This window comes from Nocardioides nitrophenolicus, assembly GCF_016907515.1.
Taxonomy (GTDB): domain Bacteria; phylum Actinomycetota; class Actinomycetes; order Propionibacteriales; family Nocardioidaceae; genus Nocardioides; species Nocardioides nitrophenolicus.
This window is the reverse complement of sequence record NZ_JAFBBY010000001.1, coordinates 509,240-1,398,011: the sequence shown is the minus strand read 5'-3', so window position 1 is coordinate 1,398,011 and position 888,772 is coordinate 509,240. Positions and strand designations below refer to the sequence as shown.

The window sequence follows — 888,772 nt, the reverse complement described above, 5'->3', positions numbered from 1 at the left end:
TCGGGTACGTCGCGCTGTTCCCGGCGTCGGTCCGGGTCGCCGGACGAGCGGGTCCAGCCCGAGGCGCCGTCGCGGCCGGCGTCGGCCGAGACCGTGCTGCCGCTCGTCTGACCGGTGGCGGCGACGGGTGCGCTCGGTGTGGTGGGCTGCGGCGGCGCGGGGTTGAACGGGTCGCGGACCAGCACCTTGGCCTCGGTGGCGCCGGAGCGCTCGAGCAGCCGCTGCAGCTCGGGTACTCCGCTGCTCAGCGCCCGGTGCACGGCGGCGCTCCCGGCGGCGTCGTCCGCGCTGCCCGCCAGCCGCACCTGCACCGTGCCGTCCTTGACCACGAGGGTCACCCGGACCTCGCCGAGCTGCTCCGGCTGGAGGGTGAGTGTGATCCGGTGCGTGCCGGGGCGGTCGGTCGGGGTGGTCGCGACCAGGTGGGCGACCTCGGGGAAGACCTGCTGCACCACGGCCTGCGCCACGGTCGGGCGCGGGGCCGCCGCGAGGGGCGGGGTCACGCTGCCGGTGGTCGGCGCCGGAGCGGGGAGGTCGGTGTCGGCGAGGGTGTCGATGTCGGCCGGGGCCGGGTCGGGAGCGTCGGTGGGTACGTCGGTCGGGACATCGGCAGACAGGGGGAGCGGCGCGACGGCCCGGGCCGGTGCGGGGACGGCCATCGGCTCGGACGCCCCGTTCGTCAGGTGCGCGGTGGGGGCAGGAGCGCTCGGGGCAGCCGGGGCAGCCGGGGCAGCCGGGGCGGTCGGGGTGGCCACGGCGAGGACCGCCGCGGCAGCAGGTGCTGCCGCGGCAGGTGGCGTTGCGGCAGTGGCCGGCACGGAGGGCGCGGTCGCCGGGGCAGCGGGCAACGGCACCGTGGCGAGGAGCGCGGCGGCCAGCGCATCGCCGAACACGACCCCGAGGTCCCCCGGCTGGTCGGTGGCGGCGGGGGTGCCGTCGACGGGGACCGGGGCAGGCAGCCCCGGCAGGAACGGAGTGATGCTCATTCAGCTCACCATCGCCATCACGTTGCGGACGTAGTTCTGGGTCTCCTGGTACGGCGGGATGCCGCCGTAGCGGGTGACGGCCCCGGCGCCGGCGTTGTACGCCGCCAGGGCGAGGTCGGTGCGCCCGAACCGGTCGAGCAGCGAGCGCAGCAGCCGGGCCCCGCCGTCGATCGCCTGGGCCGGGTCGAACGGGTCGCTCACGCCGAGGCCGCGGGCGGTGCCCGGCATCAGCTGCATCAGGCCCTGGGCGCCGGCCGGGCTGACCGCGCGGGCGTCGAAGCCGGACTCCTGCTTCGCGACGGCGGCGATCAGGCTCGCCGGGACGCCGGTGCGCGCGGCGGCGGCGGTGATCAGGTCGGCGTACGGCGTCGTGGTGGCGGCCCGGGCGGCGACCGGGGAGGCGCCGGCGGCGGGCTGGTCGATGATCCGGCGGATCACGTCGGGCGTGGACGGCACGTCGACGACGCGGATGTCGAGGCCGGTGCGGGGCGCCTCGATCATCTTGCCGCCGCCGATGTAGATGGCGATGTGGTCGACCCCGTCGTTGCGGCTGGAGTTGTCCCAGGCGAGCAGGTCGCCGGGCTGGGCCTCGGCCATGCTGGCCACCGGCGTCCCCGAGCGCGCCTGCTGGTTGGACACCCGCGGCAGGTCGTAGCCGAGGCTCTTGTAGACGACCTGGACCAGGCCGGAGCAGTCCATGCCCTTGGTCGGGTCGGTGCCGCCCCAGACGTAGGGGAGGCCGAGGTACTTGCGGGCCTCGGCGACCACCGCCTCGCCGGTGACCGACCCCGAGGCGGCGGTGCCGGCCACCCGCGCGGACAGCTCGCTCGCGAAGCCCCCGCTGGAGCCGGAGCTCCGCACGGTCGCGAACTGGGCCAGCCGGGCCTGGATCTCACTGATCCGCGCGGTCACGGCGTCGATGCTCATCGCTTACCTCGGGCCCAGCGCTGGGCGGCCAGGTCGTCGGCGTCGCGGGCGGCCCGTCGCTCCGCCTCGGTACGACGCCGGGCGGCCCGACGCGCGAGGAGGTGCTCGACGGCGGCCAGGCGGGCGCGGTCGGAGGTCCAGCGGGCCCGGGCGTCGGCCGTGACGACCGCGGCGCTCGCGACCCGGTCGCGGGTCTCGCCGACCAGGATCCCGGCGTGGGCCAGCCGGGTGCGGGCGGCGACCAGCTCGGCGGTGGTCGTCGTGGCCGGGACGGGGGCGGTGGCGATGCTCGACTCCAGCGAGGAGAGGCGGCCGACCAGGGCGGCCTCCTCGGCGAGGACCCGCTGCAGGCCGATCCGGCTGTCGGTCTCGCGGACGTCGCGGACCCGGGCGACGGCGGCCAGGCCGCGGTCCTCGCGGTGCCCGCGGCTCACGAGGCCACCACCGCGGCCAGCCGGTCCCACGCCTCGGCGCGGGGCGTGATGTCGTCCATGGACTGGCGCAGGAACGCCTCGATCCCGGGCAGCCGGGCGAGGGCGGCGTCGGCGTCGGCGTCCGCACCGGCGACGTAGGCGCCGATCTCGACCAGCTCGCGGACCGAGCGGTGCGCGGCGAGCATCCGGCGCAGCCGGCCGGCGTCCTGCTGCTGCTCGGGCGTCGTGACCGCCCGGTGCACCCGGGAGATCGACTCGAGCACGTCGATGGCCGGGAAGTGGTCGGCGGTGGCGAGGTCGCGGGAGAGCACGACGTGCCCGTCGAGGATGGAGCGGGCGGTGTCGCCGATCGGGTCCTGGAGGTCGTCGCCCTCGACGAGGACGGTGTAGATGCCGGTGATCGAGCCGGTGGCCGAGGTGCCGGCGCGCTCGAGCAGGCGCGGCAGCAGGCCGAAGACGCTGGGCGGGTAGCCACGGGTGGCGGGTGGCTCACCCGCGGACAGGCCGATCTCGCGCTGGGCCATGGCGACCCGGGTGAGCGAGTCCATCATCAGCACGACGTCGCGGCCGCCGTCGCGGAACCACTCCGCGATCCGGGTGGCGGTGAACGCCGCGCGCAGTCGCTCGACCGCGGGCGCGTCCGAGGTGGCGACCACCACGACCGAGCGGGCCAGGCCCTCGGGGCCGAGGTCGCCGTCGATGAACTCGCGTACCTCGCGGCCGCGCTCGCCGACCAGGGCGATCACATTGACGGCGGCGTCGGTGCCGCGTGCGACCATCGACAGCAGCGAGGACTTGCCGACGCCGGAGCCGGCCATGATGCCGATCCGCTGGCCGCAGCCGAGCGGCACGAGCGCGTCGAGGGCGCGGACGCCGGTGCCGAGCGGCTCGGTGATCCGCGGCCGGCTCAGCGCGTCGGGGGTGGCGAGCTCGGTCGAGACCGTCTCCAGGCCGGGGTCCGCCGCGAGCGGGGGGCCGCCGTCGACCGGACGGCCGAGGCCGTCCAGCACCCGGCCGAGGAGAGCCGCGCCGACCTGGATCCGCAGCGGGCCACCGGTCGCGCGGACCAGGTCGCCGGCCCGGACGCCGGTGGTGGTGCCGAGCGGCAGGCAGATCGCACTGCCGGGGCGCAGGGCGGCGACCTCGGCGAGCAGCGGCCCGGTCGACGTACGGACCTCGAGCAGGTCGCCCACGGCCGGGTCGGACAGCCCGCGCACCTCGAGGTGCAGGCCGACCAGCTCGGCGACGGTGCCCAGGCGCAGCGGCGCGGCGGCCTCCAGCAGGCGGGCGCGGGTGGCGGTGTCGACGCTCACGAGAGCACCTCCCGCACCCGCGCCATCGCCTCGCGGATCCGCAGGTCCACGACCGAGCCGTCGACGCCCTCGACCAGCGCGTCGACCGAGCCGAGGGCCGGGTCGGCGACCACCTCGAGACCGCGATCGGCGAGCTCCCGAGCGGCTGGCGACGCGGCGGCCGACGGGTGCAGCCGGACCCGGCCGACCGGCCCGGGCGGTAGCACCTGCAGCACCCGGGCGACGACGTCCTTCGGGCCCAGCCGGGCCACCTGGGCGCCGATCAGGGTGGTGGTCAGGGACCAGGCGAGGTCGGTCGCCTGGTCCTCGACCGCACGGGCCAGGTCGTCGAGCAGCCCCCTGACCTGCTCGGCAGCCTGGCCCAGTGCGTCGAGGGCGGCGCGGTGCTCGGCCTCGCGCCGCGCCTCCGCCTCGGCGGTGGCCACGGCTCGGCGTGCCTCCTCGCCGGCGGCCTGCTCGGCCGCGGCACGCCGGCCCTCGGCCCAGCCCACGGCGTAGCCCTGCGCCCGGGCGGCGGCACTGGCCTGGGCGGCCACGCCGTCGAGCAGGTGCTCGGTGACCGTGTCGCCGAGGACGCTGTCGCTGCCGAGCCGGGTCCAGGTGCCGACCCGCAGCTCGGGCAGCTCGAGCTCAGAGAACGAACTCATCGTCGTTCCCTCGCCGGACCATGATCTGGCCCTGCTCCTCGAGCTGGCGGATGGTGCGGATGACGCCCTGCTGGGCCTCCTCGACCTGGGCCAGGCGGACGGCGCCGAGCAGCTCGACCTCCTCGAGCAGGTTCTCGGCCGCGCGCTCGGACAGGTTCGCGGTGATCTTGGTGCGGACCGCGTCGCTGACGCCCTTGAGCGCCAGGGCGAGCTCGGCGGTGTCGACCTGGCGCAGCACCTGCTGCACCGAGCGGTCGTCGAGGCCGGTGATGTCCTCGAACATGAACATCCGGCTCTTGACCTCGTCGGCGAGCGTCGGGTCGAGCCCCTCCAGGCCCTCGACGATCTGCCGCTCGGTCGGCCGGTCGGACCGGTTGATGATGTTGACCAGCGGGTCGACGCCGCCCACCCGCGAGACCTCGGTGGGCTGCAGCATCGAGGACAGCTTGCGCTCCAGCACCGCCTCGACGGTGCGCACGATCTCGGGCGAGGTGCGGTCCATCACCGCGATCCGGTGCGCGACCACGGCCTGCTGGTGCGCCGGCAGCCCGCTGAGCAGCAGGGATGCCTTGTCCGCGGCCATGTGGGCCAGGACCAGCGCGATCACCTGCGGGTGCTCGTCGGCGATGAAGCTGCGCAGCTGCGCGGGATCGGCGCGGTGCAGGAACTGGAAGGGCATCTGGACGGCGGCCGCGTGCAGCCGCTCCATGATCTCCTTGGCGCGCTCGGGCCCCAGGGACTGCTCGAGCAGCTGCTGGGCGAACCCGAAGCCGCCCTGCGTGACGTGTGCGTGGGCGGTGGCGAGGTCGTGGAACTCGGTGAGCACCTGCGCGGTCTCGCTCGCCGACACCGCGTCCAGCCGGGCGATCTCGCCCGAGATCGCCTCCACCTCGGCGTCGCTGAGATGCGCCATCACCTGGGCGGCGCGCTCCTTGCCCAGCTGGATGAGCAGGACCGCGGCCTTGCGGACCCCCATCGAGACGAGCGTGGAGCCGGACGTGGCCATGAGGGTCATGGGCGCGGCTCCACGAGCCAGCCGCGCAGCAGCGCGGCGACGTCGTCGGGCTGCCGGTCGACGAGGGCGATCAGCTCGTCGCGCATCGACTCCTCCTCGTCCTTCTCCGACGTCTCGAGCGCCGCCAGGGCGGGCGCCTCGAGCTGGGCGGTGCGGGTGGCGGCGTCGGTGCGCAGCTGCTCGACCAGGTAGGCGCGGGCGTCGTCGCGGGCCTTGGCCCGGCGCCGGGCCTGCAGCCAGGCGAGCAGCACCATCAGCACGATGCCGCCGCCGATGCCGAGGTTGCGCAGCAGGCTGTTGCGGCGGGCCGCCGCGTCGGCGGCCTGGGCCGCCTTCAGCTCGGCCGCCGCCGACTCCTCGGAGCTGCGGTCGAAGGCCATCGTCGTGACGTCGATGGTGTCGCCGCGCTGGGCGTTGATGCCGACCGCGTTGCTGATCAGGTCCTTGACCACCTGCGGCTGGATCGCCGCTGCCGCCGTGGAGTCGAGGACCGCGCCGATGTGCAGCGTGTTGATCGAGCCCGGCGCCTTCTCCCGGTGCTCGACGGTCTGGTCGAGCGCGTTGTCGCGGGTCTTCGAGGTGTTCTTGTACGACGAGTCGCCGCCGGTGCCGCTCGTGGCCGGGTCCATCTGGCCGTCGGGACCGACGGTGCCGCCGGCGCCGCTGTCGAGGGCGCCGGCCGGACCGGCGTACGTCTCGTTGGTGGAGGACTCCGACAGCGGCGGGATGTTCTCCTTCGTGCCGTAGGTCCGGCTGTCGGTGACCGCCTTGTCGAAGTCGAGGTCGGCGGTGACGGTGACCGTCGAGTTGCCCGGGCCGAGCACGCGGTCGAGCACCGCCTGGATGTCGGCGCGCATCGAGTCCTGGAAGGCCGCGACCTGCTTGGAGCGCGCGGACGCCGCGCCGACGCCGCTGTCGGTGCCGTCGTCGGCGGTGAGCAGCCGGCCGCTCGCGTCGGTCAGCGTGACGTTCTTCGGCTCCAGGCCGTCGATGCTGGACGCCACCAGGTGCACGATCGCCTGCACCTGGCCGTCGTCGAGCGAGCTGCCCGGCTCGGTGTCGATCAGCACCGACGCCGTCGGCGGGTCCTGCTCGTCGGTGAAGACCTGCTTCTGGGGGATGGCGAGGTGCACGACCGCGGTGTCGACGCCGTGGATGGCCTCGACGGTCTTGCTGAGCTCGCCCTCCATCGCGCGCTTGAAGTTGGTCTGCTCCTGCGACTCCGAGGTCGACAGGCTCTGCTTGTCGAGGAGGCTGTAGCCGCCGTCGCTGCTGGCCGGGAGGCCCTTGCCGGAGAGGGTGATCCGGGTGCTGTAGACGTCCGAGCGCGGCACCATGATCGTGCCGCCGCCGCCCGTGATCTCGTACGGCACGCCCTGGGAGTCGAGCTCCTCGATCACGGCGCTGGCGTCGGTGCCGGAGAGGTTGGAGTACAGCGGGGCGTAGCTGGGCGTCGAGACCCAGCGGAAGACCATGAAGACGGCGACCAGCAGGGCCGCCGTACCGATGACGGCGACCGCCTTCTGGCCGGCCGTGAAGGCGCCGAAGGTGTCGCGGGCACGGGTGAGATACCGGGTGAGGCGCTGTTGCATCGTCGTTCCCTCAGACCTGCATCCGCATGATCTCGTTGAACGCCTCGACCGCGCGGTTGCGCAGGGACACCGTCAGCTGGCTGGCGACGGACGCCTCGCTGGCCGCGATCGTGTAGTCGTGGATGTTCTCGAGCTTGCCGGTGGCGGCCTGGACGGCGAGGCCGTCGGCCTTGTCGGTCAGGCCCTCGAGCCGGTCCAGGCCGTCGAGGACGAGGGAGCCGAACTCGGTGTCGGGGCCGGTCGACGGCGCGACCTGGTCGGCGCTCGGAGGCGCGGCGATCGAGCCGAGCGCGTCGGCGCCGGACAGCGACGGGAACTGCAGCGGCGTGATCTCCATCAGCGGGCGCCGATCTGGAGCGCCGCGCCGTAGGTGTCCTGCGCGGTCTTGGTGACCTGGACCGACGCCTGGTAGCCGCGCTGGGCCATGACCAGCTGGCTCATCTGCGCCGCCATGTCGATGTCGGGGAGCCGCACGTAGCCGTCCTCGTCGGCCAGCGGATGCCCGGGGGAGTGGACCATGCGGCCCTCGGGGTCGCCCTCGGCGAAGCCGGCGACGTCGACGCCGCCGTCGGCGCGCGGGTCGAAGACGACGTAGGTCGCCTGGAAGGCGTCCTCGCTGGTCCGCTTGACCGTATTGGCGTTCGCGATGTTGCCGGCCAGCGCGTCCAGCCAGACCTGGTGCGCGCCGAGGGCGGTGTTGGCGATCCGCAGCGTCTCGAAGGCGCCCATCAGGCCGCACCTCCGGCCATCAGGTTCAGGCGGGAGTCGCGGTCGCTGATCGCCCGGCCCATGATCTGGTACTGGTACTGGGTCTGGATCGCGGCGATCGACTCCTTGCGGAGGTCGACGTTGTTGTCATTGGCACCGACCGGGGTGTCCGTGGCCGAGACGGTCGCGGTGAGCTCGCCGGTCGCGGCGCGGCCGCGCTCGATCGCACGGGAGAGCGCGGACTCGAACTCGACGCTGCGGGCCCGGAAGCCCGGGGTGTCGACGTTGGCGATGTTGTCCGCGATCACCTGCTGGCGCTGGGACAGCCCGTTGATCGCGGAGTGCAACACGAAGCCGACGGCATCGGACGTGGCGAAGGACACGGTCGATCTCCTGGGGATGCACCGGTCCCGTCAGGGGTCGGTGCGACAGTCGGTGCCGGTCCGTCGGCAAGGGCGAGCAATCCGTCGCTCACCGTGCCTGATCGGTGTCGCCGCCGGGGATCTGAGCGCCCGCGACTGGGACTAGGTCCTGACTATCTCGACCGATCGGCCTGCCGGGGGCGTGCTATCCGCCGCCGGCCCCCGCCGTCGCGGACCATCACGTCCGACACCCGCAGCCGGCCGAGGACGGGCAGGCCGAGCCGGCGCCGGAGCCGGAAGTCGGCGACGTAGAGGCGGTAGACCAGCCGCAGCAGCACACGATTGCCCAGCCGGTCCGCCCACCGCAGCGCCACCAGCACCCGCTCGAACCGGCGCTGGTCGCGTGCGGTCCAGGTCCAGCCCATCAGCTCGCGGAAGTGCGGCGGCAGGTTGCCGCGGGTCAGGAAGTGGTACGCAGGTCCCAGCAGCCGGGCGAGCAGTCGGCCGGGCGGGCCCCAGGCCTCGCCCAGGAAGCCGAGGTCGGCGAGCGACTCGAAGTCGCGGCGCACCTCCTCGGAGATCGCCAGCCGCGGCAGCATGCCCGACCAGTACTCCTCGAACGCGGCCCAGTCGCCCGGCCACCGCTCGGCCCGCACGTTGACCCCGGTGGCCAGCGGGCGGGCCTCGGCGAGCAGGTGGTCGAGCTGGGCGCGATCGAGCTCGCCGTACAGCAGCACGTGCTGGTCGACGAAGAACCGGAACAGGCAGGCCGCCACCCACAGCTGCAGGTCGGCGGCGTTGGCGTTGTAGGCCACCGGGCTGTCCGGGCCGGAGCGGACGTGCCGGTGCACCTCCGCGACGGCGCCACGCATCGCGGCCCGGTCGGCCTCGTTGCCGGCGACGGCGAGGGCGAGGTACTGGCCGGTCGTCCGGGCCCGCTTCAACGGCCGGCGGCGCGGGCTCCCCGACACCACGCGGCTCTCGCTCACGCCTTCGCCGACCGGCGGGAGCGCGAGCTGCTGGATGATGTTGGCCACGCCGCTCGTCGTGCCGAGGCTGGAGACGGTGCCGAGCAGCGTGGTGGGAGCGGTCCGGGGCACGGCGGGTCCTCGAGTTATCTGTCAACGGGTGTGTTCAGATGGTCGTGGACGCAACGTAGGCCCCGGGGCGACGGCACGTCAAGGCGCCCGGCCCCTTGGGGGAGCCGGGCGCCGGTGGCGAGGTCAGGTCACTTCAGGCGGACCTTGGTGGCCGCCGAGCTCGACGCGTGCACGCCCGCCGAGCCGGCGTACTGGGCCACCAGACGGTGCTTGCCCTTGCCGAGCTTGGCGACCTTCAGCTTGAGGACGCCGCCGTGGCCGGCCGTGAGCGTGCCCTGGGCGACGACCCGGCCGTTGCGCGCGAGGTCGCGGACGACGACCTGGCCGGTGGGCGCCTTGCCCGCCTGCACGGTGACCGTCGCCTTGCCCTTCCTGCGGGCCGACACCTTGAACTTCGCGCTGGTGGTCGAGGGGACCTTCGCGACGGCGCCACCGCCGCCGCCCCCGCCGGCCTCCGGGCCGGCCGCGAACAGCGGGACGTACGGCGTCACGAAGGACTTGTTGCCGCCATGGCCGGCGACCTTGAACGCGACCTGCAGGTGGTCACCCGAGCTGGCGACCGAGCACGGCGCGATGCCCGCGGTCCGCTCCGGGCAGTTCGGTGCCGGCGTCGCTGTACCCTTCAGCGCGCGCTTGGCGACCACGACGACCTGGAACTCGAAGATCTCGCCGCGCTCCAGGGTGATCGCCTTGCCACCGGCCGTCGGGATCGCGATGCCGCCGTTGACCCCGCGGGTCACCTCCACGGGCGTGGTGGTGAAGGTCGGCGTCGGGTCGTCGATGTCGTTGATGCCCCACTTGATCGGCTCGTCGGGGTAGCCGAACGCCGTCTCGTCGAAGATCATCTCCGGCACCACGGCCACGCCACTGCCGCACGGCAGCCCGACCAGGCCGACGTAGCCGTGCAGCAGGAAGGGCTCGCCCACCTTCGGCACCTCGCCGGTCGGCGACCACCACCCGGTGTTGGCCGTCACTCCGGTGCTGAGCTCACCGGTCCAGCAGTCGCGGATGGTGTCGGACTGGCTGCTGCCGTCCTGCCACTCGCCGGCGGCATGGGCCGGGCCGGCGAACGCCAGGAGAGAGGCGGTGAGAAGGCTCGCGCCGAGGGCGAACAGGGACTTTCGCTTGCGGTTCTGGGGGTTCATGGCGGGGACGCTAGGAGGCGGCTCGTCCCGGTCCGGAGGGCCGCGGTCCCCGGTTTGTCCCTGGGGCTGTCCCGGGGTTGTCCCGGGGTCCGGTCAGAGCCGGCCGTCGGCTCGAATGATCCGTCGGACCGTTGCTGCACGATGCGCCCGTGGCTGACCTATCCCTTCCCGACGACTACGCCGCGCTCCTCGACGAGGTGAGTGCGCAGGTACGTCGCGCACGAACGGTGGCCATCCGTGCCGTCAACACGAGACTCGTCGAGCTGTACTGGGAGGTCGGCACCACGATCCTGCGGCGCCAGGCCGCCGAAGGATGGGGCGCGAAGGTCATCGACAGGCTCGCGGACGACCTGCGCAGGCAGTTCCCGGACATGACAGGTCTGTCCCGCAGCAACCTGAAGTCCATGCGCCAGTTCGCGGCTGCGTACCCCGGCGTCACCATTGGCCAACAGCCCGTTGGCCAAATCCCGTGGGGCCATGTCATGACCCTGCTTCAGAAGCTGGACGAGCAGGCCGAACGCGACTGGTACGCACGCCAGGTGGTCGTCCACGGCTGGTCTCGGTCGGTGCTGCTCAACCAGATCAAGAACCAGTCGCATCTCCGCGTCGGCGCCGCGCCGTCGAACTTCCGAAGCACCATGTCGCCCGAGCAGTGCGAGCTCGCGCAGGAGCTGACCAAGGACCCCTACGTCTTCGACTTCCTCGACCTGTCCGGGCAGATCAGCGAACGTGAGCTCGAGGACGAGCTGATCGGACGGATCCAGGACACCTTGCGCGAGTTCGGCAACGGGTTCGCTTTCGTCGGTCGTCAGGTCCACTTCGAGGTCGACGGCGACGACTGCTACGTCGACCTGCTGCTGTTCCACCTCGATCAGCTGCGCTTCGTGGTCGTCGAGCTCAAGATCGGGAAGTTCAGTCCCCAGGACCTTGGCCAGCTGGGTTTCTATGTCGCGCTCGTCGATGCCCAGCGGCGCAATCCCGATGCCCACCATCCAACCGTCGGCATCCTGCTGTGCGCCGAGCAGAACGAGCGTGTCGTTCAGTACGCGCTGTCTGGCGTCGGTCAGGCCATGGCGGTCGCGACGTACACCTACGACACCCTCCCCGCCGACGTTCGCAGCGGCCTGCCCGCGCCGGAGCAAGTCATCGCGGCAGTCGATATGCCGTTGTCCCAGCGCTGGCCAGCCGCTGAGCGGGAACGACCCGCATGACCCGGCGCGTGCCTCAGAGCAGCACGACGGAGAGCAACCCCGACCCGTACCCGCCGATCTCCACGGCCAGGTCCTCCCGCCGCCCGAGCGTCAGCGTGCTGATCCGCACCTGCGGGTCGAGCGGTGGCCCGGCGGGATGGAGCGCGTGCAGCCGCAGGTGGTCGGCGCCGGCGACGTTGAACGTCGAGGCGGCGATGTTGAGCACCTCATAGAGGTTCTCGCCGATCGCGTCGGTGACCTTGCCGTCCCCGACGGCAGTGGCCGCGTCGGCCACGGGGATCAGGCCGAGCGCCGCGCCGGCGTACGCCGAGAAGGCGAGGTCGCACGCGATGAGGGCGCCGATCCGGAGACTGTCGTCGACGTACAGGGCGACCGAGGCGGGGGTGTCGGGGCCGGGCGCGAAGGGGGCGGACGGCGACAGGGTCACGTCGCGGCCGAGGAGGTCGGCGAGGAGGTCGCGCAGCTGCTTGGGCTGGGGGAGGTGGACGGCCATCGGTCGCTCAGATCACGCTGCGGAGCGCGTCGTCGAACGCCTCCGGGGTGAACGGCTTGGCGATGAGGAAGGCGGCGCCGGCGGAGGCGGCCCGCTCGCGCATCTCCTCCGAGCCCTCCGAGGTGACGAAGCCGAAGGCGACCTGCGAGCCGGAGGCGCGCAGCGCGGAGAGGCAGTCGATGCCGTTCATCTCGGGCATGTTCCAGTCCGAGAGCACCAGGTCGGGCGCCTCGGTCCGCACCAGCTCCAGGGCCTGGCGGCCGTTCTCGGCCTCGACGATGTCGTGCCCGCCGTGCCCGGCCTGGCGCAGGGTGCGGATCACGATCTGCCGCATCACGCGGCTGTCGTCGGCGATCAGGATCTTCATCGGGGGCCTTCCTGGGGGACGTGGACGGAGACGCGGACGGGGTCGCCCTGCCAGGCGAGGTCGAGCCGGCAGGCGAGGGCCGCGTCGCTCGCGAACGCCGCGCGCCCGGCGGCGACGGCGGGCAGCGAGAGCGCGCTCGGGCCGGGCATCAGGCTCTTCACGTTGCCGCCGACCATGTTGACCAGCTCGCCGACGGCGTCGGCGATGTCGCTGTCGCTCGCCTCCTCGGCCTCGGGCAGCGCGAGCATCCGGGTCGTCAGCCGCCGGGCCACGGACTCGTCGAGCTCGACGGTCACCACGCCCTGCCAGCCGCCGCTGATCGTCGTGGCGGCCGACCAGGCGGCGGCGTCGAACGGCGATCCCGCCGGTACGGCGCGCGGCAGCAGCACCGCCTCGTCGCCGAGCAGCGCCAGCCACACGTCCTCGGTGACGGCCAGGAGGTCGTCGGCCGCGGGCACCTCGGCCGTGGGCAGCACCGCGCTCATGCCGGCACCAGCCCGAGCAGCGAGAGCTTGTCGACGATCGCGTCGGGGGTGAACGGCTTGATGACGTACTCGTGCGCACCGGCGGCGAGCGCCCGCACGATCTGCCGCTGCTCGCTCTCGGTGGTCACCATCATCAGCGTCACGTCGCGCCACGCGGGGTTGGCGCGCACCTCGGTGATGAAGGTGTAGCCGTCCATCACCGGCATGTTCCAGTCGACCAGGCACACATCGGGGACGACGCCCGCGTGCATCTGGTCCAACGCCGCCTGGCCGTGCTCGGCCTCGCTGGTCTCGAAGTCCAGGTCGGTGACGATGCGGCGCAGGATGCTCCGCATCGCCCGGGAGTCGTCGATGATCATCGCGCGCACGGTCAGGCTCCTGTGCTGGTGAGGGACGGGGTCAGGGTCCGGGCCGTGGCCCGTCGGTACGCCGGCACCCGCCCGATCTGCTCGCGCTGCCAGGCGGCCGCGAGCTCGGGGGGCAGGTCGAGGGTGGTCTCCGACGAGCCGAGCAGCAGGTAGCCGTCGTCGGCGAGCATCGGCAGCATCCGGCGCAGGATGTCCTGCTTGGTGGGCGCGTCGAAGTAGATGAGGACGTTGCGCAGCCAGATCAGGTCGAAGGTCCCCAGCCCGAGATAGGGCGCCGCGAGGTTCAGGTGCTTGACGGTGACCCGCTCGCGCAGCCGGTCGGCGATCTCCCACTCCCGGCCGACCCGCGTGAAGTAGCGGACCAGGCTGGTCGCGGGCAGGCCGCGGTTGACCTCGACCTGGCTGTACCGTCCGGCCCGGACCCGCTCCAGCATGGCGGTGGAGATGTCGGTGGCGACGATCTCGTAGGTCCACCCCTCCGGGAGGTGCTGGTCGAGCAGCATCGCGATCGAGTACGCCTCCTGCCCGCTCGAGCAGGCCGCGCTCCAGATCCGCAGCCGCCGGGTGAGCCGCCGGCCCTCCAGCAGCGCGGGCAGCATGGCGTCGGTGAACGCCTGGTACGGCGTGTGGTCGCGGAACCAGCTCGTCTCGTTGATGGTCAGCGCGTCGATGACCTTGCGCCGCTCCTCGGCGTCGAAGGCCAGCCGCGCGACGTACTCCTCGAGGCCCAGGCCGCGGGCGGCGGCGAGCGGGTTGAGCCGCGCCTCGACGAGATACTCCTTGCCCTCGTCGTACACCATCGAGGTCTCGCGGCGCACGAGCGCGGAGACCGAGGCGAAGGAGGCGGACGTCGTCATGCCCGCTCCATCGGCGGTGTCCCGGACGACCTGAGCCCTCAGACAACCCGGGCCCGGGCCGATGAGCGGGACGTGACTCAGATCAGGGTGCTCGTCGTCGACGACTCGGCGTTGGTACGACGGCTGGTGACGACCGCGCTCCGGGAGGCGCCGGACATCGAGGTCGCCGGCGTGGCGCGCGACGGCGTGGAGGCCGTGCGGTTGGTCGACGAGCTCGTCCCCGACGTGGTCACCCTCGACATCGAGATGCCGAACCTCGACGGGCTCGGCGCGCTGACCGAGATCCGCGAGAAGCACGCCCGGCTGCCGGTCATCATGTTCTCCACGTTGACCGAGCGCGGCGCGACCGCGACCCTCGACGCCCTGTCCCGCGGGGCCAGCGACTACGTCACCAAGCCCTCCAACACCGGTCAGATCGCCGACGGCATCGCCGCGATCCGCGACCAGCTGGTGCCCCGGATCCGTGCCCTGGCGGGGATCCGCAAGCTCACGCCCGGAACGTCGGTCCCGGTCGTGCGCCGCGAGCGGACCCGGCCCGCGGTGGCGCCGGTGTCGGCGCTGCTCGTGGGCTGCTCGACCGGCGGCCCGGACGCGCTCGCCCGGCTGCTGCCGCGGCTGCCCGCCGACCTCGGCGTCCCGGTCCTGGTCGTCCAGCACATGCCGCCGGTCTTCACCAGCATGCTCGCCCAGCGGCTGGACAAGGTCAGCGCGCTCTCGGTCCGCGAGGCCGTCGACGGCGAGCAGGCGCTCCCCGGCGAGGTGCTCATCGCCCCGGGCGACCACCACCTGCGGCTGCGGCGCTCCGCGGCCGGCGTACGCGTGGCGCTGGACCAGGGACCCCAGGAGAACTTCTGCCGGCCCGCCGTCGACGTGCTCTTCCGCTCGGCGGTCGAGGTGTACGGCGCCGGTGCGCTCGCCACCGTGCTCACCGGGATGGGCCAGGACGGCCTCGCCGGCGCGCGGGAGCTCGCCGCGACCGGCGCCCGGATCGTGGTCCAGGACGAGGCGAGCTCGGTGGTGTGGGGGATGCCCGGCGCGGTCGCCGGTGCCGGGCTCGCCGACGAGGTGCTCGCGCTCGACCGGCTCGCCGACCGGATCGTCGCGACGGTGCGGCGCTCCCGGGCTGCCTGAGGACGATGCGACGCGCCGGTCGTGTCAGGCGGTGTCAGGCGGTGTCAGGCGGTGTCAGGCGGTGTCGGGCATGTCGACGCGTGCGATCAGGGCGGTGACCCGGGTGTTGAGGTCGTAGATCAACCCGTTCTGGATCTCGTACTGGCGATCGACTTTGTGGTGGAGCTGCCGCAGGTCGACGCGGAGCCCGGAGATCTCCTCCTTGACCTCGCGTCGATGGCTCGCCAGCTCGTCGCGGATGGTCGTCGCGACCTCTTTCAGCTCCTCGCGGAGGGCGGTGTCACCGGCTCGCATCTCGTCGCGGAGAGCGGTGAGCTCGTCGCGGAGGGCGGCGTCGCCGGCTCGCATCTCGTCGCGGGTGGCGGTGTCACCGGCTCGCACCTCCTCGCGGGTGGCGGTATCACCGGCTCGCACCTCCTCGCGGATCTCGGCTGCGATGGCACGCATCTCGTCCCGCAGCGAGTCGAGGCGGTGCACGAAGGTGAGCAGCACGGACAGCCCGCCGACGACCATCGTGATGATGGTCGCCCAGTCGCCGAGCGTCATGAAGCCCACCCCGTCACTATGCGTCGGAAGCGCCGGCCTTCTCAACCGGTGTGCCGAGGACGGTAGGCCGCGGCGGCGGCGCTGTCGACCGTGCCCGGTCGTCCTGTGGAGAACTCGCTGCCGTGGCGGGTGCCCGCTGGTGGCGAGCTCAGCCTGGATCAGGCGGTGACGTCGAGGTAGACCGGCCCCGGGGGCGTGGTCGTGGCCCGGCCGACCCGGTCGGCGACCTGCTGCTGACGGCGGTTGTCGTCGAGCACGGCCGGGATCGCCGCCATCAGCCGCTGCTGGCGCGCGAGCAGTGTCCGGGCGCGCGGCACCAGCTCGCCGGGCAGCGGCCCGAGGTCGGCGGGCGGCAGCCACGGCTCGAGGACCGCGCCGGTGCCGCCCGCGGGGACACCGCGCAGCATCTGCTCGGCGTGGTCGGCATGGGCCTCGAGCCGGTCCAGCGCCTCGGTCCACGACGACGGGCGCTCGGGTCGCTGCGGGCCGGTCACGAGACCGCCGCCGCCAGCGCGGCCTCCCGCCAGGTGTCGCAGAGCTGCTGGGCGAGGGTCAGGCACTCGGCGGTGAGGCCGGGCTCACGACGTACGTTGGCGAGGACCAGACGGTTGCGCAGGAACTCGTAGAGGCTCGCGAGCTGCTTGCCGGCGGGCATCCGGTCCACGTCGAGACTGTGCTCGAGCTCGAGGACGATGTCCTGGGCGTGCAGCAGGTGGCGGTGCGCCTCGGGCCAGTCCTCGGCGCGCTGCGCGGCGAGGGCGCGCTCGGCGTCGAGCACCAGCCGCTCGACCAGCATGACGAGCAGCCGGGCCGGGGACGCCGTGGCGACCGCGTTGTCGCGGTAGGCGGACTGGGCGCTGCGGTGGGTCGCGTACATGGGGTCGGTCCTCACTCGCTGGACTTGGTCAGGGCGCTGAGCTGGCTGGCGAGCCAGTTGGACTGGCTCTGCATCTGGGACATGGCGGTCTCCAGGGCGGTGAACTGCCGCTCCAGGGAGGTACGTCGGAGCGCGAGCCGGTCGTCCCAGGCCTCGATGCTCTTGTTGAGCCGGCTGATCGCGGCGGTGCGGCCGTTGACGGCGTTGGTGACGGTGCCGGTGATCTTGTCGCTGGCACTGACCGCGACCGCCTGCACCCGTCCCGCGAAGCCGTCTTTGCCGGTGATCGCCGCGGTGACGGCGTCCGGGTCGGCGGCGTAGGCGGCCGCGAACTTGGCCTCGTCGAAGGTGAGCTTGCCGTAGCGGTCCAGCTGGATGCCGTACGTCGCCAGCGAGGTCCCGTCCTCGGGGTAGATCGCCGTCGCCAGGCTGCTGGAGACCGCGCGCAGGGTGCTGTCGCCGGACAGCACGCCCGCCTTGGTCGCGTCGGCGTTGTGGGCGGTGGCGGTGGCGATCGCCTCGAGCATGCCGTTGATGTCGTTGACCATCGACGTCACCGCGGCCGAGCGGGTCGCGGCGTCACGGGTGACGGCGATGTCGCTGGAGCCGGTGGCGTTGGAGCCGAGGGTGATGGTCACACCGGGGGTGACGTCGGTGAAGGTGTTGGTCGCCGAGGTGGCGGTGATCCCGCCGATGGTGATGCTGGCGTCGCGGCCGGCGCGGACCGTCGTACCGCCCAGGAGGGCCGAGCCGTCCGCCGCCGTGAGCTCGAAGGCCGACGCGTCACCGGTGGCGGTGGACTCGACGAGCAGCCGGAACTGGTCGGTGCCACCGGTGCTGCCGACCTTGACCAGCGTGGCGCGGACGCCCTTGTCGGCCGCGTTGATGGCGGTTGCCACCTGCTCGAGCGTGCCGCCGGCGGTGCTGATCGTGAGGTCGGCCTGGCCGGAGCGCTTGAGCACGACGTCGGTGCCGGAGCCGGTGACCACGTCGCCCTTGGCGTGTGCGTCGGTGAAGGCGAGCTGATGGCTGAGCGCGGTCTGCCCGACGGTCACGGTGAACGCGCTCGGCTGGGCGCTGTTGGTCGCGGTGACGCTGACCGCGGTGTTGCTCGAGGTCGCCTTGAGCGCCGACCAGGTGCCGGTCGTGGTGGAGGTGGAGGCGAGGGAGCCCGCGGTGCCGCCGAGCGTGGCGAGCCGGGCGTTGAGCTGCTGGTAGCTCGACAGCCGGGTCTGCTCGGTGGCGAGCTGGGTCTTCAGCTTGCCCTGCGGCACCGCCTCCAGGGACATCAGCTGGCTGATGATGGTGGCGGTGTCGAGGCCGCTGGCCAGTCCGCCGATGCTCGCGGTTGCCATCGATTCCTCCGGAGGGTGTCAGGAACGGCAGCTGCCGGTGGGGCCGAGGGCCCCACCGGCAGCAGGGAGACGTGCTCGATCAGCCGCGGAGCAGCTGCAGGACGCCGTTCGGGGCCGAGTTGGCCTGCGCGAGCATCGCCGTGCCGGCCTGCGAGAGGATCTGGGACTTGGTGAAGCTCATCATCTCCGAGGCCATGTCGGTGTCGCGGATCCGCGACTCCGAGGCCGACAGGTTCTCGATCGCCACGTTGACGTTGGCGATCGTGTGCTCGAACCGGTTCTGGTACGCACCGAGGTTGGCTCGGGCGGTGGAGACCGCGCTGATCTGGGTGTCGATCGTGTTGATCGCGGCCTGGGCGTCGGCGTGGGTGGCGAAGCTCAGGCCGCCCGAGACGGTCGCGCCGGCGGCGATGCCGGTGCCGGGCGCGGTGACGGCGACCGCGCCGCCGACCTTCGAGGACACGACCAGCTGGTTGGTGTCGTTGACCGACGCGCTGAAATTGGCCGCGAAGCCGGTGTCGCCGTTGAGGGCGTCGGCGACGTCGTTCACCGTGTTGTAGGTGCCGGCCGCGCCGAGGGTGACGGTCGCGGTGGTGGCGGGGGTGGTGGTGGAGAAGGTGACCGCACCGGTGACGGCGGTCGGCGTCAGCACGTCGAACTTGGCGCCGGCGCTGCCGAGGTTGCTCGCGATCGAGACCACGTTGGCGGTGGCCAGGTTGACGGCGATGTTGCTGTCCGAGTCGCCGTCGGCGCCGACCTGGAAGTTCAGCGTGCCCGCGCTGCCGTCGAGCAGCTTGGTGCCGTTGAAGTTGGTCGAGTTGCCGATCCGGGTCAGCTCGGAGGTGAGCTGGTCCGCCTCCGCCTTGATGTTGGCCCGGGCCTCGGTGTTGTTGCTGTCGTTCGACGCCTGCACCGCGAGGTCGCGCATGCGCTGCAGGATCGAGTGGACCTCGGTGAGCGCGCCCTCCGTGGTCTGGACGACGGAGATGCCGTCCTGGGCGTTGCGGACGGCGACCTTGAGGCCACCGACCTGCGAGCGCAGGCCCTCGGAGATCGCGAGACCGGCGGCGTCGTCGGCGGCCCGGTTGATCCGGAAGCCGGACGACAGCTTCTCCATCGACTTCGAGAGCTGACCCTGCGTCACCGACAGGTTGCGGTAGGCGTTGGTGGCCTCGATGTTCTGGTTGATGCGAAGACCCATGATGGTTCCCTCCTGGAATCAGGTCACGTGGTCGGGGACCGTCCGTGGTCGCCCGTCGCGTGGTGGTTCGGCTCTCCCGTCACCGAGCTGAGAGGTCTTCCGAAAATTCCTGCGGGCGCCGTAGCGTGCCGGCATGACGACTCGGGACGACCGCCGCCAGCCGCCCGTCGACGGGTCCGAGGCCGAGACCCTCCGGGGCTTCCTCGACTTCCACCGCGACACCCTGCGCTGGAAGTGCTCGGGCCTCGGCGAGGAGGAGCTGCGGCGATCCCTGCCGCCGACCGACCTGACCCTGGCCGGGCTGGTGCTGCACCTCACCATGGTCGAGGCCGGCTGGTTCAACCTGACCTTCGCAGGCGGGGTGTCCCGTCCCGGCTGGCTCGCGATCGCCGACTCCGACGATCCGGACTGGTCGTGGCGCCATGCCCACGAGTTCGGCGCCGACCAGCTCTGGCAGTGGTACGACGAGGCCGTCGCCGTCTCCGACCGGGTGGTCGCCGACGCGCTGGCGACCGACGCGGGACTGGCGACCCGGGCCGCCGACCCGGCCGAGCCGGTCACGCTGCGCTGGCTGCTCGGTCACATGATCGAGGAGTACGCGCGGCACAACGGCCATGCCGACCTGCTCCGGCAGGCGATCGACGGCCAGGTGGGAGAGTAGCCCGGTGCCCGCCAGGCTCAGCCGACCGCGTCGAGCGGGCTGACGCCGCGGCGCATCCCCGCCGCGTGCCGGGCGGCGACGGCGGCGAAGTACGACTCGCGGCGGCGCTGGGCCACGCCGCCCGCCTTGCCGGTCGCGCGGACCAGGGCCGGCTCCAGCTCGTGGTTGAGCGCGTCGCGCAGCAGCGAGAGCGCCTCGGCCCGCATCTGCGAGATCCGGGAGTCGGTGACGCCGAGGTCCGCGGCGATGTCGGCCATCGGCCGCTCGCAGAAGAAGTAGTCCTCGACCACGGTCCGCAGCCGGTCGGGCAGCTCGGCGATCGCCTCACGCAGGTAGGTGAGCCGCTCGCCGTGCTCCAGCAGGTCCTCCGGAGAGGGGGCGCGGGTCGGGACCAGCTCCTCGATCGGCGTCGTGCTCGAGCCCTGCAGCGACAGCACCTGCGCGCGGGAGACGTCGTCGTCGTTGGCGACCACCTCGTCCTCGCTGAGCCCGGTCGCGCGCGCCACCTCGCCCAGCGTCGGGGTGCGGCCGAGAACCACCGCCAGCTGGTTGCGGGTCTCGGCGAGGTCGCGGGCCCGTCGGCGTACCGAGCGCGAGGCCCAGTCGACCGAGCGGAGCTCGTCGAGCAGCGCGCCGCGGATCCGGGTGGCGGCGTACCTGTCGAAGGGGACGCCTCGGGTCGCGTCGAACGCGCGCGCCGCCAGCACCAGGGCGGTCAGTCCCGCCGAGGTGAGGTCGTCGCGGTTGACGTGGGACGGGACCCGTCCCATGGTCTCCCGCACGATGTGGCCCACCAGCGGCATGTGGCTGGTGATCAGCTCGTCCGTACCCGAGGTGGTGTCGTTCGCGTTCACATGCATGAGGTTCCGGCCTCGCGGTGGCGGCGCGCAGGGCAATGGCCGCCAAGTGTCCGGTCGGTCGGCCGAATGGGGACCCAGGTCCCGGGTCCGGGTGGTCCGCACGGACATCTCCGCGCCGTCCGTCCGGTGAAAGCGCTCAGGTACGCCGTGGCGCGGGCGATGGGACGACACGAAGGTCCCCGCAGCTCGGGGCGGACGGAGAGGTCGGAGTCGTGGTCGACGCAGCAGACATGGACAAGCTGTCACAGGTCCTGTGGCGCGAGCGGGAGATGCTCGAGGCGCTGGCCTACCGGCTGGAGGTCGAGCGGCTGGTGCTCGCCAGCGGCCGCACCCGGTGGCTGGTGAACGCCACCCGGGACATCGAGGACCTGCTCGAGGACCTGCGTGCGACCGAGCTGCTCCGCGCGACAGCCGCCGACGAGGCGGCCGCCGTGCTCGGGCTGACGCCCAATCCCTCGCTCGCCGCGCTGGCCGAGGCGGCCCCCGACCCGTGGGCGGGGATCCTGCGCGACCACCGCGACGCGCTGGTCGCGATCGCCCGCGACATCGCGGAGACGTCCGAGGACGCCAAGGGCCTGCTCACGGCCGGCTACCGCTCGGCACGCGAGACCCTGCTCGCCATCGGCGGCACGACCACCGCCAGCTACACCCACGCCGGCACCGTGGTCGCGGACGCGCCGCGCCACCACCTGCTCGACCGGAGCCTGTGATGGCAGGGTCGTTCGGGTCGATCAACACCGCCCTCTCGGGACTGCGCTACAACCAGGTCGCCCTCGACGTGGCCGGCAACAACATCGCCAACGCGAGCACCGACGGCTACGTCCGGCGCCGCGTCGTCGGGGCCTCGGTCAGCAGCGCCCAGGCGGCGCTCTGGTCCCGGTACGACGGGCACGGCGAAGGCGTCGCGGTCGGGGAGGTGCGCCGGATGACCGACCCGCTCCTCGACGCGCGGGTCCGCCGCGAGCACGGCCTGCTCTCCTATCTGTCCACCAGCCGCACCATCCTGGCCCGGGTCGAGGAGGGTGTCGGCGAGCCCGGCCCCAACGGCGTGCACGCCGCGATGCTCGACCTGCGCAACGCCTGGCAGGACCTCTCCCTCAACCCGGGCGGCACCGCCGCGCGCCAGCAGGTCCTCGGTCGCGCCGAGACCCTCGCGCAGGCGCTGCGCAGCCAGGTCGCCAACATCACCGGCGAGGAGGCCGACCAGCGGGTCAACGCGACGAACCTGGTCAGCGAGGTCAACACGGCCGCCTCCGGGCTGGCCGCGCTCAACCACGACATCCTGGTCACGGAGCAGAACGGCACCGACGCGGGCGTGCTGCGCGACCGTCGCGACCAGCTCGCGCTGCGCCTCGCCGAGCTCACCGGCGCCGTCACCACCGTCGAGTCCGACGGGCAGTTCACCGTCAGCGTCGCCGGGACCGCGCTGGTGCAGGGCAAGGAGGCAGGCGCCTTCGTGCTCGCCTCCGGCATCACGCCGACCGGCGGCGCCGACGGCTCGCCGATCAGCTACCGGATCGACGCCTCCTGGGGGAGCACCGTGCTCCCGTCCGGATCCGCCGGCCCGAGCGGCGAGCTGGGCGCGGTGACCGAGATCCTCACCACCACGCTGCCGTCGTACCGTGCGGGCCTCGACGCGGTCGCCGCCGACCTCGCCGCGAGCGTCAACGCCCAGCAGGCCGCGGGCTACGACGCCACCGGGGCCGCGGGCGGGCCGCTGTTCGGCTACGACCCGCTGGTCGGCGCGGCCAGCCTGCAGGTCGTGATCACCGACCCGGCACGGCTCGCCGCCTCCAGCGTGGGCGGCGGCGCGCTCGACGGCGGCAACGCCGACCTGCTCAGCCGGGTCGGCACCTACCCGGACGCCTACCAGCGGCTGGTCAACGGGCTCGGGACGGACGTGGCCGCGCTCGACCGGCGTACGGCCAACCAGGTCGCGCTGGCCGGCGCCCTCGACGACGCCCGCGAGCAGCAGGCGGGCGTCAACCTCGACGAGGAGACGGTGAACATGGTGACCGCGCAGCGCGCCTACGAGGCCGCCGCCCGGCTGCTGACCACCCTCGACGAGGTCCTCGACACGCTCATCAACCGCACCGGCCTGGTCGGCCGCTAGCGAACACGGGGGACTCATGACCATCGGACGCGTCACCCAGCGGATGCTCACCGACGGCTCGCTGGCCAACCTGCAGCGCAACCTCGGCCAGCTGGCCGCGCTGCAGGAGCGGCTGTCGACCGGGCGGGTCATCAACCGGCCCTCCGACAACCCGACCGGCACCACCGCAGCGATGCGGATCCGCACCTCGGTCTCCGACCAGGGTCAGTACGCCCGCAACGCCCAGGACGGCATCGGCTGGCTCACCCAGGTCGACAGCACCCTCGACGGGGTGACGACCGCGGTACGCCGGGCGCGGGACCTCGCGCTCCAGGGAGCCAACACCGGCGCCATGGGCCAGCAGGCGCGTGACGCCCTGGCCATCGAGGTCGACGGGATCCGCGAGCAGCTGCTCGGCCAGTCCAACGCCAGCTATCTCGAGCGGCCGGTCTTCGGCGGCGTCACCGCCGCCGGCAGGGCCTACGACGACACCGGCACCTGGGTCGGCGTCGATGGCGCGGTCAACCGGAGGGTCGCCGACGACGTGGTGGTCCGGGTCGACGTCGACGGCCGCACCGTCTTCGGCGACGGCGCGAGCTCGGTGTTCGCCGAGCTCGACGCGCTCGCCACCGCGCTGCGCGCCGGTGACACCGCGGGGATCACCGCCTCGGTCGACGTCCTGCGCGCCCGGGAGGACACCGTCACCGGCGTCCGGGCCGCGGCCGGCACCCGCTACCAGCGCATCGAGCAGTCCGCGCAGGCGGCCGACGACGCGAAGATGTCGCTGACCAACAACCTCAGCTCCATCGAGAACGCCGACCTCGCCGAGACCACGGTGCACCTCAAGCTGCAGGAGGTGGCCTACCAGGCCGCCCTCGCCGCGACCTCGCGCGTCATGCAGCCCAGCCTGCTGGACTTCCTGCGATGATCGAGCGCATGGACCTCCCCGTCATCGAGCTCGCGCACCCGATGCCCGGGTTCCCCGACGACGCCCGGTTCGCGCTGGTGCGCCTCGACGACGACGGCGTACTCCACGGGTTCCGCTCGCTCGACAGCCAGGACCTGCAGTTCGTGGTCGTCCCACCCGCGCCGTTCTACCCGGACTACGCCCTCGACCTCGACGACGAGACCGCCACCGAGCTCGGCATCGACGAGTCCTCGGCGGACGAGGTGCTGGTGCTGCTCGTCGTCCGGGCCGGCGCCACGCTCGCCGACACCACCGTCAACCTGCGCGCGCCGCTGGTGGTCAACCCGGTCACCCGGCGGGCCAGCCAGGTGATCCTCGACGACGCGGACCTGCCGCTCGCCGCGCCGCTGGTCGCCTGAACCGCTAACCTCGACCACGTGCTGGTTCTCTCGCGTCGCATCGGTGAAAGCGTCGTCATCGGCGGCGGCTCGCCGGAGGCGGTGACGATCACCGTCCTGGAGGTCCGCGGCGACGTCGTACGCATCGGCATCGACGCGCCCCGCTCGGTCGCCGTCCACCGCGCCGAGCTGCTCGCCGAGCTCGCCGACGCCAACGCCGACGCGGCCTCCCCGCCCGACACGGCCGTCGCGTCGCTCAGCGAGGCGCTCCGCTCGCGCCCCTGAGGTCGGGTGGTTTCGGCGGCGCTGCAGCGCGGCGCTGTAACGCGGCGCTGTAACACGTTGTTCGCTGGGGTGGGGGACTCTCGTCGGCTGTAACACGTCGTCTGCCGTTGTTCCCGACCCGTGCCGGCTGTACCGGACCCGCACGGCCCTGCCTTCGCGACGTCTCGGGTCCGGTAGGGCAGCGGACTCCGTGTTACAGCGCGATCCGGCCACCCGCCCGCCCGTCCTATCCAGCCGATCCGACCCGCCGCGAGTGACCGGGACCTGGTCCCGACTCTCTTGACTCGCCTCACCCGCCCCCGCTCGGGGCCGATGGGGGAGCGAGCCTGAAGGGAGGCGCGGATGGACGACGACGCCGAGATCATCGCCGAGTTCCTCGTGGAGTCCCACGAGAACCTGGACCAGCTCGACCGGGACCTGGTCGAGCTCGAGCAGCAGCCGGACTCACGTGAGCGGCTGTCGAGCATCTTCCGCACCATCCACACGATCAAGGGGACGAGCGGGTTCCTGGCGTTCAACCGGCTCGAGCAGCTGACCCACGTGGGGGAGACCCTGCTGTCGCGGCTGCGCGACGGGGAGGTCGTGATGACGCCCCCGATCGCCGAAGGTCTGCTCTCGATGGTCGACACGGTCCGCGCCCTGCTCGACGGGATCGAGCGCACCGGCCGGGACACCGATCCCGCCGTCGACGTCGACCCCGTCGTCGCGGTCATCGAGGGCCTGCTGGCGGCCGACTCGGTCACGGAGGAGCCGGACGTGTCCCCGGCGGCTCCGTCCGTGACCGAGCCGGCGCCGCCGGAGCAGGAGTACGTCGAGCCGCAGCCCGAGCCCGAGCCGGAGCCCGAGCCCCAGCCCGAGCCGGTGAGCGACGAGCCCTGGGACGGCACCGAGCGCCGGGCGGTGGTGGACGCGAGCGTCCGCGTCGACGTCGACCTGCTCGACGACCTGGTCGACCTGGTCGGTGAGCTGGTGCTGACCCGCAACCAGCTCCTGCAGCGCAGCCTCGGCTCCGCCGACGCGGAGCTGGTGCGGGCCAGCCAGCGGCTGGACCTGGTGGCCAGCGAGCTGCAGGAGTCGATCATGAAGACCCGCATGCAGCCCATCGGCCAGGTCTGGTCGAAGCTGCCGCGGGTGGTGCGCGACCTGTCCCATCAGCTGGGTCGCGAGGTCGAGCTGGTGATGGACGGCCACGAGACCGAGCTGGACCGCAGCCTGCTGGAGGCGGTCAAGGACCCGCTGACCCACCTGGTCCGCAACTCCCTCGATCACGGCATCGAGCCGCCCGACGTACGACGGGCGGCGGGCAAGCCGGGCAAGGGCACGCTCAGCCTGCGCGCGTACCACGAGTCCGGTCAGGTGGTCGTCGAGATCTCCGACGACGGCAAGGGCATCGATCCCGTGGCGATCGGTGCGGTCGCGGTCGAGCGCGGCGTCGTCACCCGCGACCAGTTGGCCCGGATGGACCAGCGTGACGTGCTCGGGCTGATCTTCCGGCCCGGCTTCTCGACGGCCGCGGCGGTGTCCAACATCTCCGGGCGCGGCGTCGGGATGGACGTCGTCCGCACCAACATCGAGCGGATCGGCGGCAGCGTCGACGTGTCGTCCGAGCCCGGCCGCGGTACGACGACGCGGGTCCGGATCCCGCTGACCCTGGCGATCATCCCGGCGCTGGTGGTGGGGGAGGGCGGCGAGCGGTACGCGATCCCGCAGGCGAACCTGGTCGAGCTGGTCCGGATCGAGGGCGACGACCTGCGCCGCCAGGTCGAGGACCTCGCCGGCGCGCCGGTGCTGCGACTGCGCGGCCGGCTGCTGCCCCTGGTCTCCCTCGCCGAGACCCTCGGCGGCGCCGCCCCCGAGGACGAGGCGCTCACGGTCGTCGTGCTGCAGTCCGACGAGGTCCGTTTCGGCCTGTGCGTCTCCGAGGTGCACGACACCCAGGAGATCGTGGTCAAGCCGATCGGGCGCCAGCTGAAGGCGCTGACCATGTACGCCGGCGCGACGATCATGGGCGACGGCCGGGTGGCGCTCATCCTCGACGTCGCCGGCATCGCCGGGACCGTCGGCGTCGGCGCCACCCAGCAGGAGGCGCTCGACGGACGGGCCGCCGCCATCGACGACCGGACCGCGCTGCTCGTGCTCGAGGTCGCCGACGGCCGCCGGGCCGCGCTGCCGCTGGCCGCGGTCGCCCGGCTCGAGGAGTTCGGCCGCGACCGAGTGGAGCGCAGCGGCGCTTCCGAGGTGGTCCAGTACCGCGACGGGATCCTGCCGCTGGTGCGGCTCGCCTCCGCGATCGGGCTGCCGGACACCAGCGACCAGGGCGAGCAGATCAGTGTCGTGGTCCACGAGACCGGGGCGGGCGCCGGTGCCGTCGGCATCGTCATCGACCGGGTGCTCGACGTCGTGGAGGTGACGATCAGTGCCAGCGAGGTCGGTCGTCGTACCGGCGTCACGGGGAGTGCGGTCGTGCAGGACCGGGTCACCGACCTGGTCGACCTCGAGGCCGTCGTCGCCCGGTCGGGGGTGCCGGCATGAGCGCGGTGGCCACGGCCGAGCAGTACTGCACCTTCTGGGTCGCCGGCCTGTACTTCGGCGTCGCGGTCGACGAGGTGCAGGAGGTGCTGCGGCGCCAGCCGATGACGCCCGTCCCCCGGGCCGACCGCGCCGTCACCGGCCTGATCAACCTGCGTGGCCAGATCGTCACCGCCGTCGACCTGCGGGTCCGCCTCGGGCTGCCGGACCGCGCGGGCGACGAGCTCCCGATGAACGTGATCGTCCGCAGCCGCGGCGAGGTGGTCAGTCTCCTCGTCGACGACATCGGCGACGTGATCGACACCGCCGGCGTCGACCCGCAGCCCGCGCCGTCGACCATGCCCCGCGCGGTCCAGGACGTCGTCCGCGGCGTCCGCCCCCTGCCCGACTCCATCCTGCTCGTCCTCGACGCCGACCGTGCGGTCGACGTCGCGACCACGCCCGACACCACCGGAGGAAACCCGTGACCGAGACCCTGAACCCGCCGGTGAACGGCACCGGACCCGCCCCGACCGCCCGCAAGACGCGCGCAGCCGTGCCCGCCGTCGACTACGCCCTGTACGACGCGCTCGACACCGGCGCGTTCGTCGTCGACCCCGAGTACCGCGTCCGCTACGTCAACCGCCGGGCCCGTGCCGAGCTCGCCGCCGGCGGCCCCGACATCCCGCAGCTCGACGCCGACACGCTGATCGGCGCCTCCTTCGAGGCGATCTACCTGCACCCCGAGCTGGGCACGCGGGTCACCGCGACCGCGGAGCACCTGCCGCTGACCGACCGGGTCGCCTCGGAGCTCACCACGCACGACGCGTCGTTCACCGCGATCCACGACGCCGCCGGCACCTACGTCGGCGCGCTGGTGAGCTTCGAGGACGTCACCGAGCGGCTGCGGACCGAGCAGCAGATGGCGATCGCCAGCTCGATGATGGAGAACAGCCCGACGAACATGATGTTCGCCGACCTCGACTTCGTCATCCAGTACATGAACCCGGCCTCGCTCACCACCCTGCGCAGCCTGGAGGGCGTGCTCCCGGTCAAGGCCGACGAGGTCGTCGGGTCCAGCCTCGACATCTTCCACAAGAACCCGGCGTACCAGCGCGGGCTGCTGGCGAGCGCCGAGCACCTGCCGCGCCGCGCGAACATCCAGGTCGGCGACCAGACCCTCGACCTGTTGGTGAGCGCGATCACCGATGCGGACGGCGCGTACGTCGGCGCGATGGCCACCTGGGAGGTGATCACCGACCGGCTGCGGGTCGAGCGCGAGAGCGCCGAGGCCGCCGCCGACACCTCCGCGGTCAACAAGATCCTCGCGGGCCTCGGCTCGGCGAGTGACGTCGACGCCGCGGTCCAGGTCGCGCTCGACACGGTGCGCGGTGAGTTCGGCTGGGCGTACGGCTCCTACTGGAAGGTCGACCCGGCCGACCGGCTGCTGAAGTTCGCGCGCGAGTCGGGTGACGCCGGCCCGGAGTTCCGCCAGGTCACCCTGCAGGCCTCCTTCGCCGAGGGGACCGGTCTGTCCGGCCGGGCCTGGGCGCAGCGCGACCTGTACTTCACCCAGGACATCGGGGAGATGACCGACTGCGTCCGCGCGCCCGTCGCGCAGCGGGTCGGCGTGAAGTCGGGGGTCTGCTTCCCGGTCATCGTCGACGGCGAGGTCGTCGGCACCATGGACTTCTTCGCGACCGAGACCCTCCAGCCGAGCCCCCAGCGGCTCGATGCCCTGCGCAACGTCGGCCGCCTGGTCTCGCAGACGATCGCCCGGATCAACCGGGAGGTCGAGGAGCGCGCGTCGGCCGCCGTACTGGCCGGCAAGGTCGCCCAGATCCTCGACGTCGTCTCGGCCGCGGCGACCGGCGACCTGACCCGCGAGCTCGACATCGAGGGCGACGACGCCGTCGGCCAGGTCGCCGACGGCCTGCGCACCCTGATGAGCACCCTGCGCTCCAGCATGGGCAACATCAGTGGCGCCGCCGAGACCCTCGGCGCCGCCGCCACCCAGCTGACCTCGCTCGCCGAGGGCATGGGCGAGGGCGCCTCGATGACCTCGGACCGCGCGGCGTCCGCGTCGAGCGCGTCGGTCCAGGTGTCCGCCTCGATCCAGACCGTCGCCACCGCGGCGGAGGAGATGACCGCGTCCATCCGCGAGATCGCCAAGAACGCCACCGAGGCCGCGACCGTCGCCACCGACGCCGTCACCGTCGCCTCGGAGGCCCAGGGCACCGTCGCCTCGCTCGGCGAGTCCTCCGCCGAGATCGGCCAGGTCATCAAGGTGATCACCTCGATCGCCCAGCAGACCAACCTGCTCGCCCTCAACGCCACCATCGAGGCCGCCCGTGCCGGCGACGCCGGCAAGGGCTTCGCGGTGGTCGCCAACGAGGTCAAGGAGCTGGCGAAGGAGACCGCCAAGGCGACCGAGGAGATCGGTCAGAAGATCGAGGCGATCCAGAGCGACACCCAGGGCGCGGTCTCCGCGATCAGCCGGATCGCCGACGTCATCGCCCGGATCAATGACATCCAGTCCACGATCGCCTCCGCGGTGGAGGAGCAGACCGCCACCACCAACGAGATCGCCCGCTCGGTCACCGAGGCCGCCGCCGGCGCCAACGGGATCGCCGAGGACGTCACCCAGGTCGCCACGGCCGCCGCGGACACGCGCGAGGGTGCGCAGAACACGCTCACCTCCGCCACCGAGCTCACCGGGGTGGCCTCCGAGCTGCGGGACATGGTGGGGCGCTTCCAGCTCTGAGTCGCGCGGGTGCAGGAATCGCCGGTCGACCGGCGATTCCTGCACTTGTCGGGCGTTGCAACGCCCGACAAGTGCCAGAAGAAGCCGCCCAGTCCCGCCCGCGGCGGGTACGTCGAGCGGGCGACTCAGCCTACGCGGCGGTCCGGCGCCGGCGACCCGAGCGACGTGCCCGACGACCCAGCAGACCCAGCAGACCCAGCAGACCCGGCCGACGTGGACCCATCAGCCCCCCGCAGCCGTACGGCGAGCAGCGCCGCCTGGGTGCGGTGCTGCAGCCCGAGCCGGGAGAGCAGGCCGGTGACGTGGTTCTTGACCGTCTTCTCGGCGAGGTAGAGCCGCTCGGCGATCTGGCGGTTGGTCATCCCCTCGGCGATCAGGAAGAAGATCTTCCGCTGCTGGGGCGTGAGCTCGCAGATGACGTCGAGCGACTTGCGCTGCATCTCCATCTGCTCGACGACGCGGTTCGCGACGGCGGGGTCGATGAGCGAGTGGCCGCCGGCGACCAGCTTGATGCCGTTGAGGAGCGAGTTGCCCTCGATCTTCTTCAGCACGTAGCCGGACGCGCCGGCCAGGATCGCGGCGGAGATGGCGTCCGGGTCGTCGTACGTCGTGAGGATCAGGGCCTTGATGTCGGGGTCGACCGAGCGCATCTCGCGGCAGATGTCGACGCCGGTGCCGTCGGACAGGTTGGCGTCGAGGACGGCGATGTCGGGGCGCAGCTGGAGGATCTCGCGCAGCGCGACGGTGGCGCTGCCGGACTGGCCGACCACCTCGAGCTCGGGGTCGGTGGCGAGCAGGCTCGCCACACCACGCCGGACGACCTCGTGGTCGTCGACGATGTAGACACGGATCGGATTCTCGGCTGGCACGGTAAAGATTCTCGGGCGTGGCGCGCCGGAGGGCGACAGGTACCGGGCAGGTCGAGCCGGAGGATCTGCGGGCGTGACCCGGAAGGACTAGTCCTTCCTGGCCGAACGAGGGATCAGTGGGCGCGCAGGTCGGCCAGCGCGGCCGAGACGTCGCGCTCGCTGCGCCGCAGCTCGGCGAGCAGCGCGACGATGTCCTGGGTGGTGAGCCGGTCGTCGAGCGGGGGCGGCGCCAGACACTCGGCCGCCTCGGCGGCGGTGATCCGGGTCCCGATCTCGATCCGATACGTCGTGTCGGCGAGCTCGTAGGTGACGTCGGCCACCACGGCGGTGAAGTGCTCGTCGGCCTCCGGGTCGTGGACCACGACGTGCTGGCCGGGCTCGAGACCGCACCGCAGTCCGGCGCCGACGTGGCCGACCGCCAGCGAGCGGCTGCGCCGGGTGAAGGGGCTGAGCGCCACCACGATCTGCTCCACCACGACCTCCGCCGGACCGGGGCGCCGGATGCGCCCGCACATCTGGACAACACCGGTGGCGGGACCTCGTTACGCGATCCGCGGTCCTCTCCTCTCTAGTCACTTCGGGCCAGGTCGATGACTAGTCCGGGTGGCGACCGGTATGAGTTCGCGCTAGGTTGGGTAGAGACGCAGCAGACATGTGGCCAAGCCCACCGCCACACCACTCTCGAGCTTCGGGAGTACCAAGTGTCCACCGCATCAATTCCCACCATCCCCCACCGCAGCACCACCGGCCAGGTCAGCTCCGCCGAGCGCAAGGCGCGCACCGCGGAACTCCTGGCGAAGGCGCGGGAATGCTCTCCCGGGGAGCGTGATCATCTCCTGCAGGAGGTGATCGTCCTCAACATCCCCGTGGCGCGCACCCTCGCCGCCCGCTACCGCAACCGCGGCCAGGCCGCCGACGAGCTCGAGCAGGTCGCCTGTCTCGCGCTCACTCGCGCGGTGCAGTCCTTCGACCCGGAGCGCGGCGACGACCTGCTGGTCTTCGCCGTGCCGAGCATCCTGGGCGAGCTGAAGCGGCACTTCCGCTCGGCCTCCTGGGCGGTGCGTCCGCCGCGCCGGCTCCAGGAGATCCGCCCCCGGGTGGTCGCCGCCGAGGAGGAGCTCGGTCAGCAGCTCGGCCGGCCGCCGACGCCGGAGGAGATCGCCGAGGAGCTCGACTGCCCGGTCGCCGAGGTCGAGGAGGCGCTGTCCTGCGGCGACCTCGCCCATGCCGCCTCGCTCGACGAGCCGGTCGCCGCGACCGGCAGCCCGCTCGGCGACCTGCTGCCGACGGTCGAGGAGGGCTTCGAGCACAGCGAGGCCGTCGCCATGCTCGGGCCGGCCTGCCGCCGGCTCAAGCCGCGCGACCGGCGGATCCTGCGGATGCGCTTCTACGAGCAGCGCACCCAGCAGGAGATCGCCGACGAGCTCGGCGTGACCCAGGTGCAGGTCTCGCGGCTGCTGCAGCGGATCTTCACCGACCTGCGGCGTGCGGTCGGGGTCGACTCGGTGACGTCCGCCGCCTGAGACACGACGGCGGTCCGCCGGTACCGGTCCCTCGATACGCTCGGGGGACACCGCCGGCGGACCGCTGTCGGTCGCTGCCCGCGCCCCGGACGCCCTCCGGCGACATCGTGAACACCGGCCCGACGGAGACCGACTTGGCTGCGCACCGCGTCGGACTCGGCTGCTACGACCCGCTCGCCGACTCGCTGCACTGGGACGACGAGGCCGGTCGGATGCACGGCCGGCAGCCCGGAGCCGCACCCACCGACCTCGATCGTGACGTCGCCGCATCGGGGACGGCCGCGTGCCGTGCTGACGCCGCCCGTCCCTTCTCGGCCGACTACCGGGTCCGCCCGGAGACGGCTTCCGACGGCAGTGTCGTCGTCCTGGTCGGGGCCGAGGCGCACGATGCCGCCCCGGGCCGCGTCGACCTGCTGTACGTCGATGTGACGGCGGAGCTGGCGACGGTCGCGGCCGCCGAGATCGAGGAGGCGGTGGCGGCGGCGGTCTCGTCGCGGATCGTGATCGAGCGGGCCAAGGGTGCGCTCATGCTGGGGTACTCCGTCAACCCGCACGCCGCCTTCGAGATGCTGCGGTGGTGGTCGCGCAACCACAACGTGAAGCTGCGGACCCTGGCCGGCGCCCTGATCGAGGCGCGCGCGAACCCCGTCCTCGCGGCCGAGCTGGCGGCGCGGTCCGACGCCGTCCTCGGGGACCTGGGACTCACCCTCACCCGCCCGGCCGTGGATCGGTGAGGCGCCCGGCGCGCCTCGTCTCGGTGGCGAGGTCATGGAGCAGGGCGTCGAAGACGATGCTCAGGCCCGGCCGGGCATGGTCTCCGCCGACGAGTGCGTCGACGATCCAGCGGGCGACCTCGGCGACGGTGACCGCCTTCTGCTCCGCCCAGCGGGCCAGTTGCGTCCTCGCCTGGCCGAGGTCGAAGCCGTAGGCCAGGCACAGGGCTCCGGCCGCCTGCTCGACGACGGCGGTGTCGCCGACGGCGTACGCGACCGAGGCCGAGACCACGCGCTGGATCTCGGGACCGAGAGAGGCGGTGGCGTCCACGACGAAGCCCTCGGCGTACGGCGCCGGCCCGCGCGGCCCGACGACCACGAGGATCCTGCGCTGGGGCCCGCGGGGTAGCTCGACGCGGTAGCCGACGGCGAACGGCCCGCGCTCCTGCCCGAGCGAGGTCACGAGCTGGTCCACCCGGCCGCCGTCGGAGGGGTGGACCAGGGCGCGCAGCCGCTCCGTGGTCACGCGCGCCGGCTCGTCCTCCAGCCCGTGGAGACGGGCGGCCACCGCGTCCCACCGCCACTGGTCGCGCCGCGGGACGTAGGAGAACCTCCCGGCGAGCCGCGGCTGGGCGCCAGGTCGTTGCCCGGGGGTCTGCGCGCAGAGAGGCCCGGGACCGGCAAGGTCGAAGATCATCGCTGCCCGTCCTGCACATGACCCTCGCCGCGCCGGGCGCCGGACCGCGGCTGCGGTGCGACGGGCGGCGAACGCCTGTGATGGGCCCCTGCTTCTCGAGCCGCCACGATCATGTCACACGGCCGTCCCGTCTCCGGGCCCGGGCGGCGGTCGTGGATCTCGGGAAAGGACGTCCTCCCCGAGTGGTGTCCGCCGGACCCAGCGGCCATACTGACGCCGGTCGCTCAGGCGATCGGCTGGCGAGAGAGGACCCCGCACGTGACCGCATCGATTCCCCTGGACGGGGCCGCGTCCGCGTTCTGGTCCTTCGCCCAGCGTCTCTACGCCGGCAACTCCTTCCCCGAGGTCTACGAGGCGTTGTGCGCGACCGCCCTCGCGGTGGTGCCGGGATGCGACCATGCCTGCATCACCACGGTGCAGGCCGGCCAGCGGCCGGTGCTCGCGGCGACGACGGATGCCATCGCCCGGACCGTCGACGCGCTCGAGTGGGAGGTAGGCGAGGGACCCTGCGTCGACGCCATCCGCACCCAGCGGTTCGAGCGCGATCCCGACATCGCGAACGACGCCGTGTGGCCGCGGCTGGCCGAGCGGGTGCTCCGCCAGACGCCGGTGCGAGGGATGATCGGGTATCGCGTGATCATCGGCGAGCGGAAGGTCGGCGCGCTCAACCTCTTCTCCGACACACCGGGAGCCTTCACCCGCGAGTCGGCGGACCTCGGGGCGATCATCGCGTCCTTCGCCTCGGTCGCTGTCGCGGCGGCCAACGAGCGTGAGGCCGCGGACAGCCTGCGCGCCGGCCTGGCGAGCAACCGTGAGATCGGCAAGGCGATCGGCCTGCTGATGGCCACCTACGACGTGAGCGACACGGAGGCCTTCGCCCTGCTGCGTGACACGTCGAACCGCCTCAACGTCCGCTTGGCCACGATCGCGGGCCAGGTCGTCGACGGGCACCGTCCGAAGCAGTGAGCCGCCTCAGCCGGTGGTTCCAGGCTGTGAGAGTTGCTCCTGGCTGGCCCGGGGCTGGCTGGCAGGGTGATCCCCGGCTGGTTCTCCTCCGTGATCGTGACCCCGATCTAGGCTGACCCGACGACTCGTGTCGTCGGTGTCCTGTCTGAGACTTGTCCGATCACGGTGGTGAACCGGCCGGCCACCCGGCCCACCACGTTGGCCTGATCAGAAGCCTGTCCCACACCTCGTTCGCGCGGGGCGTGGTGACCCATCACAGTAGTGCCGCGTAGTGATTCTCCCCGGGATGGTCCGGCCGGTTCGACCGGTCAACGACAGTCCACCTACCAGGAGGAACACATCGCTCATGACCGGCGCTCCTATCGTCGCAGACACCTACCTGTTCGTGGTTGGGGTCGACACCCATGCCGCGACCCACCACTACGCGATCATCGACACCCGTACCGGCGGAATCGTCGATGACGCCGAGTTCCCCACCAACACCAAGGGACTGCTCCGCGCCGCGGCCTGGGTCACCCGCCGCACGGGCGAACCCACCAAAGGCGATCTGGACCGAGTGTTGGTCAGCATCGAGGGCACCCGCAGCTACGGCGCTCAGATCGCCGCGCTCATGGCCCAGGCCGGCTATCGCGTGGTGGACGCGCCGTCGCCGAAGCGGGAACGTGGCACCGGCAAGAACGACACCATCGACGCCGTCGTCGCCGCCCGCGGCACCCTCCACAAGAGGCTCGACCAACTCGCTGACGCCCGCGCCGGGGACACCTCGACCACCCTGCAAATCCTGCTCACCGCACGCGCCGCGATGACCAGCGAGCGCACCCGGATGGTCAACGCCCTCAACGCGCTACTGCGCACCCACGCCCTGGGCGTCGATGCCCGCAAGAAGGTCAACCGGCCCACCATCCGTGTCATCGCCGCTTGGCGTGTGCGCAAGTCCGACACCCTCGCCTTGGCGACGGCGCGAGCCGAGGCGATCCGTCTCGCGACCCGGGTCGTGGCCCTCGACAGCGAGGTCGACGCCAACGAGCAGGCCCTGCTCGAGATGGTCACCGACACCCACGCCTCGCTGCTCGACCTGCCCGGCCTGGGGCCGACCACAGCAGCGGTCGTGCTGGCCGCGTGGTCCCACCCCGGCCGCGTCCGCGATGAGGCCGCGTTCGCGAAACTCGCGGGCGTGAGTCCGCTCGAGGTCGCCTCCGGAAACAGGCACGAGCACCGGCTCAACCGGACCGGCGACCGCCAGCTCAACAGCGCGTTCCACACCATCGCCAGTTCTCGCATGCGACACGACGAACGCACCCGCGACTACGTCGCCCGCCGCACCGCACAAGGACTCAGCAAGAGACGGATCCGGCGCTGCCTCAAGCGCTACGTCGCACGCGAGATCTACCGCCACCTCGCCGCAGAGGGGGTTGACAACCCATAGAAGCGTCTCAGGGGCGGAAGAGCACCTTGACCATGCCGTCGTTCTTCTCGCGGAAGTCCTGATAGGCCGCCGGCGCCTCCTCCAGCGGGAGGTGGTGGGTGGCGAAGGACTCGACGCCGAGATGGTCGGTCGGCTCCAGCAGCAGCGCGAGGATGTCGTCGCTCCACCGGCGCACGTTGGCCTGGCCCATCCGCAGCTGCACCTGCTTGTCGAACATCTCCATCAGCGGCATCGGGTCCATCGGGCCGCCGTAGACGCCGACGACCGAGACGGTGCCGCCACGCCGCACCACGTCGATCGCCAGGTGCAGCGCCGCCAGCCGGTCCACGCCGGCGTGCCTCATCAGCGGTGCGGCGACCCGGTCGGGCAGCAGCCCGACCACCTTGGCCATCGACCCGGCGACCGGTGAGCCGTGCGCCTCCATGCCGACGGCGTCGATCACGGCGTCGGCGCCGCGCCCGCGGGTCAGCTCGAGGACGGAGGTCACGGTGTCGGCGTCGCTGTCGGTGACGATCACCTCGGCGCCGTACGCCGAGACGCGCTCCAGTCGCTCCGGCACCGGGTCCACCACGAACACCCGGATCCCGCGCATCAGCGCGATCCGCGCGCACATGTCGCCGATCGGCCCCGCCCCGAGCACCAGCAAGGTGTCCTCGGGCCGCAGGTCGGCGTACTCCACGGCCTGCCAGGCGGTCGGCAGCACGTCGGAGAGGAAGACGAACCTGTCGTCGGGCGGCCCGTCGGGCACCTTGATCGGCAGCCGGTCGGCGAACGGCACCCGCAGGTACTCCGCCTGCGCGCCCGGTACCTGGCCGTAGAGCTTGCTGTAGCCGAACAGGCTCGCACCCGTGCCCTGCTCCGCGTTCTGGGTCGTCTCGCACTGGCTCTGCAGGCCGCGGGCGCACATCCAGCAGTGGCCGCAGCTCACGTTGAACGGTACGACGACGCGGTCGCCGGGGCGCAGCGAGGAGACGTCGCGCCCGACCTCCTCGACGACGCCGATCGGCTCGTGGCCGACCACGTCGCCGACGTCCATGAACGGCGCCAGGGGCTCGTAGAGGTGCAGGTCCGAGCCGCACAGCCCGCTCGAGGTCACCCGGATCACGATGTCGTCCGGTTCCTGGATCCACGGGTCCGGGACGTCCTCGACGCTCATCTGGCCCTTGCCCTGCCAGGTCACGGCTCTCATGGCTGCTTCCTCCTGCGTCGGTCTCGATGGCTGTCGTCGCACCAGGGCATCCGGTCGGAGCGGCCGCAGCGGCACACCGCGACGACCGCGCGCTCCACGGGCGCGGTGCTCCCGTCGAGGCCGACCACCTCGTCGGCGCCGCGCACCAGGAGCGGGCCTCCGGGACAGTCCGTGACGACGACCCGTCGCTTGCTCATCGCCGGCTCACCCCGCTGCCCGGTCCTCGCGGCGGGACCGCCAGCCGTCGAGCAGCACCTCGCCGGCCAGCCCGTCCACGGCGAGGCAGGCGGTCGCGCCGAGGATGACGTCCGGCGCCAGCTCGGGCTCGTCCTCGACGAGGGTGGCGCAGATGCCGCGGATCGCGAGCTGCTCGTGCACCGCGTCGGCCTCGACGTGCTCGTCGTAGTAGTCGGCGACCGCGTCCGGCAGCCGGAGCCGCCGCGCACCGCGCAGGATCCGCTCGCACGGCAGCGAGCTGGTCGCCTCGAAGGCGGCCAGGTGTCCCATCGCGGCGCCGCGCAGGCGGCGGTTGAGGGCGAACAGCGACATCAGGTTCACCGACGCGAGGGTCGCGCCCGTCGCCTGCGCGACATACGGCGCGAGGTCCGTCGGCAGGTCCAGGGATGCCAGCGCGCGGGCGAAGAGCGCCTGGTGCAGCCGCTCCGCCCGGCCGCCGCCGTACTCGTCGTACTGCAGCTCGGCGAGGGCGACCTTGGCGGCGCCGCCGATGCGCGGCAGCACGAAGCTCTGCGGGTCGGACTCGCGCAGGTGGTAGACGGCGCGCTCGGAGAGGTATGCCTGGAACTCTTCGCGGGTGGCGCGGCGGTGCAGGAACTGCGCGAGCTCCGACGGACCCGAGCGCGCGGTCATCCGCACCAGGGCGGCGGTGACCTGCGCGGTGGGCGTGTCGCCGAGGTCATCCAGCGCGGGCGCCTCGGCGGGCGTGTCCTGAACCAGCTGGCGCACGGTGTGCTCGAAGGTGCGCTCCAGTGCCGCCCGGCTCACCAGGAGCAGGGGATCCCACTCGGCGTGCGGATCGTCCACGTCGTCGAAGCCGCGGTAGTGCAGCTCGTAGAGCACCCACAGCGCGAGCTGGAAGTCGCGATCGGTGAGGGGATAGGTGACATCGCCCATCGCCCTCGGCTCGGGCACGGCGTGCGGTCCGTGCGGTCGCGCCCGCAGCGTCTCGACGACGCCCGCGCTGAGCGGTCCACAGGGCTCGGGCAACTTCATCCGGTTCTCGTCCTTCCCTCCCACGGCTCGCCCAGGATCAGGCGCAGCAGTACCCGACGCAGCCGCATCAGCGCGAGGAGGTGACCCCCCGTTGTGCGCTTCCCGCGGTGTTCGGGATAGTTCTCATCGCAGACGGTCCGACGTCCCATGGCGGCCTCCTCCGGATGGATGCGGGGTACCCCGGGCGTCGGCAGGCATACGCAGTCACGAGCACCCGCACGGAGGATCAGATGGGTCGAGGAGTCCCGGGGGGTGACCCGGCAGCGCTGGCCGGGTTGGTCGCGTCGGACGCCGCGCGACAGACCGGACGGTTCGTCTTCCACGTCGCCGACGAGCGCTGGGAGTGGGACGACGACGTCTTCGCCATCCACGGCTACCGGCCGGGCGAGGTCGAGCCGACGACCGAGCTGATCATGCGCCACAAGCACGAGCTGGACCGCGAGCTGGTCGAGCAGACGCTGCAGGAGGCGATCGGCGACGGTGCGCCGTTCAACGTCTACTACCGGATCCTGGTCGGCGGCGCGGTCCGCAACGTCGTGCTGTGCGGCGAGGGCCAGTACGACGACGGCCGCAGCAGCGGCAAGGTCGACCGGCTGGTCGGCTACTACCTCGACCTCACACCCGAGCTCGAGGCCGAGACGACGGCCGCCGCGGACGCCGCCGTGGCCGCCTCCGCCGCGTCCCGCGACAAGATCGAGCAGGCCAAGGGCATCTTGATGCTCGGCTACGGCCTCGACGCCGACGCGGCGTTCGCGATGCTCAAGTGGTGGTCACGCAACCGCAACGTGAAGGTGCGGGAGGTCGCCGAGCGGCTGATCCAGGTGGCTCGGGAGGGGCATGTCAGCCATCCTGGACTGCGCCGGTTGCTGGACGCGCTGCTCGACGACCTCACCGCCAGCCGGGCGGCTCGGGGAAACCAGCCCGACTGAGCTCGTCGCTTCGCCCACCGCCGTACCCGACTCCCCGCGGTCCACCCGGGTAACGGCCGGAGATGACCGACACGGCTTTCCCCGCCCAGCAGCAGACGCCCCCCGGACTGACGGGAGAGATGGCGCCCGAGCCCGACCACGGCGAGCAGTCGTACGTCGGCCACGGCCGTCTCGACGGCCAGGTCGCCCTGATCACCGGGGGCGACTCCGGCATCGGCCGGGCCGTGGCGATCGCCTACGCCCGGGAGGGCGCCGACGTGGCGTTCACCTACCTGCCCGAGGAGCAGCCCGACGCCGACACGACCGCCGCGCTGGTGGGTGACGCCGGCCGGCGGGTGCTGGCACTGCCGCTCGACCTGCGCAGCAGCGAGGCGTGCGACGAAGCGGTCCGGCGCACCGTCGAGGAGCTCGGCGCGCTCGACGTGCTGGTCAACAACGCGGGCTACCAGATGGCGCGCGACCATGCCGTCGACGACCTCAGCGACGAGCGGATCGACCGCACGCTCAAGACCAACCTGTACGCGCTGCTGTGGCTGGTGCGCGCCGCCGCGCCGCACCTGCGCAAGCGGCCGGGCTGCATCGTCAACAACGCCTCGATCCAGGCCTTCGAGCCCTCCGAGACGCTGCTCGACTACGCCGCCACGAAGGCCGCGATCAACAACCTCACCGTGAACCTCGCGGCCTCGCTGGGCCGCGACGGAGTGCGGGTCAACGCGGTCGCGCCGGGCCCGATCTGGACCCCGCTGCAGCCGGCCACCCAGGAGCCCGAGAAGGTCGAGCAGTTCGGGACCGACACCCCGCTCGGGCGGGCCGGACAGCCCGCCGAGGTGGCGCCCGCGTTCGTCTTCCTCGCCTCGCCGGCCGACGCGTCGTACGTCTCGGGCACGGTGCTCGGCGTGACGGGCGGCAAACCCGTGTTCTGACCGGGCCGCGGGGTACCACGCAGTCATGGAGAACCGATCCCCGAAGCCGGCCGACGATGTCGAGCGCGAGCAGGGCCAGGTGTCCGAGGTGAGCCGCCTCGACGACGCCGGCGAGGTCGTCTCCCCGTCGGACTCCGTCGCCGGTCATCCGACGGACCGCGACGTGCAGGAGGGCAAGGCCGGGCCCAACGCCCGCACCGGAAACCAGGATGTGGAGGAGGAGCGATGACCATCCCCGACCCCGAACGCCCCGTCGCGCCGGACGAACCGCCCGTGCCCGACGACCCCGACGTACCGACCGACCCGGAGGCCCCGCTCGACGAGCCGGTGGTGGAGGTCGACCCCGAGCAGGACTATCCCCACGCCGAGGAGGCGGAGGAGGACCGCGCGTGAACACCGCGCCGGCGGGGACCCGGGAGGGGCGCCGACCGCCCCAGCAGATCACCCGCAACCTCAACGAGCTGCTCCAGGAGCTCCGGGTGATGCAGACCGGGGTGCAGATCCTCACCGGCTTCCTGCTGACCGTGCCGTTCACCGATCGCTTCGGCGACCTGAACCAGACGCAGCAGCGGCTCTATCTCGGGATCCTGGTCACCGCGGTGCTGACCACGCTCGTTATCGTCGCGCCGGTCTGCTACCACCGGCTGCTGTTCCGGCAGGGCCGGCGGGAGTGGATCGTGGCCGCCGCCCAGCGCTGCGCGCTGGCGGGCCTGGTCGGCCTGGCCACCGTCTCGGCCGCCGTGGTGCTGCTCGTCTTCGACGTCGTGCTCGGCAACCGCGCCGCCCTGATCGCCGCGGCGGCGGTCGCGCTCGCGTTCACCCTGATGTGGGCTGCGGTCCCGTGGTGGGGCCGCACGAGGTGAACCGCTCGCAGCGACCGACCGTCGTCGCGGTCCTCGTCGCCTCGACCGTCCTCCTCGCCCTCCTGCTCGCCGGCTGCGGCGTGGTGAGCAGGCCCGACCCGACCGCCTGGGACGACCAGGCCACACAGGCGCTCACCGACGCCGGGAGCGAGGTGGCCACCGCCCGGCTCGCGCTCGAGTCGGCGCGCCGGGGACGCACCTGGTCGGCGTACACGACCGTGATCGTGGCCGAGGCCGAGGAGGCGGCGGGGAAGGCGGAGCAGGACCTCGCGCGGCTGCAGGTGCCCCCCGGCCGCGCCGACGACGCGGCGCAGGTCCTCGACCTCCTCGACCAGGCGGTCGACCTCGTCGGCGAGGCCCGGGCGCACGCCGTCGCCGGGAGGTACGACGACCGGGCGCTCGTCGAGCGGCTCGACCACCTGTCCGACCAGCTCCGGCAGGCGGCGCCGTGAAGCGCTACTTCGCGGTCCTCCTGGGGATCCTGACCGCCATCGGCGGCTTCGTCGACATCGGCGACCTGGTGACCAACGCCCAGGTCGGCGCCCGACTGGGGCTGTCGCTGGCCTGGATCATCCCGGTCGGGGTGGTCGGGATCTGCGTGTTCGCCGAGATGTCCGGGCGGATCGCCGCGGTCAGCCGGCGGGCCACCTTCGACCTGATCCGCGAGCGGCTCGGCCCGCGGATCGGCTTCCTCAACCTGGTCGGCTCGATGCTGGTCACGCTGCTGACCTTCATCGCCGAGATCGGCGGCGTCGCACTCGCGCTGCAGCTGGTCAGCTCGGTGCACCACCTGCTGATCGTCCCGTTCGTCGCCGTCGCGGTGTGGGTCGTGCTGTGGCGCGCGAAGTTCTCCTCGATCGAGAACGTGCTCGGCCTGATGGGGCTCGCGCTGATCGCCTTCGCGGTCGCGCTGTGGCAGCTCGGGCCGGACTGGGGCGAGCTGGTCCACCAGCTCTCGCCGGCCGAGAAGCCCGCGGCGGAGAGCTGGGCGACCTACGCCTACTTCGCGGTCGCGCTGTTCGGCGCCGCGATGACGCCGTACGAGGTGTTCTTCTTCTCCAGCGGCGGCGTCGAGGAGCGCTGGACGGTCAAGGACATCGGCGTGATGCGGGCCAACGTCTTCATCGGCTTCCCGCTCGGGGGGCTGCTGTCGGTCGCGATCGCCGCCTGCGCCGCGACCGTCTTCCTGCCGGTGGGGGTCTCGGTCGAGACCCTCGGCCAGGTCGGCCTGCCGGTCGCCATCGGTCTCGGCAAGATCGGGCTGGCGGTCGTCGTGCTCGGCTTCTTCGCCGCGACCTTCGGCGCCGCCTGCGAGACCGGCCTGTCGACCGGCTACAGCCTCGCGCAGTACTTCGGCTTCCCGTGGGGGAAGTTCGTCCGGCCGAAGGAGGCCGCCGGCTTCCACCTCATCCTGCTGGTCGCGACGGCGGTCGCCGCCGGCGTGCTGCTCACCGGTGTCGACCCGATCATGGTCACCGAGATGTCGGTGGTCTTCTCCGCGATCGCGCTGCCACTGACGTACTTCCCGATCCTGGTGGTCGCCAACGACCCCGACTACCTCGGCGAGCACGTCAACGGACCGGTCGCCAACGCGCTCGGGGTCTGCTACCTCGTCGTGATCACGATCGCGGCCCTGGCCGCGATCCCGCTCATGATCCTCACCTCGATGGGGCAGGGCTGAGGAGGATGGGTCGATGAGCACGCCTGCCGAGCGCAACGGGTACGACGTCGGGCTGCACCTGCTCGACCGCCAGGTGATCGGCGCCGACGACCGCCTGGTCGGCAAGGTCGACGACATCGAGCTGTTCGTCGAGGAGGCCGGCGGCCTGGTGCCGACCGCGCTGCTGATGGGCCTGCCGGCCCTGCTGCCGCGTTTCGGACGACGCCTCGGCGGTGCGCTCACCCGCGCCCACCGGCTGGTCCGCGAGGCGGCCGCCGACCAGGAGCTGCCGCTGGTGGCCGACTTCGAGCTGGTGGCCGAGGTGACCAGCGAGGTCCGCCTCTCGGAGCCGGCGCACGGGCTGCTGCACCGGATGGCCCACGAGCGCGCCGCCGACCCGCGCCGGTGCCGGGTCGGCAGCCTGCTCGGCATGCCGGTGCGCTGCGCCGACCTGCCCCGCCGATCCAAGATCCTGGACCTGCGCCTGGTCGGCTCCCCGGACACCTCCGGCGAGCACCGGGTGGTCGCCCTCCTCGTCGGCCCCGGGCGCCCGGGTGCGCTGTTCGGCTACGACCGCCGCAGCGAGCCCGGCCCCGCCGTCGTCGCGGCCGTCATCCACTGGCTGCACCGCCACGCCCGCATCGTCGAGCTCGGCGCCGGCGTCGAGATCGACCGCGAGGCCGACGAGGTGCGGATCGCTCCCGGCACGTCTCTCTCGCCGCTGCGCGGGTAACGCCGGGACGTACGTCGAGTCCCTCGCGAGCGAGAAGGAGGAGCCATGCCCGGCAAGAAGCACGGACCCGGCATCAAGAACCCGGACGCCTACGAGGAGATCCGCAAGGACGGCGCCAGCAAGGAGAAGGCCGCCCGGATCTCCAACGCCATGGCCTCCCAGGGCGCCAGCAAGGTCGGCCGCCGCGGCGGCAAGGCCGGTGACTACGACGACTGGACCGTCGAGAGGCTGCGCAAGCGCGCCCGCGAGCTGGACATCGAGGGTCGCTCGTCGATGAAGAAGGACGAGCTGATCGACGCGCTGCGCCACCACTAGCCGACCCGGCAGAAAGTCGCTCTGGTTGCGCGCCGACCCGGCAGAAAGTGGCGCTGCAATGCGCCACTTTCTGCCGGGTCAGCGAGTTTTCGGGGCCAGTTTCTGCCGGGTCGGCGAGCGCGGGGGTCAGACCCAGCGCGAGAACCAGATCCGGTCCAGCCACTCGCTGTGGGTCAGCATCTGGTTGGTCCAGATCGGCCAGAACCAGGCGAAGTTCACCAGGGTCAGGACGACGAACGCCCCGCCCACCACCACGCCCGCGGTACGCCGGGGCGAGGGTGCGCGGGAGGGCCCGATCATGGTCCCGATCGCGAGCGTGATCGCGATGACCGTGAACGGCAGGATCGCGATGGCGTAGAAGAGGAAGATCGGCCGGTCGTCGTACATCAGCCAGGGCAGCCAGGTCGACAGCGCGCCCACGACCGCGAGGCCGTAGCGCCAGTCCCGGGCGCCGATCCACATCACGACGGCGAAGACCAGGGCCAGCACGCCGCCCCACCACAGCACCGGCGTGGGCAGCAGCAGCACCTGCTTGATGCAGGTGCTGTCGGCGGGCGCGTCGCAGCCGGGCGCGTCGGGGGAGATGTCGTTGGTGACGGCGACCCCGACCGGCCGGTTGATGAGCAGCCAGCTCGACGGCTTGGACTCGTAGAAGTGGGTGGAGCAGTTCAGGAAGTGCGTGTGGAAGGTGTAGACGTCCTGGTGGTAGTACCAGAGCGAGCGCAACGACTGCCATGCCTCGCCGAGCCCGGTGGCGTCCTTCTCGGTCGCGGTCGGCCACTTCCGCGACGTGTCGAGGTTGTCGGCGACGTAGTGCTGGTCCTCGGAGTCGGTGTCCTTCTCGCAGTGGCCCTGCCCGGTGTACTGGCGGTACTGCGTCGAGCTGAGGTGCTCCTCGTAGTCCTTCGCGTGCGCCAGCCAGCCTCCCCAGGTGGCGATGTAGACCAGCAGCGCCACCACGACCAGGGAGAGGAACGCGGGGATCCCGTCGGCGACCGCGCCCTTGGCCAGCGCCCAGCGGATGCCGAGCGAGCGGCGGGCGCCGGCGCTCCAGACCCAGCACAGCACGCCCAGCGCGGCGAGCGGGTAAGCGGCCGTCCACTTGGTGCCGGCCGCGAGACCGAAGCACACGCCGGCGGCCAGCAGCCAGGGGCGGAACAGGATCCGCGGCCCCCAGCCGGTGAGTGCGACCCCCTCGTCGGTCCGACGGGCCCGCTCGGCCAGCCGGGCCCGGTGCCAGTCGCGGTCGGCGACCAGGCAGGACACCGCGCAGAGCAGGAAGAGCGCCAGGAAGATGTCGAGCAGGGCCAGCCGTGAGAGCACGAAGTGCAGGCCGTCGAGCATGAGCAGGGTGCCCGCGATGCAGCCGAGCATGGTCGAGCCGGTCATCCGCCGGACCAGCCGGCAGATGACCAGCACCATCAGTGCGCCCGCCACTGCCGACGCGATCCGCCAGCCGAAGGGGTCCATCCCGAACGCCTTCTCGCCGAGCGCGATCAGCCACTTGCCGACGTCGGGGTGCACCGCCAGCGACGGCTCGCCGGTCCACACGTGCTGGGTGTGGCCGGCGAGGATGTCGGCGTTGATGTCGGTCTTGGTGTTGCCGTCGGCGTCGCTCAGGTAGGTCTCGATGTAGCCGTTGTTGAGCAGCGACCAGGCGTCCTTGGCGTAGTACGTCTCGTCGAAGGCGAACCGGTGGGGGTTGCCGAGCCCCACCAGGCGCAGGCCGAACGCGAGCAGGGTGAGCCCGATCGGCGCGAGCCAGCCCACCAGTCGCTGCCGCCCGGACAGCCGCCGGATCGGGCCGACGGCCCGCTCGACCGCCAGCGGCACCCGCTGGCCGAGCGCGGTGCGGGACAGGCCGACGACGGTCACGGAGGAAAACCTTAGATGAGGCGTCTGCAAGGATCGGGACGTGACTGGAGTCCTGGTGCTGGCCGGTACGCCGATCGGCCGGGTCGGCGACGCGCCGCCGCGGCTGGCCGAGGAGCTGGCCGCCGCCGACGTCGTCGCCGCTGAGGACACCCGCCGGCTGCGCCGGCTGGTCACCGACCTCGGCATCGAGCTGTCCGGCCGCGTCGTCTCCTACTTCGAGGGCAACGAGTCCGCGCGCACCCCCGCGCTGGTGGAGGCGCTCGAGAGCGGTGAGCGGGTGGTGCTCGTCACCGACGCCGGCATGCCCAGCGTGTCGGACCCGGGCTACCGGCTGGTGGCCGCCGCGGTCGAGGCCGGGATCCGGGTGACCGCCGTCCCGGGACCGTCGGCGGTGCTCACCGCGCTGGCCGTGTCCGGGCTGCCCGTCGACCGCTTCTGCTTCGAGGGCTTCCTGCCGCGCAAGGCGGGGGAGCGCGCGCGCCGGCTCGCCGACCTCGCCGCCGAGCAGCGCACGATGGTGTTCTTCGAGGCGCCGCACCGCACCCAGGCCGCGCTGGAGGCGATGCGCGACGCCTTCGGTGCCGACCGGGCGGCCGCGGTGTGCCGGGAGCTGACCAAGACCCACGAGGAGGTACGCCGAGACGGGCTCGGCGGCCTCGTCGACTGGGCGGCGGCGGGCGTGCGTGGCGAGGTCACCATCGTCGTCACCGGCGCCACCCCGGGCGCCGCGATCGCGACCGACCCCGAGAGCCTGCGGGCCGCGGTCGCCGGGCTCGAGGAGTCCGGCATGCGACGCAAGGAGGCGATCGCCGTGGTCGCCGGGCAGGCTGGACTCCCCAAACGAGACGTCTACCAGGTGGTGCACATCGATGGCTGAGCCGACGACCCGGATCACGACGGTCGAGCGCGACGGGCTGGTGCTCGACGTCCTCGACGAGGGACCCGTCGGGGGTGAGCCGATCCTGCTCCTCCACGGCTTCCCCGAGCGTGCCTCCTGCTGGCGCCTGGTGGCGCCGATCCTCAACGAGGCCGGCTACCGCACGCTCGCGATGACCCAGCGCGGGTACGCCCCGGGCGCCCGGCCGCGCCGACGCCGCGACTACGTGATGGCCGAGCTGCTCGGCGACGCGCGGGCGCTCGTCGAGCAGGCCGGCGGCCGGGCCCACGTCGTCGGCCACGACTGGGGCGCGATCCCGTCGTGGCTGCTGGCGATGCACCACCCCGACCTGGTCGCCAGCCTCACCGCGGTGTCGGTGCCCCACCCGCAGGCCTTCCTCGCCTCGATGGTCCGCTCCACCCAGGGCCTGAAGTCCTGGTACATGCTGGCCTTCCAGCTCCCGTGGCTGCCCGAGTACGTCCTCAGCCGCAAGGGCGAGATCGGGGCCCGCCAGCTGCGCGCCGCCGGCCTGACCGCCGACGACCTCGCCCGGTTCCGTGCCGAGATCGTCGACGACGGCGCGCTGCGGACCGCGCTCAACTGGTACCGCGCGATGCCCCTCGGCGACCCCCGGCTGACCCGCGGCCGGGTGCGGGTGCCGACCACGATGGTGTGGAGCGACGAGGACATCGCCCTGGGCCGGTGGGGGGTCGAGCGCACCGCGTCGCTGGTCGACGCGCCGTACCGGTTCGTCGAGCTCAACGGCGTCTCGCACTGGATCCCGACCCAGGCGCCGGAGGCCCTGGCCAACGCGATCCTCGACCGGGTGCGGTCCACGGCGTCGTGAGCGACGAGCGTCCGCCGGTCCCGGAGCCGCTGCCGCACCCGGTCGTCGACAACCACTGCCATCTCGACATCAGCCGTGACGGGCGCGGCGCGGCGCCCTGGGACGCCCGGGAGGCGATCGACGCGGCGGTGGCGGTCGGCGTACGACGGATCGTGCAGATCGGCTGCGACCTGCCCGGCGCGCGCTGGGCGGTCGCAGCGGCGAGCGAGCACCCGGAGCTGGTCGCCGGCGTCGCGCTGCACCCCAACGAGGCGCCCCGGATCCTCGCGGAGGGCGGCCGGGCCGCGCTGGAGGCGGCCTGGGCCGAGATCGAGCAGCTGGCCGGCGCCCACGCCGACGTGCGCGCGGTCGGGGAGACCGGACTCGACGCCTTCCGCACCGGCCCCGACGGGCGGGCCGTGCAGGTCGAGTCCTTCCGGCGGCACGTCGACCTCGCCAAGCGGCTCGACAAGACCCTGGTCATCCACGACCGCGAGACCCACGACGAGGTGCTCGAGGTGATCGACGCCGAGGGCGCGCCCGAGCGCTGGGTGATGCACTGCTTCTCCGGCGACGCCGACTTCGCCCGGGCCTGCCTGGACCGCGGCGCCTACCTCTCCTTCGCCGGCACCGTCACCTTCAAGAACGCCGAGCCGCTGCGCGAGGCGCTGCGGGTCGCGCCGCGCGACCGGGTGCTGGTCGAGACCGACGCGCCCTACCTGACGCCCGCGCCCCACCGCGGGCGGGCCAACGCGTCGTACCTGGTGCCGCTGACGGTGCGCGCGATGGCGGCCGAGCGGGGGGAGGACCTCGCCGAGCTGTGCGTGGCGATCGACGCCAACACCGAGGCCGCCTTCGGCGGCAGCTGGTAGCCACCCGCTCAGAGCCCGAGCGCCGCCTGCAGCTGCAGGACGTCGGAGCGGATGGCCATCAGGCGCGCGGGCGCCTGGGCCTCGGTCATCCGGCCGTCCGAGACCCGGTCCAGCGTCACCTTCCGGTGCTGTGGGTGCAGCAGCCGAGCCGTCATCTCGTACGCCGTGCGCAGCAGGGCTCCCTCGGATCCCGCGTGCACCGCTCGCAGGGCGTCGACCATGGCGGCGGGGAAGTGCCACCGGGCCAACGCCTCGCCGGTCAGCTGGGGCGAGCAGATCCCGTAGCGGTCGGCCTCGGCCCGGAACCGCTCGACCCCGAGGCCGGTCGAGGCGAGCAGGTCGGCGTACCCGTCGGGATCGGCCTGGTGCAGGAGGGCGGCGCCGAGCTGGGCGAGCAGGCCCAGGCTGAGGGCGTCCGCCGCCGTCGCCTGGAAGCGCGGGCCGAGCGCGCCGCCGGACGCCGCGAGATGCACCGAGATGGTCCAGAAGTCGTCGGGGAGGTGCCGCGCGTCGTCGATGCCCGCGAGAGCCACGGTCGCGACCGAGCGCACGGTGTTGAACCCGACCACCGTCACGGCGAGCTGCAGGCTGGTCACGCGGCCGGACAGCCCGAAGTAGGCGGAGTTTGCCAGCTTCATCACTCGCGCCGCGAGGGCCATGTCGGCGCCGAGGACGGTCGCCAGGTCGGCGGCGCCCGCGCTGTCGCTGTTGCTGGTCGCGACGATCCGGGCCGCCACCGGTCGCTGCGACGACAGCTGGTCCAGCCCGTCCAGGACGTCGTCGACGTCGAGGACCATGCGTGTCACCGCAGGGCTCCTGGAGCCGCCGGGAAGCTGTCGCGGCACCACTCGACGAAGGAGGGCTCGGGCAGCGGGGCGCTGATCGCGAAGCCCTGCATCACCCGGCAGCCCATCTCGGTGAGCATCGCGTGCTGGGCCGTGGTCTCCACGCCCTCGGCGACCACCCCGATCCCGAGGTTGTGGGCCAGGCTGACGACGGCCTGTGCGACGGCGGTGCGACCGTCCTCGAGCTCGGCGACGAACGAGCGGTCCACCTTGAGATAGCTCACGGGCAGTCGTTGCAGGTAGGCCATCGACGAGTAGCCGGTGCCGAAGTCGTCGATGGCGACCTGCACCCCGTGCTCGCGCAGCTCACGCAGGATCGTGGCCGCGGTGTCCGGGTCCATCATCAGGGCGGACTCGGTGATCTCCACGCAGAGCTGCTCGGGGTGCAGCCCGCAGCGGCGCAGCGTCTGCTGGACCGTCTGCACGAGCAGGTTGTCGCTCATCTGCAAGGCGGACAGGTTCACGTTGACCCGCGCGGGCGCGAGCGGGCCCAGCCGCACCCGCCACTCCGTGAGCGCCCGGCAGGCGGTCTCCAGCACCAGCTCGCTCAACTCGCGCACCATGCCGTGCTCCTCGGCCAGGCGCACGAAGGTGTCGGCGGGGACCGAGCCGCGGCGCGGGTGCCGCCAGCGGGCCAGCGCCTCGGCCGACACCAGCTGGGGGCGTTGGCCGTCGTACGCCACGATCGGCTGGTAGTCGAGGGTGATCTGGCGCTCCTCGATCGCCTGGCGCAGGTCCGAGACCAGGATGAGGGTGTCGTGTGCGGCGCTGCGGGCGCTCTCGTCGAGCACCATGATCCGGCCCTTGCCGCGGGACTTGGCCTGGTACATCGCGATGTCGCAGTCCCGGATCAGGTCGTCCGCGGACTGGTGGTCCGGCCCGCGCAGGACGACGCCGATGGAGCCGCGGGGGCGGATCTCCACGCCGTTGAGATCGACCGGCTCGGAGAGCACGCGCAGGATCCGGTTGGCGACGTCGATCGCCCCGTCCACGCTGGAGGTCGCGCAGGCGACGACGAACTCGTCGCCGCCGAAGCGCGCCACCAGGTCGCCGGGGCGGACGGCACGGATCAGGCGGTGGGCGATCTCGACGAGGAGGGCGTCACCCGCGGTGTGGCCGAGGCTGTCGTTGACGACCTTGAAGTTGTCGAGGTCGAGGAACATGCAGGCGAGTCCCACGTCGGGCGTCGCCATCGCCGCGTTCACGTGCTCCCACAACCGGGACCGGCGCGGCAGGCCGGTCAGCGAGTCGTGGGTGGCCTGGTGGTTGAGCCGGTCCTCGAACGCCCGGCGTTCGGTGACGTCCTCGAGGGTGGCGACGAAGCCGTCGCCCACGCCCGGCGTCCGCAGCGGAGTGAACCTCATGTCGGTGTGGCGGACCTCCCGCGCGCTGTCGAGGAAGCGTGCCTCCAGCTCCCGCTCCTCGCCGGCGAGGACGTCGAGGACGGTGGCCGCGATCCGCTCCAGGTCCTCGGGGTGGACGTAGGCCATCCACCCGATCCCGATCAGCTTGTCCGCCGTCACCCCGAGCAGCGTGCACAAGGCATCGTTCACGTGCCCGAGTCGCATGCCCTGCTCCGACATCAGGGTCGGCACCGGTGAGCGCTCCGCCAGCACCTTGAACCGCTGCTCGTGCGCGTCGGCCGACGCGCGCAGCGCCAGTTCCAGCTCCGACTGAGCGGGATCGACGCGCAGCGCCCACAGTCGACCGCCCGGCGCCGGCGTCGCGCGGACCCGGCACGCCACGCTCTCCCCGACGGCGGTGCGCAGCGTCATGAGCGTGGTCGTCGGTCGCTCCCTGCGAAACATCGCGAAGAGCGAGCCGCCCTCGGGTGTGCTCATGTAGCCGTGGAGCGGCTCGCCCTGCAGGTCCGAGCCCGCGCGTCCCAGGAGCTCGGTTGCTCCCGCGTTGCTCCACCGGACGGCGGGCTCACCGAGCGCGGACAGCTCGACCACCAGGAGCGCGGTGCCGGGGTCGGCTGCAGCGCCGTGGAGCACGGCCGCGACGACGTCGCCCGGGGCGCTGGTGGGCATGGTGTCCTCCTCCGGGACGGTCCGGTCGCGTGTCCTATCGGCGGTCCGCGGCGGGATCTGACGGGCCGGAGCGGAGTCGGACCGAAGTCGGACCGAGTCATCAGAGCCGGACGGCGCGGGATCAGGACCGCCCTGTGACAGATGGGACGGATGAGGCGTGACGAGGGTGATGCCGCTCACCGGGAGCCGCTGGAAGAGGTCTCGCCAACTTGCGATTCGCGGTGGACCCCTGTTCTGGTGGATGACTGACGGCCGGGATCGGGACGCAGTTTCGCAGGTTCACCGGCCAGCTCGTCCCGGGACGGGCTGGCTGCCCGAGGCCCGGACAGCACGACGTTCGGAGCACTGTGCGACCCACGCACCTCAAGGCCCACCTCCTTCGCCTCGCCCACAGCCGCAAGGCCCTCACCGTCACCATCGCCGCCGTCCTCGTGGCCGTCTCCGCGGTCACCTGGGGCTACTCCTCGATGAGCACCGAGGTCCGGCTCTCGGTCGACGGCAAGGAGCGCACCGTCTCCACGATGGGTGACACCGTCGGTGACGTGCTGCGCGACGAGGGCATCGAGGTGTCGGCGCGCGACATCGTCCAGCCCAGCGTCGACTCGTCGGTCGAGTCCGGTGACCGGATCGCCGTGCGGTTCAGCCGGCCGGTCGAGCTCACCGTCGACGGCGTCACCAGCACGCACTGGGTGACCGCGACCGACGTGGAGGGGGCGTTGACCCAGATCGGCGTCGGGTACGACGACAGCCGGCTCTCCACCAGCCGCGGCACCGACATCGACCGCGGCGGCGCGGCGATCGACGTCGTCACCCCCAAGCAGCTCACCCTCGTGCTCGCCGGCGAGGAGCCGGTCACCCGCGAGATCCCCGCGCTCACCGTCGCCGACGCCCTCGCCGAGGTCGGCGTCCAGCTCGACGAGCACGACAAGGTGCGTCCCGCCCCCGACGCCGTGCTGAACGACGGCGACCGGATCGTGTTCACCGACATCGAGAAGCGCGAGCGCACGGTCACCGGCGAGGTCGTGAAGGCGCCGGTCCGGAAGGTGTCCGACGACACGATGTACCAGGGCCAGACCAAGACCGTGACCGACGGAGTTCCCGGAGCCCGTGACGTCACCTACCGGGTGACCGTGCGCAACGGCGAGGTCGTGCGCCGCGTCGTGCTCACCGCGACCGTCACCACCGAGCCGACCCCCGAGGTCGTCAAGGTCGGCACCAAGCCGGTCATCGAGTCCGGCAACACCGTCTGGGACCGCCTCGCCCAGTGCGAGGCCGGCGGCAACTGGCACATCAACACCGGCAACGGCTACTACGGCGGCCTCCAGTTCAACCTCGGCACCTGGCGCGCCAACGGCGGCACCGGCTACCCGCACCAGGCCTCCCGCGAGGAGCAGATCCGGGTCGCCACCCGGGTCCGCGACGCGTCCGGCGGCTACGGCGCCTGGCCGGGCTGTGCCGCGAAGCTCGGGCTGCCCAGGTAGACCGATAGCCTGACCCCATGCCTGAAACCTCCGCGCCGCGGCTGCTGGGCCCGGCGGAGGTTCGGGAGCTGGCAGCCCGGCTGGGCGTGCGCCCGACCAAGCAGCGCGGCCAGAACTTCGTGATCGACGCCAACACGGTGCGCCGGATCGTCCGCGAGTCCGGCGTCACCGAGGGCGAGGTCGTGGTCGAGGTGGGTCCCGGGCTGGGCTCGCTGACCCTGGCGCTGCTCGAGGTCGGGGCCGAGGTGACCGCGGTCGAGATCGACCCGCTGCTCGCCGACGAGCTGCCGACCACCATCCGGGCCTTCGCACCCGACCAGGCCGCGCGGTTCCGGGTGCTGCGCGCCGACGCGCTGAGCGTCACCGAGATCCCCGGCCCGCCGCCCCAGGCGCTCGTCGCCAACCTGCCCTACAACGTCTCGGTGCCGGTGCTGCTGCACCTGATGGCGCTGCTGCCCTCCCTGCAGCACGGTCTGGTCATGGTGCAGGCCGAGGTCGCCGACCGGCTGGCCGCGCCTCCGGGGTCGAAGACCTACGGCGTCCCGTCGGCGAAGGCGGCCTGGTTCGCCGACGTACGCCGGGCCGGGGCGATCGGCCGCAACGTCTTCTGGCCCGCCCCCAACGTCGACTCCGGCCTGGTCGCCTGGACCCACCATGCGCCGCCGACCGACGAGGTGACCCGCGAGCAGGTGTTCGCCGTCATCGACGCCTCGTTCGCGCAGCGACGCAAGGCCCTGCGCGGCGCGCTGCGCACCCTCGCCGGTGGCGCCGAGCAGGCGGAAGCCGCGCTGCGGACCGCGGGCATCGACCCGCTCACCCGCGGCGAGGCACTCGGGATCGACGAGTTCGTGGCGATCGCGGTCGCCCTCCATGCGACGGCCGGAGACGGCCCGAAGGGCGATTCATGACACAGGTCACGGTCCGGGCTCCCGCCAAGATCAACCTCCACCTCGGAGTCGGCGGGCTGCGACCGGACGGCAAGCACGCCCTCGCGACGGTCTACCAGGCCGTCGGGCTGTACGACGACGTCACCGTCGTCGAGGCCGACGACTGGGCGGTCGGGCTGACCGAGCCGGTCGACGGCGTACCTCTCGACGACGACAACATCGCCATCCGCGCCGGCCGCGCGCTCGCCGCGCACCACTGCCTCGAGCGGGCGGCCCGGATCACCATCGCCAAGGGCATCCCCGTCATGGGCGGGATGGCCGGCGGGTCCGCCGACGCCGCCGCGACCCTGCTCGCGCTGGACCGGCTGTGGGACCTGCAGACCTCCGACGAGGACCTGCTCCGGATCGCCGGCACGCTCGGCAGCGACGTGCCCTTCGCGCTGCTCGGCGGGACCGCCCTCGGCACCGGTCACGGCGAGGTCGTCACCCCGATCGCCGACGCCAGCTCGGTCTGGTGGGTCGTGGTGCTGTCCGATCGCGGCCTGTCGACGCCCGCGGTCTACGGCCACTTCGACGAGCTCTCACCCGACGCCCCCGCCGAACCGCCCATCCCCGACGACCTGATCGCCGCCCTCGGCACCGGCTACACCGACGAGATCGGCGACCTGCTCGCCAACGACCTGTGGCCCGCCGCCCGCGACCTGCGCCCCGACCTGGTCGACGTCGAGGTCCAGCTGCGCAGCCTGGCGCCCGACGGCGTCCTGCTCTCCGGTTCCGGGCCCACCCTGCTGCTGCTCCACGAGGACGTCGAGGAGGCGCGCGCCACCGTCGCCCAGCTCACCGAGCAGGGACACCGCTGCACCCTCGCCCCCGGACCCGTCGCCGGAGCCCACGTGGTGACCTATGCCTGAGCCGCGTTCGCTCCTCAACCTCGAGCGGGTCTCCAAGTCGTACGGCATCCGCCCCCTCCTCACCGACGTCTCCCTCGGCATCGGCGCCGGCGAGCGGATCGGCATCGTCGGCCGCAACGGCGACGGCAAGACCACCCTGCTGCGGATCATGACCGGCGCCGAGGAGCCCGACGAGGGCCGGGTGTCGCGACAGCGCGGCCTGCTGCTCGGCGTACTGTCCCAGCAGGACGACTTCGACGACGCCCACACCGTGCGCGAGGTCGTCCTCCAGGGCATGGCCGACCACGAGTGGGCGGCCGACGCCCGGCTGCGCGAGATCGTCGACGTGCTCCTCGCCGGCGTCGACCTCGACCGCGCCGTCCACGGCCTGTCCGGTGGCGAGCGCCGCCGCTGCGCGCTCGCCGGACTGCTGCTCGGCGACCACGACCTGATCGTGCTCGACGAGCCCACCAACCACCTCGACGTGGAGGCCGTCGCCTGGCTCGCCGCGCACCTCGCGTCCCGCTCGTCGGCCTTGGTCGTCGTGACCCACGACCGGTGGTTCCTCGACGCCGTGTGCCAGCAGACCTGGGAGGTCCACGACGGCGTCGTCGACCTGTACGAGGGTGGGTACGCCGCCTTCGTGCTCGCCAAGGCCGAGCGTCAGCGCCAGGCCGCGGCCTCCGAGCAGCGCCGGCAGAACCTGGTCCGCAAGGAGCTCGCCTGGCTGCGTCGCGGCGCCCCCGCCCGCACCTCCAAGCCGAAGTTCCGCATCGACGCCGCCAACGCCCTCATCGAGGACGTCCCCCCGCCCCGCGACCGGCTCGAGCTGCAGCGCTTCGCCACCCAGCGGCTCGGCAAGGACGTGATCGACGTCGAGGACGTCGACTTCTCCCGCGGCACCCGACAGCTGCTCTCCCACGCGACCTGGCGCCTCGGCCCCGGCGACCGCGTCGGCCTGGTCGGCGTCAACGGCGCCGGCAAGACCTCGGTCCTCTCCCTGCTGTCCGGCGAGGCGAGCCCATCCGTCGGCAAGGTGCGCCACGGCCGCACCGTCGCGCTCCAGCACCTCTCCCAGAACGTCGAGTTCGACGACCCCGAGGCCCGCGTCCTCGCCACCGTCGAGTCGATCCGCCGGGTCACCCGCACCGCCGACGGCGAGATCTCCGCGACCTCGATGCTCGAGCGCTTCGGGTTCACCGGAGACCGGCTCACCGCCCGCATCGGCGACCTCTCCGGCGGCGAGCGGCGCCGGTTCCAGCTGCTGCGGCTGCTGCTCACCGAGCCGAACGTGCTCCTGCTCGACGAGCCCACCAACGACCTGGACATCGAGACACTCAACGTCCTCGAGGACTTCCTCGACGGCTGGCCCGGCACCCTCGTCGTCGTCTCGCACGATCGGTACTTCCTCGAGCGGGTCACCGACTCCGTCTGGGCACTCCTCGGCGACGGTCAGATCTCCATGCTGCCGCGGGGCGTGGACGAGTACCTCGAGCGGCGGGCGCAGGCGATGCACCTCGATGCGTCGGCGTCATCGGCCTCCGCTCCGGCGAGCCCCGCCGTCGTCGCCGCCAGCGGCTCTCCCACCGCGTCCGGCACCCCGTCCACGGGCACGCCCAAGGCCAAGCCCGGCTCGGCGGAGGAGCGCGCCGCCCGCAAGACCGTGGCCCGGCTCGACAAGGTCCTCGAACGACTCTCCGCCCGCGAGGCCGAGCTCACCGCCGATCTCGCCGCGAACGCGACGGACCCGGACCGGCTGACCGCGCTCGGGATCGAGCTCACCGCGCTGCAGGAGGAGAAGGAGGCGGCCGAGCTGGAGTGGTTGGAGGCCGCCGAGCTGCTCGACTGAGTCACGCGCGTCGGCGGGCGGGGCGGGCGGTCGTCAGCCTGCGAACGGCACCAGCAAGCGCCGGAGCAGGCCGGCCAGCGTCGCCTGATCCTCGGGGGAGAAGCCGGTGAGCAGCTCGCGCTCGGCGTCGAGCAGCGCCGCGAACGCGCCGTCGACCGCGTCCTTGCCCTCCGGAGTGAGCCGGACCAGGACGCCGCGCCGGTCGGTGGGGTCGGGGTGCCGCTCCACCAGGCCGCGGATGGTCAGCCGGTCGACCCGGTTGGTCATGGTGCCGCTGGTCACCAGGGTCTCGCGCAGCAGGCGTCCGGGGGAGAGCTCGTACGGCTCGCCCGCCCGCCGCAACGCCGCCAGTACGTCGAACTCCCAGGACTCGATGTCGTGGGTCGTGAACGCGTGCCGCCGGGCGCGGTCGACGTGGTGGGCCAGCCGCGAGATCCGGCTGAAGACCGAGACCGGACCGAGATCGAGGTCGCTGCGCTCGCGCGCCCACGCCTCGACCAGCTCGTCCACCTCGTCCCGCATGCCCCCACCTTATCTGACCGGTCGAGAATCTTGATATCAAGATAAATTGAGCGTAGGGTCGGCCCCGTGGAAACCCGCACTCTTGACCTCGGTCCGGTCGCCCTGACCTGTCTGGTCTGGGGCGACCCCGACGACCGAGGCCGGCCCCTGGCCGTCCTCCTTCATGGCTTCCCGGACACCGCCCACAGCTGGCGGCACCTCGGCCCTGCCCTCGCCGGCGCGGGCTACCGGGTCGTCGCACCCTTCACCCGCGGCTATGCCCCCAGCGGCATCCCCGCCGACGGCAGCTACCACGTGCCGGCCCTCATGCACGACGCGATCGCGCTGCACCGCGCCCACGACGGTGACGGGCGCGCCGTGCTCGTCGGGCACGACTGGGGCGCCATCACCGCGAACGGTGTCGCGGCGTCGCCGGCCAACCCCTTCGGTGCGATCGTGTCGCTGTCCGTACCTCCTTTCTCCGTGATGAACCCGCGGCGAGACGACCTCGCCCGCTGGCTGGGGATCCTGCCGCGGCAGGCAGGGCTCAGCTGGTACACGCTCTTCAACCAGCTGCCCCGGGTCCCCGAGCGTCGCTTCGACGCCCTCGTCGCCCACCTGTGGCGGCGGTGGTCGCCCGGCTATGACGCGAGCGAGGATCTCGCGCACCTGGCGGCCGCCGTGCCTGACGACGCCCGCAAGGCGGCCGTCATCGGCTACTACCGGGCCCAGCGGCGGCCGCGCCAGACCCCGGCGCGGTACCAGTCGCTGGCGCACGACTGGACCCGCGAACCCCGGGTGCCGCTGCTGTACCTGCATGGAGCCGACGACGGCTGCCTGGACGTGCGATGGACCGGACGGATCGGCGACCGCCTGCCGGCCGGTAGTCGGGTGGCCGTGGTGGACGGCGCCGGGCACTTCCTCCAGCTCGAGCGTCCCGATGTCGTGAACGCCCGCATCCTCGATCATCTGCGCGAAGGGGCACGTCCATGAGCCTGACCTGGGATCCCGCTCGCTATCTGGCCTACGCGGACGAGCGCGGGCGCCCGTTCTTCGACCTCGTCGGCCGCGTGGCGGCCGTCGATCCCCGGATCGTGGTGGATCTCGGTTGTGGACCTGGCAATCTCACCTCCTCTCTCTCCGATCGCTGGCCGGCGGCCGCGATCACTGGTGTCGACTCCAGTGACGCCATGATCGCCGCAGCCTCCGACACTTCGGTAGCGGACCGGGTCTCTTTCCACAGGGCCGACCTGCGCGACTGGCTCGCGGCGGCGCCGAGCGGGGGTGTCGACGTGCTGGTGTCGAACGCGACGCTGCAGTGGCTGCCCGATCATCTCGACCTGCTTCCCGCCCTGGTGCGTGCGGTCCGGCCGGGCGGCTGGCTGGCCTTCCAGGTGCCGGGCAACCACGGCGAGCCGAGCCACACGCTGCGGGCGGAGCTCGCCGCCGAGCCGCCGTATGCCACTCACACCGCGCAGGTCGCGGCGCCGTACGCCCACGACGCGACGACCTACCTCCGCGCGCTCCAGGCGCTCGGCTGCGAGGTGGATGCATGGGAGACGACCTATCTCCACGTGCTGCACGGCCCGGACCCGGTGTTCACCTGGGTCACGGGCACGGGTGCCCGCCCGACGCTGCAGGCGCTGCCCGACGACCTGCGCCCGCGGTTCGAGGAGGAGCTCAAGGCGCGGCTGCGCGCGGCGTACCCCGACGAGGGGCACGGGGTCGTGCTGCCGTTCCGCCGGATCTTCGTGGTGGCCCGGGTCCCGGCCTGACCGGGATCGTCACAGTGCAAAGACAACCGCCGGGATTCCCCTCCCTCCGGGGAACCCCGGCGGCTGCTGCTCCCACCGTGGTGTGGTCGGTGCCGAGGCGACTGCGGTCCCTGTCCGAGGACGTCGGGCCCGCAGCACCCCCCAGATGCTTCGGACCCTCGTCGTTCCCTCCCGCCCCCCAGCCGGATCGGAACGACGCTGCAGCCGCCTCGGCGGCTCATGGGGCGGCGCGGCCGCCCGGATATCGGCAGCGCCGGGTCGCGGGATGGGGACGCGGCCGGTCGACGGCTCCGAGGTCCTGCTCCCGGCACAGGTCGATGATGGCCGTGAGGCCCGACGCGGCGTGGGTCGCGCCGGCCTGGTGGGCGAGGTCGATGATCCGGCTGACGTACGGCGACCAGGGGTCCGCGACGACCATCGCGACGTGATGGCGCCACTCGGCGATGGTGCCGTGGGCAGCGATGTCGGCGAGCTCCTCGACCGAGTCGAGGCTCGGGACGGTCCAGGCGCGGTCGATGCCCTGCACGAGCAGGGCGTGCGCCGCGCGCAGGCACGCGTCGTCGATGGCGGCGCTGTGGGCTCCGATGCGGGGATGACGCGCGAGCCGCCGACCCAGCCCGGGGACGAGCATCCGCCGCAGCGCGGCCGTGGTCATCGGGAGCCGGGAGTCGGTCTCGAGCGCGGTGCCGTAGCGGTGCTGGATCCGGGCCAGCCGGTCGTGGCCGAGCTCGTCGGCGAGCGCGGCGAGCGCCGTGTGGTCCTCGACGCGGCCGAACAGGGCGAGCCCGACCAGGTTGGCGGTGGCTGCGCAGGCCGGGAGCGTGTGGGAGATGTCGTCGTGCTCCTCGACCAGCGCGATCAGGCGGGTCCACACGTCGTGATCGTCGCCGGCCACGGCGGCGGTCCGGTCGAGGGTGTCGTCGATGACCTCGAGGAAGAGCTCCTCGTGGGGCAGGCCGAGCGAGCGGCGCACCCGCACCCGGGTCTGGAGCACCCCGGCGCGGCGGGCGAGGGAGCGCGGGCGCAGGGCGACGACCGGCGGCAACGGCTGCGTGCCGCGCGCGGTGGTCGAGCGCGTCGTACTCATCTCTCTCCGATCGTCGGGTGCCGCCCCTCGCGCGGCCCGTCACCGAACAGGACGGAGAAGCGGCCCGAACATCACGCGTTTTTCCCGACGAGTTAGAAAGTTTTCCGATTCGGTGCATCATCGGAGGCGTTCGGTCGTTGAACAGGGGTCGCGGACGCTCCGCGACACCCCACTGGACACGGAACGACGGCGGAGGATCGGATGGGCGAGGACGCGTCCCGCACCCCGGAGGAGGAGCTCTTCGCGCGGGTGCGTGCCGGCGACACCGGCGCGTTCGAGGAGCTGTACCGCGATCACATCGACGGCGCCCGCCATCTCGCCCGGATCCTGGTCGGCGTCGATGCCGCCGAGGAGCTGGTCGCGGAATCCTTCTCGCGGGTGCTCGGCCAGCTGAGCTCCGGCGGCGGTCCGACCTCGAGCTTCCGCTCCTATCTCCACGTCACCATCCGCAACGGCTATCGCGACGGCCTGCGCTCGCAGCGTGAGTCGGTCGCCTCCGACCAGCCCTGGCTCTTCGAGCAGGCCGAGACCGGTGAGGTCACGCCGGAGCAGGCCGTCGAGGAGCTCGACGAGACGGTCGCGGTCGAGGCGCTCGCCGCGCTCCCCGAGAGCTGGCGCACGGTGCTGTGGCATGTCGAGGTCGAGGGCCGCAAGCCGGCCGAGGTCGCCACGCTGATGGACCTGAAGCCGCGCGCCGTGTCCTCCCTCGCCCACCGCGCCCGCGAGGGCCTCAAGCGCGCCTACCTCGACCTGCACGCCGGGCCCGAGCCGGCCCGCGAGCAGTGCCGCTGGGTCCACAGCCGGATGAGCCAGTACGCCAGGGGCGATCTCAGCGCCCGCGCCGAGCAGAAGTTCGGTGCCCACCTCGACGGCTGCGCCTCGTGTCAGAGCGCCTTCCTGGTCGTCGACCGGGTCAACCAGAAGCTCGCCGTCCATGTGCTGCCGATCGTGCTGCTCGCCGTCCCCGCGGCCGGCAAGGGCCTGCTCTGGCTCGCCGGTGGTACGGCGGCCGGTGGCGCCGCCGCCGGCGCGTCGGGTGCCGCGGCGTCGGGTGCGTCGGGCGCCGCGTCGGGCGGAGCGTCCGGAGGTGCGGCCGGTGGCGCGTCGGGCGCCCTGGCCGGCGTGGCCGGTCCGGCCACGGCGGTGGCCGCCGCGGTGGCGGTGGCCGCGGTGGCCGCGTTCGCGGCCTTCGGCGGCGACGACCGGCCCGACCGGGCGCCGTCCGCAGCCCGCACCTCGGTGGCGGCGAGCCAGGAGGACGACGCGGCCGAGCGCCCCGCGCCGACGCTCGCGACGGATCCGGCGCCCGCCGACCCCGCGCCTCGGGCCGACCCGACGACCGCGCCGGCCGCGAGCCCGAGCAGCCCGGCCCCGAGCCAGGCGCCCGGGTCCGACCCGCCGCCGAAGCCCACCAAGACGCCGCAGGCCGACGACACCCCCGCAGCGGGACCGGGAGCCGGACCGGGCGCCCCGGCGACGAGCCCGCCGACCCAGGCGCCCACGACCCAGCCGAAGCCGAGCGACTGCGGCGGTCGCCAGATCTGTGCCGGACCGGTCACGATCACGGTCCCCGACGGCGACGACCCGGGGCTGACGGTCGAGGTCGACCTGCCCGGGCTGCCGATCAAGGTGGGCGTCGGGCCCGACGGTGTGATCGTCGGCACGAACCCGTGAGCGGGCTCGCCCCGGAGGTTACCGGCGAGTAATCTGAGGCCCATGACCCAGGTCCACAGCCTTTGGAAGACCACCACGAGCCTCCCCGTGGTCGGCGGCACCCTCGGCAAGCGCGTGTTCTCGATCGCGTTCAGCCAGAAGGCGCCGTACTTCGCCTCGATCCACCCGCGGGTGACCGAGCTGCGCCCCAACTACGCCTCGGTGCTCATCCCGAAGCGGCGCAGCGTGCAGAACCACCTCGGCACCGTCCACGCGATCGCGCTGTGCAACGGGCTCGAGATGGCCATGGGCGGTCTCGCCGAGGCCACCATCCCGAGCACCAAGCGCTGGATCCCCAAGGGCATGACGGTCTCCTACACCGCCAAGGCCACCGGCGACGTCACCTGCATCGCCGAGACCGACCAGGAGCAGTGGGACACCGCCGAGGGCGACCTGCCGGTCCGGGTGCGCGGCGAGCTCGCCGACGGCACGGTCGTCATCGACGGCACCATCAACCTGTGGGTGACCAGCAAGAAGAAGTGACGGGTCGGCCCGGGCTCGGGGGAGCCGGTCAGAAGATGTCGGGCAGCACGCTGAGCGCCAGGCCCACGAACAGGGCGGCGACGGCGAGCAGCGCGGCCTGACGGTGCGCCTTCGCCGACGCGGCCCGTTCGGAGTCGGTGAGCGGGTCCAGGCCGCGCTCGGCCCGCCACGCCGTCTCCTCGGCGTCCCACTGCGCGCTCGGCGTGGCGCCGCGGAGCACCGCACCCAGCCCGAGCAGCAGCAGCGTGAACGCGCCGCCCGCGACCGTGAGCACGGTCAGGATCGCCGAGACCCCACGGGTGCCGGTGCCGAACATCAGCCCGGCGCCCATCCCGACCGAGACGAGCAGCGCGACGATGCTGAGGATGCTGCCGATGACCTCGTTGTTGCGCGCGACGAAGCCCGGGGGAGCGGAGTCAGCCATGCCCCGACCTTAGTTGAGGCGGGTGAAGGGATTCGGGCCCGCGCCCCGGCTCGCCGTACCCTTGACCGGTCATGAGCGCCACCGCAGAACAGCCGAGGACCTACGAGGTCCGCACCTACGGGTGCCAGATGAACGTCCACGACTCCGAGCGCCTCTCGGGCCTCCTCGAGGACGCCGGCTATCTCGCGGCGGCGGAGGGCGAGCAGGCCGACGTCGTCGTGTTCAACACCTGCGCGGTGCGCGAGAACGCCGACAACCGGCTCTACGGCAACCTCGGCCACCTGGCGCCGGTCAAGGCGAAGCGGCCCGGCATGCAGATCGCCGTCGGCGGCTGCATGGCGCAGAAGGACCGCGACACGGTGGTGAAGAGGGCGCCGTGGGTCGACGTGGTGTTCGGCACCCACAACATCGGGTCGCTGCCGGCGCTCCTCGACCGGGCGCGCAGCCAGCAGGAGGCGCAGGTCGAGATCCTCGAGTCGCTCGACGTGTTCCCGTCGACGCTGCCGACCAAGCGCGAGTCGGCGTACGCCGCGTGGGTGTCGGTGAGCGTGGGGTGCAACAACACCTGCACCTTCTGCATCGTCCCGAGCCTGCGCGGCAAGGAGAAGGACCGCCGGCCGGGGGAGATCCTCGCCGAGATCGAGGCGCTGGTCGCCGAGGGCGTCTCCGAGATCACCCTGCTGGGCCAGAACGTCAACGCGTACGGCGTCGAGTTCGGCGACCGGCAGGCATTCTCCAAGCTGCTGCGCGCGTGCGGCGAGATCGAGGGCCTGGAGCGGGTGCGGTTCACCAGCCCCCACCCGGCCGAGTTCACCGACGACGTGATCGAGGCGATGGCCGAGACGCCGAACGTGATGCCGAGCCTGCACATGCCGCTGCAGTCCGGCTCCTCGAAGGTGCTCAAGGACATGCGCCGCTCCTATCGCCAGGAGCGCTTCCTCGGCATCATCGAGCGCGTGCGCGCCGCGATCCCGCACGCCGCGATCACCACCGACATCATCGTCGGCTTCCCCGGTGAGACCGAGGAGGACTTCCAGGAGACCCTCAAGGTCGTCCGGGAGGCCCGCTTCGCCGGCGCCTTCACCTTCCAGTACTCCAAGCGCCCCGGTACGCCGGCCGCCACGCTGCCCGACCAGGTCGACCAGGCCGAGGTGACCGACCGCTACAACCGTCTCGTCGAGCTGGTCAACGAGATCACCTGGGACGAGAACAAGCAGCTGGTCGGTCGTGAGCTCGAGCTGATGGTCGCCGAGGGCGAGGGCCGCAAGGACGCCGAGACCCGCCGGCTCTCCGGACGCGCTCCCGACAACCGGCTGGTCCACTTCGAGGCCGACTTCGCGGCTGTCGACGGCGAGCCGCGCCCCGGCGACATGGTCACCGTCCAGGTCACCTACGCCGCGCCCCACCACCTCGTCGCCGACGGCCCGGTCCGCGCGCTGCGCCGGACCAGGTCGGGTGACGCCTGGGAGCGGCGCACCTCCGAGCCGGCGGCCCCGAAGGGCGTCGGCCTCGGGATGCCGTCGGTCGGCGTGCCCGCGCCGCTGCCCGACGCGCCCGTCTGCGGCTGAGGCCGATGGCTGCCGACGCGCCCACCATCGTCGCGACCTCGGGCGGGGTCGTCCCCGGCGCCCGGATCAGGTGGTCGGTCGGCCCGCTGACGACGTACGCCGTCGACCTGGCGGGGGTGAGCGGCCGCGCGCCCCGGGTGTGCTTCCTGGCCACGGCCTGTGGCGACCAGCCCGCGGTGGTCCGCGACTTCTACGACCTGGCTCAGGAGGCGGGCTTCCACGGCAACCACCTCTCGCTCTTCGCGATGCCCAATGTGGACGACATCCGAGAGCACCTGCTCTCGCAGGACGTGATCTGGGTCTGGGGTGGCAGCGTCGCCGGCCTGCTCGCGATGTGGGAGCTGCACGGCGTCGGCGAGGTGATGCGCGAGGCCTGGCAGGCGGGCGTGGTGCTGACCGGCGTGTCGGCCGGCTCGATCTGCTGGCACAGCGGCGGCACCACCGACTCGTTCGGTCCCGACCTGCGCCCGGTCACCAACGGCCTCGGGCTGGTGCCGTGGTCCAACGGCGTCCACTACGACTCCGAGGAGCAGCGACGCCCGCTCTTCCAGGAGCTGGTCGCGGCGGGCACGCTCCCGACCGGCTACGCCACGGACGACGGCGCCGGGCTCCACTACCGCGGCACCGAGCTGGTCGAGGCGTTGACCGAGCAGCCCGGCAAGGCGGCGTACCTCGTCGAGCGGGGTCCCGACGGCGGCGCCGTCGAGACCCGGCTCGACACCCGGCTGCTACGCGGGTGACTCCCGCTCGGGCGGCACGTCCGGGTTGCCCCTGGTCGCCTCGGTGTCGGTGTCCTCGGGGGTGACGGTCTCGGCGGGCAGCTCGTCGTCGGTCGCGGGATTGCGCTGGGGCGCGAGGTCTCGCGGCTCGGTGCTGTAGGCCCCGTCGCCGCCGACTCCCTCGATCCGGTGCGGACCGCCCGGCGGCGGCGCCGGCGGCTCGGTGACCGGATCGGGTCGGGGTGGAAGCTCCTGGTCCATGACTCTCCTCTCGACGGGGAGCACCTGGAGGAGTGGTAACCGGACGCCGCGATCCCACACGGCCGCGCCGGGCGCGGAGATCCGGAGGGCCGGTCAGAAGCCGTGGTGGCTCAGTGCGGGCAAGTCGCCCCGGCGCAGCCCGGCGAGGACCACGGCTTCATGCGGTACGACGGGCTCGGGCAGCGCGTCGAGGCGGAACCACCGCAGGTCCGCGCACTTGGCGGGCTCGACGATCCGCGGCTCACCCGACCAGGACCGGGCGGTGAAGAAGAAGTCGACCCGCTCGTCGATCGGCAGGTCGTGGGCGGTGCGCTGCATGGCGGTCGCGAACCTCAGCTCGAGGTCGGCGACCGCGATCTCCTCCAGCGCCTCGCGGCGCGCGGCGGCCTCGGCGGTCTCGCCGCGCTCGACGTGCCCGGCCGCGGCGGCCGCCCAGAAGCCGTCCATGTAGCCGGTGTTCTGCCGCAGCTGCAGGAGCACCTCGGTGCCCGTCCCGCTTCCCGGGTCGGTCTCCCGCAGGAGGAAGACATAGGAGGCGGGGACCACGGCGAACCGGGTCCTGCCGGTCACGGGGTCCTGGACGGTCACCGAGGCGCTCGCTTCTGCCGGGCTCGGCCGGTCAGCTGATGTCGTCGTTCTTGCCGTCGAGGGAGTCGAGGGCGTCCTTGGCCTTGTCGGCGCCGAGGTCGATCTTGTCGTCGAACTTGCCACCGGTCTTGTCGGAGGCGAAGTCGGCCGCCTTGTCGACCGCGTCGCCGATCTTGTCGCCCTGGCTGTCGACCGCGTCGGTCAGCTTGTCCTTGGCGTCATCGAGAAAACCCACGAGAAACCCCCATCGGTGAGATGTACGACGACCCGATCTGGGTCACCGCGGTCACCCTAGAGGATCAGGGTGTCGGCGGGGCGTCGGCCGGCGGAGGGGTGTCGTCGCCGTCGTCGAGCTTGCCGAGCGCGTCCTTGGCCTTTCCGGTCGCGTTCTCGATCTTGTCGTGGTACTTGCCGCCGGTCTTGTCGTCGACGAAGCCCGCAGCCTTGTCGAGGCCGGACTCGATCTTGTCGCCGTGCTTGTCGACCGCCTCGCCGACCTTCTCGGTGACGGTGTCCTTGGCGCCCTTCAGCTTGTCCAGGAATCCCATGCTCTGCTCCTCGTGGTCCGGCCGTGGAGGTGCTCGGGCGAGCCTCCATGGGCCGCTGGATGTGGGTCATTGACACACTAATCCCATGCCGGAAACGTCCACCACGCCGCCGATCGTCGCGATCGTGGGCCCGACGGCCAGCGGCAAGACGTCGCTCTCGCTCGACCTCGCCGCCGAGCTGGCCGGGGAGGTGGTCAACACCGACGCGATGCAGGTCTACCGCGGTATGGACATCGGCACGGCGAAGCTGCCACCCGCCGAGCGCCGCGGCATCCCGCACCACCTGCTCGACACCCTCGACGTCCGCGACCCGGCCACGGTCGCGGAGTTCCAGGGCTGGGCGCGCGCGGCGATCGCCGAGCTGCGCGGTCGGGGTGCCACCCCGGTGCTGGTCGGCGGATCCGCGCTCTACACCAGGGCGATCCTGGACCGGTTCGAGTTCCCCGGCACCGACCCGGAGGTGCGGGCCCGGCTCGAGGCCGAGCTCGCCGAGGCCGGCAGCCCGGCGCTGCACGCCCGGCTGCGGGAGCTCGATCCGGAGGCCGCCCGGCGGATCGAGGTGGAGAACGGCCGTCGGGTGGTGCGCGCCCTCGAGGTCATCGAGATCACCGGCGCCCCGTTCAGCGCGAACCTCCCCGTCCAGGAGTACGTCGATCCCCACACCGTGCAGCTCGGCGTCGCCATCGACCGCGACACGCTCGACGAGCGGATCGCCGTACGGACCCGGGAGATGTTCGACGGCGGACTGCTCGACGAGGTCGCCGGACTCCTCGACGAGGGGCTCGCCGAGGGGCGGACCGCCGCGCTCGCCATCGGCTACCGCCAGGCGATCAGCGTCCTCGCCGGCGAGCTGAGCGTCGAGGAGGCGATCGAGCGGACCGCCGTCGCGACCCGGCAGTTCGCCCGGCGCCAGCTCGCGTGGTGGCGCAAGGACCCCCGGATCACCTGGCTGGAGTACGACGACCCGGAGCGCGTCGCGAAGGCGCTGGCGGCGATCGGGGCGGCATGATGCCCTGGTGACCGACGTCGTGCCCCCGCCTCCGTGGCGCCCGAGCCGGCGCCAGCTCGGGATCGGCCTCGCCGCCGTCGCGACGCTGGCCGTGCTGGCGAGCCCGCTGGTCGTGTGGTGGGTCGGCTACCGCGCGACCCTGGCGGTGGTCGCCTTCGCCGGCGTGCCCGACTGCCGGGGCACCGAGCCGGCGGCGGTCGACGACGCCTTCGGCTCGGCCGCGGCCGACGGCGGCTTCCGGCGGACCGCGATCACGATGAGGCCGGGGTCCGCGTGCACCCTGAGCGTCAAGGTCGTCAACGAGTCCGGTCACGACATCGAGGTCGGGGGCTCGCGGATCGACGGCTTCGGCGGCGGTACCGGGGCCGCAGTCACCGACAGCTCCTTCGGTGAGGCGCGCACCCTCGCCCCGGGCCAGGAGATGGTGCTCTGGATCCGCGTCGAGTACCGCGACCCGCGGTGCGACGGCGGCGGGCAGGTGGGGCTCGGGCTCGAGCCGACCGTCCGGCTGCGGGACACCATCGCCACCCACGAGCTCGTGGTGGCCGGCCTCCCGCTCATCCGCGCGTCCTGCGCCGGCTGACCGCTCAGAGCCGCCGCAGCGCCGACTCCGCCGCGTTGAAGCCGCCCATGCCGTGCACCCCGCCCCCCGGCGGCGTCGCCGACGAGCACAGGTAGACCCCGGGCACTCCCAGGGCATAGGGATCCAGCGCGGGGCGCGGCCGGAACACGATCTGGCGCGCGGTGTTCGCCCCCGCCGAGATGTCGCCGCCGACGTAGTTGGCGTCGTAGGCCTCCCAGTCCGCGGGCCCACGGGTCGCGACCGCCAGCACCCGCTCGCGGAAGCCGGGGGCGAACCGCTCGATCTGGCCGAGGATCGCCTCGGTCGCGTCCCCGGGGTAGCCGTGGGGGACGTGGGCGTAGGCGTAGACCGGGTTGGCCGATCCGGCGGAGCGCGTCGGGTCGCACAGGTACTGCTGGCCGAGCAGGACGAACGGCCGGTCGGGCATCCGGCCGCGCACGGTCTCCCTCTCGATGGCTGCGATCTGCTCGGCCGGGCCGCCGAGGTGGAGGGTGCCGGCGCGGCGGCAGGCCTCGTTGGTCCACGGGATGTCGCCCTCGACGGCGAGGTCGACCTTGAACGCGGCCGGGCCGTAGGAGTAGCGGGACAGCGAGCGGCGCACCCGCGCGGGGAGCCGGTCGCCCACGATGTCGAGTACGCCGGCCGGTGCGGTGTCGAGCAGGACCAGGTCCGGTGCCTCGCCGACCAGGCCGGGCAGCTCGTCGAGCGAGGTGACCCGGACGCCGGTCACCACCCGCCCGCCGTACGACGCCAGCTCGGCCAGCAGCGCGCGGGTGATGGCCTCGGTGCCGCCCTCGGCGACCGGCCACCCGACCGCGTGGGCGGTGCCGGTCAGCATCAGGCCCACGGAGCCGCTCAGCGGGGTGTCGAGCCGGCCGAAGGCGTGCGCCGCGACGCCCATGAACAGCGCCCGCGCCGGGGTGTCACGGAACCGGGCGGCGGTCCAGGTCGCCGGCAGCAGCGCCTTGGCGCCGAACCGGCCCAGGGTGAGCGGGTGGCGCGGCAGGTGGACGACGGGCTGGAAGACCTCGGCCATCAGGTCGTCGAAGTGGCGCACGATGGGCTCGAAGGTCCGCCGCCAGCGCGCCCCGTCGTCGCCGAGCGAGGCCACCGAGGCGTCCAGGTCGCGGGCGGCGACGCCGGCCCGGCCGTCGTCGAGCGGGTGCGCGAGGTCGATCTCCGGCCAGCGCCAGCGCAGGCCGTGGCGCTCCAGGCCGAGCGAGGCGAAGAACGGCGAGGCGACGCCGGTGGGGTGGAAGGCGGCGCACTCGTCGTGGAGCAGGCCCGGCAGGGTGCGCTCGCTGGTGCGGGTGCCGCCCCCGGGACGGTCCTGCGCCTCCAGCACGGTGACGGCCAGGCCGGCCTGGGCCAGCCGGATGGCGGCGGCGAGCCCGTTGGGTCCACTGCCGACGACCACGGCGCTGCTCATCGGCTGCTCATCGGCTGCTCACGACACTGCATCCTTGCGGCGGTACCCGGACGCGGTCCAGTCCACCCGCAGCGGCACCGGGCCGTTGGGCAGCCACGGCTGCTCGCGGACGCAGTCGCGCACGTCCCAGCTGCCGCGCTCGACGACGCCGAGCGCGGCGTCGATCACCCGGTACTCCTGGGGCCGCGCCCTCCGCCACGGCGTCGCCTGCGACTCGCAGTAGGCGACGACCAGGTCGCCGGGCTCGAGCCCGAGCCGCTTCTGGACCGCTGCGATCAACCGCTCGTCGTGCAGGTGACCGTCGCCGAAGTTCCAGCCGACCAGGATGTTGCACATGAACTCGCCCTCGCGCACGTCACGGGTCTCGAGGTCGTCGAGGTGCTCGATCAGCACCGAGAACAGGCCGCGGCCCTGGCTGTGCATCGAGCGCCAGGCCAGCGCCTTCTGCACGGTCATCTCGGCCTCGTCGGGGGTGTAGCTCATCCCGGGCATCCGCTGCAGCTGGTCGTTCTGGGTCTCCACGAGCAGCAGCTCGTTGAGCCGCTGCTCGACGCCCGGCTTCATCGCCCACACCGCGGAGGCCCAGTTGCCGGCGTACTGGCGCATGGAGGGCAGGAACGAGACCAGGTCGGGCCGCAGGTTGCCGAGCACCGGGCCGAACAGCAGCAGCACGAAGACCGGGATCAGCAGCAACGGCTGGGAGAACTCCCAGAGGTTGTACGTCGACGCGTGGAAGCCGTCGCCGAAGCCGCCCCACAGCACGATCGCGATGTAGCCGAAGTAGACGTTCCACTCCAGCGGCACCGCCAGGGGGAAGGTCGAGGTGATGAAGATGTGGAAGACCAGCATCGCGACGGCGCCGAGCAGGGCGACGGTGTCGTTCGTCGTCGTGAGCAGGACGACGGGGATGATGATCTCGACGGTGGTGCCGCCGACGTGCGCCATGAACCAGGCGAGTCGGCTGGGCCGGAGGTCGTCGGGCGCGCGGCGGTAGTGCAGTCGCTTGACCACGTTGAGCTGGCCGGGGCTGTTGGAGACCATCGGTGGGACGACGTTGACGAAGTGCTCGCCGATCTTGGAGACGCCGGCGCCGATCCACACGACGCAGATGATGATCTTGAACGCGACGACGAGGTCGACGAAGTCGGCGCCGCTCGCGCCCTCGCGCAGCGCGAGCGCGCCGAGGGTGGCGGAGAACAGCATGATCGGCAGGTACTGCTCGGAGCGCGCGGCCAGGAAGACCACCTTGTCGCGCAGGCCCATCAGCGGCATCGTCACCAGGATCGGCAGGAACGCGAGCGGCGGGACCAACTCCTGGGGCCCGGTGCCGGCGGGCACGAAGGGCACCGCCTCGGCGTGCACGAGGAGCGGGAGGACGAGGCTGGCCAGCACGGCGAGGTACAGGACGACGTCGAGGACGGTCCGCTCGTCACCGCCGGTGCCGGGAACGTGCCGGCCCCACGGGGCCATCCGGATGGTGCCGGGACGCAGCCAGTAGCGGATGTTGCCGAGCATCGGCGCGAAGTGGCCGCACAGCGGGCCGAAGGCGCCGCCGAGGCCGATCACCTCGAGCAGCATCAGCCAGATCGCGAGCTTCTGGTAGACGACGATGTTGTCGAACCAGGTGCTCGGGTCGGTGAACGCGACGTGCTCGGTGGTCCACGACGTGATGGCCAGGCCGACGGCGAAGTAGAGGCCGAGCATCTTGAGGATGTAGACCACGTGCAGCATCCGCGGGGTGTTGAAGCCCTCGGTGACCCAGTTCGTGCTCAGGACGCGGATCCGCTCCTGGAACGGCAGCGCCAGGAACTCCGCGGGCGGCATCGGCTCGGGCGCGGGCTTGAGGAATCCCATGTCAGGCTCCGCTCAGTCGGGCCCGCAGCGCGGGCTTGTCGATCTTTCCGACGGGGTTCTTGGGAAGAGCATCCAGCACGTGGAGCGCCACCGGAACCTTGATCTTCGTCAGCTCCGCGCGGCAGCGCGCGAGCAGCGCGTCGACCTCGAGCGCCGCACCGGGCCGGGCGGAGACGAAGCCGACGACCACCTCGCCGTACACCGGGTCCGGGCCGCCGACGACGGCCGCCTCCAGGACCTCCGGGGCGGCGTGCAGGACGTTCTCGATCTCCTTGGGGTAGATGTTCTCGCCACCGCGGATGATCATGTCCTTGATCCGGTCGACGATGCGCAGGTAGCCGTCCTCGTCGAGGATCCCGACGTCGCCGGTGTGCAGCCAGCCGTCGCCGAGCGTCTCGGCCGTGGCCTCGGGGCGGTTGAGGTAGCCGCGCATCACGTTGGCGCCCTTGATGACGACCTCGCCCCGCTCGCCGTCGGTGACGAGCGTGCCGTCCGGCGCCATGATCGCGACCAGTTGGCCGGGCAGGGCGGGACCGACGGTGCCCGGCTTGCGGAGCCCGTCGACCGGGTTGCAGGTCGACGCGCAGGTGCCCTCCGAGAGCCCGTAGCCCTCCACCACCGGGAAGCCGAAGCGCTCCTCGACCGCCGCGAGCAGGTCCGGCGGCGCGGGCGCGGCGCCGCAGATCGCGAACCGCACCGAGCTCACGTCGGGCGCGATCTCCTCGGGGAGAGCGACCAGGTGGGCGTAGATCGTCGGCACCGCGGAGAAGTACGTCGGCCGCCCGCTCTCGATCGCCCGCAGGAACTCGACGGGGTGGAAGCGCTCCAGCACCGTCAGCTGCGCGCCCGCCGACATCGGGGTCAGGAAGCTGACGCAGATCGCGTTGACGTGGAAGAGCGGCAGCACCAGCAGACAGTGGTCGTCCGGTCCGATGGCGATCGCCTCGCCCATGCTGCCGATCATCGCCTCGAGGTTGCCGTGGTCGAGCATCACGCCCTTCGGGCGGCCGGTCGAGCCGCTCGTGTAGACCAGCAGCGCCAGGTCGCCGGGCCGCGTGGTGGCGGGCGGCAGGGTGCCCGCCGGCGTGGTGGGCAGCTCGCCGACGTTGTCGGCGTCGATGACCAGGATCGCGCCGGAGTCGCCGACCTGGTGGCGCGCCTCGGTCGCGGTGAAGGTGGGGTTGACCGGCGTCGCGGCGGCGCCCAGCCGCCAGGCGGCCATGATCGCGACCAGCAGCTCCACCCGGTTCGGGAGCATCACCGCGACCACCGCGCCCGGGCCGACGCCCCGCGCGGCGAGGTGCTCGGCCGCGGCGTCCACGCGCTCGGCGAACTGCCGGTAGGTCAGCTCGGTCCGCTCGTCGCGGACGCACGGGCGCTCGTCGTACGCCGTGGGGCGGTGCCAGGGGAGGTGGTCCAGGGTCATGCCGGAACGCTAGGTCCGGCGTACCGGCGCGCTCTTGGTCTCCGGAACCAAAGTCGTCCTCCGGATTCGGGGTCGGGCGGCCAAGGCGACGGGATGTCCCGCTCTGGCACCATGACGTGACCGCCGTCACCGTTGGTGCGGGGGACCGAAGGAGGCGAGTCGTGTCGGACCCGGAGACCGAGCTGCAGCGGATCGCCGTCCTGCTGGCCGAGCGCCATCGCGAGCTCACCGCCGAGCTGGTCGACGCCTTCCGCGAGCGGATCCCGGAGCTGCCCACCGACCCGGCGCTGGTCGAGCTCCTGGTCGGCAGCTCGGGGGCCAACCTGGAGACCTTCGTGCACCTGATGCGCGGGCACATGAAGGTCGAGGACGTGCACGCCCCGGTCGCGGCCGTGGAGTACGCGCGCCGGCTCGCCCAGCGCGGCACCTCGCCCAGCGCCCTGCTGCGTGCCTACCGGATCGGCCAGCAGCTGATCCTGCAGTGGGCGCATGCCCAGCTGGTGCGCGTCGCCGACCCGACGCTGGCGCTGCGGACCGCGCAGCTGCTGACCGACACCTCCTTCCGCTACATCGACGCGGTCTCCGAGGACGTCGTCGAGGCCTATCAGGCCGAGCGCGAGCGGTGGCTCGCCAACCGCAGCGCGGTCCAGCGGGAGACGGTCGAGGCGCTGCTGCGCGACGAGCGACGCGACGTCACGACCGCCGAGTCCTCGCTCGGGTACCGGCTGCGCCAGCACCACCTCGGCCTGGTCCTGTGGACCGGTCCCGGCGCCGGCGACCTCGCCGCCGCCGAGCGCACGGTCGGCGCGATCGCCGAGCGCCTCGGTGCCGGTCATCCGCTGTTCGTCCCCCGCGACCGGGAGACGGCCTGGGCCTGGGTGCCGATCGGCCGGGACGCCGCGACCGACCCGGACGCCATCGAGGACCTGCTCGGCGCCCGCGACGGCCAGGTGTCGGTCGCCGTCGGCCCGGTCGGCGCGGGGGAGCCCGGCTTCCGGACCAGCCACCTCGGCGCCGCCGCCGCCCAGCAGGTCGCCCAGCTCGGCCAGTGCCCGCCCGGCCACGTGATCCGGTACGACGACCCGACGGTCCGCGCCGCGGCCCTGCTCTCCCGCGACCTGCCCGTCACCCGCGAGCTGGTCCGGCGCTCCCTCGGCTCCCTCGCCGAGGACACCGACGGCGCGGCCCGCCTGCGCGAGACGCTGCTGGCGTTCCTGGAGGAGCGGGAGAGCTATGTCGCGACCGCCGCGCGGGTGCACCTGCACAAGAACACGGTCAAGTACCGCGTCGACCGGGCGGTCGAGGCCCGCGGCCGGCCCTTGGGCGAGGAGCGGCTGGACCTCGAGCTGGCGCTGATCGCGTGCCGCTGGCTCGCGCCGGAGGTGCTGCTGCGGCCGGCGGGCGGCTGAGCAAGAACGGTCAAGCGCCGTCGGCCGACCGCCCAGCACACTGGACCCATGACCGGCCGTGACCGCCTCCGCGAGCTCCTCGACGCGGTCCTCGACGAGGACCACCGCACCTTGGGCGACATGGCGGGCGGGGCGTTCGCGTCGCCGTACCACTTCACTCGGGTGCTGACCCGCGCCGCCGGCGAGGCTCCCGTCGCGATGCGGCGCCGGGTGATGCTGGAGCGCGCGGCGTGGCGGATCCGCGGGGGCGGGAACGTCACCGATGCCGCCTGGGAGGCGGGCTACGAGTCGCTGGAGGGGTTCAGCCGCGCGTTCGCCCGGGCCTACGGGCATCCGCCGAGCGAGGCCACCGCCGACGTCGGCAGCGTCTGGCTGCCCGCCGCCAACGGCATCCACTTCCATCCGCCCACGAGCCTGTGGGTCCGTGCAGGAGAGCAGACGATGAGTCCCGTCACCGACCAGATGATCCGGCACGACCTCGACGACACCCGGGTGCTGATCGAGCTCGCCAAGGGGCTGGCCGAGCCCGCCTGGCGCGAGGTCCGTGCCCCCGGCCACCAGGTGGCCGCCTGGGAGGGACCGGAGGAGTCGCTCGCGGCGGTGCTGGAGCGGACCGTCTTCGCCAAGGAGGTCTGGCTGGCGGCGATCGAGGGCGCCGACTTCCCCGACGTCGACCGCGAGCCGTCTCCCGCCGGCCTGCTGGAGAGGCACGACGACGCCGCCGCGCGCTGGTTGGCCGCGGTCCGCGACATCGACCGCCGCGACGCCTGGGACGACCGGATCGTCGACGCGCTCTGCGAGCCGCCGGAGTCGTTCGTGCTGAGCAGCATCGTGGCGCACGTGCTGACCTTCTCGGCGTACCGCCGCCAGCTCACCCGGGTCTGGCTGCGCGCCGCCGGCGTCGACGCCGACGACGGCGACCCGATCACCTGGCTGCGCCGCGACCTCGGAGAGGACCACCGATGAGCACCGTCTACTACACCGCCACCACCCTCGACGGCTTCCTGGCCGACCCCGACGACTCGCTGGCGTGGCTGCTGCGCCAGGACCTCGACGAGTCGGGTCCCCAGAACTATGCGACCTTCATCGCCACCGTCGGCGCGCTGGTCATGGGCTCGACCACCTACGAGTGGGTGCTCGCCCACCTCGCCGAGACCGGCGAGCCCTGGTACTACACCCAGCCGACCTGGGTGCTCACCAGCCGTGACCTGCCGGTCCCCGAGGGCGCCGACGTCCGCTTCGCGAGGGGCCAGGTCCGCGACCTGTACGACGACCTGCGCGCCGCCGCGGGGGAGCGGGACCTGTGGGTGGTCGGTGGCGGCGACCTGGCGGGCCAGTTCGCCGACGCGGGCCTGCTCGACAGCGTCGTCGTCTCGATCGCGCCGGTCGTGCTCGGCGCCGGCCGCCCGCTGCTGCCGCGCCGCCTCGACCTCAGGCTCGAGGAGACCGCGCGCAACGGCGCCTTCGTCACGGCCCGCTACACCCTCGACGGCCCGCTCCTGGAGGACCGGCCTACCGTGGGCGGGTGAGCTGGACCGAGATCACCGACGCCGCCGCCCTCGCCGCCCTGCTCGGCGTACCCACCGACGCCGCCCGCGACAAGGAGCGGACGGCGCTCACCGATACCGACCGCGACTGGCTGGCGGCCTCGCCGTTCTGCATGATGGCGACCGCCGACGCGGCGGGGCGCTGCGACGCGTCCCCGAAGGGCGACCCGGCCGGCCGGCTGGTGCACGTCCTCGACGACACCACGATCGCCATCGCGGAGCGGCCGGGCAACCGCCGCGCCGACGGCTACCGCAACATCCTCGCCAACCCCCAGGTCGGGCTGAACTTCCTGATCCCCGGTCGCGGCGACACGCTGCGCGTCAACGGCCGGGCCCGGCTGGTCAGCGAGGCGCCGTTCTTCGACGCGATGGTGGTCAAGGGCCACCGCCCCCTGCTCGCGGTCGTGGTCGAGATCGAGACGGTCTTCTTCCACTGCGCGAAGGCGTTCCTGCGCTCCGAGCTGTGGCGGCCCGAGACCTGGGCGCCGGAGGCGCGAGTGCCCCGCCGGGCCGTGCTCGCGCAACGGCTGGAGCGTCCTGACGATAGTCTCGAGGAGCTCGACGCCCACTACGGCCCGAGCTACGCCGAGCGTCTCTACCGCTGAGCGCCCCGCATCGAACTCTCGGAGGTTCCCATGGGTCGTACGACGATCGCCGGGCTGGTCGCCGCCCTGCTCCTGGTGCTGATCCCCGCCGCGGTCGCGCCGGCCGGTGCCGCCGCGAGAGCCGACCGGGGCTGGACCACGGTGCACCAGCGGGTGGGCGCGAAGATCCAGGTCTGCCAGCGCCGCGAGAACTGGGGCTGGGGCCTGCAGATGCGGCTCGACGCGCGCAAGGCCCGGAAGTCGGTCAAGGCACGCGTCCGCGTCCAGTACCTGGCGCAGGGGATCTGGGACACCTTCCCCGGATCGTCGTCCGCGTGGCGCCGCCGCGGGATCGACGAGCTCCAGAACTTCGGGTCCGGGAGCAAGACCTCGGTGCAGATCAAGGTCCGCATCCGCACGCGCTCCGAGAAGCCGCCGCTCACCGACTGGATCGACGTGAGCAACCCCAAGCGCTGCCCCTGAGTCAGCTCCGGAGGAAGTCGACCAGCGCGGGCTCCGGCTCCGCCACCGTGGAGACGTTGGCGAGCGTGACCACGCCCAGCAGCACCGCACCCACCGCGGCGATGCCGGCGGCGGCCCGACGGCCGCGGCGCCCGGCCCGCAGGGCGAGCCACGCCAGGACCAGGACGGCGCCGCCCGCCAGCAGCACCATCGCCAGGTGGTAGAGCGCGAAGTCCCGCACCAGCGCGGCGAACGCGGGCGTGCCCGACGACGTCAGCGCGACGTCGGCGGCACCGGAGGACAGCATCGACAGCAGTGAGGAGAGTGGGGCCACGGCGCCCTGCACGTTCGCGACCAGGACGACGGCCGCCAGGGTGGCGAGGGCGAGCAGGACCACCCGGCCCGGGCCGCGTCGTACCCCGTCGAGGGCGATGACCAGGGTCCCGAGCAGCGCCGCCGCGGCGACCGCCTTGACGATGTGGAAGGCCGCCCAGTAGCGCACGGCGTCCGCCAGCTCACCGGTCACGGCGCCGTCGCCGGCGCGCCAGTGGTCGGCGAACGCGCCGGGGAGCGCGTCGCGGAGCGCGCCGACGTCGGAGAAGCCACCGGTGAGCAGGCCGGCCAGCAGCTCGGGCGCGAGGACGACGGCGACCACGAGCGCGCCGGTGGCCAGGGTGAGGGTGCGGGTCATGAGCACGACGCTAGGAGCGGGCCGGCTCGCGCCGCGTCGGTCCGTGGGCGGATCCGGCCGCCGCCGCGTCCACCCGTGGTCCCACTACGCTGGACGCGTGTACCCCTTCCTCAAGGGCCACGGCACCGAGAACGACTTCGTCCTGCTGCCCGACCCCGACGGCTCCGTCCACGGCGAGCTGAGCGCCGCGCGGGTCCGCGCGCTCTGCGGCCGCCGGGCCGGCCTCGGCGGCGACGGGGTGCTCCGGGTGATCCGCACCTCCGCGGTCGGCGACGCCGGTGCCGGTCAGGACGCCACGTGGTTCATGGACTACCGCAACGCCGACGGGTCGGTCTCGGAGATGTGCGGCAACGGCGTGCGCGTCTTCGGGCGCCATCTCGCCGAGCAGGGCCTGGTCGACCCGGCGGCGCCGGTCCCGGTCGCGACCCGCGCCGGGACCAAGGTGCTGACCTTCGCCGGCGGCGCCGCCGACGGCGAGATCACCGTCGACATGGGCATCCCGAAGGTGCTCGAGGAGACCTCGGTCGCGATCGGCGAGCGCTCCTGGCCGGCGCTCCACGTCGACATGGGCAACCCCCACGCCGTCGCCTTCCTCGGCGAGGGCGCCGACCTCGCCGACGTCGGCCCGCTGCTGGAGGCCCCCCGCCACGACCCCGCCGTCTACCCCGCGGGCGTCAACGTCGAGTTCGTCGTACGCCGGGCGCCGGGCCACGTCGCGATGCGGGTCCACGAGCGCGGCTCCGGCGAGACCCGGTCCTGCGGCACCGGCGCCTGCGCGGTCATGGTCGCGACCGCGCTGGCCGACCGAGCCCCGCGGGACACGGCGTACCGGGTCGACCTGCCGGGCGGCACGCTGCGGATCACCTGGACCGCCGACGACCGGATCCTGATGACCGGCCCCGCCGTCGTGGTCGCCGAGGGCGTCACCGATCTGTGACGGTGACCCGATGGTGACCCGATGGTGACACCGACGGTGTCACCATCGAGCCCGGGTCCTATGCTCCCGACCATGGAACTCACCGGATCCTCCGCCATCGTCACCGGCGGCGCCTCGGGCATCGGCGCGGCCGCCGCCCGGGCCCTCGCCGCCCAGGGCGCCACCGTCGTGGTCGCCGACCTGCAGGCCGACAAGGGCGAGGCCCTCGCCGCCGAGATCAACGGCGTCTTCGCCCAGGTCGACGTGACCGACACCGAGCAGATCGCCGGCGCCGTCAGGGCCGCCGCCGAGATCGCGCCGCTGCGCGCCGTCGTCAACTCGGCCGGCATCGGGTGGGCCCAGCGCACCATCGGCCGCGACGGCCAGCTCGAGTCGGCCCACTCGCTCGAGGCGTTCACCAAGGTGGTCGCGATCAACCTGATCGGCACCTTCGACATGGTCCGCCAGGCGGCCACGGCGATGAGCCAGAACGAGCCCGACGAGGACGGCTGCCGGGGCGCGATCGTCAACCTCGCCAGCGTGGCGGCCTTCGACGGCCAGATCGGCCAGGCGTCGTACTCCGCCTCCAAGGGCGGCGTCGTCGGCATGACCCTGCCGGTGGCCCGCGACCTCGCGGCGTCGGGCATCCGGCTCAACACCGTCGCACCCGGCCTGATCGACACCCCGATCTACGGCGAGGGCGAGGCCGCCGAGGCGTTCAAGGCCAACCTCGGCCAGAACGTGCTCTTCCCCAAGCGCCTCGGCACGGGCGCCGAGCTGGCCAGCATGGTCATCGAGTGCCTGACCAACTCCTACATGAACGGCGAGGTCGTCCGCGTCGACGGCGGCATCAGGATGCCCCCGAAGTAGTCCGCGTGCGGTGGGTGCGGGGGCGGCTCAGCCCTCGCACCACATCGCGCTGAACGCCCCCTGGGTCGAACGGCGCTCGGTGACCTTGCCGTCGACCGTGATCGTGCAGGTCACCGGCTGGTCGACCCGCCCCTGCTGGCCGAACACCACCGCATAGTCCGGGTTGCCGTAGACCGTCGTGCTCAGCGACCAGGTGCTCTCCAGCACCTTCGCGGCGCCGCGGTCGTTCTCCACGCTCGTCGGGATGATCCAGGCGACCGTGCCGAGCTGGCCCTTGGTGCTCATCGTGATGGTCAGCTGGTGCTTCGGCAGGTGTGTGTAGGAGCCGGCGCCCTGCAGTCCCGGCGGTACGCCGAGGCCGCCGGTGTGCCCTCCGAACAGGTCCGCCGCGTCGGTGGTCGTCGCCGTCGCCGACGGTGGCTCACTCGGCTGCGCCGTCGTCGGGACCTGCGTCGGCTCCTCCCGGACGCCGGAGTCGGGGTCGACCGCGCTCTCCCGCGCCCCCGGGCGCAGGAAGAGGAAGCTGCCGACGATGACGATGACGATGACGGAGGCGAACAGCATGAAGGTCCTGCTCTCGCCCCCCGGCCGTAGAGCACGCACACCACGCCAACGACCGGACCCCGCGCCTCGCTATGGGCAGCCGGCGTGTTCCGTCCCACGGTGTCCCTCCCGTGTTCACCGACGCGCAGCGTGCTGCTCAGGGTGCGGTCGTCGCCGGGCGGTTGCCTGACGCAACGTGACGCTGCTCTGGGACGACCAGACCCGCCTGACCGGCCGACTCGGCGAGCTCCGCGTCGGCCGTCGTACGACGATCGTGGCCGGCCTCTCCGGTGCGTCGGTCCCCGCCCTCGGCATGCTCGGTCGCTCGCCCGCGTTCGTGGAGCGCCGGCGCGACCTGACCTCCGGCGTCCGCAGCGGCGAGGTCACCACCAGCTCCGCCGTGATCTGGTCGCGCGGCGTCCGGCCCAGCCGGCTGATGGTCCGTCTCCACAGCGACGGCCGGCACCGCCGGCTGGTCCGCGGGCCGTGGACCGACGAGCGGAGCGACTTCACCGCGCGGGTGCACCTCACCGACCTCGCGCCCGGCCGGCCCTACGACGCGAAGGTCTGGTTCGAGAGCCCGGACGGCGAGCGCAGCGCTCCCCAGCGACTGACCTTCGCGACCGCGCCGGTGCACGCCGCCGCGCAGTCGATCGTGTGGTCGGGCGACACCTGTGGCCAGGGGTGGGGGATCGACCGCGCCCGAGGTGGGCTCACGACGTACCGCACCATGGCGGGGCTGCACCCCGACCTCTTCGTCCACGTCGGCGACACCATCTACGCCGACGAGCCGATGGACGAGTCGGTGCTGCTGCCCGACGGCACCACCTGGCGCAACGAGTTGACCGAGGACGTCATGGCGGTCTCCGAGACCCTCGACCAGCTCCGCGGCCGGCACCGCTACCCGCTCCGGGACGACCACGTCCGCGCCTTCTACGCCGCCGTCCCGACCGTGTCGATGTGGGACGACCACGAGACCTGCAACAACTGGTGGCCGGGGGAGGTGATCGACGACGACAGGTACGGCGAGCGCCGGGCCGACGTCCTCGCCATCCGCGGCCGCCGGGCCTGGCAGGAGTACCAGCCGGTTCCGGTCAAGCGGCTGGTCGCGCCCGGAGGCGACGGCTTCGTCGGACAGCGGCTCTATCGGAGAGTCCCGCGCGGCCAGCACCTCGACCTGTTCTGCCTCGACATGCGCAGCTGGCGCGGCCCCAACCCGGACACCGATCCCGCCGTCGTCGCCGACCGCACCCAGGCCGGCCTGCTCGGCGCGGAGCAGGCGGACTGGCTGATCCGCCAACTGCGCTCCTCCAGCGCGACCTGGAAGGCGATCTGCGCCGACATGCCCCTGTCGGCGCCCACCAACCGGGTCACCGACCTCGACGGCTACGCCAACAAGGACGGCGGCCGTCCCCTCGGCCGCGAGCCGGAGCTGGCCCGGATCCTCTCGGCGATCAAGCGGCACCAGGTCCGCAACGTCATCTGGCTCACCGGCGACGTCCACTACACCGCCGCCTACCGCTACACGCCCGAGAAGGCGGCGTTCACCGACTTCGACCCGTTCTGGGAGTTCATCTCCGGTCCCGTCGCCTCCTCGCCGTTCTGGCTCAAGGACGACGAGCTCGACCGCACCTTCGGTCCCGAGGTCGTCTTCTCCCAGGGGGAGCCCGAGGTCGGCCGGCTCGACGTCGCCCCGCAGCCGACCAACCAGTACTTCGGCCAGCTCGACCTGGCCGCCTCGGGGATCCTCACCGTGCGGCTGTACGACGGCGCGGGGAGCGTGCTGTGGGAGCGGGCGCTGGAGCCGGAGGCGTAATCGGGAAGCATCTCGGCACCCTCGTCGTTACTCTGGATACGCCTATGACGAACCGTGCTGAAGACTTCACCCTCGCCGACGCCCTGCGAGCCACCGAGGGCTGGGACGACCCCGACACCGAATTCGACGACTTCGAGTCCGGGTACGCCGACGAGCCCGACCCCGAGGACCTGACCACCGGCGACCTCGACCTGGTCGAGCGCCACGAGCTGCGCCGGGTCGCCGGCCTGCGCACCGAGCTCGAGGACATCACCGAGGTCGAGTACCGCCAGCTCCGCCTGGAGCGCGTGGTCCTCGTCGGGGTCTGGACCGGTGGCGCGATCTCCGAGATCGAGAACGCGATGGCCGAGCTGGCGCTGCTCGCCGAGACCGCGGGCTCCGAGGTGCTCGACGCGATCTACCAGCGCCGCTCCTCACCCGACCCCGCGACGTACATCGGACGCGGCAAGGTCGACGCGCTGCGCGAGATCGTGCAGGCCACCGGCGCCGACACCGTGATCTGCGACGGCGAGCTCGCCCCGTCCCAGCTGCGCAACCTGGAGGACCGGGTCAAGGTCAAGGTCGTCGACCGGACCGCCCTGATCCTCGACATCTTCGCGCAGCACGCGAAGTCCAGGGAGGGCCAGGCGCAGGTCGAGCTGGCTCAGCTCAACTACATGAAGCAGCGGCTGCGCGGCTGGGGCGGCAACCTGTCCCGGCAGGCCGGTGGCCGGGCCGCCGGCGGTGACGGCATCGGTGGCCGTGGACCCGGTGAGACCAAGATCGAGACCGACCGGCGCCGGATCAACGACAAGATCGCCAAGCTGCGCCGCGACCTCAAGGTCATGAAGGGCACCCGCGACACCAAGCGCCAGGAGCGCCGCCGCAACGAGGTGCCGTCGGTGGCGATCGCCGGCTACACCAACGCCGGCAAGTCCTCGCTGCTCAACCGGCTGACCGGTGCCGGGGTGCTCGTCGAGGACGCGCTGTTCGCGACCCTCGACCCGACCACCCGCCGCACGTCCACCGCCGACGGGCGGGTCTACACGATGAGCGACACGGTCGGCTTCGTGCGCCACCTTCCCCACCAGCTGGTCGAGGCCTTCCGCTCGACCCTGGAGGAGGTCGCCGACGCCGACCTGATCGTCCACGTCGTCGACGGCTCCCACCCCGACCCCGAGGGCCAGCTGGCCGCGGTGCGCGAGGTGCTGGCCGAGATCGGCGCGACCGAGGTCCCCGAGCTGGTCGTCGTCAACAAGATCGATGCCGCCGACCCGGTCGTGGTCGACCGGGTGCTGCGTCGCGAGCCGCACTCCGTGGCCGTCTCGGCCCGCACCGGCGAGGGCGTCGCCGCCGCGATCGCCGCCGTCGAGGCCGAGCTGCCGCGCCCGCGGGTCGAGTTCAGCGCGCTGGTGCCCTACGCCCGTGGCGACCTGATCGACCGGATCCACAAGGACGGCGAGATCGGCACCCTCGAGCACACCGCCGACGGCACCCGCGTCACCGGCCGCGCCACCGAGGCGCTGGCCGGCGACCTCGCGGCGTACGCGGTCTGAGTGGGTCGGGTTCCCCGCGTCGTACCCGGCAATTCCGTTGCGATTTCCCCAATTCGGCAACCTGATTGCCGGGTACGACGGATGATCCCGGCGTGACTCGGCACCGGATCCTGCTCGGACTGCTCGCGCTCGTGCTCGCCACCGTGGCGAGCACCACGCTGCTGGCGCGCGCCGGCGCGCGCCCGGACCCGTGCGCGACGAAGCGGGAGCGGGCCGAGGAGAGGGGAGTGCTGGTGACCGGAGCGGGTGCGCGGGTGCTGGTGATCGGCGACTCCTACTCGGTCGGCGCCGGGGTGCGCCCCGACCAGTCGTGGCCGGTGCGGCTGCCCGGCCGGGTCCGCGTCGACGGCTTCTCCGGCAGCGGCTTCAGCGTGGGCGCGAGTCCGTGCGGAGACGTGTCGTACGCCACCCGGGCGGCCCGCGAGCGGCTCGCCGGCGTGGACCTGGTGGTCGTCGAGGGTGGCCTCAACGACGCCGACCAGCCTCTCGCCGACCTGGAGACCGGCTATCACCGGCTGCTGCGTGCCCTCGGCGACCACTCGGTGCTGGTCGTCGGCCCGCCGCCCGCACCCCTGCTTCCGTACGACGCCGTGGCGGCGGTCGACGCCCGTCTGGCCGAGCTCGCGGCGGCCCGGGCGACGCCGTACCTCTCGATGCTGGACGTCGAGCTGACCTACCAGCCGGACCGGCTGCACCCCGACGCGGCCGGGCACCGGGTGTTCGGCGACCGCGTCGCGCAGCGGGTGCGCGAGCTCCTGCGCTGAGCTGTGGAGGGGCGCGCGAGAACGTCGGCGCCACCCTCTAGGGTTTCCCGGTGACCACCACCGCTGCCGACCGCACCTCCCCGGTCCGCGACCTGCTCGCGACGGCGGTGGCGGCGCTCGGCGGCGAGCAGCGCGACGGCCAGGTCGCGATGGCCGAGGCGGTCGCCGACGCCTTCGCCGACAAGGAGCACCTCCTCGTCCAGGCCGGCACCGGCACCGGCAAGTCCCTCGGCTACCTCGTCCCCGCGCTGCTCCACGACCAGCGCGTCGTGATCGCCACCGCCACCCTCGCCCTGCAGCACCAGCTCGTCGAGCGCGACCTGCCCCGGCTGGTCAAGGCCGTCGGCACGGTCCCGGGCGTCGACGCGTCGTACGCCGTGCTCAAGGGGCGCTCCAACTACGCCTGCCTCCACCGCATCCGCGAGGGTGCTCCCGACGACCAAGGCGAGCTGATCCAGGCCGAGGACGCCATGGGCGCGATGGGCCGCAAGGTGCTGGCGCTGCGGGAGTGGGCCGAGCGGGCCGCCGAGGAGCGCACGACCGGCGAGCGCGACGACGCCCCCCGCCACACCGACAAGGAGTGGCGTCAGGTCAGCGTGACCGCGCGCGAGTGCGTCGGCGCGAGCAAGTGCCCCTTCGGCGAGGAGTGCTTCGCCGAGCGCGCCAAGGAGAAGGCGCAGAAGTCCCACCTCATCGTCACCAACCACTCCCTGCTCGCCATCGACGCGATCGAGGGGATCCCGATGATCCCCGAGTACGACGCCGTGGTGATCGACGAGGCCCACGAGCTCGCCGCGCGGGTGACCCAGGCCGCCACCGACGAGCTGTGGGCCGCCGAGGTCGAGCGGGCCGCCCGGCGCAGCATCCGCCACGTCGAGGGGGAGGAGGCCGAGGACCTCGCCGATGCCGCCGACGCGCTGCGGGCCGCGATCACCGACGCCCCGGCCGGCCGCTTCGAGGAGCTGCCCGAGGCGCTCGCCGACGCCCTGGTGCTCGTCCGCGACGCCGCGCGCGCCTGCGTGGGCGCCTTCCCCCGGACCGAGTCCGGCAGCGAGCCCGACGCGGCGATGACCCAGGCCAAGGGCATGGTCCAGGAGGTGCTGACGACCGCCGAGCGGATGGCCGCGAACTCCGAGGCCGACGTGCTGTGGCGCACCGAGGGCACCGACCGGATCCCGCCGATGCTGTGCGTCGCCCCGCTGCAGGTGTGGGCCCAGATGCGCGACAAGCTGCTGTCCGACAACACCGTCGTGCTGACCTCCGCCACCTTGATGCTCGGCGGTGACTTCGCGACCGTCGCCGGCTCGGTCGGGCTCAAGCCGTCGGAGCGGGTGGCCCCCGAGGCGCCCCGCTCGGACTGGCCCGACGACGCCCAGCCGTGGCGCGGGCTCGACGTCGGCAGCCCCTTCGACTACGCCAAGCAGGGCATCCTGTACGTCGCCCGCCACCTGCCCCCGCCCGGCCGTGACGGCCTGGGGCCGGCCCAGCTCGACGAGATCACCCAGCTGGTCGACCAGGCCGACGGCCGCACCCTCGGGCTGTTCTCCAGCCGTCGCGCGGCCGAGGCGGCCGCCGAGCACGTCCGCAAGGCGCTGCCCCACCTCACCACCCTCGCCCAGGGCGAGGCACAGCTGCCCGAGCTGGCCCGCCAGTTCGTCGAGGACCCCCACACCTGCCTGTTCGGCACCCTCGGCCTGTGGCAGGGCCTCGACGTCCCCGGCGACACCTGCCAGCTGGTGATCATCGACCGGATCCCGTTCCCGCGGCCCGACGACCCGCTGATGAGCGCGCGCCAGAAGGCCGCCGACCAGGCCGGCGGCAACGGCTTCATGCAGGTCGCCGCCACCCATGCCGCCCTGCTCCTCGCGCAGGGCGCCGGGCGGCTGATCCGCACCACCAGCGACCGCGGCGTGGTCGCCGTCCTCGACCCGCGGCTGGCGACCGCGCGCTACGGCTCGTTCCTCAAGGCCAGCCTGCCGCCGATGTGGCCGACCAGTGACCCCGCGGTGGTGCGCCAGGCCCTGGGCCGCCTCAGCGGTCGGGCCTGACGCACCAGCGGACGGTCAGTGGGTCAGCGGACGACCGTCGCGCTGACCTTCGCGGTCGCGTCCTTCTTGCCGCTGTTGGCGAAGGTGATCTCGACCCACTGCACCTTCTTGCCGAACTGGTAGCGCTTGGTCTTGTCGCCCTTGCGGTTGATCTTGACCAGCTTGGTGAGCGGCACCTGGCCCTTCTTCTTGATGGTGACCAGGACGTAGCCGCCCTTCTTGCGGGAGGGGCCGTTCACGTGCACCCGCAGGTGGGCCTTGCCGCGCACCTTGGACTTGAACCGGATGGTGCGCGAGGCGAGGTGGCGCAGCTCGACGGAGTCGGAGACCGACCGGCGCGACGTCGACAGCTTGGCGCCCCGCCACAGCTTCGCGCGCGGGTAGGCGGCACCCTCGGCGTAGTTCTGCGCCGGGCGCCGGTTGGCCGCCGCGAACCAGCCGAACTGGGTGCGCAGGTCGGTGCCGCGCGCCGCCAGCGCGGCGTTGATCGCCTGCCGCGCGTTGGCGGGGCCGGCGGCCAGGTCCCAGATGTCGCGCACCACGACCGGCATGCCGCCGGGGCCGTTGGCGGCGGGGAAGTGCTCGCTGAGGTACTTGAAGAAGATCCAGGCGCCGTACGGCGCGAGGCCCTGGCGGTGGTCCATCGGCTGCGCGGGCTGGCCGAGCGGTCCGCCCTTGAGGTACTGGCGGTTGTCGTTGATGTCCGGGTAGACCTCGTCCTCGGCCCAGGTGGCCGTGGCCTCGAGCAGCCAGGTGTCCTCGTTGACGTCGTAGGCGAACTGCACCGCGTGGAAGTACTCGTGGGCCGCGGTCACCTGGAGATTGCCGATCGGGCCGGGGACCGGGCCGAACTCGGCGTAGTCGTTGTCGAGGACGCAGTACGCCGCCGCCGTCACGTGGCCGGCGACCCGCTGGTCGGTCGTGCAGTAGCCGTAGAGGCCGCGCTTGCCGAGGTCGGCGAGGTAGACGTCGAAGACGTTGGCGCCGTTGCCGGTGCCGCCGGCGGCCTGGCCCACGGCCCCGTCGCCGACGGGAGTGCGGTAGCCCGCGGCGACGTAGCGGCTCGCGACGTTCGTCATGACGGACCGGACCTGCTGCGCCCAGGCCTGGGAGGAGGCGTCGGACGAGCTCGCGACGTAGTGGACGCAGATGTTGCCGCCGCACTCGGGGGTCGCCTCGGGCGCGGTGTAGCAGGGGAGCCCGGAGCCGTTGGTGCACTCGATGCCACCCGAGCCCGGCGGCGGCCGGTAGCCGGTGCCGGGGCGGGCGAGCAGCCGGGCGGCGTCGTCCTGCAGACCGGCCGGCAGGTCGTCGCGGGTCAGCGCGAGGTCGCGCAGCGCCATGGTCAGGTCGGCACCGGTCTCGGGGGTGCCCGTCGGCGCCGTCTCCACGATGTCCTGCACCGTCGCGAGCGCCTGCTCGGCGGTCTCCTGGGCGGTGTCGTCGACGTCGACGGGCACGGCGACGCCGGCAGGGGGCGCGGGGACGGTGTCGTCGGCCTGCGCCGCGGCGCCCAGGAAGGGCACGGCGAGCAGGGCCGCGAGCAGAGCGCTGAGCAGGAGGGGGAGGGGCAGCCCGATGAAGGGGAAGTGGCTGCGACGAGGCATCAGGACCGGCCTAGGGTAGGGCGACAGGACATGGCTGACCCTATGTCACCGGCCGGTCGGGCAAACCTCACACCCGCCGGAGCACCGCCGTCACCTTGCCGAGGATGGTCGCGTTCGTGCCGTCGATCGGCTCGAACGCCGGGTTGTGGGGGAGCAGCCAGACCTGACCTGCCTTGCGCTGGAAGGTCTTGACCGTCGCCTCGCCGTCGATCATCGCGGCGACGATCTCGCCGTTCTCGGCCGTGGGCTGCTGGCGGATGACGACGTAGTCGCCGTCGCAGATCGCGGCCTCGATCATCGACTCGCCGCTGACCTCGAGCAGGAACAGCTGGCCGTCGCCGACGAGCTGGCGCGGAAGCGGGAAGACGTCCTCGACCCGCTCCTCGGCGAGGATCGGGCCACCGGCCGCGATCCGGCCGACGACGGGGACGTTGGCGGGCGCCGGCGCGGCGTCGCCGATCCCGGTCTCGTCGTACGTCGTCTCCTCGGCGGCGCCCATCGCTCGGCGCGCCGCCATCACCTCGGGCAGGAACACCTCGAGCGCGCGGGGCCGGTTGGGGTCGCGCTTGAGGTAGCCCTTCTCCTCGAGGGTGCGCAGCTGGTGGGCGACGCTGGAGGTGCTGGTGAGCCCGACCGCCTGGCCGATCTCGCGCATGCTGGGCGGGTAGCCCCGCTTCTCGATGCTGTCCTTGATGTGGGCCAGGACCCGCTGCTGGCGCGGGGTCAGCCCGGTCGCGTCGGCGGGGCCGTCGGGCAGCTCGGTGACGCTGCTGGCCGGCCCGCCGTCCTTGCGCTCAGTGCCCTTGCGCTCAGCCATGGATCGCCCTCCAGATCGGATCGGGTGGTGTGGCCCGGATCGACCGGGCCCGTGTGACGACGCTAACCGAACCCACCCGCCGGTTTCAAACACCTGTTCGAACCGCGTGTCGCGACACGCCGGTCGAACGAACTTTCGAACGGTGCTGGAAATCTTCGAACACCTGATCTAATCTCGTACACATGTTCGATCGAACGCCTGATCGAACACCTTCCGTCGGACCCCCTGGATACAACCTCCCTGGTTGCAGACAGCCCCGTCCCTTCCCCCGGAGGTCATCACCATGAGCACCCTCACCGTCGCACCCCGTGTCACCCAGGTCCGCCGCTCGGCGACCGCCGCCCGCCCCGTCGCCGCTCGCCCCGCTCCGCGGGGCCAGGTCCGGCTGACCCGGCGCGGCCGTGCGGTCGTGTTCCTGCTGGCCCTGGTCGCCGTCACCCTGGCCGCGGTCTGGCTCGCCGCCGGCTCCGCCGCCACCCGCGACGGCGGCGGCGCGCCGCAGGTCCAGCTGGTGACGGTCGGTCCGGGCGACACGCTGTGGGACATCGCCAGCGACGCGGCCGCCACCTCGGGCGACGACGTGCGCGACATGATGCAGACGATCCAGCAGCTCAACACCCTCGACGGCAGCGTGGTCTACGTCGGCCAGGAGCTGCGCGTCCCGACGCACTGAGCGGTTCCCGGGCGGCCGCGCCGCCCGTCCACGAGCTCTCCGCTGACTCGACCCCAGCGGAGACCGGCCAGCATTGGCCTTGGGGAAGACGAGGGGCGGGATCCGACCGAACCGGATCCCGCCCCTCGCGCGTCCTCGGGTCGCGTGGCCGCGGCGTACGTCGCGCGGTCAGCGAGCGGCGCGCTTGCCGCCCTTGGGGGTGGCCGGGTCCCGCTTGGGCCGCGGCTCGTGGTGGTGGGACATGCCGAGCGCGCGGGAGAGGCGGATCGCCAGCATGAAGGTGAGGAACAGGCAGAGCATGGCGCCCAGCGACGCGACGCCCATCAGCACCCACGCGCTGGTCTTGCCGTCGTGGCGTCCGGTCGCGCCGAAGTCGATCGCGGCGATGACGAGATATCCCCACGCGACCACGGAGGCGGTGGCGCCCGCGGCGATGAGCAGCAGGGCGGGACGGAACGTCGCCTTCGCTCGATCGCCAGCCCGCTTGCCACCCGTCACGGCGGTCATTGTTGCCGATGGGTGGGTGGAATGCTCAGCCAACGCGCCCTCGACCCCGCTTGGCCGGCCGCGAAACGCCGGTTCCGGAGCCGTCGCCGGGGCTGTCATGCGGGGTGACCTGCGCAAATGCCGTCGGACGCGACCCGCTCTCGAACTCGCCGCGGCCCGCGCTTGCATCACTGGTGGCCGAGGCGTACGGTTACCACTACATCTAGTAGTTACAACGATGTAGTTCTCCACATCTAGTCCACAAGGCGACCCTTCGTCACCCACAGGACAAGAGTGGAAACGCACAGATCGCCCCGACTTTTCCACAGGCTGGGGCTTGTCCACAGGTCGTAGGCTCGGGAAGGAGGGGACCCATGCACTGTCCGTACTGCAAGCACCACGACACCAAGGTCCTCGACTCCCGCGTCTCCGACGACGGCTGCTCGATCCGGCGTCGCCGGGTCTGCCAGTCGCCGAGCTGTGAGAAGCGGTTCACGACCGTCGAGGCCATGCAGCTGACCGTGCTCAAGCGCTCCGGCGCGACCGAGCCGTTCACCCGCGAGAAGGCCGTCGCCGGTGTCCGCAAGGCCTGCAAGGGTCGCCCGGTGGACGAGGACGACCTGGCCCGGCTGGGCCAGGAGGTCGAGGACCAGCTCCGGCTGGCCGGCAGCCCCGAGATCGCGGCCCACGAGGTGGGCCTGGCGATCCTCTCGCCGCTGCGCCGTCTCGACGAGGTCGCCTACCTCCGCTTCGCCTCCGTCTACCGCGGCTTCGACTCGGCCGCCGACTTCGAGAACGAGATCTCCCTGATGCGGGCCGAGCGCCAGCTCCAGTCCGAGGGAGCCCAGCCCGCCGCGACGGGCTGACCACAGACGCCCGGCAGGTAGTGGGGAAGCTGCCTGCCGGGCCACCACCTTCCCCGTTCCGCGGGAGCCCGCGCGGCTCCCGCCGCATCGCCGACGCTCCGCCCACACGCACCGCCCGCGACAGACCGCCGACAGACACGCCGACAGAGGAGACCAGGAGAGCCATGACCGAGACGGCCCGCAGCCAGACGCCCAGCGAGACGGCCAGCTACCCCACGAACGGACTGAAGATCCAGCGGGTCTTCAGCACCGAGGGGGTGCACCCGTACGACGAGATCACCTGGGAGCGGCGCGACGTCGTCCAGACCAACTGGAAGACCGGCGAGACCGTCTTCGAGCAGCTCGGGGTCGAGTTCCCCGACTTCTGGTCGCTCAACGCCTCCACCATCGTCACCACCAAGTACTTCCGTGGCGCCGTCGGCACGCCCGAGCGGGAGCGTGGCCTCAAGCAGCTCATCGACCGGGTGGTGTCGACCTACGTCAAGGCGGGCAAGGAGCACGGCTACTTCGCGAGCGCGGCGGACGCGGAGGTCTTCGAGCACGAGCTGACCTGGCTGCTCGCCCACCAGTACTTCTCCTTCAACTCCCCGGTCTGGTTCAACGTCGGCACCACCGCTCCCCAGCAGGTCTCGGCGTGCTTCATCCTCTCGGTTGACGACTCGATGGACTCGATCCTCAACTGGTACAAGGAGGAGGGCTTCATCTTCAAGGGCGGCTCCGGCGCCGGTCTGAACCTCTCCCGGATCCGCTCCTCCAAGGAGCTCCTCAGCAGCGGCGGCACCGCCTCCGGCCCGGTCTCCTTCATGCGCGGAGCCGACGCCTCGGCCGGCACGATCAAGTCGGGTGGCGCCACGCGCCGTGCGGCCAAGATGGTCGTCCTCGACGTCGACCACCCCGACATCGAGGAGTTCGTCGAGACCAAGTGGCGCGAGGAGGACAAGATCCGCGCGCTGCGCGACGCCGGCTACGACATGGACCTCGGCGGCAAGGACATCACGTCGGTCCAGTACCAGAACGCCAACAACTCGGTGCGGGTCAACGACGAGTTCATGCGCGCCGTCGAGAACGGCGGCGAGTTCGGCCTGCGCTCCCGGATGACCGGCGAGGTCATCGAGACCGTCGACGCCCGCGCCCTGTTCCGCAAGATCAGCGAGGCCGCGTGGGCCTGCGCCGACCCGGGCCTGCAGTACGACGACACGATCAACGACTGGCACACCAACCCCGAGACCGGCCGGATCACCGCGTCCAACCCGTGCTCGGAGTACATGTCGCTCGACAACTCCTCGTGCAACCTGGCCTCGCTCAACCTGCTCAAGTTCCTGCGCGACGACGACACCTTCGACGCGCCGCTGTTCGCCAAGGCCGTCGAGCTGATCATCACCGCGATGGACATCTCGATCTGCTTCGCCGACTTCCCGACCGAGCCGATCGGCGAGACCACCCGCAACTACCGCCAGCTCGGCATCGGCTACGCCAACCTCGGCGCGCTGCTCATGGCGATGGGCCTCGGCTACGACTCCGAGGGTGGCCGGGCGATGGCCGCCACCGTCACCTCGCTGATGACCGGCACGTCGTACCGCCGCTCGGCCGAGCTCGCCGCGATCGTGGGCCCCTACAACGGCTACGCCCGCAACGCCGAGGCCCACCAGCGGGTGATGCGCAAGCACCAGGCGGCCAACGACGACGTGCGCACCCTGCACATCGCCGACGCCGAGGTCCACAAGCTGGCCACCGAGGAGTGGGCCAAGGTCGTCGAGCTCGGCAAGACCAACGGCTACCGCAACGCCCAGGCCTCGGTCCTCGCGCCGACCGGCACCATCGGCTTCATGATGGACTGCGACACCACCGGCATCGAGCCCGACTTCTCCCTGGTGAAGTTCAAGAAGCTCGTCGGCGGCGGCTCGCTGCAGATCGTCAACCAGACCATCCCGCGGGCGCTGAAGAAGCTCGGCTACGACGAGGAGAAGATCGAGGCGATCGTCGCCTACATCGGCGAGCACGGTCACGTCGTCGACGCCCCCGGCCTCAAGCCGGAGCACTACGAGATCTTCGACACCGCCATGGGCGAGCGCTCGCTCAAGCCGATGGGCCACGTGCTGATGATGGCGGCCTGCCAGCCGTTCCTGTCCGGCGCCATCTCCAAGACGGTCAACCTGCCCGAGTCCGCCTCGATCGAGGACATCGAGCAGATCTACCTCGAGTCCTGGAAGCTCGGCCTCAAGGCCACCGCGATCTACCGCGACAACTGCAAGGTCGGCCAGCCGCTGGCCGACGGTGGCGGCAAGGCCAAGAAGGACGCCGCCGACGCGGCCGACGCGGACGCCAAGGTCGTCGAGAAGGTCGTCGAGAAGGTCGTCTACGCGCCGACCCGCAAGCGCCTGCCGAAGTCGCGCCAGGCCCGGACCACGTCCTTCACCGTCGCCGGAGCCGAGGGCTACATGACCTCGGGTGCCCACGACGACAACACCCTTGGCGAGATCTTCCTCAAGCTCGGCAAGCAGGGCTCGACCCTGGCCGGCGTGATGGACGCGTTCTCGATCGCGGTCTCGATCGGTCTCCAGTACGGCGTCCCGCTCGAGACCTACGTCTCGAAGTTCACCAACCTGCGCTTCGAGCCCGCCGGACTCACCGACGACCCGGACGTGCGGATGGCGCAGTCGATCATGGACTACGTCTTCCGTCGCCTGGCCCTCGACTACCTCTCCTTCGAGGAGCGCTCCGCCCTCGGCATCTACTCCGCCGACGAGCGCCAGCGCCACCTCGAGACCGGCTCGTACGAGCCCGTCGAGGAGACCGGCAACGCCTCCGAGCTGGTCGAGACCGCGCCCGCCGCCAAGTCCGCCCCGGTGGAGGCCGAGGTCGTCGAGACCGTCGAGGAGGACCCGCTCGCCGGTGCCCCCGAGGTCAAGGTCGCCAAGACCACTGCCGAGTTGCTCGAGCAGATCACCGGTCACGCCGTCGACTCGCCGCTGTGCATGACCTGCGGCACCAAGATGCGCCCCGCCGGCTCCTGCTACGTGTGCGAGGGCTGCGGCAGCACCTCCGGCTGCAGCTGACCACCCGGCTCCGTACGACGGCCCGGCTCCCTCTCGCGGGAGCCGGGCCGTTCGTCGTTCTCAGTGCGCGACGCTGATGCCGCGGGCGGCGAAGGCGTCCTCGATGACACCCGCGGCCGCGGCGCCGTCGCGGGTGAGCGCCTCGTCGTAGACCGCCGTAGCGGCCGCGTCGAACGAGGTGTCCGCGGCGAAGTCGAACTGGGCGTCGATGACCGTGGTGTCGAAGGCGCGTGAGGTCAGGCCGAGCGACGCGTAGCCCGCGCGGGCGTCCCAGAGGGCGCCGCTCCAGATCTGGCCGTCGTAGTGCACCTCGCCCTTGCGGTCGGCGACGGTCAGGTCGGTGTCGAGGCGGCGCAGGCAGTGCACCGGACCGGCGGTGTAGGCCGTGGAGTCCCAGTCCATGACGCACGCCTCGGGCGCCCGCACCGGCCAGTCGTACTGCGCGGCCGCGTCCAGCCCCACCGACACGGCGAGGTAGTCACCCCAGGCCTCGCCGATCGACCCGGCGTCGAGCGAGGTGCCGTAGCCCGGCACCTGGGAGGCGTGCACCGCGTGCCCGTACTCGTGCACGATCACCTCCGCGTCCTCGGCGTCGTCCACTCCGCCCTTGCCCAGGCGGATCCGGTACGGCTTGTCGGTCTGGTAGCTGTTGTCGCCGCCGTACTGGTCGATCTTGACGCTGAACGGCTGCTTGACGACCGGGCGCAGCGTGGAGCCGAAGCCGAGCGACTGGAGGTACTCCTGCGCCTGGTTCACCCAGAAGTAGGCCATGACCTGCTCGAACTGGTCGTCCTGGCGGTTGTAGTCGAAGACGCCGTCGGCGGCGTACGCCGGTTTGCCGGTCGCCGACTCGACGCTGACCCAGCGGCCACGCAGGTAGCCGGAGCCGTCCAGGTTCCGCAGCGGCACCCGCGCGTACTCGCTAGCGGGCACGGCACTGGCCGAGTCCTTGGCGTCGACGAGCGACTCGTCGCCACTGGACTGCACGGGGTTGACCTCGAAGACCAGCCCGCTGCCGGTGGTGATGCCGGGAGCGGGTTTCGCGCCGGCCGGGGCAGCCAGGGCGGCGAGAGGAAGGATGACGGTGAGGACGGCGGCGGCCGGGCGAAGTTTCACCTTTCGGACACTAACGCCGGATGAAGGGGTGCGGGAAGGGGTGTGATCAGGCCAGGCTTCGGCCGACCAGCTCGACCGCGGGCAGGTCGGCGGGCGCCCAGTCGAGCTCGTCGAGCCGATCGGGGCGCAGCCACCGGATGGCGGCGTGCTCGACCGGCGCGGGGCTGCCGGACAGCACCCGGCACCAGTACGTCGACAGCACCACCACGACGGAGGACCCGACGTGTCGCGTCGTGGTCACCGGGCCGCCGACCTCGACGACGCAGCCGAGCTCCTCGCGGATCTCCCGAGCCAGGGCGGCGGCCGGAGTCTCGCCGGGCTCGACCTTGCCGCCGGGGAACTCCCAGCTCCCGCCGGCATCGCCGCCGGGCCCGCGCCGGGCGCACAGGACCAGGCCGTCCTGGACGATAACGGCGCCGACGACCTCGATCTCCACAGCACGATGCTCGCAGATCGGCGAGCCGCGTCGTTGGCTATCGTCGTCGGGTGAGTGCAGCCGACCGAGCCGACGTCGTCCGCCGGGCCCGGGCGCTGCTCGGCCGGACCATCGTCGGCCACGGCGTGAGCGTGCGGATCACGGAGGTGGAGGCCTACGGTGGCCGCGAGGACCCGGCGTCGCACGCGTTCACCCGGACGCCCCGCTCGGAGATCATGTACGGCCCGGCCTACCGGCTCTACGTCTACCGCTCCTACGGCATCCACCTGTGCGCGAACGTCGTCACCGGCCCCACCGAGATCGGGGCGGCGGTGCTGCTGCGCGCGGGGCGGGTCGTCGAGGGCGTCGAGCTGGCCCGCTTCCGGCGAGGGGAGACCCCGCCGGAGCGCGACGACAACCTGGCGCGCGGTCCGGGGAATCTCGCCCAGGCGCTCGGCATCACCCTCGACGACCTCGGCACCGACCTGCTCGCCGCGCACGACGGTGGCGACTTCACCGGCGTCCGCCTGGGTCCCGAGACCCGGGCGGCGCGCGGGATCAACAGCGGTCCGCGGGTCGGGGTGTCCAAGGCGGCGGACGTGCCGTGGCGGTTCTGGCTCGACGGCGACCCGACTGTGTCGGCGTACAAGCGAAGCCCCCGGGCGCCGAAGGCGGCCGACCCCACTACGCTCCGGCCGTGACCACTGAGCACCCGACGTACGAGAACGTCACCCTCGACCCGCGGGCCAACGTCTACTTCGACGGCGCCTGCGTCAGCCACACCTTCCACCTCGCCGACGGCACCCGGAAGTCGGCCGGCGTGATCTTCCCGGCCAGCCTGACCTTCGGCACCGCCGCGCCCGAGGTGATGGAGCTCAACGCCGGCCGGTGCCGGATCCGGCTCGCCGGCGCGGAGGAGTGGCAGGAGTACGGCGCGGGCGAGTCGTTCAGCGTGCCGGGCGACTCGTCGTTCGACATCGAGGTCACCGAGACGCTGGGGTACGTCTGCCACTACGGCTGATCGGGGCGCATGCAACCCGGGGCCGCCCGCCGCACGTGTAGGGAGCATGAGACCGAAGGCCCGCGACGCCGCGTTCGAGGAGTTCGTACGCCGCCGGCGCTCCCACCTGCTCGGCACCGCCGTGGTGCTGACCGCCGGTGACCACCATCTCGCCGAGGACCTGGTCCAGGGCGTGCTGGTGCGGCTGTACCTCGCCTGGGGCCGGGCCAGCCGGCGCGGCGGGGTCGACGCCTACGCCCGGCGGGCGCTGGTCAACGCCCTCATCGACCACCGTCGGCGTCCCTCGGTGGCGCGGGAGACGGTGACCGACGCCGTCCCGGACCGTGCGGTCGTGCCGACCGCGCCCACGGTGCTGGCGACGGAGGCGGTCGACGCCGAGCTGCTCGCCGCGCTGAAGGCGCTGCCGGAGCGGATGCGGGCGGCGGTCGTGCTGCGGCACGTCGCCGACCTGAGCGTGGAGGACGTCGCGGACGCGCTCGGCTGCAGCCCGGGCACGGTCAAGAGCCAGACGGCTCGCGGTCTCGCCAAGCTGCGGGAGCTCCTCCCGCAGGCCGAGTCGATCCCGGCCGCCCCCTACGAAGGAGAACCGTCATGACCGACCTGCCCGACCTCGCGGACCGACTGCACCGCCTCGGCGGTGACGGGCCCGCCACCACCGACGAGACCGTCCGCCGCGACCTGGCCCGAGGTCGCCGTGCCTCGCGCCGCCGCGCGCTGCGGGTCGGTACGGCCGGGCTCACCCTGGCCGCCGTCGCCGGCGTGGGTACGGCGATCGCCGTCAGCGCCGACCGCACGCCGGCGCCGTCGGTCGCGGCGCCGAGCCCGGGCGACCCGACCGACCCGACCGACGCGACCGACGCGACCAACCCAGGCGGCGTGCAGCTCGTCGCCTACACCGGCGAGCAGCAGCCCGGCTTCGTCGTCGCGAAGGTGCCGGCGGGCTTCGTGCTCGAGGGGGCGACGGCGTACAACCTCAATGTCGCCCGTGCCGACGACCACAGCGGCCTCGACGTCTTCGAGGACAAGCTGGTCGTGATGCTCGAGTCGCGGTCGGTGACCGGCGAGCCCGAGGGGGCGCCGGTGCGGGTCGGCTCCCACGACGGCTGGCTGCGCACCTCCGAGGGCGGCACCCAGACCCTGACCTACGACGACGGCGAGCACCGGGTGGTGGTCCAGGCGTGGAAGTCGCTCGGCCTCAGCGACCGGCAGGTCGTCGAGTTCGCCGAGGGCGTCACCGTGACCGCGCAGGCGCAGGCGGGCGTCGGCTGACCCGGTCACCGGCCCGGCGAGCGGGTCCGGTGCTCCGAGGCCGAGCTGGTCAGGCCGCGCCGGCGAGCTCCGTCTCGACCTCGGCGGCCCCCTCGTCGTCCCGCCCCCGACCGGCTGCGCGCCGCTCGAGCACCAGGCCGCCGATCGCGACGAGCGCGCCCGCGACACTGACCGCGGTGGCGAACACCAGCCCGGGCCGGAACCCGTCGAGCACCGCGGCCGGCGACGTCGCGGACCCGGCGTTCGACGCGATGATCGCGGTCGTGACGGCGAGGACGATGGCCGCGCCGACCTGCATCGATGTCTGCAGCACGCCGGCGGCGAGGCCCTGCTCGTCGTCGTCGATCCCGCTCGTGGCCTGGATGTTGATGGCGGGGAAGCCCACCCAGCCGATGCCGATCAGGATCAAGGTGGGCAGCAGCATGCCGAGGTACGACGGCGTGGTGTCGAGCCCGATCGTGAAGAGCAGGTAGCCCACCGCCATCACGGCCAGGGTCACCGCGATGATCGGTCCGGTGCCGAAGCGGTCGACGAGCTTGTCGGAGAAGACCGCCGACAGGGCGACCATCAGGCCGATCGGGAGCAGCGCGAGCGCGAGCTCGAGCGGCGTCCAGCCGAGGCCGTCCTGCAGGAACAGCGTGACGATGAACTGCCAGCTGAAGTACGACCCGCCGACCGCGACGATCGCCAGGCTGGCCCGGACCAGGGTCGCCTTGCGCAGGATGCCCAGCCGCACCAGCGGGTGGGCGATCCGGCGCTCGATCGTCAGGAAGGCGGCGAGCAGCACGGCCACCCCGACGAAGGAGACCACGGTCCGGGCCGAGGCCCAGCCGACCTCGGGGGCGGAGACCACCGTGTAGACGAGCAGCAGCATCGCGGCGCCGGAGCTGAGCGCGCCGAGCAGGTCGTGCCCACCCTCGTCGACCGGCTCGTCGCGGGGCACCAGCACCCAGGCGGCGGCCAGGGCGAGCAGCGCGATCGGCACGGGCAGCAGGAAGGTCCAGCGCCAGCCGACGCCGGTCATCAGGCCGCCGAACAGCAGGCCCGAGGAGTAGCCGCCGGCGCCGAAGACGGTGTAGATCGACAGCGCCTTGTTGCGGGCCGGGCCCTCGGCGAAGTTCGTCGTGATGATGGACAGGCCGGTCGGCGCGGTGAACGCGGCGGCGAGACCCTTGATGAACCGGGTCGCGATGAGCAGCGGGCCGGAGCTGACCAGCCCGCCGAGCAGGGACGCGGCGGCGAAGACGGCGAGGGCGATGAGGAAGACGCGGCGCCGGCCGAGCAGGTCGGCGGTGCGGCCGCCGACGAGCAGCAGTCCGCCGTACCCGAGGACGTAGCCGCTGATCAGCCACTGCAGCGACGAGGTGGTCAGGTCGAGCTCGGCGCCGATCGACGGAAGGGCGACGCCGATCATCGAGACGTCGAGGCCGTCGAGGAAGAGGACCACGCACAGGGTGATGAGCAGGCCCCAGGTGCGCCGCGACCAGCGGATCGCGTTGGTCGCGGGGGAGTGGAGGGAGGCGGCTGTCGAGGACATGACAGGGAACGATTCCATGCGTGCGCATTCAATGCAAGCGCAAATAATGCGTTTGCATGAAATTCATCGGATGGCTAGGATGCAGGCGTGCCGAAGGTCCCCGTCGCGAGCCCGCTGGTCGCCGAGTGGCGCCAGCTGCTCGACCGGCACGCCGCGGTGAGCTGCGCGCTCGAGAAGGCGCTGCAGGACCGGCACGGCATCGGGCTGAGCGAGTTCGAGACCCTCGACCGGGTCGTCGACGCCAACTGCGGCAAGTACCGCATGGCGGACCTGGCCGGCGACATCCACCTCAGCCAGAGCGCCCTGTCCCGCGCGATCACCCGCCTCGAGAAGGACGGCCTGGTCGAGCGCTCGGCGTGTGAGGAGGACCGGCGCAGCGTCTTCGTCTGCCTCACCGACGCCGGCCGCAGGCTGCACCACGAGGCGCTGCCCACGCACCGTGCGGTGCTCGAGGGCAGCTGGGACTGCTAGGACACGCCCCGGGGTCTCCCTAGGCCAGGCCGCTCAGGTCGTCGGGGACGTCGACCGCGTGCTCGCGCAGCACCTCGAGCGGGATCAGCCGCAGCGCGCGCTCGTTCGTCGAGGCGAGCACGACCGGCGCGGCCACCCCGTCGACGTACGCCTGCAGCCAGCGCCCGGCGACCACGCACCATCGGTCGCCGGGGTGCAGGCCGGGGAAGTGCCACTCGGGACGGGGAGTCGACAGATCGTTGCCGACCGCTCGCTGGTGGGCGAGGAACTCCTCGGTCATCACCGCGCAGACGGCGTGCACGCCGACGTCCTGGGGACCGCACGAGCAGGTGCCGTCGCGCAGGAAGCCGGTCATCGGGTCGGTGCCGCAGGGCTGGAGCGTCTCGCCCAGCACATTGCGCTCGGGTGCTCCGCCGGCCTCGGTCACGGGATCAATCCTCGCCCCGGGCGAGCAGCTGTGTCGACCGGGTCCGGTTCGCGGCGGTGTTGGTGAGCACGATGACGAGCAGGCCGAGGCCGGCATAGGCCGCGAGGACCACGAAGGCCGAAACGGTGGACGCGTCGGGGAAGTACATCGCGTCGCGGGCGACGGTCGCGCCGGCACCGGGTGGGAGCAGCTGGCCGACGGCGTTGCCGGCGCGCGGCAGCATCTCGGGTGCGATCGAGGAGCCGGAGATGATCAGGCCGAGGGTGAAGTAGAGGCCGCCGACCAGCGAGCCCGCGGGACCGAACAGAGCCACGAAGGCGGCGGTCGAGGCGGTCACGGCCAGGGAGATGAGGGCCAGGCCGCCGAAGAGGGTGAGGTGGTCGGCGTCCCGGCCCACGCCGAACAGCGCCATCGCGATCAGGGCGACGCCCGCCGAGGCGAGAGCGTAGACCACGAGCAGCGCCGCATGGCCGACGCCGCGGGCGGGCGAGCGCCGGGTCAGCCCGCGCAGCCGGCCGAGGGCGAGCGAGGCGATGGAGCCGCCGAGGCACAGGGCCTGGATCACGAAGCCGAGCGAGCTGCCGGCGCTGTCCTCCTTCGGCAGCGGCACGACGTCGGTCACCGGCGGCGCGGCCGCCAACAGGGCGACGGTCTCGGCCGGCACCGGTTGCCCGGCCGCGACGAGCTGGTCGACCTGGCTCCGCACCTGCTCCTGGTAGGCCGAGGAGAAGGACGCCTTGAAGAGGTTGGCCACCGACGGCGAGGCGGCCGTGGCGACGTACAGGGTCGGCTGCTGGCCGGCGAACGCGACGCCGCCGTACGCCCGGCGCTCGCGGATCGCCTGCTGCAGCGCGCTCACGTCGCCGTACTCCTCGACCTTGAAGTCGCCGCCCTCCTCGAGCGCCGTGGTGAGCTGGGCGCGCTGGTCGGTGGTGCCGACGACGCCGACGGGCAGGTCGTTGGGCGCGGGGGAGTGCGCCATGGCGAGGTAGTAGATCCCGAGGACGAGCTGGATCAGCGCGCCGACGACGGCGATCGCCAGGCCCAGCTTCGACAGCTTGCGGAGTCCGACCGGAGCAGGTGCGTCGCTCATGCTCCGAGCATGGCCCCTGAGGTCAGCCGCAGTTGTCGCACACGCCCGTCGCGGGCAGTGCCATGAAACACGTCGGGCAGATGGCGACGGTCGGCTCGGGGACGACCGGCTTGGCCGGTGGCTTCGGCTTGGTCGCCCGCGGCGCGCGGGCCGCCTTCTCGGTCGCCGCGGGCACCCGGCTCTCGCGGACGGCCGGCACCGGCGGCGCCTCCACGACCGGCGGCACCCAGCCCGGGGGCGGCGGGTCGGTGATGCCGAACCGGGCGAGCACCTCGCGGGCCGCATCGGTCGGCTGGTGCTTGGGCCGGGTGACGATGTCGAACGGCGACGAGGCGCCCTCGAGGAAGGTCTGCGCGTCGGGCCGCAGGGTGGCCGGCGGGCGGCGGTGCCGCCAGCGCTGCGGCGTCGCGCCCTTCTGGGTGATGGTCACCAGCTCGGGCCGGTCCCAGGCGACCAGTGCCCAGTCGTCGTGGTGGCTGGTCGCCCAGATCGCGAGGGCGACCTCGCCCGCCTCGGCGGCGGCGCGCAGCGCGATCCGCTCCGGGTTGGAGAACCGGCCCTTGACGTGGAGGACGCCGGGCAGCGGCTCGGAGACGTCGTACTCCTCGCCCTGCAGGTGGGTGATCAGCTTCGCGAGGTCAGGCGTGTTCTCCATCGCCCCCGATCGTAGTCGAGTCCTCCGCATCCCCCGCGACCGCGTCGGTGGCCTCGGCGATGATCCTCTCCATCGCCGCCCGGGCCGCGGCCGCGTCACCGGCGCGCACCGCGTGGGCCACCTCGACGTGCAGGTCGATCGCCTCGTCCTTGGGCCTGGTCGGCATCAGGTGGTGGTGGGTCCGCCCCGCCAGCACCTCGGCGACCACGCCGTCGAGCGCAGCCAGCATCTCGTTGCCGGATGCCTCCAGCAGCACCCGGTGGAAGACGATGTCGGCGGCCAGGAAGGACTCCAGGTCGCCCGCGCGGCCGTGCATCACCATCTCGCCGACGGCCGTCGTCAGCGCCCCACACTGCTCCGGCGTCGCACGGACGGCGGCCAGGGCGGCGGCGACGGGCTCGAAGCCGCTGCGCAGCTCGCCCAGGGAGCGCAGCTGCGCGGCCCGGTCCGCCGAGTCGAGCCGCCAGCGGATCAGCCGAGGGTCGAACACCTGCCAGCTGGTGCGCGGCTGCACGGTCAGGCCGACCCGCCGGCGCGAGGCCACCATGCCCATCGAGGCGAGCACCCGGACCGCCTCGCGCGACACCGATCGGCTGACGTCGTACTGGGTATCGATGTCGTCGAGCGTCAGCACCGCGCCCACGGCGAGCTCGCCGCTGACGATGCGGCGACCGAGCGCGTCGAGGACGTCGTCGTGCAGCGCGGCCACGCTCACCACCTTTCAAAAGTCAGATTTATTGGCCAGTAGGGCTTGTTAAAAGCAGATTAATAGTTGCAGACTGTGACGGCCAGCACATCCTCGGAGGATTTCATGACCAGCAGAAGCACCGACGCTAGGCCGATCCCACTCCTCGTCGTCATGGGGGTCTCCGGCTCGGGGAAGTCGACCGTGGGCGCCGCGATCGCGCAGCGCCTCGGTGTTCCGTTCGCCGACGCCGACGACTTCCACCCCCCGGCCAACATCGCCAAGATGACCGCGGGCATCGCCCTCGACGACGCCGACCGGATCCCGTGGCTCGAGGCCATCGGCCGATGGCTCGACGCCCACGACGACCGCGGCGGCGTGATCAGCTGCTCGGCGCTCAAGGTGGCCTACCGAGACCGACTGCGCGCCCACGCCTCGCGGGTCTCGTTCGTGCACCTGCACGGCGGTCGCGAGGTCATCGCCCGGCGCCAGGCCAGCCGTCCCGGGCACTTCATGCCGGCCTCCCTGCTGGACTCGCAGTTCGACACGCTCGAGCCGCTGGGTCCCGACGAGGCCGGCCTCGTCATCGACGTCGACCAGTCGGTCGACGCCATCGTCCAGGAGTACGTCACCCGGTCCGCCGAGGCCTGAGGAGTCCATCATGTCCGTTCCACTGATCGCCGCCGGCACCGACCTCGTCGAGCCCGTCGCCTCGGAGGGCCGCCTGGTCCTCGCCGCCCTCCTCGGCATCGGCGTCATCGTCGTCCTCATCATCGCCGCGAAGGTGCATCCCTTCCTCGCGCTCACCGGCGGGGCGCTGACCGTGGGCGTGGTCGCCGGGGTCGACGTCGAGACCGCGATCGCGAGCTACACCACCGGGTTCGGTACGACGGCCGCCGGCGTCGGCATCCTGATCGCCCTCGGCGCCATGTTCGGCAAGCTGCTCGCCGACAGCGGCGGCGCCGACCAGATCGTCGACACCATCATCGGCCACGCCTCACCCCGCGCGCTGCCGTGGGCGATGGCCGTCGTCGGCGCGATCATCGGCCTCCCGATGTTCTTCGAGATCGGCCTGGTGCTGCTGATGCCGGTGATCTACCTCGTCGCCCGCCGCTCCGGTCAGTCCCTGGTCACCATCGGCATCCCCGCCCTCGCCGGCCTGTCCGCCATGCACGGCCTGGTCCCGCCGCACCCCGGCCCGCTCACCGCCATCGACTACCTCGGCGCGGACCTCGGCACCACCCTCGCCCTCGGCGTCGCCGTCGCGATCCCCACCGTGATCATCGCCGGACCCGTCTTCGGCCTCGTCGGCCGGTACGTCGACGTAGCGGTTCCCGACCGGTTCGAGGGAACGCGCGACGAGGACCCCACCGTCCGGCCGTCGTTCGGCATCACCATCGCGTCGGTGCTGCTGCCGGTGGTGCTGATGATGGGCAAGGCCCTGGCCGACATCTTCATCGACGACGCCGGCGACCCGCTGCGTCGCACGCTCGACGTGCTCGGCACCCCGCTCATCGCGCTCGCCATCGCGGTGGTGGTCGCGATGTTCACCCTCGGCGGCCGGATGGGCCGCGACGGCGTCTCCGCCTCGTTGGAGTCGTCCCTGCCCGGCGTGGCCGGCATCCTGCTCATCGTCTCCGCCGGCGGTGGCTTCAAGCAGTCGCTGGTCGACACGGGCATCGGCACGATCGTCGCCGAGCGGGTCGCCGACTCGAACATCTCGGTGTTGGTGCTGGCGTGGTTCGTCGCGGTCCTGATCCGCCTCGCCACCGGCTCGGCGACCGTCGCCACGGTCACCGCGTCCGGCCTGCTCGCGCCGCTGACGGCCCAGCTGTCCAGCGGTGAGGTGTCGCTGATGGTGCTCGCCGTCGGCGCCGGCTCGGTGTTCTTCTCCCACGTCAACGACGCCGGCTTCTGGCTGGTGAAGGAGTACTTCGGGATGAGCGTCGGGCAGACGCTCAAGACCTGGTCGGCCATGGAGACGCTGCTGTCGGTGTCGGGGCTGGTGTTCGTGATGGCGCTCAACCTGGTCATCTGAGGTCCGTCGCGGGCCCGAACGGGCGGATCGAGGGCTGGGGTCTGCTCCATGGCGGGATCATGCACCAGGGGTCCGACACTGGCCGCGGGCTTTCCCCAGCGGTCAGACTGGGGCGGTGAGCGACCCTGTCATCCTCCTGGTCTCCGGCGACCACCTCGACGTACTCGACGAGCAGTTCCACCGCTACCGGCGTGAGTACGACGTGCGCGCGGCCGGCAGCGCCGCCGAGGCGAACGCGGTCCTCGAGCAGGCCCGTCGCGTCGGGCAGCCGGTCGCGCTGATCGTGACCGACTCGCGACTGCCCGACGAGACCATGCTGGTGGCGATGCACGACTGGCGTGGGTTCGTCCCCACCGCGCGCCGACTCGTGGTCATCCCGATCAGCCGGTTCGGCGAGGAGAGCGTGACGCTGCGGCCCTACCTGCAGAAGGGCAAGTTCGACACCTACCTCGTGCTCCCGCAGGGCCGTCGCGACGAGGAGTTCCACTACGCGGTGACCGAGATGCTCAGCGACTGGGGCGCGACGGTCGCCACCTCCGAGGTCGACTCGGTCCGGATCATCGCGCCCGAGGGACTGCCGCTGACGCTGGCCGTCCGCGACTTCCTCGACCGGCAGGGGATGCCGCACCGCAGCTACCTGCCCGAGAGTCCGCAAGGACAGGAGGCGCTCGCCCGGCTGGAGGGCCCGCCGTCGTACCCGCTCGTCCACATGACCTCCGGGGTCCTCGCCGACTACCCGGTCCTGGCACCGACCTCGACCCGCGAGCTCGGCGCGATGATCTACGGCCGTCCGTCCGACATCGAGGTCGACACGGTCGTCGACCTGGCCGTCGTCGGAGCCGGGCCGGCCGGCCTCGCCGCGGCTGTGTACGGCGCCTCCGAGGGCCTGTCCACCGTCGTGATCGAGTCCGAGGTGATCGGCGGCCAGGCCGGCACCAGCTCGATGATCCGCAACTACCTCGGCTTCCCGCGCGGCGTCTCCGGCCAGCGGCTCGGCCAGCGCGCCCGCACCCAGGCGATCCGGTTCGGCGCCCGGTTCTTCACCGGGTGGCCGGTCGTCGAGCTGCGGCCCGGCGTCGACGGCGCACCGCACACCGTGGTCACCGAAGGGGGAGACGTGCGCGCTCGCTCGGTCCTGGTCGCGGCCGGCGTCGCCTACCGCCGCCTCGGCATCGCCGCGCTGGAGGACCTGGTCGGCGCGGGCGTCAACTACGGGGCCGCGATGACCGCGGCCCGGGAGATGGAGGACCGCGACGTCTACGTCGTCGGCGGCGGCAACTCCGCCGGTCAGGCCGCCATCCACCTCGCCCGGTTCGCGCGGTCGGTGACGATCCTGATCCGCCGCGAGGACCTGACCGCGACCATGTCGACGTACCTCATCGACGAGATCGCGTGGAACCCGCGGATCGACGTCCGTCCGTGCACGGAGATCATCGACGGTGGCCCGGACGAGAGCGGGCAGCTCGGCTGGCTGCGCCTGTGCGATGTCCGCACCCGCGAGGAGGAGCGGGTCGACGCGGGTGGCCTGTTCCTGCTGATCGGGGCCGCCCCCCACTGCGACTGGCTGCCGGACGAGGTGCGCCGTGACGAGCACGGCTTCGTGCTGACCGGTCGCGACGTTCCCGCCGAGTGCTGGGTCGACGGCCTCCCGCCCGAGAACCTCGGCACCTGCGTCCCCGGAGTCTTCGCCGCCGGTGACATCCGGTCGGGCTCGATGAAGCGGGTCGCGTCGGCCAGCGGCGAGGGTGCGTCGGCGGTGTCGCTCGTCCACGGTTACCTGGAGGGGCTGCGGGTACCGCCCGCGCCATGACCTCCGGAATCGACCTGGGCCGCCCCGCGTCGGGCGATGTCATCGACCTGATCAGCGACGACCACCGACGCTTCGAGCTCCTCCTCGCGCAGCTGCGGCTCGGTACCGCCGACCGCGACGCCGTACGCCGGGCCTTCGCCGACGTCCTCGTCGCCCACGGCGAGGCGGAGGAGGAGATCGTCTATCCCGTGCTGCGCAAGGCGGCCTCCGACGTCGATGCGCACGACGTCCACCACGGGCGCGAGGAGCACGCCGAGGGCAATGACGCGTTGCTGGTGCTGCTCGAGCTCAAGGGCACCGAGACACAGGCCTTCTCCGACGCGGTGGAGGAGCTGAGCAACCTCGTCGCGCACCACATCGCCGAGGAGGAGCTGAGCATCCTCGAGCCGGCCCGGACCGAGGTCTCGACGAAGGTGCGCTGGGACCTCGGCGGCAAGTGGGCCAAGCGACGCAACCAGCTCATCGACGAGGGCTGCGGCTCGGTCGAGAACCTACGACGCCTCGTGGCCGCCGCCCAGCGGGATGGCCTGCTGCAGGACGCCTGACCCGACCGGCGGGAACCGGCGCCCCGGTTGTGTCGACCCCCCAAGCCATCATCTCCCCACCTGCCCGCGATGGTCGCGGCCGGACCCAGGAGGTGACCGATGCCCCTCGACTGCTCACCCGCCGCCGCCCGCCGTCGGCTCCCCGTCCGCGCCGACCTGTGCCTGGATCGCCACCTGACCACTGCTCCGGGTGCCGCCCGCGAGGCTCGGCGATGCGGCCGGGTGCCGCGCGCCTGCGCCCGTTCGCCGGGGCCCTCGTGGGGCCTCTCCTCCCGCCGCGTCGCCGGGCCCGGCCGAAATGCCCACTCCGTTGGGCGGTGTCGGCTGCGCCGGCGGGTCACCCTCGTCCCTGTGCCCGGTCGCCTGCTCCCCGTTGATCGGCGGGAGATCGCGCGTGAGTTCGGGGACCGCGTTCGGACGCTGCGCGTGACGCGTGGCATGACCCAGGAGGACCTGGCGGGCGCCTCCGGCCTGAGCCGCAACCAGGTGCAGAACATCGAGCACGCACGCAACAACGTGCTCGACGAGCACGGCCGTCCCGGACCGGCCAATCCCACGCTCGAGACGATCTGGGCGCTCGCCATCGCCCTGGGCGTCGATGCCGCCGAGCTGGTGCGGCGCGCCAACTGAGGCGGGGCCGGCTCAGCCGCGCGCGGCCACGGCCAGGACGACGAGCGTGCCGAGAAGGGCGCCGGCGGCCACGACCGGCAGCCCCGCCAGGCCGGCCCCGGCGACGGCGCCGCCGAGCGCGGTGGCGCCGAGACCGAGCGCGCGGGTGCGTCGCCGTACGCGTGCGACGCGGTGACTGATCGCGAACGCCTCGGCGATCCGGTTGACATCGAGGTCGGTGAGTCGGAGGTCGCCGGCCTCGACGTCGATGCGCAGGTCGCCGGCGCTCGCGCCGTTGCGGCTCGCCACCGCGACCGGCCGTCCGCGGGCGCGGGCGCGGTAGTCGGCCACGAGGCCGGCGAGGCTCGTGCCGTCGACGGCAGCGTGCCATCGGGCGATGCCGCAGGCGTCGGCGAGATGGCGGGTGTTGCGCTCGGTGTCGTCGGACAGCAGCACCGTCTCGACGCCGAGTGAGCGGAGCCGATCGACGCCGCTGCGCGCATCCGCACGCACGTCGTCGCCGACCGTGATGTAGCCGATCGGCCGCGCGTCCACCTTGACGCCCACCGTGACGCCGAGGTCGTCGCGCCCGGCCATGCCGAGCCACTCGGGCGGCCCGAGGTGCACCGGGTGGCGGTCGACCGAACCACTGATGCCGTTGCACCCGTGGTCCTCGACGCCGCTGAGCCGGCCCCGCCCCGCGAGCTGCGCCAGCGCGCGACCGACCGGGTCCTGCGCGGCATGGCCGAGCGCCCCGGCGAACCAGCGCAGGTTGCGCTCGTTGTCCGGGTCGAGGGCGTGACCGCCGCCACCTTGAGCTCGCCGGTGGTGACGGTGCCCCACCGGTCGAGGAGGACGACGCCGCTGCGCCGGGCGATGTCGAGCACGGCGTTGCGCCGCCAGCTGATCCCGGCCCGCCGGGCGCGGCGTGCCCCCAGCCAGGTCGCGAGAGGCAGCAGCCCGGCGAGTGCGGGCAGGAGTGCGACAGCCACGGTGAGTCCACGCATCACGGGTCCTGGGTGGACTTGTAGCGCTCGAAGTCGCTCTGGTCGCCGGCGATCCACAGCGGCACGCTGGCCTTGAGCACGAGAAGCAGCTGGGTCACCACGTCCGGATCGTGCAGCACCTCGCCGAACAGCTCGTTGATCCGCTTCCAGCGGTAGCGCACGGTTTGCGGGTGCACCCCCAGCCGGGCCGCGATCGCGGGCGCGCTCTCTCGGGTCTCCAGCCAGACCAACAGGGTCTCGGAGAGGATCTCGCGCGAGTTCTCGCTCTCCGCGAACAGCGGCTGCAGCAGGTCCTGAGCGAGCTGGCGACGCATCACCGGCTCGGCGTGCAGCCAGATCTCGGTGCGGTAGCGCGCACAGTCGATGACCGGCCGCTTCGGGATCACCCGGGCCCGCACGAGCGCGAGGGCGCGATGGCTCCAGCGCCAGGCGGCAGGTACGTCGGTCACCACGACCGGCCAGCAGCGCGCGATCCGCCGGCCGGGCGCCGCCGCCCGGATCCGCTTGGTCACCGCGTTCGCGACGGTGCTGTCGCACAGCACCACCTGCGGACTGCCCTGCCCGGTGAGCGCCTCGGCGCCGAGATCGTCGCCGTCGAGCGGGTGATCGTCGGGACCGAGGTCGACGGCCAGCACCGTGACCAGCTCCGGGATGTCCCACCGGGCCGCGGTCGCCCGTCCCTGCGCGTCGGCCGGATCCACGGCGGCGAGCAGGGCCTCGATCAGCTGGGTCCGGGCGATGCCGACGTCCTGGGCGCGCTCCGCGAGGCCGGCGTCGAAGCCGTGCTGGGCCTGCCTGGCCAGGTAGTCGAGGAAGCTGCTGACCGCGTCGTTCAGCGCGTTGAGGGCGTCGGCGGACAGCCCGTTCTCGGCCGCCCGGACCCGCAGCTCGTCGGAGATCTCGGCGGCCGCGACCTGCATCGCGTGGTCGATCGCCTCCCGGTCGCGTCCTCGTGCGGCCTGGCGGTAGCCGAGCTTGCGGAACAGGTCGTCGACCACGATGGTGCTGGTCGGCCGGTCGAGCACCTGGTCGACGAAGAGCCGCAGCGCCTGCTGCACCGCCTGCCGGACCAGCCGCCCGCGCTGACCGCCCGCCCCGTCACTGACCAGCCCCGCGATCCGCTCCGTCACCGTCGGCAGCTGGGTCTCGAGACTGCTGATCATCCAGCGCGCCACCCCGGGCAACGCCCACGACGCATGCGTCTCGGTCACTGCTCGCTGCTCCGCACGGGGCGCCTCCTCCTCGACCACCCGGCGCGCGTGACGGTTCCGCTGCCGGGTGGCCCCCGCCCGACCCTTGCGCACCACGGACGGCAGAGCCACCACCGTGCGGCGACCTGTTCGCAGTCAGGCGATCTTTTGTCATCCGGGTGACAAAATCCGCGCCTCGACGGACGGACCCCTGTGCCTTCGACGGTGTGACGGGGCTCTCAGCGACGATCCGACCGGTCGACAGGCCGGAAAGTTGTCATGCGCGTCACAGGATATGGCCGTTCGGGGGCCTTCTTGCCGTCGGTGTCTTGTGCGGACCTGGGCCGGGGTCGTGAATGTCCGGCAGTGACCGCCACTCGTCAGCAACTCCGCTGGAACGAGGACGGCACAGGAACTACCGAACCCAGGAAGTCGGAGGTCTCATCATGAAGAAGAAGCTCCTCGCAGTCGGCGGAGCGGTCGCGGGGGTCGCGCTGGCCGCGGCCCCCGCGCTCGCCACCGGAATGCCCTACACAGTTGCGGTGGGTGGCAGCACCGCGCCCAGCACCAGCCACCCCTGGACCGCCACGTCCGTCGGCGCCATCAACTTCAGCGTGCGCCACGTGGCGACGGGCGCCATCGTGAACATGAGCTGCACGTCCGCCAGCGCCAGCGGGCGGGCCAGCTCGGGCTCCGGTGTGGTCGACATCGCCAACATCGACAACACGACCTGGACCAGCTGCACGTCCTTCGCCGGCAACATGGCGGTGACCCAGACCAGCACGCCCTGGCAGGTCCACGGCGACACGTCGGCCGTCACCTCGGCTCAGACCGACAACGTCGCGGGGCACATCCACAACATCCGGGCGCACGTCGCCAACCCGGGCTGCACCTTCGACGTCGGCGGCCGGTCCACCGCGACGGCCACTCCGGGCGACGTGCCCGGGAGGGCCAACGCCACCTTCGACGAGGCCAACCAGCGCATCGTCGTCAACCAGACGGGCTACAGCCCCACGAACCTCGTGGTCTACAACGTGATCGGCTGCATCGGGCAGATCTCCGCCGGCGATCCGGCCAACTTCTCCGGCACCTACCAGGTCACCTCGACCGACGGGCCGATCAACGTCGTCAGCCAGCCGTGATCCACCCGGTGGGTGCCGTTCCCGGGACGGCGCCCACCGGCGGCCCGGCGGTCATCGGCCGCCCGAACCCGTCCAGCCCGACAGGCAGAGTGAGAGGCTCCGCATGAAGAAGCTCCTCGTCGCGGCCACAGCGGTCGCCGGAGTCGCACTGGCTGCGGCCCCCGGCTTCGCCGCCGGCACGCCTTCCACGGTGGCGGTGGGCGGCAGCACCGCGGCCAGCACCAGCCACCCCTGGACCGCCACGTCCGTCGGCGCTGTCACGTTCAGCGTGCGCCATGTGGCGACGGGTGCCGTCGTCGCGTGGAACTGCGCATCATCGAGCGCGACGGGCTCCGCAGCGTCAGGGCCCGGGGTCGTCGACATCGTCACCGTCGACAGCATCTCTTGGCGGACCTGCACGTCGTTCTTCGGAACGACGCCCCATACCCAGATCGCGACACCATGGCTGTTCCACGGTGATTCGGGCGCGGTGAGCGGGGCGCAGGAAGACAACGTGAGGGGACACCTCGACGGAGCCCGCATCCATGTGGCCAACCCGGGCTGTACGTTCGACCTCGGCGGTCGGTCTACCGCGGCGGCCACGCCGGGCGACGTGCCGGGCAAGGTCAGTACGACCTTGGACGAGACGAACCAGTATCTCGTCGTCAATCAGACGGGCTACAGCGCCACCGCCCTGGTGGTCCACAACGCCATCGGCTGCATCGGGCAGATCTCCAACGGGGACCCGGTGAACGTCTCCGCGACCTATCAGGTCACCTCCACCGACGGCCCCATCAACGTCATCAGCCAGCCGTGACCGCCCATCCCGAGCGGGCCCAGCTCCTGGACCGCTCGCACACCATCGAAGGAACGAAGATGACCACTCTCCACCGCCTGCTCGCCGCACTCGGCGCCCTCGCCCTGCTCATGCTCAACCCGGCCACCGCGCAAGCGGCCACCATCGTCGGCATCGAGCACGACGCCGCCGGCACCAGCCACATCGGCCGGCCCAACGCCGATGTCCGCCTCGGGCCCACCACCCTGCACACCGACCTCGACATCGAGACCGGTGACTTCACCGCGACGCTCCCGCTGCCCGGCACCGACACCCGGTTCGCGCTGGCCGGCTTCGTGCCGGTCACCGCGCGCGTCGACTTCCTTCCCGTCGGCCGGATCTCAGGGCGCCTCGACGTGGACGCGTCGAGCAACCTGGTCGTGTCGGGCACCGCTCGCTACTACGTCCGCCTGTCCAACATCCGGATCGCGGGCTTCCCGACCTTCACCGGCGCCAACTGCCGCACCGTCAGCCCGGTGACCATTCCCGTCGGCACGCCGGCCGGTGAGTCGTTCGACCTCCTTGCCGGTGGCCGCCTGACCGGCTCCTACTCGATCGGGCAGTTCCAGAACTGCGGCCTCAACACCTGGCTGATCAACTCCGTCGTGCCGGGGTCCAACAACACCATCGACCTCCGCGTCACCAACGGCCGCTACGTCTAGGACCTCGGCGACCGGCCGGGGACCCGTCGGTTCCTGGCCGGTTCGCCGGACCCGACCGATCGGCCTGTCACAGAAAGGCAGCCAGCAATGATCCGACCGCGTTCCCGCGGCGCCCATCGGTGGGTGGCCGGGCTCGCCGTGGTGCTGCTCGTAGTCCTCCTACGGACCCCGGCCGCGCCGGCGCACGCCGAACCGCCCAACCCTCCCTGGCCCGGCCTGCCGAGGTTCGGCTGTGACCCCGACCGGGTCCCGCACTGGTACAGCGGGGACGGCGACTACTCCTGCGGCTCCGTGGCCGCTTGGACGGGTGTGGCCCAGACGGGCATTGCTGGATCGGTCCGGTCCCGGCAGTGGGCTCGAGTGCCGACCTCCGCGCTCGCGGTCAACGTCATCTACGGCGCGCTGCCGGATCCCGACTCGCCAACGGGTTCGTCCTTCTCCAGCTTTCCCGCCGACGGCCGCGCCTTCTTCGTCTCGCCCCGGGGATCCGCGCAGGACTACGGCTGGTCGCCTCCGATCCAGGTGCGGACGATCGCGTTCGGCGCGATCCCCGTCGAGGCGACGCTGCAGCTCTCCCAGACCGTCGATGACGACGGTGAGCTGGTCGGTCTTCACTTCTCCGCCGTCACCAACAGGGAGCCTGAGAACGCTCGAACCCGGTACGACCCTGCGCCGCTCGAGGGCACGCTCGACGTCCATCTCCGAGACGTCAAGGTCGACGGCGTCCCTGTCAACCTCGGCCGTTGCGCGGCTCCTCGCGCGCGGCTGCAGGCCGTCTCCGACGCCCTGTACGTATCGACCGAGGGTGGCGGCGACTTCGCCAACTACGACCCGGGAGCAGGAGGCTTTCAGGCGATCATGGGCGGGATCTTCAACGGAGTGGTCGCGATTCCGCCCTTCGGGGAGTGCCGGACGACGACCGGTGACGACATTGCCCCGTTGCTCACCGCGATGGTCTCCGGCGAGGACAACCCGGTGAGGATCCGGGTCGGCTCTCCATCGTGCTTCACTCCGGGGCCGGACTACGCTTATCAGCTTCCCCCTGCCCCGGGCCAGAGCGACCCGGTCGAGGCGAACTGCCTGCAGTGGGGCGGCAACCAGTGGCTGGGTGACTTCAACCCCCGGGTCTACGCCATCCCGCCCGACCTGCCGTTGCCCGACGGCCCGCGGCCGTGAGCCCTCACCCACCCAGGCGGGTGCTCCGCGGAGTCGTGCGCGACCCCGCGGAGCACCCGGTCTCCACGCGATTGCGCCCATCCGCTGAACGAAATCCACGATGACGACGGCGGACCGGCAGCTCGCCGCATTGCACCGCATCGCCACGGCGCTGCGCGGCTCGCTGGTCAACAAGAGCCTGTTGCTGGCGACCGCCCTGGTGGTGGCCGACACTTTCGTGGTCGCGCACTACCAGCCTGCGACGGCGTTGGCGTTGCTGCGCACCACCCCGCCACTGACCCTGCTCACCGGTGTGATGCTCAACCTGGCTCCGGTGCTGTTGACGCTCGGAGCCTGGTGGTACGCCTGCTGGGGCGCGGTGGCGGTGGCGGACCGTGACGCTGAGCAGACCCTGGTCAGGTACGGCAAGTCTCTGCTGTGCCTCCTGCTCGGCGCGCTCGTGGTCGACGAGGGCCAGCAGGTGCCGTGGTGGGGGATCGGGCTCGTGGTCGTCGCGGGGTGGGCGATCGGCCAGTGGGCGTCCGAGCGGGTGGACCGCGACGATGAGAGCTGGGGTCTGATGGCGGTCATGGCTGCGGTCGCCGTGTTCGTCGCCTTGGCTCAGCCGACCTTGAAGGACAGGGCGACCTTGGACGCCGTCGCGCGCCCGTTCCTGCCGGTCGAACGGATCGAGATCCTGACCGAGGAAGCCCCGGGCACGGCCGATCCGCAGGCGCCGGCGACGCAGTACGAGGTCGGCTACGTCCTGCAGGCCGACGAGGTGTGGACGACGGTGATGCGCCACCGGGACCGGTCGATCCGCTACGTCCGCTCAGCGTTGGTCCACGGCCGGACCAGTTGTCTGGCCGAGGGCAGCGGGCCGGTCCGGCCGCCCCTGGGCCTGGAGCTGCGTACCGCCGACGTCTCCCGCTGCCCGTCCTGAGAGTGCCCTTTCCATCGGGCGCCGGGACCGGTGATTTGTCATGGCGATGACAAAATCGGAGCCGGTCACCCGGCGCTGAGGTCTCGAATCCGAGGCCCACTGCGTTGTGCACGGCCGATTCGGCTCCTTCCGCCCGCTGCGTCGCGGTTTTCTTGTCATGCCGATGACAACATCTCGCCGAATCGCGACCAGATCGCCCATGGGGACTGGGCAAAGCCCCACCACGGACCTTGACTTGGCCCAGCCACACGGGGGCCCGCAGAGCGACATCGCCCCCGAGGACGGGGGAAGAGAAGGATGGCACCGCACCGGGTTCGGGCCGCGATCGTCGCGGCCATCGGGCTGCTCGTCGTCGTCGGCATCGTCGTCGGCGTGATCGGTTCGTTCGTGCTGCCGGCCGAGCAGCGGCCGGCGAGCCGGCCGGCGCCGCGCGCGACGGCTCCGGCGTCGACGGGCCCGGCGATCGCGGCGGAGCAGGCGCGGGCGGCGGTCGTGGTGCCGCCCACCCCCTCTGCCGTACGACGTGCCCGGGCCGGGCGGCCGGGCGCCTACCCGGGGCCGCTCGGCTCCGTGCCGCCCGAAGCGCTCGCCGCCTACCAGCGGGCGGCGGCCGTCCTCGAGGCCGCGGACGACTGCGGACTGGACTGGACGGTGCTGGCGGCGATCGGCCGGGTCGAGTCCGCTCACGCTCGTGGCCCGGCGGTCGGGAAGTCGCTCGACAGCCGGGGTGGGCGCGGCCAGGTCGCGGACACCGACGGCGGCGCCTTGGACGGGGATCCGCGGTGGGACGCGCCGGTCGGCCCGATGGGGCTGCTGCCGACCACGTGGACCCGGGTCGCGGTCGACGCCGACGCCGACGGGATCCGCGACCCGCGCGACATCGACGATGCGGCGCTGGCCGCCGCCGTCCAGCTGTGCGCGGGCCAAGACCTGAGCACCCCGCGCGGACTGCGGGCCGCGCTGGCGGCGTACCACCCGGCACCCGGGTTCGTCCGCACCGTGCTGCGGATCGCCCGGCGCTATGAGCGGCAGTCCACCGAGGTTCCGGTGGTCCCGATCCCATCCCCACTGCCGGTGCTGCCCGAGGACTGCGCGTGCGAGTCGGCGCGACTGCGCGACCCCATCGACGAGCTCGCCGCCACCGCGTCGGCCGGCACGCCGCATCCCACGGCGACCCCCGTGCCCACGACGAGCCCCACGCCGACGCCGACGCCGGCACCGACGCCGGCACCGACGCCGACACCCACAGCGACACCCACAGCGACACCCACGCCGACGCCGACGCCGACGCCCGGCGACGAAGTCACGGAAGAACCGACCGATCCCACCACCCCGACCATCCCCGAGCAGTCATGACTCCCCGCGCACCGCGCACCGACAGGCAGGAGGCCCGCCATGGGCGGCACCGTTGAGGTCACCGGACTCACCAAGAGCTTCGGTTCCCAGAACATCTGGAGCGACGTCACGCTCACCCTCGAGCCGGGGGAGATCACGGCGTTGCTGGGCCCGTCCGGAACGGGGAAGTCGGTCTTCCTCAAGTCCCTGATGGGCCTGCTCAAGCCGGAGGCCGGGCGCTGCCTGGTCAACGAGGTCGACATGGTGACGGCCAAGGAGTCGCTCCGGCTGGAGCTGCGCAAGAGGTTCGGCGTGCTCTTTCAGGACGGTGCTCTGTTCGGGTCGATGAGCGTCTACGACAACGTCGCGTTCCCCCTGCGCGCCCACACCCGCAAGAACGAGACGCAGGTGCGGGAGATCGCGATGGAGAAGCTCGACTTGGTGGGTCTGCTCGGCCAGGAGCACAAGCTCCCCGGTGAGATCTCGGGCGGCATGCGCAAGCGGGCCGGCCTGGCCCGCTCGCTGGTGACGGAGCCCGAGATCATCCTGTGCGACGAGCCGGACTCCGGTCTCGACCCGGTCCGGACCGCGAACCTCGCCCAGCTGCTGCTCGACGTCAACGCCGCCACGGACGCCACCATGCTCGTCGTCACCCACAACATCGAGCTGGCCCGCACCCTGCCCGACAACCTGGGGATGCTCTACCGACGCCGGCTGGTGATGTACGGCCCGCGTGAGCAGTTCCTGCTCACCGACCACCCCGTGGTGTCGCAGTTCATGGCGGGGGATCCGGTGGGACCGATCGGGATGAGCGAGGAGGTCGACCACTCGATCAACGCGCCGCAGCTCGACGAGTTCGGCTACCCGGTCCCCGGCGGGGCTCCCACCATGGTGCGCGCCGGCGCGCGGGCGATCGAGGTGCTGCCGCGCCAGCTGCTGCCGGCGAGCGGCATGTCGCGTCCGGCGACCGAGCGGCACGCTCGCCGGGTGGCCGGCGGCGACGCGCGGCTGTACGTCGCCGACGACGAGGAGGCGGACCGACCCCCGGCCGTCGTCCGCCCCGACCCGCTCTCCCGCGCCCTCGACCAGACCGGAGCGTTCTTCGCGCTCGGGCTCGACACCCTCCGGGCGGCGTTCCGCCGGCCGTTCGCGGCGCGGGAGGCGCTCGACCAGTTCTGGTTCGTGACCAGCGTGTCGTGGATCCCGGCGATGCTCATCGCGATCCCGTTCGGCGCGGTGATCGCGCTCCAGCTCGGGACCCTGACGGTGCAGGTCGGTGCGCAGTCCTTCACCGGCGCGGCCTCGGTCCTCGCCGTCGTCCAGCAGGCGGCGCCGATCGTGACCACCCTGGTCATCGCGGGCGCCGGTGGCGCCGCCATCTGCGCGGACCTCGGCTCCCGCACCATCCGCGACGAGATCGACGCGATGCGGGTGATCGGCGTCGACCCGGTCCAGCGCCTGGTCGTCCCGCGCGTGCTCGCCTGCGTGATCGCCGCGGTGCTGCTCAACGGGCTGGTCTCGGTGGTGGGCGTCCTCGGGGGCTACTTCTTCAACGTCATCGTCCAAGGCGGTACGCCGGGCGCCTACCTCGCCAGCTTCACCGCCCTCGCGCAGATCCCGGACCTCGTTGTCGGTGAGCTCAAGGCGATCGTCTTCGGCTTCCTGGCCGGTGTCGTGGCGGCCTACCGCGGGCTCCACACGCGGCCGGGGCCCAAGGGCGTGGGGGAGTCGGTCAACCAGTCGGTGGTCGTCACCTTCCTGCTGCTGTTCTTCGTCAACTTCGTCGTCACCACGCTCTACCTCGAGCTGGTGCCCGGGAAGGGAGCCTGAGATGACGGTCTCGACACGTCCGGCGAGGGGTGGGCGGCCGCCGACTCCCGTCGCACGCCGCCCCTGGTGGGACCGCCGCCTCGACCGGGTCGCACAGGCCGGCCGCAACCTCCGGTTCTACGGCCGGGTCCTCGCCGGTATCCCGGCGGCGCTCCGGCTCTACCCAAAGGAGGTGTGGCGGATCCTGTCGGAGGTCTCCTTCGGCACCGGCGCGCTGGCCGTCATCGGCGGCACCGTCGGCGTGATGACGGGCATGAGCCTGTTCGTCGGCACCGTCGTGGGGCTTCAGGGCTATGCCGCGCTCGACCAGATCGGCACCAGCACCCTCAACGGCTTCATCTCCGCCTACTTCAACACCCGCGAGATCGCGCCGCTGGTCGCCGCGCTCGCCATGTCCGCCACCGTCGGCGCCGGCTTCACCGCCCAGCTCGGCGCGATGCGGATCAGCGAGGAGATCGACGCGGTCAAGGTGATCGGGCTGGACGCCGTGCCCTTCCTCGTCTCGACGCGGGTCGTGGCCGGGTTCATCGCGATCATCCCGCTCTACGTCATCGGCCTGCTGACGTCGTACGCCGGTAGCCGGCTGGTGACCGTTCAGCTGCGCGGCCAGTCGGCCGGCACCTACGACCACTACTTCCAGCTGTTCCTGCCACCGGTCGACATCGTGCTGAGCTTCGGCAAGGTGCTCGTCTTCGCGGTGCTGATCATCCTCATCCACTGTCGGCTGGGCTTCTTCGCCCGCGGTGGACCGGCCGGCGTCGGCATGGCCGTGGGCCACTCCGTGCGCCGCACCCTCGTGGTCGTCGCCGTCCTCGACCTCGCGCTGTCGATGGCGATGTGGGGCACCACCACGACCGTCAGGATCGCCGGATGAGCGCCGGGTGGGGCCGGGTCCGAGACCTCCTGCTGGGGCTCGGGTACGGCGGCCTGGTGCTCGCTCTGGGGGCGGGCACCTGGCTGGGCTACAACCAGGTCTTCGTCGACCGCAGCGCCCTCACGCTGACGACCGGTGCGCTCGGAAACGCACTGCAGAAGGGATCGGACGTGAAGCTGAACGGAGTGCCGGTCGGGAAGGTGACCGCCGTCGAGCCCCGCAGCGGCGGGGCGACGCTCACCCTGGCGCTGGAGCCCGACGTGCTCGACGACCTGCCGACCGACACCACGGCGCGGCTGCTGCCGAAGACCCTCTTCGGTGAGCGGTACGTCGCCCTGGTCCGGCCCGACACCGGCGGCGCGACGCTCGAGCCGGGCGACACGATCCGCCAGGACGCGTCGGCGTCGGCGGTCGAGCTGGAGGAGCTGTTCGACCAGCTGCTGCCCGTGCTGCGGGCGATCCAGCCCGAGAAGCTCTCCGCGACCCTGGGCGAGCTGGCGCTGATGCTGCGCGGCCAGGGTGGCGCGCTGGGCGACACCGTCGTGGCGTGGGGCCGGTATCTCGAGAAGCTCAACCCGCTCACGCCGCAGATGGCCGACGACCTCGCGGCGTTCGGCCGGGTCGCCCAGACCTACGCCTCCGCCGCGCCCGACCTCGTCGACGCCCTCGACAGCATGACGACCACCTCGCGCAGCATCGTCGCCGAGCGCACCGCGACCACCCGGCTGTTCGCCTCGGTGATCGTGGCCGCCGACGACGCCAACGGCTGGCTGGTCGCCAACTCCGGCACCGTGATCAAGCTGTCCCAGGAGAGTCGCAAGGCGCTGGAGGCGGTGGCGCCGTACGCCGTGCAGTTCCCGTGCCTGTTCCGGGCGCTGCGTGCGTTCGTCCCGGTGATGGACAAGACCCTCGGCAAGGGCACCGCCGAGCCGGGGATCCACGTCGTGCTCAACGTGACCCCCGACCGCGGACGCTATGTCGTCGGCAAGGACGACCCGACCTACCGCACCAAGGGCACGCCGCGCTGTCCCTACCAGGACGGCAGCGTGAAGCCGGTCGGCTCGCGCGAGACCGGCGACGGGCCCGAGCGGATCCCACCACCCCCGAGCGACCGCGTGCAGCGGCTGTTCGCCGAGGCGGCGGGCCTGGGCGAGGCGAACTCGCCCGCGGAGAACCGGCTGATCGCCGAGCTGATGGCGCCGGAGGCCGGGGTCAGCCCGGCCGCGTACCCGGCCTGGGGCAGCCTGCTCGTGGGGCCGCTGCTGCGGGGCGCGGAGGTGGAGGTCCGATGAGCAGCCGTCATCGCGGTCTGGCCACCACCCTGACCAAGTCGCTGGTCTTCGCCGTCGTCACCGTCCTGGCGACGCTCGCGCTCGCGGCCACGATCCGCAACGGAACCTCCGGACCGAGCGGCGAGTACGTCGCCGTGTTCGACGACGCCACCAGCCTCAACAAGGGCGACGACGTGCGGATGGCCGGCGTCAAGGTCGGCACCGTCCGCCGGGTCGAGGTCACCGACGGCCGGCTCGCCCGGGTCACCTTCACCGTGGCCGACGACGCGCCCCTCGGCGACGGGGCGCGGGCGCTGCTGCGCTTCCGCAACCTCGTCGGTCAGCGGTACGTCGCCCTCGAGCCCGGCGACGTGACCGGCCGACGACTCGAGCCGGGCCATGTGTTCGGGCTCGACGAGACCCAGCCGGCGCTCGACCTGACCGTGCTCTTCAACGGCTTCCAGCCACTGTTCCGGCTGCTGGACCCGGAGGACGTCAACAACCTGAGCGCTCAGGTGATCGCGGTGTTCCAGGGCGAGGGACCGACGGTGCAGGGCTTGTTGAAGAGCACCGCGAGCCTCACCTCCACCCTCGCCGACCGCGACCAGGTGATCGGCCAGCTGATCACCAACCTGTCGTCGGTGCTCGGCGTCGTCGAGGAGCGGTCCGACCAGCTGGACACCACGCTGGTCACGCTCCAGCAGCTGGTCAGCGGGCTCGCCGCGGACCGGGTGACCATCGGCTCGACCATCGACGGGATGGGCGACCTGTCCGAGAGCGTGGCCGGGCTGCTCGAGGAAGGGCGGGCGCCGCTGAAGCGCTCCATCAAGGCGCTCGGCGACCTGTCGGGGATCCTCGCCAACAACGAGGACGTGATCGACAAGGCCCTGGCGACGCTGCCGACCAAGCTGGAGCGGATCGCCCGGCTGGCCAGCTACGGCTCCTGGGTCAACTTCTACGTCTGCTCGATCCAGGGCCGGATTCCCCAGCCCGAGGGCTACTACGGCGATCTCGGCGTCCAGCCGATCGCGGGGAGGTGCCGCTGATGGCACGCACGAAGCGGCGGTTCCCGACCGCCTTCGCGGAGCGCAACCGGGTGGTGATCGCCCTGATCGGCATCGCGGGCCTGGTCGCCGCCTTCTTCGCGACGTTCTACGCCGACGAGCTGCCCGTCGTCGGCGGCGGGGCCCGTCACGAGGCCTATCTCGCCGAGGCGGCGGGGCTGCGGGCCGGCGACGAGGTCCGGGTCGCCGGGGTGAAGGTCGGCAAGGTGACCGAGGTCGACTTGGTCGGCGACAAGGTGCTGGTCGGCTTCCGGGCCAAGGGCGTCGAGATCGGAAGCGAGTCGACGGCGGCGGTGAGGATCAAGACGCTGCTCGGCCAGAAGTACCTCGCGGTCGACCCGCTCGGCGCGACCGCGCTCGAGGGGCCGATCCCGCTCGAGCGCACCACCACGCCGTACGACGTCAATGCGGCCTTCTCCGATCTGTCCTCGACGATCGGCGAGATCGACACCGTCCAGCTGGAGGAGAGCATGACCACCCTGGCCGGGGTCTTCGCCGAGACCCCCGCCTCGGTGCGGGGCATGGTCGACGGGCTCACCCGGCTCTCGCGCACCATCGCCAGTCGCGACGAGGACCTGGCCCGGCTGTTCCAGGCCACGTCGGGTGTCAGCGGCAGCCTCGCGTCGCGCACGGTCGAGATCGGCAATCTCGTCGACGACGGCAACCTGCTGCTCACCGAGCTGGCGAGTCGTCGTGAGTCGATCCGGCAGATGCTGCGCTCGACGACGACCCTGGCCCGCGAGCTCGCGGGCGTCGTCCGCGACAACCAGAAGCAGCTCAAGCCCGCGCTCGACAAGCTCGACCGGGTCGCGGCGATGCTCCGCCGCAACCAGCAGCACCTCAGCCAGGCGCTCGAGGTGCTCGGTCCCTACTACCGGATGCTGACCGCCGCGTTGGGCAACGGCCGCTGGGTCGACTCCTACATCTGCGGGCTGTTCGACGCGAACGCCAAGCCCGTGCTCGACAACGACGTGGTCCGCGACTGCCGCCCCGGAGGTGCCTCATGAAGTCCCCGACCCTGCGCTGGGCGGCGATCACCGCCGGCCTGGTGCTCCTCGCCGCCACCGCCGTCGTGGGAGTGCGGCTGCTGCGTCCCGGCACCGAGCTGAGTGCCGACTTCGCCTCGGCGGTCGGGCTCTACCCGGGCTCCGACGTCCAGGTGCTCGGGGTCCCCGTCGGCACCGTCACCAAGGTGCTGCCGGTCGGCGGGAAGGTGCGGGTCACGATGCGCCTCGACGAGGGACGCAAGGCCGCGCCCGGCACCGGTGCCGTCATCGTCGCGCCGACCCTCGTCAGCGACCGCTACGTCCAGCTCACCCGGCCCTGGGTCCGTGGCCCCGCCCTGCGTGACGGAGCCCGGATCAGCGAGACGGCGGTGCCGGTCGAGATCGACGAGATGTACCGCAGCATCGCCGAGATGGGCGACGCGCTCGGCCCCCAGGGCGCCAACCGCGACGGCGCCCTCACCGCGCTCCTCGAGGCGATCGCCGAGAACCTCGACGGGCAGGGGGCGTCGATCAACACCATGCTGCGTGACTTCTCGAAGGCCTCCGCCACGGTCTCCGGGGTCGACGACGACTTCTTCGCGACCATCACCAACCTCGACACCCTCAACCAGACCCTGCTCGAGCACGACCAGGGGGTGGCCGGCGCCAACCAGCAGCTCGCCGTCGTGGCGCAGTACCTCTCCGAGGACCGCGAGAACCTCACGTCGTCGATCACCGAGCTCGGCAAGGCCCTCGCCCTGCTCGAGGGCTTCGTGAAGGAGAACCGCGGCGCGCTCAAGCGCAGTGTCGACGGGCTGCGCGGCCCGACCCGCGTGCTCGTCAACCAGCGTCGCTCGCTCGCCGAGGCCGTGCGCACCATCCCCCTGGCGCTGCAGAACCTGCTCAACACCTATGACGGCGCCTCCAACACGCTGCAGGGTCGCGGCAACCTCAACGAGCTCACGCTGTGGAGCGGCGACGGCAAGTCCGCGCGCACCTCCGACGACGCGCCGCCGCTGTTGCTCCCGGGCCTGGACGGAGGTGAGTGAGGTGCGTATCCCTCGTCGTACGGCGGCCGTCCGGGCCGGGCTCCTCGGTCTCGGTCTCGGCGCCCTCACCGGCTGTGGTGTCCTCGGCGGTGGTGTCTACGACGCGCCGCTGCCCGGCGGCGCCGATCTCGGACCCGACCCGATCACGGTGAGCGCGGACTTCGCCGACGTGCTCGACCTGGTGCCGCAGTCCAGCGTGAGGGTCGACAACGTCACCGTCGGCCGGGTCACCGACATCGCGCTCGGCGCCGACGGGCGCACCGCCAGGGTCACCTTGAAGGTGCGCCGCGACGTCGACCTCCCGGCGGCCACGACCGCCCGCCTGCAGCAGACCTCGCTGCTGGGGGAGAAGTACGTCGCGCTGGTGCGTCCCGAGGGCGGCGGCGAGAACATGCCGGCCCCGGGACGGCTCGCCGACCATGCGGTGCTCACGACCGCCGACACCGGCGCGGCCGCCACCGCCGAACAGGTGCTCGGTGCCCTGTCGCTGGTGCTCAACGGCGGTGGGATCGGACAGTTCCAGGAGATCTCCCGTGAGCTCCAGCAGGTCGGCGCCGGCCGGACGGCCGAGGTGCGGGCCTTCCTGGAACAGCTCGACAGGTTCGTCGGGGTCCTCGACCGGCGCAAGGACGCCATCACCGGCGCGATCGACGGCCTGGCGCGGCTCTCGACCACGCTCGACGACGACCGGGACCGGATCGCGAGCGTCCTCGACGAGCTGTCGCCGGGCCTGAAGGTGCTGGTCGAGCAGCGTCCCCAGCTGACCAGGATGCTGACCTCGCTCGACCGGCTGTCCAAGGTCACCGTCCGCACGCTCAACGCCTCGCAGCAGGACATGGTTCGCGACCTGCGAGCGCTCGACCCGATCCTCTCGGAGCTGGCGAAGGCCGGTTCGGACCTGCCGCACTCGCTCGAGATCCTGTTGACCTATCCCTTCCCCGACTCGGTGCTCGACGCGATCCGCGGCGACTACCTCAACGTCTTCATGACCACCAATTTCCGCACTCTGCCTGGGGGATGCGCGGAGATTGGCTGCCCGTGGCCCCGGGCCACGGCAGGTGGCGGGTCGGCGGCGCGCTCCAGGGACACCTCCCTGCCCAAGGAGCCGCCGCCGACCATGCTGCCGTCCACCGACAGCGCGAACCCCGTCACGGGCACGCCCACGGTGCCGGGCCCGTCGATCCTGCCGAGCACCCCGTCCTCGGCCGGCTCGGCGAGCGGGTCCCCGAGCGGGTCCTCGAGCGGGAGCCCGAGCGGGTCCCCGAGCGGACCGGCTGCCGGAACCCCCACCGGCGCCCCCACCAGCCCGAAGGGCACCACCGACGGCACGCCGAGCGGCGCGGCCACCAGCGAAGGAGGCGAGTGACGTGCAGCAGCTCACCCGCGGAGTCCACGTCAAGCTCGGCCTGTTCGTGGTGGTCGCCCTGCTCGGCACCAGCTACCTGGGTGCGACGTACGCCGGCTTCACCCCCTTCTCGGACGGCTACCGGGTCACCGTGTCGCTGCCGGAGGCCGGGGGCCTGTTCGTCCACTCCGAGGTCACCTACCGAGGCGTCCAGGTCGGCAAGGTCACGGCGATGGAGCCGACGGACGCCGGGGTCGAGGTGAGTGCCGAGATCCGGCCCGGCGCACCCGCCATCCCGGCCGACGCCACGGCCTGGGTGCGCAACCGGTCCTCGATCGGCGAGCAGTACCTCGATCTCGAGGGCGCCACCTCGACCCATCTGCTGGCCGACGGCGACCACCTGGCGGCCGGGCGCGATGCGCTTCCCCCCGACCTCTCCGAGGTGCTGCGGTCCGGGCGCGACCTGGTCGCGTCGATCCCGTCGGAGGCGCTGAACACGGTCATCGACGAGACCTATCTGCTCGCGCAGGGCACCAGTGAGGACTTCGGTCGGCTGTTGCGGACCTCGCAGGACTTCCAGAAGGCGGCCGACGACAACTTCCTGGCCAGTGCCTCCCTGATCCGCAACTCCGACCGGGTGCTGGCCACCCAGGAGGACGCCAGCACCGCGATCGGCGCCTACAGCGCGGACCTGGCCCGGTTCGCCCAGGCGTTGGCCGGATCCGACAGCCAGCTGCGGACCCTGATCGCGGCGACGCCGGGGGCGGCGCGTGAGCTGAGTCTGCTGCTGCGTGACGTCGGACAGCCGCTGTCGAACCTGATGGACAACCTGGTCTCCACCGCGACCGTCTTCGGCGCCAACGCGACCGGCATGCGCGACGCGTTGATCCGGTTCCCCGAGGCGGTCAGCATCGGCTGGGCGACCACCAGCGCCCGTGGCATCAACCTCGGCATGGTGCCGACCTTCTTCAACCCGCTGCCGTGCACCACCGGGTACGCCGGCACGGCGCTGCGCCGCGGCACCGACGCGTCCGACGGGCCGCCGCTCAACCGCCGGGCGGGCTGCACCGCCCCGCGCGGCGAGGGCAACGTGCGCGGCCCGCAGGCGGTCGCGGGCGGTGCCGACGGCGGGGCCGCCCCGCGTCCGGCCGACGTCGTCGAGGACCTCGACGACCTGCTGGGAGGGCGGTGAGCGTGACGGACCAGACCGAGAACGAACAGGAGTCCGTGGCCGCGAGCCCGGAGCGGTCCGCGACCAGGGCGATCGAGCTGGGTCTGCTGGTGCTCGCGGGCGTCGCGCTCGCGGCCGGCCTGGTCACCTGGCAGCGGGCCGGCGACCACGACGCGGCCGCCGTGCGCCGGGCGGCGCTGCGCGACGCGGTGCTGATCACCGCGCGCAGCCACATCGAGACCATGAACACCCTCGATCACGATGATGTCGACGGTGGCCTGGAGAAGTGGCAGGACGTCACGACCGGCACCCTCAAGGACCAGATCGCGGCCACCGACGCCGAGACCCGGCAGCTGATGGCCGAGCAGCAGATGGTCTCCACCGGCCGGGTCGTCGACGCGGCCGTCCTCGACCTCACCGCGAGCACCGCCACCGTGGTGGCGTCGGTCGAGGTCACCGTCCGCGACGACGCCGACGCGGCGGCCGCACCCAGCGTGAAGCGCAACCGGTTCGCCGCCGACCTGGTCAAGGTCGGAGACCGGTGGCTGCTCGAGGGCCTCGACCAGGTCGCGGTGGAGATCAAGTGAGCGCCGTCCGCAGGCATGTCGCCCTGGTCCTGACCGTGCTCCTCCTCGCGGCGGCCGCCGTCGCCTTCTGGCGGGCCGGCGTGGCCCGCGACACCGACCATGTCGCCAACCACGCCGTCGTCGACGCCGCCGCGACCACCGCGGTGCAGTCCGCGGTGGCCTCGGCGCTGGTCCGGGTGTTCAGCTACGACTACAGCGACCCGGGGCCGACCCAGCAGGCCGCCGACGACCTGCTCGAGGGCGAGGCCCGTCGGCAGTACGACCTGCTGTTCGCGGCCCTGCAGGACAAGGCTCCGGGCCAGCAGCTGGTGCTCACCGCGCAGGTGCAGGTCGCGGCGGTCGAGGAGCTGACCGCCCGCACGGCCCGGCTCCTGGTCTTCCTCGACCAGGCCTCGCAGCGGGCCACCGACGAGGAGTCGGCGGTCTCGGCCGCCCAGCTCGTGGTTCGTGCCACCAAGACGGGCAGCACGTGGCGGATCTCCGGCATCGATCCGCTGTGACCTCGGGCGTCCGTGACCGCGAGCCTCCCCGTGAGCCGGCGTCCTGGGTAGGGTCGCCGCCATGACCGACGGTGCCGGAACCCGCGCCCAGCGCCGCTTCGCGCGCTGGTATCCCGACCTGATGCAGCGTGCCGAGGACGCCGGCCAGGCCGAGATCCGCGCGCGCCACCTCGCGGCCGCCCGGGGCCGGGTGCTCGACCTCGGCACCGGCAACGGGTTCTCGGTGCCGCACTACCCGGCGGCGGTCACCGAGCTGGTGATGGTCGAGCCCAACCCGGGTTTGCGCCGGCGGCTGCAGCGTCGTACCGCCGACATCCGGGCGCGGGCCTGGGAGATCGTCGACGGCGACGCCTACGACCTGCCGTTCGCGGATGCGTCCTTCGACACGGTCAGCGCGTCACTGGTGTTCTGCTCGCTGGACCGTCCGGAGGCCGCGCTCGCCGAGCTGGCCCGGGTGGTCAGGCCGGGCGGGAGCTTCCTGTTCCACGAGCACGTGCGTGGCACCGGCCTGCTCCGGGTGCTGCACGAGGTGGCGACGCCGCTGCAGTCACTCATCGCCGACGGCTGCCACCTCAACCGTGACTTCCTCGGCCTGCTGGAGAGTTCGGCGTTCCGGGTCACCGAGGTCGAGCGTCTCCGGATGCCGGGCCCGCCGGCGCGGGTCACGCCGATGGTGGTCGGCGTCGCGGTCAGATGACGCCGGCCGCCACGGCGACCTCGCGGTAGGCCGCCGCGAGCGAGGCGACGGTCTCGTGGGCATTGAGCCCGCTCGGGTTCGGCACCACCCACAGCTCGGCGCCGGACCACAGGTCGTCGATCGTCTCGGGCTGCCGCCCGGGGACCGCCTTCGGCAGCCCGAACGCGGTGCGGTACGCCGTGATCCCGGCGATCGCGACCACGCGCGGCCGTTCCCGCGCCACCAGTGCGACCAGCTGCTCGCCGCCGGCCCGCAGCTCCTCGGCGGAGAGCTCGGACGCCTTGGCGGTGGCGCGATGGACGACATTGCTGATCCCGATGCCGCGCTCGCGCATCATGGTCCGCTCGGCGTCGCTCATCCCGTCGGCGGGGTCGATCGGCTCGGTGATCACGCCGCCGAGCAGCAGCGCGGGATAGAAGCGGTTGCCGGGGTGGGCGAAGTGGGTCTGCGTCGCGGCGGTCCACAGGCCCGGGTTGATGCCGACGAAGAGCAGCTTGAGCTCGTGGCCCGGTGCGTTCGGCAGCAGGTCGGGGACCACCGCGTCGCGGTAGGACTCGAGCTCGGCTCGGGTGAAGGTACGGCGCGCCACGCCCCGAGCCTGTCACGATGAGCCCGTGGCCCAGGAGCCGGCACCGTGGAACACCTTCGTCGAGGGCGACAACCTCGACGTCCTCGCCGCGCTGCCCGACGAGTCCTTCGACCTGATCTACCTGGACCCGCCCTACAACACCGGCAACGACTTCGCCTACCACGACGACTTCAGGGGGGCGCGCGGCGCGGGTCCGGCCGGCCGTCATGCCGCGTGGGTGGCCTACCTCCGCCCGCGGCTCGAGGCGGGCCGGCGGGTCCTCGCGTCGACCGGCGCGCTGTTCGTGAGCATCGACGACCATGAGGTCGCCCACCTGCGGCTGCTCCTCGACGAGGTCTACGGCGAGGCGAACTTCCTCGCCCAGATCGTGGTCAACCTCAACCCGAAGGGCCGCCAGCTCGGGAAGGGCTTCGCGACCTCCCATGAGTACCTGCTGGTCTATGCCAAGGACGCCGCCCGGTGCGTGCTCGACGCGAGCTCGGAGGCGACGGTGGTCGAGTCCGACTTCCCGCTCGAGGCGCCCGACGGCCGTCGCTACCGCCGGCTGCCGCTGCGCAACACCAACAAGAAGTTCAACCCGCTCTCCACGCCGACCCTGCACTTCGCGGTTTGGGGCGACCCGGTGTCGGGGCGGGTGGCGACCCGGCCGTTCCCGGGCGCGGTCGAGATCAAGCCGGTCTTCGGTGACGGCACGCCGGCCGTGTGGCGCTGGTCCCGGCCCCGGATCGACGAGCGGCCCGACGACCTGGAGTGCCGGCTGGTGCGCGGCACCCGGGGGGAGCGGGTCGACGTCTACCAGCGCGACTGGCGCCACCCGGTGGGCGGACGCCGCAAGAAGCTGCCGACCATCTGGCTCGCCGAGGAGGTCGGCTCCACCGACACCGCCGTCGCCGAGCTCAAGGCCCTGGTCGGCCACGTCTTCGAGTCGCCCAAGCCGACCGGCCTGCTGCTCCGCGTCCTCGGCACCATGCCCGACGACGCGCGGGTGCTCGACTACTTCGCCGGCAGCGGTACGACGGGCCACGCCGTCGCGCTCGCCAACGCGGCCGACGGCGGCCGGCGCACCTGCCTGTCGGTGAACTCCGCCGAGCCCACCCGGCCGGGCTCGAACGCCGAGCGGGCCGGCCACCCGACGGTCTCCTCGATCACCCGGACGCGGCTGCGGGCGGTCGCCGAGCGGGTCGGCGGCGGGTTCGCCGACCTCAGCTGACCCCGGCGGCCTTCTCCAGCGCGGCGAGCTCGTCGTCGAGGAAGGTGAGCAGTCGCTGCAGGTGGGGGACGGTGCGCCGGCAGCCGGTGAGGCCGAAGCCCATGTTGCCGGCGTAGGAGGTGCAGGTGATGTTGAGCGCCATCCCGTTGATCGGGATCGAGACGGGGTAGTTGCCGACCAGCTGCGCGCCGTTCCAGTAGTGGGGGACCCGTGGTCCGGGGACGTTGCTGATGATCAGGTTGTAGGGCGGGCGCACGATGCCCTGCATCTTCAGCATCGGCACCACGATCGAGGGCGCCATGCCGATCGCGCTCATCGCCACGATCTGGTTCGGCGTCATCGACGACAGCGCCTCCTTGCCGTCCTTCATCGACTGGCTGATGGTGCGCAGCCGGTCGGCCGGGTCGGCCTTGTCGGTGGCCAGGCGGACCATCACCGAGCCGATCGCGTTGCCGCCGTCGGCCGAGGGCGTGCCGGCCGGGCGGCCCTTGAGCCCGACGGGGACCATGGAGACCATCGACTGCTCGGGCAGTGCGTCGAGCTCGGTGAGATAGGTCCGCATCGCGCCGCTGCACATGGCGAGCACGACGTCGTTGATCGTCGTACCGGTGGCCTTGCCGACGCCGCGGATCCGCTCCACCGGCCAGTCCTGCGCGGCGAAGCGGCGGGCGCCGGTGATCGACTGGTTGAAGATGGTGCGCGGCGCGGCGAGGGACACCGCGGACGTCTCGTTCTTGAGCCCCTTGCGCAGCGTCTTGACGAGGGCGAGCGGCATCCCGGCGGCGTCGGCGCTGAGCGAGAGGGCGGTGCGGACCGCGTCGCCGGGCAAGTCGGCGAGGGTGCGCGCCGCGGTCTGCAGCGCGGCCGCCGGCGGCTCCGGCTCCCGGCGGCGGGCGGCGCCCTCGGCGAAGGGCGCGGGCATCGCCCGGCGCTCGGCGTCGGAGGAGAGCACGCTCGCCATCAGCCGCATCGCGGAGATGCCGTCGACGAGGGCGTGGTGCAGCTTGGTGTACATCGCGACCCGGCCGTCGGCGAGGCCCTCGATGACATGGGTCTCCCACAGCGGTCGCTCCCAGGCGAGCCGGGTGGAGTGCAGCCGGCCGACCAGCTCGAGCAGCTCCCGCACCCGGCCGGGCTGGGGGAGCGCGCTGTGCCGCACGTGGTGCTCGATGTCGAACTGCTCGTCGTCGCGCCAGACCAGGGTGCCGCCGGTCTTGACCGAGCGGTACGGATGCTTGAGGAACAGGGGTGCGATCCGCTCGGTGTCGCGCATCGACTCGAACATCTGGCGTACGTAGTCCGGTCCCGCGTCCGCCGGCGGCTCGAAGAGCTGGAGCCCGCCGACGTGCATCGGCATGTTGCGGTTCTCCGCGAGCAGGAACGCCGCGGAGGTGGGATCGATCAACCGGTTGCCGGGAACGGAGACCACGGAGCAGCCCCTTTCGTCGCAGTGGCCCCCGATCCTTGCGCTTCGTGACGGTCGCCACAAGAGAATGGGCCGGCGGGTCCAGGCGTGATCCGTTCCGGCACGGGGTAGGAGGGCCCCGGCCGCACGCGAACGGATGGGATCAGGTCTTGAGCAACATCACCCCTCCCGGCTGGTACCCGGACGGTGACGGCATGGAGCGCCGCTGGGACGGCTCCGACTGGACCGACGAGCGCCGCCCGATGACTCGGTTCACGCCGGCCGACGAGTCGACCCGGGCCCGCCCGGCGCCGCCCGCGGCACCCGCCCCGACGCCGGCGCCCGGACCTGCGCCCGCTCCCGCGTCCCCGCCGGCCGGCTACGGCCAGGTCCCCTCGCTCGGGTACGACGGCGCCACCGCCCCGCAGCCGATGTCCCCGATGCCCCCGATGCCTGCCCCGGCGAGCCGGCGCCGGCTCGTGCTGTGGCTCGTGCTGGGCGTCGTCCTGGTCCTGCTCGCCGCCGCCGCCGGCACCCTGGCGGCGCTGCGGCCGTGGGCCGACGACGCGCGTGCCGGCGACGGCGGAGACGGCGGCCCGGGTGGTGCGGACCACCCGGCCGCGATCCAGGGCGACCTCGACGGCGACGGCCACGGCGACGCGGTCTTCTACTTCTCCCCGGACTACGACCGCACCACCCGGATCACGGCGAGCAGCAATGGCACCGTGTTCACGACCAGCGAGCGCGCGGTCGAACGGTCCGAGGAGCCGGCCGAGCTCTCCCTCGACTGGGACGACGACGGCGTCAACGAGCAGCTGAGCTGGTCCTTCGTCGAGGACGCCGACCAGCTCACCCTGTCCTCCACCGACAAGGAGTTCCCCGGCGACCAGACCTTCCGGCTGGCGTTGTCGTCGCTCGAGGAGTTCGGCACCCGGATCCAGGTGCAGGCCGGCGACTTCGACGGCGACGGCACGCCCGACCTCGCCCTGATCGGACCCAACGACCGTGCCGTCGATGTCCAGGTGCTCCTCGGCGACGGCACCGGTGGGTTCGCGGACCCGGTGCGCTGGGCCTCGCTCACCAACGCGACCATCGACTCGACCGAGATCCGGGCGGGTGACTTCGACCACGACGGCCGGGCCGACCTGTGGACCCGGCTGCCGGCGGAGAAGGTGAAGGACGAGGACTACACCGGCTACTACTCCGGGAAGCGCGGCTACGCCCTGCTCACCTCGACCGGGCGCGACTTCGCGGTCGGCGCCGTCGTCGAGGACGACCTGTTCGCCGACGCCTACCTGGTCGGCGACGTGACCGGCGACGGTACGACCAGCCTGGTCGCGGTCCAGGCCAGCTCGTACCACGAGGAGCTCCAGGTCACCGTCTACGACCTCGCCGACGGCCGTCCGCGCGCCGTCGACGGCTTCACCGGCGTCTCCACGATCGGGCAGCGGGCCCTCCAGGGCGCCACGCTGAGCGACGTCGACGGCGACGGCCGGGGCGACATCGTGTTCGTGGTCAAGGCCTCGCAGGAGTCGAAGTTCACCGGGGTGCAGGTGATGAGGTCGACCGGCAGCGGCTTCGAGCGCGCGACCGTGTGGGCCGAGACGCCGGCGTGCGACAGCTCGGACTGCCGGATCGAGTTCCCCGAGTCCTGACGGGCTAGAGGCCCGCCTTCAGCTCGGTCACCACCGAGTCGACGACGGCGACCAGGTCGTTGCCGGTCCGCTCGGCGACCGCCCGCTGTCGCACGTACGACGGCCCGCGGGTCGCGATGTCGAGCACCGACGCCAGCTCCGCCTCGCAGCCGAGCCGGGCGGCGACCGGCTCCAGGCGGGGCACCAGCTCGGCCAGGTCGTCGGTGACCAGCCGCTCGCGGGAGTCGGCGTCGAGGATCACGATCGCGTCGACGCCGTAGCGCGCCGCCCGCCACTTGTTCTCCTGCACGTGCCAGGGCGGCATGGTGGTGAGCGTCTCACCGGCCGCGACCCGCTGGTCGAGCCAGACCACCAGGCAGTGCATCAGCGCGACCAGGCCCTGCATGTCGGCCAGCGTCGAGACGCCGTCGCAGATCCGGTTCTCGAGCGTGCCGTGGTTGATCGCGGGACGCAGGTCCCAGCGGATCTCGCTCAGCTCGTCGATCACCCCGGTCGTCAGCTGGTCGTGGGCGAAGTGCTCGAACTCCTCCCAGCGCTCGAACTGGAACGGCAGCCCGGCGGTCGGCAGCTGCTGGAACATCAGCGCGCGGTTGGAGGCATAGCCGGTGTCGACGCCCATCCAGATCGGCGACGACGCGGAGAGCGCCTGCAGGTGGGGGTAGTAGGTGAGCAGGCCGTTGAGCACCGGCAGCACGCGGTCCCGCTCCGGCAGCCCGACGTGGACGTGAACGCCCCAGATCAGCATCTGCCGGCCCCACCACTGGGTGCGGTTGATCAGCTCGGCGTAGCGATGGCCCTCGGTGAGCTGCTGCCCGGTCCAGTCCGCGAAGGGGTGGGTGCCGGCGCCGTACAGGTCCAGGTCGAGGTCGTCGGCCGCGCTCGCGACGTACTGCAGGGTGTCGCGCAGGTCCGCCATCGCCTCCCCGACGGTCCCGCACACCCCGGTCACCACCTCGACGGTGTTCTTCAGCAGCTCCTTGTGGAGCTTGCCCGGCTCGGGCATCCGCGGCTTGGCCCGGGCGAAGAGGTGAGCGGCTTCGTTGCGCAGGTCCCGGGTACGACGGTCGACCAGCGCGAACTCCCACTCCACCCCCAGGGTCGGCTCGGCCGAGCCGTGGAAGTCGATGCGCACGCGATCAGCGTAGAGGCGACCTGACAGAGTTGGGGGATGGACGACCTGCGGACTCTCCACCGCACGCTCGACCTGTGTCTCAAGGTCGGCGAGGTGCTGCTCTCCTCCGGGGCCGGCGCGCCCGATGTGGTGGCGACGATGCGGGCGCTGGCGCGGGCACTCGGCGTACGGCACACGCAGGTGGACGTCACCTTCACCTCGCTCGCGATGAGCGTCCAGCAGGGCCCGGACGAGCCGCCCGTGGTGCAGCTGCGCGCGGTGACCCAGCGCGAGATCGACTACGAGGACCTGACCCGTGTCGACCACCTGGTCCGGGACGTGGTCGCGGGGGAGACCGACCTCGAGGGCGCTCGGACCGCGCTGGCGCAGATCGTGTCGTCGGGCCACGCGCGGCCGCGGTGGGCGGCGACGCTCGGCTGGGGCGTGATGTGCGGCGGGGTCGGGCTGCAGCTCGGCGGCAACCTGGTCGTGGTGCTGGTCGCGATGCTGGCCGCGATCTGCATCGACCGGCTCCAGCTGCTGATGACCCGGCGCCGGCTGCCGGGCTTCTACCAGCAGGTCGCCGGCGGCGTGGTCGCGACGCTGCTCGCGGCCCTCGGCACCCGGCTCGCCGAGCCGTGGATCCACCTGAACGCCTCGCTCGTCGTGACCGCCAACATCATCATGCTGCTCGCCGGCATCGGCTTCATGGGCGCGGTCCAGGACGCGCTGTCCGGCTTCTTCGTCACCGGTGGCGCCCGGATCCTCGAGGCGGTGCTGGCCACCGCCGGCATCATCGCCGGCGTCAGCGGCGGGCTCTCGCTGTGCGCCGCCGTCGGCCTCGACATCCCCAGCCTCACCCTGCCGCGCTTCGACCTGGTCGGGGTGACGACCGTCGGGGCGGGCGGCGCGATCGGCGCGGCGGCGTTCGCGTTCGCGTCGTACGCACCGCTGCGCACGCTGCTGCCGGTCGGCATCCTCGGTGGCCTGGCCATCGCCGGCACCGAGGCGCTCTCGGAGGCCGGCACGGGCCGCACCTTCGCCGTCGGTCTGTCGGCCTTCGTGATCGGCGTGTTCGGCTACACCGTCGGCCGCCGGTTCCGGGTGCCGCCGCTGGTCGTCGTGGTGTCGGCCGTGGTCCCGCTGCTGCCCGGCCTCTCCATCTACCGCGGCCTGTTCCTGCTCGGCCAGGAGGGCGGCCAGCAGGCCGCCCAGGGCCTGCTCGCGATGGTCACCGCCGCCTCGGTCGCGATCGCGCTGGCCTCGGGCGTGATCCTCGGCGAGTACGTCGCCCAGCCGGTCATGCGGGAGGCCCGCCGGGTCGAGGCGCGGCTCGCCGGTCCCCGCCTGGTGGGCGTCACCCGGGCCCGGCGCCGGTCCCGTTCCTCCCGGCGTATCTGACGAATGGGCTGTGAATCAGCCGGCTAGGTCAAGCGGTCGAAGCAACTTCTAGGCTGCTGCCGGGTTCGACAACAGCGCGTCCAGCGCTTGGGCTGGTGTCTTCATGTCCAGGGTAGGACGTGGGCGGGCGTTGAGGCTGGCCGCGATCCGGCGTAGGTCGGCTGCGGTGAAGCGGGACAGGTCGCTGCCCTTGGTGAGCCAGTGGCGTAGCAGCCGGTTGGTGTTCTCGTTCGTGCCGCGTTGCCACGGCGAGTGCGGGTCACAGAAGTAGACCGGCATCGACAGGTCGGTCTGGATCTTGGCGTAGGCCGCGAGCTCGGTCCCGCGGTCCCAGGTCAACGACCGCCGCAGATGCTCAGGCAGTTGCGACATCTCCCGGATCATCGCCTCAGCCACGGACTCGGCGTCATGGCTGCCGGGCAGGTGCAACAAGATCGTGAACCGCGTGGCCCGCTCGACCAGCGTCCCGACCGCGGGACTCCCCGGGCTGCCCATGATGAGGTCGCCCTCCCAGTGACCGGGCACCGCCCGGTCCGCGACCTCGGGCGGGCGTTGGCTGATCTTGAACGCCTCCTTGTACGGGCTGTTCGCGCGCTTGACCCCGCCCTGCGGCTTACGTGCAGCCCGCTTGGTCGACAGCTGCCGGTAGAGGTCCTTGCGCAACCCTCCGCGGGTCTGGACGTAGAGCGCCTGGTAAATCGTCTCGTGCGACACACGGCCCATGATCGTGTGGGGCGACTCCTCACGCAGCACCCGCGCGATCAACTGCGGGGACCAACCGTCGTCCATCCAGGCCTCGATCCGCCGGCACAGGCCCGGCTCGGCGACCAGCCGGAACTCCTTGGGCCGTTTGCGCTTCACCACGGCCTGCTGGTGCGCCAGCGCGCCATAGTAGGAGCCGTCCGGGCCACTGTTGCGAGCGATCTCGCGACCGATCACCGACTTGTGCCGCTCGATCAGCTCACCGATCTGAGCAAGCGTGATCTTCTCGCCCCGTGCCCGACACTGCAGGCAGGCAGCGATCACAGCCCGGTCCTCACTGGTCAGCATGCGCCGCTGACCCACCCCGGCCTCCCCGGCCGCCCCGGGGCTAAGTCTGGTGCGGGCGCTGTCGATGCCCCCGACTCGGCCTGGCAGAAGCTCCAAGGTCACCGGAGCAGACTTGCGCCACCACTCCCACGCCGACTGCTTCGCCACGCCGACCTCGCTCGAGGCCTTCGCCAGCGACCAGCCTGTGCACACCAAGTCAAAGAACCGAGCACGGACCTCGTACGGCACACGCTGACGGACCACAACACCTCCACGGGAATGGTGTTGCTACGACCACTTGAGCCTGCCGCCGAATTCGCAGCCCATCCGTCAGATGCGCGGCCGGACGTCACCCGGGGAGGGTGTCGACGAGCGCCGGCAGCGAGGTGGTGACCACCTGGAGCAGGTCCTCGCGGGACAGCCCGGCGGGGGAGTCGCACCAGGTGAGGACCAGGTCCTCGACCATCGCCTGCCAGGCGTGGATGAGCAGCCGTACGGCGGGGGTGTCGGGGACGACCAGCCCGTCCGGGTCGGCGGTGAAGAAGCGCTCCGCCAGCGCGGCGAAGGTGGCGTCGTAGATCGCGCGCAGGCTGTCGTTGCCGCCGGTCGCCGCCTTGACCAGGGAGCGGTAGCCGGCGTGGTTGGCGATGACGTAGTCGACGTAGCCGGCCAGGGAGGCGAGCAGGCGCTCGAGTGGCTCGCCCTCGTCGGGGGGAGCGGTGCGGGAGTAGAGGTCGTCCGCGGCGTGCTGGACGACGGCCTCGTAGAAGCCCAGCTTGCTGCCGAAGTAGTGGTACATCAGCCCGCGGGAGATCCCGGCCTCCTCGGCGAGCAGGTCGATCGAGAGCTCGTCGAGCGAGCGGGTGGCGAGCAGCCGGAAGCCCAGCTCGAGCAGCTGGGTACGGCGCTCGGCCGGGGAGAGGCGGGTCCGCGTGGGCGTCGTCACGTCCGGCAGTCTATTGACAGAAGTTCAATAGCGCCAATAGCGTCCCTCCCATGAGTGCAACCCCGGGTCGCAGGAATGTGGACCACCTCATCGTCGGTGCCGGCTTCGCCGGTCTCGCCGCCGCGATCAAGCTCGACGAGGCCGGCGAGCGCGACTTCGTCGTCATCGAGAAGGACAGCGACGTCGGCGGCACCTGGCACATCAACACCTACCCGGGTGCGGAGTGCGACGTCCCGAGCCAGCTCTACTCGTACTCCTTCGCGCTGAACCCCGCGTGGTCCAAGGTCTACTCGCCGCAGCAGGAGATCTGGGAGTACACCCGCCGGGTCGCCGAGGAGTCCGGCACGCTCGACCGATTCGTCTTCGACACCGCCGTCCTCGACGCGCGATGGGACGACGACCTCCAGCGCTGGGTCGTGCGCACCGAGGGCCCGGCCGGCGTGCAGGAGTACGCCGCGCGCACCGTCGTCGCCGGCGCCGGGGGGCTCTCCGAGCCCCGGCTCCCCGAGATCGAGGGCATCGACGGCTTCCAGGGCGAGATCTTCCACTCGGCCCGCTGGAACCACGACGTCGACCTCGCCGGCAAGCGGATCGCCGTCATCGGCACCGGCGCCTCGGCCGTCCAGCTCGTGCCCGAGCTGCAGCAGGTCGCCGGGCACGTCGACGTCTACCAGCGCACGCCGAACTGGATCATCCCCCGCAACGAGCGGGAGTTCAGCAGCATCGAGAAGGCCGTCTTCGCGAAGGTCCCCGGCGCCCAGCGGGCGCTGCGCTCGTTCGTGTACGCGACGCTCGAGGCGCGGGTCCCGGCGTTCGCCCGCTTCCCAGTGCTGATGAAGGCGGTCGAGGCGCAGGGCCGGAAGAACATCGCGAAGGGCATCTCCGACCCCGCGCTGCGCGCGAAGGTCACGCCCGACTACCGCGCGGGCTGCAAGCGGATCCTGATCTCCAACAAGTGGTATCCCGCGCTCGACGCCGACAACGTCGACCTGGTGACCGACCCGATCGCCGCGGTCACCGCCGACGCCATCGTGACCGCCGACGGCGTCGAGCGCCCGATCGACGTGCTCGTGGTGGCCACCGGCTTCTATGTCACCGAGCCGCCGATCGCCCGCCACATCACCGGCCGCGACGGCCGCACCCTCGCCGACCTGTGGGACGAGAGCGGGATGGCGGCGTACAAGGGCACCACCTTCCACGGCTTCCCCAACCTGTTCCAGATCGTCGGTCCCAACACCGCGCTGGGGCACTCCAGCATGATCTTCATCATCGAGTCCCAGGTGCGCTACGTCGTCGAGGCGGCCAAGGCGATGCGCCGCGAGGGTCTCGCCGCCGTCGAGCCGACCCAGGCCGCGCAGGACGCGTGGACCGCGGAGATCCGGCGCAAGATGAGGCCGACCGTGTGGCAGACCGGCGGCTGCGCGAGCTGGTATCTCGACAAGTTCGGCAACAACACCACCCTGTGGCCGGGGCAGACGTTCACCTTCCGGCAGCACCTGAGCACCTTCGACCTCGACCGGTACGACGTCGAGGTGTCCCACGAGCGAGAGGCAGTCAACGCGTGAAGAACCTCAGCAACAAGGTCGTCGTCATCACCGGCGCGGGCTCCGGCATCGGCCGCGCCCTCGCGGTCAACCTGGCCGGCAAGGGCGCCCGGCTGGCGCTCTCCGACGTCAACACCGACGGTCTCGACGAGACCGCCGCCCTGGCGAAGGACGCCGGCTCGCCCGACGTGCAGACCGCGCGTCTCGACGTCGCCGACCGGGACGCCTTCGCGGCCTACGCCGCCTCGGTCGCCGAGCACTTCGGCCAGGTCAACGTCGTGATCAACAACGCCGGCGTCGCGCTGGCCGGCGACGTGGTCGACTTGACCTACCAGGACATGGAGTGGATCGTCGGCATCAACTTCTGGGGCGTCGTGCACGGCACCAAGGAGTTCCTGCCCCACCTGATCGCGTCCGGCGACGGCCACGTGGTCAACCTTTCGTCGCTGTTCGGACTGCTCGCGATGCCGGGCCAGAGCGCCTACAACGCGACCAAGTTCGCGGTGCGCGGGTTCACCGAGGCGTTGCGCGAGGAGATGCTGATCGCCGGGCACCGCGTCGGCGTGACCTCGGTGCATCCCGGCGGCATCAAGACCGCGATCGCCCGCAACGCCCGGGTCTCCGACAAGGAGGACAAGGCGGCGACGGCCAAGCTGTTCGACGAGAAGCTCGCCAAGATGACGCCCGAGCGGGCCGCCGAGATCATCGTCAAGGGCATCACCAAGAACCAGGCGCGGGTGCTGGTCGGCCTCGACGCCCACGCGCTGCACAACTTCCAGAAGTTCACCGGCTCGCGCTACGAGGACGTCGTGGCGCTCGTCTCCAAGAGGGTGCTCCCGGCCAAGGCCGTGTAGCCGCGCCGTCGGCGCTCGCTCCGCTCGCGCAGTGTCGCGCCGCCTGCCAACGCCATTTCTTCCTCCCCCGCTTCGCTCGTTCCTCGCTCCGCTCCTCCGTCCAGAAACGGCGGGCGGCGCGACCTTCGGGGCTGATCCGGCACTAGCCTGACTTCTTGTGGAGGCGCCGAACGACGGGGTACTGGACCGGATGTGGTCGCGCAGCCGCTTGTCGCTGCGCGGCCGCGTCGACCGGTGGCGCGACAAGCTGTGGGTGGTCGCGCAGTGCTCGATCGCCGCGGGCGTCGCCTGGTTCGTCGCCAACGACCTGTTCGGCCACGACCTGCCCTTCTTCGCGCCGATCGCCGCGGTGCTGTGCCTCGGCACGTCGTACGGGCAGCGGCTGCGGCGGGTCGTCGAGGTCACCATCGGCGTCGCGATCGGGGTCTTCATCGCCGACGTGCTGGTGGCCGGCATCGGGTCCGGTGCCTGGCAGCTGGCGCTGATCGTCTTCTTGTCCATGTCGACGGCGCTGCTGTTCGACGCGGGGATCATGTTCGTCAACCAGGCCGCGATCCAGTCGATCGTGGTGGCGGTGCTGCTGCCGGGAGCGGGCGGTGCCTTCCTGCGCTGGACCGACGCCGTGATCGGCGGCGCGGTGGCCCTGGTGGCGGCGATGGCGGTCCCGGCCGCCCCGCTGCGGCGGCCGCGCGAGCAGGCCGCCGCCGTCGCGCGCAAGATCGCCCAGCTGCTGCGCGCCGCCTCCGACGTGATGGTCGACGGGGAGGTGACGCCGGCGCTCGAGCTGCTCGCCGACGCCCGCGCGACCGACCGGCTGATCCGCGAGCTCCAGGCCGCGGCCGAGGAGGGGATGGCGGTGGTCAGCTCCTCGCCGTTCCGGATCCGGCACCGCGAGCCGCTGCGCCGCATGGTCGAGCTGGTCGATCCGCTCGACCGGGCCCTGCGCAGCACCCGGGTGCTGGTGCGGCAGACCACGATCACGGCGTACCGCCGGCTGCCGGTGCCCGCGTCGTACGTCGGCCTGGCCGCCGACCTCGCCGCGGCCGCCGAGGCGGTCGCCCGCGAGCTGCACGCCGACCGGATCGCGACCGCCGCCCGCGACGAGGTGCTGGCGGTCGGTGCGGCGACCGGGCAGGTCGAGCGCAGCGACATCCTCACCGCCGAGGCGATCCTCGCCCAGATCCGCGCGATCGTCGCCGACCTGCTGATGGTGACCGGCATGGGCCAGCTCGAGGCGACCGACGCGCTGCCGCCGCCGCGCTGAACCCCACCTGCGCCGAGAACCTGTGACCGCGTGTCACACTCTCGCCGTGACCAATGTGGTGGAGCAGAGCGTCGAGATCGCGGCGCCGATCAGCACGGTGTTCGCCTACGTCGACGACTTCAGCACCACCAAGGACTGGATGTACGGCCTGACCCGGATCGAGCCGGTCACCGACCAGCTGCACGGCGTCGGTGCCCAGTACGACGGCGTGATGAAGGTCGGCGTCCCGCTCAAGGCGCGGATCGAGTGCACCGCCTGGGAGCGGGACCGGCTGGTCGAGCTGACCTCGGTCAAGGGGATCGAGACCACGCAGCGCTGGACCTTCACCGACCTCGGCGACGACCGCACCCGGGTGGACGCCTGGATCTCCTTCACCCTGCCCGGCGGCCCCGCCGGCAAGGCGATCGCGGGTGCGGTGAAGCCGGTGGTCGGCATCGCGGTCAAGCACTCCAGCGAGGCCCTGGTGCGCAATGTGGAGGCCCTCGCCTGAGGTTCGCCCGGCGTCGCACCCAACCGATCCGCGTCCCGGTCCGTCAACAGGGAGACGGTGCCGGACGAGAGGAGCACGGTGGGCCGGATGCGGGACCAGGAGTTCGCGGCGTACGTCGCCCAGCGGCGGCCACAGCTGTACCGCGCCGCGTGGCTGCTGTGCGGTGACCCGCACCGGGCCGAGGACATCGTGCAGGCGGCGCTGGCCCGGCTCTACGTCGCCTGGCCGCGGGTACGGCGCGCCGACTCCGTCGACGCCTACGTCCGCCGCGCCGTGGTCAACGCCCACCTCGACGAGGGCCGCCGGCCCTGGCGCCGCGAGTCCTCGGCGGGGGAGCGGCTGCCCGACGTACCGGTGGCCGCCGCCGCGGACGCGCTCGGTGAGCGCGACGCGCTGTGGACCGCGCTCCGGGCGCTCCCGTCCGGTCAGCGCCGGGTGGTGGTGCTGCGGCACTGGTGGGGACTCAGCGTGGCGGAGACCGCCGCCGACCTCGGGATCAGCGCCGGCACCGTCAAGAGCCAGACCTCGGCCGCGCTCGCCGCGCTCCGGGTCGCGCTCGCCGACCCGTCCGACTCCTGTTCCGACTCACTGGAGGAGAACCTCTCATGACCCCGATCGAGGACCTGCTGGGTGCCGAGCTGCACCGGCTCACCGACCGTCTGGCCCCGTCCACCGACCCCGACGGCGACCTGCGCCGCGGTCGTCGGCGGCGGCAGCGGGTCCGGCTCGCCGTCGGCTGCGGGTCCGTGGTCGCGCTCGCCTCGGCGAGCGCCGCCGTCGCACTCGCCTCCGCTCCCGCCGGGAATGACGCCACCACGGTGGCCCAGGACCCGACGCCGGTCGTGCCCACCACCAGTCCGACGCCGACTCCGCCACCCGCGGCGCCCACCGAGTCTCGGTGCGTCCCGGCCGACGGCGGACTCGGCGCCGGCGGTGACTTCCGGCCGGTCGCGCCCGACCTGCTGCGGGACTACCGGGCGATCCTGGCCGAGCGGCTCGACCCGAGCGGGCGGCATCTCGGACCGGCCGGCTCCGGCAACCAGGTGGGGACCTCCGCCGACCCCGCCTGCCCCGACGGACAGGACCGGCTGACGTCGTACGGGACCAGGCTGGACTGGCGGGTCCCCGGCGAGCGCGGGCTGGGCATGATCCAGGTCGAGGTCAACGGCGGGCCCGCGGACGACGGCCAGGTCCGGCTCGGCCACGACGACTGGCTGCCCCGGCCGGTCGACCTGCCCGGCGTGGCGTCGGCCGAGGTGGCGACGTACGACGGCGGGGTCGCGGTCGTCGTACGCCGCACCGACGGGATGTCGGTCGGGATCGACGCGAACACGCTCTTTGGCAACAACTCCCGCACGCCGGTCAGCGGGATCGACCTCACCGTGGACGAGCTGGTGGTCGCCGCGGCCGACCCGAGGTTCTCGCTGTCCTGAGGTGGCAGGCGGGGGTGCAGGAATCGCCGGTCGACCGGCGATTCCCACGCTTGACGGGCGTTGCAACGCACGACAAGTGCAGGAAACGCGCCCCCAGTCCGCCTCGCGGGGCGGAGGCGACCGCCCGCCAAACGATTGGTCTTCGTCCGCGCCGGCGGGGAGAATGGGCCCCGCTGTGGACATCACCTACCCGCCCGACCTCCCGGTCAGCGCCCGACGCGACGACATCGCCGCCGCGATCCGTGACCACCAGGTCGTGATCGTCGCCGGTGAGACCGGCTCCGGGAAGACCACCCAGCTCCCGAAGATCTGCCTCGAGCTGGGCCTCGGCGCGCCCGGCGAGGACGGCCGGCCGCGGATGATCGGGCACACCCAGCCGCGCCGGATCGCGGCCCGCTCGGTGGCCGAGCGGATCGCCTCCGAGCTCGGCACCGAGCTCGGCGACCTGGTGGGCTACCAGGTCCGGTTCACCGACCGTACGTCGAAGCAGAGCCGGGTCAAGCTGATGACCGACGGCATCCTGCTCGCGGAGCTGCAGCGCGACCGGCTGCTGCGGCGCTACGACACGATCATCATCGACGAGGCCCACGAGCGCAGCCTCAACATCGACTTCCTGCTGGGCTACCTCAAGCAGCTGCTGCCCCGGCGGCCCGACCTCAAGCTGGTCATCACCTCCGCGACCATCGACACCGACCGCTTCGCCCGGCACTTCGACGACGCCCCGATCATCGAGGTCTCCGGCCGCACCTACCCGGTCGAGATCCGGTATCGCCCCCTCATGGAGCTCGCCGAGGCCGACGACGACGGCGAGCCCATCGTCCGGGACCAGACCGAGGCGATCGTCGACGCCGTCAAGGAGCTCTCCGCCGAGGGACCGGGCGACATCCTGGTGTTCCTCCCCGGCGAGCGCGAGATCCGCGACACCGCCGAGGCGCTCGCGCCGTTGGGGGAGGGCATCCGCGGGGTCGACGTGCTCCCGCTCTACAGCCGCCTCTCCGCCGCCGAGCAGCACCGGGTCTTCGCGCCCGCGAAGGGCTCGCGCCGGCGCGTGGTCCTCGCCACGAATGTCGCCGAGACCTCGCTGACCGTCCCCGGCATCCGGTACGTCGTCGACACCGGCGTCGCCCGGATCTCCCGCTACTCCGCGCGCACCAAGGTCCAGCGCCTCCCGATCGAGCCGATCAGCCAGGCATCGGCCAACCAGCGCTCCGGCCGGTGCGGCCGGGTCGCGGCCGGCATCGCGATCCGGCTCTACGCCGAGGAGGACTTCGAGTCCCGCCCCGAGTTCACCGACCCGGAGATCCTGCGCACCAACCTGGCGTCCGTCATCCTCCAGATGACCTCGCTCGGGCTGGGCGACATCGAGCGCTTCCCGTTCGTGGAGCCGCCGGACCGCCGCAACATCCAGGCCGGCACCCAGCTGCTGGAGGAGCTCGGCGCGGTCGCCACGAGTGGCCGGCAGGGCGAGCTGACCAAGGTGGGACGGCGCCTCGCCCGGCTCCCCATCGACCCGCGGCTGGGACGGATGCTGCTGGAGGCCGAGCGGCTCGGCTGCGTGCGCGACGTCCTCGTGATCGTCGCGGCCCTCTCGCTGCAGGACCCGCGCGAGCGCCCCGGCGCGGACCATCCGACCGAGCGCGCGCAGGCCGACCAGCTGCACGCTCGGTTCAAGGCCGAGGGCTCGGACTTCCTCACCCTGCTCAACCTGTGGCAGCACCTGCGCCAGCAGCAGAAGGAGCTGTCGGGCAGCGCCTTCCGCCGGATGTGCAAGCGGGAGTTCCTCAACTACCTGCGGGTGCGGGAGTGGCAGGAGTTCGTCGCCCAGCTGCGCCAGGTCACCAAGGAGATGGAGGTCCGGCTTGAGGCGCCGAGCGAGACGCCGGACGCCGACGGCATCCACCAGGCGCTGCTCTCGGGCCTGCTCTCCCACATCGGGCTGCTGGAGGAGCGGGAGAAGCCGGCCAGGTCGGGGCCGGGCGCCCGCAAGGACGGCCGTCGCCCCGGCCCGCGCGAGTACCTCGGCGCCCGCGGCGCGCGGTTCGCGATCTTCCCTGGCTCCGGCCTGGCCCGGAGGAACCCGCCCTTCGTGATGGCCGGCGAGCTGGTCGAGACCGGCCGGCTCTGGGCCCGCCAGAACGCCGCGATCGACCCGCGCTGGGCCGAGCGGCTCGGCGCCCACCTGGTCAAGCGCTCCTACTCGGAGCCGCACTGGTCGCGCAGGCGCCAGGCGGTGATGGCCAAGGAGCGGGTCACGCTGTACGGCGTCCCGCTGGCGGCCGACCGGTCCGTCACCTACGGCAAGGTCGATCCCGAGCTGTCGCGCGAGATCTTCATCCGGCACGCCCTCGTCTACGGCGAGTGGGACACCCGCCACCACTTCCTGCGCGACAACAAGCGGCTCCTCGAGCAGGCCGAGGAGCTCGAGCACCGCGCCCGGCGGCGCGACCTGGTGGTCGACGAGCACACCCTGTTCGACTTCTACGACGCCCGCGTCCCCGAGGGGATCGTCAGCGGCGCGCACTTCGACCGGTGGTGGCGCGACGCGCGGCGCGCGCAACCCGAGCTGCTCACCTTCGACCCGGCGATGCTCACCCACGACGCGGCCGAGGAGGTGCGCGAGGCGGACTACCCCGAGGAGTGGTCGGTGACGGGCGGGCTGACCTTCTCGATCAGCTACCACTTCGAGCCGGGCGCGAAGGACGACGGGCTGACCATCGACATCCCCGTCGCGACGCTCAACCGGGTCGACGACGACGACTTCTCCTGGATCGTGCCGGGCCTGCGCGAGGAGCTGGTGACCGAGCTGATCCGCAGCCTCCCGAAGGCGCTGCGGGTCAGCTTCGTGCCGGCGCCCAACACCGCACGCGAGTTCCTGGCCGCCGTGCCCGCGGGGGAGGAGCCGCTGCTCACCGCCCTCGAGCGCTACCTGCGCTCCACCACGGGCGTCCACGTCCCGCGGGAGGCCTGGGACCTGACGGCCCTCCCGGCCCACCTCAAGCCGAGCTACCGGGTCGTCGACGAGGGCGGTCGGGTGCAGGGCCGCGGCAAGTCGCTCGCCGAGCTCAAGGCGCCGCTGCAGCCGCAGTTCGAGCAGGCGATCGCCGCCGTCGCCTCCGACTCCGGCGTCGCCCGCACCGGCGAGACCGACTGGGTCTTCGACGAGATCCCCGCCACCGCCACCTGGACCCGCGCCGGGCACGAGGTCGAGGCCCATCCCGGGCTGGTCGACGAGGGCGCCACCGTCGGCCTCCAGGTGTTCGGCTCCGCCGACGAGCGCGACGCACGACACCGGCTGGGCGTGGTCCGGCTCGCCCTGCTCGCGCTCGGCGCGGCACCGCTGTCCGGCGTCGTCGACGGCCTCGGCAACGCCGAGAAGCTCGGCCTCGCCGGCACCCCGTACGCCGGCGTGCCCGCCATCCTCGACGACTGCCTGCGTGCCGTGGTGGTCGACGCCGTCGACGCCCGGCCGCCGGTCCGCACCCGCGAGGAGTACGACGCCCTGCTGGCGGCGCTGCGCCCGGTCGCGGCCGCGGGCGTGCGCGAGGTGCTCGCCGAGCTGCTGCGCGTGCTCGCCTCCTGGCGCGAGGTCGACCGCCTGCTCAGCGGGCGCGCCGACCTGCCGATGCTGCCGGCCCTCACCGACCTCCAGGCCCAGCTCGGCCGCCTGGTCCACGATGGCTTCGTGGGCGAGGCCGGCGCCCTGCGGCTGCGCCGCTACCGCACCTGGCTGGCCGCGATGCGCGAGCGTCGTACGGCCCTCGAGAACGGCGGCCCGGCCGCGCTCGCCAAGGACCGGCAGCGGATGGACGTGCTCCAGCCGCTCCAGGACGCCTATCTCGACCGGATCGCCGCGCTGCCCGAGGGTCGTCCCGCCGGGGCCGGCCTGCGCGCGATCCGCTGGATGCTGGAGGAGTACCGGGTCTCCTTGTGGGCCCAGCAGCTCGGCACCGACGGCCCGATCTCCGACGTCCGGATCCGCAAGGCTCTCGACGCGCTCTGAGCAGGATGCGCCGGGGACTCCCAGTCGGTCTCCAGCCGGACCCCAGCGGCCCGGGACAGGGTGCCGACGTGAGCCAGCCGAGACGAACAGCCAGGTCCGACCACTCCCGCCGAGCACGACCCGGCGCCCGCGCGGCGCTGCTCGCCGTCCTGCTCGCGGGCCTGCCCGCCGGCGGCGCGGTCGCCGCTCCGCCCGCGGAGCCCACTCCGAGCGGGCACGTGAGCCGGGCGAGCTACCAGACGGTCACCGGCCTGGTCGTCACCGGCTGGCGGACCTGGCCGCCCGGGTCCCCGAACGCCTACCCGATCGAGGCGATCGCCACGGTCGACGTCTACGAGAGCCTCGAGCCGGCGAACGGGACGGTGGCGTTCTATCTGAACGGCGCCCAGCTCGGTGAGGAGGTCGCCGTCGACGCCGAGGGCACGGCGCGGATGAGCATGCCGACCGACCAGGTCGGCACCTACCAGGTGTTCGCCCGCTACACCGGCACGGCGACCCAGGCGCCGTCCGTGAGCAGGACGCTCGACTACCGCGTCGACCCCGCGATCACGCCGCCGCCGGGCCACGCCCAGGGCGCCGCCGTGGCCTCCAGCGTGAAGGCGCGGATCAGCCCGGCGCCGGGACGGCGGGTGAGGGTGAAGGTCGTCGTCTCCGCGTCGCGGCCGGCCACGGGCCGGGTCGAGGTCCGCGACGGCTCGAAGGTGGTGGCGAGCGGGACGATCACCGCGGCCGGCACCGTGAAGCTGCGGACGAGGAAGCTGGCGAGGGGCACGCACAGGCTGAAGGTCCGCTACCTGGGCTCGACCACCGTGAGCGCCTCGGGCCGGACCTACCGGGTCACCGTTCGCTGAGCGTCCCGGTTCTGGGGCGAGCACGCCGGACCGGGAGCGCCTCACGGCGCAGGGCCGCTCGTAGCGGCTGAATTTGGGACCCGGGGCTGCCGCGGCCCGGCGTGCTCGAGAGCCCAGTCTACGTCCTCGGGACCAGTGCTCAGCCCAACCGGTGTGCGAGCTCGAGATGTCCGGCCGCCTCGAGCTGCTCGCCGAGCGCGAGCATCCGGCGGATGTCGGCGTCGGGTACGTCATGCAACGTGGCCCGGCCGGCGGCGACCACCCGGGCGAAGGCGGCGGCGCGGAGCAGTACGTCGGCGAACTCGCCCCCGGCGATGCCCCGGAGCACCTCGTCCACCATCGCGCGCAGCTCGTCGGGTCCGGGCGGGTCGGCGACACCGGCGACGACGTGGGCGAACTCGGCCCGGGCGCGACCGGACTCGAACTCGCGCGCCACGCCCGCCGGGTCGGCGTACACCCACGAGCGGAGCAGGTAGAGCCGCCACAGGCACCCGGCGAGCGTGTCGGGGGCGGCGTGCGACCACACCTCGGCGATCGCCTCGATCCCCTCGGTGTCGGCGAGGTGGACCAGCCGCTCGGCGACGCCCGCGTCGGCGCTGGTGCGGGCGCCGCGAACGAGGAGCACGGCGGCGCGCTCGGCGGCCTCGGCGAGCAGCGCGGGGTCGCCCGCGCCGGCGTACTCGTCGAAGAAGGCGGCCTCCCGGGGCGCGGGACGATGGTGACGCCGGTGCTCGGACACCCCCTCACCTTAGGTGCGAGTCCGACAGCACGCGCCGCGCGGCGGGCTGTGACCGGCCGGTAGGGTGGCCGCCGTGGGTCGGTTCACGTGGCGGACGGGTGCAGTCGTGGTCGGGGTCGCCGTGGCGGTCCTGGTGGGCATGATCGCCCTCGCGAGCGGCACCGAGCAGAAGGAGCGGCCGCATCAGCCGCGACCCACCGCGGCGACGATGACCGAGCTCCAGCTCGCGGTGTGGGGCACGGCCCCCGAGATCGCGGCGTACCAGACGGTCGTCGACGCCTACAACGCCAGCAGCAAGGACACCAACGTGTCCGTGGTCTCCTGGCCCGACGCCGACGCGATGCTCGACGCGATCCGCAACGGCAGCGCGAAGCCCGACCTCTACCTGCTGCCGCGCGCCGACCTGGCGCGCACGGTCGCCGAGAAGCGCAACCTGCCCCTCCTCGACCTGGTCAACGAGCGCGAGATCCCGATCGGCGACGACTGGGCGCGCGACGCGGTCTCGGCGTTCTCGGTCGACGACGACCTGCAGTGCATGCCGTACGCCGCCTCGCCGATGGTCATCTACTACAACACCGACCTCGTCGACTTCGCGGCGATGGAGGCGGAGGGCCTGCCGGTGCCGCGCGAGGACCACACCAGCTGGAACTTCGCGGAGTTCCGGGCGGCGGCGGAGTTCGCGAGCCGGCCGCGGCGCAACACCCGCGGCATCTACATCGCGCCGACGCTGCGCGGCCTGGCGCCGTTCGTCTACTCCGGCGGCGGCCAGCTGTTCGACGACGACAACGAGCCGACCAGCCTGGCGCTCGGCGACGACGGGTCGACCGACGCGCTGCGGCGCACTCTCGAGCTGCTGCGCGACCCGCGGCTCACGCTGAGCACCAAGCAGCTCGCCCGGCGCCCGGCGGAGGAGTGGTTCAAGCGCGGCAAGCTCGCGATGATCGCCGGCTTCCGCGGGCTGACCCCCGAGCTGCGCGGCGTCGAGGGCCTCAACTTCGACGTGCTGCCGATGCCCTCGCTGGGCTCGGCCAAGACCGTCGCCGACCTCAACGGCATCTGCCTCACCCCGGCCCGTCCGGCGCGCAACGAGGCGGCGGCCAACGTGCTCAGCTACCTGGTGAGCGACGAGGCGATGGCCCGGGTCGCCCAGACCGGCTACATCCAGCCCGCCAAGCTGACCGTCGCGTTCTCCGACGACTTCCTCCAGCCGGGCCAGGCGCCGGAGCATGCCGCGCTGTTCAACAGCGTGATGCGCACGATCGTGCTGCCGCCGTTGATGAGCCAGGGCCGCGAGCTGCGCGAGCTGGTCGACCCCGACATCGAGACGCTGCTGACGACGCCGGACATCGCCGACCTCCAGGAGGCGCTGAAGGCGATCGACGAGAAGTCGCGCAGCCTCCTGGATCCCGACTACGTCGCGCCGTCGGAGACGCCCTCGGAGGGCGCCTCGGACACCGGGCCCGGCTCGCCGTCCGACGCCGGCTCGTCCGCCACACCCTGACGCCGCTTCCGGCCGCGCGCCGAGGCGGAGCCCTCGGCGTCGAGGACGGCACGGCTGAGCGCGGGCGCGGTCAGCCCGATCTGCCAGCTGCGCGCCCCCAGCGCCCGGAGCTGGTCGATGACCGCCTCCAGCAGCTCGACCGGGTCGCGCGTGCTCGGCGGCGCCCACATCACCCGGCGCAGGCTGTCGGGGGTGAGCAGGTTCTCCAGCGGGATGGCGTGCTCCTCCGCCAGCGCGGCGACCGCGGCGCGGGCCAGCTCGAGCCGGCGGGCCGCGACCGGATCCTTGTCGGCCCAGGTGCGCGGCGCCGGCGGGCCGTCGCCGTGGGTGACCCGGGACGGCAGCTCGCTCTCGGGCAGCTCCGCGGCGGACTGCAGCGCTGCCAGCCACTCGCGGGCGTGCCGGGCGGCGCCGCGGCCGTGGAAGCCCGGGGTGCCGAGCAGGGCGCCGCGGGTGGTCGGCATCGCGGTGGCCGCGGCGACGATCGCGGCGTCGGGGATCAGCCGGCCGGGGGTGACGTCACGCTCCCGGGCGATCGCGTCGCGGGCCTCCCACAGCGCCCGCACCGCGCCGAGGGTACGGCGGCCGCGGACCTTGTGGAGGCCGGAGGTGCGCCGCCAGGCGTCGACCCGCACCGCCGGCTCGAAGCCCCGGACGTGCTCGAACTCCTGGCGCGCCCAGTCGGCCTTGCCGGCCTCCTCGAGCTGGGCGGCGAGCAGGTCGCGCAGCTCGACGAGCACCTCGACGTCGAGTGCGGCGTACTCCAGCCAGGGCTCGGGCAGCGGCCGGGTCGACCAGTCGACCGCGGAGTGCTCCTTGCGCAGGTGGCGCCCGAGCAGGGTCTCGACCAGGGTGGCCAGCCCGACCCGCGGATAGTCGAGGAGCCGGCCGGCGAGCTCGGTGTCGAACAGCGCGACCGGCCGCAGCCCGACCTCGGCCAGGCAGGGCAGGTCCTGGGTGGCGGCGTGCAGGATCCACTCGGCGTCGCCGATGGCGTCGGCGAGGGGCGTGAGGTCGCCGAACGGGATCGGGTCGATCAGGCCGATGCCGGCCCCGGCGCGCTTGACCTGGATCAGGTACGCGCGGTTGGAGTAGCGGTAGCCGGACGCGCGCTCGGCGTCGATCGCCACCGGACCGGAGCCGGCCGCGACCAGGGCGCAGTACGCCGCCAGCGCCTCCGGAGTGTCGATCACCGGCGGCAGGCCGTCGGCGAGGGTCAGCAGCTCGACCGGCTGCTGGTCCTCCTCGGGCGTCTCGTCAGGTGCCTGGTCGGCCATCAGCCGCCCCGCTGGCCGCGCCGCGACGGCATGACCGCGATCCCGTCGGGCACCGGCTCCAGGCCGCCGGCGGTGCACATCAGCTCGCCCCACGCCTCGGCGTGCGTGGCGATGTCGGCCGGGTCGACGGGCGTCCACGAGGCCCGGATCTCGAGCTGGGCGCTGCCCGGCTCGTCGGCCATCGAGCCGTAGCTCTCGGTGACCACCTTGGTGACGGTCCCGGAGACGGCGACGTGCTCGGCACCGTGCGCCTCCAACGCGTCGGTCAGCCAGGTCCAGCCGACGTCGGTCAGCAACGGGTCGGTCGCCAGGTCGTGGTCGATCTCGGCCCGGCAGTAGGCCACGCAGCGGAAGGTGCCCGCCCAGGCGTCGTTGCCGGCCGGGTCGTGGAGCAGGACCAGGCGGCCGGTGGCCACCTCGTCGTCGACGGTGACGTCGGCGGACAGGGCGGCGGCGTACGGCGCGATCCGCTGCGGCGCCGGCATCTCCTCGCAGAAGACCTCGGGGCGGAACGAGGCCGCGCGCAGGCCCGCGACGGCTGCGGTGAACTCGGGGGGAGTGCCGGCCGCGCCGGACCCCTGGTTCATCTCCTGGCGGGCGACCATGGGGCCACCCTAGGCGGAGAGGGCCGGATCGATGTGCGTCCCACGCCGTTGACCTGCGACGCTGGGTCTCGTGACCGCCCCCCTGCACGACAGCGCACTCCTCAAGGCCGCCCGCGGAGAGAAGGTGCCGCACACCCCGGTGTGGTTCATGCGGCAGGCCGGGCGCTCGCTGCCGGAGTACCTGAAGGTGCGCGAGGGCGTCGCCATGCTCGACTCCTGCCAGAACGCCGAGCTGATCACCGAGATCACCCTCCAACCGGTGCGTCGCTACGGCGTGGACGCGGCGATCTTCTTCTCCGACATCGTGCTGCCGCTCAAGGCGGTCGGCGTCGACCTCGACATCGTGCCCGGCGTCGGGCCGGTCGTCGCCACGCCGGTGCGCACCCTCGCCGACGTCGAGGCGATCCCGGACCTCACCCCCGAGCAGATCCCCTACATCACCCAGGCCGTCCAGAACCTGGTCGGCGAGCTCGCCTCGACCAACGGCGGCACCCCGTTGATCGGGTTCGCGGGCGCGCCGTTCACCGTGGCGTCGTACCTCGTCGAGGGCGGACCGTCGAAGGAGCACGCGAAGACCAAGGCGCTGATGTTCGGTGCCCCCGACGTGTGGGACGCGCTGATGCGCAAGATCGCCGACGTCTCGGCCGTCTTCCTCGAGACCCAGGTCGCCGCGGGCGCCTCCGCGGTCCAGCTGTTCGACTCGTGGGCCGGCGCGCTCACCCCGGCCGACTACGTCCGCTACGTCCAGCCCCACTCCGCCCGAGTGCTGGAGCGGGTGGGCGCGCTGGGCGTGCCCCGCATCCACTTCGGCGTCGGTACGTCGAACCTGCTCGACCTGATGGGCGAGGCGGGCGCCGACGTGGTCGGCGTCGACTGGCGCACCCCGCTCGAGCGCGCGATCCCGCTGGTCGGCGATCGCTCCGTGCAGGGCAACCTCGACCCGACGCTCGTCTTCGCGCCGACCGAGGTGATGACCGAGCGCGCCGCCGCTGTCATCGAGGCCGGCCGGGCCGCCCGCGGGCACATCTTCAACCTCGGTCACGGCGTCATCCCGAGCACCGACCCCGACCAGCTCGCGCGGCTGACCGAGTTCGTGCAGGGCTACCCGCTGGACTGAGCCTGGAGGCGTCCTCACAGGGAGCCCACAGACGCGGGACAGTGCGCACCCACGACCCGGTCGAACACTGGTGGTCACCGACGACCTCCGGAGGCCCCCGTGACCGAGCAGCACCCCTCGACCGAGTCCGGCAACCGCTGGGAGGGGGCCGCGCCGCCACCTCCGCCACCTCCGCCACCTCCGCCGCCCGCACCGACGGCGCCCGCACCGGACACCGGCGCCTACCCGGTGCTCGGCGCGCCGGTGCCCAAGCGCCGCCGGGCGCGGGCCCTCGCGGCGGCGACCGCGGCCGCCGTGGCCGCCGGCCTGGGCGGGATCGGCGGCTTCGCGGTCGGCCAGGCCACGGCGGGCCCGGACGCCACGGTGCCGGCCACCAGCCAGGTCGGTGACGACGGCGGGTCCGGCGGCGGCTTCCGGGACCGCCAGCCGCCACCGGGGCTCGGCGGCCAGGGACTCGACGGCCAGGGCTTCCCGGGCGGGGACCCCGGCTCGGGCACGGGCTCGTCGTGACCGCCCTGACGCCCCGCGCCACCCTGCCGCCCGTCGCGGCCCGCCCGGCCGCGGCGGTGCGCGCCGAGGCGGTCCGGACGGCCGCGGGCACGGCCCTCGCCGGCGCGCTGGGCCTGGTCGCCCTGTGGTGGCTGCGCGACGGGGGCCTGGGCTCGATCGTCGACCTCGGCTCGGCGCTGACCGCGCTCGGCCGGCTCAGCGGCCTGGCCGGCTCGGTGCTGCTCCTCGCCCAGGTGCTGCTGATGGCGCGGCTGCCCGTGCTGGAGCGGGCGTTCGGCCAGGACCGGCTGGCCGCGCTGCACCGCACCGTCGGCTTCACCTCGTTCTCCCTCGTGCTGGGCCACGTCCTCACCGTGACCTGGGGCTACGCCGCGGGCTCGCTCGCCGCGACCCCGGCCATGCTGTGGACGCTGACCTGGGACTACCCGGGCATGCTGCTCGCCGCCGCCGGCCTGCTGTGCCTGGTCCTGGTCGTGGTGACCAGCGTGCGTGCCGCGCGGCGCAGGCTGCGCTACGAGTCCTGGCACCTGCTGCACCTCTACGCCTATCTCGGCGTCGGGCTCGCCCTGCCCCACCAGCTGTGGACCGGCGAGCAGCTCACCGGCTCGCCCGCGCGCACCGTGTTCTGGTGGACGGCGTGGGGTGCGGCCGCCGGCGCCGTCCTCGGCTGGCGGGTGCTGCTCCCGCTCGCCGTGAACCTGCGGCACCGGCTCCGGGTGACCTCCGTCGTCGCCGAGGCGCCCGGGGTGTGGTCGGTGTACCTGACCGGGCGCCGTCTCGAGCGGCTGCGCGCCGAGCCGGGGCAGTTCCTGCTCTGGCGCTTCCTCGACGCCCCGGGCCGCTCCCGCGCCCACCCCTACTCCTTGTCCGCCGCCCCGGACGGCCGCAGCCTGCGGATCACCGTCGCCGCGGCCGGTGACGACAGCCGCCGCGTCGCCGCGCTCGCGCCCGGTGGCCGGGTGCTCGTCGAGGGGCCGTACGGCCGGCTCACGCCCCGCGCCCGCGAGGCCCGCAAGGTCGCGCTCATCGGCGCCGGGGTCGGGATGGCTCCGCTGCGCGCCCTCGCCGAGGGGATGAGCTTCGCGCCCGGCGAGGCGGTGTACGTCGAGCGGTACCGCTCCGCTCCGCTGTTCGCCGCCGAGGTCGACCTGCTCGCCCGGGAGCGCGGACTGCGGGTGCTGCGCCTGCCGGGTGCTCGGCGTACCGCCGACTCGTGGCTGCCCGCGCTGGCCCGACCGGTCGACGACGTGACGGCGCTGCGGGCCTGGGTCCCGGACATCGCGGAGCACGACGTCTACGTCTGCGGTCCTCCGGGCTGGTCGGCCCTGGTCCGGGCGACCGCGGTCGCCGCCGGAGTGCCGGACCGGCGCATCCATGTCGAGGACTTCGGGTGGTGAGCGGCATGAGACGCATCGCGCTGTGGTTCGCCGGGACGGTGGCGGTCGTGGTCCTGCTGTTCAGCCACGCCACCTCGACCGGCGGCTCGACCCTGGCCGCGGCCGGCTCCCAGGTCGCCGTCTCCGGCGGTACGTCGACCGGCTCCGGCACGACGGTCACCGGCGACGTGGCCCAGACCCGCTGGGGCCCGGTCCAGGTCGCGCTGACGGTCGACGGCGGCACGATCACGGCGGTGCAGGTGCCGCGGTATCCCAGCGGCAACGGCCGCGACCAGGAGATCAACGCCCGCGCGCTGCCGGTCCTAGTCCAGGAGACGATCGCGGCGCAGAGCGCCTCGATCGACATGGTCAGCGGTGCGACCGTGACCAGCGTCGGCTACCGGCAGTCGCTGCAGAGCGCGCTCGACAAGGCCGGGCTGTGATCGTCCGGCGCCGCGCCTTCGAGGTGATGGGCACCGTCGTCAGCCTCGCCCTGCGCGGTCGGTACGCCGAGGGGCCCGAGGCCGAGGCCGCCTGGGCCGAGGTGACGGCGAGCCTGCGCCGGGTCGACGAGCTGTTCAGCACCTACCGGCCCGACTCCGTGGTGAACCGCTGGGGCCGGGGCGAGCTGGCCCTCGTCGACGCGCCCCCGGAGCTCACCGAGGTGCTGACCCTCGCCGAGGTCGCCCGGGAGGCGAGCGGCGGGGCCTTCGACATCGAGGCCGTCCGCTCGCCGTACGGTGGCGGGCCGGACCCCTCCGGGGTGGTGAAGGGCTGGGCGGTGCGGCGGGCGAGCGCGGCCCTGGACCGGCTCGCGGCGACCGACTACTGCCTCTCGGCCGGGGGCGACCTGCTCTGTCGCACCCGCGTCCCGGGTGCCCCGGCCTGGCGGATCGGCATCGAGGACCCGGCCGACCCCCGCCGCCTGGTCGCCGTCGTGCCGGTCGCGGACGGTGCGGTCGCGACCTCCGGCAGCGCGCACCGCGGCGACCACATCCGCGACCCGCGCACCGGGACCGCCCCCGCCGGGCTGCGGCAGGTGACGGTCGTCGCGCCGGACCTGGTGGCCGCCGACATCGAGGCGACCACCGCCTTCGTCCTGGGGGAGCGGGGCGTGCCCTGGCTGCTCGGCCGCGGCCGGAGCGGGGTCGTGGTCGCCGCCGACGGCACCGCCGCGACGTACGGTGCGGATCCGCTCAGCCGGCGGTGGCCTTCTTCGCCGGCGCGCGCCGCGCGGCCGGCTTCTTCGCGACCGTGACCTGGCCCTTGAGCCCGACCCGCAGCCCGGACCCGGTGCCGGTGGTCGTCAGGTAGGGCTGGCTCTCGACCAGCGTGGCCAGTTTCGCGGCGCCGTACAGCCGCGGGTCGAAGGAGGAGTCGGCCGAGCGCAGGTAGCTGCCGATCGCGGCGAGCCGCGCCCAGCCGTCGTCGTCGGACGTGGCGTTGACCGCCCGGCTGAGCAGGCTCTGCAGGTTGGGGACCGGCGCGGCCGGCTCGACCTCCTCCGGGGTCTCCGGCTCGGTCTCGCCGCCGGCCTGCTCGCCCAGGAGCTCCAGGTAGATGAAGGTGTCGCAGGCGGCGACGAGCGACTGCGGCGTCTTGCGCAGCCCGAGCCCGTAGACCGTCCGGCCCGACTCGCGCAGGCGGGTCGCGAGCCGGGTGAAGTCGCTGTCGCTGGACACGAGCGCGAAGGCGTCCAGGTTGCCCGAGTAGAGCAGGTCCATCGCGTCGATGATCAGCGCCGAGTCGGTGGCGTTCTTGCCGGTCGTGTAGGCGAACTGCTGCACGGGGACGATGGCGTGCCGATTGAGCTGGGCCTTCCAGCCGCCGAGCTGGGGCGTGGTCCAGTCGCCGTAGGCGCGCTTCACGGTCGCGACGCCGTACGTCGCCAGCTCCTCCAGCAGGGCGCTGACGTGCTTCGGCGAGGTGTTGTCGGCGTCGATCAGGACGGCCAGGCGGGCGGTGCTCGGCGTGGTGGTCACCACCTCATCATGGCCGAGGCCGGGCGGTGGGCTCAGGAGGCGGCGCTGGAGCTCGCCGCCGCGCCCCGGTACTCCGTGGCGCGCGCGGTCAGCGCGGCCTGCAGCTCCCGCACGGGCAGCGGCTGCTGGAGAGAGGAGCGCTGGCGCAGCTGAAGGGTGAGATAGGTCTGCTCGCCGGCGATCGGGCGGGCCTCGATCATGCCGACGCGGTGCAGCGGGTCGCCGATGACCGTGTAGTCGGGGAGCACGGTCACGCCCACGCCCTCGGCGACCAGGGCCTTGCCCATCTCGGCGCCGTCGGTGCTGTGGGCGGCGGGCGGCAGCTCGGGGCCGAACGCGCGATGGACGTAGCGGTGCATCACGTAGCCGGGCCGCATCATCACGAACCGCTCCTGGCGCAGCTCGTCGATGGTCACCTGCGGCCGGGCGGTGAGCGGGTGACCCGCCGGGAGGACCGCGACCGGGCGGCCGTGGAGCAGGTCCACCCCGTCCAGGCCGATCGGCGCGTCGTCGCCGTCGAGGACGTTGACCAGGCCCAGGTCGAGAGTGCTGTCGGCGAGCCCCTCGTCGATCTGGGCCTGCTGGAGGGTGAGCACCTCGACCGTCGTACCGGGGTGGCGCTCCTGGAACGCGCGGACCGCCGGGATGAGCAGGGTGGAGGTGGCGGCGTGCACCGTGCCGACCCGGATCATCCGGGTGTCGGTACGCCGGTCCCCGGCGGCATTGCGCAGTCGCTCGACGGCGGCGAGGACGTCGGCCATGTAGGGCAGCAGCTCGCGGCCCTCGCGGCTGATCCGGGCGCCCGAGCGACGGCGGTCGAGCAGGGTGACCCGCAGCTCGCGCTCGAGCTTGGTGAGCGCCTCGCTGAGCGCGGGCTGGGAGAGGTGCAGTCGCTCGCTGGCCCGGCGCAGGGAGCCGTGCTGCGTGACGGCGGTGAGGTACTCCAGCTGTTCGATGCGCATGGGTGCGGCCTTTCACGTCCATCGGTGACGCCGTGGGCCGGAGTCCTTGCCCGGGAGTCAAATACAAGTAAGTCTGTAGACAAACAGTAACACGAGGAACGCGGGATGGACGCGGGGCTCCGGGACCTGACTTACGCAGTGCGGGCCGGACCCCGCGTCCGGCGGCGCAGGAGCAGCCGGGCCGGCACGGCCAGCACGGCGAGCAGCACCAGCCACGGAACCAGGAAGCCGACCACCACCAGCACCGCGCCGGCACCGGTCACGAAGGCGTCCCAGCCCTGCGCCAGGCCGCCCAGGAAGCCGTCGGCCTCCTCGTCCTCCTGCTCGTGGCGGGTCGCCGGCTGCGAGAGGTAGACGGTGAGCGTCGACATGCTGGTCTGGTCGGCCAGCCACTGCTGCCGCGACTCCAGCGCGTCCAGGTCGGCCTGGCGGCTGGCGAGCTGGGACTCGATCGCCACGATCTGCTCGATCGTCTCGGCCCGCGCCAGCAGCGTCTCGATCCGCTGCACGCTCTTGCGCTGCGCCCGGATCCGGGCTTCCACGTCGACCACCTCGGCGCTCACGTCCTCGGCGTTGGTCGTCGTCCCCGTCGGGGTGGCGATCCCCTCCAGCGCCGCCACCACGTCGTCGAAGCGCTCGCTCGGCACCCGCAGCACCAGGCGCGCGGTGCTCAGCTCGCCCTTCTCGCCGGTCGTGGTCTCCTGCTCGCCGACCGTGCCCTGGTGCGCGTCGACCACCTTGCGCACCTCCAGCCGGGCCTTGCCGACGTCCTTCGCCTCCAGCGACACGGTGCCGGTGGCGATCACCGCGGGCTGCGCGGCGTCGGGGGCCCGGGCGTCGTCGCGCCCGGCGCTGCCGCCGCTGTCGCCGCTGTCGCCGGCACTGTCGGCCACGCCCGCCGGCGCCTCCGCCGGGGCCCCCGCCGGGGCCGCCTCGCTCATCAGCGCGTCGCCGGACGCGGCCTTCGAGCCGCTCGCGTCGTTGCTGTCGCCGGAGCTGCAGCCGACCAGGGCGAGGAGGGTGGTGAGTCCGGCGAGGGCGAGCGCGGCACGGCGCGGTGAGGTCTGCATGGCACTCCGACGCAGCCCGGCTCTCGGTGGTTCCGTCTCGCGCCGCGCATCTGACGAACGAGCTGTGGATCGGCCGCTGCGCAGCCCGTTCGTCAAATGCGCGGCGAGGACCGGGCGGCTACAGCAGGCCCTGGGCCTTGAGGGAGAGGTAGTGGTCGGCCAGCGCCGGGGGCAGCTCGCCGACGTCGGCGTCGACCACGTCGACCCCGAGCCGCACCAGCATGGCGCGGGTGCGCTCGCGGCGCTCGACCTCGTGGGCGGCGGCCGCGGCGGCGTAGACGTCGTCGGCGGTGGCCTCGGTCTCGGCGACCGCGGCCAGCCGGGTCAGCTCGGGATCGCGGACCGAGGCGATGACGACCCGGTGGTGACGGGTCAGGACCGGGAGCACGGGCAGCAGGCCGTCGGCGATGGCGGCCGGCTCGAGCGCGGTGAGCAGGACGACGAGCGCCCGCTGGCGGCCGAAGCCCTGGACCGCGCCGGCCAGCAGGTCCCAGTCGGCCTCGACCAGCACCGGGTCGAGCTCGGCCATCTGCTCCTGCAGGCGCAGCGCCACGTCGCGGGCGCCGTGCAGCCGCTGGCGGGCCCGGACCCGGCGGTCGCCGGCGACGAAGTCGACCCGGTCGCCGGCCCGGGAGGCGAGGGCGCCGAGCAGGAGGGCGGAGTCCATGGCCGCGTCCAGGCGGGGCATGCCGTCGGTCTCGGGCTCGCCCGCGGCGCGGGCGACCCGGCCCGCGGAGGTGCGGGAGGTGTCGAGGACGAGCACCACCCGGCGGTCCCGCTCGGGCTGCCAGGTGCGGACCACGACGTGGGTGCTGCGCGCCGACGCGCGCCAGTCGATGGAGCGGACGTCGTCGCCGCGGACGTACTCGCGCAGCGAGTCGAACTCGGTGCCCTGGCCGCGCACGCGGACCGCGGCCCGCCCGTCGAGGTCGCGGAGCCGGGCCAGCCGGGACGGCAGGTGCTTGCGCGACTCGAACGGCGGCAGCGCGCGCACCGATCCGGGGACGTCGTAGGTGCGCTGCCGGGCGACCAGCCCCAGCGGCCCCCAGGACCGGACCGTGACCCCGGCCGCGCGCAGGTCGCCGCGGCGCCGGGGGAGCAGCGGAGTGCTCAGCCGCCGCTGGTCGCCGGGGACCAGCCGGAGCCGGAACCTGTTGTCGCGGGCGCCGGCGGAGGGCTGCCAGGCGTCGCGGACGTGGAGGTGCAGCCGGCGTCCGGTCGCCGCGACGGTGAGCTCGGAGGACGCCGGGTCGCCGAGCCGCACCGAGCCCGGCGGGCGCCGGGTGAGGGTGGCAAGACCGGGGGAGGGGGTGAGCAGCCGGTCCAGGCCGACGAGGAGCAGCACCCCCAGCAGCCAGAGCCACACCGTGCCGGCCTGGGGGCGCAGCACGACAGCCACCAGCCCCAGCAGGAGCAGCAGCGCGACCCGGCCGGAGATCGCCATCGGCTCAGCGCGGGACGGGGACGGAGGCGATCGCGGAGGCCAGCACCTGGGCGACGTCGACGCCCTCGAGCTCCGCCTCGGCACGTACGCCGAGCCGGTGGGCCAGCGACGCCTGGGCCAGCGCCTTCACGTCGTCGGGCGTCACGAAGTCGCGGCCCGAGAGCCAGGCCCACGCCCGCGCCGCCCGCAGCAGCGCGGTCGCGCCGCGCGGGCTGACGCCGAGCGACAGCGAGGGCGACTGCCGGGTGGCCCGCGCGATGTCGACGATGTAGGACGCCACCTCGGGGGACACCTGCACCTGCTTCACCGCGGCCTGGCCGGCCTCGACATCGGCGGCGCCGGCGACCGGCCGCACGCCCGCGCCGGCCACGTCGCGCGGGTCGAAGCCCTCGGCGTGCCGGGTGAGGATGGTGATCTCGTCCTCGCGCGGCGGCACGGGCAGCACCACCTTGAGCAGGAAGCGGTCGAGCTGGGCCTCGGGCAGCGGGTAGGTGCCCTCGAACTCGACCGGGTTCTGGGTGGCGGCCACCAGGAACGGGCGCGGCAGGGGCCGGGTCACGCCGTCGGCCGACACCTGGCCCTCCTCCATCGCCTCCAGCAGCGCGGACTGGGTCTTGGGCGGCGTCCGGTTGATCTCGTCGGCCAGCAGCAGGTTGGTGAAGATCGGGCCCTCGCGGAAGCTGAGCTCGCCGCCGCCCGCCGCGTCGATGACCAGCGAGCCGGTGATGTCGCCGGGCATCAGGTCGGGGGTGAACTGCACCCGCCGGGTCTGCACGTCGAGGCTCTGGGCGAGGGTGCGCACGAGCAGCGTCTTGGCCGTCCCCGGCACGCCCTCCATCAGCACGTGGCCGCCGCACAGCAGCGCGACGAGCAGCCCGGACACGGCGGCGTCCTGGCCGACCACGGCCTTGGCGACCTCCTGGCGCACGGCGAGCAGCCGCTCGCGGACGCCGGCCTCGTGGGTGGTCTGGGTCATGAGCGTCGTACCTCTCTCCTCAGTCGGGCCAGGTCCTGCGCGAACCGGACCAGGTCCTGGTCGGTCGCCGGGGCGGTGCGGTGGTCGTCGAGCAGCGCGGACACCGCCTCGACGGGTGCGCCGAGGTGGCGGGCGGTCGCCTCGACGACGGCGTGGGTCGGCGCGCCACGGTCGAGGCGCAGCCGGCGGGCCAGGTCGGCACGGGCGGCCTGGCGCAGCGCGCGGGCGGCGTGGTCGCGGTCGCCGCTGCGGCGGTACATCCGGCCCCGGCTCCGGGTCGTCTCGACCGCGCGGACCACCACGGGCAGCGGCTCGGTCGAGAGCGGCCCGAGCCGGCGCACCCGCCACAGCAGCAGCGCCGCCCCGGCGAGCGCGACCAGCCAGAGCGCGGGCCCGATCCAGTCGGGCAGCAGGCTGCCGATGGTGACCGCGTCGTCGGAGACGGCATCGGTCGCGTCGGGGACGTACCAGACCAGCCGCGGGTCCTGTCCGAGCAGGCGGAGCCCGACCGCCGCGTTGTCGGCACGGGTGACCTGGTCGTTGGTCAGCGCCTGGCCGGCGCCGAACAGCACCAGGCCGTCGACGCCGCGCACCAGTGACCGGTCGTCGACCGGGAAGCAGCCCGCCCCGGTGTACGACGTCGCCCGGTCGACCTCGACCGTCAGCCCCTCGAGGCCCACGCCGGCGACCCCGTCGGGGCATCGGGCGGCGAGCGCGTCGTCCTTGCCGGCGGACACCGGGAGCAGCCCGAGGTCGGGGTCGATCTCCTGGATGATCGCGAAGTCGGGCTCGACCAGCACCACCCGCGCGGCGGCGGCCGCGTGGGCGCGCATCCGCTCGAGCGTGCTCGGCGCGAGCTGCTCGGTGCCGCTGACGACGACGGTGGTGGCGTCGTCGACGGCGGCCTCCTCGAAGGCGGCGGCCGAGCGGGCGATGGTGACCTCGACGCCCTGGTCGGCCAGCACCTTGGCCAGCGCCTGGGCCCCGTCGGGACCGGGATTGCGCGGGTCGGCGACGCCCGGGTACTTCTCGGAGTCGCGGGTGAGCCAGACGGCCACCACGAGCGCGAGCACGACCGCCGCCGCGACCGCGAGCCGTCCGCGCGACACCCTGATCCGGGTCATCGGCGCGCCGCCCGCCCCGCGAGCAGGTCGTCGAGCGCCAGCAGCTCGGCGGCCTGCGCGCTGGTGGCCGGCCGCTCGCCGTAGAGGACGCCGTCGAACAGGTCGGCGCCGTGCAGCACCGCCGACCGGTGCTCGGGGAAGACCGCGACCAGCGCGCCGGCCAGCTCGTGGGCGGTGGCCTGGGGCAGGTCCTCGATCCGGCCGCGCTCGATCTGGCGCACCGCGGCCGCCCGGTAGGCGTCGACCAGCGCCGCGGCCGGGTCGCCGGCCACGAGCGCCGCCTCGGCCCGGGCCCGGAGCCGGTCGGCCGAGACCACCTCGTCGGTCAGGGCCGGAGCCTGCGCGGACCGGCCGGTCGCCGTACGCCGGGCGCGGCTGGCCAGGAAGAGCACCCCGCCGACGATCAGCAGCACCACCACGAACGCGGCGGCGGTGGCGAGCGCCGAGGACCCGGACGCGGCGTCGACGGTGCGCGAGATCAGCCGGTCGAGCCAGCGGGTCAGCCGCCCGAGGAGGTCGTCTTGGTAGTACTCCGGGCGCACCAGCTCGCGGCGCAGCTCACGGCGCGCCTCGTCGCCGCTCGGGTCGAGCGGCGGGTCGAGGCGGACGAGAGCGAGCGCCGGGATCATGCGGGGACGATCCCCGCCTCCCGCATCAGCTCCACGTCGAAGGCCTCCTTGCGCATCCGGAGGTCGACGTACTGGACCGAGGTGACGGCGGCCAGGAAGGGGGCGACGAAGGCGTTCTGGAGGACCAGCGCCACGGCCTGGGTGAGGATCAGGGCCAGCGCGGAGTACTCGGGCACCGCCAGGGCGACGACATTGCCGACGATGCTGACCGGGAACGACAGCAGCCCGCCGGCGAACTGCGCGATCAGCACCGTGAGCAGGGCGATGCCGAAGGTGCGCCAGAACTGCCGCGCGCTCAGCCGCCAGCCGCGGCCGATCGCGCCGAACACCCCCACCGGCTCGAGCATCAGCGCGGGGACCGGGAGGTAGTAGTAGCGGATCCACAGCCAGCAGCACAGGGCGATGAACGCCGGCACGGTGACCAGGCCCCAGACCACCACCGGCCACGGCCCGTCGCTGATCGCGACCACGACCACCCAGGCCAGGACATAGACGGTCACCAGCGCGAGATAGGTGAGGTTCAGGATCAGGGTCAGCGCGAGCAGGCGCCACCGCTTCCCGCGGGTCGCGGCCCAGGCCTCGCCGAGCCCGAGCCGGCGCCCCACCGCGGCCGCGCGGGTCACGTGGGCGACCATCCCGGTCACGAACACCACGCCGACCTGGGCGACGACCAGGGAGAGCAGCAGCGATCCGTACGCCGCGAGGGCGCCGACCAGCTCGGCCACCGACGCGTCGGGGTCGACCTCACCCGAGGCGTCGACCGCGATCCCGATCGTCAGCGAGATCGCCACGGTCACCAGGACCGGGATCAGCATCGCTACGGCGGTCACCATCACCGCCGCGCCGACGGTGGCCTTCGGGTTGAACCGGATGATCCGGAACGCGCCGTCGTAGATGTTGCCGAGGTTGAGCGGGCGCAGGGGGAGCGCTCCCGGCTTGTGGGCCGCGCCGAGCATCAGCCCCGGCACCGGGCCCGGACCGGTCGGGTAGGGAGCCCAGCCGGGCGGCGCCGCGCCCGGCCCGTCGGCCGGTGGCGCACCCGGCGGCGGCGCGCCCGGCGGGGGGAACGCGGGCCCGGCCGCGCCGGGCGGGACCGGGTCGGCGGGCGCGGGCGCACCCGGGGGCGGGTACGGGTGCGAGGGGCCGTCGGTCATGCGGGTCATCCTCGCATCCGGGCCCGAGGGAATGGTCCCAAGGGCGCGAAGCGTGCAGAACGGCGCCCTACGGGCAGCGGAACGACGACAACAGCGCAGCAGAACGACGACGAATGGCCAGCAGAACGACGACATCTCGCGCCGGGCCACGCTAGAGTCCAGGTGTGAGCGCATTGGTCGGGCGGCATCTCTTGGAGACCGGCGGGGCCTACCTGGAGACTTTCCCAGCCTTGGTCGTGCAGGGCGCGCGCCAGGTCGGCAAGAGCACGTTCGCGGGGTTGCTGGCCGCAGACCGTCCCTCTCTCACGCTCACCCTGGATGACCAGCAGGTCCGGGACGCGGTCGTGGCCGACCCCGCCGCCTTCATCGAGCAGCTGCCTGACGGACTGCTGGTTGTCGACGAGATCCAGCGAGCTCCCGAGCTGATCCTCGCGGTCAAGGCGGCGATCGACAGGAATCGCCGGCCCGGTCGGTTCGTCCTGACCGGCTCCTCCGACCTGCTCCGCCTCGAACGCACGCCGGACAGCCTCGCGGGTCGTGCGGTCAGCATCCAGCTGCGCGGCCTGAGCCAGGGTGAGCTCGCCGGGCGCCGCGAGGACTTCGTGGCCGCGCTCGCGTCAGGCGCCACCCCGCTGGGCTTCCGGACGGGGGTCGGGGCCGACGACTATGCCGGCCGCATCGCTCGCGGCGGATATCCCGAGGTCCGCGAGCTGCGCGAGCGGCTCCGACCGGTCTGGTTCGACAGCTATCTCGAGCGCATCGTCCAGCGCGACGCGCGCGAGCTGGTGCGGCTCCCTGAGCCCGAGAGGTTGGCGTCGCTGTTGCGTCTGATCGCCGCCAACCAGTCCGGCGAGCTGGTGAAGGCGCGCCTCGCCGAGGCGGCCGGGCTTCCTGCGACCAGCATCGCGGCCTATGTCGACCTGCTCCGGACTCTCTATCTGGTGGACCTGCTGCCGCCGTGGACTCCGAATCTGACCCGGCGCGAGATCGGCAAGCCGAAGTCGATCGTTGCCGATCCCGGCTTGGCCCTGCGGCTGGCCCGGCTCGCCGAGGGTCAGATCGCCGGGCTGGCCGGCCGCGACGCCCTCGGCCCGCAGCTGGAGGGCTTCGTCGTCGCCGAGCTCCTCAAGCAGCGGGGCTGGAGTGAGTGTGCCTTCGACCTCTATCACTACCGCGATCGAAACGGGCTGGAGGTCGACGTCATCATCGAACTCGAGGACGGGCGGGTGTTCGGCGTCGAGGTCAAGGCGGCGCGTAGCTACCGCCGCCAGCAGTTCGCGGGTCTCGAGGGGATCGCCGCACGTCTGGGGGACAGGTTCGCCGGGGGCGTGGTCCTCACGACGGCGCAGGACGGCTATCAGTACCGTCCGGGAATGTGGGGACTGCCGGTGGCGGCGCTCTGGGAGTGGCCGGACGCGCCGTAGCGGAACGGTCGTCGCTGGCAATTTGGTGCGCCCCGCGAACTCTGCCAAGATGTTCCGGTTGCCCCGGACAGGTCGTCGGGGTGCGCGCCCATCTTGACTACTGAATCGTGTCTCCCCTGCGGAGTGGTCGGCCCTGCCGATCCGAGCCGCGTGGAGCGTGTGCAGGTCGTCGACATCAGCTCGCACCGCACGCCCGGGAGGCCCGAGGCAGCCAAGAACAACAGCTCCACTTCCCCAGGGAAGACGTGTGTGCCCGGAAAACGTGCGACACGCCCGACCGCGGGGGTCGGAGCTGAAGGACCCAGAGTCGTACGACGAGTAAGGACGAGAGAGACCTATGGCGGGACAGAAGATCCGCATCAGGCTCAAGGCCTATGACCACGAGGTGATCGACACCTCGGCGCGCAAGATCGTGGACACGGTCACCCGCACGGGTGCGAAGGTCGCCGGCCCGGTGCCGCTGCCGACCGAGAAGAACGTCTTCTGTGTCATTCGCTCGCCGCACAAGTACAAGGACTCGCGCGAGCACTTCGAGATGCGCACCCACAAGCGGCTCATCGACATCATCGACCCCACGCCGAAGACCGTCGACAGCCTGATGCGCCTCGACCTGCCGGCCGGTGTCGACATCGAGATCAAGCTCTGAGGTTCGGGACATGACTATTGAGCGCAACGTGAAGGGGCTGCTGGGCACCAAGCTCGGCATGACCCAGCTCTGGGACGAGAACAACCGGGTCATCCCGGTGACCGTGGTCGCCGCCGGCACCAACGTCGTCACCCAGGTCCGCCAGCCCGAGCCGGACGGCTACAACGCCATCCAGATCGGCTTCGGCGAGATCGAGGGCCGCAAGGTCAACAAGCCGCAGGCGGGTCACTTCGCCAAGGCCGGCACGACGCCGCGCCGCCACGTCGTCGAGATCCGCACCGCCGACGCCAGCGAGTACACCGTCGGCCAGGAGCTGCCCGTCGACACGTTCGAGGCCGGCCAGGTCATCGACGTGACCGGCACCAGCAAGGGCAAGGGCTTCGCCGGTGTCATGAAGCGTCACGGCTTCGCCGGTGTCAGCGCCTCCCACGGTGCCCACCGCAACCACCGCAAGCCGGGCTCGATCGGCGCGTGCGCCACCCCCGGTCGCGTGTTCAAGGGTCTGCGCATGGCCGGCCGCATGGGTACCGACACCGTCACCACCCAGAACGTCACCGTCCACGCCGTCGACGTCGAGAAGGGCATCGTCCTGATCAAGGGCGCCGTCCCCGGCCCCAAGGGCGGTCTCGTCGTTCTCCGCACGGCTGCGAAGAAGGGCTGATCACCATGGCCAAGACCGTCTCTGTCGACTTCCCCGCCGAGATCTTCGACGTCGAGGTCAACATCCCGCTGATCCACCAGGTCGTCGTCGCCCAGCAGGCCGCCGCGCGCCAGGGCACCCACGCCACCAAGCGTCGCGGCGAGGTCCGCGGCGGTGGCAAGAAGCCCTACAAGCAGAAGGGCACCGGCCGCGCCCGCCAGGGCTCGACCCGCGCGCCGCAGTTCGCCGGCGGTGGCATCGTCCACGGCCCGCAGCCGCGTGACTACAGCCAGCGCACCCCCAAGAAGATGAAGGCCGCCGCCCTGCGCAGCGCCCTCTCCGACCGGGCCCGCAACGAGCGGATCCACGTCGTCGAGGGCCTCGTGTCCGGCGACAAGCCGTCGACCAAGGCCGCGCTCGCCTCGCTCTTCGAGCTGTCCGACCGCCGCAAGTTCCTCGTCGTGCTGGAGCGCACCGACAGCCTCACCTGGCTCTCGCTGCGCAACGCGCCCGAGGTGCACATCGTGGCGGTCGACCAGCTCAACACCCGCGACGTCCTCGTGAGCGACGACGTGGTGTTCAGCAAGGCCGCGTTCGACCGCCTCGTCGGTGGCAACGCCGAGGAGGAGACCAACTGATGAGCACCCTGCACAAGGACCACCGCGACGTCCTGATCGCGCCCGTGGTGTCGGAGAAGAGCTACAGCCTCCTCGACGCCAACAAGTACACCTTCCTGGTGCACCCGGACGCCAACAAGACCGAGATCAAGATCGCCGTCGAGAAGATCTTCGGCGTCAAGGTCACCTCGGTGAACACGCTCAACCGTCCGGGCAAGGTCCGCCGCACCCGCAACGGCCTCGGCAAGCGCAAGGACACCAAGCGCGCCATCGTGAGCCTGGCCGACGGTCACCGCATCGACATCTTCGGAGGTCCGGTCTCCTGACCGGGCTAGGTAGAGGAATCTGACATGGCTATCCGCAAGTACAAGCCGACCACCCCGGGCCGTCGTGGCTCCTCGGTGGCCGACTTCGCCGAGATCACCCGGACCACCCCCGAGAAGTCGCTGACCCGCCCGCTGCCCAAGAAGGGCGGCCGCAACAACCAGGGCCGGATCACCACGCGGCACCACGGTGGCGGTCACAAGCGCGCCTACCGGATCATCGACTTCCGTCGCTACGACAAGGACGGCGTCCCGGCCAAGGTCGCCCACATCGAGTACGACCCCAACCGCACCGCGCGGATCGCGCTGCTGCACTACGCCGACGGCGAGAAGCGCTACATCGTGGCGCCGAAGGACCTGACGCAGGGCATGCGGGTCGAGTCGGGCGTCGGCGCCGACATCAAGCCGGGCAACAACCTGCCGCTGCGCAACATCCCCGTCGGTACGACGATCCACTGCGTGGAGCTGCGTCCCGGCGGCGGCGCCAAGCTGGCCCGCTCGGCCGGCAACAGCGCGCAGCTCGTCGCCCGTGAGGGCTCGCGTGCCACCCTGCGTCTGCCCTCGGGCGAGATGCGCTACGTCGACGTGCGCTGCCGCGCGACGATCGGCGAGGTCGGCAACGCCGAGCAGTCCAACATCAACTGGGGCAAGGCCGGCCGCATGCGGTGGAAGGGCAAGCGCCCGACCGTCCGTGGTGTGGTCATGAACCCGGTCGACCACCCGCACGGTGGTGGTGAGGGCAAGACGTCCGGTGGTCGTCACCCCGTCTCGCCGTGGGGCAAGCCCGAGGGCCGTACGCGCAAGCGCAAGGCCAGCGACTCCCAGATCATCCGACGCCGCAAGTCCGGCAAGAACAAGCGCTGAAGGAACTGAGAGATGCCTCGCAGCCTGAAGAAGGGCCCCTTCGTCGACGGCCACCTGCTCAAGAAGGTGGACGCCGAGAACGAGAAGGGCAGCCACAACGTCATCAAGACCTGGTCGCGCCGGTCCATGATCATCCCCTCGATGATCGGCCACACGATCGCGGTCCACGACGGTCGCAAGCACGTCCCGGTCTTCGTGTCCGACTCCATGGTCGGCCACAAGCTCGGTGAGTTCGCGCCGACCCGCACCTACCGCGGCCACGTCAAGGAAGACCGGAAGGGACGCCGTCGATGAGCACCACTGAGCGTCACCGCACCAGCGCGCGTCGCGAGTCGCTCCTGGGCGAGGAGCCCGGCGCCTTCGCGACCGCCCGCTTCGTGCGGATCACCCCGATGAAGGCGCGCCGCGTCGTCGACCTGGTCCGCGGCCTGCCCGCCGACGAGGCGCTGACGCTGCTGCAGTTCGCGCCGCAGTCGGCTTCGGAGACCGTCTACAAGGTGCTGCAGAGCGCCGTCGCGAACGCCGCGACCACCGAGGGCCTCGCCACCGGCGACCTGGTCGTCTCGGTCGCGCGGGTCGACGAGGGTCCGACGATGAAGCGCTGGCGTCCGCGTGCGCAGGGCCGGGCCACCCGGATCAACAAGCGCACCAGCCACATCACCATCGCGGTCCAGCCGGCCGATGTCGTCGCGAAGAAGGGCAAGAAGTAATGGGTCAGAAGATCAACCCGAACGGCTTCCGCCTCGGCATCTCGACCGACCACAAGTCGCGTTGGTACGCCGACAAGCTGTACAAGTCCTACGTCGGCGAGGACGTCGCGATCCGCAAGCTGCTCAGCAAGGGCATGGAGCGGGCCGGCATCGCCAAGGTCGAGATCGAGCGCACCCGCGACCGGGTCCGCGTCGACATCCACACCGCGCGTCCGGGCATCGTCATCGGTCGCCGTGGCGCCGAGGCCGACCGCATCCGCGGCGAGCTCGAGAAGCTCACCGGCAAGCAGGTCCAGCTCAACATCCTCGAGGTCAAGAACCCCGAGATCGACGCGCAGCTGGTCGCCCAGGGTGTCGCCGAGCAGCTGTCGGGTCGCGTGCAGTTCCGCCGCGCGATGCGCAAGGCCATGCAGACCTCGATGCGCTCCGGTGCCAAGGGCATCCGGATCCAGTGCTCGGGCCGTCTCAACGGCGCCGAGATGTCGCGCACCGAGTTCTACCGCGAGGGTCGTGTCCCGCTGCACACCCTGCGCGCCGACATCGACTACGGCTTCTACGAGGCCCGCACGACCTTCGGCCGGATCGGCGTGAAGGTCTGGATCTACAAGGGCGAGGTCGCCGGCTCCCGTGCCGAGCGCCAGGCCCAGGCCGCTGCCCGCGCCGGTGTCCCCGGCCGCGGTGGCCGCCCCAGCCGTGGTGGCGACCGGCCGACCCGTGGGTCGCGCGGCGACCGCCCGAACCGCTCGGACCGCAACGCCGAGGGTGCCGCTCCCGCCGTGGAGAGCAACCCCGAGGCCACCCCGGCCGAGCCGACCACCGGATCGGAGTCCTGAGTCATGTTGATGCCGCGTCGCGTCAAGCACCGCAAGCAGCACCACCCCAAGCGGTCGGGTGCTGCCAAGGGCGGTACGTCGCTCGCGTTCGGTGACTTCGGTATCCAGGCGCTGGAGGGTGCGTACGTCACCAACCGCCAGATCGAGTCGGCCCGTATCGCGATGACCCGCCACATCAAGCGTGGCGGAAAGGTCTGGATCAACATCTACCCGGACCGCCCGCTCACCAAGAAGCCGGCCGAGACCCGCATGGGCTCCGGCAAGGGCTCGCCCGAGTGGTGGGTCGCCAACGTCAAGCCGGGCCGCGTCATGTTCGAGCTCTCCGGCGTCCCGGAGGACATCGCGCGTGAGGCCATGCGCCGTGCGATCCACAAGCTGCCCATGAAGGCCCGATTCATCACGCGAGAGGCTGGTGAGTTCTGATGGCGAACGTCATCCGCGCCCACGAGCTGGACGAGCTCAACGCCGTCGACCTCGAGGCCAAGCTGCGCGAGGCCAAGGAGGAGCTGTTCAACCTCCGCTTCCAGGCGGCCACCGGCCAGCTGGAGAGCCACGGTCGGCTGCGCACGGTCAAGAAGGACATCGCCCGGATCTACACCGTGGTGCGTGAGCGCGAGCTCGGCATCCGGACCGCCCCGGGTTCGGAGGAGGAGAACTGATGAGCGAGTCTGCACAGACCGCGCGCAACGCCCGCAAGACCCGTGAGGGTCTCGTGGTCAGCGACAAGATGGACAAGACGGTCGTCGTGTCCGTCGAGGACCGCGTCAAGCACGCCCTGTACGGCAAGGTCATGCGCCGCAACACCCGGCTCAAGGCCCACGACGAGCAGAACGACTGCGGCGTCGGCGACCGCGTCCTCATCATGGAGACCCGCCCGCTGTCGGCCACCAAGCGCTGGCGCGTGGTGGAGATCCTCGAGCGCGCGAAGTAAATCCGTTCGGCCAGGCTCAGGGTCTGTGAGGCCCTGAGAACCGGCACGACAACCAGGAGAAATCGATGATTCAGCAGGAGTCGCGACTCAAGGTCGCCGACAACACCGGTGCCAAGGAGATCCTTTGCATCCGCGTGCTCGGCGGCTCCGGTCGTCGCTACGCCGGGATCGGTGACGTCATCGTCGCCACCGTCAAGGACGCCATTCCCGGCGGCAACGTCAAGAAGGGCGAGGTCGTCAAGGCCGTCGTCGTGCGCACCGTCAAGGAGCGCCGCCGCCCCGACGGTTCGTACATCCGCTTCGACGAGAACGCGGCGGTGATCCTCAAGAACGACGGCGAGCCGCGCGGTACGCGCATCTTCGGCCCCGTCGGCCGCGAGCTGCGGGAGAAGAAGTTCATGAAGATCATCTCGCTGGCTCCGGAGGTGCTGTGATGGCTGCCCGCAAGAAGTCCGAGCAGGTTCGCAAGAAGCCCAACCTGCGGGTCAAGAAGGGCGACACCGTCAAGGTCATCGCCGGCAAGGACAAGGGCGCCGAGGGCAAGATCATCAAGGTCCTCCGTGAGGAGGAGCGCGTGATCGTCGAGGGTGTCAACCGGATCAAGAAGCACACCAAGGTCGTCGACCAGGGTGGGCGCGCCGGCAACACCGGCGGCATCATCACCACCGAGGCCCCGATCCACGTGTCCAACGTGATGCTGGTCGAGGGCGACGGCGTGACCAAGGTCGGCTACAAGCGGGTCGACGTCACCAAGCGCCGCCCCGACGGCTCGGAGTACCCGTCGACGCGCAGCGTCCGCATCTCCCGCAAGACCGGGAAGGAGATCTGAGATGAGCGAGACCACCATCGAGAAGGTCACCCCTCGGCTCAAGACCAAGTACCGCGAGGAGATCCTCCCGGCGCTCAAGTCCGAGTTCGAGATCGCCAACGTCATGCAGGTCCCCGGTCTGGTCAAGATCGTGGTCAACATGGGTGTCGGCGAGGCCGCCCGCGACTCGAAGCTGATCGAGGGCGCGATCCGCGACCTGACCGCGATCACCGGCCAGAAGCCGGCCGTGACCAAGGCGCGAAAGTCCATCGCCCAGTTCAAGCTGCGCGAGGGCATGCCGATCGGCACCCACGTCACCCTGCGGGGCGACCGGATGTGGGAGTTCCTCGACCGTCTGCTGTCGCTGGCCCTCCCGCGCATCCGTGACTTCCGGGGCCTCTCGCCCAAGCAGTTCGACGGTCGCGGCAACTACACCTTCGGGCTGACCGAGCAGGTCATGTTCCACGAGATCGACCAGGACAAGGTCGACCGCCAGCGGGGCATGGACATCACCATCGTCACCACGGCGACCAACGACGAGCAGGGGCGCGCGCTGCTGAAGCAGCTCGGCTTCCCGTTCAAGGAGAACTGACATGGCGAAGACTGCGCTCAAGGTCAAGGCGGCCCGCAAGCCCAAGTTCGCGGTGCGCGGCTACACCCGCTGCCAGCGGTGCGGCCGGCCCAAGGCGGTCTACCGCAAGTTCGGCCTGTGCCGGATCTGCCTGCGGGAGATGGCCCACCGCGGCGAGCTGCCCGGCGTCACCAAGTCGAGCTGGTAACACCCAACCGTTGAAGGTCCACCTGCCGCGAGCGGGTGGAAACCACAGCAGAAAGAACACACATCATGACGATGACTGACCCGATCGCAGACATGCTCACGCGTCTGCGCAACGCCAACCAGGCGTACCACGACGCGGTGACCATGCCGTACAGCAAGCTCAAGGAAGGCGTCGCGGAGATCCTCAAGCAGGAGGGCTACATCACCTCCTACGCGGTCGCCGACAACGAGAACGGCGTCGGCAAGCTGCTGACCGTGACCCTGAAGTACGGCCGCAACCGCGAGCGCTCGCTCGCCGGCGTGCGCCGCATCAGCAAGCCCGGTCTGCGGGTGTACGCCAAGCACACCGGCCTGCCGAAGGTCCTCGGCGGCCTGGGCGTGGCGATCATCTCGACCAGCCAGGGTCTGCTGACCGACCGCCAGGCCAACCAGAAGGGCGTGGGTGGGGAAGTCCTCGCCTACGTCTGGTGACAAGGGAAGGAGAGAGAAGAACATGTCGCGCATCGGCAAGCTCCCCGTCCCGGTCCCGGCTGGGGTCGACGTCCAGATCAACGGCTCCGACGTCACGGTCAAGGGCCCGAAGGGCACCCTGAGCCACACCGTGGTCGCTCCGATCACCGTGGAGAAGGGTGAGGGCGTCCTCGACGTCAAGCGTCCCGACGACGAGCGGCTCTCGAAGGCCTACCACGGCCTGAGCCGCACGCTCATCAACAACATGGTCATCGGCGTGACCGAGGGCTACGAGAAGAAGCTCGAGATCGTGGGCGTCGGCTACCGCGTCCTGTCCAAGGGCCCGACCCAGCTGGAGTTCCAGCTCGGCTACTCGCACCCGATCATCTTCGACGCCCCCGAGGGCATCACCTTCACGGTGGAGGGCCCGACCAAGCTCGGCGTCGTCGGCATCGACAAGCAGCTGGTCGGCGAGGTCGCCGCCAACATCCGCAAGCTCCGCAAGCCCGAGCCCTACAAGGGCAAGGGCGTCCGGTACGCCGGCGAGCACGTCCGTCGCAAGGTCGGAAAGGCTGGTAAGTGACCATGGCGATCACCCTCAAGCACCAGCGGAACCTCTCGGCTCGCGCCAGCTCCAAGCTGCGCCGCCAGATCCGCGGTCGCAAGAAGATCTCCGGTACCTCCGAGCGTCCGCGCCTGGTGGTCACCCGGTCGAGCAAGCACATCACCGCCCAGGTCGTCGACGACCTGGTCGGCAAGACCCTGGTCTCGGCCTCGACCCTCGAGGGCGACCTGCGCGCCTTCGACGGCGACAAGACCGCCAAGGCGAAGAAGGTCGGCGAGCTCGTCGCCGCCCGCGCCAAGGAGCAGGGTGTCGAGTCGGTCGTCTTCGACCGGTCGGGCAACAAGTATCACGGTCGCATCGCGGCCCTGGCAGATGGCGCCCGCGAGGGCGGCCTGACCTTCTGACCGCGAACAGGACTGAGGAGAGATCATGAGCGGACCCCAGCGCGGACAGCGTTCGGGCGGCGACCGTGGCGGCCGTGGTGGCCGTGACGGCGGCCGCGGTGGCGCCGAGAAGAGCCAGTACGTCGAGCGCGTCGTCGCGATCAACCGCGTCGCCAAGGTCGTGAAGGGTGGTCGTCGCTTCAGCTTCACCGCCCTCGTGATCGTGGGCGACGGCGACGGTCTGGTCGGCGTCGGCTACGGCAAGGCCAAGGAAGTTCCCGCGGCGATCGCCAAGGGCGTCGAGGAGGCGAAGAAGAACTTCTTCCGCGTCCCCCGCGTCCAGGGCACGATCCCGCACCCGGTCCAGGGCGAGAAGGCCGCCGGCGTGGTGTTCCTGCGCCCGGCCGCTCCCGGTACCGGTGTCATCGCCGGTGGTCCGGTGCGCGCCGTCCTGGAGTGCGCCGGCATCCACGACGTGCTCAGCAAGTCGCTGGGCTCGTCCAACCAGATCAACATCGTGCACGCGACCGTCGCGGCGCTCCAGATGCTGGAGCAGCCCGAGGCGGTGGCCGCGCGCCGTGGTCTGCCGGTCGAGCACGTCGCCCCGGCGGCGCTGCTGAAGGCCAAGGCCGAGGGCGAGGCCGCCGCGGCCGCCGCCAAGGCCTCGGCCCCCGAGGCGGTGTCCGTCTGATGGCACAGCTGAAGGTCCAGCAGACCAAGTCGAAGATCGGCACCAAGGCCAACCAGCGTGAGACGCTGCGCAGCCTCGGTCTCAAGCGGATCGGCGACGTCGTGATCAAGGAGGACCGTCCCGAGATCCGGGGCATGGTCCACACCGTCCGTCACCTGGTGACGGTCGAGGTCGTCGGAGGCGAGTGACAATGACGCTCAAGCTGCACCACCTGCGCCCCGCGCCGGGTGCGAAGACCGCCAAGACCCGCGTGGGTCGTGGTGAGGGCTCCAAGGGCAAGACCGCCGGTCGTGGTACGAAGGGCACCAAGGCCCGCTACCAGGTCCCGGTCGCGTTCGAGGGTGGCCAGATGCCGCTGCACATGCGGCTCCCGAAGCTCAAGGGCTTCAAGAACCCCTTCAAGGTGACCTTCCAGGTCGTCAACCTCGACCGGATCAGCGCGCTGTTCCCCGAGGGCGGCGACGTCACCCCGGAGACGCTGGTCGCCAAGGGCGCCGTCCGCAAGGGCGAGCTCGTCAAGGTGCTCGGCCAGGGTGACCTGACGGTCAAGGTGTCGGTGAGCGCGAACGCGTTCTCGGCATCGGCCAAGGAGAAGATCGAGGGCGCCGGCGGGACCGTCACGGTCCTGTGATGGCGCTGCGAGGGGCGCGTCGGTCCCGGGTGTTGCCCGGGTCTCGTCGCGCCCCTTGCGCGTCTCCGAAGCCTGCTCCTCGGCAGGCTCGGCGTACCCCGTCAGGGGGCTGTGACCTCCCTGTTAGGCTTCCCGCTGGCCACAAGGCCAGCGATGAGAGAAGAGGACCCGCGTGCTCACCGCGTTCGTGAACGCCTTCCGGACCCCGGACCTGCGGCGCAAGCTGCTGTTCGTCCTGTTGATCATCGTCATCTTCAGGGCCGGGTCCCAGATCCCTGCTCCTGGCGTGCACGTCTCCAACGTGGAGAAGTGCATCAAGGTGGTCGAGGAAGGCAGCAACGCCAGTCTCTACAGTCTGGTCAACCTGTTCTCCGGTGGAGCTCTCCTCCAGCTGACGATCTTCGCGCTCGGCATCATGCCGTACATCACCGCGAGCATCATCCTGCAGCTGCTCGTCGTGGTGATCCCGCGGCTCGAGGCCCTCAAGAAGGAGGGCCAGGCCGGCCAGACCAAGATCACGCAGTACACCCGCTATCTCACCCTGGGCCTCGCGGTCCTGCAGGCCACCGGCATCGTCGCGCTGGCGCGCACGGGCAACCTGCTCCAGGGCTGTGACAGCACGCAGTATCCGCTGCTGCACAGCAATGACACCAAGACCTTCCTGGTCATGGTCGTGACCATGACCGCCGGCACCGCCGTCATCATGTGGCTCGGCGAGCTGATCACCGAGCGCGGAGTCGGCAACGGCATGTCGATCCTGATCTTCACCCAGGTGGTCGCGACCTTCCCGATCGCGCTGTGGCAGGTCAAGATCAGCCAGGGCTGGTGGACCTTCGGCATCGTGGTCGTGATCGGTCTGGTGCTGGTCGCCGCGGTCATCTTCATCGAGCAGGCGCAGCGCCGGATCCCGGTGCAGTACGCCCGCCGGATGGTGGGCCGCAAGATGTTCGGCGGCAGCTCGACCTACATCCCGCTCAAGGTCAACCAGGCCGGCATCATCCCGGTCATCTTCGCCTCGTCGCTGCTCTACCTGCCGGCGATGGCGGTCCAGTTCAACCAGGAGAACCCCAACAAGGTCATCCGCTGGGTCAACGAGTACCTCGTCGACCAGGGTCACCCGATCCACATGGCGGCGTACTTCCTGCTGATCATCTTCTTCACCTACTTCTACGTCTCGATCACCTTCAACCCGCAAGAGGTGGCCGACAACATGAAGAAGTACGGCGGCTTCATCCCCGGGATCCGGGCGGGCAAGCCGACCCAGGACTACCTGTCCTACGTCCTGTCCCGCATCACGCTGCCGGGCGCTCTCTACCTGGGTCTGATCTCGCTCGTACCGCTGATCGCGTTCGTGCTGATCAACGCCAACCAGAACTTCCCGTTCGGTGGCACGTCCATCCTGATCATGGTCGGCGTCGCGCTCGACACCGTGAAGCAGATCGAGAGCCAGCTCCAGCAGCGCAACTACGAAGGATTCCTGCGTTGAGGCTTCTGATCATGGGCCCGCCCGGTGCCGGCAAGGGCACCCAGGCGAAGGCGGTCGCCGACCACTTCGGCGTCCCGGCCATCTCCACGGGCGACATCTTCCGCGCGAACGTCGGCCAGGGCACCCCGCTCGGCGTCGAGGCGAAGCGCTACATGGACGCCGGGGAGTACGTTCCCGACGAGGTCACCAACAACATGGTTCGCGACCGGATCGCCGAGCCGGACGCCGACAAGGGCTTCCTGCTCGACGGCTACCCGCGCACCCTGGCCCAGGTCACCGAGCTCGACAGCATGGTCGACGCGACCGGACACCGCCTCGATGCGGTGCTGGTGCTCACCGTCGACCAGGAGGCGCTCCTCGGCCGGCTGCTCAAGCGGGCCGAGATCGAGGGCCGCGCCGACGACACCGAGGATGTCATCCGGCGCCGGCTCGAGGTCTACTCCGCCGAGACCGAGCCGCTGATCTCGGTCTACGCCGAGCGCGGCCTGGTCGTCTCGGTCGACGGCATGGGTGAGATCGACGAGGTTCAGCAGCGGATCTTCGACGCGCTCGACGACATCCCCCAGAGCTGAGCCGGGACCGGTGTTCTTCGACCAGCACCGGATCGAGCTCAAGACTCCGGAGCAGGTGCGCGTGATGCGTGCGGCCGGCCTGGTGGTCGGCCGCACCCTCGCCCGGCTGCGCGACGCGGTCCGGCCGGGGGTCACCACCGCCGAGCTCGACGCGCTCGCGGAGCAGAGCATCCGGGAGCAGGGCGCGGTCCCGTCCTTCCTCGGGTATGGCGAGCCGCCGTTCCCCGCCAGCATCTGCGCCTCGGTCAACGACGAGGTCGTGCACGGCATCCCCGGTCCCCGGGTGCTCGCCGAGGGCGACGCGATCTCCATCGACTGTGGCGCGATCGTCTTCGACGACTCCGGCCAGGGCTGGCACGGCGACGCCGCGATCACGGTGGCCGTGGGCGCCGTGCGCGACGAGGTGGCCGAGCTGATGCGGGTCACCGAGGAGGCGCTGTGGCGCGGCCTGGCCGCTGCCCGCGTCGGGGGCCGGGTCGGGGACATCTCGCACGCCGTGGCGTCGTACGTGCGCGGCCAGGGGGACTACGGCATCGTCGACGGCTACACCGGTCACGGCATCGGCACCGCGATGCACATGGAGCCCGACGTCCCCAACGAGGGGCGCGCGGGCCGGGGCCCGCGGCTGCGCCAGGGCACCGCGCTCGCCGTCGAGCCGATGATCAGTCTCGGCACCCACGACAGCGATGTCGCCGCGGACGAGTGGACCGTGGTGACCACCGACGGCAGCTGGGCGGCGCACTACGAGCACACCTTCGCGCTCACCGAGGCCGGGGTGTGGGTGCTCACCGCCGAGGACGGCGGCCGGGCGCGGCTGGAGGAGCTAGGCGTCCCCTTCGGGGGCGAGTGAGGGTGATTCACCCCGTCGGTTGCCGGATCTGAGAACGTTCGGCGTGATCTAGCCGACTCTTTCCGTCAAACCCTGCGCAAAACGACGATTTCTCTCCTTACCCTCCTCCTGGAGGGAGCGTGAACAACGTGGGTGAAGTGCGTCCTGTGCTGGGCGGAAGTGTTCGGAGCTGGGGCATCGGGGTCCTGGCTGGACTGATGGTGCTGCTGGGCCTGGCGGTGGTGATGCCGCCGGCGGTCGCGGCGCCGGACTCGCTGCAGATCGACAAGACGGTCGACCAGGCCGAGCCGAAGCCGGGGCAGACGTTCACGTACCTGATCCAGGTGCGCTGCTCGGAGGACGACTGCCTCGACACGCAGGTGGTCGACGAGCTCCCGGCCGAGCTGGCCGGCTTCCCCATCCAGAACGTCTCGTTCAGCCCGAACGCCGCCACGGTGCCGCGCACCGTGACCTGGCAGCCGGGTGGCTCGGCCACCCCGCCCGCGACCGTCGGGACCGGCACCTCGCTGACGGTCGACCTCGACCAGGTGACCGACGAGCCTGCCGGCACCGGCCTCCAGGCCGGGACGACCTACACGATCTCGATCTCGCTCAAGGTGCCTGACGACTACCCGCCGGGCCGGAGTGCCGACATCGTCAACACCGCGCGGGTCTCGGCGAGCAACGCCACCACGAAGCAGAGCTCGGCGACGATCAACGTCGACGCGCCGATCACGATGGGCGCCGACGTCACCAAGACCTGGCAGCCTGCCTCCCAGGCCTTCGAGCCGGGTGCGGCCTCGACGATCGGCGTGGGCGTGCGCAACACCGGCAACGTCACGGTGGACCGGCTGACGATCCAGGAGCCGAAGGCCGCGCCCGACGGCGCCGCGACGCTCGACGCCTCGAACCCGTTCACGATCACCGACTTCACCGGCTTCGGCGACGTCGCGCTGCCGGCCGGCTGCGACACGGTCCGCGTGGACGCCTACGTCCGCACGGCCGGCACCTGGGGCTGGGTGCAGGGGAGTGACGCACCGGCGGGCGACCCGCTGGCCCTGCCCGCCGGCGTGAGCGACGCTGAGGTGGGTGGCATCCGGATCACCTGCGTGGGCGAGATCGCCCCCGGCACCCAGATCCGGGCCGACCTCGGCCTCGAGCAGCGGGCCACGCACCGCAACGACGGTGCCGACCTGTCCACCGCCGACCACCACGTCGACAACGTCGCCACGGGCAGCGCCGCGCTGAGCGGCCGCCCGACGGCGACCGACGACGCCGCGGCGTCCTACGTCGTGCGACCGGCGATCCCGAGCGTGGAGGCCAACAAGGACATCTCGCCGGGCAGCATCACCGCCGGCCAGGACGCCTCGGCCACGATCAGCGGCACCAACGGCGAGGTGCCGGTGACCTCGCTGGGCCTGCGCGACCGCGGCTTCTTCACCGAGGAGGTCACCTTCGGTGGCTTCACCGCTCCGCTGGACTGGCCGGCCGCGGCCACCCAGGCGACGGTGACGTACCACCTGCTCGCGGGTGGCACCGAGACCGTGGTCGTCACCAGCGGGCAGACGCCCGCGGACCCGTCCGGGCCGATCTCCGGCTTCGACATCGACTGGACCGGGCCGATCCGGGCCAACGAGTCCGGCGGCGCCAGCTTCGACATCGGCACCACCGAGGACGCCACGGGCGGTGTGCCCGAGGTGACGCTCACCAACCGCGTCGACGCCGACGTCCGCGCGAGCAACGGGCTCACCGACACCGACCAGGACAGCGACACGCTGCGGATCGTCGACCCGGCGATCAGCACCAGCCTGACCAAGACGGTGCGCCCCTCGGCCGCCGTCGAGCCGGGCGACTCGGTGATCTCCTCGCTGCAGGCCAACGCCGTGGCCCACGGGGACGGCGCACTGGTTCACGACATCGTGGTCGAGGACGCCGTCGGCAGCGGCAGCGCCGAGTTCTGGGACGCCTTCGACCTGGTCTCGATCGCGCCCACCCAGGTGCCGGCCACGACCGTGCTGACCGTCGAGGTGCAGGACACCACCGGCGCCTGGCACACCCTGGTGACGCACGGCCCCCAGGCCGGCGCCTCGGTGCTGCGCCTGGACGCCGCGGCCACCGCGGCGGCGCTCGGGACCCTCGGCCTCGACTCCGACGACGTGCAGGGCATCCGGTTCTCCTTCCACAGCGACGCCGGCTTCCCGAGCAACACCACGGTCACCCCGAACATCGAGTTCGCGGCGCGCGGCGACCTGCGCGGCGGCGGCGCGATCACGCCCGGGCCGGACCGGCCCACGGCGTACGTCAACTCCGCGACGGTCGGTGCCGACGGCGAGTCCGCCGGTGGCGCCCCGCTCAGCGACGAGGACGGCGACACCGGCACCGGCACCGTCGTCACCGACGACGGCGGCCCGGGCGACGGGGTCGAGATCCGCAAGACCTGGGTGGAGGCGGCCGTCGACGCGCAGTCGAGCGAGCGCGCGACCACCCACCTCGACTGGAGCGTCGGCACCGGCCACACGCCGGTGATCATCACCGACGGCGTCGCCCCGGCCACCACGCCGGTCGCCGACACCGTCTACGACGCCTTCGACCTGGTCCGGATCGAGCCGGTCGCCGCCTCGACGACGCCGTACACCAGCGGCTGGTACCTGCGCTACGACACCGTCACCCGGGTCGAGCTGTACGACGGCACCGGCTGGACCGTCGTACCGGCGCCGGGCGGCTCGTGGCAGGACGGCAGCCGCGGGTTCAAGGGCTACGTGCTGACCGACGCGCAGCGGGCGTCCACGCTCGGCGTGCGGATCACGCTCGCGGAGACCGCGGCCGACACCACCGCCCGCCAGGCGGCGCAGCAGCCGGGCGCGGCGTTCGACCCGTACGCCCCGGACCCGGCGACGGGCGTCGGCGCGGGCAGCACCGACCGGCGCTTCTCGCTGGTCTGGCAGGTGCGCGACCAGGCCCGCTCCGACGGCGCCTTCGTCGTCGAGGACCGCGACTACAACACCGCCGACCAGGGCCTGGTGGAGAACGACGTCCAGATCGCCGGCACCCCGAGCACGGGTCCGGCCGTCACCGACACCGACGCCGACACCATCCAGATCCTCGACCCCGACCCGGGCGTCGCGGTGGCCAAGACGGTCACGCCGACCGCCGAGATCCACGTGCCGCCGGTCGGGACCGCCCCCGGCGCCTACCCGACGGCCACCTGGACCCTGACCGGTCACAACGCCTCGACCGCGCGGGCGTCGTACGTCCGGCTCACCGACCCGGCGGCCTGCACCGACACCACGCTGCCGGCCTGCCAGAGCGACGCCGACGCGGCCGGCGCCCGGGCCAACCCGTTCGACCTCGACGCCGACCACCTCGGCGACCCGTCGCGGCCCAACCCGTTCCAGCGCTTCGACCTGACCGGCGCCACCATCGCGGCCAGCCGTCCGGGCCAGGTCGACCTGGCCGCCAGCGTCGTCTGGCTGCTGCGGTACGACGCCGCCACCGGCGACTACACGGCGGAGCAGACCACCGCCGCCGCTGTGAACGCGGGGATCACGAGCCCCGGCACGGTCGTCGGCATCAGCGTCACCTTCCAGCCGACCGACCCGGCCACGACCGGCGGCACGATCACCCAGGACGACAACCTGACCGTGACCCTGCAGACCCGGCTCCGGCCGACGCTGCGGAGCACGGGCGCGGACCAGGTGCTGCGCGCCGGTGACACGCTCGACGTGGTCAACCGGGTGTTCGCGCAGTCCTACGACCCGGTCACCAGCCCTGGCGTCGCCACCGGTGACGTCGCCGACGCGAAGGCGGTGCTGACCGGCGGGATCGTGAACATCACGCCCACCAAGTCGGTGAGCCCGACACTGATCAACGAGCCCTCGCCCGACGTACCGGTCACGGTCACGCTGGCGGCCGACCAGGGCAGCAACCCGCGCAGCACGCTCTCGCCGCAGCGGGTGGTGATCGAGGACCAGGCGAAGTCGCCGGCGTTCTGGAACGCCTTCCGGTTCACCGGTCTCGGCACGATCGGCATGCCGGCCGGCGCGGACCGGGTCCAGGTCGACGTGTACGACGGCGCCCAGTGGGTCCTCGGCACCCCGGCTGCCACCGCCGCGCTGCCCGCCGGCGTCGCGAACGCCGACGTCCAGGGGATCAGGTTCACCTTCAGCCGAGACGACGCCAAGCTGTTCTCGGCCACGGTTCCGGCGCCGAACTGGTCGGCCGCCGGTCGGTTCACCGTGCAGCTGCGCGAGACCTACCGCGACTCGGGTGACCCGGTGGAGTTCACGGGCACGGTGCCGAACACCCAGACCTCGTGGACCACCCGGCCCGACGGGAACGACTCCGCGCACAAGGACGCGAGCGCGCAGGTCCAGCTCTCGCACGGCACCCGCGAGCTCGCCGTCCGCAAGCTCACCAACGACGGCAACCGGCTCGCGTCGGTCGGCGACAGCGTGCCGTTCGACCTCACGTTGAAGAACGTCGGTACCGGGTTCCTGACCCTGACCGAGCTGCGCGACGTCCTGCCGCCGGAGCTGCTCTACACCGGCTCGCCGGCTCCCGTGTTCACGGCCGACCCGACGGGCACCCTGTCCGACGACGTCACGGTGACCACCGAGTCCGGCGGCTCCGTGCTCCGGTTCACCTGGCCCGAGGACGGCGCGCGGATGCGGCCCGGCGAGGTGTTCACGATCCGGCTCCAGCTCGAGCTGCAGCCGGGCCTGGGCACCGGGCAGACCGCGACCAACACGATGACCGCGCGCACCGAGGAGACCCTCACTGCTTGCCGGAACACCGTCAGCGGCGGCCCGCTCACCGGTGACTGGGGCCAGGACCCCCGCACCTGCGGCACGTCCGACTACGTCGGCACGGTCACCGGGCCCAACCTGTACACGGTCAAGGGCGTGCGCGGCTCGCTCGCCGGCGCCACCCAGCCGGGGAGCCCGAACGCGGTGTGCGCGCCGAGCCTGGCCGCGACCGGCGGGTCCTACTACCGCTCGCCGTGCGTCGCCAACAGCGAGGTCGACGGCACCGACGACTGGGTGCTGCACAGCGTCAACGCGGGCACGGTGAACATCGACGAGATGACCGTCTTCGACCAGCTCCCGGTCCGTGGCGACCGGCAGCTGGTGTCGGGTGGGCCGCGCGGCTCGGCGTACCGGCCCCAGCTGGTGGCCGACTCGCTGCAGGTCTCGGCTCCCGCGGGCACCACCCGGACCGTCGAGGTCACCACCAGCGCCGGCGTCTGCGTCGGCACCTGGACCGGCCTGGCCACCCAGCCGGTCTGCCAGCAGAACGGCGAGAGCTGGTCGCTCGCCGACGCGAGCACCGACTGGTCGAAGGTGACCGGCATCCGCGTCCACCTCGACTTCCGTACGACGGCCGCGGGCTCGCTGCGCGCCGGCCAGGCGGTCGACGTGACCTTCTCGACGCGCAACGTGCTCGCCTCCGACACCGACCCGAGCGGCGTGGAGCGGGACGTGCCGGCCGCGGACCTGGTCGCGTGGAACCAGCACGGCATCAAGTTCAAGTACAGCGGCATCACCGCCTTCCGCCAGATCGCGCCGAACCGGGTCGGCGTGCACCTGCGGACCGGCTCGGTCGAGATCCGCAAGGACATCACCGGCCCCGCGGCGGACTACGCCCCGGACCGGGTGAAGGTCGACGTCACGTGCGAGGCCGGCGGCGTCGCCCTCGACCTCGGGGCGGGCGCGGAGCTCACCCTGACCCGGGCCGGCGACTGGCGGGCGGTCGTCGACGGGGTGCCGATCAGTGCCGACGGCAGCTCCTGCACCTTCACCGAGCAGGGTCCGGTCGGGGAGTTCGGCGAGACGTCGCGCTCGGGCACCCCGGTGACCATCCCGGTCACCGATGTCGCCGGCGTCGCCACGATCACCAACGACTACCGGTTCACCGGGCTGTCGGTGACCAAGCGGGTCCAGACCCAGGCGACCGGTACCACCTTCGGGCCGTTCACCTTCACCCTGGCCTGCACCTCGATCACCGGCAAGGACGTCACCTTCGACGGCTCCGGCACGACCGAGCTGGAGTTCACGCTGCGCGCCGGCGAGACCTTCACCGCACCGGCGGACACCATCCCGGTGGGCGCCGACTGCCTGGTCACCGAGACCGACAGGTACTTCGCCGACCAGATCGTCGTCACCGGGGCCGACGTGGTCGACCACGGCGACGGCTCCGCGACGGTCACGCCCGGCACCGAGCCGGCCGAGGTGGAGATCACCAACGCCTACGACGCGGGCACGGTGACCCTGGAGAAGAAGGTCGACGGCGACGGCGCCGCGCGCTGGGGCACGGCCAGCTTCGCGTTCCAGGTGCGCTGCACCTACCGCGGCCAGACGCCGTTCGACGAGAAGGTGCAGCTCGCCGCCGGTGGCACCCGCACCATCGGTCCGTTCGCGATCGGCACCTCGTGCGTGGTGAGCGAGACCGGCTCGGGTGGCGCGACGTCGACGGCGCTGGCGCCGGCCGACGGCACCGTGGTGGTGCCGGCGCCGGACCAGCCCGGTGGGCTCAGCCACGCGACGGTGACGGCGACCAACACCTTCCGGCTCACCTCGCTCGAGGTGATCAAGAAGGTCGTCGGCGACACCACCAGCGCGGGCGCGAACGGCCCGTTCCGGGTCGCCCTGGCCTGCACCTGGCTCGTCGACGGACAGCGGGTCGCCCTCGACGTCCCCGGCGGCGCGGAGCGGGTGCTCGCGCGGGGCAACGACTACCGGGCGTCGTACCAGGAGCTGCCGTCCAGCGCGGCCTGCACGCTCACCGAGACCAAGGACGGCGGCGCCTCGCTGACCACGATGACCGCGGACGTGGCGGGTCAGACCACCCGGTCGAAGAAGGCCACGATCACCGTCGACCTGACCCCGACCACGGGTCCGGGACAGGCGTCGGTGCGGGTGGTCAACGACTTCGACGCGGTGTCCGGCAACGAGGTGACCAACGGGACGGGCGGGCTGCCGAACGCGGGCGCGCCGTACCGCCCCTGGCACCTGGCTCTCGGTCTGCTGCTGCTCCTCGCCGGCCTCGGGGCGGTGCTGCGCGGCAGGCGTCTAGTCTGATCGGTATGACGCGGGACCCGATCACACCAGCGGCTCTCGCGGCTCGCCCGATGCTCTTCGCATCGGGCGAGCAGGCCTACGTCGCCGACTCGGTGCGGCACACCTCCGAGGTGCCAGACGGCGCCGACCCGGACTGGGCCGACGCCGTCGTCGCCGGGCTGCGACCGGGGGAGCGGGCCCTGGTCGCGCTCTCCTTCGCGGCGGGCGCGCCGGGGCTGGCCCACGTCGTGACCGGCTCCGAGCACGCCCTGCAGCGGCCCGACGCCGACACCAGCGTCGAGCGGACCTACCAGGTCACCGAGTTCCCGACGCCCGACGAGTACGCCGCGATGGTGGCCGCCGCGCTCGAGAAGATCGCGAGCGGCGACCTCCACAAGGTCGTCCTCGGCCGGTGCCTCGACGTCGTCAGCGACCCGCCGCTCGTGCCGGCCGAGATCATCGACCGGCTGCTGACCACGCGACCGGGGCGCTACGTGTTCAGCGTGCCGCTCGACGCCTCGACCGACGGCGAGGGTCCGATCCTGGTCGGCGCCAGCCCCGAGCTCCTGGTGCGCCGCGAGGGCGCGGTGATCTCCTGCACCCCGCTCGCCGGCTCGGTGCCCCGCTCCGACGACCCCGCCGAGGACGCGCGGCGGGCCGCGTCACTGCAGCAGTCGGCCAAGGACCTCGCCGAGCACGCCTTCGTGGTCGAGGCGATCGTCCACGCGCTCAAGGACGTGTGCGTCGAGATCGAGTACCCCGCCACCCCCGAGCTGCTCTCCACCGACACCGTGTGGCATCTCGCCACCCCGATCCACGCCCGCCTCGCCGACCCCCTCGACGGCCCGAGCGCGCTGCGACTGGCCCAGCTGCTGCACCCCACCCCCGCGGTCGGGGGAGTGCCCACCGCTGCGGCCAACGCCGTGATCGCCGACCTCGAGGGCGACCTGCGCGACTGGTTCGCCGGGTGCGTCGGCTGGGTCGACCGCCACGGCGACGGCGAGTTCGCGGTGACCATCCGGGCGGCCGTGATGGACGGCCCGCGGCTGCGCCTGTTCGCCGGCGCCGGGATCGTCGCCGGCTCCGACCCGGCCGCGGAGGTTCGTGAGACCGGCGCCAAGCTGGCCACCATGGCCCGGGTGACCGGGCTGCCCTGAGCGGACGTCATCCACAGGCGACGGGAAGGACGTTGCGGTTGCCCGGCGCCGGGGTGATGCTCTTCGCATGACGGGTGAACCCTCCACCAGCCGCAGCGCGGGCGACATGCCACGCGAGGCCACCTCGCCCACCGTCGCGGTCACCATGGATCCATCCCTCTACCGCGACGTCCTGTCGGCTGCCCAGAGCGACGGAGTCAGCGTCCCCGCCTGGCTGACCGAGGCTGCCCGGCGCACCGTCGCCATCCGGCGGGGCCTGGAAGCCGTCGCCGAGTGGGAGTCGCTGGCCGGCCCCCTGACCGAAGCGGAGATGGACGCGGCGCGCGAGCGGCGCCGCGAGCGGCTCGCCCGGCTGCGGGATGCCTGATGCCCCTCGTCTACGACGCCGGGGCGCTGATCGCCGCCGACAACGACGATCGGCAGTTCTGGGCCGGCCACCGGGCCGAGCTCGAAGCGGGGTCGAGGCCGATCACGACGGCGCCGGTGGTCGCGCAGGTCAGCAGGTCGTCGCGACAGGCGCGCCTGCGTATGCTACTCGCCGCCTGTGAGGTGGTCGCTCTGGACGAGGCCGGCGCCCATGCGGTCGGAGCGCTGCTGGCGGCTGCGGGCACCTCCGACGTCGTCGACGCTCACGTGGCGCTCTGCGGAGCCGGCCGGGAGGTCGTGACCTCCGACGCTGGTGACCTGGAGGTCCTGGCGACGTACGTCGAGCCTCGGCCCCTCGTCCGGGCGGTGTGACCGACGGCGGAGCCCGGCCTGATTGGACCCGCCTCCCGCCCGCGTGCGAGGATTCCGGGCACCAGGGGGGAGTACTCCTTCGCTGCGGGCTCGTCATCACGAGCGGTCGAAGTCGCCCGCTCCGGTCCCGTAGGCTGCCAGACGGCGCACCACTCGTCGGCAGCGGAAGAGACCTCGGGCGATCTGTCGACGCTTCCGCCCCCTGAAGGGACACCTCTATGGACGTGACCACCCTGGAATGGACGATCACCATCGCGGTGACCGTCGGAGTCCTCCTCTTCGATGTCTTCGTCATCGCGCGCGACCCGCACGAGCCGTCGATGAAGGAGTGCGCCATCGCGCTCGCCGTCTACGTCGGCGCGGCCGTGGCCTTCGGGGTCTTCATCCTCGTCCACCACGGGCACGACTTCGGCATCCAGTTCTACACCGGCTGGCTGACCGAGTACTCGCTGTCGATCGACAACCTGTTCGTCTTCATCATCTTGATGTCGGCGCTCAAGGTGCCCCGCAAGTACCAGCAGGAGGCGCTGCTCGTCGGCATCGTGCTCGCGCTGGTGTTCCGCGGCATCTTCATCGCGCTCGGCTACGCGCTCATCGAGAACTTCAGCTGGATCTTCTACGCCTTCGGCGCCTTCCTGGTCTACACCGCGGTCAAGCTGGTGAAGTCCTACGGCGCCCACGAGGACGAGCACCCCGAGGACAACGCGATCGTCGCCTTCACCCGGCGCCGGATGCGGGTCGGTGACAGCTGGCACGGCCTCAAGCTCTGGTACCACGAGAACGGCGTCCGCTTCGTCTCGCCGATGCTCATCGTGATCATCGCGCTGGGCGTCACCGACATCCTGTTCGCGCTCGACTCGATCCCCGCGATCTTCGGCATCACCCAGGAGCCCTACCTGGTCTTCACCGCGAACGTGTTCGCCCTGATGGGCCTGCGCCAGCTCTACTTCCTGCTCGGCGGTCTGCTCCAGAAGCTGGTCTACCTCTCGCTCGGCCTGGCGTTCATCCTCGCCTTCATCGGCGTCAAGCTGGTGCTGCACGCCCTGCACGAGAACGAGCTGCCGTTCATCAACGGCGGCGAGCACGTCGCCGTGTGGGACATCCCGTCGCTGTTCAGCCTCGGCGTGATCATCGTGACCCTGGTCGTCACGGCGGTCGCGAGCCTGTGGAAGTCCTCGCGCGAGGGCAGTGACGACCACGTCCCGGACCACGCCGTCTCCCCGCGCGACCCCGCCGACGTCGACGACACCTCCGGCCCCGACTGGCGGTGACCGCCCGCCCGGCCTGCTTGTTCACCTAGGGTGTCGGTCGTGGATCGACTCCAGGTGCAGTGGGCCGGGCAGACGCGGACCTTCGACGGCCCGAGGGTCGTGGTCGGGCGCGAGCTGGACTGCGACATCCCGGTCACCGACGCCAAGGCGTCGCGCCACCACGCCTTCCTGCAGATCGAGGACGGCGCCTGGGTGGCGGTCGACGCGAGCAGCAACGGCACCTTCGTCTCCGGGCAGCGGATCACCCGGCTGCCGCTGACCGGCGCGCCGGTCAGCCTGCACCTCGGAGGACCGGCCGGCGAGGCGGTCGTGGTCAGCGTGCTGGCGTCGGCCGTGCCCCCGCCGCCCCCGCCGGCGCCGTCGGCGCCGCCGCCGGCCGCTCGACCCGTGGCGCCGGCCGCACCGGCCCCGTCACCAGCCGGTCCGGCCGCGCCGGCCGCGCCCGCCTCGGGCGCCGCTCCGGTCGGCGAGTTCTGGAAGAACCTGCCGCCGCCCCAGGTCCCCGCGAGCGGTGGGCCGGTCGACGCGTGGCGACCGGCCGGCGTACTGCCTCCGGGACAGCTGCCGCACGGCCACTCGGTGGTGCTCCCGCAGCAGCTCCAGGCCGGCCGGGCGCTGAGCATCGGCCGCGAGCACACCAACGACATCGTGCTGGCCGACCCGCTGGTGAGCCGGCGGCACGCCCGCCTCGACCCGGCGACGCCGACCTCGCCGGCCGTGCTCCACGACCTCGGCTCGTTCAACGGCACCTTCGTCGACGGCCACCGGGTCCAGGGCGCGGTGCAGCTGCCGGTCGGCTCCGAGGTGATCTTCGGCAACCAGACCTTCCGCTGGGACGGCCACCAGCTGATCGCGTCCGCGACGGCCCACGAGTTCACGCTGTACGCCGACGGGCTCACCCAGGTGGTCGCCGGCGGCAAGCGGCTGATCGAGAACGTGTCGTTCAAGCTCGAGCCGCGGAGCCTGACGGCCGTCATCGGTCCGTCGGGATCCGGCAAGTCGACGCTGCTCGGCGCGCTCACCGGCCTCAAGCCGGCCAGCCATGGCCGGGTGATCTGGCAGGGCCACGACCTCTACCAGCACTACGACCAGCTGCGCTTCCAGATCGGCCTGGTGCCGCAGCAGGACATCCTGCACCCGCAGCTCAAGGTCCGCCAGGGCCTGCGCTTCGCCGCCGAGCTCCGGCTGCCGCCCGACACCACGGCCCAGGAGTGGGAGAACCGGGTGCAGACCGTGGCGCAGCAGATGCAGCTCACCGAGCGCCTCGACAACCGGATCGGCACCCAGCTCTCCGGCGGCCAGCGCAAGCGGGTCTCGATCGCGACCGAGCTGCTCACCGCGCCGCCGCTGCTGTTCCTCGACGAGCCGACCTCCGGGCTCGACCCGGGCCTCGACCTCGAGGTGATGCGCCAGCTGCGCAGCCTCGCCGACGACGGCCGCGTGGTCATGGTCGTCACCCACTCGGTGCTCGCGCTCGACGTCTGCGACAACGTGCTGGTGCTCGCCCCCGGGGGTCGGATCGCGTACTTCGGACCGCCCGACGGCGTGCTCGCCCACTTCGGGAAGACCAACTACCCCGAGGTCTTCGACCTGCTCGACGACGCCGACCTGTGGCAGCGGATCCCCGCGCCCCAGCACGCCGTCGACACCTCGGCGCTGCCGCAGCAGTCCTACGGCGCAGCCGTCCCGGCCCCGCCCCGGCAGTCGGTCTCCCGCCAGCTGACCACGCTCATCAAGCGCAACCTGGCCGTCGTGCTCGCCGACCGCCTGCTGCTCGGCATGCTCGTCCTGCTCCCGCTCATCCTCGGTGGCCTGAGCCGCGTCGTACCCGGCCACGACGGCATCTCGATCCTCGCCGCCGACGGCAAGATCGGCGAGGCCCAGCAGCGGCTTACCGTGCTCATCGTCGCCGCCTGCCTGATGGGCACCGCCCTCGCCATCCGCGAGCTGGTGGGGGAGCGGCCGATCTTCCAACGCGAGTACGCCGTCGGCCTCTCACCCGGCATCTACTTCACCAGCAAGGTGCTGGTCCTCGGCAGCGCCGCCTTCCTCCAGGGCCTGGTCGTCACCTTCCTCGCCACCGTCGGCCTCCCCGGCGCCGACGGCACCGCCGGCACCTTCCGGGTGGCCCTCGCGATCGCCTTGCTCTCCACGGTCATGGTCGTGATCGGCCTCGCCCTCTCCGCGCTGGTCACGAGCACCGAGCAGACCATGCCCGCCCTGGTCGGCCTGGTCATGCTCCAGCTGGTCCTCTCCGGCGCCCTCTTCGAGATCGCCGGCCGGGTGCTGCTCGAGCAGATCGCCTGGCTCTCGCCCTCCCGCTGGGGGTACGCCGCCTCGGCGTCCGCCATCCAGCTCGTCGACAGGTTCGAGGGCACCGACCGGGCGGACTGGATCGCGCAGAGCGGGGGCGGCCACTACCTGATGGACCTGTTCCTGCTCTGTCTGCTCGGGGCGGGTGCGTTCGGGGCGGGGCTGTTGTTGGTGCGCAGGAGCGCGACCTCCGACGATTGAGTCGTTGGGCGCTCGCTCGGCCCCGACGGGAACCCCGCTCGGGACGGGTGGGCCTCTTGGAGGACTCACGGTGTTGGTTGGGCGCTCGCTGCGCGTGCGCTGCGTGAGCGGCGCTGTAACACGTTGTTCGCCGCTCTACCCGACCCGTGCCGGCTCTAGCAGACCCGTACAGCTCCCGCATCGCGACGTCTTGGGTCCGCAACAACAGCGAACCACGTGTTACAGCGCCGTCGGAACACCCACCCCCGCGCGACAGAAACCCCGCTCGAGGGAATGTGTGGCGCGGTCGGCGCCTTGACCCTGGTGATGTCTCTCGCGCTCTCCGTCCTCGACCTCGTCCCCGTCCGCAGCGACCAGGCCACCGGCGACGCCCTCGCGGCGACCCTGGACCTGGCTCGCGCGGCCGACCGGCTCGGCTACCGCCGCTTCTGGCTGGCCGAGCACCACAACATGCCGGCGGTCGCGGCGACCAACCCGCCGGTCGTGATCGGGCTGGTGGCGTCGGCGACCGAGCGGATCCGGGTCGGGTCCGGGGGAGTGATGCTGCCCAACCACGCACCGCTGGTCGTCGCGGAGCAGTTCGCGCTTCTGGAGGCGGCCTTCCCGGGGCGGATCGATCTCGGCATCGGGCGGGCGCCCGGCACCGACCCGGTGACCAGCTGGGCGCTGCGCCACGGCGCGGGCGGGGTGAGCGACGAGGCGGTCTCCCACTTCCCGGAGTACGTCGACAACGTGCTCGCGATGATGGAGCCGGCGGGCGTCGGGCTGGCCCTGCGTGGTTCCCAGCACGTCCTCAAGGCCACGCCGGCCGCGCGGTCGGTGCCGCAGATCTGGCTGCTCGGCTCCTCCGACTACTCCGCGCGCCTGGCCGCGGCCAAGGGCATGCCGTACGTCTTCGCCCACCACTTCTCGGGATCCGGTACGGCCGAGGCGCTGGAGCTCTACCGCTCGAGCTTCCAGCCCTCGCCCGAGCTGGCCGAGCCGCGGACCTTCCTCACGGTCAACGCCTCGGTCGCCGACACCGAGGAGGAGGCGCAGCGGCTCGCGCTGCCCCAGCTGCTGCAGATGCTGGCGCTGCGCACCGGTCAGCCGCTGGTCGCCCAGCGCACCGTGGAGGACGCCGAGACCATCGTCGAGGCCGGCCTGCCCGAGGCCCACCAGGGCCTGGTCGACGCCATGCGACAGCGCTGGGTGATCGGCGACGGGCCGGGCGCCCGGGCCGAGCTGGCCACCCTCGCGGCGTCGTACGGCGTCGACGAGGTGATGGTGAACCCGGTGGGCGGCGCCGTCCGCGACACCGACCCGCGCACCTCGCCCGCGCGGGTGCGGACCCTGGAGCTGCTGGCGTCCGACGCGGGGGTTTGAGCCGGGGCTCAGCGGTCACTCTCGTCCCCGACAGCATCGACTCGGGCAGGAGACGCACATGGGGGCACCGGAGACGCCGGCGGAGACCGGCGTCATGTGGATCAAGTGGGAGCTGTTGCAGCGCCTGCTGACCGACATGGACACCGTCGGCGGTCAGATCGAGGACGTCGCGACGTACGCGACCGACGAGGTGTTCAACTCCTCGGCGTTCGAGCATGAGATCCCGTTGACCGGCGTGAGCGTCCTCAAGCCGATCTCCGATGCGCTCAAGGAGTGCGGCGGCGTCATCGACGAGGTGAAGTCCGGCTTCCAGGAGCGCTGGACCAGCCTGACGGCGGCGGTCGCCCTGTCGGCCAAGGACTACGAGACCGCGGACGGTCAGCAGCTGCACGCGTTCTTGCAGGCCTACCTCGACCTGGTGGACTCGAAATGACGTGGAAGACGATCGAGGAGGAGCTCCCGCTCGACGCTCCCGCCGAGCAGAGCCGCGGCAAGGGACACGATGCGAGGTACGTCACGGCCGCCGAGACGTTCGACGACGTCCGCGACACCTGCAACGCCGGGATCGACTGGGTCAACGGCGTCGCCGACAGCGTCGGCCTCGGTCGCCCGATCCCCTCGCTGCCCGACAAGAGCCTCGACGAGTACGTCGTCTATCCGCTGTCCGGCGACTACCTGCGGATCAAGCAGAACGCCGAGGCCTGCCGGATCTTCGGCAAGGCCATGAAGACCTGGGGACACAACTTCGGGATCATCGGACTCAACCAGGTGCTGGCGATCGGCGGCGAGACCGGCGTGGCGATGGGTGCCCAGCTCGGCCTCTACGACCTCGCCGTGCAGGGCATGGGTGGCGTGGTGGCCAAGGGCTCGGCGGTCTTCGACTACGTCGCGCGGATCTCCGAGCGGATCGCGATCCGGGTCGAGAAGGCGCTCGTCGAGCTCGGCCAGCGGCTGCTTCGGCTCTCGTCCAAGCTGGTGCGCTGGGGCCGCGGCTACTGGGGTGCCCTCATGCTCGCCAAGGACCTCGTCGACAAGGGGCTGGGCGCGATCACGGAGGTGATCGACGACGCGAAGTACGTCATCGAGGCGATCAACGCCTGCTTCGAGCTCAAGGACGCCGTCGAGGAGTGGTGCCGGACCCAGGGCGAGCGGATCAAGGCGTTCACGGAGATCCTCGAGTACGTCAAGGCGCTGCCGTCGGTCGACCTCGGCACGCCGCTGGGCGAGGCGCCCGACATCGACCCCGCGAAGGTCAAGGAGAAGATCGACGACATCGTGGCCGACTTCGGCAAGGACGGCGGCACGGCGGAGGCGGACCTCGATGCCGCGTCCGGCGACCTGGTCCAGGACTCGGGCTACACCGAGCCCTACTACGACCCGGACTGCGACCCGACCAACAACGGCCCCGGTCAGGGGCGGCCACCCGGCTGGACCCCTGAGGAGGGCGTGCCGGGCTGGATGATCACCACGACCACCGACGACGACCCCCTGCCGAGCCGATGACGGGGCACTACGACGCCTCCGCGCCGCCGCCCGACGAGTCCGGCCCGAGCCTGCTCGACCTCGCCTCGGCCGACGTCGACCGGCGCCTCGAGGCCGTCCTCGACGTCGTCGACGACCTGGCGGCCGAGGGGGAGGAGCGCCGGCTCGCCGAGGGCATCGACCCGGCGACCGCCGCGCTCTACGAGGCGATCGCCGGCGCGGAGGACGCCCCGCTGGAGCTGCGCTCCCTCCACCGCCGGGTACACGAGGGCCGGTTGACCTGGGCCGATGTCTGGGCTCGCCCCTCGGACCACGACGGCGGCACCCGGCTGCTCTTCGCGGCGATGACCGCCCAGGGCCGCGGCCTGGCTGCCGAGGTGGCCCGCCTGGCCGGGAACGACGGCGACGACGAGCCCGGCCGTGCGCGCTGAGGGCCGGCTGGCCGCCGTCCTCGTCGTCGCGGTCCTCGGTCTCGTGGGCTGCTCGGGAGAGGACGAGCCGGCACCGGGGCCCTCGGCCGCGCCGACCACCACCGCCGCGACCGCCGCCTTCGACTGCGCGCCGGTGAGCGATGCCGACCTGAGCGAGTGGCTCGGCGTACCGCTGACAGTCGCGACGGATCCCACCGACGACGGCGGTACGGCGTGCTCCGCGACCGACCTCGGCGACCAGCTCCTCCTCGTGGAGTGGGCGCCACTGACCGGGGCCGGCGACCTCGACGTCGCCGCCAACCGGGTGTTCGCCGACCGCGACCCCGCGCCGGTGGTGGAGGAGACCGCCCTCCCCGGAGGCGCGCCGGCCCGGATGGTCGTGACGGAGACCCCGGGGACCCAGATCCAGGTCGACCTGGTGTCGCTCAACGGGAGGGACGGGCTGCACGTCGTGGTCTCGGCCGGCGCCACCGGCGACCGGCTCACGCTCGGCCGGGACCGGCTGGTCGACGCCGCCGCCCGGATCGCCGATGCCTACGCCGCCCCGGCCGGCTGAGCGGCGTCGATTGGGAGTTCGTTGGCGCCAGCACATAGACTGGCGTGTCGGTCCAACGTGGGTTCCGTGTGTGGTGCACGGCCCACGAGGTCCACTCAGTGAAGCTGAGAGGTTCCCGGGCCACCGGTAGACACAACATCCCCGAGCAGATTGTGAGACATGGCGAAGAAAGAAGGCGTCATCGAGATGGAGGGCTCCGTCGTGGAGGCCCTCCCGAACGCCATGTTCCGCGTCGAGCTGAGCAACGGCCACAAGGTCCTGGCTCACATCAGCGGCAAGATGCGCCAGCACTACATCCGGATCCTCCCCGAGGACCGCGTGGTGGTGGAGCTCTCGCCGTACGACCTCTCGCGCGGCCGGATCGTCTACCGCTACAAGTGAGCCGCCGGCTCACTTCTCCGCCACTAGCAAGAAAGGGCTGACATGAAGGTCAACCCGAGCGTGAAGCCGATCTGTGACAAGTGCAAGGTGATCCGTCGCCACGGCCGCGTCATGGTGATCTGCGAGAACCCGCGCCACAAGCAGCGCCAGGGCTGAGCCCCGCGCGTACAACTCAATAACTCATCAACGTGATCGCTTAGCCGTCCTACGACGGCGAACCACCTCCGGTGCGGATGGCCGGAGCTGGGCGCAAACCCTGCATGACAAGCCCGGACGCATCACGACCACACCACCGCAACCGTTTGGAAAGGAGCCGTCATGGCTCGCCTCGTCGGAGTCGACCTGCCGCGCGACAAGCGCATCGAGGTCGCTCTCACCTACATCTACGGCATCGGCCGTACCCGCGCCCAGCAGCTGCTGGAGGCCACCGGCGTCAGCCCGGACCTCCGCGTCCACGAGCTGGGTGACGAGGAGCTGGTCAAGCTCCGCGACGAGATCGAGGCGAACTTCAAGATCGAGGGTGACCTCCGTCGCGAGGTTCAGGCCGACATCCGCCGCAAGATCGAGATCGGCAGCTACCAGGGTCGCCGTCACCGCATGGGCCTCCCGGTCCGCGGTCAGCGCACCAAGACCAACGCTCGTACCCGCAAGGGCCCGAAGCGCACGGTTGCCGGCAAGAAGAAGGCCAAGTGATCTGACGCCCTCGGCGTCTCACTGACCTCATCGACCAGCTTTCTCAAGGAGATAACGCATGCCTCCCAAGGCTCGCGCGGGCGCCAAGAAGGTGCGCCGCAAGGAGAAGAAGAACGTCGCTCAGGGCGAGGCCCACATCAAGAGCACGTTCAACAACACGATCGTCACGATCACCGACCCGACCGGTGCGGTGATCTCGTGGGCCTCTGCCGGCACCGTCGGCTTCAAGGGCTCCCGCAAGTCCACCCCGTACGCCGCGCAGATGGCCGCCGAGGCCGCCGGACGTCGGGCGATGGAGCACGGCATGAAGAAGATCGACGTCTTCGTCAAGGGCCCGGGCTCGGGCCGCGAGACGGCGATCCGCTCGCTGGGTGCGATCGGCCTCGAGGTCGGCACCATCCAGGACGTGACCCCCGCCCCGCACAACGGCTGCCGCCCGCCGAAGCGCCGTCGCGTCTGAGCGTCGTACCAGGACTTAGAGGAGAACTTCAATGGCCCGTTACACCGGACCCCTGACCAAGAAGTCGCGCCGTCTCGGCGTCGACCTCGTCGGCGGCGACGCCGCCTTCGAGAAGCGCCCCTACCCCCCGGGCCAGCACGGCCGCGCGCGGGTCAAGGAGAGCGAGTACCGCAACCAGCTGCAGGAGAAGCAGAAGGCCCGCTTCACCTACGGCGTGCTGGAGAAGCAGTTCCACCGCTACTACGAGGAGGCCGCGCGTCGCCAGGGCAAGACCGGCGACAACCTGCTCCAGCTCCTCGAGTGCCGTCTCGACAACGTGGTCTACCGTGCCGGCTTCGCCCGCACCCGCCGCCACGCCCGCCAGCTGGTGACCCACGGTCACTTCCTGGTCAACGGCAAGAAGGTCGACATCCCGTCCTTCCAGGTCACCCAGTACGACATCATCGACGTGCGCGAGAAGTCGCTCGAGATGACCCCGTTCATCGTGGCTCGCGAGACCCACGGCGAGCGGATCGTGCCGGCCTGGCTCGAGGCGGTCCCGAGCCGCATGCGGATCCTGGTCCACCAGGTGCCCGTGCGCGAGCAGATCGACATGCCGATCCAGGAGCAGCTCATCGTGGAGTACTACTCCAAGAAGTGATCGCGAGCCCGTCCCGGTCGACCTCCACCCGTGGGGGAGCCGGGGCGGGCATGCGTCATCCCGCAGTCCCTCTTCTCCATCTCCGCACCACGTCTGGGTCCTCATATAGCGGTCGGCCCGGAAAGGAACGAAACAAGTGCTCATCGCACAGCGCCCCACCCTGTCGGAGGAGACCGTCGACCAGTTCCGGTCGCGCTTCGTCATCGAGCCGCTCGAGCCCGGCTTCGGCTACACGCTCGGCAACTCGCTGCGTCGTACCCTCCTCTCCTCGATCCCCGGTGCCTCGGTCACGAGCATCAAGATCGACGGCGTCCTCCACGAGTTCTCGACCATCGAGGGCGTCAAGGAAGACGTCACCGAGATCATCCTCAACCTCAAGGGCCTCGTCGTCTCCTCCGAGCACGACGAGCCGGTCACCATGTACCTGCGCAAGTCGGGTGCCGGTGACGTCACGGGTGCCGACATCGCGCCGCCGGCCGGCGTCGAGGTCCACAACCCCGACCTGAAGATCGCCACCCTCTCCGACAACGGCAAGCTCGAGCTCGAGCTCGTCGTGGAGCGCGGCCGCGGCTACGTCTCGGCCGTCCAGAACAAGGGCGCCGACAACGAGATCGGCCGGATCCCGGTCGACTCGATCTACAGCCCGGTCCTCAAGGTGACCTACAAGGTCGAGGCCACCCGTGTCGAGCAGCGCACCGACTTCGACAAGCTCGTCATCGACGTCGAGACCAAGCCGTCCATCCTGCCCCGCGACGCCATCGCGTCGGCCGGAAAGACGCTGGTCGAGCTCTTCGGCCTGGCCCGTGAGCTCAACGTCGAGGCCGAGGGCATCGACATCGGCCCGTCGCCCGTCGACGAGCAGCTCGCCGCCGACCTCGCCCTCCCGGTCGAGGACCTGCAGCTGACCGTGCGGTCCTACAACTGCCTCAAGCGCGAGGGCATCCACACCGTGGGTGAGCTCATCAGCCGCTCGGAGCAGGACCTGCTGGACATCCGCAACTTCGGCGCGAAGTCCATCGACGAGGTCAAGGCCAAGCTGCACGAGATGGGCCTGTCCCTCAAGGACAGCGCTCCGGGCTTCGACCCGTCGGCCGCCCTGGCCAACTACTCCGACGACGAGGACGACGACGAGTCGTTCATCGAGTCGGAGGAATTCTGATCTGATGGGCCGAGCGTGTCGCTGCTGATCGGCGGCTCGCTGAGCTCGGCCCCACCACTCGCTCCGGTCGCTGGCGCTCCCTGCGCTCGCGGCCGGACCGAGCCCAGCAACACCGCCGGCAGCGCCACGCTGCCGGCCTGATACCCCGGTACCTGACACGGCCGGGGAGAATCGAGAGAAGCAATGCCGAAGCCCAAGAAGGGCCCCCGCCTCGGCGGTGGCGCCGCGCACCAGCGCCTCATCCTGTCGAACCTGGCCACCGCGCTCTTCGAGCACGGCCGGATCACGACCACCGAGGCCAAGGCGCGCACGCTGCGTCCGTACGCCGAGAAGCTGATCACCAAGGCGAAGAAGGCCCACGCCGGGGAGAACCCGCTGCACCAGCGCCGCGAGGTCCTCAAGGTCATCCGCGACAAGGGTGTCGTGCACACCCTCTTCGCGGACATCGCGCCGACCTTCGCCGACCGTCCGGGTGGCTACACCCGGATCACCAAGATCGGCAACCGGGCGGGCGACAACGCCCCGATGGCGGTCATCGAGCTGGTGACCGAGGCCTTCCAGCCGGCTACGCCGAAGGCCGCCCCGGCCGCCGAAGCTGCTCCGGCTCCGGTCGAGGAGGCTCCCGAGGCGGAGGCTCCTGAGGCGGAGGCCACCGAGGCGGAGGCGACCGAGGTCGAGGAGACCGAGGCCGCCGAGGTCGAGGCCCCCGAGGCCGAGGCAGAGGTCACCGAGGAGGCCGCCGAGGAGGCGCCCGCCGAGGAGTCCGCCGAGGACGAGAAGGCCTGAGCGAACGCTCCGCGACGACGGCCCGTCACCCGCGAGGGTGGCGGGCCGTCGTCGTTCGCGTGGCGGACAGCTGCTCGATCACGAAGCACAGCACGCCGGTCAGCAGCACGGGCGCGGTGAACCAGGCCCAGAAGATCACCCACGCGACGAGGTGCGACGGCGTGCCGTCGCCCGGGACGGTCTCGACGACGAGCCGGCCGAGCGGCTCACGCAGGCTCCACTGGACCGCGACGACGACCGGGAGTGCGAGCAGGCCGGCCGGCCAGGCCCCGCCCTGCCGTCGCGCGACACCCCAGGCGGTGAGGTGGAGCAGCGCGGTGAAGGTGCCGACCGTCGTGGTGAGGACCTCCACGTCGCGGACCTCGTCGAAGGACGCGCGGGACATCACGAAGTGCAGCGCCAGCTGGACCGGGACGGTCGACGCCACGACCAGGGTCGCGACCAGGCGCCGGACGGGTGTCCGGCCGACCAGGGCGACCAGGGCGGCGTACAGGAGGATCAGCACCATGCCGGCGCCGACCGTGACGGCGGCGGGCGGCGGGGTTCCCCGCCGGACGAGCATCCAGCCTGGCAGCACGAAGAGCAGCAGGTCGCCGACGAGCAGCAGCCCGAGCAGAGCCAGGCCGACCCTGGTCGGCACCCCATCGGGCCGAGTGACCGGGTCCGCGGTCGGCACCGGGGCCGGCGGTGGAGGAGGGGCGAAGGCCATGCTCGGATCCTGCCGGTGTCGGCTGTCGGGTAAACGCCTGCGCTCCGGCGAGGACTCGGTGGTCGGCGCGCCGGTCCGTAGACTGGAGCCATGATGATCGACCTGGGAACGCCGCGTCTGCTCGAGGACAGCGAGCGTGAGGTGCTGCTCGCGGCCCCCCGCGGCTACTGCGCCGGGGTCGACCGCGCGGTCGTGACGGTCGAGCAGGCGCTGGACCTCTACGGTTCGCCGGTCTACGTCCGCAAGCAGATCGTCCACAACAAGCACGTCGTCGCCAATCTCGAGGAGCGGGGCGCGATCTTCGTCGAGGAGCTCGAGGAGGTGCCGGCCGGTGCGCGGGTGGTGTTCTCGGCCCACGGCGTCTCGCCGGCCGTCGTCGACGAGGCCGCCGAGCGGCAGCTGAAGACCATCGACGCCACCTGCCCGCTGGTGACCAAGGTGCACCGCGAGGCGGTCCGCTTCGCCGCCGACGGCTACACGATCCTGCTCATCGGGCACGCCGGCCACGAGGAGGTCGAGGGCACCGCGGGCGAGGCGCCGGAGCAGACCGTCCTGGTCGAGCACCCCGACGACGTCGCGCGGCTGGAGTTCCCGCCCGACGCCAAGCTGGCGTGGCTCTCGCAGACCACGCTGAGCGTCGACGAGACCATGGAGACCGTACGCCGGCTCCGGGCCAAGTTCCCGCAGCTCGAGGACCCGCCGAGCGACGACATCTGCTACGCCACCCAGAACCGCCAGGTCGCGGTCAAGGAGATCGGTGCGTCCGCCGACCTGGTGATCGTGGTCGGCTCGGCCAACTCCTCCAACTCGGTGCGCCTGGTCGAGGTCGCGCTGGAGGCGGGGGCCAAGGCGTCGTACCGGATCGACGACGTCTCCGAGCTCGACGAGTCCTGGCTCGACGGCGCCGCGACGGTCAGCGTCACCTCGGGAGCCTCGGTTCCCGACCACCTGGTCACCGAGGTGCTGGCCTATCTCGCCGAGCGCGGCTACCCCGACGCCCGAGCCGTGCAGACGGCCGAGGAGACCCTCGCGTTCTCGCTGCCCAAGGAGCTGCACCGCGACCTCAAGGCTGCCGGGCGCAGCACCAAGACGGCAGTCCGGCTCTGAGCATGGCCCGCTATCTCGACGTCCACCCCGACAACCCGCAGCCGCGCACGCTGCAGCAGATCGTCGCGGCGCTGCAGGACGACGCGCTGATCGCCTACCCGACCGACTCGGGCTATGCGCTCGGCTGCCGGATCGGCAACCGCGAGGGCCGCGACCGGATCCTCAAGATCCGCGGCCTCGACGAGAAGCACCACTTCACCTTGATGTGTCGCGACTTCTCCCAGCTCGGCCAGCTGGTCCACGTCGACAACTCGGCGTTCCGCGCGATCCGCTCGGCGACGCCGGGACCGTACACCTTCATCCTGACCGCGATGCCCGAGGTGCCGAAGCGGCTGCTGCACCCGAAGAAGCGCACCGTCGGTGTCCGGATCCCCGACAGCACCTTCGTGCAGGCGCTGCTCGAGGAGCTCGGCGAGCCGCTGCTCAGCTCCACCCTGATCCTGCCGGGCGAGACCGAGCCGCGGACCATGGGCTGGGAGATCAAGGAGGACCTCGACCACGAGGTCGACATCGTGGTCGAGGCCGGCGAGGTCACGCCGGAGCCGACCACGGTCGTGGACTGGTCCGAGGGCCAGCCCGAGGTGATCCGGCGCGGCGCGGGCGATCCCGACCGCTTCTGAGCCGCGAGTGGGGCCCTCGGTGAGGGCCGTTAGCGCGGGTGCCTCTCGACGAACGAGCGGCGCAGCGCGAGCAGGCCCAGGCACGCGGCGTAGCCGAGCGCCAGGGCGATGCCGTGGCGCGAGAGGCCGGCCAGCACGGCCTGGACCACGCCGTCGTCGGCACGGGCGATGGCGGCCCGGTCGCTCACGGCGAGCAGCAGCACGACGAACGCCATCGCCAGCGGCGGGAGCACGCCGACCAGGAAGAAGTCACGGGGCCGCACGGCCAGCGCGGCCCCGACGCAGAGCGTCACGAACGCCAGGTCGAAGAACAGCCCCAGGCCCTCGGAGAACGCCAGGTCGAGCACGGTGGCGGTGAGCAGCAGGGCGAGGGCCAGGGAGACCACCTCGCGGCCCGGGCGGCGGCCCTCCTCCCACAGGGTGGGGGAGCGTTGGTGCGCTGCGCTGCTCACTCCTCCACGCTAGGACATGGGTCCGACGGAATCGGGGATTGAGCGCGCTCCGGCGACCTGCGGGATCTCTCAGAGCCGCCGGCCGCTCACCGTGTCGAAGACGTGCGCCGCGCCCTCCGGGAGCGCCACGTGGAGCACGTCGTCGGGTGCGACATGCCCGCGCGAGGGGAGCCGGACGGCGACCGTGGCGGTGGCGTCGCCGAGATCGGCGGTGCCGTGGGCGAATCCGTCGGAGCCGAGCTCCTCGACCAGGGTGACCCGGACCGGTATGCCCGCGCCCGGCTCGACCAGCCGCCACGCCTCCGGGCGGACGCCGACGGTCACCTCGGGAGTGAGCGCGGCGCGGGTGCCCGGATCGAGCGGGACGGCGTACCCGCCGAGCAGGAGGCCGCCGTCGCCGCCCACCTTCGCGGCCATCAGGTTCATCTGGGGGGAGCCGATGAAGCCGGCGACGAATAGGTTGGCCGGGCGGTCGTAGAGCGCCAGGGGAGCGTCGACCTGCTGGATCTCGCCCTGGTTCATCACCGCGACCCGGTCGCCCATGGTCATCGCCTCGACCTGGTCGTGGGTGACGTAGACGGTGGTGACGCCGAGCTCGCGCTGCAGCCGGGCGATGTCGCTGCGGGTCTGCACCCGCATCTTGGCGTCCAGGTTGGACAGCGGCTCGTCCATGCAGAACACCTGGGGGGAGCGGACGATCGCGCGGCCCATCGCCACCCGCTGCCGCTGGCCGCCGGAGAGCTGCCTGGGCTTGCGCTCGAGCAGCTCGGTCAGGCCGAGCAGGGCCGCCGCGTCGGCGACCCGGCGCTCCCGCTCCGCGGGCTCGACCTTCGCGATCTTGAGCGCGAAGCCGAGATTCTCGCGCACCGTCTTGTGGGGGTAGAGCGCATAGCTCTGGAAGACCATCGCGATGTCGCGGTCCTTGGGGGCCAGGCGGGTGACATCGCGCTCACCGATCAGGATCCGGCCCGCGTCGACCTCCTCGAGACCGGCGAGCATCCGCAGGGTGGTGGTCTTGCCGCAGCCGGAGGGACCCACGAGGACGAGGAACTCGCCGTCCTCGACCACCAGGTCGATGCCGGGTACGGCGGGGGCGTCCGCGCCGGCGTACCACCGCTGCGCGCCCTCGAAGGTGATGCTGGCCATCGCTGCTCCTCGACCTCGTGCTGTGACCTGGATCGCATTCTGCCCTTGCGAGGGTATATGTAAGTGTGCTGAACTAACAAACATGTCCTGGCGCAGCCCGACCTCCCGGTCGCCCCGAGAGCGGATCAAGCTCGACCGTGCCGACTCCCGGCGCCACCACCGCTCGATGCTGCTCCAGGAGCTGTTCGCGGCCGGTCCCGCGAGCCGCGCGGACCTGGCCCGCAGCAGCGGGCTGACCCGGGTGACCGTCTCCGACCTGGTGGCCGAGCTGCTGGCCGAGGGCCTGGTCGAGGAGCTCGGTACGCCGAGCGAGAGCCGGGTCGGCAAGCCCCCGACCCTGGTCGGGCTGGTGGCCGACGCCAAGCACGTGGTCGCCATCGACCTCTCCGTCGACGACCAGCTGGCGGGCGCCGTGCTGACCCTCGAGGGCCAGGTCGTGCTCCGCGACGCGAAGCCGCGCGAGGGCCGCACCGGCGCCGCGGCCGTGGCGCTGGTCCGTGAGTTCGCCGCCGACCTGATCGACCGCAGCAGCCGCCCGCTGCTCGGCGTCGCCGTGGCGACGCCCGGCGTGGTCACGCCCGACGGGGTCGTCCTGGACGCCCCCAACCTGGGCTGGCACGACCTGCGCCTGGCCGACGACCTGGCCGCCGCGCTGGACCTCCCCGTCTATGTCGCCAACGACGCGAACACCGCCGTGATGGGGGAGTTCGTGTTCGGGAGCCGCGGTGAGGGCGGCCTGCTGCTGCTGCGGCTGAGCACCGGTCTCGGCGCCGGCCTGGTGATCAACGGCGCCCTGCTGCACGGCCAGGGCGGAGCGGCCGGCGAGATCGGCCACGTCCAGGTCGATCCGGACGGCCCGCTGTGCGGCTGCGGCCGGCCGGGCTGCCTGGAGACCTATCTCGCCGTGCCGCGGCTGCGTCGCGAGCTCGCCGTCGGTGACCCCGACGCGGTGCTCGCCGACGCCGGGGCCCGGCTCGGCCAGGCGCTCGCGCCGGTCGTCGCCACGCTCAACCTCGGCGAGGTGGTGCTCAGCGGACCGGCCGACCTGGTGGAGCCGCTGGCGCGGGTGGCCGAGCAGGAGGTCCGGGACCGGGTGATGCCGGTGTCGGCCCAGCAGTTCGTCGTCCGTACGTCGTCCCTCGGCGACGACGGCGTGCTCGCCGGAGCCACGGGCGTGGTGCTCGCCGGCGAGCTGGGGGTGTCCTGAACCATTTGCACGATCGAAGGGAAATCAGCGGTGCGACTCAACAAGACCCTGGCCACGAAGAGCGTGGCCGTCGCAGCCATCACTGCCCTGCTGGGCATGACCAGCGCCTGCGGCTCCGACAAGGAGGACGCCGGCGGCGGCCCCGACAAGGCCGAGATCGTGGTGTGGCTCAACGGCGCGGACACGCCCGACAGCGCCCGCACCTGGCTCCAGGAGACCTTCGAGAAGGAGCACCCCGGCTCCACCCTGAAGATCGAGCAGCAGGAGTGGGAGGGCCTCGTCGAGCGGCTCACCACCGCGCTGACCTCCGCCGACCAGACCCCCGACGTGGTCGAGGTCGGCAACACCCAGGCCGCGACCTTCACCACCGTCGGCGCGTTCAGCGACCTCACCGGCGACCTCGGCGACCTCGGCGGCGACGATCTGCTGCCGGGCTTCGTGGAGGCAGGCTCGGCCGACGGCAAGACCTTCGCGGTGCCCTACTACGCCGGCTCGACGTACGTCTTCTACCGCAAGGACCTCTTCGAGAAGGCCGGCATCACCGAGGTGCCGGCGACGATGGCCGACTTCGTCGCCGCCGCCAAGAAGCTCAAGCAGGACAGCGGGCAGGCCGACTTCTCGGGCTACTGGCTGCCCGGCAAGGACTGGCGCGACGGCGCGGCCTTCCTGTGGGATGCCGGCGGCGACTTCGCCCAGCCCGACGGCGACGGCTGGAAGGCGACGCTCTCCACGCCCGAGTCGATCACGGGCCTGGAGACCTTCCAGGACCTCTACACCTCGGCCTCCGGTGCGCCGGCCGACGCCAACGAGTCCGACCCGGTGACGCCCTTCTGCGCCGGCAAGATCGGCATGATGTCCCGACCCGGCTGGGTCGAGGGCATGCTCACCGATCCCGAGAGCGGCTGCCCCGACCTCGCGAAGCAGGTCGGCGTCTTCGCCCTCCCGGGCAGCGACGGCGAGCCCGCCCCGGTGCTGCTCGGCGGCTCCAACATCGCGATCTCCGCGAAGTCGCCCAACCAGGACCTCGCCCGCGACGTGATCGCGCTGATGCTGAGCGAGGACTACCAGACGATCCTCGCCGAGGCCGGGCTCACCCCGGCACGCCAGTCGTACGCCGACAAGCTCGGCGACGACGAGTTCGCCCAGGCGACGATCGCGGCCGCGTCGAACGCCAAGCTGACCCCGCCGGCCGCCAACTGGGCGACCGTCGAGGGCAAGTTCGTGCTCGAGGACCTCTACAGCAAGATCGCGCAGGGCGGCGACGTGAAGAAGCTCGCCGCGGCCGCCGACGAGCAGATCGACGCCGAGCTCAACTGAGGACCATCATCGACGGTGTCCGGCCGGCCCCCAGCCGGCCGGATACCGTGCCGCCCGCCCCTGCCCCCGAGAGGAGCGTCGTGCCCCGCCCCGCCGCCCGTCGTACGAACCTGCCGCTCGGCCTCGTGCTCCCGGCCGTCGCCCTGCTCGCGCTGGCGCTCGGCTACCCGCTGGTGCGCCAGGTGGTGCTGTCGCTGCAGGAGTTCGGGCTGGCCCAGCAGTTCGGCCGGCCGCCGTCGTGGAACGGGCTCGGCAACTACCGCGACCTGCTCACCGACCGCGAGCTGTGGGTCGTGGTGCTCCGCACCATCGCGTTCTGCTTCGTCAACGCCGCCCTGACCTTCGGGATCGGCCTGGGCCTGGCGCTGCTGATGGCACGGATGAGCCGGCCGGTGCGGATCCTCGCGCAGTGCGGGCTGCTGCTCGCGTGGGCGATGCCGGTCGTCGCGGCGATGACGGTGTGGCAGTTCCTCTTCGACACCGAGTACGGCGTGGTCAACTGGCTGCTCACCAAGGCGGGCGGCGACTTCGAGGGACACGGCTGGCTGCTGGATCCGTGGTCGTTCTTCTTCGTGGCGACGGTGGTCGTGGTCTGGATGAGCGTGCCCTTCGTCGTGTTCACGATGTACGCCGCACTGACCCAGGTTCCCGAGGACGTGATGGAGGCGGCCGAGATCGACGGCGCGTCGCCGTGGCAGCGCTTCGTGCACGTCGTGCTGCCGGCGATCCGGCCGGTGCTGCTGGTGGTCGTGCTGCTGCAGGTGATCTGGGACCTGCGGGTGTTCACCCAGATCTACACGCTCCAGAAGGCGGGCGGGGTCAGCGGCGACACCAACCTGCTCGGCACCTACATCTACACGCTCGGCATCAAGGGCGGAGACTTCGGCACCGCCGCGGCGGCGGCGATGTTCATGCTCGCGCTGACCGTGGTGCTCACCGCGCCGTACGTCCGGCTGATGATCAAGCAGGAGGAGGACTGATGGCCCGTCGTACGCCCACCGCGGTGCGGATCGGCGCCGACCTGGTCGGCGTCCTGGTGCTGCTGGCCTGCGTCTTCCCGGTCTACTGGATGGTCAGCCGCTCGTTCCTGCCGCGCAACCGGATCAAGGGCGAGGACCCGGTGCTGGTCCCCTGGCACGGCACCCTCGCCAACTACCGCAAGGTGCTCGGCGACGACGGCTTCGGTGACGCGATGATGACCAGCCTGAGCGTCACCCTGCTGACCGTCGCGGTGGCGATCCTGTTCGCCTTCCTGGCAGCGGTCGCGGTCAGCCGGTTCCGGTTCCGCGGCCGGCGTACCTTCATCCTCACCCTGCTCCTCATCCAGATGATCCCGGCCGAGGCGCTGTTCATCAGCCAGTACAAGATGCTCGACGGCATGGGCCTGCTCAACTCGGTCGTCGGCCTGACCCTGGTGTACGTCGCCGGCGTGCTGCCGTTCACCGTGTGGACCCTGCGGGGCTTCGTCGACGGCGTGCCGCGCGAGCTCGAGGAGGCCGCGATGATAGACGGCTGCTCGCGGACGGGTGCGTTCTTCCGGGTCACGCTGCCGCTGCTCGCGCCGGGCCTGGTCGCCACCGGTGTCTTCGGCTTCATCCAGGCCTGGAACGAGTTCACCCTCGCCGTCGTCGTGATGACCGACCCCGGCAGCAAGACGCTGCCGGTGTGGCTGGTGGCGTTCACCGACTCGCGCAGCCGCGGCGTGGACTGGGGCGCCATCATGGCGTCCTCCACGCTGATCACGATCCCGGTCATCGTGTTCTTCCTGCTCGTCCAGCGCCGGATGGTGACCGGCCTGACCGCGGGCGCGGTGAAGGGATGAGCGCCGGCATCGAACGGCTCGCGCTCGAGGTGCAGCTGGCCTCCTTCGCCGGTCCGGCGCTGCCCGAGGAGTGGGCGGCGCTGCTGGAGGAGGGGCTGGGCGGGATCTGCCTGTTCGGGTCCAACCTGACCGGTACGCCGTCCGACGTCGCCGCCCTGGTGCGCGAGATCCGGGACTGCCGGCCCGCGGCGCTGGTCGCCACCGACGAGGAGGGCGGCGACGTCACCCGCCTGCACGCGCGTACGGCGAGCCCGGTGCCGGGAGCGGCGGTCCTGGGCGCGGTCGACTCGGTCGAGCTGACCCGCTCGGTCGGCCTCGCGGTGGGGTCGGAGCTCGCGTCGGTCGGGATCGACCTCGACCTCGGCCCGGTCGCCGACGTCAACAGCAACCCCGACAACCCGGTGATCGGCACCCGCAGCTTCGGCGTGGACCCCGCACTGGTGGCCCGGCACGTCGCCGCGTGGGTGTCCGGGCTGCAGGCGGCCGGGGTCGCGGCGTGCGTCAAGCACTTCCCCGGGCACGGCGACACCGGCCAGGACAGCCACCTGACGCTGCCGGTCCTCGCCGCCGACGCCTCGGTCGTGCGGGGACGCGAGCTGACGCCCTTCGCGGCCGCCGTCCGGGCCGGCGCCGCGGCGGTGATGACGTCCCACATCCTGGTTCCCGCGGTGGACCCCTCGCTCCCGGCGACGTTGTCGGCGCCGGTGCTGGCGCTGCTGCGCACCGAGCTGGGGTACGACGGCGCGGTCGTCAGCGACGCCCTCGACATGGCGGGGGCCTCGGCCGACCGGGGGATCCCCGAGGCCGCGGTGCTCGCCCTCGTCGCGGGCTGCGACCTGCTCTGCATCGGGCCCGACAAGCCCGCCGCGCTGGTCCGGGAGGTCCAGGCGGCGGTGGTCGCGGCCGTCGCGACGGGACGGCTGCCGCTCGTCCGCCTGGTCGAGGCGGCCGCCCGCGCCGGGCGGATCCGGCGCGGAGCCGGCCGGCCCGGAGCGCTTCCGGCACCCGGCACGCTGGTGGCGGCGGCCCGGCGGGCCTGCGTGGTCGAGGGGGTGCTGCCGGACCTGACCGGCGCCCGGGTCGTGAGCGTGGCGACCGAGGCGAACATCGCGGTGGGCGCCGGGCGCTGGGGGCTCGCGCCCGACGAGACGGTGGCGGCGGGGGCGGCGCTGCCGACCGGGTCGGTCGTCGTACAGGTCCGGGACGCGCACCGCCGGCCCGAGGTGGGCGCGGCGCTGGCCGCGCATCCGGGTCCGCTGGTCGTCGTCGAGTGGGGCTGGCCCGGCCCGCGGACCGGCTGGGCGCACGCGCCGCACGCGCGGATCTGCACCCGGGGCAACGGGCAGCCGTCGATCGCGGCGGTCGAGGAACTCCTGACGGAAGCGGGGCTCGACAGGTGAGCGGCGTGCTCATGGGACTGGACATCGGTGCGACCAAGATCCTCGGGGTCGTGGCGTCGGCGGAGGGTGAGGTGCTCGCGTCGGTGCGGGTCACCAGCCCCACCGGCGGCGACCAGGTGGTTACGGCGGCCGCCGAGGTGGTCGAGAAGCTCCGGGCCGCGGCCGGCGGAGCCGGGTCCGGCGTCGTCGGCGTCGGGATCCCGGGCCTCGTGGACATCGAGCACGGCACGGTGCGGCACGCCGTGAACCTGGGCGTGGCCGACGGCTACCCGTTCGGCGAGCGGCTGGGCGCCGCCACCGGCGCCCGGGTGGTGCTCGACAACGACGCCAACGCGGCGGCGCTTGGGGCGGCGACCCTGCTGGAGGAGCGGGACCTGGGCTACCTGAGCCTCGGCACCGGCCTCGCGGCCGCGCTCGTCCTCGACGGCTCGCTGCGGCGCGGCTCGCGCAACGCCGCCGGCGAGATCGGGCACATCCCGGTCGACCCGGCCGGGCCGCGGTGCGAGTGCGGACAGGTCGGCTGCCTCGAGACGGTCGCGTCCGGGTCGGCACTCGCCGCGCTCTGGCCCGGCGGCGGACGGCCGGCGGCGCAGGCCCTCTTCGACGCGGCCGCGGCCGGCTCGGCCGAGGCGGTGGTGGCGCGGGACCGGTTCGCGGCGCGGGTCGCGGACGCCGTACGACTGGTGGCGCTGACCGTCGACCCGGCGGTCGTCGTGCTCGGCGGCGGGGTGGCGCAGGTCGGGGAGCGGCTGCGGGTCGCGGTGGCGCACGCGCTGGCCGAGCAGGCCGCCGCGTCGCCCTTCCTGCGCTCGCTCGACCTGCCCGGCCGGCTGCGGCTCGCGCCGTCGGACCGTCCGGTCGCCGCGTTCGGCGCCGCCCTGCTGGGGGCGTCGTGACCGGCTCGCTGCGGGTGGTCGGTGGATCGGTCGACGTGGCGATCTCCGCCGGAGTGGTGGTCGACGGTGGGGCCGGAGGTCCGGTGTACGACGCGAGCGGGCTGACCGTCCTGCCCGGGCTGATCGACCTCCAGGTCAACGGCGCGGCCGGGATCGACCTGACCCGCGAGCCCGCCCGGCTGTGGGAGGTCGCGGCGGCGCTGCCGGCTTACGGCGTCACCGCCTTCCTGCCGACGATCATCACCTCCTCGCCGGCGGCTCGGGCCGTCGCGATGGAGACGCTGGCCGCCGGTCCGCCCGTGGGCTGGGCCGGCGCCCGACCGCTGGGGCTGCACTTCGAGGGGCCGATGATCGCGCCCGCCCGCAAGGGCGCGCACCCTCCGGCGTGGCTGGTGCCTCCGTCCGCCGAGCTGGTCGCCGGCTGGTCGTGGGAGGCGGGGGTGGCCCTGGTGACCGTCGCGCCGGAGCTGCCGGGCGCCCTCGACGTGGTCTCGACCCTGGTCTCCGCGGGCGTGGTCGTGGCGGTCGGTCACACCGAGGCGAGCGCCGAGCAGGTGGCTGCGGCCGTCGACCGCGGTGCGCGAGCCGTCACCCATCTCGGCAACGCGATGCCCGCCCTCGCCGGGCGCGCGCCGGGACCGGTCGGGGCGGCGCTGGCGGACCCGCGGCTGGTCGCGGGCGTGATCGCGGACGGCCACCACCTGCACCCGACCACCCTCGCCGCCTGGGCGCGCGCCCTCGGCCCGTCCCGGCTGCTCGCCGTCACCGACTGCACCGCCGCGCTCGGCATGCCCGACGGGCCGTCGCGGCTGGGGGACCAGGCGGTCGTCGTACGAGAGGGGACGGTGCGGCTCGAGGACGGCACCCTCGCCGGCTCGGCCGCCTCGCTCCCGGAGTGCCTGCGGATGCTGCGGGCGGCGACCGGCTGGTCGCTGGACGAGGTCGTCGGCTGCTGCACCTCGGTCGCCGCTGACCTGCTCGGCGACGCCGCGCGGGGCCGGCTGGCCCCGGGCGCGCGCGGCGACCTCACCGTGGTCGACGCCGACCTGGACGTGGTCGCCACGGTGGTGGGCGGCCGGCTGGTGCACGGAAGCCTGGAGGAGCGCTGATGGAGGTCGTCCCGCTGGCATCGGTGGAGGAGGTCGCCCGGCTGGGGGCCGACGTCGTCGAGGCCGCCGTGCGTGGCGGGGCCGGCGTGCTGGGCCTGGCGACCGGCTCGACCCCGCTGCCGACCTACCGCGAGCTGATCGGGCGACACCTCGACGGCATCGGGCCGTCGTACGACGGGGTGCGGTGCTTCACGCTCGACGAGTACGTCGGCCTGCCGGCCGGTCACCCCGAGAGCTATCGCGCCACCATCGCCCGCGAGCTCACCGACCCGCTCGGCATCCCGGCCGACCGGGTGCACGGCCCCGACCCGGACCCGGCGGGGCTGCCGACCGCGGGGGAGCGCTACGAGGCGGCGCTGCGCGCGGCCGGGGGCGTCGACGTCCAGGTGCTGGGGATCGGCTCCGACGGCCACCTCGCCTTCAACGAGCCGGGCTCCTCACTCGCCTCGCTGACCCGGCTCAAGACCCTCACCGAGGAGACCCGGCGCGACAACGCCCGCTTCTTCGGCTCGCTCGACGAGGTCCCGCGGCACGTCCTCACCCAGGGCCTCGGCACCATCCTGCGCTCCCGGCACCTGCTGCTCCTCGCCACCGGCCCCGGCAAGGCCGCCGCTCTCGCCGCCGCCGTCGAGGGTCCGCTCACCGCCTCGTGCCCGGCGTCGGTGCTCCAGCTGCACCCCCACGTCACGGTGCTGTGCGACCCGTCGGCCGCGGCCGGGCTGGAGCGGCGGGACCACTACCGCGAGGTGTACGCCGCGAAGCCGGCCTGGCAGGGGCTGTGAGGGCACGTCGTATCTGACGGATGGGCTGTGAATTCGGCGAGATCACGACCCATTCGTCAGATACGACGCGAAGAACCCGACCCGCGCTCAGTCGGCGAGGTCGACGACCACCGGAGCGTGGTCGGACGGCGCACCGGCGAACACCGCGGGATCGCGCTCCTCGCGGTCGATGAAGGCGCCGGTGACCCGCTCGGCGAAGGAGTCCGAGCCGAGGACGAAGTCGATCTTGAGCCCACGGTCGCGCTCGAAGCGCTGGCGGTAGTAGTCCCAGTAGGTGTAGCCGGGGGCGTGGGCGCGGGTGACCTCGGACCAGCCACCGTCGAGGAAGGCCTGGAAGGCGGCGCGCTCGGCGGGGGTGACGTGGGTGGAGTTCTTGAACTGGGCCACGTCGAAGACGTCGTCGTCGGTCGGGCAGATGTTCCAGTCGCCCACGAGCGCGGTGGGCGCGTCCAGCCAGGACGACGCGGCAGCGCGCAGCCGGGCCAGCCAGTCGAGCTTGTAGACGTAGTGGGGGTCGTCGGGCTTGCGGCCGTTGGGGACGTACAGGCTCCACACCCGGACCCCGCCACAGGTCGCCCCGAGCGCGCGCGCCTCGACCTCGAGCGCCTCGCCGAAGCCGGGCTGGTCGGGGAAGCCGACGGACACCTCGTCGAGCCCGACCCGGCTGAAGATCGCCACGCCGTTCCACTGGTTGAGGCCGTGCGCGGCGATCTCGTAGCCGCGCGCCTGCAGGCCCATCAGCGGCAGCTGCTCCTCGCGGGCCTTGGTCTCCTGGACGGCGAGCACGTCGATCTCGTGCCGGTCGAGGAAGGCTTCCACGCGGTCGATCCGCGTGCGCAGGGAGTTGACGTTCCAGGTGGCCAGTCGCACCGGGCAACCCTAGTCTGCAAGGGAGTTGAACCGAGTGGGCGGTTCCGTCGTGTTCCCGACCGGGAGGTGCGGATGAGCGAGGACCCGGCCACGGCGATGCAGGTGCTGTACGACGAGCACGCGGCTGCCCTGTGGGGCTTCTGCCTGCACCTGACCGGCAACGACCGGGCCCGGGCGGAGGATGTCGCGCAGGAGACGATGCTGCGCGCTTGGCGCAACGCCGCGGTCCTCACCGAGTCCCGGGGCTCGGTCCGCTCCTGGCTGTTCACGGTCGCGCGCAACATCGTCATCGACGAGTGGCGCTCCCGACGGGGGACCCGGGAGTTCGCGACCGCCGACCCACCGCAGGGCGAGCCCACCGACGACGGCACCGACGAGCTGCTGCTGTCGTGGGTGGTCGCCGACGCGTTGCGACAGCTCTCCGACGACCACCGCGCGGTGCTCGTCGAGTGCTACTACCGCGGCAGGTCGGTGGCCGAGGCCGCCCGCCGCCTCGACATCCCGGAAGGAACCGTGAAGTCCCGCACCCACTACGCCCTGCGCGCGCTGCGCCTCATCCTCGAGGAGACGGGGGTGGCGTCATGAGCTGCGAGTACGCCCACCTCGACGGGGTCTACGTCCTCGGCGCGCTGGCGGCGGGGGAGCGGGCGGCGTACGAGCGGCACCTGCCGGGCTGTGCCGAGTGCACCCGCGCGCTGCGCGATCTCGCCGGCCTGCCCGGTCTGCTGGGCCGGGTGCAGGCGGAGACCGTCGAGCAGCTCCAGCCGGCCGAGCCGGTCCCGGCGACGCTGCTGCCGACGATGGTGGCGCGGGCCCGCCGGGACCGGGGGCGCCGGCGGGCGCTGCTGGGCACGGTCGTGGCGGCGGCCGCCGTCCTGGTCCTGCTCCTCGCGGTCGGGATCGGCACCACCCTGGGCGACGACGCGCCGCCGCCGAGCGACCGGCTCGCCGCCGCGCAGCGGATGGACGCGCTCGGCACCGGGTCGTCGGGCTGGGTGTCGTTGACCGAGCGCCGGTGGGGGACGCGGATCGACCTGACCTGCACCTACGAGGGGCCGGTGAGCGGGCCGGCGTCGTACGTGCTGGTCGTGACGACGGCCGACGGCCACACCGAGCAGGCCGGCACCTGGCGCACCGAGCCGGGCCGGGAGGTCCACGTCACCATGGCGACGTCGGTGGCTCCCGGCGACATCGCGTCCGTCGAGGTGCGCACGGCCTCCGGCTACTCGGTGCTCCGCCTCGACGAGTGACCGACGAGGGATCCGACCCGGCCCTCCGCCACCGCTGCCGCCACCGCGACGACGACGGCGACGATCTCGGAGATCGCGGCCAGCCATGCGTACCAGGTGTCCCAGGTCGTGTGGATGCCGAACAGCCCGCCGGTGGTGGCGATGACGAACGCCAGCAGCGTCGTCGCGCCCAGCCCGGCGAGCAGGAACAGCGGCACCCAGCTGCGCCAGGCGATGACGAGGACGGCGATCACCGCCCCGGCGACCACGTTGACCACGAACAGCTGCCCGACCGTGCCCTGGTCGCGCACCCCGTCGAACCACAGGTAGAGGTGCACCGCCGCGGTCACCACGGCCGCCAGCGCACCGATGACTCGCAGGCCCATCGCGCACTCCTCTCGCTCGTTTCGGGGGAACACGTGCGCGCGGGGCGTTCGGTTCACTCGGCCGGTCCGTACGCCGTCAGGAACCGGTCGCGGACCGCGTCCATCCGCCACACCGGCGCGTCCGGGCCGGGCAGGATGCCCGGCTGCCAGCCCCAGTCGTGGATCCGCCGGATCACGGCCGGGTCCTGCGCCAGCACCGAGATCGGCACGTCGTGCCCCGCGTCGCGTCCGCTCACGAAGGAGTGTGGCTGGTGGTCGCCGACGATGACGACCACCCGGTCGGGGTCGGGATAGGTGGTCAGGAAGGAGATCAGCGTCCGCCACGTGTAGCGCACCGAGGCGGCGTAGTTGCGCTGGGCGGCCTCGGGGTCCCGGTGGCCGTCGACAGCGGCGGCGCCGCGCTCCGGCATCCCGTCGTACGCCGAGCCGTCGCCGACCTCGGCCCACGGCAGCTCCTCCGGCACCGGCGCCCACGGGTGGTGGCTGGAGACCAGGTCCACCTCGGCGAACACCGGCGGGCGTGGGCCTCGTCCGAGCTCGGTGCGGCGCAGGTGGTCGAGGGTGTACTGGTCGGGGATCGGGGCGTACCCGAACCGCGGTCCGTGGTAGCCGACGTCGCGGGAGTCGTAGAGCCGGTCGAAGCCGTAGTACGCCGCTCCCTCGGGCCAGTCACGGGTGTTGGCCGGTACGTCGAACACGGTGCGCCAGCCCGCGTCGCCGAAGGCCCGGGTGAGGCTGAGCCGGTCGCTGGCGAGCAGCTGGCCGTAGCGGCGCTCGCCGTTCGTCCACGCGCCTGACTGCAGGGTGGCGTGCGCGAGCCAGCTGCCGGCGCCGAAGGTCGGGGAGGTGAGGAAGGCGCTGCGGGCGTGGTAGCCGGCGGCGCTCAGCTCGTGGTCACCCTGCTCGAGGACGTCGACGACCGACGGCGCGAACCAGCTGTCCTCGAGCGCCACCCGGCCGTAGCTCTCGAACCAGACGAGCAGCACGTCCTTGCCGCGTAGCCCTCGGAGCAGCCGGTCGCCCGGCGTCGCGGCGAAGGGGTCGGCGGCCAGCTCGCGGGCGAAGACCCGGGTGTCGTGGTGGTCCGCGCGGACCTGGTCGACGGTGTCGACGACCAGCCCGGCCGACCCGGCCGCGGCGACCCGGTCCACCGGGCCGCCGAACGCGGCGCAGAGCACCCACACCGTGCCGAGCGCGGCCAGGGCGCGCCAGGTCGTGCGCGGCCGGGCGGCGGCGGCGCGTGCGACCCGGCCCGCCGCCCAGGTCAGGCCCACGGCCACGGCGACCACCAGGGCCACCAGGCCGACCACGGTCAGCACCGCGACCGGCCCGCCCCGGGTGTCGCGCAGCACCTCGACGCCCTTGGGCAGGTAGGACCAGTCGCCGAGCACGTGGAAGGAGCGGCCGAGGTAGAGGTCGAAGCCCAGGCCCAGCCCGCGCAGCACGGCCAGGGCGGTGAGCAGCAGTCCGAGCACGACGGCCAGCAGGCGGCGGCCGCGGACGGGCAGCACCACCGCGAGCGCCACCAGCACCAGGCCCTCGACGGGGATCCGCGCGAAGTCCGCCGGACCGATCCCGTCGGCGAGCCGGGGAGGCGCGAGCGCCAGCCAGAGCGCGACGACCGCGACGCCACTCACCACGCCGGCGGGCGGTCGGGGGACCGGCTCGGGATCGTGCCGGTGCCGCCACTGCCAGATCACGTCGTGCCCGAAGGACTCCACCAGCAGGACGAGCGCGAGCCCGACCGCCAGCCGCGCGACCTGGTCCGGGAGCAGCGTGGCGGCCGCGACGGTCAGCACGACGCCCTGGACGGCGGCGACCACCTTGGCCCAGTACCGCGGCCGGGTCGGGCGGCGCAGCCAGGTCAGCGCCCACCCGGCGAGCACGTAGGCGTAGCGCATCGCGCCGATCGCGAGCACCCACCAGCCCAGCCGCGGCGCGACGTGCACGCTCAGCACCGCGATCAGGAAGGCGTCGGTCTCCATGTCGAAGCGGGCGCCGAACGCGCTCGACGTACCGGTCCGGCGTGCGACGTACCCGTCCAACGCGTCGAGGGCCAGGGCCACGGCGCTGACCGCGACCAGGACCGCCGTGAGCCGACCCGACAGCGGCTCACCGAGGCCGCGCAGGGTGAGCCCGGCGACGCCGACGGCGAGCACCGCGCGCACGGCGGTCACCCGGCTGGCGGGGCCGAACTGAACCCGAACCATCGCACCTCCGTGTCCTAGGTCGTACCCACGGGTACGACGAGCGCAGGGGACCGGTTCAACGAGAGGAGTCCGCGGTGGTCGAGAAGGCCCAGGCGTACTGGATCACCGAGCCGGGGCACGGCGAGATCCGGCCGGCCGCGCTGCGCGAGCCGCGGTCCGACGAGGTGCTGGTCCGGGCGGTGCGCTCGGCGGTCAGCCGGGGCACGGAGTCCCTCGTCCTCGCCGGGCGGGTTCCGCCCAGCCAGTTCACGATCATGCGGGCGCCCTTCCAGGAGGGGGACTTCCCCGGTCCGGTGAAGTACGGCTACCTCAGCGTGGGCGTGGTCGAGCGTGGTCCCGCCGAGCTGGTGGGCCGTACGGTCTTCTGCCTGCACCCCCACCAGACGGCGTACGTCGTGCCGGCGGCGGCGGTCGTGCCCGTGCCCGACGGCGTCCCGCCCGAGCGGGCGGTGCTCGCCGGCACCGTGGAGACCGCCCTCAACGCGCTGTGGGACGCGCCGCCGCTGCTCGGCGACCGGGTCACCGTCGTGGGCGCGGGGCTGGTCGGCTGCTGCGTGGCGCGGCTGGCCGCGGGCGTGCCGGGCGTACGGGTGACCCTCGTCGACACCGACCCCGGGCGGGCCGCGGTGGCCGCCCGGCTCGGCGCCGGCTTCGCGGGCCCGGGCGAGGACCCCGGACGCAGCGACCTGGTGGTGCACGCCAGCGCGACCGAGGCCGGACTGCGCCGGGCGCTGGAGCTGGTGGCGCCGGAGGGCACCGTCCTCGACCTGTCCTGGTACGGCGACCGCGAGGTCAGCCTGCCGCTGGGCGAGGCCTTCCACGCGGCCCGGCTCACCCTGCGCGGCAGCCAGGTGGGCGCGGTCGCGCCGGCCCGCCGCGACGCCTACAGCGGGCGCGACCGGCTCGCGCTCGCGCTCGAGCTGCTCCGGGACCCGGGCTTCGACGTCCTGCTCACGGGCTGCTCGCCCTTCCGGGAGCTGCCGCGGGTGCTGGCGGGGATCGCCGACGGCTCGCTGCCGGGACTGTGCCACGCGATCGACTACGAGGAGGCCTGAATGTTCCGGGTGACCGTCCGCGACCACATCATGATCGCCCACAGCCTGCGAGGAGAGGTGTTCGGACCGGCGCAGCGGCTGCACGGCGCGACCTACGTCGTCGACGCGACCTTCGCCGGGCCCGACCTCGACGCCGACGGGATCCTGGTCGACATCGGCCGCGCCACCGAGGTGGTGCGCGAGGTGCTGGCCCGGCTGCACTACCGCAATCTCGACGACGAGGACCTGCTCGCCGGGCAGAACAGCTCGACGGAGGTGCTCGCCCGCTGGGTGGCGGACCGCTTGGCGGAGCGGGCCTCGGCCGGCGACCTCGGGCCGGGCGGCCGGAGTCTCGCGACGGTGGGCGCGACCCTGCACGAGTCGCATGTCGCGTGGGCCGCCTACGAGCGGCCGCTGTGACCGTCCACGTCGTCGTCCCCGACGGCGTCGACGACCCGCGGCGGCCGAGCGGGGGGAACGTCTACGACCGCCGGCTGGTCGCGGGCCTGGTCGCGCTGGGGAGGGAGGTGCGCGAGCACCGGGTCGGCGCCGTCGGCCTGGCCCGGGTGCTGGCCGAGCTGCCGGACGACGCGGTGGTCCTGGTCGACGGCCTGGTCGCGTCGACCGACGACGTGCTGGTCGTGGAGAGCCACCGGCTGCGGGTGGCGGTGCTGCTGCACATGCCCGGCTCCGGCCCGGCCGAGCCGGCGGTGCTCCGTGCGGTCCGGGCCGTCGTCACCACGAGCGCCTGGACCGGCCGCTGGGTGCGCGAGGCGGCGGGGGTGCCCGCCGACCGGGTCCACGTGGCGCGCCCCGGCGTCGACCGCGGCCCGCTCGCGACCGGCACCGCCGCCGGCGCGAACCTGCTCTGCGTCGGCCCGCTGACCACCGCCAAGGGGTACGCCGACCTGCTCGCCGCCCTCGCGGACGTCCGCGACCTCGACTGGACCTGCCGGTGCGTCGGCGCCTCGGATCTGGAGCCGGCCGTCGCCGACGCCCTGCGCGGCGTCGGGCGGGTCGAGCTCACCGGCCCGCTCTCGCCGGCCGAGCTCGACCGGCTTCGGGCGGTCAGCGACCTGGTGCTGGCGCCGTCCCACCGCGAGTCCTACGGCATGGCGCTCGCCGAGGGCCTGGGCCGCGGGCTGCCGGCGATCGCGACCGACGTCGGCGGCCACCCCGAGGCGCTGGGCACGGCCGACGACGGGACGCTGCCGGGAATCCTGGTCCCGGTGGGGGATCCGGCCGCCCTCGGCGGGGCACTGCGGGGATGGCTGACCGATGCCGGGCTGCGGGCCCGGTGGCGGACGGCCGCGGCGCAGCGCCGGCTCCGGCTCGGGACCTGGGCGGACACGGCCGCGCTGGTGGCCGGCGTGCTGAACCGGACCGGGCCGGCCGTCGTACGCACGGGGGAGGGAAGGAGCTGACCATCGACAGGAGAGCGCTCGCCGCGCGGATCCGGCTGGTCGCCGCGGTCGCGATCCTGGTCGTGCTCGCGGCCCGACTGGGCGCGCGGCCCTTCCTCGACGGCCTGGCCCACACCGACCCGCGCGGCCTGGCGGTCGCGCTCGTCGTCACGGCCGCGACCACGGCCTGCTGCGCCCGGCGCTGGAGCCTGCTGACGACCGGGCTCGGCGTGCCGGTCCCGTTCCGCGACGCCTACCGCAGCTGCTATCGCGCCCAGCTGGTCAACGCGACCCTGCCCGGCGGGGTGCTGGGGGACCTGCACCGCGGCTACCGGCGCGGACGGCAGGCGGGTGCGCTCGGGCGCGGCCTGCGCTCGGTGGTGTGGGACCGGGCCAGCGGCCAGGTGGTGCAGGCCGGACTGGTGGTGGCCGTCGTACCGCTGCTGCCGGGGGCGGTGCGGGGCTGGGTGCTCGGCGTGCTGGGCGTGCTGGTCGCCCTCGGGGTGCTCGCGCTGGCCACCGCGGCGCCGCTGCGGCGGGAGGCCGCGGCCGCGCTCGACGGAGTGTGGCCCGAGGTGCTGCTGCTCTCCGCGCTCGCCGCCGGAGGCCACGTCCTGGTCTTCCTCGTCGCGGCCCGCACCGTGGGCGTCGAGGTGGGCACCGGCCCGCTGGTCGCGCTCGCGCTCCTGGTCCTGCTCGCCTCGGCGATCCCGGCCAGCGTCGCCGGCTGGGGGCCGCGGGAGGGCGCCGCCGCGTGGGTGTTCGGAGCGACCGGACTCGGCGCGGCCTCCGGGGTCGAGGTCGCCGTCGTGTACGGCGTGATGTCGCTCGTCGCGACCCTGCCCGGGCTGCTGACGCTGGAGGGAGGTCCGGCATGGGTCAGCGGCCGTACGTCGTCCTGAGCTGCTGCGTCTCCCTCGACGGCTATCTCGACGCCGGCGGCGCGGAGCGGCTGCTGCTCTCGAACGACGCCGACTTCGACCGCGTCGACGGGGTGCGGGCGGGCTGCGACGCGATCCTGGTGGGCGCGACGACGGTGCGCAATGACGACCCACGGCTGCTGATCCGCTCCGAGCGGCGCCGCCGGGAGCGGATGGCCGCCGGCCTGCCGGCGGCGCCGGTCAAGGTGACCCTGACCGGCGGTGGTGACCTCGACCCGGGCGCCCGGTTCTTCACCGCCGGCGACGGCGACAAGCTCGTCTACTGTCCCGACCCGACCGTCGCCGGCCTGGAGAGCCGGGTCGGCGCCCACGCCAAGGTGCTCGGGCTCGGCCCGGAGGTCCGGATGGCCGACCTGGTGGCCGACCTGGCCACCCGTGGGATCCGCCGGCTGATGGTCGAGGGCGGCGGAACCGTCCACACCCAGTTCCTGACCGCGGGGCTGGCCGACGAGCTGCAGCTCGTCGTCGCGCCCTTCTTCGTCGGGGACTCCCGCGCCCGTCGCTTCGTCGGCGACGGCACCTTTCCGTGGCATCCGGGCAACCGGGCCGAGCTGGTGGAGACCCGCGCGATCGGGGACGTGGCGCTGCTGCGCTACGCGCTGTCGGGGCGCTGCCCGCCGGCGGCCGGCTGAGGGAGCCGGCTCACATTCCTGCAACGCCGGGCGCTGCCGGTTTCTGAGTCTTGTCGGTGGTGGGGCAGCGGCGTTTCGATGAGCGCCGATCCACCCCTCCCATCGAAAGGTTCTTGCATGTTGTCTTCCCGGATCCACAAGATCTCCGCCGGAGTCGCGTGCCTGGTCGCAGCCTTCGCGGGCGCGACCCTGTCGACCGCCGCCGATGCCGACAGCACCGCGGCGTGCCGACGTTCAAGCAGTTCGAGGCCTCGACGTACGTCGACGTCGACGGCGCCTATGTCGTCAACGGCGACGAGGCGATCAGCAACCGCGCCGACCTGCGCTCCTTCTACGACACCATGGTCGCGTCCAAGAAGACCAAGGACAACGGCCTGGTCGTCAACACCGTCAACGGCGCCGACGACCGGTGGAGCGCCACCCAGGTCGCCAACCTGACCTACTGCGTGAGTACCAAGTTCGGCACCCGCCACGACGACATCGTCGCCGCGATGAGCGCCGGCGCCGGGCTCTGGGAGGCCGCGTCGTCGAGGATCAACTTCGTCTACGTCCCGGCGCAGGACCGCAGCTGCACGACGCGCAACAACGCGGTGCTCTTCTCCGTCGAGCCGGTCTCGACGACCCAGTACATCGCGCGGGCCTTCTTCCCCAGCACCCCGAAGCGACAGCGCAACGTCCTCGTCGACGACTCGATCTGGACCTCCGGCACCTGGGAGCCCGGCGACATCCTGGGCCACGAGCTCGGCCACACCCTCGGCTTCCGCCACGAGCACACCCGGCCCGAGGCCGGCACCTGCTTCGAGGACAACAACTGGCGGCCGCTGACGCCGTACGACTCCTCCTCGATCATGCACTACCCCCAGTGCAACGGCGGCTCGGCCGACCTGGAGTTCCAGGCCTCCGACGCGGCCGGCGCGCGGGCGCTCTACGGCTCCTGACCCCTCCCGGTGGACGACGAGGGGGCCTGGGCCGGTGATTCGGGCCCCCTCGTCGTACCGCCCTAGACTCAGCGCCCGTGGCACTCACCATCGGCATCGTCGGTCTCCCCAACGCGGGCAAGTCGACGCTCTTCAACGCGCTGACCAAGAACGACGTCCTCGCGGCGAACTACCCGTTCGCCACCATCGAGCCCAATGTGGGCGTGGTGGGCGTGCCCGACCCGCGCCTTGCGAAGCTCGCCGAGATCTTCGGCTCCGAGCGGATCCTGCCCGCGACCGTCGAGTTCGTCGACATCGCCGGCATCGTCCGCGGCGCCTCGCAGGGTGAGGGCCTCGGCAACAAGTTCCTCGCCCACATTCGCGAGTCCGCCGCCATCTGCCAGGTCACCCGGGTCTTCCGCGACGAGGACGTCACCCACGTCGACGGCGAGGTCAACCCCGGCAACGACATCTCCACCATCCAGACCGAGCTGATCCTCGCCGACCTCGAGACGGTCGAGAAGGCCGTCGTACGGCTGGAGAAGGAGGCGCGCAAGGTCAAGGAGCTCGTCGCCAACCTCGAAGCCGCCAAGGAGGCCAAGGAGGCCCTCGAGGCCGGTACGCCGATCATCGCCACCTCGATCGACCGCTCGCTGCTGCGCGAGCTCTCGCTGCTCACCGCCAAGCCGTTCATCTACGTCTTCAACTGCGACGCCGACGAGCTCTCCGACGACGCGCTCAAGGACAAGATGCGCGAGCTGGTCGCCCCCGCCGAGGCGATCTTCCTCGACGCCAAGTTCGAGTCCGAGCTGATCGAGCTCGACGACGAGGAGGCCGCCGAGTTCCTCGCCGAGGCTGGTGTCACCGAGCCCGGGCTGGAGGTGCTGGCCCGCGTCGGCTTCGACACCCTCGGCCTGCAGACCTACCTCACCGCCGGCCCCAAGGAGTCGCGCGCCTGGACCATCCCCAAGGGCGCCACCGCCCCCGAGGCCGCCGGTGTCATCCACACCGACTTCCAGAAGGGCTTCATCAAGGCCGAGGTCGTCTCGTTCGACGACCTGGTCGCCGCCGGGTCGATGACCAAGGCGAAGGAGGCCGGGAAGGTGCGGATGGAGGGCAAGGACTACGTCATGGCGGATGGTGACGTGGTGGAGTTCCGCTTCAACGTCTGAGGACGGCCCCGTCGTGACGGCATTAGTCTTCCGTCATGACGAGCGATCCGGTCGAGGTCCTGCTCGCTGAGGCGCTGCGTGCGATCGTCGGATACGTGGAGGCTCGCGACGAGTCCGCGACCGAGGATGACGACGTCCGAGCTCTCGAAGGCGTCGCGCACGTGCTTCACCAGGTGGCGTCACAGGACCGCGACAGGTTGATGACGCTGCTCGGTCCCCGGCTGTCGTTCGAGGTCGGGCTGTCTGATCAGCTGCCCGAAGATTAGTGTGTCGTCGCCGCGCAGAGCAGTGGAGTTCTGCCCCAGCGCGTCGTTCGTGTCCTGGATGAGCAACTGACTGCGCCCAATCAAGTGGGGAGTTGGTCTCCTCTCCCGAAGTCCGATGTGCATCGATCGCGTGACGGGCGGGACCGCGCGCTCGACTACCGTGAGCCGCGTGGACGATCTGGCCTTCTTCGAGCTCGAGGGCGAGACCTTGACGGCCGGCCAACTTGCGTTCTTGGTCGCACTCCGGTCGCGGTTGAACGATCGTCTTCGCCCCTACTGCGGCGAGTTGACCGAAGACAGCCTGCTGATCGTCCTCGACGTCGATGCGCCCGACACTGCACTTGTCTCCGTGGGCCTCGAGTTGCGCCGTGGCAGCTCCGGGGAGACCGGATCAGCGTCCACGATCGCTCATTTCCGACCAGCCGAGCAGTCGATGGCTTCCTGGTGGAGGGTGCCCCGGAGGAGTTGGCCGCTGCGGGAGCGGCACTGCTGGAGCGGTTTGCCGATCGCCCGATCGTCAGGCACGAGTGGCTGCATCGAGGCAAGGTCTATGCGGACTGCTATCTATTCGAGGATTCGGGCGAACGGCTGTCGCAGATGTACCGCGGAGATTGGGCGCCACGTGGGCAGGAGAGGCGCCTGATTGCGGAAGGGTTCGTACATGGCAAGGGATGGGTTCAGACCAGGGGGCTGGGAGAGCCTGATCGCGTCGTGCACGTTCGCGGCGAGCGGTGACTTTGCCGATACGCCGAAGGGACCGCTCATGCCTATCTGCAACGCAAAGCGGTGGAGTTCCGCTTCAACGTGTAGTTCGCCCGGGTGACGAGCGGCGCGGGCGCCTATCGGTCCTTGATGTCGATCGATGCCAGCATCTGCTCGATCAGCTGGTCACCGTCGGCGACCTCGGCCGGCACCTGGAACTGCAGCAGGAAGTGCCTGTCCCCGACCACCCCACCGACGACGTAGTGACGGAGCTCGTCGGTGCGCCCGTCGAGCACGAAGCACTCCACCTGGTCCAGAACCCGGTTGGCGACCCGCGTCGGCGCCGCCGGCTCGACCGCCAACGTCCGCTCCCACCCCGCGGCCTCGTCGTCGGTGTCACGACCCGGCTGGTTCGGGGAGTCCTGCACGATCACCTTGAGGGTTCCACCTGTTGCCGGGTGGAGCAGGGCGACGACGATCACGTCGGTCTTGGTCAGGCGCCAGCCGGGCACGTCGGTCAGCCGCATACTTACCGTCGCGACGCCGATCTCCTTGCCCGTCGCCGGCACCACCGACGGCGTCTCGGGTGCCGACGTCTCAGGTGCTGGGGACGTGGCCTCCGGAGTGCTCCCGGTGCTGCCGGTCGCGCTCGCCGAGGGCGTGTCGCCGGTGTCTGGGTCGTCGTCCGTGCAGGCCGACAGACCCAGCACCAGCACCGCTGCCGGCACCAGTCGCAGCACCCGAGAGATCGTCACCACTGCGCTCCTGTCACGATGGGAGTGCTCAGTGTGACATCACCGTGTGGGCGGCACCGGGGATGTCTGACGGTCTTTGCCCCGTCTTCGACGGCGGCTCCCGCGACCATCTCGCTGTCGTATCGGGCGTTCCCCGTTCGTGGTAGGGGTGAGTGGCGCCGGAGGCGGCGCCCGCGACCACCAGAGGAGCGAGCAGATGACCCATCCGCCGGAGAAGGTCCGACGCCTGTTCGAGCTGATCGAGCCGATCGCCACCGTCAGCTTCTCCGCTGACGTCGACCGCGCGTTCCGCGAGGTCGGGATGCGTGGCTTCTGGGACGGCTACTTCGCCGGGCGGGCGGCCCCGCTGGGCCTGGCGCCCGCCGCGGTCGTCCACGCCGCTTTCTACAACTTCGCCGACGGCGAGGTGGCCCGGCACCTCCCGTGGGTGTGGACGCGGATCAGCCCCGAGGACGCGATAGCGCTGCGGGAGCGCGCCAGCGCCACCGCGCTCCGGGACCGCCTCGGCGCCGTCGCCGAGGATGCGGGTCTGCGCCGGGTCGCCGATCTGGCCACCCGAGCAGCGCTCAGCGCGCCGACCGAGGGCCGCGTCCTGTACGCCGGCCTCCGGGCGATCGCCGTACCCGAGGAGCCGGTCGCCCGCCTGTGGCACGCGACCACCCTCCTGCGCGAGCATCGAGGGGACGGCCACATCGCCGCGCTGGTGGCCCACGGCATCGGCGGGCTGGAGGGGCACGCGCTGCTGGCGGCCTCCGTCGGCCTGACGCTGGAGAACTTCGGCCGCACCCACCATCTGCCGGAGTCCGAGCTGGCGGCGGTCGCCGCCGGCCTGCGTCGACGCGGGCTGCTGGACGGCGCCGGCGCGATGACCGACGCGGGCCGGGCGACCAAGCAGCGGATCGAGGACCTCACCGACACCCTCGCGACGGCGCCCTACCTGGCCCTGAGCGCCGAGGAGCTCGACGAGCTGATCGCCGGACTCGAGCCCGTCTTCGCCGCCGCCCACGAGCAGGTTCCGCTCGACGCCTAGCCCCGCGCTCCGACGATCGCGGCGATGTCGCGCGCCAGCTCGACGCGGGCCCGCGCGGTCTCGGGGCGGGGGTCGTCCAGGGCGATGACGAGGACGCGCTGCTCGCCGATCACCACGGCGAGCGGAAGGTCCTGGTGCCGCCCGATGCGGCGGCGTACCTCCGTCGCCCACGGCTCCTCCACCTGCCCGGCCGCGGCCCAGGCGGGGGACAACGAGTGCGGCCTGTCGCCGAAGCTGGCGCGGGCGGTACCGGTGGCGGCGGGGACCACGACGACCTCACGCCGGCGGTCCGAGCGCCCCGAGCCCCGGGCGGCGCGGAGCACCCAGGTCTCCACCCTCCCCTGAGGGACGACGACCCGCCCGCGCGCGGCGGCGACCCGCCAGCCACGAGGCAGGGCGAGCAGCGCGTCCGCGGCGTCGGCCGCGCCGTCCGCGCCGAGTTCGACCGCGGGATCCTCGCGTGCCCAGGCCGCGCGTGCGGCCCCCACCCCGCGATGGACGGCGTCCGGCGCGAGGGTGCGCGCCGCCACGAGCACGGCGAGCGCCCCGGCGACCAGGGTGGCAACCGCCACGAGGAGCTGGGTCGGGTGGCTCGCGCCCGCCGTCAGGAGGACGGCGCCGACGCAGGCTGCGATCGCCGCCAGCGCCGTCAACGGGACGACACCGGCGGCCCGGGTCCAGGTCCGCCGGGTCACGAGGGGCACGGCGCGAGCCTAGGAGACTAGGGCGTCGACTCGGGTCCCGGCGCGGCGCCGTCGTAGAGCAGGTTGTCCATCGTGCGGCGCAGGGGCTGGTCGGTGAGGTCGCCGTTGCTGGCGACCTGGGTGAGGTGCTCGGCGAGGTCGCGGACCTTCATGTTCTTGCTGCGCGACCACCAGCGCAGCATCGCGAACGCCTGGTCGGCGTCGAGCCCGTAGGCCAGCATCAGGCTGCCCTTGGCCTGCTCGATCGCGGCCCGGTGCTCCGCCGACGCCGCGACCGCCTCCCGGGCCTCCTCGCTCGCGACCTGCGCGAAGTCGTCGGTCAGGTCGACGTAGTAGCCGTCCAGCTGGGTCACCGGGACCTCGGTGCTCGGGTCGCACACGCCGCCCTCGGACACGAGGACGACGCGCCGTTCGACGTCGTCCTCGGCGGCCAGGAGGTAGCAGACGCTGAACGGCTCGCCGGTCGTCGTGGAGCGGATCAGGACCTCGGCGATCCGCTCGCGGTCCTCGGGCGCGGCACACCCCAGGACGTACTCGGTCGTCGGCTCGAGGTCGCCCGGCTCCATGCCGTGGATTCGGAACACCTCGTCGTCCCACTTCCAAGTGCCCGTGGTGACGTCGTGGGTGAACCGCCCGGCCCGCGGGGACCCGTGCGACGGGATCGACTGTCCGGCCACCGGCTTCCTCCAGGCTCGCTCGCACCTTCGGCACCCCGAGAGGGGCGCATGCCCCTGTCCGGCAATGAAAGCACCCGAGGCCCGGGCTCGGGAAGAGTGGGAAGGAGGGTCGACCCCAGCCGGTGCCTGGGAGCCCACCTCCCCAGCCAGGGCCTCGCCGACGGATGCCCGAACGTCCCCAGGGCCGTACGCCGACTGCACCGGCACTACCCGCGCCGGCCGGGGTCAGTCCCGCACGGCGACGGAGAGTTCCGGCGGGCGTGCTGGTCAGGCGCTACCGGGCGGCGAGGTGGCGTCCCCGGCGTACCGTTGAGCACGAAGCTCCCGCGGCGCGTCCGGCGCCGCGACGGGCGCGACGAGAGGCGGCGCCGTGAGTGCGCCCGAGTTCCGGTACCCGCACAGGCATCCCGACGCGCTCGGCCTGCTGCGGCTGAGGCTGACCGACGGGCACGATCCGTCGCTCGCCGACGGTCTCTGGCTGCCGTACGGTCGCGACCTGGCCCGGGAGGGGGCGCACCTGGTCGACGAGTTCCCAGTCGAACGGGGCCGGGTCGACCGCCTGGCCTATGCGCCCGGCGACTGGGAGGCCGGTGCGACCGCGATCTTCACCCGGTACGGCCGGGTCAAGGCCGGCTCCCTGCCCGAGGAGCGCGGGCGCGGCCTGGTGCTGCTCCGCCTGCACACCTGCGAGGTGCTGCGGATCCGCATCGCGTGGCCCGGCAGCGGGCGCGCACCCGGCTGATGAGCGCCCGGGTTCAGGAGTCATCGAGTAACTGCCATGCTGCGTCGACCCGCTGCCAATCCCCGGCGGTGACGCAATATCGACTGGCGCCGTCCGGTTGTCGTCGTCAGGGTGAGCGATGAGGCAGGCAGGGGTGCGATGAACAGACAGGCTCGGCTCGGCATGGTCGTGACGGCGCTCGCGATCGTGTACGTCGTCTGGGGCTCCACCTATCTCGGCATCCGCGTGGTGGTCGAGGAGATGCCGCCGCTGACGAGCATGGGCGCCCGGTTCGTGGCGGCCGGCCTGCTGCTCAGCGTGGTGCTGCGGCTGCGGGGCGTGCGACTGGGCGTCAGTCGCGCCCAGCTGCTGGGCGCGGCCACCCTCGGGCTGCTGCTGCCGCTGCTCGGCAACGGCCTGGTGGCGGTCGGGGAGAGCAAGGGCGCGCCGAGCGGGGTGGCGGCGCTGCTGGTCGCGGCCGTGCCACTGTGGGTCGTCGCCTACCGGGTCGGCAGCGGCGACCGGCCGCGCGGCTGGTCGGTGCTGGGCGTGCTGCTGGGCTTCGCCGGCCTCGCCTGGCTGGTGCTCGGCGGCCGCGACCAGGGCGACGTGCCGATCGTGGGGGCGGCGTTCGTGCTCGCGGCGAGCGGTTTCTGGGCGTTCGGCTCCTGGGTGCAGCCGCGCCTCACCCTGCCGGAGAACCCGTTCGTGGTCGCCGTCCACGAGATGTGGACGGGCGGCGTGATGATGGTGGCGCTAGGGCTGGTGCTGGGGGAGTCGCCCACGCCGCTCGCGTACGACGCGCGGGCCTGGCTGGCCTGGGCCTATCTCGTCGTGATCGGGTCGATGGTGGCCTTCACGGCGTACGTCTGGCTGCTCTCGAACGCGCCGATCAGCCTCGTCGCGACCTACGCCTACGTCAACCCGGTCGTCGCGGTACTCCTCGGCTGGGCGATCCTCGACGAGCCGGTCACCCGGGCCGTCCTCGTCGGCGGCCTGGTGATCGTGGCCGCCGTCGCCGTCGTGATCACCGTCGAGCGCCCACGGCGCACGGTCGAGGACCCGGCGCTGGAACCGGCCTCACCGGCGTGACCGGCGTGACCGGCCGGCCCGCCGGCTACCGGCGGAAGGTGACGTGGACCGTGCCGCTCTCGGCGGTCTCGGTGACGACGTCATAGCCCGACTCGAGCCCACGCAGGTCGTCCCAGAGCCGGATCCCGCGCCCCAGCAGGATCGGCGCGATCGCGACGTGGAGCTGGTCGACCAGCCCGGCCGCGAGGAAGTCGCGGACCACGCTCGCCCCACCACCGACCCGGACGTCCTTGCCGTCGGCGACCTCGAGCGCGCGGTGGAGCGCCTCGCGAGGGGTCGCGGAGAGGAAGTGGAAGGTGGTGCCGCCGGCCATCTCGATGGGCGGGCGCGGGGCACCATGGGTCAGCACGAAGACGGGGATCCGGAACGGCGGCTCGTCGCCCCACCAGCCGCGCCAGTCGGGGTCGTCGGGGAAGTCGTGCAGCCCGAACATGCCGGCGCCCATGATCTCGGCACCGAGCTCGGCGAAGTAGGCCTGTGCGTAGGCGTCGTCGACGCCGGTGGTGCCCGCGCCGGACGTGTCGTGGAGCACCCGCTCGCGGAAGGTCCGGGTGGCGACATAGGCGCCGGTCAGTCGCGGCCAGTCGTCGCCGAACGGGTTCTCGGGCGTCTGGTCGGTCGTGGTCGCGAAGCCGTCGAGCGAGATGTTGAGGTCGACCCTGACTGCCATGGCGACAGCCTAGGACTGCCGGCCCGCGATCCGGCGCAGCATGTCCCGGACCGGCGTACGTCGGCCGGCCCGGTGCAGCGCGGTGAGCCGCTCGACCTCCGCCTCCAGCCGCCGGATCCGCTCGCGGGAGCGCTCGTCGAGCTCGGCCGCCGCCAGCTCGCCGACGGTGCTCCCGAACCACCCGGCCGTCTCGAGGCTGATGGCGGTCGGTGCGGCGAGGTCGACCGGGTGCCGGTCGGGGTCGGAGAGCAGGTGCGCCGGGTCGCCGACGACGATCGCGTCGGACGCCTCGAGCGCGGCGATCGAGGTGCGGGTGGCGTCGTTGACCCGCTCGACGACCTCGCGCGACAGCAGGAGCCGGTCGCCGCTCACCGACGGCGGCGGTGCGTCGCCCATCCGCCGCCCGACCCGGCGGAGCACCCGGGGCCAGTGGTCGTGCTCGTCCCGGCGGTTCCGGCGCGCGAGGTTGAGGTGGCGCAGCATCTCGATCTCGGCGTACGGCGGCGACGAGTTCGCCACCGGCTGCGGCTCCAGCACGCCGTCGACGCCGAGCAGCGCCTCGAAGGTGCGGTGGTTGAACCAGCGGTCGGCCGGGTCGGCGCACACGAACACCAGGCGCCCGGGCGCGAAGTGCCGGCCCCAGGTCGCCAGGATGGCCTGCGGAGCGTAGGTCCGCATCGCCCGGGCGTGGGGATGCTCGGGGTCGAGCACCTGCGCCAGCCAGCGTCCGAGCGGCTCGGTGGCGCCGCGCCGGACCGCCTGCTGCCAGTGGGAGGGGAGGAGAGCGGCCGTCGGGCGCAGGGTGACCACCACCGTGGTGTCGGCCCCGAGCGCGTCCGCGATGGCCGCGACCCGGTCCGGAGCGGCGCCGCTGAAGGCCTCGCTCGACAGCACCGCCAGGCGGGCGCTCGACGTACGGAAGCGGCGGGCGATCCGCTCCCACCGCTGCGCCGCCCGCTCGGCGTCGGCGGGCATCGGCAGTGGGGCGCCCGCGGCGTACCTGGCCGCGCCCAGCGGGTTCGGGCCCCGGCTCACGTAGTCGACGCCCGCCGCCGCGAGGGCATCACGGGCGGCGTGGAAGGACGCCTGGAGCGCGGACGTGCCGGTCTTGGGCAGCCCGATGTGGAGGAGCCGCGACCCGTCGGGCAGGGGTTCGGGCACGTCGAACCGGTGCATGGGGGGAGGCTCCTGGTGCGCGTCGCCGGTGTCGGTGGGTCTGCTGGGGGAGCGGTCGCGACGTCGATTTCGTTACAGGGTGGCCGCGAGAACCTGGCAGCATCGCGCCCGTGACCCTCACCCTCACCGACCTTCTCGTCGCGGACCGGCCCGATTCCTGGCGGGAAGTGGGCTTCGCCGTCGACGGCGACGTCTGCCGGGTCGGCGCGGTGCGGATCCGGCTGGTCGGTCCGCAGCACGGCACCGGCATCGTCGGCTGGGCGCTGGGCGGAGTGCCGGGCGACACCCGTGACGTCGACGGCATCCCCACGACGCCCGCGCCGGCCGACCCGCCCGCCGCGGCGCAGGCGCCGACGCACCCCAACGGGGTGACCCACCTGGACCACGTCGTACTGCTCTCACCCGACCTCGCCCGGACGGGGGCGGCCCTGGGCGCCCTCGGCCTCGACGTACGACGGGAGCGGGCCGGCGCCTTGGGCGGGACGCCGATGCGGCAGCTGTTCTACCGGCTCGGCGAGGTGATCCTCGAGGTGGTCGGCTCGCCGGAGACCGCCGGTGCGGGCCCGTCCTGCCTGTGGGGACTGACCCACGTGGTGGCCGACATCGACGCGGCGGCCGCGCTGCTCGGGGAGCGGACCGGGCCGGTGAAGGACGCCGTGCAGCCCGGGCGGCGGATCACGACGGTGCGCGGCCGCGACCTGGGGCTGTCGGTGCGGACCGCGCTGATCTCGCCCCACCTCCGCCGCCAGGACCGACAATGACGCGATGAGATCACGCATCGGGGCAGTGACGACCATCCTGACGACCCTCGCGCTCGCCGGCTGCGGCGGTGGCGACGACCCCGTCGGCGGTACGCCGAGCCGGACCCCGTCGCCCACCCCCACGCCCACCGGGCAGGCCGACCAGCCCTGGCGGACCCTCGACGGTCCCCTCGGCCGCTGCGGCCCGCAGCCCGCCGACGTCGCGGACGCCGGGTTCACGCCGACGACCCTGACGGACCCGGAGGTCGGGAGCATCGCTGCGGTGACCGCGGGCAGTGGCAGCACCGTCGCCGTCCTGCTCCACCAGACCGACGGCAACGGGCTGTGCGGCTGGCTCCCGTACGCCGCCGACCTGGTCGCCGAGCCGGGGCTGCGGGTGCTGGCGATCGACCTGTGCGGCTACGGCGAGTCGGAGTGCACGGGCGATCGCACCGGAGCGCACCAGGTGGACGCCGTCGAGGTCGCGCTGGCCGAGGCGCGCAGGGACAGCAGCCGCGTGGTGGTCGTGGGCGCGTCGATGGGTGGCAGCGTCGCGCTGATGACGGCCGCCACCGACGGCGACCTCGCCGGGGCCGTCGACCTGTCCGGCCCGGTCGACTGGGACGGCATCGAGGTGGTCGACGGCGGTCGGGAGCTGAAGGTGCCGGTGCTGGTGGCGATGGCCGACAGCGAGGGTGCGGACCAGGTCGACGCGGCGCGGGAGATCGTCGAGCAGGCGCCGGAGGGCGGCCGGTTCGTCGGGGCCGAGTCCGGGCACGGCTACGACCTGCTGCTCGACGCGGACGCCCGGCCGCTGCCGCTCGCGAGGACGGTCGGCGACTGGATCCGCGGCCGGCCCTAGTCGCGACGCTGCAGCACGACCCAGCCGAGCGCGACGCCGAAGCCGGCGAGGATCGGCCCGATGATCGAGAAGGTGTTGGAGGTCTCGTCGCCGATCACACCCCAGGACAGCAGCGTCCAGTAGCCACCGACGATCAGGAGTGCCAGCGCGGGCGGCAGGCCGAGGAGCAGCCGCTGCCAGCGCGGCCGGGTGCCGTAGCGGTCCTGGTCCATGGCCCCAACCTACTTGGAGCACTCTCCAAGGCGCCTTGGACCGACTCACATGGCCAGGGCGGTGTGACGGGTGCCACGCTGCTGGAGGCCACCCGTTGTGGCGCTGCATGGGGCGGCGCCGGCCTCGGACGAACGGGAGACATTCCGTCATGTCGCACGACCAGACGACCGACCGGCGAGCCGGAGGTCTCACCCGGCGCTCCTTCGTCGGCTACGTGATGGGTGGGACCGGCCTCGTGGTCGCGGCCGACCTCGCGCTCGGCGCCGCGCCCGCGCAGGCCGCGGGACTTCCGATCCCGTCGGTGCCGCAGGTGCCCGAGATCTACGACCTCAACGACTTCCTCACCCACTGCACCCTGCCGACGTCGGGCCTGATCGCGATCCACGTCGACGAGGCGGGCGACGCGCACTTCGCACTGCCGCGGATGGAGGTCGGGCAGGGCATCACCACCTCCACCGCGATGATCATCGCCGAGGAGCTGGACCTGCCCGTCGAGCGGGTGCACGTGACCCTCGCGCCGGCCCGCAAGGAGCTGTTGTTCAACCAGCTCACCGGTGGCTCCAACACGACCATCTCGACGTACACCCCGATCCGGGTCGCCGCCGCCGTCGCCCGCAAGGCGCTGCTCGACGCGGCCGCGGTCCAGCTCGGCGCGCTCGTCACCACGCTGCGCGTCAAGGGTGGCGTGATCTACGACCTGCTCGGCAACGCCCTGCCGTACGGCGAGGCCGCGGCCCTCGCCGCGCCGGCGACGACCAAGCAGGTGAAGGTCGAGCTGAAGTCGCTCGCGGACCGCACGGTCGTCGGTACGCCGCAGCGCCGCCTCGACGCGCTCGACGCGGTCACCGGGCGCAAGCGGTTCGCGATGGACCTCGACGTACCCGGCGCGCTGCCGACCATGGTGTGCCGGGCGCCCGACCTCAACGGCACGGCCGCGGCGATCCGCAACCGGGCCGCGGTGGAGGCGATGCCGGGCGTCACCCACGTCGCGATCATCCCGACGGGCGTCGCGGTGCGGGCGAGGACCTTCGGGCAGTGCATCGACGCGGTCCGCGCGCTGGACGTCGAGTGGAAGGCCGGCACCGTCGCCGGCAGGTCGTCCGACGACATCCTCGCCGAGCTGCGCCGGGCGCAGCTGCCGCTGGCGGTGCCCAAGCTCGGCGCGACCACCGTCGAGGGCGACTTCGTCTTCCACTTCCGCAGCGGCTCGGCGCTGGAGCCCAACTGTGCGATCGCCGACGTCCGCGACGGCGCGGCGACGATCTGGGGCGGGCTGAAGTCGCCGATCGACGCGCAGTCCAAGGTCGCGAAGGCGCTCGGGCTGCCGCAGGCGAAGGTGACGGTCAACGTCGTGCAGGGCGGCGGCTCCTTCGGCCGCAAGCTGTTCAGCGACTCCGCGATCGAGGCGGCGCACGCGTCGAAGGCCTTCGGCGCGCCGGTGAAGCTGATGTGGCATCGCGCCGACGAGCCGCGCCAGGGCCGGGTGCACCCGATGGCCACCTCGCGGGTGCGGGCCACGATGCTGCTCGGCAGCGTGGTCTCCTTCGAGCAGCGGCACACCTCGGTGTCCACCGACTTCACCCACGGGCTCGGGGAGCGGCTCACCGCCGAGGTGGCCGCGCTGCCGACCGGGCTGGCCAATCTCGGCTTCTCCGAGACGATCTTCCTGCTCAGCCAGGAGCTGCCCTACAACTTCGGCGTCGTCACCCAGCTGCTCAACGAGTCCAACCAGGACGTCGACCGGTTCAACACCAGCTCGGTGCGCAACATCTACTCACCCGACGTCCGCACCGCCAACGAGCTGATCGTCGACCAGCTGGCGGCGAAGCTGAAGCTGGACCCGGTGGCCTTCCGGCTCAAGTACCTCAAGAGCGGGATCGTCAAGAAGGTGCTGCGCAGGGCTGCCGAGCTCGGTGACTGGGGCAGGCAGATGCCGGCCGGAACCGCGCAGGGGATCGCGATCCACAAGGAGTACAAGGGCGCGACCGCCGTCCTCGTCGAGATCGACTGCCGTCCCGAGACGGTGAACCGCAAGGTCCGCGATGCCGTGACGGGCCCTCGCGTCACCAAGGCGACGGTCGTCGTCGACTGCGGGCTGGCGATCAACCCGCTCGGGGTGCAGGCGCAGATGATGGGCGGCTTCTCCGACGGGATGGCGCAGGCGCTGAGCTACGGCAACCACCTCGTCGACGGCCACTTCCTCGAGGCCAGCTGGGACAACTCGGCGTACACCCGGCAGTGGAACACGCCCTTCGAGTTCCACTGCGAGGTCGTCGACTCCGACCGCGAGGAGCCCGGCGGGGTCGGCGAGGCCGGCGTCGCGGCGTCGATGGCCGCCGTGGCCTGCGCCTACGCGCGGGCGACGGGCACGATGCCGACCGAGTTCCCGATCAACTTCCACGCCCCGCTGCACTTCGAGCCGAAGCCGTTCGTCCCGTCCGTCCCCGAGTCGCCGACCAACGGCCTCGACTACCTCTCCTGAGGATCCGCCATGCCGAAGCACACCTTCCAGCTCAACGGCGAGACCGTGACGGTCGACGTCGAGGACGACGTCCGCATCCTGTGGGTCCTGCGCGACGTCCTGGGCGTCACCGGGCCGAAGTACGGCTGCGGGATCAACGTCTGCAAGGCCTGTACGTCGCACCTCAACGGCAAGGCGTTCAACCCCTGCTCGGTCCCGGTCGGCGCCATCGGGCCCGACGACGAGGTCACCACCATCGAGGGGCTCGCCGACACCGCGCCCGGCGACGGGCTGCACCCGATGCAGGACGCCTGGCTCGCGCACGACGTCGCCCAGTGCGGCTACTGCCAGCCCGGCCAGATCATGGCGGCGGTCGCGTTGGTCGACCGGGTGCGCGCGGAGCGGCGCGCGATCACCGAGGACGACCTCGACTCGATCCGCAATGTCTGCCGCTGTGGCACCTATCCGCGGATCCGGGAGGCGATCAGGGCCGGCGCCGCGGGGATGTAGCGCGCGATCACGACATCCGCACCGCCCGGACGGCGACCAGCAGCTCCACCACGTCCTCGAAGCGGTGCAGGTCGGCGCCGGTCTTCAGCGCGATCCGCTCCAGGCGGTAGTAGACCGTGTTGACGTGGACGTGCAGCGCCCGCGCGGCCTCCTTCGCGTTGAGGTCGTGTGCGACGTACGCCTCGAGTGAGTCCGCATAGGTCCCGTCGGCGGCCAGGTCGTCGCCGAAGAAGCCGAGGATCTCGGGCCGGACCAGCTTGCGAACGGTGGGGTCGGGCCGGCGGACCAGATAGCTCAGCGGCGAGATGGCGTCGAAGGCGAGCAGGCCGGGGCGGCCCTCGAGGGTGTCGTGGGCGAGCAGCGCCTCGCGGTAGGCGTCCGGCGCGGCGTCGTACCCGCCGTGCGGGAGGCTGGTGCCGATCATCGCGTCGACGCCGGTCGCGGCCAGCTCCTTGGCGACCCGCTGGACGTCGGCGTCGAGGGGGACCAGGCCGACCAGCTCGTGATGGCGGACCACGTACATGCCGGGCGCGTGCGCGGCGAACGCCGGGCGAGCGGCCGGTCCGGGCGTCGCCACGATCGCGACGTACGCCGGGTCGACCCCGCCCAGGCCGACGTGGGCGAGCGTCGTGCGGTGCTGGTCGAGCAGCGGCTGCCCGTCGAGGAGCCGCTCGAGGGTGTCGCGCTGGGTGCGCTCGAGGTCGGCGATCAGGTACTGCTGCGCCTCGTGGTACGCCGCCGCGGCGGCGGAGCTGCCGACCTCGATGGTGCGCATCACGTGGGAGACCAGGGTGATCAGCACCGCCTCCCGCTCGGCGCCCTGGGCGGGATACGCCTGCAGGCTCTCCCACATCCTGAGCTGGCCGATCCGGAACGCCTTGAGGAAGTCGGCCAGCGGCACGCCGACCTCGACCCGCTTCTGGGCGTGACCGGTCGTCTGGGGGAAGTCGGCGAGGTCGGGATCGCGGCCCTCGCGGACGGTGCGGGAGAAGACCGCGAAGATCTGTCGGCAGTGTGTGGTTACCTCACCTTCGAGCCCACTGGTGCGGTACGCCGGCACCGCCGCCCAGATCGCTCGGGTGGCGTCGGCCGCCAGGTCGTCGAGGCGGGCCTCGAACCACTCGGCCAGGCGCAGCCGGTCGAACTCGGGGGTCGTGAGGAGTGGGGAGTCATGAGGAGGGTCGAGAGCAGGATCGAGAGGGGAGGTGAGAGAGGAGGGAGCGTCCGAGAGCATCCGTCGACGGTAGCCACGCGCAGGCTGGTCTTCCGTTGGTGCGACGAGGCGCTCAGCCGAGCGCGAGCTTCACCGCGACCAGGACCATGGTGGCCGCGATGACCAGCTCGAGCACCTGCCAGGACCGGGGGCGGGCGAGCAGCGGGGCGAGCAGCCGAGCCCCGAAGCCGAGGCCGCCGAACCAGAGCAGGCTCGCCAGCGCCGCGCCGACGCCGAACCACCAGCGACCGGCCGGCTCGCCGCCGTCGTGCGCGGTGGCGATCGAGCCGATGAGAAGCAGCGTGTCGAGGTAGACGTGCGGGTTGAGCCAGGTCAGCAGCACGGTGCGGGTGACCACGCTGCGCCGGGTCTCGGTCACGGTGGCGACGGTGCCCGTGGCGCCACTGGTTCCGCCGGTGCCGTTGGCGGCGGCCAGCGACTCCGGCCGGGCGGCGCGGCGCAGCGAGCCGACGGCGTACCAGAGCAGGAAGGCAACGCCCAGCCAGCGCACCAGCACCAGCGCCCAGCCGGTCTCGTCGACGAGCGCGCCGACGCCGGCGATGCCGGCGGCGATGAGGATCGCGTCGGACGCTGCGCAGATCAGCACGACGACGCCGACGTGGGAGCGCAGCAGGCCCTGCCGCAGGACATAGGCGTTCTGCGCGCCGATCGCGACGATGAGGGTCGCCGTGGTCAGCAGGCCGGCGAGGGCGGGGGCAAGCACGGGCTCGAACCTAGGCGGCGCCGCGGGTGAAGAACAGCGAATCTTCCTTCACGAACATGAGCACAACTTAAGATCGACTCCATGCGCTTCGACCCCGCTCAGCTCGAGACGCTCGTCGCGATCACCGAGGAGGGCACCTTCGAGGCGGCGGCGCGCCGGCTGCACGTCACCGCGAGCGCGGTGAGCCAGCGGGTGCGGGCGCTGGAGCAGGCGGCCGGCCAGGTCCTCGTGCGCCGCACGACGCCCGCTGCCGTCACGCCGGCGGGGGAGCCGCTGGTGCGGCTCGGCCGCCAGCTGCGCCTCCTCGGTGCCGAGGCCGCGCTCAGCCTCGGCGGTGACGAGGTGGTCGAGCTCGCGGTCGCGGTCAACGCCGACTCGCTGGCGACCTGGTTCCGGCCGGTGCTCGCGGCGCTCGCCCACCGGCCGAGCACGGCGCTGCGCCTGCACGTGGAGGACCAGGCATACTCCGACGACCTGCTGCGTCGCGGCGAGGTGCTGGCGGCGGTCACCGACGAGCCGCGCCCGGTGCAGGGCTGTGTTGTCGAGCAGCTCGGCGGCATCCGCTACACGCCCGCGGCCGCGCCGTGGCTGGTCGAGCGGCACCGCCGCGGGCGCGGCGTCGACTGGGCGGCCGTGCCGCTGGTGGTCTACAACGAGAAGGACCACCTGCAGGACGACCTGCTCGCCGAGCACGGCGCCGGCCGCCCGCCGGTCGTGCACCGGGTCCCCAGCACCGCCGACTTCCACGAGGCGATCCGGTGCGGTCTGGGCTGGGGGATGCTGCTCGACCCCCAGCTCGCGGCCAGCCTGGCCGCCGAGGAGGTGGTCCGGCTGCCCGGCGCCCGCCCGGTCGTCGTCCCGCTGTACTGGCAGCGGTGGCGACTGGACAGCCCGGCGCTGGCCGCGCTCACCGACGACGTACGCCGGGCGGCGCGGGTCCTGCGGCCGGTGTCGGCGGTGGCGTCTAGGAAGGAGCCATGACCGATGTGTGGCCGTTCGTGCGCCAGGAGCGCCTCGCTCTGCTCGCCGACCTGGAGTCGCTGACGCCCGCGCAGTGGGAGGCGCCGTCGCTGTGCGCCGGCTGGACGGTGCACGACGTGCTGGCCCATCTGGTCGACGTCGCCAAGACCTCGGTGCCTCGGTTCGCGCTGACCATGGCGCGGGCCCGGTTCGACTTCGACCGGCAGAACCAGGACGGCGTCGACCGCGAGCGCGGCGCCACCCCCGCCGAGACCCTCGAGCGCTGGAGGGCCGCCGTCGACCTGCGCCGCTCGCCGCCGGCCCCGCGGGTGACCCGGGTGGTCGAGGAGATCGTCCACGGCGAGGACATCCGCCGCCCGCTCGGCATTGCCCGCGCCTACGATCACGAGGCCGTCGCCGCAGCCTTCGCCTGGCAGGTGCGGACCTCGGAGTCGATGGGCGGCACCCGGCGCACCCTCGCCGGGTTGACCCTGGCCGCGACCGACGCCGACCTGGTCCACGGTGAGGGTCCGCGGGTCGAGGGGCGGGCGCTCGACCTGCTGCTGGTGTCGGCGGGACGCACGTCCGTCCTCGACCAGCTCGGCGGGCCGGGCGTGGCCACGCTGCGCGAGCGATTCGCCGAGCGCTGAGGCGGTCCGGGCCGGTCGGCCGGCGCCGGTGGGAGCACGTGGACCGCTCAGGCCTCCGCTGTCGCCTTGATCTCGCTGAGCGTCTGTCGCATCCCGTCGCGCAGCGACGCCGTGAAGGCGTCCATCCCGCCGAGGAAGCCTTCCGTCAGCTCCCGCGAGAGCTCGGAGATGCCGTCCGGGGTGTCCCGGCGCTGGGTGAGCAGGGTGCCGGTGCCGTCGGCGGCGGGAGCGAGGTGGAAGGACCACACCGCCCAGTTCTCCTCGATCCGGAAGGCGATCTCCTGCTCCGGCTCGAACCGGAGGATCCGGGCGTGGGTGGTCCACGTGAGCTCGCCGTGCTGGTTGCGGTTGGTGAAGGCGACGTCCGCGCCGGGCTCGGTGCCGTCCTTGATCCGGGTGGAGGTGACCTGCGGGCTCCACTCGGCCATCCGGCGTACATCGCTGACGAGGGCCCACACGGTGGCGGGCGGGGCGTCGATCTCGATCGTGTCCTCGAGCTGGTCCATGCCGGCGACGGTAGCCGCGATCGCGATTTACGTCCAGTCGGTCGTATAGTTTGTCGGGTGACGGGCGAGGCGGGCAGCACGGACGGGCGGCGGGCGCGCGGTGACGCGACCCGGCGCCGGGCGGCGCGTTGCGCCGCCGACATCGCGACCACCCACGGGCTCGACTCGATCTCGGTGGGCGGGCTCGCGACGGCGACGGGACTGAGCAAGAGCGGGATCCTCACCGTCTTCAGCACCCGCGAGGCGATCCAGGTCGCCGCGGTCGCCGAGGCCCGTCGGGTGTACGTCGACACGGTGATCGCCCCGGCCTGGGGAGCCGCGCCCGGGCGGGACCGGCTCGCGGCGCTACTCGACGCGTGGGTCGCCTACCAGCGGGCCGGGGTGTTCCCGGGAGGGTGCTTCGTGGCGGCCACGTCCGCCGAGTTCGGGCGCCGCGAGGGTCCGGTCGCGGAGGCCGTCCGCGCCCTCAAGCGCGAGTGGCTCAACCTGCTCGAGCGCGAGCTCGCCGCCGCCGGGGTGGCGGACCCGGCCGAGGGCGCCTTCCGGATCGACGCCTACCTGGTCGCCGGCAACACCCGGCGCCAGCTCTTCGGCGAGGACGCGCAGCTGGAGGTGGCCCGCCGGCTCGCGCTGGCGGTGCTGGACTGACGGCCCTCGGCCCACGGGACGGAATCCGCTCGCGCCCGCCCGGCGCCGGGGCGGATACTTCCGCCATGCCCTCCACCAGCCAGCTCGCCGCCTTCGCGATCGCCTCCTTCCTGTTCATCCAGGTCCCGGGGCCGAGCCTGCTGTTCACCATCGGCCGCGCGCTCACGGTCGGGCGCCGCGACGCGCTGCTGTCGGTCGTCGGCAACGCCCTCGGCCTGGTCGCGCAGGTGGTGCTGGTGGCGGTCGGGCTGGGGGCGGTGGTGGCGGCGTCGGCGACGGCGTTCACGCTGCTCAAGCTGGCCGGCGCGGCGTACGTGATCTACCTCGGCGTCCGCGCGATCCTGCACCGCGCCGACGCGCGTGCCGCGCTGGAGGCGGTCGGCGTCGGTACGCCAGTCGCGCCCGGCAGCGGCCTCGCCTCGGTCCGCACCGGCTTCGTCGTCGGCGCGACCAACCCCAAGACGATCGTGTTCTTCGTCGCCTTCCTGCCGCAGTTCATCGACGGCGGCGCGCCGGCCGCGCCCCAGCTGGTCCTGCTCGGCCTGCTCTTCGGGGTGATGGCGGTGTGCTCCGACGGATGCTGGGCGCTGCTGGCGGCCCGGGCCCGCGACTGGTTCGCCCGCAAGCCGACCCGGCTCGACTCGCTGGGCGCCGCGGGCGGCGTGATGATGGTCGGTCTCGGAATCACCCTCGCGACCGCCGAGAGTCACTAACCTGGGAGGCGATGCGCACCGATCCGGCCGCCTGGCCGGGCGCCGCCGTCACGGTCAACGGAGCCGCCCGGGCGCTGGTCGGCGCCCAGCCGCCGGTGACCGCCCTCGACTGGCTGCGGGGCCTCGGGCTGACCGGAGCCAAGGAGGGCTGCGCCGAGGGGGAGTGCGGTGCGTGCGCGGTGCTGCTCGCTCGGCCCGGGGTCGACGCGCCGACCGAGTGGACCGCGCTCAACGCCTGCCTGCTCCCGGCGGCCGCCCTGGCGGGCCAGGAGGTGCTCACCGCCGAGGGACTCGGTACGCCGGAGGCGCTGCACCCGGTCCAGCACGAGCTGGCGGTCCGGGGCGGCTCCCAGTGCGGCTACTGCACGCCCGGCTTCGTGTGCAGCATGGCCGCCGAGTACTACCGCCCGGGCCGCGACTCCTTCGACCACCACGCGCTCTCCGGCAACCTGTGCCGCTGCACCGGCTACCGCCCGATCGTCGACGCCGCCGAGGCGCTCGGTCCCGCCGCGCCCGACGACCCCCTCGCCCGCCGTACGACGAGCGCCCCGCCGCCCGTCCCGCCCCAGCGCAGCGCAGGCTGGGTCCGCCCGACGAGCCTCGACGAGGCCCTGACCGTCCTCGCCGAGCCCGGCGCGGTCGCGGTCGCGGGCTCGACCGACCTCGGGGTCGAGGCCAACCTGCGCGGCGCGCGGCCGGCCCTGCTGGTCGCCATCGACCGGCTCGACGAGCTGCGCGGGCTGCGCGTCGCCGACGACGTGGTCGAGATCGGTGCGGCGCTGTCGCTGAGCGAGGTCGAACGCCGGCTCGCGGGCCGGGTCCCCTTGCTGGACGCGGTGTTCCCGCAGTTCGCGTCCCGGCTGATCCGCAATGGCGCGACCTTCGGCGGCAACCTCGGCACCGGCTCGCCGATCGGCGACCTGCCGCCCGCGCTGCTCGCCCTCGACGCGGAGGTCGTCCTCGTCTCCACGGTGGGGGAGCGCACCGTCCCGCTCACGACCTACTTCACGGGCTACCGTCGCAGCGTCCGCCGGCCCGGTGAGCTGGTCGCGCGGGTCCGGGTGCCGCTGCCCCTGGCCGCGACCACGGCCTTCCACAAGATCGCCAAGCGCCGCTTCGACGACATCTCCTCGGTCGCGGTGGCCTTCGCGATCGACCTCGACCCGTCGGCCCGCACCGTGCGGCGCGCGGCGATCGGACTCGGGGGAGTGGCCGCGACGCCGATCCGGGCGAGTGCCGCCGAGCAGGCGCTGGTCGGCGCCGCCTGGACACCCGACGGCATCGCGCCCGCGGCGGCCGCCCTCGCCGCCACCGGCACGCCGCTCGACGACCACCGTGCCAGCGCGGCCTACCGCACGGCGATGCTGGCGCGGGCCCTGCCTCGGTTGCTGGCGACGACGGTCGATGAAGTCGAGGAAGGAGCGCGGTCGTGAGCGTCGGCGAGAGGCGCCCCCACGAGGCGGCGGCCCTCCACGTCACGGGCCGTGCGCTCTACACCGACGACCTCGCGCTGCGTGCGCCCGGCGTCCTCCACGCCCACCCGGTCCAGGCGCCCCACGCCCACGCCCGCCTCATCGGCCTCGACCCGGCGCCGGCGTACGACATCCCCGGTGTGGTGCGGGTGCTGACCGGCGCCGACGTCCCCGGAGTCAACGACTCCGGCACCAAGCACGACGAGCCGCTGTTCCCCGACGAGGTGATGTTCCACGGTCAGGCGGTGGCCTGGGTGCTGGGCGAGACCCTGGAGGCCGCTCGGCTGGGCGCGGAGGCGGTCGCGGCGGCGTACGACCCGCTGCCGTCCCTGGTGACCATCGCCGACGCGATCGCCGCCGACTCCTTCCAGGGCGCGCGCCCGACGATGGAGCGCGGCGACGTCGAGGCCGGGCTCGCCGCCAGCGCCCGGGTGTTCGAGGGCGTCACCGAGCTCGCCGGGCAGGAGCACTTCTACCTCGAGACCCACGCCTCCTTCGCGCGGGTCGCCGACGACGGCCAGGTGCTCGTGCAGGCGAGCACCCAGCACCCGACCGAGACCCAGGAGATCGTCGCCCACGTGCTCGGCCTGGCCAGTCACCAGGTCACCGTCCAGTGCCTGCGGATGGGCGGCGGGTTCGGCGGCAAGGAGATGCAGCCCCACGGGTACGCCGCGGTGGCGGCGCTCGGCGCGACGCTGACCGGGCGTCCGGTGCGAGTGCGGCTGACCCGCCAGCAGGACCTGACGATGACCGGGAAGCGCCATGGCTTCCACGCCACCTGGCGGGTCGGCTTCGACGACGACGGCCGGCTGCGGGCGCTCGACGCGACCCTCACCTCCGGCGGCGGCTGGAGCCTGGACCTCTCCGAGCCGGTGCTCTCGCGGGCGCTGTGCCACGTCGACAACGCGTACTGGATCCCCCACGTCCGCGTCGCCGGCCGGATCGCCCGCACCCACACCACCTCCCAGACCGCCTTCCGCGGCTTCGGCGGGCCGCAGGGGATGCTGGTGATCGAGGACGTCCTCGGGCGGTGCGCCCCGGCGCTCGGTCTGGCGCCCGAGGAGCTGCGCCACCGCAACCTGTACGCCGAGGGCCAGGCCACGCCGTACGGCCAGCCGGTGCGGCATGCCGAGCGCCTCGCCCGGGCCTGGAAGCAGGTGCTCGACACCAGCGAGTTCGCGGTGCGGTGCAAGGAGGTCGAGCGCCACAACGCCGGGAGCCCCCACCGCAAGCGGGGGCTGGCGATCACGCCGGTGAAGTTCGGGATCTCGTTCAACTTCACCTCGTTCAACCAGGCGGGGGCGCTGGTGCACGTCTACAAGGACGGCTCGGTGCTGATCAACCACGGCGGCACCGAGATGGGCCAGGGGCTGCACACCAAGATGCTGCAGGTCGCGGCGACGGCGCTGGCCCTGCCGGTCGAGCGGGTCCGGCTGGCGCCGACCCGCACCGACAAGGTCCCCAACACCTCCGCCACCGCGGCCAGCTCGGGCGCGGACCTCAACGGCGCGGCGGTCAAGGACGCCTGCGACCAGATCCTCGCGCGGATCGCGCCGGTCCGCGAGCGGCTGGGCCCGACCGCCGCCTGGGACGACCTCGTCCGGCAGGCCTACCTCGACCGGGTCCAGCTGTGGGCGGCGGGCTTCTACCGCACCGAGGGCCTGTCCTGGGACGCGACCACGATGACCGGCCATCCGTTCAAGTACTTCGCCTACGGCGTCGCCGCCGCCGAGGTCGAGGTCGACGGCTTCACCGGTGCCTACGACGTGCGCCGCGTCGACATCGTCCACGACGTCGGCGACAGCCTCTCGCCGCTCAGCGACCTCGGCCAGGTCGAGGGCGGCTTCCTGCAGGGACTGGGCTGGCTGACGCTCGAGGACCTGCGCTGGGACAGCTCCGACGGACCCGGCCGTGGGCGGCTCGCGACCCAGGCGGCATCGACGTACAAGCTGCCGAGCCTGTCCGAGCTGCCCGCCGACCTGCGGGTCACGTTCCTGGATCGGGCGACCGAGGACGGCGTGGTCTACGGCTCCAAGGCGGTCGGGGAACCGCCGCTGATGCTTGCGTTCTCCGTGCGCGAGGCGCTGCGCGACGCGGTCGCCGGGTTCGGCCCGCCAGGGGTGAGCGTCGAGCTCGCCTCCCCGGCGACACCGGAGGCGGTGTGGTGGGCGATCGAGCGGGTCAGGAGCTGAGCATGGACTGGCTGCGCGCGCTCCAGCACCTCCGCGACACCCGCACCCCTGGCGTGCTGGTCACGATCACCGAGGTCCGCGGCCACGCGCCGCGTGCGGCCGGTGCCAAGCTCGTCGTCTCGCCCGACGCGACCTGGGGGAGCATCGGCGGCGGCAACCTCGAAGAGGTCGCCGTACGACGGGCGCGGGTCCTGCTCGCCGATCCCGCCGCCGCGGCCCTGACCGAGCGGCACGACCTCTCCGACCGGGCGCCCGCCGAGCACGGCGTCCAGTGCTGCGGTGGCGAGGTGACGCTGCTCTACGAGCCCGTCCCGGTACGACGGGCGGTCGCGGTCTTCGGCATGGGCCACGTCGGCTTCGAGCTGGCCCTGCTGCTCAGCCGGCACGACCTCGAGCTGCACCTCGTCGACTCCCGGCCCGACCAGCTCAGCGACGCGCGGCTCGCTCCGCTGCGGTCGGGGCCGGCCGACGTACACATCCACCAGGTGCCGGTGCTGCCCGAGCTGGTGGTCGCCGACCTGCCGGCCGGAGCCGACGTCCTGGTGCTCACCCACGACCACGCGGAGGACCTCGCCCTCCTCGACGCCCTGCTCCGCTCGGACCGGCCGGGCTCGATCGGGCTGATCGGGTCCAGCGCGAAGTGGACCCGCTTCCGGGCCCGCCTCGCCGAGCTCGGCCACGACGAGCCCGTGCTCGGCCGGGTGCGTACCCCGATCGGGGCGCCGACGGTCACCGGCAAGGAGCCCGCCCGGATCGCGCTGGCCGTCGCTGTGGAACTGCTCACGGAGGCGGGCGCCCGCGTTTGAGGGTAGGGGGCCGCGGTTAGGTTCAACCTTCAACGGCCCGCTCACGCTGCGGGCCGACCGCGCGTAAGGACCCCCCACCTTCCATGAGCTACCCCCCGCCGCCCCCGCCCCCGCCGCCGTACGCGCAGACCTGGCCGGTCCCCGGTGGCCCGCCGCCGAAGCGGCCCCGGACCGGCCTGACGCTGGCGCTGCTCGCCGGTGGCCTGGTCCTGGTGCTCGGGGTGATCGGCGTGGTCGCCCTCGTCGTCCGGGGTGACGACTCCGAAGGCGACGACGCCCGCGAGGGCGCGCACCAGGCGTCGTGCGAGGTCTACACCGACGTCGTGCTGAACAGCGAGATCTGGGCGGCCACCGAGTTCGATCCCGACAAGGTGCAGGAGGTCTACGACGCCGCGCTCGCCGACATCACCGACGACGAGGTCGCGGCGCTCGTGGAGGAGGAGGCCACCGTCAAGGTGTCCTACTACCGCGCGCTCCGGGAGTGGAAGCAGGACGCCGAGGATGCGCTGAGCCGAGGCGAGTACCCCGAGACCACCCTGCCGCCCGAGCTCACGGCGCAGGGGACCGAGATCCAAGGCGCCCAGCGTGCGGTTCTCGAGGAGTGCCAGGACACCTTCCCGGACCGCGGGAACCAGCCGGTGCCGAAGGTCACGGCGCCGACCCTCGAGAAGCCCAGCTCGCTGGACCAGGAGTGATGGAGTGATGTCGGCTCCCCACCCGCCGGGCTGGCCCGCACCGCCGCCGGCGCCGCAACGGCGCTTCCCCTGGCTGGCCGTCCTCGGCTCGCTGAGCCTCGTGATCGTCCTGGTCGTCGGTCTCACCGTGGTCCTGGTGCTCGGTGGCGACGACGAGAAGGAGGAGCGGGAGAGCCGGTCGGAGGCGCTGCGCGAGCGGCTGCTCGAGGATTCCCGGGCGGAGCTCCCGACGACCGCCGAGGTCGAGAGCGCGGTGCCGGGCTACGACTATTCGACGGCTGTCTCCGGCGTCGGCACCCATGCCGACCTGAGCATCGCGGCGACGTACGACGCCGACGCCGAGGATCCCTGGCGGGGCGACCCCGGCAAGATCGAGGTGTACGCCGACGCGGCGCTGACCAAGCCGGTGCCGATCACGATCCTGCCGGACCTGACCTCCTCCGACGACGACCCGCACCTGGCCATCACGCCGCTGCGGGTCCAGCGGACCCACATCACGCGGCGGGACGGCGAGGCGAAGGGCACGCTGGCCGATCTCGGCACGTTCTGGAACCTCAACCCGCACGTGTACGTCGTCCAGTACCTCACGCCCGACGGCACGAAGCGGCCGCGACCCCTCGTCAGGCAGGTCGACTTCGTCGCCGAGACCACGGCGCCGGCCCAGGTCACCTCGACGGTGACCCCCGACGGCGACGCGCTGCTGCAGTGGACCCGGGTCGAGGGCGCGAGCGAGTACCTCGTCGTGCTGGAGCAGCGGCGCGCCGACCTCGACGACACCGTGCAGGTGCTCGGTCGCACGACCGAGGCGACCTGGTCGTCGGCTGCGACGAAGAAGTGCCTCCACAGCTGCACCCAGAACGAGGTGCTGAAGCTGACCACGGTCGACGGCTCGACCCAGGCGTCCCTGCCGCAGCTGGTCCCCGAGAGGGTCGACGCCCGGCTCGGCGTCGTCGCGGTCGTCGACCGCACGCCGTCGGTGATGGCGCCGATCGACTTCAACGGCCTCGAGACCCTGCCGGTCCGCTCGGACCGGACGTGGGACCAGGGAGCGGACATCGTCAACCGCGGTCTGGCCGCGCTGCCGAGCCGGTTCCTGTTCGTCTCCATCGACGGCTCCACCCGGGCGACCGGTGCGAGCGTCGATCGCGCCGAGGTGACCCGCGACGGGACCGACTGGGTGGTCCCGCTGCGGGGCCGGGGGACCCGGCTGGTGGATCCGGTCCGGATCCCCGTCGCTGCCGTCGACGACATCGACGCCGCGGTCGCGACGTTCAACGAGCGCGCGCGGCGCGACTACCCGCTCGCCGGGCTGGACGAGGCCGGCATCGTGATCCGGGCCGACCTGCCGAAGAAGCCCGCCCCGGAGCTGCCCCCGCCGGACTACCCGGTGTTCGGCAGCAACGAGCTCACGACGTTCATCGCCGAGCAGCTGATCGCGGGCGCCACGGCCATCGACCTCTCCGCGTTCGCCGACCAGCCGGGTCTGCCCGACGTCCAGGACGCGTTGAGCGAGGCGGTCTACCAGAACCCCTATGCCCTGGCGTACTTCGACACCTTCTCGTTCGACGGCACCGTGATCCAGGTCGAGGCGGCGTACTCCGTGACGGAGCTGCAGTCGCGGCAGAAGAGGATCGCCGACCGGGCCGCGGAGGTCGTGAAGAGCCAGATCTCGTCCGGGATGAGCGTGTCCGACAAGGTGGCGGCCATCAACCGCTACCTGGTGGACAACGCCGACTACGACCACGCCGCGATCGACGCGTCACCGGGCAAGTACCGTTCCGACACCCCGGCGAGCTTCCGCTACGCCTGGGAGACCGACGGGATCCTGGTCAGCGGTACCGGCGTGTGCATGAGCTACGCCTACGCCTTCCAGGCCCTCGCCGAGGAGGCCGGCATCGAGTCGGTCGTCGTCTCGGGCGAGCTGGCCGACGGCGGTGGGCACGCGTGGAACAAGGTCAAGGTCGGCGACAGCTGGCGCGCGGTCGACGTCACCTGGAACGACCCGCGCGGGCCCTGGAATCCCCAGTCGGGCACGAAGTACCTGCTGATCCGCGACGCGCAGTTCACCGGCGACGCCCTGCGCACGGAGCGGGACACCTGGATGTCCGACGCCTACCTCGGCCAGTACGCCACCCGATGAGCGCCCACTACCCGCAGCCCCGCGGCGCCTTCCAGGGCTACTGGATGGTGCCCGGCGGCGCGGTGCCCGTCTGGCTGGTCGTCGAGGACGGCGTGGTCGCGCTGCTCGCGCCGGGCGAGAGCCCGACCGGCTTCGTCGACGTCTTCCGGGTCCCGGCGCACCTCGCCGGCGTGTCCTCGGCCGCGCAGCGGATCACCGTGACCGCGGGCGGCCGGACCTACCCGGTGCTGGCCCGCCCGCTCGGTCCGGTGCTCGGCGCGGCGCTCGGCGTCGCCGGCGGCGCCGCCCATCTCGCCGCGGGCCACGGCCCCCACCTGGGCAGTACCGCGGCGCGCGCCGGCAACGTAGCCGCCGACGCCTCCGCGTTCGCCCGGCAGGGCGGCCCCGCCTTCCTCCTGGCCGCGCGGCGGTCGGGCGTACGGGTGCGCCGGGTCGGCTACGGCGTGCTGCTGGGCGTGGGGTTCGTGGTCGGCCTGCTGATCTGCGTCCTGGTCACGGTGGTGACCGTGGCGGTGCTGGCTCAGTAGGCCGTGCGGCCCTCGTGCGCCAGCCAGGCGTCGAACGGCGCGGCGGAGCCGGCCAGCCGGACCTGGCCGACCTCCATCGACCACTCCGAGCGCGGCCGGTCGAACAGCTCGTAGAACGCCCGGTCGTCGAACCCGCCGCGGGCGGCGTCGTCGCGGTCGGCGGCGTACGCCACCCGGTCCAGGCGGGCCCACAGCGAGGCGGAGACACACAGCGGGCAGGGCTCGCACGAGGTGTAGAGCACGCAGCCGGCGAGATCGAAGGTGCCGAGCGCCGTGCACGCCGCGCGGATCGCCAGCACCTCGGCGTGGGCGGTGGGGTCCAGGTCGCGGGTGACCCGGTTCTGGCCCTCGGCCACGATCGCGCCGCCGCGGACGATCACCGCGCCGAACGGGCCGCCGCCGTCGGCCACGTTGGCCGTCGCCAGCTCGACCGCGCGCGCCAGCCAGGTCTCCTCGCTCATGGGGGCCATTCAACAGGGCCGCGGTCAACCGTGCGGGTCGACGAGCCGCTCCATGACCCGGCGCAGCGCCTGGACCACCCGCTGCACGGAGCGCCGGCGCAGCGTCTCGGGCCGGGCGAGGACGTCGATCGTGCGGCTGGTGCTCAGGCCGTGGAGCGGGCGGAGCACCACGTCGTCGTCCGGGTGCGCTGAGGTGTAGCGGGGGAGCAGCCCGATCCCCGAGCCGGCGGCGACGAGCGCGGCGACCGCGCCGTAGTCGTTGACCCGGTGGACGACCTCGGCGTGGCGGCGGGTGAGGGCCGAGACGGCGATGAGGACGTCGTCGGGGGAGTAGCCGACCCGGCTGGTCACCCAACGCTCGCCGACCACGTCGCGCGGACGCAGCCGCTGGCGGGTGGCGAGCGGGTGGCCGGCGGGCAGCGCGACGTCGAGGGGCTCGCGGGCCAGGGTGACGACGTGCAGGTCGTCGGTGGGCCAGGGCGGGCTGTGCTCCATCCGGTGCGCGAGGACCAGGTCGTACTGCGCGGTGAGGGCGGGGAAGTCGCGTTGGGCGACGTCCTCGTCGGTCAGCCGCAGGTCGGGTACGTCGGGATGGGCGCCGAGCTCGCGCAGCAGCGGCCCGAACACCGCCTGTCCGGCGCTGTGGAAGCTGCTCAGCGTGACGGTGCCGCCGGGCGCCCCCTCGAACTCCTCGACCGCGCCGCGGGCGGCGGCCATCGCGTCGATGACCTCGGCGCCGGCCCGGGCGAGCACCCGGCCGGCGTCGGTGAGGGTCAGCACCCGGCCGGTGCGACGGGTGAGCGGCGTACCGAACTGGCGTTGGAGGGCGGCGAGGTGCTGGGACACCGCGGAGGGGGAGACATGGAGCGCCTCGGCCACGGCGGTGACGCTGCCGAGCGCGCCGAGCTCGCGCAGGACGGTGAGCTGGTGGACCTCCACGCCGATGACTCTACTGTGAAGCGAACACTTCAAGGATGGTGCAGGAAGTCCCCGTTGCTCTGCACGGTCGGCGAGCGCTGCAATGGAGCCATGAAGGCGCTCTACAAGGCCGAGGCGGCGCCGGGGCTCACGCTCGTCGACCGCCCCGACCCGGCCTGCGGGCCGGCCGAGGTGGTCATCAAGGTGCTGCGCACCGGCATCTGCGGCACCGACCTCCACATCCTGCGCTGGGACGAGTGGGCGGCCGGTGCGGTGCGGGCGCCGCTCACGCCGGGCCACGAGTTCTACGGCGAGGTGGTCGAGGTCGGTCCGCTCGTCACCGACGTGGCCGTCGGCGACCGGGTGTCCGGCGAGGGGCACATCGTGTGCGGCACCTGCCGCAACTGTCGCGCCGGCCGCCGCCAGATGTGCATCCGGACCATCGGTCTCGGCGTGCAGCGCGACGGCGCGTTCGCGGAGTACCTCAGCCTGCCCGCCGGCAACGTCTGGGTGCACCATCCCGACGTCGACCCCGACCTCGGCGCGATCTTCGACCCGCTCGGAAACGCGGTCCACACCGCGCTCGCGTTCCCGCTCGTCGGCGAGGACGTGCTGGTCACCGGCTGCGGCCCGATCGGGCTGATGGCGATCGCTGTCGCGCGCCACGTCGGCGCCCGGTACGTCGTCGGCACCGACGTCAGCCCGGCCCGCCTCGACCTGGCCAGGGCGATGGGCGCGGACGCGGTCGTCGACGTGTCGGTCGGCTCGGTGGCCGACGTCCAGCAGAGCCTGCACATGCGCGAGGGCTTCGACATCGGCTTCGAGATGAGTGGCGCCCCGTCGGCACTGCCGCAGATGATCGACAACATGAACCACGGCGGGCGGATCGCCATGCTCGGCCTGCCGAGCGCGCCGTTCGCGATCGACTGGGGGAAGGTCGTCACGCACATGCTGACCCTCAAGGGCATCTACGGCCGCGAGATGTTCGAGACCTGGAACGCGATGGGCGCGATGCTGCAGTCGAGCAGCACCCTGCGCACGGCGATCGGCTCGGTGATCTCCGACCGCCTGCCGGCGCGCGAGTGGGAGCGGGGATTCGAGATCGCGGCATCCGCCGGGGTCGGCAAGGTTGTTCTGGACTGGACGGAGCTGTGATGTACGGGAACTTCAGGGATCATCTCACCGCCGAGCTCGACGGCATCGAGCAGGCCGGCCTGACCAAGCGCGAGCGCGGCATCCGCGGCCCGCAGCAGGCCGAGATCGTCGCCGACGGCGCGGAGGTGCTGAACTTCTGCGCCAACAACTACCTCGGCCTCGCCGACGACCCGCGGCTGCTCGAGGCGGCCCGCGGCGCGCTCGACGAGTGGGGCTACGGGATGGCCAGCGTCCGCTTCATCTGCGGCACCCAGGAGCAGCACCTCGACCTGGAGCGCCGGCTCTCCGAGTTCCTCGGCACCGACGACACGATCCTGTACTCGTCGTGCTTCGACGCCAACGGCGGCGTCTTCGAGACCCTCTTCGGCGCGGAGGACGCGATCATCTCCGACGCGCTCAACCACGCCTCGATCATCGACGGCATCCGGCTCTCCAAGGCGCGCCGGCTGCGCTACGCCAACCGCGACCTGGCCGACCTCGAGGCCCAGCTGCGGGCCGCCGCCGACGCCCGCTTCCGCGTCGTCGTCACCGACGGCGTCTTCTCGATGGACGGCTACCTCGCGCCGCTGCGCGAGATCTGCGATCTCGCCGAGAGGTACGACGCGCTCGTCTTCGTCGACGACTCCCACGCCGTCGGCTTCATCGGCGAAGGCGGGCGCGGCACGCCCGAGCTGTGCGGGGTCGCCGACCGGGTCGACATCTACACCGGCACCTTCGGCAAGGCGCTCGGCGGCGCGTCCGGCGGCTACGTCTCCTCGCACCGCGAGATCGTCGCGCTGCTGCGCCAGCGCTCGCGCCCGTACCTGTTCTCCAACACCCTCGCCCCCTCGATCGTCGCCGGCACGCTGCGCGCGCTCGACCTGGTCGAGGGCTCCGGCGAGCTGCGCGAGCGGCTGCGCGCCAACGCCGCGCTCTTCCGCGAGCTGATGGAGGCCGAGGGCTTCGACCTGCTGCCCGGCGAGCACCCCATCGTCCCGGTGATGTTCGGCGACGCCGCGTTGACCGCTCGGGTGGCCGACGAGATGCAGAAGCACGGCGTCTACGTGACCGCCTTCAGCTTCCCGGTGGTCCCTCGCGGCGCGGCCCGGATCCGCGTGCAGCTCTCCGCGGCGCACACCGAGGACCAAGTACGGCGGTGCGTGGCGGCATTCGTGGCCGGACGTGAGGCGGCGCAGGCTTGATCGAACAGGAAGATTTCCTGTCTAATGGGAGACATGACGGACGTTCTTTCTCTCGTTGACCGGATCGACACCCGCGACGCCGTGGTCGACGCCCCGGCCTGGCACACCCTGAAGGACGTCGTCGAGCGGATCCGCACCTGGCAGCTCGCCGACGGATCCGTCGACCTCGCCGCCGACGGCGCCCCGTCCCGTGACACGGTCGCCGCCGCGGTCGACCAGGTCGTGGCCGCCGTCGAGGAGCTCTCGCCGCTGCTGCCGTACGACGCGGCGTACCACCGCGCCCTGGTCGCGGACCTGCGGCGCTGGACCGACGCGGGCTTCGGCGTGCCCGACTTCCTCGACTCGCTGCTCGCCTTCCAGCCCGCCGCCGAGCGGGTCGACGGCCGCCAGCACCTGGTCGTGTTCCCGATGTACACCCAGAACGGCAACCCGGACCGCAACCTCGAGGCCGTCGTGTTCCGGATGGTCTGGCCAGAGTGGCTGGCCGACCTCGAGGCCACCCGCTACGACAACCCGCTGTTCTGCGGCATCGCCTTCGAGGACTTCACGAGCGGCTACGACACCAACTCGGCCGTGCTCTTCCCCGAGACCGTCGCCGTGCGCGAGGTGCCCGAGCGGTTCAGCTGGGGCGGCATCTTCTGCGACCGCGAGGCCGCCCGCTTCCGTCGCGTCGGCACCGCCGCCGTCGACCTGCTCGGCGTCGAGCTGCCCGACGAGGTGCGCGGGCTGCTCGAGGACCAGCAGCGCAGCCAGGACGCCTTCGTGCTCTGGGACATGATCCACGACCGCGCCCACAGCCACGGCGACCTGCCGTTCGACCCGTTCATGATCAAGCAGCGCCAGCCGTTCTGGATGTACGGCCTGGAGGAGCTGCGCTGCGACCTGACCGCGTTCAAGGCGGCCGTCGAGCTCGAGGCCGAGGGCAACGCGGTCGCCGCGGACGCCCAGCACGCCATCCTGCTCGACCGGATGTTCCGGTTCCCCGTCACCGGCGAGCGCACCCGCAACTACGACGGGCTGGGCGGCCAGCTGCTGTTCGCCTACCTGCACCAGCACGACGCGATCCGCTGGACCGACAACAAGCTGCGCATCGACTGGGAGCTCGCGCGCCAGGTGACCAATGCGCTGTGCACCGAGATCGAGCAGCTCTACCGCGACGGCATCGACCGGCCGAAGATCGTGCACTGGCAGGCCGCCTACGCGCTGGTAAGCCGCTACCTCGCGCCCCACCCGGCCTCGAAGTGGGCCCGGGGCGCCGACGCGCTCGACTTCTCCAAGCAGCCGCGCGAGCTCGTCGACGACGTCCTCGCCGACGAGTTCCCGCTGAGCATGTTCTTCGAGGCGCTGGCCAAGAAGCTCAAGCACGTCATCGCGGAGACCCGCGGCATCACCGCCGCCGCATGACCCGGGTCATCGCGGTCGCCGGAGCCGGCGGCCCGGCCGGTCGTGCCGTCGTCCGCCGGCTCGCGGCGGCCGGTGTCGTGGTCGCCGCCGCCGACGCCGACGGGGCGCGACTCGAGGGCCTGGACGCCGAGACCAGCGTCGTCGACCTGCTCGACGCCGACGCGACCCGCGCCTGGGTCGACGGCATCGTGGCCGCGCACGGCCGCCTCGACGGGGTGGTGCACCTCGTCGGCGGCTGGCGCGGTGGCAAGGGCCTGACGGCCGAGGCGCTCGACCACTGGGCGGTGCTCGAGCCGCTCCTGGTCCGCACCCTGCAGCACACCTCGCTGGCCGCGCAGCCGGCGCTCGTGGAGTCGGGTGGCCGGTTCGTCGTGGTCAGCGCCGCCGGCGCCGGCACGCCGACGGCCGGCAACGCGGCCTACGCCGCCGCCAAGGCCGCCGCCGAGGCCTGGACCCTCGCCCTGGCCCACGCCTTCGGGCGCTCGGGCGGGGAAGCCGCCGCTACCATCCTGGTGGTCAAGGCCCTGCTCGATGACGCGATGCGCGCTGCCCGCCCGGGCGCCGCGTTCGACGGCTTCACCCACGTCGACGACCTGGCCGAGACGATCGCCGGTCTGTGGGACCGGCCGAGCGCCGAGCTGAACGGAGAGCGACTGTGGCTGACGCCGCGACCCTGACCACCGGATCGACCGCTGCCGAGCGGCGGCACGACCCCGAGGCCCGCCAGTTCGCCAGCGACAACTACGCCGGCGTGCACCCCGAGGTGCTGGCCGCGATCGCGCTCGCCAACGGCGGCCACCAGGTGTCCTACGGCGAGGATGCCTACACCGAGCACCTGCAGACGATCATGGCCGGCCTGTTCGGCGGCGGCGTCGAGGCGTACCCCGTCTTCAACGGCACCGGCGCCAACGTCGTCGGCCTGCAGGCCCTCGCCGACCGTTGGGGCGCGGTGATCTGCGCCGAGACCGCCCACATCAACGTCGACGAGGGCGGCGCCCCCGAGCGGATGGGCGGGCTCAAGCTGCACCCCGTCGCCACCCCCGACGGCAAGCTCACGCCCGAGCTCGTCGACCGGCAGGCGTGGGGCTTCGACGACGAGCATCGCGCGATGCCCCAGGTCGTCTCGATCACCCAGTCCACCGAGCTCGGCACCCTCTACACGCCCGACGAGATCCGCGCGCTCGCCGAGCACGCCCACGGCCTCGGCATGCGGCTGCACCTCGACGGTGCCCGGCTCGCGAACGCGGCGGCCGCACTCGACGTACCGCTGCGGTCGTTCACCTCCGACGCCGGCGTCGACGTGCTCTCCTTCGGTGCCACCAAGAACGGTGCGCTGGCCGGTGAGGCCGTCGTGATCCTGAACCCCGAGGGCGTCAGCCACCTCAAGCACCTGCGCAAGCTGTCGATGCAGCTGGCCAGCAAGATGCGGTTCGTGTCGGTGCAGTTCGAGGCGCTGCTCGCCGACGGCCTCTGGCTGCGCCTCGCCGGCCACGCCAACGCGATGGCGCAGCGGCTGGCCGAGGGCGTCCGCGAGCTCGACGGCGTCGAGATCCTCTACCCGGTGCAGGCCAACGGCGTGTTCGCCCGGCTGCCCCACGACGTCAGCCGCCGGCTGATGGAGCGGCACCGCTTCTACTTCTGGGACGAGGCGGCCGGCGACGTGCGGTGGATGTGCTCCTTCGACACCACCGAGGACGACGTCGACGCCTTCCTCGCGGCGCTGCGTGAGGAGCTGGCGCGAGGCTGACTAGCCCGGCAGGTCCGCGCGGCGCATCCCGAACACCCAGCGCCGGCGCGGGTGCTCGCTGACCGACCACAGGCAGCCGGTCTCCGGCCACCAGACCAGGTCCTCGGGTCCCGGGGGCGTCGCCCACCGGTGCTCGCGCAGCGCGCCCGGGCGGCCGACGTACATGCTGCCGGGCTTGCTCCGGCCACGTGAGCGGGTGATGTAGTACGTGCCGTCGACCGCGGCCACGCCCTGCATCCGCGGCACCCCACGGTCGTCGACGTCCGCCACCGCCCGGCCGTCGACCTCGTGGCGGGGCAGGCCGCTGTCGGCGTCGAGCGCGAAGCGCGCCACCCGCCGGGTCTGGCTCGCGCTGCCGTACTCGCCCACGACGAGGGTCGGACTGTCGTCGCTGCGGTCGAGGGTGAGGAAGGAGTAGCGCAGCCGCTCCACGCCCTCGTCGTGCCCGCTCTGCTGGGTGAACCGGACCGGGAGCAGGTAGCGGTGCCCGAAGGTGTGGTACGCCGACCCGGCCGGCACCCGCAGCACGTCGGCCACCCGGGCACTGTGGATCCCCGCGCCGGTCGCCGCGACATGGAGGTGGTCGCCGTGCCACACGATGCCGCCGGCGTGCACCTTCAGCGGCCGGAAGCCCGCCTTGCCGTCGACCAGCGTCGGCACCACCAGCAGCACGTGGCCGTAGCGCCGCCGCTCGACGTCGACCACGCTGATCCGCGAGCCCCCCGCCTTCCGGGCGTACCAGGACGTGACGAGCAGGTCGTGCCCGTGCGCCTCGCGGAAGCCGGTGCGGACCGAGGTGGTGATGCCCTGCGGGTACCAGTTCGGGTCGCGCCGGTCCGCGGCCTCCCAGGTCCAGGCCCGGCTCACCTTGCGTCCCAGCAGGCGGGGGAGCGGCGCGAGCGTGCGGCGCAGCCGCAGCGGCAGGTCGGGAGCCATCCCCGCCATCCCCACCCGGCCACCGCCGTCCGCCGTCAGGGCCGCGACCAGGGCCTCGATCTCGTCGCTGTTCTCGGCGGTGCGGGTGAGGTGCAGTCCGGACACGGCGGCCACGGTAGCCCAGGCCTCGTGGCCCGGACGCCGTGAGCGGTCGGTGGTCCGATTGTGTCGGACCCTGGTGGGAGCATCCGGTCATGGATCTCGGAACCCGGCCCCGCGCGACAGTCTCGCTGCTGTCGCGGCTGCGTGCCGAGGTCGAAGGCCGCCAAGCCTCCCTCATTCGCGAATGGGCCACGATCGTGGAGTGGGCCGGCGACCACATCGTGATCGGTCCCGAGGGCGCGGCGACGATCGCCGGGGGCTTCCTCGACACCGGTGTCCCGGTCGCGGGCGACGGTGCGCCGCTGGTCAGTGAGTTCGCGCTGATGGAGCTGGTCGCGGTCCTGGGCCGCACCCCTGACGGTGGCCGGGCCTATGTCGGACGCGTGCTTGCCTGTGCGTGGCGGCTGCCCCGGGTCTACGCCGCGGTCCTGGCCGGCCGGCTGGCGCCGTGGCGCGCCGAACGGATCGCCGACCTCACCCACGCTCTGTGCGCTGAGGCGGCGGCGTTCGTGGACCGACAGCTGTACGACGCCTCCGGGGTCGGGTGGGCCCAGCTCGAACGCCTCGTCGCCGAGGCGACGCTGCGGTTCGACCCCGAGCGGGCCGAAGCCGACCGCCAGGTCGCTGCCGACCAGCGTCGCTTCGACGTCGGGGAGGTCGACCAGCACGGTCTGGTCCACCTCGACGCGCTGCTGGATGCTGCTGACGGGCGCGACCTCGACCTCGCGGTCGCCCGTCGGGCTGAGGTGTTGGGTCGGCTCGGCGATGAGTCGTCGTTGGACGTGCGGCGGTCCAAGGCGGCCGCCGAGCTGGCCCGCCAGGATCTGGCGCTCGACCTGCTGGTCCCGGACCCCGACACCGGTGAGGTGGTCGCGACCGTCCCGGGCCGCAAGGTGGTGTTGAACGTGCACGTCACCGACACCAGCCTGGTCGGGGCCAACCGGGTCGCACGGTGGGACGAGGGCCGCTGCCCGGTCACCACCGCTCAGGTCCGTGAATGGCTCCAGGCCCGTGACACCACGATCATCGTGCGGCCGGTGATCGACCTGGCCGACCACGTGCCGGTCGACTCCTACGAGATCCCCGACCGCCACCGCACCCGCGTCGCGCTGCGCGATCCGACCTGTCGGTTCCCCCACTGCACCCGCCCCAGCACCCGGTGCGACCTCGACCACCATCGCCCCCACGGTGCGGGTGGACCGACCTGTCCGTGCAACCTGGTTCCACTGTGCCGACGCCACCACCGCGCCAAGACCCACTCCCGCTGGCGCTACGACATCCCGGACCCCGCGACCTACGTGTGGACCAGCCCGTCCGGGTTCCGGTTCCGCGTCGACCACCGCGGCACCCACCCCCTGCCGCCACCCGACGAGTAGTGCCCCTGCCCCGCACCCCGCGAACTCTGGTCCGCGGGGGCGTCGGCACGCCCGAGTCTGGGACAATGGCACCCATGCGGGGCATCTTCTTCGACGAGGACGACGCGCGCGCCGCCGCGCTGGTACTGGTCCGGGGCGGCTTCGCCGCCGAGGTCGTCCGCGAGCGCCTCGCCGGCGAGGACGACGACGAGGACCACCCGTGGGCGGTCCTCACCGACGCCCCGGAGATCCAGCTGGAGATGCTCGTGGAGACCTACGACGGCTGGCTGGACTACGACGACGAGACCCCGGCCGCGCCCACCAAGGCGGGCTTCGTGCTGCCGCTTCCGGACGCGCCGAAGCGGGTCAAGCGTCCGGAGTGACCGTGCCGCTGCAGGCCGTCCTGCCCTCGACCACGCGGTAGCTGGTCGTGAGCTGGACGCGGTCCGCGAACGCGGCCTCGATCCGCACCACGGCACCGTCGGCCCGGACGGACAGGGCCTTGCGGTCCGGCTTCTCCGTGGCGACGGCGGCACCCAGGGCGGTGGCGTCGTCCTGCGCTGCGGTCGCGGTGGCGAAGGCCCGGAACCATCGGACTGTCGAGTCGGGGTGGAGGAAGAGCGCGGCGCCCGACCCGCCGGCGTCCTCGCCGTCGAGCGTGCAGGTGCCGCCGGTCAGCCCGGCGTACTCGACCGTTGCCGGGTCGCCGTCGAGCGCCAGCAGGGCGTCGTAGGTGCCGGCGTCCGCGAGGGACTCGGTCTCGCCGTCGATGACCTCGAGCGCCTCGGCGACGTGATGACCCGTGACGATCAGGTGCTTCTCCGGCACCAGCGCGACGTCCCACAGCTCGATCGACGGGTACCTGCCGCCGAGCATGCCGTTGTCGTCGGACCGCGCCAGATCGGGACGGAGGATCGGTCTCGCCTTGGGGCCGCTGGGTTCGAAGCCGGCGGCGACGAGGTCGTCGGCGACCTCGTCGAGGTCGAGGTCGTCGGACATCCGCAGGACGGTGGTGCCGGCGCGCGTCTCCGCGAGCTGCCACTCGACGTCGAATTCGCTGAAGGTGGCATCCTGCATCAGCCGCAGGTAGTTGGTCAGCTTGGTGTTCTCGAGCAGGAAGTCCTCGGCCCGGGCGGCGTCGAACCAGCGGGCGACGTCGGCGTCGGGCGCCCCGGTCTCCAGGTCCTCCAGGCCCAGCCGCGTCGCGAAGGCGGTGCGGTCGAAGAAGGCGACCGGGCCGCCGCCGGGTGCGAGGTAGTGCAGCGCCTGCTCGAGCCGGGTCGTCGCCGGCTCCGTCGGCGGTGCGTCGTCGGCGCTGCCGGCACCGTCGCCGACTCCGGAGCAGCCGGCCAGCGCGGTGCCGACGAGCGCGATGACGACGGCCGCGACGAAGCGGCCCGGAATGGTCCCCATGCGCAAGGAGTATGCAGCGCTACGTCGCCGGCGGGCAGGCGAACGGGCCGTCCAGCCGCGTCCAGGCCTGCGCCATGACCCGCCGGTCGCCGGGACCCGCCTCGGCGCGCACCGTCCGCCCGTCCGCCTCCACGTCGAGATCGGCGTCGAACCCGGTGTCACCGGCCTGCTCGTCGAGGGAGGACGTCAGCTCCTCGGCGTCCGCCGTCGCCGCCTCGTCGTCCGCGAACAGCCGGACGCCGGTGACCTCGTCGGGGGTGACGAACAGGGCCATCCCGTCCGGGCCGGGCCGGGCGGACCCGCCGCACGGCGGGGCGACGGTCAGTCCGGCGTACTCCAGCCCGTCCTGGTCCTCAGCCGTGTCGAGCAGGTCCCCGAAGCTGCCGGCGTCGGCGAGGGAGTCGGCGTGGTCGGCGACGGCGTCGAGCAGCGCCGAGACCTCGGAGCCGGAGACGATCAGCTCCTCGTCGGGGACGAGGGCGAGGGTGAGCCAGACGGCGGGGTAGCGGCCGCCGACCAGGCCGTTCTCGTCGGCGGCGGCGAGGTCGACGGTGAAGACGGGGCGGTCGGCGGAGCCGGATCGCTCGTAGCCGGCGTCCTCGAGGTCGGCGGCGACGGCGTCGAAGTCGAGGTCGTCGGACATCTTCCAGACCCGGCCCACCCCCTCGCCGCTCGCGACCGCCTCCCACTCGACGTCGGAGTCGTCGAAGGCGGCCTCGTCCATGACCTCCGACCAGCGGGACAGCTCGGTGCCGTACGCGGTCTCCGGCGACCCGTCGCCGACCCGCTCGGCGATCGCCGCCCGGTCGACGAAGGTGACCGTGGTGGCGTCGGCGGGCAGGTACTCCAGCGCCTCCTCGAGCCGCGAGCTCCCGTCGAGGAGGGCACACCCGGAGAGGGACGAGGCGGTCATCACGAGGAGCAGAGCGAGGCGCCCGGGGTTCCGCATGGGGCCCATCATTACGCTCGTCCTCATGACCGCAACTGCCGCCCACCGGCTGCTCCTCGTGCACGCCCACCCCGACGACGAGTCGATCGGCCAGGGCGCCACGATGGCGAAGTACGTCGCGGACGGGCGCGGGGTCACGCTGGTGACCTGCACCGCGGGTGAGATGGGCGAGATCCTGGTCCCCGAGCTCGAGCACCTCGCGGCCGACAAGGAGGACCGGCTGGGTGAGCACCGCCGCGGCGAGCTGGAGGCCGCGATGAAGGCGCTGGGGGTCACCGACCACCGCTTCCTCGGCGGCTTCGGCACCTACCGCGACTCCGGCATGAAGTGGCACGAGGACGGCCACGCCGTGGCGGCCGACGACATCCACGCCAACGCCTTCTGGAATGCCGACCTCACCGAGGCCGCCACCCACCTGGTCGCGGTCATCCGGGAGGTGCGGCCCCAGGTGCTGGTGGCGTACGACGAGTTCGGCGGCTACGGCCACCCCGACCACATCCAGGCCCACCGGGTCGCGATGTACGCCGCCCAGCTGGCCGCCGCGCCGTCGTACCGCCGTGACCTGGGCGCGCCCTGGGAGATCGCGAAGATCTACTGGGGTGCCATCTCGGAGAGCCGGATCCGCGAGGGCCTGCGCCGGCTGCGGGAGGCGGGCGACACCACCACCTTCGAGGGGATGGACCCCGACGGCGACCTGCCGCCGATGTTCCGGCCCGACGAGGACATCACCTGCGAGGTCGACGCGAGCGAGCACGTCGCGCAGAAGCTCGACGCCCTGCGTGCGCACGCCACTCAGATCACCACCGACGGGCCGTTCTTCGCGTTGTCCAACAACGTGGGCGCGCAGGCGTTCGGGCGCGAGCAGTACCGGCTGGTCAAGGGCGCCGCCGGTCCGCTCGACCCCGAGACGGGCTGGGAGACCGACCTGTTCGCCGGCATTCCCGGCGAGTGAAGGTCCTGGTCGCGCTCGCCTGCCTGGTCCTCGGAGCCGTGGTCGGGCTGGCCTCGGTGGCGCTGCACGGCTACGGCTGGGGCCTCGGGCTCGGCATCGCCGCGTCCGCCGCCACCCTGGTGGCGCTGCCGGGCGGCTGGTGGCGCCGACTGCCGTTCGCGGCGGGCTGGACGGCCGTGCTGGGCGTGGCCTCGGTGCCGCGGCCGGAGGGCGACTACGTCATCGCCAACGACGCGTCCGGCTACCTGCTCCTCGCGACCGGGGCGGTGGTCCTCGGCTCCGGGTTCGTCGGCCTGCTGCCCCGGCGCACCACGGCCGGGAATGCGGAAGGGTGAGCAAGCCCTCTTTAGGATGTCGCGGTGACCTTCTGGGAGTCTGACACGGGTGGGGAGACGGGCGGCAAGGCCGAGCGCCCCGGCGGCAGGATCGTCGTCGTCGTCATCGTCCTGCTCGTCCTGCTCGCCGGTGGCGGGTACGCCGCCGCGCACGCGGTCGCCGGCGACAAGGTCCCGACCGGCACCACCATCTCCGGGGTCGAGGTCGGCGGGCTGACCCGGTCGGCCGCGATCGCCAAGCTCGAGGACACCTTCGGCTCGCGTGCCGACTCCCCGATCACGGTCCGGGTCGGACACCAGGGCGCGAGCGGCAAGGTCAACGACGCGAAGGTGCAGCCGGGCGAGATCGGCCTGGCGATCGACTACGCCGCGTCCGTCGACGCGGCCGGTGCCGGCGACTCGTGGAGCCCGGCGCGCCAGTGGGACTACTTCACCGGCGGTGGCAAGGTCGACGCCGTCGTCGACGTCGACGAGAGGCTGCTCGACGAGAAGCTCACCGAGCTCTCCGACGGCCTCGGCACGCCGCCCCAGGACGGCACGGTCACCTTCACCTCCGACGGCGTGCAGACCACCCAGCCGCAGGCCGGCCAGGCGGTCGACCGTGACCAGGCGCGGACCGCGATCACCGACGCCTTCTTGTCGGGTGAGAAGGCCGTCGAGCTCGAGGTCGCCCCCGCGCAGCCCGACATCGACGCCGCCGACGTCGCCGAGGCGCTCGACTCCTTCGCCAACCCCGCGATGGCGAACCCGGTGACGCTGCAGTTCGGCGAGAACGACGTGAAGCTCACCCCGGCCAAGTTCGCCCCGGTCCTCTCGATGCGGCCCGAGAACGGCAAGCTCGCCCCCCATGTCGACGAGGCCGCCCTGACCGAGCTGGTCAAGGGCGCCACCGCCAACGGTGCGCCGGTGGACGCGACGGTGAAGATCAACAAGAAGGGGAAGCCGAAGATCGTCCCGGCGAAGCCCGGCGTCACCTTCGACTCCGGCGAGGCGGCTCAGGTCTTCCTCGGCCTGCTCACCGCCCCCGACGGCTCGCGCAGCGGCCCGGTCACCGCGCAGGTCACCGACGCCGCGTTCACGACCAAGGACGCCGAGAACCTCAAGATCGTCGACAAGGTCTCCGAGTTCTCGACGTACTACCCCCACGCCGACTACCGCAACATCAACATCGGCCGTGCCGCCGAGCTGATCGACGGCACCCTGCTCAAGCCGGGCGAGGAGTTCTCGCTCAACGGCATCGTCGGCGAGCGCACCGCCGCCAACGGCTTCACCGAGGGCTACATCATCAGCAACGGCATCCTCAAGAAGGACCTCGGCGGCGGCGTCTCGCAGATGGCGACCACCACCTTCAACGCCATGTTCTTCGCGGGCCTCAAGGACATCCAGCACAAGCCGCACTCGTTCTACATCGACCGCTACCCGGTCGGCCGCGAGGCCACCGTCGCGTGGCCGACGGTCGACCTGCGCTTCCAGAACGACACCGAGTACGGCGTCCTCATCCACGCCTGGGTGGTCCCGAGCACCTGGTCGCGCCAGGGCAAGGTCACCGTCCAGATGTGGTCCACCAAGAAGTGGGACATCGACTCCCAGACCTCGGGGCGCTACGCCACGGTGCCGCCGAAGGTCCGCACGCTCACCACCCCCGACTGCGAGCCGAACACCGGCTGGTCCGGCTTCCAGGTCGACGTCACCCGGATCTTCCGCAAGCACGGCGACAGCGCGGTCGACCACACCGAGAAGTTCCACACGGTCTACACGCCCGCCGACACGGTCAAGTGCGAGAAGCCGGCTCCGCCCGCCGGTGGCAGTCCGGACCCGGGGGAGTAGCCGCCGGCTCGCCCCGCGCCGACCGGCCCTCGCTTAGCCAAGCACTTGCTTGGTAGGGTGCGGGCCATGACCCCTGTGATCGAGGGCTGGTTCACCACCGGTGAGGAGCCGCGGCTGCTCGCCTCGCGCTGCACCGCGTGCCGCAACCTGGTGTTCCCGCCGGTGTCCTCCGACGCCGGCGCCGCCACCTTCTACTGCCGCAATCCCGCCTGCGACGGCCAGGAGCACGACAGCGTCGAGCTCTCGCCGCGGGGCACGGTGTGGTCCTACACCGACGCGCAGTACCAGCCGCCCGCGCCGTACCTCCCGGCCGCCGACCCGTTCCAGCCGTTCGCGCTGGCGGCGGTCGAGCTGCCGGAGGGCATCGTCGTGCTCGGGCAGGTCGCCGACGGCTTCGGGGTGAGCGACCTGCGCGTCGGCGCGCAGGTCGAGCTCGTCATCGAGACGCTGAACGTCGACGAGACCGGTGAGCGCACCATCTACCGCTGGAAGCCGGTGGCCGCATGAGCGTCGTGATCGCGGGTGCGGGCATGCACCCCTGGGGCAAGTGGGGCCGCAACTTCACCGAGTACGGCGTGCACGCCGCCCGTGCGGCGCTGCAGGACTCCGGCATCGCGTGGGCCGACGTCGACCTCGTCGTCGGCGGCGAGACCGTCCGCAACGGGTACGCCGGCTATGTCGCCGGGTCGACCTTCGCCCAGGCCCTGGGCTGGAACGGCGCCCGGATCGCGACGTCGTACGCCGCGTGTGCGACCGGTGCCCAGGCCATCGACACCGCGCGGGCCCGGATCCTGGCCGGCCTGAGCGAGGTCGCGCTCGTCGTCGGCGCCGACACCACCCCCAAGGGCTTCCTCGCGCCCAACGCGGGGGAGCGGTGGAACGACCCCGACTGGCTCCGCTTCCGGCTGCTCGGCATGACCAACCCGGCGTACTTCGCGCTCTACGCCCGGCGCCGGATGGACCTCTACGGCGCCACCGCCGAGGACTTCGCGCAGGTCAAGGTCAAGAACGCCAGGCACGGCCTGGAGAACCCGTACGCGCGCTTCCGCAAGGAGTCGTCGGTCGAGGAGGTGCTCGCCTCGCCGATGGTGTCCGACCCGCTGCACCTGCTCGACATCTGCGCGACCTCCGACGGCGCCGCGGCGGTGGTGCTGACCAGCGCGGAGTACGCGAAGAGGCACGGCATCGCCTCGCCGGTCACCGTCGCCGCGGTCTCCACGGTCACCCCGACCTTCCCCAACACGGTCATCGACATGCCCCTGCTCGCCACCGACTGCTCGGCCGTGACCGGGGTGCCGGAGCGCACCTTCAAGGAGTCGATCGGCCAGGCGGCGTACGACGAGGCGGGCGTCGACCCCGCTGACGTCGACGTCGCCGAGGTCTACGACCTCTCGACCGCCCTCGAGCTGGACTGGATCGAGGACCTGCAGCTGTGCAAGCGCGGCGAGGCCGAGGCCCTGCTCCGCGCCGGCGACACGACGCTCGGCGGCCGGATCCCGGTCAACCCGTCGGGCGGCCTCGCCTGCTTCGGCGAGGCGGTGCCGGCGCAGGCGATCGCCCAGGTCTGCGAGCTCACCTGGCAGCTCCAGGGCCGGGCCGAGGGCCGTCAGGTCGAGGGCGCCCGGGTCGGCATCACCGCCAACCAGGGCCTGTTCGGCCACGGCTCGTCGGTGATCCTCACCCGCTGATCTGGGCCGGGTCGGCTCGTCGTATCTGACGAATGGGTCGTGAATTCGCCGAGTTCACAGCCCGTCCGTCAGATACGACGCTCAGTCGGCGCCCGGACGCTCGGCCACCAGGTCGTCGACGAAGCGGTCGAGCAGGTCCACGAACCGCTCGGCGTCCTCGCCGAGCGCGTCGAGGGCGTGCTGGTAACGGCCGAGCACCTCTCCGACGCACGCCTCGAAGCGCCGCACTCCCTCGTCCGACGCGCGGAAGCCGAAGCTGGGCTGGCCGGGCGTGCGCAGCTTGGTCACCAGCCCGGCTGAGACCGCCGCGTTGACCTGCCGGTTGACCGTGGACTGCTCGAGCCCGAGGTGGGCGGTGATGTCGCGCAGGGTCCACTCCTCGGCGCTCCGGAGCAGCCAGAGCAGGCGCATCTCGGCGACCCCGAGGGGGGTGCGCTGCTCCCAGCCGCGGCGGTGCGCCTCGAGGCGGGAGAAGGCCGTGGCGACCGCACGCGCCGGGTCCGTTCCCGGGCCGCCGCCCAGGGCCTCGGTGCACTCCGCGGCCGCGTCCATCTCTCCCCCTCCGTCATCCGGTGGCGCCATCCTACGGGCTCTGTGTACTCTGCATATGCAGAATACACATCCGCTGTGGGAGAGGATTCGCCGTGGCCGCCACCGCGACCGTCACCACCTCGCCGGCGCCGGCGCGGGCGCGGCTGACCGGCTGGCGGGCGCTGCTGGTCGAGATGGGCGTCCTCATCGCCCTGTTCGCGGCCTACAACCTGATCCGTGCGGGCTGGGGCGACGACCCGGTCGCCGCGATCGCCCGCGCCCGGGCCATCGCCGGCCTCGAGGGTGGCCTGTTCGACGCCGTCGAGCTCCGGCTGAACGGGTGGCTCCTCGGCGTACCCGCCCTCGCCGTCGCCGCCTGCTACTTCTATGCGCTCATGCACTACGCCATGACGCCGGCCGTGCTGCTGATGTCGCGGCGCCGCGGCGGGCGCCAGTACTGGCGCGGCTACTGGGCGCTCGTGGCCGCCTCGGCGATCGCGCTGGTCGGCTACGCCCTGCTGCCCACGGCGCCGCCGCGGCTGATGCCGGAGCTCGGCACCATCGACGTGATGGCCCAGTTCGCCGACTACGGCTGGTGGGGGTCGGCCGCGTCCGCGCCGCGGGGCCTCGGCGACGCGACCAACCAGTACGCCGCCATGCCCTCGCTCCACTTCGGCTGGTCGCTGTGGTGTGCCGTCCAGCTCTGGGGCTTCGGGCGGACCCGGTGGCGGATCGTCGCGGTCGCGTATCCCGGTCTGCAGGTGCTGGTGGTGCTCGCCACGGCCAACCACTTCGTTCTCGACGTGCTCGCCGGCGGCGCCTGCGTGGTGGCCGGCTATCTGGTGGTCGAGCTGGTCATCCGTGCCGTCGAGTCGCGCCGGGTCAGCCCGCCGGCGGCAGGATCTCCCACACCACGTGCTCTCCCGCGAGCCCCTTGAGCTCGACCGCGTCCCGCTCCACGAGGGTCAGCGCGGCGTCGTCGTCGAGCGCCTCGCGGACCGCGTCGCTCGCGAGGATCTCGCCGCCGTGGGCCAGGTTCGCGACCCGGGCGGCCATCGCCACGTTGCGGCCGAAGTAGTCGCCGTCGCGGGCGACCACCTGGCCGGTGTGGATGCCGATCCGGACCAGGATCGGCCCGTGGCGGCGCAGGGTGACGTCGCGCGGCAGGTCGCGCTGGATGCCGAGCGCGGCGCGGCAGGCCGCCTCGGTGTCGCGGAAGGCGACCATGAAGCCGTCGCCCGCGGTCTTGACGACCTGGCCGCGATACCTCTCGATCTGGCCGCGCAGCACCCGGTCGTGCGCGGCGAGCACCTTGACCCAGGTCGCGTCGCCCAACCGGTCGTTGAGCGGCGTGGAGTCCTCGATGTCGGAGAAGAACAGGGTGACCGTGCCGTCGGAGGCGGCCATGTTCAGGATGTCGGCCCGCTCGGCATCGCTCGCCCAGGTCTGCAGGTCCTCCACCGTCGACTGGATCAGGCCGGTGATCCCGTGGGAGCGGACCTTCGACGCGGTCCGGATCACCCGGCGTACGGCGCGCTCCGCCGAGTTGGTCGGGGGCGGCGGCCGCAGCGCGGCGTCGAGGTCCGACTCGAGCTGGGCGACGTGCGCCTGGGTGTCGGCGAGCCGGCGCTGCAGCTGCCCGCGGTCCCGCGCGAACGCCAGCACCAGGCCGAGCAGGCCGACCAGCAGCACGCACAGGACCCCGACGACGATCGCCACGGTCGAAGACTAGGGCCAGGAAACCCCTTGCGGGCCGCAGTAGCGTGAGATGGTGACCACTCCGGCTCCGACGATCTCCACCCTCGGCGAGCTCCGTGCCTCCGGCCACGCGCTCAAGCCGCTGCGCGCCGAGCTCCGCGACAACCTGCTGGCCCGGCTCGCTGCGGGGGAGGACCCCTGGCCCGGGCTGCACGGCTTCGAGGACACCGTCATCCCGCAGCTCGAGCGGGCGATCATCGCCGGCCACGACGTCGTCCTGCTGGGCGAGCGCGGCCAGGGCAAGACCCGGCTGCTGCGCACCCTGGTCGGGCTCCTCGACGAGTGGACGCCGGTGATCTCCGGCTCCGAGCTCGGCGAGCATCCCTACGAGCCGGTCACGGTGGCCTCGAAGGCCGCCGTGGCGTCCTACGGCGACGAGCTGCGGATCTCCTGGCGCCACCGCGACGAGCGGTACGCCGAGAAGCTGGCCACCCCCGACACCAGCGTCGCCGACCTGATCGGCGACGTCGACCCGATGAAGGTCGCCGAGGGCCGCTCCCTGGGCGACCCCGAGACCATCCACTTCGGGCTGATCCCCCGCTCGCACCGGGGCATCGTCGCCATCAACGAGCTGCCCGACCTCGCCGAGCGGATCCAGGTCGCGATGCTCAACGTGATGGAGGAGCGCGACATCCAGATCCGCGGCTACGTCCTGCGGCTCCCGCTCGACGTCTTCGTGGTCGCCTCCGCCAACCCGGAGGACTACACCAACCGCGGCCGGATCATCACCCCGCTCAAGGACCGCTTCGGCGCCGAGATCCGCACCCACTACCCCCGCGCCCTCGACGCTGAGATCGCCGTGATCCGGCAGGAGGCGGACCTGCTGCCCGACCGGGTCGACGTACCCGACTTCCTGGTCGAGATCCTGGCCCGCTTCACCCGCAACCTGCGCGAGTCCAGCGCGGTCGACCAGCGTTCCGGCGTCTCCGCCCGGTTCGCGATCGCCGGCGCCGAGACCATCGCCGCCGCGGCCCTGCGCCGGGCGACCATCCAGGGGGAGGACCGGGCGGTCGCCCGGGTGGTCGACCTGGAGACCGCGGTCGACGTCCTCGGCGGCAAGATCGAGTTCGAGTCGGGCGAGGAGGGCCGGGAGGCCGAGATCCTCACCCACCTGCTGCGCACGGCCACCGCCGAGACCGTGCGGGAGCGCTTCCGCGGGCTCGACTTCGCGCTGCTGGTCGACGCCATCGAGGAGGGCGCGACCGTCGTCACCGGCGGCCAGGTCACCGCCCGCGACGTGCTCACCGGCCTGCCGGTGCTGGGGGAGTCCGACCTCTACGACCAGGTCTGCGAGCGGGTGAACGGATCGGGTGGCGGACGCACCGACGGCGAGCGCGCAGCCGCGATCGAGCTCGCCCTCGAGGGGCTCTTCCTGGCCCGCAAGATCGGCAAGGACTCCGACGGCGTGGAGACCATCTATGGCTGATCCCTCCCCGTTCGGCGTGCGGGTCTCGTCCGGCACCCTCCGCGCAGGTGAGGGGGTCGTGCTGCCGCACACCTGGACCGAGGAGGGCGTGCTCGCCGGCCCCGCGACCAATGGCGCCCAGGTGCTCCATCTCGCGGTGGCGCTGTGCGTTCTCAACGACACCTACCGCGAGGCCCAGCGGCTCGACGTACCCGTGCACGGGGTGGCGGTCACCGCCGACGGCGGCTTCGACGACGTCTGGACCTCGACCGGCATCGACTACGACGTCGTGCTCGACACCACCGCGCCCGCCGACACGGTACGGCTGCTGCTCGAGGTGGTCGACGAGGTGGCCGAGATCCCCCGCGCGCTGCGCGCCGGCGCCGACGTACGAAGGAGGGAGCCGTGAGCCGCTACCGCCGCTACGACGGCGGTGACCCGCTCGCCCCGCCCGTCGACATCGCCGAGGCACTGGACGCGATCGGCGAGGACGTGATGGCCGGCTACAGCCCGGAGCGCGCGATGCGCGAGTTCCTGCGCCGCGGCGGGCAGGACCAGGCCGGCCTCGACGACCTCGCCCGGCGGGTGGCCGAGCGGCGCCGTGAGCTGCTCCAGCGCCACAACCTCGACGGCACGCTCAACGAGGTGCGTGAGCTGCTCGAGAAGGCGGTCCTCGAGGAGCGCAAGCAGCTCGCCCGCGACGCGATGATGGACGACGGCGACCGCGCCTTCCGCGAGCTGCGGCTGCAGAACCTGCCCGACTCGCCGGCGGCCGCGGTCACCGAGCTCGGCGACTACGACTGGCAGTCCCGCGAGGCACGCGAGGCCTTCGAGCAGATCAAGGACCTGCTCGGCCGCGAGCTGCTCGACCAGCGCTTCGCCGGCATGAAGCAGGCCCTCGAGAACGCCACCGACGAGGACCGGCAGGCCATCAGCGAGATGCTCGGCGACCTCAACGACCTGCTCGAGAAGCATGCCCGCGGCGAGGACACGCCCGAGGACTTCGCGGACTTCATGGCCAAGCACGGCCAGCACTTCCCCGAGAACCCCCAGGACGTCGACGAGCTGCTCGACGCGCTCGCCCAGCGCTCGGCGGCCGCGCAGCGGATGCTCAACTCGATGAGTCCCGAGCAGCGCGCCGAGCTGATGCAGCTCTCCGCCCAGGCGTTCGGCTCGCCGGCGCTGATGGACCAGCTCGGCCGGCTCGACCAGAACCTGATGGCGCTGCGCCCGGGCGAGGACTGGGGCGGCTCGGAGCAGTTCGGCGACGGCGACCCCTCGACCACCGGCCTCGGCCTCGGCGACGGCACCGGCGTGCTGCAGGACCTCGCCGACCTCGACGCACTGGCCGACCAGCTGGCCCAGGCGAGCAATCCTGGCGGCGCCCGCCTCGGCTCCGCTGATCTTTCCTGGGTCGACCTCGACAAGCTCGCCCGCCAGCTCGGCAACGAGGCCGCGGTCGACGCCCGCAAGCTCCAGGAGCTCGAGAAGGCGCTGCGCGAGTCGGGTGCGATGGAGCGCGGCTTCGACGGCGAGCTGCGGCTCACGCCCAAGGCGATGCGCCAGCTCGGCAAGGCCCTGCTGCGCGACGTGGCCCAGCGGATGTCCGGGCGCCAGGGCCAGCGCGACGTACGCCAGGCCGGCGCGGCCGGCGACCTGTCCGGGGCGACCCGGGCCTGGGAGTTCGGCGACACCGAGCCGTGGGACCTGCCGCGCACCATCCTCAACGGCGTGCTGCGCCGTGCCGGCGAGCCCGGCGGCCCGCTGCTCTCGATCGACGACGTCGAGGTCGCCGAGACCGAGGCCCGCACCCAGGCGGCGGTCGCGCTGTGCGTCGACACCTCGTTCTCGATGGCGATGGACGGGCGCTGGGTGCCGATGAAGCAGACCGCGCTCGCGCTGCACACCCTGATCGGCTCGCGCTTCCGCGGCGACAGCCTGGAGCTGATCGGCTTCGGCCGGCACGCCCAGACCATGCGGATCGAGGAGCTCACCGCGCTCGACGCCCGCTGGGCGAAGGGCACCAACCTCCACCACGCCCTGCTGCTGGCCAACCGGCACTTCCGCAAGCATCCCCACGCCCAGCCGGTGCTGCTCGTCGTCACCGACGGCGAGCCGACCTCCCACCTCGAGTCGAGCGGCGACGTCTACTTCGCCTACCCGCCGCACCCGATGACCATCGCCCTCGCCGTCCGCGAGCTCGACAACGCCCGCCGGCTGGGGGCGCAGACCACCTTCTTCCGGCTGGGCGAGGACCCCGGCCTGGCCCGGTTCATCGAGTCGATGGCCCGCCGGGTCGACGGCTCGGTGATCGCCCCCGAGTCCGACGACCTCGGCGCCGCGGTGGTCGGCTCCTACCTCGGCTCGCGCCGCGGTGGGCCCGGCGGTCGTGGCTCCGGGCCGGGCAGCTACGGCGACTGGTTCGGTTCGCGCGGGTTCTGGGCGGGCTGATCCCGCGTAGATCCGGGGCCGCTGTGGACAACCGGATCCGGCCGTTTCCCGGCCCTGCCGCTCGGGCATCCGCCCGGCCATGACGATCACCCTCGAGATCCCGTACGCCGTGCTCGCGGCGACCCGCGGCCGCTGGGACGCGGCCGCCGACCAGCTCGACGGCGCCTGGCGCCGCCTGGCCCGGATGTCCGGCGACGACCTCTCGGCCGCGGTCACGGCGGCCGTGACGGCGTTCGCCGAGCCCTGGGTCGAGGAGGTCCGGGCCCTGGCCCGCCTGGCCCAGGAGCACGCCGACGACGCGGACTTCTTCCATCGCCTGCTCGTCCTCGTCGACCGGGTGCAGGCCGACCGGCTGCGGGCGCTGCTGCCGTGGGCGGAGTCCGCCGCGACGGAGCGGAGCCGGCCGTGACCCTGGTCCACGTCCCCGCCCACGTCCCGGCCTGTCCGCTGCTGACCTCCACGCCGGCCGGCGCGCAGGACCTGGCCACCGACCTGCGCGCCGCCGCGATCGCGATCGCCGACGTCCACGGCTGGGCGGCCTCGATCGCCGCGCCCGCCTGGGAGGGCGACACCGCCCGGGCCCACGAGCACGCCGCCACCCGGGTCGCGGTCCGACTCGACGCGGGGGTCGCGGCGCTCGACCGGGCGGTGACGGCGGTGGACCGGTTCGGCGAGCGCCTGGTGCGCCTGCTCGCGAGGCGGGCCCGGCTCGACGGGGAGCGCACCGTGCTCAACGGCGAGATCGACGCGCTGGCGGCCGACGTGCTGGTCGCCGCCGAGAGCCGGCTGCCCGAGCTGCGGCGCCGTGCCGCCGCCCTGGCGGCGCGGGCCGGTGAGCTGCGCGACCGGGTCGACGCCTGGCGTGCCGACCGGGAGCAGGCGGAGGCCGCCCTGGTCACCGCGCTGCGCGAGGTCGACAGCGTCCCGGAGGGCATGGCGACCGCGGCCGACCCGGCCCGGCCCGACCCCGGCGTGCTCGCCGGCCGGCTGCGTCGGCTGCGGGGAGACCCGGTCGCTCTCGCCGAGTGGTGGCGCGGGCTGAGCCCGGCCGAGCGCACCGCCCTGATCACCGCCCAGCCCGCCCTGGTCGGCCAGGCCGCCGGCGTACCGATGGCCGACCGCGACCGGGCCAACCGCGGCGACCTGGCCCGCGACCTCGACCGCGACGGTGAGCGGGAGCGCGACGGACAGCTCAACCTCGACGAGGAGCGTGCGCTCGCCAACGCGCGAGCCGTGCAGAAGGGACTCGACAAGTACCGCGACCTGCTCGATCCCGTGACCGGCCGCCACCTGACCGAGCTGGTCGTCTACACCCCCGAGCTGCACTCCGGCGACGGCGGGGTGGCGGTCGCGTTCGGTGACCCCGACACCGCCGACCACGTCTCGGTCACCGTGCCGGGGCTGACCACCGACACCGGCAGCGTCTCGGGCAACCTCCCCAAGACCCTCGACCTCCACCAGGCCGCCGTCGCCGAGGGCCAGGGCAGCGTCGCGTCGGTCTACTGGGCCGACTACGACGCCCCCAACGGCAACCCGCTCGACCCGCTCGACCCGCTCGGCCGCTCCGACGTCGACGGGGTCGCACTCCCCGTCAAGGCGGCGGCCGGCGGTGAGCGGCTGCTCGACTTCGTCGCCGGCGTGCGCGCCTCCGACCAGGGACCGCCCGCCCAGCTGACCGTCGTCGGTCACAGCTACGGCTCCACGACGCTCGGGCACGCCCTGCTCGGCGGCCTCCCCGTCGACGACGCGGTCCTCCTCGGCAGCCCGGGCGTTCCCGCCGCGACCGCCGGCGAGCTCACCGACGCGCAGGTCTGGGTCGGCAGCAAGGACCACGACCCGGTGTCCCTGCTCGGCAGCGGTGACCGCGGCGGCCTCGGCCCGCTGGGACACGACCCGGCCGACGTGGCCTTCGGCGGCACCCGGTTCGCGACCGGTGACGGCGGGCTCCGGGCCGAGGAGCTGCTCGCCAACCACACGTCGTACTTCACCGGTGCCTCGCTCGCGAACGTCGGCCACGTCGTCGTGGGCGCCGACGAGGAGGTCGTCGAGCAGCCCTCCCGGGGCGCCGACGGCGGCGGTCACCTCACCCTGCCCGAGCTGCTCGCGACGGCGAGCGCCGCGAGCGTGGCCGACGGCCTCGCCGAGGCCGGGACCTGGCTGTGGGAGCACGGCCCGCTGGGGGCCATGTCATGACGACGCGCTGGACCCACCGGGTGGTCCTGGCCTTCGGCCTGCCGCTCGTCACGGCCGGCTGTGCCGCCGGCGCCGGCGCGGGCCGTGCCGACGTCGCCGCGGTGGTGCGCGACGCCGACCGGGCCCGCGCCGGCGTCCTCCACGAGATCGCCGCCCAGCTCGGGCTCGGCGGCGTGCGGGGGAGCCGCTCGTTCGCGGTCTGCGGCGACGACCTCGCGCCGCGCGGCGTGGTCCTCGAGGACTTCGTGCACCTCGACTCCTCCGGCGAGCTGGCCCCGCCCGAGGCGACGGCGGCGGCCGTCGGCCTGCTCCGGGACGACGGCTGGCGGGTCGCCGACCCCGCCGGCCCGCTGCTGACCGCGACCAGGGGCGCGCTGGTGCTCCACCTGGTGCTCGGGGCGGCACTGGTCCAGGTCGACCTCTCCACCCGGTGCGTCGCGACCTCGCGCGCCGTGGCCGAGGCGTACGCCGACCGCCCCGTCGAGGACCTGCCGTGGCCCTCGTAGAGTCCCGGTGTGGCGGAGCTCAGCGTGACCGTGATCGCCCTGCTCGCGCTGGCCGCCCTGGCCGCGGGCTTCGTCGACGCGGTGGTCGGCGGCGGGGGCCTGGTCCAGCTGCCCGCGCTGCTGCTGGGCCTGCCCGGCGCGAGCCCGGTGCAGGTGCTCGCCACCAACAAGCTCGCCTCCGTGTGCGGCACCGCCGCCAGCTCGCTCACCTACTGCCGCCGGATCGGCCCGGACCTGCGCACCGCCCTGCCGCTGATGGGGCTCGCACTGGTCGGTGCCTTCACCGGCGCCCTGGCGGCGTCCCGGATCCCGCGCGAGGCCTTCGAGCCGATCGTGCTGGTGGCGCTGGTCGTGGTCGGCGGCTACGTCCTGGTCCGTCCCGAGCTCGGCGAGCGGACCGCCCTGCGCTTCGCGGGCCACCGGCACCTCGTCGCCGCGATGGCGGTCGGCTTCGTGATCGGCTGCTACGACGGCGTCCTCGGCCCGGGCACCGGCAGCTTCTTCGTGTTCGCCCTCGTCGGGCTGCTCGGCTACGACTTCCTGCAGGCCTCCGCGAAGGCCAAGCTCGCCAACTTCGCGACGAACGTCGGCGCGCTGCTGCTGTTCGTCCCCCACGGCGCGGTGCTGTGGGACGTCGGCCTGGTGATGGGCGCCTGCAACCTGGTCGGCGGCTACCTCGGCGCCCGCACCGCCGTCGCCCGCGGCGCGCGGTTCGTCCGGCTGTTCTTCATCGCCGTGGTGAGCGCCTTCGTGGTCCGGCTCGGGGGTGGCGTGCTCGGCCTGTGGTGAGGGTCGGTGCCGCGCCCTACCCTGGGCTCATGAGCATCCCGGTGGATCCCGCGGACCTGCGCCAGGCCCTCGCCGACTTCGACAGCGGCTACCTGCTGTCGACGTCCTCGCCCCAGGTCAAGGTCGTGACCGTCGACCCGGTCGCCGGCGACGACGGCACGCTGCGGATCGCCGGGCCGGGCCGTGGCACGCTGCGCAACCTCGCTGAGAACCCCACGGTGACCGTGGTGTTCCCGCCGCGCGAGCGCCACGGGTTCACCCTGCTCGTCGACGGCAGCGCCGTGAGCGACGGTGACGACGTGGTCGTCACCGCCACCGCCGCCGTCCTGCACCGGCCGGCCGCCCACGCCGACGGCCCGCTCCCGGCCGACGGCTGCGGACACGACTGCGCCCCGGTCGGGGGCTGACCGCGCGATGCATCCGTCCTGGATCACCGCCTTCCTCGACAGCGCGCCCGCGCACCACCAGGAGACGGTGGGCTTCTGGCAGGAGGCGACCGGGTACGCCGTCTCGCCCCCGCGTGGCGCCCATGACGAGTTCGCGACGCTGCTTCCGCCCGACGGCGACGCCTATCTCAAGGTGCAGCGCCGCCATGCCGGCCCCGACCGGATCCACCTCGACCTCCACGTCGCCGACCCGTTGGCGGCCGCCGACGCCGCGCGGGTGGCGGGGGCGACGATCGTCGCCGACCGCGGCTACGTCGTGATGGCCTCGCCCGCCGGCCTGGTGTTCTGCTTCGTCGACCATGCCGCGGCCCAGCCGCCCGCGGCCACGACCCACGGGCCCGGGTCCGCGTCTCGGGTGCGCCAGGTGGCGATCGACGTGCCGCGGTCGGCGTACGACCGCGAGCTGGGTTTCTGGGCCGCCGTCACCGGCTGGCGACCGCGGCGCTCCGCGGTCGCCGAGGAGTTCGACGTGCTCGACGCGCCCGCCGGTCAGCCGCTCGGGCTGTTGGTCCAGCGCCTCGGCGCCGACGACACCGGCGAGGTGCGCGCCCATCTCGACTGGGGGACCACCGATCGTGCCGCGGAGACCGAGCGCCATCTCGGCCTCGGCGCCCGGGTGCTGGCGCAGCACCGGCACTGGACGGTGCTCGCCGACCCGGTCGGCCGGGTCTACTGCCTGACCGACGCTCAGCCCTGACCCGCGGGGCTGAAGCCCGGCAGGAACTCCTGCATGATCGCCCGGAACGGCGCCTCCGCCTCGAGCTGGCTGAGCACGCCGACCCCGCCGAGCCAGGTGCGGTGGATGAGGACGTACGACGGCGGTAGGTTCAGCTTGATGCTCACCGTGTAGGCCGGGTCCTTGGGGTTGTTGATCCGCTGGAACTGCTCGCGCATCCACTCCCGGCTGAACCGGAAGCGCTCGACCAGGGTCGGGTCGACGAAGGGCGCGAGATAGTCCATGAGCAGCTCCGGCTCGATCCGGATTCGGTCCTTGAGGAAGCCCTCCGCGCGCAGGTCCGCGATCAGCCCGTCGCCGTCGCCGGCGGCGCACAGCGTGATCAGCCGGCCCATCGGCTCCGGCAGCCCGCGCTGGGGGAGCCGGGCTACGGCGCCGTAGTCGAGCACCCCGATCCGGCCGGGTCCGCCGTCGTCGGCGGGGATCACCCGGAAGTTTCCGGGGTGGGGGTCGGCGTGGAGCAGGCCGGTGCGGGCCGGGCCGGAGAATAGGAAGCGGGTGAAGATCTCGCCGTAGTGGTCGCGCTCCTCGCGGGTGCCGTCGGCGATGATCGACGCCAGCGAGCCCGCCGAGTCGAGCCACTCGGTGACCAGGACCCGGGGACCGACCGCGACGACGTCGGGTACGACGATGTCGGGGTCGTCGCGGAACGCCTGCGCGAACTCCCGCTGCGCCTCGGCCTCGAGGTCGTAGTCGAGCTCCTCGCGGGCCCGGGCCTGGACCTCCTCGACCAGCGGCTTCATGTCGACGCCCGGGATGAGGGGGCCGATCGCCCGCGCCGCCCGGGCGAGGGTGCGCAGGTCGGCCATCAGCGCGTCGCCGGCGTTGGGATACTGGACCTTCACCGCGACCCGGCGGCCGTCGTACCAGCGGCCTTCGTGGACCTGGCCGATGCTCGCGGCCGCCGTCGGCGCCCCGTCGAGCCAGGTGAGCCGGTCGCGCCAGTCGGGGCCGAGGTCCTCACCGAGGATGTCGCGCACGGTCTGGGTCGGCATCGGGGGAGCGGAGTCCTGCAGCCGGGTGAGCTGCTCGCGGTAGGGCGCCGCCATCTCCTCCGGCAGCGCCGACTCCAGGACGCTCAGCGCCTGGCCGAACTTCATCGCCCCGCCCTTGAGCTCACCCAGCGTCTTGAACAGCTGCTCGGCCGTGCGCTGCTGGATCTCGCTCATCACGGCCTCCGCCGGCGCCCCACCGAGTCGCTTGCCGAAGCCGAGAGCGGTGCGGCCGGCGTACCCGAGGGGGAGCGCCGCGAGCCGCGCCGTGCGCGCCGCGGCCTTCCGGGGAAGGTCAGCCATGGCCCCATTGTCCGGCATGGGCGCAACCGGGTTCACCGGTAGGCGTCGACCCGGATCTCCGCGGCCCGCGCCTCCTGCTGATCGCGCACGCACTTGGCGAGCGCGAAGGACGAGTTCACCAGGAAGAGCGCGCCGAGGCAGAGGAAGGCGCGGATCCAGCCGTCGACCGGCAGGAAGTAGATGCCGCCGACCATGAAGACGAGGGCGGCGGCGAAGGAGATGGCGGACTGGAGGTAGAAGGCATAGGTCGTCTTGGTCATGCCCCGAGGATCCCGGCCCGGCGGGGGCGCGCGCGTGAGTACGCCGGCTCAGTCGGCCGGCCCGAGCGTCGGCTCCCCGGCGCCGCCGCCCTCCTTGAGCTCGACGAAGAGCACGTGCGTCGGCGTGTCCCCGATGTTCTCCCCGTGGTGCTCCTGTGCCGGCAGCCACCCCACCGTCCCCGCCGCCAGCTCCACCTCACGCTGCCGCTCGCCCGACACCAGCCGGCGCCGGAAGGCCGACAGCGTGTACATCACGCTGTCGGGATGGGCGTGCGGCGTGGTCCGGTCACCCGGCGCGTCGCGGTACTCCAGCACCCGCACCCGGTCGTTCTCGAAGACCACCGCGTAGTGGTCCGGATTGCTCGTCACCGGGTCCTCGGCCATCCTCCGACGATCGCACTCCGGCGCCGTCGTCGCCATGGCCCGATCGGGTCAGGCGCTCTCGGGGAACGCGATGCCGGTGTTGGCGTGGCAGCGGTAGCCGTTGGGGACCTTGTGGAGGTACTGCTGGTGGTGCGGCTCGGCGTAGTAGTACGGGCCGGCGGGCTCGATCTCGGTGGTGATCTCGCCGTAGCCGCGGCGCGCGATCTCGTCGCCGTAGACCTTGGTCAGCTCGCGGGCGGTCTGCTCCTGCTCGGGGCTCGTGTAGTAGATCGCCGAGCGGTACTGGGTGCCGATGTCGTTGCCCTGGCGCATGCCCTGGGTGGGGTCGTGGACGACGAAGAACTGCTTGACCAGGTCGGCGTACGAGACCTGGTCGGGGTCGAAGACGACCCGGACGGCCTCGGTGTGGCCGGTGCGGCCGCTGCAGACCTCCTCGTACGTCGGGTTCGGGCTCACCCCGCCGGCGTACCCGACCGAGGTGGACCAGACGCCGGGGACCTGCCAGTAGATCTCCTCCGCGCCCCAGAAGCAGCCGAGGCCGAAGATCGCGACCTCGAGGCCGTCGGGGACGTCGTCGGTGACGAGCGGCGCGTCGAGGACCTCGTGCCGCGCGGGGAGGGGGAACGCCGGGGTGGTGCGGCCGGGCAGCGCCTCGGCGGGGTCGATCATCTCGGTCTTGCGGCGGGAGAACATGGCTCCATTGTCTCCCGCGGCGCAAGGGGCCTCAGCCGGCGCCGTGCGTGGCGCACCACGCGTCCCGCTTGACCGACTTCGCGACGAAGAAGGTGCGGATCAGCTGGGCCTGGAGCGCGGAGTAGACCTCGATCTCCTTCTCGACCAGGCGCTTGGCCGCCGGGGTCCGGGCGAGGGCCAGCGCCTCGGCGTTGCGCCACACCATCTCCCGCCAGCCGCGCATGATCACGCCCGCGACCGCCTCCTCCGCGGTGCCGGCGTCGATGTCGTCGAAGGTCGGGTCGAAGCGGGCGGCCTCCTCGGCGAAGACGGGTGCGTAGAGGCTGTCGAGACGGTTGTTGTAGCGGTTGTGGTCGGCCTTGTGGCTCCCGTTGGGGCCGGTCAGGCCGACGGTCGCGAGCACGCGGGGGAAGTCGCTGTTGATGTGGGCGTTCATCGCGAGCAGGAAGTTGCCGAGCCCGCTCATCGCCCGGTCGTCCTCGGCCTGCAGCGCGATCCGCCAGGCCGCCGGGATGCCGCTCCGCTGTCCGGCGGCCCACCTGCTCGTGGTGTCGAAGTACATCTCCGCGAACACCGCGTCGACCCGGTTCAGCCAGGCCCGGTCGGCGAAGTAGCCGCTGCGCACCGCGTCCCGCACGTTCTCGGTGACCCGCAGGTACGCCAGCGAGAAGACCGCACTGTGGGAGCAGGTGCTCACCAGCCCGTCCAGACGTGACTCCATCCGGGCCACCACCTCGTCGATGCACGCGTCCGCGCCGTCGACGCAGACGTCCCCGGCGTACGGCGTCGCGGGGACCGGGAGCGGGGCGAGCAGGGCGACCGCGGCGTCCAGGGGCGGCAGGAGGAGTCCGCGCAGCGGGTCCGGGTCGTCGTCGTACGCCGTGGCGGAGGCGGGTGCGGCCAGGGCTCCGGCGGTGAGCAGGCAGGGGAGCAGGGCGGCGGCGAGGAGCCGGGTGAGGGCGGTCACATGGCAGAAACGAGCAACTGCTCGCTTTGGTCACGGCGGGGCGCTGTGGAAAGCCGTTCGACAGTGACGGGGGAGCGGGCCAGGGTGAGTGGTATCACTTTGATGCCAAGGAGGGGTAGAATGACGCCCATGGCCTTCACGCTGCGCACCGACGACGAGCTCGAGGCGGCCCTTGCCGAGCTCGCTGAGGCGCAGGGGCTCTCGAAGCAGGAGGTCGTTCGCCGCGCGGTGCTCGACCTGCACCGGCGGACGCAGCACAGGAGCCGGGTGGCCGCGGCATCGGCCGCGTCCCGAGAGCGTTGGGACGAGGTGCTCGACCGACTCGGTTCGGTCTGATGGTCGAGCACCTCGATCTGGAGGATCTGCTGGCGCTGACCGCCGACCTCCGGGCCGGGCCGTTGCGCGACGCAGGGCTGCTCGAGGCGGCCGTCGCTCGGCCGCGCACGACCGTCTTCGGCGAAGACGCCTACCCGGGCCTGTTCGACAAGGCGGCAGCGCTGCTGCACTCGATCGGCCGGAACCACGCGCTCGTCGACGGCAACAAGAGGCTGGCGTGGTTGGCGACCGACGTCTTCCTGCGCGTCAACGGCATCGTCCTCGTCATGGCCGACGACGATGCCTTCGAGCTGGTGATGGCGGTGGCTGACGGATCGACCGACGTCGCCGAGATCGCCACGGCGCTCGACCGCGCCGTCCTGCGACCTGAGTAGGCTCGAACGGTGAGCGACAACCACATCGACGAGCACCTCGACGGCGCCGGCTTCGAGACCCGGGCCATCCACGCCGGCTACGCCCCCGACCCGACGACCGGTGCGGTGATCCCGCCCATCTACGCGACCTCGACCTACGCCCAGGACGGCGTGGGCGGGCTGCGCAACGGCTACGAGTACAGCCGCTCGGCCAATCCCACCCGGACCGCGCTGGAGTCCACGCTGGCGGCGCTCGAGGGCGGCGCCCACGGGTACGCCTTCGCGTCCGGGCTGGCCGCCGAGGACACCCTGATCCGGGCGCTGTGCAAGCCGGGCGACCACGTGGTGCTGCCCAATGACGCCTACGGCGGCACCTTCCGGCTCTTCGACAAGGTCGCCACGGTGTGGGGCGTCGAGCACAGCCCGGCGCCGGTGACCGACCTCGACGCGGTGCGTGCGGCGATCCGGCCCGGCGCGACCCGGCTGGTGTGGGTGGAGACGCCGACCAACCCGCTGCTGTCGATCGGCGACATCGAGGCGCTGGCGGCGGTGGCCCACGACGCGGGTGCGCTGCTCGTCGTCGACAACACCTTCGCCTCGTCCTACCTCCAGCAGCCGCTGGCCCTCGGCGCCGACGTGGTCGTCCACTCGACGACGAAGTACGCCGGCGGCCACTCCGACGTCGTCGGCGGGGCGCTCGTCGTCGACGACGACGCGCTGGCCGAGCGGATCGGCTTCCACCAGAACTCCATCGGCGGCGTGGCCGGGCCGTTCGACTCGTGGCTGGTGCTGCGCGGCCTCAAGACGCTCGCGCTGCGCATGGAGCGCCACAGCGACAACGCCGAGGCGGTCGCGGCCTTCCTCGGCACCCACCCGGCGGTCAGCCAGGTGATCTACCCCGGCCTCGCCGACCACCCCGGCCACGCCGTCGCCAGCCGCCAGATGAAGAGGTACGGCGGCATGGTGTCCTTCCGGGTGAAGGGCGGCGAGGAGCAGGCGCTCGCCATCTGCGCGGCCACGAAGGTCTTCACCCTGGGCGAGTCGCTCGGTGGGGTCGAGTCGCTCATCGAGCACCCGGGCCGGATGACCCACGCGAGTGTCGCCGGCACCGACCTCGAGGTGCCGGCCGACCTGATCCGGCTCAGCGTCGGCATCGAGACGTCCGAGGACCAGCTCGCCGACCTGGAGCGCGCGCTGGCGGTCACCGGCTGAGGGACCGTCTAGCCTGGCCGGGTGACCAGCGACGGCCCCACCGAGCCCGACGACCCGACGACCGCTGCCGCACAGGAGAGCGCGGTCGAGGAGGCGGCGCAGGACGAGCCGCCGCTCGGTCCCGACGAGGGGGAGCGGGAGGAGCGGCTGTTCCGCCGCTTCGCCCACCAATGGGCGCTGCTGCGCGAGGAGCGTGACGAGCGGCGGCACGAGCCCCCGTCCTTCTCCACGGGGCCGTCGAACCTGCGCCGGGCCGAGGTGCCCTACGGCCTCGACCTGGCGGCGGGCTGGGCCTGGCGGCTGCTGCTGATCGCGGGCGCGGGCTACCTGCTGTTGTGGCTGGTCGGCTATTTCGCGGTGGTCACCGTGCCGCTGGCGGTCGCGCTGCTGATCAGCGCGCTGGCGGCGCCCTTCGTGCAGGGCGTCAACCGGGCCGGCCTGCCGCGGGGGCTCTCGGCGCTGCTGGTGGTGATCACCGGCTTCGTGGTGGTCGGCATGCTGCTGTCCTTCGCGGGCCAGCAGGTCGCCGCCGGCGCGACCGACCTCGCCGACTCGACGGTGCAGGGGCTGCAGGAGATCCGCGACTGGCTCAAGGACGGACCGCTCCACGCGAGCGACTCCCAGATCAACGACTACATCAAGAGCGCCCAGGACCTGATCAGCGAGCGGTCCAAGGACGGCGGGGTGATCACCCAGGTCACCGAGGTCGGCGCCGCGCTGGGCCACGTCGTCGCCGGCTTCTTCATCGCCCTGTTCGCGACCTACTTCTTCCTCGCCGACGGCGGCCGGATCTGGTCCTGGGTGGTGCGCCTCGCGCCGCGCAACGCCCGCGAGCGGGTCGACAGCTCGGGCCGCGTCGCGTGGCTGTCGCTGGTCCAGTTCGTCCGCGCGACCGTGGTCGTCGCGCTCGTCGACGCGATCGGCATCGCGATCGGCGCCGCGATCCTCAAGGTGCCGTTCGTGCTGGCGATCGGCGTGCTGGTGTTCCTCGGTGCCTTCGTGCCGATGATCGGCGCGACCATCGCCGGCAGCGTCGCGATCCTGGTCGCGCTGGTCGACCAGGGCCCGATCACGGCCCTGCTCATGCTGGCCGTCGTGATCGGCGTCCAGCAGCTCGAGGGCCACGTGCTGCAGCCCTTCCTGCTGGGCCGCTGGGTCTCGCTGCACCCGCTCGGCGTGATCCTGGCGATCGCCTGCGGCGTGCTGGTCGCCGGCGTGGCGGGTGCGCTGGTCGCCGTACCGCTGGCGGCCGCGGCCAACGCCGTGGTGCTGCACCTGGCCGAAATGGCCGAACCGCCGGCCCCCGAGGAGGAGGCCGGCGGTCCGGAGGAGTCAGCCGGTCAGCCTGCGTAGGGCCGCGCGTCGAGGATGACCACGGTCTGGGTCTTGCCGTTGACCTCGTAGCTCACCGTGTCGCCCTTGCTGCGGCCGTTGATGGCCTGGCCCAGCGGCGACTGCGGGGAGTAGACGGTCAGGCCCTCGGGCTCGATCTCACGCGCGCCGAGGAGGAAGGACTCCGCCTCGTCGTCGTCATCGCCGTCGAACTTGTAGGTCACGACCATGCCCGGCTCGACGACGCCGTCGTCGGGAGGCGTCTCGCCGACCTCGGCGCGGCGGAGCATGTCCTTGAGCTGGAGGATCCGGGCCTCGTTCTTGCCCTGCTCCTCGCGGGCGGCGTGGTAGCCGCCGTTCTCCTTCAGGTCACCCTCGTCGCGTGCGGCGCTGATCTCGGCAACGATCTCGGCGCGGCGCGGACCCTGAAGGTGCTCCAGCTCGGCCTGCAGCTTGTCGTAGGCGTCCTGGGTCAGCCAGATCGTGTTCTGGCCGCTCTGGTCGGTCTGCGTCATGGGTGCTCCTGCACTGCTCGTTCGCGTACCCGTCCGGGTACATGAACGATCGAGTCTACCGGTACCGCGGCTGACCGGCGGCCTTGCAGCCGATCCACTCGACCGTCGTGGCGCGCCGCTCGGTGCGCAGGGTGAACTTCTGCACGGCCTGTTCGTCGCGGCCGGGAGTGAAGGACTGCTCGCCGACGACGGCCTTGTCGTGGGAGATCGCGCGCGCCACGCAGGTCGCGTCGACCGGACCGTCGCCGTAGGTCACCCGGAACCGGATGGTCGCGGTGTGGTCGTCGACCACCTCGTGGCCGATCTCCTCCGAGGACACCGCGGGGTTCGCGTGGAAGAGCATCGCCCACAGCAGCCAGCCGAGGAAGACGACCACGACGGCGACCGCACCGACCACGACCGCCGTGCGGCGGCCGCGGGACGGCGCGCCGTAGCGCTGGGCCAGGTTGCCGGGGGAGGTGCTCACCGATCCATGGTCCCATGACGGGAATCCCTACGATGGTGGGCATGCCCTCCTCGCACGCGCCCGCCCCCGACCGCTCGGGGCTGCGCCTGATGCACGTCCACGCCCACCCCGACGACGAGTCGAGCAAGGGCGCCGCCTCCACCGCGAGGTACGTCGCCGAGGGGGCCGACGTCCGTGTCGTGACGTGCACCGGTGGTGAGCGGGGCTCGATCCTCAACCCGAAGATGGACCGGCCCGACATCCTCGCCAACATCACCGAGGTGCGCCGCCAGGAGATGGAGCGGGCCCGCGACATCCTCGGGATCTCCCAGACCTGGCTCGGCTTCGTCGACTCCGGCTGGCCCGACGGCGACCCCAAGCCGCCGCTGCCGGAGGGCTGCTTCGGCCTGGTGCCGCTCGAGGAGGCGACCGAGCGGCTGGTGCGCCAGATCCGCGAGTTCCGGCCCCACGTCGTGACGACGTACGACGAGCGCGGCGGCTACCCGCACCCCGACCACATCCGCTGCCACGAGGTGAGCGTCGCGGCCTTCGAGGCGGCCGGCGACCCCGAGCGCTTCCCCGACGCGGGGGAGCCGTGGCAGCCGCTGAAGCTCTACTACCACCACTCGTTCAACCGCCCCCGGATGCAGGCCCTGCACGACGCGATGCTGGCCCACGGCCTGGAGTCGCCGTGGGAGGAGCGGCTCAAGGAGTGGCAGCCGGAGCCCGAGTGGGACGCCCGGATCACCACCCGGGTGCCGTGCGGCGACTACTTCGGCGTCCGCGACCAGGCGCTGCTCGCCCACGCCACCCAGATCGACCCCGACGGGTTCTGGTTCGCGATCCCGCGCGAGCTGCAGCAGGAGGTCTGGCCGACCGAGGACTTCGAGCTGGTCGTGAGCCATGTCGCGTCCTCGACCCCGGAGGACGACCTCTTCGCCGGTGTCACCCCCTCCGCCTGAGAGACTGGTCCCATGCATGCCGTCGTCGCCACCGTCGTCTCCGCCGTGGCCGCCAAGGACAAGCCGGTCGACCAGGACACCAACATCGTGGCCGGCTGGACGGCGTTCTGGATCTTCCTGCTGCTGATCGTCGCGGTCGCCGTGATCGGCTTCGCGCTGACCCGGAGCCTGCGGACGGCGGCCCGCGCCAAGGACGCCGGCGTCTACGGCGACGCGCCGGCGGCCGACGACCCGGAGTCACCGAAGGCCGAGTGATGATCGGTCCGGACCAGCTCCTCGGCTTCGGCCTCGCGGCCCTGGTCCTGATCGTGATCCCGGGCCCGAGCGTGGTGTTCGTGGTCGGCCGCGCGGTCTCCTACGGCCAGCGGGTGGCCCTGGCGAGCGTGCTCGGCAACACCGCCGGAGTGCTGGTCGTCATGGTGCTGGTGTGCTTCGGGCTGGGCGCGGTCGTCGCGGAGTCCCAGCTGGTCTTCACCGGGATCAAGCTCGCCGGCGCGGCCTTCCTGGTCTGGCTGGGCGTGCAGGCGCTGCGCCATCGCCGCGAGCTGCGGTTCGGCGCGGGCGAGACGCGGGTGCCCTTGTCGTCGGGCCGAGCGCTGCGCCAGGGCGTCCTGGTCGGCGTCAGCAATCCCAAGAAGTTCATGATGTTCGCGGCGCTGTTGCCGCCGTTCGTCGACCGGTCGGGCGAAGGCGCGTCGGTGCCGGCGCAGATGCTGGTCCTCGGCTGCGTCGCGATCGCGATCGGGCTGGTCTGCGACACCGCCTGGGCCCTGGCCGCGGGCCGGGCGCGCGACTGGTTCGTGGCCTCGGAGCGGCGCGGACGCGCGCTCGGCACCATCGGCGGTACGTCGATGATCGGGCTCGGGCTCGGCATGGCCCTCACCGGTCACTCCGACAGGTAGCCCAGGTAGCCGTTGACCAGCGCCAGCACCTCGTCGAGGAGCTGCTCGCGGGTGACCGCCTCCGGCTGGTCCAGCACCCAGCGCATGGCCAGGTTCTCGATCGCCAGCACCACGACCCAGGCGGTGACCGCCGGGTGCGGTCGGCTGGAGGAGCCCGGCCGCGCGGCCAGGTAGGTCGTCACCAGCTCGCGGACCCGCCGTTCCAGCGCGGCGCGCCGCTCGCGGTTGCGCTGCACCGGCAGCTCCTCGGCGACCACCCGCAGCAGCTCGCGGTCGGCCTCCAGCGCGGTGAGCAGCGCGTCGGCGGTGGCCCGCACCATCGACGGTCCGAACTCGTCGATCCGGTCGGCCAGCGAGGCGGCGACCCGGTCGGCCACCTCCTCCCAGTACCGGTCGATGACGACCTCGAGGATCGCGGCCTTGTCGGGGAAGTACTGGTACAGCGAGCCCGGGCTGATGCCCGCGACGGTGGCGACCCGGTTGGTGCTGAAGGCGTCGTAGCCACGCTCGACGAGCACCGTGCGGCCGGCGGCGACGATCCGCTCGACCATCTCCCGGGACCGGGCCTGCTGCGGGGCCTTGCGCACGGGAGGACTGTAGAGCGTCGTCGGGTCGGGTGGCGTGGCTGCGTCCGTTCGCGAGTTGAATGCGAGCAATGACTCGCGTCAGGATGATGTCATGAGCACCGACCTGGCACCGGCGAGCGGCGAGTCCCTCGAGCGTCCCTACCCGACCCGCTTCCGCGCCGGCGGTGAGCGCAACCGCCGCCTCGGCCGCCCGCTCAAGGTGGTCGGTCGGGTGCACGGCACCGACGAGGCGCTGCTCGAGCGGATCGGCCGCGCGATGTTCGAGCGCGACGAGCTCGGTGCGCGCCTCGCGGACGCGATCCGGTTGCGAGGGGACGCGCCCGGGCGGGTCCGGATGGACCAGTTCCGTCGCGCCCTCGAGGGTGGCCTGGCCGCCGTACCGGACGCGCCGCCGGCGCTCGTCGACTTCCTCGCCGAGCTCGAGCGCGACCCCGACTGGCTCGACCGCGACCTCGTCGAGGAGGGAGCGCGGGTGTTCCGGCGTCTCGGGCAGAACGCACAGGACGTGCTGCTGCAGCTCTCCCTGGTCGGCGGCTACCGCTTCGGCGGGCCGACCGACCTGCTCGTCGCCACCGGCGGGCTGACCGGGGCCCAGACCCTGCGCCGCCTCGCCGAGACCCAGAAGTGGGGCGCCAGCCTCACCGACCCGGGCTCCCTGGTCGCGCCGCGCGACGGGCGGGCGCCGGGCGAGGGCTGGCGGCTGACGGTCCACGTCCGGCTGATGCACGCCCTGGTCAACCACGCCTTCGAGGACAGCTGGGACACCGCGCAGTGGGGGCTGCCGATCAACCAGGCCGACCAGGCCTCGACCCTCGGGCTGTTCGACGGGGTGCTCATCATCGGCTCGCGGGCGCTCGGCGTACCGATCTCGCAGCGGGACTCGCGCGCGCTCATGCACCTGTGGAAGTACGTCGGCTGGCTGATGGGCGTGCACCCCGACTTCCTCGTCGACGACGAGTGGGAGCGGCACCGGATCGACTACCACGTGCTGCTCGCCCAGGGCCCGCTGACCGAGGCCGGGCCGCAGCTCGCGCAGGCCGTGGTCGAGGCCCAGGCGCTGCGCCGCTACCCGGGCTGGCCGGCCGCGCTGCAGCCGCTGCGGGCGCGCTACGAGCGAGAGCGCCTGCTCTCCATGCTGACCGTCTTCCTCGGCCCCGAGAGCATGCGCGAGCTCGGCCTGCCGATGCGCCCGCCGTGGGCGCACGCCTACCTGGTCGGCCTCAACACGCTGCGCTACCGGGTGCTCAAGCGGCTGCCCGGTGGGCCCGACCGGCTGGCCCGCTGGGGTGGCCGGCGCGCGCAGTGGCTGCTCGACAGCTACTTCCAGGGCGACGCGGAGGACGTGGGCGAGCTCAGGGCGTGATCCCGAGATCGCCCATCGACAGGCTCAACGACGCCCCACCCATGCCGTGGAAGGCCAGCCGCGGCTGCGCGCAGCCGTCGTCCTGCAGGCGGATGACGTCGCCACGGTTCGTGGTGAGGACCAACGTCGGTTCGGTCCCCTCGATCACGCACTCCTCGTCCGTGCGGATGCCGGGGTGGTCCCAGGCGTCGGCGATCCGGCGCAGCTGGGTCTCGGTGAGTGGCGTGGCCTCGGTGTCGCCCACGTGGCACACACCTCCACGCACGATCAGTTCCCGCCCGGGCTGGGCGACGTTCGGCACCTGGGACGGCACGCACTCGAGTGGGCCGTCGTACGCGCGGGTGTAGGCAAGGTCGTTGCGCTGCTGGTCGAGCGCCCGGAGGTAGGCCATCTGCAGGATCCCGCCGTCGATGTCTGCGCCGTCGACGAGGACCCGGGAGCAGACCCCGGCGGCGAGCAGGACGGTGCGGCCGTCGGCGTAGGCGATCTGCAGCGAGCGGCGGTCGGCGACGGCCGTGCTCGCCGGGCCACAGTGCTCTCCGGCGAACTCGGCCACGGCCTCCCGGAGCGTCGTGAGCGCATCCGGGTCGATGAGCGCGTCCATCGTCGTCAGCTCGGTCCGGGTGCCGGTGGTCGGGGCCGGTCCAGGGTCGGGGCACCAGCGCATGGCGACGGCGCCGGCCAGGGAGTCCACCTCGTACACGCCGGCCGCGAGATCGGGGAGACGGCTCGGGCAGGGGGCCATGGAGTAAGGGTCGGGGTCGTGCGCGACGTGGTCGCGGTCGTCGCCGCGCGTTCCCGCGAGCGCGATCGCCCCGGCGACGACCAGGACCACGGCGGCGAGCCCGGCAGTCACGGCCCGGCCCCGGTTCCGCCGGCGCCGGGCGGTCGCGGCGAGGGTGTGCGGCTCGAACACCGGGGCGTCGTCGGGCACGGCCAGCTCCAGCAGCTCACGCAGGCGCTCAGTCATCGCTCTCCTCCAGTAGTCCGGACTCGCGGAGGGTGCGCAGGGCGCGCGAGGTCTGGCTCTTCACGGTGCCGATCCCGATGCCGAGGGCGGCCGCGGTCTGCGCCTCGGTCAGGTCGTCGAAGTAGCGCAGCACGACGACCGCCCGCTGTCCCCGAGGGAGTCGGGCAAGAGCGGCGACCACGTCCTGGCGCACACCCGGGTCGACCTCGCCGGCGGCAGGCTCGGGCAGCTCGCCCGTCGGCACCTCGCCGTTCCAGCGGCGCCGCCACCAGTCGGTGTACGTCGTGACCATGGTGCGCCGCACGTAGGCGTCGACCGCCTGCGGGTCGGCGATCCGATCCCAGCGCCGCCAGCACTTCAGCAGCGCCGTCTGGACCAGGTCCTCGGCCCGGTGCCGGTCGCCGGTCAGCAGCCAGGCGCTGCGCCACAGCGCCGGGCCGCGCGCGGCGACGTACTCCTCGAATGCGGGCGGCCGGTGGGTCGCCTCGTCGTCGAGCACGGGTACAGCCTCGCGCATTCTCCACCTCCGTGAGTGAAGACGGGGTGGGGGAGGGAGAGGGTTGTCAGGCCGGATCAGGTCGTGGTGGCGGGCTCGCCGGTGTCGCGGACCAGGTAGACCCAGGGGAAGGCCCGGCAGCCGACCTGCCAGCCCTCGCGCTCGTAGCGGCCCACGCCGCCCGACCAGACGATCCGCTTGTGCTCCCAGCGGGTGGGGGTGCGCACCATCCGGTGGCGCAGCAGGCCGGCGCCGGTCGTCCGCCAGCCGAGGCGGCCGGCGAGCTCGAGCTCCTGCATCTCGTCGAACGCGGTGACCGGCCCGAGCCAGCGTTCCTCAGGGCCGTCGGTGGTGGCTGGCTCGCGTCCGAAGCGCTGCTGCGCGGCCTGGCGGGTCAGGCCCAGGGTGCTCCCGATGGCCGACCAGCTGTGGCCGCCGGCGCGGGCGGCGTGGACCGCCTGCAGGAGCAGGCCGGCGGTGACCGCGTCCGCGTCCGCCGTACGCCGGACCAGGGCCAGCTGGTCCTGCGGGTCGGCGCCGGCCAGGATCGCGCGCCCGATCGCCTCGGCGAGGTCGCTCACCGCTGGTCCTCGTCGCGGCTGGGCAGCCACATGCCGTCGTCCTTGCCCTTGCGCAGCCGTGCGGAGAGAACGACGACGCCGACCAGGATGAGCGCGACGCCGGCGCCCTGACCCAGACCGCGGAGCAGGCCGTCGAGGTCGAGGGAGAGGGTGAGGGTGACCAGGGCGACGCCGAGCAGGATGAGGACGAGGGACTTGTCGGGCATGTGTCAACGATCTCTTGACGTGAGGAACATGTCAACCTTTCCTTGACGACTTGGTGGGTCTGGCGCTGTCGGTGGGGTGTGGGACATTCCTGTCGTGGCCCGCCCGACCCGTCCCGACGTCCCCGGCGCCTATGTCGCCAGGCTGCGCGCGATCTTCGCCCGCCTGCCCGAGTGCCGCGAGGAGGACGCCTGGGTCGGGGTGCGCTGGCGGGTCGCGGGGACGACGGCTACCGTCGCGCACGTCTTCGGCGGCGAGGACCAGCTGTTCCGGGTGACCTTCCGGGCCGAGCCCGAGGAGGTGATGGCCTTCCAGCACCTCGGGGCGCCCTACTTCAAGACCGACTGGGGCGGCAACGTCGTCGGCCTGCTCGTCGACGACGACACCGACTGGGTCGAGCTCGGTGAGCTGCTCACCGACTCCTTCTGCCTGCAGGCGCCGCAGCGTCTGGTCGACCAGGTCGACCGGCCCGCACCCTAGGCCCGCACCTTAGGCCCGCACCCTGGGCCCGCGCGCGAGCCGCAGGCCGGTCGCGAGCAGCCACCCGATCCAGGCGGCGTAGCCGGGCATGCCCACGAACAGCAGCGCAGAGCCGTCCGCGATCGCGAGGCTGCCGAGCCCCGCGGCGAGCAGGAGCACCCCGCCGACGACGCCGAGCAGGTGCTGCCAGGGCGGCGTCAGCCCACTCGCCCGCGCCGCCAGGGCCGCGCCGGCGAAGGTGGCGCCGAGCGCCGGCAGGGCCAGCGCGAAGGCGGCGGCATGCAGCTGCCAGACGAGCTCGAACTCCGGGGTCGGCTCGCTGAGCTCGCCGGCAGAGAGCACGACGCCGTTCCACAGCACGGCGTAGAGCGCGAAGACCGCCGCGAGGGTGGCGCCGGCGGCCACGGCGAGGCGGGACCAGTCCGCACCCGCGCCTCCGCGCCGCTGAACGAGCCCGTGGAGTCCGGTCACGAACCCGAGGAGCAGTGGCAGGTTCAGCGCCTCCAGGCCGACCGCGAACGCGACCGCGGCGCGGTGCTCCGCGTGGAAGGCGAGCACCTTCTCGATCGGGTCCCCGTAGGCCGGGGCCCCGACCGCGACCAGCACCGCGTTCTGGACCACCAAGGACGCGGCCAACGCGAGCGCCGTCGCGGCGACGACCCGCTCCCGGGTGAGTCGGGGTGGGGTGAGGGCACTGCTCGGTGAGCTCATCGGCGGGTCCTTCGTCGCGTTCGGATCGGCTGCGACTCCAGACTCGACGACGTCGGCTCCGGGCGGATCGGCCGCGAGGCTCGGGTTCCCCCGGCCGATGGAAGGAGCTGTCCCTCGTACTTTCGGCCGATCTAGCCTTCGGCGGAGCGTGCCCAGCCCTGCTCGGTCTCGTCGACCGGCGCCCAGCTCGGGATCAGGAACAGGCCGGTCGCCTCGACCGCGGCGTCCTGTCCCGGGACGCCGATCTGGGCCTCGACGGTGATCTTGCGCCCCTCCTCGTGGGCGATCCGGGCCGTCATCCGGACCGGGCCGAGCGGCAGCGGCCGCCGGTAGCGCAGGGTCAGGGTGCCGGTCATGGTGAGCCGGCGGAAGCCGCTCGCGGTCTCGCCCATGATCTGGTCGAGCATCAGCGCCGAGACGCCGCCGTGCACCATCCCCGGCGGTCCTTCGTACGCCGCGCCCAGGGTCATCTCGGCGGTGGCGGCGCCGAACTCGTCGTGCACGATGTCGACCGGCGGCGCGATCGCGTTGCCGCGCCCGACGACCGCGTTGCCCCAGTTCCAGCTGCGGCCCGCGGAGTTGTAGCGCACGCCCGCCGGCCCGGGGAGCTGGGCGCTCCGGAGGCGTGCGACCAGGTCGTCGACCTCGGCCCGCACGGCGGCCAGCTCGTCGTCGGCGACGGTGCTGCGGATGGTCGCGTCGACGAGCTCGCGCACGGAGTCGGCGAGCGCGGAGACGGCCTTCTCGCGACGCTCGACCTCGTCGGTCGGGATCTCGTCGTGGATGAACATCTCCATGGTCATCCCTAGATTGTCGTGCATGAGTGACCGCGCCCCCGATGCCGCCCCCGCCGTGCAGACCATTCGCGTCGAGCGCACCCTCGTGATCGGGCTGGACCGCCCGGCGAAGCGCAATGCGATCAACGGCGCGGTGACCCGCGGCCTGGACGAGGCGCTCAACCTGCTCGAGGACGACGACGAGCTGTGGTGCGGGGTCCTGACCGGCGGTCCGGCGGTGTTCTCGGCCGGCGCCGATCTCGCGGAGGGACCGGGCGAGCCGACCGAGCGCGGCGGGATCGCGGGGATCATGTCGCGGGTTCGTCCCAAGCCGCTGGTCGCCGCGGTCGAGGGCTACGCGCTCGGCGGCGGCCTCGAACTGGTGCTGTGCTGCGACCTCGTGGTGGCCTCGCGCACGGCCAGCTTCGGGTTCCCCGAGGTCAAGCGCGGCCTGATGCCGGACTTCGGCGGTGTCTTCCGCGCGCCGCGGGTGCTGCCCGCCAACGTCGCCCGCGAGCTGCTGCTGACCGGCGAGCCGATCGGCGCCGAGCGGGCCGAGCGGCTCGGCTTCGTCAACCGGCTGGTGGAGCCGGGGACGGCGCTCGACGTCGCGCTGGGCCTCGCCGCCACGATCACGGGCAACGCGCCCCTCGCCGTGCGCGCGGCGCTCGCCCTCGCGCACGACGAGATCAACGGCGACGAGACGACCAGCTGGGCCGCCAGCCACGCGGCCCACGAGCGGCTGCTCGCCTCCGCCGACGTCGCGGAGGGGATCGGGGCCTTCTTCGAGCGGCGCGAGCCGCGCTGGACCGGGCGTTAGCCGTTCGGCAGGGCCGACCGCAGCCAGCCGCCCAGCTCGGCGACCACCTCGCTCGCCTCGCGGACCATCCCGGCGTAGAGGTGGGACACATGCCAGTGCCCCTCGAGCCGGCGGTAGGTGACGGCGGCGCCCGCGGCCCGCGCGGCCGCGACGAACCGCTCGACGTCGTCGACGAACAGCTCCTCGCTCGCCGCGTGCACGAACAGCGGCGGCAGCGCCGCCAGGTCGGCGGGATCGGCCAGCAGGGGCGAGACCTCGGGGTGCTCGCGGTGGTGCTCGGCGTACGAACGGGCGCCGAGCTCGAGCCAGCCGCGGGTGAGGAGCGGGTCGTCGATGTGGTCAGCGAGGCCGCCGAGTCGTGCGTCGACCCACGGCGAGATCAGGCCCAGCGCCGCCGGGAGAGGGACGCCGAGCGAGCGGGCCCGCAGCGCCAGGGCGAGGGCGAGCCCGCCGCCCGCCGAGTCGCCGGCGACCACGATCCGCTCCGGCGCCAGGCCGGTGTCGAGCAGCGCGCGATAGGCGGCGAGGGCGTCCTCGACCGCGGCGGGATAGGGGTGCTCGGGTGCAAGCCGGTAGTCGAGGACGTGGGCGACGGTGCCCGTGGCGTCGGCCAGGTGGGCGCCGACGGCGCGGTGGGTGATCGGCGAGCCGGCCAGGTAGGCGCCGCCGTGGAGATAGAGCAGGGCCCGGTCGTGGCCGCTGGCCGGGGTGGTGACCCGGTCGGCCGGGACGCCGCCGAGGGTGGTGGGTCGGACCGAGGTGCCCGTCGGCAGAACGGGGAACCTCATCAGCGCGTCGATCACCCGCCGCTGGTGCGCGGGGGACAGGCGGGTGCCGAGCACCGGGCGCACGACGCGGCGGGTGAGCGCCCGGGCGGCGCGGAGCGGGAGCTGCATGCCCGCATCCAAGCAGGGATCACCGCATCGTGGCGCCGATGCCGGCCTCACCGACCAGCGATCCGGCCCGGGTCTCGGCCTCCATCGCGTCCTCGGAGTCCGCTCCGCGATAGCTGCGGTGCAGCAGGAGGACCGCGACGCCCGACAGCACCAGGATGCCGCCGTACAGCCGGTAGAGGTCGGGGGCGGACAGTCCGCGCTCCTCGAGGAAGGCGGCGATGTTGGGGGCGAGGAAGGCCACCACCCGGCCGACGCCCATCATCAGGCCGACCGCGGTGGCCCGGACCGCGGTGGGGTAGATCGGCGGGCTGATGGCGTAGTACGCCGCGACGCCACCGTTGACGGAGAACCCGACGAGCACGGCGAGCAGGAGCACCAGGGACGGGTTCGAGAAGAACGCGGCGAACACCAGGAAGACCGCCGTACCGACGAACATGATGGCGCCGGTGACCACCCGCGGGTGGATCCGCGACGACAGCCACGCGAAGGCCAGCGCGCCGACCACGCCGCCGACGGCGACCAGGGACTGCGCGGTGATGCCGATGTCGGGCTTGCCGGTGGTCTGGGCGACGAGCTTCGCCGTGAGGCTGTTGGCGAAGTAGAAGGACGCGATCAGCAGGGCGTAGGAGATCCACAGCAGCACGGTGCGGCGCAGCATCAGGCCGCTGAAGACGTCGGTGACGACCGAGACCCGGCGCCCGGCGGCCGCCGAGGTCGGCACCGGCAGGCTGGTCACCGGGGGGACGCCGATCCGGGCGCCGATGGCGTTGTAGGTCTCCAGCGCGCGCGGGGGCTGCTTCTCGGTCAGGTAGCCGACCGACTCGGGCAGGATCCGCCAGGCCGCGACCAGCAGGACCGCGGTGACGGCGGCCGCCGCGAGATAGGGGCCGCGCCAGGTGAAGGTGTCGATCAGCTCGATCGAGGCGAAGCCGCCGAGCGCCGCGCCGAGAGGCAGGCCGATGCCGTAGACACCCATCACCGAGCCACGGCGCTCGTCGGAGGCGTACTCCGACACCAGCACGTTGATGCTCGGCACGATGCCGCCGAGGAAGAGACCGGCGAAGAAGCGGGCCGCGAGGAAGGACTCGAAGGTGGGCGCCAGTCCGCTGAGCACCATGCCGGTCACGATCAGCAGGAGCGAGCCGAGGATCAGCCGGCGCCGGCCGACGCGGTCGGCGAGCGGGCTGAGCGCGACCGCGCCGATCCCCATGCCGAGGGTGCCGATGGACGCGACCAGGCCGGCCTGGCCGGTGCTGAGCTCCCAGTGGGCGATCAGCGCCGGCAGGGTGAAGGCGGTGATCAGGATCTCGTAGCCGTCGACGACGGTGAGCAGGATGCACAGCGCCACCACCTTCCACTGGAAGGCTGTCATGGTCGTGCGCCGGATGGTCTCTCTCAGCTCCATGGGGTGCTCCGGGGTCAGCCGCGGGCGAGCGCGGGGGTGCGGGGGAGGGCGGTGGTCACGCCGAAGCCGGCGATCAGCTCGGGGATCGGGCGGTAGAAGCGGGAGGTGACGTCGTACGCGCCGGCCGCGGAGAGCGCGCTGTAGGCGGCGACCCAGGTCCGGACCTCGTGGGCGGAGTTCCCGGCGTCGGACGCCATCTGGTCGGGCGTCATCGCGTCGATGGCCGTGAGATCGCCCGAGGCGAGTACGTCGAGCAGGGCCAGGTCCCACTCGGGGTTGAGGTCGCGGATCTCGGCGCGGCCGGCGGCGAACTCCCGGGCGGTGTCGATCACGCGCTGCTGGCGGGCGTCGCGCGCGGCCGCCGTCGGGTGCCGTCCGTCGAGGAGCATGGCGCGCTGCTGGTCGCTCGCGGTCGCCCACTGCGGGACGGGCGGGTCGTGGGAGAGGCCGCCGGACCCGATCACCAGGACGCGCTCGTCCAACCCGGCCAGGAAGTCGCCGATCGCGAGCCCGAGCTGGCGGATCCGGCGCATCCGGGTGAACGGCCGGGCCACGCCGTTGACGAAGACGGGGATCGTCGGCACGGTGTCGATGCCGCCGAAGAGGATCTCCAGCGGCTGGATGGCGCCGTGGTCGATGTCCATCCGTCGCGAGATGGCGACGTCCACGTCGCGGTCGATGACGTGCTGGGCGAGCCGCTCCGCGACGGCCGTCGGCACGTCCAGGGGGCCTTCGGTCGTGCCGTAGTCGCCGACGCCGCGGGCCTCGTAGCCGATGCAGAACGGCGGCATGAGGTCGTAGAAGAAGCCGTTGTAGTGGTCGGGGGCGAAGGAGACGACGAGGGTCGGGTCGAAGGCGGCCACGAAGTCGCGGGCCTGGGTGAAGGCCGCGTCGACGGCCTCGGTGACCTCCGGCGGCGGCTCGGCGAAGTCGAGCAGCGGGCTGTGGGACATGCAGACCAGCGCGAGGCTCATGCCGGCGCTCCTTCCAGGGCGGGGACGGACGCCGCCGCGGGGCGGTAGGACGCCGCCGTGAGGGTCGCGGCGAACGCCGCGGAGGCCTGCTGCGCGAGCGCGGCCGCGGCGACGAAGCGGTCCGGGCGGAGCACGACCACGCCGCAGGAGCGGGTGTCGAACCAGGACTTGAGGCGGCCGGACGGGTCGCCGACGACGGTCACCGGCACCGGCCCGTTCGCGAAGCGCTGCTCGGCCCAGGTCCGCTGGGTCTCCGGGACGAAGCTGACCAGCTGGATGCCGAGGCGCTCGACGAGCGCGAGGTCGGCGGCGGACAGCAGCCGGCTGGGGTCGTTGCCCCAGGCGGCGATCGCCCACCAGTCCCCGAGGACGTCGTCCAGGAGCACGTCGGCGGCCCCGGCGATCGTGACCCGGGGCTGGATGAACTGGGACCCGACGGGGGAGAGGCGACCGGCGGCGTCGGTGAAGGGCTGCAGCCGGTTGCGCTCGAACCCGGCGTCCGAGCGGCCCGGCTCCAGGGTCGCCTGGTCGACGACCACGCCGGCGGCGTACCGCGGCATCGGCTTGAACCGCAGCTCCGAGAAGTACGCCTTCACCGACGGGGCGACGTTGAGGGCGGCGGCCGCGAGATCGCGCAGCCGGCCCTTGACCGGACCGCACTTCATGATCGCGCCCGCGGCCATGTTGATGTCGATCATGTCCGAGGCGTGCTGGTGGCGCTCGGTGGTGTAGCTGTCGAGCAGCCCGTCGTCGGCCTGGCCGGTGAGGACGGAGGTCAGCTTCCAGGCGAGATTCGTGGCGTCGCGGATGCCCGAGTTCCAGCCCTGGCCCAGCCAGACCGGCATCAGGTGCGCGGCGTCGCCCGCGATCAGCACCCGGCCCTTGCGGAAGGTCGAGGCGATCCGGCCGTGGTGGGTGAAGACGCGCTTGTTGATCACGGCCAGCGACGCGGGGTCCGGGACGTGCGGCGCCAGCAGCCGGTGCATGAAGGCGGGGCTGTCGACCAGGTCGGTCGGCTCGTCGTCGAACAGCATGAACTCCCAGCGGCGGATCCCGTGGGGGAGGCCGATGGAGACGTACGGACGGCGGGGGTCGGCGCCGAGGTAGACCGACGGCGTACCGAGGGGGTCGTTGTCGACGTCGACCACCAGCCAGCGGGTGGAGGGCGACTTCCCGACGAAGTCGGCGCCGATCCAGCCGCGGGTGAAGGACCGGCCGCCCTCGCAGCCCACGACGTACGACGCGGTGAGGTGGGTGGTACTGCCGTCGGGGCGCTGGGCGGTGACCCGGACCCGTCGTCCGTCGTCGTCGAGGCCGGTGACGGTGTGCCCGAACCGCAGCTCGGTCGTGCTGAACCGGTCCAGGCCCCGGGCGAGCTCGCGGTCGACGAGCGGCTGGATGAAGCCGTGCTTGCGCGGGTGGCCGAACTCGTCGGTGCGGGGATCGTTGGTGGCGAGCACCTGGCCGCGGCCGTTGACGAACCGGACGACGTGGTGGGGGACCGTGTAGGGGCGTACCGCCTCCCAGAGTCCGGCGGTCTGCAGGGTGCGGATGGACTCGTCGTCGAGGCCGACGCCGCGGGGGTAGTCGATCAGCTCGGCGCGGGACTCGAGCACGATCGCGCGCTGCCCGCGCACGCCCAGCAGGTTGGCGAGGGTCAGGCCGACCGGGCCCGCGCCGATGATGATCACGTCGGCGTCGGTCGTCGCTTCGGTCGTTGCTTGCGTCGTTGCTTCGGTGGTCACCGGCCCTCCTCAGCTGTGGGTGAGGAAGTCGACGACGAGGCGGTTGAACTCCGCGGCGTGCTCGATCATCGCCCAGTGCCCGCAGCGGTTGAGCAGCACGGCGCGGGAGTTCGGGATGTTGGCGAGCAGCCACAGCGTCGTCTCGTAGTGGAGCACCCGGTCGTCCTTGCCGTGGATCAGCAGCGTCGGCACGGCGATCTCCGCGACCCGGTCGCGGTCCACCTTGATGGGGATCGGCGCACCGTGGGCCAGGCCCTCGACGTAGTTGCGCAGGTGGTCGGGGCGGGCGAGGGCGGCGGCCGAGCGGGCGGCGGTGAGCTCGGGCGTCGCGAACCGCTCCTTGTCGAAGGTCATGATCTCGACCAGGGCCTTCATGTTCTCGGGGCTCGCGTCCTTGTACGCCCGGACGAGGACCTTGAGTCCCTCGCTCGGTCCGTCACCGGGGCCGAACAGGGACGCCGGGCCGCGCCCGAGCGAGGCGCCCATCGTGACCAGGTGGGTGATCCGCTCGGGGTGGAGGGTCGCGAAGCGCACCGCCGTGTGGCCGCCCATCGAGTTGCCGACCAGCGCCGCTCGCTCGACACCGAGCGCGTCGAGGAAGCCGACCAGGTCGCGGTCGTGGTCCATGTCGACCGTGGCCACCGCGTCCGAGTCGCCCCAGCCGGGCATGTCGGGCGCCAGCACGTGGAAGCCGGCGTCCGCGATCGCCTCGATGTTGCCCGAGAAGTTGGACCACCCGGTCGCTCCGGGGCCCGAGCCGTGCAGCAGGACCACGACCGGCGCGAGCGGGTCCCCGGCCTCGTAGAAGCGCAGGCGGACACCCGAGTCGAGCGTCAGGTCGCGGGCGGCGGACTCCTGGGTGAGCGTCATGTCTCCTCGTTTCGCTCGTTATTTACACGTCGACATTCGTTATTTACACACCGTTGACGTCAGTGTGACCACGGGCACGCGCCGGTGTCAAGGGGTGGGCCTGCGCCGGGCAGGCTGAAGTAGCCGACCCGGGGACCGGGTCGGCTTGGTGGGCCGGCGTCAGCTCAGCCGGGCGTGCAGCTCGGCGGCGGCCGCCTCGATGGCGGGCGCGGCGGCGTCGGCGACCTCGACGCGGTGCGTGATCAGGTTGATGCAGGCCGTGGGCATGCCGGCGACGTGGGGGATCGGCGCGGCGACGCCGTACGCGCCGGGCTCGACCTCGCCGTACGTCCGGGCATGGCCGGCCCGTCGCGCCTCGGCGACCGCCTCCGGCTCACCCGGCTGCGGCGGCAGCGCCGCCAGCAGCGCGATCCCGGCCGACCCGCGCCCGAGCGGGTGATGCCCGCCGGTGCGGAACGAGATCAGGAAGCTCGCGCGCGGCGGCTCGACCACCGTCAGCGCCACCGCCTCATCCCCCTCGACCACCAGCAGCGACACCGTCGCGTCGAGCCGCGCCGCCAGGTCACGCAGGATCGGCTCCGCCGCCTCCCGCAGCGTCATGTGCACGCCCGTCGCCAGCGCCGCCAGCCCCGCGCCCGGCCGGTACCGGCCATCCTGGCCCCGGGTCACCAGCCGGAAGTCCGCCAATGTCGTCAACAGCCGCGACGTGATCGACCGATGGACGTCGAGCTCCGCCGACAGCTCCTGCACCGACATGCCCTCCGTCGCGCCCGCGACCAGCTCGAGCGCGCGGAGGCCGCGGGCGAGGGTCTGGGCGCCGGGGGCAGCGGCGCGGGGGGTGGTCATGGGGGAACTGTAGTGAGGCGGGGTTGACGAGCAGAGCCGGCCGCGGTCGGACCTCGGCTGCTGTTGGGGAGTTGAGGTAGCGGGCCGCGGGTTCGGCCCCGAGGCACGTCCGGGATGCCTTTGGGATCGGCCAGGTATCCAAATGTGCGACGCGATGGTCCCGCGTCATGATCTCTGTGGGTCCCACCTGCATCGTTCCGCCCCCATGACGCGGCTCAAGACCATGCGTAGTTAGCACTCGCGCTGTCGCCTCCGGTCGCCCCGAGATCAGCGTGCTGCCTCGGATCACCCGTCCAAAGGATGACGCGCGGAGCAGGGCCAGGCCATACGCACTACATACCAAGCCCGCACAACGGCGATGAGAAAGTCGCCCTCAAACGTTTAGGGGTACCACCCGAACTAGATTCCCGCCGCACCCAAGTTGCCGTCCTACCCCTGCGGCGCAATCCAGCCATTCGACTCGTAGACCCCACGCTGAGCTCGCTCCGCGTTCTGAGCAAGGTCAGCGAGAAGATGAGGGTCATAGCCGCGGCTTCGTAGAAAACGCAGGTTGTTCGTGAGCGCATGGGCCCACAACTGGTACGGGCCGAGAATCTCTAGTCGCCGATCCGTAGAATCCGAGGGTTGCGCTTGTTCAATCACTTGCCGACCCAGGCCAGCGCCCAGCAAACGCTCGGCCTCCAGCCATCTATCCAGTCCGTTCCATTCGGGCAGATCGTCGACCAGCGCGATCATTGCAATCCGCAAGTCCGTCAGTCGCTCGTCTACTCGCTCCCTCATTGGGTCGAATCCGATAAACCGCTGGACCGCCCTCTGGATCTCTAGCCAGTGCTGAGAGCTATTTGACCCGCCACTGCGCTGCGATGCCCCCGGCGGAAGGAACTCGGCCAGCAGTTGGGCCGACCTGCTGGTGAGCACCTCCGCCGCTGATCTACCTTCGACGTCACCTAGTCCCTGGGACGACCAGATTTCCGCAGCCGACTCTGTCCGCGACTGGCACAACGCGAATAGCTCACCCACAGAGTGGGTCTTGCGGAGATAGCGCCATTCAATGGCATCGGCTTCGCTAAGAAGTACTATGTTGGAGAGGGGCCCACCCGACGGCAGTGCAAGGCCGTCGCTGGCTACTTCTGCAAGCTCGCTTCGACTATATAGGAGTCCGTGCATCCCCTCGTGGACGGAGACCTCCTCTCCTGACAGCAAAGACCGAGCCCCCAGTCGCCGCAACAACAACTCGAAACCGATGGCTACAGCCGATCCGGCCCGCCGGCTTCGAGTCGCCAGCAAGCCCGCATCGATGGGTTTCCGAACCTCAAGGGCTGGCTGAGGATCTCCGCTTCGCATCGACCTTACGAGCCTGGTCACGTAGGACTCGGGCTTGCTTTGGTGCTCCTCTGCGAAGGTGGAGCGCCAAAACCAGTCCTCAAGCACATCGTCTGACACGTCCAACTTGTAGAGCTTGAGGGAGAAGAGAAGGAGACGCTGCACCTCGTATGGCACCTCACGCATACTGCGTACGTTGATCTTTCCTAGGAAGATCGCGACTTCCTCCAAGGCGGTCTCCATTGCAGAGAGTTCCTCTGAAAGACCGCCTGGACGAGAGGACAAGACTTTCAGTTGCCGACTGTCCCGGCTATCAAGTGATAGGCCGGCAGCGATGGAGAGACAGCGCACCAGAAAATCCTCCGAAAAGCCTTCGAGGGGAGTGGCCTGAAACCGCTCTGCGAAGGCATCGAAGGTCTCCTCTAGGTCGAAGCTCGACTGCCAGGTCAACGCCCGGACAAAGTCGACACTCGACAAGGGAGTACCACTACTGTTAACGCGTCGGAAGACCTCAACCACATCTTCGAGAACCGCGTTAGAGATCGCGATGATCGGGATCTGGTAGTCCTGAAACGTCGAATACAGATCAAGGGCACGCGGCAACAAATCTTCCGAGTCTGCGAGAGTGGAGATAGTCGCCTGCACCTCCAAGAATCGCCGGCTATCAAAGAGGGCATCCATCGGGATCTGCCACGGGTCAACGTGCGCGCTCGCATGGTGAAATGACTGATTGCGTGTGTCGAAAACGACACGATAGATCGGACTTGCCGCTGCATTGCGAAGACATCCGTACAGACTCGACAGCCGTTGCGCGCCGTCCAGGACGACCTCGAATGTCGCCAAAGCGTCATCGGCCTCCGGAAAGGGATCGTGACGAAACCCCGAAAAGTACTCGTCGGACGCCTCGACGCGCCAAGTCAAGACACTACCGATTGGGTAGCCCCTTTGAATACTGCCTAGCAACTCGATCACGTCACGCTCATCCCAGACGAAGTGACGCTGAAACCGGGGGATCCTGAGCGCGGTTCGAGCAATCTGGCGGAGGACTACATTGAGGTACTGCGCCCGCGGCTCCGGGTTATCCATGGTTGATTGCTCCCTCGAATGACTGAAGCTTCCTTTTGAGTTCTACGATCGAAGCTTCGATGTAGTGACCTGCGTGTCCGATATACGAGGCAGAAAAGTCAGGCGACTCGAAAAGCCAGGCAAGTTTCCGCTTCTCCTCGGACCGGATAGTCCCAGTGCGCTTCAGCTCGTAGAGCATATGGGTTAGTTCTCCCAATGTGTCCTGAAGTTTGGTGAGAACCTTTACTTCGACAGCGACCGTCGTATCAGAACCGTCGTATCCCGGGACTGATACCAAGGCGTAATGGTGGCGCGCATGATAACCCGAATCCTTGGCGTGATACCGCCGATAGGTGGGCAGGCCACAACGATTCGTCGCTTCAATAATGCGGTCACTGACTGCCACAACTCCATCCGCGAACGGCACCACGAACTTAGTTCTGATCAAGTCGTCCGCCACCTGATGTGCTAGGTCTGGAGTAATCCACCGCTGTCGCGACGGCGTAGGGACCCTGGCGGCTTGCTCATGGATATCGAGCACCAAAGGTGGCAGCGAGAATTGTCGATTTTCCTCGATGTTGATGCGGTAGAGCTTGTCGACCACGGATTCCCAAGATTTCGGAACCAAGCGGAAACTCTGCTCTCCGTCTGCCCACGCCTCGACACCGCGGATGTTGCCGACGACGCGCTCTCCCGAAAGGTCCGAATGTATATCGAGAAGGGCGCCAAAAAACTCCGATTCCTGAACGCCTGACTCCACTCCGGTCATGAACGTGCGAAACGGGCTCTCTGCTTCGGCGAAATCCATGCCCGTGACCTCGCTCAGTTCCGAAATCATGGATTCCAAAGTGTTTGGCCGCATCACAGGCGCAGAATCCTCGGCCATGCTGGCGTCGGTGGGTTCAGGCGTCACTGGGACAGTCTGCCCTGCGACACGTTCGTATGGGGTGCCGCTGTGCGGCGTGTTGCGTCGCCCGATGCAGCCGCGGGTATGGCGAGTCGGGAAAGGCGCGCGTCGTGCCGCTGCTCACCGCTACCTGGCCCGGGTCCGCGCCGATCGCAAGTTGTGGCGGCGACGGACGTGAACTCGGGCTAGGAGTCTGAACTGCAACGATCGTCGAGAGCGCATCAAATGAGCGCAGCTGGTTGTGTGGGGCCGGACGATCGTGACGCGCGGCCTACTACCGCCAAGCTCGACCGACGGGCGGACTTCCACCAGCGCAGATCTCGACGGAAGTCGGCCAGGTCGCGATCAGGTCACCGCGTGGCCGCAACCCCTTTGAAAGCAACCTCGGACTACTGGCCATCTTCGACAAAGAACCAGTCCCGTCTTCGTGGAAGTCGAAGTGGTGGGCTGGGTCTCCGTGAGAACTTGCGAGGCCTCGCCGAACAGGTCGAAAGCGATCCCCAGCTTGAGTGATTCGCGCCAGATCCTAGCCAAAGGGAACAGGATCGGCCGGCATGTAAAGCTCAATACCGACGCCGGACCCCGCGCGAGAGCGGCTGGAGCCTCCGCGCCCGCCCTCTGATTGATCGCGGGCCGCCCCCTGTATCCAAGCTACCGACCCAGTCCCAACTGATCGCTGAAAGCGGTTGTCGCGGCCGGCGACACGTAGACGTAGATCGGCATGGTCCGACACGAGACCGACCTCTAGAACCGCGCTGGCAGCGCACCGCGGCAAGAGCGCGCGATTGCGCCGTCCGGCGCCGCCCTTCCGTCGCGAAGCGGCCATGACCTGCCGCGGCATGCGGTACGGCTCCATCGACGGCTGCTTGACTATGAACATGGTGGCGACGTGTGCCTTCTCCTGGGATAGAGACGACTACGCAGCGGCGCTGAGAGTCGGGGATGCTCGTCAATGACAACCGAGGAGGGCACCAGCAGCGTAGATTTGGGAACCAGGCTCATCTTGGAGGCATTCCGTCTCTACCGCGTTCCGGTCGACCGCACCCGCGAGCTTCGCGAACTACGTCACGACTCGGACCTCCTCCCGCGGGTAAGAGACCAACTCGACGACCTGTTGCGCTGCATTCCGGCCGACCAGCACGTGGAGTACGACGTTCAAGGCTTGCGAGACCAAGGGGCCGACATCGTCGTGAGGCTAACGGCTAACGACCGACAGTCCTACGTGTGTCTTCAAGTCAAGTCCCACAAGGAGATTGACGAGGCCGACCTCGTCGCCAAGTTACGCACTCAACACAGCGAATCCGTCGATCATTACGGCCCGACGGCGTTGTGGTGTGCGGTACTTGCCGCCGACGTATCGGTCAAGAACAACAAGATCAACTCAAGACTTCGCAGTATCCGACAGGCCTTCACGAAGAAGGCGAAGGTCGTCGTCATTGAGCCGACAAATCTCGGCGGGTTCCTACGACTCAGTCAAACTCAAATGACAAGTCTGGTGACCTTGACTATGCGGTCCAAAGATGACCCGATTTTGGCTGATGCTCGAGCCGACTTGCGACGCCACCCCATGCGAAGCGCAATTCTGCTCGAACTCGTTGCGACGTCGGTCGCTGATCGCTGTCGATCGCAGACGGCGGATAGCCTTGCTCGCTCACTGTGGCTTGAATCAGTGTCGGCTCGCACTCCGTGGGATCCCGCGTATGACGGTCCTGAATTGCCCGCGCCTCCGCGCAACGACGACTCACCCGAACATCTCCCCGGCCTTCCGATTCGCGAGTTCGCGTCGGAACCGGAATGGTCCGAGGTGGATATCTGGGATCCCGAACCTGATGTGCTCAGTTGGCTACTCCGGGCGCGGAACACTATACACGAACTGCGGGCTGCTGAAGCGCTGGCCGCACGTCTTCGCCATGCCCTGGATTCCCTGGTATCTTCCGACGATATAGAACTGGACTGTGGCGGCACAATCACAGTCTCGCCAGGTGCACATCCCGCCTTGTTCGCCGTCGCCACCGAGGCCATCGTGCGGTACGGGTTGTCAGTGGAGGGTCTTCGAGAGCATCTCGTCGATGTGCTCCTACCTTCAAACGACGGCGGGTGAACCTAAGACTCGCGGTATGCGCCCATATCGGGAAAGCGGCCCCGTAGATCTGCTGCCTGCGACTGCGCCGTTAACTCATGCAGGTCCATGTGCCAACCGTGCTTCCTATACGACTCCGATCACCCGTTCTGAACTGGCGGAGCACCCGTCTTAGCGGGGTGATAACCACGGCCAAGGTGTCAGTCGGGTTCGTCCAGCTGCGCGGAAGCCGGCCACTGGGTTTCCGTGGATCGGCACGGCAAGCAGTGCCTGCTGCATTCCGCCGCCTATGACGGTCCGTCGTCGCGCAGCTAACTGTCACCCACGTCGCCATAGAATGTCTTCGAAAAATAGGCTGGCTCACGCGGCATCAGGTCTGGCCGGTGCCGTCGTGCAGCGCGAGTCGTTCTGGCACGTCACGCTGGTCTCCCCGACCCTCCACAACCACGGACTAGCGTGGACACGTGCCCAACCGCCTCGCCGACGCCACCAGCCCCTACCTCCTCCAGCACAAGGACAACCCGGTCGACTGGTGGGAGTGGGGACCGGAGGCGTTCGCGGAGGCCAAGCGGAGGAACGTCCCCATCCTCCTGTCAGTGGGCTACGCCGCCTGCCACTGGTGCCATGTCATGGCCCACGAGTCCTTCGAGGACCAGGCGACGGCGGACTATCTCAACGCCCACTACGTGAGCATCAAGGTGGATCGCGAGGAGCGGCCGGACGTCGATGCGGTGTACATGCAGGCGACCACCGCGATGACGGGGCAGGGTGGGTGGCCGATGACGGTGGTGATGGATCCCGAGGGGGCGCCGTTCTTCGCGGGGACCTACCTGCCGGACCAGCCGCGGCACGGGTCGCCGTCGTTCACGCAGGTGCTGCAGGCGCTGCGGGGGGCGTGGGTGGACCGGGGCGATGACGTACGCCGGACCGCGGCGAGCGTGGCCGAGCACCTGCGCAAGGAGGCGAGTCTGCCGGCGTACGCGCTGACGGGGGAGCGGATCGACGGGGCGGTGGCGACCCTGGCGCAGGAGTACGACGCGATGGCGGGTGGGTTCGGGGATGCGCCGAAGTTCCCGCCGACGATGGTGCTGGAGTTCCTGCGCCGCTACCGGGGCGAGTCGGTGCAGCAGGCGCGGCACATGCTGGCGCGGACGGTGGCGGCGATGGCGGGCAGCGGGATGTACGACCAGGTGGGCGGCGGGTTCGCGCGGTACGCCGTCGACCGGGCCTGGGTGGTGCCGCACTTCGAGAAGATGCTCTACGACAACGCCCAGCTGCTCGGCCTCTACGCGCGGCTGGGCAGCGAGCTGGGGGACCGGATCGCGACGGAGACGGCCGACTTCATGCTGCGCGAGCTGCGCACGGAGCAGGGTGGCTTCGCGTCCGCGCTCGACGCGGACAGCCCGGCCGAGCCCGGCGGGCATGCGGAGGAGGGCCTGTTCTACGCCTGGACGCCCGCCCAGCTCATCGAGGTCTTGGGGCCGACCGACGGGGCCTGGGCGGCGGAGCTGTTCGGGGTCACCGAGGAGGGGACCTTCGAGCACGGGATGTCGACGCTGCAGCTGCGCCACTACCCCCAGGACCCCGCCGACCGGAGCCGCCTGGCCGACGTACGACGCCGGCTGCTCGCCGCGCGCGAGCAGCGGCCGCGTCCGGCGCGCGACGACAAGGTGGTCGCCGCGTGGAACGGGCTCGCGATCAGCGGACTGGTCGACGCGGGACGGCGGCTCGGCCGGCCGGACTACGTCGAGGCGGCCCGCGCGACCGCCGAGCTGCTCGAGCGGCTCCACGTGAAGGACGGCCGGATCCTACGGGTCTCCCGCGACGGTGTGGTGGGCGCGCACGCGGGCGTGCTGGAGGACTACGGCTGCGTGGCCTCGGGCCTCCTCGCCCTGGCCCAGGCGACGGCCGACGGGCGTTGGCTGCGCCTGGCCACCCGGCTCCTCGACACCGCGCTCGCGAGCTTCGCCGCTGCGGACGGGGGCTTCTACGACACCGCCGACGACGCGGAGGTGCTGGTCGCCCGGCCGCGCGATCCGGGCGACAACGCCAGTCCGAGCGGGTTCAGCAGCCTGGTCCACGCGCTGGTGGAGGCGCACGCGCTGACCGGGGATGGCCGCTACCGGGACGCCGCGGAGCGGGCGCTGGCGACGGTCAGCGTGCTCGCCGACAGGGCGCCGCGGTTCGCGGGCTGGTCGCTCGCGGCGGCGGTGACCATGCTCGACGGGCCGCTCGAGGTCGCGGTCGTCGGCCCCTCCGGTCCCGAGCGCGACGCCCTCGTCGCGAAGGCGCTCACCCTGCCGGGCGCCGTGGTGGTCGCGGCTGAGGGGGCGACCGAGGAGATCCCGCTGCTGGCGGGACGCACGCCGGTCGACGGACGCCCGGCGGCGTACGTGTGCCGGGGCTTCGTGTGCGAGCGTCCGGTGACCGAACCGGACGGGATCGGGTGAGCAGCCGCCGGCTGTGGGGTGGGGTGCTCCTGGTGAGCGCGACCCTCTTCGCCGGCGTCCTCGCGGTCGGGGCGACCGGGCTCGGGCACACCCCGCCCGACCCGACGTACGCCTTCCTCGACGAGCAGCCCTATCGCGCCGGGGAGCCGGTGACCTGGCGTCCCTGCGAGCCGATCCGCTACGAGGTCAACCCCCTGCACGCTCCCGGCAGCGACGACGAGGCGGTTGCGCGGGTGCGGGACGCGGTCGCCGAGGTGGCGGCGGTCAGCGGCTTCCGGTTCGCGTACGTCGGCACCACGGCCCGGCGGCCCGTCGACACCGGGGAGGACCAGAGCGCCGAGCCGCCGGTGCTCGTCGCCTGGGCCCGCGCGGAGGAGATCCCCGACCTGGCCGGCGACGTCGCCGGGATCGGTGGCTCGGCGGCGCGCGAGGACTCGCGCTGGCTGTGGTACGTCACCGGCCGGGTGGTGCTCGACGTCGACGCCCTCGACGACGACGGCGACGAGCGGGCCACGCTGCTCCACGAGCTCGGGCACGTGCTGGGCCTCGACCACGTCGACTCGCGGCGCGAGCTGATGCACGCGCGGAGCGTCGGTCGGGAAGACTTCGGTCCGGGCGACCGGAAGGGGCTGGCCCGGCTCGGGAAGGGGACGGAGTCATGCGAACGCTGAGCCCGTGGCGACCGGTGCGGCCGGAGCCGGAGCGCTTCCACGACGAGGGCTCGGCGCAGCCACCCACGATCGTGCTGGAGCGGGTGGAGGCGGGCGACGTCCACCGCAGGACCGAGCGGTTCCGGATGCTGCACCGGATCGCCTACCGCGACCGCGCGTACGGCGACCTGCTGGTCCCCGCCGACCTCGGCACCTTCGAGACCGACCTGACCTCGGTGCCCACGATCTTCACCTGGCTGGTGCCCCGCACCGGACGCCACCTCCCGCCTGCGCTGCTGCACGACGGCCTGGTCCACGCGCCCGACGAGGCGCCGACGTATGTCTCCGCCGAGGGCCACGTGCTCGACCGGGTGGCCGCCGACCGGGTGTTCCGGGCGGCGATGCGCGACACCGACACCGGCCCGGTGCGCAGTTGGCTGGTGTGGTCGGCGGTGACCCTGTCGACGATCTGGCACGGCTCGGCGTCCTGGAGCCGTGCGCTCCACCTGCGCTACCGGGTCGCGGCCGCGGCGAGCGTGGCGATCGTGGTCGTGCTCGGCGTGCTGGCGACCCTGGACCTGTTCGACGTCATCGACGAGGTGCCGTGGATGGGAGACCGGTCCTTCGGGATGGAGCTGGTGGGCGGCCTCGCGGGGGCGGTCGTCGTACCGCTGCTGCTCGGGCTGACCTGGGGCCGGTTCGCGATCGCGGGCGTGATCTCGGGGATCGCGCTCGCCGTGCTGCTGCACGTCACGGTGGCCCTCGGCCTGATCACGTTGGGCTACCAGGCTGCCGAATGGGTCGCCCGGCGACGGCCGGTGGCCGCGGTCGTGATCGCCGGCGTTGTGGTCGCCGCCCATGTCGCGCTCGCCGTCTTGTTCCTGACTCCATTCCGCTCGAACTGACCGGCGAGTAGGTTCGGATGCGTGACCAGCACCGATGCCGCTCCCGCCGCTCCCGCCGCGCAGACGTTCAGCTCGCTCGACCCCGCCACCGGCGAGGTCGTCGGCACCCACCCGATCCACACCGCCGCCGAGGTGGAGGCCGCCGTCGCGACCGCCCGCAAGCAGGCCGAGTGGTGGCAGGCGCTCGGCTTCGACGGGCGCAAGAAGGCGCTGGTGCGCTGGCGCAAGGTGATCGCCCGGCGGATGGAGGAGCTCGCGGCGCTGATGGCGCGCGAGACCGGCAAGCCCACGGGTGACGCCCTCCTCGAGACCGCGCTCGCGGTCGACCACCTCGCCTGGGCCGCGAGCCACGCCGAGAAGGTGCTCAAGCGGCGCAGCGTCTCGCCGGGCCTGCTGATGGTCAACCAGGCGGCCAGCGTGGAGTACCGCCCGCTCGGCGTGGTCGGTGTCATCGGCCCCTGGAACTACCCCGTCTTCACCCCGATGGGCTCGATCGCCTACGCCCTCGCCGCCGGCAACGCCGTCGTCTTCAAGCCCTCCGAGTACACCCCCGGCGTCGGCGAGTGGCTCGCCGCCACCTTCCGGGAGGCGGTCGGCCGCCCGGTGCTCCAGGTCGTGACCGGGTACGGCGACACCGGGGCCGCGCTCACCCGCGCCGGTGTCGACAAGGTGGCCTTCACCGGCTCCACCGCCACCGGCAAGCGGGTGATGGCGGCGTGCGCCGACACCCTCACGCCCGTGGTGATCGAGGCCGGCGGCAAGGACGCGCTCATCGTCGCCGAGGACGCCGACGTGGCCGAGGCCGCCGAGGCGGCGCTGTGGGGCGCGGCCGCGAACGCCGGCCAGACCTGCGCCGGCGTCGAGCGGGTCTACGTCCACGACCGGGTCTACGACCAGTTCCTCGCCGAGCTGGTCGCCCAGGCCCAGCAGCTCGAGGCCCGCCCCGGCGGCCAGGTCGGCCCGATCACCATGCCCTCGCAGGTCGACATCATCCGCCGCCACATCGACGACGCCCTGGCCCGCGGCGGCCGGGCCCTGGTCGGCGGCCCGGTGGCCGAGGGGGCGCGCTTCGTGCAGCCGACGGTGCTGGTCGACGTACCTGAGGACTCGGCGGCGGTGCAGGAGGAGACCTTCGGTCCGACTGTCACCGTGTCGAAGGTGGCGTCCATGGACGAGGCGGTCGAGCGGGCCAACGGCACCCGCTACGCGCTCGGCTCGACGGTGTTCTCCAAGGAGCACGGCATGGAGATCGCCGAGCGGCTGCGGGCCGGCATGACCGCGATCAACGGGGTGATCTCCTTCGCCGGCATCCCGACCCTGCCCTTCGGCGGCGTCGGCGACTCCGGGTTCGGCCGGATCCACGGCCCCGACGGGCTGCGCGAGTTCACCTACCCCCACGCCATCGCCCGCCAGCGGTTCAAGCCGGCGATCGCGCTGACCACCTTCCGGCGCACCGCCAAGGAGGAGAAGCAGCTCACGAAGGTCGTGCGCGGACTGTACGGGCGCGGGAAGAGCTAGACGCGGGCCGGGTTCCTCGTCGTACCGGACGAAATGGTCGTCAATCGGCCGATTTCGCAGCCATTCTGTCCGGTACGACGGGGGACCGGCGCCGCGAGGAGCTGGCCCCGGCCGCGCAGGCCACGACGGCGAGCCCGCCGAGCACGGTCAGCCAGGTGATCGGCTCGCCCAGCAGCAGTCCGGCCCAGGCGATGGACAGCACCGGCTGAGCGAGCTGGACCTGGCTGACCTGTGCCATCGGGCCGATCGCCAGGCCGCGATACCAGGCGAAGAAGCCGAGGAACATGCTGACGCACGACAGGTAGCCGAAGCACAGCCACTGGGTGGGGCTCGCCGACGGCGGGTGGGTGGCGAGGCTGGTCGCGGTGAGGACCACCATGACCGGGGCGGCGAGCACCAGCGCCCACGAGATGGTCTGCCAGGAGCCGAGCTCGCGGGAGACCGCACCGCCCTCGGCGTACCCCAGCGCGCAGACGACGACCCCGATCACCAGGAGCACGTCGGCCCGCTGGACGTGGCCGGCGCCGTCCCCCTGCAGCGCCGCGAAGCCCACGGCGGCGAGCGCACCGAGCGCGGCGAAGAGCCAGAACGCGCGGACCGGGCGCTCACCGGTGCGCAGCACCACGATCACGGCGGTGGCGGCGGGCAGCATCGCGATCACCACGGCGCCGTGGCTGGCCGGCACCTCGGTCAGCGCGTACGACGTCAGCAGCGGGAAGCCGGCGACCGCACCTCCCGCGACCACCCCGAGTCGCAGCCACTGCCGGCCGCGGGGGAGCCGCTGCCGAGTCAGCGCGAGGGCGGCGGTGGCGAGTGCGGCGGCGACGACCGCGCGCCCGGCGCCGATGAATAGCGGGTCGAGGCCGCCGATGGCCACCCGGGTCAGCGGCACCGTGAAGGAGAACGCCAAAACGCCGAGGAGGCCCCAGGCCAGCCCGGCCGGAACGGCGGATAGCAGACCCGAGCGGGGAGTGATAGCGCTACTGTGTACTGACATGAGCAACGATAGCAGTGCCCGCATCGTGGCCGAGCTCCGCGCCTGGATCCGCGACGCCGCCCCCGGGGCGCAGCTGCCGTCGTCGCGCCGGCTCGTCGCCGAGTACGCCGCCAGCCCGGTCACCGTGCAGAAGGCGCTGCGCCGGCTGGTGGCCGAGGGCCTGGTCGAGAGTCGGCCCGGGGTCGGCAGCTTCGTGCGCGCGGTCCGTCCGGCCCGGGGACCGGACTTCGGCTGGCAGACCGCCGCGCTGCGGGGCCGCCGGGCGGACCTGGCGAAGGTGGCCGCCCCGCTGCAGACCCCGCCGCCCGAGGCGCAGGCCCTGCACGCGGGCTACCCGGGACCCGACCTGCTGCCCGAGCGGCTGGTCCGCGCCGCCCTCGGCCGGGCCGCGCGCGGCGCGGCGGCGACGTCGCGACCGCCGGCGGCGGGCCTCGCGGAGCTGCGCGCCTGGTTCGCGACCGAGCTGGCCGACGCGGCGCCGGCCCGGCTCAGCGCCGTCACGCCGAGCGACGTGATCGTCGCGCCGGGCTCGCAGAGCGCGCTGGCCTCGATCTTCCGGGCCCTGGCCGCGCCGGGACAGCCGCTGCTCATCGAGTCGCCGACGTACTGGGGCGCGATCCAGGCCGGTCGCCAGGCCGGCGTCGAGCTGGTCCCCGTGCCGAGTGACGCGCAGGGGCCGGACCCCGCGCAGGTCGACCGGTCGTTCCGGGAGACCGGCGCCCGCGCGTTCTACGCCCAGCCGAGCTTCGCCAACCCGACCGGCGCGCACTGGAGTCAGCAGCGCGGCGACGAGGTGCTCGCCGTCGTGCGTGCGCACGACGCCTTCCTGGTCGAGGACGACTGGGCCCACGACTTCGGGATCGACGCCGAGGTGCTGCCGCTGGCGGCACGCGACGACACCGGCCACGTCGTCTACCTGCGCTCGCTGACCAAGAGCGTCTCGCCCGCGATCCGGGTCGCCGCGGTCATCGCCCGCGGGCCGGCTCGCGAGCGGATCCTCGCCGACCGCGCGGCGGAGTCGATGTACGTCAGCGGACTGCTCCAGCAGGCCGCCGTCGAGGTGGTCAGCGATCCCGGCTGGCGCTCGCACCTGCGCCGGCTGCGCGGTCAGCTCCGCGAGCGCCGCGACCTGCTCGTCGCGGCCGTCCGCGAGCACGCGCCCGCGCTCACCCTGGACGTCGTCCCGCCGGGTGGCCTGCACCTGTGGGCTCGTCTGCCCGACGGTGTCGACGCCGACCAGCTGGTGCGCGACTGCGCGGCCGACGGGGTGTGGGTGGCCGCGGGCGACGAGTGGTTCCCCGCGGAGCCGCCGGCGCCGTACCTCCGGCTGACCTACATCGGCCCCGAGCCGAGCGGCTACCCGGCCGCGGCCGCGGTCGTGGAGCGGGCGGTGCGACGGCAGTCGGGGCAGTCGGGATAGCCGGGTGCCGCGGCCCCGAGGCCGCGGCACCGACAACCACCCGTGAGGGCTACCGCCTGACCTTCAGCACCACCTTGCCGCTCCAGGCGGCGCGGTAGTCGTCGCCGGCCACGACATAGGCGCGGAGGCGGTGCTTGCCGAGCCTCAGCTTCGGCAGCTTGACGACCGACCGGGCGTCACTGAGGGTCTGGGTCGCGACGACCTTGCCGCCGTCGTAGACGAGCACGGTGCCGCCGGTGACCGGCGCCCCGGTCACGGTGACCACCAGTCGGGCGCGCTTGCCCGGCTTGACCCTCTTCTTCTTGAGCTCGGCCGTCACCGCGGGCGCCGCGTGGGACACCTTGAGCGTCGCCGTGGCGGCGCTCGGCGCGACCGTGGCCGATCCGGCGTACCGGGCGGTCACCAGGTGGGTGCCGACCGGGAGGGAGCCGGGCAGGGTGACGGTCGCCGTCCCTCCCGACAGCGTCCCGGTGACCGTGGTCCCGGCGACCTCGACCTCGACGCTGCCGGTCGCCTCCGGATCGGCGGTCACGGTGACCGTGGCCGTCGTGGCGGTGGCGTACGTCGTGGCGGTGCTGCCCAGGGTCACGGCGGTCACCGAGTCGGCGGGCCCGCTCCAGGGCAGAGCGGGGGCGAACTCCGTCGACATCGCCGCATGCGTCTGCTGCTCCAGCGCGTAGCCGAGGCCGAGCACCGCGGCGTCGTCCCAGGCGCGGCCGACGACCTGGACGTTGTTGGACTGTCCCTCGTCGTTGCGCCCGATGGGCAGGATCGCGGTGGGCAGCCCGATCGTCTGGGTGATCACCCCGGAGGCGCGGTCGGAGGAGAAGATCGCCGAGGTCGCGTCGTTGTTGCCGATGCTGGTGAGGAAGCCCGGGTAGACCACGGCGGCGACCGGCTCGGACCCGAACGCGGTGTCCATCCAGGTGGCGGCGGTCTGCTTGTAGGCGTCACGCCGGGCCAGGAGGTTCTCGACGCTCGTGTCGTCCATCGGCTGGGCGGTGTAGTTGCCGGACACGTTGTACGGCAGGTTCGCCGGGTTCTCCATCAGCTGCTTGGTCGTGTACGGGAAGGTGCCCGGCCGATCCTCCTCGATGTAGCGCTCCCACCCCTCGGCGCCCGCACTGCCGGACGTCGGGAAGCTGCCGGTCGGGGCGGGCGGCGCGGTCTGCGCCGTGGCGAGCGGGACGAGAGTGCCGCCGGCGGCCTCGATCGCGGCCCGGACCTGGGCGAGGGCGACCTGGCCGGCGTTGTCGTCCGTGATCGCGGTGGACTGGAAGGCCGCCGGGACATAGCCGATCACCTTGCCCTGCAGGGCGTCGGCGCGCAGCGCGGTCTTCCACTCGGTCGGGCGCAGGTCGTTGTCCACCCGCGAGGTGAGCAGGTCGTCGGGGTTGTTGCCGGTGGTCCGCGTGGCGGTGGCGTCGAGCAGCGAGGCGAGGTCGGTGACCGACTTGGCCATCGGCCCGGCGTAGTCCGTCGCCCAGGTCAGCGGCATCACGCCGTTGGTGCTGGTCAGGCCGTCGGTGCCGCGGAAGGTCGCCAGGCTGGCGCCCGTCGAGGGTGCGTACAGCGAGACACCGGTCTGGGTGCCCATGGCGGCCGCGGCGAGGTCGGCACGGACCGCGGTCGCGGAGCCGCCGCTGGAGCCGAAGGAGGACTTCGACGGGTAGAGCGCGTTCCAGGTCTGCTCGAACCCGCTCTCGCTCCACGAACCGGAGTTGGCGAACTCGGAGAGGTTCGTCTTCCCGATGATCACGGCGCCCGCGTCGCGCAGTCGCGCCACCTGCCAGGCGTCCGCGCCGGGCTCCCAGTCCTCGAGCGCCAGGGTGCCGCCGGAGGTCGGCATGTCCTTGGTGTCGTAGAGGTCCTTGAGCGCGATCGGCACGCCGAGCAGGTCTCCGGACTCGCCCGCCGCGCGCGCGGCGTCGGCGGCCATGGCCTGGGCGACGGCGTCCTTGGCCACCGTGATGAACGAGTGGAAGCCGTAGGCGCCCGAGTCGTAGGCCTCGATCCGGTCGAGGTAGGCCTTCGTGATCTCCACCGAGGTCGTCTCGCCCGAGACCATCGCGGCCTGGAGGTCGGCGATGGTCTTCCCGGTGACGTCGTACGACGCGTCGGTGACCGGGACCGCCTCGGTCTGTGCCGCGGGCAGCTGCAGCGGCTCGGCGCCGGCGCACGCGGCGGCGTAGGACGTGACGTCCCAGTTCTGCAGGGTGCAGATCTCGTCGATCGTCAGCTGGGAGAGGTCCGGCGCGGCGGCGAGCGCCGCGGTGTCGGTCGTGATCTGGGTGGTGTCGGCGAGCGCGCCCACGACGACGTACTGCAGGAGCGACTCGGTGCGGCCGGGCTCGATGGTGAGCTCGCTGATGAAGCCGAGGTCGTTGGACCGGCTGCCCGTCGGGACGTACGCCGTCGTGAACGGGTCCGACTGCTGGTCGCCGAGGGCGTCGACCCCCGTGCCGACGACCACACCGGTCGGCCGGGTGTTGCCGGGCGTGGTGGCGGTGATCCAGGTGTCGGCGGGGTCGACGATCGCGTCGCCGCTGCTGGTGGCGCTGACCGTCGCCTTGTTGGGGGAGCCGGTGGTGGTGAGCCCGGAGCCGAGCGAGCCGCCGAAGGAGACCTTGATCGTCACCGGCTCGGTCGAGGCGTTGGTGTAGGTGTCGTAGAAGCTGGTGGTGTTCGTGCCGGTGGCGACATGGACCCTGCGGCTCATCAGGACGTCGCCCAGCCGGACCGACGCGGTCGACCGGTAGCTGCCGGGGCCGGCCTGGGCGAGGCCGAAGCCGCGCACCATCTGGTCGTTCATCCGCGGCTCCTCGCCCGCGGGTGCGTCGACGTGGAGGAAGACGTTGCCGAAGCCTTCCATCCGCGAGCCGCTGACGTTGCGGATCGACCCGGTGTCGAGGCCCGGCCGGCGGGCGTCGTTGATGTTGATCGTCGCGCCGTTGGCGGTGGTGACGCTGGACAGGGCCGATGCTGGGTCGGCGAGCGTCACGGCCCCGACGGCCAGGGCGGCCGTCAGGGGGAGGGAGACCGCGCGGATCGCGCGGCGCCCGGTCATGGGGGAGCTCATCTGGGGAACGGGACCTTTCCATGGGGGACGTGGCCCCTCATGTCTAGGCGGCGCCGATGACGCTTTGCGCCGCCCGCGGTTACCCGTGTGTAAAACGTTTCAACGGTGTCACCGGCCGGCGGCTCATGAGGTGAGCGCGGCGTAGGCGACCGCGATCGACGCGCCCAGCCGGGCGTTGTCGCGCACCAGCGCGATGTTGGTCTCCAGCGAGGCGCCGTCCGAGAGCTCGACGATCCGGCCGAGCAGGTACGGCGTGATGTCCTTGCCGCGGATGCCGCGCTCGTCGGCGTCCGCGAGGGCCTGCTGGATGGTGCGCTCGATCTCGGCCTGGGGGATCTCGTCCTCCGCCGGGACGGGGTTCGCGACCGAGACCGCACCCTCGAGGCCGAGCGCCCACTTCGCACGCATCATCGCCGCGACCTGCTCCGGCTCGTCGAGACGCATCGGCGCGGCGTACCCGCTGGAGCGCGAGAAGAACGACGGGAACTCGTCGGACCGGTACGCGACGACCGGGACGCCGAGGGTCTCCAGCACCTCCAGGGTGCGACCGATGTCGAGCAGCGACTTCACGCCGGCGCTGACGATCGCGACGTCGGTGCGGCTCATCTCGGTCAGGTCCGCGGAGATGTCCATCGACGCCTCGGCGCCGCGGTGCACGCCGCCGAGGCCGCCGGTGACGAACACCCGGATCCCCGCGAGCGCGGCCAGCCGCATGGTCGCCGCGACCGTGGTGGCGCCGTGGGCGCGGCGGGCGGCGACGTACCCCAGGTCGCGGATGCTGACCTTGGTCACCGACGGGTCGGAGGCGAGCACGTCGAGCTCGGCGGCGGACAGCCCGATCCGCGGGACGCCGTCGAGCACCGCGATCGTCGCGGGCGTGGCGCCGCCGTCGCGCACGATCTGCTCCACCTCGCGGGCCATCTCGACGTTGCGCGGGTACGGCATGCCGTGGCTGATGATCGTCGACTCCAGCGCGACGACCGGCCCGCCGGCAGCCAGCGCCTCCGCGACCTCGGGGGCGACGGACAGGAGCGGGTGGGGGCTGGTCACGAGAGGGTCTCCGTTCGGTGGGGGTGGTCGGCGTGCAGTGCGGTGGCGAGGTCGGGTCGGACGTTGTCGGGGTGGGCGATGGTGAGCGCGGCCGCGACATGGCCGAGCTCGGCGGCCGCGACCGGACCCTCGCCGCCCGTGCGGGCGACGACGTACGCCGCGGTCATCGCGTCCCCGGCACCCGTCACGTCGACCACCTCGGCCGGACGCGCGGCGAGCGTCGTGACCGTGCCCTCGTCGCTGAGCAGGCTCCCGCGCCGGCCCCGGCGTACCCACACCCGGCGCACGCCGCGCTCGTGCAGCTCCGCGGCCGCGCGGGTGATCGCCGGCTTGGTGTCGGCGACCGGGGCGCCGGCGCCGGTGAGCGCGGCCAGCTCGGCGAGGTTGGGCGTCACCGTGTCGATCGGCGAGCCGTCGAGCAGGGGCGCGAGGCGGCCGGCCTTGGCGACGCTGACCGGGTCGAGGAGCAGGGGGACGTCGTGCTGCGCGCACGCCTGGATCGCCCAGCGCACCACGTCGGCGGGGATGTTGCCGTCGACGACCAGGAAGTCGGCGCGGGGGACAAGGTCCCGGGCCCGGCCGAGCGCGTCGACGGTGAGCGCATCGGTGGCGCGCAGGTCGGACGCGCCGACGACCAGCTCGCCGTCGTGGTCGAGGGTGGCCAGGTAGGTGCCGGTCGCGAACCCGCCGCGGACCACGTGGTCGACGTACACGCCGGCGTCGGCGGTGTGGGCGAGCAGCTCCCGCCCGAACACGTCGTCGCCGAGCGCCGCGACCAGGAAGGTACGCCGGCCCAGCCGCGCGATCCCCTCGGCGATGTTGCGCCCGACCCCGCCGGGCGAGGTGCGGATCGTCGCCGGGTTGCTGGTGTGCAGCCCGGCCGGCGCGTCGGTCACCGCCTTGACGTCCATCACCGCGCCGCCGAGCACGACGACCTGGGCCTCGTCGCGCACGATGTAGCCGCGCCCCGCGATCGCGCCCTTGCGGGTCAGCGAGGACAGCGCCATGGCGACCGAGGCGCGGGTGCTGCCGAGGCGGTCGGCGATCGCCTGGGCGTCCAGGAGCGGCTGGACCCGGACCAGCTCCAGGACCTCACGCTCGCGAGGGGTCAGTGAGCTCATATTTAGAACGATAAGTGGTGTTTAAGACTCTCAGCAAGTGGGAGGGGGTTGTTCCGGCACCTGGTCCGGCGCGCCGAGGTCGGCTGTAACACGCAGTCCACCCGACTGGTCGCCACTTGTCCGCAGCAAACGGCCGGAAATGGCGCTCGTCCTGCTGACAAGCGCCGAGTAGTGCGGCGGACTGCGTGTTACAGCGTCGGGTGGCGCGCCTGCCGGGTGGGAGGGGGTCAGGGACGGGCGGGGACGGTCAGGTGCTGCCCGGCGACTCGCGGTGGTGGTTGAGCACCGCGATCTTCTGCCAGATCTTGCGCTCCAGCGACACCGTGAGCGTCTCGACGGTGCTGACGGTGTCGAGCACGACGGGGTCGCGGGATGCCTCCGCGCACAGGGCGGCGGTCTTGCCGACCAGGCTGAGCAGCTCGGAGCAGTAGTCGAGGTAGTGCTCGAGCTGGTCGGTGTCGAGGTCCATCGCCACACTGGCGTCGGTGGGGACGAACTCGGTGCGCAGTCGCTCGGGGTCCTTGGTGAGCTGGTGCATGTCGATGATGTGGGCCAGCGAGCGGAGCCGGTGGAGGAGCTCCAGGAGGCGGGTGCGCTGCAGTCGCTCCGGCACGGAGTAGAGGAACCAGATCCCGAGCGCCGCGAACACCAGGTCGTTGACCGCGCTCTCCGCGAGCGGGATCCAGGCCAGTCCGTCGTCGGGCGCGTCGACGAGCGCCGAGCGGACGGCGAGCACCATCACGGCCACGGTCACGACCAGCACCGCCACGATCCCGAACCGCGACAGCGGCCGCAGCCACGACCGGCGGCCACGCGCGGTGGCGGTCGAGGAGTCGACGGTCTCGACCAGGCCGGCCAGCTCGCCGGCGACCTTGTTCAGCCCGCGCCCCGGGAAGCGGGCGGCGATGCGCTGCTCGAGGCGGCGCACGGTCGCGAGGACCGGCGCGGCCTGGACGCGTTCGAGCGGGGACGGCACGGGCGCAGCCTAGTGCGCGCCTACGATGGAGCCATGGCTCTCGCCGTGCTCGACTGCGCCCACTTCACGGCGGGGGAGTGCCGCTCGTGCACCTGGCTCGGTCAGCCGTACGACGACCAGCTGGCGGCCAAGCTCGCCGCGACCCGGTCGCTCGTCGACGCGCCGGGCCTGGAGTGGCTGCCGCCGGTGGCCAGCCCGATGGCGGGCTTCCGCAACAAGGCCAAGATGGTCGTCGGCGGCACCGCGGCCGAGCCCACCCTGGGCATCCTCGGGCCCGACGGAGCCGGGGTGGACCTGCGGGACTGTGCGCTGCATGAGCCGGCGATCGTGGCGGCGCTGCCGGTGCTGGCGGAGCTGGTGCGGCGCGCCGACCTGACGCCGTACGACGTGGGCTCGGGGGCGCCCGTGAGCCAGCGGGGCGAGCTCAAGCACCTCTTGGTGACGGCATCGCCGGAGGGCGAGCTGATGGTGCGGCTGGTGGTGCGCTCGACGGCGGTCGAGGCGCGGGTGCGCAAGCACCTGGGCTGGCTGCGGGATGCGCTGCCGGCGGTCCGGGTGGTGACACTCAACGTCCAGCCCGAGCACCGCGCGGTGCTGGAGGGGGAGCGGGAGATCGTGCTCACCGAGGCCGACACGCTGCCGATGCGACTGGGCGGGATCAGCCTGCACCTGCGCCCGCGCAGCTTCTTCCAGACCAACACCACCGTCGCCGCCGCGCTGTACGCCGAGGCGGTGGCCTGGTCGGCCGAGCTGGCGCCGACGCGGGTGGTGGACCTCTACTGCGGGGTCGGCGGGTTCGCGCTGCACCTCGCCGCCCCCGGCCGCCGGGTGAGCGGGATCGAGATCAGCGCCGACGCGATCGCCTCGGCCGAGCGTTCCCGCGACGAGGCCGGGCTGCCGGGGGAGGTCGACTTCGCGGTCGGCGACGCCACCGCGCCCGAGCACGCCGGGCTGCTCGCCGGAGCCGACCTGGTCGTCGTCAACCCGCCGCGGCGCGGCCTCGGCCACGAGCTGGCAGGCCGGCTCGAGGAGTCGGGGGCCGACCACGTCCTGTACTCCAGCTGCAACCCGGCGACGCTGGCGCGCGACCTGGCCGACCTCGCGTCGTACCGGCCGGTGCGGGGTCGGCTGCTCGACATGTTCCCGCAGACCCCGCACGCGGAGGTGCTGGTGCTGCTGGAACGGGTCCCCGGTCAGCGCAGCGAGTAGGTCGCCAGCGAGACGCCGACGTAGTGGGCCACGAACGCGGCGATCGTGAAGCCGTGGAAGATCTCGTGGAACCCGAACACCCGCGGTGACGGGTTGGGCCACTTGAAGCCGTAGACGAGGCCGCCCATGGTGTAGAGCGCGCCGCCCACCGCGATCAGCACGAAGATGGCGATCCCGATGCCGAGCCCGAGCGCGGTCGCGCCGTGGAAGAAGGCCGGGATGAAGAAGATCGCCGCCCAGCCGAGCGCGATGTAGATCGGCGCCGACAGCCAGCGCGGGGCGCTCGGCCAGAACAGCTTGAACGCGATGCCGAGCAGGGCGCCGGTCCAGACCACCGACAGCATGATCACGCGGGAGGCTCCGTCGAGCAGCGTGAGCGCGAAGGGGGTGTAGGAGCCGGCGATGAACAAGAAGATGTTGGAGTGGTCGAACCGGTTGAGGATCGTCCACACCTTCGGCGACCAGGTGCCGCGGTGGTAGAGCGCGGAGGTGCCGAAGAGCAGCAGCGCGGAGCCGGCGTACAGCGCCGAGCCGACCCGGGTCGTGGCGGTCGGGGAGAGGCAGATGAGCACGACTCCGGCGGCCAGGACGAGGGGGGTCGAGACGAGGTGGATCCAGCCGCGGAGCTTGGGCTTGATCTCGGCCACCTTGTCGCTGATCTGGTCCCCGAGGTCGTCCAGCCGGGCGCGGACCTTGTCGTTCGCGTGGTGGATGGCCTGGTTCATGCACCGAAGGGTACCCGCGGCCCACAGACGCAACGACGGCCGGACGAACGTGATCTCACGCTCAGAGATCACTCGTCCGGCCGTCGTCGGCGTAGCCCGTTCGGGCCATCCCAGGCGTCAGGCCGTGGTGACCGGCGGCCCCTCCGAGGGCTGCACGATGACGAAGCCCGGCCCCTGGAAGGACACCTGGAAGGCCTCGCCCGAGCCGCGGCCGATCAGGGCGCCGGCGGACATCGTGGAGCGGATCGAGGTCTGCAGGTGGACCGACCACGCGACCAGCGCGTTCGCGTCGGCGAAGGTCGGGGCCTCGGCGGCGTTGAGGACGACGGGGGCGCCCTCGGTGGTGATGGCGACCCAGCCGGTGCCGCGCAGGGTGGTGTTGAACAGGCCGCCGGCGGCGATGCTGCCGCCCTTGACCCGCTCGACGTTCCAGTCCAGCGAGGCGGAGAAGGCGAGCACGTTCTTGCCGCTGACCGACAGGCCGCTGTTGGTGAGCTGCAGGATGTGGACGTCGTGGGCGAGGTCGGCGAGGAAGACGTCGCCCTGGCCCTCGACCCGCATCAGCTGCAGGCCCTCGCCGGTGAGCGCCTTCTTGAGGAACTTCGCGGCGCCGCCGCCCTGGTAGTTGAAGTTGACGTTGCCCTGGTAGGCGACCATCGAGCCCTGCTTGGCCATGAACGGCTCGGTGATCCGAACCCGCAGCAGCTTCTTGTTCTGCAGGATCGCGCCCGCGCCGTCGACCTCGCTGAACCGGCCGTCGATCAGCTCGCCGGAGATGCCGGCGAAGGCGTCGGACGGCACCTGCTGGCCGTAGCCGGCGGCGGGCTGCTGGACCATCGGCTGCTGGGCGGGCTGGTACGCCGGGGGCTGGCTCGACGGGTACGCCTGCGCCGGCTGGTCGCCCCAGGACTGGAGGACCTGCTCGGGCTGGGCGGCCGGCTCCGCCTGGACGGCGGGCTCGGGCTGGGCGACGGGCTGGGCGGCGCGCGGCGCGACCGCGGTGACCGCGTCGAAGGAGAAGGCCGGCTCACTCGTGCCGCGGTCGGCGGCCACCTCGCCGAAGTCCCCGGAGCCGGCGGCGGAGTCGGCGGCGGCGGCCTCCTGGCTGCCGACCCAGACGTCGACGGAGGAGTCGGCGGAGGAGTCGGCGGAGGAGTCGGCGGAGCCCGAGGAGTCGGCGGCCGTCTCGGCGCCCGCGTCGGCCGACGGATAGAGCGGGTTGGTCGACTGCACGCCCTGGTCGGACACGTGGTCGGTCCACTGGGAGCCGTCCCAGTAGCGGAGCTCGTGGCGTCCGGTGGGGTCCGGGTGCCAGGCGGCTGCGGTCATGGTCGTCCTATCTGTCGGTTCTCGGGTCGGTCTCATCGTGTCAGTCGAGTGGGAGACCCGGTAGCCCGGCTAACATCGGGATGTGGCGGATTGGAAGCGCGGTGCGCGCAGGGTGCTCTACCCGGCGTACGAGGCGCGCATGCTTCGCAAGATGCCGCGCAACCTGCCGAAGCACATCGGCGTCATGCTCGACGGCAACCGGCGCTGGGCGAAGGCGGTGGGCCGCGACACCGCCCACGGCCACCGCGCGGGCGCGGCCAACATCGAGCCGCTGCTCGGCTGGTGCGACGAGGTCGGGATCGAGGTGGTCACCTTGTGGCTGCTCTCGACCGACAACCTGAACCGTCCGGCCCAGGAGCTGGAGCCGCTGCTGGAGATCATCGTCGAGGCGGTCGACTCGCTCGCCGACCAGCGCCGCTGGCGGCTGCACCCCGTGGGCGCGCTCGACCTGCTCCCGGACGCCGCCGCCAAGCGGCTCAAGGCGGCGGCCGAGGCCACGGCCGACGTCGACGGGATGATCGTCAACGTCGCGGTGGCCTACGGCGGCCGTCGCGAGATCGCCGACGCCGTCCGCTCGCTGCTCACCGAGCACGCCGCGCTCGGCACGCCGCTCGAGCTGCTCGCCCAGCAGATCGACATCGAGCACATCGAGGAGCACCTCTACACCAAGGGGCAGCCCGATCCCGACCTGGTGATCCGCACGTCGGGGGAGCAGCGGCTCGGCGGCTTCCTGCTGTGGCAGAGCGCGAAGTCGGAGTTCTACTTCTGCGAGGCCTACTGGCCCGACTTCCGCCGCGTGGACTTCCTGCGCGCGATCCGGGCCTACGCCCAGCGCGAGCGCCGGTTCGGCTCCTAGCCCTAGCGACCTGGGTCACACGGGTACTGTCAGCATCCGTGAACACCCCCACCCGCCTGTTCCGCACCGTCGCGATCGCGGAGGCGGTGACCTGGACGGGACTGCTGTTCGGCATGTTCCTCAAGTACGGACCCGCGGAGAACGAGGCGGGCGTCCGGATCTTCGGGATGCTGCACGGCGTCGTCTTCGTCGCGTACGTCGTGACCACGGTGGTGGTCTGGGTGGACCGGCGCTGGTCGGCCGGCCGGGGGCTGCTCGCCCTGGTGGCGGCGGTGCCCCCGCTGGCGACGCTGCCGCTCGAGTGGTGGGCGATCCGCAGGGACTGGCTCGGCGACACCTGGCGGCTGCCCGCCGGCGCCGGCAGCTCGCTGCCCGACCGGCTGGTCGGCTGGCTGCTCGCCAACCCGCTGCGCGGGCTGGGCGTCGGGCTGGTGGCGGTCGCCGCGCTGACCGGTGTCGCGCTGGTCGTGGGTCCGCCGGGATCCTGACCCGGAACCTCGCGGCCGCGGGGCGCGTCCCACGGGCATGACCGCCCTCGACCGTCGTACCGCACTCCAGCTCGGCCTCACCGGCCTCGTCGCCGGGCTGCTCACCGCCTGCGGTGACGAACCGAATGTCGACCCCGAGCCCGCCCCGGGGGAGATCGACCTGGTCTCCTCCGACGTACGCCGGGCGGCGGGGGACCCCGCCCTGGTCGCGCCCGTCGTCGCCGGCCTGGACCGCTTCGCCGGGCGGCTGTACGGCGAGCTGGCGGCCGGCGACGGCAACCTGGTGCTCTCGCCGTACTCCGTGGCGCTCGCGCTCGGCATGACCCTCACCGGGGCGGCGGGCACCACCGCCGAGGAGATGCGTGCGGTGCTGGGGGTGGGTGACCTCGGCGAGCGCTGGCATCGCGGCGTCAACGCGCTGAGCGCCCACGTCGAGGGGCTCGCGGGCCGGCAAGAGCGGGCCGACGGCTCGACGGCCGAGCTCGCGCTGAGCACCGCCGACCAGCTGTTCGGACAGCGCGAGGTGGCCTGGGCGGCCGACTTCCTCGACCTGCTCGCCAAGGAGTACGGCGCCGGCCTGCGCACCGTCGACTTCGTCGGAGCGACCGAGCGGGCCCGGCGCGCGATCAACGCCTGGGTGGAGGAGCGGACCCACGACCGGATCGTCGACCTGGTGCCCCAGGACGCCCTCGACGAGCTGACCCGGCTGGTCCTGGTCAACGCGATCTACCTGAAGGCGCCGTGGGAGGAGCCGTTCGAGAAGAGCGCGACCACGACGGGGGGCTTCCACCGTCCCGACGGCTCGGACGTCGAGGTCGAGCTGATGCGCCTGCCCCAGCTCGCGACCTCGCTCAGCGCCGGCGACGGCTGGCGGGCCGTCGTGCTGCCGTACGCCGGGCGGCGACTCGCGATGAGCGTCGTGCTCCCCGACGAGGGCGCCCTGGACCGGGTCGAGCAGCAGGTCCGGGCCGGCGGCTTCGCGGCCTTCCTCGGGCGGGGCGAGCCGGCCTCCGTCGACCTCAGCCTCCCGCGCTGGACCTTCCGCACCGCCGCGCCCCTCAAGGCGGCCCTCTCGGCGCTCGGGATGCCGACGGCGTTCCAGGACGGCGCGGCCGACTTCACGCCGATGACCGAGGAGGACCTGCCCCTGGTCGTCTCCGAGGTCCTGCACCAGGGCTTCATCGCGGTCGACGAGGAGGGGACCGAGGCCGCCGCGGCGACCGCCGTGGTGGTCCGGGTCGAGAGCGCGCCGCTCACCGAGCCGTTCCTGGTCGACCGGCCCTATCTCTTCGTGATCCACGACGTCGAGCACGCGACCCCGCTCTTCGTCGGCCGGGTGAGCGACCCCACCGCCTGACAAGTTAATCCAAAGCGGCGGCACCGTTCGGGTCCCGTTCACCGTCGTCACCCTCACTGGTCAGGATTCGCCGCCAACGTTCCCGGTGGCCGCGCGATCCCGCGCGGCGAGACGGCCTTTCTCGGGTGGCCACGACCTAGGACGACGTGTGACCAGCCTGCCCCTCGTCGATCCGAGCGCGCCCGAAGTGGAGCCGCGCCGGATCTCCCGCAAGGCCACGGGTGCCGATGCGGTGTTCGTCAACGTCTCGCGGGCGATCGGTGCGTCCGTGCTGGTCATCACCGGCGGCGTCGGCGTCTTCCTCGCCTGGCAGGCGGTCCCGACCCTTCGGCACTACGGGCTCTCCTTCCTCACCGAGGAGCGGTGGCAGCCCGAGATCGACGTGATCGGCATCGCCGGCGTCCTGGTCGGCACCGTGTCGATCGCCCTGGTCGCGATGGCCTTCGCCTTCCCGCTGGCGCTCCTGACCGCGCTCTACATCAGCGAGTACGCCCCCGCCCGGGTCAAGGGACTGCTCGTGTCGGCCGTCGACCTGATGGCTGCCATCCCGTCCATCGTCTACGGCCTGTGGGGCTTCTTCCTGGTCATGCCGTACGCCGCCGAGCTGGCCTGGTGGCTGCAGCGCAACTTCGGCTGGGTGCCCTTCTTCAAGATCCGCGGGACCGACCCCGACAGCGCCGTGTGGGACACCAGCCGCTATGTCTCGAGCGCCTTCTGCGCGGGCATCGCGGTCGCGATGATGGTGCTGCCGATGGCCTGCGCCGTCATGCGCCAGGTGTTCTCGCAGACCCCGCCGGGGGAGCGGGAGGCCGCGCTCGCGCTCGGCGCCACCCGCTGGGGCGTCATCCGCAGCGTCGTGCTGCCGTTCGGCCGCGGCGGCATCATCGGCGGCACCATGCTCGGCCTGGGCCGGGCCCTGGGCGAGACGATCGCCGTCGTCCTGATCATCTCGCCGGCGTTCGAGATCAAGTGGAACGTGCTGGAGATCGGGGCGAACTCGGTCAGCGCGCTGATCGCGGTCCAGTTCGGCGACGCGACGCCCGCCCAGCTCTCCGCCCTGCTCGCCGCCGGCTTCGTGCTGTTCCTGATCACGCTGTGCGTCAACACGCTCGCGGCCGTGATCGTGAACCGCAGCCGCTCCGGAGCGGACGCCGACGCATGACCGCGCTGACCTCGCCCGGCCCGGTCGTCGTCGAGCCGACGGCCGCGCCCACCGCGCCGCGTACGACGCTCCCGACCCGCGCTGCCGATGCACCCCCGCCGGTGCCGCGGCGGGCCGTAGGCCGGCCCAACGCCGACGAGCTGTTCGCCCGGGTCGGCGCCTGGATCGCCGCACTGGGGGCGACCTGGCTGATCACCCAGCGCTTCCTGCCGCTCAGCGGCCTGGCCTGGTTCGTGATCGTGCTGCTCGTCGCCGGCATCGTGATGACCGGCCTGCTGTCCGCGATGAGCACGACCTTCGTCGAGGTCCGGGACCGGATCGCGGGAGTGGTGGTCACCGCGGGCGCGGTGGCCGTCGGCCTGGCCCTGGTCTCGGCCGTGGTCTTCGTGTTCCTGCGCGGCTGGCGTCCGCTGACCCACCTCAACTTCTTCACCGACGACATGGCCGGCGTGGAGCCGAAGGCGCCGTTCACCGACGGCGGCGTGCTGCACGCGATCATCGGCTCGGGCATCCAGCTCGGCATCGGCCTCGCGGTCGCGCTGCCGCTCGGCATCGGCACCGCCGTGTTCATGACCGAGGTCGGCGGCCGGTTCGCCAAGGTGGTGCGCACGGTGGTGGAGGCGATGACCGCGCTGCCGTCGATCGTCGCCGGCCTGTTCATCTACACCACCGTGATCCTCGCGGCCGGCGTACCGCGGTCCGGCCTCGCGGCGGGGCTCGCGATCGGCGTGATGATGCTGCCGATCATCGCCCGGGCCGCGGACGTGGTGCTGCGGGTGGTGCCCGGCAACCTGCGCGAGGCCAGCCTGGCGCTCGGCGCCAGCCGCTGGCGCACCGTGTGGCACGTCGTGCTGCCGACCGCGCGTCCCGGACTCGCCACGGCGGTCATCCTGGGCGTCGCCCGCGGCGTCGGCGAGACCAGCCCGGTGCTGCTGACCTCGGGCGCGGCGCCGTTCATCACCGCCAACCCGGTCGGCGGCGCGATGAACTCGCTGCCGCTGTTCATCTACACCCAGGTCCGCAGCGGCGAGCCGAACGCGATCGGCCGCGCCTTCGGCGCCGCCGTCGTGCTGATGACCCTGGTCCTCGCGCTGTTCGTGATCGCCCGCCTGGTCGCCCGGCCCCGCCGGCACCGGACCCGCCTGCGCCGTTTCCGCCCCCGCCGCACCCGCCCCCACGGAGAGACCGCATGACTTCCCGCGTCCGCACCCTTCTCGCGCTCCTCGCCGGGCTCGCCGTCCTGGCCTCGGCGACCGGTACGGCGGCCGCCGACGACGGTGGGGCGCACCGCACGACGTACACGACCATCGAGGGCACCGGCTCGACCTGGTCGGAGCTGATCGTCCAGAAGTGGATCGCCGACGTCGACGCCAACGGGATGAAGGTGGTCTACACCGGCGGCGGCTCGAGCAAGGGCCGCAAGGACTTCGCGCAGTCGACCAACGACTTCGCGATCTCCGAGATCCCGTACCAGGGCGTCGACGAGCAGGGCAACGCCGACAAGTCGGACCGGCCCTACGCCTACCTGCCGATCGTGGCCGGTGGTACCGCGTTCACCTACCAGCTCAAGGTCGGCGGCAAGCTGGTGCGCAACCTGCGCCTCTCCGGCGAGACGATCACCAAGATCTTCACCGGCGCCATCACCAACTGGAACGACGCCGCGATCACCAAGGACAACAACGGCCGGGCCTTCCCCTCGCTCCCGATCACGCCGGTCGTCCGTTCGGACGGCTCCGGCACGACCGCCCAGTTCACCACCTGGATGGACAACCAGTACCCGAGCCTGTGGCGGCCGTACTTCGGAAAGTCCGGGCTGACGTCGTACTACCCGCGCAAGTCCGGCTCGCGGATGGTCGCCCAGTCCGGCTCGGACCAGGTGATGAACACGGTCAAGGGCTTCGCGGGCAACGGCACCATCGGGTACGTCGAGTACTCCTACCCGAAGAACGCCAACTACCCGGTCGTCAAGGTGCTCAACAAGGCCGGCTACTTCATCGAGCCGACGCAGTACAACACCGCGGTCGCGCTGACGAAGGCGGTCATCAACCCGACCACGCTGACCCAGGACCTGACCGGGGTCTACGTCAACGCGGACCCGCGGGCCTACCCGATCTCGTCGTACTCCTACATGATCATCCCGACCGGCGGCTCGGACACCCGGATGACCACGGCCAAGCGGCAGACGCTCGCCGACTTCATCTACTACTCGCTGTGCGGGGGCCAGACCAGCGCGGGCTCCTACGGCTACTCGCCGCTGCCGCTCAACCTGGTGCAGGCCGGCTTCGACCAGGTCGCCAAGCTCAAGGCCGCCGACCCCGCCGTCGAGCTGACCGACCGCGACGTCAAGAGCTGCAACAACCCGACCTTCGACGGCAAGAACCTCAAGAACAACGTGCTCGCGAAGAAGGCCCCGCAGCCGGCCGCCTGCGACAAGAGCGGCGCCGGGCCGTGCGGCACCGACACCGGGACGGGGCAGCCGTCCACCGACCAGGGCACGCCGGTCGACCCGGCCGCGCCGGCAGCCCCGGCCGCGACCGGCGCGGGCGCACCCGTGGCCGAGGGCCAGCCCGCCACCGTCGATCCCGAGACCGGCGCCGCCCCCGTCGCCGCGACCGGGACCACCCCGACCGAGGTGTACGCCAACCCGACCCTGGTGGCGGACCGTGCGGGCGACCGGCGTCCGTTCGGCGTGCTGGCGGTGGTCGAGCTGCTGCTCCTGGTGCTGGTGCCCGGCGTGGTCAGCATGCTGCTGCGCCGGCGCCGGCTCGGCCGGAGCGCGGCATGAGCGCGCCGCGGGAGCGCCGCCGAGGCCTGGCCGGCACCGTCGCGGTGGCCGCGCTGATGGGCCTGGCCCTGCTCGCCCCCGGCGCGGGCGCGGGTCCGGCCGCCGCGCGGCCCACGGACCCGGCGGCCCGGGTCGCCCCGGCCGGCGGCTTCGAGCAGACCAAGACCATCGAGCGCACCTTCGTCGACGCGCAGGGCGCCGTCGAGTCGGTGACCTCCTCCGCGTTCACGGTACGCGCCGACCACACCACGGACCTGCGTGGTCGCGAGCGGGTGGACATCTCGTGGAGTGGCGCGCCGCCGAGCGGTGGCCGCGCGAGCAACCCGTACGGCGAGAACGGGCTCAGCCAGGAGTACCCGGTCGTCGTCATGCAGTGTCGCGGCCGGGACGACGCGAGCCTCCCGGCCGCGCAGCAGCTCAGTCCCGAGACCTGCTGGACCTCCTCCTTCTTCCAGCGCTCCCAGGTCGCCCGGTCGCCGTACGAGGCGCTGTGGACCGTCGACCAGTACGCCGGCGACGCCGACAAGGCGCCGCTGTCCGGCGTCGACGCACTGCCCGACGACAAGTGCAAGACCGCCAAGGTCGACGGCACCCTCACCCACCTGACGCCCTTCGTCGCGGCCTCCGGCACCCGCTACCTGGCCTGCGACAGCGACACCATGCCGCCCGAGGCGGCGGTCGGCTCGGCCTTCCCCGCCTCCGAGGTCGCCGCCTTCACCGACGGTGACGGCAACGGCCAGGTCGGCTTCGAGGTGCGCTCGAAGACCGAGAACGAGTCGCTCGGCTGCTCGAACACGGTCGCCTGCTCGATCGTGGTCGTGCCGATCACCGGGCTGAGCTGCGCGCCGCCGAGCGACGACGCCAAGCGGCTCGGCGAGGAGTGCCGGCAGTACGGCGAGTTCGCCTCCGGCAGCAGCAACTTCGCGGGCCTCGGCATCGACCAGGCCGTCGGGCCCGCGCTGTGGTGGTCGGCGTCCAACTGGCGCAACCGGGTCTCGATCCCGATCACCTTCGGCCTGCCGCCGGACGCCTGTGACGTCCTCGACAGCCGGCCGCCCGTCTCCTTCTCCGGCTCCGAGCTGATGGCCCAGGCCGGCCTGCAGTGGGCGCCGGCGTACTGCCTGAACAAGAAGCGCTTCAAGTTCCAGCTCAACCAGATGCCCGACCAGGCCGGCTGGAACCTGATGCAGAGCGGCGACTCGCCCGCGGCCTTCGTCTCCGCGCCGCACGAGGCGACCGGCGAGGATCCGGTCGGCTATGCGCCGACCGCGGTCACCGGGTTCGGGATCGGGTACGTGATCGACCGGCCCGACAATGCCGGCGAGTACGGCGAGCTGCGGCTCAACGCCCGGCTGATCGCGAAGCTGCTGACCCAGAGCTATCCGGGCTCCGCGCTCGGCAAGGGGCATCCCGGCCTGGAGACCAACCCGCTGAGCATCCAGGCCGACCCCGAGTTCGTCGCGCTCAACCCGGGACTGAGCCAGCGCACCACCGAGGCGGGGGCGACCCTCCTGTCGCTGTCGAACTCCTCCGACATCGTCGCCCAGCTCACCGAGTACATCGCCGCCGACAAGGACGCGATGAGCTTCATCAAGGGCAAGCCCGACCCGTGGGGGATGAAGGTCAACCCGGCGTACCGGAAGTTCGAGGTCCCGGCCGCGGAGTGGCCCCTTCTCGACATCTACACGCCGACCACCCAGGACCCGTGCCGGCAGGCGAACCCGTCGGTCTACCTCAGCCAGGTTGCGGCGCCGGTGACCACGCTGCGCAAGATCGCGGACGCCCTGATCGACTCGTGGCCGAACGTGCAGACCCGCTGCGACGCCGACCTGAACGCGGTCGGACAGGCCTGGAAGATCGGCCGGATCGACCGGCAGCCCTACGGCGCGCGCTTCCTGCTCGGGATCGTCAGTCTCGGCGACGCCGAGCGCTACGGCCTGCGCACCGCCGCGCTGCGGACCAGGGGCAGCGCGTACGTCGCGCCGTCGAGCGCCTCGCTGGGCAAGGCGATCGAGGTCGCGAAGCAGAAGAAGGGCGACCGCCTCGGTCCGTTCGTGCTGGGCCAGGACGACCTGCTGGCGGCCAGGAGCGCCTACCCGGGCACCCAGATCGTCTACACGGCGGCCCGGACCCACGGCCTGAAGCAGAAGGAGGCCGCGACCGTCGCCTCCTTCATCCGGATCGCGACGACCGAGGGCCAGCGGGCCGGCCGGGCGAACGGCGAGCTCCCCGAGGGCTACCTCCCGCTGCGCCGCAGCGGCGTGACCGCGAAGCTGTGGCGCACCGCCCAGGCGACGGCGAAGGCGGTCGAGGCGCAGCACGCGCCGCCGGCCGAGGGCGGTGCCGCCGCCGGGGGCACCGTGACCCAGACGCCCGCCGCGCCGGCCGTGGAGGCTCCTCCCGCGGGTGCGCCGGAGGCCGCCGTACCCGCGGCGCCGGCCGAGCCGGCGCCGACCGTGACCGCCCGCACCGAGGCGGCCAGCTCCGGCACGGCACTGTCGATGCTGCCCGCGCTGCTGGTGATCGGCACCCTCGCCGCCGCCGCGTCGCTGGTCACCCGGCTGATGTCGCTGCGCCGGCGGTGGGTCCGATGAGCGTCGCCGCCCCCGACGAGGTCGGGACCGAGGAGGCCGGCCGCCGCCGACGTCCGCCGGCGCCCGCGCCGCCGCCCAGCGAGCCGGGACTCCTCGCCAGCTCGACGCTGACCGTGGTCGCGGTGCTGTGCGCCTGGCTGGCCGTGCACCTGCTCGTCCTCGGCAGCGTGTCCCACGAGCGCGCCCAGGCCCTGCTGCACCGGGAGCTGCGGATGCAGCTCGCCGGCGCCACCGCGCCGATCGGGCCGGTGACCGACCCGGGCGCCCCCGTCGCGCTGCTCGACATCCCCGCGCTGGGGATCGACGAGACCGTGGTCGAGGGCACCGCGGCCGGCGACCTGTTCGCCGGGCCCGGCCACCGCCGCGACACCGTGCTGCCCGGGCAGGTCGGCACCTCGATCGTCTACGGCCGCTCGACGACCTATGGCGCGCCCTTCCGTGGCCTGGGCGGGCTGGCGGTCGGCGACCCGATCACGGTCACCATGGGCCAGGGCGAGGTCGGCTTCAAGGTGATCGGCGTGCGGCGCGACGGCGACCCGCTGCCGCAGCCCGCCCCGGCTGGGGCGGCCCGGCTGACCCTGGTCACCGCCGCGGGGGAGGGCCGCTTCGCGCGGCTGATGCCCGGCAGCACCGTCTACGTCGACGCCGAGGCGGCCGAGGGCTTCCCCGCGCCGGGCGGGCTCTCGCCCAGCGTGCCGGAGTCCGAGGAGGCGATGAAGTCCGGCACCGAGGCGCTGCCGCTGCTGACCCTGTGGCTGGCGCTCTTCATCGGCGCCGTCGTCGCGGCCCAGCTCGCGCGCCAGCGCTGGAGCCGCGCCCAGGTGTGGGTGGTCGCGGTCGCGCCGGTGCTCGCCCTGTCCTGGCTGACCACCGACACCGCCCTGCGGCTGCTCCCCAACCTGATCTGACCGACCGCACCACCGACCCAACCAAAGAAGATCCCAGAAAGAGGAAGTTGATGTCTGTACGCACCACCCTCGGGAGCGCTCTTGCGGCGACCCTGGCCCTCGGCGCCCTCGCCGTGGGCTCCGCGCCCGCCCACGCGGCGTACGTCGCCGACGCCGACGACACCGCCGGCATCACCCCGGTGGCCACCGACGTGATCGGTGTCGGCTCGGACACCAGCCAGCACGCGCTCAAGCTCCTCGGCGACGCGTGGAACGCCGCGACCCCGGCCCCGACCTCCCGCCTGGTGACCTACGCCGCCACCAGCGGCGGCGACCTGACCCTGCCCGGCGAGGCCGCGCCGATCACCCGCCCCAACGGCTCCGGCGCGGGCAAGGGCCGGCTCTACGGCGCCAACAACGTCGCCGCGATCGACTTCGCCCGGTCCTCCTCGACGCTGAGCTCCGACGAGATCGCCGCGAGCCTCAAGCAGTTCCCGTTCGCGCTCGACACCTTGAAGATGGCCGTCTCCAAGACGTCCAACGCGCCGGCCTCGATCACGCCCGCCGACCTGGTCAACATCTACAACGGCACCTACGACAACTGGAGTGACCTCCCCGGCAGCACGACCAGCGGCGTGATCGCGCCGAAGATCCCGCAGTCCGGCTCGGGCACCCGCAGCTTCTTCGAGGCCCAGCTCAAGGCCGCCAACGGTGGCACCGCCGTCGTCCTCGCCGGCACCGTCACCCCGGTGCAGGAGCACGACGACGCCGCGATCAAGAACGACCCCAACGCGATCGCGCCGTTCTCCGCCGGCCGTGCCGACCTGCTCGGCACGCTGCGCCTCGAGGGCGGCTTCTCCGCCGAGCGCGCGCTCTACAACGTGGTCCGGGGCACCGACGTCGCCAAGCCGGAGATCACCGCGCTGTTCGGACCCGACGGCTTCCTGTGCTCCGAGCAGGCCGCGGGCCTGATCAAGCAGGCCGGCTTCGACCAGCTCGCCACGCCGGACGACGGTGGCGTGTGCGGCGTGCAGACCACGTCGGCGACGACCGACTTCAGCATCAGCGGTGACGTCGCCCCGGTCACCACCACCGCCGGCGTCACGGGCACCCACAACGGCAACGGCGCGGTGGTCCTCAAGGCCGCGATCAACGGCTCGAAGACCCCCGAGGGCACCGTCACCTTCCGCGAGGGCGGCAGCGTCGTCAAGGCGAACGTCCCGCTCATCGGCGGCACCGCCACGGCGAGCCTGACCGGCGTCCCGGTCGGCAGCCACACCTACACCGCCGTGTACGCGCCCAAGGCCGGCACCGTGTTCCAGCCCTCGACCGGCACCGTCACCGTGGTCGTCACGGCCGGCCCGTCGGCCGCCTGCACCGCCGCCACCGCCAAGGCCGACACCGCGCAGGCCAAGGTCACCAAGCTCAAGTCCAAGCTGAAGAAGGCCAAGGGCACCGCGAAGAAGAAGGTCAAGGTCAAGCTCAAGAAGGCCAAGAAGGCGCTCAAGGCCGCGAACAGCGCGAAGGCCGCGGCCTGCTGACCACCCGCACCGGCAGCACCCAGCAGCACCCGTAGCACCCGTAGCACCGGTGCCGGGTGGCCCCAGCGGGCCGCCCGGCACCGTCCCACGACAGGAAGAGCCCATGAACCCGGACGCCGTCGACACGATGTCCCTCCCCGCGGTCCCGCCGCCGCCCGCTCCGCCGGGCGCCGCGACGGCCGACGTACCCCGCCTCGACCCGGCGACCTCCGTCGACGTACCGGATCCGGCGAGCCTCGCCGAGCTTGAGGCCCGCGAGATCACCGCGTGGTTCGGCGACCACAAGGTCCTGGACCGGGTCTCGCTCACCATGCCGGCCGGCGGCATCACCGCCCTGATCGGTCCGTCGGGCTGCGGCAAGTCGACCTTCCTGCGCATCCTCAACCGGATGCACGAGCTGGTCCCGTCGGCACAGCTCGCCGGGGAGGTGCTGCTCGACGGCGAGGACATCTACGACCCCGGCAAGCGGCTGATCGACGCCCGCCGCGCGATCGGCATGGTGTTCCAGAAGCCGAACCCGTTCCCGGCGATGTCGATCCAGGAGAACGTGCTCGCCGGACTCAAGCTCACCGGCACCCGGATGAAGAAGTCCGACAAGGACGACCTCGTCGAGTCCTGCCTGGTCAAGGGCGGGCTCTGGAACGAGGTCAAGGATCGCCTCGACGCCCCGGGCGGCGGTCTGTCCGGCGGCCAGCAGCAGCGCCTGTGCATCGCCCGCTCGCTGGCGATCCGTCCGCGGGTGCTGCTCATGGACGAGCCCTGCTCGGCCCTGGACCCGACCTCGACCCGGGTGATCGAGGAGACCATGCTCGAGCTCGCGCGCGAGGTGACGATCGTGATCGTCACCCACAACATGCAGCAGGCCGCCCGGGTCTCCGACCAGTGCGCCTTCTTCCTGGCCTCGCAGGGCCAGCCCGGCGTCATCGTCGAGCACGGCGACACCGAGGCGATGTTCCAGAGCCCGCAGGACTCGCGGACCTACGACTACGTCAACGGCCGGTTCGGCTGAGCCCGGTCCACGTGGTCGGCCGACCCGGCGCGGCCTCACTGTCGGCGGGGAGCCGTAGGCTGGGGCGGTACCCCCGGTCGTTCCGAGACCGGGGGCGCTCGTCGTGTCCCTCGACCAAAGGTGTGCCCCGTGAGTCTCGCCGGCCTCGCCGACGCCGTTCTCGCCGACCCGACGCTCTCCGCCGCGCTCACCGCGGCCGCGAGCGGTGCCCAGCCGACCGGTGAGCTGACCGGGCCCGAGGCGCTGCGCCCGTTCCTCGCCACCGGGCTGGCCCGCTCGGGGAGCCCGGTGCTCGTCGTCACCGCGACCACGCGCGAGGCCGAGCAGCTCGTCGCCGAGCTGGGCGACCTGCTCGACCCCACCGGGGTGGCCTACTACCCGAGCTGGGAGACGCTGCCCCACGAGCGGCTCAGCCCGCGCAGCGACACCGTCGGGCGGCGGCTCGCGGTGCTGCGGCGGCTGTGCCACCCCGGCACCGATGCCGCCACCGGGCCGGTCCAGGTCGTCGTCGCGCCGGTGCGCAGCATCCTGCAGCCGCAGGTCAAGGGCCTCGGCGACCTCACGCCGGTCGAGCTGACCAAGGGTGCGGAGGTCGCCATCGACGACGTCGTCGCGGGCCTGGTCGGGGCGGCGTACTCCCGGGTCGACCTGGTCGAGAAGCGCGGCGAGTTCGCGGTGCGCGGCGGCATCGTCGACGTCTTCCCGCCGACCGAGGAGCACCCCCTGCGGGTGGAGTTCTTCGGTGACGAGGTCGACGAGATCCGCTCGTTCGCGGTCGCCGACCAGCGCACCATCGCCGAGGTCGACCGGCTCTGGGCGCCGCCGTGCCGCGAGCTGCTGCTCACCGACGAGGTGCGGGCGCGCGCCGCCGAGCTCGGGGTGCGCCACCCCCAGCTCCTCGAGATCACCGACAAGCTGGCCCAGGGCATCGCGGTCGAGGGCATGGAGGCGCTGATCCCGGCGCTCGTCGACGAGCTCGAGCTGCTCGTCGACCTGATGCCCGACGACACCCGGATCCTGGTGCTCGACCCCGAGCGGGCGCGGGCCCGCGCCCACGACCTGGTCGCGACCAGCGAGGAGTTCCTGGCGGCGTCGTGGGCCACGGCCGCCAGCGGCGGGCAGGCGCCGATCGACCTGCAGGCGGCCTCCTACCACTCGCTGGCCGACGTCCGCACCCACGCGCGCGAACGCGGCCAGAGCTGGTGGACGTTCAGCCCGTTCGGGCTCGACCAGGCGATAGTCCCGGGGCAAAAGCACGAAGAAACGCCCGAAAACGGTGCTTTTGAGCAGGGAGTATCGCCGGCGCCGTCGTACCGAGGGGACGTCGAGCAGGCGTTCACCGACATCGCCCGCTGGCGCGGCGAGGGGACGAGCGTGGTCGTCGTCCACGTCGGCCACGGCCCGGCGCAGCGGATGGTCGAGGCGCTGGGGGAGCGCGACGTGCCCGCCCGGCTCGTCGACGACCTGCCCACCGGCCACGAGCTCGACCCGGCGGTCGTCACCATCACCTGCGGCAACCTCGGCCACGGCCTGGTCGACGCCGGGCGCGGCCTCGCGATCCTCACCGGCGAGGACATCGTCGGCGCCAAGGCGTCGACCCGCGACAAGGGCGCGATGCCGGTGCGCCGCAAGCGCCAGATCGACCCGCTCGAGCTCAAGGCCGGCGACTACGTCGTCCACGAGCAGCACGGCGTGGGGCGGTTCGTCGAGATGAAGCAGCGCGAGGTGCAGGGCGCGATCCGCGAGTACCTCGTCCTCGAGTACGGCCCCTCCAAGCGCGGCGGCCCGCCCGACCGGCTGTTCGTGCCGGCCGACACGCTCGACCAGGTGACGCGCTATGTCGGCGGGGAGCAGCCCAGCCTCGACCGGCTCGGCGGCGGCGACTGGACCAAGCGCAAGAACAAGGCGCGCAAGGCGGTCCGCGAGATCGCGGCCGAGCTGATCAAGCTGTACGCCGCCCGCCAGGCCACCCAGGGCCACGCGTTCGGTCCCGACAGCCCGTGGCAGCGCGAGCTCGAGGACGCCTTCCCGTTCCACGAGACGCCCGACCAGCTCACCACGGTCGACGAGGTCAAGCGCGACATGGAGCGGACGGTCCCGATGGACCGGCTGATCTGCGGCGACGTGGGCTACGGCAAGACCGAGATCGCGGTCCGGGCGGCCTTCAAGGCGGTCCAGGACGGCAAGCAGGTCGCCGTCCTGGTGCCGACCACGCTGCTCGTCAACCAGCACCTCACGACGTTCAGCGACCGGATGAGCGGCTTCCCGATCAACCTCAAGCCGCTGTCGCGCTTCCAGACCGACAAGGAGGCCGCCGAGACCATCGCCGGCCTCGCCGACGGCACCGTCGACATCGTGGTCGGCACCCACCGGCTGTTCAACGCCGACACGAAGTTCAAGGACCTGGGCCTGATCATCGTCGACGAGGAGCAGCGCTTCGGCGTCGAGCACAAGGAGGCGATGAAGCGGCTGCGCACCTCCGTCGACGTGCTGTCGATGTCCGCGACGCCCATCCCGCGCACCCTGGAGATGGCGATCACCGGCATCCGCGAGATGTCGACGATCACCACCCCGCCCGAGGAGCGGCACCCGGTGCTGACCTACGTCGGCGGCTACGAGGACCGCCAGGTCGTCGCGGCGATCCGGCGCGAGCTGCTCCGCGACGGCCAAGTGTTCTACATCCACAACCGGGTGAGCTCGATCGAGAAGGCCGCCGCCAAGATCCGCGAGCTGGTCCCCGAGGCCCGGGTCGCGACCGCGCACGGCCAGATGGGGGAGCACCAGCTCGAGCAGGTGATGGTCGACTTCTGGGAGAAGAACTTCGACGTCCTTGTCTGCACGACCATCGTCGAGTCCGGCATCGACGTCTCCAACGCCAACACCATGATCATCGAGCGCTCCGACACCCTCGGCCTGTCCCAGCTCCACCAGCTGCGCGGCCGGGTCGGCCGGTCGCGGGAGCGGGCCTACGCCTACTTCCTCTACCCGACCGAGAAGCCGCTCACCGAGACCGCCCACGAGCGGCTCGCCACGCTGGCCCAGCATTCGGACCTCGGCGGCGGCATGGCGATCGCGATGAAGGACCTCGAGATCCGCGGCGCCGGCAACCTGCTCGGCGGCGAGCAGTCCGGCCACATCGCCGACGTCGGCTTCGACCTCTACGTCCGGCTCGTGGGCGAGGCGGTCCGCGACTTCCGCTCCGACGGGGGTGCGCCCGAGCAGCTCGACGAGGTCCGCATCGAGCTGCCGGTCGAGGCCCACCTGCCCCACGACTACATCCCGAGCGAGCGGCTGCGGCTGGAGATGTACAAGCGGCTCGCGGAGGTGCGCACCGACGCCGACGTCGACGAGATCGCCGCCGAGCTCGACGACAGGTACGGCGAGCCGCCCGAGCAGGTCGTCGCGCTGCTCCTGGTCGCGCGCTTCCGCGCCCGGGCCCGCCAGGCGGGGGTCAAGGAGATCACGACCGTCGGCAAGAACGTCCGCTTCCATCCCGTCGTGCTGCCGGAGTCGCGCACGATCCGGCTCAACCGGCTCTACCCGAAGTCGATCGTCAAGCACCAGCTCGAGTCGATCCTGGTCCCACGCCCCGGCATCCCGGGACGGACGGGGACCCCGCTCGAGGGGGTGGCCCTGCTTGAATGGGCTCGACTCGTCATCGACTCGGTCATCGACCCCAAGGAGTGAGTGTGCGTCGTACGAACGTCGTGTCGTTCCGGTCCGCGGCAGCCGGCCTCGCCGCGGTCGCCCTGCTCACCGCCGGCTGCGGTGTCAGCGACAACGAGGTGAAGCCCGGCGTGGCCGCCGAGGTCGAGGGCCAGCGGCTCTCGCTCAGCAAGGTCGACCAGGCGGTCGAGGACTACTGCGCGCTGCGGGCGGCCAACCCGCAGGCCCAGCCGGCGCCGACCGCGCTGATCCGGGCGCAGTTCGTGGTGGGCTGGACCCAGGCGGTGGCCGTCGACGAGCTGGCGCCCGAGCACGGCATCGCGCTGCCGGTGGAGCAGATCGACCGGACCGCCGTCCACGACGCGTGGGACGCGCTCGGCGTCATCGACGACGACAACTACGACACCTTCGAGTTCCTGACCTGGATCCAGCAGCGCCTCAGCGACCCGGTCGCCGAGCTCGGCGCCGCCGACTCCGGAGCCCAGGGCGACGCGGCCGTCTCGGCCGGCATCGCGCTGATCACCGACTGGCTCGACCAGCACGACGTCACCTTCAACCCGGTCTTCGGCTCCTACGACGCCCAGACCGGCGCCTTCGACGGCGACCCGCTCTCGGTGCCGGTCAGCGCCGAGGCCACGAGCGCCGCCGACACCGGGGCGCTCACCGCCGCCCAGGTCGCCGCGCTGCCCGCCGACCAGCGCTGCGGTCCGGCCGTCGACCCCGCGGCGGCCGCGCCCGCGGGCTGAGCCGTGCCCGACGAGGCGGAGGGGGCGGTCGCCGAGTTCGTCGCCGTGATGCGACGGCTGCGGGCGGAGTGCCCGTGGAAGCAGGAGCAGACCCACCGCTCGCTGGTGCGCTACCTGCTCGAGGAGACCTACGAGACGGTCGACGCCATCGACGAGGCGGAGGCGAGCGGCGACTTCGCGCACCTCGCCGAGGAGCTCGGCGACCTGCTGCTGCAGGTCGTCTTCCATGCCGTGATCGCCGAGGAGCGCGGCGACTTCGACCTCGACGCCGTCGCCCGCGGCATCACCGAGAAGATGCGCCGCCGCAACCCCCACGTGTTCGGCGCCGACGACACCGGCGAGCTCACTGCTGCCCAGGTCGACGAGCGGTGGCAACGGATCAAGGCGGCCGAGCGCGCCGCCCCGGCCGAGCTGCCCGCCGCCCTCCCCGCCCTGCTGTACGCCGACAAACTGCTCGCCCGGCGCGAGCGGGCCGGGCTCCCGCTGGACCTGGACGCCGGCTCCGCGGATCTCGGCGAGCGGCTGCTCGCGCTCGTCGCCGAGGCGCGAGCCGAGGGAGTCGACCCCGAGCAGGCGCTGCGGGACGCCGCCCGGCGCCGGCGCTGACCGAACCGGCGACGCCGCCGGTCGTCGTCCACGGAACGACCGGCGGCGCCTCGGTGTCGAGGGTGAGGACCCGGGGTCCTCAGCGCGTGGGGGCCGCGACTCCCTCGACGCGCACCGTGCCGCGGCGCGAGACCACGACGATGCGGACCTTGCCGCTCCACGGTGAGGTGAAGCTCGTCAGGTCGACGACCCGGGTCGGGGTGGCGCGCTGGAGCGAGAGCTTCGAGACCAGCCGCCTGCCCGCGTAGACCTTCACCTTCCCGGGCCGCCTGCCCGTCGAGACGACCAGCGCCAGGCGGCGGGCGTCGGTGACCCGCAGGCTGAGCGTGCGTCCCTTGCGCTTCAGGGCGGCCGCGGGGACCGGGACGGTCCAGGTCCGGGTCGCGGCGCTCGGGTCGGTGTTGCCGGCGGCGTCGGTGGCGGTCGCGGTGAGCACGTGGGTGCCGGGGGTGAGCCCGGTGAGGCTCAGCGGCCCGACCGGGCAGGGCAGGTCGGCGCCGTCGAGGGTGCAGGTCGTTCGGGACCCGGGCTCCGTCGTACCGACCTCGAAGGTGGCCTCGGTGGTCGTGACGACCGAGCCCTCGGCGGGCCCGCCGTTCAGGGTGGTGTCGGGCGCCGTCCGGTCGCGGACGCCGATCGTCCACCGGCGTACGGCGGCGGTCTGGTCGCGGTTGCCGGCCTCGTCACGCGAGGTCGCCTCGAAGCGGTGCGGTCCGGGGGCGAGGCCGGTGAGGACGACCTGGCCACGGTCGCAGGGCGTGCCGGCGCCGTCGATCGTGCAGTAGAAGGTCGTCGCCCCCGGCGCGTCCAGGGTGAACGTCGCGGTGGTGTCGAAGCTCGTCGAGCCCTCGACCGGGCCGCCGCTCAGCGTCGTCTCCGGCGCGGTGGCGTCGACGGTCCACTCGTACTGCGCCGGGACCGGATCCACCCAGGTGCCGTTGCGGCCCGCGACACTCAGCGTGTGCGTCCCGTCGGCGAGGTCGGCGAAGTGTCCCTCCCCGCTGTCGCAGGTGAACGGGTAGCCGTCGAGCACGCAGTCGAAGGCCGTACCGCCGGCCGAGGTGAACGCGAAGTCCGCGGACCGGCTGTTGCTCAGCTTGGGCGGCTTCGCAGTGAAGCCGGTGTCGATCGAGTGCACCTGCACGGAGAAGGAGTGGCTCAGGTTGCCCGAGGCGTCCTCGGCCTGGATCGCGAACAGGTGCGGCCCCTCCGGCAGGACCAGGGTCCGCGGCGAGGTGCAGGGCTCCCACGCGCCGTAGTCGAGCTTGCAGTGGATCCGGACCGCGCCCCGGGCGGAGAAGGCGAACTTGAACCCGCCCTGCTGGTTGACGACCTGGGTCGGGGTGAAGCCGGTGATCTCCGGCGGGTCGACGTCGCGGAACACGGCGACCGGGTACTTGTCGACCGTCGAGAACGCACCCGAGTGCACCGCGCAGTCGCGGGTGCCGCTGCTGTTCGAGCGGGTCTCGTCGCAGCCCTCCCACTCGACGAACTCCCAGCCCGCCGGTACGCCGAAGAAGGACGGCCGCAGCCAGACCCACGCCTCGAAGGGCTCCTCGTTGCGGATCCGGGCACAGGTCAGCGTGACCCGGTGGTCGAGGTTGCTGGTGCGGTCGCACGCCGTCCCGCCGCCGTCCTCGATCGAGCCCTCGACGACCTCGACCCGGCCGGCGCCGGTGATGCCGATCGTCACCCCGACCTGTCCGGCATGGGCAGGGGCCGGAGCCAGCAGCGGCGCGAGGCCGACGGCGGCGGCGAGAGCGGCCAGGGCGAGCCGGAGGAAGATACGGGGACTCATCGGTTCTCCTCGAGAAGGTCGGGCAGGGCGAGCCACTGCGCCCAGGTCAGGTCGCGTCCGACGTACCGGGGACGGGCCAGCGGCCAGTTGGTCGCGATCCACCGCGGGACGAAGGCGTCCAGCGCCGCCTCGACCTCGCTGCCGAGGGCGCTCTCCACCACCCACCACGAGATCTCCGCGTCCGCGCCCACCTTGGCCGGCGGGTCGACGTACACACAGCCGAGGAGGACGGTCTCCTCGGCGTCGAAGAGCCCGTAGAGGAAGGACTCGTGGGCCTCGATCTCGGCCGCGTGATGGGCCAGGTCGTCGAGGTCGGCCTCACGACTCAGGTCGACCGGCGGCCAGCCCCACGCCTGGCCGTAGGTCGTCCACAGCCGCTCACGGGAGGCGCGCACCGCCGGCAGGTCGAGGTCGACGTCGGCGGGGCCCATCGGGCGCAGGTGGTGTCCGTCCGTCACCGGGACCCGGGTCGGGTGCACCCAGGACGCGGGCAGCCAGGTGGTGGTCATGGCTCGAGGGTGGCGCGGGCCGCTTGTGGCCGGCTTGCCGGTCGCTTGCGCCGTGGTCGGGGAGGTCGGGTCCCGGGTGGCCTTCCCCGCTGGTTTGTGTCGGGGGTGGGTGAGAGCCTCCGGTCATGGATCTCGGAACCCGCTCTCGGTCGACGGCCCCCGCGCTGTCGCGGTTGAGTGCTGGGGTCCGGCCCGCGAGCAGCTGCTGGTCGAGGAGTGGGCCTGCCTCCCCGCGCCCGACGAGTAGCCACCCTGCCCCGAACCCCGCGACCTCTGCTCGCGGGCGCGCCGGAGTGCCCGCGATCCGCGCGAAACCCGTTGGCAGCGGGGCGCAGCTGGTGGTGGAGTCGCCCCATGCTGCCCGACCACCTCCCACGCATCGAGCACCCGCCGGTGCGGCTGCGGGCGTTCGAGGCCCGCGACGCCGCGCTGGTGGCGTCGGTCGCCGACGACCCGTTGATCCCGCTGGTCACGACGGTGCCCACCTCGGGTTCCGCCGCGGACGCCCGGGCCTACCTCCAGCGCCAGCACGACCGGCTCCGCGCCGGGCAGGGCTACTCCTTCGCGATCGCCGACGTGGTGACCGACGAGGCCGTGGGACAGATCGGGCTGTGGACCGCGGAGATCGCGGCCGGCCGGGCGACGACGGGCTACTGGGTCGCGGGCGCCCACCGCCGCCAGGGGTACGCCGGAGCGGCGCTCGCCGCGCTCACCGACTGGGCGCTCTCCCTGCCGGAGGTCGAGCGCCTGCAGCTCCACGTCGAGCCGTGGAACGACGGCTCGTGGCGGGCGGCCGAGCGGTGCGGCTACCAGCGCGAGGGACTGCTGCGCGCGTGGGAGCGGGTGGGCTCGGACCGGCGTGACATGTACGTCTACAGCGTCGTCCCGGGCACCTAGCCCGTCGCCAGCGCCACCATCTGGTCGACGTCGAGCGCCCAGCCGGCGGCCACGTCGGCGTCGTACGTCGCGGCGCCGCGCGCCGCGCGGGCGACCTCGCCCGCCTGCTGGATCAGGGTCTCGTCGGGGCGGTAGTAGCCGTACACGTTGCCGCCGGTGCCGGCGCGGAGCTGGGCGGCGGCGCCGCGGAGGACGCCGACCCGGGCGAGCGCGTCCTCGGTGCCGGAGAGCGACTCGACGACGGCGAGCGCGTCGAGCAGGTAGGCGAGGTTGGCGTGGTCGCCGGTGGCGTGGCTGAGGAGGACGCCCTCGGCGATCTGGCGTCGGGCGCGGTCCGGCTCACCCTGGGCCATGGAGACCTGAATCGCGGTGAACAGCCCGATGTAGACGGCCAGCGGGTCGTGCCGGCGGCGGGCGGCGGCGACCGCCTGGTCGACGAGCTGGCCGGCGCCCTCGGCGTCGCCGCGGAGCAGCTCGACGGTGCCGAGCCACACGTGCGAGAGGGTCCATAGCCACTCGCCGGCCAGTCCGGCGTCCTCGCACAGCGTGATCGTCTCGCCGATGACGGTGGCGGCGAGGTCGGCGTCGTCGCGGGCGAGCGCCACCAGGCCGATCCCGCCGTGGGCGTAGGGGAGGCCCTCGAGGTCGCCGGTACGACGGGCGAGGTCGGCGCTCCGGGTCCAGATCGCCTCCGCGTCGGCGTGGTCGCCCTGCGCGAACGCGAGCGCGCCGACGACCGCCCCGGCGCGTACCCGCACCGGATCCGGCACGTCGTGCGCGAGCACGGCCTGCATCAGTCGGCGTCCCTCGCGCAGGGCGCCGCGGATCCACCAGAAGAGCCACAGGTGCCAGCCCAGCCAGCCGCCGAGGTCGGCCTGGCCGGAGGCGAGCGACCACTCGACGGCGGCGACCAGGTTGGCGTGCTCGAGCTCGATCTCCGCGAGCGTCTCGACGGTGCCCTCGCCGCGCAGGGACGGCTCGCGCGCCGAGGCGAGCGCCCCGAAGAACCTCAGGTGCGCGTCCCGCGCGGTCCTCTCGGCGGACGGGGAGAGCCTGGTGGCGGCGTACTGCGCGACGGGCTCCAGCAGCCGGAACCTCGGCCCCGGCGTCACCACCAGGAGTGACTGGTCGACGAGCGACTCGAGCAGCGCGAGCACGTCGGCCGGCCCCACCAGGTCGGCGAGGACGGCCGCCGCCGCGTCGATGCCGAAGCCACCGCTGAACACCGCGAGCCGGGGGAAGGCGGCCTGTTCGACGGGGGAGAGCAGTGCGAAGCTCCAGTCGATCGCCGCGTGCATGGTGCGCTGGCGGGGCGGCAGGTCGCGGGCGCCCTCCGCCGCCAGCACCTCGTCGAGCCGAGCGAGGATCGCGTCGGGCGGGAGCACCCGGACCCGGGCCGCGGCCAGCTCGATCGCCAACGGGATCCCCGCGAGCCGCTGGCAGAGCTGCCCGATCACCGGGTCGTCCGGGTCGAGGAGCCTGCCGGTCGCGGCCAGCCCGGTCGCGGCCGCGCGCGTCACGAACAGCTCGGCGGCCGCGGGCAGGTCGAGCGGGGTGAGCGGGAAGAGCACCTCGCCGCGGACCCGCAGCGGGGTCCGGCTGGTCACCAGGATCCGCAGCTCCGGGCAGGCGGCGGCGAGGGTGGCGACCTCGGGCCACGCGTCGAGGAGGTGCTCGGCGTTGTCGAGGAGCAGCAGCCGGTGCTGGTCGCGGAGCAGGTCGAGCAGGGCGGTGAACGGGTCGCCGCCCTCGGCGACGCCGACCGATCGGGCGATCGCGGGGATCACCGCCGACGGGTCGTGCAGCGGCGCGAGTGGAACCACGCTGACGCCGTCGGCGAACGCCGGCTCGGCCGCCCTGGCCACGGCCAGCGCGAGCCGGGTCTTGCCGCAGCCGCCGACGCCGGTGACCGTCACCAGCCGCGAGGTCGGCGAGCGCAGGACGTCGACCAGGTGGGCGACGTCGCGCTCGCGGCCGATCAGCGGGCCGAGCAGGTCGGTCGACGGCACCGCGCTGGGGCGCGGGGGCCGGCCCGGCCGGGCCGATCCGGGAGCGGGTGCGGCGACGGGCGCCGCCGGGACCGGCCGGAGCGCGGGATCCTGCTCGAGGATCTGCTGGTGCAGCCGCTGCACCGCCGGCCCCGGGTCGACGCCGAGCTCCTCCACGAGCTGTGCCCGCAGGTCGGCGTACTCCGCCAGCGCGTCGGCCTGCCGGCCCGCCAGGTAGAGCGCTCGCATCAGCTGCCCGCGCACCGACTCCCGCAGCGGGTGCTGCCGGGCCAGTCCGGTCAGCCGGGCGACCGCCGACGCGGCCTGGCCCGCGCTCAGGTCGAGCTCGGCGGCCAGCTCCTCGCCGGTGAGCCGCAGGCCTTCGAGGCGCAGCGCCTCGGTGCGCGCGAACGGCTGCGGTACGTCGGCCAGCGGCTCGCCGCGCCACCATCCGAGTGCCTCGCTCAGCCGGTCGCGCGCGGCCTCCGGGTCCGCGGCCGCGAGCGCGGTCCGGGCGGCCTCGATGCCGGTCGCGAGCTGGGCGGTGTCGAGTGCGCCGGCGGGCAGGTCGAGCCGGTAGCCGGGCGGGACCGTCGCGATCTCGGCCGGCACGCCCGCCTCGCGCAGCCGGGTGCGGAGCCGGGAGATGACCGCCTGCAGGTTGGCGAGAGTGCCGCCACGGGCGCTCTCGCCCCAGACCCGGTCGAGCAGGGTGTCGGTCGAGACCACCCGGCCCGCGTCGACGGCCAGTGCGGCCAACGTCTCGCGGTGGCGCGGGGAGCCGATGTCGACGCTCGCGCCCGCCTGGTCGAGCACCTCGATCGGGCCGAGCAGGCGCAGCGGTACGACGTCCCCACGGTCTGGCACCCGGCCAAGGTTAAGGGGATCCCGGGGCGGCCGCCCTCAGTTTCGCGGGGCGACGGCTGCCGGCAGGTCGGCGAGGACGGCGTGGGGGAGCGCGGGCGTGCGGTGCCCGTCGCGCCCGACCATCTCCTCGTTGACCACCAGCGCGTTGAGGACCGACTCCTCGACGGCCTCGACCACCGCCGTGTAGAACGGGTCGATCGCCCCCCAGGGCAGCACCCGCTGCTCGGCCAGCTCGGTCGGCGGCGGGTACATCTGGCTGCGCAGCCCGGGCGCCGGCGCGGTCGAGAAGGCCAGGAAGATGTCGCCGGAGAAGTGCCCGCCGGCGGTGCCGGTGCGGGCCAGGCCGAGCGGGACCCGCCGGGCCAGCGCCTTGCACTGGTGGGGGAGCAGCGGTGCGTCGGTGGCGACCACGACGATCACCGAGCCGACGCCGCCGGGCAGGCTCCCGGCGACGGCGGGCGCCGCGAGGCCGAGGTCGCGGACGAACCAGCCCGGGTCCTCCATCGGGTTGTCGTCGCTCAGGGCCCGGCCGATCGGCGAACCGGCGACGACGAGCTCGCGGCGGTCGCCGAAGTTGGCCTGGACCAGGACGCCCACGGTGTACGTCGTGCCGGCGAACGCCACCTCCCGCGACGCCGTGCCCGTGCCGCCCTTGAAGGCGTAGCAGTTCATGCCGGTGCCGCCGCCGACCGAGCCCTCGGGCACCGGTCCGGCGGTCGCGGCGTCGAGCGCGGCGCGGGCGTGCTCGGGGCGGACGTGGCCGCCGTTGATGTCGTTGAGGTAGCCGTCCCAGGTCTCGCCGCACACCGGCAGCAGCCACTGGGCCGCCAGCCGCGGGTGCACCTCCTGGACCCACTCGACGGTGCCGGTGTGACAGGCGCCGACCGCATGGGTGTTGGAGATCAGCACCGGCATGGTGAGGGCGCCGGACTCCTCGATCCACGTGGTCCCGGTCAGCTCTCCGTTGCCGTTGAGGGAGTACGACGCCGCGGCGCACGGCTCGCCGACGCCGTCGCGCCCGCGCGGCAGGATCGCGGTGACGCCGGTGCGGACGGAGGTCCCGCTGATGAGCGTCTCGAGGCCGACGGTGACACCGGGGACGTCGGTGATCGCGTTGTGCGGACCGGGCGTGCCGGGGAGGGCGAGCAGGTCGCGGGCGCGGGGCCGGTCAGTGGGCACGGGAGACCTCTCGTTCGGGGGTGATGTCGGCGCAGCCGGTGGCGAGGCGGGCGTACCCGCAGATCAGGGACACGGTCCGCTCGTAGTCGAGGGAGCGGATACCGATGACGATGTGCTCGCCGTACGCGTCCTCGAGCGCGACCAGGTTCTGCGCGATGTCGGTGGCCTCGGAGGTGAGGGTGAAGTGGCCCTGGGCGACCCCGACCTCGAGGATGCCGACGTAGATCGCGACCTGGGTGTCGTAGAGCGCGGCGAACAGCTCGGCGTTGTCCTCGCGCAGCCGGAGGTGGCCGTCGAGCTGGTAGAGCGCACCGACCAGGTCGTCGTCGGGGGAGGACGGCAGGCCGCCACGGATGGTGGCGACCAGCTTGTCGCGGGCGTCGGGGTACTGCGTGACCAGCGAGAGCCGGTCGTCGTAGAACCGCTTGCGGGCCCGGGCGTGGACCTCGTTGAGCAGGCCCTGGACGTCGTCGAAGTAGTAGTGCACGGTGCCGGTCGAGACGCCCGCGCGCGCCGCGACGTCGCGGATCCGCAGGCCCGCGGCCCCGACCTCGCGGAGCACCTGGAGGGCCGCGGCGACGATCTGGTCGCGCCGCTGCTCCTGGTCCTTGAACCGTGCCACCCCGTGCCTCCTCGCTGCTTTCCTAACGCACCGTCAGGAAAGCAGAGGTTACAGATTGCCTATTGACAGCGGTATCCAATCAGTTCTTTGATTCAGCGTCAAAGAAAGGGGTGCCATGTCCGAGCTGCACCAGGTCGCCTCCGCCGGCCGCTACGAGCAGGAGCTCGCGCGCTCGCTGACGATGCGCGAGAACATCCTCATCACGCTCTCGTCGGTGACGCCGGCGTCCAGCGTCTTCATCATCGTCCCGGCGATCCTGCTGGGCGTCGGCGGCGCCTCGGTGCTCACCCTCGGGCTCGCGGCGCTGGCCGCCGTGCTCGTCGGCGTCTGCTACGCCGAGCTGTCGGCGACGTACCCGGTCACGGGCGGTGAGTACACCTGGACCGCGCGGCTGCTCGGCCGTCCGCTCGGGTTCGGCACCTTCATGCTGACCATGGTCAACGGGATCCTGATCATCGCCGTGATCGCGCTCGGCACCGGCGACTACCTCAGCGCCGCCTGGTCGGCGCTCGACGGGGTCTGGGTCGGGGTCGTGGTGATCGTGGCGACGACCGCCGTCGCGGCGCTCGACATCCGCACCAACGCGTGGGTGACCGGCGTCTTCCTCGCGACCGAGCTGCTCGCGCTCGTCGTCCTGACCGTGCTCGGCTTCCTGAACCCCGAGCGCGGTCCCGGTGCCTTCCTCTCCGCGCAGGCCGCGGGCGACCACGGCCTCGAGACCGTCGGCGTCGCCGCGATCATCGCGCTGCTGCCGGTCGCGCTGTTCGCCTTCAACGGGTACGGCGCCGCCGTCTACTACGTCGAGGAGACCAAGGACGCCGACCGCACCATCGGCCGCGTCATCCTGGTCTCGCTGGTCGTCACCGCCCTCGTCGAGATCGTCCCGCTCGCCGCCGCCGTCATCGGCGCCCCCAGCATGGAGGCGCTGCTCGGGAGCGACGCCCCGATGAACTACTTCCTCCTCGAGCGCGGTGGCTCGGCGCTCAACACCGCGGTGAGCGTCGGCGTCGCGCTGGCCATCGTGAACGCCGTCATCGCCGTGATCATCCAGATCGCCCGCCTGGTCTACGCCTCGGCCCGCGACCGCTCCTGGCCCGGCCCGGTCGACGACGTGCTCGGCCGGATCCATCCGCGCTTCCGCTCGCCCGTCAACGCCACCCTCCTGGTCGGCGCACTCTCCGCGCTCACCGCCGCCTTCATCCCGCTGACCTGGCTGATCACGGCCACCGGCGCCTCCGTCGCCCTCGTCTACCTCGTCGTCGGCGCCTGCGCCCTGCGGCTGCGGCGCGCCGGCCGCGCGATGTCGCGTGGCTACCGGATGCCGCTGTGGCCGCTCCCTCCGGTGCTGCTCGTCGCCGGGATGCTGTACGTCTGCGCCGAGGTCGGGCGGGACGCGCCCTCGCAGCTGGTCATCGGCCTGGTCACGGTCGGGATCGGGGTGGCGTACTACTTCGGGTTCATCCACCCGCGACGTGGCGACCGGTGGACGCTGCCGGACCCGGTGGTGGAGGCTGAGGGCGAGGGGGCTTCCTGACGAGCATGCGATGGCTGGGCGCCCGGACTGTTCGTTCGCAGGCTATCGGTCGTCACTGATCACGGCGACTCCACGTCGTCGAAGCGCACCTCGACCTCGTGGTGATCGGCCGGGTCGTTGTCGGCAATCAACACGAATTGACCTCTATCGCAGGAGTGGACGGCAGCGTGGCCCGCGGCGTCTAGCTGAAGCAAGCGAAGAACCCGCCGCACGACTTGACTCGAACATATGTTCGAGTAGGATGAGCGCATGACTTCTCTCGGGGCGCTCGACACGGCAACCGCCGTGGCGCAGCGTGCCGCGGATCTGGCCGGTGCCGACTGGGAGGTCCTCGACGGCCCCGAGACGGTGGCTGGCGTGGAGGCGATCGCCGCGTCCCGGTCGTTCCTCGACGCCGCCCTGTTGCGTGGGGTCGCTCGACTCGAAGCCACGGATGCGGTGCAAGACCTGGGTTGGGCCTCGGTCAAGGACTACCTGACCCATGTCACGGGCGGGCACAAGGGGGCCGGGGGTGGGCTGGTCCGCGCGGTCGAGCAGCTGCGCGACCTGCCCGAGGTCCAGGCCGCCCTCGAGACCGGGCGGGTCACCCTGCCCCAGGCGCGGGCGATCGCCTCGAAGGTGCACACGTTGCCCCGGGTGTCGGAGTTCCGGACCGCGGTGGCCGGGGCGATGCTCGGGCTGGTCGACACCCGTGGTCATGACGCCACTGATCTGCAGAACGCTTTCGGTGACGTGGTCCGTGAGCTCGACCCGGACGCAGCACTGGTGAACGCGGACAAGGAGAAGGCCAAGGCCGAGCGCGGTGCCCACAACGCCCGGCACCTCTCCTTCGCCGAGGACGGCCACGGCGGCGTCCGCCTCAAGGGCTACGGCACCCTCGAGGACGCCGAGAGGATCAAGGCCACCCTCCACCCCTCTCCGCCCCGGCCACCACCGAACCCGGCGCCTGTGGCGGCGTCACCCGTCGACCCGGCCAGCCCATGTTCGACGACGACGGGGTCGCGACCGGTGCCGCCTGTCTGACGCCGGGTTGCAGTCACGACGGGCGTGACCCCCGCGATGCGGGTGCCCGACTGTGGGACGCCCTCGTCGACGCGTGTGACCGGCTCACCGCGACCGACGAGCTGCCCCGTGACCACGGCACCAAGCCACGCGTGGTCGTGCTGATCGACCAGGAATCGCTCAAGCAGAAGGTCATCGACGCCGGCCTGGCCCGCAACGGGCACACCCCGACCGGCGCCCGGTTCTCCGCGACCGCCGTGCGCCGGATGGCCTGTGATGCCGAGATCATCCCCGGCGTCCTGGGGGCCCAGGGCCAGGTCCTCGATGTGGGCCGTGCCCAACGACTCGTCACCGCCGCGATCTGGATCGCCCTGGTCATCCGCGACCGGCACTGCGCGTTCCCCGGCTGCACCCGCATGCCCCTGGCCTGCGATGCCCACCACGTCGTCCACTGGGCCGACGGCGGCGCGACCAGCCTCGACAACCTCGTCATGCTGTGTCGCCACCACCACGTCCTGATCCACCAGACCCCCTGGGTCGTCCACATCGACCACGACACCGGTCAACCCGTCTGGACCCCACCCCCACGCAACACCCTCGACAACCTCCGCAAGGCCGGGGCCGCCTACGCACCAGCACGACCACGCGCCGCCTGATCACGTGTCGACGCGCGGCGCGCCAGCGCGAACTCGCGTGTTCTGACCGTAGGTCGAGGTCAGGAGCCCGGCAACCCCGCCACCGGTACGACGACCCGCTCCATCTCCTGCCCGCCGTCACACGTCAGCAGCGCGACCGTGGCCAGGCCGTCACGCTCGCCGACCACCTCCCAGTGCCCTCCGGACAGGATCCAGCGGTCGAGGGCGGCCCGCCCGGCGGCGTCGTCAGCCTCAGCGGACACCGGTCGCCGCCCACGCGGTGGCCGACATGGTGAACGGCCCGTCGCCGAGCTCGGCCTGCAGCAGCTCGACCACCCGCACCTGCTGCTCGGGGGACAGTGCGTCGAAGGCGACGCCGGCGGTGCCGACGCCGAAGGTGTAGGGCTCCCACCAGGCGTCGAAGGAGGCGAAGGTGACGGCGACGGTGAGCGGGACCTCGGTGACCTCGTGCAGCCCGGTCGCCACCAGCAGCGCGGCGAGGTCGCCGGCGTTGGAGCCGGGGAGCGAGGACTCGTCGGGGACGGTGGGGGCGACGACGCGGACCGCGTCCCAGAAGGCCGAGAGCGGGCCGGTGCCGCCACCGTGGTCCCAGACGCACGCACTCACGCGTCCGCCGGGGCGGGTGACCCGCCGCATCTCGCCGATGCCGGCCGCCGGGTCGGTCATGAAGTGCACGACGAGCTGGGCGAGGGTGGCGTCGAAGGAATCGTCGGGGAAGGGGAGGGACTCCGCCGACGCCTGGCGTACGACGGCGCCGGGGTGCGCGGCAGCGGCGGCGGTCACGAAGCTCCCGACCGGGTCGACGGCACTGACCTGGGCGGCTCCCTGCCGGCGGACCAGCTCGGCGGTCAGCATCCCGGGACCGCAGCCGACGTCGAGCACGGCCGACGTCGGAGCGACCCCGGCCAGGCCCAGGTCGGCGAAGAGCGGGGCCAGGGGAGTGGAGAACCGGCCCATGAAGCTGATGTAGGCGTCTGCCACCTCGAACATGGCCACGCCTCGATCATTCTCCGCTCGGGGCTGCGTGTCCATCGGCCCGCACGGTCACGCAGCAGTGCGGGGGATCGGGCTCGAGGTGGGCGGTGACCCCGGCGCAGCCGAGGCCGTCGGCCACGCCCTGGACGAACGACCGGTTGAGGCCGCAGACCAGGGCGGTGTGCTTCTGGGCGAGCGCGTCGAACGGGCAGTTCGCCAGGCACACCGAGCCGGGGGTGACGGCAGGCTCGTAGCCCTGGCCGGCCAGCACCGAGGCCAGGTCGGGCAGTCCCGGGCGAGCGGCGACCCCGGCGGCACCGGCGGCACCGGCGGCCGCGCCGCCGACGGCCTGTCCCTCGGCGTGCGCCGCGGCCGCGAGCGCGGCGTCGAGGTCCTCACCGGCGCCGGCCCGACCGACCGCGGCGGCGAGGATGTCGCCGACCAGGTCGTAGCGGCGGGGCGGCAGGGTGACCGCGAACTCGCGGGCCGAGCGCCGGTAGAGCTTGCTGGGCCGGCCGGCGCCCGGCCCGCTGCGCCCGCTGAGCCGGCGGAACTCCACCTCCAGCAGGCCCTCCTCGGCCAGCCGGTCGAGGTGGAAGCTCACCGTGTGCTTGGCGATGCCGAGTGCGGCGGAGGTGGCGTCGCGGCCGACGGCGTCGGGCTGGCGGGCGACGTAGTCGTAGAGCGCGCGCCGGGTCGGGTCGGCGAGCGCGCCGATCGCGACGGCGCCGGAGGCGCTCACCAGGTCCACCCCGCGATTCTAAAACAGACGAGGCTGGGTGGAAGAGGCTCAGGTCGTGGCCGGCGCCGCTCGCCGGAGCGTCGGCGGCCGCACCGCGGCCAGCGCCTCCAGGCGCGGTGCGAGGTAGGCCAGCCCGGCGGCGACGACGAGCGCGAGACCCTGGGCGACCTGCTGCCAGAAGGTGGGCACGCCGACCAGGGTCAGCCCGTTCTGCAGGATGCCGAGGAAGGCGACTCCCAGCACCACCCCGAACAGTGTTCCGGACCCGCCGGTGAGGGCGACCCCGCCGACCAGGACCGCGGTCAGCACGGCGAGCTCGAACCCGGTGCCCGCCGTACCGGACTGCACGGCGCCGAGCACCGATGCCTTGATCGCACCGGCGAGTGCCGCGCAGGCCCCGGTGGCGAGGAACAGCGCGAAGGGCACGGTGCGGACCCGGACGCCGGACAGGTACGCCGCCTCACGGGAGACGCCGATCGCGTAGATGTGCCGCCCCACCGGGGTGAGCGCGAGGATCGCCCCGGCGACGAGCACCACGACCAGGGCGATCACGACGGGCGACGGCAGGCCCGCGACCTTCGCCCCACCGAGCCAGGCGAAGGAGTCGCCGAAGCCGGTCAGGGGCAGCGGCGCGAACTGCTGCGCGAGCCCCCGGACGGCGGTGAGGGTGCCGAGCGTGACGATGAACGGCGAGAGTCCGACGACGCAGCACAGGAAGCCGTTCACCGCGCCCACCGCCAGCCCGGCCAGCAGGGAGAGCAGCACGCAGGTGAGCAGGCCGCCGCCGTGCTCGGAGGCGAGCCAGCCGGCGGCCACCGCGCCGAGCGCGTACGTCGAGCCGACCGACAGGTCGAGATAGCCGCTGATCACGAGCAGCGCGGAGGGGACGGCGACGATCGCGAGGGTCGCGCTGTCGGTGGCGATGCCGAGCAGGTTCTGGCTGCCGACGAAGCTGCCGGTCGCGAGCTCGAAGCCGATCGCCATCACGACGATGACCGGGATCAGCGGGTAGCGCGCGAGCCGGCGCAGGTGGAGGGAGGTCATGACAGGTGCTCCTGGAGGTCGGAGTCGGACTGGTGGATCGCGTGCAGCAGGGCGTCCTCGTCGAGGGCCGCGCCGGCCAGCTCGCGGACCACCCGGCCCTCGTGCATGACCAGCGCGCGGTCGGCGAGGGCGACGACCTCCTCGGGATCCGTGGAGGCGAAGACGACCGCCGTACGACGCTCCGAGGCGATGGCGCGCACCACCTGGTAGATCTCGTGGCGGGCACGTACGTCGACGCCCTGGGTGGGCTCGTCGAGCAGCAGCACGGTGGTCGGCAGGATGCCGTTGACCCACCGGCCGAGCAGCAGCTTCTGCTGGTTGCCGCCCGAGAAGGCCCGGGCCGGCGCGTCAGGGGTGGCCGGGTGCACCGAGAGCGAGGCGGCGAGCCGCTCGAAGGCCTCGGCCTCGGCGCGGCGCCGGCGCAGCCCGAACCGGGAGAGCACCCCCTGCGCCGGGAGCAGGGCGTTGTCGAGCGCGCTCAGCGAGGCGAACAGGCCCTGGCGGCCACGGTCGCCTGGCACCAGGGCCAGGCCGGCGGCGAGCGCGGCGCGCGGCGTCGCCCGGCGTACCTCCCGGCCGCCGACGGTGATCGAGCCCTGACGGGCCCGCCGGCCGAAGACCATCTCCAGGGTGCGGGTACGACCGGAGCCGATCAGGCCGTACAGCCCCACGATCTCGCCCGGCCGGACCTCGAGGTCGACCGGACCGATGCCCGGCCCGGCGAGACCGCGGACCACGAGCTGCGGTGGGTCGGCGTCGTGCACCGGACCGGCGGGCGGCAGGTCGGTCGGCGGCTCGGCGATCGCCTCGATGATGTCGCGGCGGGTCTTGTCCGCCAGCGTCGTGGACACGTGCACCCGGCCGTCGCGCAGCACCGTCATCCGGTCGGCCAGCCGCTCGACCTCGCCGAGCAGGTGGGTGACGTAGCAGATCGCCAGGCCCTGCTGCTGGAGCGAGCGGACGGTCCGCTCCAGGGCGCCGATCTCGTGCGAGGAGAGCGCCGCGGTCGGCTCGTCCAGGATCAGCACCACCGGGTCGCGCGAGAGGGCCTTGGCGATCTCGACCAGCTGCTTCTGTCCCATCGGCAGGTCGCCGACCCGACTGTCGATCGAGGACGTGGCCCCGAGCCGGTCGAGCAGCCGCCGCGCCGCCTCGCGCTGGCTGCGCCGGTCGACCACGCCCAGGCGGCGGTGCTCCTGGCCGAGGAAGATGTTGTCCACGACCGAGAGCGAGTCGACCAGGCTGAGGTGCTGGAAGATGATCGCGATGCCCGCGTCGATCGACTGCCGCGGGGTGAGCCCCGCATAGCTGCGACCGCCCACCTCGATGGTGCCGCCGTCGGGGTGGAAGGCCCCGCCCAGCGCCGTGATCAGGGTGGACTTCCCGGCGCCGTTGTGGCCGAGCAGGGCGTGCACCTCACCCGCCTCGACGGTGAGGTCCACACCCCGCAGCGCGTGCACGCCGCCGAAGGACTTGCGCAGCCCGGTGACCCGCAGTGTCATCGCGATCAGCCGTACTGCGCGATGATCTCGTCGAGCAGCGCGTCGCCCTGCTTGACCAGCGTGATCGGCACGTCGGTGCTGGCCTCGGCGTCGCTCTTGCCGTCGGCCACGGCCAGCGGCACGTCGATCACCGCGTTGCCGATGTCGCGCAGCTGCAGCGCCGCGGAGGCCCGGTAGAAGGTGCCCTTCTTGATCAGCTCGAGCGAGCCCAGGTCGCCGTCCTGGCCGCCGACGTACGTCTTGGCGTCGGTCTCCGAGCGCCCCGACTCGACCAGCGCCTTGTAGCCGCCGAAGGCCGCGCCGTCGGTGATGCCGAGGACCACGTTGACGTCGGGGTGCTTGGCGAGGATCGCCTTGGTCTTGGTCAGCGCGGTGTCGGGGTCGATCGCCTGCTCGCGGCCCACCACCTCCATGTCCGGCGCGGCCTTGGTGAAGGCGTCGATCATGCCCTTGGTCCGCTCGATGCCGAGCTGGATGGTGTCGTCGACGAGGAAGGCCACCTTGCCCTTGCCGCCGAGGGCCTGGTTGGCCCAGGCGGCGGCGTCCTCGCCGAGCTTGCGGCCGCCCTCCTCGAAGCTGAAGGTGATCGAGGCGCTCTGGTTCTTCAGCGTGCCGCCGTAGGTCACCCAGATGATGCCGGCCGAGAGGGCCTTCGAGGCCTGGGTCTCCAAGGCCTCGAAGACCATCGGGAAGGACACGATCGCCGGGACCTTCTTGGCGATCAGCGTGTCCAGGTTCGACGCCTGGACGTCCGGCTTGCCGTTGTCGTTGGTCTGCTCGAGGGCGACGCCCTTCTCCTTCGCGCGCTCCTTGGCGAACTTCGCGACGCCGGCGTAGACGGGCAGGAAGGTGAACGGGTAGTCCCAGGCGACGGTGTCGACGTCCTTGCTGGACGAGGCCACCTTGTCGCCGGAGGCCTTGGTGCTGGACGGTGCGCTGCAGGCGGAGGCGAGGACGGCGGCCCCGATGCCGCCGGTCCAGGCGAGGAAGCTGCGCCGGTCGACCGTCTTCTTCACGACTGCGTTCATGGTGGTGCTCCGATCGGGAGGAGGAGGGGTCACGACCCGGCGCGGGTGCCGGCGTGGATGTCGTCGAGGAGGGGCACGACCTGGTCGAGGACCGCGCTCTGGTGCGGCTGCAGCTCCAGCCCGGCCATCCCGCCGAAGATCGGCTCGTAGGGGTCGGTCAGCGGCTCGGTCACGCCGGCGAGCGCCTCGATCACGGCGAGCCCGCAGAACGGCACGTACACCGGGTTGTAGCCGCCCTCGTGGCTCATCGCGAGCCGGCCGTCGCAGTGCGTGGCGGCCAGGTCGAGCAGCCGCTCGGTCATCGCCCGGTAGTCGCTGCTGGTCAGCGCCTGGCGCGAGAGCGGGTCGGTGGCGTTGGCGTCGAAGCCGCTCGCGACCAGGATCAGGTCGGGGCGGAACCGGTCGATCGCCGGCGCGACGACCCGGTCGATCGCGGCGAGGTAGCCGCCGCCACCGGTGCCCGGCGGGAGCGGCACGTTGACGGCGTACCCGAAGCCGGCGCCCTCGCCGCGCTCGGTGACCAGGCCGGAGTCGGGCGGGAACACCCGGTCCTGGTGCAGCGAGATGGTCAGCGTGTCCGGGTCCTCCCAGAAGGTCTTCTGGGTGCCGTTGCCGTGGTGGACGTCCCAGTCGAGGACCGCGATCCGCCCGACGCCGTGGGTACGCCGCACGGCCCGGGCCGCGATCGCGAGGTTGCCGAACATGCAGAAGCCGCGGCCGGTCTCGGGCTCGGCGTGGTGGCCCGGCGGCCGGATCAGCGCGTAGGCGTTGTCGACCCGGCCCTCGACGACCGCGGTGGTGGCCTCGATCATGCCGCCGGCCGCGAGCCGCCCGATCTCGATGCCGCCCGGCCCGAACGGGCTCAGCCCGTCGCCGGAGTCGCCGCCCTTGGGCTGCTCGCTCTCGGCCTCGATCCGGGCGAGGTGCTCCTCGGTGTGGACCGCGAGGATCTCCTCGTCGGTCGCCTTGCGCGGCTCGAGCCGGGTGAGGCGGTCGATGGTTCCGGACACGACGACCAGCTCGTGGATGCGGCGCTTGGTCTCGGCGTTCTCGAAGTGCTGGAACGGCTGGATGCCCGCCCGGTGGTCGGCGGGGAACAGCCCCGCGTTGGTTCCGGTGTCGTGCCAGCCGAAGAGCTCGTGGTACAGGTAGCCGGTCGCCATCGCGCCTCCCAGGGGTGCGGCGCCGGTGCTTCCGGCGCGGTCCCGCAATCGTGGGACCGCGGTGTGACCTGGGTCATTGGCAGAATTGCCAATCTTCGGACCCGAACGACCGCGAGGTCAGCGGATCGGCTGCGGCAGCACCCGGGTCAGCGAGCGCACCGAGGCCGGGTCGGCCGAGGGCAGCAGCACGCCCGCGGCGGTCGCCTTCGCGGCCGCGCCCGCCCGGGACGGACTGCCCAGCCGGGCCAGGATCGCCTCGACGTGGGCGGCGACGGTGCGCTGGGTCAGGCACAGCTCGTCGGCGATCTCGCGGTTGCCGGCGCCGGTGGCCACGGCTGTGAGGACCTCGAGCTGGCGCAGGGTCAGCCCCAGCGTGGACAGCGCCGGCCGGGTCGCGACCGTGCAGGGCTGGCGCGGCGCCGGTCGTCCCGACGGGCAGTGCACCCGGACCTCGACCAGCCGGCCCGCCTGCTGGTGCAGGAAGGTCGCGAACCGGGTGCCGGTGCCGAGGATCGACCGGATGATGCCGAGCAGCTCCTCGTCGAGGGCGACGTGCAGCGGGGCCCGGCCGACCACGGGCTTGGCCCGTCCGGCGGTGTCGACGCGGACCACGGCGTACTCGGGCGGCAGCGTGACGTCGGGCGTGGAGCAGGTGGCCACGGTGGTCAGCCGGGCGAAGGCGCGGCCCAGGGGCGGGAGCGCGCCGACGAGCTCGGGTGCGAAGTCGCGGGTGCTGCGCGCGGACAGGTGCAGCATGCCGACCAGGTGGGCGCCCGAGTCGCGCAGCGCGAGGGAGATGCCGTCGTCGTAGCCCGCGGGGTGGAGTACGTCGAGGTAGTGGGCGGAGCGGCGGAAGTCGTAGGGGTCGTCCTCGTCGATCCGCAGGCCGCCGGTCGCGGCGAGCACCCGCTGTCCGTGCTCGGACGGCGCCAGGTCGGCGCACAGATGCTGGGAGACCTCGGGGGAGTAGCCCACGCAGGCGACGGTCTGGAAGGACGGCGTCCGCGGGTCGTCGGCGTGGGTGAGCGTCGTGTCGAGCTGGCACGCGGCGGCGCCGAGTCCGTCGGCCAGGCGCTCCAGCAGCCGGGGCACGGCGGCCGTCGCCTCGTCGGGTGTGGCGAGGGCGGCCAGGTCGCCGAGGAGGTCGATCAGGCGATCCGAGACGGGTGCGGCCATGCTGCCCCCACGGTGACGGACGGGACGGTTCGGCTCCTCACGGTAGGGACCGCGCCGGAGGCTGGCAAGGCTTCGGGGGCGCGTTCCCGAAACCCGGGACGGGTCTTGCGGACGTGCTCGCCGTCACTTACGTTCGGATCCGAACAAGATCGTTCGTATCAAAACGATCTCGGTGAAGGGTCGAAAGGAACGCACTCTCCATGACCTCAGTCTCTCGGCGCGGCATCGTCGCCGGCGCCACGGCCGCCGGCGTCGCGCTCGGCGCCCTCGCCTCCTCCGCTGGGCCCGCCTCGGCCGCCCCCGACGTCACCTGGCCCGCGGTGAAGCGGCCCCGGGACCTGCGTCGCATCGTGTGGTGGTCGGCGGCCGAGCTGTCGGCGGCGATCCGCCAGCGCAAGGTCAGCTGCGTCGAGGTGATGACGGCCTACCTGGACCACATCGCCACGGTGAACCCCGCCGTCAACGCGATCGTCGGGCTCCGCCCCCGCGCTGAGCTGCTCGCCGAGGCGGCCGAGAAGGACCGGCTGCTCGCCCGGGGCAGGTACCAGGGCTGGATGCACGGCTTCCCGCAGGCCGTGAAGGACCTCGCCAACGTCAAGGGCCTGCCGACCTCGGCCGGCTTCTTCGGCCGGCCCGGCGTCCCCTCCGCCGCGCCGGCCGCGGCCGACGCGCTCTTCGTGGAGCGGGTCCGAGCCGCCGGTGCGATCTTCATCGGCAAGACCAACACCCCGGAGTTCGGGCTCGGGTCGCACACCTACAACGAGGTGTTCGGTACGACGCTCAACGCCTATGACCAGAGCCGCTCCGCCGGCGGCAGCAGCGGCGGCGCCGCCGTCGCGGTCGCGCTGCGGATGCTTCCCGTCGCCGACGGCAGCGACTTCTTCGGCTCACTGCGCAACCCGCCGGGGTGGAACAACGTGCTGGGCCTGCGGCCGTCGTACGGCCGGGTGCCGGGCGCCGGGAACGAGCAGTTCGTCCAGCAGGGCGGCACCGAGGGCCCGATCGCCCGCGACGCCCGCGACCTCGCGCTGCTCCTCGCCACCATGTCCGGCTACGACGTCCGCGCGCCGCTCTCGATCGAGCAGGACCCGGAGCCGCTGGCCACGGTGCGCCGCTCGTCCCTGCGCGGCGTGCGGCTCGCCTGGCTGGGCGACCTCGGCGGCTACCTCCCGATGGAGCCCGAGGTGCTGGCGGTGACCGGCGCCGCGGTCGACCGGATGCGCGCGCTGGGCGCCAGCGTCGACCGGCTCGACGGGCTGCCGAGCGGCCCCGGCTTCGCCGGCAACGCCGACCTGTGGCCGACCTGGCTGGTGTTCCGGCACTGGATCAGCGGTGGGCTCAACAAGCCCGTCTACGACAACCCCGCGTGGCGGCCCCATCTCAAGCCGGAGGCGGTCTACGAGATCGAGGGCCTGCTCACCGGCGCCGACGGCAACCCGGCGCTCTCCGGGCTCGACGTGTGGAACGCCTCGGTCAAGCGCACCGGGCTCTACAACGCGTTCCGGGTGCTGTTCGAGAAGTACGACTACGTGCTGCTCCCCACCGCCCAGGTGATGCCCTTCGACGCCGACCTCCACTGGCCCACGGAGATCGAGGGCGTGGCGATGTCGACCTACCATCGCTGGATGGAGGTCACCGCGATCGGCACCCTGCTCGGCGCGCCGACCCTCGCCATGCCGGCCGGCTTCGGGCCGTCGGGACTCCCGATCGGGCTGCAGGTCATCGGCCGCAACCACGACGACGCCGGCGTCATCGAGCTCGCCGCCGCGTGGGAGCGCGCGACGCGCTTCGTCGAGGACCACCCGCCCGCCCTGATCGCGCCATGAGCCGCCGTCCGCTGATCGCCCTCCCGGCGCGCTTCTCGGAGTCCGCGTCGGCGCTGCGCTATCGTGCCGACGTCACCGCGCGGGCCCTTGCCGAGGCGGTGTACGCCGCCGGCGGCGAGCCGCTCGTCGTGCACCCGGTCGCCCCGGGTGCCGTGGTCGACGACGCCGAGGTCGCCGCCCGGCTGTGGTACGCCGACGGGGTGCTGCTGCCCGGCGGGGGTGACCTGGCCGCCCGCTGGGCGGGGCAGCAGGCGCACGCGACGGAGTACGACGTCGACGAGGAGCAGGACGCCTTCGACCTCGCCGTCGCGCGGCACGCCCTCGGCACCGGCCTGCCGCTGCTCGCGATCTGTCGCGGCACCCAGGTGGTCAACGTGGCCCTCGGCGGCGACCTGGTGCAGGACCTCGGCGAGCGCACCCACCGGCACGTCGTGCAGGAGATCGCCGTCGAGCCGGACGCGGTGCTCGCCGGCATCGTCGGGACCACGCCGAGCATCTCCTGCTACCACCACCAGGGCATCGGCCGGCTCGGCGCCGGTCTCCGGGCGGTGGCGCACGCGGCCGACGGCGTGATCGAGGCCGTCGAGCTCGCCGGCGCCCAGGGCTGGTACCTCGGCGTGCAGTGGCACCCCGAGGACACCGCGGCCACCGACCCGGCCCAGGCCGGGCTGTTCCGCGCCCTGGTCGAGGCGGCGCGGCAGCGGGCGCTGGTCTAGCGTCCTAGTCCTCGTGCTGGCCCTCGACCGCGTTGACGACCTCGCGCAGGGTCTTGGTGAAGGTGCTGACCTTGCGCTCGGAGAGCTGGCCGATGATCTCGGACTCGACGGCGTTGAACTCGGGGTAGATCTGCTCCATCAGGCTGATCCCCTCGGGGGTCAGCCGGAGCCGGACCAGGCGCCGGTCGTTGTCGTCGCCCTCGCGCGCGATCAGGCCGCGGGCCTCGAGGGTCTTGACGACCCCGGTGAGGGTGGCCTTGGAGATGTCGGCCGACTCGGCGACATGGCGGGTCTCCATGCCGTCCCAGATCCACACCACCCAGAGCACGACGAACCCGGTCCAGGTCATGTCGTGCTGGCGCAGCACCCGGTTGGTCAGCTCGCTGCGCACCGCGTTGGCGGCGCGGAACAGGTTGGACAGGGCGTTCGCGGCGGCGAAGTCCAGGGGGAGGGCTCCCACGTGGTCCTTCATCGCGCGCTCGGTCTCCTCGAGCGTGTGGCGGTCCGGCATGCGGCTCAGCGTAGCGATCGCCTCGGTCGCCGTAGATCGTTTGGGAGCAAACATTCTTCGGAAAACCTCCTCCGAGGGTCTGGTGCCCTGGGTCACATTGTGGTTATCGTACGGATCCGAACGATCCGGCGAAAGGGTGCCGGTGACCGCCGGCCCCGGCCGCGCGTACAGCGAAGGAGTCCCGATGTCGGACACCGTCAACACCACTCTCCGCAGGAACACGCTCGGCGTCGGGGCGATCGTCTTCCTGGTCCTGGCCGCGGTGGCGCCACTGACCGGCATGGTCGTGGTCGCCTCGCTCGCGATCGCTTTCGGGAACGGGGGCGGCGCGCCGTTCTCCTTCCTCGCGGTGGCCGCCATCCTGCTGCTCTTCGCGATCGGCTACGGCAAGATGTCCAGCCAGCTGGTCAACGCCGGCGGCTTCTACGCCTTCGTGGTCAAGGGCCTGGGCCGCCCCGCCGGTCTCGCGGCCGGCTACATCGCCACGCTCGGCTACAACTTCTTCGTCGTCGGCACCATCGGCACCAGCGGCTTCTTCATGATGGTGCTCATCGACTTCCTGTTCGGCTTCTCGATGAACTGGTTCCTCTGGGGTGGCCTGTCCATGGTGGTGGCCTACCTGATGGCCGTGCGGGGCATCGACTTCAGCTCCAAGGTCCTCGGCGTCTCCCTGGTGCTCGAGACCTCGATCCTGGTGATCTTCGACGTCGCGGTGCTGTTCAAGCACGGCTACGACTTCTCCGCCTTCTCCGGTGACGCGATCACCTCCGGCTCCCTCTCCATCGGCCTGCTGCTGGCCGGCACCGGCTTCCTCGGCTTCGAGGCCACCTCGCTGTTCAGCGAGGAGGCGAAGAACCCGCTCAAGACGATCCCGCGGGCGACCTATCTCGCCATCACGATCATCGGCCTGCTGCTCGCCGTCACCACCTGGGCCGTCGTCAGCGCGACCGGGGTCGCGGAGGCCCAGCAGACCAGCATCGACCACCTCGAGGCGGGCGACCTGGTGTTCAGCCTCGGCGCCGAGTACCTCGGCGAGTTCATGATGAAGGTGATGATGGTGCTGCTGCTCGTCAGCCTCTTCGCCGCGATGCTCGCCTTCCACAACTCCGCCACCCGCTACCTGTTCTCCCTCGGCCGGGCGCGGGTGCTGCCCCAGGCCCTGTCCCGCACCAGCGCCGGCGGCTCCCCGGTGCTCGCCGGGACCCTCCAGGCCGGCTTCGCGCTGGCTGTCGCACTGCTGTTCCGGGTGCTCGACCTGGACCCGATCCTGCAGGTCGTCCCGGCCATGCTCGGCTTCGGCACGCTGGCCATCGTGGTGCTGCAGGCGCTCGCCGCGCTCTCCATCGTGGTCCACTTCCGACGCAGCGCCGACCCCCGCATCGGGAGCACCCTGATCGCGCCCGGCATCGGCTTCGTCGGCCTGGTCTTCATCGTCGTCATGGCCGTCACCCACTTCGACGTGGTCGCCGGCTCGACGGAGAAGGTGATCACCAGCCTGCCGTGGCTGCTCGTGCTGGCGCTCGTCGTCGGCGTCGCCCAGGCGCTCTACCTCAAGAGCCGGCGCCCCGACATCTACGACGGCCTCAACAGCGACCTCGAGCGCTTCGACGACCACCTCGCCACCGACCCCGCCATCGGCTGATGATGGTTCAGCAGAGCACGACGAACGGAGACTGACCGTGGAGCACATCGACGAGAACGCCCTGCGCGCGGCTGCCCAGCAGTTCGCGGAGGACGGGATCGACGTCGTCCGGATCGGCTACAGCGACCTGATCGGCACCGAGCGCGGCCGTGACGTGCTGGCCAACCGGTTCGACCGCACCGTCGGGGACGGGGTCGCGTTCTGCCGCTCGGTCTACGCGACCTCGCCGATGGGCGACGTCATCGACATCGCGGGCGGGCTGTCGGCGGGGCTGCCCGACATCGTCGTCGTACCGGACCTCGCGACGGCGCGGGCCGTGCCGTGGGAGCCGGGCGTGGCGCACGTCATCGGCGACGTCTACAACCCCGACGGCTCGCCGTCGGAGGAGAGCCCGCGGCAGGTGCTCAAGCGCGTCGTCGACCGCTTCGCCGAGCTCGGCATGCAGCCGGTCGTCGGCCCGGAGCTGGAGTTCTACGTCCTCGAGGAGGACGAGACCAAGCCCAACGGCTGGCGGCGGTACGGCGACGCCACCGGCAACGTCTACGTCTCGGGCCTCAAGGGCGACCCCGAGAACACCCTGCTCGCGTCGCTGCGCGAGCTGTCGGCGTACGGCCTCGACGTGGTGGCCGCCAACCACGAGTTCTCGGGCGGTCAGTTCGAGATCAACCTGTGGCACTCCGACGCCCTCGACGCCGCCGACCGGGCGTTCCGGTTCAAGGCGGCCGTGCAGGAGATCTCGCGCCGCCGCGGCAAGCTGGCGACCTTCATGGCCAAGCCGTTCAACGACGAGGGCGGCTCCGGCTTCCACATCCACTTCAGCACCGTCGACGCCGACGGCAAGCCGCTCTTCGACGACCCGAACGGCGCGGACGGGCTGTCCGAGGTCGGCCGGGCCGCGATCGCCGGCGTGCTCGCCCATGCCCCGGCGCTCGCCGCGCTGCACAACCCGACGATCAACTCCTACAAGCGCTTCGGGCCCGACACCCTCGCGCCCTGGCTGGTCGACTGGGGCCTCGACAACCGCAGCGCCATGGTCCGGATCCCGCCCGAGCGCGGCCGCGCCTCGCGGATGGAGCTGCGCCTCGGCGACGCGTCCGCCAACCCGTACCTGGCCGTCGCCAGCCTGCTCGCGGCGGCGTACCTCGGGATCCGCGACAAGCTGACCCCGCCCGACAAGCTCGAGGGCTACGGCTACGACCCGACCAAGGCCGACCGGCTGCCGGCCGACCTCGGCACCGCCATCGACGCGCTCGAGGAGGACAAGGACCTCGCCGACCTGCTCGGGCCGGCGTTCGTCGAGACCTTCGTCGCCTACAAGCGCAACGAGCTCGAGCGGTTCGGGCAGTTCGTGACCGACTGGGAGTTCCGGGAGTACGCCTACCACCTGTGAGGTGGTCGGCGCAGAGGGGAGACAGACCCGTGACGACGCAACCGATCGTCCGCGAGTTCGAGGCGGACCTGACGGTGGTCGCCGCCGTGGAGGCCGCGACCGACGTGGTGGCGCTGACGCTGGCCACCGCCGACGGCACGCCCTTGCCGCCGTGGACGCCCGGCGCCCACGTCGACCTGGTGCTGGGGGAGGACCTGGTCCGCCAGTACTCCCTGTGCGGCAGTCCCGCCGACACCAGCAGCTATCGCGTGGGCGTGCTCCGCGCACCCGACAGCCGGGGCGGCTCCAAGGCCGTGCACGCCGAGCTGCGCGAAGGTGCGACGGTCCGGGTGCGCGGACCGCGCAACCACTTCCCGCTGGTCGCCTCGCCGCGCTACCTCTTCCTCGCCGGCGGCATCGGCATCACGCCGATGCTGCCGATGATCGCCGAGGCCGAGGCCGCGGGCGCCGAGTGGCGGCTGGTCTACGGCGGCCGCTCGCGCTCCTCGATGGCCTTCCTCGACGAGCTCGCGGCGTACGGCGACAAGGTGACCCTGCTGCCCCAGGACGAGGTCGGCTTCCCCGACCTCGACGCGCTGCTCGGCACGCCCGAGCCGGGCACACTGGTCTACACCTGCGGTCCGACCGGGCTGCTCGACGCGGTCGAGGAGCGCTGCGCCGCCTCCTGGCCGGCCGGCAGCCTCCACCTGGAGCGCTTCTCGGCCAAGGCGCCCGGCGCCGACGAGCAGGACTCGGCGTTCGAGCTGGTCCTCCAGCGCTCGGGACTGACCCTCGAGGTGCCCGCCGACAGGTCGATCTTCGAGGTCTGCCGCGAGGCCGGCGTCAGCGTCGTCGGCTCCTGCCTGGAGGGGGTCTGCGGCACCTGCGAGACCGAGGTGGTCGACGGCGACGTCGAGCACCGCGACTCCATCCTCAACGAGGAGGAGAAGGAGTCCAACGAGTTCATGATGATCTGCGTCTCCCGCTGCCGTGGCGCGAGCCTGACACTCGATCTGTGAGGGAGCCCGAGATGAGAGACCGCAGCACCGGCTACCCGCGCAACGCCTGGTACGCCCTCGCGGCGTCCGCCGACCTCGGGATCGCGCCCCTCGGCACCCGCGCGCTCGACCGGCCCGTCGTCCTGTTCCGGACGGGCGACGGCTCCGTCGCCGCGCTCGGCGACCGCGACGCCCACCGGCCCTACCCGCTCAGCCTCGGGCACGTCGACGGCGACACCATCGTCTCCGGGTACTCCGGCTTCGCCTACGACCGCACCGGCGCCTGCGTCCGGGTCCCCTCCCAGGCCCAGGTGCCCTACGGCGCCCGGGTGCCGTCGTACCCGGTGGTGGAGGAGGGCGACCTGATCTGGGTCTGGCTCGGCGAGCCGTCCCTCGCCACGCTGCGCTCCCCGGTCTCGACGCCATGGCTGACCGATCCCGCATGGGAGACCTTCGGTGGTGGGTGGGAGACCGCCGCCGGCGTCGGCCTGCTCCACGACAACTTCGCCGACATCACCCACGTCGCCGTCGTCGACCCGGTCATCTCCCCGCCCGCGCTCACCGGCGTCGCCCCGGCGCTCGAGGTGGAGCTCACCGAGACCACGGTCCACTTCCACCGCGACTGGCCCGCCGCGCCGATGCCCGAGTGGCAGGCCAAGATCTCCGGCGCGTCCGCCACGGCGGCGTACCCGCAGCGCGAGGAGGGCGCCTTCCTCGCCCCCGGCCTGTGGGCCGACCGCTGGGACGTGCTGGTTCCGGCCGCCGAGGGCGGGACCCAGACCTTCCGGTTCACCCACGCCGTCACCCCCGTCGACGACCGCCACACCCGCCACCTGTGGCGGGTCAGCCGCAACTTCGCGCCCGGTTCCGAGGCCTCCGAGGCGCTGCGGCCGATCTTCGAGTCGTACTACCTCAAGGTCCGCAAGATCCTGGAGACCATGCAGCAGGTCATCGACCGCGACGGGTACGGCGAGGACGTCAACGTCGCCGCCGACCTCGCGGCGCTGCAGGTGCGCAAGATCCTGCGGCGGCTGGTGGCGGACGAGGGCTGAGCGGGGCGGCGGAGTTCCGCTGCGACCGCCGCGACCGAGGGGGCTCGGTCCGCCAACCCCCTGCCTCCTGCGCTCCGCCGGTTGCCCGCGGGGTGAGTGCTCAGGCGAGCAGAGACGACGGCGGGGATCGGATGAACCAGTTTCATCCGATCCCCGCCGATGTGCGCCGGTCCGCTGCCGGTCCCGGCGTCAGTCCTTGGTGACGACCTTGACCGGGAGCGTCTTGATCCCGTTGACGAAGTTGCTGCGCACCCGCCGCACCTCGCCGTTCAGCTCGATCGAGGCGAGCCGGGGGATCAGCTCCTCGAACATCAGCCGGATCTCCATCCGGGCCAGGTTGTTGCCCATGCACAGGTGCGGGCTGCCCTTGCCGAAGGTCACGTGGTCGATGTTGCGACGGGTCACGTCGAAGTCGTAGGGGTTCTCGAAGACTTCCTCGTCGCGGTTGCCGGAGGCGAACCACATGACGACCTTGTCGCCCTCCTTGATCTCCTGGCCGTTGAGCTCGATGTCGCGGGTCGCCGTACGGCGGAAGTGGTAGACGGGGGAGGCCCAGCGCAGGAACTCCTCGACGGCGTCGGGGATGAGCGACGGGTCGGCCTGGAGCTTGGCGAGCTGCTCGGGGTGCTCGATGAGGGCGAGCATCGAGTGGGTGATGGTGTGGCGGGTGGTCTCGTTGCCGGCGACGACGAGCAGCAGGAAGTACGAGTCGTACTCCGAGGCCGTCATGGCCTGGCCGTCCTCGGGGATCTTGTTGACCAGCTGGCTGACCAGGTCGGTCCCTTCTCCGCCGCGCCGGCTCGCGGCGAGCTCGCGGCCGTAGTCGAAGACCTCCTGGGAGACGGGGGAGCGGAACGGCAGGTGCTTGTACTGCTCGCTCTCGGCGTCGGACATGAGGACACGCGCGTGCTCGGGGTCGGAGAAGCCGATGATCTCGTTGCCCCAGTCGATGAGCTGGCCGGTCTTCTCCTGGGGTACGTCGAGCAGCCGGGCCAGCACCTGGATCGGGAAGTCGGCGCTGACGTCCTCGACGAAGTCGAACTCGCCCTTGGCGAGGGCGGCGTCGACGGTGGTGCGGGTGATGTCGCGCAGCAGCTCCTCGTAGTTGCGCATCAGGTTCGGCCGGCTGAACTCGCGCGAGATGAGCTTGCGGAGCGCGCGGTGGCGCAGGCCGTCCATCTCGAGGATGGAGCGGCGGGCCTCCTGCAGCTCCGGCTCGACCTCCTCGAGGTTCACGAAGTTGGTGGAGGTGAAGGTCTCGGGGTCCTTGTCGACCTCGCAGATGTCGGCGTGCTTGGTGACGGCCCAGAAGCCGTGGCCGCCGTCGGTCTCGCGCTGCCAGAAGACCGGCGCCTCCTTGCGGAGGGTGTCGAGCATGCCCCAGGCCTCGGGCCCGGCGAAGCGGTCGAGGTCGACCAGGTCGACGTCGGCCAGCGGGACGTACGGCGGCTTGTCCACGGCGTTCTCCATCCGTTCAGGTAGATCGTTCGGATCCGAACAATATCCCTCGAAAATGTCCGGCGCAAGGGTGGTCTTTCGCTCCGCGGGTGGCTATCGTACGGATCCGAACGACCTGCACATCCTCGACCGGAGCTGAGGCCCGATGAACGACATGAAGGGGTTCTTCTTCCCCCGCACCGCGACCGGCCAGTCATCGCTGATCCCGTCGCCGCCGTGGTACTACTCGGGCGACCTGCTGACGGTGGAGTACCGCACGGACCCGGCCCGCGTCGCCGAGCTGCTGCCCGCCCCGCTCGAGCTCGCCCCGGAGGACCCGGGTGCCGTGGCGCTGATCTGGGCCGACTGGCAGTCCTGCTCCGGCACCCGCGAGGAGCTGCTGGACCCGGTGCGCTCGCAGTACAAGGAGGCGTTCGTCGTCGTCCGGTGCGCCTACGAGGGCGTGACCTACTCCCGCTGCGTCTACATCTGGGTCGACAAGGACTTCGCGATCGCCCGCGGCATGCACCAGGGCTATCCCAAGAAGCTCGGCTCCATGTGGCAGACCCGCCCGCACCCCTTCGCCCACGCCGCCCCGCAGGTCGCGCCCGGCGGCGTCTTCGGCGCCACCCTCGCCGCCGGCGACCGGCGCCTGGCCCAGGCCGTGCTGACCCTCACCGAGGAGTCGCCCACCAACGGCTTCGTCAACGGCCACCCGATGGCCCACCACCGCGTCTACCCGGGCATCGCCAAGGGCGGTCCGGACGCGTACGCCGAGCTGATCGCCTCGGGCTCCAGCTCGTTCGAGGCCGGGCCGGCGTACTCCGGTGACGTCGAGCTCGAGCTGTTCGAGTCGCCGACCGAGGAGCTGCACCGGCTCGAGGTCCAGGAGGTCATCGGCGGCTACTACCGCCAGGTCGGCGTCGTGTGGGACGGCGGCTCGACCTTGGCCACGAGCACCGACGGCGTCTGGGAGGCCGCGCGATGACCGGGACCACCGACTACCTGGTCGACGTCGACGGCGTCCAGGTCGACACCCGCCACTGGATCGGTGGCGAGCGGGTCGCGTCCGCGGCCACCTTCACCGACATCTCGCCGATCGACGAGCAGCCGATCGCCGAGGTCGCCGCCGGTACGTCGGCCGAGGTCGACGCCGCCGTCGCCGCCGCCCGCGCGGCCTTCCCGGCGTGGGCGGCGCTGCCCGTCGCCGAGCGCAGCGCGATCCTGCGTCGCGTCGCCGAGGGGATCGAGGCCCGGGTCGAGGACCTGTCCCGGGTCGAGACCCGCGACAACGGCTCCCTGATCCGCAGCCACCGCCGCGGCGTGATGCCGCGCGTCGCGATGAACTTCCGGGCCTTCGCCGACTTCGCGGAGCACCAGCTCGGCCACCCCGACCTGGAGGTCCCGGGCCGCGGCCACCGCGAGCGGGTCACCTACGACCCCGCCGGCGTGGTCGCGATCATCACGCCGTGGAACGCCCCGCTGATGCTCGCGACCTGGCGGATCGGTCCGGCCATGGCGGCCGGCAACACGATCGTCGTCAAGCCGCCCGAGTGGGCGCCGCTCACCGCCAGCCTGCTGGCCGACATCATGCACGAGGCGGGCGTGCCCGCCGGGGTGTTCAACGTCGTCCAGGGCACCGGTGCCGAGGCGGGTGCCCCGCTGACCGCGCACCCGGGCATCAACCGGCTCGCGTTCACCGGCTCGGTCCCGACCGCCGGCGTGATCGCCAAGGCCGCGGCCACCAACATCGTGCCCCTGTCCTACGAGCTCGGCGGCAAGTCGCCGCTCCTCGTCTTCGAGGACGCCGACCTCGACCTCGCCGTCGAGATCGCCGTCGAGCAGTTCGACAACGCCGGCCAGGTCTGCCTCAAGGCGGCCCGGATGTACGTGCACTCCTCGTTGGCCGAGGAGTTCACCCGCCGCGTCGTCGAGGGCGCCGCCAAGCTCAACCAGGGCGATCCCCGCGACGAGAGCACCGACGTCTCCGCGCTGATCTCGCGGCGTCACTTCGAGCAGATCTCCGGCTTCGTCGAGCGGGCCCTCGCCGACGGTGCCGAGCCGCTGCTGGGCGGCGGTCCCAACGAGGAGCTGGGTGGGCTCTACTTCCGCCCGACGATCCTGGTCGGTGCCAAGAAGGACTCGGAGATCATGACCGAGGAGGTCTTCGGCCCGGTCGTCACGATCAGCACCTTCGAGACCGAGGAGGAGGCCGTCACGCTGGCCAACGACACCCCCTTCGGCCTCGCCGCCACCATCGTCACCGGCGACCGCGACCGCGCCGAGCGGGTGTCCGCGGCCCTCGACGCCGGCACGGTGTGGGTCAACTGCTTCTTCGTGCGCGACCTCAACGCCCCCTTCGGCGGCAACGGCAAGTCGGGCATCGGCCGCGAGGGCGGGATCTGGTCCTTCGACTTCTACACCGACATCAAGAACAGCGTCTTCTCGCCGACCGGCTGGACGGACGCCGGCACCGGAGAGGAAGGTGAGACCGATGGGTGAGGTCGTCGGCGCGGGCCTGATCGCGCACGTCCCCACGATCGTGCTGCCGGAGGAGATCCGGCGCGAGCTCAACAACGGCGAGGACAGCACCCTGGTCTCCGGGCTGCGGCAGCTGCGTCGCGACGTCTTCGACGTGCTCGACTACGACACCGTGGTGGTGCTCGACTCCCACTGGGCGACCACCGTCGAGTGGGTGGTCACCGCGCAGGACCGCCGCAGCGGCCTGTTCACCTCCGAGGAGCTGCCTCGGGGGATGTGCCGTCGTCACTACGACTTCCCGGGCGACCCCGAGCTGGCGCGCCTGATCGCGAGCAAGGCGCCCGAGCACTCCACGTGGATCACCGCGATCGACGACCACAGCCTGCCGATCTTCTACGCCACGACCAATGTGTGGGAGTACCTCGGCCAGGGCCTGCCCGACAAGAGGTGGATCTCGATCGGCGTGTGCCAGACCGCCGACGGCGAGGACGCGCTGCGGCTGGGCCGGGCCCTCGGCGCGGCCATCGCCGAGTCCGACCGCAAGGTCCTGCTCATCGCGTCCGGCGCCATGTCCCACACCTTCTGGGGCCTGCGCCAGCTGCGCGACCACGAGGCCGCGGGCGCCGAGCACATCTTCACGCCCGAGGCCGCGGCCGCCGACGCCGAGCGGATCGCGTGGTTCAAGGAGGGCGACCACGCCCGGGTGCTCGACACCATGGACGAGTTCTACAAGTTCAAGCCCGAGGCCCGCTTCCAGCACTACCTGATGATGATCGGGGCGCTGGGCGAGGGCGACTGCACCGCCCCCGGCCGTCAGTACGGCGAGTACGAGAACTCCGTCGGCACCGGCCAGGTGCATCTGTGGTTCGACCGTCCCGAGGGTGGCTTCCCGGCCGCCCACCCCACGCCCACCGACCCCGACTACGTGCGCCAGATGAGCGGCGCCGGCGCCGACGTGCCGGCCGCCGGCTGAGCCGACCGAGAGGAACCAAGAGATGACCACCGAGTACCGCCGGATCCTCCTCGACGGCAACGCCGTCGACGTACGCCGCGAGGGCGACACCCTGGTCGCCGGTGACGGCCGCAGCGTCGCCGTCGCCGAGGCCACCCACCTGCCGCCGGTGACCCCGAGCAAGATCGTCTGCGTCCACCTCAACTACTCCTCGCGCGTCGAGGAGATGATGACGAAGCTGCCGCCCGCGCCGACGTACTTCCACAAGCCGGTCTCCGCGCTCAACGCGCACGAGTCCGCCGTGGTCCGGCCGCAGGGCTGCAAGTGGCTCAACTACGAGGGCGAGATCGCGATCATCATCGGCAGGACGGCGCGCAACATCTCGCCCGAGGAGGCCGGCGACTACATCCGCGGCTACTCGATCGGCAACGACTACGGCCTGCACGACTTCCGCGACACCGACTCCGGCTCGATGCTGCGGGTCAAGGGCGCCGACACGCTGTGCCCGGTCGGGCCCGGCGTCGTCGAGGGCTGGAACTTCCACGACAAGCGGATCCGCACCCTCGTCAACGGCGAGGTGCGCCAGGACGGCAACACCAGCGAGATGAAGTGGGACATGCACTACCTGGTCGCCGACATCGCGCGCACCATCACGCTGCAGCCCGGCGACATCCTGATGTCGGGTACGCCGGCCATCTCCCGCACCGTGTACCCCGGCGACGTCGTCGAGGTCGAGGTCGAGGGCCTCGGCACGCTGCGCAACCACATCGTCGAGGGCCCCACGCCGATCCGCGGCGACGTCGGCGCCCAGCCGACCGAGAGCGAGGAGGTGCTCTCGACCGCGCAGGGCGGCGACTGGGAGTTCCGCGGCATCCGCAAGCCCGACCTCTCGAACACCCACTGACCGTCGCCCCCGCCACCAAGGACGCACCGTGCCCGCACCCCGCATGCTGATGATCCTCAGCGAGAACTGGACCCTCACCGACGGTCGCCATCTCGACGACCTCGTCACGTGGTCCCGGATCGCCGAGGACACCGGCTTCGACTCGGTGATGATCTCCGAGCACGTCGTGCTCGGCCGCGACGCCAGCGACAAGGGCGTGATGGGCAACCCGCGTGACTACGCGGCGCCCGGCAACCAGGATCCGATGATGCCGTGGCCGAACTCGCTGATGCTGTTCTCCGCGATCGCCAGCGTCACCGAGCGGATCCGCCTGGTGGGCGCGGCGGTGCTCGCGCCGCTGCGCCACCCGCTGCTGCTGGCCCGCGAGCTCGGCACCCTCGACCTGATCTCCGAGGGGCGCCTGGTCGTCCAGCCCAGCGTGAGCTGGAGCCGGGACGAGTACGCCGCCCTCGGCGTACCCTTCCGCGAGCGCGGGAAGATCCTCAGTGAGCAGCTCGAGGTGATGAAGCTCGTGTTCGAGCAGTCGCCGGCGACCCACCACGGCCGCTACTTCGACTTCGAGGACATCTACCTCGAGCCGAAGGCGTTCCGGCCCGAGGGCCCGCGGATGTGGTTCGGCGGGCAGCAGGCGCACGGCGCGGTCGTCGAGCGGATCGTGAAGTACGGCCACGGCTTCCACCCCTTCGGCCGCCCCACGGCCGAGGACCTCCGGATCATCCGCGACGCGATGGCCGAGGCCGGTCGCGACCTGGCGGAGCTGGAGCTGGTCGGAGGAGTGCGCTACTCCTTCCCCGACGACCACTCGCTCGCGGACCTGGGGGAGTCGATGGACTCGATTCCCGAGCAGCTCGAGCAGGGCTTCACCACCATCTGCATCAAGCCGTCGATGTACATCGACGACAAGAGCGAGATGGAGGCGTTCTGCAAGGATGTCATGAAGCGGGCGGAGGCGATGGGCTGATGGCGGACCGGAAGCGACTGCTGGTCATCGGGCACGACTACCTCGAGACCGCGGGGTCGATCGAGGGGCGCTTCGCCGAGCGCGGCTACGAGATCGAGAGCCTGCGGGTGGTCCCGTCGGACCGCCTCGACGACCCCGGCGTGGACGTCGACCTCCCCGACCCCCAGGCGTACGACGCCGTGCTGGTGCTCGGCGCGCGGTGGAGCTCCTACAGCGACGCCGTCGCGTCGTGGGTCAAGCCGGAGACCGAGCTGCTGCAGGCCGCCGACGAGGCCGGGATCCCGGTGTTCGGCATCTGCTTCGGCGGCCAGATGCTCGCCCAGGCCCACGGCGGCGAGGTGGTCGCCTCGCCGATGCCGGAGATCGGGCCGCACGTCGTGTCCGGCGTGCCCGCGGTCGCCGGGATCTGGACCCAGTGGCACTACGACCGCTTCGTGCCGCCCGCGGACGCGACGGTGGTCGGCGTGAACGCGGCCGCGCCGCAGGCCTTCGTGCTGCGCCGCAACCTGGCCGTGCAGTTCCACCCCGAGATCGACGCCGACAGCTTCGCGCTGTGGCTGCAGGACGGCGGCGAGCAGGACGCCCGCAACCGGGGGCTCGACCCCGAGGTGCTGGTCGACCACATCCGCTCCCTCGATCCCGACATCCGGGTCCGGGCGGCGGCCCTGGTCGACTACTTCCTCGACGAGGTGGCGGGGCGTTGACCGACCGGGTCGTCCTGGTCACCGGCGGTGGCACTGGGATCGGCGCCGCCGTCGCGCGGCTGCTGGCCGCGGGTGGCGACCAGGTCGTGGTCTGCGGGCGCCGTGAGGCCCCGCTGCGCGCGGTCGCCGACGAGACGGGGGCGCACGTCGTGGTCGCCGACGTCAGCGAGCCCGCGGGCGTCGCACGGGTCGTCGACGACACCGTCGCCACCTTCGGCCGGCTCGACGGGCTGGTGCTCAACCACGGGATCATCCACGTCGGCGGGGTCGCAGAGGTGACCCCGGAGCAGTGGGACGAGACGGTTCGGGTCAACCTGACCTCCCCGTTCCTGCTGGTGAGGGCCGCGCTGCCGCACCTGCTCGCGGCTCGCGGCGCCGTCGTCGCCGTCTCGTCGGTGGCCGCCCTGCGCGCCGCGGACGGGATGGCCGCCTACTCCGCCAGCAAGGCCGGCCTGCTGCTGCTCACCCAGTCCCTCGCCGTGGACCACGGCCGCGACGGGCTGCGCGCCAACGCGATCTGCCCCGGCTGGACGGCGACCGAGATGGGCGACATGGAGATGGCCGAGCTCGGCGCGGAGCGCGGCCTGTCCACCGACGACGCCTACCGGCTCGCCACGGCCGTCGTACCCCAGCGCCGGGCGGCGCGGCCCGAGGAGATCGCCGCGACGGTCGGCTGGCTGCTGTCCGACGCGGCGTCGTACGTCAACGGCGTGGTGCTGCCCGTCGACGGCGGCTCCTGCGTCGTCGACCCCGGCACCCTCGCCCTCGATCCGCGCGTGTCCATCGACCTGTCCCAGGAGTCCTGATGAGCAAGTACGCCGTCCGCAACCCCGCCACCGGCGAGGTGCTGGAGACCTTCCCGACCGCCACCGACGCGGAGGTCGCCGCCGCGGTCGCCGCCGCCGCGACCGCCCACGAGACCTGGGGCCGCCGGACCACGGTGGCCGAGCGCGCCGCCCTGGTCGCCCGCGTCGCCGAGCTGCACCGCGAGCGGGCCGACCAGCTCGCCGAGGCGATCAACCTGGAGATGGGCAAGGCGCTGGGAGCGGCCAAGGGCGAGGTGCTGTTCTCGGCCGACATCTACCAGTACTACGCCGACCGGGCCGAGACGCTGCTCGCCGACCAGCCGATCGAGCTGCTCGGCGGCGAGGGCCATGCCCTGATCCGCCGGCAGTCGGTGGGCGCGCTGCTCGGGATCATGCCGTGGAACTACCCGGTCTACCAGGTGGCCCGCTTCGCCGCGCCGAACCTGCTTCTCGGCAACACCATCGTCCTCAAGCACGCCGCCCAGTGCCCGCGCTCGGCCGCCCTCCAGGCCGAGATCTTCGCCGACGCCGGCCTGCCCGAGGGCGCCTACGTCAACGTCTACGCGACCAGCGACCAGATCGCCGAGGTGATCTCCGACCCGCGCATCCACGGCGTCTCGCTCACCGGCTCCGAGCGGGCCGGCTCGATCATCGGCGAGCTCGCCGGGCGGCACCTGAAGAAGTGCGTCCTCGAGCTCGGCGGCTCCGACCCGTTCGTGCTGCTCTCCACCGACGACCTCGAGGGAGCCGTGGACGACGCGCTCTCCGCCCGGGTGGGCAACGTCGGCCAGGCCTGCAACGGCGCCAAGCGGTTCGTCGTCGTCGACGAGCTGTACGACGCGTTCGTCGACCTGCTCACCGCCAAGATCGCCACCGCCGGCACCGACGCCCCGCTCTCCTCGGTCGGGGCCGCCGAGGAGCTGGCCGGCCAGGTCGCCGCGGCGGTCTCGGCCGGCGCCACCCTGGTCGCGGCGGGGGAGCGCGACGGTGCGTTCCACCCCGTCGGCGTCCTCACCGACGTCACGCCCGACAACCCGGCGTACCACCAGGAGTTCTTCGGCCCGGTCGCCATGGTCTTCCGTGCCGCCGACGAGGCGGACGCGGTCCGGATCGCCAACGACACGCCGTACGGCCTCGGCTCGTACCTCTACACCACCGACCCCGAGCAGGCCGACCGCGTCGCCAGCGCTCTCGAGGTCGGCATGGTCTTCGTCAACGGCGTCGGCCTGGAGGCCGTGGAGCTGCCCTTCGGCGGGGTCCGGCTCTCCGGCTACGGCCGCGAGCTGGGCACCCTCGGCATCGACGAGTTCGTCAACAAGAAGATGATCCGGGTCGCCCGCTGACTCTCGGGGTCGGGTCCGTTCCGCGTATCTGACGAACGGGCTGCGGTGCGCGCCGAATTGCGACCCATTCGTCAGATACGACGGCGGAACCGCAGCCCTACGCCGGAGGCGTCGCTCCCACCAGGCGCAGCGCCAGGTCGGCGTAGTAGTCGCCGATCTGGGTGGGGGACCACTCGCCGTCCTCGCGGTACCAGCGGGCGATGTCGATGCTCAGCGACGCCAGGGCGGTGGCGGCGAGGGCGGGGTCCGGGGTGGCGAAGACGCCGGCCGCCACGCCCGCGCGGACCAGGTCGCGCAGCTCGCGGTCGATGCTGGTGCGCAGCTCGTCGATGACCGTGCGGTGCTCGTCGCTCAGCGCCGCCAGCTCGTAGTTGAGGATCCGCGCCACCGTGTGGTGGTGGGCGTGGTACGCCGCGAAGGCTCGTCCCACCGCCTCGACCTGTGCCACCGGGTCCGGCGTGGACGCACGGGCCCCGCGGACGACCTCGAGCGCCTGCTGGTGGCCCCGGCGCGAGATGACGAAGAGCAGCTCCTCCTTGGACTTGTGGTGCACGTAGACCGCCGCGGGACTCATCCCGGCCGCGCTCGCGATGTCGCGGGTCGTCGTGCCGTGGAAGCCCTTCTCGGAGAACGCCGTGACGGCCGCCTCGAGCAGTCGCGCCCGGGTGACCTCGGCGCGGGAGGAGGGCGTCGGGGGCGTCGGCATCGTCGTACCTCCGGGTCTTGACGGGGTCCGGGGGCTCCGGGCACACTCAGGCTACACGCTAAGCAAGCGCTTAGTAACCTCCGTCGACACAGCGAGGCAGGCACGTGAGCAGCAGGTTCGAGGGCAAGACCGCGATCGTCACCGGAGCGAGCCGGGGGATCGGCCTCGCGATCGCCGAGCGGCTGGTCGCCGAGGGCGCGCGCGTCGTCATCACCGGCCGCGGCAAGGAGGCCCTCGACGAAGCCGTCGTCGCCCTCGGCGGGGCGTCGAAGGCGCTCGGCGTGGCGGGCAGGGCCGACGACGCGGAGCACCAGGCGGACGTCGTACGCCAGGCGATCGAGACGTTCGGCAGCGCCGACCTGCTCGTCAACAACACCGGCATCAACCCGGCGTACGGCCCGATGATCGAGCTCGACCTCGACGCCGCCCGCAAGATCGTCGAGGTCAACTGCCTCGCCACCCTCGCCTGGACCCAGCGCGTCCACGCGGCGTGGCTGAAGGAGCACGGCGGCGCCGTCGTCAACGTCTCGTCGGTCTCGGGCGTGAAGCCCGCTCCCGGCATCGGGATGTACGGCGCCAGCAAGGCCATGCTGATCTCGATGACCGAGCTGCTGGCCGTCGAGCTCGGCCCCGACATCCGGGTCAACGCCGTCGCGCCCGCGGTCGTGAAGACGAAGTTCGCGACCGCGCTCTACGAGGGCCGCGAGGCCGACGTCGCCGCGCAGTACCCGCTCAAGCGGCTCGGCGAGCCTGACGACATCGGCAGCGTCGTCGCCTTCCTGCTCTCCTCCGACGCCGCGTGGATCACCGGCCAGACGGTGGTCGTCGACGGCGGGGTCACCCTCACCGGGGGAGTCGAGTGAACCCGCCGGGCCTCGACCTCGACGCGCTCGGCCCCTGGCTGGCCGCCGCCGTCCCCGGCGCGGGCTCGTCGCTCACCGCCGAGCTGGTCGCCGGCGGCAAGTCCAACCTGACGTTCGTCGTCTCCGACGGCAGCGCGGAGTGGATCGTCCGACGCCCGCCGCTCGGCCACGTGCTCGCGACCGCCCACGACATGGGCCGGGAGTACCGGGTCATGTCGGCTCTGCAGGACACGGCCGTCCCGGTGCCGCGCACCGACGCCTTCTGCGCCGACCCCACGGTGATCGGTGCCGAGTTCTACGTGATGGAGCGGTGCGCCGGAACCCCCTACCGCCGCGCGGCAGAGCTGAGCCTGCTCGGCGCCGAGCGCACCCGCGCCATCTCGGAGAGCCTGGTCGACATCCTCGCCGACCTCCACGCGGTGGACCCGGCGCGGGTCGGGCTGGCCGACTTCGGCCGTCCCGAGGGCTTCCTCGGCCGCCAGGTCGCGCGCTGGCGCAAGCAGCTCGATGCCTCCCACACCCGCGACCTGCCCGCCGCCGACGAGCTGCACCGCCGGCTGGCCGCGTCGGTGCCCGCCGAGTCGGCGACCGGCATCGTGCACGGCGACTTCCGCCTCGACAACGTGCTCGTCGACACCGCCGACGGCGCGGACCGGGCGACCGCGGTCCTCGACTGGGAGATGGCCACCCTCGGCGACCCGCTCACCGACCTGGCGCTGATGCTGACCTACCACCGGCTCGGCGCGACCGTCGGCGAGGCGGTCACCGACGCCTCGACCGCGCCCGGCTTCCTGGGCGAGGACGAGATCATCGCCCGGTACGCCGCCGCCAGCGACCGCGACTTGTCCGGCTTCGGCTGGTATCTCGGGCTGGCGGCCTTCAAGCTGGCTGCCATCCTCGAGGGCATCCACTACCGCTTCCTCGCCGGCCAGACCGTCGGCGAGGGATTCGACGACATCGGCGCCGCGATCCACCCCCTGCTCGACGCCGGCCTCACCGCAATGAAGGAGAACTGATGGACTTCGGATTCGACGCCCGCACCGAGGAGCTGCGCGCCACGATGCTCGCCTTCATGGACGAGGTCGTGTACCCCGCCGAGGCGCTCTTCGAGGAGCAGTTCGCCGCTCTCGACGACCCGTGGGCCTGGGACTCGACGCCGGTCATCCAGCAGCTGCGGGCCGCGGCGCGCGAGCGCGGGCTGTGGAACCTCTTCCTTCCCGGTGAGCACCCGGACGTCGAGGGCGCGGGCCTGACCAACGTCCAGTACGCCGCGCTCGCCGAGATCTCCGGCCGCTCGATCCACCTCGCTCCGCCCGCCATGAACTGTGCCGCGCCCGACACGGGCAACATGGAGGTGCTGCACCTGTTCGGCACCGACGAGCAGAAGAAGCAGTGGCTGGAGCCGCTGCTGAACGGCGAGATCCGCTCGGCGTTCGCGATGACCGAGCCCGATGTCGCCTCCTCCGACGCCACCAACATCGGCCTGTCGATCGTGCGCGACGGCGACGAGTACGTGCTGAACGGGCGCAAGTGGTGGATCACCGGCGCGATGAACCCCAACTGCAGGATCTTCATCGTGATGGGCAAGACCGACCCCACGGCCGACCGGCACCGCCAGCAGTCGATGATCCTGGTGCCCCGCGACACCCCGGGCCTCGAGGTGGTGCGCGGCATGCAGGTCATGGGCTACGACGACCACGAGCACGGCGGTCACGCGGAGCTCCGTTTCACCGACGTCCGGGTCCCGGCGAGCAACCTGATCGGCGAGGAGGGCGGCGGCTTCGGGATCGCCCAGGCCCGGCTCGGCCCGGGCCGGATCCACCACTGCATGCGCTCGATCGGCATCGCCGAGCGGGCCATCGAGCTGATGTGCGAGCGCGCGGAGTCCCGGGTGGCGTTCGGCCGCCCGATCGCCGACCAGGGCGTGGTCCGCGGCTGGATCGCCGAGTCCCGGGTCAAGCTCGAGCAGCTGCGCCTGCTCGTCCTCAAGACCGCGTGGCTGATGGACACCGTCGGCAACAAGGGCGCCCACACCGAGATCCAGGCGATCAAGATCGCCACCCCCGAGACCGTGCAGTGGATCCTCGACAAGGCGATCCAGGTGCACGGTGCCGGCGGGCTGTCCCAGGACTTCCCCCTCGCCAACATGTACGCCGGCATCCGCACCCTGCGCTTCGCCGACGGCCCCGACGAGGTCCACAAGAACGCCCTCGCCAAGGCCGAGCTGCGTCGCCAGGCCGCGCGCCGCGGAGCGTGAGACTGGGGCCGAACCCTCAGTCCCGAAGGGGCGCGGGCGTCCAGGCCGGCCAGTCGGCCGAGCCGACCAGGCGCCCGCGCTCGTAGCTCGCGACGACCCGGAACGGCGTCGCCAGGGACGAGTTGTCGTAACAGGTGGTGCGGTCCGCGAGGCGGCGTGCTGTCGCGACCAGGTCCCACAACCGCGCGTATCTCTCCCGCACCTTCGCCGCCGGGACGTCGTGGCCGCCCGCGCGGACTCGCCGCCGGACGCGTTCGACCGGGGTGTCCGCGGCCACCATGATCACGTGCAGGTGGACCAGGTAGCCGTGTGCGGTCGCCTGGGCGACGAGGTCCACCTTGCTGGGATGGCTGAAGACGGTCTCCGAGATGAACGACCGGCGTGCCGCGATCATGGTCTGGCGCTGCTCGGCGGCGGCGCGGGACGCGTCATAGGCGTGCTCCAGCTCCTCGCCGGGCCAGCGCTCGGCGGCGATCACGTCGGCGTTCACGAACGGCAGGTGCGTGACGGGCTGGAGGTAGTGGACGACGAAGGTCGACTTGCCTGCCCCGTTGGGTCCGGCGAGGAGGTGCAGGACGGGAGTGGCCACGCCGGGACGGTCAGTCGGCGTCGGTGATCGTGAGGTTGCCCTGGTCGTCGTTCTCGACCCAGCCGACGCCCTGGGCGGCGATGACCTGCCTCAGGTCGAAGGTGTCGAGCCGCTCCGCCAGGCCCTCGTCCCACGCCGCACGGACGACGGCCTGCTCCCGCTCCTGGAGGGCGTCGTACGCGCCACCGCCGGCGAGTACGGCCTCGATCTCGCGGTGGCTGAGGGTCGTGGATGCCTCGAGCTCGCGGCCGATGCGCGCCCAGTGGTCGAGCTGCTGGGCGGCGCTGCGGGAGTTGCGGGCGCCTGACGACTTGGCCGCCGCGAAGAGGGCGCCGTCGATCCGCGTCGGCATCGTCGTCATGGATCCAATGTAGCAGTCTGCTACGAGCGCGGGGGAGCCATCCGCCGCGTCCCCGACCGTCCGAGGTCGTACGGCATTCACCCGACGTTCTCCCGGTGCGTGGACCTTGAGTCCTACCGACCCATCACCATTCACCCGAGGAACCTCCTGCCGTGACATCCCCCTCCCGCGCCGTGGCGGCACTCGCCGCCGGCGCCGTCGGCCTCACCGGCCTGTCCTTCTTCGCCGTCACCGCGCCCGCGCGTGCCGCCGACCCGTCCGGCGCACTCGGGAGCGTCGTCATCAACGAGTTCAGCACCAACGGCTGGAACGCCAACACCGACTTCATCGAGCTCTACAACAAGGGCACCGCGAACGTCGACCTCACCGGCTACCACCTGACCGACGACAAGGGCATCGCCGGCGGCGACGACATCGTGCTCGACGGAGTGCTGCCGGCCGGAGGCTACGCGGTCGTCTTCCCGGGCGACCCGTCGTACCCGCAGGGCTTCGGGCTCGGGAAGTCCGACGAGGTGCACCTGCTCAGCCCCGACCAGGCCACCGTCATCGACGCGTACGTCGACCTCCCGGCCGACACCCACGCCGCCCCGAGCTATGCCCGCACCACGGACGGCACCGGCCCCTTCGCGCAGGCGGCGACGGCGACGCCCGGCGGCTCGAACGCGCTCTCGGCCGAGGACGCCGGGGTCTCGCTCAACGAGTACTTCTCCGACGGCGCCGACTTCGTGGAGATCCGCAACAACGGCCTGACCCAGGTCGACCTGACCGGGTGGCAGCTCGCCGACGGGGCGGGCACCCGGACCGTCGGCGACGAGATCGTCCTCGGCGGCAGCAGCGCCGTGCTCGCGCCGGGCGGCTACCTCGCGATCGAGACCCAGGCCGCCACGCCGCCGGCGGGCGTCACCTTCGTCGCGGGCGGCTTCGGGCTGAGCAAGGACGACCACCTCTACCTCTCCAACGACGAGGGCACGCTGGTCGACACCACCTGGGTCGGCTACGCGGCCGACGGCACGACCACCCGCCACGCCTCGCCCTCGTGGGCGCGGACCACCCCGGGCGTCGGGCTGTGGAAGCTGTCGGCGGCGGCCACCCCGGGCACGGTCAACTCGTTCACCACGGGCGGCGGCGAGGAGCCCACCCTCGACCCGAACTGGGACGACGTCGAGATCAACGAGGTCTCCTCCCTCAACGCCGGCGACCCCGACAACCCGGGCTTCGGCGACGCGGTCGAGCTGGTCAACACCGGCACCGCCCCGGTCAGCATCGACGGCTGGTACCAGGTCGACAGCGGCGCCGCGACGGCCGCCGTCCGGCTGAGCCTGGCCGACCTCAAGGTGTGGGACGGCAGCGCCCTCGTGGCGGCCACCGAGCCGACCATCCCCGCGGGCGGCTACGTCGCCTTCTCCTCCAAGAAGGGGCTGTCCGGCGAGGGGGACGGCGTCAAGGTCTACGGACCGGGCGCCGACGCGGCCGGCCGCCAGCTCATCGACGAGGTGAGCTACGGCGACGGCCAGGCCGGCGTCTCCGACACCTTCGCCTCCGCGGCCCGCTCGTACGCCGCCTGCCCCGACGGCTCCGAGGAGTACTGGCCGGTCGCGACCAACAGCTTCGGCCGGGACAACGCGGCGTCGTGCGAGACCAGGCTCTCGCCCGCCCTGGTCACGACGGTCGTCCTCAACGAGGTCTCGAACGTGGCCGGCAAGGCCGAGCTGCTCAACACCGGCGACAGCGCCGTCGACATCTCCGGGTGGGAGCTGCTCGACGCGTCCGCCACCGTCGTCCACACCGTCCCGGCGGCGACCTCGCTGGCCCCGGGCGTCTTCTACGTCGCCAGCGGCATCGTCGGCCTCGACAGCGCCGACGCGCTGAGCCTGCGCCGGCCGAGCGACGGCGCGACCGCGGCCGGGCACGCCTGGCAGGAGGACGGCATCGCGTCGTACAGCAGGTGCGACCTGTTCGGCACCGTCTCCTACGTCGAGACGCCGACCGCCACCTGGGGCGCCGCGAACGCCTGCCCCGGCCTGAACACCACGGCCTGGCCCGGGCCGGCCGAGGTCGCCACCGTCGACGAGGTCGACGGGTTCGCCGACGCCGACGGCAACGGCGACGGCGACGCGTCCGGTGCCGCCTTCGACCCGACCGACCCGAGCATCCTGTGGGTGGTGCAGAACAAGAACACGCTGCACAAGATGCGCAAGGTCGCGGGCAGCTATGTCGCCGTCGACGGCTGGGCCGGTGGCAAGAAGCTGCACTTCGCGTCCGGCACCGGCAAGCCCGACTCCGAGGGCGTGACCGTCGGCCCCGACGGCTCGGTCTACGTCACCTCCGAGCGCGACAACGACAACAGCGGCGTCTCCGCCAACAAGATCGAGCGGTACGACGTCTCCGCGGTCACCGCGGCCACCACCGACCTCACCGCCGTCGGCGAGTGGGACGTCGACTCCTTCGTCACCACCGGCGCCAACCTCGGCCTCGAGGGCATCACCTACGTGCCCGACGCCTTCCTGGTCGCCGCCGGCTGGAAGGTGGGCGGCACGGCGTACTCCGCGGCGACGTACCCGACGCCGGGGCTGTTCGTCGCCGCCGTCGAGGCCACCGGCGCCCTGCACTTCTTCTCCCTCGCACCCGGCGCCGCCCCGGTCGAGGTGAAGGTGGAGGCGTCCGGCTTCCCGTTCGCGATGGACGTCGCCTACGACCCCGACCGCCAGGCACTGTGGGCGCTGTGCGACGACAGCTGTGGTGGCACCTTCAACCTGCTGAGCGTCGAGAACGGCGACTTCGTGGTCACCCACTCGCTCGCCCGCCCGGCCGGGATGCCCAACCTCAACAACGAGGGCATGGCCGTGCGCCCGCGCAGCACCGCCGTCGGGGGCCTGGTCGAGGTCGTCTGGACCGACGACGGCGACACCGACGACCACTCGCTGCGCGAGGGCCACCTGCCCGCCGACTTCGCCGTCCCCGCCGTCGTCACGCCGCCCGTGGTGACCCCGCCGGGCCCGCCGGCCTCGCCGACCGCCGCCGAGCTGGCGCTCGCGCAGGCCGCGGCGAAGGTCGCGGCGACCCAGCAGAAGGTCGCCTCGGTCAAGGCAGCGGTGAAGGCGGCCAAGAAGGCCAAGCAGAGCGCCAAGGTCAAGCGGCTGACCGCGAAGCTGAAGAAGCTCAAGAAGAAGCTGCGCAAGCAGCGGGCCGTGCTGGCGCAGGCGGTCGCCGCCGCACCTACCGTGCGTCCGGGGACGCGGGAGGCGGGTCGCTGAGCTCGGTCAGCCGGCCCGCCCCCTCGCGCTGCCAGCGCACGCCGCGGGCGTCGGTGAACGTCAGGCGGTGGACGAGATGCTGCGCGCTGCGGGTGTAGGGCCGGCACCGGTGCGGGTCGTCGACGGGGTCGGGGAGCGACCACACGTAGGTGTCATGGGGTGCGATGACGTACTGCCCCGGCGGGAGCACCCGCCAGGTCCCGGCGCGGCTCGGCGCGTTGGCGGCCTGGCCGTTGATCACGAGCTCGACCCGCGCCTCGTAGACCGGCGACGAGCCGTGGTTCGTCACGATCAGTCGCTGGCCGCCACCTTCCTCCGCGGTGTCACGCGCCAGCCACGCGTGGACGCCCGCGGCGAGTGACTGACGGTCCCTGTCCTCCTCACGCCGGTAGGCGCGGTAGGCGATGACGCCGGCGAACACGGCGGCGGCGGTGGCCAGGACCGTCGCCACCCCACCGACCCACTCCGCGATGGTTCCGATCTCCACGGCTTGCTCCTCTCGTCGGGTTCGATCGGGCGCCTCTGCCCGGGTGGGGGCTGCTCATGCCCGCGGACCGCGCCACTTGTGACCTGGGTGACAAGTTCTGGCCGCGAGCGCCGGTCCCGCCTCGGCACCGGAGGTCCGTCGAGGGCAGCAGCGTCGTCGGCACCCGGCTTTCTTGTCACTCGGATGACAAGAAAGCCGCGCTGCTCCACCGCGGCGGCCGAGCCGCCTTCCCGCCTCCCGAAGCGCGACCTACGGTGCTGGCCTGCCCGTCGCCAGACCTGTCCCGGGAGTCGTCATGGCCCTTCTGCAGCCGCCGGTCGCGGTCACGCCGGCGTCCGAGGAGGTGGTGGCCCGTCTCGACGAGGAGCTGCGGGCCGCCGTACGACGCGACGGGATCGACCCGCAACGCGAGGTCGAGGCCGTACGACGGCGGGCCGCCGCGCTGGTGCGGGAGCACGACGAGCGCAGCCTGACCGGGGTGGTGGCGCCGGTCGGCGATGCCGACGCCCTGGTGGCGGAGCTGGTGGCGCGGGTGGCCGGCTTCGGGCCGTTGCAGCCGCTGCTGGAGGACCCGACCGTCGAGGAGATCTGGATCAACGGTGCGGACCGGGTGTTCGTGGCCCGGCAGGGCCGCCACGAGCTGACCAACCTGGTGCTGAGCGAGGCGCAGGTCGCCGATCTGGTGGAGCGGATGCTGGCGTCGACAGGGCGGCGGATCGACCTGAGCCGGCCGTTCGTGGACGCGATGCTGCCGGCCGGGCACCGGCTGCACGTCGTGCTGCAGGGCATCGCGCGCGGCTTCGCGGCGGTCAACATCAGGAAGTTCGTGGTCCGTGCCAGCCTGCTCGACGACCTGGTCCAGCTCGGCGCGCTCACGCCGGCGGCCGCGCGCTTCCTCGACGCCGCCGTGCGGGCCGGGCTGAACCTGCTCGTCAGCGGTGGCACCCAGGTCGGCAAGACGACGCTGCTCAACTGCCTGGCGGCCGCGATCCCCGGCGGCGAGCGGGTGATCTCGGCCGAGGAGGTCTTCGAGATCAGGTTCCCCCATCCCGACTGGGTGGCGATGCAGACCCGGCAGGAGGGGCTGGAGGGCACCGGCGAGGTGCGACTGCGCGACCTGGTCAAGGAGTCGCTGCGGATGCGGCCGTCCCGGCTGATCGTGGGGGAGGTGCGGGCCGAGGAGTGCCTCGACCTGCTGCTCGCGCTCAACGCCGGCATCCCCGGCATGTGCACGCTCCACGCCAACAGCGCCCGCGAGGCGCTCGCCAAGGCGTGCGTGCTGCCGCTGCTCGCGGGCGAGAACATCTCGGCGCGCTTCGTGGTCCCGACCGTCGCGGCCTCGGTGGACCTCGTCGTCCACCTCGCCCTGGATCCGTACGGCGTGCGCCGGGTCACCGAGATCGTCGCCGTTCCGGGGCGGCTGGAGGGGGAGGTGATCGAGACCGAGGCGCTGTTCGCGTGGCGGGGCGGCGCGCTGCGGCGGGCGACCGGGCTGCCGCCGCGGCTCGACCGGTTCGAGCGGGTCGGGATCGACGTCGTGGGGCTGCTCCACGACGCGGAGCGAGAGGCGGGCTGACGCATGGGCGCGCTGGTGGGGCTCGGCTTCGGCGTCGGCTGTCTGCTGGTGTGGTCCGGCTGTCGTCGGCCCGCGCCGCGCCCGCCCCGCGCCGCCGGCCGGGTTCGCCGGCTGCTCGCCGAGGCCGGGCTGCCGGAGGTCGCGCCCCGCACGCTCGCGCTGCTGTCCGCCGCGGCGGGAGTCGCCGCCGGCGTCGTGGTCCTCGGCCTGACCCGGACCGGGCCGATCGCGCTGGTGTTGGGCGTGGGCGCGGCGTACCTGCCCTGGGCCGTCGTCCGCGGCCGGGTCCGCCGTCGGCACCGCGAGTTCGCCCAGGTCTGGCCGGAGGCGGTCGACGACCTCGCGTCCGCGGTCCGGGCCGGGATGTCGCTGCCGGAGGCGGTCGCCGCGCTCGCCGACCGTGGTCCCGACGCGCTGCGGCCCGCGTTCGCCGCCTTCGCGCTCGACTACCAGGTGTCCGGGCGGTTCGGCGCCTGCCTCGACCGCCTGGCGGACCGGCTCGCCGACCCGGTGGGGGACCGGGTGGTCGAAGGGCTGCGGATCGCCCGCGAGGTCGGCGGCGGCGAGCTGGGCCGGCTGCTGCGCAACCTGTCCGGCTACCTGCGCGAGGACCTGCGCACCCGCGCCGAGCTCGAGGCGCGGCAGTCCTGGGCGGTCAACGGCGCGCGGCTGGCGGTCGCGGCGCCGTGGCTGGTGCTGCTGCTGATGGCGACCCAGCCCGACGTGATCTCGCGCTACCAGTCCGCCGCCGGCGCGCTCGTCCTGGCCCTCGGCGCCGGCGCCTGCGTGCTCGCCTACCGGCTGATGGTGCGCCTGGGCCGGCTGCCCGTCGAGCGGCGGATCCTGAGGTGAGCCCCCTCGTCGCCGGCGCCCTGCTCGGGCTCGTGGCCGCCCTCGGCCTGGTCCTCGTCGTCGCCCGGCTGACCGTCCCGCGTCGGCCCGGGATCGAGGACCGGGTGCTGCCGTATCTCCGCGACCTCACCCCCGCCCGTCGTACGCCGGCCGCCGGGGCCCCCGGGTCGGCCGTCGCGCTGCTCGGGCCGGTGCTGCGCCGGGCCGCCGACGGGGTCGAGCGGGTGCTCGGTGGCGCGCCCTCGGTGCGGCGCCGGCTGGCCCGGGCCGGCTCGACGCTCACCGTCCACGAGCTGCGGGTGCAGCAGGTGCAGTGGGGCCTGGCCGGCTTCGCGCTCGCGGCCGCCGCCGGCCTGCTCCGCAGCTGGACCCACCCGGGCGCCGCGGCTCCACTGCTGGTGGCCTGCGCCGCGGCGTTCGGGTCCGGCGTGCTGCTGCGCGACCAGCGGCTCAGCGCCCAGGTGCGGCGACGCGAGTCGGCGATGCTGGCCGAGTTCCCGACCGTGGCCGAGCTGCTCGCCCTCAGCGTCTCCGCAGGCGAGGGCCCCGTGGGCGCCTTGGACCGGGTGGTCCGGCGCAGCGGGGGCGAGCTGTCCCGCGAGCTCGGCGACCTGCTGGCCCGGGTCCGCACCGGTGAGCCGATCGCCGACGCCTTCGACCGCCTCGCCGCGACCACCGGCTTGGGCGTGGTCGCCCGCTTCGCCCACGGCATCGCGGTCGCGGTGGAGCGCGGCACCCCGCTCGCCGACGTGCTCCACGCGCAGGCGGCCGACGTCCGCGAGGCCGGACGCCGGGCGCTGATCGAGCAGGCGTCGCGCAAGGAGATCGCGATGATGGTGCCGGTCGTCTTCCTCGTGCTCCCGACCACGGTGCTGTTCGCCTTCTGGCCCGGCCTGATCGGCCTGTCCCTCAGCTACTGAACCCGAAGGGAGTCACATGTCCAGACGACGACACGACCAGCGGGGTGACGTTCCGGGCTGGGTTTTGGTGACCCTGATGACCATCTCCATCGGCGTCGCGCTGTGGGCCGTCGCCGAGCCCCGGCTGGTCGAGATCCTGCAGTCGGCGCTCGACTCGGTCAAGTGAGCCGGCGCCGCACGGAGCGGGGCTCGGCCCTGGTCGATGTGACCCTGGCGGCCGTCGTCCTGGTGCCGCTGCTGCTCGGGCTGGTCCAGGTTGCGCTCGTGCTCCACGTGCGCACCACCCTGGCCGCCGCCGCGGCCGAGGGCGCGCGACTCGCGGCCACCGCCGACCGGGAGCCCGGCGACGGGGTGGCGCGGGCCCGGGCGCAGATCGCGGCCGCGCTGGCGCCCCGGTACGCCGACGACGTCGCGGCCCGCCGGGTCCTCGTCGAGGGCAGTCCCGGCATCGAGATCGTGGTGCGTGCCGAGGTGCCGGCGCTCGGGGTCGGCGGTCCGGCGGTCGCGGTCACCGTGACCGGTCGGGCCGTCCTGGAGGACCCGCGGTGAGACCCCGGGCCGACGTGGAGCGGGGGAGCGGGCTGGTCGAGGTGGTCTGGCTCGCGCTGCTGCTCCTGCTGCCGCTGCTGTGGGTGGTGCTGTCGGTGGCCGAGGTGCAGCGTGGCTCGTTCGGGGTCAGCGGCGCCGCGCGCGCCGCGGCCCGTGCCTATGCGCTGGCGCCGGACGACGCCACCGGCGAGCGGCGGGCGCGGGCGGTCGCCCGCCAGGTGCTGGCCGACCAGGGCCTGGCCGGCGCGCCCGTGACGGTGACGGTCACCTGCACGCCGTACCCGACGGCCTGCCACCGCGGCACCTCGGTGATCACCGTCCGGGTCGCGTCGGCCGTCGCGCTGCCGCTGCTCCCCGACCTGTTCGGCCTGGGCCGGCCGCGATTCGCGCTGGCGGCCGAGGAACGGGTCCCGATCGGCCGCTATCAGGAGGTGGGGGAGCCGTGACCCGTGGTCAGCGCGGCAGCACCGCGCCGCTCGTGGTCGGCTGCGCCGCGGTCGTGCTGCTGCTCGTCGCGGTGGTGGTCGACGCGAGCGCCGCCTATCTCGCCCGTCAGCGCCTGGCCGCGCTCGCCGACGGCGCCGCGCTCCAGGGCGCCGACCTCGGGGCCCAGGGCGCCGACGCGTACGCCGGTGGACTGGCCACCGGCGGCCTGGCCATCTCGCGCGCCGAGGCCGAGGCGGCGGTGCGCGCGTACCTGCGCGACAGCGGCGCCGCTGCGGCGCACCCGGGCCTGCGGGCGACGGTGCGGGTCGACGGCGACCGGCTGGTCGTCGAGCTGGTCGCGCCGGTCGCGCTGCCGCTGCGCCTGCCCGGCGCGCCGGCAGGTCCGACGGTGCGCGCGGTCGGCTCCGCGGTGGTCGATCCCGAGCTGGGCTGAGCGCGCCGGGACCTTCCCCCGGCCGGGTCGTTGGACACCGGACAGCACCAGCGCGCCCGGGCAGTCCCGTGGCCATGACGACGGGGACTCTTCACTGATGCGCAAGCAGCTCATGGGCGCGGCCACGGTCGCCACAGCTACCACGGCCGCCCTGCTCGGACTCGGCACGCTCGTCGCTCCCACCGCCCACGCGGCCGATCCGCACGGCTTCGTCACCGGCACCGTCACCGCCGACGCCGGCGGCGCGGGCCTGGAGGGGGTCGCGGTCGGCGCCTGGTTCCAGAAGCCCGACCAGAGCTGGACGGCGGTGTGGGTCACGACCGACAGTGCCGGACGCTACAAGGTGCCGGCACCTCCCGGTGACACCCGGATCCAGTTCGTTGAGTGCGGCCCGTCCTGCACGGACCCCTCCTACGCCCCCGAGTTCTACGACGACGTCGCCACCCGCGCCGACGCCCAGGTGATCTCGGTCGCCGACGGCCAGACGGTCTCGGGCGTCGACGCCGCGCTGGCGGCGGCGTACCTGGTCTCGGGACAGGTCACCGCCCCCGACGACAGCGCCGCCGCCGACGCCTATGTCGTCGTCTACGGCGAGGACGACACGCTCCTCGCCCAGGCCCGGACCGGCGCCGACGGCCGCTATCGCCTGGTGCTCCCGGCCGGCAGCTACCGCTTCGCCTACGCGGACGCCACGCTCACCCACGGTGAGTTCTACGAGGACGAGCGGAGCCTGGCCGACGCCACGCCGGTCGTCGTCGGCGCCGACAAGACCGACCTCGACGTGCACCTCGACCTGAACCAGGTGCGCAACGCCCCGGACAGCCCGCCCGCGATCAACGGCATCGCGCGGGTCGGCGACACCCTCGCCGCCGGCCCGGGGCTCTGGTACCCGTTCTCCGGCGACTACACCTACACCTACGCCTGGTACCGCACCGGCTCGGCGCAGCCGATCGGCACCCAGCCGACCCTGAAGGTGCCGCCGGCCGCCCTCGGCGAGACGATCACGGTCGAGGTCACCGCCTCCCTCGACGGCTACACGAGCGGTACCGCCACCTCCGCGCCGACCGCCACCGTCGTCGCCTCGCCGGCGGCCCTGCCGAACACCGCCCCGCCGACCGTCAGCGGGCCGCTCCAGGTCGGCAGGACGGTCACCGCCGGCCCCGGCACCTGGGCCCAGCAGCCCACGGCCGTCAGCTACCAGTGGTACGCCGGCGCCCGGGCGATCGCCGGCGCGACCACGTCCACGCTCGCGATCACGCCCGACCTGGTCGGCGTGCGGCTCGCCGTCCGGGTCGCCGCCAGCGCGCCGGGCACCCTGTTCGGCTACGCCTGGGGGACCACCGCGACCCAGGTCGAGCCGGGCACCCTGAGCCTGGCGAGCGTCCCGACGCTCGCGGGCAAGGCCAAGGTGGGCAAGCGGCTCACGGTCGTGCCCGGCGCCAGCACGCCGGCGGCCACGGTCCAGGTCCAGTGGCTGGCGAAGGGCAAGCCGATCGCGGGAGCCACGAAGCCGACGCTGAAGCTCAAGAAGGCGCTCAAGCGGGCCAAGGTCCGCGCCGTGGTCACCTACACCGCCCCGGGCTATGCGCCGCTCGTGGTGCGGACGACGGCGGTCCGGGTCCGCTAGTGCGGATTCATCACGGGATGTAGGTGAGACAGCACTCCTGTAGCGGGACTCCGCACGGGAAGCGCGGACTCACCTACATCCCGTGATGAATCCCCGCCCAGGACAGCGCGGCTCAGGAGAGGACGCCGGGCCCGGCGCCCTCGTCGTCGATCCAGTCCTCGCCGTCGTCGAACAGGTCGCGGTCCTGACCGTCCTTCTCGTCGCGGCGCCGCCCGCGGCCACCGGCCGCGCCCGCCGCGCCGCCGCCGCGGCCACCCGCTCCACCACGGCCCGCGGCGCCGCCACGTCCGGTGCCCCGGCCGACCGGGCTGCCGGGAGTGCCGGCTCCGGCGCGGCCCAGGGAGCCGGGGCCGCCGGCTCGGGTGCTGGAGCCGATCGCGCCGACGCCGCTGCTGCCGAGGCCGCGCCCGCCGACCAGGCCGCGCAGGCCCCGGACCACGCCGGGCGCGGCGCCGAAGACACCGGCGGCGGCGCCGCCGAGGACGGCAGGGCCGGCGGTGAAGGTGTGGTCGCCCGTCCCGCCGGAGCCGACGCCACCGGGGCCCGGGTCGAGCGGCGGCAGGTTGGGGGTCAGCGTGTCGATGGGTGGCGGGTTGTAGCCGGGGCCGGGGTAGCCCGGAACGTGGCCGCCGGGACCGGGGTAGTCGGGGTAGTCGGGGTCGCCGGTCGGGTTCTCGGGGCCGACCGGGTTGCCGATGTCACCGGGGCCGCCGGAGCCGATCCAGGTGCCGACCGGCGTCGAGCGCGGCGGCGGGGTATAGCGCGGGCCGCCGGGTCCGGTGGGCGTTCCGGGCCCGTTGGGCTCCTTCTCCTCGCCGCCCTCGATCGCCTGGAAGGCGGTCACCGCGGCGTCGTACTTCTCCAGCAGCGCCTGGACCTTCTTGCGGGCCCGCTCGTCGGCGTCGCCGTAGGCGGTCACCTTCTCGTTGTAGGCCGACTTGTCCTTGGCGTACGCCGTCATGTTCTCGGCGTCGACGTCGGGGTCGTTGGTGCTCTCGGGGACCGGCGGGGCCTCGCCCGGCGCTCCGGGCGGGTTCTTGGCCTCCTGCTCGGCGGCGGCCATCGCGGTGGACGCGTGCTTGAGCGCGGCGGAGACAGCCGCGACCTGGCCGTGCCGCTCGCCGACCCGCTGGGCGGCGAGGGTGAAGGACTCCTTGACCATGTCGCGGACCTGCTCGCCGCCGAGCCCCTCGGGGATCTTCTCGCTCGCGGTGGCGAGCGCCTCGTGGACCTTGTCGAGCGACGTGGCGGTGTTCTCCCACGCGACTTGAGCGGTGAGCACGTCCTCGCTCGACATGTTGCGGGTGCGGTGCAGCAGGTCGTTGAGGTGCTGGCCGGCCATCAGACGTCGCCTCCGTCGGTGTCGGTGTCGGTTCCGGTCGGAACGCCGGGCGTCGGCGGCTCCGGCTCTGGGCTGCCGAGGTCGAGGCCCTGGGTGCGCAGCACCGCGACCTGCAGGTCGGCCTGGGCCTGCTCGTCGGCGTCGATGATCGCGGCCTTGGCGGCCAGGATCGCGTCCTGGAAGACGCCGAGGTCCTTGCGCATCTCGACCAGGGAGTCGACGATCACGTTGTGGGCACGGCCGTGCTCGTAGGACAGCGTGGTGGCCTCGTTGCCTTGCCCGTACGCAGACGCGGGGACGGCGCCGTTCTTGGTGAAGGCGACGTTCTGCAGCTCCTTGATCTGCTCGTCCAGGGTGTTGTAGACCGCTGTGACCTGAGTCTCGATGAGGAACAGCTCGAAGGCCTCCATCCCGGCGAGGAGGGCCGGGTTGAACAGCGGCATCACGGGGATCGGAATCGGAAATGGTCCGAGGGTCATGGTGAGGTCCTTCGAGGTCCCGAGGAGCGGTCGACGGGTACCGGCTACCCAGCGACATGACGATGCAAACGACGATGCCACACTGGTTCCTCCGATCTTGGGCTGGAGGGTGGGACGGATGATCTCTCGGGTGCTGCGGCCGCTGCCGACGGCGGTCCTCGCGGCCGCGCTGGCGCTGACCCTGGCCGGCTGCGCGGACGACACGCCTGGCGAGGCTGGAAGGCGGCCCAGCGCCGGTCCGAGCACGCCGGGTGAGTCCTCCTCAGCCGCCTCGGAGACCGGCTCGCCGACACCCACGGTGACTCCGGCGACAGGCAGGAAGCTCAGCGTCGAGGGGGTCAGCCTGCGGCTGGTCGACCTCCCGAAGTGGCACGTCTCCAAGTTCGGCACCAGCTACAACGCGGGCCGTCGGCTGCCGTCGGGCGGCGTCATCTCCGTGCTCGTCGGCGACATCCTGGCCGGCCCCGGAACCGACACCGAGCAGAAGGCGGTGAGCTACGGCGAGCTCCAGGCCGACGATCCCGTCCCGACCCACCGGGTCGCGGACCGGGTGGTCGACGGCGTGAACTGCTTCGTGCTGGAGGGCCAGACCGACGAGGAGCGCCGCTACGTGATCGGCGCCGTGGTCGACGACAGGTTCTTCACCGTCGAGTTCACGCTCCCGGTCGGCGATGCCGAGGCGGACGCGATGGTCGAGCAGATGTTCGCCACCATCGACGTCAAGGGCTGAGCCCCACGAACGCCACGAGGGGCGCGTCCGGTGTGGACGCGCCCCTCGCGGCGGGACCTGCCGAGCCCGCCGACGGTCAGCGGCCGGCGCCGTGGTCCGTGGTGGGCAGGTAGTTCGCGTTCCCGCCGAAGGTCACCGTGAACCCGTCGGTGTTGAGGTACGCCGGCGCCGCGGGCGGCACCTTGCACTGGGCACGCCCGGTGCTGTCGGTCACCGCCCGGCACAGCTCGAGGTAGCCACCCGACACGGTGGTGTTGGTCGAGAACACCAGCAGCTGACCGGCGAGCGGCTGGCCGGCCGGCCCGCGCAGGGTGGCGGCCACCTGGCGGGGCGACAGCAGGTTGGTCGTGATCACCTTGAGGTCGTCGAGGTGGGTGACCGCGCGCTGCACGACCTGGCTGAGCTCCGGCGAGGTGGCGGCGGCCCGGGAGCCGTCACCCGAGTAGGTCGCCGTCAGCGGGTAGCTGCCGGCGGCCAGGCCGTCGACGTCGAGCGTGGCCTGCTGCCGGCCGTCGACGGTGGCGAGGCTCGCCGTGCCGAGGACGTCGGTGCCGGACCGGAAGGTCACCGTGCCGGTGGGCTTGCCCGGAGCCGGGGCCGAGTCGGCCACGGTCGCGGTCAGCGTCACCCGGTCGCCGTACGACGACGGGTTGGCGCTGGACGTGAGCCCGACGACGGTGACCCCGGCGCCGACCAGCTGCGAGGTGGTCTCGCTGGAGCCCTCGAAGGTCACGCTGCCGCCGTACGTCGCCCGGATCTCGTGCGCGCCGGGAGCCAGGGTGGCGGTGGCGAAGGTGGCCGTGCTGGTGTTGGCGGCCGTGGCCGGGGTCAGGCCGGCCGCTCCGATCAGGGTGCTGCCGTCCCAGAACTGCACGACACCGGTCGGCTTGCCGGTGGCCGGGGCGACCGCGCGGACCGTGGCGGTGAAGGTCACCGTCTGGCCGGCGTCCGCCTCGGCGTCGTCGGAGACCAGCTCGGTCGCCGAGCCGGCCTTGGTGACCGTCTGGCCGTTGCCCTGGTCGAGCAGCCCGGTGCTGGTGACGAAGCGCGACTCACCGCCGTAGACCGCCGAGATCCGGTAGGTGCCGGCGGACAGGTTGGTGAAGTCGGCGCTGGTGGCCGAGCCGTCCACGAGGGCGACCGGCGCGCCGAGAGGTGCGCCGTTGACCTTGAACTGGACGGTTCCGGTCGGCTCCCCGGCGCCCGGGGCGACCGGGCTCACGGTCGCGGTGAAGCGGACCGCGGTCCCCGGCTGGGACGGGTTGGCCGACGAGGAGACGAGGGTCGAGGTCTGGGCCCGCTGGACCTTCTGCGCGACCGAGCCGTTGCTCCCGGTGAAGCTGTCGTCGCCGTCGTACGTCGCGACGACGGCGTGCTGGCCGACGGTGAGCGAGTCGATGGTGAGCGACGCGACCCCGCCGGTGGCCGAGCTGACCGGAGCCGTGCCGAGGACGGTGTCGCCGTCGGTGAAGGTGACCGTGCCCGACGGCGAGCCGGCGCCCGGGGCGACGGCGCCGACGGTGGCCGTGAAGGTCACCGGCTGGCCGAAGACCGCGGTCGGGGAGCTGCTGGTGACGGTGGTCTTCGACGCCGCCTTGTTGACCGTGTGGCTCACGGCCGGCGAGGTGCTGGTGACGAAGTTCGGGTCGGAGCTGAAGTAGGTCGCCTTCACGTCGTGGCTGCCGCGCGCCAGCGCGCTGGTGGTGATCTCCGCGCTGCCGTCCTCCAGGGTGACGAACGGGCCGGGCTGGCCGTCGACGGTGAACTGGACGACGCCGCCGGGGGCGCCGGTCGCGGGCGCGACCGGGGTGACGGTGGCGGTGATGGTGACCGACTGGCCGAAGACCGACGGGCTGGGGGAGACCACGACCTGGGTCGCGGTGTGGGCCGCGGCGACCTCCTGGTCGAGCGACGCGGTGGCGCCGGCGAAGCGGGTGTCGCCCTCGTAGTTCGCGGTGATCACGTGGTCGCCGGCGTCGAGCTTGACCGGCGCCGAGACGGCGCTGCCGCCGTTGAGCGGGACCGGCGAGCCGATCGCGTTCCCGTCGGCGAAGAACTGCACGCCACCGCTGGGATCGCCGGCGCCGGGGCCGACCACGTCGACGTCCGCGGTGAAGGTGAGCGGCTCGCCCGCGACGGCGTCGGCGTTCGAGGTCGTGATGCTCACCGAGGTGTCCGCCCGGTCGACGCCGTGGGTGAGCTCGGCCGAGGAGCTGCCGGCGAAGTCGCCGTTCCCGTTGTACGTCGCCTGCACGGTGTGGTTGCCCGGGGCCAGGTTGGCGATCGTCAGCTCGGCGGTGTCGCCGGTGAGGGCCACGGCGGTGCCGTAGGGCTCGCCGTCGACGTTGAACTGCACGCCGCCGGCGGGGTCGCCGGCGCCGGGGGCGACGACGCCGACCGTGGCGGTGAAGGTCACCGCCTGGCCGCTGACCGTCGGGGAGCCGGTGCTGGTCAGCACCGTGCTGGTCGGCGCCTTCGCGACGGTCAGCTGCTGGGTGGTGGCGGTGCTGGCGACCAGGTTGCCGTCACCGCTGTACCGCGCCCCGATGGTGTGGGTGCCGGTGCTCAGCGTCGAGGTCGAGCCCGAGGACGCGGCGCCACCCGAGACCGGCACGGGAGCGCCGAAGTCGTCCCCGTCGACGGTGAACTGGATGGTCCCGGTCGGCGTGCTGGTGCCGCTGTCCGGCGTCACCTGGGCCGTGAACGAGACCGCCTCGCCGTGCACCACCGAGGCCGGCGGGAGCAGGGTCGTGGTGGTCGGGTTCTTCTGCACCGCGAACGGCGTGCCCACCGAGGAGCCCTTGTAGAACGCGGTCTGGGCGAAGGAGGCGGTGACCGTGGCCGAGCGCGGCGGACCGGACACCGGCAGCGACGCCGTGGCGACGCCGTTGCCGTCGGTGGTCGCGTTGACCGACGCGCCCCCCGACAGGCTGAAGGTGACCGTCCGGCCGGGCAGCACCGAGGAGGCCAGGTTGGGGTCGGTGAGGGTGGCCTTGACCGTCACCGACGTGTTCTGGGCGCCCTCCGTGGCCCCGGTGTAGGCGAGCTGGGTGATGTTGTCGATGGTCACCGACCGGTTGGTCGTCTTGGTGTTGTTGGAGCAGAAGATGGTGCCGGTGCGGTTCCGCTCGATCGCCCGCGCCGTGTAGGCCCCGTTGGGGTAGGAGTGGGTGTCGAAGGTGAGCGACTTCGCGCCCTCACCGCCCTGGACGTTGTCGATCACGGCGGTGTTGGCCGAGTTGATCAGCTGCAGCGTGGTCTGCGGACCGCTGCCGTTGACGCACAGGCTGCCGTTGCTCGCTCCGCTGGCGGCCAGGGTGGCGTTGCCCCGCAGGACCGCGCCGTCCGCCGGGGAGGTGATGTCGGCCGCGGCCGAGGAGGCCAGGACGACGGGGATCCCGAGTCCCACAGTGGTGGCCGCGAGGGCCGCGATCATGCGCCGCACAGACGTTCCTTTCATCGGAGCCCGCCTCACTTGAGGATGGCGCCGTGCGCCGTGGAGGAGAGGTGGTTGGCGTCGCCCGCGTAGGTGACGTTGTAGCCACCGTTGAGGGTGAGCTGCAGGAGCTGGGGCGCCGCGTTGCAGACGGCGAACCCGGACTCGTTGGTCACCGTGGTGCAGACCAGCTTGGTACCGATCCGGAACTCCAGCGGTACGCCGGCCAGCGGGCTGCCGCCCGCGGTGACCGTCGCCCGGAGCTGGCCGAGCGGGATCAGCAGCGGCGTCAGCGAGACCACCGCCGGCGTGGCCTGGATGGCGGTCGGCTGCTTGGCCACCGTGAGGGTGCGGGCGCCGGACGTGCTGGGCCCGAACCGGTTGGTGCCGGCGTACTGCGCCTTGATCGCGTGGCTGCCCGCGCCCAGCCCGGAGACCGTCGCGGTCGCCACGGCCGTGTCGTTCGCGCCGGGAGCGAGCGTGGCCGTCGCGACGACCTGCCCGTTCTCGGTAAACGTCACGGTGCCCGTCGGCGCGCCGAGCCGGCCCTCGGCCGGGGTCACGGTCGCGGTCAGGGTGACGGCGTCGCCGTAGACCGAGAAGTCCCGGTCGAGGGCGAGCCCGGTCGTGGTCGCGATGACGCCGACGACCTGGGTCAGGCTCGCGGTGCCGGCGCCGTAGCGCAGGTCGCCGGAGTAGAGGACCCCGACGGTGTGGCTGCCGGGAGCCAGGTCGGCGAGCAACGCGCTGGTCGCGACCCCGTCCACCAGGGTGACCGCCGCGCCGACCGGGTGGCCGTCGACGGAGAACTGCACCACGCCGGTGGGCGCCAGGCCCGTGTCGGAGCTGACCTCCGCGGTGAACCGCACGCCCTCGCCGACGCCGGAGGTCGGCGCCGAGGAGGTGACGGACACCGTCGCGGCGCCGGTCTGGACCGACTGGGTGAGCAGGTCGCCGCTGCCGGCGAAGCCGGGCGCCGCGTCGAAGCTGGCGATCACGGTGTGGTCACCGGGCTCCGCGGAGTCGACCAGCGGGCTGGTCGCGACGCCGTCCTCGACGGCCACGGGACCACCCAGGTCCTGGCCGTCCACCGAGAACTGCACCGTGCCGGCCGGGGTGTCGCCCTCGGCGGTGACGCTGGCGCGGAAGCGCACGCCCTCGCCGTACGTCGACGGGTTGGCGCTCGACGTCAGCGTGGTCGTGGTGGCCACGACCGCCGTGCCCGCGATCACCGTGTGGGCGACCGCGGCCGACTCGCTGGCGCGGTAGTCGGCGTCGCCGGGGTACCGCGCGGTGAGCTGGTGGGTCCCCGCCGGCAGGTCGTCGACCTCGAGGGTGGCGACGCTGCCCGAGGCCGAGGCGACGAGCGGCACGGCGCCGAGGGACTCGGAGCCGGCGTAGAAGGTCACCGTGCCGGTGGGTGCGCCGGCGCCCGGGCTGACGGCGGCGACCGCCGCGGTGATCGTCACGTTCTGGTCCTGCACCGACGGGGACGGGTTGGCCTGCACCACGGTGGTGGTGTCGGCCTCGGCCACGTCCTGGTCGAGCTGGTCCGAGCCGCCGAGGTAGTCGGCGTTCCCGGCGTACCGGGCCTCGACCGTGTGGCTGCCGGCGCCGAGCGTGGTGACCGGGGCGAACACGGCGACGCCGTTGTCCAGCGCGACCGGGGCGCCGACGTTGGAGCCGTCGACGAGGAGCTGGACCGGGCCGGCCGGCGTACCGCCGCCGGGGGCCTGGACCGCGACGGTGGCGGTGTAGCTGAGCGCCTGGCCGCTGACCGCGCCTCCGGCCGGGCCGTCCAGGGTGACCGAGACCGCCGCCTTCGCGACGTTCACGGTGCGCTGGGTGGCCGTGCTGCCGGCGTACACGTCGTCTCCGGTGTAGCTGGCGACGACCTGGTTGGAGCCGACCGGGAGGTCGGTGACGACGGTCGAGGCGTTGCCGCTGACGTCGACGCCGGCCCGGCCCACCTCGGTGCCGCCGACGGTGAAGACCACGTCGCCGGTGGGCGTGCCCGCGCCGGTGCTGACCGTCGCGGCGAGGGTGACCGGCTGGCCGCGCACCGCCGAGGTCGGGGAGACCGAGGAGGAGGTGCTGGTGGCCAGCAGCGGCTCGCGGACCCGGAAGGTGACCGCGCTGGAGGCGCTGCCGGTGTGGTCACCGCTGCCGCTGTAGGTGGCGATCACCGTGTGGTAGCCGAGGCCGAGGGTGGAGAGCTGGGCGCTGGTCGCCTGGCCGCCGCTCAGCGGGACCGGGGAGCCGAAGTCGGCGCCGTCGACGTTGAACAGCACCGTGCCGGCCGGCTGGCCGCCGTGGCTCGGGGTGACCGTCGCGGTGAACCGGACCGGGTCGCCGATGGTCACGACGCCCGGCTGGGCGACGACCGCGGTCGTGGTGGCGATGGTGCCGACCGCGAACGAGGTCTGCGCGGTGGCGGCCTCGTGCCCGCCGTCACCGGCGTACGACGCCGTGAGGGTGGCCGTCCGCGGCGGACCCGCGACGGGGATCTGGGTCTCGGCGACGCCCGCGGCGTCGGTCGTGGCGCTCACCGAGGCGCCGCCGGAGAGACTGAAGGTGACCGTGCGGCCCGCGGTGCTGGCGCCGGTCCGGTCGGTCAGCGTGGCCCGCACGGTGGCGGTGCTGCCCTGCGCGGCGCCGGTGTCGCCGCCGTACGCGAGGGTGGTGCAGTTCTTCGGGGTGACCAGGACCGTCGAGGTGCTGGCCGCGCCCGCCGCCGTGGCGACGACGCCCCAGCTGCCGCGGATGCCGCTGCGCTGGTAGCCGTCGGCCTCCGCGGGCGCCTGCAGGGTGGCGGTGTAGTTGCCGCCCGCGGTGGTCGTGGTGCTGGTCGTCGCGGCGGCGCCGGCGCTCACCGGCGACTTGTCCAGGGCGATGGTGACCGGCACGCCGGCGGCGCCGGTGCTGAGCCGGCCGGTGACGGTGAGGTCCGCGCCCGCGCAGGTCAGCGACGGGGTGATGGTGCTGGTCAGCGACGTCGCGGGGGCGGGAGTGCTGGCGCCGGCGAGCTTCTGGTCGAGGGTCAGGGAGCCGCCGTCGAGCGGGATCGCCAGCAGCAGCCGGGCCGCGTTGCGGTGGTTGGGGGAGTACCACATGGTCGCGCGGGTCGCGCCGTCCGTGCTCTGCGAGAGCGCGCGGCGGGTGCTCACGGTGCCGATCGGAACGGCGAGGCTCTCGTCGGCCACGGTGACCGGGCCGTCGAACTGGAGCTGGCCGTCGAAGGTGGACGAGCCGGTGCCGCCGAGCGAGCCGGCGTCGTAGCTGAACCCGCCGTCGTAATCGACGTCGGCGTCGGTGGTCCAGGTGTTGCCCGCCTCGGTCGGGAACTGGACCAGCCGCCAGCCGCGGGTCGGGTCCATCGACAAGGTGATGTTGGCGGTGATGTTGGTCGAGATGATCGACACCTGCGCCTTGGCGGCCAGGGACTGCGACTGGGTCTCCTTCAGCAGCGCCAGGTCCGAGCGCCGCATGTAACGGGTGCCGGTCACGTTGCCGGAGAAGTTGGAGAGCGTCGCGTTGCCGACACCGTCGACGGCCGTCGTGCCCCCACCACCGGTGATGGTGCCGGTGAGGTTGAGCTTGTACGCCGGCTGACCCTGGTAGTTCTCCACGCCGGCGACGGTGTAGGTGACGTTCTCGTTGATCGTCACGTTGGTGCCGTCGGCGGTGTAGTTGAAGACGGTGGCGTAGGTCCACGACCAGCCGGGCGACCAGCTGGGGACCTCGTCGCCGCTCGCCTGGACGGCCTGGGCGGGCAGGCCGCCGGCGGCCACCAGGCCCGCGACGACCGTCGCGAGGACGCTGAGCCACGCCATCCGTCGTCGGAAGGAGCGGGCGGCGCGTCGGCGTACCGCGGGCAGGAGTGAGTTGTCGATCGGCGCAGGGAGCATGCGTCACCGTCCCGTGAGGAGGGGTGCCACCCGAGAAGGACGGACACGGGGACCGTGTGGCGGAGGGAGTGAGCGGGATTCAAGCAGGTTGTGACGCCTCGCACACAGGTTTTGTGAGAAGGGTTCACGTTTTCTTTACCTTCGCGGTCGTCGCCGACCGCCCCGGCTCGGTGTTTCCGGCGCCGCGCCGTAACCTTGCTCCTTGTGGCAGGCCCCGACTACGACGCCGAGATCAAGCAGCTGACTGCGACGATGCACACCATCGAGCAGGTCCTCGACCTGCCCAAGATGGAGCGTGAGATCGCCGACCTCGGCGAGCAGGTCGCCGCCCCCGACCTGTGGGACGACCAGGCCAACGCCACCCGCGTCACCGGCCGGCTCTCCTCGCTGCAGGGCCAGGTCGAGCGCTTCCGCGGCCTCCAGCAGCGCATCGAGGATCTCGGCGTCCTCGCCGAGCTGGCCGCCGAGGAGGGCGACGCCGAGACCCTCGCCGAGGCCGACGCCGAGCTCGGCCGGGTCAAGGCCGCCGTCGAGGGCCTCGAGGTCCGCACCCTGCTCTCCGGTGAGTACGACGAGCGCGAGGCCATCGTCACCATCCGCTCCGGCGCCGGCGGCGTCGACGCGGCCGACTTCGCCGAGATGCTGATGCGGATGTACACCCGCTGGGCCGAGCGCAACAAGTACCCCGTCGAGGTCTACGACGTCTCCTACGCCGAGGAGGCCGGCATCAAGTCGGCCGAGTTCGCGATCCACGCGCCCTACGCCTACGGCACCCTCTCCGTCGAGGTCGGCACCCACCGCCTGGTCCGGATCAGCCCGTTCGACAACCAGGGCCGGCGGCAGACCTCCTTCGCCGCCGTCGAGGTCGTCCCCCAGCTCGAGCAGACCGACGAGATCGAGGTCGACGAGAACGACATCCGCGTCGACGTCTTCCGCTCCGGCGGCCCCGGCGGCCAGTCGGTCAACACCACCGACTCCGCCGTCCGCCTCACCCACCTCCCCACCGGCATCGTCGTGTCCTGCCAGAACGAGAAGTCGCAGCTGCAGAACAAGGCCGCCGCGATGATCGTCCTCAAGGCCAAGCTCCTCGCCAAGAAGAAGGCCGAGGAGGCCGCGCTCAAGAAGGACCTCAAGGGCGATGTCGCCGCCAGCTGGGGCGACCAGATGCGCAACTACGTCCTCAACCCGTACCAGATCGTCAAGGACCTGCGCACCGGCTACGAGACCGGCAACCCGCAGCCCGTGTTCGACGGCGAGATCGACGGCTTCCTCGAGGCCGGCATCCGCTGGCGGCGGGGTGCCGAGCAGGACTGAGTTCTCCCTGCTCGCTGACCCGCCTCCGGGTGGGTGCGGGCGGGTGCGGGCGGTGCGGGCGGGTGTTGTCGGCGCTGTAACACGTTGTTCGCTGCTCTACCTGACCCGGGACGTCGCGAAATGGGGTCTGTAGGGGTCCGATAGATACGACCGCGGTCGGGTAGGCCGGCGGACTACGTGTTACAGCCCGGTGGACCGCCAGCCCGGTGGACCGCCAGCAGCGCCAGCCCGCGCCGGCCGCACGGCGTGGGGTCAGCGCTCCAGCTCGGCGGCGTCGAACACCACCTCGGCGGAGGCGAACGCGACGGCTGCGCCCAGCGCGCCGGCGACCTCTCCGCCGATCAGCAGCAGGACCACGGTCGTGGCGCCGAGGCCGCGCCAGGCCCAGCGGGGGACCCGGAACCGCCCGTCCCGCCGCCCGTCCTGCCGCCCGTCCCGCCGGCCGTCCCGCCGCACATCTCGCTGCCCGCCCCAACCAACCGCCACAAAGACAGTTAACTAGACCATTTTAAGCGAGTAAATCCTCAGCGAGCCTTCGCCGCCACCGAGCGTGGGCTGTACGGGCCCCAGCCGAGGGCGTTGCGGGCCTTGAGACGGACCGCCCAGCGGCCGGTGCGGGGCAGGCGGACGTCGGCGCCGGCGGCGTCGCCGGAGAGGACGCCGGTGCGGGTGCGGGCGAGGATCCGGCCGTGGGCGTCGAGGCGGAAGACCTCGAGCCGGTAGCCGGTGATCGGGCCGGCGCTGCTCGTCGGCGCCGTCCACCGTACGCCGATCGTGAGCCGGCCCCCGCGGGCGCCGGCGCGTACGACGGGGCGCTGCGGTGCGCCGGGCCGGGAGATGGTCGTGGCCGGCGGGGTGGGGACGGCGTCGGCGGTCTGGTCGGGGACGACCTCGCTGTCCGGAGGGACGGGTACGCCGACGCCGCCGGCGCAGCCGGCCATCTGGACCTGGTAGCGGCCCAGGCTGCCGTAGCCGTCGTACCCACCGCTCGACCAGGCGCCGGCGCCGCCGGCGCCCGAGCCGCCGCCCGAGACGGCGAGGTAGTAGGGGCCGCCCGACAGGGGCACGGTGAGCGAGGCGCCGAGGCCGGTCGGCACCCCGGCCGAGGTGCGGCCGCTCTGCGGTGCGCTGGAGGCGAGGACCGCGCCGCCGGGGCCGCGCAGCTCGAGGACGAGGTCGAGGTTCGGCCCGACGGCGGCGGGGGTGACGCTGGCGGTGAGGGTGCCGCCGCAGTCGGTGAGGGCGTACCAGTCGCTGTCCGACGGGTTCGAGATCACGCCGCCCTCGTCGGGCAACGTGGTCAGGTCGGCGGCGGTCGTGGGCGTGCTGCCGGCCTCGTCGACGCGCTGCGGGAGCCCGTGTGCGCCGATCACGGCGAGATCGTCCTCGCGGTTGCTGGCGCCGGGGTAGTCGCCGCGCGACCACTGGGTGACCGCGGCGTTGTAGGGGCTGCCCATGATCGGCCCCCACAGGGTCGAGCCTGCGTAGTACCCGCTGCTGGCGGTCCCGTCGTGGGCGAGGCCGAGGGTGTGTCCGGCCTCGTGCGCGGCCGCGTCGGCCATGTACTTGGCCCGCTGGCCGAGCGACGCGGGGAACACCCAGGCCGGGCTGTGCAGCTCGCCGGGGACCACCTCGTCGTACGTGCCGATCCAGGCGATGCCGCCGCACCCGCCGCCGCACAGCTGGGTCTGGACCGAGCTGTCGCTGGTGAACGCCACCCGGGCGCCGTACGTCGGGTCGCTGGCGGAGCTGCGGAACAGGCCGCCGTAGAGCGGCTCCTGGGTGGTCACGTCGACGTCCCAGGGCGCGAAGTCCTCGGCGACGCGTGCCCAGACCTCGCGGATCACGGCCTGCTCGCTGTCGGAGAAGAGCAGGGGGAGCAGGTCCATCGACCAGCCGCCGAGGAGCAGGCTGCTGAGGCCGTTGAGCAGCCACGAGTTGCTGGGGAGCAGGCTGACGCCGTCGAAGTCGAGGTAGATGGTGCGCGCGGCGCCCGGTCGGCTGTGCAGCGCGAAGGTGTCCACGGTCGCGGTCGCGGCGATGGTCTCGGCGACCGCGGGCTCCAGGCTCTCCGCGGCCGGCGCCGGGCCGGCCGGCGGCGCCCACTCGTCGACGGCGTACAGGGTCCCGTCGTGCGCCACCTCCACGGAGGGGTCCGTCGCGAGCAGCCGCTGCTCGGCCGCGGTCAGCCCCGGTACGCCGGAGTCCGCGGATGCGGGAGGCAGAGTGAGCACGCCGGCCGCGAGCGCGAGCGCCGCGAGCCCCGCGAGTCCCGTACCCGCGTGCAGGAGATGCTGCATGGGCAGCCCATCGGCAGCCCGCGCGGACCTCCTGAAGGTTCGCGCGCCAGGTCGGGACGAATGTCCCGGCCGCTCAGCTGAGCGGGACCGAGGCGGCCTGCGCGACCGCCACGCACCAGCGCCCCGCGCGGTCGACCAGCTCGTCCTGCGCGACATCGGCGGGCAGGGTCAGGCTGCAGGCCAGCCAGGCGTCGCCGAACAGGCCCCGGAAGGACACGGTCTGCACGCCCTCGCCCGCGCACAGCACCCCCGCCGACGGATCGCCGTACGCCGGCGCGGCGGGCAGCGCGGTGCAGCTCTTGGTCACCGACGCGGCGGCGATCGCCCGGGCCGCGTCGGGGGTCACCGGCGGCGCGAACACCCAGCCCCGGGCCTCGCCGACGACGGCAGGATCGGAGGGGGAGAAGCGGCAGCCGTACTCGTGGGCGACGTCGCCGCCGGGGAATGCCTCGGACTGCTCGCCGTTGTCGTAGGCCGCCAGGGTGGCCTTGCCGCCGAGCGCCTTCGTGACGGCCGCCGCCGGCACCAGGTCGCAGAAGGGTGCGCGCTCCACGACCGCCTTCGAGGTGTCGAAGTCGGCGAGGGGAGTGCCCTCGTAGGCGGCCGGCTCGCGGGTCGGCGTGGCGTCGCCGGACCTGGCCACGCCGACGGCGACGGTTCCGGCCGTGATCAGCGCGGAGAGGAGCAGCGCTCGCAGGACCGTCGGCACGGTCGTCACCCTACCGACGCGGTGTTCGGATCCCACGACGTGACGTGCCTGACGTGCCGGCGACCCACCGGCGACGCGTCCACCGGTCGGCTTCGGCCGTCGCGTACCGTCAGGTCAGTGATTCGCTTCGAGAAGGTCACCAAGCGCTATCCGGGCCCCGGGCGGCCGGCGCTCGACCAGGTCACCCTCGACATCGACAAGGGCGAGTTCGTCTACCTCGTCGGTACGTCGGGATCCGGCAAGTCGACCGCGCTGCGGCTGGTCCTGCGCGAGCTGCGCCCGACCACCGGCCGCGTCCACGTCGCGGGCAAGGAGATCAACCGGATGGCCGGGTGGAAGGTGCCGCGGCTGCGGCGCCAGATCGGCACCGTCTTCCAGGACTTCCGGCTGCTGCCCAACAAGACCGTCGCCGAGAACGTCGCCTTCGCCCAGCAGGTGATCGGCAAGTCGCGGCGCGAGATCGGCAAGGTCGTGCCCGAGACGCTCGAGCTGGTCGGCCTGAAGGACAAGGGCGACCGCATGCCCGACGAGCTGTCCGGCGGTGAGCAGCAGCGGGTCGCCATCGCCCGCGCGTTCGTCAACCGGCCGATGATCCTGATCGCCGACGAGCCGACCGGAAACCTCGACCCGGCCACGTCCGTCGGCATCATGAACCTGCTCGGTGACATCAACGAGACCGGCACCACCGTCGTGATGGCCACCCACGACCACGGCATCGTCGACCAGTTCACCAAGCGCGTGATCGAGCTCGACCACGGCAAGGTCGTGCGCGACGAGGCGTCCGGCAGCTACGGCTTCCAGCACTGACCCGGATCCGATCCAGCCCGATCCAGAGAGCCTTCCTCATGCAGCTTCGCTACGTCTTCACCGAGCTCCGCACCGGCCTGCGCCGCAACCTGTCGATGCACCTCGCCGTCATCCTCACGCTGTTCGTGTCGCTGTCCCTGGCCGGCATCGGCATCCTGGTCCAGCGCGAGGCCACCGTCGCGCGCGACAGCCTCGGCGACGAGCTCAAGATCCTCGTCAACCTGTGCACCGACGACGACCCCTCCCACAGCCCGAACTGCGCGAGCGGCGAGGTCACCGCCGACCAGCAGCAGCGCATCGAGAAGGAGATCGAGGACAACGACGAGGTCCGCTCCTTCGCCTACCAGTCGAAGGAGGAGGGCTTCGAGAAGGCCAAGAAGACCCTCCCGGAGTCGACGTACACCGGGCCGGACCCGATCGTCACGGCCGAGGGCTGGCCGGCGGCGTACTGGGTGACCCTGAAGACCCCGGAGCGTGCCGACGGCATCATCAGCGCCCTGGAGGGCCTCGACGGCGTCTCCGGGATCAAGGACCAGCGCAAGGCGCTCGGCCAGATCTTCGGGATCATGACGGTGCTCAAGTACGGCTCGTGGATCGGCGCCGGCTTCCTGTTGTTCGCGGCGCTGCTCCAGGTCACCAACACGATCCGGCTGGCGGCCCTGGCCCGGCGCCGGGAGATCGCGATCATGCGGCTGGTGGGCGCCTCGACGCTCTACATCGCGCTGCCCTTCCTGCTCGAGTCGCTGGTGGCCGCGATCGTCGGCGTCGCCTTGGCGGCCGGCGTCCTCGCGGCCTTCCAGCACTGGGGGGTCGAGCAGGCGCTGGCGGAGCACGTCTCGTTCCTGCCCTGGGTGGACTGGAACGACTACACCCAGGCCCTGATCGGGCTGTTCCCGCCGGGCATCGTCATCCTCGGCCCGGCGCTGACGCTGATCCCGACACTCCTGCTGACCCGCAAATACGTCAAAGTCTGATCGTCGGCCGATACGGTCGAGGGGTTCACTTCCCCGAACACTGATTGGTCTTACCGTGCGCTCCTTCCCCAGCGCCCCGTGGCTGCGCCGTGCCCTGCCCGACCTGCGCGACCGGCTGCCCGTGTGGGCTCACCCGCAGTGGCTGGTGACCGGCGTCGCCACCCTCGTCGCCGTGGCCGGGCTGGCCGTCCCGCTGGCCCACGCCGACGACCGCGACGACCTCAAGAACAAGCAGAACCAGGTCCAGGGCGAGATCGCCAGCGTCAAGGGCGACATCCACGAGGCCAGCCAGCAGGTCGCGAAGATCGCCAACCGGCTCGCGAAGGCCAAGGCCCGGCTCGGCACCGCCCGCAGCCGGCTCGCCTCCGTCCAGGCCGAGCTGGCCGACGCGCAGGCGCAGGCCGCGACCCTGGCCGGCCGGCTGACCGAGGCCCAGGCCCAGCTCACGACGGCCCGGGCCGCGCTGGCCCAGGCCCGCGCCGACGTCGCCGCCCAGCGCAGCGCCAGCCGCGAGACCGTCATCGGGATCGCCACCGGTGGCGACAGCCGGCTCGCCCTGCTCTCGGCGTACGCCGACGCGGGCGACATCGAGGACGTGCTGGTGGGGCAGACCGCCAACGACCTGGTGATGGGCCGTCAGCACGACGCACTGGTGGCGCTGGTCGCCGCCGAGGACGCGATGGCCCAGCAGCGGGCCGCGGTCCGCGCCGCTCGCGACCAGGTCGCCGCGGCCAAGCAGGCCGCCGACGACAACGTCGCGACGGTGCGCGCCCTGGTCGACCAGGCCGCCGCCACCGAGACCCAGGTCGCGAACCTGGTCGCCCACAACAAGGGCCTGCGCCAGGAGGTCGTCGCGGCCCGGGAGGCCGACCGCGAGGCGCTGCGGCGGCTGGAGAAGCGCGAGGCGAAGATCCGGCAGAAGATCATCGAGCTGTCGAAGAAGCAGGGCGGCAGCTACAACGGCGCCACCGCCGGGCTGCTCGCCCGTCCCGGCCCGGGCCCGGTCACCTCGCCCTACGGCTACCGGATCCACCCGATCTACGGCTACTGGGGCCTGCACAACGGCACCGACTTCGGCACCGGCTGCGGCGCGGCGCTGTGGGCCGGCGAGTCCGGCACCGTGATCGACGAGTACTACGACGAGGTCTACGGCAACCGGCTCTACCTCGCCATCGGCAAGGTCAACGGTGCCGACATCGTGCTGGTCTACAACCACCTCAGCAAGTACGCCGTCAAGGAGGGCGCGAAGGTCTCCCGCGGCCAGGTCGTCGGGTACTCCGGCTCGACCGGCTGGTCCACCGGCTGCCACCTGCACTTCATCGTGATGCGCAACGGCGACACCGTCGACCCGATGGGCTACCTGTGACAAACCCCGTTGCGTGCTCCTGAGAGAATCGGGGCATGGCCAAGTCGTCGGGGAAGTCGAGCGCGAAGAAGGAGGACGCGAGCGGGCGCAAGCTCGTCGCGTCCAACAAGAAGGCGCGCCACGACTACCACATCGAGGACACCTTCGAGGCCGGCATGGTGCTCCAGGGCACCGAGGTGAAGTCGCTGCGGATGGGCCGCGCCAGCCTGGTCGACGGCTTCGTCGACATCGAGGGCGGCGAGGCCTGGCTGCACGGCGTCCACATCCCCGAGTACGCCCAGGGAACCTGGACCAACCACGCCGCGCGCCGCAAGCGCAAGCTGCTCCTCAACCGGGTCGAGATCGACAAGATCGAGCGCAAGGTCAGCGAGAAGGGGCACACCGTCATCCCGCTGTCGCTCTACTTCGTCAAGGGCCGGGCCAAGATCGAGATCGGCCTCGCCAAGGGCAAGAAGTCGTGGGACAAGCGGCAGGCGATCGCGGAGCGCACCGCCGACCGCGAGAAGCAGGAGGCGATCGGCCGCCGGCTCAAGGGCATGAGTGACTGAGGAGGTGACCCAGGACCGGGCGGCGGACGCCGCCGCCGTGCGCGCGTTCTGGGAGCCGCTCGGGCTCCCCGGCCTGGTCGACGTCCACACCCACTTCCTGCCGCCCAACATCCAGCGCGCCGTGTGGGCGGTCTTCGACGAGGCCGGACCGAAGATCGGCCGGCCCTGGCCGATCCGCTACCGCGACTCCCACGAGGAGCGGCTCGCCCTGCTCCGCGCCTTCGGACTGCGCGCCTTCCCGACCCATCCCTACGCCCACAAGCCGGGCGTTGCGTCGTACCTCAACGACTGGTCGCGGGACTTCGCGGCGACCGCGCCCGAGATCCTGCGCTCGGCGACCTTCTACCCCGAGCCCGAGGCCGAGAAGTACGTCGCCGAGCTGGTCGACGACGGGGTCCGGATCTTCAAGATCCACCTGCAGGTGGGGGAGTTCGTCGCCGACGACCCGATCCTCGACCCGGTGTGGGGAGTCCTCGAGGACGCCGGGACGCCCGTCACGGTGCACGCCGGATCCGGGCCGGTCGGCAACGCCTTCACCGGCCCCGACTCGGTCGCCCGGCTGCTGCGCCGGTTCCCGCGGCTGCGGCTGTTCATCGCGCACCTGGGGGCTCCGGAGTACGAGGACTTCCTGGTGCTCGCCGAGCGCTACGAGAACGTCCACCTCGACACGACCATGGTCTTCACCGACTTCTTCGACCGCGACGGCGCCTACCCGGCCGCGCTGGTGCCGCGGCTGAGGGAGCTGCGGGCCAAGGTGCTGCTCGGCTCGGACTTCCCGACCATCCCGTACCCCTACCACCACCAGCTCGAGGGCCTGGCCCGCCTCGACCTCGGCGACGACTGGCTGCGCGACGTGTGCTGGCGCAACGCCGTCCGGCTGTTCGGCCTCCCGGCCGGAGGATCTTGACCGAAGAGCCTCTTCCGCCGCCAGCCTGGCGGTGCTGGACTGGTCCTCCCACATCCAGCACGTAGGAGAACCATGCGCGCTCGTCTCCTGGCCCTCGCCGTCGCCGCCCTGGCCGGCCTGGGGCTCGTCGTACCCTCCTCGCCGGCGTCGGCCAGCACCGGTGGCACCGTCGACGGTGACACCCACCCCAACGTGGGCCTGATCGCGTTCTACGACGCCGACGGCAGGTTCCGCTGCTCGGCGACACTGATCAGCCCCACCGTCCTGGTGACCGCCGCGCACTGCACCTCCGGCACCCTCGGCAAGACCCTGGTCACCTTCGCCAGCGTGGTCGCCGAGGCCCCGCCGTCGCCGCTGCCCGTCGCCGCCGACCCGAGCGCCGGCTACACCGCCGCCGAGCTCGCCGCGGCCGGCTACCTGTCCGGCACGGCGTACACGCACCCGCAGTACAGCGACTTCACCGACCTGCGGAACTGGAACGACGTCGGCGTCGTCGTCCTCGACCAGCCGGTCACCACCATCGCCCCGGCGCCGCTCGCGCCCGTCGGCACCGTCGACGCGGTCAAGCAGCCGCGCAAGACCCTGTTCACCGCCGTCGGCTACGGCACCGAGGTCCGGCAGGCCGAGTCCGGCCCCCAGAAGCCCACCCCGATGAGCTACCCGATCATCCGCCGGTACGTCGAGATGCCCGGCCAGAAGATCACGCCGCAGATCATCCAGACCAACGGCAACGAGAAGGACCCGTTCGGCACCGGCGGCACCTGCTTCGGCGACTCCGGCGGATCGCTGTGGCTCGGTGGCCAGGTCGTCGGCGTCACGTCGTACGGCCTGACCCAGAACTGCCGCTACATCGACGGCTACCAGCGCATCGACATCCCCGTCGTCGCCGACTGGCTGGCCGGTTTCCTGGGCTGACCCGGCTCCGGCCGCACCGGCACGGGCCCACCGGGGATTATCCGGTGGGCCGGTGTCGTTGGCACTGGGTAGACTGACGTCGACACAACTCAAGAGGGGCTGATCGGTTTCGACTTGGGACGTTTGTTCCAGGGGAAGCGGGTCGAGAAGCCAGCGTCATCTCGTAAACGATCGCTGGAAACCAATAACTGCCAACGCTAAGCGCAGTTCCTTCGCTCTCGCCGCCTGAGCGGTGATCGAAGCGTCTGACCGGGCATCCGTCTCCGTCCCGGACCCAGGCGTCATCTAGGAGACTTGCTGCTCAGCTGCCGTCAGGGTGGCTGATCGGGACTCAAACCTGACTGGGCCTGTCGACGACGTGTTCGTGCGAGCGTCGGGGCCGAGAACACGCCATCACGAACTGCACCCGGAGAAGACCTGGCTCGGCGCTCGAGGACCGGGGTTCGATTCCCCGCAGCTCCACTCACCTCTGACCGACGTGTGCCCGCGCTGTGCGCGGGCCACGTCGGTTCGTCATGTCATGCCTCGCTCCGCTCGGCGGGCGGGGGCTTCGCCGCCCGCACCCCCTGGCGGGGGTCGGTTCCGTCGGACCCGCCTCGAGGTCGACGGTGAGTGAGCCCAAGCCCAAGGCGGCCATCCGCATCACGACGTACGCGTGACGGGGCCGGCGGGCCGACCAGGCGCCGTCGGCCGCTGAGTCGCCCGACTCGCGCCTGGGCTTGCGCCTGCCAGGATCGACGCATGCACCCCACGAACCACCAGATCCCTGGACCCCGCCCCAGCACCGCCACCGCGCTCTCGGCGTACGGCGCCTCCGCGCTCGGCGCCGCCGCCGTGGGCGCTCTCGCGCTCGGCGCGGTGGCGGTCGGTGCGGTCGCGATCGAGCGGCTGGTGCTGGGGGAGGGGCGGGTGCGGAGGCTGGTGATCGACGAGCTGGACGTGAAGGTGCTGCGGGTCGGTCGGGTCGAGGTGCGGGACCAGCCCTGAATTTAAAGGTTTGAAGTCGGACCATTGACACCGGATCGTGGTCCGGATCACACTTGCCGCCAGTTCCCCCTCATCCCCCTGGCGAAAGAGGACGGCTGATGGCAGTGACCAACGACCCGGGTGCCGATCCGCATCTCGATGCGGACGCGAAGCGGCTGGCCGAGCTCGGCTACAAGCAGGACCTCAAGCGGAGCTGGTCGAGCTTCTCGAACTTCGCGATCTCCTTCTCGATCATCTCGATCCTGGCCGGCTGCTTCACCAACTACGGTGCCGGCTTCAACAACGGCGGCCCGATCTCGATCTCGTGGTCCTGGCCGATCCTGTCGATCCTGATCCTGATCATCGGGTTCACCATGTCCGAGCTGGTGTCGTCGTACCCCACCTCGGGCGGCATCTACTGGTGGGCCTCCAAGCTCGGGGGGCCGCGCGCCGGGTTCTACGCCGGCTGGCTCAACATGGTCGGCCTGATCGCGGTGACCGCGGGCGTCGCCTACGGGTGCGCGACCTTCATCGACCTGACCATCAGCACCTGGTCGGAGAGCTATGCCGCCGACTACTCGCTCTCGCGGGTGTTCCTCACCTTCCTGGTGGTGCTGGCGTTCACCGCGGTGGTCAACATCTTCAGCGGTCATCTGATGGCGGTCATGAACAACATCTCGGTGTGGTGGCACGTCTTCGGCGCGGCCGCGATCGTGGTGCTGCTGGTCGTCGTCCCCGACCACCACCAGAGCTTCAGCTACGTCTTCACCGAGCGGTTCAACAACTCCGGCTTCGGCGACGGCAGCACGTCGAGCTTCGGCTTCTTCTTCGCGATCATCCCGTTCGGCTTCCTGCTGACGCAGTACACGATCACCGGCTTCGACGCCTCGGTCCACCTCTCCGAGGAGACCCAGTCGGCCTCGCAGGGTGCGGCGCAGGGCGTGTGGAAGTCGATCGCCTACTCCGCGGTCGGCGGCTACATCCTGCTGCTCGCCGTCACCTTCGCGATCCCCGACCTCAACGGCGCGCCGGACAACGCCGGCGTCGGCGGGGGCGGGGTGGCCTACATCTTCGTGAGCGCGCTGGGGAGCACCAAGGCAGGTCTGGTCCTGTTCATCTCGGCCACCGCGCAGGTCTTCTGCGCGACGGCGTGCATGACCTCGGCGTCCCGGATGCTCTACGCGTTCAGCCGTGACGGCGCGGTGCCGGGCTCGCGGCACTGGCAACAGCTCTCGGCGAGCCGGGTCCCGGCCAAGGCCGTCGGCCTGGTGGCGGTGGTGAGCGCGATCGTGACGGCGCCGGCGCTGATCGAGGTCAACGTCGGGACGATCGTGGTGCCGGTGGCGTTCTACGCCGTCACCTCGATCGCCGTGATCGGGCTCTACCTGTCCTTCGCGATCCCGATCTTCCTGCGCTGGCGACACGGCGACAAGTTCGAGGTGGGGCCGTGGAACAACGGCGCGAAGTACAAGTGGATGAACCCGCTCGCGGTCGCCGAGATCGTCATCGTCTCGATCTACCTGATGATGCCCTTCGTGCCCGGTGCGGTGCCCTTCAGCGACGACTTCGAGTGGAAGTTCGTCAACTACGCGCCGATCGTGACCCTCGGCATCCTGCTCGGGATCACGGTGTGGTGGCAGCTGTCGGCGAAGAACTGGTTCAAGGGCCCGATCCGCACCGTCGACGAGGCGGACCCGGCCGGGGCCGTCTAGCCACCACGGGTCGACACTCGGACCATGACTCCTTCCCCGGACCCGGCGCCGGACCTCGATCAGGCCCGTCCTCTCGGCGACATCGTGCTCCGCCCCGTGCGCGGGCACGCCTTCGAGAGCTGCGTCGAGCAGCTCGCGACGGCGATCCGGCTCGGCGTGTTCGCGTACGGCGCGGCGCTGCCGCCCGAGCGCGAGCTCGCCGAGCGGATGGGGGTGGCCCGGGCCACCCTGCGGGAGGCGATCGCGGGCCTGCGCGCCGCCGGCATGGTCCGTACGACGAGGGGCCGGGGCGGCGGCACGGTGGTGGCGTACCGGCCCACGGCGCCCGGCGAGCCGCGCCCCGACGGGGGGATCGCCGAGCGCCGCGAGGAGCTGCTCGACTCGCTGGTGTTCCGGCGGGTCGTGGAGCCGGGCGCCTGCCACCTGGCGGCGAGCCGGGAGCTGAGCGCGAGCGAACGGATGCTGCTGACCACCGCACTGGCCGCGGTGGACGGCGCCGCCGACCCGGCCGAGCACCGGCAGGCCGACTCGCGACTGCACCTCGCGATCGCCGGCGTGACCGGCTCGCCGCGGACCGTCGCCGCGGTCACCGACGTGCAGGCCTGCCTGCACGACATGCTCCAGGCGATCCCGGTCCTGGACGTCAACATCGAGCACTCCGGTGCGCAGCACCGCGCGATCGTGACCGCGATCCTGGGCGGCGACCCGACCCGGGCCCGCCGGGCGATGGAGCAGCACTGCGACGACACGGCCGCGCTGCTGCGTGGCCTCCTCGGCTGAGCCGGTGCGCACCGACCGACACCAGCACGGACAGGGAGACCCATGACCCGCAACGACCGCCACCTGACCCTCGACCGCCTGCGCACGCTGATCGGCGAGGGCAGCGTCGACACCGTGGTCGTCGCGTTCACCGACATGCAGGGCCGGCTGCAGGGCAAGCGGCTGCACGGGCAGTACTTCCTCGACGTCGTCCTCGCCCACGGCACCGAGGGCTGCAACTACCTGCTGGGCGTCGACATCGAGATGAACACCGTCGACGGCTACGCGATGACCTCGTGGGAGCGCGGGTACGGCGACATGGAGTTCGTGCCCGACTTCGACACCCTGCGGCTGCTGCCCCACCTGCCCGCCACGGCGCTGGTGCAGTGCGACCTGACCTGGCCCGACCACCGGCCGGTGGCGGCCTCGCCGCGCGCGATCCTGCGCGCCCAGCTCGACCGGGCGGCGGCGCTCGGCTACACCGCCCTGGCCGGCACCGAGCTGGAGTTCATCCTGTTCGAGGACAGCTACGAGTCGGCCTCCGACCGGCGCTATGTCGGCCTGACCCCGGCGAACCAGTACAACGTCGACTACTCGATCCTCGGCGGCACCCGGATCGAGCCGGTCATCCGCGACATCCGCAACGCCATGTACGGCGCCGGCATGAACGTCGAGGGCTCCAAGGGCGAGTGCAATCTCGGTCAGCACGAGATCGGCTTCCTGTACGACGAGGCGCTGGTCACCGCCGACAACCACGCCGTCTACAAGACGGCGGCCAAGGAGATCGCCGCGGCGCACGGCAAGTCGCTCACCTTCATGGCGAAGTACGACCAGCGGGAGGGGAACTCCTGCCACATCCACCTGTCCCTGCGCGGGACCGACGGCTCGCTGGTCTTCTGGGACGAGGCCGCCGGCACCCGCTCGGCGCTCTACGACTCGTTCGTCGCCGGCGTCCTCGACACCATGCCGGACCTGACCCTGCTCTACGCGCCGAACGTCAACTCCTACAAGCGGTTCGCGGACGGGTCGTTCGCGCCGACCACCATCGCCTGGGGTGAGGACAACCGCACCTGCGCGGTGCGCCTGGTCGGCCGAGGCGCCGGCGCCCGGATGGAGAACCGGGTGCCCGGCGGCGACGTGAACCCCTACCTGGCGCTGGCCGCGATGCTGGCCGGCGGCCTGCACGGCATCGAGAAGGGGCTCGAGCTGGAGCCCGCCCTGGTCGGCAACGCCTATGCTTCCGACCGGCCGCGCGTCCCCGGCACCCTGCGCGACGCCCGCGACGCCTTCCGTGACTCCGCGGTCGCCCGAGCAGCCCTGGGCGACGAGGTCGTCGACCACTACACCAACATGGCCGACGTCGAGCTCGCCGCCTTCGACGCCGCCGTCACCGACTGGGAGCTGCGCCGCAGCTTCGAGCGCATGTGAGAAAGGGAGAGATGTCCACCGTCACCGTCCTCAACCCGGCGACCGCCGTCCCCATCACGGAGGTCAGCCAGGCCTCGGTCGAGGAGACCGACGCGCTGATCGCCCGCGCCCAGGCGGCCTTCCCCGCGTGGCGGGATCTCGCGCCGGGGGAGCGGGCCCGGCTGCTGCGCTCCTTCGCCGCCGTGGTCGACGCCCACCTCGAGGAGCTCGCTCTGCTGGAGGTCGCCAACGCCGGGCACACCCTGGGCAACGCCCGGTGGGAGGCAGGCAACGTCCGGGACGTCCTGAACTACTACTCCGCCGCGCCGGAGCGGCTCTTCGGCCGCCAGATCCCGGTGCCGGGCGGCATCGACGTCACCTTCCGCGAGCCGCTGGGCGTGGTGGGCGTGATCGTGCCGTGGAACTTCCCGATGCCGATCGCCGGCTGGGGCTTCGCGCCCGCGCTGGCGGCCGGCAACACGGTGGTGCTCAAGCCGGCCGAGCTGACGCCGCTCACCGCGATCCGGCTCGGGGAGCTGGCCCTGGAGGCGGGCCTCCCTGAGGGCGTGTTCACCGTGATCCCCGGCAAGGGCTCGGTCGTGGGGGAGCGCTTCGTGACCCATCCGGGCGTCCGCAAGGTGTGCTTCACCGGCTCCACCGAGGTCGGCAAGCGGATCATGGCCGGCTGCGCCGACCAGGTGAAGCGGCTGACCCTCGAGCTCGGCGGCAAGAGCGCCAACATCGTCTTCGCCGACGCCGACGTGGCCAAAGCCGCCGCCACGGCGCCGTACGCCGTCTTCGACAACGCCGGCCAGGACTGCTGTGCGCGCTCGCGGATCCTCGTCCAGCGCTCGGCGTACGACGAGTTCATGGCCGGCCTGGAGACGGCCGTCAAGGCCCTGCGGGTCGCCGACCCGGCCAGCCCCGACAGCGAGATGGGGCCGCTCGTCTCGGCGCAGCAGCGCGACAGCGTCGCCCGCTATCTCGACGGCGCCGAGGCAGTGATCACCGGCAGCGTGCCCGGCGACGCATCCTTCGCCGACGGCTTCTGGCTGCCCCCGACGGTGGTGGTCGCGGAGGACACCCGCGCGCCGGTGTGGCGCGAGGAGGTGTTCGGTCCGCTCGTCGCGGTGCTGCCGTTCGACGACGAGGCCGACGCGGTCCGGCTCGCCAACGACACCGAGTACGGCCTGTCCGGCTCGATCTTCACCCGCGACGTCGGGCGCGCGCTGCGCGTGGCCCGCGCGGTCGAGGCCGGCAACCTCAGCGTCAACTCGCACTCCTCGGTCCGCTACTGGACCCCGTTCGGCGGCTTCAAGCAGTCCGGACTCGGCCGCGAGCTGGGCCCGGAGGCGCCGAACGCCTTCACCGAGGAGAAGAACGTCTTCATCGCTCATGACTGACTCACCGAACGGAAGGAAGAACGCGTTGTCTGGTCGTCTGGAAGGCAAGGTCGCCGTCGTGACCGGGGGGTGCTCCGGGATCGGGCTGGCCACGGTCCGCAGGTTCGTCGAGGAGGGGGCGAAGGTCGTCATCGGCGACGTCGACGACGCCCGCGGCAAGGAGATCGCGGACGAGCTGGGCGTGACCTACGCCCACGTCGACGTGACGTCGAAGGAGGAGGTCGACGCCCTCTTCGCCACGGCGAAGGACACCTACGGATCGGTCGACATCGCCTTCAACAACGCGGGCATCAGCCCGCCGGAGGACGACTCGATCCTCGACACCGACCTCGACGCGTGGCGCAAGGTGCAGGAGGTCAACCTGACCTCGGTCTACCTGTGCTGCAAGGCCGCCCTGCCGTACATGCTCGAGCAGGGCAAGGGCTCGATCATCAACACCGCGTCCTTCGTCGCGGTGATGGGAGCGGCGACCTCGCAGATCTCCTACTCGGCGTCCAAGGGCGGGGTGCTGTCGATGTCGCGCGAGCTCGGCGTGCAGTTCGCCCGCGAGGGGGTGCGGGTCAACGCGCTGTGCCCCGGACCGGTCAACACCCCGCTGCTGCAGGAGCTGTTCGCCAAGGACGAGGAGCGGGCCGCGCGCCGGCTGGTGCACGTCCCGATGGGCCGGTTCGGCGAGCCCGAGGAGATGGCCAACGCGGTCCTCTTCCTCGCCTCCGACGAGTCGTCCTTCATCACCGCCTCCACCTTCCTGGTCGACGGCGGCATCTCGGGCGCCTACGTCACGCCCCTGTGATCCCGGTGCGGCCGCTGATCGGGCTCTCGACCTATCGCGAGCCCGCCCGGTGGGGCGTCTGGGACACCACCGCCGACCTGCTGCCGGCCGCCTACGCGCGGGCGGTCGAGGCGGCGGGCGGGGTGCCGGTGCTGCTGCCGCCGACCGAGCCCTTCGCGGACGCGGCCCGCGACGTCGTACGACGGCTGGACGGGCTGGTCATCAGCGGCGGCGCCGACGTCGACCCCGAGCGGTACGCCGCCCCGGCCCACCCGGAGACGGGTGGGCCGCGGCGCGACCGGGACGCGTGGGAGTTGGCGCTGCTCGACGCGGCCGCCGCGACCGACCCGGCGCTGCCGGTCCTCGGGATCTGCCGGGGCATGCAGGTGATGGCCGTCCACGCCGGCGGCACCCTCGACCAGCACGTGCCCGATCTGGTCGACCACGAGCAGCACAGCCCGGGTGGCGACGCCTACGGCCGCACCACCGTCCGGGTCGCCGACGGCAGCCGCCTCGGCGCGCTGCTCGCCGGCCCGCCACCGGTCGCCTGCCACCACCACCAGTCGGTGCGCGAGCACCCCGGCTTCACCGCGGTCGCCTGGGCCGCCGACGGCCTGCTCGAGGCGATCGAGGATCCGGACCATCCGTTCCGGCTCGCGGTGCAGTGGCATCCCGAGGTCGACGCCGACACCGGGCTCTTCGCCGGGCTGGTGCGGGCGGCTACGACGAGCCCGCCGGCGTGAGGTCTGCCGGCCTGTCCGGCGGGTACCTCCGGGGGACCCCACCGCCGGTGGGCGAAGGAAAGGAGCCCGCCATGGGCATGCTCTTGTGGATCGCAGCCGTCATCCTGGTCATCGTGGGCGTCGTGACCCTGATCCAGGGCAGCGTGGTGCTCGGCATCGTGCTGATCGTCCTCGGCCTGCTCGTCGGCCCGGGCGGCTTCTCGATCTTCAACGGTCGAGGGAGCAGAGTCTGACCGCGTCCGCGACCGGAAGCTCGCCGCCGACCAGGTTCCACTGGTGCCCCACGGACGTGGGGTGGTCCAGGACGGCGGCGAGCACGGCGGCGACGTCCGCGCGGGGGACCTCCCCGCGCGGCACGTCGGTGCCCAGAGTGACCCGGCCGGTCGGCGGGTCGTCGGTGAGCCGTCCGGGGCGCAGGATCGTCCAGTCCAGCGGGCCGGCCCGCAGCGCGGCGTCCGCATCGCGCTTCGCCGCGACATAGGCGGCCCAGACCTCGCCGGCGTCGGGCGCCACGGGCTGGTCGACGTCGATCGCGGAGACCTGCACGAACCGCCGGATGCCCGCTGCCGACGCCGCGGCGGCCGACTTCAGCGAGCCCTCCAGGTCGACCGTCCGCTTGCGCCGGGCATTGCCGTCGGGACCGCCGCCCGCGCTGAACACCACGGCGTCGCAGTCCTCGAACGCGCGGGTGAAGGCCGCGACGTCGTCGTTCTCGATGTCGAGCAGGCGCACCTCGGCGCCGAGCGCCTCGAGCGTCGCGCGCTGCTCCTCGCGGCGCACCAGCGCCACCGGCTGGTGACCGGCCGCGACCAGCAGCGGGTGGAGCAGGCGAGCGATCTTTCCGTGACCTCCGACGACGGCGACGCGCATGCCGTCCACCGTACGTCGTCAGGGGGCGACCAGGTCCAGCGCGAACGCCCGCGCCACGGCCTCGACCCGGGTCGCCACGCCCATCTTGGCCAGGATGTGCTCGATGTGGGTGCCGACGGTGCTGCGGGACAACCTCAGCTCGGCGCAGATCTGCGGGTTCGTGCGGCCCTTCGCGACCAGCGCGAGGACCTCGCCCTCGCGCGGCGTCAGCGACAGGCCGGAGGCCCGGGAGGTCGTCTCCGCCAGCTCGCCCAACGCCTCGGTGAGGCTCGCGAGGATCGCTCGGGCGTTGGCGGGGACGCGATCCTCGGCCAGGCTCAGGTGGGCGACGCCGACGGGGCGACCGTCCGTCCCGCGCAGCGACATCGAGCTGCCCTCGGTGAAGCCGCTCGGGCGGAGCACGTCCCGCGCCACGGGGCCGTCGGCGAAGCCGGCGATGTCCTCCCAGAAGTACGGCGTCCCGGTCCGCGCCAGCAGCCGCCGCGTCAGCGGCAGCTCGCCGAACTCGCCGAAGATGAAGTCGATCAGCTCCGGTCGGTAGCCCGCGTGCACCAGCGGCCGCATCGTGCCCGACCGTGCGTCCCGATAGCCGACGGCCCAGGCACAGAACGGCACGGCCGTGCTCGCCAGCTCGAGGAGCTGGCGAGCACGGCGCGAGGTCGACGGATACGCACGGGGCGGAGACGGCACGGCGACGGGCACCGCCCCAGTATTGGTCAGCGGCAGGACGCCGGGAAGTGGTGCGCCCATGGCCGCTGCTCCTCCAGCGCCGCCGCCGTCCGGAGCAGCAGGGCGTCCTGGTGCAGGCCGGTGGCCAGCTGCAGCCCGACCGGGCCGCCGTCGGAAGTGAAGCCGGCCGGCACGGACAGGGCGGGGGTGGTCAGCAGGTTGAAGGGATAGGTCAGGAACCAGCCGAGGAGCTGCTCGCGCAGCGGACGGCCGGCGAGATGGTCCGGGGCGAACTGGCCGTGCGGGAAGGTGCGCGCGGCGACGGTCGGCGAGACCAGCACGTCGTACCGCTGCATGAAGCGGCTGAAGACGTCCCACATCTGGCCGCGGGCCGCGTCGGCACGGCCGACCTCGACCCCGGTGAGCCGCTCGCCCTCGGCGATCAGCTCGATCAGCTCGTCGTCCACCTCGCCGCGCAGGGCGGGCCAGTCGAGCAGGTCGTGCTCCGAGGCGAAGCCCGGGACCCAGATCCCGTGCCACATCGCGAGCTGCGGGTCGAGCTCACCCCAGTCCGGCTCCGCCTTCTCGACCTCGGCGCCGGCGGCGGCCAGCGCGCCGACGGCCTCCTCACACACGGCCAGGATCTCGGGGTCGACGGGGATGCCCAGGCCGAGGTCCGGTGACCACGCCACCCGGACCCCGCTGAGGTCGCGGTCGGCGATCGCGGCGGTGAAGTCGACCCGGTCGGGCAGGCTGAGCGGATCGCGCGGGTCGGGACCGGAGACGACGTCCAGCATCAGCGCGGCGTCGGCGACGGTCCGGGCGATCGGGCCGTGATAGGCCCAGGAGTAGTAGCGGCCCGGGAGCACGGTCTGCGGGATCCGGCCGGTCGAGGCCTTGACCCCGACGACACCGCACAGGGACGCGGGGATTCGCACCGACCCGCCCCCGTCGCTCGCCTCGGCGAGCGGCCCGAGGCCGGCCGCCACGGCCGCCCCGGCGCCGCCGGACGAGCCGCCCGCGTTGAAGCCCGGCCGCCATGGGTTGTGCGTCGGACCGAACAGGTGGTTGTCGGTGCAGGCCTTGTAGCCCGACTCCGGCGTGTTGGTCTTGCCGAGGAAGAGCCCGCCGGCGCCGACCAGCCGCTCGACGATGACGGCGTCATGGTCGGCCACGCTCTCGGCGAGCGGCTTCATGCCGAAGGTCAGCGGCACCCCGGCGACCGCCGTCAGGTCCTTGATCGTGAACGGCACGCCGTGCAGCGGGCCGAGGTCGGCGCCGGCGTCCTGGGCGGCGTCGAGGGCGGCGGCGTCCCGGCGTACCTGCTCGGCGTCGAACCAGACGAGGGCGTTGAGCGCGGGGTTCAGTTGCTTGACCCGCGCGATCATGGCCTCGGCGATCTCGGCCACCCGGAGTCGGCGCGAGCGGACGGCGGCAACCAGGTCGGTGGCGCTCAGCCACCCGATCTCGTCTGGCCCGGGGGTGTTCTGGTCGGTCATCTCGGCTCCTCTGCTCGGGGTCTTCGGCGCACCGTAGGACGGTGCGCGGGACCAGCGGATCGGGCAGGTGACCGATGAGAGATCGCGCGGCTCCGGAGAACGCCGTGGCTAGGGACGCACGGTGAGCGTCTGGGCGATCGTGCCGAGGGGGCCGTTCTCGTCGTGCATCTTCGAGCTGGTGACGCCGATCCCGCCGGCGCCGTAGGACTGGGTGGTGTCCAGCCCCAGCCAGCCCGGGGCCGGGTGGTGCAGGAAGTGGGCGGTGAGGTCGAGATTCGGGAAGGCGACCTTCGTTGGATCGGTGCGCACCGCGATGCCGTTGGTGACGTCGATCAGGCCGGCCACCGCCGCCAGCCGGCTGACCGGCTCGTCGGCGACCAGGTCGTGCGGGGTGCGCACCCACACCATCGAGCGGCCCGGGCCCAGCTCCTGGCGCCGCACCTCGATCGAGGCGATGAAGCCGCCTGGCCACAGCCCGGCCATGTCCCACGGCGCCAGCTCGTCGGGGCCGGGGATCGACGGCAGGTCGGTGCCGGCGAGGGGCGTGGTGTCGTGGGGCTCGACCAGCCAGGCCCGCAGCACGACCACCGACCGGCCGGCGTACGACGCCGTGGCCTGGACCAGCTCGATGGTGCGGCCCGGTCGGAGCACCTCGACGACCACGTCGAGCGGCTCGATCGGCACCGTGCCGAGGATGTCGTACGACAGCCGGCTCACCACCAGCCCGTCCGACCGTCGCGCGTCGCGGTCGCGCTCCACCTCGTGGGCGAGGATGCCGAGCGCGGGGGCGATGTGCTGGGTGGTGTCGTCCCACGCGCCGCCGACGTGCTCGGTGGGGGAGAAGGTGTGCGGTGCGGTCCGGTGCCAGTACGCCACCGGCTCATTGTCCCGGAGGCCGGCGCCGCGCCGGTGATCGGGCTCGGCATCCTCCTGCTCGCCTGACGTTCATCCGCGTCTCCCCGCCGGGCCACCTGTGCCTGGTCGGCTGAGGGCCATGACTCGGACGAGCCTCCTCGGGAGGACCCTCATGGCCACCACCGCTGCCGTCGTCGCCCTCGGCGCCGCCGCCGTACCCGCCCAGGCCGCGCCCGGCCACGGCGCGGGCCGCCCCGACCGCCACCCCGGCGCCGAGCCGATCGTGATCGCGCACCGCGGCGCGTCCGGCTACCGGCCCGAGCACACCCTCGCGGCGTACCGCCTCGCGATCCGGATGGGCGCCGACTACGTCGAGCCCGACCTGGTCTCCACCAAGGACGGCGTCCTCGTGGCCCGCCACGAGAACGAGATCAGCGGCACCACCGACGTCGCCACCCACCCGGAGTTCGCCGACCGGCGCACCACGAAGACCATCGACGGGGTCGCGATCACCGGCTGGTTCACCGAGGACTTCACCCTCGCCGAGCTGAAGACGCTGCGGGCCAAGGAGCGGCTGCCGCAGGTCCGGCCCGACAACACCCGCTACGACGGGCAGTTCGAGATCCCCACCCTCGACGAGGTGATCCGGCTGGTGAAGCGCGAGTCGGGCCGCACCGGTCGCACCATCGGGATCGCGCCCGAGACCAAGCACCCGACGTACTTCGGCTCGATCGGGCTCGGCCTGGAGGAGCCGCTGGTGCGCACCCTGCGCCGCAACGGGCTGGACCGGCCGAACGCCAAGGTCGTCATCCAGTCGTTCGAGGACGGCAACCTGCGCCGGCTCGCCGGGATGACCCGGGTGCCGCTGGCCCAGCTGGTGGAGCGGGCCGAGCAGGTCACGCCGGCGCGGCTCGCCGACATCGCGACCTACGCCGACTGGGTGGCGCCGACCAAGAACCTGGTCATCCCGCGCGATCCCGCGGGCGCGATCGGAGCGCCGAGCTCCCTCGTCGCCGACGCGCACGCCGTGGGCCTGCGGGTGGTGACCTGGACCATGCGCGTGGAGAACCAGTTCCTGCCGACCAACCACCGCATCGGCACCGACCCCAACGCGAAGGGCGACCTCGCCGGGGAGATCGACGCCTTCCTCGACGCCGGGGTCGACGCGCTGTTCTCCGACAACCCGGACCTCGCCGTCGCCACCCGCGACTCCTGGCTGGCGGGCGAGGGCGCGGCCTGACCGTCCCCGGACCGGTCTAGATTCGGCGGCATGGCGGACTGCATCTTCTGCTCCATCGTCGCCGGCGACTCCGAGGCCGACATCGTGCTCGACGAGCCCGAGCTGCTCGCCTTCCTCGACCGGCGCCCGGTGTTCAAGGGCCACGTCCTGCTCGTGCCCCGCGACCACGTCGTCACGCTGCCCGACCTCCCGGCCGGGCAGCGTGACGGCTTCCTGGGTGCCGCCCAGCGGCTGGCGACCGCCGTGGTCGAGGGGCTGGGCGCGCAGGGCAGCTTCGTGGCGATGAACAACGTGGTGAGCCAGTCGGTGCCCCACCTGCACCTGCACGTCGTCCCCCGGACCAAGGGCGACGGGCTGCGCGGCTTCTTCTGGCCGCGCACCACGTACGCCGCCGGGGAGTCCGCGGAGCATGCCGCCCGCCTGCGCGCGGCGTTGGGGTCGTAGGCTGCGGCCGATCGTCTACCCGAGTTGAGAGGTCAGCACCCATGGGTCGTTTCGACGGGCGAGTCGCCGTCATCACCGGAGCCGCACGAGGGATCGGGTTCGGCACCGCCAGCCGGTACGCCGAGGAGGGCGCCTCGGTCGCGATCGTCGACCTCGACGAGGCCGCGGCGGCCGAGGCCGCGGCGAAGCTGCCCCTGGTCGAGGGCGCGAAGGCCGTCGGCGTGGGCGCGAACGTCTCCGACGGGGCGTCGGTCGACGCCGCGGTCGAGCGGGTCGTCACGGAGCTGGGCGGGATCCACATCCTGGTCAACAACGCGGGCATCACGCGCGACAACCTGCTGTTCAAGATGACCGAGGAGGACTGGGACCTGGTCATGGGCGTGCACCTCAAGGGTGCGTTCTTGATGACCAAGGCCGCGCAGAGGCACTTCGTGGAGCAGAAGTACGGCAAGGTCGTGAACATCTCCTCGATCTCGGCGCTGGGCAACCGGGGGCAGGCCAACTACTCGGCCGCGAAGATGGGGGTGCAGGGCTTCACCCGGACCCTGGGCATCGAGCTGGGGCCGTTCGGGATCAACGTCAACGCGGTGGCGCCGGGGTTCATCGCGACCGAGATGACCGACGCGACCGCGGCCCGGCTCAAGCTCGACGTCGACGAGTTCCGCCGCCTCAACGCCGAGGCCAACCCGGTCAAGCGGGTCGGCTTCCCCGAGGACATCGCCGCGGCGGTGACCTTCCTGTCCAGCGACGAGGCGTCGTACATCACCGGACAGACGCTCTACGTCGACGGCGGCATCAGCCTCGGCACCTGAGCCAGCCCGAGTCGGGAGGGTGAGGGTGACCCAGAGGTCACCCTCACCCTCCCGACTCAGTCGAACCAGAAGGCGGCGGTCGCCAGTGCGCTCACCTGGTCCAGGCTGAGCGGCGGGTCGTCGCGCAGCACCCGCGGCCTGCCCGCGTCGGGATCCGGGCTGTTGAACGCCGCCACGTCGATCATCCAGCCGTCGGGCGCGAACAGGCCGGCCCAGTTGCCGCGGAACCCGCTGGTGTCGGAGCCGTCGCCGCCGTCGCCGGTGCGCGGCCACAGCCAGGAGCCGTCGGCGAGCTCGCGGCACTCGGGCGCGCCGCACGTCTCCTTCGCCGAGTACGTCGTCCGCTTGGCCAGGCAGGCCGGCTTCGCCGCGCACCGCTGCTCTCGCTTGCGGCTGACCCACGAGACGCACTCCTGCTCCGGGGTGAGCTCGACCTCCTCGGGCGAGGAGAAGGTCGGCGCGTTCTCGCTGGCGGTGCGCATCGCCTCGTGCCAGGTCGCCTTGTCGGCGTCGACCAGCGACGCGTCGCAGCCCTCGGGCATCGACCCGGGAGCGACGAACCTCGCCCAGCGCGTGGGATCGATGCTCATGTCGCCGAGGCGCACCTCGACCCGCACGCCGTCGAGCAGCAGGCTGATCTCCAGCCCGCGCTGGATGGGCGAGTCTGGCCCGCCGCCGCTCGCCTCCGTCGTCACGTCGGTGACCTCGCCCTCCGGCAGGTGGTCGAGCAGCCGCTCGACCAGCACGTCGTCCGGGGGCAGCCGGCGCTGGTCGTCCGGCGAGCTGGGCGAGGTCGCCACGGCGAGGTCCTCGGCCCTCCGGCCGCCGCCGCCGGGCGCGCTCTGCCAGGCGATCCCCCCGAGGGCGAGGACCGTGGCGGCGCCGAGCGCGACCGTCGCGCTGGCGCGCCGCCGGCGCCGACGGCCGCGGCGGACCCCACCCGCGACCAGCGCCGCGACATCGGGGTCCAGACGCTCGCCGGCCCGGGTCAGGACGGCGCTCAGCTCCTGCTCGTTCATCGCACTACCTCCTTCCGCATCCGCGCCAGCGCGCGCATGCTGCGGTTGCGGACCGCCCCGAGGGAGAGGCCGAGGGTCGTGGCCACCTCCTCGACCGACAGGTCCTCGAGATGGCGCAGCACCACGACCGCCCGGTCGACCGGCGTCAGCCCGGCGAGCGCCTCGTCGAGCGCCAGCCGCAGGTCGGTCGCCTCGGCATGGTCGGGGGTGCCCTCGACCTCGAGCCCCGGCAGGTCGGCGTACGGCGTCTCGGTGCTGCTGCGCCGCCGGCGCGCACTGATGTAGGTGCGGGCCAGCACCGTGTGGGCGTACGCCGCCGGGTTGTCCAGCCGCGGACCCAGCCGACGGTGCATCCGGACGTAGACCTTCGCCAGCGTCTCCTGGACCAGGTCCTCGGCCTGGGTGCGCTCACCGCACAGCAGCCAGGCCGCACGGTGCAGCCGGGCGGCCTGCGCACGGGCGAAGGCGTCGAAGGAGTCGGGCACGGGCTCGATCATGTCTCTCCCGGAGGACGGTTGCTTTCCCGGTACGACGCATCCGCGGCCGGATCCGTCACACGCGACACGCGGGGCCGGCTCCGTCGTCTGGCTCGCTGGTGGGTCAGACTTGCCGCGTGCGTCCTTCGATCCTCCGCCGTGCCCTGCCCGCCTCCCTCGTCGTGCTGAGCCTCGCGCTCGCGGGCTGTGGGGGCGGTGACGACGGCGAGAAGAAGTCGGGCGGCGGCGACGAGAGCCCGACGGCGGCGAGCGAGACCCCGGCGCCGCCGGCGACCTGGCCGCTGACCGGTCAGCTGACCGAGGGCGGCGCGGACCCGGCGCGCAAGCACCCGGCGTACATCGTCAAGATCGACAACTCCTCGGCCAGCGACCCGCAGATCGGGGTCGGCCAGGCCGACCTGGTCGTCGAGGAGCTGGTCGAGGGCGGCATCACCCGGCTCGCGGTGTTCTTCTACGAGAAGCTCCCCGAGAAGGCCGGCCCGGTGCGGTCGATGCGGCTCACCGACGTCGGGATCGCCAAGCCCCTCGGCGCCACCATCATCACCTCGGGCGCGGCGCCGGTGACGCTCAACGGGCTGCGCAAGGCCGGCATCAAGTTCCTCGACATGAACAACCCGAACGTGGTGCGGATCAACGACGGCACCCACGACTCGCTGCACAGCGTGATGGCCAACCTGAAGAAGATCGGCGCGTCCGCGCGCGGCACGGCCACCCGGCCCGCCGACTACCTCCCGTTCGGCGACACCCCGCTGCCCGCCGGCGCCGCGGCGACCAACCTCGACATCAAGCTGTCGGCGGGGCGCACCTCGCGCTGGAAGTACGACGGCGCGAAGTACGTCCTCCAGAACGGCTACATGGCCGACGGCGACGTCTTCAAGCCCGACACCGTGATCGCGGCGACGGTGCGCACCAGCCTGGCGCCGTACAAGGACCCCGCCGGCAACCCGGTCCCGGTCTCCCACTTCGAGGGCAAGGGCAAGGCGGTCATCTTCCACGGCGGCCAGGCCGTCGACGTCACCTGGGAGAAGGCCGACGAGGGTGCCGAGCTGACCTTCCGCGACGCCGCCGGCAACGAGGTCGCGGTGCCCGCCGGCAAGACCTGGCTCGAGCTGGTGCCCGGCAAGGGCGCCGCGTCGACCGGGGCGGTCACCTACAACTGAGCCGCCGCTGAGCCGCCCGGCTCACTCCTCCTCGGCGCTCGCGTCGGCGTCCGGGCCGGGGATGCTCGGCATCGCGATGCCCTGCTCGACCAGGCTCTGCACGCCGGCCAGCAGGAAGCCGATCGCGGCCTCGACCCGTCGAGCGGCGGCCTCGGGGTCCGCGGCGGTGGCGACGGACTCGCCGGCCGAGGACATCGCGCCGAAGAAGATCCGCGCGAAGGTCTGCAGCATGTCGTCGTCGAGGTCCCAGGATCCCGCGTCGAGGGTGGCGCGCACGATCTCGACGATGTTGGCGAAGGTGGAGCGCTCCTCCTGCTCGCGGTAGCGCTCGTAGCCGAGCACGGCCGGGCCGTCCTGGATCACGATCCGCCGGTACGGCGGCTCCTGGACCACGTCGAGGAACGAGCGCAGTCCCTGGGTGGCCTTGCGCCAGGGGTCCTTCTGGCCGCGCAGCGACTTCTGGATCCGCTTGGCGGCCTCCTGCTCGACGCGCTCGAAGACCGACTCGAAGAGCGCCTGCTTGCCGGAGAAGTGGTGGTAGAGCGCGCCCTTGGTGACCCGGGCGCCGGACACGATGGCGTCGAGGGAGGTCGCGGCGTACCCCTTCTCGGCGAACAGCTGCTCGGCGACCTCGACCAGCGCGCGCTTGGTGGAGGCGGAGTACGCCGCTCGCCGGGAGGCCCCGGGGACCCCCGGGACGGGGACCTTGGGGACGAGTTTCGACACCGATGCCTTCGCCACCGCTTCAGCATAGGAGTCACCCACGTGACACCGGTCACTGCCCGGGGTGGGCGGGATCACGGTGCCGGAGCCTTGGGCATACCCGCGGTCGGCTCCATACTCGTAGTACGTACCAGCGGTATGTCGGATACCCGGAGTTCCGGACGACCGCCGATCGATACAGGAGTGCTGACCATGACCTGGACGGCCTTTCACAACCGGGGCGAGACCCTCCGCTCCGTCATCGCGACCTCTGCCGTCCGCCGCGACGGCCTGCTGCCCATGGACGTCGACGGCGTGTCCACCGCCTTCCGCGACGAGCTCGACCTGCTCGCCGCGCTGACCCTGAAGTGGCACACCCGGCTCTCCGGGCAGATCGAGCGGATGCTCGCCCACCAGCCGATGGACCTCCACGAGGCCGTCGAGATCGCGTGGAGCAACACCGCCCACGAGCTGCCCGGCGTCCGGATGATCATCGACCACTACCGCGCCCACCCGATCGACGAGGCGATGGCCACCGCGATGGCGGCCGCCTCGTTCAAGGAGCACCACCTGCTGGCCGTGATGGCCGGGCGCACCAGCATCGGCGACGAGGCCGCCGACCGGATCGGTGCCGAGATCGAGGAGCGGGCCCGGCTGCTGCACCGCGGCATGCCGATCGTCACCCCCGACGCCGTGTACGCCGAGCCCGAGGTGCGCGGCACCCTCCTCGAGCGCCTCCGGGCCGTGGTCGCGGCCTGACCCTCCCGAGCCAACCGGCACCAGCCCCCTCCCGGGTGCGGCCCCGGGCCCCGCGCGTCTCCCTCCCAACCTCGCGCCGGGCCCGGGGTCGCTTTGCGTACGCAGGGGGGATGATGGAGCCATGTCTCGCGAGCTGAGCGCCGGACGCCTGCTGCTGGCGTCGCCCGACCTGCTCGACCCCAACTTCGTCGACACCGTCGTGCTGCTGCTCGACGTCAACGACGAGGGCGCGCTCGGCGTCGTCCTCAACCGGCCCACCGCGCTGCCGGTGTCGGAGGTGCTGGGGGAGTGGGGCGAGGTGGTGGAGGAGCCCGAGGTGCTCTTCCAGGGCGGACCGGTCGCCACCGACGGCGCCCTGGCCGTCGCGCTGGCCTCCCCGGGCGGCGAGCATGCCGCCGGCTTCCGGCCGCTGTGGGACCGGGTCGGCCTGCTCGACCTCGACACCCCGCGCGAGCTGGTCGACGGCACCGTCGACCGACTGCGGATCTTCGCCGGGTATGCCGGCTGGGGCGCCGGCCAGCTCCAGGCCGAGATCGCCGAGGGCAGCTGGTACGTCGTGCCCAGCCGGGTCGAGGACGTCTTCCTCGGCGACACCCACGACCTGCGCCGCCGGGTGCTGCGGCGCCAGCCGGGCGAGCTCGCCTTCCACGCCACCCGGCCGGCGGATCCCGAGCTCAACTGAGCTCTCTGGCGCGAGCGCGGGGCGCTCGCGGAGTTGAGACAATAGTGTCTCATGTGAGACATTGATGTCTCACGACCAGGAGGCACGATGCCCACCCGCGACACGGTGCTGGCCGCCGCCCAGCGCCTGCTCACCACCGACCCGACCGCATCGATGGCGCAGATCGCCACCGCCGCGGGGGTCGGCCGAGCCACCGTCCACCGCCACTTCGCCAGCCGCGAGGACCTGCTGCACGAGATCGGCGTCCGCTCGCTCGACCGGTGGGCCGCGACGCTGGACGAGTGCGAGGTGGCGGCGGTCGCGGCCTCCGGCGACCCGGCGCGGATCCGGGCCTGCCTGGACGAGATGCTCGGTCAGTTCGTGGTCGACGCCGACGAGCTCGGCATCGCGCTCACCGACCCGACCGTCGTCAACGCCCCCGACCTGCGCGAGCGCGCCGACGCGCTGTTCGCCGACGAGGTCGCGCTGTACGCCGCGGCCCAGGCCGCCGGCGTACTCCGGGCCGACGTGCCCGCGCGCTGGCTGGGACACAGCGTCTACGGCCTGCTCGTCGCCGCCCGCGACGGGCTCGTCGCGGGCGACATCGCCCGCAACGACGCCCAGGACCTGGTGCGCTCGACCTTCCTCGACGGCGGTGCCGCCCGATGAGCGCGCTCTCCGCCCCGCGGTCCGCTCCGGCGCGGGACCGCCGCCGGTGGGGCGGACTGGCCGTGCTGGCGGCCAGCCTGCTCGTCGTCGTGATGGACATGACCGTCCTCAACGTCGCGCTGCCCGACCTGACCGAGGACCTGCACGCCGGCGCGCTCGCCCAGCTGTGGATCGTCGACGTCTACTCGCTGGTCCTCGCCGGCCTGCTGGTCCCGGTGGCGGCGCTCGCCGACCGCTGGGGGCGGCGCCGGATGCTGCTCACCGGCTTCGCCATCTTCGCCGTCGCGTCGTTGGCGGCGCTGGTCGCGCGCAGCCCGGGCGACGTGATCGCCGTGCGTGCCCTGCTCGGCGTCGGTGGCGCGATGATCATGCCGGCGACGCTCTCGCTGATCCGGGCGCTGTTCCCCGACGCCCGCGAGCGCGCGTTCGCGCTCGGCCTGTGGGCGGCCACCGCGGCCGTCGGCGGCGCCGTCGGCCCGATCGTCGGCGGCGCGCTGCTCAGCGCGTTCAGCTGGCACGCCGCCTTCCTGGTCAACGTGCCACTCATGGTGGCCGCGCTGGTCGCCGGCCTGCTGCTGCTCCCGGAGAGCCGCTCCGAGCGGCCCGGCCGGGTCGACGTGCTCGGCACCGTGCTCTCGGTCGGCGGCATGGTCGCGGCCGTCTACGGCGTCAAGCACCTCGGCAAGGGCGACGTCGACGTCGTCACCCTGCTCGTGCTCGCGGCCGGTGTCGCGATGCTGGCGCTGTTCGTGCTGCGCTGCCTGCACCAGGACGACCCGATGCTCGCCGTGCGCCTGTTCGCGAACCCCGTCTTCCGCTCGGGCGTCGTGACCGCGCTGGTCAGCAGCACCGCGATGATGGCGCTGCTGTTCGTCGGCTCCCAGTGGCTGCAGCTGGTCCAGGGCTGGAGCCCGCTGCGGGCCGGCGTCGCGCTGCTCCCGATGGCCCTCGGCGGCCTGGTCGGCCCGCCGCTCGCGCCCGCCGTCGCCGCCCGGTTCGGGGCACGCAACGTGATCGTCGCCGGCCTGGTCGTGCTCGCCGCCGGCCTGGCCCTGCTCCGGCTGCTGCCCCACCCGATGCCCTACGCCGGCGTCGCCGGCGCGCTGCTGCTCGTGGGCTTCGGCACGGCGGCACTGGGCCTGGCGTCCGCGCTGATCATGGGCGCCGCGCCGGTCCACCAGGCCGGCTCGGCCGCCGCGGTCGAGGAGATGTCCTACGAGGTCGGCGGCGTGCTCGGCATCGCCCTGCTCGGCAGCCTCGCCGGCGTCGTCTACCGCCACGGGCTCCCCGGCGGCGCGCCGGACGCCGCCGTGGAGTCCGTCACCGGCGCCCTCGGCACCCCCGTGGAGCCGGCCGCGCTGGCGTCGTACACCGACGCGTTCGCGACGGTCGGTCTGGTCGGGGCGGTCATCACGCTGCTGGTCGCGATCGTGGTGTGGCGTCAGCTCCCGAAGGACGTGGATGTCAGCGGGGGGCACTAGACTGCGAGATGTGACCACGATCGGATTCTCGACAGACACGGACGTCCGGGAGGACCGCCGTACCGTCCCGACCGACGAGGGCGACCACGAGCGTTTCTCCCACTACGTGGAGAAGGACAAGCTGACCGAGGCGATGGTCATGGGCACGCCGGTGGTGGCCCTGTGCGGGAAGGTCTGGGTGCCCAGCCGGGCCCCGGAGAAGTTCCCGGTCTGCCCCGACTGCAAGGAGATCTGGGAGGGCCTGTCCGACGACAAGGGCCCGGAAGGGTCCGGTCCCGACGCATGACCTCGCTCGGTCCGGCATGGCCGGAGCGGGCAGCCTGGGGCACGGCGCCGTCGCTGCGTGCCTGGCAGTCCGCTGCGCTCACCGACTACCTCGCCCGCAACCCTCGTGACTTCCTCGCCGTCGCGACCCCGGGCGCCGGCAAGACCACCTTCGCGCTCACCGTCGCCGCCGAGCTGCTCGGCCGGCGCCTCGTCGACCGGCTGGTCATCGTCGCGCCCACCGAGCACCTCAAGCTGCAGTGGGCCGAGGCCGCGGCGCGCGCGGGCATCCCGATCGACCCGACGTACTCGGCGGGCTCCGGCAAGATCGCCAGCGACTACGTCGGCGTCGCGGTCACCTATGCCGGCGTCGGGGTGAACCCGCTCGCGATGCGGATCCGCACCGAGCGGTTCAAGACCCTGGTGATCCTCGACGAGATCCACCACGCCGGCGACTCGCTGAGCTGGGGCGAGGGGGTGCGGGAGGCGTTCGAGCCGGCCGCGCGCCGCCTCGCGCTGACCGGCACGCCCTTCCGCTCCGACATCAACCCGATCCCGTTCGTCACCTACGCGCCCGGGGAGGACGGCGTACCGACCTCGGTGGCCGACTACACCTACGGCTACTCCGAGGCGCTCGCCGACCACGTCGTGCGCCCGGTCCTGTTCCTGGCCTACTCCGGCCAGATGAGCTGGCGCACCCGCGCCGGCGACGAGGTCGCGGCCTCCCTGGGCGAGCCGCTCACCAAGGACATGACCTCGCAGGCCCTGCGCACCGCCCTCGACCCCAACGGCTCGTGGATGCCGTCGGTGCTCGCGGCGGCCGACAAGCGGCTCTCGGAGGTACGCCGCCACGTGCCCGACGCCGGCGGCCTGGTGATCGCCTCCGACCAGGACAGCGCGCGGGCCTACGCCAAGCTGCTCAAGCAGATCAGCGGCGAGTCGGCGACCGTCGTACTCTCCGACGAGAAGGCGTCGTCGAAGAAGATCTCGGCGTTCAGCGAGAACGACTCCCGCTGGATGGTCGCGGTCCGGATGGTGTCCGAGGGCGTCGACGTCCCGCGGCTGGCGGTCGGGGTGTGGGCGACCACCACCTCGACCCCCCTCTTCTTCGCCCAGGCCGTCGGCCGCTTCGTGCGCGCCCGCAAGCGCGGCGAGATCGCGTCGGTCTTCCTCCCGTCGGTGCCCAACCTGCTCTCCTTCGCCGCCGAGCTCGAGGCGCAGCGCGACCACGTGCTCAAGCGCAAGGTCAGCGACGACGGCGACATCTTCGCCGCCGAAGAGGACCTGATGAACCAGGCCAACGCCTCCGAGGCGGCCTCGGAGGAGCTCGAGCTGGGGCCCTTCGAGGCCCTCGGCTCCGAGGCCCGCTTCGACCACGCGCTCTACGACGGCGCCCAGTTCGGGCACGAGGGCGAGGTCCACGTCGGCTCCGACGAGGAGATGGACTTCCTCGGCATCCCGGGCCTGCTCGAGCCCGACCAGGTGAGCGCACTGCTCCAGCAGCGGCAGGCCGACCGTCGTCGTACCCGCACCTCGGCGGTCGAGGAGCGCCCCGCCGACACCGTCGCCGAGGTCACCACCCACGAGCACCTCGGTCTGCTGCGGCGCGAGCTCAACTCCCTCGTCGCGTCCTGGCACCACCGCACCGGCCAGGCCCACGGCATCACCCACGCGGCGCTCCGCAAGGAGTGCGGCGGCCCGGCCGCCGCGGTGGCCAATGCTGATCAGCTGCAGAAGCGAATCGAGCGGATTCGGGAGTGGGCGGTTCGCAAGTCGTCGTAACGGGGGTGCAGGGATCGCCGGTCGACCGGCGATTCCTGCACTTGTCGGGCGTTGCAACGGCCGTCAAGTGACAGTTTTGCCCGTCAAGTGACAGTTTCGCCTGTCGACAGGTGATTCCTGCACCCCCACCCCCCCAAAGGAAAGCCTGCCCTAACTTAGGCTACGCTTCCTTCCCGTGACGACGGTGCTCGAAGGACGCGACCTGGTGCTGGGCTACCAGCGCAGCACGGTGGTGCACGGCGTCTCCGTGCGCCTCGCCCCCGGCGAGGTGACCGCGCTGATCGGCCCCAACGGCAGCGGCAAGTCGACGGTGCTGCGCTCGCTGGCCCGCCTCCACCCCGTCGCGGAGGGCCGGATCACGCTGGACGACGCCGATGCGGCCCCGCTGAGTGCGAAGGAGTTCGCGCGCCGGGTGACCCTCCTCTCGCAGTCGCGCCCACACCCCTCCGGGCTCGAGGTGCGCGACGTGGTCGCGTTCGGCCGCCACCCCCATCGCGGCCGGTTCGCCGGGGTGACGGACGCCGACCGGGAGGCGATCGACCATGCGATGGCGGTCACCGGGATCGACGCGATGGCGGACCGTGCCGTCGACCAGCTCTCCGGCGGGGAGCTGCAGCGGGTCTGGCTGGCGACGTGCCTGGCCCAGGACACCGCCGTCGTCCTCCTCGACGAGCCCACCAACCACCTCGACCTGCGCTACCAGGTCGAGACGCTCGACCTGGTCCGCGACCTCGCGGACCAGCACGGGGCGGCGCTCGGCGTCGTCCTCCACGACCTGAACCACGCCGCCACCGTGGCCGACCAGGTCGTGCTGCTGCACCAGGGCGCGGTCCGCGCAGTCGGCGCACCCGCCGACGTCCTCACCGCCGAGCACCTCTCGGCCGTGTACGGGCTGCCCATCCGCTGCCTCGTCGACCCGGACACGGGCGCGGTGCGGGTGGAGGCCCAGGGCCGGCACCACCACCGACGCCGCTGACTCCGCGGCCGACCCCCACCAGTGAGGAATCCGATGAAGACCCGACCGATCGCCGCCCTGGCTCCCGTGGCGGTGCTGCCACTGCTGCTGGCCGCCTGTGGGACGACCGACACCGGCGCCGACAAGGAGGCGGCGCCGAAGGCGAACGCCTCGGCGGACTGCACCGCCGACGAGACGACGACCGCCACCGGTCCGGTGAGCCTGACCGACAGCTACGGCCGCTCCGTCGAGCTCGACAAGCCGGCCGAGCGGGTCGCCGTCCTGGAGTGGCAGCAGGTCGAGGACGTGCTGACCCTGTGCCTGACGCCCGTCGCGGTCGCCGACGTCGAGGGCTACACCACCTGGGACACCGCCGAGAAGCTGCCCGACGGCGTGACCGACGTCGGCACCCGCGGCGAGCCCAACCTGGAGACCCTGTTCGGCACCAACCCCGACCTGGTCATCGTCGAGGCGTACACGCCCGAGGACGAGATCCTCAAGCAGCTCGCGAAGTACGACGTCCCGGTGCTCGCCACCAAGGGCGCCGACGCCAAGGACCCGGTCGCCAACATGATCGACACCTTCGAGCTGATCGCCCAGGCGACCGGGCGCGAGGAGCGCGCGAAGGTCGTCGTCGACGACTTCAACGAGCACCTGGCGGACGCCAAGGAGCAGGTCTCCGACGCGGCGGGGAGGTTCGTCTACTTCGACGGCTGGATCCAGGGCGGCAACGTCTCCATCCGTCCCTTCGGCCAGGGCTCGCTGATCGGTGAGCTCGGTGAGGAGCTCGGTCTCGAGAACGCCTGGACCGGCGAGGTCGACGAGGCCTACGGCCTGGGCCAGACCGACGTCGAGGGGATGAGCGAGCTCGGCGACGCGACCTTCTTCCACACCGGCACCGTCGACCCCGACGGCGACATCAACGCCGCCCTCGCCGAGAACCCGGTGTGGCAGAAGATCCCAGCCGTCGCCGAGGGCCGCTCCTTCGCGTTCCCCGCCGGCATCTGGACCTTCGGCGGCCCCCGCTCGGCCGAGCAGATCGTCGACGCGTACGTCGACCTGCTGACCAAGTAGCGGCCCGGACGATGAGCGTCGAGCAGCAGCAGCGCATCACCACGCCTCCCGGGCCGGCCGAGGCTCGGCCTCGCCTGGGACGGGCGGGTGTCACCGGCGCCACGGGTGCCCTGCTGCTCGTCGTCGTCCTCCTGGGCGTCTCGGCCTGGCATCTCACCCAGGGCACCTCCGCGATCGGCGCGGGTGACCTGGTCCGCTGGCTGCTCGGCGACCGGTCCGGGACGGGTGCCGGCGCCGACGCGGGTGACGTGCTCATCGGGTCGCGGGTGCCGCGGCTGGCCGCCGGGATCGCGGTCGGGTTCGCCCTCGGCGTGGCCGGCGCGCTGTTCCAGTCGCTGGCCCGCAACGCGCTGGCGTCCCCGGACACCCTCGCCGTCACCGGCGGCGCCTACCTCGCGGTGACCGTCGTCGCCGCCTTCGGGATCTCCGTCCCGATCTGGGCCTCGGGCCTGACCGCCTTCGTCGGCGGCTCCCTCGCGGCCTTCCTGGTGCTCGGTCTCGCCGGCGGTGCCGGTACGGCGACCACCCGGCTGGTGCTGGCCGGCTCCGCGGTCGCCCTCGCGCTGCAGGCGGCCACCTCGACCCTGCTCATCCTCTTCCAGGAGGAGACCACCAGCCTGTTCGCCTGGGGGAGCGGGTCACTGAGCCAGCTCGGGCTGCGCGCCTTCGAGCAGGCGGCGCCGGTCGTGGTCGTGTGCACGCTCGCGGCGCTGCTCCTCGCCCGGCGGCTCGACCTGCTCGGGCTCGGCGACGACAGCGCGGCGGTGCTCGGCGTACCCGTCCGGTCGACGCGCGCGGCAGGGACGGTGCTCGCCGTCCTGCTCACGGCGGCGTCGGTGACCCTGGCCGGCCCGATCGGCTTCGTCGGCCTGTTCGCACCCGTGATCGTGCGGCTGTGCGGTCGGCTGGTGCCCGCACTGAACCGGCACGCCGTCCTGATCCCGGCCGCCGGCCTGACCGGCGCGGTCGTGGTGGTGCTCGCCGACGCCCTGATCCGGGCGGTGCTCGGCGCCGACCAGGCGATCTCGATCCCGACCGGCATCACCACCACCCTGCTGGGCGCGTTGGTGATGGTCGTGCTCGCGCGCCGCAGCCGGGACTCGGGGCCCACCCGGCAGCCGGCCGCGGCGCGGGTACGGGTCGGCACCCGGCTGCGCTTCCTCGTCGTCCTCACCGTCGTGCTGCTCGCGACCGCGACCGTCGTGCTGCTCGGGCTGCTCGCCGGCGACACCTGGCTCAAGGCCGGCGACCTGGGGCTGTGGCTCGACGGCGAGGCCGCGCCCCTCATCCAGTTCGCGCTCGACGAGCGGGCGCCGCGGGTCGCGGCTGCCGTCCTGGGCGGCGCGGCGCTGGCGCTGTCCGGCGCCCTGGTCCAGGCGACCTGCCGCAACCCGCTCGCCGAGCCCGGCATCCTCGGCATCACCGGTGGCGCGGGCGTCGGCGCGGTCGTCGTGGTGACCGGCGCGGGCGTCTCGCAGGCGGCCGGCAACACCGCGATCCTCATCGGCGCGGTCGTCGGCGCACTGCTCTCCTTCGCCCTCGTCTACGGGCTGTCCTGGCGGCACGGCCTGAACGCCGACCGGCTGCTGCTGATCGGCATCGGCACCTGGTACGGCGCCGCGGCGCTCACGACCTTCCTGCTGGTCCGCTCGAACCCCTGGGACACGCCGCGCATCTACACCTGGATGTCCGGCACCACCTACGGCCGCACCTTCGAGCAGGTCCTGCCCGTCGCTGTCGTCCTCGTCGTCGCGCTGCCGCTCGCCTGGCTGGTACGCCGCGAGCTCGACCTGCTCGCGCTCGACGAGGACACGCCGCGGCTGGTCGGCGTACGGCTGGAGTCGGTGCGCCTGGTGGTGCTGGTGACGGCCGCGCTGCTCGCCGCGACCAGCGTGGCCGCGGTCGGCGTGGTCGGCTTCGTCGGCCTGGTCGCGCCGCACCTCGCCCGGGCCCTGGTCGGCGGCCGGCACGCCCGTTCGGTCCCCGTGGCGGTCCTGGTCGGCGCGGTGCTGCTCGGCCTCGCCGACCTGGTCGGCCGGACCGTGATCGCGCCGGCGCAGATCCCGGCCGGCCTGGTGGTGGCGTTGATCGGGGCGCCGTACTTCGTCTACCTGCTGGCGCGCTCGCGCGCCTGAGGGTCAGCCCGCGAACGGACGGACGCCGGGGCCGGGCCGGGTGGCGACCCCGCGCGGCTCGACGGCGTGCCCGGCGGCGCAGCGCACCTCGACGTGGACCGGCTGCTCGCACTCGCGGTGCACGAACACCGTCGGCGGCCCGCCCGGATCGGCGAGATGGCGATCGCCCCAGTGGCTGATCGCGAGCAGGATCGGCTGGAGCTCGAGTCCCTTCTCAGTGAGCCGGTACTCGTGGCGGGTGCGGGCGCCGTCCTCGCGGTAGGGCTCCTTGCGCAGGATGCCGTGCGCGACCAGGGTGGCGAGCCGGTCGGTCAGCACCTGGCGGGGGATGCCGGCGTGCCGCCGGATGTCGTCGAACCGGCGTACGCCGAGGAACACCTCGCGCAGCACCACCACCGTCCACCGCTCGCCGAGGATCGCCATGGCCCGGCCGAGGGTGCAGTTGTCGACCGACCAGGCGAGTGCCGGCGGGGTGCTCATCGGACCAGCATAGCGACCCAAGTCTCATTGACAGACTCAGCCCGGGTTGGTCTGATGGCTCCATGACTGAGTCCGCGACCCAGACCCAGCTCGACGGCTTCGAGCAGCTGCAGGCGATCCGCGACGGGCTGATCCCCGGTGCCCCGATCGCGGAGACCCTCGGCTTCGCGGGGATGGACGTCCCCGAGCGCGGCACCGCGATCTTCGAGCTCGATCCCGAGCTGCGCCACTACAACCCGATCGGCAGCGTCCACGGCGGCGTCTTCGCCACCCTGCTGGACTCCGCCTGCGGCTGCGCCGTGCACTCCACCCTCGCCGTCGGCGAGGCCTACACCTCCCTCGACCTGACCGTGAAGTTCCTCAAGCCGGTCACCGTCGACTCCGGCCGGCTGCGCGCCGTCGGCACGGTGCTCCAGCGCGGCCGTCGTACCGCTCTCGCGGAGGCGAAGCTCTACGACGGCGCCGGCAAGCTGGTCGCCTACGCCAGCTCCAGCTGCATGATCTTCAGCTGACCCGTCACGAACTGGCTCTTGTGTCGCGCCGACCCGGCAGAAAGTCGCGGTCGCGCGAGCTACTTTCTGCCGGGTCGGCGCAGATCCCGAGCCAGTTTCTGCCGGGTCGGCGCAAAACCAGAGCCAGTTTCTGCCGGGTCGCGCTAGGCGAGATCCCCCAGCGCCTCGGCCTCGGCCTCCTCGGGGGAGTGGGCGGCGGGGGCGCCGTGGAGGGCGGTGTGGATGGTGCGGGCGCCGACCACGAGGACCACGACGCCGACGGCGACCGCGATCCCGCCGAACCAGAAGGGCGCCGCGGAGCCCTGGTGCTCGGCGAGCTTGAGGGCGACGTACGGGCCGACGGCGCCGCCGGTGAACCGCACGAACGAGTACGCCGCCGACGCGACCGGGCGCTCGACCGGGGCCGCGCCCATCACCGCCTCGGTGACCAGGGTGTTGATGACGCCGAGGAAGGCGCCGGCGACGACGATGCCGGCGATCACGACGCCCGAGTGGGCGGCGCCGAGGGCCATCGCGATCAGGTCGAGCGCGAACAGGGCGAGCGCACCGATCAGTGCGGGCACGGTGCCGACCCTGCGCTGCACCCACGGCGCCAGCGCGACGGAGGCGACCGCGAGCAGCACGCCCCAGCCGAAGAAGATCCAGCCGATCTGCATGATCCCGGCCTCGGGCAGCGCGAACGGCCCCGCGGCGAGCAGCGAGAAGAAGCCGAGGTTGTAGCAGACCGCGACCACGGCGATCACCGCGAGCGCCGGGTAGGCGAGGGCGCGGAACGGGTCGAGCAGGGTCGTACGCCGGGCGGCCGGCGGGGTGGCCGGGAGGAAGATCGCGGTCGCGACGAGCGCGATCGTCATCAGCACCGAGACGCCGAAGAAGGGCCCGCGCCACGAGTGCTCGCCGAGCAGGCCACCGACGAGCGGGCCGGAGGCGATGCCGAGGCCGAGGGCGGCCTCGAACAGGATGATCGCCTGGGCCAGGGAGCCCTTCGAGGCGCTGACGATGGTGGACAGCGCGGTGGCGATGAACAGCGCGTTGCCGAGGCCCCAGCCGGCGCGGAAGCCGATCACGGCGCCGACCGAGCCGGACATGCCGGCCAGGCCGGCGAAGACGATGATCAGCACGAGGCCGGTGAGCAGGGTGCGCTTGGCGCCGATCCGGGTGGACACGACGCCGGTGATGAGCATCGCGACGCCCATCACCGCCATGTAGCTGGTGAACAGCAGCGACACCTGGCTCGGCGTCGCCTCGAGCTTGGCGGCGATCTCCTTGAGGATCGGGTCGACCAGGCCGATGCCCATGAAGGCGATGACGCAGGCGAAGGCGACCGCCCACACCGCGCGCGGCTGGCGCAGGAACGAGCCGCCCGGGGCGGCGTGGGCGGGGGAGTGGGTGCCAGGATCGGCGGTGGCGGTCACGAGTTTCCTTCCGAGGGGGGTTCGAGGACGGCCCGGAGCACGGCCACGGCGGTCGCGAGGTCGTCGGCGGTGAGGTCGGTACGACGCGCCAGCCGCTCGGAGACGAGCGCGGCGCTGAGCCGGCGGATCCGCCCGAGCTCGGCGCGGCCGGCGGGGGTGAGGTCGACGAGGCTGCTGCGCGCGTCGGCGGGGTTGGGCTGCTTGGTGACCCAGCCGACCTCGACGAGCTGGTTGACCTGCCCGGTCATCGTCGGCTGCGAGCACCGGTCGACCTGGGCCAGCGCGGTGATCGCGAGCGGGCCGAGCTCGTCGAGGATCGACAGCACCCGGATGCCGGCGGACGGGGCGTGCTCGCGGCGGACCAGCCGGACCAGGCGGGCGGCGTACACCGTGAGATCGCTGCTGAGGCCGTCGACATCGCTCACGACCCCTATTGCATAGGAAACCTATGGAAAAGTCGAGGGTCGGTGGCGCACGCCACAATGAGCGCCATGCCGACCTACGTCGCCTTCCTGCGCGCCATCAACCTCGGGCCGAACCGCAAGTTCGCCAAGGTCGACATCGTCACCGCGACCGAGGCGGCCGGCGGCGCCGACGTGCTCACCCACATCAACACCGGCAACGTCCGGCTCACCATGCCGCTGCGCTCACGGGCCAAGGTCGAGGCGACACTCGAGCGGGCCTATCGGGAGCAGGCCGGCTTCGAGGTGCCGACCATCGTCTACACCCCCGCCGAGCTGCGTGCGATCGCCGACGACGCGCGCGAGCTCACCGCCTCCCGTCCCGACCTGGAGCGCCACTACGTCTACCTGCTCAAGGAGGAGCCCGACCCCGCGCGGGCCGCCGAGCTCGAGGCCCGCGGCGACCAGGTCAACGCGGCCGTCGTACGCCGCCGGGCGGTCCACCTCCTGCTCGGGCCCGGCTACCAGGCCGGTGGGGTGGACCCGTTCAAGTGCGAGAAGGTGCTGCAGGTGGTGGCCACCAACCGCAACTACAACGTGGTCACCACGATCGCCGACAAGTGGTGCTCCTGAGGGGCGGACGCCGCGCCAGGCCTCAGCGTGGGGCGCGGCTGTCGTGGGAGCGGCGGGTGTCATCTCGGAGCCGCTGTAAGCCGCTGTAACACGTAGTTCGCCGGTCTGTCCGACTCCTGTCTGCTGTTCGGGACCCGTACGGACCCGGCTTCGCGACGTCTCGGGTCCGGTAGAGCAGCGAACTGCGTGTTACAGCGGCCGGGCCGCCCCGCTCCGCCCCCCACCCCAGCGCCGGCCCGTGCGAGCCAGCCAGGCCCCTGTGACACCATGGGGCCGTGACGACCGCGAGTCCGGAGAAGGTCGATCCGGGAGTCCAGCAGGACCTCGCCCCGGATGACATCACCCTCGCCGACACCCCCTGGGTGACGGTGGTGTGGAACGACCCCGTGAACCTGATGTCCTATGTCACCTTCGTCTTCCAGAAGCACTTCGGCTACGGCAAGAAGAAGGCCGAGAAGCTGATGATGGAGGTCCACGAGGACGGCAGGTCCGTGGTCAGCAGTGGCAGTCGCGAGGAGATGGAGCGCGACGTGCAGGCGATGCACGAGTACGGCCTGTGGGCGACCCTGTCGAAGGCCGAGTAGTGACCTCTGGATTCGTGCGGCACCGCCGGAGCAAGCGCGCCATCGCGACCTTCTCGGCGTTCGAGGCCGACCTGCTGCGCTCGCTGGCCGCCCAGCTGATCGAGCTGCTCCACAACGAGTCGGCCGTCGCCGCGACCGAGCGCGACCCGCTCGAGGCGCTGCTCGACTTCTCCGGTCCGACCACCGAGCCCGAGGACCCGGTGCTGCGCCGGCTCTTCCCCAACGCCTACCAGGGTGACGAGGAGGCGGCGGGCGAGTTCCGGCGCTACACCGAGGGCACCCTGCGCGACGGGAAGGCCCGGGCCGCGGCGAGCGTGATCGACGTACTGGAGGAGGCCGGGCTGCCGGCCGAGCCCACCGACGAGGAGATCACCATCGACGTCGAGCTCGATCCGGAGACCGCGCTGGTCTGGATGCGCTCGTTCACCGACCTGCGGCTGGCCCTCGGCACCCGTCTCGAGGTCGAGGAGGGCGACGAGGACTACTGGTACTCGCTGCCCGACGACGACCCGCGTGCCCAGGCGCACCACATCTACGAGTGGCTGGGCTTCCTGCAGGAGACGCTGGTCGCCGCGGTGCGCTGAGCTCAGCCCGCCGGCTTGACCGCCAGCACCGGGCAGTGCGCCTCGAGGATGATCCGCTGGGCCACGCTGCCCAGCAGCAGCTTGCCGACCGGCGTGCGGTGCCGGATGCCGACCACGATCAACGCCGCCTGCTCCTCGTCGGCCGTGGCGACCACGGCGTCGGCGACGTCCTCGACCACGTCGTGACGTACGACGACGTCGAGTCCCTCGGCGGCCAGCCGGTCGCGCAGCGCGGTGATGTCCGCGTCGTGCGCGAACCGGGCGTCGACCAGGCTGCTGCCGAGCGTCGCGTTGACGACGACCAGCCGGGCGCGGTCCTTGCGGGCCAGGTCGGCGGCGTGCTCGAGGGCGGCCTCGCCGTACCGGTCCGCGCTGTAGGCGACCACGATGCTCGCGGGCTGGTTCATCGCTCGATCAGCTCCTTCTCGTCCTGCGGGTGGGTGGGCTCGGCGGGCCGGCGGCGCAGGCCGGCGAACGCCATCGCGACGAGCAGCAGCGCGATCACGACGTAGACCACGACGGCGACCGGCTCGCTCCACAGCGTGCTGACGTCGCCCTGGGAGATCTTCAGCGCGGTGGTGAGCTGCTCCTCGAGCTTGGGACCGAGGATCACGCCGATGATCAGCGGCAGCACCGGGACGCCGAAGCGGCGCATGAAGAAGCCGAGTGCGCCGATCACCAGCAGCAGCGCCAGGTCGAAGGCCTGGAAGTTGACGCTGTAGGCGCCGAGCGAGGCGAAGAACAGGATGCCGGCGTACAGGTAGGGGCGGGGGATCCGCAGCAGCTTGGCCCACAGCGGCGCCATCGGCAGGTTCAGCACGAGCAGCAGTGCATTGGCCACGAACAGGCTGGCGAGCAGCCCCCACACCAGGTCGGGGTGGTCGTCCATCAGGGTCGGGCCGGTCTGGAAGCCGTAGCCCTGCAGCGCGACCAGCATGATCGCGGCGGTCGCCGTGGTCGGCAGGCCCAGCGCGAGCAGCGGCACCAGGGTGCCGGCGGCCGAGGCGTTGTTGGCGGCCTCCGGGCCGGCGACGCCCTCGATGGCGCCCTTGCCGAACTCCTCGGGGTGCTTGGAGAGCCGCTTCTCGGTCGCGTACGACAAGAAGGTCGGCAGCTCCGCACCACCGGCCGGCAGCGCCCCGAACGGGAAGCCGAACGCCGTGCCGCGCAGCCAGGGCTTCCAGGAGCGGCCCCAGTCCTCGCGGCTCATCCAGGGCTGGCCGACGGGGATGATCTCCAGCGGCTTGCGGCGCAGGTGCGCGGCGACCCACAGTGCCTCGCCGACCGCGAACAGCGCGACCGCGACCACGACGATGTCGATGCCGTCGGCGAGCAGCGGCTCGCCGAAGGTCAGCCGGGCCTGGCCGGTGCTGGTGCCGACCAGGCCGATCGCCAGGCCGAGGAAGAGCGCGATGAAGCCGCGCAGCTTGGACGAGCCGAGCACCGCGGTGACGGCGAACAGCGCCAGCACCATCAGCGCGAAGTACGACGGCGAGCCGAGCGTGACGACGATGTCGGCGACCTGCGGGGTGACGACCCACAGCAGCACGGTCGCGATGCTGCCCGCCACGAACGAGCCGATCGCGGCGGTGGCGAGGGCCTGGGCCGCTCGTCCCGCCTTGGCCATCTTGTTGCCCTCGATGGCGGTGATCACCGACGAGGACTCGCCGGGGGTGTTGAGCAGGATCGAGGTGGTCGAGCCGCCGTACATGCCGCCGTAGTAGATGCCGGCGAACATGATGATCGCGCTGTCCGCGCCGACGCTGTAGGTCACCGGCAACAGCAGGGCCAGGGTCATCGCGGGGCCGATGCCGGGCAGTACGCCGACGGCGGTGCCGAGCAGCACGCCGAGGGCGGCGAAGAGCAGGTTCTCCGGGGTGAGGGCGGTCTGGAAGCCGTCGAGCAGCAGGTCCATCAGAGCACTCCGTCCAGGATGCCGGCGGGGATCGGGATCCCGAGGCCGACGTAGAAGCCGTACCAGCTGCCGACCGACAGGGCGACGCCGACGGCCAGGTCGCGCACCCAGCTGCGGCTGCCGAGGACGACGGCCGAGCCGGCGAACAGCAGCGCCCCGGTGATCGCCCAGCCGAGCAGGTCGATCAGGGCGATGTTGGCGACGAGGACGAGGGCGAGCAGCCCGACCGTGCGGACGTCGGTGCCCTGGGTCAGGTCGACGTCCTCGCCCTCCTCCGCCTCGGGCCGGTCCCCGCGCGCGGTGGCGACGGCGAGCAGGATGCCGAGGAGCACCAGGCCCGCGCCGACGACGTACGGCAGCGTGTGGGGCTGGACCGGCTGGTCGGCGAAGCCGTTCTCGAGGCCGGCGGCGTCGAGGAGGACGTAGCCGCCGGCAAGGACGAGGAAGGCGGCCAGGCCGTACTGTGCCTTGTCGACCAGGCGGGTGGGTTGGTTGGTGGTCGCGCTCATGCGAGTCCCAGCTCCTTCAGGGTGTCGGCGACGCGGTCGTCCTGCTCGGCGAGGAAGTCCTCGAACTCCTTGCCGGTGGCGAAGTTGTCGGTCCAGCCGTTGGCCTCGAGCGCGTCCTTCCACTCGGCGGTGTCGTGCATCTCGGTCAGCAGCTCGGTCAGGTAGGCCCGCTGCTCCGCGGAGATGCCGGGCGGCGCGAGCACCCCGCGCCAGTTGGTGAAGACCAGGTCGACGCCCACCTCGGTGAGGGTCGGCGCGTCGATCCCGTCGAGGCGCTCGGCGCCGGAGACGGCGAGCACGCGCAGCTTGCCGTCGGCGATCTGGCCCTCGAACTCGCCCAGGCCGGACATGCCGACGTCGATCTTGGCGCCGAGGAGCGCGGTCGTGAGGGGGCCGCCGCCGTCGTAGGGGATGTAGTTGACCTGCTTCGGGTCGACCCCGATCGCCGCGGCCAGCTGCATCGGGAACAGGTGGTCGGGCCCGCCGTTGCTGGAGCCGCCGCCCACGGTGAGGCCGCCCGGGTCCTTCTTCCAGGCGGCGACCAGGTCGTCGACCGTCTCGAACGGCGAGTCGGCGGGCACCAGGATGCCCTCCTGCTCCTCGACCAGGCGCGCGATCGGCGTCATCTTCAGCGGGGTGGCGCTGGACTTGTTGGTGTAGACCGCGCCGACCACGCCGAGTCCCATGATCATCATGAGGTCGTCGGCGCCCTTCTCGTTGACCAGCCGCTGCATCGCGACGGTGCCGCTGGCGCCCTGCACGTTGGTGATCTCGAAGCGGCCGGTGAGGTCGTTGTCCTCCATGGCGCGCGCCGCGGCGCGGCCGGTGAGGTCGTAGCCGCCGCCGACGCTGTTGGGGATCATCATCCGCAGCCGCCGGTTGCTCGGGTCGTCCGAGCCGCGGGTGACGCCGCAGCCGCTCGCGACGACCGCGAGCGCCAGCGCGACGAGGAGTGCCGTCAGGGCACGTCCTGGGCGATGCATGGGGTACCTCCGGGTTGGGTGGTGACCGTCGTCACGGACGATCCGTGTCAGCATGTCCGTGGCCTGTGGCGGCCGTCACGCTTGCGGACGCAAAGGAGGTTGTGGTCGTTGTGGTCACGCCGGTGAACCCGCTGCGGTGGCGTCGCGGGGAGCTGACCCTCGCCGCGAAGGTGCTGCTCCTCCAGCTCCTGGTCATCGTCGTGCTGCTGGTGGCCGTCGGGGTGCTCAGCATCCGCCAGTCCAACGCCGACTTCGCCGACGAGCGGGGCGCGCAGATGCGGTCGGTGGCGGAGTACGTCGCCGTGCAGGACTTCGTCCGGACCGCGCTCGAGGGGGTGCGGGACGGGACCGAGCTGTGGCAGGTGACGGCCGACCTCACGTCGTACGCCGAGCGCGGGGTGCGCCTCTCCGGCGCGACCGACGTGCTCGTGGTGGGGCCCGACGGCATCGTCCTCGCCGCCACCGACGCCAGCCGGGTGGGGAAGCGGGCCGGGATCGACGTGGCGGCCGGGCGGGGCGGGACGGTCGACGTGGAGGCCGGGGGCGAGCGCCGGGTGGCGGCGTACGCGCCGGTCATCGCGGACCTGCCCGGTGACAACGGCGCGGTCGGCGCGATCGTGGCGGAGGCGGCGTACCCGTCACTGGGCGACCAGCTCGCCGAGGCGGTGCCCGAGCTGGGTCTCTTCCTGGGCCTGGGCGCGCTGCTCGGCCTGGTCGGCACCTGGCTCGTGGCGCGCGTCGTCCGCCGGTCGACGCGCGGCCTCGGCACGACCGAGCTGGCCCACCTCGCCGACCACCGCGAGGCGCTGCTGCACGCCATCCGGGAGGGCGTGGTCGGCGTCGGCACCGACGGCCGGGTGACGGCGATGAACGACGCCGCCCGGGCCACGCTCGGGCTGGAGCGCGGTCCGGACCCGGTGGGGCGGCGGGTCGACGAGCTGGGCCTCGACCCCCATGTCGTGGCGCTGCTGACCGGCGAGGGCGCCGAGGTCCGCGACGCGCTGGCCCTCGTCGGCTCCCGGGTCGTGGTCTTCAACCGCGGCGACGCGTCGTCCGGCGGCCGTGGCATCGGCACCGTCACCACCCTGCGCGACCGCACCGAGCTGGTCTCGCTGCAGAGCCAGCTCAGCTCCAACCTCTCCATCACCGACACCCTGCGCGCGCAGACCCACGAGTTCGACAACCGGCTGCACACCATCTCCGGGCTGGTCCAGCTCGGGGAGTACGACGAGGTGGCGGCCCTGGTCGGCACCCTCACCCGGCACCGGGCCGAGGTGGGGGAGCGGGTCGCCGAGCGCCTCGCCGACCCCGCCGTCGCGGCCCTGGTCGTGGCCAAGCACGCCGTCGCCGAGGAGCGGGGCGTGGCGCTCGAGCTGGACCCCGGCTCCCGCCTGCCCGCGCTCGACCCCGACGAGAGCGCCGACCTCACGACGGTCCTCGGCAACCTGGTCGACAACGCGGTCGACGCCTGCGCCGGCCGCCCCGACCCGCTGGTCGAGGTGTGGATCCACGCCGACGACCGGACCGTCCACCTCCGGGTGCGCGACCACGGCCCCGGCATCCCCGACGAACTGCGCGACGCGATCTTCGTGCGCGGCTTCTCCACGAAGGAGGAGGTGCTGGGCGGGCGCGGGATCGGGCTGCCGCTCGTGCGCCTGATCTGCGCCCAGCGCGGCGGCGAGGTGGTCGTCGACGACGCCGGCCTCGCCGACGGGAGCGGCGCCGAGTTCCGCGTGGTTCTCCCCATCAGCGGCGCCGTCGGCCAGGATGGGCGACCGTGAGCCGGACGCTGCGGGTCCTCGTCGTCGACGACGACTTCATGGTCGCGCGCATCCACGGCCGCTTCGTCGAGCAGACCGACGGCTTCGAGGTGGCCGGCACCGCCCGCACCGGCGCCGAGGCGCTCGAGCTCGCCGCCGCCCTGCTGCCCGACCTGGTCCTCCTCGACGTCCACCTGCCCGACCTCTCCGGCCTCGAGGTCCTCGAGCGGCTGCGCGTCCAGTCCCGCGAGCAGGGCCGCGACGTCGCGGTCGTGATGGTCACCGCCGAGCGCGGCGCCGCCGCCGTGCGCGCCGCGCTCCACGGCGGTGCGCTCCAGTACCTGGTCAAGCCCTTCGAGTACGCCGACCTCGCCGACCGCCTGCGCCGGGTCGCGACCACGCTCGCCACCCTGCCCGACGGTGGTGAGCGCGAGGAGGAGGTCGACCAGGCCACGATCGACCGTGCGTTCGGGGCGGGGCGGGCGGCCGTCGTACCACAGGGGCTGCCGAAGGGGCTCAGCGCCGAGACGGCGGACCTGGTGCTCGAGGCGGCCCGCGCGGCCGGCGAGATCTCGGCCTCGGAGACCGCCGACGCGGTGGGGCTCTCGCGGGTGACCGCTCGCCGCTATCTCGAGCACTTCGTCGACACCGGCGCCGCCGAGGTCCGGCTCCGGTACGGCGGCACCGGACGGCCCGAGCGCAGGTACCGGGTCACCGCTTAGGCTGGTCCGCGTGACCGCGATCGACGAGCGTCCGCAGCCGCCGACCCCCAGGGCCACCATGGGTGGCGACACCCAGGGCTTCTGGGAACGGTTCGCCCTCGGCCTGTTCATCGCCGTACCCTTCGTCGCCTTCCTGGCCGCCATCCCCGTCGCGTGGGGCGGCTGGCTCGGCTGGAGCGACGTCGCGATCACCTTCGTGATGTACGCCCTGACGCTGCACGGCATCACCGTCGGCTTCCACCGGCTCTTCACCCACAAGTCGTTCAAGCCCAACCGGGCCGTGAAGGTCACCCTTGCGGTCCTCGGCTCGATGGCGATCGAGGGCCCGGTGATCCGCTGGGTCGCCGACCACCGCAAGCACCACAAGTACTCCGACAAGGACGGCGACCCCCACTCGCCATGGCGCTACGGCAACAGCCTGCGCGGGCTCACCAAGGGCTTCGTGTGGGCGCACGTCGGCTGGCTGTTCGACCCCGAGCAGACCCCGATCGACAAGTACGCGCCCGACCTCGCCAAGGACCGCGACCTGATCCGGATCTCCCGGCTGTTCTGGCTGTGGGTGCTCACCTCGATCCTCCTCCCGCCCGTCCTCGGAGGGCTGCTCACCTGGTCCTGGCAGGGCGCGCTGACCGCGTTCTTCTGGGGGACCGTCGTACGCATCGGGCTGATCCACCACGTCACCTGGTCGATCAACTCGATCTGCCACACCCTCGGCGAGCGCCCCTTCGCCTCCCGCGACTTCTCCGGCAACGTCTGGTGGCTCGCGATCCCGTCGGGCGGCGAGTCGTGGCACAACCTCCACCACGCCGACCCGACGTCGGCGCGGCACGGCGTGAAGAGGTTCCAGCTCGACACCTCGGCGCGGGTGATCTGGGTGCTGGAGAAGCTCGGGTGGGTGCGCGACGTGCGCTGGCCCACCGCCGAGCGGATCCGGGCCAAGTCGGTCACGTCTGCTGGGTGAGCCTGCTCGGGAGTCGTGGTGGGTGGCGCTCCGGCCGCTGTAACACGCAGTCCGCTGGCCTACCGGACCCGAGACGTCGCGAAACCCCGTCCGTGGGGGTCTGGTACATGCGGCACGGGTGGGTAGGAGCAGCGAACTGCGTGTTACAGCACGCCCGCGTCCCCCACGCCAGCGAACTGCGTGTTACAGCACGCCCGCGTCCCCCACACCAGCGAACAGCGTGTTACAGCGACTGCGTCCCGCCACCCGGCCCGATTCCGACCCACCACGGTGGAGCCCATACCCTTGACCGCGTGCTGCGGATCGACCAGGCGACGTACGACGCCATCGTGGGGCACGCCAAGCGGGACCACCCCGTCGAGGCGTGCGGCATGGTCGCGGGCCCGATCGGGAGCGATCGGCCGGCGCGGCTGATCGAGATGGTCAACGCGGCGGGCAGTCCCACGTTCTACGAGTACGACTCGACGGACCTCTTCCAGCTCTACAAGGAGATGGACGAGCGCGACGAGGAGCCGGTGGTGATCTACCACTCGCACTCCGCGACCGAGGCGTACCCGAGCGTGACCGACATCAACCTGGCCGGCGAGCCGGGCGCGCACTACGTGCTGGTGAGCACGCGGGAGCACGGGAATAACCCCGGCCCGGTGGAGTTCAGGTCGTACAGAATCGTCGACGGCGTCGTGACCGAGGAAGAGGTCGTGGTCGCCGGCGCCAACGAAGCAGCAGAGGAGACCAGCTGACATGGCCATCGAGGTCCGGATCCCGACCATCCTGCGCACCTACACCGGTGGCGAGAAGGCGGTCAACGCCGACGGAGCGACGCTGAGCGCGCTGATCGACTCCCTCGAGGCCAACCACCCCGGCATCAAGGACCGCCTGATCGAGGGCGAGGACCTGCGCCGGTTCGTCAACATCTACATCAACGACGAGGACGTCCGGTTCATCGGCAGCCTCGACGCCGCGCTCTCCGACGGCGATCAGGTCGTCATCCTGCCGGCGGTCGCCGGCGGCGCTCGCTGACGTACGCCGGCGACGATGGTGCGCTACGACAGCCTGCTGACCTCCGTCGGCAACACGCCGCTGGTGGGTCTGCCGCGACTGTCGGCGCCGTTCAACGCGCCCGGCACACCCGACGGTCCGCGGGTGCGGATCTGGGCCAAGCTCGAGGACCGCAACCCCACCGGCTCGATCAAGGACCGTCCGGCCCTGAAGATGATCGAGGAGGCCGAGAAGGACGGGACGCTGCGTCCCGGCTGCACCATCCTCGAGCCGACATCCGGCAACACCGGCATCTCGATCGCGATGGCGGCCAAGCTCAAGGGCTACCGCACCGTCTTCGTGATGCCGGAGAACACCTCGGAGGAGCGGCGCCAGCTGCTGCGGATGTGGGGCGCCGAGATCGTGTCCTCGCCCGCCGCGGGCGGGTCCAACGAGGCGGTGCGGGTGGCCAAGCAGATGGCGGCCGAGCACCCCGACTGGGTGATGCTCTACCAGTACGGCAACGCCGCCAACGCGCTCGCCCACGAGGAGGGCACCGGTCCCGAGCTGCTCGCCGACCTGCCGTCGATCACCCACTTCGTCGCGGGCCTCGGCACCACCGGCACCCTGATGGGTGTCTCGCGCTTCTTCCGCCGGGCCAGGCCCGAGGTGCGGATCGTCGCCGCCGAGCCGCGCTACGGCGAGCTGGTCTACGGCCTGCGCAACCTCGACGAGGGCTTCGTGCCCGAGCTCTACGACGCCGAGCTGATCGACAGCCGCTTCTCGGTCGGCCCCCGCGACGCCGTCCGCCGGGTCCGTGAGCTGCTCGAGATGGAGGGCATCTTCGCCGGCATCTCCACCGGCGCGATCCTGCACGCCGCGCTCGGCCAGGCCGCGAAGGCGGTCAAGGCGGGGGAGTCCGCCGACATCGCGTTCGTGGTGGCCGACGGCGGCTGGAAGTACCTCTCCACCGGCGCCTACGAGGGCACCGTCGACGAGGCCGAGGACCGCCTCGAGGGCCAGCTCTGGGCCTGAACGCCTAGGCTCGATGAGCGTGACCCGCGTCCTGCTCGGCCTGGCCCTCGCCCTCTCCGCCGCGCTGGCGATCCCCGCCGCGCCCGCGGTCGCCGACGACCCGCCGCCGCTGGTGCAGGTCCAGCCGGCGTCGTACGACGGCGCGCGCAGGTTCGGCCGCACCCTGGTGGCCGACCCGGGCGCCTGGTCACCGGCCCCCGAGCGGGTCGGCTACCAGTGGCTGCGTGACGGCGTCCCGATCCCCGGGGCGGTGGGGCGCAGGCACGAGATCGCGCCCGAGGACGTCGGCCACCGGCTCGACGTCACCGTGGTCGTCGGCGCCACCGGGTACGCCGACACCGCCGCCGGTCTCCCGGTCGGCCGGGTCAAGCACCGGGTCCCGGTGCGCCGCACCGTCCGCTACGAGGTCCGCACCCGCGGCAGCCTCGGCGGCGTCGATCTCGCCCAGGCGCGCGGCCTGGTCCAGGAGACGTACGACGACCCGCGGGGCTGGCGGGGCAGGGGCGTGCGCTTCAAGCAGGTCAGGCGCGGGGGTGCGTTCACGCTGTGGCTCGCGCAGGCGCGGCTGGTGCCGGCGTTCTCGGGCGCCTGCAGCGCCCAGTGGTCGTGCCGGGTCGGGCGCAACGTGATCATCAACCTCGACCGCTGGCGTGGGGCGTCACCGGCGTGGCGCGAGGCGGGGCTCGCGCTGCGCGACTACCAGCACATGGTCGTCAACCACGAGACCGGACACTGGCTGGGCTACGGACATGCGTCCTGCCCGCGGCGCGGCGCCCTCGCGCCGGTGATGATGCAGCAGTCCAAGGGCACGGCCGGCTGCCGGTTCAACCCCTGGCCCACGCCCGCCGAGCTGCGCCGCCGCTGACCGCGGGCGTCACTTCCAGTCGAGGTCCTGCTCGACGTTCCACAGGCTGTCGGGCACCGGTCCGACGCCGAGGATGTCGAGGCTGGCGTTGGCGACCTCGCCGTTGCGGATCGGCTGCGGGGACGCGCCGAAGCCGGGGCGGGAGCGACCGGGCTTGGCCCGGTCCGGGTTGAGCGCGTACAGGTCCTTCTGGGCCACGCCGGCGCCCCAGAAGGCGAACGCGACGCGGTAGTCCTCGCGGTTGGTCTTGATCGCGTGGTTCTTGGTGCCGGGGATGCCGCCGTGGTCGGAGGTCAGCACGATGACGGTGTTGTCGCGCAGCGCCGGCGTGGAGCTGACCTGGTCCATGATCGAGCCGACCAGCGCGTCCATCTTGGCGACGGCCTTGAGGTACTTCGCCGACATCCACCCGGAGTGGTGGCCGACCTGGTCCGGCTTGCCGAGGTGGACGAAGGAGAAGGACGCCGGGTCGGTGGCCAGGTCGCTGCGCAGCGCCTTGACGACGGCACCGTTCTTCTCGACCTGGATGACGTTCTTGTCGACCGCCTTGGGCCAGGACCGCTCGAAGAGCCAGAACTTCGACTTCGTCGCGTAGACCGCGGTCGTGCCGCCCGCCTCGTGCACCTGGGTGAACACCGAGGCCACGTCGTGGCCGGCGGCCTGCTGGACGGTCTTGGTCACCTTGTCGTCGTTCCAGGTGACGCCGTGCCCGCCCTTGCTCGCCTTGATCCGGCGCCCGGTGACCATGCTGGTGTGGTTGGGCAGGGTGACCGTCATCTCGAGCTGGGTGCGGGCGTTGAGGGTGCCGGCGCCCTCGTCCTTGATCAACCGGTGCAGGTTCGGCGCACCGGCGCGGCCGAGCCGGTTGAGCGCGCGCGGGTTGAGGCCGTCGACGGAGATCGCGATGACGTGCTTGCCGTTGACCGTCGCGCGCCCGGCGTCGGCGCGGTCGGCCGTGGCCGGCCCGGGGGCGGCGAGGAGCGCGGCGGCGAGCGTGGCGGCGAGGACGGCGGCGGGGCGGCGCAGGGAAGTCACCTTGACGACCCTACGTCGCGACGCGGGCCGGACGTGATCTCGGTCCCGGAATGCCGACTGCGGGCACATCGACGCCGTAGTCTGACCGGGTGCGGCAGGTGAACCATCCCGACGGCGGCGTCGGCTTCGAGCTCGATGCACCGATCGGGATCTTCGACTCCGGCTTCGGCGGGCTCACCGTCGCGCGCTCGGTCATCGACCAGCTGCCCCACGAGTCGATCACCTACGTCGGCGACACCGCCCGCCAGCCCTACGGCCCCAAGCCGATCGGCGAGGTGCGCGAGTACGCCCTCGAGTGCCTCGACCATCTCGTCGACCAGGGCGTCAAGGCCCTCGTCATCGCGTGCAACTCCGCGTCGGCCGCGATGCTGCGCGACGCCCGTGAGCGCTACGACGTCCCCGTGGTCGAGGTGATCTACCCCGCCGCCCGGCGCGCGGTCGCCGCCACCCGCAACGGCCGGATCGGCGTCATCTGCACCCGCGCGACCGCCGAGTCGATGGCCTACGACGACGCCTTCGCCGCGGCGCCCCAGATCTCCCTGACCACCCGGGCCTGCCCGCGCTTCGTCGACTTCGTGGAGGCGGGGGTGACCGGAGGCGAGGAGCTGATCGCGGTCGCCCACGACTACCTCGACCCGCTCACCGAGCTCGGCATCGACACCCTGATCCTCGGCTGCACCCACTACCCGCTGCTCACCGGCGTCATCTCCTATGTGATGGGCGACGACGTCACCTTGGTGAGCAGCGCGGAGGAGTGCGCCAAGGACGTCTACCGGATGCTGGCCGACTCCGGCCTCATGCGGCCGACCGGCGAGCCGTCGTACACCTTCACGACGACCGGCTCCCCGGCGGAGTTCGAGACGATCGGGCGTCGGTTCCTCGGACCGGAGCTGGTCGCGGCGGGTCAGTTCGCAGGGGGTGTGCGGTGATGGTGGACGACAGCGCGACGGTGGCGCCGGCGACGACGGCGCTGCGCGTGCCACCAGCGCCGAACACGGTGAAGGTGACCGTCGTGGGCTGCTCGGGCTCCTACCCCGGCCCGGACTCGCCCGCGAGCTGCTACCTGGTGCAGGCCGTCGACGCGCTGCGCACCTGGAGCCTGGTGCTCGACATGGGCAACGGCGCCCTCGGCGCACTGCAGCGCTATGTCGACCCGCTGCAGGTCGACGCGGTGTTCATCAGCCACCTGCACGCCGACCACTGCGTCGACATGACCAGCTACTACGTGCTGCGCAAGTACCACCCCACCGGCACCCAGCCGAAGATCCCCGTCTGGGGACCGAAGGGCACCGCCAAGCGGCTGGCCAAGGCCTACGACCTGCCCCGCAAGCCCGGCATGCGCGAGGAGTTCTCCTTCCGCGTCTACGGCGACCCGATCGAGATCGGGCCCTTCCGGATCGAGCCCTACGAGGTCGACCACCCGGTCCCGGCCTACGGCCTGCGGGTCTCCGCCTTCGGCAAGGTGCTCGCCTACAGCGGCGACACCGGCCCCACGGCGACGCTGTCCGACATCGCCGCCGACGCCGACCTGTTCCTGTGCGAGGCGTCCTTCCGCTCCTGCGACGACAACCCCCCGCACCTGCACCTCACCGGCACCGAGGCCGGCGAGGTCGCCGCGAAGGCCGGCGCCAAGCGGCTCGTGGTCACCCACGTCCCGCCGTGGCACGACGCGGCCACCATGCTGGCCGAGGCGGAGGCGGCGTACGACGGGCCGACGGAGCTGGCGGCGCAGGGCACGGTCTACGAGCTGTAGGCCGGGGCCTCACTCCACCGGATGCCCCGCGTCCCTGATCGTCAGCGCGATCTGCACCCGGTTGGTGGTCTCCAGCTTCTCGAACAGCTTCGAGACGTGGCCCTTCACCGTCGGCACCGACAGGTGCAGCTCGCGGGCGATCTCGGCGTTGGACAGTCCGCGCCCGACGGCGCCGGCGACCTCGAGCTCGCGCTCGGTGAGCCGGTCGAGGCGGCGCTGGGCGTCGGCGGCCCGGCTGTCGCCGGACTCGGTGCGGACCCGCTCGATCAGGGTGCGGGTCACGGAGGGGGAGAGCATCGGGTCGCCGTCGGCGACCTTGCGGAGGGCGGCGACGATCTCCGGGGGAGCGGTGTCCTTGAGCAGGAAGCCGTCGGCGCCCGCGGCCAGGGCGCCCACGACGTAGTCGTCGGCGTCGAAGGTGGTCAGCACGATCACCCGCGGGGGCCGGGGGTCGGCGTGCAGGATCCGGGTGGCGGCGAGCCCGTCGAGGACGGGCATCCGGATGTCCATCAAGACGACGTCGGGGGCCAGCTCCCGGGCCAGCGCGATGCCGGCCCGGCCGTCGGCGGCCTCGCCGACGACGGCGATGTCGGCCTGCCCGCCGAGCATCAGGCCCAGCGCGGAGCGCACCAAGGGGTCGTCGTCGACGATGATGACGCGGATCTGGTCGCTCACGGGTGGTCCTCTCCCTGACCGGGCTCGGCGGCCCACGGTAGCCAGGCGCGCAGCACGAAGACGTCGGCGCCGGCGGGTTCGGCGGTGTGCTCGATGCCGTGCTCGAGGACGCCGCCACGCAGCTCGGCCCGCTCGGTGAGCCCGACCAGGCCCAGCCCCGCGCCGGGGGTGCGGGTGGGGCCGAAGCCCAGCGCGTTGCGGAGCACGACGCTCACGCCGTCCGTGGGGGAGCCGCTCACCGCGATCCGCAGGGTGGCGGCGGGGGCGTGCTTGCCGGCGTTGGTGATGCCCTCCTGGACGATCCGGTAGACGGTGCGCCCGACGGCGTCGGGGAGCGGGCCGCTCAGCCCGTCGTCGTACTCGATGGCGGCGCCGGCCGCGCGCGCGTCGACGACCAGCGCCTCGAGGTCGCCGTACGTCGGCTGTGGACCCGTGAGCGGACCGGCGGCCGCCGCTCCGTCGACGTCGCGGAGCACGCCGAGCACCTCGCGCAGGTCCGTCAGCGCCTCGTGCGCCTTGGCCTGGATCACGGCGACGCTGCTGCGCATCTCGTCGGCGGACAGGTCCTCGCGGTAGGTCAGCGCGCCGGCGTGCATCGAGATCTGCGAGATCCGGTGGGCGAGCACGTCGTGCATCTCGCGGGCGATCCGGGCCCGTTCGTTGGACCGGGCCTGCGCGGCGCGCAGGTCGCGCTCGGCCTCGGCGGTCTCGGCCCGCTGCCGCAGCGTCCAGATCAGCTCGCGACGCGAGCCGATGAACATGCCCCAGGCCAGGATCGCCGCGCACACCGCGACGCTCACGGTGGCGGTCAGCCACCACGGGTCGGTGTCGTGCATCGGCTGCACCCAGTAGTAGGCCCAGCCGCCGAGCAGGTTGAGCAGGCCGATCCCGATGACCTGCCACCAGCGCCGCCGGGTGGCCAGCGAGACCGTCGCGAGGGTCGCCGGCCCGGCCGCGATCGAGCTGAACGGCGTCATCAGGATGGTCGCGACCGCGATCGGCACCGGCCAGCGTCGCCGGTAGGCGACGGCGACGTAGGCGACGACGCCGAGCACGATGTCGACCCAGAACAGCACCGGGAGCTCGTCGACCTGCTCGTCGACCGCCGGCGCCCAGACCAGGGCGCTGACGACCAGCATCAGCAGGTAGCGCCAGACGTGGCCGTACCAGCGCAGCCGAGGCTGGTAGTCGTCCGGCGTCGGCTCCTCCACGACAGCGACCCTAGAGCCTCCGGGCGGGGAGCGGCAGCGTCCGGGGACCGAGCCACCACCTACTTTGGTCGGGGCGACTCGCGACGCCGGTTCGATGCCCGAGCCGGGCCGGTCGGGCAGGCTGGACCCATGATCACAGTCGATCGCCTCACGGTCTCCTACGGCGCGTTCACCGCCGTCGACGACGTCAGCTTCGCCTGCCAGCCCGGCCGGGTCACCGGCTTCCTCGGGCCCAACGGCGCCGGCAAGTCCACCACGATGCGGGTGATGGTCGGTCTCACGCCGCCGACCTCCGGCCACGTCACCATCGGCGGGCTGCGGTACGCCGACATCCCCAACCCGGGGCGCCATGTCGGCACCCTCCTCGACGCCTCCGCCCAGCACGTCGGCCGCACCGGCCGCGAGATCCTGGCGATCGCGGCCCAGACCATGGGCCTGCCGAAGAGCCGGGTCGACGAGATGCTCGCCCTGGTCGGCCTGACCGAGAGCGAGTCCGGTCGCCGGCTGCGCAACTACTCCCTCGGCATGAAGCAGCGCCTCGGCATCGCCCACGCCCTGCTCGGCGATCCGTCGGTGCTGATCCTGGACGAGCCGGCCAACGGCCTCGACCCGGCCGGCATCCGCTGGATGCGCGGCCTGCTCAAGGGGTACGCCGACCGCGGCGGCACGGTGCTGCTGTCCAGCCACCTGCTGCACGAGGTCGAGCAGATCGCCGACGAGATGATCCTCATCGGCCATGGCCGGATCGTGGCCCAGGGCGACCGCGAGACGCTGCTCGCGAGCGCCAACGGCACGCCGGTCACCCTGGTCACCTCCCTCGACAACACCGCCCTGGGCGCCGCGCTGACCCACGAGGGTCACGCGATCGAGGTCGCGGGGACCGGCCTGAAGGTGCAGGCCACCCCGGAGCAGGTCGGTCGCGCCGCCCTGGCCGCCGGCGTCGTCCTCACCGACCTCCGGTCCGGCGGTGCCGGCCTGGAGGACCTCTTCCTCGAGCTCACCTCGTCGACCCAGCGCGACGCCCTCCCGAACGGAGTCCCCGCATGAGCAGCATCGCCGCTCCCCAGCTGACCCTCGACGTCTCGGGGACCCCGCGGGTCCCGTTCTCGCGGCTGATCCGCGTCGAGTGGCGCAAGATGCTCGACACCCGGGCGGGCCGCTGGCTGCTCGCGATCACCGCCGGCCTGCTGGCGCTGGTCTTCGCCATCGTGGTGCTCGTGGTGGCGTTGGCCGACGCGACCCCGCCGTCGGCCAACGACTGGCTCAACATCCTCACCATCCCGGTCTCGATGCTGGTCCCGGTCATGGCGATCACGATCGTCACCCAGGAGTGGAGCCAGCGCACCGCGATGGTCACCTTCGCGCTGGAGTCCAGCCGGCTGCGCGTCGTCCTCGCCAAGCTGGTCGCGGTGATGGCGCTGGGGGTGGCGACCATCCTGCTGGCGCTGGTCCTCGGCCTGATCGGCAACATCCTGTGTGCCGCGATCGCCGGCACCGACGCGAGCTGGAATGTCACCGCCGGCACCTTCGGCTGGGCCCTGGCCACCCAGGTGCTCTACCTGCTGATGGGCTTCGGCTTCGGTCTGCTCCTGCTCAGCAGCCCCGGCGCGCTCGCGCTCTACTACGTCTACGTGTGGATCCTCGAGGGCGGCGTGATCGTGCCCGGCATCATGTACGTGCTGTGGATCGCCTTCGACTGGGCCCAGTCGATCCTGCCGTGGATCAGCATGCGGATCGCGCTGCTGCCCTTCCAGGTCAGCGACGCCGACGCCCGCTCCCTGGAGAACGACCTCGACGTCACGCTCCACACCGGTGGGCTCGGGCTGGCCCACGTCATCGTCTCGGTGCTGATCTGGGTCGGTCTCCCGCTGCTCCTCGGCACCTGGCGGCTGCTGCGCGCCGAGGTGAAGTAGCACCCACCCCCGGGCCTTCACCGAAGGTTGCCGGACACGTCACCGTGGCGGGGCCTGCGCGTAGCGGGCTCCGCCACGGTTGCTTGACGTGGGCAACGGATACCTGCGCTTCGCCGCCCTCGGCGACAGCACCACCGTCGGGCTCGGCGACCCGGTCCCCGCAGGCGGGTGGCGAGGCTGGGCGCGCCTGCTCGCCGAGGCGCTGCGAGCGTCGTACGACGTGTCGTTCTGCAATGTCGCCCTCTCCGGGGCCACGGCCGCGGTCGTCCGCGAGGAGCAGCTCGACCAGGCGCTCGCGCACCGCCCGGACCTGGCGTCGCTGCTGGTCGGCGTCAACGACACCCTCCGCTCCACCTGGGACCCCGAGCGGCTGCACGCCGACCTGAGCCAGGTCGCCGGGGCCCTGGTCGCCGGCGGCGCCACCCTGATGACGGTGCGCTGGCACGACCACGCCGCGGTGCTCGGGCTGCCGCGGGTGATCGTGAGGCCGATGGCCGAGCGGATCGGGCTGGTCAACGAGGTCTACGACGACCTGTACGCGACGTACGGCGGGCTCCGGCTCGACCTGGCCCTCATGCCCGAGGTCACCGACCGGGCCTGCTGGTCGATCGACCGCTTCCATCCGTCCGAGCGGGGACACCGCGCACTGGCCCGGGCCTGGGCCGAGCGGCTGCGGGCCGCGGGCCTGGACTTCCCGCTGCCCGGTCTCGAGCCGGGCGGTGGCTGCGAGCCGAGCTGGCGGCGGGACGTCGCCTGGATGGTCACCGAGGGCGCGCCCTGGTTCGGCCGCCGTGCCCGGGACCTGGGGCCCTGGGCGGTGCGGAGGGCGCTCGCCGCCGCTCGGTAGGTTGAGTCCATGAGCACCCGCGAGGACGGCCGCGCCGACGACGAGCTGCGCCCCATCAAGATCACCCGCAACTGGCTCGACCACCCGGCCGGCTCGGTGCTGGTCGAGTTCGGCCGGACCCGCGTGCTGTGCGCGGCGTCCGCCTCCGAGGGCGTGCCGCGGTGGCGCAAGGGCTCCGGGCTGGGCTGGGTCACCGCCGAGTACGCCATGCTCCCCGCCTCCACCAACACCCGCTCCGACCGCGAGTCGGTCAAGGGCCGGATCGGTGGCCGCACCCACGAGATCAGTCGCCTGATCGGCCGCTCGCTGCGCGCCGTCATCGACGACAAGGCGCTCGGCGAGAACACCATCCAGATCGACTGCGACGTGCTTCAGGCCGACGGCGGCACCCGCACCGCCGCCATCACCGGCGCCTATGTCGCCCTCGCCGACGCCTGCGCCACGCTCCGCGTCCCCAAGGCGCTCACCGGCTCGGTGGCCGCCGTCAGCGTCGGCATCATCGACGGCGTGCCGCGCCTCGACCTGCCCTACGTCGAGGACGTGCGCGCCGAGACCGACATGAACGTCGTGATGACCGGCGACGGCAAGTTCGTCGAGGTCCAGGGCACCGCCGAGGGCGCCGCCTTCGACCGGGCCGAGCTCGACGCCCTGCTCGCCCTCGCCGAGAAGGGCTGCGCCGACCTGACCCGGCTGCAGCGCGAGGCGCTCGGCTCGTGAAGGTCCTGGTCGCCTCCCGCAACGCCAAGAAGCTCGAGGAGATGCGCCGGATCCTCGCCGAGCACCTCACCTCGGTCGAGGTGGTCGGACTCGACGACGTCGACGCCTTCGACGAGCCGGTCGAGGACCAGCCGGCCTTCGAGGGCAACGCCCTGGTCAAGGCCCGCGCCGGCGTCGCCGCCACCGGACTGCCGACCCTCGCCGACGACTCCGGTCTCTGCGTCGACGCCCTCAACGGCATGCCGGGGGTGCTGTCCGCGAGGTGGTCCGGCCCGCCCAAGAGCGACGAGCGCAACAACGAGCTGCTGCTCGCCCAGCTGGCCGACGTGCCCGACGAGCGTCGTACGGCGCACTTCGCGTGCGCCGTCGCCGTCGCCCACCCCGACGGCCGCGAGCTGGTCGTCGAGGGCCGGATGGACGGCCGGGTGATCCGCGAGGTCCGGGGCAGCGGCGGCTTCGGCTACGACGTGCTCTTCGTCGCCGACGAGCGCCCCGGCGTCACCACCGCGGAGCTGACCCGCGAGGAGAAGGACGCCATCTCCCACCGCGGCAAGGCGCTGCGCGAGGTGGCTCCGCTGGTGGCGCAGCTGCTGGGCTGACCTGATCTGGTCGGTGCCGAAGGCGGGACTCGAACCCGCACACCCGAAGGCACGGCATCCTAAGTGCCGCGTGTCTGCCAGTTCCACCACTCCGGCTCGAGCGGGTCGAGTCTAGGGTGCGGGGCATGGCCATCGAGCTCGACGCCCTGATCGCGACCTACCAGGACCTGCACCGCCACCCCGAGCTCGGGCGGCAGGAGCACCGCACCGCCGGCATCGTGGCCGAGCAGCTGACCGCCCTCGGCTACGCCGTCACCACCGGCGTCGGGGGCACCGGCGTGGTCGGGGTGCTCGAGCGGGGCGAGGGCCCCACGGTCCTGCTGCGCGCCGACATGGACGCGCTGCCGGTGCGCGAGGACACCGGGCTGGCCTATGCCAGCACCGCCACGGCCGTCAACGACGACGGCGAGACGGTGCCGGTGATGCACGCCTGCGGGCACGACCTGCACACCACCTGCCTGCTCGGTGCCGCGGCGGCGCTGGTCGACGACGAGGCCTGGCAGGGCCGGCTGCTGCTGGTGTTCCAGCCCGACGAGGAGGGCGGCGGTGGGGCTCAGGCGATGGTTGACGACGGTCTCTTCGAGCGGTTCGGCACGCCGGACGTCGTGCTCGGGCAGCATGTCGCACCGGTACCGGTCGGCGTCCTGGGAGTGCGGTCGGGGCCGGCGTTCGCGGCGTCCGACGCGCTGCGGATCACGCTCTACGGCTCGGGGGGTCACGGATCGCGCCCGGAGGCCACCGTGGACCCGGTGGTGATGGGAGCGGCGCTGGTGCAGCGGCTGCAGACGGTGGTGTCGCGGGAGATCGCGGCGACCGACACCGTGGTGGTCACGGTCGGCTCCTTCCACGCCGGGGTCGCGCCCAATGTCATCCCCGACGAGGCTGTGCTCGGGCTGAGCATCCGGACCGCCGACGAGCGGGTGCGGACCAGCGTGCTGGACGCGGTCGGGCGGATGACCCGCGCGGAGGCGACCGCCGCCGGCGCGACGCGGGAGCCCGAGATCGAGGCCCTCACGTCGTTCCCGCCAGTGGTCAACGACGCCGTGGCCTGCGACAGGCTCCGCGACGCGTTCGCCGCCGCGGGTCGCTGGATCGTGGTGGACCCCGGTCCGGTCACGGGCAGCGAGGACGTCGGGATCCTCGCCGACGCCGCCGGCGCGCCGTGTGCCTACTGGCTGCTCGGCGGCGCCGACCCGGCCCTGTTCGCGGGCGCGACGACCGTCGAGGAGATCCGCGCCCTGGTCGCGGACCTGCCCTCGAACCACTCGCCGCGCTATGCGCCGCTCGCCGGCGCGACGCTGGAGTCCGGTGTGGCCGCGCTGGTGACGGCCGCGCGCTCCTGGCTCGGCTGAGCCGAGCGCGCGAGCGCGGTGGCGTAGGCGTAGACGCACATCAGGGCCACGAACGGCCACACCACGCCGAGCACCACAGACGGCACCGTGTTGAGCACCAGGAAGGGCACCGGCACCACCACGAACAGCAGCGCCGCCACCACCGCGCCGACGGTCGTGAGCAGCAGCAGGCCGAGGGCCAGCACCGGCACCAGGGTGCCGAAGGAGTGCCGGACCAGCCGGACGGCGCGGGGCAGCCCCGCGAAGCCGCGCCGTCGCTCCAGCACCACCACCGGCACCAGCAGCACCCCGGCGGTGAGCACCACCAGGGCCAACGGCGCGAGCACGACCGAGGTGGTGAGGCCGATGACGAGCAGCGCCGTCACCAGCATGGCCGGCAGGCCCGCGGCGAGCCGGCGCAGGCTGGTCGCGTACGCCGAGCGCAGGGCCACGGGCGCGTCGAGCCCGTCCTCGTCGAGCACCCGCACCACTACCGCGAGTGCGCCGGCCGACACCGGCAGCGCGGTGGTTCCGAGCAGCACGGCCGCGCCGCCGACCCAGCCCGGGACCGCGCTCGCGACGGTGACGCCCTGGAGCACCGCGGCCAGCACGTTGAGCACCGCCGGTGGCGCCATCGCCAGCGCGAACAGTCCCGGCCGCGCGCGCAGCACGTCGAGCGACGCGGCGACCACCTGGCCGCTGGAACGGCGCACCCGCAGCGGCAGCGCGGTCGTCGCCCACGACGTACGCCGCACCAGCCAGCCGGCAGCCAGCAGCGCCGCGACGAGCACGACCAGGCCGCGGCCCGGGTCGTCGACGTAGCGACGGAACAGGTCGCTGCCGCCGCCGACGAGGTCGCAGTAGGTCTCGGCCACGGCAGTGCTGCTCGCACCTCCGCCGGGCACCTCGATCGAGGAGTCGCGGGCCTTCCCCGACCAGGTGAACGGCCTGGTCCAGGCCTGCTTGCGGTTCGGGCCGGTGGGGCCGGCGTAGAACCGCTTCGGCCCGACCTCTCCGTAGTGGCCCTCGTAGCCGATCCACGGGTACGCCGACCGGGCCAGCTCCGGGTCGGACGGGATGGTCCGCACCTCGGCCCGGACCGCGTCGTGGTCACCGGCCGTGGTGTCGCAGCCGAATCCGGTGGCGGCCGTGTTGCCCATGAACACGCCGGCCGAGAACTGGTTGGCGTGGGAGCCGGCGGAGACGTAGACGACGGGGTGGGTGTCGTCGTCGAGCTCGAGCTTGTCGTCCCTGGCGTCGTCGTCGGCGCCCCACGTCGCCCGCTCGGCGCCGTAGTGCTGGGAGTAGACGGCCACCTCGGGCACCAGCCCGTCGGCCAGCGCGGTCGCGGCGTCGGGTGCGGCGAACTCCAGCTGGATCCGCTCCCAGTCGGTCTCGTGCTTGTTGTTGTAGTCGTTGAACGCGTAGAAGAAGAAGTACTGCAGCGCGATCCGGTCCGGGACGCCCTTCTGGGTGGCCAGGTGTGCGTAGATCGTCGGCTTCGTCCCCCGCCACTGCCGCTCGGCCCACTTCTCGTAGTCGCAACCGGGGGCGAGCGGGTTGCCGGGCAGGTCCAGCTCGTAGCCCGGCAGCCCGGCCGACACCTCCTCGGCCGAGGGGCCGACCCGCACCAGGTCGCGCTGGGTCCACGGCCCGCGCAGCGCGACCGTCGGGTTGTCGAAGAGCACCTCGACGGCGCTGGGGGAGTAGGGCTCGCCCGGACCGCAGGCGTGGTCCTGGTGGACCAGCATCAGCACCGGCGCGAACTTCTCCGCCAGCGCCTGCTCGGCCGCGACCGGGTCGGACTCGGCGCTCGCGGCGTCCTCGACGCCGTCGCCGTCGCCGTCGTCGGCCCGGGCGGGCGGGGCCGACGCCAGCAGGGCGAGCAGCAGCGCGGCCAGCAGGCAGCCGAGCAGCTGCCGGCCGCGCCGGGTCACCTCACTCCGTCCACTGCCAGTTGCCGAGGATCTCGTCGAACTTGGTGAGCACGTCGTCGTCGCCGTCCTTCAGCGAGACCGTGATCGAGTACGCCGTCTCGCCGCTGATCACCAGGTAGGACCGCTGCGCGACGTCGATCCCGTTGTCGTTGGTGCGGCTGATGTCGACGCCGAGCGCCGTCTCGCCGCCGATCGTGGTGTCGTCGATGTCGGTGGTGGTCGCGGTGGTGTCGTCGGCGGTGAGCGCCGTCTTCCAGTCGTCGGCCAGGTCGGCGGGGTCGGTGCTGCCGTAGGCCGACTGGGTCTCCACGATCACGTTGCCGCGGGCGGTGTTGAAGGTCGCGCCCCAGATGAACACCCGGTCCAGGGTGCTCAGGCCGGGGTTCTGGGCGGTGAAGTCGTCGGTGCCGTCGACCCAGCCCTTGGGCAGCTCGGTCTCGTAGCCGGTCCCGGTGGCGACATTGCCGCTCGGCTTGTCGCTCTGCTCGTCGGTCGGCTCGTCGGTCGGCTGGTCGGTGCTGCCGGTCTCGGCGTCGGTCGTCTTCGAGGTCGGGTCGTCGGCCTTCTTGTCGTCCCCGCTCCCGGCGATCGCGATGATGCCGATGATGCCGGCCACGATCACGACCAGGGCCACCGCGATGGCGCCGACGATGAAGCCGGTGTTGGACTTCTTCGGCGGCGTCGGCTGACTCCAGGACGCCTGCCCCGGCGCGGCGTACGAGGGCGGGCCGGCCTGGTGGGGCGGCGAGACGATCGGCTGCTGGCCGGACGGCTGGCCCGACTGGTGGCCCGGGGCCGCGAACGGCTGCTGGACCGGCGAGGTGACCGGCTGGTGCACCGGCGAGGTCACCGGAGGCTGCGTGGGGGCGGTGCCGCCGGGGCCGTGGCTCGGCGGAGCGGCCGTGCCGGCGTCGGGGTCGAGCCCGTCGACGAGCGACTCCGGGACCTTGCCGAGGGCGAACCCGAGGACCGCGATCGCCCACTGGCAGCCGCGGACGTCGGCACTGCCGCGATCGCGGGCCAGGCGCTGGCCGGCGGACTCCACGGCGTCGGCCGGGTTGGCGCCGCTGGCGAGCATCGTCAGCAGGCCGTCGAGGGCACCGAGCCGGACCGCGTCGGTCAGCAGGTTGATGGTGCCGCCGGAGGCCTGTCCCTCGTCGAGGTAGTCGTCGAGGGAGCCGCGGAACGCGGTCGCGTCGCGGAACAGCGCGGTGCCGTGGTCGCGGGCGAGCTCGGCGAGCGACTGGTGCAGCTTCATCGGGAGTCCTTCAGGTACGAGATGGGGCCGGGGCGGTGCCGGGCGGTCGTGGGTCAGGCAGGCGGAACCGGGAGTCCGAGATCCCGCCGGAGCTTGGCCACGTGACCGGTCGCCTTGACGTTGTACTGCGCGAGCTCGACAGCGCCGTCGGTGTCGATGACGAAGGTGGAGCGGATGACACCCTCGACGAGCTTGCCGTAGAGCTTCTTCTCGCCGTAGGCGCCATAGGCGCGGTGCACCGCCAGCTCGGGGTCGGAGAGCAGGGTGATGGTGAGGCCGTCGCGCTCGCGGAACTTCGCCAGCTTGGTGGTGGCGTCCTTGGAGATGCCGACCACGGTGTACCCGGCGCCCTGGAGCGCGTCGAGCGAGTCGGTGAAGTCGCACGCCTGCTTGGTGCAGCCGGGAGTCATCGCGGCGGGGTAGAAGTAGACGATCACCTTGCGGCCCTGCTTCAGCAGGTCGTAGAGGTTGACCTCGCCGCCCTCGTCGGAGGCGAGGGAGAAGTCCGGGGCGCGGTCGCCCGCCGCCAGCCTGGCCTGGTCGCTCATGGGTTCTCCTGACGCGGTGCTGCTGTTGCAAGCAACATGCAATAAAGTGGTCGGTGCTCGTGACCATCTAACTACCCCGGTGCCGGCTGTCCGAACACCGGATCGAGTGGAGGAGCAACCATGCACGTCCCCGACGGCTTCCTCGACGCCCCGACCTCGGTCGTGACGGGCGTCGTCGCCGCGGCCGGCGTCGGGGTCGCGCTGCGCAAGGCGCGCGCCGAGCTCGACGACCGCACGGCGCCGATGGCCGGCCTGGTCGCCGCCTTCGTGTTCGCGGGCCAGATGATCAACTTCCCGGTCGGCGCCGGAACCAGCGGTCACCTCCTCGGCGGTGCGCTCGCCGCGGTCCTGGTCGGCCCGTGGACGGGCGCGCTGTGCATCAGCGTGGTCCTGCTGGTCCAGGGCCTGTTCATGGCCGACGGCGGGTTGACCGCGCTCGGCACGAACATCACCCTGATGGGCCTGGTCGGCGTCTTCGTCGGGTACGCCGGGTTCCGGCTCGCCCTCGCGGTGCTGCCGCGCAAGCTCGGCTCGGTGCCGGCCGCCGCCGCGTTCGGCGCCCTGGTGTCGGTGCCGGCCGCAGCCACGGTGTTCGCCCTCCTGTTCGCGGTCGGCGGCACCGCCGACATCGCCACCGGCAAGGTGTTCGCCGCCATGGTCGGCTGGCACACCGTGATCGGCATCGGCGAGGCGGTGATCACCGGCCTGGTCGTCAGCGCGGTCGTCGCCTCGCGGCCCGACCTGGTCCACGGCGCCCGCGGGCTCGCCGGGAGACGGCCCCTGCTCGGCAGCGAGGAGGTCGTCGCGTGAAGAGCCGTCGCTTCCTCGTGATCGGGCTGTTCGTCGCCCTGCTCGTCGCCGGTGTCGGCAGCTACTACGCCAGCAGCCACCCCGACGGCCTGGAGTACGTCGCCCACCAGACTGGCTTCATCGACTCGGCCAAGGACCCGGTCGACACCGGGAGCCCGTTCGCGGACTACAGCACCAAGGGCGTCGACGACGCACGGCTGAGCGGGGGGATCGCGGGCGTGGCCGGCGTCCTGCTCACCCTGGGCCTCGGCGGCGGGCTGTTCTGGGTGCTGCGCCGGCGCGGTCCGGCCACCGAGTCGCAGGACTGAGCCGTGGGGGCGGGGCACGGGCACCGGCTGCACTTCCACGGCCACTCCGTGGTGCACCGCGCCCCGGCGCACCTCAAGGTCCTGGTGCTGCTGGGCTTCGTGCTGACCGTGGTCGCCACGCCGCGGGAGTGGTACCCGGTCTTCGGCGGCTATCTCGTGCTGCTGCTCGGGGTGGTGCTGCTGGCGCGGGTGCCGGTGACCTACCTGCTGCCGCGGATGGTCGTGGAGGTGCCCTTCCTGGTCTTCGCCGCGCTGATGCCGTTCGTCGCCGAGGGACCGCGGGTGGGCGTGCCGATCGGGGGGTGGGAGGTCTCGCTCTCCGAGTCGGGCCTGCAGGCGGCCTGGGGCCTGGTCGCCAAGGGCACGCTGGGCGTGCTGGCGTCGCTGACCCTGGCCGCCACGACCGAGGCGACGGACGTGCTGCGCGGGCTGCAGCGGCTGCGGATGCCGGACCTGATCGTGCAGATCATGGGCTTCATGATCCGCTACCTCGACGTCGTCACCGGCGACCTCGCCCGGATGGTCACGGCGATGCGCTCGCGCGGCGTCGACCCACGCTCGCCGCGGCACTGGCCCGCCCTGGCGCGTACGCTCGGGGCGTTGTTCGTGAGGTCCTACGAGAGGGGGGAGCGGGTGCATCTGGCCATGCTGTCCCGGGGGTACGACGGAAAGCTCCCGGAGGCGACGCGGTGACCCCCGTCCTCGACGTCCGGCAGCTCGCCTTCGCCTATCCCGACGGCCATCAGGCCCTCTTCGGGGTCGACCTCCACGTCCACGCCGGCGAGCGGGTCGCCCTGCTCGGCCCCAACGGCGCCGGCAAGACCACGCTGGTGCTCCATCTCAACGGGATCCTGTCCGGCGAGACGGGGCACGGCGGGGGCAGCGTGGCGGTGAGCGGGCTGCCGGTCACCAAGAAGAACCTGCTCGAGATCCGCCGCCGGGTCGGCATCGTGTTCCAGGACCCCGACGACCAGCTGTTCATGGGCTCGGTCCGCGCCGACGTCGGGTTCGGCCCCGCCAACCTCGGCCTCAAGGGCGCCGCGCTCGAGCGCCGGGTGATGGACGCGCTCGAGCAGGTCGGCATGGCCGACTTCGCCGACCGTCCGCCCCACCATCTCTCCTTCGGCCAGCGCCGTCGGGTGGCCGTCGCGACCGTGCTGGCGATGGAGCCGGAGATCCTGGTCCTCGACGAGCCCAGCTCCAACCTCGACCCCGCCTCGCGGCGCGAGCTGGCCGACATCCTGCGCGCCCTCGACGTCACCCTGCTGATGGTCACCCACGACCTGCCCTACGCACTCGAGCTCTGCCCCCGTGCCGTGGTGCTCAGCGACGGCCGGGTCGTGGCCGACGGCACGACGTACGACGTGCTCACCGACGAGGCGCTGATGCACGCCCACCGGCTGGAACTGCCCTGGGGGTTCGACCCGCGGGCGATCGCGGTTGATAGCCTGCCCCGGTGAGTGAGACTCCCTCTGACATCGAGCGCGAGATCGAGGAGGCCCGTGAGCGCCTCGCGGGCACGATCGACCAGCTGCTGTACCGCTCGCACCCCAAGACCATCGTGAGCCGCGAGGTGGCGCAGGTGAAGGCGCACTTCGTCGACGTCCGCACGGGCGAGCCGCGCACCGACAACATCCTCAAGGTGGCCGGTGGCGTCGTCGGCGTGATCGCGCTGTTCGTCGTGCTGCGCAAGATCACCCACTGAGCCCGCGCCGAGGTCATCCGCTCGTGTCCGACAAGACCCCCATCAAGATGCTGCACGACCGCATCCTGTGCGAGGCCGACAGCGAGGCCGGCGAGCGCCGCTCGTCCGGTGGCATCGTCATCCCCGCCACGGCGGCCATGGGCGCCCGGCGCCTGGCCTGGTCGCGGGTGGTCGCCGTCGGGCCCCATTGCCGCGCCGTGGTGACCGGCGACCGGGTGCTCTACGACCCCGAGGACAAGGCCGAGGTCGAGGTGTCCGGCGAGGTCTACGTGGTGATGCGCGAGCGCGACATCCACGCGGTCGCCGCCGACCGGCTCGGCGACGAGGCGGCCGGACTCTACCTGTGACGTAACTCACGTTCGATGGAACGCGTTACACCCGTGTGCGCTCCCCACGTCTGCTGAGCCTGCTCGTCGCCGCCCTGGTCGCCCCCGCCGTCGCGGCGTCCCACCCGGCCGCCGCCCGTGAGGCGGCCGCCGATCCGGCGTACCACGCCACGATCGCGATCACCGACCACGGCATCCCGCACATCACGGCCGCCGACTGGGGCTCGCTGGGCTACGGCAGCGGGTACGCCACCGCCCGCTCCTCGATCTGCAATCTCGCCGACACGGTGCTGACCGCCCGCGGCGAGCGCTCGCGCTACCTCGGCGCGACCGGCCGCTACCTCGACGGGGTGTCGCTCGACGCGTCGAATCTGCAGGTCGACGCCTTCGTCACCGACCTGCGCAACCGCCGGGTCGTCGAGGGCCTGCTCGCCTCGCCGGCCGGTCCGAGCGCCCGGGCCCGCGAGATGGTGAAGGGCTACACCGCCGGCATCAACCGCTGGCTGCGCGACAACACCGTCACCGACCCGGCCTGCGCCGACGCGACCTGGCTGAAGCCCGACGCGACCGAGCTCGACCTCTGGTACGGCGTCTACCTGGCCAACCTGATCGCCTCGTCCGGCAACTTCGTCAAGGAGATCGTGGAGGCCGACCCGCCCACCCTGCAGGACCCGGGACTGCCCGACCTCGGCCTGAAGCTGCCGCTGCCGACCACGAGCGAGGAGGTGCCGGCGTACGCCGCGCAGCTCAGTGACGAGCAGCGCGAGGAGCTGCGCCGCTCGCTGGGCCAGGACAGCGCGTTCGGCTCGAACGCGACCGCGATCGGCGGCGACGCCAGCTCGACCGGGCGCGGGATGCTGCTCGGCAACCCGCACTTCCCGTGGGTGGGGCGCTACAAGTTCACCCAGCAGCAGCTCACCATCCCCGGCGTGTACGACGTCGCCGGCGCCTCGCTGATCGGCTCGCCGGTGGTCAACATCGGCTGGAACCGGGACGTGGCGTGGAGCCACACCGTGTCGACGGCGTACCGGTTCACGCCCTACGAGTACCTCACCGTCGGTCCCGGCCCGCTCTACCTCAGCGCCAACGGCCTGCTCCGCAAGGCCGAGCGGCGCTGGGTCGACGTCGCCGTCAAGCAGCCCGACGGCTCGGTGCGCACCGTGCGCGAGGACCTGTGGCGCACGCCGCAGGGCTACGTCATCGACAGCCCGTCGCAGTTCATGGGCTGGTCGCCGCTCAGCTTCTGGGCGATCCGCGACGCCAACGCCGAGCACCTGCGCACGATCGACACCTTCCTCGCCATGGGCGAGGCGACCAGCAGCCGGGACCTGCTCGCGAAGCAGGACGCGGGCGGCGGCATGCCCTGGGTGAACACCACCGCCGCCGACCGCACCGGCGAGGTCCTGTACGCCGACCACAGCGTGGTGCCGAACGTCAGCAACGCGAAGGTGGCCCGCTGCCTCACCCCGGTCGGTCTGCTGCTCAAGACGGTCGCCGGGCTGCCGGGTCTCAACGGCCTGCTCGCCGACGGCATGTGCGCGTGGGGCACCGACGCCGACGCCCAGCGCCCGGGCATCTTCGGTCCGGGCAACCTGCCGGCCGTGGTCCGCCGGGACTGGGTGATGAACGCCAACGACTCCTACTGGACGCCCAACGACAAGGTCCGCCTCGAGGGCTTCGCCGACATCATCGGCTGCGAGAGGTGCGCGCGGACGATGCGGACCCGGATGGTGCAGCAGTACGTGATCGACCGCCTTGCCGGAGGCGGCAAGGAGACCCCGGAGTCGCTGCGCGGGCACGAGTACGAGAACCGGGTCCGCGCCGCCGAGGTGATGCGCCAGGACGGCCGGCTGGACCAGGTGTGCGCGCGGACCGGCGAGCCGGCCGCGTGCGCGGTGCTGGCGGCCTGGGACGGCCACTCCGACGTGGACTCCGTCGGCACCCACCTGTTCGAGGCCTTCGTCCAGCGCGCGCCGAAGGGCACCGAGCTGTGGACGGTGCCGTTCAACCCCGCCGACCCGATCAACACCCCTCGTGGCCTGCGCACCGGCCCGGCGGTGGTCGCGGCGATGAAGGCGGCCATCGACTCCGTGCGGGCGGCCGGGGTGGCCTTCGACGCGCCCTGGGGCTCGCTGCAGGTCGCGGGCGACCGCGGCGCGCCGGCGTACCCGCTCGGCGGGGGCGACGGCGACCTCGCCGGCAACGCCAACGCGGTCGCCTCGCGGCACCCGGCCGCCAACACCGACGCCTACAAGGCGGTCAGCTACGGCTCCTCGCACATCCAGGCGGTCTCCTATCTCGCCGACGGCAGCGTGGATGCCCGCACCATCCTCACCTACGGCCAGGACGAGGACCCGGCGTCGCCGTGGTCGGCCGACCAGACCGCGCTGTACTCCCAGGAGAAGTGGGTGCGCTTCGCCTGGACGCCGCAGCAGATCGCGCAGGACCTGGTGGAGTCGATCGACCTCGCGGGTTCGTGACGGACCCACGCTCTAGGCTCGGCCCATGTCCGTCGAGGTGGAGAAGCGCGGTCCGGTCACCGTCGTCACGCTGTCCCGGCCCGAGGTGCGCAACGCGGTCGACGCCGAGCACGCCCGGCTGCTGACCGAGGCCTTCGTGGCCTTCGACGCCGACGAGGACGCCTCGGTCGCCGTCCTGCACGGCGCCGGCGGGGTCTTCTGCGCGGGTGCCGACCTCAAGGCGGTCGCCGAGGGCCGGGTCGACGTCGGAGCGCCGGGCGCCGGCCCGGACGCCGGTCCGGCCGGGATGGGGCCGACCCGGCTGCTGCTGTCGAAGCCGGTTGTCGCCGCGGTTGACGGCTATGCCGTCGCCGGCGGTCTCGAGCTGGCGGTGTGGTGCGACCTGCGCGTCGCCGACCCGGGTGCGGCGTTCGGCGTCTTCTGTCGCCGCTGGGGGGTGCCCCTCATCGACGGCGGCACCTTCCGGCTGCCCCGCCTGATCGGCCACTCCCACGCCCTGGACCTGATCCTCACCGGCCGCGAGGTCGGCGCCGACGAGGCGCTGCGGATGGGCCTGGCCAACCGGGTCTCGGCGCCGGGTGCCGCGCTCGAGGAGGCCGTCGCCCTCGCGACCCAGCTCGCCGGCTTCCCCCAGACCTGCCTGCGCGAGGACCGGCTCTCGTCGTACGAGCAGGACGGGCGGAGCCTCGACGAGGCGCTGGCCCTGGAGTGGCGCCACGGGCTGCGCTCCCTGAGCGCCGATACGCTCGACGGGGCGACGCGCTTCGCCGGCGGCGCGGGCCGCCACGGCACGTTCGACGACTGACGAGACGGAGGGGGCGAGGGTGGCCAACGGGCCGGGACGCGACCAGCGGGGACCGATGGAGCGGCTGGTGCGGATCGCCGCGGTCCTGCAGGCGCACCCGGAGCAGGGAGTCAGCGCCGCGCGGCTCAACGAGGTCGCCGGCTTCCCCGACACCCCCGGACACGACCAGCTCAAGCGCGACATCCGGCACCTCGAGCACCACGGCTGGCGCATCGAGAACCTCGCCGAGCCCGGTCAGCCGTCCTGGTACCGGATGACCACCGTCGACAACCGGCTGCGGGTGCGGCTCTCGCTCGGCCAGCAGGCCGCGCTGCGCCGAGCGATGCTGCTCGCCGACGACGGCGACCTGGTCCAGCGACTCGGCCTGACCTCGGCGGACGACCCGGGTCAGGCCCGGGCCGCCGTCCAGCTCTCGGTGCCCGAGTCGCTGCGGCTCGTGGTCGACGCGGTGCGCGACCTGCGCCTGCTCCGGTTCGGCTACAAGGGCACCCCGCGGGTGGTCCACCCCGACACGGTCCGCACCGAGAACGGCGTGTGGTACCTACGCGGGGTCGAGGACGTGGCCGGCGCCGCGCTCAAGACCTTCGTCGTGTCCCGGATGGTCGACGTCGAGGTCGACGACCCGCGCACCTCCCGTCCGCTCCCGCCGGCCCGGCACGTCGAGCTGCACCCGATGTCCTGGGAGGTCGACCCGCCCGTGGAGGTCACCCTGCGCGCCGCGGCGGGCTTCGAGCCCGACGTACGCCGGTGGCTCGGGGAGCCGGTCGCCGTGGCGGCCGCCGGCGACGACGTGCTGCTCCGCTACCGGGTCACCCATCGCGCGGCGCTGCACGCCCGTCTGGTCGAGCTCGACGACCGGGTCCGGATCGAGGGGCCGGAGCCGGCCCGCGCCGACTTCCTCGCCTTCCTGGCGGCCGCCCGTGGCGACGAGGCCACGCCGTGAGCAGCGTGCCTCGCTATGTCACCCGGATCGCCCGGCTGCCCGAGGTCTTCGCACGCCTCGCCGCCCACCCCGACGGGCGCACCCTGGCCGACCTGGCCGCCGAGTTCGACACCACGGTCGCCGAGCTGCGCGAGGACCTGCTCGCCTTCTACACCGCCGACGTCGGCGGCGAGTGGGGCCTCTCGCGGCCCGAGGTGCTGGAGTTCCTCGGCCCCGACGGCGGCACCGAGGACCCCGGCACCGCCGACGTGGTCCGGCTGGTGTCGGAGAGCCCGATCGACCTCGGCGTGGAGTACGTCGACGCCGGCGAGCTGGCGCGGGTGCACGCAGCCGCGCAGGCGCTGCTCGACATCGAGCCCGACAACGTCGAGCTGGCGGAGGCCCTCGACGTCCTCGCGCACACCATGCTCGGCGAGGACGCCGGCCATGCCGGGCTGACGAGCGCCGCCGGCCCGAGCCGGCTGCTGTCGCTGCTGCGCCGGGCGCAGGACGAGCAGCGGGCGGTCCGGATCGTCTACTCGCGGGCCTGGGAGCCGGGCGTGCGCGAGCGCGAGGTCGAGCCCTACCGGCTGGTCCAGACCCGGCGCGGCTGGGAGGTCGACGCCGGACCGGTCGACGACCAGGGCCGGATCCGCACCTACCTGCTGTCCAACATCCGCTCGATCGAGGTGCTCGACCGCACCTTTGCGCTTCCCGACGACCTCGCCGGACAGCTGGCCCGTCAGCGCGCCACCACCCTGGTCCGGGTGCTGCTGCCCCAGGAGTCGCGCTGGGTCGCCGACTTCTACGCCGAACAGGTCCGCTTCGTCGAGGACGACGAGCGCGACGTCGTCGTCGACCTCGACCTGCTCCCGCCCGTGGCCGACCGGGTCGGCCGGCTGCTGCTCACCGCCGGCCCCACCGCCACCGTCCTCGACCCGCCCGACCTCGACACCGCCGGCGTCCGGCTCGCCGAGGAACTGTGGGCCCACCACACGTCGTAGCGCGGCCGGTCAGCCCCGCTCGACGTGCTCCTTGAGCTGGCGCAGCACGTTCGTCCAGCTCTCCCGCGCCGTGGCCTCCTGCTCGCCCTCGACGAGCGACTGGGTGACCGACACCTCGGTGCGGTCGCCGTCGTCGCGCAGGCTCCAGGTGACGTGGTGGTAGCTCTCGGGGCGGTCCGGCTGCCCGGTCAGGGGGCTGTAGTGCGTGACGACGAGCCGCCGCTCCGGCTCCACCTCCAGCACCTCGCCCCGGTCCTCGAACGAGCGTCCGTCGTACTCTCCGCGCCAGGTGATCGGCGTGCCCGGCTCCCAGGTGGTGTCGACCTCGGCGCCGGATAGGTAGGCCCGGATCTGCTCGGGCTCGGTGAGCGCCCGCCAGACCTGGCCGGGGGAGGCGGAGACCCGGACGTGTGCGGTGGCTGTCGTGGTGTCCATCTGTCCGCGATACCCGTCCCGACGCCCGGCATCCGGCCGCCGGTCCCGGCCGGCCGCCGGGTAGCGTGGGGGCCGCAGCTCAGGACGCGGGCTACTCGAGGGTCGTGCCGACCCCACGTGCAGCAGGAGTCCGCATGACCGAGCAGGTCCACGTCCAGGTCACCGTCGATGGCCCGCCCGTCCCCGGGTTGGTGCTCAAGTGGGACAGCCAGCGGCTCAAGGCGCTGGTCACCTACGAGGACGAGGGTCACGTCCAGACCCACTGGTTCCCGGCCGAGCAGATCCTCGCCGGGGAGGTCGCCGGCGACTGACGCCGCGACCGCGCACGATCTCAGCCGCCCTCGGCCGCGGGTACGGCGAAGTCCCGGTTGGCGGTGTCCACGACCTCCTGGGCGATGGTGCGGAGCTTGACGTTGCCGGTGCTGCTGGCGCGCACCAGGAACTGGAAGGCCCGGTCCTCCGGGATCCGGTAGCGCTCCATCACGATGCCGATCGCCGTGCCGATCGCCTGGCGGGTGGTCACCGACTCGTTGAGCTGGTGCTCGTGGCGCGCGCGGCCCAGCGCGATCGAGGCGTGGGCGGCGAAGAGCTCGGCCAGCTGGATGGCGTCCGGGTCGATGCCGGGCTGCCAGGAGTAGAAGTTCAGACCGCCGAGGGTGCTCTCGTCGCTGTAGAGCTGGAGGCCCATCTGGGCGGCCAGGCCGTGCTGGGCCGCCTCCTCGACGTACCGCGGCCAGCGCTGCTCGGTCGCGATGTCGGGCATCGTGGTCACCCCGCCCGAGGTGATCGCGTCGTAGCAGGGACCCTCGTGCAGCTTGTACTGCAGCTCGTCGATGTCCCAGACCAGCTGCCCGGTCCCGGCCCGGGTCTCGATCCGGCCGTTGCCGTGGGTGATCGAGATGCCGACGTGCTCGAAGCCGGGCACCGTCTGCTGCGCGGCGCGGACGATCGCTTCGAGGGTGTCGTCGATTGAGCGGTGGCTGTTGATGGACCGGGCCGCCTCGGTCAGGGCCGCGGCGATGTCGTTGCGGTCGTGGAGCACGGGTACCTCCTGTTGGTCGGGCAGGTGGTACCCGGCGACGTGACCGGTCAGACCGCCACCACCCGGACGACCTCATGGATGTCGGTGAAGTCGCCGGGATTCCTGGTCAGCAGGGGGAGGCCCAGGTCGCCGGCGACGCTGGCGAGCAGCAGGTCGAACCGGCGGGGACGAGGGCTGCGGCCGGTCTGCCGGACCGCCTCGCAAAGGGCGCCGTACAACCGTGCTGCGGACGCGGAGTAGGGGATCGGCTGGTAGGTCGTCAGCAGCTGGGAGAAGCGCGCCTCCCGTCGAGCCCGCTCGACCGGGTCCGCGGCGCTCTGCAGCCCGCTGGCGAGCTCCGCGACGGACAGCGTCGAGATCGCGACCCTCTCGGCGATCGAGGCGAGGTCGGCCGGAGGGTCGATGACGACAGAGGTGTCGAGCAGGACCGCGGGGTGCTCAGCCACGAGCGGCCCACGGGTCGCGGTCGGCGTCGTCGAGCAGCTCGTCGACGGCGCGGATGTCACGCAGCCAGGCACCCGGGTCGGCGATCGGCGCCCCGGCGAAGGCGACCACCACCGCGTCGGCGGCGGTGAAGCGGATGTCGGGCCGCACGCTTCCGTGGGGGACGAGATCGGCCACCGGGACGCCGCGGCGGGTGACCGTGAAGCTCTCGCCCGCCTCGACCCGCCGCACGATCGCGGCGTTGTCGTTGCGGAGCTCGCGCTGGCTGATCGTCGTCATGCTACGAACGTAGCACCTCGGTGCTACGGAGCTACGACGTCAGCCGGGCCAGGCAGGCGAACCAGCGCTGACCCTGCAGGTACGCCGTGCTGCTCGGCGGCAGCACGAACAGGTCGTAGCTTCCCTTCGGCCGGGTGCTGCCGGTGTCGGCGTCGTAGCCGCGCAGGGTGGCGGCGGTGCAGGTGCCGCGCACCGTGGTGTCGGCGTCGACGGCGTCGGTCGTGATGTCGCTGGTCGACTCGGCGAGCTCGCCGACCGCAAAGGTGAACCAGCTGTCGTCGGCGCACTCGCCCTTGGTGGCGCTGAGGGCCTGGCCGAGCTGCTGGACCCCGCTGTAGCAGGAGCCGAGCTCGGGTGCGCCGCTCAGCGGGTCGACCGCCGGCTCGGCGGGGTCGCTCGCGGCGCCCGAGGCGAGCGCGGTGGGCGCGACCGGACCGCCACCGTCGTCGGGGGCGAGCAGGAGGCCGCCCACCCCACCCACGCCGAGTCCGGCGAGCGCGGCGGCCACGGCGACCGGCCATCGGCGCCGGGCCGGGGCGGTGGGGCGTCGCGGGGGCGGCGGTGGGCGCAGCTGGGTGAAGCTCGCCCGCGGCCCGCCGACGACCGCGCCGCTGCCCTCGCCGGACCCGCCCGGCCGGATCGCGCGCAGCGCGTCGTGCAGCTCGCGGGCGGTGGGGTGGCGCCGCGCTGCGTCGTACGCCGTGGCGGTGCGGATCACCCCCATCAGCGCCTCGCTGCCGGGGACGCCCGGGTCGGGGAGCTCGGCGTGCAGGTTGGCCAGGAGCTGCTCGATCGGCACCGGGCTGCCGTCGCCGGAGCGCCGCGGCGAGGAGCCGCAGATCATGGCGTGCAGGGTCGCGCCCATCGAGAAGACGTCGGACTGCGGCGTGGGCGGCGAGAGGGCGAACGCCTCCGGCGACGCGTACGCCGGCGTCAGCGCCTCGAGGCTGACCGACGGGTCCTGACCCGGCTGGGGGAGCGCGGCGAGGCCGAAGTCGGAGAGCCGGGGCGTGCCCCAGGCGTCGATGAGGATGTTGCCGGGCTTGATGTCTCGGTGCAGGATCCCGGCCTCGTGCGCGGCCGCCAGCGCGCTGGTCACCGCGAGCCCGACCTCGATCGCCTCGTCCGGGGTCATCGGCCCGTGCTGGGTGAGGTACGACGCCAGGCTGCCGTTGGTGCACAGCTCCATGACCAGGTACGGCCGGTTGTCCCGGGTGACGCCGACGTCGATCAGCGAGACGACGTGCGGGTGCCCGCTGATCCGGCTCACCGCTGTCGCCTCCCGGACGAAGCGGCGCCGGTTGGCGTCCTCGTCGAGCACCCGGTCGTCGATCTTGACCGCGACGTCGCGGTCGACCGCGAGCTGCCGGCCCCGCCACACCTTGGCGAAGCCGCCGCGTCCGATCTCCTCGATCAGCTCGACGCCGGGCAGCATCTGGAGGCGCTGGGTCGGTTCCACGCCCCGAAGAGTAGTGAGGCGGGGTGGGGGAGCGGCGCCGGGTCAGTCCGCGACGGGCTGGCGGCGGTGCCACCACCGGACCAGGGTGGCCGTGCGGTCGGTGCTGCTGCCGTCGACGCCGGCCTGCAGGTAGCGCAGCCAGTCGGCGGGCCGGTTCGACATCTGCCCGAGGGCGAGGAGGTCCGCGGCCCGCAGCGCGCGGACCAGGCGCGGGGTCACGAAGCGCGCGTCGAGCGAGACGCCGTCGGCGGTCCTCGCGACCTGTCGGACGCTCGGCCGGAAGCGGTGGGCGATCCAGATCCGCGGTACGCCGCGCACGGCCTTCTTGGCGCGGTGCAGCAGCGCGGGGTTGAACGACAGCAGTCGCGCCTGGTCGGGGCGGTCCAGTCCGTCGAGGGCCGCGCGCAGGTAGCGCCAGGTCGCGCGCCGCCAGCCGGGCGCCCGCTTGAGCTCGATGAGCAGGCCGACCCCGAGCCGGTGGGCCTCGGTGACATAGGCGGCCAGCGAGGGGACCTCGGTGCCGTCGCGCAGCCGGCAGGAGCGCTCGATCCGGGCCAGGGTGCGGGCGAAGACCGGCCCGCGGCAGCTCGTCGTACGGTTCAGCAGGGCGTCGTGCATGACGACCAGCCGGCCGTCCGCCGTCGGCCGGACGTCGATCTCGACCCGGTCCGCCCCGAGCGCCGCCGCGTGGCGCAGCGCGCGCAGCCCGTTCTCGGTGCGGTGCGGTCCGGTCGCGCCGCGGTGGGCCACCACCTCGAAGGTCCGCGGGGCGGTCGGCGACGCGCCTCCGGTGCTCGGCGGCTCGTCGGCCCGGGCCGACGCGGGAGCGGTCGCGAGTACGCCGAGAGCCACCAGGACGGCGACGAGCAGGGAGGTCGGGCGCACGGCTCTCTCGGGTGGTCGGCGGAGGCGGAGATGCGAAGAGGCCCGGTCTGACGACCGGGCCTCTTGATCTGTACGCCATCAGGGACTCGAACCCCGAACCCGCTGATTAAGAGTCAGCTGCTCTGCCAATTGAGCTAATGGCGCCTGCGCCTGAACGCGAGATGGAACATTACCAGCGTAGTCCGACCCGGTGAAATCGGCATGGCCTACCGGGACTCGAGCACCGCCCGCGCCGCGTTGTGACCGCCCAGCCCGGACACCGCGCCGCCCCGCCGGGCGCCCGAGCCGCACAGCAGTACGCCGGAATGTCCGGTCTGCACGCCCCACCGCTCGCCGGGCGTCTCGAGCCGGGCCCGGGCCGGGGCCCACGGCCACTCGAGGTCGCCGTGGAAGATGTGCCCGCCCGGCATGGCGAGGTCGGCCTCGATGTCCTGCGGGATCTTCGCCTCGATGCACGGCTCGCCGTCCGGCGTCCGCAGCACCACGGAGTCGATCGGGTCCTCCAGCACCGCGTCGAGCGACGCGATCGCCCGGCGCAGCGCCTCGGCGCGCATCCCTTCGGGATCGTCGGCGAACAGGCGGGCCGGCGTGTGGAGGCCGAAGTAGGTGAGGGTGTGGGTGCCGGGTGGGACCTCGCCGAGGATCGAGGGGTCGGTCAGCGAGTGGCAGTAGACCTCGCCGGGCAGCGGGTTCGGGAGCTCGCCGCGCCGGGCGGCCGCCCAGGCGACCTCCAGGTCGGCGGCGGTCTCGGCGAGGTGCAGGGTGCCGGCGAAGGCGACCTCGGGGTCGACGCCCGAGCGCAGCCGGGGCAGCCGGGAGAGCAGCAGGTTGACCTTGAGTTGGGCGCCCTCCGGCTTGGTGGCCGGGTCCTCCTCCTCGCCGAGCAGGATCCGCAGCACCCACGGTGCGACGTTCGCCAGGACGTACGACGCCTCGACGCCGTGCTCCACGGAGCCGTCGTGCCAGCGCACCGTCACCGGCTCGTCCGGTCCGGCGGGCCGGATCGCGCTCACCCCCGCGCGGGTGACGATCTCGGCTCCGGCGTCGGTGGCCGCGCGGGCCAGGGCGTCGGTGACCGCGCCCATCCCGCCCACCGGCACCCGCCACTCGCCCGTCCCGTTGCCGATCAGGTGGTAGAGGAAGCACCGGTTCTGGACCAGCGAGCGGTCCTGCAGGGAGGCGAAGGTGCCGATCAGCGCGTCGGTGCCGACGACGCCGCGGACCAGGTCGTCGCGGAACCGGCGCTCGATGGCGATCCCGATCGGCTGCTCCACGACGTCGCGCCAGATCTCCGGGTCGACCTGTGCGCGGATCGCGGCGTCGGTGACGAGCGGCTCGGTCAGCGTCGGGGCGACCGCCCGCGCCAGCTCCCCGACGCCGTCGTAGAAGGCGCGCCAGGCGTCGTACTCCTCGTCGCCGCCGGTCAGCTCGCGGAAGGACGCCCGGGTCGCCTCGCCCTCGCCGCGCTCGACGAGCAGGCCGGTCGGGCGGCCGGCGCGCACGGTGGGGGAGTACGACGCGGTCGACCGGCTCACCAGGGCGAGGTCGAGCCCGAGGTCGGCCACGATCCGGTCGGGGAGCAGGGAGACCAGGTAGGAGTAGCGCGAGAGCCGGGTCGGGTAGCCGGGGAAGGCCTGCGCCGAGACGGCCGCCCCGCCGACGTGGCCGAGCCGCTCGAGCACCAGCACGGAGAGCCCGGCGCGGGCGAGATAGGCCGCCGCGGTGAGTCCGTTGTGGCCGGCGCCCACGATGACGACGTCGTACTTCCCCCGGGTCATGACTCGACTCTAGGGAACTCCGGAGGCAGGTGCGGGAATGCCCCGCGATGGGCTATGGTTGACATGGCAACTAACCCGACCAGCCACCTGGAGGTGGATGCGATGCCCGCCATCACCGTCGACGACCTGACTGTCCTGCCGCGCCTCAAGGCGCCGGGGCTCGGCGACCAGCCCCGCCCGGTGTGGCAGGTGACCACCGCCCCGCAGGGCTACGAGGGGGAGGGCTTCCCGGTGCGGCGGGCCTTCGCCGGCATCGACATGAAGCACCTCGACCCGTTCATCATGATGGACCAGATGGGCGAGGTGGAGTACGCGCCCGGTGAGCCCAAGGGCACGCCCTGGCACCCCCACCGCGGCTTCGAGACCGTCACCTACATCATCGACGGCGTCTTCGACCACCAGGACAGCCACGGGGGCGGTGGCAGCATCACCAACGGCGACACCCAGTGGATGACCGCCGGCAGCGGGCTGCTGCACATCGAGACGCCGCCCGAGTGGCTGGTGCAGGCCGGAGGCCTGTTCCACGGCATCCAGCTGTGGGTCAACCTGCCCAGGACCGACAAGATGAACGACCCGCGCTACCAGGACATCCGCTCCGGCGAGGTCGCGCTGCTCACCAGCGACGACGCCGGGTCCCTGGTCCGGGTGATCGCGGGCGACGTCGACGGGCACGCCGGTCCGGGCTCGACGTACAGCCCGATGACCCTGGTGCACGCCACTCTCGAGCCCGGCGCCCGGCTCGACCTGCCGTGGCAGGTCGACTACAACGCGCTGGTCTACGTCCTCAACGGCTCCGGGACCGTCGGCGCCACCGAGCCGAGCCCGGTGCACACCGGGCAGACCGCCGTCCTCGGCGCCGGCGACTACCTCACCATCACCGCCGACGACCGCCAGGAGTCCCGCTCGCCCCAGCTGGACGTCATCGTCGTCGGCGGGCAGCCGATCCGCGAGCCGATCGCCTGGGCCGGGCCGTTCGTGATGAACACCAAGGCCGAGGTGATGGCCGCCTACGAGGACTTCCAGAAGGGTCGGTTCGGGCTGCCGATCGGCGGCTGAGTCAGAGCCGCTTGGCGAAGAACGCCTCGGCGTAGGGGTTGTCGTTGTAGCGCTCGACCCGCTCGTAGCCGGAGCGCTCGTACATCGCGATCGCCTCGCGCAGGGTCCCGTTCGTGTCGAGGACGACGCGGCGGTGGCCCTGCGCGGCGGCCAGTGACTCCAGGTGGCGCAGCATCCGCGCTCCCAGCCCGGCGCCGCGCCACGCGGCGTGCACCCACATCCGCTTGATCTCGGCCGTCTCGTCGTCGAGCACCGGGCGGATGCCGCCGTAGGCGACCGGCTCGCCGTCGGAGGTCGCCACGACGTACGTCGCCCCGGGCTCGGGGGCGTCCGGACCGCCCGGGTCGAAGCCGCCGGGGAACCGGGCGTCGAGCTCGGCGACATAGCGCCGGGTCGCCTCGCGGGCCATCGGGTGCTCGGTGCTCACCTCCTGCAGCCGCACCGTCGCCGCCCGCACCAGCAGGTCGGCGGTGCGCAGCGCCTCGACGAGGCGCTCCTGCTGGCGCTCGGTCAGGGGCGCCACCAGTTCCGCGGCCCGTGCCTCGGACCGGTGCTCGAGGTCGTCGTACGCCAGGTCGCCGGCGGATGTCAGCCGCACCACCCGGCGGCGCCGGTCGGCCGGGTCCGGCTCGGTCGCGACCAGCCCCTCGGCCTCGAGCCGGCGCAGCATCCGGGAGAGCTGCCCGGAGTCCAGGTCGAGCCGGTCGCGCAGCTCGCGCACGCTCACCCCGGGCGCGCGGCCGACCTCGAACAGCAGCCGGGACACCGCGAGCGGCCGCCCGGTGCCGAGGAAGGACTCGTCGAGGACGCCGATGCGCTGGGTGTAGGTGAGGTTGAAGCGGCGCAGCACGTCGGTGAGCATTCTCTGACTTTAGTCAGAGAATTCGGGTGGGCCAAGTCAAGGATGCGGGTCGCTCCCTGACGCGTACGACGCCCCCGCTCGCCCAGGCTGGGGCGATGCGTGCGTGGACGAGGAAAGCCGTGGTCGGGGTGCTCGGCCTGGTCGTGGCCGTGCTGGCGGCCGGGATCGTGGGGGTCCCGGCGCCGGCGCGGGCCACGAAGGGCGCCCCGAACGACCGGACCTGTCAGCTGATCGGGCACACCGGGGCCTTCGCCACCGGCACCCCGATAGCGCCGCTGCCGTCGAGCGCGCTGGGCACCTACATCTCGGACAACGGGTTCCCGGCCTACTACGCGACGGTCGAGGCGGCGGTGTCCGGCGGCCAGCCCGCGACCCGGCTGCGGGTCTACACCTACGACGACCAGACCCAGGTGGTCGACGACACCCTGGGCGGCGACCTCGTCGCCTTCGGGTTCAGCAGCGACCAGCACACCGTGGTGCTGGCGACCAGGCAGGCCACGGGCAAGATCTATCGCTGGATGGCGTTCCGCATGCAGGGCGCGGACCCCGCCACGTCGCTCGTACCGGCCGGACAGCGGTCGTTGCGGTCCGACATGGACGAGATCCGGGTCGGGTTCAGCCCGAACCAGGAGTTCGTCGCGGCCGCGACGAGGGACACCACGAACAACGCGTTCGGCATCACCAAGGTGGTCGACGCCGTCACCGGCCAGCAGGTCGTCGACGAGCTCACCACCTACACGCCGGCGCTGTCGGACCAGGTCCAGTTCGGTCCCGACGACGGCTTCGTCGCGCTCGGCGCCAGCAACACCGCGCCGCGGACGCCGAAGTTCTTCAACGCCGACCGCCCCTCCCCGGCCGGGAGCGGCTGGGGCGTCGGCGGCTCCGGCATCTTCTTCCCCCGGGTCACCTTCGCGCCGGACGGGTCCGCGGTCGCCTACGTCCGCTACGACGGCGTCAACCACGTGTGGCTCGGCACCCTCTACGCACCGGACGGATCGACGATCTTCGCCGAGAGCATCCCCGACCCCACCGGGAACACGACGCTCGCCTACCTCCGGCAGGCCGACGGGTACCACCACCTGGTCAACGGCGGGGGCGCCGCCACCCTCCTCGCGCCGCCCATCACCCCGCCGTACGACGGCTGCCCGCCCAAGCTCACGGGGACGCTCGGCTACCTCGCCAGCGGCGCTCTCGACTGGTCCACCACGACCCGCAGCGACAACATCGCCATCACCGGCTACCGGATCCTCGACGCCGCGGGCGTGGCCGTCGACCAGGTCGGGCCGGGAGCGACGCAGTACCAGCTGAAGGGGCTCGCCGTCGGCACGCCGTACACCTTCGCGGTGGTGGCCACCGACGCCGCCGGCAACCTCAGCGCGCCGCTGACGGTGACCTTCACGCCGGCCACCAGCACCCCGGTCGGGCCGTGGACCTGGACCGGCCCGATCACGAGCGCGCCACCCGGCCTCGACTCGGTGGCGCTCACCCTGCCGAGCGTCACCGGGCACGGCGCCCCGGTCCGCTACCGGCTCTTCCGCGACGGCACCCCGGTCACCGACCTGGCCTTCGACGAGCACACCTTCACCGACACCGGGCTCAGTCCCGGCACCGGCTACACCTACCGGATCCACGCCCTCGACGCCGGCGGCAACGAGTCGCCGGTGGCGAGCGACCCGACCCTCGAGGTGGTCACCCCGTCGCTGACCAACCAGAGCGGCTACCTGCTCGACGGCAAGGTGTACGCCGACAGCGACGGCAACGGCGCCCAGGGGCCGGGTGAGCCGGGCCTCGGCACCACCGGCGCCGGGATCCGGATCAAGGCGGTCACCCTCGACGCCGAGGGGGCTGCCGTCCTGGACCACACGGTCGACGTCGCGGCGGACGGCTCGTGGCACGACAGCTCGAACACCCCGGGCACCTGGCTGGTGTGGCCCGTGGCGAACGGAGCCGGCGAACGGCGGGCGCTGGTGAGCCCGGCCGCGCCGTACCGGCTGCCGATCGACGCCACCGGCTGGGGCTGGCGGGGCGTCGACTACGGGCTCTCGGCCGTCGGCGCCGCGCCGGGGCACCGCGGCAGCCTGTCCGCGCTCGTCTACCGCGACACCAACGCCAACGGCCAGCAGGACCCGGGGGAGACGCCGGTGCCCGGCGTACCGCTGAGCTGCTCGGCCACCGCGGCCGCGACCTCGGACGACTGCACGGGCACCACCGGCGGCGACGGCCGGGTCACCTTCACCGGACTGCCCGACGGCGTCTACCGGATCGTCCCGCCCCGCTCCGCCGAGCGGTACGCCGTCAACCAGGCCGCCCGGTACGGCCGGGTCAGCGCCGAGGGGCCGGGCACCGTCAAGATCGGCCTGTACGACGCCGCCGGCTCGCTGCACGGAAGCCTGGTCGAGGACGTGGCCGGCGACGGGCAGGCCGACGGCGACCCCGCGCTGCCCGACGAGGCGCTGGGCACGGTTCGGGTCGTCGGGCCGGCGCCCGGCAACGGGATCGACCTCACCGTCCCCGTCCACGACGGCCAGTGGTCGCTCACCGGGCTGCCGCCGGGGGACTACGCGGTCACCCAGGCGGTCGGCCCGAACGCGGGCTGGTCGCTGACCACGCCCGCCACCGCGACCGTCACGGTCGGGGCCGGCGCCGTCACCGCGCCCACCGGGGTCGTCGCGCACCCCAACGGTGCGGCTCACGGGACGCTGTACTTCGACCTCGACGCGGACGGCGCCCGCGATCCCGGCGAGCCGCCGGTCGACGGCGTGGAGGTATGCGTGCGGACCTGGGTGCAGGAGATCCCGCACTGCGACACCACCGACGCCGCGGGCCAATGGCGAGTCACCCGCGTCGCGGCGGGCGGGTCGAGCTACTCCGAGCTGACCCTGCCCACCCCCGGTCCCTGGACACTGCAGCCCTCGCCGGCGCTGGTCGGCCTGGTCGCCGGGCAGGACACCCGCACCGACGTCCCGCTCAGGCGCGACCTGGCGACGCTGCCGCCCTGGCGCGCGCCGATCCCCCTGGAGGCTACGGCGCGGGAGGGTGCCGTCGCGCTCACCTGGGATGCGCCCGCGACGATCGGCGAGCCCGCACCGACCGGCTACGAGGTGCAGCGCGCGGGCTCGGCCGCCGGACCGTGGACCACGCTCGGCACGGTCGCCACGACGTCGTACGACGCGACCGGGCTCGCCAACGGCGTCCCGGTCCACTTCCGGGTCCGCGCCGTCAACGGCAACGGCCCCGGGCCGTGGAGTGCGGTGGCCACCGCCACGCCGACCGGCCCGGTCGTGCTCCCGCCGACCACGCAGCCGCCCGGCCCGGTCACCCGCCCGGCGCTGCGGGCCAAGCCGCACCGCAGAGTCGTGGCGACGTGGGCCGCGGTGCCCGGTGCGTCGTCGTACGTCGTCCAGGTGCGGACCAAGCGCGGTGGGCCGTGGCGCTCGGTCACCGTCGCCGGGCCGCGCGCGGTCGTGCGGGGCAAGGCCGGCCGGAAGGTCTGGGTTCGGGTGGCGGCCGTGAACGGAGCCGGTCAGGGGGCCTGGAGCCCAGCGGCGAAGGCGGTCGCGCGGCGCTGAGTGTGAGCCGAGATGACACCGGCCCCGGTCCGCGAGGACCGGGGCCGGTGTCGTTGGGGTGAGTAACGGGACTCGAACCCGCGACATCTGCGACCACAACGCAGCGCTCTACCAGCTGAGCTATACCCACCATGACTCTTGCGAGCCGGGACGAGTGTAGAGGCTAGCGCTCCCGAATCAGGAATCGGTATCGGGTTCCCGGTCGCCGAGACCCGTGATGGAGCCGCCGTGCCGGGCCGCGGCCTCCTTGGCGGCGTCCGAGTCGGGGCCGGGGAGGGGCACGAACACGGTGTCGCGGTAGTAGCGCAGCTCCTCGATGCTCTCCTGGATGTCGGCCAGGGCGCGGTGGTTGCCGCGCTTGGTCGGCGCGTTGAAGTAGGCGCGCGGGAACCAGCGCTTCGAGAGCTCCTTGATCGAGGAGACGTCGACGATCCGGTAGTGCAGGAAGGCGTCGAGCTCGGCCATGTCGCGCGCGACGAAGCCGCGGTCGGTGGCGACCGAGTTGCCGGCGAGCGGGGGACGACTGTCGGGGCCGCAGTGCTCGCGCAGGTAGGCCATCACCTGCTCCTCGGCCTCCCGCAGCGTGACGCCGTGCTCGAGCTCGGACAGCAGCCCCGACGACTCGTGCATGGTGCGCACGAACTCGATCATCTGGTCGAGCGCCTCCGCGGGTGGCTTGATGATGACGTCGACGCCCTCGCCGAGGACGTTGAGGTCGAAGTCGGTCACCAGGGCCGCGATCTCGACGAGGGCGTCGGCACCGAGGTCGAGGCCGGTCATCTCGCAGTCGATCCACACGAGTCGTTCGTTCACGAGGGAGGACACTACGCGGTGCGCCCGCCGCCCGGGCCGTTCTCAGCAGCCGCTCAGCGGGCCCGGCTAGCCTCACCGGCATGAGCGACACCGGGCGATCCGCGCTGGCCTGGGCGGGCCTGGTGGCCCGCCTGGTGACCGGTGGCGTCTGGATCGTCGCCGGCGGGCTGAAGATCACCCAGCCCGACGCGAGCATCAACGCGGTGCGTGCCTACCAGCTGCTGCCGTCCTCGCTCGCCGAGGCGGTCGGGATCGCGCTGCCCGCGGTGGAGCTGGCCGTCGGGCTCGCCCTCGTCGTCGGTGTGTTCACCCGGGCCGCCGCGGCGGTGTCGGCGCTGCTCTTCGCGGCCTTCATCGTCGGCATCTCCTCGGTGTGGGCGCGCGGCATCGAGATCGACTGCGGCTGCTTCGGCGGCGGCGGGACCAAGGCGGGCGCCGCCTCGGCGTACCCCTGGGAGATCGCTCGCGACGCGGCCCTGCTGCTGGCCTCCCTCCTGGTCGCGTCCCTTCGCCGGACCCGGCTGTCCCTGGATTCCCACCTGTTCGCCCAACGGCCCGAGGAGCGGGCCACCACCGAAGGAGCCGTGAGCTGATGTCGTCGAACTCGAAGGCCAATGCGAGAGCGCAGAAGGCCGCCGAGATGCGGGCCGCGCAGAAGAAGCGCGAGAGCCGGCGCCGGGTCCTCACCATCGCCGGCGTGCTCGCCGTGATGGTGCTCATCGTCGGCGGATCGATCGTGATCAGCCTGCTCAACAAGGACGAGGTCAAGGCGGCCGACGCCGGCTCCAGCGACTACGGCGTGACCATCGGCAGCGCGGACGCGCCGCACTCCGTGGTCATCTACGAGGACTTCCTGTGCCCCTACTGCGGCGAGCTGGAGCGCGCGACCCGCAAGGACCTCGAGCAGCTCGCGGCCGACGGCAAGGTGCAGGTCGAGTACCGGCCCTTCGACCTGCTCAGCCGCATCGGCGACTACCCGATCCGCGCCACCAGCGCCTTCGCGGTGGTGCTGGAGAAGTCCGGCCCCGAGGTCGCGAAGAAGTTCCACGACCTGCTCTACGAGAACCAGCCCTCCGAGAAGGACCCGGGCGCGGTGACCAACGACGACCTGGTGAAGTTCGCCGTCGAGGCGGGCGCCACCGAGGGCGACGTGCGGGCCGACATCGAGAACGTCGCGCAGAAGGCATGGGTCGACAAGGCGACCAAGGAGGCCGCCGACAGCGGCGTCACGGGGACGCCGACCATCCTGCTCGACGGCGAGGTCTTCCAGAGCGGGCGGACCATCGACGAGATGGCGAGCAACCTGATCTCCGAACTGGAGTGACCGAGGGCGGGGCCGGCTGGCAGGATCGGCGCGTGCTGAGCAACTTCGTCGCCGGTCTGCCCAAGGCCGAGCTCCACGTCCACCACGTCGGCTCCGCCTCGCCGCGGATCGTGTCCGAGCTGGCCGAGCGCCACCCGGGCACGGTCCCCTCCGACCCGGACCTGCTGCGCGACTTCTTCGCCTTCCGCGACTTCGCCCACTTCATCGAGGTCTATCTCGCCGTCGTCGACCTGGTGCGCACGCCCGAGGACGTGCGCTACCTCACCTACGAGATCGCGCGTGAGCTGCACGAGGGCCAGTCGGTCCGGTACGCCGAGCTGACCTGTACGCCGTACACCTCCGTGCTGCCGCACGACCCCGATCGCGGCATGCCGATCGAGGCGTACACCGAGGCGATCGAGGACGCCCGGGTCGCGGCGGAGCGGGACTTCGGGCTGGTGCTGCGCTGGATCTACGACGTGCCGGGGGAGTCCGGCATCCCCGCGGCCGACGCGACCCTGGGCTTCGCCCTCGACCACCGGCCCGAGGGCCTGGTGGCCTTCGGTCTCGGCGGCCCGGAGATCGGCGTACCGCGGGACTGGTTCGTCCCGCACTTCGCCGCCGCCCGCGCGGCCGGCCTGCACTCCGTCCCGCACGCCGGCGAGACCACCGGCCCGGAGACCATCTGGACCTCGCTGCGTGACCTGGGGGCGGAGCGGATCGGGCACGGCACCTCCGCCGCCTCCGATCCCGCGCTCCTCGCCCACCTCGCCGAGCACCGGATCCCGCTCGAGGTCTGCCCGTCGTCCAATGTCGCCACCCGCGCGGTCGGCTCGCTCGACGAGCACCCGCTGCCCCGGTTCGTGGAGGCCGGGGTCGTCGTGACGATCAACTCCGACGACCCGCCGATGTTCGGCACCACCCTCAACCGGGAGTACGAGATCGCCGCGGACCTGCTCGGCCTCGACGAGTCCGGCCTCGCCGCCCTGGCCCGCGCGGCCGTCGACGCGTCCTTCGCCCCCGACGAGGTCAAGGACCGGATCCGGGCCGAGATCGCGTCGTACGCGTCGTAGGGACGAACGAGCCCCACGGGGCTCATACCTCCCGCGGGGCTGCGTCCTTTCTACGTCGAACCGGCTCAGGCGCTGTGGAGGCGCGCCGGGGGCAGCGCCCGGGCCCGCCACCGACCGCCGTCGCGGTCGACCTCGATCGGGTGCTCGAAGGTGCGGGTGATGGTCTCGGTGGTGACCGCCTCGGCGACCGGGCCGGCGACGACGACCCGCCCGTGGGCGAGCAGCAGGGCGTGGCTGGTCGTGGTCGGCAGCTCCTCGAGGTGGTGGGTCACCAGGACCGAGGCCACCTCGGGGGCGGTGTGCGCCAGCCGGTCGAGCACGCTCAGCAGCTGCTCGCGCGCCGCGACGTCGAGTCCCGTGGTCGGCTCGTCGAGCAGCAGCAGGTCGGGCTGCGCGGTGAGGGCGCGGGCGATCAGCGCCCGGCCGCGCTCGCCCTGGGACAGGTTCGGCCAGCGGGCGTCGCGCCGGTGGGCCAGGCCGACCTCGACGATCAGCTCGTCGGCGCGCTCGATCTCCTCGGGACTCGGCGTCCAGCGCATCGGCAGCTCGATGGTGCCGGTGATGCCGGTCAGCACGACCTGGTGGACGGTGAGCCCGGACTGGAGGGGATGCCGCGGGTTGACGTGGCCGATGTGGCGGCGCAGCTCCTGCAGCTCGACCCGGCCCAGTCGGCGGCCCAGCACGTCGACGGTGCCGGACGTCGGGTGCACCTGCGCGCTGCAGAAGCCGAGCAGTGTGCTCTTCCCCGCGCCGTTGGGGCCGAGCAGCGCCCAGTGCTCGCCGGCTCGGACGGTCAGGTCGACGCCATGCAGAATCTCGCTTCCGCCGCGGCGGAAGACGACGTCGTTGAGGTCGAGGACGGTGCTGCTCATGTCAGGCTCTCCTTGAGCGAGGTGAGATGGGTGCGGCTCAGCCGGGCCGCGGTCGGGGCGTCGCGGTCCGCGATCGCCCGGCACAACAGGTCGTGGGCCTCGTGGTCGGTGGCGTGGTCGAAGCCCGGCCGCAGCCGCAGCATCGCGACCATCGCCGCGCGGCTGCGGGGCACGAAGCCGTCGAACAGCTCGACCAGGACCGGGTTGTGGGCCGCGACCACGACGGCCCGGTGGAAGGCCATGTCGGCGTCGACATGCGCCTCGACGTCGGTGCGACGCTCGGCCCGGTCGGCCAGCGCCCGGCGGATCGCGCGCAGCTCGGCCGGCGTACGCCGCTCGGCCGCCAGTGCCGCGGCCTCCGCCTCGATCGCGGTGCGCGCCTCGATCACCGTCACGATGTCGGCCCGCCGCAGCACCAGGTCCCAGTCCTCCCGCACGTCGAGCGCGGTGAGGAAGACCCCGGCACCCTGACGGGTCGTGAGCACGCCGCGCCCGGCCAGCTGGCGGATCGCCTCGCGCACGGTCGAGCGCCCCACGCCCAGCTGCGGCGCCAACGTGGTCTCGCCGGGCAGTCGCTGCCCGAGGCGCCACTCGCCCGCGCGGACCCGCGCGAGGAGGAGCTCGGCCGCCTGGTCGGCGAGCGGCTCACGTCGGACCTGGGCGGGCATGGCTCTCTTGTCTACTTGTCTGAGGAGTAGTTAGAGTCTACGCCATGCGAACCAGCCTGCTCCTTCCCCGCCGCGGCGGGGCCTGGTGCGGCTGGCTCCCCGTCGTGGAGTGATGCGTGCGCCGGCCACCCCACGACCGGCAAGGAAACCCGCATGACCGCCCACTGGAACCGCCAGCGTCCCTCCGGGATGCCGTCCCACCGCTACCGCGACGTGTTCGACCGCGTCGCCGTCCCGCTCGCCGAGCGCGACTGGCCCGCCCGCCGCCTCACCGAGGCCCCGCTCTGGGTGCCCGTCGACCTGCGCGACGGCAACCAGGCCCTCGCCGAGCCGATGGACCCGCCGCGCAAGCGCCGGTTCTTCGAGCTGCTCGTCGCGATGGGCTACAAGGAGATCGAGGTCGGCTATCCCTCCGCCTCGCAGACCGACTTCGACTTCGTGCGGCTGCTCGCGACCTCCGAGCTCGCGCCGCCCGACGTCACCGTCTCCGTGTTCACCGCGGCCCGCCGCGACCTGATCGAGCGCACCGTCGAGTCGGTCAGGGGGATGCGCAATCCCGTCGTCATCCACCTCTACACCGCCACCGCACCCACCTGGCGCGAGGTCGTCCTCGGGCACAGCCGCGAGACCCTCGCCGACCTGATCCTGGCCGGCGCCCGCGACGTGCTGGAGCTGTCGGCGGGGCTGCCCGACGTACGCTTCGAGTTCTCGCCGGAGGTCTTCAACCTCACCGAGCCCGACTACGTGCTGGAGGTCTGCGACGCCGTCACCACGCTGTGGGACGCGACGCCCGAGCGACCGGTCATCCTCAACCTCCCCGCCACGGTGGAGGTCGCGACGCCGAACGTGTACGCCGACCAGATCGAGTACATGCACAAGCACCTCGCGCGCCGCGACGCCGTCGTCTTGTCGGTGCACCCCCACAACGACCGCGGCACCGGCGTCGCCTGTGCCGAGCTCGCCGTCCTCGCCGGCGCGCAGCGGGTCGAGGGCTGCGTCTTCGGCAACGGCGAGCGCACCGGCAACGTCGACCTCGCCACCCTCGCCCTGAACCTGCACGCGCAGGGCGTCGACCCGATGATCGACTTCTCCGACATCGACGAGGTCCGGCGGACCGTCGAGCACTGCAACCGGATCGAGGTGCATCCGCGCCATCCCTACGTCGGCGACCTGGTCCACACCGCCTTCAGCGGCACCCACCAGGACGCGATCCGCAAGGGCCTGGCCGAGCACCGCGCCCACGCGCTCGCGACCGGGCGTCCCGAGAGCGAGATCGCGTGGCGGGTGCCCTACCTGCCGGTCGACCCCGCCGACCTGGGCCGCACCTACGAGGAGGTGATCCGGGTGAACTCGCAGTCGGGCAAGGGCGGGATCGGCTATCTCCTGGAGCGCGAGCACGGCGTCGTCCTGGACCGGGAGCGCGAGATCGCCTTCGGCCGGCACGTGCAGCGGCACGCCGACGCGACCGGCGCGGAGGTCACGGCGGCCGAGCTCGGCGAGCTGTGGGAGGTCTTCGCGCGCGGCGAGTGACACACTCGGGCCGGTGGCGGACAGGAACGGGGCATGAGTCATCCCCGAGCACCCGATCCCCGCCACCGGTTCGCCGAGCTCTACCGCGCGCTGTACGACGACCTGGTGCGCTTCGTCCAGCGCCGGGTCGACGCCGGCGCCGCCGAGGACGTCGTCGGCGAGGTCTTCCTCGTCGTGTGGCGCCGCGTCGCCGAGCTGCCCGAGGACGAGGACGCCGCCCGGGCCTGGGTGTACGGCGTCGCGCGCGGACACCTGCTCAACGCTCGCCGCGGTGACCGTCGGCGTACGGCGCTCGGGGTGCGGCTGGCCGACGCCACGCTCACGCCCGCGCCCGACGACCTCACCGCGGACGCCGCCGCCCGCCGGGTGGACCTCGCCCGCGCCTGGCAGCGACTCTCCTCCGTCCACCAGGAGGCGATCGCGCTCGCCGTCCTCGACGGGCTGTCCGCGCCGCGGGCGGCCGCCGTCCTCGGCATCTCGCCGGTCGCCTACCGGCTGCGGCTCAGCCGCGCCCGCCGCGCACTGCGGCTCCACCTCGACCACCTCCCGCGGCCGGCCGCCCCGCCGGCCGCCGTCCCTGGAAGGACCTCCCTGCCATGACCGACGACCTGCTCACCCTCCTCCGCTCGCTCGACCCCGCCGACCCGCCCGCCGGCGTGGCCGGGGGAGTGGACGCGCGTGCTGAGGCCGATCTCGCCCGGATCCTCGCCACCGCGCCGGACCGGGCGCCCCGCCGCCGACCGACGCGCGTCGTGGGCGCCACCGCGGCCGCCGTGACCGTGGTCGCCGGCGGAGTCGTGCTGGCCCCCTCCGTGGTCGGCGGCGACGCCGCGTTCGCGACCTGGAGCCCGCATCCCCGCGAGGTCGTCGGAACGGCGGCTCGCGCCGACGCCGCCGGCACCTGCCGCGACCACCTCGCCGACGCCTCCGCCGTCGACGGCGCCGGCCTGGCGCGCGCGGTGCCCGCCATCGCCGAGCGCCGCGGCGACTGGACGCTGGTCCTGCTCAGCGGAGCCGGCGGCTTCTCGGGCCTGTGCATCACCGATGACAGCCGCCGGCTGTTCGACGACCTGATCGGCTCGGTCGGCACGGCCGACGTACCGGCTCCGGGAGCCCGCGGCCTGATCGCCACCGACCTCGGCACCGGCTCCCTGGACGCCGGCGAGCTGTCCCTCGTCGCGGGCCTGGCCGGCGACGACGTCGTCGGCGTCGCCTACGAGAGCGCCGCGCACGGCCGGGTCGAGGCGAGCCTGGGGGAGGGCCGGTTCGCGCTCTGGTTCCCGGGGGACGAGCTCGCCGACGGTGGCCCGGTCCCGCTCGAGGTGACCTACGCCGACGGCTCGGTGGGGAGCGTCGACGTGGACCTGTGATGCCTGGCGCCCCCGGCAGGAGTCGAACCCGCAACCATCGGAGTAGAAATCCGCTGCGCTATCCATTGCGCCACGGGGGCAGGCCTCGAGGGTATCGCCCGCCGCGTGCACCGGATTGTGTCGACCCTCCGGGCGAGCATGTGCCCGACACGACATCACGCGGCTCGGGAGGCGGCATGACACACCACACCAAGGACAAGGGCGACCTGGGCGTCGCCAAGGCGTACGCCGACCTGGTCGGCAAGGGATACCGGGTCCTGGTCCCGATGACCGAGCACGCCCCCTTCGACCTGGTCACCTATCGCGACGGCGCCTTCCTCCGCGTCCAGGTGAAGTACCGCGCGGCGGTGTCCGGGGCGGTCTACGTCCCCTTCAAGTCCTCGTGGGCCGACCAGTACGGCGCGCACACCCGCCGCACCGACAAGGCCGAGGTCGACCTCTTCTGCGTCTACTGCCCCGACACCGACGAGTGCTACTACCTGCGACCGCAGTGCTACGCCGGATCGGTGACGCTCCGGATCATCCCCAGCAAGAACAACCAACGCGCGCGCGTGTGGTCGGCGGCCGACTTCCGCACCATTCCCCCGGATTCCCCTCAGGTGCACGTCGGCCCGGACCCGCCGCCACCCGCCGAGCCGCCATGCCCGGGTCAGCCCTAGCCGCCCTCGACGCCGGCGACGCCCCGGGCGCCGCGCATCAGCTGCCGGCGATCGCCGCCGCGACGGCGTGGTGCACCTCGGGGTGGAACACCGACGGCATGATGAAGGACGCGTTCAGCTCCTCGTCGCGGACGACGTGCGCGATCGCCGCCGCGGCGCGCAGCATCATCTCCATCGTCACCTCCGAGGCGCGGGCGTCGAGGAGGCCCCGGAACACGCCGGGGAACGCGAGCACGTTGTTGATCTGGTTGGGGAAGTCGGAGCGGCCCGAGGCGACCACCGCCGCGAACCGGGCGGCCGCGGCCGGGTCGACCTCGGGGTCGGGGTTGGCGAGGGCGAAGACCACCGGGTCGTCGGCCATGGTCTGGATCCACTCGGGCTTGAGGATGCCGGGGGCGCTCACGCCGATGAACACGTCGGCGCCCTGGAGCACCTCCTGCAGCCCGCCCGTACGCCGGTCCCGGTTGGTCAGCGAGGCCAGCTCCTGGTGCGCCTCGGACAGGCCGCCGTCGCCGGAGACGAGCGCGCCGTGCCGGTCGACGACCACGACGTCGTTCACCCCGGCGGCGAGCAGCAGCTTCACGATGGCGGTGCCGGCGGCGCCACCGCCGGAGACGACGACCCGCGCGCTGCCGACCTCCTTCTTCACCACGCGCAGGGCGTTGGTGAGGGCGGCGAGGACCACGATGGCCGTGCCGTGCTGGTCGTCGTGGAAGACGGGGATGTCGAGGCGCTCGCGCAGCCGGGCCTCGATCTCGAAGCAGCGCGGGGCCGCGATGTCCTCGAGGTTGATGCCGCCGAACCCGGGCGCGATCAGCTCGACCGCGCGCACGATCTCGTCGGTGTCCTGGGTGTCGAGGCAGATCGGCCAGGCGTCGATCTCGCCGAACCGCTTGAACAGTGCGGCCTTGCCCTCCATCACCGGCAGCGCGGCGCCGGGGCCGATGTTGCCGAGCCCGAGCACGGCCGAGCCGTCGGTGACGACGGCGACGGCGTTGCCCTTGATGGTGAGGCGACGCACGTCCTCCGGGTTCTCGTGGATCGCCATCGAGACCCGGCCGACGCCAGGGGTGTAGGCGAGCGACATGTCGTCGCGGGTCCGCAGCGGCACCTTGGAGGCGACCTCGATCTTGCCGCCGAGGTGGATGAGGAAGGTGCGGTCGGACACCTTGTGGACCTCGACGCCGTCGACCGCGGCGACCGCGGCCTGCAGCTCCGCGGCGTGCTCGGCGTCGGCGGCCGAGCAGGTGACGTCGACGGTGAGGCGGTGCGCGCTGGAGTCGGCGACGTCAATCGCGGTCACCATCCCGCCCGCTGAGGCGATCGCGGTGGCGACCTCGCCCACGACACCGTGGTCGACGGTGGTGTGCAGGCGCATCGTGATGGAGTACGACGAGGCAGTGGCGGTCTTGGAGGGCACGGCACCAGTCTCGTCCCGCCCCGGGGTTACTCGGAAGTCGCGGGCGGCCCCGGGGCGGGGAGCGGGCTACTTCGCGTGGGTGTGCGCGACGTACACGTCACACGACGCGTGCGCCGCGACGTCGCGGGCGATGCTGCCGAGCACCCGCCCGGCGATGCCCTGGACCCGCTTGTTGCCGACCACGATCAGCTCGGCGCCGAGCGCCTCGGCCGTCGCGACCAGCGCCTCGCCGGGCTTGCCCTCGGCGGCGCCGCTGGTGATCTCGACGTCGGGGTACGCCGCGCGCAGGGTGGTGGTGACCTTCGCGGCGAGGTCCTCGGCGTCCTTCTCGGAGCTGAGGTACATGGTGTCGCTGCCGATCTTCACCGTCTCCTGCTCGAAGCGCCCGTACGCCGACACCACGTGCAGTCGGGCGCCGAGGGCGCCCGCGAGCACCGCCGCCCGCTCGGCCGCGGCCAGCGCGGTGTCGCTGCCGTCGACCCCGGTCACGATCGTCTTGTCCGCCATCGCTCTCTCCTTCGCTGCTGAGGGGAGAAAAGTACCGTGACGGACGTCACATCACCCGCGCAGGGTCGCCATCCACTCCTCGATGGCGTCCGGCGTGCGGGGGAGCGCGGCGGAGAGGTTCTCGACGCCGTCGGCACGGACCACGACGTCGTCCTCGATCCGGATCCCGATGCCCCGCAGCTCCTCGGGGACGAGGAGGTCGTCGGCCTGGAAGTAGAGGCCGGGCTCCACGGTGAGCACCATGCCCTCGACCAGCTCCGCCTCGCGGTACGCCTCGGGCGCGGCCTGGCCGCAGTCGTGGACGTCCATGCCGAGCATGTGGCTGACGCCGTGGAGGGTCCAGCGGGCGTAGACCCGGGAGTCGGGGGAGAGCGCCTCGTCGACGCTGACGGGCAGCAGGCCGAGGTCGTCGAGCCCGTGGGCGAGCACCTGCATCGCGGCGTCGTGGCCGGCCAGGAAGCGCTCACCCGGGCGCAGCGCGGCGAGTGCGGCCTCCTGGGAGCGCAGCACCAGGCCGTAGAGGTCGCGCTGCAGCGGGGTGAAGGTGCCGTCGACGGGGAGGGTGCGGGTGACGTCGGCGGTGTAGAGGTTGGCCCCCTCGACGCCCATGTCGCACAGGATCAGCTGACCCGGGACGACCGGGCCGGAGTTCTCGATCCAGTGCAGGGTCGTGGCGTGCGAGCCGTTCGCCACGATCGAGTCGTAGCCGAGGTCGTTGCCCATGGTGCGCGCGCGGCGGAAGAAGGTGCCCTCGAGCCAGCGCTCGCCGTGCTCGATCACGCGGTCCCACTCGCGCACGCAGTCCTCGAAGCCCAGCGTGGTGGCGTCGACGGCGGCCTGCAGCTCGGCGATCTCCCAGGCGTCCTTGACCAGGCGCATCTCGGAGGCGACCCGCGCCAGCTCGGCGTCGCGGCCCTCGTCGCCGGCGACCAGGCCGTCGACCTGGGCCGAGACGCCGCGGTGCACGCGCGTCTTCGCGCCCCGCGCCAGGTCGGCCGCGAGCTCGTCGACGTGCTTGACGGTCAGGCCCAGCGCCGCCTCCAGCTCGCCGGCGGAGGGACGCTTGCCGGCCCACAGGGCGCCGTACTGCCGGTCGCGGAAGAACTCGTCGGTGTCGCGGCCCGAGCGCGGCCGGGCGTAGAGCACCGAGGAGCCGTCGGGCTCGACGACCAGCACGGCGTCGGAGGTGTGGTTGCCGGAGTAGTAGGCGTGGGCGGTGTCGGCGCGGAAGCGGTAGTCGGTGTCGTACGCGCGCACCTTGTAGCCGCCCCCGGGCAGCACCAGGCGCTCACCGGGGAAGGCCTCGGCGAGCCGGGCCCGGCGTCCGGCCGCCAGGTCGGCGACCGGGTGGCGGGCGACGTCGTCCTCGCGCTCGTCCCAGCCGGTCCGCATGAAGGCCGCATAGGCCTCGGGCACGGCGGGGTCGTGCTGCTCGGTCTTGGGGGCGTTCTGGGCGCTGTCGCTGGGGGTGTCCGCACTCACAGCACCAATCTAGACGCTCCCCGAGGCACCGCCGCCTTGCCATCACGCACGTAGCGCGACGCTCGCGACGACGCCGGTCCTCGGGTAGCGTCGCGCTCGCCCATCTCACCGGCGATCGGGGGCGCAGCAGCCGCTCCGGATAGGGTTCCCCCATGCCCCCGGTCCGCCGCAACAGCCTTGCCTTCACGGTCGTCGTGACCGTGGCGGTGGTGCTCGGCGCGCTGCTGACGCTGGTGATCCTCGCCCTCTCCGGCGCCCCGGGCATCACCCTGCTCGCGACCGCGCTGGCCGCGCTGCCGGTCGGACCGGTGCTGGCGGCGTACCTGTGGCTGGACCGCTACGAGCCCGAGCCGCGGGCGCTGCTCGTCGCCGGCCTCGCGTGGGGCGCCTTCGTGGCGACCATGGCCGCGATCGTGGTCCAGGGCCTCGGCGGCCTGCTCGTCGGGTTCACCGACACCTTCTCCCTGGCCGTGGTCGCGCCCGTGATCGAGGAGGCCAGCAAGGGGCTCTTCCTCGTGCTGCTGCTGTGGTGGCGCCGCGCGGAGGTCGACGGGATCCTCGACGGGATCGTGTACGCCGGCATGGTCGGCGTCGGCTTCGCCTTCACCGAGAACATCCTCTATCTCGCGGCCGCCTGGAACGGCACCGACGGGATGGGGCCCGGCGGGATCGAGGCGATCACCGGCACCTTCGTCGTACGCGGCATCTTCAGCCCCTTCGCGCACCCGCTCTTCACCGCCTTCACCGGCGTCGGCGTCGGCCTGGCCGTCGCGTCGCGCCGGCCCGCGGTCCGCTGGCTGGCGCCGCTGGGCGGCTACCTGCTCGCCGTCCTGGCCCACGCGACGTGGAACGGGTCCACCGTCTTCGGGTTCGGCAGCTTCGCCATCGTGTACGTCGTGATCATGGCGCCCGCGTTCATCGGGATGATCGCGCTGGCCTGGTGGGCCCGCGAGACCGAGGCCCACGTGCTGCGCGTGGCCCTCACCGACGCCGCGCAGCGCGGCCTGCTGCCGGCCACCGACATCGGCTGGGTGGTCGACCTGCGGGCGCGACGTGAGGCGCGGCGCTACGCGCGACAGGCCGGCGGCCCCGAGGCGGAGCGCGCGATGCGCGACTACCAGCAGGCCGCCATCGAGCTCGGCTACCTGCACCATCGGCTGTTGCGCGGCACCGCGCCCGCCGACTGGCAGGTGCGTGGACAGGACTTCCTCGGTCGGATCCAGGCGGCCCGACCGCGGATCGCATTTCCCGGACAGGTGGTACCCCAGCGATGACCCTCGGCGCCGATCTCGACGACACCTTCCTCGGGAGCAGGATGCTCACCGAGGTGGTCCGGCTCCACGGATCCCTCCTCAACGCCCCGCTGCCGCTCGACCTCCCCGGCGTCGACGCGCTGCGGGTCGGGCGCGAGCACATCATCGAGCAGCTCGAGGACTACATCATCCCGCGGCTCACCGAGATCGACGCGCCGCTGCTCGTCGTCGTCGGCGGCTCGACCGGCGCCGGGAAGTCCACCCTCGTCAACACCCTGATCGGCAGCCGGGTCACCATTCCCGGCCTGCTGCGGCCCACGACCCGCTCGCCCGTCCTGGTCCACCATCCCGAGGACGGCCGCTGGTTCGGCGCCGACCGGCTGCTGCCCGAGCTCGCCCGGGTCAGCCAGCCCACCACCGACCAGTTCGCGATCCAGCTGGTCCCGAGCGCCGCCGTGCCGCGCGGGCTGGCGATCCTCGACGCGCCCGACGTCGACTCGGTCGACGAGCGCAACCGCGAGCTGGCGTCCCAGCTGCTCGCCGCCGCCGACCTGTGGCTGTTCGTCACCTCCGCGGCGCGCTACTCCGACCAGGTCCCGTGGGAGCACCTCAAGAACGCCGTCGAGCGCAACACCGCCGTCGCCCTGGTGCTCAGCCGGACGCCCCCCGACGACGTCGCGACCGTGTCGGTCCACCTGGCCCGGATGATGGCGGCGCGCGGGCTCAAGGACAGCCCGCTGTTCGCCGTACCCCAGGGAGAGGTGAGCGACGACGGGCTGCTCCCGGCGTCGTACGGCACCGAGATCAACGGTTGGCTCGCGGCGCTCGCCTCCGACGCCGCGGCCAAGCGCGACGTGGTCAACCAGACCGTCGCCGGCGCGGTGCGCACCGTCACCCGCAAGGCATTCCCGATCGCCGACGCCGTCGCGCTCCAGGTCGACGCCGTCGGCGAGCTGCTCACCATCGCCGACCAGGTCTACGACGACGCCCAGGCGGCGCTGCTCGCCGCCGGTGGCGACGGCACGCTGCTGCGCGGCGACCTGCTGGCCCGCTGGCAGGAGTTCGTCGGCAGCGGTGAGCTCACCCGCACCCTCGAGGCCAAGGTCGGCTTCGTGCGCGAGCGGCTGGTCAACGCGATCAAGGGCAAGCCCCAGCAGGCCGAGCGGGTGGGCGTCGCGATCGAGATGGGCCTGGAGGCCCTGGTCGCCGATCACGCCGAGCGGGCCGCCGCGACCGCGGCCGCCGCCTGGCGCGAGCGCTCCTACGGCGAGGCGCTGCTCGAGTCGACGACCGACGACCTGGCCCGGGCCGGACGCGGCCTGCGCTCGCAGGCCGAGCAGGAGATCCGGGCCTGGCACGACGAGCTCCAGGAGCTGGTCAAGCACGAGGCCGGCGACGCGCGCCACAGCGCCCGCTTCCTCGCCCTGGGCGCCCGCGGCCTGGCCGTGACGCTCGGCGTCGTCGCGCTCGCCGGGACCGGGGGCTCCGGCGCCGCGGCCGCCTCGGTGGCGCTGGGCCGCACGCTCCTGGAGAGCACGATCGGCGAGGCCGGTGCGGCGCGGGTGATCGACCAGGCCCGCGGCACGCTCGCCCGCAGGCTCACGACGCTGATGGGCGCCGAGCGCGCCCGCTATCTCGCGCCGGCCGCGCAGTGGGAGCTCAAGCCCGATGCGCCGGACCAGCTCCGCCAGGCGGCGCGACGAGTCGACGACCTGCGGTTCGCCGCGGCCAAGAAGGGGACGGGTGGACATCTGTGACTGCACCGCTGGCTGACGGGACCGACGTGATCCCGGCCGACCTCGCGACCCGCGGCACGCCCATCGCGGCGCGCGTCGACGGGCTCGGCGCGGCGGTCGAGGCCGCGCGTGGCCGGGTGGCCGACGCGCTGCTCGACGAGGTGGCCGCGGCGGTCGACAAGTCCACCGGCCGGCTGCGGCTCTCCGCCCGGCACACCGTGGTCGCGATCGCCGGAGCGACCGGCTCGGGCAAGTCCTCGACGTACAACGCGCTGACCGGGCTGGAGCTGTCGTCGGTCGGGATCCGCCGTCCTACGACCTCCTGGGCGACCGCGGTGGTGTGGGGGAGCGAGGGCGCCGGCGAGCTGCTGGAGTGGCTCGGGATCCCGCCGCGCCACCAGACGATGCGCGACTCCATGCTCGACACCCCGTCGGAGTCCGAGCTCGACGGCGTCGTCCTGCTCGACCTGCCCGACCACGACTCCACCGAGGTGGCGCACCATCTCGAGGTCGACCGACTGATCGCCGTCGCCGACCTGATGGTCTGGATCCTGGACCCGCAGAAGTACGCCGACGCGGCGGTCCACGACCGCTACTTCAAGCCGATGGGCACCCACCAGGACGTGATGCTGGTGGCGCTCAACCACATCGACACGGTGCCGCTCGAGCGGCGCCAGGCGATGGTCGACGACGTCAAGCGGCTGCTCGCCGAGGACGGCCTCCCCAACGTCCAGGTGCTGCCGATCTCGGCGCGCGAGGGCATCGGCATGGCCGAGCTGCGCGCCGAGATCCTGCGCCGCGTCCACGACAAGCGCAGCACCACCCTGCGCGTCGAGGCCGACATCGCCGCTGCCGCGAGCCGGCTCGAGCAGGCCGGCGGCACCACCCCGGCCCGCGAGCTGCCCGCCCGCCGGATCGATGAGGTCGAGGACCGGGTCGCCGACGCGGCCGGCGTCTCCGCCGTGGTCGACGGCATCGAGCGCACCATCGGCGAGCGGGCCCGTGGCGCGGTCACCTGGCCGCCGCTCGCCCTGCTCGGGCGGCGTGACGAGGAGGTGCCCGGCGGCGAGCCCGCCGTCGCCCCGCTCGACCGCGCGGCGGTCGACACGACCATCCGTGGTCTCGCCGACGAGGCGTCCGACGGGGTCGGGCCGGCCTGGGCGCCGCGGGTGCGCGACGCGGTCGCCAGCCGGCTCGCCGCCACGGGCGACCAGCTCGAGCGAGGCCTGCAGGGTGTCGACCTCGGTGGCCGGCTGCCCGCCTGGGTGGGCCTGGTCCGGCTGCTGCACTGGCTGCTCCTGCTCGCGGCCGTGGGCGGGCTCGTCTGGTGGGGCGTCGCCGCCGTGCAGGGGACGACCGGCGACCTCACCGAGGTCGCCGGCCTCCCGCTGCCCGCCGTGCTCGGCATCGGGGGACTGGTGCTCGGGCTGCTGCTCTCCGCGCTCGGACGGATGCTGGTCCGCGGCCTGGCGCGGCAGCGGGCCGAGCAGGCCGACGAGCGGCTCCGGGGCGTCGTGCACCAGGTGCTCGAGAGCGACGTGGTGCAGCCGATGCGGGCCGAGCTGTCGTCGTACGGTGCCTTCCGTCGGGGTGTGGAGGCCGCGCGGGGCTGACCCACGCGTCTCAGCAGTCTCCTGCCGAGCCCTCGGCTCTCCACAGCCGCGGCTCTCCACCGCGCCCCTCCACAGCGGCGCGGGACTCGATGGTCTTCGTCGTACCGATCGGGTGGACTCGGCCTCACCCGGTCGATCTCGCGACCGGCGCGACGAAGGGAGATCCGATGAACCAGACCATGCTCACCGTGCAGGGCTGGATCGGCACGACGCCGATGCTCCGTGAGGTCGGCGGCGTGCCCGTCCTCAACTTCCGGCTGGGCTGCACGCCCCGCCACTTCAACCGCTCCTCCGGCGCCTGGGTCGACGGCGAGACCCAGTGGTACGCCGTCAGCGCCTGGCGCCGTCTCGCCACCCACGCCGAGCCGTCCCTGCGACAAGGCGACCCCGTGGTGGTCCACGGGCGACTCGGCCACCACACCTACGTCAACAAGAGCGGCAGCGAGGTGGTCGTGCTCGAGATCGACGCCGTCACGATCGGTCACGACCTCACCCGGGGCACCTCCAGCTTCGTCAAGGCCGCCGCCTCCGGTCCGGGCAGCGACCCCGAGCGCGACGGCGTGGTCGTCGCTGCGTAGATTTGGGGCGTGGCTGACTACGTCCTCTCTCTGCGCAACGTTCGCAAGGCCCACGGCGACAAGGTGGTCCTCGACAACGTCACGCTGTCGTTCCTGCACGGCGCGAAGATCGGCGTCGTCGGTCCCAACGGCATGGGCAAGTCCTCACTGCTCAAGCTGATGGCCGGCCTCGACCAGCCCAACAACGGCGACATCGTGCGCGACCCCGACGCCACGGTCGGCATGCTCCAGCAGGAGCCGCCGCTCACGGAGGGCAAGACCGTGCTCGAGAACGTCGAGGAGGCGGTCGCCGACACCAAGGCGAAGATGAAGCGCCTCGAGGACGCCTACATGGAGATGGGCGACCCCGACGCCGACCAGGACGCGCTCATGGCCGAGACCGGCGAGCTGCAGACCGAGCTCGACAACATGAACGCCTGGGACCTCGACAGCCGCCTCGAGCAGGCGATGGACGCGCTGCGCTGCCCGCCCTCCGACGCGCTCGTCGACAACCTGTCCGGTGGTGAGCGGCGCCGGGTCGCGCTGTGCAAGCTGCTGCTGCAGCAGCCCGACCTGCTGCTCCTCGACGAGCCCACCAACCACCTCGACGCCGAGTCGGTGCAGTGGCTCGAGGGCCACCTCAAGAGCTACCCGGGCGCCGTGCTGGCCGTCACCCACGACCGCTACTTCCTCGACAACGTCGCGCAGTGGATCGCCGAGGTCGACCGCGGCTCCATCCACGGCTACGAAGGCAACTACTCGACGTACCTCGAGACCAAGAAGGAGCGGCTCAAGGTCGAGGGCGCCAAGGACGCCAAGCGCGCCAAGATGCTCGAGAAGGAGCTGGAGTGGGTGCGCTCCAACGCCAAGGCGCGCCAGACCAAGTCCAAGTCGCGTCTGGCCCGCTACGAGGAGCTGGCGGCCGAGGCCGACAAGGCCCGCAAGATCGACGCCGCCGACATCAACATCCCGCCGGGGCCGCGACTGGGTGACGTCGTCCTAGAGGCGGAGCACCTCACCAAGGGCTTCGAGGGTCGGATCCTGTGGAACGACATCTCCTTCACGCTCCCCCGCGCGGGCATCGTGGGCGTGGTCGGTCCCAACGGCGTCGGAAAGACCACGCTGTTCCGGATGATCACCGGGGGCGAGCAGCCCGACTCCGGCAAGCTCACGGTCGGCCAGACGGTGAAGATCTCCTACGTCGACCAGAGCCGCGGCGGCATCGACCCCAACAAGAACGTCTGGGAGGTCGTGTCCGACGGCCTGGACTTCATCAAGGTCGCCAACTTCGAGATGAACAGCCGCGCCTACGTCGCGTCGTTCGGCTTCAAGGGCCCCGACCAGCAGAAGAAGGCCGGCGTGCTCTCCGGTGGTGAGCGCAACCGCCTCAACCTGGCGCTCACCCTCAAGCAGGGCGGCAACATGCTGCTGCTCGACGAGCCGACCAACGACCTCGACGTCGAGACCCTGTCCTCGCTCGAGGACGCCCTGCTCGACTTCCCGGGCTGTGCGGTGGTCACCTCCCACGACCGGTGGTTCCTCGACCGGATCGCCACCCACATCCTTGCCTGGGAGGGCACCGAGGACGACGAGGGCGCCTGGTTCTGGTTCGAGGGCAACTTCGCCTCCTACGAGGAGAACAAGATCGAGCGCCTCGGCCTCGAGGCCGCCCGCCCCCACCGGGTCACGCACCGCCGCCTGACCCGCGACTGACGCGGTCGGCGGCGCCGGGGCGCTAGGACCGGATCTCGCGCTCCGGGTGCGCGCAGATGAGCTGATCGCAGACCGCGTCCATCACCCGGCCCAGTGCCTCGAGATCCGCGGCGTCGACGAGGTCGACGAGCGAGCGCCGCACGGTCTCCACGTGGTCGGGTGCGGCGGTGCGCAGCGTGGCGAGGCCCGCGTCGGTGAGCCGGCAGTCGACGCCGCGGCCGTCGTCGGGCGACTCCTCGCGGGCGACCAGGCCGGCGTTCTCCATCCGCTTGACGGTGTGGGTGACCCGGCTGCGGCTGTGGGCGAGGGCGGCGGCGAGCTGAGCCATCCGCAGCGTGCCGCCGGCCTCCGAGAGCCGGACCAGGATCTCGTACTCGACCGCCGACAGACCGTGCTCGCGGCGCAGGTCCTCGTCGAGCCGGTCCAGCAGTAGGGTGGTGCCGAGCAGGAACGATCGCCAGGTCCGCTGCTGGTCCTGGTCGAGCCAGCGTGGCTCCTGGTTGGACGCCGCCTTCGCCTCCGTCACCGCGTCAGTCTAGATCGCGGCGCATCAGTACTCGCGGGTGTCCACTCAGCACCGACGACGTGTCGGCGACGTGGCGGAAGCCGGCCGCGTCGAAGTTGGCCTTCAGGCCGGCGTACGCCATGGTCTGGTCGACCTTGGCGCCGCGGTTGTCGAGAGGATAGGCCTCGATCGCGGGCGCGCCCTGCTCGCGACCCGGCACAAACTGGCCCGGTTTTCTGGCCGACCCGGCAGAAACTGGCTCGCGAATCGCGCCGACCCGGCAGAAAGTGGCCATGCCGAGGTGACCTTCTGCCGGGTCGGCCAGAACCCTGAGCTACCTTCTGCCGGGTCGGCGGATCAGCTGAGCCGCTCCAGGATCATCGCCATCCCCTGGCCGCCACCGACGCACATGGTGATCAGCCCGGTGGACTTGTCGTGCCACTGCAGCGAGTTGATCAGCGTGTTCTGCAGCCGGGCGCCGGTCATGCCGAAGGGGTGGCCGACGGCGATCGCGCCGCCGTTGACGTTGAGCTTGTCGATCGGGATGCCGAGGTCCTCCGCGGACGGCAGCACCTGGGCTGCGAAGGCCTCGTTGATCTCGGCGAGGTCGATGTCGTCGATCGTCATGTTCGCGTTGCGCAGCGCGTTGCGGGTGGCCTCGACCGGCCCGAGGCCCATGATCTCGGGGGAGAGACCGGAGACGCCGGTGGAGACGATCCGGGCGAGCGGGGTCAGGCCGAGCTCGGCGGCCTTGGTGTCGGACATGATGACGACCGCGGCGGCGCCGTCGTTGAGCGCGCAGCAGTTGCCGGCGGTCACGACGCCGTCGGGGCGGAAGACCGGCTGCAGCTGGGCGAGCGCGTCGTAGGTCACGCCGGCGCGCGGGCCGTCGTCGGTGCTGACGACGGTCCCGTCGGGGAGGGTGACCGGGGTGATCTCACGCGCCCAGAAGCCGTCGGCGATGGCCTTCTCGGCGAGATTCTGGGACCGTACGCCGAACTGGTCGAGGTCCTCGCGCCGCAGCCCACGAATGCTGGCGACGTTCTCGGCGGTCTGGCCCATGGCGATGTAGATGTCGGGCAGCAGCCCGTCCTCGCGCGGGTCGTGCCAGACCTGGCCGCCCTCGGCGTACTTCTCGGTGCGCTGCTGCGCGTCGGCGAACAGCGGGTTCTTGGTGTTGGGGAGGTGGTCGGAGGTCCCGAACTGGAAGCGTGACACGGTCTCGACGCCGGCGGAGATGAAGACGTCGCCCTCACCGGCCTTGATGGCGTGGAAGGCCATCCGCGAGGTCTGCACCGACGAGGAGCAGTAGCGGGTGATCGTCGCGCCGGGGATCTCGGTGCCCATCAGCGTGGTCACGATCCGGGCCATGTTGTTGCCTGCCTCGCCGCCGGGCAGGCCGACGCCGAGGTAGAAGTCGTCGACGTCGCTCGGGTCGAGGGCGGGGATCTTGTCGAGAGCGGCCTGCGCGATGAACGCGGTCAGGTCGTCGGGGCGGAAGTCCTTGAGCGAGCCCTTGTTGGCGCGCCCGATCGGCGTACGGGCGGCGGAGACGATGACGGCCTCGGGCATGGAGACTCCTCGGTGCGGGGGACGGGGCACAAACGGCCACAGCGTAGTGGGCCGCGACTGGAACCTGTTCCGGTCGTGGCGGACACCACAGCCGGGGTCCCGCATGCGGAGTCGCGGCCCAGGCGGCCGCCGGGTCTGGAAGCATGAGCGGGGTGCGGCACCGCTACGACTGCCCCCTGCGCTGGGGAGACATCGACCAGCTGAACCACGTCAACAACGTGAAGTACGTCGACTACCTCCAGGAGGCACGGGGCGCCCTGCTGCACGCCTGCCGGACCGCGGCGGGCGTCGAGCATCACCACGACGACGCCTATGTCGTACGCCGGCACGAGGTCACCTTCCACGCGCCGCTGCGCTTCCGCTTCCAGTCGGTGGCGATCGAGTCGTGGGTCAGCGAGATCCGCACGGCGAGCTTCACCCTCGACCACGAGATCTTCGAGGAGCAGCCCGACGGCACCCGCGCCGTCTACCTGCGGGCCCGCACGGTGCTCGCGCCGTTCGTGCTCGCGACCGAGCAGCCGCGCCGGCTCGACGACCAGGAGCGCGCCGCGCTGGCTCCGTACGCCGAGCTCGGCGACGTCCGCTCCCGGCCGGTCCTCGTCGACGTGCCCCGCGACCGGGCGTCGCACTACCCGGTGCAGGTGCGCTTCTCCGACCTCGACATCTACCGCCATGTCAACAACGTGCGGTACTTCGAGTACTTCCAGGAGTCCCGGATCGCGAGCCTCGGGCGGCTGCGCCAGGCTCTCACCGACTTCCCGCGGATGGCGAGCGTGATCGCGCGGTCGGACGTCGAGTACGTCGCGCCGATCGTGCTCCGGCCGCAGTCGTACGACAGCTGGACGGTCGTCTCGCGCATCGGCACGAAGTCGATCACGCTCGAGTCCGAGATCACCGACGGGACCAACCGGTCCGCGCAGGGCGCGGTGCTGGCGCGCTCGAAGGTGGTGCTGGTCTTCTTCGACGCCGAGACGCAGCGCTCGGTGACGCCGCCCGCCGGCTTCCACGAGGCGCTGGCCGACGCCCTCGGCGACATGGTGGTGGGCTGAGCCGTCCGGGTGCCGCCCGGCTCACCAGCCCGGTGGCAGCGAGGTGAAGTCGGGCTCCCGCCCCTCGGCGAAGGCGGCGAGGGCCTCGAGGTTGGCGGGGCCGCCCATCAGCTCGGCGAAGGCGGCGTTCTCGCGGTCCCGGGCGGCCCGGATCGCTGCGCGGTGCGGCTCGGCCATGGTGCGCTTGACCGCGACCAGCGACGAGATCGGCTTCGCGGCGAGCACCTCGGCGTGCCGGCGGGCGGTGGCCAGCAGCTCGCCGGGCGCGCAGACCTCCTTCACCAGGCCCATCGCACGCGCCTCGGCCGCGCCGATCCACTCCGACGACAGCAGCGCCCAGGCCGCGTGCTGCCGGCCGACCAACGCCGGGAACAGGTACGACGACGCGGCCTCCGGTGCCACGCCGAGCGAGGTGAACGGGCACTTGAGCCGGGCGTCGTCGGCCATGAAGCCCAGGTCCGCGAACCCGAGGATGGTCGCGCCGATGCCGAGGCCGAGCCCGTTGACGGCGACCACGAGCGGCTTGGGGAACTCGACCAGCGCGTCGACCAGGCCGATGAACCCGTGCTTGCCCCGGGGGAAGTCCGGATCGGTGGCCAGCCGGTGCATCTCGAGCAGGTCGGTGCCCGCGCTGAACGCGCGCCCGGACCCGGTCAGCAGGACCACGGCGACCTCGGGGTCCGCGGCGGCGGCGAGCAGCGCCTCCGCCGTGGCGTCGTACAGCTCCTCGTTGAAGGCGTTGAGCGCCTCGGGGCGGTTCAGGGTGAGGGTGCGGACCCGGCGGTCGTCGGCCACGAGCAGCGTCATGCGCTCAGAATAGAACGCGTTCTAATCCGGGGCGAGCTGAGTGCGCAGCCGCTTGAGGCCGCGGTGCCGGGCCACCCGCACCGCCACGGCCGTCATGCCGAGCGCCGCGGCGGTCGAGGCGACATCGAGGTCGAGCACCTCGGTACAGGCGATCACGTCGCGCTCGCGGGGCGGCAGCTCGGCCAGCGCGCGGCGTACCCACTCGTCGGCCAGGATGCGGGTCTCGGGTCCGGGCGCGGTGTGCTCGGCATCGGCGGCGAGGCTGTCGAAGCCCCTGGTCCGGGTGGCCGTACGGCGGCCGGCGTTGGCCTGGTGCTTGCGGGCGATGCCGAACAGCCAGCCGCCGAAGTCCGAGCCGCTGCCGTGGAAGTCGGCGATCCGCTCGGCGGCGACCAGCCAGGTCGCGGCCGCGATGTCGTCGGGCGCCTCGCCGCCGGGCGAGGAGCGGGCCTCCAGCCACAGCAGCAGGCGACCGGCGTGGTCGCGATAGAGCTCGCGCCACGCTGCGGCGTCACCGTGCTTGGCAGCAGTGACGAGCTCGTCGTCTGCCCGCACCGGACGTGTCCCCACCCCTGTCGTTCTGGCACGGTCCGGACCTTGCCCCGGACCGCGCTGCCCATTGTCCCGCCTGCGAGCGGGAAGTGGGACATTTCCCCGTGGTCAGTGCGTCGGCCGCTGCTGGTCGCTGCCCTGGTCGTCGTCGCCGTCGTCCTGGCCGGACTGGTTGCCCTGGCCGGACTGGCCCGACGAGACGCCGGGCCCGCGCGGGGAGTCGCCCTGCTCGCCCTCGCCCGGCTCGCGGTCGTGGCCCTTGGCCTTCCCCTGGGCCTTGTCCTTGTGGTGGCCCTTGGCCTTCGCCTTGCCCTTGCCCGGGTGGGTCGGGGGCGGTCCGCCGCGCGCGTCGTCGTCGCGACCGGTGTCGTCCGAGCCGCGGGACTTGCTCCCGTCGGCGCCGCCGGGGTCGGCGGCGTGCTCGGAGTCGGAGGAGGGAGTGCTGCCCGGCAGCCCCGGGGACAGGGGGCTGCCGGGCGTGGTGGTGACGTCGGAGTGTGGGGTTCCGACGTCGCCGGGACTCGGTGTGCCGGACGGTCCGATCCGGGTCGGGCTGTCGGCGGGGGAGTGTGGGACACCTCCGCCGGTGGGAACGCCCGCTGCCCAGGTGGCGGCCGCGATGACGGCAACGGAGCCGGTCGCGAGCACCAGGCGGAATCCGGCCGACCGAGTCGATCGGGGGAGCGTGGCCTGCGAGGTCGCACTCAGGTGGGTGAGCATGCCGAGGAACGCCGGGTCGGGCTCGAGCGTCGGTACGTCGACGCGGAGCCGCTCGGTGGCGCGTTCGTGGGTCATGGCCTGCTCTGCTGAGGGACGAGGCGGGTGTGCTCTCAACCGGAACATGTCGTGACCCCGGCCGGGTGTTACATCGAGCCGGGAGAAATTCTCAGCCCGGGGTGTTCACCATGAACGTGGCCGCGTGCGTGACGTACTCCCAGAAGCGCGCGTCCTGCTCCGGCGTCAGCTCCACGCTGTCGAGACCGGCGCGGAAGTGCCGCAGCCACCGGTCCCGCGCGTCGAGGTCGACCGCGAACGGTGCGTGCCTCATCCGCAGCCGGGGGTGCCCGCGGTTGTCGGAGTAGGTCGTCGGCCCGCCCCAGTACTGCACCAGGAAGAGCAGGAAGCGCTCCTCGGCCGGGCCGAGGTCGGCCTCCGGGTACATCGGGCGGAGCACCTCGTCGGCGGCCACGCCCTCGTAGAACTTCGCGACAATCCGGCGGAAGGTCTCGAACCCGCCGATCTCGTCGTAGAAGCTCGTCTCGTCGCTCACCGATCCATCATCCCTCGTCGCTCACGGTGGACCGCGCCGCCCCCTGCTTCGCATCGTCACGCTGGTCGTCAGCGTGGTCGCGGTGGTCCTCGCGGTGCCAGACCACCCGCTGCGCGAACGGCACCTTGATCCCCTCGTGGTCGAAGCGGGCCTTGATCCGCTGCCGCAGCGCCCGCGCGACCGCCCACTGCTCGAGCGGCGCGGTCTTGACCATCGCCCGGATGGTCACCGAGTCGGGCTCCATCAGCTCCACGCCCGTCACCTCCGGCTCCTCGATGATCACGTGGCTGAACTCGTCGTCCTCCCACAGGTCGTGGGCGACCTCGCGCAGGATCCGCTGCACCCGGGCCAGGTCCTCGTCGTACCCGACCCGGACGTCGACGACCGCACGCGACCAGTTCTGGCTCTTGTTGCCGACCCGCACGATCTCGCCGTTGGGGACGTACCAGACGGTGCCCTCGATGTCGCGCAACCGGGTCATCCGCAGGGTGACCGCCTCGACGGTGCCGCTGGCGTCGCCCACGTCGACGACATCGCCGACGCCGTACTGGTCCTCGATGAAGATGAAGATGCCCGCCAGGAAGTCCTTGACCAGGGACTGGGCGCCGAAGCCGAGCGCGATGCCGATGATGCCGGCGCTGGCGATGATCGGCGCGATGTCGACGCCGACCTCGCTGAGCACCATGGTGCCGACGATCGCGACCACGATGAACGTGATGATGCTCTTCAGCACCCCGCCCATGGTCGCCGCGCGCTGCTTGCGGCGCGCGGTCACGGCGCTCTCGACCCGTTCCGGCAGCACGCCGCGCTCGGCTCGCCGCGCGATCCGGTCGACCACCCGGTGCAGCAGCCAGCGGGCGAGCACGCCGAGCAGGACCAGGCCGATGATCGCGAGCGGCTTGCCGATGATGACGTCGGACCACTCCGCCAGCCGGCGGTTCCCGGTGACGTCCCAGGTCAGGTCGCAGACCGTCTCACCGTCGGCGCACGGGCTGGTCGGGGCGGTGGCGACCAGGGCGAGGGGGAGGGGGAGAGCAGACATCCGCCCAGTGTCCCAAAGCGACCTGAGGCCCGCCGCGGACACCACTACCGCACGCCTGATCGGGAGCCGATAGCATGCGGCACGTGACCAGCACTGCCGTACGCCGCCTGCTCGCCGTGTGCACCCTCGTCGGGGTGAGCGCCCTGCTCGTCGTCGCCGGAGCGGGCTCCGCGTCGGCCGACACCCCGGAGCCGCGTCCCGGCAACGGTGCCGCGAGCTGGGAGGCCAAGCCCGACATCGACGTACTCCACGCCTGGCTGTACCTCGGCGGCGTCCCGCTGCTGGTCTTCATCGTCATCACGCTGCTCTACGTCGCCCCGGCCCTGGCCCGTGGCGAGGACCTGAGCATGAACGCGCTCGAGCCGGAGAACCAGTGGCTCGGTGGCCCGCGCAAGGCCGCCGGTGAGCTGGCCGCCCCCGACTCCGACGACTCCAAGGCCGGCGGCGCCGGCGGCAGCTGGTAGTCCGCGGTCATGAGCAGCACCGCCCTCTCGGCGTCCGAGCGCGCCGCCCTCGACGTCACGATCCGCAACGCCGAGCAGGTCTGCCGCGCCGAGATCTCGGTCTTCGTCGGCGCCGCCAGCGGCGATCCGCGCGACTTCGCGACCAGCCTCCACAACACCCTCGTGCTGCCCTCGCGCAGCATCCTGATCATGGTCGACCCGGACCGCCGCGTGGTCGAGATCGTGACCGGCGGCCACACCCGCGAGCGGCTCACCGACGACGAGTCGGCGCAGGCCGTCGCGGCGATGACCGAGCGGTTCGCGACCGGGGACCTGGCCGGCGGCCTGACCCGGGGCATCGAGCTGCTGGGTGAGCTCGCCAAGGACTGACCCGGCTCGAACTGGCCTCTCAATTGCGCTGACCCGGCTCGAAATAGCCTCAGAATCGCGCTGACCCGGCAGAAACTTCTGCCGGGTCAGCGCGTTTTGCGAGCCAGTTTCTGCCGGGTCAGCGCAATTCGAGAGCCAGTTCCTGCCGGGTCAGGCCCGGGCGTCGGTGGCCTGGGCGGCCAGGGCACGGGCGACGTCGGCCCGGCCCTCGCGGACGTAGCGCAGCGCGCCCGGGTTGACGGCGTCGGAGCTCGCGGCCAGCCAGGCGTCGACGGCGTCGAGCGTGGCCCGGGTGGCGAGCAGGCGGGGGAAGATGAACTCCAGCGCGACCGACGCCTTGTGGGAGCCCAGCCGCTCCCAGGTGCCGGCGACCTCGGCGAGGTAGCGCTCGACGTACGGCGCCAGCACGGCCTCCTGCCCCGGCTGCCAGAACGCGAGGACCACGCTGCGCTGGGTCTCGTTGGGCACCGACGGGTCGAGCAGGGCCTGGGTCCAGGCGCGCTCCTTGGCCTCGGCGGTGGGCTGGGCGGCGCGGGCGGCGGCGGACTTCTCCTGGCCGGAGATGGTGTTGTCGCCCGCCAGCTCCTCGTCGATGCGTACGTCGTCCACGCGCCCCACGCGGGCCAGCGCGGTGAGCAGGGCCCAGCGCAGGTCCTGGTCGACGGCAAGCCCCTCGAAGCTCAGCGAGCCGTCGAGGATCGCCTCGATCTCGGCCACGGCCGCGTCGCTGGTGGCCGCGGCGGCGTAGGCGCGGGCGAAGGTGAGCTGGTGGTCGGTGCCGGGCTCGGCGGCGGCGAGCAGGCCGCGCAGGCCCTGCTCCCAGCGGGCGCCGAGGTCGGCACGCCGGGCCGGGTCGCTGTAGAGCGAGACCGCCTGGGCGGCGTACACCGGGATCCGGCTGACGCCCCACGCGTCGGTCTCCTGGCCGATGTTGCCGAGCACCAGCTCGACGAAGTCGGTGGCGGCGAGCTCGGCGTCGCGGGTCATGTCCCACGCGGCGCTCCAGACCAGCGCCCGCGCGAGCGAGTCGTCGAGGTCGGAGAGCCGGGCGATGGCGGTGGCCTGCGAGCGCTCGTCGAGGCGGATCTTGGCGAAGGCCAGGTCCTGGTCGTTGAGCAGCAGCAGCTCGGGCTGGGCCTTGCCGACCAGGTCGGCGAGCTCGGTGCGCGGGCCGTCGACGTCGACCTCGACGTAGTCGGTGCGGACCAGGCGTCCCTCGGGCGAGGAGTTGTAGAAGCCGATGCCGACCCGGTGCCGGCGCAGCGTCGGGTGGTCCTCGGGCGCGGCCTGGTTGATCGCGAACGAGGCGAAGGTGCCGTCGGCGGCCAGCTCGAAGGCGGGGGAGAGGGTGTTGGTGCCGGCGGTCTGGAGCCACTCCTGGGCCCAGCCGGTGAGCTCGCGGCCCGACGCCTTCTCCAGCGCGGTCAGCAGGTCGGCGAACTCGGTGTTGCCGAAGGCGTGGTCGTGGAAGTACTGCTTGAGCCCGGCGAGGAACGGGTCGAGCCCGACCCAGGCGACGAGCTGCTTGAGCACCGCCGCGCCCTTGGCGTAGGTGATCATGTCGAAGTTGACCTCGACCGCGTGCAGGTCGACGTTGTCGGCCGCGATCGGGTGGGTCGAGGGCAGCGAGTCGGCGCGGTAGCCGGTCTGCTTGCGGGCGTTGGTGAAGCCGGTCCAGGCGTCGTCGTACGACGTGGCGAGCGCCTCGGCGTGGTAGCAGGCCCACTCGGCGAAGGACTCGTTGAGCCACAGGTCGTCCCACCACTTCATGGTCACGAGGTCGCCGAACCACATGTGGGCCATCTCGTGCAGGATCACCGAGGCGCGGAACTCGTAGAACGAGCGCGGCTGCCGCGAGCGGGGGAGGTACTCGTCGCGCAGGGTCACGCAGCCGGCGTTCTCCATCGCGCCCATGTTGTACTCCGGCACGTAGAGCTGGTCGTACTTGCCGAACGGGTACGGGTAGCCGAAGGCCTCCTCGAAGAACGCGAAGCCCTGCTTGGTGAGGGTGACGATCTCCTCGCGGTCGCGCTCGAGGTAGTCCTTGAGCGACTGACGGCAGTAGTGGCCGAGCGGGATGGTGCCGTGAGCGCCCTCGTAGACGTCCTGGACCTCGTAGTAGTCGCCGGCGACGATCGCGGTGATGTACGTCGACATCGGCTTGGTCGCGGGGAACCTCCAGATCGCGACGCCGTCGGAGACCGGCGTGGGCTCGGGCGTCGCGGCGTTGGAGACGACCTTCCAGTGCGCCGGGGCGGTCACGTTGAAGGTGAACGGCGCCTTCAGGTCGGGCTGCTCGAAGGTGGTGTAGACCCGGCGGGCGTCGGGCACCTCGAACTGGGAGTAGAGGTAGACCTTGCCGTCGGCCGGGTCGACGAAGTGGTGCAGGCCCTCGCCGGTGTGGGAGTAGGTGCAGTCGGCCCTGACGACCAGCACGTTCTCGGCCTGCAGGTCGGGCAGCGCGATCCGGCTGTCGGCGTACGCCGTCGCGGGGTCGAGCGCCACGCCGTTGAGGGTGATCTCGTGGACCGTCGCGTCGACCAGGTCGGCGAAGGTGGCCGAGCCCGGCTGGCGGCAGGTGAAGGTCAGCGTGGTGGTCGACCCGAAGGTCTCCACGCCCTCCTGCGTCGCACGGGACAGGTCGAGGTCGATCACGTAGGACGTCACGTCGACGAGGGCGGCGCGGGTAGCCGCCTCGTCGCGGGTGAGGTTGGTGCCGGGCATGGCAGTCATCCTTGCATCCGCGCGAAGTTGTCGGACAATCGGAGCGGCGGGCGCGAACTACAACCATGTAACTCATGAAAGTCAATGCGACACGCCGGTGAATGGAGAGATTTGGGGGGTTTTTGTTGCGTACTGGGGTCGTTGTGGCCGATGGTGTTCGGCATGCGCACATCGAGCCGCGCCGCGCGCTGGGGGACCACCACTGCCGCCAGCGCGCTGTTCGCGTCGTACCTCGTCCTCGCCGGACCCGGGGCCGGTCCCCCCGGCTCTCCGCTGCTCCCATCGGCCGGCACCACCTATCTCTGCAGTGGTTACGCGGCCTGCGTCCAGGCCGGCTACTCCGACGCGGGGTACGGCGCCGCGAACGGCTCGATGTACTGGCGGATGTACGCCGGCCACAACTGCACGAACTACGCGGCGTACCGGATGATCCAGGCCGGCATGCCGAACGTGCGGCCCTGGTCGGGCGAGGGCAACGCCAGCGAGTGGGGCAAGGCGATGAGCTCCATCACCGACCAGACGCCGAACGTCGGCGCGATCGCCTGGTGGGGCAAGTACTCCAACGGCGCCGGCTCCGCCGGCCACGTCGCGTACGTCGAGCGGGTCGTCTCGGCCGACGAGATCATCGTGTCCGAGGACGCCTGGGGCGGGACCTTCCACTGGCGCTCGATCACCCGGACCAGCGGACGCTGGCCGACCGGCTTCATCCACTTCGTCGACCGGGCGGCCCCGACGCCCACCCCGACACCGACCCCGACGCCCACGCCGACCGAGAACGTGTTCACCCAGACCGCGACGCCGGTGGTGAGCGCACCGCTGGTCGTCAACACCACGATCACCGCGACCGCGGGCGGCTGGACCCCGACGCCGGCGGAGAACCGGTGGCGCTGGTTCGCCGACGGCGTCCGGATCGGCGACATCATCACGCCCGACCTGGCGCTGACGCCCGACCTGGTCGGCAAGACGCTGAGCATGCGGGTCGTGGCGAAGGCGGACGGCTTCACCACCTACGTCTCGCCGTTCTACACGCTCGGTCCGGTGCTCGCGGGCGCCGTCCACGCGACCGCGCCGGCCGCACTCAGCGGCACGCCCGCGCTCGGCGAGGTGCTGACCGTGACGCCCGGCAGCTACGACCAACCGGACGCGGTGCCCACCTACCGGTGGCTGCGCGACGGAGTCGAGATCCCGGGGGCCAGCGCGGCGACGTACCAGCTCGCCCCGGACGACGTCGGCCGCACCGTCAGCGTCGAGGTGGCGGGCGCCAAGCCGCAGTTCGCCCCGGCCGTCGAGACCCTCGCCGCCTCCGGGACGGTGACCAGTCCGGCCAACGTCATCCTCAAGACCAAGTCGAACCGCGGGCGGGCGATCGTCCGGGTGCGCGTGACCGCGGTGGGGAAGCTGCCGGTCACGGGCAAGGTGCTGGTCCGGATCGGCTCGTGGAAGCGCGAGGTCAAGCTGAGCGACGGCATCGTCAAGGTCAAGGTGCCGATGTCGCGCGGGACGAAGAAGGTGCGGGTCCGCTACCTCGGCTCGGCCGAGGTGCCGGCGGCACCCAAGGTGGTCGGCTCGGTCCAGGTGCGCTGAGGGGCGCGATCGCCGGTCCGGGAATGTCGGAGTGCTCGGCTAGGTTGGCGAACCATGGCCGAGAACTCCGCGCCCGCGCCGGCGCCCCACGTCGCTGACTTCTGGTTCGACCCGCTGTGCCCGTTCGCCTGGATCACCTCGCGCTGGATCCTCGAGGTCGAGCAGGTGCGCGACATCGAGGTGCGCTGGCACGTCATGAGCCTGGCGTACCTCAACAAGGACCGCGACATCCCCGACGGCTACCGCGAGATGCTCGCCCCGGCCTGGGGGCCGGTCCGGGTGCTGATCGCCGCCCGGGAGCAGTACGGCGACAAGGTGCTGCGTCCCCTCTACGACGCCTTCGGCCAGCGGATCCACCTCGAGGGCCGCAAGCTCCACGAGCAGCCCGACGGCGCGCGCGAGCTGATCGCCGAGGTGCTCGCCGAGGTCGGGCTCGACGCCGGCCTGGTCGACGCCGCCACCGACTCGTCGTACGACGAGAAGGTCGCCGCCTCCCACCACGAGGGCATGGACGCGGTCGGCGACGACGTCGGCACGCCCACCATCCACATCGACGGCGCGGCCTTCTTCGGCCCGGTGCTCTCGAAGATCCCGCGTGGCGAGGACGCCGGGCGGCTGTGGGACGGCTGTGTCGCCGTCGCGTCCTTCCCGTACTTCTACGAGCTCAAGCGGACGCGGACGGGGGAGCTCGACTTCTCCTGAGGTCGGGGCTGCAGGAATCGCCGGTCGACCGGCGATTCCTGCGCTTGTCGGGCGTTGCAACGCCCGACAAGTGACAGAACTGCGCGTCAAGTCGCGTCCGTGGAAAGACCCGACAGCGGATCGCGACACGCGGCGCCGGCGCTTCCGGGGCCTGGGTGCGATGACGCATGCTCGTGAGTCATGACCTTCTCGGATCCCTCCGTACGCCGTCGCGACCTCGCCACGATCGGGGCCGCGGTCGTCGCGCTGCCGCTCGTCGGACCCGCCGCGAGCCCGGCGGCCGCGGCGCCCACCGGCCGGCTCCGGCTGCGCCCCGACCCCGGCGGGGTCGGCGGCTCCGTGGACGTCGCGCTCACCCCGGACCCGCAGGTCGCGGCGCGGGGCGCGGTCCTGCGGACCGCGGAGCAGCGCACCGATCGGTTCGCGCTGCTCGGGGTCACCTGGGCGGCGGGCGCCGGCCAGGCGGAGGTCCGGGTGCGGGTGCGGGGAGCCGGCGGCTGGGGCCCGTGGCGCGACGTGCCGGCGCTGCGTGACCTCCCCGACCCTGGTACGACGGAGGCCCGGGCCGCGCGGGCCGGCACCGCGCCGCTGTGGGTGGGTGACAGCGACGGCGTCCAGGTCGAGGTGACCGGTGCCGTCGAGCGGCCGGTGCTCACCCTGGTCGACCCCGGCGACCACCCCGGCGACCACCCCGGCGACCACCCCGGCGACCCGGTCGACGCCCGCCCGAAGCGGCACCGCTCGCTGCGGCCCCGGATCCGCAGCCGGCGGGCCTGGGGTGCCAAGGAGCGCTGGGCCACGGGCAGGCCGAAGCGGGTGAAGACGGTCGAGCAGGTCCACGTCCACCACACCGCGACCGGCAACGACTACCGCAAGCGCGACGTTCCGCGGATCCTGCGGGCGATCTACCGCTACCACACCAAGACGCTGGGCTGGTCCGACGTGGGCTACAACTACTTCGTCGACCGGTTCGGCCGGATCTGGGCCGGGCGACGCGGCGCGGACGGCGACCGCGACACCCGCGGGGCCCACACCCTCGGCTTCAACCACACCTCGGTCGGCATCGCGGTGCTCGGCTCCTACCAGGAGGCGGCGCCGGCGCCGAAGGTGCTCGCGGGCGTCGCGAAGGTCGCGGCCTGGAAGCTGAGGAAGTACCACCGCGACCCGCTGGGGAGCACGGCGGTGCTCTCCCACGGCAGCGACCTCTACCCCCCGGGCACGGTGGTCACGCTGCCCGTCATCGACGGCCACCGCGACACCAACGACACCGAGTGCCCCGGTCAGTACCTCTACGACGCGCTCCCGGAGATCCGGCTGCGCACCGCCCGCCGGATCAAGAAGTCCCGCCGCTGACCGACCGGCACGGCGCCGACCCTAGGATTCAGGGCATGACGCACGTCCTCTCCGCTGTCGCCTGGCCCTACGCGAACGGCCCCCGCCACATCGGCCACGTGGCCGGCTTCGGCGTTCCGTCCGACGTCTTCAGCCGGTACCAGCGGATGGCGGGCAACGAGGTCCTCATGGTCTCCGGATCCGACGAGCACGGCACCCCCATCCTGATCGCCGCCGACGAGGCCGGCCTGACGCCCCAGGAGCTGGCCGACCAGAACCACCGGCTGATCGTCGAGGACCTGGTCGGCCTCGGCATCAGCTACGACCTCTACACCCGCACGACCACGCGCAACCACCACGCCGTGGTCCAGGAGATGTTCCTGGGCGTCTACGAGAACGGCTACTTCGTCGAGCAGACGACCTACGGCGCGATCTCGCCGTCCACGGGACGCACCCTGCCCGACCGCTACATCGAGGGCACCTGCCCGATCTGCGGGTACGACGGTGCGCGCGGCGACCAGTGCGACAACTGTGGCAACCAGCTGGACCCCCACGACCTGATCGACCCGCGCTCGAAGATCAACGGCGAGACGCCGGAGTTCATCGAGACCCAGCACTTCTTCCTCGACCTGCCGGCGCTGGCGGACGCGCTGCAGGCCTGGCTCGACGAGCGCGAGGCGACCGGGCTGTGGCGCCCCAACGTGATCCGGTTCTCCAAGAACATCCTCAAGGAGATCCGCCCGCGCGCGATGACCCGCGACATCGACTGGGGCATCGCCGTCCCGCTCGAGGGCTGGCGGGACAACCCGACCAAGAAGCTCTACGTCTGGTTCGACGCGGTGATCGGCTACCTGTCGGCCTCGATCGAGTGGGCCCGCCGCAGCGGCGACCCGGACGCGTGGCGCGCCTGGTGGAACGACCCGGAGTCGCTGTCCTACTACTTCATGGGCAAGGACAACATCACCTTCCACTCCCAGATCTGGCCGGCCGAGCTGCTCGCGTACGCCGGCAAGGGCGCCAAGGGCGGCCAGCCGCGCACGTATGGCGAGCTGAACCTGCCGACGGAGGTGGTCTCGAGCGAGTTCCTGACCATGGAGGGCCGGAAGTTCTCCTCCTCCAAGAAGGTCGTCATCTACGTCCGCGACCTGCTCGCGCGCTACCAGCCCGACGCCTTCCGCTACTTCGTGGCGGCGGCCGGGCCGGAGAGCCAGGACTCCGACTTCACCTGGGCCGAGTTCGTCCGGCGTACCAACGACGAGCTGGTCGCCGGCTGGGGCAACCTGGTCAACCGCACCGCCACGCTGATCGCCAAGAACTTCGGCGAGATCCCGGCCGCCGGTCCGCTGCGCCCCGAGGACGAGGCCGTGCTGGCCGTCACCGAGACCGCGTTCGGGACGGTCGGCGACCTGATCGCCCGGCACCGTCAGAAGCAGGCGATCGGCGAGGCCATGCGTGCGGTGGCGGACGTCAACAAGTACGTCTCCGACTCCGAGCCGTGGAAGCTCAAGGACGACGCGCAGCGCGAGCGGCTCGGCACCATCCTGCACGTGATGGCGCAGTGCGTCGCCGACCTCAACCTGGTGCTCAGCCCGTTCCTGCCGTTCTCGGCCAACGAGGTCGACAGGGCGCTCGGGGGCATCGGCGCGATCGCCCCGATGCCGGTCATCGAGGAGGTCGCCGACCTCGACGACGCCGAGCGCGGCTACCCGATCATCACCGGCGACTACACCGGCTTCCCGTCCTGGGGCCGGCACCCGGTCGAGGTGGGGCGCCCGGTCGCCAAGCCCACCCCGGTCTTCGTCAAGCTCGACCCGTCGGTGGTCGACGAGGAGCTGGCCCGTCTCGACGGCTGACGAAAACCCGTTGTCCGGGTGAGACCGGGCGACGACGATCAGCCCATGAGCAGCGGGTACGACGTCTGGTTCGCCGACGACGCGGGGGAGTTCCTCGCCCGCGCTGGCGCGCACCTCGCCCAGGATCCGGTGACCGGCACCGTCGTGACGACGATCGCGCACCGGCTCCGTGCCACCGGCCGTGGCGGCCTGGCGCACTGCTGGTTCGCGGTGGTCACCGGACCCGAGGGCGCGATCGCCGGGATCGCGATGCGCACGGCACCGTTCGCGCCGTACCCCGTCTACCTCCTGTCGATGCCCGACGGCGCGGTCGACGCCCTCGCCGCCGCGGTGCTCGCGCGCGGCGAGGACGTCGGCGGAGCCACCGGGCTGCGGCCCGCCGCCGACCGGTTCGCGGCGGTGGTCGCCACCGCGACCGGCCGCGGCGTCGTCAACGGCCTGCACCACCGGCTCTTCGAGCTCGGCACCCTGGTCGCGCCGCGACCGGTTCCCGGACGGCTGCGCCCGGTCCGCGCGGACGAGGCCGAGCTGGCGCTCGCCTGGGTCAAGCAGTTCTTCCTCGACGCCGACGAGCAGGCCGGCCGCGCCGCCGGACACGACGGCGAGGCGGCGGCGTTCGGCATCGACGACGTCCGGCGCAAGCTCGCCGAGGAGGTGCTCTGGTTCTGGGAGGACGCCGAGGGCCGGGTGGTCAGCATGGTCGGCGCCAACCCGCCGGCGTACGGCGTGAGCCGGGTCGGCCCGGTCTTCACGCCGAAGGAGGAGCGCGGCCGCGGCTGGGCCGGGGCTGCTGTCGCCGAGGTGTCGCGACTGCTGCGTGCGCGCGGTGACCGGGTGATCCTGTTCACCGACCAGGCCAACCCGACGTCCAACGCGCTCTACCAGGCCCTCGGCTATCGACCGGTGGTCGACACCGTGCGGATCGACCTGGTCGGCCAGGGACACCTCGAGGGTCAGCCGGGGCCCTCGAGCCACGCCCGCAGGTAGACCCGCTCGGCCTCGGGTGCTGCCTCGACGAGCGCTCGCGCGGTGTCGAGGTGGTCCGCCGCGGCCGCGTCGTCGCCGGCCGCCGCGGCGGTGTCGGCGAGACCGCGACGGGCGCGCACCTGCTCGGGGAGCAGCCCGGCGGCGACCGCGATCTCCTCCGCCCGGGCGAAGTCGTCGCCCGCCGCGGCGTGCTCGTCGCGGACCAGCCGGCCGACCGCACGGCCACACAGCGCCGATGCCTCGAGCAGCCGGTCGCCCGAGCGGCGGGCGATCTCGAGCGCGAGGTCGTGCCGGGCGATCCCGTCGGCCGGCCGGCCGAGGGCGACCAGCGCCCGGCCGCCGGCGGTGAGGCCGTAGCCGCGGACCGGGTCGTGGCCCACGGTCTCCGCCAGCCGGATCCCCTCGTCGGCCGCGGCGAGCGCCGCCTCCGGGTCGCCGAGGGTGAGCTGGAGGGTCGCGGTGTTGACCAGGCTCAGTGCCCGGGGCGCGACGGCGCCCGCCCGGATCGCTGCCTGCTGGGCGAGCTGATGGTGACGCAGCGCCTCGCCGAAGTTGCCGAGCCGGTGCTCCACGATGGCGACGTTGTCGAGGGAGAGTGCCTCGCCGACCGGGTCTCCGGTCTCGGCCGCGAGTGCCGCGCACCGCCGGAAGAGGGCGGCCGCCTCGGCCGGCCGGCCCTGCTGGGCCGCCACGATCGCCAGCCCGCCCAGCGCCTCCCGGGCCTCGACCGCGAGCCCGGCCTCCTCGAGGGCGGGATGCACCGCGCCGAGGTGGTCGCCGCCGGCGTCCAGCTCGCCGAGCCGGACGAGGGTGCGGCCCAGGTCGAGCCGGGTCCGCAGGACGGCGTCGGGTCGCCGCGCGGCGCGGGCGACCGCCCACGCACGCTCGTGGAGGACCCGGCCGTCGGCGTACCGGCCCCACAGGTCGAGCCGGGCCGCGAGCGCCGGGGCGAGGTCGGGAAGCACGAGGGTGAGCGGTCCGTCCGCCAGGCCCGCGAGCAGCAGCAGGGTGTCCGCCTCGCGGTCGATGCGGCGCCGGACCTCGTCGGCGTCGAGGTCGGGCAGGTCCAGCCCGGGCGGTGGCGGACGGCCGCTGCCCGCGCGCAGGTGGACGTGGTCGGCCCAGGCCAGGGCGAGCAGGTGGTGGGCGAGCCGGTGCTGGGCGTCGTCGCGCTCCCGCGGGCGGTCCTCGTCGTGGGAGCGGTCGAGGGCGAAGGTGCGCACCAGCGGGTGGATCCGCAGCCGGTACGGCGCCGCGCGCTGCAGGAGGTGGTGTCGCCACAGCTCGGCCAGGGCCGGCTCGGCGTCCGGGCCGGAGGTGCCGGCGACCGCGGCGACGGCGGTGTCGTCGAGCTGCTCGACCGGCGGCGCGGAGAGGAGCCGGAGCAGCCGCTGGGCGGCCGGGCTGAGGGCGGCGTACGTCGCGGCGAGCGTCGCGGCGACGGCGTCGTCGATGCGCAGGCCGCGCCGGCGTGCGTCGGCCACGGTCACGAAGTCGGACAGCGGCCAGGTCGTGCGGGCGGCCACCCGGGTCGCGACCAGGGACACCGCGAGCGGGAGGTGGCCGGTCGCGGCCGCCAGCGTCGTCGCCGCCTCCGGCTCGGCGGCGACCCGCTCGGAGCCGGCGATCGCCCCGAGCAGTCGGACCGACTCCTCGGGGCGGAACGACCCGAGGGTGACCGCGGTGGCGCCCTCGATCCGGAGCGCTCGCCGACTGGTGACCAGGTGCACGGTCGGGCCGGCGCCGACCAGGAGGGGGCGCACCTGCTCCTCGTCCGCGGCGTCGTCGAGGACGACGACCTGCGGGCGCTCCCGGAGCAGTCCGGCGTACTGCTGGCGGCGGACGCGCTGGGCGGTCGGTGCCGCGCCCGCGCCCAGGGCGCGGACGGCGGCGGTGAGCGCGGCCTCGGCCATGACCGGCGGGAGGTCGTCGTGGAAGCCGCGCAGGTCGACGAGGATCCCACCGGCCACGCGTCCGGACGAGACCAGGACCTGGGCCACCCGTCGTGCCAGGTGGGTCTTGCCGCTCCCCGCCAGTCCGTCGACGACCACGGTCCGGGTGCCGGCGTCGAGCGCGGCGAGGACCGCGGCGAGCTCGGCCCGGTCCACCGCGGGCTCCTCCGGAGCCGGCACCGGGGCGACGGCGGTGCCGACCATGCCGGCGTCACGGCGATGCTGGGCCGCGCTGCTGCGCTCGCGCCAGTGGCCCGCCGTCGCGCCGTCCGCACCGAGTGCGCGCACGATCTCGGCGACCAGGTCGGCGTCGATCCGGCGCCGCCCGGCGCGGAAGCAGTCGTAGACGGTGACGCGGCCGACGTGGCACTCCGCCTCGGGCAGGCCGCGGTCACGACGGGCGTCGACGATCCGCTCCGCGACGCGGGCGTAGGACGGGCTGCCCGCCGCCGCGCGCAGCTCACGCAGGCCCGCGGCGACGTCGTCGAGGGTCCAGGCCGCGCCCTCGTCGGAGGCGGGGCGGCGGACGGTCACGCGGGTGAAGGTACCTGCCGGGCGTTCGGGAACGTTCGGGATCGGGGACCGGCCCGCCCCGGCCCGGGCACGGTGGACGCTCGTCATCGATGTCGTGAGGAGCGTGGGAGCGTGCGGGTCAGGACGAGCGTGGTCGCGGTCACCGGAGCCTTGCTGATCGCGTCCTCGGCGGGTGTCGCGGAGGGAGCGGCCCGCGCCGACCGGGCCGCGGCGGCCGCACCGACGGCACCCGCGGCACCGGCCGCCGGGCCGACGCTCGCGACCTATCCGGTGCCGACCGCGGGCGCCGGCCTGGAGTCGTTGACGAGGGGCCCGGACGGCAGTCTCTGGTTCGCCGAGGAGAAGGGCTGGAAGATCGGTCGGATCACCGTCGGCGGGGCGATCCAGGAGTTCCCCGTCGCGCACGACCCCGGCCAGTCCTCGGGGCCGACGGACCTGGTCGCGGGTGGTGACGGGGATCTCTGGTTCCTCTCCCACGCCGGCGCGAACGTGAACCGGATGCCCACCTCGGGCGCCTACCTCGACCGATTCTCCGACGGGTACGCGCAGTTCGGCGCGATCACGGCCGGCCGGTCGCGCGGCGTGTGGGTCAGCGAGCTCGGTGGGGACCACACCATGTACCGGCTCCTCGGCGTGGCCGACGGGCAGGTGGAGGGCTGGCAGCTCCCGAACGCGGTGGACGACCGGTCGGTCCCGATGGCGCTCGCTCCCGACGGTGCGCTCTGGTACGGCGACGGCGGCAACCTCGAGCGTCTCGGCGAGGACCGTCAGGCGACGACCCATCCCGCGCCCTGGGGCGGTTCGCTGTCGACCGGGTCGCTCGCGTACGGCGCGGACGGCGCGCTCTGGGCGACGGGGCACGAGGTGTGGGGTGCGCCGCCCTTCGCGACCTACCGAGGCGGAGCGATCGGGCGCTTCGACGGCTCCAGGTTCGTCTCCTGGGCGCTGCCGCGGCTGGCCGGCCAGTCCGGCGACCCGGTGCCCCACTCGCTGGAGCTCGGCCCCGACGGGGCCCTGTGGTGGGCCGAGGCCGGCGCGATCGGCCGGATCACGCCCGGTGGCGAGATCTCCCGGGCGTCGATCGCACCCTGGAACGCGACGGACATCGAGTTCGGCGGCGACGGCCGGCTGTGGTTCATCGACCGGGCCGCCAACCGGGTGGGCGCCATCACCGTCGACGCCCACCTGTTCCCGCCGCGCCAGGTCGCCCGCGTGGTCAAGCTCCGGGCGGTGGCCGGGGGCCGGGCGAAGGGCCGCGTCGTCGCCGAGCCCGCCTGCCGCGCCGGCGCGGTGGTCGCCTACGCGAAGCCGCGCAAGGGCAAGGCGCGCAAGATCGGCACGGGCCGGGCGAAGGCCAGCGGCAGGTTCACGGTGAAGCTGCGCAGGCGCGCCGCCGGCAAGGTGTTCGTCAAGGTCCGGGCGTCCGCGCCGACGCCGGGAGTGCAGTGCCTCGAGGCCAGGTCCCGCGCCCGCTGAGCCCGGTCGGCCGGTCCGCGCCTAGGGTGCGGGCATGGCCCTCCACCCCCAGGCCCGCGCGGCGATCGCCAACGCCGCGGGCGAGCTCGCCGTCACCGATCCCGCCTTCGACATCGCGGCCGAGCGCGAGCGTGCCCGGGCCGCCGCGGCCGACCAGCCGCGCCCCGAGGTCGCCGAGGTGCGCGACGTCGACGCGGGCGGCGTGCCGGCCCGGCTCTACCTGCCCGCCGGGTACGACGCCGTGGTGGTCCACGCCCACGGCGGCGGGTTCGTGCTCAACGACGTCGAGGTGCACGACGCCGCCGTCCGCCGGTTCGCGAGCCTCAGCCGGACGGCGGTGCTCAGCGTCGACTACCGGCGCCCGCCGGAGCACCCGTTCCCGGCGGCGCCCGACGACCTGTCCGCCGCGGTCCGCTGGCTCGGGGAGCAGCCGGAGCTGGCCGGGCTGCCGGCGTTCATCCACGGCGACAGCGCCGGCGGCAACCTGGCCCTGGTCACCGCGCTGCGCCATCCCGGCCGCTTCGCCGGCGTCGTGCTGATCTATCCCTTCCTCGACCCGACCGCCTCCTTCGACTCCTACCGCACCGCCGCCGACGGGTTCGAGCCCGCGGAGGCCGCCTGGTACTGGCAGCAGTACGCCGCCACGCCGGCCGACCTCGAGCACCCCGACCTGGCCCCGCTCCGCTCCACCGCCCTCGGCACGCTGCCGCCGACGCTGGTCACCACCGCCGAGCACGACCCGCTGCGTGACGAGGGCGAGCAGCTCGTCCTGGTCCTCGCCGAGGCCGGCGTCGAGGTGGTGGGCACCCGCTACCTCGGCCAGGTGCACGGCTACTGGCGGCACACCGACGTCTTCGACGCCGCCGAGCCGACCATGTGGCAGGTGGCGGGGTGGCTGCGGATGCACGTCGAGCGGCTCCGGGGTGCGGCCGCGCGCTGACCCAGGTCGTCCGGGTCGCGAGCTGTTGCGATAGGTTCCTTGTTGCAAAGTCCTTGCAACAAGGAGGTGGGTCGGGGTGGCGCGTCGCTGGACCGCTGTCCTGCTCGTCGTCCTCGTGCTGTCGGTGGTCGCCGGCACCGCCCTCGGCGCGGTCTACGTGCCCTTCGACAGCGTGGTCCGGGTCGTCGGGCACCACCTCTTCCTGACCCCCGCCGAGCAGACCTGGAGCGCACCGCGCGACGCGATCGTGTGGGACGTCCGGCTGCCGCGGGTGCTGCTCGCCGCGGTCGTCGGCGCGGGCCTGGCGGTGGCGGGCGCGGCGCTGCAGGCGATGGTGCGCAACCTGCTCGCCGACCCCTACCTGCTCGGCGTCAGCTCGGGGGCGTCGACCGGCGCGGCGGCGGCGATCCTGTTCGGCGTCACCCTCGGCCTCGGGGAGCACGCGCTGTCCGCCAGCGCCTTCGTGGGGGCCCTCGCCGCCTCCGTCCTGGTCTACGTCGTCGCGCGCTCCGCCGGCCGGGTCACCTCGACCCGCCTGCTCCTCGCCGGCGTCGCCGTCGGCTACGCCCTGCAGGCCGTCACGAGCTTCCTGATCTTCGCCTCGGACTCCGCGGAGGGCGCGCGCTCGGTGATGTTCTGGCTGCTCGGCTCGCTCGCCCTCGCCGCGTGGGGCCAGGCGCTGACCCTGGCCGTCGTGGTGGTCCTGCTCAGCATCGCCGTGCTCACCGTGCTCGGCCGCCGGCTGGACGCACTGGCGGTCGGTGACGAGACCGCGCTCGCCCTCGGGGTGTCGCCGGAGCGGCTGCGCACCGGGCTGCTCGTGCTGGTCTCGCTGTGCGTGGCCGTCGTGGTGTCGGCCGCCGGCGCGGTCGGCTTCGTCGGTCTCGTGGTGCCCCACCTCGCCCGCCGCGCGGTCGGCGCCGCGCACGTGCGTGCGATCCCGGTCGCCGCACTGATGGGCGCGATCCTGCTGATCTGGGCCGACATCGTGGCCCGCGTCCTGCTCGCGCCGCAGGAGGTCCCGATCGGGATCGTCACCGCTGTCGTCGGCGCCCCCTTCCTGCTCGTCCTCGTCCGCCGGCTCCAGGCGACCACGGCCTGAGTCCAGCCATCCCCACCCCAGGAGAACCCCATGCGCCGTCCTCTCGCCGTCCTCGCCGCGAGCGCCTCCGTGCTCGCCCTCACCTCCTGCGGCCTGGGGGCGAGCGAGCGCTCCGCCTCCGGGGGCTCCGGGCCGTATCCGGTGACCGTGGAGAACTGCGGCGCCGAGGTCACCTTCGACGCGGCGCCCGAGGAGGTCGTGCTGCTCAAGAGCGCGGCGGTGCCCTATCTGGCCCGGCTCGGCGTCCTGGACCGGGTCACCGCCCGGGCCGGTGAGTACCCCCGCGACTACTACGACGACGCCACCTGGGCGGCGCTCGAGGACATCCCGGCGCTGACCGGCAAGACCGACGCCTCGGGCCACCTGCTCATCTCGAAGGAGGTCGTCATCGACCAGGAGCCCGACCTGGTGCTCGGCGAGATCGACAACCTCGGCCGCGACACCCTCGGCGCCGTCGGGATCCCGCTCATCGAGGAGCCCGCGATGTGCCCGCGGGGGCTCGACGACCCTGGCTTCGACGACATCACCGACCAGATGAGCACCTACGGCGAGGTGTTCGACCGGCGCGACGAGGCGACCGCCGCGAACGCCGCGATCGAGCAGCGGGTCGCGGAGCTGAGCGCCCCGGCGGGCGGGGAGCGGCGCACCGCGGCGGTGCTCTACCCGACCGTCGGCGGCGGCGTGACCTACGCCTACGGCGCCCGCAGCATGGCGCACCCGATCCTCGAGGCGGCCGGTCTCGACGACGTCTTCGCCGACACCGACGAGCGGGTCTTCGAGGTCACCGCGGAGGAGCTGATCGGCCGCGACCCCGACGTCCTGGTCCTGCTCCACAGCGCGGGCGACCCCGACCAGGTGGTGGCCGCCGTGACCGGCCTGCCCGGCGCCGACAGCATCACCGCGGTCCGCGAGGGCGAGCTGCTGCCGCTGCTCTTCAACTACGTCGAGCCGCCGACGCCGCTGGCCCTGGACGGCCTGGCGCAGGTCCGGGCGAGGTTCGCCTCGTGATCGTCGCGGAGGATCTCCACTTCGGCTACGACGAGCGCCCGGTGCTCCGCGGCGTCGGGCTCGAGGCCCGTCCGGGCCGGGTGCTCGGCCTGCTCGGCCCCAACGGCAGCGGGAAGACCACCGCCCTGCGCCTGCTCTACGGCTCCCTGCGGCCGGAGCGGGGCCGGGTGTCGGTGGGCGGCGTCCCCCTGGCCCGGCTGCGACCGCGCGAGGTGGCCCGGCGGATCGCGGTCGTGGTCCAGGAGTCCGACGCCGACGCGATGCTGAGCGTCCGGGAGATGGTCACGCTCGGCAGGCTGCCGCGGCTGGGCACCTTCCAGCGGGCCGGAGACGTCGACCGGAGCGTGGTCGACGCGGCGCTGGCGCGCGTCGGCGGCACCCACCTCGCCGCGCGTCCGTACGCCGACCTGTCCGGTGGCGAGCGACAGCGGGTCCTCGTCGCCCGGGCGCTCGCGCAGGAGGCCGACTTCCTGCTCCTCGACGAGCCGACCAACCACCTCGACATCCGCTACCAGCACGAGGTGCTCGGCCTGGTGCGCGAGGTCGCGACCAGCGCGGTGGTGGTGCTCCACGACCTCAACCTCGCCGCGCGCTACTGCGACGACCTGGTCCTGCTCGACCGGGGCCGGGTCGCCGCGGCCGGCTCGCCGGACGCCGTCCTCGACCCGCACCTGCTGGAGCGGGTCTACGGCATCGGGGTCACCCGCACCGACGCCGCCGGCCACCCCCAGCTGCTCTTCCACCCGCTCGCCGCCGTACCCGAGAGGCTCCCCGCATGACGCACTCGACGCCCCAGTCCAACATCGACGCCTACTGGACCGGCCGCGCGCCGGAGTACGACGACTACCAGCAGCGCCCGGAGCGGCGCGAGCACGACCGGGCCGCCTGGACCGAGGTGTTCACCGCCGCGCTGCCGCCCGCGCCGGCCACGGTGCTCGACCTCGGCACCGGGAGCGGGTACGTCGCGCTCCTGCTCGCCGAGCTCGGCCACGACGTCACCGCCACCGACCTCGCCGAGGGGATGCTGGCCCGTGCCCGCGAGCACGCCGCGCGGGCGCCGCACCCGCCGCGCTTCCTGCGGGGCGACGCCGTCGCCCCGGACTTCCCCGACGGCTCGTTCGACGCGATCACCAGCCGCTACCTGATGTGGACCCTGCGCGAGCCGGAGCGCGCGCTGGCCTCCTGGCGGCGACTGCTGCGCCCCGGGGGAGTGCTGGCGCTGGTGGACTCGACCTGGTTCCCGACCGGGCTCGACCGCGACACCTCGGCTGACTTCGTCGAGCGCTACGACGCCGAGGTCCGCGCGCTGCTGCCGCTCGCCGCCGCGACGTCCATCGACGCCACCCGCGACCTGGTCGCCGCCGCGGGCTTCGCCGAGGTGAGGGTCACGCCGCTGACGAGCATCCTCGACCTGGACCGCCGCTTCGGCGTGGCCCCGGACCACGAGGTGCAGCTGCAGTACCTGGTCACCGCGCGCCGGCGCTGAGACCGGGCGCGCCATACGCATATGGCGTACCCTGGTGGCATGGTGCGCACGACGATCTACCTCCCTGAGGACCTCAAGGCCGCGCTCGAGGCGCGCGCCGCGGCCGAAGGGCGCACCGAGGCCGACGTGATCCGTGAGGCCCTGACCGAGAAGCTGCGCGGCCGGGGCCGAACCGCTCGCGAGATGCGCTTCGGCCTGTACGACAGCGGGGCGTCGTCCACCTCGACCGATGTCGACCAGATCCTCTCCGACACCGGGTTCGGGATCGCGTGACGATCATCGCCGACACGGGAGCGATCTACGCCTGCTACGACCGCTCCGACGCTCACCACGCAGCCGCCAGGGAGTATCTGAGCGGCGTCGACGAGAGGCTCCTGGTGCCCGCCTTGGTGCTGGCCGAGCTGGACCACCTCGTCGGTGCCCGGCTCGGCGAGCAGGCCCGCGCCGCGGTGCTCGACGACGTCCTGGACACCATGGACGTCGTCCCGTTCGACCAGGCCATCGCCGCCCGTGCCGCCGGCGTCGCCGGGGTCTACGGTGACTTCCCCCTCGGCCTGACCGACGCCACGCTCGTCGTGCACGCGCAGGATCATCGGACCCGCAGCCTGTTCACCGTCGACCAGCGGCACTTCCGCGCCATCACGCCGCTCTGGGGAGGCGACAGCTTCCGGCTGCTCCCCTTCGACGCGTAGCCCCTTCGGCCTGCGCCGTCAGCCCGGGTCCACGACCTCCAGCGTGCCGTCGTCGCGCTGCCACAGCCCGGCGACGTGCAGCCGGCGGGTCTGCCCGACCCGGTCCCACGCGTGGTAGACCAGTCGCAGCGACTTCCGGTCGACGAACGCCGACGCGCCGCCCGGACCGAGCCGGCCGGTCGTGGCGGTGGAGAGCAGCGGCTCCCCGTGGTTCTGGCGCACGCACGGCCCCTCGGGTCCGGCGCAGATGGCGTACCCGGTCGCGTAGTCGGCGCGCTCCCACGAGTTGCCGGAGTAGAAGAGATAGGTGACCCCGCGGAACTGGACCATGCTCGGGTTCTCGATGGTGTCGCCCTCCCACGGCCGGTCGAGGGTGAGCAGCTCCCGGGTCTGCGAGCCGTCGGCGAAGCCGGTTCCGTCGGCGTTGAGCCGACGGATGAACAGCCCGGCCGGGCGGCGGTTGACGACGCCGGAGAACTTCCACAGCAGCCACGCCACGCCGTGCTCGTCGACGAACACGTCGGGGTCGATGACGCCGAGCTGGGCCTCGCCGTAGCAGAGCGGCTCCCCGACCGGCCGGAACGGCCCGGCCGGCGAGGGGCCGCGGGTCAGCCCGATGCAGTTGTGCCGCTGGCCGCCCTGGGTGCCGGCCGGTGCGGCGTACGCCGCGGTCCAGCCGCCACCGACCTCGGCCACGCCCGGCGCCCACAGGTCGCGGCCGCCGTCGCTGCTGCGCACCCAGCCGGCGACCTCGATCGGGTCGATCCGGCCCCCGCCGCTCGTGGCCAGCGGGGTCCAGGTCGTCAGGTCGCGCGAGGTCAGCACCGGGAGCTTGAGGTGCGAGGTGTTGGTGGCGTAGGCGTACCAGCGGCCGTCGTGGCGCAGGATGTCGGGATCCGCGAACACTCCGCGGTAGGCCGCCCCCGGCTGCCACCGGGTGCTGCTGCCCGCGATCCGCACCGGCTCCGGCCGGCGCTGCGCCGGGAGCTGCTGGGCGAGGCGCTCGGCGAGCTTGGCCAGGTCCTGCATCTCGCCGGCGAGCACGTCGCTCGGCAGTGCGGTCGGCAGCGCGCTCGGCTCGGGGATCAGCGGTGCCTCGCTCGTCGTCGGCTCGGCGGTGGGGGAGTCGCCGGCGGCCGAGCACGCCGACAACCCCGGCACCGCCAGCATCGCGGCCACCGCCACCGCCAGACCTCGCCGAGCCCCCATGCTTTCCCTCCCTCTCGCTGCCACACCCTAGACTCGGCGGCGCCATGAACGAGCCCGCAGCGCGCCCAGCCGAGACCTTCGACGAGGCCGAGGACGCCCTCCTGTCCCGGTGGCCCGAGACCCGGCTGGAGCCCTCGCTCGACCGGATCCGCGCCTTCACCGAGCTGCTCGGCGACCCGCAGCACGCCTACCGCTCGATCCACCTCACCGGCACCAACGGCAAGACGTCGACCTCGCGGATGATCGACGCGCTGCTGCGCGCCCTCGACCTGCGCACCGGGCGGTTCACCAGCCCCCACGTGGAGAGGATGAGCGAACGGATCAGCGTCGACGGCGAGCCGCTCGACGACGAGGCGTTCGTGCGGGCCTTCAACGACGTGGCGCCGTACATGCACCTCGTCGACGAGGCCGAGGACCACCCGCTCAGCTTCTTCGAGGCGGTCGTCGGGATGGCGTACGCCGCCTTCGCCGACGCGCCGGTCGACGTCGCGGTCGTCGAGGTCGGGATGGGCGGCTCGTGGGACGCCACCAACGTCATCGACGCCGACGTGGCCGTGGTGACCCCGATCGCCGTGGACCACGCCAACTACCTCGGCGGCACGCCCGTCGAGATCGCCCGCGAGAAGGCCGGCATCATCAAGCCCGGCGCGGTCGCCGTGCTCGCGCAGCAGAGCGCCGAGGTCGCGGCGGTGCTGCTGGAGCGCGCGGCCGAGGTCGGTGCGACGGTCGCCCGCGAGGGGCTCGAGTTCGGCGTCGTCAGCCGGACCCCGGCCGTCGGCGGTCAGGTGGTCACCCTCCAGGGCCTGCGCGGACGCTACGACGACGTCTTCCTCTCGCTGTACGGCGCCCACCAGGCCCAGAACGCCGCCACCGCCCTCGCCGCGGTCGAGGCCTTCGTCGGCGGCGACGAGCCGCTCGGCGACGACATCGTGCGCGGTGCGCTCGGCGAGATCACCTCGCCCGGCCGGCTCGAGGTGGTCCGCCGCAGCCCCACGGTCCTGCTCGATGCCGCCCACAACCCCCACGGCGCCGAGGCGACCGCGGCCGCGCTGGAGGACTCCTTCCAGTTCGACCCGGTGGTCGGCGTGGTCGGCGTGATGGGCGACAAGGACGCCGAGGGCCTGCTCGCCGCCTTCGAGCCGCACCTCGCCCAGGTGGTCGTCACCCAGAGCTCCACCGAACGGGCGATGCCCGCCGAGCGGCTCGCCGTGATCGCGCGTGAGGTGTTCGGGGAGGACCGGGTCACCGTCGTACCGCTCCTCTCCGACGCCATCGACGCCGCCGCCGCGCTCGCCGAGTCCGACGGCACCGACGCGCTCAGCTCGGGCGCGGTGCTGGTGACCGGTTCGGTCGTCACCGTCGGCGAGGCCCGGGTGCTGCTCGGAGGCCGCAAGTGACCGACGAGCGCGAGAGGTCGCCCCGCCGGGGCATGTGCGCCGCCGTGCTCTCCCTCGAGGCGATCGCGGTCGGGCTCTCCACCCCCGTGATGATCGGCATCTCCGACATCAGCCCCGGCGTCGCGCTGCCGCTCGGCCTGGGGCTGGCGGTGCTGTGCGTGCTGGTCGCCGGGATGCTGCGCCGGGAGTCGGCCTACCTGCTCGGGCACGTGCTCCAGGTCGGCGCCGTCGCGCTCGGCTTCCTCGCCCCGCTCATGTTCGTCGTGGGCGGCATCTTCGCGCTGCTGTGGGGCACGGCGTACGGCCTGGGCCGCAAGATCGAGACCGAGCGGGCCGCGGCCTTCGCGGCCTATGACCAGCGCCGAGAATCGGGCGAGTAGATACCGCTGGGTAGAGTGGCCGCGTGCCAGTGATCATCGACAAGCTCCTCCGCATCGGAGAGGGCAAGATCCTCCGCCAGCTCGAGGGCATCGCCAAGGCGGTCAACGCCATCGAGGACGACTTCAAGGCGATGTCTGACGACGAGCTGCGGGGCATGACCGACGAGTTCCGCAAGCGCCTCGCTGAGGGCGAGGACCTCGACGACATCATGCCCGAGGCGTTCGCCACGGTCCGCGAGGCCGCGCGCCGGGTCCTCGGCCAGCGACACTTCGACGTCCAGATCATGGGTGGCGCCGCGCTCCACCTCGGCAACATCGCCGAGATGAAGACCGGTGAGGGCAAGACCCTGGTCTCGACCCTCCCGGCGTACCTCAACGCCCTCGAGGGCAAGGGCGTCCACGTCGTCACGGTCAACGACTACCTGGCCAAGTTCCAGTCCGAGATGATGGGCCGCGTCCACCACTTCCTCGGCCTGACCGTCGGCGTGATCCTGCCGAGCATGCGCCCCGACGAGCGGCGCGCGGCGTACGCCTGCGACATCACCTACGGCACCAACAACGAGCTCGGCTTCGACTACCTGCGCGACAACATGGCCTCCTCGCTCGAGGAGTGCGTCCAGCGCGGCCACAACTTCGCCGTCGTCGACGAGGTCGACTCGATCCTCATCGACGAGGCCCGGACCCCGCTCATCATCAGCGGTCCGACCCAGGACGAGGTGAAGTGGTACGGCGAGTTCGCCAAGATCGCCCAGAAGCTCACCCGCGACGTCGACTACGAGGTCGACGAGAAGAAGCGCACCATCTCGGTCCTCGAGGACGGCATCACCAAGGTCGAGGACCACCTCGGCATCGAGAACCTCTACGAGTCGGCCAACACCCCGCTCATCTCCTTCCTGCACAACTCCATCAAGGCCAAGGAGCTGTTCCGCAACGACAAGGAGTACGTCGTCATGGAGGGCGAGGTGCTCATCGTCGACGAGCACACCGGCCGCATGCTCGCGGGCCGCCGCTACAACGACGGACTCCACCAGGCCATCGAGGCCAAGGAGGGCGTGAAGGTCCGCGAGGAGTACCAGACCCTCGCCACCGTCACCCTCCAGAACTACTTCCGCCTCTACGACAAGCTCTCCGGCATGACCGGTACGGCCCTCACCGAGGCCTCCGAGTTCGACAAGATCTACAAGCTCGGCGTGGTCCCGATCCCGACCAACAAGCCGATGCAGCGCAAGGACCAGCCCGACCTCGTCTACCGCACCGAGGAGGCGAAGTACGACGCCGTCGTCGACGACATCGTCGCGCGCCACGAGAAGGGCCAGCCGGTCCTGGTCGGCACCGTCTCGGTCGAGAAGTCCGAGTACCTCCACCAGCAGCTCACCAAGCGCGGCGTCGCCCACTCCGTCCTCAACGCGAAGGTCCACGCCGAGGAGGCGAAGATCGTCGCGCTCGCCGGCCACAAGGGCGCGGTCACGGTCGCCACCAACATGGCCGGTCGCGGCACCGACATCATGCTCGGCGGCTCCTACGAGTTCCTCGCCGACGCCGAGCTGCGCAAGCAGGGCCTCGAGCCGACCGGCGACACCGCCGAGGAGTACGAGGCGGCCTGGCCCGCGATGGTCGAGCGCTTCAAGGACCAGGTGGCCAAGGAGCACGACGAGGTGCGCGACCTCGGCGGCCTCTACGTCATCGGCACCGAGCGCCACGAGTCCCGTCGCATCGACAACCAGCTCCGCGGTCGCTCCGGCCGCCAGGGCGACCCCGGCGAGAGCCGCTTCTACCTGTCCCTGCAGGACGAGCTGATGCGGCTGTTCAAGTCCGACTGGGTCGACCGCGTCCTGCTGCTGCTCAAGATCCCCGACGACGTCCCGATCGAGAACAAGCGGGTCACCAACGCGATCGCCAACGCCCAGGGCCAGGTCGAGTCGCAGAACTTCGAGTCCCGCAAGAACGTCCTCAAGTACGACGACGTGATGGACCGCCAGCGCAAGGTGATCTACGGCGAGCGCCGCGAGGTGCTCGAGGGCGTCGACCTCGAGGAGCAGATCCGCACCTTCATCGACGACGTCGTGACGGGCTTCGTCAACGGCTCGCTCGACGAGTTCGCCGAGGAGTGGGACCTCGAGCAGCTGTGGACCGACCTCAAGCAGTTCTGGCCGGTCTCGATCTCCTGGAAGGACCTGGTCGAGGAGGCCGGGACCCAGGCCGCGCTGGAGAAGTCGCACCTCATCGACGTGCTCAAGGCCGACGCCCACGCGGCGTACGACCGGCGCGAGGAGGAGGTCGGCGAGGAGGTCGCCCGCGAGCTCGAGCGTCGGGTGCTGCTCTCGGTCCTCGACCGCAAGTGGCGCGAGCACCTCTACGAGATGGACTACCTACGCGAGGGCATCTACCTGCGGGCCTACTCCCAGCGCGATCCGCTGGTCGAGTACCAGCGTGAGGGCTTCGACATGTTCGCCGCCATGATGGACGGCATCAAGGAGGAGACCGTCGGCTTCCTGTTCAACCTGGAGGTCCAGGTCGAGGACGACGACGAGGAGATCCACTACCACGCCGACGGCACCGCCCACGCCGGCCCGATGCACGAGGGCGCCTTCGCCGAGCCGCCGGTCGGCGTCGGCCTCGAGGCCGGTGGCGAGATGGACCTGGAGTCCATCTCCTCCGAGCTGAAGGCCGCCGCGCCGAAGGTGCGGGCCAAGGGCCTCGACGCGCCGAAGCAGCCGCAGAACCTCACCTACTCCGCGCCCGACGAGACCGGGCACGAGGAGGTCCGCGGCAGCGGCGCCGTCTCCACCGCCGACGACGAGTTCGGCGACGTGGGCCGCAACGCCCTGTGCCCCTGTGGCTCCGGCAAGAAGTACAAGCGCTGCCACGGCGCTCCCGGCGGCCCGACCGGGATGGCCCTGCGCGGCTGATCCCGCCGACCCGGCTCGAAGTAGCTCGAGAAACACGCTGACCCGGCAGAAACTTTCTGCCGGGTCGGCGTGTTTCTCGAGCTACTTTCTGACGGGTCGCGCTACTGGTCACGAGAAGTCGAGGGCGGTGCAGACCCAGCGCTGGTCGAACCGCTCGAACCGGGCGGCGACGGCGCGCGACCGGTCGCCGTGGCGCACCCGCACCCCGCACTCGACGACGGTGTCGCTGATGAAGCAGGCGTGCACGCTCTCGACCCGCGGCCGGACCGGCTGCACCCGGGCCAGCCCGGGCTGGTGGCCGCCCGCCCGGGCGACCAGCAGGGCGCGGCGGTGCAGGTCGGCGTACACGTCGCGGGTGGTCCAGCGGACCAGCTGGGACACGGGCCGGTCGCCGCCGACGATCTCGACGGCCGCCTGGACGAAGCGGTGCGTCCACTCCTCGATGGCGTGGCGCAGTCGGTGGTCGATCGGCACGACGACGGCGCCGGGGCGGACCGGTGGGCGCCACTGGGGCGGCCGGCCCGGTGGCGGCGCCTGACGGGGGAGCAGGGCGAGCGCCAGGGTGCCCTGGGTGGAGCTCACCGGGACCGGCGCCCGGAGGCTGACGAGGTCGTGGGGTACGGCGGACATGGTTCCTCCTGCGGATCGGACCGGTGCGGTCAGGCGGGCGGCAGCCGGACCGTCTGGCCGGGCCGGATGAGATCGGGGTCGGGGCCGAGGGCGTCGGCGTTGAGCGCCCGCACCCGCTGCCAGTACGACGTCACCTCGGCTCGCGACGCATCCGGCCCGAGGCGCCGCGCGGCGATGGTCCACAGCGAGTCGCCGGGGCGGACAGTGACCGCGACCGGGCGAGTGTCGCGGGGGCGGGCGGGGCGTTGCCCGACGGGCCGGTCGGGGAGGGGCAGGCCGCTGAGCGCGTCCGCGCCGAGGGCGGTGGCGGCGTGGAGGGCGCCGCTGCCGAGCGGTCCGTCCCCGGGCCCCGGGTCAGCGCGCGCGTGGGCGGGGGTGGTGGCGAGGACGGTGCAGCCGCAGGCGGCGAGCAGGGCGAGCCGGACCGGGCCGACGGGCCGGCCGGCGCGACCGCTCCGGCCGGCCGGGGCACGCAGTACGCCGGCGACCACCTCGGTGGTGGCCAGCCAGAGCACGCCCCCGGCGACCAGTGCCGCGGCCGCGCAGGCCTGGACCAGCAGCTCGGCGAAGCCCGGGCCGGGCGCGCTCACCAGGCGTCGTACCGACGGCGCGGTGAGCGTGCCGAGCCCGGCCAGACCGGCCGTGACCAGGATCCAGAGCAGGGTCGCACGGAGTCGCACCTGGCGGGCGGTGGCCTGATTCATCCCGAGAACCTTTGCGTTTGCTTACGTTTGATTCAGGATGAGCAAGTTCTCTGAGCGGTGTCAATCGTCGGATCCGGCGGCTGCGCAGAATGCCGAGCGCCCCGTGCGAGGGTGGGTCCATGGGCTGGGAGGAGGAGCTGTTCGCGCTCTTCGACGACCTCGAGGGCCGCGCCAGCGCCCTCTACGCGGCCGAGCGCGACCTCGAGCTGGCCGACCGCAGCCGTGCGGAGTACCAGCAGGTGACCCTCGCCGGGCGGTTGATGGCGAGCGTCGGCCGCCGGGTCACCCTCGGCCTGCACGGCCCCGGCCCGGTCAGCGGCACGGTCGAGCGGGTCGCCCGCGGCTGGCTGCTGCTCGCGGCCGGCGAGCACGACTGGGTGGTCGCACTGGATGCCGTGACGAGCGTCGGCGGCGCCTCCGAGCGCGCGGTGCCCGAGGTCGCGTGGTCACCGATCACCCGGCTCGGCCTGGCCTCCGCGCTGCGCCGGCTCGCCGAGGCCGGTGAGCCCTGCCTGCTCCACCTGCGCGACGGCGGCCGCCACGACGGCGTGCTGCGCCGGGTGGGCGCGGACTTCTGCGAGCTCGCGGAGGCCGAGGGCCGGCGTACGGTGCTGATCGCGTTCAGCGCCCTCGCCGCGGCGCAGTCACGAGCCTGAGCCCATGACCGGGATCAGGTCGCCTCGAAGTCGTACGGCGGCAGCTCGCCCGGCTCCAGCATCCGCGCCGGCGCGGGGGCGTCGTCCTCGCCGGCGCCACGGATCGTGTCCTCCAGCTCGTCGAGCTCGGCCATCGCCTCGGCGATGTGCTTACGGACGATCGCGCGGGGGTCGAGGTCGGTGAGCTCGAGGTCGGCGTAGTCGGGGCCGAGCTCGGCGCGCAGCTCGTCACGGGCGTTGGTGGCGAAGCGGCGCAGGTCGCGGACCAGGCGCCCGGCCTGGCGGGCCAGGTCGGGCAGCTTGTCGGGGCCGAAGACGAGCACGGCGAGGAACACGATGACGACGAGCTCGCCGAACCCGATCCCGAACATGGTGGGTCAGAACTTACTGGTCGGCGTGAGCCCGAGCTGCATGCCGGCCAGGCCTCGTCCACGTCCGCCGAGCCGCTCGGCGACCGCGCGCAGGGCCACCGCGGCGGGCGAGCCGGGGTCCGACTCGACGATCGGCGTACCGGCGTCGCCGCCCGCGCGCAGCGCGACGTCGAGGGGGACCTCGCCGAGGAGCGGCACGTCGTAGCCGAAGCGCTCGGACAGGGTGCCGGCCACCCGCTCGCCGCCGCCCGTGCCGAAGATCTCGAGCCGGTGCTCCTTGCCCTCCTCCGCGCAGTGGGGGCAGGGCAGGTAGCTCATGTTCTCGACGACGCCGACGACCCGCTGGTGCATCATCGAGGCCATGGTGCCGGCGCGCTCGGCGACCTCGGCGGCCGCCTCCTGCGGGGTGGTCACCACGACCACCTCGGCACCGGGGAGGTGCTGCCCGAGCGAGATGGCGATGTCGCCCGTGCCCGGGGGCAGGTCGAGGAGCAGGACGTCGAGGTCGCCCCAGTAGACGTCGGCGAGCATCTGCACGAGCGCCCGGTCGAGCATCGGTCCGCGCCAGGCGACGACCTGGTCGCGGCGCGGCTTGAGCATGCCGATCGAGATGACCGAGACGCCGGAGGGGGTGGGGACCGGCATGATCAGGTCGTCGACCTGGGTGGGCCGGGAGTCCGCGACGCCGAGCATGGCGGGGATGGAGTGGCCGTAGATGTCGGCGTCGACCAGGCCGACCTTGCGGCCGGCCTGGGCCAGCGCGATCGCCAGGTTGGCGGTCAGCGACGACTTGCCGACCCCGCCCTTGCCGGACGCGATGGCGAAGACCTTGGTGAGCGAGCCGGGCTGTGCGAACGGGATCTCGCGCTGCGCCTGGCCGCCCCGGAGGGTCTCGTGGAGGCCGGAGCGCTGCTCGGCCGTCATCACGCCCAGCTCGACCTGTACCCGGGTCACGCCGGGCAGCGCGGCCACGGCGGCCGACACGTCGCGGTTGATGGTGTCCTTGAGCGGGCAGCCCGCCACGGTCAGCAGCGCCTTGACGGTCACCACCGAGCCGCCGTCGCCGGCGGCGATGTCCACGCCCTCGACCATCCCGAGCTCGGTGATGGGTCGCTTGATCTCGGGGTCGTTGACCTTGCTGAGCGCGGTCATGACCTGCTCGACGGACGGGGACTGCGTGGTAGTCACAACCCCTGAGTCTAGGGTGCGCCTCCCACTCCCATGGCGGCGCCCACCCCGCCCAGCACGCACCCTGGCGGCGTTGCCGATGCTGGAAAGACGTCCAGTCTGCCTGCGCACCGGCGCCTTGCCATCGCACGCACTGGACGACGTGGGCATCCGCCGAGGAGCGGGAGGCCCACCCTAGGGACTGGCAGGTGACGCCTCGTCGGCGCCGTCCTCGTGAGACTGCGCACGCTCCTCGGCCCGCTCGTCGAGGTCGGAGAGCAGCGAGCGCAGCTCGGAGCGCAGGAAGTCGCGGGTGGCGACCTCACCGACCGCCATCCGCAGCGAGGCGACCTCGCGGGCGAGGAACTCCATGTCGGCGTGCGCCCGCGCGTCGGCCTGCCGGTCCTGCTCGGCGACGACCCGGTCGCGCGCCTCCTGCCGGTTCTGCGCGAGCAGGATCAGCGGGGCGGCGTACGACGCCTGCAGGCTCAGCATCAGGGTCAGGAAGATGAACGGGTAGTCGTCGAAGCGCAGGTCACGGGGCGCGAACAGGTTCCAGCAGATCCAGCCCACCACGAACAGCGTCATGTAGATCAGGAAGGTCGCGGTGCCCATGAACCGGGCGAACTGCTCGGCGAAGACGCCGAACGTGTCGGCGTTGTAGGACGGGCGCCGAACCAGCTGGCGCCGCTCCTCGCGCGGCGTGTCGAGCCGCTCGCGACGCGCCTCACTCACGACTCGCCCCGTCCGCGCTCGCGGGCCCGCTCGCGCCAGTTGGCGGGCAGCATGTGGTCGAGCAGGTCGTCGACGGTGACCGCGCCGATCAGCCGCCGGTCCTCGTCGACGACGGGTGCCGCGACCAGGTTGTAGGTCGCCAGGTGGGCGGCGACCTCGTCGATCGAGGCCTCGGGGCGCAGCCACTCCATGGAGTCGTCGAGCGCCCCCGCGACCAGGGTCGAGGGCGGCTCGCGCAGCAGCCGCTGGATGTGGGCGACGCCGAGCAGCTTGCCGGTCGGCGTCTCCAGCGGCGGGCGGCACACGTACACCAGCGCCGCGAGCGCGGGGGTCAGCTCGGGGTTGCGGACGTGGGCGAGCGCGTCGGCGATCGTCGCGTCGGGGCCGAGGATCACCGGCTCGGAGGTCATCATCGCGCCGGCGGTGTTCTCGACGTACGACATCAGGCGGCGGACGTCCTCGGCCTCCTCGGGCTCCATCAGCCCCAGCAGGATCTCGGCGGTCTCGGGCGGCAGGTCGCTCACCAGGTCGGCCGCGTCGTCGGGCGACATCTCCTCGAGGACGTCGGCGGCGCGCTCGGAGTCCAGACCCTTGAGGATCTCGACCTGGTCGTCCTCGGGCAGCTCCTCGAGCACGTCGGCGAGCCGCTCGTCGTCGAGCGCCAGCGCGACCGCCGTGCGGCGCTCGGGGGGCAGGTCGTGCAGGATGCTCGCAGCGTCGGCCGGGCGCATCTCGTTGAGGGCGGCGACCAGGTGGGTGGCGCCCTGCCGGTCGTCGGTGCGGGTCAGGCCGACCACGTCGCGCCACTCGACGACGTGGGACTGCCCGCGGCGCCGGAAGCCCTTCGACGGCTCGCGCACCGCCACCCGGGACAGCACCCAGTCCCGGGTGCGGGCGGGCTCCATCGCGACGTCGTAGACGGTGCCGGTGATGCCGCTCTCCTTGATGGTCACCGTGCGGTCGAGCATCTGGCCGATGACCAGGGTCTCGGTCGAGCGCTGCTCGAAGCGGCGCATGTTGAGCAGGCCGGTGGTGTAGACGTGGCCGCTGTCGATGTTGGTGACCCGGGTCATCGGCACGAAGATCCGGCGGCGGCCGAACACCTCGGCCACCATCCCGAGCACCCGCGGCTGGGTTCCCTCGGTGCGCAGGGTCACGACCAGGTCGCGGACCTTCCCGACCTGGTCGCCCTGGGGGTCGAAGATCGGGAGCCCGACCAGCCTGGCCGCGAACACGCGGGAGGGGGTGGTGCTCACGAAGCGCAACGCTACCGGTCGCGGCTGCTACTTCATGAACGTCCGCGGGCAGGTCGCGCCGGCGCAGTCCTTGGTCTGCTGCCACAGCTGGCGCAGCTGCTGGCGCACCGGCTTGTAGCGGGGGTCGCCGTAGAGGTTGTAGAGCTGGTACTGGTCGTTGGTCGTGTAGTAGAGCTCGCCACGCCCCTTGCGTCCGCGGACGTAGGTCCACGGCCCCACGATCACTCCGGTGTAGAGCGGGTTCAGGCCGCCCTTGACCGGCCACCCGGAGATCGGGATCACCCGGCGGGTGGCGTCGCTGTCGAGCCACGGCATCACGTCGACCCCGTCGGCCTCGCGGCCCAGCGTGGCGCCGGCCAGCGCGGCGAAGGTGGGCGCCCAGTCGGCATTGGTGACCGGCGCCCGCGTGGTCGTGCCGGCGGGCAGGCCCGGCCCGCGGATGAACATCGGGATGTTGATCGCGTCGCGGAAGTACCAGAGCTTGCCGTAGAGGTTGTGCTCGCCGACGTAGAAGCCGTTGTCGGAGGTCACCACGATGTAGGTGTTCTCGAGCTGGCCGGTCCTCTTCAGCGTGGCGACGGTGCGCTCGATCGCGCGGTCGACGGCCTGCAGCGCCTCCACCCGCTGCTGGCGCGCCTCGCGCAGCCCGGCGCGGCGCTTCTCCGACCACTTCTGCCGCGCGTTGCGGATCAGTGCCTTGTCGCTGGGGTCGGCCTCGAACATCTCCGGCGTGGTGTCGAGCTCGAGGTCCTCGAAGGTGTCGCGGTCGCGCTTGTCGGGGACCGTCGTGGAGATGCCGTCGGGGTCGTCGCTCTCGTGGGGGCTGCCGTGGTGGGGCGCGACGTAGTTGACCCACAGGTACCAGGGCTTGTCGCTGTCGGCCTGGTCCTCGATCAGGCCGTTGGACTGGTCGCTGAGCAGCGTCGTGGAGTAGGTGTCGTAGTCCTTGATCTTGCCGTCGACGAGCAGCTGCGGGTGCTCGAAGTTGTACGTCGCGAAGTCGACCGTCGGGCGCCACACGGTCCAGCCCGGCGGCTGGTGGTGGACCTCGTCCTTGGTGTACCCGTTGAGGTACTTGCCGACCATCATCGTGTCGTAGCCGGCCTCCTGGAGGCTGACCGGCATGGTGTTCTCGTCGTCGAACGCCTGGTAGCCGCCACCCTCGCCGCCGACGGTGACGGCGCCGTGGTTGCGGGAGTACTGACCGGTGAGCAGCGAGGCCCGCGCCGGCACGCAGATCGGCGTCGGGGCCAGGCCCTGCTCGATGGTGACGCCCTGGCCGGCGATCACCTCCTGCAGGTGCGGCATGAACTGCATGTCCTTCATCGCCGCGTCGTCCATCGTGATCATCAGCAGGTTCGGCTTCTCCGGCGAGGCCACCGGAGCCGGCGTCGCGTCGGGGCCGAGCACCGTGTCCTTCGGCGAGGGCGCGGCGACCGACGGCTGCTCGCCGGGCTTGTCGAACTTCACGATCGGTCCCGGTCCGGCCTCACCGTCGCCCCCACCTCCGCCGGAGCAGGCGGCGAGCACGCTCGCGCTGAGGACGGCGGCGGTGGCCAGGCGCAGGCGGCCGGGGCGAGTCACGCGAGGTTCTCCTTCTCGACGGGGCGGTCGGGGACGACGTCCGCGGCACAGCGGAAGCCGAGGTTCGAGGCCGTGGAGTCCGGCGGAGCCGCCGAGCGGGCGGCGACCCGGTAGCGGTTGCAGTACGAGTCGTGGCACAGGAACGAGCCCCCGCGCATCACGCGGACCGTACCATTCGCGGGTCCGCGCGGATCGAGCCGCTCGCGGGTGCCGTACGCCGCCGGGTCGAACCAGTCCGCGCACCACTCCCAGACGTTGCCGACCATCTGGTGCAGGCCGTAGCCGTTGGCCTGGTACGCCGTCACCGGCGCGGTCGTCGTCCAGCCGTCGTCGGCGGTGTTCGTGGCCGGGAACTCGCCCTGGAAGATGTTGACCTGCCAGGAGTCGCCCGCCATCAGCTCGTCGCCCCACGGGTAGCGCCGGCCGGCCAGGCCGCCGCGGGCGGCGTACTCCCACTCCGCCTCGGTGGGGAGGCGGCGCCCCGCCCAGCGGGCGTAGGCGAGGGCGTCGTCGTGGGAGACGTGGACGACGGGGTGGTCGGCGCGCTCGTCGACGCCGGAGCGCGGACCCTCGGGGTGGCGCCAGTCGGCGCCGCGCACCCCGACCCACCACGGCGTGGCGGGGGAGTAGCCCAGGACGTCGGCGACGGTGGCCGCGACGTCGGTGTGGAAGACCGCGGAGTATCCCTCGGCCTCGGCGGTGGTGCGGTGGCCGGTCGCCTCGACGAACGCGGCGAACGCGGCGTTCGTCACCGTGGTGGTGCCGAGCCGGAAGGCCGACAGCTCCACCTCGTGCACCGGGCCCTCGCCGTCGCCGGCGTACCCGTCGCCGAAGTGGTCGCCGAGGGCGGCGGCGCCGCCGGGGATCACGGCCAGCGGGACCGGGTCCGTCCCGCGCCCGGCGCCGCCGACCGTGACCGGTGTGGTCGCGGGGGCTCCCGTGGGGGCTCCCGCGGGGACGCAGCACGGGCGCGGGCCGGGTGACTGGGTGGGCATCGCCGTCCAGTGTGCCCCAGGGAGCGAAGAAGCCCGGCGCCGCCGCGTCGTCGTCTACCATTCCGGCGTGGAGGAGCAGGGGAAGCGGGGTGCCCGCGCGGGCAAGCGGCTGGGCCCTGCCGTCTCCTCCGTCGACATGGTCGTCACCCTGGTGGCCGTCGTGGTCGTGCTCGCCGGGCTGAGCGTCTCGCTGATCTTCCCGCCCGACGCCCCCGATCCGCAGGTGGCCCACGAGGGCCGGCGCGAGTCCGCCGCCCCGAGGGCGACCGACGTCGGCGACCCGGTCACGCCCACGGCGCCGGTGCCGACCGACACCGGAGGCGTGCTCGTCCCGCCCCTGGCGATGGAGGCCGAGCGCAAGTCCGCCCAGCTGGTGTGCCGGGCCCAGATCGGCACCACCCAGTTCACCGCGCTCTCCTACAACATCAAGTCGGCCCGTGCCGGCAGCCTCGAGCGCCTGCTCGGCGTGATGCAGCAGTCGAAGGCGACCGTGATCCTGCTGCAGGAGGTCGACTACAAGCGGCGCAGCACCGGCAGCGTCGACCAGGCGGGCTGGTTCGCCGAGCGACTCGGCGGGTGGGGCTCCGCCTTCGGCCGCAATGTCACCTTCGGTGACGGCCTCTACGGCACCGCCGTCGTCTCGAAGTACCCGATCCTCTCCTCGGAGAACACCCCGCTGCCCAACATCGGCCGCGCCCAGCCGCGCGGGCTGCTGCACGTCGTGATCGACGTCGAGGGCGTCGAGGTCAGCATCTACAGCACCCACCTCGACAACACCTCCGCCAACATCCGCACCGCCCAGGCCACCCGGATCTCGAGCATCCTGGCCGCCGACCCGCGACCGAAGATCCTCGGCGGCGACATGAACACCTGGCCCAACTCCGGCCCGGAGCGGATCCTCAGTTCGCGGCTCAGCGACAGCTTCGTGGTGGCCGGCAGCGGTGGTGGCGCGACCCACCCGGCCGGCAAGCCGCGGACCCGCATCGACTACCTGCTGTACGGCGGTCCCGACCTCACCGCGACCAGCTCGGTCGTGATGCCGGCGGGCGGCTCCGACCACCTGCCGGTGCGCTCCGAGTTCACCCTGGGCGGGATCAAGACCGAGAAGTGCACGGGCGACGCGAAGGCCAAGCCACGCGATCCCGGCAGCTCCGGCACCCCCGGCACCCCCGGCGCGCCCGGCGAGACCGACTGACAAGACGCGAACGGCGGGGCCGTGTGCGGCGGGTTTCAGCCGCACCTGGCGGGTATAGTGCCCGCGTCAAAGGGTCGAGAGCCGCCTGCCTCCCGAAGGGGATGTGCCCGTTCGGAACCCGGTCAATTCTCGGGTGAAGTGGTAGGAGTCAGGTCGTGGCGAATGTGTGGGGGACCCCGTCGACAGCAGGTCGGACGAGAGGGGTGGCCGCGCTCGCCGCGCTGCTCGTCGCCGCGGGCCTCCTGGTCGCCGCCCAGGGCGGCCTGACCCGGGCCGACGCCGCTCCGGTCGCCGCCACGGTCGCGGCGAAGAAGCAGCCGAACCCGGCCTACGTCGTCACGCCCGGCATCACCTTCAACCACCCGTTCAAGGCCAAGAAGCGCGGCGCGATCCAGCGCAAGATCATCAAGACGCTCAAGAACGTCGAGGGCGGTCAGACCGTCCGGCTGATGACCTGGAACTTCGACTCGCCCCTGCTCGCCGGCAAGATGATCGCGGCCCACAAGCGCGGCGTCTCGGTCCAGATCATCATGGCCCGCGGCCTGGCCAAGGCCCAGGGCTCCCACCGCTCCTACGGCATCCTGAGCCGGGCGCTCAAGAAGGGCAACGCCGACCGCCCCAAGGAGCTGCGTAGCTGGATCCGCACCTGCTCGGCCACCTGCCGCGGCAAGGGCGGCGCGATGCACAACAAGATGATGCTGGTCAGCAAGTCCGGCGCCACGAGCTGGATCGTGATGCAGGGCTCCGGCAACTTCACCGGCGCCGCCGCCGTCCAGCAGTTCAACGACTGGACCACGGTCACCGACAACCAGGCCCTCTACGACGGCTGGATGACCATGTGGGAGCAGGCCAAGAAGGACAAGAGCTTCCCCTCCCTGCAGTTCACCGTGCCCAGCACCACCACCCCGGGCTCCACCATCACCACGCAGTTCGCGCCGCACCGCGACCAGGTCGACCCGCCGCTGCGGGTCCTCAACAAGGTCCAGTGCAATGGCGCCGCCAACACCGCCAACGGCCGCACGAAGGTGCGCGTGGCCAACGCGGTGTGGGGCGACGAGCGCGGTGCCCGGATCGCGCGCAAGGTCCGCGAGCTGCACTCCCAGGGCTGTGACGTCCGGGTGGTCTTCATGATGATGTCGGGCAAGATCCGCAGCATCCTGGCCCCGGTCCCGGCGAAGCAGATGGTCTACATCACCGGCGCGACGGCCAACAAGTTCAAGGACCGCTACGTCCACCTCAAGGGCCTCTCGGTACAGGGCAACCTCGACGGCAACCCCAACGCGACGGCGGTGCTCTCCAGCAGCGAGAACTGGACCCAGCTCGGCTGGTTCTCCGACGAGCACGACCTGATCTTCTGGGACGACGCCCCGATGGCCGCCAAGTACGCCGACTGGGTCGACATGATCTACAACACCGCGCCGCGGACACTGGCCAACTACGTCAACTCCGCCGACCCGGACCCGCAGGTGCGGATCAAGCCGGGCAGCGAGTACCTCGGCCCGAAGGACTACCCGTTCCACGAGCTCGAGGCCGAGCTGAACTGACGACGCGGATCCCGGGCCCGGGTCGCTGCCGAGAGGCGGCGGCCCGGGCTTCGGCCGCCAGGACCTGAGAGACCGAGAGGGCGTACATGGCGCAGCGGGTGGTGCTGCACGTCGGCACCATGAAGTCGGGGACCAGCTTCCTGCAGAACGTGCTCGGCGAGAACAAGGCCGAGCTGGCCGAGCGGGGCGTGCTCTTCCCCGGGCGGCGCTGGCGGCGCCAGGTCCGGGCGGTCAAGGAGCTGATCGCCTTCGGCGGCCCCGGGCAGCCGCCGATGCCGTCCGACGGGATCTGGCAGCAGCTCGTCGACGAGATCCGGGCCTGGCCCGGCACCGCCGTGGTCTCGATGGAGTACCTCGCGCCGCGCGACGAGCGACAGATCCAGCGGATCCGCAAGACCTTCCCCGAGAGCCGGGTCGAGGCGGTGGTGACCTGTCGCGACCTGGCGCGCAACGTGCCCGCCATGTGGCTGGAGTCGGTGCAGAACGGTGGGGTCGTCGGCTGGACCGACTACGTCGCCGCGCTCGGCGCGCGCAAGGACCTGACCCCGTCCGCGACCCGGTTCTGGCGCCATCAGGACGTGCCCGCGATCGCGGGACGCTGGGCCAAGGGGCTCGACAGGGGGGCGCTCAGCCTGGTCACCGTGCCGCCGGCGGGGGCGCCCGGCGACCTGCTGTGGCGCCGGTTCGCCGAGGCCGTCGGCATCGACCCGCAGGGCATCGCCCTCGACGTCCGCAGCAACCCGAGCATCGACCTGCCCAGCGCGCTGCTGCTGCTCGAGCTCAACCGCCGGTTCCGGCCGAGCGGCAAGGGCGAGCTGCCCGCGTTCTACGACCGTCTGGTGAAGCACCAGCTCGCCAAGCGGGGCCTCTCCCTGCGCTCGGGCGGCGGCCAGCGGCTGGGGTACGACGACCCCTGGGCGCGCACCAAGGGCGAGGAGCAGGTCGCCCGGCTGCGCAAGGGCAAGCACCGCGTCGTCGGCGACCTCGACGAGCTGCGCCCACGCGCCGTCCCCGGGCTCCAGCCGGCCGACGTACCGACGGAGGAGGTGCTGGCGGCCGCGCTCGACGGGCTCCAGGTCGCCCTCACCAAGTGGAGCACCGCCGGACGCGGTGCGGGGGAGGAGCAGGCATGAAGTGGCGTGGACGCCGCGAGACGGGCGCGACCGCAGGCGCCCCGGGCCCCGAGCCGGCCCGCGCCACCACCGACCGGCCCTCGGGTGACGGCCTGCCCCGGGTCGCGGTCATCACGATGACCCGCGACAGCGGTCCGGTGCTGCGCCGCTGGGTGGACCACTACCAGCGCCAGGTCGGCGCCGACGACGTGTTCGTGATCGACGACCACAGCGTCGACGGCTCGACCGACGACCTGCCGTGCACGGTGCTGCGGCTGCCGTACCTCGACAAGTACACCTTCGAACCGTCCCGGATGGGCATCCTGAGCGGGCTGGCGAAGTCCCTGCTCTTCGCCTACGACGCGGTGCTGCTCGCCGACGCCGACGAGTTCGTGGTCGCCGACCCCGCCCGGCACGCCTCGCTGCGCCACTTCGCCGCGGCCCGCCGCGGGACCGACGTCGCCGGGGTGCTCGGCTACAACGTCGTGCACCGCATCGGCGTGGAGCCCGAGCTCGACTTCGACGCGCCCTCGCTGCTGAGCCAGCGCGAGTTCGCCCGGTTCACCCCCTGATGTGCAAGCCCGCCCTGAAGTGGGTCGACGCCGACTGGGGACACGCCTCCCACGGCATCAAGCACCCGTTCGCGCCGGACCCCGACCTGTTCATGTTCCACCTGAAGTTCGCCGATCTCGCTCAGCTCGAGCTGCTCGCCGAGCGCCGTCACCAGGCGGCCGTCGTCGAGGGGCGCGCGCTGAAGTCGAGCTGGAGCAAGCCCACCGACGAGATCGTCGAGGCGCTGCGCACCGGCTCGGCCCAGCTCGAGCAGGCCGTGGCGGCCGACGAGCTCGGCAGGTTCCGGCCGGGGCCGAAGAAGCTGGCCGCGATCGTGCAGCACGAGGGCGAGCTGTGGCGGGCCACCGGTGCCGGCCAGCACCTCGCACTGGTGAAGCCGCCGTACGTCCGCATCCCCGACGAGCTGCGCCGGCTCGTCTGACAGCATGACCCCATGACCAACCCGTCCGGCCCGGCCGTGCGGTCCGCCGACGCCGCCGGCCTGGTGCTCACCGGCGTCGAGGAGGACCGTGCCCTCGACGTGCTCTTCGACGAGCGCCGGATCTGGTCGTTCTGGTCGGTGCGCGACACCGAGGAGCTCGATCCAGAGCTGCCCGGCGAGCGCCGGATCGCCTGGCCGGAGCGGATGGTGCGCTTCCTCGACGGAGCGACCCGCCTCGCGGTGCGCGACCACGTCGCCGGCACGGTCCTCCACGACGCGGAGACCCGCTTCGGCACGGCCGAGGAGCGGATCGCCTTCGTCAACAAGTCCGGCCTGCCGATCGCGCTCGACAAGTCCGGCCGCTTCCACCCCGAGTTCTCGGTCCGCAGCGGCGACCAGCTCGAGCCGCTGCTCGAGGCCATGCACCTGGTCATCTCGATCCTCGACGACGAGGGGATCGCGGCGTTCCCGGCGTACGGCACGCTCCTCGGCGCGGTCCGGGAGCAGGACTTCCTCGGTCACGACTCCGACGCCGACCTCGGCTACGTCTCGCGGCACACCTCTCCGGTCGACGTCGTCCGCGAGTCGTTCCGGCTCCAGCGCGCGCTGACCCGGCGGGGCATGGCCACCTTCCGCTACAGCGGCGCGGCGTTCCGGATCGACGTCGAGGAGAGCGACGGGTCGGTCCGCGGCCTCGACCTGTTCGGTGGCTTCTTCGCCGGCGACGGCAGGCTCTACCTGATGGGGGAGGTGGGAGTGGAGTTCCGTGAGGAGTGGATCCTCCCGCTCTCGACGGTGACCCTCGCCGGCCACGAGTTCCCCGCCCCGGCGGAGCCCGAACGGCTGCTCGAGGCGATGTACGGCCCGCACTGGAGGGTGCCCGACCCGGCGTTCAAGTTCGAGACCTCCCCGCGGGTCAAGGCGCGCCTCGACAGCTGGTTCCGCGGACTCTCACCGTACCGCCGCGACTGGCAGACCGACCAGGCGCACCGCAAGGGAGACGTCAACGCGCCGGCGTCCGCGCTCGCCCTCCGGCTCGCCGCCGACACCGCCGCGGGCACCCATGTCCTCGACGTCGGCGCCGGGCGGGGCAGCGACGCGCTGCACCTCGCCCGCGCCGGCTTCCGCACCACCGCCTACGACTACGTCCCGCTGACCCTGCGCAAGGCCGGCCGGGTCGCCGGCCGCGAGGGGCATGCGCTCGACGTGCGGATGATCAGCCTCACCCAGCTCCGCTCGGTCCTCGGCGAGGGCGCCCGGGTGGCTCGCCAGGACGGGCCGCGGGCGATGCTCGCGCGCCACGTGCTCGACGCGACGACCGACCGTGGTCGCGAGGGGCTGCTGCGCTTCGCCGCGATGACGCTGCGCGGTGGCGGCCGGCTGCACGCCGAGTTCGCGACGGGCGAGGGCGAGGCCGACGCGGGTTTGTATCCTGTCTCCCTCGACGAGGTCCTCGCGTCGATCGGGCGGTTCGGGGGATCGGTCCTGTCCACGGACGTCGAGCCCGGTGCGCCGGGCCGGGCCGGCCGGGCCGTCGTGGTCGCGGAGTGGTGAGTTGTCGATGCGTGAAGAAGAGAAGATGACCCAGAATCGCTGGAACCTGTTCGCCACCGTCCGCGCCCAGCGGCTGCGGATCGAGAAGCTCGAGACCGAGGTCGCCGAGCTGCAGCGCCACTACGTGCGGATGGCGGAGCTGGTCGACGTCGTCCAGGAGCTGCTCATCCCGCTGGCTCAGCGTGACGAGGCCCGGATCGCCGAGGCGATCGAGGCGTTCGACAAGAGTCTCTGAGGCGGGTCGGCTGGTCATGGCACGTCGCGTCTTCGTCCACATCGGGCTGCCCAAGACGGCAACGACCTATCTCCAGACCATCGTCTGGGGATCGCGTGAGCAGCTGCTGGCCGACGGCGTGCTGCTGCCGGGACTGGGCCGGTTCGACCACCTGTGGACCAGCCGGATCGTCCGGGACGACCCGCGGATCCCCAAGGCGTCCGAGGAGCACCGCACCGCCTGGGAGCGACTGCGTGCGGAGATCGCGTCCCACGACGGCGACGCGCTGATCACCCACGAGTTCTTCGCGGCCGCCAGCGCCGAGCAGGCCCGGCGGATGGCGGCGCAGCTGGCTCCCGCCGAGGTGCATGTCGTGATCACCGCGCGCGACCTGCTCGGGCTGTTCACCGCGAGCTGGCAGGAGAGCCTGAAGAACCGCGGCACCACGCCGATGTCCGACTACTCCCGCGAGGTGTCCGACGACCCGCGGGAGGTGTGGAACTGGCGCACCCTCGACCTCCACCTGGTGCTCCAGCGCTGGGCCGAGGCGGTCGCCCACGAGCGGATCCACGTGCTCCCGCTCGACACCACCGCCCCGCGCGAGGAGATCTGGCACCGCTTCGCCGGGCTGCTCGGCCTGCGCGCCGGCGCCTACGACCTCACCCAGTCCTTCCCGAACGAGTCCATGGGCGTGGTCGAGGCCGAGGTGCTGCGCCGCGTCAACCAGCACCTCGTCGCCCGCAAGTCCCTCGGTGGCGCGCGCGACCGCGGCATGTTCATCCGCACCTTCCTCGCCGACGAGCGCCTGGTCCCGCGCCGCGGCGAGAAGTTCTGGCCCCAGCCCGACCGGATCGCCGAGTGCCGCGAGCGCAACGAGGCCGCGCTGGCCTACCTGCGCACGCATCCCGTCGACGTCGTCGGGGACCTCTCCCGCCTGGAGATCCCCGCCGAGCTGCCCGCGCGTCGTACGCCGGACACGGTGAGCGACGCCGAGGTCGCCGAGGTCGCCACCGATCTCGTCGCCGTGATGCTCGGCGAGGTCCGCGACCAGCGGGTGGCGATGAACCCCGAGCCGGCCACCGGCAAGCGGGGCCTGCTCGGCGCGCTGCGCCGCCGCTGACGCGGGCGACCGCTCAGGTCGGCCGCGCTCTCGCCGAAAGGCGCAGGAAATCGCACGCCATCTCCCTGATGGGAACCCGTGTATTCCGCGGCGAATTACATCGTTGTCATTTGATGAATTACATCATTGTAGTTATTCGCGCTGTATTGCCATGGTGAAGTTGTTACTGATGTGATTCCTGAGGAAATTGTTCGCTCGGTGCATTCTCGGCACCGGAATCGGGAGGTCCCATGCGCACGCTGAGCTCGCTTCGACGGCTTCGAGCCCTACCGGCGACGGTCACGGCGCTCGCGGTCCTCGCGGCCCTGCTGGTGCTCGCGGCGGGTGGCGGCGGTGGCCGGGACGACCTGGCCCGCACCGCCGCGCAGGCCGACCCGTCGGCGGCGGGCGGGGTGCGCCTGGTCCAGGCCAACATCAAGTCCGGGATGTCGCTCGACCGCACCGCCGCCGACCTGGGCCAGGTCTTCGCGCAGCTGCCCGACTTCATCACCTTCAACGAGGTGTCCAGCCGCCCCGACACGCTGCTCGCGCCTCCGGGCTACGCCATCCAGCGCACGCCGGGCACCTACACCGGCGCCACCGCTGTCGTGTGGGACACCTCGCGGTGGACCAAGATCGCCGCCGGGACCTACAACATCAGCGAGGTCTGGGGGAAGTCGAAGAAGCAGAAGGTGCACTGGGGGGTCCGGTACGCCAACTGGGCCACGCTGCGCAACGCCGAGGGCCGCACCGTGTCGGTGGTGGCGGTGCACTTCGCGCCGGTCACCGCGTACACGCCGGGCATCACGCTGCCGTCGTACCAGCGGCTGGCGGGTCTCGCGCAGACCCTTTCCGCGCAGGGGCCGGTGCTGATGGCGGGTGACGTCAACGTCAACTTCCGCAGCGCGGCCTACCCGCGCAACGACATCGCGGCGATGGGCCTGGTCAACGCCTTCGACCTGTTCGGGGTCGCGCCGCCGACCCACGACAGCGGCGCGGTCATCGACCACGCCTACCTCTACCAGGGCGACCCGCTGCTGCCGGTCACCAACCTGACGACCACCGAGCTCAACTCCGACCACAAGCTGCTCACCGTCGACCTCGGCAACGTCGGGCCGCGCGCCGGCGCCTTCGCGCCGGGCTGGATGTCCAACAAGGACGACAAGAAGGCGACCCTGCGCCTGGTGCGCAGCGCCATCAACCAGGCGCCGCCCGGCTCCGCGCTGCACCTGGCGACCAAGAAGCTCGGTGGCACCAGCATCTACCGTGCGATCGTGAACGCGCGGGCCCGCGGCGTCGAGGTGCAGATCATCACCGGGCACCGCAAGGCGACCGACCTGGACCGCAAGCTCGCCAAGCTGCTCGGCACCAAGAAGAAGCACAAGTCGTGGGCCAAGCGGAAGCCGAACTGGGGCCAGTACGGCCTGCCGAAGGGCCTGGTCCTCGCCAGTACGTCGGGCGGCACCCGTGCGGTGCGGATCGACTCCAGCCGGGTCTGGGTCACCAAGGAGCAGAAGCGTCCCGGCTCGGCGGCGCAGATCCGCTCCGACCAGTTCGGCTACGACGAGATGTTCATCCGGTTCTTCGCGGCCGTGGGCCGGACGATCTGACCGAAGCCTGGTTCCAGGCTGAGCCCGGTCGGCGGGGTCGTGGGGAGTGGGGTCCCTACGGCCCCGTGACCGTCTTCGCGGCGGCCACGCCCCGCTTCACCGCGGCGGAGGCGACCTGGGAGGCCAGCTGACCGGCGACCTTGATCTGGTCGCCGACCTGCTGCGTGGCCGCGAGCGGCGCCAGCAGCCGGTCGGCGCGGGTGAGCAGGCCGTCGGCCCGCTCGACCACCCGGTCGAGCTCGGCGACGGCGGCGGTGAAGGCCGTGACGGAGGCGCTGAACTCGCGCAGCGCGGCGGTGAGGTCGGCGTCGGTCGGGCTGCCCGGGGCGTCGTACTCGCTCATGGAGACCAGGCTAGGCGCCCGCTCGGAAGCGGGTTTCCAGGCGAGCGGTGACATGTCTCACGGTCGTCGGTCTCGTCCGCTACCCGCCGGTACAGTGCGGTCCGGCACCACCAGCGAAAGGGAACGCGATGACCCGGCTTTGCCAGACCGAAGGCCTCACCGAGGACCAGTCCGAGATCCTGAAGGCCGTGCGGGTCTTCGTGGACGAGCAGATCATCCCGGTCGCCCAGGAGCTCGAGCACTCCGACACCTACCCGCAGGAGATCGTCGACGGTCTCAAGGAGCTGGGCGTCTTCGGCCTGACCATCCCCGAGGAGTTCGGCGGCCTGGGTGAGTCCCTGCTGACCTACGCCCTGGTGGTCGAGGAGATCGCCCGCGGCTGGATGAGCGTGTCGGGTGTCATCAACACCCACTTCATCGTGGCCTACCTGCTCATGCAGCACGGCACCGAGGAGCAGAAGCAGAAGTACCTGCCCCGGATGGCCACCGGCGAGGTCCGCGGCGCCTTCTCGATGTCCGAGCCCGGCCTCGGGTCCGACGTCTCCGCGGTGTCGACCAAGGCCACGAAGCAGGACGACGGCTCGTACTCCATCACCGGCCAGAAGATGTGGCTGACCAATGGTGCGTCCTCGACGCTGGTCGCGCTGCTCGTCAAGACCGACGAGGGTGCCGAGAGCGTCTACAAGAACATGACCACCTTCCTCGTCGAGAAGGAGGCCGGCTTCGGCGAGACCGCCCAGGGCGTCACCGTCCCCGGCAAGATCGACAAGATGGGCTACAAGGGCGTCGAGACGACCGAGCTGATCCTCGAGGGCCACCGGATCGGCGCCGACCAGATCCTCGGCGGCGAGCCCGGCAAGGGCTTCTTCCAGATGATGGACGGCGTCGAGGTCGGCCGGGTCAACGTCGCCGCCCGCGCCTGCGGCCTGGCCTGGCGCGGCTTCGAGCTCGGCGTGGCCTACGCCCAGCAGCGCAAGACCTTCGGGAAGGTCATCGCCGAGCACCAGGCGGTGCTCTTCCGGATCGCGGAGATGGCGACCAAGGTCGAGACCGCCCACAACATGATGGTCCGCGCCGCGCGCCTCAAGGACACCGGCAAGCGGATGGACGTCGAGGCCGGCATGGCCAAGATGGTCGCCTCCGAGTACGCCAACGAGGTCGTCGAGGACTCCTTCCGGATCCACGGCGGCTACGGCTACTCCAAGGAGTACGAGATCGAGCGGCTGATGCGCGAGGTCAAGTTCATGCTCATCGGCGAGGGCACCTCCGACATCCAGAAGATGATCATCGGCCGCCAGCTGCTCAAGGAGTACAAGCTCAAGTGAGCACCGCCGCGCCGTCGGGCAAGACGAACCCGGGCAACTTCTTCGAGGACTTCGCGGTCGGGCAGGTCATCCGGCACGCCACCCCGCGCACGGTGACCGAGGGGGACCGGGCGGTCTACGGCTCGATCTACCCGACCCGCTTCGCCCTACCGTCGTCCGCGGTGTTCGCGGCGTCGGTCGGGCTCGACCCGCACCCGGTCGAGGACCTGATCGCCTTCCACATCGCCTTCGGCAAGACCGTCCCGGACGTCTCGCTCAACGCGGTCGCCAACCTCGGGTACGCCGAGTGCCGCTTCCGCCGCCCGGTCCTGCCCGGCGACACGCTGAGCACCTCCTCGGAGGTGATCGGGCTCAAGCAGAACTCCAACGGCAAGAGCGGCGTCGTCTACGTCCGCTCCACCGCGGTCAACCAGCGCGAGGAGGTCGTGCTGGAGTGGGCGCGCTGGGTGATGGTCCACAAGCGCGACCTCGACGCCCCCGCGCCGGAGACCGTCGTGCCCGACCTCGCGTCGGTGGTGGCACCGAGCGACCTGGTCCTGCCCGAGGGGCTCGACTACAGCGAGTACGACTTCGGTGCGGCGGGCGAGCCGCACCGCTTCGACGACTACGCCGTCGGGGAGAGGATCGACCACGTCGACGGCGTCACGCTCACCGAGTCGGAGCACCAGCAGGCCACCCGGCTGTGGCAGAACACCGCCAAGGTCCACTTCAACGTCGAGGCCCGACCCGACGGCCGCAACCTGGTCTACGGCGGCCACGTCATCTCGCTGGCCCGCGCGCTGTCGTTCAACGGTCTCGCCAACGCGCAGCTGATCGCCGCGATCAACGCCGGCGCCCACGCCGCGCCGGCGTTCGCGGGCGACACCGTCTATGCCTGGTCCGAGGTCCTCGACAAGGCCGAGACCGCCGCGCCCGGAGTCGGTGCGCTGCGGCTGCGGCTGGTGGCCACCAAGGGCCGCGACGAGTCGATGACCCTGCGTGGCGAGGACGGCAAGTACGCCCCGGGCGTGCTGCTCGACCTCGACTACTGGGCGCTCGTCCCGCGCTGACGCTCACCCCTCCGGGGTGACCTGCACGTCCTTGATCGTGTAGGTCACCTCGTCGTCGACGCCCTGCGCGATCCGGTCGATCATGACCGAGCCGGGGTGGTCCTGGCCGTCGGGCCAGTCGATCTTCGTCTTGGCGATCTCGGGGGCGTGCGCCTGGGCGAGGATGTCGTTGATGCTCAGCCGGGCGAACTCGGGCGCCGAGGCCCCCGCCTGGGGGCCGTCGAGGGAGGTCGCCTCGGTGACCTTCCCGTCGCGTACGACGACCTCGACGGTGCCCAGCTGCGGGCAGAAGCAGAGCACCTCGAGGTGGTAGCTGTAGTCCTGCGCTGCGAAGGTCGGGTACGACGGCGTCGCGCTCGGCGTCGGGGCGCCGGTGCTGCTCGGCGCCGCGGAGGTCGTGTCGGCGGCCCGCTCCGACTCCTTCGTGCAGGCCGAGAGAGCCAGCAGGAGCGGCACGGTCAGGGCGGCGGTCGCGAGGGTGGTGGGCAGGCGCATGGTCCTCATGATGCCTGGGACGATCGAGGGGGCCGCACGGTTCCCCCGGGCTCTGCCCCGCGCGTCGCCTGGCGTCCCGCGGCGAAACTGAAACAAGTTTCATTTCGGCCGTGACCTGGGTCACAGGCGGCTCGTTGGTCGGGCATGCCTCGACCCCCGCGTGTGCGGCGACTGCTCGGCGTCTCCGTCATCGTGCTCGCGCTGTCCGCCTGTGGCTCCCAGCTGGACCCCGCGACGGTGGCGAGCGTCAACGGCCAGTCCGGCGCCGATCAGACGAGCGGGGTCGCGGCCCCGGTCGGCGGTTCCGGCGACGGCGTCCCGGCCGCCGGCGGCGAGGTGCCCGGCTCCGACGCCGGAGCCGGCGGGCAGGCGCCCACGGCCGGAGGGGGCCCGGACGCCGCCGCGGGCGGCGGTGGCACGCCGAAGGGCGGCGACGCCGGGGGCAAGTCGAAGGGCAAGGGCTCGCCCACGGGCACCGCCAAGGCCGGGTCGTGCGACGGGTTCAAGAACCAGACCGGCATCACCGACAGCACCATCACCCTGGCCAACGTCGCGGACCTCTCGGGGCCGGTGCCCGGCATCTTCGAGGCCTCCCAGCAGGCCGCCCGCGCCTACGTGGAGTACTTCAACTCGCAGAACACCATCTGCGGTCGCAAGCTCGCCATCGCCAACCTCGACAGCCGGGCCGACGCCGGTGCCGACCAGCAGGCGTACACCAAGGCGTGCAGCTCGGCGTTCGCCGCGGTCGGCTCGATGGGCGCCTTCGACTCCGGCGGCGCCAGCACCGCCCAGGGCTGTGGACTCCCCGACATCCGGGCCGCGATGACCACCTCCGAGCGGGCCGCCTGCTCGACCTGCTTCGGCATCTACTCGGTGCGCCCCAACCTGATCGCCGACTCGGGCCCGAAGTGGCTGGCGAGCCAGTACCCCGACGCGGTCAAGAGCGTCGCCATGCTCTACATCAACGCCGGCGCCGCGGTCGGCAACGCCAAGAGCCAGGCCGCGGCCTGGGGGAAGATGGGCTGGTCGGTCAACTACCTCCAGGGCATCGACGTCGCGGAGTTCAACTTCGCGCCCTACGTCCAGCAGATGAAGGACAAGGGCATCAAGATGGTGGTCTACCTCGGGCCCTACCAGAACACCGTCAAGCTCCAGCAGGCCATGCAGCAGCAGGGCTTCAAGCCCGACGTGTTCCTGCAGGACCCGACGATCTACGACCAGCGCTACGTCCAGCAGGCCGGCTCGCTGGCCGAGGGCAGCTTCGTGTACTCGACCATCGACCTGTTCGAGAACAAGGCCAATCCCGAGATCCAGCTGTACCTGTCCTGGCTCAACCAGGTGAAGCCCGGCGCGGTGCCGAACTTCTACGGCCTGTTCGCCTGGTCGGCCATGCGCCTGTTCGTCGAGCAGGCGACCGCCCTCGGCGGCAAGCTGACCCGGGAGTCCCTGGTCGCGGCGGTCCGCAAGGTCAACGACTGGACCGACAACGGCGCCCACGCGGCGATGCGGGTCGGCAGCGCGGAGACCCCGCCGTGCCAGAAGATCATCCAGTACAAGGGCGGACGCTGGCAGCAGGTCTCGCCCGGCACCTGGCTGTGCGGCAATGTCGTCAACTCCGGGGTGAGCGGCTGATGGGCGCGCGCACCCGGGTCCGCCGCGCGGTCGCGGCCGGCGTCGTCCTGCTGGCCCTCACCGCCTGCGGCTCCCAGCTCGACCCGGCGACCGTGGCGAAGGCCGGCGGCCAGGGCGGCGGTACGACGACCGGCACCACCGGCACCAGCGGCGACACCGGACTCCCGGCCGGCGAGGCACCGGCCGCGGGCGACGTACCGGCCGCGGGCGAGGCACCCGCGGCCGGTACGGGGGGTGACGCCGGCGCCCCGGCGGCAGGCGCCACGGGCGGCGCCGCGAGCGGCGGCGGCAAGTCGAAGGGCAAGGGCTCACCCACGGGCGAGGCCAAGGCCGGCTCCTGCGACGGCTTCAAGAACCAGACCGGCATCACCGACAGCGCGATCACGCTCGCCAACGTCTCCGACATCTCCGGTCCGGTGCCGGGCATCTTCGAGTCGGCCCAGCAGGCCACGCGTGCGTACGTCGAGTACTTCAACTCCCAGAACACCGTCTGCGGGCGCAAGCTGTCGCTGGTCAACCTCGACAGCCGGGCCGACGCCGGCGCCGACCAGCAGGCCTATGTCAAGGCCTGCAGCGACGCCTTCGCCGCGGTCGGCTCGATGTCGGCCTTCGACTCCGGCGGCGCGGCCACGGCCAACGCGTGCGGGATCCCCGACCTGCGCTCGACGATCGTCAACCCGGAGCGACAGGCCTGCAAGACCTGCTTCGGCACCTACTCGATCCGCACCAACCTGATCTCCGACCCGGCCGCGAAGTGGCTGGCGGCCAAGTACCCCGACGCGGTCAAGAACGCGGCCTTCCTCTACATCAACGCCGGCGCGGCTCCGGTCAACGCCAAGAGCCTCGCGGCCGGCTTCGAGAAGGCCGCCGGGTGGTCGGCGAAGTACGTCCAGGGCATCGACGTCGCGGAGTTCAACTTCGCGCCCTACGTCCAGCAGATGAAGGACAAGGGGATCCGGGCGGTCATCTACTACGGGCCGTACCAGAACACGGTGAAGCTGCAGCAGGCCATGCAGCAGCAGGGCTTCAAGCCGGACTTCTACCTGCAGGACCCGACGATCTACGACAAGCGCTACATCCAGCAGGCCGGCGCGGTCGCCGAGGGCACCTACGTCTTCTCGCCCAACGACCTGTTCGAGAACAAGGCCAACGCGGAGATCCAGCTCTACCTCTCCTGGCTGCAGCAGGTGAAGCCCGGTGCGATCCCCAACTACTACGGCCTGTTCGCGTGGTCGGCGACCCGGCTGTTCGTGGAGAAGGCGATCGCGCTCGGCGGCAAGCTGACCCGCGCCTCCCTCGTCGACGCCATCCGCGCCACCACGGCCTGGACCGGGAACGGAGCCCACACGGCGATGAACCTCTCGACCGGGGCCACCCCGCCCTGTCTGAAGATGCTCCAGTTCAGCGGCGGCCAGTGGTCGCAGGTCTCCTCGGGCACCTACCTGTGCGGCAATGTCGTCGACTCCGGGGTCGGGGGCTGATCGCCGTGGGCTCCCTCTTCTCCTACACGCTGCTGGGCCTGTTCACGGGCGCCGCCTACGCGATCATGGCCAGCGGCCTGGTGCTGACCTACACCACCACCCGGGTGTTCAACATCGCCCACGGTGCCTTCGGGATGTTCCTGTCCTTCGTGTTCTGGGACTTCACCCAGCGCCAGGGGATGCCCACGGTGCTGTCGCTGATCCTGGTGCTCGGCGTGGTGGCGCCGGCGATCGGCTGGTTCATCCAGCGCTTCGTCACGCGTGGCCTCGGCGAGGGACCCGTCTCGGTCGCGCTCGTCGTGACGGTGGGCCTGCTGGTGGGCCTGATCGGCCTGGCCCAGCAGATCTGGCCGCCGGAGCCGCGTTCGCTGCTGCCGTTCTGGAACGGCACCACCTGGAACGTCGGCGGCACCTACGTCAGCGCGCACCAGGTGATCACCCTGGTCTGCGCGATCGCGGTCGCCTTCGGGCTCTACCTGCTGCTCAACCGCACCCGGATCGGCACCGCCATGCGGGCCTCGGTCGACAATCCCGACCTGCTCCGGCTGTTCGGCGGCAAGCCGGACCGGGTCGCCGCGCTGTCGTGGGCGATCGGCATGTCGCTGGCCGCGCTCGGCGGCATCCTGCTGGCTCCCGTCGTGCTGCTCGACTACTACGCCCTCACCCTCCTCGTCATCAACGCCTATGCGGCCGCCATGCTCGGCCGGCTCAAGAGCCTGCCGATGACCTTCGGCGGGGCGATGGCGCTGGGTGTCCTCGAGTCGCTCGCCGTCGCCTACCTGCCGAAGGAGGGTGTCATCAACTCCTTCCGGGCGGTGATCCCGGCGCTCTTCCTGTTCGCGATCGTGGTGCTGATGCCACAGGCGCAGCTGCGGATCGGTCAGGTCAAGGGCATCGTCACCGCGCCGGTGCCGACCATGAGGCTCTCGCTCGGGTCCGGCGCCGGGCTGCTCGTCGTGGTGCTGCTGGTCGTCAACCTGGTCGCGCCCAACCAGGTGCTGCTGGTCGGCGTGGCGGCGACGTACGCGATCGTGATGCTCTCGCTGGTGCTGCTGACCGGGTACGGCGGCCACGTCTCGCTCGCGCAGTTCACCTTCGCCGGCATCGGCGCGCTCGCCTACGCCAAGCTCGACGAGCCCAACCTGCTCGGGCTGCTGCTCTCGGCGCTGATCGCGGCCGCGGCGGGAGCGCTGGTGGCGCTGCCGGTGCTGCGGCTGACCGGGCTCTACCTCGCGCTGTCGACGATGGCGTTCGCGGTGCTGATGGACAAGGTGGTCTTCAACGCCGACTTCGCGTTCAAGTTCAACGGCACCCTGGCCGCCGAGCGGCTCTCGATCGTCGGGCTGCGGATCGGCTCGGACACGGCGTACGTCTGGTTCATGGTGCTCGCCTTCGTGCTGCTCTCGCTCGGCCTCCTCGTGCTGCGGCGCGGGGCGCTGGGCCGGCTGCTGGTCGCGATGCGCGACAGCCCGTCGGCGTGCGGCACCCTCGGCCTCGACATGCGCTGGTTCCGGGTCGGCCTGTTCGCGCTCTCGGCCGGCATCGCGGGCCTCGCGGGCGGCCTGTTCGCCGGCCTGCGCGGCACCGTCGGCGCGGCGGACTTCCTCTACTTCCAGTCGCTGCTCGTGCTGCTGCTCGCCGTCGTCTTCGGCGCCACCTCGGTGACCGGCGCGCTGCTGGGCGGGTTCGCGCTGATGCTGCTGCCCGAGCTCCAGGCGGCCTCGCCCGGCCTGGCCGGGCTGATGTTCGCGGTGATCGGCTTCGGCGCGGTGCTCCTCGGCCGCGATCCCAACGGCCTGGCCAACCACCTGTTCCGGGTCGGCCGCTGGCTGCGCGGGCGGGTCGCCCCCGGGCTCGAGGGCCGGCTGCAGTCACTGCTGCCCCGCGGCGGGAGCCCCGACGGGACCGACGGTGCGGTCGACGTGCCGCTGGTCGACATGGAGAGGGTGGGCTGAGCGATGGCGCTGCTCGAGGTCGACGACGTCGTGGTCCGGTTCGGTGGGGTGACCGCCGTCAACCGGGCCACCTTCACCGCGGACCGGGGCGTGATCACCGGGCTGATCGGCCCCAACGGCGCCGGCAAGACCACCTGCTTCAACGTGATCACCGGCCTGCAGCGGCCGACCAAGGGCCGGGTGCGCTACCGCGACCGCGACGTCACCGGCTGGCCGGTGCACCGCCGCGCCCGGCACGGCGTGGGCCGCACCTTCCAGCGGCTCGAGGCGTTCGGGTCGCTGTCGGTGCGCGACAACGTCCGGGTGGCCCAGGAGATCCACGGCGGACCAGTGGCCTGGTTCGGCGGCCGGCGCGGCGCGGTCTCCGTCGAGGTGCTGCTCGACCGGGTCGGGATCGCGGACTACGCCGACGAGCGGGCCGACTCGGTCCCGACCGGCACCGCGCGGCTGCTCGAGCTGGCCCGGTGCCTGGCGAGCGACCCGCAGCTGCTGCTGCTCGACGAGCCGTCGTCCGGCCTCGACGAGACCGAGACCGACGCCTTCGGCGAGCTGCTGGTCGAGCTCGCCGCCGAGGGCTGCTCGATCCTCATGGTCGAGCACGACATGGACCTGGTGATGAGCGTGTGCCACGACATCCACGTGCTCGACTTCGGCGAGATCATCGCCTCCGGGGCACCCGCCGACATCCGCACCGACCCGGAGGTGCAGCGCGCCTATCTCGGCTACGCCGAGGACGAGGGCGACACCACGGTGCTGGAGGTGGTCTCGTGAGCGTCCCGATCCTCGACGTGATCGACCTGCACGCGGCGTACGGCCGGATCGAGGTGCTGCGCGGCGTCGACCTGTCCGTGCCCCGCGGCGCGGTGATGGCGCTGCTCGGCCCGAACGGTGCCGGGAAGTCGACGCTGGTCAAGGTGATCAGCGGCCAGAAGGAGGCGACGTCCGGCGACATCCACCTGGCCGGCGTCCACGTCCAGGGCGCCGCGTCCGACGCGCTGGCCCGGGTCGGCCTGTGCACCATCCCCGAGGGCCGCTCGGTGTTCCCGAACCTCACGGTGGAGGAGAACCTGGTCCTGATGTCGTACGCCGGCGTCCCGGCCTCGGCCGTCCTGGACACCGCCTACGCGTACTTCCCGCGGCTGCACGAGCGGCGCCACCAGCTCGCCGGCACCATGTCCGGGGGCGAGCAGCAGATGCTCGCGATGTCGCGGGCGCTCGCCTCGGACCCGGCGCTGCTGCTGCTCGACGAGCTGTCGATGGGCCTGGCGCCGCTGATCGTCGACGAGCTCTACGAGACCGTCGCCCGGATCGCCGAGTCCGGCGTGTCCATCCTGTGCATCGAGCAGTTCGCGCGGACCGCGCTGCGGGTCGCCGACTATGCCGCCGTGATGAGCGGTGGACGCATCGTGGCCACCGGTGAGCCGGGGGAGATCCTCGAGACCATGGCCGACGTCATCCTGGGAGGGGCAGCATGACCGCGACACACCACCGACTCCGACTCGCCGTCACCGGCGCTCTGGTGGGCTCCCTGGCGCTGCTGGCCGCCGGTCCCGCCGCCCAGCCCGCGTCGGCCGACGGGGGCGCGGCGCCCTACGGCGGGTACACCACGCAGGCCTGGTCGGCCCCGATCCGGGTCGAGGTGTTCGAGCCGAGCATCCCGATCCCCGTCGACGCGGGGCAGGCCCAGGTCGAGTTCGACCTCGGCTACAGCAAGGTCAAGGCCGACTCGGGCGAGTCGCGCGGCCGCTCCAGCCTGTTCTGGCCCGGTGACCCGGTCGGCGAGGGCCTGAAGACCTTCGGCGAGCAGCTCGGGCTGCCGTCGACGCCGCTGACGGCGAACGGCTACCCGATGCAGGTCAACTCCCAGTATCCCGGCGACACGCCCACCCAGAAGGACGAGTCGATCCCGGGCGCGATCATGACCACCACCTCCGGCGAGGGGACGGCGAGCGCGGAGACCGGCTTCTCACCGGACGGCACGGTGCAGGGGCCCGACGGCCCGGTCGCCGACCCCAGCCAGAAGAGCGGCCTGATGGACCTGCTCAACGGGATCACCGGGATGCTCACCGGTGGTGGGCTCGGTGGTGGGCTCGGGGGTGGGCTCGGCGGCGCCTCGGCGACCACCCCGGCGTCGGCGCCCGGCCTGCCGCCCCAGCTCGCGGCGCTGGTCGACGTCGACGGCTACGTGTCCACGTCGAAGATGGAGGCCAAGGACAGCAAGGTGGTCGGCGTCTCGCGGGCCACCCTGGGCGAGATCCGGCTGCTCGGCGGCCTGATCACCCTCGGCGGCGTCGAGACCGTCGCCAAGGCCACCTCCGACGGCAGCACCGGCACCGCCACCGGCAAGGCGGTCTGGGGCAAGCTGGCGATCGCCGGCCAGGAGTTCGGCCTCGGCCCCGACGGTGCGGTCGCGATGGGCAAGACCACCCCGATCCCCGGTCTCGACCAGCTGCCGCTCGACGCGCTGAAGGCCCTCGGCGTCACCTTCGAGATCCCCGAGCAGGTCCGCACCGTCGACGGCGACGCCGGCACCAGCCTGTCGCAGGGCCTGCGGATCACCATCGACACCCAGCTGCTCTCGCCGCTGCTCAAGGCGCTGCCCACCAGCGTCCTCGGCGAGCTGATCCCCGCCCAGGCCGGACCGCTCAAGGGCGTCGTCTCCGGTCTGTCCAACCTGGCGCCCAAGGTGGTCGTCACCCTCGGCGTCGCCAAGGCCGAGGTCGACACGGTGCCGCCGATCGACATCTCTGCCCCGCCGCCCGCCACCGACGAGGCCGCCGCCCCGCCCGCCGCCCCGGAGGCCGCGCCGCCCGCCGCGGCCGGTGGGGTCGGCGTACCGTCGGCCGCGACGCCGGTGCCGGTCGGCACCGTGCCCACCGCGGGCTCCGCGCCCACCGGCGACCTGGTCGACGCCGCGCCCACCAGCGCCGGCCTGCCCGAGCTGTTCTCCATCCCCGGCATGCTCCTCGTCGCCGCCTTCGCCCTCGCGGCGGTCGCCGGGTCCTGGTTCCGCCGGCTGGGCGCCGCGGCCCTCGGTCTCGGCGCCTCCTGTCCCCACGGCCTCGACAGCGGCCTGCCCGACCTCCGAAAGGCCTGAGCCCATGACCACCGCCGCCACCCCCTCCGGCCGCGCCGGCAGCCTGCCCCGGGCGGGCGAGTCCACCCGCTCGGGCATCGCGCCCCTCAAGGACAACCACTACGCCCTGCTCCAGGTGGTGCTGTTCTGGGCGGGCGCGATCATGCTCCCGCTCGGCATCGTGGTGATCATCCTGGGTTGGTACGGCGCCGCCAACACGCCGTACCAGTGGGACCAGATGTCCTATGTCGTCTCCGGCGGCATGCTCGGCCTGGGCCTGACCTTCGTCGGCGGCTTCCTCTACTTCGGTGCCTGGCTGGCCCGGATCGCCGCCGACGGCCGCGAGTCCTCGAAGCGTCTCGCCGACACGCTGCTCGTCCTCGCCGAGGTCACCGCCACCTCCGCCCGCACCGACGAGCAGGGCCACGACGTGGGCGCCATCCCCGTCGTCGCCGGCGGCGGCACCACCATGCACCGCCGGGACTGTGCGCTGATCGCCCACCGCGACGACCTCACCCCCGTGGGGGAGGACAACGCGCACCTCGCGACCTGCCGGGTGTGCCGGCCGACGGCGCGCCGCTGAGCCGCGGTTGGGGTGACTCGCGCCTGTGGATAGCCGGGCGCGGAGGACGGGCGCCGCTGGTTGGCTGGAGCGGTGCAGCCGTCGTTCGCGCCCGGAGCCCCTGCTCTGGGTCAGCGATGCCGTGGCGTGGTGTCTCCAGCGCGGGCAGCCGTGGCGGCGCGCGGTCAGTGACCTGGTGGTCGCGGACATCGCCGCGGACACAGAAGACGGGCCCGGCTAAACGTCCATGGGGACGGCCTCCGGGCCCGTGTCTCCATTAGATCACGGTCGTCGACGCCGAACCAGGCGGATCGCCCCGGCCTGTGGACGACACGCGCCTGGCCTCCTAGGCCGCGCTCTCCTGCGGTGTCTCCGCCTCCGTCCGCGCCGCGAACCAGCGCGCGAGGGGGAGCAGGGTCAGCACCAGCACCATCGGTACGACGAACCCGAACCTCAGCTCGTCCTTCCCGACCACGCCGGTGAGCACCGCGCCGAGCAGTCCGCCGACGTAGTTGAACTGGTTGAACCGGGCGATCACCGCGTCCACCCGCTCGACCGAGCCGCCGGCGATCCGGGCGGCCGCCGAGAAGCTCAGTGGGGCGACGACGGAGATGCCCGCGCCGGTGAGCGTGAAGCCGAGGACGGCGACCGGCCAGGTCGGGGCGGCGGTGACCACGACCAGGCCGCCGCAGGCGACGACCGCGCCGACGCGCAGCACCGGGGTGACGCCGTACCTCTCGACGAGGGAGTCGCCGGCGACCCGGACCAGGAGGCTGGCGACCAGGTAGGGGAGGGTGGCGAGGGCGACCCACCGGGAGGGGGCGTCGACGACCTCGTCGAGGTAGACCGCGCCCCAGGTCTGGGCGGCGGTGTCGACCATGTAGAAGACCACCATGCCGAGGCCGACCATCAGGATCGGCCGCCACGGGATCGCGAGGTCGGGCCCGGGACCGGCCAGCGCGGCCTCGGGGTCGCGCGGCAGGAAGCGGGCGCCGGCCACGACCAGCGGCAGCACCGTGATCAGCGCGGTCCACGGGAGGTCGAGGTCCGCCGTGGCGAGGGTGAGCGCCGCGCCGACCAGTCCGCCGAAGGTCCACGAGCCGTGGAAGCTCGGCAGGATGGTGCGGCCGTAGCGTCGTTCGAGCGCGACCGCCTGCATGTTGGTGGTCGCGTCGACCATGCCCAGCCCGACGCCGTAGACCCCCACGCCGAGGAGGAACGCCGGCCACGCCGGCGCCGCCAGCATCAGCGCCGCCCCGCCCGCCACCAGCACCAGCCCGGCCCGCAGCACCCGCGCGCTCGCGGTCCGCGCCGACAGCCGCTCGGCGAGCACCGACCCCGCGCCGGCCAGCAGCACGATCGCCAGCAGCACGCCGGAGATCCCGAGCTCGGAGAGGTCCCAGCGGTCCTTGAGATCGGGCAGCCGGGTGGTGAGCCCGATGAAGACGAAGCCCTGGGTGGCGAACCCGGCCGCGATCGCGAGCCGGTAGCGGTGGAGGGTGGGCATGCGGGGATCCTGCCACTGCTCGGGGGTGGCTGGCAGGATGTCGGCATGGCCGATTCCGCGTTCCTGGCCCGGCACGGCGCGACCGAGTGGAGTGTCTCGGGGCGACACACCTCCCGCACCGACCTGCCGCTTCTCCCCGAGGGCGAGCAGGTGGCTCGTGGGCTGGCCGACCGGCTGGCCGGCACCGCCTTCGCCGAGGTGCTGACCAGCCCGCTGCTGCGTGCCCGGCGTACGGCGGAGCTGGCCGGCTTCCCGGACGCGGAGGTGTGCGACGACCTCCTCGAGTGGGGGTACGGCGACTACGAGGGCCGCACGACCGCGGAGATCCGCGAGGAGGTGCCGGACTGGACCGTCTGGACCCATCCCAGCCCTGGCGGCGAGCCGGCGGCGGCGGTGGCCGCGCGGTGCGACCGGGTGGTGGCCCGGATCCGGGCGGCGGGCGGTCCGGTGCTGGTGTTCGCGCACGGCCACGTGCTGCGTGCCCTGGCGGCGCGCTGGCTGGGGCTGCCGGTCGCGGACGGGCGGCTGTTCCGCCTCGACACGGCGACCCTGTCCGAGCTCGGGCACGAGCGGGAGACGCCGGTGCTGCTGCGCTGGAACAGCTGAGCGAGGAGCGGGGCGGATGCTTGACGAACGGCGCGTCGCGCAGCACGGTGTCGATCATGCCGACCGATGAGCCAGCGGAGTCCGGGGTGCGGGTGGAGTGCCCCCGCTGTCCGGCCCCCGTGGCCGAGGTGGGGGACGGGAGCTGGTCCTGCCCGGACCACGGCGTGGTCGTCCCGCTGTGGCGGCCGCTGACGTCGTCCTACGAGGAGTTCGCCGCCCACCTCCAGCGGGTCGGCCCGTTCCCGACCTTCCTGCCGTGGCCGCTGGGGCCGGGGTGGTCCGTCAGCGACTTCGCGGCCGTGGTCTCCGAGGGCGACAGCGCCCGCGCGACCATGGCCTGCGTGGCCGGCACCAGCCAGCTCGACGGCCCGGTCGACGTGATGGTGATCAGCGAGGAGCCCGGCACCGGCTTCGGCGCCCGGGTCGCCGGGCTGGCCAGCGCCGGCGACACCGAGCCGCTCGATCCCGGCCACGAGGTCGGCGAGGGCCCGCCACCGGTCCGGGTGCGCGTCGACCAGTACCCGGTCGGGCTGTGGCCGGTCTCGGTCAGCACCTCACCGGGGGAGTGGGACCGCTCCGTGCTGGCGGGCGAGGCGGGCGGCCGGTGGCTGTGGCTGGTGCTGCGGCCCGCCTCGGCGATCCTGCTCCTGCGCGACGACTGGATCCTGCGCGACATCTCCGCCACCGGCCCCCAGCTGGTCGCCCTGCCGTTCGGCGGCCCGGCGCCGTCCTGGTGACCGTCCCGACTTTGGCCATTTCCGCTCCTGGCGGCGCCCGGATGCGAGAGCATCCCCAGCGGACCACGAGGAGGCCCGCATGGCGCGGAACGCGCAGGCGCTGCGGCGTCGTACGGCAGAGGCGATCGCCCAGCGCTCGGACCTGACGGTCCGCACCCGGAGCGCGCCGACGGGCCTGCGGGCCCGCCTGCGCTACGGCTTCGACAACACCATGGCCCGCGGTACGCCGGCCCTGGTGGCCTGGCTGTTCGCCGTCACCGTGCTGCTGGTCGTCGTGTTCGCCGTCATCGACATCGTCTCGGGGATGCGGCGCGACCACATCGGGTTCTGGGAGGCCGCCTTTCAGGCCCTGCTGCACGCCCTCGACCCGGGCACCGTCGCCGGCGACACCGGCGCGCGCTGGAGCTTCATCGTCACCATGCTGGTGCTCACCGTGGCCGGCCTGTTCATCGTCAGTGCGCTGATCGGCGTGATCGCCGCGGGCATCGACGCCCGGATCGCCGAGCTGCGGCGCGGCCGGTCGGTGGTCCTGGAGAGCGACCACTCGGTCATCCTGGGCTGGTCGGACTCGATCTTCACCGTCATCAGCGAGCTGTCGATCGCCAACGAGAGCCGGCGCCGGCCGGTGGTGGCGGTGCTCGCCGACCGCGACAAGGTCGAGATGGAGGAGGAGATCCGCGCGAAGGTGCCGAACCTGCGCGGCACCCGCGTCGTCTGCCGCTCCGGAGCGCCCTCCGACATCGACGACCTCGCCATCGTCAGCCCCGCCGCGGCCCGCTCGGTCGTCGTCCTGTCCGGCGACGGCGCCGAGCCGGACCGCGACGTGATCAAGGCGCTGCTCGCGCTGCGCTCCCTGCTCGCGGCCGATGCCGGCCCGCGGGTCGTCGCCCAGCTGCGGGACCCGGCGAACCTCGAGGTGGCGCGGCTGATCGGCCGCGACCGGCCGGGCGGCATCTCGCTGCTCGACATCCGCGAGACGGTCGCCAAGCTCGTCGTCCAGACCTCGCGCCAGTCCGGCGCCGCCGCCGTGTACCGCGAGCTCTTCGACTACGACGGCGACGAGATCTACTTCCTCGAGCAGCACGAGCTGGCCGGCGCGACCTACGCCGACGCCCAGCTCCACTACGACCAGCTGACCGTGATCGGCGTGGCCACCGGCAGCAGCGTGCAGCTCAACCCGGCGCCCGACACCGTCGTCGGCGACCGCTCGCTCGTCGTGATCGCGGAGGACGACTCCGTGCTCGCCACCGCGCCGCGCTCGAGCGCCACGGTCGCCGAGGACGCCTTCGCCGGCCAGCCGGCGGAGCAGCCGCGACCGACCCACGCCGTGGTCCTCGGGTGGAACGAGCGGGCGCCGATCGTGCTGCGCGAGCTGGACCGGTACGCCGCCCCGGGCTCGACCCTCACCGTGGTGACCGAGCACGGCGCGCCCGGCGTACCCGACACGGCGAACCTCGCGGTGACCGTCGTCGAGGCCGCCACCACCCGCCGCGCGGTCCTCGACGAGCACGTCGCACCGGGCTGCGACCAGGTGATCGTGCTCTGCTACTCCGACGACCTCGACGCCGAGGCCGCCGACGCGACGACGCTGATCACGCTGCTCCACGTGCGCGACATCCTGGCCAGCTCCGCGAGCAGCGCCCCGGTCATCAGCGAGATGATGGACGACCGCAACCGGGTGCTCGCCCAGGTCGCCGACATCGACGACGTCGTGGTCAGCGGCGAGATCGTGAGCCTGATGGTCGCGCAGCTGTCCGAGGACTCCCGGATCGAGCCGGTCTTCCACGACCTGCTCGAGGAGGAGGGCAGCGAGATCTACCTGCGCCCGGCGGAGTGGTACGTCGGCCCCGGCCGTGAGCTCTCCTGGGCGACCGTCGTCGCGGCCGCCGCCCGCCGGGGCGAGACCGCGATCGGGTTCTCCTCGCCCCGGCTGGCCGAAGCCGGCTCGCGGGTCGGTGTCGCGGTCAACCTCGCCAAGAGCGAGACCGTGGTCGTCGAGCCCGGCGACCGGGTCGTGGTCCTCGCCGAGCTGTGAGGCCGTCCCCACCCCGGGGGTGGTGCGGGCACCACCACCGATCGGGGTCGGTGGGCCCCTGACGGCGCGGCGTCGCGGCGGAAGGCTGGACGCATGCCAGCCCTCCGAACCGCCCTCCGTCGCCGGCCGTTCACCGTGCTCGGGTTGCTGACCCTCGTCGTGGTCGGCCTCGGCTCCGGTGCGCTGACCGGCGACATCCTCGACCACGACTGGGGCCGAGCCCTGGCCTACGGCCCCGACCCGCTGGCCGCCGGCCACTGGGGAACCCTGCTCACCGGCCCCCTGCTCGCCATCGCCCCCTGGTGCTACCTACCGGTGCTGCTGAGCTTCGCGCTGTGCATCGGGTACGCCGAGCCCCGGCTCGGGACCCTGCGCACCGCCCTGCTCTGGCTGGTCACCCAGGTCGGCAGCGTCGTGGTCGCGAGCGCGCTGATCCTGGCCGTCGGCCCGGACTCCCTCCAGCACGCGCGCGACGTCGGCCCGTCGGGTGGCGCGCTCGCCGTAGGCGCCACGATCACCGCCTTCCTCGGCACCGTCCCCCGGCGCGTGGTCCGCACCGGCCTGGTCGGGTACGCCGTGCTCTCCCTCTTCCTGATCGGCCATCTCGCCGACGTCGTCCACCTGGTGGCGGTCGCCGCCGGCCTGCTGATCGGCTCCCTGATCGGCCCGCGGCGCCGGCCGCTGGTCAACCGCGACCGCGCGATCGAGCACCTGCGGCGCGACGGCGGCGGCACCCTGTCCTGGATGACCACCTGGCCCGGCGTGCGCTACTTCTACGACCCGCGCGGCGAGGGCTATCTCGCCTACCGCCGCCACCTCGGCGTCGCGCTGGCCCTCGGCGACCCGATCGGCACACCGGACTGGCGGGCCCGCGCGGCGCGCGAGTTCGCGGCCTTCTGCGACGACGAGCACCTGGTCCCGAGCCACTTCGCGGTGACCGGGCCGGTGGCGCGGACGGTCGGCGGGCGCAGCCTGCAGATCGGCGAGGACACCCTGCTCGACCTGCCGGGCCTGGAGTTCCGGGGCAAGCGGTGGCAGGACGTGCGTACCGCCCGCAACCGCGCGGCCCGGGACGGCATCCGGTTCGAGCTGGTCGCCCTCGCCGACGCCGACCCGCGGATCATCGCCCAGGTGCGGGAGATCAGCGCGGCCTGGCTGCGCCGCCAGCGCACCCCCGAGCTCGGCTTCACCCTCGGCGGCGTCGACCACGCCATGGACCCGCGGGTGCGGGTCGCGCTGGCCCTCGACGCCGACGACCGGGTGCACGGGTTCCTCTCGTGGCTGCCCGTCCACGGGGCCGGCGGCCGGATCGACGGCTGGACCCTGGACCTGATGCGACGCCCCGACGACGGCTTCCGGCCGGTCATCGAGTTCCTCATCGCCGAGTCGTGCCTGGCCTTCCAGGCGGAGGGCGCGACCGTCGTGTCCCTGTCGGCGGCGCCGCTGGCCCGCAGCGCGGGGGAGGCGGAGGGCTGGCTGCAGCGGGGGCTGGAGCGCTCGGCGCGGCTGCTCGAGCCGCTCTACGGGTTCAGCTCGCTGCACGCCTTCAAGGCCAAGTTCTCGCCCCGCTGCGAGGCCCTGCACCTCACCTACCGCTCGCTGGGGGAGCTGCCCCGGATCGGGGCGGCGGTGCTCATCGCGTACCTGGTCACTCCCAAGACCCGCGAGGCCGGTACGCCGCTCACCTGGCCGGTCCCGGTGGCCGCTGAGCAGGTCGAGCAGGCCGAGCGGGGCGAGCGGGTGCCCGCCGCGGCCTGACGGCGACGGCCGCCCGCCGCGGGCACTAGCCTCGTACGGTGACGATCGACCTCCACACCCACTCCAGCGTCAGCGACGGGACCGCGGCGCCCGCCGACCTGGTGCGGGCGGCCGCGGCGGCGGGGCTGGACGTGGTGGCGCTCACCGACCACGACACCACGGCCGGCTGGGCCGAGGCGGCCGCGGCGGCGGAGCAGGTCGGCATCGGGCTGGTGCGGGGGATCGAGGTCAGCACCCGGTTCCGTGGGGCCGGTGTCCACCTGCTGGCCTATCTCCCCGACGACGCCGACCCGGCGCTGCAGGCCGAGCTCGGCCGGATCGTGGAGGGACGCGAGGCGCGGGTGCCGACGATGCTCGCCCGGCTGCGGGAGCTCGGCGTACCCGCGACCGAGGAGGCGCTGGCCGAGGTGAGTCCCGACAACCAGGTGACCGGGCGCCCCCACGTCGCCGACCTGCTGGTGCGCCTGGGCGTCGTCCGCAACCGCAACGAGGCGTTCGCCCGCTACCTCGCCGACGACGGCCCGGCGTTCGTCGACCGGTACGCCGCCGACCTGGTCGAGATGATCGGGCTGGTCACCGCCGCCCGCGGGGTCAGCGTGGTCGCCCACCCGTGGGGGCGCGGCTCGGCGTCGGTGCTCGACGAGGCGGCCTTCGCCGAGCTCGCCGCGGCCGGGCTGGGCGGCATCGAGGTCGACCACCTCGACCACGACCGGGCCGAGCGGGGGCAGCTGCGGGGGATCGCCTCGCGGCTGCGGCTGCTGGTCACCGGCTCCAGCGACCATCACGGCACCGGCAAGACCGGGCACGAGCTCGGCTGCGAGACCACCTCCCGGGGCGAGCTGCGGCGTCTGCTCGACCGGGCCGCCGAGCTCGGCTCGCCCACCGGCCTGGTCGGGGGCGTGCGCCGATGATCGACGCCGTGCTGCTCGTCGAGGTGTTCGTGACCCTCTTCGTGATCATGGACCCCGTCGGCACGGTGCCGATCTTCCTGTCGCTGACCGCGGGCCGCAGCGCGGCCACCGCCCGGCGCGCCGCCTGGCAGGCGGTCGCGGTCTCGTTCCTGGTGATCACGCTGTTCGCGCTCTTCGGCCAGCAGATCCTCAACTACCTGCACATCTCGCTGCCCGCGCTGCAGTGCGCCGGCGGCCTGCTGCTCCTGCTGGTCGCCCTCGAGCTGCTCACCGGCAAGCAGGACGAGCTGACCGCCTCCGCCGACGCCAACATCGCCCTCGTCCCGCTCGGCACCCCGCTGCTCGCCGGCCCGGGCGCGATCGTCGCCACCATGCTGTTCGTCCAGGACATCGGCTCCTGGGGCGACGGCGTCTCCGTGGCCCTCGGCGTGGTCGGCGTCCACGTCGCGCTCTGGGCCGCGATGCGCTACTCGCTGCCGATCCTGCGCCTGATCCGCGACGGCGGCGTCCTGCTCGTCACCCGGATCGCCGGCCTGCTGCTGTCCGCCATCGCGGTGCAGCTGGTCGCCGACGCCGTCCGGGCGTTCATCGCCGGCGAGGGCTGAGCCGGCCCCTCACTTCCGCCCCAGCGACTGCAGCCGCTGGAGCAGCGAGCTGGGGACCACGCGGGTGCCGGCGACGATCGCCTGGTAGCGCTTCGACGGGATCGACAGCGCCCGGCCGCGGTCGAAGTCGGCGAGCGCGTCGCGGACCAGCCGGTCGGGCTCCAGCCACAGCAGCCGGGGCGCCGAGGCGTCGCGGTCGACACCGAGCCGCTGGTGGAACTCGGTCTTGACGAAGCCCGGGCACAGCGCCATCACGGTGACGCCCCGACCGGCGTACTCCTGGTGCGCCCAGGCGCTGAACGAGTTCACCCAGGCCTTCGCCGCGCTGTAGGTGCCGCGGGGCAGGAAGGCGGCCACGCTCGACACGTTGATCACGCCGCCCCGCCCACGCTCGACCATGCCGCCGAGCGCGGCATGGGTCAGCCGCAGCACGGCGCGCACCAGCACGTCCTGCTGGGCCTGCTCGACGTCGACCGGGTTGTCGAGGAAGCGCTCCTTGAGCCCGAAGCCCGCGTTGTTGACCAGGAGGTCGACCGGCGCCGCGCGGTCGGCCAGCCGGGCCTCGACGCGGGCGAGGGCGTCCAGCGAGGTGAGGTCGGCGGGCAGCACCTGCACCCCGACGGCGTACGACGAGCGGAGCTCCTCGGCGACGGACCCGAGCCGGGCCTCGTCGCGGGCCACCAGGACCAGGTCGTGGCCGCGCGCGGCGAGCTGGCGGGCGAACTCGAGGCCGATGCCGGCCGTGGCGCCGGTCACGAGGGCTGTGGGCATGCCGCAACCCTAGGCCCCGATCGGGCATGATGGTCCCGATGAACAGCGTGCAGGCGGCTCCCACGATCCTCGCTGTCGCCAACCAGAAGGGTGGCGTCGCGAAGACCACCAGTGTCGCGTCGATCGGAGCGGCCCTCGCCGAGCGGGGGCAGCGGGTGCTGCTCGTCGACCTCGACCCGCAGGCCTGCCTGACCTTCTCGCTCGGCATCGACCCCGAGGACCTCGAGCTCTCGGTCCACCACGTGCTGACCAAGGGCACCGCGGTGGGGGAGGTGATCCTCGAGACCGAGGACGGCGTCGACCTGCTGCCGGCGACCATCGAGCTGGCCCGCGCCGAGGCCGACCTGCTGACCCGCACCGGCCGCGAGCACGTCCTGCGCGGGGTGCTCGAGGACCTCCAGGCCAGCGGACGCAGCTACGACTGGGTGCTGCTCGACTGCCCGCCCTCGCTCGGCGTGCTCACCGTCGCGGCGCTGACCGCGGCCGGCGGCGTCCTCATCCCGCTGCAGTGCGAGACCCTGTCCCACCGCGGGGTCGGCCAGCTGCTCGACACCGTCCACGACGTACGCCGGTTCACCAACCGCGACCTCGCGGTGTGGGGCGTCCTCCCGACGCTCTACGACGGCCGCACCAACCACGCGCGCGCCGTGCTCGACACGATCGCGGAGACCTATGACCTCGAGGTCGTCGAGCCGCCGATCCCCAAGACCATCAAGTTCGCCGAGGCGCCGGCCGCGGGCCGCTCGATCCTCGCGACCAGCCGCACGAGCAAGGGCGCCGAGGCCTACCGCGAGGTCGCCGGCTCCCTGCTCGCCCGGTCGGCCCGCTGAACGCCGTGTCGAAGCACGCCGCCCGCCCCGATCCCGGCCGCCACCGCGCCCGCCGCGCCGCCGGCCGCCGCCGCGCCACGCCGGTGCGCCCGCGCTACGGCCGGATCACCGCCGTCGCCGCGGCGCTCAGCGTGACCGCCGTCGCGGTCGCGGGCGGCTTCGGACTGCTCCCCGGCGAGCCCGAGGCGCCGGCCGCCGCCAGCCAGGACAGCCCGACGACGCCGGCCGCCTCCACCCAGAGCGCCACCCCGGAGCGCGACGACCTCACCGCGCTCCAGCCGTCCGCGACCGCCGACCTCGCCGACGTGAGCGCCCCGCTCGCCGCGCTCTCCGACTCCACCGAGCTGCCGCCGCGGTCCGGGACCGGCCGCCGGATCGTGTTCAGCGAGGGCCGGCAGCGGGTCTGGCTGGTCGACGGAGACGGAGAGGTCGCCCGCACCTACCTGGTCTCGGGCAGCGTCGAGGACAACCTCGACCCCGGCACGTACGCCGTCTACTCCCGCAGCCGCCACGCCATCGGCGTCGACGACTCCGGCACCATGGAATACTTCGTCCGGTTCACCCGCGGCACCCAGGGCGCGGCGATCGGCTTCCACACCATCCCCGTCGACGAGGGCAAGCCGGTCCAGACCCGCGAGCAGCTCGGCACCCCCCTCTCCCACGGCTGCATCCGGCAGGCCCGCCCCAACGCGATCGCGCTGTGGGACTTCGCCCCGGTCGGCACCACCGTCGTCGTCACCGCCTGACCTCGATTTGCCCCGGAGCGGGGGCTTCTGCCTAGGGTGCCCGGATGCTCGCCACGTACGGGAAGCACCTCGCCAAGATCTGCGTCGCCCTCCTGGTCCTCGCCCTCGGCGCCTCGCTCGCGCAGAGCCAGAGCGCCACGGCCGCCGCGCCTGAGCCCGACGGCACCCCCGCCGTCCCCGCCGCCAAGGGCGGTGGGTTCGAGGTCCGCGCGATGACCTTCAACATCCTCACCGCCTCGATGGCGCCCGGCGGCATCGGCCGCGCCAACGCCGCCGCGACCCAGGTCCAGCAGCGCAAGCGCAACGTGGTCGCCTTCCAGGAGGTGCACCAGTCCCAGCTGAAGGTGCTGCGGCACCGGCTCTCGCGGTTCAAGTTCTGGCCGCGCCGCACCCTCGACAACTTCAGCGGCGCGATCCAGATCGCGTGGAAGACCGACGAGTTCGACGTCCTCGACAAGGGTGCGATCTACCGTCCCTCGATGGGCAAGATGCGCGCCATCCCGTGGGTCAAGCTCAAGAACCGCGGCACCAAGCGCGTGCTCTACGTCGTCGCGATCCACAACGCCCCCGGCGGCCTGGAGCACGAGCGCGACGTCTCCACCGACCGCGAGATCAAGCTGATCAAGCGCCTCGGCGCCAAGGGCAACCCGGTGCTCGTCATGGGTGACATGAACGAGCGGGTCGAGTTCTGCCAGCGGGTCGCCAAGGCGACCGACCTGGTCTCCATCGGCGGTACGAAGAAGAAGCCCTGCCCGGTGCCGCCCAAGGCCGGACCGGACTGGATGCTCGCCACCTGGACCGGCACCAAGTTCAGCGACTACGCCAAGGTCTACAACGGCATCAGCGACCACCCGGTCGTCGTCGGCAACATCTGGGTCGAGCCGCTCGCCAGCTGAGGTTTGTTTGGCGCTCGCCAAGTCAACACAGGAGCCCGGACACGGATGTCCGGGCTCCTGTTGTGTTGGTCAGGCCGCTCGGTGGTGGCGGGGGTTCGCGACAGCGCCACAACGACACAGGAGCCCGGGCCGATGGCCCGGGCTCCTGTTGTTGTCGCTGGGTGCGCTCAGGCGCTGGGCGTCTCGGCCTTCGCCGCGCCGCCACCGCTGCTGCGGCGACGACGCCGGCGGTTGCGGTTGGCCGGACGCTCGCCGCCCTCGGCGGCCGCGCCCTCGCCGGTCTCGGCCTTCGGCGCCGACGCCTCGGCGCCGTCCTCGACCGGCTTGCCGCCACGGGTGCGGGTCCGGGTGCGGGTCCGGTTGCGGTCGCTGGAACGACGCTCGGAGCGCTCGCCCGAGCGCTCGGCCCGCTCGCCCTTGGGGGCGGGCGGCGCCGGGGGAGCGATCCGGCCTTTGGTGCCGGGGGCGATGCCCTGGTCGTGGAAGAGGTGCTCGGAGGTGGAGTACGTCTCGACCGGCTCGTCGAAGGGCAGGTCGAGGGCCTTGTTGATCATCTTCCAGCGGTGCACGTCGGTGGCGTCGACCAGCGTGATCGCGATGCCGGAGGCGCCGGCGCGGCCGGTGCGGCCGATCCGGTGGACGTAGGTCTTGTCGTCCTCGGGGCAGGTGTAGTTGACGACGTGGCTGACGCCGGACACGTCGATGCCGCGGGCGGCGACGTCGGTGGCGACGAGGACCTTGATCTTGTCCTCGCGGAACCGGGTCAGCGCCTTCTCGCGCGCCACCTGCGCCATGTCGCCGTGCAGCGGGCTGGCCTTGAAGCCGCGCTCGACCAGGTCGTCGGCGACCCGCTGGGCCTGGCGCTTGGTGCGGGTGAAGACGATCATCTTGTCGGCGTCCTCGGCCTGCAGCAGGCGGCCGAGGATCTCCGGCTTGTCGAGGTCGTGGGCCAGGTAGATGAACTGCGCGGTCGCCGGCACGGTCGCGTTCTCGTACGACGACTCGGCGCGGATGTTCATCGGGTGCCGCATGTGCATGCGGGCCAGCGAGACGATCGCGGAGGGCATGGTCGCCGAGAAGAGCATGGTCTGGCGGGTCTCCGGGGTCATCCGGAGCAGCTTCTCGACGTCGGGCAGGAAGCCGAGGTCGAGCATCTCGTCGGCCTCGTCGAGGACCAGGGCGTGCACGTGGGAGAGGTCGAGGACCCGGCGGTTGGCGAGGTCGATCAGCCGGCCCGGCGTACCGATGACGATGTCGACGCCGCTCTCGAGCGCCTCGATCTGGGGCTCGTAGCCGACGCCGCCGTAGATCGTGAGGACCCGCAGCCCGCGGTCGCGGCTGGCGATCTCGAGGTCGCTGGACACCTGGATCGCGAGCTCGCGGGTCGGCGCCACGATGAGTGCCTGGGGCTTGCCCTGGGGGAGCTCGGCGTAGTCGGGGTCGGTGGGCGCGACGCTGCGCTGGATCACCGGGATCCCGAACGCGAGGGTCTTGCCGGTGCCGGTGCGGGCCTGGCCGATCAGGTCGGTGCCCATCAGCGCGACGGAGAGGGTCATCTCCTGGATGGCGAAGGGATGGACGATCCCGGCCCGCTCGAGCGCGTCGCAGATCGCCGGCATCACGCCGAGGTCGCGGAAGGTCGGAGCCTCCGCCGCGGTCTCGGTGGTGGACGCAGCGGTGGTGTCGTTGGAAGTCAGTGTTCTGTTCGCTTTCGTGAGTGTCGTCAGCCGGTCGGCATGGCGCCAGATCAATGCGGCTGTTCACACTCAGCCGCGCACATACGTGGGCGGGTGCCCGGGCGGGCCGGCCGTGCTCCCCGGGTGGTTCAGGGGATCGGACTGGCTCTCACCACCCCCTAGCGTACTTGTACGCTCAGCGCATGGCTGAATCCGCCGCCGCGAGCCCCGACTTCGCCGACTCCGACCCGGCCTACCGCGAGGCCGTCGTCGACCTGCTGGGGGCGATCGCGTACGGCGAGATCTCGGCCTTCGAGCGCCTCGCCGAGGACGCCAAGCTCGCGCCGAGCCTGGCCGACAAGGTCGACCTGGCGACCATGGCGAGCGGCGAGCTGACCAAGGTGCACGCCCTCCACGACCGGATCCGCGCGTTCGGCGCCGACCCGTTCGAGGCGATGCTGCCGTTCCGCGAGCCGCTCGACGCCTTCCACCGCCACACCGCTCCCGCCGACTGGCACGAGGGCCTGGTGAAGGCGTACGTCGGCGACGGGCTCGCCAACGACTTCTACCGCGAGATCGCGGCCTATCTCGACCCCCAGACCCGCGACCTGGTCGTCACCTCGATGGAGGAGGGCACGCACGCGACCTTCGTCGTCGACCGGGTCCGTGCCGCCATCGCGCAGGACGCCCGGCTCGGCGGCCGGCTCGCGCTGTGGGGCCGCCGGCTGATGGGGGAGGCGCTCACCCAGGCACAGCGGGTGGCCGCCGACCGCGACGCGCTGACCGCGCTGCTCGCCGGCGGCGTCGACCGCCCCGGCCTCGACCTGGCCGCGATGGGCCGGATGTTCACCCGGCTCACCGAGCGACACATGGCCCGGATGGCCGAGCTGGGCCTGGAGGCCTGACCCGGAGACATCCCTCGCGACGGCGCCCCTTCGGGGAGGAACGTCTAGGCCACCGCGCCGAGTACCCGCGCGTAGTTGTCCCCCATCAGGCCGGCCAGCGACTGCTCGTCCCAACCCCGCGCCTGGGCCCGCGCCGCGAATCCCGGGAAGTCCGCGAAGCCCGCGATCCCGACCGGGTAGTCCCACGGAGGCGGCGGGTAGAAGGCCGGGTCGTAGCCGAAGAAGGCGACGTCGTCCTCGTCCTCGTCGGCGAAGTCCAGCCCGAGGCTCACCGCCTCGGGGCCGGCCAGGTCGGCGATGTGCGCCGCGTGGTCGAGGACGTCGTCCGCGGTCGGTCGCCGCCCCTCGGGGCCGAGGAAGCCCGGGAACCCGCAGACACCGATGACACCGCCCCGCGCGGCGATCTCGCGGATCACGACATCGCGGAGGTTGCGCGGGTGGTCGTAGCGGGCGCGGGCGTTCGAGTGCGACGCGAGGACCGGACCGCCCGCCGCGGCGATCGCGTCGAGGGCCGTCCGCTCGTTCGCGTGGGAGACGTCGCAGACGACGCCGAGCGCACCCATCTCGGCGACGACGTCGCGGCCGAGCGCGGTGAGACCCGCGGAGGGTTCGGCGAAGGCGCCGCCGCCGAGCAGGTTCGCGTCGTTGTAGGTCGGCTGCAGCACCCGGACGCCCGCCGCCGCGAACGCGCGCAGGTGGTCGAGGCTGCCTTCGAGCGGATCGCCGCCCTGAAAGTGGAGGACGATCCCGAGCTGTCCGTTCTCGCGGGCGGCCGCGAGGTCGCCCGGCGCGGTGCAGATCCGCCGCCGGTCTGGCGCCGCCGCCGCGCACGCGTGCCACGCCCGGACGACCGTCATCGCCTCGGCGTACCCCTCGAGACTGGCGACCGTCGGGGCGACGGCGGTGATGCCACCCCGCCGGAGGTCCGGCTCGTGCTCGGCGAGGTTCTCGGGTCGCAGCAGCGGGATCGCGCCGTCGATCACGTGGGGCACGGTCCCGACTCTCCCATACACGGAGGAGGAGCGTTCGGAGCCGCTCCACAGCAGTGCTGTCCCCCTGACCGAGCCCTGATCGAGCAGGGTCAGTGGCTGATGATCGTGCTGGCCAGCGCGCCGGCCATCAGCAGCCCGACCGCGCCGAGCACCACCATGCCGCCGGTGAAGCCCGGCGGCACCCCGCCGGTCCGCATCGCGATCTCGGTGCGGGTCCAGCGGTGCCAGCCGACGCCGAGCGCCACCCCGGCCACGACGACCAGGCCCAGCGACAGCACCAGCCGGGTGGCGAGGGTGAACTCCAGGGCGGGTGAGCTGACCGCCACCGCGCCGGCGACCAGGGCCAGCGAGGTGCGCACCCAGGCCAGGAAGGTGCGCTCGTTGGCGAGCGAGTCGCGCGGCTCGGGATCCCGCCCGGCGTCGTACACGTGGTGGGGGCGGCGTCGCGGCCGGGGCGTCGCCTCCGGGCGATCGGGTGCGGTCACGGCCCCAGCATGCCGCAGCCGGGGCACGGGACCACCTCCGACGATCTCGCGGCGGCAGCCACTAGGCTGACCGCGACGACAGCCCGTCCCCCCGACTCCAGGAGCAGTACACGTGGCAGCGATCGAAGCCGTCGGAGCACGCGAGATCCTCGACTCCCGCGGCAACCCCACCGTCGAGGTCGAGGTCCTCCTCGACGACGGGTCCTTCGCCCGGGCCGCCGTGCCCAGTGGCGCGTCCACCGGCGCCTTCGAGGCGGTCGAGCTGCGCGACGGCGGTGACAGGTACGTCGGCAAGGGCGTCCAGAAGGCCGTCGACGCCGTGATCCAGGCGCTCGGGCCGGCGATCGAGGGTCTCGACGCCGCCGACCAGCGGCTGATCGACCAGACCCTGCTCGAGGCCGACGGAACGCCCAACAAGGCCCAGGTCGGCGCCAACGCCATCCTCGGCGTCTCGCTCGCCGTGGCCCGCGCCGCGGCCGACTCGGCCGACCTGCCGCTCTACCGCTACGTCGGCGGCCCCAACGCCCACCTGCTGCCGGTGCCGATGATGAACATCCTCAACGGTGGGGCGCACGCCGACACCAACGTCGACATCCAGGAGTTCATGATCGCGCCGATCGGCGCGCCGACCTTCCGCGAGGCGCTGCGCGTGGGCGCGGAGGTCTACCACGCGCTCAAGTCGGTGCTGAAGGACAAGGGACTGGCCACCGGCGTCGGCGACGAGGGCGGCTTCGCGCCCGACCTCGAGTCCAACCGGGCCGCGCTCGACCTGATCGCCGAGGCAGTCGCGAAGGCCGGCTACGAGCTCGGCAAGGACGTCGTCCTGGCGCTCGACGTCGCCGCGTCGGAGTTCTTCGACGACGGCGGATACCAGTTCGAGGGCGCGAAGAAGACGTCCGCCGAGATGATCGCCTACTACGCCGACCTGGTGGCCAACTACCCGATCGTCAGCATCGAGGACCCGCTCGACGAGGACGACTGGGAGGGCTGGAAGGCGATCACCGACCAGCTCGGCGCCAAGACCCAGCTCGTCGGCGACGACCTGTTCGTGACCAACGTCGAGCGCCTGCAGCGCGGGATCACCGGCGGCCAGGCCAACGCGATGCTGGTCAAGGTCAACCAGATCGGCTCCCTCACCGAGACCCTCGACGCCGTCGAGCTCGCGCACCGCAACGGCTTCCGCAACATGATGAGCCACCGCTCGGGCGAGACCGAGGACACCACGATCGCCGACCTCGCGGTCGCGACCAACTGCGGCCAGATCAAGACCGGCGCCCCGGCCCGGTCGGAGCGGGTCGCGAAGTACAACCAGCTCCTCCGGATCGAGGACGAGCTGGGCGACGCCGCCCGCTACGCCGGCGCCGGCGCCTTCCCGCGCTACCAGGGCTGACCGACCGGAGCATCCGATGGCCGACGACCGCCGTACGTCCCGCAAGCCCGGCCGCCCCGTCTCGGGGCGGTCCGGGCCGCGGTACGCCGAGCGGCTGAAGGCCGAGCGCAAGAAGGCCGCCCGCGAGCGCGAGGCGGCCCTGGTCCGGGCCCGGGCCGAGCACCAGCAGAAGGCCCGGCTGACCAGCCGGGCGGCCATCGTGGTGCTGGTCCTCGCCGTGCTCGCCGTGTCCTACGCCTCCTCCTTGCGGGCCTACCTCCAGCAGCGCAGCAACATCAACGCGCTCGAGGCGCAGATCGCCCAGCGCGAGGACAAGATCGACGACCTGCGCGACGAGAAGAAGCGCTGGGACGACCCGGCCTACGTCGCCCAGCAGGCGCGGGCCCGGTTCGGCTACGTCGCCAAGGGCGAGACGCCGTTCGTGGTCGTCGACGCCGACGGCAAGCCGCTCGACGTCTCGGCCGAGCTGGGCGATCCCGCGAAGGTCGCCGATCCCGACCGGCGCACCTGGTACGACGACGCCTGGGACTCGATGAAGATCGCCGGCAACCCGCCCACCACGGTGCGCGACCCCCAGGACGAGATCAAGGCTCCCAAGGAGGACCTCGAGCAGTGAGCGACGCCATGACCAGCACGGACGAGGCGGTCATCGCGGCCCAGCTCGGGAGGCCTCCACGCGGCGTGCACGCGATCGGGCACCGGTGTCCGTGCGGCAATCCCGACGTGGTGGCGACGGAGCCGCGGCTGCCCAACGGGACGCCCTTCCCGACCACCTACTACCTCACCTGTCCCCGGGTGAACTCGAAGATCGGCACGCTCGAGGCGTCGGGACTGATGCGGGAGATGCAGGACCGGCTCGGCACCGACCCCGAGCTGGCGGCCGCCTATCGTGCCGCCCACGAGGCCTACCTGGCCGACCGGGCCGCGATCGGGGAGGCCGGGCGCTTCGACGTACCCGAGATCGAGGGCATCTCCGCCGGGGGCATGCCCGACCGGGTCAAGTGCCTGCACGTCCTGGCCGGCCACGCGCTCGCGGCCGGGCCGGGCGTGAACCCCCTCGGCGACGAGGTGCTGGAGCTCCTCGGGGAGTGGTGGGCCAAGGGGCCGTGCGTCGCGCCGGGAGCCGACGGCCCGGATGAGTGAGCCGGTCGCCGCGATCGACTGCGGCACCAACACCATCAAGCTTCTCGTCGGCGACCCGGTGGGCGACCCGGTCGGCGTGCGCCGGGAGAGCCGGATGATCCGGCTCGGACAGGGCGTCGACGCGACCGGCCGGCTGGCACCGGAGGCGCTGGAGCGGGCCTGGGTCGCGATCGACGAGCTCGCCGCGATCGTCCGGGCGGTCGGCGTGGGACCGGAGCGGACCCGGTTCTGCGCCACCTCGGCGACCCGCGACGCCTCGAACGCCGGCGAGTTCGCCGCGGGAGTCCACGCTCGGCTCGGCATCGCCCCCGAGGTGCTCTCGGGCGAGGAGGAGGCGCGGCTCGCCTTCGCCGGCGCGGTCCGCGGGCTGACCGCGGCCTCCGTGGAGCTCCGCGGCCCGACCCTGGTCGTCGACATCGGGGGCGGCTCGACCGAGCTGATCCTCGGCGATCCGGCGACGGGCCCCCGCGCGGCGCACTCCATGGACATCGGCTCGGTCCGGCTCCACGAGCGGCACGTGCGCCACGACCCGATCACGCCCGCCGAGATCGCCGCCGTCGTCGCGGACGTCGACACCGCGCTCGACGCGTGCCCGGTCGACCCCGCCGCCGCTCGCTCGGTGGTCGCCGTCGCCGGCACCAACACCACGATCGCCGCCGGCACGCTCGGCCTGGCCGCGTACGACCGCGAGCTGATCCACGCTCGGGCGCTCGCCGTGCCGGACCTGCTGGCGCAGGTCGAGCGGCTGCTGGCGCTCTCCGTCGCCGAGCGGCGCGCGCTCGGCTGGATGCACCCCGGCCGGGCCGACGTGATCGACGCCGGCGCCCTCATCCTGGCGCGGGTGCTGGCCCGGCTCTCGGTGGAGGTGGTCACGGTGGCCGAGACCGACATCCTCGACGGGATCGCCTGGTCGCTGCTGTCCTGAACGGCCCGATGGCGGCCTCACGAGGGGCCCGGGTTATCAGATCCGACGTCATCGTGAGAGCCGGCTTCGGGTCGGTCGACGCCGGTCCGGGGCCTCCGGGGCCCGCCCTCGCGCGGCCATGGGGCCGTTCCGGGGTGTGATTCGGGTGACTCGGCGGGTGAATTCGAGAATTTTACCTTCGCGGTTTTCCCGCCTGAGAAGGCCATTTCGAGCCACTTTCGAGCGCCTTTCGAGCCCCGGCGCAAGCCCCAGAACGGGGGTGCGGAGGGATCCGCCCGACCCGACGGGTGGCCTCGCGGCGGACCTCGCCGGCGCCCTCGCCGACCCGCCTCGGACGGGTGCCGACTATGGGTGCGGGACCCCCGTCCCAGGTGGTCCGTGACGTCCGGCCGATCCCGACGTTTGACTCTCGTCATGAGGAAGTTCGCCTAGGATTTCTCCCGATGAGTCACATCGACGCACGTTGGGCGCAGCTGCTGGGGACGGTCGATCCGGCCGTTCTCGGTTCGCGCGTGCGTGCCGCTCGGGTGGCCCGGGGCCTCAACCAGGCCGACCTCGTCGGCGAGGCGTACTCCGTGGGCTACGTCTCCCGGATCGAGTCCGGCGCCCGGCGCCCGACCCTCGCGGCGCTGACGGTGATCAGCGAGCGGCTCGGCGTCGACGTCGCCGAGCTGGTCGCCGGTGCGTCCGAGGCCGAGGTCGACGAGATCCGGCTGGGGCTCAGCTACGCCGAGCTCGCGCTCGAGAACGGCGAGGCCGTCGACGCCGAGCGCCAGGCCCGCGCCGCGCTCGCGCGCGCGGAGGGGGTGTCGGTCACCGACCTCACCGTCCGGGGCAGGTTCGTCGTGGCCCGCTCGCTGGAGGTGACGGGGCGGCTCGACGACGCGATCCGCGAGCTCGAGTCCCTGCTCGCCGACGTCGGCGGGGTCGCGGCCATCAAGTGCGGCATCGCGCTGAGCCGCTGCTACCGGGAGGCCGGCGACCTCGCCCTCGCCATCGAGGTCGGCGAGCGGATCCAGCCCGAGATCGTGGCCAGCGGGCTGGAGCGCACCGACGAGGCGGTGCAGCTGGCCATGACGGTCGCGCTCGCCCACATCGAGCGCGGTGACCTCAGCCGGGCGACCCGGATCTGCACCGACGCGATCGCGCTCGCCGAGGAGATGGCCTCGCCGGTGGCCCGGAGCGCGGCGTACTGGAACGCGAGCATCGCCTACTCCGAGCGCGGCGAGACGCAGTCCGCGCTGACCCTGGCCACCCGGGCGCTCGCGCTGCTCGGCGAGGGCCAGGACGCCCGCAACCTCGCCTACCTGCGTCTCGAGCTCGGCCGGCTGCACCTCGGGTCCGAGTCGCCCGACGTGGAGACGGCGATCAAGCACGTCACCAAGGCGGCCGACGAGCTGCAGTCCTCCAGCGGGTCCACCGCCCAGGTCGCCCACGCCCAGACCATCCTGGCGCGGGCCCTGGTGATGGACGGACAGGCCGACGAGGCGCTGGACGTCGCCACCGCCGCCCGGGCCGGCACCCCGAAGGAGGCCAGCCTCGGGGCGGCCGAGGCCGCGATGGCACAGGCCGAGGCGCTGGCCGAGCTCGGCCGCGACGACGAGGCCGTCGAGGCCTGCCGCGAGGCGGCCGAGCTCCTGTCCCGGCGGACCGAGGCGGACCGCTGGGTGGCCCAGGCGTGGTGCGAGCTGGCGGACCTCTTCGAGTATCTCGGCGAGGTCGCCGCCGCCCATGCCGCCATCAAGTCGGCGGCGAGTGCCAGCGGGCTGCGGCTGCGCGCGCGTGCGGGCCGGGCCCAGCGGCCCGTCCGGGTCTCCTAGATCTGCTGGATCAGCAGCAGCCGGCCGGGCGGTCGGCGAGCACGACCGACGCGCCGGTCGACGGGGCGCCCAGGGTGGCGGCCAGGGTGGCGGCGAGAGCGGCGGCGGTGGCGGCGAGGATCTTGCGAGTCTTCATCGGGGTTCTCCTTCTGGGGGGCGGTGGCCGAGCGCTCGGGACGCCGGCTCACCCGGTTGCCAATGAGGTTGTCACATCTTGGTAAGTAGGGGAATGTTTCCGGGTCAAGCCTTGACCGAGGCTCGACAAGGCCGCGCGACGCCGGCGGTGCGCGACACCGGGCGCGCTCCGGCCCCGGTCGGGCACCGCCCGACATGCCGCCCGCGGACCCGCGCGGGCCACCCCGAGGTAGCTGCGACACGGTGTCAGCCTCGGCTCGGGAGGGGCTCCTCCTCGGGGCTCGGGAGGTCGCGACGGGGTTCACGCAGCACTGGTGTGCGGGGGAGCCCGGTCTGATCCGTCGGCCTGTGGAGAGGCCGTGGACGGCCTTGCCCGGCCCCGCGACGGGCGCCTATGGTCCAAAGCGACCCGAGGGCCGGCGCCGGATGGGTCCGACCGGCAAGATCTCTCGGGCGGATCGCAGTTGTGGCGAGCGTGGGCTCTCCTCTTTCAGGAACGCGTGGGGGTGCGTTCCGCGACATTTCTTGGGGACCCGAAATGACGTCATTGAGCGAGCACTCAGCTCGCGTCACCGAGCTACGGCCCACCGGCCGTACCGGTCGACCGCAACCTCGCCACAGCGAGATGGTCACCGACTCCGACCTGCTGATCCGCTGCCGCCGCCGCGACTCGGATGCCTGGAACCAGCTGGTCAGCCGCTACGAGCGGCTGGTCTACACCGTCGCCCTGCGCAACGGTCTCAGCGCCGAGGACGCCGCTGACGTCACCCAGGCCACCTTCGTGGCCCTCATCGACGCGCTCGACCGGCTGCGCGACGACGAGAAGCTCGCCTCCTGGCTGATGACGGTCGCGCGCCGGCAGGCCTGGCGCTCCCGCAACCTGAGCCGGCGCACGACCTCGCTCGACAACACGCCCGAGGAGTCCAGCGACCCGTTCGCCGACTGGGCCACCACCACCGCGCTCCACGACGCCCTCTCCACCCTCGGCGGCACCTGCCGCGACCTGCTGCTCGCGCTCTACTTCGAGCCGGAGACCCCCAGCTACGCCGAGATCGCCGAGCGCTTCGGGCGGTCGATCGGAGGGATCGGCCCGCTCCGCGGCCGCTGCCTCGACAAGCTGCGGGTGATCATGGGGGAGGAGGCGTGAGCACCGCGCGGCCGAGCTTCACCGAGCTCGTCGACTGGCTCGACGGCCGACTCGCCACCGAGGCGGCCGAGGACGTCGCGTCGTACGTCGCCGTGGGCGACCCCGCGACCCTCGAGAGCGTCGAGTGGATCCTCGAGTTCGTCTCCGGTGCCGCCTCCATGCCCCTGCAGCAGCGTCCGCCCGAGCTCGGCCTCCGGCTGCGCGGGGTCTTCGACCAGCTGCACCGGCCGCGGCAGGGCCGGGACTGGTCCGACGCCGCCCTGCTCCACGACACCCGCTCCCAGGTCGGGGTGGCGGGTGTCCGCTCGCTCGGCGACGGCGGCGTCCATCTCGCCTTCGACAGCGAGCTCGGGCGCTTCGTGCTCGACGCGACCGCCTCGGGCGTCGGCGAGGTCGACGTCCAGGGGCTGGTCATGCTGCCGTCGGGCGTCGGCGGCCTCGATCTCGCCTTCCTCGAGCGTGGCGACCTGCGCCGAGCGGTGCGGTCCACCCCCGACGGCCGGTTCGACGCGCGCGGGGTGCCCGTCGGCGTCGACGAGCTGTGGCTGACCTCCGGACCGACGCGGGTCCGGGCCCTGCTCGACCTCCGCTCCTGAGGTCATGAGTCTCGGGGACTGCCTGCCGGCCGGTGCCGGGGGTGACATCGACGACCTCATCGACGAGGCCCAGCACTGGCTCCATCGCGACACCGAGCGGTGCGCCGAGCTGCTCGACCGGGCCGAGTCGGGCCTGGCCGGTCAGCGCGACGTCGCCCGGGTCGCCTGGCTGCACCGGCTGCGCGGAGACCTCGCCGTCGCGTCGGGCGAGCTCGGCGCCGCGGCCAGCGCCTACCGCACCGCCCGGCGGCACTGGCTCGCCGCGGGCGAGCCGGCCGAGGCCGTCCGCGCGGCGGCCGGCGGACTCGAGGTGCAGCTCCTGGTCGGCGAGTTCGCGGCCGCCGAGGCGGGCCTGCTGCGGCTCCAGGCCGAGCTCCGCGCGCTCGCCCGTCACGACCTCCGGGTGCCGCGGCTCGGCGCGCTCGTGCAGCGCCAGCTCGCCGACGCGCGCGCGGGCCGGGGCGAGCTGGGCGCCGCGCTGCGCCAGTACGACGGTGCGGAGAACCTGTTCGCCGCGCTCGGAGACGTCGACAGCATCGCGCGCCTGCAGCACCGCCGTGGACTCGCCGCGCTCGACGCGGGGCTCACCCACAGCGCGCTCCTCGAGCTCGACCGGTCCCGGCGGGCCTACGCCGCCGCCGGCCAGCCCGACCGTGCCGCCGCCGTCGCGACCCGCGTGGCGGAGGCGTACTCCGCCACCGGTCAGGTCGCCCGTGCCCTCGACGTCCTCGACTGCGTCGCCCCGGACGTCCCGCACACCCAGTGGCACGTCGCGCTCCACGCCCTCGTCCGCTCGGGCGCCCTGCTGCGTGCCGGCTGTGCCGCCGAGGCGCATGCCGAGGCCTGTGCCGCCGAGGAGGTCTTCGTCCGGATCGGTGCTGTCGAGCACTCCGCTCGCGCCGCCCTCGCGAGCGCCCGGGCCTCCCTGGCGTGGGGACGTCGGCGGGCCGCTGCCGCCGAGCTGGAGGTCGCGGACCGCCTCTTCGGCGAGTGCGGCAGCCGGCAGATGCGGCTGCGCACCTGGCTGCTCCGGGCCGAGGTGGCCCGGGCGCTCGGCGACCTCGACGGCGCCCGCGCGGCGGCCGACCGGGTGCTGGCCGCCGAGGACGCCGACACGCCGCCGGCCGTCGCCGTCCACGCCCGCCTCGCCGCCGCCCGGGTCGCCGAGGTCGACGCCGCCACCGTCCTGCTCGACGAGGCCGACCAGCGGGCCGCCCAGGCCGGGAGCCCCGAGCTGGAGGTCGACGTCCTGCTCGCCCGAGCCCGCCACGAGCGCCGCACCCGCCAGGTCGCCGAGGCGGTCGAGACCCTGCGTCGAGCGCTCGCCGCCGGCCGGGCCTGGGAGCAGCGGCTCGGCCCGCGCGGGCGGGTCGGCTGCCCGTCGCTCACCGACGCCGCCGAGGAGCTGATCCTGCTGCTGATCGAGCGCGGCGACCACGCCGGCCGGGTCGAGGCGCTGCGCCGGGCCCGGGCCGCCAAGCGGGCCCCGGTGCGGCTGCCGGTCGCCGACCCGGCCCGATCGGCGGCACCGGTCGAGCGCGGGCGGCGGCTGGAGTCGCTGCTGGCCGACGCCGTCGCCGTCGCCGCGGTCGTCCGGCCCGGGGAGCCCGTCGAGGAGGTGCTGCCGTCGGTGCCCGACGGCTCGCTCGTCGAGTTCTACGTCGCCGGCGACGACATCGTGGTGTTCGTGGCCCGCGACGGCCACGTCGACGCGCGGGTGCTCACCAGCGCCACCGAGGGCAGCCGCCGGCTGGTCCGGGCGTGGCAGCAGGAGTGCCTGCTGATGGCGCCGGGCTGTGGTGTGCCGGCCGGCCACACCAGCTCGGCCGCCCTCGACGGGCTCTTCGACCTGCTCCTGGCGCCCGTCGTGGACCTGCTCGAGGACCTCGACGACCGGCTCCAGGTCGTGGGCCACCGCCACCTCCACGGCGTGCCCTTCGACGCACTGCTCGACGAGGTCGGTCCGTGGTACTCCCATCTCGCGCGGCCCGGCGCGCCGGCCGACCCGGCCGGTGAGCCGGCCGCCGCGGCCGCCCTCGGGACCCTGGTGATCGCCGTACCCGACGCGAACGCGCCGTCGATCGCCGACGAGGCCGCGATGATCCGCCGGGTGCTGCCCGCGGCCGAGGTGCTGGTCGGCCCGGCCGCCACGAGCGCCGCCGTCGCCGGGCGCTCGGCCGGCGCCGAGGTCGTGCACTTCGCCTGCCACGGCGTGTTCCGCCCGGACGACCCGCTCGGCTCGGGCCTGCGGCTCGCCGACGGCTGGCTGCGCGCCGGTGACGTCGCCGCGGGGGCCGTCCCCCTCGACGGGGCGGTCGTGGTGCTGAGTGCGTGCAGCTCCGGGCGCTCGCCCGACCACACCGCCGAGGAGGTCGGGCTGGTGCCGGCCTGCCTGGCCGCCGGAGCCCGGGGCGTGGTCGCGGCGCTGTGGGCGGTCGACGACGAGGTGACCCTCGAGCTGATGACGCACTTCTACGACGAGCTGGCGGCGGGCAGTGAGCCGGCGGTGGCGCTGCGCCGGGCCCGGCGCCGGGTGGCGCGACGGCATCCGCACCCCTACCACTGGGCCGCGTTCCGCTACGTCGGGAGGAGCTGAGCGAATTCCGCTCGGCCCGGATCAAACAGCCGGTTCGGTGCACTAGTGGCACGTGTCCAGTCGATCCGATGACGACGGCGAGCTGCGGGCGGACCCCGACCAGCACGCCGCGACCCTGCGCGCCACCCGTGACGCCCACCGCGACGCCCAGGCCATCCTCGCCCTCGCCGGGCAGGTGCGCGACGAGGCGAGCGGGGCCGCCGAGGCCATCGTGCTCGAGGCTCGGGAGGCCGCCGAGCGCACCCGGCTGGAGGTCGCCGAGTGGGCCGCGGAGCAGCGGACCAAGGTGGACGCCCTGGTGCACGACCTGGCGGAGGCGGCCACGCTCGACGCCGACGTGATCCGTGCCGAGGCGCTGCGCACGTCGATGACCGAGGCCGAGGAGACCGCCCGGCACTACGTCGCCGAGGCGACCGTGCGCGCCGAGCAGGCCGCTCGCCGGATCCGGAGCGAGGCGCACCTGGTCCTCGAGCACGCGACTGAGCTGTGCGACGAGGTCACCGAGGCGATCGCCGACCTGACCTGGGCCGCGGCGGCGGTCTCCTCGCGGATCGAGGGCGCCCGGGCCCGGATGGCCGACGTACTCGCCCAGCACGCGCCGCCCGAGGCCGGCCCCGACGAGGTCGAGGAGGCCGACGGCCTGGGAGGATGACGCCGTGAGCTCCGACCTCTACGCCGTCACCGTCATCGGCCACGACCGCCCCGGCATCATCGCGGCCACCACCGCCGGCCTCGCGGAGCTCGGGCTCAACATCGAGGACTCCACGATGACCCTGCTGCGGGGCCACTTCGCGATGATGCTGCTGTGCCGGGGTGACGCCGACGCCGCCGCGATCGAGCGGGTCCTCGCGCCGCTCGCCGCCGACGGTGACCTCGACGTCGCCGTGCGTCCGGTCGCCGACGTGGCCACGGTCGCGCCGGGCGGCAGCGCCTGGGTGCTCACCGTCCACGGCGGTGACCGCTCCGGGATCGTGTCGGCCCTCATCGCCGAGGTCGCCGCGGCCGGCGGCAACGTCACCGACCTCACCACCCGCCTCGCGGGCGACCTCTACCTGCTCGTCGCCGAGCTCGACCTGCCCGCCGGCACCGACGTCGCGGCCGTCGAGGACGCCATCCGGGCCTCGGCCGAGCGGGTCGGTGTCACCGCCACCCTGCGCCCGGCCGAGGCCGACGAGCTGTGAGCGGCGAGCGGGTCGCGGCCTGGACCGAGGCCGAGCTCGGTGTCGCGGGGAAGGTGCGCGAGGTCGTCCGCGCGCCCGAGGGCGTGCTCTCCGCCCGCGGCGCCGACGTCGACCCCACCGACCCCGAGATCGTCCTGCTCGCCGCCGACCTGGTCGCCACCATGCGGGTCAGCCCGGGTTGCGTCGGCCTGGCCGCCAACCAGGTCGGAGTCGGCGTCCGCGTCTTCTGCGTCGACGTCGCCGCGCACCCCAAGACCCGCACCCACCACGGCACCTTCGTGCTCTGCAACGCCGAGGTGGTCGAGTCTAGCCGCAACGAGCGGGCCCGCGAGGGCTGCATGAGCGTCCCCGACCTCACCGGCGACGTTAAGCGCGCCGCGCGGCTGACCGTCCGCGGCCAGCTCCCCGGGACCGGCGAGACCGTCGCCTTCGCCACCGACGCGTTCGAGGCGCGGGCGCTGCAGCACGAGATCGACCACACCGACGGGCTGCTGTTCCTCGACCGGGTCGCCGGCGCGCACGCGATCTATCCTCGCCAGACGTACCTGTAGGTCGGCCCCGCGGCCGCCACGCAGGGCCGCGCCCCCGTATCCCAATCGGCAGAGGAAGCCGCCTTAAAAGCGGCGCAGTCTGGGTTCGAGTCCCAGCGGGGGCACCCTTCTGCTCAGAGCAGAACTCCGCGCCGACAGCCCGGCCGGGCCGACCCGCCGACCTACGATGAGGCATGGCCGAGGAGACGAACGCGGCGGAGCCGCTGTGGCGGGACCTGGTGGGACGACGGCTGCGCGACCTGCGCCGGGGGCGTGGTGAGACGCTGACCGAGACGGCCGGCCGGGCCGGCATCTCGCCGCAGTACCTCTCGGAGATCGAGCGGGGGATCAAGGAGCCCAGCAGCGAGATGATCGCGGCCGTGCTCGGGGCGCTCGGCACGACCCTGCTCGACCTCACCACCTCGGTCGCCGGCGACCTCCAGCCGCTCGCCGCGCCGGTGTCGGTGCGCGGCGGCTACGCCCTGGCGCTCGCCGCCTGAGTCACCACCGCCGGTCCGCGTTCCTCGATCACGTGGTCGATCAGCCCGTACTCGCGGGCGCCCGACGCCGTGAACACCCGGTCGTGGTCGGTGTCGGCGCGCAGCGTCGCGGTGTCCTGGCCGGTGTGCCGCGACAGGATCTGCTCGATGTCGGCGCGCACCCGCACCACCTCGTCGGCCTGCAGGATCAGGTCGGGGATCGCGCCGCGGCCCTGCGCGGCCGGCTGGTGCAGCACGACCCGGGCATGGGGGAGCGCGGAGCGCTTGCCCGCCGCGCCGGAGGCGAGCAGCACCGCTCCGACCGCGATCGCCTGCCCGATGCAGGTCGTCGCGACCTGCGGCCGGATGAACTGCATGGTGTCGTGCACCGCCAGCATCGCGCTCGGGTCGCCGCCCTCGCAGTTGATGTAGAGCTGGATGTCGCGGTCCGGGTTGTCGGCCTCGAGATGCAGCAGCTGGGCGACCAGTGAGTTCGCGACCCCTGCGTCGATGGCGGTCCCGAGATAGACCACGCGCTCGGTCAGCAGGTGCGAGTAGACGTCCATGATCCGCTCGCCCCGCGGATGCTGAGCGATCACATTGGGGACCAGGTAGCTGCTCACCGCCCCACCCCCAGGCCGAGGGGGACCCGCCGGGGCGGCATCAGCACGTCGTACGACGACACGATCTCATCCACGAAGCCGTACTCCAGCGCCTGCTCGGCGGAGTACCACCGATCGTGCAGCGAGTCCTCGAACACCCGCTCCAGCGGCTGTCCGGTGTCCTCGGCGATCAGCGCGAGCACCGTGTCGCGGGTCTGGCGCAGGTCCTGGGCCTGCAGCTCGATGTCGACGGCGGTGCCGCCGATGCCGGCGGAGCCCTGGTGCATGAGCACCCGGGCGTGGGGGAGCGCGCGCCGCTTGCCGCGGGTGCCGGAGGACAGCAGGAACTGCCCGGCGCTGCAGGCGATGCCGAGGGCCAGCGTCGCCACGTCGCACGGCACCAGCCGCATCACGTCGCGCATGGCGAGCATCGCCGGCACCGAGCCGCCGGGGGAGTGGATCCACAGCGCGATGTCGGCGCCGGGGTCGTCGGCGGCCAGCGCCACCAGCTGGCTGGTCAGCAGCACGCCGTTGTCGTCGTCGAGGGGGCCGTCGAGGACCAGCACGCGCTGCTGGAGCAGCTCGCGCCGGACCCGGTCGTCGAAGGTGCGTGGTCGGTTGTCGTCGCTCATGGGGCCACTGTCGGCGGCCCGATCGCGCCGGAGAAGGCGGATCCGCCCACGGCAGCGGTGCGCTGCCGACAGCAGCAGTTGACTTCAGGTCCACCTGAAGCGAGACAGTGATGGCATGCACCGTCACGAGCACCATCACGACCAGACCCTCGCCGAGCTGCGGGACGCGCTGACCGCCGGCTTCTGGGACGAGCGGTACGCCGGTACGGACCGGGTCTGGAGCGGTCGGCCCAACCAGCGCCTGGTCGAGCAGACCAGCGACCTCACCCCCGGCACCGCCCTCGACGTGGCCTGCGGCGAGGGCGGCGACGCGATCTGGCTCGCGCACCAGGGCTGGCAGGTCACCGCCGTCGACGTCTCCCAGGTCGCGTTGGCCAAGGTCGCCGCGCACGCCGAGGACGAGGGGGTCGAGGACCGGATCAGGCTCGGCTTCTACGACGCGCTCGCCGACCCGCGGCCCGCGGGCCGGCGTACCTTCGACCTGGTGACGGTCAGCTTCCTGCACGTCCCGCAGCCGGACTTCGCGGAGATCTACCGGGGGATCGCCGCCGCCGTCGCGCCCGGCGGCCGGCTGCTGGTCACCGCCCACCACCCCGACGACGTCGCCACGGGTGCCCGCCACGACCACGGCCCCGGCCTGATGTTCGAGCCGGACCGGGTCCTCGAGGCGCTCGGCGCCGACCAGCCGGACGGCCCGTGGGTGGTCGAGGTCGCCGAGACGCCGGTGCGGGAGCAGGCCACCCCCGACGGTCCGCTGCTGGTCCGCGACACGGTGGTGCGGCTGCGGCACAACTGATCCACAGGTTGGGGAACCTTCGGCAGTCGTCGTACGTTCCCCAGGCATCGAGACACCTAGACTGTAGGTGGAGGGCAGCCACCGTGGCCGCCCGGCAGACTCGCAAGCCTGCGGAGGAGACCATGCAGAGCAACAACCCCGTGTTCCGGCGCTCCGAGGAGTTCAACCGGTCCGGAGCCGCTGCCTACCAGGGCTTCGGTGAGCCGCAGCAGTACGGCGGCTACGCCCAGCCCGGCTACCCGGCGCCCGAGGCCCCCGCCCGCCAGGGCCGGATGACCATCGACTCGGTCGTGCAGTCGACCGCGATCACCCTCGGCATCACGATCCTCGCCGCCGCGGCGACCTGGTTCCTGACGCCGGACCTCGACAACGCCGACGCCGTCGGCACGCTCTCCGGCATCATGATCGTCGGCGCCGGCGCGGCCTTCATCCTGTCGCTGGTCAACTCGTTCAAGCGGGTGATCAGCCCCGCCCTGGTCATCGCGTTCGCGCTCGCCGAGGGTGTCGCCCTCGGTGGCATCAGCAAGCTGTACGACGCCGTCTACGGCGCGGACTCCTCCGGTATGGGCGGCATCGTCGTCCAGGCCGTGATCGGCACCTTCGCCGCCTTCGGTGGCACGCTCGCGGCGTACAAGTTCTTCGACATCAAGGTCGGCCAGAAGTTCCGTACCTTCGTGATCGCCGCGATGTTCGGCATGGTGGCGCTCAGCCTGATGGAGCTGGTGCTCGGCCTCTTCGGCGGCGGCGTCGGCATCTTCGAGAACGGCACCCTCGGCCTCCTCTTCGCGGTCGCCGGCCTGGTGCTCGGTGTGTTCATGCTCATCCTCGACTTCGACTTCGTCGAGCAGGGGATCGCCAACGGCCTCCCGGAGCGCGAGTCGTGGCGGGCCTCCTTCGGCCTGCTCGTCAGCCTGGTCTGGATCTACACCAACCTGCTCCGGATCCTCGCGATCCTCCAGCAGGACTGACCTCCGCGTCGTACGACGGCCCCGGCTCCACCTCGGTGGGACCGGGGCCGTCGTGCGTTGCGGTGGGCTGGGGGCGGGTGGGCTGGCGTGGTGGCGTGCCGACGGGGCTGTAACACGGAGTTCGCTGCTCTGGCGGACCCGTGTCAGGTGTATCGGACCCGCACGGACCCCCTTTCGCGACGTCTTGGGTCAGGTAGAGCGGCGGACTGCGTGTTACAGCGCCTCCGCGCCGACCCGCACCGACCCGCACCGACCCGCACCGACCCGCACCGACCCGCACCGAGCACCCCACCCCGACCTCAGGCCGGGTCGGGCGCGCTCTCGTGCTCCTCGGGCGCCTCACCGGGGACGTGATGGCGCGAGCGGCGGTGCCGCAGCTCGACCCACAGCCCGCGCATCCCGGCGCGGCGGCCGCCGACCTCGGTGCCGCCGAGCTCGGTGCCGGGCTCGTTGACGGCCTGGACCGCGGCGCGGGTGACGGGGAGTACGCCCTCGCCGCGGTAGGCCTCCAGGCCGGCCTCCTCGGGCGCCTGCTCGAGGGCGGCCAGCACCGAGGGGACCAGGACGTCGGCGAGCGCCTTGTAGCCCTCGGCCGACGGGTGGAACTGGTCGGGGCCGAACAGCAGCGCGGGCGCGGCCGCGAACTCGGGGCCGAGGATGTCGCCGAGCGACACCGTGCGGCCGCCCTCCTCGACGACGGCGATGGTCTGCGCGGCGGCGAGCCGGCGCGACCAGGCCCGGGCGACCTGGCGCAGCGGAGGTGCGATCGGCTGGATGGTGCCGAGGTCGGGGCAGGTGCCGACCACCACGGTGGCGCCCGCGCCGATCAGCCGGCGTACGCCGTCGGCGAGCGCGCGCACGGAGTGGGAGGGCCGCACGGTGTGGGTGACGTCGTTGCCGCCGATCAGGATGACCGCGACGTCGGGCTCGATCGGCAGGGCGCGGTCGACCTGGGCGGCGAGGTCGGAGGACTTGGCGCCGACGACGCAGAACTCGCGCAGGTAGACCCGGCGGTCGGCGTGCTCGGCGACGGCGGTTCCGATCAGCGCGCCAGGCGTCTCCTCCACCCGCTCGACGCCGTAGCCGGCCGCGCTGGAGTCGCCCAGGACGGCGATCCGGATCGCGGGCCCGGGTCGGCCGCGGCCGTACCAGCCGGTCGCGTCCGGCGGCGGCTCGTCGCGCGCGGGGCCGATGGTCTTGCGTGCGATCCGCGCCTCGGCGGACAGCACGCCGTAGAGGCCGGCGCCCAGCGCGGACAGCCCGCCCCCGCCGTACAGCGCGGCGGCGGCGAGCTTGCGGGCTGCGGACGCCTTGCTCACGCACGCCATGCTACGGAGACACCGATACGGTGTTCGCATGGAGTACGTCGAGTCCCTGCTGGAGCTGATCGGCAACACCCCGCTGGTCCGGCTCAACCGTTCCCTCGACCTGCCCGCCGACGGACCGTTGGTGCTGGCCAAGGTGGAGTACCTCAACCCCGGCGGTTCGGTGAAGGACCGGATCGCCACCCGCATGATCGAGGCCGCGGAGGCCTCGGGCGCGCTGCAGCCCGGCGGCACGATCGTCGAGCCGACGTCCGGCAACACCGGCGTCGGGCTGGCGATGGTGGCCCAGCAGAAGGGCTACAAGTGCATCTTCGTGTGCCCCGACAAGGTCAGCGAGGACAAGCGCAACGTCCTCAAGGCGTACGGCGCCGAGGTGGTCGTGTGCCCCACGGCCGTCGCGCCCGAGCACCCCGACTCCTACTACAACGTGTCCGACCGGCTGGCCAACGAGCCGGGGGCCTGGAAGCCCGACCAGTACTCCAACCCCCACAACCCCCGCTCCCACTACGAGGAGACCGGCCCCGAGCTGTGGCGCCAGACCGAGGGGCGGATCACCCACTTCGTCGCGGGCGTCGGCACCGGCGGCACCATCTCCGGCATCGGCCGCTACCTCAAGGAGCAGAACTCCGACGTCCAGGTCGTCGGCGCCGACCCGGCCGGCTCGGTCTACTCCGGCGGCACCGGCCGGCCCTACCTCGTCGAGGGCGTCGGCGAGGACTTCTGGCCCGAGACCTACGACCGGGGCGTGGCCGACCGGATCATCGAGGTCTCCGACGCCGACTCCTTCGCCTTCACCCGGCGGCTGGCCCGCGAGGAGGCGCTGCTGGTCGGCGGCTCCTCCGGCATGGCGGCCTACGCCGCGCGCCAGCTCGCCCAGGAGCTCGCGGCCGAGGGCCGCAACGACGCGGTGATCGTGGTCCTGCTGCCCGACTCGGGACGCGGCTACCTCAGCAAGGTCTTCAACGACGACTGGCTCGCGCAGTACGGCTTCAGCACCGGCCAGCCCCGCCCGGCCCAGACCGTCGGCGAGATCCTGCGCTCCAAGAGCGGCGGCCTGCCCGCTCTGGTCCACACCCACCCCAACGAGACCATCGCCGAGGCGGTCCAGATCCTGCAGGAGTACGCCGTCTCCCAGATGCCCGTCGTCCGCGCCGAGCCGCCGATCGTGGCGGCCGAGGTGGCCGGCTCGGTCTCGGAGCGGGCGCTGCTCGACGCGCTGTTCACCGGCAAGGCCAAGCTGACCGACTCCGTCGAGCAGCACATGTCCGCGGCGCTGCCGACGATCGGCTCCACCGAGGACGCCACGGCGGCCGTGCCGCTGCTGGAGTCGGCGGACGCCGTGCTCGTCCACGAGGACGGCAAGCCGGTCGGGGTGCTCACCCGCCACGACCTGCTCAACTTCCTCGCGCGGGGCTGACGCCGCAGTCGTGGGTCAGTGACGCTCCTCGAGGCCGACCGCCTCGCGGAGCCGGCGGGCGGCCACGCGCAGCTCCTCGGAGTCGGCGGCGTGGTGCGTCATCAGGTCCGACAGCGCCTCGGCGATGACGTTGAGCTTCTCCTGAGCCGCCTCCTGGCCGCGCCGGCTGGCGTTCTCGAGGAGCACGAGCAGGAGCAGGGACAAGATCGCGGAACCGGTGTGCAGGCCCAGCTCCCACTTGGTGGTGCTGCCCCACAGCGGCTTGCTGAGCGCCCACGCGAGCAGGGCGACCACGATGACGCCGAAGAAGGGCGCCCGGCTGATCCGGAGGTTGATCGCGTCGACGAACCTCTCGAAGACACCCGGTCCGTCGGTGCTGTGGCGGGACTGTGCCGCGGGGTTCTCCTGCATGGCGGGAGGCTACGTCAGGGACGGTGCCAGGAGCTCGAGGCGCGGGGCGCCCAGTAGCGACAGGTGTGGTGGGCGGCGAAGCCCAGTGCGTCCCAGAACGCGCGGCCGCCCGGGTTGTCGGTCTCGACGTGCAGCCACGCGGTCAGCGCGCCCCGCTCGGCCGCCCAGCCCAGCAGCTCGCCGACCACGGCGGTCGCGAGGCCGCGCCGGCGGTGGGCCGGGTCGACGGTGACCGCGTGCAGGCCGGCCCAGTCGCCGTCGACGACGGCCTGCGCCTCGGCCACCGGGTCGCAGCCGGCGTCGACCGACGCGACGGCGCGTACGCCGTCGGCGGAGAGCTCGACCTGGTGCGCGCTCGCGCGGGGGAGGGACCGCCGGACCCGGGCCACCGAGGCGAGCAGGAGGTCGGACTCGCCGTACGCCAGCCGCTGCCAGCCCGCGCGGGCGAAGGCCTCCTCGACCGCCGAGTCCGCCTCCACCTGGACGAGCGGGTCGCGCCCCCGCGCGGCGTAGAACGCCTCGACCGCGGCCACCGCCTCGGGGAAGGGCAGGCCGGGGTCGCCGATCGCCAGGCAGGAGTTGGCGCGCTTGAGCAGCCGGCCGACCGGTGCGCGGTCGGTGCGCAGCTCCCAGTCGCCGAGCGGCTCGCGCTCGACAGTGGTCCACAGCCCACCGGTGCGGGACTCGGCATCGCGCGCGCTCACCCGCAGCCGGGCGGCCGGCCGGGGCGGGACCGGCTTTCCGGACACGATGTCGGCGATCGCGACGGTGACCGCCGCGCCGGTCTCGGGCTGCACCACGCAGGCTCCGTCGGCCCACGACAGGCAGACGCCGAGCACGTCGGTGAAGGCCGGGCCGCCGCTCGGCCCGGTCACCCCCCGCAGCAGCCGGCGGACGACGACCCGCTGGCCCACGACGTGGGGACCGAGCAGGTGCTGCCCCGGCTCGTGTCCATTTTCCTGGGGTCCTGACGCGTCCGGCACGACCGGGATACTAGGCTGAGCCCCGACACGAAACACTTTCGTGTCGAGCATCCGCGCTCGTTGGTCTCAGGAGGAATCGATGACCTACGTCATCTCGCAGCCGTGCGTCGACGTCAAGGACCGTGCGTGTGTCGACGAGTGTCCCGTCGACTGCATCTACGAGGGCAAGCGGATGCTCTACATCCACCCCGACGAGTGCGTCGACTGCGGCGCCTGCGAGCCGGTGTGCCCGGTCGAGGCGATCTTCTACGAGGACGACGTGCCGGAGGAGTGGAAGGACTACTACGACGCCAACGTCAAGTTCTTCGACGACCTCGGCTCGCCGGGCGGTGCCGCCAAGATGGGCGAGATCGACAAGGACGCCGAGTTCATCGCCGCGCTCGAGCCGCAGAACCAGGATCACTGAGCCGCCTTGGTGACGCCGGGAGCCGTCTCGGGCCGGCTGCCCGACTTCCCCTGGGACAAGCTGACCCAGTACGCCGCGCAGGCGCGTGAGCACGCCGACGGGATCGTCGACCTGTCGATCGGCACGCCGGTCGACCCGACGCCGTCGGTCGCGCGTGAGGCGCTGGTCGCCGCCGCCGACGCCCCGGGGTACCCGCTCACCGTGGGTGTCCCGGAGGTGCGGCAGGCCGTCGTCGACTGGCTTGCCGGCACCCACGGCGTCACCGGCCTGGGCCCGGACCAGGTGCTGCCGCTGATCGGCTCCAAGGAGCTGATCGCCTCGCTGCCGAGCTTCCTCGGCCTCGGCCCCGGCGACCTGATCGGCTACCCGGAGCTGGCGTACCCGACGTACGAGGTCGGGGCGGCGCTGGTCGGCGCCCGCGCGGTGGCGAGCGACTCGCTCACCGCCTTCGGTCCCGAGACCCCGAAGCTGCTGTGGGTGAACTCGCCGTCCAACCCGTCGGGCCGGGTGCTGCCCAAGGAGCACCTCAAGAAGGTCGTCGACTGGTGCCGCGAGCGCGGGGTCCTGCTCGTCTCCGACGAGTGCTATCTCGACTGCGTGTGGGAGGGCGAGGCCCTCTCCGTGCTCCACCCCGACATCTGCGGCGGCTCCGCCGAGGGCATCCTGGTCGTCCACTCGCTGTCGAAGCGCTCGAACCTCGCCGGCTACCGCTGCGCGTTCGTCGCCGGAGACCGTGCGGTGATCGCCGAGCTGCTCGCGGTCCGCAAGAACATGGGCCTGATGATGCCCGCGCCCCAGCAGCACGCCATGGCCGCGGTGCTCGGCGACGAGGCCCACGTCAAGGAGCAGCACGAGCGCTACCGGGCCCGTCGTACGACGCTCCGCGCGGCGCTAGAGGCGGCCGGCTACACCATCGAGCACTCCGAGGCCTCGCTCTACCTGTGGACCACCAAGGGGCCCGACGGCCCCGACTGCTGGGCGCTCGTCGCCGAGCTGGCCGCCCAGGGCATCCTGGTCGCGCCGGGCGACTTCTACGGCGCCGCCGGCTCGCACCACGTGCGGATCGCGCTCACGGCGACCGACGAGCGGATCGCGGCGGCGGTGGAGCGGCTCACACCCGCTTGATCGTCACGCTCCGGCCGAGCACGCGAAGCAGCTGATCGAGGTCGCCCGGGTCCGACGTCAGCAGGTGGGAGTCGTCGTCGCACAGCACGGCCACGTGCGCAACGACGATGTCGCTCGTGCCGGTCTCGGCGAGGAGGCGGCCGATCCGTCGTGACGACCCGGGGTCGATCGGCCGCTCGTCGATACCGCGCAGAGTGGTCGCCAGGAGCGCCTGCCGGGCTCCGTCGCGCCAGACCTGGGCGACCGCGCCGCTGCTGGTCCGAACCGGCACGCCCTCCGCCTGCGCGGTGCGGATCTTGGCGAGCACCGCGCGGTGGCGCCACTCGACGGCGAGCAGCGCCCCCGTGTCCAGGACCAGGCTCATGACGAGGGCTCTTCGGTCCAGCGCGCGGGCTTCTGCCGGAAGAAGGCCCGGGCCTCGGCCAGCTCCTCCTCGGTGAACGCGCCGTACTCAGCCTCGAACTCGTCGAGAGCCTTGCCCAGCAGCTGGTTGCGCAGCTTCATCTCGGCGGCGCGCGACATCCAGGCGCTGACCGACTCTCCAGAGCTCGCGGCCGCTTCGCGGATGGCGCTGCCGGTGTCGTCGTCGACGTTGATGGTGATCCGATCCATGCCTCCACGGTAAGCGCATACAATCGTATGCACAACGCGGATGCCGCCGTCTGTGGAGAACTCAGCGGAAGACGTCGATGTGCACGTGGTCCCGGTGCTCGAGCACCTTGCGGTCACCGGCCGACGACGGCGGGTCGTAGTCACGCCAGCCCTCGCGGCCGGCGGTCCAGATCCTCGCGTCGAAGATGACGGTGCGGATGTCGAGCCGCGCCGCGTTGGCGACCGCCCAGTGCGCGATCGCCCAGCCCTTGGCCTTGTTCGCCTTGGAGATCGGGCGCACGAAGACGTCGATGGCGCGCCCGTCGTAGTGGGCGGAGCCCTCCATGTGACCGGTGCTCACACCCTCGGGCTCGAAGCCGCCGAGCTGCAGCCGGCCGAACCGGGTGAGCAGCTCGGTGCGGACCGTGTCGGCGCGCGGGGTGAGGCCGCTGGCGACCAGCTCGGCGTCGGCCGTGGGGGCGCCGCCCGCGAGATCGCAGCTGAAGCTGGCGGGGGAGTAGCCGGTGAGCGCGGAGGCGAGGGCGCGGCCGTCGGCCTCGTGGTCGGCGTACGCGTCGGGGAAGGCGGAGCGCTGCACCTCCTGGGCCGCGACGGTGATCTCCATCGTCTCGTAGCCGTCGACGCGCACCAGCGCGTCGTAGAACGCATTGGTGGCGTAGACCGGGTCGAGGATCTGCTTGCGGGTGCCCCAGCCCTGGGAGGGGCGCTGCTGGAACAGGCCGAGGGAGTCGCGGTCGCCGTAGTCGATGTTGCGCAGCTTCGACTCCTGGTACGCCGTCGCCAGGGCGATCGACGTCGCCCGCGCCGGCAGCCCCCGGCGGACGGCGACCGCGGCGATCAGCGCGGCGTTCTCGGCCTGCTCGCCGCTGACGTCGACGGTGTGGCCGCCGACGGTGACGGTGCAGTCACCGCTCGGGCCGCCGACCAGCTCGTCGGTGGCCCGGAGCACGCCGATGCCGATCGCCACCACGGTCGCGAGGACCGTGATGGCGACGACGACGCCCCAGGCCCTGCGCTTCACGGGACCAGTGTGCGTGGGGGCTGGTGACGGCGCGGCGTGCTCAGTTGGCGTGCAGCGCGGCGTTGAGGGCGATCCCCTCGCCCTGCCACGGGACCGCCTCGATCGCGCCGGAGACCGAGTTGCGGCGGAACAGCACGTTGCTGGCGCCGGACAGGTCGGCCGCCTTGACCACGCGGGCGTCCTGGCCGGGCTCGAGCACGGTGACCTTGGTGCCGGCGGTGACGTAGCAGCCGGCCTCGACGACGCAGTCGTCGCCGAGCGAGATGCCGATGCCGGCGTTGGCGCCGAGCAGGCAGCGCCGGCCCACCGAGATGACCTGCTTGCCGCCGCCGGACAGGGTGCCCATGATCGAGGCGCCGCCGCCGACGTCGGAGCCGTCGCCGACGACGACGCCCGCGGAGATCCGGCCCTCGACCATGGACGTGCCGAGAGTGCCGGCGTTGAAGTTGACGAAGCCCTCGTGCATCACGGTGGTGCCCTCGGCGAGGTGGGCGCCGAGGCGGACCCGGTCGGCGTCGGCGATGCGGACGCCGGAGGGGATGACGTAGTCGACCAGGCGCGGGAACTTGTCGACGCCGTACACGGTGACGTGCTGGCCGGCGGCCTGCAGCCGGGCCCGGGTCAGCTCGAAGTCCTCGACGGCGCACGGGCCGGCCGAGGTCCACACGACGTTGGTGAGCAGGCCGAAGATCCCCTCCAGGCTCTGCCCGTGGGGCTGGACCAGCCGCGCGGAGAGCAGGTGGAGGCGCAGCCACACCTCGACGGTGTCGGCGGGCGCGGCGGCGAGGTCGGCGATCTCGACCAGGTTGACCTTGCGGGTGACCCCGCGCGCCTCGTCGGCGCCCTCGAGCGCCAGCAGCTCCGCGGGCGGCTGCGCGTCGGCGGGCCTCTCGCCCAGCGCGGGCGAGGGGAACCAGGTGTCGAGGACCACTCCCGGTGCGGAAGCGGTGTCGGCGGTGGAGGTCGTCAGGCCGAAGCCCCAAGCGGCGGTCACGTGAGCAGATTCTAGGGCGTCGCGGGAACCGCCGGTCGCGCGGCGTCGTCCCACGGACATGGCTCTCGGACCCCGCCTCCTGCTCGCGCCGCTGCTGCTCGCCGTGCTGGCCTTCGCCGGCTGTGACGACGGACCGGTCCGGCTCGAGGTCACCGTCCAGGACTGGAACGGGTGGACCGAGGAGCAGCCCGAGCCGGTCGTGACGAGCTACGAGCTCGCCGCGGGCGAGAGCTTCACCGTCGAGGTGGTGGGCACCGAGGAGCTGGTCGTCACCGTCGTCCAGGTCGACGGCGGCGAGGTGGCGCTGGAGACCAGCGCCCCGATGGCCGGCGAGGGCGACGGCGGCGGCACCGACATCCGGCACCCGCGCACCGAGTTCTCGCTGGACCGGGCCGGCGCCGTCAGCTTTACCACGCCCACCCTCGACGGAGGTACGACGGTCACCGTGGCCGAGCGGTGACCGAGCGGTGACTCAGCCCTCCGCGAGGATCGCGAGCTGCCGGCTCTGCGCGATCAGCCGGCCCTGCTCGTCCCACAGCTCGACGTCCTCGTCGTGGTAGCCGGCGATGACATGGCGGGTGACGACGTGGCCGAGCGCCCAGACCGTGTCGGGACGCCGGCGGTAGTGGACGGTGAGCTGGATGGTGGCCGAGGCGAGGTGCCCGATCTCGGCGGTCACCGGCGGGAAGGCGTCGACCATCGCGCCGGCCAGCAGCGCGTCGACGGGACGCTCGTCGACCGCGCGGATCCAGCACAGCGACTCGGTGACCCCGGTCGGGTCGCCGCGCAGCCAGCCGGCGACGACCGGCGCGCGGTAGCTGTAGCGGTCCAGGATCGGCACCATCCCGGCCGGGATCAGCTCGCTCGCGTCGGTGCACTCCTCGGGCCGGGGTACGTCGGGGGCGGCGTGCGGGGTGTGCTCGACGCTCCCGGTCGCGTCCCAGTCGTGGGTGCTGACCACGGCGTGTGCGATCTCCTTGGCGTCCTGCACCAGCACGGCGTCGTACGTCGACACCCGGCGGCCCTTGCGCACCTCCCGGACCCGGATCTCGGCGGGCCCGGCGACCGCGGGACGGAAGTAGGTGATCGCGATGGTCAGCGGGTCCGGGTGCGCCGACTCCTGGAGCACGGCGTGCTGGAGCAGGGCGAGGACGTAGCCGCCGTTGGGGGTGCCGTTGGCGGTGTTCCAGTCGGCGGTGACCTGGACCCGGTGCGTGCCGTCGCCGAGGGGCTCCGACTCGACGGCGTCGTCGAGGAGATAGCTCACCGGGCCATCCTCGCTCACTCGCCGGTGACGCCGTCGAGGCACTCCCGCAGCAGGTCGGCGTGCCCGCAGTGGCGGGCGTACTCCTCGACCATGTGCAGCAGGATGTCGCGGATGCTCGAGGTCTCGGTGCCCTTGCGGAAGGTCACCACCCGGCCGAGCTCCTCGTCGGTCAGCCGGTCCAGCCAGGCGTCGGCGAGACCCACCTGCTCGCGCCAGGCGGCCCAGGCCTCAGCCACGGCCGCCTCGGTGGGCTCGACCACGGCGAACCCCGCGTCGCCGTCGTCGTAGATCCGCTCGCCCTCGACCTCGACCAGGGCCCGCTGGAACCAGAAGTGCTCGACCCGCGCGAGGTGCCGGACCAGGCCCAGCAGGCTCATCGAGCTCGGCGGCACGGAGCGGGTCGCCAGCTGCTCCGGCGTCAGCCCGGCGCACTTGCGCTCCAGGGTCTCGCGGTAGTGGGTGAGGTACTCGCGCAGGTTCGCCAGCTCGCCGGTCATGGACTCACCGTAGGCCCGGGCGCAATCCGGTTTCCCGTACGGCGCCCGGCCGCCGTACGCTTGGGCACACAGCGTTCGAGCCGTCATCAGCGGCGAGCTCCGGGAAGAAAGCCGACAGGCAAGTAGAACCCGGCGGGCAGGCCCGTCACAGCCGTGAACGAGAGGCCCCGCGCGCAGGTCGGTGCGGGGCAAGCAGGGTGGTACCGCGGTCCTCCAGGATCGTCCCTGCGGCACAGCCCGCAGCTGCAGACGAAACCAGGAGACCGAAGCCCGATGACCTATCCGAAGGTCACCACCGACCCGACCGCCGGCCAGGGTGCCGTCCCGAGCTCGCCCCGCTTCCCGCGGATCGAGGAGGGGGTCCTCGCCTACTGGGCCGAGGACGACACCTTCCGCGCCAGCGTCGAGCAGCGCGACCCCGGCGCCCACGGCGAGAACGAGTTCGTCTTCTACGACGGCCCGCCGTTCGCCAACGGCCTGCCCCACTACGGCCACCTGCTCACCGGCTACGTCAAGGACATCGTCCCGCGCTACCAGACGATGCGCGGCAAGCGCGTCGAGCGCCGCTTCGGCTGGGACACCCACGGCCTGCCCGCCGAGCTCGAGGCGATGCGGCTCAACGGCATCAAGACCACCGACGAGATCGTCGAGATGGGCATCGACAAGTTCAACGACGCCTGCCGCGCGTCGGTGCTCAAGTACACCGGCGAGTGGCGCGACTACGTCACCCGCCAGGCGCGCTGGGTCGACTTCGACAACGACTACAAGACCATGAACCCCGAGTTCATGGAGTCGGTGCTGTGGGCCTTCAAGAGCCTGTTCGACAAGGGCCTGGTTTACGAGGGCTTCCGGGTGCTGCCCTACTGCTGGAACGACGAGACGCCGCTGTCCAACCACGAGCTGCGGATGGACGACGACGTCTACCAGATGCGTCAGGACCCCGCCGTCACCGTGGGCTTCCGGATCACCACGCCGGGGCCGTTCGAGGGCGCCCGGCTGATGATCTGGACGACGACCCCGTGGACGCTGCCCAGCAACCTCGCGGTGATGGTCGGCACCGACATCGACTACGTCGTCGTCGACCACGAGGGCGACCGGCTCGTGCTCGCCGAGGCCCGGCTGGCGGCGTACGCGCGCGAGCTGGGGGACGAGCCGGCGGTCACCTGGCGCGGCAAGGGCTCCGACCTGCTGGGGCTGGTGTACGCGCCGCCGTTCTCCTACTTCGCCGACCACGCCAACGCCTTCCGCGTCGTGGCCGCCGACGAGGCCGTGACGACGACCGACGGTACCGGCCTCGTGCACAGCGCCGGCGCGTTCGGTGAGGTCGACAAGGAGGTCACCGACCGCGAGGGCATCGAGCCGGTGATGCCGGTCGGCAAGGACGGCCGGTTCACCGTGCCGGTCGACGACTACGCCGGGATGCTCGTCTTCGACGCCAACCCCCACATCATCGACGACCTCAAGGCTGTCACCAACGGTGGGCAGGGCGGGGCGGTCACGCCCGGCACCCTGCTGCTGCGCCGCGAGACCTACGACCACTCCTACCCCCACTGCTGGCGCTGCCGCGAGCCCCTGATCTACAAGGGCGTGAGCAGCTGGTTCGTCGAGGTCACCGCGTTCAAGCAGCGGATGGCCGAGCTCAACCAGGACATCCGCTGGGTGCCCGAGCACATCAAGGACGGCCAGTTCGGCAAGTGGGTCGACAACGCCCGCGACTGGTCGATCACCCGCAACCGGTTCTGGGGATCGCCGGTGCCGGTGTGGAAGTCCGACGACCCGGCGTACCCCCGCGTCGACGTCTATGGCTCCTTCGAGGAGATCGAGCGCGACTTCGGGCGGCTGCCGCTCAACGCCCAGGGCCAGCCCGACCTGCACCGGCCGTGGGTCGACGAGCTGACCCGGCCCAACCCCGACGACCCGACCGGGCGGTCGACGATGCGCCGCGTCGCCGACGTCCTCGACGTGTGGTTCGACTCGGGGTCGATGTCGTTCGGGCAGGTGCACTACCCGTTCGAGAACAAGGAGTGGTTCGAGAACCATTTCCCGGCCGACTTCATCGTCGAGTACATCGGCCAGACCCGCGGCTGGTTCTACACGCTGCACATCCTGGCCACCGCGCTGTTCGACAAGCCGGCGTTCTCGTCGTGCATCAGCCACGGCATCGTGCTCGGCTCCGACGGCAACAAGATGTCGAAGTCACTGCGCAACTACCCCGACGTCTCCGAGGTCTTCGACCGCGACGGTGCCGACGCGATGCGCTGGTTCCTGATGGCCTCGCCGATCCTGCGCGGCGGCAACCTGGTCGTCACCGAGCAGGGCATCCGCGACGCCGTGCGCCAGGTGATGATCCCGCTGTGGAACACGTGGTACTTCTTCGCGCTCTACGCCAACGCGGAGCAGTACGACGCCGCGGGCCGCACCGACTCCACCGACCCGCTCGACCGCTACCTGCTGGCCAAGACCCGGCAGTACGTCGAGAAGCTCACCTCCGAGCTCGACGACTATGCGATCGCCGACGCGTGCGAGACGACGCGGTCCTTCCTCGACGTGCTGACCAACTGGTACGTCCGCCGGTCGCGCGAGCGGTTCTGGGAGGGCAAGCCGGAGGCGTTCGAGACCCTCGCCGCCGTCCTCGACATCGTCTGCCGGGCCGTGGCGCCGCTGCTGCCGCTGACCACCGAGGAGATCTGGCGCGGCCTGACCGGTGGCCGCTCGGTGCACCTGGCCGACTGGCCGGATGTCTCGGCGCTGCCGACCGACGACTCGCTGGTCGCGGCGATGGACGAGGTGCGCGAGGTGTGCTCGGCCACCTCCGCGCTGCGCAAGGCCGCCCGCCTCCGCAACCGGCTGCCGCTCTCCGGCCTGACCGTCGTCGTGTCCGACCCGGCCGCCCTGGAGCCGTTCGCCGCGATCGTCGCCGACGAGCTAAACCTCAAGTCGGTGCGCCTCGTCGGTGCCGACTCCGACGAGGCGGCCGGCTACGGCGTCGAGCAGAGGCTCTCCGTCAACGCCCGTGCCGCCGGCCCACGCCTCGGCAAGGACGTCCAGCTCGCCATCAAGGGCGCCAAGTCCGGTGACTGGTCGGTCGACGCGTCCGGCGCCGTGACCGCCGGCGGGCTGGCCCTGGTCGAGGGCGAGTACACCCTCGAGACCGTCGCCGGCGACGCCGCCGAGGGCACCGCAACCGGCATGCTCCCCGGCGGTGGCTTCGTCGTCCTCGACACCGTGGTCACGCCCGAGCTCGCCGAGGAGGGCCTGGCTCGCGACCTGGTGCGCGCCGTCCAGCAGGCGCGGCGCGACGCCGACTTCCGGGTCACCGACCGGATCGAGCTGGTCGTCTCAGGCACCGCGCCCGTCCTCGCCGCGGCCCGCGCCCACGAGGCGCTGATCGCGGGGGAGACCCTGGCGACGTCGTACACCGTGGCGGAGGAGGCGCCCTCCGGCGCGACCGAGGTCGTGGTCGGCGACGGCGACAAGGCGGCGATCGCGGTCGCGCTCGCCTGACCCGGAGACGGCGAGTTTGCCGCTGTCGCAGGGGGCACATGATGCAACCATGCGCCCCCTGCTCCGTCGTGCCCTGAGCGCCCTCCTCGGTCTGGCCGTCGTCGCCGGACTCGCCGTCCTCGCCCCGTCACCGGCCCAGGCCACCAACGCCACCTGCACCACCTCCTCCCGGTGGGTCGCCTCGCACCGGACCTGGGGCGTGCCCGAGAAGCTGACGTTCACCTACGGGGAGTACTTCCGGCTCAGCGGAACGGTGGACGGTGTGTGCACGGGCAACACGAACCCGGTGCAGGGCAACATCTGGGCCGGCGACACCCACGTCCAGGCGTCCTACGACCGCGGCACGACCTGGACCACGGTCCAGACCGAGAGCGGACCCGGTGTCTGGTGGGAGGGGACCTGGGCGATCGACCGGTCGGTCTGGCTCCGGATGAGCTTCACCGGCGGCAGGTCCTACGCCAACGACACCTGGGCGCCCTCGGTGTCGCCCGTCGTGAAGCTCAAGGTGCGCCGCCACGCCACCCTGGACCTGAAGCAGGTCCGAGGCAGCACCCGGGCGAAGGTCGCGATCGCTCCGGCGAAGAGCGTCCGCGGCCTGCGGGTCGCGGTCCAGGTCAAGCAGCACGGGCGCTGGCGGACCGTGCAGCGTCCCACGGCCTCGCGCCGAGGGGTCGCCGTGGCGCGGCTGCCACGGCTCGCGAAGGGCACGCCGGTCCGGGTGGTGCTGCCGGCCGCGCGCCACCTGGCGCGCTCCGTGGTGCGTCCCTGAGCGGACCGTGAACCCCGGGCTGGTTGACTGTCACCCGTGCCCGCGATCGACCTGTCCACCGACGTCGTCACCCTGACCCGCCAGCTGGTCGACATCGAGTCGGTCAGCCGCGACGAGCAGCGGATCGCCGACGCCGTCGAGGCCGCACTGCGCGCGCTGCCGCACCTCACGGTGACCCGCCGCGGCCACACGCTCGTGGCACGCACCGACCTCGGCCGCCCCAGCCGGGTGGTCATCGCCGGCCACCTCGACACGGTCCCGGTCAACGCCAACCTCCCGAGCCGGTACGACGTGGAGGCGGGCATCCTGCACGGCCTCGGCACCTGCGACATGAAGGGCGGCGACGCGGTCATCCTCAAGCTCGCCGCGACCGTGACCGAGCCGGTCCACGACGTCACCTACGTGCTCTACGAGGCCGAGGAGATCGAGTCGCTCCACAACGGGCTGCGGCTGCTGGGGGAGTCCGACCCCGACCTGCTCGCGGCCGACTTCGCGATCCTGATGGAGCCGTCGAACGCCGGCGTCGAGGCCGGCTGCCAGGGCACGCTGCGCGTCGAGGTCCGCACCCGCGGCGAGCGGGCGCACTCCGCGCGCAGCTGGCGCGGGGTCAACGCGATCCACGGCGCCGCCGAGGTCCTGAACCGGCTCACCGAGTACGACGCGCGCCGGCCGGTGATCGACGGGCTGGAGTACCACGAGGGCCTCAACGCGGTCGGCATCCGCGGTGGGGTCGCCGGCAACGTGATCCCCGACGAGTGCGTCGTGACGGTCAACCACCGCTTCGCCCCCGACCGCTCCGAGGCCGAGGCGCTCGCCTTCGTCGAGGAGTTCTTCGCCGGCTTCGAGGTCACCCTCACCGACACCGCTCCCGGCGCCCTCCCCGGCCTGGACCGCCCGGCCGCACGCGCCTTCATCGACGCGGTCGGCGGGACGGTCGCGCCGAAGTTCGGGTGGACCGATGTCGCCCGGTTCACCGTACTCGGCGTGCCGGCCGTCAACTACGGCCCCGGCGACCCGATGCTGGCTCACAAGCAGGACGAGCACGTCGAGGTCGCCCAGATCGTGCGCTGCGAGGAGCAGCTGCGCGGCTGGCTGACCACCGTCCCCAGCACCCCGAGCAACCAGGAGAACGCATGACCAGGCGCAGCGGCCCGGGCCCCCGTCCCAGCGCGGGACGTCCCGAGGGCTCGACCACCGACCAGCGACTGCTCGACAGCACCGGCGACGCCGACTGGGTGCACACCGACCCGTGGCGCGTGCTGAAGATCCAGGCCGAGTTCGTCGAGGGCTTCAACGACCTCGCCGAGATCGGGCCCGCGATCTCGGTGTTCGGCTCGGCGCGGATCCCGGCCACACACCCGGCGTACGACATCGGGGTGCGGGTGGGCGGCGCCCTGGCGAAGGCCGGGTTCGCGGTCATCACCGGCGGCGGGCCGGGCGCGATGGAGGCCGCCAACCGGGGTGCGACGGAGGCCGGCGGCGAGAGCATCGGCCTCGGCATCGAGCTGCCGTGGGAGGCCAAGCTCAACGACTACGTCGGCTTCGGGCTCAACTTCCGCTACTTCTTCGTGCGCAAGATGATGTTCGTCAAGTACAGCCAGGGCTACGTCGTGCTGCCCGGCGGGCTCGGCACGCTCGACGAGCTGTTCGAGGCGATGACGCTCGCGCAGACGCTCAAGATCACCCAGTTCCCGATCGTCCTGATGGGCGTCGAGCACTGGCGTGGCCTGATCGACTGGATGGAGGGCTCGATGCTCGAGGACGCCCGGATCAAGCAGTCCGACCTCGACATGCTCACCCTCACCGACGACGTCGACGAGGCCGTGGCCCTGATGGTCGCGGCCCGCGACCAGCACGGCTGAGGCGCCGATGTCCCACTCGATGATGTGGGTGTTCGCGGTGCTCATCGTGCTGGCGATGGGCGGCGTCGCCCTGCTCGCCTCCGGGCGGGGGGAGCCGATGGCGCCGGCGTACGACGACCGGCCGGACGCCCTCGTGCCCGCCGCCCGCCCGGTGCGGGCCGACGACCTGCGCCGGGTGCGCTTCTCGCTCGCGCTGCGCGGCTACCGGATGAACGAGGTCGACGCGCTGCTCACCCGGCTGGCCCGGGAGATGGAGGGCGACCGGCCCCCCGTCGTCCCCGATCGGGGGCCCGCCCCGTCGGCCCTGGTCCGGGTCCTCGCCGAGCGGTGGGCGGAGGAGCACCCGGCGGGCGCCGAGATCCTGGACTTCTCCGCCGAGAGCGTCGACCAGGTGGAGTCCTCGCTGGACCATTGGTCGCGGCGTCCCGGGCGCGGCCCGGCACGCGGCGAGCCCGACGTCTGGGCGGCCGGCGCCTACCTGGGCGAGGTGCTGGTTCGGACGGTGCCCGGTGCAGCGTGGACGGCCGGCGACGGCGCTGACGGCGTCCCCGTGGTGGTGCTGCCGTCCGGGCGGGTCGAGGACCCGATCGGCCGCGCGATGGCGCGCTTCGACGGCGGCGAGCGCGACAGCGTCATCGACGTCGTGGACGCCGCGCTGGCCGCTGAGGACGACTCCGACTGATCCAGGCTGCGCCCCCTCAGCCGGTCGCGTCCTCGAGCCTCGCGATGGCCGCCTCCATCGCGGCGAGCAGCTGTCCGAGCGGCACGCTGACCGACTGGTCGCCGTACTCCGAGATGTCGAGGATCAGCACCCGCTCGCCGACCTGCGCGGCGATCCAGCGGTCGCTCTTGCCGTCGGGCTCGCTGGTCAGCGTGTAGGCGCGGTCGGCGCCCGCGACGTCGATGTCGCTCAGGTAGCCCTGGCTGCGCCACTGGTCGACACTCACCTTGGCCTCGGCGTCGACGCCGGAGATGGCCCGCACGAAGGCGCCGTCGAGGAGCTCCCGCCCCGAGTAGCCGGGCGGCGCGTACCAGATCTGCAGGTCGGCGTACATCGCGGTCTCGCCGTCGGCGACCCCGGCCTGGCGCCGCTCGCACCGGTTCGACACCGCGCGGCTGCCGGGTCGGCTGTTGCGTCGGTAGCGGGCCTGCGGGCGGAGCAGCACGCCCTCCTCGCTCAGCGCGTCGGGGGTGGTCCGGCCGGTGCCGAACGCCATCACCTCGTCGTCGAGGACGTCGCACACTCGGGCGAAGGGCGCCCAGCCGTCGGCGTTCGTCGTGGGCCACCAGGGGTCGATCCGGGTCTGGTCGAGGTCGGGGTCCGCCAGGCGCTCGTCGATGCGCCGGAACGCCTCCCGGGACTGCTTGACGGTGCCGCGGATGCTGGTGGCGTCGAACGGGCTGCTGTCGTACTGGCTGCGCTCGAGCCGGATGACGAGATTGCCGCGCAGGGCCTGGAACCAGCCCCGGCCCGCGACATAGCTGATGTCCTCGCCGATCGCGGGCGTGAGCACGCCGCCGCCCTTGGCCTCGTTCTCCCTCTGCACCTCCAGCAGCGCCCGGAGTACGTCGGCGAGCGGGCTGTCGTGGCGCAGGTCGCGCTCGATCTGCTTCGACAGGGTGCCGCGGCCCAGGCGCAGGGTGCGGCGGAACTCCTTCCGGGCGGCCTGTTCCGAGGGGTACTGGTCGGCGTAGAGATGGACCGAGGTGTTGGCCTTGTCGGAGAGGCGGTACCAGCACTGGGTCTCGACGGGGTTGCCGAGCGGGTCGGCCGGCTCGGGGGAGTCGATGCCCTCCTGGGCGATGTCGGCGTAGGGGCCCGGCTTGGCGTAGAGCTCGAGGACGTCGTCGGGCCCGAGCAGGCGACACGGGCTGACATAGCGGAACGAGCCGACCGTCAGCGGCGCCGGCTCCGGAGTCGCGGTGGGGCCGGGCTCGGCGCTGCCGTTCCCGGACGGCGTCGGGGTGCGATCCGCCGTGGGCTCGTCGCTCGAGCAGGCGGCGACGAGGGGGAGCAGCAGGAGCGTCGTCGCCAGGGGCGCGAGGGCGGTTCGGAGCATGTCGGCGACGTGCCCGCCCCGGGGCGCGGGCAAACACCGAGGCGCGCTGGTGTCGAGGTGCGCTGCGCCCGGCTCGTGTCATGGGGAATAATGACCCTTGCGCACAGTCGGTGGCACAGGGCTCCGGCGGCTCGCAGAGGTAGTGGAAGAGGGGTGCCGCATGGCGGCGATGAAGCCTCGGACCGGCGACGGTCCGCTCGAGGTCACCAAGGAGGGACGCGGCATCGTGATGCGCGTCCCGCTCGAAGGTGGTGGCCGGCTCGTGGTCGAGCTCAACGCCGAGGAGGCTGCCGCGCTCGGTGACGCGCTGAAGAATGTCATCGGCTGACGCCGCCCGCCCGGTCCTGCCGGGTCAGGTCTCACCTCCCGAGTTCGCCGCGAGCGAGCTCCTCCCCGGCGCCATCAAGGGCGTCGACGTCGTCGCGCTCCCGGTGCTGCCGGGCGACGACGGGAGCGTGCTCCTCGGCCCCGGCGCCGCCGAGCTGGCCGACGAGCTGGGTCTGGACCTGGTCGGCATCGCCGAGGTCCACGGCCTGACCGGCGCGAGCGCCGAGGTCGCGGTCGTGCCCGTCCCCGACGGCACGCCCACCAACCCCGCGCTGCGCGTCGTGCTGCTGGTCGGCGTGGGCGCCGCGCGCCCGATCGACCTGCGCCGCGCGGGCGCCGCGATGGCCAAGGCCGCCCGCGACCGCGCCGCCGTCGTCACCTCGATCCCGGCCGTGGCCGCCGACACCTCGCCCGACGACCCGATCGCCCTGGAGGCGTTCGTGGCCGGCACCATGCTCGGCTCGTTCGTCTTCCACTGGCGCTCGACCGGACCCGAGCACCAGCCCGTACGCCGGGTGGTGCTGTCCGCCGCCGGCACCGACCGCGCCGCCCTCGAGCGCGCCGTCGCCCTCGGCGGCGCCGGCTGGCGCTCCCGGCTGCTGGCCACGGTGCCCTCGAACCTGAAGAACCCCGCCTGGCTGGCCGCGCAGGCCGAGGAGATCGCCGCGGCGAGCGGGCTCGACGTACGGATCTGGGACGAGGGCGAGCTGGCCCGCGACGGCTTCGGCGGGATCCTCGCCGTCGGCGCCGCGTCCGCGACGCCCCCGCGCCTGATCCGCCTCGACTACACCCCGGCCGGCGTCTCCGCCCGTGCCGCCAAGAAGCTCCCGGTCGTCGTCCTCGTCGGCAAGGGGATCACCTTCGACAGCGGCGGCCTGTCCATCAAGCCGGCCGCGTCGATGGGCTCGATGAAGCGCGACATGACCGGCGGCGCCGTGGTGCTGGCGACCATGGCCGCGCTGGCCGACGTCGACTGCCCGGTGCGCGTCGTCGGCCTGGTGGCCGCCGCCGAGAACGCCATCTCCGGCAGCGCCCTGCGCCCCGGCGACGTGATCACGCACCGCGGCGGCCGCACGACCGAGGTCGGCAACACCGACGCCGAGGGCCGCCTGGTCCTCGGCGACGCCCTCGCGTACGCCGTCGCCGAGCTCGACCCGGCGGTCGTCGTCGACATCGCCACCCTCACCGGCGCGGTCAAGGTCGCGCTCGGCCAGCAGGTCGGCGGGCTGTTCGCCAACGACGACGCCCTGGCCGACGCCCTCGACGCGGCGGGCGCCCGGGCCGGCGAGCCGGTGTGGCGCTTCCCGCTCTACCGCGGCTACGAGGACAAGCTGGCCTCGAAGGTCGCCGACGCCGCCAACGACCCCGGTGGCCCCGGTGCCATCACGGCCGCGCTGTTCCTGCAGCCGTTCGTGGGCGACGTCCCGTGGGCGCACCTCGACATCGCCTCGGTCGGCGACGTCGAGAAGGAATGGCACGAGTGGACGGTCGGCCCGTCCGGCTTCGGCTCCCGGCTGCTGCTGTCCTGGCTCGGCTCGGCCGACCCGGTGGCGGGCATCGGCGGCTGAGCGCCCCGCTCAGGACACGATGACCTGGGGCCGCGCGGAGCTCGCCGCGTGGCGGGCGCGCTGCTCGGCGCGCCGCTCGACGAAGGCACTCGCCTGCTCGTCGAGGGCCCCGAGGAAGGTGCCCAGCTCCTCGCGAGCCTGCTCGCCGACCGGGCCGAGGCCGGTGCGGCAGAAGACGTCCCAGTGGCGCAGCACGGGCATGATCACCTCGTCGTGGTGCAGGCGCAGGTCGTAGATCCCGGCCTTGGCGATGATCATCGAGCTGCGGCGGAATCCCGCCATGGTGGCGCCCGGCATCTCGAAGCCGATCACCTCGTCGGCGATCGCGCGCATGGTCTCGTCCGGCGCGATCTCCAGCGCCGCCGCGACGATGTTGCGGTAGAAGATCATGTGCAGGTTCTCGTCCTTGGCGATCCGCGCGAGCAGGGCGTCGGCGACCGGGTCGCCGGTGGCCTTGCCGGTGTTGCGGTGCGAGACCCGGGTGGCGAGCTCCTGGAACGAGACGTAGACGACGGCCTCGAGCGCGCTCTTGTCGCCGGAGTCGTAGCCGGTCGTCATGTAGTCCATCCGGGCCCGCTCTAGCTCGACCGGGTCGACGCCGCGGGTGACGACGAGGTAGTCGCGCAGCGCGATGCCGTGTCGGTTCTCCTCCGCGGTCCAGCGCCCGACCCAGGTGCCCCAGGCACCGTCGCGACCGAACCGGGTGGCGATCTCGCGGTGGTACGACGGCAGGTTGTCCTCGGTCAGCAGGTTGGTGAACATCGCGGCCTTGGCGACCTCGGAGAGCTCGGACTGCTCGGGGGAGTAGTCCTCGCCGCCGAGCATCGCGAAGTCACGCCCACGGCTCCACGGGATGTAGTCGTGGGGGTGCCATTCCTGCGCGATGGCGAGGTGCCGGTCGAGGTTGGCCGCGACGACGGGCTCGAGCTCCTCGAGCAGGTGGCGCGGTCCCGTGGTGTCGGTGCTGGTCATGTCGCACTCGTTTCTCCCGGCCGGCGGGGCCGGGCTCAGTCGGCTTCGGGGACCCACTCCTTCTTGGCGACCAGCAGTCCGTCGCCGACGGGCAGCAGCGCCGGGACCAGGCCCTCGGTGGCGGCGACCTGCTGCACGAGCTCGCGGATCGCGACCGTCTCGTCGTCGCGCTGGGCCGGGTCGGCGACCCGGTCGTGCCACAGCGCGTTGTCGAAGGCCACCACGCCGCCGGGGCGGAGCAGGCGCAGCGCCTCGGCGAGATAGGCGCCGTACTCGCGCTTGTCGCCGTCGGCGAACACGATGTCGTAGTGGCCGTCGGTGAGCCGGGGAAGCACGTCGAGCGCGGAGCCGGCGATGGTGCGCACCCGCTGCGGCGCGACGCCGGCGTCCTTGAACGACTCCTTGGCCAGGCGCTGGTGCTCGGCCTCGACGTCGACGGTGGTCAGCACGCCGTCGGGGCGCATGCCGCGCAGCAGCCAGACGCCGGAGACGCCGGTGCCGGTGCCGATCTCGACGACGGCGCGGGCCTCGAGCGCCGCGGCGAGGAAGCGCAGGGTGGCTCCGGTTCCGGCGCCGATCGGTGTCACGCCGACCTCCTCGGCGCGGGCGCGCGCCGAGGTCAGGACGTCGTCCTCCCCGACGTAGGCGTCGGCGAAGGTCCAGCTGGTCGCGTTGATCGGTGTCGGAGCCACGGACTCAGCCTAGTGCCGCCGGGGCCCGGTCCCGTGGACCGTCGCCGGGAACACCCGTCGGCGCCCGCTCGTTGGGTCGATGATTGGGCAGTTCACAGGGAACGCTCAGTTGGTACCCCTACGGTGAGAGGAGCCAGGACACCTTGGCGCTGATCCAGCGGAAGAAGGCCACCATGAAGGAGCCCGTCGATCCCCACCCCCAGCCCACCGGGCAGGGGCCGTCCGACCTGGACTGGGGAACCATCGTCGAGGAGCACTCCGACCGCGTCTACCGGCTCGCCCTGCGCCTGACCGGCAACCGCCACGACGCCGAGGACCTCACCCAGGAGGTCTTCGTGCGCGTCTTCCGCTCGCTGCACACCTACACCCCCGGCACCTTCGAGGGCTGGCTGCACCGGATCACGACCAACCTGTTCCTCGACCAGGCCCGCCGCCGGCAGCGGATCCGCTTCGACGCGCTCTCCGACGAGCGCGCCGCCCGCCTCGCGAGCGCCTCCCCGGCCCCCGACCTGGCGTACGCCGACCAGACCTTCGACGACGACGTGGCCGCCGCGCTGTCGGCGCTGCCCCCGGACTTCCGCGCGGCCGTCGTGCTGTGCGACATCGAGGGCCTCAGCTACGAGGAGATCGCCGAGATCCTCGGCGCGAAGCTCGGCACCGTGCGCTCCCGGATCCACCGCGGCCGTGCGCTGCTGCGCACCGCCCTGGCCCACCGCGCCCCCGCGGCCGGCCGGACCCGGTACGCCGGGCCCGCGCCGCTCGTCTCCGAGGGAGTCGCGACGTGATCGGCCACCTCGGCAACCGGGTGAGCGCGCTCCTCGACGGACAGCTCTCGGCTCGGGACGCCGAGGAGGCGTGGTCCCACGTCTACGCCTGCCACGCGTGCCGCGACCTGGTCGAGCGGGAGGGCTGGGTCAAGACCCGGCTGGCCGGTCTGTGCGGCGCCGGGCGCGGCGCGCCGTCCGACCTCAAGGGCTCGCTGCTGAGCATGCCGCCGGGCGAGGCGCTGCTCGGGCCCGAGCCGCACGCCACCCATCGTCGTACGGGTGCGGTGATGATCGGCGGCGGCGCGATCGGCGCCGCGATGCTCGGGGTGCTGGCGCTCGGGTTCGCGCCGGGGTCCACCCCGCCCGCCGACCGGCGTCCGCCCGCCTCCCAGATCAACACGACCGTGCCCACGCCGGGCAGTGGCCCGGCCAGGACCCCGGTGAGCGGCGCCTTCCTTCCGGTGCCGCTGCAGCGGATGCTGCCCTGAGCCTCCCGTCCCGGCGTCGGCCGGATGTGGGGCGATCGGACATGATGGTCCCGTGACCGACGCGCACGACCCCGACCACGAGCCCACCGAGCCGCTCGCGCCCCTGGCGCCGCTCGACGTGCCGTCGTCCCCGACCCCGCGCCCCCAGTGGGCGCCGCCCGCGCCCGGCGCCGCGCCGCTCGAGGACGCTGCTCCCGAGCCGACCACGCCACTGCCCGGCCTGGCCCCCTCGCTGCTGCCCCCTCCGCCGGCCCCCGCCGCGGCGCCCGACCTGACCGTGCGGATGCCCGCGTCGGCCGCCGAGCGCGGCGGTGCGCGGCTCGCCGGCTGGGTGATCCCGGTCGTCGCCGCGATCGCGCTCGTCGTCGGTCTCGGCGGCGGCCTGCTCGGCGCGCTCGCCTACGACCGGCTCTCCGACGACTCGCCGTCCGGTCCGGGCTACTCCGGCGACGGTCTCGCGGGCGTCGACCTCCAGCAGGACCCGCCGCTTGCCGCGCCGGGCTCGGTCGCCGCGGTCGCGCAGGCCGTGCTGCCCAGCACTGTCCAGATCATCGCCGAGTACGGCGGCGAGGCGGCCGGCGCCACCGGCTCCGGCTGGGTGATGGACGGCGACGGCCACATCGTCACCAACAACCACGTCGTCGCCGAGGCCGCCAAGGACAACGGCCCGATCGTCGTGGTCGACCACGACCGCAACCGCTACGACGCCGAGGTCGTGGGCCGCAGCCCCATCTACGACCTCGCCATCCTCTACGTCAAGAGGCACGACGGGCTCAAGCCCGCCACCATGGGCTCGGCCGCCCAGCTCCAGGTGGGGGAGCCGGTCGTGGCCATCGGCTCGCCGCTCAGCCTGCCCGACACCGTGACCTCGGGCATCGTCAGCTACCTGCACCGCCCCGTCACCACGGGGTCCTCCGCCGAGGACTCGTCCTGGATCGACGCGATCCAGACCGACGCGGCGATCAACCCCGGCAACTCCGGCGGCCCGCTGGTCAACCAGAAGGGCGAGGTGATCGGCGTCAACTCCGCCATCGCCACTGCGGGAGGCGGCTCGGTCGACTCCGAGGCCGGCAACATCGGCGTCGGCTTCGCGATCCCCGTCGAGCAGGTCCGGGTCACCGCCGACCAGATCCTGAAGACCGGCGAGGCGCGCTATCCCGTGATCGGCGCCAAGGTGAAGACCGGCGGCGTCCCCACCGGCGAGGGCGCCGTGCTCGACGAGATCGTCGCCGGCAGCCCGGCGGAGAAGGCCGGCCTGCGCCGTGGCGACGTGATCACCAAGGTCAACGGCAGCCGGGTCGCCGACGGCACCGCGCTCATCGTGGCCATCCGGACCTACCAGCCCGGGCAGACCATCGAGTTCACCATCACCCGGGGCTCGGAGGAGAGGAAGGTCAAGGTCACCCTCGACGGCGAGGTCGGCTGACGGCGGCGGCGCCGCCGCCCGTTCCGGTCCGGTCGGGTACGAGGTCAGTCGACCTCGGACTCCACGAACGGGTGCTCGGCGACGTACTGCTCGGTGTGGCGGTACTGCTGGGCGATGTAGTCCTCCAGCCGGCTCGCCTCCACCCGCCACTGTCCGCGCCCGCCGATCTTGATCGCCGGGAGCTCGCCACGGCGGACCAGCGCGTAGACCTGCGCGCTGGAGGTGTTGAGCACCTCGGCGACGTCGGCGAGGGTCAGGAAGCGCGGGCTGCCGGGAAGGTCGGGCATGGGACCCATCGTCGCACCCGGCTCCGACCGTCGCAGCACAGGACGCGAAGTGCCTGTGGATGACCAGGTGACGGTGGCGGGATCGCGCTGCATCATGGCCCGATGACTCGGGATCTCGGGAGCTCCGCCGGCACCACCATCCCGCCTGCCGCGCGCCGGGCGGCGCGACCCGCCTGGCGCGACCCGCGACTGTGGCTCGGCGTGCTGCTCGTGACCGGCTCGGTCGTGCTGGGCGCCCGGCTGCTGGCGGCCGCCGACGACACCGTCGCGGTGTGGGCGATGACCGGCGAGCGCGGCGTCGGCACGCCCGTCGCCGCCCGCGACCTGGTCGTCGAGCGGGTGCGCTTCGCCGACGACTCGACCTTGGGCCGCTACTTCGCCGCCGACCGGCCGGTCCCCGACGGCCTGGTGCTGGTCCGTACGGTCGGCGAGGGCGAGCTGCTGGCCCGCTCGGCGGTCGGCGTGGCCGACGAGGCCGACGTGCTGCGCGTCCCGCTCGAGGTCGACCCCCACCGGGTGCCGCCGGACGTCGTCGCCGGCTCGGTGGTCGACGTCTGGCTCACCGACGGCGGCGGCGCCGGCGCCGGGCGGAAGGGGGCCGACGGCCCGGCGCTGGACGGCGTGACGGTCGTCGCCGCGCCGGCGTACGACGACACCTTCGCCGTCGGCGGTGCACGCCAGCTGGTCGTCGCGGTCGAGGACGATCGGGCGGCCACCTTCGAGGCGCTCCTCGGCTCGCTGCAGGACCCGGTGATCCGGATCCTGCAGCGCTCGTGAGGCCGCCGTGGCCGTCGTGAGCGTCGTCCTCCTGGTCTCCTCCGGTGCCGCGTGGGAGTCGTCGGCGCTGACCGCGCTCACCCGGCATCCGGGGACCGTGCTGCTCAAGAGATGCGTCGACGTCGCCGACCTGCTCGCCGCCGCCCGCACCGGTCAGGCCGACGTGGCGGTCGTCGCCGCCGACCTGCCCGGCCTCGACCAGGAGGTCGTCGCCGACCTGCTCCCGTACGGCGTCCGGGTGGTCGGCGTCGCCACGGACCCCGATCTCGCCCGGCCCCGGGCGGCCCGGATCGGCGTGGTCACGGTCCTCGCCGCCGACCGGGTGGGCGAGCTGGCGGAGCTGGTCGTCACGCTGCCGGACGACCCCACCCGACCGGTGCCGTCACACGACCTGCCGCCGCCCGCCGAGCCGGTGCCGCGGCGGGCCGCCGGACCCGCGGGCCGGGTGCTGGCGGTGTGGGGCGGCGGGGGAGCGCCGGGCCGCACGACCGTGGCGAGCGGCCTCGCCGGCGAGCTGGCGCGGCGCGGGCTGAGCACGCTGCTGGTCGACGCCGATCCCTACGGTGGTGCCGTCGCCCAGCAGCTCGGGGTCCTCGACGAGGTCTCCGGCCTGCTCTCGGCGGCGCGCCTGGTCCCCGCCGGCATGCTCGACGCCCGGTTCGAGAGCGTGCAGCGCCGGCTCTCGGACCGGCTGCGGCTGCTGACCGGGCTGCCGCGCCCCGACCGCTGGGTCGAGCTGCGTCCCGGCACCCTCACCGCGATCGTCGAGCGGGCCCGCCTGGACGGCCAGGTGGTGCTCGACACCGGCTTCAGCCTCGAGCCCGACGCCGGCGAGGTCACCGGTCGTCCCGAGCGCAACGGGCTGACCCGGGAGGCGGTCGAGGTCGCCGACGAGGTGCTCCTCGTCGGCTCCGCCGACCCGGTCGGGCTGGCCCGGCTGGCCCGCGCGCTCACCGAGCTCCACGAGCTGGTCCCCGACGCGCGGGTCCGCGTCGTCGTCAACCGGATGCGGCCCGGTCTCGGCTGGCGCGAGGCCGACGTGGCGGCGATGCTCGCCGGCTTCGGCCCCCACCTCGCCGTCCACTTCCTGCCCGACGACCAGCCCGCCGTCGACCGCGCGCTGGTCGCCGGCCGGCTGCTCGTCGAGGGTGGCGAGTCCGCGCTCACCCGCGGACTCGGGCGGCTGCTCGACGCGATGGCGAGGGAGTCGGCGTGACGGTCATACCACGTTATACTGGGCCGGTGAAGACCGCGATCTCGGTTCCCGACGACGTCTTCGCCCGCGTGGAGCGGGTGGCGGCACGGCACGGCATGAACCGGTCCCAGTTCTATGCCACGGCGGCCAGCCGGTACGCCGACGAACTGGAGGCCGGTGACCTCACCGCCGCGATCGACGCCGTCGTCGACGTGGTCAACGCCGACGGCTCGACCTGGTTCGGCGTCGACGGCGGGGCGCGCCTGGAGGCCGGGATGGACGACGAGTGGTGAACCGGGGCGACGTGCACTGGTGCGACTTCGGTGCTCCTGTCGGCAGCGGTCCGGCCAAGCGGCGTCCCGTCGTGGTGATCCAGTCCGACGACTACAACCGCAGCCGGCTCGCCACCACGATCGTGCTGACCCTGACGACCAACACCGCCACCGCTGCCCTGCCCGGCAACGTCTTCCTCCCGGCCGCCGGCACCGGCCTGCCGAAGGACTCGGTGGCGAATGTGACCTCGCTGATCACCGTCGACCGCCGCGACCTCGACGCCCGGCCCGTGGGCCGGGTGCCCGACCACCTGATGGCCGAGGTGGACCAGGGACTGCGCGTCGTGCTCGCGCTCGGTCCGCTCAGGCGCTGAACAGCAGGAACAGCCCGCCCGCGGTGAAGCCCACCATCACGATCAGCAGCGGCAGCTGCCCGGTGATCTGGTCCCGCTTCGGCAGCAGGGTCAACGCGCGGTCGTGCGCGGCCACGGCGGCGACCACGTGGCCGACCACCACGGCCAGCACCTTGATCGTGGCCAGCACCTCGGGGTGGTACGAGAACCAGTACGTCGGCTCGACCGCCGCCGTACCGAGGATGTCCCAGCCCCTGCCGAGCGGGTCGCTCGCCCGGGCCAGGGTCTGCGTACCGATGTCGATGAACAGCGTCAGGTAGTGGGCGACGATGTAGCCGAGCACGATCGGCACGATCGAGTGCGCGTAGTGACGGGCCAGCTGCTGGCGGGGGATCTCGCCCCGCGACGGCGTCAGGGCACAGGCCAGGGCGAACAGCAGGCCGGCCGTCATGCAGAAGACGACGAGGGCGACGTTGTCGAGCAGGAACTTGCTGACCGAGGCGTTCTGGTAGGTCTTGACCCAGAACGAGGACTCGGCGAAGGAGTCGAAGGCCGTGCTGCCGAAGAGCACGGCGACCACGCCGACCAGGCCGGGCGTGGGCGGGATGGTCGCGAGGTTGGCGAGCGGGCTGCGCAGCACCAGCCGGCCCTCGACCCGGGCCCACGGCGAGAGCTTCGCGATCAGCGAGGAGTAGACCTCGAACGGGTCGGCCCTCTCGTAGAAGCGGTTGCCGAAGACCGCGCCGCCGATGAGCATCGCGCCGACGTAGATCGCGCACCACAGCCGCACCGAGCCGAGCTCGGTGGGATGGGTCGAGGCCAGCTCCAGCCAGACGAAGGCGAACAGGCCGAGCGCCGCCGGCCAGTAGCCGAGTCGCTCCGGATAGGTCAGGACGCCGTGGTCCGGGTCGCTGCCGGCGAGCCGGGCGATGCCGGCGTTGATGGTGCGCACCGGGCTGATCGCCCGCCAGACCGGGCCGAACAGGGCCGAGGCGAAGACCAGCCCGACCCACCACCACACGTAGAAGATGCCGAAGAACGGGTTCGTCAGGCTGTCCTGGCCGAGCACCGCGACGAACACGGTGTAGAGCGCGACCACCATGCCGACCAGGCGCAGGGCGATGGCGAACGCGGGAGAGCCGGTGACGCGGTCCAGCCACGCGGGCGCGGGGTGGCCGGGATGCGCGCCGGCGTCATAGCGCGGCCGGCGCCAGGCGACGACGAGGACGGTGAACGAGACGACGAGTGCGGCGACCGCTCCGGAGACCGCGAGCTCGAGGGAGATCGGCAGGTCGGCCTGACCGCCGATGCCGTGGGCTTCGACGGTGCCGGACAGCGGGGTCATCGGACTTCGAGCTGGACGATGATCTGCGGCGGGTCGTGCGACTCCACCTCGATCACGCCGGGCCGGTCGATCGTGATCGGGAAGGTCTCGGTCCCGACGTCGTAGGGGAACTCCTGCTCGGGGTCGGAGTGCATGTGCAGCGAGCCGGCCGTGTCGGAGGTCACGACCAGGTCGATCTTCTGGCCGGCCGCGACCTTGACCCGGTCGCCCTTCGGCGTGATCGCGCCGTCCTTGACCGTGATGTCGACGGTGACGACCTCGTCGTCCGATCCTGCCTTCTCGTCGGACCCGCAGGCGGTGGCGGTCCCGAGGAGCATGATCCCGGCGAGCGCCGTACCGAGGGCGCGCCGTGGCAGCCGCTGCATGGTTCCTCCTGTCGCAGAACATCCGCGGACGAATCCACGGATGATCGATGTTGTCTGCCAGAATCTCATGTGATCCCAAGGCGACCGGATGGGGCCGGTCGTCGGTGTTCCGGGGATCCGACCAGAGAGACGGGGGAACCACGTGGTGGATCGGGTGCGCCCTCGCGATCTGACCTTCCTCGAGCAGGAGTCCGCGGAGACGCCGCAGCACAACGCGACCATCGAGATCTTCGATCCCGGTGAGGGTCCCGACGCGTTCGACCACGGCCGGCTGGTCGGCCTGATCCGCGACCGGATCGCGTTCGTGCCGCGCTACCGCCAGCGGCTGCAGGCGGTGCCCGGTCATCTCGCCAACCCGGTGTGGGTCGACGACGAGAAGTTCGACCTCGGCTTCCACGTACGACGCTCCGCGCTGCCGCGGCCCGGCAGCTCCGCCCAGCTGCTCGAGCTGGTGTCGCGGATCGTGTCCCGTCCGCTCGACCGCAGCCGCCCGCTGTGGGAGATCTACTTCGTCGAGGGCCTCGAGGGTGGCCGGGTCGCGCTGCTCTCCAAGACCCACCAGGCGTTGGTCGACGGCGTCCACACCGTCGACCTCGGTCAGCTGCTCCTCGACCTCCAGCCGGAGGCGCGGGCGCTGGAGCCCGACGACTGGCAGCCGCGCCGATCGCCGAATCCCGCCCAGCTGCTGGCGACCGCCGTCCGCGAGAACCTCACCGACCCGGGCGAGCTGCTCGACACGGTCCGCACCGGCTCACGGGCGCTGGCCCGCACCGCCGACCAGCGCAGCGAGCGGGCCCGCTCCTTCCTCGCCGCCGCCACCGGCCGCCGGCCCAAGACCCGCGGTGTCATCAACGGCCCGCTCTCCCAGCAGCGGCGGATCGTCACCGTCGAGACCCGGCTCGCCGACTACCGCCGGATCCGCGAGGCGCACGGCGGCACCGTCAACGACGTCATCCTCGCGACCGTCACCGGCGCCCTGCGGGCCTGGCTGATGACCCGCTCGGAGTCGATGGGCGGGATGCGCCAGGTGCGGGCCGTCGTCCCCGTCTCGGTCATCGACGAGGAGCTCGAGGCGACCTCGCTCGGCACCCAGATCGCCGCCCACTTCGTCGACCTGCCGATCGGCGAGCCGAGCCCGGTGGTCCGCCTGCACCAGGTGTCCTACTCCTTCCAGGCCCACAAGGACACCGGCCGCAGCGTCGCCGCCAACCGGCTCGCCGGGATCGCCGGCTTCGCCCCGACCACCTTCCACGCCATCGGCTCGCGGGTCGCCTCGATCGAGCTGCGCCGCGGCTACCAGCTCTCGGTCACCAACGTCCCCGGCCCGCAGGCCCCGCTGTACGCCGCCGGCGCCCGGATGCTCGCCAGCTATCCCGTCCCGCCGCTCACGCCCGGGCACCCGCTCGCGATCGGCGTGACGTCCTACGACGGCGGGGTCTACTACGGCATCACGGCCGACCGGGACTGGATCGCCGACGCCGAGGTGCTGGGCGCGTGCGTGCGCGAGGCGCTCGACGAGCTGACCGACCTGTCCTCGGCCACCCGGCAGCGCGCGCCCCGCGGGCGGCGGACGACGAAGGCGGCGGGCAAGGGGTCGGCGGGCAAGGGGTCGGCGGGCAAGGGGTCGGCGGGCAAGGGGTCGGCGAAGGGCGAGCAGAGCTGAGTGGCAGCATGGGCTCCGTGATCCCGCTGCATCTCGGTGCCCTGCACCCGGTCGAGCAGATCGCCACGATCGTGCTGGCGTTCGGGCCGTTCGTCGTGCTCGGGATCGTGATCATGGTGCGCCGCCGCGCCGAGGCCGACGAGGACCTCGACGAGGCGGACGAGCACGGCGTCGAGCCACGACGCCGTGAGGAGCACTGAGGCCGAACCACGGCAGCAGGTGGCTGAGTGTGACCTCCGTCGTTACGCTGGATCCATGACGGAGCCGACTCCCGCAGCCATCCGGTTGCGTGCCGTGCTGGCCCGGCGCGGTACGGAAGTCGAGGCGATCCTCCAGCGTTACAGCGCGGTCAATCCTCGGATGTTCGGTTCAGTCGCCCGCGGTGACGCATCGGAGGACAGCGACCTGGATCTCGTCGTCGACCTCGTACCGGGCGCAGGAAACTCGCTGTTGAGAGTCGCCGGACTGTCCGAAGAGCTGTCCGACCTGTTGGATGTCAAGGTCGACGTCGTCGCCGCGGACCTGCTTCGACATGAAGTGTCGGCGTCCGCCCTGGCGGACGCGGTGGCGGTGTGAGTCGTTCCCGTGCGGAGCGGCTTCAGGACGTCCGGTCTGCCATCGATCGTTGCCGCGCATACCGTGACTACCTCGAGTCCCCTGAGCTGGCACTGATGGCCTATGACGCGATTCTCCGCAATTTGGCCGTCATCGGCGAGGCGGTGAAGGCGCTTCCGGCTGATTTCAAGGCCGACCATCCGGAAGTGCCCTGGCCCTCCATCGCCGGTCTGCGCAATGTCGTGGTCCATGAGTACTTCCGGATCGACGTCGAGGTGATCCGGGACATCCTCGGTCAGCCACTGTCGGATCTGGCCGCCGTACTGGACGTCAGCGGCTGAGCCACTCCTTGCCGGTGCGCTCCTCGGCGCGCAGCGCGCTGCCGAGCAGCTTGGCGAGCAGCTCCTCGATCTTGCCGGCGACGAGCGGGATCTTGACCTTGATCTCCAGCTCGACGGTCTCCTTGGTCACGCCGGCGGTCTCGACCAGGGTGGCGGTGCCGTTGATCTCGCCGGGCTTGCCGGGGATGCCGACGGTGACGGTGGCCTTCAGCGGGCTGGACCAGGTCTCGGTCTGCACGATCGTGGTGGTCTCGCCGATGAACTTCTTCGCGAACGCCGGCACCTTGTCGGTCGGCTGCTCCATCTCGATCCGGACGGCCTTCGCGTCGACATTGCCCTCGATCTCGACGGCGTACGACGTCGCGCGCTGGTTGCGGCACACCGTCTCCCGGAACACCGGGTCGCTCAGCATGGCCGCGACCTCGATCGCGGGGGCGTCGTAGGTCATCTCGTGCACCAGTCGGGTCGCCATCTCAGTGCTCTCCCTTCAGCCAGGCCACGCCCACCGAGTGCTCGGTGGTGAGGCCCGCGTCGATGTTGTCGGCCATCAGCTTCTCCAGCTTGCCAGCGATCAGCGGCACCTTCACGACCACGTCGAGCTCCTGGACGTACGACGTGCCGGTGCCGGCCGCGGTGAGCCGGATGGTCCCCGTGGCCTTGGTGGGCTTGCCGGGGGCGGTGATCTCGATCGTGCCCGACGAGGTGTCGGCCCACGACTCGCGGACCACGGCCTGGGTGGTGTCGCCGGCGATCTTCTTGGCGATCGCGGGCAGGCCGGCGGTGTTCTGCACCTGGTCGCTGACCAGGGTGAACCCGGCCCCGGCCCCGGCGGGGGTGAGGGTGACGTCGATGGACACGACGTCCTGGGCGGCGCCCACCCTCTCCCGGAAGGCGGGGTCCGCGAGCATCGCGAACACCTCTTCCGGCGGGGCGTCGTAGGCGAGCTCTCGGCGGTATCGCATACGAGACATCATGTCGCACGCCTCGGTTGTGAGCCGTGACGACAAGGTCCTAGTGTCGAGTCGTGTCAATGACGACGCTGCCCTCCTCGCAGGGGGCCGACCGCGACCGCATCTTCGAGCAGGCCGCCGCCGCGGCCGGACCCGCGAAGGGATCAGGGGCGCCGCCCCGTGAGGCGCTGCCCGCGCTGCTGCCGGCCTACTATCGGCACGTCGCCACCGAGGAGCTCGCCGCCCGCGGCGACCTCGACGTCTACGGCGCCTTCGCCTCCCAGTACCACCTCGCGCTCGAGCGGGCCCCGGGCCAGGCCAAGGTCCGGGTCCATACGCCCACCGTGGCCGAGAACGGCTGGTCGGCCGGCGGTCACTCGGTGGTCGAGGTCGTGGTCGACGACATGCCCTTCCTCGTCGACTCGACGACGATGGAGCTGTCCCGCGGCCTCCACGACGTGCGCACCGTCGTGCACCCGACCTTCGACGTACGTCGTGACGAGTCGGGGCGGCTGCTGTCGGCCGAGCCGGTCTCGTCCGGCTCGACGGCGCCCGCCGAGGGCGCGATCCGCGAGTCCTGGATGCACATCGAGATCGGCCGGCTCAGCGGCGAGGGCGACGACAGCCCGGAGCAGGTCGCGGCCGACTGCCGGCGCGTGCTCGGCGACGTGCGCGCCTCGGTCGAGGACTGGCCGGGCATGCAGGCCCGGGTGGCCGACATCGTCACCGCGCTGCAGCAGGACCCGCCGCCGCTGCCCGCCGACGAGGTGCGGCAGGCCGCCGAGCTGCTCGACTGGCTCGCCGACGAGCACTTCACCTTCCTCGGATACCGCGAGTACGTCCTCGACCGGGTGTCCGTCGAGGGCGAGCCCGAGGACGACGTGCTGCGGCCGGTCCCCGGCAGCGGTCTCGGCATCCTGCGCGAGCACCCCGCCGAGGGCGACACCTCGGTGGCCTTCTCCAAGCTTCCCGACGCGGTGAAGGCGAAGGCCCGCGAGAAGCGGCTGCTCGTGCTGGCGAAGGCCAACTCCCGCTCGACGATCCACCGCCCGGCGTACCTCGACTACGTCGGCGTGAAGACCTTCGGCCCGGACGGCGAGGTGGTGGGGGAGCGCCGCTTCCTGGGCCTGCTGTCCAGTGCGGCCTACACCGAGTCGCTGCTCCGGATCCCGCTGCTGCGGGAGAAGGTCGCCGAGGTCCTCGAGCGCGGTGGGTACGACGCCCGCAGCCACGACGGCGCGGCGCTGCTGGACACTCTCGAGACCTACCCGCGCGACGAGCTGTTCCACACCCCGGTCGCCGAGCTGGGCCCGATCGTGGAGGCCGCGATGCAGGCCCGCGAGCGTCGGGCGGTGCGGCTCTTCATCCGGCGCGACACCTACGCCCGCTACCTCTCGGTGCTCGTCTACCTGCCGCGCGACCGCTACAACACCGGCGTCCGGCACCGCTTCGTCGAGATCCTCACCGAGCAGATCGGGAAGGGCCGGATCGGTCCCGACGCGGTCGAGTTCAACGTCAGCATCAACGAGTCGACGACCGCGCGGGTGCACTTCGTCGTCCACCTGCCCAAGGGCGAGCTGATCCCCGACGACATCGACACCGCCGACCTCGAGCGGCGCCTGGTCGAGGCGTCGCGCTCCTGGCAGGAGGACTTCCTGCAGGCCGTGATCGCGGAGTACGGCGAGGAGGCCGGCGCGCTGCTCGGCCGCCGCTACCTCGACGCCTTCCCCGAGGCCTACAAGGAGGACTTCACCCCGCGCACGGCCGCGGTCGACCTCGGCCGGATCGAGGGGATCCGTGGCGACGAGGGCCGCGACCAGTCGCTGTACGCCGAGGTGGACGCCCCCGACGGCGAGGCCCGGCTCAAGATGTTCCGGGTCGGGGAGCCGCTCTCGCTGAGCACGGTGCTGCCGATGCTGGCGTCGATGGGCGTCGAGGTGGTCGACGAGCGTCCCTACGGCCTGACCGGCCTGGGCCGGGTCACCCACATCTACGACTTCGGCCTGCGCTACGGCGAGGTGCTGCCCGACCACGCCCGGGAGCTGTTCGCGTCGGCGATGCGGGCGATGTGGGACGGCCACACCGAGGTCGACGGCTTCAACCGGCTGGTGCTGCGCGCCCAGCTGACCTGGCGCCAGGCGATGCTGCTGCGGGCCTACGCCAAGTACATGAAGCAGGGCAACAGCCCGTTCGCGGTCGACTCCATCGAGCAGGCCCTGGTCGACAACGTCGACCTGGCCCAGCTGCTCGTGGCGCTGTTCGAGGTGCGCTTCGACCCTGCCGCCGAGGCCGACCGGGCCGCGCGGGAGGAGGCACTGGTCGCGCAGGTGCAGGCCGCCCTCGACGACGTGGTCAGCCTGGACCACGACCGGATCCTGCGCTCGTACCTCACCCACATCCGCAGCACCCTGCGCACCAACTACTTCCAGACCGACGACGGGGTCCCGAAGCCGTACCTCTCCCTCAAGCTGGAGCCGTCGGCGATCCCCGACCTGCCCGAGCCGCGGCCGCGCTTCGAGATCTTCGTGTACTCGCCGCGGGTCGAGGGCGTGCACCTGCGCTTCGGCGCCGTCGCCCGCGGCGGACTGCGCTGGTCGGACCGGCGCGACGACTTCCGCACCGAGATCCTCGGCCTGGTCAAGGCGCAGATGGTCAAGAACACCGTCATCGTGCCGGTCGGCGCGAAGGGCGGGTTCTACGCCAAGCAGCTGCCCGACTCCTCCGACCGCGAGGCGTGGCTGGCCGAGGGGGTGGCCTGCTACACCACGTTCATCCGCGGCCTGCTCGACGTGACCGACAACCTGGTGGCCGGCGAGACGGTGCCGCCGCCGGACGTCGTCCGTCATGACGCGGACGACTCCTACCTCGTCGTGGCCGCCGACAAGGGCACCGCGACCTTCTCCGACATCGCCAACGGAGTCTCGGCCGACTACGGCTTCTGGCTGGGCGACGCCTTCGCCAGCGGCGGCTCGGTCGGCTACGACCACAAGGCGATGGGGATCACCGCCAAGGGCGCCTGGGTGTCGGTGCGCCGCCACTTCCGCGAGCTGGGCATCGACTGCCAGAACGAGGACATCACCGTCGTCGGGATCGGCGACATGTCCGGCGACGTGTTCGGCAACGGCATGCTCTGCTCCGAGCACATCCGGCTGGTGGCGGCCTTCGACCACCGCGACATCTTCCTCGACCCCGCGCCCGACGCCGCGGCGTCGTACGCCGAGCGGAGGCGGCTCTTCGACCTGCCCCGGTCCAGCTGGCAGGACTACGACCGGTCCCTCATCTCGCAGGGCGGCGGCGTCTTCCCGCGCAGCGCGAAGTCGATCCCGGTCAGTGCGGAGGTCCGCGCGGTGCTCGGGCTCGACGACGGGGTCACCCGTCTCACCCCGGCCGAGCTGATGAAGGCGATCCTGCTCGCACCCGTCGACCTGCTCTGGAACGGTGGCATCGGCACCTACGTGAAGGCATCGACCGAGACCGACGCCGACGCGGGCGACAAGTCCAACGACGCGATCCGGGTCGACGGCGGTCAGCTCCGGGTGCGCTGCGTGGGGGAGGGCGGCAATCTCGGCTTCACCCAGCGTGGCCGGATCGAGTACGCGCTCGAGGGCGGCCGGATCAACACCGACTTCATCGACAACTCCGCCGGCGTGGACACCTCCGACCACGAGGTGAACCTCAAGATCCTGCTCGACCGGATCGTGGCCGACGGCGACCTGACCGGCAAGCAGCGCAACGAGCTGCTCGCCTCGATGACCGACGAGGTCGCCGAGCTGGTGCTGCGCGACAACTACGACCAGAACCTCGCGCTCGCCAACGCCGCCAAGAATGCCGTCTCGCTGCTGCACGTCCACGAACAGTGGATGCGCGACCTGGAGGCGCAGGGCCTGCTCGACCGCGAGCTCGAGGCGCTGCCCTCGAGCCGCGAGGTCGCCCGCCGGATCGAGGCCGGCGGCACCCTCAGCCAACCGGAGCTCGCGGTGCTGATGGCCTACACCAAGATCGTGCTGGCCGAGGAGCTGCTGTCCTCCGACCTGCCCGAGGACCGCTATCTCGAGCTCGACCTGCAGTCCTACTTCCCGGTGCCGGTCCAGACCGACTTCATGGACCAGGTCGGCGACCACCCGCTGCGCCGCGAGATCATCGTGACCCAGGTCGTCAACGACCTGGTCAACGGCGCCGGCATGACCTACTGGCCGCGGCTGGCCGCCGAGACCGGGGCGAGTGCGGCCGAGCTGACCCGCGCCAACTTCGTGGCGCGCGAGATCTTCGGCTCGCTCGACCTGCGCCGCGAGCTGGAGCAGTACGACAACGTCCTCGACGCGGCGCTGCAGACCCGGATGCGGGTCGAGATGCGCACCCTGGTCGAGCGTGCGTCGCGCTGGCTGGTCACCAACCGGCGGCCGCCGCTCGACAGCCAGGGCAATGTCGAGTTCTTCGCGACCGACGTGCAGGAGACCATGCTGGAGCTGCCCGACCTGCTGACCGGCGCCGAGCTGGCGGCGTACGAGGCCCGGCGCACGTCCCTGGTCAACCAGGACGTTCCCGAGGACCTCGCCAGCCGGGTCGCGTCGTTCGACGTCGCCTACACGCTGCTCAACGTCGTCGAGATCGCCGACAGCCACGAGCTCTCGCCGGCCGAGGTCGCGCGGGTGCACTTCGCGCTGGGGGAGCGGCTCGGCCTGTCCGTGCTGCAGCGCCGGATCGTGGACCTGCCGCGCGCCGACCAGTGGCAGACCATGGCGCGGGCCGCGCTGCGCGACGACCTGTACGCCGTGCACGCCCGGCTCACCGCCGAGGTGCTGGAGGCCACCGGCGAGCTCGACGGCACCGACGACCCGGCCGAGGCGGCGTCCCGGCGGGTCGCCGCCTGGGAGGCCCAGGCCGGCGGCGTGGTCGACAAGGCGATCGGCGCGCTCGCAGCGGTCTGCGCCGACGAGCCGGCCGACATCGCGAAGGTCTCCGTCGGGCTGCGGGTGGTGCGAGGCCTGCTCGCCTGAGCTCCGGCTAGGGTCGTCGGCGATGACTGCCATCCACGTGACCGGACTGACTAAGCGGTACGGCGACCTGGTCGCCGTCGACCAGGTGAGCCTCGACGTCGCCGAGGGGGAGTTCGTCGGGGTGCTCGGACCCAACGGCGCCGGCAAGACCACGCTCCTGGAGATGGTCGAGGGGTTGCGTCAGCCGGACGCCGGCGGGGTCGAGGTGCTCGGCGAGCCGGTGTGGCCGCGCAACCCGTGGCTCCAGCCCCGGATCGGCGTCCAGCTCCAGGCGTCGTCGTTCTTCGAGCGGCTGACCGCCCGGGAGCAGATCCGCACCTTCGCCAGCCTGTACGGCGTCGGCCGCGCCACCGCCGACGACTGGCTGGAGCGGGTGGGACTGACCGACAAGGCGGAGAGCCGGGTCGAGGATCTCTCGGGCGGCCAGGCGCAACGGCTGTCCATCGCCTGCGCCCTGGTGCACGACCCGGAGCTGGTCTTCCTCGACGAGCCCACGGCGGCGCTGGATCCGCAGGCGCGGCGCAACCTGTGGGATCTGCTGTCCTCGATCAACGAGAGCGGCCGCACCGTGGTGCTGACCACCCACTACATGGACGAGGCGGAGGTGCTCTGCGACCGGGTCGCGGTGATGGACCACGGCCGGATCCTCCAGTTCGACACCCCGGCCGCACTGGTCCGTGGCCTCGACGCCCCGGCTCGGATCCGGGTCGCCCCGGGCGCGCTCACCGCCGCCCAGGCCACCGCCATCCCCGGGGTGGTCGAGGTCGACGAGGACGTCGACGGCGTCGTCCTGGTCACCCGCGACCCGGCCGGCGTCGTCGGCGCCCTCGCCGCGGGGGACCACCTCGACGGCGTGACCGTGCAGACCGGCACCTTGGAGGACGTGTTCCTCTCCCTGACCGGACGGGAGTACCGCGCATGAGCGGCGAGCGGCAGTCGGCGTTCTGGGCACTCTCGGTCGCGATCCTGCGCGGCTTCCTGCGCGACAAGGCGGCGGTCTTCTTCGCCGTCGTGTTCCCGCTCATGTTCCTGGTCCTGTTCGGTGGCATCCTCGGCAACCAGGACCAGTCGAAGGTCGACCTGATCCAGGTCGGTGCCGTCCCGCTCATCGAGGACCTGCCCGACGCCGCGGCCGACGCCTTCCGCGAGACCTTCCGGGTCGAGCGGACCAGCGACCTGGCCGCTGCCCTCGAGCAGGTCCGCAAGGGCGACGCCGACGTCGCCATCGAGCAGCAGGGCGCGGACCTGGTCGCCCACTACACCCAGACCGACCAGGTCAAGGCGGCCGTCACCCAGGGCACGCTGCGCGCCTTCGTCGACGGCGCCAACGTCGCCGCCACCGGCCAGCCGCCAGCGTACTCCTTCACGGCGGAGCGGGTCGAGGACGAGTCGCTGTCGGTCATCCAGTTCGTCACGCCCGGCCTGCTCGGCTGGGCGGTCGCGATGAGCGCCGCCTTCGGCTCCGCCGCCACCCTGCAGGGCTGGCGCCAGTCCAAGCTGCTGCGCCGCCTCCAGCTGGCCCCCGTCGGCACCGGCACCATCGTCGGCGCCCGGGTCGCCGTGACCCTGCTCATCGCGTTCGGCCAGCTCGCCATCTTCCTCGGCCTCGGCGCCGCGGCGTTCGGGCTCACCCTCACCGGCTCGTGGTGGATGGCCCTCCCGCTGGTCGCCGTCGGCACCCTGTGCTTCATGGCGCTCGGACTGCTCGCCGGCGCGCTCGCCAAGACCACCGAGGGCGCGGTCAACCTCGCCAACTTCCTGGTCCTCCCGATGGCCTTCCTCAGCGGCTCCTTCTTCCCGCTCGACGGCACTCCCACCTGGCTGCAGCGGCTCTCGGACCTGATGCCGCTCAAGCACTTCAACACCGGCATGCTCGACGTGATGGTCCGCGGTGAGGGTCCCGCCGCCGCCCTCGCGCCGCTCGGGATCCTGGCGGGCTTCGCGGTCGTGGTCACCCTGCTCGCCGCGCGGCTGTTCCGGTGGGAGACCACCTGAGGACCGGCCTTCAGGCGGCGTAGTCGTCGGCGAGGACGATCGCCTGCTGGGCGTGGAGGTGGTACTCGGCTCGGGTGATGGGTCGGGTGCCGCCGCCGGTGACGAGGCGGTAGAGGCCGTGGGGTGTGCCCCAGACCCAGCGGTCGGGTCCGAGCTGTAGGACGGTGTAGCCGAGGTGGGTCTTGGCTCGGTGGTGGTGTCGAGTGAGTGGGGTGTCGTTGTGGTCGCCGGTCTGGCCGGGTGGTCCGTTGTCGTCGTAGGGCGTGGTGTGGTCGTGGTCCGGTGTCCGGCCGTGTCTCGTGAAGAGGCCGGTGGCGTGGGGGAAGACGTCGCCGAGCGTCCTGAGCTCGGTGCGGTGCTTGACGTCGGTGGGGTGCTCGTAGCCGTTGACCGAGCGGCCGGTGTGGAGGTCGATGACCGGGGTGAGGGTGACGGCGGTCTGGCGGCGCAACAGGTCGCGGACCTGGTCGAGGAGTCGGGGACCGAGGTCGTCGACGCGGGCGAGGGGGCCGAGGGTGCCGTCGGCCTGCTGGGCGACGTGGACGACGATCTCCGCCGCGCCCCCAGTCGTGGCGTCGGCTTCGTGTTCGTCAGGAGCCTCGATCGAGCGGTAGAACGCGAGCACGGCGGCGGGGTCGGCGAGCATCGCGAACGCCTCGGCGCGCCAGTGGTCCATCGGCAACGGGTCCTGCCCGTCGAGAGGTGGGGTGGCGTGCGCGGCCAGTGCGGTGGCGAGGTCCTCGACCGTGCGGGCGCACTCGAGGGCGTCGGCCTCGTCGAGGCGGGCGAACACGGTCCCGATCCCTGCTTGGCTGTCGGTGTTGGCGTCGGGGTCGTCGACCTGGCCACCGGAGCGGGGTCGGGAGAACCAGACGCCCTTCTTGTCCTGGTTGGCCTTGATCCGTTCGGTGTGGGCGGCGGTGTCGGCCTCGATGACCTTGGCCTCGGCGATCGCCAGGACCCGCGCGGGTGCTGCGTCCAACGCAGCAGCGACCGCGGTGTCGACGAGCCGGATCTGGTGCCGGTCGAGGCGACGCGCCATCCGGGCGACCTTGCGCACCACCCACACCTCGCACCGGCCTTCGCCGACGCCGGCCCAGACCTGGGGGAGGCGGTGGCGCAGGTCGAGGGCGTCGGCCAGCGCCCGGCGTGTGGTCATCACGGCCTCGTGGCGCGCGATCGCGATCTCGACCAGCGCGAGGTCCTGGACCTGTGGTGTGCCGTCACCGCCGAGGGCGATGAGCCGCGGACCGCCGAACCTGGCAGGCACCGCGTCGGGCTCGGCCTGCGGGTCACCGGAATGCAGGTCGGCCCAGGCGAGCAACAGCTCGAGCTTGTCGACCTCGACCTGGCGGGCCATCCGGACGCGGTCCTCGGAAGCGCGGAGCAGCTGCTCCGGCGTGGCTTCCGAGAGGTCCGAGATCACCACCTCATGGTATTCGAACATCCGTTCGAGTGCAACGCGATCTCGGGCGCTTTCGCGTTGTTTCTCGGGTGTGTCGAGGGTGGCCGAGTAGTTTCAGCAAAGGTGATCTCCTGTGGGCCACGCCATCGTGGACCGCACCCCGCAGCTCGGCTTGGCAGAACGGTGGCTGACGGCGGGAGCGGTCTTCCAGAACGTCTGGAACGCGGTCGACGGTCGGCCTCCGGGATATGGAGTCAAGGACTACGACATCTTCTACTTCGACGACTCCGACCTGTCGTGGGAGGCGGAGGATCGCATCGTCTCCGCGGCGGAGACCCTGTTCGGAGACCTCGTCGCCACGGTCGAGGTGCGCAATGAGGCCCGCGTTCATCTCTGGTACGAGGAGAGGTTCGGCACGCCCACCGAGCCGTTCGCCAGCGCGGCCGACGCCATCTGCTCCTTCGCGTCGACGACCTGCTCCGTCGGCGTCACTCGCGACGGGGAGAGCCTCCGTGTCTACGCACCTCATGGCTTGGCGGACATCTTGGCGCTGCACATGCGGCCCCACCGTCGCCTCGCGCCTCGCTCGGTGTACGAGACGGCGGGTCGACCGGCGCCCGCACACCGTGGTCGAGGCTCGTCGTCGGCGCTCGTCGTATCCCGAACAGCGCGCCGTCTGACGCAATAGGCTGCGACGGTGCTCGACTTCGCGGTCCTCCTGGCCCTGCTCGCGCTGATCATCGTCGTCGCGCGCCTGGCCGGCGCCGCGGTGGCCCGGATCGGCATCCCGCCGGTGGTCGGCGAGATCGCGGCCGGGGTGCTGCTGGGGCCCAGCCTGCTCGGCGTACAGCTCAGCCAGGACCTGTTCCCGGTCGACCAGCGCGGCTTCCTCGACGTGCTCGCCCGGGTCGGCCTGGTGCTGTTCATGTTCGTGGTCGGGCTCGAGCTCGACCTCTCGCTGGTCCGCGGCCGCGAGAAGGTCGCGGTGTCGGTGTCGCTGACCTCGATCGCGCTGCCCTTCGCCCTCGGCATCGGGCTGGCCCACCTGTTCGTCAGCAGCGGCGCCACCGAGGCGCTGAAGCCGGCCGACGCGGAGTTCTGGCCGTTCGCGCTGTTCATGGGCGCCGCGATGTCGATCACCGCGTTCCCGGTGCTGGCGCGGATCCTCACCGACCGCAGGATGCACCGCACCGAGACCGGCGGCCTGGCGCTCGCCTGCGCCGCGACCGACGACATCATCGCCTGGACGCTGCTGGCCGTCGTGCTCGCGATCGCGGGGGTGGACGCCGGTCACGGGCACCTGCCGGCCTGGGCGATCTACCTCGCCGTCCCGTTCGTCGCCGTCGCCGTGTTCGTGGTGCGCCCCGCCCTCTCCGGCCTGACCCGCGCCTACCAGCGCGCCGGCGAGCTGACGCCCACCATCTTGTCGGTCGTGCTCGTCGGGATGCTGCTCTTCTCGGCCACCACCGAGGTCCTCGGCATCCACTACATCTTCGGCGCCTTCCTCTTCGGCGCGATCATCCCCCACGAGAACGCCGCGGCCCTGCGCCACGAGATCCTGGTCCGTCTCGAGCAGATCTCGGTACTTCTGCTGCTGCCGGTGTTCTTCCTGCTCTCCGGCCTCAAGGTCGACATCCGCGGGCTGGGGACCGAGCACATCGTCCCGATGCTGGGCATCCTCGCGGTCGCCATCGTCGGCAAGTATGTCGGTGCGTACGTCGGCGCGCGGCTCCAGCAGGTCCCGCACTGGCAGGCCAGCTCGCTCGGGCTGCTGATGAACACCCGCGGGCTGACCGAGCTGATCATCCTCAACGTCGGCCTGGAGAAGGGCCTGCTCAGCCAGGAGCTGTTCACCATGATGGTGGTGATGGCGCTGGTCACGACGGTGATGACCGGTCCGCTGCTGTCGTTCGTCTACCCCCAGCGCCGGGTCGCCCGCGACATCGCCGAGGCGGAGCGGGCCGCCCTCGGCGCCGAGGCCGTCGACCGGATCCTGGTCCTGGCCCGCGACGGCCAGGACAACCGGCTGCCGGTGGAGCTCGCCGTGGCCGCGCTCGCCGGCGCCCGGCCCGCCGAGATCGTGCTCGCCGACCTCACGCCGCAGGGGCGGCCGCTCGAGGTCGGCAGCGGGCTCTCCCTCGACCTCGCCGAGATGGCCGCGGCGATGGAGCGCCAGCAGGTCCTGGTCCACCTCGGCGAGGAGCTCGGCGTACCCGTCCGGGTGATCGCGCACCCCAGCGCCGACGTCGAGCAGGACCTGGTCGAGCTGGTCGGCGCACTCGCCCCGCAGGGCCTGGTCGCCTGGTCCGACGACCCGTCGCTCGCCGCCGTCGTGGCCGCCAACGAGTCCCCGGTCGTCGTGGTCGCCGCCGGTACGACGCCGCCCGCCCCCGACGCGCCGGTGGTCGTCGACTGGGCGCCCGGCAGCGACGGCGAGGCCGCCGTCGTCCACGGTGCCCGGGTCGCGCTCGCCCGAGGCGCCACGCTCGCGCTGCGCGGCGAGGGTGGCCGTCGCCAGGCCGCTGTCCGCTCGGCACTGGAGGCGCGGGGGGTGCGGTTCGCGGACCCGGCGGCCGACGCGGGCCCGCTGGCCGCCGTCCCGCTGGAGGTCGGGGCGTTCGGCGGGGGTGCCGCCGTCCGGGTGCGGGCCGAGCTGGACGCGGCGCCGGTCGACTTCGGAGCCGTGCCGCTCGCCGCGGAGGCGGTCGTGTAGGGCGGGGCCTAGCCGCGCCGCCCGACCCGCTCGGCGAAGGCGTCGAGTGCGTCGATCACCTCGGCGGCGACCCAGACCCGGTTGCGTCGTCCGCCTCCCACGCGGCTGAGGATGCCGGCCGCCTCCAGCTGCTCGACCGCCCGTTGGGCGGCCGAGAGGGCGACGCCGGTCGCCCCCTGGACGTAGGCCACGTCGACGGCGGGCTGGCTCAGCAGATGGGGAAGCAGCTGCCGCGCCGCCGATCCGCGGCGCGAGGGGAGCCGGTCGCTCCAGGCCTGGTGGACCTCCTCGAGATCGTCGATCAGTCGGCGCCCGTTGCCGATGGCGCGGAACGAGGCGTCGACGAACTGCCGGATGATCGTCTCGACGATCCCGCGGCGGTAGTCGGTGAGCGCGTCGAAGTACGCCGAGGTGTCGGTCAGCAGGCCTGCCGATACCGGGACCGTCAGAGTCCGGGTGACGCCGGCGCCGCGCAGCATCGCATGGACCAGCGTGCGGCCCGTCCGCCCGTTGCCGTCGTTGAACGGGTGGATGGTCTCGAACTGGGCATGCGCGATCGCGACCTGCACCAGCGCCGGCAGGTCGGCGCGGTGCACGAAGGCGATGAGGTCGTCGAGGGCTGCCGGAACCCGGCTGGGATGGGGTGGCACGAAGGACGCGGTGTGCGGACTCCGTGCGGTGCTGCCGATCCACACCTGCTGGTCCCGCAGCCGACCGGGCGCGGCGTAGGCGTGGGGGCCCAGCAGTGCCTCGTGCGCCGCGAGGATCGCCTCGACGTCGATCGCGTCGGCCAGCTCGATGGCTCGTCGCAGGGCAGTGACGTTGGCGGTGACCAGCCGCGCGTTCGGCCCGGCCTGGGCGTCGATGGCGGCCAGCGCGAGGGCGCGAGCGCCGGCCGTGACGCCCTCGATCTCGGAGGAGGAGGCGGACTCGGTGCGCAGCAGCACCGAGGCCAGCGGGGCGATCTCCGCAACCGGTGCCGCGCCCTCCTGGGCCGCGCGCCGCTCGGCGAGGGCGGTGACCTCGGCGTCGAAGCGAGTGATCTCGCGGACCGCATCCTCCGCCTCCGCCTGGAGTGCGGCGTCGACGCGGACGTCCAGCCCGGCGATGGCGGCCGGCACGGCGGCCTGGTACGGACCGCGGGCGGCGAGCGACTGGCGGCGCGATGCCGGGAGGTCCGGCGCGCGGTCCCAGGCATGCTGCTCCCAGCCGAGCACGAACCCGGACTGGACGCCGCCGCGCTCCTGGCTCACCCCGCCACGTTACACCACTTTATTCGACAAAGTGGTGTAACCGTTCAGCCGGTGGCGTTGCCGGCATGGGTGTTGAACGCCAGCGTGCGGTGGCCGATCCGGACCCGCGTGCCCTGCACCAGCACCTGCTCGCTGCCGGGCGGCATCCGCACCCAGTCGGGCGTCTTCGGCAGGTGCACGTAGGTGCCATTGGTCGAGTTGTTGTCGTGGAGCACGACGTCCCAGCCCCGCAGCTCGAGCCGGGCGTGCACCCGCGACACCTGGTTGGACTGGTCGATGATCGGCAGCGGGCGGAACTCCCCGGAGACGATCCGCTCGTCGGGGGCCGGGTCGCGCCCGAGCAGGTACGGCGTGTCCAGCTGGAACACCGCGCCGTCGTCGAGCACGATCACGCCCAGCGGCGGCCGCGGACCGTTCACCAGGACCGGAGTCTGCTGGACCATGTTGATCCCGCAGATCCCGCAGAAGAGCACCCGCGGGTCGTTGAAGTGCTGGTTCTTGCAGTACACGCCCCGCACCTGCGCGTGGGCGTGGTCGTCGTGGACCTGGGCCGCGTCCTCCACGATCGGCAGCGGCTCGAAGTCGTCGAGGTCCTCGTCGACCTCGCTCATCAGCACCGACTGGAAGCTCACCTGCTCGTCGGCCGGCGCGGGCGGCAGGGGGCGGCCCGCGACCGGCGCCACGACCGGGATCTCCGGCTCGACGACCGGCTCGACGACCGGCTCCGGCGCCGCCCGGACCTGGGTCGCCGGGCGGACCGGCTCGGCCGGCGTGCCGTCGCCGGAGGGCACCGCGAACGACCCGGCCGGCACCACCCCGCCGTCGAGTCGGTACGACGACCCGTCGGCCGGCGCCACGACGCCCGGCAGCGATGCCGAAACCGAGGTCACCGGCCACGGGATCAGCCGCTCGACCCAGGCCAGCGAGCCCGCGCCACTGATCTCCTCGCCGTCGACCCGCACCACGACGTCGCCGTCGACGAAGACCGCCAGTCCGGTGGTGTGGGGCGCGATCGCGGCGAAGCCGGGGGACTGGTCGACGGCAGTCGACAGCATCAGCGCGAACCCGCGGACCAGCTGGCGGCCCTGGCCGCCGTTGGCGGCCACCATCTCCGCGTGCTCGAGATACGGGCGCACGACGTCGGGGTCGTCGGACCCGACGAGGAGCACGACCGGCCCGAACCGGGCGAGGGTGCCGCCTCCGGGACCGGGCACCACCGTCGCCGCGGTCCAGTCGTCTGCCGAGGTGTGCCTCGTCATCGTCAAATGATCCTTCCGCCGAAGAAGCGCCACCGGATGAACGGGACCCGCATCGGGCCGTTGGTCCAGACCCAGATGACCAGCCAGATCACCGAGAAGTCGATGAAGAAGGCCCAGAACGGCACGCCGTCGTAGGGGTAGTCGATGCCGGGCACCAGCTCCAGGTCGAGCAGCAGCCAGACCAGCGCGCCCTCGTTGAGCGCGGTGATCAGGCCGAACATGGTGGGCCAGTCCTTCTCCCACCGCAGCTGCTGGATCGCGTGGTAGACCAGCTCCCAGAGCACGCCGAGCACGAGCACCGCCGCGAGGATGAGGTACGTCGTGCGGTAGTCGGGGTCGCCGGGGAGGATCGGCGTCAGCACCAGCGTGATCAGCCCGCCGAAGACGACGAGCATGAAGATCCGGGTCTGCAGCCGGCCGTTGAGGGTGGGCAGCATCAGGCACTCACTCCTTGGTGCGTCGCGACGAGCCGGCTCACGGTGCGCTCCCGGCGAGCCACTTCCACCACTGCAGGGTCGAGCGCACCGGCCCGATCCGCTTGCAGAAGCCGCGCCTGTGGAGGTCGCCGTAGATCTCCTGCGCGGCGACCTGCAGGCCGAGGAAGGTGTCGACGCCGGGGAAGTAGCCGCCGAGCGTGGTCGCGCCGGACGCGTACATGACGCCGCCGCCGGACTGGGTGCCGATCAGCTCGAAGGTGCGGTCGACGTTGAGCCGGCCGACCGGGTTGCGGCCGGCGCCGCCGTGGTCGAGCAGGTCCTTGAGCAGCCGGTGCTCGGCGATGTCGGCCTCGAGGCCGGTGCAGTCGATGACGAAGTCGACCTCGACCGGTACCACGCCCTGTGCGGTGCGGACCTGGTTGAGGATCCGCTCGCCGCTGGGCCGCATCTCGTCGACGGTGCCGACGACGCAGGTGTACCAGCCCTCGCGCCGGCCCTGCTTCATCTGCCGCTGCCAGCTCTTGCGGTACGGCGTGTTGGTGCCGCCCATCCGCTTGTACAGCTCGGCCCGCTGCTCACCCTCCAGATTGCGCACCTGCGCCTTGAGCTGGCCGCCCCACACCGACTTCGGGTAGTTGAAGCCCTGGTAGGCCCAGCCGTCGCCGCCGCGGCGGCGCATGGTGACCCGGGTGCGCCCGCCGCCGGGGCGGGGGTCCTCCTCGTTGCCGTAGCCGTCGTTGGTGCCGCGGATGTAGGTGCGGAAGAGGTGCACGATCCTCGTCTGGGCGCCATGCTTCTCGCGGTCGTCCATGAGTCGCTGCAGGATCCGCGAGGCGACGATGCCGCCGCCGCGCACCAGCACCGTCGAGGGGGTCTGGACCAGCCGCTCGTAGACGTGCTCGTGGGCCTCGTAGGCGTTGACGATGTGGCGGTAGTCGTTGTTCTCGGTGCGGTAGCGCTGCAGCTCGGGCAGGAACTTCAGGCCCGGGTAGCCGACCGCGAGGTGCACGTACTGCGAGCGGAAGGCGACCCGCTTGGTGGCGGAGGCGCCCTCGGGCGGGGTCAGGATGGTGAAGTAGCCGCCGCCGTAGCGGCGCCGGACGATGCGGACCAGGCCCTTGACCAGCATCTCGTCGTACGAGATCCGCTTGGCCTCGCGCTCGAGCTGCTCGAAGACGTTGCCGGCCTTGGGCGTGTAGTAGTCCTCGAAGATCGGCTCGCTGAACAGCTGCCAGAGCACCTTGAGGTTGAAGTGCCGCACGCCCTCGGCGAAGCCGTACGACGGGAAGCCCCAGATGTTGTCGGGCCGCGACGCCGAGTCGGAGCGGATCCGCTCGGGGCGAGGGACCTGCGAGACCCGGGTGAGGTACTCGTAGGTCTGCCACGGGTAGTCGAGCGTGCTGAGCACCCGCATCTGCGAGGTCGGCACGCCGGCGATGCGCAGGTAGTCGACGGTCACGAAGCTGCCGATGCCGCCGCCGATGGTGACGAACGGGACGTCCACGATCGGGATCCCGGCGGCCGCGACCATGTCGTCGGTCCAGAAGTCGGTCTGCAGCAGCTGGTCGTTCAGGTCGCCGGAGATCGGCTGCGCGGGCAGGTAGGTCGACGGGTCGGTGGTCGGGACCACGGATGCCGCGGTGGGGTCGATCAACGTGCCTCCTCGGTCGTTGAGGGCGTCCGGAACGCTACACCGGTTGCGGCTCCCGTGACCGGGGAATCGCTGCTCCCCGTCCCCGCCGCGTGCCATGCTGGTCCCTGGCCGAGGCAGCCGGCCGACGACGAGGCGCTGGAGGATCCGCGTGCAGGGAATCGCTGACTACGTGTTCGTCCGCCCGCTGGGCGAGTCGAACTACGGCACCAACTACCTCGCCACCGCCCCCGCCCGGCTCGGCATCCCGGCCGGCGAGGTGGTGGTCAAGGTGATCGCCGGGCCCACCTCCGACGACGCCTTCCGCCGCGCGACCCGCGAGCTCAAGCACTTCAGCGTCGCCGACTCCGACCGGCTGGTCGCGGTCTACGACGCCGGTCGCCACGGCGGCGCCTTCTACTACGCCATGGAGTTCCTGCCGCTCGGCTCCCTGGAGAGCCCACAGGTCGAGATCGGCGCCGGCCGGCGGGTGGCCGCGGTCCGCGACGCCGCGCTGGCCGCGCACGCGCTGCACGAGCGCGGGATCGCCCACCGCGACATCAAGCCGGCCAACGTGCTGCTCGCCGAGGACGGCGGGCGGCTCGCCGACCTCGGCCTGTCCCAGCTGCTCTCGCCCGGCATGGTGACCACCGGGCTGGGGCAGATCGGTCTGGAGTTCACCGACCCGGCGATCATGCTCGGCGCGCAGGCCTCCCGCGCCAGCGACATCTGGTCCCTCGGCGCCACTCTGCACTTCGCGATCACGGGCCAGGGCGTCTACGGCGAGCTGCGCGACACCGAGCCGCTGCTGCTGGTGCGCTCGATCCTGGCCTCCCAGCCTCGCCTCTCGCCCGACCTGCCGCCGGCCGCCCGGGAGCTGGTCGAGGCCTGCCTCGCCACCGACGTGGCCGCCCGCCCCCGCACCGCCGCGGAGGTCGCCGACCGCATCGCCGGGCTCGGCGCCGAGCTGGGGTCGGCGGTCTGAGCATGGAGCTGCACGACGCCCTGCGCGAGCTGGTCGCCGACCACGGGCCCGGGATCCTCGACGACGCCTCCGGGTTCCGGGGCGTCCTCGACGACGTCCTCGCCGAGGACCAGGCCACCACCGGCGACATCAACCTCCTCGTCGACGCCGTCCGCTTCGGCGTGCTCCACCCGCTCGGCGAGATGATCGACGGCGGCGCCGATCCCGGCCGTGCCGTCGAGGAGGCCGGGCTGCGCCTGGCCCGCGACCGTGGCGGCGACGACCAGGCGGCGTCGAGCTGGGCGGCCGCCGTGCTCGGGTACGCCGTCGGCAAGGTCCCGCTCGCCGTCGTGCTCCGCTACCGCTCCAGCCGGCCCGCCGGCGGCCCGCTGCCGCCCCCGACCGTCGCGCCGGCCCGCGCGCCGGCGCCGCCGTACCCGTCGCCGCCGCCCACCGCCTGGCCGCCGGCGCCCCCGGCGACCTCCTCCGCGCCGACGCCGTACGCCGCGCCGGCGTCGTACCCCTCCGCGCCGGGCGGCTATGCGCCGCCTCCGGGCTACCCGGCGCCGGCCGCCCGGAAGCGCGGAGCCGGCGTCTGGGTCGCGGCCGCCGTCGCCGGGGTGGTCGTGGTCGGTGGCGGGATCGCCGCCGCCGTCGCGCTCTCGGGAGGCGGCGACGAGCCCGGCCCGGGCAAGACCGAGTCCAGCGGGCCGAAGGAGCCCGCGGTCGCCGTCGACGCGGCGTCCCTCGACGAGCGCTACGGCACGTTGGCCAGCCAGATCTCGACCGGCACCTCCGACTGCAAGGCCGGCAAGCCGGGCGCGGGGGAGAGCGAGGTCGTGACCTGCACGGTCAGCACCGGCACCCTGCGCCTGGTCACCTACGCCGACGAGGCGGCCCTGGTCGCGGCTCGCACCGCCCGTCTCGACTACCGCGCCGGCACCATGACGGCCGACAACGACGCGACCGCGCTCTACGAGTACGACCCCGAGCGCGGCGGCACCACCGATCCCGCGGTCGTCTACTGGGACAGCAAGGGCGCCCGCCAGTCCGCGCTCCTCGAGGGCGAGGGCACCGCCACCATCGACGCCGTCGTCGCGAGCTTCACCAGCACCTCGCCGCGGGTCACCGAGCCGACCGCGCCGGCCCATCCCAAGCTCATCGAGTTCATCAAGATCAACATGGACGTCGCCAAGTGCACCCGGGAGCGCACCTTCTTCACCGGCGAGACCGAGGAGAGCAGCTGCGAGACCGACGACAGCGGCATCCTCGTCAGCGTCGGCCGCTACACCACCCGCAAGGAGATGAAGGCCGACCGCAAGTACTACAAGCGCCAGTACGACCAGGCCGGCTCCCAGGGCGGCGGCGGCACCTGGCGCTTCGGCGAGGGCCCGACCGAGGGCGGCTACTACGCCTACACCGACAGCACCGGCGAGACCGCGACGGTCTACTGGGACTGGAACGCCGACGACTGCTACTGCTACGGCGTCGCCCGGAACTTCGACGGCGACCTCGCCAAGCTCGAGGCCTGGTGGCCCTCGGACGACTGAGCGTCCCGCTCAGCCCTCGGGTGCCGGCACCGTGTCGGCCAGGTCGGGACGGTCGATCCCCGCGACGTCACCGCGCACCAGCAGCGCCATCGTGGTGTCGTCGCCACCGATGAGCGCGGGCTCGGCCAGCCACTCCGGCAGCTGCTCGCGCACCCAGCCCAGGCCACGCGCCCGGGCGAACTCGAGCAGCTGCTCGCCGGTCTGGCGCCACCAACCGTCGGCGTCGACCCGGGAGCGGCCGAAGCCGTCGGTGCACAGGAACACCAGCGCCACGTCGCGCTCGCGGACGTCGAGCACCGAGATCCGCAGCGCGTCGAGCGGCCGTGGCTGGCACAGCGAGCTGGTGTGCAGTCCGTCGAGGTCGGGATCCTCGGGCAGCGGCCGGGAGGCGGTGCCGTCGCCGGAGACCAGCACGATGTCGCCGTCGCCGATCTGCAGGAAGAGCACCAGGCCGTCGACCGCCGCACAGGCGAGGACGGTCGAGCCGTAGGGGCGGAGCGGGTCCTCGGCGGCGCCGAGCTCCAGGTCGGCCTCCGTGAACGGGTGCGCCTCGGCGTGGTGGCGGACCTTGGCCGTCCAGGTGTCGACCAGCCCGGCGGCGGCGCCCCGAAGCAGGTCCCGGGCGGCCTCCCGGTCGGCCCCGGTCGCGGCGACCGCCGGCAGGATCCGGCGCAGCTCCTCGATCACGCTGACCACCGCGAGGGCGGCGCCGGTGTCGCTGCGGAAGTGCAGCTTGTGGCCGTGCCCGTCGGCGACGGCGACCACCGCCTGGCCGGACTCGGGGGACGTCCAGGTGTGCACCGCGTCCTGGATGGGCAGCTGGTCGCGGACGTGGACCGAGCCGATCGTCGTACCGGACAGGGTGCTCCACACCGGATCGGCGTCCGGCCGGTCGGTCATCCCAGGGTGCTCCAGATCGGGTCGCCGATCGGGCTCGGCGGAGCCGCGGGCACGCCGGAGCCGGGTCCGACGACCGGCCGCGAGGCGACCTTGCTGGCCGCCTTGGAGGCCCAGACGATGTACTCGACGAGCTGCTCGGGGTTGTCCGCGCGCAGCAGCGGCACCTCCTCGTCGCCGATGAACCGGCGCAGGGAGTGCATGTCGGCGTCGCGGCCCACTCCGAGCGCCAGGCGTACGGCGGTCGCCCCCCACCGGTTGTTGAGCAGGGCCTGCAGGCCCTCGGCGAAGGTGACGCCGCTGCTCTGGGTGGGCCGGCCGTCGGAGACCAGGATGATCGCGGGCGGGAAGGCGCTGTTGGACTCGTCGAGGTGGTCGAGCGCGCCGGCGAGGGTCTGCAGGGCGCTGCCGAGCTCGGTGAACCCGCGGGGCACCGCCTCCAGCCGCCGCCAGTGGATCTGGTCGACCGGGGTCGGCTCCTCGATGATCCACTGCGGCTCGTTGGCGAACGCCAGGACCCGGACCAGCATCTCGGCGTGCGGGTTGGCCCGGGCCTCGTCCTTGAGGTGGGGCAGCACCTCGGTGATCGCGTTGTTGAGCGCCTGGATGCGGCCACCGCGCAACATCGAGCCCGACACGTCGAGCACGAAGATGAAGTGCAGCGGCTTGCGCGCCAGGGCGCCACCGAGCCGGTCACTCATCGCAGGCCTCCTTCCACGGGGCGTCGGGTTTCAACTCTCGCCGTTCTGTCGAGGTTATAGCCTGTCACGGGTCAGAGAACGCGATAACGGAGGTCGGTCACACCCATGGTGCTGGCAGAGGGCGTCGAGGTCGACCTCGGGCCGTTGGGGCGCGCCCGGGTGACGTCGCTGCTCGGCCAGGGCGGCCAGGGCTATGTGTTCGAGGTGCGCCGTGACTCCGGCGAGCCGCTGGCGCTGAAGTGGTACAAGCCCGAGAGCGCCACCGCCCAGCAGTACGACGAGATGCAGCAGCTCGTCGAGATCGGGTCGCCCCACCAGCGCTTCCTGTGGCCGCTCAGCATGGCCCGGGTCGGCACCGAGCCGAGCTTCGGCTACGTCATGCACCTGCGCCACCCCCGCTACCTCGAGCTCAGCTACCTGCTGCTCAACGCCGACCGCGACGGCAAGCCGCTCGACGTCTCCTTCGCCTCGATCATCGAGTTGTGCCGCCAGCTGAGCTACAGCTTCCTGCGGCTGCACGCCCGCGGGCTGTGCTACCGCGACATCTCCTTCGGCAACGTCTTCTTCGACCCCGGCAACGGCGACGTGCTGATCTGCGACAACGACAACGTCGGCATCGACAACGGCACCGGCCGGGTCCTCGGGACGCCGTACTTCATGGCGCCGGAGGTGGTCCGCGACACGACCTACCGCACCCTGCCCAACACCGACACCGACCGGCACTCGCTGGCCGTGCTGCTCTTCTACTCCCTCTTCCTCGGCCACCCGCTCGAGGGCGCGCGCACCGACGCCGGCATGCGCGACGCCCACTGGCTGATGACCCACTTCGGCACCGAGCCGCTGTTCTGCATGCACCCCACCCGGTCCGAGAACCGGCCGGCTCAGATCGTGCAGCAGTACTGGAGCATCTACCCGCAGTTCCTGCGCGACCTGTTCGTCCAGGCGTTCGTCGACGGCATCGACAACCCGGGCGCCCGGGTCACCGAGGGACAGTGGATCAAGGCGCTCGACCGGCTGCGCGACGGGATGCTGGCGTGCCCGACGTGCGGCACGACCAACTTCTGGAGTCCCGGCGAGGAGAGCGTCACCTGCTGGCAGGACCGCACCCAGGTGCGTCCGCCGTATCTGCTCCAGGTCGGGCGGCGCACCGTCGCCGTCGGGCCGCAGACCACGCTGCGCTCCGACCACCTCACCTCCGGCGTCGACCACCCCGAGGTGCTCGGCCGGGTGCGCCGCCACCCCGACGCCCCGGACCGGTGGGGCCTCCACAACGCCTCCGACTTCTCGTGGCCGGTCGCCTACCCGGGCGGTCAGAGCTTCCTGCTCGAGCCGGACCGCACCATCGAGCTGGTCGAGGGCGCCCGGATCCAGCTCCGCAACGCCACGGTGCAGGTGCGCCGGCCCGCGCCCGACGGACAGGGGTGAGCGTCGTGTCCGCACTCGTCATCGAGGTCGAGGGCCGGGTGCTGCGCCTCGAGGGACAGCCGGTCTACCGGATCGGCCGGGCCATCGAGGCCGACGTCGTGCTCACCGCCGGCTCGGTCTCGCGCCAGCACGCCGAGCTCCACGCCACCGAGTACGGCTGGGTGCTGGTCGACCGCGGCAGCCAGTTCGGCACCTACGTCGACGACGAGCGGGTCACCGAGTACCCCATCGAGCGCCGGATCGCCGTGCGCTGCGGCCCGCCGGCTCCCGGCTCGACGCTCGCCATCATCCCCGCCGAGGAGTACGACGTCGCCGCGGCCACCCCCGTGGCGCCCGCCCCGCCGCCGGCCACGCCCGCCGAGCCGGCCGCCCCGGCCTATGTCGTCAACGAGGCGACCCGGCCGCCGTACCCGGTCGCTCCGCCGCCGGCGTCGCCGCCTCCCGCCACCCCGCCGATGGGCGTCCCGATGCCGTCGGCTCCCTCGTGGGCGCCGCCACCCCCGGGCTCCCGCCCGGCCGCCGCGCCGGGCCTGCCGCCGGCGATCTCCGGCAACGACGCCACCCAGATCCTCGCGATGCCGCGCCCGTCGGGCCCGCCCGGCGCCGCGCCCGCCCCGCGCAGCGGACCCGACCTGCTGCTGATCGCCGAGGGCCGCGAGCACCGGTTCCGCCACCCCACGCCGATCACCGTCGGGCGTCGCAGCGACTGCACGGTCGTGATCGGCGACCCGGCCTGCTCCCGTGTCCACGGCCGGATCGACCCGGTTCCGGGCGGCTGGACCTACACGAACCTCTCCAACGAGGGCACCTTCCACGACGGGCGCCGGGTCGCCACCACCCGCTTCGACGAGCGGCTCGGCCTGCGCCTGGGGCATCCGGTCGCGGGCCCCGAGCTGACCCTGGTGCCGATCCTGTCCGCGGCCGAGGAGGAGCGCCGGATCGCCCGGCGCCGGCTCCGCAAGCGGCTCGCGGTCATCGGCGGCGTCGCCGCGGCCCTGCTGCTCGTCGTCGGCGTCGTCGGCGTGGCCTTCCTGGCCGGCCGCGACGAGCCGAGCCGACCGCGCGGCGGAGGCGGCACCGACGTCCTCGAGGCCGCGAAGGCCGCCACGGTCAAGATCACCGCCGAGAGCCACCTGATCGACGACCCGTCGAACACCGGCACCTACCACGGCTCCGGCTCGATCATCCGCTCCGACGGCCTCATCCTCACCAACGCCCACGTCGCAGCACCCGAGTCACCCGGCCTGGCGCAGAAGTACGGCGACGAGGTCCGCATCGCCGACCCCGACTACCTGCTCATCTCGCTGACCGACGGCATGACCGACACCAACGCCCCGGCCGCCTACCGGGCCCGGGTCGTCGAGGCCGACGGCAACCTCGACGTCGCCGTCGTCCAGATCTACGCCGACGAGAACGGCGGGCCCATCGACGGCAACCTCGACCTCCCCACCGTCCCGATCGGCAGCTCCGGCGACCTGCGCGCCGGCGACAACGTCACCGTGCTGGGCTTCCCGGCCGTCGCCGGCGACGGCGAGTCGATCACGGTCACGACCGGCGTCATCTCCACGGTCCTCAACGACCCCGACCTCGGCCCGCGCTCCGAGCTCGACACCGACGCCCGGATCGCGCCCGGCAACTCCGGCGGCATGGCGATCAACGAGGACGGCCAGCTGATCGGCATCCCGACCTCACTGTTCGCGGCCGAGGGCAGCACCGTCACCAGCGGCCGGATCCGGTCCATCGACGTGGTGAAGGACCTGATCGAGAAGGCCGAGGACGAGACCGACTAGGACCTGCCGGTGCCCCCGCAGACGTGGGGTCCTGCGGGGTGTGGGGCTCGGTCGCTACTGGTCGGGCGGGCTGGTGTCGCTGGTGTCGCTGGTGTCGTGGATGGGGTGGGTGCCGCGGTGGTCGACCCGGAACCGGAACCCGCTGGGACTGATCCACACATACGAGCCGGGGATGACGATGTCGTAACGCCACGCTGAGTGGGTCTTGGCGCGGTGGTGCCGCCGGCACAGTGGGACCAGGTTGCACGGACATGTCGCCCCGCCCTCGGCGTGGGGTCGGTGGTGGTCGATGTCGCACCTGTTCGAGGGACGGGTGCAGTGGGGGAACCGGCAGGTGTGGTCACGCAACGCGACGCGGGTCTTGTGCCGGTCGGGGATCTCGTAGGCCGTGACGGGGACGTGGTCGGCGAGGTCGATGACCGGTCGCACGATGATGGTTGTGTGCCGGGTGCGGAGCCATTCGCGGGACGGTGGCGACGACCTCCCCGGTCTCGGGTCGGGGATCAACAGGTCCAGGGCGAGGTCCTGGCGGGCCAGCTCGGCGGCTGCCTTGGACCGACGCACATCCAAGGACGACTCGTCGCCGAGCCGCCCCAGCACGTCAGCACGGCGTCCGACGGCGAGGTCGAGGTCGTGGCCGTCGGCGGCGTCCATCAGCGCGTCGAGGTGCACGAGCCCGTGGTCGTCGACCTCGCTGATGTCGAAGTGCCCGTGGTCGGCAGCCTTCTGCCGGTCGGTCTCGGCCTGTTCGGGGTCGAACCGGAGGATCGCTTCGGTGATGAGGCGTTCGAGCTGCGCCCACCCGACCCCAGAGGCGTTCCAGAGTTGCCGGTCCACGAACGAGGCAGCGTCGGCGGACAGGGGGTGGGTGAGGTCGGCGATCCGTTCGGCCCCCCACGGCTCCAACCTCCCGGTGGCCACGGCGTCGTAGACGTTCGGGAGTCGCCAGGCGCACTCGATGACCCGCCCGACGTAGGCCTTCCCGCCATCCGGGGACCTGCCGAGGACGGCGACGAGCTCCATCAACGCGAACTCACCGACCAGGGGTGCACCCGCGCCGGCGATCGGGACGCCGGTGTCGAGATAGCCCTCGGTGATCGTCGCCGCACCCTCGGGCCCGGTGACGACGTGGTCGCCGGCCCACTCCGCGATGGTCGCCCAGTCGCGGACCAGGGAGGCCTGGCGGCCTTCGACCTCGGCCCGCAGCCCGCACAGCAAGGCTGCTGTCGAACGGGAGCGGGTTCCGAGATCCATGACTGGATCGTCCCACCCACGTACGACACAAACCGGGGGCGGGAACCCGCCTGTGGAAGGCCGAAACTCGATCAGGGGGTGTGGAGAGTCGACGTCACGATCGGCGACTGGAGCGACCGACCGGGACCGTAGCCCGACCGCCGAAGCCCGCGGACGGCTGCGGCGGAGCGTCAGCTCGCCTTCTTGGCCGCCTTCTTCGTCGCGGTCTTCTTCGTCGCGGTCTTCTTTGCCGGAGCCTTCTTCGCCGCCGTCTTCTTGGCCGGGGCCTTCTTGGCAGCAGCCTTCCTCGCCGGCTTCTCCTCGGCCTCGCCCCGCGAGCTCTTGGCCGCCTCGACCGAGCGCTGCAGCGCGGCGAGCAGGTCGACCACCTCGCCGCCGGTCTTGGCGGAGGTCTCGGTGCGCTGCACCTCGCCGCCCTCGATCTTGGCCTTGACCACCGCCTGGACCGCGTCGGCGTAGTCGTCCTCGAACTCCGAGGGGTCGAAGTCGCCGGACAGGGTCTCGACCAGCATGTGCGCCATCTTGACCTCGGCGTCCTTGACCTCGCCGGTCTCGACGCTGAAGTCGGGCGTGCGGATCTCGTCGGGCCACATCATGGTCTGCAGCACGATCACGTCCTCGCGCACCCGCAGCACCGCCGTGGTCACGCGCTGGCGCAGCGCGACGGTCACGACCGCCATCCGGTCGGCGTCGAGCAGCGCCTGCCGGAGCAGGGCGTAGGGCTTGGCGCCGGTGCCCTCGGGCTCGAGGTAGTAGGACTTCTCGAACAGCAGCGGGTCGATCTGGTCGCTCGGGACGAACTTCTCGACCGCGATCTCGCGGGAGGAGGTCGTCGGCAGGTTGGCCATGTCGTCGTCGGTGAGGATGACCATCTCGCCGTCCTCGGTCTCGTACCCCTTCGCGATGTCGGAGTACGGCACCTCCTCGCCGTCGATGGCGCAGATCCGCTGGTACTTGATCCGGCCGCCGTCCTTGGCGTGGACCTGACGGAACGACACGTCGTGACTCTCGGTCGCGCTGTAGAGCTTGACCGGCACGCTGACGAGGCCGAAGGACACGGCCCCCTTCCAGATCGCACGCATGAGTTGAATCTACCCGTTCCTGACAGGATGAGTGCGTGCCCGACCTGCGCCCGATGCTCGCCACCGCGGGCACCCACGTCCCCCGGGGCGAGGAGTGGTGCCACGAGGTCAAGTGGGACGGCGTCCGGGCGCTGGCGGCGCTCGACGGCGGTCCCGGCGCGACGGTCACGCTGACCAGCCGCAACGGCAACCGGATCACCCCGGCCTGGCCCGACCTGGTCACGCCGCCGGCGGGCGTGCGCGACCTGGTCGTCGACGGCGAGATCATCGCGCTCAACGAGCGCGGCCTCCCCGACTTCCGGGTGGTCGCCGAGCGGATGCACGTCCGCAACGCCACGACCGCGGCCCGCCTCGCCACGCGGATCCCGGTGACCTACATGGTCTTCGACCTGCTCCGCCTCGACGGCGAGGACCTGTGCCCGTTGCCGCTCCACGAGCGCCGGCGCCGGTTGGCCGAGCTCGACCTGGGCCGGTCCGGCTGGCAGGTCCCGGCCGAGTACGACGACGGCGCGATGCTCCGCGAGGCGACCCGCGCCCAGGGGCTGGAGGGCATCGTCAGCAAGCGCCGCGACTCGCCGTACCGCCCGGGGGAGCGCACCCACCACTGGCTGAAGTTCGCCCACCGGCACCGCGCCTCGTTCGTCGTGGGCGGCTGGCGCTCGCAGACGGGCACGACCGGCCGGCTGGCCGCGCTGCTGGTGGGGGAGCCGACCGCCGACGGCCTGGCCTACCGGGGCCGGGTCGGCTCCGGCATCGGCCCGAAGCAGTCCCGCGCGCTCGCCGCGCTGCTGGGACCACTGACCCGCGGTGCGAGTCCGTTCGCCGACGAGGTGCCGCGGGTCGACGCCGAGGGGACCACCTGGGTCGAGCCGGTGGTGGTCGTCGACGTCGACACCCACGGGCTCGGCTACGAGCGCCTCCGGCAGCCGTCGTACCAGGGCGTGCGCGCCGACCTGACCCCCGAGGACCTGTGATGCCCAAGAAGGCCGAGCACCCCCAGACCGAGGTCCACGTCGACGTCGAGGGCCGCACCCTGCGACTGACCAACCTGGAGAAGGTGCTGTACCCGAGCACGGGCACCACCAAGGGCGAGGTGCTCGACTACTACGTGCGCGTCGCGCCGGCGCTGCTGCCGCACCTCGCCGGCCGCCCGGTCACCCGGATCCGCTGGCCCCACGGCGTCGGCGACCTCAGCTTCTTCGAGAAGAACGCCCCCCGTGGCACGCCGAGCTGGGTGCGCACGGCCGAGGTCCCGACCACCGGCAGCCGGGGTCCGAGCCGGCACGGCGACACGCTCGTCTTCCCGATCATCGAGGACCTGCCGACCCTGGTCTGGGCGGTCAACCTCGCCGCGCTCGAGCTGCACGTCCACCAGTGGACCGTCGACGCGGACGACGAGCCGGTCGGCGCCGACCGGCTCGTCATCGACCTGGACCCCGGTGAGCCCGCGGGCCTGCACGAGTGCTGCCAGGTGGCCCTCCACGTCCAGGAGGCGCTGGCCGCCCGCGACCTCGCCGCCGTCGCGGTGACCAGCGGCAGCAAGGGCCTGCACCTGTACGCGCCGCTCGCCGAGCCGCTGCCCTCGGCGGAGACCAGCGAGCTCGCCAAGGAGATCGCCGAGGAGCTGCAGGCCGCGCACCCCCAGCTGGTCACCGCGACCATGACCAAGGCCCGGCGCCGCGGCAAGGTGTTCCTCGACTGGTCCCAGAACGCCGGGTCGAAGACCACGGTCGCGCCGTACTCGCTGCGCGGCACGCCGCGCCCCCAGGTCGCCACCCCGGTCGGCTGGGACGAGGTCGCCGAGGGGGCGGAGGACCCGCTCGGCCTCGACCAGTTCACGCCGGCTCAGGTGCTGGAGCGGGTCGAGGAGTACGGCGACCTCTTCGCCTGAGGCAGCGCTCAGGAGAGCCGGCGGCGCATCGGGTAGACGTCGAACTCGGTGACCGCGCCGGCCGGGTCGCCGCCGGAGCCGACGGCGTGGGCGACCTCGTCGGGCGAGACCGCGTGGTCGGCCTCGTCGAGCGTGGCGTCGATGAGCATCTGGAACTCCGGCGACGGGTGGTCGACCCGCTGCGGCGTGGTGTCGATCCGCCAACCGGCCCGGCCGAGCTCGGTGAACAGTCCCATCAGCGTGGTGTTCTTCTCCGCGGCGACGCCCTCGAAGCCGTCGGCGGCCTCGATCAGGTAGACCGGGCGGGTGACGGTGAGCGCGGCAGCGTCGTACAGCGGCACCCACAGGCGCGCGTACTCATAGGACCGCTTCGCGCTCACCCTCCCAGTGTAGGCCCGCCGGATCGCTCAGGCGGAGCGCAGCGGCCGGACGGCGGCCGGGTCGACCACGTTCGCCAGGTCCGTGGCCGCGCCCAGCACCAGGCCGTTGGCCGCGATCGCCGGCGCGTCGACCACGTCGGCGACGATCGCCGTCACGTTGTCGCGACTGCCTCCGTCGAGCGCGGCCAGCACCAGCCGGTCGGCGGCCATGGACCGGCTGTCGAGGCCGAGGCCGAGCGCGATCGCGGCGGGGGAGAGCACGTCGGTGAGGCCGTCGCTGCACAGCAGCAGCCGGTCACCGGACCGCAGGTCGAGCAGCAGCAGGTCGGGGTCGGGGACGTGCTCGCCGTCGACGGCGTGCAGCACCACGTTGCGGTACGGCGACGCCGCGGCCTGGTCGGGGGTCAGGTGTCCGGCGTCGACCATGGACTGCACCAGGGTCTGGTCGTGGGTGAGCTGGCTCAGCTCGCCGTCGCGCAGCAGGTAGGCGCGCGAGTCGCCGACCTGGGCGAGCGCGGTGTGGATGCCGTCGGTGAGCACGGCGGTCAGCGTGGTCGCCATCCCGGCCCGCCGGGGGTCGGCGGCGATCCCGGCGGCGAGCTGGACGTGCGCCTCGCGGGTCGCCGCGCCGAGCAGCCGGGCCGGCTCGTGGCCGGGATGGGCGAGCGCCCGGGCGCTCACGACATAGGACGTGGTGGCCGAGGCCACCTCACCGGCCTCGGCCCCGCCGACCCCGTCGGCGACGCAGAGCAGGTAGGGACCCGCGAAGCCGGCATCCTCGTTCTCGAGGCGCACGCGACCGGTCTCGCTGCGCGCGGCGAAGCGGAACTGGAGCACCGTCGCTCACCTCCCGGGGTCGTGCCTGTTCAACGCCCGGGAGGGGGCGCGGAGTTCCCGCCGGGGGTCAGGAGCGGAAGCCGACCTGGCCGGAGGTGCTGCGGCCGATCTCGACGTACGCGAGCTTGGCGGCGGGGACGACGGTGACCTTGCCCTTGGTGTCGGTCAGCGTGATCACGCCGTCGGCCGCGGCGATGGCGTCCGCCACCAGCTTCGCGACGGCCTCGTTGGACTCGTCGGTCTCGATGACGAGCTCACGGGCGGTGTTCTGGACACCGATCTTGACCTCGACGGTCATGGTCACACTCCTCGTTGGTGGGGACGGCGCAAGCCTAGTGGCGCTGTCCTAGTGCTCGAGCGGGTAGCCCCGGATGCCGCGCCACGCCAGCCCGGCCACCAGCGCGGTGGCCTCGTCACGGCTCAGGCCGGCCATCGCGCCCTCGTTCTCGGTCAGCCAGAACCGGGCGCTGACCTGCGCCATTCCCACCAGGGAGACGGCGAGCAGCTGGGAGGCCGCGGCCGGCAGGTTGGTGTCGTCCTCGATGACGTTGGCGATCATCGCCGCGCACTCGGTCGTGACCCGGTCGACGTGCCCGCGCACGGCGGGCTCGCTGGTCAGGTCGGACTCGAACACCAGGCGGAAGGCGCCGGTGTCGTGGCCGACGTAGGCGTAGAAGGCGTCGATCGCGGCGGCCACCCGCTGCTTGTTGTCCTGGGTGGACTCCAGCGCCCGCCGGCAGTTGGCGATGATCGAGTCGCACGCGGCGTCGAGGATGGCGAGGTAGAGCTCGAGCTTGCCGGGGAAGTGCTGGTAGAGCACCGGCTTGGACACGCCCGCCCGCTCGGCGATGTCGTCCATCGCCGCGGCGTGGTAGCCCTGGGCGACGAACACCTCGAGGGCTGCGGACAGCAGCTGAGCACGTCGCTCACGCCGCGGGAGTCGTACGCCGCGCGGCCGCGGCTCGTCCAGGTCGAACTGCTCGGTCACCACGCATCCGAGACTACTCGCAAGTAGCCGGGGTCCGGATGGCGGGACGTGGCGCCCGGGCCTTGGAGCCGGCAGGGACCATGGACGCATCGAGGGAACAGCCCGGGCCGCCGCAGCGTTGCGCCCAGGCCCCCCATCCACCGAGCAGTACTCGAGGAGCAACACCGTGAGCTTTCCCGCGCTGGTCGAGCCGGCCGCCGAGCTGACCATCGACGAGGTCCGCCGCTACAGCCGTCACCTGATCATCCCCGACGTCGCGATGGACGGCCAGAAGCGCCTCAAGAACGCCAAGGTGCTGGTCATCGGCGCCGGCGGTCTCGGCAGCCCCGCGCTGCTCTACCTGGCCGCCGCGGGCGTCGGCACCCTCGGCATCGCCGAGTTCGACGAGGTCGACGAGTCCAACCTGCAGCGCCAGGTGATCCACGGCATGTCCGACCTCGGCAAGGCCAAGGGCCTCTCGGCCAAGGAGTCGATCCTCGAGATCAACCCGCTGGTCGACGTGGTCCTCCACGAGGAGCGCCTCGACAACGACAACGTCATGGACGTCTTCCGCGGCTACGACCTGATCGTCGACGGCACCGACAACTTCGCCACCCGCTACATGGTCAACGACGCGGCGTACTTCCTCGGGATCCCCTACGTGTGGGGCTCGATCTACCGCTTCGACGGCCAGGCCTCCGTCTTCGCGCCCACCATGGCCGACGACGCCCCCTGCTACCGCTGCCTCTACCCCGAGCCCCCGCCGCCGGGCATGGTCCCCTCCTGCGCCGAGGGCGGCGTGCTGGGCGTGCTGTGCGCGTCGATCGGCTCGATCCAGGTCAACGAGGCGATCAAGCTGCTGATCGGCGCCGGTGAGCCGGCCATCGGCAAGCTCGTCATCTACGACGCCCTCGAGCTGGAGTGGCGCAAGCTCAAGGTCCGCAAGGACCCCAACTGCGCGCTGTGCGGCGAGAACCCCACGGTGACCGGCCTGATCGACTACGACGCCTTCTGCGGCGCGATCTCCGAGGAGGCCGCCGACGCCGCGGTCGACGCCACCATCTCGGTGACCCAGCTCGCCTCCATGATCAAGGAGAAGGAGGAGGGCAGCCGCGACTTCGTCCTGGTCGACGTGCGCGAGCCCGCCGAGGCCGAGATCAACCACATCCCGGGCGCGGTCCTCATCCCCAAGGGCGACTTCCTCAACGGAACCGCCCTCGGCCAGCTGCCGCCGGTCGACTCCGGCAAGCAGGTCGTGCTGCACTGCAAGAGCGGCGTGCGCTCGGCCGAGTGCCTGGCGATCGTCAAGGGTGCCGGCTACGACGACGCGGTCCACGTGGGCGGCGGCGTCGTGGCCTGGGTCAACCAGATCGACCCGAGCCAGCCGTCGTACTGAGCACCTCCGCGCGTCGAACGGGCCCCGCGATCCGAATCGGATCGCGGGGCCCGTTCTCGTCCCCGGTGCATTCCCGCCGGCTCCCGGAACTTCCGGCGTCGTGACGTAGCCCACACGAAGATCGTGGTGTCGCGCAAGGGTTACGGCGAAGATCCGCCGTCGAGAACCGCCCGACACGCCGAACGCCGTGACCGCGACGCGACGTCGTCGTTGGTCAGGGCACGCGGCCGCACCGCCGCGTCGCACCAATCGGAGGGCGCCCGGGACCACGACCCGGGCCGCACCGAGGGAGCACCGAGAGCCCCGTCCGGCCGGGCGGGGCTCTCCGCTGTCCGGGGGCCAGGGCATGATCGGGTCCGTGGACGAGGGGTACGTCGAGCGGGTGCTCGAGCTGGTCGAGCAGGTCCCGCCGGGCCGGGTGACGACGTACGGCGCGGTGGCGGCTGTCGCCGGCGGGGGGCCGCGCCAGGTCGGGTCGGTGATGGCGCGGTACGGCGCGCCGGTGCCGTGGTGGCGGGTGGTGCGCGCCGACGGCACGCTCCCACCGAGCCACGGCGACCGGGCGCGCGAGCTCTATCTCGCCGAGGGGACGCCGCTGCGCAGCGGCAGCGGCGCCCTCGACATGCGCCGGGCCTTCTGGGACCCGGAGACCGGGGACTAGCCCCCGGAGGCCTGGCTCAGGCGAGCGCCGCGACGGCGGCGTCGTAGTCGGGCTCGGTCGCGATCTCGGGGACGAGCTGCGAGTGGAGCACGGTGCCGTCGGCGTCGAGCACGACGATCGAGCGGGCGAAGAGGCCCTCCAGCTTGCCGTCCGTCATCTTCACGCCGTAGTCCTCGCCGAAGGAGGAGCGGAAGGCGGAGCCGACCTGGACGTTGTCGATGCCCTCGGCACCGCAGAACCGGCCGAGCGCCGGCGGCAGGTCCTGGGAGACGTTGATGACGGCGGTGTTGTCGAGGCCGGCGGCGAGCTCGTTGAACTTCCGCACGCTGGCGGCGCACACGCCGGTGTCGATGCTCGGGAAGATGTTGAGGACCGTGCGCTGGCCCTCCGGGAGGGTGACGGAGCCGAAGTCGGCGCCGACCAGGGAGACCGACGGGGCGGCGGAGCCGACGGCGGGCAGGTCGCCGACGGTGTTGACGGGGTTCCCCCCGAGTGCAGTGGTAGCCATGCGTCTTGTCTAGCAGGTCGACACGAGCCGCCCGTCACCGGAGCCGACCGAGGAACCCGACCGCCTCGCGCACGTCGCGGAGGCGGCGCTCCCAGGTGATGCCGACGACGGTCAGCAGGGTGCCCGCGAGGCCGATCCAGACCCACTTCGGGAACTCGCCGGCGTAGGGCCCCAGCTCGCGCAGCACCACCGCCGCGCCCACGCTCGCGCCGACGACCAGCGGCGCGCTCCAGCGCAGCGTCGCGCCCGCGATCGTGAGCGCCAGGCAGGCGCCGCCGAGGGCCAGTGCGCGCAGCGACACCGGCTCGTGGAGCACCCACAGCAGTGAGGGGACGGTGCCCAGCAGCAGGCCGGGCAGCAGCGCCTCCACCGTGCCGACCGCCGCCGAGCGCCGCAGCCGAGCCAGGCCCAGGCCGAGCAGGCCGACGGCGAGCGGCAGCGTGTACGGCTCCGGGGCGGTGACCTCCAGGTCGGCGAGCCGGACCCAGCTGGCGAGCAGCAGGAGCGCCAGGCCCGCGTAGGCGCAGCCGCGGCGGGACTCGTGCAGGAGCGCCGTCGCCGAGGTCAGGCACCCGGCGACGGTCAGCCACAGGGCGGTGTAGCCACCGGGGTCGGCCGCCGCGACCAGGGTGACCGGGAACGCGACGAGCGCCACCCCGACCGCCGGGATCTCGACGTCGAGGCGGGGGCGGGCCAGCGCGAGCACGCCCACGGCGAGCAGCACCGGGACCGACACCCACGCGGGATCGTCGCCGAGCACCATCGCGGCGGCCGCCGTGGTCAGCCCGAGCGCCGCCGGGGCCGACGCGCCCGCGATCACCCGGGTCGCCGGCTGCCGGCCGAGCACCGAGAGCGCGACCAGGGCGACGGTGAGCGGCGCGACGCTCACCAGGGTGAGCCCTTCGCTCGGCAGCGCGCCCAGGCCGACCGCGGCGGTCGTGGCCGCGCCCACGGCGGCCCAGGCGATCGCCTCCGCCCCGCTCGTCAGCACGGCGAGGGCGAGCGCGCCGAGGGCGACCAGCGTGAGCACGGCGAGCGGTGCGGCCAGCGCGACGTCGTACGACGCGACGGTGGCGGCCACGCCGACACCCGCGACCAGGCCCGCGGCCCGGCCCCACACGGGCAGCGAGCGCCGGGTGCGGTCGCGGTCGGCCACCGCGATGCAGGCGAGCACGGTCAGCACGGACGGCACGAGCAGCAGCGGCTCGGTGGCCGCGTCGGGCGTCGTCAGCCGTACGCCGAACGGCTGGCCGAAGACATCCCGCACACGGTCCCAGCGGTCCAGCGCCGTGCCGACGGTCTCGAGCGCCAGCCCGAGGAGCACCAGGCTCCCGGCGGCGGACGGCGCGATGGCGACGACGCGGGCCGGGCGGGAGAGCAGCCCGAGCGCGAGGACCCAGGCGGCCGTCGTACCGAGGGCCACCAGGCCGACGGTGCGCGCGTCGGTGTCGATGCAGGGCAGGGTCACCACGACGGTGACCAGCATCGCGGCGCCGCTCGCACCGGCGAGGACCAGGTCGCGGTGCCGGGCGATGACGCCGGGCGCGAGCAGGACAGCGGCGCTGACCAGCAGCGACCAGCCGGAGCCCTCGGCCCACAGCTGGTGGAGGTCCGGCGTCAGCGCCGACTCGACGAACCCGGCACCGGCGGTGCCGACCCAGGCGACGGCGGCCGCGGCGGCGCTGCTCCAGAGCAGGGCGGGCGCGAGGGCCAGGCGGCCGAGCAGGACGACGGCCAGGGCGACCCCGGTGACGACGTGACCGGCGACCAGCCAGTGGTCGCTGGCGGCGACCGCGCCGGCGTACGCGATGAGGAGGCCGAGGCCCGCGATCACCTGCGGCGCGACCAGCCGGGGCTGGCCGGAGACCCGGACCAGGCCGAGGGCGATGGCCGCCAGGGCGACGACGGCGCCGGTCGCGCAGGCCACGGTGGCGCCGCCGGCCTCGCCGAACCAGCCGGCCGCACCGGCGCCCACGACGTCGAGGGCCAGCATCCCGAGCGCGACGACGACCAATGACTCGCCGGCGATCCGCAGCCCGACCCGGTGGAGCAGCAGGGCGGACGCGCCCGCGGTCAGGGTGAGCCCGGCGAGGACGGCGGTGCGCCCGCTGACCCCGAGCGAGGACCAGGTCACCGTCAGGAAGATCACCGCCGCCACGAGCAGGCAGAACGCCCCGAGCCCGAGCAGGATCTTCGGGACCGAGGCGGACGAGACGCCGGTGGGGCGCGGGGCGACGGCCGGCGCCGGAGGCGGGTACGACGGCAGGCCGGCCGAGGGGGCGCGCTTGGCCGGCATCGGCGCGGCCGGCGGGGCGAGTGGTCCGCCGAGGGAGGTCGCCGCGGTCGCCGCGGGCGCGGCGGCGGCGGTGGCCGGGGCCGGCCGGGCGTGGAAGGCGTCGCTCTCGGTCCGCAGCCGGGCGAGGAGCCCGTCGGCCCGCTGGAGGGTGCCGAACAGGTCCACGGCCAGCGGGTGACGGACCAGCAGCTGGCAGGTGGGGCACACGGGCGCGCCGGACGGGAGGGTCGTGCGGCAGTCGGGGCAGAGCAGCGGGTCGGCATAGCGCATGGGTCCATTGCGCCATCTCGCGTCCTCCTCCGACAGTCGGCGGGGACTCATCTCTCGCTGAGTGCCGATACTCAGGGCGCCGACTTGTCCACAGGAATTCCCACCGCCTGGGGAGGACGCGCGCCCGTCTGTGGAGAAGGTCGGGGCCCGCTGTGGAGGACACGCCGAGGGTCGGTGGACAACGAGAAACCCTCGAAAAACCTGGGGGAAACCCCTTGCGGCGGGTCGATGGACGGGCGTAGAACTTCTCCCACGCACTCCTCCGGGAGAGCGGGATCAGCCGGAAGGCGTCGATCCAGCCGGCCAGGCCGAGACCTTCGGGTCGGAGCGAGGCGGCCCCTCACGGGGACGCCGGCCGCGCGAGCCGGGTGACGAGGCTCGCGGGATCGCAGCAGCCGGATGATCGACCGGGAGCGTCACCAGTACCGGTCAACCCGAAGGGCCCTTGTGACTCATACTCACGAGGGCCCTTCACCTTTTTCCCTCCGAGCCAGGACCACCGCGATTGTGTCGGGAGGGGGTGGTTGAGTGGCGTCCGTGGAAACCACGACTGCTCCGACCAGCTACCACTTCGCCCCGGCGCCGCCGGCGGCGTCGGTGCCGGTCCTCGACGCGCACCAGCGCCAGGTCGTCGACCACCCGGGTGGGCCGCTGCTCGTCCTGGCCGGACCCGGCACGGGCAAGACCACCACTCTCGTCGAGGCGATCGTCGACCGGATCGAGCGGCGCGGGGCGCGGCCCGACCAGGTGCTCGCGCTGACCTTCTCGCGCAAGGCGGCCGACCAGCTGCGCGACCGGGTCACCGCCCGCCTCGGCCGCACGACCGGCACCCAGCTGAGCTCGACCTTCCACTCCTTCGCCTACTCCCTGGTCCGGCGCTACGCCCCGGCCGGCCTCTACGAAGCGCCGCTCCGTCTGCTGTCCGCGCCGGAGCAGGACGTCGTGCTGCGCGAGCTGCTCGCCGACCACCCCGAGTCGGTGCGCTGGCCCGAGCGGTTCCGCCAGGCGATGGCCACCCGAGGCTTCGCCCGCGAGGTGCACGCGGTGCTCGGCCGGGCCCGCGAGAAGGGCCTCGACGGCGACGAGCTGCTCCGGCTGGGCGAGGCCGAGGGGATCGACGAGTTCGTGGCGGCGGGCCTGTTCCTGGAGCAGTACCTCACCTCCCTCGACTCCCTGGGCGCCACCGACTACGCCGACCTGATCCGCCGGGCCCGGATCGAGGCGGAGGCCAACCGCGCCGAGCTGCGCGAGCAGTTCCGCCACGTGTTCGTCGACGAGTACCAGGACACCGACCCCGGGCAGGTCGCGCTGCTGCGGGCCATCGCGGGCGACGGTCGCGACCTGGTGGTGGTCGGCGATCCCCACCAGTCGATCTACGCCTTCCGCGGTGCCGAGGTGCGCGGCATCCTCGACTTCCCGACCGAGTTCCCCCAGGCCGACGGCCGGGCCGCCGACGTGGTCGCGCTGCGGACGACCCGGCGGTTCGGGATGCGGATCCAGCTCGCCGCGCAGCGGGTGGCCGGCCGCATCGGCCTCCCGGGCACGATCCCCGAGAGCGCCCGCGAGGCATTCCTCGCCCCCGAGTGCGAGCCCGGACCCCACGGCGACGGCCGGGTCGAGGTTCTCACCTTCGACACCGAGCGCGCCGAGGCCGACCGGCTGGCCGACCTGTTGCGGCGGGCTCATCTCGAGGACGGCATCGGCTGGGACGAGATGGCGGTGCTGGTGCGCTCCGGCCGGGCCACCATCGCCCCGCTCCGCCGGGCGCTCGGCGCGGCCGGGGTGCCGGTCGAGGTGGCGAGCGACGAGATCCCGCTCGCCCGGGATCCCGCGGTGCTGCCCCTGCTCGATGCCCTGCGCGCGGTGATCAACCTCGACAACGACGACCCCGGCGACGTCGGCTACCTCGACGCCGGGCGCGCCGAGGCGCTGCTCACCGGACCGCTCGGCGGCCTCGACGCGGGTGACGTGCGCCGGCTGGCGCGCCAACTGCGGATCCGGGAGAAGGCCGCCTGCCAGGAGTCCGGCGGCACGCCCCGCAGCTCGCGCGAGCTGGTGCGGCTCGCGGTGGTCGACGCGACCACCCTCGACGGGCTCGACGCGCCGGAGGCCGACCGGGCCCGCGAGCTCACCCGGCTGCTGCTCCGTGCCCGCGAGGAGGCCGCCGCCGGAGCGAGCGCGGAGGAGCTGCTGTGGACCCTCTGGGCCGGCACCAGCTGGCCCGCGCGGCTGCGTCGCGCGGTCGAGGCCGGTGGCGCGGCGGCGCGGCGCGCCCACCGCGACCTCGACTCGGTGTGCGCCCTCTTCGACCTCGCCGGCCGGATGGAGGAGCGCCGCGAGCACCTCGCCGCCGCGTCCTTCCTCGCCGGCCTGGTCCAGCAGGAGATCCCCGCCGACACCCTCGCCGACCGGGGCGCCCGGGGCGCCGCGGTCCGGTTGCTCACCGCCCACCGGAGCAAGGGGCTCGAGTGGCGACTGGTCGTGGTCGCCCACGTCCAGGACGGCGGGTGGCCCGACCTGCGGCTGCGCAGCAGCCTGCTGCGCGCCGACCGGATCGGACCCGGCGTACTCCTCCCCGAAGTGACGGCGCGAGCGCTGCTGGCCGAGGAGCGGCGGCTGTTCTACGTCGCCTGCACCCGCGCCCGCGAGCGGCTGGTCGTCACGGCGGTGGCCTCGCCCGACGACGAGGGCGAGCAGCCGTCGCGCTTCCTCGAGGAGCTGGTCCCCGACCGCGACCACATCGTCGCGCTCAGTGGGCGCCCGCCGCGGCCGCTGTCGCTGCCCGGGCTGGTCGCCGAGCTGCGGCGCACCCTCGCCGATCCCGATGCCCCCGAGCCGCTCCGTGCCGCGGCGGCGCGCCGGCTGGCGCGGTTGGCCGGTGAGTCCTCGGGCCGCCGCACGCTGGTGCCGTCGGCCGACCCGGCGACCTGGTGGGGCACCCGGGGGCTCTCGAGGTCGGCCGAGCCGATCCGGGCCACCGACCAGCCGGTGCCGATCTCCGCGAGCGTGCTCGACGCGATCGCGAGCTGTCCGGCCCGCTGGTTCCTGGAGAACGAGGCCGGCGGGGTCGTCCGGTCCCACCAGTCCGCCAACCTCGGCCAGCTCGTCCACGCCCTGGCCGAGCGGGTCGCCGACGGGTCGGTGGCCGCCGACCTCGACGTCCTGATGGCGGAGGTCGACCGGGTGTGGGACCGGCTCGACTTCCGCACTCCCTGGTCCAAGGAGCGCGAGCACAAGCGCGTCCGCAGCGCCCTGGCCCGCTTCCTGACCTGGCACGAGCAGAACCCACGCCGGGTGCTGGCGACCGAGGCCCGCTTCGCGACGGTCGTGACGATGGACGACGGCACGCCCGTGCGCATCCACGGCTACGCCGACCGCGTCGAGATCGACGGCAGCGGCGCCGTGATCGTGGTCGACCTGAAGACCGGCCGCGGCAAGCCCTCCGGGCCGGCCGTGCGCGACCACGTGCAGCTCGCCCTCTACCAGTACGCCGTCGACGCGGGGGCGCTCGACCGTCCCGACGAGGGTCTGACCGGCCTGGTCAGCGGAGGAGCCGAGCTGATCCAGCTCGGTCTCGAGGACGGCACCTCCGAGATCACCCGGCAGGCCCAGGACGCCCACGCCCCCGACGGTCCGGAGCGCGCGGCCCTGCGGACCCGGATCCACGGCGTCGCCCGGCTGCTGCGCGAGGAGACCTTCCCCGCGGTGCCCGGTGACCACTGCCGCGACTGCGGGTTCGTGCCGCTCTGCCCGGTCAAGAGCCCGGGCTCGGTGGTGGAGCGATGACCAGCCCGCTGCCCACCGAGATCCGCACCCCCGAGGACCTCCAGCGCGCGATGAAGGCGGACTTCCCGCCGAGCCCCGAGCAGTGGCGCGCGATCACCGCGCCGCTGTCGCCGGTCGTGGTGATCGCCGGCGCGGGCTCCGGCAAGACCACGCTGATGGCCGCGCGGGTCGTCTACCTCGTGCTGACCGGTCAGGTGCGGCCCGAGGAGATCCTGGGCCTCACCTTCACCACCAAGGCCGCCGCCGAGCTGCGCCAGCGGGTGCGCGCCGCGCTGCTCGCGGCGGGCGTGCTCGACGTCCAGCGCTCCGCGACCGCGCCGGTCGACGAGGACGCCGAGGTGCTCGAGCCGACGGTCGCCACCTACAACGCCTACGCCGCCGCGCTGCTCACCGACCACGGCCTGCGGATCGGGCACGAGCCCGACACCCGGGTGATCACCGACGCCGCCCGCTACCAGCTCGGCGCCCGCGCCGTCGACCGCTACGACGGCGCCGTCGCCAAGCTGTCCGACCACCCGCCCACGGTGATCCAGAACCTGCTCGCCCTCGACGGGGCGATGAGCGAGCACCTCGTCGGTCCCTCCGACGTGCTCGCCTTCGACGAGGGGGAGCGGGCCTCGTTCGAGCGCGCGCTCGTCGTCGAGCGCGACGGCAAGGCCCGCAAGACCTACCTCGGCGAGATCCAGAAGGCGATCGACGTCATCGACCGCCGGGCCGAGCTGATGGGCCTGGTGTCGTCGTACCGACGGCTCAAGGCCGACCTGGGGCTGATGGACTTCAGCGACCAGATCGCGCTCACCGCGCGGCTGGCGCACGAGCAGCCCGACGTGGGACGGGCCGAGCGCCAGCGGTTCAAGGTGGTGCTGCTCGACGAGTACCAGGACACCTCGGTGGCCCAGGCGACCCTGCTCGCCCGGCTCTTCGGCGAGGGACACGCGGTGATGGCCGTCGGCGACCCCAACCAGGCGATCTACGGCTGGCGCGGTGCCTCGGTCTCCAACATCATCAACTTCCCGGAGGTCTTCCCGGCCGCCGACGGCAGCCCGGTGCCGGTGCTCCCGCTGACGGTCAACCGGCGCTCCGACACCCGGATCCTCGACGTCGCCAACACCCTCGCGGCGCCGTTGATGGCCACCTACGGCGACAAGGTGGCCGCGCTCGAGCACGGTTCGAGCGCTCCGGGCTCGGTGCGGGTCAAGGTCTTCGAGACCCACCTCGACGAGCTCGCCTGGCTGGTGGAGGAGGTGCGGGCCACCCATGCCGCCGGCACGCCCTGGGGCCGGATCGCGGTGTTGAGCCGCGACAACCAGCACGGCGAGGCCGTGTTCGACGCCCTCACCGGCGCTGATGTCCCGGTCGAGATCGTCGGGCTGGCGGGCCTGGTCCGGCTGCCCGAGATCGCCACGGTCGTCGCGACGCTCAAGCTCGTCCAGGACGTCACCGACAACGCCTCGCTGCTCAGCCTCCTGGCCGGTCCCCGCTGGGCCGTCGGTCCCCGCGACCTGCGGCTGCTGGGGCAGCGGGCGCTGGAGCTGGTCGGCCGGGGCGGGCGGCAGGACGCGGAGACCATCCACGACCAGCTCGTCGCCATCGCCGACGGGATCGACCCCGCCGAGATCCCGTGCCTCGACGACGCGCTCGCCGACCCCGGCGAGGCGCCCTACTCACCCGAGGCGCGGGAGCGCTTCGGCCTGCTGCGCGCCGAGCTGCGCCAGCTGCGGGCGGCGATCGGGGAGCCGCTGCTCGACCTGGTCCGCCGGATCATCGACGTCACCGGTGTCGACGTCGAGCTCGCCTCGTCGGTCAGCGCCGCCGCGGCCGCGCGCCGCGAGAACCTCGACCTGTTCGTGAAGGCGGTCGCCGACTTCCAGGCCGTCGACGGCGACGTCACCCTGCCCGCCCTGATCGCCTGGCTCACCGCCGAGGACGAGGCCGGCAACGGACTGGAGGTCGCCACCCCCTCCGAGGCCGACTCGGTCAAGCTGTTGACGGTGCACCGCTCGAAGGGACTGGAGTGGGCCACGGTCTTCTGCGTCGGGGTCGGCGAGGGACGCTTCCCCAGCACCCAGGGCCGGTCGCTGTGGACCTCCTCGCCGAGCGTCCTGCCCGCGCCACTGCGCGGTGACGCCGCCGACCTGCCCCAGCTCGCCGGTCACGACAAGCCGGCCCTCGACGCCTATCGCGTCGCGACCCGCGAGCACGAGGCCGAGGAGGAGCTGCGGCTCGGCTACGTCGCCTTCACCCGACCGGAGCACCACCTCTGGGTGACCTCGTTCCTGTGGGGGACCCGCAAGAGCCCCTACGGCCCCTCCACCTTCCAGGCGACGATCCGCGACCTCTGCGCGGCCTGGGGTGAGGACGTCGAGTGGCGCGACAAGCCCGAGAAGGGCGCCACCAACCCGTTCGACTCCATCGACCCCTCCCGACCCTGGCCGGTCGAGGGCGTCGGTGCCGAGACCGCCCGCCGGCTCGACGCGGCCGCCCGGGTGGCCGCCGCCGACCCGTCGCTCGACGAGGACCTCGACCTCGACCTGATCGACGCGGCGCGGGTGGCCGACTGGGACGCCGAGATCGAGCGCCTGCTGGCGGAGGCCCGAGCCGACCGGTCCTCCCAGATCACCGTCGAGCTGCCGACCTCGCTGTCGGCGACCGCGCTGAGCCGGCTGCGGGAGGACCCCGAGGGCTTCGCCCGCGACCTGGCGCGCCCCATGCCGCGCCCGCCGGCCCCGGCGGCCCGGTTCGGCACCCGGTTCCACGCCTGGGTCGAGGCGCGCTTCGGGCAGCAGGGGCTGTTCGACCCCGACGAGCTGTCGGGGCGGGCCGACGTCGGGATCGACGACGAGGCCGATCTCAAGGAGCTGGTCGGCCGGTTCGAGGAGGGGCCGTTCGGCAACCGCGAGCCGCACGCCGTGGAGGCTCCGTTCGCGCTCGTGCTCGACCGGGGCGAGGGCCGGCGACAGGTCGTCCGTGGCCGGATCGACGCGGTCTACCAGGAGCCCGACGGCTCGTTCCTGGTCGTCGACTGGAAGACCGGCGCCCACGAGGACGCCGATCCGCTCCAGCTCGCGCTCTACCGGCTGGCCTGGGCCGAGCTCCACGACCTCGACCCGGCCCGGGTGCGGGCCGCGTTCTACTACGTCCGCACCGGTCGGGTCGTGGAGCCGCGCGAGCTGCCGACCAGGGAGGAGGTGGAGGCCCTCTTCCGGTGAGACCGCGGCGAGTCCCGGGTCAGGCGCGCACGACCCGGATCTCCGGCGGCTGGGCGAGGCTGCGGCCCACCACGCAGTAGCGCTCGGTCGCGGTCGCCAGACGGCCCAGGGCGGCGTCGTCCGCATCGGTGTCGAGGGCAAGGGTGACGACGATGTCCTGGACCCCGACGGGCGCCTCCCGGTCGATGCCGAGCGTGCCGCGGGCGTCCCACCAGCCATCGGCCCGCAGCCGCGCGGAGCGGACCTCGACGTCCATCGCGGTCGCCACCGCCCGCAAGGTGACCCCGGCGCACGCGAGCACCGCCTGGAGCAGCAGGTCGGCCGAGCAGGCGTCGCCGCCGTCGCCACCGGTGGCGGGGTGCAGCCCGGCGCGCACCGGTCCGGTGTACCCGTCGATGGTGGCGGTGACGTCCGGAGTGCGGTAGTCGCCGGTCGCGGTGGTGGGGGTGCGCGCCGACGGCGGGTCGGAGCGGTAGCGGTCCTTCAGCGGTGCCTGAGCGGCCCGCAGGGTGCTGGCGTCCATGGGTCAGCGTAGGCCGGGCAGGGCCGGGCCGTCCCGGGGCGTGGCGAGGTGTCCTGAGCCCGCGCCCTAGGCTCGGACCGTGACGTACCCGCACCAGTCCCTGGCCGCCGACCCGCACGACCGGCTGGGCCTGCTCCGCACGGACGACGCGTGGCTGGACCAGCGCTGGTCGGACCCGGCCGGCCGGGTCCTGGTGATCGCCGGCACCCGGGTGCGGCCGGGCGAGGCGGGCCTGGAGTGGGTGTCGACGGCGGACGCGCCGGACGGGGTGCGGGTGCTGCTCGGGGAGCGTGGCGGCGTGACCTGGTGGGCGGTGATCGTCCCGGGCGAGGTCGCCCAGGCCGAGCCGGAGCGGTGGGTGGCGCTGCGCGGGCTGCTGCCCCACCTCAGCGGTGCGCAGGTCGACCAGGCGCCGCTGGTGTTCCACGCGATCGGCCTGGCGGAGTGGCACTGGGCGCACCGGTTCTGCCCGCGCTGCGGCGGGACGCTGGTGGCGCGGGCGGCCGGCCATGAGCTGGTGTGCGCGGACTGTGGCCGGCCGCAGTTCCCGCGCTCGGACCCGGCGGTGATCATGCTGATCGCGGCCGGGGAGCCCGGCTCGCCCGAGGAGCGCTGCCTGCTCGGCCACAACCACAACTGGCCGGCGGGGCGCTACTCGACCCTCGCCGGGTTCTGCGAGCCGGGGGAGTCGCTCGAGGACGCGGTGCGCCGCGAGGTGCTCGAGGAGACCGGCGTCGTCGTCGGCGAGGTGAGCTACTTCGGCAACCAGCCGTGGCCGCTGCCGTCCAGCCTGATGCTCGGCTTCCACGGCCGGGCCGTCTCGGAGGAGATCCGGCTCGACGACGCGGACGTGGAGGACGCGCGCTGGTTCACCCGCGCCGAGATGCTCAGCCAGGCCGAGGACGGCACCTTGGTGCTGCCCGGCAGCGGCATCTCGATCAGCCGCTCGCTGATCGAGGACTGGTACGGCGGCACCCTGCCCGGGAGCTGGTGACGCCGGCCGGCCCGGCGGCCCGGCGGCCCGGCGGCCGGGCGGCGTCGGGCGATCAGACGGCGAGCGCCTCGAGCTTCGCCTTGACCTGCGCCACGCTGGGGTTGGTCTGCGCGGTGCCGTCGGCGTAGACGAGGGTGGGGACGGTCTGGTTGCCGTTGTTGGCGGACTCGACGATCGCAGCCGCCTCGGGCTGCGCCTCGATGTCGACGATCTCGTAGGCGATGCCCTCGCGGTCCAGCTGGCTCTTGAGGCGGTGGCAGTAGCCGCACCAGGGAGTGGTGTACATCGTGAAGGTCATCGGGGGGCTCTTTCCGGTCGGGTCGGGCTCGCTCCACTCAACCATGGAGGCGGTGGACTTGTTCCGTGGGGCGACCCGGGACGCAGGTCGGGACACGCGCCACTGACCACCGGGACACCGGGCCCGGGACGGTCGGGGCGACCCACCCCCGTCCACGAGGAGTACCGATGTCCCGCACCCGTCCCGCCGCCTTGCTCTCGGTGAGCGCCCTGGCGACGGCCGCGCTGCTCTCGCTCGCCCACCCGGCGTCGGCGGCGACCCCGACCGACCCCACCGTCACGATCACCACGGGGGAGGCCGCCCGCGCCACCCCGGCGGCGACCGCGGCCGACGGCTCGATCGTGTTCATCCACGCGTTCAACGTCTGGCTGACCCGGCCCGACGGGAGCGGCCAGCGGGCGGTGACGACCGACGGGACCGAGGCGACGCCGTACGAGCACCCGACGATGTCCGACGGCGGCGTCATCGCGGTGATGAAGGGCAGGACCATCGTCCGGATGGGCCAGGACGGCGTGGTCCTCAACCGGATCGTGCCCGAGGACATCTTCGTGCCGGACTACGACACCGTCACGATCAGCCCGGTCCAGGGCGCGGAGATCTCGCCCGACGGCACCAAGATCGCGTACAGCCAGCTGCGGTTGGAGCGCTACGGCAACGGCGGCTGGTTCGAGACCGAGGCGGCGACCAGCTTCACCGATGCCGCCCAGTGGTCGGGACCCGACAAGTACGGGATCATGCTCGGCTACCAGCCCGCCTGGGTGAGCGACAGCAGGGTCACGCTCGACAAGAACGGCGACGTCCACCTGGGCGACCTGGGGCAGGCGGCGCGGCCCTGGTTCTTCTCCGACGACATCTTCGGCCGGTTCGTGGAGCTCGTGGAGCCGGAGGTGTCGCGCGACGGCAAGCGGGTGCTGTTCGGCGTCAGCGGCGCCGGGTTCGCGATGAAGACGACGGTGGGCGACCCGCGCACGGGCACGCCGGGCAAGCCGACGGCGAACCCGGAGTGCTACGTCACCCCGGAGGCCGGGCACCCGGTCGCGGTCGACGCGACCTTCGGTCCCGACAGCGACTCCGCGGTCTACAGCGAGGGCGGCGACCTGTGGGTCGCGCGCGGGCTCGCCGCCTGCTCGGCCGAGGGCACCACCCTGAGCCGGATCGCGGCGGGCGGCACGGAGCCCGACTGGTCCCCGGCCGCGCTGTCGGCCCCGCCGGCCGGCGGTCCCGGTGGCGGTGCGGGCGGCGGCGGTGGTGGGAGCGCGAGCCACGCCTTCGACCTCGCCAAGGCGCCGGTCCTGTCCGGCAAGGCGAGGGCGGGCAGGAGGCTGCGGGCGAGCGCCGGCACCTGGGCGCCCGCGCCCACGTCGGTGTCCTACGCCTGGCTGCGCAACGGCAAGGTGGTGCCGGGGCGCACCGGTGCGACCTACAAGCTCGGCAAGGCCGACCGTGGCAGGCGGATCCAGGTCCGGGTGACCGTCCACCGTGGCGGGTACGCCGACCGATCGGCGACGTCGGGCGCGGTCAAGGTCCGCCGCTGACCCGTCGGTGACCTCGTGTCGGGGGCTGCGTCTAGGTTGGTTTCCACCCCACCGAACCCCATCGACGCAGCCCCCGAAGGAGCGCCCGCCGCCATGTCCGAGTCCATCGAACGACTCCTCTCCGCGCTCGACCCCGAGCAGCGGCAGGTCGCGGAGACGCTGCGGGGACCGGTGCGGGTGCTGGCGGGTGCGGGCACGGGCAAGACCCGGGCGATCACCCACCGGATCGCCCACGGCGTGATGGCGGGCGTCTACGCGCCGACGGAGGTGCTGGCGGTCACCTTCACCACCCGTGCCGCCGGCGAGCTGCGTCAGCGGCTGCGCCAGCTGGGGGCGCCGGGCGTGCAGGCGCGCACCTTCCACAGTGCGGCGCTGCGCCAGCTGCGCTACTTCTGGCCCCACGTCCACGGCACCGAGCTGCCGACTCTGACCGAGTCCAAGATCCCGATGCTCGCCGCCGCCTGCCGCCACCTCGGCATCCGCGCCGAACAGGCCCTGCTGCGCGACCTCGCCTCCGAGATCGAGTGGGCCAAGGTGAGCAACGTCGGGGCCGACGACTACCCGCGGATCGCGCCGGCCAAGGGCCGCTCGGTCGCCGACCAGACGCCGGAGGCGATCGGCCGGGTGATCGACGCCTACGAGCTGGTCAAGCGCGACCAGGGGCGGATGGACATGGAGGACGTGCTGCTCCTGACCGCCGGCGTGCTCGCCTCCGACGAGCGGGTCGCCGCGCAGGTGCGCCGGCAGTACAAGTGGTTCGTCGTCGACGAGTTCCAGGACGTCTCGCCGCTCCAGTCGGCGCTGCTCGACCTGTGGCTCGGCGGGCGCGACGAGCTGTGCGTCGTGGGCGACCCCGCCCAGACGATCTACAGCTTCGCCGGCGCCGACGCCGACTACCTGCGCGACTTCCCGAAGCGCTACCCCGGCACCAGCTCCATCGAGCTGGTCCGCAACTACCGCTCGACCCCCCAGATCGTCGAGACCGCCAACACGCTGCTCTCCGGCACCCCCAGCGCCGGGGTCGACCTGCGCTCGCAGCAGCCGTCCGGCTCGACCGTGCGCTACGTCGGGGAGCCCGACGAGGTCGCCGAGGCGCGCAGCGTCGCCGACCGGATCCTGCGGCTGCAGCGGGCCGGCACGCCCTACGGCGAGATGGCGGTGCTGTTCCGGATCAACGCCCAGTCCGAGACCTTCGAGGACGCGCTGGCCGATCGGGGGATCCCCTATGTCGTGCGCGGCGCCGCGCGCTTCTTCGAGCGGCGCGAGGTGCTCGAGGCGGTGACCCGGCTGCGGGGCGCGGCCCGTTCGGGTGAGGGCGACGGCAGCCCGTGGCTGCAGGTCGTCAAGGACGTGCTCGGGGCGATGGGCTGGACCGCCGAGCCGCCGACCTCGCGAGGCCAGGTCCGCGACCGGTGGGAGTCCTTCCAGGCCCTGGCCGACCAGGCCGAGGAGTTCGCGACCGAGCGCGGCCTCGAGGCCTCGATGGCCGCCTTCGTCGACGAGCTCGACCGGCGCGCCGCCGAGCAGCATGCCCCCACCGCCGACGGGGTCACCCTGGCCACCTTCCACGCCGCCAAGGGCCTGGAGTGGGACGCCGTGTTCTGCTGCGGGGTGCAGGACGGCACGGTCCCGATCGTCTACGCCGAGCAGGACGGTGCCCGGCCCGACGCGGTCGAGGAGGAGCGCCGGCTGCTCTACGTCGGCATGACCCGGGCTCGGCGCGAGCTGATGGTGTCCTGGGCCGCGGCCCGCAACCCGGGCCAGGCGCCGCGCCGCCAGCCGTCGCGGTTCATCGTGCCGATGCTCCCGGCCGGCCAGCAGCCTCAGCAGACTCGCGGCCGCACGAAGGTCGCCCGCTGCCGCGACTGCCTCCAGCCGCTGACCACGGCCGCGGAGAAGAAGCGGGGGCGCTGCGCCCACCACCCGGTCCGCTACGACGAGGCGCTCTTCGAGCGGCTCAAGGCCTGGCGCCTCGAGACGGCGCGCGAGGCCGGCGAGGACGGCAAGCCGCTGCCGGCGTACGTCGTCTTCACCGACGCCACGCTGGAGCTGATCGCCGAGCACAAGCCCTCCTCGATGGCGGCGCTCGCGAAGGTCAACGGGGTCGGGCCGAGCAAGATCGAGCGCTACGGCGACGCGGTCCTCGCCCTGGTCGCCGAGGGCGGCTGAGGGCCCGCGGAGGCGGGTTTCGAAAAAACCTCGAAAAACACCGATAAATGATTTGCGCGCCTCGTTGACCGGCCATTACGGTCGTCAGGCAAGTTCCACCGCGCACCACAGCTCTGACAAGGCTGGCGCCCACACGCACCGAAGGAGGTGGCCCTGATGGAGAACATGACGATGAACCCGGTCTTCCCGGTGATGACGTCCGCTTGGCAGCCCGTGCTGCCCGTGACCCTCGGCTGCGCCACCTCTGCCCTCGCGACCCTCGAGGTCCAGGGCATCGCCGTGCGTCCGGCCACGGTTGCGACCGCTTTTGCGCCGTTCGCCGGCGCGCCGCTCGCTCTCGCGAGCACGGCCGCCAAGCGGGAGCGCATCGCCGGCACGGACCACCGTGGCGCCAACGCCGCCTACGTCCCGGGTCTCCCAGCCTGGAGCCCACCGATCTGACCCAGCTCAGCTCGGCAGCCTCCAGGCCGCGGAACCCGAACAGACCGGGATCCGCGGCCTTCGTACTTCTCAGACCGAGATACGCGAAGTCCGGATCCCCACCCGAAATGACAACGCGATCAGGTCAGAAGTTGAGGAGGTGAAAAGCAGATGACGACCAGTGTTCTCGAGCCGACGCTGGACGAGCTGCTGCCGTGCCGGCTGAACGACGCGGAGCTGTGGTTCGCAGAGTCCCCGTCGGACGTCGAGGCCGCGAAGGCGCTGTGCCTGGACTGCCCGGTCCAGGCGATGTGCCTGTCCGGCGCCCTGGAGCGGCGCGAGCCGTGGGGCGTCTGGGGCGGCGAGCTGTTCCTGGCCGGCGTGGTGATCCCGCGCAAGCGGCCCCGGGGCCGCCCGCGCAAGGACGCCGCGGCGTAGTGCCACCGACCACCCTTCCACCGTTTCCACCACTTTCCCTTGGAGCTTGAGATGACCCAGTTCATGAACGAAGACCTGGCGCGTGCCCACATGGCCATGCGCCTGGGAGAGGCGCAGCAGCTGCGCGCGGCCAGCAGGATGGCCCGCGCCCGCCGCTTGAGCCGCAAGGCCGAGCGTGCAGCGCAGCAGGCTCGTCTCGCCCTCGCTCGCGCACTCTGAGTCCGCGTCGCGGACCAGCGAGACCGGAATTCTCCGAAACCTCCTCGGAGGGCACCTGATCGCGGGTGAGAAGGAAGGGCCGGACCGACCGATCGTCGGGCCGGCCCTTCCGGCATTTCTGCGGTACGCCGGCGCCCGGCGTGCCTAGGCTGGCCGGGTGAACGTGAGCGTGAGCGTCACCTGCGACTTCTGCGGCCGCCAGGTCGAGGGCGAACAGCCGCCGCTGACCTGGACCACGTCGGTCGAGCGGGGCCGGGTCCGGCGCTACTGCGAGACGTGCTCGCGCACCCACCTGCGTTCGATGGAGGCCAAGCTCGACAGCGAGTGGTGGTGAGCGCGCCGGCAGGCCCTCAGGGCAGGTCCAGGAAGCCGTCCCACGCGCAGCCGCACCACGGATGCCGTCCCCAGCGGGTGACCAGCGGTGCGCCGGCCGGGCCCAGGTCGACGGTGCTCGACCACGTGCTCGGCTCGGCGCCCTCCGCGAACCGGGTCAGGTCCCGCACCGCCCAGGCCAGCGCCAGCCGGTCCAGCACCGGATCCCGGGGCGGCGGCCGCTCGGCGCACTGCCGCGCGGCCTGAGCCACCAGGAGCGGCAGCCGCTCGTCGCGCAGCGACTCGTGGGCGTCGACGCAGCGCAGACAGGCGGTGCGGCCCGGGACCACGAACGGGCCGATCCGCACGCCCGTGGCGTCGCCCGCGACCAGCAGGTGCGGGACCGAGCCGCGCACCAGCGGGTCCAGCCGCTCGCGGTGGTGGGGACCGTCGGCGACCACGAGTCGGACGGTGGCCTCGTCGGGCGTGGTGGCCCGGCCCAGCCGCGCGGCGGCCAGGAGCGGAGTCAGCAGGGCGTCGACGGCGGGCGAGGCGTCGAGGGCGATCGCGACCGCGGCCCGAGCCTCCTGGCGTCGTACGGCGTCGGGCCCGGCCTGGGCGAGCAGGTACGCCGGCGGGTCGGCCGCCGCCGGCACGACCAGCTCGGCCTCGACCAGGCGCCGGAGCGCCGTCGCCGCCTCGTCGGACAGCTCGCCGGGCGAGGGGGCGGGCAGGTGGCCGGCCGGCGCGGTCAGCTCGTCGAGCAGGCCGCGCACCGCCGGGACGTCGGGCAGCCGGACGACCGGGCCCGCCAGCCCGACCTGGAGCACGCCGGGGGAGCGGCGCAGGACCGGGACGCCGGGGCGCAGCAGCTGGGTCCGAGGGGCCATGGCGGCAGCGTGGCACGGGGCCGGCCGGTGGCGCAGCGCTCGTCCACAGGCTTGGGAGGCAGCGGAAAAACACGCCACGGGCGGCTCCACCGTGGTGGAGCCGCCCGTGAAAGTCGGCTGGGTGCCTGTGGATCAGGCCTTGCCGAGGATGCGGTTGAGGTTGGTGCCGCAGACGGGGCAGACGGCCTTGGCCATCCGGGTGCCCTTCTCGTTCACCTTGACCTCGCCCTCGGCCTCGCGCTTCTCCTTGCACTTGACGCAGTAGAACTCGCCGCTCCAGGTCTCCGCCATGACGGCCTCCTTGCTCATCTTTGTTCGTTCGGTCGTCGCGACGGGGACATGGGGGGAAGCCCGTCGGGGTCCGGAGCAGCACTCCGGACCTCCCTGACCCTACGGCACGCCGCCGCGGAGTCGCAGTAGCGTGCCCCGCATGTCTGAATCCGCTGTGAACCGGCTTACGCCGCCGTCCCTGACCCACCTGCGCCTCGAGCGCCCCTCGGAGGGGGTCGCGCTGCTGGTCCTGGACCAGCCCGAGCTGCGCAATGCGATGAGCGACGAGATGACCGAGTCGTGGGTCCGGGCGGTCGACCACCTGGCCGGCGACCCCACCGTGCGGGTGGTCGTGGTGACCGGTGAGGGCACGGCCTTCTGCTCGGGCGGCAACCTGTCCTGGCTGTCCTCCGAGCCCGACGCGACCGTCGACGACCTGCGCGCGCGGATGCTGCCCTTCTACCGGGCCTGGCTCTCGATCCGGCGCCTGGAGGTGCCGACGATCGCCGCGATCAACGGCCCGGCGATCGGCGCGGGGCTGTGCCTGGCGCTGGCCTGCGACATCAGGTACGCCGCCCGCGGGGCGCGGATGGGGGTGCCCTTCACCAAGCTGGGGATCCACCCGGGCATGGCCGGTACCTACCTGCTGCCCGACACCGTCGGCCCGGCGGTCGCCCGTGACCTGTTCCTGACCGGGCGGCTGGTGGACGGCGACGAGGCGCTCGGCCTGGGCCTGGTCTCCCGGGTCTGGGCGGCCGACGAGCTCCGGGCGGGGGTGCTGGCCACCGCCGCGGACGTGGCGGCCGCCGCGCCGATCGCCACCCGGCTGACCAAGCGGGCGCTGCAGCGCGGACACGCGAGCATCGAGACGGCGCTGGAGTGGGAGGGCCTGGCCCAGTCGGTGACCCTGGCGACGGCGGACCTGCTCGAGGGCATCCGGGCCGCCCAGGAGAAGCGGCCGCCGGTCTTCACCGGCCGCTGAGCGAGGCCGGGACCGGCCGGAACAGGAAGAGACCCCCGGTGCCGCGGCCTCTCGCTTGCCTTCCCCTTGCGAGCGAGGTGCTGCGGCCCCGAGGGGCCTCGTCGGGGACGAACCTAGGCATCTCGGCGGGCCTGGTCAATCCGAGGCTTCCCCCAGCTGTGGACAGGGCTGTGGAGAAAGCTGTGGAGGACGGGCTCGGGCCGTGGATGGACGGGGGAGAACCGAGCATCGGGCTGGGGACGAGGCCGGGCCCGGCGGGCGCGGGCGGGCGTCGTACCGTCGGGTGACCAGCGAAGATGGAGCCCACAGGTTCCTCCACGGCCTGTGGACAACAGATTTCTCGAGGACGGAGGTGCGGGTGAGCGAGCAGGGCTACGACGGCACGCCGGTGGCGGCGCTGCGCCGGATCGCCTTCCTGCTGGAGCGGGGCCGGGCCGACAGCTACAAGGTCAAGGCCTACCGGGGCGCGGCGGCGGCGATCCTGCCGCTGGACCCCGACGAGGTGGCCGCGCGCGCCGCGGCCGGGACGCTGACCGAGCTGCCCGGCGTCGGCGCCAGCACCGCCCGGGTGATCGCCCAGGCGGCGAGCGGCCGGGTGCCGGACAAGCTGGTCGAGGTCGAGGAGCAGTACGGCGCCCCGCTGACCGCCGACGGTGCGGGCACGGCGCTGCGGGCCCGGCTGCGCGGCGACCTGCACTCCCACTCCGACTGGTCCGACGGCGGCTCGCCCATCGAGGAGATGGCGATGACCGCGATCGAGGTCGGCCACGACTACCTGGTGCTCACCGACCACTCGCCGCGGCTCAAGGTCGCGCGCGGGCTCTCCGCCGAACGGCTCACCAAGCAGCTCGCGGTCGTCGAGGCCGTCAACGCCCACCTCGGCGACGGCTTCCGACTGCTCAAGGGGATCGAGGTCGACATCCTCGACGACGGTGCGCTGGACCAGAGCGAGGAGATGCTGAGCCGGCTCGACGTCCGGGTGGCGAGCGTGCACTCCAAGCTCGCGATGGACCCCGAGCCGCTCACCCGGCGGATGGTGGCCGCGGTGCGCAACCCGTTCACCAACGTGCTCGGGCACTGCACCGGCCGCCTGGTGACCGGCAACCGGGGCACCCGCGCGGAGTCCCGCTTCGACGCGCGGGCGGTGTTCGAGGCGTGCGCGGAGGAGGGGGTGGCGGTCGAGATCAACTCCCGGCCCGAGCGTCGGGACCCGCCGACCCGGCTGCTCGAGCTGGCCCGCGACGTCGGCTGCCTGTTCTCGATCGACAGCGACGCCCACGCGCCGGGGCAGCTGGACTACCCGCTGCTGGGCTGTGAGCGCGCCGAGGCCGCCGGCATCGATGCCGACCGGATCGTCAACACGTGGCCCGTGGAGCGCCTGCTGGAGTGGGCGAGGCCCTAGGGTCGAGCCATGCCCACCCCGCGCGTGGAGGTACGACGGTCGCAGCGCCGCCGGCGTACGGTCACGGCCTATCGCGAGGGCGAGACCATCGTGGTGCTGATGCCCGACAACCTCTCGGTCACCGAGGAGCGGGCCTGGGTCTCCAAGATGGTGGCCCGGGTGGAGCGCAAGGAGCTGCGCGCCGCGACCCCGCGCCGGTGGGAGGACGAGGACCTCATGCAGCGGGCGCGGGAGCTGAGCGACGAGTACCTCGGCGGGATCGCGGTGCCGGAGTCGGTGCGCTGGGTCGGCAACCAGCGCACCCGCTGGGGATCGTGCACGCCGAAGGACCGCACCATCCGGCTCTCGGAGCGGCTGCAGCGGATGCCGGAGTGGGTGATCGACTACGTCATCGTCCACGAGCTGGCGCACCTCATCGAGCCCCACCACGACGAGCGGTTCTGGGGCTGGGTCGCGCACTACCCGTCCGCGGAGAAGGCCAAGGGCTACCTCGCCGGCTGGTCCGACGCCGCGCGGATCGACCGGCCCCCGTCGGAGCAGGTGGTGCCGGGCGAGGACGTCGACTGAGCGCCGTCAGACCAGGATCGCGCGGGCCCGGGCGATGAGGGCGTGCATCGCCGGCTCCAGCTCCGGCAGGTCGTCGACCGGCCACCAGCGCACGGCGAGCGACTCGTCGCTCACCACGGCGACCGCATCGGCCGGAGCGGCGGCGACATAGCGCACGTCGAGGTGGGCGACCTCGCCCCGGTCGCCGCAGAAGGGCACGGTGTGCAGGTCGAGCTGGACCGGCTCGGGGTGGAAGGCGAGCTCGCGCAGCCCGCTCTCCTCGTGCGCCTCGCGCAGCGCGACCGCGGCGAGGGTGGCGTCGTCGTCCTCGCAGTGGCCGCCGAAGTGGAACCAGCGGCCGGCCTTGCGGTGCAGGTTGAGCAGCACCCGCTCGCCCGTCGCGTCGATGACCAGGGTGCCGGCCGTGAGGTGGTCGGGGTACGACGAGCGCCGCATCCCGTCGGGCGTCGACTCGAGGTGCGCGACATAGCGCCGGCGCAGCGCCTCCTCGGCGGGATCGGGCGCGCGCCAGCCGCGCAGCACGTCCAGCGCGTCGGCGTGGAGCGTCACTCGGCGGGGGAGTCGGGCGTGTCGGGGGAGTCGGAGGACTCCGGACCGTCGAGCAGCTTGCGCAGCTCGGCGTCGAACTCGTCCTCGCTCAGCGACTCCGGCGCGGTCGCGTCGGCCCGGAACGACAGCGGGTCGTCGAGGTCGCTCGCCGTGGGGAGCAGGTCGGGGTGCATCCACACCCCGTCGCGGGCCTCCTGGCCGGAACGGGCGCGCAGCCCGCCCCACAGGGTGGAGGCGTCGCGCAGCCGGCGCGGGCGCAGCTCGAGGCCGACCAGCGCGGCGAAGGTCTGCTCGGCGGGACCGCCGGCGGCCCGGCGGCGGCGGACCGCCTCGCGCAGCTTGGCGGCGGCGGGCATCCGCTCGGCGGTGGCCTGGCCGACCACCTCGTCGACCCAGCCCTCGACCAGCGCGAGCGCGATCTCGAGGCGGGACAGCGCGGCGGTCTGCGCCTCGGTCTGCGGCGGGTCGAACATGCCGCCCTCGAGCAGGCCCTGCATCGCCTCCAGGTTGGTCGGGTCGATGCCGCGCAGCTGCTCCTGGACCCGGTCCTGGATCTGCTGGGCGTTGATCTCCAGGCCACGGGCGTAGTCGGTGACCGAGCCGATGAGGTGCTCGCGCAGCCACGGCACGTGGGCGAACAGCCGCTGGTGCGCGGCCTCGCGCAGCGCGAGGTAGAGCACGACGTCGTCCTCGGTCACGTCGAGGCCCTCGGCGAACGCGCGGACGTTGGTCATCACCAGCGCCGCCTTGCCGGGGGCGCCGAGGGGGAGGCCGATGTCGGAGGCGGTGAGCACCTCGCCGGCCAGCGCGCCGAGGCCCTGGCCGATCTGCATCGCCATCATCCCGCCGACGGCCTGGCCGATCAGGCCGACGAGCGGACCGGCCGCCGCCTTCATCTCCTCGGGCAGGCCGCTGGACAGGCCGGTGACGGAGCGGGCCGCGACCGGCTCGACGAGCACCTGCCACACCGGCTGGGTCTCGACCAGCCACTCCGCGCGGCTCCAGGCGGCCGTCGTACCGATGCCAGAGGGGAAGCCGGTGGCCGTGTCGAGCCAGTGGTCGGCGAGCCGGACGGCGTCGGCGACCCGGTCCTGGTCGCGCTGCGAGGGCGAGGGGTCCGGCTCCTGGGCGACGGACTTGCGGGCCATGTCGGCGGCGGCGGTCCAGTTCAGCGGGCCGTCGTGGGGCTGCATCAGCGACTGCAGCTGCTGGAAGAACGCCATCCCGCCACCGGGGCCGCCGGGGAAGGCGCCACCGGGGAAGGCGCCGCCGAGGGCGCCGAAGATCTGCTCGAAGGGCGTGCCCTTGAACGGGTTCGGCTGGTCGTCGCCCGGGTTGTCGGTCATGGCTCAAAACTACGCCCGATCCACAACCGGCGGTGTCGGGGACAGCCCTGAGCGGGCCCCTGGAGTGCCCCTAGAGTGGGCCGCATGCCGAACCCCGCCGTGCGCCTCGTCGCGATCTCCGACCAGCCGCTCTCGGTGGCCGACGTGCTCGACAGCCTCGACGACGCCGCCTCCGGCGGTCTGGTGCTCTTCGTCGGCCGGGTCCGGGACCACGACCACGGGCAGGGTGTCACCGGACTGTCGTACTCCGCGCACCCGTCCGCGCTGGAGCGACTGCGGGAGGTGTGCGAGCGGGTCGCCGACGCCCACGACGTCACGGCGGTCGCGGCCGTGCACCGGGTCGGCGACCTCGCGATCGGGGACCTGGCGGTCGTCGTCGCCACCACCGCCGGGCACCGCGGCTCGTCCTTCGACGCCAGCCGCGACCTCATCGACACGCTCAAGGCCGAGGTGCCGATCTGGAAGCACCAGCGCTTCACCGACGGCTCCGACGAGTGGGTCGGCTCGCCGTAGCGTGTCCTGACCGCACGGCGACCGGGCCCGACCTACCCTCGTGGGGTGGAGATCCTGCTCTGGCTGCTGCCGGCCGCCGTGCTCACCCTCGCCTCGATGGCGTGGGTCGCCTGGTGGGGCCGCGAGGGCCGGGGCGAGGTCGACCGCGAGACGGCGGCCCGCCGGCTCGGCGAGGCGCTGACCCGCGAGCAGCGCTCCCGGCCCGGATACGCCGCGCCCCGCCGGGCTCCCGAGCGTCACACCGGCGTGGCCCTGCGCGCCTCGCAGGCCCGGCCGTCGGTGGTGGCCGGTGGCGAGGCGGAACAGCCGGTCGTCGATGCGGCCGACCCGGCCGATGACCAGGCCGGCGACGCCACGGGTGACCGCCGCGCGTCCTGATTGGACTCATCTGACAAGGTAGGCGCCATGAGCCAGCGCCTGATCGCCGCGTGCATCGCGGCACCGTTGGTGCTGATCTTGGGCGGCATCGCGCTCGTGGTGCCGCTTCCCTATGCCTCCTACAGCCCCGGCCCGACGTACGACATCCTCGGCAAGGACGCCGACAACGCGGAGGTCGTGCAGGTCGACGGGCACGAGGCCTACTACGACAAGGGGCAGATCCGGTTCACGACGGTGGTGGCGTCGTCGTACGGGCAGAAGCTGTCGCTGGGCGAGGCGCTGTCGCGCTGGGTCGACCCCGACAAGGCGATCCTGCCGTACGACGTGGTGCACCCGCCGCAGACCTCGCAGGCCGACGAGAAGGCCGAGGGCGCGGTGCAGATGACGACCTCGCAGGACGTCGCGAAGGCGGTCGCGCTCACCGAGCTGGGCTACCAGGTGCCGACCGCGGTGCAGGTCGCGCTGGTCGACGAGAACGGCCCCGCCAAGGACAAGCTGCTCGTGCGCGACGTCTTCAAGGAGGTCGACGGCGAGCCGGTGACGACGGCCGACCAGATCGTCGCGGCCGTCCGCAAGCACGACGACGGCTCGCTGGTGGAGTTCCGGATCCTGCGCGACAAGCGGGAGCTGACCGTGCGGCTCAAGCCCGAGCAGATCGACGGCAAGCCGCGGGTCGGTGTCTCGCTCGGCCTGGGCTACGAGTTCCCCTTCACCATCAACCTGCGGGTCGACCCGCAGGTCGGCGGCCCGAGCGCGGGGCTGATGTTCTCGCTGGCGATCTACGACACGCTGACCCCGGGCTCGATGACCGGCGGCGCGACCATCGCCGGCACCGGCGAGCTCGCCTCCGACGGCAAGGTCGGACCGATCGGCGGCATCGAGCAGAAGATCGCGGGCGCGCAGGCCGCCGGGGCCAAGCTGTTCTTCGTGCCCAAGGACAACTGCGCCGACGTGAAGGGCCTGGACCCCGACCTGCGCCTGGTGAAGGCGACCACGATGCACGAGGCCCGCCTCGCGCTGGAGAAGTGGGTCGGCGACCACGACGCCGCCCTGCCGAGCTGCTGACGGACCGCTGACGGACTGCTGACGGAGCAAGGACCATGGACTACGACCTGGACGTCGACCCGGCGCTGGCCGCCGCGGTGCTCGAGATCGAGGGCCACCACGCCCGGGCCGGCTGGGACCAGCAGGCGCGGCTCTACGCCCTCGTCGACACCGCGCGCCTGGTGGCCCAGGAGCCCGCACTGGCCGCGCAGCTGGGCCTGGACGCGCCCGCCGAGCAGGGCTCGCTGACCCCCGTCGAGCAGGACGACCTGCCGACCGGGCAGCAGCTCGAGGAGGTGCTCCCCGGCATCCAGTGGCCCGCCGTGGTCACCGGCTGCGCGGCCGTGGTCGAGCGCCTGGTGCTGCCGCCCGCCGCCGACGGCCAGGTGCCGGAGGACCCCGCGGCCGCCGCGGAGTTCGCCCGCGAGCACCCCGACGCCGAGGAGGTCCGCATCGTCGCGGGTGTCACCCGGCACGGTGCGAGCTACTGCGCGCTGCGGATGCGCAGCCACGACGAGGACAGTGCCGTCATGGGCGGCAACGATCTGGTGCCGGGGCTCCTGGAGCTGTTGCGCGCCACCCTGCTCGACGACGCGGAGGACGAGACCGATGAGTGAGCTGTTCGACGAGGAGCCGGAGCGCCCCGCGCCCGAGCGGCCCGGCCGGCGTACCCGAGCGCTGGTGATCACCGGTGTGGTGCTCATCGTCGGGTTCTTCCTGCTCAGCGCGTTCGCGAGCATCTACACCGACCGACTCTGGTACAAGGAGGTCGGCTTCAGCGGGGTGTTCAACACCATGCTGTGGACCCGCGTCGGGCTGTTCGTCGTCTTCGGCGCGGTGATGGGCGGCATCGTCGCGCTCAACATGTACCTCGCGTTCCGCTTCCGGCCGCTGTTCTTGATGGCCGGGCCCGACGGGGTCGACCGCTACCGCGACGCCGTCACCCCGATCCGGGGCTGGCTGCTGGCGGGCGTCGGCGTGGTCGTCGGCATCTTCGCCGGCACCTCCGCCATCGGGCACTGGCGCACCTTCCTGCTGTGGCGCAACGCCGAGCCGTGGGGGAGCAAGGACGCCTACTTCAAGAAGGACATCGGCTTCTACGTCTTCGACCTGCCGTGGTGGAACTTCGTCATCGACTTCGCGATGGCCGTGGCGATCGTGTCGTTGATCGCGACCGCGATCGTCCACTACCTGTACGGCGGCATCCGGCTCCAGGTCGCCCACGACCGCTTCTCCTCGGCCGCGCAGGTCCAGCTCTCGGTCTTGCTCGGCGCGTTCGTGCTGATGAAGTCGGTCGACTACTACCTCGACCGCTACGACCTGGTCGCCGACGACCACCGGCTCTTCACCGGCATGAACTACGCCGGCGAGAACGCGATGCTCCCGGCGCGCAACATCCTGGTCGGCGTCGCGCTGATCTGCGCGGTGCTGTTCTTCCTCAACGTGTGGCGCAAGACCTGGCAGCTGCCGTCGGTCGGTCTCGCCCTGCTCGCGCTCTCCGCGGTCCTGCTCGGCATGATCTGGCCGGCCATCGTGCAGAACTTCCAGGTCAAGCCGTCGGAGGCCGACAAGGAGAACCCCTACATCAAGGCCAACATCGAGGCCACCCGCGAGGCCTACGGTCTCAGCGACGTCGCGACCGAGGACTTCCCGGGTGCGGCCACCGGGACGCCCAGCGGCGAGGCGGCGCAGCAGGTGCTCGGCCAGCTCACCGCCGCGCCGGTGGTCGACCCGCAGCAGGTGCGCGACACCTTCCAGCAGCGCCAGCAGATCCGGTCGTACTACTCGGTGCCGAAGGTGCTCGACGTCGACCACTACGAGATCGACGGCAAGAACGAGCCGCTCGTCCTCGGCGCGCGCGAGCTCGACCAGTCCGGCATCGACGCCTCCGACCAGAACTGGTCCAACCTGCACACCGTCTACACCCACGGCGAGGGCCTGATCGCGGCCTACGCCAACCAGGTCGCGACCAGCGACGAGGTCAACGGCCGCATCGTGTGGGCCGAGGGCATCGGCAGCGGCACCAGCGGCCGCACCGACCTCACCGACGCCGGCAAGTTCGAGACCCGGCTCTACTACGGCGAGCTCAGCCCGTCGTACTCCATCGTAGGGAAGGCCAGCAAGGACGACGCCAGCGTCGAGCTCGGCCTCGCCAACGCCGGCAACTCGCCCGACGTGCAGCGCACGACGTACGACGGCAAGGGTGGCGTCCCGATCGGCAGCACGTTCAACCAGCTGATGTACGCCATCAAGTTCGGCGAGCCGAACTTCGTGCTGTCCGGGCGGGTCAACGGCAACTCGAAGGTGCTCTACAACCGCACCCCCACCGAGCGGGTCGAGAAGGTCGCGCCGTGGCTCACCGTCGACGGCGACCCGTACCCCGCCGTGGTCGACGGCAAGATCGTGTGGATCCTGGACGGCTACACCACGACCGACCGCTACCCGAACGCGCAGCGGGAGTCCTTCGCCGCGATGATCGACGACTCGCTGCAGCAGGACACCGGGCTGCAGACCATCCCCACCGACGAGATCAACTACATGCGCTCGGCGGTCAAGGCCACCGTCGACGCCTACGACGGCACCGTCACCCTCTACCAGTGGGACGAGGACGACCCGATCCTCAAGACCTGGATGAAGGCGTTCCCCGGCGCCGTCGAGCCGAAGTCGGCCATCGACGCCGAGCTGCTCGACCACATCCGCTATCCCGAGGACCTGTTCAAGGTCCAGCGCTACCAGCTGGCGCGCTACCACGTCACCGACGCGGGCGACTTCTACCAGGGCAACAACCGCTGGCAGGTCCCCGAGGACCCGAACGCCTCGCGCGAGGTGTTCCAGCCGCCGTACCGGCTCTATGCGACGGGCGCCGCGGACTCGGTCGACAGCGACTGGTCGCTCACCTCGGTGTTCGTGCCGTACCGCAAGGGCACCGTCGCGTCCTACCTGCAGGTCAACTCGGACGCGACCAAGGCGGACTCCTTCGGCAAGCTGCGGCTGCTGGAGATGACCGACCAGAACTCGCCCGGGCCCGGCCAGGTCGTCAACGAGATGAAGCAGGACGAGCGGGTCATCGAGACGCTGCGCGACCTCAACGTGCAGCGCGACACGCCACCGCGCTACGGCAACCTGCTCACCCTGCCCGTCGAAGGCGGCCTGATCTACATCGAGCCGATCTACGTCGTCCGGACCACGGGCTCGTCGAGCTTCCCGATCCTGCAGTACGTCATCGTGAAGTACGGCGAGAACGTCGGCATCGGCGAGACGCTCCCGGCCGCCCTCAGCGACGCCTTCAACATCGACCTCAGCACCGGGCAGCCGACGCCGGGCACCGGCGAGCCGACCCCGGGGGAGCCGGACACCGGAACGCCCGACCCCGGACAGCCGACCGGCACCATCGAGGAGCAGATCGCCGAGCAGCTCCGTGCGGCCGACGAGGCGTTCGCGGCGGCGACCGCCGCCCAGCAGAAGGGCGACACGGTCGAGTGGGCCAGGCAGCTCGAGGTCGCCCAGAAGGCCGTGGAGAGCGCGGTCAAGCTCGCCGACCAGCGCGACAAGGAGGAGAAGAAGCAGTAACTGCGACATGATCGCCGCATGCTGCTGACTCTCGACCTGGTCGGGATCTTCGTGTTCGCGATCTCCGGCGGGCTGGTCGCCGTACGCAACCAGCTCGACATCGTCGGAGTCGTGGTGCTGGCGATGGCCACCGGCCTGGGCGGCGGCGTGATCCGCGACGTCGTGATCGGCGCGGTCCCGCCGCCCGCCGTCGCCGACTGGCGCTATCTCCTCGTCCCCGTCGTCGCCGGCCTGGTCACCTTCCGGCTGCACCCCGCCGTCGGCCGCCTGGAGGGAGTGATCAGGCTCTTCGACACCTTCGGCCTCGGCCTGTTCTGCGTCGCCGGCGCGCTGAAGGCCCAGGAGCTCGGCCTCGGCCCCGCCCCCGCCGCCGCCCTCGGCATGGTCACCGGCGTCGGCGGCGGCATCATCCGCGACCTCCTCGCCGGCCGGATCCCCGTGATCTTCCGCCACGGCGAGCTCTACGCCATCCCCGCCCTCGCCGGCGCCGCCCTCGCCGCCACCCTCGCCGAGCTCGGCGTCGCCCACGCCGTGATCCTCGCCCCGGCCGCCGCGGTCACGATCGGGTGGCGGCTGCTCGCCGACCGACGGGGCTGGCGGGCCCCGGTTCCCCGCCTGGGACCACCCTCCTCGTAGCCCCGGACGGCCCCGATTTGGCGGGCTTTGGGGGCATGCTCTAACGTTGGGTTCACCGACGCGGGGTGGAGCAGCTCGGTAGCTCGCTGGGCTCATAACCCAGAGGTCGCAGGTTCAAATCCTGCCCCCGCTACGAAAAGATCGAGGCCAGACATCGTCTGGCCTCGATCTGCCTTTTGAGGTCGCCACGGCGGCTTCGCCGATCGCCGTAGCCGTCGAGAATGCGCCGAGCCCGGTTCCCCTCAGCCTCCGTGCGGCTCGTCTCGCTGTCGCTTCTCGAGCTCCTCGAGCTGAGCGGTCCACCGCGCGTCGACATCGGCGGGACGCTGATGTCCGCACTCGACCAGCGCTCCGGACTGATCGCGAACCTCGGCGTACGCGTTCCCTTCGTTGACCCAGCAGTTGACGTTCTCGATCCCCGCGGCCCGATCCCTCTCGCTGACCCAGAACTCGATCTCGAAGGGGGTCTTCGAGCCCTCATAGGCAGTGTGAACGGTGAAGCGCTCCCGGGGCCGCAGCCAACGGTCTTCCCCCAGTGGCTCGAGCCAGAGCACGAGCCAGCCCTCCGAGTTGTTGTAGACGTCGATCGAGGCCACGGGGGGACGCTACGCCCGGACGGGCGGCCGGACTCACGTGTCGTAGTCGACTCCGTCCCATGGCTCGTAGTACGCGATGAAGTCACCGGGCTCGATGTTGATCGAGTACTCACCCTCGAACTCCGTGACGGCCCAGCCGAAGGTGACGCCGTCGACAGTCTGCAGGAAGGGCTCGACCGTGATGGGCTCCAGGCGGTAGTCGCCGAGCTCCGCGAGCCGCTGCTCGATCAGCTCGTCCGCGCCGGCGCTCAGCGCCTGGCCCGGCGGCACTCCCTCTGCCCGAGGCACCGGATCCACGCGGATCTCAGCGAAGCCACCGTCGGCGTCCCACAGGAAGAGGCCCACGAAGGCGGTCCCGTCGGGGCTCTTCGCGTCGACGGCGAAGAGCTCGTCGCTCAGGAAGAACCTGCGTCCGTCCTCGGCCGTGCCGGCGTACGGCACGTGGTAGTCGTCGGGCACGATCGTGAAGCGGGTCGGCGCGACCGACGTGGCCTCGTCGCGGCGGTCCGGCGCGCTGGCGTCGTCGGGGGCGGGGTCGGTCGCCGTCGCGCACGCCGAGCCGAAGGCAAGGACGGTCGCGAACAGGACGAGGAGACGAGGTGCCATGGCGGCATTCTCGCCGACGGCCCTCGCGGGCGCTCTCAGTGACGTCCGCGCGGCGTCCCACCCTCCAGGGCCGCGACCACCGCCCGGGCCGTGGCCTTGGCCGAGCCCGGGTTCTGGCCGGTGACCAGGTTCTCGTCGGTGACGGTGTAGGAGACGAAGGGGAGCTTCGCCTTCTGGTAGCGCGCGCCGCGCTGCTTGGCCCGCTCCTCGGCGTTGTAGGGGACCAGCTTGTCGACCCGAGCGAGGACCTCCTCGGACCACGCGAATCCCGTCATCCTCTTGCCGTCGATGAGGTAGCTGCCGTCGGACAGCCGGGTGTCGAGCAGGCCGCAGTAGCCATGGCAGACCGAGGAGACGACGCCGCCGCGCTCGTAGATCTCGCGGGTGATGCGCTGGAGACCCTCGCTGCCGGGGAAGTCGTACATCACCGCGTGGCCGCCGGTGAAGTAGATGGCGTCGTAGTCGGCGGGGTCGATCTGGTCGGGGCTCGCGGTGCTCTCGAGCAGAGCCAGCTTGGCGGGGTCGGCGCGCCAGGCCTTGGCGGTCTTGTCGTCGTTGGGGAACTTCAGCGCGCGCGGCTCGAGGGGGACCGCGCCGCCGGCGGGGCTGACCAGGGTCTGCTCGTAGCCCTGCTCCTCGAAGACGTGCCAGGCGTGGGTGAGCTCGGAGAGCCACAGGCCCGTGGGGTGGGCCGGGTCGTCGTAGTGGCCGACGTTGGTGACGACGTGGAGGATGTGCCTGGTCATGTCTGGTCTGCCTTCCGTGGGGTGCGGACGGGTTCGCGGACCGAGGTGGGCACGGGCAGGTGCAGCGCCAGCTGGCCCTCCGTGGTGACGTCGAGCCGCACCGTCCGGATCGGCCTCAGCGAGCGCAGGTCGTCGCTCATCCGGCCCTCGCCGAGCCGGAGGTCGAGGCCGCGGGGGAGTCGCGTGCTGCCCGAGGACAGCAGGTTGAGCTGACTGGTGCTGGCGTGCCAGGCGCCGTCGATGGTCGTGTAGGAGGTGAGTGTCGACACCTGCTCCCCGGTACGCCGGGCGGTCTGCCGCGGCGTGGGGGCCGACAGGGCGGGGTCGAGGCCGCCCCGGTCGTTGGCGACCCGCGCGGTGGTGCGCTCGGCGTCGATGTCGACGTCGAGCTCGGTGACCCACTTCGGGAAGCCGTAGCCGTCGTGGCCGCGCACCTGGGCGATCTCGGTGCTGACGGGCAGGGAGAGGACGTAGGAGTGCAGCGCGTCGTTCGTGAGCCCGGTGACCAGGTCGAGCAGGCCCGGCCCGCCGTGGCGGGCCGGGCGCACGGCGATCCCGACGGCGGCCTCGGTGTAGAAGTCGATGTCGCACACGTCGTACCGGAAGGCCATCACCGAGACCAGGCCGAGGCCGGGGACGATCTCGAGCGGGTCCAGCTCCTCGGGCAGCCGGGCGCGGATCGCCCTGGTCGGCGCGAGCATGGTGAGCCGGGCGGTGGCGATGCGGTAGTAGAAGTTCGGCGTCAGCGTCGGGCCGATGCGGGACTCGACGCGGGTCTTGGGCGTCCGGCGGAAGAAGTCGACGCTGCTGATTCGGGGGTCGCGGGCGAGCTCGTCGAGGTCGGTGTCCATCCGGTACCGGTCGTAGAGGCCGCCTTCGGGGACGGCGACGCGTCGCCCTCCGAGGTCGACCTCGACGGTCCGGTCGCTCAGCCTGCTGCTCGATGCCATGGACGCACTCCTGTGATGTAAGCGGTGTCAACACCGAGGGTCGCACGGCATGTGAGCAGTGTCAACAAGGAGTGTCGGCGTCAGTGGCCGACCGAGGTGATGGCGAGGAAGGCGCCGCGCACCCGCTCGGCGATCTCCTCGCTGGAGCCGGCCGGCAGCTTGCCGTCGAGGTGCAGGCAGGCCAGTCCGTGGGCGAGCCCCCAGCCGGCCGACGCCAGGGCGGAGGCGTCTGCCCCGGGGAAGAGGTGGTCGAGCGAGACGGCGAGCAGCTCGTGGAGGGCGTCCGCGGCCTTGACCCGCTCGTCGTCGGCGTCGTCGCAGGGCTTGCCGAACATCACGTGGAACAGGGCCGGGCGCCGCAGGGCGAAGGCGACGTAGGCGACGGCGAACTCGGCCAGGTCGTCGAGCGAGGCGGGCGGCTTGCCGTCGGCGCCCAGGTCGGCGAGCAGGTCGCGGAAGCCCTCGGCCGCCAGCGCGGACTCCAGGGCGTCGCGGTCCTGGAAGTGGCGATAGGGCGCCGTCGGGGAGACGCCGGCTCCGCGCGCGACCGCGCGCAGCGAGAAGGGCTCGCCGGCCTCGAGCAGCCCCATCGCCGTCGACAGCAGGGCCGTGCGCAGGTCGCCGTGGTGGTAGCCGCTCTTCTCCGATGTTGACATTGCTTACTTCGCCTTCCCATACTGTGTGAGCACCGTAAACATATCGTACGTCCGGAGGAGCCGATGTCCCCGCGCAGCACGCCGATCGTCCTGGTCTCCCCGGCCATGGCCATCGGCTCCGGGTACTACCGACCGTTGGTCGCCGAGATCGAGCGCCGCGGGTGGCAGGCCAGGGCGCTGCCCCGGCGCGGCTTCGAGCGCGGCGAGCCCCGGGCGAGCCGACGGGAGGACTGGAGCTACCGCGACGAGATCGACGAGATCGCCTTCGCCGTCGCCGCCGCGCGGGCCGAGTCGCCCGAGCGGCCGGTGCTCCTGCTCGGACACAGCCTCGGGGGACAGCTGGTGGCCGGGCACGAGCTGACCCGTCCGCCGGCCGACGGGGTGATCACCGTCGGCGGCGCGATCCCGCACTACCGCCACTTCCGCTACGGCGGCCTCCACCTCGCCGCGATGGCCGCGCTGGTGGTCCCGGTGATGACCGCGCTCCTCGGCTACCTGCCCAAGCCCGCGTTCGGAGGTCCCGGCGCGCGCACCCTCATGCGCGAGTGGGCGCGGATGGTCCTCACCGGCCGGCCGCCGTACGCGATCGACCGGCCGATCACCACCCCGGCGCTCGTCGTCAGCCTGGGCGACGACGCGCTGTCGCCGCTCGGGGCCGTCGACGCACTCGCCGACCGGCTGTTCGCGCCGGCCGCGGTGACTCGCTGGCACCACACCGCCGACCAACTGCCCCCGGGGACGAGCAACGACCACATCGGCTGGGTACGCACCCCGGCCACGGTGGTCGACCGCATCGTCACGTGGTGGCACGACACCGCACCATCCAGCTGAAGGAGACCCCATGCAGACCGTTCTCGGCGCGGGCGGCCCGATCGCCGACGAGCTCGTCAGAGAGCTCCACCGCAGCCACACCCAGGACCTCCGCCTGGTCAGCCGCAAGCCGTCGCGAGTGCACGACACCGACGAGCCGGTCCCCGCCGACCTCACCGACGCCGACGCCACCCGTCGTGCGGTGGCCGACAGCGAGATCGCCTATCTCACCGTCGGCCTGCCGCTCGACTCGGACCTGTGGGAGCGTCGGTTCCCCGTGATCATGCGCAATGTCATCGACGCCTGCGCCGAGCACGGCACCAAGCTCGTCTTCTTCGACAACACCTACATGTATCCGGGGACGTCGACGCCCCAGACCGAGTCCACGGCATTCGCACCCGGCGGACGCAAGGGACGGGTGCGCGGTGAGATCGCCACCCTGCTGCTCGAGGCCATGCGGGCCGGCCGGGTCGAGGCGCTGATCGGCCGGGCGCCCGAGTTCTACGGTCCCGGCCACACGAAGAGCTACACGCACTCGCTGGTCTTCGACCGGATCAAGGCCGGCAAGCGGCCGCTCGTCCCGGTCGACGCCAGGGCCAGGCGCTCGCTGATCTGGACCCCCGACGCGAGCCGCGCTCTCGCCCTACTGGGCAACACGCCGGACGCCTACGGCCAGACCTGGCACCTGCCGGTCGACCCGGACCGGAAGTCCTACGCCGAGCTCGTCGAGATCGCCGGCGAGGTCACCGGGCGCTCGATCGGGTACACGGTGCTGCCCCTGCTCGCCTTCCGCCTCGGAGGTCGCATCGTCCGGCCGCTCGGCGAGATGGGCGAGCTGCTCGCCCGCTACCGCGACGACAACATCTTCGACAGCTCGAAGTTCGCGGCCCGCTTCCCGGAGTTCCCGGTCACGACCTATCGCGAGGGCGTGGCGCGGATCCTCGCCGGTTGACCAGCCAGCGACCGTCACCCGCCGGCGGCCGCGTCCAGCGCAGCGGACTCCTCGTCGGTGAGCAGCCGCGACCGGATCAGGAAGCGCAGGCCGCGCGGCGCCTCGAGGGAGAAGCCGGCGCCCCGCCCCTTCACCACGTCGATGGTGAGGTGGGTGTGCTTCCAGTACTCGAACTGGGCCTTCGACATCCAGACCGGGACGTCGCGGTCCAGGCCGATGTCCAGGTCGCCGAGGTGGACATCGGCGCCACCGAGCCGGAACTCGCCGTCGGGATAGCACATGGGCGCCGAGCCGTCGCAGCAGCCGCCGGACTGGTGGAACATGACGGGGCCGTGCTCGGTGGTGAGGCTGCGGAGCAGGTCCGCAGCCTCACCGGTGAGGTCGACCCGGTGCGGAAGGGAGGGCATGACCGGGCCAACGCCTGTCAGAAGAAGCCGAGGGCGTCGGGGGAGTAGGACACCAGGAGGTTCTTCGTCTGCTGGTAGTGGTCGAGCATCATCTTGTGGTTCTCGCGGCCGATGCCGGACTGCTTGTAGCCGCCGAAGGCCGCGCCCGCCGGGTAGAGGTGGTAGCAGTTCGTCCAGACCCGGCCGGCCTCGATCTCGCGGCCAGCGCGGTAGGCCTGGGAGCCCTCGCGGGACCACACGCCGGCGCCGAGGCCGTAGAGGGTGTCGTTCGCGGTCTCGAGCGCGTCGGCCTCGTCGGTGAAGCGCGTCACCGAGACGACCGGGCCGAAGATCTCCTCCTGGAAGATCCGCATCTTGTTGTGTCCCTCGAAGATCGTCGGCTTCACGTAGTAGCCCTCGGCGAGGTCGCCCTCGAGGACGTTGCGCTCGCCGCCGGTGAGCACCTTCGCGCCCTCGGCCTTGCCGATCTCGATGTAGGACAGGATCTTCTCGAGCTGGTCGAGCGACGCCTGCGCGCCGATCATGGTGGTGGTGTCGAGCGGGTTGCCCTGGACGATCTTCTCGGTGCGGATCACGGCGTCGGCGAGGAACTCGTCGTAGATCGAGTCCTGGATCAGGGCGCGCGACGGGCAGGTGCAGACCTCGCCCTGGTTGAGGGCGAAGAGCGTGAAGCCCTCCTGCGCCTTGTCGTAGAAGGCGTCCTTCTCGGTGGCGACCGACTCGAAGAAGACGTTGGGCGACTTGCCGCCGAGCTCGAGCGTGACCGGGATGATGTTCTCCGCGGCGTACTGCATGATCAGACGGCCGGTGGTGGTCTCGCCGGTGAACGCGACCTTGGCGATCCGGCTCGACGTCGCGAGCGGCTTGCCGGCCTCGACGCCGAAGCCGTTGACGACGTTGAGCACGCCGGCCGGCAGCAGGTCGCCGATCAGCTCGATGACCTTGAGGATCGACCACGGGGTCTGCTCGGCGGGCTTGAGCACCACGCAGTTGCCGGCGGCCAGCGCCGGCGCCAGCTTCCAGGCGGCCATCAGGATCGGGAAGTTCCACGGGATGATCTGGCCGACGACGCCCAGCGGCTCGTGGAAGTGGTAGGCGACCGTGTTCTCGTCCAGCTCGCCGGCCGATCCCTCCTGCGCGCGGATGGCGCTCGCGAAGTAGCGGAAGTGGTCGACGGTGAGCGGGATGTCGGCGGCGAGCGTCTCGCGCACCGGCTTGCCGTTGTCGTAGGACTCGGCGACGGCGATCGCCTCGAGGTTCTCCTCGATGCGGTCGGCGATCTTGTTGAGCAGGTTCGCCCGCTCGGTGGTGGAGGTCCGCTTCCAGGTGGGGAACGCGGCGTGCGCGGCGTCGAGCGCCGCCTCGATGTCCTCCGCGGTGCCGCGGGCGATCTCGGTGAACGCCCGGCCGTTGACCGGCGAGATGTCCTCGAAGTACTGGCCCTTGACCGGGGCCACCCACTCGCCGCCGATGTAGTGGTCGTAGCGGCTCTGGACGGCGACGAGGGAGTCGGGCTGGCCCGGGGCTGCGTAGATGGTCATCTGAATGCTCCTGACGGTGAGACGCGACGCCCTGTGTGACGCCGTTCACAGCACGTTAGGAGCCGCGACGTTGCAGCCACGTTGCCGATCGGCTCAGCCGGCGAACTCGGCGTCGAGGCGGGCCAGCTGTCCGCTGGCGAGCGCCCACAGCGGCGATCCGGGAGGCAGCAGGTCGCGCTGCCGGGTCCACATCTCGTAGTCGTCGGCGCCCCAGGCCGATCGGGTCCACGACGACATCAGGTCGGGCTGGCCGGCGTGCAGCACGGCAGCGCGCAGCTGAGCGGTGAGTGCCTCGCGGAGCCGGACCACGCCGGGCGCGCTCGAACGGGGCAGCAGCGGACCCCGGAAGGCACGCACCGCGCCGGCGACGTCGCCGGAGGCGAGCATCGCCTCGACCGCGAGCCAGTCGCCACTGACGCCCGACAGCAGCCGATAGGGCCGGGAGCCGAAGAAGGTCTCGCCGAGCAGGTGCCGCAGCCGGTTGAGCTCCGCGCGCAGGGTCGAGGAGCCGCTCTCGTCCTCGTAGACCAGGACGCTCAGCTCGTCGCCGGACAGGCCGCGGGGCGCGCTCGCGAGCAGCAGGACCAGCTCGCTGTGACGAGGGGACAGGCGCAGCCGTCCGGTGTGGCCGCGATCGTCGTCCACCGCCAGCAGCGCCTCGTTGCGACCGAGCGCCTCGATCCGGACCGTCGCACGGCCGGCCCGCTCGGTGGGCTCGCGGGCGACGAGACGGTCCCGGGCCAGCTCGGCCTCCGCGAGCCGGACCGTGGCGCGGACCAGCGCCATGGTCTGGGGCACGACGATCTCGTCGCCGCCGGTGACGTCGAGGACGCCGAGCAGCCGTGAGCTCGCCGGGTCGTGGATGGGCGCGGCCGCGCAGCTCCACCCACGCACCGCGTGCCGGAAGTGCTCACCGCGCACGACGCTGCTCGGCTGGTCGAGGCGCAGCGCCAAGCCCGGAGCGTTGGTCCCCGCCAGCCGCTCGTCCCAGTTGCTGCCCTCGACGAAGCCGATCGACTCGGCCCGGCGCAGGGCGGTGCCGGATCCGCAGACCCAGAGCAGCTGTCCGGCCTCGTCGGCCACCGCCATCGTCGCGTCGCAGTCCCGGGCCGCCTGGCCGAGGACGTCGTCGAGGAGGGGGAAGACGGGGGCGAGCGGGTGCTGGGCGCGGGCCGAGCGCAGGTCGCCGTCGTCGAGGGTGATCGGCGCGGCCACCTCGTCGGCGGGCACACCCGCGGCCGCCGACCGGTGCCAGGACGCAGCGACCTCTGCCCGCATGCCGGCCTCCACCTCCTCACCGTGACAGCCGTCACGTTGCACCAGGGTTGCATCCGTACGGCGTGGCGACGGCTGGCTGGTCGGGTCGAGCCACCTCTCCGAACGGACGGTTCGGCCGCGGCGCTGTTGCGATGCGTTCGCAACAAGGCGAAGGCTGCGCTGGCATGACCACTGCCACACTGGCGGCCCCCAGGGGTCCGCGCCTGAGCGTCGAGGAGCGGCGCAGCCTCGCCAGGACGCTCGGCTTCGTGCTCCTCCTCCACCTGATCGGCTGGGGCCTGCTGGTGCTCGTGGTGGCGCCCCGCCACTTCGACGTCGGGGGCGGCGTCCTCGGCGTCGGGCTCGGGCTCACGGCGTACACGCTCGGCATGCGCCACGCCTTCGACGCCGACCACATCGCCGCGATCGACAACACCACCCGCAAGCTGATCGCGGACGGCCAGCGGCCGGTGAGCGTCGGCTTCTGGTTCAGCCTCGGGCACAGCTCCGTGGTGTTCGTCATGGTCATGGGCATCGCCCTCGGCGTGCGCGCGCTCGCCCGTGGCGTGGAGGACGACGACTCGGCGCTGCTGCGGGCCGCCGGCGTGTGGGGACCGAGCGTGAGCGGCGTCTTCCTGCTCACCGTCGGGCTCCTCAACCTGGTCGCCCTGGTCGGCATCGTTAAGGTCATCACGGCGATGCGCCGCGGCCACTTCGACGAGGCCGAGCTCGAGCGGCGGCTGCAGGCGAGAGGGGTGCTCAACCGGGTCCTGGGTCGGGTCAACCGCTCGGTCCGCAAGCCCTGGCACATGTACCCGATCGGGTTCCTGTTCGGGCTCGGCTTCGACACCGTCACCGAGATCGGCCTGCTCGTGCTGGCCGGCGGCGCCGCCGCGGCGAGCCTGCCGTGGTGGGCGGTGATCACCCTGCCGGTGCTGTTCGCCGCCGGCATGTCCCTGCTGGACACCTTGGACGGCGCCTTCATGAATCTCGCCTACGGCTGGGCGCTGACCCGTCCCGTGCGCAAGACGTACTACAACCTGGTAGTGACCGCCCTGTCCGTGGTGGTCGCGATGATCATCGGCGCGACGACCCTGGGCGCCATGCTCGGCGAGCAGGTCGGTGGCCCCTGGCGGGTCTTCACCCGGGTGGACCTCGAGTACGTCGGCTACGCCATCGTGCTGCTCTTCGTGCTCGCCTGGGGCGTCTCGACGGCGGTGTGGCGCATCGGCCGGGTCGAGGAGCGGTGGGGCGCCCGGTTGGAGCGTCCGACGGCCGCCGCGCAGCCGGCGACGGGTGCAACCAGATTGCAACCTTGATGCAACTACGGTGTGGCGACCGTCACTCGGAACCGAGCGAATGACGGGACTCAGGAGGTCCTTCGAGTGCTCGCCACGCCCGCACCACCGACTGCCGCCCGCGCCGACCGCCGACTGCTGAAGTTCCACGTGCCGGAGATGGTGTTCGGGCTCGGCTCGCTGGCCGAGGCGGGCTTCTGCGCGGGACGCCTCGGCGCCCGCCGGCCGTTCGTGGTGACCGATCCCGGGATCATCGACGCCGGCTGGGTGATGGAGCTGCTCGGGCATCTGTGCGAGGTCGGACTCGACCCCCAGGTCTGGTCGCGGATCAGTCCCAACCCCAAGGACCACGAGATCGAGGCCGCCCACGAGGCCTACGTCGAGCAGGGCGCCGACGTCATCGTGGGCATCGGGGGCGGATCGGTGCTGGACGCGGCCAAGGGGGTCGCGATCCTGAGCGGCAACGGCGGCTCGATCCACGACTACGCCGGCGTCGACCTCGTGACGCGGCCGATCCCGCCACTGCTGATGATCCCGACGACGGCCGGCACCGGCTCCGACGTCTCCCAGTTCTGCATCGTGACCGACACCGTGAACGCCGTGAAGATGACGATCATGGGCCGGTCGCTGGTGCCCGACATCTCGGTCACCGATCCGCGGCTGCTCACCACCATGCCGCACGACCTCGCGGCCGCGACCGGACTCGACGCGCTCACCCATGCCGTCGAGTCCTTCGTCTCCTTGGGCCACAACCCGCTCGCCGACGGGCACGCGCTGTCCGCGGCGCGCCTGGTCGGCAAGGCCCTGCGCCGCAACGTCGAGGCTCCCGGGGACGAGCGGGCCCGGCTCTGGATGGCCCAGGCCAGCCTCGAGGCGGGGCTGGCCTTCTCCAACAGCATCCTCGGCGCGACCCATGCCATGAGCCATCAGGTCGGCGGGCTCTTCGACCTGCCCCACGGCGTGGTCAACGGGGTGCTGCTGCCGCACGTCATCCGGTTCAACGCCGAGGTGGTGCCGGACCGGTTCGCGATGCTCGCCGAGGCGATGGGCCTGACCGTGCAGGGCATGCCCGAGCGTGAGGCGGCCGAGCTGCTGGCCGAGTACGTCCAGGACCTGGCCGAGTCGGTCGGCGCTCCCCGGAGCCTCGGCGCGCTCGGCGTGACGGCCGCCGACGTCGACCGCATGTCGGTGACGGCGACCCAGGACGCCTGCCTCGCCACCAACCCGCGGCCCGCCGACCAGGACGACATCGCGGGCATCTTCCGAGAGTCGCTGTGACCGCCCAGGCGCCCGCCGCGCAGGGGCCCAGCCAGGCCGCCGACGGCGGCGCCGACCTGCCGGACCTGGCCGCGCTGACCGGCGTCCGGTCGGGCAAGCAGACCTACTACTCGGCGTACCAGCGCTCGAACGAGCGACTCCAGCGCACGGTCACCGCGATGGACTCCATCTCCCGGGCCCTGGTCCACCCGGTGGAGGGCCCGCGGGCGCTGCTGGAGAAGATCGTCCGGGTGGCCTCCGGCCACCTCGACGCCCGCTGGACGGTCCTCGCGCTGGGCGCGCACGCGCTGCCGTCGACCCGGCCGCGCTTCCTCGCGGTCGACGCCGCCGGCCTGGTGAGCGACAGCCTGGAGGAGCTGCCCGCCGATGCGCGTGACGCCGTGGCGCGGGTGGTCGGGGGCGACCTGCCGCCCCGGGCCGTCGACAGCGCCACGGGGGTGGTCGTGCCGATGCTCATCAACGGCGGCGTCCTGGGCGGCCTGGCGGCCGCGCCCCGGTCCGACCTGCCGCTCGAGCCCCCGGACCTGTCGGTGCTCCACATCCTGGCGAACCTCGCGGCCGTCTCCCTGCACACCGGCGACCTGTACCGGACCGGACTGGCCCAGCAGCGGCGCGCGCAGCAGCTCTTCGACGAGGTCTCCGAGCAGGCGCGGACGCTGTCGTCGCGCACCGAGGAGCTGCGCGCGGCCGAGCAGCGGCTGAGAGTGGCCGACCAGCGCGAGCTGCTGGAGCGGGAGCGCCGTCGGATCGCCCTGGAGCTGCACGACAGCGTGGCCCAGACCGTGCTGAGCGCCGGCCTGGCCGTGGAGGTGCTGCGCGGTGAGTTCGGCAGCGGCGCCGGACCGCGCGGCCCCGTGGTCCCCGAGCTGGACCGCGCGCGCGACCTGATGGCGAAGGCGACCGAGCAGCTGCGGTCGGTCATCTACGCGCTGCACCACGAGCGGGCCGCCGAGGACGTGGCCAGCCTGCCCGAGCTGCTGGCCGAGGTCGCTGCCCAGCACCGGCCGCATCTGAGCGTGCGGCTCCGGATCGAGGGCAGCCCGGTGCCCCTCGGCACGGCGGCCGAGCACGCCCTGGCGCGGACCGCCGGCGAGGCGCTCTTCAATGTCGCCATGCACGCCGGCGCGACGAGGGCCCTGGTCCGGCTGCGCTATCTCGCGGACACGGTCGTGCTGCGGATCAGCGACGACGGCGACGGTGACCCGACGGCGATGCGGCGCACCATGCGCCTGGCCCGCCGGGGCGCTGCCGACGGCCGGCACCGCGGCCTGGTCGGCATGGCCCTGCGCGCCGAGGGGCTCGGAGGGAGCCTGTCGATCAGGCGCTCCCGCGCCGGTGGCGTCGCGATCGAGTCTCGGGTCCCACTGTCCGGCGCCGTGCTCGGCGCCGGGCCATCGACGGAGGAGAGAGTCAGATGAGTGCGTCCACGGTCGAACCCACCCGACTCGACGACCGTCCCGACGCGATCGGCGTCGTCCTCGTCGACGACCATGCGATCGTGCGCCAGGGCCTGTGCTCGGTGCTGGAGCGGGAGGGCGACCTGCGGATCGTGGGCGAGGCCGCGACCCCCGCCCAGGCGCTGGCCGTGGTCGCGGCGACCCGGCCCGACGTCGTACTGCTGGACCTGCGGCTCTCGCCGTCGGGCGACAACGAGGGCATCGAGCTGTGCGCCCGCCTGCACCAGGTCCATCCCGAGGTCGCGCTGCTCGTCCTCACCACGGTGATCGACGACCAGCTGGTCCTCGAGGCGATCCATCAGGGCGCGCGCGGGTACGTCGTGAAGGAGGTCGACACCACCGAGCTGGTCCGCGCGATCCGCGCCGTGCACCGCGGCGACAGCGCCTTCGACTCGCGCAGCGCGGCGGCGATGGTGCGCGGGATCAACGCGGAGACGGCCGCCGAGAACCGGCGGCTGACCGACCGCGAGCAGGACGTGCTGCGGCTGCTCGCGCGGGGCATGTCCAACCGCGACATCGGGCGCCAGCTCTTCATCTCCGACACGACGGCGAAGTTCCACGTCAGCAACATCATGCGCAAGCTGCAGGTGAGCCGTCGCGCGGAGGCGGTCTACGTCGCGAGCAAGGACGGCCTGATCTGACCTGTCGCGGTCGCGGGTGGGGGCGAGCTCACCGGCGGTCCAGCACCAGCCACCCGCCGTGGTGGTCGTGGACCCGCCAGCGCCAGCCGCTGTGCGCGCCGAGCTCGGCGAGGTCGTCGTGGTCGAAGGTACGCACGTGTCCGTACGCCGCGGTCGGCTCCTCCTCGTAGGGGACCGCGATGACGACCCGTTGCCGGGCCACCCGCCGCATCTCGTCCAGGACGGCCCGACCGTGCTCGGAGGACATGTGCTCGAGCAGGTGCAGCGCGACGACGGTGTCGAAGGAGGCGTCGGGGCGCGGCACCCGGGCGGCGTCGCAGACGAGGGTGTCCAGCCGGCGTCCGAGCCGCGGCGCGACCCGGGCCAGCAGGCGCACCGTGTTGGTGCTGAGGTCGCTCGCCGTCACCTCGAGGTGCCCGGCGCTGAGCAGGCTGAAGAAGCCGAAGCAGCTGCCCAGCTCCAACATGGAGCCGGGGGCGATCAGCTCGTGGGCGTGGCGGTACACCGGTGCGTAGCCGGCGAGCGAGCCCTCCACGAGGTCGTGGCCGCGGCGCCCGCCGCCCTCGGCCGGTGGTCCGGCGTGGGTGAGCCGGTCGAGGGTGTTGCGGTAGAACAGCGTCCATGCCGTCAGCGGGTCGGGCGAGATGCTGAGCACGATGCCGGTCATCAGCCGCTCGAAGAGCTCGCTGCCCTCCAACCAGCCCGGGGCGAAGAGCTCGCCGGCGATCAGTCCGGCGAGGTCGTTGTCGACCAGGTCCGCGGGGAGCTGGTGCACGAGGTGCAATCGCTCGCGGTCGGCCCAGAAGGCGAAGGAGGCGGTCCGGATCGCGTGCGGCGGGGCGGCCGCGCTCCGGCGAACCTCGACCAGAGCGTCGGCGTAGACGCCGGGGCGCTCGCTGTGGAGCGGATCGATCGGTGCGGCGGGCGTGGTCGTCATCGGAGCTCGGTCAGGTGCGCGGTGACCAGGTCGAGTCCGGCCAGGTCGCGGACGACGTGCACCCGGTCGCAGTGCGCGGCGTACGCGGGAAGGTCGCAGCTGCCGAGCGTCCACGAGTACCGCGGCTCGGGGGTGATCCAGATCGTCTCGCGGGCGCGGCGGGCGATCTCCTCGAAGGCGCCGAGCCCGGGGTCGTTGCCGTTGCCGCGCCCGTCGCCCAGGACCACCACCGTCGTACGCCGGTTGACCCCGCCCCCGAACTCGTCGAGGAGCTGACCGAAGGCCGACCCGTAGTCGGAGTCGGTGTCGACGTCGAGCACGCCGCCCGCGGGCAGCCCGGACAGGGTGAGCGAGAGCGCCTCCTCCATCGGGTGCTCGGCGAACAGGTCGCTCACCTCGACCAGGTCGGAGACGAAGGCGAAGGTCCGCACGTGGGAGGCCATGCCCTGCAGGCCGTGGACCAGCTGCAGCGTGAAGCGGGCCGCGGCCCGGACGGAGAGCGAGACGTCGGCCAGCACGAGCAGGCGTGGACGATCGGTCACCTTCGCGACCGTCACTGGGCGGAAGGGCACTCCGTCGCTGCGCAGGTTGCGGCGCATCGTGCGGGAGCCGTCGATGCTGCCGCGCGCGGCCTCCCGGCGCCGCGACCGGGGTGCCCCGTGGAGGCTGCGGACCAGCCGGCGCAGCGACTCCTCCAGAGTGGCCCGCTCGGCCTCGCCGATCCGGTCGATCTCGCGGGCCCTGATCTCGCGGGACTCGATCGCGGCGTCGGTGGCGAGCAGCTCCTCCAGGTGGCGCTGCAGCGCCTCGGGCAGGCCGTCGAGGAGACCGGAGAGCGCGGTGCGCAGCGCCGCCAGGTCGCCGGCGTCGACCGTGCTGCCCTCCCCCCGCTCGTCGTCGCCCTCGTCGAGCCAGGCCAGCAGCGCCAGCTCCTCGGCGACCGTCAGCTCCGAGTCGAGCCGGGTCCCCGTCCGGTCGGCGAGCCGGCCCGGCCGGCCCGGGTTGTGCAGCCGCGAGGTGTCGAGCTGGACCCGGGCGGCGTTCGCGGGCGAGGCGGCGCCGTCGTTGGAGAGCACGATCTCGTCGGTCATCGCGGCGAGGTCGAGCTTGTTCGCCTCCTGGTGCAGGTTGTACTGCTGGGCGAGATCCTCGGGGTCGAAGAAGTCCCTGATGTCCTGGGGCTTGCCGTGGCTGTGTCCCTGGCTGGGGGTCCGGCCCGGCTCCTCGGACAGCACGAACTCGTCGAGCTCGCCGTCGTCCTGGAGGTCGTCGTGGGCATGGGAGTGCCCGTGTTCCTCGGGGGAGTCGAGGACCGCCCGCAGCCGGAAGAAGCGGTCGAAGACCCGGTCGAAGGCGGCCTCGTCGCGCTGGTCCTTGACCAGCGTCACGCGCAGCGCGCTGCGGAGCAGCTCGCGGTTCCCGAGCACCCCCGGGGCGCCGGCGGCGCGGGAGGCGTCGACCACCTCGGAGATGCCGATCCGGATGCCGTGCAGCCGCAGCAGCCGCACGAAACGGTGCAGGGCGCCGTCCATGACCCAGTGCCTCCGGCGTCAGAAGGGCCGGCGGCGCGAGCCGAACGAGCGGGCGCCCTGGCCGGCCGGGACGGAGCGGGCCGGGCCCATGCTGCCGGTGCCGTAGTACGCCTCGTCGTGGCGGCCGGGCTGGTCCTTGGCCCGGCGCACCTCGGCGCCGTCGGGCCCCTCGGAGCCGGATGGGATCTCGTGATCGTGCCCGTGGTCGTGGGCGTGGTCGTGGCCATGCCCGTGCCCGTGGCCGTGCTCCGGCAGGTGGTCGGGGACGACCGCGTTCGGGTCGACCAGCCGCGGCAGCGCGTCGAGGGCGCGCCGCAGGTCGCGCTCGTACTTCACCACGACGTTGGCCGTCGCGGCCAGCGTCTGGGCCGTGAGCTCCTCGGCGCCGAGCACCGAGAGGGTGCGGGCCCAGTCGACCGTCTCGGAGATGCTCGGCGCCTTGCGCAGGTCGAGCTCGCGCAGCCCCCGCACCACGCCGACCAGCTGGCGGGCCAGCTCGTCGGAGAGCCCGGTCCGCTTGGATCTGATGATGTCGAGCTCCCGCTCGGCGTCCGGGTAGTCGAGGAAGAGATGGAGGCAGCGCCGCTTGAGCGCCGCCGACAGGTCGCGGGTGTTGTTGGACGTGAGGATGACGTACGGCGTGTGCCGGGCCCGGAAGGTGCCCAGCTCCGGGACGGAGACCTGGTACTCGGCGAGCAGCTCGAGCAGGACGGCCTCGAGCGCCTCGTCGGCGCGGTCGACCTCGTCGACCAGCAGGACGACCGGCTCCTCGGAGCGGATCGCCTCGAGCAGCGGGCGGGCGGCCAGGAAGCGCTCGGAGAAGAACACGCTCTCCTCGCCCGCGAGGGTGTCCACCGCGCCGGCGAGGTCGGGGGAGTCGGCGACCAGCGCGCCGACCTTCTCCCGCATCAGCTGGGTGTAGAGCAGCTGCTTGCCGTAGTCCCACTCGTAGAGCGCGGTGGTCTCGTCCTGGCCTTCGTAGCACTGGAGGCGCAGCAGCCGGCGTCCGGTCACCTCGGCCAGTGACTTCGCGAGCTGGGTCTTGCCCACGCCCGCCGGACCCTCGAGCAGGATCGGCTTCTCCAGGTGGGCCTGGAGGAAGACGGTGGTCGCCAGGCGCTCGTCGGCGAGATAGCCGTGCTCGGCGAACTGGTCGATGACGTCGGCGACGTCGGCGAAGCCGGCGGGATCGCGCACGGCGTCGAGGGGTCGGGCGGACATGGCTGCCTCCTGGGGGCGACGGGCGGTGGATTGGTGCGTGGATCGGTCCGGCCCGGGGGCACGTGCCCCCGGCTCACCCGGGCCGGACCGGGTCACGGGGTGGCTCAGGACAGGAGATCGTCCAGGTGACCGGTCATGCAGTGCGCCACGACCGGACGGACGGTCTCGAAGGTGCACTCCTTCGCGTTGCCCGGGGTGCAGGCGTCGCCGAGCACGTGGTGGGTGATCCGGTCCACGTCGGCGTCGTCGCCCTTGATCACCTTCGCGTTCTCGTAGTACGCGGTCGGACCCTGGCCGAGCCGGTTCTTGGAGTAGGTGTCCTGGGTGACCGAGACGAAGTTCTCCGGGATGCCCACGTCGCGCAGCAGCCGGATCGCGGCGGCGAGCGCGGCGTCGGCGGCCTGCGGCTTGGTCATCCCGTGGGTGTCGACGCCCATGGCCTCGGCGATGTCCGCGAACCGGCCGTACTGCGCCGGCATGTTGAACGCCCAGACCCGGGGGAGCGCGATCGCGTTGTTGAGCCCGTGGTGGGTGTCGTAGAACGCCGAGACGGCGTGCGAGATCGAGTGGATGATGCCGAGGCCGCCGGAGTTGAACGCCTGGGCGGCGATGTACTGGGCGTACATCATCCCCTCGCGCCCCTTCAGGTCCTGGCCGTTCCAGACCGCCTCGCGCAGGTTCTCCGCGGTCAGCTTGATCGCGCGGATCGCGTTGCCCAGCGAGGGCTCGAAGTTGAGTCGCGAGACGTAGGGCTCAGAGGCGTGGGCGAGCACGTCGAAGCCGCACTGGGCGGTGTAGTCGACCGGGCAGTCGAAGTAGAGCACCGGGTCGTCGATGGCGAGGGTGGCCACCGAGGCGTCGTCGAAGGCGACGTACTTGTGCGGGTTCTCGGGGTCCGTGGTGGTGTCGGTGATGACGTAGGCCCACGAGGTCTCGGAGCCGGTGCCGGCGGTGGTGGAGACGGCGATGTGCGGCGGGTTGTTGGGGTTCTCGGACTTGTTGAAGCCCTCGAAGTCGTTGACATTGCGGCCGTCGTGGGCGACCGAGATCCGCGCGCCCTTGCAGGCGTCGTGCGAGGAGCCGCCACCGATGGAGATGAACGAGTCGCACTTGTTCTGCTGGTACAGGGCCACCGCGTCCATGACGTTGTAGTCCTTGGGGTTGGACTCGACCTTGTCGTACACGACGGCGTCGAGGCCGTGGTACTTCAGCGAGTCGACGATCTTCTGGACGACATTCGTGCCGCGCAGGCCCGACGTCATGACGAGGGGCTTGGTGAAGCCGAGCTTGATGGCCTCCGGACCGATGAGCTCGTGCGCTCCGGGACCCATGAGCGCCCGCGGGAACGGGTGGAACTCCTTGATCGGGAACGGCTTGAGCAGTTCGTCAACCTGCATGAGGAACCTCCTGGTGGGACGTGCTGACGACCGGAACGTAAGGCCGGTCACAGGCCGGTGGGGAGGACGGGAAACGCAAACCATCCGGCGTGAGGAGCGTGAGCCCCACGGATGGTCCGGGCGCGACCTGCCCGATCGGAGAGGGCGCCGGCCCGGCGTTGCTCGGCACCTCGCAGAACCTCTCCGATCGGGCAGGTCGATGTGCACTTCCGGACGGCGCTGAGCGTGCGCCGGCGCGCCTAACGTCACTTTCGTCCGTTCGAACCGCACGCGAAGGAGTTCAGCCATGAACGCTCAGCACCCCGCTCCCGCTCCCGCCGACACCGACCCGACCGACACCGACCTGGTCGACGCCGACCTGCTCGTCGAGGAGGTCTCGATCGACGGCATGTGCGGCGTGTACTGACCCGACGGGACGCCTCGAGATGACCTCCTTCGACCCCCACCGGGCGTGGCGGCGCACGCCATCGGTCGTGCTCCGGCCCGAGCCGTTCGGCGCCCTGGTCTACGACTTCGGGTCGCGCCGCCTGTCGTTCCTCAAGGACCTCGCCCTGGTGCGGGTCGTGGAGGCCCTCGACGACTCCGCCTCGGCGTACGCCGCACTCGACGTCGCCGGAGTCGCCGAGGACGACCGCCGCCGCCATCTCGCCGCCCTGGCCGCCCTCGCCCGGTCGGGAATGATCAGCCCACGTCAGGAAGTGACCGTCTCATGACCATCCTCGAAGAGCGTGCGACCTCGGGCCCCGTGCCCCGGCTCGTCGACCAGTTCGAGCTCGGGCTCGACGCCCCGATCTGTCTCACCTGGGAGCTCACCTACGCCTGCAACCTCGCCTGCGTGCACTGCCTGTCGTCCTCGGGACGCCGCGATCCGCGCGAGCTCTCCACGGAGCAGGCCAAGGCCGTCATCGACGAGCTGCAGCGGATGCAGGTGTTCTACGTCAACATCGGCGGTGGCGAGCCCACGATCCGCCCGGACTTCTGGGAGCTGCTGGAGTATGCCGTCGACCATCAGGTCGGCGTGAAGTTCTCCACCAACGGCGTGCGGATCACCCCCGAGCGGGCGGCCTGGCTCGCCGCCTCCGACTACGTCGACGTCCAGATCTCGCTGGACGGCGCCACGGCGGAGGTCAATGACGCCGTGCGCGGGCGCGGCTCCTTCGACACCGCGATCCGGGCGCTGGCCAACCTGCAGGAGGCGGGCTTCGCGGACGCCAAGATCTCGGTCGTGGTCACCCGCGAGAACGTGCGCCAGCTCGACGAATTCCAGGCGCTGGCGGACCGTTACGGCGCGACGCTCCGGATCACCCGGCTGCGTCCGAGCGGCCGGGGCGCCGATGTCTGGGACGAGCTGCACCCCACGGCCGAGGACCAGCGCTTCCTCTATGACTGGCTGGTCGCGAAGGGCGAGCGCGTCCTCACCGGCGACTCGTTCTTCCACCTGGCGGCCTTCGGCGACGCGCTGCCCGGCCTGAACCTGTGCGGCGCCGGGCGTGTCGTGTGTCTGATCGACCCCGTCGGGGACGTCTATGCCTGTCCGTTCGCCATCCACGACAAGTTCCTCGCCGGGAACCTGCTGACCGACGGCGGCTTCCGCAACGTGTGGCAGGACTCCGCGCTCTTCCGGGAGCTGCGGCTGCCGACGTCCGGGGGAGCGTGCCGGTCGTGCTCGGCGTACGACGCCTGCCGTGGCGGCTGCATGGCCGCCAAATTCTTCACCGGGCTGCCGCTCGACGGGCCCGATCCCGAGTGCGTCAAGGGCAACAGCCACACGGCGCTGGCCGAGCGGGACCGCTCCGGCCTCCCGCAGCCGTCCCAGGACCACTCCCGGCCCGCGACCGTCGTCCTGGGCATGCCCGGCCGGCCGACGAGACTGCCGGACCGGTTCTGCGACGAGAGCCCCCTCTAGGAGGCGAGCACGATGGAGCCGGCCCGCTCGACCTGGCCCGAGCTCGGCGCCAGCCGCGACCTGCCGCCGGGCACGACGGTCCGGCTGCTCGCGAGCACCTGGCGAGGGGAGGGCGGCCGCGCGCTGTTCGGCGGTGCGCCGTCGCGCATGCTCTTCCTGAGCCCGGCGGCGGTCGGGCTCCTCGCCGGCGCCGAGCTCGTCGTCGATGCGCCGCCCAGCGCGCGCCTGGCCCGGATGCTGCTCGACCGCGGTCTCGCCGAGGTCGACGGGGGCCGGGTCCCGTGGCGGCTCGACGACGTGACGGTGGTGGTCCCGGTCAAGGACCGCCCCGAGAGCCTGGCCCGGCTCCTCGGCGCGCTGCGTGGCCTCCGGGTGGTGGTCGTCGACGACGGCTCGACCGATCCGGACGCGACGGCGGCCGTCGCGGCCCACCAGGGCGCCGAGCTGGTCCGCCATCCGGTGTGTCGCGGTCCCGCGGCGGCCCGCAACACCGGGCTGCGGGCCGTGCGGACCGAGCTCGTCGCGTTCGTCGACTCCGACGTGGTGCCCACCACCGGCTGGCTGGGACCCCTGCTGCTGCAGCTGACCGACCCGGCTGTGGGAGTGGTGGCCCCTCGGATCGCCGGACTCGGCGACGGGCGCGGCCGGGTCGCGCGCTACGAGGCCGTGCGCTCGTCGCTGGACCTGGGCGCCGTCGGCGCGCTCGTCGTCCCCGGCGGACCGGTGCCCTACGTCCCGTCGGCCTGTCTCGTGGGCCGGGTCGGCGCGTTCGGGGAGGGCTTCGACGAGCGGATGCGGGTGGGGGAGGACGTCGACCTGGTCTGGCGCACGGTCCGCGACGGCTGGGCGGTTCGCTATGTGCCCGAGGCGGTCGTGGCCCACGAGCACCGCGCCGCGCCGCGCGCCTGGCTGGCACGCAAGGCGTTCTACGGCACGAGCGCCGCGCCGCTCGCGCTGCGGCACGGCGACGCGGTGGCGCCCGTCGTCGCCGGGCCCCTCACCGTGGCCGTGGCGCTGGTGCTCGTGGTGCAGCGCCCGTGGGCACTCGGGGTGGCCGCCGGCGTGGGCGCAGGGGTGGTCGCCCGCACCGCCGGCGCGATGGGCGCCAGTGAACGCCCCTGGGGCGTCGCCATCCGGCTCGCGCCCTACGGCGTCGCGGCCGCGGCCCAGCAGTGCGCGGCGGCGATGAACCGGCACTGGTGGCCGCTCATGGTCCCTGCCGCCCTGCTCTCGCGTCGGGCACGACGGGCCTGGCTGGCCGGCGCGGTGCTCGACGGCCTGGTCGAGTGGGTGCGCTCCCGGCCCGACCTGGACCTGTCGACGTACCTCGTGCTGCGGCGGCTCGACGACCTGTCCTACGGCGCGGGGCTGTGGTGGGGTGCGGTCCAGCACACCACCACGGCCCCGCTCCGACCGGCGGTGCCGTTCCTGCATCGGGTCAGGCGCGGATCGGCGCGCCGAGCGGAAGCGCGCGCCCGCCGGTGGCCTGCGACATCGCGTCGAGGAAGAGGTAGGCCCCGACGCTGACGAAGGCGAAGACGGTGTACCCGCCGATCCGGGTCAGCTCGGTACTGCCCTGCGCGGTGCCGAGCAGGACCAGGAGCAATGCGAGGTCGATCAGGCCGAACAGGACCGTGAAGGCACGGGGCAGGCGCAAGGTCGCGAGCGTCAGCAGCACGATCACGGCGAGCCACGAGCCGAGGAAGAGCTCCTGGGTCCGGACCGCGTCGGCGGGGACGATCCCGAACCAGCCGTGGGCGAGGCCGAGCACGAGCGCCGCGTAGCTGGACCAGAAGCCGGTGAAGATTCCGAAGATGGCGGCCACCGCGTTCTGGTTCAGGCGCGTGGCCCACACGGCCGCGACCGCCTGGCCGAACGCGGTGGCCGTGGCGATGATCGGGATCGACGCGGCGCCGGCGCTCGCCGGCACGAAGCCGACCAGGACCAGGCCCAGGGCCACGGAGCCGACCAGGAAGGTCGGCACGCCGATCAGGCCGGGATTGCCGTCGGGGACGAGGGTTTCAGCGGACATCAGTACCTCCAGGGGATTGTGGTCCCCGTCACTGTGCCGACCTCCTCGGCCGCTCCACACCCTGCGAGCAGGCCGCAGTTGGGACTGCCCGGACGGAGGGGATCGGCTCGCCCGACGGCCGGGCCGCCCGCGACGTGCAACGTGATTGCAGCACCGGCCCGGATAGTGTCCGCCGCATGCGCCTGCTTCTCATGGGTCCGCCCGGTGCCGGCAAGGGCACCCAGGCCGCCGCCATCGCCGAGCGCTTCGGCGTTCCCGCGGTCTCGACCGGTGACATCTTCCGCGCCAACGTCGCGGGCCTGACGCCGCTCGGGCGCACGGCGCGGCGGTTCATGGACGCCGGCGAGTACGTGCCCGACGAGGTCACCAACGCCATGGTGGCCGACCGGCTCGCGGAGGCCGACTGCGACGCCGGCTTCCTCCTCGACGGCTATCCGCGCACCCTCCAGCAGGTCACCGCGCTCGACGAGATGCTCGAGCGGGACGGGGCCGCGCTGGACGCGGTGGTCCTGCTCGAGGCCGACCCCGACGAGCTGGTGCGCCGGCTGCTGCTGCGGGCGCAGCAGCAGGGCCGCGCGGACGACACCGACGCGGTGATCCGGCGCCGGCTCGACGTCTACGCCGGCGAGACCGCGCCCCTCGCCGCCGAGTACGACGGCCGGCGACTGCTCGCGACGGTCGACGGCCTGGGGGCGGTCGACGAGGTCGCGCAGCGGATCCTCGCGGCGCTGGCGTCCCTGTCGGCGCGTCCGGTCTCGCGCTGACCTCGCGCTGACCTCGCGCCGGCCTCGCGCCGGCTCAGGCCGGCTCAGGCCGGAAGGACCACGCATGCCTCGGGGACCACGGCGACGCTGGTGTGCGCCCGTTCGACGACGGCCGTCGCGATCGACCCGGTGACGAGGCGGCCCACGGTGTCGAGGGGATGACGACCGACGACGACGAGGTCCCAGGCCGCGCTGCGGCCGCCGAGCACGTCGTCGACGAGTCCGTGGGTGACGCGGAGCGTCACCGGGACGTCGGGGAACTTCTCGGAGAACCCGGCGACGGTCTCGGCGAGCAGCAGGTGGGCCTCGTCCTCGGGCCCCAGGTCGACGTCCTCGACGCGCACGTTGCGCAGCCCGGCCACGGCGGCGACGACGTCCCACACGCAGTGGACGACCGTGAGCGCCTGCCCGCGGAGGGAGGCCTGGGTGAAGGCGAAGTCGAGGACGCCGAGCGAGGACTCGGTGCCGTCGACGCCGACGAGCACGCCCGTGCGGCGCTGCTCCTCGGCCCGGGGCCGGCACACGACGACGGGGCAGTACGACAGCCGGCTGACGGTGGCGCTCACCGAGCCCAGCAGCATCGTGCGCACCGTGCCGCGCCCGCGTGAGCCGACCACGATCAGGTGCGCCTCGCGGGAGAGCTCGACCAGCGTGCCGCGGGGGTCGTCGGCGGCGGTCAGGCCGATCACCTCGACGTCGGGGGCGAGCTCGCGCGCGAGCCGGACCGCCTCGGCGTTGGTGCGGTGCACCGCGCCCTCGTCGACGCTGAGGACCACGAGCGGACGGCGCTCGAGCGCCGCCTGCTCCGCGGCCCAGGCGATCGCGCGGGCGGCGTGCTTGGAGCCGTCGGCTCCGACGACGATGCTTCCGGGACGCAGGGTGGTGGTGCTCACGGCGGCTCAGCTCTCTTCCGGCGCGTCGGCCTGCGGTACGACGGCCACGGTGGTGTGCGATCGCTCGACGACGGACGTGGCGACCGCGCCGGTGACCAGGCGCAGCAGCGAGTCGACCGGGTGTCGCCCGACGACGATCAGGTCCCACTGGGCGCTACTGTCGCTGAGGCAGTCCTCGGCCATCCCGCGGGCGAGGCGGAGGTCGAGCGGCACCTCGGGGAACTTCGACGAGATCCCGGCGACGCTCTCGCCGAGCAGGACCCGGTACTGGTCGAGACCGGCCTCGCGGGGCGACACCATCACAGGACCGTGGACGGCGCCCACCTCGTCCCAGACGGCGTGCACGACGGTGAGCGGCAGGTTCGTGAGCGAGGCCTGCTGGAAGGCGAACTCGATGACGGGCAGCGACTCGGGCGTGCCGTCCGCGCCGACGAGGATGCCCAGCCGGCTCTGCTCCTGACGGCCTCGGGGCCGGCAGACGACGACCGGGCAGCCCGAGTCGCGGCTGACCGCGGCGCTCACCGAGCCGAGGAGCTTGCTGCGCAGCGCGCCGCGGCCGCGCGAGCCCAGCACGATCAGGTGCACGTCGCGCGAGATCTCCACCAGGAGGTGACGGGGATCCCCGATCCGCGCGACCGTCGTGACGTCGAGGCCGGGGTGCAGGTGGAGGGCGACCTCGGCCGCCTCCTGGGCCACGGCCCGCCCGCCCGCGAGCAGCTGCTCGGGGTCGTAGGCGTAGACGGCACCCAGGCCGCCCCAGGCCGAGGCCGGGACGTCCGGGCTGTGGATGGTGGTGACGACGGTCAGCGGCCGCCGCTCCAGGAACGCCTGCTCGGCGGCCCAGTGCACCGCGCGGTCCGCGTCGTCGGAGCCGTCGACGGCGACGACGATGCTGTTGGCGGGGATCGGGTGCTCGCCCGTGGACTCAGTCGTGGTCATGGGTCCAGCCTCCGGAGTCCCGCGTCGCGGCGGTACGGGCCGACGCCCCCGACCTGGCGGGACCTTCGGCCCGCCGCTCCAGGCGGACGGTCAGGTCGACGAGGTCTAGACCGGCGCTGCCGTGGGTGATCCAGAGCACCGCGCGCTCGCGCGGCCCCGCCAGCACCTCGCGGGCCAGCGCCTCGGCCGTCGGGTGGTCGAGATGAGCGGTCGGCTCGTCGAGCACCAGCACCGGGTGCGCGGCGAGCAGCGAGCGGGCGATGCCCAGACGGGCCCGCTCGCCGCCGGAGAGGCCGCCGTGACCGGCGCCCAGCCAGCTGCCGAGTCCGTCGGGGAGCCCGTCCAGCCAGGCCCCGAGGTGGGCCCGGCGCAGGGCGTCCTCGACCTCGGCGTCGCTCGCGGTGGGGCGGGCGAGGCGGACGTTCTCGACCAGGGTGGTGGCGAACACATAGGGGTCGTCGTCGACCAGCCCGACCCGCCGTCGTACGTCGTCGGGGGCGAGGTGCTCGAGCGTGGCGCCGCCGAGCCGGGCCGCTCCGGACACCGGGTCGAGGAAGCGCAGCAGCACGGCGGCGAGCGTGCTCTTGCCCGACCCGGACGGCCCGACGACCGCGACCCGGGAGCCGGGCGCCAGGTCGAGGCTGACTGGCCGGGTCAGCGGCGCACGCAGGTCCCACCGTGCCGTCACCTCGTCGAGCTCGACGCCGTCCCCGAGCGGAGCGGTGCGGCTCGGGAGGTCCGCGACCGCCGGAGGCGTGCTCTCCAGCGCGCGCAGGCGCTCGTCGGCCGCGGCGGTCCGCGCGGCGAGCACGCCGGCGTCGGCGGCGGGTGCGGCGACGTCCGCGAGGGCGAGGGGCAGCAGGACCAGCAGCGCCATGACGGGACCGGAGAGGGTCCCCTCGGCCACCGGGCCGGCGGTGAGCGCCGCCATCCCCACGACGGCGGTGCCGCTGCCCACCAGGACGAGGGCCCGGGCCGCGGTGAGCCAGCGGGTCGCGGTCGCCGACACCGCGCCGATCCGGGCACCGATCGCGGCCACGCGGTCGGCCGTCGCCAGCGACCGCTGCCACATCCGCAGCTCACCGCCGACCTGGACCGCCTCGACGACGGTCTCGGACAGTTCGGCGCGCAGCGCGACCAGGCGGCGCTCCGCGGTGCGGGCTCCATGACGTGCCAGCAGGAAGGCGAGTCCACCCGACACCGCCAGGGCCGCCACGACGGCGCCGGCGGGGGCCAGGAACGAGCTCGCGACCAGGCTCGCCATCGTCGCGACCAGGCCGAGCTGCACCAGCGGCATCCGCACCCGCAGCTGCCGGTCGACGACGCTGTCGACGTCGTCGACCACGCTGCTGAGCAGGTCGCCGCGGCGCCGGCCCAGCCGTGCGGGCACGAGGGGCACCAGGGCGTCGTACACCTCGACCCGGCGCCGGGCCAGGAGCCGCAGCGCCGCGTCGTGCGACCAGAGCCGCTCGACGTAGCGCAGGACGGGGCGGGCCAGCCCGAAGGCCCGCACGCCGACCACGGCGACGAGCAGGGTCAGCACGGCCGGGCGGGTCGACGCCTGGACGATCAGCCATCCGGCGGTCGCCGTCAGGGCCACGCCGGACGCCGAGGCGAGGGAGCCGACGACGGTGGCGCCGAGCAGCCGGCGGCGCTCGGGGTCGGCGGCCGCGACCGGTCGGGTGGACGCGGCAGGGAGTGGCGCGGGGCGCGCCACGGCCGGCGCTCGATCGGGGGTGGCCGGGGCGGGGGCCGCCGGGAGCTCGATGCGCCGGTCGGCGATGCCGACCAGGCGCGGCCGGTGGGCCACGACCAGGACGCCGCGATCCCGCCCGAGGGCGAGGATGGTGTCGGCGATGACCTGCTCGGTGAGGTCGTCGAGGTGGGCGGTCGGCTCGTCGAGGAGCACCCACGGCCGGTCGGCGAGCACGACCCGGGCCAGGGCCAGCCGGGCCCGCTCGCCGGCGGACAGGGTCAGGCCGTCCTCCCCGAGCGCCGTGGCGATCCCCTCGGGAAGGGCGCGCACCCGCTCCTCCAGGGCGACCTCCCGCAGCGCCGCCCAGAGCTGGTCGTCACTCGCACTCGGCCGCGCGATCCGGAGGTTCTCGGCGATGCTGCCGGCCACGAACCGCGGCTGCTGGGGCAGCCAGGCCACCTGCGACTGCCAGTCCGGACCGCCCACCGGGCGGCCACCGGCGGCGATCGTGCCGTCCTGGAGCGGCACCAGGCCGGCGATCGCCGCGAGCAGGGTGGACTTGCCGCATCCCGACGGCCCGGTGAGCGCGGTGACACCGCGCGCCGGGACCAGTGCGGTGACCTCGTGGACCGCGGGCCGGGCCCGCCCCGGCCAGGTGACGCCGACCCGCTCCAGGACGAGCGGAGAGTCCGGCGGTGCCGTGCGGTCGGCGTCGGCCTCGGGTGTCGCGGCCAGCACGTCGTGGACCGCGGCGAAGGTCGTCGCACCCTCGGCGGCGGCGTGGAACTCCGCACCGACCCGGCGCAGCGGCCAGTACGCCTCGGGGGCGAGCAGCAGGACGACCAGGGCGGTGTGCAGCCCCAGGCCGCCGCCGGCGAGGCGGACGCCGACCGTCACGGCGACCAGGGCCACCGACAGGGTCGCCACCAGCTCGAGCACGGCCGAGGAGGCGAAGGCGATCCGCAGGGTGCCCAAGGACGCCCTCCGGTAGCGGTCGGTGACCTCCCCGATCCGCGCCGACTGGGCGCGCGCCCGCCGATGGGCGACGAGGGTGGGCAGGCCGCGGACCACGTCGAGGAAGTGGCCCGAGAGCGACGCCATCGCCCGCCACTGCTCCTCGGCCCGGTCGCGGGTGGCGAGCCCGACCAGGGCGCCGAAGACCGGCACGAGGGGGAGGGTGGCCAGGACGATGACCGCGCTGAGCAGGTCCTGGCTCGCGATCGCCACCACCGTCAGCGGCGGCAGGACGGCGGCGACCACCAGGGCGGGCAGGTAGCGGGTCACGTAGGGCTCGACCGCGGCGACGCCGCGGGTGGCGAGCACGGCCTCCGCGCCGGTGCCCGCGGCGGGCCCGGCCCGGTCGACGTACGCGCGGACCAGACGGTGCCGCAGCACCGTCCCGATCACCGAGGCGGCGCGCGCGGCGCACAGGTCACCGGCCGCGCCGCTCAGCGCCCGCGCGCCGAGGGCGGCGACGACGGCCAGCGCCCAGCCGGTGAGCTCCTGGCCGCGCAGGACGGCGACCAGCAGGCCGGTCACCGCCCAGGCCTGCGCCAGCACCACGACGCCGCCCATCACGCCGGCCGCCACGACCCCCGCGAGCTCGGCCCGCGCCGGGGCCAGGAGCGCGCGCAGGCGCGGGTCCGACGGCCTCATCGGGCGCCCGCGGTCCCGGCCGGCGCCGCCGCGGGGATGTGGTGGGTGGCGATCCGCTTGCGGAAGACCCAGTAGGTCCAGCCCTGGTAGGCCAGCACGAGCGGCGTGAACACCACGGCGGTGACCGTCATGATCCTCAGGGTGTACGCCGTCGCAGCAGCGTTGGTCGTGGTCAGGCTGGTCCCGTCAGCGAGCGTCGTCGGCATCACGTCCGGGAACAGGGCCAGGAAGAGACCGGCGACCGCGAGCCCGATCGCCACGAACGTCCCGAGGAAGGCCCAGCCCTCACGGCCAGCCCGCGCGGCCAGGCCGGCGCCGACCAGGCCGACCGCGGCGGCCACGAAGGCGACCGCCGAGCCGGTGCTGCCCGTCTGCTGCTGGGTCCAGGCCAGGAAGGCCACCGCCAGCACCGCGGTCATGGCGACCAGCGGCACCGCCAGCCGCCGCGCCCGGTGCCGGATCTCGCCGTCGGTCTTGAGTGCGACGAAGAGCGCCCCGTGGGTCAGGAACAGCGCCAAGGTGGTCAGTCCGCCGAGCAGCGCGTACGGGTTGAGCAGGTTGAGGAAGCCGCCGGCGTACTCGAGGTCCGCGTCGATCGGCACGCCCCGCAGGATGTTCGCGAACGCCACTCCCCACAGCAGCGACGGCACGAACGAGCCCACGATGATGGCCAGGTCCCACCGGCTCTTCCAGCGCAGGTCGGGCCGCTTGGCGCGGTACTCGAACGCCAGCCCGCGGACGATGAGTGCGAGCAGGATCAGCAGCAGGGGCAGGTAGAACCCGCTGAACAAGGTGGCGTACCACTCCGGGAAGGCGGCGAACGTCGCGCCGCCGGCGACCAGCAGCCAGACCTCGTTGCCGTCCCACACGGGACCGATGGTGTTGATCATGACGCGCCGCTCGGTGTCGTCGCGGCCCAGCACGGGCAGCAGCATGCCGACCCCGAAGTCGAAGCCCTCGAGGGTGAAGTAGCCGATCCACAGGACGGCGATCAGGATGAACCAGACGGTGGTGAGCTCCATGACGGTGTCTGTCTCCGGTTCTCAGTAGGCGAAGGCGAGCGGACGGTCCTCGCCTCGGTCGGCATCGGTCGGTACGTCGGGAGGCAGGTCGTCGGCGCCCTTGCGGATCCAGGTCAGCATCAGCCGCACCTCGATCACCGCGAGCACGCCGTACACCGCGGTCAGGGCGATCAGCGAGGTCCACGCCTCGCCGGTCGAGAGCCCGGGGGACACCGAGTGCTCGGTCGTCATCAGGCCGAACACCGCCCACGGCTGGCGGCCCAGCTCGGTGAAGATCCAGCCGAACGAGTTGGCCAGCAGCGGCAGGAAGGGCAGCGCGATCGCGGCGGCCAGCACGGTGCGGCCGGTGGGGGTCCGGCCGCGCCGGGTGGCCCACAGGATCCACGCGGCGATCGCCGCCGCGGCCATGCCCAGGCCCATCATCAGCCGGAACGTCCAGTAGGTCAGTGGGATCACGGGGGTGTAGTCGCCGGGGGAGTAGTAGGCCGCGCCGGGGTCGGTGCCGTAGGTCTCGCGGTACTTGGCCCGCAGGTCGTTGATCCCCTGGACCTCGCCGCCGGGCGTCCCGGTGGCGAGGAAGGAGAGCAGCCCGGGGATCTTCACCGAGAAGGTCTCGTGCTCGCCGTCGAGGGTGCCGAGCTGGAAGACCGAGAAGTCGGCGGGCGCCTCGGTCTCGTACAGGCCCTCGGCCGCGGCCATCTTCATCGGCTGGACCTCGGTCATGATCTTGCCCTGGACGTCGCCGCTGACGACCACGCCGAGCGCGGCGACGAGCACGATCCAGGCGCCGGTACGCACGGCGGGCCGGTAGAGCCGGCGGTCCTCGTCGGTGCGGGCCCTGCGCAGGTGCCACAGCGCGACGCCGACCACGAACGCCGCGCCCGTCAGGTAAGCCGAGAGCACGACGTGGGGGAAGGTGACGAGCTGGACCTTGTTGAACAGCACCGCGGCGAAGTCGTTCATCTCCGCCCGGCCGGTCTCGGGGTTGAAGGCGTAGCCCACCGGGTGCTGCATCCAGGAGTTCGCCGCGAGGATGAAGTACGCCGAGAACAGCGTCCCGACGTGCACCAGGACGATGCACGCGGCGTGCAGGCGGGGCGAGAGCCGGTCCCAGCCGAAGATCCACAACCCGAGGAAGGTGGACTCGAGGAAGAAGGCGAGCAGCCCCTCGACGGCCAGCGGGGCGCCGAAGACGTCGCCGACGAAGCGGGAGTAGTCGCTCCAGTTCATCCCGAACTGGAACTCCTGCACGATGCCGGTCACCACGCCGATCGCGAAGTTGATGAGGAACAGCTTCCCGAAGAACTTCGTCAGCCGCAGCCAGCGCTCGTCGCGGGTGCGCAGCCAGGTGATCTCGTAGCCGGCGATGATCGCGGAGAGACCGATCGTGATCGGGACGAAGAGGAAGTGGTAGACGGTCGTGATGGCGAACTGCCATCGGGCGATGTCGGTCGGGTCCACGGGAGCTCCTGGCTGGATCGGGAGGCGGGAATCGGGAGAGACGGCCGGGCGGGTGCCGGGCCACGACCACGCTAGGAAGCCACGACCGGGCCGGCCCACGGCCGGACTGCCCACACCGATGGGACTTTCGGCCTCACTGGTCGAGGACGTCGGCCAGGGGCCGGCGGGGCGTGCGGGGGAGCTCGCGGCGACCGATCGCCTGCCAGCCGACCCGGAGCAGCAGGTGCGGCTCGAAGCGGTCGCCGAGCACGGTGTGGGCGATCTCGTGACGGGTGCTCTCGACCTCGATCGGCTGGCTCATCGGGACCACCGACATGCCGGAGCGGGTGGCCTCCAGCCACAGGTCGCTCATCGCCTCGCCGGTGCGCAGCCAGCTCCCGACGTCGTCCCGGTCGCCGCCGAGGGCGATCACTCGCTCGCCGCCGTGGATCACGAGTCGGGTGTCCTCGAGCACGCCGGGCCGGAACCGGGACCGCGCGTGCAGCGGGTCGGGAGCATCGGGGAGCAGCTCTAGCGGGATGCCGTCGGGACCGTCCCGGTCGATCCAGCGGTCCTGCTCGAGCAGCCGCCGCCCTTCGACCTCGAGGCAGCTGATGGCGCGGTTGGCGAGCAGCTCGAGCCGGAACCGCGCTGCGTCGCTCGTCACGGGCTCCGCCCGGGCCCCCCACAGCGCGGCCCGGGCGGACAGCTCGTCGAGCCGGTCGGCCGGCACCGGCCAGGCCGTGAAGCGGCGCCGGTCGGTGCACCGGGAGCGCAGCAGGTCGATGTCGCCGCGCGCGACGGCGTGCCGGATGGTGCGCGACACCACGACCCGGGCGAGGAGGGTGTCCGGAGCCCCGAGCGGGAGCCGTTCGACGCTCGTCTCCCAGCCGAGGGCACGGGCGGCGAACTGCAGGTGGTGCAGCGCGGCGCCGCAGCTGAGCGTGAGATTGCGCCCGAGCGGGTCCTCGGCGGGCAGCCGGCGGCGGAGGTCGGCGGACAGCTCCAGGACGCCGCCGTCGAGCCGCCACCGCCACGGCTGGGTGTTGTGGACGCTCGGTGCGAGGCAGGCCAGGGAGACCAGCCGCTCGACCACCGCTCCGGGCGCGGTCTCCGAGCGAGTCCTGAGTCGGTTGGCCATGGCTGAGATCCCCCTCGTCCTCGATGAGCCTCCACGCTGGCGCACGCGCGACGCACAGGGCAGGGCACAAGGTCCTGAGCTCGAAGGTGCGCGGTCCCGCCCCGGCGGGCGCCGAACGGGACTAACGTGGGTGGGGTGAGCGACGACGATGCCCGCCCGGCCGACCAGATCCGGGTCTACCTGCTCGACGACCACGAGATGATCCGGCGCGGCATCCGCGACCTGCTCGAGAGCGAGGGCGACATCGTCGTCGTGGGGGAGTCCGACTCGGCCGCCGAGGCGACCCGCCGGATTCCCGCGCTGCGGCCCGACGTGGCGATCCTCGACGGACGCCTGCCCGACGGCTCCGGCATCGACGTCTGCCGCGACGTGCGCTCGCAGGACCCCTCGATCAAGGCGCTCATCCTGACGTCGTACGACGACGACGACGCGCTCTTCTCCGCGATCATGGCCGGCGCCGCCGGCTACGTGCTCAAGCAGGTGCGCGGCAGCGACCTGCTCGACAACGTGCGGCGGGTGGCGGCCGGGCAGTCGACGCTCGACCCCTCGGTCACCGCCCAGGTGCTCGACCGGATCCGCTCCGGGCCACCGGTCAACAAGGAGCTCGCGTCGCTGACGGACCAGGAGGGACGCATCCTCGACCTGATCGGCCAGGGGCTGACCAACCGGCAGATCGCCCGCGACCTGCACCTGGCCGAGAAGACCGTCAAGAACTACGTGTCGTCGCTGCTGGCGAAGCTCGGCATGTCCAGCCGTACGCAGGCCGCGATCTACGCGGTCAAGAACCCACCGCGCCCGCGCTGATCGTCGACGGCGACGATCCGCCGGCCGGTGAGCGAGCGGACCTCGATCCGCAGGCCGAGCACCCGTGACCCCGTGGCCCAGGGGTGCACGCCCTCGGTGGCGCGCTCCTCGCGCTCGCAGCGGCCGCGGACCACGACGCTCCAGCCCAGGCGGCTGTCCTCGTCGATCGCGTCCACCTCGAACGCGACCTCGCGGCCCGCGCAGTCGCGGGCCATCACGGAGTACGGCGTGGTCCGCAGCACGACGGCGTCGCCGTCGACCGCGAAGTTGACGGGGACGACGGACACACCGTGCATCCCGGACCAGGCGACCCGGCCCACGGGACGGGAGCGGAGAAGCTCCCAGCACTCGTCCTCGGACAGCTCCACCAGCCGGCCCGGCCGGTCATCGGGTGTCTGCATCGCGACCACCTCCTCTTCGGGGACGGCTCCATCCTCGTCCTGCTCCGCCCGCGCGGTCAGATGCAAGAGTCCCGGGTTCCCAGGTCCTTCGGCCCGCGCACGGAGTAGCGTCTGGGCCGTGGATGAGGCGGCGTCCGGCGGGGCGGTGGATCTGGGACAGGTGGAGTTCGAGGAGCTCGTGCGCGAGGTCCGGGACCGGATGCACGGTGCGCTCGACCAGCAGGCCCGGCTCCAGCTCCTGCTCGACGCCGTCGTCACGATCTCCGCCGACCTCAGCCTCGACGGCGTGCTGTCCCGCATCGTCGCGATCGCCAGCCGCCTCGTGGATGCGCGCTACGCCGCTCTCGGCGTCCTCAGCGCCGGCCGGCAGCGCCGGCTGCGGACGTTCGTCCACCACGGCATCTCGACCGAGCTCGCCGCCGAGATCGGCGACCTGCCCACCGGGCACGGCCTGCTGGGGCTGATCATCGACCGGCCGGAGCCGCTGCGCCTGCACGACATCGCCGAGCATCCGGCGTCGTACGGCTTCCCCGAGCACCACCCGCCGATGAGCTCGTTCCTCGGTGTGCCGGTGCGGATCAGGGAGCGGGTGTTCGGCAACCTCTACCTGACCGAGAAGGCCGGTGGGGGCGACTTCACCGCCGAGGACGAGGAGATCGTGATCGCGCTCGCGGCCGCCGCGGGCGTCGCGATCGAGAACGCGCGGCTCTACGAGGAGACCACGACCCGCGAGACCTGGGCGCGGGCCACGGCCGCGCTGGGCGCCGTGCTCGCCGACCCGGACTCCGCTGACGACGCGGTGACCGGGCTCGTGGCGCAGGCCCGCGAGCTGGCCGCTGCTGACGGGGCGTGGGCCGAGATCGTGACGGAGGAGGGCGAGAAGCAGCGTCTCGCCAGCAGCGGTGCCGAGATCGGCGACGGGGACGGAGCGGTGCTCGCCGTGCCGTTCACGCCGTCGGCGGGAATCAGTGGGGAGCTGTCGCTGGCCTGGACCCCTGAGCACGAGGACCGCTTCCACGCGCTCGACGCCAAGCTGGTCTCGACCTTCGCCGAGCAGGCGGCACTGTGGCTGCAGCTCGCCGAGGCGAGGGAGGACCAGCGCCGGCTGGCTGTCTTCGAGGATCGGGACCGGATCGGCCGGGACCTCCACGACCTCGTCATCCAGCGGCTCTTCGCCGTCGGCCTCGGGCTGCAGGGCGCGACCCGGCTGGTGCAGCGGCCGGAGGTGGCGGCCCGCATCGAGCAGGCCGTCGACGACCTGGACGCCACGATCAAGGACATCCGGCGGGCGATCTTCGGGCTGAGCTCGCTGGAGTCGGCCGGCGACGTCCAGGCCGAGGTCACCCGGCTGGTCGACCGCGCCGCCGCGACCCTGAAGTTCCGGCCGTCGCTGAGCTTCGAGGGCCCGGTGCGCACGCTGGTGCCCGACGAGGTCGTGCCAGACCTGCTCGCGGTGCTCGCCGAGGGGCTCTCCAACGCCAGCCGGCACGCCGAGGCGACGGCCGTCGAGGTGGTGCTCGAGGCCGGAGACCAGGTGGTGCTGACGGTGCGGGACAACGGTCGGGGCATGTCCGGTGCGGTCGCCGAGAGCGGACTGGCCAACATCCGGTCCCGCGCCGAGCAGCGGCGCGGGACGCTCACGGTCGAGTCGGCGCCCGAGGGCGGCACGGCGCTGATCTGGTCCGTGCCGCGCTGAGCATCGGCGGGTTCAGGACACCACAGCGCCCAGCGCGAGGGCGGCCGTACCCAGGACGAGCAGGATGCCGACGAGCGGCAGGACGAAGCGCAGGTACTGGTCGTAGCGGACCTTGGCCAGCGCCAGGCCACCCATCACCACAGCAGAGGTCGGGGTGATCAGGTTGACCACGCCCGACGCCGACTGGAAGGCCGTGACCACGACCGACCTCCCGACACCGGCGAAGTCGGCGAGGGGCGCGAGGATCGGCATGGCCAGCGCGGCGTGCCCGGAGGTCGAGGGCACCAGGAAGGCGAGCGGCACGTTGATCAGGAACATCACAGCCCCGAACACGCCGGAGGAGGTGCCACTGACGGTGTTCTCCATGGCGTGCAGGACGGTGCCGGTGATCTCGGTGTTGTTCATGATGACGGTCACCCCGCGGGCCAGCACGATGATCAGCCCGACCCCGACGAAGTCGCCGGCTCCGCGGGAGAGGGCCTCGCTCACTCCGTGCTCGCCGAGACCACCGACCAGGCCGACGACGAGCGACATCACCAGGAACAGCGCGGCGAGCTCGGGGAAGTACCAGTCCAGCTGCCAGGCGAAGCTGGTGGCGTCCGGGCCGTGGATCACCTGTGCCCACGGCACGATCGCGAAGATCATGAACGCGAAGGTCACCGCGACGATGGTCAGCACCGCCTTCTGTCGCCCGGTCAGGCGCGGCACGTCGCGCAGGCCGTGTCCGCGCAGCTCGTCGTCGCCGTCGACCGGCCCGACCAACGAGCGGGACGGGTCGGCCTTGACCCGGCGTGCGTAGCGGGTGACCCACCACACGGCGACCGGCACCAGCACGAGGTACATCAGGAACCGGAAGCCGATGCCGTCGCCGATCGAGATGTCCGCCGCGTCGGAGGCGACCCCGGTCGCAAAGGGGTTGACGGTCGAGGCGAGCACCCCGATGCCCGCGCCGACGAGGATGGTGGCCGCGGCGACCATCCGGTCGTAGCCCAGGGCGAGCAGCAGCGGGATGAGGAGCGCGTAGAAGCCGAGGGTCTCCTCGGCCATGCCCTCGGTGGTGCCCCCGATCGAGAACAGGATCATGAGCACCGCGATCAGCGCCGTGCCGCGCCCGCTCATCCGCTGGGCGACCCGGGCCACGCCGTCGTCGATCGCGCCGGTGCGCATGGCCATGGTGATGAACACGCCGATGGCCAGGACGAACAGGAAGACGCCGGCGGCGCCGTACAGCTCACCGGACTCGTACGGCCCGATCTTCCCGTCGGGGTTGAGGATGCCGTACAGGCCGTTGACGGGTGCCATGAAGAGGTCCATCAGCCGGTCGCCGAAGGAGAGTCCGCTGTCCGACGTCGCGTAGGTCCCCGGGATCGGCCGGCCGCTGTCGGCGTCGGTCTGGTAGGTGCCGGACGGGATGACGAAGGCGAGCAGCCAGACGACGATGGTCACGCCGAAGAGCACGGCGAAGGCGCTGGGGAAGTGGAAGCTGCGGCGGACCACCATCTCGCCGTCCGGCGGTGGTGGGGTCGTCGGGCGCTCGGCCCGGTGGGTCGTGCTCATGGCGGGTACCTCCAGTCGAAGCCGTGTCCGGACCACCGAAGCACCGTCGTCGCCTCGCGCAGATCGGTCGATGTGCCCGACGCGACGGGACCTAGGACCCCTCCCCGTGGCGCCGGGGTCGCGCAGGATCGGGGCCAGGAAACCAGAGAGGAATGCCGATGAACCTGCACGTCGACTCCGAGGTGGGCCCGCTGCGCCAGGCGATCCTGCACCGGCCGGGGGTGGAGCTGATGCGTCTGACGCCCACCAACAAGGACGCCTACCTGTTCGACGACGTGCTGTGGGTGAAGCGCGCCAAGCAGGAGCACGACGCGTTCGCCGAGGCGCTGCGCGACCAGGGTGTCGTGGTGCATCTGCTCGACCGGCTGCTCGCCGAGACGATGGAGATCCCGGAGGCCCGCCGGCACGTCCTCGACCACACCTTCGACGAGCGTCTCTACGGGCCGCTCGCGGCGGATGCGCTCCACAACCTCGGCACCTCGTTGCCGCCGGACGAGCTGGCGACGCTGCTGATCGGGGGGATCACGAAGCGCGAGCTGCTCGAGCGGATCGAGGAGCCGCGGTCGGTCGCCGTGCAGACCATGGCCACCGACGACTTCGTCGTTGCCCCGCTGCCCAACCACCTGTTCACCCGCGACACGTCCGCGTGGGTGTACGACGGAGTCTCGGTCAACGCGATGCGCAAGCGCGCGCGAACGCGCGAGACCGTTCACTACGAGGCGATCTACCGCTGGCACCCGGCCTTCGCGGACGCGGGCTTCCGGTGGTGGGCCGATGGATCCGGCGGGGCGCCCGCGACCACCGAGGGCGGGGACATCCTGGTCCTGGGCCGCGGCTCGGTCCTCGTCGGCATGAGCGAGCGGACCACGCCGCAGGGTGTGGAGCGGATGGCGCGCCGGATCTTCGAGGCCGGCAGCGCCGAGCGGATCGTGGCACTGGCCATGCCGCAGAAGCGAGCGTTCATGCACCTCGACACGGTGATGACCATGGTCGACGAGGAGACCTTCACCCAGTACGCGGGGCTCGGTCCGCTGCCGGCGTACACCATCGAGCCGGGGGACACCGCGAAGGAGCTCGCGGTCACCGCCCACGCTCCGGAGGAGATGCACTCCGCGATCGCGGCCGCGCTCGGCCTGGACCGGATCCGGGTGCTCACCCCGACCCAGGACGTCCGCTCGGCCGAGCGCGAGCAGTGGGACGACGGGTGCAACGTGCTCGCGGTCCGCCCTGGTGTGGTCGTCGCCTACGAGCGCAACGTCACGACCAACACCCACCTGCGCAAGCACGGCATCGAGGTGATCACCATCGAGGGCAGCGAGCTGGGGCGCGGTCGCGGCGGCCCGCGCTGCATGACCTGTCCGATCGAGCGCGAGGGGATCTGAGCACGATGGCATCACCGCTGCGCAACCGGTCCTTCCTCAAGGAGCTCGACCTCACGCCGGGGGAATGGCGCTATCTCCTCGACCTCGCCACGACGTTGAAGGCGGCCAAGCGGGCCGGGACCGAGCAGCCGCGCCTGGCCGGCAGGAACATCGCACTGATCTTCGAGAAGACCTCCACCCGCACCAGATGCGCGTTCGAGGTGGCCGCTCGCGACCAGGGCGCCGGCGTGACCTGCCTCGATCCCTCGGGCTCGCAGATCGGGCACAAGGAGTCGATGGCGGACACGGCCCGGGTGCTGGGCCGGATGTACGACGGCATCGAGTACCGCGGGTCGCGGCAGGCCGACGTCGAGGTGCTCGCCGAGCGCTCCGGCGTCCCCGTCTGGAACGGTCTCACCGACGAGTGGCACCCCACTCAGACGTTGTGCGACATGTTGACCATGCGCGAGCACGCGGGGAAGCCGGATTCCGAGATCGCCTTCGCCTACCTCGGCGACGCCCGCAACAACATGGGGAACTCGCTGCTCGTCGCGGGCGCGATGATGGGGATGGACGTGCGCATCGTCGCGCCCCGCGCACTGTGGCCCACCGACGAGGTCGTGGCGCGCGCCCGCAGCCTCGCCGAGCAGACAGGCGCCCGGCTGAGCCTGACCGAGGACGTCGCGCAGGGGGTCTCCGGCGTCGACTTCCTCTACACCGACGTGTGGCTCTCGATGGGTGAGCCCAAGGAGCGCTGGCCCGAGCGGATCGCGCTGTTGCGCGACTACCGGGTCGACGCCGGGGTCGTGAAGGCGACCGGCAACCCCGCGGTGCGGTTCATGCACTGTCTGCCCGCGTTCCACGACCGGCACACGAGCGTCGGCGAGGAGCTCTTCCAGCAGACCGGACTGACCGCGCTCGAGGTGACCGACGAGGTCTTCGAGTCGCCCCACTCCATCGTGTTCGACCAGGCCGAGAACCGGATGCACACCATCAAGGCGGTCCTCGTCGCGACGCTGGGGGACTGAGGTGCGCATCGTCGTCGCCCTCGGCGGCAACGCCCTGCTGACCCGGGGCGAGCGGCCTGACGCGGACATCCAGGAGGCCAACGTATGCCGGGCGGTGGCCGCGCTGGCTCCGCTCGCCGTCGAGCACGAGCTGGTGGTCACGCACGGCAACGGCCCGCAGGTCGGGGTGCTCGCCCTGCAGAGCGCCTCAGACCCGCGGCTGACCACGCCCTACCCCTTCGACGTGCTCGGTGCGCAGACCCAGGGGATGATCGGCTACTGGCTGCTCCAGGCGCTGCAGAACCGGCTACCCGGGCGCCAGGTCGCCGCGATCGTCAACCAGACCCTGGTGTCGGCCGCCGACCCGGCGTTCGACCAGCCGACGAAGTTCGTCGGCGAGGTGTACCCGGAGGCCGAGGCACGCCGGCTGGCCGCCGAGCGGGGCTGGACCGTGCGTGCCGACGGCCGAGGGTGGCGCCGGGTGGTCGGCTCGCCGCGTCCGGAGCGGGTCGTGGAGACGCCGCTCATCCGTGCGTTGCTGCGCCTCGGCGCGGTGGTCGTGTGCGCCGGCGGTGGCGGGGTCCCCGTCGTGCGGGACGAGCGTGGTGAGCTGCGGGGCGTCGAGGCGGTCGTCGACAAGGACCTCACCAGCGCGGTGCTCGCGGAGGCCCTGGACGCGGACGCCCTGCTGGTCCTCACCGACGTGCCGGCCGTGATGCGCGACTTCGGCACGCCTCGTCAGGCGGCCATCCACCGGGAGACGCCGGCGGGGCTTCGGCAGCTGGACCTCCCGGCGGGGTCGATGGGCCCCAAGGTCGAGGCGGTGTGCCGCTTCGTCGAGCTCACCGGGGGGATGGCGGCGATCGGTGCGCTGGAGAACGTGACGGCGATCCTCGCCGGTACGTCGGGCACGCTGGTCACGCCGTCGGGACGCTACGACGGCCCGGCGGCGGCCGGAGCAGACTCGTGACCGGCGCCGCGCGTGCGGCGGCGGTCGGTGAGCCGCCGGCGGGGCTCGACGACCAGCAGGTCATGGAGAGCCGCCGGGTCCACGGACCGAACGTGATGCCCCGCGCTCGGCGCAAGCCGGCGTGGCGGCTGCTCGTCGACCAGATGACCCACCTGCTCGCGGTCCTGCTCTGGGTGGCCGCCGCCCTGGCGGTGATCGGCGGGATGCCCGAGCTCGGCACGGCGATCTCACTCATCGTCGTGCTGAACGCCCTGTTCGCCTTCTGGCAGGAGTTCCACGCCGATCGCTCCACCGAGAGGCTGCGCGCGCTGCTCCCGTCCCGGGCGCTGGTCATCCGGTCCGGTCATCGGGTCCCGGTGGACGCCACCGACCTCGTGGTCGACGACATCGTCCTGGTCGAGGCAGGCGACCGGATCGCCGCGGACCTGCGGGTGATCTCCGCCGAGGGCCTCGCCGTCGACGAGTCACTGCTCACCGGCGAGAGCGCCGCCGTCGTCCACGGCGTCGGCGACACGCTCATGTCCGGCACCTTCGTCACCCAGGGACGCGCCCGGGCCCGAGTGGTCGCCGTCGGTCCCGAGACCACCCTCGCCGGGATCTCGCGTCTGTCCGAGACCGCTCACCGCCCGCCGAGCCCGCTCACCGTGCAGCTGCGCAAGGTGGTGCGCGTGGTGGCCGTCGTGGCGTTCACGGTCGGGATCGGGCTCGGCCTCGGCTCGCTCCTGCTCGGTCTCGACGCGACCGAGGCGTTCCTCTTCGGCGTCGGGGTCTCGGTCGCGCTCGTCCCCGAGGGCCTGCTGCCGACCGTCACCCTCTCCTTGGCCCGCGGCGCGCAGCGGATGGCGGGCGAGCGGGCGCTCGTGCGCCGTCTCGACGCGGTCGAGACGCTCGGGGCGACCACCTTCATCTGCACCGACAAGACAGGCACCATCACCCAGAACCGGATGAACGTGGTCACGGTCGTCACGCCGTCGGGACGGCACGACATCGCCGGCGACGGGTACGCGCCGACCGCTGTGCTCACCGGCACCGGCGACCTGGCCGACCTGCGGCAGGCGGCCCGCTCCGCCCTGCGCTGCGTGACGGGCCGGGTCAGGGACCGAGACGGGGACTGGTCGCCCGTCGGCGACCCGATGGAGGCTGCCCTGCACGCCCTGGCCCTGCGCGTCGGCGCTCCGGTCGAGGACGTCGTCGTGCGCTGTCCCTATACGCCGGAGCGGATGGTGAGCTCGGCGTGGTACGACGGGCAGGTCGCCGTCCTCGGGGCCCCGGAGGCCGTGCTCGCGCGCTGCCGTGCGGTTCCCGACGGTCTTCGCGCGACACTGGCCGAGCTGACCGATGCCGGCCTGCGCGTCCTCGCCGTCGCCGGTCGCCCGGGGCCCGCGGACGGGGGCGAGGCGAACGAGCACGATCTCACCTTCCACGCTCTGCTCGGCCTCCAGGACCCCCCGCGTCCCGACGTCGCGGCGGCGCTCGGCCAGTGCCGCCGGGCCGGGATCCGGGTCGCCATGCTGACGGGCGACCATCCCCGCACGGCACGGGCGATCGCCGGCCAGGTCGGCCTGCTGCGCGAGGGGGGTGTGGTGGTCGAGGGCAAGGACCTGCCCGCCGACGACGGTGAGCTCGCGGCGCTGCTCGACTCCGAGAGCGGCGCGGTCGTCGCCCGCGTCACCCCCGCCGACAAGCTGCGCATCGCACGGGCGCTGCGCCGGGGTGGACACGTGGTCGCGATGACCGGCGACGGCGTGAACGACGCTCCGGCCCTGCGGGCCGCCGATGTGGGCGTGGCGATGGGGGCGAGTGGCAGCGACGTGGCACGGGAGGCCGCGGACCTGGTGCTCCTCGACGACCACTTCGCCACGATCGTGACCGCCGTGGAGCTGGGCAGGGCGACCACCCAGAATGTGCGCCGCTTCCTCACCTTCCACCTCACCGACAACGTCGCCGAGCTCGCGCCCTTCGCCGCCTGGGCGCTCAGCGGCGGCAGCTTCCCCCTCGCCATCGGCGTGCTCCAGGTGCTGGCGCTCGACATCGGCACCGACATGCTGCCGGCGCTCGCGCTCGGGGCCGAGCCGGGACGTGCCGACGTCATGCGAGGACGTCGTCGACGTACGCTCATCGACCGCGGCCTGGCGGTCCGGGCGTTCCTGGTGCTCGGCCTGACCGAGGCGATCCTGGCGCTGACCGCGTTCACCGTCGTGCTGACCAGCCACGGCTGGCGGTGGGGGAGCACCCCCGACCCGTCGACCCTGGCGGTCGCCTCCGGCACGGCCTTCGCCGTGATCGCCGGGACCCAGGTGGCCAACGCCTTCGCCTGCCGCAGCACCCGGCTGCCCGTGTGGCGGCTCGACCTGCTCGGCAACCGGCTCGTGCTCGTCGCCGTCGCCGCCGAGGTGCTGCTGCTCCTGGTCTTCCTCGGCGTGCCACCGGTCGCGGACCTGCTGGGAGGCAGCTTCCCGGACGCCGGAGGTTGGCTGCTCGTCCTCGGGTCGGCCGGAGCGCTCATCCTCGTCGACGGCGTCGCCAAGAGGCTGCGCGGGACCAAGGTCCCTCGAGGTCCGGGCGCAGCGCCCCTGCCCGCGGCCTCGTCGGGAGGCGAGGCTCGGAGCGACCCCGAGGAGGCACCATGACCACCACCGCGCCCCGTCCCGTCGTCGTCGGGCACGACGGCGGCTACGCCAGCAGCGGAGCGCTGCGCTACGCCCTGGCCGAGGCGCGCCGCGGCGCGGCGCCGCTGCGCATCGTGCACGCCATGCCACTGCGGACCTCCGCCTTCGTGGACCTGCCGGTCCTCGCGGAGGAGCTGGACGCCGAGCGCCGGCAGGTGGAGGCGACCTTGCGCGCCGAGGCGTCCCGGCTGGCAGGCGACGTCGCGGTCCAGGTCGTCACCTGTCACGGTGCTCCCGCGTCCGTGCTCCTGGGGTCCGCGGAAGATGCCCGGCTGCTGGTGATCGGGCGCGAGCACCGGACCGGCCTGCGTCGGCTCCTCGGCGGAGCGACCACCGAGGACGTCGCGGCGCACGCGACCGCGCCGGTCGCCGTCGTACCCGAGGGCTGGCACGACGCCCAGACCCCTCGGCAACGGATCCTGGTCGCGTTGAAGGAGCCGGCTCACAGCGCGGAGCTGCTCGGCGCGGCCTTCCGGCGCGCGGAGCAGTCCGGGGCGATCGTCCGTGTCGTCCACGCCTGGCAGCCCGACGACCGGGTCTCCGGCGACCGCCCGGACGCGTGGACGCCCCAGGCGCTGCTGGTGGAGCGCGCGGCGTCGGCGATCGACGACCTGCTCCGGCCCTGGCGACGGGCGTTCCCCGGCGTGATCGCGAACGTCGAGGTCCACCTCGCCGATCCCCGGACCGACCTGCTCGAGGAGTCCGCCGCGGCCGACCTGGTGGTCCTGCTGCGCGGCGAGGCGCCGGTATTCGGGCCTCACCTCGGCGGCGTGCTGCGCCCGGTGCTCCACGCCGCGGACTGCCCGGTGCTGCTGGTGCCCGCCACGAGCGGCCAGCTTCCGCCCCTCGACCTCGAGCTGGAGCGCGCGGGCACGATGCTGCGCTGACCGGCCGGTCGTGTGGCGGCGCGGGCGCTACCTGCGCTCCGAGGCGAGGTCCCGCCAGGCGAGGGGCACCAGGACCCCCAGTGCCGGCACGACCCAGAACAGGAATCCCCAGCCGAAGAGCACCAGCAGCAGGTGGAATGCGATCACTCCGGCCCATCCGACGCGGGCTGCGCGCCCGCCGACGAGCAGGCATCCGCCGAGCGCGATCTCGCCGGCCATCAGGAGCAGTCCGTAGAGCTCGGGACGGGCCATGAAGACCTCGGCCCATGCGTCGCGCACGAACGGGAACAGGGCCTCGTCGGCGAACGGCCGGTAGAACTCGGCGTCGGAGATGACGATGCCGAGATGGACGCCTCCCGTCACGAGGAAGAAGGCGCCCACCACGCAGCGTGCGAGCCGACCGGTGGGCCGACGGCGGGATGCGGTCGTCACGACGTCGCCCTGGCTCGATGCAGCACCAACCGGCCGGCGCGCAGGGCAGGGACGGCGAACGCGAGGCTGGCCGCCGTGGTGATGACCAGCGTCGCCACCGAGGCCTGCGGGTCGTCGCGGAGGATCATCGCCGCGGCCATCGCCGCGACGGAGGCAGGGACGAGCGCGAACCAGGACACCACCGCGAACCAGGCAGCCGCGGCGGCCGGGTGGTCACGACCGACGGCGACGGCGGCCGCCACGGCGAGCGGTACGACGGCACCCAGGTCGAGCAGCACGATCGACCAGTAGAACGAGGGAGCCTCGGCATACTCGGCCGGGATCGGGCTGGAGGTCACCGATCCCGCGAGCAACGGCAGGTAGCGCGCCACGACGAACGCGGCGAGGAGGAGCAGCCAGGCGACGCGCGCGTGCCTGGTGCGATCGGAGATCCGGGGGCCCGGGGCGGTGACGGCCCGGCACCAGCACCACACGCCCGCGGCGCCCGCGAGCGTCGCGATCGCCAGATGAAGCAGGACCGCGGGCGAGTACGCGAGGCGCTCGGGTCCGATGACGTACTGGACGAACATGTAGGCCACGTAGCCCGTCGGTCCCAGGGCGAGGAGGGCCGCTCCCGGGCGGTCGTGGAGCGCCAGCACGGCGGCCGTGACCAGGGCCGGGACCACGAGGGCCAGGGTGACCGCCTCGAGTCCGAGCAGCTGGTTGAGGAGCGAGTCCGGCAGGGGATAGGCGAGGATGTCGCTGCCCAACGGTCCGAGCGCGCTGTTGAGGACCAGCGCGGCGGCGAGCAGCAGGAGCACCGGGCCGAGGGCCCGGTCGCGCCGTCGCGTCGGGGCGTGGGGTGCCGAGGCCGCCGCGGTGACGGGGCGCACGTCGGTCATGCGTCGACCCCCTCGGGCGCCCTCGTCTGGGGCTCGACCAGTCGCCGGTGCAGTTCCTCGGTCAGCACGTGGATCTGCCGGGTGAGGTCGGTGTTCGTCTTCAGCTCGAGCTCCTGCTCGACGAAGTCGTGGTCCGCCTTCGCCCGCTGCACCTCGGCCTGGCGGTTCTGGCCGATCATCACGAAGGTCGACAAGAAGATGGCCTCTAGGGAGACCACCAGGGTGAGGGTCGGCCAGGGGCTGCGCTCGGCGGCGAGCATCCAGAGCGCGAAGACCACCGTGTGGATCCACACGAACGGCATCGACCCGGCGAACGCGGTGATCGCGTCGGCAAGCCTGGCCTGCCAGTCCTCGGCCCGACGCTGGAAGTAGCGTTCGATGCCCGGGTGACGGGCGACCCCGTTGCCGCGGTGACCGGGCGCCTCTGATCGATGCATGCTCCGACGCTAGGAGCGTCGGGGCGGCTCGGGGAGGGACGGAGTGTCCTTCCCGGGCGGGAACTTGGTCCCGTCGGGAGGGGTGGTTCGCCCCTCGCCCCGGCTCGGGCTGCCGCGCCACGCTCGACGGGTCAGGACCTCCACGACCCGAGGAGTGACGGCCATGATGTGGAACGACGATCACTATTACTTCGGCTGGCCAGGGATGCTGCTGATGATGGCAGTGGTCTGGTCGCTCGCGGGCGCCGGCGTCTATCTCGGCGCGCGCTGGCTCGGGCGGGCCAGGACCACCGCTGATCCGCTCGCGATCCTCGACGAGCGACTCGCCCGCGGTGAGATCGACGTGGAGGAGTACACCCGGCTCTGGCAGGCGATCACCGACCGGCGCCCGGCGGTGCGGTCCCGATGACCCTCCGGCCTGAGGACCTTCGGCCCTGCCCGGCGCCGACCCGGTCCGATGACGATCGGGTGGTGACCAGCTACGTCTACTCGTTCGACGCCCCCGGCAACCCCGACCGCGACCTGCTCGGGAGCAAGGGAGCCGCGCTGGCGCGCATGGTGCAGCTCGGCCTGCCGGTGCCGCCCGGTTTCACGGTGACGACCGCGGCCTGCCGGCAGGTGCTGGAGCACGGAGCCCGACCCCCTGGCCTGAACGGCGACCTCGGGCATCACCTCGCCCTCCTGGAGGAGCGGACAGGACGCCGGCTCGGCGACCGCGAGCAGCCCCTCCTGCTGGCCGTCCGCACGGGAGAGGCGAGCTCGGTGCCTGGCGCGATGGACGGCCCGATGGACACGATCCTCGACGTCGGCCTCAACGACGAGACGGTCGAGGCGCTGGCCCGGCTGGCGGGGGACGAGCGCTTCGCGTGGGACTGCTACCGGCGCCTCGTCGAGATGTTCGGCGCGACCGTCCTCGGCGTGCCCGCCGAGCGGTTCACGGAGCTGACCCGGGCCGTGCTCGACGACCGGCGGGTCGCGGAGGTCGCGGGGCTCACCGCCGACGGGCTGCGTGACCTCGTCGAGCGGGGCCACGGGCTGTGCCTGGAGGTGGCCGGCCGGACCCTGCCGCAGGACCCCCGAGAGCAGCTCGACCTCGCCATCGACGCCGGGCTCGCCTCGTGGCACAGCGAGCGGGCCCGCCTCCACCGCCGCCGGTGCGACATTCCCGACCACCTGGGGACCGCGGTCAACGTCCAGGCGATGGTGTTCGGCAACCACGGTGACTCCTCGGGGAGCGGCGTCGCCTTCACCCGGGACCCCGCCACGGGGGAGGCCGGCGCCTACGGTGACTACCTCCCCGGCGCGCAGGGGAAGGAGGCCGTCACCGGAGTCCAGGCGGCCGTGCCGCTGGCCCGGTTGCGGGAGATCGACCGCGCGTCGTACCGGAGGCTTCGCGAGGTCATGGGCACGCTCGAACGTCATTACCGGGACCTGTGCGAGGTCGAGTTCACCGTCGAGGACGGCCGACTCTGGATCCTGCGGACCAGGGTCGGCGAGCGCAGCCCGGCCGCGGCCTTCCGGATCGCGGCCGACCTGGTCGACGAGGGGATGATCACCGAGGACGAGGCCCTGGTCCGGGTCAGCGGTGAGCAGCTCACGCAGCTGATGTTCCCGCGGCTCGACACCGGGCCGGTCGCCCCGGCCGCGGCCGGGCTCGCCGCTTCGCCCGGTGCCGCGGTCGGCCGGGTCGTGCTCGACAGCAGGACGGCTCTCGCCCTTGCCGCCCGCGGTGAGGAGGTCGTCCTGGTCCGGCCCGAGACGCGGGCCGACGACCTGCCGGGCCTCGACGCCGCCTGCGCCGTGGTCACCGCACGGGGCGGCCGGACGTCCCACGCCGCCGTGGTCGCCCGCGGCAGGGGACTGCCGGCCGTGTGCGGGGTCGAGGGGCTGGAGATCGACCCCGACACCCGTCAGGTGAGCCTCGCCGGTGAGCGGCTGTTCGCCGAGGGCGAGGTGATCTCGGTGGACGGTGTCACCGGTGGCGTCTACCGCGGCCGGCATCGCACGGTGTCCTCGGACGTGAGCCGTTGGCTCGACGGGCATTCGGTCGAGTCCCCGGTCGTGACCGCGGTCGCCCGGCTCCTGGCGCATGCCGACCGGTCGCGCCGGATCGACGTCCGGGCGAACGCGGAGACCGCGCGCGACATCGACCGAGCTGTCCGCTACGGCGCCGAGGGGGTCGGCCTGGTGCGCACCGAGCACCTGTTCCTCGGCGACCGCCGCACCTACCTCGAGCGCTTCCTCATCGGCGGAGAGGGGGAGCGGGCCGACGCCCTCCGCGAGCTGACCGCGCTCCAGCGCGAGAGCTTCGCCGTCCTCCTCGCCGCGGCGGCGGGTCGGCCCCTGACCATCCGCCTCCTCGACGCGCCCCTCCACGAGCTGCTGCCGGACCTCACCGAGCTCGCCGTGCGCACCGCGACGGCGACGGCGCACGGGTGTCCGGACGAGAGGCTGCGGGCCCGGCTCGCCGCCGTCCGCCGCCTGCACGAGGCGAACCCGATGACGGGCCTGCGGGGTGTCCGCCTGGCGATCGTGCGGCCCGAGCTGGTCGTGGCCCAGGCGACGGCGGTGTTCGAGGCGGCCGCCGACCTGCGCGAGCGCGGGCGTGCGGTGGATCTCGAGCTGATGGTGCCCCTGGTCAGCTCCGTGGGCGAGCTCGTCGCGGTCGCCCGCTCCGTCGGGCAGGCCGCGGACGATGTCGCGGCCCGCCGGGGCCGGGTGCCCTATCGGCTCGGGGCCATGGTGGAGACGCCCCGGGCGGCGGTCACGGCTGGTCATCTGGCCGAGCACGCCGACTTCCTTTCCTTCGGCACCAACGACCTCACCCAGCTGACCTGGGGGCTCTCGCGCGACGACGCCGAGCGCATGTTCCTTCCGCGCTATCTCGACGACGGCGTGCTGACGAGCTCGCCGTTCGCCACGATCGACGAGGAGGGGGTGGGCTATCTGCTCGGCCTCGCGGTCGAGGGCGCCCGGCGTCGTCGTCCCCAGCTCCCCATCGCGGTGTGCGGCGAGCACGCGGGCGATCCCGCGTCCATCGGCTTCCTCGCGGGGCTCGGGCCGGCCTATCTGTCCTGCGCGCCGTCCCGGGTCCCGGTCGCGCGTCTGGAGGTGGGCCGGGCCGCGGTACTGGCGGAGGGCTGCCCCGCGGACCGGTTCGACGAGCTCGACGCTCCCGTCCTGGCCCGGGTCGGGTGATCCCGGTGCTGGTGGAGGACATCATGAGTCCGCACCCGGTCACGGTGCGCACCGACCTGCCGCTCGGCGCCGCCGCGCGGCTGCTGGCCCGGCATGCCGTCACCGCGTTACCGGTCGTCGACGAGCGCTCCCGGGTGGTCGGCGTGATCAGCGAGGCCGACATCCTCGCGGGCTCCCGGCTGACCGACTCCGTGGGCAGCGCGATGAGCAGGGTGATCGCCCTCGTGCATCCTGAGACGGACGTCGCCGAGCTGCGCGCGATCCTGACCCGCACCGGGGTGAAGAGCCTGCCGGTCGTCGACGCGGCGGACCAGGTCGTCGGGGTGGTCAGTCGCAGCGACGTGGTCCGTGCGTTCGCCCACGACGACGAACAGCTCGAGGCAGACGTGGCCGACGTCCTCGCCCGCGCCCGGGTGTCCGGGTGCGGGGTGCGGGTGCGCAACGGCATCGTGCAGCTCACGGGGCTCGAGGCCACCGACGAGGGCCGCCGTGCATTCGTTCTCGACGCGGTCGGCGCCATACCGGGTGTGGTCACGGTCCGATGGGGCCGAGGGCGATGAGCACGCTCGAGGAGCTGGATGTCCGCGACTGCGAGCGGCTGTTGCGCTCGGGGGTGTTCGGGCGCGTCGTGCTGGTCGCCGACGGGCGCCTGGAGATCGTCCCGGTCAACTACACCACTCACGGCGACGCCGTCTGGGTGCGGACCCGGCCGGGATCGCTCCTGGACCGCTGCGCCGACGGCGCACCGGTGCTCCTGGAGGTCGACCACGTCGACCACGACCGCGCCCGCGGCTGGTCGGTCGTGGCCCGTGGCCACGGCGAGCGGGTGCGGGACTGCGAGCGCACCGGCTCCGAACGACGACGCTCGGGCCCGCCACGGTGGGTGCGCCGGGAGGACGAGGCGTGGCTCCAGCTGCGTTGGGAGGAGCTGACCGGTCGGCGTACCGGATCGGGCTGGGACCTGACGGCCGGGCTGCCGGTGAACAGGATCGCCCGGTGACCTCCGCCGACGTGCTGCTGAGCGACGGTGGCCTGGCGGAGATCCGGCCGCTGGAGGCCGCCGACAGCGCCGGTGTCCATGAGCTGCACGAGAGGGCCTCTGATGACGCGCTGCGGTTGCGCTTCTTCAGCGGCGGGCGCCGCGCGGCCAGGCTGTACGTCGACCGGGTGCTCGACTCCCCGGAGACCATCGCGCTCGTCGCGCTGTCCGGGGACCGCCTGGTCGCCCTGGCCACCGCGGAGCCGATCGACGCCACGAGCTGTGAGGTGGCGTTCCTCGTGGCCGACGACCTGGCCGGTCACGGCCTGGGGACCCTGCTGCTGGAGCATCTCGCCGCGCGGGCCCGTGACCGGGGGATCGGGCGGTTCACCGCCCTGGTCCTCGCGGAGAACCATCGGATGCTCGACGTCTTCGCCCGGGCGGGGTTCACCGTCGCCCGGACCACCGAGGTCGGTGAGTGCGAACTGGACCTGGACATCGCGGTCACGCCGGCGGTCCAGGAGGCCGCGGACCTGCGCGAGTTCGTGGCGGAGGCCCGGTCCCTGCGCCCGCTGCTGGCTCCCCGGTCGGTCGCCGTCTACGGCGCCCGCCGGGACGGAACCGGCATCGGCGCGGCGGTGCTGACGGCCGTGCGCCGCGACGGGTTCGCGGGCGATGTCGTCGCCATCCATCCGCGTGCCCGGGTCGTGGCCGGCGTGCCCGCCCGCGACTCACTCGCGGACGGGACGCCGGTCGACCTCGCGGTCATCGCTGTCCCGGTGGCGGGCGTCCTCGACGCGCTCGAGGACGCGATCGCCGGGGGAGCGCGGAGCGCCGTGGTGGTCTCGTCGGGCTTCGGCGAGATGGGTCCGGACGGGTCGCGGCTGCAGCGGGAGCTGGGCCGCACCGCTCGTCGCCACGGAGTCCGGGTGGTCGGGCCCAACTGTCTCGGCGTGCTCGACAACGCCCCCGACGTGCGGCTCAACGCGACCTTCGGACTGCGGGCGCCTGGCCCCGGGGGCCTCGCCGTCGCCAGCCAGTCCGGTGGTGTCGGCATCGCACTGATGGAGCTGCTCGCCGACGAGGGCGTCGGCGTGCGCACGTTCGTCTCGCTCGGCAACAAGGTCGACGTCTCCGGCAACGACCTCCTCGCGGCCTGGTACGACGACCCCGAGGTCACCTGCGCCGCGCTCTATCTCGAGTCGTTCGGGAACGCGCGCAAGTTCGCTCGGTTCGCACGCCTGTTCTCCGAGCGCAAGCCGCTGGTCGCGGTGGTCGGCGGCCGCTCCGCCGGTGGCCGGCGGGCGGGCGCCTCGCACACCGCCGCCGCCGCGACCTCCGCGGTCGGGGTGGCGGCCCTGTGCGCCCAGAGCGGCGTCATCGCGTGCCGGGACGCCGAGGAGCTGGCTGACACGGTCACGGTCCTGACCCGCGAGCCGCTCCCGGCCGGGCCGCGGATCGCGGTCCTGAGCAACGCAGGCGGGCTCGGCGTGCTGGCGGCCGACGCGGCGCAGGACGCCGGCCTCGACGTGGTCGCGTTCTCACCGGCGCTGCGTGCCGAGGTCGCCCATCGCGTCGCGCAGACCACCGGATCGGCCAACCCGGTCGACGCCGGAGCGGGCGCCGACGCCGAACGGGTCGCCGCGCTCGCGGACGTGATGCTCGCCTCCGACGAGGTCGACGCCCTGCTCGTGGTCCTGGTCGCGACGGACACCAACGACGTCCTGGGCGTGCTCGACGCCCTCGCCGACGTACGACGTCGTCACCCGGGTCGTCCCGTGATCGCGGTCGGACTGGGCGTGGATGCGGACGGGACCCATGCGGGAGTCACGACGCTGCGGTCCAGCGCGGCCGCGGTGGCCGCGCTCGGGCGGGCGGTGAGGTACGCCGCATGGCGTCGCGACGTCGTTCCCCCAGCTCCGGCCCCGGACCCGGTGCGGGCGCGGAAGTCCCGGGACGAGGCGATCGACCTGCTCGCCCGTGGCGGCGTCGATGGCTGGGTCGCACCCGGCGACGCCGCAGCGCTGCTGCACCGCTACGGACTCAAGTCCGCCGGCGTCGTCACGACCGCCGCCGACGCACCACAGGCGGCCGCGCAGATGGGCTTCCCCGTGGCGGTCAAGGTCGCCAGCGCAGACGTGGTCCACCGCACCGAGCGGCGGCTGGTCGCCACGGGGCTGATGTCCCCGAAGGAGGTGGCGCTCGCCGCCGACGACATCGAGCGCCGGATGGGCAGGGCCTGTCCGGTGCTGGTGCAGCCGATGGTCACCGGCGTCGAGATGGCGCTCGGCATGGTGCGCGACCCCGTTCTCGGCCCACTGGTGATGGTGGCGCCGGGCGGGGTGAGCACCGACCTGGCCGACGACCGCGCGTTCCTGCTCCCGCCGTTCGTGCCGGGGGAGATCATGCGGGCGCTGCGCACCTTGCGCACCTGGCCACTGCTCGACGGCTTCCGGGGCGCGCCGCGGGCGGACGTCGAGGCATTCGCACGCGCGGCCTCAGCGCTCGGGCAGCTCGCGGTCGAGGTACCCGAGATCGCCGAGCTGGACCTCAACCCGGTGCTGGTCACCGAGGACGGGATCCACCTGGTCGACGTCAAGGTGCGCCTCGCGGCGGGAGAGTCGCTGGACGAGCCTCGGCAGCTGCGCCGGACCTGACGGCACGACGGCCCTGGGTGCGGGGACCTAGGACCCTGTCGCGGCGCCGAGGCCGCTCCTAGCGTCGGTGAGTGAGACCACCGCACCGCAGAGCAGGAAGGTCGTTGCGATGCCGACCACACCGACGATGTCATCCCGCGCCCCGACCGTGGGGCCGGTCAGTCCCATCCTGACCTTCCTGGGAGCAGCCGGGACGGTCACGGGCAGCTGCTTCCTGCTCGAGCACGACACCAGCCGGGTGCTCGTCGATGCCGGCCTCTACCAGGGCCCGTCCGAGCTGCGACGCAGGAACTGGGAGCCGCTGCCGATCGACCCGGCGACGGTGGACGCCGTGCTGCTCACCCATGCCCACCTGGACCACTGCGGCCAGTTGCCGCGACTGGTGAAGGACGGCTTCGCCGGGCCGATCCACTGCAGCAAGGAGACGGCCGCGCTGGCCGCGATCGTGCTGAGGGACAGCGCCCATCTCCTCGAGGAGGAGGCGCGCTACGCCAACGAGTCCGGCTGGTCGCGGCACCGGCCGGCGCTGCCGCTGTACACCGCGGACGACGTCGAGAGGACGCTGCGCCGGTTCGCGCCTCTGCCGTATGACGAGCACCACTCGGTCACGGCATCCGTGGGAGTCCGTCTCCACCCGGCCGGGCACATCCTCGGCTCGGCGACCCTCGAAGTGGACATCGCCGGGGACGTGGTGGTCTTCAGCGGCGACCTCGGCCGCGACGGGCACCCGCTCCTCGAGCCACCGCCCGCGCCCGTGGCCGCCACCGCGCTGGTGCTCGAGTCCACCTACGGCGACCGCGTGCACCCGACGGCCGAGCCCGGCGTCCTCGCCGGCGCGGTGCGGCGCACCGTCGGCCGTGGCGGCACGGTCCTCATCCCCGCCTTCGCCGTCGACCGGACCGAGCTGGTGCTGCTGGAGCTCGAACGGCTCGAGAGCGCCGGGCTGATCCCGCGGGTGCCGATCCACGTCGACAGCCCGATGGCACTCGAGGCCCTCGGGGTGTATCTCCGGGCCCTGCACGAGGGCTCCGCGCAGCTCCGGGCCGATCGGGCGGAGGCACTGGAGAGGCTCCGCGCTCTCGACCTCCACGCCGTGCGGGATGCCGGCGAGTCCCGCCGCCTCAACGACCCTGACCAGCCGTGCATCATCGCCTCGGCGTCCGGCATGGCGAGCGGCGGGCGGGTCGTCCACCACCTCGCCCACCAGCTGCCCGACCCGCGCAACTGCGTGGTCCTCACGGGCTACCAGGCACCCGGCACCCGTGGGCGACAGCTCCAGGACGGCGCGCGGCACCTCAAGATCCACGGGCACTACGTCCCGGTACGCGCCGAGGTGGTCGACGTACCGGACTTCTCGGTGCACGCCGACGCCGACGACCTCGTCGCCTGGGTGGCTTCGGCGGCCGCGCCCCCGACCACGGTGTACGTCGTGCACGGGGAGCCGCACTCCTCCGCGGCGCTCGCCGGGCGGATCGAGGACGAGCTGGGCATCTGCGCCGTCGTCCCCACGCTCGGTGAGCGGGTGCGCGTCGACTGAGAGGCCTCGGCAAGGGACCGCCGTGGACGGTCCGGTCAGGACGCGATGACGAGCCGGGGTGCTGGGCGGAGGGTCATGCTCTCGGCGAGCCGGTGCCGGACGAGCTCCTCGCACAGCGCCATCCGCCGGTCCTCGTCCGGGTGGTAGGCCTGCAGCAGCTGCTCGGCACGCAGGACCGCGGCCAGCACCTGGCCGGCGCGACCGCACCGGCGTACTCGAGGATCAACCGGTCAGCGAGGTGCTGGCGAGCCTGGCGGCGCGCTCGTGGGTCCGACATGGGCATCTCCTTGTACTCGACGACCAGCCTGAACCGCCAGGCGAGTTCGGGGCAGGGCCGAAGGTCCCGAGTCCGGCCGACGTGGCTCAGCCCGCGTCGTCGCCGGGGTCCGGGGCCAAGCCGGGGGCGACGTGGTGGACCTCGGTGTCGGGGCCGGGGAAGAACACCGACTCGTGACCGTTGTCCGACCAACGCACGACGTACGGCGGGCTCCCGTCGGAATGCCTCACCTGCAGGACCTCACCGTCGCGGACGGGGCCACCGACCCGGTTGCTGCGGACAATCAGGCGATCGCCGACGGATGCGTACATGTCGTGCTCCTTTGGTTCGGACGGGCGTGCGCGCCGAAAGGCTCAGCGGACGACGGCCACCGGGCATCGGGCGTGGCCGAGGACGTGCTGGCTGACCGAGCCGAGCAGCATCTCGCTGAATGCATCGCGGCCCCGAGACCCGACGACGACCAGCGATGCGGCGTGGCTGGCGTCGACCAGCACCTGCCCGGCGCGGACCGGGACCGCCTCCGGCTCGATCGAGACGTCCGGGAACTCGGCGGCACACGCGCGACAGAGGTCCTGGACGAGCTGCTCGGCGGCGGCCAGCTGACGGTCGGCGAGCTCGGACTCGGCGCCGTCGAAGGTCAGCACATGAGCGAGCGCCGAGAAGCAGCCGTGGACCGCGGCGACGCTCTCGCCCGTGCGTCGAGCCCGCTCGCAGGCGAATCGGAGCGCCTGAGCGGAGGACGGTGACTCGTCGACGCCGACCACGATCCGGTCCACCGCCGTCGAGTGCCGGGGCCGTACGACGACCACGGGGCATGGCGCGTGGCGCGCGATGTGTTGGCTGACCGAGCCGGCCAGCGTGCCGGCCGCGAACCCGTGGCCGGCGCTGCCGACGACGAGCAGCGACGCGCTCCGTGCCGCGTCGAGGAGCTGGGGGACGACCGAGCCGTGCCGTACCTCGACCTCGGCGTCGGCGCGACCGAGAGCGCCGAGCCGTTCCGCGGCGCTCGCGCACCATTCCTCGACGGCGCGGTCCATGACATGGCGGTACTCGCCGAGGGCCGGGGCCATCGCCGTGCCGACCACGACGACATGCAGGTCGGGCGGCGGAGCGGCGCCGACCGCCGCGTCCTGGGCCGCCCAGACGAGCGCGGCATCAGCGCCGGACGATCCGTCGTACCCGACGACAATGCGGGAGTTGTCTCTCATGGGCCCAGCCTGCGCCGGCCACGGGTGGGCCGACAGGGCCAAAGGGCACGACCCCGGGTGACCGTTGGCCGTGGGGTGACCTGGGGAGGGCTGGGCATCCGGCCGTCGATGCGCCCGGTCGGGGTCGTGGTCTCGTTGAGGTCGGCCATGCCGTCCGCGTCAGTCATCGACCAGCCGCCTGCCGCTGATCCGTGTCGGACTGACCCGGACGTACACCGGCCGGAAGCCGCGCGCCCACGGCAGCGGACGGGTCGACTCTAGGGCGGGCAGGTCCGCGCTCTCGACGTACGACGACCGCCCACGCACCAGCACGCTCCAGCCCGTCTGGTGGAAGTCGTCGAGGCGGTCGACCTGGAAGGAGACCTCGGCGTCGTTGAGACGCAGGCACATCTCGCTGGCGGGGGAGACCCGGAACAGGACGGTCTCGCCGTCCATCCGGAAGTTGACCGGCAGCGCGACCGGCCCCTGGTCGTCGGCGTAGACGATGCGGCCGACGCGGGCCAGGCCGAGCAGCTGCAGGCACTCGGAGCGGGGGATGTCGTGCAGCGTCGCCTGCTGCAGGTCCTCGTAGGCGTCCATGCCGGTTCCTCTCGTTGCGGGGGGCACGACCTCAGCCTGCGCCATCACGGCGGCGAGGCACAGGGTCGCAGGTCCCGAGCCTCGGGACCTGCGACCCGAGCCCGCGGAGGGGGCGGGCGAGACGTTCAGCGCCGCCACCATCTCTTCGGCCTGTCGGGACGCTCGTGGCCCGCGCACCACTCCTCGGCGGGCACCCGGGCCCGGACCGACGCGACGTGCTGGCCGCACCCGGCCCAGGTCGTCTTGCGCACGTCCTGCAGCGCACCGGACGGCACACGGCTCAGGCCTCCGCGGCAGTCGACTCGAGCGCGTCGGCGAACGAGCAGAACGCGTCGTACGCCCGGGCGCCGTGGATCGTCGCGGGCCCGCCGTGCATCAGGAAGGTGACGCCGATGGCCTCGGCGGCCTCCTGCCTCGTGGCACCGGCCCGGGCCGCGGCCTGCGCGTGGGAGGCGATGCAGCCGTCGCAGCCCTCGACGACGCCGATCGCCAGGGCGATCAGCTCCTTGGTGCGGGTGTCGAGCGCGCCGTCGGCGAAGGCGGCCTGGGACAGCGCGCCGAAGCCCTGGTAGACGTCGGGGATCGCGCGGCGCAGCCGGCGGTGCAGCGGGGAGAGCTCGTCGAGGACGGGCTTGGCGTGGGGCGAGTGGGTGTCGGTCATGGTGTTCCTCTCTGGCGGGTGGAAAGCGGCGGCTCAGTCGTGGGCTCAGTCGTGGGCGAAGGTGATGGTGGGCAGGGCCCGGCGCAGCCAGGCGGGCGTGGCCCAGGCGGCCCGGCCGGAGAGGCGGAGCAGCACGGGCAGCAGGACCAGGCGGACCAGGAAGGCGTCCAGCAGGACGGCGACGCCGAGGATCACGCCCATCTCCTTGGGCGGCAGCGGGCCGGAGAGCGCGAAGGTGAAGAAGACCGCGACCATCACGCCGCCGGCGGCGAAGATCACCCGGCCGGAGTGGGCGACCGCACCGACCATGGCCTCGCGGGGGTCGCCGGACCGCTCCCAGTGCTCCTTGGCCGAGGCCAGCAGGAACACGGTGTAGTCCATCGCGATCGCGAAGATCATGGCGAAGAAGAACACCGGCGCCCAGGCGTCGAGGAAGCCCTGGTGCTCGAAGCCGAGCAGGCCCGAGCCGTGGCCGTCCTGGAACAGCAGCCGGGCGACGCCGAAGGCCGCGGCGGTGGACAGCAGGCTGGCCAGGGTGCCGAGCAGCGAGATGAGCGGTGCTTGGAGGGCGACGAGCAGGAGCAGGAAGCCGAGCAGCAGCACGACGCCGATCACGAGCGGGGTGGACCGCTGGAGCTGGTCGGTCAGGTCGATGTTCTCGACCGCGGCGCCGCCGACGAGGGCGGACGACGGCAGGTCGGCGCGGAGCCGCTCGATCGTCGCGGGCAGTGCCGGGTCGGACGGGTCGACCGTCGGCATCGCCTGGATCATCGTGAGGTCGCCGTCGGTGGCGGGCACCGGCGGGAGCACGGCCCGGATGCCGGCGTCGTCGGTGAGCACGGCGGCCGCCGTACCCGCGTCGGCGGTGTCGACGACGACCTGCAGCATCCCCGGCGCACCGGGACCGAAGGCATCCTGCACCTGCGCGTAGCCGACGCGCGCACTGGCGTCCTCGGGCAGCACCTTGATCGACGGCATCCCGGTCTTCAGCCCGAGGATCGGCGCGGCCAGCGCCAGCAGGACGACGGTCGCGCCGACGCCCCAGACCACGGGGCGCCGCCACAGGTGCGCGCCCCAGCGGTCGAAGACGGGGGAGCGGTGCTCACCGACCTTCACCCAGGGCAGTGCGAACCGGTTGATGCGGTCGTCGAGCCGGGCGAGCACGAGCGGCAGCAGCGTCAGCGTCGCGGCGAGCACGAAGACGACCGAGATCATGATCCCGCCGGCCATCGAGCGGAACGCCGGCGACGGCACCAGCAGCACCGCGGACAGCGACACGAGGACGGTCGCACCGGAGAGCAGCACCGCCTTGCCGGCCGTGTCCATCGTCTCGGCGATCGCCTCCTGCACGGAGCCCTTCTGGCCCATCCGCGCCGCGCGGTAGCGGACGACGAGGAAGAGCGCGTAGTCGATGCCGAGCGCGAGGGCGAACATCATCGCGAAGTTCATCGCCCAGATGGACACCGGCACCAGCTCGTTGATGAGCACCAGCGAGCCGGCCGAGGCGACCAGGCCGGCGAGGGTGAGCAGCAGCGGCAGGCCGGCGGCGACGAGCGCGCCGAAGGCGAGCACCAGGATCGCGAGGGTCACCGGCCAGGACACCAGCTCCGAGGTCAGCATCGCCTCGAGGTTGGCCTCGTTGAAGTCCGACCAGAGCAGCGAGGACCCGGTCGGGTTGACCTGGATCGTGTCCGTCGACAGGTGCCGCAGCTCCTCCTTGAGGTCGGTCGCGACGCGCACCATCTCGTTGGTGTCGGCGCCCGCCCCGCCCAGGACGACCGCGGTGCGACCGTCGGGGGAGAGGCTGGCGCCGACGGTGGGCGCGACCACCTCGGAGATCCGCGGCTCGGCCTCGAGCGCCTGGGTGACCGCGGCCAGGACGCGTGCCCCCTCGCCGGTGTCCAGGGGAGCGTCGGTGCTGTGCACGACGACCTGGATCGCGTGGCTCGCGTTCCCGCCGAAGCGCTCCTGGGCGAGATCGCGCACGGTCACCGACTCCGAGCCGTCGGCCTGCCAGCCCGCGCCCGAGAGGCGCTTCTCCACCGAGGGGGCGAAGACGCCCAGTCCGATCACGACGGCGACCCAGATGATCGCGACGATGCGCCCGTGCTCGATGACCCGGACGCCGAGACGGCCGAGCGGGCCGGGCCGCGAGGTGTGCTGCGCCACGGTGGCGCCTCCTTCCGTTTATCCCCCCGGGGGGTTACGATTCGGAGACGTTAGCAGAACCCCCCAGGGGGATAGCGAATCGACAGAGGAGAGAGCACATGGACACCATCGACTTCACGCTCACCGCGACCGTCCCGGCGTCGTACGACGACACGGTGAGCCGGGTGCGCGAGCTGCTGGGGGAGGCCGGGTTCGGCGTCCTGACCGAGATCGACATCCGCGTGACGCTCAAGGCCAAGCTCGACGAGGACGTGCCGGCGCAGGTGATCCTCGGCGCCTGCCGGCCGCAGCTCGCGCACCGGGCGCTGCGGGTCGACCCGCGGATCGCGACCCTGCTGCCGTGCAATGTCGTGGTCGCCGACGCCGGGGAGGGGAGGACCCGGGTGGAGGTCCTCGACCCGGGCTTCATGGCGACGCTGGCGCCCGACCCGGAGCTCGCCGAGGTGGCCGCCGACGCGCGCGCCCGGCTGGCCGGGATGATGGAGGTCCTGACCGACCAGACGGGAGCGACTCGATGAAGCTGGAGCCTGAGGAGATCAAGGCGATCATCACCCGCCTCAAGCGGGCGAACGGACATCTCGCCTCGGTGATCCGGATGCTCGAGGAGGGGGCGGAGTGCGAGGACGCCCTGCTGCAGCTGGCCGCCGTCAACAAGGCCGTCGGGCGAGGCGGCTACGCGCTGGTCGCCAGTGGGCTGCAGAAGTGTCTGGTCGAGGGTGGGCCGGACTCGGTGGACGCCAAGAAGATGGAGAAGCTGTTCCTGGCGCTCGCCTGACCGGGAGTGCCGGGCCTCACTCCGCGCCGGAGGACGCGACCTGGTCGCCCCACGCGGCCCGGGCCCCGGAGTCGCCGACCCGATAGACCTGCACGCCGGTGGCCAGGGCCGCGACGACGGCGCCGACCGCGACGATCCGCAGGACCGAGCCCGACGGCGGACGGCGCTCGGACCACACGAGCGCGGCCACGAGGGCCAGCAGCGGGAGCGCGAACCAGATCAGCTGGTCGCCCATCCGGGCGTGGGCGCCCGGGTCGCCGACGTGCTTCTCCAGCGCCTCCCCGCTGGAGGTCGCGACCGGGATGAGCAACGTGGCCACCAGGGTGATGCCGAGGACCAGCGTGCCGTAGCGCCGGCGCCAGGCCGGCCGGGCCGCGATCGCCAGGGTGCCGAGGATCGCCAACGGCAGCAGGACGACGACCGCGTGGACGACGAGCGGGTGGAGGGGCAGGCCGTTGACCAGGTCGAACATGGGGCTCTCCGTCTTCGGTGATCGGGGTGGTCGGGGATCGGACGACGCCGAGCCTGTCGCGACGTCCGTCAGTGGCACCGCAAGGGCACCTCAAATCCAGGTCAAGGAGACGCATCGACAGCGGCGGCACGCGTACGGTTCCCCTCATGGCCCGGGTCTTGCTGGTGGAGGACGACGACGCGATCCGGGCCGGCCTCGGCCGCGGGCTGCGGACCCTCGGCCATGTCGTCACCAGCGTGGCCACGGGTGGCACCGCCATGGCGGCGCTCAGCTCCGACCCGCCTGACGTCGTCGTTCTCGATCTGGGCCTTCCCGACGTCGACGGGGCCCGGGTGCTCGAGGTGAGTGTGGCGCTCGGGGCGGCCCCGGTGATCGTCGCGACGGCCCGCGACGACGAGGCGGACATCGTGCGCCTGCTCAACGCGGGCGCGGACGACTACCTGGTCAAGCCGTTCTCGGCGGCCCAGCTCGATGCCCGGATCCGCGCGGTGCTGCGGCGCGCCCGACCGGAGCCCGGCCAGGACGCCGGGCTCCGGGTCGGCGAGCTGGTCCTCGACCCGATGAGGCGTTCGGTCGAGCTCGACGGGCGGGCGTTGGAGCTCACCCGCAAGGAGTTCGACCTCCTGCAGGCCCTGATGCAGCGCCCCGGCGAGGTGGTGAGCAAGCGGCAGCTGCTCGCCGACGTGTGGCAGCAGCCGTGGGGCGGGGCGGACCGGACCGTGGACGTGCACCTGTCGTGGCTGCGGCGCAAGCTCGGGGAGTCGGCGGCCCGGCCTCGCTACCTGGTGAGCGTGCGCGGCGTCGGGGTCAAGATCGTGGAGCCGGAGGCGTGAGGACGACCCTGCGCACCCGGGTGATCGCCCTCGCTGTCGGCACGGCGGCGCTCGTCATCGTGCTGGCCGGCGTGCCGCTGGCCATCATGCTGCACGCCGACGCGCGGGCGAGCACCGACCAGGAGGCGACCTACGCCGCTCAGGGAGCCGCCGACTACCTCACGGCGCGCGGGGCCGAGGAGCCGGTGCTCGCCGCCTATCTCGCTCGCCTGAACCGTCGCGAGGGCACGTCGGTGTCCGTCCGTCTCCCCGACGGCTCCGTGGTCGGCGCCGCGAACGACCTCGACGGCGTCCCGCGCGGTGCCCCGGCGGGCGGGGACCGCGACCGCGACGACCTGGGTGTGGTCTCCGCGCCACGGATCGTGTCGGCCGGCGGGCGCCGGTTCGTCGTCGTGGACTGCCGGACGACGACCGGCGTGGCCCAGGTCGTGGCGGCGGTCGCGAGCGACCGGGTCGCGGAGCGCACCCGGAACCGCTTCCTGGCCGCCGGAGTGACGGCCCTGGTGCTGCTGGGACTTGCCTGGCTGGCCGCCGAGGTGACCGGACGCCGGATCGTCCGGCCGCTGCGGCGCACCGCCGACACGGCGACCGCGCTGAGCTCCGGCGATCTCACCGCTCGCGCCCCGGCCGGTGGGCCGGCCGAGGTCGCCCGCGTGGCCACGGAGCTGAACGCGCTCGCGGACCGGATCGAGGAGCTGCTGGCCGGAGAGCGTGAGGCCGCCGCCGACCTGTCGCACCGGCTGCGCACCCCGCTGACCGCGGTCCGGCTGGGGGTCGAGGGCCTGCCGGCCGGACCGGCGCGCGACGAGCTGGAGGCCGCGGTCGGCGGACTCGAGCGGAGCCTGAGCCATCTGATCCGGGCGGCCCGGAGCGGCGTCCGGGCCGGTGTGCACCTGCGCTGCGACGCCGCCGCGGTCGTGACGGACCGGGCGGCGTTCTGGTCTCCGCTGACCGAGGACCAGGGCCGGACGAGCGAGCTCCTCGTGGCGCCCGGTCCGGTGTGGGTGCGGGTCGGCGCCGACGACCTGGCCGCGGCGGTGGACGCCCTGATCGAGAACGTCGTCGCCCACACCCCCGAGGGCACGTCCTTCGCCGTGCGCCTGGCGGAGACGGGCGAGGGCGTGCTGCTCGAGGTCCTCGATGACGGTCCCGGCGTCCCGGTGTCGGCACTGGGCCGGGGCGCGGCCGGCGGCGGCTCGACGGGACTGGGGCTCGACATCGCGCGGCGTGCCGCCGAGTCCGGCGGCGGCCGCCTCGAGGTCGTCGAGGTCGGGGGCCGGCCCGGCATCCGCCTGGTGCTGCGCCCGGCCGAGGCGCCGCTCGGCTGACGCCCCGGGGCGTCAGCGCAGGACGGGGAAGCGGCGGACGAGGGGGAGCCGCGCCCAGCGGTGCCCCAGGCCCCAGGTCGCGCCGGCGCCGGTCAGCCCGAGGACGACCATGGTCGCGGCGCCCAGCAGGTGGTCGTCGAGGACCGGGTTGTTCGCCGGGGGCAGGACGACGGACCACATGAGCAGGTACATCACGAAGCCGGCGAGGGTGCCCAGGCGCATGCCGATCCCGAAGGTGAGGCTGACGCCGATCGCGAGCAGGCCGAGCATGAAGGACCAGTCCGCGAAGGCGGTCCCGGCCAGGGAGTTCCACAGGCTCTGGAACGGACCGTCGGCGGCGAAGCCGAGGAAGCCCTGGGTCGGGCTGCCGCCATGGATCCAGGCGTCCGGACCGAACCGGTCGACCGAGCCGTCCTGGGCGACGCCGGTCGAGTAGCCGAGCGCGAGCAGCTTGTCGACGAAGGCCCACAGGAAGGTCAGGCCGAAGCCGATCCGGAGGGCGCCGAGGGCGCGGCGGGCGGCCGTCTCGGTGACCGCCGCCTCCTCGTCGTGGTCGATGAGGTGATGGACGTGGGCGGTGAGGGTGGTCATGGTCGGCTCCTTCGTTGGTCGATGGCGTCAGTCGACCAGCGGGGAGGGGGTGCCCGACAGGGGCGGAGGTCGCCCGCCGCGGGGGTCGAAGGTCCTCTCGGCCCGTGCTCGGGGCGTCGCGGCCCCCGCCGCTGGACGGACCCCACAACGATTCGCCGACAAGCCTGTGGGATCCGCGCTGTCCCCGGCGCGTCGCGAGATGGAAGGGTCGGGACCGTGCCAACGGTCTCGCGAATCGCCATCGTCAACCGCGGTGAAGCCGCCATGCGTCTCATCCACGCCGTGCGGGACCTCAACGCCCGGCACGCGTCGGGGGACGAGCAGATCAGCACCATCGCGCTGTACACCGACGTCGACGCGGGCTCGGCCTTCGTGCGGGAGGCCGACGAGGCGTACCTGCTCGGGGCGGCGGCGGCCCGACCGTACCTGGACCTCGCCGTGCTGGAGCGCGCGCTGGTCGAGACCGGCGCCGACGCGGCGTGGGTCGGGTGGGGGTTCGTGGCCGAGGACCCGGCGTTCGCGGAGCTGTGCGCCCGGCTGGGCGTGACCTTCGTCGGGCCCAGCGCCGAGGCGATGCGCAAGCTCGGCGACAAGATCGGCTCGAAGCTGATCGCCGAGGAGGTCGGGGTGCCGGTGGCGCCGTGGAGCCGCGGCGGGGTCGACAGCCTCGAGGCGGCGCTCGCCAGCGCCGAGGAGGTCGGCTACCCGCTGATGCTCAAGGCCACCGCCGGCGGTGGCGGCCGGGGGATCCGGAAGGTCGCCTCGGCCGAGGAGCTCACCGACGCCTACCAGCGCACCCGGGACGAGGCGGAGCGGGCCTTCGGCAGCGGCGTGGTCTTCCTCGAGAAGCTGGTCACCGACGCCCGCCACGTCGAGGTGCAGGTGATCGCCGACGGCCAGGGCACCGCGTGGGCGATCGGCGTGCGCGACTGCTCGGTCCAGCGCCGCAACCAGAAGGTCATCGAGGAGTCCGCGTCCCCGTTGCTGGAGGACGCCCAGGCCGCCGACCTCAAGGGCTCCGCGGAGCGCCTCGCCAACGCGGTCGGGTACGCCGGCGCGGGCACCGTCGAGTTCCTCTACCACCCCGGCACCCGGTCCTTCGCCTTCCTCGAGGTCAACACCCGCCTCCAGGTCGAGCACCCGATCACCGAGGAGGTGACCGGCACCGACCTGGTCGCGCTCCAGATCCAGGTGGCGCGCGGCATCCCGCTGTCCGGCGAGCGGCCGGCCGAGCGCGGCCACGCCGTCGAGGCGCGACTCAACGCCGAGGACCCGGACCGCGACTTCGCGCCCGCGCCCGGGCGGATCACCCGCCTGGAGCTGCCCGCAGGACCCGGCATCCGGGTCGACACCGGCGTCGCCGAGGGCGACGTGATCCCCGCCGACTTCGACTCGATGATCGCCAAGGTGATCGCGTGGGGTGCCGACCGCGAGCAGGCGATGGCCCGGCTGCGGCGGGCGATGGGGGAGACCACGGTCGTCATCGACGGCGGCGCCACCAACAAGAGCTTCATCCTCGACCTCCTCGACCAGCCCGAGGTCACCACCGGTGCCCCCGCCTGGGCCGACACCGGGTGGATCGACCGGGTCCGCGGCGATCAGTCGGGCGGTCGCCTGCAGTCGGCCCGCCACTCCGGCGTCGCGCTGGTCGCCGCCGCGATCGAGGCGTACGACGAGGAGGAGCGCGCCGAGATCGCCCGCTTCCTCCAGGCCGCCCAGGGTGGTCGCCCGCAGGTCCAGCACGACCCGTCCCGCACCATCGAGCTCAAGCTCCGGGGGACGACGTACGCGCTGACGGTGCGGCAGACCGGTCGCGCGCGGTACGACGTCACGGTGGCCGGCGGCGGCGAGGAGCGCACCGTCACCGCGGTCCTGGACCGCCTCGACGACGTGCACGGCCGCCTGACCGTCGACGGCCACCGCTACCGGCTGGTGACCGCCACCCACGGCACGGTCCACCTGGTCGAGGTCGACGACGTGATGCACCGGGTCAGCCGCGACGAGGGCGGCATGGTGCGCTCGCCCGCCCCGGCGCTCGTGGTCGCGACCCCGGTCGCCGTCGGCGACGAGGTCGCCGCCGGGCAGCCGGTGCTGGTGCTGGAGTCGATGAAGATGGAGACGGTCCTCTCGGCTCCCTTCGCGGGCCGGATCAAGGAGCTCCTGGTCCGCGTCGGCGGCCAGGTGGAGACCGGCGCGCCGCTGGTGCGCCTGGACCCGACCGGCGACGCCGAGGACGCCGGCGCGGGCGCGAGCGCGGCCACCGTCGACCTCGACCTGCCGACCTCCCACCGGGCGAGCGTGGCGACCGACAGCCTCGGCGCCCTGACGGGCCAGCTGCTCGGCTACGACGTGGCGCCCGACCAGCGCGGCGCCCTCCTCGCCGGCCACCTCGCCACCCGCGAGCCCGGCGCGCTGCGCGCCGAGATGGACCTGCTCGCCCTGTTCGCCGACTTCGCCGAGCTCAGCCGCAACCGGCCCGCCGGCGACGAGGGCCACACCGAGCTGCGCGTGCACAGCTCGCGCGAGCACTTCCACACCTACCTGCGCAGCCTCGACCCCGACCGCGGCGCGCTCCCGGACCACTTCCGCGACAAGCTGCTCCGGGTGCTCGCGCACTACGGCGTCACCGACCTGGAGCGCACCCCCGAGCTGGAGCAGGCCGTGTTCCGGGTCTTCCTGGCCCAGCAGCACCCCTCGGACGTCGACATCGCGGTCGGCGTGCTCCAGCGCTGGCTGAGCGCGCCGCCGCCGCCCGCCGAGGAGCGGGCCGACGCCCGGGCCCTGCTGGAGCGGCTGGTGCGTGCCACCCAGCTCCGGTTCGCCGTGGTCGGCGACCTGGCCCGGTCGGTCCGGTTCGCCTGGTTCGACCAGCCGCTGGTCGACGACGAGCGGCGCGCGGTGCTGGAGGGGGTGGCCGCCGAGGTGGCCGCCCTCACCGACCCCGCCGCGCCCGACCGGGAGGCCCGGATCGCCGCGCTGACCGCGATCCCGGAGCAGCTCGTCGGCTTCCTGCGCGACCGCCTCGCCGACGGCCTGCCCGAGCGGGAGCCGCTGCTGGAGGTGCTGATCCGTCGGCACTACCTCGAGTTCGACCTGCACGACCTCACCGTCAGCGGCGCCGGGCGTCCCGTGGTCCACGCCGAGTACGCCACCGACGACAAGGGCGCCACCCGCGTGGTGTCCACCATCGGCGACATCGCCGAGCTCGCCGACCCGGGCAGCGACCTCGGTACGGCGATCAGCTCCGCCCTCACGGCCGACCACGACGACGTCGTCGAGATCTACCTGCGTTGGCCCGACGCGCCCGCCGAGCCCGACCGCGCCTCGGCGGAGCTCGCCAAGCTGCTCGCCGGCCAGGACTTCGCCGCGCGGGCCCGCCGGGTCTCGGTCGCGGTCTGCCCGGCCGCCCCCCAGCCGGTGGACTACTTCACCTTCCGGCCCGACGAGTCCGGCGGCGGCGGCCTGGTCGAGGACACCCTGGTCCGCGGCATGCACCCGATGGTCGGGCGCCGGCTCAACCTCTGGCGGCTGCGCGAGTTCGACGTGACCCGGCTCGCCGCTCCCGACGACGTGCTGCTCTACGAGTGCGTGGCCCGCACGAACCCCGCCGACCGGCGCCTGGTCGCCGCCGCGCAGGTGCGCCAGCTGGCCGTCGTACGCGACGACGAGGGCCGGGTGATCGCGCTCCCGCACGCCGAGCGCGCGGTCGAGAACTGCCTCGAGGCGATCCGCCGGGTGCGGACCGCGCGCGGGCGCGAGGGCACCAAGCTCGACGTCAACCACGTGTGGGTGACGGTGTGGCCCGTCGTCGAGGCCGACCTCGACCAGCTGACCGCGCTGCAGGGCAAGATCACCCCCCTCAGCGAGGGGGCGGGCATCGAGGAGGTGCTCGCGGAGGGCCGGGTCGCCGGCCCCGACGGCACCACCACCCCGCTGGCGATCCGCTTCCACGCCAAGCCCGGCGCCGGCGTGGTGGCCGACATCGTCCCGCCGCCGACCGAGCCGCTGGCCCCGCTCGACGAGTACGCCGGCAAGGTGCTCCGCGCCCGCCGTCGCGGCCTCGTCTACCCCTACGAGCTGCAGCCGGTGCTCGCCGGCGGCGGCACCGTGGTCGAGCACGACCTCGACGGGTCCGGCGTCCTGGTCCCCGTCGACCGGGCGCCCGGCCAGAACACCGCCGGCATCATCGTCGCCGTCGTCTCCACCCCCACGCCCCTCCACCCCGAGGGCGTCACCCGGGTGGTGCTCTGCGGCGACCCGCTGATGTCGCTGGGGGCGCTCTCGGAGCCGGAGTGCGCCCGGGTGATCGCGGCGATCGACCTGGCCGAGCGGCTCGGCGTACCCGTCGAGTGGTTCGCCGTCTCGGCCGGCGCCCGGATCTCGATGGAGAGCGGCACCGAGAACATGGACTGGGTGGCCGCCGCGCTGCGCCGGATCGTGCACTTCACCCAGGCCGGCGGCGAGATCAACATCGTGGTCGCGGGGATCAACGTCGGCGCCCAGCCGTACTGGAACGCCGAGGCCACCATGCTGATGCACACCAAGGGCATCCTGGTGATGACCCCCGACAGCGCGATGGTGCTCACCGGCAAGCAGTCGCTCGACTTCTCCGGCGGCGTCTCGGCCGAGGACAACCACGGCATCGGCGGCTACGACCGGGTGATGGGCCCCAACGGCCAGGCGCAGTACTGGGTGCCCGACCTGGCGGGCGCGTTCGGCGTGCTGATGGCGCACTACGACCACACCTACGTCGCCCCCGGCGAGGCCGGCCCGCGGCGCGCGGAGTCCAGCGACCCGGTCGACCGCGACGTGACGTCGTACCCGCACCCGGGCACCGACTTCGCGACCGTCGGCGAGATCTTCTCCGCGACCCACAACCCGGACCGCAAGAAGCCCTTCGACATCCGCACCGTGATGCGGGCGCTCGCCGACGCCGACCACGAGCTGCTCGAGCGCTGGGCCGGTATGGCCGACGCCGACACCGCGGTCGTCGTCGACACCCGGATCGGCGGCTACCCGGTCAGCCTGGTCGGCATCGAGTCCAAGCCGGTCCCGCGCGCGGGCTTCCCGCCCACCGACGGCCCCGACACCTACACCGCGGGCACCCTGTTCCCGCGCTCGTCGAAGAAGGTCGCCCGCGCGATCAACGCCGCCTCCGGCAACCGGCCGCTCGTCGTGCTCGCGAACCTGTCGGGCTTCGACGGCTCGCCCGAGTCGATGCGCAACCTCCAGCTGGAGTACGGCGCCGAGATCGGCCGCGCGATCGTCAACTTCGAGGGCCCGATCGTGTTCTGCGTGATCTCGCGCTACCACGGCGGCGCGTTCGTGGTGTTCTCCAAGCAGCTCAACCCCGCGATGACCGTGCTCGCGATCGAGGGCTCCTACGCCTCGGTCCTCGGCGGTGCGCCCGCCGCCGCGGTGGTGTTCGCCGCCGAGGTCGCCAAGCGGGCCGCGGCCGACCCGAAGGTCGCCGAGCTGCAGGAGCGGATCGACCACGCCGAGGATGGCGAGCGCGGCGCGCTGGTCGTCGAGCTCGCCGAGCTGCGCGCCCAGCTGCGCGCCGACAAGATCGCCGAGGTCGCCGCCGAGTTCGACGGCGTCCACGACATCCACCGCGCGGTGGAGGTCGGCTCGGTCGACGAGGTGATCGCGGCGAGCGACCTGCGCCCGAAGGTGATCGAGGCGATCGAGCGGGGCTGGCGGGGCTGACCGCCGGCCCCCGCCGGGTCATCGGCGCGGATCGGATGAGCCTGGTTCGTCCGATCCCCGCCAATCCTCGCCGATCCCCGAGCGCCGGCTAAATCCGTTGCGGCCGCCCGGCCGGCGCGGGCATCCTTGCCGCAGGCGCGAGTGCCGGTGCGAAGACCAGGGTTACTTCATCCTGTAATCGACAGGTCGTGGGTTCGAGTCCCACCCCGCGGGTGACCGCGGTGTAGCTCAGTCGGGAGAGCAGTCGGAAAGCACCTTGGTCGACCTGGATCTCGGCACCCGCGCCCCGAACCACCCCCACGAACGAGCTGACGGACGAGGAGTCCCGATGAGGTGCACGAAGCCGCCGAGGCCTCTCGTGTAGTGCACCCCCCGTGCACCCACGAGAGCCGCCCGCTGCCGTCGCAGCGGGCGGCTCTCGTCGTTCCTGGACCCGTACCCGACCACCCCGCCCTCGGAAGGAGGGACACCACCATGACCAAGTTCAACCTGCGCGACCTGCGGCGCTCCGGCGTCGCCGCGGTCCGCGGCGCCGCCCGGCCGACCGGGCGCACCCACGAGGGCGCGCCCGGTTACGCCCGTGACGCCAAGGGCGAGCTCTTCCTGCTCGCGGTGACCTCCTTCGTGGCGGAGGACACCTTCTACGAGGCCGCGGCCGAGCGGGACGCCCGGCTGCGGGCGCTGGTGGCCTCGGTCGCCGTCGACGACGTCGACTGGACGCTGCGGCTGGTGCGCTGGCTGCGGACCGGCGTACACCTGCGCTCGGTCGCGCTGGTGGTGGCCGCGGAGGCGGTCAAGGCGCGTCTCGACGCGGGTCTGGCCGGCGACAACCGCGCGCTTGTCGATGCGGCGCTCGACCGGGCCGACGAGCCGGGCGAGCTGCTGGCCTACTGGGCCTCGCGCTACGGTCGCGCCTTCCCGAAGCCGGTGAAGCGCGGTGTCGCCGACGCGGCGGCGCGGCTCTACACGGAGCGCTCCCTGGTCAAGTACGACGCCCGCGGTCGCGGCTACCGCTTCGCCGACGTGCTCGAGCTGACCCACCCGCGTCCGCGCGACGCGCGGCAGGGCGTGCTGTTCCGGTACGCGATCGACCGGCGGCACGACCGTCCCGAGCCGGCTCCGGCCGAGCTCGGGCTGCTGGTGGCGCGCGAGCGACTGCTCGCCGTGCCGGTGGCGGAGCGGCGCGCGCTGCTCGCGACCGATGCCGACCTGCTCGGCCCGGCCGGGATGACCTGGGAGCAGGTCGCCGGCTGGCTGCAGGGTCCGCTGGACGCCGCGGTGTGGGAGGCGCTGGTGCCGTCGCTGGGCTACATGGCGCTGCTGCGCAACCTCCGCAACCTCGACGAGGCCGGTGTCTCCGACGAGGTGGCGGCGGGGGTGGCGGCGACCCTGGCCGACCCGGCCGAGGTCGCGCGCTCGCGGCAGCTGCCGCTGCGGTTCCTGTCGGCGTACCGGGCCGCGCCGTCGCTGCGCTGGGCGTGGGCCCTGGAGCAGGCGCTGCAGGCCAGCCTGGCCAACGTCCCGGCGCTGCCGGGCCGCACCCTGGTGCTGGTCGACCGCTCCGGCTCGATGTTCTGCCGGCTCTCGGGCCGCTCGACGGTGACCCGGGCGGACGCGGCGGCGGTTTTCGGCGCGGCCCTCGCGGTCCGGGCCGAGGCCGCCGACCTGGTCGAGTTCGGCACCGACAGCCGGCCGGTGCGGGTGCGCCGCGGCGAGTCCGTGCTCGCGCTCGCCGAGCGGATGGGAGACCTGGGCGGCACGAACACCGCGGCCGCCGTACGCCGGCACTTCCGCCGCCACGACCGGGTCGTGATCGTCACCGACGAGCAGGCCTGGGCCGGCTGGCGGGGCGAGGAGCCGACGGCGGCGGTGCCGGCGGACGTGCCGGTCCACACCTTCAACCTGGCCGGCTACCGCCACGGCCACGGCCCGTCCGGTGTGCCGAACCGGCACACCTTCGGCGGCCTGAGCGACTAGGGCTTCGCCGCGATCCCGCTCCTGGAGCAGGGCCGCGACCAGCACTGGCCGTTCTGAGCGGCCCCGACCGGGGACGTGTGCCCGAGAGCCCGCATCCGCGCGCTCTCGGGCACACGGTCCACCACCGCCCACCCGTTCCCAGGCAGGATGACGACGTGCTGCTGACCATCTCGACCACCCACCGGCCGGCGACCGACCTCGGCTACCTGCTGCACAAGCACCCGGACCGGGTCCAGGAGTTCGCGCAGTCCTTCGGCACGGCGACGGTGCTGTACCCGGAGGCGAGCGAGGAGCGCTGCACCGCCGCGCTGCTGCTGGAGGTCGATCCGGTGCGGCTGGCGCGGCGGCGAGGACGCGAGACGCCCGACTTCAGCCTGGCGCAGTACGTCAACGACCGCTCGTACGCCGCCTCATCCCTGCTCGGCGTCGCCCTCGCCGACGTCTTCAGCACCGCTCGCAGCGGGATCTGCAAGGCGCGCCCGGAGCTGGCGGAGCAGGCGCTGCCGCTGGAGATCGCGATCCCGGTGCTGCCGTGCCGCGGGGGAGCGGAGATCGCGCGGCGCCTGTTCGAGCCGCTCGGGTGGCGAGTCGACGCCGAGCCGATCCCGCTCGACGAGGGCTTCCCCGCGTGGGGTGCCTCGCGCTACCTCCGGCTGACCCTGCACGGCGAGCTGCGGCTGGCCGACGCGCTCAGCCAGCTGCACGTCCTGCTCCCGGTGCTCGACGAGTCCAAGCACTACTGGCAGGGACCGGACGAGGTCGACAAGCTGCTGCGCTCGGGCGGCGCGTGGCTGGCGGCCCACCCGGACCGCACGCTGATCACCCGGCGCTATCTCGGCCGTCGTGGCGGCCTCACCCGGCTCGCACTGGCGCGCCTGGCCGAGCTCGACGACACCGAGCTCGACGACACCGGGCCGGACGCCGAGGTGGGCGAGGAGGAGGTGCTGCAGCCGGAGGAGCGGCGGGTCCCCCTCAACCGGCAGCGCCACGAGGCGGTGCTGGCCGCGATCGCGGAGCTCGGGGCCCGCTCGGTCATCGACCTGGGCTGCGGTCCGGGCCAGCTCCTGGACCGCCTGCTGAAGGCCCCCGGCATCGAGCGGGTCGCGGGCTGCGACGTGTCCACCCGGTCCCTGCAGTACGCCGCCCGCCGGCTGCACGTCGACCGGATGAGCGAGCGCCAGGCCGGTCGACTCGAGCTGTTCCAGGGTGCGCTGACCTACGAGGACCCCCGCTTCGCCGGGTACGACGTCGCGGTGCTGATGGAGGTCGTCGAGCACGTCGACCCGCCGCGACTGCCCGCCCTGGAGCGGGTGGTCTTCGGGGCCGCGCGTCCCGGTGCGGTGCTGGTGACCACCCCGAACCGCGACTACAACGTGCTCTACGAAGGCCTCACCGGCCGGCGTCACCCCGACCACCGCTTCGAGTGGGACCGCGCAGAGTTCGCCGACTGGTGCGCCCGGGTCGCGGCGACCCACGGCTACGCCGTCGAGCACCGAGGCGTCGGCGACGTCGACGGGACCCACGGAAGTCCCACCCAGCTGGCCGTCTTCACCCGGAAGGAGAACGCCGATGACTGACACCGCGACCACGCTCGGCGTGCCCGCGATGGGCCTGGTGCTGCTCGTCGGCGTGTCCGGCAGCGGCAAGTCGACCTTCGCCCGGGCGCACTTCCGGCCGACCGAGGTCGTCTCCAGCGACTTCTGCCGCGGCCTGGTGGCTGACGACGAGAACGACCAGTCGGCGACCCCCGACGCCTTCGACGTGCTCCACTACATCGTCGGCACCCGACTGCGCCGCGGCCTGCTCACCGTGGTCGACGCGACCAACGTCCAGCAGGCGGCGCGCGCCGAGCTGGTGCGGCTCGCGAAGAGCCACGACGTGCTCGTCGACGCGATCGTGCTCGACGTACCCGAGAGCGTGGCGGTGGAGCGCAACGCGAGCCGCCCCGACCGCGCCTTCGGCAGGCACGTGATCACCCGGCAGCAGCGCGACCTGAAGCGCTCCCTGGGCCGCATCCGCAAGGAGGGCTTCCGCCGGGTCCACGTGCTGCGCGGTGTCGCGGAGATCGCCGCCGCGACCATCGAGCGCGAGCGCTCGTGGAACGACCTGCGCGAGGTCACGGGGCCCTTCGACGTCATCGGCGACGTCCATGGCTGCGCGTCCGAGCTGCGCACCCTGCTGGCTGAGCTCGGCTGGCGGCTGACCTACGACGCCAGCGGCGCCGCCACCGGCGCCAGCCATCCCGAGGGCCGGCGGGCGGTGTTCGTCGGCGACCTCGTCGACCGTGGCCCCGACACCCCCGGCGTGCTGCGGCTGGTGATGGGGATGGTCGCCGCGGGCACCGCGCTGTGCGTCTCGGGCAACCACGAGGCCAAGCTGGTGCGCGCGCTACGCGGCGCGAACGTCAAGGTCGCCCACGGGCTGGCCGAGTCGCTCGACCAGCTGGCCGCGCAGCCCGAGGGGTTCCGGGAGCGGGCGCTGGCCTTCATGGACGGCCTGATCAGCCACTACGTCCTCGACGGCGGCCGCCTGGTCGTCGCGCACGCCGGCCTGAAGGAGTCCTACCACGGCCGCGCGTCCGGGCGGGTCCGCGCCTTCGCGCTCTACGGCGACACCACCGGCGAGACCGACGCCTACGGCCTGCCGGTGCGCTACCCGTGGGCGGAGGAGTACCGCGGCGAGGCGATGGTCGTCTACGGCCACACCCCGGTGCCCCGCGCCGAGTGGGTCAACAACACCATCTGCCTCGACACCGGCGTCGTCTTCGGCGGTGCGCTCACCGCGCTGCGCTACCCGGAGCGGGAGATCGTGGCGGTGCCGGCCGAGCAGGAGTGGTACGCGCCGGTGCGCCCGCTCGCGGCCGCGCCGGGCGACCGCGAGCCGTCGGTGCTGGCGATCGGCGACGTCGCCGGCACCCGCTGGCTCGACTCGCCGTACGCCGGCAAGGTGAAGGTGCCCGAGGAGAACGCCGCCGCCGCGCTGGAGGTGATGAGCCGGTTCGCGGTCGACCCGCGCTGGCTGGTGTACCTCCCGCCGACGATGTCGCCGGTCGCCACCGCGACCGAGGACGGCTTCCTGGAGCACCCCGCGCAGGCCTTCGAGGAGTACGCCGGCTGGGGCGTCACCCACGTCGTGTGCGAGGAGAAGCACATGGGCTCGCGGGCGATCGCGGTGCTGGCCCGTGACGCGGAGGTGGCCGAGCGCCGGTTCGGCGTGGGCGACGGCTCCACCGGCGTGGTCCACACCCGCACCGGACGGCCGTTCTTCGCCGACCCGGTGCTCGCCGACGAGCTCGTCGCCCGGCTGCGCGCGGCCGCGGCGCCGCTGTTCGCCTCCCTCGACACCGACTGGCTGGCGCTCGACTGCGAGCTGCTGCCGTGGTCAGCCAAGGCGCTGGGCCTGATCCAGGACCAGTACGCCGCCGTCGGGGCCGCCGCCCGCACCGCGCTCCCGGTCGCCGCGGACCTGCTCGACCAGGCAGCCGCTCGCGGCCTCGACGTGGCGGCGCTGGCCGACCGGGTCGCCCGTCGGCGGGTGAACGCGACCGCGTTCCGGGACGCCTACGCGTCGTACTGCCGCCCGACCGAGGGCCTCGACGGGGTCACCGTCGCACCCTTCCAGATCCTGGCCGCCGAGGGCCGGGCGCTCGCCCACACCGAGCCGCACCCCTGGCACCTCGCCGAGCTGGCCCGGATGGACGGCGACCTGGTCGCGCCGACCCGGCACCGGCTGGTCGACCTGTCCTCGCCCGCCGAGCGTGAGGCGGCCACCCGGTGGTGGCTCGACCTCACCGCCGCCGGCGGGGAGGGCATGGTCGTCAAGCCGGCCCACCCGGTCGCGGGGCGGGTGCAGCCCGGGCTGAAGGTGCGCGGCCGGGAGTACCTCCGGATCATCTACGGTCCCGACTACACCGACGCGCTCGACCTGCTCCGCCAGCGCCACCTCGGCAGGAAGCGACAGCTCGCGCTGCGCGAGCACGGCCTCGGGCTGGACGCGCTCACCGGCTTCGTCGAGCGCCGGCCGCTGTGGCAGGTGCACCAGGCGGTGTTCGCGGTGCTGGCACTGGAGTCGGAGCCGGTCGACCCGCGGCTGTGACGCCGGGCGTCACAGGTCGTTGGCCAGCACGTGGTCGATGTTGCGCTCGGCGAGCGCGGTGATCGTCACGAAGGGGTTGACCGTGGTGTTGCCGGGGATCAGCGCGCCGTCGATGACGTACAGCCCGGCGTACCCGTGGAGCCGGCCGTAGTTGTCGGTGGCCTTGTTGAGCACGGCGCCGCCCAGCGGGTGGTAGGTGAGCCCGTCCTGCCAGATCTTGTAGCCGCCGAAGAGGTCGGTGCGGTAGATCGTGCCCTCCTTGCTGTTGATCTTGTCGAAGATGGTCTTGGCCATGTTGATCGAGTCCTGCTTCCAGGCGGTCTGCCAGGACAGGTCGACCTTGCCGGCGGCGGTGTTCCAGGAGAACTCCGCGCGTCGCGTGGTGTTGGTGATCGACAGGTACAGCGAGGCGTAGGTCTCGATGCCGGTCGGCAGCGGGGCGACCTCCGCGAACGCGCCCCCGGCGTCCCAGTTGTCGATGCCGGAGCAGGGGATCGTCGACTGCAGGGTGCCGGTGGCGTCCCACATGTGGTTGGCCCGCCCGCACATGACGTTGCCGTTGTCGCCCCAGCCCTTGCCGATCTCGTTGTTGAGCGCGGGCAGGACGCCGGTCGCCTTGAGCCGTACCAGCAGCTTGCTGGTCCCGACGCTGCCGGCGGCGAAGAACACCTTCGCGGCGGTGACGGTCTTGGTCGCCACCGTGTCGCCGGTGGTGTTGATCTGGTCGATGGTCACGGTGTAGCCACCGCCGGACGCCGGGGCGACCGAGGTGACCTTGTGCAGCGCCGAGACGTTCACCCGGCCGGTGGCGAGCGCCTGGGCGAGATAGGTCTGCACGAGCGACTTCTTGCCGTGGTCGTTGCCGTACATGACCTGGCCGTCGAGCGCGGACCGGGTGACCGTGCCGGCCTGCTCGGCCTTCATGTAGTTCCAGTCGTAGACGTCGGGCACGAAGGTCCACGCGAAGCCGGAGCGCTGGGCGTGCTTCCGCCCGACCCGGGCGTACTGGTAGCAGGCCGCGGTCTCGAACCAGGCCGGGTCGATCGAGCCGACGCCGAGGCCGGCGTTGGCGCGCGGGTAGTAGGTGCCGTACATCTCCGCCGGGTCGACCGAGGGCAGGATCGAGCTGAACCGCGACTGCTTCGGGGTGACCGCCATGCCGCCGTTGACCAGCGACCCGCCGCCGACGCCGCGGCCCTGGTAGACGGTGATGCCGGCGAACTCCTCCGCATCGAGGACGCCGGTGTACCGGCTGATCGTGGAGTCGATCGGGAAGCCGAAGAAGTTGCTCACCGGCGCCTTGGTCTTGGTGCGCAGCCAGTAGGCGCGCTTGTCCGGCGAGGTGACCTTCGGGAAGATCTTGCCGTCGGAGCCCGGGGTGTCCCACGACATGCCCATCTCCACCATCTCGACGGGCACGCCGGCCTGGGCCAGCCGGAGCGCGGCCACCGCGCCGCCGTACCCGGTGCCGATGACGAGCGCGGGGACCTGGGCGCCGTTGCCGATGGCGGCCCCGGCGGCGGGACTGGTCAGCGCCGGTACGCCGAGCGACGCGGCTCCGACGGCGGCGCCGGTCGTCGCCAGGAAGCCGCGGCGGGTGAACCGGGACGCGGAGCGGGGGCTTGCGGACATGTGACCTCCATCACAGGCGGTAGGAATCAGAACGTGTTCTACCGTTTGTGGTGAGGGTTCGTCACTACTTACCCGTCGGTAATCTCGATCCGGGCGATCGCCACCCGGCCCGCGCCGCTCAGCTCGACCGGCTCGTCGGTCACCGCGACGTCGCCGGCCGCCAGCGTGGCCGCGGCGAGGCGGACGCTGCCGTCGAGCACGGCCAGCACCACCGTCCCCGCCGCCGGTACGTCGACCGGATCCGCGGTCACCGCCCGGACCTCGAGCGTGGCCCGGGCGACGCCGCGCCGGGTCATCACGTTGAGGTCCCGGGTGGGCCGGTCGACCGTGCACCGCACGGGCACGCCGCCGTCGAAGCCGAACGGCTCGTCTGTGCGCAGCACCTGGGTGTGACCGGGCAGGTGCAGCGTCATCGCGTCGCCCTCGACCAGCATGATGATCCGGTCGACCCCCGGGAAGGCCGAGAAGTCGCCGCTCCGGGCGACCTCGGCCAGGCTCACCCGCCAGCTGAAGTCGTCGGGATCGCCGCCGAGCGCGAGCTCGGTGGTCACGCCCTGGCCGTTGCGCCACGGGACGCGAGGCAGGTCGGCGGCGCGGGTGATCGTCGGCTGCGTGCTCACCGGGCCCAGTGTGCCGCAGGCGCCGGGTCCGGGTGGACCGGTGACCTCAGCGACCGGCGCGTGCCGCGCCCTCGGCGAGCAGCAGCTGCGCCGCGGTGTAGGTCGCCATCACGACCGACTCGAGTCGCGCGGGCGCGTCGGGGAGCAGGAAGGTCCGGGCACCGAGCACCGCGTCGGAGGCGAGGAAGGTGAGTCCCCCCGCGGCGGTGAGCAGGCGCGCGTCGCGCGGCAGGGCCGGGTCGAGGTGGGTGGCCGCGGCCGCCGTGGTGGCCAGCAGCGCGGAGTAGCTGAGCACGACCCCGCCCAGGCGGCGGTCCTGCCGGGCCGCCCGCGCCGCGACCACCGGCCCGCTGGCGGCCCACAGCAGGGCGACGACCCGCGCGGCGCGGCTGCCGGCCATCGGCGTACGACGGTCGCGATGGCGCCGGAAGCCCGTCAGGTAGGCGAGATGGCCCAGCCCGAAGGAGGTCGCGCCTGCGGCGAAGGCCCGCTCGCCGGAGCCGAGCAGCAGCACGTCGCCGCCCCAGCCGCCGGCCTGCGCGAGCAGGGTGGTGGTGCGCAGTGGCGAGCCCTGGGCGCGGGCGTCGGTGGCGAGGGCGGAGCCGAGGGCGGGCAGCAGCAGCGGCTTCGTGACATGCCGCGCCCGATGCGCCCACGGGCGGCCGGACCCCGCCAGCGCGGTGTCGGCCGCCGCGAGGGCGACATAGGCGAGCTCGAGCTTGGTGGACCGGCGCACGGGGCGAACTCTAGGGCCCGCGGGCCTCAGCCCACGGCGAGCTGGGCGCGGGTCGGCACGAACGGGTCCAGCCGCAGCCGCATCCCCGCCTCGGCGGGGGTGCGGTTCGCCTTCCGGCCGTTGCACGGGCTGCACGCCGCGACCGTGTTCAGCCAGGTCCAGCCGCCACCGCGACTCTGGGGGAGCAGGTGGTCGATGGTGGTGGCGTACGCCCCGCAGTAGGCGCACCGGTGACGGTCCCGCTTGAGCACATTGGTCCGTGAATACGCCGCGGGCCGGTACATCCACTTCGCGGCGACGTAGCGGACCAGCCGGATCACCCGGGGCCACGGGTGCGGTCCGATCATCCGGTCCTCGTGCGCCTCCTCGACGGTGGCGACCTCTCGGAACAGCATCCGCACGGCGTGCTGGAAGGTGACCGTGCCGAGCGGCTCGTAGGAGGCGTTGAGCAGCATCACGGTGGTCATGGCCGCCGATACCTCCTTCCGTCTCCGCTCGCGTGCATCCGCCAGGTCGTACGGCGCCTGTCGGATGGATCGTCCAGGGTCCGTATTTCCGTTCGGCCACGAAGGCATGAAGGGCAGGAGACCTCTGCGCGAGGTCCGACCCCACGAATGTACGTCGGTCGGTGCACCCGGCTCCACCGCTTTCCCGAGCTCCCTCAGCCGGTGAGGTACGGCGCGAGCTCCAGGGCGAGGTGCAGCCGGAGGCGGTCCGGTCCCCGGCCGAGGTCGTAGCCGGTGGCCTGCTCGACCTGCGCGATCCGGTGGTAGACGGTCTGGCGGTGCACGGCGAGCCGGGCCGCCGTACGGCCGACGCTGCCGGCCTCGTCGAGCCAGGTCCGCACGGTGCCGAGCAGGTCGGGCGCCGCGCCGGAAAGGAACGCGCGGACCGGCGGGGCGATGACGGCCGACTCGAGGTCGTCGTCGCGGGTGACGCCGAGCAGGGCCAGCGGGCCCAGGGACTCCCAGCGCACGACGGTGCCGGGCGCGGCGGTCCGGGCCACGCGCAGCGCGACCCGGGCGCCGCGGTGGGCGGCGGCGAGGGCGTCGATGCCCGGGACGGTGGGGCCGGTGGCGGCCCGGGTGACCCGGTCCAGGCTGTCGACCCGGCGGCCCAGGCCCAGGGCGCCGAGGAGGTCGGTGAGGCCGTCGGTCGCGCCGACGAGACCGGCGCGGACCACGGCCCCGGCGACGCCCGGACCGGACCGGACCCAGACCACGCCGGCGCGGGAGGGCCGGCTCGCGACCTGGTCGAGCAGCTCCGGGCGCTCGAGCAGCACGCAGGTGACCGGCTCCTGCAGGTCGAGACCGCCGGCCAGGGCCAGGTCGACCGCCGACTCCCGAGCGGCCAGGCGACCGCCCTCGACCAGCTCGCGGAAGAGGGCATCCCGGTGGCCCTGGCGGCGCTCGGCGACATTGAGCAGCCCGGCCGCGGACTCGGCGATCCGCACCGCCTCGGGCCAGGTGGAGACGGGGATCCGGCCGTCGGGGTCGATCAGCCAGAAGTACCCGTGCACGCGGTCCAGGTGCCGCGCCGGGACGCACAGCCGGGCGACGATCCCGAGGTCGGGGTCGGCCGGGGTACGCAACGGTCCGGGGGAGTCCTCGATGCCCTGGCCCCGGAACCAGGCTCGGACGTCGTCGCTCGACCGGCGCTGCAGGATCGAGCGCTGCCGGATCGAGTCCACGACGTCGTCGCCGCGGTGGTCGGAGAAGCCGATGAGGCGGAAGTCCGGGTCCTCGAGCGTGCACGGCGCGTCGGTCAGCCGGGCCATGTCCTCCACGAGGTCGTCGAGCGAGCTCACTGGACAAGTGTCACACGCTGGTGGGTCAAAGAAGTGACAGACGTCCGTTTCGTGTGACCCGGCGCGCTCCTAGCGTGGAAGCATGCTCGACCAGGCCCTGAGTCACACCCTGAACCGCGCCTCCCGCAGCGCTCGCGCCCGGCGCGCGGTGGAGTCCTTCCCGCCCACCCGCAAGGTCGTCGACCGCTTCGTGCCCGGCGAGACCACCGCCGACGCGGTCGCCGCCGCCCGCCGGCTGGTCGCCACCGGTCGCGTGGTGAGCATCGACGTGCTCGGCGAGGACGTGCGCGACCTCGCCGGCGCCCGGGCCATGCGCGACGCCTATCTCGCCCTGGTCTCCGCGCTCGCCGAGGCGGGCTGTGCCGCCGGGGCCGACCTCTCGCTCAAGCTGTCCGCGATGGGCCAGGCCCTGCCCGGCGGTACGACGATCGCCACCGACCACGCCGCCGAGGTCGCCGACGCGGCCGCGGCGCTCGGCTGCACGGTCACCCTCGACATGGAGGACCACACGACCGTCGACTCGACGCTCGCGATCGGCGGTGCGCTGCGGGCGACGTACCCGTTCGTGGGGAACGTGCTGCAGACCAACCTGCGCCGGACGCCGGGCGACATCGCGGACCTCGACGGCACCGGCGCCAGGATCCGGCTGGTCAAGGGCGCCTACCGCGAGCCCGCGTCGGTCGCCCTTCAGCGCAAGGCCGAGGTCGACCACGCCTACGAGCGCGCGATCGACGCGTTGATGGCCGCCGAGTGCTACCCGATGATCGCCACCCACGACCCCGCGATGCTCGACCGCGCGGTGGCTGCGGCGGTGGGTGCGGGTCGGGGTGCGGACCGGTGGGAGGCGCAGATGCTGTACGGCGTGCGCCCCGAGCTCGAGCAGCGGATGGTCGACGACGGGGTACGGATGCGCGTCTACCTCCCGTTCGGCACCGACTGGTACGGGTACTTCATGCGGCGTCTCGCCGAGCGCCCCGCCAACGTCGCCTTCTTCCTGCGCGCCCTCGCGCACCGCTGACCCGCTTCGCTGACCGCACCGCCCCCACCGAGAGGACCTGACATGGACGCCATCACCACCCCGCCGGCTCCCGTCAACGAGCCCAACCTGACCTATGCGCCGGGCAGTGCCGAGCGCGAGGCGCTCGTCGCGCAGCTCGACGCGCTGGGCGGCACCACGCGCCAGCTCGACGCCCACATCGGCGGCGAACGGGTGCCCGGGGGCGGCGAGGAGATCGCCGTCGTCCAGCCGCACGCCCACCAGAAGGTGCTCGGCGTGCTGCGCAACAGCACCGCCGACGACGCGAAGTCCGCGATCGCCGCCGCCCGGGAGGCGGCTCCCGGCTGGCGGGCGCTGCCGTTCGACGAGCGCGCCGCGGTGATCCTGCGTGCCGCGGAGCTGCTGGCGGGCCCGTGGCGGCAGCGGCTCAACGCCGCGACCGTGCTGGGGCAGTCGAAGACGTCCTTCCAGGCCGAGATCGACGCGGCGTGCGAGCTGATCGACTTCTGGCGGTTCAACGTCCACTTCGCCCGCCAGATCCTCGCCGAGCAGCCGATCCGGAATGCTCCCGGGGTCTGGAACCGCACCGACCACCGCCCGCTCGAGGGCTTCGTCTACGCGATCACGCCCTTCAACTTCACCGCCATCGCCGGCAACCTGCCGACCGCGCCGGCATTGATGGGCAACACCGTCATCTGGAAGCCGTCGCCCACCCAGCAGCTCGCCGCGTCGCTGACCATGGAGCTGCTCGAGGAGGCCGGGATGCCGCCGGGCGTGATCAACATGCTCCCCGGCGACGGGCTCGCCGTGTCCGAGGTCGCGCTCGCGCACCCCGACCTCGCCGGCATCCACTTCACCGGCTCCACCGCTACCTTCCAGAGGCTGTGGGCGACCGTGGGAGCCAACCTGCCGTCGTACCGGACCTATCCGCGGCTGGTGGGGGAGACCGGCGGCAAGGACTTCGTGATCGCCCACCCGTCGGCCGACCCCGACGTACTGCGCACGGCGCTGATCCGCGGCGCCTTCGAGTACTCCGGCCAGAAGTGCTCGGCCGCGTCGCGGGCCTACGTCCCCGCGTCGCTGTGGGCCCGGATGGGCGCCGACCTCGCCGCCCAGACCGACGCGCTGCCCGTCGGCGACCCGACCGACTTCGCGAACTTCACCGGCGCGGTGATCGACGCGCGGGCCTTCGCCAAGCACCAGGCGGCCCTCGAGCGCGCCGCCGCCACCCCGGGCCTCTCCGTCATCGCGGGCGGGACCGCCGACGACAGCGTCGGCTGGTTCGTGCGTCCCACCGTCGTCGTCGCCGACGACCCTTCCGACGAGATGTTCTCGACCGAGTACTTCGGCCCGATCCTCGTGGTCCACGTGTACGACGACAGCCGGCCCGGCGCCTTCGAGGACGTCGTACGACAGGCGGAGTCGGCGGCTCCCTACGCGCTGACCGGCTCGATCCTGGCCGCGGACCGGTCCGCGATCGACTGGGCGAGCAACGAGCTGCGCTTCGCGGCCGGCAACTTCTACGTCAACGACAAGCCCACCGGCGCCGTCGTCGGCCAGCAGCCCTTCGGTGGCGGCCGGGCCTCGGGCACCAACGACAAGGCCGGCTCGGCGCTGAACCTGCTGCGCTGGACCTCGCCCCGCTCGATCAAGGAGACCCTCGTCCCTCCCACCGACCACGCCTACCCCCACATGCGCTGACCCGGCAGAAACTGGCTCTTGTATTGCGCTGACCCGGCAGAAAGTGGCTCGTGTTTCCCGCCGACCCGGCAGAAAGTGGCTTTGCGTGGCGCCAGTTTCTGCCGGGTCGGCGTTGATCCGGGGCCAGTTTCTGCCGGGTCGGCGCGAATCCGGGGCTACTTTCTGCCGGGTCGGCGGGTGACGGGGAGCAGCAGGGCCGGGATGAGGGCGAGGACGGCGATCGCGAGCGGCCAGCGGAAGGCGGCGGCGAAGGCGTCGGCCGGTACGCCGGCGGCGAGCTGGTGCTGCAGGACGGTGGCGAAGACCGCGGTCGCGACCACACCGCCGGTGCGCTGGGCGATGCTCATGGTCGTGGTGGCGCGGGGGATCGCGGCATGGTCGAGCGCCGCGTACGCCGCCGCACTGGTCGGGGCGAAGATGCAGCCCGCGCCGAGCCCGATCGCGAATAGCGCGACGCCGAGGTAGACCTGCCCGGGTGCGCTCCCGACGGCCGTGTAGCCGAGGAAGCCGAGCGCGAGCAGCCCCACGCCGACCAGGACGACGGCCCGCCCCCGACCGCGGTCGACGAGCCGGCCGGTCAGCGCCATCGCGAGGGCGGCGCCGACGCCCTGCGGGACCAGCAGCAGCCCGGTGGTCAGCTCCGACTCGCCGCGCGCGAGCAGGTGGTAGAGCGGGAGCAGGAAGCCCGCGCCGGTGAGGACGCCGACGGCGAGGAACTGCACGGCGGTGGCGGTCGCGAAGCCGCGGGTCGCGAAGTGGCGCAGCTCGACGAGCGGCCGGTCGACCCGCAGCGCGTGCCCGACGAAGGCGACCAGCAGCAGCGTGCCGCCGCCGATCCCGCCGACGACGGCGGTGCGTGAGGACGAGGACGAGGCGAGCGAGGTGACGCCGTACGCCAGCGCGACCAGGCCGGGGGAGAGCAGGGCCAGGCCGAGGAGGTCGAGTCGTTCGCGACCGGCCCCAGGGGATGCGGCGAGCGCGCGGACCGACCAGGCCAGGCAGGCCAGGCCGACCGGGATGTTGACCAGGAAGATCCAGCGCCAGTCGACGCTGTCGATCAGGACGCCGCCCAGCACCGGGCCGAGGATCGGGCCGAGCATCATCGGGATGCCGACGACCGCCATCGCCCGGCCCATCCGCCGCGGGCCGACGGCGCGGGCGACCATGGCGATGCCGACCGGGCTGACCAGGCCGGCGCCCGCGCCCTGGAGCACCCGGAAGCCGATGAGGGAGGACGCGGACCACGCAGCGCCGCACAGCAGCGAGCCGAGGGTGAACACGCCGACGGCGAGCAGCCAGACCCGGCGGGCGCCGTAGCGGTCCATCGCCCAGCCGGCGAGCGGGATGGTGGCGGTGAAGGCCAGCAGGTAGCCGGTCATCACCCACTGGATCGTGGTCAGCGAGACGGTGAACTCCGCGGCGAGGCGGTCGGTGGCGACGCTGACGATGGTCGCGTCGAGGACGGTGGTGATCATGCCGAGGACGACGACGGCGATGACGGTGCGGGCGGTCCGGTCGAGCGGCTCCGCCTCGGGGACGGCGGTCTGGGTCATGGCGGGCTCTTTTCTTGGTGTGAGCAAAATTTTATAGCGACTCTAAATTTGGAGTGAGCCGAAGTCAAGCTAGGCTGCCGCCATGGCCGAACTGGGACTGCGCGAGCGCAAGAAGCAGGAGACGCGACAGCGGATCACCGACGCCGCGATCGAGCTGTTCGCCGAGCGCGGCTTCGAGCAGGTCCCGGTCGCCGACATCGCCGCCGCGGCGGATGTCTCGACCGCCACGGTCTTCAACTACTTCCCGGCCAAGGAGGACCTGATCTACGACGGGATGGCCGCGTTCCACGAGCACCTGCTCGCGGCGGTCCGGGACCGGCCCGCCGGCCAGCGGGTGATCAGCGCCTTCCGCGACTACGTCGTCCAGCCGCGCGGCGTGCTCGCCGACCCGGCGTCCCCGGTCCTGGCCGGCCTGTCCCGAATCGCCCGGATCGTCCAGGACAGTCCCAGCCTCCAGGCCCGCGAGCGACTGGAGGCCGACCGCGCGACCGCCGCCCTCCACGACCTGCTCGTCGCCGAGCTCGGCGACGACCTGCGCGACGACCTCCGCGCCTGGACGGTCGCCTCCGCCCTCGTCGGCACCACCCGCGGGATGACCCGCGAGGTGCAGCGGGCCGCCGCCGAGGGCCGCGTCGACGCGCGACTGGCGAAGCGGCTGCTGGCGGCCGCGGCCGGGGCGATCGACGTCGTCGAAGCGGGCCTGGCCGGCACCTGACGGGCGTACGCTCCTGTCGTGGCGAGTGCCGTGACCCAGGAGGTCCGCTTCTGCCGCGCCGACGACGGCGTGCGGATCGCCTGGGCGCGCCACGGCTCCGGCCCGCCGCTGCTCATCGTCTCGTGCTGGCTCAGCCACCTCCAGCACGACTGGCACAGCCCGGTCTGGCGGCACTTCCTCGACGACCTCGGCGAGCTCGCCACCGTGGTGCGCTACGACGAGCGCGGGTTCGGGCTCTCGGAGTGGGAGGTCCGCGACTTCTCCCTGGAGCGCCGGCTGGCCGACCTCGAGACGCTGGTCGAGGCGGCAGGCCTCGAGAGGTTCGCGGTGCTGGGGATGTCCGGCGGCGCCCCCGTCGCGATCGCCTACGCGCACGCCCACCCGGAGCGGGTCAGCCGGTTGGTCCTGTACGGCGCCATGGCCGGCGGGGGCCTCGAGCAGGAGGACGAGGCCGCGGAGCAGGCATTCCTGGCCATGATCCGGGCCGGCTGGGCCCGGCCGGACCCGCTGTTCCGCCGGGTCTTCACCCACGCCTTCATCCCCGACGCCACCGAACAGCAGATGACCTGGATGGACGAGCTGCAGCGCACGTCGACCAACACCGAGAACGCCGTCTGCAGCCGGGTCGCCCGGCACGCCGTCGACGTGCGGGAGCTGCTGCCCGCGCTCGCCGCCCCCACGCTGGTCCTGCACGCGGAGGGCGACCGGGTGGCGCCCGGGTGGGGACCGCGGTTGGCCACCGCCATCCCCGACGCCCGGCTGGTGCTGCTCGACTCGCGCAACCACGTGCTGCTCGCCGACGAGCCGGCGTGGCAGGTGTTCCGCGCCGAGCTGGCGGGCTTCCTCGCCGCCGACCGGGCCGTCGTACCGGTCGGCCAGCTGTCCGCGCGGGAGCGCGAGCTGCTCCTGCTCGCCGCCGAGGGGCTCGACAACGCCGCCATCGCCGAGCGGCTGACGCTCAGCGTGCGCACCGTCGAGCGGCACTTCCAGAACGTCTATCTCAAACTCGGCCTCTCGGGACGGACCGCCCGCGCCGCCGCGGTGTGCCGGGTGCTCGGGATCGACCCGCGTCCCTGACGCGCCGACGCGTACGCGCCGGGCGCGGCCGGGGCCCGTGGTTGCGCGTCGGCACCGATGCCCGCAGGTACGCCGGATTCCTAGCGTCGTACTCCCGACGAGAGGAGACGACGATGTCGAACAAGGCAGTGGTCAGCCTGGCCACCGGGATGGAGGACCCCGAGCGGGTGACGGTGGCCTTCCTGGTCGCGCTGGGCGCGGCCGAGCACGGGCGCCCGACCCTGATCTTCCTGACCAAGGAGGCGGTGCGGCTGGCCGTGCCGGGGGTCGCCACCGGCCGCGCCTGCGAGGGCTGCCCCTCCCTGCCGGAGCTGCTGGAGCGCTATCGCGCGGCGGGCGGGAGCTACCTGGTCTGCCCCCTGTGCTTCAACGCCAAGGCGTTGGACCCGGGGCAGCTGATCGAGGGCGCCGAGCTCGGCGGCACGGTTCCGATGTGGGAGTGGATCGGCGAGGAGGGCGCGACCTCGTTCAGCTACTGACCCGGCTCGGCCAGGCTCAGGCCCAGACCGGCCCGGGGCGCCCGCCGTCGACGGTGATCACCGCACCATTGGCCGCCCGGCCGCGCGGGGATGCCAGGAAGGTGACCACGTCGGCCACCTCGGCGGCGGTGATCGGACGACCGAGCGCGTTCGTCGAGGCCACGGCGGCGTACTCCGGGTCGCCGTCGGTGCGCTCGGTCACGGTCAGCCCGGGATGCACGCAGCTCACGGAGATGCCGGCGGGCCCCAGCTCGTCGGCGAGGTTCTTGCTGAGCGCGACGACCGCGATGTTGCGCACCGAGCCGGCGATGTTGCCGGTGGAGCGGGCGTTCATCCCGCTGATGTTGACGATCGCCCCACCCTGGCGGCGCAGGTACGGCGCCGCGGCCCGCGCGACGCGGAGGTAGCCGAGCGCCTTGGTGTCGACATTGCGCAGGAAGTCGGCGTCGTCGAGCCCGGCCAGGCCGGGGGCCGCGGCGCGGGTCGCCCGCGGGGCCGCGCAGTTGACCAGTACGTCGAGGCCGCCGAGCAGCCGCGCCGCCTCGTCGACCGCGGCGACCACGGCCGCGTCGTCGGTGGTGTCGGCCGCGACGTGACCGGCCGCGCCGATCTCGGCGGCCGCCGCGGCGAGGGTGGCGGTGTCGCGCCCGAGCAGGACCACCCGCGCGCCCTCGCGCGCCAGGGCGGTCGCGGTCGCGCGGCCGATGCCGCGGTTGCCGCCGGTGACGAGGGCCGCGCTGCCGGCCAGTCCGAGGTCCATCAGGCCTCCATCTCGGGGATCGGGGTGTGCAGGGTGCGGTCGGCCAGCCAGGACGCGAGATTGCGCAGCGTCAGCTCGCGCATCGCGGCCCGGGTGACGTGGGTGCCGGAGCCCACGTGGGGGAGCAGCACCACGGTGTCGAGGGCGACCAGCTCGGCGGGCACGTTCGGCTCGTCGGCGTAGACGTCGAGTCCCGCGCCGCCCAGTCGGCCCTCCTGGAGGGCGGCGACGAGCGCGGGCTGGTCCACGACCGAGCCGCGGGCGATGTTGACCAGCACCCCGTCGGGGCCGAGCGCGTCGAGCACGGCCCGGTCGACCAGCCCGTCCGTCGCCGCGCCGCCCGGTACGACGACGACCAGGCTGTCCACGGCCGCGGCCAGCTCGACCGCGGAGGCGGCGTACGGATAGGCGACGTCGGGGACCTGGCGCCGGTTGTGATAGCTCACCTCGCAGCCCAGCGCCTCCAGCCGGGTCGCCACGGCCCGCCCGATCCGGCCCAGCCCGATGATGCCCACCCGGCTGCCGGCCACCTGCGCGGTGAGCGGGTAGGCCCCCGCCGTCCAGCGGCCCGCGCGGACGAACCGGTCGGCGGCGACCAGCTCGCGGCGGACGCCGAGCAGCAACGCGATCGCGGTCTCCGCGACCGCGTCGTCGAGCACCTCGGGGGTGTTGCTGACCGCGATCCCGCGCGCCAGCGCCACCGGAACGTCGATGTTGTCGTAGCCGACGCCGTGGTTGGCGATCACGCCCAGGTTGGGCAGCGCGTCGATGAGGTCGCTGCCGACCCGGCCGGTGTTGGTGCACACGATGCCGACCACGTCGTCGGCGCGGGCGGGGAGGTCGTCGGGGTCGACGGCGTCGTACTGCTCCCCGACGGCGTCGTTGAGCTGTGGGCTGAGCGGGGGTACGCGGAGGATCGTGGGTCGGCTCACCCGTCCAACATAGAGGCCCCGCTCAGGAGATCGGCGCCTCACCCAGGGTGACCGTGGCGGACTCGGTGCCGCCCGCGGTGGTGGTCCAGGTGACGGTGACGCGGGCACCGGCGTCGTGTCCGGCGATCGCGGCACGCAGCTCCTCGGTCGTGCCGACCGCGGTGCCGTCGACCTTCGTGACGGTGTCGCCGGCGGCGATGCCCGCGCGCGCCGCGGCGCTGCCTTCGGTCACCTCGACGACGAGGGGAGCGGTGGCCGAGGGGTCGAGCGCGACCCCGAGGTAGCCGTCGTACCCGAGCTCGACGCCGTTGCCCTCGTCGCCGGCCTCGATCTGCGCGACGACCTGCTCCACGGTGGCGATCGGGATCGCGTAGCCGGTCACCTGGCCGCTCCCGCTGGACGCGGCGACGTTCATCCCGACCACGTCGCCGTCGGCGTCCAGGACCGCGCCGCCGGAGTCGCCGGGGACGACATAGGCGTCCATTCGGATCAGGTCGGTGAGTGCGGTGCCGCCGGAGCCGTCGGTGCTCTCGACGGTGATGTCGTCGTGCAGTGCGGAGACCGTGCCGGGGGAGGCGGTCAGCGAGCCGCCGTCGCCGCCGGCGTCGCCGACCGCCGTGATCTCGTCGCCGACGGCCGCCGGGGTGTCGGACAGGTCGACCGGGGTGAGCCCGCTCGCGTCCTCGAGCTGCAGGACGGCGACGTCGGTGGTGGGGTTGGCACCGACGTACCGCGCCTCGTAGGTCCGCCCGGTGCTGACCACGGTGACCTCGATCGAGGTCGCGCCCTCGACCACGTGGTGGTTGGTGACGACCGTGCCGTCGGAGTCGAGGACCAGCCCGGTGCCGGCGCCGGTGCCGTTGGTGAGCGTCGAGGAGATCTCCACGATTCCGGTCGACTGCTCGGCCGTGGCGTCGGTCGCGGCCTGTCCGGTCGTCTCCGGGACGTACGACTGCCGCCGGACGTACGGCGTCGTGGGCACGGCCGGCTGCGTCGGGACCTCGGTCGTCGCCGCACTGGTCGTCGACGCGGGGTCGGTCGCCACCAGGTGCGAGGCGACGGCGGCGCTGCCCGCGCCGGTGGCGACGAGCAGCAGGGCGGCGGTACCGAGGGCGAAGGGGTTCCGGGTCATGCCCCGATGCTGCGCACCCTCCCTGTGCAGCCGCTGTGGCCCGGCCCAGCGGTGGGTGTCAGTCCCGTGACAGGGTCAGCCGCGCCCGGCGGCCAGCATCTCCGCGCGGGTGGCGACCTTCACCCGGGCCCGGCCCTCCGCCTCGCCCAGCGCGACCTCGTGGGCGTCCAGCCGCTCCCACGAGGTGTGCGTGACGACCTCGACCTCGCGCTCGGCGAAGTACGCGTCCACGTCCTCGGTACGCCGGGCGGTCGCGGTCGGCCGGGTCTCGGCCAGCAGGTGCCCGACGGTCTCGGCGGCATCGCTCTTGGTGTGGCCGATCAGCCCGACCGGACCGCGCTTGATCCAGCCGGTGACGTAGGTGCCTGGGATCGGGGCGCCGTCGAGGTCGAGCACCCGGCCGCCGTCGTTGGGGATCACGGCGGCCTGCTCGTCGAAGGGCAGGCCGGGCAGGGCGCTGCTGCGGTAGCCGATGGCGCGGTAGACCTGCTGGACCTCCCAGTCGGTCACCTCGCCGGTGCCCTCGACCCGGCCGTCGGCACCGGGCGAGTGGGTGCGCTCGGTGCGCAGGGTGGTGACCCGGCCGTCGGCGTCCGCGACGATCTCGACCGGCGCCTCGGCGAAGTGCAGGTGGATCCGGTGCGGCTTGCCGACCGGGTCCGCGCCGACCCAGCTGGTCAGCGTGTTGAGCACCATCTTCTGCGACTTGTGCTCGGCGATGTGGGCCATGCCGTGCTCGTCCACGTCGAATCCCTCGGGGTGCACGATCACCTCGACGTTGGGCGAGTGGTTGAGCTCGCGCAGCTCGAGCGGCGAGAACTTGGCGTACGCCGGCCCGCGGCGCGCGAAGACGTGCACGTCGGTGACGGTCTTGGCCTTCAGGCCCGCGTGGACGTGGGCGGGGATGTCGGTGACGAGCATCTCGTCGCCGGTCTTGGCCAGCACCCGCGCCACGTCGAGCGCCACGTTGCCGACGCCGAGGACCGCGACGCTGGTGGCGTCGAGCGGCCAGGTCTGCGGCACGTCGGGGTGGGCGTCGTACCACGAGACGAAGTCGGCGGCGCCGAACGAGTGCTCCTCGCCGGGGATGCCGAGGTCGCGGTCGGCCATCGCGCCGGTCGAGACGACGACCGCGTCGTAGAACTCGCGCAGGTCCTCGAGCTTGACGTCGACGCCGTACTCCACGTTGCCGAGGAAGCGGACCTCCGGCTTCGCGATCACCCGCTGCAGCGCCTTGATGATCTCCTTGATCCGCGGGTGGTCCGGCGCGACGCCGTACCGGACCAGGCCGAAGGGCGCGGGGAGCCGCTCGAGGATGTCGACGGACACGTCGGCGTCTGCCTTGGTGAGGATGTCGGCGGCGTAGATGCCGGCGGGGCCGCCGCCCACGATCGCAACACGAAGAGTCATGCTGACGAGTCTGGACGGCGGCGCCGGCTCACAGAACGAGGTTGTGGTTGGGTGCTCACAAGGTCATCTTGTGAGTGCGGTGATCCCCGTCACGGCCGAGTCACGGCAGGGTCGTGAGGAGGGTGTCCAGCGCCGACTTCTCGGCTCCGGCCTGGGGCCGGCTCGCCCGGACCGAGGTGAGCACGTCGTCGATCTGGTGGTCGAGCACGTTCCAGGTCGCGCAGTCGGCCGGCTGCAGGTCCGCCTGGTCCTGGTCCCACGCCGTCTCCAGGTCGGTGATCCGCTTCGCGGCGCCGCTCTGGTCGCCGCTCGCCACCAGCTGGCGGGTGTCCTCGACGATGGTGCGGTAGCTCGCCGTCTTCGTCGCCGGGAACGCCGCACCGGCGCGGGTGTGGGCCTCCCCGGCGCTGATCGCGCCGGCGGCGCACGACGGCGCCTTGCCCTCCTCGGCGTCCAGCGCGCTGACGTGCGGCTGGCTGTTGGTGTAGGCGAGCAGGCCGACGGTCAGGGCGGCGAGGGCGCCGAACCCGGCGAGGGCCACCCGCTCGCGGGCCGGTCCCGCGTCGTACGACGGCTCGTCGGCGGCGTGCGCCCGGCGCTCGGTCACGTCGCTGCGGGTCACCGTGAGCAGCACGACCGTGGCCAGGATGGTGCCGAGGAACACCGCGCTGGTGCCGAAGGTGCCGAGCCCCAGGCCCTGCTCCGACTTGGGCGAGGCGAGCCAGTCGCCGATGTTGGCGCCCAGGGGGCGGGTCAGGATGTAGGCGACCCAGAAGGCCAGCACCGGGTTCGCCCCGAAGCGCCACAGCGCCGTGACCGCGGCGATCAGGCCCAGTGGCAGCAGCACGGAGCGACCGGGACCCCAGCCCGTGAGCTCGAGGGTCCAGTCGCCGGTGGCGGTGCCGAGGGCGAAGGTGACCAGGACCGCGAGCCAGTAGAAAGCCTCGCGCGGCGTGGTGACGATGCTGTGGATCGACAGTGTGCGCTCCCGGGCCCACCAGATGCCGAAGACCGCCGCGAGGGCGAGCGAGAAGACGGTGGTGCTGACCCAGAGCGGCACGCCGAGCTGGTCGGTCAGGATGTCGGTGTACAGCGTTCCGGTCACGCTGACGACCACGACGGTCAGCCAGTAGAGCGCGGGCACGTAGCGGCGGGCTCGCATCTGCACGGCCAGGGTGACCGCGAAGACGGCGGTGAAGATCACGGCGGTGCGCACCAGGCCCACCCCGAGGTTGACGTTGATCCAGTCGGCGAAGCTCTCTCCGACCGTGGTGCACAGGATCTTGATGATCCAGAACCAGGCGGTGACCTCCGGGACCTTGTTCAGCAGCAGGGCCCGCGTCGAGCGGGACGGTGTCGTCGAGGTTGTCGTGGACATGGGCCGAGGGTGGCGGCCCGAACCTGTCAGGAACCTGACTGCTCGAAGCGGTAGCCCACGCCCCGGGCCGTGGTGATCGCGGCGCCCGGGTCGACGTCGGCGAGCTTGCGCCGGACCCGGCGCAGGTAGGAGTCGAGCGCGTTCTCGCTGACCATCGCGCCGTCCGGCCACGCGGCGGCGACCAGCGCGGAGCGTCGGACCACCTCGCCGGGCCGGGCCATCAGCGCCGCCAGGATCCGGAACTCCGTGGGGCTCAGCGCCACCTCGCCGGAGCCGTCGACGAGCGCGTGCCGGGTCGGGTCGAGGCGGATCTCGTGGTCGCGCGCGCCCGCCTGCGTCCCACGGCGGGCCAGCACCTCGACCCGGGCGAGCAGCTCCTTCACCGCGAACGGCTTGACCAGGTAGTCGTCCGCACCGGCGCCGAAGCCGGCCAGCCGGTCGTGCAGCGCGTCCAGCGCGGTCAGGAAGAGGACCGGCGCGTCCTGTCCGGCGGCACGCAGCGCCTGGCACAGGTCGCGGCCGTCGCCGTCGGGCAGGCCGATGTCGAGCACCAGCGCGGCGAGCTCGGCGGGGGCGCCGGGGGCGGCGAAGAGCCGCATCGCCTCTCCCGCGTCATGGGCGACGAGCGGCTCGTGGCCCGCGAGCCGCAGCGCGTCGGTCACCACCCGGCGGATCGCCGGGTCGTCCTCGCACACGCCCACCCGTGCCATCGCCCCTCCCTCCGGTCCCTGGACCGCCCAGCCTGCCATGCTGGCGGCGTGCGGAGACGGATCGTGGTCTCGACGGTGCTGCTGATGGTCGCCGTCATGGTGGCTGTCGGCTGCGGCGTCCAGATCGTGCTCAGCCTCACCGCCGAGCGCGACATCGGCCGGGTCCTCGACGCCCGCGCCGACACGGTGATCGCCGTCGCCCGCGCCGGGGAGACGCCGGCGACGGCGCTGGCCGGGCGGGTGGAGCCCGGCGTGCGGGTCTACGACGCCGGCGGCTCGATCGTGGTCGACACCCTCGCCTCGTCCGAGCGCGCCGGAGCCGACCGGCTGGCGCGGGTGACGTCGGTGCGCGACCTCGCACCGAACGAGCGGGTGCGGCTGCGGGCGACCCCGTTCCGCACGCCCGCCGGGTGGCACGGCGTCGTCGTGGTCGCCGAGCCCACCGAGCCCTACGAGCGCGCGGAGCGGTACGCGCTGTTGGCGACGGTGGTGGTCGGGGCCGTCGTCCTGCTGGCGAGTGCGCTGCTGGCGAGCCGGATCACCTCGCAGGCGCTGCGGCCGGTCGCCACCATGGCCGACCGGGCGGCCGAGTGGAGCGCGCACGACCCCGGGAAGCGGTTCGGTGAGGTCACCGACGGGCCCGAGCTCGCGCACCTCGCGACCACTCTCGACGGCCTGCTCGACCGGGTGGCCCGGGCCCTGGAGTCGGAGCAGCGGCTGACCTCCGAGCTCGCCCACGAGCTGCGGACCCCGCTCACCGGGATCATCGGCACCGTCGAGCTGCTGCAGCTGCGGGACCCGGAGCCCCCGGAGCGGCACGCCGACCTGGACCGGGTGCTCGCCCTGGCGCGGTCGATGACCGAGACCATCGCGACCCTGCTGGCGATGGCCCGCCAGCGCGCGGCGTACGGCGAGGTGACGCCCGTCGCCGCGGTGCTCGACGAGCTGCGGGAGGTCGTCGGCGGGTCGGTCGAGCTGATGGCCGACGTCGACCCCGCGGCGGCGGTCGTCGTACCGGCGCCGGTGCTGGTGCGGGTGCTCGCCCCGGTGGTCGACAACGCCGCGCGCTTCGCCCGCTCGGTGGTCACCCTCGACGTACGCCGGGACGCCGGCTCGGTGATCGTCGAGGTCGAGGACGACGGCCCCGGCCTCGACCCGGCGGCCCGGGAGCGCGCGTTCGAGCCCGGCTTCTCGGGCCGCGGCGGCACCGGTCTGGGCCTCCCGCTGAGCCGGCGGATCGCCGCCACGGTCGGCGGATCGGTCGAAGTGGTGGCGGCGCGGGGGAGCGGCGCCCGGTTCCGGGTGGTGCTCCCGGCAGCCCTCGACGACTCTCACAACGTATCGTTGTGAGCATGCTCGGTTCTCACGTCCCCGACCTGCGGGCGCTCGAGCTGCTCGTCGTGGTCGCGCGGACCGGATCGCTCGGCGCCGCCGCGGCCGAGCTCGGGATCAGCCAGCAGGCCGCGTCCTCGCGGGTGCGGACGATGGAGGCGCTGGTCGGCGAGCCGCTGGTGGCCCGCAGCAAGCGTGGCTCGGAGCTCACCCCGACCGGCGAGCTGGTCGTCCAGTGGGCCGACCGGGTGCTCGACGCCGCCCAGGAGCTCGACGCCGGGATCGCCGCGCTGCGCGCCGACCGCCGGGGTCACCTCGACATCGCCGCCAGCCTCACCATCGCCGAGCACCTGCTCCCCGGCTGGCTGGTCGGCCTGCGCGCCCATCAGGTGCAGCGCGGCCAGCAGCCGACCGAGGTCACGATGACCGCCACCAACACCGCCCGCGTCGTCGAGCTGGTCGAGGCGGGCGAGGTCGCGCTGGGCTTCGTCGAGGGCCCGGAGGCCCCGCGTGGCCTGCGCCGGCGCCTGGTCGGCACCGACGAGCTGCTCGTCGTGGTCGGGCCACAGCATCCGTGGGCGCTGCGCGCGCGGCGCCGGGTGAGCGCCGAGACGCTCGCGGCCACGCCCCTCGTCGTACGAGAGGCGGGCTCGGGCACCCGCACCGTCCTCGAGCGGGCGCTCGCCGACCTGCCGCGCGCGACCCCGGTCCTGGAGCTGTCCAGCACGGCGGCGGTCCGCGCCGCCGTCGCCGCGGGCGCCGGTCCCGCCGCCGTCGGCGCCCACGCCGTGCGCGACGACCTGGCCACCGGCCGGCTGGTGCGGATCACCGTGACCGGGCTCGACCTCACCCGCCGGCTGCACGCCGTGTGGCAGGGCGGGCCGCACCCGCCCGAGGGGCCGGCCCGCGAGCTGGTGGCCTGGGCGGCGCGGCGGCCCTGAGGTCAGGCGTGCGCCGGGGTCCGGGCCAGGATCTCGGCGATCGAGTCGTCGGTGCACTCGGCCCAGAAGCCGCCCACGACGTCCTCGAGCTGGGTGAACGAGTCCGCGACGTAGAGCACGTCCTGGTAGTCGGTGATGTCGTAGAGCTGGGTGCCCATCGCGGCGATGTCGAGTGGCCGGATGGTCATCCCGCGGAACGCCTCGATCTCGCCGGGGGAGGACAGGATGCCGGCGCCGTACGCCTTCAGCTCGCCCGCCTCCCACAGCACGCCGAACTCCAGGGTGAACCAGAAGACCTTGCTCACGAACTCCAGCGCCTCGGTGCCTCGGACCCGCCGCGAGGCCTGTCCGGCGAGCTCGTAGAGCGCGGTGAAGCGCGGGTTCGCGAGGGTGTTGCCGTGGCCCACGACCTCATGCAGCACGTCGGGCTCGGGGGTGTAGAGCGGCACCGAGTGGTGCCGCACGTACTGCGTGGACCAGAACGCCTTGTCGGCCAGCGAGCCGTAGAAGTCGCGCAGCGGCACCAGCCCCGCGGCCGGGCGGTAGCTGAACCCGGTCAGCGGCGCGAGCCACTCGCTGACCTCGGCGAGCTGGGGGATCCGGTCGATCGGCAGCCCCAGCGACTCCTTGCCGTCGAGGAACTCGCGGCAGCCGTAGGCGCGGTGCTTGGTCACCAGCGCCTCGCTGACCACCCGCCACACCTCGTGCTCGTCGTCGGTGTACTCCGCGCGCGGGCAGGGCTCGCCCGGCCGCCAGCTGCTGGCGAGGGTGGCGAGGGCGTCGCGCCGGGCCCGGTACGCCGGGTCGGCGAAGCCCGGATGGTCGGCGCCGAGGTGGACCTTGAGCGATCCGTCCTCGTCGGCGGTCACGGGGGCGAAGTACTGGGCTTCCTCGAACATGCCTGCAGTCTCGGACCTGGTCCATCCGATGGCGAGTCCGGTCAGACGTTTGGCTGTCATCGACCCGCCCGACGTGGCAATCTGTCCGGCATGGACGGTGTCGACCGTGGAATCCTGGACATCCTGCGCGCCGACTCGCGGACCTCGATCCGCGAGGTCGCCGAGCGCCTCGGCATCAGCCGGGCCAGCGCCTACGCCCGGGTCAGGCGGCTCGTCGACACCGGTGTGATCCGCGGCTTCACCATCGACGTCGACCATGCGGCGCTGGGACTCGGGCTGCCGGCGTACATCCACGTCCGGATCAAGCAGAACACCTGGAAGTCCTTCCGCACCAAGGTGTGGGCGTTGGAGGAGGCGGCGCACATCGCGCTCGTGGCCGGCGACTTCGACTGCGTGATCCTGGTCCGCGCCCGCGACGCCGAGCACCTGCGCGAGCTGGTGCTCGAGCGGATCCAGTCGCTGCCCGAGGTGGTCGCCACCCAGACGGTGCTGGTGTTCGAGGAGCACGTCGGCCAGTGATCTGCCAGCCTGGGCGCATGCCTGGGCTCGCGTTCGTGTTCGGTGGTTCGGAGGGGATCGGCCTCGCGGTCGCCCGGCGCCTCGTCGCCGAGGGGCGGGAGGTCGTGGTGCTGTCGCGATCGGCGGCCAAGCTGGACGCGGCGCTCGCCGAGCTGGGCGCCGGTGCGCTCGCGCGGTCGGTGGACGTGACCGACGCGGCCGCGACGAGTGCCGTCGTCGACGCACTGGTCGCGGAGGTCGGCGTACCGGACCTGGTGGTGACGACCGCGGGCTACGCGCGGCCGGGGTACCTCGAGGACCTGCCCGCCGACGACGTCACCGGCATGGTCGCCATCAACCTGCTCGGCACCATCCACGTCTGCCGCGCGGTGCTCCCGCACCTGCGGCGTGCCGGGACCGGCACGATCGTGACCACCTCCTCGATGGCCGGACTGGCGGGGGTGTTCGGCTACACCGTCTACAGTGCGTCGAAATTCGGCGTGATCGGCTTCGCCGAGGCGCTGCGTCGCGAGGTCCGGCCCTACGGCCTGCGGGTGCTGGTCCTGTGCCCGCCCAACACGCTCACGCCCGGCTTCGAGGAGGAGAACCGCCACAAGCCGGCGGAGGTCCTCGCCGCGGAGGAGAGCGTCGCCACGCTGACCGCGGAGCAGGTCGCCGACACGCTCGTCGGGGCGCTCCGGCGCCGGCGCGGCTTCCTCGTCGTACCCGGCCGTGACAGCCGGCTCGCCGCCGTCGCCATCCGGCACCTGCCGTTCGTGGTGGACCGGGCGCTGCGCAGGCCGACGTCATCGACGTGACGTAGCACGACTCGTCACGAAAGTCCGGGGTTTCGGCGGGTGTACCCAAACGGCGGTAAAGAATCCGGAAAAGCCATGACGGCGCGTCACGGTCAGCGTTTGCTTGTCATCAGCGCTCGGGGGCTGCTCCTTTCTCATCAACCCTCTCTCCTTCCGGAGGCTTTGGCATGCGCCGACTCACCGACCGCGTCTCCGCGGCCCGCCGCAACGACGGCGGCTTCACGCTCATCGAGCTCCTGATCGTCATCATCATCCTCGGCGTCCTCGCCGCCATCGTCGTCTTCTCCGTGCGCGGGATCACGGACAAGGGCCAGACGTCGGCCTGCAAGACATCGAAGGCGACCGTCGCGACGGCCTACGAGGCCTACGTGGCGTCGCAGCCCAACCCGAACACGGCGCCTGCGCCGACGGCCACGACGATCGGGACGCTCTACCCTGACTGGCTGCACAGCGACCTCGACGGAGACTCGATCGGCAACGTGACCGTCGACCCGGCCGTCACGACCGTCGACGACGTCGACAACGCCGCCTGCTAGTCGACTTCGCCCGTCGAGGAGGGCCGCCGCCGAGGCGGCGGCCCTCCTCCGCAGCACCGGCCCCGACCCCGAGAGGCATCCTCGTGTTCCACCACCCCCACCGCATCGGACCTCGCGTCGACCAGATGCTCGAGGCGCTGTGGAACGTCCGCGGCACCGACCTGATGCTCACCGTCGGCCTGCCGCCCATGGTCCGGGTCGACGGCACGCTCGCCCCGATCCCGTCGGAGTCGGTGCTCACCCGCGACGACACCGATGCGCTGCTGGCCGAGGTGCTCACCGGCGAGCAGCGCGAGGTCTGGGAGTCCAGCCACGAGTACGACTTCTCCTTCTCCTGGCGCGAGCACGCCCGGATCCGCGGCAACGCCTTCACCCAGCGTGGGCTCACCGCGGTCGCGCTGCGGATGATCCCGCGCAGCGTCCCGACGCCCGACGAGCTCGGCCTGCCGCCGGTGCTGCGCGACCTGGCGATGCGGCACCAGGGCCTGATCCTGATGACCGGCCCGACCGGCTCCGGAAAGTCGACCACCCTCGCGTCGCTGGTCGACCTGATCAACACCAACCGGGGCTGCCACATCATCACCGTCGAGGACCCGATCGAGTACGTCCACGACCACAAGATGGCGGCGGTCAACCAGCGCGAGGTCGGCACCGACACCGAGAGCTTCCACAACGCGCTGCGCTCGGTCCTGCGCGAGGATCCCGACGTCCTCCTGGTCGGCGAGATGCGCGACCTCGAGTCGATCCAGTTCGCGCTCACCGTCGCGGAGACCGGCCACCTGGTCTTCGCGACCCTGCACACCAACGACACCGCGCAGTCCCTGGGCCGCATGATCGACGTCTTCCCCGCCGAGCAGCAGGCGCAGATCCGCGTCCAGCTCGCGGCGGCGCTGTCGTGCGTCGTCTACCAGCGGCTGATCCCGCGGATCGGCGGCGGGATGATCGCGGCGTACGAGGTGCTCACCGCCACGCCGGCCGTCCGGAACCTGATCAAGGAGGGCAAGACGCACCAGCTGCGCAACTCCCTCGTGACCGGTGCGCAGGACGGCATGGTGACCCTCGAGAAGTCGATGTCGCACCTCATCCAGAACGGGATCGTGAGCGAGGAGGAGGCGGTCGCCCGCAGCCTCTACCCGAAGGACATCGACGCCCGTCCGCGGTACGCCGCGGGTGCGGTGCGGTGAGGCAGGACAGCCGCGGATGAGGCTCAAGGGCAAGCACAGCAGGGCCGAGGCGCCGGTCGCGGTCGGCCGCACCGACGAGGACGACGACCGGCTCGGCCGGATCCTGGTGGCGGCCGGCCGGGTCCAGCCCTACCAGCTGGACGCGGTGCGCGAGCATGACGGCACGCTCGGCCAGAAGCTGGTCGCGAGCGGCGCCATCACCGAGGACGCGCTGGCCCACGCCCTGGCCGAGCACCACCAGGTCGCCGTCGCGGACTTCCGCACCCTCGCGCCCGAGGCGGAGGCACTGTCGCTGCTGACCCGCGAGCAGGCACTGACCCTCGACGCGCTGCCGATCTCGCTCGACGACACGGGCGTGGTGGTGGCGGTGCTGGACCCCGCGCCGGAACGGGTGCAGGCGATCGCGGCGGTGCTGGAGCGGCCGGTGCGCCCGCTCGTCGTGACCCGCCGCGATCTCGAGCGGGGCCTCGCGACGTCGTACCGCGCCACCCAGGAGGTCGGCGGCCAGGTCCAGGCGTTCGAGGCCCGGGACGTGCTGCGCAGGGAGGCGTCCGAGCTGGAGGCGGTGAGCGCCAACGAGGAGGCACCGGTCGTCCGCGTGGTCCAGTCGGTCATCACCCAGGCGTTGCGCGACCGCGCGTCCGACATCCACGTCGAGCCGACGGGGGACCGGGTCCGGGTGCGGTACCGCATCGACGGCGCCCTCACCGAGGTGCTCGACCTCCCGGCGTCGATCGGACCGGCGATCGTCAGCCGGGTCAAGATCCTCGGCGGGATGAACATCGTCGAGCGGCGCCGGCCCCAGGACGGCCAGATCTCCATGGAGATCGACGGTCGCGAGGTCGACATCCGGGTCTCGACGACCGCCGTCGTCGGCGGCGAGAAGGTCGTGATGCGGGTGCTCGACAAGAGCCGTCCGCTGTTCCAGCTCGAGCAGCTCGGCATGCCCGCGGACACCGCCGCCCGGTACACCCAGCTGATCCACTCGCCGTTCGGCATGGTCATCTGCGCCGGCCCGACCGGTGGGGGCAAGACCACGACTCTGTACGCCTCCCTCGGCGAGCTGAACAGCCCCGAGAAGAACCTGATGACGATCGAGGACCCGGTCGAGTACACCTTCGACTCGATCAACCAGATCCAGATCAACGAGCAGGCCGGCATCACCTTCGCCGGCGGGCTCAAGTCGATCCTGCGCCAGGACCCGGACGTGATCCTCGTCGGCGAGATCCGCGACGTCGACACCGCGCGGATCGCCGTCCAGTCGGCGCTCACCGGTCACTTCGTGCTCTCCTCGCTGCACGCGACCGAGGCCGTCTCGGCTCTCTACCGGCTGCTCGACATGGGCATCGAGGCCTTCCTCATCGCCTCGTCGGTGACCGCCGTGGTCGCCCAGCGCCTGGTCCGGCGCAGCTGCACGTCGTGCCTGGAGCCCTACCAGCCCTCGCCGGAGGAGCTGGCCTTCGTGCAGCAGTTCGGCGGCACGGAGCCGATCGCCGGCTGGCGGCACGGCACCGGCTGCCACTTCTGCGCCCACACCGGCTACCTGGAGCGGATCGGCGTCTACGAGATGCTGGTCGTCACCGACGAGGTCCGTGAGCTGATCGTCGACCGGGCGCCACACGACCAGATGCGCAAGCTCGCCCGAAGCCAGGGGATGCGCACCCTGCAGGAGCAGGCGGTCCGGCTGGTCAGCGACGGCACCACGACGGCCGCCGAAGTCATGCGTTCGATCTACGTCGCGGGGGTCTGAAGATGCCGAAGTACGCATTCGCCGGGGTCGACCTCGAGGGCAGGCAGGTCAAGGGCACCGAGAAGGCGGCCAGCCGCGGCGACGCCGAGATCGCGCTCTACCAGCGTGACCTGCGTGACCTCCGCGTCACCGAGAAGAAGAGCATCCTGCAGTACGAGATCTCGGGTCCGCGGATCAAGCGCGAGCACGTCATGCACCTGTCGCGGCAGATCGCGGCCTTCCTCAGGGCCGGGCTGCCGATCCTCGATGCGGTGCACTCGATCGGTACCGAGAGTGAGAACTCCTCGGTACGACGGATGATGCACGACGTCGAGGACCGGCTCCGTGCCGGTGAGCGGTTCTCCGACACGCTCGAGCGGTACCCGAAGGTGTTCCCGGAGTTCTACCGCGGCATCGTCCGCTCTGCTGAGCTGACCGGCGAGCTCGACGCCGTGCTGTCCCGCTTGGCGGTCTACATCGAGCGGGATCTCGAGGCGCGGCGCAAGATCAAGTCGGCCCTCATCTACCCGATCGCCGTGGCGGTGATGTCCGTGGTCACCGTCCTGGTGCTGTCGGTCTACGTGCTGCCGAAGTTCCGGGACTTCTTCGCCGACCTCGATGCGGAGCTGCCCCTGCCGACCCGCATGCTGATGGGCTTCACCGACTTTCTCGCCGGCTGGTGGTGGGTCATCCTCGCGGCGATCGTGGCCTGGGCGCTCCTGTTCGTGATCTCGCAGCGCTTCGAGCGGGGCAAGTACCTCTGGCACGGCTTCCTGCTCAAGGTCCCCGTCCTGGGGGAGACGATCCAGTACGCGCTCGTGGAGCGCTTCTGCCGGGTGATGGCCTCGATGGTCTCGGCGGGCGTCAACCTCCCCGAGGCGATCCGCGTGGCGACCGACTCCTTGCGCAACCGGGTCTTCATCGCGCGACTCACGGGGGTGACCGAGCAGATGCTGGAGGGCCAGGGCCTCGCCGGCCCGCTCGCCCGGACCCGGCTGTTCCCCGGCACGGCCACGTCGATGTTGCGTGTCGGTGAGGAGACCGGGTCGATGGACACCCAGCTCGAGGTCACGGCCGAGTACTACGAGTCCGAGCTCGACTACAAGATCGCCAAGCTCACGGCGCTGTTCGAGCCGATCGTCATCGTCGTGATGGGCGGCATCGTCGGCTTCGTCGCCGTGGCGTTGGTGTCGGCGATGTACGGCATCTTCAACCAGGTCCAGGTCTGATGCTGCGGATCGCCATGAAGCGTGGAGACGCCGACCGGGGCGAGAGTCTGGTCGAGGTTCTCGCTGCCGTGGTGATCCTGGGCATCGCGGGAGTCGCGATCATGACCGGTCTGATGCTCGCGGTGAAGACCTCCGACATCCACCGCAAGGAGACCACCAGCGGCGCCTACGTGAAGAGCTACGCGGAGGCGATCCAGAACTACGTCGAGACCCACCAGTCCGCCTTCACCTGCTCGCCCGACTACCGGCCGGGGGTCGTGGGCTTTCCGGTCCCCAACGGCTATACGACGTCCTTCACGGTCAGCGCGGTGGACCCGGCGGGCGGCGCCGCCGCCTGTACGGCGAACACGGCCCAGCTGGTCATCTTGACGGTCTCGAGCGGCGACGACCGAGCCGTCGAGAAGCTGGCCTTCGTGCTGCGCAGGCCGTGCAGCGGCGCCCAGGACCCTTCGGCGGTGAGTCGATGCGCGTAGCCGATCGCCTCCGCACCCGTCGGCATGACGACGCCGGGTTCACGCTCGTCGAGTTGGTCGTCACGATCGCGATCATGGGCGTCATCGTCTCCGCACTGACCGGCGTCGTGATGATGTACCTGAAGACGACGGTCAGCGCGAACGCCAGGATGACCGAGTCGCACGACGTCCAGTTCGCGGCGGCCTACTGGCAGAGCGACGTCGCCAGTCTCGGCGTGCGATCGACGGTGTACGACAACAGCCTGGGCGGCACGCACACCTATCCTCTGATGCAGTCGGTCGCCGCACCCGATACCTCGGGCCCGACCCTGGCGCGGTGCGGCCTGCCCTCGGGCACGCCCATCGTCACCTTGGCCTGGAACTCCTACACCGCAGCCGCGGACGTCCCGACCAAGGTGACCGTCACCTATGTGGCCCAGCCCTCCGGCGCGGTCTACCAGCTGCTCCGGGTGCGGTGCACCGGAACGGCCACGACACCGGACTCGTCGATCGTCGTCGCGCGCAACCTCACCCCGGCGATCCTGGGGCCGACGACGGTCTCGTGCTGGAAGGCGAACGGCACCAAGCTCGGCACCTGCTCGGGAGCCGGCGACGACGTTCCGGCGGTGGTCACCCTGGAGCTCGTCGCGACCGACCAGGACAACAAGGACGGCTCCACCTACACAGCCACCTTGACCGGTGAACGGAGACAGACATGACCGGCTGGATCGATCGCCGCCTCCGGGCGAGGGGGGACCGCGGCGCGATCCTCGTGTTCGCGCTGATCATCGTCACCACGGTCGCGCTCGTCGTCGGAGTCGTGCTGACCCGCGGTGGAGGGAGCCTCAAGGCCACGGTCGCGCTGCGTGGCGTGGCCGGCGCGTCGTACGCCGCGGACTCGGCCGCCAACATCGCGATCAACAACCTGCGCAACGGCTACGGCTTCTCCCCGGCAGACGCGCAGCTCGCGTTCAACAACAACCCGAGCGACGGCCTGGGCTGCTTCGGCCACAACAGCGGCGTCACGGGCGACACCGACAACCTGATCCTCAACGGCTTCTATCCCGCTGCCGGCTCGTTCGGCCCGAGCTCCGCGTACGTCCACTGCTCCGCCCAGGGCGGCACCGGGCAGCAAGGACCGGCGGTCACGATCACCAAGGACAACAAGGCTGCCTACGCCCTCATCACCCTCGGTGGCTCGATCACCAACACGGCGGGCTCCCCGTTAAAGGTGCACGGCGGCGTCTACTCCAACAACGCGATCACCGGCCCGGTCGCCCTCGACCTGGGCGACGCCCATGCCGTGAACTCCTGCACGGACACGACGGTGGTCGCGCCGGCGGTCAAGGACTGCAACAACCACACGCCGTACGTCGACCCGAACTACGCCGCCGACATCGCCTCGGCGCCGGCTCTGGTCCCGCTGCCCACGAGCTGCACCGGCAACGTCGCGGTGTTCTCGCCGGGCTACTACGACGACGTCGTGGCGTTGAACGCCGCCGTCAGGCTGTGCAGCGCGTCCTGGTTCAAGCCGGGTACCTACTACTTCGACTTCCACAACGGCTGCGTCGGATCGGCGGACTACTGCCCGGCCAACGTCTTCCCCGGCCGAAGCGGCAACGACGCGAACGTCTGGGTCATCCCCGACGGCAAGCCGGTGATCGGCGGCCAGCGCGCGGGCGTCTTCGCCACCAGCTCGCAGGTGGTGATGACCGAGGTCAACGGCAACGACTACATGGGGCCGGGCAACTGCGTCAGCCCGCTCACCGACACCTCCGCGCTCGGCGTGCAGTTCATCTTCGGCGCCGACAGCCAGATGCACCTGGAGAAGACGGCCTCGATGGAGCTGTGCGGCAGCTACCACACCGACAAGGCGCCGATCGAGCTCTTCGGCCTCCAGGCCAGCACCCCGGGAGTGAGCACGCCCAGCCTGACCAGCGAGACCCGGGACATCAGCCATGGCGGCTCGGTCATCTCATCGGGTGCCTTCGTCAACGCGGACGTCGCGCACCTCAGGCCGGGTGGCGCGGGCGCGACCTGGACGCGCGGCGGTACCACCGGCACGCCCCCCGGCACCTGCTGCGGCACGCTGGACGCGTCTGACGTGACGTTGACCAAGGGAGACGGGACGTTCACGCCCGGCACCAAGGCCGCGGCACTGCCGATCCTTCGGGCGAACGGCACCGGAAGCGTGCTGTGGTCCACGGGAAACAGCGGGGCCTCGAAGACGGGCAGTCTCCTGCTGGAGGGGTTCGCCCCGAGCGCCGCGGTTCCTAGCGATCCGAGTCTGACCGTCTCGTCCGCGAAGCTCTCGATGGCTCACTACGAGCCGGTCGGTGGGAGCGCGTCGGTCCGGCTGGTCGTCTCCGGCAGCGGCACCGCTACCTGGACGCCGCCGTCGTGGCCCTCCGGCCAGACGCCGGCGAGCAACCAGATCTCCATCACCGGCGCCGACCTCACGAGTCTGCAGGCCTTCATCAGGGCCAACGGCTACACCAAGGCCACCGTCACCTACTCCCTCCGGGGCGGCACGGCAGCCGCCGACCCGTACCGGGTCGGCCAGGTCAAGCTCGAGCTGTCCCTCGCCTGGGACGGCCAGTCCGGGGACACCACCGGCGGGACGACGACGCTGAAGGTCGACGGATTCGCTCCGAGCACGTCGGTCCCGGCGGGCGCGATCCTCACCGGCGCGACGGTCCATGTCGACCACTCCGAGAGTGTGACCGCCGGGTCGTCGGGGTCGGTCACCCTCGGCGTCGGCGGCTGGTCGTACACCAGTCCGACGATCACGCCGAGCACGTCACTCACGACCGAGAACCTGGTCGTCCCGGTCGCCAGCCTGAACGCCTTGCAGAGCCAGATCCACGCCAACGGCTACACCAAGGCGAGTGTGGCGTACACGGCGAAGGCAGCCGCCGGCACGACCACCACGCTCAAGTCGATCACGCTCGAGCTGAAGTACTACCTCCCCGTACTCCGGGCGCAGAGTGGCTGCGTCACCGCTCCGTTGGCTGGCGGTGGATGCTCCTTCCTCTGGACCGACTCCGACCACGGCAACAACAAGGTCTCCTTGTACATGCAGGGCACGACCTACGTCCCCAAGGCAGACGTGAACCTGACCCTCAGCAACTTCGGTGCGCAGGTGCTGAAGTTCGGGCTGATCGCGCGCCAGATGGAGTTCAACATCAACAACGGCAACCCGCGCTACACCGGGCCGGTGTTCCAGATCCCGGACAACACCTTCACCACCGGATTCGTCAGCAGCGTCGTCCAGCTCGAGGTGCATCTGTGTCTCGGGGAGTCGACGGTGAGCACCGACTGCAAGGCGAGAGCGCCGGCGCTCACCTCGCGCGTGCAGTTCTACGACCCCACGGGGGTTCCGGTGCCGTTCGCCCGACAGGTGACTCCACTGAGTTGGAACCACACACGCTGAGCGAGCACCAGGCACTCGACGTCCTCGTCCCCGTCCTCGCCGGCGTCCTCGGGCTGGCGATCGGGTCGTTCCTCAACGTCGTGGCGCACCGGGTGCCGGCGGGGGAGTCGGTGGTCAGCCCGCCGTCGGCGTGCCCCCGGTGCGGGCACCCGATCCGCAACCGGCACAACGTCCCCGTGCTCGGCTGGCTGGTGCTGCGGGGGCGGTGCTTCGACTGCGGGGAGCCGATCAGCGTGCGCTACCCGCTGGTGGAGGCGGGAACCGGCATCGCGTTCGCCGGGGTCGCCGCGCGGTTCGGGGTGGACGAGTGGCGGTTGCTACCGGCGTACCTCGCCTTCGCGGCGATCGCGATCGTCCTCGCGCTGATCGACGTCGACGTACGCCGCCTGCCGGACGCGATCGTGCTGCCGTCGTACCCGGTGCTGGGGGTGCTGCTGGCGCTCGGCGGGGACGGTCCCGCGCTGCTCCGGGCGGCCGAGGGGGCGGTGGTCCTCGGGGCGTTCTTCTTCGTCGTCTGGTACGTCGCGCCCGGCGGGATGGGCTTCGGCGACGTGAAGCTGTCGGGCCTGGTGGGCGCGATGACGGCGTACCTGACGTGGGGGACCTTCCTGACGGGGGCCTTCCTCGCGTTCGTGCTCGGTGCGGTGGCCGGGCTGCTCCTGATGGCCGGTGGGAAGGCAGGGCGCCGGACCGCGGTGCCGTTCGGGCCGTTCCTGGTGCTGGGCGCGTGGAGCGCGATCCTGGGGGCCGGATACCTGGGTGACGCCTACCTGAGGTCGATCGGCCTGTGACAGCCTGTGACGGCCTGTGACAGCCTGTGACGCCACCTGTGGAACGATTCGAACTTCTGTTCGAAGTGGTGTAGGGTGGGTCCAGGCCGTACGGCGGGATGCTTCGAGTGGTTCCGGGGACCTGAGGCCGAGCGTTGCCGGACATGGCGCGCACCTGTGTGGTGCGTCACGACCGCTGAGCCCGAGGGGTTCCTCCGTGCAGGGCGAGACCGTGTTGTCGCGCCCTGGGAGTTTCAATGTCTGCCGCTGTTCTCACCGCACCGCACCCGATCGTGGGGTGTGCTGCTGAGTTGAGCGCGGTGTTGGCCCGGGTGGGGCAGGTGCAGCCGGTGTTCATGTCGGTGGCGGACAAGGAGTCCGCGCTGGTGGGTCTGGCTCGGGTCGAGGCGCAGGTGGCCGAGCTCAAGGCCCGGGTTTTGGCGGCGGGTGAGGATGTCGCGGTGGCTCACGGGGCTCGGGACGTGGCGGCCTGGCTGGCCCAGGCGACCCGCTCTGATCCGGCCCCCGTGCGCGCGGAGCTTCGTCTGGCGCGGGCGCTCGAGCAGCGTGTGGTGGTGGCGGCGGGGATGCGGTCGGGTGAGGTGTCGCCCGCGCAGGCGCGGGTGATCGCCCGGGCGGTCGCGGACCTGCCGGCGGGTCTGGGTCCCGAGCTGGCTACGCGGGCGGAGGCGACGTTGGTGGGCTATGCCGCGCAGCATTCGCCGCGGGAGTTGAAGCGTCTGGGGCGTCGGATCCTGGAGGTGGTGGCGCCGGAGGTGGTGGAGGCCGAGGAGGGGCGCCGGTTGGAGGATGAGGAGCGTCGGGCGCGGGAGACGGCGTCGTTGCGGTTCCATGATCTGGGTGATGGCCGGACCCGGGTCGCGGGAGTGTTGCCGACGCCGGTGACCCAGCGGCTGGAGCACTACCTGCAGGCGTTCACCTCACCGCGCCGGACCGGCCGTGACGGCCCTGGTGACGGCCCTGGTGTTGGGGGCGGTGTTGAGCGGCTGCCGCGGCATCGTGCCTACGCGGATGCGTTCGCGGCGTTGTTGGAGCGGCTCGATCCGGCGCGGTTGCCCGAGCATGGTGGGGACGCGACGACGGTGCTGGTCACCATCGACCTGGCCGCGCTGCGGGCCGACCTGGCGGTGGCCGAGGTGATCGGCGGTGATGGGGTGGAGTCGATCTCGGCGGGGCAGGCGCGGCGGTTGGCGTGTGGGGCGGGGATCGTGCCGGTGGTGTTGGGTGGTCGGGGTGAGGTGCTCGACCTGGGGCGGCGTCGGCGGTTGTTCTCGCGGGCGCAGCGGCGGGCGTTGCGGGTGCGGGATCGGCGGTGTCGGGCCGAGGGGTGCACGATCCCGGCGGTGTGGACCGAGGCTCATCATCTTCAGCCGTGGTCGTGGGGTGGGCGGACCGATCTGGGCAACGCGGTCAGTCTGTGTTCGCACCACCATCACCGCATCCATGACCGGGCCTACCGTGCGGAGCGGTTGGCGAGCGGCGACGTCCGGTTCCACCGACGCACGTGAGGAGGCTCAGGGACGGTCGTCGTACCGGTGCACCACGCGGTCGCGGCGCCACGGCGGCGCGACGATCAACGACAGCACGATCGCGAGGACGCCGGCGACGATCAGGATGGTGCCGAGTGCGTCGTCGTTCACGTACTTGATGTCGACGGTCACCACGTCGAGAGCGAGGACGAGGCCGGCGACGAGGAGGAGGATGCCGAGTCCGATGTACATGGCAGGGAGATGCCCGGAAACGGCCGCGGCAGACGGGTGCGTCGGCGGATCGGTGGGGGTCAGCGCTGGGTGAAGCAGACCAGGCAGGACCGCGGGTCGTGCTGGAGGTGGCTCTCGTGCAGCCGGGACGCACGGAGCAGGAGGTCGTCCAGCGCGCGCTCCGAGGCCGCGATCTCGAGGATCGCCGCCTCGAGGTCGGGGGAGAGCAGCCCCGGTGCGTGCCGGCCGTCGGGCTCGACGACGGTGGCTTCGAGTGCGCTCATGGGTCCTCCCAGGTCCTGCCGAGACTCCGTGGTCCTTCGAGGATCGGGGGCGGCGAGCGCGCGGGCAACGGGTGGGGCGAAGGTCCGGCCGGTCGCCGGCCGGGGCTGGTCCGTTCGGGCCAGCGGGCAGGGACCGGGGGTCCTCACTGCAGGGCGGCGGTCAAGCGGGCCACGTTGTCGACGTACTTCGCGCCCGGGGAGCGCTCCTGCCACGCGTCGAGGGTGAGCTCCTTCGACAGGGCGCGGTAGGTGTCCTCGACGCGTCGCATCTTCGCCACGACGGCGGGGTCGGGCATCATCAGCGACACCTCGTAGTTGAGCGCGAACGAGCGCATGTCCATGTTGCTGGAGCCGACCACGGCGACCTGGTCGTCGATGGTGAAGTGCTTCGAGTGGAGGATGTACGGCGCCGGGTACTGGTAGATCCGGACTCCGGCCTCCAGCAGCGCCTTGTAGTACGACGCCTGGGCGTGCCCGACGAGGAACTGGTCGGACACCTCGCTGACGAACAGCTCCACGTCGATGCCGCGCTCGGCGGCGGTGGTGACGGCGTACAGCAGCGACTCGTCGGGCACGAAGTAGGGCGAGGTCAGCGAGATCCGCTCGGTGGCGGCGTAGAGCAGCGTGGTGAACATCCGCAGGTTGTTCTCGGCGACGATGCCGGGGCCGCTGGGGACGACCTGGCAGGGGACGTCGAAGACCTCCTCCGGGCGGCGGTCCGGCTCGCCGTGGACGGCGACGAGGTCGACGACGTGGCCGGTCTCGACGTACCAGTCCGAGGCGAAGACGGCGTTGAGCGCGCCGACGACGGGGCCTTCGAGGCGCACCATCAGCTCGACCCACTCGCGGCCGAGACGGTGGTTGGCGGGCTTGTTGTAGCCGGGCTCGGTGAGGTTGAGCGAGCCGGTGAAGCCGACGCTGCCGTCGACGACCAGGATCTTGCGGTGGTTGCGCAGGTCGGGGCGGCGGAATCGGCCCCGCAACGGCTTGATCGGGAGCATCGGGTGCCAGGCGATCTGGGTGCGGCGCAGCCGCTTGACCATGGCCCGGTAGCCGGGGATGCGGCGCGAGCCGATGTGGTCGAACAGCAGCCGTACGTCGACCCCGCGCTCGGTCGCGCGGATCAGCGCCTGGAACACCGGGTCGGTCACGTCGTCCCAGGCGGTGATGTAGAACTGCACGTGCACATGGCTGCGGGCCCGGTCGATCTCGCGGGCCATCTCGGTCATCAGCGCCCGGTAGTCCGGCCACAGCTCGACCTCGTTGCCGCCGGTGAGTGGCAGTGCGCCGAGGTTCTGGTTGAGCATCGCCACGCCGGCCATCGCCCGCGGCAGCCGGGTGGAGTCGAACGACAGCGGCAGTTGCTCGCTGCGCTCCCGGATGGTCGCGATCGCCGTGCGCTGGCGGGTGATCCGCCGGTTGCCGAGCCGGATCCGGCCGAAGAGCAGGAAGACCGAGAACCCGATGATCGGCTCGATCAGGATGAGCAGCAACCAGGCCATGCCGGTCGACGGCTTGCGGTTGCCGGGGATCACGCCGAGCGCGACGAGGCGGAGCACCATGTCGAGGCCGAACACGATCCACCCGAGCGTCGACGTCGGAACCAGCAGATTCATGGGGGAACCCTATGGAATCCTGACCACATGACGCCCTCAGAACCGGGTTTGCTCAGCCGTGTCGCCGGCGCGGTCACCGGCAAGGTGGTGGACGCGATGCCGGTCGAGGAGATCCTCGAGCATGTCGACATCGACGCCGTGCTCGACCAGATCGATGTCAACCACCTGCTCGAGCGGGTCGACGTCAACCGGCTGCTGGACCGGGTCGACGTCGACCGACTGCTGGCCCGTGCGGACGTCGAGGCGCTGGTGCAGCGTGCCGGGATCCCCGATCTCGTCGCCGAGACGACCGGCAACCTGGCCGGGCGCACCCTCGACGTCGCGCGCAGCCAGGTCGCCGGGCTGGACACCATCGTCACGGGCATCGTCGACCGGGTCCTGCGCCGGCGCGGCCCCGCGCCGTTGGGCCCGGTGCTGCTGGTGGCGGCCCCCGCGGAGCGCGGGTGAGCCGGGCGAGCGTCACCGGTCGGTACGCCGGACCGGTGAGCCGGGCGGCCGCGGCGGCGATCGACGTGGCGGTCGTTCTGGCGTCGTACTCGGTCGGGGTGGCGCTGACCGGCTTCCTGCTCGACGCGATCTTCGACGCGTCGCTCGAGGACGGCACGGGTGCGGTGGCCTCGATCGTGCTCGTCGGCTGGGCGGCGCTGTACGTCGCCGTCGGCACCGCGGTCGCCGGCCGGACCGTCGGCAAGGCGATCGTCGGGCTCAAGGTGGTGTCCCGCGAAGGCCGCCCGGTCTGGCCGGCCGCGGCGGTGGTGCGGGTGCTCGCGTTCCCGTTGAGCACGTCGGTGTTCGGGCTGGGCCTGGCGCTGGTGGCGCTGCGCCGCGACCACCGGGCGCTGCACGACCTGATCGCCCGGACGGCGGTGGTCTACGACTGGGGAGACCGACAGGCGCAGCTGCCGGGCCCGCTGACGGCGTACCTGCGGGCGCACGACGCGGCCTGAGCCGCTTCCGTCCACCGGAAGCAGCGGCTTGCCGGGACGGGCCGGCGGGCGGTTCGCTGCAGGGGTGCTGCCCCACCTCACGCCGACCCGCAACGACCTCGGCCGCGACGTGACCGGGCACCTCCCCGCGGCGGAGGGGCTGCCCGGGGTCTACGTGCTCGACGAGCGGCACGCCGCGATCTGGGAGCGTGCCGTGCCGTACCTGCGGGTGCGGGACAACGACGCGCACACGATCTACGCCTACGGCCTGGGCCGGGCCCTGCTCGACCTGACGCCGCAGGCCGACCCGGAGGTGGTGCTGCCGGCCATCCTGCTGCACGACACCGGCTGGTCCCAGGTGCCCGAGCCGGAGATCCTGGAGGCGATCGCGCCCGGCGGCGGCCGTCCCGACCTGGTGCTCCGCCACGAGAAGGAGGGCGCCCGGATCGCGAGCGAGGTGCTGGCCGACGTCGGCTGGGACGCCGAGCGGACCGAGCGGATCGTCGCCATCGTCGACGGTCACGACAGCCGGCGCGAGGCGATCTCCCTCGACGACGCGCTGATGAAGGACGCCGACAAGCTCTGGCGGCTCACGCCCCACGGCGTCGACACGGTGATGGGCTGGTTCGGCCTGACCCGGGAGCAGGCGCACCGGCTGATCGCGAGCCGGGTGCACGACCACCTGCTCAGCGAGCCGGGCCGCGTCCTCGCGCTAGGCCTGGCCGCGGTGGCGTCGATCGACGTCACGCCGCAGCGGATCGCGCTGGCGTAGCCTCGGCCCGTGACCGACGGCGGGGGCAGGGGCGACGGCGGCGGACGCACCGTCACCTCGAAGGTGCTGGGCCTGCTGGCCGCGTTCGAGCACGGCCCGAGCGCGCAGTCGCTCAGCGAGCTCGCCGCCCATGCCGACCTGCCGCTGCCGACGGCCCACCGACTCGCGGCCGAGCTGGTCGCCTGGGGTGCGCTGGAGCGCACCCCGGAGGGCCGGTACGTCGTCGGGCTGCGGCTGTGGGAGGTCGCCCAGCACGCCGGCCGTCAGCTGCGCGATGCCGCGCGCCCGTACCTCCAGGACCTCTTCTCGCTGACCCAGGAGACCGCCCACCTCGCCATCCGCGAGGGCCACGAGGCGCTCTACATCGACCGGATCTACGGCTCCAAGCGGGTGCCGCGCGCCAGCCGGGTCGGCGGCCGGCTGCCGTTGCACGCGACCGCCGTGGGCAAGGTGCTGCTGGCCTACGAGGACCGCTGGCTGCAGGAGGCGTACGTCGCCGAACGGCTGGACCCGGTGACCGCCCGCACCCACGTACACCCGCAGCGGCTGCTCGAGGAGCTGGCGGCGATCCGCGAGCGCGGGTTCGCCACGACCTACGAGGAGGTCCGGGTGGGGAGCTGCTCGGTCGCCGTGCCGGTGCTGACGCCCGAAGGCCGGGCGCCGGCCTCGATCGGCCTGGTCATGCACTCCGCGCAGGCCGACCAGATGCCCCGGCACCTGCCGACGCTGCGCGGGATCGCGGCCCGGATCGCGCCGTCGGTGAGCCGTTGGGCCGGCCCCGGGCCCGGCCGAGCTCGCTGATCCGCGCGGCCGCAGCCACGGCGCGGTGACCCAGGTCACAGTCCCGTCGGCGTGATACTGCCTCCAGGCCCGCTCCCGGGCCCTCTTCCCCAGGAGGCACGATGTCCACTCAACCTGATGTACCCAAGGTCGTCGCCGCGGAGTTCCTCGGCACCTTCGTCCTCGTCTTCGGCGGCTGCGGAACGGCCGTCCTCGCGGGCAAGGAGGTCGGCTTCGCCGGCGTCGCGCTCGCCTTCGGCCTCACCGTCGTGGTGATGGCCTACGCCGTCGGCCACATCTCGGGCGGACACTTCAACCCCGCCGTCACGCTGGGCGCGGCGGCCGGTGGCCGGATCGCCTGGAAGGACACCCCGGTCTACATCGGCACCCAGGTCGTGGCCGGCATCGTCGCGGGCGCCGTGCTGCTCGTCGTGGCCAGCGGCACCGACGGCTTCGACGCCGTCAAGAGCGGCTTCGCCTCCAACGGGTACGACGACCGCTCGCCGCTGGGCTACAGCCTGCTGGCCTGCCTGGTGATCGAGGTGCTGCTGACCGCGATCTTCCTGTGGGTGATCCTCGGCGCCACCGACTCGCGCGCGCCCAAGGGCTTCGCGCCGCTGGCGATCGGCCTCTCCCTGACCCTGATCCACCTGATCAGCATCCCGGTCACCAACACCTCGGTGAACCCGGCGCGCTCGATCGGCGTCGGCCTGTTCGCGGGCGGCGACGCGATCGGCCAGCTCTGGCTGTTCATCGTGGCGCCGGTCGTCGGCGGCCTCGTCGCCGGCTTCTCCTACGCCTTCCTGCTGGGCAGCGACGACGCCGTCGCGCTGGCCGACGCGATGGAGGCCTGAGCCCCACCGCCCTACCGGCACCGCCAACGACTCCCGGCCGCACCCGGCCGGGAGTCGTTGCGTTCCCGCCCACACCGACTTCCGTCCACCGGAAGACGGCCATTGTGAGCGCTCCGCCCGAGGGCCAAGGTTGACCTTGTGACCGGCGCCACTCGGCAGCCCGGACCAGCAGTCCCAGAAGGGTGCGAGATGACCACGACGCACGAGCCCGGCACCGGTTGTCCGGTGGCCCACCACGGCTACCGGCCGTTCGCGATGGACGACCCGTTCCCGTCGTACGCCGCGCTGCGGGCCGAGGAGCCGGTGATGTACGACGAGCGCGTCGGCTACTGGGTCGTCAGCCGCTACGAGGACGTGAAGGCGGTCTTCGAGGACTGGGAGACCTTCAGCAGCGAGAACGCCCAGGCGCCGGTCCGCGAGCGTGGCCCCGAGGCCCGCCGGATCATGGAGGAGGGCGGCTTCACGGCCTACTCCGGCCTGTCCGCGCGGGTTCCCCCCGAGCACACCCGGATCCGCAAGGTGACCGCGAAGGCGTTCACGCCGCGGCGGTACAAGGCGCTGGAGCCGGCGATCCGCGCCCACGTCGTCGACCTGCTGACCGCGATGCGCGAGCGACCCGGGCGGGTCGGCGACATCGTCCGCGACCTGGCGTACGACGTCCCGACGGTCACCATCCTCACCCTGATCGGCGCCGACACCGGCCAGGTCGAGCTGTTCAAGAAGTGGTCGGACTCCCGCGCCGCGATGACGTGGGGCGACCTGTCCGACGAGGAGCAGGTGCCGCACGCGCACCACCTGGTCGACTACTGGACCGAGTGCCGGCGACTCGTCGCCGAGGCGCACGCCGAGGAGCGCGACTCGCTCGTCGGTGACCTGGTCCGGGTGCAGGCCGAGGGCGACCCGATCACCGACCACGAGATCGCGTCGATCTGCTACAGCCTGCTCTTCGCCGGTCACGAGACCACCACGACGCTGATCTCCAACGCGGTACGCGTGCTCCTCGAGCATCCCGACCAGTGGCGGCGGATCGTCGACGACCCGAGCCTGATCCCGGGCGCGGTCGACGAGGTGCTCCGGGTCAGCCCCTCGATCGTCGGCTGGCGGCGCAAGGCGCTGAAGGACACCACCGTCGGCGGGGTCCCGATCCCGTCCGGCAGCGAGCTGCTCCTGCTGATGGGCTCGGCCAACCGCGACGAGACGCGCTTCGAGGAAGCCGACCGCTTCGACGTCACCCGTGCCAACGCCCGCGAGCATCTCGCCTTCGGGTTCGGCATCCACTACTGCCTCGGCAACATGCTGGCCAAGCTGCAGGCCAGGGTCTGCCTGGAGGAGATCGCCCGACTCGCGCCCGACCTGCGCCTGGTCGACGCGGACGCGATCCGGTTCGGCGACAACCTGTCCTTCCGCGCACCGCTCGCGGTGCCCGTCACCTGGGAGAGCTCCGATGACTGAGCGTTTCGTCCAGTTCTTCGACGCCGGGGAGCCCCCCGAGCACGACCTGCTCGGGGGCAAGTGCGCCTCGCTGGTCACCATGACTGCCGCCGGGATGCCCGTCCCGCCGGGCTTCGCGGTCACCACGGCGGCGTACGACGCGTTCGTGCGCGAGTCCGGCATCGCCGACCGGATCCACGAGCTCCTCGCCGGGCTCGACCCCGAGGACGTCGTGCGGGTCGACGAGGTGTCGGCGCGGATCCGCGAGCTGCTGCTGGGCTGCCCCGTCCCGGCCGCGGTCCGGGACGCCACCAAAACGGCGTACGACGAGCTGACGGCCCGGATCGGTGCGGACGTGCCGGTCGCGGTCCGGTCGTCGGCCACCGCCGAGGACCTGCCGGACGCGAGCTTCGCCGGCCAGCAGGACACCTACCTGTGGCTGCGCGGCTGGGCCGACGTGCGCGAGCACATCCGCCGCTGCTGGGCCTCGATCTACACCAGCCGCGCGATCCTCTACCGGCTCAAGAACGGCATCCCCGACGAGGGCCTGTCGATGGCGGTGGCGGTGCAGAAGATGGTCAACGCCCGGGTCGCCGGCGTCGCGATCACCCTCAACCCGACGACGGGTGACCGCTCGAAGATCGCCATCGACGCGTCGTACGGCGTCGGCGAGATGGTCGTCTCCGGCCAGGTCACCCCCGACAACCTGCTGCTCGACAAGGTGATGCTCAGCGTGGTCCAGGAGCATCGCGGCGCCAAGCACGCCGAGCTGGTCCCCGACGCCGCGGCCGGGAGCCTCGTCGAGCGTGAGGTCGAGCCGGACCGGCGCGACCGGCTCTGCCTCGAGCCCGACGAGCTCGTCGCCGTCGCCCAGCTCGCGAAGCGCGCCGAGAAGCACTACGGATGCCCGCAGGACATCGAGTGGGCCTTCGACAGCGACCTGCCGGCGGGGGAGAACCTCCTGCTGCTCCAGGCGCGCCCCGAGACCGTCCACTCGGTCGCGGCCACCACCACGCCTACGCCTCCTGCCTCGGGCGGGATGACCGGCTTCATGTCCGGACTCACCAGCTCTCTCACCCCAAGGAACAACCGATGACCGTCACCGAGCCGACTCCGGGCACCAGCACCGCGCCCGCGATGAAGTCCTTCCCCAAGCCGTCCCAGCTGCCCGTGCCCGAGGGGGCCGAGGGCTGGGAGAGGCTCTATCCCTACAACCTGGTCTTCCAGAACCTCAGCGGCGCCGAGGACGAGAAGTTCTGGTTCTGCGACAGCCAGCACTGGCCGACGGTGTTCAAGCCGTTCGAGACGATCGGCGGCGAGTTCGCGGTCAAGTGCCTCGGGCAGTACAACACCCGGCACCTGCTGATCCCGCCGGCCAACGGCATCGAGTTCAAGATCCACCTCGGCTACCTCTACATGTCACCGGTGCCGGTCCCCGAGGACCAGATCCCGGCGCGGGTGCCGGAGTTCGAGCGCCGGGCCGGGCACTACTTCCAGAACTGGAACGAGCTGCTCGACGCGTGGCGGGTCAAGGTGCGCGGGACGATCGACGAGATGGAGGCGCTGCGCTTCGAGTCGCTGCCCGACATGGTGCCCTTCGACGACATCGTCGCGGGCGTGGCCAAGGACGGCTCCGAGGTGCTGATGGAGAGCTACGACCGGCTGATCCAGCTGTGCTACCAGAACTGGCAGTACCACTTCGAGTTCCTCAACCTCGGCTACCTGGCCTATCTCGACTTCTTCGGCTTCTGCAAGGAGGCCTTCCCCGGCATCCCGGACCAGGCGATCGCGAAGATGGTCCAGGGCGTCGACATGGAGCTCTTCCGTCCCGACGACGAGCTCAAGAAGCTGGCCACCCTGGCCGTCGAGAGCGGCCTGCAGGCGGCCTTCGCCGACACCGACGACGTGGCCGGCACCCTGGCCCGGATCGGGGAGTACGACGGCGGCGCGGCCTGGCTGGCGGCGTACGAGGCGGCGCAGGACCCGTGGTTCAACTTCACCGTCGGCAACGGCTTCTACGGCCACGACAAGTACTGGCTCGAGCACCAGGAGATCCCGCTCGGCTACATCAAGGACTACGTCCGCCGGCTCGACGAGGGCCAGCAGATCATGCGGCCGGTCGCGGAGCTGACGGCCGAGAAGGACCGGATCGTCGAGGAGTACCGCGACCTGCTCGACGGAGAGGCGCTCGCCACCTTCGACGCCAAGCGCGGCCTGGCCGCGACGGCCTACCCGTACGTCGAGAACCACAACTTCTACATCGAGCACTGGACCATGGGCGTCTTCTGGCGCAAGGTCCGCGAGCTCGGCCGGGTGTTCGCGGCGGCCGGCTTCTGGGCCGACGAGTCGGACCTGCTCTACCTGACCCGCGGCGAGGTCCGCGACGCGATCTTCGACCTGGTCACCGGCTGGGCGGTCGGCGCCGAGGCGACCGGGCCGCACTACTGGCCGGCCGAGATCGAGCGCCGGCGCGGGATCTTCGAGGCGCTCGCGACGCAGCGCCCGCAGCCGGCACTGAACACCCCGCCGGCCGAGATCACCGAGCCGTTCACGATGATGCTCTACGGCATCACCACCGAGCAGGTGCAGCAGTGGCTGGCCGGCGACGAGGGTGGCGACGAGGGCGTGATCACCGGCATGGCCGCCTCGCCGGGCGTGGTCGAGGGGCTCGCCCGCGTGGTGCACAGCGCCGACCAGCTGGGCGAGGTGCAGCAGGACGAGATCCTCGTCGCGACGATCACCGCGCCGTCGTGGGGGCCGATCTTCGGCAAGATCAAGGCGACCGTCACCGACATCGGCGGGATGATGAGCCACGCGGCGATCGTGTGCCGCGAGTACGGCCTCCCCGCCGTCACCGGCACCGGCAGCGCGTCGACGACGATCCGGACCGGGCAGCGGATCCGGGTCGACGGCGGCACCGGTCGCGTCGAGATCCTGGACTGACGCCGTGTCCGATCCGAGGAGCGACGAGGGCCGCGGCCGGACCGTGCTCGTCACCGGCGCCGCCGGCGGGCTGGGCCGGGCGTTCGCGCTCGGCTTCGCCGGTCGGGGCTACCGGGTCGCGGTCGCCGACATCGACGAGGCCGGCGTCGCGGAGACCGCGAAGCTCGTCGTCGACGCGGGCGCCGAGGCCTGGCACGGCCCGGTCGACGTCACCTCGGCGACGTCGACGGCGGCGCTCGCGGAGGCGGTGGCCGACTTCGGTAGCGGACGGATCGACGTGCTGGTCAACAACGCCGCCATCTACGGCACCGTCACCCGATCCCCGCTCGAGGACATCGACCCCGCGGACTGGGACCTGGTGCTGGGGGTCAACCTCAAGGGACCGTGGCTGATGGTGCGGGCCTGCAGCCCGTTCCTGCCCGAGGGTGCACGCGTGGTCAACCTCTCCTCGGCCACGGTCTACAGCGGCTCGGAGAACTGGCTGCACTACGTCGCCTCCAAGGGCGGCGTGATCGCCCTGACCCGGGTGATGGCCAAGGAGCTGGGCCGGCGCTCGATCAACGTCAACGCGATCGCGCCCGGCTTCACCCTCACCGACGCCAGCCTCGGCCTGATGGACGACGCCGCGTCGTACGGCGTCGACCGGGGCGCGCTGCGCCGCGCCAGCCGGCCCGACGACGTCGTCGGCGTCGCCCTCTTCCTCGCCGGCCCCGACGCCGGCTTCGTCACCGGCCAGACCGTCGTCGTCGACGGTGGCCGCCAGTTCATCTGAGTCTCCTGGAGGGACCGACATGCCCACGATCACCTACACCGACGCCACCGGGACGGCCCACGCCGTCGAGGCCGGCGTCGGCGACTCCGTGATGGAGACCGCCGTGCGCAACGGCGTCCCCGGCATCGTCGCGGAGTGCGGCGGCTCGCTGTCCTGCGCGACCTGCCACGTCTTCGTCGACCCGGCCGACTACGCCGCGCTGCCGCCGATGGAGGAGATGGAGGACGAGATGCTGTGGGGCGCCGCCGTCGACCGGCGCGACACCTCCCGGCTGTGCTGCCAGATCAAGGTCACCGAGGGCATGGACCTGCACGTGACCACGCCGGAGACGCAGGTCTGAGCCATGAGCACTGATCCCGAGGGCTCGGCCGGCCTGCTCATCATCGGCTCCTCCCAGGCGGGGGTGCAGCTCGCGGTGTCCCTGCGCGCCCTCGGGTACGAGCCGCCCATCACGCTCCTCGGGGACGAGAACCACCGTCCCTACCAGCGTCCGGCGCTGTCGAAGGAGTTCCTGCAGGGCGCGATCACCAAGGAGTCGCTGATCTACCGCACCCAGGAGTACTGGGACGAGCACCGGATCCGAGTCGTGCGCAACGAGCGCATCATCCGGATCGACAAGCGCGCCGACGGCGGCGGGGTCGCGCACTCCCTGTCGGGCGCGGAGATCCCGTTCGACCGGCTCGCGCTGACCGTCGGCGCCCGGGCGAGGCGGCTCCTGGTCGAGGGCGTGGACCTGCCCGGCGTGCTCTACCTGCGCAACGCCGACGACGCGCTCGAGCTCAAGGCGCGGGTGCCGATGGTCAAGGACGTCGTCGTGATCGGCGGCGGCTTCATCGGCATCGAGGCCGCGGCCAGCCTCAACAAGATGGGCCGCACGGTCACGCTGCTGGAGGCCGGGCCGCGCCTGGTCGGGCGCGCGGTGGGGGCCGAGACGTCGGCGTACCTGCTCGACCACCACCGGCAGCACGGCATCGACGTGGTCCTGGACGCGCAGGTGCGTCGGATCACCGGCTCGGGGGACCGGGTGTCCGGGGTCGAGCTCGCCGACGGCCGGCTGATCCGCGCGGACCTGGTGCTGATCGGCGTCGGGGTGATCCCCAACACCGAGCTGGCCGAGTCGATCGGGCTCGCCTGCGACAACGGGATCCGGGTCGACGAGCACGCGGTCGCCTCCGACGGGGTGACCGTCGCGGTCGGCGACGTCGCCAACCTGCCGAACCCGGTCCCGGGCGCGCCGACGCAGGACCGGATGCGGTTCGAGAGCGTCAACAACGCGGTGGAGCAGGCCAAGGTGGCGGCGTACGCGATCACCGGGCGGCCCGAGGAGTACGCCGGCGTCCCGTGGTTCTGGTCGAACCAGGCCGACCTCAAGCTGCAGATCGCCGGCCTGTCCGCCGGGCACGACCGGACCGTGGTCCGCGGCGACCCGGCGAAGGGCAGGCACGCGGTGCTCTACTACCGCGGCGACGCGATCATCGCCGCCGACTGCGTCAACGCACCCCTGGACTTCATGGCCGTCAAGGCCGCCATCGCGAGCGGAGCGTCGATCCCGCCCGACGAGGCCGCCGACCCCGCGGTCCCGCTCAAGTCGATCTCGAGGAAGCCGTCATGACCCAGCCCCTGCCGCCGACCCCCGTCCCGCCGTCCGGGCCGGTCGACACCTCGCCGATCTCGCTCACGCCGGCCGCCGGGCTGGACCTCGACCCGGTGTGGCGCGGCGTCGTACCGGAGACCCGGGCGCGCAGCAACGACATCCACCTGCCGATCTCGCTGGCGTACGCCGAGCGGCTGTGCCGGGCCTACCCCGAGGCCGACGCGGAGCTGGTGCGGGTCGCGATCCTGCTCCACGACACCGGCTGGGGCCGGGTCGACGAGAGCCGGATCATCGCCGAGGGCTTCTCCGGCGACTGGCGCAAGGCCGAGATCCGGTTCGAGCACGAGCGGCAGGGCTGCCTGATCGCGCGGGAGGTGCTGCCGCCGCTGGGCTATGCGGAGGAGTTCGTCGCGGCCGTGTGCGCCATCGTCGACGGGCACGACACCCGCAAGGAGGCCTACTCCCTGGAGGACGCGCTGGTCCGCGACGCCGACCGGCTGTGGCGCTTCGACCACGCCGGGATCGCGCTCGCCTCGGGCTGGTTCGGGCTGGACCCGGCGACCTACTGCGACCGGCTCGCCCGCGAGATCGTCCCGGAGCTGCTGACCGAGGCCGCGGTCGCGATGGCCCACGCCGACCTGAGCCGATCCAACCGGCTGCTCAGGACCGACGTGCTGCGCGACGACGCCGGCGAGGTGGCGCCGTGACGCGCCCTCGGCTCGCCCTGCCGTGGACCCACGTCTCGGACCTCTACGTCGACGGCGCGTGGCGTCCCGCTCGGGGGACCGGCCGGTTGCCCGTCGTCGATCCGGCGACGGAGGAGACCTGGGGCAGCGTGCCCGATGCCTCGCGCCAGGACGTGGACAGCGCGATGGCCGCCGCGGCGCGCGCCTTCCGGACCGGGCCGTGGCCGCGGATGACGCCGTCGGAGCGGGCCGAGGTGCTGCTGCGGATGGCCGACGAGCTGGAGAAGCGGGCCGAGCCGCTCTCCTGGACCAACACCCGCGAGAACGGCTCGCCGATCGCGGAGACCTCCGGCGCCGCCGCCAACGCGGCGGGGATCCTGCGCCAGGTCGCGTCGCTGGCGTCGTGGCTGGAGACCGAGGACGTGCGGCCGTTCCCTGCGGGCGGCGCGGAGACCGTCGTCCGACGGGAGCCGGTCGGGCCGTGCGTGCTGATCGCTCCGTGGAACTTCCCGATCAACCTGATGGTGATCAAGCTCGCGCCCGCGCTGCTCGCGGGCTGCACCGTCGTGATGAAGCCGGCCGAGTCGACCCCGCTGTCGATCCGGTTCGTGGTCGAGGCGGCGGAGGCGGCCGGCGTACCTCCGGGCGTGGTCAACCTGGTCACCGGCGGGGGAGCCGTCGGCGAGGCGCTGGTGCGCCACCCCGACACCGCCAAGGTCGCCTTCACCGGCTCGACGCCGGTGGGGCGACGGATCGGCGCGGCCTGCGGCGAGCTGCTCAGGCCGGTGACCCTCGAGCTCGGCGGCAAGTCGTCGGCCATCGTGCTGGAGGACGCCGACCTCGACGCCATGGCGCGGGTCCTGGTGCGCTCGTCGATGCGCAACACCGGCCAGACCTGCTACATCTCCACCCGGATCCTCGCGCCCGCGGCGCGCTACGACGAGGTCGTCGCGATGGTCACCGCGACCATCGCCGCGGGCAGGCTCGGCGACCCGTTCGACCCCGACACCGTCTTCGGCCCGCTCGCGACCGCGCGGCAGCGCGATGTCGTGCTCGGCTACCTCGACGGCGCGAAGGCCGAGGGCGCGAGGGTCACGACCGGCGGTGCCGCCGTCGACGGCCCGGGCTACTTCGTGCGGCCGACGGTGCTCGCCGACGTGACGCCGTCGATGACCGTCGCCCGCGAGGAGGTCTTCGGGCCGGTGCTCTCGGTGCTCCGCTACGAGACCCTCGACGACGCGATCGCGCTGGCGAACGACACCTCGTTCGGTCTCGGCGGTCTGGTGTTCTCCGCGGACCCGGCGCGGGCGCTGGAGGTCGCCGAGCGGATGGACACCGGCTCGGTCGGGCTCAACTTCTTCGCGTCCAACCACGCCGCGCCGTTCGGCGGCCGGCACGACTCGGGTCTCGGCGTCGAGTACGGCGTGGAGGGGCTCTCGGCGTACCTCGCCTTCAAGTCGATCCACCGGAAGGTGTGAGCGCGGGCTCAGCCCACCGAGCGACCGACGCCCTGCGCCGCGACCTGGAGCGCCGCGACCAGGCGGGCCCGGTCCCGCTTGAGCGACGGTACGACGACGCCGAGGGCGGCGACGACACGGCTGCCGGCGGAGACGGGGACCGCGACCGAGCAGGCGCCCAGCGTCATCTCCTCGACGGTGGTGGCATAGCCGTCGTGGCGGATCTGGTCGAGCTGCTCGCGCATCCGGGCCGGCTGGGTGATGGTGAACGGCGTGACCCGGGCCAGCCGCGCGAGCGAGGCGGTCACGACGTCCTCGGGTGCGTGGGCGAGCAGCACCTTGCCGACCCCGGTGGCGTGGAGCGGGAGTCGTGAGCCGACGGTGCTGACGACCGGGACCGACGCGCGGCCGGAGAGGCGCTCGAGGTAGAGCACCTCGGTGCCCTCGCGAACGGCGAGGTGGACGGTCGCGCGGGTGGCGGCGTGCAGGTCGTTCATGAACGGCGCGGCGACCTCGCGCAGCCCGGTCTCGACGGGGGCGAGCAGGCCGACCTGCCACAGCCGCCGGGCGACGACGTACTCCCCGGTGGGCCGGCGCACCAGTGCGCCCCCGGCGACCAGCTCGCCGACCAGCCGGTGGGTGGTGGGGAGGGGCAGCCCGGCCCGGCGGGCCAGCTCGGACAGCGTCAGCCGGCGATGGGTCTCGTCGAAGGCGAAGAGCAGCGCGAGACTACGCGACACGACGGTCGCGCCCGGGACGGACGTGTTGCCAGCCAACGCAGGGCCTTTCGCTCAGTGGAAGAACTCTATCGCGCGGATCGCGCCCCGCCGCCTAGCGTGTGACCGTGACCACGACCACCGCCACGCCGGCACTGGAGACCCAGGCGCGCATCACCGCCGAGATCGCCGAGGCGCAGGCCGCGACCGCACCGGGTGCGCCGCAGCCGCGGATCGACTTCCCGCCGTACCGCAGCTCCGTGCTGCGCCACCCCACCAAGGACCCGCGCCACGCCGACCCCGAGGGGATCGAGCTGGTGGCGCCGGTGTTCGGGCACTCCGACCTCGACCCGGTCGAGGCCGACCTCACCATCCAGCACGGCGGCGAGCCGATCGGCGAGCGGATGCTGGTCACCGGGCAGGTCCTCGACGGCGACGGGCGCCCGGTGCGCCACCAGCTGGTCGAGATCTGGCAGGCCAACGCGGGCGGACGCTACATCCACAAGCGCGACCAGCACCCCGCGCCGGTCGACCCCAACTTCACCGGCGTCGGGCGCTGCCTGACCGACGGCGACGGGGTCTACCGGTTCACCACCATCAAGCCGGGCCCGTACCCGTGGCGCAACCACCTCAACGCCTGGCGGCCCGCGCACATCCACTTCTCGCTGTTCGGCACCGAGTTCACCCAGCGCCTGGTCACCCAGATGTACTTCCCCGGCGATCCGCTGTTCGCGCTCGACCCGATCTACCAGTCGATCACCGAGCCGTCGGTGCGCGAGCGCCTGGTCGCCACCTACGACCATGACCTGACCACCCACGAGTGGGCGACCGGCTACCGCTGGGACATCGTGCTGACCGGCACCCACGCGACCCCGTTGGAGCGTGCCGACCATGAGTGAGACCCTCGCGCCCACCCCCGGGCAGACCATCGGCCCGTTCTTCCACTACGCGCTGCCGTACGCCGGCGGTCCGTTCCTGGTCCCCGCCGGCACGGTCGGCGCGGTCCGCCTCCACGGCACCGTCTACGACGGCGCCGGAGCCCCCGTCCCCGACGCGCTCCTCGAGCTCCGGCAGGCCGACCCGGCCGGCCGGGTGCCGCGGGTCGAGGGCTCGCTGCGCCGCGACGGCCGGTTCACCGGCTGGGGCCGGGCGGCGACCGACGCGTCCGGGCGCTACGCCTTCACGACGGTGGAGCCCGCCGGTGTCGACGGGGGAGCGGCCTTCTTCGCCGTGACCGTCTTCGCCCGCGGCCTGCTCGACCGGCTGTTCACCCGCGCCTACCTGCCGGGGGAGTCCGACGACCTCCTCGCCGGCCTGCCGGCCGAGGACGCCGCGACACTGCGGGTCGAGCGCGAGGCCGACGGCAGCCTGCGGTTCGACGTCCACCTGCAGGGGGACCGCGAGACGGTCTTCCTGAGCTACCCGCGGCACCGGTCATGAGCCTGCTGCGTCCCGGCGCGCACCGGGCCGCCGGGATCGCCGACGACACGGCGGTGCTGGCGGCGCTGCTGCGGGTCGAGACCGCCTGGGCCCGGGCGCTCGTCGCCGCCGGGGTCGCGACCGACGCCGAGGCCGCGGAGGTCGCCGAGGCGGCGGCCGGGCTCGACGTCGACCTGACCGCATTGGCGGTCGCGGCCGAGACCGCCGGCAACCCCGTGGTCCCCCTGGTCGAGTCGCTGCGCGCTGCCGCCGGCGACGCCTCGGGTGCCGTGCACCGCGGGCTCACCAGCCAGGACGTCGTCGACACCGCGCTGGTCCTGCTCGCCCGCGACGCCGTGGCCCGCGTGCGTGCGGACCTGGTCGCCACCGGCGACGCCCTCGCGACTCTCGCCCGGACCCACCGCGACGACATCGCGGTGGCGCGGACGCTCACCCAGTGGGCGGTCCCGACCACCTTCGGGCTGCGGGTGGCCCAGTGGCTGGCCGGCGTCGACGACGCCGTCACGCGGCTGGACGCGCTGACCTTCCCGGTGCAGTACGGCGGCGCGGCGGGCACCCGCGCGCTGTTGGCCGAGCCCGAGGCGCTGCCCGCGCTCGCCGCCGCTCTCGGTCTCGATGCGGCCGTGCTGCCGTGGCACACCCGGCGCGCGACGGTCACGGCGATCGGCGACGCGCTCACCACCGCCACCGACGCCCTCGGTGTCGTCGCGGCCGACGTGCTGCTGCTCGGCCGCCCCGAGGTCGCCGAGGTCCGCGAGGGCGCCGTCGCCGGGCGCGGTGGCTCCTCGACGATGCCGCACAAGCAGAACCCGGTCCTGTCCGTCCTCGTGCACGCCGCCGCGCAGCAGGCACCGGGCCTCGCCGCCCAGCTCCACCTGTCCGCGGCCGGCGCCGTCGACGAGCGGCCCGACGGAGCCTGGCACGCCGAGTGGCCCGTCCTGACCCGGCTCCTGGAGCTCGCCGTCACCGCGGCGAGCCAGGCTGCCGAGGTCGTCGCCGGCCTGCAGGTCGACACCTCCGCGATGGCCGCCCGCGTCGATGCGGCCACCGCGACCGGCAGCCTCGACGACCGGGGCGGGACCGGCGCGGCCGGCCGCCTCGTCGACCTCGCCGTCGCCCGCTGGGAGGAGACCCGTGGTTGAGCTGACCTGCACCCAGCTCACCGGTGCCGAGCGAGGCGCGGACGCCGAGCGGGTCCTCGTCGTGGGTCCCTCCCTCGGCACCGGGGTCGCCGACCTCTGGTCGCGCTGCGCCGCCCTGCTCCCGGCGACCTGGCAGGTCGTCGGCTGGGACCTGCCCGGCCATGGTGCCGGTGCGCCCACGACGTCGGCGTTCACCGTCGCCGACCTGGCCGCCGCCGTCCGCGACCGGGCCGCGGGGATCGCCGCCGGGCGCCCGGTGGCCTACGCCGGCGTCTCGCTCGGTGGCGCCGTCGGCTTCACGATCGCCGTCGAGCCGGGGCCCTTCGACGCGGTGGTGACCCTGGCGTCCGCCCCGCGGATCGGTACGCCGGAGGGCTGGCACGAGCGGGCGGCGTACGTCCGCGCGGCCGGGACCGCCGCCATGGTCGAGGGGTCCGCGGCGCGCTGGTTCGCGCCCGGCTTCCTCGAGCGCGACCCGGCGACCGGCAGCGGGCTGCTGCTCGCGTTGCAGTCCGTCGACGACGAGTCCTACGCCCTGGCCTGCGAGGCGCTCGCGACCTACGACGTCCGCGACCGGATCGCGTTCGCGCCGGTGCCGCTGCTGGTGGCCGGCGGCGCGCACGACGTCGTGGTCACCCCCGACCAGGTCGAGGTCGTGCTCGACGACGTCGCCCACCTGCCCCCCGCCGAGGACCCGGCCGCGACCGCGGCCCTGATCACCCGCTTCCTGGAGACCGACCGATGACCTACGACGACCCCTTCGACGCCGGCATGACGGTTCGCCGCGAGGTGCTCGGCGACGCGCACGTCGACCGCGCGGAAGCCGCGAAGACCCCGTTCACCCAGGACTTCCAGGAGCTGATCACCCGCTACGCCTGGGGCAGCGTGTGGACCCGCCCCGGCCTGGACCGCCGGACCCGCTCGGTCGCCGTCCTGACCGCGATGATCGCGCTCGGGCACTGGGAGGAGTTCGCGATGCACGTGCGTGCCGCGCGCACCAACGGGCTCGGCGACGACGAGATCGCCGAGGTGATCCTGCAGGCCGGCGTCTACTGCGGCGTCCCCGCTGCCAACCACGCCTTCGCCGTCGCGAAGGGCGTCCTCGAGGAGCTGGACCGATGACCGCCCCGACCCCCACCACCACCGAGGTCGCCATCGTCGGCGCCGGGCCGGCGGGCCTGATGCTCGCGCACCTGCTGCAGCGCGCCGGGATCGAATCGGTCGCGATCGACGTCCGCAGCCGCGTCGAGATCGAGAACACCCACCGGGCCGGGATCCTGGAGCAGGACAGCGTGCGGCTGCTCACCGACAGCGGCGTCTCCGACCGGGTGCTGCGCGACGGCTACCGGCATGCCGGGATCGACCTCGCCTTCGGTGGCGGCGGGCACCGGATCGACTTCGAGGCGCTGGTCGGCGCGTCCGTGCAGCTCTACCCGCAGACCGACGTGTTCATCGACCTCGCCGACGCCCGCGCGCGCGACGGCGGGGACGTCCGGTTCGGGGTGAGCGAGGTGTCGGTCGCCGACATCACCGGCGACCGGCCGCTGATGAGGTTCACCGACGCCGACGGCGTACGCCACGAGGTCGCGGCCCGGACCCTGGTCGGCTCCGACGGCTCGCGCAGCATCTGCCGCCACGAGTTCCCGGAGTCGCTGCGCCGGCAGTTCTTCCGCGAGTACCCCTTCGCCTGGTTCGGCATCCTCTGCGAGGCGCCGCCCAGCAGCGAGGAGCTGATCTACAGCCACTCCGAGCGCGGCTTCGCGCTGATCAGCCAGCGCACCGAGAGCCTGCAGCGGATGTACTTCCAGTGCGACCCGGCCGAGGACGTCGCCGCCTGGTCCGACGACCGGATCTGGGCCGAGCTCCAGGCCCGGGTCGGCGCCAACGGCTACGTGCTGAAGGAGGGGCCGATCACCTCGAAGGTGGTGCTGCCGTTCCGCAGCTTCGTCCAGGAGCCGATGCGTCACGGCAACCTGGTGCTCGCCGGCGACGCCGCCCACACCGTGCCACCGACCGGCGCCAAGGGCCTCAACCTGGCGCTGGCCGACGTCCGGGTGCTCGCCGAGGAGCTCGAGCTGCACCTTCGTGGCGACGAGACGGCCCTCGACCGGTACGCCGAACGGGCCCTGCGGCGGGTCTGGAAGGCGCAGCACTTCTCCTACTGGATGACCACGATGCTGCACCGGCTGCCCGAGGCGAGCGACTTCGACGTACGCCGGCAGGTCGGCGAGCTGACCTCGCTGGTCACCTCGACGGCCGGGTCGACCTACCTGGCGGAGGGGTACACCGGCTGGCCGTCCTGACCCGGGTGGGCGGCACGCACCCAGGCTTAGCCCGGCGCGAGCACCTCCCGCACGCTTGCCGCGGCGTACGCGTCCCACAGCGCCATCCGCCGGAGCAGGTAGTGCCCGACGGCGCCCATGTCGGTGAACTCCGCGTCGGCGACCGCGGCCGCCCGGGCGACGAAGGCCCGGGTGGCGCGGGGCGAGGTGATCCGGTCGCGGCGGCCGTGGGCGGCGCGGAGCAGCTTGCCGGTCAGCGGCGCGACCGGGTCGTCGGGCGGAAGCCAGGGGGCGAGCGCGACCACGCCGCGCATCGACGGGTGGTCGGCGACGGCGACGCCGGTGCGGGCGCCCATCGAGTGGCCGAGGACCGCGACGGGGAGGTCGTGGGTGCGGGCGATCTCGTCGAGCGCCCAGCGGGCGTCGGCGACAGGCGGCGGCACCGCGTCGTGCCCGGCGTTCCAGCCCTTGACCCGGTAGCGCAGCAGCAGCACGCCGATGTCGTCGCGCGTCACGGCCGCGGCGAGATGGCGGGCCAGGGTGCGGCCGCGGCGCCACGGCAGGCTGCGGCCGTCGAGGGGGTCGGTGCCGTGCTCGGCGCCGCCGTGCAGCACCAGCGCGATCGCCCGCGGCCGCGCCGGGAGCCAGCTGTCGGTGATCGACGGCGTCATCAGCCGTGCCTCCGGAGCAGCTGGTAGGCCTCCAGGGTCGCCGCGCGCTGCTCCGCGTGGTCGACGATCGGCTCGGGATACCCACCCTGGTCCGGGTCGGCGAGCTCGGGCACCCAGCGCCGCACGTACGCCCCGTCGGGGTCGAACTTCTTGGCCTGCGTGGTCGGGTTGAACACCCGGAAGTACGGCGCCGCGTCGGTCCCGCAGCCGGCCACCCACTGCCAGTTGTGCTGGTTGCTCGCCAGGTCGCCGTCGACCAGGTGGGTCATGAAGTGCCGGGCGCCGTGCTGCCACTCGACGTGCAGGTCCTTGACCAGGAAGGACGCCACGATCATCCGGACCCGGTTGTGCATCCAGCCCTCGGCGAGCAGCTGTCGCATCCCGGCGTCGACGATCGGGTAGCCGGTGCGTCCCGCCGTCCAGGCGTCCAGCCGCCGGCGCAGCTCCGCCCCGGTGATATAGGGCAGGCCGCGCAGCTCGGGGCGGAAGTACTCCCGCGCGGACGCCGGCCAGTGGTGCAGCACGTGCGCGTAGAACTCCCGCCAGGCCAGCTCCTTGCGGAAGGTGGCCGCGTGCGGGTTGCGCGCATCGAGGTCGGCGAGGACGGTGCGCGGGTGGATCGTGCCCCAGCGCAGGTCGGGGGAGAGCCGCGAGGTGGCGTCGAGGTCGGGGCGGTCGCGGACGTCGTCGTACGCCGTCCCGCGCCAGGCGTCCCAGCGCGCGAGCGCGGCCGCCTCGCCCGGCTCCGGGAGGTCGACCGCGGAGACGTCCGGCTCGTCCGGCAGCTCGTCGCCGGGCGCGCCGACCCACTCCACGGCGGCGGGATCGGACGCGGCGGGCGGGCGCCAGCCGTGCTCGACCCACGCCCGGTGGAAGGGGGTGAACACCTGGTAGGGCTTGCCGGCGCCGGTCAGCACCCGGCCCGGAGCGATGGCGTACGGCGACCCGGTGCGGACCAGCGGCAGCTCGCCCAACGCCTCCTCCACGCGGGCGTCCCGCGCGGCGCCGTAGGGAGCGAAGTCGGCACTGACGTGCACCGCGCGCGCCCCGACCTCCGCGACGAGCGCCGGCAGCACCGTCTCGGGGCGTCCGGCGCGGACCACCAGGCCCGGGCCGTGGCGGCGCAGGTCGGCGTCGAGGGCGCGCAGGGTGCGCAGCAGGAAGGCGCGGCGCACGTCGCCGGACGCGCCCCAGAGCACCGGGTCGAGGACGAACAGCGGCAGCACCGGGCCGTCCGCGGCCGCGGCCAGCAGGGCGGGGTGGTCGCCGAGGCGCAGGTCGCGGCGGAACCAGAGGATGCTCGGCGTCACCCCGCCATGCTGGCAGACGGGTCCTCAGGACCCGGCGGTCAGGAGGTCGGCGGCCTTCTCGCCGATCAGCATCGTCGGGGCATGGGTGTTGCCGTGGGTGACCCGCGGCATCGCCGAGGCGTCCGCGACGCGGAGCCCGGCGACGCCGTACACGCGCAGGGCGGCGTCGAGCACGCCCCCGGCAGCACCGCTCTCGGTGCCCATCCGGGCCGTGCAGCTGGGGTGGTAGGTGTGCTCGACGCCCTCGCGCACGGCCTGCTCCAGGTCCGCGCGGGCGCTGCCGAACCGCGGGCCGGGGTGGATCTCGTGGTTGGCGAAGTCCTTCAGCGCCGGCGCGGCCAGCACCTCGCGGGCCCGCTCGATGCCCTCGACCATCGAGGTCAGGTCGTCGGGATGCGCGAAGTAGTCGTTGCGGATCCGCACCTTGCGCTCCGGGTCCGCCGAGGCGAGCCGCACGGTGCCCTCCGAGCGGGCGCCGACCAGGGAGACGCCGATCGCGATCGCCTTGCCGTGGTAGGTCGCGGCGCCGTGCTGCCAGAAGTAGACCGGTGCGCCGATCAGCTGCAGTGCGGGCGCGTCGTCGGCCACGCTGGAGTGGAAGAAGGCGCCCGCCTCGCCGATGTTGGAGGTGAGCATGCCCCGGTGCCGCAGCAGGTACCTGACCAGCTCGGCCGGCTTCTCCGCGGACGCCAGGTTGTCGGGGTGGCTGCTGTCCCAGTTCACCAGGTACATCGGGTGGTCCATCAGGTGCGCGCCGACGTGCGGGTTGTCCACGAGGGTGGTGATGCCGTGCTCCGCGAGGTGGTCGGCGGGCCCGATGCCGGACAGCATCAGCAGCTGCGGGGTGTTGTAGGCGCCGGCGGCGAGGATCACCTCGCGCCGGGCGCGGATGGTCTGGAGGGTGCCGTCGACCTTGGCGAGGACGCCGGTGGCGCGGCCGTTCTCGATGGTGACCCTGTGGACCAGCGCCCGCGGCCTGATGGTGAGGTTGGGCCGTTTGCGATGGGGCGCGAGGTAGCCGTCGTACGTCGTCCAGCGGCTGCCGCGGTGGGTGAACCGCTGGTAGAGCGAGGCGCCCTCCTGCTGGGCGCCGTTGAAGTCGTCGGTGCGGCCCAGGCCGACCTCCACCATCGCCTCGACCAGGCGGCGCGAGCCCTCGCGGGGGTCGGGCGCGTCCTCGACGTACTGCGGGCCGGAGGCGCCGTGGAACTCGCTCGCGCCGCGGCTGTTGGTCTCCATCCGGCGGAACAGGGGGAGCACCTCGTCGTAGGACCAGCCGGTGGCGCCGGCCTTGGCCCAGCCGTCGTAGTCGGCGCGGTTGCCGCGGATGTAGATCATTGCGTTCATGCCGCTGGTGCCGCCGAGCATCCGGCCGCGGGGCTGGTAGATCCGGCGTCCGTCGAGGTGCGGCTCGGGCTCGGACTCGTAGTCCCAGTCGAGCGCGGTGTGGAACTGCTTGGCGAAGGCCGCCGGGATCTGCACGTTCAGGTGGGGCCGGCTCCGGCCGCCCGCCTCGAGAACGAGGACGGAGACCCCGGGGTCCTCGCTCAGCCGGCCGGCGAGCACCGCCCCGCCCGACCCGCTGCCCACTACCACGTAGTCGTACTCGCTCATCGCTTTCCTCTCGCTCGTGCCGTGGGTCCAGCCTGCGTCCGGGCGCCCGCGCGGCGCTTGTGACCGGCACCACACGTCGGCGGGGGATTTGTGGCAGAGTCCAAGAGCGGCGGGGCGGATCCGGCTTCTACTGGTTCTCGATGTACCTGGCACCAAAGGGGGTGGCATGACGACCGAGGTCGCCGAGGCGATCGAGACCTGGTTGGCGCAGTTCGCCGAGGCGGCGCTCCAGCCGGCCGAGGTCGAGGAGTTCGTGCGCAGCGTCGACGACGAGATCATCGCCGCGATCCCCGAGATCGCCGGCGACCCGGCGCTGATCGAGGACCTGCACGCCTCGACCCGGGCGCACTGGCGCAACTTCCTGGTCGGCGTCTGCGACGAGTTCCGGCTCGCGCTGCCGCCCTCGGCGATCGCGCTGAGCCTGTCGATCGCGCGCCGGCACCTCGACATCAACGTGCTGCTCAAGGTCTACCGGGTCGCCAACAAGAGCGTCTTCCGCTATCTCACCGAGCACACCCGGGCCGACGCGTTCCCCGAGGGCGTGCCGCGCGACGAGACCCTGATCCTGCTCTGGCTGCGGGCCGAGCGCTGGATCGACGAGTCGATCGAGCAGCTCATCGACCACTACACGGGCGAGCGCGCCCTGCTCGCCGAGGGCGCGCACGCCCGCCGGGCCGAGACCATCGAGGCGCTCGTCTCCGGCGCCGAGCCGACGACCGCCGCGGAGCAGACCCTCGGTCACAAGCTGATGCTCTGGCAGACCGCCTTCGTGCTCTCGGCGCCCCCGGAGGGCGCCGGCGACGTGCCCTTCTTCGACGTCGCCGTGCAGCTGTGCCAGCAGCTCGGCCTCCCGCGCCCGCTCACCCATCTCACCGGCAGCCGCGAGCTGTGGGGCTGGGTCGCCACACCCGACGAGCCGGCGTACGACCTCGACCGGGTGGCGGACACCGTCGCCACGCTCGGCCTGCACCTCGCCGTCGGCCGCCCCACCCACGGCCCGGCGGCCTTCCGGGCCAGCCACCTGCAGGCCGTCGCCGCCCAGCGGATCGGCCTGCGCGCCGCCGCGCCCTGCCACGACTACCGAGCCGTCGAGCTGGTCAGCCTGCTCGGCGACGGCGAGCTCACCCGCGCCATGGTCCGCCGCGTCGCCGGCCCGCTGCTCGGCCGCGGCAAGGGCGACGACGCGCTGCGCGCCACCGCGCTCACCTACCTGCGCGCCGGCCAGAACGTCGACGCCACCGCCGAGCAGCTCTTCGTCCACCCCAACACGGTGCGCTACCGGGTCGCCCGGCTCGAGGACCTGCTCGGCCACCGGATCACCCAGGACGCCGCCCGGCTGGAGGCGTGCCTGGCGTGGGTGGAGGTGTACGGCGGGGAGGGCCTGGTCTAGTGCCCTTCTCGGAGGGTGATGGCCAGGCGCCGGAGCTCGGGCAGGGCCTCCAGGTCCTTGCGGCGGCCGGCATGCTCCTTGGACCTGATCACGTCGGCGAGGCTCGCGATGCGCGAGTCGTTCTCGCCGGTGCGCTGCGGACGTGCGTCGCGGACGAGGTCGTCGAATCCCGAGGTGCCGGCCGGGGTCATGGAGATGTCGAGGTCGCCATGAGGCGTGGTGAGGTTGAGCATCGCCATGCCGGCGAGGGCGGTCGCATCGGTCGAGAACGGGAGACCCTCGTCGATGCCGTCGACGCGGATGCGGGCGCTCAGCGCGGTGAGGGCGGTCGCGAGTCGTTCGAGATTGTCGTGGCTCCGCTCGGGGGTCACGTCGACGTCGAAGGTCGGACGGCTCGCGCCGTGGAGGCGCGCCGCGTAGCCGCCGATGACCACGAACTCGACGCCATGATCAGTGAGGATGTCGAGGATGGCGCTGGGCCGGAACTCGCTCATGCCGTGAACCCGTACTCGGAGAAGAACTCGTCGAGGGCGGCCTCGCGCTCGGCCTGGAGGTCCGGGTCGGCTGCGGCTCGCCGATCGAGCACCCGGTCGTGGTCGTCGAACAGGTCCAGCCGCATCCGGATGTCGAGCCCGATCGCGATCAGGATGGCGCTCAGCGTGGGGATGCTGGGCTGCATGCGGCCGGTCTCGATCCGGGCGATGGTGGACCGGGGTACGCCGGCGGCGTCGGCGACCTGCTGCTGGGTGAGACCGGTGCGGATGCGGGCATCCTTCAGCAGGTTCGCCGCGGTGCGGCGGATGTAGCCGGCGGTGGTGGGGCCGGCGAGCTCCTCGAGGCTCTTGCGCGCCATGCCTCGATGGTAGCGGATCCGCTACGCGCCGCCCCGTTGTGAGGGGGCTCCCAGCCCCAGGTCCCGGATCGCGAGCCGCGCCGCGTGGTAGCCGGCCATGCCGTGCGCACCGGGGCCGGGCGGGGCTGCCGCGGAGCACAGGTACACCCCGCGGGCGCCGGTGCGGTAGGGGTTGCGGCCCGGACGCGGCCCGAGCAGCAGGGCGCCCGGCGACTTGGCGCCGGTGAGGATGTCGCCACCGACGTAGTTGGCGTTGCCGCTCGCGAACCGACCCGGAGCGGTGACGTGGACGCCGACGATCCGCTCCCGGAAGCCGGGGGCGAAGCGCTCGATCTGGGCGGTGATCGCCTCGGTGGCGTCGCCGGCGTAGCCGGCGGGGACGTGGGCGTAGCTGTAGACGGGGTGCACGTCGCCGCGGGAGCGGGACGGGTCGGCGAGGTACTGCTGGCCGAGGAGCACGAACGGACGCTCGGGCATCCGGCCGTCGGCGACCGCTCGCTCGTTGGCGATGATCTCGGCCGGTCCGCCGGCGAGGTGCACGGTGCCGGCGCGGCCGACGTCGGCGTCGCGCCAGGGCACGCCCTGCTCGACGGCGAAGTCGATCTTGAAGGCGGCCGGGCCGTAGCGGTGGCGGCGGTAGGCGCGGCGGGTGCCGGCGGGGAGCCGGTCGCCGTACAGGTCCAGGGCGGCGGTGGGCGACAGGTTGAGCAGGACGGCGGCCGCGGGCGGCAGCTGGTCCAGCGAGGTGACGCGGACGCCGGTCTCGATCCGGCCGCCGTGGTCGAGCAGTGCCTTGGCGAGCGCCTCGGTGAGCGCCTGGGTGCCGCCGACGACGACCGGCCAGCCGGCGTGGTGGCCGGCGGTGAGGATGCCGGTGCCGATCGCCGCGGAGACGACCTCGGTGAGCGGGCGCATGGCGTGGGCCGTCGTACCGAGGAACAGGGCGCGGGCCTGCTCGGTGCGGAAGAGCCGGGCGAGCAGGGCGGCCGGCAGCACGGTGGGCGTGCCGAAGCGGCCGAGCAGCAGCGGGTGGCGGGGCAGGTGGACGACCGGGCCGAGGATGTCGGCGGCCAGCCGGCCGTAGGCCCGCGACGGCCCGCCGAAGAGCAGCTTCCAGCGGCGGGCGTCGGCGCCGAGGCCGGCGGCGGTCGCCGTCACCGAGCGGTGCAGCAGCGCGGGCGCGGCGTCGTCGAGGGGGTGGGCCGCGTCGATCTCGGGCCACGCCCAGCGCAGGCCGTACGCGTCGAGGCCGGCGAGCGCGGGGGAGCCCACCGCCATCGGGTGGAAGGCGGCGCAGTGGTCGACCAGGATGCCCTCGCCGAACGGCTGGCCGGTGCGGGTGCCGCCGCCGATCTCGTTCTCGGCCTCGAGCACGGTCACCCGCGCGCCGGCGCGGGCCAGGGTCAGCGCGGCGGCCAGGCCGTTGGGACCGCTGCCGATCACGAGGGCGTCCGTCATGGCTCGACCGTACGGCGGCGAGGGCCCCGGCTCCCATGTCTCGGGAGGCCGGACTTCGCGGGCGCGCCTTGGTTCCAGCGCACAAGAGCCGCCGCCGCCACGGGTCAGCCCGCCTCGGCCAGCACCGCGCGCCCCAGCCAGTGGCACGCGGTGAGGGCCAGCTCGATCGCCTGCCGGTCCGAGCCGATCGGCCGGCCCAGCGCCTTGGCGGCGGACGCGATCCGGTACTTCACCGAGTTCTTGTGCATCAGCATCGCCTCGGCGGTCGCGGTGTAGCTGCTGTCGTGCTGGAAGAACAAGAGCAGGGTGTGGCGCAGCCGCTCGTGCTGCTCGTCGTCGCGGGCCAGCTCGCCCAGCGTCTCGCGCACCCAGGTCCGGGTGGTGTCGAGGTCGTGGGTGAGCAGCGCGGCGACCTTGAGCCCCGGCTCGTCGAAGCCGGTCACGGCGCGGCGTGGGTCGTCCCCGACGGTGGCGACCTGCTGCGCCTGCACCGCCTCGAGATGGGTGCGTCGGAAGCCCTCCACCCCCGAGGCCGGTCGCCCCAGCGCCAGGCGGGGCAGCGGTGGCTCGCCCACGGCGCGCAGCCGGACCGCGAGCGCGCCGAGATCGGGCACGACGTCCTCGGGGACGGCGAACCACGCCCACGCGGTGGCCCGGTCGTGCGGCACCAGCAGCGGCGTGCCGCGCGCGCCCAGGGCCTCCGCGACGGCCGTGGCGGTCCGGGTGAACCGGGTCAGCTGGTCCTGCTGGGTGCCGGTCTCGTGCACCCACAGCACGGCACCGAGGTGGCTGACCCGCAGCCGGTAGCCGAGCACCCGCTCGGCGCCGTCGACGTCGGTCACCGTGCCCGCGACCAGCTCGTCGACCCGGCCGACGCGGGCACTGTTGCGCTCGGCCAGCCAGCGCTCGCGCTCGTCCTCGTAGACGGTGATCACCCGCTGCGAGATCCAGTCGATGTAGTCGAAGGTGACCGCGACGACCCTCTCGTACGCCGCGGCCCGGGCGGGCGGCGGCGCGTCCATCCGGTCGCACTCGGCGAAGACCAGCTCCAGCAGGTTCTGCTGGCCCAGCCGGTAGGCCCGCACCAGTGCGCTGACGGGGACCCCGCGCTGCGCGAGTCGGCGCGCGTACTCGTAGGCCGCCGACGGAGGCTCGATCTTGTCGAGCGGGATGTCGTGGCGCAGCGCGTTGAGGATGTTCTCGACGTTGCCCTCGATGCTCGCGTGGAGCAGGTCGATGATCGCCGCGTCGCCGTCGAGCTCGGAGATCCGGCTCGAGAGCCGGTCGCGGAGCGCGCCGGTGAGGTCGGCGAGGCGGGCCTGCAGCGCGGCCGCGACCACCTCGACGAGATCGGTCCCGGAGCGCTGCGCCATCCCGGCATCCTCGCAGACCGGCTCAGACCGTGCTCGGCTCACGCAGCAGCCCCTTGACCAGCTTGCCGACGGAGTTCTTGGGCAGCTCGGTGCGCACCTCGAAGGCGTCGGGGACCTTGTAGCGCGCCAATCCGGCCGCGCAGTGGGCGTGCAGCTGCTCGGGCGTCACCACGTGACCGGGCCGGGGCGCGACGTACGCCACCGGGACCTCGCCGAGCACCGGGTGCGGCCGGCCCACGACGGCGGCCTCCAGCACGGCGGGGTGCGCGTAGAGGCACTCCTCGATCTCCTTGGGGTAGATGTTCTCGCCGCCGCGGATGATCAGGTCCTTGATCCGGTCGACGATGCGCAGGTAGCCGTCCTCGTCGAGGATCCCGACGTCGCCCGTGTGCAGCCAGCCGTCGCGGATCACCGTCGCGGTCTCCTCGGGCCGGCCGAGGTAGCCGCGCATCACGTTCGCGCCGCGGATCACCACCTCGCCCCGGCTGCCGGGTGGCAGCCGCTCACCGGACGGCGAGACCACCGCGACCTCCTGCCCGGGCAGTGCGACGCCGACGGTTCCCGGCCGGCGGGGCCCGTCCAGCGGGTTGATGGTCGAGGCGACGCTGCCCTCCGAGAGGCCGTAGCCCTCGACCACGGGTACGCCGAAGCGCTGCTCGAAGCGCACGATCAGCTCGGCCGGCATCGGCGCCGCGCCGCACACCAGGAAGCGCAGCGAGGACGTGTCCACCTCCCGCGCGGTGCGGGCGTCGAGCACGGCGTAGATCGTCGGCACCGCCGAGAAGTAGGTCGGCCGCTGGGTCTCGACCAGGTCCCAGAGGGTGTCGGGGGAGAACCGTGGCGCGACCACCACGTCGCCGCCCGCCCGCAGCGGCGCCAGCGTGCCCGCGATCAGGCCGTTCGCGTGGAACAGCGGCAGGACGAGCAGGCTGGTGTCGGCGGCGGTCAGCGCGAAGTGCTCGACCAGGGAGCCGCTCATCGCGTCCAGGTTGGCGTGGTCGAGCAGCACGCCCTTCGGCCGGCCGGTCGTGCCGCTGGTGTAGATGATCAGCGCGAAGTCGTCGGCAGCCGCCACCGGGCCCGCGTCGGGCTCCGGAGGACGGGTGTCGGCATGGATCGAGGCGGCGTCCAACCAGGCGATCCCGACCGACGCGGCCAGCTCGCGGGCGCGCTCGTCGCCCACGAGCACCGCGGCCGCCGAGTCCTGGAGCTGGTAGCGGGCCTCGTCGTCGGTGAGGGCCGCGTTGACCGGGGTCAGCGCGGATCCGCGGTACCAGGCGGCGAACATCGTGGTGACGATCTCCGCGCAGTTCGGCAGCATCACCGCGACGGTGTCGCCGGGGGCGATCCCGAGCCTGCCGAGCCGCTGCGCGAGCCGTCGTACGTCGGCCGCGAAGCCGGCGTTGTCGAAGGTCCGTCCATCGTCGCGAAGGCAGCGGCCGGCGGGGTCCTGCTCCGCGCGGGCGAAGGGGATCGCGGCCAGCGGGCTCACGCCGTCACCTCCGGGGTGCGCTCCGGGGCGCGCCGGTCCGGGTGGTGCTGCGGGTGTCGCCAGGTGACGGTGGTCGGCACCGGGCCGTTGGGCAGCCATGGCTGCTCCCGGACGCAGTCGGCGACCAGCCAGGTGCCGCGTTCGACGATGCCGAGGGCCGCGTCCATCACGAAGTACGCCTGGGTGGGCTTGTGGATCGGCTGCGACTCGACCCAGACCACCACGAACTCGCCGGGCGCGAAGCCGATCCGGCGCTGGATCGCGTCGATGAGCTGGTCGTCGTGCAGGTGGCCGTCACCGAAGTTCCAGCCGATCACCGAGTTGCAGCAGAACTCGGCCTCGCGCAGCGAGTAGGTCTCGTACTCGGCGCCGAGATAGTTCTGCATCACCGAGAACAGGCCGCGACCCTGGCTGTGCATCGAGCGCCACGCCAGCGTCATCTGCATGGTCACCTCCGCGACGTCCTCGGGATAGCCCATGCCCTCGACGAGCTGGTCGATCTGGTTCTTCGCCGGCTTCTTCAGCTGGTTGAGCCTGGCCTCCGCGCCCGGCGCGAACGCCCAGGTGGCCGAGGCCCAGTTGCCGGCGTACTGCCGCATCGAGGGCAGGAAGGAGACCAGGTCCGGACGCAGGTTGCCGAGGACCGGGAACAGGGAGAGCGCCGCGACGAGGACCGGGAGCAGCCACGGCCGGCTGAGGTCGGCGACGCCGTAGCCGTCGCCCGCGAAGTGGCCGGCGAACAGGAACACCGTGATGTAGGCGAACAGGATGTTCCACTCCAGCGGTACGGCGAGAGGGAAGGTCTGGGTGATGAACAGGTGGAAGAGCACCATCGCGCCCACCGCGAGCAGGGTGAGCGTCCAGTTGGTGCTGAACAGCAGGACCAGCGGGACGACGAGCTCGGCGGTCGTACCGAGGACGTGGGCCATGAACCAGGCGAGCCGGGACGGCTTGAGGTCGTCGGGCAGCGAGCGGTAGTGGGCGCGCTTGACGAACCGGGGAGCGAAGGGCGCGTTGGAGACCATCGGCGGGACGACGTTCTCGAAGTGCGCGTTCATCTTGGACAGGGCCGCGCCCACCCAGACGATGACGATGACGAGCTTGGCGGCGACGATCAGGTCGACCAGGGTGAGCACGCTGCCGGCGAGGCTCGAGACGATCAGGATCGGCAGGTACTGCTCGCCGCGGGCGGCGAGGAAGAGGATCTTGTCGCGCAGGCCGCAGAGCACCAGCAGCCCGGCAGAGAGGGCCATCAGCCGCGGGTCGACCAGCTCGACCCCGCCGAGGCCCTCGATGGTCGTGCTGCTGCCGGCGACGACGGCGAGCAGGAAGCTCGCCAGGGTGGCGAGGTAGAGCAGCACGTCGAGGACGCCGCGGTTGTCGCCCGCGGTGAACGGCACCTTGCCTGGCCACGGTGGCAGCCGGATCGTGTCCGGTCGCGCCCAGTAGGCGATGCCGCCGGTCATCGGCTTGAAGTGCGCGGCGAGCGGGCCCCAGGTCCCGCCGATCCCGAACAGCTCGAGGAAGAGCGTCCAGAGCACCAGCTTCTGGTAGATCACCGGCTGGTCCCACCACTGGGCGACGTCGAGCGGACCGCCGACTCCGGAGGTGAGGGTCGCGAGCGCGACGCCGCCGACGACATAGAGCACGAGCAGCTTCACGATGTAGATCGTGTGCACCAGCTTCGGCGTGCCGAAGCCGTACTCGGCCCAGAACGTGGCGAGCAGGCGGATCCGCTCCTGACGGGGGCGGGCGAGCAGCTCCGCCGGGTCGACGGGTGGGGCATCGGGGGTGAGGAAGGGCATCGGTCGGGCTCCTTGGTGACTGGTCGCCGTGGCGGATGCCTCGAAGGTAGGGACGCGGGTGTGTCGACGGTCACGGCCACGGCGACCGAAGATCCGGGGCGTCTTCGTCCCCGACGGACAACGGCCGCCGGGGTGGCTACGGTGGGGCTCATGCGGGTCCCCGAGTTCTCCGACGAGCAGATCGCCGCCGACCTCGCCGCGGCTGCCGCCGAGCTCGGCGAGCCGCTCACAGCGGCGGCGTACGACGGGTGGCAGCGCCGGCGCGTCGCGGCCTCGCCCGCGCTGCTGATCCGCCGCTTCGGGTCGTGGAACGCCGCGTGCGGCCACGCCGGGGTGGCCACGAACAAGACCCGGTCGACCAGTCGGCGGTGGAGCGACGAGGACGTGGTGGCGATCGTGGCGCGCTATCTCGCCGCGCCCGGGAGCACCGGCTCCTTCGCCGACTACACCGCCTGGGCCAAGGCGGAGGACGGCGTGCCGAGCGGCGCGACCCTGCGGCAGCGGTTCTCGTGGGCCGAGGTCAAGAAACGCGCGACCGAGCTGTCATGAGCGAGAATGACAGCATGACTGTCATTCCCAGTGACCGGCTCGCCGCCCTCGAGCCGGCCTGCGCGCTCCATGACGCGCTCGCGCTCTTCGACAGCCTCCCGGCCGTGCGTGCCGAGGAGCTCACCGGCCGCTGGCACGGCCGTGAGCTGGCGACCGGGCACCCGATGGACGGGCTGCTCGAGGCCTCGGGCTGGTACGGCAAGCAGTTCGACTCGGCCGACGACGTGCACCCGCTGCTGTTCCGCGCGCCCTCCGGCGCCATCGTGTCGGTGGATCCGCGCCGGATCCCGTTCGGCATCGTCGACAAGATCCCGTCCGGCGTGGTCGCCCGGGGACGCGCGGTCATGGGCGCGGCGCTGCCCGTGCTGCGGACCCGGAAGCCGCGCGCCCGGGTGCGCCCGGTCGAGTACCGCGGCGTGGTCACGGCCGGGATGAGCTACGACCACCTGCCGATCATCGACCTGTTCCGCCGGGTCGACGACGACACCCTGCTGGGCTGCATGGACCTGCGCGACGCGCCGCCGTACTTCTTCGTGCTCGCGCGCGACTGATCCGCCCGTCAGGCGGCGGGATACGGCGACCCGCGCAGCAGCCGCGCCAGGTGGGCGGCGTTGGCCGCGAGCGTCGCGGTCGTCGTGGCGGTCTTCTCCGGCTCGGGATCGAGATCGCGGTAGTCGGTCGACTGCATCGCCTCGCCGACCCAGTAGGTGACCCCGTTGGCGGGGATGGTGAAGCCGACGTCGCTGAGCGCCTGGTAGACCTCGGCCGAGACGTGGTGGGCGCCGTCCTCGTTGCCGACGACGGCGACGCCCGCGACCTTGCCGGCGGTGAGCAGCCGCCCCTCGTCGTCGGTCTCGCTCAGCTCGGCGTCGAGGCGCTCGAGCACCACCTTGCAGACCGACGCGGGCTGGCCCATCCAGATCGGGGTCGCGAGGAGGAGGATGTCGGCGTCGAGCACCTGCTGGCGGATCGTCGGCCAGGCGTCGCCGTCGCCCTCGTCGGTGCTCACGCCGAAGGCGACGTGGTGGTCGACGACGCGCACCAGGGTGCCCTGCACCTCGTGGTCGGCCAGCGCCGCCAGCACGCGGCGACCGAGCAGCTCGGAGCTGGACGGCGCCGGCGTCGGCTTGAGCGTGCAGCAGAGCACGAGGGCGCGCAACGGTCGGGTGTTCTCGGAGTCGTCCATCCGCGGGCGGTACCCGGGCCCGGAGCGGTGAGCCGGGTCAGGCCAGCGCGATCGCCAGCAGCACCACGGCGACGGCCGGGAAGGCGAGCTGGGTGAGCGCCGCCCGCGCCTTGTCGGGCGAGGACAGCAGCAGCACAAGGCCGGCCGCGACCATCGACCCGGCGCCGGTGAACACAAGGGTGGCGCCGACCCGGTCGTCGTCGGCCGCGAACGCGATGATGCCGCCGGCGGTGACCAGGGCCAGGAAGAGGTTGTAGAAGCCCTGGTTGAAGGCCAGCTCCTTGGTGGCCTCCGCCTCGGCCTGGCTGGTGCCGAAGGTGGCGCGGGTGCGGGGGCTGGTCCAGGTCAGCGACTCCATCACCCAGATGTAGCCGTGGAGCAGGGCGGCGAGGCCGGCGAACACCAGCGCGACAGCGGTCATGCGGGCGATTGTGGCGTGCGGGAGAGGTACGCCGCCAGCCCCGTCGCCGCGCGGCCGGTGAGCCGCTCGACGTGGTCGGTCACGCCGGCCAGCTCGCCGCGGGCGATCGCGGTGTAGGTGGACACCCAGGCGTCGTACTGCCACTGCGGGGCCTCCCACCGCCGTCGCGACGCGTAGGCCTCCTCGACGGTCTCGTCGTGGTAGCGCACCGGCCGGCCGAGGTGGGCGCTCAGGATCTCGGCGACCTCGGTCAACGTGGGCGCCGTCGGACCGGTGAGGTCGTAGGTCGCGCCGGCGTGGGGCGCGATGTCGAGCAGCACCGCGACCGCGCTCGCGGCCACGTCGTCGCGGGTCACGGCCGCGACCCGGCCCGCGCCGGCCGGTCCGCGGATCACGCCGTCCTCGCCGACCAGGTCGGGCAGGAAGTCGAGGTAGAGGTTGTCGCGCAGGAAGGTGAACCCCATCCCGGAGGCACGCAGGTGCTGCTCGGTCGCCCAGTGGTCGCGGGCCAGGGTGAAGGTGGCGTCGGGCGCCGCGCCGTAGAACGAGGTGTAGACGACGTGCTCGACGCCCGCCTCGGCGGCGGCGTCGACGAACGCGAGGTGCTGCTCGAGGCGGTCGGCGGACTCGGCGGCCGAGACCATGAGCAGGGTGCGCACGCCGCGCATCGGCTCCGGGTCGCCCGCGGCGTAGGTCGAGCGGACCACGCTCGCGCCGGGGAGCTCGGGCGCACGGGAGGGGTCGCGCACCAGCAGGCGCTGCGCGACCCCCCGCGCCGCGAGGGCCCGGGCGACGCGTCCCCCGAGCCCTCCCGTCGCACCGGTGACGGCTAGCTCGGCCATGTCGTCACAGCAGCCCTTCCTTGGTGAGCCAGTCCTTCGCGATGGTCGCGGCCGGCAGCTGCTCGTCGACGCTGCGGGCGTCGAGGTCGACCAGGTCCTCGGGCGACATCGCCGCGCTGACCTTGTTGATGATGCCCGCGGCCTCGTCGCTCAGGTCCTTGCTGGCGACCGGGACGACGTGGGAGGCGAGGAACAGGCCCTTGGTGTCCTCGAGGGTGACCAGGTCGTTCTTCTTGATCGACGGGTCGCCGGTGTAGATGATCGCGAGCTGGATGTCGCCGTCCTTGAGCGCCTTGACCGTGAGCGGCCCGCCGCCGTCCTCGATCGGCGTGAAGGCCACGTCGACGCCGTAGGTGTCCTTGAGGCCCTTCGGCCCGTTGGGCCGGCTCTCGGCCTCGGAGTTGGCGCCGAAGGTCATCTTCTCGGTGACCTTGGTGAGGTCCTCGATGGTCGACAGGCCGTACTTCTCGGCGAACGCGCGGGTCACGACGTAGGAGTCCTGGTCGGTGGCCGGCGACTCGTCGAGCACCTCCAGGCCCTTGTCGGCGGCGGCCTTCTCGAGCTCGGCGTAGACGTCGTCGGCGAGGCGGGCGGTGGTGTCGGGCTCCCAGACCTGCAGCAGCGGGCCGGTGTACTCGGGGAAGAGGTCGATCGAGCCGTTCTCGATCTCGGGGAGGTAGGCCTCGCGCTGCCCGATCTTGAAGTCGCGCTGGACCTTGATGTCGGCGGCCTCCAGGGCCTGGGCGTAGGCCTCCGCGATGATCTCGTTGGAGTAGTAGTCCTGGGAGCCGATCACGATCGTGTCGCCGCCCTTGTCGCCACCGGAGCTGAGCGGGTCGTCGCTGCCGCACGCGGTGAGGGAGAGCGCGGCGGCCGCGACCAGGGCGAGACCGAACCGAGGGGTGCGGGTCATGAGGGAACCTTTCCTGTGGTGGGGCGGCTGGCCCGTTGGAGGGCAGCCATGGTGAGGTCGAGCACGAGGGCCAGGGCGGCGACGAGGAGCGCCCCGGCGAGCATCTCGTCGTACTGGCGGGACTTGAGGCCGGCGAAGAGATAGCGCCCCAGGCCGGTGTCGGAGATGTACGCCGCGAGGGTGGCCGTCGCGACGACCTGGAGCAGCGCCGCGCGGACGCCGCCGAGGATCACGTCGGCGCCGAGCGGCACCTCCACGCGGGTGACCAGCTGCCACTCGCTCATCCCGATGGCGCGGGCGGCGTCGACCGCGCCGCGGTCGGCGGCCTCGATCCCGGCGTACGCCCCGGCCAGCAGGGACGGGAAGGCGAGCGCGACCAGCGCCAGCAGGGGCGCCTGCAGCCCGATGCCGAGCGCCAGCCCGAGCAGGGTGAGCAGCCCGAGGGTCGGGACCGCCCGCACCGCGCCGGCGAGCGCGACCACGACCAGCCGGCCGCGACCGGTGTGGCCGATCAGGATGCCGAGGGGGAGCGCGAGCACGGCCGCGATCGCGACCGCGGCGAAGGTGACCAGCAGGTGCTGGAGGATCCGGTGGTCGATGCCGGTCGACCCGCCCCAGTGGGCGCCGTCGGTGATCCAGGCGAGGGCGTCGCCGAACAGGCTCATCGCGCCGCTCCCGTGGGAGTGGCGGCCCGCCAGGGGGTCGCGAGCCGGCCCAGCGCGACGAGCAGCCCGTCGAGGAGCACCGCGAGCAGCATGGTGCCGACCACGCCGGTGACGATCTCGGCCCGGATGTCGCGCTGGAAGCCGTCGGTGAGCAGGTTGCCGAGACTCGGGATGCCGACCAGGGCGCCGATCGTGACCAGGCTGACGGTGCTGACCGTGATCACCCGGACTCCCGACAGCAGCACGGGTACGGCGAGCGGCAGGTCGACCTTCCAGAACAGCCCCGCGCGGGAGTAGCCCATCGCCTCGGCCGCCTCGCGCACCCGCGCGTCGACCGAGCGGAAGGCGTCGGCGGCGGTGCCGGCGAGCAGGGCGGTGCCGTAGACCGCCAGCGCCACGATCAGGGTCAGCCCGGAGCGCAGCGGGATGCCGAGCAGGACCGGGATCACGATCAGCAGCGGCAGCGCGGGCACGGAGTAGAGCAGGCTGGCGGTGCCGAGGACGAGCGTGCCGGCGCGCGGCCAGCGCCAGGCGACCCGGCCGAGCAGGACCGCCACCAGCACGCTGATCACGATGGCCGGCACGGAGAGGCGGACGTGCTGGACCAGCATGTCGAGCACGTAGGCGCGGTTGGCCTCCAGCCAGCTCACTCGAGCACACCCAACGGCCGGCCGTCGCCGTCGACCACGACGCTGCGGCCCTCGACCTCGAGGGTGCGCAGGGCGCGCTCGGCGCGGTCGGCGCCGATGAAGTCGCGCACGAAGTCGTCGGCGGGCGCGGCGACGATCTCCTTGGGCGTGCCGGCCTGGGCGACGATGCCGCCGGTGCGCAGGATCACCACCTCGTCGCCGAGCCGGAAGGCCTCCTCGATGTCGTGGGTGACCAGCACGATGGTCTTGCCGAGCTCGGCCTGGAGCTGGAGCAGCTGGTCCTGCAGCCCGCGCCGCACGATCGGGTCGACGGCGCCGAAGGGCTCGTCCATGAGCAGGACGTTGGGATCGGCCGCGAGCGCGCGCGCCACGGCCACCCGCTGCTGCTGGCCGCCGGAGAGCTGCGCGGGATAGCGCTTCCCCAGCGCGGGGTCGAGACCGACCCGCTCCAGCAGGGCGAGGGCGGCCGTGTGGGCCGCGCGCTTGGGCGTGCCGGTGAGGAGGGGCACCGTCGCCACGTTGTCGACCACCCGCCGGTGGGGGAGCAGCCCCCCGGCCTGGGGGACGTAGCCGATCGAGCGGCGCAGCTCGACCCGGTCGAGGTCGAGGACGTCGCGGTCGTCGATGAGGACCGTGCCGGTGGTGGGCTCGACCATCCGGTTGACCATCCGCATCAGCGTGGTCTTGCCGGACCCCGAGGTCCCCACGAGGGCGAGGGTGCGGTGGGACGGGACGGCGCAGGAGAAGCCGGTCACCGCGACGGTGCCGTCGGGGTAGGTCTTGCCGACGTCTCGGAACTCGATCCCCATGCGGGGAACCCTACGGTGCCGCGGGGACAACGGGGAGGACCCGCGCGCCAGCCGGGGCCGGGCACGGTGACAGGCCCGGACCGGCCCGATCCGCCCGGTTCCGCCTCCGGGGCCCGGGTATTGCCCGGTGAACCGACGAGAGGAGCACGATCCATGAGCACGATCGAGAAGTCCGTGACCGTCGACGTCCCGGTCAGCACGGCCTACGACCAGTGGACCCAGTTCGAGACCTTCCCGTCCTTCATGGAGGGCGTCGAGGAGGTGCGCCAGCTCGACGACACCCACCTGCACTGGCGGGCCGACATCGCTGGCGTACGCCGCGAGTGGGACGCCGAGATCGTCGACCAGACGCCCGACGAGCGGATCACCTGGCGCGCCCTGGACGGCACCAAGAACGACGGCACCGTCTCCTTCGCCCCCGACGCGCTGGGGCAGTCGACCCGGGTGACGCTGCGGATGGAGTTCGAGCCCGAGGGGATCGTCGAGAAGGCGGGCGACCTGTTGAAGGTGGTCGATCGGCGTACCGAGGGCGACCTGGAGCGGTTCAAGACCTTCATCGAGGCGCGCGGCGCCGAGACCGGAGGCTGGCGCGGCGAGGTCCGGCCGGGAGACGCGGACAACCCGGCACTGTGAGGCGGCGGGCGGGCGGCGGGGGCTCAGCCCTCGCCGCCCGCCTGGGCCACGATCGAGTCGAACCGCGCGGCCATCTGCGCGGCCAGCGCCTGGGCCGCCTTCAGCGGGCGGACCATCACCATGAAGTCGGTGATCAGGCCCTCCTCGTCGAGCACCAGGAAGTCGCAGCCGGTGAGCTCCAGGCCGTCGACGGTCGCCTCGAAGACGAGGGCGTGACCGCTGTCGTCGTGGAGCTCACGGACGTAGCGGAAGTCCTCGAAGACCTCGATCACGTGGGCGAGGATCGCGCCGGTGATCGCCTTGCCCGGATAGGGCTGGTGGGCGACCGGGCTGCGAAAGACGACGTCGTCGGCCAGGCAGGCGCGCATCGCGGCCACGTCGCGCGCCTCGACGGCGGCCCGGAAGCTCGACACCGCGGCGCTCACAGCGCGGCCGCCAGCTCGGTGCCCTGCTTGATCGCGCGCTTGGCGTCCAGCTCGGCGGCGACGTCGGCACCCCCGATCAGGTGCACCGTCCCGGCGTACGACGACGCCAGCAGCCCGTCGTAGAGCCCACGGACCGACTCCTGCCCGGCGCACACGACGACGTGGTCGACGTCGAGCACCTGCGGGGATCCGTCGACGGTGACGTGCAGCCCGGCGTCGTCGATCCGGTCGTAGGCGACGCCGCTGAGCTGGTGGACGCCGAGGTCCTTGACGACCGCGCGGTGCACCCAGCCCGAGGTCTTGCCGAGGCCCTTGCCCTGCGTGGACTCCTTGCGCTGCAGCAGCCACACCTCGCGGGCGGGGGTCCGCGGCGCCTTGTCGGTGACGCCGCCGCGGACGACGGCCGGGTCGGCGACGCCCCAGTGGGCCTTCCACTCCTCGAGCGTCTCGGGGGTGTGGGTCAGCAGCTCGGTGACGTCGAAGCCGATCCCGCCGGCGCCGATGACCGCGACCTTCGCGCCGACGGCGACCTTGCCGGTGATCGCGTCGGGGTACGAGACGACCTTGGGGTGGTCGATGCCGGGGATGGCCGGCGTGCGCGGGGCGACGCCGGTGGCGACGACCACGTCGTCGTACCCGGTGAGCAGGTCGGGGGTGGCCCGGGTGGCGAGCTTGACGTTGACGCCGAGCACCTCCATCCGGCGGCGGTAGTAGCGCAGCGTCTCGGCGAACTCCTCCTTGCCGGGGATCTGCATCGCCAGCCGGAACTGCCCGCCGAGCTCGTCGGCCGCCTCGAACAGGGTCACGTCGTGGCCGCGCTCGGCGGCGCTGACGGCGGTCGCGAGCCCCGCCGGACCGCCGCCGACGACGGCGACCCGCCGGGCCCGGCGGGTGGGGCTGAGCACGAGCGTGGTCTCGTGGCAGGCGCGCGGATTGACCAGGCAGGACGCCCGCTTGGCCTGGAAGGTGTGGTCGAGGCAGGCCTGGTTGCAGCCGATGCAGGTGTTGATCTCGTCGGCGCGCCCGTCGCGCGCCTTGGCGACGAGGTCGGCGTCGGCGAGGAAGGGGCGCGCCATCGAGACCAGGTCGACGCCCTGCGCCAGCACGGACTCCGCCACGTCGGGGGTGTTGATCCGGTTGCTCGCGCAGACCGGGATCGAGACCTCCGCCTTGAGTCGCAGCGTGCTGTCGACCCAGGCACCGCGCGGGACGCTGGTGACGATCGTGGGGACGCGCGCCTCGTGCCAGCCGATGCCGGTGTTGATGACGCTCGCGCCGGCCTGCTCGATCTCGTGCGCCAGGTCGACGGTCTCGGCCCAGGTCTGGCCGTCGGGGACGAGGTCGAGCAGGGACATCCGGTACATCACGAAGAAGTCGGGCAGCTCTTGGCGGATCCGGCGCACGATCTCGACGGGGAAGCGCATCCGCCTCTCGGCCGACCCGCCCCACCTGTCAGTACGACGGTTCGTGCGGGCCGCGAGGAACTGGTTGATCAGGTAGCCCTCGGAGCCCATGATCTCGATGCCGTCGTACCCGGCCTTCCGGGCGAGCCTGGCGCTGGCGACGAAGTCGTCGATCGTCCGCTCGACCGCCCGGGCCGACAGCGCGGAAGCCTTGAACGGCGTGATCGGCGACTTGGTGGCGCTCGCCGAGACGCTGAACGGCGTGTAGCCGTAGCGGCCGGCGTGCAGGATCTGGAGCGCGATCCGGCCGCCGTTCGCGTGCACCGCCTCGGTCACCCGCTGGTGCCGGTGGGCGTTGAGCCGGGTCGTCATCTGCGAGCCGAACGGCAGCAGCCAGCCGCGGATGTTGGGGGAGTAGCCGCCGGTCACGATGAGACCGACGCCGCCGGCCGCGCGCTCGGCGAAGTAGGCCGCGAGCTCGTCGACGTGCCAGGGCCGGTCCTCGAGCCCGGTGTGCATCGAGCCCATCACCGCGCGGGACTGGAGCTCCAGGCCACCGATGGTGGCGGGCGTCGTGAGGAGGGGATAGGGGGTGCTCATCGCGGGCTCTCCTGGGTGTGGGCGTCGAGGTACTCGGTCAGCCAGCGGATCCAGAACTCCTCCATGAGGAGCCCGCCCCGCAGCACGAGGTAGATGTCGAGGTCGGCGTCGCTCAGCGCGCCGGGGTCGGGGAAGTCGCGCGCGGCGAGGTACTCGTAGAGGGAGTGCCGCTTGGCGTGCTCGTCGAGCTGGCGGCGCAGGTCGTCGAGCAGGGCCGCGCGGTCGCCGTACGACGCGCCGCGCATCTTGACGCTGACGCTGCTCCGCATCGCGTCCGGCGTCGTGGGCTCCCCGATCCAGCGGGCCAGCTCGGCGCGGCCGGCGTCGGTGACGGCGTACACCTTCTTGGTGGGGCGGTCGGCCTGGGCGACCGCCTCGGAGGTGATCCAGCCGTCGCCCTCCATCCGGCCCAGGACGCGGTAGATCTGCTGGTGGGTGGCGGACCAGAAGAAGCCGATCGACGCGTCGAAGCGCCGCACCAGGTCGGAGCCCGACGCGGCGCGCTCACTCAGCGACACGAGGATCGCGTGCTCGAGGGCCATGGCACGAGGATGCCCCAGCCGCGGCGGCTATGCAACTAGTTGCGCAACTCGTTTCAGGCGCGGGACGCAGGAATCGCCGGTCGACCGGTGATTCCTGCGCTTGTCGGCCGTTGCAACGCCCGACAAGTGCAGGAACTGCCCGTCAAGTCCCGGCGCGGAACTCCCGCATCCGCCGCAGGTAGCCGCGCAGCCGGAGTGCTGGGACCGGGCGCGGCCAGTCGGCCGCGCGGAACCAGGCGTCCGAGCCGCCATCGACGAACACCACGCTGCCGCACAGGAAGTCGGCCGCGTCGGACAGCATGAACACCACCCAGGCGGCGAGCTGGCCGGGATCGCCGAAGCCGCCGATCGGCACCGGGAAGGCCTTGATCCGCCTGGCCTCCGCGGGCGTCGCGAGCTGCTGCTCGAGCAGGGGGGTGCGGATCGCGCCGGGAGCGAGGGCGTTGAGCCGGATGCCGGCGCCGGCCCACTCCGGGCTGACGGCCTCGCGGCGCACCCACTGGCTGACCGCGATCTTGCTGGCGCCGTAGGCAAAGGACGGCGCCATCCGTCCGAAGCGGCGCAGCGTGCCGAGCGCCCGCGGTACGTCGCGGTCCAGCAGTGCGCGCACGGCCCGGCGCGGCACCATCGGCATGGTCGTCGTGGAGTTGCTGGAGAACACGACGACCTTGGCCCGCTCCGCGGCGGCCAGGGCGGGGCGCCAGGCGTCGAGCAGCTCGACGACGCCGAGGTAGTTGACCTGCGCGATCAGCCGCGCGCGGTCCCGGCCCGGTGCGGGGCCGAGCCCGGCGGCGAGCACCGCGCCGTCGAGGAAGCCGCCGGCCCGCTCGAGCACGGCGGCGGCCGCCGTACGCCGGCCGTCCGGAGTGGAGAGGTCGGCCACGACGTCGGCCTCCGCGAGGTCGACGCCGATGACGGTGTGGCCGTCGGCGACCAGGCGCGCGACGACCGCCGCGCCCATGCCGGAGGCGGAGCCGGTGACTGCATAGGTACCCACCCGACCGACTCTAGAACAGGTTCTAGTTGGCGAGGGCGCGATCCGCGCGTTCCCGGGTCACCTCCGCCCAGGGACTCCACAGGAACCAGCGCGGCAGCGCGGTGACCAGACGGGGGAGCCCCACGACCTGGATGCGTCCCGCGTCGAGCGCCTCGGACCAGGAGCAGTAGCCCTGGAACACGTCGGCGAGGCTCGGCGTGGTCGCGGTGACCTCGACGTCGACCGTGAACCCGGGGTGCTGGAGGCAGACCGACACCTCGGTGCGCTCCATGACCAGCCAGATGGTGACGGCGTCGGGGGCGGTGTGCCGGAACTCCACGACGGTGCGGCCCGGGGGCAGGCGGTCCAGGGCGACCCGGCGGTGCATCCACCACATCAGCGTGGTCGGCGCGACGTCCTGGGGCCGCAGCTCCTCGAAGAGCCACTCGATCGCCCAGCGCCCGAGGCTGTCGATCACCCGCTCGAGATCGCGCCCGGCCGGGGTGAGGTGGTACTCGCTGCCGCGTCCCGTCGGCGCCGGCCAGGTCTCGAGCACGCCGCGGCGCTCGAGATGGCGCAGCCGCTGGACCAGCAGTGAGCGGGAGATCCCGGGCAGCGCCCGGGCGATGTCGTTGAACCGGGTGTTGCCGAGCACCAGCTCGCGGATGATCAGCGGCGTCCACCGGTCCGCGACCACCTCGGACGCCATCGAGACGGGGCAGTAGTTGCCGTACTCGGGCATCTGCCCATGGTGCGCCCGCGACGCCGGGCCGCGGTAGTCCAGAACCTGTACCGGCGAGGTCGTCTTCGTGGACTGGAGAGGGCGGTGCGCCCGGGCGGACCGTGGATCCATGACCACCACCCTCCAGCCGACCGGCGCGTCGGCCACCCGTCCCACTCCCGCCGACCGGGCCGCCCAGGTCGGCGCCCGCATCGCCGCCCACGCAGCGCGGCACGACGCCGAGGGCAGCTTCGTGTCCGAGGCGTACGACGAGCTGCGCGCCGCGGGCCTGCTCCGCGCCGCCGTCCCCGTCGAGCTCGGCGGCGACGGCGCCACGGTCCGCGAGCTCGTCGCGCTCCAGCGCGAGCTCGGCCACCACTGCGGCGCCACCGCCCTGGCCAGCGCCATGCACCAGCACGTCGTCGCGTTCACCGCGTGGCGCTACCGTCGCGGCCTGCCGGGCGCCGAGGCCACCTTGCGCCGGGTCGCGGAGGAGCAGATCCTGCTCGTCTCGACCGGCGGCGGCGACTACACCCAGCCGCAGGGGGAGGCGGTGCGGGTCGACGGCGGCTTCCGGGTCACCGGTCGCAAGCGGTTCGCCAGCCAGTCGCGGCACGGAGCCGTCATCGCGACCATGGCCTGCTACGACGATCCCGAGCAGGGCCGGCGGGTCCTCAACCTGGCCGTCCCGGTCGGTGCCGAAGGTGTCACCGTCGCCGACAACTGGGACACCCTGGGGATGCGCGGCACCGCGAGCCACGACATCGACCTGGTCGACGTGTTCGTCCCCGACGACAAGGTGCTCGCGAACCGCCCGTGGGGCGTGGTCGACCCGCCGCTGCAGGTCATCTCGAGCATCGCCTTCCCGATCATCTGCGGTGCCTACCTCGGCGTCGCCGAGGCGGCGTACGACGCCGCGGTGGCGGCCGCCGTACGCCGGTCCGGTGATGTGGCCGTGCAGCGCCAGGTCGGCGTGATGCGGTCGCGGCTGCGGGTCGCCGGCTGGGCGCTCGACGGCGCGCTCGCGCTCGTCGGCGACGACCCGGTGCCGTCCCGGGCGACGGTGCTGGCGGTGATGACCGCCAAGGCGGAGGTCGCCCGGGCCGGCGTCGAGGTCTGCGACCTCGCGATGGAGGTCGTGGGCGGGCCGGCGTACTTCCGGGGCTCGGTGATCGAGCGGTGCTACCGCGACATCCGGGCCGCGAAGTTCCATCCCTTCTCGCCCGAGCAGACCCTGGTGCACCTCGGCGCCGACGCGCTGGGCGAGCCGGTGCCGATCACGGAGTCGTAGGCGTCTCTCAGCGCGGCCCGCCGAGCACCCCCGCGTCGTACGCCTTGAGCACGGATGCCTTGTCGTCGGCGCTCAGGGTGCCGGCGGCGACCGCCTCGTCGAGACGGTCCGACAGGTCCTGACGGCGCTCGGCGGCGCCGGCCGCGCGCACCTCGTCGAGTGCCGCGGTCACCTTCGCCTCGCTCACCCCCAGCTTCTCGGCGAGTGCCTTCGCGAGCGCCGCCTCGCGCTCGGCCCGCTCCGCCTCGGTCGGGGGCGTGGGCGCGGTGCCCGCCGCGGGCCGGTCGGCGTCGTCGGGCTTCAGCTGGTCGCGCACGGCGTCGAAGGCGTCCTTCACCTCGTCCTCGCTCACGCCCAGCGCCTTCGCCAGCGCCGCGGAGTCCAGGCCCGGGCCGTGCCCGCCGGGGCCGCCGTGCCCGCCGGGGCGGTCCGGGGCGACGGCGGAGCCGGACGTGCCGGTCGTGTCGTCGGCGGTGGCCGCCAGGGCGGTGGCCGTGACGCCGCCGGCGACGGCGCCGGCCGCCAGCAGGGCGGCGGCGCGCATGCGGTACTTGCTCATCGGTGCTCCTCTCGTCCGGCCCGCGTCGGTGCGGGCCTGGCTCGACCCTCCGGGCGGCGGCTGGGGCCGCGCTGCGGTGGCGCTGGCAGGAGCCTGTGAGTCGGGTGCGCTACGCTGAGCGCACCACCGGACGCCGTCCTCGACGGGCACCCGGTGACGTACGCCGATCGGTGCCCTCCCGCAGCAGCGCGAGCCGCCGGTCGAACCTGCTGATGAACCGGGGTCGTCGTATGGCGGCGGCCGCTGGGAAGGACACCTGTGGCTCGAGGAGGCCAGCGGGGAGCGACGCAGCAGCGCCGCAACTCGCAGTCGACGCGGACGCGTCGCAACGAAGAGGGCATCATCCCGCAGCTCGCCCGCGCGGTGCGCGAGGTCGAGGCGGCCGTGGCCCGGCGCTCGGCGATGCCGGAGGTGCGCGCGAAGTTCCAGGTCGTGGCGCTGCTGGCGCGCGAGGAGCGGGCCCGGGTCAAGACCGACCCAGGGCTCTCCGACAGCCGGCGCGGCGAGGAGCTCAAGCGACTCGACGGGATCGCGACGATCCTGGCGCAGACCGCGGCCCGTGACAGCACCCTGTTCACGCTGCTCGACGAGAACGCCGAGGTGTCGGAGTCGGCCAAGGCGATGCGTCGCGAGCTGCTGCGCAAGGCCGGCGTCGACGAGCCGGAGCCCGAGCCGACGCCGGTGGCCGTCGACCCCGAGCTGGCCGCGCTCGCCGACAAGCGGGTCACCCCGCTCTCGGTGCAGGCCTACCAGCTCTCGCATCCCTTCCTCGCCCCCGACTTCGCGCACGCCCGGGTCAAGGTCCCGCCGCGCCGGCTGGCCGGCTGGGAGCTGCTCGAGCCGCTGTTCCGCTCCTTCGAGCGGGCCGCGCCGGACGCGCCGGCGTGCATGCCGCTGCCGCCCGCCGACCAGCTCACCGCCCTCACCGGCCGGCACGCCCCGGTCGGGCGCGAGCTGATGGAGCACCAGGCCCAGCTGATCGCGTCGGCGGCCGAGGGGCACCGCACCTACCTGCTGGCCGACGAGCCGGGTCTCGGCAAGACCGCCCAGGCGCTGCTGGCGGCCGAGGCCGCGGGTGCCTTCCCGCTGCTCGCGGTGGTGCCGAACGTCGTCAAGACCAACTGGGCCCGCGAGGTCGAGATCTGGACGCCGAACCGCCGGGCCACCGTCCTCCACGGCGACGGCGACGACGCCGACGGCTTCGCCGACGTGTTCGTGGTCAACTACGAGATCCTCGACCGCCACGTCGGCTGGCTCGGCACCCACGGCTTCCGCGGGATGATCGTCGACGAGGCCCACTACATCAAGAACAAGTCCTCGCAGCGCTCCCAGAACGTCTTGGAGATCGCCTCGCGGATCCGCTCGCGGATCGCCCGGCCGCTCATGATGGCGCTGACCGGCACGCCGCTGATCAACGACATCGAGGACTTCCGCGCGATCTGGCAGTTCCTCGGCTGGATCGACGAGATCGTGCCGCAGGGCCGGCTGATGGAGGCGCTGGAGGAGACGGGTCTGACGCCCGCCGACCCGGCGTTCTACCCGGCCGCTCGCCGCGCGGTGATCGAGCAGGGCATCGTGCGGCGGCGCAAGATCGACGTCGCGTCCGACATCCCGGCCCGTCGGGTCGCCGACATCCCGGTCGAGCTCGAGGGCGAGGCCGGCCGATCCATCCGCAAGGCCGAGCAGGAGCTGGCCCGCCGGATGGTGGAGCGCTACGACGCCGCGATCGCCACCCGCCGCACCGGCGCCGAGGTCGAGGGCATCGACCACCGCCTGGTCCGCCAGGTCGCCGGCTGGGAGCGCGAGGACAACTCGACCAAGACCGGCGAGAACGTCTTCACCATGATGCGCCGCATCGGCCAGGCCAAGGCCGGTCTCGCCGCCGACTACACCGCCCAGCTGGCCCGCAACGTCGGCAAGGTCGTCTTCTTCGCCAAGCACATCGACGTGATGGACACCGCGGAGAAGACCTTCGCCGAGCGGGGGATCCGCTACAGCTCGGTGCGCGGCGACCAGTCCTCGACGACCCGGCAGAAGGAGATCGACGCCTTCGTCAACGACCCCGACGTCCAGGTCGCGGTCTGCTCGCTCACCGCGGCGGGCGTCGGCCTCAACCTGCAGGTCGCGTCCAACCTGGTGCTGGCCGAGCTGTCCTGGACCGACGCCGAGCAGACCCAGGCCATCGACCGGGTGCACCGGATCGGCCAGGCCGAGCCGGTCACCGCGTGGCGGGTGATCGCGACCCAGACCCTCGACACCCGGATCGCCGAGCTGATCGACAAGAAGGCCGGGCTCGCCGCCCGGGCGCTCGACGGCGCCGGCGAGGAGGTCGAGGGCGGTGCCATCGACCTGCAGACCGAGGCCCTGGTCGCGCTGCTCACCGCCGCGCTGGAGGCCCGCGGGGACTGATCCCGATGTCACATTCCGCCGCCCCGTCTCGTCCTCCTGGCATGAGCACAAACATCGCCGTCGCAGGCGGCACGGGACTGGTCGGCGCGATGGTGGTCGAGGAGGTGCGGCGGGCGGGCGCCACGCCGGTCGTCATCGCCCGCTCGCGGGGGATCGACCTCACCACCGGGGCGGGCCTGGCGGAGGCCCTCGGCGGGGTCGACGCCGTGATCGACGCGAGCAATGTCGACACGCTCAGGGCGAAGCGGTCGGTCGCCTTCTTCGAGGCGGCGACCGGGCGCCTGCTCGCGGCCGGCGTGGCCGCCGGCGTGCGCCACCACGTCGCGCTGTCCATCGTGGGCTGCGACCGGGTCGACCTGCCCTACTACCTCGGCAAGCGCCGGCAGGAGGAGCTGGTCGTGACCGGACCGGTGCCGTGGTCGGTGCTGCGCGCCACCCAGTTCCACGAGTTCGCCGGCCAGCTGGTCGAGCGCAGCCCGCGGCCGTTCGCGATGGCGCTGCGGATGCGCACCCAGCCGGTCGCGGCCCGCGAGGTCGCCGCCGCGCTGGTGACGGCCGCGCTGGGCGAGCCCGGCGGGCGGCTGCCCGACCTGGGCGGGCCACGACCCGAGGACCTGGGCCGGATGGTGCGCGCCACGGTCCGGGCGCGGGGGAGCCGGCGGATCGTCGTACCCGTACCGATGGCCGGGCGGGCCGGTCGCCAGGTGACGGAGGGTGGCCTGCTGCCGGGTGCCGGTGCCACCCTCGGACAGGTGACCTTCGACGACTGGCTGGCCGGTGTGTGACCCGGTCGCCCGGGTCCAGGCGCTGGCGGCGGAGTACGACGCCCTCCGGCCGCGGCTGGTGCGGGTCGCCTACGCCATCCTCGGCAGTCGGGCCGAGGCCGAGGACGTGGTCGCCGACTGCTGGACCCGGCTGGTCGAGGCCGATGCCCGCGAGCCGGTGCGCGACCTCGCCGGCTGGCTGACCGTCGTCGTCGCCCGCGCCGCGACCGACGTGCTGCGCTCGGCGCGGGTCCGGCGCGAGGAGTACGTCGGCCCCTGGCTCCCCGAGCCCTATGTCGCCGCGGCGTCCGACCCCGCCGACCGGATCACCCTCGACGAGACGGTGAGCTATGCGCTGGCCGTGGTCCTCGAGTCCCTCTCGCCGGCCGAGCGGACCGCCTGGGTGCTGCACGACGTGTTCGGGATGGGCTTCGCCGAGGTCGCCGACGTGGTGGGCCGCACCCCGGCCGCCGTCCGCCAGCTCGCCTCCCGGGCGCGCGCGCACCTCACGGCGCAGCCCGCCCGCTTCGAGATCGACCGCAGCGCCCACGAGGCCGTCCTCGGCCGCTTCCTGGCCGCGGCCGCCGGCGGCGACCTCGCCGCGCTCCTGGAGGTGCTCGACCCCGACGTCGTGTGCACCTCCGACGGCGGTGGCGTCGTCAACGCGGCGCGCCGGCCGGTCCTGGGCGCCGAGCGGGTGGCCCGGTTCCTGGTCGGCCTGGTCGCCAAGTACGTCGGCGACGTCGAGGTGGAGCTGGTCGAGGCCAACGGCGCGCCCGCGATCGGGCTGCGCGAGGCGGGCGTGCTCACCTCGCTGCTGGTGCTGACCGTCGCCGGCGACCGGGCGGTCCGGGTCGACCTGCTGCGTGCGCCGGCCAAGCTGGCGGCGGCCGACCTCTGAGCCGGCTCAGGCGTGGTTGAAGCGCAGCCCGTCCGGCACCTGGTCCGGGCTGTCGGCGTAGGCGCTCATCGCCTGGGTCGCCCGCCGGAAGTACGCCGAGATGGAGCGTCCCGTGTGGCCGTCGATCCCCACGTCGGCGAGGGCCTGGTCGAACAGCTCCAGGCACGCCTCGTCGAGGTCGGGGTGCTCGCCGTTGCCGGCGTGCAGCCGCTGCATCGAGCTCTCGTCGCCGTAGCCCGCGGTGTACAGCGGCGGACCGCCGAGCGCCTCGCTGAGGTAGGCGGCCAGCCGCTCGTCGTGGCGCGGGTGCAGGCCGTGCTCGAAGGGATGGGCGGCGACCGGGTCGGCGAGGCACAGGTGGTGCCAGCGCACGCACAGGTCGAGGAGGGCGTCGAAGCCGCCGGCCTGCTCGTAGAGCGTGGTCACGCGATCAGGGTGCCGTGAGCGGCCCGACCTGTCGAGAGGGGGCGAGGCGCCGGTCCATCCGGTGGAAGCCGCCGATGAGCGCGGCGAAGAGCGCGGTGATGCCGAGACAGACCACGGTCACCGAGCCCCAGCCCTCCGCGCGGAAGTCGAGGAAGGGATAGGGCACCCAGCGCGTGGCGCCGGCGACGACCAGGGTCACCGCCAGCCAGGCGATCGGCCAGGCGAAGGCCACCGCGACCGCCCGCCCGTCGACCCGCGGTCGCGGTCCGAAGGCGAGCCAGCCCGCCACCGCGATGACGGGGACCAGCATGTGCAGCATCTTGTCGGCCAGCCAGTCGGCGCCGTGGAGGTCGAGCAGCGGCCGGAGCAGGAAGAAGTGGACCAGCCCGGTGACGGTGATCCCGACGGTCGAGGCCAGCCGCAGCGCCCGGAACGCCGGTCCGTCGCGGAGCGGGTCGCGGGCCAGCAGCGTGGTGGCGACCGCGACCAGCAGGTTGCTCTGGATGGTGAAGTACGCGACGAAGCGCGCCAGCCGCAGGCCGAGGCCGGGCGGCTCCGCCTCGTCGAGCACCCGGCCGCCCTGGATCACCAGCACCAGCTGGAGCACCAGCGCGGCGATGGTGAGCGCGGCCGTCAGGGTGTGCCAGGCACGGGCGTTGCGCATCAGCTGTCCTCTCGGTCAGGGGCGGGCGGGGTGAGCAGCCGCTGGATCGCGTCCCCGTAGGTCGCGATCACGACCTCGGGGTCGGCACCGGTGACGACCGGGTCGCGTTGGAGGAAGAGCAGGTTGAGCAGGCCGCCGAGCTGGGCGACGGCGAGCGCGACCCGGAGCTCGGCGTGCGGGCCGCTGAGCCGCGGGGCCAGCGGGCCGACGTACGTCTCGGCGGTGTGGCGGATCATCTCCTCGCGGACCTGGTCGTGGTGCGCGGCCTGGGCCAGGGCGACGTAACGCTGCCGGATGACGGGCCGGCGGGGGTCGAGGAAGTACGCCACGAGGCGGCGGCCGACGGTCTCGAGCGGGCCGTCGAGGACGGTGCCGATGCCGAGCGAGGTGTCGACGGTGCGCAGGAAGAGCGCCTCCTTGGAGCCGAAGTGCCGGATCACCAGGGCCGGGTCGACCCCGGCGGCCGCAGCGATCGCGCGCACCGAGGCGCCGTCGAAGCCGCGCTCGGCGAACAGGCCGCGGGCCGCCTCCTCGATCGCGGTGCGGGTGGCGAGGCCGGCGGGACGCAGGCGCGGCGCGTCGGGGGAGGTCTTCGTCACACCGCAACCGTAGGGCATGGCCACCGTAGGTCAACGCTGTTGACAGCGGCCGGGTCAACGCCGTTGACTCGACCCTCGTGACTGCGATCTCCTCCGCGCCGGCCAGCGGCGCGAGCGCCGGTCCGGGCGCCGAGGGCGCCCGCTCCGCGCTGCTCGTCGTGGCGGTGCTCTGCTTCGGCGGCCTGACCGCCTCGCTCACCCAGACCATGGTCATCCCGATCCAGGGCGAGCTCGGCCGACTGCTCCACACCAGCGAGGCCAACGCCTCCTGGGTGGTGACCGCGACCCTGGTCGCCGGCGCCGTGGCGATGCCGATCGCGGGCCGCCTCGCCGACCTGTACGGCAAGCAGCGGGTGCTCGTGGTCAGCGCCCTGCTGCTCGTGCTCGGCTCGCTGGTGTGCGCCCTCAGCGGCTCGCTGGTCCCGATGCTCGGCGGCCGCCTGCTCCAGGGCTTCGCCATGGGCTTCGTCCCGGTCGGCATCGCGCTGCTGCGCGAGATCACCCCGCCGCGGCTGACCGCCACGGCGATGGCCGCGATGAGCGCCACCCTCGGCGTCGGCGGGGCGGTGGGCCTGCCCCTGTCGGCGTGGATCGTGCAGGACTTCAGCTGGCACACGCTGTTCTGGGTGTCGACCGGCCTGGCCGCCGTCGTCGTGCTGGCCGTGGTGCTGCTCGTGCCGCACGTGCGCGACGCCCGGCCCGGCCGGTTCGACATGGTCGGCGCGCTCGGCCTCGCGGTCGGCCTGGTGGCGCTGCTCGTCGCGGTCTCGAAGGGCAACGAGTGGGGCTGGGGCGACGGACGCACCCTGGGGCTGCTCGCCGGGGCCGTGCTGGTGCTGCTCGCGTGGGGCGGCTACGAGCTGCGCACCACCGACCCGCTGTGCGACCTGCGCACCACCGCCCGCCGGCCCGTGCTGCTCACCAACCTCGCCGCGATCGCGATCGGCTTCGGCATGATGGCCCAGGCGATCGTCATCCCGCGGCTGCTGCAGTCGCCCGCGGCGACCGGCTACGGGCTCGGCCAGAGCCTCCTCGAGACCGGCCTCTGGATGGCCCCCGGCGGCCTGGTGATGATGGCCTTCTCGCCCGTCTCGGGCCGCCTCATCCGGGTCATCGGCGCCCGGGCGACGCTGATGATCGGTGGCACCGTGCTCGGCATCGGCTACCTGTTCGCGTTCTTCCTGATGGACGCGCCGTGGCAGCTGATGATCGCCACCTGCATCACCTCCGCCGGCGTCGGCATCGGGTACGCCGCCATGCCGACCCTGATCCTGGAGTCCGTGCCGCTCGCCGAGGCCGGGTCGGCGGTCGGCATCAACGGGCTGGTGCGCTCCATCGGCACCAGTGTGTCGTCGGCGGCGATGGCGGCGATCCTGACCGCCTGGACCCTCGACCTGGCCGGCTATGCCCTGCCCACCGAGCGGGCCTTCGCGATCTGCTTCGGGGTGGGCGCCGCGGCCGCCTTCGTCGGCGTCCTGCTCGCCGCGCTGGTGCCCCGGACCCGGGCCTCCGCGACCCACTGACAGGCGTGCTGACACCCGTTCAATAGCCGTGACGGGCGATCACGGGTAAATCCGGAACCTCGCGGTGCACCGGTCGTTGATCCCGGCGTACGACCGCTGCGGTGACTGGGGGGTTCCGCACCGTCGTCGCGGCCCCGAGGCACCGCCTCGGGGCCGCACTTCCTCCCCGGCTCCCTCAGGCCGATAGGCAAGGATGGGTCCCGTGTCCGGCCCGCTGATCCCCTCCGACCCGTCGGCCGATGCCGTCCGCCGCAGCGCGCTGCGCCGGATGCGCACCGTCGCGGTCTCGCTGCTGCTGCTCGCCGCCGCCGTCTACGTCGCCACCCTCGGCGAGGACGGCTTCTGGGGCTTCGTCAACGCCGGCGCCGAGGCCTCGATGGTCGGTGCCATCGCCGACTGGTTCGCGGTGACCGCGCTGTTCAAGCACCCCCTGGGCCTGCCGATCCCGCACACCGCGCTGATCCCCAAGCGCAAGGACGACCTCGGCAAGGGGCTCGAGCAGTTCGTGGGAGAGAACTTCCTCCAGGAGGACATCATCCGCGAGCGGGTGCTCGGCGTACAGATCGCGCAGCGCGTCGGCGACTGGCTCGCCGTGCCCGCCAACGCCGAGCGGGTCGTCACCGAGGGCTCCGAGATCGCCGCGCTCGCGCTCGGCAAGGTCCGCGACGACCACATCGAGGCGCTGGTGACCGAGGCGCTGGTGCCCCGGTTCCGCGAGGAGCCGATCGCGCCGCTGCTCGGCGGGCTGCTCGCCGAGGCGATCCGCGACGACCTGCACCACGGCCTGGTGGACCTGATGCTCGAGGAGATGCACGGCTGGCTGCTCGCCAACCCCGACACCGTCCACGAGGTGCTGGGGGAGCGGGCGCCGTGGTGGGCGCCGGACTCGGTCAACACCTACGTCATCAATCGGCTGCACCTCGAGATGGTGCGCTGGCTCGACGAGATCCGCGGCAACCCGGACCACCGGGCGCGCAAGGCACTCGACTCGATGCTCGGCCAGCTCGCCGACGACCTGCTGGCCAACCCCGCCACCCAGGAGCGCGCCGAGCGGCTCAAGGACCGGGTGCTCGACCACCCGGCCGTGATCGCGAGCGCGGTCTCGCTGTGGCAGGCCCTGCGCAAGGCGCTGCTGTCGTCGCTGGCCGACCCGTCGGGCGCCGTACGCCGTCGGCTGCTGGTCGAGGTCGAGGGCGCCTCGACCCGGCTGCGCTCGGACGCGCCGCTGCGGGAGCGGCTCGACCGGATGGCGGCCGACGCCGCCGTCTTCGCCGTCGACCGCTACGGGGCCGAGCTCACCGCGGTCATCACCCACACCATCGAGCGGTGGGACGGCAAGGAGGCCGCCCGGCGCATCGAGCTGCACGTCGGGCGCGACCTGCAGTTCATCCGGATCAACGGCACCATCGTGGGCGGCCTGGTGGGAGTCCTGATCCACACGATCTCGGTGGTGCTTCACTGATATCCGTTGCGGTAGTCCCTGCTCAAAAGCACCAAGTCCGGCCGGTATCCGGTGCTTTTGAGCAGGGACTATCCTCAGCGAGTGGCCGAGCCGATGGACGTCGCGATCCGCGACGAGTCGATCCGGCTCGGGCAGTTCCTCAAGCTCGCCAACCTGGTCGAGTCCGGCGCCGAGGCCAAGCCGGTCATCGCCGACGGGCTGGTCCGGGTCAACGGGGAGGTCGAGACCCGCCGGGGGCGGCAGCTGCGGGTGGGAGACGTCGTGGAATTGCAGGGGCAGGCCGCCCGGGTCGCCGACGGCGACGTCCCGGACAACCTGCCCTGGTGAGTCGGCGCGCAGCGCGTCAGCTGACGCCCAGCAGGTCGACCACGAAGATCAGCGTCTCGCCCGGCTTGATCACGCCGCCGGCCCCGCGGTCGCCGTAGCCCAGGTGGGGCGGGATGACCAGCTGGCGGCGGCCGCCGACCTTCATGCCCTGCACGCCGGTGTCCCAGCCCTGGATGACCTGGCCGATGCCGAGCCGGAACTGGAGCGGGGTGCCGCGGTTGTACGACGCGTCGAACTCCTCGCCGCTGGACAGCGCGACGCCGACGTAGTGGACCGACACGGTGCTGCCGGCGGTGGCCTCGTCACCGTCACCGACGGTGAGGTCGGTGATCACGAGGTCGGTGGGCGGAGTGGGGTCGACGAAGTCGATCTCGGGCTTCTGGCTCATCCGGCCAGCGTAGAGGAGGGGGCGCGGGCCCTCTCCACCAATGCCTCACCACTCGGAGGTGCGGGTTAGGCTGCGCCCAGCGTTCCAGCCGTCGGGTGGCCTGGGACATGGGGCTAGGGACGGTCTCGGGGGTGGCAGTGGTGCGGGTCGACGCGACGGGTGCGCACTCCTGGTCGTCGCCGGGGCGTGCCACCCGCCTGGTGCACGCCGCGGCCACCCACCCTGGCCGGGTGCGCAGCGTCAACGAGGACTCCTCGCTGGTGGCGCCGCCGGTCTTCCTGATCGCCGACGGCATGGGCGGCTACGCCCGCGGTGACGTCGCGAGCCGGCTGGTCGTCGAGTCCTTCGAGTCGCTGGCCAGCCTCCACGAGGTGCTGCCCGCCGACGTCGAGGCCGCGATCGCGACCGCGCAGACCCGGGTCGCCGCCCTGGCCGCGGAGTTCAGCTCGGCGCCGGGCTCGACGCTGGTCACGGCGGCGTACGTCCTCGAGGACGGACACGGCTACTGGCTGCTCGCCAACATCGGCGACTCACGGGCCTACACCTACGCCGGCGGCGTGCTCGAGCAGATCTCGAAGGACCACTCGGTGGTCCAGGAGCTGATCGACGCGGGCCGGCTCACCCGCGACCAGGCGCTCGGCCATCCGGAGCGCCACGTCGTGACCCGGGCGATCGGCGCGCTGACCCGCTCCGAGGCCGACTTCGCGCTGATCCCGGCCGAGCCGGGCTCGCGGCTGCTGCTGTGCTCCGACGGGCTCACCTCGGAGCTGTCCGACACGGCGATCCTGCACATCCTCTCCGAGGGCGCGGACCCCGGCCGCACCTCGCTGACCCTGGTCGACGCCGCGGTCGCGGCCGGCGGCCACGACAACGTCACCGTCGTGGTGGTCGACGTCGAGGGCGTCGGGGCCAGCGCCCCGTCGGCCGAGCGCACCGCCCCCGGCCCCCCGGAGGGCCGAGGCCGATGACCAGCTACCTGCCCGGCGAGCTGGCGACCCTGGTCACCGACGAGGGTGTCGTCCTCACCACCCCCGACCGTCTCGCCGAGGTCGTCGCGCTGCGCGAGCGCGACCTCGAGGCCCCCACCGTCGTCGAGGTGCTCTCCCGCGGCGACCTGCGGGCGCTGCCCGAGTTCGCCGCGGTGCGCGTCGACGGGGCCGAGGCCCGGATCCTGGTCCGCGGCGGACTCGTCGTCCGGGTCGACGGGTTCGCCGTCGACGGCCGCGACGCCACCTTGTGGACCGAGGCCTCGGCCGCGCTCGGTCCCGGGGCGGTGGTCGAGGTCGCGCCCCTCGGCCCACCGGCCGCCGGTCCCACCCTCCCGCTCACCGGTGGCGTGGTCCGCAGCGCCGGCGTCACCTGGCACCCGGTGGTCGCCGCCGCGCCAGCGGCGCCCACGCCCACGGCGCCCGAGTACGCCCCGGCGTCCGAGTACACCGTCGTACGCGGCAGCCAGCAACCGGCGCCGCCCGTCCAGCCCGAGCCGCCCGCGGCCCCCGCGCCGCCGCCGTCCATCCCGCCGCCGTCGTGGCAGCCCGGGCCGAGCGCGGACCCGTCCCCCGAGCACGACGGCCGCACCATCACCCCCGCCCAGCTCCAGGCGCTGCGTGCCGCCACCGCGCCACCCTCCGTGCCACCCTCCGCGCCACCCTCCGCGCCACCCTCCGCGCCACCCTCCGCGCCACCCTCCGCGCCACCCTCCGCGCCACCCTCCGCGCCGCCCCTGCCCCCGCCGACCATGCGTCCACCCGTGGTCCCCGTGCGCGCGGCCGTGGCGCTCGCCCTGTCGACCGGGCGGGTGGTGCCGGTGCGCCGCCGGGTCCTGATCGGGCGCAGTCCCCGCATCCAGCAGGTCGGCGGCAGCCAGAACCTGCCGGCCCTGGTCACCGTCGACGACCCGTACGTGTCCAGCACCCACCTGGAGGTTTCCGCCGACGGCGGCCGGGTGACGGTGACCGACATGTCCACCAACGGCACGCTGCTGGCCCGCCAGGGCCGGGTCCCGGTCCCACTGGACCGCGGTGTCGCGACCGACGTCGCGCTCGGCGACGTGCTGACCCTCTCCAAGGGCCTGACCGCCACCGTCGTGCCCGCACCGGACGAGGTCTGAGGGAGGTCCGATGCAGCAGCCACCGCAGATCCCCGGGTTCACCTTCGTCGACCTCGTCGGCGAGGGCGGCTTCGCCGACGTGTTCCGCTACCAGCAGGAGCTGCCGACCCGGCAGGTCGCGATCAAGGTGCTGCGCAGCGGCAGCGACGCCGCGTCGATCGAGCTGTTCCGCGCCGAGGCGAACGTGATGGCCCAGCTGTCCAACCACCCCTCGATCGTGCCGATCTACCAGGCGGGGGTGAGCTCCGACGGCCGGGCGTTCCTGGTGATGGAGTACTGCCCGCCGCCCCACGTGGCGCAGCGCTACCGCCAGCAGCCGCTCGCGGTCGGCGAGGTCCTCGACATCGGCGTCAAGATCGCCAGCGCGGTCGAGACCGCCCACCGGGCGGGGATCCTGCACCGCGACATCAAGCCCCACAACATCCTCACCAGCACCTTCGGCGTCCCCCTGCTCACCGACTTCGGCATCGCCTCGGTGGTGGGGGAGACCGGCGCCGGGGCGCAGGGACTGTCGATCCCGTGGTCGCCGCCCGAGTCGCTGAGCGCCGACAGCCACGACGTCCGCAGCGACGTCTACTCCCTGGCCGCGACCCTCTACTCCCTGCTCATCGGCCACCCGCCGTTCGAGCGCCGCGACGCACCCAACGACAACGCCACCTTGATGACCCGGATCGAGCGCGGCCAGCTCACGCCGCTGCGCCGGCCCGACGTGCCCGCCTCGCTGGTCGACGTGCTGCGCCGGGCGATGGCGCTGGAGGTCGAGCGCCGCCCGGTGTCGGCGATGGTGCTGGGGCGCCAGCTCCAGGACGTCCAGATCGAGCTGCGGCAGTCGCCGACCCGGCTCGAGGTGATGGACGCCTCCCCGTCCGCGCTGGGCGAGGAGCACCCCAACGACGCGCGGACCCTGGTCCGGCCGGTGTCGGTGATCATCCCGGCCGCCGTCCACGAGCGGCCGGGGCCGGTGCAGCCCGGTCTCGACGAGGACACCCGCGACCCAGGCCGTTCCGGCCACTCCGGCCACTCCGGCCACTCCGGCCACTCCGGCCACGCGGCGCACCCGGCCGCCACCGGCGGCCGGTCCGCCGGACGCTCCGGCCGCCGCTCGGGACCGCAGCGCTCCGAGGAGCGCCGGCTCGGCGCGCCCGCCCGGATCGCGGTGGGCGTCGTGGTCGCCGTCCTCGCCGGCGCCGTCGCGTACGCCGTGCTCGCGGGCAGCGCCGGCGACGACGACCGCACGGACGGCACGCTGCGGGGCGAGGATCCGCCCGACCCGGTCGAGCTGCTCGACCGCCCGCCGGCGCCGGTGGTGACCAAGTCCCACAAGGGCAACCGGTGGACCTTCACCTGGACCCAGGAGGAGCCCCAGCAGGGCGACGAGTTCAAGGTGCTGCTCTCGGGCGACGGCGTGCAGCCGACCCCGGCGGAGTACACCGACGCCACCAGCAAGACCCTCACCATCGCGCGCGACGCGACCGTGTGCGTCGAGGTGGCGGTGTCCCGTGGGGGCCAGACCTCGGCCCTCTCCCGGCAGATCTGCGCGACGGGGTGACGACGATGACCAGGATCCGCCGGTGGCGCCGTACGGCGTCCGCGACCGTGCTCGCCCTCGTGCTCGGCACCCTCGTGGTGATCGCCTTCCAGCAGGACGGCAAGCCGTTCACCGAGGTCGACCTCAACGACGGCGGGGTGTGGGTCACCAACCGCGAGCTCGGCCTGGTCGCGCGCCTGAACCCGCAGATCAAGGAGCTCGACCTGGGCGTCGACGCCGGCAGCGCCGACTTCGACATCTTCCAGCGCGCCGCCAGCCTGTACGTCGACGACGTGTCCTCCGAGCGCACGGTCAAGCAGGTCGACATCGTCCGGGCCAACGTGCTCGACCCGACCACGCTGCCGACCGGTGCGGTGGTGGCCAACGGCGGCACCACCTTCGCCGTGGTGGACCCGGTCTCGGGTGACGCCTGGGTCCGCTCGGCCGAGCGCTTCCGCGGGTTCGCGGCGAAGGAGACCACGCCCGACGTCAAGCGCGCGCTCACCGCCGCGGTCGGCACCGACGGCCGGGCCTGGGTGCTGGGTCGCGACGGCACCGCCCGGTCCTACACCCTCGACGAGTCCGGCGCCGCCGTCGCCGGCGACACGGTCGACTTCGGCGACGGGGTCGGCTCCGATCCCGCGCTGGTGACGCTGACCGTGGTCGGCGACACCCCGGTGCTGTTCAACCGCTCCTCGCTGGAGCTGAGCCGCCCCGACGCGAAGCCGGTCGTCCTCGAGACCGCCGATCCGTCCGAGGTCGAGCTGCAGCAGCCCTCCGACGACAGCGAGGACGTCTACGTCGCCACCCGGGAGGGCCTCCTGGTCACCCCCGTGAGCGGCGGCGCCGTCCACGACGTCGGTCGCGGCAGCGTCTCCGGGCGGCCCGCCGCGCCGGTCCAGATGACCGACACCGGCTGCGTCTACGCCGCCTGGTCCGACCCGCAGTCGCCCCACAACTACCTGCGCGACTGCGCCGGCGACGACCACGACGACACCCTCCCGATCCCCGGCATGCAGCCCGGCGCCTTCCTGCAGTTCCGGGTCAACCGCGATGTCGTCGTGCTCAACGACTCGGTCACCGGCGACGCGTGGCTGGTCCAGGAGCCCGGCAAGGCCAAGATCGACAACTGGCCCGCCGTCGACCCCCAGAACGAGAACAAGTCCAAGCTCAAGGAGATCACCGAGGAGGTCCCGGAGCAGGAGAACCGCCCGCCCGACCCGCAGGACGACCATCTCGGCGCCCGGCGCGGGCGCACCACCGTGCTGCCCGTGGTGGCCCTCAACGACCACGACCCCGACGGCGACATCATCAGCATCGTCAAGACGAGCCACGTCGGCGGTCCCGACCTCGAGACCAAGATCGTCGGCGGCGGCACCCAGCTGCAGGTCACGGTGCCGGCCGACGTCACGGGCACGTCCACCTTCCGCTACTACGTCACCGACGGCCGGGTCAACGAGCAGGTCTACGCCACGGTCACCCTCGACATCCGCGAGAACGACCAGAACTCCAAGCCCGAGAAGATGCCGAAGCGCGAGCCGAAGCTGACCGTCGCCAGCGGGGCCAGCTCGAGCTACTACCTGCTCGCCGACTTCTTCGACAAGGACGGCGACGACCTCACCCTGACGTACGCCGACGCACGCGGTGGCGAGGTCGAGTACCGCCCCGACGGCACCATCACCTTCTCCGACAACGGCACCGGCGCCAAGGTGACCGAGATCGACTACACCATCGAGGACGGCACCACCGTGCTCGACGGCAAGCTGCCGGTCGAGATCCTCGGCGACACCGCGCCACCCGAGCTGGTGCCCGACCTGGCGTCGGGCGTCGCCGGCACCGCCGTCGTGGTCCAGCCGTTGACCAACGACCGCAACCCCGAGGGCACCGAGCTGACCCTCAAGGACGTGAAGGTGCTCGGCGACGACGCCGGCACCGAGATCATCGAGGACCTCGAGTCGGGGACCTTCACCTTCACCTCCGACAAGGCGCGCAGCTACTACCTCTCCTACACCGCCTACAACTCCTCGGCGACCCGCTCCTCGATGATCCGGCTCGACATCGAGTCGCCGCCGAAGGACAACCGCCCGCCGGTCGCCGTGCGCGACAAGGCCGCCATCACGCCCGGCGGCACCGCCCAGGTCGACCTGCTGCTCAACGACCTCGACCCCGACGGCGACGTGCTCGTGGTGAAGCGGATCGGCCGGCCGTCGGTGCCGGGCGTCAAGGTCTCGGTGGTCGACAAGCGACTCGCCGTGGTCAGCTCGGCGGTCGACCTCACCGGCCAGCCGGCGACGGTCGACTACTGGGTCTCCGACGGCCGCAGCACCGTCACCGGTCAGCTCGTGATCACGCAGCGCCGCTCGACCAAGGAGAACCGGCACCCGATCGCCAACAAGGACCAGGTGACGGTCCGGGCCGGCGCGGTGACCACGATCCCGGTGCTCGCCAACGACTCCGACCCCGACGGCGGCAAGCCGCGGCTGTTCCAGTCCGACCTGCGCAACGACCAGAAGCTCGACGTCTGGGTTGCCGGCGACGTGCTCCGGCTGCGGGCGCCCGACGACCCCGGCACCTACTCGGTCATCTACGGCGTACGCGACGCCGAGGGGCTCAAGGCCACGGCCGAGGTCTCGATCTTCGTGATCCCGGACTCCGCGAAGAACAACCACCCGCCGTTGCCGCAGCCGATCACCGACCGGGTGATCGCCGGGCGGACCAAGGTGATCGGCGTCGACCTCGGCGGCGCCGACCCCGACGGCGACTCGGTGGCCTTCCACAGCATCCTCACCGCCCCGTCCCTCGGCCGCATCGTCGAGACCGGCGTCGACTGGATCCGCTACGAGGCGTTCGAGGGCAAGGCCGGCACCGACTTCTTCCAGATCCGCGTCCAGGACAAGTACGGCGCCCGCGGCGTGGCGGAGGTCCGGGTCGGCGTGGTCCCCGAGGAGACCGAGAACCAGCCGCCGGTGGCGCTCGACGACAGCGTCCTGGTCCAGCCCAACCGCACCATCTCCTACAACGTGCTCGCCAACGACGTCGACCCCGACGACGACCCGCTGCGGATCGCGGAGCTCAACAGCAGCCTCGAGCCACAGCCCGAGCACGACAACGGCTTCGTCGAGCTGGAGGTCGGCGACGCCCCCGAGTCCGGCGTCCGGGCGACCAACATCGGCTACACCATCGCCGACGCCGCGGGCGCCGAGGACAACGCCGTGCTCAAGGTGAGCGCGAGTCGCGACGCGCCGTTCTACGCCCCGATCGCCCGCGACGACGTGGCCGAGCTGGGCGACATCATCGGCCGCGACCCGGGCGAGACGATCGAGGTCCCGGTGCTCGACAACGACCTCGACTTCGACGGCGCCAAGGCCGACCTGAGGGTCACCGGCTGCGACGCGGGCCGGAAGGGCCGGTGCGAGGTGGGCGCCGACGAGGCCACGGTCCGGGTACAGCTCGCCGCCGAGGACCAGGTCGTGCTCTACCAGCTCGACGACGCCGACGAGGAGTCCTCGGGCACCTTCGGCGTGATCTACGTGACCGGCACCGACAACGTGCCCCCGCAGCTGACCACCGACAAGGACCTGGTGCCGGTCAAGGCCCTCGCGGGGGAGCCGGTCACCTTCGACCTCAAGGACGTCGTCGTGACCCGGGCCGGCCGGGAGCCGCGGATCGTGCCCGACTCGTTCCCGTCGGCCGTCAACGGGCTGGTCGACGTCACGCCCGGCTCGCCGACCTCCCTGGTCTTCACCCCGGCGCGTGGCCACGTCGGCCCGGCGTCGGTCACCGTGAAGGTCTCCGACGGGCGCACCGCCGCCGAGGACGCCGCGCTCACCTCGCTGCTGACCATCCCGATCGACGTCAAGCCGTCCGGCAACCTGCCGCCGCAGATGCGGGACGCCTCGCTCGACGTCACCATCGACGGCGACCCCGGCGAGCTCGACCTCGCCGGGCTGACCCGCGACCCCAACGAGGACGACCTGAAGTCGATGACGTGGTCGGTGGAGTCGGCCGACGGCAACCTGACCGCCAAGGTCGGCGCCGACAGCAGCATCCTCAGCGTCAAGGTCGGGGGTGGCGCCAAGGACGGCGACGCGCTCCAGGTGAAGGTCGTCGCCGACGACGGCCACGGCGGCCAGGACGAGGGCCTGGTGACGGTACGGGCGGTCGGCAGCGACCGTCCGCGGCTGCAGATCCCGGCGATCAGCGTGACGGCGACCCGCGACGAGGAGCAGACCGTCGACATCGCCGACTACGCCGTGAACCCCTATCCGGGGGAGCCGCTGGAGGTCCGCGAGGCGAAGGTCGACGGCGGCGGCGGTCGGCTCGCCGGTGTCACGACCGACGGCTCCCGGGTGCGCTTCACCCCCACCGAGACCGGTACGTCGATCGTCCGGGTCAAGGTCGCCGACGCCTCCGGCGACCGCGAGCGCGACGCCACCGGGCAGATCACGGTGACCGTGATCGCGGTGCCGGACGCCCCCGACCGCCCCTTCCTGTCGTCGGTCGAGGCATCCAGCGCGGTGCTGACCTGGCAGGAGCCGGCGACCAACGGCGCGCCGATCGAGGAGTACGAGGTCACCGGCGACAACGGCTTCCAGCAGAGCTGCCTCGACACCACCTGCCGTCTGGTCAACCTCACGCCGGGGCAGGCCTACACCTTCCGGGTCCGGGCCCGCAACAGCGAGGGCTGGGGCGAGAAGGGTCCGGCCTCGGAGCAGATCATCCCCAACAAGGCGCCGGAGCTGATGTCGCCGCCGACGATCGTCGTCGAGACCAAGCCGACCGGTGGCCGGATGGACCGCCAGCTGACCCTGCGCTGGTCGCCGCCGGCCAACGAGGGATCGCCGATCACCTCGTACGAGATCAAGGAGGCCGGGAGCTCCACCACCTGGACCGCCGGCGGCAACGACACCTCGCGGGTGATCCCGGGGCTGACCAACGGCACGCCGTACGCCTTCGAGATCCGCGCGGTCAACGACGTCGAGCCGCGCCGGCAGTTCTCGGGACCGTCGAAGGCGGTGGCGCCATTCGGGCTGCCGATGAAGTCCGGAAGCCCGCCGAAGCTCACGGCCAGCGAGGCCGGCGCGGTCACCCAGGACCCGTGGGTGCAGATCGAGTGGGGACGCTGGTCGGAGTCGCAGAGCAACGGCAACGCGGTCTCCGGCTACGAGATCACCTGCTCGGGCTGCAACCGGTCGACGTACACCGTCGACGGCTCGACCACCTCCAAGACCTTCGACCCCAGTGACGGGATCCAGAAGGGGCAGACCTTCACCTTCTCCGTCGCGGCCATCAACGACGCCGGCACGAGCGACCGCAGCCCCAGCGTGTCGGGCCGGCCGTGGACCAAGGCCGGCGAGGTGCGCAACCTGCGGGAGATGGGGGAGTCCCCGGCCGACCGCACCGCGACCATCGCCTGGGACCCGCCCGCCGACAACGGTGGCCTGGCCATCCGTCACTACGTCGTGCAGACCGGCCCGTCGTCCTCGGTCACGGTCGACTCGGCGCCCGGCAACGGCACGTCGATCGTGTTCCCCGACAACGACGGCCCGCACACCGTCACCGTGTGGGCGGTCACCGTCAACGGCGACCGCCAGGTGATGGGTGAGCAGAAGTCGCTCGGCGGGGTCGACACGTGGGGCAAGCCCACGCCGCCGTCGCTCTCGACCAGCACGGCCAGCGGCGACCAGTACAAGGCGGTGTTCCCGCTCAAGGCGGGCGAGGGCAACGGCAAGGACGTCAAGGCCGTCTGGGTCAGCGTCGACAACGCCGCGTTCGAGCCGGTCAGCAACCTCTACCAGTCCTACTCGGTCCCCGAGGGCGGTGCCGCGCTGTCGATCCGGGCCCGGACGGAGTCCACGGCCACGGGCGATCGGCAGTTCAGCGACATCGTCACCCTCACCGCCTACTCCAAGGCCAAGACGCTGACGGTGGGCTTCGTCGCCTGCGCCAACAACTCCAACGTCAAGGGCTGCCTGCTCCGGATCCAGGGCACCGGCTTCCTCAAGGGATCCCAGGACGTCACCGTGTCCACCCCGGGCCTCACCCAGACCGTCACCGACGGGTGCAATGCGGTCAACCGCGCCGTCTCGACGTCCGACGGCAGCTTCACCTTCTACGCCGGCGACGGCTGCCGCTGGGTCGGCACCGGCTCGGCCGAGGTCCGCATCCGCGACGCGAACCGCAGCGCGCCCCTCGACTTCAACCCCTAGCGGCTCGGCCGCCGTACGCTCCACCGCTCCACCGCACGCCACGAAAGGACACCATGTCGCTCACCACCGAGGAGACCGAGTGGTTCTCGCAGACCTTCGCCCAGCTCGTCGCCAACGTCGAGCAGGCGATCGTCGGCAAGACCGACGTCGTCCGGCTGGCGTTCGTCGCGTTGCTCGCGGAGGGGCACCTGCTCCTCGAGGACTACCCCGGCACCGGCAAGACGTCGCTGGCGCGCGCCATCGCGCAGACCATCCAGGGTGACCACCACCGGATCCAGTTCACCCCCGACCTGCTGCCCAGCGACGTCACCGGCGTGACGATCTTCGACCAGCGCTCGCAGCAGTTCGAGTTCCACCAGGGACCGATCTTCTCCAACGTGGTGCTGGCCGACGAGATCAACCGCGCCTCGCCGAAGACCCAGTCCGCGCTGCTCGAGGTGATGGAGGAGAACCAGGTCACCGTCGACGGCGTGACCCACCAGGTGGGCCAGCCGTTCATGGTGATCGCGACCCAGAACCCGATCGAGCAGGCCGGCACCTACCGGCTGCCCGAGGCCCAGCTCGACCGGTTCCTGATCAAGACCTCGCTCGGCTATCCCGACCACGAGAACACCGTGCAGATCCTCGCGAACGCGCCGAAGGGCAAGGCGGCGACGGTGCTCCGGCCGATCATCAGCGGCGACAACGTGCTCCACCTGATCCGGCTCGCGCAGCAGGTCCACGTCGAGCCGACCGTCTACGAGTACGTCTCCAGCATCACCGAGGGCACCCGCGAGGCGCCCGAGGTGGTCCTCGGCACCAGCGTGCGGGCGGGTCTCGCCCTGGTCCGCGCCGCGCGCGCCCAGGCCCTGTCGTACGGCCGCAGCTACGTCGTGCCCGACGACGTGAAGACGCTCGCCGTCCCCGTCCTCGCCCACCGCATGGTCCTCGACCCCGAGGAGGACTTCCGCGGCACGACCACCGAGGACGTCGTACGCCGAGTCCTGGAGCGGGTCTCCGTCCCGCTGGAGCCGGCCGGTCGATGAGCCGATGAAGGGTCCCCGCTCCTGGGCGGCCGGCGTGCGCCGGACGCTCACCGACCTGTCCCGGCGCCGTCAGGCACTGGGAGGTCGGCTGCGCGACGGCATCGCCGAGCGCACCCAGCGGGTGCGCCGCGCGGTCGAGCCGGTCACCCGCACCGTCACCGCCGCGGGCTGGGTGGTCGCGGTGCTGGCGCTCGCGCTGCTGGTGTCGGGGCCGATGCTGCACTGGCGCGAGCTGGTGGTCGCGGGCGCCTTCCTCGGGGCGGTGCTGCTGCTCGCGGTGGCGTTCGTGATCGGCCGGCTGCCGTTGCTGGCCCGGCTGGACCTCGCCCGGGACCGGGTGATCGTGGGGGAGCGGGCCAACGGCTACCTCACCGTCGCCAACCCGAGTGGCCGACGGTCGCGGTCGCTGGTCGTGGAGTTCCCGGTCGGTGCCGGCCGCGCGGCCTTCGAGCTCCCGGGCCTGGCGCCCGGCGCGGAGCACGAGGAGCTGTTCGCCGTCCCCACCGCGCATCGCGCGGTGCTCGACGTCGGGCCGGTGACCGCGGTGCGCTCCGACCCGCTCGGCCTGCTGCGCCGCGAGCGTCACCTCAGCGAGATGGACACCCTCTACGTCCACCCCAAGACGCTTCGGGTCGAGGGCTCCGCGGCGGGCCTGGTCCGCGACCTCGAGGGCCGCACGGTACCGAAGGTGTCCGACAACGACGTGTCCTTCCACGCGCTGCGCGGCTACGTCTCCGGTGACGACCGCCGCCACATCCACTGGAAGTCGAGCGCCAAGACCGGCACCCTCATGGTCCGCCAGTTCGAGGAGACGCGTCGCTCCCACCTGCTCACCATGGTCAGCTCGCGGCTCGAGGACTATGCCAGCGACGACCAGTTCGAGCTGGCGATCTCGGTCGCCGGCTCCCTCGGGACCCAGGCGCTCGCCGACGGCCAGCAGCTCAGTGCCGCCTCCTCCCACGGCTCGCTGCCCGCCTCGAGCGCCCAGCGCTTCCTCGACGGGCTCTCCGGACTGACCTACGACTGGCAGGCCGGGCGGCTGGTCGACGTGGCCCGGCACCTCAGCGGCGACGAGCTGGCCGCCAGCGTGATGGTGCTGTGCGTCGGCTCGGGCGTCTCGATCACCGACCTGCGCCGGGCCCGGCAGTACCTTCCGGTCGACACCCGGGTGATCGCGGTGCGCTGCCTGGTCGGCGAGGAGCCGTCGGTGCGCTGGCTGGGTGACCTGGGCGTCGCCACGGTGGGCCGCCTCGAGGAGCTCGGGGTCGCCGTACGACGGGTGTCGGCATGAGTCACCCGAGCGCGCCGCCGGCGCCGCCCGTGCGCTCCGCGAGCCGGAGCGGGCCGGTGCTGATCGTCCCGGACCGCCGCCGCGGCCGGGGCGCGCTGCCCCCGTGGTGGCTGGTGCTGGTCGACGCCGCCCTGGTGGTCGGCCTGGGGGTGCTGTGCGCCTGGCCGCTGGGGCAGGCCTGGGCCGGGCAGCGCTGGCTGGTCGCGGTCGTGGTCGGCCTGGTGCTCGGGGTGGCCGTCGCGTGGGCCGGGGCCCGCTGGCGCCTCGGACCGTGGCTCACCGCCCTGGCGGCGGCGGCCGGCTATCTCGCGGTCGGCTCCGCGGTCGCCGTACCCGACCGGACCCGCAACGGCTTCGTGCCGACGGCCGACTCGCTGCACGACCTGGTCGTCGGCCTGGTGCAGTCGTGGCGCGAGTCGCTCACCCTGCCCGTGCCGGTGGCCGAGACCGGTGTCGTGCTCATCGTCCCGCTGGTCACCGGCCTGGCCGGGGGGCTGGCGGCCGGGGTGCTGCTGTGGCGCTCGCGGTGGCCGGGCCTGGCGGGCGTCGTCCTGGCCCTGGTGCTGGTGCTGTCCTCGGCCTTCGGTGACATCACCGCCCAGGCCGCCCTGACCCGGGGCCTGGCCGGCGCCGCGGTCGCCCTGGTGTGGCTGCGTTGGCGCTCGCTGCGTCAGGTCCGGGCGCGCTGGGGACGCCGGGTGCTGGCGACGCTCGTGGTCGTCGGAGTGGCCGGTGGCGCCGCGACCGGGCTGGGCGCGCTCGCCGACCCCGAGGCCAACCGGGTGGTGCTGCGCGACCACGTCGACCCGCCGTTCGACCCCCACGACTACCCCAGCCCGCTGGCGAAGTTCCGTGCCTACAAGAAGGAGCCGCTGCGCACCGAGGAGTCGCTCTTCTCCGTCGACGGCCTCGAGTCCGGCACCCTGGTGCGGCTCGCGGTGATGGACACCTACGACGGCATCGTCTGGAACGTCTCCGGCGGCCCCGACGCGGTCCATGACTCCGGCACCTTTCGGCGGATGCGCAACGACCCCGACGCCGCCGCCCGGGCGACGGTCCGGGCCGAGATCACCGTCACCGGCTACACCGGCGTGTGGGTGCCCAGCGTCGGCGAGACGCTGTCGATGACGCCGCTCAAGGACGGCCGCACCGATGGCGCGGCCGCCGCGGAGCTGGTCATCAACCGCGAGACCGGGACCGTCGCCCAGATCGGCGGCGTCGAGAGCGGCACCACCTTCGAGGTCGAGGCGATCGAGCCCGCGCCCCTGGTCGAGGAGGAGATCGCCGTCCTCGCGGCCGACCACGCCGTCTCGCTGCCGACGCCCGCGATCGTGCCCGAGGAGCTGGTCGAGCGGGTCAAGCGCTGGCAGGCCGAGGACGGCTTCGCCGGCGGCGACGGCGGCCCGCTCGCGCAGTTCCTGCGCGACGCCTTCCGGGAGCACGGCTTCTACTCCGACGGCATCGACGACGACGTGCCCGCCGGCCACGGCGCCAGTCGGCTGGCCGAGCTCGCCAAGACGCCGACGCCGGTCGGCGACGCCGAGCAGTACGCCGCCGCGATGGCGCTGATCGGACAGCGGATGGGCCTGCCGATCCGGGTGGTCATGGGCTTCAAGGTGCCGCCGGGCGGCGGCGACGTCCGCGGCGAGAACATCAGCGCCTGGACCGAGGTCAAGCTCGACGGCGCGGGCTGGGTGCCCTTCGACCCGACTCCGCCCGAGGACAAGAAGCTGCGTCGTCCCAATGACGACCCGAACGAGGACCCGCAGCCGCAGGTGCTGCAGCCGCCGCGCGTCCCCGGGGAGCCGAAGGAGGCCAGCGACAACCTCCAGCAGGGCGACGGCAAGCGCAAGGAGCTCGACGTCCTCGCCGTGCTCGGCACCATCCTCGGCATCGCCTTCGACGTCGCCAAGGTCGCGCTGCTGCTCTCGCCGCTGTGGGGCGTGCTGCTGTTCAAGTTCCTGCGCCGGCGTCGCCGGCGACGGGCCGGCGACACGACGCAGCGGCTGACCGGCGCCTGGCGCGAGCTCGCCGACCGCACCCGCGACCTCGGCGTGCGCCCGGCTCCGGGGTCCACCCGGCGCGAGAGCGCCTACGCCGTCGCCGAGCGCTACGACGCCGTCCCCGTCGTCACCCTGGCCCACACCGCCGACCGCCACGTCTACGGCGACGGCGAGCCGACCCCCGAGGAGGCCCGGGCCTACTGGTCCGACGTCGACACCGCACTGCGCCGGATCCGCAAGGCCACCCCGTGGTGGCGCCGGATCGTGGCCCGGTTCTCGCTGGCCTCGGTGCCGTGGCGGGCGGGCCTGGCGCGGATCCGCGGCTCGGTCGCACGGCGGGCTCGTGGCCTCGGCCGCCGACTGGCGGGCCTCGGTCCGGTCCGTCGGCTGCGTGCCGCTGGGCGCCGGCTGACGGGTCGGCTGCGCCGCTGACGCCTGTGATCTGCGTCCCGCGGCGCTCCTCGCGCTTGCCGTCGGCCCCACCCCTGGGGATACTTGCCCAAAATTAGAACGTGTTCTACATGGGGTGAGCCAGGTGTACGACTTCCACGACCACGGCGCCGAGGCGTCCGCGAGCGGCGGACCGCATCGCGGGCTGCTGCTGCTCGAGCTGCCCCGTTGGACCATGGAGTACGGCGCCGGGCGGCTCGTCGACCTGCTGCCGGGGGAGCGGGAGCTCGGGGCCGGCCGCCCGGTCCTGGTGCTGCCGGGCTTCGCGGCCGACGACCGACTCACCGGTCGGCTCCGCGGCCACCTGGCCCGGCGCGGCTGGGCGGTCCACGGCTGGGGGCTGGGCCGCAACCACGGCCTCACCGAGCAGATCGTCACCGGCCTGCCGCGGCGCTTCGCCGAGCTCGCGGAGCGCTACGACGAGCCGGTGAGCGTCGTGGGCTGGAGCTTCGGCGGCCTGCTGGCCCGGTGGCTGGCCCACGAGCGTCCCGACCGGGTGCGCCAGGTGGTCTGCCTCGGCTCGCCGTGGCGCGCCGAGGGGGAGCGGACCCGCGCGACCGGCATGTTCGAGCGCTCCCGGGCCAAGCACGGCATCGTCGCCGACGCCCGGGAGATCGTCGAGCGGCTCCGCGGCCCGGTGCCGGTGCCGCTCACCGCCGTGTGGTCCAGGAGTGACGGCATCGTCCCGTGGCGCGGCTGCACCGTCGACGAGCGGGACGGGTCCGACGGCCACCCGCCCGCCGAGAACGTCGAGGTGGTCAGCAGCCACGTCGGCATGGTCGCCAGCCCGTTGGTGCTCTCCGTGGTGGTCGACCGGCTGCGCCAGGACCCGGCCGCCTGGCAGCCGTTCGGCTGGTCGCGGATCGGCCGCGCGCTGGTCGCCGGGACCGCGTCGTGAGCGCGCTCTCCGGCCGCGACCCGGCGTACGTCGCCGCGGCGCTGCCGCTGCTCAAGCTCGCGATGAGGGGCTACTTCCGCTCCAGCGTCAGCGGCATGGAGAAGGTTCCCGACGGTGGCGCTCTCATCGTCGGCAACCACTCCGGCGGCCTGACGCCGATGGACGTGCCGATCATCGCGGTCGCCTTCGCCGACGTCTTCGGTGCCGAGCGGCCGCTCTACTGCCTGGCGCACGACCTGCTCTTCACGGGGGCCGCCGGTCCGGTGATGCGCAGGTTCGGCTTCGTCAACGCCACCCGCGAGGCGGCCCACGAGATCCTCACCGGCGGTGGGGTCACCATCGTCTTCCCCGGCGGCGACCACGACACCTTCCGGCCCACGCTGCAGTCGAAGGTCGTCGACTTCAACGGCCGCACCGGCTACCTCCGCACGGCGCTCCGGGCCGGCGTGCCGATCGTGCCGGTGGTGTCGCTCGGCGGACAGGAGTCCCAGCTCTTCCTCACCCGCGGCGAGTGGATCGGACGCCGCTCGCCGCTGCGCCGGCTGATGCGCACCGACCTGTTCCCGATCGGCCTCGGCTTCCCGTTCGGACTGGTCCCCGCACCGCTCAACCTGCCGCTGCCGACCAAGATCAGCACCCGGGTGCTCGATCCGATCGACCTCGAGGCCGAGTTCGGCCCGGATCCCGACCTGGTCGAGGTCGACCGCGTGGTCCGCGGCCGGATGGAGGCCGCGCTGGCCGCGCTGGCGCGTGGGCGCCGGTTCCCGGTGCTGGGATGAGCGGCGCGCTCGCCCGGCTCCGCACCCAGCTGTGGGTGCTCCGGATGCTCGTCGGCAGCCGGATGCTGGTGCCGATGAGCCCGGCCAAGTACGTCCGCCTGGTCCGGATCCTGCGCCGGCAGGGGACCAATGCGACGACCAGCTTCGCCCTCGCCGCCGTACGACGTCCGCACGGCCCGGCCCTCGTCGACGAGCGCGGCACGCTGACCTGGCAGGACCTGCAGGACCGCTCCGCCGCGCTCGCCGTCGGCCTGCGCGACGTGGCCGGCGCCGACCAGGTCGGCACCGTCGCGATCCTGTGCCGCAACCATCGCGGCTTCGTGGACGCGCTGATCGGCAGCTCCCGGCTCGGCGCGAGCGCGCTGCTGCTCAACACCGGCTTCTCCGGACCCCAGCTCGCCGACGTGATGGAGCGCGAGGGCGCCCGGGTGATCCTCTACGACGAGGAGTTCGCTGGCGTCGTCGCCGACGCCCGGTCCCGGGTGCCGGGCCTGGTCGAGGTGCTCGGCTGGACCGACTCCCCGGTCTCCACGGAGGTGCTGAGCATCGAGGGCCTGGTCGCCCGCTACGCCGGGCGGGTGCCGCCGCGGCCCGCCCAGCGCGGCCGCGTCGTGCTGCTCACCTCCGGCACCACCGGGACGCCCAAGGGCGCGCGCCGCAGTGGGGGCGGCGCGGACGAGCTCGCCGGCATGCTCGAGATGATCCCGTGGCGTGGCGAGGAGACGGTCGTCGTGGCGGCGCCGATGTTCCACGCGTGGGGCTTCGGGCAGCTCGTGATCGCGGCGACGATGACCTGCACGGTCGTCACCCGCCGCCGGTTCGACCCGGAGGCGACGCTCGCGCTCGTCGACGAGCACCGGGCGCGCGGGCTGAGCGTCGTACCGGTCATGCTCGAGCGGATCATGGACCTGCCCCCGGCCGTGCTCGACCGCTACTCGCTGCGCTCGCTGCGCTTCGTCTCGGCGAGCGGCTCGCGGATGCGGCCGCAGTCGGTGCTCGCGTTCATGGACCGCTACGGCGACCTGGTCCACAACAGCTACAACGCGACCGAGGCCGGCCAGATCAGCGTCGCCCGCCCGGCCGACCTGCGCCACGCCGCCGACACCGCGGGCCGGCCGGTCCGCGGCACCCTCCTGCGCGTCGTCGACGACGCCGGCCGCGAGGTCGGCCCCGGCGTGGTCGGGCGGATCCTGGTCCGCGGCGCGTCGCCCTTCGACGGCTACACCGCCGGCGCGGAGAAGGAGTTCCTCGACGGCTACATGGTCAGCGGCGACGTCGGTCGCCTCGACGCCTCCGGGCGTCTCTACGTGGTCGGCCGCGACGACGACATGATCGTCTCGGGCGGCGAGAACGTCTACCCGATCGAGGTCGAGAAGGTGCTCGGCGCGCACCCGGCCGTCCGCGAGGTGGTCGTGATCGGCGTCGACGACGAGGCCTACGGCCAGCGGCTGGCGGCGTACGTCGCGCTGTCCGGCGAGGCCTCGCCCGACGACCTGAAGGCGCACGTCAAGGCGCAGCTCGCCGGCTACAAGGTCCCCCGCGAGGTCGTCGTCCTCGACGCGCTGCCGCGCAACGCCTCGGGCAAGATCATGGTCCGCGAGCTGCCGGGGGTGGCGTCGTGAACGTGCGCCCGGCCATCGAGCGGATGGCGGGCATCGACGCGGGCTTCCTCTACATGGAGACCCCGTCGGTGCACATGCACACCCTCAAGATCGCGATCCTCGAGGCCGACGACGCCCTGACCTACGACGCCTTCGTGGCCGGCCTGCTCGCCCGGCTCAAGCGGCTCCCGCCCCTGCGCCGGCGCGTGGTGGAGGTGCCGTTCGGCCTCAACCACCCGGTCTGGGTGACCCAACCGCGGATCGACGTGCCCCACCACATCCGACGGCACCGGGTCGGCGGCCCCCACGGCGCGGGCGGCATGCGTGAGCTGGAGCAGCTGATCGGGATGATCGCGAGCACGCCGCTCCATCGCGACCGGCCGCTGTGGGAGCTGCACTACTGCGAGGGGCTGGATGGTGGCCGGGTCGCGGTCGTCGGCAAGATGCACCACGCCCTGGCCGACGGCGCCGCGGCCAACGCACTGCTCGCCAACGTGACCGACGTCCGCTCCGCAGCGACGCCCGAGGCGGTGCAGGAGGAGTACGCCGTCACCGACCGCCTCCCCGGCCGGATCGACCTGCTGCGCCATGCCTGGGCCGACGCCGCGGCTCAGGTCGGCAGCCTGCCCGGGCTGCTGCGGCGCACCCTGATCGGGATCCTCGGCGTGCTCCGCGAGCGCCGCGCCGGCGCCCGCTCGCCGCTGCCGGTCGTGCACGCGCCGAGAGTGTCGTTCAACGGCGCGCTGACGCCGCTGCGCTCGTTCGCGACCGTCACGCTGTCGCTCCCGGAGCTCAAGCGGATTCGCGCCCAGCACGACGGGGTCACCCTCAACGACCTGGTCCTGGCGACCGTCTCCGGCGCACTGCGCCGGTGGCTGGCCGACCACGACGAGCGCCCCGCGTCTTCACTGCTGGCCGGCGTACCGGTGAGCGCCGACGAGCGCGACGCCGTCCCGCGGCTGGGCGGCAACCGGGTCTCCAACCTCTTCACCACCCTGGCGACGGACGTCGACGACCCCGTCGAGCGGCTGCGGACGATCGCCCGGACGACCTCCGACGCCAAGCGGATCCAGGCCCGGCTCGGTACGTCGATCCTCGCCGACTGGTCCCAGTTCACCCCGCCGCGGCCGTTCGCGGCCGCCGTGCGTGCCTACTCCCGGCTCAACGCGGCCTCCTGGCACCCGGCCGCCTTCTCGGCGATCGTCTCCAACGTGCCCGGCCCGCGCGAGCCCGCGACGGTCGGCGGCGCCCGGCTCGCCGACCTGTTCAGCGTCGGACCGCTCGTCGACGGGATCGGGCTCAACGTCACCGTCTGGTCCTATGTCGACCGGATGAACTTCTCGCTGCTCGCCTGCCCCGACCTGCTGCCCGACGTGCACGTCCTGGCGTCGTACTTCCCGGCTGCGCTGGCCGAGCTCGACCTCGCGCCGCCCGCCACGGCGCCAACTCTGCGAAGGGACCCTGCGTGACCCGCGCGCTCCTGTCCGCCGGCCTGTCCGCCGGCCTGTCCGCCGGCCTGCTCGTCGGCCGTACCGCCGGCGGGGTCGCCGTCCACGGCGTGCGCGCCGGCATCCGGCGTACCCAGCGCTTCCCCGAGCTGCCCACGCTCCCCGAGGGCCGGATGCTCGACCTGCCCGGGCGCGGCGAGACCTTCGTCGTCGACACCGGCGAGCCGGAGCCGGGCGCGCCGACGCTGCTGCTGTTCCACGGGCTGGCCACCACGTCGTACCTCACCTGGTTCAGCACCCTCGACGAGCTGCGCCGTACGCACCGGGTGGTGATGCTCGACCAGCGCTGGCACGGTCGCGGCATCGCCTCGGAGCGGTTCTCCCTCGAGGAGTGCGTCGACGACGCGGCCGCGGCGCTCGACGTCCTCGGGATCGGGGCGGTGGTCGCCGTCGGGTACTCCATGGGCGGCGCGCTCGCCCAGCTCTTCTGGCGCCGGCACCGTGACCGGACCGCCGGCCTGGTGCTCGCCTCGACCGCCGCGTACTGGCGGGGGAGCGTCGGCGACGCGATGTTCTACCCGGTGCTCGGGCTGGTCAACGACCGCTTCCGCGGGCGCTACCTGGAGCGGGTGCTGGACGTGCGCGCGGCCCTCGCCGACGACCGGCACCTCGGCGCCGAGATGTCGACCTGGGCCTGGGGCGAGTTCCGCGCCACCAGCGCCTGGGCGATGCCCGAGGTGCTCGGCGCCCTCGGCCGCTTCGACGCCCGCCCCTGGCTCGGCGAGATCGACGTACCCACGGCCGTGGTGGTCACCGCTCGCGACCACGCCATCCCGACCGCCCGCCAGCGCGCCCTCGCCGCCGCGATCCCCGGCGCCACCGTGCACGAGACGCCGGGTGGCCACGCGTCGGTGGTCTTCGACGTACACCGGTGGCGGCCGGTCTTCCTCGCCGCCGTCGACGGGGTGGTCCGGCACGCGCGACCCGTCAGAAAGTAGCTCCGGATTCGCGCCGACCCGGCAGAACGTGGCCCCGAGATCGCGCCGACCCGGCAGAAAGTGGCTCGTGCGCGGGACACTTTCTGCCGGGTCAGCGCGTTCAGCAGACGAGTTTCTGCCGGGTCGGCGGGATCCGGGAGCCAGTTCGTGCCGGGTCGGTCAGGACTGGTGCACGTAGGAGTCGAGCTGGTCGCGCTCGAACTGCAACTGGTCGATCTTGTGCTTGACCAGGTCGCCGATGCTCACGATCCCGACGACCCGATCGCCGTCGGTCGCGGGGATGTGGCGGAACCGGCGCTCGGTCATCACCGCGAGCACCTCGTCGAGGTCGTCGTCGGGGGAGCAGGTGCTGACCTCGGTGGTCATGATCGCCGAGACGACGTTGTTGATGACCGTGCCGTCGCTGTGGAGGCGGCGTACGACGTCGCGCTCGGACACGATCCCGTCGAGGGAGGCGCCGTCGGCGCTCACCACCACCGCGCCGATGTTGTGCTCGGAGAGCACGGCGAGGAGCTCGCGGACCCCCGCCTCGGGACTGATGGTGACCACGTCGCGAAGCGACTTCGACTGGAGCACGTCAGCGATGCGCATGTGACGCAGGTTACTCGGAGGCGTCGTCCTCGTCACTGGTCCGCTGCCGACGTGACCGCAGATCGGACACGCTGCCCGGTCCTGTACGCGGCCAGTCGGGGTCGTCGTCGAGGTCGCCGACGCTGCCGAGGAAGGACAGGGCGGCCTCGTGGAGGTGGCCGTTGCTGGCGAGCGCATTGCCGCCCCACGGGCCGTCGTGGCCCTCCAGCGAGGTGAACCGGCCGCCCGCCTCGCGCACGATGATGTCGAGCGCGGCCATGTCGTAGACCTCCAGCTCGGGCTCGGCGGCGATGTCGACGGCGCCCTCCGCGAGCAGCATGTAGGACCAGAAGTCGCCGTAGGCCCGGGTTCGCCAGACCCGGCGCATCAGGGCGAGCATGTCCTCGCCGAGCCCCCGGTCCTCCCAGCCGCTGATCGAGGAGTACGAGAAGGACGCGTCCTCCAGCCGTCGTACGTCGGACACCTGGCACGCGGTCGCCTTCATCAGCGACTTGCCGGTCCACGCACCCTGACCCGCCGACGCCCACCAGCGCCGCTGGAGCGCGGGCGCCGACACCACGCCGAGCACCACCTCGTCGTCGACGACCAGCGAGATCAGCGTCGCCCAGACGGGTACGCCGCGCACGTAGTTCTTGGTGCCGTCGATCGGGTCGACGATCCAGCGGCGCTGGGAGTGGCCGGAGGTCCCCTGCTCCTCGCCGGTGACGGCGTCGCGGCTGCGCGCCTTCGAGAGGGTACGCCGGATCGACTCCTCGACCGCCTGGTCGGCGTCGGTCACCGGGGTGAGGTCCGGCTTGCTCATCACGTGCAGGTCGAGCGCGCGGAAGCGGGCCTGGGTGAGCGAGTCCGCGTCGTCGGCGAGCAGGTGTGCCAGACGCAGGTCGTCGGTGTAGTCGGGGGCAGCCACAGGGGCACCCTAGTGCGCCGCGCCGGATCACGTGCCGACCGGGCGACCGGCGCTCGTGCAGGATTCAACCATGGAGATCGCCGGCATCCCGCTGCATCCGCTCGTCGTCCACGCCGCGGTGGTGCTGACACCGCTCGCCGCGCTGCTCGCCCTGGCGTCCCTGGTGCCACGCTGGCGCGACCGGCTGCGCTGGCCGGTCGTCGTCGGGGCGCTCGTCGCATGCGTCTCGGTGGTGGCGGCGTACCTGTCCGGGAGCGACTTCCGCGACTCCGACCGGTTCTCCACCGCCAGCGGAGAGTTCGCCGACCGGCTCCGTACCCACGAGGACCTCGGCACCTACCTGCTGTGGTGGACGATCGGCTTCGCGGTGGTCGCCGTGATCGGGGCGGTGCGCCCGGCGGACCAGGGCTGGCTGCGGTGGCTGCTGGCCGCACTGCTCGCGGTCACGTCGCTGGCCGTGCTGGTGATCGTCGTGGTCACCGGTCACTCCGGCGCCGAGGCGGTCTGGGGTCAGTAGTCGGTGACCGACCGCGCGGCGAGCAGCCGGCGGAAGGACGCCACCCGCTCCGGGTCGGCCTCGCCGGCCGCGACCGCCTCGTCGAGCCCGCACTCCGGCTCGTCGTCGCCGTGGGTGCACCCGCGCGGGCAGTCCTCGGTCATCTCGTCGAGGTCGGGGAAGGCCTCGATCAGGTGCTCGGGCTGCACGTGCGCCAGCCCGAACGAGCGGATGCCGGGGGTGTCGATGATCCAGCCGTCGCCCCCGGTCAGCGGCAGCATCAGCGCGGACGTCGAGGTGTGCCGGCCCTGCCCGGTCACCGCGTTGACGTGCCCGGTCTCGCGGCGCGCGTCGGGCACCAGCGCGTTGACCAGCGTGGACTTGCCGACGCCGCTGTGCCCGATCAGCACGCTGGTCTCGCCGCGCAGCCGGTCGTGCAGCGCGTCCAGGCCGATGATGGTGCGGTCCGGGCCGCGGCGGGTGACCTCCCACGGCACCCCCAGCGACCGGTACGTCGACAGCAGCGTCTCGGGGTCCTCCAGGTCCGCCTTGGTGAGGCAGAGCAGCGGCGCCATCCCGCCGTCGTACGCCGCCACCAGGGCCCGGTCGATCCACCGCGGCCGCGGCTCGGGGTCGGCGAGGGCGGTGACCACCACCAGCTGGGTGACGTTGGCGACGATGACCCGCTCGACCGGGTCGTCGTCGTCGGCGGTGCGGCGCAGCGTGCTGCTGCGCTCGAGCACCTCGACGATCCGCGCGAGCGAGCCGTCGGTGCCGGAGACGTCGCCGACGACCCGGACCCGGTCGCCCACGACCACGCCCTTGCGGCCGAGCGGGCGGGCCTTCATCGCGAGGACGGTGCGCCCGTCGATCAGCAGCGTGAACCGCCCGCGGTCTACGGTGACGACGAGTCCTTCGACGGCGTCGTCGTGGGTGGGCCGCTCCTTGGTCCGGGGGCGGGTACGACGACGCGGCCGGTCGTAGTGCTCGACGTCGTGCTCGTCGTACCTCGGCATGGGCGGCCCTCAGAACAGCCCGGCCCAGAAGCCGGCGAAGTCGGGGAAGGTCTTGCTCGTCGTCGCGACGTTCTCGACCAGCACACCGGGGACCGCGGCGCCGATGATCACGCCGGCGTGCGCCATTCGGTGGTCGGCATAGGTGTGGAAGGTGCCGGCACGCAGCTCGGAGGGGCGGATGGTCAGCCCGTCCGGGTGCTCGTCGACGTCCGCCCCGAGCGCGCCGAGCTCGGTCGCGAGCGCCGCCAGCCGGTCGGTCTCGTGGCCGCGGATGTGGGCGATGCCGGTCAGCCGGGAGGGCGTGCGCGCGAGCGCGCACAGCGCGGCGATCGCGGGGGCGAGCTCGCCGACGTCGTGCAGGTCGGCGTCGAGGCCGCGCAGCCCGTGCCAGCCGTCCTCGGGCCCGGTGACCCGGAGCCCGGCGTCCACCCGGTCGACAGCGCAGCCCATCCGCGCGAGCAGGACGCGCAACGCGTCGCCCGCCTGGGTCGTCGCGGCCGGCCAGTCGCGGACGGTCACGGAGCCACCGGAGACGGCCGCGAGCGCCAGGAAGGGCGCGGCGTTGGACAGGTCGGGCTCGATCGCCTCGTCGTACGCCGCGATCGGGCCGGGCGTCACCACCCACCGGTTCGCGTCCGCGTCGTCGACGGCGACGCCGCGGTCGCGCAGCATCGCGATCGTCATCTCGACGTGGGGGAGCGAGGGGATCGGCCCGCCGTCGTGGCGTACGTCGACGCCGTTGACGAAGCGCGCGCCCGCGAGCAGCAGCGCCGAGACGAACTGCGAGGACGCCGACGCGTCGATCACGACCGTCCCACCCGGCACCGCACCGGCGCCGTGGACGGTGAAGGGCAGGGCGCCGTCGCTGTCGTCGATGTCCATCCCGAGCCCGCGCAGCGCGTCGAGGATCTCGCCGACCGGCCGCTTGCGCATGTGGGGGTCGCCGTCGAAGGCGATCTCACCGCGCACCAGCCCGGCGGCCGGCGGCACGAACCTCATCACCGTGCCGGCGAGGCCGCAGTCGACGGCGGCGCGCTCGCCCGCCACGGCGCCGTGGAGCGGCGCGACCGTCCAGTCGTCGCCGGACGTGTCGACCGAGGCGCCGAGCGCGGTCAGCGCCTGCGCCATCAGCAGGGTGTCGCGCGAGCGGAGCGCCCGGCGTACGACGGACGGCCCGTCGGCCAGTGCGGCGAGCACCAGCGCCCGGTTGGTGAGCGACTTGCTGCCCGGCAGCGTCACGGTCGCGTGGAGCGGTCCGGTGGTGGTGGGCGCGGGCCAGGGGTCGGCGTGCGGGGCAGGAGTCGTCATCTCCCGGCTGAGTCTAGTGAAGGTGCGCCCTCGCCTTGGCGCCGAGGAGCGCCGCCTCGCGTCCCGCGTCGTGCGCGGCGTGCCGCGCCCGCCACGCCAGTCCCGGCTTCCCCGCGGTGTCGAGCGCGGCGATGAGCAGGCCGCCGGCGAGGGCGGTGTTCTTCACGAAGTGGGTGAGCTGCTCGCGGCGCTGCTCCTTGTCCGTGGTCTCCCAGAAGCGGTAGCGCGCGGCCGTCGACGGCACCAGGGTCGCGCCGAGGAGGGCCGCGGAGAGCCGTGGGAAGCGGCCGGTCGCCAGGGCCAGGCCGGCCGCGACCTGGACCGCACCGCTCGCCCGCACCCACAGCACCGGGTCGCGGGGCACGGACACCTGGTCCGGCGTCGCGTTGTCCAGCGCGGGGGCGAGGGCCTCGGTGACCGGCGCCGCCTGAGCGGCGAGCGCCGGGGCGTCGCGGAGGTCCTGGGCGCCGTTCGCGAGGAAGTACGACGCCAGCAGCGGTCGGGCGATGAGTCTGCTCAGTGCCATGGCCGCTCGGTACCCCGAGCCGGTCCGCGCAGACCGATAGATTGACGCTCATGTGCGGCCGCTACGCCTCCAGCCGGAGCCCGGAGGACCTCGCCGAGGAGTTCGAGGTCCTCGATCCGCGCCTCGAGCGGGCCCTCCCGCCCTCCTGGAACGTCGCGCCCACCGACGAGGTGTACGCCGTCATGGAGCGGGCCTCCCGCGACCGTGACGGCGACGAGCCGGTTCGTCAGCTCCGGGCGCTGCGCTGGGGCCTGGTGCCGTCCTGGGCCAAGGACGCGAGCATCGGCAGCCGGATGATCAACGCCCGGATGGAGACGGTGGCCGAGAAGCCCGCCTTCCGCAGGGCCTTCGCCGCCCGGCGCTGCATCCTTCCCGCGGACGGCTACTTCGAGTGGTACGAGACCCAGCAGCGCACCGCCCGCGGGAAGCCGAGGAAGCAGCCCTTCTTCATCACCCCCGGCGACGGCTCCAGCCTGGCCATGGCCGGTCTCTACGAGATCTGGCGCGACCCCGCCAAGCCCGAGGACGCCGACGACCGGTTCCGCTGGACCTGCACGGTGCTCACCACCGAGGCCACCGACGACCTGGGCCGGATCCACGACCGGATGCCGCTGCTCGTCGAGCCGGAGCGCCGCCAGGCCTGGCTCGACCCGCGCACACCCGCGGACGACCTGCCCGGCCTGCTCCAGCAGCTGCGGCCCGCGCAGCAGACCGGCCTGACGGCGTATCCGGTCTCGACGGCGGTCGGCAATGTCGCCAACAACGGGCCCGAGCTGGTCGAGCCGATCCCGTTCTCCGACGAGACCGGTGACGACGGACAGGGCACCCTGCTGTGAGCGACGAGCGGTTCGTCGAGACGGTCCACGGCGAGGGCCGGCTCGTCGTACGCCGGGCCCGCCGGCCGATGGCGACCCTGCTGGTCAGCCATGGTGCGGGTGGTGGCATCGACGCCCGGGACCTCGAGGCGCTGGCCGCCCAGCTGCCGGGCCAGGGGATCAGCGTGGCCCGCTTCGAGCAGCCCTGGCGCCGGGCCGGGCGCAAGGTCGCCAGTCCACCGGCCACCCTCGACGTCGGCCTGCGGGCGGCGGCCGCCACGCTGCGCGTCCGCAGTCCGCTCGTGGTCGGCGGCCGGTCCGCCGGCGCCCGCTCGGCGTGCCGCACCGCCGTCGAGCTCGGCGCCGCCGGCTGCCTGGCACTGTCCTTCCCGCTCCACCCGCCCGGCAGGCCGGAGCGCTCCCGGCTCGACGAGCTGGCCGGCGCCGGCGTGCCGACCCTGGTGGTGCAGGGGGAGCGGGACCCGTTCGGCCGGCCGGAGGAGTTCCCCGACCCGCTGCCCGGCCGCACCGACCTGGCCGTGGTGCCGGGAGCCGACCACGGGCTCGCCGTACCCAAGCGCGGGGCGCTCACCGAGGCCGAGGCGATGGCCATCGTGGTCGAGTCGACCCTCGAGTGGGTCGTGCGCGAGGTCGTCGGCGCCGGCTGAGTCCGCCGGAGTGGGGAATGAGTCCCGGATCCGGGGCGTTCAGGCTTCCATGATCGCGACGCTGGAGCGCCCCGGGACCGTGGGCACCGTAGTCTGGGACGCGATGACCGAGATTTCCGATCTTTCGTCCCTGGACGCCGACGCCTCCCACCCCGAGGTCGTCGACGTCGCGTCGGAGACCCCTGAGGAGCGGGCCGCGCGCTTCGAGCGCGACGCCCTGCCCTTCCTCGACCAGCTCTACGGCGCCGCGATGCGGATGACCCGCAACCCGGCCGACGCCGAGGACCTGGTCCAGGAGACCTTCGCCAAGGCGTTCTCCGCGTTCCACCAGTTCAAGCCCGGCACCAACCTCAAGGCCTGGCTGTACCGGATCCTGACCAACACCTTCATCAACTCCTACCGCAAGAAGCAGCGCCAGCCGCAGCAGGCGCTCGCCGGCGACACGGGGGACGTCGAGGACTGGCAGCTCGCGCGCGCGGAGTCGCACACGTCGAGCGGGCTGAAGTCGGCGGAGATGGAGGCGCTGGAGCACCTCCCCGACAGCCAGGTGAAGGACGCCCTGCAGCGACTCCCCGAGGAGTTCCGGCTCGCGGTCTACCTCGCCGACGTCGAGGGCTTCGCCTACAAGGAGATCGCCGAGATCATGGACACCCCGATCGGGACGGTCATGTCCCGCCTCCACCGCGGCCGGCGCCAGCTGCGCGAGATGCTGTCCGACTACGTCCGCACCGGCGGCGACGCGCCGCTCGAGGGGGGCCAGTGATGTCCGAGTCCTTCGACCACGCCGGTCACGACCACGTGCACGTCTCGGACGACCCCAGCAACGCCGAGTGCGCCGACTTCCTCGAGCGCATCGTGCGGCTGATCGACAACGAGCTCGAGGCCGGCGACTGTGCCGTGGTCCGGGCCCACATCGACTCCTGCAGCCCCTGTCTGGAGCGCTACGACCTCCAGCGCACGGTCAAGGCGGTCGTCGCCCGCTCGTGCGGCGAGACCGCCCCGGCCGAGCTGCGCGAGCGGGTCCGGATCCAGATCCAGCAGATCCAGGTCCGGATCACCGAGGGCTGAGCCCGGCACCCGCCGCCGGATCGGCCCCTCCTGGGCTGTGGCCGCGCCCGGAGCCGGGCGCGGAGAACAGCCGAACCCCCGGACCGCGAGGGTCTCGGGGGTTCGTCGGTGCCTGCGCTCAGCTGTTGGGGCGCTTGCCGTGGTTCGCGCCCTTCTTGCGGCGCGCGCGGCGCTTGCGGCCGGTCTTGCCCATGGTTCCTCCTGAAGTCGTGAATCGAGCCATTCTCTCAGCCCGGGACCCAGCGGTGAAATCCGGGTGCTCGCGCGGGGTCAGGCCGCCGGTGGTTCGGGGAGCCGGCGGAGCACCTCGGTCAGGGTCTCCTTGATGTCGGCGAGGTCGACGGTGTGTCCGTTGACGGTCGTCTTGAGCTCGGCCACGTCGGTCTTGATGACCCCGGTATCGGCCTTGAGCTCGGCGAGGTCGACGGTGTGTCCGTTGACGGTGGTCTTGAGCTCGGCCACGTCGGTCTTGATGACCCCGATGTCGGTCTTGAGCTCGGCGAGGTCGACGGTGTGTCCGTCGACGGTGGTCTTGAGCTCGGCGAGGTCGACGGTGTGTCCGTCGACGGTGGTCTTGAGCTCGGCGAGGTCGACGGTGTGTCCGTCGACGGTGGTCTTGAGCTCGGCGAGGTCGACGGTGTGTCCGTCGACGGTCGTCTTGACCTCGGTGAGCAACTCGTAGGCGCCCGCGATGTCGTTGTGGTTCTGGTCGAGCCGCCGCTCGACGTCCTGCTGGGTTAATGCCACGAGGGTCTCCTTCGGTCCGGGCACGACCCTACGAGACCGTTCACGCCGAAGCCAGCGCGTCTCCCGAACCTGTGGACAACCTCCGGCGATCCGCCCGGGCGACGGGCTCACCCCTGCAGCCGGGCCAGGAAGCGCGCGGCGTCGACCACGACCCGGGTCACCTCGCCGGAGCCGATCAGCCGGCCCGGCCGGTCGTCGGCGCCCAGCTCTCGTGCCGAGACCGCGTAGCGCCTGAGCCGGCCGTCGGCGTACACCTGGCGGGCGGTGACCTCGATGCTGCCGCCGACCGCGGTGGCGGCGAGGTGCTCGAGGTCGACGCGGGTGCCGACGCTCGTCTCGCCCTCGCCCAGCGACGCCTCGACGGCCGCGCAGGTGGCCGCCTCGCACCAGGCGAGCAGCCGCGGCGTGCCGAGCACCGGCAGGCTGCCGGAGCCCACGGCGAGCGCGGTGTCGTCGTCGCCGACGGTGAACCTCATGGTCGCCTCGGCCATGCTCAGATCCCGAACGTGGCGCGCGGGTACGCCGCGTCGACGTCGGTGATCACGTTGACCAGGTACGGCGCGCCGGCGGCGAACGCGCGGTCCAGAGCCGGCCCGATCTGGCGGGGATCGGTGACGGTCTCGCCGGCGCCGCCGAGGGCGGACACCACCTGGTCGTACGCCGTGCGCGGGGCCAGGTCGGCGGCGACGTCGTAGCCGTAGAGCATCTGCATCGGCCCCTTCTCCAGTCCCCAGGCGGAGTTGTTGCCCATCACCATCACCACGGGCAGGTCATGGCGGACCAGCGTGTCGACGTCCATCAGCGAGAAGCCGGCCGCGCCGTCGCCGAGCAGCAGCACCACCTGGGACGACGGCCGCGCGATCCGGGCCGCGATCGCGGCGCCGAGGCCGGCGCCGAGGCAGCCGTAGGGTCCGGGGTCGAGCCAGCAGCCGGGCCGCTTCGGCTCCACGAACTTGCCCGCGAACGACACGAAGTCGCCGCCGTCGCCGATCACGACCGCGTCGTCGGCGAGACGGGGGACCAGCTCGCCGTAGATCCGGGCCGGATGCACCGGGTCGGCCTCGGCGCCGAGCAGCTCGGCGTCGCGTGCGCTCGCCGCGGCGACGGTGTCCTGCAGGAGCGTGAGCCAGGCCGAGCGGTCCGGCTGGGCCGCGCCGGCCAGCGCCTCGAGCAGCCCGTCGAGGACGGCCGTCAGGTCGCCGCTCACCGATGCCGCGAGGTCGGCGTGCCCCGACACCTGGCCGGGGGAGTCCGCGATGTGGACGACGGCGGCCGGCGCGGCGCCGTCCTTCCCGCCGAACACGCCGTACCCGAGCCGGAAGTCGAGCGGGGTGCCGACCACCACGACCAGGTCGGCCCCACCCAGCGCCGCGCCCCTGGCCTTGGTCACCAGCAGCGCGTGGCCGCCGGGGACGATGCCGCGGCCCATGCCGTTGGTGATCGCGGGCAGCCGCATCTCCTCGACCAGCCGCAGCGCGGCCTCCTCCGCGTGGTCGGCCCACACGTCGGTTCCGAGGATGAGGACCGGCCGCGCGGCGCGTGCGACCAGCCCCGCGATCCGGGCGACCGCGTCGCTGTCGGGCTCCGCGCCGCGGTCGTCGCCGAGCACCGGGACCGGCCCGGTGCCGGCGTCGAAGAAGGCGTCCATCGGTACGTCGACGTAGGTCGGTCCGCGGTGGGAGCTGCGCGCCCGCGTGAACGCGGTGTCGAAGCCCACCGCCACCTCGTTCGCCGTCATCAGCGTGGCCGCGTGCTTGGTGACCGGGCCGACGATGGGCAGGTGGTCGATCTCCTGGAGCGCGCCGCTGCCCCAGCGGTTGGCCGGTGCCCGGCCGCCGACGACGACCATCGGGGAGCCCGCGAACGAGGCCTGCGCCAGCGCGCTGACGCCGTTGGTGACGCCCGGCCCGGCGGTGAGCACCGCGAGCCCCGGCACCCGGGTCAGCTTGCCGGTCGCCTCGGCCGCGAACGCCGCCGTCTGCTCGTGGCGTACGTCGACCAGCCGCACCGGCGCGCGACCGTCGCGCTGGGCCCACTCCTGGCTGCGGACCGCGCCGTCGTACATCGGGAACACGTGGGCTCCCGACAGGGTGAACATGGTCTCCACGCCGTGGGCGCGGGCGACCTGGGTCGCGATCTCCCCGGCGTGGCCGGTGAGCTGGTCGGGGTCCGGGCTGGTGGTCACTCCCGCACCCTAGCCACCAGGTCCGCCCGAGGCAGCCGGGTCAGCCGGGTCAGCCGACGTCGTCGAGGAAGTACGGATGCACCCGGCGCAGCGAGGCGACCAGCGCCAGCAGCAGGTCGGGCCGGACCGCGGGGTGCCGCGGCGAGATGGTGAGCTGGAGGTAGAGCGCGCGCAGCACCAGCTGGGCGTTGCCGGTGGCGCGGTAGGGATCGCGGCCGCTGCGCGCCCGGGCCCGGGCGCCCTGCTCGAGGCGGACCACCCACGGCTCCAGCACGCTCAGCGGCACCCGGTCGCGACGCAGCACCTCCATCACGGCGTAGGCGATCCGGTCCGGCTCGCCGTGGACCAGGGCCGGGGTGTCGGGGTTGAGCACCCGGTCGGCGATCACGTCGAGCAGCACGGTCAGCTCGGTCATCCCGAAGTGGCGCGAGGCGGCCAGCGCGGCCAGCGCGTCGGCGCCGTGGGCGGCGGCGTGGGCCCAGCCCTTGCCGGGCACGAACCCGCGCAGGTCCCGCTCGCGGACGTACCAGGCCGCGATCCGGTCGCCCCAGTGGAGCACCTTGCTCGGGGGGAGCCGGCGGATCCGGGTGTCGCGCTGGATGCACTCGGCGAGCAGCAGCACCGAGAAGCTGCGCCGGAACACCGTGTCGGTGTCGCGCTCGCCGATGCCGGTGTTCAGCCCGGCGCACATGCCGTCGCCGAGTCCGGCCAGCAGGTCGTCGTACGCGCCGTGCTCGATCCAGGTCGCCAGGAAGGAGTACGCCATCCCGTCGCGGACCTGGGGGTCCGGGTCGCCCAGCATCTGGGTCAGCTGTGCGGTCAGGTCGCCGATCGGGTGACCGGCGGGGGGACGCCGCTCACCGTCGCGGAGGGCCTGCTGGAGGCGAGCCCAATCCACCGACACCATCAACCCACACCCTCCGGAGCAGCCGAGCCTTCATCCCCCGGGCCCATCCTGCCAAACAATGTGAAGGGACCCTAAGTCGCGGCGCTGGGCCAGGCCCTATCTTGGGGTCCGTGCCCTCCCTGTCCGCGATCGCCCGGCGTCACACCGACCTCGACGACGCGGACATCGCCTGGCTCCAGCTGATCCAGGCCGACTGGCAGGTGATCGCCGACCTGTCCTTCGCCGACCTGGTCCTGTGGCTCCCGGACCGCAACGGGGCGGGCTTCTGGGCGGGCGACCAGATGCGTCCGACCACCGGCCCGACGGCGTACGTCGACGACATCGTGGGCTCCTTCGCCGCCACCGGCAGCCGCCAGCTGGTCGACGCGGCCTTCGAGCTGGGCCGGATCGCGCGCGAGGGCGACCCCGAATGGCGCGACGACGTGCCGGTCCGGGTCGAGGCGATCCCGGTGCGGCGCGCCGGCAAGGTGATCGCGGTGATCAGCCGCAACACCAACCTGCTCGGCGTGCGCACCCCCAGCCTGTTGGAGATCAACTACCTCCAGGCCGCCACCGACCTGTCCCAGATGATCGCCGCCGGGCTGTTCCCGTCCACCGCCCAGCGCAGCGACCACGCCGACTCCCCGCGGGTCGGCGACGGCTTCCTGCGCGTCGACGCCGCCGGCCGGGTCATCTACGCGAGCCCGAACGCGCTGTCGACCTACCGCAAGCTGGGGCTGACCGGCGACCTCACCGGTCACCGGCTGCCCGACCTGACCCGGGAGCTGGTACCGCCCAAGAAGCGCCCCGACGAGGAGACGCTGAGCGCGGTCCTCGGCGGCCGGGCGCACCGCGACACCGAGCTCGGCGCCTCCGGGGGCCCCGGCGACGGCGCCGCGCTGATCGTGCGCGCGATCCCGCTGCGGCCCAAGGGCGACCACATCGGCGCGATCATCCTGCTGCGCGACGTGACCGACCTGCGCCGCCGTGACCGCGAGCTGGTCACCAAGGACGCCACCATCCGCGAGATCCACCACCGGGTGAAGAACAACCTGCAGACCGTCGCGGCCCTGCTGCGGCTCCAGGCGCGCCGGATCGGCTCGCCCGAGGCGGCCTCGGCCCTCGAGGAGGCGGTGCGCCGGGTCGGCTCGATCGCCATCGTCCACGAGACGCTGAGCCAGGCCGTCGAGGAGACGGTCGAGTTCGACGACATCGCCGACCGGCTGGCCCGGCTGGTGGTCGACGTCGGCTCGACCACCGCCCAGGTCGGCGTCCGTCGCGAGGGCAGCTTCGGCGTCCTCGCCTCGGAGGTCGCCACGCCGCTCGCGATGGTCGTCATGGAGCTGATGCAGAACGCCGCCGAGCACGGCTACGACGCGGGCGCGGCCGGCCAGATCGCGATCCAGGCGGCGCGGCACGGCACCGTGCTGGAGGTCGCCGTCGAGGACGACGGCCGAGGGCTGCCCGAGGACTTCGACCTCGACGCCGCGACCAGCCTGGGCCTGTCGATCGTGCGCACGCTCGTGGAGTCCGAGCTCGGCGGGCACCTGACGCTCGGTCGGGCGCCCGGCGGTGGCACCCGGGCAGGCTTCAGCATCCCGGTCGAGTGACCGGGAACCGGTCGGTCAGACGGGGGTGCGGACCCGGGCGCGGGCGTTGCGGCGCTTGAGCGCGCGGCGCTCGTCCTCGCTCAGGCCACCCCAGACACCGTGGTCCTGTCCCGCCTCGAGCGCCCAGGCGAGACACTGCTCGCGCACGTCGCAGCGTCGGCACACCGCCTTGGCCTCCTCGATCTGGAGGATCGCCGGGCCGGTGTTGCCGATCGGGAAGAACAGCTCCGGATCCTCGTCGAGGCATGCGGAACGGTGTCGCCAATCCATGGGTGGGGATGCCCTCTTCTTCCATTACCGGGGGTGCCCTGGAGCGGGCACGCATGAAGCCGCAAAAGTGAACGGCTTCACGATCGCTCCGGCAAGGTTTCCAAGGATTGCGTCGCGAATCAAGCAATTCGGGTGGTCTGTTGGGTCACAACCGGATGCTGGACACCGACCGCCTAGGCTGCGGCGGTGACCGAAGGGCCCCTCGACCACCCGTCCGACCACCCGTCCGACCACCCGTCCGACCGACCTCCGCAGCTCACCGTGGCCGCCTCGCTGGCCGCGGTCCAGGGGCTGGTGCTGCTCATCCTCGCGATCCTGGAGCTGGCCAGCGTGTCCTCCGAGCGGCTCGGGTTCGGCCTGTCGACCGCGGTCTTCTTCGCGGCGTACGGCGTGGTGCTGGTCGGCGCCGCCCTCGCGCTGTGGCGCCGCCACGGCTGGGCGCGCGGCCCGGTGCTGATCACCCAGCTGATCGTCCTCGGTCTCGCCTGGAACCTGCGCGAGGAGCTGCTCGTCGCGCTCGGGCTGGCCGCGGTGGCCCTGGTCGTCGTGGCCGCGGTGCTCCACCCCGCCACCATCGCGGCACTGGAGGACCGTCCCGGCGACGACGAGTAGCCCTCCCGAGAACGCCGACGGCCCGATCCCCCCGAGAGGGGACCGGGCCGTCGCTGGGTCGTGGGCGATCAGTCCGCCACGGTCACCGTGATGTAGTTCGACGAGAAGTAGTCGTCGTAGCCGGCGTCCTTGGTGTAGTACGCCTGGAACTGGTACTGCCCGTTGGGCAGGCCCGCCTTGAGGGCGCTGCCGGTGCCGCCGTTGATGACGGCCGAGCAGAAGCCGGTGGTGAAGTTGAAGGTGCCGTTGGCCGGGTTGATGCTCGCGAAGCGCAGCAGGTACGGCGACGACGAGCCACCGGCGGCGTTGCCGTTCTGGTAGACGTCGACGTAGCCCGAGGTCGCCGGGGCGCCCTTGTACTTCACGCTGCCGGACAGCTGGGTGCTCTTCTTGGTGTACGGCGAGCGGAAGTCGCTGCGGAAGCAGCTCACCGCGGTGGTGCTGAGGGTCATCGCCGAGTCGTAGACCTCGAACTTGGTCTTGCCCTTGCGGCCCTTGAACTTCGCCTTGACCTTGTAGTGGCCGGTGCCGAGGGCCGGCACGACGTACTTGGCCTTGCCCTTCTTGACCTTGGCCTTGCCCTTGATCACGGCGCCGTTGTCGCCGGTGATCGTGTACTTGACCTTGCCGGAGCCCCTGAGGCCCTTGGACGTGAGGACCAGCTTGCTGATGCCGGGCTGGACGCCGGGGGCCGACTTCTTGATCTTGAACTTGCCGGCCTTGACCTTGGCGGCCACGACGGCGGTGTCAGCGGTGGCCGGGGCCGCCGCGGCGGTGGACGTCAGGGCGGGCGTGGCGAGCGCGAGCGAGGTGATCGCGATGACGCCAGCGGAGACGAGCCTGCGCATGGGAGGAGCTCCTTCGGGAAGGACCGATCCCCTGCATGGACGAGGTCTCTGGAACCGGTCAAGAGTCGAGACGCAGGGGTTCCTGCCCCGGACCGTTCCGGGTAAACACCGCTTCGGCGACGGAGTGGCTCAGGCCTCCGACTCGAGCGACTCGCGCAGCTGGGCGAGGGTGCGGCTGAGCAGCCGGGAGACGTGCATCTGGGAGACGCCGATCTCCTCGGCGATCTGGGACTGGGTCATGTTCTTGAAGAACCTGAGCAGCAGGATCTTCTTCTCCCGCGGCGGCAGGTTCTCCAGCAGCGGCTTGACCGACTCGCGGATCTCGACGTGCTCGAGCGCCTCGTCGTCGACGCCCATCGCGTCGAGCATGCTCTGGCCGCTGCCACCGTCGGAGTCGTCGTCGGTGGCGTCCAGGGACAGCGTGGAGTAGGCGTTGCTGGACTCCAGGCCCTCGACGATCTCCTCGACCGAGCAGCCGATCGCGTCGGCGAGCTCGCGCGGCGTGGGGGAGCGGCCCAGCGACTGGGTGAGCTCGGCGGTGCTGGCGCTGATCTGCATGCGCAGCTCCTGCAGCCGCCGCGGCACCCGGATCGCCCAGCCCTTGTCGCGGAAGTAGCGCTTGATCTCGCCGATGATCGTCGGTGTCGCGTACGTCGAGAACTCGACCCCGCGCTCGGTGTCGAAGCGGTCGACGGACTTGATCAGGCCGATGGTGCCGACCTGCACCAGGTCCTCGTAGGGCTCGCCGCGGTTGCGGAAGCGGCGGGCGCAGTGCTCGACGAGCGGCAGGTGGAGGTGGACGAGGGAGTCACGGGCCACCTCGCGCTCGGCGGGGGAGGCGTCCTCGTCGCGCAGGACGACGAAGAGCTCCGCGCTGCGCTTGCGGGTCACCTCGACGTTCGTCGGCGTGCCGCGCTGGCCGCCGCCCCGAGACAGGTCGGTGGTCATGACGCGAGCGAGGACCGAACGAGGAGACGGACGGAGTAGCGCCCGGCCACGGCGTCGATCGCGGCCTCGTCGGCGAGGGTCGCGAGGACCTGCCAGCCGAAGCTCTCGTAGTCGGGAGCGGAGGGAGCCGCGGCGTCGGCGGCGATGGTGAGTGCCAGCTGGTTTCCCCCCAGCTGGAACCGGCAGTCGAGGACGGCGTCGGGGTCGGCCTCGTCGAGCACCATGGCGGCCGCCTCGGACACCGCGATCCGCAGGTCCTCGATGTCGTCCATGGTGAAGTCCAGGCGGGCCGCGAGGCCGGCGGTGAGGGTGCGCAGGACCGAGGCGTAGGCGCCGTCGGCCGGCAGCCGCAGCTCGACCTCGTCGGGGCGGTCGGCGGCCGTCGTACCGTCGACAGCGGGGCTGCTCGTCTCCGACATGCCGCATCCTCCAGGGTGGCGTGGGAAAACCGATCGGGACGACCCTACGCCAACGGCCGTGTCCCGGAGGACACGGCCGTTGGACGGGGACGGGTCGCGTCAGGGACGCAGGTCGCCGAGACCCAGCAGGTCGAGCAGGCCGGTCTGGTCGAGCAGGTCGAGAACGGCCTCGAGACCGAGCGAGTCGAGCAGGAAGCCGAGGCCCAGCTGGTTGAGCGCGTCGCCGACGTAGTCGAGCAGGTTGTCCTTGTCCGGCTTCGAGGTCGGCAGCGGGACGCCGTTGCCGGCCAGGCAGGAGGCGTACAGCACCTGGGTGCCGCTGACGGCCTTGGCGGCGTTGGCGCGCAGGATCTTGGTCTTGCGGATCTTGCGCTTGGCCTTGTTGAGCTTCTTGGTCAGCTTCTTGACCTTGGCCGCCTGGTGGTGCCGCTTGGCCTTCTTGATCTTCTTCTCGAGCTTGAAGATCTTGGTGGCGAGGTTCTGGATCTTGATCCGGGCCGCGGACCGGGTGGCGGTCGCGATGTCGACGGCCTTGGCCTGGGCGACGCAGTCGACCGCGCGCTCGGTGGTGGCGGCTGCCGGGGCGGCCGAGGCCACCGGAGCAGCGGCCAGCGTGAGGCCGAGTGCGACGGCGACGCCGAGGATCAGTTTGAGCAGGGCTCGATTCATGCCGGTTTCTCCCTCAGGTGAAGTCGACAGCCGCTCGCCCCCCATAGGCGACAGCCGAGAATCGGCCGGACGCATGGGACGCCCGGCTCGGGGGTCACCCTAAGGCATGGAGGCACCCCGGCAACGAAGAACCCCGGGACGTCGGTCCCGGGGTCCTGTCGTTGCTCAGTCGGACGTTGTCAGCACAGTCCGGGGAGGGGCAGGCCGAGCGAGCACAGCGGGTTGCCGCCGCCCGCACCGGGCAGGCCCGGCAGGCTGGGCAGGCCGGGGATGCTGGGCAGTCCGCCCGGCAGTCCGCCGCCCAGCGTCTTGAGGATGGTGTCGAGCAGGTCGAGGACCGGGTCGAGCGCGTCCACGGCCGTGCCGAGGCCGAGGTTGGACAGCGTGGCCCGGAGGATGTCGACGAGACCGGTCGGGTTGGTGAGACCGGCCTTGAGGGCGTCGCAGAGGGGCTTGGCCTCGGCCGGGGCCATCGCGCAGAAGGTGTCGAAGGTGGTCATCAGCGGGTCGAGCGCGCTGCCGAAGGCGTCGCAGAGCGGCTGCAGCTGGGGCACCAGGTCGCACAGCGCCTGGACCGGCAGCTCGGGCGTGGCCGGCGGGGCCGCGTTGGGCCGGCCCTTGCAGGTCGCGTACGCCGCGTAGGCGCCGTTGTAGGCGGCGACGGTCTGGTTGCGGTACGCGATGCCGGCCCGCTTGGCCTTCTTCGCCTTCTTGAGCTTCTTCTTGAGCTTGGTGATCTTCTTGGCCGGCGCGTGGTGCTTCTTGGCCTTCTTGAGCTTCTTCTTGAACTTCTTGACCTTGGCGTCGGCCGCGGCGACGTAGGCGTTCGCGGCACCGTAGTTGTTGTACGCCTTGGTGAGCGCCTGGCCCTGCGCGGAGCAGTCCGCCGCGGGCTCCTGCCGCGCCGGCGCGGCCGGGGCCGCCGACGAGACGGACGCCGTCGTGAAGGTCAGGCCCAGTGCTACCGCCAGGCCGATGAACATCTTGAAAAGGGCGCGATGCATCGCGGCTTCTCCCTCCGGATGGTGTGGTCCCCCCGACCGCGTGCTCCCTGGTCGGTTGGTGATGTCGGTCCGGGCAACGACTTGCCCGACTCCGCGTCACGCTAAGGGACCTCGTCCTCCCATGGGGCCGAAATCACGAAGCCGCACGTCAAATGGACGTGCGGCCCGTGAGCTCTGGGCCCTCTGGCCCGGAATGACTAGTCCTTCTGGATCAGCCCTTCTTCGTCGCCCAGAAGATCTCGGCGATCTCGTCGATCTTCGCCAGCAGCTCGTCGGCCTTGGCCGGGTCGAGGGTGCCCTTGGTGCCGGTCGCGCCGGCGAGCTTGGTGGCCTCGTTGACCAGGGTGTGGAGCTGCGGGTAGGCCTCGAAGTGCGGGGGCTTGAAGTAGTCGGTCCACAGCACCCAGAGGTGGTGCTTGACCAGCTCGGAGCGCTGCTCCTTGATCAGGATGGCGCGGGTGCGGAAGTCGGGGTCGTCGCTGTCGAGCGCCTTGGCGATGACGGCCTTGATCGACTCGGCCTCGATCCGGGCCTGGGCCGGGTCGTAGACGCCGCAGGGCAGGTCGCAGTGGGCGGAGACCTCGACGGTGGGGGCCACGAAGGCCGCGCGAAGCGAGTCGGCGATACGGGAGAACATGTCGGTCCTCTCAGAGAGTCAGTCGGGTAGGGAAATGCTGCCTGCGACACTACTCGGCATGGATCGCGCGGCAACGGGAGGTCGGCCCCGCGTGGGACTCGCCGTCGTCCGCGGCGACTCCATGCGGCCCACGCTGCGGCCCGGCGAGCGGCTCCTGGTGTCGTACGGCGCCCGGGTGCGACCGGGCCGGATCGTGGTCGCACGCTTCGCCGACGGCACCCTCGCCGTCAAGCGCGTGGCCGAGCGCCGGGGGAGCGGCTGGTGGCTGCTCAGCGACAACCCGGACGCCGGCGTGGACTCCCGGCACCGGGGTGCCGTGCCGGACGCGGACGTGGCGGGCGTCGTGCGCGGCCGGGTGTGGCCCCGGCCGCGGCTGCTGTGAACCGGCCGCTGTGACCTGTCCCATGCGGACACCGCGCTGTGTCGCGCGGACGGTGTGAAAGGATGGATGACCGTGGCTGACGTTCCTTCCCCCCACCCGCGCGCGGGTGAGCCGGTCTTCGATCTGCACCTCGGCGGGAAGATGGCGACCGTACCCACGGCCGATGTCAGCACCCGCGACCAGCTGTCGCTGGCCTACACCCCCGGCGTCGCCGAGGTCTGCGAGGCCATCGCGGCCGACCCGTCGCTGACCCGTCACTACACCTGGGTCCCCAACACCGTCGCCATCGTCACCGACGGCACCGCCGTGCTCGGCCTCGGCGACATCGGCCCCGCCGCCGCGATGCCGGTGATGGAGGGCAAGGCCGTGCTGTTCAAGCAGTTCGGCGGCGTCGACGGCGTGCCGATCTGCCTGGCCACCACCGACGTCGAGGAGATCATCGAGACCGTCGTCCGGCTCGCGCCGAGCTTCGGCGGCATCAACCTCGAGGACATCTCGGCGCCGCGCTGCTTCGAGATCGAGGACCGCCTCAAGGAGGCCCTCGACATCCCGGTCTTCCATGACGACCAGCACGGCACCGCCGTCGTCACGCTGGCCGCCCTGGTCAACGCCCTCAAGCTCACCGGCCGCAACGCCGAGTCGACCCGCGTGGTCATCTCCGGGGCGGGCGCAGCCGGCGTGGCGATCGCCAAGATCCTGCTCGCCGCGGGCGTCAAGGACATCGCGGTCACCGACCGCAAGGGCGTGGTCAGCTCCGACCGCACCGACCTGACGCCGTCGAAGAAGGCGCTCGCCGAGCTCACCGCCGACCAGTGCGGTCGCCGCGGCAGCCTCGCCGAGGCGTTCGATGGCGCCGACGTCTA

At 72.8% G+C, this 888,772-nt stretch carries 889 protein-coding genes, 6 tRNA genes, 1 other RNA gene and 1 pseudogene (2 of these 897 cut by a window edge); 550 read left to right on the top strand and 347 right to left on the bottom strand.

Annotated features, from left to right (window positions below; all coding sequences use genetic code 11):
* The 12 genes from JOD66_RS06915 to JOD66_RS06860 all read right to left on the bottom strand — a co-directional run.
* Positions 1-986, bottom strand: partial view of a flagellar hook-length control protein FliK gene (locus tag JOD66_RS06915; RefSeq protein ID WP_204836164.1) — the 5' portion only. It extends 64 nt beyond the left edge of the window; only the first 986 of its 1,050 coding nucleotides appear in the window; its start codon is at positions 984-986; the stop codon falls past the left edge of the window.
* Positions 987-1,913, bottom strand: a complete 927-nt coding sequence (locus JOD66_RS28985) for a transglycosylase SLT domain-containing protein (RefSeq protein WP_204836163.1) — start codon at positions 1,911-1,913, stop codon at positions 987-989.
* On the bottom strand, positions 1,910-2,347 hold the full coding sequence (locus tag JOD66_RS29395; RefSeq protein ID WP_204836162.1) for a flagellar FliJ family protein: 438 nt from the start codon (positions 2,345-2,347) through the stop codon (positions 1,910-1,912). Before JOD66_RS29395 ends, JOD66_RS28985 begins: the two co-directional genes overlap by 4 nt.
* Positions 2,344-3,660 (bottom strand): FliI/YscN family ATPase, encoded by a 1,317-nt coding sequence (locus JOD66_RS06900; RefSeq protein ID WP_204836161.1) that lies wholly within the window; start codon positions 3,658-3,660, stop codon positions 2,344-2,346. The genes JOD66_RS29395 and JOD66_RS06900 overlap by 4 nt, the downstream gene beginning before the upstream one ends.
* Positions 3,657-4,307: a FliH/SctL family protein gene (locus JOD66_RS06895; protein WP_204836160.1), complete on the bottom strand. Its 651-nt coding sequence runs from the start codon at positions 4,305-4,307 to the stop codon at positions 3,657-3,659. Before JOD66_RS06895 ends, JOD66_RS06900 begins: the two co-directional genes overlap by 4 nt.
* Positions 4,291-5,322: a flagellar motor switch protein FliG gene (fliG, locus tag JOD66_RS06890; protein ID WP_204836159.1), complete on the bottom strand. Its 1,032-nt coding sequence runs from the start codon at positions 5,320-5,322 to the stop codon at positions 4,291-4,293. The genes JOD66_RS06895 and fliG overlap by 17 nt, the downstream gene beginning before the upstream one ends.
* The gene (gene fliF, locus JOD66_RS06885; protein ID WP_204836158.1) at positions 5,319-6,914 is read right to left on the bottom strand and encodes a flagellar basal-body MS-ring/collar protein FliF; all 1,596 of its coding nucleotides are present in this window, start codon (positions 6,912-6,914) and stop codon (positions 5,319-5,321) included. Before fliF ends, fliG begins: the two co-directional genes overlap by 4 nt.
* A 10-nt stretch (positions 6,915-6,924) precedes the next feature.
* Positions 6,925-7,251 carry a flagellar hook-basal body complex protein FliE gene (gene fliE, locus JOD66_RS06880; protein WP_204836157.1) on the bottom strand — a complete coding sequence of 109 codons (327 nt, stop codon included), beginning with the start codon at positions 7,249-7,251 and terminating at the stop codon, positions 6,925-6,927.
* Positions 7,251-7,643: a flagellar basal body rod protein FlgC gene (locus JOD66_RS06875; RefSeq protein ID WP_204836156.1), complete on the bottom strand. Its 393-nt coding sequence runs from the start codon at positions 7,641-7,643 to the stop codon at positions 7,251-7,253. The genes fliE and JOD66_RS06875 overlap by 1 nt, the downstream gene beginning before the upstream one ends.
* A complete protein-coding gene (locus JOD66_RS06870; RefSeq protein WP_204836155.1) occupies positions 7,643-8,005 on the bottom strand; it encodes a flagellar basal body rod protein FlgB in 363 nt (120 codons plus the stop codon). The genes JOD66_RS06875 and JOD66_RS06870 overlap by 1 nt, the downstream gene beginning before the upstream one ends.
* 152 nt (positions 8,006-8,157) lie before the next feature.
* On the bottom strand, positions 8,158-9,084 hold the full coding sequence (locus JOD66_RS06865) for an oxygenase MpaB family protein (protein WP_204836154.1): 927 nt from the start codon (positions 9,082-9,084) through the stop codon (positions 8,158-8,160).
* 128 nt (positions 9,085-9,212) lie between these two features.
* Complete coding sequence (locus JOD66_RS06860; protein WP_204836153.1) at positions 9,213-10,229, bottom strand: Ig-like domain-containing protein; 1,017 nt, start codon at positions 10,227-10,229, stop codon at positions 9,213-9,215.
* 149 nt (positions 10,230-10,378) lie between these two features.
* Between JOD66_RS06860 and JOD66_RS06855 the strand changes: the two genes are divergently transcribed.
* On the top strand, positions 10,379-11,440 hold the full coding sequence (locus tag JOD66_RS06855) for a PDDEXK nuclease domain-containing protein (RefSeq protein WP_204836152.1): 1,062 nt from the start codon (positions 10,379-10,381) through the stop codon (positions 11,438-11,440).
* A 13-nt stretch (positions 11,441-11,453) separates the two neighbouring features.
* On the opposite strand, the gene JOD66_RS06850 is transcribed toward JOD66_RS06855, so the two are convergent.
* From JOD66_RS06850 to JOD66_RS06830, 5 genes are read right to left on the bottom strand one after another with little or no spacing between them, the layout of a single operon-like run.
* A complete protein-coding gene (locus JOD66_RS06850) occupies positions 11,454-11,933 on the bottom strand; it encodes a hypothetical protein (RefSeq protein ID WP_204836151.1) in 480 nt (159 codons plus the stop codon).
* 7 nt (positions 11,934-11,940) lie between these two features.
* Complete coding sequence (locus JOD66_RS06845) at positions 11,941-12,300, bottom strand: response regulator (RefSeq protein WP_204836150.1); 360 nt, start codon at positions 12,298-12,300, stop codon at positions 11,941-11,943.
* Positions 12,297-12,785, bottom strand: a complete 489-nt coding sequence (locus JOD66_RS06840) for a chemotaxis protein CheX (protein WP_204836149.1) — start codon at positions 12,783-12,785, stop codon at positions 12,297-12,299. The genes JOD66_RS06845 and JOD66_RS06840 overlap by 4 nt, the downstream gene beginning before the upstream one ends.
* The gene (locus tag JOD66_RS06835; protein ID WP_205126279.1) at positions 12,782-13,144 is read right to left on the bottom strand and encodes a response regulator; all 363 of its coding nucleotides are present in this window, start codon (positions 13,142-13,144) and stop codon (positions 12,782-12,784) included. Before JOD66_RS06835 ends, JOD66_RS06840 begins: the two co-directional genes overlap by 4 nt.
* A gap of 11 nt (positions 13,145-13,155) precedes the next feature.
* Positions 13,156-14,010, bottom strand: coding sequence for a CheR family methyltransferase (locus JOD66_RS06830; RefSeq protein ID WP_204836148.1), 855 nt, complete (start codon positions 14,008-14,010; stop codon positions 13,156-13,158).
* Between the two features lie 72 nt (positions 14,011-14,082).
* Between JOD66_RS06830 and JOD66_RS06825 the strand changes: the two genes are divergently transcribed.
* Entirely contained in the window at positions 14,083-15,141 is a 1,059-nt protein-coding gene (locus JOD66_RS06825; RefSeq protein ID WP_307823357.1) for a protein-glutamate methylesterase/protein-glutamine glutaminase, read from the top strand.
* A 54-nt stretch (positions 15,142-15,195) separates the two neighbouring features.
* On the opposite strand, the gene JOD66_RS06820 is transcribed toward JOD66_RS06825, so the two are convergent.
* From JOD66_RS06820 to JOD66_RS28980, 5 genes are all read right to left on the bottom strand, one after another.
* Positions 15,196-15,696 (bottom strand): hypothetical protein, encoded by a 501-nt coding sequence (locus tag JOD66_RS06820; RefSeq protein ID WP_204836147.1) that lies wholly within the window; start codon positions 15,694-15,696, stop codon positions 15,196-15,198.
* A 149-nt stretch (positions 15,697-15,845) separates the two neighbouring features.
* Positions 15,846-16,181, bottom strand: a complete 336-nt coding sequence (locus JOD66_RS06815) for a hypothetical protein (RefSeq protein ID WP_204836146.1) — start codon at positions 16,179-16,181, stop codon at positions 15,846-15,848.
* Positions 16,178-16,564 carry a flagellar export chaperone FliS gene (fliS, locus tag JOD66_RS06810; RefSeq protein WP_204836145.1) on the bottom strand — a complete coding sequence of 129 codons (387 nt, stop codon included), beginning with the start codon at positions 16,562-16,564 and terminating at the stop codon, positions 16,178-16,180. The genes JOD66_RS06815 and fliS overlap by 4 nt, the downstream gene beginning before the upstream one ends.
* 11 nt (positions 16,565-16,575) lie before the next feature.
* A complete protein-coding gene (gene fliD / locus JOD66_RS06805; RefSeq protein WP_204836144.1) occupies positions 16,576-17,919 on the bottom strand; it encodes a flagellar filament capping protein FliD in 1,344 nt (447 codons plus the stop codon).
* A 79-nt stretch (positions 17,920-17,998) separates the two neighbouring features.
* On the bottom strand, positions 17,999-19,120 hold the full coding sequence (locus JOD66_RS28980) for a flagellin N-terminal helical domain-containing protein (RefSeq protein WP_204836143.1): 1,122 nt from the start codon (positions 19,118-19,120) through the stop codon (positions 17,999-18,001).
* A gap of 133 nt (positions 19,121-19,253) precedes the next feature.
* Between JOD66_RS28980 and JOD66_RS06795 the strand changes: the two genes are divergently transcribed.
* Entirely contained in the window at positions 19,254-19,781 is a 528-nt protein-coding gene (locus tag JOD66_RS06795; RefSeq protein WP_204836142.1) for a DinB family protein, read from the top strand.
* Between the two features lie 17 nt (positions 19,782-19,798).
* Here JOD66_RS06795 and JOD66_RS06790 read toward each other — a convergent pair whose 3' ends face one another.
* Positions 19,799-20,635, bottom strand: coding sequence for a sigma-70 family RNA polymerase sigma factor (locus tag JOD66_RS06790; protein ID WP_307823356.1), 837 nt, complete (start codon positions 20,633-20,635; stop codon positions 19,799-19,801).
* Between the two features lie 236 nt (positions 20,636-20,871).
* On the opposite strand from JOD66_RS06790, the gene flgN reads away from it, so the two are divergent.
* The 8 genes from flgN to JOD66_RS06750 all read left to right on the top strand — a co-directional run bounded on the left by flgN (position 20,872) and on the right by JOD66_RS06750 (position 29,595).
* Positions 20,872-21,351, top strand: a complete 480-nt coding sequence (gene flgN, locus JOD66_RS06785) for a flagellar export chaperone FlgN (protein ID WP_204836140.1) — start codon at positions 20,872-20,874, stop codon at positions 21,349-21,351.
* Positions 21,351-22,754 carry a flagellar hook-associated protein FlgK gene (gene flgK / locus JOD66_RS06780; protein ID WP_204836139.1) on the top strand — a complete coding sequence of 468 codons (1,404 nt, stop codon included), beginning with the start codon at positions 21,351-21,353 and terminating at the stop codon, positions 22,752-22,754. The genes flgN and flgK overlap by 1 nt, the downstream gene beginning before the upstream one ends.
* Positions 22,755-22,770: 16 nt before the next feature.
* Entirely contained in the window at positions 22,771-23,661 is an 891-nt protein-coding gene (locus JOD66_RS06775; RefSeq protein WP_204836138.1) for a flagellin N-terminal helical domain-containing protein, read from the top strand.
* 8 nt (positions 23,662-23,669) lie between these two features.
* Positions 23,670-24,059 (top strand): flagellar assembly protein FliW, encoded by a 390-nt coding sequence (fliW, locus tag JOD66_RS06770; RefSeq protein WP_239545115.1) that lies wholly within the window; start codon positions 23,670-23,672, stop codon positions 24,057-24,059.
* 18 nt (positions 24,060-24,077) lie between these two features.
* Positions 24,078-24,323, top strand: a complete 246-nt coding sequence (locus JOD66_RS06765; protein ID WP_204836136.1) for a carbon storage regulator — start codon at positions 24,078-24,080, stop codon at positions 24,321-24,323.
* Between the two features lie 342 nt (positions 24,324-24,665).
* Positions 24,666-26,855: a chemotaxis protein CheA gene (locus JOD66_RS06760; RefSeq protein WP_204836135.1), complete on the top strand. Its 2,190-nt coding sequence runs from the start codon at positions 24,666-24,668 to the stop codon at positions 26,853-26,855.
* A complete protein-coding gene (locus JOD66_RS06755; RefSeq protein ID WP_204836134.1) occupies positions 26,852-27,319 on the top strand; it encodes a chemotaxis protein CheW in 468 nt (155 codons plus the stop codon). The genes JOD66_RS06760 and JOD66_RS06755 overlap by 4 nt, the downstream gene beginning before the upstream one ends.
* Positions 27,316-29,595 (top strand): methyl-accepting chemotaxis protein, encoded by a 2,280-nt coding sequence (locus tag JOD66_RS06750; RefSeq protein WP_204836133.1) that lies wholly within the window; start codon positions 27,316-27,318, stop codon positions 29,593-29,595. The genes JOD66_RS06755 and JOD66_RS06750 overlap by 4 nt, the downstream gene beginning before the upstream one ends.
* Before the next feature lie 125 nt (positions 29,596-29,720).
* On the opposite strand, the gene JOD66_RS06745 is transcribed toward JOD66_RS06750, so the two are convergent.
* On the bottom strand, positions 29,721-30,464 hold the full coding sequence (locus JOD66_RS06745; RefSeq protein ID WP_204836132.1) for a response regulator: 744 nt from the start codon (positions 30,462-30,464) through the stop codon (positions 29,721-29,723).
* 113 nt (positions 30,465-30,577) lie between these two features.
* Positions 30,578-30,937 (bottom strand): hypothetical protein, encoded by a 360-nt coding sequence (locus tag JOD66_RS06740; protein WP_204836131.1) that lies wholly within the window; start codon positions 30,935-30,937, stop codon positions 30,578-30,580.
* Between the two features lie 228 nt (positions 30,938-31,165).
* Here JOD66_RS06740 and JOD66_RS06735 point away from each other — a divergent pair, with 228 nt between their 5' ends.
* The gene (locus JOD66_RS06735) at positions 31,166-31,987 is read left to right on the top strand and encodes a sigma-70 family RNA polymerase sigma factor (protein ID WP_204836130.1); all 822 of its coding nucleotides are present in this window, start codon (positions 31,166-31,168) and stop codon (positions 31,985-31,987) included.
* Between the two features lie 134 nt (positions 31,988-32,121).
* Positions 32,122-32,721: an ANTAR domain-containing protein gene (locus JOD66_RS06730; RefSeq protein WP_204836129.1), complete on the top strand. Its 600-nt coding sequence runs from the start codon at positions 32,122-32,124 to the stop codon at positions 32,719-32,721.
* Here the strand turns inward: JOD66_RS06730 and JOD66_RS06725 are convergent.
* A complete protein-coding gene (locus JOD66_RS06725) occupies positions 32,696-33,397 on the bottom strand; it encodes an ANTAR domain-containing protein (protein WP_204836128.1) in 702 nt (233 codons plus the stop codon). The genes JOD66_RS06730 and JOD66_RS06725 overlap by 26 nt on opposite strands.
* Before the next feature lie 258 nt (positions 33,398-33,655).
* Here JOD66_RS06725 and JOD66_RS06720 point away from each other — a divergent pair, with 258 nt between their 5' ends.
* On the top strand, positions 33,656-34,363 hold the full coding sequence (locus tag JOD66_RS06720) for a GAF and ANTAR domain-containing protein (protein ID WP_204836127.1): 708 nt from the start codon (positions 33,656-33,658) through the stop codon (positions 34,361-34,363).
* Between the two features lie 346 nt (positions 34,364-34,709).
* Complete coding sequence (locus tag JOD66_RS06715) at positions 34,710-35,789, top strand: IS110 family RNA-guided transposase (RefSeq protein WP_204836126.1); 1,080 nt, start codon at positions 34,710-34,712, stop codon at positions 35,787-35,789.
* 7 nt (positions 35,790-35,796) lie between these two features.
* Here the strand turns inward: JOD66_RS06715 and JOD66_RS06710 are convergent, their stop codons facing one another.
* From JOD66_RS06710 to JOD66_RS06700, 3 genes are read right to left on the bottom strand one after another with little or no spacing between them, the layout of a single operon-like run.
* Positions 35,797-36,978, bottom strand: a complete 1,182-nt coding sequence (locus JOD66_RS06710) for an alcohol dehydrogenase catalytic domain-containing protein (RefSeq protein WP_204836125.1) — start codon at positions 36,976-36,978, stop codon at positions 35,797-35,799.
* The gene (locus tag JOD66_RS06705; RefSeq protein ID WP_204836124.1) at positions 36,975-37,175 is read right to left on the bottom strand and encodes a CDGSH iron-sulfur domain-containing protein; all 201 of its coding nucleotides are present in this window, start codon (positions 37,173-37,175) and stop codon (positions 36,975-36,977) included. Before JOD66_RS06705 ends, JOD66_RS06710 begins: the two co-directional genes overlap by 4 nt.
* 7 nt (positions 37,176-37,182) lie before the next feature.
* Positions 37,183-38,211, bottom strand: a complete 1,029-nt coding sequence (locus JOD66_RS06700; RefSeq protein WP_204836123.1) for an iron-containing redox enzyme family protein — start codon at positions 38,209-38,211, stop codon at positions 37,183-37,185.
* A gap of 230 nt (positions 38,212-38,441) precedes the next feature.
* Between JOD66_RS06700 and JOD66_RS06695 the strand changes: the two genes are divergently transcribed.
* The 9 genes from JOD66_RS06695 (at position 38,442) to JOD66_RS06655 (ending at position 43,634) form a co-directional block, all read left to right on the top strand.
* Positions 38,442-39,140 (top strand): PAS and ANTAR domain-containing protein, encoded by a 699-nt coding sequence (locus JOD66_RS06695; RefSeq protein ID WP_204836122.1) that lies wholly within the window; start codon positions 38,442-38,444, stop codon positions 39,138-39,140.
* Between the two features lie 62 nt (positions 39,141-39,202).
* The gene (locus JOD66_RS06690; RefSeq protein WP_204836121.1) at positions 39,203-40,063 is read left to right on the top strand and encodes an SDR family oxidoreductase; all 861 of its coding nucleotides are present in this window, start codon (positions 39,203-39,205) and stop codon (positions 40,061-40,063) included.
* Between the two features lie 25 nt (positions 40,064-40,088).
* Positions 40,089-40,292: a hypothetical protein gene (locus tag JOD66_RS06685; RefSeq protein WP_204836120.1), complete on the top strand. Its 204-nt coding sequence runs from the start codon at positions 40,089-40,091 to the stop codon at positions 40,290-40,292.
* A complete protein-coding gene (locus JOD66_RS06680) occupies positions 40,289-40,456 on the top strand; it encodes a hypothetical protein (RefSeq protein ID WP_204836119.1) in 168 nt (55 codons plus the stop codon). The genes JOD66_RS06685 and JOD66_RS06680 overlap by 4 nt, the downstream gene beginning before the upstream one ends.
* Positions 40,453-40,926 (top strand): DUF6328 family protein, encoded by a 474-nt coding sequence (locus tag JOD66_RS06675; protein ID WP_204836118.1) that lies wholly within the window; start codon positions 40,453-40,455, stop codon positions 40,924-40,926. The genes JOD66_RS06680 and JOD66_RS06675 overlap by 4 nt, the downstream gene beginning before the upstream one ends.
* On the top strand, positions 40,923-41,378 hold the full coding sequence (locus JOD66_RS06670) for a hypothetical protein (protein ID WP_204836117.1): 456 nt from the start codon (positions 40,923-40,925) through the stop codon (positions 41,376-41,378). Before JOD66_RS06675 ends, JOD66_RS06670 begins: the two co-directional genes overlap by 4 nt.
* A complete protein-coding gene (locus JOD66_RS06665) occupies positions 41,375-42,607 on the top strand; it encodes an NRAMP family divalent metal transporter (RefSeq protein ID WP_204836116.1) in 1,233 nt (410 codons plus the stop codon). The genes JOD66_RS06670 and JOD66_RS06665 overlap by 4 nt, the downstream gene beginning before the upstream one ends.
* A 13-nt stretch (positions 42,608-42,620) precedes the next feature.
* Positions 42,621-43,319, top strand: a complete 699-nt coding sequence (locus JOD66_RS06660) for a hypothetical protein (protein ID WP_204836115.1) — start codon at positions 42,621-42,623, stop codon at positions 43,317-43,319.
* A 45-nt stretch (positions 43,320-43,364) separates the two neighbouring features.
* Positions 43,365-43,634 carry a DUF7218 family protein gene (locus JOD66_RS06655; protein ID WP_204836114.1) on the top strand — a complete coding sequence of 90 codons (270 nt, stop codon included), beginning with the start codon at positions 43,365-43,367 and terminating at the stop codon, positions 43,632-43,634.
* Positions 43,635-43,760: 126 nt separating this feature from the next.
* Here the strand turns inward: JOD66_RS06655 and JOD66_RS06650 are convergent, their stop codons facing one another.
* Positions 43,761-45,509 (bottom strand): dolichyl-phosphate-mannose--protein mannosyltransferase, encoded by a 1,749-nt coding sequence (locus JOD66_RS06650; protein ID WP_204836113.1) that lies wholly within the window; start codon positions 45,507-45,509, stop codon positions 43,761-43,763.
* Between the two features lie 40 nt (positions 45,510-45,549).
* On the opposite strand from JOD66_RS06650, the gene rsmI reads away from it, so the two are divergent.
* From rsmI to JOD66_RS06635, 3 genes are read left to right on the top strand one after another with little or no spacing between them, the layout of a single operon-like run.
* Positions 45,550-46,386 carry a 16S rRNA (cytidine(1402)-2'-O)-methyltransferase gene (gene rsmI / locus JOD66_RS06645; protein WP_204836112.1) on the top strand — a complete coding sequence of 279 codons (837 nt, stop codon included), beginning with the start codon at positions 45,550-45,552 and terminating at the stop codon, positions 46,384-46,386.
* On the top strand, positions 46,379-47,233 hold the full coding sequence (locus JOD66_RS06640; protein WP_204836111.1) for an alpha/beta fold hydrolase: 855 nt from the start codon (positions 46,379-46,381) through the stop codon (positions 47,231-47,233). The genes rsmI and JOD66_RS06640 overlap by 8 nt, the downstream gene beginning before the upstream one ends.
* The gene (locus JOD66_RS06635; protein ID WP_307823351.1) at positions 47,230-48,084 is read left to right on the top strand and encodes a TatD family hydrolase; all 855 of its coding nucleotides are present in this window, start codon (positions 47,230-47,232) and stop codon (positions 48,082-48,084) included. Before JOD66_RS06640 ends, JOD66_RS06635 begins: the two co-directional genes overlap by 4 nt.
* 8 nt (positions 48,085-48,092) lie before the next feature.
* Here the strand turns inward: JOD66_RS06635 and JOD66_RS06630 are convergent, their stop codons facing one another.
* Positions 48,093-48,881, bottom strand: a complete 789-nt coding sequence (locus tag JOD66_RS06630) for an HDOD domain-containing protein (RefSeq protein ID WP_239545950.1) — start codon at positions 48,879-48,881, stop codon at positions 48,093-48,095.
* A gap of 5 nt (positions 48,882-48,886) precedes the next feature.
* Positions 48,887-50,962: a putative bifunctional diguanylate cyclase/phosphodiesterase gene (locus JOD66_RS06625; protein ID WP_204836109.1), complete on the bottom strand. Its 2,076-nt coding sequence runs from the start codon at positions 50,960-50,962 to the stop codon at positions 48,887-48,889.
* Positions 50,963-51,309: 347 nt separating this feature from the next.
* Here JOD66_RS06625 and JOD66_RS28975 point away from each other — a divergent pair, with 347 nt between their 5' ends.
* Genes JOD66_RS28975 through JOD66_RS06605 form a run of 4 tightly spaced genes read left to right on the top strand, consistent with a single transcriptional unit; the run spans position 51,310 to position 56,069 of the window.
* Positions 51,310-52,443 (top strand): resuscitation-promoting factor, encoded by a 1,134-nt coding sequence (locus JOD66_RS28975; protein WP_307823350.1) that lies wholly within the window; start codon positions 51,310-51,312, stop codon positions 52,441-52,443.
* Between the two features lie 17 nt (positions 52,444-52,460).
* Complete coding sequence (gene rsmA, locus JOD66_RS06615; protein WP_204836108.1) at positions 52,461-53,351, top strand: 16S rRNA (adenine(1518)-N(6)/adenine(1519)-N(6))-dimethyltransferase RsmA; 891 nt, start codon at positions 52,461-52,463, stop codon at positions 53,349-53,351.
* Positions 53,348-54,241 (top strand): 4-(cytidine 5'-diphospho)-2-C-methyl-D-erythritol kinase, encoded by an 894-nt coding sequence (locus JOD66_RS06610; RefSeq protein ID WP_204836107.1) that lies wholly within the window; start codon positions 53,348-53,350, stop codon positions 54,239-54,241. The genes rsmA and JOD66_RS06610 overlap by 4 nt, the downstream gene beginning before the upstream one ends.
* Complete coding sequence (locus JOD66_RS06605; RefSeq protein ID WP_204836106.1) at positions 54,234-56,069, top strand: ABC-F family ATP-binding cassette domain-containing protein; 1,836 nt, start codon at positions 54,234-54,236, stop codon at positions 56,067-56,069. The genes JOD66_RS06610 and JOD66_RS06605 overlap by 8 nt, the downstream gene beginning before the upstream one ends.
* A 33-nt stretch (positions 56,070-56,102) precedes the next feature.
* On the opposite strand, the gene JOD66_RS06600 is transcribed toward JOD66_RS06605, so the two are convergent.
* A complete protein-coding gene (locus JOD66_RS06600) occupies positions 56,103-56,591 on the bottom strand; it encodes a MarR family winged helix-turn-helix transcriptional regulator (protein WP_204836105.1) in 489 nt (162 codons plus the stop codon).
* Between the two features lie 66 nt (positions 56,592-56,657).
* On the opposite strand from JOD66_RS06600, the gene JOD66_RS06595 reads away from it, so the two are divergent.
* Positions 56,658-57,563 carry an alpha/beta fold hydrolase gene (locus tag JOD66_RS06595; RefSeq protein ID WP_204836104.1) on the top strand — a complete coding sequence of 302 codons (906 nt, stop codon included), beginning with the start codon at positions 56,658-56,660 and terminating at the stop codon, positions 57,561-57,563.
* Entirely contained in the window at positions 57,560-58,345 is a 786-nt protein-coding gene (locus JOD66_RS06590) for a methyltransferase domain-containing protein (protein WP_204836103.1), read from the top strand. The genes JOD66_RS06595 and JOD66_RS06590 overlap by 4 nt, the downstream gene beginning before the upstream one ends.
* 217 nt (positions 58,346-58,562) lie before the next feature.
* On the opposite strand, the gene JOD66_RS06585 is transcribed toward JOD66_RS06590, so the two are convergent.
* Positions 58,563-59,432 (bottom strand): hypothetical protein, encoded by an 870-nt coding sequence (locus JOD66_RS06585; RefSeq protein WP_204836102.1) that lies wholly within the window; start codon positions 59,430-59,432, stop codon positions 58,563-58,565.
* A 201-nt stretch (positions 59,433-59,633) separates the two neighbouring features.
* On the opposite strand from JOD66_RS06585, the gene JOD66_RS06580 reads away from it, so the two are divergent.
* A complete protein-coding gene (locus JOD66_RS06580; protein WP_204836101.1) occupies positions 59,634-61,106 on the top strand; it encodes a sigma-70 family RNA polymerase sigma factor in 1,473 nt (490 codons plus the stop codon).
* Between the two features lie 42 nt (positions 61,107-61,148).
* Positions 61,149-61,628, top strand: a complete 480-nt coding sequence (locus JOD66_RS06575; protein ID WP_204836100.1) for a hotdog fold domain-containing protein — start codon at positions 61,149-61,151, stop codon at positions 61,626-61,628.
* Positions 61,629-61,656: 28 nt separating this feature from the next.
* On the opposite strand, the gene JOD66_RS06570 is transcribed toward JOD66_RS06575, so the two are convergent.
* The gene (locus JOD66_RS06570) at positions 61,657-62,052 is read right to left on the bottom strand and encodes a hypothetical protein (RefSeq protein WP_204836099.1); all 396 of its coding nucleotides are present in this window, start codon (positions 62,050-62,052) and stop codon (positions 61,657-61,659) included.
* Between the two features lie 71 nt (positions 62,053-62,123).
* On the opposite strand from JOD66_RS06570, the gene miaB reads away from it, so the two are divergent.
* Both miaB and JOD66_RS06560 read left to right on the top strand, forming a co-directional pair.
* Positions 62,124-63,620 (top strand): tRNA (N6-isopentenyl adenosine(37)-C2)-methylthiotransferase MiaB, encoded by a 1,497-nt coding sequence (miaB, locus tag JOD66_RS06565; protein WP_204836098.1) that lies wholly within the window; start codon positions 62,124-62,126, stop codon positions 63,618-63,620.
* Positions 63,621-63,625: 5 nt separating this feature from the next.
* Positions 63,626-64,360 carry a Type 1 glutamine amidotransferase-like domain-containing protein gene (locus tag JOD66_RS06560; protein ID WP_204836097.1) on the top strand — a complete coding sequence of 245 codons (735 nt, stop codon included), beginning with the start codon at positions 63,626-63,628 and terminating at the stop codon, positions 64,358-64,360.
* On the opposite strand, the gene JOD66_RS06555 is transcribed toward JOD66_RS06560, so the two are convergent.
* The 4 genes from JOD66_RS06555 to JOD66_RS06540 all read right to left on the bottom strand — a co-directional run bounded on the left by JOD66_RS06555 (position 64,349) and on the right by JOD66_RS06540 (position 65,736).
* A complete protein-coding gene (locus JOD66_RS06555; RefSeq protein WP_204836096.1) occupies positions 64,349-64,600 on the bottom strand; it encodes a hypothetical protein in 252 nt (83 codons plus the stop codon). The two genes, JOD66_RS06560 and JOD66_RS06555, sit on opposite strands and share 12 nt — an antisense overlap.
* Positions 64,601-64,693: 93 nt before the next feature.
* Positions 64,694-65,188, bottom strand: coding sequence for an NUDIX domain-containing protein (locus tag JOD66_RS06550; RefSeq protein WP_307823347.1), 495 nt, complete (start codon positions 65,186-65,188; stop codon positions 64,694-64,696).
* 31 nt (positions 65,189-65,219) lie between these two features.
* Positions 65,220-65,423 (bottom strand): antitoxin, encoded by a 204-nt coding sequence (locus JOD66_RS06545; RefSeq protein ID WP_204836095.1) that lies wholly within the window; start codon positions 65,421-65,423, stop codon positions 65,220-65,222.
* Between the two features lie 64 nt (positions 65,424-65,487).
* Positions 65,488-65,736: an antitoxin gene (locus JOD66_RS06540; protein ID WP_204836094.1), complete on the bottom strand. Its 249-nt coding sequence runs from the start codon at positions 65,734-65,736 to the stop codon at positions 65,488-65,490.
* Between the two features lie 85 nt (positions 65,737-65,821).
* Here JOD66_RS06540 and miaA point away from each other — a divergent pair, with 85 nt between their 5' ends.
* Positions 65,822-66,745, top strand: a complete 924-nt coding sequence (gene miaA, locus JOD66_RS06535; RefSeq protein ID WP_204836093.1) for a tRNA (adenosine(37)-N6)-dimethylallyltransferase MiaA — start codon at positions 65,822-65,824, stop codon at positions 66,743-66,745.
* Positions 66,746-66,752: 7 nt separating this feature from the next.
* Positions 66,753-67,328 (top strand): hypothetical protein, encoded by a 576-nt coding sequence (locus tag JOD66_RS06530; RefSeq protein WP_204836092.1) that lies wholly within the window; start codon positions 66,753-66,755, stop codon positions 67,326-67,328.
* A gap of 4 nt (positions 67,329-67,332) precedes the next feature.
* On the opposite strand, the gene JOD66_RS28970 is transcribed toward JOD66_RS06530, so the two are convergent.
* Genes JOD66_RS28970 through JOD66_RS06515 form a run of 3 tightly spaced genes read right to left on the bottom strand, consistent with a single transcriptional unit; the run spans position 67,333 to position 72,037 of the window.
* Entirely contained in the window at positions 67,333-68,757 is a 1,425-nt protein-coding gene (locus JOD66_RS28970; RefSeq protein ID WP_204836091.1) for a phytoene desaturase family protein, read from the bottom strand.
* A gap of 18 nt (positions 68,758-68,775) precedes the next feature.
* Complete coding sequence (locus JOD66_RS06520) at positions 68,776-70,611, bottom strand: DUF3556 domain-containing protein (RefSeq protein ID WP_204836090.1); 1,836 nt, start codon at positions 70,609-70,611, stop codon at positions 68,776-68,778.
* A gap of 1 nt (position 70,612) precedes the next feature.
* Entirely contained in the window at positions 70,613-72,037 is a 1,425-nt protein-coding gene (locus JOD66_RS06515) for a class I adenylate-forming enzyme family protein (protein WP_204836089.1), read from the bottom strand.
* A 161-nt stretch (positions 72,038-72,198) separates the two neighbouring features.
* On the opposite strand from JOD66_RS06515, the gene JOD66_RS06510 reads away from it, so the two are divergent.
* Genes JOD66_RS06510 through JOD66_RS06490 form a run of 5 tightly spaced genes read left to right on the top strand, consistent with a single transcriptional unit; the run spans position 72,199 to position 76,060 of the window.
* Positions 72,199-73,446 (top strand): PucR family transcriptional regulator, encoded by a 1,248-nt coding sequence (locus JOD66_RS06510; protein WP_204836088.1) that lies wholly within the window; start codon positions 72,199-72,201, stop codon positions 73,444-73,446.
* A 48-nt stretch (positions 73,447-73,494) separates the two neighbouring features.
* On the top strand, positions 73,495-74,412 hold the full coding sequence (locus JOD66_RS06505) for a helix-turn-helix domain-containing protein (protein WP_204836087.1): 918 nt from the start codon (positions 73,495-73,497) through the stop codon (positions 74,410-74,412).
* Positions 74,409-74,975, top strand: coding sequence for a dihydrofolate reductase family protein (locus tag JOD66_RS06500; protein WP_204836086.1), 567 nt, complete (start codon positions 74,409-74,411; stop codon positions 74,973-74,975). Before JOD66_RS06505 ends, JOD66_RS06500 begins: the two co-directional genes overlap by 4 nt.
* The gene (locus tag JOD66_RS06495; RefSeq protein WP_204836085.1) at positions 74,972-75,598 is read left to right on the top strand and encodes an MSMEG_1061 family FMN-dependent PPOX-type flavoprotein; all 627 of its coding nucleotides are present in this window, start codon (positions 74,972-74,974) and stop codon (positions 75,596-75,598) included. The genes JOD66_RS06500 and JOD66_RS06495 overlap by 4 nt, the downstream gene beginning before the upstream one ends.
* 30 nt (positions 75,599-75,628) lie before the next feature.
* Complete coding sequence (locus tag JOD66_RS06490; protein WP_204836084.1) at positions 75,629-76,060, top strand: hypothetical protein; 432 nt, start codon at positions 75,629-75,631, stop codon at positions 76,058-76,060.
* Position 76,061: 1 nt separating this feature from the next.
* Here JOD66_RS06490 and JOD66_RS06485 read toward each other — a convergent pair whose 3' ends face one another.
* Positions 76,062-76,730 (bottom strand): hypothetical protein, encoded by a 669-nt coding sequence (locus tag JOD66_RS06485; RefSeq protein ID WP_204836083.1) that lies wholly within the window; start codon positions 76,728-76,730, stop codon positions 76,062-76,064.
* 97 nt (positions 76,731-76,827) lie between these two features.
* Between JOD66_RS06485 and dapF the strand changes: the two genes are divergently transcribed.
* Positions 76,828-77,667 carry a diaminopimelate epimerase gene (dapF, locus tag JOD66_RS06480; protein ID WP_307823346.1) on the top strand — a complete coding sequence of 280 codons (840 nt, stop codon included), beginning with the start codon at positions 76,828-76,830 and terminating at the stop codon, positions 77,665-77,667.
* Between the two features lie 72 nt (positions 77,668-77,739).
* Complete coding sequence (locus JOD66_RS06475; RefSeq protein WP_204836081.1) at positions 77,740-78,516, top strand: SDR family NAD(P)-dependent oxidoreductase; 777 nt, start codon at positions 77,740-77,742, stop codon at positions 78,514-78,516.
* Positions 78,517-78,543: 27 nt separating this feature from the next.
* Here the strand turns inward: JOD66_RS06475 and JOD66_RS06470 are convergent, their stop codons facing one another.
* Positions 78,544-79,080 (bottom strand): hypothetical protein, encoded by a 537-nt coding sequence (locus JOD66_RS06470; protein WP_204836080.1) that lies wholly within the window; start codon positions 79,078-79,080, stop codon positions 78,544-78,546.
* Positions 79,081-79,255: 175 nt separating this feature from the next.
* Between JOD66_RS06470 and JOD66_RS06465 the strand changes: the two genes are divergently transcribed.
* The 4 genes from JOD66_RS06465 (at position 79,256) to JOD66_RS06450 (ending at position 85,222) form a co-directional block, all read left to right on the top strand.
* The gene (locus JOD66_RS06465) at positions 79,256-80,875 is read left to right on the top strand and encodes an alkaline phosphatase D family protein (RefSeq protein WP_204836079.1); all 1,620 of its coding nucleotides are present in this window, start codon (positions 79,256-79,258) and stop codon (positions 80,873-80,875) included.
* Between the two features lie 44 nt (positions 80,876-80,919).
* Positions 80,920-82,410: a GTPase HflX gene (gene hflX / locus JOD66_RS06460; protein WP_204836078.1), complete on the top strand. Its 1,491-nt coding sequence runs from the start codon at positions 80,920-80,922 to the stop codon at positions 82,408-82,410.
* A 92-nt stretch (positions 82,411-82,502) separates the two neighbouring features.
* The gene (locus JOD66_RS06455; RefSeq protein ID WP_204836077.1) at positions 82,503-83,174 is read left to right on the top strand and encodes an SGNH/GDSL hydrolase family protein; all 672 of its coding nucleotides are present in this window, start codon (positions 82,503-82,505) and stop codon (positions 83,172-83,174) included.
* Between the two features lie 50 nt (positions 83,175-83,224).
* Positions 83,225-85,222: an ATP-dependent DNA helicase gene (locus JOD66_RS06450; protein ID WP_307823345.1), complete on the top strand. Its 1,998-nt coding sequence runs from the start codon at positions 83,225-83,227 to the stop codon at positions 85,220-85,222.
* A gap of 23 nt (positions 85,223-85,245) precedes the next feature.
* On the opposite strand, the gene JOD66_RS06445 is transcribed toward JOD66_RS06450, so the two are convergent.
* Together JOD66_RS06445 and lexA are read right to left on the bottom strand one after the other, a co-directional pair.
* Complete coding sequence (locus JOD66_RS06445) at positions 85,246-86,829, bottom strand: MXAN_6640 family putative metalloprotease (RefSeq protein WP_204836076.1); 1,584 nt, start codon at positions 86,827-86,829, stop codon at positions 85,246-85,248.
* 67 nt (positions 86,830-86,896) lie between these two features.
* Positions 86,897-87,646 carry a transcriptional repressor LexA gene (lexA, locus tag JOD66_RS06440; protein ID WP_204836075.1) on the bottom strand — a complete coding sequence of 250 codons (750 nt, stop codon included), beginning with the start codon at positions 87,644-87,646 and terminating at the stop codon, positions 86,897-86,899.
* 283 nt (positions 87,647-87,929) lie between these two features.
* On the opposite strand from lexA, the gene JOD66_RS06435 reads away from it, so the two are divergent.
* Entirely contained in the window at positions 87,930-88,319 is a 390-nt protein-coding gene (locus JOD66_RS06435) for a LysM peptidoglycan-binding domain-containing protein (RefSeq protein WP_204836074.1), read from the top strand.
* A gap of 168 nt (positions 88,320-88,487) precedes the next feature.
* On the opposite strand, the gene JOD66_RS06430 is transcribed toward JOD66_RS06435, so the two are convergent.
* Positions 88,488-88,817 (bottom strand): hypothetical protein, encoded by a 330-nt coding sequence (locus tag JOD66_RS06430; protein ID WP_204836073.1) that lies wholly within the window; start codon positions 88,815-88,817, stop codon positions 88,488-88,490.
* 362 nt (positions 88,818-89,179) lie between these two features.
* Here JOD66_RS06430 and nrdR point away from each other — a divergent pair, with 362 nt between their 5' ends.
* Together nrdR and JOD66_RS06420 are read left to right on the top strand one after the other, a co-directional pair.
* Positions 89,180-89,671 carry a transcriptional regulator NrdR gene (nrdR, locus tag JOD66_RS06425; RefSeq protein ID WP_204836072.1) on the top strand — a complete coding sequence of 164 codons (492 nt, stop codon included), beginning with the start codon at positions 89,180-89,182 and terminating at the stop codon, positions 89,669-89,671.
* A gap of 164 nt (positions 89,672-89,835) precedes the next feature.
* The gene (locus JOD66_RS06420; protein WP_204836071.1) at positions 89,836-92,727 is read left to right on the top strand and encodes a vitamin B12-dependent ribonucleotide reductase; all 2,892 of its coding nucleotides are present in this window, start codon (positions 89,836-89,838) and stop codon (positions 92,725-92,727) included.
* 60 nt (positions 92,728-92,787) lie between these two features.
* Here the strand turns inward: JOD66_RS06420 and JOD66_RS06415 are convergent, their stop codons facing one another.
* Both JOD66_RS06415 and JOD66_RS06410 read right to left on the bottom strand, forming a co-directional pair.
* Positions 92,788-93,843, bottom strand: a complete 1,056-nt coding sequence (locus tag JOD66_RS06415; protein ID WP_204836070.1) for a gluzincin family metallopeptidase — start codon at positions 93,841-93,843, stop codon at positions 92,788-92,790.
* A 46-nt stretch (positions 93,844-93,889) separates the two neighbouring features.
* Entirely contained in the window at positions 93,890-94,279 is a 390-nt protein-coding gene (locus tag JOD66_RS06410) for a (deoxy)nucleoside triphosphate pyrophosphohydrolase (RefSeq protein ID WP_204836069.1), read from the bottom strand.
* Between the two features lie 50 nt (positions 94,280-94,329).
* Here JOD66_RS06410 and JOD66_RS06405 point away from each other — a divergent pair, with 50 nt between their 5' ends.
* From JOD66_RS06405 to JOD66_RS06390, 4 genes are read left to right on the top strand one after another with little or no spacing between them, the layout of a single operon-like run.
* On the top strand, positions 94,330-94,959 hold the full coding sequence (locus JOD66_RS06405; protein WP_204836068.1) for a DNA-3-methyladenine glycosylase: 630 nt from the start codon (positions 94,330-94,332) through the stop codon (positions 94,957-94,959).
* Entirely contained in the window at positions 94,956-95,279 is a 324-nt protein-coding gene (gene ppnP / locus JOD66_RS06400; RefSeq protein WP_204836067.1) for a pyrimidine/purine nucleoside phosphorylase, read from the top strand. The genes JOD66_RS06405 and ppnP overlap by 4 nt, the downstream gene beginning before the upstream one ends.
* A gap of 46 nt (positions 95,280-95,325) precedes the next feature.
* Positions 95,326-95,874 carry a SigE family RNA polymerase sigma factor gene (locus JOD66_RS06395; protein WP_204836066.1) on the top strand — a complete coding sequence of 183 codons (549 nt, stop codon included), beginning with the start codon at positions 95,326-95,328 and terminating at the stop codon, positions 95,872-95,874.
* Complete coding sequence (locus JOD66_RS06390; protein ID WP_204836065.1) at positions 95,871-96,548, top strand: hypothetical protein; 678 nt, start codon at positions 95,871-95,873, stop codon at positions 96,546-96,548. Before JOD66_RS06395 ends, JOD66_RS06390 begins: the two co-directional genes overlap by 4 nt.
* Positions 96,549-96,597: 49 nt before the next feature.
* On the opposite strand, the gene JOD66_RS06385 is transcribed toward JOD66_RS06390, so the two are convergent.
* On the bottom strand, positions 96,598-98,085 hold the full coding sequence (locus JOD66_RS06385; protein WP_204836064.1) for an MFS transporter: 1,488 nt from the start codon (positions 98,083-98,085) through the stop codon (positions 96,598-96,600).
* Between the two features lie 87 nt (positions 98,086-98,172).
* Here JOD66_RS06385 and JOD66_RS28160 point away from each other — a divergent pair, with 87 nt between their 5' ends.
* Positions 98,173-98,556: a MarR family winged helix-turn-helix transcriptional regulator gene (locus JOD66_RS28160; RefSeq protein WP_204836063.1), complete on the top strand. Its 384-nt coding sequence runs from the start codon at positions 98,173-98,175 to the stop codon at positions 98,554-98,556.
* Between the two features lie 19 nt (positions 98,557-98,575).
* Here JOD66_RS28160 and JOD66_RS06375 read toward each other — a convergent pair whose 3' ends face one another.
* The 4 genes from JOD66_RS06375 to JOD66_RS06360 are packed head-to-tail and all read right to left on the bottom strand — an operon-like array spanning position 98,576 to position 101,440.
* Positions 98,576-98,983, bottom strand: a complete 408-nt coding sequence (locus JOD66_RS06375; protein ID WP_307823343.1) for a DUF2237 family protein — start codon at positions 98,981-98,983, stop codon at positions 98,576-98,578.
* Between the two features lie 4 nt (positions 98,984-98,987).
* Entirely contained in the window at positions 98,988-100,076 is a 1,089-nt protein-coding gene (locus tag JOD66_RS06370; RefSeq protein ID WP_204836061.1) for an ABC transporter permease, read from the bottom strand.
* 22 nt (positions 100,077-100,098) lie between these two features.
* Complete coding sequence (locus JOD66_RS06365; RefSeq protein ID WP_204836060.1) at positions 100,099-100,731, bottom strand: hypothetical protein; 633 nt, start codon at positions 100,729-100,731, stop codon at positions 100,099-100,101.
* On the bottom strand, positions 100,715-101,440 hold the full coding sequence (locus JOD66_RS06360) for a FadR/GntR family transcriptional regulator (protein ID WP_307823341.1): 726 nt from the start codon (positions 101,438-101,440) through the stop codon (positions 100,715-100,717). Before JOD66_RS06360 ends, JOD66_RS06365 begins: the two co-directional genes overlap by 17 nt.
* A 102-nt stretch (positions 101,441-101,542) precedes the next feature.
* Between JOD66_RS06360 and JOD66_RS06355 the strand changes: the two genes are divergently transcribed.
* The 5 genes from JOD66_RS06355 to JOD66_RS28965 all read left to right on the top strand — a co-directional run bounded on the left by JOD66_RS06355 (position 101,543) and on the right by JOD66_RS28965 (position 106,439).
* Complete coding sequence (locus tag JOD66_RS06355; RefSeq protein WP_239545105.1) at positions 101,543-102,067, top strand: gluconokinase; 525 nt, start codon at positions 101,543-101,545, stop codon at positions 102,065-102,067.
* A gap of 10 nt (positions 102,068-102,077) precedes the next feature.
* Positions 102,078-103,454 (top strand): GntP family permease, encoded by a 1,377-nt coding sequence (locus tag JOD66_RS06350; protein WP_204836059.1) that lies wholly within the window; start codon positions 102,078-102,080, stop codon positions 103,452-103,454.
* Between the two features lie 115 nt (positions 103,455-103,569).
* Positions 103,570-105,264, top strand: coding sequence for an NAD(P)/FAD-dependent oxidoreductase (locus JOD66_RS06345; RefSeq protein WP_204836058.1), 1,695 nt, complete (start codon positions 103,570-103,572; stop codon positions 105,262-105,264).
* A complete protein-coding gene (locus tag JOD66_RS06340) occupies positions 105,261-105,809 on the top strand; it encodes a hemerythrin domain-containing protein (RefSeq protein WP_204836057.1) in 549 nt (182 codons plus the stop codon). Before JOD66_RS06345 ends, JOD66_RS06340 begins: the two co-directional genes overlap by 4 nt.
* 99 nt (positions 105,810-105,908) lie before the next feature.
* Positions 105,909-106,439: a helix-turn-helix domain-containing protein gene (locus JOD66_RS28965; RefSeq protein WP_275579799.1), complete on the top strand. Its 531-nt coding sequence runs from the start codon at positions 105,909-105,911 to the stop codon at positions 106,437-106,439.
* Between the two features lie 12 nt (positions 106,440-106,451).
* On the opposite strand, the gene JOD66_RS06330 is transcribed toward JOD66_RS28965, so the two are convergent.
* Both JOD66_RS06330 and JOD66_RS29390 read right to left on the bottom strand, forming a co-directional pair.
* Entirely contained in the window at positions 106,452-107,261 is an 810-nt protein-coding gene (locus JOD66_RS06330; protein ID WP_204836055.1) for an HAD family hydrolase, read from the bottom strand.
* A 163-nt stretch (positions 107,262-107,424) separates the two neighbouring features.
* On the bottom strand, positions 107,425-108,636 hold the full coding sequence (locus tag JOD66_RS29390) for a PucR family transcriptional regulator (RefSeq protein ID WP_204836054.1): 1,212 nt from the start codon (positions 108,634-108,636) through the stop codon (positions 107,425-107,427).
* A gap of 425 nt (positions 108,637-109,061) precedes the next feature.
* On the opposite strand from JOD66_RS29390, the gene JOD66_RS06320 reads away from it, so the two are divergent.
* The 17 genes from JOD66_RS06320 to JOD66_RS06235 all read left to right on the top strand — a co-directional run bounded on the left by JOD66_RS06320 (position 109,062) and on the right by JOD66_RS06235 (position 126,040).
* Positions 109,062-109,757: a hypothetical protein gene (locus JOD66_RS06320; protein ID WP_204836053.1), complete on the top strand. Its 696-nt coding sequence runs from the start codon at positions 109,062-109,064 to the stop codon at positions 109,755-109,757.
* 103 nt (positions 109,758-109,860) lie between these two features.
* Positions 109,861-110,553, top strand: a complete 693-nt coding sequence (locus JOD66_RS06315; RefSeq protein WP_204836052.1) for a hypothetical protein — start codon at positions 109,861-109,863, stop codon at positions 110,551-110,553.
* A 59-nt stretch (positions 110,554-110,612) separates the two neighbouring features.
* Positions 110,613-111,233 carry a hypothetical protein gene (locus JOD66_RS06310; RefSeq protein WP_204836051.1) on the top strand — a complete coding sequence of 207 codons (621 nt, stop codon included), beginning with the start codon at positions 110,613-110,615 and terminating at the stop codon, positions 111,231-111,233.
* A 360-nt stretch (positions 111,234-111,593) separates the two neighbouring features.
* Positions 111,594-112,409 carry a hypothetical protein gene (locus JOD66_RS06305; protein WP_204836050.1) on the top strand — a complete coding sequence of 272 codons (816 nt, stop codon included), beginning with the start codon at positions 111,594-111,596 and terminating at the stop codon, positions 112,407-112,409.
* Positions 112,410-112,509: 100 nt separating this feature from the next.
* Entirely contained in the window at positions 112,510-113,331 is an 822-nt protein-coding gene (locus tag JOD66_RS06300) for a hypothetical protein (protein ID WP_204836049.1), read from the top strand.
* Positions 113,332-113,628: 297 nt separating this feature from the next.
* On the top strand, positions 113,629-114,687 hold the full coding sequence (locus JOD66_RS06295) for a lysozyme family protein (RefSeq protein WP_204836048.1): 1,059 nt from the start codon (positions 113,629-113,631) through the stop codon (positions 114,685-114,687).
* A 39-nt stretch (positions 114,688-114,726) separates the two neighbouring features.
* Positions 114,727-116,496, top strand: a complete 1,770-nt coding sequence (locus tag JOD66_RS29765) for an ABC transporter permease (RefSeq protein ID WP_443678746.1) — start codon at positions 114,727-114,729, stop codon at positions 116,494-116,496.
* A 1-nt stretch (position 116,497) separates the two neighbouring features.
* A complete protein-coding gene (locus tag JOD66_RS06280; RefSeq protein WP_204836047.1) occupies positions 116,498-117,370 on the top strand; it encodes an MlaE family ABC transporter permease in 873 nt (290 codons plus the stop codon).
* Positions 117,367-118,662, top strand: coding sequence for an MCE family protein (locus JOD66_RS06275; RefSeq protein ID WP_204836046.1), 1,296 nt, complete (start codon positions 117,367-117,369; stop codon positions 118,660-118,662). The genes JOD66_RS06280 and JOD66_RS06275 overlap by 4 nt, the downstream gene beginning before the upstream one ends.
* Complete coding sequence (locus JOD66_RS06270; RefSeq protein WP_204836045.1) at positions 118,659-119,687, top strand: MCE family protein; 1,029 nt, start codon at positions 118,659-118,661, stop codon at positions 119,685-119,687. Before JOD66_RS06275 ends, JOD66_RS06270 begins: the two co-directional genes overlap by 4 nt.
* Positions 119,687-120,712 carry an MCE family protein gene (locus JOD66_RS06265; RefSeq protein ID WP_204836044.1) on the top strand — a complete coding sequence of 342 codons (1,026 nt, stop codon included), beginning with the start codon at positions 119,687-119,689 and terminating at the stop codon, positions 120,710-120,712. Before JOD66_RS06270 ends, JOD66_RS06265 begins: the two co-directional genes overlap by 1 nt.
* Positions 120,709-121,740 carry an MCE family protein gene (locus JOD66_RS06260; RefSeq protein WP_204836043.1) on the top strand — a complete coding sequence of 344 codons (1,032 nt, stop codon included), beginning with the start codon at positions 120,709-120,711 and terminating at the stop codon, positions 121,738-121,740. Before JOD66_RS06265 ends, JOD66_RS06260 begins: the two co-directional genes overlap by 4 nt.
* A 1-nt stretch (position 121,741) precedes the next feature.
* Entirely contained in the window at positions 121,742-123,106 is a 1,365-nt protein-coding gene (locus JOD66_RS28955) for an MCE family protein (RefSeq protein ID WP_204836042.1), read from the top strand.
* Position 123,107: 1 nt separating this feature from the next.
* Complete coding sequence (locus JOD66_RS06250; protein ID WP_204836041.1) at positions 123,108-124,277, top strand: MlaD family protein; 1,170 nt, start codon at positions 123,108-123,110, stop codon at positions 124,275-124,277.
* 2 nt (positions 124,278-124,279) lie between these two features.
* Complete coding sequence (locus JOD66_RS06245; protein WP_204836040.1) at positions 124,280-124,843, top strand: hypothetical protein; 564 nt, start codon at positions 124,280-124,282, stop codon at positions 124,841-124,843.
* Positions 124,840-125,343 carry a hypothetical protein gene (locus JOD66_RS06240; RefSeq protein WP_204836039.1) on the top strand — a complete coding sequence of 168 codons (504 nt, stop codon included), beginning with the start codon at positions 124,840-124,842 and terminating at the stop codon, positions 125,341-125,343. Before JOD66_RS06245 ends, JOD66_RS06240 begins: the two co-directional genes overlap by 4 nt.
* A 61-nt stretch (positions 125,344-125,404) precedes the next feature.
* A complete protein-coding gene (locus JOD66_RS06235) occupies positions 125,405-126,040 on the top strand; it encodes a class I SAM-dependent methyltransferase (protein ID WP_204836038.1) in 636 nt (211 codons plus the stop codon).
* Here JOD66_RS06235 and JOD66_RS06230 read toward each other — a convergent pair.
* Positions 126,033-126,629, bottom strand: a complete 597-nt coding sequence (locus tag JOD66_RS06230; protein ID WP_204836037.1) for a mismatch-specific DNA-glycosylase — start codon at positions 126,627-126,629, stop codon at positions 126,033-126,035. The two genes, JOD66_RS06235 and JOD66_RS06230, sit on opposite strands and share 8 nt — an antisense overlap.
* 25 nt (positions 126,630-126,654) lie before the next feature.
* On the opposite strand from JOD66_RS06230, the gene JOD66_RS06225 reads away from it, so the two are divergent.
* Positions 126,655-127,839: a site-specific DNA-methyltransferase gene (locus tag JOD66_RS06225; RefSeq protein WP_204836036.1), complete on the top strand. Its 1,185-nt coding sequence runs from the start codon at positions 126,655-126,657 to the stop codon at positions 127,837-127,839.
* Here JOD66_RS06225 and JOD66_RS06220 read toward each other — a convergent pair.
* The gene (locus tag JOD66_RS06220) at positions 127,832-129,268 is read right to left on the bottom strand and encodes a WS/DGAT/MGAT family O-acyltransferase (protein ID WP_307823340.1); all 1,437 of its coding nucleotides are present in this window, start codon (positions 129,266-129,268) and stop codon (positions 127,832-127,834) included. The genes JOD66_RS06225 and JOD66_RS06220 overlap by 8 nt on opposite strands.
* 146 nt (positions 129,269-129,414) lie before the next feature.
* Here JOD66_RS06220 and JOD66_RS06215 point away from each other — a divergent pair, with 146 nt between their 5' ends.
* The gene (locus JOD66_RS06215; protein ID WP_204836035.1) at positions 129,415-130,899 is read left to right on the top strand and encodes an FG-GAP-like repeat-containing protein; all 1,485 of its coding nucleotides are present in this window, start codon (positions 129,415-129,417) and stop codon (positions 130,897-130,899) included.
* A 4-nt stretch (positions 130,900-130,903) separates the two neighbouring features.
* Here JOD66_RS06215 and JOD66_RS06210 read toward each other — a convergent pair whose 3' ends face one another.
* On the bottom strand, positions 130,904-132,031 hold the full coding sequence (locus JOD66_RS06210; RefSeq protein ID WP_204836034.1) for a glutamate--cysteine ligase: 1,128 nt from the start codon (positions 132,029-132,031) through the stop codon (positions 130,904-130,906).
* Between the two features lie 36 nt (positions 132,032-132,067).
* Between JOD66_RS06210 and JOD66_RS06205 the strand changes: the two genes are divergently transcribed.
* Positions 132,068-133,411, top strand: a complete 1,344-nt coding sequence (locus JOD66_RS06205; protein ID WP_204836033.1) for a threonine/serine exporter family protein — start codon at positions 132,068-132,070, stop codon at positions 133,409-133,411.
* 48 nt (positions 133,412-133,459) lie between these two features.
* Here the strand turns inward: JOD66_RS06205 and JOD66_RS06200 are convergent, their stop codons facing one another.
* Positions 133,460-134,704, bottom strand: a complete 1,245-nt coding sequence (locus JOD66_RS06200; RefSeq protein ID WP_204835140.1) for an IS30 family transposase — start codon at positions 134,702-134,704, stop codon at positions 133,460-133,462.
* A gap of 85 nt (positions 134,705-134,789) precedes the next feature.
* Positions 134,790-135,386 carry a TetR/AcrR family transcriptional regulator gene (locus tag JOD66_RS06195; RefSeq protein WP_204836032.1) on the bottom strand — a complete coding sequence of 199 codons (597 nt, stop codon included), beginning with the start codon at positions 135,384-135,386 and terminating at the stop codon, positions 134,790-134,792.
* Positions 135,387-135,436: 50 nt separating this feature from the next.
* Between JOD66_RS06195 and JOD66_RS06190 the strand changes: the two genes are divergently transcribed.
* The 8 genes from JOD66_RS06190 (at position 135,437) to JOD66_RS06155 (ending at position 145,822) form a co-directional block, all read left to right on the top strand.
* Positions 135,437-136,951: a flavin-containing monooxygenase gene (locus JOD66_RS06190; protein WP_204836031.1), complete on the top strand. Its 1,515-nt coding sequence runs from the start codon at positions 135,437-135,439 to the stop codon at positions 136,949-136,951.
* Positions 136,948-137,784: an SDR family NAD(P)-dependent oxidoreductase gene (locus JOD66_RS06185; protein WP_204836030.1), complete on the top strand. Its 837-nt coding sequence runs from the start codon at positions 136,948-136,950 to the stop codon at positions 137,782-137,784. Before JOD66_RS06190 ends, JOD66_RS06185 begins: the two co-directional genes overlap by 4 nt.
* 157 nt (positions 137,785-137,941) lie before the next feature.
* Positions 137,942-139,048 (top strand): FUSC family protein, encoded by a 1,107-nt coding sequence (locus JOD66_RS06180; protein ID WP_307823339.1) that lies wholly within the window; start codon positions 137,942-137,944, stop codon positions 139,046-139,048.
* A 46-nt stretch (positions 139,049-139,094) separates the two neighbouring features.
* Positions 139,095-139,538, top strand: a complete 444-nt coding sequence (locus tag JOD66_RS06175) for an SRPBCC family protein (RefSeq protein ID WP_204836029.1) — start codon at positions 139,095-139,097, stop codon at positions 139,536-139,538.
* An 87-nt stretch (positions 139,539-139,625) separates the two neighbouring features.
* Positions 139,626-140,147: a SigE family RNA polymerase sigma factor gene (locus JOD66_RS06170; RefSeq protein ID WP_204836028.1), complete on the top strand. Its 522-nt coding sequence runs from the start codon at positions 139,626-139,628 to the stop codon at positions 140,145-140,147.
* Positions 140,144-140,971 carry a hypothetical protein gene (locus JOD66_RS06165; protein ID WP_204836027.1) on the top strand — a complete coding sequence of 276 codons (828 nt, stop codon included), beginning with the start codon at positions 140,144-140,146 and terminating at the stop codon, positions 140,969-140,971. Before JOD66_RS06170 ends, JOD66_RS06165 begins: the two co-directional genes overlap by 4 nt.
* A 163-nt stretch (positions 140,972-141,134) precedes the next feature.
* Positions 141,135-144,971: an ATP-dependent RNA helicase HrpA gene (gene hrpA / locus JOD66_RS06160; protein ID WP_204836026.1), complete on the top strand. Its 3,837-nt coding sequence runs from the start codon at positions 141,135-141,137 to the stop codon at positions 144,969-144,971.
* 68 nt (positions 144,972-145,039) lie between these two features.
* A complete protein-coding gene (locus JOD66_RS06155) occupies positions 145,040-145,822 on the top strand; it encodes an Ig-like domain-containing protein (protein ID WP_204836025.1) in 783 nt (260 codons plus the stop codon).
* A gap of 139 nt (positions 145,823-145,961) precedes the next feature.
* On the opposite strand, the gene JOD66_RS06150 is transcribed toward JOD66_RS06155, so the two are convergent.
* A complete protein-coding gene (locus tag JOD66_RS06150) occupies positions 145,962-146,561 on the bottom strand; it encodes a hypothetical protein (protein ID WP_307823333.1) in 600 nt (199 codons plus the stop codon).
* A 73-nt stretch (positions 146,562-146,634) separates the two neighbouring features.
* On the opposite strand from JOD66_RS06150, the gene JOD66_RS06145 reads away from it, so the two are divergent.
* Positions 146,635-148,062: an extracellular solute-binding protein gene (locus tag JOD66_RS06145; protein ID WP_204836024.1), complete on the top strand. Its 1,428-nt coding sequence runs from the start codon at positions 146,635-146,637 to the stop codon at positions 148,060-148,062.
* On the opposite strand, the gene JOD66_RS06140 is transcribed toward JOD66_RS06145, so the two are convergent.
* Positions 147,972-149,339 (bottom strand): HRDC domain-containing protein, encoded by a 1,368-nt coding sequence (locus tag JOD66_RS06140; protein WP_204836023.1) that lies wholly within the window; start codon positions 149,337-149,339, stop codon positions 147,972-147,974. The genes JOD66_RS06145 and JOD66_RS06140 overlap by 91 nt on opposite strands.
* Complete coding sequence (locus tag JOD66_RS06135) at positions 149,339-149,944, bottom strand: DUF3000 domain-containing protein (RefSeq protein ID WP_204836022.1); 606 nt, start codon at positions 149,942-149,944, stop codon at positions 149,339-149,341. Before JOD66_RS06135 ends, JOD66_RS06140 begins: the two co-directional genes overlap by 1 nt.
* A 70-nt stretch (positions 149,945-150,014) precedes the next feature.
* On the opposite strand from JOD66_RS06135, the gene hemE reads away from it, so the two are divergent.
* The 5 genes from hemE to JOD66_RS06110 all read left to right on the top strand — a co-directional run bounded on the left by hemE (position 150,015) and on the right by JOD66_RS06110 (position 154,205).
* Complete coding sequence (gene hemE, locus JOD66_RS06130) at positions 150,015-151,061, top strand: uroporphyrinogen decarboxylase (protein ID WP_307823332.1); 1,047 nt, start codon at positions 150,015-150,017, stop codon at positions 151,059-151,061.
* A gap of 99 nt (positions 151,062-151,160) precedes the next feature.
* A complete protein-coding gene (locus tag JOD66_RS06125; RefSeq protein WP_204836021.1) occupies positions 151,161-151,571 on the top strand; it encodes a hypothetical protein in 411 nt (136 codons plus the stop codon).
* Positions 151,568-152,968 carry a ferredoxin reductase family protein gene (locus tag JOD66_RS06120; RefSeq protein ID WP_204836020.1) on the top strand — a complete coding sequence of 467 codons (1,401 nt, stop codon included), beginning with the start codon at positions 151,568-151,570 and terminating at the stop codon, positions 152,966-152,968. The genes JOD66_RS06125 and JOD66_RS06120 overlap by 4 nt, the downstream gene beginning before the upstream one ends.
* Before the next feature lie 5 nt (positions 152,969-152,973).
* On the top strand, positions 152,974-153,390 hold the full coding sequence (locus JOD66_RS06115; RefSeq protein WP_204836019.1) for an FMN-binding protein: 417 nt from the start codon (positions 152,974-152,976) through the stop codon (positions 153,388-153,390).
* Positions 153,387-154,205 carry an FAD:protein FMN transferase gene (locus JOD66_RS06110; protein ID WP_307823330.1) on the top strand — a complete coding sequence of 273 codons (819 nt, stop codon included), beginning with the start codon at positions 153,387-153,389 and terminating at the stop codon, positions 154,203-154,205. Before JOD66_RS06115 ends, JOD66_RS06110 begins: the two co-directional genes overlap by 4 nt.
* Here the strand turns inward: JOD66_RS06110 and JOD66_RS06105 are convergent.
* The 8 genes from JOD66_RS06105 to JOD66_RS06070 form a co-directional block, all read right to left on the bottom strand.
* The gene (locus tag JOD66_RS06105) at positions 154,144-154,929 is read right to left on the bottom strand and encodes an NYN domain-containing protein (protein ID WP_204836018.1); all 786 of its coding nucleotides are present in this window, start codon (positions 154,927-154,929) and stop codon (positions 154,144-154,146) included. The two genes, JOD66_RS06110 and JOD66_RS06105, sit on opposite strands and share 62 nt — an antisense overlap.
* Before the next feature lie 32 nt (positions 154,930-154,961).
* A complete protein-coding gene (locus JOD66_RS06100) occupies positions 154,962-155,891 on the bottom strand; it encodes a LysR family transcriptional regulator (RefSeq protein ID WP_204836017.1) in 930 nt (309 codons plus the stop codon).
* A 131-nt stretch (positions 155,892-156,022) separates the two neighbouring features.
* Entirely contained in the window at positions 156,023-156,961 is a 939-nt protein-coding gene (locus JOD66_RS06095; protein WP_204836016.1) for a DUF4349 domain-containing protein, read from the bottom strand.
* Positions 156,962-157,079: 118 nt separating this feature from the next.
* Positions 157,080-158,405 (bottom strand): DUF58 domain-containing protein, encoded by a 1,326-nt coding sequence (locus JOD66_RS06090; protein WP_204836015.1) that lies wholly within the window; start codon positions 158,403-158,405, stop codon positions 157,080-157,082.
* Between the two features lie 4 nt (positions 158,406-158,409).
* The gene (locus JOD66_RS06085) at positions 158,410-159,381 is read right to left on the bottom strand and encodes an AAA family ATPase (protein WP_204836014.1); all 972 of its coding nucleotides are present in this window, start codon (positions 159,379-159,381) and stop codon (positions 158,410-158,412) included.
* Entirely contained in the window at positions 159,378-160,505 is a 1,128-nt protein-coding gene (locus tag JOD66_RS06080) for a DUF4350 domain-containing protein (RefSeq protein ID WP_204836013.1), read from the bottom strand. The genes JOD66_RS06085 and JOD66_RS06080 overlap by 4 nt, the downstream gene beginning before the upstream one ends.
* A complete protein-coding gene (locus tag JOD66_RS06075) occupies positions 160,502-161,134 on the bottom strand; it encodes a DUF4129 domain-containing protein (protein ID WP_204836012.1) in 633 nt (210 codons plus the stop codon). Before JOD66_RS06075 ends, JOD66_RS06080 begins: the two co-directional genes overlap by 4 nt.
* On the bottom strand, positions 161,131-162,288 hold the full coding sequence (locus JOD66_RS06070) for a hypothetical protein (RefSeq protein ID WP_204836011.1): 1,158 nt from the start codon (positions 162,286-162,288) through the stop codon (positions 161,131-161,133). The genes JOD66_RS06075 and JOD66_RS06070 overlap by 4 nt, the downstream gene beginning before the upstream one ends.
* Before the next feature lie 164 nt (positions 162,289-162,452).
* On the opposite strand from JOD66_RS06070, the gene JOD66_RS06065 reads away from it, so the two are divergent.
* The 43 genes from JOD66_RS06065 to rplQ all read left to right on the top strand — a co-directional run bounded on the left by JOD66_RS06065 (position 162,453) and on the right by rplQ (position 197,157).
* A complete protein-coding gene (locus tag JOD66_RS06065; RefSeq protein WP_204836010.1) occupies positions 162,453-163,712 on the top strand; it encodes an ATP-binding protein in 1,260 nt (419 codons plus the stop codon).
* 337 nt (positions 163,713-164,049) lie between these two features.
* Positions 164,050-164,358: a 30S ribosomal protein S10 gene (rpsJ, locus tag JOD66_RS06060; protein ID WP_007078637.1), complete on the top strand. Its 309-nt coding sequence runs from the start codon at positions 164,050-164,052 to the stop codon at positions 164,356-164,358.
* A gap of 10 nt (positions 164,359-164,368) precedes the next feature.
* Positions 164,369-165,019 (top strand): 50S ribosomal protein L3, encoded by a 651-nt coding sequence (gene rplC / locus JOD66_RS06055; protein ID WP_141797576.1) that lies wholly within the window; start codon positions 164,369-164,371, stop codon positions 165,017-165,019.
* 5 nt (positions 165,020-165,024) lie between these two features.
* The gene (gene rplD, locus JOD66_RS06050; RefSeq protein ID WP_204836009.1) at positions 165,025-165,636 is read left to right on the top strand and encodes a 50S ribosomal protein L4; all 612 of its coding nucleotides are present in this window, start codon (positions 165,025-165,027) and stop codon (positions 165,634-165,636) included.
* Positions 165,636-165,941 carry a 50S ribosomal protein L23 gene (rplW, locus tag JOD66_RS06045; protein WP_141003841.1) on the top strand — a complete coding sequence of 102 codons (306 nt, stop codon included), beginning with the start codon at positions 165,636-165,638 and terminating at the stop codon, positions 165,939-165,941. The genes rplD and rplW overlap by 1 nt, the downstream gene beginning before the upstream one ends.
* Positions 165,942-165,965: 24 nt before the next feature.
* A complete protein-coding gene (gene rplB / locus JOD66_RS06040) occupies positions 165,966-166,802 on the top strand; it encodes a 50S ribosomal protein L2 (protein ID WP_141797579.1) in 837 nt (278 codons plus the stop codon).
* A gap of 12 nt (positions 166,803-166,814) precedes the next feature.
* Positions 166,815-167,096 (top strand): 30S ribosomal protein S19, encoded by a 282-nt coding sequence (gene rpsS / locus JOD66_RS06035; protein WP_204836008.1) that lies wholly within the window; start codon positions 166,815-166,817, stop codon positions 167,094-167,096.
* A complete protein-coding gene (gene rplV / locus JOD66_RS06030) occupies positions 167,093-167,512 on the top strand; it encodes a 50S ribosomal protein L22 (RefSeq protein ID WP_204836007.1) in 420 nt (139 codons plus the stop codon). Before rpsS ends, rplV begins: the two co-directional genes overlap by 4 nt.
* Positions 167,512-168,345 (top strand): 30S ribosomal protein S3, encoded by an 834-nt coding sequence (rpsC, locus tag JOD66_RS06025; protein ID WP_204836006.1) that lies wholly within the window; start codon positions 167,512-167,514, stop codon positions 168,343-168,345. The genes rplV and rpsC overlap by 1 nt, the downstream gene beginning before the upstream one ends.
* A gap of 3 nt (positions 168,346-168,348) precedes the next feature.
* The gene (rplP, locus tag JOD66_RS06020; protein ID WP_139621514.1) at positions 168,349-168,768 is read left to right on the top strand and encodes a 50S ribosomal protein L16; all 420 of its coding nucleotides are present in this window, start codon (positions 168,349-168,351) and stop codon (positions 168,766-168,768) included.
* The gene (gene rpmC, locus JOD66_RS06015; protein WP_204836005.1) at positions 168,768-169,004 is read left to right on the top strand and encodes a 50S ribosomal protein L29; all 237 of its coding nucleotides are present in this window, start codon (positions 168,768-168,770) and stop codon (positions 169,002-169,004) included. Before rplP ends, rpmC begins: the two co-directional genes overlap by 1 nt.
* On the top strand, positions 169,004-169,276 hold the full coding sequence (gene rpsQ / locus JOD66_RS06010) for a 30S ribosomal protein S17 (RefSeq protein ID WP_204836004.1): 273 nt from the start codon (positions 169,004-169,006) through the stop codon (positions 169,274-169,276). The genes rpmC and rpsQ overlap by 1 nt, the downstream gene beginning before the upstream one ends.
* Before the next feature lie 65 nt (positions 169,277-169,341).
* A complete protein-coding gene (gene rplN / locus JOD66_RS06005; RefSeq protein ID WP_141797584.1) occupies positions 169,342-169,710 on the top strand; it encodes a 50S ribosomal protein L14 in 369 nt (122 codons plus the stop codon).
* Positions 169,710-170,105 (top strand): 50S ribosomal protein L24, encoded by a 396-nt coding sequence (gene rplX, locus JOD66_RS06000; protein WP_218865757.1) that lies wholly within the window; start codon positions 169,710-169,712, stop codon positions 170,103-170,105. Before rplN ends, rplX begins: the two co-directional genes overlap by 1 nt.
* Before the next feature lies 1 nt (position 170,106).
* Positions 170,107-170,676 carry a 50S ribosomal protein L5 gene (gene rplE / locus JOD66_RS05995; RefSeq protein ID WP_204836003.1) on the top strand — a complete coding sequence of 190 codons (570 nt, stop codon included), beginning with the start codon at positions 170,107-170,109 and terminating at the stop codon, positions 170,674-170,676.
* Between the two features lies 1 nt (position 170,677).
* Positions 170,678-170,863, top strand: coding sequence for a type Z 30S ribosomal protein S14 (locus tag JOD66_RS05990; RefSeq protein WP_011757321.1), 186 nt, complete (start codon positions 170,678-170,680; stop codon positions 170,861-170,863).
* A gap of 65 nt (positions 170,864-170,928) precedes the next feature.
* Positions 170,929-171,333, top strand: a complete 405-nt coding sequence (rpsH, locus tag JOD66_RS05985; protein ID WP_179727418.1) for a 30S ribosomal protein S8 — start codon at positions 170,929-170,931, stop codon at positions 171,331-171,333.
* Positions 171,334-171,355: 22 nt separating this feature from the next.
* Positions 171,356-171,895, top strand: a complete 540-nt coding sequence (gene rplF, locus JOD66_RS05980) for a 50S ribosomal protein L6 (RefSeq protein ID WP_204836002.1) — start codon at positions 171,356-171,358, stop codon at positions 171,893-171,895.
* A gap of 2 nt (positions 171,896-171,897) precedes the next feature.
* Entirely contained in the window at positions 171,898-172,281 is a 384-nt protein-coding gene (gene rplR, locus JOD66_RS05975; protein ID WP_141797588.1) for a 50S ribosomal protein L18, read from the top strand.
* Positions 172,282-172,306: 25 nt separating this feature from the next.
* Positions 172,307-172,951, top strand: a complete 645-nt coding sequence (rpsE, locus tag JOD66_RS05970; protein WP_204836001.1) for a 30S ribosomal protein S5 — start codon at positions 172,307-172,309, stop codon at positions 172,949-172,951.
* Entirely contained in the window at positions 172,951-173,139 is a 189-nt protein-coding gene (gene rpmD, locus JOD66_RS05965; protein ID WP_136436430.1) for a 50S ribosomal protein L30, read from the top strand. Before rpsE ends, rpmD begins: the two co-directional genes overlap by 1 nt.
* Positions 173,140-173,141: 2 nt before the next feature.
* Complete coding sequence (rplO, locus tag JOD66_RS05960; protein WP_204836000.1) at positions 173,142-173,582, top strand: 50S ribosomal protein L15; 441 nt, start codon at positions 173,142-173,144, stop codon at positions 173,580-173,582.
* 172 nt (positions 173,583-173,754) lie between these two features.
* On the top strand, positions 173,755-175,068 hold the full coding sequence (gene secY / locus JOD66_RS05955; RefSeq protein ID WP_204835999.1) for a preprotein translocase subunit SecY: 1,314 nt from the start codon (positions 173,755-173,757) through the stop codon (positions 175,066-175,068).
* Positions 175,065-175,640, top strand: coding sequence for an adenylate kinase (locus JOD66_RS05950; RefSeq protein ID WP_204835998.1), 576 nt, complete (start codon positions 175,065-175,067; stop codon positions 175,638-175,640). Before secY ends, JOD66_RS05950 begins: the two co-directional genes overlap by 4 nt.
* 10 nt (positions 175,641-175,650) lie before the next feature.
* Positions 175,651-176,490 (top strand): type I methionyl aminopeptidase, encoded by an 840-nt coding sequence (map, locus tag JOD66_RS05945; protein WP_307823325.1) that lies wholly within the window; start codon positions 175,651-175,653, stop codon positions 176,488-176,490.
* A gap of 197 nt (positions 176,491-176,687) precedes the next feature.
* On the top strand, positions 176,688-183,545 hold the full coding sequence (locus JOD66_RS05940) for a DUF5979 domain-containing protein (protein ID WP_204835997.1): 6,858 nt from the start codon (positions 176,688-176,690) through the stop codon (positions 183,543-183,545).
* 50 nt (positions 183,546-183,595) lie between these two features.
* Entirely contained in the window at positions 183,596-184,681 is a 1,086-nt protein-coding gene (locus JOD66_RS05935) for an isochorismate synthase (RefSeq protein ID WP_204835996.1), read from the top strand.
* Positions 184,682-184,748: 67 nt separating this feature from the next.
* Entirely contained in the window at positions 184,749-185,048 is a 300-nt protein-coding gene (locus tag JOD66_RS05930; RefSeq protein ID WP_239545099.1) for a hypothetical protein, read from the top strand.
* On the top strand, positions 185,048-185,419 hold the full coding sequence (locus JOD66_RS05925) for a hypothetical protein (protein WP_204835995.1): 372 nt from the start codon (positions 185,048-185,050) through the stop codon (positions 185,417-185,419). Before JOD66_RS05930 ends, JOD66_RS05925 begins: the two co-directional genes overlap by 1 nt.
* A 218-nt stretch (positions 185,420-185,637) precedes the next feature.
* Positions 185,638-186,690 (top strand): TerC family protein, encoded by a 1,053-nt coding sequence (locus JOD66_RS05920; RefSeq protein WP_204835994.1) that lies wholly within the window; start codon positions 185,638-185,640, stop codon positions 186,688-186,690.
* A gap of 39 nt (positions 186,691-186,729) precedes the next feature.
* Positions 186,730-189,204, top strand: a complete 2,475-nt coding sequence (locus tag JOD66_RS29385) for an FHA domain-containing protein (protein ID WP_204835993.1) — start codon at positions 186,730-186,732, stop codon at positions 189,202-189,204.
* Between the two features lie 306 nt (positions 189,205-189,510).
* A complete protein-coding gene (locus tag JOD66_RS05910) occupies positions 189,511-190,569 on the top strand; it encodes an LLM class flavin-dependent oxidoreductase (protein WP_204835992.1) in 1,059 nt (352 codons plus the stop codon).
* A 58-nt stretch (positions 190,570-190,627) separates the two neighbouring features.
* Positions 190,628-191,002 (top strand): hypothetical protein, encoded by a 375-nt coding sequence (locus JOD66_RS05905; protein WP_204835991.1) that lies wholly within the window; start codon positions 190,628-190,630, stop codon positions 191,000-191,002.
* Positions 190,999-192,072 carry a hypothetical protein gene (locus JOD66_RS05900; protein WP_204835990.1) on the top strand — a complete coding sequence of 358 codons (1,074 nt, stop codon included), beginning with the start codon at positions 190,999-191,001 and terminating at the stop codon, positions 192,070-192,072. The genes JOD66_RS05905 and JOD66_RS05900 overlap by 4 nt, the downstream gene beginning before the upstream one ends.
* The gene (locus tag JOD66_RS05895) at positions 192,069-192,482 is read left to right on the top strand and encodes a hypothetical protein (RefSeq protein ID WP_204835989.1); all 414 of its coding nucleotides are present in this window, start codon (positions 192,069-192,071) and stop codon (positions 192,480-192,482) included. Before JOD66_RS05900 ends, JOD66_RS05895 begins: the two co-directional genes overlap by 4 nt.
* Positions 192,472-193,038, top strand: coding sequence for a hypothetical protein (locus JOD66_RS05890; protein WP_204835988.1), 567 nt, complete (start codon positions 192,472-192,474; stop codon positions 193,036-193,038). The genes JOD66_RS05895 and JOD66_RS05890 overlap by 11 nt, the downstream gene beginning before the upstream one ends.
* A 159-nt stretch (positions 193,039-193,197) precedes the next feature.
* Positions 193,198-193,419, top strand: coding sequence for a translation initiation factor IF-1 (infA, locus tag JOD66_RS05885; RefSeq protein WP_028656368.1), 222 nt, complete (start codon positions 193,198-193,200; stop codon positions 193,417-193,419).
* A gap of 42 nt (positions 193,420-193,461) precedes the next feature.
* Positions 193,462-193,575: a 50S ribosomal protein L36 gene (gene rpmJ / locus JOD66_RS05880; RefSeq protein WP_004008316.1), complete on the top strand. Its 114-nt coding sequence runs from the start codon at positions 193,462-193,464 to the stop codon at positions 193,573-193,575.
* Between the two features lie 162 nt (positions 193,576-193,737).
* Positions 193,738-194,112 carry a 30S ribosomal protein S13 gene (gene rpsM, locus JOD66_RS05875; protein WP_036547929.1) on the top strand — a complete coding sequence of 125 codons (375 nt, stop codon included), beginning with the start codon at positions 193,738-193,740 and terminating at the stop codon, positions 194,110-194,112.
* A gap of 58 nt (positions 194,113-194,170) precedes the next feature.
* Complete coding sequence (gene rpsK, locus JOD66_RS05870; RefSeq protein ID WP_038681087.1) at positions 194,171-194,572, top strand: 30S ribosomal protein S11; 402 nt, start codon at positions 194,171-194,173, stop codon at positions 194,570-194,572.
* Between the two features lie 31 nt (positions 194,573-194,603).
* On the top strand, positions 194,604-195,212 hold the full coding sequence (rpsD, locus tag JOD66_RS05865) for a 30S ribosomal protein S4 (RefSeq protein WP_204835987.1): 609 nt from the start codon (positions 194,604-194,606) through the stop codon (positions 195,210-195,212).
* A 136-nt stretch (positions 195,213-195,348) separates the two neighbouring features.
* Complete coding sequence (locus JOD66_RS05860) at positions 195,349-196,371, top strand: DNA-directed RNA polymerase subunit alpha (protein WP_141797602.1); 1,023 nt, start codon at positions 195,349-195,351, stop codon at positions 196,369-196,371.
* A gap of 183 nt (positions 196,372-196,554) precedes the next feature.
* Positions 196,555-197,157 carry a 50S ribosomal protein L17 gene (gene rplQ, locus JOD66_RS05855; RefSeq protein ID WP_204835986.1) on the top strand — a complete coding sequence of 201 codons (603 nt, stop codon included), beginning with the start codon at positions 196,555-196,557 and terminating at the stop codon, positions 197,155-197,157.
* Positions 197,158-197,182: 25 nt separating this feature from the next.
* Here the strand turns inward: rplQ and JOD66_RS05850 are convergent, their stop codons facing one another.
* A complete protein-coding gene (locus JOD66_RS05850; RefSeq protein WP_204835985.1) occupies positions 197,183-197,866 on the bottom strand; it encodes a hypothetical protein in 684 nt (227 codons plus the stop codon).
* 90 nt (positions 197,867-197,956) lie between these two features.
* Here JOD66_RS05850 and JOD66_RS05845 point away from each other — a divergent pair, with 90 nt between their 5' ends.
* Positions 197,957-198,973 (top strand): 4-hydroxy-3-methylbut-2-enyl diphosphate reductase, encoded by a 1,017-nt coding sequence (locus JOD66_RS05845; protein ID WP_204835984.1) that lies wholly within the window; start codon positions 197,957-197,959, stop codon positions 198,971-198,973.
* A gap of 2 nt (positions 198,974-198,975) precedes the next feature.
* A complete protein-coding gene (locus tag JOD66_RS05840) occupies positions 198,976-199,593 on the top strand; it encodes an L-threonylcarbamoyladenylate synthase (RefSeq protein ID WP_204835983.1) in 618 nt (205 codons plus the stop codon).
* A gap of 29 nt (positions 199,594-199,622) precedes the next feature.
* Here the strand turns inward: JOD66_RS05840 and JOD66_RS05835 are convergent, their stop codons facing one another.
* Positions 199,623-200,045, bottom strand: a complete 423-nt coding sequence (locus JOD66_RS05835; protein ID WP_204835982.1) for a DUF6542 domain-containing protein — start codon at positions 200,043-200,045, stop codon at positions 199,623-199,625.
* Positions 200,046-200,114: 69 nt separating this feature from the next.
* Positions 200,115-201,191, bottom strand: coding sequence for an ABC transporter ATP-binding protein (locus JOD66_RS05830; RefSeq protein WP_204835981.1), 1,077 nt, complete (start codon positions 201,189-201,191; stop codon positions 200,115-200,117).
* Positions 201,192-201,273: 82 nt separating this feature from the next.
* Between JOD66_RS05830 and JOD66_RS05825 the strand changes: the two genes are divergently transcribed.
* From JOD66_RS05825 to JOD66_RS05790, 8 genes are all read left to right on the top strand, one after another.
* A complete protein-coding gene (locus JOD66_RS05825) occupies positions 201,274-202,398 on the top strand; it encodes an ROK family transcriptional regulator (protein ID WP_204835980.1) in 1,125 nt (374 codons plus the stop codon).
* 30 nt (positions 202,399-202,428) lie between these two features.
* On the top strand, positions 202,429-203,715 hold the full coding sequence (locus JOD66_RS05820) for an extracellular solute-binding protein (protein WP_204835979.1): 1,287 nt from the start codon (positions 202,429-202,431) through the stop codon (positions 203,713-203,715).
* An 80-nt stretch (positions 203,716-203,795) separates the two neighbouring features.
* Positions 203,796-204,695, top strand: a complete 900-nt coding sequence (locus JOD66_RS28940; protein ID WP_204835978.1) for a carbohydrate ABC transporter permease — start codon at positions 203,796-203,798, stop codon at positions 204,693-204,695.
* Complete coding sequence (locus tag JOD66_RS05810; protein WP_204835977.1) at positions 204,695-205,537, top strand: carbohydrate ABC transporter permease; 843 nt, start codon at positions 204,695-204,697, stop codon at positions 205,535-205,537. The genes JOD66_RS28940 and JOD66_RS05810 overlap by 1 nt, the downstream gene beginning before the upstream one ends.
* Positions 205,534-206,937: a glycoside hydrolase family 3 N-terminal domain-containing protein gene (locus JOD66_RS05805; RefSeq protein ID WP_204835976.1), complete on the top strand. Its 1,404-nt coding sequence runs from the start codon at positions 205,534-205,536 to the stop codon at positions 206,935-206,937. The genes JOD66_RS05810 and JOD66_RS05805 overlap by 4 nt, the downstream gene beginning before the upstream one ends.
* A gap of 11 nt (positions 206,938-206,948) precedes the next feature.
* On the top strand, positions 206,949-207,833 hold the full coding sequence (locus JOD66_RS05800) for an ROK family protein (RefSeq protein ID WP_205126263.1): 885 nt from the start codon (positions 206,949-206,951) through the stop codon (positions 207,831-207,833).
* On the top strand, positions 207,830-208,942 hold the full coding sequence (gene nagA / locus JOD66_RS05795) for an N-acetylglucosamine-6-phosphate deacetylase (RefSeq protein WP_307823322.1): 1,113 nt from the start codon (positions 207,830-207,832) through the stop codon (positions 208,940-208,942). Before JOD66_RS05800 ends, nagA begins: the two co-directional genes overlap by 4 nt.
* Positions 208,942-209,724: a glucosamine-6-phosphate deaminase gene (locus tag JOD66_RS05790; protein ID WP_204835975.1), complete on the top strand. Its 783-nt coding sequence runs from the start codon at positions 208,942-208,944 to the stop codon at positions 209,722-209,724. Before nagA ends, JOD66_RS05790 begins: the two co-directional genes overlap by 1 nt.
* 87 nt (positions 209,725-209,811) lie before the next feature.
* Here the strand turns inward: JOD66_RS05790 and JOD66_RS05785 are convergent, their stop codons facing one another.
* On the bottom strand, positions 209,812-210,594 hold the full coding sequence (locus JOD66_RS05785; protein WP_204835974.1) for an exodeoxyribonuclease III: 783 nt from the start codon (positions 210,592-210,594) through the stop codon (positions 209,812-209,814).
* Positions 210,595-210,666: 72 nt separating this feature from the next.
* Between JOD66_RS05785 and JOD66_RS05780 the strand changes: the two genes are divergently transcribed.
* Together JOD66_RS05780 and JOD66_RS05775 are read left to right on the top strand one after the other, a co-directional pair.
* Entirely contained in the window at positions 210,667-211,179 is a 513-nt protein-coding gene (locus tag JOD66_RS05780; protein ID WP_204835973.1) for a sigma-70 family RNA polymerase sigma factor, read from the top strand.
* Positions 211,176-211,844, top strand: coding sequence for an anti-sigma factor family protein (locus JOD66_RS05775; protein ID WP_204835972.1), 669 nt, complete (start codon positions 211,176-211,178; stop codon positions 211,842-211,844). The genes JOD66_RS05780 and JOD66_RS05775 overlap by 4 nt, the downstream gene beginning before the upstream one ends.
* On the opposite strand, the gene JOD66_RS05770 is transcribed toward JOD66_RS05775, so the two are convergent.
* Entirely contained in the window at positions 211,817-212,209 is a 393-nt protein-coding gene (locus JOD66_RS05770) for a hypothetical protein (RefSeq protein WP_204835971.1), read from the bottom strand. The genes JOD66_RS05775 and JOD66_RS05770 overlap by 28 nt on opposite strands.
* A gap of 53 nt (positions 212,210-212,262) precedes the next feature.
* A complete protein-coding gene (locus JOD66_RS05765; protein ID WP_204835970.1) occupies positions 212,263-214,419 on the bottom strand; it encodes a CDP-alcohol phosphatidyltransferase family protein in 2,157 nt (718 codons plus the stop codon).
* Between the two features lie 74 nt (positions 214,420-214,493).
* On the opposite strand from JOD66_RS05765, the gene JOD66_RS05760 reads away from it, so the two are divergent.
* The 8 genes from JOD66_RS05760 (at position 214,494) to JOD66_RS05730 (ending at position 220,784) form a co-directional block, all read left to right on the top strand.
* Positions 214,494-215,474, top strand: coding sequence for a zinc-dependent alcohol dehydrogenase (locus JOD66_RS05760; protein ID WP_204835969.1), 981 nt, complete (start codon positions 214,494-214,496; stop codon positions 215,472-215,474).
* A complete protein-coding gene (locus JOD66_RS05755; protein ID WP_204835968.1) occupies positions 215,475-215,873 on the top strand; it encodes a 6-pyruvoyl trahydropterin synthase family protein in 399 nt (132 codons plus the stop codon).
* Positions 215,870-216,877, top strand: a complete 1,008-nt coding sequence (locus tag JOD66_RS28145; RefSeq protein WP_307823321.1) for a glycosyltransferase family 4 protein — start codon at positions 215,870-215,872, stop codon at positions 216,875-216,877. The genes JOD66_RS05755 and JOD66_RS28145 overlap by 4 nt, the downstream gene beginning before the upstream one ends.
* A complete protein-coding gene (locus JOD66_RS05750) occupies positions 216,793-217,758 on the top strand; it encodes a lysylphosphatidylglycerol synthase transmembrane domain-containing protein (protein ID WP_239545915.1) in 966 nt (321 codons plus the stop codon). The genes JOD66_RS28145 and JOD66_RS05750 overlap by 85 nt, the downstream gene beginning before the upstream one ends.
* A complete protein-coding gene (locus tag JOD66_RS05745) occupies positions 217,731-218,429 on the top strand; it encodes a RibD family protein (RefSeq protein WP_204835966.1) in 699 nt (232 codons plus the stop codon). Before JOD66_RS05750 ends, JOD66_RS05745 begins: the two co-directional genes overlap by 28 nt.
* Before the next feature lie 224 nt (positions 218,430-218,653).
* Positions 218,654-219,367 (top strand): M57 family metalloprotease, encoded by a 714-nt coding sequence (locus tag JOD66_RS29380; protein ID WP_204835965.1) that lies wholly within the window; start codon positions 218,654-218,656, stop codon positions 219,365-219,367.
* A gap of 77 nt (positions 219,368-219,444) precedes the next feature.
* Entirely contained in the window at positions 219,445-220,518 is a 1,074-nt protein-coding gene (ychF, locus tag JOD66_RS05735) for a redox-regulated ATPase YchF (RefSeq protein ID WP_204835964.1), read from the top strand.
* 35 nt (positions 220,519-220,553) lie between these two features.
* On the top strand, positions 220,554-220,784 hold the full coding sequence (locus JOD66_RS05730; RefSeq protein ID WP_204835963.1) for a hypothetical protein: 231 nt from the start codon (positions 220,554-220,556) through the stop codon (positions 220,782-220,784).
* 839 nt (positions 220,785-221,623) lie between these two features.
* Here the strand turns inward: JOD66_RS05730 and JOD66_RS05725 are convergent.
* On the bottom strand, positions 221,624-222,241 hold the full coding sequence (locus JOD66_RS05725) for a hypothetical protein (protein ID WP_204835962.1): 618 nt from the start codon (positions 222,239-222,241) through the stop codon (positions 221,624-221,626).
* Positions 222,242-222,437: 196 nt separating this feature from the next.
* Here JOD66_RS05725 and JOD66_RS05720 point away from each other — a divergent pair, with 196 nt between their 5' ends.
* The gene (locus tag JOD66_RS05720; protein ID WP_204835961.1) at positions 222,438-223,271 is read left to right on the top strand and encodes an SCO6745 family protein; all 834 of its coding nucleotides are present in this window, start codon (positions 222,438-222,440) and stop codon (positions 223,269-223,271) included.
* Here the strand turns inward: JOD66_RS05720 and JOD66_RS05715 are convergent.
* Together JOD66_RS05715 and JOD66_RS28935 are read right to left on the bottom strand one after the other, a co-directional pair.
* Positions 223,268-223,975 carry a hypothetical protein gene (locus JOD66_RS05715; protein ID WP_204835960.1) on the bottom strand — a complete coding sequence of 236 codons (708 nt, stop codon included), beginning with the start codon at positions 223,973-223,975 and terminating at the stop codon, positions 223,268-223,270. The genes JOD66_RS05720 and JOD66_RS05715 overlap by 4 nt on opposite strands.
* Before the next feature lie 17 nt (positions 223,976-223,992).
* Complete coding sequence (locus tag JOD66_RS28935) at positions 223,993-224,652, bottom strand: ANTAR domain-containing protein (RefSeq protein WP_204835959.1); 660 nt, start codon at positions 224,650-224,652, stop codon at positions 223,993-223,995.
* A gap of 370 nt (positions 224,653-225,022) precedes the next feature.
* On the opposite strand from JOD66_RS28935, the gene JOD66_RS05705 reads away from it, so the two are divergent.
* Both JOD66_RS05705 and JOD66_RS05700 read left to right on the top strand, forming a co-directional pair.
* Positions 225,023-225,394: a DUF5994 family protein gene (locus tag JOD66_RS05705; RefSeq protein ID WP_204835958.1), complete on the top strand. Its 372-nt coding sequence runs from the start codon at positions 225,023-225,025 to the stop codon at positions 225,392-225,394.
* 138 nt (positions 225,395-225,532) lie between these two features.
* A complete protein-coding gene (locus JOD66_RS05700; protein WP_204835957.1) occupies positions 225,533-226,465 on the top strand; it encodes an EamA family transporter in 933 nt (310 codons plus the stop codon).
* 25 nt (positions 226,466-226,490) lie between these two features.
* On the opposite strand, the gene JOD66_RS05695 is transcribed toward JOD66_RS05700, so the two are convergent.
* Positions 226,491-227,135 carry a dihydrofolate reductase family protein gene (locus JOD66_RS05695; protein WP_204835956.1) on the bottom strand — a complete coding sequence of 215 codons (645 nt, stop codon included), beginning with the start codon at positions 227,133-227,135 and terminating at the stop codon, positions 226,491-226,493.
* 9 nt (positions 227,136-227,144) lie between these two features.
* Positions 227,145-228,311 (bottom strand): hypothetical protein, encoded by a 1,167-nt coding sequence (locus tag JOD66_RS05690; RefSeq protein ID WP_204835955.1) that lies wholly within the window; start codon positions 228,309-228,311, stop codon positions 227,145-227,147.
* Between the two features lie 110 nt (positions 228,312-228,421).
* Between JOD66_RS05690 and JOD66_RS05685 the strand changes: the two genes are divergently transcribed.
* Positions 228,422-229,072, top strand: a complete 651-nt coding sequence (locus JOD66_RS05685) for a glyoxalase (RefSeq protein WP_204835954.1) — start codon at positions 228,422-228,424, stop codon at positions 229,070-229,072.
* A 4-nt stretch (positions 229,073-229,076) separates the two neighbouring features.
* Positions 229,077-229,913, top strand: coding sequence for an alpha/beta hydrolase family protein (locus JOD66_RS05680; RefSeq protein WP_204835953.1), 837 nt, complete (start codon positions 229,077-229,079; stop codon positions 229,911-229,913).
* Here JOD66_RS05680 and JOD66_RS05675 read toward each other — a convergent pair.
* Positions 229,910-230,125: a hypothetical protein gene (locus tag JOD66_RS05675; RefSeq protein ID WP_204835952.1), complete on the bottom strand. Its 216-nt coding sequence runs from the start codon at positions 230,123-230,125 to the stop codon at positions 229,910-229,912. The genes JOD66_RS05680 and JOD66_RS05675 overlap by 4 nt on opposite strands.
* A gap of 149 nt (positions 230,126-230,274) precedes the next feature.
* Here JOD66_RS05675 and JOD66_RS05670 point away from each other — a divergent pair, with 149 nt between their 5' ends.
* Both JOD66_RS05670 and JOD66_RS05665 read left to right on the top strand, forming a co-directional pair.
* Positions 230,275-232,608, top strand: coding sequence for a molybdopterin cofactor-binding domain-containing protein (locus JOD66_RS05670; RefSeq protein ID WP_204835951.1), 2,334 nt, complete (start codon positions 230,275-230,277; stop codon positions 232,606-232,608).
* A 9-nt stretch (positions 232,609-232,617) separates the two neighbouring features.
* On the top strand, positions 232,618-233,097 hold the full coding sequence (locus tag JOD66_RS05665; protein WP_204835950.1) for a (2Fe-2S)-binding protein: 480 nt from the start codon (positions 232,618-232,620) through the stop codon (positions 233,095-233,097).
* Between the two features lie 7 nt (positions 233,098-233,104).
* On the opposite strand, the gene JOD66_RS05660 is transcribed toward JOD66_RS05665, so the two are convergent.
* Positions 233,105-234,331, bottom strand: coding sequence for a PucR family transcriptional regulator (locus JOD66_RS05660; RefSeq protein WP_204835949.1), 1,227 nt, complete (start codon positions 234,329-234,331; stop codon positions 233,105-233,107).
* A 52-nt stretch (positions 234,332-234,383) separates the two neighbouring features.
* Positions 234,384-235,034, bottom strand: a complete 651-nt coding sequence (locus JOD66_RS05655) for a LysE/ArgO family amino acid transporter (RefSeq protein ID WP_204835948.1) — start codon at positions 235,032-235,034, stop codon at positions 234,384-234,386.
* Between the two features lie 81 nt (positions 235,035-235,115).
* Here JOD66_RS05655 and JOD66_RS05650 point away from each other — a divergent pair, with 81 nt between their 5' ends.
* On the top strand, positions 235,116-236,015 hold the full coding sequence (locus JOD66_RS05650) for an ArgP/LysG family DNA-binding transcriptional regulator (protein ID WP_204835947.1): 900 nt from the start codon (positions 235,116-235,118) through the stop codon (positions 236,013-236,015).
* Positions 236,012-236,644 carry a maleylpyruvate isomerase family mycothiol-dependent enzyme gene (locus JOD66_RS05645; protein WP_204835946.1) on the top strand — a complete coding sequence of 211 codons (633 nt, stop codon included), beginning with the start codon at positions 236,012-236,014 and terminating at the stop codon, positions 236,642-236,644. The genes JOD66_RS05650 and JOD66_RS05645 overlap by 4 nt, the downstream gene beginning before the upstream one ends.
* Positions 236,645-236,691: 47 nt before the next feature.
* Here the strand turns inward: JOD66_RS05645 and JOD66_RS05640 are convergent, their stop codons facing one another.
* On the bottom strand, positions 236,692-237,150 hold the full coding sequence (locus JOD66_RS05640) for an SRPBCC family protein (protein WP_204835945.1): 459 nt from the start codon (positions 237,148-237,150) through the stop codon (positions 236,692-236,694).
* Positions 237,151-237,207: 57 nt separating this feature from the next.
* Here JOD66_RS05640 and JOD66_RS05635 point away from each other — a divergent pair, with 57 nt between their 5' ends.
* From JOD66_RS05635 to JOD66_RS05600, 8 genes are all read left to right on the top strand, one after another.
* Positions 237,208-237,798 carry a TetR/AcrR family transcriptional regulator gene (locus JOD66_RS05635; RefSeq protein WP_204835944.1) on the top strand — a complete coding sequence of 197 codons (591 nt, stop codon included), beginning with the start codon at positions 237,208-237,210 and terminating at the stop codon, positions 237,796-237,798.
* A gap of 65 nt (positions 237,799-237,863) precedes the next feature.
* Positions 237,864-238,511, top strand: coding sequence for a LysE family translocator (locus JOD66_RS05630; RefSeq protein ID WP_204835943.1), 648 nt, complete (start codon positions 237,864-237,866; stop codon positions 238,509-238,511).
* Between the two features lie 11 nt (positions 238,512-238,522).
* Positions 238,523-239,944 (top strand): xanthine dehydrogenase small subunit, encoded by a 1,422-nt coding sequence (locus tag JOD66_RS05625; protein ID WP_204835942.1) that lies wholly within the window; start codon positions 238,523-238,525, stop codon positions 239,942-239,944.
* Positions 239,941-242,175, top strand: coding sequence for a xanthine dehydrogenase molybdopterin binding subunit (gene xdhB, locus JOD66_RS05620; RefSeq protein WP_204835941.1), 2,235 nt, complete (start codon positions 239,941-239,943; stop codon positions 242,173-242,175). The genes JOD66_RS05625 and xdhB overlap by 4 nt, the downstream gene beginning before the upstream one ends.
* 2 nt (positions 242,176-242,177) lie before the next feature.
* The gene (xdhC, locus tag JOD66_RS05615; protein ID WP_204835940.1) at positions 242,178-242,981 is read left to right on the top strand and encodes a xanthine dehydrogenase accessory protein XdhC; all 804 of its coding nucleotides are present in this window, start codon (positions 242,178-242,180) and stop codon (positions 242,979-242,981) included.
* 83 nt (positions 242,982-243,064) lie between these two features.
* Positions 243,065-243,676, top strand: a complete 612-nt coding sequence (locus JOD66_RS05610; RefSeq protein ID WP_204835939.1) for a hypothetical protein — start codon at positions 243,065-243,067, stop codon at positions 243,674-243,676.
* Positions 243,677-243,683: 7 nt separating this feature from the next.
* Complete coding sequence (locus JOD66_RS05605) at positions 243,684-245,816, top strand: transglutaminase domain-containing protein (RefSeq protein WP_204835938.1); 2,133 nt, start codon at positions 243,684-243,686, stop codon at positions 245,814-245,816.
* Entirely contained in the window at positions 245,813-246,343 is a 531-nt protein-coding gene (locus JOD66_RS05600) for a hypothetical protein (RefSeq protein ID WP_204835937.1), read from the top strand. Before JOD66_RS05605 ends, JOD66_RS05600 begins: the two co-directional genes overlap by 4 nt.
* Here the strand turns inward: JOD66_RS05600 and JOD66_RS05595 are convergent.
* Entirely contained in the window at positions 246,337-246,804 is a 468-nt protein-coding gene (locus JOD66_RS05595; protein ID WP_204835936.1) for a nucleoside deaminase, read from the bottom strand. The genes JOD66_RS05600 and JOD66_RS05595 overlap by 7 nt on opposite strands.
* A gap of 24 nt (positions 246,805-246,828) precedes the next feature.
* Positions 246,829-247,743: a LysR family transcriptional regulator gene (locus JOD66_RS05590; RefSeq protein ID WP_204835935.1), complete on the bottom strand. Its 915-nt coding sequence runs from the start codon at positions 247,741-247,743 to the stop codon at positions 246,829-246,831.
* Between the two features lie 90 nt (positions 247,744-247,833).
* On the opposite strand from JOD66_RS05590, the gene tdh reads away from it, so the two are divergent.
* Genes tdh through JOD66_RS05565 form a run of 5 tightly spaced genes read left to right on the top strand, consistent with a single transcriptional unit; the run spans position 247,834 to position 253,209 of the window.
* Positions 247,834-248,877, top strand: coding sequence for an L-threonine 3-dehydrogenase (gene tdh, locus JOD66_RS05585; RefSeq protein WP_204835934.1), 1,044 nt, complete (start codon positions 247,834-247,836; stop codon positions 248,875-248,877).
* A complete protein-coding gene (locus JOD66_RS05580) occupies positions 248,877-250,058 on the top strand; it encodes a glycine C-acetyltransferase (RefSeq protein WP_204835933.1) in 1,182 nt (393 codons plus the stop codon). Before tdh ends, JOD66_RS05580 begins: the two co-directional genes overlap by 1 nt.
* Before the next feature lie 33 nt (positions 250,059-250,091).
* Positions 250,092-251,462 (top strand): DUF6421 family protein, encoded by a 1,371-nt coding sequence (locus JOD66_RS05575; RefSeq protein WP_204835932.1) that lies wholly within the window; start codon positions 250,092-250,094, stop codon positions 251,460-251,462.
* On the top strand, positions 251,459-252,139 hold the full coding sequence (locus tag JOD66_RS05570) for an SDR family oxidoreductase (protein WP_204835931.1): 681 nt from the start codon (positions 251,459-251,461) through the stop codon (positions 252,137-252,139). The genes JOD66_RS05575 and JOD66_RS05570 overlap by 4 nt, the downstream gene beginning before the upstream one ends.
* Positions 252,118-253,209, top strand: coding sequence for a threonine aldolase family protein (locus tag JOD66_RS05565; RefSeq protein WP_204835930.1), 1,092 nt, complete (start codon positions 252,118-252,120; stop codon positions 253,207-253,209). Before JOD66_RS05570 ends, JOD66_RS05565 begins: the two co-directional genes overlap by 22 nt.
* Here JOD66_RS05565 and JOD66_RS05560 read toward each other — a convergent pair whose 3' ends face one another.
* Complete coding sequence (locus JOD66_RS05560) at positions 253,210-254,250, bottom strand: hypothetical protein (protein ID WP_204835929.1); 1,041 nt, start codon at positions 254,248-254,250, stop codon at positions 253,210-253,212.
* Positions 254,251-254,339: 89 nt separating this feature from the next.
* On the opposite strand from JOD66_RS05560, the gene JOD66_RS05555 reads away from it, so the two are divergent.
* The gene (locus JOD66_RS05555) at positions 254,340-255,623 is read left to right on the top strand and encodes an HNH endonuclease signature motif containing protein (protein WP_204835928.1); all 1,284 of its coding nucleotides are present in this window, start codon (positions 254,340-254,342) and stop codon (positions 255,621-255,623) included.
* 74 nt (positions 255,624-255,697) lie between these two features.
* Positions 255,698-255,985 (top strand): hypothetical protein, encoded by a 288-nt coding sequence (locus JOD66_RS05550; RefSeq protein ID WP_204835927.1) that lies wholly within the window; start codon positions 255,698-255,700, stop codon positions 255,983-255,985.
* Here JOD66_RS05550 and JOD66_RS05545 read toward each other — a convergent pair.
* Both JOD66_RS05545 and JOD66_RS05540 read right to left on the bottom strand, forming a co-directional pair.
* Complete coding sequence (locus tag JOD66_RS05545) at positions 255,969-257,015, bottom strand: hypothetical protein (RefSeq protein ID WP_204835926.1); 1,047 nt, start codon at positions 257,013-257,015, stop codon at positions 255,969-255,971. The two genes, JOD66_RS05550 and JOD66_RS05545, sit on opposite strands and share 17 nt — an antisense overlap.
* Before the next feature lie 19 nt (positions 257,016-257,034).
* Positions 257,035-257,928, bottom strand: a complete 894-nt coding sequence (locus JOD66_RS05540; RefSeq protein ID WP_204835925.1) for a hypothetical protein — start codon at positions 257,926-257,928, stop codon at positions 257,035-257,037.
* Positions 257,929-257,989: 61 nt separating this feature from the next.
* On the opposite strand from JOD66_RS05540, the gene mshB reads away from it, so the two are divergent.
* From mshB to JOD66_RS05515, 5 genes are all read left to right on the top strand, one after another.
* Positions 257,990-258,916, top strand: coding sequence for an N-acetyl-1-D-myo-inositol-2-amino-2-deoxy-alpha-D-glucopyranoside deacetylase (gene mshB, locus JOD66_RS05535; protein ID WP_204835924.1), 927 nt, complete (start codon positions 257,990-257,992; stop codon positions 258,914-258,916).
* Positions 258,913-259,251 (top strand): hypothetical protein, encoded by a 339-nt coding sequence (locus JOD66_RS05530; protein ID WP_204835923.1) that lies wholly within the window; start codon positions 258,913-258,915, stop codon positions 259,249-259,251. Before mshB ends, JOD66_RS05530 begins: the two co-directional genes overlap by 4 nt.
* Positions 259,252-259,275: 24 nt before the next feature.
* On the top strand, positions 259,276-261,078 hold the full coding sequence (locus tag JOD66_RS05525) for a VanW family protein (protein WP_204835922.1): 1,803 nt from the start codon (positions 259,276-259,278) through the stop codon (positions 261,076-261,078).
* 66 nt (positions 261,079-261,144) lie between these two features.
* The gene (locus tag JOD66_RS05520; protein ID WP_204835921.1) at positions 261,145-261,585 is read left to right on the top strand and encodes a Zn-ribbon domain-containing OB-fold protein; all 441 of its coding nucleotides are present in this window, start codon (positions 261,145-261,147) and stop codon (positions 261,583-261,585) included.
* A complete protein-coding gene (locus JOD66_RS05515; protein ID WP_204835920.1) occupies positions 261,582-262,766 on the top strand; it encodes a lipid-transfer protein in 1,185 nt (394 codons plus the stop codon). Before JOD66_RS05520 ends, JOD66_RS05515 begins: the two co-directional genes overlap by 4 nt.
* 81 nt (positions 262,767-262,847) lie before the next feature.
* Here JOD66_RS05515 and JOD66_RS05510 read toward each other — a convergent pair whose 3' ends face one another.
* Entirely contained in the window at positions 262,848-263,318 is a 471-nt protein-coding gene (locus tag JOD66_RS05510) for a MarR family winged helix-turn-helix transcriptional regulator (protein WP_204835919.1), read from the bottom strand.
* A gap of 92 nt (positions 263,319-263,410) precedes the next feature.
* On the opposite strand from JOD66_RS05510, the gene JOD66_RS05505 reads away from it, so the two are divergent.
* Entirely contained in the window at positions 263,411-264,235 is an 825-nt protein-coding gene (locus JOD66_RS05505; protein ID WP_204835918.1) for a phosphatase PAP2 family protein, read from the top strand.
* Here the strand turns inward: JOD66_RS05505 and JOD66_RS29375 are convergent.
* Positions 264,180-265,016 carry an adenylate/guanylate cyclase domain-containing protein gene (locus JOD66_RS29375; RefSeq protein WP_204835917.1) on the bottom strand — a complete coding sequence of 279 codons (837 nt, stop codon included), beginning with the start codon at positions 265,014-265,016 and terminating at the stop codon, positions 264,180-264,182. The two genes, JOD66_RS05505 and JOD66_RS29375, sit on opposite strands and share 56 nt — an antisense overlap.
* Positions 265,017-265,065: 49 nt before the next feature.
* On the opposite strand from JOD66_RS29375, the gene JOD66_RS05495 reads away from it, so the two are divergent.
* From JOD66_RS05495 to JOD66_RS05455, 9 genes are all read left to right on the top strand, one after another.
* A complete protein-coding gene (locus JOD66_RS05495) occupies positions 265,066-266,481 on the top strand; it encodes a MoxR family ATPase (RefSeq protein WP_204835916.1) in 1,416 nt (471 codons plus the stop codon).
* On the top strand, positions 266,474-266,869 hold the full coding sequence (locus tag JOD66_RS05490) for an OsmC family protein (protein WP_204835915.1): 396 nt from the start codon (positions 266,474-266,476) through the stop codon (positions 266,867-266,869). Before JOD66_RS05495 ends, JOD66_RS05490 begins: the two co-directional genes overlap by 8 nt.
* The gene (locus JOD66_RS05485; RefSeq protein ID WP_204835914.1) at positions 266,866-268,911 is read left to right on the top strand and encodes a vWA domain-containing protein; all 2,046 of its coding nucleotides are present in this window, start codon (positions 266,866-266,868) and stop codon (positions 268,909-268,911) included. Before JOD66_RS05490 ends, JOD66_RS05485 begins: the two co-directional genes overlap by 4 nt.
* Before the next feature lie 79 nt (positions 268,912-268,990).
* Positions 268,991-269,320 (top strand): hypothetical protein, encoded by a 330-nt coding sequence (locus tag JOD66_RS05480; RefSeq protein ID WP_204835913.1) that lies wholly within the window; start codon positions 268,991-268,993, stop codon positions 269,318-269,320.
* A complete protein-coding gene (locus JOD66_RS05475; RefSeq protein WP_204835912.1) occupies positions 269,317-271,104 on the top strand; it encodes an alpha/beta hydrolase in 1,788 nt (595 codons plus the stop codon). Before JOD66_RS05480 ends, JOD66_RS05475 begins: the two co-directional genes overlap by 4 nt.
* Entirely contained in the window at positions 271,101-271,610 is a 510-nt protein-coding gene (locus tag JOD66_RS05470) for a hypothetical protein (protein WP_204835911.1), read from the top strand. The genes JOD66_RS05475 and JOD66_RS05470 overlap by 4 nt, the downstream gene beginning before the upstream one ends.
* Positions 271,611-271,619: 9 nt before the next feature.
* A complete protein-coding gene (locus tag JOD66_RS05465; RefSeq protein ID WP_204835910.1) occupies positions 271,620-272,399 on the top strand; it encodes a TSUP family transporter in 780 nt (259 codons plus the stop codon).
* A gap of 29 nt (positions 272,400-272,428) precedes the next feature.
* Positions 272,429-272,806: a pyridoxamine 5'-phosphate oxidase family protein gene (locus JOD66_RS05460; RefSeq protein ID WP_204835909.1), complete on the top strand. Its 378-nt coding sequence runs from the start codon at positions 272,429-272,431 to the stop codon at positions 272,804-272,806.
* A 7-nt stretch (positions 272,807-272,813) separates the two neighbouring features.
* Positions 272,814-273,542: a VOC family protein gene (locus JOD66_RS05455; RefSeq protein ID WP_204835908.1), complete on the top strand. Its 729-nt coding sequence runs from the start codon at positions 272,814-272,816 to the stop codon at positions 273,540-273,542.
* On the opposite strand, the gene JOD66_RS05450 is transcribed toward JOD66_RS05455, so the two are convergent.
* The 5 genes from JOD66_RS05450 to JOD66_RS05430 form a co-directional block, all read right to left on the bottom strand.
* Positions 273,533-274,876 (bottom strand): ABC1 kinase family protein, encoded by a 1,344-nt coding sequence (locus JOD66_RS05450; RefSeq protein ID WP_204835907.1) that lies wholly within the window; start codon positions 274,874-274,876, stop codon positions 273,533-273,535. The two genes, JOD66_RS05455 and JOD66_RS05450, sit on opposite strands and share 10 nt — an antisense overlap.
* A gap of 32 nt (positions 274,877-274,908) precedes the next feature.
* On the bottom strand, positions 274,909-275,136 hold the full coding sequence (locus JOD66_RS05445; protein WP_141797677.1) for a YiaA/YiaB family inner membrane protein: 228 nt from the start codon (positions 275,134-275,136) through the stop codon (positions 274,909-274,911).
* 48 nt (positions 275,137-275,184) lie between these two features.
* Positions 275,185-275,505 (bottom strand): cupin domain-containing protein, encoded by a 321-nt coding sequence (locus tag JOD66_RS05440; protein ID WP_204835906.1) that lies wholly within the window; start codon positions 275,503-275,505, stop codon positions 275,185-275,187.
* A gap of 63 nt (positions 275,506-275,568) precedes the next feature.
* Positions 275,569-276,213, bottom strand: a complete 645-nt coding sequence (msrA, locus tag JOD66_RS05435) for a peptide-methionine (S)-S-oxide reductase MsrA (protein WP_204835905.1) — start codon at positions 276,211-276,213, stop codon at positions 275,569-275,571.
* 31 nt (positions 276,214-276,244) lie between these two features.
* Positions 276,245-277,180, bottom strand: coding sequence for a DUF5995 family protein (locus JOD66_RS05430; RefSeq protein ID WP_204835904.1), 936 nt, complete (start codon positions 277,178-277,180; stop codon positions 276,245-276,247).
* A 129-nt stretch (positions 277,181-277,309) separates the two neighbouring features.
* On the opposite strand from JOD66_RS05430, the gene JOD66_RS05425 reads away from it, so the two are divergent.
* From JOD66_RS05425 to JOD66_RS05410, 4 genes are read left to right on the top strand one after another with little or no spacing between them, the layout of a single operon-like run.
* Positions 277,310-277,516 (top strand): ribbon-helix-helix protein, CopG family, encoded by a 207-nt coding sequence (locus tag JOD66_RS05425; protein WP_239545096.1) that lies wholly within the window; start codon positions 277,310-277,312, stop codon positions 277,514-277,516.
* On the top strand, positions 277,516-277,890 hold the full coding sequence (locus JOD66_RS05420) for a type II toxin-antitoxin system death-on-curing family toxin (RefSeq protein ID WP_204835903.1): 375 nt from the start codon (positions 277,516-277,518) through the stop codon (positions 277,888-277,890). The genes JOD66_RS05425 and JOD66_RS05420 overlap by 1 nt, the downstream gene beginning before the upstream one ends.
* Positions 277,891-277,899: 9 nt before the next feature.
* Complete coding sequence (locus tag JOD66_RS05415) at positions 277,900-279,081, top strand: cystathionine gamma-synthase (protein ID WP_307823312.1); 1,182 nt, start codon at positions 277,900-277,902, stop codon at positions 279,079-279,081.
* A gap of 21 nt (positions 279,082-279,102) precedes the next feature.
* Positions 279,103-280,434, top strand: a complete 1,332-nt coding sequence (locus JOD66_RS05410; RefSeq protein ID WP_204835902.1) for an AI-2E family transporter — start codon at positions 279,103-279,105, stop codon at positions 280,432-280,434.
* On the opposite strand, the gene greA is transcribed toward JOD66_RS05410, so the two are convergent.
* Both greA and JOD66_RS05400 read right to left on the bottom strand, forming a co-directional pair.
* On the bottom strand, positions 280,422-280,928 hold the full coding sequence (gene greA / locus JOD66_RS05405; protein ID WP_204835901.1) for a transcription elongation factor GreA: 507 nt from the start codon (positions 280,926-280,928) through the stop codon (positions 280,422-280,424). The genes JOD66_RS05410 and greA overlap by 13 nt on opposite strands.
* A gap of 55 nt (positions 280,929-280,983) precedes the next feature.
* Positions 280,984-281,394, bottom strand: a complete 411-nt coding sequence (locus JOD66_RS05400; RefSeq protein WP_204835900.1) for a DUF4307 domain-containing protein — start codon at positions 281,392-281,394, stop codon at positions 280,984-280,986.
* A gap of 32 nt (positions 281,395-281,426) precedes the next feature.
* On the opposite strand from JOD66_RS05400, the gene mca reads away from it, so the two are divergent.
* Genes mca through JOD66_RS05385 form a run of 3 tightly spaced genes read left to right on the top strand, consistent with a single transcriptional unit; the run spans position 281,427 to position 283,237 of the window.
* The gene (gene mca, locus JOD66_RS05395; RefSeq protein ID WP_205126259.1) at positions 281,427-282,335 is read left to right on the top strand and encodes a mycothiol conjugate amidase Mca; all 909 of its coding nucleotides are present in this window, start codon (positions 281,427-281,429) and stop codon (positions 282,333-282,335) included.
* A 12-nt stretch (positions 282,336-282,347) separates the two neighbouring features.
* Entirely contained in the window at positions 282,348-282,590 is a 243-nt protein-coding gene (locus JOD66_RS05390) for a hypothetical protein (protein ID WP_204835899.1), read from the top strand.
* Complete coding sequence (locus JOD66_RS05385; protein WP_204835898.1) at positions 282,590-283,237, top strand: LysE family translocator; 648 nt, start codon at positions 282,590-282,592, stop codon at positions 283,235-283,237. Before JOD66_RS05390 ends, JOD66_RS05385 begins: the two co-directional genes overlap by 1 nt.
* On the opposite strand, the gene JOD66_RS05380 is transcribed toward JOD66_RS05385, so the two are convergent.
* Positions 283,222-283,824: a TetR/AcrR family transcriptional regulator gene (locus JOD66_RS05380; protein ID WP_204835896.1), complete on the bottom strand. Its 603-nt coding sequence runs from the start codon at positions 283,822-283,824 to the stop codon at positions 283,222-283,224. The genes JOD66_RS05385 and JOD66_RS05380 overlap by 16 nt on opposite strands.
* A 91-nt stretch (positions 283,825-283,915) precedes the next feature.
* On the opposite strand from JOD66_RS05380, the gene JOD66_RS05375 reads away from it, so the two are divergent.
* Entirely contained in the window at positions 283,916-285,187 is a 1,272-nt protein-coding gene (locus tag JOD66_RS05375) for an oxygenase MpaB family protein (RefSeq protein WP_204835894.1), read from the top strand.
* Here the strand turns inward: JOD66_RS05375 and JOD66_RS05370 are convergent.
* The 4 genes from JOD66_RS05370 to JOD66_RS05355 are packed head-to-tail and all read right to left on the bottom strand — an operon-like array spanning position 285,177 to position 287,440.
* Positions 285,177-286,157, bottom strand: a complete 981-nt coding sequence (locus tag JOD66_RS05370) for a hypothetical protein (RefSeq protein WP_204835893.1) — start codon at positions 286,155-286,157, stop codon at positions 285,177-285,179. The two genes, JOD66_RS05375 and JOD66_RS05370, sit on opposite strands and share 11 nt — an antisense overlap.
* Complete coding sequence (locus JOD66_RS05365; RefSeq protein WP_204835891.1) at positions 286,150-286,674, bottom strand: SigE family RNA polymerase sigma factor; 525 nt, start codon at positions 286,672-286,674, stop codon at positions 286,150-286,152. Before JOD66_RS05365 ends, JOD66_RS05370 begins: the two co-directional genes overlap by 8 nt.
* 56 nt (positions 286,675-286,730) lie before the next feature.
* Entirely contained in the window at positions 286,731-287,234 is a 504-nt protein-coding gene (locus JOD66_RS05360; protein WP_204835889.1) for a hypothetical protein, read from the bottom strand.
* Positions 287,231-287,440, bottom strand: coding sequence for a hypothetical protein (locus JOD66_RS05355; protein WP_204835884.1), 210 nt, complete (start codon positions 287,438-287,440; stop codon positions 287,231-287,233). The genes JOD66_RS05360 and JOD66_RS05355 overlap by 4 nt, the downstream gene beginning before the upstream one ends.
* Positions 287,441-287,534: 94 nt before the next feature.
* Between JOD66_RS05355 and JOD66_RS05350 the strand changes: the two genes are divergently transcribed.
* Entirely contained in the window at positions 287,535-287,918 is a 384-nt protein-coding gene (locus tag JOD66_RS05350) for an MmcQ/YjbR family DNA-binding protein (RefSeq protein ID WP_307823309.1), read from the top strand.
* Between the two features lie 9 nt (positions 287,919-287,927).
* On the opposite strand, the gene JOD66_RS05345 is transcribed toward JOD66_RS05350, so the two are convergent.
* Positions 287,928-288,629: a hypothetical protein gene (locus JOD66_RS05345; RefSeq protein ID WP_204835881.1), complete on the bottom strand. Its 702-nt coding sequence runs from the start codon at positions 288,627-288,629 to the stop codon at positions 287,928-287,930.
* 131 nt (positions 288,630-288,760) lie between these two features.
* Entirely contained in the window at positions 288,761-289,432 is a 672-nt protein-coding gene (locus JOD66_RS05340; protein WP_204835880.1) for a PaaI family thioesterase, read from the bottom strand.
* Positions 289,433-289,448: 16 nt separating this feature from the next.
* On the opposite strand from JOD66_RS05340, the gene JOD66_RS05335 reads away from it, so the two are divergent.
* Positions 289,449-290,225, top strand: a complete 777-nt coding sequence (locus JOD66_RS05335) for an enoyl-CoA hydratase-related protein (RefSeq protein ID WP_204835878.1) — start codon at positions 289,449-289,451, stop codon at positions 290,223-290,225.
* Here JOD66_RS05335 and JOD66_RS05330 read toward each other — a convergent pair.
* From JOD66_RS05330 to JOD66_RS05295, 8 genes are all read right to left on the bottom strand, one after another.
* Positions 290,222-291,121, bottom strand: a complete 900-nt coding sequence (locus JOD66_RS05330; RefSeq protein ID WP_204835877.1) for an alpha/beta hydrolase fold domain-containing protein — start codon at positions 291,119-291,121, stop codon at positions 290,222-290,224. The genes JOD66_RS05335 and JOD66_RS05330 overlap by 4 nt on opposite strands.
* A gap of 19 nt (positions 291,122-291,140) precedes the next feature.
* Positions 291,141-292,526 (bottom strand): MFS transporter, encoded by a 1,386-nt coding sequence (locus tag JOD66_RS05325; RefSeq protein WP_204835875.1) that lies wholly within the window; start codon positions 292,524-292,526, stop codon positions 291,141-291,143.
* A 14-nt stretch (positions 292,527-292,540) separates the two neighbouring features.
* Positions 292,541-293,500, bottom strand: a complete 960-nt coding sequence (locus JOD66_RS05320; protein ID WP_204835874.1) for a 3-carboxyethylcatechol 2,3-dioxygenase — start codon at positions 293,498-293,500, stop codon at positions 292,541-292,543.
* The gene (gene mhpA, locus JOD66_RS05315; RefSeq protein WP_204835873.1) at positions 293,497-295,245 is read right to left on the bottom strand and encodes a bifunctional 3-(3-hydroxy-phenyl)propionate/3-hydroxycinnamic acid hydroxylase MhpA; all 1,749 of its coding nucleotides are present in this window, start codon (positions 295,243-295,245) and stop codon (positions 293,497-293,499) included. The genes JOD66_RS05320 and mhpA overlap by 4 nt, the downstream gene beginning before the upstream one ends.
* Positions 295,246-295,254: 9 nt before the next feature.
* On the bottom strand, positions 295,255-296,115 hold the full coding sequence (locus JOD66_RS05310) for an alpha/beta fold hydrolase (protein ID WP_204835872.1): 861 nt from the start codon (positions 296,113-296,115) through the stop codon (positions 295,255-295,257).
* Positions 296,116-296,274: 159 nt separating this feature from the next.
* Positions 296,275-296,961, bottom strand: coding sequence for an IclR family transcriptional regulator (locus tag JOD66_RS05305; protein ID WP_204835870.1), 687 nt, complete (start codon positions 296,959-296,961; stop codon positions 296,275-296,277).
* 429 nt (positions 296,962-297,390) lie between these two features.
* A complete protein-coding gene (locus JOD66_RS05300) occupies positions 297,391-299,370 on the bottom strand; it encodes a DUF262 domain-containing protein (RefSeq protein ID WP_204835869.1) in 1,980 nt (659 codons plus the stop codon).
* A complete protein-coding gene (locus tag JOD66_RS05295; protein WP_204835866.1) occupies positions 299,363-300,262 on the bottom strand; it encodes a hypothetical protein in 900 nt (299 codons plus the stop codon). Before JOD66_RS05295 ends, JOD66_RS05300 begins: the two co-directional genes overlap by 8 nt.
* Before the next feature lie 946 nt (positions 300,263-301,208).
* On the opposite strand from JOD66_RS05295, the gene JOD66_RS05290 reads away from it, so the two are divergent.
* From JOD66_RS05290 to JOD66_RS05270, 5 genes are all read left to right on the top strand, one after another.
* Positions 301,209-302,357, top strand: a complete 1,149-nt coding sequence (locus JOD66_RS05290; RefSeq protein ID WP_204835864.1) for a hypothetical protein — start codon at positions 301,209-301,211, stop codon at positions 302,355-302,357.
* Between the two features lie 443 nt (positions 302,358-302,800).
* Entirely contained in the window at positions 302,801-304,786 is a 1,986-nt protein-coding gene (locus JOD66_RS05285) for a thioredoxin domain-containing protein (protein WP_204835863.1), read from the top strand.
* On the top strand, positions 304,783-305,457 hold the full coding sequence (locus tag JOD66_RS05280) for a zinc metalloprotease (RefSeq protein ID WP_204835861.1): 675 nt from the start codon (positions 304,783-304,785) through the stop codon (positions 305,455-305,457). The genes JOD66_RS05285 and JOD66_RS05280 overlap by 4 nt, the downstream gene beginning before the upstream one ends.
* Entirely contained in the window at positions 305,445-306,341 is an 897-nt protein-coding gene (locus JOD66_RS05275) for a DUF1353 domain-containing protein (RefSeq protein ID WP_204835859.1), read from the top strand. The genes JOD66_RS05280 and JOD66_RS05275 overlap by 13 nt, the downstream gene beginning before the upstream one ends.
* A gap of 21 nt (positions 306,342-306,362) precedes the next feature.
* A complete protein-coding gene (locus JOD66_RS05270; RefSeq protein WP_204835857.1) occupies positions 306,363-307,859 on the top strand; it encodes an aldehyde dehydrogenase family protein in 1,497 nt (498 codons plus the stop codon).
* A 40-nt stretch (positions 307,860-307,899) separates the two neighbouring features.
* Here the strand turns inward: JOD66_RS05270 and JOD66_RS05265 are convergent, their stop codons facing one another.
* Positions 307,900-308,856 (bottom strand): DMT family transporter, encoded by a 957-nt coding sequence (locus JOD66_RS05265; RefSeq protein ID WP_204835856.1) that lies wholly within the window; start codon positions 308,854-308,856, stop codon positions 307,900-307,902.
* On the opposite strand from JOD66_RS05265, the gene JOD66_RS05260 reads away from it, so the two are divergent.
* The gene (locus JOD66_RS05260; protein WP_204835854.1) at positions 308,855-310,276 is read left to right on the top strand and encodes an aminotransferase-like domain-containing protein; all 1,422 of its coding nucleotides are present in this window, start codon (positions 308,855-308,857) and stop codon (positions 310,274-310,276) included. The genes JOD66_RS05265 and JOD66_RS05260 overlap by 2 nt on opposite strands.
* Before the next feature lie 49 nt (positions 310,277-310,325).
* Here the strand turns inward: JOD66_RS05260 and JOD66_RS05255 are convergent, their stop codons facing one another.
* The 4 genes from JOD66_RS05255 to JOD66_RS05240 all read right to left on the bottom strand — a co-directional run bounded on the left by JOD66_RS05255 (position 310,326) and on the right by JOD66_RS05240 (position 316,502).
* Positions 310,326-313,355 carry an amidase family protein gene (locus tag JOD66_RS05255; protein WP_204835852.1) on the bottom strand — a complete coding sequence of 1,010 codons (3,030 nt, stop codon included), beginning with the start codon at positions 313,353-313,355 and terminating at the stop codon, positions 310,326-310,328.
* Between the two features lie 123 nt (positions 313,356-313,478).
* The gene (locus JOD66_RS05250) at positions 313,479-314,405 is read right to left on the bottom strand and encodes a pseudouridine-5'-phosphate glycosidase (RefSeq protein WP_204835851.1); all 927 of its coding nucleotides are present in this window, start codon (positions 314,403-314,405) and stop codon (positions 313,479-313,481) included.
* Positions 314,402-315,526, bottom strand: a complete 1,125-nt coding sequence (locus tag JOD66_RS05245) for a PfkB family carbohydrate kinase (RefSeq protein WP_204835850.1) — start codon at positions 315,524-315,526, stop codon at positions 314,402-314,404. The genes JOD66_RS05250 and JOD66_RS05245 overlap by 4 nt, the downstream gene beginning before the upstream one ends.
* A gap of 247 nt (positions 315,527-315,773) precedes the next feature.
* Positions 315,774-316,502 carry a hypothetical protein gene (locus tag JOD66_RS05240; protein ID WP_204835849.1) on the bottom strand — a complete coding sequence of 243 codons (729 nt, stop codon included), beginning with the start codon at positions 316,500-316,502 and terminating at the stop codon, positions 315,774-315,776.
* Between the two features lie 33 nt (positions 316,503-316,535).
* Between JOD66_RS05240 and rlmC the strand changes: the two genes are divergently transcribed.
* Complete coding sequence (gene rlmC / locus JOD66_RS05235) at positions 316,536-317,711, top strand: 23S rRNA (uracil(747)-C(5))-methyltransferase RlmC (RefSeq protein ID WP_204835848.1); 1,176 nt, start codon at positions 316,536-316,538, stop codon at positions 317,709-317,711.
* On the opposite strand, the gene trhA is transcribed toward rlmC, so the two are convergent.
* Entirely contained in the window at positions 317,696-318,436 is a 741-nt protein-coding gene (trhA, locus tag JOD66_RS05230; RefSeq protein ID WP_204835847.1) for a PAQR family membrane homeostasis protein TrhA, read from the bottom strand. The genes rlmC and trhA overlap by 16 nt on opposite strands.
* Before the next feature lie 117 nt (positions 318,437-318,553).
* Entirely contained in the window at positions 318,554-319,765 is a 1,212-nt protein-coding gene (locus tag JOD66_RS28125) for an AIM24 family protein (RefSeq protein ID WP_239545092.1), read from the bottom strand.
* 82 nt (positions 319,766-319,847) lie between these two features.
* On the opposite strand from JOD66_RS28125, the gene JOD66_RS05215 reads away from it, so the two are divergent.
* The 13 genes from JOD66_RS05215 (at position 319,848) to JOD66_RS05155 (ending at position 337,462) form a co-directional block, all read left to right on the top strand.
* Positions 319,848-320,621, top strand: coding sequence for an isoprenyl transferase (locus JOD66_RS05215; protein WP_204835846.1), 774 nt, complete (start codon positions 319,848-319,850; stop codon positions 320,619-320,621).
* A 38-nt stretch (positions 320,622-320,659) separates the two neighbouring features.
* Positions 320,660-321,109 carry a DUF3817 domain-containing protein gene (locus JOD66_RS05210; protein WP_204835845.1) on the top strand — a complete coding sequence of 150 codons (450 nt, stop codon included), beginning with the start codon at positions 320,660-320,662 and terminating at the stop codon, positions 321,107-321,109.
* Positions 321,110-321,146: 37 nt separating this feature from the next.
* Positions 321,147-322,466: a serpin family protein gene (locus tag JOD66_RS05205; protein WP_204835844.1), complete on the top strand. Its 1,320-nt coding sequence runs from the start codon at positions 321,147-321,149 to the stop codon at positions 322,464-322,466.
* Positions 322,467-322,614: 148 nt separating this feature from the next.
* A complete protein-coding gene (gene pstC, locus JOD66_RS05200; RefSeq protein ID WP_307823306.1) occupies positions 322,615-323,628 on the top strand; it encodes a phosphate ABC transporter permease subunit PstC in 1,014 nt (337 codons plus the stop codon).
* Positions 323,625-324,821 carry a phosphate ABC transporter permease PstA gene (gene pstA / locus JOD66_RS05195; RefSeq protein ID WP_204835843.1) on the top strand — a complete coding sequence of 399 codons (1,197 nt, stop codon included), beginning with the start codon at positions 323,625-323,627 and terminating at the stop codon, positions 324,819-324,821. The genes pstC and pstA overlap by 4 nt, the downstream gene beginning before the upstream one ends.
* On the top strand, positions 324,818-326,413 hold the full coding sequence (locus JOD66_RS05190; protein WP_204835842.1) for a phosphate ABC transporter substrate-binding protein PstS: 1,596 nt from the start codon (positions 324,818-324,820) through the stop codon (positions 326,411-326,413). Before pstA ends, JOD66_RS05190 begins: the two co-directional genes overlap by 4 nt.
* Positions 326,410-329,007, top strand: coding sequence for a hypothetical protein (locus JOD66_RS05185; RefSeq protein WP_204835841.1), 2,598 nt, complete (start codon positions 326,410-326,412; stop codon positions 329,005-329,007). The genes JOD66_RS05190 and JOD66_RS05185 overlap by 4 nt, the downstream gene beginning before the upstream one ends.
* Positions 329,004-329,915, top strand: a complete 912-nt coding sequence (locus JOD66_RS05180; RefSeq protein ID WP_204835840.1) for a sortase — start codon at positions 329,004-329,006, stop codon at positions 329,913-329,915. The genes JOD66_RS05185 and JOD66_RS05180 overlap by 4 nt, the downstream gene beginning before the upstream one ends.
* 50 nt (positions 329,916-329,965) lie before the next feature.
* Complete coding sequence (locus JOD66_RS05175; RefSeq protein WP_204835839.1) at positions 329,966-331,435, top strand: substrate-binding domain-containing protein; 1,470 nt, start codon at positions 329,966-329,968, stop codon at positions 331,433-331,435.
* A gap of 103 nt (positions 331,436-331,538) precedes the next feature.
* On the top strand, positions 331,539-332,444 hold the full coding sequence (locus JOD66_RS05170; RefSeq protein ID WP_239545090.1) for a phosphate ABC transporter ATP-binding protein: 906 nt from the start codon (positions 331,539-331,541) through the stop codon (positions 332,442-332,444).
* Positions 332,445-332,573: 129 nt separating this feature from the next.
* The gene (gene mfd / locus JOD66_RS05165; RefSeq protein WP_204835838.1) at positions 332,574-336,131 is read left to right on the top strand and encodes a transcription-repair coupling factor; all 3,558 of its coding nucleotides are present in this window, start codon (positions 332,574-332,576) and stop codon (positions 336,129-336,131) included.
* A gap of 2 nt (positions 336,132-336,133) precedes the next feature.
* Complete coding sequence (locus tag JOD66_RS05160; protein WP_204835837.1) at positions 336,134-336,856, top strand: hypothetical protein; 723 nt, start codon at positions 336,134-336,136, stop codon at positions 336,854-336,856.
* Positions 336,857-336,859: 3 nt separating this feature from the next.
* The gene (locus JOD66_RS05155) at positions 336,860-337,462 is read left to right on the top strand and encodes a MazG nucleotide pyrophosphohydrolase domain-containing protein (protein ID WP_307823305.1); all 603 of its coding nucleotides are present in this window, start codon (positions 336,860-336,862) and stop codon (positions 337,460-337,462) included.
* 79 nt (positions 337,463-337,541) lie between these two features.
* On the opposite strand, the gene JOD66_RS05150 is transcribed toward JOD66_RS05155, so the two are convergent.
* Together JOD66_RS05150 and JOD66_RS05145 are read right to left on the bottom strand one after the other, a co-directional pair.
* Entirely contained in the window at positions 337,542-339,260 is a 1,719-nt protein-coding gene (locus JOD66_RS05150; protein WP_204835836.1) for a hypothetical protein, read from the bottom strand.
* Positions 339,257-339,769, bottom strand: a complete 513-nt coding sequence (locus tag JOD66_RS05145) for a GNAT family N-acetyltransferase (RefSeq protein ID WP_204835835.1) — start codon at positions 339,767-339,769, stop codon at positions 339,257-339,259. Before JOD66_RS05145 ends, JOD66_RS05150 begins: the two co-directional genes overlap by 4 nt.
* 354 nt (positions 339,770-340,123) lie before the next feature.
* Between JOD66_RS05145 and JOD66_RS05140 the strand changes: the two genes are divergently transcribed.
* A complete protein-coding gene (locus tag JOD66_RS05140) occupies positions 340,124-340,666 on the top strand; it encodes a GNAT family N-acetyltransferase (RefSeq protein WP_204835834.1) in 543 nt (180 codons plus the stop codon).
* Here the strand turns inward: JOD66_RS05140 and JOD66_RS05135 are convergent.
* From JOD66_RS05135 to JOD66_RS05125, 3 genes are read right to left on the bottom strand one after another with little or no spacing between them, the layout of a single operon-like run.
* The gene (locus tag JOD66_RS05135; protein ID WP_204835833.1) at positions 340,663-343,521 is read right to left on the bottom strand and encodes an AfsR/SARP family transcriptional regulator; all 2,859 of its coding nucleotides are present in this window, start codon (positions 343,519-343,521) and stop codon (positions 340,663-340,665) included. The genes JOD66_RS05140 and JOD66_RS05135 overlap by 4 nt on opposite strands.
* 36 nt (positions 343,522-343,557) lie before the next feature.
* The gene (locus JOD66_RS05130; RefSeq protein ID WP_204835832.1) at positions 343,558-344,700 is read right to left on the bottom strand and encodes a DmpA family aminopeptidase; all 1,143 of its coding nucleotides are present in this window, start codon (positions 344,698-344,700) and stop codon (positions 343,558-343,560) included.
* Complete coding sequence (locus JOD66_RS05125; protein WP_204835831.1) at positions 344,690-345,322, bottom strand: TetR/AcrR family transcriptional regulator; 633 nt, start codon at positions 345,320-345,322, stop codon at positions 344,690-344,692. Before JOD66_RS05125 ends, JOD66_RS05130 begins: the two co-directional genes overlap by 11 nt.
* 115 nt (positions 345,323-345,437) lie before the next feature.
* Here JOD66_RS05125 and JOD66_RS05120 point away from each other — a divergent pair, with 115 nt between their 5' ends.
* The 3 genes from JOD66_RS05120 (at position 345,438) to JOD66_RS28930 (ending at position 348,514) form a co-directional block, all read left to right on the top strand.
* Positions 345,438-346,856, top strand: a complete 1,419-nt coding sequence (locus tag JOD66_RS05120; RefSeq protein ID WP_204835830.1) for an APC family permease — start codon at positions 345,438-345,440, stop codon at positions 346,854-346,856.
* Between the two features lie 249 nt (positions 346,857-347,105).
* A complete protein-coding gene (locus JOD66_RS05115; RefSeq protein WP_204835829.1) occupies positions 347,106-347,879 on the top strand; it encodes a DUF222 domain-containing protein in 774 nt (257 codons plus the stop codon).
* On the top strand, positions 347,837-348,514 hold the full coding sequence (locus tag JOD66_RS28930; RefSeq protein WP_204835828.1) for an HNH endonuclease signature motif containing protein: 678 nt from the start codon (positions 347,837-347,839) through the stop codon (positions 348,512-348,514). Before JOD66_RS05115 ends, JOD66_RS28930 begins: the two co-directional genes overlap by 43 nt.
* Positions 348,515-348,573: 59 nt before the next feature.
* Here the strand turns inward: JOD66_RS28930 and JOD66_RS05105 are convergent, their stop codons facing one another.
* The 8 genes from JOD66_RS05105 to JOD66_RS05070 form a co-directional block, all read right to left on the bottom strand.
* A complete protein-coding gene (locus tag JOD66_RS05105; protein ID WP_204835827.1) occupies positions 348,574-348,756 on the bottom strand; it encodes a hypothetical protein in 183 nt (60 codons plus the stop codon).
* Positions 348,746-349,504 (bottom strand): class I SAM-dependent methyltransferase, encoded by a 759-nt coding sequence (locus tag JOD66_RS05100; RefSeq protein ID WP_204835826.1) that lies wholly within the window; start codon positions 349,502-349,504, stop codon positions 348,746-348,748. The genes JOD66_RS05105 and JOD66_RS05100 overlap by 11 nt, the downstream gene beginning before the upstream one ends.
* 13 nt (positions 349,505-349,517) lie before the next feature.
* Entirely contained in the window at positions 349,518-350,240 is a 723-nt protein-coding gene (locus JOD66_RS05095) for a helix-turn-helix transcriptional regulator (protein WP_204835825.1), read from the bottom strand.
* 39 nt (positions 350,241-350,279) lie between these two features.
* The gene (locus tag JOD66_RS05090; protein ID WP_204835824.1) at positions 350,280-351,275 is read right to left on the bottom strand and encodes an ABC transporter permease; all 996 of its coding nucleotides are present in this window, start codon (positions 351,273-351,275) and stop codon (positions 350,280-350,282) included.
* The gene (locus JOD66_RS05085; protein ID WP_204835823.1) at positions 351,272-352,777 is read right to left on the bottom strand and encodes a sugar ABC transporter ATP-binding protein; all 1,506 of its coding nucleotides are present in this window, start codon (positions 352,775-352,777) and stop codon (positions 351,272-351,274) included. Before JOD66_RS05085 ends, JOD66_RS05090 begins: the two co-directional genes overlap by 4 nt.
* Positions 352,778-352,782: 5 nt before the next feature.
* Positions 352,783-353,805 carry a sugar ABC transporter substrate-binding protein gene (locus tag JOD66_RS05080; RefSeq protein ID WP_204835822.1) on the bottom strand — a complete coding sequence of 341 codons (1,023 nt, stop codon included), beginning with the start codon at positions 353,803-353,805 and terminating at the stop codon, positions 352,783-352,785.
* A gap of 29 nt (positions 353,806-353,834) precedes the next feature.
* Complete coding sequence (locus tag JOD66_RS05075; RefSeq protein WP_204835821.1) at positions 353,835-354,968, bottom strand: histone deacetylase-like amidohydrolase; 1,134 nt, start codon at positions 354,966-354,968, stop codon at positions 353,835-353,837.
* Positions 354,969-355,085: 117 nt separating this feature from the next.
* Positions 355,086-356,144 carry a helix-turn-helix transcriptional regulator gene (locus JOD66_RS05070; RefSeq protein WP_204835820.1) on the bottom strand — a complete coding sequence of 353 codons (1,059 nt, stop codon included), beginning with the start codon at positions 356,142-356,144 and terminating at the stop codon, positions 355,086-355,088.
* A 200-nt stretch (positions 356,145-356,344) separates the two neighbouring features.
* On the opposite strand from JOD66_RS05070, the gene JOD66_RS05065 reads away from it, so the two are divergent.
* Both JOD66_RS05065 and JOD66_RS05060 read left to right on the top strand, forming a co-directional pair.
* Positions 356,345-357,970 (top strand): amidase, encoded by a 1,626-nt coding sequence (locus JOD66_RS05065; RefSeq protein ID WP_204835819.1) that lies wholly within the window; start codon positions 356,345-356,347, stop codon positions 357,968-357,970.
* Positions 357,967-358,686: a gamma-glutamyl-gamma-aminobutyrate hydrolase family protein gene (locus JOD66_RS05060; protein ID WP_204835818.1), complete on the top strand. Its 720-nt coding sequence runs from the start codon at positions 357,967-357,969 to the stop codon at positions 358,684-358,686. The genes JOD66_RS05065 and JOD66_RS05060 overlap by 4 nt, the downstream gene beginning before the upstream one ends.
* A 4-nt stretch (positions 358,687-358,690) precedes the next feature.
* On the opposite strand, the gene JOD66_RS05055 is transcribed toward JOD66_RS05060, so the two are convergent.
* Positions 358,691-359,197, bottom strand: a complete 507-nt coding sequence (locus JOD66_RS05055; RefSeq protein WP_204835817.1) for a MarR family winged helix-turn-helix transcriptional regulator — start codon at positions 359,195-359,197, stop codon at positions 358,691-358,693.
* 184 nt (positions 359,198-359,381) lie between these two features.
* Between JOD66_RS05055 and JOD66_RS05050 the strand changes: the two genes are divergently transcribed.
* The 4 genes from JOD66_RS05050 to JOD66_RS05035 are packed head-to-tail and all read left to right on the top strand — an operon-like array spanning position 359,382 to position 364,258.
* Positions 359,382-360,839, top strand: coding sequence for an APC family permease (locus JOD66_RS05050; RefSeq protein ID WP_204835816.1), 1,458 nt, complete (start codon positions 359,382-359,384; stop codon positions 360,837-360,839).
* 37 nt (positions 360,840-360,876) lie between these two features.
* On the top strand, positions 360,877-362,229 hold the full coding sequence (locus tag JOD66_RS05045; RefSeq protein ID WP_204835815.1) for a glutamine synthetase family protein: 1,353 nt from the start codon (positions 360,877-360,879) through the stop codon (positions 362,227-362,229).
* Between the two features lie 29 nt (positions 362,230-362,258).
* Entirely contained in the window at positions 362,259-363,227 is a 969-nt protein-coding gene (locus JOD66_RS05040; protein WP_204835814.1) for a PDR/VanB family oxidoreductase, read from the top strand.
* Positions 363,228-363,238: 11 nt separating this feature from the next.
* Positions 363,239-364,258, top strand: a complete 1,020-nt coding sequence (locus tag JOD66_RS05035; RefSeq protein WP_204835813.1) for a Rieske 2Fe-2S domain-containing protein — start codon at positions 363,239-363,241, stop codon at positions 364,256-364,258.
* Positions 364,259-364,447: 189 nt separating this feature from the next.
* Here JOD66_RS05035 and JOD66_RS05030 read toward each other — a convergent pair whose 3' ends face one another.
* On the bottom strand, positions 364,448-365,728 hold the full coding sequence (locus JOD66_RS05030) for a cytochrome P450 (protein ID WP_204835812.1): 1,281 nt from the start codon (positions 365,726-365,728) through the stop codon (positions 364,448-364,450).
* 133 nt (positions 365,729-365,861) lie between these two features.
* On the opposite strand from JOD66_RS05030, the gene JOD66_RS05025 reads away from it, so the two are divergent.
* From JOD66_RS05025 to JOD66_RS04990, 8 genes are read left to right on the top strand one after another with little or no spacing between them, the layout of a single operon-like run.
* A complete protein-coding gene (locus JOD66_RS05025) occupies positions 365,862-366,683 on the top strand; it encodes an acetoacetate decarboxylase family protein (RefSeq protein ID WP_204835811.1) in 822 nt (273 codons plus the stop codon).
* Positions 366,680-368,197, top strand: coding sequence for an aldehyde dehydrogenase (locus tag JOD66_RS05020; RefSeq protein WP_204835810.1), 1,518 nt, complete (start codon positions 366,680-366,682; stop codon positions 368,195-368,197). Before JOD66_RS05025 ends, JOD66_RS05020 begins: the two co-directional genes overlap by 4 nt.
* Positions 368,190-369,149, top strand: a complete 960-nt coding sequence (locus JOD66_RS05015) for a DODA-type extradiol aromatic ring-opening family dioxygenase (RefSeq protein WP_204835809.1) — start codon at positions 368,190-368,192, stop codon at positions 369,147-369,149. The genes JOD66_RS05020 and JOD66_RS05015 overlap by 8 nt, the downstream gene beginning before the upstream one ends.
* A gap of 22 nt (positions 369,150-369,171) precedes the next feature.
* Positions 369,172-370,032 (top strand): fumarylacetoacetate hydrolase family protein, encoded by an 861-nt coding sequence (locus tag JOD66_RS05010; protein ID WP_204835808.1) that lies wholly within the window; start codon positions 369,172-369,174, stop codon positions 370,030-370,032.
* Between the two features lie 28 nt (positions 370,033-370,060).
* Entirely contained in the window at positions 370,061-370,993 is a 933-nt protein-coding gene (locus tag JOD66_RS05005; protein ID WP_307823300.1) for a TIGR03619 family F420-dependent LLM class oxidoreductase, read from the top strand.
* Positions 370,993-371,697, top strand: a complete 705-nt coding sequence (locus JOD66_RS05000; RefSeq protein ID WP_204835807.1) for a type 1 glutamine amidotransferase — start codon at positions 370,993-370,995, stop codon at positions 371,695-371,697. Before JOD66_RS05005 ends, JOD66_RS05000 begins: the two co-directional genes overlap by 1 nt.
* Positions 371,694-372,503 carry an SDR family NAD(P)-dependent oxidoreductase gene (locus tag JOD66_RS04995; protein WP_204835806.1) on the top strand — a complete coding sequence of 270 codons (810 nt, stop codon included), beginning with the start codon at positions 371,694-371,696 and terminating at the stop codon, positions 372,501-372,503. Before JOD66_RS05000 ends, JOD66_RS04995 begins: the two co-directional genes overlap by 4 nt.
* Entirely contained in the window at positions 372,503-373,846 is a 1,344-nt protein-coding gene (locus JOD66_RS04990; RefSeq protein ID WP_204835805.1) for an NAD-dependent succinate-semialdehyde dehydrogenase, read from the top strand. The genes JOD66_RS04995 and JOD66_RS04990 overlap by 1 nt, the downstream gene beginning before the upstream one ends.
* Positions 373,847-373,943: 97 nt before the next feature.
* Here JOD66_RS04990 and JOD66_RS04985 read toward each other — a convergent pair whose 3' ends face one another.
* Positions 373,944-374,552: a TetR/AcrR family transcriptional regulator gene (locus tag JOD66_RS04985; RefSeq protein WP_204835804.1), complete on the bottom strand. Its 609-nt coding sequence runs from the start codon at positions 374,550-374,552 to the stop codon at positions 373,944-373,946.
* 104 nt (positions 374,553-374,656) lie between these two features.
* Here JOD66_RS04985 and JOD66_RS04980 point away from each other — a divergent pair, with 104 nt between their 5' ends.
* Genes JOD66_RS04980 through JOD66_RS04970 form a run of 3 tightly spaced genes read left to right on the top strand, consistent with a single transcriptional unit; the run spans position 374,657 to position 377,672 of the window.
* A complete protein-coding gene (locus tag JOD66_RS04980; protein ID WP_204835803.1) occupies positions 374,657-375,415 on the top strand; it encodes an SDR family oxidoreductase in 759 nt (252 codons plus the stop codon).
* Positions 375,412-376,431, top strand: a complete 1,020-nt coding sequence (locus JOD66_RS04975; RefSeq protein ID WP_204835802.1) for a phosphotransferase family protein — start codon at positions 375,412-375,414, stop codon at positions 376,429-376,431. The genes JOD66_RS04980 and JOD66_RS04975 overlap by 4 nt, the downstream gene beginning before the upstream one ends.
* A complete protein-coding gene (locus JOD66_RS04970; RefSeq protein ID WP_204835801.1) occupies positions 376,431-377,672 on the top strand; it encodes an acyl-CoA dehydrogenase family protein in 1,242 nt (413 codons plus the stop codon). Before JOD66_RS04975 ends, JOD66_RS04970 begins: the two co-directional genes overlap by 1 nt.
* A gap of 16 nt (positions 377,673-377,688) precedes the next feature.
* Here JOD66_RS04970 and JOD66_RS04965 read toward each other — a convergent pair whose 3' ends face one another.
* Both JOD66_RS04965 and JOD66_RS04960 read right to left on the bottom strand, forming a co-directional pair.
* Positions 377,689-378,261 carry an ATPase gene (locus tag JOD66_RS04965; RefSeq protein WP_204835800.1) on the bottom strand — a complete coding sequence of 191 codons (573 nt, stop codon included), beginning with the start codon at positions 378,259-378,261 and terminating at the stop codon, positions 377,689-377,691.
* A gap of 10 nt (positions 378,262-378,271) precedes the next feature.
* Positions 378,272-378,622 (bottom strand): TA system antitoxin ParD family protein, encoded by a 351-nt coding sequence (locus tag JOD66_RS04960; protein WP_204835799.1) that lies wholly within the window; start codon positions 378,620-378,622, stop codon positions 378,272-378,274.
* Between the two features lie 152 nt (positions 378,623-378,774).
* Between JOD66_RS04960 and JOD66_RS04955 the strand changes: the two genes are divergently transcribed.
* Entirely contained in the window at positions 378,775-381,876 is a 3,102-nt protein-coding gene (locus JOD66_RS04955) for a lamin tail domain-containing protein (RefSeq protein WP_204835798.1), read from the top strand.
* On the opposite strand, the gene JOD66_RS04950 is transcribed toward JOD66_RS04955, so the two are convergent.
* Positions 381,839-382,363: a hypothetical protein gene (locus tag JOD66_RS04950; RefSeq protein WP_204835797.1), complete on the bottom strand. Its 525-nt coding sequence runs from the start codon at positions 382,361-382,363 to the stop codon at positions 381,839-381,841. The two genes, JOD66_RS04955 and JOD66_RS04950, sit on opposite strands and share 38 nt — an antisense overlap.
* 295 nt (positions 382,364-382,658) lie before the next feature.
* Here JOD66_RS04950 and JOD66_RS04945 point away from each other — a divergent pair, with 295 nt between their 5' ends.
* From JOD66_RS04945 to JOD66_RS04915, 7 genes are all read left to right on the top strand, one after another.
* Complete coding sequence (locus JOD66_RS04945) at positions 382,659-383,939, top strand: TadA family conjugal transfer-associated ATPase (protein WP_204835796.1); 1,281 nt, start codon at positions 382,659-382,661, stop codon at positions 383,937-383,939.
* 3 nt (positions 383,940-383,942) lie between these two features.
* Positions 383,943-384,791: a type II secretion system F family protein gene (locus JOD66_RS04940; protein ID WP_204835795.1), complete on the top strand. Its 849-nt coding sequence runs from the start codon at positions 383,943-383,945 to the stop codon at positions 384,789-384,791.
* Positions 384,788-385,711 (top strand): type II secretion system F family protein, encoded by a 924-nt coding sequence (locus JOD66_RS04935; RefSeq protein WP_204835794.1) that lies wholly within the window; start codon positions 384,788-384,790, stop codon positions 385,709-385,711. Before JOD66_RS04940 ends, JOD66_RS04935 begins: the two co-directional genes overlap by 4 nt.
* Positions 385,712-385,873: 162 nt before the next feature.
* Positions 385,874-386,260 carry a TadE/TadG family type IV pilus assembly protein gene (locus JOD66_RS04930; protein ID WP_204835793.1) on the top strand — a complete coding sequence of 129 codons (387 nt, stop codon included), beginning with the start codon at positions 385,874-385,876 and terminating at the stop codon, positions 386,258-386,260.
* On the top strand, positions 386,257-386,706 hold the full coding sequence (locus tag JOD66_RS04925) for a hypothetical protein (RefSeq protein ID WP_204835792.1): 450 nt from the start codon (positions 386,257-386,259) through the stop codon (positions 386,704-386,706). Before JOD66_RS04930 ends, JOD66_RS04925 begins: the two co-directional genes overlap by 4 nt.
* On the top strand, positions 386,703-387,140 hold the full coding sequence (locus JOD66_RS04920; RefSeq protein ID WP_204835791.1) for a pilus assembly protein TadG-related protein: 438 nt from the start codon (positions 386,703-386,705) through the stop codon (positions 387,138-387,140). Before JOD66_RS04925 ends, JOD66_RS04920 begins: the two co-directional genes overlap by 4 nt.
* Positions 387,141-387,237: 97 nt before the next feature.
* Positions 387,238-388,767 carry a carboxypeptidase regulatory-like domain-containing protein gene (locus JOD66_RS04915; RefSeq protein WP_204835790.1) on the top strand — a complete coding sequence of 510 codons (1,530 nt, stop codon included), beginning with the start codon at positions 387,238-387,240 and terminating at the stop codon, positions 388,765-388,767.
* Positions 388,768-388,879: 112 nt separating this feature from the next.
* On the opposite strand, the gene JOD66_RS04910 is transcribed toward JOD66_RS04915, so the two are convergent.
* Positions 388,880-390,109, bottom strand: coding sequence for a hypothetical protein (locus JOD66_RS04910; RefSeq protein WP_204835789.1), 1,230 nt, complete (start codon positions 390,107-390,109; stop codon positions 388,880-388,882).
* Positions 390,109-390,588: a hypothetical protein gene (locus JOD66_RS04905; protein WP_204835788.1), complete on the bottom strand. Its 480-nt coding sequence runs from the start codon at positions 390,586-390,588 to the stop codon at positions 390,109-390,111. The genes JOD66_RS04910 and JOD66_RS04905 overlap by 1 nt, the downstream gene beginning before the upstream one ends.
* A 118-nt stretch (positions 390,589-390,706) precedes the next feature.
* On the opposite strand from JOD66_RS04905, the gene JOD66_RS04900 reads away from it, so the two are divergent.
* A complete protein-coding gene (locus JOD66_RS04900) occupies positions 390,707-391,318 on the top strand; it encodes a hypothetical protein (protein WP_204835787.1) in 612 nt (203 codons plus the stop codon).
* Between the two features lie 76 nt (positions 391,319-391,394).
* Here JOD66_RS04900 and JOD66_RS04895 read toward each other — a convergent pair whose 3' ends face one another.
* Together JOD66_RS04895 and JOD66_RS04890 are read right to left on the bottom strand one after the other, a co-directional pair.
* Complete coding sequence (locus tag JOD66_RS04895; protein WP_204835786.1) at positions 391,395-394,754, bottom strand: beta strand repeat-containing protein; 3,360 nt, start codon at positions 394,752-394,754, stop codon at positions 391,395-391,397.
* Positions 394,755-394,789: 35 nt separating this feature from the next.
* A complete protein-coding gene (locus JOD66_RS04890) occupies positions 394,790-398,662 on the bottom strand; it encodes an Ig-like domain repeat protein (RefSeq protein WP_204835785.1) in 3,873 nt (1,290 codons plus the stop codon).
* Between the two features lie 204 nt (positions 398,663-398,866).
* On the opposite strand from JOD66_RS04890, the gene prfB reads away from it, so the two are divergent.
* Positions 398,867-399,976 (top strand): peptide chain release factor 2, encoded by a 1,110-nt coding sequence (gene prfB / locus JOD66_RS04885; RefSeq protein ID WP_204835784.1) that lies wholly within the window; start codon positions 398,867-398,869, stop codon positions 399,974-399,976.
* Between the two features lie 252 nt (positions 399,977-400,228).
* On the opposite strand, the gene JOD66_RS04880 is transcribed toward prfB, so the two are convergent.
* The 3 genes from JOD66_RS04880 to JOD66_RS04870 all read right to left on the bottom strand — a co-directional run bounded on the left by JOD66_RS04880 (position 400,229) and on the right by JOD66_RS04870 (position 402,985).
* Positions 400,229-400,432, bottom strand: coding sequence for a hypothetical protein (locus tag JOD66_RS04880; RefSeq protein ID WP_204835783.1), 204 nt, complete (start codon positions 400,430-400,432; stop codon positions 400,229-400,231).
* A 68-nt stretch (positions 400,433-400,500) separates the two neighbouring features.
* A complete protein-coding gene (locus tag JOD66_RS04875; protein ID WP_204835782.1) occupies positions 400,501-402,276 on the bottom strand; it encodes a zinc-dependent metalloprotease family protein in 1,776 nt (591 codons plus the stop codon).
* A 73-nt stretch (positions 402,277-402,349) separates the two neighbouring features.
* Positions 402,350-402,985, bottom strand: coding sequence for a hypothetical protein (locus JOD66_RS04870; RefSeq protein WP_204835781.1), 636 nt, complete (start codon positions 402,983-402,985; stop codon positions 402,350-402,352).
* A 117-nt stretch (positions 402,986-403,102) separates the two neighbouring features.
* Between JOD66_RS04870 and ftsE the strand changes: the two genes are divergently transcribed.
* The 15 genes from ftsE (at position 403,103) to JOD66_RS04795 (ending at position 416,497) form a co-directional block, all read left to right on the top strand.
* Entirely contained in the window at positions 403,103-403,792 is a 690-nt protein-coding gene (gene ftsE / locus JOD66_RS04865; RefSeq protein WP_204835780.1) for a cell division ATP-binding protein FtsE, read from the top strand.
* Between the two features lie 38 nt (positions 403,793-403,830).
* On the top strand, positions 403,831-404,766 hold the full coding sequence (ftsX, locus tag JOD66_RS04860; RefSeq protein WP_204835779.1) for a permease-like cell division protein FtsX: 936 nt from the start codon (positions 403,831-403,833) through the stop codon (positions 404,764-404,766).
* 55 nt (positions 404,767-404,821) lie between these two features.
* Positions 404,822-406,132: a M23 family metallopeptidase gene (locus tag JOD66_RS29370; protein WP_204835778.1), complete on the top strand. Its 1,311-nt coding sequence runs from the start codon at positions 404,822-404,824 to the stop codon at positions 406,130-406,132.
* A gap of 35 nt (positions 406,133-406,167) precedes the next feature.
* A complete protein-coding gene (gene smpB, locus JOD66_RS04850; protein WP_204835777.1) occupies positions 406,168-406,680 on the top strand; it encodes an SsrA-binding protein SmpB in 513 nt (170 codons plus the stop codon).
* On the top strand, positions 406,673-407,587 hold the full coding sequence (locus tag JOD66_RS04845) for an amidohydrolase family protein (protein WP_307823299.1): 915 nt from the start codon (positions 406,673-406,675) through the stop codon (positions 407,585-407,587). The genes smpB and JOD66_RS04845 overlap by 8 nt, the downstream gene beginning before the upstream one ends.
* 72 nt (positions 407,588-407,659) lie before the next feature.
* A complete protein-coding gene (locus tag JOD66_RS04840) occupies positions 407,660-408,502 on the top strand; it encodes a S1 family peptidase (RefSeq protein ID WP_204835776.1) in 843 nt (280 codons plus the stop codon).
* Positions 408,503-408,597: 95 nt separating this feature from the next.
* Positions 408,598-408,967, top strand: a transfer-messenger RNA (tmRNA) gene (gene ssrA, locus JOD66_RS04835).
* Between the two features lie 276 nt (positions 408,968-409,243).
* The gene (locus JOD66_RS04830) at positions 409,244-409,489 is read left to right on the top strand and encodes a hypothetical protein (RefSeq protein WP_204835775.1); all 246 of its coding nucleotides are present in this window, start codon (positions 409,244-409,246) and stop codon (positions 409,487-409,489) included.
* 98 nt (positions 409,490-409,587) lie between these two features.
* Positions 409,588-411,180 carry an amino acid permease gene (locus JOD66_RS04825; RefSeq protein ID WP_204835774.1) on the top strand — a complete coding sequence of 531 codons (1,593 nt, stop codon included), beginning with the start codon at positions 409,588-409,590 and terminating at the stop codon, positions 411,178-411,180.
* Between the two features lie 24 nt (positions 411,181-411,204).
* Positions 411,205-411,960, top strand: a complete 756-nt coding sequence (locus tag JOD66_RS04820) for a FadR/GntR family transcriptional regulator (protein ID WP_204835773.1) — start codon at positions 411,205-411,207, stop codon at positions 411,958-411,960.
* Positions 411,961-412,002: 42 nt separating this feature from the next.
* On the top strand, positions 412,003-413,367 hold the full coding sequence (locus JOD66_RS04815) for a glutamine synthetase family protein (protein WP_204835772.1): 1,365 nt from the start codon (positions 412,003-412,005) through the stop codon (positions 413,365-413,367).
* Between the two features lie 11 nt (positions 413,368-413,378).
* Positions 413,379-414,749 carry an aldehyde dehydrogenase family protein gene (locus JOD66_RS04810; RefSeq protein ID WP_204835771.1) on the top strand — a complete coding sequence of 457 codons (1,371 nt, stop codon included), beginning with the start codon at positions 413,379-413,381 and terminating at the stop codon, positions 414,747-414,749.
* A gap of 58 nt (positions 414,750-414,807) precedes the next feature.
* A complete protein-coding gene (locus JOD66_RS04805; RefSeq protein WP_443678741.1) occupies positions 414,808-415,542 on the top strand; it encodes a 3-oxoacyl-ACP reductase in 735 nt (244 codons plus the stop codon).
* A gap of 5 nt (positions 415,543-415,547) precedes the next feature.
* Positions 415,548-416,264 (top strand): gamma-glutamyl-gamma-aminobutyrate hydrolase family protein, encoded by a 717-nt coding sequence (locus JOD66_RS04800; protein WP_204835769.1) that lies wholly within the window; start codon positions 415,548-415,550, stop codon positions 416,262-416,264.
* 71 nt (positions 416,265-416,335) lie between these two features.
* Positions 416,336-416,497, top strand: a complete 162-nt coding sequence (locus JOD66_RS04795) for a GPGG-motif small membrane protein (protein WP_204835768.1) — start codon at positions 416,336-416,338, stop codon at positions 416,495-416,497.
* Here the strand turns inward: JOD66_RS04795 and JOD66_RS04790 are convergent.
* The 4 genes from JOD66_RS04790 to JOD66_RS04775 form a co-directional block, all read right to left on the bottom strand.
* A complete protein-coding gene (locus JOD66_RS04790) occupies positions 416,472-417,134 on the bottom strand; it encodes an SDR family oxidoreductase (protein ID WP_204835767.1) in 663 nt (220 codons plus the stop codon). The genes JOD66_RS04795 and JOD66_RS04790 overlap by 26 nt on opposite strands.
* An 18-nt stretch (positions 417,135-417,152) precedes the next feature.
* Positions 417,153-417,884 (bottom strand): helix-turn-helix transcriptional regulator, encoded by a 732-nt coding sequence (locus JOD66_RS04785; RefSeq protein ID WP_204835766.1) that lies wholly within the window; start codon positions 417,882-417,884, stop codon positions 417,153-417,155.
* On the bottom strand, positions 417,851-419,302 hold the full coding sequence (locus JOD66_RS04780) for an amidase (protein WP_204835765.1): 1,452 nt from the start codon (positions 419,300-419,302) through the stop codon (positions 417,851-417,853). The genes JOD66_RS04785 and JOD66_RS04780 overlap by 34 nt, the downstream gene beginning before the upstream one ends.
* 108 nt (positions 419,303-419,410) lie before the next feature.
* Positions 419,411-420,178: a thioesterase family protein gene (locus JOD66_RS04775; protein ID WP_204835764.1), complete on the bottom strand. Its 768-nt coding sequence runs from the start codon at positions 420,176-420,178 to the stop codon at positions 419,411-419,413.
* Between the two features lie 151 nt (positions 420,179-420,329).
* Between JOD66_RS04775 and JOD66_RS04770 the strand changes: the two genes are divergently transcribed.
* The 3 genes from JOD66_RS04770 to JOD66_RS04760 are packed head-to-tail and all read left to right on the top strand — an operon-like array spanning position 420,330 to position 422,653.
* Positions 420,330-421,397 (top strand): glycerophosphodiester phosphodiesterase, encoded by a 1,068-nt coding sequence (locus JOD66_RS04770; protein ID WP_204835763.1) that lies wholly within the window; start codon positions 420,330-420,332, stop codon positions 421,395-421,397.
* Between the two features lie 30 nt (positions 421,398-421,427).
* Positions 421,428-421,841, top strand: a complete 414-nt coding sequence (locus JOD66_RS04765; RefSeq protein WP_204835762.1) for an HIT family protein — start codon at positions 421,428-421,430, stop codon at positions 421,839-421,841.
* A gap of 41 nt (positions 421,842-421,882) precedes the next feature.
* A complete protein-coding gene (locus JOD66_RS04760; RefSeq protein ID WP_204835761.1) occupies positions 421,883-422,653 on the top strand; it encodes an SDR family NAD(P)-dependent oxidoreductase in 771 nt (256 codons plus the stop codon).
* Between the two features lie 56 nt (positions 422,654-422,709).
* On the opposite strand, the gene JOD66_RS04755 is transcribed toward JOD66_RS04760, so the two are convergent.
* Both JOD66_RS04755 and JOD66_RS04750 read right to left on the bottom strand, forming a co-directional pair.
* Positions 422,710-423,672 (bottom strand): hypothetical protein, encoded by a 963-nt coding sequence (locus tag JOD66_RS04755; protein ID WP_204835760.1) that lies wholly within the window; start codon positions 423,670-423,672, stop codon positions 422,710-422,712.
* Positions 423,669-424,169: a SigE family RNA polymerase sigma factor gene (locus tag JOD66_RS04750; RefSeq protein ID WP_204835759.1), complete on the bottom strand. Its 501-nt coding sequence runs from the start codon at positions 424,167-424,169 to the stop codon at positions 423,669-423,671. The genes JOD66_RS04755 and JOD66_RS04750 overlap by 4 nt, the downstream gene beginning before the upstream one ends.
* A 116-nt stretch (positions 424,170-424,285) precedes the next feature.
* Here JOD66_RS04750 and JOD66_RS04745 point away from each other — a divergent pair, with 116 nt between their 5' ends.
* A complete protein-coding gene (locus JOD66_RS04745) occupies positions 424,286-425,329 on the top strand; it encodes a DUF3048 domain-containing protein (protein ID WP_204835758.1) in 1,044 nt (347 codons plus the stop codon).
* 21 nt (positions 425,330-425,350) lie between these two features.
* Here JOD66_RS04745 and JOD66_RS04740 read toward each other — a convergent pair whose 3' ends face one another.
* Positions 425,351-426,070, bottom strand: a complete 720-nt coding sequence (locus JOD66_RS04740; RefSeq protein ID WP_204835757.1) for a TetR/AcrR family transcriptional regulator — start codon at positions 426,068-426,070, stop codon at positions 425,351-425,353.
* Positions 426,071-426,244: 174 nt separating this feature from the next.
* Between JOD66_RS04740 and JOD66_RS04735 the strand changes: the two genes are divergently transcribed.
* The 9 genes from JOD66_RS04735 (at position 426,245) to JOD66_RS04695 (ending at position 435,811) form a co-directional block, all read left to right on the top strand.
* Complete coding sequence (locus JOD66_RS04735) at positions 426,245-426,790, top strand: hypothetical protein (protein ID WP_204835756.1); 546 nt, start codon at positions 426,245-426,247, stop codon at positions 426,788-426,790.
* A gap of 121 nt (positions 426,791-426,911) precedes the next feature.
* Complete coding sequence (locus JOD66_RS04730) at positions 426,912-427,472, top strand: YqgE/AlgH family protein (RefSeq protein ID WP_204835755.1); 561 nt, start codon at positions 426,912-426,914, stop codon at positions 427,470-427,472.
* 87 nt (positions 427,473-427,559) lie between these two features.
* Positions 427,560-428,120 carry a TetR/AcrR family transcriptional regulator gene (locus JOD66_RS04725; RefSeq protein WP_204835754.1) on the top strand — a complete coding sequence of 187 codons (561 nt, stop codon included), beginning with the start codon at positions 427,560-427,562 and terminating at the stop codon, positions 428,118-428,120.
* Positions 428,117-429,601 carry an MFS transporter gene (locus tag JOD66_RS04720; RefSeq protein ID WP_204835753.1) on the top strand — a complete coding sequence of 495 codons (1,485 nt, stop codon included), beginning with the start codon at positions 428,117-428,119 and terminating at the stop codon, positions 429,599-429,601. The genes JOD66_RS04725 and JOD66_RS04720 overlap by 4 nt, the downstream gene beginning before the upstream one ends.
* Positions 429,602-429,620: 19 nt before the next feature.
* Positions 429,621-429,887, top strand: a complete 267-nt coding sequence (locus tag JOD66_RS04715; protein ID WP_273521060.1) for a DUF3039 domain-containing protein — start codon at positions 429,621-429,623, stop codon at positions 429,885-429,887.
* Positions 429,884-431,647 carry a DEAD/DEAH box helicase gene (locus JOD66_RS04710; RefSeq protein ID WP_204835751.1) on the top strand — a complete coding sequence of 588 codons (1,764 nt, stop codon included), beginning with the start codon at positions 429,884-429,886 and terminating at the stop codon, positions 431,645-431,647. The genes JOD66_RS04715 and JOD66_RS04710 overlap by 4 nt, the downstream gene beginning before the upstream one ends.
* Before the next feature lie 175 nt (positions 431,648-431,822).
* Positions 431,823-432,623 carry an ABC transporter ATP-binding protein gene (locus tag JOD66_RS04705; RefSeq protein WP_204835750.1) on the top strand — a complete coding sequence of 267 codons (801 nt, stop codon included), beginning with the start codon at positions 431,823-431,825 and terminating at the stop codon, positions 432,621-432,623.
* 33 nt (positions 432,624-432,656) lie between these two features.
* Positions 432,657-433,676 carry an ABC transporter substrate-binding protein gene (locus JOD66_RS04700; RefSeq protein WP_204835749.1) on the top strand — a complete coding sequence of 340 codons (1,020 nt, stop codon included), beginning with the start codon at positions 432,657-432,659 and terminating at the stop codon, positions 433,674-433,676.
* Between the two features lie 11 nt (positions 433,677-433,687).
* Complete coding sequence (locus tag JOD66_RS04695) at positions 433,688-435,811, top strand: iron ABC transporter permease (RefSeq protein WP_204835748.1); 2,124 nt, start codon at positions 433,688-433,690, stop codon at positions 435,809-435,811.
* A gap of 3 nt (positions 435,812-435,814) precedes the next feature.
* On the opposite strand, the gene JOD66_RS04690 is transcribed toward JOD66_RS04695, so the two are convergent.
* A complete protein-coding gene (locus JOD66_RS04690; protein ID WP_204835747.1) occupies positions 435,815-436,291 on the bottom strand; it encodes a winged helix-turn-helix transcriptional regulator in 477 nt (158 codons plus the stop codon).
* 62 nt (positions 436,292-436,353) lie between these two features.
* Here JOD66_RS04690 and JOD66_RS04685 point away from each other — a divergent pair, with 62 nt between their 5' ends.
* Complete coding sequence (locus tag JOD66_RS04685) at positions 436,354-436,803, top strand: PaaI family thioesterase (protein ID WP_204835746.1); 450 nt, start codon at positions 436,354-436,356, stop codon at positions 436,801-436,803.
* A 143-nt stretch (positions 436,804-436,946) separates the two neighbouring features.
* Here the strand turns inward: JOD66_RS04685 and JOD66_RS04680 are convergent, their stop codons facing one another.
* Together JOD66_RS04680 and JOD66_RS04675 are read right to left on the bottom strand one after the other, a co-directional pair.
* Positions 436,947-438,218: an MFS transporter gene (locus JOD66_RS04680; protein ID WP_307823296.1), complete on the bottom strand. Its 1,272-nt coding sequence runs from the start codon at positions 438,216-438,218 to the stop codon at positions 436,947-436,949.
* Entirely contained in the window at positions 438,215-438,643 is a 429-nt protein-coding gene (locus tag JOD66_RS04675; protein ID WP_307823295.1) for a MarR family winged helix-turn-helix transcriptional regulator, read from the bottom strand. The genes JOD66_RS04680 and JOD66_RS04675 overlap by 4 nt, the downstream gene beginning before the upstream one ends.
* A 66-nt stretch (positions 438,644-438,709) precedes the next feature.
* Here JOD66_RS04675 and JOD66_RS04670 point away from each other — a divergent pair, with 66 nt between their 5' ends.
* The 3 genes from JOD66_RS04670 (at position 438,710) to JOD66_RS04660 (ending at position 440,420) form a co-directional block, all read left to right on the top strand.
* A complete protein-coding gene (locus JOD66_RS04670) occupies positions 438,710-439,252 on the top strand; it encodes a DUF1697 domain-containing protein (protein ID WP_239545088.1) in 543 nt (180 codons plus the stop codon).
* Positions 439,253-439,527: 275 nt separating this feature from the next.
* Positions 439,528-439,836 (top strand): ATP-dependent Clp protease adapter ClpS, encoded by a 309-nt coding sequence (clpS, locus tag JOD66_RS04665; RefSeq protein WP_204835745.1) that lies wholly within the window; start codon positions 439,528-439,530, stop codon positions 439,834-439,836.
* Positions 439,836-440,420: a DUF2017 domain-containing protein gene (locus JOD66_RS04660; protein WP_204835744.1), complete on the top strand. Its 585-nt coding sequence runs from the start codon at positions 439,836-439,838 to the stop codon at positions 440,418-440,420. Before clpS ends, JOD66_RS04660 begins: the two co-directional genes overlap by 1 nt.
* 2 nt (positions 440,421-440,422) lie before the next feature.
* Here JOD66_RS04660 and JOD66_RS04655 read toward each other — a convergent pair whose 3' ends face one another.
* Genes JOD66_RS04655 through JOD66_RS04640 form a run of 4 tightly spaced genes read right to left on the bottom strand, consistent with a single transcriptional unit; the run spans position 440,423 to position 443,827 of the window.
* On the bottom strand, positions 440,423-440,827 hold the full coding sequence (locus tag JOD66_RS04655; RefSeq protein WP_204835743.1) for a universal stress protein: 405 nt from the start codon (positions 440,825-440,827) through the stop codon (positions 440,423-440,425).
* Positions 440,824-442,335, bottom strand: a complete 1,512-nt coding sequence (locus JOD66_RS04650; protein WP_204835742.1) for a tripartite tricarboxylate transporter permease — start codon at positions 442,333-442,335, stop codon at positions 440,824-440,826. Before JOD66_RS04650 ends, JOD66_RS04655 begins: the two co-directional genes overlap by 4 nt.
* Positions 442,335-442,844, bottom strand: coding sequence for a tripartite tricarboxylate transporter TctB family protein (locus JOD66_RS04645; RefSeq protein WP_204835741.1), 510 nt, complete (start codon positions 442,842-442,844; stop codon positions 442,335-442,337). Before JOD66_RS04645 ends, JOD66_RS04650 begins: the two co-directional genes overlap by 1 nt.
* Entirely contained in the window at positions 442,841-443,827 is a 987-nt protein-coding gene (locus tag JOD66_RS04640) for a Bug family tripartite tricarboxylate transporter substrate binding protein (protein ID WP_204835740.1), read from the bottom strand. Before JOD66_RS04640 ends, JOD66_RS04645 begins: the two co-directional genes overlap by 4 nt.
* 122 nt (positions 443,828-443,949) lie before the next feature.
* Here JOD66_RS04640 and JOD66_RS04635 point away from each other — a divergent pair, with 122 nt between their 5' ends.
* From JOD66_RS04635 to JOD66_RS04605, 7 genes are all read left to right on the top strand, one after another.
* The gene (locus JOD66_RS04635) at positions 443,950-445,608 is read left to right on the top strand and encodes a sensor histidine kinase (protein ID WP_204835739.1); all 1,659 of its coding nucleotides are present in this window, start codon (positions 443,950-443,952) and stop codon (positions 445,606-445,608) included.
* The gene (locus tag JOD66_RS04630) at positions 445,605-446,309 is read left to right on the top strand and encodes a response regulator (protein WP_307823293.1); all 705 of its coding nucleotides are present in this window, start codon (positions 445,605-445,607) and stop codon (positions 446,307-446,309) included. Before JOD66_RS04635 ends, JOD66_RS04630 begins: the two co-directional genes overlap by 4 nt.
* A gap of 10 nt (positions 446,310-446,319) precedes the next feature.
* Positions 446,320-447,270 (top strand): acyl-CoA desaturase, encoded by a 951-nt coding sequence (locus tag JOD66_RS04625; RefSeq protein ID WP_307823292.1) that lies wholly within the window; start codon positions 446,320-446,322, stop codon positions 447,268-447,270.
* Between the two features lie 293 nt (positions 447,271-447,563).
* The gene (locus tag JOD66_RS04620; protein ID WP_204835738.1) at positions 447,564-448,010 is read left to right on the top strand and encodes a M67 family metallopeptidase; all 447 of its coding nucleotides are present in this window, start codon (positions 447,564-447,566) and stop codon (positions 448,008-448,010) included.
* A gap of 1 nt (position 448,011) precedes the next feature.
* Positions 448,012-448,290, top strand: a complete 279-nt coding sequence (locus JOD66_RS04615; protein ID WP_204835737.1) for a MoaD family protein — start codon at positions 448,012-448,014, stop codon at positions 448,288-448,290.
* 18 nt (positions 448,291-448,308) lie between these two features.
* Positions 448,309-449,283, top strand: coding sequence for a PLP-dependent cysteine synthase family protein (locus JOD66_RS04610; protein ID WP_443678817.1), 975 nt, complete (start codon positions 448,309-448,311; stop codon positions 449,281-449,283).
* 19 nt (positions 449,284-449,302) lie between these two features.
* Entirely contained in the window at positions 449,303-450,148 is an 846-nt protein-coding gene (locus tag JOD66_RS04605; RefSeq protein WP_204835735.1) for a DUF3152 domain-containing protein, read from the top strand.
* Positions 450,149-450,157: 9 nt separating this feature from the next.
* Here the strand turns inward: JOD66_RS04605 and JOD66_RS04600 are convergent, their stop codons facing one another.
* The gene (locus tag JOD66_RS04600; RefSeq protein WP_204835734.1) at positions 450,158-451,183 is read right to left on the bottom strand and encodes an alkaline phosphatase family protein; all 1,026 of its coding nucleotides are present in this window, start codon (positions 451,181-451,183) and stop codon (positions 450,158-450,160) included.
* Positions 451,184-451,272: 89 nt separating this feature from the next.
* Between JOD66_RS04600 and murI the strand changes: the two genes are divergently transcribed.
* Both murI and JOD66_RS04590 read left to right on the top strand, forming a co-directional pair.
* A complete protein-coding gene (gene murI / locus JOD66_RS04595; RefSeq protein WP_307823291.1) occupies positions 451,273-452,112 on the top strand; it encodes a glutamate racemase in 840 nt (279 codons plus the stop codon).
* Positions 452,112-452,936 carry an MBL fold metallo-hydrolase gene (locus JOD66_RS04590; protein ID WP_239545085.1) on the top strand — a complete coding sequence of 275 codons (825 nt, stop codon included), beginning with the start codon at positions 452,112-452,114 and terminating at the stop codon, positions 452,934-452,936. Before murI ends, JOD66_RS04590 begins: the two co-directional genes overlap by 1 nt.
* 9 nt (positions 452,937-452,945) lie before the next feature.
* Here JOD66_RS04590 and JOD66_RS04585 read toward each other — a convergent pair whose 3' ends face one another.
* Positions 452,946-453,611, bottom strand: a complete 666-nt coding sequence (locus tag JOD66_RS04585; RefSeq protein WP_204835733.1) for a response regulator — start codon at positions 453,609-453,611, stop codon at positions 452,946-452,948.
* Positions 453,608-454,822, bottom strand: coding sequence for a sensor histidine kinase (locus tag JOD66_RS04580; RefSeq protein WP_204835732.1), 1,215 nt, complete (start codon positions 454,820-454,822; stop codon positions 453,608-453,610). Before JOD66_RS04580 ends, JOD66_RS04585 begins: the two co-directional genes overlap by 4 nt.
* A gap of 129 nt (positions 454,823-454,951) precedes the next feature.
* Here JOD66_RS04580 and JOD66_RS04575 point away from each other — a divergent pair, with 129 nt between their 5' ends.
* The 5 genes from JOD66_RS04575 (at position 454,952) to rdgB (ending at position 458,898) form a co-directional block, all read left to right on the top strand.
* Positions 454,952-455,869 carry an ABC transporter ATP-binding protein gene (locus JOD66_RS04575; protein WP_204835731.1) on the top strand — a complete coding sequence of 306 codons (918 nt, stop codon included), beginning with the start codon at positions 454,952-454,954 and terminating at the stop codon, positions 455,867-455,869.
* Positions 455,866-456,735 carry an ABC-2 transporter permease family protein gene (locus tag JOD66_RS04570; protein ID WP_204835730.1) on the top strand — a complete coding sequence of 290 codons (870 nt, stop codon included), beginning with the start codon at positions 455,866-455,868 and terminating at the stop codon, positions 456,733-456,735. Before JOD66_RS04575 ends, JOD66_RS04570 begins: the two co-directional genes overlap by 4 nt.
* Before the next feature lie 88 nt (positions 456,736-456,823).
* Positions 456,824-457,582 carry an SGNH/GDSL hydrolase family protein gene (locus tag JOD66_RS04565; protein WP_204835729.1) on the top strand — a complete coding sequence of 253 codons (759 nt, stop codon included), beginning with the start codon at positions 456,824-456,826 and terminating at the stop codon, positions 457,580-457,582.
* Positions 457,583-457,591: 9 nt separating this feature from the next.
* The gene (gene rph, locus JOD66_RS04560) at positions 457,592-458,299 is read left to right on the top strand and encodes a ribonuclease PH (protein ID WP_204835728.1); all 708 of its coding nucleotides are present in this window, start codon (positions 457,592-457,594) and stop codon (positions 458,297-458,299) included.
* The gene (rdgB, locus tag JOD66_RS04555; RefSeq protein ID WP_307823289.1) at positions 458,296-458,898 is read left to right on the top strand and encodes an RdgB/HAM1 family non-canonical purine NTP pyrophosphatase; all 603 of its coding nucleotides are present in this window, start codon (positions 458,296-458,298) and stop codon (positions 458,896-458,898) included. Before rph ends, rdgB begins: the two co-directional genes overlap by 4 nt.
* Positions 458,899-458,912: 14 nt before the next feature.
* Here the strand turns inward: rdgB and JOD66_RS04550 are convergent.
* Positions 458,913-458,994: transfer RNA gene (locus JOD66_RS04550), tRNA-Leu, on the bottom strand.
* A gap of 29 nt (positions 458,995-459,023) precedes the next feature.
* Here JOD66_RS04550 and JOD66_RS04545 point away from each other — a divergent pair.
* Positions 459,024-460,250, top strand: a complete 1,227-nt coding sequence (locus JOD66_RS04545; RefSeq protein WP_239545083.1) for an amidohydrolase — start codon at positions 459,024-459,026, stop codon at positions 460,248-460,250.
* Here JOD66_RS04545 and JOD66_RS04540 read toward each other — a convergent pair.
* Genes JOD66_RS04540 through bcp form a run of 3 tightly spaced genes read right to left on the bottom strand, consistent with a single transcriptional unit; the run spans position 460,172 to position 463,972 of the window.
* Positions 460,172-462,166 (bottom strand): hypothetical protein, encoded by a 1,995-nt coding sequence (locus tag JOD66_RS04540; RefSeq protein WP_204835727.1) that lies wholly within the window; start codon positions 462,164-462,166, stop codon positions 460,172-460,174. The two genes, JOD66_RS04545 and JOD66_RS04540, sit on opposite strands and share 79 nt — an antisense overlap.
* Position 462,167: 1 nt before the next feature.
* Entirely contained in the window at positions 462,168-463,424 is a 1,257-nt protein-coding gene (locus JOD66_RS04535; protein ID WP_204835726.1) for a hypothetical protein, read from the bottom strand.
* Between the two features lie 53 nt (positions 463,425-463,477).
* A complete protein-coding gene (gene bcp / locus JOD66_RS04530) occupies positions 463,478-463,972 on the bottom strand; it encodes a thioredoxin-dependent thiol peroxidase (protein ID WP_204835725.1) in 495 nt (164 codons plus the stop codon).
* A 120-nt stretch (positions 463,973-464,092) separates the two neighbouring features.
* Here bcp and JOD66_RS04525 point away from each other — a divergent pair, with 120 nt between their 5' ends.
* Genes JOD66_RS04525 through JOD66_RS29365 form a run of 10 tightly spaced genes read left to right on the top strand, consistent with a single transcriptional unit; the run spans position 464,093 to position 472,332 of the window.
* Positions 464,093-464,782: an energy-coupling factor ABC transporter permease gene (locus JOD66_RS04525; protein ID WP_204835724.1), complete on the top strand. Its 690-nt coding sequence runs from the start codon at positions 464,093-464,095 to the stop codon at positions 464,780-464,782.
* Positions 464,779-465,090 (top strand): PDGLE domain-containing protein, encoded by a 312-nt coding sequence (locus JOD66_RS04520; protein WP_204835723.1) that lies wholly within the window; start codon positions 464,779-464,781, stop codon positions 465,088-465,090. Before JOD66_RS04525 ends, JOD66_RS04520 begins: the two co-directional genes overlap by 4 nt.
* Positions 465,091-465,093: 3 nt before the next feature.
* Positions 465,094-465,783: a cobalt ECF transporter T component CbiQ gene (gene cbiQ, locus JOD66_RS04515; RefSeq protein ID WP_204835722.1), complete on the top strand. Its 690-nt coding sequence runs from the start codon at positions 465,094-465,096 to the stop codon at positions 465,781-465,783.
* Complete coding sequence (locus JOD66_RS04510) at positions 465,780-466,550, top strand: energy-coupling factor ABC transporter ATP-binding protein (protein ID WP_204835721.1); 771 nt, start codon at positions 465,780-465,782, stop codon at positions 466,548-466,550. The genes cbiQ and JOD66_RS04510 overlap by 4 nt, the downstream gene beginning before the upstream one ends.
* On the top strand, positions 466,547-466,795 hold the full coding sequence (locus JOD66_RS04505; RefSeq protein WP_204835720.1) for a DUF3618 domain-containing protein: 249 nt from the start codon (positions 466,547-466,549) through the stop codon (positions 466,793-466,795). The genes JOD66_RS04510 and JOD66_RS04505 overlap by 4 nt, the downstream gene beginning before the upstream one ends.
* Positions 466,796-466,818: 23 nt before the next feature.
* Positions 466,819-467,142 (top strand): GroES family chaperonin, encoded by a 324-nt coding sequence (locus JOD66_RS04500; RefSeq protein WP_443678738.1) that lies wholly within the window; start codon positions 466,819-466,821, stop codon positions 467,140-467,142.
* Positions 467,143-467,177: 35 nt separating this feature from the next.
* Entirely contained in the window at positions 467,178-469,601 is a 2,424-nt protein-coding gene (locus JOD66_RS04495) for a penicillin acylase family protein (protein ID WP_204835719.1), read from the top strand.
* Between the two features lie 25 nt (positions 469,602-469,626).
* Positions 469,627-470,406, top strand: a complete 780-nt coding sequence (locus tag JOD66_RS04490; protein WP_204835718.1) for a crotonase/enoyl-CoA hydratase family protein — start codon at positions 469,627-469,629, stop codon at positions 470,404-470,406.
* Between the two features lie 19 nt (positions 470,407-470,425).
* On the top strand, positions 470,426-471,349 hold the full coding sequence (locus JOD66_RS04485; protein WP_204835717.1) for a WYL domain-containing protein: 924 nt from the start codon (positions 470,426-470,428) through the stop codon (positions 471,347-471,349).
* On the top strand, positions 471,346-472,332 hold the full coding sequence (locus JOD66_RS29365) for a helix-turn-helix transcriptional regulator (RefSeq protein ID WP_204835716.1): 987 nt from the start codon (positions 471,346-471,348) through the stop codon (positions 472,330-472,332). Before JOD66_RS04485 ends, JOD66_RS29365 begins: the two co-directional genes overlap by 4 nt.
* A 9-nt stretch (positions 472,333-472,341) precedes the next feature.
* On the opposite strand, the gene JOD66_RS04475 is transcribed toward JOD66_RS29365, so the two are convergent.
* On the bottom strand, positions 472,342-472,767 hold the full coding sequence (locus JOD66_RS04475; protein WP_204835715.1) for an SRPBCC family protein: 426 nt from the start codon (positions 472,765-472,767) through the stop codon (positions 472,342-472,344).
* Positions 472,768-472,901: 134 nt separating this feature from the next.
* On the opposite strand from JOD66_RS04475, the gene JOD66_RS04470 reads away from it, so the two are divergent.
* Positions 472,902-473,078 (top strand): hypothetical protein, encoded by a 177-nt coding sequence (locus tag JOD66_RS04470; RefSeq protein ID WP_204835714.1) that lies wholly within the window; start codon positions 472,902-472,904, stop codon positions 473,076-473,078.
* Positions 473,079-473,098: 20 nt separating this feature from the next.
* Here the strand turns inward: JOD66_RS04470 and JOD66_RS04465 are convergent, their stop codons facing one another.
* From JOD66_RS04465 to JOD66_RS04435, 7 genes are all read right to left on the bottom strand, one after another.
* The gene (locus tag JOD66_RS04465; RefSeq protein ID WP_204835713.1) at positions 473,099-473,809 is read right to left on the bottom strand and encodes a GAF and ANTAR domain-containing protein; all 711 of its coding nucleotides are present in this window, start codon (positions 473,807-473,809) and stop codon (positions 473,099-473,101) included.
* Between the two features lie 47 nt (positions 473,810-473,856).
* On the bottom strand, positions 473,857-474,255 hold the full coding sequence (locus JOD66_RS04460) for a PIN domain-containing protein (protein ID WP_204835712.1): 399 nt from the start codon (positions 474,253-474,255) through the stop codon (positions 473,857-473,859).
* A complete protein-coding gene (locus JOD66_RS04455) occupies positions 474,248-474,532 on the bottom strand; it encodes a type II toxin-antitoxin system Phd/YefM family antitoxin (RefSeq protein WP_204835711.1) in 285 nt (94 codons plus the stop codon). The genes JOD66_RS04460 and JOD66_RS04455 overlap by 8 nt, the downstream gene beginning before the upstream one ends.
* Before the next feature lie 31 nt (positions 474,533-474,563).
* Positions 474,564-475,991, bottom strand: coding sequence for a serine/threonine-protein kinase (locus tag JOD66_RS04450; protein ID WP_204835710.1), 1,428 nt, complete (start codon positions 475,989-475,991; stop codon positions 474,564-474,566).
* Positions 475,992-476,033: 42 nt separating this feature from the next.
* Positions 476,034-476,876, bottom strand: coding sequence for a glycerophosphodiester phosphodiesterase (locus JOD66_RS04445; protein ID WP_204835709.1), 843 nt, complete (start codon positions 476,874-476,876; stop codon positions 476,034-476,036).
* 71 nt (positions 476,877-476,947) lie between these two features.
* Positions 476,948-477,020, bottom strand: a tRNA-Lys gene (locus JOD66_RS04440).
* A 62-nt stretch (positions 477,021-477,082) separates the two neighbouring features.
* The gene (locus tag JOD66_RS04435) at positions 477,083-478,654 is read right to left on the bottom strand and encodes a phytoene desaturase family protein (RefSeq protein ID WP_204835708.1); all 1,572 of its coding nucleotides are present in this window, start codon (positions 478,652-478,654) and stop codon (positions 477,083-477,085) included.
* A gap of 102 nt (positions 478,655-478,756) precedes the next feature.
* On the opposite strand from JOD66_RS04435, the gene JOD66_RS04430 reads away from it, so the two are divergent.
* On the top strand, positions 478,757-479,710 hold the full coding sequence (locus JOD66_RS04430) for a pirin family protein (RefSeq protein WP_204835707.1): 954 nt from the start codon (positions 478,757-478,759) through the stop codon (positions 479,708-479,710).
* Between the two features lies 1 nt (position 479,711).
* On the opposite strand, the gene JOD66_RS04425 is transcribed toward JOD66_RS04430, so the two are convergent.
* Entirely contained in the window at positions 479,712-480,572 is an 861-nt protein-coding gene (locus tag JOD66_RS04425; RefSeq protein ID WP_204835706.1) for a bifunctional helix-turn-helix transcriptional regulator/GNAT family N-acetyltransferase, read from the bottom strand.
* Between the two features lie 95 nt (positions 480,573-480,667).
* Here JOD66_RS04425 and JOD66_RS04420 point away from each other — a divergent pair, with 95 nt between their 5' ends.
* Complete coding sequence (locus JOD66_RS04420) at positions 480,668-484,141, top strand: SdrD B-like domain-containing protein (protein WP_204835705.1); 3,474 nt, start codon at positions 480,668-480,670, stop codon at positions 484,139-484,141.
* 54 nt (positions 484,142-484,195) lie between these two features.
* On the opposite strand, the gene JOD66_RS04415 is transcribed toward JOD66_RS04420, so the two are convergent.
* Together JOD66_RS04415 and orn are read right to left on the bottom strand one after the other, a co-directional pair.
* A tRNA-His gene (locus JOD66_RS04415) sits at positions 484,196-484,271 on the bottom strand.
* A gap of 47 nt (positions 484,272-484,318) precedes the next feature.
* Positions 484,319-484,954 (bottom strand): oligoribonuclease, encoded by a 636-nt coding sequence (gene orn, locus JOD66_RS04410; protein ID WP_204835704.1) that lies wholly within the window; start codon positions 484,952-484,954, stop codon positions 484,319-484,321.
* Between the two features lie 80 nt (positions 484,955-485,034).
* Between orn and JOD66_RS04405 the strand changes: the two genes are divergently transcribed.
* From JOD66_RS04405 to JOD66_RS04395, 3 genes are read left to right on the top strand one after another with little or no spacing between them, the layout of a single operon-like run.
* Positions 485,035-485,547 (top strand): MauE/DoxX family redox-associated membrane protein, encoded by a 513-nt coding sequence (locus JOD66_RS04405; RefSeq protein ID WP_204835703.1) that lies wholly within the window; start codon positions 485,035-485,037, stop codon positions 485,545-485,547.
* Entirely contained in the window at positions 485,547-486,278 is a 732-nt protein-coding gene (locus tag JOD66_RS04400) for a DsbA family protein (protein WP_204835702.1), read from the top strand. The genes JOD66_RS04405 and JOD66_RS04400 overlap by 1 nt, the downstream gene beginning before the upstream one ends.
* A gap of 32 nt (positions 486,279-486,310) precedes the next feature.
* A complete protein-coding gene (locus tag JOD66_RS04395) occupies positions 486,311-487,330 on the top strand; it encodes an adenosine deaminase (RefSeq protein ID WP_307823287.1) in 1,020 nt (339 codons plus the stop codon).
* 65 nt (positions 487,331-487,395) lie between these two features.
* Here JOD66_RS04395 and JOD66_RS04390 read toward each other — a convergent pair whose 3' ends face one another.
* The gene (locus JOD66_RS04390) at positions 487,396-488,202 is read right to left on the bottom strand and encodes an ABC transporter ATP-binding protein (protein WP_204835701.1); all 807 of its coding nucleotides are present in this window, start codon (positions 488,200-488,202) and stop codon (positions 487,396-487,398) included.
* A complete protein-coding gene (locus JOD66_RS04385) occupies positions 488,199-488,870 on the bottom strand; it encodes a FadR/GntR family transcriptional regulator (RefSeq protein WP_204835700.1) in 672 nt (223 codons plus the stop codon). Before JOD66_RS04385 ends, JOD66_RS04390 begins: the two co-directional genes overlap by 4 nt.
* A 153-nt stretch (positions 488,871-489,023) precedes the next feature.
* Between JOD66_RS04385 and JOD66_RS04380 the strand changes: the two genes are divergently transcribed.
* The 3 genes from JOD66_RS04380 to JOD66_RS04370 are packed head-to-tail and all read left to right on the top strand — an operon-like array spanning position 489,024 to position 491,770.
* Positions 489,024-490,400 carry a 2-isopropylmalate synthase gene (locus JOD66_RS04380; RefSeq protein WP_239545081.1) on the top strand — a complete coding sequence of 459 codons (1,377 nt, stop codon included), beginning with the start codon at positions 489,024-489,026 and terminating at the stop codon, positions 490,398-490,400.
* Positions 490,401-490,433: 33 nt separating this feature from the next.
* A complete protein-coding gene (locus JOD66_RS04375) occupies positions 490,434-491,000 on the top strand; it encodes an RNA polymerase sigma factor (RefSeq protein ID WP_204835699.1) in 567 nt (188 codons plus the stop codon).
* A complete protein-coding gene (locus JOD66_RS04370; RefSeq protein WP_204835698.1) occupies positions 490,997-491,770 on the top strand; it encodes a hypothetical protein in 774 nt (257 codons plus the stop codon). Before JOD66_RS04375 ends, JOD66_RS04370 begins: the two co-directional genes overlap by 4 nt.
* Before the next feature lie 4 nt (positions 491,771-491,774).
* Here the strand turns inward: JOD66_RS04370 and JOD66_RS04365 are convergent.
* Positions 491,775-491,850 (bottom strand) — tRNA-Arg (locus JOD66_RS04365).
* Between the two features lie 96 nt (positions 491,851-491,946).
* Here JOD66_RS04365 and JOD66_RS04360 point away from each other — a divergent pair.
* The gene (locus JOD66_RS04360) at positions 491,947-492,429 is read left to right on the top strand and encodes a group I intron-associated PD-(D/E)XK endonuclease (protein WP_204835697.1); all 483 of its coding nucleotides are present in this window, start codon (positions 491,947-491,949) and stop codon (positions 492,427-492,429) included.
* A 37-nt stretch (positions 492,430-492,466) separates the two neighbouring features.
* On the opposite strand, the gene JOD66_RS04355 is transcribed toward JOD66_RS04360, so the two are convergent.
* The 3 genes from JOD66_RS04355 to JOD66_RS04345 form a co-directional block, all read right to left on the bottom strand.
* On the bottom strand, positions 492,467-493,807 hold the full coding sequence (locus JOD66_RS04355) for an NAD-dependent malic enzyme (protein WP_205126239.1): 1,341 nt from the start codon (positions 493,805-493,807) through the stop codon (positions 492,467-492,469).
* A 108-nt stretch (positions 493,808-493,915) separates the two neighbouring features.
* A complete protein-coding gene (locus JOD66_RS04350) occupies positions 493,916-494,356 on the bottom strand; it encodes a universal stress protein (protein WP_204835696.1) in 441 nt (146 codons plus the stop codon).
* A gap of 51 nt (positions 494,357-494,407) precedes the next feature.
* Complete coding sequence (locus tag JOD66_RS04345; protein WP_307823285.1) at positions 494,408-495,838, bottom strand: aminopeptidase P family protein; 1,431 nt, start codon at positions 495,836-495,838, stop codon at positions 494,408-494,410.
* Between the two features lie 152 nt (positions 495,839-495,990).
* Here JOD66_RS04345 and JOD66_RS04340 point away from each other — a divergent pair, with 152 nt between their 5' ends.
* The 5 genes from JOD66_RS04340 (at position 495,991) to ettA (ending at position 502,710) form a co-directional block, all read left to right on the top strand.
* On the top strand, positions 495,991-497,112 hold the full coding sequence (locus JOD66_RS04340) for a PrsW family intramembrane metalloprotease (protein ID WP_204835695.1): 1,122 nt from the start codon (positions 495,991-495,993) through the stop codon (positions 497,110-497,112).
* The gene (locus JOD66_RS04335; protein WP_204835694.1) at positions 497,109-498,848 is read left to right on the top strand and encodes a dynamin family protein; all 1,740 of its coding nucleotides are present in this window, start codon (positions 497,109-497,111) and stop codon (positions 498,846-498,848) included. The genes JOD66_RS04340 and JOD66_RS04335 overlap by 4 nt, the downstream gene beginning before the upstream one ends.
* Complete coding sequence (locus JOD66_RS04330; protein WP_307823284.1) at positions 498,845-500,440, top strand: GTPase; 1,596 nt, start codon at positions 498,845-498,847, stop codon at positions 500,438-500,440. Before JOD66_RS04335 ends, JOD66_RS04330 begins: the two co-directional genes overlap by 4 nt.
* Positions 500,441-500,607: 167 nt before the next feature.
* Positions 500,608-501,018, top strand: coding sequence for a single-stranded DNA-binding protein (locus tag JOD66_RS04325; RefSeq protein WP_204835693.1), 411 nt, complete (start codon positions 500,608-500,610; stop codon positions 501,016-501,018).
* Positions 501,019-501,027: 9 nt separating this feature from the next.
* Positions 501,028-502,710 (top strand): energy-dependent translational throttle protein EttA, encoded by a 1,683-nt coding sequence (gene ettA / locus JOD66_RS04320; protein WP_204835692.1) that lies wholly within the window; start codon positions 501,028-501,030, stop codon positions 502,708-502,710.
* Positions 502,711-502,732: 22 nt separating this feature from the next.
* Here ettA and JOD66_RS04315 read toward each other — a convergent pair whose 3' ends face one another.
* The 3 genes from JOD66_RS04315 to JOD66_RS04305 all read right to left on the bottom strand — a co-directional run bounded on the left by JOD66_RS04315 (position 502,733) and on the right by JOD66_RS04305 (position 504,787).
* The gene (locus JOD66_RS04315; RefSeq protein WP_204835691.1) at positions 502,733-503,236 is read right to left on the bottom strand and encodes a MarR family winged helix-turn-helix transcriptional regulator; all 504 of its coding nucleotides are present in this window, start codon (positions 503,234-503,236) and stop codon (positions 502,733-502,735) included.
* A 4-nt stretch (positions 503,237-503,240) separates the two neighbouring features.
* Positions 503,241-503,510: a hypothetical protein gene (locus tag JOD66_RS04310; RefSeq protein ID WP_239545079.1), complete on the bottom strand. Its 270-nt coding sequence runs from the start codon at positions 503,508-503,510 to the stop codon at positions 503,241-503,243.
* Between the two features lie 62 nt (positions 503,511-503,572).
* Entirely contained in the window at positions 503,573-504,787 is a 1,215-nt protein-coding gene (locus tag JOD66_RS04305; RefSeq protein ID WP_204835690.1) for an acetyl-CoA C-acetyltransferase, read from the bottom strand.
* A gap of 143 nt (positions 504,788-504,930) precedes the next feature.
* Between JOD66_RS04305 and JOD66_RS04300 the strand changes: the two genes are divergently transcribed.
* Positions 504,931-505,836 (top strand): acyl-CoA thioesterase, encoded by a 906-nt coding sequence (locus tag JOD66_RS04300; protein WP_239545077.1) that lies wholly within the window; start codon positions 504,931-504,933, stop codon positions 505,834-505,836.
* 21 nt (positions 505,837-505,857) lie between these two features.
* On the opposite strand, the gene JOD66_RS04295 is transcribed toward JOD66_RS04300, so the two are convergent.
* The 5 genes from JOD66_RS04295 to JOD66_RS04275 all read right to left on the bottom strand — a co-directional run bounded on the left by JOD66_RS04295 (position 505,858) and on the right by JOD66_RS04275 (position 509,507).
* Positions 505,858-506,643 carry an enoyl-CoA hydratase/isomerase family protein gene (locus tag JOD66_RS04295; protein ID WP_204835689.1) on the bottom strand — a complete coding sequence of 262 codons (786 nt, stop codon included), beginning with the start codon at positions 506,641-506,643 and terminating at the stop codon, positions 505,858-505,860.
* Between the two features lie 21 nt (positions 506,644-506,664).
* Positions 506,665-507,198 carry an RNA polymerase sigma factor gene (locus tag JOD66_RS04290; RefSeq protein WP_204835688.1) on the bottom strand — a complete coding sequence of 178 codons (534 nt, stop codon included), beginning with the start codon at positions 507,196-507,198 and terminating at the stop codon, positions 506,665-506,667.
* A gap of 105 nt (positions 507,199-507,303) precedes the next feature.
* Entirely contained in the window at positions 507,304-507,990 is a 687-nt protein-coding gene (locus JOD66_RS04285; RefSeq protein WP_204835687.1) for a hypothetical protein, read from the bottom strand.
* Positions 507,991-508,081: 91 nt separating this feature from the next.
* Complete coding sequence (locus JOD66_RS04280) at positions 508,082-508,465, bottom strand: globin (protein ID WP_204835686.1); 384 nt, start codon at positions 508,463-508,465, stop codon at positions 508,082-508,084.
* A gap of 7 nt (positions 508,466-508,472) precedes the next feature.
* Positions 508,473-509,507 (bottom strand): mechanosensitive ion channel family protein, encoded by a 1,035-nt coding sequence (locus tag JOD66_RS04275; protein ID WP_204835685.1) that lies wholly within the window; start codon positions 509,505-509,507, stop codon positions 508,473-508,475.
* Between the two features lie 83 nt (positions 509,508-509,590).
* On the opposite strand from JOD66_RS04275, the gene JOD66_RS04270 reads away from it, so the two are divergent.
* Both JOD66_RS04270 and JOD66_RS04265 read left to right on the top strand, forming a co-directional pair.
* On the top strand, positions 509,591-509,971 hold the full coding sequence (locus JOD66_RS04270; RefSeq protein ID WP_204835684.1) for a hypothetical protein: 381 nt from the start codon (positions 509,591-509,593) through the stop codon (positions 509,969-509,971).
* A 9-nt stretch (positions 509,972-509,980) separates the two neighbouring features.
* Positions 509,981-510,340, top strand: coding sequence for a DUF5130 family protein (locus JOD66_RS04265; RefSeq protein WP_204835683.1), 360 nt, complete (start codon positions 509,981-509,983; stop codon positions 510,338-510,340).
* A gap of 150 nt (positions 510,341-510,490) precedes the next feature.
* Here the strand turns inward: JOD66_RS04265 and pepN are convergent, their stop codons facing one another.
* The gene (gene pepN / locus JOD66_RS04260; RefSeq protein ID WP_204835682.1) at positions 510,491-513,064 is read right to left on the bottom strand and encodes an aminopeptidase N; all 2,574 of its coding nucleotides are present in this window, start codon (positions 513,062-513,064) and stop codon (positions 510,491-510,493) included.
* A 162-nt stretch (positions 513,065-513,226) separates the two neighbouring features.
* On the opposite strand from pepN, the gene JOD66_RS04255 reads away from it, so the two are divergent.
* From JOD66_RS04255 to JOD66_RS04235, 5 genes are all read left to right on the top strand, one after another.
* Positions 513,227-514,648: a CHAP domain-containing protein gene (locus tag JOD66_RS04255; protein ID WP_204835681.1), complete on the top strand. Its 1,422-nt coding sequence runs from the start codon at positions 513,227-513,229 to the stop codon at positions 514,646-514,648.
* Between the two features lie 54 nt (positions 514,649-514,702).
* The gene (locus tag JOD66_RS04250; RefSeq protein ID WP_204835680.1) at positions 514,703-515,350 is read left to right on the top strand and encodes a mycothiol-dependent nitroreductase Rv2466c family protein; all 648 of its coding nucleotides are present in this window, start codon (positions 514,703-514,705) and stop codon (positions 515,348-515,350) included.
* 180 nt (positions 515,351-515,530) lie between these two features.
* Positions 515,531-516,703, top strand: coding sequence for an N-acetylmuramoyl-L-alanine amidase (locus JOD66_RS04245; RefSeq protein WP_204835679.1), 1,173 nt, complete (start codon positions 515,531-515,533; stop codon positions 516,701-516,703).
* 35 nt (positions 516,704-516,738) lie between these two features.
* Entirely contained in the window at positions 516,739-518,535 is a 1,797-nt protein-coding gene (metG, locus tag JOD66_RS04240) for a methionine--tRNA ligase (protein WP_204835678.1), read from the top strand.
* 45 nt (positions 518,536-518,580) lie between these two features.
* Positions 518,581-519,522: a GNAT family N-acetyltransferase gene (locus JOD66_RS04235; protein ID WP_204835677.1), complete on the top strand. Its 942-nt coding sequence runs from the start codon at positions 518,581-518,583 to the stop codon at positions 519,520-519,522.
* Here JOD66_RS04235 and JOD66_RS04230 read toward each other — a convergent pair.
* Complete coding sequence (locus JOD66_RS04230; RefSeq protein WP_204835676.1) at positions 519,489-522,008, bottom strand: tetratricopeptide repeat protein; 2,520 nt, start codon at positions 522,006-522,008, stop codon at positions 519,489-519,491. The genes JOD66_RS04235 and JOD66_RS04230 overlap by 34 nt on opposite strands.
* 111 nt (positions 522,009-522,119) lie before the next feature.
* Here JOD66_RS04230 and JOD66_RS04225 point away from each other — a divergent pair, with 111 nt between their 5' ends.
* The 8 genes from JOD66_RS04225 (at position 522,120) to JOD66_RS04190 (ending at position 528,712) form a co-directional block, all read left to right on the top strand.
* Positions 522,120-523,484 (top strand): Vgb family protein, encoded by a 1,365-nt coding sequence (locus JOD66_RS04225; RefSeq protein WP_204835675.1) that lies wholly within the window; start codon positions 522,120-522,122, stop codon positions 523,482-523,484.
* Positions 523,485-523,518: 34 nt separating this feature from the next.
* A complete protein-coding gene (locus JOD66_RS04220; protein ID WP_204835674.1) occupies positions 523,519-524,424 on the top strand; it encodes an alpha/beta hydrolase in 906 nt (301 codons plus the stop codon).
* 76 nt (positions 524,425-524,500) lie between these two features.
* Positions 524,501-525,526, top strand: coding sequence for a FecCD family ABC transporter permease (locus JOD66_RS04215; RefSeq protein ID WP_204835673.1), 1,026 nt, complete (start codon positions 524,501-524,503; stop codon positions 525,524-525,526).
* A gap of 30 nt (positions 525,527-525,556) precedes the next feature.
* Positions 525,557-526,534: an ABC transporter substrate-binding protein gene (locus tag JOD66_RS04210; protein WP_204835672.1), complete on the top strand. Its 978-nt coding sequence runs from the start codon at positions 525,557-525,559 to the stop codon at positions 526,532-526,534.
* Positions 526,531-527,313 carry an ABC transporter ATP-binding protein gene (locus JOD66_RS04205; protein ID WP_204835671.1) on the top strand — a complete coding sequence of 261 codons (783 nt, stop codon included), beginning with the start codon at positions 526,531-526,533 and terminating at the stop codon, positions 527,311-527,313. Before JOD66_RS04210 ends, JOD66_RS04205 begins: the two co-directional genes overlap by 4 nt.
* Entirely contained in the window at positions 527,310-528,020 is a 711-nt protein-coding gene (locus JOD66_RS04200) for a class I SAM-dependent methyltransferase (protein ID WP_204835670.1), read from the top strand. Before JOD66_RS04205 ends, JOD66_RS04200 begins: the two co-directional genes overlap by 4 nt.
* A 39-nt stretch (positions 528,021-528,059) precedes the next feature.
* Positions 528,060-528,293 (top strand): ribbon-helix-helix domain-containing protein, encoded by a 234-nt coding sequence (locus JOD66_RS04195; protein ID WP_204835669.1) that lies wholly within the window; start codon positions 528,060-528,062, stop codon positions 528,291-528,293.
* Complete coding sequence (locus JOD66_RS04190) at positions 528,290-528,712, top strand: type II toxin-antitoxin system VapC family toxin (protein WP_204835668.1); 423 nt, start codon at positions 528,290-528,292, stop codon at positions 528,710-528,712. Before JOD66_RS04195 ends, JOD66_RS04190 begins: the two co-directional genes overlap by 4 nt.
* A gap of 18 nt (positions 528,713-528,730) precedes the next feature.
* Here JOD66_RS04190 and JOD66_RS04185 read toward each other — a convergent pair whose 3' ends face one another.
* Positions 528,731-529,921, bottom strand: coding sequence for a glycoside hydrolase family 43 protein (locus tag JOD66_RS04185; protein ID WP_204835667.1), 1,191 nt, complete (start codon positions 529,919-529,921; stop codon positions 528,731-528,733).
* A gap of 44 nt (positions 529,922-529,965) precedes the next feature.
* Between JOD66_RS04185 and folC the strand changes: the two genes are divergently transcribed.
* The 3 genes from folC to secA are packed head-to-tail and all read left to right on the top strand — an operon-like array spanning position 529,966 to position 534,607.
* Complete coding sequence (folC, locus tag JOD66_RS04180; RefSeq protein WP_204835666.1) at positions 529,966-531,318, top strand: bifunctional tetrahydrofolate synthase/dihydrofolate synthase; 1,353 nt, start codon at positions 529,966-529,968, stop codon at positions 531,316-531,318.
* Entirely contained in the window at positions 531,315-531,698 is a 384-nt protein-coding gene (locus JOD66_RS04175) for a DUF4233 domain-containing protein (RefSeq protein ID WP_307823283.1), read from the top strand. The genes folC and JOD66_RS04175 overlap by 4 nt, the downstream gene beginning before the upstream one ends.
* A 23-nt stretch (positions 531,699-531,721) precedes the next feature.
* The gene (gene secA / locus JOD66_RS04170) at positions 531,722-534,607 is read left to right on the top strand and encodes a preprotein translocase subunit SecA (protein ID WP_204835665.1); all 2,886 of its coding nucleotides are present in this window, start codon (positions 531,722-531,724) and stop codon (positions 534,605-534,607) included.
* Between the two features lie 108 nt (positions 534,608-534,715).
* Here the strand turns inward: secA and JOD66_RS04165 are convergent, their stop codons facing one another.
* Both JOD66_RS04165 and JOD66_RS04160 read right to left on the bottom strand, forming a co-directional pair.
* Positions 534,716-535,237: an Rv3235 family protein gene (locus JOD66_RS04165; RefSeq protein ID WP_204835664.1), complete on the bottom strand. Its 522-nt coding sequence runs from the start codon at positions 535,235-535,237 to the stop codon at positions 534,716-534,718.
* Between the two features lie 29 nt (positions 535,238-535,266).
* On the bottom strand, positions 535,267-535,941 hold the full coding sequence (locus JOD66_RS04160; protein WP_204835663.1) for a LysM peptidoglycan-binding domain-containing protein: 675 nt from the start codon (positions 535,939-535,941) through the stop codon (positions 535,267-535,269).
* A gap of 119 nt (positions 535,942-536,060) precedes the next feature.
* On the opposite strand from JOD66_RS04160, the gene JOD66_RS04155 reads away from it, so the two are divergent.
* Complete coding sequence (locus JOD66_RS04155) at positions 536,061-536,597, top strand: hypothetical protein (protein ID WP_204835662.1); 537 nt, start codon at positions 536,061-536,063, stop codon at positions 536,595-536,597.
* Positions 536,598-536,611: 14 nt separating this feature from the next.
* Here JOD66_RS04155 and JOD66_RS04150 read toward each other — a convergent pair whose 3' ends face one another.
* The 6 genes from JOD66_RS04150 to JOD66_RS04125 form a co-directional block, all read right to left on the bottom strand.
* Complete coding sequence (locus tag JOD66_RS04150; protein WP_204835661.1) at positions 536,612-536,968, bottom strand: sec-independent translocase; 357 nt, start codon at positions 536,966-536,968, stop codon at positions 536,612-536,614.
* Between the two features lie 6 nt (positions 536,969-536,974).
* Positions 536,975-538,120, bottom strand: a complete 1,146-nt coding sequence (locus JOD66_RS04145; protein WP_205126234.1) for an Mrp/NBP35 family ATP-binding protein — start codon at positions 538,118-538,120, stop codon at positions 536,975-536,977.
* Positions 538,121-538,330: 210 nt separating this feature from the next.
* Positions 538,331-538,870, bottom strand: coding sequence for a DUF1003 domain-containing protein (locus JOD66_RS04140; protein ID WP_204835660.1), 540 nt, complete (start codon positions 538,868-538,870; stop codon positions 538,331-538,333).
* Entirely contained in the window at positions 538,867-540,126 is a 1,260-nt protein-coding gene (locus JOD66_RS04135) for a magnesium transporter MgtE N-terminal domain-containing protein (protein WP_204835659.1), read from the bottom strand. Before JOD66_RS04135 ends, JOD66_RS04140 begins: the two co-directional genes overlap by 4 nt.
* A 27-nt stretch (positions 540,127-540,153) precedes the next feature.
* Positions 540,154-541,710, bottom strand: a complete 1,557-nt coding sequence (locus JOD66_RS04130; RefSeq protein ID WP_204835658.1) for a sulfatase family protein — start codon at positions 541,708-541,710, stop codon at positions 540,154-540,156.
* On the bottom strand, positions 541,707-542,705 hold the full coding sequence (locus JOD66_RS04125; protein ID WP_204835657.1) for a formylglycine-generating enzyme family protein: 999 nt from the start codon (positions 542,703-542,705) through the stop codon (positions 541,707-541,709). Before JOD66_RS04125 ends, JOD66_RS04130 begins: the two co-directional genes overlap by 4 nt.
* Before the next feature lie 67 nt (positions 542,706-542,772).
* Here JOD66_RS04125 and JOD66_RS28105 point away from each other — a divergent pair, with 67 nt between their 5' ends.
* The 9 genes from JOD66_RS28105 to JOD66_RS04080 all read left to right on the top strand — a co-directional run bounded on the left by JOD66_RS28105 (position 542,773) and on the right by JOD66_RS04080 (position 552,027).
* Entirely contained in the window at positions 542,773-543,900 is a 1,128-nt protein-coding gene (locus JOD66_RS28105) for an endonuclease/exonuclease/phosphatase family protein (RefSeq protein WP_204835656.1), read from the top strand.
* Between the two features lie 203 nt (positions 543,901-544,103).
* On the top strand, positions 544,104-545,444 hold the full coding sequence (locus JOD66_RS04115) for a phospholipase D-like domain-containing protein (protein WP_204835655.1): 1,341 nt from the start codon (positions 544,104-544,106) through the stop codon (positions 545,442-545,444).
* A gap of 86 nt (positions 545,445-545,530) precedes the next feature.
* Positions 545,531-546,577 (top strand): hypothetical protein, encoded by a 1,047-nt coding sequence (locus JOD66_RS04110; RefSeq protein WP_204835654.1) that lies wholly within the window; start codon positions 545,531-545,533, stop codon positions 546,575-546,577.
* Complete coding sequence (locus tag JOD66_RS04105) at positions 546,574-547,128, top strand: glycosyltransferase family 2 protein (protein ID WP_204835653.1); 555 nt, start codon at positions 546,574-546,576, stop codon at positions 547,126-547,128. Before JOD66_RS04110 ends, JOD66_RS04105 begins: the two co-directional genes overlap by 4 nt.
* Complete coding sequence (locus tag JOD66_RS04100) at positions 547,128-547,550, top strand: hypothetical protein (RefSeq protein ID WP_204835652.1); 423 nt, start codon at positions 547,128-547,130, stop codon at positions 547,548-547,550. Before JOD66_RS04105 ends, JOD66_RS04100 begins: the two co-directional genes overlap by 1 nt.
* A 12-nt stretch (positions 547,551-547,562) precedes the next feature.
* Positions 547,563-549,104 (top strand): class I SAM-dependent methyltransferase, encoded by a 1,542-nt coding sequence (locus tag JOD66_RS04095; RefSeq protein WP_204835651.1) that lies wholly within the window; start codon positions 547,563-547,565, stop codon positions 549,102-549,104.
* A 25-nt stretch (positions 549,105-549,129) separates the two neighbouring features.
* The gene (locus JOD66_RS04090) at positions 549,130-549,339 is read left to right on the top strand and encodes a DUF6752 domain-containing protein (RefSeq protein ID WP_179727010.1); all 210 of its coding nucleotides are present in this window, start codon (positions 549,130-549,132) and stop codon (positions 549,337-549,339) included.
* 16 nt (positions 549,340-549,355) lie between these two features.
* A complete protein-coding gene (locus tag JOD66_RS04085) occupies positions 549,356-550,438 on the top strand; it encodes a hypothetical protein (protein WP_204835650.1) in 1,083 nt (360 codons plus the stop codon).
* Between the two features lie 230 nt (positions 550,439-550,668).
* On the top strand, positions 550,669-552,027 hold the full coding sequence (locus JOD66_RS04080) for a hypothetical protein (protein ID WP_204835649.1): 1,359 nt from the start codon (positions 550,669-550,671) through the stop codon (positions 552,025-552,027).
* Positions 552,028-552,082: 55 nt separating this feature from the next.
* On the opposite strand, the gene JOD66_RS04075 is transcribed toward JOD66_RS04080, so the two are convergent.
* Positions 552,083-552,370, bottom strand: a complete 288-nt coding sequence (locus tag JOD66_RS04075; RefSeq protein WP_204835648.1) for a hypothetical protein — start codon at positions 552,368-552,370, stop codon at positions 552,083-552,085.
* Positions 552,371-552,498: 128 nt separating this feature from the next.
* Between JOD66_RS04075 and JOD66_RS04070 the strand changes: the two genes are divergently transcribed.
* Positions 552,499-553,695 (top strand): acyl-CoA dehydrogenase family protein, encoded by a 1,197-nt coding sequence (locus JOD66_RS04070; protein ID WP_204835647.1) that lies wholly within the window; start codon positions 552,499-552,501, stop codon positions 553,693-553,695.
* Positions 553,692-554,744: a MaoC family dehydratase gene (locus JOD66_RS04065; protein WP_204835646.1), complete on the top strand. Its 1,053-nt coding sequence runs from the start codon at positions 553,692-553,694 to the stop codon at positions 554,742-554,744. Before JOD66_RS04070 ends, JOD66_RS04065 begins: the two co-directional genes overlap by 4 nt.
* 3 nt (positions 554,745-554,747) lie before the next feature.
* Here the strand turns inward: JOD66_RS04065 and JOD66_RS04060 are convergent, their stop codons facing one another.
* Positions 554,748-555,239 carry a DUF6174 domain-containing protein gene (locus JOD66_RS04060; protein ID WP_204835645.1) on the bottom strand — a complete coding sequence of 164 codons (492 nt, stop codon included), beginning with the start codon at positions 555,237-555,239 and terminating at the stop codon, positions 554,748-554,750.
* A 144-nt stretch (positions 555,240-555,383) separates the two neighbouring features.
* Between JOD66_RS04060 and JOD66_RS04055 the strand changes: the two genes are divergently transcribed.
* Genes JOD66_RS04055 through JOD66_RS04025 form a run of 7 tightly spaced genes read left to right on the top strand, consistent with a single transcriptional unit; the run spans position 555,384 to position 563,966 of the window.
* Entirely contained in the window at positions 555,384-556,871 is a 1,488-nt protein-coding gene (locus JOD66_RS04055; protein WP_204835644.1) for an ABC transporter substrate-binding protein, read from the top strand.
* A complete protein-coding gene (locus JOD66_RS04050; protein WP_204835643.1) occupies positions 556,871-558,352 on the top strand; it encodes an ABC transporter substrate-binding protein in 1,482 nt (493 codons plus the stop codon). The genes JOD66_RS04055 and JOD66_RS04050 overlap by 1 nt, the downstream gene beginning before the upstream one ends.
* A 5-nt stretch (positions 558,353-558,357) precedes the next feature.
* Positions 558,358-560,307 (top strand): branched-chain amino acid ABC transporter permease, encoded by a 1,950-nt coding sequence (locus tag JOD66_RS04045; protein ID WP_307823280.1) that lies wholly within the window; start codon positions 558,358-558,360, stop codon positions 560,305-560,307.
* Between the two features lie 3 nt (positions 560,308-560,310).
* Positions 560,311-561,078: an ABC transporter ATP-binding protein gene (locus tag JOD66_RS04040; RefSeq protein ID WP_204835642.1), complete on the top strand. Its 768-nt coding sequence runs from the start codon at positions 560,311-560,313 to the stop codon at positions 561,076-561,078.
* Positions 561,075-561,782 carry an ABC transporter ATP-binding protein gene (locus JOD66_RS04035; RefSeq protein ID WP_141797927.1) on the top strand — a complete coding sequence of 236 codons (708 nt, stop codon included), beginning with the start codon at positions 561,075-561,077 and terminating at the stop codon, positions 561,780-561,782. The genes JOD66_RS04040 and JOD66_RS04035 overlap by 4 nt, the downstream gene beginning before the upstream one ends.
* The gene (locus tag JOD66_RS04030; protein WP_204835641.1) at positions 561,779-563,404 is read left to right on the top strand and encodes a choice-of-anchor P family protein; all 1,626 of its coding nucleotides are present in this window, start codon (positions 561,779-561,781) and stop codon (positions 563,402-563,404) included. The genes JOD66_RS04035 and JOD66_RS04030 overlap by 4 nt, the downstream gene beginning before the upstream one ends.
* Positions 563,405-563,408: 4 nt before the next feature.
* Positions 563,409-563,966 (top strand): hypothetical protein, encoded by a 558-nt coding sequence (locus JOD66_RS04025; RefSeq protein WP_204835640.1) that lies wholly within the window; start codon positions 563,409-563,411, stop codon positions 563,964-563,966.
* A 325-nt stretch (positions 563,967-564,291) separates the two neighbouring features.
* Here JOD66_RS04025 and JOD66_RS04020 read toward each other — a convergent pair whose 3' ends face one another.
* Entirely contained in the window at positions 564,292-565,452 is a 1,161-nt protein-coding gene (locus JOD66_RS04020; protein ID WP_204835639.1) for an MFS transporter, read from the bottom strand.
* Positions 565,453-565,497: 45 nt separating this feature from the next.
* On the opposite strand from JOD66_RS04020, the gene JOD66_RS04015 reads away from it, so the two are divergent.
* The 6 genes from JOD66_RS04015 to JOD66_RS03990 all read left to right on the top strand — a co-directional run bounded on the left by JOD66_RS04015 (position 565,498) and on the right by JOD66_RS03990 (position 572,104).
* Positions 565,498-566,058 (top strand): histidine phosphatase family protein, encoded by a 561-nt coding sequence (locus JOD66_RS04015; protein WP_204835638.1) that lies wholly within the window; start codon positions 565,498-565,500, stop codon positions 566,056-566,058.
* 56 nt (positions 566,059-566,114) lie between these two features.
* Positions 566,115-566,795: a DUF6758 family protein gene (locus JOD66_RS04010; protein ID WP_239545075.1), complete on the top strand. Its 681-nt coding sequence runs from the start codon at positions 566,115-566,117 to the stop codon at positions 566,793-566,795.
* A 79-nt stretch (positions 566,796-566,874) separates the two neighbouring features.
* Entirely contained in the window at positions 566,875-568,830 is a 1,956-nt protein-coding gene (locus JOD66_RS04005) for a CASTOR/POLLUX-related putative ion channel (RefSeq protein WP_204835637.1), read from the top strand.
* A gap of 93 nt (positions 568,831-568,923) precedes the next feature.
* Positions 568,924-570,588, top strand: coding sequence for a bifunctional lysylphosphatidylglycerol flippase/synthetase MprF (locus JOD66_RS04000; protein ID WP_204835636.1), 1,665 nt, complete (start codon positions 568,924-568,926; stop codon positions 570,586-570,588).
* A gap of 38 nt (positions 570,589-570,626) precedes the next feature.
* Positions 570,627-571,499 carry a PHP domain-containing protein gene (locus tag JOD66_RS03995; RefSeq protein ID WP_204835635.1) on the top strand — a complete coding sequence of 291 codons (873 nt, stop codon included), beginning with the start codon at positions 570,627-570,629 and terminating at the stop codon, positions 571,497-571,499.
* Positions 571,496-572,104 carry a MarC family protein gene (locus JOD66_RS03990; RefSeq protein WP_204835634.1) on the top strand — a complete coding sequence of 203 codons (609 nt, stop codon included), beginning with the start codon at positions 571,496-571,498 and terminating at the stop codon, positions 572,102-572,104. Before JOD66_RS03995 ends, JOD66_RS03990 begins: the two co-directional genes overlap by 4 nt.
* 9 nt (positions 572,105-572,113) lie before the next feature.
* Here JOD66_RS03990 and JOD66_RS03985 read toward each other — a convergent pair whose 3' ends face one another.
* Positions 572,114-572,875 carry an SDR family NAD(P)-dependent oxidoreductase gene (locus JOD66_RS03985; protein WP_204835633.1) on the bottom strand — a complete coding sequence of 254 codons (762 nt, stop codon included), beginning with the start codon at positions 572,873-572,875 and terminating at the stop codon, positions 572,114-572,116.
* A 38-nt stretch (positions 572,876-572,913) separates the two neighbouring features.
* On the opposite strand from JOD66_RS03985, the gene JOD66_RS03980 reads away from it, so the two are divergent.
* Genes JOD66_RS03980 through JOD66_RS03970 form a run of 3 tightly spaced genes read left to right on the top strand, consistent with a single transcriptional unit; the run spans position 572,914 to position 575,347 of the window.
* Positions 572,914-573,705 carry a ParA family protein gene (locus JOD66_RS03980; protein WP_204835632.1) on the top strand — a complete coding sequence of 264 codons (792 nt, stop codon included), beginning with the start codon at positions 572,914-572,916 and terminating at the stop codon, positions 573,703-573,705.
* A 5-nt stretch (positions 573,706-573,710) separates the two neighbouring features.
* Positions 573,711-574,451, top strand: a complete 741-nt coding sequence (locus tag JOD66_RS29360) for a L,D-transpeptidase (RefSeq protein ID WP_204835631.1) — start codon at positions 573,711-573,713, stop codon at positions 574,449-574,451.
* Between the two features lie 44 nt (positions 574,452-574,495).
* Positions 574,496-575,347 carry an exonuclease/endonuclease/phosphatase family protein gene (locus tag JOD66_RS03970; protein WP_204835630.1) on the top strand — a complete coding sequence of 284 codons (852 nt, stop codon included), beginning with the start codon at positions 574,496-574,498 and terminating at the stop codon, positions 575,345-575,347.
* A 167-nt stretch (positions 575,348-575,514) separates the two neighbouring features.
* On the opposite strand, the gene JOD66_RS03965 is transcribed toward JOD66_RS03970, so the two are convergent.
* On the bottom strand, positions 575,515-576,966 hold the full coding sequence (locus JOD66_RS03965) for a DEAD/DEAH box helicase (protein WP_239545073.1): 1,452 nt from the start codon (positions 576,964-576,966) through the stop codon (positions 575,515-575,517).
* A 260-nt stretch (positions 576,967-577,226) separates the two neighbouring features.
* Here JOD66_RS03965 and JOD66_RS03960 point away from each other — a divergent pair, with 260 nt between their 5' ends.
* Entirely contained in the window at positions 577,227-577,928 is a 702-nt protein-coding gene (locus JOD66_RS03960; protein WP_204835628.1) for a ferritin-like fold-containing protein, read from the top strand.
* 44 nt (positions 577,929-577,972) lie between these two features.
* On the opposite strand, the gene JOD66_RS03955 is transcribed toward JOD66_RS03960, so the two are convergent.
* Complete coding sequence (locus JOD66_RS03955) at positions 577,973-578,920, bottom strand: dipeptidase (protein WP_204835627.1); 948 nt, start codon at positions 578,918-578,920, stop codon at positions 577,973-577,975.
* A gap of 89 nt (positions 578,921-579,009) precedes the next feature.
* Positions 579,010-579,405 carry a YidH family protein gene (locus tag JOD66_RS03950; protein ID WP_204835626.1) on the bottom strand — a complete coding sequence of 132 codons (396 nt, stop codon included), beginning with the start codon at positions 579,403-579,405 and terminating at the stop codon, positions 579,010-579,012.
* A gap of 112 nt (positions 579,406-579,517) precedes the next feature.
* Between JOD66_RS03950 and eno the strand changes: the two genes are divergently transcribed.
* The 5 genes from eno to JOD66_RS03925 all read left to right on the top strand — a co-directional run bounded on the left by eno (position 579,518) and on the right by JOD66_RS03925 (position 584,683).
* Positions 579,518-580,795: a phosphopyruvate hydratase gene (gene eno / locus JOD66_RS03945; protein WP_204835625.1), complete on the top strand. Its 1,278-nt coding sequence runs from the start codon at positions 579,518-579,520 to the stop codon at positions 580,793-580,795.
* Positions 580,796-580,811: 16 nt separating this feature from the next.
* Positions 580,812-581,411, top strand: coding sequence for an FtsB family cell division protein (locus JOD66_RS03940; protein WP_204835624.1), 600 nt, complete (start codon positions 580,812-580,814; stop codon positions 581,409-581,411).
* Positions 581,412-581,419: 8 nt separating this feature from the next.
* Positions 581,420-581,938, top strand: a complete 519-nt coding sequence (locus JOD66_RS03935; RefSeq protein WP_205126231.1) for a DUF501 domain-containing protein — start codon at positions 581,420-581,422, stop codon at positions 581,936-581,938.
* Positions 581,931-582,863, top strand: coding sequence for a Ppx/GppA phosphatase family protein (locus JOD66_RS03930; RefSeq protein ID WP_204835623.1), 933 nt, complete (start codon positions 581,931-581,933; stop codon positions 582,861-582,863). The genes JOD66_RS03935 and JOD66_RS03930 overlap by 8 nt, the downstream gene beginning before the upstream one ends.
* 443 nt (positions 582,864-583,306) lie before the next feature.
* Positions 583,307-584,683 carry a helix-turn-helix domain-containing protein gene (locus JOD66_RS03925; RefSeq protein ID WP_204835622.1) on the top strand — a complete coding sequence of 459 codons (1,377 nt, stop codon included), beginning with the start codon at positions 583,307-583,309 and terminating at the stop codon, positions 584,681-584,683.
* Between the two features lie 10 nt (positions 584,684-584,693).
* On the opposite strand, the gene JOD66_RS28925 is transcribed toward JOD66_RS03925, so the two are convergent.
* Positions 584,694-584,819 (bottom strand): hypothetical protein, encoded by a 126-nt coding sequence (locus JOD66_RS28925; RefSeq protein ID WP_275579792.1) that lies wholly within the window; start codon positions 584,817-584,819, stop codon positions 584,694-584,696.
* Between the two features lie 624 nt (positions 584,820-585,443).
* On the opposite strand from JOD66_RS28925, the gene JOD66_RS03920 reads away from it, so the two are divergent.
* The 8 genes from JOD66_RS03920 (at position 585,444) to JOD66_RS03885 (ending at position 591,368) form a co-directional block, all read left to right on the top strand.
* Entirely contained in the window at positions 585,444-585,965 is a 522-nt protein-coding gene (locus JOD66_RS03920; RefSeq protein ID WP_204835621.1) for an RNA polymerase sigma factor, read from the top strand.
* Positions 585,962-586,561, top strand: coding sequence for a hypothetical protein (locus JOD66_RS03915; protein WP_204835620.1), 600 nt, complete (start codon positions 585,962-585,964; stop codon positions 586,559-586,561). The genes JOD66_RS03920 and JOD66_RS03915 overlap by 4 nt, the downstream gene beginning before the upstream one ends.
* Before the next feature lie 4 nt (positions 586,562-586,565).
* Positions 586,566-589,157, top strand: coding sequence for a CHAT domain-containing protein (locus JOD66_RS03910; RefSeq protein WP_204835619.1), 2,592 nt, complete (start codon positions 586,566-586,568; stop codon positions 589,155-589,157).
* Positions 589,158-589,209: 52 nt separating this feature from the next.
* Positions 589,210-589,809 carry a hypothetical protein gene (locus tag JOD66_RS03905; RefSeq protein WP_204835618.1) on the top strand — a complete coding sequence of 200 codons (600 nt, stop codon included), beginning with the start codon at positions 589,210-589,212 and terminating at the stop codon, positions 589,807-589,809.
* Positions 589,810-589,813: 4 nt separating this feature from the next.
* Positions 589,814-590,338: a glycine cleavage system transcriptional repressor gene (locus JOD66_RS03900; RefSeq protein WP_204835617.1), complete on the top strand. Its 525-nt coding sequence runs from the start codon at positions 589,814-589,816 to the stop codon at positions 590,336-590,338.
* Positions 590,335-590,889: a peptide deformylase gene (locus JOD66_RS03895; RefSeq protein ID WP_204835616.1), complete on the top strand. Its 555-nt coding sequence runs from the start codon at positions 590,335-590,337 to the stop codon at positions 590,887-590,889. The genes JOD66_RS03900 and JOD66_RS03895 overlap by 4 nt, the downstream gene beginning before the upstream one ends.
* A 30-nt stretch (positions 590,890-590,919) precedes the next feature.
* A tRNA-Leu gene (locus JOD66_RS03890) sits at positions 590,920-590,993 on the top strand.
* A 69-nt stretch (positions 590,994-591,062) separates the two neighbouring features.
* Positions 591,063-591,368, top strand: coding sequence for a helix-turn-helix domain-containing protein (locus tag JOD66_RS03885; RefSeq protein ID WP_204835615.1), 306 nt, complete (start codon positions 591,063-591,065; stop codon positions 591,366-591,368).
* On the opposite strand, the gene JOD66_RS03880 is transcribed toward JOD66_RS03885, so the two are convergent.
* Both JOD66_RS03880 and JOD66_RS03875 read right to left on the bottom strand, forming a co-directional pair.
* The gene (locus JOD66_RS03880) at positions 591,344-591,970 is read right to left on the bottom strand and encodes a ClpP family protease (protein WP_307823279.1); all 627 of its coding nucleotides are present in this window, start codon (positions 591,968-591,970) and stop codon (positions 591,344-591,346) included. The genes JOD66_RS03885 and JOD66_RS03880 overlap by 25 nt on opposite strands.
* Entirely contained in the window at positions 591,967-592,581 is a 615-nt protein-coding gene (locus tag JOD66_RS03875; protein WP_204835614.1) for a ClpP family protease, read from the bottom strand. The genes JOD66_RS03880 and JOD66_RS03875 overlap by 4 nt, the downstream gene beginning before the upstream one ends.
* A 115-nt stretch (positions 592,582-592,696) precedes the next feature.
* Between JOD66_RS03875 and JOD66_RS03870 the strand changes: the two genes are divergently transcribed.
* Positions 592,697-593,377 carry an SAM-dependent methyltransferase gene (locus tag JOD66_RS03870; RefSeq protein WP_204835613.1) on the top strand — a complete coding sequence of 227 codons (681 nt, stop codon included), beginning with the start codon at positions 592,697-592,699 and terminating at the stop codon, positions 593,375-593,377.
* A gap of 122 nt (positions 593,378-593,499) precedes the next feature.
* Positions 593,500-594,345, top strand: coding sequence for a Bax inhibitor-1/YccA family protein (locus JOD66_RS03865; RefSeq protein ID WP_204835612.1), 846 nt, complete (start codon positions 593,500-593,502; stop codon positions 594,343-594,345).
* Positions 594,346-594,644: 299 nt separating this feature from the next.
* Here the strand turns inward: JOD66_RS03865 and JOD66_RS03860 are convergent, their stop codons facing one another.
* Positions 594,645-595,664: an SGNH/GDSL hydrolase family protein gene (locus tag JOD66_RS03860; protein WP_204835611.1), complete on the bottom strand. Its 1,020-nt coding sequence runs from the start codon at positions 595,662-595,664 to the stop codon at positions 594,645-594,647.
* Between the two features lie 37 nt (positions 595,665-595,701).
* Between JOD66_RS03860 and JOD66_RS03855 the strand changes: the two genes are divergently transcribed.
* Positions 595,702-597,087, top strand: coding sequence for a cystathionine beta-synthase (locus JOD66_RS03855; protein ID WP_204835610.1), 1,386 nt, complete (start codon positions 595,702-595,704; stop codon positions 597,085-597,087).
* Between the two features lie 15 nt (positions 597,088-597,102).
* On the opposite strand, the gene JOD66_RS03850 is transcribed toward JOD66_RS03855, so the two are convergent.
* Together JOD66_RS03850 and JOD66_RS03845 are read right to left on the bottom strand one after the other, a co-directional pair.
* Entirely contained in the window at positions 597,103-597,498 is a 396-nt protein-coding gene (locus tag JOD66_RS03850; protein ID WP_204835609.1) for a low affinity iron permease family protein, read from the bottom strand.
* Between the two features lie 14 nt (positions 597,499-597,512).
* Entirely contained in the window at positions 597,513-598,481 is a 969-nt protein-coding gene (locus tag JOD66_RS03845; RefSeq protein WP_204835608.1) for a GNAT family N-acetyltransferase, read from the bottom strand.
* A 79-nt stretch (positions 598,482-598,560) separates the two neighbouring features.
* Here JOD66_RS03845 and fdxA point away from each other — a divergent pair, with 79 nt between their 5' ends.
* On the top strand, positions 598,561-598,887 hold the full coding sequence (gene fdxA, locus JOD66_RS03840; RefSeq protein WP_141797961.1) for a ferredoxin: 327 nt from the start codon (positions 598,561-598,563) through the stop codon (positions 598,885-598,887).
* Positions 598,888-598,896: 9 nt separating this feature from the next.
* Complete coding sequence (dapC, locus tag JOD66_RS03835) at positions 598,897-600,012, top strand: succinyldiaminopimelate transaminase (protein ID WP_204835607.1); 1,116 nt, start codon at positions 598,897-598,899, stop codon at positions 600,010-600,012.
* Here dapC and JOD66_RS03830 read toward each other — a convergent pair.
* The 4 genes from JOD66_RS03830 to dapD all read right to left on the bottom strand — a co-directional run bounded on the left by JOD66_RS03830 (position 599,999) and on the right by dapD (position 602,639).
* Positions 599,999-600,376 (bottom strand): hypothetical protein, encoded by a 378-nt coding sequence (locus tag JOD66_RS03830; RefSeq protein ID WP_204835606.1) that lies wholly within the window; start codon positions 600,374-600,376, stop codon positions 599,999-600,001. The genes dapC and JOD66_RS03830 overlap by 14 nt on opposite strands.
* Positions 600,373-600,624 (bottom strand): YlcI/YnfO family protein, encoded by a 252-nt coding sequence (locus JOD66_RS03825; RefSeq protein ID WP_204835605.1) that lies wholly within the window; start codon positions 600,622-600,624, stop codon positions 600,373-600,375. The genes JOD66_RS03830 and JOD66_RS03825 overlap by 4 nt, the downstream gene beginning before the upstream one ends.
* Before the next feature lie 61 nt (positions 600,625-600,685).
* Positions 600,686-601,645 carry a VldE C-terminal domain-containing protein gene (locus JOD66_RS03820; RefSeq protein ID WP_204835604.1) on the bottom strand — a complete coding sequence of 320 codons (960 nt, stop codon included), beginning with the start codon at positions 601,643-601,645 and terminating at the stop codon, positions 600,686-600,688.
* Positions 601,646-601,685: 40 nt separating this feature from the next.
* Positions 601,686-602,639 (bottom strand): 2,3,4,5-tetrahydropyridine-2,6-dicarboxylate N-succinyltransferase, encoded by a 954-nt coding sequence (gene dapD, locus JOD66_RS03815; RefSeq protein ID WP_204835603.1) that lies wholly within the window; start codon positions 602,637-602,639, stop codon positions 601,686-601,688.
* 58 nt (positions 602,640-602,697) lie between these two features.
* Between dapD and JOD66_RS03810 the strand changes: the two genes are divergently transcribed.
* Entirely contained in the window at positions 602,698-603,099 is a 402-nt protein-coding gene (locus tag JOD66_RS03810; protein WP_204835602.1) for a hypothetical protein, read from the top strand.
* A gap of 12 nt (positions 603,100-603,111) precedes the next feature.
* Here JOD66_RS03810 and JOD66_RS03805 read toward each other — a convergent pair whose 3' ends face one another.
* Both JOD66_RS03805 and JOD66_RS03800 read right to left on the bottom strand, forming a co-directional pair.
* Entirely contained in the window at positions 603,112-603,906 is a 795-nt protein-coding gene (locus JOD66_RS03805; protein ID WP_204835601.1) for an acyl-CoA thioesterase, read from the bottom strand.
* Positions 603,907-603,920: 14 nt separating this feature from the next.
* Positions 603,921-604,403: a DinB family protein gene (locus tag JOD66_RS03800; RefSeq protein ID WP_239545065.1), complete on the bottom strand. Its 483-nt coding sequence runs from the start codon at positions 604,401-604,403 to the stop codon at positions 603,921-603,923.
* 273 nt (positions 604,404-604,676) lie between these two features.
* Between JOD66_RS03800 and ileS the strand changes: the two genes are divergently transcribed.
* From ileS to JOD66_RS03775, 5 genes are read left to right on the top strand one after another with little or no spacing between them, the layout of a single operon-like run.
* Positions 604,677-607,907: an isoleucine--tRNA ligase gene (ileS, locus tag JOD66_RS03795; RefSeq protein ID WP_204835599.1), complete on the top strand. Its 3,231-nt coding sequence runs from the start codon at positions 604,677-604,679 to the stop codon at positions 607,905-607,907.
* Positions 607,908-607,956: 49 nt separating this feature from the next.
* Positions 607,957-608,676 (top strand): hypothetical protein, encoded by a 720-nt coding sequence (locus tag JOD66_RS03790; protein WP_204835598.1) that lies wholly within the window; start codon positions 607,957-607,959, stop codon positions 608,674-608,676.
* Positions 608,677-608,712: 36 nt separating this feature from the next.
* Entirely contained in the window at positions 608,713-609,813 is a 1,101-nt protein-coding gene (gene dapE / locus JOD66_RS03785) for a succinyl-diaminopimelate desuccinylase (protein ID WP_204835597.1), read from the top strand.
* Positions 609,810-610,538: an LOG family protein gene (locus JOD66_RS03780; RefSeq protein WP_204835596.1), complete on the top strand. Its 729-nt coding sequence runs from the start codon at positions 609,810-609,812 to the stop codon at positions 610,536-610,538. The genes dapE and JOD66_RS03780 overlap by 4 nt, the downstream gene beginning before the upstream one ends.
* A 7-nt stretch (positions 610,539-610,545) precedes the next feature.
* Entirely contained in the window at positions 610,546-611,220 is a 675-nt protein-coding gene (locus JOD66_RS03775; protein ID WP_239545063.1) for a DUF6278 family protein, read from the top strand.
* A 16-nt stretch (positions 611,221-611,236) separates the two neighbouring features.
* Here JOD66_RS03775 and JOD66_RS03770 read toward each other — a convergent pair whose 3' ends face one another.
* Positions 611,237-612,598, bottom strand: a complete 1,362-nt coding sequence (locus tag JOD66_RS03770; protein ID WP_204835595.1) for a hypothetical protein — start codon at positions 612,596-612,598, stop codon at positions 611,237-611,239.
* A gap of 160 nt (positions 612,599-612,758) precedes the next feature.
* On the opposite strand from JOD66_RS03770, the gene JOD66_RS03765 reads away from it, so the two are divergent.
* Together JOD66_RS03765 and JOD66_RS03760 are read left to right on the top strand one after the other, a co-directional pair.
* Positions 612,759-612,926 carry a DUF3117 domain-containing protein gene (locus tag JOD66_RS03765; RefSeq protein WP_181410991.1) on the top strand — a complete coding sequence of 56 codons (168 nt, stop codon included), beginning with the start codon at positions 612,759-612,761 and terminating at the stop codon, positions 612,924-612,926.
* Positions 612,913-614,493 (top strand): leucyl aminopeptidase family protein, encoded by a 1,581-nt coding sequence (locus tag JOD66_RS03760; RefSeq protein ID WP_204835594.1) that lies wholly within the window; start codon positions 612,913-612,915, stop codon positions 614,491-614,493. Before JOD66_RS03765 ends, JOD66_RS03760 begins: the two co-directional genes overlap by 14 nt.
* Before the next feature lie 9 nt (positions 614,494-614,502).
* Here JOD66_RS03760 and JOD66_RS03755 read toward each other — a convergent pair whose 3' ends face one another.
* Positions 614,503-615,465 (bottom strand): acyl-ACP desaturase, encoded by a 963-nt coding sequence (locus tag JOD66_RS03755; protein ID WP_204835593.1) that lies wholly within the window; start codon positions 615,463-615,465, stop codon positions 614,503-614,505.
* Positions 615,466-615,500: 35 nt separating this feature from the next.
* Positions 615,501-616,157, bottom strand: coding sequence for an O-methyltransferase (locus JOD66_RS03750; RefSeq protein ID WP_307823278.1), 657 nt, complete (start codon positions 616,155-616,157; stop codon positions 615,501-615,503).
* Between the two features lie 173 nt (positions 616,158-616,330).
* Here JOD66_RS03750 and sigE point away from each other — a divergent pair, with 173 nt between their 5' ends.
* The 3 genes from sigE to JOD66_RS28090 are packed head-to-tail and all read left to right on the top strand — an operon-like array spanning position 616,331 to position 618,838.
* Positions 616,331-616,942 (top strand): RNA polymerase sigma factor SigE, encoded by a 612-nt coding sequence (gene sigE, locus JOD66_RS03745; RefSeq protein WP_204835592.1) that lies wholly within the window; start codon positions 616,331-616,333, stop codon positions 616,940-616,942.
* Positions 616,939-617,412: an anti-sigma factor family protein gene (locus tag JOD66_RS03740; RefSeq protein WP_204835591.1), complete on the top strand. Its 474-nt coding sequence runs from the start codon at positions 616,939-616,941 to the stop codon at positions 617,410-617,412. The genes sigE and JOD66_RS03740 overlap by 4 nt, the downstream gene beginning before the upstream one ends.
* 52 nt (positions 617,413-617,464) lie before the next feature.
* The gene (locus tag JOD66_RS28090; protein ID WP_204835590.1) at positions 617,465-618,838 is read left to right on the top strand and encodes a S1C family serine protease; all 1,374 of its coding nucleotides are present in this window, start codon (positions 617,465-617,467) and stop codon (positions 618,836-618,838) included.
* A 44-nt stretch (positions 618,839-618,882) separates the two neighbouring features.
* On the opposite strand, the gene JOD66_RS03730 is transcribed toward JOD66_RS28090, so the two are convergent.
* Complete coding sequence (locus tag JOD66_RS03730; protein ID WP_204835589.1) at positions 618,883-619,125, bottom strand: helix-turn-helix domain-containing protein; 243 nt, start codon at positions 619,123-619,125, stop codon at positions 618,883-618,885.
* Positions 619,126-619,227: 102 nt separating this feature from the next.
* Between JOD66_RS03730 and JOD66_RS03725 the strand changes: the two genes are divergently transcribed.
* The 4 genes from JOD66_RS03725 to JOD66_RS03710 are packed head-to-tail and all read left to right on the top strand — an operon-like array spanning position 619,228 to position 621,743.
* Positions 619,228-619,902, top strand: a complete 675-nt coding sequence (locus JOD66_RS03725) for a hypothetical protein (RefSeq protein ID WP_204835588.1) — start codon at positions 619,228-619,230, stop codon at positions 619,900-619,902.
* Between the two features lie 16 nt (positions 619,903-619,918).
* Positions 619,919-621,118 carry a CpaE/TadZ family protein gene (locus tag JOD66_RS29355; protein ID WP_204835587.1) on the top strand — a complete coding sequence of 400 codons (1,200 nt, stop codon included), beginning with the start codon at positions 619,919-619,921 and terminating at the stop codon, positions 621,116-621,118.
* Between the two features lie 26 nt (positions 621,119-621,144).
* The gene (locus JOD66_RS03715) at positions 621,145-621,390 is read left to right on the top strand and encodes a YlcI/YnfO family protein (RefSeq protein ID WP_204835586.1); all 246 of its coding nucleotides are present in this window, start codon (positions 621,145-621,147) and stop codon (positions 621,388-621,390) included.
* Positions 621,387-621,743, top strand: coding sequence for a type II toxin-antitoxin system PemK/MazF family toxin (locus tag JOD66_RS03710; RefSeq protein WP_307823277.1), 357 nt, complete (start codon positions 621,387-621,389; stop codon positions 621,741-621,743). Before JOD66_RS03715 ends, JOD66_RS03710 begins: the two co-directional genes overlap by 4 nt.
* Here JOD66_RS03710 and JOD66_RS03705 read toward each other — a convergent pair.
* Both JOD66_RS03705 and JOD66_RS03700 read right to left on the bottom strand, forming a co-directional pair.
* Positions 621,733-623,067: a hypothetical protein gene (locus JOD66_RS03705; protein WP_204835584.1), complete on the bottom strand. Its 1,335-nt coding sequence runs from the start codon at positions 623,065-623,067 to the stop codon at positions 621,733-621,735. The two genes, JOD66_RS03710 and JOD66_RS03705, sit on opposite strands and share 11 nt — an antisense overlap.
* The gene (locus JOD66_RS03700; protein WP_204835583.1) at positions 623,064-623,432 is read right to left on the bottom strand and encodes a cupredoxin domain-containing protein; all 369 of its coding nucleotides are present in this window, start codon (positions 623,430-623,432) and stop codon (positions 623,064-623,066) included. Before JOD66_RS03700 ends, JOD66_RS03705 begins: the two co-directional genes overlap by 4 nt.
* 154 nt (positions 623,433-623,586) lie before the next feature.
* Here JOD66_RS03700 and JOD66_RS03695 point away from each other — a divergent pair, with 154 nt between their 5' ends.
* Genes JOD66_RS03695 through JOD66_RS03680 form a run of 4 tightly spaced genes read left to right on the top strand, consistent with a single transcriptional unit; the run spans position 623,587 to position 625,991 of the window.
* The gene (locus JOD66_RS03695) at positions 623,587-625,095 is read left to right on the top strand and encodes a WS/DGAT/MGAT family O-acyltransferase (RefSeq protein WP_307823276.1); all 1,509 of its coding nucleotides are present in this window, start codon (positions 623,587-623,589) and stop codon (positions 625,093-625,095) included.
* Between the two features lie 17 nt (positions 625,096-625,112).
* Entirely contained in the window at positions 625,113-625,295 is a 183-nt protein-coding gene (locus tag JOD66_RS03690) for a hypothetical protein (protein ID WP_204835581.1), read from the top strand.
* 55 nt (positions 625,296-625,350) lie between these two features.
* Positions 625,351-625,671, top strand: a complete 321-nt coding sequence (locus JOD66_RS03685) for a nucleotidyltransferase family protein (protein WP_204835580.1) — start codon at positions 625,351-625,353, stop codon at positions 625,669-625,671.
* Positions 625,668-625,991 (top strand): HepT-like ribonuclease domain-containing protein, encoded by a 324-nt coding sequence (locus tag JOD66_RS03680; RefSeq protein ID WP_372442418.1) that lies wholly within the window; start codon positions 625,668-625,670, stop codon positions 625,989-625,991. The genes JOD66_RS03685 and JOD66_RS03680 overlap by 4 nt, the downstream gene beginning before the upstream one ends.
* Here JOD66_RS03680 and JOD66_RS03675 read toward each other — a convergent pair.
* Both JOD66_RS03675 and JOD66_RS03670 read right to left on the bottom strand, forming a co-directional pair.
* Complete coding sequence (locus JOD66_RS03675) at positions 625,981-626,463, bottom strand: DUF2505 domain-containing protein (RefSeq protein WP_204835578.1); 483 nt, start codon at positions 626,461-626,463, stop codon at positions 625,981-625,983. The genes JOD66_RS03680 and JOD66_RS03675 overlap by 11 nt on opposite strands.
* A gap of 1 nt (position 626,464) precedes the next feature.
* Positions 626,465-626,953, bottom strand: coding sequence for a DUF2505 domain-containing protein (locus tag JOD66_RS03670; RefSeq protein ID WP_204835577.1), 489 nt, complete (start codon positions 626,951-626,953; stop codon positions 626,465-626,467).
* Between the two features lie 68 nt (positions 626,954-627,021).
* On the opposite strand from JOD66_RS03670, the gene JOD66_RS03665 reads away from it, so the two are divergent.
* From JOD66_RS03665 to JOD66_RS03655, 3 genes are read left to right on the top strand one after another with little or no spacing between them, the layout of a single operon-like run.
* Complete coding sequence (locus JOD66_RS03665) at positions 627,022-631,938, top strand: NAD-glutamate dehydrogenase (protein WP_204835576.1); 4,917 nt, start codon at positions 627,022-627,024, stop codon at positions 631,936-631,938.
* Positions 631,939-631,960: 22 nt separating this feature from the next.
* Positions 631,961-632,860: an ABC transporter ATP-binding protein gene (locus tag JOD66_RS03660; protein WP_204835575.1), complete on the top strand. Its 900-nt coding sequence runs from the start codon at positions 631,961-631,963 to the stop codon at positions 632,858-632,860.
* Positions 632,857-633,933, top strand: coding sequence for an ABC transporter permease (locus JOD66_RS03655; protein ID WP_204835574.1), 1,077 nt, complete (start codon positions 632,857-632,859; stop codon positions 633,931-633,933). The genes JOD66_RS03660 and JOD66_RS03655 overlap by 4 nt, the downstream gene beginning before the upstream one ends.
* A 10-nt stretch (positions 633,934-633,943) precedes the next feature.
* Here JOD66_RS03655 and JOD66_RS03650 read toward each other — a convergent pair whose 3' ends face one another.
* A complete protein-coding gene (locus tag JOD66_RS03650; RefSeq protein WP_204835573.1) occupies positions 633,944-635,380 on the bottom strand; it encodes a hypothetical protein in 1,437 nt (478 codons plus the stop codon).
* A gap of 91 nt (positions 635,381-635,471) precedes the next feature.
* Here JOD66_RS03650 and JOD66_RS03645 point away from each other — a divergent pair, with 91 nt between their 5' ends.
* A complete protein-coding gene (locus JOD66_RS03645) occupies positions 635,472-636,026 on the top strand; it encodes a nucleotidyltransferase family protein (protein ID WP_204835572.1) in 555 nt (184 codons plus the stop codon).
* A gap of 9 nt (positions 636,027-636,035) precedes the next feature.
* Positions 636,036-638,051 carry a cation:proton antiporter domain-containing protein gene (locus JOD66_RS03640; RefSeq protein WP_204835571.1) on the top strand — a complete coding sequence of 672 codons (2,016 nt, stop codon included), beginning with the start codon at positions 636,036-636,038 and terminating at the stop codon, positions 638,049-638,051.
* Between the two features lie 8 nt (positions 638,052-638,059).
* On the opposite strand, the gene JOD66_RS29350 is transcribed toward JOD66_RS03640, so the two are convergent.
* The 4 genes from JOD66_RS29350 to JOD66_RS03620 are packed head-to-tail and all read right to left on the bottom strand — an operon-like array spanning position 638,060 to position 642,654.
* The gene (locus tag JOD66_RS29350; protein WP_204835570.1) at positions 638,060-639,304 is read right to left on the bottom strand and encodes a Fic family protein; all 1,245 of its coding nucleotides are present in this window, start codon (positions 639,302-639,304) and stop codon (positions 638,060-638,062) included.
* A 44-nt stretch (positions 639,305-639,348) separates the two neighbouring features.
* Complete coding sequence (locus JOD66_RS03630) at positions 639,349-640,563, bottom strand: FHA domain-containing protein (RefSeq protein ID WP_204835569.1); 1,215 nt, start codon at positions 640,561-640,563, stop codon at positions 639,349-639,351.
* A gap of 2 nt (positions 640,564-640,565) precedes the next feature.
* Positions 640,566-641,000 (bottom strand): hypothetical protein, encoded by a 435-nt coding sequence (locus tag JOD66_RS03625; RefSeq protein WP_204835568.1) that lies wholly within the window; start codon positions 640,998-641,000, stop codon positions 640,566-640,568.
* Positions 641,001-641,037: 37 nt separating this feature from the next.
* Complete coding sequence (locus JOD66_RS03620) at positions 641,038-642,654, bottom strand: FAD/NAD(P)-binding protein (protein WP_204835567.1); 1,617 nt, start codon at positions 642,652-642,654, stop codon at positions 641,038-641,040.
* Positions 642,655-642,802: 148 nt separating this feature from the next.
* On the opposite strand from JOD66_RS03620, the gene JOD66_RS03615 reads away from it, so the two are divergent.
* Both JOD66_RS03615 and JOD66_RS03610 read left to right on the top strand, forming a co-directional pair.
* Entirely contained in the window at positions 642,803-643,615 is an 813-nt protein-coding gene (locus tag JOD66_RS03615; protein WP_204835566.1) for a protein kinase domain-containing protein, read from the top strand.
* Between the two features lie 2 nt (positions 643,616-643,617).
* On the top strand, positions 643,618-645,144 hold the full coding sequence (locus tag JOD66_RS03610) for a hypothetical protein (protein ID WP_204835565.1): 1,527 nt from the start codon (positions 643,618-643,620) through the stop codon (positions 645,142-645,144).
* A 9-nt stretch (positions 645,145-645,153) separates the two neighbouring features.
* On the opposite strand, the gene JOD66_RS03605 is transcribed toward JOD66_RS03610, so the two are convergent.
* Both JOD66_RS03605 and JOD66_RS03600 read right to left on the bottom strand, forming a co-directional pair.
* Positions 645,154-646,044, bottom strand: a complete 891-nt coding sequence (locus tag JOD66_RS03605) for a PP2C family serine/threonine-protein phosphatase (protein ID WP_204835564.1) — start codon at positions 646,042-646,044, stop codon at positions 645,154-645,156.
* On the bottom strand, positions 646,041-646,742 hold the full coding sequence (locus tag JOD66_RS03600; protein WP_204835563.1) for a vWA domain-containing protein: 702 nt from the start codon (positions 646,740-646,742) through the stop codon (positions 646,041-646,043). The genes JOD66_RS03605 and JOD66_RS03600 overlap by 4 nt, the downstream gene beginning before the upstream one ends.
* Positions 646,743-646,847: 105 nt before the next feature.
* Between JOD66_RS03600 and JOD66_RS03595 the strand changes: the two genes are divergently transcribed.
* Positions 646,848-648,167, top strand: a complete 1,320-nt coding sequence (locus JOD66_RS03595) for a protein kinase domain-containing protein (protein WP_204835562.1) — start codon at positions 646,848-646,850, stop codon at positions 648,165-648,167.
* A gap of 5 nt (positions 648,168-648,172) precedes the next feature.
* Positions 648,173-649,957, top strand: coding sequence for an FHA domain-containing protein (locus tag JOD66_RS03590; protein ID WP_204835561.1), 1,785 nt, complete (start codon positions 648,173-648,175; stop codon positions 649,955-649,957).
* A 54-nt stretch (positions 649,958-650,011) separates the two neighbouring features.
* On the opposite strand, the gene JOD66_RS03585 is transcribed toward JOD66_RS03590, so the two are convergent.
* Together JOD66_RS03585 and ku are read right to left on the bottom strand one after the other, a co-directional pair.
* Positions 650,012-651,211: an HNH endonuclease signature motif containing protein gene (locus tag JOD66_RS03585; protein ID WP_204835560.1), complete on the bottom strand. Its 1,200-nt coding sequence runs from the start codon at positions 651,209-651,211 to the stop codon at positions 650,012-650,014.
* A 170-nt stretch (positions 651,212-651,381) separates the two neighbouring features.
* Positions 651,382-652,293 (bottom strand): non-homologous end joining protein Ku, encoded by a 912-nt coding sequence (gene ku, locus JOD66_RS03580; protein ID WP_204835559.1) that lies wholly within the window; start codon positions 652,291-652,293, stop codon positions 651,382-651,384.
* 35 nt (positions 652,294-652,328) lie between these two features.
* On the opposite strand from ku, the gene ligD (JOD66_RS03575) reads away from it, so the two are divergent.
* Entirely contained in the window at positions 652,329-653,267 is a 939-nt protein-coding gene (gene ligD, locus JOD66_RS03575; protein WP_307823275.1) for a non-homologous end-joining DNA ligase, read from the top strand.
* Positions 653,267-654,184, top strand: a complete 918-nt coding sequence (gene ligD, locus JOD66_RS03570; RefSeq protein WP_204835558.1) for a non-homologous end-joining DNA ligase — start codon at positions 653,267-653,269, stop codon at positions 654,182-654,184. The genes ligD (JOD66_RS03575) and ligD (JOD66_RS03570) overlap by 1 nt, the downstream gene beginning before the upstream one ends.
* An 8-nt stretch (positions 654,185-654,192) precedes the next feature.
* Here the strand turns inward: ligD (JOD66_RS03570) and JOD66_RS03565 are convergent, their stop codons facing one another.
* The 4 genes from JOD66_RS03565 to JOD66_RS03550 form a co-directional block, all read right to left on the bottom strand.
* Complete coding sequence (locus JOD66_RS03565; protein ID WP_204835557.1) at positions 654,193-654,564, bottom strand: hypothetical protein; 372 nt, start codon at positions 654,562-654,564, stop codon at positions 654,193-654,195.
* A 27-nt stretch (positions 654,565-654,591) separates the two neighbouring features.
* Positions 654,592-655,401: a PP2C family protein-serine/threonine phosphatase gene (locus tag JOD66_RS03560; protein WP_204835556.1), complete on the bottom strand. Its 810-nt coding sequence runs from the start codon at positions 655,399-655,401 to the stop codon at positions 654,592-654,594.
* 67 nt (positions 655,402-655,468) lie between these two features.
* Positions 655,469-655,699 carry a DUF3107 domain-containing protein gene (locus JOD66_RS03555; protein WP_141798006.1) on the bottom strand — a complete coding sequence of 77 codons (231 nt, stop codon included), beginning with the start codon at positions 655,697-655,699 and terminating at the stop codon, positions 655,469-655,471.
* Between the two features lie 48 nt (positions 655,700-655,747).
* On the bottom strand, positions 655,748-656,392 hold the full coding sequence (locus tag JOD66_RS03550) for a TetR/AcrR family transcriptional regulator (protein ID WP_307823274.1): 645 nt from the start codon (positions 656,390-656,392) through the stop codon (positions 655,748-655,750).
* Positions 656,393-656,555: 163 nt separating this feature from the next.
* Between JOD66_RS03550 and moeZ the strand changes: the two genes are divergently transcribed.
* Both moeZ and JOD66_RS03540 read left to right on the top strand, forming a co-directional pair.
* A complete protein-coding gene (gene moeZ, locus JOD66_RS03545; protein ID WP_204835554.1) occupies positions 656,556-657,764 on the top strand; it encodes an adenylyltransferase/sulfurtransferase MoeZ in 1,209 nt (402 codons plus the stop codon).
* A 346-nt stretch (positions 657,765-658,110) separates the two neighbouring features.
* Positions 658,111-658,425 (top strand): MGMT family protein, encoded by a 315-nt coding sequence (locus tag JOD66_RS03540; RefSeq protein ID WP_204835553.1) that lies wholly within the window; start codon positions 658,111-658,113, stop codon positions 658,423-658,425.
* 16 nt (positions 658,426-658,441) lie between these two features.
* On the opposite strand, the gene tpx is transcribed toward JOD66_RS03540, so the two are convergent.
* Both tpx and JOD66_RS03530 read right to left on the bottom strand, forming a co-directional pair.
* Entirely contained in the window at positions 658,442-658,933 is a 492-nt protein-coding gene (tpx, locus tag JOD66_RS03535; protein ID WP_204835552.1) for a thiol peroxidase, read from the bottom strand.
* A 34-nt stretch (positions 658,934-658,967) separates the two neighbouring features.
* A complete protein-coding gene (locus JOD66_RS03530; RefSeq protein ID WP_204835551.1) occupies positions 658,968-661,499 on the bottom strand; it encodes an SCO7613 C-terminal domain-containing membrane protein in 2,532 nt (843 codons plus the stop codon).
* A 537-nt stretch (positions 661,500-662,036) separates the two neighbouring features.
* On the opposite strand from JOD66_RS03530, the gene JOD66_RS03525 reads away from it, so the two are divergent.
* Together JOD66_RS03525 and JOD66_RS03520 are read left to right on the top strand one after the other, a co-directional pair.
* Positions 662,037-665,285: an ATP-dependent helicase gene (locus JOD66_RS03525; protein WP_307823273.1), complete on the top strand. Its 3,249-nt coding sequence runs from the start codon at positions 662,037-662,039 to the stop codon at positions 665,283-665,285.
* Positions 665,282-668,494, top strand: a complete 3,213-nt coding sequence (locus JOD66_RS03520; protein WP_204835550.1) for an ATP-dependent helicase — start codon at positions 665,282-665,284, stop codon at positions 668,492-668,494. The genes JOD66_RS03525 and JOD66_RS03520 overlap by 4 nt, the downstream gene beginning before the upstream one ends.
* A 19-nt stretch (positions 668,495-668,513) precedes the next feature.
* Here the strand turns inward: JOD66_RS03520 and JOD66_RS03515 are convergent, their stop codons facing one another.
* The gene (locus tag JOD66_RS03515; RefSeq protein WP_204835549.1) at positions 668,514-669,017 is read right to left on the bottom strand and encodes an OsmC family protein; all 504 of its coding nucleotides are present in this window, start codon (positions 669,015-669,017) and stop codon (positions 668,514-668,516) included.
* A 79-nt stretch (positions 669,018-669,096) separates the two neighbouring features.
* Between JOD66_RS03515 and nudC the strand changes: the two genes are divergently transcribed.
* Positions 669,097-670,011, top strand: coding sequence for an NAD(+) diphosphatase (gene nudC / locus JOD66_RS03510; protein ID WP_204835548.1), 915 nt, complete (start codon positions 669,097-669,099; stop codon positions 670,009-670,011).
* 52 nt (positions 670,012-670,063) lie between these two features.
* Here nudC and JOD66_RS03505 read toward each other — a convergent pair whose 3' ends face one another.
* Complete coding sequence (locus tag JOD66_RS03505) at positions 670,064-670,309, bottom strand: mycoredoxin (protein WP_204835547.1); 246 nt, start codon at positions 670,307-670,309, stop codon at positions 670,064-670,066.
* A gap of 167 nt (positions 670,310-670,476) precedes the next feature.
* Here JOD66_RS03505 and JOD66_RS03500 point away from each other — a divergent pair, with 167 nt between their 5' ends.
* The 6 genes from JOD66_RS03500 to JOD66_RS03475 all read left to right on the top strand — a co-directional run bounded on the left by JOD66_RS03500 (position 670,477) and on the right by JOD66_RS03475 (position 675,424).
* Complete coding sequence (locus JOD66_RS03500; protein WP_204835546.1) at positions 670,477-671,844, top strand: TolB-like translocation protein; 1,368 nt, start codon at positions 670,477-670,479, stop codon at positions 671,842-671,844.
* A gap of 93 nt (positions 671,845-671,937) precedes the next feature.
* Complete coding sequence (locus JOD66_RS03495; RefSeq protein ID WP_204835545.1) at positions 671,938-674,013, top strand: ATP-dependent DNA helicase UvrD2; 2,076 nt, start codon at positions 671,938-671,940, stop codon at positions 674,011-674,013.
* A gap of 156 nt (positions 674,014-674,169) precedes the next feature.
* Positions 674,170-674,454 carry a hypothetical protein gene (locus JOD66_RS03490; protein WP_204835544.1) on the top strand — a complete coding sequence of 95 codons (285 nt, stop codon included), beginning with the start codon at positions 674,170-674,172 and terminating at the stop codon, positions 674,452-674,454.
* Between the two features lie 150 nt (positions 674,455-674,604).
* Positions 674,605-674,871 carry a WhiB family transcriptional regulator gene (locus JOD66_RS03485; RefSeq protein ID WP_204835543.1) on the top strand — a complete coding sequence of 89 codons (267 nt, stop codon included), beginning with the start codon at positions 674,605-674,607 and terminating at the stop codon, positions 674,869-674,871.
* 51 nt (positions 674,872-674,922) lie between these two features.
* Positions 674,923-675,090: a putative WhiB-interacting protein gene (locus tag JOD66_RS03480; protein ID WP_174245198.1), complete on the top strand. Its 168-nt coding sequence runs from the start codon at positions 674,923-674,925 to the stop codon at positions 675,088-675,090.
* 157 nt (positions 675,091-675,247) lie between these two features.
* On the top strand, positions 675,248-675,424 hold the full coding sequence (locus JOD66_RS03475) for a hypothetical protein (protein ID WP_205126605.1): 177 nt from the start codon (positions 675,248-675,250) through the stop codon (positions 675,422-675,424).
* A 16-nt stretch (positions 675,425-675,440) separates the two neighbouring features.
* Here JOD66_RS03475 and JOD66_RS03470 read toward each other — a convergent pair whose 3' ends face one another.
* Entirely contained in the window at positions 675,441-676,292 is an 852-nt protein-coding gene (locus JOD66_RS03470) for a hypothetical protein (RefSeq protein ID WP_204835542.1), read from the bottom strand.
* 132 nt (positions 676,293-676,424) lie between these two features.
* The gene (locus JOD66_RS03465; RefSeq protein WP_238408271.1) at positions 676,425-676,583 is read right to left on the bottom strand and encodes a DUF5679 domain-containing protein; all 159 of its coding nucleotides are present in this window, start codon (positions 676,581-676,583) and stop codon (positions 676,425-676,427) included.
* 139 nt (positions 676,584-676,722) lie between these two features.
* Between JOD66_RS03465 and JOD66_RS03460 the strand changes: the two genes are divergently transcribed.
* The 3 genes from JOD66_RS03460 (at position 676,723) to JOD66_RS03450 (ending at position 679,513) form a co-directional block, all read left to right on the top strand.
* On the top strand, positions 676,723-677,544 hold the full coding sequence (locus JOD66_RS03460; RefSeq protein WP_204835541.1) for an enoyl-CoA hydratase/isomerase family protein: 822 nt from the start codon (positions 676,723-676,725) through the stop codon (positions 677,542-677,544).
* A 358-nt stretch (positions 677,545-677,902) separates the two neighbouring features.
* On the top strand, positions 677,903-678,946 hold the full coding sequence (locus tag JOD66_RS03455; RefSeq protein WP_204835540.1) for a PHP domain-containing protein: 1,044 nt from the start codon (positions 677,903-677,905) through the stop codon (positions 678,944-678,946).
* 9 nt (positions 678,947-678,955) lie between these two features.
* On the top strand, positions 678,956-679,513 hold the full coding sequence (locus JOD66_RS03450; RefSeq protein ID WP_204835539.1) for a M48 metallopeptidase family protein: 558 nt from the start codon (positions 678,956-678,958) through the stop codon (positions 679,511-679,513).
* 6 nt (positions 679,514-679,519) lie between these two features.
* On the opposite strand, the gene JOD66_RS03445 is transcribed toward JOD66_RS03450, so the two are convergent.
* Positions 679,520-680,062 (bottom strand): NUDIX hydrolase, encoded by a 543-nt coding sequence (locus JOD66_RS03445; RefSeq protein ID WP_204835538.1) that lies wholly within the window; start codon positions 680,060-680,062, stop codon positions 679,520-679,522.
* Complete coding sequence (locus tag JOD66_RS03440; RefSeq protein ID WP_204835537.1) at positions 680,059-681,408, bottom strand: zinc-dependent metalloprotease; 1,350 nt, start codon at positions 681,406-681,408, stop codon at positions 680,059-680,061. Before JOD66_RS03440 ends, JOD66_RS03445 begins: the two co-directional genes overlap by 4 nt.
* Positions 681,409-681,492: 84 nt before the next feature.
* On the opposite strand from JOD66_RS03440, the gene JOD66_RS03435 reads away from it, so the two are divergent.
* From JOD66_RS03435 to JOD66_RS03405, 7 genes are all read left to right on the top strand, one after another.
* Positions 681,493-681,921, top strand: coding sequence for a molybdenum cofactor biosynthesis protein MoaE (locus JOD66_RS03435; RefSeq protein WP_204835536.1), 429 nt, complete (start codon positions 681,493-681,495; stop codon positions 681,919-681,921).
* A 45-nt stretch (positions 681,922-681,966) separates the two neighbouring features.
* Positions 681,967-682,299, top strand: coding sequence for a hypothetical protein (locus tag JOD66_RS03430; RefSeq protein WP_204835535.1), 333 nt, complete (start codon positions 681,967-681,969; stop codon positions 682,297-682,299).
* A 27-nt stretch (positions 682,300-682,326) separates the two neighbouring features.
* Positions 682,327-683,364: a YlbL family protein gene (locus JOD66_RS03425; RefSeq protein ID WP_204835534.1), complete on the top strand. Its 1,038-nt coding sequence runs from the start codon at positions 682,327-682,329 to the stop codon at positions 683,362-683,364.
* Positions 683,365-683,399: 35 nt separating this feature from the next.
* Positions 683,400-683,960 (top strand): PPA1309 family protein, encoded by a 561-nt coding sequence (locus JOD66_RS03420; protein ID WP_204835533.1) that lies wholly within the window; start codon positions 683,400-683,402, stop codon positions 683,958-683,960.
* On the top strand, positions 683,953-686,913 hold the full coding sequence (locus JOD66_RS03415; RefSeq protein WP_204835532.1) for a UPF0182 family membrane protein: 2,961 nt from the start codon (positions 683,953-683,955) through the stop codon (positions 686,911-686,913). Before JOD66_RS03420 ends, JOD66_RS03415 begins: the two co-directional genes overlap by 8 nt.
* An 18-nt stretch (positions 686,914-686,931) precedes the next feature.
* Complete coding sequence (locus JOD66_RS03410; protein WP_204835531.1) at positions 686,932-687,549, top strand: trimeric intracellular cation channel family protein; 618 nt, start codon at positions 686,932-686,934, stop codon at positions 687,547-687,549.
* Positions 687,550-687,608: 59 nt separating this feature from the next.
* Positions 687,609-687,682 (top strand) — tRNA-Met (locus tag JOD66_RS03405).
* A 109-nt stretch (positions 687,683-687,791) separates the two neighbouring features.
* Here JOD66_RS03405 and JOD66_RS03400 read toward each other — a convergent pair.
* The 5 genes from JOD66_RS03400 to JOD66_RS03380 form a co-directional block, all read right to left on the bottom strand.
* Positions 687,792-688,145, bottom strand: a complete 354-nt coding sequence (locus tag JOD66_RS03400; protein ID WP_204835530.1) for a hypothetical protein — start codon at positions 688,143-688,145, stop codon at positions 687,792-687,794.
* Positions 688,146-688,178: 33 nt separating this feature from the next.
* On the bottom strand, positions 688,179-688,751 hold the full coding sequence (locus JOD66_RS03395; protein WP_204835529.1) for a hypothetical protein: 573 nt from the start codon (positions 688,749-688,751) through the stop codon (positions 688,179-688,181).
* A gap of 35 nt (positions 688,752-688,786) precedes the next feature.
* Positions 688,787-689,497: a type 1 glutamine amidotransferase domain-containing protein gene (locus JOD66_RS03390; protein ID WP_204835528.1), complete on the bottom strand. Its 711-nt coding sequence runs from the start codon at positions 689,495-689,497 to the stop codon at positions 688,787-688,789.
* On the bottom strand, positions 689,494-690,447 hold the full coding sequence (locus JOD66_RS03385) for an acetoacetate decarboxylase family protein (RefSeq protein ID WP_204835527.1): 954 nt from the start codon (positions 690,445-690,447) through the stop codon (positions 689,494-689,496). Before JOD66_RS03385 ends, JOD66_RS03390 begins: the two co-directional genes overlap by 4 nt.
* An 80-nt stretch (positions 690,448-690,527) precedes the next feature.
* The gene (locus JOD66_RS03380) at positions 690,528-691,103 is read right to left on the bottom strand and encodes a TetR/AcrR family transcriptional regulator (protein ID WP_204835526.1); all 576 of its coding nucleotides are present in this window, start codon (positions 691,101-691,103) and stop codon (positions 690,528-690,530) included.
* 63 nt (positions 691,104-691,166) lie between these two features.
* Between JOD66_RS03380 and JOD66_RS03375 the strand changes: the two genes are divergently transcribed.
* A complete protein-coding gene (locus JOD66_RS03375; protein ID WP_204835525.1) occupies positions 691,167-691,934 on the top strand; it encodes a serine aminopeptidase domain-containing protein in 768 nt (255 codons plus the stop codon).
* Between the two features lie 10 nt (positions 691,935-691,944).
* Entirely contained in the window at positions 691,945-692,865 is a 921-nt protein-coding gene (locus JOD66_RS03370) for an NAD-dependent epimerase/dehydratase family protein (RefSeq protein WP_204835524.1), read from the top strand.
* 14 nt (positions 692,866-692,879) lie between these two features.
* Here the strand turns inward: JOD66_RS03370 and JOD66_RS03365 are convergent, their stop codons facing one another.
* The 3 genes from JOD66_RS03365 to JOD66_RS03355 all read right to left on the bottom strand — a co-directional run bounded on the left by JOD66_RS03365 (position 692,880) and on the right by JOD66_RS03355 (position 696,091).
* Positions 692,880-693,272, bottom strand: coding sequence for a DUF779 domain-containing protein (locus JOD66_RS03365; protein WP_204835523.1), 393 nt, complete (start codon positions 693,270-693,272; stop codon positions 692,880-692,882).
* Between the two features lie 17 nt (positions 693,273-693,289).
* Positions 693,290-694,813 (bottom strand): acetaldehyde dehydrogenase ExaC, encoded by a 1,524-nt coding sequence (exaC, locus tag JOD66_RS03360; protein ID WP_204835522.1) that lies wholly within the window; start codon positions 694,811-694,813, stop codon positions 693,290-693,292.
* 93 nt (positions 694,814-694,906) lie between these two features.
* Positions 694,907-696,091, bottom strand: a complete 1,185-nt coding sequence (locus JOD66_RS03355; RefSeq protein WP_204835521.1) for a GAF domain-containing protein — start codon at positions 696,089-696,091, stop codon at positions 694,907-694,909.
* A gap of 164 nt (positions 696,092-696,255) precedes the next feature.
* Between JOD66_RS03355 and nicT the strand changes: the two genes are divergently transcribed.
* The 4 genes from nicT (at position 696,256) to JOD66_RS03335 (ending at position 700,744) form a co-directional block, all read left to right on the top strand.
* Entirely contained in the window at positions 696,256-697,389 is a 1,134-nt protein-coding gene (gene nicT, locus JOD66_RS03350) for a Nickel transporter NicT (RefSeq protein WP_204835520.1), read from the top strand.
* Positions 697,390-697,455: 66 nt separating this feature from the next.
* Positions 697,456-698,646, top strand: coding sequence for an iron-containing alcohol dehydrogenase (locus JOD66_RS03345; protein ID WP_307823271.1), 1,191 nt, complete (start codon positions 697,456-697,458; stop codon positions 698,644-698,646).
* Positions 698,643-700,064, top strand: a complete 1,422-nt coding sequence (locus tag JOD66_RS03340) for a sensor histidine kinase (protein ID WP_307823270.1) — start codon at positions 698,643-698,645, stop codon at positions 700,062-700,064. The genes JOD66_RS03345 and JOD66_RS03340 overlap by 4 nt, the downstream gene beginning before the upstream one ends.
* Positions 700,061-700,744: a MadR family response regulator transcription factor gene (locus JOD66_RS03335; protein WP_204835519.1), complete on the top strand. Its 684-nt coding sequence runs from the start codon at positions 700,061-700,063 to the stop codon at positions 700,742-700,744. Before JOD66_RS03340 ends, JOD66_RS03335 begins: the two co-directional genes overlap by 4 nt.
* A gap of 28 nt (positions 700,745-700,772) precedes the next feature.
* Here JOD66_RS03335 and mftM read toward each other — a convergent pair whose 3' ends face one another.
* From mftM to mdo, 4 genes are all read right to left on the bottom strand, one after another.
* Positions 700,773-701,681, bottom strand: a complete 909-nt coding sequence (gene mftM / locus JOD66_RS03330; protein ID WP_204835518.1) for a mycofactocin oligosaccharide methyltransferase MftM — start codon at positions 701,679-701,681, stop codon at positions 700,773-700,775.
* Positions 701,678-703,213 carry a VWA domain-containing protein gene (locus tag JOD66_RS03325; RefSeq protein WP_204835517.1) on the bottom strand — a complete coding sequence of 512 codons (1,536 nt, stop codon included), beginning with the start codon at positions 703,211-703,213 and terminating at the stop codon, positions 701,678-701,680. The genes mftM and JOD66_RS03325 overlap by 4 nt, the downstream gene beginning before the upstream one ends.
* An 18-nt stretch (positions 703,214-703,231) precedes the next feature.
* Positions 703,232-704,434, bottom strand: coding sequence for an AAA family ATPase (locus JOD66_RS03320; RefSeq protein WP_204835516.1), 1,203 nt, complete (start codon positions 704,432-704,434; stop codon positions 703,232-703,234).
* A gap of 104 nt (positions 704,435-704,538) precedes the next feature.
* Positions 704,539-705,831 (bottom strand): NDMA-dependent methanol dehydrogenase, encoded by a 1,293-nt coding sequence (gene mdo, locus JOD66_RS03315; protein ID WP_204835515.1) that lies wholly within the window; start codon positions 705,829-705,831, stop codon positions 704,539-704,541.
* 286 nt (positions 705,832-706,117) lie between these two features.
* Between mdo and mftA the strand changes: the two genes are divergently transcribed.
* The 4 genes from mftA to mftF are packed head-to-tail and all read left to right on the top strand — an operon-like array spanning position 706,118 to position 709,264.
* A complete protein-coding gene (mftA, locus tag JOD66_RS03310; protein WP_204835514.1) occupies positions 706,118-706,237 on the top strand; it encodes a mycofactocin precursor MftA in 120 nt (39 codons plus the stop codon).
* 19 nt (positions 706,238-706,256) lie between these two features.
* Complete coding sequence (gene mftB, locus JOD66_RS03305) at positions 706,257-706,544, top strand: mycofactocin biosynthesis chaperone MftB (protein WP_204835513.1); 288 nt, start codon at positions 706,257-706,259, stop codon at positions 706,542-706,544.
* Entirely contained in the window at positions 706,541-707,737 is a 1,197-nt protein-coding gene (gene mftC / locus JOD66_RS03300) for a mycofactocin radical SAM maturase (RefSeq protein WP_204835512.1), read from the top strand. The genes mftB and mftC overlap by 4 nt, the downstream gene beginning before the upstream one ends.
* A gap of 12 nt (positions 707,738-707,749) precedes the next feature.
* Positions 707,750-709,264 (top strand): mycofactocin biosynthesis glycosyltransferase MftF, encoded by a 1,515-nt coding sequence (mftF, locus tag JOD66_RS03295; RefSeq protein ID WP_204835511.1) that lies wholly within the window; start codon positions 707,750-707,752, stop codon positions 709,262-709,264.
* Here mftF and JOD66_RS03290 read toward each other — a convergent pair.
* On the bottom strand, positions 709,176-709,769 hold the full coding sequence (locus tag JOD66_RS03290) for a GPR1/FUN34/YaaH family transporter (protein ID WP_204835510.1): 594 nt from the start codon (positions 709,767-709,769) through the stop codon (positions 709,176-709,178). The two genes, mftF and JOD66_RS03290, sit on opposite strands and share 89 nt — an antisense overlap.
* A gap of 176 nt (positions 709,770-709,945) precedes the next feature.
* Between JOD66_RS03290 and JOD66_RS03285 the strand changes: the two genes are divergently transcribed.
* Positions 709,946-710,533 (top strand): adenylate kinase, encoded by a 588-nt coding sequence (locus tag JOD66_RS03285; RefSeq protein ID WP_204835509.1) that lies wholly within the window; start codon positions 709,946-709,948, stop codon positions 710,531-710,533.
* Between the two features lie 44 nt (positions 710,534-710,577).
* Here JOD66_RS03285 and JOD66_RS03280 read toward each other — a convergent pair whose 3' ends face one another.
* The 6 genes from JOD66_RS03280 to JOD66_RS03255 form a co-directional block, all read right to left on the bottom strand.
* Positions 710,578-711,426: a universal stress protein gene (locus tag JOD66_RS03280; protein ID WP_204835508.1), complete on the bottom strand. Its 849-nt coding sequence runs from the start codon at positions 711,424-711,426 to the stop codon at positions 710,578-710,580.
* Positions 711,427-711,432: 6 nt separating this feature from the next.
* Positions 711,433-712,365, bottom strand: a complete 933-nt coding sequence (locus JOD66_RS03275) for a universal stress protein (protein ID WP_204835507.1) — start codon at positions 712,363-712,365, stop codon at positions 711,433-711,435.
* A complete protein-coding gene (gene cydD, locus JOD66_RS03270) occupies positions 712,352-715,717 on the bottom strand; it encodes a thiol reductant ABC exporter subunit CydD (RefSeq protein ID WP_204835506.1) in 3,366 nt (1,121 codons plus the stop codon). Before cydD ends, JOD66_RS03275 begins: the two co-directional genes overlap by 14 nt.
* The gene (cydB, locus tag JOD66_RS03265; RefSeq protein WP_204835505.1) at positions 715,714-716,739 is read right to left on the bottom strand and encodes a cytochrome d ubiquinol oxidase subunit II; all 1,026 of its coding nucleotides are present in this window, start codon (positions 716,737-716,739) and stop codon (positions 715,714-715,716) included. Before cydB ends, cydD begins: the two co-directional genes overlap by 4 nt.
* Positions 716,740-716,760: 21 nt before the next feature.
* Positions 716,761-718,200: a cytochrome ubiquinol oxidase subunit I gene (locus JOD66_RS03260; RefSeq protein WP_204835504.1), complete on the bottom strand. Its 1,440-nt coding sequence runs from the start codon at positions 718,198-718,200 to the stop codon at positions 716,761-716,763.
* A 133-nt stretch (positions 718,201-718,333) separates the two neighbouring features.
* On the bottom strand, positions 718,334-719,320 hold the full coding sequence (locus JOD66_RS03255; protein ID WP_204835503.1) for an Acg family FMN-binding oxidoreductase: 987 nt from the start codon (positions 719,318-719,320) through the stop codon (positions 718,334-718,336).
* A 135-nt stretch (positions 719,321-719,455) separates the two neighbouring features.
* Here JOD66_RS03255 and JOD66_RS03250 point away from each other — a divergent pair, with 135 nt between their 5' ends.
* Positions 719,456-720,124, top strand: coding sequence for a response regulator (locus JOD66_RS03250; RefSeq protein ID WP_307823268.1), 669 nt, complete (start codon positions 719,456-719,458; stop codon positions 720,122-720,124).
* Here the strand turns inward: JOD66_RS03250 and JOD66_RS03245 are convergent.
* Positions 720,091-720,525 (bottom strand): pyridoxamine 5'-phosphate oxidase family protein, encoded by a 435-nt coding sequence (locus tag JOD66_RS03245; RefSeq protein ID WP_204835502.1) that lies wholly within the window; start codon positions 720,523-720,525, stop codon positions 720,091-720,093. The genes JOD66_RS03250 and JOD66_RS03245 overlap by 34 nt on opposite strands.
* 118 nt (positions 720,526-720,643) lie before the next feature.
* On the opposite strand from JOD66_RS03245, the gene JOD66_RS03240 reads away from it, so the two are divergent.
* The gene (locus tag JOD66_RS03240; protein ID WP_307823267.1) at positions 720,644-722,221 is read left to right on the top strand and encodes a GAF domain-containing sensor histidine kinase; all 1,578 of its coding nucleotides are present in this window, start codon (positions 720,644-720,646) and stop codon (positions 722,219-722,221) included.
* A gap of 12 nt (positions 722,222-722,233) precedes the next feature.
* Here the strand turns inward: JOD66_RS03240 and JOD66_RS03235 are convergent, their stop codons facing one another.
* Positions 722,234-723,778 (bottom strand): YfcC family protein, encoded by a 1,545-nt coding sequence (locus JOD66_RS03235; protein ID WP_204835501.1) that lies wholly within the window; start codon positions 723,776-723,778, stop codon positions 722,234-722,236.
* Positions 723,779-723,936: 158 nt separating this feature from the next.
* On the opposite strand from JOD66_RS03235, the gene JOD66_RS03230 reads away from it, so the two are divergent.
* The 5 genes from JOD66_RS03230 to JOD66_RS03210 are packed head-to-tail and all read left to right on the top strand — an operon-like array spanning position 723,937 to position 730,672.
* The gene (locus JOD66_RS03230) at positions 723,937-725,160 is read left to right on the top strand and encodes an arginine deiminase (RefSeq protein WP_204835500.1); all 1,224 of its coding nucleotides are present in this window, start codon (positions 723,937-723,939) and stop codon (positions 725,158-725,160) included.
* A 5-nt stretch (positions 725,161-725,165) separates the two neighbouring features.
* Complete coding sequence (gene argF / locus JOD66_RS03225) at positions 725,166-726,167, top strand: ornithine carbamoyltransferase (protein ID WP_204835499.1); 1,002 nt, start codon at positions 725,166-725,168, stop codon at positions 726,165-726,167.
* A gap of 1 nt (position 726,168) precedes the next feature.
* A complete protein-coding gene (locus JOD66_RS03220) occupies positions 726,169-727,116 on the top strand; it encodes a carbamate kinase (protein ID WP_204835498.1) in 948 nt (315 codons plus the stop codon).
* Complete coding sequence (locus JOD66_RS03215) at positions 727,113-729,746, top strand: cation-translocating P-type ATPase (protein WP_204835497.1); 2,634 nt, start codon at positions 727,113-727,115, stop codon at positions 729,744-729,746. The genes JOD66_RS03220 and JOD66_RS03215 overlap by 4 nt, the downstream gene beginning before the upstream one ends.
* A complete protein-coding gene (locus JOD66_RS03210; RefSeq protein WP_204835496.1) occupies positions 729,743-730,672 on the top strand; it encodes a universal stress protein in 930 nt (309 codons plus the stop codon). The genes JOD66_RS03215 and JOD66_RS03210 overlap by 4 nt, the downstream gene beginning before the upstream one ends.
* Positions 730,673-730,699: 27 nt before the next feature.
* Here JOD66_RS03210 and JOD66_RS03205 read toward each other — a convergent pair whose 3' ends face one another.
* From JOD66_RS03205 to JOD66_RS03195, 3 genes are read right to left on the bottom strand one after another with little or no spacing between them, the layout of a single operon-like run.
* Entirely contained in the window at positions 730,700-731,104 is a 405-nt protein-coding gene (locus JOD66_RS03205; protein WP_204835495.1) for a hypothetical protein, read from the bottom strand.
* Positions 731,101-731,985, bottom strand: a complete 885-nt coding sequence (locus JOD66_RS03200; protein WP_204835494.1) for a hypothetical protein — start codon at positions 731,983-731,985, stop codon at positions 731,101-731,103. Before JOD66_RS03200 ends, JOD66_RS03205 begins: the two co-directional genes overlap by 4 nt.
* Positions 731,982-732,422 carry a DUF1003 domain-containing protein gene (locus JOD66_RS03195; RefSeq protein WP_204835493.1) on the bottom strand — a complete coding sequence of 147 codons (441 nt, stop codon included), beginning with the start codon at positions 732,420-732,422 and terminating at the stop codon, positions 731,982-731,984. The genes JOD66_RS03200 and JOD66_RS03195 overlap by 4 nt, the downstream gene beginning before the upstream one ends.
* Positions 732,423-732,585: 163 nt before the next feature.
* On the opposite strand from JOD66_RS03195, the gene JOD66_RS03190 reads away from it, so the two are divergent.
* The 6 genes from JOD66_RS03190 (at position 732,586) to JOD66_RS03165 (ending at position 740,793) form a co-directional block, all read left to right on the top strand.
* A complete protein-coding gene (locus JOD66_RS03190) occupies positions 732,586-732,831 on the top strand; it encodes an SHOCT domain-containing protein (protein ID WP_204835492.1) in 246 nt (81 codons plus the stop codon).
* Positions 732,832-732,893: 62 nt separating this feature from the next.
* Entirely contained in the window at positions 732,894-735,620 is a 2,727-nt protein-coding gene (gene ppdK / locus JOD66_RS03185) for a pyruvate, phosphate dikinase (protein WP_307823266.1), read from the top strand.
* Positions 735,621-735,643: 23 nt separating this feature from the next.
* Complete coding sequence (locus JOD66_RS03180; protein WP_204835490.1) at positions 735,644-736,180, top strand: CBS domain-containing protein; 537 nt, start codon at positions 735,644-735,646, stop codon at positions 736,178-736,180.
* On the top strand, positions 736,177-736,620 hold the full coding sequence (locus tag JOD66_RS03175) for a pyridoxamine 5'-phosphate oxidase family protein (protein ID WP_204835489.1): 444 nt from the start codon (positions 736,177-736,179) through the stop codon (positions 736,618-736,620). The genes JOD66_RS03180 and JOD66_RS03175 overlap by 4 nt, the downstream gene beginning before the upstream one ends.
* Positions 736,617-739,256, top strand: coding sequence for a bifunctional acetate--CoA ligase family protein/GNAT family N-acetyltransferase (locus JOD66_RS03170; RefSeq protein ID WP_204835488.1), 2,640 nt, complete (start codon positions 736,617-736,619; stop codon positions 739,254-739,256). Before JOD66_RS03175 ends, JOD66_RS03170 begins: the two co-directional genes overlap by 4 nt.
* Before the next feature lie 109 nt (positions 739,257-739,365).
* Positions 739,366-740,793, top strand: a complete 1,428-nt coding sequence (locus JOD66_RS03165; protein ID WP_239545056.1) for an MBL fold metallo-hydrolase — start codon at positions 739,366-739,368, stop codon at positions 740,791-740,793.
* A gap of 35 nt (positions 740,794-740,828) precedes the next feature.
* Here the strand turns inward: JOD66_RS03165 and JOD66_RS03160 are convergent, their stop codons facing one another.
* The 7 genes and pseudogenes from JOD66_RS03160 to JOD66_RS03135 all read right to left on the bottom strand — a co-directional run bounded on the left by JOD66_RS03160 (position 740,829) and on the right by JOD66_RS03135 (position 745,687).
* A complete protein-coding gene (locus JOD66_RS03160; protein ID WP_204835487.1) occupies positions 740,829-740,981 on the bottom strand; it encodes a hypothetical protein in 153 nt (50 codons plus the stop codon).
* Between the two features lie 175 nt (positions 740,982-741,156).
* Positions 741,157-741,381 carry a DUF1918 domain-containing protein gene (locus JOD66_RS03155; RefSeq protein ID WP_204835486.1) on the bottom strand — a complete coding sequence of 75 codons (225 nt, stop codon included), beginning with the start codon at positions 741,379-741,381 and terminating at the stop codon, positions 741,157-741,159.
* A 42-nt stretch (positions 741,382-741,423) separates the two neighbouring features.
* On the bottom strand, positions 741,424-742,278 hold the full coding sequence (locus JOD66_RS03150; RefSeq protein WP_204835485.1) for a universal stress protein: 855 nt from the start codon (positions 742,276-742,278) through the stop codon (positions 741,424-741,426).
* 159 nt (positions 742,279-742,437) lie between these two features.
* On the bottom strand, positions 742,438-742,857 hold the full coding sequence (locus JOD66_RS03145) for a pyridoxamine 5'-phosphate oxidase family protein (RefSeq protein WP_204835484.1): 420 nt from the start codon (positions 742,855-742,857) through the stop codon (positions 742,438-742,440).
* Positions 742,858-742,982: 125 nt separating this feature from the next.
* A pseudogene (locus JOD66_RS28915) lies at positions 742,983-743,134 on the bottom strand (DUF8730 family Cys-rich protein).
* A 3-nt stretch (positions 743,135-743,137) separates the two neighbouring features.
* Positions 743,138-743,518, bottom strand: a complete 381-nt coding sequence (locus tag JOD66_RS03140) for a carboxymuconolactone decarboxylase family protein (RefSeq protein WP_204835483.1) — start codon at positions 743,516-743,518, stop codon at positions 743,138-743,140.
* A 45-nt stretch (positions 743,519-743,563) separates the two neighbouring features.
* A complete protein-coding gene (locus JOD66_RS03135) occupies positions 743,564-745,687 on the bottom strand; it encodes an MMPL family transporter (protein ID WP_204835482.1) in 2,124 nt (707 codons plus the stop codon).
* 98 nt (positions 745,688-745,785) lie between these two features.
* On the opposite strand from JOD66_RS03135, the gene JOD66_RS03130 reads away from it, so the two are divergent.
* Together JOD66_RS03130 and JOD66_RS03125 are read left to right on the top strand one after the other, a co-directional pair.
* Positions 745,786-746,205, top strand: coding sequence for a DUF302 domain-containing protein (locus JOD66_RS03130; protein ID WP_204835481.1), 420 nt, complete (start codon positions 745,786-745,788; stop codon positions 746,203-746,205).
* A complete protein-coding gene (locus tag JOD66_RS03125; RefSeq protein ID WP_204835480.1) occupies positions 746,202-746,462 on the top strand; it encodes a metal-sensitive transcriptional regulator in 261 nt (86 codons plus the stop codon). The genes JOD66_RS03130 and JOD66_RS03125 overlap by 4 nt, the downstream gene beginning before the upstream one ends.
* Positions 746,463-746,478: 16 nt before the next feature.
* On the opposite strand, the gene JOD66_RS03120 is transcribed toward JOD66_RS03125, so the two are convergent.
* Complete coding sequence (locus JOD66_RS03120; RefSeq protein ID WP_204835479.1) at positions 746,479-746,934, bottom strand: DUF2231 domain-containing protein; 456 nt, start codon at positions 746,932-746,934, stop codon at positions 746,479-746,481.
* A gap of 146 nt (positions 746,935-747,080) precedes the next feature.
* Between JOD66_RS03120 and JOD66_RS03115 the strand changes: the two genes are divergently transcribed.
* Positions 747,081-747,767, top strand: a complete 687-nt coding sequence (locus JOD66_RS03115) for a response regulator transcription factor (protein WP_204835478.1) — start codon at positions 747,081-747,083, stop codon at positions 747,765-747,767.
* The gene (locus JOD66_RS03110; protein ID WP_204835477.1) at positions 747,764-749,095 is read left to right on the top strand and encodes a sensor histidine kinase; all 1,332 of its coding nucleotides are present in this window, start codon (positions 747,764-747,766) and stop codon (positions 749,093-749,095) included. Before JOD66_RS03115 ends, JOD66_RS03110 begins: the two co-directional genes overlap by 4 nt.
* A gap of 12 nt (positions 749,096-749,107) precedes the next feature.
* Here the strand turns inward: JOD66_RS03110 and JOD66_RS03105 are convergent, their stop codons facing one another.
* Entirely contained in the window at positions 749,108-749,686 is a 579-nt protein-coding gene (locus JOD66_RS03105; protein WP_204835476.1) for a hypothetical protein, read from the bottom strand.
* A 216-nt stretch (positions 749,687-749,902) separates the two neighbouring features.
* Between JOD66_RS03105 and JOD66_RS03100 the strand changes: the two genes are divergently transcribed.
* From JOD66_RS03100 to JOD66_RS03085, 4 genes are all read left to right on the top strand, one after another.
* Positions 749,903-755,395, top strand: a complete 5,493-nt coding sequence (locus tag JOD66_RS03100) for an ATP-binding protein (RefSeq protein ID WP_204835475.1) — start codon at positions 749,903-749,905, stop codon at positions 755,393-755,395.
* A 474-nt stretch (positions 755,396-755,869) separates the two neighbouring features.
* The gene (locus JOD66_RS03095; RefSeq protein WP_204835474.1) at positions 755,870-757,372 is read left to right on the top strand and encodes a TROVE domain-containing protein; all 1,503 of its coding nucleotides are present in this window, start codon (positions 755,870-755,872) and stop codon (positions 757,370-757,372) included.
* 155 nt (positions 757,373-757,527) lie between these two features.
* Entirely contained in the window at positions 757,528-758,949 is a 1,422-nt protein-coding gene (locus tag JOD66_RS03090) for a 3' terminal RNA ribose 2'-O-methyltransferase Hen1 (RefSeq protein WP_204835473.1), read from the top strand.
* Positions 758,942-761,467: a polynucleotide kinase-phosphatase gene (locus JOD66_RS03085; RefSeq protein ID WP_204835472.1), complete on the top strand. Its 2,526-nt coding sequence runs from the start codon at positions 758,942-758,944 to the stop codon at positions 761,465-761,467. Before JOD66_RS03090 ends, JOD66_RS03085 begins: the two co-directional genes overlap by 8 nt.
* Positions 761,468-761,476: 9 nt before the next feature.
* Here JOD66_RS03085 and JOD66_RS03080 read toward each other — a convergent pair whose 3' ends face one another.
* The 5 genes from JOD66_RS03080 to JOD66_RS03060 form a co-directional block, all read right to left on the bottom strand.
* On the bottom strand, positions 761,477-763,099 hold the full coding sequence (locus tag JOD66_RS03080; RefSeq protein ID WP_204835471.1) for a GMC oxidoreductase: 1,623 nt from the start codon (positions 763,097-763,099) through the stop codon (positions 761,477-761,479).
* Positions 763,100-763,167: 68 nt separating this feature from the next.
* The gene (locus tag JOD66_RS03075; protein ID WP_204835470.1) at positions 763,168-763,719 is read right to left on the bottom strand and encodes a HutD/Ves family protein; all 552 of its coding nucleotides are present in this window, start codon (positions 763,717-763,719) and stop codon (positions 763,168-763,170) included.
* A 46-nt stretch (positions 763,720-763,765) separates the two neighbouring features.
* The gene (locus tag JOD66_RS03070) at positions 763,766-764,455 is read right to left on the bottom strand and encodes a lysoplasmalogenase (protein ID WP_204835469.1); all 690 of its coding nucleotides are present in this window, start codon (positions 764,453-764,455) and stop codon (positions 763,766-763,768) included.
* A gap of 26 nt (positions 764,456-764,481) precedes the next feature.
* Positions 764,482-764,922, bottom strand: coding sequence for an HNH endonuclease (locus JOD66_RS03065; protein ID WP_204835468.1), 441 nt, complete (start codon positions 764,920-764,922; stop codon positions 764,482-764,484).
* A gap of 194 nt (positions 764,923-765,116) precedes the next feature.
* Positions 765,117-766,262 carry a PucR family transcriptional regulator gene (locus tag JOD66_RS03060; RefSeq protein ID WP_204835467.1) on the bottom strand — a complete coding sequence of 382 codons (1,146 nt, stop codon included), beginning with the start codon at positions 766,260-766,262 and terminating at the stop codon, positions 765,117-765,119.
* A gap of 82 nt (positions 766,263-766,344) precedes the next feature.
* Between JOD66_RS03060 and JOD66_RS03055 the strand changes: the two genes are divergently transcribed.
* A complete protein-coding gene (locus JOD66_RS03055; RefSeq protein ID WP_204835466.1) occupies positions 766,345-767,280 on the top strand; it encodes a proline dehydrogenase family protein in 936 nt (311 codons plus the stop codon).
* Between the two features lie 42 nt (positions 767,281-767,322).
* Positions 767,323-768,960: an L-glutamate gamma-semialdehyde dehydrogenase gene (gene pruA / locus JOD66_RS03050; protein ID WP_204835465.1), complete on the top strand. Its 1,638-nt coding sequence runs from the start codon at positions 767,323-767,325 to the stop codon at positions 768,958-768,960.
* A 155-nt stretch (positions 768,961-769,115) separates the two neighbouring features.
* Here pruA and JOD66_RS03045 read toward each other — a convergent pair whose 3' ends face one another.
* The gene (locus JOD66_RS03045; protein WP_204835464.1) at positions 769,116-770,513 is read right to left on the bottom strand and encodes a DHA2 family efflux MFS transporter permease subunit; all 1,398 of its coding nucleotides are present in this window, start codon (positions 770,511-770,513) and stop codon (positions 769,116-769,118) included.
* 82 nt (positions 770,514-770,595) lie between these two features.
* Here JOD66_RS03045 and JOD66_RS03040 point away from each other — a divergent pair, with 82 nt between their 5' ends.
* From JOD66_RS03040 to JOD66_RS03030, 3 genes are all read left to right on the top strand, one after another.
* Complete coding sequence (locus JOD66_RS03040) at positions 770,596-771,228, top strand: TetR/AcrR family transcriptional regulator (RefSeq protein ID WP_204835463.1); 633 nt, start codon at positions 770,596-770,598, stop codon at positions 771,226-771,228.
* Between the two features lie 18 nt (positions 771,229-771,246).
* Complete coding sequence (locus JOD66_RS28075; RefSeq protein WP_307823264.1) at positions 771,247-772,305, top strand: alpha/beta fold hydrolase; 1,059 nt, start codon at positions 771,247-771,249, stop codon at positions 772,303-772,305.
* A 113-nt stretch (positions 772,306-772,418) separates the two neighbouring features.
* Positions 772,419-772,784: a DsrE family protein gene (locus tag JOD66_RS03030; protein WP_204835462.1), complete on the top strand. Its 366-nt coding sequence runs from the start codon at positions 772,419-772,421 to the stop codon at positions 772,782-772,784.
* A gap of 16 nt (positions 772,785-772,800) precedes the next feature.
* Here the strand turns inward: JOD66_RS03030 and JOD66_RS03025 are convergent, their stop codons facing one another.
* The 6 genes from JOD66_RS03025 to JOD66_RS03000 all read right to left on the bottom strand — a co-directional run bounded on the left by JOD66_RS03025 (position 772,801) and on the right by JOD66_RS03000 (position 779,106).
* Complete coding sequence (locus JOD66_RS03025) at positions 772,801-773,544, bottom strand: SDR family NAD(P)-dependent oxidoreductase (RefSeq protein WP_204835461.1); 744 nt, start codon at positions 773,542-773,544, stop codon at positions 772,801-772,803.
* Positions 773,544-774,476 (bottom strand): 2-hydroxyacid dehydrogenase, encoded by a 933-nt coding sequence (locus tag JOD66_RS03020; RefSeq protein WP_204835460.1) that lies wholly within the window; start codon positions 774,474-774,476, stop codon positions 773,544-773,546. The genes JOD66_RS03025 and JOD66_RS03020 overlap by 1 nt, the downstream gene beginning before the upstream one ends.
* A 22-nt stretch (positions 774,477-774,498) precedes the next feature.
* A complete protein-coding gene (locus tag JOD66_RS03015) occupies positions 774,499-775,608 on the bottom strand; it encodes a S1C family serine protease (protein ID WP_204835459.1) in 1,110 nt (369 codons plus the stop codon).
* A gap of 75 nt (positions 775,609-775,683) precedes the next feature.
* On the bottom strand, positions 775,684-777,018 hold the full coding sequence (locus tag JOD66_RS03010) for an FAD-dependent oxidoreductase (protein WP_204835458.1): 1,335 nt from the start codon (positions 777,016-777,018) through the stop codon (positions 775,684-775,686).
* A 100-nt stretch (positions 777,019-777,118) separates the two neighbouring features.
* Positions 777,119-778,396 (bottom strand): COG4705 family protein, encoded by a 1,278-nt coding sequence (locus JOD66_RS03005; RefSeq protein WP_204835457.1) that lies wholly within the window; start codon positions 778,394-778,396, stop codon positions 777,119-777,121.
* 26 nt (positions 778,397-778,422) lie between these two features.
* The gene (locus JOD66_RS03000) at positions 778,423-779,106 is read right to left on the bottom strand and encodes a response regulator transcription factor (protein ID WP_204835456.1); all 684 of its coding nucleotides are present in this window, start codon (positions 779,104-779,106) and stop codon (positions 778,423-778,425) included.
* Between the two features lie 48 nt (positions 779,107-779,154).
* Between JOD66_RS03000 and JOD66_RS29345 the strand changes: the two genes are divergently transcribed.
* Together JOD66_RS29345 and JOD66_RS02990 are read left to right on the top strand one after the other, a co-directional pair.
* Positions 779,155-780,456 (top strand): sensor histidine kinase, encoded by a 1,302-nt coding sequence (locus JOD66_RS29345; protein ID WP_204835455.1) that lies wholly within the window; start codon positions 779,155-779,157, stop codon positions 780,454-780,456.
* A gap of 2 nt (positions 780,457-780,458) precedes the next feature.
* Positions 780,459-781,379 (top strand): LysR family transcriptional regulator, encoded by a 921-nt coding sequence (locus JOD66_RS02990; RefSeq protein ID WP_204835454.1) that lies wholly within the window; start codon positions 780,459-780,461, stop codon positions 781,377-781,379.
* Between the two features lie 2 nt (positions 781,380-781,381).
* Here the strand turns inward: JOD66_RS02990 and JOD66_RS02985 are convergent, their stop codons facing one another.
* Complete coding sequence (locus JOD66_RS02985; protein WP_204835453.1) at positions 781,382-782,278, bottom strand: phenylalanine 4-monooxygenase; 897 nt, start codon at positions 782,276-782,278, stop codon at positions 781,382-781,384.
* 90 nt (positions 782,279-782,368) lie between these two features.
* Between JOD66_RS02985 and JOD66_RS02980 the strand changes: the two genes are divergently transcribed.
* The 11 genes from JOD66_RS02980 (at position 782,369) to JOD66_RS02935 (ending at position 794,456) form a co-directional block, all read left to right on the top strand.
* Positions 782,369-782,797: an Lrp/AsnC family transcriptional regulator gene (locus tag JOD66_RS02980; protein WP_204835452.1), complete on the top strand. Its 429-nt coding sequence runs from the start codon at positions 782,369-782,371 to the stop codon at positions 782,795-782,797.
* Positions 782,798-782,814: 17 nt separating this feature from the next.
* Positions 782,815-783,594 (top strand): SDR family oxidoreductase, encoded by a 780-nt coding sequence (locus tag JOD66_RS02975; RefSeq protein WP_204835451.1) that lies wholly within the window; start codon positions 782,815-782,817, stop codon positions 783,592-783,594.
* A gap of 167 nt (positions 783,595-783,761) precedes the next feature.
* Entirely contained in the window at positions 783,762-784,130 is a 369-nt protein-coding gene (locus tag JOD66_RS02970) for a prepilin-type N-terminal cleavage/methylation domain-containing protein (RefSeq protein WP_204835450.1), read from the top strand.
* Between the two features lie 83 nt (positions 784,131-784,213).
* The gene (locus JOD66_RS02965) at positions 784,214-785,314 is read left to right on the top strand and encodes a type IV pilus twitching motility protein PilT (RefSeq protein ID WP_307823263.1); all 1,101 of its coding nucleotides are present in this window, start codon (positions 784,214-784,216) and stop codon (positions 785,312-785,314) included.
* A 16-nt stretch (positions 785,315-785,330) separates the two neighbouring features.
* The gene (locus JOD66_RS02960) at positions 785,331-787,064 is read left to right on the top strand and encodes a GspE/PulE family protein (RefSeq protein ID WP_204835449.1); all 1,734 of its coding nucleotides are present in this window, start codon (positions 785,331-785,333) and stop codon (positions 787,062-787,064) included.
* A 2-nt stretch (positions 787,065-787,066) separates the two neighbouring features.
* Complete coding sequence (locus JOD66_RS02955) at positions 787,067-788,272, top strand: type II secretion system F family protein (protein WP_204835448.1); 1,206 nt, start codon at positions 787,067-787,069, stop codon at positions 788,270-788,272.
* Positions 788,273-788,286: 14 nt separating this feature from the next.
* On the top strand, positions 788,287-788,745 hold the full coding sequence (locus JOD66_RS02950; RefSeq protein ID WP_204835447.1) for a type II secretion system protein: 459 nt from the start codon (positions 788,287-788,289) through the stop codon (positions 788,743-788,745).
* A complete protein-coding gene (locus JOD66_RS02945) occupies positions 788,736-789,443 on the top strand; it encodes a PulJ/GspJ family protein (RefSeq protein WP_204835446.1) in 708 nt (235 codons plus the stop codon). Before JOD66_RS02950 ends, JOD66_RS02945 begins: the two co-directional genes overlap by 10 nt.
* On the top strand, positions 789,440-792,157 hold the full coding sequence (locus JOD66_RS28065; RefSeq protein ID WP_239545052.1) for a hypothetical protein: 2,718 nt from the start codon (positions 789,440-789,442) through the stop codon (positions 792,155-792,157). The genes JOD66_RS02945 and JOD66_RS28065 overlap by 4 nt, the downstream gene beginning before the upstream one ends.
* A complete protein-coding gene (locus JOD66_RS02940; protein WP_239545050.1) occupies positions 792,139-792,948 on the top strand; it encodes a prepilin peptidase in 810 nt (269 codons plus the stop codon). The genes JOD66_RS28065 and JOD66_RS02940 overlap by 19 nt, the downstream gene beginning before the upstream one ends.
* 236 nt (positions 792,949-793,184) lie before the next feature.
* Entirely contained in the window at positions 793,185-794,456 is a 1,272-nt protein-coding gene (locus tag JOD66_RS02935; RefSeq protein ID WP_204835444.1) for an HNH endonuclease signature motif containing protein, read from the top strand.
* A gap of 6 nt (positions 794,457-794,462) precedes the next feature.
* On the opposite strand, the gene JOD66_RS02930 is transcribed toward JOD66_RS02935, so the two are convergent.
* From JOD66_RS02930 to cls, 3 genes are all read right to left on the bottom strand, one after another.
* A complete protein-coding gene (locus JOD66_RS02930) occupies positions 794,463-794,669 on the bottom strand; it encodes a DUF6458 family protein (RefSeq protein ID WP_204835443.1) in 207 nt (68 codons plus the stop codon).
* 59 nt (positions 794,670-794,728) lie between these two features.
* Complete coding sequence (locus JOD66_RS02925; protein ID WP_204835442.1) at positions 794,729-794,932, bottom strand: hypothetical protein; 204 nt, start codon at positions 794,930-794,932, stop codon at positions 794,729-794,731.
* A gap of 143 nt (positions 794,933-795,075) precedes the next feature.
* Positions 795,076-796,548: a cardiolipin synthase gene (gene cls / locus JOD66_RS02920; RefSeq protein ID WP_204835441.1), complete on the bottom strand. Its 1,473-nt coding sequence runs from the start codon at positions 796,546-796,548 to the stop codon at positions 795,076-795,078.
* A gap of 27 nt (positions 796,549-796,575) precedes the next feature.
* On the opposite strand from cls, the gene JOD66_RS02915 reads away from it, so the two are divergent.
* The 13 genes from JOD66_RS02915 to JOD66_RS02855 all read left to right on the top strand — a co-directional run bounded on the left by JOD66_RS02915 (position 796,576) and on the right by JOD66_RS02855 (position 808,784).
* A complete protein-coding gene (locus JOD66_RS02915) occupies positions 796,576-796,995 on the top strand; it encodes a hypothetical protein (RefSeq protein WP_204835440.1) in 420 nt (139 codons plus the stop codon).
* The gene (locus JOD66_RS02910; RefSeq protein WP_204835439.1) at positions 796,992-797,495 is read left to right on the top strand and encodes an RDD family protein; all 504 of its coding nucleotides are present in this window, start codon (positions 796,992-796,994) and stop codon (positions 797,493-797,495) included. The genes JOD66_RS02915 and JOD66_RS02910 overlap by 4 nt, the downstream gene beginning before the upstream one ends.
* 64 nt (positions 797,496-797,559) lie before the next feature.
* Complete coding sequence (locus JOD66_RS02905) at positions 797,560-798,246, top strand: HD domain-containing protein (protein ID WP_204835438.1); 687 nt, start codon at positions 797,560-797,562, stop codon at positions 798,244-798,246.
* A gap of 9 nt (positions 798,247-798,255) precedes the next feature.
* Positions 798,256-799,047, top strand: coding sequence for an IclR family transcriptional regulator (locus JOD66_RS02900; RefSeq protein ID WP_307823262.1), 792 nt, complete (start codon positions 798,256-798,258; stop codon positions 799,045-799,047).
* 101 nt (positions 799,048-799,148) lie between these two features.
* Positions 799,149-799,880 (top strand): aquaporin Z, encoded by a 732-nt coding sequence (gene aqpZ / locus JOD66_RS02895; protein ID WP_204835437.1) that lies wholly within the window; start codon positions 799,149-799,151, stop codon positions 799,878-799,880.
* A gap of 189 nt (positions 799,881-800,069) precedes the next feature.
* Complete coding sequence (locus JOD66_RS02890; protein WP_204835436.1) at positions 800,070-801,332, top strand: cytochrome P450; 1,263 nt, start codon at positions 800,070-800,072, stop codon at positions 801,330-801,332.
* Complete coding sequence (locus JOD66_RS02885) at positions 801,325-802,407, top strand: PEP/pyruvate-binding domain-containing protein (RefSeq protein WP_204835435.1); 1,083 nt, start codon at positions 801,325-801,327, stop codon at positions 802,405-802,407. Before JOD66_RS02890 ends, JOD66_RS02885 begins: the two co-directional genes overlap by 8 nt.
* Positions 802,404-804,254 (top strand): PEP-utilizing enzyme, encoded by a 1,851-nt coding sequence (locus JOD66_RS02880; protein ID WP_204835434.1) that lies wholly within the window; start codon positions 802,404-802,406, stop codon positions 804,252-804,254. Before JOD66_RS02885 ends, JOD66_RS02880 begins: the two co-directional genes overlap by 4 nt.
* Before the next feature lie 4 nt (positions 804,255-804,258).
* Positions 804,259-805,026, top strand: coding sequence for an SDR family NAD(P)-dependent oxidoreductase (locus JOD66_RS02875; protein ID WP_204835433.1), 768 nt, complete (start codon positions 804,259-804,261; stop codon positions 805,024-805,026).
* 19 nt (positions 805,027-805,045) lie between these two features.
* The gene (locus JOD66_RS02870) at positions 805,046-805,366 is read left to right on the top strand and encodes a 2Fe-2S iron-sulfur cluster-binding protein (protein ID WP_204835432.1); all 321 of its coding nucleotides are present in this window, start codon (positions 805,046-805,048) and stop codon (positions 805,364-805,366) included.
* A 3-nt stretch (positions 805,367-805,369) separates the two neighbouring features.
* A complete protein-coding gene (locus JOD66_RS02865) occupies positions 805,370-806,638 on the top strand; it encodes an NAD(P)/FAD-dependent oxidoreductase (protein ID WP_204835431.1) in 1,269 nt (422 codons plus the stop codon).
* Entirely contained in the window at positions 806,635-807,327 is a 693-nt protein-coding gene (locus JOD66_RS02860; RefSeq protein WP_204835430.1) for an HD domain-containing protein, read from the top strand. Before JOD66_RS02865 ends, JOD66_RS02860 begins: the two co-directional genes overlap by 4 nt.
* Entirely contained in the window at positions 807,324-808,784 is a 1,461-nt protein-coding gene (locus JOD66_RS02855; RefSeq protein WP_204835429.1) for an aldehyde dehydrogenase, read from the top strand. Before JOD66_RS02860 ends, JOD66_RS02855 begins: the two co-directional genes overlap by 4 nt.
* An 8-nt stretch (positions 808,785-808,792) precedes the next feature.
* Here the strand turns inward: JOD66_RS02855 and JOD66_RS02850 are convergent, their stop codons facing one another.
* Entirely contained in the window at positions 808,793-809,503 is a 711-nt protein-coding gene (locus tag JOD66_RS02850) for an IclR family transcriptional regulator (protein WP_307823260.1), read from the bottom strand.
* A gap of 104 nt (positions 809,504-809,607) precedes the next feature.
* On the opposite strand from JOD66_RS02850, the gene pcaH reads away from it, so the two are divergent.
* From pcaH to JOD66_RS02820, 6 genes are read left to right on the top strand one after another with little or no spacing between them, the layout of a single operon-like run.
* Positions 809,608-810,378 carry a protocatechuate 3,4-dioxygenase subunit beta gene (gene pcaH, locus JOD66_RS02845; protein WP_204835427.1) on the top strand — a complete coding sequence of 257 codons (771 nt, stop codon included), beginning with the start codon at positions 809,608-809,610 and terminating at the stop codon, positions 810,376-810,378.
* Entirely contained in the window at positions 810,371-810,919 is a 549-nt protein-coding gene (gene pcaG, locus JOD66_RS02840) for a protocatechuate 3,4-dioxygenase subunit alpha (RefSeq protein ID WP_204835426.1), read from the top strand. Before pcaH ends, pcaG begins: the two co-directional genes overlap by 8 nt.
* On the top strand, positions 810,916-812,061 hold the full coding sequence (locus JOD66_RS02835) for a lyase family protein (protein ID WP_204835425.1): 1,146 nt from the start codon (positions 810,916-810,918) through the stop codon (positions 812,059-812,061). The genes pcaG and JOD66_RS02835 overlap by 4 nt, the downstream gene beginning before the upstream one ends.
* Entirely contained in the window at positions 812,054-812,806 is a 753-nt protein-coding gene (locus JOD66_RS02830; protein WP_204835424.1) for an alpha/beta fold hydrolase, read from the top strand. The genes JOD66_RS02835 and JOD66_RS02830 overlap by 8 nt, the downstream gene beginning before the upstream one ends.
* A complete protein-coding gene (gene pcaC / locus JOD66_RS02825; protein ID WP_204835423.1) occupies positions 812,803-813,183 on the top strand; it encodes a 4-carboxymuconolactone decarboxylase in 381 nt (126 codons plus the stop codon). Before JOD66_RS02830 ends, pcaC begins: the two co-directional genes overlap by 4 nt.
* Positions 813,180-814,364, top strand: a complete 1,185-nt coding sequence (locus JOD66_RS02820) for a 4-hydroxybenzoate 3-monooxygenase (RefSeq protein WP_204835422.1) — start codon at positions 813,180-813,182, stop codon at positions 814,362-814,364. The genes pcaC and JOD66_RS02820 overlap by 4 nt, the downstream gene beginning before the upstream one ends.
* Before the next feature lie 26 nt (positions 814,365-814,390).
* Here JOD66_RS02820 and JOD66_RS02815 read toward each other — a convergent pair whose 3' ends face one another.
* From JOD66_RS02815 to JOD66_RS02805, 3 genes are read right to left on the bottom strand one after another with little or no spacing between them, the layout of a single operon-like run.
* Positions 814,391-815,014 carry a serine aminopeptidase domain-containing protein gene (locus tag JOD66_RS02815; RefSeq protein WP_204835421.1) on the bottom strand — a complete coding sequence of 208 codons (624 nt, stop codon included), beginning with the start codon at positions 815,012-815,014 and terminating at the stop codon, positions 814,391-814,393.
* Entirely contained in the window at positions 815,014-816,324 is a 1,311-nt protein-coding gene (locus tag JOD66_RS29340; RefSeq protein ID WP_204835420.1) for a cryptochrome/photolyase family protein, read from the bottom strand. Before JOD66_RS29340 ends, JOD66_RS02815 begins: the two co-directional genes overlap by 1 nt.
* A 24-nt stretch (positions 816,325-816,348) precedes the next feature.
* Complete coding sequence (locus JOD66_RS02805; protein ID WP_204835419.1) at positions 816,349-817,938, bottom strand: GMC family oxidoreductase; 1,590 nt, start codon at positions 817,936-817,938, stop codon at positions 816,349-816,351.
* Positions 817,939-818,104: 166 nt separating this feature from the next.
* Here JOD66_RS02805 and JOD66_RS02800 point away from each other — a divergent pair, with 166 nt between their 5' ends.
* Positions 818,105-819,328, top strand: coding sequence for a helix-turn-helix domain-containing protein (locus JOD66_RS02800; RefSeq protein ID WP_204835418.1), 1,224 nt, complete (start codon positions 818,105-818,107; stop codon positions 819,326-819,328).
* Here the strand turns inward: JOD66_RS02800 and JOD66_RS02795 are convergent.
* The 6 genes from JOD66_RS02795 to JOD66_RS02770 form a co-directional block, all read right to left on the bottom strand.
* Entirely contained in the window at positions 819,325-819,822 is a 498-nt protein-coding gene (locus JOD66_RS02795) for a hypothetical protein (RefSeq protein ID WP_204835417.1), read from the bottom strand. The genes JOD66_RS02800 and JOD66_RS02795 overlap by 4 nt on opposite strands.
* Positions 819,819-820,181, bottom strand: a complete 363-nt coding sequence (locus JOD66_RS02790) for a helix-turn-helix transcriptional regulator (RefSeq protein WP_204835416.1) — start codon at positions 820,179-820,181, stop codon at positions 819,819-819,821. Before JOD66_RS02790 ends, JOD66_RS02795 begins: the two co-directional genes overlap by 4 nt.
* A 21-nt stretch (positions 820,182-820,202) precedes the next feature.
* Positions 820,203-821,639 (bottom strand): phytoene desaturase family protein, encoded by a 1,437-nt coding sequence (locus JOD66_RS02785; RefSeq protein WP_204835415.1) that lies wholly within the window; start codon positions 821,637-821,639, stop codon positions 820,203-820,205.
* Positions 821,640-821,743: 104 nt separating this feature from the next.
* On the bottom strand, positions 821,744-823,012 hold the full coding sequence (locus tag JOD66_RS02780; RefSeq protein WP_204835414.1) for a PucR family transcriptional regulator: 1,269 nt from the start codon (positions 823,010-823,012) through the stop codon (positions 821,744-821,746).
* A gap of 22 nt (positions 823,013-823,034) precedes the next feature.
* Positions 823,035-824,504 carry a class I adenylate-forming enzyme family protein gene (locus tag JOD66_RS02775; RefSeq protein ID WP_307823259.1) on the bottom strand — a complete coding sequence of 490 codons (1,470 nt, stop codon included), beginning with the start codon at positions 824,502-824,504 and terminating at the stop codon, positions 823,035-823,037.
* A complete protein-coding gene (locus JOD66_RS02770; protein ID WP_204835412.1) occupies positions 824,501-826,309 on the bottom strand; it encodes a DUF3556 domain-containing protein in 1,809 nt (602 codons plus the stop codon). Before JOD66_RS02770 ends, JOD66_RS02775 begins: the two co-directional genes overlap by 4 nt.
* A 150-nt stretch (positions 826,310-826,459) precedes the next feature.
* On the opposite strand from JOD66_RS02770, the gene JOD66_RS02765 reads away from it, so the two are divergent.
* Both JOD66_RS02765 and JOD66_RS02760 read left to right on the top strand, forming a co-directional pair.
* Positions 826,460-826,858: a homing endonuclease associated repeat-containing protein gene (locus JOD66_RS02765; protein ID WP_204835411.1), complete on the top strand. Its 399-nt coding sequence runs from the start codon at positions 826,460-826,462 to the stop codon at positions 826,856-826,858.
* A gap of 14 nt (positions 826,859-826,872) precedes the next feature.
* On the top strand, positions 826,873-827,409 hold the full coding sequence (locus tag JOD66_RS02760) for a DUF4334 domain-containing protein (RefSeq protein ID WP_204835410.1): 537 nt from the start codon (positions 826,873-826,875) through the stop codon (positions 827,407-827,409).
* An 8-nt stretch (positions 827,410-827,417) separates the two neighbouring features.
* Here the strand turns inward: JOD66_RS02760 and JOD66_RS02755 are convergent, their stop codons facing one another.
* The 7 genes from JOD66_RS02755 to JOD66_RS02725 are packed head-to-tail and all read right to left on the bottom strand — an operon-like array spanning position 827,418 to position 832,344.
* Positions 827,418-828,044 carry a flavodoxin family protein gene (locus JOD66_RS02755; protein WP_204835409.1) on the bottom strand — a complete coding sequence of 209 codons (627 nt, stop codon included), beginning with the start codon at positions 828,042-828,044 and terminating at the stop codon, positions 827,418-827,420.
* A gap of 37 nt (positions 828,045-828,081) precedes the next feature.
* Complete coding sequence (locus JOD66_RS02750; RefSeq protein ID WP_204835408.1) at positions 828,082-828,465, bottom strand: DUF1304 domain-containing protein; 384 nt, start codon at positions 828,463-828,465, stop codon at positions 828,082-828,084.
* Entirely contained in the window at positions 828,462-829,307 is an 846-nt protein-coding gene (locus tag JOD66_RS02745) for an SDR family oxidoreductase (protein ID WP_204835407.1), read from the bottom strand. The genes JOD66_RS02750 and JOD66_RS02745 overlap by 4 nt, the downstream gene beginning before the upstream one ends.
* Positions 829,308-829,311: 4 nt before the next feature.
* Positions 829,312-830,220 (bottom strand): ABC transporter substrate-binding protein, encoded by a 909-nt coding sequence (locus JOD66_RS02740; protein ID WP_204835406.1) that lies wholly within the window; start codon positions 830,218-830,220, stop codon positions 829,312-829,314.
* Entirely contained in the window at positions 830,217-830,885 is a 669-nt protein-coding gene (locus JOD66_RS02735; RefSeq protein ID WP_204835405.1) for an ABC transporter permease, read from the bottom strand. The genes JOD66_RS02740 and JOD66_RS02735 overlap by 4 nt, the downstream gene beginning before the upstream one ends.
* The gene (locus JOD66_RS02730; protein ID WP_307823258.1) at positions 830,882-831,535 is read right to left on the bottom strand and encodes an ABC transporter permease; all 654 of its coding nucleotides are present in this window, start codon (positions 831,533-831,535) and stop codon (positions 830,882-830,884) included. Before JOD66_RS02730 ends, JOD66_RS02735 begins: the two co-directional genes overlap by 4 nt.
* Complete coding sequence (locus JOD66_RS02725) at positions 831,532-832,344, bottom strand: ATP-binding cassette domain-containing protein (RefSeq protein WP_204835404.1); 813 nt, start codon at positions 832,342-832,344, stop codon at positions 831,532-831,534. Before JOD66_RS02725 ends, JOD66_RS02730 begins: the two co-directional genes overlap by 4 nt.
* 153 nt (positions 832,345-832,497) lie before the next feature.
* Between JOD66_RS02725 and JOD66_RS02720 the strand changes: the two genes are divergently transcribed.
* The gene (locus JOD66_RS02720) at positions 832,498-832,977 is read left to right on the top strand and encodes an SRPBCC family protein (RefSeq protein ID WP_204835403.1); all 480 of its coding nucleotides are present in this window, start codon (positions 832,498-832,500) and stop codon (positions 832,975-832,977) included.
* 23 nt (positions 832,978-833,000) lie between these two features.
* Here the strand turns inward: JOD66_RS02720 and JOD66_RS02715 are convergent, their stop codons facing one another.
* The 5 genes from JOD66_RS02715 to JOD66_RS02695 all read right to left on the bottom strand — a co-directional run bounded on the left by JOD66_RS02715 (position 833,001) and on the right by JOD66_RS02695 (position 837,665).
* Positions 833,001-833,402 carry a nuclear transport factor 2 family protein gene (locus JOD66_RS02715; protein WP_307823256.1) on the bottom strand — a complete coding sequence of 134 codons (402 nt, stop codon included), beginning with the start codon at positions 833,400-833,402 and terminating at the stop codon, positions 833,001-833,003.
* Complete coding sequence (locus tag JOD66_RS02710) at positions 833,399-835,405, bottom strand: NADPH-dependent 2,4-dienoyl-CoA reductase (RefSeq protein ID WP_204835402.1); 2,007 nt, start codon at positions 835,403-835,405, stop codon at positions 833,399-833,401. Before JOD66_RS02710 ends, JOD66_RS02715 begins: the two co-directional genes overlap by 4 nt.
* Entirely contained in the window at positions 835,402-835,947 is a 546-nt protein-coding gene (locus JOD66_RS02705) for a PadR family transcriptional regulator (protein ID WP_204835401.1), read from the bottom strand. The genes JOD66_RS02710 and JOD66_RS02705 overlap by 4 nt, the downstream gene beginning before the upstream one ends.
* Before the next feature lie 142 nt (positions 835,948-836,089).
* Positions 836,090-836,944 carry an SDR family oxidoreductase gene (locus JOD66_RS02700; RefSeq protein ID WP_204835400.1) on the bottom strand — a complete coding sequence of 285 codons (855 nt, stop codon included), beginning with the start codon at positions 836,942-836,944 and terminating at the stop codon, positions 836,090-836,092.
* Positions 836,945-836,966: 22 nt separating this feature from the next.
* On the bottom strand, positions 836,967-837,665 hold the full coding sequence (locus tag JOD66_RS02695; RefSeq protein WP_204835399.1) for a winged helix-turn-helix transcriptional regulator: 699 nt from the start codon (positions 837,663-837,665) through the stop codon (positions 836,967-836,969).
* 109 nt (positions 837,666-837,774) lie between these two features.
* Here JOD66_RS02695 and JOD66_RS02690 point away from each other — a divergent pair, with 109 nt between their 5' ends.
* Positions 837,775-838,935, top strand: coding sequence for an acyl-CoA dehydrogenase family protein (locus tag JOD66_RS02690; RefSeq protein ID WP_204835398.1), 1,161 nt, complete (start codon positions 837,775-837,777; stop codon positions 838,933-838,935).
* Positions 838,936-838,942: 7 nt separating this feature from the next.
* Here the strand turns inward: JOD66_RS02690 and JOD66_RS02685 are convergent, their stop codons facing one another.
* Positions 838,943-839,494, bottom strand: coding sequence for a hypothetical protein (locus JOD66_RS02685; protein ID WP_204835397.1), 552 nt, complete (start codon positions 839,492-839,494; stop codon positions 838,943-838,945).
* 258 nt (positions 839,495-839,752) lie between these two features.
* On the opposite strand from JOD66_RS02685, the gene JOD66_RS02680 reads away from it, so the two are divergent.
* Genes JOD66_RS02680 through sigJ form a run of 3 tightly spaced genes read left to right on the top strand, consistent with a single transcriptional unit; the run spans position 839,753 to position 843,568 of the window.
* Positions 839,753-841,903, top strand: a complete 2,151-nt coding sequence (locus JOD66_RS02680; protein ID WP_307823255.1) for a DEAD/DEAH box helicase — start codon at positions 839,753-839,755, stop codon at positions 841,901-841,903.
* 41 nt (positions 841,904-841,944) lie between these two features.
* On the top strand, positions 841,945-842,688 hold the full coding sequence (locus tag JOD66_RS02675; protein ID WP_204835396.1) for an SDR family oxidoreductase: 744 nt from the start codon (positions 841,945-841,947) through the stop codon (positions 842,686-842,688).
* Complete coding sequence (gene sigJ, locus JOD66_RS02670) at positions 842,681-843,568, top strand: RNA polymerase sigma factor SigJ (RefSeq protein ID WP_307823254.1); 888 nt, start codon at positions 842,681-842,683, stop codon at positions 843,566-843,568. Before JOD66_RS02675 ends, sigJ begins: the two co-directional genes overlap by 8 nt.
* Positions 843,569-843,574: 6 nt before the next feature.
* Here sigJ and JOD66_RS02665 read toward each other — a convergent pair whose 3' ends face one another.
* Genes JOD66_RS02665 through JOD66_RS28060 form a run of 3 tightly spaced genes read right to left on the bottom strand, consistent with a single transcriptional unit; the run spans position 843,575 to position 845,257 of the window.
* A complete protein-coding gene (locus tag JOD66_RS02665; RefSeq protein WP_204835395.1) occupies positions 843,575-843,994 on the bottom strand; it encodes a globin domain-containing protein in 420 nt (139 codons plus the stop codon).
* A gap of 4 nt (positions 843,995-843,998) precedes the next feature.
* On the bottom strand, positions 843,999-844,658 hold the full coding sequence (locus JOD66_RS02660; protein ID WP_204835394.1) for a Pr6Pr family membrane protein: 660 nt from the start codon (positions 844,656-844,658) through the stop codon (positions 843,999-844,001).
* Complete coding sequence (locus tag JOD66_RS28060; RefSeq protein ID WP_307823253.1) at positions 844,658-845,257, bottom strand: TetR/AcrR family transcriptional regulator; 600 nt, start codon at positions 845,255-845,257, stop codon at positions 844,658-844,660. The genes JOD66_RS02660 and JOD66_RS28060 overlap by 1 nt, the downstream gene beginning before the upstream one ends.
* 77 nt (positions 845,258-845,334) lie before the next feature.
* Here JOD66_RS28060 and JOD66_RS02650 point away from each other — a divergent pair, with 77 nt between their 5' ends.
* The 3 genes from JOD66_RS02650 (at position 845,335) to JOD66_RS02640 (ending at position 848,569) form a co-directional block, all read left to right on the top strand.
* On the top strand, positions 845,335-846,780 hold the full coding sequence (locus JOD66_RS02650) for an MFS transporter (protein WP_204835392.1): 1,446 nt from the start codon (positions 845,335-845,337) through the stop codon (positions 846,778-846,780).
* Positions 846,781-846,982: 202 nt separating this feature from the next.
* Positions 846,983-848,242 carry a DUF445 domain-containing protein gene (locus tag JOD66_RS02645; RefSeq protein ID WP_372442403.1) on the top strand — a complete coding sequence of 420 codons (1,260 nt, stop codon included), beginning with the start codon at positions 846,983-846,985 and terminating at the stop codon, positions 848,240-848,242.
* A gap of 93 nt (positions 848,243-848,335) precedes the next feature.
* Positions 848,336-848,569, top strand: coding sequence for an RNA-binding S4 domain-containing protein (locus JOD66_RS02640; protein ID WP_205126213.1), 234 nt, complete (start codon positions 848,336-848,338; stop codon positions 848,567-848,569).
* Positions 848,570-848,585: 16 nt separating this feature from the next.
* Here the strand turns inward: JOD66_RS02640 and JOD66_RS02635 are convergent, their stop codons facing one another.
* Positions 848,586-848,957, bottom strand: a complete 372-nt coding sequence (locus JOD66_RS02635; protein WP_141798164.1) for an FKBP-type peptidyl-prolyl cis-trans isomerase — start codon at positions 848,955-848,957, stop codon at positions 848,586-848,588.
* Positions 848,958-849,088: 131 nt separating this feature from the next.
* On the opposite strand from JOD66_RS02635, the gene JOD66_RS02630 reads away from it, so the two are divergent.
* From JOD66_RS02630 to JOD66_RS02575, 12 genes are all read left to right on the top strand, one after another.
* Positions 849,089-849,925 (top strand): PP2C family protein-serine/threonine phosphatase, encoded by an 837-nt coding sequence (locus JOD66_RS02630; RefSeq protein ID WP_204835390.1) that lies wholly within the window; start codon positions 849,089-849,091, stop codon positions 849,923-849,925.
* A complete protein-coding gene (locus JOD66_RS28900) occupies positions 849,922-851,067 on the top strand; it encodes an FHA domain-containing protein (protein WP_204835389.1) in 1,146 nt (381 codons plus the stop codon). The genes JOD66_RS02630 and JOD66_RS28900 overlap by 4 nt, the downstream gene beginning before the upstream one ends.
* Positions 851,068-851,077: 10 nt before the next feature.
* Entirely contained in the window at positions 851,078-852,616 is a 1,539-nt protein-coding gene (locus JOD66_RS02620; RefSeq protein ID WP_204835388.1) for a serine/threonine-protein kinase, read from the top strand.
* 5 nt (positions 852,617-852,621) lie between these two features.
* Positions 852,622-858,804: an Ig-like domain-containing protein gene (locus JOD66_RS02615; protein ID WP_204835387.1), complete on the top strand. Its 6,183-nt coding sequence runs from the start codon at positions 852,622-852,624 to the stop codon at positions 858,802-858,804.
* 53 nt (positions 858,805-858,857) lie between these two features.
* On the top strand, positions 858,858-859,829 hold the full coding sequence (locus JOD66_RS02610; protein WP_204835386.1) for an AAA family ATPase: 972 nt from the start codon (positions 858,858-858,860) through the stop codon (positions 859,827-859,829).
* Between the two features lie 4 nt (positions 859,830-859,833).
* The gene (locus tag JOD66_RS02605; protein WP_204835385.1) at positions 859,834-861,120 is read left to right on the top strand and encodes a DUF58 domain-containing protein; all 1,287 of its coding nucleotides are present in this window, start codon (positions 859,834-859,836) and stop codon (positions 861,118-861,120) included.
* Positions 861,117-863,555 carry a transglutaminase domain-containing protein gene (locus tag JOD66_RS02600; RefSeq protein ID WP_204835384.1) on the top strand — a complete coding sequence of 813 codons (2,439 nt, stop codon included), beginning with the start codon at positions 861,117-861,119 and terminating at the stop codon, positions 863,553-863,555. Before JOD66_RS02605 ends, JOD66_RS02600 begins: the two co-directional genes overlap by 4 nt.
* A gap of 94 nt (positions 863,556-863,649) precedes the next feature.
* The gene (locus JOD66_RS02595; protein ID WP_204835383.1) at positions 863,650-864,471 is read left to right on the top strand and encodes an esterase/lipase family protein; all 822 of its coding nucleotides are present in this window, start codon (positions 863,650-863,652) and stop codon (positions 864,469-864,471) included.
* Positions 864,468-865,250 carry a 1-acyl-sn-glycerol-3-phosphate acyltransferase gene (locus tag JOD66_RS02590; protein WP_204835382.1) on the top strand — a complete coding sequence of 261 codons (783 nt, stop codon included), beginning with the start codon at positions 864,468-864,470 and terminating at the stop codon, positions 865,248-865,250. The genes JOD66_RS02595 and JOD66_RS02590 overlap by 4 nt, the downstream gene beginning before the upstream one ends.
* The gene (locus tag JOD66_RS02585; RefSeq protein WP_204835381.1) at positions 865,247-866,872 is read left to right on the top strand and encodes an AMP-binding protein; all 1,626 of its coding nucleotides are present in this window, start codon (positions 865,247-865,249) and stop codon (positions 866,870-866,872) included. The genes JOD66_RS02590 and JOD66_RS02585 overlap by 4 nt, the downstream gene beginning before the upstream one ends.
* Positions 866,869-868,320: a WS/DGAT/MGAT family O-acyltransferase gene (locus JOD66_RS02580; protein ID WP_204835380.1), complete on the top strand. Its 1,452-nt coding sequence runs from the start codon at positions 866,869-866,871 to the stop codon at positions 868,318-868,320. The genes JOD66_RS02585 and JOD66_RS02580 overlap by 4 nt, the downstream gene beginning before the upstream one ends.
* A complete protein-coding gene (locus tag JOD66_RS02575; RefSeq protein WP_204835379.1) occupies positions 868,317-869,297 on the top strand; it encodes an alpha/beta fold hydrolase in 981 nt (326 codons plus the stop codon). Before JOD66_RS02580 ends, JOD66_RS02575 begins: the two co-directional genes overlap by 4 nt.
* Before the next feature lie 159 nt (positions 869,298-869,456).
* Here the strand turns inward: JOD66_RS02575 and JOD66_RS02570 are convergent, their stop codons facing one another.
* Together JOD66_RS02570 and JOD66_RS02565 are read right to left on the bottom strand one after the other, a co-directional pair.
* Positions 869,457-869,888: a CBS domain-containing protein gene (locus tag JOD66_RS02570; protein ID WP_204835378.1), complete on the bottom strand. Its 432-nt coding sequence runs from the start codon at positions 869,886-869,888 to the stop codon at positions 869,457-869,459.
* 10 nt (positions 869,889-869,898) lie between these two features.
* Positions 869,899-870,795, bottom strand: coding sequence for an inositol monophosphatase family protein (locus tag JOD66_RS02565; protein WP_204835377.1), 897 nt, complete (start codon positions 870,793-870,795; stop codon positions 869,899-869,901).
* A gap of 70 nt (positions 870,796-870,865) precedes the next feature.
* On the opposite strand from JOD66_RS02565, the gene JOD66_RS02560 reads away from it, so the two are divergent.
* Positions 870,866-871,312 carry a DUF2231 domain-containing protein gene (locus JOD66_RS02560; protein WP_204835376.1) on the top strand — a complete coding sequence of 149 codons (447 nt, stop codon included), beginning with the start codon at positions 870,866-870,868 and terminating at the stop codon, positions 871,310-871,312.
* Here the strand turns inward: JOD66_RS02560 and rsgA are convergent.
* From rsgA to JOD66_RS02545, 3 genes are read right to left on the bottom strand one after another with little or no spacing between them, the layout of a single operon-like run.
* Positions 871,306-872,307, bottom strand: coding sequence for a ribosome small subunit-dependent GTPase A (gene rsgA / locus JOD66_RS02555; protein ID WP_204835375.1), 1,002 nt, complete (start codon positions 872,305-872,307; stop codon positions 871,306-871,308). The genes JOD66_RS02560 and rsgA overlap by 7 nt on opposite strands.
* A 9-nt stretch (positions 872,308-872,316) precedes the next feature.
* Complete coding sequence (aroA, locus tag JOD66_RS02550; protein ID WP_204835374.1) at positions 872,317-873,615, bottom strand: 3-phosphoshikimate 1-carboxyvinyltransferase; 1,299 nt, start codon at positions 873,613-873,615, stop codon at positions 872,317-872,319.
* Positions 873,616-873,628: 13 nt separating this feature from the next.
* Entirely contained in the window at positions 873,629-874,141 is a 513-nt protein-coding gene (locus tag JOD66_RS02545) for a DoxX family protein (protein ID WP_204835373.1), read from the bottom strand.
* A gap of 50 nt (positions 874,142-874,191) precedes the next feature.
* Between JOD66_RS02545 and JOD66_RS02540 the strand changes: the two genes are divergently transcribed.
* The 4 genes from JOD66_RS02540 (at position 874,192) to rsrA (ending at position 876,692) form a co-directional block, all read left to right on the top strand.
* A complete protein-coding gene (locus tag JOD66_RS02540; protein ID WP_204835372.1) occupies positions 874,192-874,977 on the top strand; it encodes an SOS response-associated peptidase in 786 nt (261 codons plus the stop codon).
* Positions 874,974-875,624 carry an alpha/beta hydrolase family protein gene (locus tag JOD66_RS02535; protein WP_204835371.1) on the top strand — a complete coding sequence of 217 codons (651 nt, stop codon included), beginning with the start codon at positions 874,974-874,976 and terminating at the stop codon, positions 875,622-875,624. The genes JOD66_RS02540 and JOD66_RS02535 overlap by 4 nt, the downstream gene beginning before the upstream one ends.
* A gap of 103 nt (positions 875,625-875,727) precedes the next feature.
* Entirely contained in the window at positions 875,728-876,387 is a 660-nt protein-coding gene (locus JOD66_RS02530) for a sigma-70 family RNA polymerase sigma factor (RefSeq protein ID WP_239545047.1), read from the top strand.
* Positions 876,387-876,692 (top strand): mycothiol system anti-sigma-R factor, encoded by a 306-nt coding sequence (gene rsrA, locus JOD66_RS02525; protein ID WP_204835370.1) that lies wholly within the window; start codon positions 876,387-876,389, stop codon positions 876,690-876,692. The genes JOD66_RS02530 and rsrA overlap by 1 nt, the downstream gene beginning before the upstream one ends.
* A 118-nt stretch (positions 876,693-876,810) precedes the next feature.
* Here rsrA and JOD66_RS29710 read toward each other — a convergent pair whose 3' ends face one another.
* The 5 genes from JOD66_RS29710 to JOD66_RS02505 form a co-directional block, all read right to left on the bottom strand.
* Positions 876,811-876,885, bottom strand: a complete 75-nt coding sequence (locus JOD66_RS29710) for a 50S ribosomal protein bL37 (RefSeq protein WP_370249596.1) — start codon at positions 876,883-876,885, stop codon at positions 876,811-876,813.
* A 77-nt stretch (positions 876,886-876,962) separates the two neighbouring features.
* Positions 876,963-877,439, bottom strand: coding sequence for a kinetochore Spc7 family protein (locus tag JOD66_RS02520; RefSeq protein ID WP_204835369.1), 477 nt, complete (start codon positions 877,437-877,439; stop codon positions 876,963-876,965).
* A 107-nt stretch (positions 877,440-877,546) separates the two neighbouring features.
* On the bottom strand, positions 877,547-877,930 hold the full coding sequence (locus JOD66_RS02515; protein ID WP_204835368.1) for a thioesterase family protein: 384 nt from the start codon (positions 877,928-877,930) through the stop codon (positions 877,547-877,549).
* A 2-nt stretch (positions 877,931-877,932) separates the two neighbouring features.
* The gene (locus tag JOD66_RS02510; protein ID WP_204835367.1) at positions 877,933-879,624 is read right to left on the bottom strand and encodes an acetolactate synthase; all 1,692 of its coding nucleotides are present in this window, start codon (positions 879,622-879,624) and stop codon (positions 877,933-877,935) included.
* A gap of 49 nt (positions 879,625-879,673) precedes the next feature.
* Positions 879,674-880,522, bottom strand: coding sequence for a DUF2785 domain-containing protein (locus JOD66_RS02505; RefSeq protein ID WP_307823252.1), 849 nt, complete (start codon positions 880,520-880,522; stop codon positions 879,674-879,676).
* A gap of 119 nt (positions 880,523-880,641) precedes the next feature.
* Between JOD66_RS02505 and JOD66_RS02500 the strand changes: the two genes are divergently transcribed.
* Positions 880,642-882,120, top strand: a complete 1,479-nt coding sequence (locus JOD66_RS02500) for a PAS domain-containing sensor histidine kinase (protein ID WP_204835365.1) — start codon at positions 880,642-880,644, stop codon at positions 882,118-882,120.
* A gap of 15 nt (positions 882,121-882,135) precedes the next feature.
* Here the strand turns inward: JOD66_RS02500 and JOD66_RS02495 are convergent, their stop codons facing one another.
* Complete coding sequence (locus JOD66_RS02495) at positions 882,136-882,390, bottom strand: WhiB family transcriptional regulator (protein ID WP_038678054.1); 255 nt, start codon at positions 882,388-882,390, stop codon at positions 882,136-882,138.
* Positions 882,391-882,576: 186 nt separating this feature from the next.
* Here JOD66_RS02495 and JOD66_RS02490 point away from each other — a divergent pair, with 186 nt between their 5' ends.
* Positions 882,577-883,002, top strand: a complete 426-nt coding sequence (locus JOD66_RS02490; protein ID WP_204835364.1) for a hypothetical protein — start codon at positions 882,577-882,579, stop codon at positions 883,000-883,002.
* Positions 883,003-883,070: 68 nt separating this feature from the next.
* Here JOD66_RS02490 and JOD66_RS02485 read toward each other — a convergent pair whose 3' ends face one another.
* From JOD66_RS02485 to sodN, 6 genes are all read right to left on the bottom strand, one after another.
* Positions 883,071-883,850, bottom strand: a complete 780-nt coding sequence (locus JOD66_RS02485) for a hypothetical protein (RefSeq protein WP_204835363.1) — start codon at positions 883,848-883,850, stop codon at positions 883,071-883,073.
* A 129-nt stretch (positions 883,851-883,979) separates the two neighbouring features.
* Positions 883,980-884,798 (bottom strand): RNA polymerase sigma factor SigF, encoded by an 819-nt coding sequence (locus JOD66_RS02480; protein ID WP_204835362.1) that lies wholly within the window; start codon positions 884,796-884,798, stop codon positions 883,980-883,982.
* Complete coding sequence (locus JOD66_RS02475) at positions 884,795-885,217, bottom strand: ATP-binding protein (protein WP_204835361.1); 423 nt, start codon at positions 885,215-885,217, stop codon at positions 884,795-884,797. The genes JOD66_RS02480 and JOD66_RS02475 overlap by 4 nt, the downstream gene beginning before the upstream one ends.
* Positions 885,218-885,316: 99 nt before the next feature.
* A complete protein-coding gene (locus tag JOD66_RS02470; protein WP_204835360.1) occupies positions 885,317-885,886 on the bottom strand; it encodes a hypothetical protein in 570 nt (189 codons plus the stop codon).
* A gap of 179 nt (positions 885,887-886,065) precedes the next feature.
* Positions 886,066-886,890: a hypothetical protein gene (locus JOD66_RS02465; protein ID WP_204835359.1), complete on the bottom strand. Its 825-nt coding sequence runs from the start codon at positions 886,888-886,890 to the stop codon at positions 886,066-886,068.
* A gap of 211 nt (positions 886,891-887,101) precedes the next feature.
* Positions 887,102-887,527, bottom strand: coding sequence for a superoxide dismutase, Ni (gene sodN / locus JOD66_RS02460; protein ID WP_204835358.1), 426 nt, complete (start codon positions 887,525-887,527; stop codon positions 887,102-887,104).
* A gap of 34 nt (positions 887,528-887,561) precedes the next feature.
* Between sodN and sodX the strand changes: the two genes are divergently transcribed.
* Both sodX and JOD66_RS02450 read left to right on the top strand, forming a co-directional pair.
* A complete protein-coding gene (gene sodX, locus JOD66_RS02455) occupies positions 887,562-887,909 on the top strand; it encodes a nickel-type superoxide dismutase maturation protease (protein ID WP_372442401.1) in 348 nt (115 codons plus the stop codon).
* A gap of 141 nt (positions 887,910-888,050) precedes the next feature.
* Positions 888,051-888,772, top strand: the 5' portion of a protein-coding gene (locus JOD66_RS02450; protein WP_239545740.1) for an NAD(P)-dependent malic enzyme. It continues 394 nt past the right edge of the window; 722 of the gene's 1,116 nt are visible here — the first part of the coding sequence; it begins with the start codon at positions 888,051-888,053; the stop codon falls past the right edge of the window.

What these genes read in the sequence shown, in the direction of transcription:
- JOD66_RS03155 (WP_204835486.1), bottom strand. Translation starts at nt 741,381, where the DNA reads ATGTACGCATCCGTCGGCGATCGCCTGATTGTCCGCAGCAACCGGGTC.
- JOD66_RS06315 (WP_204836052.1), top strand. Translation starts at nt 109,861, where the DNA reads ATGAAGAAGCTCCTCGTCGCGGCCACAGCGGTCGCCGGAGTCGCACTG.
- JOD66_RS03495 (WP_204835545.1), top strand. Translation starts at nt 671,938, where the DNA reads ATGTCCGAGTCCATCGAACGACTCCTCTCCGCGCTCGACCCCGAGCAG.
- JOD66_RS05305 (WP_204835870.1), bottom strand. Translation starts at nt 296,961, where the DNA reads ATGACCACCCCCCGCGCCGCTGCCCCCGGCGCCCAGACCCTCGCCCGC.
- JOD66_RS06435 (WP_204836074.1), top strand. Translation starts at nt 87,930, where the DNA reads ATGAGCACCCTCACCGTCGCACCCCGTGTCACCCAGGTCCGCCGCTCG.
- aqpZ (WP_204835437.1), top strand. Translation starts at nt 799,149, where the DNA reads ATGTCCACTCAACCTGATGTACCCAAGGTCGTCGCCGCGGAGTTCCTC.
- JOD66_RS02640 (WP_205126213.1), top strand. Translation starts at nt 848,336, where the DNA reads ATGGACGTCGCGATCCGCGACGAGTCGATCCGGCTCGGGCAGTTCCTC.
- cydD (WP_204835506.1), bottom strand. Translation starts at nt 715,717, where the DNA reads ATGAGGCCGTCGGACCCGCGCCTGCGCGCGCTCCTGGCCCCGGCGCGG.
- JOD66_RS03935 (WP_205126231.1), top strand. Translation starts at nt 581,420, where the DNA reads ATGACCAGCACGGACGAGGCGGTCATCGCGGCCCAGCTCGGGAGGCCT.
- JOD66_RS05070 (WP_204835820.1), bottom strand. Translation starts at nt 356,144, where the DNA reads ATGGCCGCACCCGTCTCGGATCGCCTGATCGACCTCCTCGGCGACCTG.
- JOD66_RS05085 (WP_204835823.1), bottom strand. Translation starts at nt 352,777, where the DNA reads ATGACACTGCGGGTCACCGGGCTGCGCAAGTCCTTCGGCGGCGTGCAC.
- JOD66_RS05745 (WP_204835966.1), top strand. Translation starts at nt 217,731, where the DNA reads ATGGGTCAGCGGCCGTACGTCGTCCTGAGCTGCTGCGTCTCCCTCGAC.
- JOD66_RS04790 (WP_204835767.1), bottom strand. Translation starts at nt 417,134, where the DNA reads ATGCGCGTCGCCGTCGTCGGAGGTCACGGAAAGATCGCTCGCCTGCTC.
- JOD66_RS03730 (WP_204835589.1), bottom strand. Translation starts at nt 619,125, where the DNA reads ATGCCCGACCTTCCCGGCAGCCCGCGCTTCCTGACCCTCGCCGACGTC.
- JOD66_RS02835 (WP_204835425.1), top strand. Translation starts at nt 810,916, where the DNA reads ATGAGCCTGCTGCGTCCCGGCGCGCACCGGGCCGCCGGGATCGCCGAC.
- JOD66_RS02470 (WP_204835360.1), bottom strand. Translation starts at nt 885,886, where the DNA reads ATGAATCGAGCCCTGCTCAAACTGATCCTCGGCGTCGCCGTCGCACTC.
- exaC (WP_204835522.1), bottom strand. Translation starts at nt 694,813, where the DNA reads ATGACCATCTACGCAGCCCCGGGCCAGCCCGACTCCCTCGTCGCCGTC.
- JOD66_RS05630 (WP_204835943.1), top strand. Translation starts at nt 237,864, where the DNA reads ATGCCCTCCACCAGCCAGCTCGCCGCCTTCGCGATCGCCTCCTTCCTG.
- JOD66_RS06300 (WP_204836049.1), top strand. Translation starts at nt 112,510, where the DNA reads ATGACGACGGCGGACCGGCAGCTCGCCGCATTGCACCGCATCGCCACG.
- JOD66_RS06680 (WP_204836119.1), top strand. Translation starts at nt 40,289, where the DNA reads ATGACCATCCCCGACCCCGAACGCCCCGTCGCGCCGGACGAACCGCCC.
- JOD66_RS03425 (WP_204835534.1), top strand. Translation starts at nt 682,327, where the DNA reads ATGAGCCAGCGCCTGATCGCCGCGTGCATCGCGGCACCGTTGGTGCTG.
- JOD66_RS05090 (WP_204835824.1), bottom strand. Translation starts at nt 351,275, where the DNA reads ATGACCTCCCTCCACCTGCGCCGGCTCGCGCGCTACCCGCTGATCCCG.
- JOD66_RS04695 (WP_204835748.1), top strand. Translation starts at nt 433,688, where the DNA reads ATGAGCGTCGAGCAGCAGCAGCGCATCACCACGCCTCCCGGGCCGGCC.
- JOD66_RS04265 (WP_204835683.1), top strand. Translation starts at nt 509,981, where the DNA reads ATGAGCAGCACCGCCCTCTCGGCGTCCGAGCGCGCCGCCCTCGACGTC.
- JOD66_RS04945 (WP_204835796.1), top strand. Translation starts at nt 382,659, where the DNA reads ATGGCCCTTCTGCAGCCGCCGGTCGCGGTCACGCCGGCGTCCGAGGAG.
- rplD (WP_204836009.1), top strand. Translation starts at nt 165,025, where the DNA reads ATGGCCAAGACCGTCTCTGTCGACTTCCCCGCCGAGATCTTCGACGTC.
- JOD66_RS04645 (WP_204835741.1), bottom strand. Translation starts at nt 442,844, where the DNA reads ATGAGCGCGACCACCAACCAACCCACCCGCCTGGTCGACAAGGCACAG.
- miaA (WP_204836093.1), top strand. Translation starts at nt 65,822, where the DNA reads ATGCCGGAAACGTCCACCACGCCGCCGATCGTCGCGATCGTGGGCCCG.
- JOD66_RS06760 (WP_204836135.1), top strand. Translation starts at nt 24,666, where the DNA reads ATGGACGACGACGCCGAGATCATCGCCGAGTTCCTCGTGGAGTCCCAC.
- JOD66_RS03485 (WP_204835543.1), top strand. Translation starts at nt 674,605, where the DNA reads ATGACGACCAGTGTTCTCGAGCCGACGCTGGACGAGCTGCTGCCGTGC.
- rplE (WP_204836003.1), top strand. Translation starts at nt 170,107, where the DNA reads ATGAGCGAGACCACCATCGAGAAGGTCACCCCTCGGCTCAAGACCAAG.
- hflX (WP_204836078.1), top strand. Translation starts at nt 80,920, where the DNA reads ATGACGAACCGTGCTGAAGACTTCACCCTCGCCGACGCCCTGCGAGCC.
- JOD66_RS06660 (WP_204836115.1), top strand. Translation starts at nt 42,621, where the DNA reads ATGAGCACGCCTGCCGAGCGCAACGGGTACGACGTCGGGCTGCACCTG.
- JOD66_RS03460 (WP_204835541.1), top strand. Translation starts at nt 676,723, where the DNA reads ATGTCTGAATCCGCTGTGAACCGGCTTACGCCGCCGTCCCTGACCCAC.
- JOD66_RS04815 (WP_204835772.1), top strand. Translation starts at nt 412,003, where the DNA reads ATGACCCGCAACGACCGCCACCTGACCCTCGACCGCCTGCGCACGCTG.
- JOD66_RS04785 (WP_204835766.1), bottom strand. Translation starts at nt 417,884, where the DNA reads ATGGGCGCACCACTTCCCGGCGTCCTGCCGCTGACCAATACTGGGGCG.
- JOD66_RS04025 (WP_204835640.1), top strand. Translation starts at nt 563,409, where the DNA reads ATGACCACCGCCGCCACCCCCTCCGGCCGCGCCGGCAGCCTGCCCCGG.
- JOD66_RS03670 (WP_204835577.1), bottom strand. Translation starts at nt 626,953, where the DNA reads ATGCGATACCGCCGAGAGCTCGCCTACGACGCCCCGCCGGAAGAGGTG.
- JOD66_RS03030 (WP_204835462.1), top strand. Translation starts at nt 772,419, where the DNA reads ATGTCGAACAAGGCAGTGGTCAGCCTGGCCACCGGGATGGAGGACCCC.
- JOD66_RS06365 (WP_204836060.1), bottom strand. Translation starts at nt 100,731, where the DNA reads ATGGAGAACACGCCTGACCTCGCGAAGCTGATCACCCACCTGCAGGGC.
- JOD66_RS06540 (WP_204836094.1), bottom strand. Translation starts at nt 65,736, where the DNA reads ATGGGATTCCTGGACAAGCTGAAGGGCGCCAAGGACACCGTCACCGAG.
- JOD66_RS04900 (WP_204835787.1), top strand. Translation starts at nt 390,707, where the DNA reads ATGATCTCTCGGGTGCTGCGGCCGCTGCCGACGGCGGTCCTCGCGGCC.
- JOD66_RS04300 (WP_239545077.1), top strand. Translation starts at nt 504,931, where the DNA reads ATGAGCGGGGTGCGGCACCGCTACGACTGCCCCCTGCGCTGGGGAGAC.
- JOD66_RS06385 (WP_204836064.1), bottom strand. Translation starts at nt 98,085, where the DNA reads ATGTCCTCGACAGCCGCCTCCCTCCACTCCCCCGCGACCAACGCGATC.
- JOD66_RS06475 (WP_204836081.1), top strand. Translation starts at nt 77,740, where the DNA reads ATGGAACTCACCGGATCCTCCGCCATCGTCACCGGCGGCGCCTCGGGC.
- JOD66_RS03180 (WP_204835490.1), top strand. Translation starts at nt 735,644, where the DNA reads ATGAGTCCGCACCCGGTCACGGTGCGCACCGACCTGCCGCTCGGCGCC.
- JOD66_RS02770 (WP_204835412.1), bottom strand. Translation starts at nt 826,309, where the DNA reads ATGCCCTTCCTCACCCCCGATGCCCCACCCGTCGACCCGGCGGAGCTG.
- JOD66_RS06850 (WP_204836151.1), bottom strand. Translation starts at nt 11,933, where the DNA reads ATGGCCGTCCACCTCCCCCAGCCCAAGCAGCTGCGCGACCTCCTCGCC.
- ileS (WP_204835599.1), top strand. Translation starts at nt 604,677, where the DNA reads ATGACCTATCCGAAGGTCACCACCGACCCGACCGCCGGCCAGGGTGCC.
- JOD66_RS03755 (WP_204835593.1), bottom strand. Translation starts at nt 615,465, where the DNA reads ATGACCAGCACCGACACCACGGGACCGCGCCACCTGCTCGAGGAGCTC.
- JOD66_RS04765 (WP_204835762.1), top strand. Translation starts at nt 421,428, where the DNA reads ATGGCGGACTGCATCTTCTGCTCCATCGTCGCCGGCGACTCCGAGGCC.
- mftM (WP_204835518.1), bottom strand. Translation starts at nt 701,681, where the DNA reads ATGACGACCACGCCCGCCGCACCGATCGATCCGCTCCACAGCGAGCGC.
- JOD66_RS05825 (WP_204835980.1), top strand. Translation starts at nt 201,274, where the DNA reads ATGTCCTGGCGCAGCCCGACCTCCCGGTCGCCCCGAGAGCGGATCAAG.
- JOD66_RS04380 (WP_239545081.1), top strand. Translation starts at nt 489,024, where the DNA reads ATGACCGCCCACTGGAACCGCCAGCGTCCCTCCGGGATGCCGTCCCAC.
- JOD66_RS04535 (WP_204835726.1), bottom strand. Translation starts at nt 463,424, where the DNA reads ATGAAGCTGCACCAGTCGCTCGCCGAGCTCGCCCGCGACCACGGCACC.
- JOD66_RS06500 (WP_204836086.1), top strand. Translation starts at nt 74,409, where the DNA reads ATGAGCACCGTCTACTACACCGCCACCACCCTCGACGGCTTCCTGGCC.
- JOD66_RS03855 (WP_204835610.1), top strand. Translation starts at nt 595,702, where the DNA reads ATGGAGTACGTCGAGTCCCTGCTGGAGCTGATCGGCAACACCCCGCTG.
- JOD66_RS04150 (WP_204835661.1), bottom strand. Translation starts at nt 536,968, where the DNA reads ATGTTCGGGATCGGGTTCGGCGAGCTCGTCGTCATCGTGTTCCTCGCC.
- metG (WP_204835678.1), top strand. Translation starts at nt 516,739, where the DNA reads ATGACGCACGTCCTCTCCGCTGTCGCCTGGCCCTACGCGAACGGCCCC.
- JOD66_RS06390 (WP_204836065.1), top strand. Translation starts at nt 95,871, where the DNA reads ATGACCGACCTGCCCGACCTCGCGGACCGACTGCACCGCCTCGGCGGT.
- JOD66_RS05595 (WP_204835936.1), bottom strand. Translation starts at nt 246,804, where the DNA reads ATGAGCGAGGAGACCTGGCTGGCGCGCGCGGTCGAGCTGGCGACGGCC.
- JOD66_RS06560 (WP_204836097.1), top strand. Translation starts at nt 63,626, where the DNA reads ATGGCTGCCGACGCGCCCACCATCGTCGCGACCTCGGGCGGGGTCGTC.
- JOD66_RS06490 (WP_204836084.1), top strand. Translation starts at nt 75,629, where the DNA reads ATGGGTCGTACGACGATCGCCGGGCTGGTCGCCGCCCTGCTCCTGGTG.
- JOD66_RS02695 (WP_204835399.1), bottom strand. Translation starts at nt 837,665, where the DNA reads ATGCCCGAGTACGGCAACTACTGCCCCGTCTCGATGGCGTCCGAGGTG.
- JOD66_RS05275 (WP_204835859.1), top strand. Translation starts at nt 305,445, where the DNA reads ATGCGAACGCTGAGCCCGTGGCGACCGGTGCGGCCGGAGCCGGAGCGC.
- JOD66_RS03685 (WP_204835580.1), top strand. Translation starts at nt 625,351, where the DNA reads ATGACGGAGCCGACTCCCGCAGCCATCCGGTTGCGTGCCGTGCTGGCC.
- JOD66_RS05325 (WP_204835875.1), bottom strand. Translation starts at nt 292,526, where the DNA reads ATGGAGCTGAGAGAGACCATCCGGCGCACGACCATGACAGCCTTCCAG.
- JOD66_RS03985 (WP_204835633.1), bottom strand. Translation starts at nt 572,875, where the DNA reads ATGCCCACAGCCCTCGTGACCGGCGCCACGGCCGGCATCGGCCTCGAG.
- JOD66_RS03000 (WP_204835456.1), bottom strand. Translation starts at nt 779,106, where the DNA reads ATGGCACGGGTGGGCGTGTGCGAGGACGACCCGGCGATCCGCCGGGTG.
- JOD66_RS02585 (WP_204835381.1), top strand. Translation starts at nt 865,247, where the DNA reads ATGAGCGGCGCGCTCGCCCGGCTCCGCACCCAGCTGTGGGTGCTCCGG.
- JOD66_RS06320 (WP_204836053.1), top strand. Translation starts at nt 109,062, where the DNA reads ATGAAGAAGAAGCTCCTCGCAGTCGGCGGAGCGGTCGCGGGGGTCGCG.
- JOD66_RS03375 (WP_204835525.1), top strand. Translation starts at nt 691,167, where the DNA reads ATGTCCCCGCGCAGCACGCCGATCGTCCTGGTCTCCCCGGCCATGGCC.
- JOD66_RS06590 (WP_204836103.1), top strand. Translation starts at nt 57,560, where the DNA reads ATGAGCCTGACCTGGGATCCCGCTCGCTATCTGGCCTACGCGGACGAG.
- JOD66_RS04720 (WP_204835753.1), top strand. Translation starts at nt 428,117, where the DNA reads ATGAGCGCGCTCTCCGCCCCGCGGTCCGCTCCGGCGCGGGACCGCCGC.
- JOD66_RS02675 (WP_204835396.1), top strand. Translation starts at nt 841,945, where the DNA reads ATGAGCACAAACATCGCCGTCGCAGGCGGCACGGGACTGGTCGGCGCG.
- rsgA (WP_204835375.1), bottom strand. Translation starts at nt 872,307, where the DNA reads ATGCCGAGGTACGACGAGCACGACGTCGAGCACTACGACCGGCCGCGT.
- aroA (WP_204835374.1), bottom strand. Translation starts at nt 873,615, where the DNA reads ATGACGACTCCTGCCCCGCACGCCGACCCCTGGCCCGCGCCCACCACC.
- mftA (WP_204835514.1), top strand. Translation starts at nt 706,118, where the DNA reads ATGAACGCTCAGCACCCCGCTCCCGCTCCCGCCGACACCGACCCGACC.
- JOD66_RS03105 (WP_204835476.1), bottom strand. Translation starts at nt 749,686, where the DNA reads ATGACCACCCTCACCGCCCACGTCCATCACCTCATCGACCACGACGAG.
- JOD66_RS03085 (WP_204835472.1), top strand. Translation starts at nt 758,942, where the DNA reads ATGACTGACACCGCGACCACGCTCGGCGTGCCCGCGATGGGCCTGGTG.
- JOD66_RS05480 (WP_204835913.1), top strand. Translation starts at nt 268,991, where the DNA reads ATGACGATCACCCTCGAGATCCCGTACGCCGTGCTCGCGGCGACCCGC.
- JOD66_RS05420 (WP_204835903.1), top strand. Translation starts at nt 277,516, where the DNA reads ATGGTCGAGCACCTCGATCTGGAGGATCTGCTGGCGCTGACCGCCGAC.
- JOD66_RS02660 (WP_204835394.1), bottom strand. Translation starts at nt 844,658, where the DNA reads ATGCGCAACGCCCGTGCCTGGCACACCCTGACGGCCGCGCTCACCATC.
- JOD66_RS05645 (WP_204835946.1), top strand. Translation starts at nt 236,012, where the DNA reads ATGACCGATGTGTGGCCGTTCGTGCGCCAGGAGCGCCTCGCTCTGCTC.
- JOD66_RS04075 (WP_204835648.1), bottom strand. Translation starts at nt 552,370, where the DNA reads ATGAGCGAGTACGACGCCCCGGGCAGCCCGACCGACGCCGACCTCACC.
- fliD (WP_204836144.1), bottom strand. Translation starts at nt 17,919, where the DNA reads ATGGCAACCGCGAGCATCGGCGGACTGGCCAGCGGCCTCGACACCGCC.
- JOD66_RS03660 (WP_204835575.1), top strand. Translation starts at nt 631,961, where the DNA reads ATGACTGCCATCCACGTGACCGGACTGACTAAGCGGTACGGCGACCTG.
- JOD66_RS05650 (WP_204835947.1), top strand. Translation starts at nt 235,116, where the DNA reads ATGCGCTTCGACCCCGCTCAGCTCGAGACGCTCGTCGCGATCACCGAG.
- JOD66_RS04700 (WP_204835749.1), top strand. Translation starts at nt 432,657, where the DNA reads ATGAAGACCCGACCGATCGCCGCCCTGGCTCCCGTGGCGGTGCTGCCA.
- JOD66_RS03530 (WP_204835551.1), bottom strand. Translation starts at nt 661,499, where the DNA reads ATGCGCTATGCCGACCCGCTGCTCTGCCCCGACTGCCGCACGACCCTC.
- nicT (WP_204835520.1), top strand. Translation starts at nt 696,256, where the DNA reads ATGACCACTGCCACACTGGCGGCCCCCAGGGGTCCGCGCCTGAGCGTC.
- JOD66_RS06695 (WP_204836122.1), top strand. Translation starts at nt 38,442, where the DNA reads ATGGGTCGAGGAGTCCCGGGGGGTGACCCGGCAGCGCTGGCCGGGTTG.
- JOD66_RS03870 (WP_204835613.1), top strand. Translation starts at nt 592,697, where the DNA reads ATGCACCGTCACGAGCACCATCACGACCAGACCCTCGCCGAGCTGCGG.
- JOD66_RS03095 (WP_204835474.1), top strand. Translation starts at nt 755,870, where the DNA reads ATGACCAAGTTCAACCTGCGCGACCTGCGGCGCTCCGGCGTCGCCGCG.
- JOD66_RS04640 (WP_204835740.1), bottom strand. Translation starts at nt 443,827, where the DNA reads ATGCATCGCCCAGGACGTGCCCTGACGGCACTCCTCGTCGCGCTGGCG.
- infA (WP_028656368.1), top strand. Translation starts at nt 193,198, where the DNA reads ATGGCGAAGAAAGAAGGCGTCATCGAGATGGAGGGCTCCGTCGTGGAG.
- JOD66_RS03830 (WP_204835606.1), bottom strand. Translation starts at nt 600,376, where the DNA reads ATGAGCCTGGTCCTGGACACGGGGGCGCTGCTCGCCGTCGAGTGGCGC.
- JOD66_RS02800 (WP_204835418.1), top strand. Translation starts at nt 818,105, where the DNA reads ATGACGACCGAGGTCGCCGAGGCGATCGAGACCTGGTTGGCGCAGTTC.
- JOD66_RS04145 (WP_205126234.1), bottom strand. Translation starts at nt 538,120, where the DNA reads ATGACCGCGCTCAGCAAGGTCAACGACCCCGAGATCAAGCGACCCATC.
- JOD66_RS02570 (WP_204835378.1), bottom strand. Translation starts at nt 869,888, where the DNA reads ATGCGCATCGCTGACGTGCTCCAGTCGAAGTCGCTTCGCGACGTGGTC.
- JOD66_RS04970 (WP_204835801.1), top strand. Translation starts at nt 376,431, where the DNA reads ATGGACTTCGGATTCGACGCCCGCACCGAGGAGCTGCGCGCCACGATG.
- JOD66_RS02925 (WP_204835442.1), bottom strand. Translation starts at nt 794,932, where the DNA reads ATGAGCGCACTCGAAGCCACCGTCGTCGAGCCCGACGGCCGGCACGCA.
- JOD66_RS02465 (WP_204835359.1), bottom strand. Translation starts at nt 886,890, where the DNA reads ATGCATCGCGCCCTTTTCAAGATGTTCATCGGCCTGGCGGTAGCACTG.
- fliS (WP_204836145.1), bottom strand. Translation starts at nt 16,564, where the DNA reads ATGTACGCGACCCACCGCAGCGCCCAGTCCGCCTACCGCGACAACGCG.
- miaB (WP_204836098.1), top strand. Translation starts at nt 62,124, where the DNA reads ATGAGCGCCACCGCAGAACAGCCGAGGACCTACGAGGTCCGCACCTAC.
- JOD66_RS05540 (WP_204835925.1), bottom strand. Translation starts at nt 257,928, where the DNA reads ATGACCGCCTCGTCCCTCTCCGGGTGTGCCCTCCTCGACGGGAGCTCG.
- JOD66_RS06295 (WP_204836048.1), top strand. Translation starts at nt 113,629, where the DNA reads ATGGCACCGCACCGGGTTCGGGCCGCGATCGTCGCGGCCATCGGGCTG.
- JOD66_RS03005 (WP_204835457.1), bottom strand. Translation starts at nt 778,396, where the DNA reads ATGTCCACGACAACCTCGACGACACCGTCCCGCTCGACGCGGGCCCTG.
- JOD66_RS05670 (WP_204835951.1), top strand. Translation starts at nt 230,275, where the DNA reads ATGTCGCACGACCAGACGACCGACCGGCGAGCCGGAGGTCTCACCCGG.
- JOD66_RS03595 (WP_204835562.1), top strand. Translation starts at nt 646,848, where the DNA reads ATGGTGCTGGCAGAGGGCGTCGAGGTCGACCTCGGGCCGTTGGGGCGC.
- JOD66_RS04005 (WP_204835637.1), top strand. Translation starts at nt 566,875, where the DNA reads ATGGCGCGGAACGCGCAGGCGCTGCGGCGTCGTACGGCAGAGGCGATC.
- JOD66_RS03320 (WP_204835516.1), bottom strand. Translation starts at nt 704,434, where the DNA reads ATGTCCGCCCGACCCCTCGACGCCGTGCGCGATCCCGCCGGCTTCGCC.
- JOD66_RS05990 (WP_011757321.1), top strand. Translation starts at nt 170,678, where the DNA reads ATGGCGAAGACTGCGCTCAAGGTCAAGGCGGCCCGCAAGCCCAAGTTC.
- JOD66_RS02685 (WP_204835397.1), bottom strand. Translation starts at nt 839,494, where the DNA reads ATGAGCAAGTACCGCATGCGCGCCGCCGCCCTGCTGGCGGCCGGCGCC.
- JOD66_RS06845 (WP_204836150.1), bottom strand. Translation starts at nt 12,300, where the DNA reads ATGAAGATCCTGATCGCCGACGACAGCCGCGTGATGCGGCAGATCGTG.
- JOD66_RS05290 (WP_204835864.1), top strand. Translation starts at nt 301,209, where the DNA reads ATGACAACCGAGGAGGGCACCAGCAGCGTAGATTTGGGAACCAGGCTC.
- JOD66_RS04985 (WP_204835804.1), bottom strand. Translation starts at nt 374,552, where the DNA reads ATGCCGACGCCCCCGACGCCCTCCTCCCGCGCCGAGGTCACCCGGGCG.
- JOD66_RS29765 (WP_443678746.1), top strand. Translation starts at nt 114,727, where the DNA reads ATGGGCGGCACCGTTGAGGTCACCGGACTCACCAAGAGCTTCGGTTCC.
- JOD66_RS04160 (WP_204835663.1), bottom strand. Translation starts at nt 535,941, where the DNA reads ATGAATCAGGCCACCGCCCGCCAGGTGCGACTCCGTGCGACCCTGCTC.
- cls (WP_204835441.1), bottom strand. Translation starts at nt 796,548, where the DNA reads ATGAATCTGCTGGTTCCGACGTCGACGCTCGGGTGGATCGTGTTCGGC.
- JOD66_RS06235 (WP_204836038.1), top strand. Translation starts at nt 125,405, where the DNA reads ATGACCGACGGTGCCGGAACCCGCGCCCAGCGCCGCTTCGCGCGCTGG.
- JOD66_RS28930 (WP_204835828.1), top strand. Translation starts at nt 347,837, where the DNA reads ATGTTCGACGACGACGGGGTCGCGACCGGTGCCGCCTGTCTGACGCCG.
- JOD66_RS03255 (WP_204835503.1), bottom strand. Translation starts at nt 719,320, where the DNA reads ATGGCCAACCGACTCAGGACTCGCTCGGAGACCGCGCCCGGAGCGGTG.
- JOD66_RS05100 (WP_204835826.1), bottom strand. Translation starts at nt 349,504, where the DNA reads ATGTTCGAGGTGGCAGACGCCTACATCAGCTTCATGGGCCGGTTCTCC.
- JOD66_RS03555 (WP_141798006.1), bottom strand. Translation starts at nt 655,699, where the DNA reads ATGACCGTCGAGGTCAAGATCGGTGTCCAGAACACCGCCCGTGAGCTC.
- JOD66_RS05330 (WP_204835877.1), bottom strand. Translation starts at nt 291,121, where the DNA reads ATGCAGCTCCCGCTCCGCGCCGCCCGGGCGCTCACCCGCCGCGTCGTG.
- JOD66_RS03675 (WP_204835578.1), bottom strand. Translation starts at nt 626,463, where the DNA reads ATGGCGACCCGACTGGTGCACGAGATGACCTACGACGCCCCCGCGATC.
- JOD66_RS03055 (WP_204835466.1), top strand. Translation starts at nt 766,345, where the DNA reads ATGCTCGACCAGGCCCTGAGTCACACCCTGAACCGCGCCTCCCGCAGC.
- JOD66_RS03200 (WP_204835494.1), bottom strand. Translation starts at nt 731,985, where the DNA reads ATGACCGACGTGCGCCCCGTCACCGCGGCGGCCTCGGCACCCCACGCC.
- JOD66_RS03230 (WP_204835500.1), top strand. Translation starts at nt 723,937, where the DNA reads ATGAACCTGCACGTCGACTCCGAGGTGGGCCCGCTGCGCCAGGCGATC.
- JOD66_RS04350 (WP_204835696.1), bottom strand. Translation starts at nt 494,356, where the DNA reads ATGGCGGACAAGACGATCGTGACCGGGGTCGACGGCAGCGACACCGCG.
- JOD66_RS06830 (WP_204836148.1), bottom strand. Translation starts at nt 14,010, where the DNA reads ATGACGACGTCCGCCTCCTTCGCCTCGGTCTCCGCGCTCGTGCGCCGC.
- JOD66_RS02480 (WP_204835362.1), bottom strand. Translation starts at nt 884,798, where the DNA reads ATGACCACCGACCTGTCTCGGGGCGGCGGCCAGCGCGGCACGCCGACG.
- JOD66_RS03940 (WP_204835624.1), top strand. Translation starts at nt 580,812, where the DNA reads ATGGCCGACGACCGCCGTACGTCCCGCAAGCCCGGCCGCCCCGTCTCG.
- rplR (WP_141797588.1), top strand. Translation starts at nt 171,898, where the DNA reads ATGGCGATCACCCTCAAGCACCAGCGGAACCTCTCGGCTCGCGCCAGC.
- JOD66_RS03130 (WP_204835481.1), top strand. Translation starts at nt 745,786, where the DNA reads ATGGACACCATCGACTTCACGCTCACCGCGACCGTCCCGGCGTCGTAC.
- rpsD (WP_204835987.1), top strand. Translation starts at nt 194,604, where the DNA reads ATGGCCCGTTACACCGGACCCCTGACCAAGAAGTCGCGCCGTCTCGGC.
- JOD66_RS04990 (WP_204835805.1), top strand. Translation starts at nt 372,503, where the DNA reads ATGAGCAAGTACGCCGTCCGCAACCCCGCCACCGGCGAGGTGCTGGAG.
- rpsQ (WP_204836004.1), top strand. Translation starts at nt 169,004, where the DNA reads ATGAGCGAGTCTGCACAGACCGCGCGCAACGCCCGCAAGACCCGTGAG.
- JOD66_RS03910 (WP_204835619.1), top strand. Translation starts at nt 586,566, where the DNA reads ATGAGTCTCGGGGACTGCCTGCCGGCCGGTGCCGGGGGTGACATCGAC.
- JOD66_RS04305 (WP_204835690.1), bottom strand. Translation starts at nt 504,787, where the DNA reads ATGCCCGAGGCCGTCATCGTCTCCGCCGCCCGTACGCCGATCGGGCGC.
- JOD66_RS05015 (WP_204835809.1), top strand. Translation starts at nt 368,190, where the DNA reads ATGGGTGAGGTCGTCGGCGCGGGCCTGATCGCGCACGTCCCCACGATC.
- JOD66_RS03825 (WP_204835605.1), bottom strand. Translation starts at nt 600,624, where the DNA reads ATGGATCGGATCACCATCAACGTCGACGACGACACCGGCAGCGCCATC.
- JOD66_RS05010 (WP_204835808.1), top strand. Translation starts at nt 369,172, where the DNA reads ATGACCACCGAGTACCGCCGGATCCTCCTCGACGGCAACGCCGTCGAC.
- JOD66_RS06700 (WP_204836123.1), bottom strand. Translation starts at nt 38,211, where the DNA reads ATGAAGTTGCCCGAGCCCTGTGGACCGCTCAGCGCGGGCGTCGTCGAG.
- JOD66_RS04725 (WP_204835754.1), top strand. Translation starts at nt 427,560, where the DNA reads ATGCCCACCCGCGACACGGTGCTGGCCGCCGCCCAGCGCCTGCTCACC.
- JOD66_RS04220 (WP_204835674.1), top strand. Translation starts at nt 523,519, where the DNA reads ATGGCCCTCCACCCCCAGGCCCGCGCGGCGATCGCCAACGCCGCGGGC.
- mca (WP_205126259.1), top strand. Translation starts at nt 281,427, where the DNA reads ATGGTGGGCATGCCCTCCTCGCACGCGCCCGCCCCCGACCGCTCGGGG.
- JOD66_RS02780 (WP_204835414.1), bottom strand. Translation starts at nt 823,012, where the DNA reads ATGGCGCAGCGCTCCGGGACCGATCTCGTCGAGGTGGTCGCGGCCGCG.
- JOD66_RS05600 (WP_204835937.1), top strand. Translation starts at nt 245,813, where the DNA reads ATGAGCGCCCACTACCCGCAGCCCCGCGGCGCCTTCCAGGGCTACTGG.
- JOD66_RS05770 (WP_204835971.1), bottom strand. Translation starts at nt 212,209, where the DNA reads ATGGGCCTGCGAGTCATCGGTGCGCTGGCGGCCGTGGTGACCGCGGCG.
- JOD66_RS03650 (WP_204835573.1), bottom strand. Translation starts at nt 635,380, where the DNA reads ATGTTCGAATACCATGAGGTGGTGATCTCGGACCTCTCGGAAGCCACG.
- mftF (WP_204835511.1), top strand. Translation starts at nt 707,750, where the DNA reads ATGGAGCCGGCCCGCTCGACCTGGCCCGAGCTCGGCGCCAGCCGCGAC.
- JOD66_RS06655 (WP_204836114.1), top strand. Translation starts at nt 43,365, where the DNA reads ATGCCCGGCAAGAAGCACGGACCCGGCATCAAGAACCCGGACGCCTAC.
- JOD66_RS02635 (WP_141798164.1), bottom strand. Translation starts at nt 848,957, where the DNA reads ATGAGCCAGAAGCCCGAGATCGACTTCGTCGACCCCACTCCGCCCACC.
- JOD66_RS04010 (WP_239545075.1), top strand. Translation starts at nt 566,115, where the DNA reads ATGCCGACCGATGAGCCAGCGGAGTCCGGGGTGCGGGTGGAGTGCCCC.
- JOD66_RS02735 (WP_204835405.1), bottom strand. Translation starts at nt 830,885, where the DNA reads ATGAGCCTGTTCGGCGACGCCCTCGCCTGGATCACCGACGGCGCCCAC.
- JOD66_RS06555 (WP_204836096.1), bottom strand. Translation starts at nt 64,600, where the DNA reads ATGGACCAGGAGCTTCCACCCCGACCCGATCCGGTCACCGAGCCGCCG.
- JOD66_RS28985 (WP_204836163.1), bottom strand. Translation starts at nt 1,913, where the DNA reads ATGAGCATCGACGCCGTGACCGCGCGGATCAGTGAGATCCAGGCCCGG.
- rsmA (WP_204836108.1), top strand. Translation starts at nt 52,461, where the DNA reads ATGCCTGAAACCTCCGCGCCGCGGCTGCTGGGCCCGGCGGAGGTTCGG.
- JOD66_RS02515 (WP_204835368.1), bottom strand. Translation starts at nt 877,930, where the DNA reads ATGGCCGAGGCGACCATGAGGTTCACCGTCGGCGACGACGACACCGCG.
- rplB (WP_141797579.1), top strand. Translation starts at nt 165,966, where the DNA reads ATGGCTATCCGCAAGTACAAGCCGACCACCCCGGGCCGTCGTGGCTCC.
- rph (WP_204835728.1), top strand. Translation starts at nt 457,592, where the DNA reads ATGAGCACCCGCGAGGACGGCCGCGCCGACGACGAGCTGCGCCCCATC.
- JOD66_RS03190 (WP_204835492.1), top strand. Translation starts at nt 732,586, where the DNA reads ATGATGTGGAACGACGATCACTATTACTTCGGCTGGCCAGGGATGCTG.
- JOD66_RS04890 (WP_204835785.1), bottom strand. Translation starts at nt 398,662, where the DNA reads ATGCTCCCTGCGCCGATCGACAACTCACTCCTGCCCGCGGTACGCCGA.
- JOD66_RS03705 (WP_204835584.1), bottom strand. Translation starts at nt 623,067, where the DNA reads ATGACCCCGCTGTCCGGCACCGTCGAAGCCCACGGCATCGGCGGTCAG.
- JOD66_RS03145 (WP_204835484.1), bottom strand. Translation starts at nt 742,857, where the DNA reads ATGGACGCCTACGAGGACCTGCAGCAGGCGACGCTGCACGACATCCCC.
- JOD66_RS06600 (WP_204836105.1), bottom strand. Translation starts at nt 56,591, where the DNA reads ATGCGGGACGAGGTGGACGAGCTGGTCGAGGCGTGGGCGCGCGAGCGC.
- lexA (WP_204836075.1), bottom strand. Translation starts at nt 87,646, where the DNA reads ATGGCTGAGCGCAAGGGCACTGAGCGCAAGGACGGCGGGCCGGCCAGC.
- JOD66_RS06630 (WP_239545950.1), bottom strand. Translation starts at nt 48,881, where the DNA reads ATGGTCCTCGACGTCGACGACGTCCTGGACGGGCTGGACCAGCTGTCG.
- JOD66_RS28970 (WP_204836091.1), bottom strand. Translation starts at nt 68,757, where the DNA reads ATGAGCAGCGCCGTGGTCGTCGGCAGTGGACCCAACGGGCTCGCCGCC.
- JOD66_RS04750 (WP_204835759.1), bottom strand. Translation starts at nt 424,169, where the DNA reads ATGATCGAGCCCGTGCCCGACTCCTTCGACGCCTTCGCCCGTGCGCAG.
- JOD66_RS05895 (WP_204835989.1), top strand. Translation starts at nt 192,069, where the DNA reads ATGACGGGGCACTACGACGCCTCCGCGCCGCCGCCCGACGAGTCCGGC.
- JOD66_RS04360 (WP_204835697.1), top strand. Translation starts at nt 491,947, where the DNA reads ATGACACACCACACCAAGGACAAGGGCGACCTGGGCGTCGCCAAGGCG.
- JOD66_RS04110 (WP_204835654.1), top strand. Translation starts at nt 545,531, where the DNA reads ATGGCGCAGCGGGTGGTGCTGCACGTCGGCACCATGAAGTCGGGGACC.
- JOD66_RS03410 (WP_204835531.1), top strand. Translation starts at nt 686,932, where the DNA reads ATGCTGCTGACTCTCGACCTGGTCGGGATCTTCGTGTTCGCGATCTCC.
- JOD66_RS03800 (WP_239545065.1), bottom strand. Translation starts at nt 604,403, where the DNA reads ATGACCGGCGAGCTGGCGAACCTGCGCGAGTACCTCACCCACTACCGC.
- sodX (WP_372442401.1), top strand. Translation starts at nt 887,562, where the DNA reads ATGCTGCCTGCGACACTACTCGGCATGGATCGCGCGGCAACGGGAGGT.
- JOD66_RS04285 (WP_204835687.1), bottom strand. Translation starts at nt 507,990, where the DNA reads ATGACCCACGAACGCGCCACCGAGCGGCTCCGCGTCGACGTACCGACG.
- JOD66_RS03790 (WP_204835598.1), top strand. Translation starts at nt 607,957, where the DNA reads ATGCGCCCCCTGCTCCGTCGTGCCCTGAGCGCCCTCCTCGGTCTGGCC.
- JOD66_RS05150 (WP_204835836.1), bottom strand. Translation starts at nt 339,260, where the DNA reads ATGAGTCCCCGTATCTTCCTCCGGCTCGCCCTGGCCGCTCTCGCCGCC.
- JOD66_RS04335 (WP_204835694.1), top strand. Translation starts at nt 497,109, where the DNA reads ATGACCCTCGGCGCCGATCTCGACGACACCTTCCTCGGGAGCAGGATG.
- JOD66_RS04940 (WP_204835795.1), top strand. Translation starts at nt 383,943, where the DNA reads ATGGGCGCGCTGGTGGGGCTCGGCTTCGGCGTCGGCTGTCTGCTGGTG.
- JOD66_RS02785 (WP_204835415.1), bottom strand. Translation starts at nt 821,639, where the DNA reads ATGACGGACGCCCTCGTGATCGGCAGCGGTCCCAACGGCCTGGCCGCC.
- JOD66_RS05385 (WP_204835898.1), top strand. Translation starts at nt 282,590, where the DNA reads ATGATCGGTCCGGACCAGCTCCTCGGCTTCGGCCTCGCGGCCCTGGTC.
- JOD66_RS02540 (WP_204835372.1), top strand. Translation starts at nt 874,192, where the DNA reads ATGTGCGGCCGCTACGCCTCCAGCCGGAGCCCGGAGGACCTCGCCGAG.
- JOD66_RS05775 (WP_204835972.1), top strand. Translation starts at nt 211,176, where the DNA reads ATGAGCTGCGAGTACGCCCACCTCGACGGGGTCTACGTCCTCGGCGCG.
- JOD66_RS05545 (WP_204835926.1), bottom strand. Translation starts at nt 257,015, where the DNA reads ATGGGGACCATTCCGGGCCGCTTCGTCGCGGCCGTCGTCATCGCGCTC.
- JOD66_RS05900 (WP_204835990.1), top strand. Translation starts at nt 190,999, where the DNA reads ATGACGTGGAAGACGATCGAGGAGGAGCTCCCGCTCGACGCTCCCGCC.
- JOD66_RS03540 (WP_204835553.1), top strand. Translation starts at nt 658,111, where the DNA reads ATGATCGGGTCCGTGGACGAGGGGTACGTCGAGCGGGTGCTCGAGCTG.
- JOD66_RS03440 (WP_204835537.1), bottom strand. Translation starts at nt 681,408, where the DNA reads ATGACCGACAACCCGGGCGACGACCAGCCGAACCCGTTCAAGGGCACG.
- fdxA (WP_141797961.1), top strand. Translation starts at nt 598,561, where the DNA reads ATGACCTACGTCATCTCGCAGCCGTGCGTCGACGTCAAGGACCGTGCG.
- JOD66_RS03970 (WP_204835630.1), top strand. Translation starts at nt 574,496, where the DNA reads ATGCTCGCCACGTACGGGAAGCACCTCGCCAAGATCTGCGTCGCCCTC.
- JOD66_RS03990 (WP_204835634.1), top strand. Translation starts at nt 571,496, where the DNA reads ATGATCGACGCCGTGCTGCTCGTCGAGGTGTTCGTGACCCTCTTCGTG.
- JOD66_RS04820 (WP_204835773.1), top strand. Translation starts at nt 411,205, where the DNA reads ATGACTCCTTCCCCGGACCCGGCGCCGGACCTCGATCAGGCCCGTCCT.
- JOD66_RS05675 (WP_204835952.1), bottom strand. Translation starts at nt 230,125, where the DNA reads ATGGACCAGGACCGCTACGGCACCCGGCCGCGCTGGCAGCGGCTGCTC.
- JOD66_RS06395 (WP_204836066.1), top strand. Translation starts at nt 95,326, where the DNA reads ATGAGACCGAAGGCCCGCGACGCCGCGTTCGAGGAGTTCGTACGCCGC.
- JOD66_RS02975 (WP_204835451.1), top strand. Translation starts at nt 782,815, where the DNA reads ATGCCTGGGCTCGCGTTCGTGTTCGGTGGTTCGGAGGGGATCGGCCTC.
- JOD66_RS05905 (WP_204835991.1), top strand. Translation starts at nt 190,628, where the DNA reads ATGGGGGCACCGGAGACGCCGGCGGAGACCGGCGTCATGTGGATCAAG.
- JOD66_RS05610 (WP_204835939.1), top strand. Translation starts at nt 243,065, where the DNA reads ATGAGCTACCCCCCGCCGCCCCCGCCCCCGCCGCCGTACGCGCAGACC.
- JOD66_RS28125 (WP_239545092.1), bottom strand. Translation starts at nt 319,765, where the DNA reads ATGACCGCAGCCGCCTGGCACCCGGACCCCACCGGACGCCACGAGCTC.
- ku (WP_204835559.1), bottom strand. Translation starts at nt 652,293, where the DNA reads ATGCGTGCGATCTGGAAGGGGGCCGTGTCCTTCGGCCTCGTCAGCGTG.
- JOD66_RS05370 (WP_204835893.1), bottom strand. Translation starts at nt 286,157, where the DNA reads ATGACTGAGCGCCTGCGTGAGCTGCTGGAGCTGGCCGTGCCCGACGAC.
- ligD (WP_204835558.1), top strand. Translation starts at nt 653,267, where the DNA reads ATGCCCAAGAAGGCCGAGCACCCCCAGACCGAGGTCCACGTCGACGTC.
- JOD66_RS06070 (WP_204836011.1), bottom strand. Translation starts at nt 162,288, where the DNA reads ATGACCGACGGCCCCTCGCACCCGTACCCGCCCCCGGGTGCGCCCGCG.
- JOD66_RS05175 (WP_204835839.1), top strand. Translation starts at nt 329,966, where the DNA reads ATGTCTGTACGCACCACCCTCGGGAGCGCTCTTGCGGCGACCCTGGCC.
- rplW (WP_141003841.1), top strand. Translation starts at nt 165,636, where the DNA reads ATGAGCACCCTGCACAAGGACCACCGCGACGTCCTGATCGCGCCCGTG.
- JOD66_RS04210 (WP_204835672.1), top strand. Translation starts at nt 525,557, where the DNA reads ATGCGCCGTCCTCTCGCCGTCCTCGCCGCGAGCGCCTCCGTGCTCGCC.
- JOD66_RS05920 (WP_204835994.1), top strand. Translation starts at nt 185,638, where the DNA reads ATGGACGTGACCACCCTGGAATGGACGATCACCATCGCGGTGACCGTC.
- rplX (WP_218865757.1), top strand. Translation starts at nt 169,710, where the DNA reads ATGGCTGCCCGCAAGAAGTCCGAGCAGGTTCGCAAGAAGCCCAACCTG.
- JOD66_RS05260 (WP_204835854.1), top strand. Translation starts at nt 308,855, where the DNA reads ATGAGCAACGATAGCAGTGCCCGCATCGTGGCCGAGCTCCGCGCCTGG.
- JOD66_RS05050 (WP_204835816.1), top strand. Translation starts at nt 359,382, where the DNA reads ATGTCGGACACCGTCAACACCACTCTCCGCAGGAACACGCTCGGCGTC.
- JOD66_RS02795 (WP_204835417.1), bottom strand. Translation starts at nt 819,822, where the DNA reads ATGAGCGAGTTCCGGCCCAGCGCCATCCTCGACATCCTCACTGATCAT.
- JOD66_RS04310 (WP_239545079.1), bottom strand. Translation starts at nt 503,510, where the DNA reads ATGGCCACTTTCTGCCGGGTCGGCGCGATTCGCGAGCCAGTTTCTGCC.
- JOD66_RS02705 (WP_204835401.1), bottom strand. Translation starts at nt 835,947, where the DNA reads ATGGCCCTCGAGCACGCGATCCTCGTGTCGCTGAGTGAGCGCGCCGCG.
- JOD66_RS04235 (WP_204835677.1), top strand. Translation starts at nt 518,581, where the DNA reads ATGAGCAGCGGGTACGACGTCTGGTTCGCCGACGACGCGGGGGAGTTC.
- JOD66_RS02815 (WP_204835421.1), bottom strand. Translation starts at nt 815,014, where the DNA reads ATGACGCCGTCGATCACCGACAGCTGGCTCCCGGCGCGGCCGCGGGCG.
- JOD66_RS03380 (WP_204835526.1), bottom strand. Translation starts at nt 691,103, where the DNA reads ATGTCAACATCGGAGAAGAGCGGCTACCACCACGGCGACCTGCGCACG.
- JOD66_RS05580 (WP_204835933.1), top strand. Translation starts at nt 248,877, where the DNA reads ATGTACGGGAACTTCAGGGATCATCTCACCGCCGAGCTCGACGGCATC.
- JOD66_RS03875 (WP_204835614.1), bottom strand. Translation starts at nt 592,581, where the DNA reads ATGAGCGACGACAACCGACCACGCACCTTCGACGACCGGGTCCGGCGC.
- JOD66_RS04055 (WP_204835644.1), top strand. Translation starts at nt 555,384, where the DNA reads ATGCCTCGACCCCCGCGTGTGCGGCGACTGCTCGGCGTCTCCGTCATC.
- JOD66_RS06580 (WP_204836101.1), top strand. Translation starts at nt 59,634, where the DNA reads ATGGGCGAGGACGCGTCCCGCACCCCGGAGGAGGAGCTCTTCGCGCGG.
- JOD66_RS04780 (WP_204835765.1), bottom strand. Translation starts at nt 419,302, where the DNA reads ATGACCGACCAGAACACCCCCGGGCCAGACGAGATCGGGTGGCTGAGC.
- JOD66_RS02740 (WP_204835406.1), bottom strand. Translation starts at nt 830,220, where the DNA reads ATGACCCGCACCCCTCGGTTCGGTCTCGCCCTGGTCGCGGCCGCCGCG.
- JOD66_RS04200 (WP_204835670.1), top strand. Translation starts at nt 527,310, where the DNA reads ATGACGCACTCGACGCCCCAGTCCAACATCGACGCCTACTGGACCGGC.
- JOD66_RS03120 (WP_204835479.1), bottom strand. Translation starts at nt 746,934, where the DNA reads ATGTTCGACCTGGTCAACGGCCTGCCCCTCCACCCGCTCGTCGTCCAC.
- JOD66_RS04655 (WP_204835743.1), bottom strand. Translation starts at nt 440,827, where the DNA reads ATGAACCAGCCCGCGAGCATCGTGGTCGCCTACAGCGCGGACCGGTAC.
- JOD66_RS06570 (WP_204836099.1), bottom strand. Translation starts at nt 62,052, where the DNA reads ATGGCTGACTCCGCTCCCCCGGGCTTCGTCGCGCGCAACAACGAGGTC.
- JOD66_RS04245 (WP_204835679.1), top strand. Translation starts at nt 515,531, where the DNA reads ATGACCTTCTCGGATCCCTCCGTACGCCGTCGCGACCTCGCCACGATC.
- JOD66_RS06165 (WP_204836027.1), top strand. Translation starts at nt 140,144, where the DNA reads ATGACCCCGATCGAGGACCTGCTGGGTGCCGAGCTGCACCGGCTCACC.
- JOD66_RS02495 (WP_038678054.1), bottom strand. Translation starts at nt 882,390, where the DNA reads ATGGATTGGCGACACCGTTCCGCATGCCTCGACGAGGATCCGGAGCTG.
- JOD66_RS06075 (WP_204836012.1), bottom strand. Translation starts at nt 161,134, where the DNA reads ATGATCCCGGCGCTCGCTCTCGTCCGCCTCGACCCGCCGCTCGACCCG.
- rpsH (WP_179727418.1), top strand. Translation starts at nt 170,929, where the DNA reads ATGACGATGACTGACCCGATCGCAGACATGCTCACGCGTCTGCGCAAC.
- JOD66_RS05720 (WP_204835961.1), top strand. Translation starts at nt 222,438, where the DNA reads ATGACCCATCCGCCGGAGAAGGTCCGACGCCTGTTCGAGCTGATCGAG.
- JOD66_RS03980 (WP_204835632.1), top strand. Translation starts at nt 572,914, where the DNA reads ATGAACAGCGTGCAGGCGGCTCCCACGATCCTCGCTGTCGCCAACCAG.
- JOD66_RS04685 (WP_204835746.1), top strand. Translation starts at nt 436,354, where the DNA reads ATGACTGAGTCCGCGACCCAGACCCAGCTCGACGGCTTCGAGCAGCTG.
- JOD66_RS28900 (WP_204835389.1), top strand. Translation starts at nt 849,922, where the DNA reads ATGACCAGCTACCTGCCCGGCGAGCTGGCGACCCTGGTCACCGACGAG.
- JOD66_RS04420 (WP_204835705.1), top strand. Translation starts at nt 480,668, where the DNA reads ATGCGTGCGTGGACGAGGAAAGCCGTGGTCGGGGTGCTCGGCCTGGTC.
- JOD66_RS05140 (WP_204835834.1), top strand. Translation starts at nt 340,124, where the DNA reads ATGCTGCCCGACCACCTCCCACGCATCGAGCACCCGCCGGTGCGGCTG.
- JOD66_RS02600 (WP_204835384.1), top strand. Translation starts at nt 861,117, where the DNA reads ATGAGTCACCCGAGCGCGCCGCCGGCGCCGCCCGTGCGCTCCGCGAGC.
- JOD66_RS05625 (WP_204835942.1), top strand. Translation starts at nt 238,523, where the DNA reads ATGCGCACCGATCCGGCCGCCTGGCCGGGCGCCGCCGTCACGGTCAAC.
- JOD66_RS06310 (WP_204836051.1), top strand. Translation starts at nt 110,613, where the DNA reads ATGACCACTCTCCACCGCCTGCTCGCCGCACTCGGCGCCCTCGCCCTG.
- JOD66_RS03435 (WP_204835536.1), top strand. Translation starts at nt 681,493, where the DNA reads ATGCCGAACCCCGCCGTGCGCCTCGTCGCGATCTCCGACCAGCCGCTC.
- JOD66_RS05080 (WP_204835822.1), bottom strand. Translation starts at nt 353,805, where the DNA reads ATGAACGCAGTCGTGAAGAAGACGGTCGACCGGCGCAGCTTCCTCGCC.
- rpmC (WP_204836005.1), top strand. Translation starts at nt 168,768, where the DNA reads ATGGCGAACGTCATCCGCGCCCACGAGCTGGACGAGCTCAACGCCGTC.
- mdo (WP_204835515.1), bottom strand. Translation starts at nt 705,831, where the DNA reads ATGCAGGTTGACGAACTGCTCAAGCCGTTCCCGATCAAGGAGTTCCAC.
- JOD66_RS06710 (WP_204836125.1), bottom strand. Translation starts at nt 36,978, where the DNA reads ATGAGAGCCGTGACCTGGCAGGGCAAGGGCCAGATGAGCGTCGAGGAC.
- JOD66_RS03125 (WP_204835480.1), top strand. Translation starts at nt 746,202, where the DNA reads ATGAAGCTGGAGCCTGAGGAGATCAAGGCGATCATCACCCGCCTCAAG.
- JOD66_RS05490 (WP_204835915.1), top strand. Translation starts at nt 266,474, where the DNA reads ATGGCTGATCCCTCCCCGTTCGGCGTGCGGGTCTCGTCCGGCACCCTC.
- JOD66_RS03725 (WP_204835588.1), top strand. Translation starts at nt 619,228, where the DNA reads ATGACTCGGGATCTCGGGAGCTCCGCCGGCACCACCATCCCGCCTGCC.
- JOD66_RS06080 (WP_204836013.1), bottom strand. Translation starts at nt 160,505, where the DNA reads ATGACCCGGATCAGGGTGTCGCGCGGACGGCTCGCGGTCGCGGCGGCG.
- JOD66_RS06265 (WP_204836044.1), top strand. Translation starts at nt 119,687, where the DNA reads ATGGCACGCACGAAGCGGCGGTTCCCGACCGCCTTCGCGGAGCGCAAC.
- JOD66_RS03760 (WP_204835594.1), top strand. Translation starts at nt 612,913, where the DNA reads ATGTCATCGGCTGACGCCGCCCGCCCGGTCCTGCCGGGTCAGGTCTCA.
- JOD66_RS06685 (WP_204836120.1), top strand. Translation starts at nt 40,089, where the DNA reads ATGGAGAACCGATCCCCGAAGCCGGCCGACGATGTCGAGCGCGAGCAG.
- JOD66_RS02860 (WP_204835430.1), top strand. Translation starts at nt 806,635, where the DNA reads ATGACCCAGCCCCTGCCGCCGACCCCCGTCCCGCCGTCCGGGCCGGTC.
- mshB (WP_204835924.1), top strand. Translation starts at nt 257,990, where the DNA reads ATGACCGCAACTGCCGCCCACCGGCTGCTCCTCGTGCACGCCCACCCC.
- JOD66_RS05755 (WP_204835968.1), top strand. Translation starts at nt 215,475, where the DNA reads ATGTTCCGGGTGACCGTCCGCGACCACATCATGATCGCCCACAGCCTG.
- JOD66_RS03335 (WP_204835519.1), top strand. Translation starts at nt 700,061, where the DNA reads ATGAGTGCGTCCACGGTCGAACCCACCCGACTCGACGACCGTCCCGAC.
- JOD66_RS05445 (WP_141797677.1), bottom strand. Translation starts at nt 275,136, where the DNA reads ATGACCAAGACGACCTATGCCTTCTACCTCCAGTCCGCCATCTCCTTC.
- JOD66_RS04490 (WP_204835718.1), top strand. Translation starts at nt 469,627, where the DNA reads ATGTCCGTCGAGGTGGAGAAGCGCGGTCCGGTCACCGTCGTCACGCTG.
- JOD66_RS03480 (WP_174245198.1), top strand. Translation starts at nt 674,923, where the DNA reads ATGACCCAGTTCATGAACGAAGACCTGGCGCGTGCCCACATGGCCATG.
- argF (WP_204835499.1), top strand. Translation starts at nt 725,166, where the DNA reads ATGGCATCACCGCTGCGCAACCGGTCCTTCCTCAAGGAGCTCGACCTC.
- mftB (WP_204835513.1), top strand. Translation starts at nt 706,257, where the DNA reads ATGACCTCCTTCGACCCCCACCGGGCGTGGCGGCGCACGCCATCGGTC.
- tpx (WP_204835552.1), bottom strand. Translation starts at nt 658,933, where the DNA reads ATGGCTACCACTGCACTCGGGGGGAACCCCGTCAACACCGTCGGCGAC.
- JOD66_RS06140 (WP_204836023.1), bottom strand. Translation starts at nt 149,339, where the DNA reads ATGGCCGACCAGGCACCTGACGAGACGCCCGAGGAGGACCAGCAGCCG.
- JOD66_RS04105 (WP_204835653.1), top strand. Translation starts at nt 546,574, where the DNA reads ATGAAGTGGCGTGGACGCCGCGAGACGGGCGCGACCGCAGGCGCCCCG.
- JOD66_RS05790 (WP_204835975.1), top strand. Translation starts at nt 208,942, where the DNA reads ATGGAGGTCGTCCCGCTGGCATCGGTGGAGGAGGTCGCCCGGCTGGGG.
- JOD66_RS04250 (WP_204835680.1), top strand. Translation starts at nt 514,703, where the DNA reads ATGGCCGAGAACTCCGCGCCCGCGCCGGCGCCCCACGTCGCTGACTTC.
- JOD66_RS05375 (WP_204835894.1), top strand. Translation starts at nt 283,916, where the DNA reads ATGAGCACCGACCTGGCACCGGCGAGCGGCGAGTCCCTCGAGCGTCCC.
- JOD66_RS05335 (WP_204835878.1), top strand. Translation starts at nt 289,449, where the DNA reads ATGAGTGACCGCGCCCCCGATGCCGCCCCCGCCGTGCAGACCATTCGC.
- JOD66_RS04840 (WP_204835776.1), top strand. Translation starts at nt 407,660, where the DNA reads ATGCGCGCTCGTCTCCTGGCCCTCGCCGTCGCCGCCCTGGCCGGCCTG.
- JOD66_RS03040 (WP_204835463.1), top strand. Translation starts at nt 770,596, where the DNA reads ATGGCCGAACTGGGACTGCGCGAGCGCAAGAAGCAGGAGACGCGACAG.
- JOD66_RS04370 (WP_204835698.1), top strand. Translation starts at nt 490,997, where the DNA reads ATGACCGACGACCTGCTCACCCTCCTCCGCTCGCTCGACCCCGCCGAC.
- JOD66_RS03355 (WP_204835521.1), bottom strand. Translation starts at nt 696,091, where the DNA reads ATGCGGGCAGAGGTCGCTGCGTCCTGGCACCGGTCGGCGGCCGCGGGT.
- JOD66_RS02890 (WP_204835436.1), top strand. Translation starts at nt 800,070, where the DNA reads ATGACCACGACGCACGAGCCCGGCACCGGTTGTCCGGTGGCCCACCAC.
- rpmJ (WP_004008316.1), top strand. Translation starts at nt 193,462, where the DNA reads ATGAAGGTCAACCCGAGCGTGAAGCCGATCTGTGACAAGTGCAAGGTG.
- hrpA (WP_204836026.1), top strand. Translation starts at nt 141,135, where the DNA reads ATGGGCCCCGCTGTGGACATCACCTACCCGCCCGACCTCCCGGTCAGC.
- JOD66_RS06095 (WP_204836016.1), bottom strand. Translation starts at nt 156,961, where the DNA reads ATGCAGACCTCACCGCGCCGTGCCGCGCTCGCCCTCGCCGGACTCACC.
- pepN (WP_204835682.1), bottom strand. Translation starts at nt 513,064, where the DNA reads ATGCCCGGCACCAACCTCACCCGCGACGAGGCGGCTACCCGCGCCGCC.
- JOD66_RS05245 (WP_204835850.1), bottom strand. Translation starts at nt 315,526, where the DNA reads ATGAGCTCACTGACCCCTCGCGAGCGTGAGGTCCTGGAGCTGGTCCGG.
- JOD66_RS04570 (WP_204835730.1), top strand. Translation starts at nt 455,866, where the DNA reads ATGAGCAGCATCGCCGCTCCCCAGCTGACCCTCGACGTCTCGGGGACC.
- JOD66_RS04100 (WP_204835652.1), top strand. Translation starts at nt 547,128, where the DNA reads ATGTGCAAGCCCGCCCTGAAGTGGGTCGACGCCGACTGGGGACACGCC.
- JOD66_RS04795 (WP_204835768.1), top strand. Translation starts at nt 416,336, where the DNA reads ATGGGCATGCTCTTGTGGATCGCAGCCGTCATCCTGGTCATCGTGGGC.
- JOD66_RS03505 (WP_204835547.1), bottom strand. Translation starts at nt 670,309, where the DNA reads ATGACCTTCACGATGTACACCACTCCCTGGTGCGGCTACTGCCACCGC.
- JOD66_RS04040 (WP_204835642.1), top strand. Translation starts at nt 560,311, where the DNA reads ATGGCGCTGCTCGAGGTCGACGACGTCGTGGTCCGGTTCGGTGGGGTG.
- JOD66_RS05570 (WP_204835931.1), top strand. Translation starts at nt 251,459, where the DNA reads ATGACCCGGGTCATCGCGGTCGCCGGAGCCGGCGGCCCGGCCGGTCGT.
- JOD66_RS05850 (WP_204835985.1), bottom strand. Translation starts at nt 197,866, where the DNA reads ATGGCCTTCGCCCCTCCTCCACCGCCGGCCCCGGTGCCGACCGCGGAC.
- JOD66_RS04355 (WP_205126239.1), bottom strand. Translation starts at nt 493,807, where the DNA reads ATGCGCCTGCACACCACCGTCGACCACGGTGTCGTGGGCGAGGTCGCC.
- JOD66_RS03600 (WP_204835563.1), bottom strand. Translation starts at nt 646,742, where the DNA reads ATGAGTGACCGGCTCGGTGGCGCCCTGGCGCGCAAGCCGCTGCACTTC.
- JOD66_RS03010 (WP_204835458.1), bottom strand. Translation starts at nt 777,018, where the DNA reads ATGACTCTTCGTGTTGCGATCGTGGGCGGCGGCCCCGCCGGCATCTAC.
- rplP (WP_139621514.1), top strand. Translation starts at nt 168,349, where the DNA reads ATGTTGATGCCGCGTCGCGTCAAGCACCGCAAGCAGCACCACCCCAAG.
- JOD66_RS05455 (WP_204835908.1), top strand. Translation starts at nt 272,814, where the DNA reads ATGCATCCGTCCTGGATCACCGCCTTCCTCGACAGCGCGCCCGCGCAC.
- JOD66_RS03765 (WP_181410991.1), top strand. Translation starts at nt 612,759, where the DNA reads ATGGCGGCGATGAAGCCTCGGACCGGCGACGGTCCGCTCGAGGTCACC.
- JOD66_RS03285 (WP_204835509.1), top strand. Translation starts at nt 709,946, where the DNA reads ATGCGCCTGCTTCTCATGGGTCCGCCCGGTGCCGGCAAGGGCACCCAG.
- rpsE (WP_204836001.1), top strand. Translation starts at nt 172,307, where the DNA reads ATGAGCGGACCCCAGCGCGGACAGCGTTCGGGCGGCGACCGTGGCGGC.
- rplO (WP_204836000.1), top strand. Translation starts at nt 173,142, where the DNA reads ATGACGCTCAAGCTGCACCACCTGCGCCCCGCGCCGGGTGCGAAGACC.
- JOD66_RS02610 (WP_204835386.1), top strand. Translation starts at nt 858,858, where the DNA reads ATGTCGCTCACCACCGAGGAGACCGAGTGGTTCTCGCAGACCTTCGCC.
- JOD66_RS03115 (WP_204835478.1), top strand. Translation starts at nt 747,081, where the DNA reads ATGGCCCGGGTCTTGCTGGTGGAGGACGACGACGCGATCCGGGCCGGC.
- JOD66_RS04090 (WP_179727010.1), top strand. Translation starts at nt 549,130, where the DNA reads ATGACCCAGAATCGCTGGAACCTGTTCGCCACCGTCCGCGCCCAGCGG.
- JOD66_RS06420 (WP_204836071.1), top strand. Translation starts at nt 89,836, where the DNA reads ATGACCGAGACGGCCCGCAGCCAGACGCCCAGCGAGACGGCCAGCTAC.
- JOD66_RS04575 (WP_204835731.1), top strand. Translation starts at nt 454,952, where the DNA reads ATGATCACAGTCGATCGCCTCACGGTCTCCTACGGCGCGTTCACCGCC.
- JOD66_RS03390 (WP_204835528.1), bottom strand. Translation starts at nt 689,497, where the DNA reads ATGACCAGGCACATCCTCCACGTCGTCACCAACGTCGGCCACTACGAC.
- JOD66_RS05190 (WP_204835842.1), top strand. Translation starts at nt 324,818, where the DNA reads ATGACTTCCCGCGTCCGCACCCTTCTCGCGCTCCTCGCCGGGCTCGCC.
- JOD66_RS05765 (WP_204835970.1), bottom strand. Translation starts at nt 214,419, where the DNA reads ATGGTTCGGGTTCAGTTCGGCCCCGCCAGCCGGGTGACCGCCGTGCGC.
- JOD66_RS05520 (WP_204835921.1), top strand. Translation starts at nt 261,145, where the DNA reads ATGACCCCTGTGATCGAGGGCTGGTTCACCACCGGTGAGGAGCCGCGG.
- JOD66_RS06640 (WP_204836111.1), top strand. Translation starts at nt 46,379, where the DNA reads ATGGCTGAGCCGACGACCCGGATCACGACGGTCGAGCGCGACGGGCTG.
- JOD66_RS06115 (WP_204836019.1), top strand. Translation starts at nt 152,974, where the DNA reads ATGAGACGCATCGCGCTGTGGTTCGCCGGGACGGTGGCGGTCGTGGTC.
- JOD66_RS06725 (WP_204836128.1), bottom strand. Translation starts at nt 33,397, where the DNA reads ATGATCTTCGACCTTGCCGGTCCCGGGCCTCTCTGCGCGCAGACCCCC.
- JOD66_RS05695 (WP_204835956.1), bottom strand. Translation starts at nt 227,135, where the DNA reads ATGGCAGTCAGGGTCGACCTCAACATCTCGCTCGACGGCTTCGCGACC.
- smpB (WP_204835777.1), top strand. Translation starts at nt 406,168, where the DNA reads ATGGCCAAGTCGTCGGGGAAGTCGAGCGCGAAGAAGGAGGACGCGAGC.
- JOD66_RS04690 (WP_204835747.1), bottom strand. Translation starts at nt 436,291, where the DNA reads ATGAGCACCCCGCCGGCACTCGCCTGGTCGGTCGACAACTGCACCCTC.
- JOD66_RS06715 (WP_204836126.1), top strand. Translation starts at nt 34,710, where the DNA reads ATGACCGGCGCTCCTATCGTCGCAGACACCTACCTGTTCGTGGTTGGG.
- JOD66_RS05185 (WP_204835841.1), top strand. Translation starts at nt 326,410, where the DNA reads ATGAGCGCGCCGCGGGAGCGCCGCCGAGGCCTGGCCGGCACCGTCGCG.
- sodN (WP_204835358.1), bottom strand. Translation starts at nt 887,527, where the DNA reads ATGTTCTCCCGTATCGCCGACTCGCTTCGCGCGGCCTTCGTGGCCCCC.
- xdhC (WP_204835940.1), top strand. Translation starts at nt 242,178, where the DNA reads ATGGACTGGCTGCGCGCGCTCCAGCACCTCCGCGACACCCGCACCCCT.
- JOD66_RS05320 (WP_204835874.1), bottom strand. Translation starts at nt 293,500, where the DNA reads ATGAGCCTCGCGCTGGTCTGCATGTCCCACAGCCCGCTGCTCGACTTC.
- JOD66_RS06610 (WP_204836107.1), top strand. Translation starts at nt 53,348, where the DNA reads ATGACACAGGTCACGGTCCGGGCTCCCGCCAAGATCAACCTCCACCTC.
- JOD66_RS03470 (WP_204835542.1), bottom strand. Translation starts at nt 676,292, where the DNA reads ATGGCCCCTCGGACCCAGCTGCTGCGCCCCGGCGTCCCGGTCCTGCGC.
- folC (WP_204835666.1), top strand. Translation starts at nt 529,966, where the DNA reads ATGAACGAGCCCGCAGCGCGCCCAGCCGAGACCTTCGACGAGGCCGAG.
- tdh (WP_204835934.1), top strand. Translation starts at nt 247,834, where the DNA reads ATGAAGGCGCTCTACAAGGCCGAGGCGGCGCCGGGGCTCACGCTCGTC.
- JOD66_RS05255 (WP_204835852.1), bottom strand. Translation starts at nt 313,355, where the DNA reads ATGAGCTCCCCCATGACCGGGCGCCGCGCGATCCGCGCGGTCTCCCTC.
- JOD66_RS03325 (WP_204835517.1), bottom strand. Translation starts at nt 703,213, where the DNA reads ATGGACGGCGCCCTGCACCGTTTCGTGCGGCTGCTGCGGCTGCACGGC.
- JOD66_RS05805 (WP_204835976.1), top strand. Translation starts at nt 205,534, where the DNA reads ATGAGCGCCGGCATCGAACGGCTCGCGCTCGAGGTGCAGCTGGCCTCC.
- JOD66_RS05640 (WP_204835945.1), bottom strand. Translation starts at nt 237,150, where the DNA reads ATGGACCAGCTCGAGGACACGATCGAGATCGACGCCCCGCCCGCCACC.
- JOD66_RS02970 (WP_204835450.1), top strand. Translation starts at nt 783,762, where the DNA reads ATGCGCCGACTCACCGACCGCGTCTCCGCGGCCCGCCGCAACGACGGC.
- JOD66_RS03770 (WP_204835595.1), bottom strand. Translation starts at nt 612,598, where the DNA reads ATGCTCCGAACCGCCCTCGCGCCCCTGGCGACGACGCTCCTGCTGCTC.
- JOD66_RS04710 (WP_204835751.1), top strand. Translation starts at nt 429,884, where the DNA reads ATGACCTCGCTCGGTCCGGCATGGCCGGAGCGGGCAGCCTGGGGCACG.
- JOD66_RS03500 (WP_204835546.1), top strand. Translation starts at nt 670,477, where the DNA reads ATGTCCCGCACCCGTCCCGCCGCCTTGCTCTCGGTGAGCGCCCTGGCG.
- JOD66_RS04905 (WP_204835788.1), bottom strand. Translation starts at nt 390,588, where the DNA reads ATGACCCTCGGACCATTTCCGATTCCGATCCCCGTGATGCCGCTGTTC.
- JOD66_RS03965 (WP_239545073.1), bottom strand. Translation starts at nt 576,966, where the DNA reads ATGCCGGCGATCTGCGACGCGCTCGAGCGGGCCGGGATCGTCCATCCC.
- JOD66_RS02750 (WP_204835408.1), bottom strand. Translation starts at nt 828,465, where the DNA reads ATGACCGCTGTCGCGCTGGTGTTCGCCGGCCTCGCCGCCCTGCTCCAC.
- JOD66_RS04430 (WP_204835707.1), top strand. Translation starts at nt 478,757, where the DNA reads ATGCCCGCCATCACCGTCGACGACCTGACTGTCCTGCCGCGCCTCAAG.
- JOD66_RS05450 (WP_204835907.1), bottom strand. Translation starts at nt 274,876, where the DNA reads ATGGCTGACCTTCCCCGGAAGGCCGCGGCGCGCACGGCGCGGCTCGCG.
- JOD66_RS04435 (WP_204835708.1), bottom strand. Translation starts at nt 478,654, where the DNA reads ATGACCCGGGGGAAGTACGACGTCGTCATCGTGGGCGCCGGCCACAAC.
- JOD66_RS03150 (WP_204835485.1), bottom strand. Translation starts at nt 742,278, where the DNA reads ATGAGAGACAACTCCCGCATTGTCGTCGGGTACGACGGATCGTCCGGC.
- pcaG (WP_204835426.1), top strand. Translation starts at nt 810,371, where the DNA reads ATGAGTGAGACCCTCGCGCCCACCCCCGGGCAGACCATCGGCCCGTTC.
- JOD66_RS05425 (WP_239545096.1), top strand. Translation starts at nt 277,310, where the DNA reads ATGGCCTTCACGCTGCGCACCGACGACGAGCTCGAGGCGGCCCTTGCC.
- JOD66_RS04070 (WP_204835647.1), top strand. Translation starts at nt 552,499, where the DNA reads ATGACCCGGCTTTGCCAGACCGAAGGCCTCACCGAGGACCAGTCCGAG.
- JOD66_RS06605 (WP_204836106.1), top strand. Translation starts at nt 54,234, where the DNA reads ATGCCTGAGCCGCGTTCGCTCCTCAACCTCGAGCGGGTCTCCAAGTCG.
- JOD66_RS03515 (WP_204835549.1), bottom strand. Translation starts at nt 669,017, where the DNA reads ATGGACGCCAGCACCCTGCGGGCCGCTCAGGCACCGCTGAAGGACCGC.
- JOD66_RS03065 (WP_204835468.1), bottom strand. Translation starts at nt 764,922, where the DNA reads ATGACCACCGTGATGCTGCTCAACGCCTCCTACGAGCCGCTCGGCACG.
- JOD66_RS04295 (WP_204835689.1), bottom strand. Translation starts at nt 506,643, where the DNA reads ATGACGCTGCTCGTGGCCGACGACCGCCGGGTCCGCACCCTCACCCTG.
- JOD66_RS04340 (WP_204835695.1), top strand. Translation starts at nt 495,991, where the DNA reads ATGCCCCCGGTCCGCCGCAACAGCCTTGCCTTCACGGTCGTCGTGACC.
- JOD66_RS03245 (WP_204835502.1), bottom strand. Translation starts at nt 720,525, where the DNA reads ATGCAGACACCCGATGACCGGCCGGGCCGGCTGGTGGAGCTGTCCGAG.
- JOD66_RS03235 (WP_204835501.1), bottom strand. Translation starts at nt 723,778, where the DNA reads ATGAGCACGACCCACCGGGCCGAGCGCCCGACGACCCCACCACCGCCG.
- JOD66_RS06705 (WP_204836124.1), bottom strand. Translation starts at nt 37,175, where the DNA reads ATGAGCAAGCGACGGGTCGTCGTCACGGACTGTCCCGGAGGCCCGCTC.
- JOD66_RS04475 (WP_204835715.1), bottom strand. Translation starts at nt 472,767, where the DNA reads ATGGACACCACGACAGCCACCGCACACGTCCGGGTCTCCGCCTCCCCC.
- JOD66_RS05310 (WP_204835872.1), bottom strand. Translation starts at nt 296,115, where the DNA reads ATGACGCTCACCCAGGAGTCCGCCGCCCGCGACCTGACGCTCGACTCG.
- JOD66_RS04455 (WP_204835711.1), bottom strand. Translation starts at nt 474,532, where the DNA reads ATGACGACGATCAGCCAGCGCGAGCTCCGCAACGACAACGCCGCGATC.
- mftC (WP_204835512.1), top strand. Translation starts at nt 706,541, where the DNA reads ATGACCATCCTCGAAGAGCGTGCGACCTCGGGCCCCGTGCCCCGGCTC.
- JOD66_RS06135 (WP_204836022.1), bottom strand. Translation starts at nt 149,944, where the DNA reads ATGGTCGCCCGCCAGGAGATGAACCAGGGGTCCGGCGCGGCCGGCACT.
- JOD66_RS05145 (WP_204835835.1), bottom strand. Translation starts at nt 339,769, where the DNA reads ATGACCACCACCTGGCTGCCCGCGTCCTGGGTGCACCCGACCCGGGTC.
- JOD66_RS28065 (WP_239545052.1), top strand. Translation starts at nt 789,440, where the DNA reads ATGACCGGCTGGATCGATCGCCGCCTCCGGGCGAGGGGGGACCGCGGC.
- JOD66_RS05020 (WP_204835810.1), top strand. Translation starts at nt 366,680, where the DNA reads ATGACCGGGACCACCGACTACCTGGTCGACGTCGACGGCGTCCAGGTC.
- JOD66_RS05470 (WP_204835911.1), top strand. Translation starts at nt 271,101, where the DNA reads ATGACGACGCGCTGGACCCACCGGGTGGTCCTGGCCTTCGGCCTGCCG.
- rsrA (WP_204835370.1), top strand. Translation starts at nt 876,387, where the DNA reads ATGTCCGAGTCCTTCGACCACGCCGGTCACGACCACGTGCACGTCTCG.
- JOD66_RS03025 (WP_204835461.1), bottom strand. Translation starts at nt 773,544, where the DNA reads ATGGACCTCGGACTGGCCGGCAGCGCGGCCCTCGTCACCGGCGGCAAC.
- JOD66_RS04525 (WP_204835724.1), top strand. Translation starts at nt 464,093, where the DNA reads ATGCACGTCCCCGACGGCTTCCTCGACGCCCCGACCTCGGTCGTGACG.
- bcp (WP_204835725.1), bottom strand. Translation starts at nt 463,972, where the DNA reads ATGAGCGACCAGGCCAGGCTGGCGGCGGGCGACCGCGCCCCGGACTTC.
- JOD66_RS05800 (WP_205126263.1), top strand. Translation starts at nt 206,949, where the DNA reads ATGGGACTGGACATCGGTGCGACCAAGATCCTCGGGGTCGTGGCGTCG.
- JOD66_RS04470 (WP_204835714.1), top strand. Translation starts at nt 472,902, where the DNA reads ATGACCGAGCAGGTCCACGTCCAGGTCACCGTCGATGGCCCGCCCGTC.
- rpsC (WP_204836006.1), top strand. Translation starts at nt 167,512, where the DNA reads ATGGGTCAGAAGATCAACCCGAACGGCTTCCGCCTCGGCATCTCGACC.
- JOD66_RS05025 (WP_204835811.1), top strand. Translation starts at nt 365,862, where the DNA reads ATGAACGACATGAAGGGGTTCTTCTTCCCCCGCACCGCGACCGGCCAG.
- JOD66_RS03140 (WP_204835483.1), bottom strand. Translation starts at nt 743,518, where the DNA reads ATGACCGACACCCACTCGCCCCACGCCAAGCCCGTCCTCGACGAGCTC.
- JOD66_RS04770 (WP_204835763.1), top strand. Translation starts at nt 420,330, where the DNA reads ATGGCCACCACCGCTGCCGTCGTCGCCCTCGGCGCCGCCGCCGTACCC.
- JOD66_RS03365 (WP_204835523.1), bottom strand. Translation starts at nt 693,272, where the DNA reads ATGCCCTCCCTTCCGCACCGGGTCGACCTCACCGGTGAGGCTGCGGAC.
- JOD66_RS02755 (WP_204835409.1), bottom strand. Translation starts at nt 828,044, where the DNA reads ATGGACGACTCCGAGAACACCCGACCGTTGCGCGCCCTCGTGCTCTGC.
- JOD66_RS03925 (WP_204835622.1), top strand. Translation starts at nt 583,307, where the DNA reads ATGAGTCACATCGACGCACGTTGGGCGCAGCTGCTGGGGACGGTCGAT.
- rplC (WP_141797576.1), top strand. Translation starts at nt 164,369, where the DNA reads ATGACTATTGAGCGCAACGTGAAGGGGCTGCTGGGCACCAAGCTCGGC.
- JOD66_RS06355 (WP_239545105.1), top strand. Translation starts at nt 101,543, where the DNA reads ATGACCAGCAGAAGCACCGACGCTAGGCCGATCCCACTCCTCGTCGTC.
- JOD66_RS04390 (WP_204835701.1), bottom strand. Translation starts at nt 488,202, where the DNA reads ATGAGCAGCACCGTCCTCGACCTCAACGACGTCGTCTTCCGCCGCGGC.
- JOD66_RS04385 (WP_204835700.1), bottom strand. Translation starts at nt 488,870, where the DNA reads ATGCCCGCCCAGGTCCGACGTGAGCCGCTCGCCGACCAGGCGGCCGAG.
- JOD66_RS02870 (WP_204835432.1), top strand. Translation starts at nt 805,046, where the DNA reads ATGCCCACGATCACCTACACCGACGCCACCGGGACGGCCCACGCCGTC.
- JOD66_RS04050 (WP_204835643.1), top strand. Translation starts at nt 556,871, where the DNA reads ATGGGCGCGCGCACCCGGGTCCGCCGCGCGGTCGCGGCCGGCGTCGTC.
- JOD66_RS02880 (WP_204835434.1), top strand. Translation starts at nt 802,404, where the DNA reads ATGACCGTCACCGAGCCGACTCCGGGCACCAGCACCGCGCCCGCGATG.
- JOD66_RS06190 (WP_204836031.1), top strand. Translation starts at nt 135,437, where the DNA reads ATGAGTGCAACCCCGGGTCGCAGGAATGTGGACCACCTCATCGTCGGT.
- JOD66_RS06575 (WP_204836100.1), top strand. Translation starts at nt 61,149, where the DNA reads ATGACCCAGGTCCACAGCCTTTGGAAGACCACCACGAGCCTCCCCGTG.
- JOD66_RS06585 (WP_204836102.1), bottom strand. Translation starts at nt 59,432, where the DNA reads ATGAGTACGACGCGCTCGACCACCGCGCGCGGCACGCAGCCGTTGCCG.
- JOD66_RS05075 (WP_204835821.1), bottom strand. Translation starts at nt 354,968, where the DNA reads ATGGCGACCGGCTACCTGTACCACGAGCTCTTCGGCTGGCACGACACC.
- JOD66_RS04400 (WP_204835702.1), top strand. Translation starts at nt 485,547, where the DNA reads ATGTCGTCGAACTCGAAGGCCAATGCGAGAGCGCAGAAGGCCGCCGAG.
- JOD66_RS03655 (WP_204835574.1), top strand. Translation starts at nt 632,857, where the DNA reads ATGAGCGGCGAGCGGCAGTCGGCGTTCTGGGCACTCTCGGTCGCGATC.
- JOD66_RS28980 (WP_204836143.1), bottom strand. Translation starts at nt 19,120, where the DNA reads ATGGGTCTTCGCATCAACCAGAACATCGAGGCCACCAACGCCTACCGC.
- JOD66_RS05055 (WP_204835817.1), bottom strand. Translation starts at nt 359,197, where the DNA reads ATGCCGGACCGCCACACGCTCGAGGAGACCGAGCGCGCGATGAAGGAC.
- JOD66_RS04325 (WP_204835693.1), top strand. Translation starts at nt 500,608, where the DNA reads ATGAACCAGACCATGCTCACCGTGCAGGGCTGGATCGGCACGACGCCG.
- JOD66_RS04125 (WP_204835657.1), bottom strand. Translation starts at nt 542,705, where the DNA reads ATGCCCACCCAGTCACCCGGCCCGCGCCCGTGCTGCGTCCCCGCGGGA.
- JOD66_RS02915 (WP_204835440.1), top strand. Translation starts at nt 796,576, where the DNA reads ATGACGCCCTCAGAACCGGGTTTGCTCAGCCGTGTCGCCGGCGCGGTC.
- JOD66_RS05840 (WP_204835983.1), top strand. Translation starts at nt 198,976, where the DNA reads ATGGCCCGCTATCTCGACGTCCACCCCGACAACCCGCAGCCGCGCACG.
- JOD66_RS04545 (WP_239545083.1), top strand. Translation starts at nt 459,024, where the DNA reads ATGGCCATCGAGCTCGACGCCCTGATCGCGACCTACCAGGACCTGCAC.
- JOD66_RS02725 (WP_204835404.1), bottom strand. Translation starts at nt 832,344, where the DNA reads ATGGGGATCGAGTTCCGAGACGTCGGCAAGACCTACCCCGACGGCACC.
- JOD66_RS05935 (WP_204835996.1), top strand. Translation starts at nt 183,596, where the DNA reads ATGCTCTTCGCATCGGGCGAGCAGGCCTACGTCGCCGACTCGGTGCGG.
- JOD66_RS03290 (WP_204835510.1), bottom strand. Translation starts at nt 709,769, where the DNA reads ATGTCCGCTGAAACCCTCGTCCCCGACGGCAATCCCGGCCTGATCGGC.
- JOD66_RS06100 (WP_204836017.1), bottom strand. Translation starts at nt 155,891, where the DNA reads ATGCGCATCGAACAGCTGGAGTACCTCACCGCCGTCACGCAGCACGGC.
- JOD66_RS03885 (WP_204835615.1), top strand. Translation starts at nt 591,063, where the DNA reads ATGGCCGAGGAGACGAACGCGGCGGAGCCGCTGTGGCGGGACCTGGTG.
- JOD66_RS03850 (WP_204835609.1), bottom strand. Translation starts at nt 597,498, where the DNA reads ATGCAGGAGAACCCCGCGGCACAGTCCCGCCACAGCACCGACGGACCG.
- rpsM (WP_036547929.1), top strand. Translation starts at nt 193,738, where the DNA reads ATGGCTCGCCTCGTCGGAGTCGACCTGCCGCGCGACAAGCGCATCGAG.
- JOD66_RS06755 (WP_204836134.1), top strand. Translation starts at nt 26,852, where the DNA reads ATGAGCGCGGTGGCCACGGCCGAGCAGTACTGCACCTTCTGGGTCGCC.
- JOD66_RS03920 (WP_204835621.1), top strand. Translation starts at nt 585,444, where the DNA reads ATGGTCACCGACTCCGACCTGCTGATCCGCTGCCGCCGCCGCGACTCG.
- JOD66_RS04910 (WP_204835789.1), bottom strand. Translation starts at nt 390,109, where the DNA reads ATGGCCGGCCAGCACCTCAACGACCTGCTGCACCGCACCCGCAACATG.
- JOD66_RS05120 (WP_204835830.1), top strand. Translation starts at nt 345,438, where the DNA reads ATGTCCGAGCTGCACCAGGTCGCCTCCGCCGGCCGCTACGAGCAGGAG.
- JOD66_RS05660 (WP_204835949.1), bottom strand. Translation starts at nt 234,331, where the DNA reads ATGCTCTCGGACGCTCCCTCCTCTCTCACCTCCCCTCTCGATCCTGCT.
- JOD66_RS05665 (WP_204835950.1), top strand. Translation starts at nt 232,618, where the DNA reads ATGCCGAAGCACACCTTCCAGCTCAACGGCGAGACCGTGACGGTCGAC.
- JOD66_RS02560 (WP_204835376.1), top strand. Translation starts at nt 870,866, where the DNA reads ATGGAGATCGCCGGCATCCCGCTGCATCCGCTCGTCGTCCACGCCGCG.
- trhA (WP_204835847.1), bottom strand. Translation starts at nt 318,436, where the DNA reads ATGAACCAGGCCATCCACCACGCGAACGACAAGGTCCGCGCCCGGCTG.
- greA (WP_204835901.1), bottom strand. Translation starts at nt 280,928, where the DNA reads ATGACGCAGACCGACCAGAGCGGCCAGAACACGATCTGGCTGACCCAG.
- JOD66_RS05030 (WP_204835812.1), bottom strand. Translation starts at nt 365,728, where the DNA reads ATGGAGAACGCCGTGGACAAGCCGCCGTACGTCCCGCTGGCCGACGTC.
- JOD66_RS05690 (WP_204835955.1), bottom strand. Translation starts at nt 228,311, where the DNA reads ATGCACCGGTTCGACGTGCCCGAACCCCTGCCCGACGGGTCGCGGCTC.
- JOD66_RS03420 (WP_204835533.1), top strand. Translation starts at nt 683,400, where the DNA reads ATGGACTACGACCTGGACGTCGACCCGGCGCTGGCCGCCGCGGTGCTC.
- JOD66_RS03370 (WP_204835524.1), top strand. Translation starts at nt 691,945, where the DNA reads ATGCAGACCGTTCTCGGCGCGGGCGGCCCGATCGCCGACGAGCTCGTC.
- flgN (WP_204836140.1), top strand. Translation starts at nt 20,872, where the DNA reads ATGGACAAGCTGTCACAGGTCCTGTGGCGCGAGCGGGAGATGCTCGAG.
- JOD66_RS02690 (WP_204835398.1), top strand. Translation starts at nt 837,775, where the DNA reads ATGACCACCACCCTCCAGCCGACCGGCGCGTCGGCCACCCGTCCCACT.
- JOD66_RS05680 (WP_204835953.1), top strand. Translation starts at nt 229,077, where the DNA reads ATGAGATCACGCATCGGGGCAGTGACGACCATCCTGACGACCCTCGCG.
- JOD66_RS06895 (WP_204836160.1), bottom strand. Translation starts at nt 4,307, where the DNA reads ATGAGTTCGTTCTCTGAGCTCGAGCTGCCCGAGCTGCGGGTCGGCACC.
- JOD66_RS05000 (WP_204835807.1), top strand. Translation starts at nt 370,993, where the DNA reads ATGGCGGACCGGAAGCGACTGCTGGTCATCGGGCACGACTACCTCGAG.
- JOD66_RS06170 (WP_204836028.1), top strand. Translation starts at nt 139,626, where the DNA reads ATGCGGGACCAGGAGTTCGCGGCGTACGTCGCCCAGCGGCGGCCACAG.
- JOD66_RS02710 (WP_204835402.1), bottom strand. Translation starts at nt 835,405, where the DNA reads ATGAGCACCCCCTATCCCCTCCTCACGACGCCCGCCACCATCGGTGGC.
- JOD66_RS03045 (WP_204835464.1), bottom strand. Translation starts at nt 770,513, where the DNA reads ATGACCCAGACCGCCGTCCCCGAGGCGGAGCCGCTCGACCGGACCGCC.
- pcaC (WP_204835423.1), top strand. Translation starts at nt 812,803, where the DNA reads ATGACCTACGACGACCCCTTCGACGCCGGCATGACGGTTCGCCGCGAG.
- rplF (WP_204836002.1), top strand. Translation starts at nt 171,356, where the DNA reads ATGTCGCGCATCGGCAAGCTCCCCGTCCCGGTCCCGGCTGGGGTCGAC.
- JOD66_RS03015 (WP_204835459.1), bottom strand. Translation starts at nt 775,608, where the DNA reads ATGACCCGGAACCCCTTCGCCCTCGGTACCGCCGCCCTGCTGCTCGTC.
- JOD66_RS06350 (WP_204836059.1), top strand. Translation starts at nt 102,078, where the DNA reads ATGTCCGTTCCACTGATCGCCGCCGGCACCGACCTCGTCGAGCCCGTC.
- JOD66_RS04375 (WP_204835699.1), top strand. Translation starts at nt 490,434, where the DNA reads ATGAGTCATCCCCGAGCACCCGATCCCCGCCACCGGTTCGCCGAGCTC.
- rlmC (WP_204835848.1), top strand. Translation starts at nt 316,536, where the DNA reads ATGGCTCTCGCCGTGCTCGACTGCGCCCACTTCACGGCGGGGGAGTGC.
- JOD66_RS06875 (WP_204836156.1), bottom strand. Translation starts at nt 7,643, where the DNA reads ATGGGCGCCTTCGAGACGCTGCGGATCGCCAACACCGCCCTCGGCGCG.
- JOD66_RS02615 (WP_204835387.1), top strand. Translation starts at nt 852,622, where the DNA reads ATGACCAGGATCCGCCGGTGGCGCCGTACGGCGTCCGCGACCGTGCTC.
- rpsK (WP_038681087.1), top strand. Translation starts at nt 194,171, where the DNA reads ATGCCTCCCAAGGCTCGCGCGGGCGCCAAGAAGGTGCGCCGCAAGGAG.
- JOD66_RS02945 (WP_204835446.1), top strand. Translation starts at nt 788,736, where the DNA reads ATGCGCGTAGCCGATCGCCTCCGCACCCGTCGGCATGACGACGCCGGG.
- JOD66_RS06445 (WP_204836076.1), bottom strand. Translation starts at nt 86,829, where the DNA reads ATGCCTCGTCGCAGCCACTTCCCCTTCATCGGGCTGCCCCTCCCCCTC.
- JOD66_RS05035 (WP_204835813.1), top strand. Translation starts at nt 363,239, where the DNA reads ATGAGAGACCGCAGCACCGGCTACCCGCGCAACGCCTGGTACGCCCTC.
- JOD66_RS02820 (WP_204835422.1), top strand. Translation starts at nt 813,180, where the DNA reads ATGACCGCCCCGACCCCCACCACCACCGAGGTCGCCATCGTCGGCGCC.
- rplQ (WP_204835986.1), top strand. Translation starts at nt 196,555, where the DNA reads ATGCCGAAGCCCAAGAAGGGCCCCCGCCTCGGCGGTGGCGCCGCGCAC.
- JOD66_RS02960 (WP_204835449.1), top strand. Translation starts at nt 785,331, where the DNA reads ATGAGGCTCAAGGGCAAGCACAGCAGGGCCGAGGCGCCGGTCGCGGTC.
- rpsJ (WP_007078637.1), top strand. Translation starts at nt 164,050, where the DNA reads ATGGCGGGACAGAAGATCCGCATCAGGCTCAAGGCCTATGACCACGAG.
- JOD66_RS06270 (WP_204836045.1), top strand. Translation starts at nt 118,659, where the DNA reads ATGAGCAGCCGTCATCGCGGTCTGGCCACCACCCTGACCAAGTCGCTG.
- JOD66_RS05355 (WP_204835884.1), bottom strand. Translation starts at nt 287,440, where the DNA reads ATGCCCGACAAGTCCCTCGTCCTCATCCTGCTCGGCGTCGCCCTGGTC.
- JOD66_RS03080 (WP_204835471.1), bottom strand. Translation starts at nt 763,099, where the DNA reads ATGTCCGCAAGCCCCCGCTCCGCGTCCCGGTTCACCCGCCGCGGCTTC.
- JOD66_RS03585 (WP_204835560.1), bottom strand. Translation starts at nt 651,211, where the DNA reads ATGGATCTCGGAACCCGCTCCCGTTCGACAGCAGCCTTGCTGTGCGGG.
- JOD66_RS04615 (WP_204835737.1), top strand. Translation starts at nt 448,012, where the DNA reads ATGGCCATCGAGGTCCGGATCCCGACCATCCTGCGCACCTACACCGGT.
- JOD66_RS04670 (WP_239545088.1), top strand. Translation starts at nt 438,710, where the DNA reads ATGCCGACCTACGTCGCCTTCCTGCGCGCCATCAACCTCGGGCCGAAC.
- JOD66_RS02760 (WP_204835410.1), top strand. Translation starts at nt 826,873, where the DNA reads ATGACTGTCATTCCCAGTGACCGGCTCGCCGCCCTCGAGCCGGCCTGC.
- JOD66_RS04185 (WP_204835667.1), bottom strand. Translation starts at nt 529,921, where the DNA reads ATGGGGGCTCGGCGAGGTCTGGCGGTGGCGGTGGCCGCGATGCTGGCG.
- JOD66_RS02865 (WP_204835431.1), top strand. Translation starts at nt 805,370, where the DNA reads ATGAGCACTGATCCCGAGGGCTCGGCCGGCCTGCTCATCATCGGCTCC.
- pruA (WP_204835465.1), top strand. Translation starts at nt 767,323, where the DNA reads ATGGACGCCATCACCACCCCGCCGGCTCCCGTCAACGAGCCCAACCTG.
- JOD66_RS02765 (WP_204835411.1), top strand. Translation starts at nt 826,460, where the DNA reads ATGCGGGTCCCCGAGTTCTCCGACGAGCAGATCGCCGCCGACCTCGCC.
- JOD66_RS02790 (WP_204835416.1), bottom strand. Translation starts at nt 820,181, where the DNA reads ATGGCGCGCAAGAGCCTCGAGGAGCTCGCCGGCCCCACCACCGCCGGC.
- JOD66_RS03665 (WP_204835576.1), top strand. Translation starts at nt 627,022, where the DNA reads ATGACGACGCTGCCCTCCTCGCAGGGGGCCGACCGCGACCGCATCTTC.
- JOD66_RS03700 (WP_204835583.1), bottom strand. Translation starts at nt 623,432, where the DNA reads ATGCAGCGGCTGCCACGGCGCGCCCTCGGTACGGCGCTCGCCGGGATC.
- JOD66_RS28925 (WP_275579792.1), bottom strand. Translation starts at nt 584,819, where the DNA reads ATGAAGACTCGCAAGATCCTCGCCGCCACCGCCGCCGCTCTCGCCGCC.
- JOD66_RS04425 (WP_204835706.1), bottom strand. Translation starts at nt 480,572, where the DNA reads ATGCTCACCGACGTGCTGCGCCGCTTCAACCTCACCTACACCCAGCGC.
- JOD66_RS05940 (WP_204835997.1), top strand. Translation starts at nt 176,688, where the DNA reads ATGGTGCTGCTGGGCCTGGCGGTGGTGATGCCGCCGGCGGTCGCGGCG.
- JOD66_RS02955 (WP_204835448.1), top strand. Translation starts at nt 787,067, where the DNA reads ATGCCGAAGTACGCATTCGCCGGGGTCGACCTCGAGGGCAGGCAGGTC.
- JOD66_RS05060 (WP_204835818.1), top strand. Translation starts at nt 357,967, where the DNA reads ATGAGCCGCCGTCCGCTGATCGCCCTCCCGGCGCGCTTCTCGGAGTCC.
- JOD66_RS05810 (WP_204835977.1), top strand. Translation starts at nt 204,695, where the DNA reads ATGGCCCGTCGTACGCCCACCGCGGTGCGGATCGGCGCCGACCTGGTC.
- JOD66_RS04020 (WP_204835639.1), bottom strand. Translation starts at nt 565,452, where the DNA reads ATGCCCACCCTCCACCGCTACCGGCTCGCGATCGCGGCCGGGTTCGCC.
- JOD66_RS05115 (WP_204835829.1), top strand. Translation starts at nt 347,106, where the DNA reads ATGACTTCTCTCGGGGCGCTCGACACGGCAACCGCCGTGGCGCAGCGT.
- JOD66_RS05515 (WP_204835920.1), top strand. Translation starts at nt 261,582, where the DNA reads ATGAGCGTCGTGATCGCGGGTGCGGGCATGCACCCCTGGGGCAAGTGG.
- rplN (WP_141797584.1), top strand. Translation starts at nt 169,342, where the DNA reads ATGATTCAGCAGGAGTCGCGACTCAAGGTCGCCGACAACACCGGTGCC.
- JOD66_RS03775 (WP_239545063.1), top strand. Translation starts at nt 610,546, where the DNA reads ATGTCCCACTCGATGATGTGGGTGTTCGCGGTGCTCATCGTGCTGGCG.
- JOD66_RS06860 (WP_204836153.1), bottom strand. Translation starts at nt 10,229, where the DNA reads ATGAACCCCCAGAACCGCAAGCGAAAGTCCCTGTTCGCCCTCGGCGCG.
- JOD66_RS06470 (WP_204836080.1), bottom strand. Translation starts at nt 79,080, where the DNA reads ATGCTGTTCGCCTCCGTCATCGTCATCGTCATCGTCGGCAGCTTCCTC.
- JOD66_RS04760 (WP_204835761.1), top strand. Translation starts at nt 421,883, where the DNA reads ATGGGTCGTTTCGACGGGCGAGTCGCCGTCATCACCGGAGCCGCACGA.
- JOD66_RS05550 (WP_204835927.1), top strand. Translation starts at nt 255,698, where the DNA reads ATGCGGGGCATCTTCTTCGACGAGGACGACGCGCGCGCCGCCGCGCTG.
- JOD66_RS06690 (WP_204836121.1), top strand. Translation starts at nt 39,203, where the DNA reads ATGACCGACACGGCTTTCCCCGCCCAGCAGCAGACGCCCCCCGGACTG.
- JOD66_RS06340 (WP_204836057.1), top strand. Translation starts at nt 105,261, where the DNA reads ATGACCTCCGGAATCGACCTGGGCCGCCCCGCGTCGGGCGATGTCATC.
- JOD66_RS04810 (WP_204835771.1), top strand. Translation starts at nt 413,379, where the DNA reads ATGTCCACCGTCACCGTCCTCAACCCGGCGACCGCCGTCCCCATCACG.
- JOD66_RS06280 (WP_204836047.1), top strand. Translation starts at nt 116,498, where the DNA reads ATGACGGTCTCGACACGTCCGGCGAGGGGTGGGCGGCCGCCGACTCCC.
- JOD66_RS04060 (WP_204835645.1), bottom strand. Translation starts at nt 555,239, where the DNA reads ATGCGCCTGCCCACCACCCTCGCGACCGCCGCCCTGACCGTGCCGCTC.
- JOD66_RS02605 (WP_204835385.1), top strand. Translation starts at nt 859,834, where the DNA reads ATGAAGGGTCCCCGCTCCTGGGCGGCCGGCGTGCGCCGGACGCTCACC.
- JOD66_RS05910 (WP_204835992.1), top strand. Translation starts at nt 189,511, where the DNA reads ATGTCTCTCGCGCTCTCCGTCCTCGACCTCGTCCCCGTCCGCAGCGAC.
- JOD66_RS06520 (WP_204836090.1), bottom strand. Translation starts at nt 70,611, where the DNA reads ATGGGATTCCTCAAGCCCGCGCCCGAGCCGATGCCGCCCGCGGAGTTC.
- JOD66_RS04015 (WP_204835638.1), top strand. Translation starts at nt 565,498, where the DNA reads ATGGCCGATTCCGCGTTCCTGGCCCGGCACGGCGCGACCGAGTGGAGT.
- JOD66_RS05555 (WP_204835928.1), top strand. Translation starts at nt 254,340, where the DNA reads ATGGATCTCGGAACCCGGCCCCGCGCGACAGTCTCGCTGCTGTCGCGG.
- JOD66_RS05300 (WP_204835869.1), bottom strand. Translation starts at nt 299,370, where the DNA reads ATGGATAACCCGGAGCCGCGGGCGCAGTACCTCAATGTAGTCCTCCGC.
- JOD66_RS03450 (WP_204835539.1), top strand. Translation starts at nt 678,956, where the DNA reads ATGCCCACCCCGCGCGTGGAGGTACGACGGTCGCAGCGCCGCCGGCGT.
- JOD66_RS03385 (WP_204835527.1), bottom strand. Translation starts at nt 690,447, where the DNA reads ATGGCATCGAGCAGCAGGCTGAGCGACCGGACCGTCGAGGTCGACCTC.
- JOD66_RS05605 (WP_204835938.1), top strand. Translation starts at nt 243,684, where the DNA reads ATGTCGGCTCCCCACCCGCCGGGCTGGCCCGCACCGCCGCCGGCGCCG.
- JOD66_RS06085 (WP_204836014.1), bottom strand. Translation starts at nt 159,381, where the DNA reads ATGACCCAGACCACCCACGAGGCCGGCGTCCGCGAGCGGCTGCTCGCC.
- JOD66_RS04895 (WP_204835786.1), bottom strand. Translation starts at nt 394,754, where the DNA reads ATGATCGCGGCCCTCGCGGCCACCACTGTGGGACTCGGGATCCCCGTC.
- JOD66_RS05180 (WP_204835840.1), top strand. Translation starts at nt 329,004, where the DNA reads ATGAGCGTCGCCGCCCCCGACGAGGTCGGGACCGAGGAGGCCGGCCGC.
- JOD66_RS03175 (WP_204835489.1), top strand. Translation starts at nt 736,177, where the DNA reads ATGAGCACGCTCGAGGAGCTGGATGTCCGCGACTGCGAGCGGCTGTTG.
- JOD66_RS06795 (WP_204836142.1), top strand. Translation starts at nt 19,254, where the DNA reads ATGACGACTCGGGACGACCGCCGCCAGCCGCCCGTCGACGGGTCCGAG.
- JOD66_RS04080 (WP_204835649.1), top strand. Translation starts at nt 550,669, where the DNA reads ATGCGCACGCTGAGCTCGCTTCGACGGCTTCGAGCCCTACCGGCGACG.
- JOD66_RS03605 (WP_204835564.1), bottom strand. Translation starts at nt 646,044, where the DNA reads ATGACCGACCGGCCGGACGCCGATCCGGTGTGGAGCACCCTGTCCGGT.
- JOD66_RS02935 (WP_204835444.1), top strand. Translation starts at nt 793,185, where the DNA reads ATGTCTGCCGCTGTTCTCACCGCACCGCACCCGATCGTGGGGTGTGCT.
- JOD66_RS03625 (WP_204835568.1), bottom strand. Translation starts at nt 641,000, where the DNA reads ATGCTGCCCACCCTCAACGGCCGGCTGCAGACCCGGATCTTCATGCTC.
- JOD66_RS04875 (WP_204835782.1), bottom strand. Translation starts at nt 402,276, where the DNA reads ATGCAGCATCTCCTGCACGCGGGTACGGGACTCGCGGGGCTCGCGGCG.
- fliE (WP_204836157.1), bottom strand. Translation starts at nt 7,251, where the DNA reads ATGGAGATCACGCCGCTGCAGTTCCCGTCGCTGTCCGGCGCCGACGCG.
- JOD66_RS04085 (WP_204835650.1), top strand. Translation starts at nt 549,356, where the DNA reads ATGGCACGTCGCGTCTTCGTCCACATCGGGCTGCCCAAGACGGCAACG.
- JOD66_RS06835 (WP_205126279.1), bottom strand. Translation starts at nt 13,144, where the DNA reads ATGATCATCGACGACTCCCGGGCGATGCGGAGCATCCTGCGCCGCATC.
- cydB (WP_204835505.1), bottom strand. Translation starts at nt 716,739, where the DNA reads ATGGAGCTCACCACCGTCTGGTTCATCCTGATCGCCGTCCTGTGGATC.
- JOD66_RS04165 (WP_204835664.1), bottom strand. Translation starts at nt 535,237, where the DNA reads ATGTCCGCCGTACCCCACGACCTCGTCAGCCTCCGGGCGCCGGTCCCG.
- JOD66_RS05460 (WP_204835909.1), top strand. Translation starts at nt 272,429, where the DNA reads ATGAGCATCCCGGTGGATCCCGCGGACCTGCGCCAGGCCCTCGCCGAC.
- JOD66_RS02885 (WP_204835435.1), top strand. Translation starts at nt 801,325, where the DNA reads ATGACTGAGCGTTTCGTCCAGTTCTTCGACGCCGGGGAGCCCCCCGAG.
- JOD66_RS04000 (WP_204835636.1), top strand. Translation starts at nt 568,924, where the DNA reads ATGCCAGCCCTCCGAACCGCCCTCCGTCGCCGGCCGTTCACCGTGCTC.
- fliG (WP_204836159.1), bottom strand. Translation starts at nt 5,322, where the DNA reads ATGACCCTCATGGCCACGTCCGGCTCCACGCTCGTCTCGATGGGGGTC.
- fliW (WP_239545115.1), top strand. Translation starts at nt 23,670, where the DNA reads ATGGACCTCCCCGTCATCGAGCTCGCGCACCCGATGCCCGGGTTCCCC.
- JOD66_RS03960 (WP_204835628.1), top strand. Translation starts at nt 577,227, where the DNA reads ATGGCTGAATCCGCCGCCGCGAGCCCCGACTTCGCCGACTCCGACCCG.
- JOD66_RS02805 (WP_204835419.1), bottom strand. Translation starts at nt 817,938, where the DNA reads ATGAGCGAGTACGACTACGTGGTAGTGGGCAGCGGGTCGGGCGGGGCG.
- flgK (WP_204836139.1), top strand. Translation starts at nt 21,351, where the DNA reads ATGGCAGGGTCGTTCGGGTCGATCAACACCGCCCTCTCGGGACTGCGC.
- JOD66_RS04275 (WP_204835685.1), bottom strand. Translation starts at nt 509,507, where the DNA reads ATGTCTGCTCTCCCCCTCCCCCTCGCCCTGGTCGCCACCGCCCCGACC.
- fliF (WP_204836158.1), bottom strand. Translation starts at nt 6,914, where the DNA reads ATGCAACAGCGCCTCACCCGGTATCTCACCCGTGCCCGCGACACCTTC.
- sigE (WP_204835592.1), top strand. Translation starts at nt 616,331, where the DNA reads ATGAAGGAGCCCGTCGATCCCCACCCCCAGCCCACCGGGCAGGGGCCG.
- JOD66_RS04650 (WP_204835742.1), bottom strand. Translation starts at nt 442,335, where the DNA reads ATGGACCTGCTGCTCGACGGCTTCCAGACCGCCCTCACCCCGGAGAAC.
- JOD66_RS06485 (WP_204836083.1), bottom strand. Translation starts at nt 76,730, where the DNA reads ATGACCCGCACCCTCACCCTGGCCACCGGCGCGCTCGTGGTCGCCGTC.
- msrA (WP_204835905.1), bottom strand. Translation starts at nt 276,213, where the DNA reads ATGTTCTCCCGCCGCAAGACCGAGATGATCGACCCCGCCGAGGCGCTG.
- JOD66_RS05830 (WP_204835981.1), bottom strand. Translation starts at nt 201,191, where the DNA reads ATGGCCAGCATCACCTTCGAGGGCGCGCAGCGGTGGTACGCCGGCGCG.
- JOD66_RS03810 (WP_204835602.1), top strand. Translation starts at nt 602,698, where the DNA reads ATGGCTCTCGGACCCCGCCTCCTGCTCGCGCCGCTGCTGCTCGCCGTG.
- JOD66_RS06775 (WP_204836138.1), top strand. Translation starts at nt 22,771, where the DNA reads ATGACCATCGGACGCGTCACCCAGCGGATGCTCACCGACGGCTCGCTG.
- JOD66_RS06205 (WP_204836033.1), top strand. Translation starts at nt 132,068, where the DNA reads ATGGACGACCTGCGGACTCTCCACCGCACGCTCGACCTGTGTCTCAAG.
- JOD66_RS05390 (WP_204835899.1), top strand. Translation starts at nt 282,348, where the DNA reads ATGCATGCCGTCGTCGCCACCGTCGTCTCCGCCGTGGCCGCCAAGGAC.
- JOD66_RS06275 (WP_204836046.1), top strand. Translation starts at nt 117,367, where the DNA reads ATGAGCGCCGGGTGGGGCCGGGTCCGAGACCTCCTGCTGGGGCTCGGG.
- JOD66_RS05510 (WP_204835919.1), bottom strand. Translation starts at nt 263,318, where the DNA reads ATGGACGCGGCCGCGGAGTGCACCGAGGCCCTGGGCGGCGGCCCGGGA.
- JOD66_RS02930 (WP_204835443.1), bottom strand. Translation starts at nt 794,669, where the DNA reads ATGTACATCGGACTCGGCATCCTCCTCCTCGTCGCCGGCCTCGTCCTC.
- JOD66_RS03610 (WP_204835565.1), top strand. Translation starts at nt 643,618, where the DNA reads ATGGAGCTGCACGACGCCCTGCGCGAGCTGGTCGCCGACCACGGGCCC.
- JOD66_RS05925 (WP_204835995.1), top strand. Translation starts at nt 185,048, where the DNA reads ATGCCCCTCGTCTACGACGCCGGGGCGCTGATCGCCGCCGACAACGAC.
- JOD66_RS05930 (WP_239545099.1), top strand. Translation starts at nt 184,749, where the DNA reads ATGACGGGTGAACCCTCCACCAGCCGCAGCGCGGGCGACATGCCACGC.
- JOD66_RS03780 (WP_204835596.1), top strand. Translation starts at nt 609,810, where the DNA reads ATGACCAGGCGCAGCGGCCCGGGCCCCCGTCCCAGCGCGGGACGTCCC.
- JOD66_RS05205 (WP_204835844.1), top strand. Translation starts at nt 321,147, where the DNA reads ATGACCGCCCTCGACCGTCGTACCGCACTCCAGCTCGGCCTCACCGGC.
- JOD66_RS04590 (WP_239545085.1), top strand. Translation starts at nt 452,112, where the DNA reads ATGGTGGACGACAGCGCGACGGTGGCGCCGGCGACGACGGCGCTGCGC.
- JOD66_RS05730 (WP_204835963.1), top strand. Translation starts at nt 220,554, where the DNA reads ATGACGAGCGATCCGGTCGAGGTCCTGCTCGCTGAGGCGCTGCGTGCG.
- JOD66_RS05845 (WP_204835984.1), top strand. Translation starts at nt 197,957, where the DNA reads ATGATGATCGACCTGGGAACGCCGCGTCTGCTCGAGGACAGCGAGCGT.
- JOD66_RS04095 (WP_204835651.1), top strand. Translation starts at nt 547,563, where the DNA reads ATGACCAACCCGTCCGGCCCGGCCGTGCGGTCCGCCGACGCCGCCGGC.
- nrdR (WP_204836072.1), top strand. Translation starts at nt 89,180, where the DNA reads ATGCACTGTCCGTACTGCAAGCACCACGACACCAAGGTCCTCGACTCC.
- JOD66_RS04255 (WP_204835681.1), top strand. Translation starts at nt 513,227, where the DNA reads ATGCGCACATCGAGCCGCGCCGCGCGCTGGGGGACCACCACTGCCGCC.
- JOD66_RS04960 (WP_204835799.1), bottom strand. Translation starts at nt 378,622, where the DNA reads ATGACGACGATGCCGACGCGGATCGACGGCGCCCTCTTCGCGGCGGCC.
- JOD66_RS03195 (WP_204835493.1), bottom strand. Translation starts at nt 732,422, where the DNA reads ATGCATCGATCAGAGGCGCCCGGTCACCGCGGCAACGGGGTCGCCCGT.
- JOD66_RS05265 (WP_204835856.1), bottom strand. Translation starts at nt 308,856, where the DNA reads ATGTCAGTACACAGTAGCGCTATCACTCCCCGCTCGGGTCTGCTATCC.
- JOD66_RS05340 (WP_204835880.1), bottom strand. Translation starts at nt 289,432, where the DNA reads ATGACCATGGAGATGTTCATCCACGACGAGATCCCGACCGACGAGGTC.
- JOD66_RS06505 (WP_204836087.1), top strand. Translation starts at nt 73,495, where the DNA reads ATGACCGGCCGTGACCGCCTCCGCGAGCTCCTCGACGCGGTCCTCGAC.
- JOD66_RS03395 (WP_204835529.1), bottom strand. Translation starts at nt 688,751, where the DNA reads ATGGCACCTCGTCTCCTCGTCCTGTTCGCGACCGTCCTTGCCTTCGGC.
- JOD66_RS06840 (WP_204836149.1), bottom strand. Translation starts at nt 12,785, where the DNA reads ATGAGCGCGGTGCTGCCCACGGCCGAGGTGCCCGCGGCCGACGACCTC.
- rpsS (WP_204836008.1), top strand. Translation starts at nt 166,815, where the DNA reads ATGCCTCGCAGCCTGAAGAAGGGCCCCTTCGTCGACGGCCACCTGCTC.
- JOD66_RS04735 (WP_204835756.1), top strand. Translation starts at nt 426,245, where the DNA reads ATGACCTGGACGGCCTTTCACAACCGGGGCGAGACCCTCCGCTCCGTC.
- JOD66_RS02745 (WP_204835407.1), bottom strand. Translation starts at nt 829,307, where the DNA reads ATGGCCGAGCTAGCCGTCACCGGTGCGACGGGAGGGCTCGGGGGACGC.
- JOD66_RS06370 (WP_204836061.1), bottom strand. Translation starts at nt 100,076, where the DNA reads ATGAGCGACGCACCTGCTCCGGTCGGACTCCGCAAGCTGTCGAAGCTG.
- JOD66_RS02485 (WP_204835363.1), bottom strand. Translation starts at nt 883,850, where the DNA reads ATGCGCAGGCTCGTCTCCGCTGGCGTCATCGCGATCACCTCGCTCGCG.
- JOD66_RS04730 (WP_204835755.1), top strand. Translation starts at nt 426,912, where the DNA reads ATGTCTCGCGAGCTGAGCGCCGGACGCCTGCTGCTGGCGTCGCCCGAC.
- JOD66_RS05345 (WP_204835881.1), bottom strand. Translation starts at nt 288,629, where the DNA reads ATGAGCTCACCGAGCAGTGCCCTCACCCCACCCCGACTCACCCGGGAG.
- JOD66_RS04405 (WP_204835703.1), top strand. Translation starts at nt 485,035, where the DNA reads ATGAGCGACACCGGGCGATCCGCGCTGGCCTGGGCGGGCCTGGTGGCC.
- JOD66_RS06090 (WP_204836015.1), bottom strand. Translation starts at nt 158,405, where the DNA reads ATGGCGATCTCCGGCCGGGTCGCGCTGCTGCTCCTGCTGGGGCTGGTG.
- JOD66_RS02950 (WP_204835447.1), top strand. Translation starts at nt 788,287, where the DNA reads ATGAAGCGTGGAGACGCCGACCGGGGCGAGAGTCTGGTCGAGGTTCTC.
- JOD66_RS03630 (WP_204835569.1), bottom strand. Translation starts at nt 640,563, where the DNA reads ATGACGAGGCACACCTCGGCAGACGACTGGACCGCGGCGACGGTGGTG.
- JOD66_RS05700 (WP_204835957.1), top strand. Translation starts at nt 225,533, where the DNA reads ATGAACAGACAGGCTCGGCTCGGCATGGTCGTGACGGCGCTCGCGATC.
- JOD66_RS06260 (WP_204836043.1), top strand. Translation starts at nt 120,709, where the DNA reads ATGAAGTCCCCGACCCTGCGCTGGGCGGCGATCACCGCCGGCCTGGTG.
- JOD66_RS04195 (WP_204835669.1), top strand. Translation starts at nt 528,060, where the DNA reads ATGGTGCGCACGACGATCTACCTCCCTGAGGACCTCAAGGCCGCGCTC.
- JOD66_RS03930 (WP_204835623.1), top strand. Translation starts at nt 581,931, where the DNA reads ATGAGTGAGCCGGTCGCCGCGATCGACTGCGGCACCAACACCATCAAG.
- JOD66_RS02980 (WP_204835452.1), top strand. Translation starts at nt 782,369, where the DNA reads ATGGACGGTGTCGACCGTGGAATCCTGGACATCCTGCGCGCCGACTCG.
- JOD66_RS03490 (WP_204835544.1), top strand. Translation starts at nt 674,170, where the DNA reads ATGGAGAACATGACGATGAACCCGGTCTTCCCGGTGATGACGTCCGCT.
- JOD66_RS03210 (WP_204835496.1), top strand. Translation starts at nt 729,743, where the DNA reads ATGACCACCACCGCGCCCCGTCCCGTCGTCGTCGGGCACGACGGCGGC.
- JOD66_RS02985 (WP_204835453.1), bottom strand. Translation starts at nt 782,278, where the DNA reads ATGTTCGAGGAAGCCCAGTACTTCGCCCCCGTGACCGCCGACGAGGAC.
- JOD66_RS05495 (WP_204835916.1), top strand. Translation starts at nt 265,066, where the DNA reads ATGGTGACCACTCCGGCTCCGACGATCTCCACCCTCGGCGAGCTCCGT.
- JOD66_RS04825 (WP_204835774.1), top strand. Translation starts at nt 409,588, where the DNA reads ATGGCAGTGACCAACGACCCGGGTGCCGATCCGCATCTCGATGCGGAC.
- JOD66_RS02720 (WP_204835403.1), top strand. Translation starts at nt 832,498, where the DNA reads ATGAGCACGATCGAGAAGTCCGTGACCGTCGACGTCCCGGTCAGCACG.
- JOD66_RS04755 (WP_204835760.1), bottom strand. Translation starts at nt 423,672, where the DNA reads ATGAACGAGCAGGAGCTGAGCGCCGTCCTGACCCGGGCCGGCGAGCGT.
- JOD66_RS05780 (WP_204835973.1), top strand. Translation starts at nt 210,667, where the DNA reads ATGAGCGAGGACCCGGCCACGGCGATGCAGGTGCTGTACGACGAGCAC.
- JOD66_RS03865 (WP_204835612.1), top strand. Translation starts at nt 593,500, where the DNA reads ATGCAGAGCAACAACCCCGTGTTCCGGCGCTCCGAGGAGTTCAACCGG.
- JOD66_RS02990 (WP_204835454.1), top strand. Translation starts at nt 780,459, where the DNA reads ATGCTCGGTTCTCACGTCCCCGACCTGCGGGCGCTCGAGCTGCTCGTC.
- JOD66_RS02475 (WP_204835361.1), bottom strand. Translation starts at nt 885,217, where the DNA reads ATGTCGGAGACGAGCAGCCCCGCTGTCGACGGTACGACGGCCGCCGAC.
- JOD66_RS06515 (WP_204836089.1), bottom strand. Translation starts at nt 72,037, where the DNA reads ATGACCCTGGACCACCTCCCCTGGCACCGCCCCACGGCGTACGACGAG.
- JOD66_RS03415 (WP_204835532.1), top strand. Translation starts at nt 683,953, where the DNA reads ATGAGTGAGCTGTTCGACGAGGAGCCGGAGCGCCCCGCGCCCGAGCGG.
- JOD66_RS03520 (WP_204835550.1), top strand. Translation starts at nt 665,282, where the DNA reads ATGACCAGCCCGCTGCCCACCGAGATCCGCACCCCCGAGGACCTCCAG.
- JOD66_RS03165 (WP_239545056.1), top strand. Translation starts at nt 739,366, where the DNA reads ATGCCGACCACACCGACGATGTCATCCCGCGCCCCGACCGTGGGGCCG.
- JOD66_RS04030 (WP_204835641.1), top strand. Translation starts at nt 561,779, where the DNA reads ATGACCGCGACACACCACCGACTCCGACTCGCCGTCACCGGCGCTCTG.
- JOD66_RS05575 (WP_204835932.1), top strand. Translation starts at nt 250,092, where the DNA reads ATGACGGACGTTCTTTCTCTCGTTGACCGGATCGACACCCGCGACGCC.
- JOD66_RS03275 (WP_204835507.1), bottom strand. Translation starts at nt 712,365, where the DNA reads ATGACCACGACTGAGTCCACGGGCGAGCACCCGATCCCCGCCAACAGC.
- JOD66_RS28965 (WP_275579799.1), top strand. Translation starts at nt 105,909, where the DNA reads ATGCCCCTCGACTGCTCACCCGCCGCCGCCCGCCGTCGGCTCCCCGTC.
- rpmD (WP_136436430.1), top strand. Translation starts at nt 172,951, where the DNA reads ATGGCACAGCTGAAGGTCCAGCAGACCAAGTCGAAGATCGGCACCAAG.
- pstA (WP_204835843.1), top strand. Translation starts at nt 323,625, where the DNA reads ATGACCGCGCTGACCTCGCCCGGCCCGGTCGTCGTCGAGCCGACGGCC.
- JOD66_RS04155 (WP_204835662.1), top strand. Translation starts at nt 536,061, where the DNA reads ATGGGCTGGGAGGAGGAGCTGTTCGCGCTCTTCGACGACCTCGAGGGC.
- JOD66_RS02530 (WP_239545047.1), top strand. Translation starts at nt 875,728, where the DNA reads ATGACCGAGATTTCCGATCTTTCGTCCCTGGACGCCGACGCCTCCCAC.
- JOD66_RS03465 (WP_238408271.1), bottom strand. Translation starts at nt 676,583, where the DNA reads ATGGCGGAGACCTGGAGCGGCGAGTTCTACTGCGTCAAGTGCAAGGAG.
- JOD66_RS05170 (WP_239545090.1), top strand. Translation starts at nt 331,539, where the DNA reads ATGAACCCGGACGCCGTCGACACGATGTCCCTCCCCGCGGTCCCGCCG.
- JOD66_RS05365 (WP_204835891.1), bottom strand. Translation starts at nt 286,674, where the DNA reads ATGCGCGAGGCTGTACCCGTGCTCGACGACGAGGCGACCCACCGGCCG.
- JOD66_RS05065 (WP_204835819.1), top strand. Translation starts at nt 356,345, where the DNA reads ATGACCTCAGTCTCTCGGCGCGGCATCGTCGCCGGCGCCACGGCCGCC.
- JOD66_RS02620 (WP_204835388.1), top strand. Translation starts at nt 851,078, where the DNA reads ATGCAGCAGCCACCGCAGATCCCCGGGTTCACCTTCGTCGACCTCGTC.
- ftsX (WP_204835779.1), top strand. Translation starts at nt 403,831, where the DNA reads ATGCAGCTTCGCTACGTCTTCACCGAGCTCCGCACCGGCCTGCGCCGC.
- rplV (WP_204836007.1), top strand. Translation starts at nt 167,093, where the DNA reads ATGAGCACCACTGAGCGTCACCGCACCAGCGCGCGTCGCGAGTCGCTC.
- JOD66_RS04915 (WP_204835790.1), top strand. Translation starts at nt 387,238, where the DNA reads ATGCGCAAGCAGCTCATGGGCGCGGCCACGGTCGCCACAGCTACCACG.
- JOD66_RS04830 (WP_204835775.1), top strand. Translation starts at nt 409,244, where the DNA reads ATGCACCCCACGAACCACCAGATCCCTGGACCCCGCCCCAGCACCGCC.
- JOD66_RS02545 (WP_204835373.1), bottom strand. Translation starts at nt 874,141, where the DNA reads ATGGCACTGAGCAGACTCATCGCCCGACCGCTGCTGGCGTCGTACTTC.
- JOD66_RS06625 (WP_204836109.1), bottom strand. Translation starts at nt 50,962, where the DNA reads ATGCCCACCAGCGCCCCGGGCGACGTCGTCGCGGCCGTGCTCCACGGC.